Below are 922,746 nucleotides of genomic sequence, written 5' to 3' on the forward strand. Positions count from 1 at the left end.
TCGGGCCAGTCGTCCGGCAGCACCAGTCGGCGCTCGTCCGGCAGGCCGACGGCGCGCAGGCCGTACATGTCGCGGATCTCCCGCTCCCCCCAGACCGCCGCCGGTATGGTGGGGGTGATGGAGGGGTACTCCTGCTCGATGGCGTTGACCAGTACCTTGACGGTGATCCAGCTCTTGGTCTCGGCCTCCATGGAGAAGACGTGATAGACCGCGAAGTGGCCGTTCAGGCTGCGCTCGTCATTGGCAAAGGAGACCGACAGCCAGCCGCCGAGTTTGTGGAACAAGATGCTGGTGAGGGCCACCAGATCCGTGGGTTTGACGGTGAGGGTGGCCTGATCGGCGGTCTGCCACTGTTCGTCGGTGATGGCGTGGGGCAGTTGCTGTCGCAACTGCTGGATGTAGTCGCGGCCGATGCGATCTGAGATGGCGATGGTCATGCTGTTGTCTCGTTAAAAGCGGAAAAAGGGAGGAAGGCGGCCATGATTCAGACTCCGACCAGGTAGGCGAGCAGGGCCAGGAGGGCTATCCCTAAGCCATAGCGGGTCAGCCTGTGGGTGCGCACGAACTGGGTGCGGGCCATGGCGTTTTCGATGATGCCGGCGAGGGTGAAGACGATGACCAGCTTGCACAGCAGGATGAGCGCGGCCATCGCCAGGGCGGGCAGGCTGTCGCCGGCCGCCTTGCCAAAGGGGAGGAAGATCGCGAGGAAGAGCTGTACCACCACCAGTTGCTTGAGGCCGATGCCGAGCTTGAACAGGGCTAGCCCGGCTCCCGAGTATTCGGTCAGCGGCCCCTCTTGCAGCTCCTGTTCGGCCTCGGCGCAGTCAAAGGGCAGCTTGCCCATCTCCACGAAGACCGCGAAGGCGCAGGCGGCCCCCGCCAGCAGGGTGGCGATGGGCGCGGCCAGGGGCTGGGTCGCCACATAGGTGCTGATGTTGCCGAGATCCGAGCTGCCCACCATCATCACCATGACGAAGCAGGAGAGCACCAGTATGGGTTCGACCAGGATGCCGAGGGTCAGCTCGCGGCGGGCGCCCATCCCGGCAAACATGCTGCCGCTGTCGAGCCCGGAGAGGGAGAAGAAGAAGCGGAAGATGGCGAACAGATAGATATCGGTGATGAGATCCCCGGCGATGGGGAAGGGGGACTCCCGGGTCAGGGTCGGCAGTGCCATGGCCACCAGCAGCAGTGCCGCGATGAGCAGGGAGGGCGTCAGGTTGAAGATGATGCCAGCGGGCTCCGGGGTCACCTCCTGGCGACGCAGGAGCTTGGCGATATCCCGGTAATCCTGCAGCAGACCCGGCCCCTGGCGCGAGTGCATCCTGGCCCGCAGCACGCGGTTGAAACCGGTGGCGAGGGGGGCCAGGGCCAACATGGCGAGGGCCTGGGTGAGGGCGAGGGCCACCATGCCCCAGCTCGGCATTTCAAGAACAGCCATGATCAGACTCCTACAGCCATCAGGATAAAGAGCACCAGTACCAGGGCGTGCAGCACCAGGCTCGTGCGGGACGGGGCCTCGCTCACCCCGGTCAGGGCGCTGGCGAGATCCAGGCTCGGCTGCTTGCGATAGAGCGGTGCACAGAGGCGGCGCAAGGTGTGGGTGACGCCCCCCGAGGTGAGGCTCATGCGCTCCTCGTAGGCGTAGCCACAGGCCCAGGGAGTGCCGGCGTGACGGCGACCCGGCTTGGGTCCCTTGAACAGGGCCAGTATCAGCAGCGGGATGAGGAAGAGGCCGAACAGGGTGATGGCAATGACCGGCGGGGAGAGGATCGCCTGGCTGCTATCGAGCGGGATCAGGGTCGCGCCGGTTGCCACCGTGCTGGTCACTGAACTTGCCAGGTGAGCGGCGACGAGGGCCTGGCCGTAGCCGTTGACCAGGGGGGCAATCCAGGGGGCGCCGAGACCCAGCACCAGACAGACGGCGGCCAGCAGCAGGGTACCCGCTACCATGGCACCCGGCACTTCCCGGGCTTGGCTCGCTTTTTCGCTGCGCGGTGCGCCGCTAAAGCAGATGCCGTACACCTTGACGAAGCACATCACCGCCATGGCGCCAGTCACCGCCAGCATCACCACGGCGAGGGGGGCGACGATGGAGGTGCCGAGCCTGGTCATGGTGATCAGGGACTGATAGATGAACCACTCGCTCACGAAGCCATTCAGCGGCGGCAGCGCCGAGATGGCCATGGCGCCGATGAGAAACGCCAGCGCCGTCCAGGGCATCAGCTTGGCCAGCCCCCCCATCTTGTCCATGTCGCGGGTGTGCAGGCGGAACATCACCGAACCCGTACCCATGAACAGCAGGCTCTTGAAGATGGCGTGATTGAGCAGGTGATAGAGCGCCCCGAGCAGCCCCAGCACCACCAGGGTCGGTTGCTGGCCCGCAAGACCAATCATGCCGATGCCCATCCCCATCAGGATGATGCCGATGTTCTCCACCGTGTGGTAGGCGAGCAATCGCTTGAGATCGTGTTCGGCGAGCGCAAACAGCACCCCGAGCACCGCCGAGCAGGCGCCGAAGATCAGCACCATGTAGCCCCACCAGAGCTGGCTGGCACCGAGAAAATCGATGCCGACCCGCAGAATACCGAATAGACCGAGCTTCACCATGACCCCGGACATCAGCGCCGAGATGTGGGAGGGGGCAACCGGTTCGGCCACCGGCAGCCAGCCGTGCAGGGGCACGAAACCGGCGCGCAGGCCAAAGCCGCAGAAGCTGAGCAGGAACACCAAAGAGGCGAGGGGACCGGCCAGGTGATGCTCGCGCAGGACGCTGAACTCCAGGCTGCCGCTACGTTGGCAGAGCAGCCAGAAGGCGGCGAGCACCAGCACCATGCCGATGTGGTTCATCACGAGGTAGAGCCGGCTCTGCCTGGCGGCGGCCGGGTTGGTCTTGACCAGCCAGTAGCTGGTGAGCGTCACCAGCTCATAGCAGAGCAAAAAGCCGAGCGCGTTGTCGGCCAGCACCATGCCGGTCATGGCGAGCAGGAAGAGGTTCATCAGCACGCCGATGGTGACATCCCCCTTGCCCTCGTACTCCTTGATATAGGCAAAGGAGTAGAGGGAGACCGCGGTACCCACCAGGGTGACAGCCAGCAGCATCAGGGCGGCCAGCGTGTCCAGATAAAAAGAGCCGAGGTGTACCGAGCCCAGCAGCCAGAGCTGGCCGTCTATCGTCTCGCCGGCGGTGAGGGCTTGCACGGCGACCACCACACCGGCGAGCGACCCCAGCAGGGCGAAACCGCTATTGAGGCGATTGGCGAGCCCCCCCTGTTTTTGCAGCAGGAAGCCCGCCGCGGCGCCCAGCGCAAAGAGCATCAACATGCCCGTGATCCATGAAGGCAACATCAGCGTTCTCCCTGTCGGGTGTCGGCGGCCAGGGCCGCGGTGGCAAAGGAGGAGGCCAGCTCGGGGTGAGCCGCTACCGCTTGCAGGCGACGAGTCTGGGCCTGTTTGGCACTGACACTGTCGTTGACCAGGCTCAGGGCCTGGGAGGGGCAGGCCTCGATGCAGGCCGGGCCATCCTCGCGAAACGCACAGAGATCGCATTTGACCGCAATGGATCGCACGCCGGGCTCCCAGCTCAGCAAGTCTTCCCCAAAGCAGCTCAGCCCCGCCGAGGTGGCCGGGTTGCTGGAGCGGATGGAGCAGGGAATATAGGTGTCATAGCTGTTGGCCATGGCGAGCGGACGGCTGCCGCCGCTCTGGATGGCGCCGAACGGGCAGGCCACGGCGCAGAGGTTGCAACCGATGCAGAGGGATTCGTTGAGTTGCACCGCATCGCCGGTCTGGGCGATGGCCTCGACCGGACAGACCTTGATGCAGGGGGCATCGTCACAGTGACGACACTGAACCGGCATGGTGGCCTGCTCGTGTCGCATGACGGTTAATCGGGGGGCCTGTTGCAAACCCTTGGCCTTGTGGACGGTGGAACAGGCGGCCATACAGGTGCCACAACCGATACAAAGTTTGGGATCAGCGATAACGAAGCGGTTCATAGCCTACCTTGTCGTGTCGCGAACGGAGAAAGTAGGGGGTGGTTGGCAAAATGCGGGCCAGCTTGGGGTTGCAGCGTAAAATGAAAGTAAGGTTATGTTTTTTATGGTGATTTCATTGTCTATCACAGCAGGGTGAGAAGCATGGACCCGTGTCGAAGTGTGACGTTCGTCACTTGTGACGAGACGCTCGACAGGGGATAAAAACAGACAGCCGGGCTGCGCCGTGGTGATGGCGGCGCTCGGCAGCGCCGGTTGAATATGCCGTCAGAGACGACCATGATGAGTGCCCCAATCCAGCAAAACAGGAGTGTTGTATGGCCGTATCAGCCCGAAATCAGTTACAAGGAAAAGTCTCTGCGGTGAACTCAGGGGCGGTGAACGATGAAGTGGAAATCAGCCTTGCGGGGGGCGCCAGTCTGGTGGCTGTGGTGACGGCGAGCAGCCAGAAGGCGCTGGGGCTCAATGCTCAATGTCGGCAAAGAGGTGATCGCCTTGATAAAAGCCCCCTGGGTCATGCTGGCCTCGGAAGAGTGCGGGCTGCGCTTCTCCGCCCGCAACCAATATCCGGGCACCGTCAGCGCGGTGCAACCGGGGGCGGTCAACAGCACCGTGCAGGTGAAGACGGACGCCGGCTTTGAGCTGACCTCGGTCATCACCAACGACGCCAGCGAAGAGATGGCACTCGTTGCCGGCGCTCGGGTATTGGCGCTGGTGAAAGCCTCCGCCGTACTGCTCGCAGTCAAGCAGTAATCATCCTCATCTCAAGCAGGCTAGACCCCATATAGCCTGCTTTAAGCAAGCCTGCCTTCGGGCGAATGACACCTTAATCGTCACAGCGATACGAGACTGAGCCTTTGATGGATAAGCCGAGCCAAAAGCGACGTTCCAAAAAAATAGAGGCCTAGCCTGCCTAGACGTTGTTTCTGCTCAATCGCTGGGTCCATCAAGGCTGTTTTTTTTGTTCTGTTTTTCTTTACGACTCTGAGTCAGTGGATAGTAAAACTAAACGCTCTGGTCAGCGTCTTGTCCCTCCCAGTGCCTGCCCAGGCTGTTTTTATCCCTCTTGCCGCCATGCCATGAACTTGTCACCCCCAGGTCGGCGAGCGGTCAGCCCATCCGATGGAGAAGGGGGGCTCTGGGTGTCGAGCTCGTCACTTTTGTCGTGTCGATCACAGTCTTGTTTCCCGCTCGTCAGCATCATGGGGCTGGGCAAGGGGCCAGGCATGATGGTGTTAATCCTTTATTTTCAGTTGGTTGTGGATTTTATCGCGGGATTGGCCTGACTTGGTCTGATTAATGCCTAGTGGGATGACCGGCCGGGTCCTGGGGGATCCGGCCGGCGGTATCGAACCATTTAGGATCCCTCTTTTATGAACAGCTTCGTGATTGCCGATCCCGGTCTCTGCATTGGGTGTCGTACCTGTGAGGTGGCCTGCGCCGTGTCACACCAGTCTGGGTCCTGCAGTGGCACCCTGGAGCGGGAGAGCGGCCTGCACCTGGCCATCGAGGATGGGCACCTGGTCTCCAGGGACAGCTATTTTCAACCCCGCCTGAAAGTCATCGTCGGCAGCAAGGTGACCACCCCGGTGCTCTGCCGCCAGTGCGAGGACAAGCCCTGCGCCAAGGCCTGCCCGAACAACGCCATCGTCACCGAGGATGGTTATGTCAAGGTCTATCAGGCGCGCTGCATCGGCTGCAAATCCTGTGCGGTGGCCTGCCCGTACGGCGCCATGGCGGTGGTGGTGCAGGAGGTGGCCCCGGCCGCCGATGCGCTGTTCAAGCGGCCGCAGACCAAGGCCCGCGCTCTCAAGTGCGATCTCTGCAACCACCGGGAGGCGGGCCCGGCCTGCGTCGAGGTGTGCCCCACCCAGGCGCTGCGTCTGGTGACCCCGCAGAGTCTCGATAACCTGAATCGTCAGAAACAGCTGGCCAGTGCCGAGGCCATGCTGGCAGGGCTGGGACGCTGAGACGCGATGGCCGCCGTGGCAGTGGATTTATCTGGCAATCCAGTATTTTGCAATGCTTCCGCGCTGCCAATTGGCCATGTGCCCATTCGTTCGACCATCTTTCGTTAACAAACAAGAGTGTGAGTCATGAAAAAAGTCATTACCGTCTGCCCCTATTGCGGCACCGGTTGCAAGATCAACCTGCTGGTTGACAACGACAAGGTGGTGGGGGCCGAAGGCGCCCACGGCCGTACCAACGAGGGGCAGCTCTGCCTCAAGGGTTACTACGGTTGGGATTTTCTGAACGACACCAACCTGCTGACCCCGCGCCTGAAAAGCCCGATGATCCGCCGCGAGCGTGGTGGCAAGCTGGAGTCCGTCTCCTGGGACGAGGCCATCGAGTTTGCCAGCAGCCGCCTGTCGGCCATCAAGGCAAAATATGGCCCGGACGCCATCATGACCACCGGTTCGGCCCGCGGCCCTGGCAACGAAGCCAACTATGTGATGCAAAAATTTGCGCGTGCTGTCATCGGGACGAACAACGTCGACCACTGCGCGAGGGTGTGACACGCCCCCTCAGTCTCCGGTCTGGAGACAACGGTAGGCAATGGCGCCATGAGCAACGCCATTCCCGAAATTCAAGAGACCCAATGCCTGCTGGTGTTTGGTTACAATGCTGCTGACTCTCATCCCATCGTCGCGCGCCATATCCTGAAGGCAAAAGCCAACGGGGCGAAAGTGATCGTTTGCGATCCGCGCATGGTGGAAACCGCCCGCATCGCCGATCAATGGCTGCCGCTCAAAAACGGCTCCAACATGGCGTTGGTCAATGCCTTTGGCAACGTGCTGATCGCCGAGAACCTCTACGACAAGGAGTTCGTCGCCAACTACACCGAGGGCTTTGAGACCTACAAGGCGCTGGTGGCCAAGTACACCCCGGAATACGTGGAAGGGATCACCGGCCTCAAGGCCGCGGATATCCGCGCCGCCATCCGCACCTATTCGGCGTCCCCTGCCTCCATGATCCTGTGGGGCATGGGGGTGACTCAATACGGTCAGGCGGTGGACGTGGTCAAGGGCCTCGCGGGGCTGGCGCTGCTCACCGGCAACTTCGGCCGGCGCGGTACCGGCTGCGGCCCGGTGCGCGGTCAGAACAACGTGCAGGGCACTTGCGACATGGGGATGCTGCCCCACCAGTTCCCGGGCTATCAGTCCGTGGCCGATCCCGCCATCAGTGCCAAGTTCGCCAAGGCCTGGGGGGTGGAGTCCCTGTCCCAGAAACCGGGCTACCGTCTGACGGAGCTGGGTCACAAGGTGGAGGAGGGCAAGTGCAAGGCCTTCTACATCTTCGGGGAAGATCCGGCCCAGACGGAAGCCGATCTGGCCCAGTTCCGCCGTACCCTCGGGGGGATGGAGCTGGTCATCGTGCAGGACATCTTCATGACCCAGACCGCCGAGATGGCGGATGTCATCTTGCCCGCCACCAGTTGGGGCGAGCATGAAGGGGTCTACAGCTCGGCGGATCGCGGCTTCCAGCGCTTCTACAAGGCGGTGACTCCGCCCGACAACGTGAAGCCGGACTGGGCTATCTTCTCCCTGATGGCGACCGCCATGGGTTATCCCATGGAATATCGGGACACCCACCAGATCTGGGACGAGATGCGCTCGCTCTGCCCACTCTACGCCGGGGTCAGCTATGACAAGATGGCGGATCTCAAGAGCGTGCAGTGGCCTTGCCCGACCGAGGATCACCCGGGCACCAGCACCCTGTTCGAGGGCAATGTGTTCACCACCCCGAGCGGCAAGGGTCAGCTGATCGCCTCCGAGTGGCGGCCACCCCTGGAGCAGCCCGATGAAAACTTCCCGCTGGTGCTCTCCACCGTGCGGGAGGTGGGTCACTACTCCTGCCGCTCCATGACCGGCAACTGCTCGGCGCTGCAGACCCTGGCCGATGAGCCCGGCTATGTGCAGATCCACCCGAGCGATGCGCGAAAGCTCGGGGTGAAAGATCAGGCGCTGGTCTGGATCTCGTCCCGGCGCGGCAAGGTGATCACCCGGGCGAACTACAACGAGCGGGTCAACGCCGGTGTGGTCTACATGACCTACCAGTGGTGGATCGGGGCCTGCAACGAGCTCACCATCGAGCACGTGGACCCGGTCTCCTATACCCCGGAATACAAGTACTGCGCGGTTAAAATCGAGCGAATTGATAATCAGTCTGAGGCGGAGAATTATGTCCAGACCGAATACAGTGCGCTCAAGGCGAAATTGCGCAGCGCCGCCAAAGGGTAAGTCTCGTTAAATAAAAAGGATCCAGGCTCTGTTTACAGAGCCCGGATCCCTTCACCCTTTTTTCAGTGAACAAGGGGCAGTCATGAAAAATGAATTAAATGTATCGTTCGGTATATGCTATCTATCGGCATATTTCCTGGTGATGTCATTCGGGGTGGCCTGCTATTTATGGCAAGACGAAATGATATTCCTGCTGGGGTTTGGCTTTTTTGGCTGTTTCATCGCCGCACGCCTGGCCATGAGCATGGTGCTGGCGGCCCTCAGCGTGCAGGTGGCCTGGCTCATCGCCTTTCTCTCCACCACCCTGGTCAACAGCCTGCTAATGGGGTTCTCGGCGTTGATGCTCTATCTGACCCATCAGGCGGTATCGGCGGAGCTGGCCGACAACATCACCCTGATCCTGGCTGCCTTCCAGCTGTTGTCCGCCCTGTTCATTTTCGGTGGGCTCAAGTTCAATCGCTATCAGGTGCACCTCTCCTGAGGATGAGTTGATCGCCATCAAATAGGAACGAACCGGTTGAATATATTATCGGGCGATCAATCTAATGGCTGGCTAATAATGTGAAAGCGTGACGCCGTTGTCATGGTGCGGATGCTCCGTTATTATGCGTTCAACCAGCCCGATGCTATTTCAATGGATGTTTGTTTTTATAATTAAGTGTTAAATCATTAAGCCTTAATTATAACATCTGACGGATATGGCTAATACATCGCCCCTCGTCGTTGCTCACTGCAATGTGCCCGCTCTTTTCCCATACCCTGCGTATGCGAGGCCTACATGCTGAACATGAATGCCATTCCGCTGACCGAGATCTCCCCCATCTGGGATGACGGTTTCCTCTCCCTCTCCAAGACCCTGCTCTCCGCCGTCACCCTGGACGACTTCATCATCAAGCTCAGCCACATCGACAGTTGCTTTGGCGACGTGAACCGGGTCAACCTCATTCTGAACCTCGGTGGGGAGGAGGTGCTCTTCTGCTACATGGGGGAGGCGGGGCCGCAGCAGCTGCTCTGCCAGAAGGGGGATCTGCACTTTTCCCGGGAGCAGGCCATCGTCCTGTCGGCGGCAAGCTTCGTGAATCACTGCGCCGGGCTTGCCAGCACCCCCGTCTATGACGACCTGCAATCCTATTGCCAACTGCCCATCACCACGGCCCGCAGCCACCTGGGGGGCATCGAGTTCATCAGTGCCGAGGAAGACGCCTTCCCCATGGCGGCCCTGGCCAAGCTGACCCAGCTTGCCGCCATCGTCGCCATTGCATTGGAAAGCGTGCAGGACAAGGAACGCACCTTGGAGCAGGCCCACTCCCTGCGCCTTGAACGCGACAGTTGCAAGATCCTGGTGGACATCACCAATGCGGTGCTCCAGCTGGTGCGCATCGCCGAGCTGCCCCGCAGCCTGTTCACCATCTTGCAGCATCATTTTGCCATCGGCAGCCTGTGTCTGGCGGAGTACAACGCCACCTCCGACAGTTTCAAGAGCTATCTGGTGAATCAGCGCGAGAGCGATAAGCCTGGCATCATCAATCACTCCTGTTTCGAGAAACACTGCCTGCAGGGGGCGCTCGGTCACAGCGAGCCTTTCTTTGTGTATCGTGAGCAGGGCCACGGCTGCGATTCGGGTTGCCGCTTCAGCTCCCAGATCCTGCCCCCCGATGCGCACAGCTCCTGCATCCTGCCCCTGCGCTATCGGGGCAACCTGCTGGGGGTCTTGATCCTCTCCCACCCGGCGGCGGATTTTTTCGCCGATCTCGACATCTCCCTGCTGGAGCAGGTGGCGGCCCGCACGGCGATTGCCATGAACAACGTGCAGGCGCAGCAGGAGATCTCCAACACCAACGGTGCCCGGGAGAAGACCTTGCGGGTGGCCGATACCCCGGAGGGGGATTTTGCCAACATCATCTACCAGAGCGCCGTCATGGCGAATGTGCTGGAGAAGGTGAAACTGGTGGCCCAGAGCGACTGCTCCGTGCTCATTCTGGGGGAAACGGGCACCGGCAAGGAGCTGATCGCCCGGGCCATCCATCAGCAGAGCCTGCGCCATGAGCAGGAGATGGTGAAGGTGAACTGTGCCGCCATCCCCACCGGTCTTATCGAGAGCGATTTGTTCGGCCACGAGAAGGGGGCCTTCACCGGCGCCCTCAGTCAGCGCATCGGCCGCTTCGAGCGGGCCCACAAGGGCACCCTGTTCCTGGATGAAGTGGGGGACATGCCGCTCGACTTGCAGCCCAAGCTCTTGCGGGTCTTGCAGGAGCATGAACTGGAGCGGGTGGGCAACAGTACCCCCATTCCCATCGATGTGCGGCTGGTGGCGGCCACCAACTGCGATCTGCTCTCCATGGTCAAGACCAAGCGCTTTAGAAGCGATCTCTACTACCGACTCAACGTCTTCCCCATCGAGCTGCCCCCCCTGCGCGAGCGTCGCGAGGACATCCCGCTGCTGGTCAACTTCTTCATCAAGAAGATTGCCAAGCGGATGCGCCGCACCATCACGTCCATCCCGGCCGATGCCATGAAGATGCTGGTGTCGCTCCCCTGGTACGGCAATATCCGCGAGCTCGAGAACATCATCGAGCGGGCCGTGGTGATGACCCGTGGCCACGTGCTGAACCTCTCCCCGGACGAGCTGTTGCCCCTCAAGGGTTTTCACAAGATAGAGACCCTGGTCTATGACCAACCGGCCGGCGGGCTCTTCGATGCACCGGTGCGCACCGCACCTCCTTCGGAGGGGGAGGGCGAGGACGAGCGTGAACAGATCATCCGGACGCTGAAGGAGTGCAACGGCATCGTCGCCGGGGAGCGGGGCGCCGCCCAGCGCCTCGGCATGAAACGCACCACCCTGCTGTCGAAGATGAAACGGCTCGGTATCTCGGCGAAAGCCCCCCAGATCCTCGATTGAAGGCAGAGCGGATGTTGCCAGAGCAGAACAATGATATGCACCCCTTGAGCCGTCAGCGCGAGGTGGTGCACTACCACCGTGATGGCGTTACCACTGACAGCGCCATGCTGCTGCCTGCCGAGACCCCGGTGGCGCTGGTCTACAACGGCATCGCCCACAGCGTGATGATGTGCAGTGCCTCGGATCTGGAGGATTTCGCCATCGGCTTCTCCTTGACGGAGGGGATCATCGACGGCCTGCACGACATTCACGACATGGAGCAGGTCGATGGCTGCCAGGGCATCGAACTGCACATCACCCTGGCCAATCGCTGCGTTCACCGCCTGAAAGAGAAGAAACGTACCCTGGCGGGGCGTACCGGTTGCGGCATCTGTGGCAGCGAGAGCCTGGATCAGGTGGTGCGCACGCTCCCCCCGCTGCCAGACAGCCAGCGCCTCGCCGTCGATCAGATAGACAAGGTGCTGACGGCCCTGCGTCCCTTGCAGCAACTTGGGCAGAGCACGGGGGCCACCCATGCCGCCGTGCACCTGGACCTGGCCGGCAACATCCTCGCCATCCGTGAAGACGTGGGCCGCCACATCGCGCTGGACAAGCTGGTGGGATACCTGTGCCGCCATGGTCGCCGCGATGGGGCCATCCTGGTGACCAGCCGTGCCAGCTTCGAGATGGTACAAAAGTGTGCCAGCGCCGGGGTCGAGATCCTGCTCGCCATCTCGGCCGCCACCGAGCTCGCGGTGAGACAGGCCGAGCAGACCGGCCTCACCCTCGCAGGCTTCTGCCGTCCCGGGCGGGCCGAGATCTACTGTGGCCGCCAGCGGATCCTGCTGGAATAACGCCCCTTGATTGGCGCTCCCTTGTGGCGCGGGCATTGGCGCAGGGGGCGGGCTCGGGTATAGTCCTGCGCCAACAAGATTAGGTTCGGATGGCGGAGTGGCGCTGCATCAAGCAAGCCCCCAGGCTCCTCCCTTCGGCACGGCATCAAAGGATATCCTCATGAAATTCAGCCCCCTGCTCGATGAGATGATGAAGGCGCTGCAGGTGCTGCCGGGCGTTGGCCCCAAGTCGGCCCAGCGCATGGCGTTCACCCTGCTCGAGCGCGAGCGCAGCGGCGGCCTGCGTCTGGCCTCCCTGCTCAACCGCGCCCTGACCGAAATCGGTCACTGCAGCCACTGCCGTACCTTCACCGAGAACGAGCGCTGCGAGATCTGCACCAACCCCAAGCGCGAGGAGAGCGGTCTTTTGTGCGTGGTGGAGAGCCCGGCGGACGTGGCCGCCATCGAGCACACCGGCCAGTTCTCCGGTCGCTACTTCGTGCTGATGGGGCACCTGTCACCCCTTGACGGCATAGGCCCCGAGGAGCTGGGGCTGGAGATCCTGGAGCGCCGCCTGAAGGATGAATCCATTGAGGAGTTGATCCTCGCCACCAACCCGACCATCGAGGGGGATGCCACCGCCTGGTATATCGCCGACATGGCCCGCGCCGCCGGGGTGGCGGTGAGTCGCATCGCCCACGGGGTGCCGGTGGGAGGCGAGCTGGAGCTGGTGGATGGCACCACGCTGTCCCACTCCCTGATGGGGCGCCAGCGCCTCTAGCCGCGACGGTACAAGAAATGGGCAGCCGCGCCCGGCATGAGGGGCGAGTGGGCAAGTTTGCACACTCGCCCCTTGATATTTTCAAGGCCACCCCCATCTAGCTTGGGAATCTGTTCAACCCGACGTTTTTGAGGATTGGTCGATGACCCAAAGTGTTCACGCCGAAACCCACGGCTTTCAAACCGAAGTCAAACAACTGCTGAGCCTGATGGCTCACAGCCTCTACTCCAACAAAGAAGTATTCCTGCGCGAGCTGATCTCCAACGCCTCCGATGCGGCGGACAAGCTGCGCTTCAAGGCGCTTTCCGATGCCTCTTTGTTCGAAAACGACGGCCAGCTGCGCGTGCGCCTAGTGGTGGACAAAGAGAACAAAACCTTGACCATCTCGGACAACGGCATCGGCATGACCCGTGACCAGGTGATCGAACACCTGGGCACCATCGCCAAGTCCGGCACCGCCGAGTTCTTCAAGCACCTCTCCGGTGATCAGGGTAAAGACTCCCAGCTGATCGGTCAGTTCGGGGTGGGCTTCTACTCCGCCTTCATCGTCGCCGACAAGGTGACCGTCATCTCCCGCGCCGCTGGCACTGACGCCAGCCAGGGCGTGCAGTGGGAATCCGAAGGGGAAGGCTCCTTCACCGTGGCGGATGTGACCAAGGAAACGCGCGGTACCGACGTCATCCTGCACCTGCGTGCCGAGGAAGAGGAGTTCCTGGACGACTGGCGCCTGCGCTCCGTGGTCAGCAAATACTCCGACCACATCAGCGTGCCGGTTGAGATGTACAAGGAAGGGACGCCGGATCGGGAGGAAGACGGTGAAACCATCGTCGGCACCCCGGGCGAGTGGGAGCAGGTCAACCGCGCCACCGCACTCTGGACCCGTAATCCGAAAGACATCAAGGAAGAGGAGTACCAGGAGTTCTACAAGCACGTCGCCCACGACTTTGAGGATCCGCTGCTCTGGGGCCACAACCGGGTGGAAGGGGCACAGGAGTACACCAGCCTGCTCTACATCCCGGCCCGCGCGCCCTTTGATCTCTACAACCGCGAGCAGAAGCACGGTCTCAAGCTCTACGTGCAGCGTGTCTTCATCATGGATGACGCCGAGCAGTTCATGCCGACCTACCTGCGCTTCGTGAAAGGGGTGCTGGACTCCAACGATCTGCCGCTCAACGTCAGCCGTGAAATTTTGCAGGACAACAAGGTCACCGCCTCCCTGCGCAAGGCCTGCTCCAAGCGAGTCTTGACCATGCTCAACAAGCTCGCGAAAGAGGACGGCGAGAAGTACGCCAAGTTCTGGAGCGAGTTCGGCAACGTCTTGAAAGAAGGTCCGGCCGAGGATTACGCGAACCGCGAAGAGATCGCCAAACTCCTGCGCTTTGCCAGCACCGCCGGTGAAGGGGAAGCCCAGACCGTCTCCCTGGAAGAGTACGTCGGCCGCATGAAGGAAGGTCAGCAGAAGATCTACTACATCACTGCCGACAGCTTCGCCGCCGCCAAGAACAGCCCGCACCTCGAAATCTTCCGCAAGAAGGGCGTCGAAGTGCTGCTGATGTGGGAGCGGGTCGACGAGTGGCTGATGAGTCACCTCACCGAGTTCGACGGCAAGCAGCTGGTCTCCGTTACCCGTGGCGAGCTGGATCTGGGCGAGCTGGAAGACGAGGCTTCCAAGCAGGCACAGGAGGAGGCCGAGAAGGCCAATGCCGGTCTGGTGGAGCGGGTCAAGCAGAGCCTGGGAGAGAGCATCAAGGAGGTGCGCGTCACCCATCGCCTGACCGATTCCCCCTCTTGCATCGTCACCGACGACAACGGCATGAGCACCCAGATGATCAAGCTGATGCGCGCCGCCGGCCAGCCGGTGCCGGAGCAGAAGTACATCCTGGAGCTCAACCCGGAGCACGCGCTGGTGAAAAAGCTCGATACCATCGAGGACGAGAGTCTGTTCGGTGAGTGGGTGAGCCTGCTGCACGAACAGGCCCAGCTGGCCGAGCAGGGTGGCCTCAACGATCCGGCGAGCTTCGTCGCCCGCATCAACCGCCTGCTACTCCAGGCGTGATAGCCAAGAGCCCACTGCGCGCAGTGGGCTTTTTTATGATGGCTTGCTGGCGTCAGCGTGACTGGCCAGACCACTATTTAGCTGCATTTTCAATCATTTTCTGTGTGCAACCCTTGCGTCTTTCGTCGTAGTGCCTGCACAAACACATGGTGATAATGTGGCCACTCACACGGGGCAAGCTTGTGAAAATGGGCGAAACCGTGTAGTTTTTTGCCTTCTCAAGAATTGAATAACCAATCAATTAGGAGCGTGTATGCGCATTGTTCTGTTGGGAGCACCGGGTGCAGGTAAAGGCACTCAGGCTCAGTTCATCATGGAAAAACACGGTATTCCGCAGATCTCCACCGGCGACATGCTGCGTGCGGCGATCAAGGCGGGCACCGAGCTGGGCCTCAAGGCCAAGGCCGTGATGGACGCAGGTCAGCTCGTCTCCGACGACATCATCATCGGCCTGGTCAAAGAACGTATCGCGCAAGCGGATTGCGCCAACGGCTTCCTGCTGGACGGCTTCCCGCGCACCATCCCCCAGGCGCAAGCCATGAAGGATGCCGGTGTGGTGGTGGACTTCGTGCTGGAGTTCGACGTGCCGGACGAAGAGATCGTCAAGCGCATGAGCGGCCGCCGTGTTCACTCCGGCTCCGGCCGTACCTATCACGTGGTGTTCAACCCGCCGAAGGTTGAAGGCAAGGATGACGTGACCGGCGAGGATCTGGTGATCCGTGCCGACGACGAAGAGACCACAGTGCGCAAGCGTCTGGATGTGTACCATCAGCAGACTGCGCCGCTCATCGGTTTCTACGGTAAAGAAGCCGAAGCGGGCAACACCCGTTACGTCAAGATCGACGGCACCCAGCCGGTGGATCAGGTCAGCCAGCAACTGGCGGCGATCCTGGGCTGATTTTTCCTTCGATCCCCAACGAGTTCGAGACAAGGGTCCATGCAGGGCCCTTTCTTGCATCATAACAAGAACGACAAACACGACAGGAAGCTAACGTGACCACGAAAACCGGGATCTTGCTCGTCAATCTGGGAACCCCAACCGCGCCGACGGCCTCGGCCGTGCGGGCCTTCCTCAGCCAGTTTCTCAGCGATCCGCGGGTGGTCGAGATCCCCCGCTTGTTGTGGTCACCCCTGCTCAATTGCGTCATTCTGCCCCTGCGAGCTCCTCGGGTTGCCAAGCTCTACCAGCAGATCTGGACCGAAGAGGGCTCCCCCTTGATGGCCATCAGCCAGCGTCAGCGGGCGGCGCTCGAGCAGGAGCTCAAGCGGGAAGGGGTGGATGTGCCCGTGGTGCTCGCCATGACCTATGGCAGCCCCTCCCTTGCCGATGGCTGGCAGTCCCTCAAGGCCCAGGGAGTCAACAGGGTGATCCTGTTGCCGCTCTACCCCCAGTATGCCGCCAGCACCACGGCCGCCGTGTTTGACGGCTGGGCGCGAGTGATGCGAGGGGAGCGCCACCTGCCGGTGATGCGACTCATCCGTGATTATCACAACCATCCGGAGTACATTCAGGCACTCGCCATGAGTGTGCGCCGTCAGTGGGAGCAGCAGGGGCAGGGTGAGCATCTGTTGATGTCCTTCCATGGCATTCCCCAGCGCAGCGAAGACGAGGGTGACCCCTATGGTCATCAGTGTCGCCGCACCGCCAGCCTGCTGGCAGAGGCGCTCGGCCTTGCCCCCGAGCAGTGGAGCGCCAGCTTCCAGTCCCGCTTTGGCAAGCAGGAGTGGCTCAAGCCCTACACGGATGCCACCATCACAGATCTGGCCAAGGCGGGGGTCAAGCGACTCGATGTGATCTGCCCGGCGTTTTCCGCCGACTGTCTCGAGACCCTGGAGGAGATCCAGGTCGAGAACCGCCACCTCTTCACCGAGGCGGGGGGAGAACAGTTCCACTACATCCCGGCGCTCAACAGCGATCAGGCCCACATTCGCATGATGGTGTCGCTGATCTGCCGCGAGCTGGCATGAGTCTGGGGATTCATCTTCAACCACAAGGATTGTCTTTATGCTGCATATCACGCTGATCTACGCCGGTCTTCTGGGGCTCTTGTTCTTGCTGCTCTCCTTCTGGGTGGTCAAGCGCCGTGCCCAGTTCAAGGTGATGATAGGGGAGGGCGAAGCCCCGGAGATGCTGGCCGCCATCCGTGCCCACGGCAACTTCGCCGAGTACGTACCCCTCACCCTGCTGCTGATGGCCCTGTGCGAGCTGGCAGGGGTCGGTGCCCTCTGGCTGCATCTGGGGGGCATGTTGTTGCTGGTGGGGCGCGTGCTGCACGCCATCGGTATCCAGATCCCCAAGGCGCCGAACAAACCGCGTCTGTTTGGCACCCTGTTCTTCTGGCTCTCCCTCGGGCTTTTCTCGGTGCTCGCCCTGGTGCAGGGCTTGTCATTTGGTTGAGAACCCAACACGCTGATTTGTTAAAAACCACCCGTCATCGAGGTGGTTTTTTTATGCCGCCATAGTCAAACGTTTTCCTCTGCAGCCCTTGTCTATACTGACCCCATATTTTAAGCGGGCGACTTTTCGATGGGGCGGATTGTGTTAAAATCCCGCCCCTCTTTTCCCCAGAGCACAGAAGATTGCCATGAAATTTCCCGGTCAGCGCAAGTCCAAACACTACTTCCCGGTCGACAGACGGGATCCTCTGATCCCGCAAAACCCCCAACTCACCGAATTGGGCAAGGCCTATGTGGTGGGCATCGATCAGACCCTGGTGGACATCGAAGCTCACGTGGATGAAGACTTCCTGAACCGGTACGGCCTGAGCAAGGGCCACTCCATGCTCATCTCCGACGACGTGGCCGAACGGGTCTACGAAGAGCTCAAGACCAACAACATGGTGGTGAGCGAGTTTGCCGGTGGCACCATCGGCAACACCATGCACAACTACTCCGTGCTGGCGGATTCCCACTCCATACTGCTCGGGGTCATGAGCCAGGATATCCGCATCGGCAGCTACGCCTACCGCTATCTGTGCAACACCTCCTCGCGCGTCAACCTTGACTACCTGCAACCGGTGGACGGCCCGGTCGGCCGCTGCTTCACCTTCATCACCGAAGGGGGCGAGCGCAGCTTTGGCATCAACGCCGGCAAGATGGATCACCTGGATGTGGCGCACATCCCCGAGGCCATCATCAAGGAGGCCTCCGCCCTGGTGATCACCGCCTATCTGGTCCGTGGCGCCGATGGCACCCCCATGAAGGACGCGGCCATGACCGCCGTGCGTTATGCCCGCGAGGCCGGTGTGCCCGTGGTGTTGACCCTGGGGACTCGTTTCGTCATCGATGAGAACCCCCAGTGGTGGCGCGACTTCATCGCCGAAAACGTGACCGTGCTGGCGATGAATGAGGACGAGGCCGAGGCCCTGACCGGGATCAGCGATCCCCTCGGCGCTGCCGACAAGGCGCTGGACTGGGCCGACATGGTGCTCTGCACCGCCGGTCCCATCGGCCTCTACATGGCGAGCTACACCGACGAAGATTACAAGCGCGAGACCACCCACACCCTGCTGCCCGGGGTCATTCCCGAATTCAACATGTTTGAGTTCAGCCGCCCCATGAGCCGTGCCAAGTGCCGCAAGCCCGCACGGATCTACTCCCACATCTCCCCCTACATGGGCGGGCCCGAGAAGATCAAGAACACCAACGGTGCCGGTGACGGCGCGCTGTCTGCCGTGCTGCACGACATGGTGGCCAACGCCTACCACCGCATGAACGTGCCGAACTCCGCCAAGCACATGTCCGAATTCCTCACCTACTCCTCCCTGGCCCAGGTGTGCAAGTACGCGAATCGGGTGAGCTACGAAGTGCTGGCCCAGAGCAGCCCGCGTCTTTCCCGTGGCCTGCCCGAGAAGGAAGACAGTCTGGAAGAGGTGTACTGGGAGCGTTGATCCTGCGGGACTGTTTAGACTAAAAGACGAAGGCGCCTGCGGGCGCCTTCGTGCATTTTGGGGCTGGATCATGTTTTTGACAGCGGCATTGCGGTCGTCGTGGACAGTCAGCGCTGCCGCATCATACCTTGTTAACAATATGTAGCGGTATGAGGTGGGCTTATGTTGAGAGAATGGAGTATCGGTCGACGCCTGTCGCTGGTGACCCTGATGGTGCTGGTCCTGCTCGGACTCTTGCTCTTTTCCTGTCTGCAGATCTACCAGCAGGGATTGATGGGGGAGAAGAGCCGCCAGACCCGGGCCCAGGTCGAGACGGCCTACAGCTTGGTGGCGCAGTTCGAGGCGAGAGTGCAGCGTGGCGAGCTCGGCGAGGCGGATGCCAAGGTCCAGGCGCTGGCGCTGCTCAAGGGGCTGCGTTACGGCCAGGACGACTACTTCTGGATCAACGACAGCCACCCCACCATGGTGATGCACCCCATGAAGCCGGAGCTGGACGGCAAGGATCTCTCCGGCGTGGAGGACAAGCAGGGGCTCAAGCTGTTCGTGGCCTTCGCCGATCTCGCCAAGGCGCAAGGGGCGGGGGAACTCGCCTACTACTGGCCCAAACCCGGGGTGGAGGAGCCGGTGCGCAAGATCTCCTACATCAAGCGATTTGCGCCCTGGGACTGGATCATCGGCACAGGCATCTATGTGGACGACGTGGAGGCCCAGTACCAGGAGGTGCTGCGAACCCTGCTCGGCATCGGACTTGTGCTCGCCATCCTGTTGTTTGTAGTGGTGGGGCTCATCGTGCGCAGCATAGTGGTGCCGCTTTCCCAATCGGTATCAGCCCTTGGCAATATCGCGCGAGGGGAGGGAGACTTGCGATTCCGCCTACCGGAGCGTGGCCGGGATGAACTGAGTCAGCTGTCGGCCAATTTCAACCAGTTTGCTGGCCAGATGGCGCAACTGGTGGGACGCAGCCAGCAGATCGCCGCCCAGAACCGGGAGCAGGCCCATCAGCTGGAGCAGGTGGTCGATCGCACCGGCACCATCGTCACTGGACAGGAACAGGATACCTTGCGGGTGGCCAGCGCCATGGAACAGATGACGGTGAGCAGTCGTGAAGTGGGCCAACATGCGGCCGATGCGGCAGAGGCGGCGGATGCCGCCCTGGATCTTGCCCGCCATGGCCGCGAGGTTGTGGCCCAGACCATTGCCACCATCAGCCAGCTGGCCGATGAGATGGCCGATACGGTACAGGCGGTGAGCCAGCTGGAGCAGGAGACCCAGCAGATTGGCTCGGTGCTCGACGTCATCCGCGGGGTGGCCGAGCAGACCAACCTCTTGGCGCTCAATGCCGCCATCGAGGCGGCCCGGGCCGGAGAGCAGGGGCGCGGCTTCGCGGTGGTGGCCGATGAAGTGCGCACCCTGGCGACCCGCACCCACAGCTCCACCGACGAGATCCGGCAGATGATCCAGCGCCTGCAGGAGGGGGCGGGCAAGGCCGTGCACGGAATTACCCAGTTGCAGCAGCTCTCCCGCACCACGGCGGACAAGGCCGGGGATGCCGATGGGGCCATCAATGCCATCGATGGATCCGTGCACACCATCACCGCCATGAATAGTCAGATAGCCAGCGCGGCGGCGCAGCAGAGCCAGGCGGCGGAGGAGATAAACCAGCGGCTGGTGGCGATCACGACCCTGGCGGCGGACGCCCTGGCCCAGAACCGGTTGACGGAGCAGGCGGCGGGCAAATTGGCCCACTCCTGCGACGAATTGGGGGCCCTTGTCGCGCAATATCGCACCTGATGGGCTTTATCCCCTGCTTTTTGGGGATTTGACTTGAGTCCGGGGGGCTTTTGGGACACCATCAGCCCCATTATCGGCCACGCTGGTCGACTGCCTGCCATTGCCTGCAAGAGAGAGATCCCATGAGCAAATTAACTGACAATCTTGACGCCAATTTCCAGCTGTTTATCGAAGAAGTCCGTGAGTCGGGTCAGGTATGGGGTCTGCGCTACGGGGAAGACTGGGTAGTATGCCGCTCCGCCGAGTTCGAAGATGCGGACGTGATGCCGCTCTGGTCCGCCGAAGGGGATGCCCGTCTGCACTGTGTGGATGAGTGGGCAGACTACGAACCTGAGGTGATCGAACTGGAAGAGTTTCTCGACATCTGGATCAACGATCTGGATGACGACGATGTGCTGGTCGGTCCGAACTGGAACGCGGATCTGGAAGGTCAGGAACTCGAACCCATCGAGCTTGCCAAAGCGCTGGTGGAACTGGACGCCTGAACCGTACTGCATTGAGGCCCAGGCCTTCGATGGATTAAGGACCGGCAGCCGCGAGGCTGCCGGTTTTTTATGGGAATGGGGGTGGGATCGGCATGAAAGGGCGAATTGGCTTGGATCGGGGGACGGGATGGGCCATCATCAATCCTTTGCCAGTCAGGAGGTGCCATGTTTGTCTTTGACGTGACCACGGGGGCGGGAGCACATGCGGAGATCCGGGTGCAGGCGCTGGACTGGACCCAGAGCGGGCCTGTGACCTTTTGCTGCGACAGCGATGAGCTGGCGCTGGTACTGCTGGGGGGCTGCCGCTGCGATGCAGTGGGCTATTTCAATCTGCTGGCGGGCTGCAAGCCGCTCTATGTGGAACAGTGGCTCGCCTATCTGCAGGAGACGGGACAGATAGACAAGCAGAGCTGCCAGCTGGAGAGCCCGGCCCAGGAGGATTATCTGGCCAAGGCCGGACTGGATGACGAGGAACTCAACGTGCTGCTGGGGCAGGTCTACAAGGTGGCCGGTTTCAACCGCCTGCAGATCAACCGCTACCTCAAGAATCGCCATAATCCCACCATGCTGGCGACCCGTTACGATCAGAAGGAACTGGAGCGGTACCGCCAGCTCAACGACATCATACTGACCTTGTTGAAGTTGAAACGTCCCCAGTAAACAGTCCCTGATAACTGCTATCCGGCCTCAGCTCCTGGGGCCTGGCGATGAGCCCTCCCTGCAACCCATCCGCATACATGCCTTGCAGCAGCTCTTTCTGCGCCACCTCTTCTACCCCTTCCGCGATCACCAGGCAGTCCATGCGATGGCACATGTCGACGATCATCTGCACAAACTGCTGATTGGTGATGTCACGCTCCAGGGTTCCGAGCAGCAGGGGATCCAGCTTCACGTAATCCGGTCTGAGCTCATGAAGCAGGGTGAAGGAGTCCATCCCCTTGCCGAAGTTGCGAATGGCGGAGCGGCTGCCCTGGCGCCGCAGCAGCTCAAACAGTCGCTTGCCGCCGGCCAGGTTGTGTTTGAGCTGATCTTCGTCCAGAGCGAAGACCAGGTTGGCGCTGATGTTTCCATCTTTTTGCAACTGGTGATCGAACCAGATCAGGAAGGCGCTATTTTGCAACAGAGCGCTGGAGAGGTTGATCCCCCAGCGATGGGATTGTTGATCGAAGGTGCGATAGTGGCGGATGACGTGGGTGATCAGCATCTGCTCGAGACGCATCAGCATGTCCAGCCGCTGCGCCATGGCAAACAGGGTATCGGTGGGAAACTGTATGCCTTCCCGGCTGCTGAAACGGGCGAAGACCTGCTGGTAGGGCACCATGTCCCGGTTGAGTGCCTGGATCGGCTGGTAGTTAAGGATGATGCGATCCGGTTGCGACAGCAGTTCATCCAGCACGCTTCTCCAGTGTTGCTGGCCGTGGAGACTGGCGTGATCATGCTGCTGGATGGCCCAGCCGTTGACGGTTTCGGTCTGGGCCCGGGCCAGGGCGAGATCGGCGCGGGAGAGGATTGCCTCAATGTTCTGGCTGCGGGATAACAGGGTGATCCCCGCATAGGCCACGTTCTCCAGCTCCCGCTCCCTATGGTAGTGGTCGAAGGCCCGCTTGAACTCCTGACCCAGCAGATGGGGGGGAATGTTGGCGTCGGCGGGGAGCAGCACCGCAAAGTCGGAGCCCGAGATGCGATAGACACGCTGCCCCTGAAAGCGGTTGATCACCAGATGGATGAGGGTGGCGATGTCCTTGATGTAGGCATCCCCGGACTGGAAGCCATATTGGGCATTGAGCCGGCCCAGCTCGGTGGCGCGGATCAGCACCAGGATCGAGGTCTGGGACTCCTCTTGTTGCAACCATTCGGTCAGATCCCGGCGGAAGGCGTGACGGTTGCCAAGCTGAGTCATCTCATCCCGGGTGGCCAGGGAATAGAGTTCGGTGATCTGGCGGCGGGCCTCTTCCTCGGCGTTGTTGAAGCTGGCGAGCAGCTGTTGCAGGGCCAGCCTGGCATGGGGGCTATCCAGTCTGGTGGGGTCCCGCAGTTGCAGTGCCTGCAGCCAGCGCTGCTCCCATCGCTCCAGCTCTACCTTGTGCAGGCGATGGGTGAGATAGAGCAGCAGGAAGAAGCCAACCACAGTACACAGCATGACCAGCAGCAGGGTGAGCGGCGGGATGGGGGGCGCCAGCAAGACTCCTTGCAGCATCAGCAGCGGCAGGGTGGCCATGGCGCCGACCAGCAGCAGCGTCCTCCCAGACTTGTTTGACATCGGCGGGTCCTTGATGAAGTCGTCGTGGATCAATTCTAACCATGTGGTGAGCATAGTACTGATGGGCTTGTCAGCCCCCATGGAATGGGGGTTGCAATCCCATTAAATGTGATTGAAAACACTTTCATAACGGCTAAAAAAGGTGAATATGGGATGAAAACAGCAGCAACCAGGCCGAGGTATTTATGCAACTAGAACCCGTCAACACAGCCAAAGCACGGCAGTTATTGAATCAGAGTATGGCCTTGGTGCTCGCGGGGGGGCGAGGGAGTCGCCTGAAGCAGCTGACCGACAACCGCGCCAAGCCGGCGGTCCACTTTGGTGGCAAGTTCCGCATCATCGATTTCGTGCTCTCCAACTGCATCAACTCCGGTATTCGCCGGGTGGGTGTGGTCACCCAGTACAAGTCCCACAGCCTGTTGCGCCACCTGCAATCGGGCTGGTCCTTCCTGCGCTACCAGATGAACGAGTTCATCGATCTTCTGCCCGCCCAGCAACGGGTGGACGAGGTGCACTGGTATCGCGGTACCGCCGATGCCATCTATCAGAACGTCGACATCATCCGTGACTACGGCCCCAAGTACATCGTCGTGCTGGCGGGGGATCACATCTACAAGATGGACTATGCCGCCATGCTGCTCGATCATGTGCGCCTCGGCGCCAAGGTGACCGTGGCCTGCATCGAGGTACCGCGCTGTGAAGCCTCCGCCTTCGGGGTGATGGACATCGACGAGCAGCGCAAGATCCGCGCCTTCGTGGAGAAACCGGCCAACCCGCCCGCCATGCCGGGGCGCGATGACCTCTCCCTCGCCTCCATGGGGATTTACATCTTCGAGGCGGAGTATCTCTATCAGCTGCTGGAGGAGGACATCCACAACCAGGAGTCCAAGCATGACTTTGGCATGGACGTGATCCCGCGTATCGTGGGGGAGGGCAAGGCATTCGCCCACCCCTTCAGCATGTCCTGCGTGGGGGCCAAGGAGGGGGTGAAACCCTACTGGCGCGATGTGGGAACCCTGGATTCGTTCTGGGAGGCGAACATGGATCTCGCCTCCGTGGTGCCCGAGCTCGACATCTATGACGAGAACTGGCCCATCTGGACCAGTCAGAACATGGCCCCTCCCGCCAAGTTCGTGCAGGACAGAAACGGCCAGCACGGCATGACCATCAACTCCATGTTCGCCGGCGGCTCCATCGTCAGTGGCTCCTTCGTACTGAACTCGGTGCTCTTCACCAATGTGCGGGTGCACTCCTTCTGTACCCTGGATCAGGCCATCATCTTCCCCGGGGTCGAGATAGGCGCCGGTTGTCGTCTGCGTCGGGTGGTGGTGGACAAGGGCTGCAAGCTGCCGGATGGCCTGGTGGTGGGGGAGAACGCGGATGAGGATAATCGCCGCTTCTACCGCTCGGAGCAGGGCATCGTACTGGTGACCAAGGAGATGCTGGCCAAGCTGGGGTAATCGAGGCCCGATCAGCAAAACGAAGCAAAACAAAAGGGAGCCGCGAGGGCTCCCTTTTTCATGGGTCAGCGGCTGACCCGTTTGCTGATGCGTTATTCGCTCACGACGGCCTTGCCGGCCATCACCATGGCGGTGCCGTGCTTGCCACCGGCGGCGGTCACTTGCGGAACGCCATCTTCGTCGGTGTCATGGCTGGCGCCGTCGATGACGTTTTCACCGGAATCACCGATCCACTCGGCCATCTGCATGCCGCCGTTGACGGTGCCGCGGAACCAGCTCACATAACGTTGCGTGAGATGGGCCAGCTCCAGCTCGGGTGCCTTCTCGGCGCCTTCGTTGCGCAGGTTCAGCATGGCGGAGCGCAGGGCGCCGGAGATGGCGGCCTGGGTCCAGGGGGTGTATTCACCCTGCTTGTCCGCGAGCCAGGTGCCGGCCTTGACGTTGAAGAAGGCCTTGTCGGTAGCGATGAAGAGATCGCGCGCAGCAGTACGGTACTTGGCGTCCGAGGTAGCCAGGAAGGCTGCGGTCAGGCCACGGATGGCGGCGAACTGGGTCTCGATGGACTGACCCGCATCAGCCTTGCCACCAAGAGTAAGACCGTCGTGCAGCAGACCGTTCTTGCCCTTGAGCTGGGCGAGCAGGAAGTCGGCCTGCTGGCGGACGATCGCGAGAGCCTGCTGGCCCTGGGCGGTCTTGAGGTTCAACTCGCCGTTGTCACCGGCGGCGTAGCCGACCGGCAGCGCATCCTGGGCGCGCTGGAAGATCTGCAGGGCGACCAGGCTGTAGGCGGCGTCGAAGGTCGTGACGTGCTTGCCCTGTTTGCCGGCCTGCCAGCTGTCCACCAGGGTACCGGCCTTGGCATCGAAGTGCAGGGCATTGAGGTTCTTGAACACCATACCGGAGAGGTTCAGGGCCAGGGAGAAGGCATCGTCACCGGCGACCAGCTTGGCGGCGTCGCTACTCTTGTTGGCGGCCGGTGCTGCGGCGAAGGGGGCACCGTCAAACACGGCGTGGAAGGCTGGGTTCTGGTTGGTGTTGGCGCTGCGCTGATCGCTGAAGGCATAGAACTCGGACAGGGGCCAGAGCAGCATCCAGGCATCCCGCAGTTGAGCGGAACCATCCACCACATCCAGTTTGCCGATGGCACCCACCTCGTTCTTGGTGGTCTCGGTCACTTTCACCTGATGGGGGAAGTAGACCACGCCCTTGGCCGGATCGTACTGGGGGCTTATCTTGGCGCCGAGCTGCTTGCCGTCAAAGCCAAGCTGACTCTGCAGGATGCTCAGCTTGTCGATGGACTGCTCGGTCAGCATCATGCCGTTGAAGCCGTCGGCCGCGGAGACGCCGAGCTTGTGCTTGCCATCCTGATCCATGGTGGATGAGGCCGCTTCCACTTCTTCATCGCTCTCGGCCACGTGCATGCCGCCGAGGAAGTCCTGGGACCACATTACTTCCTTGAGCAGAATGCCGCCCACGGCCGCCGGGTTCAGCAGGTTGTCGGAGCCGCTCCAGCGCAGGGTGGCGTAGTCACGGAAATAGGCGGGAACCTGGGTCTTGACCGCTTTCTCGACGCCCTTGGCGGTCTTGATGGTGACCTGATCGCCGTTGACCGGGGTGGTGTTGACCGCCTGGGCAAATTCTGGGTTGGCGGAGGCGTAGGGCAGGGAGAGAGGATACATGCCTTGCGGCACTTCGTCGGCGGGGAAGCCGACGGCCTCGGCCATGGCCAGCACGCGCTTGCCAAGGTCTGCCAGGGTGCCGCCGCGGGCCAGGTTTTGCGGCCCGTTGACTAGGTGAGGACCCATGCCGGACTGATAGTTCAGGGCGTACATGGCCTCTTCGGAATACTCATAGGATTCGATGCCGGAGGCAAAGTCGAAGGGGGTGGGTTCGTCGGCGCGGTTGGCATCCAGCACGTCCAGATCCAGGCCCAGCGCCTCGGCAAGGGGCTCGCCGGAGAGCTCGAATTCGGTGTAAGCCAGCATGCTGGCGGCGGTGTGGAAGGTCTTGTCCTCGACCTTGACGGCGGCCTGTGCGGCGGTGCCGATCAATGCGCAGGCAATCGCCTGCACCAGTACGGTTTTTCTCATGTCCTTTTCACCCATATGTTTGATTTTATTATGACGATTCTCAAAATCTAAATGAGAATGGTGTGCATTATGGGCCAAAGGGAGGGGCTTGAGAAGAAAAAAGCCGCACCTTGGAGGAAGGGGAGAAGGCAGGTGCGGCGATGAGTATTACATCAATTTGAAGGGGATCACCAGGCGTCCCGGCTCCACCTTGAGGGCTTCGACTTTGTCCTTGATCCTGGCCTCGTTCTGGCGGTTGCCATCCAGCCGATAGACGGGGGTCTGGGAGAGGAACAGGGAGAGGGACTGGTTGAACGTGGGCAGCAGCGGGGTGAGGGCGGCGCCCACATCGGCCGGCTCTGTCTTGACCGAGATGAGTTCCAGGTCCCGCAGATAGATGGCGCCCTGATCCGCCACATAGTCCGGCCGGGCACTCAGAGAGAGTCGTACCTTCATCTGCTGGCTGCCAAGAGGGCTGGCGACTTGCAGATCCCCGGCGGCATCCAGTTCAACTCTGTCGCTGCGGGTACGGCCGATGCGGCTGGTGAGATCGTCCAGACTGATCCGGCTCGACATGATCCCCGGGATGCCGATCTCTTTCTGGAAGGCGACTCTCTCCTTGAGGTACTGGTTTATCTCGCTCTCGCTGACGCTGTACTGGGTCAGGGAGGAGCAGGCCGCGAGCAGCAGGGCAAAGGGGAGCAATAACAGATGCTTGAGCATGAAAGGTTTCCATCAACGGGACGACAACGGGTGATGGCGCCATCTTAGGGGCAAAGCGGGTCGATCGCCAGTCCGGCACCGGGATCCCGTTTCTGTCGCATCCCCCATATGGGGCTAGCAATCTGCAGTCATCCGAGTAACTCGCGTGAGGCCAATCACGCCAGGCCAGTGCTGGCTTGAACCCGCCAATATCCACAATCAGACTCCAGTTTTAGCACCGAAAAATCCCCTTGACCGGCTTCTTTCGGGACGAGTATTTTACCGCCGCTCAAAAGCAATTGATAACGATTATCATTTTGAATCATCTTTGAGGGTGTAGCGTGAATACTCTAGTAATGGAAGATGGTGCGCCAGCCGAGGCCGGATCCCCGCCCGATTTCTTGTTTACCTCGAGTCAGGGCTGCATTCGCGCCTTTGAGCTCGGCCAACCCATCAGTACCCCCGCCTGTGAATGGTCCCTGCTCGAGCGTCAGATAGTGCAAGCTCTGGGGGCGGCCGAGGCCGCCGGTCAGCACAACCCGCTGCTCATCGGTGCCTTCGCCTTCGATCCCGCCGAAGCCTCTTGTCTTTACGTTCCCGGCCGCTACGAGCGGGGGGAGCGACATACCCCGGCAGCCAGCCTGCCCGAGCACAATCAGGTGATCTCGGTGCAGAGCACGCCGGCTGCGGCCGAGTTCAAGGCCTCGGTGAATTCCGCCCTGGATGCCTTTGCCGAGGGGCACCTCGCCAAGGTCGTGCTGTCGCGCAAACTCTCCCTGCAACTGAGCAGACCGGCGGATCCCCAGCAAGTGCTGGCTCGTCTGATGACCCAGAACCCCAATGCCTTCCACTTCTCCCTGCCGCTTGGTCAGGAGCGCCGCCTGCTTGGTGCGAGCCCTGAATTGCTGCTGCGGGTGAGCGAGGGGGAGGTCTTCACCCATCCTCTGGCAGGCTCTGCCAAGCGTGGCAGCGAACCGGCACAGGATGAGGCGGTGGCCCGGGCGCTGCTGGCGTCGCGCAAGGATCAGCACGAGCACAAGCTGGTGATCGACGAGATCCGTCGGGTGCTGGCTCCTCACTGCCGTGAGCTGGCCATTCCGGCCGAGCCTTCCCTGATGAGCACGGATACCCTCTGGCATCTGGGTACCCCCATCGCGGGCCAGTTGCACGGGGAGCAGGCGTCTGTGCTCTCCCTGGCCTGCCAGCTCCATCCCACCCCGGCCCTGTGCGGTTATCCGACGGCGCTGGCCCGCCAGTTCATCCGCGAGCAGGAACCCTTCCGGCGCGCCCTGTTCAGCGGCATCGTCGGCTGGTGTGACAGCCAGGGCAACGGCGAGTGGGCCGTGGTGATCCGCTGCGGTGTGCTCGATGGCCATCATGTGGAGCTGTTTGCCGGTGCCGGCATAGTCGCAGGTTCGGATCCCGCCATGGAATGGGCCGAGACCGGTACCAAGCTCGGCACCATGCTCAAGGCCCTGGGGCTGGGCACCGAGGTGGCTCTATGACCAGGACTCACCGTTTTCTGCCCTATAGCCGCTGGCCAGCCGCGCTGGCCGAAGCTTACCGTGCCAAGGGGTATTGGCAGGGCGAGCCACTGACCGCCATATTGACGCGCCAGTGCGAGTTGGCACCGGCCGCCACGGCCGTCATCTGCGGTGAGCGCAGCTTCACCTATGGGGAGCTGGACGCTGGCTCGACCCGGTTGGCGACGTGCCTCGCCCGTCATGGCTTCCAGGTGGGCGACACCGCCCTGGTGCAGTTGCCGAACGTGGCCGAGTTCTATCTGGTGTTCTTCGCCCTGCTCAAAGTCGGCATAGCGCCGGTCAACGCACTCTTTAGCCACAATCGGCTGGAGCTTGCCGCCTATGCCGAGCAGATAAAGCCCCGCCTGTTCATCGGATCCTTGGCTCATCCTCTGTTCGAGACAGGGGCTCGCGAGAGCGAGCTGCTGACACAGATGGGCGCCGAACTGGTGCTGCTGGATGGGGACGAGGGTGAGTTGGGGCTGACCCATTGGTTGGCCGCGCAAGATGAGATGGCGCCGGTGACATTTGGCCCGAGCCCGGCGGACGAGGTGGCCTTCTTCCAGCTCTCCGGCGGTAGCACCGGCACCCCCAAGCTCATTCCCCGCACTCACGATGACTACTACTACAGCGTGCGCAGAAGCAACGAGATCTGCGAGCTCGGTCCCCATACCCGCTACCTCTGCGCCCTGCCAGCCCCCCACAACTTCCCCTTGAGTTCCCCCGGTGCACTGGGGGTGTTCGACGCAGGGGGCGCCGTGGTGCTGGCGCACGACCCCAGCCCCATCAGCTGCTTCCCGTTGATAGCACGCCACGAGATCAACCTCTGCTCCCTGGTGCCACCGGCTGTCAGCCTGTGGCTGCAGGCCGCCGAGGCCGACCCGTCCGTGCGGACTCAGCTCGCGAGCCTCTCATTGTTGCAGGTAGGCGGCGCCAAGCTCGGTGAAGCGGTGGCGAGAAAGATAGCGCCCCTGCTCGGCTGCCGCTTGCAGCAGGTGTTCGGCATGGCGGAAGGCTTGGTGAATTACACCCGGCTCGATGATCCGGACGAGAAGGTAGTCCACACCCAGGGTTGCCCCATGAGCCCGGACGACGAGGTGCGCGTGCTGGATGAAGAGGGCAATCCGGTTGCCCAGGGGCAGCCCGGTGCCCTGCACACCCGTGGTCCCTATACCTTCCGTGGCTACTACCAGAGCCCGGCTCACAACGCCCGGGTGTTCGATGCCGATGGCTTCTACTGCTCGGGCGATCTGGTGGTACAGGATGCCGATGGCTACCTCACCGTGGTGGGGCGTCAGAAGGATCAGATCAACCGGGGCGGCGAGAAGATAGCGGCGGAGGAAGTTGAAAATCAGCTGCTGCACCACCCGGCCATCACCCAGGTGGCCCTGGTCTCCATGCCGGACAGCACCATGGGGGAGAAGAGCTGCGCCTTCATCGTCGCCACCGAACCCGGCCTCAAGGCGCTGGCCTTGCGCAAGTTCTTGCGCTCGCGCGGGGTGGCGGAATTCAAGCTGCCGGATCGTTTCGAGATCCTCGACGCCCTGCCCATGACGGCGGTGGGCAAGATAGACAAGAAAGGATTGCGCGAACGCATCGCGCACTCTCTTGCAGGCGACAGCCTGCCGATGACAACAGTTTAAAACTAAAAGGAATCATGACGTTATGGCTATCCCAACCCTGAACAACTACGCCATGCCCAGCCAATGGAAGGACAACAAGGTCAGCTGGACCCTGGATCCCAAACGCGCTGCCCTGCTCATTCACGACATGCAGGAGTACTTCACCGCGTTTTATGGCGAGAATAGCCCGCTGATCGCCGCCCTGACCGAACGTCTGGTGGCGGTGCGCCGTCACTGCAAGGCCCTCGGCATCCCCGTCTACTACACCGCCCAGCCCAAGGATCAGGCCCCCGAAGACAGGGCCCTGCTCAACGACATGTGGGGCCCGGGTCTGAACAAGCGTCCCGAGCAACAACAGGTGGTTGCCCCCCTGCGCCCGGAGAGCGACGACGTGGTGCTGGTCAAGTGGCGCTACAGCGCCTTCCAGCGCTCCGAATTTGAACAACTGCTGAAAGATCAGGGCCGGGATCAGCTGATCATCGGCGGCATCTACGGTCACATCGGCTGCATGATGACCGCCTGTGACGCCTTCATGCGCGACATCCAGCCTTTCTTCCTGGCGGACGGGGTGGCGGACTTCTCTCTCGCCGATCACCAGATGGCGCTGGACTATGTGGCGACCCGCTGCGGCAAGGTGATCCCCTGTGAAGAGGTGCTGGCCATACCGGCGGCCAAGGCAGCGGTTGCCAAGGCAGGTCAAGCCGAAGGGCAGAATCCGTTGCTGAACTCTTTGTTAACCTATGAGGGGCTCAAGGCCCGGCTGCTGAGCCACATCGACGAGGAGGAGGACGAGTTCGATGCGGACGAGAACCTCATCGACTATGGCCTCGACTCGGTACGCATCATGGCCCTGCTCACCGAATGGCGCACCGCCGGGGTGGAGCTTGGTTTCGTGGATCTTGCCAAGAAGCCGACCCTGAACGGCTGGTGGCGTCTCATCGAACAAAAACTGGCCGAACAAAATACCCTGGAGGTGGCGCAATGAGCCGCTTCCCTCTGACCATTCCCCAGCAGGGGCTCTGGTCCGGTCATCTGCTGAACGACGACAAGGCGATGTTCAACACAGCCGAGTGCATCGCCTTCGATGGCAAGGTGGATGGCGCCGTACTGGCCGCGGCCCTCGCTCAGGCGGTGGGGGAGTGTGAAGCCCTGCAGGGTCACTTCGAGGAGAGTGGGGATGAGGTCTGCTTCGTCAGCCACACCCTGGCCCCCGTCTATGGCGAGATAAACCTGGCGCGTGGTGATGAGGCAGAAGCTCGCGCCTGGGCCTGGGCGGATCTGCGCCGCCCGTTCGAGCTGACCACGGAATCCCCCTGCCGCTTCGCCCTGCTGCGTGGGCTCGAGCGGGATTATCTCTACAGCTGCGTGCACCACATCGCCCTCGACGGCTTTGGCACCACCTTGCTGTTCCAGCGCATCGCCGAGCTCTATGGGGAGGGGCAGGAGGGCCCTGGCTTGGCAAATAGAGCTGGGCTGTCGCCGTCTCCGTTTGGCCTCTTGGACGAGGTGCTGGAAGAAGAGCTGGCCCGGGAAGAGAGTGGCAAGAACGCCACCGCCCGTGCCTTCTGGCAGGAGCAGCTGCAAGACTGGCCAGAGGTGAAATCCTTCAGCGAGTCCCGCGCCCCCATCGCCGCCGAGTTTATCCGCGAGAGCCGCCCGCTGCCGGCGGCGCTCTGGCAATCCCTGGTGGGCTTTGCCGATGACAACAAGCTGAGCTGGCCGGATCTGCTGTTGGCCGGCCTCTCGGCCCAGCTGGCGCTGGCGAGCGGTCAGCAGAAGACCCTGCTGGGCCTGATGATGATGAACCGCATCGGTTCGGCGTCGCTGACCGTCCCCTGCATGCAGATGAACATCACCCCCCTGGCCCTTGAACTCGGTGAGGAGATGGCTCTGCTGGAGGCTGCGGGCGCCGTGGCCAAGGCCAAACGCGGGGTGCGCAAGCATCAGCACTATCGCTACGAGCTGCTGCGCCGCGACCTTGGCCTGGTGGGGGGCGACAAGCGCCTGTTTGGCCCCCTGGTCAACATCATGCCGTTCGATCACGCCCGCCGCTTCGGCCCGCTCAATGCCCATATCCTCAACATCAGCGCCGGCCCGGTGGAAGATCTCACCATCGAGGTGCAGGTGGGGGCCGATGGTCTGCCGAGGCTGGATCTGGACGCCAACCCTGGCTGCTATCAGGCCGCGGATCTGGCGCGCATCGCCGACACCCTGTTCACCCTGCTGGGGCGCTGGCTCGCCGAGCCGACGCAAACCCTCGGCACCCTCAAGGCCGACTGGCTGGCAGAGCAAAGGGCCGAGGCTCTGATCACCGGGCCGGCCCAGGAAGTGATCAAGGTGCGTCCCGTGCTGGATGCCCTCTGCCACTTCGCGGCCCAGACCCCGGACAAGATAGCGCTGGAGCAGGGGGAGGCACGTTTTAGCTACGAGGCGCTGCTGACCCGCGCCGAACAGATGGCCGCGGCCCTGCAAAATGCCGGCGTGCAGCCAGGCGAGCGGGTCGGGGTCATGCTAGCTCGCACTCCCCAGGCCATCTTTGCCCAGCTGGCGGTACTGCTGGCGGGGGCCGTCTATGTGCCGCTCGACCCCGAGCAGCCCCTGGAGCGTCAGGGTCACATCCTGCGCATCGGCGAGGTCAAGACCCTCATCACCCAGGCGGAGTACCGCCACAAGCTGGCCAGCCTGTTCGAAGGCCGCACCCTGCTGGCCGGGGATCTGGTGAGCGGGGATCGCCTCTGCCAGCCGGCCGCGGGCCGCGCCGTCGCCTACCTGATGTTCACCTCGGGATCAACCGGCCTGCCCAAGGGGGTCGCGGTCAGCCACGACGCCCTGGATCACTTCGCCGCTGCCGCCCGCTGCCGTTATCACCTGGGGGAGGGGGCGCGCATGCTGCAATTTGCCCCCTTCAACTTCGACGCCAGCATCGAGGAGGTGTTCGCCACCCTGAGCGCCGGTGCCACCCTGGTGCTGCGCACCGACGCCCTGCTCGAATCTATGCCGGCCTTCGCGGCCGGGGTGGAGGAGATGGGGATCACCCACCTCGACCTCCCCACCGCGTTCTGGAACGAATGGGTGGTGTCGCTGGGCGCAGGCCAGGCCCACATTCCGGCCAACCTGGCCACCGTCATCATCGGCGGCGAGGCGGTCTACCCCGAACAGCTGGCCCAGTGGCAGCGTCAGGGGCGCTCCGATGTGCGCCTGTTCAACACCTATGGCCCCACCGAGACCACCGTCGTGGTCACCACGCAGGAGCTGCAGAGCGAGGATCCTGCCCAGGCCCAACTGCCCATCGGCTTGCCGCTGCCCGGCATGCAGGCGCTGATCCTGGGGGCGGGGGAGCAACCCGCCGGGGAAGGGGAGCTGGTGCTGCTCGGCCCGCAACTCGCCAACGGTTACGTTGGCGGCGTGCAGGGCACCTTCGGCACCCTGCGTGTGGGCACCGAGCTGCTGCCTGTCTATCGCACCGGCGATCGGGTGCGCTGGGTGGCCGGTCGGCTGGTCTATCTCGGCCGACGTGACAACGAGTTCAAGATAAGCGGCTATCGCATCCAGCCCGGCGAGGTAGAGGCCCAGTTGCTGGCCCTGCCCGGGGTGGATGAGGCCTGCGTGCAGGGCATCAGCCAGGGCAGCGTGCGCCGGCTGGTGGCCTTCGTGGCCGGTTCCGAGCGCGACAGCCGGGTCATCAAGGCGCAGCTCGCCAAGGTGCTGCCTGCCGCCATGATCCCCACCGACTATCGCCACTACGATCAGCTGCCCCGAACCGGCTCCAACAAGCTGGATCGCAAGGGCCTGCTGGTCCAGTACCAGGCGGGGGGTGAAGCCCTGACCCTCGGCAGCGAGACCGAGAACCGGGTCGGCGTCATCTGGCAGCAGATCCTGGGGCTCGCCACCATGGGACCGGCTGACAACTTCTTCGAGCTGGGGGGCCAGTCCCTGCAGACCATCCAGATAGTGAACCGGCTCGGCGCCGAGTTCGGGGTACAGGTCAAGGTCTCCGATGTGTTCGATCACCCGCGCCTCGACGACTTCTGTCGCTTCCTGGACGGCAAGCTGACCGAGGACGAGGAGAGCGTGGAGATGGTGTGGTGATGGACAAACAGAATATGACCTTCGATTTTCGTGGCAAACGGGTCTGGGTAACCGGGGCAGGGCGCGGCATCGGGCGCGAGGTGGCCGAGCAGTTCGTGGCCGCCGGCGCCAGCGTGGTGGGGCTGGATCTGGCCTTCCCCTATGAGGATTACCCCTTCGCCACCCGGGTGCTCGACATTCGTGACTCGGGGGCGGTCAATGCCTGCTGCGCTCAGCTGCTGGCGGACGGCGGGCTGGATGTGCTGGTCAATGGTGCCGGGGTGTTGCGCCTCGGGCCCACTGAAGCCTTGAGCGATGCCGATTGGGATGATTGCCTCGCGGTCAACGCCAGCGGCGTCTTCTACCTGCTGCGGGCCCTGGTGCCCCACTTCAAGGGGCAGCGGCGCGGTGCCATCGTCACCATAGGCTCCAACGCCGCCCATGTGCCGCGCATGCAGATGGCGGCCTATTGCGCCTCCAAGGCGGCGGTCACCAGCCTGACCCAGACGGTGGGACTGGAACTGGCCCCCTTCGGCGTGCGGGTCAACCTGGTGTCGCCGGGCTCGACGGACACCGAGATGCTGCGCGGCATGCTGCCGGATGAAGGGGCCATGGCCCGCACCATCGCGGGGCTGCCGGATCAGTTCAAGCTCGGCATACCACTTCGCAAGATTGCGACGGCGCAAGAGATAGCCCACAGCGTCCTCTTCCTGGCTTCCGATCTGGCCAGCCATATCACTCTGCAGGATCTGGTCGTCGACGGCGGCGCCACCCTGAGCGCCTGAGGACTCAAAGACAGATGAACAATATGATCACGCTGCTCAAGCAGCTGGAGCGCCAAGGGGTCAAGCTGGCCCTGAACGACAAGGGGCAGCTCATCTCCCAGTCGAGCAAGGAGGCGGTGACCCCCGCCATCGGCGCCCAAATCAAGGCCCACAAGGATGAGCTGGTGCGCGCTCTGGCCGCCCGCGCCGCCTTCGAGGCGCCCATCGCCGTTTCTGAGGAGGCGAAGAGCACCCTGCAGGGGCCGCTCTCCTCCTCCCAGAGCGGGCTCTGGTTTATCGAGCAATACGAAGAGGCCTCCCACCTCTACAACATGCCGGTCTACTTCCGGGTGCGTGGCGATCTCGACACCGCGGCGCTGGAATTTGCCTTCGATCACCTGTTTGCGCGCCACCCCAGCATGCGCACCCGCTTCGTCAAGGACGCGGCGGGCAGGGGAGCCCAGGAGATCCTGCCCCATGCCCCGTTCAAGCTGCAGATTGAAGATGTGAGCGGTGAGCCGTCTGCCGAGCGCGAGGCCTATGTGGCCCGCCGAGTGCGTGAGGAGATTGGCCGTCCCTTCTCGTTGACCAAAGGGGACTTGAGCCGGGTCAATCTGATCCGGTTGGGGACTCGTGAGCATGTGCTGCTGATCACCCAGCACCACATCATCTCCGACGGCTGGTCGGTCAAGAACATGTTCGCGGACTTGAAGCGCGCCTTTCTCGCCCACCAGAACCGGGAGCCCCTGCAGGTGGCCGAGTTGCCGCTCAACTATCTGGACTACGCCCACTGGTTCAACTCCCCGCACTTTCTCGACTATCACGCCGAGTTCAAGCCGTTCTGGGTGGACCGCCTGGGGGGCAGCCCCGAGGTGCACGGTCTGCCCCTCGACAAGCCCCGCCCAGCCCATCAGGGCAGCGGCGGCGAGCTGGTCTTCTCCACCATAGACAACAGTCTCTGGGACAGCTTCAAGCGCCTGTGCCAGCGTCACAGCACCTCGAACTTCATCGGCCTGCACGCCCTGTTCGCCCTCTTGATGGTGCGCCAGAGCGGGGAGAAGGAGGTGGTCATCGGCACCCCGCTTGCCTACCGCGAGCGCCACGAGATCGAGTCCCTGGTGGGCTTTTTCGTCAACACGCTCGTGTTGAGAACTCGGCTGGAGGGGCGACCGAGCTTCGTGGATTACCTGCAGCAGTGTCGGGAAGAGGATTTGGCTGCCTTTGACCATCAACTCTATCGGTTTGAGGCGCTGGCCGAAGCCATAGGCGCAGATCGCACTACCGCTATCAACCCCATCTTCCAGATCATGCTGGTGTATCAGGCCAAGGTGGATTTCAACGATCTCATCCCCGGCTGCGAGCTGGTGGAGGAGACTTCCCCGGTGCTGCCCGCCAAGACAGATATCTCGGTGAAGGTGACCGAGCTGACGGACTCGGTGCGGGTGGACTGGCTGTTCGCCACCGCCCTGTTCGAGCGCGCCACCATAGAGGCTTACGCCGATCGCCTGCTGCACCTGATGCGCGCCGTGGTGGCCGCCCCCGAGACCGACATCTGGCAGCTGCCGCTGGAAGCGGGCATGGACGACGCAGCCCTGGGGTTGGAGCTTGCGAGCCTGCCGGTCGACTACCCGAGCCGCGACACCCTGCTCTGCCATATCGAGCGCCGTGCGGCGGCCAGACCCGACGCCCTGGCGGTCAGCGATGATCAGCATGCGCTCAGCTATGGCGCGCTGGAGGCCGAGGCCAACCGGTTGGCGCACTGGCTGCTGGCCCAGGGGGTGACCCCTGGCGCTGCCATCGGTCTGCAGGCCAAGCGGGAGTCGGCCTTCGTCATTGGCCTGCTGGCCTGCTGGAAGGTGGGGGCAGCCTATGTGCCGCTGGACCCCGCCTATCCCGCCGATCGGCTGGCCCATATCTTGAGTGACGCCGCCATCGGCCTGGTGCTGGGGGGCGAGCCGGACGCGCACCTTGCCGCGGCGCTGGTAGGCACGGCGGCCGAGTATCACAACCTGCACGCCCTGGTGCTGGCTGAGATGCCGACCAGCGTCCCCGCCGTTTCCCGCGATGCCGCCATGCTGGCACAGATCATCTACACCTCGGGCAGCACAGGTCTGCCCAAGGGGGTCATGGTGGAGCAGGGCAGCCTGGTCAACCTGATGGCGGATCACGGGGCGCGCATCGCGCTTGATCACAGTGGCGCCATGTTCAACTCCATGTCTCTCTCGTTCGATGCGGGCAACATGACCACCTTGCTGCCCCTTTACTGCGGCGCCGCCCTGCACTTCGGCGAGCCGGGGGAGGGGGTGATCGCCGCCGCCATGGCCAAGGGCGCCAGCCACATGATCCTGCCGACGGCCCTGCTCGCGAACCTGTTGCCAGCGGCGGATCTCGGGTCGCTGCGGGCCATCGGCTTCGGCGGCGAGGCCTGCCCCAGCTCCCTGGTGGAGCGCTGGGGGAACCGGGTCGCGCTCTACAACATGTATGGTCCGACCGAGTGCACCGTGACCGCGCTCTGCGCGCGCCTGCATCCGGGCGAGCCCATCACCATAGGCCAGCCCATCGACAACCTGAAGGCGGTGATCCTGGATGAGGCGGGTAACCCCTGCCCGGTGGGGGTGCCCGGCGAGCTCTGCCTGACCGGCCTCGGCCTCGCCCGCGGCTACCTCAACCTGCCGGATCGCACCCAAGACGTCTTTATCGAGCGCACCCTGGTCAGCAGCACAGGGGCTCGGCGCCATCGCCTCTACCGCACCGGGGACCGGGCTCTCAAACGCCGTGACGGCAACATCCAGTATCTGGGCCGCATTGACGAGCAGATAAAGCTCAGGGGCTATCGCATCGAGCCCGGCGAGATAGAGACCCAGATTGCCGCCATTGAACCTGCCATCCGCCAGATCAAGGTGGTGGTGCAGGAGGCTCGCCTGTTAGCGTACGCCTGCCTGCAAGCCGGGGCGCCCGAGCCGGATGCCGAGGCCCTGCTGCAACGGGCCGGCGAGTGCCTGCCCGAATACATGGTGCCGGTGCGCCTGTGCTGGCTGCCCGAGATGCCGCTCACTCCCAACGGCAAGCTGGACTTGCGCCGCCTGCCTGCCATCAGTTGGCAGGAGAGCAAGGGCGAGCCGCAAGGAGAGCTGGAGCAGACCGTGCTCGCCATCTGGCAGACGGTACTCAAGCAGCCCCTCGGCGTGGAGGATGACTTCTTCCGCTTAGGCGGTGATTCCATCCTCAGCATCCAGCTCACCACCCGCCTGCGGGACGCCGGCCTGCATTGCAGCGTCAAGGACGTGTTCGAGGCCAAGACGGTGCGCCGCCTCTGCCGCCAGCTCGGCCAGCAGCAGGCGGTCAGCCACCAGACGGAGCAGGGCGTGCTGGAGGGCGAATTCCCCCTACACCCCATTCAGCACTGGTTCTTCGAGCAGGGCTTCGCCCAGTCCGGCCACTGGAATCAGGGGGTGATACTGCGCCTGCCCGCCGGTATCGACGACGCGGCGCTGATGGGCTGGATGAACATCCTGCGCGCCCACCACGACGCCCTGCGCCTCGCGGTCACCCCGGCCGGCCAGCGCTATCTGCCCGAACTTCCCCTGCCGCCCCTGCATCGACTGGATGCGGCCGGGCTGGGTGAGTCCGAGTTGCAGGCCAGATTGACCCAGTGGCAGGGGAGCTTTGTCCCCGAGCAGGGCCAGACCCTGGCCTGGGCGCGGCTCAGTCACCTTGAGAACCACCTCGAAAGCCACCTTGAAAATAAGGCGGATGCCGAGCCCGTTGAGGGGCTCTTTATTGCCTTCCACCATCTGGTCATCGATGCCGTCTCCTGGCGCATCCTGGCCGAGGATCTGGTGCGCCTCGCCGAGGGGCGTCCGCTGCCTGCCAAGGGCAGCAGTTATCGCCAGTGGGGAGAGGGGCTGGCCGCCTATGCGAGCCGTGAAGCGGCGCAGCTGGCGTTCTGGCAGGCGCAAGGGGAGGGCAGCGAGCAAGACTTGCTGGAGGCGCAGCGCGCCCCCGATGGCCGCGCCGCCGCGAGTCTGTTGCGCCTGGATGAGCAGATCACCGCCCGCCTTATCGATGAGGCCAACCAGGCCCACCTGACCCAGGTGCCGGATCTGCTGCTGGCGGCCCTGACTCGCACCCTGAGCGAGTTGGGTTACGGCACCAAACAGTGCGTGATGCTGGAAGGGCATGGCCGTGAAGTTATCGATCCGCAACTGGATGTGAGCCGCACCCTCGGCTGGTTCACCAGCACCTATCCGCTGGCGCTGGCCAATAACCCGTCCTGGAGCGATCTGGTCTGCGACACCAAGGAGCGGCTGCGGGCCGTGCCGGACAAGGGGGTGGGCTTCAACGCCTTGCGTCTGCACCATCCCGGAGGGGATGAACTGCCTCACTCCGCCATCGTCTTCAACTATCTGGGGGTCTCCCACAGAGGCACTCCGGCCCCCTGGCAGCCCCTGCCGGTGGCGCCGGGCCAACCCTCGGCGCCACAGAACCTGCCGCGCGAGCTCATCAGCCTGCACGGCGGCGTCTACGGCGGCTGCCTCACCCTGCGCCAGGTCGGTGCCCTCAACCAGGAAGCGAGCGACGCCCTGATGGCGGCGCTGGCGGCCAATATCGAGGCCCTGGTGAACGCCTGCTGCGCGCAAGCCAAACCGCGCCGCACCCCGAGCGACTTCCCGGGGCTGGCTCTGACCCAGGCCGCCCTGGATGGGGTGCTGGACGAGGCAGAGGCTGGCGGCGAGGTGGAGACCCTTTTGCCCATGACCTCCTTGCAGCAGAGCATGCTGCATCACAGGGCTCTGGTGCCAACTGATAGCGCCTACCACCTGCAAACCGAGATAAGCTATTGCCAGGTGCTGGATGTGGCCACGTATCGTGCTGCCTGGCAGGCCCAGCTCGCCCGTTGGCCCGTGCTCAGAGCCGCCCTCGTCCTGGCGGACGGGGTGGCGCTGCAGCGCATCATGGCCAGGGCCGATCTGCCCTTCCACTATGAGGACTTGTCCGGGCTTGGGGATGCCGAGGTACGGGTTCAGGCTTATCGTCAGCAGGACCTGACCAGACCCATACCACTGGATCAGGCTCCCCTGCTGCGCATCGCCTGCTTCAAACTGGCTCCCGATCACCACAAGGTGATCCTGAGCGCTCACCACGCCGTGCTCGATGGCTGGAGCGGCCCAGTGCTGCTGGGGTCGGTGCATCGCGGCTATCAGCAGTCGATGACGCAGGCCCGGAATCAGGACACGGCACCCGAGGTGAGCCCCGATACCGCCTGGCTCGCCTTCGGCCGCCATATCGCCAGCCAGTCCGCCAGCAGCGCCGCCTACTGGCAGGGACGCGAAGATCTGCTGGCGAGATCCAATGATCTGTCGGCCCTGTTCGGGGTGGCCCTCGAATCTGGCCTGAGTGGACGCCTCACCCAGCAGCGCCCCGCGCTGTGCGGCCAGCCCCTGGCCCCGGAGATCTCCGGACAGCTGGAGAGCCGGGCCCGCGAGCTGGGGGTCACAGCAGGCCTCTTGGCCCAGTACGCCTGGCATCGACTGCTGGCCCGTCACTGTGGCGACCCTGTGACCCTGGTGGGCAACGTGACCCCGGGCCGGGACTTCCCCATCGAGGGAATAACCCAAAGCGTCGGGCTCTATATCAACAGCCTGCCGCTGGCCCTGGATTGGCGCACCGATCTGACTCTGGCGCAGCATATCGCTCAGTTGCAGGGAGACTTGCTGGCCCTGAACCAGCACGGCACCCAGTCCCTGGCGGCCCTGACCCGGGGTGGCCCGCGCCTGTTCCAGAGCCTGTTCGTGTTCGAGAACTACCCCATGCCATCGCCGCCGGCGACCCTCGAGCCCCATCAGCTGGTGCCGCAGTTTGGCGCCGTGGTGGAGAAGGTAGAGCTGCCTCTGTCGCTTGTGGTCAACGCCCGCGGCGGCCAGCTCAACCTGCGCCTCGAATTCGACGGCGAGCAGATAGCGCAGGGACGTGCGCAAGCCGTGCTGGCCCTATGGGTCGCCGAGCTCGAGTGGCTGGCAGGCGTGAGCCTCGCCGAACCTGCCCGGCTGGCGGATGCCAGGGCGCTTGGCGCTGTGGCGGCTCCGGTGGCGAGCGAGGCCATGTCGACCCCATCCATGCCGATTGAGGCTGAGGCCTGTCGACTGCTGACCCTGTGGCAACACCATTGCGGTCAGGATGCGAGCTGGCAGCAGGCGTTGAGCGCCCTTGGCATCGACTCGGTGCAGCAGCTCGCCCTGTTGGCGGCTCTCAACGAGGCGTTCGGCGCCCGTCACGGGGCCCTGAGTCTGCAACGGCTCAAAGAGCAGGGGTCGCCGGCGCATCTGTTCAACCACTGGCTGGTGCGCCTGCCCGAGGAGGTACTATGACGACGGCAACAAGGCTCAACCCACGGCAAGGGGAGCTCTCCCCTATTGCCCAGCAGGGTGAGCAGGGGCTCGGCGTGCGGTTGGCTCGGGTGCTGGGGGGGACGCCGCTCGCCCCCGCCATCGCCATGAACGGTCAGTGGCAAAGTTATGGAGCGCTGGAGGCGCGAGTCGGCCAGATAGCCGCCAGCCTGCGCGGCTTAGGCGTAGGGGAGCGGGTCGGTCTCTACCTGGCGCGATCCCCGGATCTGGTGGCCAGCCTGCTCGCCTGTCTGCGCCTCGGGCTCACCTTCGTGCCCCTCGAGCCGGATTTTCCGGTGGAGCGGCTGCAGGGCATCGCCCGTCAGGCGCGGCTCTCGGCGGTGCTCTGTGATGAAGTCGAGGGCTGCCCCGCGTTTGGCTGCCCCCTGCGTCCACTTGGCGCGAGAAGGGGGGAAGGACGTGGCGAGACTCCGGGTAAGGAAGTTCTGAACGAGGAGGCCTGCATCTGGCCTCCGGTGGATGACGCCCTGGCCGCCTACATGATGTTCACCTCCGGCTCCACCGGCGAGCCCAAGGGGGTGGTCATCAGCCGGCGTGCCCTGCTCTGCTTCCTCGACGGGATCCGCGAGCGGCTCGGCCTATCGCCGAGTTGTCACTGGCTCTTTATCACCACCCCGGCCTTCGACATCTCCCTGCTGGAGATGCTGGGGCCGCTCTGGGGGGGCGGCCGCCTGACGGTGGCGGACAACGATCACAACAAGGATCCCCTGGGGATGATGGCCCTGCTGGCGGCGGACACCACCATCAACTGGCTGCAGGCGACCCCCGCCTGCTGGCGCATGCTGCTGAAAGCCGACTGGCAGGGGAGCGAGCACCTCACCGCCCTGTGCGGTGGCGAGGCGCTGGACGCGGGCCTGGCCGAGCAGCTCTGCACCCGTACCCGGCGGCTCTGGAACTGCTATGGCCCGACCGAGGCCACCGTCTGGTCTCTGGTGAGCGAGGTGCGCCTGCCACTGACCGACGGACGCATCACCATAGGTCACAGCCTGCCGGGCTATCGGCACTGGGTGCTGGACGGCGCGGGGCAACCGGTGGCCGATGGGGAGGAGGGGGAGCTCTGCATCGAGAGCCCGGCCCTGTGCGAGGGGTATTGGCGCAAGCCCGCCCTGACGGCAGCTGCCTTCCTGCGCCTTGACACCCATCGCCTCTATCGCACCGGCGATCGGGTGCGTGCCCTCGGGGGGGACAAGTACCGCTACCTGGGGCGGCGCGACGATCAGGTCAAGTTGCGGGGCTTTCGCATCGAACTCGGGGAGGTGGAGGCGGGCCTGCGTCGCCAGGCCGGGGTGCAGGAGGCGGCGGTGCGGCTCATCGGCGAGGGAGACGAGGCCATGCTGGTGGGCTATGTGGAGGCTAAAAGTGGGGTGACCCTCAACCGGCTTGCCCTGCGCAAGGGGCTGCAGGAGAGCCTGCCCTACTACATGGTGCCGGCCCGCATCATCTTGCTGGATGCCCTGCCCAAGACCGGCAGCGGGAAATTGGATAGAAAGGCGTTGCCACTGCCTGAATGAGTCGTGGCAATGGGTTGAGCTGCCAGCTTGTGGTTTTGCAGTGCTGATATGCTGCAAAAATAAACATGATTGGTGGTTTGCCCCTTTCTGGCTTATCCGATGTTTGACAGGCCGGATCCCGCCTCGGAGTCCTGGTCTCGTCAGCACGGCTCCACCCGCCAGCCAGACAAAAGCCCGCATGATGCGGGCTTTTTTATCCGTGTTGATCCGTGCGAGGCGGTATCAGCGGGTGATGGGGGCGGCGTCCGGCTTGCTCATCAACTGCTCCACGTCGCTTATCACCCGAAGAGCCGCCTGGGGGCCGCCGGTGGAGGTCCAGAGGGACCCGTCCACGGCGCCGAAGCGCTTGCCCTTGATGGCGCTGAGCTGCTGGAAGGCGGGGGTCTGCTCGGCCTGTTTCATGGCATCCACCGCATCGCCGCTGGCGCTCAGGGTGCCGATCACCAGCCAGTCACCGTCCAGCAGATTGAGGGATTCGAGGCTCAGGGCCGGGGAGTGGGGGCTCTTGTCACCGACCTGGTGCGGTGGGCGGGCCAGCCCCATCTCCTGCACCACGCTGCTGGCGAAGGTGCTGCCGTGCATGTAGCTCGGCCCCTTGGGGTTCCAGCGCACTATGCTCACCTGCTCACCCTGATGCTTGGCAAGCTTGCTGCGGGCCTCCTGCAGACGGGCGTCGTACTGGGCCAGGAAGGCCTTGCCTTCGGCTTCCTTGTTCAGCACCAGGGCGGTGCGCTGGAACACCTGCTTCCAGGGCTCACCCCAGTTGCCGGTGACGACGGTGGGGGCGATTTCGTTGAGCAGGGTCAGCAGCTCGGGTTTGGTCTGGGCGGTCAGGATGAGATCCGGCTCCAGATCGATGAGCTTCTCCAGATTGGGGTTGTCCAGATCCCCCACCACGCTTATCTCCTTGCCCGCCTTGTCCAGCAGATAGCGGGGCAGGGTGGCCTGACCGCGCCCATTGACGGTGCCGACCGGCTGCACACCCAGGGTCAGGGCGGCGTCCAGGTCGAGCTCACCCAGCACGACGACGCGCGCGGGAGCATCCGGGACGGTTTGGGACTGGCCGTTGGCATCGATGACCTGGCGAGTCCCGGCCTGGGCCTGGAAACCGACCAGGCTCGCCAGCATCAGGGCGGCGGCCAGGGGGGAGGAGATCTTCATGGTTACATCCTTATGGGTGAATGCGGCGGGCGCTCGGGTTGACGATGGGTCGGGGCGATGCGTCCGGTTTAATTGGCCCCAAATGGGCGGGAACATGCTACCACAGTCTTAAGTGAGAAACGTTGTCATTTGTATTTGTGGCGATCCATGGTGGAGCTTTGGTACCATCAGGCTCCCCACTGAGAGAGGTTTCCATGCCCGCTTCCCTCCCCGCCACGGCGCCTGCGACCGGTTTTATCCGCCACATCGATGTGCTGAGCGTGGCGGGGATGGCCTCCTTGCCCATCCATCGGATCAGCTTTGATCCCGCCGCCTTGACGCCGGCTAGCTTCGCGGACCACGAGATGCTGCTGCCCGCAGCCCTTGCGCGCGCCGTGGCCAAGCGGCAGGGGGAGTTTCTGGCGGGCCGCCTGGCGGCCCGTGAGGCCCTCGCACCCTTCGGACTGAGAGGGAGCGCGGTCAGCATCGGGCCGGACAGGGCACCCTGTTGGCCCGCGGGGATGGAGGGCAGCATCAGCCACAGTCAGCTGCTCGGGGAAGGGGTGGCCCTGTGCGCGGTGCGCCCGGTCGGTGCCGGGCTCGGACTGGATCTGGAGGCCTGGCTGTCAGAGGCGCAAGTCAGCCAGCTTTGGCCCGGCATCGTCGATGAGGGGGAGTGGGCGCGACTGGGCGCGGGGGCGGCGAGCGCGGGGTTGACCCTGGCAGAGGGGCTGACCCTGGTGTTCTCGGCCAAGGAGAGCCTGTTCAAGGGGCTCTACCTCAGAGTGGGCCGCTACTTTGACTTCCTTGATGCCAGCTGGTCGGCCATGGGGGCCCAAACCCTGCGTCTGGGTCTGAAGACGGCGCTGGCCCCGGACCTGCCCGCCGGCTGGGGCTGCACCCTGCACTGGCAGCGGCTGCCGGGGGGAGTGCTCACCCTGCTGGCGCTTTGATGGGACTAAACATCAGAAATGAGAGATAAAAAAACCGCCGTGATGGCGGTTTTTTTATCTCTGGCAGGGCTGGGCTTTATTCATTCACCTGTCTGGCACCTGGTTCTGCGCGCCGGTCCGGCACGGTTGCTGAGTGCCGACGCGGCACTATGACGGGGGCGCCATCGCCGGGGGCATGCAGTATGTCCACATCGGTGTGGTAGAGGCGATCGATGAGGGGCTTGGTGACCACCTCCCGCGCCGGTCCCATGGCCTGGATGCCGCCGTTGCCGAGGGCGATCAGCTCGTCGCAGTAGCGGGCGGCGGTGGCGAGATCGTGGATGACGATGAGTACCGTCTTGCCCTCTGCGGTGATCTGGTGGATGGCTTCCATCACCTCGGTCTGGTGGCCGATGTCCAGCGCGCTGGTGGGCTCGTCCAGCAAGATGATGTCCGCATCCTGGGCCAGCACCATGGCGAGCCAGACCCGCTGGGCCTGGCCGCCGGAGAGGGAGCTGGCGCTCTGATGCCAGATGGACTCCAGCTGCATCCGCTCGCAGGCCCAGCGCACCATGCGCGCATCCTCCTCGCTCCATTGATTGAACCAACCCTGATGGGGGTGGCGGCCGTATTGCACCAGCTGTTCTACCAGTATGCCGGCGGGTACCAGGGGGCGCTGGGGCAGATAGGCGAGCTCCCGGGCCAGGGCCTTCATGCCGTAGCTGCCAAGGGGCTTGCCCTTGAGCAGGATCTCCCCGCGCTGGGGCTGCTCCTGCCCTGCCAGCAGTTTCAGCAGGGTGGATTTACCGCCTCCGTTCGGGCCGACGATACCCACCAGCTTGCCCTTGGGAATGGTGAAGGAGACGTCCTGGAACACGGCTTTTTGCTGGTAGCCGAAGTGGAGGCCGTTCGTGGAGAGCGTCATCGAAGAGCCCCTTGTCGTTGATTGATCAGGATAAATGTCTGCATCAGTCGGCCTTCTGCCTGTCTTTGATGAGCACGAACAGCAGCAGGATGCCGCCGAGAATGCGGGTCATGATGCCGGTGGCCACCTCGTGGGGGCTGGCCAGCACCCGCACCAGGGTGTCGCTCGCGAGCAGCAGCAGGGCGCCGCACAGGGCGGCTATCCACAGCGGCACCACCCTGTCCCGGGAGAGCCAGGAGGCGAGGATGGGGGCTGCCATGGCGATGAACACCACGGGGCCACCGATGGCGGTGCCGAGCGCCGCCACCACGATGGCCTGGGCCAGCACCCCGAGCTGCACCCGGTTGACGTTCACCCCCAGGGTCTGAGCGGTAACGGGACCGAGGCGCAGTACCCCGAGGGCGCGGGAGAGGTACACAATCCAGGGGCAGATCAGCAGGATGATGATGGCCACCGGCAGCACGGTGCCATAACCCTGGCCGACGAAGTTGCCCATGTTCCACAGATAGAGGCTGGTGAGGTGCACCAGGGACTGGGTGGACATGACGAACTGGCCGATGGCGTTCATCAGCTCGGAGACCCCGATGCCGATCACCACGAACAGATAACCTTGCTCCCCCGGTTTGTTGCACAGGGCGTAGAGCACGGCGGCGGCGAACAGGGCGCCGAGGGGGGCGGCCCACCAGGGCCAGCTGCCGAGGGTCAGGTAGAGGGAGAAGATGATGATGGCGAGCGATGCCCCCTCGTTGACCCCTATCATGTCCGGGGTAGCGAGGCGGTTGCGAATGAGGGTCTGTACCAGGCAGCCGGAGAGGCCCATGGCGGCCCCCGCCACCAGCACGGCGACGATGCGCGGCAACCGGATCTTGAACACGGTCACCTCGCTCAGGCGGCTCCCTTCCCCCATCAGGGTCTGGACCACTCCCAGCATGCTGAGCTTGCCTGACCCTAAGGTCAGCGCCAGCAGGGATAACAAGATGAGGGCCAGCAAAAGCCCCGTGGTGATCAACCAGGCCCGGCGATCGAGCAGCAGGGTGCGGCTGCCAAGACGCAGACAGAAGGTGCCGGCGGGCAGTGCGGTCGTGGACATCGGCGACGAGTCAGACATCAGGGGCATCCTTATTTCACGGCCAGAAGGGAGCGAAAGCCCCCGCTGCGCACCACCATGATGAGCACGGGGGCACCGATCAGCGCCAGAATGACGCCGTTGGGCAGCTCGAACGGCTGCAGCAGCCAGCGCGCCAGCACATCGGCGGCGAGCAGGAACAGCACCCCGAACAGGGCGGAGAAGCGCACCTGGATGGCGAGGCGCACCGGTTCCACCAGGCGAGCGCAATAGGCGGCGAGGAAGCCGACGAAGCCGATGGGGCCGGCGATGGCGATGGCGCAGGCGGTGAACAGGGTGGCGGCGAGCAATACCCCGATGCGCACCCGGGTGGTGCGGATCCCGAGTGCCTGGGCCTGGTTGTCCCCCATCTGCATCAGGGTGAGCTGACGGCACAGGGCCAGGGTCAGCAGCAGGGCTGCGAAGGCAAAGGGCATCACCGTCAGCACGGCATCGAGGCTGGAGGCGGCCAGCGACCCCAAGTTCCAGAAGCGGAACTGTTCCAGCACCACCTTGTTGGAGAGCAGAAGGAAGTTGGAGAGGCCGCCGAAGGTGGCGGAGAGTGCAACCCCGACCAGAATGAGCTTGAGGGGGTTGGAGCGGCCCACCATGAGGCCGAGGCCGAGCACGACCAGGTTGCCCATGAGGGCGCCGAGGCCGGACCAGAGCAGGTAACCGTAGGCGGACTCGACCCCGAAGTACGTGAGCCCGATGACCAGGGCGAAGACGGCGCCGGCGTTGACCCCGAGCAGGCCGGGCTCGGCCAGGGGGTTGCGGGTAGCGCTTTGCAGCATGGAGGCGGCGAGCGCGAGGCAGACACCGACCACCAGGGCGGCCAGGGTGCGGGGCAGTCGCAAGGTATGCACTATCATGGCGAGTTTTTCATCGGCCACGAGGGCGGGGTCGCCCAGGAGGAAACCGGCGACCTCACGGCCACCATAGACACCGGCCCCGGTGGCCAGTGACAGACAAATCAGCAGAAAGAGGAGCAGTACGCCGAGCCAGAACAGCCGGGTTTGGTATCTGAGCACGCAAAAACTCCTTTCATGTCAGAGCAGTAGAAACGCAAAAAGGGAGCCCCGTTGCCGGAGCTCCCACAGGGGGGGATTACAGCTTGTAATCGATCCCGGCGTAGACGGTACGACCTTCCAGGATGAAGTCGGCGTCGGTGGCCACTTCATCACGCTGGGTGTTGGTGAGGTTGGTGATGCCGAGCTTGAAGTCCAGGGCCGGCGTGACCTTCCAGTTGGTGTTCACGTCCAGGGTCTGGTAGTGCTCGGATTTGAACGCCTGGGCGTTGCGGGCCGGCACCTTGATGATCTGGCTGCCCACGTACTGCCAGGCCAGGTTGGCGCTGACCACGTCGCTCGCCTGCCAATCCAGGCCGATGTTGCCGGTGTGATCCGGGGTCTTGGCCAGATCCTCGCCGGTGCTCTTGTCTTCGGAGTCCAGCAGGGTCCAGTTACCGGTCAGCTGTACGTTGTCCAGCACGTCAACCCAGCCGGTCAGCTCCAGACCCTTGACCCGCGCCTTCTTGACGTTGAGGTAGGTCATGACGCTCGGACGGTAGCCCGGGCCCCATTGATCGCTCTGGATCAGATCCTCGATGTCGTTGTGGAAGCCGGTGACGCCGGCGCCGAAGCGAGCGCTCTCGTAGGCGGTACCCAGCTCATAGCTGACGGCGGTTTCCGGTTTCAGATCCGGGTTGCCGATGACCTGGCAGGCGCCGCGGCAGGCGGTGGTGGAGAAGCCTTCGCTGGATTGCGCCAGGGTCGGGGCCTTGAACGCCTTGCCGGCGCCGCCCTTGATCACCCATTCGTCGGTCAGGGTGTAGAGGGCGTAGGCACGGGGGCTGAACTCGTTGCCATAGGTCTCGTGGTGATCCAGACGGCCGGAGAGGGTCAGGGCCAGATCACCGAAGCTGAACTCGTCCTGCAGGTAGACGGCGCTCTGGGAGGCATCCACGCTGCCGTTGGTGATGTTGCGGCTGTGCTCCAGCTCGGTCTTGCGGAACTCGGCACCCGAGGTGAGCAGGTGATCCCCGAGGTAGCCGCTGACCTGACCATCGACGGTGTTGTTGGTCTGGGTCACATCGGCGGCGCCACCGTTGAGCTGGGAGTCGTCCATCAGGTCGGTCTGCTCGAAGTAGTAGCGCAGACGGCTGTCGAAGTGCTCCCAACGGCCGTTGTGGGTCACGCCCAGGCTCAGGCGATCCAGGTTCTGCACGTTGTGAGGGGTGGCCGGTGCGGTCGGGGCACGCGGCACGTTGTTGAAGTAGCTGTCCATGTCGTTCTGGTTGTAGCCCAGATCGAAGTCGATGTCCTGGTTGTCGGACACCAGCCATTTCAGGCCGGTCAGCACGTTGACCACTTCCCGTTTTTCCAGGGCGTCGGCGTCCGGGTTGTTGCTCTGATCGCTCTTCCAGCGGTCGCGCTGGTAGCCTTCGACCACGATGTTGCCGAGCAGTTTGTTGTCGATGAGGGCACCGGACACATAGGCGCTGCCCTGGTTGGCGTCACCGCCATCCCCCTTGGTGGGCATGCTGTGGGTGTAGCTGACGGCGGCTTCGGTCTGCTCCTTGGCCTGGCGCAGGATCACGTTGACCACGCCCCCCAGGGCATCGGCACCGTACAGGGAGGAGACGGGGCCGCGGATCACTTCGATGCGCTCGATGGCCGCCATGGGGATCGAGCTCAGGTCGAAGTCGTTGCCATAGGCGCTGCCCAGGGTTTCGCGGGCGTTGACGCGCTTGCCGTTGATCAGCAGCAGGGTGTAGTCACCGCCCATGCCACGGATCTTGATCTCGTTGCGACCGGTGGGGTTGGTGGCAATGATGTTGACGCCGGGCACATGCTTGAGCGCATCGCCGATGTTGTTCACGTTCATCTTGTCGATGTCTGCGCGGGTCACCACGGAGACGCTCGCCGGGGCGGTGAACTCGGTGTGCTTGGTCTGGGTCGCGGTGACGACCACGGTCTCGTTGGCCTTGACCGTCTCGGCCTGGGCCAGACCCGGCAGGGCCATCAGCCCGAGGGAGAGCAGGATGGGGTTTAATTTAAATACGCCGTGCTGCAACTGCATTGTTAAAGCTCCATGAAAAACAGAGGTTATTTGGGTCGGACTCTTCTGGTCCGACTGCTCACTGACTTCCTTGTCTGGCGATGCCAGACGCGGGGTTATTGTTATTCTTTATCCGCTCCAGCCCCCTGATGAGGAACCAGACACCGGCGCAGGCCAACAGGCCGCAGGCAATATTGATCCAGGCCAGCTCGGCGAAGCCGTGCAGGGCGCCTTGCTCGTCCGATACCAGGTAACTGGCGGAGAGCAAGCTGCCAAGGCCGGCCGCCACATTGGTGACCGTGCCCTGGAATGACATGAAGGCGGCGCGCTGATGGGGGGCCGGAATGGCCGCCGTGATGGCCAGCGTGGTGCTGGCGCGAGCCGAACTGAGCGCCATGAAGAGGGTGAACAGCAGATAGATGGGCAAGCCCGCCGGCAGGGCGAAGCCGAGCAGGGTGACCAGGGCCAGCAGCAGGCTGGTGAGCAGGATGGCACCCTGGGCTCGTCCTTGATCGATCCAGCCACCGCACAGGCGCATGGTGGCCATGCTGGCGAGGCCGCCACAGAGATAAAGGGCGGCGATCTGCTGGCGTGGGAAGCCCAGATTGAACTGGAAATAGTTGGCGAAGTGCGGGATCAGCAGGAAGTGGCCGAACATCTGCAAACAGAGGATGACGAGGGCGCCCTGACAGAGGGATGAGCTGAGCAACTGTCGCAGTCCCTTGCCATGGGGAGCAGGGCTGACCGGCAGGGAGGGTAGCAGGCGGCTGCTCACCAGGGCCAGCAGCAGGCCGCAGGCACCGAACAGCAGGAAGGGGGTCTGCCAGCCGAGCCACTGGGCCAGAGTCAGGGCGGCGGGCACGACCAGGATGGCGGCCAGCGAAAACGCCATGCCCACGTAGGCGAGGCGGCGTCCACGCTCCGCCGGGGGGACCAGGTCCAGCACGGCGGCCATCAGGATGGCGGCGAGGGGGCCGGCCACGCAGCCCGACAGGATGAACAGCAGCAGCAACTGCTGGCTGTCTTGCACCAGGGCGCAGGCCATCAGCAACAGGAAGCGCAGGGTCAGCAACAGGATCAAGGCGGGTTTGCGATTGAAGCGATCGAGCCAGGGCGCGGCCAGGATCCCCATGAGCGCAGCCCCCAGGGTGGCGCCGCCGCTGAAGTAGCCGGTCTGCTCCGATTGCATGCCGAGGCTGGTGACCAGATCGGGCCCAAGTGGCATCACCATCATCATGCTGCCCATGGAGAGCATGTTGATCAACATGGCTAGATGGATGGTGGCAGGGGTACGGGAGACGACAGGATCTGGCTTCATCAGAGGCTGCTCGAAAAAATGAGTCCGAATTGTATCCGAGCGTTCTTGTTGTGACAACAAATGATAACCATTTTTATTTGTATTGATTGGTCCCTCAATGAGTCTCTTTTTTGCGCCGTACTCAGGGGTTCAAAAAGCATGCGAATGAAGCCCTTTTGGCCATGGCACGCGAACCTGGGTGGCCGCTTGCCACGGACTCGTTGCAATTGGCCGTCCATGGTCGATGATGCATTCATGAGGGCGAGAAAAGTGGGGGAGAGGGTGATGAGAGGTGGCTGCTGGATAATCTGTATGTGCTGGCTCTGGGCACTGCCCCTGCGGGCCGAGGTCAAGGTGGTGCCCGTGTTCGAGGCCGAGGCCATGGCGCAGACGCTCAGAGAGATCTACCCGGATCTCGGGGTGAGCGCCATGGGCAACCAATTGGTGCTAAGCGGCACGCCCGCCCAGTTGCAGGAGGCCGAGACCCTGCTGACCAAGCTCAACCTGCCGCCCCAGAGCCTACTCATCGAATGGCGGGTGGACGGCGCTTCGAGCAGTCAGCAGCTAGGGGTGGGGATCGGCAATGACAACGCCAGACGGCAATGGTTGCTGGAGGGAGGGGCAGAACAGTACCAGCGCACTCAGAGTGACAGCTGGCAGGTGCGCGGCCTCTCCGGGCGCCCCGTGTTGCTGCAGATGGGATCCTATCAACCAGTCACCTTCTATCGCTGGCGGGGAGGGCGGGTGGTGGGCATGGTGCCGCTGGTGAACGGCCTCTACGCCACCGCCACCCTGGTGGGGGAGCGGGTGCAGATCGCCCTTGGCAGCGAGCAGGCGAGGTTAGAGCGGGGTGACATCAAGACTGGGCAGAGCGCCACCGAGGTGAGCGGTGCCCCCGGCGAGTGGTTGACGGTGGGGGAGCTTGCCACCACACAGGGGAGCCAGGGGGCGGCAATCGCCAATCCGTCGGGGATGAGCACGGCCAGCGGCGGCGAGCGCCAGAGGCTGCAGATCCGGGTCAGCCGTCAATAGGCGGCCCGGCACATCCCCTCCCGACCGGCTTGATCACGCAGATTGAACGGTGTTGATCAACTCCCGGCGTGGGGCTGATCCACCGCATATTCGCGCAGCTGACGACTCCTGAGCAGGTACCAGAGTGCCCACAGGCTGCCGATGAGCACCAGGGCCGTCGGCCAGCTGAAGGACCACTTCTGCAGGTTGAGGCTGTGCAGTTGCAGCGCCAGGCCGCTCAGGGTGGAGCAGAGCAGCAGGCCGCGGCTGTGACGTCTGAGCCAGGCGCGGATGCTCTGCGTCTGCTGATGGGTACCGCCGTAGGCGAGCAGGGCCAGCATGGCGGGCAGATCGCTCAAGAGGCCGAGATAGAGGCTGAGCCGGTCCGGATAGAACAGGGTCAGGATGGCGCTGCCGCTCTCGCGGGTGACCCCGGCCATCAGAAACAGCCAGACCGAGCGGGTCAGCAGCAGGGCGATGGGCCAGAACCAGAGCGGGGGGCGCAGCTGGCCGTGATCGTCATATCGGTGTTCGGGGTAGAGGGTCATGGGGCCCGGTCTGCTCCGCATCGGGTGAGTGATACCTGGGGATATGGGGCAGGGGCCGGGCCTTTACAAGGCGGGAAGATGGCTGGAATTAATCGGGGAGCCTTGGCTCCCCGATCTGTTTCAAGCTGGCGGCCACCCGGCAGGTCAGAGCCAGCCCTTGCGCTTGAAGAAGAGGCCGGTTCCGAGTGACGACATCACCATCAGCACCAGCGAGAGCGGATAGCCATATTCCCAGGCGAGCTCCGGCATCCGGCCGAAGTTCATGCCGTAGATGCTGGCTATCAGGGTCGGTGGCAGGAAGATCACCGCGGCTACCGAGAAGATCTTGATCACCTTGTTCTGCTCCAGATTGGTCACCCCCATGGAGGCCTCCAGCTGGAAGTTGATCTTGTCGAACAGGAACTGGGTGTGGGGCAGCAGGGACTCCACGTCGTGCAGCATCTCGTCGATCCACTTGTTCTGCTCGCCGGTCATGCGCTGGCGCAGGCTGCGTTTGAGGAATCGCAGGGCGCGGCGGGTATCGTGCAGGGAGAGACGGATCTGGCCGTTGGCCTCTTCCTGGGCCATCAGCTCTTTGAGCATGGGATTGATCTGGTCCGGTTCAAAAATCTGGTCTGCGGTGTTTTCCAGTGTTTTATAACCATCTTCGATGAGATCGGAGAGATATTCCACTTTCAGATTCTGTACTTCCAGCAGAATATCCAGTGCATCTTCCACCTCCAGCCGGTCCTGGCGCATGTAATGGCGCAGCAGGCGTACCAGGCCGATGTCATCCTCGCGGATGCTGATCAGCAGGTTCTGGCGCAGGGTGAAGGAGACGTGGACACCCTTGGTGTCGCGCCCGATCCGCTGGGGAAACAGGGAGTGAATGTGCAGGCCGTCGGTGTCCCAGTAGAAGCGGGCGGATGCCTCGATATCATCCAGCTCTTCCTTGTCCGGCACTTCTTCCAGGAACAGGCCCGTCAACCATTCTCGCTCCGCCGTGTCCGGCTTGTAGGCATCCAGCCAGACGGTGTTGTCGGGAACGATGTCGTCCGGCCCGAGCGTGACGATGTCCAGCACCTTGTTGTTGAGGATGTAGGCGGTGATCATCTGTCCCCCTTAAGAAGTCATGGGTTATCAGGGATGGTTGCACAGGTTCATACGGCCTTGGATCGTTCGGAGCGCGATCCATGGGAAAGCATGACGGGGCCGATGGACAACCTGAATGCCGCGAACTATACAGGGGTGCGCCGCGCTTGTCAGGGCCTATTCATCAGGGGTTCAGCCTGTTTGCTCAAAAAAACGGCGAGGTCGGAGCAGCGGATCCCGCCCTGGCGCCATCGTTTTCCGGCCCCGTCGGCCGAGGGCAGAAGAGGATGACAACAAGGTGACGATGTCGCCTTTTATCATCCAATTGATCCCTCACGGATCCGCCCCATGCCCCTTTATGGTGAAGCCCGGACTGTGACGGGCTGAGTATCCTATGTGTCATTCCCCCGTTACATATTGGGGGAGTTGGGTCCCGAGCCGCCTTGCGGTGGTGTCCAGAGGATATGCTGGGACTGAGCATCCTTGATGTCGCAGCTCCTGTGCATCGTCAACTCCCATTACATATTGGGGTAATTGGGCCCCGAGCCACCTTGCGGCGGTGTCCAGAGGATATGCTGGGACTGAGTATCCTTGATGTCGCAGATCCTGTGCATCGTCAACTCCCATCACATATTGGGGTAGTTGGGCCCCGAGCCACCTTGCGGTGGTGTCCAGAGGATATTCTGGCTGGGATCTTTGATGTCGCAGGTCTTGCAGTGGATGCAGTTGGCTGCGTTGATCTGCAATCTGGGTTGATTCTGTGCCCCCTGGGGTTCGGCCTCAATGATCTCGAAGACCCCGGCGGGGCAGTAGCGCTGGGCGGGTTCGGCCCAGGTGGGCAGATTGACGCTCACCGGTATGCTCGCGTCCTGCAACTTGAGGTGGCAGGGCTGATCCTCGTCATGGCTGGTGTTGGCGAGATAGACGGAGGAGAGCTTGTCAAAACTGAGTCTGCCGTCCGGTTTGGGGTAGGGGATAGGTTGACAGCGGCTGGCCAGGCGCAGCTGGCGATAGTCCGGCTCCTTGTCCAATAGCGTCACGGGGGAGCCCTTGCCCCAGAGCCTCTGCTCCAGCCAGTTGAAGGCCCCGCCCAACCAGGGACCCCAGCGGTGCAGGGCGGCACCGAAATTGCGGGCGGTCTTCAGCTCGCCTGCCAGCCAGCTCTGCTGCACGGCATCGCCGAACTCGGCCAGATCCCGCCCTCCTTCATCCCCCCCACGCAGGCGCATGGCGACAATGTCAGCCGCCAGCATGCCGGACTTCATGGCGGTGTGGATGCCCTTGATGCGGGAAAAATCCAGGGTGCCGGCATCACAGCCGATGAGCAGGCCGCCGGGAAAGTGCATGCGGGGCAGGGAGTGCCAGCCCCCCTTGGTGATGGCGCGGGCACCGTAGCTGATACGTTCGCCTCCCGTCAGGGTTTGGGCAATGAGGGGATGGTGCTTGAGGCGCTGGAACTCGTCGAACGGGCTGAGCCAGGGATTCTGGTAGTTGAGATCGACGATGAGGCCCACCGCCACCTGATTGTCCGCCAGGTGATAGAGGTAGAAGCCCCCCTGGCTCTTGTTGCCCCCATCCTCGGTGAGGGGCCAGCCACTGCCGTGCAGCACCCGGCCGGGGTGGGACTGGTTGGCGGGAACCTGCCACAACTCCTTGAAGCCGATGGCGTAGTGCTGCGGCTGGGCGCCGTTTTCCAGGTTGAATTCCTTGATGAGTTGCTTGCCGAGATGACCGCGAGCCCCCTCCGCGAACAGGGTGTAGCGGCCATAAAGCGCCATGCCGGGCACGTGATCCGCCTTGGGATTGCCGTCTCTGTCCAGTCCGAGATCGCCGGTGATCACCCCTCTGACCTTGCCCTCTTCCAGGATGAGTTCGCTGGCGGTGAAGCCGGGGTAGATCTCGACCCCGATGGCTTCGGCCTGCTTGCCCAGCCAGCGGCAGAGGTTGCCGAGGCTGATGATGTGGCAGCCGTCGTTGTGCATGCGCGGCGGCACCGCCCAGTGGGGCAGTGACAGGGCGCGGCTTCCGTTTTGCAGGAGGTGCACCTGATCGTCGCTCACCGCCACCCCGAGGGGAGCCTCCTGCCAGCTGTCAGGCAGCAGCTCCCTGAGCGCGACGGGATCGAACAGGGCGCCGGAGAGCAGGTGGGCCCCCACTTCGGCCCCCTTCTCCAACAGGCAGACCGACAGCGCCGGGCTTTGCTGCTTGAGGGCGATGGCGGCGCTGAGGCCCGCCGGGCCGCCACCGACGATGACGACATCAAATTCCATTGCTTCGCGTTCCATCTTGCCTCTGTGCTCGACTTGGCCTAGGGTAGTAATGGTAGTTTACGTAAACGTAAACCATTTTGTAAGCACTAACGCGCAAGTGAGCGCAATGGACTCACTCAACCGGTACGAGGAAGACCGACATGAAGCTGCTGGTCGCTGTCAAACGGGTCGTTGACTTCAACGTCAAGATCCGGGTCAAGCAGGATGGCTCCGATGTGGAGCTCGCCAATGTGAAGATGGGCATCAACCCCTTCTGTGAAATCGCGGTGGAAGAGGGGGTGAGGCTGCGCGAAGCCGGGGTGGCGAGCGAGCTGATCGTGGTCACCTTCGGGCCCGAGGCCGCGGCCGAGCAACTGCGCCACGTCCTGGCTCTGGGGGCGGATCGGGCGCTTCACTATGTGACCGACGAGACCCTGAGCCCCCTCAAGGTGGCGCAGGCATTGCAAAAATTGTGCGAGCAGGAGCAACCGGATCTGGTGCTGCTTGGCAAGCAATCCATTGATTCTGACAACAATCAGGTGGGCCAGATGCTCGCCGCCCTCAACGATTGGTCCCTGGCCACCTTCGCCTCGGCCCTCAAGCTGGTTGAGGGAGAACTGCAGGTGACCCGGGAGATTGATGGCGGGCTCGAAACCCTCGGCATGGGTCTGCCCGCCGTGGTGACCGTGGATCTGCGGCTCAACGAACCGCGCTTTGCCTCGCTCCCCAACATCATGAAGGCCAAGCGCAAGCCTCTGGAGAGCCAGCCCCTGGCGGCTCTGGGTCTGGATACCCAAAGCGAGATCCATGTTCTCGGGGTGATGGCCCCCCCGGTGCGCAGTGCAGGAGTGCGGGTCGGCTCGGTGGACGAGCTGCTAAATAAACTCAAGAACGAAGCCAAGGTGCTGCCATGAGCGTACTCATCATTGCCGAACATCATCAGGGCCAGTTGGCCGACAGTGTCGCCCGCGTAGTGGCGGCGGCCGGGCCACTCGGTGGCGAGGTGCACCTGCTGCTGCTGGGTCAGGGACTGACCGAGGCGGGGGAGCAGGCCGCCCGCTTGGAGGGGGTGGACAGGGTGCTGCTGGCCGAACACCCCATGCTGGCAGAGGGGCTCAATGACGGGGTGGATGCCCTGCTGGCTCCGCTGGCACGGGATTATCAACACTGCCTGATGGCGGCGAGCAGCCAGGGCAAGGATCTGTTGCCGAGGGTGGCGGCCAGGCTCGGGGTGGAGATGATCTCCGAGGTAACGGCCATCGAGTCCGCCGATACCTTCCTGCGTCCCATCTATGCGGGCAACGCCGTCGCCCGGGTGACAAGCTCGGCGGCCATCAAGGTGCTCAGCATCCGGGCAAGCGCCTTTGACGGGGCAGGGCAGGGCGCCAGTGTGGCCACCATCTCGTCGGTGCCCGTGCCCGAGATCCGCTGCAGGACCCGCCTCATCGAGCGGCGGGCGGTACGATCCGCACGTCCCGAGCTCGGCGCGGCGCGGGTGGTGGTCTCAGGAGGCAGGGCACTGGGTTCGAAAGCGCAGTTCGCCCTTATCGAGGCGCTGGCGGACAAGCTGGGGGCGGCGGTCGGTGCCTCCCGGGCAGCGGTGGACGCGGGTTTTGTCGCCAATGATCTGCAGGTGGGTCAGACCGGCAAGATAGTGGCGCCCGAGCTCTATATTGCGGTCGGTATCTCGGGGGCCATCCAGCACCTGGCGGGGATGAAGGAGTCCAAGGTGATCGTCGCCATCAACAAGGATCCGGAGGCCCCCATCTTCCAGGTGGCGGATTACGGCCTGGTGGGGGATCTCTTCACCCTGTTGCCGGAGCTCACCGCCAAGCTGTGATGCGCTGACATGATGCTGTCAAAAGGAGCGTGACTGCGCGTTTATGCCAGCAGTCGGCCATTTATCTGCATGTTCTCTGCAAGCCCTGACCCGTTCAGGGCTTTTCTGCTGCCAAGGGGGGCATGCCTGCCCAAAAAGGGTGCGCCAGATCCCAAAAAGCCTTTGCCCCCACGGGGGCCTCTCGTGTAAAACCGTTCGAGTCGTCATTCACACTCAGTCATTCACGGAAAGCGTCATGAGCAAACCGATTTACAACTTCTGCGCCGGCCCCGCCATGTTGCCGGTCGAAGTCATGGAGCGCGCCCAGCGCGAATTTTGTAACTTCCAGGGGCTGGGAGCCTCGGTCATGGAGCTTTCCCATCGCGGCAAGCCCTATATGGCGGTCGCCGAAAAGGCCGAGGCCGATCTGCGCGACCTGCTGGCGGTGCCGGACAACTACAAGGTGCTGTTCATGCACGGCGGTGGCCGTGGCCAGTTCTCCGCCGTGCCCATGAACCTGCTGGGCGGCGCGAATAAAAAAGCCGACTATCTGCTGACCGGGGTCTGGGCCGCGAGTGCGGTGGACGAGGCCCGCAAGTTCGGCGACATCCAGACCGTCGAGGGGGTCGCCAAGAACGCAGAAGGGATCAGTCACCTGTTGCCGGCCCCAGCATTCCGTGCCGATGCGGCCTATGTGCACTACTGCCCGAACGAAACCATCGATGGCATCGAGATGTTCGACATCCCGGCCACAGGATCTGTGCCCCTGGTGGCGGATCTCTCCTCCACCATCCTCTCCCGTCCCCTCGATGTCAGTCGTTTCGGCGTCATCTATGCCGGCGCACAGAAGAACATAGGGCCATCCGGGCTCGCCATCGCCATCGTGCGCGACGATCTGCTGAGCCAGGCGCGCGCCGATGTCCCTTCCATCTTCGACTATCAGCTCACCGCCAAGAACGACTCCATGTTCAACACGCCGCCGACCTACGCCTGGTACCTGGCGGGTCTGGTGTTCGAGTGGCTCAAAGAGCAGGGCGGTCTGGCGGCCATGGAGGCGCGCAACAAGGAGAAGGCCGATTTCCTCTACGGCTATCTCGATGACTCCAGCTTCTATGGCAACAAGGTGGATGCGGCCTGCCGCTCCCGCATGAACGTGCCATTCCAGCTCAAGAACGAGGCACTGGACAAGCTGTTCCTGGCCGAGTCGGAGGCCGCCGGCCTGCTGGCGCTCAAGGGGCACCGCATCGTCGGTGGCATGCGTGCCAGCCTCTACAACGCCATGCCGCTGGAAGGGGTCAAGGCCCTGGTGAGCTTTATGGACGGTTTTGCCAAGCGCCACGGTTGAGGCGTTTTCCCCATCGTGAGGCGCCGGGGACTCCCCGGCGTCTGTTTTTGTAGAGGATCCTGACCTTTGTGCCCCCAGCCCCGTATTTGTGCCAAGCGCGGTATTGCCGCACAGGGGCGAGGCTGTTAACGTCCGGTCAGGTGATTTATTTGAGGTCGTACAGGAAGTCTATGAATTCGTTGCGTCTGGAACCCATCTCTCGCGTGGCCGGTGTCGTCAATCTGCCAGGCTCCAAAAGTGTCTCTAACCGTGCCCTGTTGCTGGCGGCCCTGGCCCGCGGCACCACCCGGTTGACCAACCTGCTCGACAGCGATGACATCCGTCACATGCTGGCGGCCCTGACCCAGCTCGGGGTCAAGTACAAGCTGTCTGCCGACAAGACCGAATGCACGGTGCACGGCCTTGGCCGCAGCTTCGCGGTGAAGGATCCGGTCAATCTGTTCCTCGGCAATGCCGGTACCGCCATGCGTCCCCTTTGCGCCGCGCTCTGTCTGGGTTCAGGTGAATACATGCTGGGCGGCGAGCCGCGCATGGAGGAGCGTCCCATCGGTCATCTGGTGGATGCTCTGCGCGAAGCGGGTGCCCATATTCAGTACCTGAAAAAAGACGGTTATCCGCCCCTGGTGGTGGATGCCAAGGGACTCTGGGGCGGCGACGTCCATATCGATGGCTCCGTCTCCAGCCAGTTCCTGACGGCGTTTTTGATGGCGGCCCCCATGGCGGCCGGCGACACCCGCATCCACATCAAGGGGGAGCTGGTCTCCAAGCCCTACATCGACATCACCCTGCACATCATGAAGCAGTTTGGCGTGGTCATCGAACACGACGACTACAAGCTGTTCTACATCAAGGGCAACCAGACCTATGTCAGCCCGGGTGATTTCCTGGTGGAAGGGGATGCTTCCAGCGCCTCTTACTTCCTCGCCGCCGGCGCCATCAAGGGCAAGGTGCGGGTGACCGGCATCGGCAAGCACAGCATCCAGGGGGATATTCACTTTGCCGACGTGCTGGAGAAGATGGGCGCCCGCATCACCTGGGGGGATGACTTCATCGAGGCCGAGCAGGCTCCCCTGCACGGCATCGACATGGACATGAACCAGATCCCGGACGCGGCCATGACCATCGCCACCACGGCGCTGTTTGCCGAGGGACCGACCTCCATTCGCAATATCTACAACTGGCGGGTGAAGGAGACGGATCGTCTGCACGCCATGGCCACCGAGCTGCGCAAGCTGGGTGTGGAAGTGGAGGAGGGGCATGACTTCATCACCGTCACTCCGCCGGCCAGCCTCAAGCATGCGGCCATCGACACCTACAACGATCACCGCATCGCCATGTGCTTCTCCCTGGTGGCCCTGTCCGATACCGCGGTGACCATCAATGATCCGGGTTGTACCTCCAAGACCTTCCCGGATTACTTCGACAAGCTGGCGGGGATCAGCCAGGCCGTCTGATCTCATGCTCGTTGTCATCCAAGAGGCCCGCCACCGTGCGGGCCTCTTGCTTTCCCGCATGCCAATAGCAGCATTGCAACAACTTGCAAGGTCAGCCGCAAAAATACTTTGTTGAGGTATGTAATTTTCTATTTACACCCTTTCGATAGAGGAATAGATTGGGATCACTCAATCGCAGTCATTTAGCAGGAAGTATGGTCATGCAGCATCAAACCGACGACGTTAGAATCAAAGAAATCAAAGAGTTATTGCCTCCGGTTGCGGTGCTCGAGAAATTTCCGGCGACCGAGAACGCCTCACAGACCGTGTTTGAATCCCGCCAGGCCATTCATCAGATCCTGGCCGGTGAAGATCAACGTCTGCTGGTGGTGATCGGCCCCTGCTCCATCCATGATCCGGTCGCCGCACTGGAATATGGCAAGCGCCTCAAGGTGTTGCGTGACGAGCTCAAGGGCGAGCTGGAAATCGTGATGCGGGTCTACTTCGAGAAGCCACGCACCACCGTGGGCTGGAAGGGGCTCATCAACGACCCTTACCTCGACAACAGCTGCCAGATCAACGACGGCCTGCGCATCGGCCGCAAGCTGCTGCTGGATCTCAATGACATGGGGCTGCCCACCGCCTCTGAGTTCCTCGACATGATCACCCCGCAGTACATGGCGGATCTGATGAGCTGGGGGGCCATCGGTGCCCGCACCACCGAATCCCAGGTGCACCGCGAGCTGGCCTCCGGCCTCTCCTGCCCGGTGGGCTTCAAGAACGGTACCGACGGCACCATCAAGGTGGCCATCGACGCCATCGGTGCCGCCAGCGCCCCGCACCACTTCCTGTCGGTGACCAAGTTCGGCCACTCCGCCATCGTCTCCACCGCAGGCAACCCGGATTGCCACATCATCCTGCGCGGCGGCCGTGAGCCGAACTACAGCGCCGCCCATGTGAGCGAGGTGGTGAAGGGGCTGGACAAGGCCGGTCTGCCGCAGAAGGTGATGATCGACTTCAGCCACGCCAACAGCAGCAAGCAGTTCAAGAACCAGATGCGGGTAGCCGAGGACGTGGCCGATCAGCTGCGCGGTGGCAGCCAGGCGGTGTTCGGGGTCATGGTGGAGAGCCATCTGGTGGAAGGACGCCAGGATCTGGTGGAGGGCTGCGAGCTCACCTTCGGCCAGAGCATCACAGATGCCTGCATCAGCTGGGATGACACCGAGCTGCTGCTGCGCAATCTGGCCGATGCGGTGGCTACCCGCAACGCAGGCTGAGGGAGATGCTGTCAGGCCGATAGCGCCCGGGCGAGCACACCACTGGCAACAAAAAGCGCGACCCTGGGTCGCGCTTTTTTCATGGGGCCGCTCATGGGGCCAGGGTGCTGGGCGTGCTTATTTGCTGCGCGCCATGTGATCCCGCAGGCGGATGTTGATCATCTCCACCACCAGCGAGAAGGCCATGGCGAAGTAGATGTAGCCCTTGGGAATGTGCAGATCCAGCCCTTCCGCCATCAGGGCGACCCCGACCAGGATCAGGAAGGAGAGGGCCAGCATCTTGATGGTGGGGTGGGTATCGACGAAGTCACCGATGGCCTTGGCGGCGAACATCATGACGCCGACCGCGATGATGATGGCCAGCACCATGACCGGCACGTGATCCGCCATGCCGACGGCTGTGATGACCGAGTCCAGGCTGAAGATGATGTCCAGGATGGCTATTTGTACCAGGGTGGACATGAAGCCGGCGGCCTTGCTCACAGAGCTCTGTTCGTCGGCGGCCCCTTCCAGGCTGTGGTGGATCTCGTGGGTACTCTTGGCGATGAGGAACAGGCCCCCGATCAGCAAGATGAGATCCCGGCCCGAGATGGCTTCGCCCAGCACGGAGAAGAGCGGTTCGGTGAGGCGCATCACCCAGGCGAGGGAGAGCAGCAGCAGGATGCGGGTCCCCATGGCGAGGCCGAGGCCCAGGATCCGGGCACGCTGGCGCTGGGCTTCCGGCAGGCGACCCACCAGGATGGAGATGAAGATGATGTTGTCGATACCCAGCACGATCTCGAGCAGGGTCAGGGTGGCGAGCGCGACCCAGGCTGAGGGGTCAGCAATCCATTCCAGCATGATTGAACCTTGGTTGAACAGTGGTTGACGATTGAAACAGCGCATTCTAGCAGGCGGACCTGACTTGTCCCAGCGCGCCGAACAGATAAAATGGCGGCGTCCAGAGGGAGAAAAACATGTTTCGTTTAGGGCTTATTATCAACCCGGTCGCGGGCATTGGCGGGGCCGTGGGGCTCAAGGGCAGTGACGGCGTGGTGGCCGAGGCGCTGGCGCGGGGCGCGGTACCAAAAGCTCAAGAACGGGCTCGTCAGGCCCTGCTGCCCCTGTGTGGCCTGAGCCAACCTTTCGAACTGTTGACGGTCGGGGGGGATATGGGGGGCGAGCTGGCCGCGTCGCTGCAACTGCCCCATACCATCGTGCATCAGCCTGCCTCCCCGAGCAGCGCCGCCGATACCCGCATCGCAGCCGCCCTGCTGCGCGATGCCGGGGTGGATCTGCTGCTGTTCGCCGGTGGCGACGGTACCGCCCGGGACATCTGCGCCGCGGTGGGGGAGTCCTGCCATGTGCTCGGCATCCCGGCGGGGTGCAAGATCCACTCCGGGGTCTACGGGGTTACCCCCGCCGCCAGCGGCCGGGTGGTCGCCAGGATGATCGCCGGTGAACTGCTGAGCCTCATCGACGCCGAGGTGGTGGACATCGACGAGGAGGCGTTCCGGGCCGGCAAGGTGCGGGCGCGCCACTATGGCCAGATGCAGGTGCCCGGGGATCTGCGCTACGTGCAGGCCACCAAGCAGGGCGGGCGGGAGTCCGAGGCGCTGGTGCTCGCCGATCTCGCCGCCGGCGTGGTGGAGGAGATGGAGCCCGACACCCTCTATCTGATGGGCTCCGGCAGCACGGTGGCTGCCTGCATGGGGGAGCTGGGTCTGGAAAATACCCTGCTCGGTGTGGATCTGGTGGAAAATGGCCGGCTTATCGGGCAGGATCTGTCCGCCACCGAGATCCTGACCCGGATCCGTGGCCGTCGCTGCCGCCTGATCATCACCCTGATCGGTGGCCAGGGACATCTGTTCGGGCGCGGAAATCAGCAACTGAGTCCAGAGGTGATCCGGACCGTCGGACGCGAGCACATCCAGGTGCTCGCTACCAAAGCCAAGCTGGCGGCACTCGATGGCCGTCCGCTGCTGGTGGATACCGATGACCCGGCACTGAACCGGTCGTTAAGTGGTTATCTGCGCATAACCACCGGATACAAGGATCAGGTCATCTACCCGGTGGCCAACCCGGAATAGGACATCAAGGATGCGGCTGGCCTGGCGCCAGAGAGCCGCGATCAACCGGATCGCGGTTCCACTCCCCGAATTATTTTGCCGGCAACCCCGGAAATGAGGCTGCGTTAAATGACGATTCACGATTTTGAACACAAGTTGTTGGGACTGATCGACGCCATGGTCGCCACGGCCAGCGAAGACGAGCTGTTTGCGGGTGGCTACCTGCGCGGTCATATCTCCCTCGCCGTCGCCCGGGCCGAGCTGGAGGGCAAGACCCTGGTGCGGGACGTGAAGAGCTATGTGTTGCGTAGCCTGAACGAAGCCATCCTGCAGGGAGAGCTCTCCGAGCAGGACGAGGAGCTGGTGCAGGATATGTGGAAACGGCTGCAACAACAGGTAGAAGCTTGATCCCATTCGCAGTTCAAACACAAGTTTGAGTTTTCTGCTTCCCTGATTGTTATCAAAAGGTTAATAATGAGTCTTGCCTTTTGTTTCAGGGAATAAACCATGGCTTCCTCCTCACGCATTGCCAACAAACTGCCGCTCGAGATGCTCTATCACTGGGAGCGGCAGACGCCTGATCGGGTCTACCTTCGTCAAACCATTCACCGCGAATACGTCGACTTCACCTGGGGTGAAGTGGCGGATCAGGCGCGGCGCATGGTCACGGCACTGCGTGAGCTGGGCCTCGTGCCCGGCGACAAGGTGGCCCTGCTCTCCAAGAACTGTGCACAGTGGTTCATCGCCGATCTGGCGATGCAGATGGGGCACTATGTCAGCGTCCCCATCTATCCGACCGCCAACGTCGATACCATCGAATACGTGCTGCGCCACAGCGAGGCCAAGGCGATCTTCGTCGGCAAGCTGGATGACTGGAAGAGCCAGGAGGCGGGGGTGCCGGCGGACTTGCTGCGCATCGCCTTCCCCTACGACACCATGCCGGCCCCCCATCAGTGGGACGCGCTGCTCAAGGCCCACGAGCCCATTGCTGACAGCCCGATGCAGGCGCCGGATGCCCTGCTGAGCCTGGTCTACACCTCCGGCAGCACCGGCAAGCCCAAGGGGGCCATGCTGAGCGTGGAGCGCTACGCCTGGTCCTGCGAGAAGCTGGTGGAGGCGGTGGCGCTGACCGATGCTGATCGCGGCTTCTCCTACCTGCCGCTCGCCCACATCACCGAGCGGGTCTACATCTACGGTGGAAGCCTGTTCAGCGGGGCCACCATCGCCTTCCCCGAGTCCCTCGACACCTTCATCGACGACGTCAAACGCTGCCGTCCCACCGTCTTCATCTCGGTGCCGCGGCTGTGGGCCATGTTCCGCATCAAGATCCACGAGAAGCTGCCCCAGAAGAAGCTCGAGCTGCTGCTCAAGATCCCTCTGATTTCAGGTCTTATCAAGGGCAAGCTGCAAAAGGGGTTGGGGCTGGATCAGGCGCGGGTGCTGGGCTGCGGTTCGGCGCCGGTGGCGCCGGCGCTGCTCGAGTGGTATCACAGCATCGGTCTCGAGATCACCGAGGCCTGGGGCATGACCGAGAACCACGCTTTCTCCACCCTCAATTTCCCCTTCCGGGCGGACAAGATAGGCACGGTCGGCAAGGCCGGGCCCGGGGTGACCATCAAGATCTCCGACGAGGGGGAGATCCTCTGCCGCTGCGAGGGCATGATGCTGGGTTACTACAAGGATCCCGAGCACAGCAAGGAGGCCATCGATGAGGAGGGCTGGCTGCACACCGGCGACATGGGCAAGCTGGACAAGGAGGGCTACCTCACCATCACCGGGCGCATGAAGGATGTGTTCAAGACCGCCAAGGGCAAGTACGTGGCCCCCGTGCCCATCGAGGGGATGCTGGGGCAGGAGCCCATCATCGAGCAGCTCTGCGTCATCGGTTATGGCATGCCGCAGCCGGTCGCCCTGGTGCAGCTCGCCGAGAGCGCCATGCGCGGGGAGCGTTCCATCGTCAATGCCCAGCTGGAGGCGGCCCGCAACCGGGTCAACGCCCAGCTGGAACCCCACGCCAAGATCCGCGGCATCCTGGTGGTGAAGAGCCCCTGGAACATCGAGAACGGGGTGCTGACCCCCACCATGAAGATCCGCCGCCACCTGCTGGAGCAGAAGTACGCCGACATCGGCGAACGCTGGGCCGGGGCCGAGACCATCGTCTGGGAGTCATGACTGGCCGCTCTGGCGGGCTTGCCACGCCCGGCAGGCATTTGGAAAATCACTGACAAGCCGCAGTGTATTTGAAAATTAAATGAAGAAGGGGAGCCATGGGCTCCCCTTCTTGCGTTCAACGGGCCTATCAGACCGCCCGGTACTCCAGCTCGACATGTCCCAGCGCCTTGAGGGTGGACTGGGCGGCATCCCGCTGGCTGATCGGGCTGTTGCCGTTCTCCAGCAGCACGGCGCGGCGCACCTGGCCGAGATCCTCACCATTCAGGACCGCATGGGCGCAGGCCATCTGCATCGGCGACAGGCTGGGGTTGAAGGCGGCGTTCTCCGCGTAGCGCCCGCAGAAGATGCGGCCGTCCGCAAATTGCAGTGCCACCGCGGCATAGCCCTGACTGTAGGGGGCATAGCTCTGGCGGGCGGCCGCGAGGGCGGCTTGCCACAGGGGATCGTCGGTCTCCAGCACCAGCTCGTCGTGGGCCTGCGGGCTCATCAGGGCGTCGGTGATGTCGAGATCCGCCGGGCCGAAGGAGTGGGGCAGGAAGGATTGCAGCTCGCTCAAGTCGTCTGGCAGGGAGACTTTCAGGGTCTTGGCGGTACTCAGCTCGTTCATGAACTGGCGGCAGTGACCACAGGGGGTGTAGTTGACGGTGATCTCACTGATCCCGGTCTCGCCGCCGAGCCAGGCATTGGAGATGGCGGACTGCTCCGCATGGACCGAGTGGAACAGTCCCGGGCCCGCGAACTCCATGTTGGCGCCGAAATACCAGCTGCCGCTCAGGCCGCAGGCGATGGCGCCCACGAAGAATTTGGAGATGGGGGCGACCGAACAGGCGGCGGCCAGCGGCAGCAGGGCCAGACGCAGGGCGCGATCCTCAAGACCGGTGGCGGCTTTCAGGGTGGCGACTTGCTCGGGGCTGAAGCGGGCGGCGAACTGGTCGTCCAGCATGGGGCGCAGCGCCGCTTGCAGCGGGGCGGGCAGGGTGTCGAATGGCTTGGCAAAACGGGGATGCATACTGTGTCCTCAAAGGCCAATTGGGGGGCCATTGTAGGGAGCAAGCGCACTGAAATGTGTGAGCGCGCTCACGCCTTGGTGGGCAAAGGACGATGGATGTTAAAGGAAACGTTTGTCTTTCGCAATCTGTGCGGCGGCTCCCACCCCGGGCGGGGCCATGGCTGCGTGACGAGTCAGGGAGCGGGCGATGGGAGGGGCAGGGGGCGCTCTCCTCCCATCGTGGGGTGTTTCAGGTGAGCCAGTGGTAGAGGGCAAACAGCAGGGGGGCAACAGCGGCGGTGAGCACCCCGCAGACCACCATGGCGAGCGACGAGAAGGCCCCCTGGGTCACTCCTTTTTCGGCGGAGGTGGCGGTGCCGATGGCGTGGGCGCAGGCCCCCATGGCGAGCCCCTGCGCCTCGGGGTCGGTGACCCGCATCAGCTTGAGCAGGGGGTAGCCGATGAGGGCCCCCAGGATCCCGACCACCACCACCACGGCGGCGGCGATGGCGGGAATGCCGCCAAGGGACTGGCTGACACTCATGGCGAGCGGCGTGGTGATGGACTTGGTGGCCAGGGAGGCCAGCAGCGCCGGATCCGCCCCCATGGCGTGGCCGATGCCTAAGGTGGTACAGACCGAGATCAGCACGGATGCCAGGGTGCAGACGAGTATGGGCTTGAGTCTGGCCTGGATCTGGCGCGCCTGCTGATAGAGGGGCAGCGCCAGCGCCACCACGGCGGGTTCGAGCAGGGCCGTGATGGGGAAGGTGCCGTGCTGGTACTCCGCCAGCGGCAGGTTGAAGAGGAGCAGGATGGCGATGATCACCAGGGTCGGGATCAGCACCGGGTTGATGATGGGCCAGGGCAGACGGCGATAGAGGGCCCGGGTGGCGAAATAGAGCGCCAGTGTCAGGGGAATGGCAAACCAGAACATCATTGCTTGTTCATCCTCTGGTAGAGATGGCCGACGGTGGCGAGGATCAGCACGATGCCGAGCACCACGCAGAGCATGATGAGGCCGAAGGATTGGCGCAGGGGCTCGAGCCAGGCCACGAGGCCAACCGCCACCGGCACGAACAAAACCCCCATGTGGCGCAGCAGCAGACCGGCCCCCTGTTCCACCCAGTGCAACTTGACGAGTTGCAGGGAGAGCAGCACGAACAGCAGCAGCATGCCGATGATGCTGCCGGGGAAGGCGAAGGGCAGCAGGGCCGCCAGGGCTTTGCCCGCCAGCAGGCAGGCGATGATGACCATGAAATCACGAAGGTAGAGCAGGGCGCGTTGAAGCAGCACGGGGGCCTCATCTTGGCAACTGTGAGCGAGGTCGCAGTTTAACAGAACGCGGGGGGAACAGGACAGGGCCAACTGACCCACAGGGGATACAATGGCGCCAGCGTCGTTTCCATTCACCAGACGTATCGTACCTGCCCATCAGAAGGAGATCCCATGTCGGCCCCCTCGCGCTTGTCCCGGCTGCGCCAGTTATCCGCCCAGCCTGACCCCCATACCCAGTTGCTGCAGACCCCCGCCTGGGATGGCCCCCTGTGCCGGGTGCGGCTGGACAACACGGGTGCGGCGCCGGCGGCAATCCAGACGTGGTTGTTGTTTGATGGCGATCTCGGCATTAGCCCTGATGCCGCCATCTACGGGGAGGGATTCCAGATGCTGGCCCAGACCATGGGCACCTGGCGTTCTCCCGAGCCGGTCGGACGCTGCCCGGACGCGAGCGTCTATCGCATCAGTGCGGATCAGGGTTATCACACCATCCACAACCTGCTGCTGGCGGAGCAAGCGGGGGGCTGGCTGCTGCTGGGGTTCACGAGTTGCCAGCGCTTTGGCGGCGAGTTTCGGCTCTATCCCGATGGCCGTTTGCAGATCCTGATGAACGGCGAGGGGCGGGCATTGGCCCCGGGCCAGCATTGGCAAAGCGAAGCCCTGCTCTGCCTGGAGGGGCCGGATCGGGAGGCGCTGCTGGCTGAGCTGGCCAGCCGGATTGGCGCCGAACACCCGGCCCTGGTCGCCGACGTGAAGGCCCGCCCCAGCGGCTGGTGCTCCTGGTATCACTACTACGCGCAGGTGAGCGCGGACGACATCCGCGAGAATCTGGCCGAGCGGGCCGCGCGCTTTCCAGGCCTGCGCTATGTGCAGATCGATGACGGTTATCAGGCGAGGATGGGGGACTGGCTTGAGCCGTCTGCCAAATTCGAGCAGGGGGTGGCGGCGCTCGCCAGCGAGATCCGCGCCGCCGGTTGTGAGCCGGCGCTCTGGGTCGCCCCCTTTATCGCCGAACCCGGCTCCCGGGTATTCCAGCAGCATCCCGAGTGGTTCGTGAAGGGGGAGGACGGTCTGCCGCTCCCCTCGGAGCGGGTCACCTACGGTGGCTGGCGCTGCACTCCCTGGTATGTGCTGGATGGCACCCATCCTGAGGTGCAGGCCCATCTCGAGCAGGTATTTCGCACCCTGCGCCAGCAGTGGGGGATCCACTACTTCAAGCTGGACGCGAACTTCTGGGGCACCATTCACGGCGGTCAGTTCCACGATGCTAGCGCGACCCGGGTCGAGGCCTATCGCCGTGGCATGGCGGCGGTGCTGCGCGGCGCCGGGGAGGGGGCCTTCCTGCTCGGCTGCAACGCCCCCATCTGGCCGAGTCTGGGGCTGGTGCACGGCATGCGGGTGAGCGACGACGTGGAGCGCCATGGCCCCCGTTTTCGCCAGATAGCGCGGGAGGCCTTCTGCCGCGCCTGGCAAAATGACCGGTTGTGGGCGCTGGATCCGGACTGCGTCTGCCTGCGGGATCTGCCAAGTCAACGTGCCTTTGAGGCGGACTACCAGTTCCACCTGGCCGCCCTGGTGGCGAGCGGCGGCATGGTGCTGGCGGGAGACAGGCTGCGGGATCTCGATGACGAGCAGGCGACCTGGCTGCACAAGCTGCTGGCCCTGTGCGAGGCGCGGGCCCCGGCGGCCCGGTTCGATGACATGGGGTTCAGCCGTGGCAGGGTGGCGCTGCCAGGTGGCGGCGAGCTGCTCTGCCTGTTCAACTGGGAAGACGCTGCGCGGGAGGTCTCTGTGCCAGCGGGAGGGCAGGACTTCTGGGATGAGCGCCCCGCGGGTCAGCGGATTGCGCTGCAAGCAGGGCAAGGCAGAGTGCTGCTGTACCGTTAAAGTCAGTTCAGGCAGATAAAAAGGCTCCCTCGGGAGCCTTTTTTGGTGTCTCTGGTTGCCTGGGGAGGCGCTAGAAGTGCCACTCCATGCCGATGGCATAGTTGGAGGAGCCGTAGCCCGGGATCTCGTTGCTGGAGACCAGGGCCTTCAGGGTCATGCGCTTGCTCAGGGGCATGCCGAGCCCCATGCCGATGGCCACCTCGTCGGTCTGATCCCCCATCATGTCGACCCGCAGGGTGCGATAGAGGGAGAGATCCTCGCTCATCTGGGCGTAGATCTGGGACGACTTGTTGTAGAGCTGACCGAACACCTCCATCTGGAAGCCGTTTTGCGGCGTGATGGCGATCGGGATGCCGGCGAAGCGGTAGAGATCCGAGTGGTTGAAGTAGCTGTTGGTGATCTGGGGGGTGAAATCGGTCTGCCGATAGAGGGTGCTGAAGTTGCTTTCGATGAGCCGGTAGGTCTGCTCGGGCAGGCGCAGCAGATAGTCCGGTACCTCGAAGCGCACGCTGGCCATGGCAGCCGAGGGCAGCAGGGCACAGGCCACAAGGGTGAAAACAGACAGTCCTGAACGCATCAAATCGGCAATCCCCAAGAGTCGATGGCACGGCGTCCTGCCGTTCGTAGATACAAATAATCAAATTATCAGGAGTCTGGGCTCCCCTTGCTCATTATGTCCCGAGCAAGGGCAGCGTACAGGGATTTAACTGTGAAATCACTCACATATCAGAGATCTTCGAGGTAGCGATAGAGGCTCTTGAGGATGGCGAAGTTCCGTTCGTTCCCCTGGTTCTGTTCCGCCAGGGCCTCCAGACGGGCGGCATAATCCGGCAACCGGCTGCTGAAGTAGTCGCTGCAGTGCAGGCGCCAGCGTTTCTGTTCGGCTTCGCTCAAGGTATGGGGCCAGTTGCGGGCACGATAGCGCAGCAGCATCTCGGGCAGGCGCGGATCGCTGAAGGCAAATTCCCGCTCTCCCAGCAGATCCGCCGGGGTGGCGCGCACCAGATCCATGCTGGCCTTGTCGCCGTGGCTGAAGAAGCCGGCGTAGAGCTGGGTGTCGGGATCCTTGTCGTTGCTGCCGGCGAACTCCTGGTTGAACACCTCCACCAGCTTCTCCCGTATTTCGGGGTGGGCTCGCAGCAGATCCAGGCTCTTGCGACACTGCTCCCGATTGACCCCGAGTTCGTCCGCCCGCTCGGCCGTGAGGGTGGCGGCCGGGGCCAGCACCGGGCACTTGTTGATGTGCACCAGCTTCACCGGAATGCCGGCCAGATCCCCCAGCTCATCCTTCTTGGTGTAGAGCCGCTCGCGGATCTCGTCGCTGCTGAGCTCGATGAGGGGGGTGGGGTCGCGGGTGAGATCCACCATGATCACCGCATTCTGATTGGTGGGATGCCAGGCGAGTGGCGACACCCAGCTCACGCACCCCTGCCAGGGGGAGAACATGCCGGAGACGTGCACCAGGGGCTTCATGGTCACCACGTCGATGAGGGCCTTGACCTTGTTCTTGTTGCGCAGATCGAAGAGATACCCGAACAGCTTGGGCTGGGCTTTTTTTACCAGCTTGGCCATCTCGATGGTGGCCAGCACGTCCGAGAGCGCATCGTGGGCATTGGCGTGGGCCACGCCGTTGGCCACGGTCAATTTTTCGAGGCGAAAGCTCGGCTTGCCCTCTTCATCGAACGCCCACGTGATCCCCTCCGGACGCAAGGCGTAGCAGGCCCGCAGCATGTCGAGGATGTCCCAGCGGGAGTTGCCGTTTTGCCAGGCGTAGGCGTAAGGGTCGTAGAAGTTGCGATAGAGGGTGTAGCGGGTCACCTCGTCATCGAAGCGGATGCTGTTGTAACCGAGCACGCAGGTGTTCGGCGTCGCGAACTGTTCGTGGATCTGGCGAATGAAGTCCGCCTCGCACAACCCGTCCTTCATCGCCTTTTGCGGCGTGATGCCGGTGATGAGGCAGGCCTCGGGATCCGGCAGGTAGTCAGCAGGGGGCTTGCAGTAGATGACCAGGGGCTCGCCGATGAGGTTGAAATCCGCGTCGGTGCGAATGCCCGCGAACTGGGACGGCCTGTCCTTCGCGGGGCTGATCCCGAAGGTCTCGTAGTCGTGGAAGTAGAAGGTCGGCCCTTGGCCTGATTGTGCTGCGTTGCTCATGTTGTCCGAAATGCGGGGGCGCCTGGCGCCAGGGTGGATGGTGACGGGCACCACGAATGCCAGCATGGTAAACCATAGCGTCGGCAGAGCGAAGTGCAGCCCTCCCGCCTGATGCTTTAATCGGCAGGCCATGCCATGGCTGCGGGTAACGTCAGTTCGTTCAGATCTGTTAGGGGATGCCCCGACAGCAGCCCATGATCGTCATATCGATAAAGGGGCACGAGCAGGCTCGATGGTGGGAAGCGTCAGTATTTGCTGCTTGTACATAAGGTTACAGAAGAAGCATGGCGGTCGGGCGGGGCTCTGGTGAATCATGTGTGCATGACGAGAGGGCCGGGTTGGCCCGGTGGCAGGTGACCGCCCTTGTCCGATGGATGGCCGGGCTTCTGTCAGGCGCAGCGGCGTCGTGTCTGTTCTCATTTGAGTTGGTTTTTTCACCCCACCGCGGGTTTGCCTGTAGGCTCAATGGGGTGTGTTCATTCTCAATATCATGACGGGAAGCGGGAATGCGGCGTTCATTGTTCGTCTGGATAGGCCCCCTGTGCAGCCTGCTGCTGCTCGGGGCGGCCTTGACCGTGTTGTATCACCTGACCGAGTCCTGGCACTGGCACGATATCCGGCTGGCCCTCTGGTCCCAACCCCTGCCACCGCTGGCCGGGGCCTTGCTGCTGACCCTGCTGAGCTATGGCTGCCTCTGCTGCTATGACCTGCTGGCGGTGCGCATGCTCGGCAAACCCGTACCCTGGCCGCAGGTCGGGATGACCTCCTTCATCGCCTATACCTTCTCCAACACCCTGGGCTTTGCGCTGCTGACCGGCTCCTCGGTGCGCTACCGTCTCTACTCCTCCCTGGGGCTCGGCACCTTCGAGGTGGCTCGCGTCATCCTGTTCTGCTCCATCACTTTCTTCCTCGGCCTGCTGGCCTGGGGCGGGCTCTCCCTCCTGCTGGGGCAGGCCCGGAGCCTGTTGCCGGGCTGGCCGGATTGGGCGGGCTGGGGGTTGCAACTGGCTGGCGCCCTGGCGCTGCTGGCGGTGCTGGGTTATCTGTTCTGGCCCGGCGCCCGGCTCAGCTGGCGCGGCCATCAGCTGACCCTGCCGAGCCTGAAGTACCGGCTGCTGCAACTGCTGGTCGCCCTGCTGGACTGGATGGCCGCCGCCGCCGTGCTCTATGTGTTGCTGCCGTCTGGGAGCGTACCCTATGGCGTGCTGCTCAGCGCCTTCGTGATCTCCAGCCTGCTCGGGGTGCTGGCTCATGTGCCGGGGGGGCTGGGGGTGTTTGAGGCGAGCATGAGCCTGCTGCTTGCGCACTATCTGCCGGCGGACAAACTGCTGGCCGCCCTGCTGCTCTATCGCTGCATCTACTATGTGCTGCCCTTCCTCTGCGCCCTGCTGTTGTTCGCGAGCCAGGAGGCCTTGCAACAGCGGGCCCGCTGGCAGCGGCTGCAGGGGCTCATGAGCGCCATGCGCGAGTTTCTGCCGGCCCTCATCAGTCTCGGCACCTTCGCCGCCGGCACACTGCTGCTCTGCTCCGGCATGGTGCCGACCATGCGGGGGCGCATCGAGGCCGTGTTGCAGATCTTTCCCCTGCACCTGCTGGAGATCTCCCATGTGCTCGGCAGCGTCAGCGGCGTGCTGCTGATCCTGCTGGCCCACAGCCTCTATCGGCGTCACGACGGGGCGTTTCGCATCACCCAGTGGCTGCTTGGCCTTGGCATGATGTTCTCCCTGTTCAAGGGGGCCGACTGGGAGTCTGCCCTGCTGCTCGGCGCCTTCCTGCTCGTCATCACCCCCTGTCGGTCGCTGTTCTATCGCAAGGGCTCCCTGCTGCACGCCCAGTTCACCCCCGGCTGGCTGATGTCGGTGGGGGCCGTGCTGCTGGGGGCCTTGTGGCTGCTCTTCTTCTCCTATCGCCAGGTGGAGTATGACCAGAGCCTCTGGCTCAATGTCTCGGCCCATGGGCCGGGTGCGGCTTCCCGTGCCTTGCGTGCCATGGGGAGCGTGATCGCCGTGCTGGCGGTGGTGGGGGTGGCCCAGTTGCTGGCGCCCCTGCGGGTCTCTGGCAACAAGCCGGGCAAAGAGGAGCTGGCCCGGGCACAGGCGCTGGTGCTGCGTCATGGCGGCGGTCACGGTTATCTGGCCCAGCTCGGTGACAAGTCACTGCTGTTTCACGCCAGTGGCGAGGCGTTTCTGATGTACGGGGTGGAGGGCAACAGCTGGATAGTGATGGGGGACCCCATCGGCCATGCCTCGCTGGTCGAGGAACTGCTGTGGCAGTTTAGGGAACTGTGCGACGAGCAGGACGCCAACCCGGTGTTCTATCAGGTGTCGGCCCGCTATCTGCCGCTCTACCTGGATCTCGGCCTCATCCCGTTCAAGCTCGGGGAGGAGGCGATCGTCGATCTCAAGGGGTTCGATCTCGCCGGCAGCCGGCTGCGCAACCTGCGCCAGAGCCACGCCAAGGGCAAGCGGGAGGGGCTGAGTTTCGAGGTGGTGGACGTAGCCCAGGTGGCCGCCCTGCTGCCTGCCCTCAAGGCCATCTCCGACACCTGGCTGCGCAGCAAGCAGGGCAAGGAGAAGGGGTTCTCGGTGGGGAGCTTCGAGCCTGACTATCTTGCCCTGAGCCCGGCGGCGCTGGTGTGGCACGAGGGCCACATCGTGGGGTTTGCCAACCTCTGGATCAGCGACAACAAGGAGAGCCTCTCCATCGATCTGATGCGCTACAGCGTGGACACGGGCACGGCCCCCATCATGGACTTCCTGTTCGTGGAGCTGCTGCTGTGGGGCAAGGGGGAGGGTTATGAGAGCTTCAACCTCGGCATGGCCCCCATGTCCGGCTTCAACGATCACCCCCTTGCCAGCTACTGGGCCCGGCTCGGCAATACCCTGTTTACCCGGGGCAGCCGTTTTTACAACTTCCAGGGGCTGCGCCGCTACAAGGAGAAGTTCTCCCCCCAGTGGGAGCCCCGCTATCTGCTCTGCACCAGCCGATTGACGCTGCCCCGCACCCTGACTCACCTGATCTCCCTGATAAGCCGCGGCCCGCTTGGGTTGATGAATAACATGCTGAAGAAATAGGAGTTGGCCATGAGAGCCCTGCTGTTATTGCTGTTGTGTTGTGTCTTTCCCTCTGTCGCCGCGCCCCAGGGCCCATCGGTGAAGGGGGATCTCGGGCTGGTGGAGCTGCCGGTGGCCAAAGCATCGCCCGCGCCCATGGTGGTGTTCATGAGCGGGGATGGCGGCTGGGCGGCGCTCGACAAGGGGCTCAGCGCCGAGTTTCAGCGCCACGGCATGCCGGTGGTGGGCTGGAGTTCGCTGACCTACTACTGGAAGAAGAAGACGCCGGAGCAGGCCAGCGCCGATCTGGCGCGGATCCTCGCCGACTACCAGTCCCGCTGGGGGCGCCAGCGCTGGTTGCTGGTGGGCTTCTCTTTCGGAGCTGAAATAGTCCCCTTCGTCATCAACCGGTTGCCACAGCACTATCGCGACAGCCTGGTGGGGGCGGTGATGCTCTCTCCCTCGACGGCCTCGGATTTCGAGATCCACGTCAGCGACATGGTGATACACAACAAGGCGGGCAATTATCCCACCCAACCTGAGGTGCAGCGGATCACGTCGCTGCCCCTGCTCTGTCTGCAGGGGGCAGAGGATGACTCGCCGGTGCGGCTCTGCCCAAGGCTCAAACAGCCAAACGTCACCATGGTGACGCTGCCAGGCTCCCACCACTTTGACGATGACTATGGGGTGCTGTACCGGAGCATCGCCGATCGGCTGCCCTGGACGGGGGAGGAACAGGATCACTGAGGATGTCGGGATCGTCTGGCCCGGGGGAATGGAGCGCCTTGGTTGGAAGTAGAATAAAACAACGCCAGTCAATTGACTGGCGTTGTTTTATTCTGTGGTAAGTCTTTTTATCGCGAGTCAATCTGCCTTACAGCAGGTCTTCCAGCTGATACTTTTTGAGCAGTCGATCGAAGGTGCCGTCGGTCTTGACGCTGTCGATGGCGGCATCGAACTGGCCCTTGAGCTTGGCGTCGTTCTTGCGCAGCGCCACCGCCACCCCTTCGCCCAGGATCTTGTCCTGGGTACCGTTGAACTGGGGACCCACGAAGGTGAACTGCTTGCCAATCTCCTTGTCGAGGAAACCGACTTTCAGCTGCACCATGTTGCCGAAGGTGTAGTCGGCACGGCCGGATTGCAGATCCAGCATGGGAGACTGGGCGTTGACGTAGCGCTTGATGCTGGCCATTTCCCCATAGCGGGCGGTGATGAAGTTGTCCTGGGGCGTCCCCTCCTGCACCGCTATCACCTTGCCCTTGAAGTGGGCGGGATCGTCGGCGAAGGTGTCGGCCTTGTCACTGCGCCCCACGAAGCGGTTCTGCATCATGTAGTAGACCTGACTGAAGTCCACCTTCTGGCGCCGCTCGTCGGTGATGTTCATGGAGGACATGATGGCGTCGTATTTGCGCACCTGCAGGCCCGGCAGCAGGGCATCCCAGGGCTGGTTGATCACCTCGCACTGGGTCTTCATGGCCGCGCACAGGGCGTAGGCGAGATCCACTTCGAAGCCGCCGAGCTTGCCGTTGCTGTCGACCATCTCGAACGGGGGATAGGTGGCGTCGGTGGCGATCACCAGGGGCTTGGCGGCAGCTTGTCCGGCGGTGGCCAGGGCCACCAGCATCATGGCTGTGTTGAGTTTCATGGTCATTCCCTTGAAGTTGTGGCGTCATGCCAGTCGTCGTCAATGTACCGGCCTCAGGGGCCGACGGGTATCTTGCGATGGTGGAGGGCGGGCAGCTGGCTGCGCACGGTGCGCTGGGCGGCCAGATCCAGGGTGGCGATGGCCATGCCCTGACCTGTCTCGACCCGGGCCAGCACACGGCCCCAGGGATCGATGATCATGCTGTGACCGTAGGTACGTCGTCCACCCGGATGATATCCCCCCTGGGCCGAGGCCAGCACGAATGCCAGATTCTCCACCGCCCGGGCCCGCAACAGCAACTCCCAATGGGCCTCCCCCGTGGTATGGGTGAAGGCGGCGGGCAGGGCGATGATGTCGGGGGCCGGTCCAAGCCGAAACAGCTCGGGGAAACGCAGATCGTAACAGATGCCGAAACGCAGCAGGCCCCAGGGCAGGGGATGGCTCACCACCTGCTGGCCCGGGCTCATGGTCGCTGCCTCGTCGTAGCGTTCGCTCTCGGTGCAAAAGCCGAACAGGTGCAACTTGTCATAGCGAGTGGCCAGTTGCCCTTGAGGGTCGATGAGCAGGCTGCTGTTGTACATCTTGCCGGGCTCTTCGCTGGCAAGGGGCAGGGTGCCCGCCAGGATCCAGATCCCGAGCTCCCGGGCCAGCCCCTGCACCCATGCCAGCAGGGGGCTATCCTCCACGGCTGCGGCCAGGGCGACCCGTGCCCGCTCATCGTCGGGCATCAGATAGAAATATTCGGGCAGCTGGGCAAACTCGGCCCCCTCGGCCGCCGCCTGACGCAGCAGCGCTTCGGCCTGAACCAGGTTGCGGGCGAGACTGTCCCCCGACACCATCTGCAATACGGCAACACGCACGCTATCCATGACGCCTCCTAGACCTTGCACAGGCGCTCGGCGCCCGCCAGCAGGGTATCGTCATCCTTGGAGAAGGAGAGGCGAATGACCCGCTGATCCGTGCCGTCGTGATAGAAGGCGGAGACCGGAATGGTGGCGACTCCGTGATCGCGGATGAGACGCTGCACGAACAGGCTGTCCGCCTCGTCCGTGATCCGCTCGTAGCTGGCCAGCATGAAAAAGCTGCCGGCGGAGGGCAAGAGAGTAAAGCGTGAATTGCCCAGGGCCGAGACCAGCAGATCGCGCTTGCGCTGATAGAAATCAGCCAGCCCCTGGTAGTGGGCGGGCTGCTGGAGCAAGTGTGCGAAACCGTACTGCATGGGGGTGTCGGCGGCGAACATGGCGAACTGGTGAACCTTGCGGATCTCCTCCATCAGGGGACGGGGGGCGACGCAGTAACCCACCCGCCAGCCGGTGACATGGAAGGTCTTGCCGAAGGAGAAGACGGCGACGGAGCGTTCCACCAGCTCCGGGTAGCGGATGACGCTCTGGTGCAGGGCCCCATCGAACACCACGTGCTCATACACCTCGTCGGAGAGGATGACGATGTCGGTGCCGCGCACCAGACGAGCCAGGCGCTCCTGATCCCCCGCCTGCCAGACGGTACCGGTGGGGTTGTGGGGGGTGTTGAGCACTATCATGCGGGTGCGCGGGGTGATGCGAGCGGCGACCTCGTCCCAGGGAATGGCAAAATTCGGCGCCTTGAGGGCGATCACCACAGGGGTGGCCCCTTGCAGCTGGATCATGGGGCGATAGCTGTCGAACGCGGGCTCGAACATGATGACTTCATCGCCGGGGTGAACCAGGGCGGTGATGGCACAGAACAGGGCCTCGCTGGCACTGGCGGTGATGGTGATCTCCTCGCCGGCATCGTAGGCATGGCCATAGCTGGCGTCTATCTTGGCCGCCAGCCGTTCGCGCAGCTCGGGCAGCCCCGTCATGGGGGCATACTGGTTTTCACCGGCCAGCATGGCCTCATGGGTGACCCGGATGAGGTCGGGATCGCAGGGGAAGCTTGGCGCCCCCTGGGAGAGGTTGATGCTGGGGTGACGGGCGGCCAGATCGCCGATGACGCTGAAGATGGTGGTGCCCACCTGGGGCAGTTTGCTGAGAATGCGGGGGGAAGACATCACGCCGTCACCTGATTGTGTGAAAGATGCCTCTTTTTAGCCTCGGGCAGGCTTGTCGGACAAAGGATTATTCGGCATGGTATGCATGAGTTTTTCTCAAGCATGGAGGCCTGAATGTCAACCTACCCCGCCCGTAGCCACTTGCCCCTCTATGGCTTGCAAGTCTTTGAGTGTGCCGCCCGCCATCTGAGCTTCACCCTGGCGGCCGATGAACTGTGCGTGAGTCAGGGGGCGGTGAGCAAACAGATAGCCCAGCTGGAGGAGCGCCTCGGCCATCCGCTCTTCTTGCGCGGGACGCGCTGCCTGAGCCTGACTCCCGCCGCCGAGTGCCTGTTGCCCTTCGTCAGGGAGGGGCTGGCGCGCATGGGCGAGGGACTCTGCGCCCTGCAGGCCCTGGCCCATGAGAAGGCCATCAGCATCAAGGTGCCCTCCTGTGCCAGCCGCTGGCTGCTGCGCCGCTTGCAGGCATTCGAGGGGGATGAGGTCGAGGTGCGGGGTAGCCACAGTCATGGCATCGATTTCTCCCGCGAATCCTTCGATCTCGCCATCGTCTATCAATCGAGCCAGGCCAGATATCCCCACAGCCAACCGCTGTTTCGGGAGCGTCTGACCCCCATCTGCGCCCCCGCGTTTGCGCAAAAACACGGCCTGTTTGAGCGCCGCATCGAGGATCTTCCCCTGCTGCCACTGCTCCATGCCAGTACGGACAGGCGGGATTGGCGCAACTGGTTTGCGACCTTCCTCGGCACGCCCTGGCAACCCCAGGGGGGGCAGTTGTTCGACACCCTGGACTTGGCGATGAATGCCGCCCTGCAGGGCTTTGGCCTCTCCCTCGGCGATCCCACCATAGTGGCCGAAGAGCTGGAAAGCGGCACCCTGGTGGCGCCGTTCGATCTGGTACTCGGCACGGATCACGAATATGCCTTGCTGGTGCGCCCCGATAACCAGCGCGCCGGGGTGACCCGGATCAGTCACTGGTTGCAGGACTGCCACCCGTCATCCTGAATATGACCTCCCCATTATTGGATGGGGATGCGTAGTATGCCTGCGAGCGGGGGAGGCGATATTCCCCCGCCTTCATGGAGGGAAATAACCCGCAGGCCACCTCAATTCAATGGCCCTTTCTTTTGTTTTTAAATGACTCGCTAAATCAATACCGGGTTCGCCGGAATTAAATCAGGTGTGCATGTTTTGGTGGGAGATTATGCCAGTTCCAAGGGTTAACGATATTTAACCAGTGTTTATTCCAGTCAGAAAAAGAAAACCCCAGGCATGTCTGCCTGGGGTTATGGGGTAAGAGGGGCAAGGTTCCCCTCTATCAAGCCCGGCGCACCTTGGCCATGGCGGCATCAGCGGCAGGAACCTCAGGGATGGCCTGTGGGGCGAAGCGTTTGTTGTACAGTGCCGTCAGGATCGGCACCAGAATCGCGGTCACGATGACACAAGTGGCAACCAGGGCGGTGGCCGAGGGAGCGATGGCGGCAAAATCCGGGTTCATCTGGGCGATGATCATCGGGTTGGCGACGGCGGCTCCGGCGGTGGAGGAGGCTGCGACCCCGGCGGTGCCATTGCCACCGGCCAGCCACTTGTCGGCGAAGATCAGCGGAATGCCGGTGATGACGATGACTGCCAGACCAAGCAGGATGCCGAGCAGGCCGGTGTCGATGATGACCGCAAAGTTGATGGTGTTACCCAGCGCGAACCCGAAGAAGGGGATCAGGGTGCCGGTTGCCTTGCTGAAGAACTCTTTCAGATCCGGATCCAGGTTGCCAAGGGCGAAGCCGATCAGGAAGGGCAGGATCGCACCGACGAAATGGTGGCCCTGGAAGGAGGCGAGCCCGGCCGCACCCAGGATGACCATGGTCATCAGGGGACCGGATTCGATGGACATGAGCACGAAGGCGCCAGACTCTTCCTTGGTGCCGTACTGGTTCATCAGGCTGGCGTAGAGGCCGCCATTGGTCATGTCCATGGCCGAGACGAGGGCGAGGGTCGAAAGCCCGGCCAGCATGCCGGCCTGAATGCCATGCTCGGGGATGAGTTTGGCAGCGACCAGGGCGACCACCCAGGCGACGGCTATCTTGGTGATCACCAATACCCCGGATTTACGCAGCACGGTGCCGGTGGCGCGCAGGTTGATGGAGGCACCGATGCAGAAGAACCAGACCGCCAGAATGGGCACAGTCCCCGTGATGATCCCCTTGGTGAAGCCACCATAGTATTCGGCGACACCAGGGGCGAAGGTGTTGAGCGTGGCCCCCAGCAGCAAAGGCACCAGCATGATCCCTCCCGGGATCTTGTCCAACGTTTGTTTGATCTTCATGGCTACTTCCTTGTCGAAAATGGAAATAATGGAATGGGTGGTGTTGGGGCTGGCTTATTGGTTGGCCAGCCAATCCTTGCAGACTTTGAAGACGACTTTCTTGATCCGGGTCGGCTCTTCCTGCTGACAAGTCGGCCGATGCACCTCCCCCGGATAGAAGATGGCGAAGTCGCCGGCGGCCAGCACGATGCGGGTGGTGAGCTGGTCATCATCCACGAATAGGAGATCCGGCTTGCACGCCTGATAGGGGTGCGGTTGGGTGATGGTGTTGCTGGTGGCGATGACCTCATGGCCCGACAGCAGCACCTGAATATCGATGAACTGATCATGGAATTCGCTCTTGAGCGTATTTTCGGGGGCCGTCATCGGGCTTGAAACAATATAAAAGACGGTGTTATTCAAGATGTCATACCTGCCGTCTTCCTTATTACTCAACTGCGCAAAGGAACACTCTTCTTTATTCAACAACGCCTTCAGCGGAGCTGGCAGCAGGGCGTTATCAAGGCAGTTCAAATTACCGATGATCATGAGTCGAATATCCTTTCTGACGGTATTTCCTGCAGTTGCAGGTAGGTAAACCCCCTCTGACGAGAGAGTGGCATGGCAACCAAGGTCGCTTCTGTTCAAGGGCACGCTACCGGTGTCCTCTCGATATTCAGGGGGCTGTCATGGCGGCCGGGGGAATGATGGCCCCACGATGCTGTATGACGGTGCTGGCCAGCCGATGAGCATGGCGAGCGGCGATGGCGACGGCATTGCCGGCCAGTCTGCTGGCGAGGTAGCCGGCACTGAACGAGTCGCCTGCTGCCGTGGTGTCTATCACCCGCTCCCGGGGGAGCGAGACGGCCAGCACTTCGCACTGATGATCTCCCTGGGCGATGAGACAGGGTTCGGCTCCCCGCTTGATGACGATTTCACCGACACCGAGGGCCTGGGTACGCGCCAGCGTCTGGGAGATCTGGCGATCGCCCCACAGGGCAACCTCATCATCCAGGGTCAGGAAGGCAAGGTCGGTCAGGGCCAGCAGAGCGCTATACGCTTGCTGTGCGGCCTCCCGGCTTTCCCACAGGCGCGGACGGTAATTGTTGTCAAAGGCGATCTTCACCCCTTGGGTCCGGCAGAGGGCGAGTTGTGCCAGCAGCGTGGCCCTATCCAGGGGTGAGAGGATGGCGAGGCTGATCCCGCTCAGGTAGATGTAGTCGACATCCTGCAACTGCTGGCAGACAGAGCGGGCGTCCGGCGTCTGCAGCCAATAGCGCGCCGCGGCATCATTGCGCCAGTAGTGAAAGGTGCGCTCGCCCTTATCGTCGGTCTCGATGAGATAAAGCCCTGGCAGCTTGTTGGCCATGCGTTGGACCAGGTCGGTGATGATCCCTTCGTGTTGCCACTGGCTCAGCATGGCATCGCTGATGGCATCCGTGCCGAGGGCACTGACATAGTGCACCGCCAGGTTGGCATTGGTACGGGCCAGATAGACGGCGGTGTTGAGCGTGTCCCCGCCAAAATGGCGCTGGATGCCCGTCTTGTTTTCGGACAACTCGATCATGCATTCACCGATGACGGCAACCTTGATAGACATGGGACTCTCCACCGTTCTGATATCGCCATTCTATAAAATGAAATTAATGCATCAAGTCTATTGAAATGCCATTTCATTAAATTGTGATTTAACGCAAAAATTATGGAGAGTGGCGCCCAAAGTCACCATCTAATACCTCTTTTGGGTAACGATGCGTTCACCGGATGACACAATTTTCACACCATAAACGGTGAAATGATCGACATCTCATGGCGGTTGGGTGGTCGTTCTGGTGGGGGTTGGCATGCTATGCCATCGGGAAATCGCAGAAATAGGAGGCTTGCGGTGAAAAGTGTGCCGTGGTTTCCCGTCATTGGCATCGATGGGTTTGATGGGATGGGGCATTGAGAGCAGCCAGGCGATGCAGGTCTGGCCTCGAGCAGGGATTGGCTAGCGAGGATGACTATAAAACCGCGGCGGCATGGCTTTTTATCTAGATATTGTGTGATTTTTTAGCGTAAAAATCTGCGTAATGGCGATTGGCGATATCTTATATGGGTTTATTGTCACGAGATGCGGATCAGCCGGGTCGTTAATAAAGATGAGAGTGAGCCGTTATCGACCGTATGAAGGCAGGTAAAACCGCTGGCCCGTGACCAGCGGTAGATGGGGGCTTCATTCAGCGTTGGCGCGCCTTGAAGCGGGGGTTGCTCTTGCAGATCACGAACAGCTTGCCGCGGCGACGCACAATCTGGCAGTCGGGGTGGCGTGACTTGGCGGATTTGAGGGAGGAGAGCACTTTCATGATTTTTCCTTGCTTCTGTTCAGGAACTGGCCGAAACGCTGGCCGAAGCGGGCCACTTGCCCTTCCTTGCCAACCTGTTTCTGTTTGCCGGTATAGAAGGGGTGGGAGGCGCTGGAGACATCCAGTGTCACATAGGGGTAGGTATTGCCATCCTCCCACAGCTTGGTGCGATCAGTTTTCAGGGTGGAACCGATCAGGAAGTGGGTATTGGTGGTCAGGTCATGGAACAGGACCTGACGATACTCGGGGTGAATATGGGGGCGCATGATTTTCCTTGTTATGTTATCTTATAACAAATTGATGTTGCGACAGATGAGAATCAATATCAACTCTTTTTTATCGATCCAGGCTCACCCGTGGACGCAGGCTGGGAGGGACAGTGAGGGGCAAGATCCGATCATCAGGGGTTCGCTCGGGGTTCAGTGCATCGATATGAGTGGCGCTTTCAGGAGGCTTTACTTTTTTAGATTGCTGTATAAAAATACAGTTAACCATCATGGAGAAGTACCCTATGCGTCTGGAAATCATCATCGACAAGAAACATCAGATCCCCACCTCGACCATGGAGGCACTGCGCCAGGAGCTGCTCAAGCAACTGGGCGAGAAATTTCCCGACTTGCATGTGCGGGTGGCCCCGGGCAGTACCATGGCGCTGACGGTCAGCCGGGCCAGCAAGGAAGACAAGGAGTTGGCTGAAGCCATGGTGCAGGAGGTGTGGGAGAATGCCGACAGCTGGATGCCGGAAGAGCAGCACGCCTGAGCCTCTTAGCACTCAGGCCGAGGCTGTATGACGGCCCGCTTGTGATGACAAAAAACGCAGCTCAGGCTGCGTTTTTTGTTGATGGTGCAGTGACAAACAAGCCAAAGGATGTGATTTGCTGACGAGCTGGCACAGGGCAGTCTAGAGCCCGGCCCAACGTTTCAGGCTATCTATCTGCACCCGCTGGTCGGCCTGGGCGATGTCACCGTTGGCCCGCAGGGTCTTGATGGCGGCAGGCAGGGCAGCCTGCACCTCGTCCACTGTCATGCCGGAGCGCAGGGCCGGGTGGTAGGCGAGCTTGAGCAGCACGTAATCGAGCCCGGTCGGGAAGCTGTCGATGCTGCGGTCGTTGAAGATGGAGGGGAAGACCTTGTCCGAGTCGTTGGGCAGTCCCATCACCTGGGTGAGCTCCTCCACCACGCAGTCCAAAAAACGCCCCTTGTCCCGGCTGTAATCCACCGGAATGATGATGGTGGCGCGGGCTATCTCGAAGCGGGGGTTGGTGGCGAAATTGGCCAGGCAGATCCCCTCCTTGAGGGCGATCTTGACCGAATCCCCCCGACCTATGGTACGGCTGGCCCAGCTCGCCATCTGCTGGTGGCGCGTCATGATGAGGGTGAGATTGGGATTGGTCTCCACCAGCTGGATGGGCTGGCCGGTGATCCTGGCCAGGTGCTGGCTCTGGACTCTGACCACCTCGGCCTGCAGCGGCTTGTCGCCAAATTCGTTGATGAGTTTGAGGCGGATGGGGGCCTGCCAGCGGGAGAAGCGGATCTGGGTCTCATGGCCATATTCGCGTTTCATGGCGACCTCCATGAAGCTCTGAATGAGATACGCATCGCTCTGCCAGCGGGCGGCCGCCTGCAGGGGTTGGCTTGGCATCCAGGCCAGCCAGGCGCTGACAAGCCAGGGCCACACCAGACGGCGGCCATATCGTCGGGAACGCTGTCGCCATGGGAACATGTTGCCTCCTTGCAACCTGATCAGCCCTTGCTCCGCTCGATGTCACGCCAGGTGAGCCAGAGCCTGAGATCAAACTCCAGTTGATGATAGTCCGGTTCCATGTGCTGGCAGAGCTGATAGAAGGCCTTGTTGTGATCCTTCTCTTTGAGGTGGGCCAGCTCGTGCACCACGATCATCTTCAGGAATGCGGGGTGGGCCTCCTTGAACAGGGCGGCGATGCGAATTTCGTTCTTGGCCTTGAGTTTGTTGCCCTGCACCCGGCTGACATAGGTGTGCAGACCCAGCGCGTCCTTGATCACGTTGATCTTGCCGTCGAAGATCACCTTGGAGAGTGGCGCCGAACTCTTGAGGTAGCGGTTCTTGAGATCCATGGTGTAGGCCAAGAGCGCCTTGTCACTCTGGATGAGGTGCGTGTCGGGGTAGCGCTTGGCCAGCACCTCGCCGAGCTTGTTTGCCGCAATCAGCTGCTGCACCTGGGCCTTGAGGGGCTCGGGATAGCCACCGAGATAGGTCAGTTCCGCCATGGTATCTCACTCGTCACATCAAAAATGAGCGCCATTGTAGTGAGGATGCGCCGCTTTGGATACCGCGGCAATGACAAGGGCCGCCCTGATTGCCCAGGGCGGCCCTTGTCATGATGGGGCGGCTCAGCGTCTGCGGTAGAGGCCGGGATCCACCTCTTCATAGCGCTCGGTCAGGTACTGATAGAAGGCGAGGCTGGAGGGGGAGCTCGGTTTTTTCAACTCATCGGCGATCCGCTCCGGCTTGGCGATGATGAACTTGGGGGTCTGGCGTTTGAGATCCGCCAATACCCGCTCGCGCACGTCATAGGGCGGATTGACGTTGGCAAAGAACAGGTAGGCGGAGGCGGGCTGGCGATCGGTCCAGAGGTAATATTGCGGCTGGATGCCATCGACCCAGATCTTGTCACTCGGCGTCGTCTCTGCCTTGATCCTGTCGACCCGTACCTGGGCCGGCGGATTGAACGGCTTGCCCTTGAGGTTGCCCTCCCAGGCGTTGTTGAGCAGCAGGGCCAGCATGGCCAGCGAGGCGAGCCAGGGAGTGGCACTGCGCACATCCCAGGCACGCCACAGGGGCACCAGGATCAGTACAGGCAGGGCCCACAGCAGGCTGTTGCCAAGCACTTCCCGCACCCTCTCCAGGGTCCACTCCTTGGTGCTCCAGCCATAGCCGAGCTGCTGGGCCAGCAGCCAGCTGGCGGTCAGCACCACCAGGGAGATGCAGAGCAAGCCCAGGGCGTCGGACTGCTGCTCGCTGCGATCCAGCAGGCAGGCGAGCGGCAACAGAGCGAACTGCAGAAAGAGCACGTCATAGTGATCGAACACATGGCCGGAGACCGAGTTGGCCACCAGGGTGAACAGCACCCCGAGCAGGGTGGCGGACAGGGCGGGCAGGTACCACTCCTGCCGGCGGGTCAGCATCAGCACGATGAAGGCGGGCAGCAACATGATGAGGCCGGTGCGCAGCAGGCCGACGCTGCCGACATCCGGCGAGAAGCCGCTGCTGCCGTAGCTGCCCTCGAAGAAGATCCCGAAGGCGTAGTACTGGAACTCGGCCAGGAGGCCATGGTGCTGGAAGTAGGCCAACAGCGGCCCGCCGACGAGGGCGAGCCCCAGCAGGCTGGAGACGAGCAGGGCGAAGGCGCAGCGCCATTGCTCCCGCAGGCCCCAGGTGCAGAACAGCACCAGATACCAGGCTCCCCAGAAGGCCCCGTTGTTGGTGCGCATCCAGGCGACGATGGCGAAGGTGATGGCCGTCACCAGGGCGGGTCCCCAGCTGAAGCGTTTGTCCAGCAACAGGGTGATGAAGGCCCACTGGGCGATGAGGGCCAGGTGGAACGTCCAGTCCTCGGTCATGTTGCCGTAGTAGTAGCGGGTGCTGTAGAGCGCCAGCAGCGCCAGCATGCTGCCAAGACGGGCCTGCAGGGAGAGCCCGAGCTGGGTGAAGGCCTGCCAGCTGGCGAGCAGTCCGAACCAGCAGAGCACCCATTCCAGCAGCCAGATCCCGAAGAAGCCACCCATCCCGTAGCCCAGGGCATCGAGGGCAAAAATCATGGGCCCCTTGATGTCGATCATGTCCCGATAGAGCACGCCCCCCTCGCTCCACATCTTGCCCATCACCGCGAACAGCGAGGCGTCAAAGCCCGGCGCCATGCCGTGGAACAGCGGATTGCGCAGGCAAAACAGCAGGGCTATCAGGGCCGTGAGCAGGATAACCAGTGGCTTGAGCCCCGGGTTGTGGCGCTGCGGAGTAAAACGGATGGCGTGATTCATGGGTGACCTGTTCCAGCAGGGAGACGAAAAGCGGGCCTATCTTGCCGAGGCTAGCAGCGCTATGCAATGGGATGAAGGAATGTGCTTGAAATAATTTATAAAAGTCCCGTTTTCAGTCCCTCGCGGGGAGATGAGAAGTGGGGCCAAGCCCTTGCCGAGGGACCTATTTTCTATGCATCTAGGCAGAATTTAATATCGACAATGTAAAGCTGTTGATACTAAATTCTGGTTATTGTTGTTTTTCATCTGCATTTAACTGGCGGGTTGCAGTGTTATGGATTTTTTGACTGCCATGGCAGCCGGGGTCGCCCCGAGTGACGAGGCCCTTTCCCCACAAGGAGAAAGGGCCTCGTTTTGTACGGGGTACCCAGGCTAGCCGCCGTGGTACTCCACCAGCTCCGGCAGGGGGGCCAGCACGGGGCGATGACGGGCCCAGCGGCTGAAGGCATCGGCGAGGGTGATGCCAAGTTCCTGATTGTGCTGGGTCAGGGTACGGGCCAGCGCGGTGTAGCCCTCCTTGCCGGAGGCGGTATAGGCGCTGGAGACACCGCGATAGACGGTGCTCGCGTCGACAGCTTGCCACTGGCCCGGGCTAGGCTCCCACTCCAGCCGGGTAATGCGACTGCCCTTGGGCCGATCCCCCTGATAGCAGAACCGCACGCCGGCGGTATAGGGGAAGCTGCCGTTGCCGTTGCCATTGCCGACGCCGCCGTTGTTGGTGGCATTGTCGATGGCACTCTCCAGCGCCTCCGCCAGCTCATGACCGTGGACCCGGTAGAGGGTCAGGGGAATGGCGAAGGGGAGCAGCCGTCCGGCAATGTCCGCCTCGCTGAGGGGCCCGGCCTCGAGGGAGCAGCGCACGCCCCCTGCGTTGTGCAGGGAGAAATCCACCTGACCCACCTGCTCGCGAGCGGCGCTCAGCATGGCGCTCGCCACGAGCGGCGCGACCTGGCTGCCGGCGGGGTAGCTGGCATCGGGCAGACGCTGGTGATGAAGGGGCGCATCCAGGCGGGTCACCACCCGCTGGGTCATGGTCTCGAGCTCGGGTCGATAGCGCTTGGCCAGATGTTGCTCTATCTCGGCGGCGGGCTCGCAGAAGCAGAGGCCCGCGGGCGCCTCAGAGGCGAACGGCCAGGGTTGCCAGGGCAGCCACTCCAGCTGGCCACGGCTGCGGCTAACCCGGCCTGCGTCATCGAAGGTCAGCTCGCACACCCCGAGGCAGAGCGCGCTGTGGGCGGCGTGCAGGATGGCGACCCCTTCGATCATCAGGGGGTAGTCGCCCTCGCTCACGAGCCCGAGGGGGGCGAGATCCCCCAGCAGGCTGTGGGTATGGCCCCCGATGATGAGGCTGAGTTCGGGGAAGCGCGCGGCCAGGCGCTTGTCCTGCTCAAGCCCGAGATGGCTCAGCAAGATGATGTGGTGGATGCCTTGCGCCCGGATCTCTTCGAGGGCCCGGGTGAGGGTCTCCTCGATGCCGTGAAAATGGGTGTGGGCGTCCGGGTTGGCGATGGTCGCCATCTGCGGCAAGGTGATGCCGAGCAGGGCGAAGGGGACGCCGCCGACGAGGCGTTGGTGCCAGGGACGGCTGGCGTCATACAGGTTGGGCAGGCCGCGCAGGCGCAGGGAGAGGCCGTCGGGCTCCTGGCTGCTGTCGAGGTTGGCCGTCAGCACCGGGAAGTCGAGTTGGCGCAGGAACTCCACCAGAGGGCCGTTGCCGAGATCGAATTCGTGATTGCCGATCACCATGGCGTCCGGGCGCAACCGGCCGAGCAGATCCGCGTTGGCGCGCCCCTTGAAGCGGTTGAAATAGAGGGAGCCCTGGAAGGTGTCGCCGCCATGGAGGAACAGGCACGCCTGACCTGCCGCCTCGGCCTGCGCACGCAGGCGGTCGAGCCGGGTCAGGATGCGGCCATAGCCGCCGCACTGGGTGCGCCATTCGGATTCGCCGACCGGGAGAAAGCGCATGGGCGCCCCATCGAAATGGGAGTGGCAGTCACTGAAATGGGCAAGTTGAACCGTAATACTCATCTCGGTCCTCCTTAGAGAAAAAAGAGCACCGAGTCTACTCCAGGGGAGGGGGGAGATACCAGCCCGGCGGGCGCCGGGCTGGTGACAGTAGGGCAGTGACTTAGGCGGGAACCAGGATCTGGGTGGCGAGGATCACCACCAGCAGGCCGACGGCCACCGGCAGCGAGGTACGCTTGACCACTTCGAAGGGGGAGAGATTGCCCATGCCCGCACAGGCGACCACCACGCCGGAGACCGGGGAGATGGTGCGACCGAGGTTGGAGGCCTGCAGCATGGGGATGACCAGATAGGCCGGGTTGACCCCGAGGCTGGTGGCCAGATGCGGGATCAGCTCCACGAAGGCGTAGAAGGGGGCATTGCCCGAGCCGGTGGTGAAGGCGGCCAGGGTGGTGATGACCACCAGTACCAGCATGATGACGATGCCGCCGGTGCCAAAACTCTGGGCAAGATCCAGCAGGTTTGCGATGAAGCCGAGCCCCATCAGGCCCTGGGCGAAGACCCCGGCGCCGACCAGCAGCATGACCACGCCGGCGAAGGCGTCTGCCATGCTGCGCCAGCAGATCTGCAGACCGTCCAGCAGCTCCTTGCCATCGCGCTTGCGCACCAGCTCCAGCAGGGCGGCCAGCACCAGGCAGATGACGATGATGGTGACGATGTCGAGCTTGGGACCGACTTTGCCGTCAAACAGCAGCACCCCGATGATGGGAGTGAAGGGCAGGATGGCGTAGAAGCTGGGGGCATCGGTGAGGAGATCGCTCGGGGCGACCGGAGCATTGTGCTCGCCGGACTTCTGGTCCAGATAACGCTGCCAGAAGAAGTGGGTCACCGCCATGGCGGCGATGGCCGCGAGGGAGATGGGCAGGGTCAGCTGGAAGGCGAACTCGATGAGCTCCATGTTGGCCGCCTGGGCCGCCATCACCACGTCCCCGGAGGTGGGGGCGAGGATGATGGCCGCCGGGGAGGCGCACACCGCCGCCGCCGCGCCGCGGGAGATCCCCATGTTGACCATGAGCGGGAACAGGGTCGCCATCAGCAGTACCCCGAGACCGGTGGCCGAGCTCACCGCGAGGGACATGGCGCAGGCCACCAGATAGGCGGCGACCAGCAGGATATAGGGGGACTTGATGATGCCAAGCGGCTTGCTGGCGAGTTTCACCAGAATGGTGTTGGCGCCGATGTGGCTCATGTAGCCGGCAAAACCGCACAGCACCATGATCAGCATGCCCAGGCCACCGCCACGGTCGACCAGCAGGAAGCGCACGTACTCGAACACGTCAGTGGCTACATGACCGGTGGAGGTGACGCTGGCGGGCAGCACGGCCTTGCCCATCAGGGCGGTGATGGCCAGCAGCAGCAGACCGCCGCTGAGCAGGACCCCGGTCGCCGAGTAGCCTTTGAATATGTAGCGACCCACGGCCAGGGTGACCAGGGTGCCAATGAGGAGTTCCATCATAAAGTAAGTTCCTGAGTACGAATAACGGTGGAGCTGCGTGCCCGCGTTGGCGCAGATCTGACCAAATTGGTTAGCCCCGGTAATAAAACGTGCTGATTATTAGCTCAAAAGTAGTATTTTTCTTTGATCTGTCTCCATATCTTTCACACTCAAGCCGTCCGGTCTGATCACCCTTTGTGCACTTGGTGCTGGCTCAGGGTGACAGGAGGTGACAGTTGTCCCGAACGCGGGTAATCTCCCATCTTGACTATTAATTCATTGATTCTTAATCGAAATTACGCCGGACTCACAAGGAGCAAGGCAGCGAACAGATGGGACTCTTCAGCAAAGCAGGGATGGCGGCCGTCCTGATGTACGCCGCCTCAATCGGGGCACAACCCTCCCATCATAGCGGTATTCGAGTGGCGCCGGATATAAAGGTCGACTTTCAGTTTTACCGGGTATCCGGTCCCGATGTCGCCAGCTTGATGCGCCAGATCGCCAGTCCCGCTCCCACCCAGGCGAACGGCCACATCGGCAAGGCGAGTTACCAGCTCTCCTGGCAGTTGCAGACGAAGCCAACGGCGGCGCGCTGCGAGCTGGAGCAGGCCAGCGTAACCGCCCGCGTCAAGGTGCTGGTGCCGAACTGGATGGACAAGGCGAAGGCGTCCGAGCGCGAACGGCAGAAGTGGGATCGGCTGATGGCGGCCATGTTTGACTACGAGAGCCGTCACAAGGACATCCTGCTGGAGAGCGTGAGCCAGCTTGGCATCCGGCTCGCCCAGTTGCCGGTGACCCGGGATTGCGACGCCCTGCAATATCAGGGGTGGCAGCAGGGGCAGGCGGTGCTGGCGACCACCCGCAGCCGTTTCGCCACCCTGGCGCAGCAGACCGACGGTGGCCGCAAGTTGGGGCTGGTCTGGCGCTGAGCGCTGACATGGGGCAAAACAGAACGGGCTACCCAGTGGGTAGCCCGTTTTCGTTGGTCATCGGCCGCCAGCCTCAGGCTTGCTTGTTCAGTCGAGGGACTTGCCCTTGAGCAGCTTGCGCACCCAGTAGCGGGCGGGGTGGAGCGCTTCCAGCAGATCGCGGGGCAGCGGCAGGGGATCGCCACAGATCTCGCTCGCCACCAGCTCACCGCACAGGGGGGCCGAGCAGAGGCCCCGGGAGCCGAGCGCCCCCAGCACATAGAGGCCCGGGTGGAGGGGCAGGGGAGCGGCATCCGCCGGATGCTGCTGGAGCCCGGCGTAGTGATCCGCCAGACCGGGCAGACGCACCACGGGCCCCGCCACCGGCAGGTGATCCCGACTGGCGCAGCGCACGCCGACCCTGGCCTGGTTGCCACTCACGTCCACTTCGTCCGGCCAGATCTGATCTGGCAGGCAGGCCTGCAACCGGCTGCGATTCTGGGCCTGCTCCTCGGCGCTGAACCCAAGCTCGGTCTGATTGCGGCCATAGCTGGCACCGATGCAGTGGGCGCCATCGTGAGCCGGGGTGAGATAACCGTCGTAGCAGAGCACAGTGTTGAGCTGACTTAAGCCTGCCGTGGTCGGCACATGGCTCACCTGACCGCGCACCGGGTAGAGGGGCAGCTCGGCGAAGGGGACGAGGGCGGGCAGACGATGACCGGCGGCGACCACCAGATTGGGGGCCTGCCAGTGGCGGCCGTCATGGCTCGTCACCTGCCAGCCATCGGCCAGTTCATCGACCTGAGTCACCTCGGCGCCATATTCCAGCTGCAGCAAGCCACTCTGCATGGCATCGCTTAGCGCCGCCCGGGTCAGGTCCGCCGGGCAGAGCCAGCCCCCCAGGGGATAGCTGACGCCACCCACGCCGCAGGGCAGGCCGACCAATGGCTCGACCTCGTTGGCCGAGAGGGGGCGCATCAGTTCGGGCGGGAAGGGCCCCTGACTCATCTTGGCGAGCTTGGCCGCCGACTTGTCGTCATAGCCGAGCTGGGTGACGCCGCACAATGCAAAGGCGATGGGGTGACGTTCGCTCAGGGACAGCAGCCGGTTTCGGGCATACCCGAAGGCGAGGGCATAGAAGCGCGACAGGGGGTCATGCTCGCCGTTGAGCAAGGGATAGAGCGCCCCCTGGCGGTTGCCGGAGGCGCCGGTGGCGGGCTCGGCATCGGCGCAGAGTAGGGTGACGGCGCGGCCCCGCTCCACCAAAGAGAGGGCGGTCATGGCGGAGGCGATACCGCCGCCGATGATGAGGGTCGCCCCTTCCCGGCCCGCCGGGCGGGCGTACCAGGGTGCTATGGTGCTGTCCGGGGTCTTCGCTTCCCGGATTCCGGTCAGCATCTCCCGCTTGCTGCCGTGACCTTTCACCTTCTTCATGGCAAAGCCCGCGGCGATGAGCCCCCGGCGCACGAAACCGGCACAGGTAAAGGTCGCGATGGTGGCAGTGGGGCGCGCGAGACGCGCGAGGCCGTCGAACAGATCCTGGGTCCACATCTCGGGGTTCTTGGCAGGCGAGAAACCGTCCAGATACCAGGCATCCACCAGCCCCTCGGCCGGGTGGGGGACCTGCGGCAGTGTCTCCTTGATGTCGCCGAGCCAGAGATCGAGGCGTATCCGGCCACCGGCAAACGACAGACGGTGACAGCCTTCGACCGGCAGCGGCCACTGGTCGATGAGGGCACGGCTCAACGGCGCGAGTTCGGGCCAGGCCGCGAGCGCCTTGCACAGATCGTCCCGGGTCAGAGGGTATTTTTCGAAGCTGATGAAGTGCAGACGCGGGCAGCGGGCGGGATCGCCGGCCTGTTCCAGAAACGCAGCCATTGTCGCCAGAAAGTTAAGACCAGTGCCGAAACCTGTTTCACCAATCACGAAACTGTCACTATCGTGGTGCGAAAATCGCTCTGGCAGCCGATTTTGCTGCAAAAAGACGTAGCGGGTTTCACTTAGACCGTTATCATTGGAAAAGTACACATCCCCGAACTCACTGGAGACTGGAGTTCCCGCTTCATTCCAGTCCAATCGGGCATGATGTAAGGATGTTTGACTCACGTTTTCCTCTGCTCGCGTCATAAAATCGCGGGCATTCTACGTGAAAGCAGACCAGTTTGGCAGCCGAAAGCGGGTAGACTCGGTGCCAGTTTTTCCAGACGAGATGAATTAATGAGAAGAGCAGTGATCACCGGTATCGGCGTCATCTCCAGTATCGGCAACAACAAGGAAGAAGTGCTGGCCTCCCTGCAAGCAGGCAAATCCGGCATCACCTATTCCGAGCAGTTTGAACAGTACAATCTGCGCAGCCGTGTCTGGGGTAACATCAAACTCGATCCGTCTGAACTGATCGACCGTAAAGTCATGCGCTTCATGGGTGACGCTGCGGCCTACGCCTATCTCTCCATGCAGCAGGCCATCGAAGATGCGGGTCTGGCAGAGGATCAGGTTTCCAACGAGCGTACCGGTATCGTCACCGGCTCCGGCGGCGCCTCCGGCAAGAATACCTCGGAGTCTGCAGACATCGCCCGCGAGAAGGGCGTCAAGCGGGTAGGTCCCTACATGGTGCCGCGCACCATGTCTTCCACCACCTCCGCCTGTCTGGCCACGCCGTTCAAGATCAAGGGTGTCAACTACACCATCAGCTCCGCCTGCGCGACCTCTGCCCACTGCATCGGCCACGCACTGGAACTGATCCAGCTCGGCAAGCAGGACATCGTCTTCGCCGGCGGCGGCGAGGAGCTGGACTGGTCCTCCACCATCCAGTTTGACGCCATGGGCGCTCTCTCCACCAAGTACAACGACAACCCGGAAAAAGCCTCCCGCACCTATGATGCGGACCGCGATGGCTTCGTCATCTCCGGTGGCGGCGGCATCCTGGTGGTCGAGGAGCTGGAACATGCCCTGGCCCGTGGTGCGCACATCTACGCCGAGATCACCGGTTACGGTGCCACTTCCGACGGCTACGACATGGTGGCCCCGAGCGGTGAAGGCGCGGTGCGTTGCATGAAGATGGCGATGCAGGGTGTGGGTCAGGTGGATTACATCAACACCCACGGCACCTCCACCCCGGTGGGCGATACCAAGGAGCTGGAAGCGATCCAGACCCTGTTTGGCAGCAATGCGCCCAAGCTCTCCGCCACCAAGGCCATGACCGGGCACGCCCTGGGCGCGGCCGGTGTGCACGAGGCCGTCTACTCCTTGCTGATGCTCAAGCACGGCTTCATCGCCCCCAGCATCAACATCGAGAACCTGGACGAGAAGGCCGTGGGCCTGCCCATCGTGCGCGAGTACGAAGCGGCTGATCTCAACACCGTCATGTCCAACAGCTTCGGCTTCGGCGGGACCAACGCCTCCCTGGTGTTCAGCAAGTTCAAGGCTTGATGAACTAGCCATCCTGGCGAGACAATCGAGATAGAAAAAGGCGCCGCAAGGCGCCTTTTTTATGGCCGGTCGTCAGTGTTCAAACCGCACTGCTGCCGGGAAAAGTACGCTGGCGTACACACCGGGTTTGCTTGCTGTCGTTCACGCCACGCTTGGCGCTGCCAGCGGCAGTCGCATATAGACGGCACCCTCACCATATTCCGCCAGACACTTGTCGGTGGCGGCGGGCAGGAACCCCTGCTTGCGCCAGAAGGCCGGCGCGTCTTGCACCGCCACCAGACCCGCATGTGCGAATCCCTCTTCACTGGCGAAGGCGAGGGCGGTGGCAAGCAGCCGCTGACCCACCCCGATGCCGCGCGCTTCGCCCGAGACGGCGAGATCGTGCAGATAGAACTCCTCATCCCCAGCCAGTCGTTGCATGGCGACCGAGAGGGGTGGGGGCCGTCTGGCGCGCCAGGGGTGACAGAGCAGGTAACCGAGCACCTTGCCCTGGCGCTCGGCAACCCAGCAGCATGCCGGCGCCAGCTCGGACTTGTTCTGCATCACGTCGAGAGGCTCGGGATCGAACTGGTGATAGCACTCGTGCTGGATCTTCATGATGGCGGGCCAGTCGGGAGCCCGGATGGCGCGGATGTTAATCATAACCTTTAACGCTGCAGTAGTGACTCAAACCATGAGGGAGGCCCAGACTAGCACAAGGTGCTGATTAATTGAACTGGTGTGGTCTATATGACGCCCATTCACTCAGCGAGCGGCTTCCTTGCTCACGACCTTGATCAGCTGGTAGCGCAGGGAAGAGGCATCGGCCGGCACATCGGTCAGCTTCTCCTTGGTGACTTCCAGCTGATAGTTGTAGCCAGGCTCGAAGGTGAAGCCCTCGATCTGCTGGTAGAAGAAGCTCCAGCTCTCGCCGGGCTGGCTGCGTACCTGCATGCACTTCATGGGGGCGACACCGACGCAGTCGGCCAGCTGGCTCTTGATGTAGAGGGTCTCGGTGGGCGGGGTGCTCTGGCAGGCACTGAGCAACAGGGCGGAACAGAGTATCAGGGGGGCTTTCATCAGGGTCTCTCCTTTTGGCGAAAGGGCGCGATTAAAGCGGTAAATGAAAAGGCGGTCAATGACCGCCTTTGTAACAATTTTTATCCGCGATGAATTCAGCGCTGATCCAGGGGGACGAATTCCCGCTGGGGCTGACCGGTGTAGAGCTGACGAGGACGGCCGATCTTCTGATCCGGATCCGAGTGCATTTCATTCCAGTGGGCAATCCAGCCGATGGTACGGGAGATGGCGAAGATCACGGTGAACATGGACATGGGGATGCCGATGGCCTTCATGATGATGCCGGAGTAGAAGTCCACGTTCGGGTAGAGCTTCTTCTCGATGAAGTAGGGGTCGGAGAGCGCGATGCGCTCCAGCTCCATGGCCACATCCAGCAGCGGATCCTTGATCTGCAGCTCCTGCAGCACTTCGTGGCAGGTCTGACGCATCACGGTGGCACGGGGATCGTGATTCTTGTAAACCCGGTGACCGAAGCCCATCAGACGGAAGGGGTCGTTCTTGTCCTTGGCCTTGGCAATGAACTCGGGGATGCGATCGACCGAACCGATCTCTTCGAGCATCTTGAGGCAGGCTTCGTTGGCACCGCCGTGGGCCGGACCCCACAGGGAGGCGATCCCGGCGGCGATACAGGCGAACGGGTTGGCACCGGAGGAGCCCGCCAGACGCACGGTGGAGGTGGAGGCGTTCTGCTCATGATCCGCATGCAGGGTGAAGATGCGATCCATGGCGCGTTCGACGATGGGGTTGACCTTGTACTCTTCGGTCGGCACGCCAAACATCATGTGCAGGAAGTTGCCCGCATAGGAGAGGGCGTTGCGCGGCTGCATGAACGGCTGGCCGATGGAGTACTTGTAGCACATGGCGGCCAGGGTCGGCATCTTGGAGAGCAGACGGAAGGCGCAGATCTCACGGTGCTCCTCGTTGTTGATGTCGAGGGCATCGTGATAGAAGGCGGACAGGGCGCTGACCACGGCACACATGACGGCCATGGGGTGAGCGTCACGACGGAAGCCGCGGAAGAAGAAGGCGATCTGTTCGTGCACCATGGTGTGGCGGGTGACCAGACGTTCGAAGTCCGTGTACTGGGCCTTGGTGGGGGCCTCACCGTAGAGCAGGATGTAGCAGACTTCGAGGTAGCTGGCCTGGGTGGCCAACTGGGCGATGGGATAACCACGGTGCAGCAAGACACCCTGATCCCCGTCGATGTAGGTGATGGACGATTTGCAAGATCCGGTGGCCATGAAGCCCGGGTCAAAGGTGAAGTACCCTTGAGCACCCAGTTTTCTGACATCGATGACATCGGGTCCGACAGTCCCGGACAGGATCGGCAGTTCTACCGGCTCTTTTCCGGGCAAGTGTAGGGTGGCTATTTTATCAGCCATAGCACGTCTCCTTTGCTCTTTATAATTTGGTTCCAGTCCTACTTTATTACGACTTTCATAACGCTGGCAAAGGTTGTTACCCGTACCACGGCGGCTGGAGCGCCTTATTTGAACCAGAGATCGATAGCTTTGTCAATTTTACTGGATGATCATTAATGAGTTGTTAAAGCTGTTGTGGGATCTGGTTTACGGTTTTGGGTTTTCTATGTAGCTAATTGATTGTCATTGGTTAAGGCCGCCGATATACTGCGCCACGTGGGTGATGGTCGTCGGTGTTTGAAACGCTTTCGCAAAGCCAGATGTGATATTGAAAATGTTATTTTTGGCTTTCCTGAGTTGTTTTGGTAACAAAAACCTAACAAATGCCACTCCTAGCCCTCAAAGCGTGTAAAAACAATAACTAACGTGCTCAATGGAGCTGAGTGGGCAAAGCCGTGAAAAACAAACAGAGACCTGTAAACCTCGACCTACAGACGATCAGCTTTCCTGTCACCGCCATCGCTTCCATCTTGCATCGTGTCTCAGGGGTCATCACCTTTGTGGCGCTTGCCATCTTGCTGTGGATGCTTGGTACTTCACTCGCCTCTCCCGAAGGATTTGAAACGGTCGTTGCCATCATGGACAACTTCCTGGTCAAGTTCGTGCTGTGGGGGATCCTGACTGCGCTGGCTTACCACATCGTGGGCGGTCTGCGTCACCTGGTCATGGACATGGGGCATTGGGAAGAGCTGGAATCCGCGAATCAGAGCGCCCGGGTGGGCTTCGTGATCACCGCGATTCTGGCCGTATTGGCGGGGGTACTGGTATGGTAACCAATTCTGCAACTTTCGGGCGCAGCGGTGTTCATGACTACATCCTGATCCGCGCCACCGCCCTCATCATGACGGCCTACGTCCTCTATCTGGTGGGTTTTGTCGCCCTCAATGACATCACCTACGAGGTGTGGACCGGCTTCTTCGCCAAAACCTTCACCAAGGTCTTCACCCTGCTGACGCTGGTTTGCGTCCTGATCCACGCCTGGATCGGTCTGTGGCAGGTGCTGACCGACTATATCAAACCGGTGGGACTGCGCGGTGCACTGCAATTTGCACTGGTGGTGGTGCTGTTTGTCTATCTGATGACTGGTTTCGTCGTGCTGTGGGGTGTGTAAGGTGACTATTCCAACTCGTGAATTTGATGCGGTCGTGATCGGTGCCGGTGGCGCCGGTATGCGCGCCGCGCTGCAGATTGCCCAATCCGGCAAGAGCTGCGCACTGCTTTCCAAGGTTTTCCCGACTCGTTCCCACACCGTTTCCGCCCAGGGCGGGATCACGGTCGCCCTGGGCAATGCCCATGACGACAACTGGCAGTGGCACATGTACGACACCGTCAAGGGCTCCGATTACATCGGTGACCAGGAAGCGATTGAATACATGTGCAAGACGGGCCCGGAAGCCGTCTATGAGCTGGAGAACATGGGTCTGCCCTTCTCCCGCTTCGACAACGGCGCCGTCTATCAGCGCCCGTTTGGTGGTCAGTCCAAGAATTTCGGTGGCGAGCAGGCGGCCCGTACCGCGGCTGCGGCCGACCGGACCGGCCATGCCCTGCTGCATACCCTGTATCAGCAGAACGTCAAGAACAAGACCACGGTCTTCTCCGAGTGGTATGCGCTGGATCTGGTGAAGAACCAGGACGGTCACGTCGTCGGCTGCACCGCCATCGACATGGAGAGCGGCGAGGTCGTCTACTTCAAGGCCAAGGCCACGGTGCTCGCCACCGGTGGCGCCGGTCGCATCTACCAGTCCACCACCAATGCCCACATCAACACCGGTGACGGTGTCGGCATGGCGCTGCGCGCCGGTGTAGGCGTGCAGGACATGGAGTTCTGGCAGTTCCACCCGACCGGCATCGCCGGGGCAGGGGTGCTGGTGACCGAGGGTTGCCGCGGTGAAGGCGGCTATCTGCTGAACAAGGACGGCGAGCGCTTTATGGAGCGTTATGCGCCGAACGCCAAGGATCTCGCCGGTCGCGACGTGGTGGCTCGCTCCATCATGATCGAGATCCGCGAAGGCCGTGGCTGCGACGGTCCCTGGGGCCCGCACATCAAACTCAAGCTGGATCACCTGGGTAAAGAGGTACTGGAATCCCGCCTGCCGGGGATCTGCGAGCTGTCTCGCACCTTCGCCCACGTGGATCCGGTCAAGGAACCCATTCCCATCATCCCGACCTGCCACTACATGATGGGCGGCGTGCCGACCAGCGTGAACGGCCAGTGCCTGACCCAGGACAAGGACGGCAACGACGTCCCCGTGGTCGGTCTGTTCGCGGTGGGGGAGATCGCCTGTGTCTCCGTACACGGCGCCAACCGTCTGGGTGGCAACTCCCTGCTGGATCTGGTGGTGTTCGGTCGTGCCGCCGGCATGCACCTGGTGGAGACCTTGGGCGAGATGGAACATGGCCGCGAGGCCACCGAGGCCGAGGTCGCCAAGGCTCTTGAGCGCTTCAACCGCTGGGAAGCCAACCGTGACGGGGAAGACCCGGCCCAGATCCGTAAAGATCTGCAGCGCTGCATGCAGAACAACTTCTCCGTATTCCGGGAAGGGGATGCCATGGCAGAGGGGCTGGCCGAGCTGAAACTCATCCGCGAGCGCCTCAAGAACGCCCGTCTGGACGACACCTCCAAGGAGTTCAACACCCAGCGCATCGAGTGCCTGGAGCTGGACAACCTGATGGAGACGGCCTATGCCACCGCGGTGGCGGCGAACTTCCGTACCGAGAGTCGCGGTGCCCACAGCCGCTTCGACTTCCCGGATCGCGACGATGAGAGCTGGCTGTGCCACAGCCTCTATCACCCGGACACCGAGTCCATGACCCGTCGCGCTGTCAACATGTCTCCGAAAACCCGTGAGGCATTCCCACCCAAGGTGCGGACTTACTGATTGCGGAGCCAAATACAATGAACGTCACATTCTCTGTTTACAGATACAACCCGGATGTTGATAACGTCCCGCACATGAAGGATTATCACCTTGATATTCCTGAAGGTTCCGACATGATGGTGCTCGACGCACTGATCCAGCTGAAAGAGCTGGACCCCACACTCGCCTTCCGCCGCTCCTGCCGCGAAGGGGTCTGTGGATCCGACGGCGTCAACATGAATGGCAAGAATGGTCTTGCCTGCATCACTCCGCTTTCCGATCTCTTGAAGAAGGGCAACAAGGTCGTCATTCGTCCCTTGCCCGGCCTGCCGGTGATCCGGGATCTCGTGATCGACATGACCCAGTTCTACACCCAGTGGGAGAAGGTCAAACCCTTCCTCATCAACGATGAAAAACTGCCGCCCGTGCGTGAGCACCTGCAATCCCCCGAAGAGCGCGCCAAGCTGGATGGTCTGTACGAGTGCATTCTGTGCGCCTGCTGCTCCACCTCTTGCCCCTCCTTCTGGTGGAACCCGGACAAGTTCATCGGCCCGGCCGGTCTGCTCGCCGCCTATCGCTGGCTGGCGGACAGCCGTGATACCGCGGCTGCCGAACGACTGGGTAACCTGGACGACGCGTTCAGCGTGTTCCGCTGCCACGGCATCATGAACTGCGTGAACGTCTGTCCCAAAGGCTTGAACCCGACCAAGGCCATCGGTCAGATCAAGTCGATGCTGCTCAATCGGGCCGTGTAGTACCAGGGCCGGGCGTCACCCGCCGGGCCCGACCTCTGGATAGCCATCCCGCCCCTCTTCAGGCGAGGTGCCAGGCGAGATGCAGGATGGCTGTTTGACCCCTACAAGCTGCGCTGCAGCGAACAAGATGTACAAGGGATAGAAATGCATAACGGCGTGATGAAGGCCTGGTTGGAGTCATCTCACCTGGCTGGTGCGAATGCAAGCTACATTGAGGATTTGTACGAATCCTTCCTGGAAAACCCCGACTCCGTCGCCGACGAGTGGCGCAGCCTGTTTGAGCAGCTGCCCCAGGTCAACGGTCATGCTGTCGACCAACCCCATTCCCAGGTTCGCGACTATTTCCGCCGCCTGGCCAAGGATCCCTCCCGTTACAGTGCCCCTGTCAGCGATCCCCAGGTGGACGCCAAGCAGGTGCGCGTGCTGCAGCTGATCAACGCCTTCCGTTTCCGTGGCCATCAAAACGCCAATCTGGATCCGCTCGGCCTCTGGGATCGTGAAACCGTTGCCGAACTGGACCCCGCCTTCCACGGTCTGCAGGGGGCCGACATGGAGGCCACCTTCAACGTGGGCTCTTACGCCATCGGGCGTGAGACCATGGTGCTGTCGGATCTCTACGCATCGCTCAAGAAGACCTACTGCAACAGCATCGGTGCCGACTACATGCACCTCACCTCCACCGAGGAGAAGCGCTGGCTGCAGGACAGGCTCGAATCCATCGAAGCCCACGGCAACTACAACCTGGAGGAGAAGACCCGTTTCCTCGAGAGTCTGACCGCAGCCGAAGGGCTGGAAAAATACCTGGGGGCCAAGTTCCCCGGTGCCAAGCGTTTCTCCCTGGAAGGGGGCGATGCCATGGTGCCCATGCTGAAAGAGTTGATCCGCCGCGCCGGTGAGCAGGGCTGCAAAGAGGCCGTCATCGGCATGGCCCACCGTGGTCGCCTGAACGTGCTGATCAACGTGCTCGGCAAGCGGGCGCAAGATTTGTTCGACGAGTTTGCCGGCAAGCATGGCGAGTCCTGGGGCACCGGTGACGTGAAGTACCACATGGGCTTCTCCTCCGACTTCGCCACCCCGGGTGGCAACGTCCACCTGGCGCTCGCCTTCAACCCGTCTCACCTCGAGATCGTCAACCCCGTGGTCATCGGCTCGGTCCGTGCCCGTATGGACCGTCGTGGTGACAAGGATGGCTCCAGCGTTTTGCCCATCACCATCCACGGTGATTCCGCCATGGCCGGGCAGGGGGTAGTCGCCGAGACCTTCAACATGTCCCTGACCCGTGCCTATGGCGTCGGCGGGACAGTGCGCATCGTCATCAACAACCAGGTCGGCTTCACCACCTCCTACATCCGTGACCTGCGCTCCACCGAATATTGCACCGACATCGCCAAGTCCGTGCAGGCGCCTGTGCTGCACGTCAACGGTGACGATCCGGAAGCCGTGGTGCTGGTGACCCAGATTGCGCTGGATTATCGCAACACCTTCAAGCGCGACGTGGTCATCGAACTGGTCTGCTACCGTCGTCACGGCCACAACGAGGCGGACGAGCCGAGCGCGACCCAGCCGCTGATGTACCAGAAGATCAAGCAGCATCCGACCCCGCGCAAGATCTACGCCGATCAGCTGATCGCCGAGGGCATCATCGCTCCCGAGCTCGCGACCACCCTGGTCAACGAGTACCGCGACACCCTGGACCGGGGTGAGCGGGTGAGCAAGGAGTGGCGCCCCATGGAGCTGCACTCCGTGGACTGGACCCCGTATCTCGGTCATGACTGGGCCATGCCCTACGACAGCACTGTGCCCATGGATCACCTGAAGTCCTTAGGGGAGCGCATCAGCCAGTACCCGGCGACTCACGTATTGCAACGCCAGGTCGAGAAGATCTACGAAGACCGTCGCCTGATGGCCGCCGGCGAGAAGCTGCTGGACTGGGGCTTTGCCGAGACCCTGGCCTACGCCACCCTGGTGGACAAGGGCTCGCGCATCCGCTTCACCGGTGAAGACTCCGGCCGTGGCACCTTCTTCCACCGCCACGCCGTGCTGCACAGCCAGACCGACGCCAGCACCTATACCCCGCTGTGCAACCTGCACGACGAGCAGGGGCCGTTCGAGGTGTACGACTCCGTGCTGACCGAGAACGCGGTCCTGGCCTTCGAATACGGCTATGCCAGCGCCGAGCCGGCGGGTCTCACCATCTGGGAAGCCCAGTTCGGTGACTTCGCCAACTGTGCCCAGGTGGTGGTGGATCAGTTCCTCTCCTCCGGTGAGCAGAAGTGGGGCCGGATGTGCGGCCTGACCATGCTGCTGCCTCACGGTTACGAAGGGCAGGGTCCGGAGCACTCCTCCGCCCGCCTCGAGCGTTATCTGCAGATGTGCGCCCAGCACAACATGCAGGTGTGCGTGCCGTCCACCCCGGCCCAGGTGTTCCACATGCTGCGCCGCCAGGTGGTGCGCCCCATGCGCCGTCCGCTCATCGTGATGACGCCCAAATCCCTGCTGCGCCACCCGCTGGCGGTGAGCAAGCTCGACGAGCTGGCGGAAGGCACCTTCCAGAACGCCATCGGCGAGATCGATGCGCTGGATCCTAAAGGGGTCAAACGCGTGGTGTTCTGCTCCGGCAAGGTCTACTACGACCTGCTCGATGCCCGTCGCAAGGCCGAGCAGCAGGACGTGGCCCTGGTGCGGATCGAGCAGCTCTACCCCTTCCCGGAGGAAGAGGTGCGCACCATCCTGGCCGATTACGCCCATGTCACCGACTTCGTCTGGTGTCAGGAAGAGCCGCAGAACCAGGGCGCCTGGTACAGCACCCGTCATCACTATGACAGCGTGCTGCCAAGTCAGGCCCGCCTGCGTTATGCCGGTCGCCCGGCCTCGGCCTCACCGGCCGTCGGCTACATGTCCGTCCACACCAAGCAGCAGAAAGCCTTGGTGGAAGACGCCCTCACGCTGGAATAAACGAGTCATGGATGAGAGGGGTGCCAAGCCCCTCTCTGAGCTGGAACAAGCCTGCTGGCCAAGAAGTAAACAAGGAACTGAATAGATGACTATCGAGATCAAGGTACCGGACCTGCCCGAATCAGTGGCAGATGCCACCATCGCGACCTGGCACAAGAAACCGGGTGATCTGGTTGCCCGTGACGAAGTGCTGGTCGACATCGAAACCGACAAGGTCGTGCTGGAAGTCCCGGCGCCGGAAGCCGGCGTTCTGGGCGACATCCTGCAGGCGGAAGGGGCGACCGTGCTCTCCCGTCAGCTGATCGCCATGCTCAAGGCCGCCCCCGTGGCCGGTGAAGAGACCAAGGAGAAGCCGGTGGAAGCCGCAGCGGACGACAGCACCGATGGCATGAGCCCGTCCGTGCGCCGTCTGGTGGCCGAGCACGCCATCGACGTCGCCAAGCTGACCGGTACCGGCAAGGGCGGTCGCGTCACCAAGGAAGACGTGGAAGCCTTCATCAAGAACCTGGGCAAGGCTCCTGCCGCTCCGGCTGCTGCCGCCCCCGTGGCTGCGGCACCGGTCGCTCCGCTGGCCGGTCGCACCGAGAAGCGCGTGCCCATGACCCGTCTGCGCAAGCGCATCGCCGAGCGTCTGCTGGAGGCCAAGAACACCACCGCCATGCTGACCACCTTCAACGAGATCAACATGGCGCCCATCATGAAGCTGCGCAAGCAGTACGGCGAGATCTTCGAGAAGAAGCACGGCATCAAGCTCGGCTTCATGTCCTTCTACGTTAAGGCCGTTGTTGAGTCCCTGAAGCGCTACCCGGAAGTGAACGCGGCGCTGGACGGGAATGACATCGTCTATCACAACTACTTCGACGTCAGCATCGCCGTCTCCACTCCCCGTGGTCTGGTGACCCCGGTGCTGCGCGATTGCGACAACATGAGCCTGGCGGACATCGAGAAGGCCATCAAGGATCTGGCTGGCAAGGGCCGTGACGGCAAGCTGACCGTGGATGAACTGACCGGCGGCAACTTCACCATCACCAACGGTGGTGTGTTCGGCTCCCTGATGTCTACTCCCATCATCAACCCGCCGCAGAGCGCCATCCTGGGGATGCACAAGATCCAGGACAGACCCATGGCGGTCGATGGCAAGGTCGAGATCCTGCCGATGATGTACCTGGCGCTCTCTTATGATCACCGCATCATCGACGGTCGCGAGTCCGTGGGCTTCCTGGTCTCCATCAAGGAGCTGCTGGAAGATCCGACCCGTCTGTTGCTGGACGTTTAAGGGCATGGGCCGGATGGCAAGCCTCTGGCTTTCCATCCGGCCATGCACAGGATGTCCGAGGGGCAGGGGAGGCGCCCTTGCTGGCAAGCGCCCCCGCCTTCGAGTACCCGAGCGAAATCAGAAAGATAACCGGGGCCCCAGAGGCCCTTTCACAGGGGATTGAGAAACACGAGCCCCGGACGGAAATACCTACAACACGGATAGAGCATCTATGAATCTGCATGAATATCAGGCAAAACAGCTGTTTGCCGAGTATGGCCTGCCGGTCTCCGAAGGTTATGCCTGTGCTACCCCGCAGGAAGCGGCCGAAGCGGCCGACAAGATTGGCGGCAATACCTGGGTCGTCAAGTGCCAGGTCCACGCCGGTGGCCGTGGCAAGGCGGGCGGCGTCAAGCTGGCCAAGAGCAAGGACGAGATCCGTGCCTTCGCCCAGAACTGGCTCGGCAAGAACCTGGTGACCTATCAGACTGACGCCAACGGTCAGCCGGTCACCAAGATCCTGGTGGAGTCCTGCACCGACATCGCCAAGGAACTGTACCTCGGCGCCGTGGTCGATCGTGGCAGCCGCCGCGTGGTCTTCATGGCCTCTACCGAAGGTGGCGTGGACATCGAGAAGATTGCCCACGAGACCCCGGAACTCATTCACAAGGCGGCCATCGATCCGCTGGTAGGCCCGCAGGCTTACCAGGCGCGCGAGCTGGCCTTCAAGCTGGGTCTGGTCGGTGATCAGATCAAGCAGTTCACCAAGATCTTCCTGGGTCTTGGCCAGATGTTCCTGGATTGCGACTTCGCATTGCTGGAAATCAACCCCCTGGTCATCACCGACAAGGGCAACCTGCATTGCCTGGACGGCAAGATCAACATCGATGCCAACGCCCTGTACCGTCAGCCCAAGCTGCGTCAGATGCACGATCCCTCCCAGGATGACCCTCGCGAAGCGCACGCCGCCCAGTGGGAGCTGAACTATGTGGCGCTCGATGGCAATATCGGCTGCATGGTCAACGGCGCCGGTCTGGCCATGGGCACCATGGACATCGTCAATCTGCACGGCGGCTCACCGGCCAACTTCCTGGACGTCGGCGGCGGCGCCACCAAGGAGCGCGTGACCGAGGCCTTCAAGATCATCCTGTCTGACAGCAAGGTCCAGGCTGTGCTGGTCAACATCTTCGGCGGCATCGTGCGCTGCGACATGATCGCGGAAGGCATCATCGGCGCCGTGAAAGAAGTCGGGGTGAAAGTGCCCGTGGTGGTGCGTCTGGAAGGCAACAACGCCGAACTGGGTGCCCGTAAACTGGCCGACAGCGGCCTCAACATCATCGCCGCAACGAGTCTGACCGACGCCGCGCAGCAAGTGGTCAAAGCCGCGGAGGCCAAATAATGAGCGTTCTGATCAACAAAGACACCAAGGTGATCTGCCAGGGCTTCACCGGCGGTCAGGGTACCTTCCACTCCGAACAGGCCATTGCCTACGGTACCCAGATGGTCGGCGGCGTGTCCCCGGGCAAGGGTGGCACCACCCACCTGGGCCTGCCGGTGTTCAACACCGTCCGTGACGCCGTGGAAGCCACCGGCGCCACCGCCTCCGTCATCTATGTTCCGGCCCCGTTCTGCAAGGACGCCATCCTGGAAGCCATCGATGCTGGCATCAAGCTCATCGTCACCATCACCGAAGGCATCCCGACCCTGGACATGCTGCAGGTCAAGGTGAAGCTGCAGGAAACCGGCGTGCGCATGATTGGCCCGAACTGCCCCGGCGTCATCACCCCGGGTGAGTGCAAGATCGGCATCATGCCAGGCCACATCCACAAGCCGGGCAAGGTGGGCATCGTCTCCCGTTCCGGCACCCTGACCTATGAAGCGGTCAAGCAGACCACGGACGAGGGCTTCGGCCAGTCCACCTGCGTCGGCATCGGTGGCGACCCCATCCCGGGCTCCAACTTCATCGACATCCTGGAGATGTTCCAGAAGGATCCTGCGACCGAAGCCATCGTGATGATCGGCGAGATCGGCGGCAGCGCCGAGGAAGACGCCGCGGCCTACATCAAGGCTCACGTCACCAAGCCGGTGGTCTCCTACATCGCGGGTGTTACCGCCCCGGCTGGCAAGCGCATGGGTCATGCGGGCGCCATCATCGCCGGTGGTAAAGGCACGGCGGCCGAGAAATTTGCCGCCCTGGAAGATGCCGGCGTGAAAACCGTGCGCTCCCTGGCCGATATCGGCAAGGCCCTGCGTGAAGTCACCGGCTGGTAAGTTAGCCTGTTATCTCTGATAGAAAAATGCCGCCCTAGGGCGGCATTTTTTATGGATGCGGTTTGATGAAGGATCGCCAAATAATGGATTTTTTCTATACAGTATCCGAGTTTTCCTTACTGGATAGATTGTAAGTTCTTAGCCTATGCACAAATAAAAATCTATGGCATATTTTTAGATGTAACAACAAGTTACAAGGATATGCTCCCATGCCATTAAGGGCTTGATGGCGAGTGAATCATGGATAGATGGCAAATTGCCGCGTAATAAATTGCGAGGCCCCTTCATGCGCACTAACTACGTCCTCATTGATTTTGAGAATGTTCAGCCCGAGCGTCTCGCTGTTTTGGCGAAAGATCACTTCAAAATCTTGGTGTTCGTCGGCTCGAATCAGTCCAAGCTCGCTTTCGAAACGGTCTCAGTGATCCAGCAGCTCGGAGATAAGGCTCAGTATATTAAGATTGCGGGGAGCGGTCCGAATGCTTTGGACTTTCATATTGCATATTACATTGGCCAATTAGCTGCCTCGGATCCTGCTGGCTTTTTCCATATAATCTCGAAGGACAAGGGCTTTGACCCGCTCATACAGCATCTCAAAGACAAGAAAATATTCGCAGCTCGCACCGAACATGTTGTAGATATTCCTCTCATTAAGAGCAATAACGCTCAGACTTCCTTGGAACGTATGACTCTTGTTCTGAAGAAACTTCAACAGATGAAGACATCTCGGCCCAGAGCGATAGCGACGTTGAATAGCACGATTGCATCATTATTTCAGAAACAGCTCACTAATGAAGACGTACAAAATATCGTTCGAGCACTGATCAGCGCGGGCCACATAACAGTTGATGGGAGTAAGGTTTCTTATGCGCTTGGCCAAGATGTGTAATCTATTGATTTTATGCATCTTTTATTGTTTTAAGTAGCTTTTGTTAAAACACCACGATCTTTGACCAACATTGGAACGCTGCTGCGTGCTTATCATACTGCGAGCAGTCCCCAACCTTGAAAAATCGGGCCGAAAAGCGTATAACCACGCGCTTGTCAGTGTGTTGAGTGAGCCAAATTTATGCAGCAGAGTGAACCCGTGCAGACCGCCCCCTTTTGGCAGGTAAAAAGCCTGCAGCAGATGACCATGACCGAGTGGGAATCCCTGTGCGACGGCTGCGGCAAGTGCTGCCTGAACAAGCTCATTGACGAGGACACCGAGGAGCTGGTGTTCACCAACGTGGCCTGCAACCTGCTCAATACCAAGACCTGCCAGTGCTCCGACTACGGCAACCGCTTTAAAAAAGAGCCGGACTGCCTGCAGATCACCGTCGACAAGATTGCCGAGTACGACTGGCTGCCGTCGAGCTGTGCCTATCGCCTGCTGGCCGAAGGCAATACCCTGCCTGCCTGGCATCCGCTGATCACCGGCAGCCGCAGCGCCATGCACCAGGCCGGCCAGTCGGTGCGTGGCAAGGTGGTCCACGAGGCGCAGGCCGGCGACTGGGCCGACCATATCATTACCTGGGCGAGCTAAGCCTTAAACCGCCGTTTATCGCCGCCGTTTATCGCAAACAACAGGGGCAGGGGAGTGAGACTCCGCTGCCCCTGTTGTTTTAGGCATATAAGTGATCAGTTTTATGAGATACAGGCAGTGTAACGTCTTGCTGTGAGATAAGCGCAGCGCCGGGCTCTGGGAGGTCGCCTCTAACGCCGCCAGCATCCGTTCAATCGCGTCCAGGACACAAGGGCAGCAGAGTTCACACTCAGCTGCCCTTGTTGCTTTCTGGCGTCTTCTCGCGATGTCGATGACATCCCCTCACCCTGACCCTCTCCCAAGGGGAGAGGGAAGAGATTCAGGTTCTGGTGCAAAGTCCATGGCGGCCGAGCACGGTTCTGCTCTGCTTGCCTGAGTGCCTGAGTGCCTGAGTGCCTGAGTGCCTGAGTGCCTGAGTGCCTGAGTGCCTGAGTGCCTGAGTGCCTGAGTGCCTGAGTGCCTGAGTGCCTGAGTGCCTGAGTGCCTGAGTGCCTGAGTGCCTGAGTGCCTGAGTGCTGGTGAGCGCATCAGTGCATAAAACGGTGGAGGGGAGGAGTGAGGGGCATAGAGAGGGACGTCAGGAAGCCAATGTCTGGTCGCGCCCGCGCGTCGAAGCAAATCGGTGGATCAGCGGATCTACGAGGGGGAAAGCGGCTTGCACACTGCCAAACAGCCATAAAAAAACCGGCGCCTGGGCGCCGGTTTTTGTTCACCGCAATGCTTGCTTACAAATAAGCGATTACAGAGAAGCGGTGAAGGTACGGGTGATGACGTCTTGCTGTTGCTCCTTGGTCAAGGAGTTGAAGCGAACGGCATAACCGGATACGCGGATGGTCAACTGCGGATATTTCTCCGGGTTTTCCATGGCGTCCAGCAGCATTTCACGGTTCATCACGTTGACGTTCAGGTGCTGACCGCCTTCCAGGTTGGATTCGTGGTGGAAGTAACCATCCATCAGGCCAGCCAGGTTGGCTTTCTGGGCTTCCATGTCTTTGCCCAGGGCGTTCGGTACGATGGAGAAGGTATAGGAGATACCATCTTTGGCGTAGGCGAACGGCAGCTTGGCGACGGAAGTCAGTGAAGCAACGGCACCCTTCTGGTCACGACCGTGCATCGGGTTGGCACCCGGGCCGAACGGCGCACCGGCGCGACGGCCATCCGGGGTGTTACCGGTCTTCTTGCCGTACACCACGTTGGAGGTGATGGTCAGCACGGACTGGGTCGCCACGGCGCCACGGTAGGTGTTGAGCTTCTGGATCTTCTTCATGAAGCGCTCGACCAAGTCGCAGGCGATGTCATCGACGCGGGCGTCGTTGTTACCGAACTGCGGGTACTCGCCTTCGATTTCGAAGTCGATGGAGACGCCGTCTGCATCACGTACCGGCTTGACCTTGGCGTACTTGATGGCAGACAGGGAGTCAGCTGCAACAGACAGACCGGCGATGCCGCAAGCCATGGTGCGATAGACGTCACGGTCGTGCAGCGCCATCAGGGAGGCTTCGTAGCTGTACTTGTCGTGCATGTAGTGGATGATGTTCAGGGCGGCGACGTACTGCTTGGCCAGCCAGTCCATGAAGTGATCCAGACGGTCCATCACGTCGTCGTAGTCGAGGAACTCGGACTTGACCATTTCGGTTTTCGGACCGACCTGGATCTTGAGCTTCTCGTCCATACCGCCGTTGATTGCATACAGCATGGTCTTGGCCAGGTTGGCACGGGCACCGAAGAACTGCATCTGTTTGCCGACGATCATCGGGGACACGCAGCAAGCGATGGCGTAGTCATCGTTGTTGAAGTCCGGACGCATCAGGTCGTCGTTCTCGTACTGAACGGAAGAGGTCTCGATGGATACCTTGGCGCAGTACTTCTTGAAACCGACCGGCAGCTTCTCGGACCACAGGATGGTCAGGTTCGGCTCAGGGGACGGGCCCATGGTGTACAGGGTGTTCAGCATACGGAAGCTGTTCTTGGTGACCAGGGTACGGCCATCAACGCCCATACCGGCCAGGGTCTCGGTGGCCCACATCGGGTCGCCGGAGAACAGTGAATCGTATTCCGGGGTACGCAGGAAGCGAACCATACGCAGCTTCATGACCATGTGGTCCATCAGCTCCTGGGCTTCTTGCTCGGTGATCAGGCCCTTCTTCAGGTCACGTTCGATGTAGACGTCCAGGAAGCTGGAGGTACGACCGAAGGACATGGCGGCACCGTTCTGGGACTTGACCGCAGCCAGGTAGGCGAAGTAGGTCCACTGTACGGCTTCTTTGGCAGTCTTGGCCGGCACGGAGATGTCGCAGCCATATTTGGCAGCCATCACCTTCATCTGGGCCAGGGCACGGTGCTGCTCGGAGATCTCTTCGCGCAGACGGATGGTGGCTTCCAGGTTGACACCGTTTTCCAGATCAGCCTGCAGGGACTTGAACTGGGCCAGTTTGTCGGCCATCAGGAAGTCGATACCGTACAGGGCGACACGACGGTAGTCACCGATGATACGGCCACGGCCGTAGGCATCCGGCAGACCGGTGATGACGCCGGACTTGCGGCAGTTCAGGATGTCCTTGGTGTAGACATCGAACACGCCCTGGTTGTGGGTCTTGCGGTATTCGGTGAAGATCTTCTCGACCATGGGGTCGAGCTGACGGCCGTAGACTTCGCAGGAAGTCTTGACCATCTTGATACCGCCGTTGGCGATGATGGCGCGCTTGAGCGGCTTGTCAGTCTGCAGACCGACGATCTGCTCCAGGCTCTGGTCGATATAGCCGGCATCGTGAGCGGTAATGGTGGAGGGCAGGTCAGTATCAAAATCGACCGGCGCGTGAGTGCGGTTCTCGATCTTGATGCCTTCCATGACCTTGTCCCACAGCTTGGTGGTAGCTTCGGTCGCGCCAGCCAGGAAGGACTCGTCACCTTCATAAGGGGTGTAGTTCTTCTGGATGAAATCACGGGTGTTGACAGAGGTCTGCCATTCACCGGCTGCGAAGCCTTCCCATGCGCTTTGGAACTGTTCGTTAAGTTCTGCCATTTTCATTACCTCTCAAGGTATTTATGTGTCTGTCGCCGTCCTTAATGATGGCGACGGAAGATAAACCAGTAAGTCAAACCAACCATTACGCCGCCGCCAATGATGTTGCCAATGGTCACCGGAATGAGGTTGTGTAGCACGAAGTTGGATACGGTCAGGTCGGCGAAGCTTGCCGGATCCTGGCCGATGGCCTGCCAGAATTCCGGACCGGCCACGCTGTGAATGGCGATGCCAACCGGGATCATAAACATATTTGCGATGCTGTGCTCGAAACCGGAGGCCACGAACATGGCGACGGGGAGCAGCATGACCATCACCTTGTCGGTGGCACTGCGGGCACCAAAGGCCATCCACACGGCGAGACACACCATGAGGTTGCAGAGAATACCGAGGGCGACGGCTTCGAAGAAGCTGTGGTGAAGCTTGTGTTGGGCCACGTTGAGAGCATTGAGGCCCCACTGGCCGTTGGCAGCGGTGTACTCGGCGGACATGATGATGAGGCCGACCATGATGAGACCACCGATGAGGTTGCCAAAGTAGACCAGACCCCAGTTCTTGAACAGCTGCGCCCAGCTGATGCGATTGGCCGCCTTGGCCACCAGAGTCAGAGTGGTGGAGGTGAACAGCTCGGCACCGAGCAGCACGCACAGGATGAGGCCGAGGGAGAAGCACAGACCGCCGACCAGCTTGGCCATGCCCCAGGACATGCCGCTGCTGCCGGTGGTGACCGTGATATAGAAGATGAACGCGATGGCGATGAAGGCGCCGGCCGTGATGGCCAGGGGGATGACCTTGTATGCAGGCTTGGTGGCCTTGGCATAGGTAATGTCTTCGGCCAATGCGGCGATGGCTTCGGGCTTGAGACAATCAAAGGGAGATTCTGCTTTCAATTCTCATGTACCTGCATATTTTGCCTGTGGAAATCATAACAAAGGGGCATTTCGTCAAATTTGACTCGGATCAAGAATTACAGATTGTGAATGTAATTTTACTACAGAAATTCTACCCCGTTGGCAGCTTGACTTTACACCAGATTTCATGTGAAACAGAAATGCATGCTACAGTAAGTTAATGATTTAATATGACATTATTTTGTTTTTGGCAAAAATATATCGTCAATCTATCTTTGCGGCAGCCCCGCACAGAAGTACTGAGGTTGACAACCCCCTTAGAGGTATTTTTTGTTTTTTATTTCATCCCTGAATAACAAACAGCCCAAAGCGTAGACCATAAAACAGAAGGGGCCATCAGGCCCCTTCGTCACATTACCACATCAGGCCCAAGAATGGGCTCGTTTGGCCTTCTGTAGCTTCTCATAGGCCGCCAGCAACTTCTGGTGCAGCGGGAATTGAGACAGGGACAGATCGGCGGCCTCCAGCCCATGGAAGCGTGCCTCGCCGCTGGCGTGGGCCCAGGCCTCGGCCAGCGCCGCTTCCCCGAACATGCGGGTGAACACCGGGCGGTACTGCTCAGGATCGCGATCCTCGTCCAGGAACAGCTCGACGCAGGCACGCAGGGCGCGGTAGTAGTTGGCGCGATCGCTTGGGAACACCGACTGGTTGAACTCCATGGTCCAGTCGATGAGATCCAGCGCGCTCTCCAGCTCGCCTGCGGCCAGTGCCAGCATGGCTTTGAGTTCACCGACGCGCAGGGTGTGCAGGGCGGTGCCCTTGGCGGCGGCGATGCCGAGCAGCTCGCGCACCCGGGTACGTTCGTCGTGACCCTCTTCATCAAGCTGATCGAACAGTGCCATGTACTGCTCGGCATCCCACTCCAGGGACGGCAGCGCCAGGATCACTTCCCGCAGGTGCGCGCCCATGGTGTTGTTGGCCAGCAGCAGATCCTCGACCGGGTAGATGTCGGACATGCCGGGCACCAGGATGCGACAGGCGTAGACGCCAAGGTGCTCGTAGTCGGCGATGTAGACCGGCTGCTCCAGCGCGTGGAAGATCCCGATCAGGTGATCGAACTCCTCCTGGGAGCTGCCGCGGAAATCCCAGTCGGCGAACTCGAAATCGCTCTCCTGCTTGAACAGATCCCAGCTGATGAGACCGGAGGAGTCGATGAAGTGGGTCTCCAGGTTGTGGTGATCCGCCACCTGCTCGTTGTCGAACGAGGGGGGCACGAACACGTCCAGATCTTTCAGGCCACGGCCCTGCAGCAGCTCGGTGACGGTACGCTCGAACGCTACTTCGAAGCGCGGGTGGGCGCCGAAGGAGGCAAAGCAGGTGCCGTTGCTCGGGTTGAGCAGCACCACACAGATGACGGGGTAACGACCGCCCAGGGAGGCATCGAAGCTGTAGATGGGGAAGCCTTCGGCCTCGAGCGCATCGATGGAGGCCTTGATCCCCGGGTAGCGGGCGATCACGTCGCTCGGAATTTCCGGCAGGCTGATGGCCTCGGCGATGATCTTGTTCTTCACGTGACGCTCGAACACCTCGGACAGCCCCTGGGTGCGGGCCTCGGTCTTGGTGTTGCCGGCGCTCATGCCGTTGGAGACATAGAGGTTGCCGATGATGTTCATCGGGATGTAGACGGTCTGGTGATCAGACTGGCGCTCGAACGGCAGGGCGACGATGCCGCGGCCCTCGTTGCCCGATTGCAGGTCCACCAGCATGTCGGCGGTCACTTCCCCGTCCGGGTTGTAGAACTTGCGGGTGAAGCTGTCGAGCAGCCCGGCGGGCAGCTGATCCCCCTCGATGGGGAACCACTTCTCGTTCGGGTAGTGAACGAAGTCGCCATTCGCGACCTGCTCGCCCAGATAGAAGTCGGCGAAGAAGTAGTTGGTGGAGAGACGCTCGAAGTATTCGCCAAGGGCGGAGGCGAGTGCCGCCTTCTTGCTGGCACCCTTGCCGTTGGTGAAGCACAGGGCGCACTCCTTGTCGCGGATATGCACGGACCAGACGTTGGGCACGGGGTTGAGCCAGGAGGCTTCTTCTATATCAAACCCCAGGGCTTGCAGCTTGGTCTGGAAGCGTTCGATGGAGTCTTCCAGCGCCGCGTCCTTGCCGGGAATAAAGGTGTGGTCGGTCATCACAATATCCTGATTTTATTGACTCATGTTAGGCCGCAGATAATAGCATGAGTCGGCGGGGACAATCCCACCCCAGAGGTTGTGAGGAGTGCCATCGGCGGCCGATCTGCCTCTTCTTCATTAGTTTCTCTAAACAACATTAAGAAAAAGTAGTTTTTTTTATGATTCGGCCTCCGCCATCATGGGGCCCTCTTGCTGCGGAAGACAAGATGCGGCGCGCACCGGCGCGGGCCGCTCTTCATGATTGTCTGTCCGGAGCCCATTTATCGGGAGTTGCTATGCCATTGATGACACCACAAATTGCACCCGGCGTGACCGACTTGGCACCGGGATTTCGGGCCCTGAGCATTCTGGTCGACGGGGCCCCCATCGTCGATGCCGAGGTCGGTGCCCGGGCGCTGGCGCGGGCCTGTCAGTCGGTCGACGCCGACGGGGCCCCCTGGGCGCAGGCCCACCTCGATGCCTGGGGCGAGGTCTTCAAACGCTTTGGCGCCAAGCCCCAGCGTTTCCCCTGTTCGGCACTGGCCCTGCGCAAGCGGGTGCAGCGGGACGGCAGCCTGCCCAGCATCGATCCCGTGGTGGATCTCTACAACGCCATCAGCATCGAATACGCCATTCCGGTCGGGGGGGAAGATCTCACCGCCTATGAGGGGGCACCGCGCCTCATCGTGGCCGATGGCAGCGAGCTGTTTGACACCATAAAGGAGGGGGAGCCCGCCTTTGAGTGTCCGGAACCTGGCGAAGTGGTGTGGCGTGACGACAAGGGGGTGACCTGCCGGCGCTGGAACTGGCGCCAGGGGATCAGAACCCGGCTCAGCGCCGAGTCCGGCCAGATGTGGTTCATCCTGGAAAGCCTGCCGCCAATGCCGCTCTCGGCCTTGCAGGAGGCCGGCGATCGGCTCATCGAAGGATTGCGGCAGATGATGCCGGAGGCCCGCATCGAACATGAGCTGATCGGCAGTCTGACGCAGGCATAAGGCTGGCAGAGCCATAAATAAGGAAAGGCAAGAAGAGGGCCACCCTGGGTGGCCCTTTTTATATGCGTGGATCGCGCATGACAGAGCAGGGATGGCGAGCGCCGACCCAGGGATCAATGCCGATTCATGGCAGTGAGAGATGCTATTCCCTATACATTTCGCAGAATAAGCTGAATGAAAAGTCGCAACGGGCAGTGAGATGTTGGTGCGATTCTGTGCCACCCGGCACGGCGTCCTGTGCCGAACACGGCGATGATGCAGGGGATCGGTCAGTCCGATCCCCATTTTATGGTTTAGCCAACAAACTTCAGCCCCAGGATGCCGCCGATGATCAGCAGCAGGCAGAGGATGCGCGCCAGGGTGGCGGGTTCGTTGAACAGCCAGATCCCCATCAGCACGGTGCCGACGGCGCCGATGCCGGTCCAGACCGCGTAGGCGGTGCCAAGGGGCAGCTGCTTGACCGCCATGGCGAGCAAGAACACGCTCACCCCCATGGCAGAGAGGGTCAGCAGGGTGGGGAGGGGGCGGCTGAAGCCGTCGGTGTATTTGAGGCCAATGGCCCAGGCGACCTCGAACAGGCCAGCCAGTAGCAGGAGTAACCACGCCATCAGGGAGTTTCCGAAGGGGCAGGGTCGTCCCTGCGAGCAGAGGAGCCTCGGGGTCGTCCCCGAGGGGCAGCCGGGCTGCCAGATCCCGTCCATCATGCCTCAAGGTGCGCTTGGCTGCCAGGGGTTGCCAGCGGCAATCGCACCAGGGGGGTATTGCGGCAATCGACACAGAATATTGCGCAATTCGACTTGCGCCCGCCGCGACAATCCGTAATGTGGACAGACGCATGCGTGCAACACCATTCTTGTGATCCATTTGTAAACGGACCCCGCGTCCGGCAAGGGATCCGGGCGTTTGATACACAGTTTCTATAGCAGCTATCCAGGGTAGGACATTATGAAAAAAGTAGGTTTGGTCGGTTGGCGGGGCATGGTGGGTTCGGTACTGATGAGCCGGATGCAGGAAGAGAAAGACTTTGCCCGTATCCAGCCCACCTTCTTCACCACCTCCCAGGCCGGTGAGGCCGCCCCCAATTTCGGCGTCGATGCCGGCACCCTGCAGGATGCCTTCGACATCGAGGCGCTGGCGGCGCAGGAGATCATCATCACCGCCCAGGGCGGCGATTACACCAAGGATGTCTATCCACGTCTGCTGGCCACCGGCTGGCAAGGCTACTGGATCGATGCCGCCTCCTCCCTGCGCATGGACAAGGATGCCGTCATCATCCTGGATCCGGTCAATGGCGATGTGATTGAGCAGGCCCTGGCCAAGGGCGTCAAGACCTTCGTCGGTGGCAACTGCACCGTCAGCCTGATGCTGCTGGCCCTGGGCGGCCTGTTCAAGGCAGACCTGGTGGAGTGGGTGAGCGTGGCGACCTATCAGGCTGCTTCCGGTGGCGGTGCCCGCCACATGCGCGAGTTGGTCACCCAGATGGGCCTGCTGCGGGACGAAGTGGCGGTGGAGCTGGCGGATCCCGCCTCTGCCATCCTCGACATCGAGCGCAAGATCACCGAGAAGACCCGCTCCGGCACCCTGCCGGTGGACAACTTCGGCGTGCCGCTGGCCGGCGGCCTCATCCCCTGGATTGACACCAAGCTCGACAACGGTCAGAGCCGTGAGGAGTGGAAGGGCCAGGCGGAGACCAACAAGATCCTGGGTATCGAAGATGCGGCCATTCCGGTGGACGGCCTCTGCGTGCGGATCGGCGCCCTGCGTTGCCACAGCCAGGCTTTCACCATCAAGCTGAAAAAAGACGTGCCGCTGGCCGAGATCGAGGCGCTGCTCGCCGCACACAACGACTGGGTGAAGGTCATTCCAAACGATCGCGATATCACCGCCCGTGAGTTGACTCCGGCCGCCGTCACCGGCACCCTCAGCATCCCGGTGGGACGTCTGCGCAAGCTCAACATGGGTCCGGAATACCTGGCCGCCTTCACCGTGGGTGATCAGCTGCTGTGGGGGGCCGCCGAGCCGCTGCGCCGGATGCTGAACATCCTGCTGGCGCGCTGAGGAACTATCGCTTACCCGTTCCGAGCAGTAAAAAAGGAAGGCCAGGCCTTCCTTTTTCTATGTATTTTTCCCAATAAAAAACGGCAGCCGCGTGGCCTGCCGTTTTTTAATTTATCCAGTTTGACTCTTACATGTTCTGTGCTTCGTTTGGCACGATGACAGAGGCGTGATTTCCTTTCGGCCCCTGCTGCAGTTCAAAGTTGACTGCTTGACCTGCTTTCAAGGTCTTGTAACCTTCCATTTGAATCGTGGAGTAGTGAGCGAAGATATCTTCACCACCGCCTTCCGGACAGATAAACCCAAATCCTTTTGCGTTGTTGAACCACTTGACTGTTCCGGTTGCCATACATCTACATCCTTTTATTGATTACCCTGAAGTCGTTGAGTAACCTGCGCCAGCCTTATATAACTAGAGCATCAGCCCATAGCAGACGGGCGCCGATTAGCAAGTAACCAATCTAGTCCAACTTTTGAGCGAGTCAAGAAGTTGTTAACAACCGATGTGATCTGGTTAACAAGTCTATTGACAATCCTGAGCGAGACGGTAGTAATCTAGAGGTACCAAAGCGCAATTATGAGCAAGCAGAAAGAACTCTTTGCTAATGAAGAGATTGCAGAAGCAGAGAAAACGAAGCTGCAACCGCCATCCATGTACAAGGTTGTGTTGAACAACGATGACTACACACCCATGGAGTTCGTGGTGGAGGTGCTGCAAAGGTTCTTTGGTATGGACTTGGACAAGGCAACTCAGGTCATGCTGAGTGTGCATTATAGTGGTAAGGGAGTCTGCGGCACCTTTACCGCCGAGATTGCCGAGACCAAGGTAGTCCAGGTCAACACCTACGCACGTAACAACGAACATCCACTGCTATGTACCATGGAAAAGGTTTGAATCTGATGACTTGATGGCGATAACGACACCGCATTGTGGCTGTACTGAGGGGAGGTGCCTATGTTGAACAAAGATCTAGAAAAGACGCTGAACGAGGCTTTCAAACTGGCCCGTGACGAGCGCCACGAATTCATGACAGTCGAGCACCTGTTGTTAGCCCTGCTGGATAACAGCTCAGCCCATGAGGCGCTGAGTTCATGTGGTGCGGACGTGGAGCAACTGCGCAAGGAAATTCGCGCATTCATCAACCAGACTACCCCGCTCATCCCCCGGGATGACGAAGACCGTGAAACCCAACCCACCTTAGGCTTCCAGCGCGTGCTGCAACGGGCCGTATTCCACGTCCAATCCTCCGGCAATACCGAGGTGAGCGGCGCCAATGTGCTGGTAGCCATCTTCAGCGAACAGGAGTCCCAGGCCGCTTATTTCCTGAAAAAGGCCGAGATAAGCCGACTGGATGTGGTGAACTTCCTCTCCCATGGGGTACGCAAGGACAGCAAGCCCGAGAGTGGCGGCAACAATACCGAGTCTGACGACGAGGTTTCCTCCGCCCAGATCGAGAGTTTTGCCACCAACCTCAACCAGCTGGTGCTGGAGGGGCGTATCGATCCCCTCATCGGGCGTGATCAGGAACTCAATCGTACTATCCAGGTACTCTGCCGCCGCCGCAAGAACAACCCCCTGCTTGTCGGGGAGGCCGGCGTGGGCAAGACAGCCATCGCCGAAGGGCTGGCCTATCGGATCGTCAAGGGTGACGTGCCCGAGGTGATCGCAGGTAGCACCATATATTCCCTGGACATGGGCTCCCTGCTGGCGGGAACCAAATATCGCGGTGACTTCGAGAAGCGCCTCAAGGTGCTGCTCAAGCAGATTGAACGTCAGGAAGGGGCCATTCTCTTCATCGACGAGATTCATACCATCATCGGGGCGGGGGCTGCCTCCGGTGGGCAACTGGATGCCGCCAACCTCATCAAACCGCTGCTCTCCAATGGTTTGCTGCGCTGCGTAGGCTCCACCACCTATCAGGAGTATTCCCAAATCTTCGAGAAAGACCGTGCCCTGGCACGCCGCTTCCAGAAGATCGATATCGTCGAGCCGAGCGTGGATGACACCACCCGCATCCTGATGGGGCTCAAGAGCCGTTATGAATCTCACCACGGGGTGCGCTACACCGTCAAGGCCATCCGGGCCGCGGTGGAACTTTCCGCCAAGTACATCAACGACCGTCACCTGCCGGACAAGGCCATCGACGTGATCGACGAGGCGGGGGCGGGCCAGCGACTGCTGCCAGCCAGCAAGCGTAAAAAAGTGATCAATGTGCCGGAAATTGAAGCCATTGTCGCCAAGATAGCTCGTATCCCGGAAAAGTCAGTATCTTCCTCCGACAAGGAAGTACTGAAGAACCTGGAGCGCAATCTCAAGATGGTGGTGTTCGGGCAAGACAAGGCCATTACCGTGCTGACCGATGCCATCCGTCTGTCACGCTCCGGTCTTGGCAACGAGCGCAGGCCGGTGGGCTGCTTCCTGTTTGCCGGCCCGACCGGGGTAGGCAAGACAGAGGTCACCCAGCAGCTTGGCAAGGCGCTCGGGGTCGAGGTACTGCGCTTTGACATGTCCGAATACATGGAGCGCCATACCGTTTCCCGCTTGATCGGGGCACCTCCCGGTTATGTGGGCTTCGAGCAGGGAGGGCTTTTGACCGATTCCGTGCTCAAGCACCCGCACTCCGTGGTGTTGCTGGACGAGATCGAGAAGGCGCATCCGGATGTGTTCAACCTGCTGCTGCAGGTGATGGACAACGGTACTCTGACGGATAACAACGGTCGCAAGGCGGATTTCCGTAACGTGATCCTGGTGATGACCACCAACGCCGGCGTGCAGGAGACCCAGCGCAAGTCAATCGGCTTCCAGCAGCAGGACATGAGCCACGACGCCATGGCAGTGATCAACAAGACGTTCAGTCCGGAATTTCGCAACCGGCTCGATCACACCATCTGGTTCAATCATCTGGACATGCAGGTGATCCACCAGGTCGTCGACAAGTTCATCGTCGAACTGCAGGTGCAACTGGATGCCAAGGGAGTGTCCCTCGAGGTGTCAGAAGGTGCGCGTCACTGGCTGGCCGAGAAGGGATACGACAGAGCCATGGGTGCCAGACCCATGGGGCGGGTCATTCAGGAACACCTCAAGAAGCCGTTGGCTAATGAGATCCTGTTTGGTTCCCTGGTCGATGGTGGGGTGGTGAAAGTGGAACTGGTGAATGACAGCCTCAGCTTTGATTTTCAGGTCAATGTTGAAGCTGTGTCCCACTAAATCTCGCTGACGACAGAAATAGCAAAAAACCCCAACCGAGAGGCTGGGGTTTTTTGCTGAATTCCTGGCTTAGCGAGAGCGGAAAACAATACGTCCCTTGGAGAGATCGTACGGAGTCAGAGCCACCGTTACTTTGTCCCCAGTCAGGATACGGATGTAGTTTTTGCGCATCTTGCCGGAAATATGAGCGATAACCACGTGACCATTTTCCAGTTCCACACGGAACATGGTATTGGGCAAGGTTTCGAGAATGGTACCCTGCATCTCAATACTGTCTTCTTTAGCCATTGAATCCTCTTGATAAGCCACAACAAAAAACCGCTGGATCATGCCGGATTTAAGGCTATGTGTAAAGTTTACTCGGGCTTGGCGTCGATCTTTTTCCATTCTCCCTGTACCAGCAGTTCGTGAGGCAGGTACTGGCGTTTGTAATTCATCTTGCGGCACGCCTCCACCAGATAACCCAGATACAGCCAACTGCGGCCGGTTCGCCGGGCCAGTTCCAACTGACTCAGAATGGCGAAGGTGCCCAGTGAGCGATCGGCGTAGTCCGGATCGAAGAAGGTATACATGGCGCTCAGAGAGTGGGGCAGCAGATCCGTGGTGGCGACCCCGATGAGGCGCCCCTCCTTGCGCATCTCCAGATAGAGCGGAGGCATCCAGTCACAATGCAGGAAGCCCTTGTATTGGGTTCGGCTCGGTGGATACATGCTGCCATCGCGGTGGCGCTCGCGGATGTAGCGCTCGTAGAGCTGATAGTACTCGGGCTTGTCGTCGTAACTCAGCACCAGTTCGATATCTCGGTTCTGCTGACGCACGCGCTTCTGGCCACGGCTCGGTACGAAGAGTTCGCTGTGAATGCGAAGGGATTGGCAGGCGCTGCAGGCCGGGCAGTGGGGACGATAGATGTCGTTGCCGCTGCGTCGGAATCCCGCCGTCAGCAGTCGCTCGTAACCGTTGGCATTGAGCAGGTCATGATCCATCAGCACCAGCAGCTGCTCCTGCTCGTGGCCGAGGTAGCTGCACGGGTGCCTGGGGGTCAATCCCACTTTGAGGATGACTTCTTCGGTCATAGGCTGATGCTCCTCGGTTGCCAGCAGCCTGCCTGCAGGGGTTGCTGGGTCAGCCGGTTCAAGGCACTCAAGAACTGCGACCTCGGCCATTGCTGAATCCCGAGGGTGGCGAGGAAGTCGTTCTGCATCTGGCAATCGATGAGGACACCGCCGTGGCGGGCAAAGTGGCGGCAGAGTGCGACCATGGCCAGCTTGGCGCCGTTGTCGATGCGGCTGAACATGGATTCGCCACAGAAGAGGCGCCCGAGGGAGAGCCCATAGAGCCCGGCTCGCAGTTCACCCTCCTGCCAGATCTCGACGGAGTGGGCGTGGCCCAGGCGATGGAGTTGTTGATAGGCGTCGATCATGGGGGTGCTTATCCAGGTTCCACTGGCGCTGCGACGGGGGGCGGCACAGGCCACTATCACCTCATTAAAGGCGCGATTGACGGAAATATCGAATGAGGTACGCCGGATGGCCTTGTGCAGGCTGCGACCAATGTGCAGTTGATCCGGCAGGACCACGCCCCTGGGATCCGGTGACCACCAGAGCAGCGGCTGGTGGGGTTCATTCCATGGGAAGATCCCCCTGTGATAAGCTGCCAGCAGACGGTCAGGGGAGAGATCCCCCCCGATGGCCAGCAGACCGTTGGGCTCTTCCAGCGCGTGGCGGGGGTCGGGAAACCAGCACAGCTCATCATCCAGTTGGGTGAGATAGCGAGACATAAGACAGAGGTTCACAGATGAAGGCCATTCTCCTGATAGTATCCAGCTTGCTCTGCTTTGTCACGGCAGCCGCCTGGGCTGCGCCTTATGAGCGCAACACGGCGCGCCCCGTGGATCAGGTGGTGTTTGGCCAGGTCGATACGGTGCGCAACATCACCCAGCGCCAGATAGTGGAGTCCGAGCACAGTGGCTGGAAGACCCTGGGCGGCGCCGTGCTGGGAGGTCTGCTTGGCAACCAGTTTGGCGGTGGTCACGGGCGGGAAATTGCGACCGCCGTCGGGGCGCTCGCGGGGGCGGCAGCGGTGCAGCACTACCAGTCTGACGACAGCGTGGTGGAAAACAAACTGGTGGAGCTGCTCATTCGCAACGAGCAGAACGGCCTCATCAACGTGATCCAGGATTACGATCCGGCCATGGTCTTTGCGAGCGGTGACAAGGTGCGCATTCTCTATTTCAGCGACGGGGTGCGGGTCGACAAGACCTATTGAGCGGCTGACTGTGGCCAAGCAGAGATAAAGAAGAAGGGAAATGAACCCGGCGCCGCAAGAGAGCGGGCCGGGCGGGACTACACGGAGTGCCTTGGCGAGACGCTCAGGCTTCCTGACACACTATCTTGTCGCGACCGGTGTTCTTTGCCAGATAGAGCTGGCGATCCGCCTCGGACAGTGCTTCATCCATGGAGAGCCGCCCGACGTTGATGACGCCAAAACTGGCGCGCACGAACAGCGGGGTCTCCCGGGAGAGGGGTTGCTGGCGCATCTGCTGGCGCAGACCTTCCAACCGCTTGAGCAGCACGGGTACGGTGCAATGAGGCACCATCAGGGCGAACTCCTCGCCACCGAAGCGGGCGATCATGGCATCGGGGAAGAACTGGGCGAGCAGCCGGGTCAGATGGCAGAGCAGCTGATCGCCGATGGCGTGACCCCAGTGATCGTTGACCTGCTTGAAATGATCCACATCGAGTACGCAGAGGGAGAGCTGCGTCTGCTGCTGTTGGTGCTCCTCGAACCACTTCTGGCCCTCGTTGAACCAGTAACGCCGGTTGTAGAGCCCGGTCAGATAGTCGCGGTTGGCCGACTCCTGAATGTTGTTGAACTGCTCGAGGGCCTCCAGATTGTGGCTGACCCGGCATTGCAGCTCCTCGGGCTCGAACGGCTGGTTGAGAAAGTCGTTGGCCCCCTGCTTGAGGTAACGGGCCGAGAGGCCGCGCTTGTCCGACACCGAGATACCGATGATGGCGAGCTGCTGCTTGCTGTAGCGCTCACGCAGCATGCGTACCAGGCTGATGCCGTCGATCTCCGGCATGTAGTAATCCACCAGTACCAGCCGGATGGCCGGGTGCTGCTCCAGCAGGGTCAGGGCATCGCGGGCGCAGTTGGCTTCGTGCACCTGCAGCAGTTGCTTGCGCAGCTGCGCCATGGTGCGGTGGCGCGAGGTAAGGGAGTCATCCACCACCAGCACCTCGATGGCCTGATTGAGGTAGAGGCGATGCACCAGGCTCACGGCGTATTGGAGCGAGTGACGGGAATCCTTCATCACATAATCCAGCACTCCGGCCTCCAGCCAGGCTTCCCGCTTCTCCTCGCTGATGTCGGCGGTGAGGATCACCACCGGCAAGCCCTGCTCCAGCAGTACCTTGACCGCTTCTCCACTCGGGGCATCCGGCAGAGTGAGATCCACTAGGGCCACCACATACTCTTCTCCTTGGCAGTGGCGGGCGCCCGCCAGGGTATCGAAGGCATCCACTTCCAGCCCGGTTTGCTGGGCGATGGCCTGGATCAGCATCCGGCGGATCGTCAGGCTGTCTTCGACTATCAATATTTTTCGCTTCATCCGGCTCCTTAAAAAGAAAAGGGCATGCCTCTTGGCATGCCCTTTATATCCTTGCGCTTATTGCGCGTCCAGATATCGCTCAGCATCCAGGGCCGCCATGCAGCCCGTGCCGGCGGAGGTGATGGCCTGACGGTAGACGTGATCGGCCACGTCACCGGCGGCGAAGACTCCCTCGATGCTGGTCTGGGTGGCAAATCCCTCGAGACCGCCACGTACCTTGAGGTAGCCATTCTCCATCGCCAGCTGGCCGGCGAAGATCTGGGTATTGGGCTGGTGGCCGATGGCGATGAAGACCCCCATCAGCGGCAGCTCGGTGGTGCTGTCATCGCGGGTGCTGCGCAGGCGTACACCGGTGACGCCCATTTCATCGCCCAGCACCTCGTCCAGGGTCTGGTGGGTGTGCAACACGATGTTGCCGCTCGCTACCTTGTCGTGCAGGCGCTTGATCAGGATCTTCTCGGCGCGGAACTCGTCGCGGCGATGGATGAGGTGCACCTTCTTGGCGATGTTGGCCAGATAGAGGGCCTCTTCCACGGCGGTGTTGCCGCCGCCGACCACGGCCACTTCCTGATTGCGATAGAAGAAACCATCACAGGTGGCGCAGGCGGAGACGCCGCGACCCTTGAACGCCTCTTCCGAGGGCAGACCCAGGTATTTGGCGGAGGCACCGGTAGCGATGATGAGCGCATCGCAGCTGTATTCACCGTTGTCGCCCTTGAGGCGGAACGGGCGCTGGGTCAGTTCGACCTCATTGATGTGGTCGAACAGGATGCGGGTATCGAATTTTTCGGCATGGGCCTGCATGCGCTCCATCAGGGCCGGGCCGGTCAGCCCTTCCGCGTCACCTGGCCAGTTTTCCACTTCCGTGGTGGTGGTCAGCTGACCACCTTGCTGCATGCCGGTGACCAGCAGGGGATTGAGGTTGGCGCGGGCGGCGTAGACGGCGGCGGTGTAGCCTGCCGGGCCGGACCCCAGGATCAGCAGTTTGCTGTGAGTGACTTGGCTCATGATGTGATTTCCGAGACGTGATGAGTTTGCGCGATTGTAGGTAATTCGTGATCCGGGGTCAAAGGGCGGTGCATCGATTGTGGCAATCGCCTTGAAAGGGGGGAGGGGGCAGGAAAAGAGCCATAAAAAAACCGCCCATCGCGGGCGGATTTTCACTCATCGACTCGGCGGGCGATCAGTTCAACAGGGTCAGGGGATCGGTGTAGGCCAGGTTATGCGCCTCGGCCACTTCCCGGCAGGTGATCTTGCCCGCCATCACGTTCAGGCCGTGCAGCAGGTGGGGATCGCCGAGCAGCGCCTTGCGATAACCCTGATCCGCCAGCCGGATGATGAAGGGCAGGGTGGCGTTGTTGAGGGCCACGGTGGAGGTGCGGGCCACGGCACCCGGCATGTTGGCCACACAATAGTGCACCACCTCATCCACGATAAAGGTGGGATCCTGGTGGGTGGTGGCGTGAGAGGTTTCCACGCAGCCACCCTGATCGATGGCCACATCGACGATGGCCGAACCCGGCTTCATGCGCGCAATATGGTCACGGCTGACAAGTTTTGGCGCAGTGGCACCGGGTACCAGTACACCGCCGATGACCAGATCCGCTGCCAGGATGTGGCGCTCCAGGGTCTCGCGATTGGAGTAAACCACCTTGGCTGCGCCCTGGAACTCGCTGTCGAGACGGCGCAGGGTGTCGATGTTGTTATCAAGGATGGTGACGTCTGCGCGCAGGCCGATGGCCATGCGGGCCGCGTTGGAGCCCACGACCCCGCCACCGATGATCACCACCTTGGCCGGTTCCACGCCGGGCACGCCACCGAGCAGCACACCGCTACCGCCACGGGATTTCTCCAGCGCCTGGGCGCCGGCTTGAATAGACATGCGTCCGGCCACCTCCGACATGGGGGCCAGCAGGGGCAGGCCGCCACGGGTATCGGTGACGGTTTCGTAGGCGATGCAGACCGCGCCGCTGTCGACCAGTTCCCGGGTCTGGGCCAGGTCTGGCGCCAGATGCAGGTAGGTGAACAGGGTCTGGCCCGGGCGCAACATGGCACGCTCGACCGCCTGGGGCTCCTTCACTTTGACGATCATCTCCGCCTTGGCGAAAACATCGGCAGCAGAGGCCAAAATTTCGGCGCCAGCAGCCAGATAATCTGCGTCAGTGAAGCCAATGCCACTTCCTGCCCCGCTTTGCACGAAAACAGTATGGTTTCGTGCTGTTAGTTCACGTACACTGGCTGGAACCATGCCTACGCGATATTCATGGTTTTTTATTTCCTTAGGTACACCGATAATCATGCTATCCCTCGTCTATCGATTGGTGGTTTATGTTGCCAATGTGTTAAGCAACATTTGCGCCTAGTATATTCAGGTATTGACAGGATTTGTGACCATTATTATAAAATGACTGGTGATTCTTACCAAAAAATAGCCAAAGGATGGAATTAAATGATGGAAGCTAAGAGTCGGCTGAAGGATTTGGACAGGATTGACCGCAACATTCTGAACGAACTGCAAAAGGACGGCAGGATTTCGAATGTTGAGTTGTCCAAGCGAGTTGGCCTGAGTCCTACACCGTGTCTTGAACGGGTTCGTCGCCTCGAGCGACAAGGTTATATCGAAGGATATGCCGCCATTCTGAACCCTCATTATCTTGACGCGTCCCTGCTGGTATTCGTGGAAATTACCCTCAATCGTGGTGCTCCCGACGTGTTTGAACAGTTCAACAAGGCTGTTCAGGTACTCGAAGAGATCCAGGAGTGCCACCTGGTCTCCGGCGATTTTGACTATCTGCTCAAGACCCGTGTTAGCGACATGTCGGCTTACCGCCGTCTGCTTGGGGAGACGCTGCTGCGCCTGCCCGGGGTCAACGACACCCGCACCTACGTGGTGATGGAAGAGGTCAAACAGAGTAGTCGTCTGGTGATCAGCACCCGCTAAGGTGGGTTGTGCTGTGACTTGCTTGTTCAACGACGAGTCACGATAGTCAGAAACGAGCGGCTGGTCCGCTCGTTTCTTCTTATCACCTGGTGATAACCATGGCCGCCCACAGGCACAGGCTGACAATCGGTGGGCTTTTCAGGGATACTAGGCCACCTATCCCCGCATTACTCGTTTTCAGAAAGGAGCCGGAGTTTGGCCGACAAAAAGCTGTTTACTCCTTTATCAGGTACCCAACGGATCTTCGAGGCCGTCTTGATCGCCATCACCCTGATGGCTGCCTATCTCTTACTCGCCTTGTTGTCCTATCACCCCGCCGATCCCGGCTGGTCCCAAACCTCCTGGCAGGGGGATGTGAAGAACCTGGCGGGCAGTGCCGGTGCCTGGCTTGCCGATATCACCATGTTCACCTTCGGTGCCTTCTCCTATCTGGTTCCCCCTCTGGTCGTCTTGCTCGGCTGGAGCCTCTTCTGGCGCCCGAGCAAACTGCTGGAAGTGGACTATCTCACCCTGTCGGTACGCATCATCGGCTTCGTATTGACGGTGCTTGGCATGTCGGCCATCGCCAGCATGAACTTCAACGATCTGCAAAACTTCTCCGCCGGCGGCCTGGTGGGGGACGTGATCGCCTCCGCCGTGGTGCCGCTGTTTGGTGGCGTTGGTGCCAACCTGATGTTGCTCTGCTTCGTGGCTACCGGCATCACCCTGTTTACCGGCTGGTCCTGGCTTACCATTGTCGAGCGCATCGGTGCGAGCTGCACCGGCAGCGTCAGCGCCATCTACCATTTCCCCACCACCCTGGGTCGCTGGCTGACCGATGGCTGGCGCCAGCCGCGCATGGAGGGGCCGGATCCCTTGCTGGAAGGGGGCCCGAGTGGCGTCAATCTCGATGACGAGGATGAGCCCCACAGCAGCTGGACCCGTCGCCCCAAGGCGGTCGGCAAGGTGCAAAAGACAAGATCTGACGAATACCTGCCGGAGCTGGACGAGGATACCTTCCAGTTCGATCCGCAATTTGACGACGATGATGACGCGCCAGCCCCCGCGGCCAAGGCCAAGCGTCCGGCCCGTGCCCAGCCGCAGCTGGCCAACGAAGAGGAAGATGATCTCGATCTGCCCTGGGCGGATGGAGATGACGAACCCGCGGCGCCTGTTGCCGCCGCCCCCGCGCCCAAGGCCAAGCGTCGCCCGCAGCCCAACATGGCACCCTTGCCGAGCCTGGAGCTGCTGGACCGTCCCCCTGCCAAGACCCAAATGATGAGCAAGGACGAGCTGGATCGCATGGGCCGCCTGGTGGAAGCCAAGCTCGCCGATTACAACGTGCAGGCCAAGGTGGTCGGCGTCTACCCGGGCCCCGTCATCACCCGCTTCGAGCTGGACCTGGCGCCGGGCATGAAGGCGAGCAAGATCACCAACCTGTCGCGAGACCTGGCCCGCTCTTTGTCTGCCAGCAGCGTGCGGGTAGTGGAAGTCATCCCGGGCAAGACCTTCGTCGGCATCGAGTTGCCCAACCGGGTGCGCCAGACCGTCTACCTGCGCGAGACCCTGGACTGCGAAGCCTTCACCGGCAGCCACAACCCGCTCACCATGGGTCTGGGTCAGGACATCGCCGGTGAACCCGTGGTGGTGAACCTCGCCAAGATGCCGCACCTGCTGGTGGCCGGTACCACGGGCTCGGGCAAGTCGGTGGGGGTGAACACCATGATCATCTCCATGCTCTACAAGTCCTCCCCGGAAGATCTGCGCTTCATCATGATCGACCCCAAGATGCTGGAGCTGTCGGTCTATGAGGGGATCCCTCATCTGCTGACCGAGGTGGTCACCGACATGAAGGATGCCGCCAACGCCCTGCGCTGGTGCGTCGGCGAGATGGAGCGTCGCTACAAGCTGATGTCGGCGGTCGGGGTGCGCAACCTCAAGGGCTACAACGACAAGGTGCTGGCGGCCGCCGCCGAAGGAGAACCCCTGCTGGATCCCCTGTGGCGTCCGGGCGACTCCATGGATCAGATGCCGCCCGAGCTGGTGAAGCTGCCCCACATCGTGGTGGTGGTGGACGAGTTCGCCGACATGATGATGATCGTCGGCAAGAAGGTGGAAGAGCTCATCGCCCGTATCGCCCAGAAGGCGCGGGCCGCCGGTATTCACCTCATCCTCGCGACCCAGCGTCCGTCGGTGGACGTGATCACCGGCCTCATCAAGGCCAACATCCCGACCCGGATCTCCTTCCAGGTGTCGAGCAAGATCGATTCGCGTACCATCCTGGATCAGGGCGGTGCGGAATCCCTGCTCGGCATGGGTGACATGCTCTACATGCCGGCCGGCACCTCCAACCCGACCCGGGTGCACGGCGCCTTCGTCGATGACCACGAGGTCCACAAGGTGGTGGCGGACTGGAAACTGCGCGGCGAGCCGGATTACATCGACGAGATCCTCTCCGGTGAATCGGACGGCGAGGGGAGCGGTGGCGACTACGGCGGTGGTGGCGACGAGGAGCTCGATCCCCTGTTCGACGAGGCGGTGGCCTTCGTGGTGGAATCCCGCCGCGGCTCCACCTCCAGCGTGCAGCGCAAGTTCAAGATTGGCTACAACCGGGCGGCCCGCCTCATCGAACAGATGGAGAATCAGGGCATCGTCAGCTCCCCCGGCGGCAACGGCCAACGGGACGTGCTGGCACCGCCCCCGGTACGCGACTGACTCTTCATATCATCCTGGCCATGTCTGCGGACATGGCCTTTATCTGGCCCTCTGACATGGGAATCGTGATGAAAAAAGCATTGTTGATGGGTTCTGTACTGCTGCTGGCCAGCAGCCAGGTCTGGGCGGATGCCGCCAGCGATCTCAAACAGAAGCTGGCGGGTGTCAGCCTCTTCTCCGCCAAGTTCTCCCAGGTGGTCTATGACAGCAAGGGCAAGGAGCTGCAGCGCGCCGGTGGCGACCTGCTGGTGCAACGCCCCAATCGTTTCAACTGGCACACCACCACCCCGGACGAGAGCCTGATCGTGGCCGACGGCAAGGATGTCTGGATCTACGATCCCTTCGTCGAGCAGGTCACCGCCCTCAAGTTGAAAGACGCCGTGCTCAACACCCCCTTCGTGCTGATCGCCGGCAACGACGACGCGCTCTGGAAGAACTATGAAGTGACCCAGCAGGGGGACGTCTACACCGTCACCAGCCGCAACAAGGACGAGCTGATAGCCTCCTTTCGCATCACCTTCGACAGACAGAACAACATCAACCGCTTCGATGTGAAAGAGGCCCAGGGGCAGTGGAGCGAATTCACCCTGAGCAGTTTCAATCGCAAGCCGGCGCTCAAGGGCAATGAGTTCGTGTTCAAGGCACCGAAGGGCGTGGCGCTGGACGACCAACGCTGATGAGCGGGAGCAGGCCGCCGCCCGGTGTTTCATCGGGCGCGGCCTGCTCCCCATTGGACGAGTAACCCTGATGAGCAATTTATCCCTGGATTTTTCGTCGGACTTTCGCCCGCTGGCGGCCCGCATGCGGCCGCAGAACCTGGATCAATACATCGGCCAGCAGCATATCCTGGGGCCCGACAAGCCCCTGCGAAAGGCCATACTGGCGGGCCACTGCCACTCCATGATCCTCTGGGGGCCCCCCGGCACCGGCAAGACCACCCTCGCAGAACTGATGGCGCACTACTGCCAGGCCGAGGTGGAGCGACTCTCGGCGGTCACCTCCGGCATCAAGGAGATCCGCGCGGCCATCGACAAGGCCAAGGAGAACAGCTGGCGCGGGGTGCGCACCATCCTGTTCGTGGACGAGGTGCACCGCTTCAACAAGAGCCAGCAGGATGTGTTCCTGCCCCACATCGAAGACGGCACCATCACCTTCATCGGTGCCACCACCGAAAACCCCTCGTTCGAACTCAACAACGCGCTGCTCTCCCGGGCCCGGGTCTATCTGCTGAAAAGGCTGGAAGAGGCGGACATCCTCGCCATGATCGATCAGGCGCTGACCGATCCCCGCGGCCTGAGTGATCCCGGCCTGCACTTCGCCCCCGGGGTGAAGGAGGCGTTGGCCAAAGCCGTGGACGGGGACGGGCGCAAGTCCCTCAACTACCTGGAGCTCCTGGCCGACATGGCCGAGGCGAACGGAGCGGGGGAGCGGGTTATCGACAGCAGCCTGCTTGCCGCCGTGGTGGGGGAGCACGTGGCCCGTTTCGACAAGGGGGGCGATCACTTCTACGACCTCATCTCGGCGGTGCACAAATCCATTCGCGGCTCGGCGCCGGATGCGGCCCTCTACTGGTATGCCCGCATGGTGAGTGCCGGTTGCGATCCCCTCTATATCGCTCGCCGACTGCTGGCCATCGCCTCGGAGGACGTGGGCAATGCCGATCCCCGTGCCATGCAGGTAGCCCTGTCAGCCTGGGATTGCTTCCATCGCATCGGCCCGGCGGAAGGGGAGCGGGCCATCGCCCAGGCCATCGTCTACCTCGCCTGCGCCCCCAAGAGCAACGCGGTCTATGTTGCCTGGAAGGCGGCGCTCAATGACGCCAGAAACCTGCCGGACTTCGAGGTGCCGCCCCACCTTCGCAACGCCCCCACCAAGCTGATGAGCGAACTCGGCTACGGCGCCGAGTACCGCTACGCCCACGACGAGCCCGGCGCCTATGCCGCCGGCGAGAGCTACTTCCCGCCGGAGCTCGCCGGCAAGCACTACTACCAGCCCACCGATCGGGGTCTGGAGAAGCAGATAGGGCAAAAGCTCGATTATCTGCGTGAACTGGACAGTCAAAGCCCGAAAAAACGGGATAAATAAGTCGTTTCAATGAGGCAGGGCAGTGCAATGCGCCGATGGGCGGTGCGAAGTGCCGCCCCTGTCGTAAAACTTGCGAAAAACGACCCCATAACGCCCTGTTCGGGCGGGGGGGCGGTCTGCTACACTGCCCCACTGACCCCGTTGTCTTGGCTCGGTGCCATCTTCTTGATTTTGAAGGCTGGAAAGATCCAACTTTCTTCTTAAAGACGACTGGGGTACGCCAATCGATATTAACTTCCTGATCTGTTTTCTCGCCAGGGCCATGCCCCGGGCTCAGATCTCATTAAAAAAGTAGGTAAACCATGCTGGATCCCAAATATCTGCGCAGCGATATCGCCGAAGCTGCCGCTCGTCTGGCGACACGTGGCTACGTCCTGGACGTAGCGGCTGTCAATGCTCTGGAAGAGAAACGCAAGGATCTGCAGTCCCGCACCCAGGAGCTGCAGGCCGAGCGCAACGCCCGCTCCAAGTCCATCGGTGAGGCAGCTCGTCGTGGTGAAGATGTGGCCCCGCTCAAGGCACAAGTCACCCTGATTAACGAAGAGCTTGAGACCAGCAAGGTTGAACTCGAGGCGCTGCTGCGCGACCTCAAGGCCATCTCCGACGCCATCCCGAACCTGCCGAGCGATACCACCCCGGTGGGCCGTGACGAGAACGACAACGTGGAAGTGCGCCGCTGGGGCACCCCGCGCGCCTTCGATTTCCCGGTGCGCGATCACATCGATCTCGGTGAAGCGGCCAAGGGCGTGGACTTCAAGAACGGGGTCAAGCTCTCCGGTGCCCGTTTCGTGGTGATGAAGGGTCAGATTGCCCGCCTGCACCGCGCCCTGGCGCAGTTCATGCTGGACTTGCACACCCAGCAGCACGGTTATACCGAGTGCTATGTTCCCTACCTGGTGAACCCGGACAGCCTGTACGGCACCGGCCAGCTGCCGAAGTTCTCCGAAGACTTGTTCAACACCGGCATCAACGGGGAAGGGGACGAAGAGGGCCACGTGCGCAAGTTCTCCCTGATCCCGACCTCCGAAGTGCCGCTGACCAACATGGCCCGCGACGAGATCTTCGACGAGCAGGACCTGCCCATCAAGATGACTGCCCACAGCCCCTGCTTCCGCTCCGAAGCGGGCTCCTACGGCCGTGATACCCGTGGCCTCATCCGCATGCACCAGTTCGACAAGGTCGAGATGGTCCAGCTGGTGCACCCGGAAAAATCCTGGGATGCCCTGGAAGAGATGGTGGGTCACGCCGAGAAGGTGCTACAACTGCTGGAGCTGCCGTATCGCGTGATGGCGCTGGCCACCGGCGACATGGGCTTCTGCGCCGCCAAGACTTACGATCTGGAAGTCTGGCTGCCGGCTCAGGATACCTACCGCGAGATCTCCTCCGTCTCCAACTGTACCGATTTCCAGGCCCGCCGCATGCAGGGCCGGGTACGCATCGACGGCAAGCCCCAGTTGCTGCACACCCTGAACGGCTCCGGCCTCGCGGTGGGTCGTACCCTGGTGGCGGTGATGGAGAACTATCAGCAGGCCGACGGCCGCATCGCCATTCCCAAGGCGTTGCAGTCCTACATGGGTGGTCTGACCCATATCGGCTAAGCCGAACGCCGTAATGACAACGCCATGGCAGTGCCATGGCGTTGTGCATTTGGGCGCGGCTCAATCGTTTTTAGCGCTGCAAAACAGGGCTCTATCGACGCTGTAGTGAAGCTTTAACACAATTTTATCAAGCATTGCGCAATCGTTTTTGTTAGACTGCGCCGCAATTTCGCAGGACACCCGTTTCTATGGTCTGGATTGATTACGCCATCATCGGCATCATCGGTTTTTCCGCCCTCATCAGCCTGGTGCGCGGCTTCGTCAAGGAGGCCATGTCCCTTGTCACCTGGTTCGTCGCCTTCTTCATCGCCAGCCATTTCTATTCCGATCTCGCCGTCTATTTCACCTCCTTCTCCGACGCCCTCGTGCGCAATGGCCTGGCCATCGCCGCCCTGTTCGTGGCGACCCTGATCCTCGGCAGCGTGGTGAACTATGTGGTGGGGCTCCTGGTGGACAAGACCGGCCTGTCCGGCACGGATCGGGTGCTCGGCATCTGTTTTGGCGCCATTCGCGGGGTACTGATCGTCAGTGCCCTGCTGTTTTTCATGGATACCTTCACCAGTCTCTCCCAGAGCGATTGGTGGGCGGCATCCAAGCTGGTTCCCGAGTTCAAACCGGTGATCCAGTGGTTTTTTGGGTTCATACAGAGCTCATCGAGTTTCATTCAACCGGTACAGTGACTTCGAGGTAGCAAAGACATGTGTGGTATTGTCGGTATAGTTGGCACCACCCCCGTCAATCAGGCCCTCTACGACGCCTTGACGGTGTTGCAGCACAGGGGACAGGACGCCGCCGGGATCGTGACCATAGACAGTGGAAACTTCCGGCAACGCAAGGCCAACGGCCTGGTGAAGGATGTGTTTGAAGTGCGCCACATGCAGCGTCTGAAAGGGAATATCGGCATAGGACATGTCCGTTATCCCACCGCAGGCAGCTCCAGTGCCGCAGAAGCCCAACCTTTTTATGTGAACTCTCCCTACGGCATGGTGCTGGCCCACAACGGCAACCTCACCAACGCCAAGGCGCTCAAGGAGCAGCAGTTCAAGGTGGCCCGCCGCCACATCAACACCACGTCCGATTCGGAAGTGCTGCTGAACGTGCTGGCCCACGAGCTGGACCTGTGCGACAAGATGGCGCTGGCGCCGGCGGACATCTTCTCTGCGGTGCGCAAGGTGCATCAGCAGATCCGCGGTGCCTACGCCGTGGTCTCCCTGGTGATTGGCCATGGCCTCATCGGCTTCCGTGATCCCAACGGCATCCGCCCGCTGATCCTGGGTCGTCGCACCGATGAGCAGGGACAGATTGAATACATGCTCGCCTCCGAGAGCGTGGCACTGGATGCCATCGGCTTCGAGACCGTGCGTGACGTCGCCCCGGGCGAGGCCATCTACATCACCGAGCAGGGCCAGCTCTTCTCCGAGCAGTGCGCCGACAACCCGCAGATGAGCTCCTGCATCTTCGAGTACGTCTACTTCGCCCGTCCCGATTCGTGCATCGACAAGGTCTCGGTCTACGCCGCCCGCCTCAACATGGGTCGCAAGCTCGGCAAGAAGATCGCCCGCGAGTGGGAAGATCTCGACATCGACGTGGTCATCCCCATCCCCGAGACCTCCTGCGACGTGGCGCTGGAGATCGCCCACACCCTGGACCTGCCTTACCGTCAGGGCTTCGTGAAGAACCGCTACATCGGCCGTACCTTCATCATGCCGGGCCAGACCCAGCGCAAGAAGTCGGTGCGCCGCAAGCTCAACGCCATCGGCTCCGAGTTCAAGGGCAAGAAGGTATTGCTGGTGGATGACTCCATCGTCCGTGGCACCACCTCCGAGCAGATCATCCAGATGGCGCGGGAAGCCGGTGCTGCCAAGGTCTACTTCGCCTCCGCCGCGCCGGAAATTCGTTTCCCCAATGTCTACGGCATCGACATGCCCACCGCCAACGAGCTGATCGCCCATGGCCGGGAAGTGGAAGAGGTGTGCAAGATCATCGGTGCCGACGGCCTCATCTTCCAGGATCTGGAAGATCTGGAAGAGGCGGTGCGGGAGATCAACCCCGAGCTGCGCCACTTCGAGACCTCGGTATTCAACGGCCACTACGTCACCTCCGACGTGGATCAGGGCTATCTGGATCACCTCAATGCCATGCGCAGCGACGACAACAAGGCCGTGCGCGAGTGGCAGGAAGGCACCAGCAACCTGGAAATTTTTAACGAAGGCAGTTAAACGTTTTCTCGCGGCTTGCGAGCCGACACGAAAATGGGGGCCGAGGCCCCCATTTTTTTATCCCTGTCATGGCTATCCGGTTACGTCAGATCCTCGCCGTTGCTGGCGATGACCTTCTTGTACCACCAGAACGACTTCTTGCGTCTGCGCTCAAGGGTGCCCTTGCCCGCATCGTCCCTGTCCACATGCACGAAGCCGTAGCGCTTGCTCATCTCGCCGGTGGAGGCGGCGACGAGATCGATGCAACCCCAGCTGGTGTAGCCCATGAGCGGGATGCCGTCACCGATGGCATCTCCCATGGCGCGGATGTGCTCGCGCAGATAGCTGATGCGATAGTCATCCTCAATCTCGCCCGCGTCATTCACCTTGTCCACGGCGCCCAGACCGTTCTCCACCAGAAACAGCGGCTTCTGGTAGCGGTCATAGAGGGTGTTCATGGTGATGCGAAGGCCGAGGGGATCGATGCCCCAGCCCCACTCGCTCACTGCTAGGTGGGGGTTTTTCAGGGACTTGACCACGTTGGCCGCGCTGGTGTTGCCGGCGTTCATGTCGGCGGAGGCGCAGCGGGAGGCGTAATAGCTGAAAGAGACGAAATCGACGGTGTTTTTCAGAATGTCGTCATCCTCCGGCGCCTTGACGATCTGGATACCCTTGTCCCGAAACAGGCTGGCGGCGTAGCTCGGGTAGGCGCCCCTGGCCTGCACGTCGATGAACAGCAGGTTCTCCCGTTCTTTTTGGAGCGCCATCCACACATCTTCCGGTTTGCAGGAGTAGGGGTAGAAGTTGCCCCCCGCCAGCATGCACCCCACCTGGTTGCGAGGGTTTACCTCGTGGGCAATCCGGGTCGCCAGAGCGCTCGCGACGAGCTCGTGATGGGCCGCCTGGTATTTCACCTGCTCCTTGTCTTCCCCTTCCTCAAACACCAGCCCGGCGCCGGAGAAGGGGCTGTGCAGCATGATGTTGATCTCGTTGAAGGTGAGCCAGTACTTCACCAGACCATCGAATTGCTCGAAACAGGTGCGGGCGTAGCGGGTGAAGAATTCCACCATCTGGCGGCTGCGCCAGGAGCCGTATTCCGTCACCAGGTGCATGGGCACGTCGAAGTGACACAGGGTGACCAGGGGGTCGATACCGTATTTCTTGCACTCCTCGAACACGGCGCGATAGAAGGCGATGCCCTCGGCATTGGGCTCGTGCTCATCTCCCCTGGGGTAGATCCGGCTCCAGGCGATGGAGGTGCGAAACACGGTGAAGCCCATCTCGGCCATCAGGGCGATGTCTTCCTTGTAGCGGTGATAGAAGTCGATGGCATCGTGACTCGGGTAATACTCGTCGCTTCGCAGGGAGAAACGCTTCTCCTGGCCGAGCTTGACCGCCATGCGGTTCGGGCCGTGGGGGATCATGTCCACCGTGGTCAGCCCCTTGCCGCCCTCGCGGTAGCCCCCCTCCGCCTGGTTGGCGGCCAGGGCACCGCCCCAGAGGAAGTCTTCGGGGAATCGGGTTATCGACATCTGTTACCTCTTGTCATGTCTGATATGAGTGGGTTAGGCGCTGGCGGTGGTTTGGCTCTGGCCAACCTTGGCCTGGGCCGTCGCAGCCGGCTGGGGCGCGTCGGCCTCCTTGGGGGCCTCGACCGGGATGTCTTCAAAGCCCATCACCAGGGTCAGGATGAAGGAGAGCACCACGGAGAGCGCCATGACGCCGAACACCCAGGCGATGCTCATGGGGTTGGCCGGATCGAAGAACTGCACGCTGGTGAAGAGGCCGGGAGCCGCCATGGAGTGGCTGGCAAGCCCCGCCATGCCGGCGACGGCGCCGCAGATGAAGCCGCTGATGAGGCTGGCGATGAGCGGCCGCTTCAGGCGCAGGGCCACCCCGTAGAGGGCGGGCTCGGAGATCCCCGCCATGATGGCGGAGGCGGCCGCCGCCATCGCGGTCTGGCGCAGCTCGGGGTTCTTGGTCTTCCAGGCCACGGCGAGGGAAGAGCCACCGAGGGAGAGGTTGGCGCCGATCTCGGACGGCATCACCATGCCTTCTTTGCCGGTCTCGGCGATGGTCTGGATGATGGTGGGGGTGAAGACGCGATGCATGCCGGTCATCACCAGCAGCGGCCACAGGGCCCCCATGATGGCCACCGACAGCCAGCCGAGGTAGTCGTGGACCGTGTAGACCAGGCCGGAGATGGCGGTGCCGATCCAGATGCCGATGGGGCCGATGAGCACGATGGCGAGCGGCGCGGCGATGAGCACGATCAGCATGGGTTTCAAGAAGTTCTTGGTCACCGCCGGGGTGATCCTGTCCACCCAGCGCTCGATGTAGGAGAGGCACCAGGTCATCACCAGGGCCGGGATCACCGTGTAGGTGTATTTCACCGCCGTGACCGGAATGAGGGCGAAGCTGACCTGCTCACCCTGGGCGGCCCTGGCCATCAGGTCGATGAAGCTCGGGTGTACCAGCACGCCGGCGATGGCGATGGCGAGCGACATGTTGGTCTTGAACTTGATGGCCGCCGAGGCCGCCACCATCAGCGGCAGGAAGAAGAAGGCGCCGTCACCGATGGCATTGAGGATGATGTAGCTGGGGGCCGTGGTCTCCACGACGCCGCTCATGCTGAGCACCATGGCCAGCAGCTTGACCATGGAGCCGCCGATAATGGCCGGGATGAGCGGCGACATGGTGCCGATGAGGGCATCGAGGATGCCAGCCCCGAGGCGACGGAGGCTGAAGCCGGGCTTGGCCTCGGCTGCGGGGGCGTGCTCACCGGCGGGCAGCAGGGCGAGCACCTCCTTATAGGCGTGGGAGACCATGTTGCCGATGATCACCTGGCACTGGTTGTCGCTTTGCACCACCCCGAGCACCCCGGAGATGGCTTTCAGGGCCGGGCCGTCGAGCTGGGTGGGGTCTTGCAGCACGAAGCGCAGGCGCGTCATGCAGTGGGTCACGGCACTGATGTTGCCGGTTCCGCCGAGTGCAGTGATGACCTGGCCGGCCAGGGCCGCATAGTTTTTTGACATCTAGCTGTATCCTTTTTACCAAATGGGTCCTGTTCATCCGGGCCCGTTGACGGCGGGATGAGAAGGCATGAAACTGAATGTGGAACCGGTTCCACATAGCATGCGCAGTTTCATATCGGGTTACAAGGTGGTCGCACCACCATTGTGCAGATCCGTGAAAGGGATCACTGAACGCACCCCGTCGTCGACAATCTTGCTGCGACAACCCGGGGCCCGTGCAGTACACTGCGGCCCGTCGGATAGGAGGGATGAAGAAGATGACCACTATGCTGGAGGTGGCGAGGCGGGCAGGGGTGTCGAAGGCGACGGTCTCCCGCGTGTTGTCGGGCAATGGCTATACCAGCCAGGAGACCCGGGATCGGGTGTTCAAAGCCATCGACGAGAGCGGCTATCGCCCCAATCTGGTGGCGCGGCAGCTGGCGACCAAAAGCACCCAGACCCTGGGGCTGGTGGTGACCAACACCCTCTATCACGGCGTCTACTTCGGCGAGCTGCTCTCCCACGCGGCGCGGATGACGGAGGCGCGCGGGCGCCAGCTGATCCTGGCCGATGGCAAGCACAGCGCCGAGGAAGAGCGTCAGGCCATTCAGTACCTGCTGGACTCGCGCTGTGATGGCGTCATCATCTACCCCCGTTTCCTCGGCGTCGAGGAGATGGACGAGATCATCGAGCAGCATCCCCAGCCCATCATGGTGCTCAACCGGCGATTGCCCCGTCACCACCACCACTGCGTCTACTCCGATCAGCGGGTGGCGGCGGCGACCGTGGTGGACAAGCTGGTGGAGATGGGGCACAGGGAGATCGCCTTCATCGCCGGCTCGTCCGATTCGCCGACCGGCATCGAGCGCCTCGCAGGTTACCGCGACGCCCTGGCTCGCCACGGCTTGCCCCAGCAAGATGCCCTGATCGCCCCCGGCAAGTGGACCCCCGCCTGCGGCGCCGCCGCCGCCGCGACCCTGCTGGCGCGAGGGGTGAGTTTCACGGCCCTGGTGGCCAGCAACGATGACATGGCCATCGGTGCCATCAAGCAGCTGCACGCCAGCGGAGTCTCGGTGCCCCAGCAGGTCTCCGTGGTGGGGTTCGATGACATCGCGCTGGCACCTTACGTCATTCCCTCGCTGGCCAGCGTCAAGATGCCGGTGACCGAGATGATCCAGGAGACCATTAGCCGGCTGATCACCATGGTGGAGGAGGGGGGCGTTCAGACACTGCCCTCCTTCAGCGGCACCCTGATCCGGCGCGACTCCCTCAAGCGCCTGCTGGCGTGATGGCGGTGGGCAGCGGGGGCGGGATCCGTTAGCATAGGCCCCCTTCCGCGGCGACCCGCCGCAGCCTGTATGTCAGTCAACGCCAACCAGAGAGTACAAGAGTTCAGATGGATGATCTGCTAGCCCCCGTTCGCCAGTTCCTGCATTGTGAGACCCCGGATGAGTGGGTGGAGATGGCGCGGGATCCCGCCCAGTTGTCGACCCTGCTCATCGATCACGCCAACTGCGAGAACAAGGCCGCCCTGACCGCCCACAGTCTGGTGCGCCGCTACTGCCTGCCCAAGGGCAAGCGCCATCTGCTGCCCAAGCTCGAGTTTTACCGGGAGCTGGACGCCATCCCCGAGAAGGCGGAGATCCTGGGCAAGCGCACCATGGGGGAGTCGGACAGAAGCGTGTTTGCCGAGCTTGAGCGCAACCCCTTGTTGTTTCCCATGGTCAGGCTCATTCAGGAGGAGCTGCACCACTTCGAGCAGGTGCTGGCGCTGATGCAGGCCCGCGACATCCCCTATGGCCCGGTCAGCGCCTCCCGCTACGCTCGCAGCCTGCTCACCCATGTGCGCACCTACGAGCCCGCGGCCGTGGTGGACAAGATGATCATCGGTGCCTACATCGAGGCGCGATCCTGCGAGCGCTTCGCCAAGCTGGCTCCCCATCTGGACGAAGAATTGGGGCGCTTCTATGTCTCCTTGCTGCGCTCGGAGGCGCGTCACTACCAGGATTATCTGGCCCTGGCCGAGCAGTTCGCCGAGGAGGATATCAGCGAGCGGGTGGCCTTCTTCGGGAAGATAGAAGCGGAGCTTATCAGCTCACCGGATCCGCAGTTCAGGTTCCATAGCGGACTGCCTGTCAGATCTGACAGTTGTTGATATAAGGGGGCACACCTAGTATCTGGGGTGTTCCTACTACGAGCGACGCAATCACTTTTTTGAGCGCAATACCCGGCCCACAAGCCGGGTTTTTTTATGGCTGAAAACGGCGAACAGGCCGGTTCTCTCTTGTCGCTGAGAGGGGGGAAAACGGCCCGAGCGGGCCGTTTGGGGGTTATCGGCGGTATTCGTTGTTGTAGTTCTGGATGAGACGGCGGGTCACCTCGTGCTGGGGATCGGCGAACACCTTGAGGGTCTTGCCACGCTCCACCACCCGGCCCTCGTGCATCACCAGCACCTCGTCGCTGATGTGGCTGACGATGCCCAGATCGTTGGCGACCAGCACATAGCTCAGCCCCGTGGTCTCCTGCATCTCCAGCAGCAGGTTGATGATCTGGGAGCGTACCGAGATATCCAGGGTCGACAACGCCTCATCTGCCACCACGATTTTGGGGTTGAGGATCAGGGCTCGCGCCAGCCCTACCCGTTGCTGCTGACCGGCGGAGAGCATCTGGGGGTAGAAGAGGGCGTGATCCGGCAGCATGCCCACCATGCGCAGGGTCTGGACGACCTTCTCCCGTCGCTCCTCCTCGCTCAGCGCCGTGTTGAGGCGAAGGGGGGTCTCCAGGATCTGGCCGACCCGGATCTTGCGGTTAAGGGAGGTGTTGGGGTCCTGGAAGATCATCCGCAGCAGCTTGCAGCGGGTCTGGTAGTCGCCGTGTACCAGGCGCTGGCCCTCGACGGCAATCACGCCGCCGCTCGGCTCTATCATGCCCGCCAGAATGCGCGCGAGGGTGCTCTTACCGGAGCCCGCCTCGCCGACGATGGCCAGGGTCTGACCCGTCTCCAGGCTGAAGGAGAGGGGTTTGATCGCCTCCACCGCCTGGCGCCGGAACAGGCCGGTACGGTTCTGATAGGTCTTGCACAGGCCCCTGACCTGCAACAGAGAGGGTTCGGTCACTGGCTTGGCTCCTGGGCAGCGGAACATGCTGAAAAAATAGCAGTTAGCATCATTTTTGTATCGATGGGGCTCGGGTGTACAGCGTCATGAGCGGCCTGTCGGGATGGGGTGCCCGGGAGCCGGGGCTGACGACGGGGAGCGATCATTTCTTCGGCTCTTCCATGTTGAGGGGGAAGTGGCAGCTGAACTGGTGTCCCTTCACCTTGCTCATCAGCGGGGTCCGCACGCACTGCTTCTGGGCATAGGGGCAGCGAGGGCCGAGCCGGCAGCCGATGGGCAGGTGCTGCAGGGGCGGGATCACCCCGGGCAGGGTTTCGAGCCGGGATTTGTGGCGCACCAGTTTGTCAAAGTCCGGGATGGATTTGAGCAGGGCGTCCGTATAAGGGTGATGGGGGCTGGTCATGATCTGCTCGCGGGTCCCCACCTCCACCATCTGACCGCAGTACATGATGTTGATGGTGTCGGTCAGGTTGGCGATGGCGGCGACGTCGTTGCTGATGATGAGGATGGTGGTATTGCCCAGCTTGTTCATCTTGTCCAGCAGCCGCAGGATCTGGGAGTGGGTGGTGGACTCCATGGCGCTGGTGGGCTCGTCCGCTACCAGCAGGCGTGGCTGATTGGCGATGGCCATGGCGATCATCACCTTCTGGCACATACCGTCCGAGAGCTCGTGGGGATAGGCCCGCATCACCTTGCGGTGATCCTTGACCCCGACCCGGTGCAAGAGGGCGATGGCCCGCTTCTTGCGCCACTGGAAGCGTTGCCAGAACTTGCCGACGAAGGAGTCGGTGGGGATGGCCTCTTCCAGCTGGGTGCCAATCTCCGTCGAGGGGTCGAGACAGCTGATGGGATCCTGGAAGATCATGGCGATCTCCCGGCCCATGATGCGGCGCCGCTCCTTGGGGGCCATGGTCAGCAGATCCATGTCGTTGAAGCGCATCCGGTCGGCGCGCACCGTCCAGTTGTCCTTCTGGATGCCGACGATCACCTTGGCCACCAGGCTCTTGCCGGAGCCGGATTCGCCGACGAGGCCGCGAATTTCTCCCTCGCTCAAGGTCAGGCTGACCTTGTCCACCGCCTTGACCTTGCCCTGGGGTGTGTCAATCTCGATGGTGAGGTTGCGGATATCAAGCAAGGGCATGGACGTTTCCCCCTTCGAGTGGTGCGCGGGCGCCAGCCCGTGACGGCATGTCCAGCGCGGAGCTCAGGTGCGCGCGGCTGCCTATCTTCAATGATACCCCCATCAGTCGTTCCCCTCCTTGAGCGCTTCGCGGATCCCTTCACCCACCACGTTGGTCACCAGCACGCTGAACAGGATAGCCATGCCGGGCAGGGTCACGGTCCAGGGAGCGAGATAGATGAGATCGCTCGAATCCGCCAGCATGGCACCCCACTCCGGCTGGGGGGATTGGGCGCCGAGGCCGAGGAAGCCCACCGCCGAGATGTCCAGGATGGCGGCGGAGAGGGTGCGGGTGGTCTGGGCCACCAGGGTCTCGACGATGTTCGGCAAGATGGCGAGACGCATGATGCGGGAGGGGGGCGAGCCGTCGAGGCGGCTGGCGATGATGTACTCCTTCTGCATCTCGGTGTGGACCGCGTTGTAGGTGGCCCGGATGAACGGCGGAATGAGCGCCAGGGTGATGGCGATCAGGGTGTTGAACAGGCCAGGCCCCAGGATGGCCACCACTATGATGGCCAGCAGCAATGAGGGGATGGAGAGCAGGGTATCGAGCAGATGGTGCAGCACACTCGATTTCACCCCCTTGCTCATGCCGCCGAGGATGCCGATGGCGGAGCCGATGATCAGGGCAATCAGCACCACCAGCAGGGCATTGCCGAAGGTGAGACGGGCCCCCACCACCAGGCGGGAGAGGATGTCACGGCCCAGATCGTCGGTGCCGAGGAAGTAGTCGATGTTGCCGGTGCTGGCCCAGGAGGGGGGCAGCAACAGGCGGGTGCTGTGCTGATCATCGATGCCATAGGGCACCACCAGGGGACCGATGAGGGTGATGAGCAGCAACAGGCCGAAACACCATAGTCCGGCCATGGCCAGGGGATTGCGGCGATAGGCGGCCCAGGTCTGCTCCAGGGGGGAGAGGATCCTGAGTTCCGGGTAGAGGCTCGATTTATCTTGCATGAGTCAGGCTCCCACCCAGGCCATCGGCGTGTTCAGTCATGTGTTGCATCGCGTGCTTTGCGCCAGGCCGGCAACCCCGAGAGCCGCAAGGGGCCGGTATCGCGGATGGTGTCTGGTTGCGGTGCATCCCGTGACCCTGTTCAGTGTTGCTTTGCATAGAGCTCTTTGCGCCTGGCCGGATACATGATGGTGGTCAGCAGTTCGGTGCTGACGCTGGTGAAGATGACGAAGCTCGCCACCACCAGGGAGGCTCCCCGGATGGCGGCATAATCCTGCAGGGCGATGCTGCTCACCAGCCAGCGACCGATGCCGGGCCAGTCGAACACGACCTCGGTGATCATGGCGGAGGTGAGTACGCTGCCGAGCTGCAACCCGAGCAGGGGCAACACCGGGGGCAGGGCATTCTTGAGGCCGTGGCGCCAGACGATCTGGCGACGGGAGAGGCCACGGCTCGCCGCGGCCTTGATGTAGTTCTGCTTCATCACGTCGATGAGGGAGCTGCGCACATGGCGGATCACCTCGGTGGTGGGCACCACCGCCAGCACCAGGGAGGGGAGCACCAAATGGCGAAGGGCATCGTGCAGGGCCGCCTCACGCCAGGGCTCCTGGCTCATCAGCACGTCGATGATCGCAATGCCGCTGATGTTGGGAACATCATAGAGCAGGCTGATCTGGCCCGAGCTCGGCAGCCAGCCGAGATCCAGGGAGAAGAACATCACCATCAGCAGCCCCAGCCAGAACACCGGCACGGCATAGCCGATGAGGCCGGCGGTCATGATGGAGAGATCCACGCTGCGCCCCTGGTAGAGGGCGGCCAGGGTGCCGAGCGGGATCCCCACCAGCAGGGAGATGGCGAAGGCCGCGAGGCAGAGGGTCAGGGTGGCCGGGAAGTAGTGACGGATCTCGTCCAGCACCGGCTGGCCGGAGACGCTGGAGACGCCGAGATCGCCGGCGAAGATCCGGCGCATGAAGTCCGGGTAGCCGTGCCAGAAGTCCAGTACCTGGGTGATGAGACGATATTCCAGCAGATAGGCCCCGATGCTCAGCACCAGCAGGGTGATGAGCAGCAAGGTGATGCGGCGCAGGATATAGAAGAACATGGTTAGGTCCGCCCTCGCTGACGGTGGGATGACGGAGCGTCATCGCTGGCATGAAGAAGTCGGAACATGCTCACTCCCGATGGGCCTGATTGAACGTGGTGCCCCCAAAGGGCATAAGGGCCAGCCCCTCGATATCGTTGCGGCTCACCTGCGTGCGCAGGGCATGGGCCAGGGGGATCACCGGCAACTGCTCGCCGAGCAGGGTCTGGGCATAGTAGTAATTGCGCAGCCGGAAGGCGAGCTGGGGCGTGGTCACCGCATCGTCGAGCAGCTGATCGAAGGCGGGGCTGCACCAGCGGCTGTAGTTGTTGCCCCGCTCGACGGCGGCGCAGCTGAGCAACTGGCGGAAGAAGTTGTCCGGATCCGCGTTGTCGGCGACCCAGCCGGAGAGCAGGCTGTCATATTGCCCCTTGGCGAGCCGGGTCTCGATGACCGGCCAGGCCTGCTGCACGATTTTCAGTTTCACCCCAATCTTGGCCAGATCGCTGCGCATCAGCTGGGCGGTCTTGAGGCCATCGGGGTTGTAGGGGCGCGCCCCCGGCTGGACCAGCACCTGCATCTCGAAACCGTGGGGGAAACCAGCCTCGGCGAGCAGTTGACGGGCGAGCTTGAGATCCTGCTTGCGCAGGTGCAAGGAGGGGTTGTAGCCCCAGGAGAGGGGCGGCAGCAGGCTGACCGCCGGTTGTCCGGTCTCGAAATAGACCGCCTGCAGCAGGTTCTGCACATTGATGGCGCTGGCGATGGCCTGACGCACCTTCACCTTGTTGAACGGCGCCTTGCGGGTGTTGAGGGCGAGGAAGGCGACGTTCATGCCCGACTGCACCGACAGATTGAGGTGAGAATCCTTGTCGATCACCGACAGCTGGCTGGCGGAGGGGGTGCTCATCACGTCGCATTCCCCGGTCAGCAACTTGGCGAGCCGCTTGGAGGATTTGGGGGTGATGTCGTAGATGAGCTGTTCAATCCTGGCCTCGCCGCCCCAGTAGCCGGGATGGCGCAGGTAGCGCACGAACTCGTTGTGGCGGTACTCCTTGAAGCTGAAGGGACCGGTGCCGATGGGGCGACTGTCGAGCAGCTCGGGGGTACCGGCCTTTTGCATCTGCTCGCCATACTCTGCCGAGAGCACGATGGCGTAGTCGCTGGCCAGGGTGGCGAGGAAGGAGGAGTCCGGCCGATTCAGCTCGAATACCACCTCATGGGGACCTTTCTTGTAGACCCGCTTGATGAGGGAGGAGAGGCCGAGGCTCGAGAAATAGGGGTAATCGCCACCTGAGATGTGGTGGTAGGGGTGATGCTCATCCAGCAGGCGATGATAGGTGAATACCACGTCGTCGGCGTTGAAGGGACGGGATGGATTGAACCAGGGAGTGCGATGGAAGGTCACCCCCTTGCGCAGGGTGAGGCGGTAAGTCAGGCCGTCGTCACTGATCTGCCAACGGGTGGCCAGCCCCCCTTCGATGCTCAGGGTATTGGCGTTGACCTCCAGCAGGCGATCGTAGAGGGGGCGGGCGCTGGCATCCAGGGTCACCGCCGAGTTGGCGAGCTGCGGGTTGAAGGTCTGGGGCGCCCCTTCGACGCAATAGATGAGCCCTGTCTTGGAGGCCTCGTCCTGTTTCTGACAACCGGTGACCAGCACCAGCAGCCCGAGCAGCATTGGTTTGAGCATTCTCATTATGGAACCATGTTTTTATTCGAAAGTGCCAGCTCCCGGGCTGGCGAGTGGTGAGGGTCCGTGCTGCTGCCGTGGCGGCGCAGCATCCCTCTCCTGGCCGCTATCTTGCCACATTCCGCCATCAACTGCGGGTGACATGGCCCCTGGCAGGTCCTGACTCAGGCGCCGTCGTGCTCTGGGTTGCCATTGCCATCATCCCCGTCGAGCAACTGATATTTTCGCAGCATGCCCCTGAACTGGTGGTAACTCAGCGCCAGCAACTGGGCCGCTTTGCGCTGATTATACTGGGATTGCTGCATCCCTTGCTTGAGTAAATTAATCTCGAACTCGGCCACCGTGCTCTTGAGATCCAGCGGCAACTGGAGGGCGGGGGAGCCGGCGGGGAGGGCCTCCCCTGCAGGAACGGAGGCCTGCACGCTCGCGGCGCGAGGGCGCCAGGGGGAGTCAAAGGGATTGAGCACCAGCTCCGCCAGCGGCAATTGCGGGTTGCCCTGGCGGTAGATGCTGCGCTCCACCACGTTTTTCAGCTCCCGCACGTTGCCGGGCCAGGGGTAGTCGAGCATCAGCTGGGTCGCCTTGCGGGAGAAACCCGCAAACAGCGGGTAGCCGAGTTCCCTGGTCATGCTGTGGGCGAAGTGCTCCGCCAGCATCAGGATATCCTCCCGTCGCTCCCGCAAAGGGGGGAGGGTTATCACGTCAAAGGCCAATCTATCCAGCAGATCGTGTCGAAACAGCCCCTTGTCTGCCAAGGCGGGCAGATCCTCGTTGGTGGCGCACACCAGGCGCACGTCCACCTTGAGGGGCTTGGCCCCGCCGACCCGCTCGAACTCCCCGTATTCGATGACCCGCAGCAGCTTTTCCTGCACCCGGGCGCTGGTGGTGGCCAGCTCGTCGAGAAAGAGGGTGCCCCCGTCCGCTCGTTCGAAACGGCCCTGGTGACGCTTGGCGGCGCCGGTGAAGGCGCCTGCCTCGTGGCCAAACAGCTCGGTCTCCAGCAAGCTTTCACTCAAGGTGGCGCAGTTGATGGTGACAAAGCTTTGATCCCAGCGGGCCGAGAGATAATGTAGGCGGTGGGCGATGAGCTCCTTGCCGGTGCCCCGCTCGCCGATGATGAGCACGGGTTTGCGCAGGGGGGCGAGTCGCGAGGCCTGCTCAATGATCTCGAGAAATGCGTTGGACTCACCCAACAGGCTCTCCGTGGTTGTGCTCATCTTGCTCCCTGCTCGTTGAAAAATCTGGTCAATCTTACCAAGAGTTGGTGATTTTTATCACCCCTTGAGACGGCGTCCTTGAATTTCATCCAATGCGCCCATATAAATCAATAAGTTAAAATTTGTTCCAGATTGGCACACAAGTTGCCATTGTCAATGGAGAAACAACCCAATGCCCATCACAGGAGTACAATCATGAGTATTTTTTCCCGTCTGGCCGACATCATCAATTCCAACCTGACGGCCCTGCTCGACAAGGCAGAAGATCCCCAGAAGATGGTGCGCCTGATCATCCAGGAGATGGAAGATGAACTGGTGAAGGAGCGCTCCAACCTGGCCCGCTTCCTCGCCAACCAGAAAGAGATTGGCCGCCAGGTCTGCCGCCATCAGGAGCGGGTGGACGAGTGGCAGGCCAAGGCCGAGCTGGCGCTGACCAAGGGTCGTGAAGATCTGGCCCGCGCCGCCCTCATCGAGAAGAAGAAGCAGGTGGAGCTCGCCGATGCGCTCCAGCGGGAGCAACAGGCGGTGGACAGCGGCATCGACAAGCTGGGGGATGAAATTCGCCAGCTGGAAGCCAAACTCGAAGACGCCCGTGCCCGCCAGAAGGCGATGGCCATTCGCAGCGAAGCGGCCAGCAGCCGCCTGAACGTGCAAAGCCAGGTGGCCCGTGGCGACAGCCAGGCCGTGGTCAGCAAGTTCGAGCGCATGGAGCGTCGCATCGACGAGATGGAAGCCCGCGCCGATCTGGGGCAATCCGACAAGGCGCTGGCCCAGCAATTCGCCGAGCTGGAAGTGGACGATCAGATCAGTCGTGAACTCGAGGCCATGCGTGAGAAGCTGGGTCAGAACCCGGCTCCCAAAGGAGAGTAATGGATGGAAGACATCATTGGCATTCTGGCGACGCCGCTCATCGTCTTCATGGTGATCGTCGCCCCCATCTGGCTGGTGCTGCACTATCGTGCCAAGGGCAGGATAGGGGCAGGCCTCGCCGACAACGAGCGTGAACAGCTGCAAGGGCTGCTGGTGCGCGCCGAGAAGATGCAGGAGCGGGTCGGTGCCCTGGAGTCCATCCTGGATGCCGAGGTCCCCGGCTGGAGGAACAAGGTATGAGCGCCGCCAACAGTCAACGCAACCTTTATCGGGATCCCCAGCAGGGCAAGATTGCCGGCGTCTGCGCCGGCCTTGCCGACTACTTCGGAGTGGAGACCTGGATAGTGCGGCTGCTGGCCATCAGCGGTCTCATCTTCGCCGGTTTCATCACCTTCACCGCCTATATTGCGGCCTGGTTCCTGCTCGACAAGAAACCGGTGACCCTCTATGGGGAGCAGGATGCCGATTTTGGCGAGCTGCGCATGAAGGCGCGCAGCTGGCAGGCGGGGGTGACCCCTCATCAGGCGTTGGGACGCATCGCCCAGGAGCTCGACAGCCTGGAGCCGAGATTGCAGCGCATGGAGAAGCTGGTCACCTCCAAGGAGTTCAACTTGCAACGGGAATTCAGCAAGCTGTGATGAGAGTGTGACAAGAGACAAGCGCGCCCTGGGCCAGCGAGGGTAGGGGCGCAGCAACACAGAGGATTGAGCACGCCTTGACACCTAAAAAATTGCTACGAAACAAGTTCGAACAGCAGTGGTCCGTGCTGCAGCACAAGGCCAATGAGGTAGTGAACCGGGTTCGGGATCGCCACATCCGGCTGGCGGTCACCGGCCTCTCCCGCAGTGGCAAGACCGCCTTCATCACGGCGCTGGTAAACCAGCTGGAGCATGCGGCCATCGACGGTCGGCTGCCCTTGTGGGATGCCCAGCGTCAGGGGCGGATCCTGGGGGCCCGTCGGGTGCCCCAGCAAAACGTCCACATCCCCACCTTCCCCTACGAGCGGGGGCTCGACGCTCTGTTTGGCGATCCCCCCGCCTGGCCCGAGCCCACCCGCGGGGTGGCCGAGGTACGCCTCGAAATTCGTTATCGCACCCGCCATCCCTTGCGTCGCCATCTGGGGGAGATCTCCACCCTCTATGTGGATCTGGTGGATTACCCCGGCGAGTGGCTGCTGGACTTGCCGCTGCTGGATCTCAGCTACGAGCAGTGGAGCGAGCAGGTTGAGCAGCAGCTGCGCCGCCCCGAGCTGCAGGCGCTCGCCAGTCGCTGGCTGGCGCCGGCCTGGCAGGCAGAGCAGCCGTTCGAGGAGAAACCGGCCTGCGAGTTGGCGGAGCGTTACACCGACTACCTGCACGCCTGCAAGCGGGAGCTCGGTCTGCACCTCATCCAGCCCGGGCGCTTCGTGCTGCCGGGGGAGTATGCCGGTGCACCGCTGCTGCAATTCGTGCCCTGGGTGTGGGGCAAGCCTGCCCATGAGCCCGCCGACGGCACCCTCTACGCCACCTTCAAGCAGCGCTTCGAGCAGTACAAGCAGCACCTGGTGCAGGGGTTCTACGAGCAGCATTTCGCCGGTTTTGATCGCCAGATCGTGCTGGTGGACTGCCTGCAACCCCTCAACGCCGGTGCCGCCAGCTTTGGTGACATGCAGCAAGCCATCGCCCGCATCATGGAGAGCTTCGCCTATGGCAAGAGCAACTGGTGGCGCAGGCTGTTCGCCCCGCGCATCGACAAGCTCCTCTTCGTGGCGAGCAAGGCCGATCACGTGACCCCGGAGCAGCACGGGCCTCTGGTCTCTCTGTTGCAACATCTGGTGAGCAGCGGTCGCGGCCAGGCCCGCTTCGAGGGCATCGAGACCGAATGCCTGGCGCTCGCCGCCATCAAGGCCACCGAGGTGGGCAAGGGGCAGGCCAATGGCCGGGAGTTCCCCGCCATCCGTGGCACCAGTCTGGACGGCGAGCCCTTGCTGCTGTTTCCCGGGGAGGTGCCCTCCCAGATCCCGCCGGCCCAGTGGTGGCAACATCAGGGCTTTGATTTCCAGGCATTTCGCCCGTTGCCCATGAGCGCCCATCAGGCGCTGCCCCATATCCGGCTCGATGCCGCGCTGGAATTCTTGCTCGGGGATCACCTCGAATAATCAGGTAGCCAGGCGGTGGCAACCCCGCGGCCTGGCGCCGAGGAACATAGCGATGAACGATCAGACAAAACCGCGCGCGCTGGATGAGGCGCCGCTGCAAGGGAAGATGGTGCTGGAGCCGGTGATCCCGGCACCAGCCCGGGAACCCGCCCCTGCACCGGCCCAGCGGCTGGAAGAGGCGAGCTTCGAGCGTCTCGACGATCTCGATGACTTCACCGAGGTGGAGGCCGCCCTCACCGTTAAGCCCCGTCGCCGTCACCGTCTGCTGGGTTGGGGACTGGGGGCCGTGGGGCTGCTCTCCCTTGGACAGTTTGGGGTCTTCCTCGTCGACCAGTTTGCCTCCTCGCCATTCTGGGGCGGTGCCTGGCTGCTGGCCTCCGGTCTGGTGCTGGTGGGCACGGCCTCCGTGGTGGGCCGTGAGTGGCTGCGACTGCGTACCCTCAAGCGGCGCCAGGACGTGCGCTCCCGCGCCGAAGACCTGCTGGCGCATCAGGGGGTGGGGCAGGGCCAGGCATTTTGCGAGGCTCTGGCCGAGAAGAGTGGTGACAAGGGGCGGGAGGGTTACCACAACTGGCTCTCCCAGCTCGACGAGAGTCACAGCGACCGGGAGGTGCTGACCCTTTACAGCCAGCTGGTACTGACCGAGCGGGACAAGCTGGCCCAGGCCCGGGTTGCCAAATGGTCGGGGGAGGCCGCCGTGCTGGTGGCCCTGAGTCCACTTGCCACCGTCGACATGATGCTGATGCTGTGGCGAAACCTGCGGATGATTGAAGATATTGCGGATGTTTATGCCATTGAACTCGGTTATTGGAGTCGAATTAAGCTGATCCGCCAGGTGTTTCGCAACATGCTCTATGCCGGCGCCACCGAACTCGTCACCGAGGTGGGGATGGATTTGCTCGGTGCCGAGCTTACCGCCAAGCTGTCGGCGCGGGCCGCCCAGGGGGTGGGGGCGGGGCTGCTCACCGCACGGCTCGGGCTGCGCACCATAGAGGCGTGCCGCCCGCTGCCCTGGTGCGGCGACGAGAAACCCAAGCTTGGCGAGTTGCGCAAGCGGCTCATCGGCCAATTGGCGGGCTATCTCAATCGCTGAGGTCCTGGCACTCCCGTTCCGGAGCCCGGATGATGGTTCGGGTCTGGCATGGGAGTCTCAAATCTGGATGTCACAAATTATTTACATTTGTGCGTGGCAGCCGACCCCGGGGTCGGCTGCTTTTTTAGGGGGCAAACCGTTACAGTGATCCCATAGACCTTTGCGAGAGAACCTGTGCACACAGGGCTTCTCCCGCAGAGCCAACGCAGCGGCGCCCAGGCAGGGCACGGGATGGAAGGGATCATGGCCAGCCTCTATACAGCACATCAACCGGACGAGCAGGGCGTCATCCACTACAGCGATGAGGAGCACGGCACCTGGCAGATCCTCATCGAGCGCCAGCTCGCGGCGCTGGGTGGCAAGGCCTGTGAGGAGTACGTGGCGGGGCTCGCGCGCCTCGACCTGCCCCGGGAGCGGATCCCCCAGCTCGCCGAGATCAACGCCGTGCTGCAACCCGCCACCGGTTGGACCGTGGTGGCCGTGCCGGCGCTCATATCCTTCGACCGCTTCTTCTCGCTCTTGGCCAACCGCCAGTTTCCGGTGGCCACCTTCATCCGCCGCCGGGACGAGCTCGATTATCTGCAGGAGCCCGACATCTTCCACGAGCTGTTCGGTCACTGCGCCATGCTCACCAATCCGGCCTTCGCCCACTTCACCCATGTCTACGGCCAGCTCGGCCAGCAGGCGAGCAAGGATGAGCGGGTCTTTCTCGCACGCCTTTACTGGTTCACGGTGGAGTTCGGCCTGGTGCAGGGGGACGCAGGTCAGGGGCAGGGGAGCGATGGCCTTCACATCTACGGCGGCGGCATCCTCTCCTCCATCGGCGAGACCGCCTATGCCCTGAGCGGCCAGCCGAGATTGCAGCCCTTCAATCTGATGGAGGTGCTGCGCACCCCCTATCGCATCGACATCATGCAACCCATCTACTTCGTGTTGCCGAGCCTGGATGCCCTCTACCGGCTGGCAGAGCAAGACATCATGGGGACGCTCGCCGAGGCGCGTCGCCTTGGCCTCAATGCCCCCTTGTTCGCCCCGGCCCCTGACAAGCAGGCGAGCTGAGGCCAGCGTCCACTTTCCGATTTATTAACCAAAGGAGTCCCCCATGTCCGAACTGGCAAGCCAACGATGCGAAGCGTGCCGCGCCGATGCCCCCAAGGTCAGCGACGAGGAGCTGGCGACGCTGATGCACGCCATCCCAGACTGGCAACCCCTGGTAGTCGCCGGTGAGCTGCAACTGCGCCGGGAGTTTGGCTTTCGCAACTTCAAGGAGGCGCTCACCTTCACCAACCGCCTGGGGGAGCTGGCGGAGGCAGAGTTCCACCATCCTGCCATCTTGACCGAATGGGGCAAGGTCACGGTGAGCTGGTGGACCCACAAGATTGGCGGATTACATCGCAACGACTTCATCATGGCGGCACGCACGGATGCGCTGCTGAAGTAAGCCATTTTCCCCGGTTTTTCCCCGCGGGCCTGCCTGATGATAATCGGGTGGGCCCGCATTTTTGTGGGTCAGCGCTCGCACTGGCGGGATCGAGTCTGTATTATCCGGTGAATCAGAATGTTAGCTAGGAAGTGTGTTCCGAATGCGTCTTGAAGTCAGCTGTGAAGACCGCCTGGGCCTGACCCGGGAACTCCTCGACCGCCTGGTGGAGCACAACATCGATCTGCGTGGCATCGAAATCGATACCTCAGGCATCATCTACCTCAACTTCCCCGAGCTGGAATTCAGCGACTTCCAGCACCTGATGCCGGGCATTCGCCGCATTCCTGGCGTCTATGACGTCAAAACCATTCCCTACATGCCCTCCGAGCGGGAGCATCACGAGATTGAGGCCCTGCTCAAGGCACTGCCGGATCTGGTGTTCTCCCTCGACGCCAAGGGCAAGATCACCCAGGCCAACCAGTCCGCCCTCACCACGCTGGCCCTGCCACCGGAGGAGGTGCGCGGCATGGCGCTGGGCTCCCTGGTCAAGGGCTTCTCCTTCAGCCGCTGGCTGGAGGCCCCAGAGATCCGCCCCCAGACCTGCAAGCTGAGCCTCGGTAGCGAGGAGTACCTCGGCGATCTCATGCCGCTGTTCGTGGCGGAGGAGAAGGGCAAACAGGCCCTGGCCGGCGCCGTGGTGGTGCTCAAATCCGCCCGCCGGGTCGGCATGCACTTCAGTGCGCTGCACGCGGTGGAAGTGGGGGGCTTCGAGCACCTGCAGGCCGAGAGCCAGAAGATGAAAGAGGTGCTGGCCCAGGCCGCCAAGCTCGCGATGCAGGACGCCCCCTTGCTGATCGTCGGAGAAACCGGCACCGGCAAGGAGCTGCTGGCCCGCGCTTGCCACGGTGCCAGCCTGCGCTCCAGCCACCCCTTCATGGCGCTCAACTGCGCCGCCATGCCGGACAACGTGGCCGAGAGCGAGCTGTTCGGTTACGCCCCCGGGGCCTTTGGCAACAACACCGAGGGCAAGCGCGGGGTGCTGGAGCTGGCGAGCGGCGGCACCCTGATGCTGGACGAGATCGGCGATATGTCTCCCCATCTGCAGACCAAGTTCTTGCGGGTGCTGCAAGACGGGGTCTTCCGCCGGGTCGGGGACGAGCAGGAGGTGCGGGTCAATGTGCGCTTCATCTGCACCACCCAGAAGCAGCTGCTGGATCTGGTGCACGAGGGCAAGTTCCGCGAAGATCTCTACTATCGCCTCAACGTGCTGAGTCTGGCGCTTCCCCCCTTGCGTGAGCGCAAGGCGGACATCATGGCCCTGGCCCAGCAGTTCGTTTCCCGCTTCGCGAGCGAGTTGCAGCGCCCGCGCCCGCGTTTCACCCGCAACATGGCCGAATACCTGACCGCTTATCGCTGGCCGGGCAACGTGCGCCAGCTGCGCAACTGCCTCTACCGGGCCATGACCCTGCTGGAAGGGGACGAGATCGGCCCCGAGCACGTGGATTTGCCCATGGCGGCCGACACCATGCCGCTCATCGACGAGTGGTTTGAGGGAGGGCTCGACGAGGCGGTCAAGCGCTTCGAGAGCCAGCTGCTGGCGCGGCTCTACCCGGCTTTCCCATCCACTCGCCAGCTGGCCAAGCGGCTCGGGGTCTCCCACACCGCCATCGCCAACAAGCTGCGTGAGTACGGGCTCGGCAAGAAATAGCGAGATGGGTGGATCAGGTTGGTGGGGCCCTGTTGATCACGGGGCCCTGTGGTGCTTGCGACAACCGCTGACACAACCGAGGTGGTTGCGGATCTGCGGTGCTCGCACGACTGGTAAGCTCGCATCACATATCCTCCCCCTTGCCATGGGTACTGACGAGCGCAGACAGTCATGATGCAATCACACTCCTTGATCCGGGCCCTGCTGCTGCTGATCACGCTGTCTGGCTCTCTGGTGCAGGCCGGTGAGCCCCTGACCAGTGCGGAACTGCGTGCCGAACAGGTTCGCCAGACCGTGCTCGATATCCTCAGCTACACCCGCTGGCCGAGCGAACCCACGACCCTGCGCTTGTGCATCACGGCGCCGACGGAATATGCGGAGGCCCTGCTCAGCATCGCGCACCAGGCCAATGGCCGTCCGGTGGAGGTACACCGCTACGAAACCGATGACGAGAGCCTGGGCCAGCGTTGCGACGTGATCTACGTCGGCGTGCTCTCCCCCCCATTGCGTCTGCCCCTGTTCCAGCGACTGGAGGGATACCCCATCCTCAGCATCAGCGAGCAGAGCAGCGAGTGCATCGCCGACGCTGTCTTCTGCCTGCAGGCGACGGGGGAGAGGGTACGCTTCAAGGTCAATCTGGATGCCCTTGCCCGCAGCGGGGTCAGGGTGCACCCGGCCGTGCTCAAATTGGCCCGTGCCGGGGAGGGGGCGCCATGAAAGATCACGCCTCGTTTGATTCAACCCGGGTCACCCTGCGTCAGAGCCTTGGGCGCACCCACATGATGACGTCGCTCACCGCCGTCTGCATGGCGGGCCTGTTCCTGACCATCACCGCCCTGCTGGCCTTGCGCCTCTATGCGGACCACAACCTGGAGCTGGTGGCGCGGGCCATCAGCTATACCACTGAGGCGGCGGTGGTGTTCCACGACGAGGAGGCGGCCAGAGATGCCCTTGAGGCTATTGCTTCCCACGAGGATGTGGCGAGTGCCAGCATTCATCTGGCCGATGGTCAGTTGCTGGCAAGCTGGACCCGGGCCATCTCCACCCCCTGGTCCAGCCTGGAGCAGCAACTGGCTCACCTGATCCTGCCAGGTCCGGTGGACTTGCCCATATTGCGGGATGGCCAGGAGATCGCCAGCATCCATCTGGTGGGACACGGGCAATACCTGCTCAGCTTCTTGCTGCAAACCCTGCTGGCGACCCTGGTCTGCCTGCTGCTCAGCATCCTGGGGGCCCTCTATGTGGCGCGCCGGATGCAGCACTCCATCACCGAACCGCTCAAGTCCCTGGCACTGGTGGCCTTCAATGTGCGCCGCCGCCGCGACACCAACCTGCGGGTACCGTCGACCAATATCGCCGAGCTGCACGAGCTGGGGGAGGATTTCAACTCCCTGCTGGATGAGCTGGAAGCCTGGCAGGCGCACCAGAAGCGGGAGAATGCCAGCCTGCTCCATCAGGCGACTCACGATCCCCTGACCGGGCTGCCCAACCGGGCCCTGTTCGAGGCGAGGCTGGCCCAGGCCATCACGGCCGGTGCGACCAGGGGGGAGCACTTTGCCTTGCTCTATCTCGACTGCGATCGCTTCAAACAGATCAATGACAACCTTGGCCACGCCGCCGGTGACGATGTGCTGATCACCCTGGCCAGACGGATACAGCATCAGCTGCGGCCACTGGATCTGGTATGCCGTCTGGGGGGGGACGAGTTTGCCATCCTGTTGTCGCCCCTGCATTTCCAGCACGAGGTGGATGAGGTGATGGTTCGGATCCAGCGGGCCATGGCGGCCCCCGTGGTACTGGGGGACGGCCAGCAGCTGGTGGCCGGCGTCAGCGTCGGATTTGCCATGTATCCCCAGCAGGGGGGCACGGCGGAGGCGCTGCTGCAACACGCGGATGGCGCCATGTATGAGTCGAAACGACAACGACGGGAGGCAGAAGAGAGCACAAGAGACGCAGAGTGACGCAAGTACAATAACAAGAGGACAAGAATGAACACTTCCAACTGGATAAGAGCGGGCCTGACCGGTTTGTTGCTCACCCTTCTGAGCGCATGCCAGAGTGCTCCCCAGGGCCTGACCCCGGCACAGCTGACCGTGCTCAAGGAGCAGGGCTTTCACCTGACCGACGAAGGCTGGACTCTGGATATCTCCAACAAGGTGCTGTTTGCCAACAACGTGGGGGCACTCAACCCCAACACGCGCCAGGTGGTGGCGCAGCTTGGCAAGGCACTGATGGATGTGGGGCTGGACAAGGCGCGGGTGGATGGCCACACCGACTCCAATGGTGAGGCGGCCTACAATCAGCAGCTCTCCCTGAAACGGGCCCAGTCCGTGGCGGATGTGCTGATCTCCGTGGGCATGCCCCCCGCCAACCTGGATATCCGTGGCCGCGGTGAAGAGGCGCCCATCGCCAGCAACAGCAACATGGCCGGACGCGCCGAGAATCGCCGGGTGGCCATCATCATCGGCAACGATTGAGAGCGAGCCTTGCCTGGCTGATTTCTCGCATCGCGAGGTCGCCATGTTGCGCAGGCAAAGCCAATCCGTGTGTGTCGCCACTCTCCCCGGGGGGTGGCTATCTCTCTCCTCTAATCCCTCTTCACTCAACCTCTTCTAGCCCGATCCTGTCTCAAGACGGGGATTCATGACCACACTCTGCCCCTGACTTGATCCAGCACAACGCGCCCATTGAGTGATAGTCGTTATCATTTGCATTATTTGCAGATGGTAACGGTCCCTGATGACAGTACAACTCACTCCCACCATGACCGGGGTCTCCAGCCCGGATCCCCTCAAGTTTGCCTTCACCGCCAAAACGTCGGCCCACGCCAGCCGGGGAGGCGTGCGTCCCTTGCCCCTGGATGACGCGGGCTGGCAGGCCTGGTGGCAGCAGCCGAGCCAGGCGGATGAGCGGGCGCTCTACATCCATATTCCGTTTTGCCGCAAGCGCTGCAGTTTCTGCAACTTCTTCGAAAATGGCGCCAATCCGGCGCGCATGAGCCGCTATATGGCCGCCCTGTGCGAAAGCTTGCAGCGGGCCGCCGATTCCCCCCTCGGTCAGAGCCTGCCATTTTCCGCCGTCTATGTGGGAGGCGGCACCCCCACCGACATGGAGGCGGTGGATCTGGCGAGCCTCGCCGCCGTGATCCGCCGTTTTCCCCTGACGCCGGATGCGGAGTTGACGCTGGAGGGGCGTCTCAACGGCTTCGATGACGAGAAGTGGCAGACGGCCCTCGAAGGGGGCTTCAACCGCTTCTCGTTCGGGGTGCAGAGCTTCGATACCGACGTGCGCCAGCAGGCGGCCCGTTTCGACGACAGGGAGACGCTACTGGCCCGGCTGGCCGAGCTGACCCGGGACGATGCCGCCGTCATCGTCGCGGATCTCATCTTCGGTCTGCCGGGACAGGACGATGCAATCTGGCGTCAGGACATCGCGGACGTGATGGCGAGCGGGGTGCACGGGGTGGATCTCTATCAGCTCATTGCCATGGCGGGCACCAATCTGGATCGGGCGGAGCAGAAGGGCAAGCTCGGCTGGTCGGCAGACGGCCAGCAGCGCGCGGCCATGTATGCCTATGGTGCCCACACGCTGGAGCAGGGGGGCTGGGAGCGGCTCTCCGGCAGCCATTGGCGCCGGGGCGATGCTGAGCAGAGCCGCTACAACCAGATGGCGAAGCGCGGGGCCGAGATCCTCCCCTTCGGCGCCGGTGCCGGAGGTAATGTGCACGGCCATGGTTTGATGTATGGCCGGGATCTGTCCCTCTGGCACGAGGCCCTGAGTGCGAATGCGCGTGCCCCCGGCATGGTGATGAGTGTCAATCCCAATGCCCGTATCGACGGCCTGCTGCGCGGGGCGCTCGACACCGGCTGGCTGGCGCTGGAACGGATCCCTGCGCCATTGCGTGCCCATCTGGCCCCCTTGTTCGAGGCCTGGCAGCAGCATGGACTGGCGACACTGTCGAGGGATCGCCTGGATCTGACCCTGGCCGGGCGCTTCTGGAACGTCAATCTGCAGGCCGGGCTGTTCGAGTTTTTGCAGCTCAATCCCCTGGGCGGGGAGCCTGTGTTGGCGGCGAGATCTGGCCATCCGGGCGCCGCAGTTCGTCATTCCCTGGTGTGAGTTTCACAGCATAAAAAATGGTCCACCATACGGTGGGCCATTTTTATTTTTCCGTAGCGCAATTTACTGGTCGTTAATGCTGTCCACTCGCACCTCGAGGCTCCCCTGTGCCAGGGTGGTGAGGAGTGTCTGACCCGGACTCACCTGACTGGCGCGACTGATCACCTCGCCGCTCTGGGTGCGGGTGATGGAGTAGCCGCGACCCAGGGTGGCCAGCGGGCTGACTCCGTCGAGGCGGGCGCTCAGCATGGCGAGGCGGTGCTCGGCCTGGCTCTGACGCTTGGCCATCAGCGCAAAGAGCCGCTCCTCGGCGAGCTGATGACGGCGCTTGCCGGCGGCCAGCCGTTTCTCGGGGCTGCTGGCCTGCAGGCGCAGCTCGAGGTTTGCCAGGCGCCGCTCCCCTCGATGCAGGCGTTGACCCAGCAACTGTTGCAAGCGGTTGGCAAGCTCGTCCAGGTGCTGGGACTGCTGTTCCAGCCGGCGTTTGGGATCCTGGTGATCCAGCCGTTTTTGCAGCAGGGCAAACTGGTGGCTGGCGACGGTCTGGCGCCGCGCCATGGCCTGGGCGATGCGCTGCTGCAAGTGGGTGAGGCGCTGGGCACGGGCGCTTCTGTCCGGTGCCACCAGTTCGGCGGCGGCGGAGGGGGTTGGGGCGCGCAAGTCGGCGGCAAAATCGCTGATGGTCACATCCACCTCGTGACCCACGGCGCTCACCACCGGGATGGCGGAACGACTGATGGCACGGGCCACCGCCTCCTCGTTGAAGCACCAGAGATCTTCCAGCGACCCGCCGCCGCGACCGACGATCAGCACGTCCACCTCGGCGCGGCGGTTGGCCAGCATGATGGCCGCCACTATCTGGCTGGTGGCGGCGCTGCCCTGCACCTGGGTCGGGTAGATGAAGACCGGCAGATCCGGGGCCCGGCGTCTGAGCACCGTCAGCATGTCGTGCAGGGCGGCGCCGGTGGCGGAGGTGACCAGGCCCACGGCGCGGGGTTCACGGGGCAGGGGACGCTTGCGCCCCTCATCGAACAGCCCCTCGGCGCCGAGCCGACGCTTGAGCTCCTCGAAGCGCAGGGCCAGCATGCCATCCCCGGCGGGCTGCATGGACTCGATGATGAGCTGGTAGTCGCCGCGGGGCTCGTAGAGGGAGACCCGTGCCTGCACCAGCACCTGCATGCCATCCTGCGGGCGGAACGGCACCCGCCGGTTGTTGCCCTTGAACATGGCGCAGCGCACCTGGGCGGACATGTCCTTCAAGGAGAAATACCAGTGGCCGGAGCTGGGCATCGCCAGGTTGGACAGCTCCCCCGTCAACCACACCAGCCCCAGATCCTGCTCCAGGATCATGCGCACGGCGCTGTTGAGGCGGGTGACGGTGAAGATCTGCTGCGCCCGGTTCTGGCTGTTGTCGTTGAGGTGATTCAAGGCTGGTCCTGCTGCTGGGTCCGCCGGGGCGGGGAGAAGACGATGGGGCCTATCTTACCCCAGTTCGCGACGTGAGCCGAGTCCGGGGAAGGCGCGGCGGCGCAATCTGATGGTCGAAACAGATACCGGGCCCCAGGGCCCGGTATTTCAAGGGATCCGCCAAGGGGATCAGCGCTCGGGATGTGGGCTGATGGGTTTGACGGCGCGAGCCGGGCTCACCACCAGCCAGACCGCGAGACAGACGATGGCGCCGCCGATGACGAAGCCACCGGTCAGGGTCTCATCGAGCACCAGATAACCCCACAGGATGCCAAACGGGGGAATGAGGAAGGTGACGGTGAGGGAGCGCAGGGGGCCGATGTCGGCGATGAGGCGAAAATAGAGCAGGTAGGCGAGGGCGGTACAGATGAAACCGACCGCCAGCACGCTGGCCCACACCTCGGGCAGGGCCCAGTTGACCACGGGCCCCGTGGCCTGGACATAGCCGAAGAAGGGCAGCAGGAACAGGCAGGCCCCGAGCTGGCTGCCAAAGGCCACTAGCTTGGCATCCAGCCCCCCGCGCTCGCTGATCCAGCGGCGGGTCAGGAAGCCGGCGCAGCCGTAACAGGCGGTGGCGAGGAGGCAGGCCAGCACCCCGGTGACGAGGTTGCCGGTCAGGCTCAGCTCCCCGGTGGTGGTGATGAGGGTGATCCCGACGAGGCCGAGCAGCACGCCGGCCCATTTGCGCAGGGTGAGCTGCTCGTTGAAGAAGGAGAAACCGATGAGGGCCCCCATCAGGGGCGTGGTGGCGTTGAGGATCGCGGAATACCCCGCCGGCAGCCAGAGCGCCGCGATGGCGTACATCAGGAAGGGGATGCCGGAATTGATGATGCCAAGCACCATGGACGACTTGAGTTTGCCGTGAAACTGCATGGGGGTACGCAGCAGCGCCAACATGGCGGCGAGGCCGATGAGGGCGAAGAAGACCCGCAAAAAGGTGGTATTGACCGAGCCAAAGGCGGGGGCCGCGATGCGCATGAACAGGAAGCTGGCGCCCCAGATGGCGGCCAGGGCCAGCAGTCTTCCATAATCCGATGTTCTCATGTTCTCATGTTCTCATGTTCTCATGTTCTCATGTTCTCTTCCTTGAAATGCCGGGCTTGCGTCCACTGACGGGCCTGCAGACTCCGCATCATGCAGCCTTGCCCGGCTGCTGACAACCGGTTGAGGGGGAGGCACACCAGCAAGGCACCACCTGGGTGATGCCTTGTCGCATGGGGTGTGTCGATTTAGCTCAATCCGTGCCTGGGTCTATCACTCGTTTTCCGGCTGACTCACGAAGGCTATCTTGTGCAGACCCTGCTGGGATGCCTGAGCCATCACCTTGGCGATGATGCCGTATTCGACCCCCTTGTCGATGCGCAGCTGGATCTCGGGGGCCTCGGGTTTGGCCGCGCTGGCCTGTTCCATCTTGCCGAGCAGCGCCGCTTCATCGACCTCCTGATCGTTCCAGTACAGCTTGCCAGCCCCGTCGATGGAGAGCACCACGTCCTCCTGTTTGGGTTGGTTGACCTGGCTGCTGGCCTCGGGCAACTCGAGTTTGACCGCATTGGTGAGCAGGGGGGCCGTGATCATGAAGACGATCAGCAGCACCAGCATGACGTCGATCATGGGGATCATGTTGATCTCGGAGAGCGGCTGCTCATCCGAATCGCCGGGCAGTTTGCCAAAGGCCATTACAGCTGCCCCTTCTTGATGTTCTCGCTCTTGGAATTCTCGATACCAGGCAGTTGGGTCACGTTGGAGGCGCTCTGCTCAAACCCGGTCACCAGCAGGGCAAACAGGTCGTAGGCAAACTCGTCCAGGGCGGCGAGCTTGAGGCGATTGCGGCGCACGAAGACGTTGTAGATGAGCACGGCGGGCAGGGCCACGGCGAGACCGAAGCCGGTCATGATGAGGGCCTCACCGACCGGGCCCGCCACCTTGTCCAGACTGCTCTGACCGGCGGCACCGATGGCCAGCAGGGCGTGGTAGATCCCCCAGACGGTGCCAAACAGCCCGATGAAGGGGGCCGCCGAGCCGACGGACGCGAGGAAGGCCAGCCCCTGCTCGAGGCGGATGCGCTCCATGGTGATGGCCTGGCGCAAGGCGCGCAGCAGGAAGTCATCGGGGGCGCCGAGTTTAAGGGAGACGGCACGCTCCTGCGCCCTGTCAATCTGAGCTACGGCTGCGAGGGCCGCGTGGGTAATTCTGCCATAGGCCTCGTCGGGGGGCGTGTGGGCGAGCTGGCATTCCACCTCCTGCACGCTCTCATGCTGCCAGAATCGGGTGATGAAACGTGCATTCAGCCGCTGTTCGCGCACCCCGAGCCAGAGCTTGAGCAGGGTGTAGTAGCAGGTGGCCAGCGACATCAACACCAGCAGGATCAGGGGGATGAGGCCCACCCCGGTGTTCTGGCTGAGCAGATGGGCGATGCCCATGGCGTTGGTTTGGACTTCCGGATTCATGGTTAACTTCCTAGCTTGAAAATGATGGTGACCCTGGCCCAGTCCGCGACGGCGGCATTGTTCTGCCTGGCTGGAATGAAGCGCCAGCGGTTGACGGTGCGTCTGGCGATCATGTCAAGGCGTCGATAACCGCTGCTGCGCTCCACCTCGACCGACTCCGCCGTGCCCTCCCTGGTGACGCGTACCTTCAGCACGACCTGACCCTCTTCCCCGCGCCTGCGGGACTCCTGGGGGTAGGGGGGCTCGGGGTTGTTCAACCTGGCATCCCGGGCGATGGGGGCGCTGCTGCCCCCGCCAGTGCCCGTCGGTTGGCTCTTGGCCGGTGTACTGCTGCTGTTGGCACTCTGGTTATTGGATGTGGCCGTGGTCGGTGCGGCAGGCGCAACGGGGGCCACCACGGGCTGGGCCTGGGTGACAGGTTTGACCACAGGAACGGGTCTGGGTTTGGGCGGCGCCTTGGGCACGGTTTTGGGCGCTGGCCGCTTGACGACCGGCTTGACCACCTTCTGCTGCACCGACGCCGGCTGCTTGACAACCGGGGGCGGTGTGGGAGCGGCGGCCGTCTTGGCCGGAGCATCATCTTTGTTCGACTCCCCCGCCCAGCGGGCAGATAGGGTGAGGGGTTCGGGCGGCTGAATGGGGGCGGAGTGACTGCCCTGCATCAATGCGAAAAGGGCGAGGTGCAGGAGCAGAGCCAGGGTCAGGCAGGCGAGCTGGGCAGGGCCAACGGTCATCTTGTCGCGGCCCAGGGTCGGTCTCATCGTGCAGGTGCTCATCGACCTGCGTCCTTCCGGCATGTCATCTTGGTACTCGAATGTCTATGAAATGGCCGTGAATACCGGCCCTTGGCGCCCAGCATGCGCTAGCCGACACCCTTCAAACAAGAAGGATTATCAATCGCGTTTTAATCATCCGGGCAGATCCACGGCGGTGTGGGTGCCATCGTGCCGACCTGCCGTGCATCTTCTCGATGAGGAGCAATCCCTCCCGCCAAGCTCTCATCCATAGCACGCGGAGCCCATCGCAACCTGCCTAGAAATGAAAGCGCTATCAATCACATACAGCAGATATCGGGGGCGATATTGGTCACAAATTGCACGTAACGGGTCATTGGGCGGCCAGTTTGAGCCCTAGACTGGCTGGGCCCATCTGAAGGCGGGACAGTAGCGGATGGGGGAACGCCGACACACAGGCGTCACACACAAAACAATGAAAATAAAGGACTATCAATGGCTAGATGGATAATCGCGGCCGGATTGTTGGGAACCCTCATGGTGCCGCCAGGAGCGGCGGCCGCGGAGTGGTTCTTCCGTGGTACCGCGAATGGATGGGCGGCGACCGCCATGGTCTCCACCGACGGCGTCAACTTCGATACCTGCCAATTCTTCCAGAGCGGAGACGCCAGCGGCGGCCCGCGCTTCAAGATAGACAGATACGGCAACTGGCAGCAGAGCTACCCGGCGGCCGACAAGCTGGTCAATGCCAATACCCACTATCAAATTCGCATCAACGCCGGTACCCAGGCCATCACCGCCACGGCGGTGGAGAGCTGTGAGCCGGGAGGCTTTGCCAAGATCTGGCCGCAGTTGCAGGTGCGCGGCACCTTCAACGGCTGGGCCAGCCAGCCCCTGACCCTGGTGGCGGATCACCTGTGGCAGGTGGATGCCTATATGGATGGTAAGGCGAGCCAGCGCCTCAAGTTCGATCTGGCGGGCGACTGGGTGAGCAACTACGGGGACAGCAACGCCGACGGAGTACTGGAGCCGGGCGGTGGCGACATCTTCTGGGGCGGCACCGGTAATGTCCGCTTCCAGGTCAACGATCAGACCCTGGCCTACAGCATCACTTCCCTTGGGGATGACAACCAGCCGCCGCTCGCGGTGATCACCCCGGGCGGCACGGTCAATGTGGCGCAGGGAGCGGCGCTCACCTTGAGCGGCAGCGACTCCACGGACGCGGACGGCCAGATAGCGGGTTACCTCTGGAGCAGCGGCGAGACCACGGAGAGCATCGTCGTCAACACCAGCCAGGTGGGCACCTTCACCTACGGCCTGACGGTGACCGACGATCAGGGGGCAACCGGGAGCAGCAGTGCCAGCGTGGTGGTGGCGGCGCCCCAGAGCGGTGACAAATGGTACTTCCGCGGCACCCCCAACAACTGGGGCCTGACCGCCATGACCAGCCAGGATGGGGTCAATTTCTGTACCGAGCAGGCCTTTGGCAACAGCGATCCCCGCTTCAAGGTGGATCACAAGGGGGACTGGACGGAAGCCTACCCGGCCCAGGACTACAAGGTGACCGCCAACACCAGCTACCGCATCTGCTTCGATGCCACGAGCAAGGTGCTGAATGTGGCGCCGCTGGTGGGTGCCGACACCCAGGCACCGACGGTGAGCGCGAGCCCGGCCCCCGGCAACTACACCCAGGCGCAGTCCATCACCCTCACCGTTAGCGATGACCAAGATGCCGCCCCCAAGCTCTATTTCACCCTGGATGGCAGCACGCCGAGCACCGGCTCCCCCCTCTACAGCGGTCAGGGGATCAGCGCCAGCGACAAGGGCAGCGGCGCCGATCTGGTGATCAAGACCCTGAGTGTTGATGCTGCCGGCAATCGCCGTGAGCAGAGTTTCAGCTACTACATCGGCGATCAGGCAGTGGCCAGCGGCGATTTTCGGGGGGAGAGCATCTACTTCCTGCTGACCGCCCGCTTCTATGACGGGGATGCCGGCAACAACTACTACAACCGGGACCGTTACAAGGCGGGGGATCCTCACTGGCGTGGCGACTTCAAGGGCCTCATCGAGAAGCTCGACTACATCAAGGATCTCGGCTTCACCGCCATCTGGGTGACACCGCCGGTGGAGAACCGCTCCGGCCTCGATTATCACGGCTACCATGCCTACGACTTCTATCGGGTCGACCCCCGGCTGGAGTCGCCGGGGGCGGGCTACCGTGAGTTTATCCAGGCGGCCCACGCCAAGGGGATCAAGGTGATACAGGATGTGGTGATCAACCACTCCAGCCAGTACGGCCTGCGGGGCAAGACCTGGATAGATCACTTGCCCATCAAATACTATGTGCCGGCTGGCTCCAAGCAGGGGCTGATCAACAACGGCCCCTATCAGGGCAACCTCGGGGATTACGCCAGCGCAAACCGCTGTGACGATGACAACCCGGCGGCGCCGGACTGGTACAAGGCCCGCTGTCAGTCTGACCCGGAAGGTCTGGTCCCCCTGGTGGATCCCAAGACCGGCAGCACGGTGCCAAGCGCCGGTTACAACCCCAACCGCTTCTTCGGCATCGACGCCCAGGGGCTGGATCCCGCCTGGTATCACCTGGATGGCTTCATGTCCGGCGGTGACTGGGAAAATCCGCTCTCTTTGCAGCGCAAGCACATGGCGGGGGATTGCATCGACTTGGCCACCGGCAACCAGAACGTCAAGGATTACATCAACGGCGCCATCCACCAGTACCTCGACATGGGGGTCGATGCCATCCGTATCGATACCCTCAAGCACATCGAGCGGGACGAGCTGCTGACCTATGTCCACGACTGGCAGGCCCACAAGCCCGGGCTCTTCGTATTCGGGGAGAACCTAGTGAAGGGCACCGGCTGGGGATCTGAGATCGCCAACGACAACGCCTCCGCGGTGATCCGCCCCTGGTGGTACACCCGCACCACCAGCGATCCGGCCAATCCGCGCGCCGGTGGGGACTCGGGCCTGTCGGTGCTGGACTTCTCCCTCTTCTCCACCTTCCGTGACAACGTCACCAAGGGGAGTTTTGGCGGAGTCGGCGGCATCTTCGGCATGGACTGGGTCTACGGGGATGCCACCAAGCTCATTACCTTCTTCCAGAACCACGACGTGGGGCCGGATAACGACTTCAAGTACCGCTACGGCGGGGAGGAGGGCAACGCGGCCATGACCTACAACCTGCTGTGGACGGCGCGGGGCATCCCGACCCTCTACTACGGGGAGGAGGTGATGTTCCAGGCCGGCAAGCCGCAAGACATCGACGGCGCCACCATGACGGTGGATCAGACCGGTCGCGCCTATTACGGCGACGTGCTGGACAACCCGGCGACCGCCTCCCATCCGCTCTACCAGCACATCAAGCGTCTGAACCAGATCCGCAAGGCGGTGCCCGCCCTGCAAAAGGCGCCCATGAGCCAGGTGAACGAGTGGGGCAGCGGCATGAGCTTCGTGCGCGATCTCAGCGCCGAGGGCAGCTACGCGGCGGTCGGCCTTGCCGCCAACTCGGCCCAGCAGATAAGCCTGAGCGGCATCAAGAACGGCAGCTACACGGACGCCGTGACCGGTACCACGGTCAGCGTCAGCAATGGCAGCCTGAGCTTTGCGGTGCCCGCCTATTCGGCGCGCGTCTGGGTGCTGAACGGCCCGGGCAAGGTCGGGGGGGATGGCAAGTATCTGAAATGATCGCCTGCGATGGCCCGGCCACCGGGCCATCGCGTGACTGACAAATCCCAAGTCGGCCCGAGGGCCGACTTTTTATCCCCCCATGATCTTCACCAACGATGATGCGCGGCAATGTTCACTGTTCACTGTTCACTGTTCACTGCTGACTGCTGACTGCTGACTGCTGACTGCTGACTGCTGGTAGTGGGTACGCCCGTTGTTTGGGCCGTCGGCGCTCCAGGTACGTTGCCAAGCCCTGTTCCCGATTTCCTCGGCGCAACTGCCTGGCCCTGATCCCGACGGCCTTCCTGATGGCCATCCATGCAGGGAAGAGGGCTATTGATGCGCAGCCAATACCCAGGCCATCTTGATCTTGCCCGTCCAACATTCGCACCAAGTTGGTGCTATTGCATCATTGTGGTGCGCCTCGTTCGATATTGGTCCTGCCGTTTTCGTGCAAGTTCGGGAGCCGGGATGAGGCACTGATCTATCCCCAGCCCTGTTGCCACCGGCCTCTTGCCCGTTTCGTCGCCGAGTCGTGGCGACGTTTCACGCATTGCCATCCCGGGACAGCGCAAACATGCTGACTCCGTGAAGCCTGGCGTTTTCATGCAGATGCAATCGACTGTTCATTGAATAAATAACAGATATTAAATTCAAAAATTCAATATTTAATGGTCGCTTGTGTTGGTTGGCGCCGTTTTTGCTGCGATGAATGGACGCGTCACACCCTGAGTAATCCGGATGCCGCTTCTCGCCGGGGGGTCATGGCGTCTGTCGCCGTGATGTGCTGACGGGACAGGGGCTCGGCAAGCCACTTTCGGGTCGAGCCACCCAGGTTTTCAGGATCAAGAAAAGGAGTCATATGGAAGGTGAAATGGCCATCTCATCCCCGGCAACCCAGGGGCTGGCCCACAGCCTCAAGGACGATGTCTACGGCATGGTGCTCGGCGTCATGTTCATCGCCGTGGGGCTCAATCTGCTCAAATGCTCCGGCATGATCACCGGCGGTATCGCGGGCATTGCGCTGCTGCTCTCCCACGTCAGTACCTTGCCCATCGGTGTGCTGTTCTTTCTGGCCAACCTGCCGTTTCTGGTGTTCAGCTACTTCACCATGGGCCGGGCTTTCATGCTCAAGACCCTGGTGGTCAATGTGGCGCTCTCGGCAGCCACCCAAGGGGTGCCTCTACTGCTGACGGTGAGCTATGTGCATCCCCTGTTCTCTGCCCTGGTCGGGGGCACCTTCCTCGGCATGGGGGTGTTGTCTCTCGCCCGCCACAACGCTTCGGTCGGGGGCGTCGGCGTGGTCACGCTCTGGCTGCAGCGGCGCGCCGGCATCAATGCAGGCAAAAGCCAGATGCTGCTGGATGTGCTGGTGTTCGTCCTCTCATTGCTCACCCTGCCGTTGACCCTGTTGCTCTGGTCTACCTTGAGCGCGCTCGCCATGAACGCCATGCTGATGAACTGGCACAAGCCTGGTCGCTATCAGGGCAGCTGAGGCTGCCCTCGGCTTCCCAGAGGGCAGGGGGGTTGTTAAAAAATACGCAGGCGAGGGGTTGGCGGTAGAAATTGCCCCAACGGCAAAAAAGATCATCTTGTTCCACAAAACGACATGGTTACGGCTGAATTTATTGGTTTTTTGCCCAGTTCAGGGCGTTAAAACGGGCTACGCCATAAAAAATTCAAAAAACTTCTTTACCATCGACCAATGCATGAGTAAAATTTGTCGGCAATATTTTACACCCCCACTTCCACAACGGTGAGATATTGCCATGCTCAGGATTGCCAAAGAAGCGCTGACCTTCGACGATGTATTGTTGGTACCAGCCCACTCCACTGTTCTTCCTAATACCGCCGACCTGCGCACCAAGCTCACGTCTGGTATCTCCCTGAATATCCCGATGATTTCCGCTGCCATGGACACAGTGACCGAAGCCCGTCTGGCTATCGCACTGGCCCAGGAAGGCGGTATCGGCTTCATTCACAAGAACATGTCCATCGAGCAACAGGCCTTCGAAGTGCGCAAGGTCAAGAAGTACGAGAGCGGCGTCGTCTCCGACCCCGTCACCGTGCGTCCCGACATGACCATCGCCCAGATCAAGGAGCTGAGCCTCAAGAATGGCTTCGCCGGCTACCCCGTCGTCACTGACGGCAACCAGCTGGTCGGCATCATCACCGGCCGTGATGTGCGCTTCGTGATCGATCTCTCCCAGACCGTCGAACAAATCATGACCCAGAAGGATCGTCTGGTTACCGTGCGTGAAGGTGCGCCTCGTGAAGAGGTGGTTGCCCTGATGCAAAAGCACCGTATCGAGAAGGTGCTGGTGGTCAACGCCGACTTCAAATTGAAGGGCATGATCACCGTCAAGGACTTCCAGAAAGCCGAGCGCAAACCCAACGCCTGTAAGGACGACAAGGGTCGTCTGCGGGTCGGTGCCGCCGTCGGTGCCGGTGCTGGCAACGAGGAGCGTGTCGCCGCCCTGGTCGAGGCCGGTGTGGACGTGCTGCTGATTGACTCCTCCCACGGTCACTCCCAGGGCGTGCTGGATCGCATCAAGGCGACCCGCGAAGCCTATCCTGACTTGCAGATCATCGGTGGCAACGTGGCCACCGGTGCTGGCGCCCTGGCGCTGGTGGAAGCGGGCGTCAACGCCGTCAAGGTCGGTATCGGCCCGGGCTCCATCTGTACTACCCGTATCGTGACCGGCGTCGGCGTGCCCCAGATCACCGCCATCTCTGACGCGGTCGATGCCCTGGAAGGCACCGGCATCCCGGTCATCGCCGATGGCGGCATCCGCTTCTCCGGCGACTTGGCCAAGGCCATCGCCGCTGGCGCCAGCTGCGTCATGGTCGGCTCCATGTTCGCCGGTACCGAAGAGGCGCCGGGTGAAATCGAGCTCTACCAGGGCCGCTCCTTCAAGTCCTACCGCGGCATGGGGTCCCTCGGCGCCATGTCCAAGGGCTCCAGCGATCGCTACTTCCAGACCGACAACGCCGCCGACAAGCTGGTGCCGGAAGGGATCGAAGGGCGCGTGCCCTACAAGGGCCGCCTGAAAGAAATCATCCACCAGCAGATGGGCGGCCTGCGCTCCTCCATGGGCTTGACCGGCAGCGCCACCATCGACGACATGCGCACCAAGGCCGAGTTCGTGCGCATCTCGGGCGCCGGGATGAAAGAGTCCCACGTCCACGACGTGACCATTACCAAAGAAGCCCCCAACTACCGGATGGGCTGATAAAACGGGGCTGCGGCCCCGTTTCTCCACCCCTTTTTTATCCCGTGCTTTTTGTGACAACATCAGCCTGATGCAGGAATAAAATGACTAAAGATATTCACCAGCACCGTATCCTTATCCTCGACTTCGGTTCCCAGTACACCCAGCTGATCGCCCGCCGCGTGCGCGAGATCGGCGTCTACTGCGAGCTCTGGGCCTGGGATGTGACCGAAGCGCAGATCCGTGAATTCAATCCGAGCGGCATCATCCTCTCCGGTGGCCCGGAATCCGTGACCGAGGCAGGCAGCCCCCGCGCCCCCGAGTACGTGTTCAACGCCGGCGTACCGGTGTTCGGCATCTGCTACGGCATGCAGACCATGGCCGATCAGCTCGGCGGCAAGGTGCAATCCTCCACCGAACGCGAATTTGGTTATGCCCAGGTCGAAGTGCTGGGTCAGAGCGCCCTGCTGCGCAACATCGAAGACGCCATCGCCCCGAACGGCCACGCCCTGCTGGACGTCTGGATGAGCCACGGCGACAAGGTCACCACCATCCCGGCCGGTTTCACCACCATAGCCCAGACCGCGACCTGCCCCCACGCCGCCATGGCCTGTGAAGAGAAGCGCTTCTACGGCGTGCAGTTCCACCCGGAAGTGACTCACACCCGTCAGGGCGCCCGTCTGCTGGAACACTTCGTGAAAGACATCTGCGGTTGCGAGTGCCTGTGGACTCCGGCCACCATCATCGACGACGCCGTCGCCCGCATCCGCGAACAGGTGGGTGAGGATGAGGTGATCCTGGGCCTCTCCGGCGGAGTGGATTCCTCCGTGGTCGCCATGCTGGTGCACCGCGCCATCGGTGATCGCCTGACCTGCGTGTTCGTGGACAACGGCCTGCTGCGCCTGAACGAAGGCCAGCAGGTGATGGACATGTTCGGTGATCACTTCGGTCTGAACATCGTCAAGGTCGACGCCGAGGAGCGCTTCCTGTCAGCTCTCGCGGGTATCGACGAGCCGGAAGCCAAGCGCAAGACCATCGGTCGCGTCTTCGTGGAAGTGTTCGACGACGAGTCCAAGAAGCTCAAGAACGCCAAGTGGCTGGCTCAGGGCACCATCTACCCGGATGTCATCGAATCTGCCGCCAGCGCCACCGGCAAGGCCCACGTCATCAAGTCTCACCACAACGTCGGCGGCCTGCCGGAAGAGATGAAGATGGGTCTGGTCGAGCCCCTGCGCGAGCTGTTCAAGGACGAGGTGCGCCGCGTCGGCCTGGAGCTGGGTCTGCCCTATGACATGCTCTACCGTCACCCGTTCCCGGGCCCGGGTCTGGGTGTGCGCGTGCTGGGCGAAGTGAAGAAAGAGTACTGCGATCTGCTGCGCAAGGCCGATGCCATCTTCATCGAAGAACTGCGCAAGGCCGACCTATACAACCAGGTCAGCCAGGCGTTCGCCGTCTTCCTGCCGGTGCGCTCCGTCGGCGTCATGGGTGATGGTCGCAAGTACGACTGGGTCATTGCCCTGCGCGCCGTCGAGACCATCGACTTCATGACCGCCCACTGGGCTCACCTGCCGTACGACTTCCTCGGTCACGTCTCGAATCGCATCATCAACGAGATCAACGGCATCTCCCGCGTGGTGTACGACGTCTCCGGCAAGCCGCCTGCAACCATCGAGTGGGAATAAGGGTTAACCCCGCTTCCTGCCGATAACGCAAAACTGCAAAAAAGACGCCCTTGCGGCGTCTTTTCTTTTTCCAATCGTTTGCGCCTCACTTTTCTGTTCGTTAGCCGTTTTCTCGCCTTCTTGTCTCTGTGATCTATGACAAGGGGGATCATGGATCACGCGCTAGGCTCTGTCATGCCAATTGAGACCTGCTCTGTAAGGCGTCGGTCGTGGCAGAAGGGGAGGGTGGCGACAGCAAAGCCTCCATGTACGCTGTCGGCACCGGACATACCACTCTCTGGTATGGCCCCGGTGGAGTCCTGGTACCACTTGAATCAACGGGGCGGAACCCGAACAGCCAAACGAGTAGGGACAAGAGATCACGGAGGGTTAGTTATGTCAGAACAAGCAGTGTTGTTGGGCGGATGGACTGCCTACCACAAGTTGAGCACCAAGGATCAGGCCGTATTCAATCAAGCGCTGGCAGGATTTGTCGGGGTGCAGTACACACCCTTTGAGGCCTCGACCCAGGTCGTCGCCGACACCAACTACCGCTTCAAATGCAAGAGCACGGTACCGTTGCCCAACCCCATCCACGGGGAAGCCGTAGTGCAGATCTTCCAATCTCTGGAAGGCACTGCCCAGATAACCTCCATCACCCCGATCTGATCCGTAGTGGGACAAGCCGGGGAAGGAGAAAAGCTACCGACCGGTTGATCCCAAACCTCATCAATAAGAAAGACGCTCTAGGGCGTCTTTTCTTTTTCCAATCGTTCGTGAGTAAAATTTGCTCTTTGGTGGGGGCCTGAGGTCGTTTCGTCAGCAGCGTAGTCGTGGGGTTATTATTCACTCGATAAATCCTTATCGGGCATTGCGAATGTGGTGACATATTGCTCGCCTGCCAGGGGAGGGCTGATGCGGTTGAGTCAAGAGGGGTGGGCAAGCGATACGCAAGCAGCAATCCTATGTGTCCTTAGGGCCCGGGTGAGCGACCGCTGCGGGCACAGGGTATCTCCAAGGCAGGTTTATTCCAGACAAGCCATCCCCTTGATGAATGCCTTGCGCCATTCAATGAGGCAGATGAACCTTCTCTCAAAATATTCCTCCATATGCATGGGATCACGGCCTGCGTGATTGAACCGTATCACCGTTACCTTTATTCAACCTTGGCCGGATTGAGCAATATCTTGTCCGGATTGTCCACTGACACTTGAATAGAGTGTTTTTATAATTTCACCATGAGATTGAAAGATGAATTCCTGATGATGCTCAGATAGGGAACCATTCATCTTTAAAACATTTTACTGTGGTGATGGTGTTAAAAATAAAAACACTGGTTGCAATGTGACTTTTAATATTTTCTGGATTAATGAAGGTACTGTATGAATCAGCATAAGAAAGTTATTCGGGGTGGTGTCTTTATCACTATGGATAAGGCCATGGGTGATATCCATAATGGTGCGTTGTTGATTGAGGGAAACCTCATTAAAGGCGTGAGTCGAAACCCCCATGAATTTGACAGTCACGAAGATGCGGAGTTTATTGATGCCGATGGTGCCATCGTCATGCCTGGGATGGTCGATGCTCATCGCCATAACTGGATGTCTCTTTTCCGTGGGGTGTCGACAGAAGAGTCCTTGCCGGCTTTTCTGATCAATACGTTTTACGCTTTCGGTGGTGTGCTTACCGCAGACAACATGTATGCCGCCGTGCTTGGCGGTAACGTGAGTGCTCTCAATGCGGGTACAACCACTGTGTATGAGATCAATGACTGTGTGAATACTCCTGATCATGCGGTGAATGCGATCCAGGCCATGAAGGATAGCGGTATTCGTGGCATCTATGCCTATGGCATGCAGGTATATGATTTCAAACCAGCCGGTTTTAAATCCATGAAAGATCGCCTGGATAATGCGAAAGATATTTCGAAAACCCAGTTCAATGGTCAAGATCGCCTGAAAATGGGGATGCTCATTTCTGACTTGGGTACCGTTGATTTCGAGTCGACAGTCAAACAGATCAATCTGATTGACGAGCTGGGAATAAAATGTGTTTCTCACACGGGGGCGGCGAAAACATCGGTACTACTGCGTGGCCTGCGAGAACTGGATGATCACGGTCTGTTGCGCCCGGGCCACCTGCATGCACACAGTAATGGATTAACCGGTGAAGACTGGAAACTGATTGCAAAGACAGGTGGGTATGTCGTCAGTACACCGTCCAGTGAATTGCAAATGGGGATGGGGTTCCTGCCCTATCGGCCTTGCGTCGAACATAATATTCCCTTTGGTCTGGGGACCGACCTGACGGGGGTAACGACTGACGATCTGTTCACCCAGCTGAATATTGCATTGCAAATTGAGCGAGCCCTGGCCAATGACAAGGTTCACCAGCGTGACACCATGCCATTCGTCATTACGCCAACCGTGCGTGAAGCACTCCATTGGGCCACTCTGGGCAGTGCTGAGGTAATGGGAATGGAGAATGAGATCGGCTCATTAACCATAGATAAAAAAGCCGACATTATTATCATTCGCCATCATGAAGGCTTCTCTCCGACAATGAATGTGGCTGGCAGTGTTGCGCAAATGACGAAGAGTAGCGATGTCGATACCGTTATCGCTGACGGCATGATCCGTAAACGCCATGGCCAGCTCGTCGGGTATGATTTGGAAAAAATTGAGAGCCTGTCACAGACCGCCTTTGAAGAGCTCTCCATCAAAGCGAAGTCATTTGTGACTTTGTCAGCGGATGAAATTGAACAGTTCTTCCGTCTGGCCGAGCGCAAGGCGTCTTACCACTTTGCACAGGCATATGGTGGTGATTTCTTCGATAAAGCAATGTAACAAACATCAAGTGAAATGAAGCAACCGCCATTAAGGATATTTAATGGCGGTTGTTTTATGTGAGCTTATCAAGCAACCGACAGTTCGGATTAAAAAATGACTTGTGACACATTTGAAAAGCCAGAGAAACAGGTTGAATCACCCTATCTAATGTTGATGGTATTGATGATAGGAACCTTTTCTGGTTTGTTTGGCGAAACAGCATTGAATATGGCGCTGCCCACGCTCATGGACGAGTTTTCGATTACTGCGGGTATTGCACAGTGGTTGGTGACTGGCTATCTATTGACCTTGGCCATCTTCATGCCTGTTTCGGCCATTTTAACTAAATGGTTCAATACGAGAAGCCTTATTCTAAACGCAATCCTAATCTCCTTCATTGGGTGCGTGATCGCCACTGTTGCGACCAGCATCATCACGCTAATGATTGGCCGTATTGTGCATGCGATAGGTACAGCCATCATTCTACCCGTACTCATCAATGCCGCCTTGGTTACCTTTCCTAAAATAAAGCATGCTGCCATCATGGGGTTCGTTGGCATCGCAATCACGCTTGCTCCCGCTATTGGGCCTACATTGTCTGGCGTCATAATTACATTCGTGAACTGGCGAGCCATCTTTATAATCAGTGCTTTGCTTTATATGATGATATTCATGATGACTCTGAGTGTCGTGGAGAACATCGGTGACATCAGCAAGCCTGAGGTAGATGTGATCTCTATTGCGCTATCAGCATTGGGGTTTGGTGGGGTCGTTTTCAGCCTGTCCATCATGGCAGAAACGCCCTTGCTGTCGCCAACGCTCTGGTTATCAATGATGCTGGGGATTACCAGTCTCATCCTGTTTGCATGGCGGCAAGGGCGCATTACATTGCCCATGATAAACTTTCGTGTTTTTAACCAACGTGAGTTCTCAATAGGGTTATTCATGATGATGTTAAGCATCATGAGTGTGCTGGCCACAGCGATAGTGTTGCCCATTTATTTTATGAATGTTTTAAAGCTGGAGGCAGCATTGGCAGGCATGTTCCTTCTTCCTGGAAATATTGCAAATGTCGTGTTGTCACCCATTGTTGGAAACTTGTATCACCGCTATGACACCAGAGTATTTACCGTCATGGGAGCTGTATTTATTCTATTGAGTGCCGCAATTTTCCTCGGTGTCGTCAATGAGTCCACATCAGCATGGAAGATCAGCATCGCATTTACCTGCCTCTGCTGCGGGGTGACCTGCATTATCATGCCTGCTCAAACGACGGCGCTGAGTGCCTTATCCAAAACACTCTATGCGGATGGTTCGTCGGTGTGGAACACGCTATATCAGGTATCGGGAGCCATTGGCTCTGCGGTTTCTGTGACCTTGATGTCTCAAGTTACCGATAAGTTGCTGGTGAGTGGCGGGGATATCAGTGAAACCGCGGCCCTGTCCCAGGGGGTTAATGCTGTCTTTTACTTCATATTGTTGATCGGGGCGTTATCGCTATATCTGGCATTCAAACTTAGAAAGCCGGATTGACCAAGCGGCAGGCAGAGGGGCGTTATCTGACCTTGAACGATATTTTCGGTTGTCATTGTTTGCCCCTCTTTTAACCGTGAGATTCAGCGCCAGGGTTCTGGTGTTTCAGATAATCAATGTCAGTCCGTGGCAAGCAGCTGGACGTTAAAGGAGTCGTGCATTCCAATCAGGTTGCTTGCAACATGATCCGCCAGTGGCGTAACAAACCAGAAGATCTCTGGCGCCAGTTCTTTATAATGCCCCTCTTTTCATGGCTGCCGGGCCAAGGCCCGGCGGTGCAGATGGCCTGCTCCATCACGACGGATAATCGGCCACCCCGAAAGAGACATTGCCATGCATACCCTGGAACAGCTGCGCGCAGGCTCCTTGAACGGTGCGCGTCACCTCAAGCTCTGTGAAAACCTGACGACCTTCCCCCTCGAGATTTTGAACCTCAAAGAGACACTGGAGGTGCTGGATCTCACCGGCAACCAGCTCTCTGCACTGCCGGACGCACTGGCCGAGTGCACCAAGCTTCGCATCCTCTTCTGCTCCGAGAATCATTTCACCGCACTGCCCGAGGTGCTGGGGCGTTGCCCCGCGCTCTCCATGGTGGGCTTCAAGGCCAACCGGATTGAAATGGTCTCCCCCAAGTCGCTGCCCGCGAAGCTGCGCTGGCTGATCCTGACCGACAACGCCATCGATCGCCTGCCGGACGAACTGGGTCAGTGCACCTCCCTGCAAAAACTGATGCTGGCGGGCAACCGCCTGACCGCGCTGCCCGCGAGCCTCGTCCACTGTCAGCGGCTCGAACTACTGCGTATCGCCGCAAACCGGATAGAGGCGTTCCCCACCTGGCTGCTCGCCTTGCCGCGCCTTGCCTGGCTCGCCTACGCGGGCAATCCCTTCGCCGGGGAGTGGGAGCCGAAGAGGGCAAACTCGGTTGCCGATATTCCCTGGCAGGAGCTCGAGCTGGGCGCCCTGCTGGGGCAGGGGGCGTCCGGCGCCATTCACCGTGCGACCTGGCGCCCCGCAGCGGGCCAGCCAGTGGCATTGGCCCTCAAGCTGTTCAAGGGGGCGGTGACCAGCGACGGCCTGCCGGCGGCCGAGATGAAGGCCGCCTTGGCGGCGGGTCAGCATGCGGCGCTCATCGGGGTGCTGGGGCGGGTGGATGATCACCCCTCCGGGATCCCGGCGCTCGGGATGACGCTGGTCAGCCCTCACATGCAGAACCTGGCGGGGCCGCCGAGCCTTGATTCCTGCACCCGGGACATCTACCCGGAGGGGCTCGCACTCTCGTTGTCGGCGGCGCTCGCCATGGTCAGGAACGTCGCCTCGGCCGCCGCCCATCTGCACCGGTTGGGGGTGATGCACGGGGATCTCTACGGTCACAACCTGCTCCATGATGGGGAGGGGGCCGTGCTGCTCGGGGATTTCGGCGCCGCCTCCTGCTATCCGCTGGCAGACGCCGTGCTGGCTGCCGCGCTGGAGCGGCTGGAGGTGCGCGCCTTCGGCTGCCTGCTCGAAGAGCTGCTGGCCCTGTGCCCGGCGAAAGCCGCCGAGTGCGAGTCGCTCCATCGACTGGCGAACGAATGCCAGCGCCCGGAGGTGGCGCTGCGACCGAGCTTTGCCGAGATTGGCTCCCGGCTTGACGATGCGCTGTGTTCGTTGCGCACCGAGAGGGCGCCGCTGATGGGATAAACGACTGCGGGATCTGAGTCCTGACGGTATTGTGTCGCAAGGTGGCAAATGGGTAGTCAAAGGAACCTGTTAAAGTGATTTGGATGCATATTTTATGTTGTTGACGATGGCCGTTATGAAATGGCCAAGACAGGGTCGACAGGGCTTGCACCGCCCCGGTGAAGTTGTGATATTGATGCATCATTGCAGATGGCGAGAGGATGAGGATGGAAGCGGCATTTTGGCATCAGAAGTGGGAAGAGAACCGGATAGGCTTCCATCAGGCGGACGTCAACCCCTGGCTGCCGGTCGGCTGGTCCGCCGGGCAAGAGGAAGAGACCGTGCTGGTGCCCCTGTGCGGCAAGTCTGGCGACATGCTCTGGTTGAGTGGTCAGGGTCATCCTGTCGATGGCTTCGAGCTATCCGAGCGCGCCATCGAGCAGTTTTTCAGTGAAAACCGGCTGACGGAGACGGTGACCGAGGTCGGCCCCTATCGCTGCCATCAACATGACAGCCTACGCATCCATCAGGGGGATTTCTTCGCGGCCCCCATGCTGGGTCGCCAGTACCGACTGGCCTATGACAGGGCGGCCCTGATCGCACTGCCAACCGCCATGCGCCGCCAGTATGCCGAGCTGATGAGCCGGCTGATGATGCCCCAGGGGCAGATCCTGCTGGTGACCCTGGAGTATCAGCCGGAGCAGCAGAAGCAGCCGCCGTTCTCGGTGGGGGAGATGGAGGTACGCCATTTGTTCGAGCGGGACTTCGCGGTGGAGGTGCTGGGCCGGGCCAGCGAGCAGGAGCACCCCAGGGTGATCTCGGGTCAGCTCTCCTATTTTGACGAGGTAGCCTACCGGCTGACGCGCCGGGGCTAGGGACCCCTTGGTGAGGAGCGTGAGACTCTTTTTACCTCCTTTGATGTAGATCAACGTGGTGGAGAGAGGCTCTGTCTAAGATGGCTCTGTTTCTCAATCACTGTCAGGTTTCGGTCGGCGCGCTCTGGTTTCATCGCCTGACCTGTCATCGGCTCAGTGTCTGATTTTCACGCTCATGTTCACTTTTGGCGGCCCAGGCCGCAATTGATAATGGTTTTTCCAGCCGACCCCCAGGGGTCGGCTTTTTATTATCTGCGGTTTGGTGAAAAGAGGCGGTTACGCCTCGAAGGTGGCGGCGGCGAGACGAAATGCTCTGGGATCGTCGAGGAACTGGCCGGTGATCCGATCGTCGTGCTCATGGCCCTGGCCATAACTGCAGAGGATCAGCCTGTCCGAGGTACGGGAGCGCAACTGGGTGATGAAGCGCACCAGATCGGCACGGCTGAGGTTCCCCACCTCCTCGCAGACCCGTTCCCGCTGATCGAAGCCGAGATCCTTGTTGCCAATACTGACCCAGAGCCGCTGGCCGCGGCTGCGCAGGTTGGCATCCCGCTCGCTGAGCTGGGCCTGCAGGCCCGCTTTGCTCTCCAGCCACTGCTGCTCGGTAAACTCCAGCATGGCGATGGGGAAGAGGTCGATGAACTCCTCCACCGCGTCCAGCAGGATCTGCGGCCCCGCCACCGGCGACTGGATATAGAAGATGAGGCCGGGGTGGCGATTGAGGGGCAGGTTGCCAGCCCCCACCACGTAACCGAGCTGCTGACGGGTGCGCAGTTCGTGGAAGAAGGTGGAGGACATGATGTGGTTGGCCAGGGTGAAGCAGGCGAGATCCCGCGCCCGCACGGTGCGGGACTGGTAGTAGACCAGCAGTGCCGAGTCTTCGTGCTCGCAACCTTGCTCGCGAATGAGGGTACCCCTGTCCTGGATGGAGATGAGGGGGCGGCGGGTCTCGGCGCTGGGCTGGCTGTTGTCGCCCAGGTGGCGCTCCAGCAGGGCAGCGAGATCCAGTGCCTCGCCCACGTCCCAGTCCCCGTGCACCAGGGTCTCCACGTGTACTTTGGCGAACAGCTGGGCGACGAACTCGGGCATCTCGCCAAGCTCGATGGTGCGCAGGTGGCGCAACAACTGCTCGAACGGCGGATTGTTGGGCTGCAGCAGGCTGGTGAGCTGGTTGAACAGCTGGGAGATGGGGCGGGTCTTGGACTGGTTCTCCCAGTTGCGGATGAGTTGCTCTTTTATCTCGGCAAAGCGGGCCGGATCCGGGTAACCCAGCGTGCGGTTGCTGAGGATCATGTCGAGCAGCAGGGGCTGTTTGTCGGCAAAGCCGCTCATGTTGATGGTAAAGCCCCCCTGGTGGGCATAGATCTGGTAGCCGAGCCCGGCGAGCTCCGCCGGGTAGGTGAGGGCATTGAGGTGATCCTGGAGCAGTTCCACCGCGAGGCGGGCCATGGCGATGTGGCGCGGGCTCTTCACCGCATGTTCGCTGTCGATGGAGATATAGAGGTTGCCCTTGGGAACCCCGAACAGGTGCTCGTGCAGATGCCAGAGTCGAAAACCCGGTCTGTCCACCAGGCAGGCGGGCATGTCGGCAGGCAAGGGGGGCGTGCGCGCATCCAGCCGGCTGCTGATGAAGGGGTTGGGGGCGGGCAGATGCAGATTGGAGTCCGGTTCGCTTTGCTGCCAGCGGACTTTCAGCGCCTCCGGAATGGGGGCGACGCTGTAGGGAGTCTGATACCAGCGGGCGAGGCGATCGGTACTCACCTCCGGCGCCTGCACCGTCATGCGCAGGTTGTGGGGGGTGAGCTTGGCGAGGAAGCGGCGCAGCAGCGCCTCGTCATATTCGCGCATCATGTAGTCGCCGTAGAGCAGATCGGCCGGGGCGTAACTGAAGAGGTTCAGCACCAGGCCGGAGGCGGTGTCCAGTGCCCGGCCTCGCTCCTGGAAGCGGAAAGCGGATTCCAGCACGCTGCACTTCTCGTCGTAACGCCAGGCCTCCAGGCCATCGCGCTCGATGAGTTTCAGGTAGCCGAACAGCGCCTCGATGATCTCGTTCACGTGCTCGAGACCGAGGGGCGTGAGGCCAAAGCTCACCCCGAAATCCTTGAAGTTGCTGCCGCTGACCCCGCCGCCGGCGGCAAGCTGATTGACCCAGCCCTTGCCCTTGAGCAGGGAGAGCAGGCTGCCATCCCCTTCGTAGCCGATAAGGTGGCTCAGGAAGGTGAGGGGCTTCTTGTCGTAGTAGGCATCCACGCTTGGCAAGGGGAAGGTCAGCGCCAGCTTGCGGGTTTCCTTGACCGGTTTTATCTGGATGCGGATGCCGAGATCCTCGAGGCGATAGAGGGGAACCGACAGGGTCGGCTCGCCGAGGTTGCGATCCTGAATGGGGCCGAAGTAGTGCTCACACCAGCCGAGCTGGGTCTCGATGGGGGCGGGGGAGATCATCACCAGCGCCATGCGATCCGCACTGTAGTGAGATTCGTAGAAAGCAACGAGGTCGGAACTCAGATCCCGGCCGGGCAGATCGGCCAGGGTATCGAGGTTGCCCACCGAAAATTTGGAGAAGGGGTGGGCCGGATTGACGGTCTCTTTATGTACCTGATAGCTGCGGCGCACATCGTCTTGCAACTTGAGGCGGTATTCGGAGTCCACCGCGTTGCGCTCCTTGTCGACCCATTCGGTGGCGAAGGTGGGGCAGATGAAGAACTGGGAGAAGCGATGGAGCCCTGCCTCGAAGAAGCCGTTGTCGATATCGAAGAAGAAGTTGGTGAACTCGGTCCCAGTCCAGGCGTTGTTGCTGCCCCCGTGACGACTCATGAACTGCTGATATTCACCGGGCTTGGGATAGGTCTGGGTGCCGAGAAACAGCATGTGCTCGAGGAAGTGGGCCATCCCCTGGCGGTCGGCGGGATCATCGAAATGGCCGGTGTTGACGGCCAGGGAGGCGGCGGACTTGTCGGTATCGGGATCGCAGACAAGCAGGACCCTGAGCCGGTTTGCCAGCTCCAGATAGTGATACCGCCTATGGTCGTTGGGACTGGCATGTGGGCTCATGAGGGCTGACTCGCGGTGAATTTATTTGAATTTAAACATGATTATCGACGCCGCTATCTCACGAGGCAAACCCTTTTCTGAGAGGTAGCGCAATTGTTTCCCCCGGCACGGCGGGGTAAGATCCCCCCGCTATTTAAACAGGCCCCCTGGGCGAGGTTGTAATGAAGATCTACATCATGCGTCATGGCCAGGCTGGCATGAATGCAAAAACGGATGAACAGCGTCCCCTGACCGAACAAGGCCGTGACGAGTCCATTCATATGGCTCGCTGGCTGGCTCCCCAATTGACGGGCCCCTTGAGTCTGGCCATTCATAGCAACTATCTGAGGGCCAGGCAGACCTGGCAGGCCATCGCTCCCGATCTGCCAAAGGCGCAGAGCGTCGAAGAGAGTGGCGATATCACCCCTTACGGGGATCCGGCCATGGTGGCGAGCTATCTCACCGCCCTGGCGAGCCGCCATGACAACATTCTGATGGTCAGCCATCTGCCGCTGGTGGGTTATCTGGTGCAGAGCCTCTGTCCGGCGGCGGGGGCGCCCATGTTTGCCACCTCCGGCATGGCCTGTATCGAGTGGCAAGATGACAAGGGGGTATTGCTCTGGCTGGAAGGGCCGCATACAATACGATAAAAGTTAATAATAAGTTACAGAATGGTTTTTTAGGGAAGAGGTGGGCGATTTTTCCGGTATTTTATATAAATTTAACGGAATTATTTCGCAGGAGCTGCTGTCATACGGATACAACTGCAAGAGGTTGCAAACGATGAGAGTGTTCAAGAAATACCTGCCGCTGATGGTGGCAAAACATGTCAAAACTTTCTTCAAGGGACGGATCTACATCCACGGCAGGGGGCGCTTCGATTTCCAGTCGGGCCTGTTATTGATGCCAATGGCGGCCGACATTCCCCATCGCCAGACGGTGCTCGAGGTCAACGAGTTGATCTCGAGGCTGCACATGGATGCGGCGTGACAGACACGCCCGGATAGGTTCCCCCTCATGCCCGCCCTCGTGCGGGCATGATTGTTTAAAGCTCCCCGAAAACGCCGTTTTGAAAATCGCTGTGGCAATCTTTGTTACCAGCTGTCGATGACTTTTTGCGCAGCCGATGATGGTGCTTGCTTATCCTGTTTGCCTCTCTATACTCCCGCAAAATACCCGCTGTCTTGTTCTGGATTTAGCGATGCCACTTGCCTTCTTGTTTCCCTTCTCCTGCATGGCCATCTGGGCCGGCAACAGCATTGTCAGCAAGCTGGCGGTGGGCGTGCTCTCACCGGCGGCCCTGGCCTGGTCGCGCTGGGTGGTGGCGGCCATCATCCTGACCCCCTTCCTGGCCCATCGCGCCTGGCGCGAGCGCGTGCGGCTGAAAGCCGGTTTCTACAAGCTTGCCATGCTGGCCCTGCTCGGCATGGTGTTGAACCAGAGCTTCGGTTATTACGCCGCCCAGACCCTGGGGGCCACTGAGATAGGCCTCATGATGGGGCTGACACCGCTGATGACGGTGATGCTCAGCATCTGGCTGCTGCACGAGCGCCCGACCTGGGGGGCCCTGCTCGGCGGCGTTATCTCCATCTTCGGGCTGACCATCCTGCTCGGGCAGGGGGATCCCGCTCGCATGTTCACCCAGGGCATTCACATCGGCTACATCTACATGCTGTTGTCGGCGGCTACCTATGCGCTCTACAGCGTGCTGCTCAAGCGCTGGGATCTGGGGCTGAGCAGCTGGACCCTGTTCTACGGCCAGGTGCTGTGCAGCCTCCTGTTCCTCACCCCCTTCTACCTGCTGGTGGACGGACAATGGCCGGATCATCGCGCCCTCTGGCTCATCCTCTATGCGGGGATCCCGACCTCGGCGCTCTCGCCCTGGCTTTGGATGCAAGGCATTGCCCTGCTCGGGGCGAGTCGCACCGCCATCTTCATGAACCTGCTGCCGGTGATGACGGCAGGTCTCGCCATCAGCTGGCTCGGGGAGCGGCTCACCAGCTACCACCTGATCGGCGGCGGCATGACGCTGGTGGGGGTCTTGCTGGCGCAGTTGCTGGTCAAACCGGTCATCTTGCGGCGCCGTACCCGGCTGGCCATGGCGGGTTGCTCCGACGACTGAAACCCCGGTAGAAAGAAAAAAAGACCGCCAACAGGCGGTCTTTTTGTTTTGTGGCCGGCTCACTGGGCCGTCAGATAGAGGTCTTTGGAGTAGACCAGATCCTGCGGGTTGTGATAGGGGTAGCCCTTGACGAAGGGCTTGAGCAGCCGGGATTTCACATAGAAATAGACCGGGGCTATGGGGGCTTCGGCATCGATCAGGGCTTCCGCCTGCTGGTAGAGGTGATTGCGCTCGGCCGCGTCCTGGGAGTCATGGGCCTTGGCCAGCAGGGCGTCATATTGCGGGTTGTGCCATTTGCCGCTGTTGGCGCTGCTGCTGGAGGTCATGATGTCGAGGAAGGTGGAGGCGTCGTTGTAGTCCCCGTTCCAGGAGTAGCGGCTCACCCCGAAGTCTCCCTCATTCAGGGTCGACACCATGGTCTTCCACTCCATGTTGTTGAGCTCGGCCTTGACCCCCAGGTTGTGCTTCCACATGGAGGCGATGGCCAGGGCAATCTTCTTGTGCCCCTCGTTGGTGTTGTAGAGGATGTCCACGTCCAGCGGCTTGCCCGGGCCATAGCCCGCTTCGTTCAGCAGGGTCTTGGCCTCCTTGATCCGCGCCTCCTTGCTCATCAGTTCGCTGGCCGGTTGCTTGAGTTCAAACCCGTCCACGCTTGGTGGCGTCAGGCTGAAGGCGGAAAGTTGCCCCTGTCCCAGGATCTTCTCGGTGATGGTATCCCGGTCGATGGCCAAGGAGAGCGCCTTGCGCACCTTGGGGTTGTCGAAGGGTTTACGCTGGGTGTTGAACACATAGTAATAGGTGGCAAGCAGGGGCACGTTGACCAGCTCTTGCGGACTCTGGCTCTTGATCTGCTTGTACTGCTCCAGCGGATAGCTGGTGTAGTGCACCTCGCTCGCCCGGTAGCGGTTGAAGGCGGCGGTATCGGAGACGATTTCCAGATAGATCACCTTGTTCAGCACGGTATGCTGATTGTCCCAGTAGTGGACGTTGCGCTCGGAGATGAGCCGCTCGTTCGGGGTCCACTCTTTGAGCACGAAGGCGCCGTTGGAGACGATGTTGCCCGGCTTGACCCACTCGTTGCCGTACTTCTCGATGGTCGCCTTCGGCGCCGGGAAGGTGGTGTAGTGGGAGAGGGTCTTCAAGAAGAAGGGGACCGGGTTTTTCAGGGTGATCTGCAGGGTGTGGTCATCCAGGGCCTTGATGCCGAGGGCATCGGGCTTGGCCTTGCCTTGCACCACCTCGCTGGCGTGGGTGACCCCGGTCAGTTCGATGAACCAGGCGTAGTTGGAGGCGTTCTTGGGATCCGCCGCCCGCTGCCAGCCATAGACATAGTCCGCCGCCGTGACCGGCTCGCCGTTTGACCACTTGGCGTCGGGTCTGAGCTTGAAGGTATAAATGGTGCCCGTGGGGTCGAGCTCATAGCTGATGGCCCCGGCGGGTTGCAGCTTGCCATCCCCGTCCAGGGTGTAGAGTCCCTCGAACAGATCGTTGACGATCTCGCTGCCCGCGCTCTCCTCCACCATCTGGGGATCGATGGAGGCGGGCTCGGTGCCGATGTTGCGCACGAAGGTCTGCTGGGCTGCGGGGAGGAGTTGGGTGCCGGCAGGCACCTGTGCCGCCAGGGCGGGGAGAGAGATCAGGGCGGCAACCGTGCCGGCAATGAGTGTCCTTTTCATTGAATATCCTTATGTTTTTTTGCTTCCAAAGCCAAGCCAGTGTGCGGGATTGAGCCCCAGATCTCAAGGAGGGATTGGAGGGTGTCATGGACCTGTTCCCGAATGGGGAGGGGCCTGAGAACGGCGGTAACGGAGGTTGGATTATTGTTACGAATTAAGGTGGTGAAAGAGGTCGGTTGACGCCCTGTTTTCCCCAGTATGACGCCATTTTCTGGCGTGAACTGGCGAGACAATCACCGCCTTAATTCGCTGCAAAAACAAAAAACAGACGTTACATTAGGTTACAAAACAACGCAGCCGAGGATCGGCACTTTTTTTGTCGATGCTTGCAAACGTTTTCAAGGCCAACGGAAACGATCCTAAAGGAAGAAGAATGCGAAACATGATCACCATGGGCGAGTTCATCGTCAAAAAGCAGGCGGACTACCCGACCGCAACCGGCGAGCTGACCTCCTTGCTCAGCTCCATCCGCCTGGCTGCCAAGGTGGTGAACCGGGAGATCAACAAGGCGGGGCTGGCGGACATCATCGGCTCCATGGGAGCCGAAAACGTGCAGGGGGAGGTGCAGCAGAAGCTGGACGTCTACGCCAACGAGCGCTTCAAGGCGGCGCTGGAAGCCCGCGGCGAGGTGTGTGGCATGGCCTCCGAAGAGGAAGAGGACTTCGTCTCCTTCGATTCCGAGCTCTCCCGCCACTCCAAGTACGTGGTGCTGATAGACCCCCTCGACGGCTCTTCCAACATCGATGTCAACGTCTCGGTCGGGACCATCTTCTCCATCTACCGCCGGGTGAGCACGCCGGGGGCCGGGGTGACCCTCGAAGATTTCCTGCAGCCGGGCAACCGTCAGGTCGCCGCCGGTTATGTGGTCTATGGCTCCTCCACCATGCTGGTCTACACCACGGGCTTCGGGGTCAACGGCTTCACCTATGACCCTTCCATCGGCTGCTTCTGCCTCTCCCACGAGAACATCCGCATCCCGGAGGAGGGCAAGATCTACTCCATCAACGAGGGCAACTACATCAAGTTCCCGGACGGGGTGAAGAAGTACCTGAAATATTGCCAGGAGCGGGACGAGGCGACCCACAGACCCTACACCTCCCGCTACATCGGCTCCCTGGTGTCGGATTTCCACCGCAATCTGCTCAAGGGCGGCATCTACATCTATCCGTCCGGTACCAACTCCCCGAACGGCAAGCTGCGCCTGCTCTACGAGTGCAACCCCATGGCGTTTCTGGTGGAGCAGGCCGGTGGCAAGGCCTCAGACGGCTTTGGCCGCATCATGGACATCCAGCCCACCGCTCTGCACCAGCGCACGCCCTACTTCGTCGGCTCCACCAAGATGGTGGACAGGGCCGAGGCCTTCATGCGGGAGTTTTCCGCCCACGAGGATCCGGCCAATCAGGGATGAATGGCTCGCAGGGCACTGGCAACCCAAGGGGGCCAGGCATGACGAGCAGGATAGACAGATAAAAAACGGGAGCCTCAGGGCTCCCGTTTTGTTGGAGTGGTGTCATGGATGGCCGCGCGATGAGTGGTCTGGCGTACTGACTGACTCAATGGCATTGTGCCAGCCAACACTGCTTGTCAAACCAGCCAGCGGGGCTCATCAGGGCAGGGCGTGCTTGGCCAAGTCCGCCAGCAGGGAATCCACCAGTTTCAGCCGCATGGCCCTCTCCTGGTTCGGCACCTGGAAGCGCAGGCGGGTCGGTCCATCCATTTTATAGATACGTGGCTGCTCGGAGAGCAGCTTGACCAGATAGGTCGGATTGACCTTGGTGTCCTGACTGAAGTCGAGATAACCACCGCGATCGCTCATCTCCACCCGGCGAATGCCCAGGGCCGTGGCCCGCTGGCGGAAGGCCGCTATCTCCATCAGCGTCTTGGTCGCCTCCGGCAGCAGGCCGAAGCGGTCGATGAGCTCCACTTTGAGCTCCCGCAGCTCCTGCTCGTCCCGGCTGCTGGCGATGCGCTTGTACATGGAGAGACGCATGTTGACGTCCGGAATGTAGTCGTCCGGCAAGAGAGCGGGCAGGCGTAGCTCCACCTCGGTGTGCTGGCTCATCAGCTGATCCAGGGAGGGCTCCTTGCCATGTTTGAGCGCCTCCACCGCCTGCTCCAGCAGCTCCATGTAGAGGGTGAAGCCGATGGATTCGATCTGGCCGCTCTGATCATCCCCGAGCAGTTCGCCCGCGCCGCGGATCTCCAGATCGTGGGTGGCGAGCGCAAAGCCCGCCCCGAGATCTTCGAGCGATGCGATGGCGTCGAGCCGCTTGGCGGCGTCCTTGGTCATCAGCTTGGGATGGGGGGTGAGCAGATAGGCGTAGGCTTGGTGGTGAGAGCGGCCGACCCGACCCCGCAACTGGTGCAGCTGGGCCAGGCCCAGATGATCCGCCCGGTCCATGATGATGGTGTTGGCGCTCGGCACGTCGATGCCGGTCTCGATGATGGTGGTGCACACCAGCAGGTTGAAGCGCTGATGGTAGAAATCCGACATCACTCGCTCGAGCTCCCGCTCGCGCATCTGGCCGTGGGCGATGCCGATGCGCGCCTCCGGCACCAGGGTGGCGAGATCCGCCGCACATTGCTCGATGCTCTCCACGTCGTTGTGGAGGTAATAAACCTGACCGCCCCGCTTCAATTCCCGCAGCACCGCCTCCCGGGTGACCGCCGGCTCCTGTTGGCGCACGAAGGTCTTGATGGCGAGGCGCTTGGCGGGCGGGGTGGCGATGATGGAGAGATCCCGCATGCCGGACATGGCCATGTTGAGGGTACGGGGGATCGGGGTCGCGGTCAGGGTGAGGATGTCCACGTCGGCCCGCAGCGCCTTGATCTTCTCCTTCTGGCGTACCCCGAATCTGTGCTCCTCATCGACGATGAGCAGGCCCAGATCCTTGAAGGTGAGATCGGACCCCAGCAGTTTGTGGGTGCCGATGATGATGTCCACCTTGCCTTCCGCCAGCTCCTTGAGCACGGCTGTCTGCTCCTTGGCGGAGCGGAAGCGGCTCAGCACCTCGACCCGCACCGGCCAGTTCGCGAAGCGATCCCGGAAGTTGTCGTAGTGCTGCTGGGCCAAGAGGGTGGTCGGCACCAGCACGGCCACCTGCTTGCCGCCGTGCACCGCCACGAAGGCCGCCCGCATCGCCACTTCGGTCTTGCCAAAGCCCACGTCGCCGCACACCAGGCGATCCATGCTCTTGGCCTGGCACATGTCGCCGAGCACCGCATTGATGGCGTTGAGCTGATCTTCGGTCTCCTCGAACGGGAAACCGGCGGCAAACTGGCGATAGGCCTCTTTGTCGTGCTTGAAGGCAAAGCCGTGGCGGGCCGCCCGCATGGCGTAGACGTCCAAGAGCTCCGCCGCCACGTCGCGGATTTTCTCCGCCGCCTTGCGCCGCGCCTTGGTCCAGGCCTCGCCGCCGAGCTTGTGGCTCGGCGGGTTGTCCGAGCCGGTGTAGCGGCTGATGAGGTGCAAGTTGGTGACCGGCACGAACAGCTTGTCGCCGCCTGCGTACTCCAGGGTCAGGAACTCGGTGGGCAGGCCGCCGGTGTCGATGGTCTCGAGGCCAAGGTAGCGGCCGACCCCGTGATCCAGGTGCACCACGGGCTGACCCTGGGTCAGTTCGCCGAGGTTGCGAATGACCGCATCGGAGCTTAAGTTCTTGCTCTTGTCCCGGGCGCGGCGGCTTCGGATCTTGCCGCCGAGCAGCTCGGTCTCGGTGATGAGGGCGAGCTCCTCCTGTCCCGGCTCGCGCAGCAGGAAGCCTCGCTCCAGCGGGCAGACCAGCAGGCCATGGCGCGCGGTGCTGGCCACGAAGGCTTCAAGGGAGGTGAACTCCCTGGGCTGTACACTGATGCGCGCCAGCAAGTCACCCAGCACCTCCCGTCGTCCCTCGGACTCCACGGAGAACAGGGTGCGGCCACCAAAGCCTTGCAGGAACTGGTTGAGTGCCAGCAGGGGCTGTTCCTTGCTGTGATCGAGCTGCAAGTCCGGCAGGGGAGCGGTGGCCAGGTTGTGCTGACCGGCGCTCCCGTCGGTGGCGTCGGCCTGCAGCCGCACGGCGCCATAGTCCCCGAGCGCCGCAAACAGCTGCTCCACCGGCAGATAGATCTGCTGGGGCGGCAGCAAAGGACGGGTGTTATCCCAGCGTCTGTCCTCATAGCGCTGACCGATGTCGTTCCAGAAGCGCTGGGCGGCAGGATAAATCTCTCCCACCGTGAGCAGCAGGGTGTTGCCTGGCAGATGGTCGAACAGGCTGGCGGTCTCGTTGAAGAAGAGCGGCAGATAGTATTCGATGCCGGCGGGCCAGCGCCCCTTGCTCACCTCCTGATAGATGGAGCCCTCGGCGCGGGAGATCTCGAACTGCTCCCGGTATTGGCCGCGAAACAGCTCGATGGCCCCCTCGTCGGTGGGAAACTCCCGGGCGGGCAGCAGGCTCACCGATTTGACCGGTTCGCTGGAGCGCTGGGTCTCTGGATCGAACGGGCGGATGGAGTCCACCTCGTCGTCGAAGAAGTCGATGCGATAGGGGCTGTTGCTGCCCATGGGGAAGAGATCCAGCAGGGAGCCGCGGGCGGCGAACTCGCCGTGCTCCAGCACCTGTTCCACCGCCACATACCCCGCCTCGGCCAGACGCCCGCGCAACTGCTGCAGGTTGAGGCGCTGGCCCGCCTTGACCAGCAGGCTGTACTTGTCCAGATAGACCCGGGGGGCACAGCGCAGCATCAGGGTGGAGATGGGGACGATCAGCACGCCGCTGCTCATCTGCGGCAGCTTGTAGAGGGTCTCGAGGCGCTGGGAGATGATGTCCTGATGGGGGGAGAAGGTGTCGTAGGGCAGGGTCTCCCAGTCCGGGAACAGCAGCACGGGGCAGCCCTTGTCAGCCAGCAGATACTGCAGTTCCTGTTCGAGGCGCAGGGCGCTCGGGGTATCGGCGGTGACCAGCAGAACGGGGCGATCCGCTTGCTGGGTGAGACGGGCGGCGACCAGCGCCAGGCTGCTGCCGACCAGCTGGCCAAGGGTGATCTTCTGGCCCGCTTTGGCGGGCAAGGCGGGGATTGTCATTGGCATCGTTCGATTCTTTTCACGTTGACGTTGGCGGTGAGACCGGAATTAGCGCTGGCGCTCCTGGGCCCGCAGCTTGAGCTGTTTGGATTGCACGTGCAGGCTGGCACGCACCAGCAGCTCCCGGTCATCCTCGCGGATCCGTACATAGTCGAGCAGCACCTGGGTGCCATGCTCGCCCGGTTCCAGCTGTTTGACCTCGGCGTAGCAGTAGACGGCGGAAGCCTCTTCCCGCAAGAAGATCTTGAGCCGCACGATTTGGTGGGGGCGGGGGGGCTCCCCGTGCCCCTGGCGCGGGTGCAGGTAGACGAGATTACCTGCGCCGAAGCGCAGGGTGTGGAAGCGGTGTTCCGGGTGATCCTGCACCGCCAGCACATAGCCCATGATCATGTCTATCTTGCGGGACTGCTGATTGACGATCTCGACCAGATCGTGCATCGACTCGTTCTGGCTGCGCAGCAGCCGGCTGCTCACCAGATCGATGGCGGTGATGGCGGAGGCGATGCGAAAGGGTTCTGGCAGTTCGGCGTCCAGCGCCTCCAGCGTCGGCAGATGGAAGTCGGCCGGCATGGGGATCACATTGACCGGCGTGGCATGGGTGACGCTGAAGAACTGTTCCTGCATGGAGGCTATCCCTTGTTGTCCTAGTCTGTTTGCCATTATTATCCGGTATCTTATTTTGTTGGCAACGTAGATATCCTTGAAGACTGGACTTTTTCAGCCATTGTCGCTGGCCATCGGCCTGCGTTATGCAGGCTCGCGACGCAGTAACCGCTTCGTCTCCTTCATCTCCCTGTTTTCCACTTTCGGCATCGCCATCGGGGTCGCCGCCCTGATGGTGGTCATCTCCGTGATGAACGGCTTCGAGGGGCAGCTCAAGGGACGCATCCTCGGGGTGATCCCCCACGTGGTGGTGACCAATCCCGCCGGCCGTATCGAGAGGGCGCCCGAGGGGCTGCCGGACCTGGCCAGGCTGCCTCACGTGGTGGCCCATGCCCCCATGCTCGACAGCGAAGGCATGTTGCAGAGCCCGGGTCAGCTGACCGGGGTGAGCGTACAGGGCATCGACCCTTCACTCTGGCCGAAAGATGACATCCTTCACGCCCAGATGCTGGCGGGGCAGCTCAGCAGCCTGCAACGGGGTGAATACCACATCGTGCTGGGGCAGGGGGTGGCCAACCGCCTGAAGGTATCGCTCGGGGATCAGGTGCGTCTTATCCTGACCGAAGGCACCCGCTTCACGCCGTTTGGCCGGGTACCGGCCCAGCGGCTGTTCACCGTCTCCGGCATCTTCGGGGTCGGGGCCGACGTGGACAGCCAGGTGGCGCTGATCGCGCTGGGTGATGCCCAGCGCATGCTGCGCCTGCCGGATGACACCGTCGGTGGCATCCGCCTCTGGCTGGACGATCCCTTCGCCGCCGACGAGGTGATCAAGACGGCGCTGTCTGACGGGCTGGAGTGGCAGGACTGGCGCCGGGAGCGGGGCGAGCTGTTCCAGGCAGTGGCCATGGAGAAGCGCATGATGGGGCTGATGCTGGTGCTGATCATCGCGGTCGCCACCTTCAACATCCTCTCGGCCCTGGTGATGGTCGTCACCGACAAGGAAGGGGAGGTGGCCATCCTGCGCACCATGGGCATGAGCGAGTCCGGTATCGTCAAGATCTTCATGGTGCTGGGGGCGTCGAGCGGCGTCATCGGCGCCCTGTTTGGCGGCCTGGCGGGACTGGGGCTCTCCCTTGGTCTCAACCCCCTGCTCAATGCGGTGGGGCTCAACCTCTATATGGCGGCGGGGGGCTCGGGCCTGCCGGTCATCGTCGAGCCGGCCCAGGTCATCACCATCTTGCTCGGCGCCGTGCTGCTGAGCTTCAGTGCCACCCTCTACCCGGCGGCCCGTGCGGCCCGGGTCAAACCGGCCGAGGCACTGCGTCATGAATAATTCTTCTGTTATTACTTCCCCAAGCGGAGCCCCTTTTATGAATGAGCCTGTAGTGCGTGGCGCCGAGTCCCGCGACAATCCGTCCCGCGAGCCGCTGCTGCGCTGTGAGGCCCTGAACCATGTCTACAAAGAGGGCAATCTCGAGACGCAAGTGCTCAAGGGGATAGACCTGTCCGTGGCCCCCGGCGAGATGCTGGCGGTGGTGGGGAGTTCGGGCTCCGGCAAGACCACCTTGCTGCATTTGATGGGGGCACTGGATAACCCCAGCACCGGCAGCGTGCGGTTCAACGGTCAGGACATTCACCACTGGGACAGTCGTACCCAGGCCAGGTTCCGCAATCAGGAGCTGGGTTTTGTCTACCAGTTCCACCATCTGCTTGCCGAGTTCACGGCGCTGGAAAACACCGCCATGCCGTTGCTCATCGCCGGTGAGTCGGTGGCAAGCGCTAGCGAGAAGGCGACCCGGATGCTGGGGCGGGTGGGGCTCTCCCATCGCCTCAATCACAGGCCCTCCGAACTCTCAGGGGGCGAGCGCCAGCGGGTGGCCATCGCCCGCGCCCTGGTCAACGAGCCCAGCCTGGTGCTGGCGGACGAGCCCACCGGCAACCTGGATCACGCCAGCGCCACCGCCGTCTACGAGCTCTTGTGCGAGCTGAACCGTGAACTCGGCACCGCCTTCGTGGTGGTGACCCACGATTTGAGCCTCGCCGCCAAGCTGCACCGGCGGGTGACCCTGGTAAGCGGCGTCATGGCGGAGGTCGCCTGATGTTCAAACCGCTGCCCCTGTTCCTGGGCCTGCGTTACAGCCGCTCCCGCCGTCGCAACGGCTTCATCGCCTTCATCTCCGCCTCCTCCCTCATCGGCATCGCCCTCGGGGTGATGGCGCTGATCTTGGGGCTCTCGGCCATGAACGGCTTCGAGCGGGAGCTAAAGAACCGGGTGCTCTCCGTGGTGCCTCACGGCGAGCTCATCGGCATGGAGGCGCCGCTGCCCAACTGGCCGAAGCTTCGTGACTACCTGCTGGCCCAGCCGGGGATCGAGGCCGCGGCCCCGGTGATCCGTTTGGACGGCCTGCTGGAGCACGGCTCTGCCTTGAAGGGCGTCCAGTTGCGCGCCGTGCTGCCGGAGCTCGAGGCGAACCTGTCGGATGCAGGCAAGTACATGACGGGCCGTGGCCTGCGTGAACTGGAGCCCGGCGAGAAGGAGGTGATCCTCGGCAAGACCATCGCCGACAAGCTGGGGGTCAAGATAGGGGATCAGGTTGCCCTGTTGCTGCCCCAGGGGGGCGATGCCAGCGGTATCAAGAACCCCAAGCGTGAGGCGCTCACCGTGGTGGGGCTGATGGAGATCGGCGGTCAGCTCGACGGCCTGCTCGGCTTCATGCACCTGGCGGATGCCCAGGCCATCATCGGCATGGGTAAGGACGTGGAGGGGTTCAGCCTCAAGGTCAATGACGTGCTCAAGGCGCAGTCCATCACGGTGGCGGCGGCGAGCAAGTTCCCGCACTACGTCTACATCAGCAGCTGGATGAGCCGTCAGGGCTACCTCTATCAGGACATCCAGATGGTGCGCACCGTGATGTACGTGGTGATGCTGATGGTGGTGGCGGTGGCCTGTTTCAACATCGTCTCCACCCTGGTGATGGCGGTGAACGAGAAGCGCAGCGAGATAGCGATCCTCAAGACCATGGGAGCGAGCCCGGGCCAGATCCGGCTCACCTTCGTCATCCAGGGCATGGTGAACGGGGTGGCGGGGGCGCTGCTCGGGGCGTTGCTCGGCGGCCTGCTGTCGAGCAAGCTGACCCAGATCCTGAGCTTCGTCGAGACCCTCATCGGTCATCGCTTCCTCAACCCGGACATCTACTTTATCGACTTCCTGCCCACCGAGCTGCACATGCAGGATCTGGTGATCGTGACCAGCGCCGCCATCCTGATGAGCCTGGTGGCGACCCTCTATCCCGCCTGGCGGGCGAGCGGCCTGGTGCCGTCCCGGGAGCTGGGGCATTGATGTTTCAAGATGACTGTGATGATGACAAGGGCCCTGCGGGGCCCTTTTGCTTGCTGGGGAACCCCGAAAAAGCTGCCACCAGGGGAGTGGGCGGGGTTAAATCATGCACAAGTTATGGTTAACAGCATCAATGGGCATTCAATTCATCAAGAGGTAGTGAAAAACTCGCCACGAACACGTCGATAAAGTAGCGCATGGCGGGGTTCATCCGTGCGTCCAGCATCTGCTCGAGGCGTTTCCTGGCCGGTTCAAACTCCCGGTTGCCGGCATTCATCTCCTCGAGGCACTTGGTGTAGGCGCAGAGGGTGTCCGCGTCTTTCACCAGCCGGGCGAGCGCGTCGTCCTGGGCACCCGAGTCCAGCAGGGGGCGAAAATCCTCGACCAGTTCCGGGGGCAGCATCCCCAGCAGGCGCTGCTCGGCGGCAAGCTCTATCTTCTTGTATTCACGGGCTATCTCGGGGTTGAAGTACTTGACCGGGGTCGGGAGATCGCCGGTCAGCACCTCGCTGCTGTCATGGTAGAGGGCCATGACAGCGGCACGGTTGGCATCGACGTTGCCCCCGAACAAGCGGTTGCCGATGACGCCGAGAGCATGGGCGACCATGGCGACCTGCAGGCTGTGCTCGGCGATGTTCTCCGGCTGGATGTTGCGCATCAGCGGCCAGCGGTAGATGAGCCGCATGCGGGCGAGGTTGGCGAAGAAATGGCTGGGAAGCATGGAGACCTCGAACAATGGCAATGAAAAAGGGCAGACCCTAGTCTGCCCTTTTTTCTGCGCCTTCGCCTAGTCTGCGACGGGCGAATTAACGGATATAGCGGCCGGACTCGGCCTCCTGATTGGTCACCACCATCTGGCCGATGGGGGCCAGGGCGATCAGGGCGAGTTTGAGGTGCTGGATGCCAAAGGGGATGCCGACGATGGTGACAAAGCAGGCTAGGGCCGAGGCGATGTGGCCGATGGCGAGCCAGACCCCGATCACCAGGAACCAGAGGATGTTGCCAATCATCCCCAGGGCCCCTGTGCCGATGTCGCTCTGGCCTGTCATGGACTTGCGACTCACCGCCTGCTTGCCAAACGGGAAGAAGGTGAAGGTGCCGATGACGAAGCAGGCGCGTCCCCAGGGGATCCCTATCAGGGAGACGAAACAGAGCAGCCCGGCCAGCCACCAGGCCAGCCCCATGAAGACGCCCCCCAGTACAAACCAGAGCAGGTTAAACAAGAAGCGAAAAAAGGTCATTTGGGTCACTCCAGACTCATAAGTTGGCTGTCACCATAGCGATCCCCATCAAGGGACGCAATGGTTGAGATGACAAGGCGGACAGTTTGGGTCGCAGCCCCCAGGCCTGGCCCGGTCTGGGGCCCATTCCCATGAAAAATAGGGGCTTTTGGAGCAAAAAGAGTGAGCCAGTGCAAATTATTGCGTCCTGGATGCTTGAACTCGCGGCCCGCTTTCCCCATATAGGGGTCAGACTTGCGCAAATTGTGCCGTCTGCGCCCCGGATGGGGGATGTGCGGCTCGACGCGACCACTGTGCGCCGCTATAATGTCGCGTCAAATTTTCTCATCACAAAGACAGTCGTTGTCTTTATAAACAGGAAGACTCCGGGTATGTGCCCAGGGGTAATAAAGGGTCAGCACGCAGTGCTGAGTTGAACGAGGTAAAAGAATGCAAGTTTCTGTAGAGACAACCCAGGGTCTGGAACGCCGTCTTACCATCACCGTACCGGCTGCGACCGTTGACGCTGCCGTGCGCAAAGAATTGAATGGCCTGGCCAAGACTCGTCGCATCGACGGCTTCCGTCCTGGCAAGGCACCGGCGACCATCATCAAGAAGATGTTTGGTGCCATGGCCCATGCCCGCGTTGCCGATGAAATGATGCAGAACAACTTCATCAAAGCCATCATCGAAAACAAACTGAGCCCGGCCGGTGCGCCGACCATGGATCCGAAAGAGATCAAGGAAGGCCAAGATTTCGAATTCACCGCCACTTTCGAAGTATACCCTGAGTTTGAAGTTGCCGGTCTGGAGAGCATCAAGGTCGAGAAGCCGGTTGCTTCCGTCAAGGATGCCGATCTGGCCAACATGATTGACACCCTGCGCAAGCAGCACGCCACCTGGTCCGAAGTGGACACCGCTGCCGCCAACGGCATGCGTGTGACCCTGGACTTCGTCGGCTCCATCGACGGTGAAGAGTTCGACGGCGGCAAGGCCGAAGGCTTCGCACTGGAACTGGGCGCTGGCCGCATGATCCCGGGCTTCGAAGACGCCATCATCGGCAAGAAAGCCGGCGACGAGTTCACCATCGAAGTGACCTTCCCGGCTGACTACCACGCCGAAAACCTGAAAGGCAAGGCGGCCAAGTTTGCCTCCAAGCTGACCAAGGTTGAAGAGCAGGTACTGCCTGAGCTGACCGAAGAGTTCGTCAAGCGCTTCGGCATCGAAAGCGGCAACGTGGAAGAGCTGAAAGCCGAAGTGCGCAAGAACATGGAGCGCGAACTGGCCCAAGCCCTGAAAAACAGCGTGAAAGAGCAAGTGCTGAACGGCCTGGTTGAAGCCAACCAGATCGATCTGCCCAAGGCTGCTGTTGCCCAGGAAATCGACACCCTGCGTCAGCAGGCGCTGCAGCGCTTCGGTGGCTTCCAGGGCGGCAACGCTCCCGAGCTGCCGGCCGAGCTGTTCCAGGCTCAAGCCGAGCGCCGCGTCCGCGTGGGTCTGCTGCTGGGTGATGTCATCCGCACCAACGAGATCAAGGCTGACGAAGCCCGTGTGACCAGCATCATCGAGTCCATGGCCACCGCTTACGAAGATCCGAAGGAAGTGATCGAGTACTACCAGAAGAACGAGCAGATGCTGAACGGCGTCCGCAATCTGGCGGTTGAAGATCAAGCCATCGACCTGATCCTGTCCAAGGCCCAAGTGACCGAGAAAGAAGTGGCCTTCGACGACGTGATCAACAAGTCCGGTGCCGCTGCCTAAGATCATTTGACTTAAGGTCAAAACTGTTAAGTATAATGGCTCGTGTGATCTCCACTCGGGCCATTTTATTTTAGGGACAATGCCTTATGTACAAAAACTATAACGATGTGACTGAATCCCCACGCAATGCGCTCATCCCTATGGTGGTAGAGCAAACGGCCAAGGGTGAGCGTTCCTACGACATCTATTCCCGTCTGCTCAAAGAGCGGGTGATCTTCCTGACCGGTCAGGTCGAGGATCACATGGCGAACCTGGTGGTGGCCCAACTGCTGTTCCTCGAATCCGAGAACCCGGATCAGGACATCAGCATCTACATCAACTCGCCGGGTGGCGCCGTCACTGCGGGGATGTCCATCTATGACACCATGCAGTTCATCAAACCGGACGTCAGCACCGTCTGCATGGGGCAGGCCTGCTCCATGGGCGCCTTCCTGCTGGCCGGCGGTGCCAAGGGCAAGCGCTTCTGCCTGCCAAACGCCCGGGTGATGATCCACCAGCCCCTTGGCGGCTTCCAGGGTCAGGCTTCTGACATCCAGATCCACGCCCAGGAAATTTTGAAGATCAAGAACACCCTGAACGATCGTCTGGCCTTCCATACCGGCCAGGACATGGCCACCATCGAGCGCGATACCGACCGTGACAACTTCATGTCGGCGGAGCAGGCCGTGGCCTACGGTCTGGTGGACGGCATCCTGAGCCAGCGCGGCTGAGTCACGGTCAGGTCCGTCAAGCCGACTTGAGCGCTCCTGGGTGACGATTTTCCCAAAGGGTGTGCTTGAGCAGGGTACCCCGTCCTGTTGTAAACTCAGCAGGACGATATCCATCCTCTATTGATAAAACGAGGTTGCTGAATGACAGAGAAACGCAAGGGTGAGGGCGACAAGCTGCTTTATTGCTCTTTCTGCGGCAAGAGCCAGCATGAAGTGCGCAAGCTGATCGCTGGCCCTTCCGTCTATGTATGTGACGAGTGTGTCGAGCTGTGCAACGACATCATCCGCGAGGAGATCCGCGAGATCTCCCCCAAGCGTGATGGCAGCGAGCTGCCGACCCCTCATGAGATCCGTGCTCACCTGGATGACTACGTGATCGGTCAGGAGTACGCCAAGAAGGTACTGGCCGTTGCAGTCTACAACCACTACAAGCGGCTGCGCAGCGGCAGCGAGTCCGGTGGGGTGGAGCTTGGCAAGTCCAACATTCTGCTGATCGGTCCCACCGGCAGCGGCAAGACCCTGCTGGCCGAGACCCTGGCCCGTCTGCTGGATGTACCCTTCACCATGGCCGATGCCACCACCCTGACCGAAGCCGGTTACGTGGGTGAGGACGTGGAGAACATCATCCAGAAGCTGCTGCAAAAGTGCGACTACGACGTGGAGAAGGCCCAGCGTGGCATCGTCTACATCGACGAGATCGACAAGATCTCCCGCAAGTCGGACAACCCCTCCATCACCCGTGACGTCTCCGGGGAAGGGGTGCAGCAGGCACTGCTCAAGCTGATCGAGGGCACCATCGCCTCGGTACCGCCGCAAGGGGGCCGCAAGCACCCGCAGCAGGAGTTTTTGCAGGTCGATACCTCCAAGATCCTGTTCATCTGTGGTGGCGCCTTCGCGGGCCTGGACAAGGTCATCGAGCAGCGCTCCGTCAAGGGGACCGGCATCGGCTTTGGCGCCGACGTCAAATCCAAGAATGCCAAGGCGACCCTGAGCGAGAACTTTGCCAAGGTGGAACCGGAAGATTTGATCAAATACGGTCTTATCCCCGAGTTCATCGGCCGTCTGCCCGTGGTGGCGACCCTCACCGAGCTGGACGAGGCTGCCCTCATCCAGATCCTGAAAGAGCCGAAAAACGCCCTGACCAAGCAGTATGCCGCCCTGTTTGCCCTGGAAGAGGTGGAACTGGAGTTCCGCGACGACGCCCTGAACGCCATCGCGCGCAAGGCTATGGAGCGCAAAACCGGTGCCCGGGGTCTGCGATCCATCGTCGAAGCCGTGCTGCTCGACACCATGTACGACCTGCCATCCCTGAAAGGGGTCAGCAAGGTGGTGATCGACGAGACGGTGATCAAGGGCGACTCCGCCCCCCTGATGATCTACGACAATTCCGAGACTCAGGCCGCTGCTTCAGAGTAACTGGCTGATTTTTAATCACATAAAGGGGCATTTTGCCCCTTTCTTGCTTTTTACGGCCAAGGCGATTGAATCTCATCTTTGCGCCCCCATATACTCTGCCAAGCGCTTTGCCAACGGTATAACAAGCCGAGAGGACATATATGAACCTAGAGCGTTCTGAACGCATCGAGATTCCCGTCCTGCCTCTTCGTGACGTGGTGGTTTACCCCCACATGGTCATTCCACTCTTTGTGGGGCGGGAAAAATCCATTCGCTGTCTGGAAGCGGCCATGGAGCAGGACAAGAAAGTCCTGCTGGTGGCCCAGAAGGATGCGTCGACAGACGAGCCTACGGTGGAGGAGATCTTCACCGTCGGGACAGTGGCTAACATTTTGCAGATGCTCAAGCTGCCGGATGGCACCGTCAAGGTGCTGGTGGAAGGGGGTCAGCGTGCCCGTCTTGAGCGGATGATCGATGACAAGGACTTCTTCGTCGGGGAGGCGCAGTACATCGCGTCTGCCGCCATCGACGAGAAGGACCAGGATGTGCTGGTGCGCTCCGCCATCGGCCAGTTTGAAGGTTACATCAAGCTCAACAAGAAGATCCCGCCCGAGGTGCTTACCTCGATCTCGGCGATCGATGATGCTGCCCGCCTGGCGGACACCATGGCGGCCCACATGCCGCTCAAGCTCGAAGACAAGCAGAAGGTGCTGGAAATCGCCTCCGTGTCCGAGCGCATCGAGTTTCTGATGGCCATGATGGAGTCGGAGATCGACCTGCTGCAGGTCGAGAAACGCATCCGCTCCCGGGTCAAGAAGCAGATGGAGAAGAGCCAGCGGGAGTATTACCTCAATGAGCAGATGAAGGCCATCCAGAAAGAGCTGGGTGAGCTGGAAGACAGTCCGGACGAATTCGAAGCCCTCAATCGCAAGATTGAAGAGGCGGGGATGCCGGAAGATGCCCGTGAGAAGGCCCAGGCCGAGCTCGCCAAGCTGAAGATGATGTCCCCCATGTCTGCCGAAGCCACGGTCGTGCGCAGCTACGTGGACTGGATGGTGCAGGTGCCCTGGAAAGCCCGCTCCAAGGTCAAAAAAGACCTCGGCAAGGCCCAGGAAGTGCTGGACGCGGATCATTATGGCCTGGACAAGGTCAAGGATCGCATCCTCGAGTATCTGGCGGTGCAGGCGCGGGTCAACAAGCTCAAGGGCCCCATCCTCTGCCTGGTTGGGCCTCCCGGTGTGGGCAAGACCTCGCTGGGTCAGTCCATCGCCAAGGCCACCGGCCGCAAATATGTGCGCATGGCGCTCGGCGGCGTGCGTGACGAGGCGGAGATCCGCGGTCATCGCCGTACCTACATCGGCTCCATGCCCGGCAAGCTCATCCAGAAGATGGCGAAAGTCGGCGTGAAGAACCCGCTGTTCCTGCTCGACGAGATCGACAAGATGAGCTCGGACATGCGCGGCGATCCCGCATCTGCCTTGCTGGAAGTGCTGGATCCCGAACAGAACAGCAGCTTCAACGATCACTATCTGGAAGTGGACTATGACCTGTCGGACGTGATGTTCGTGGCCACTTCCAACTCCATGAACATTCCGGGTCCGCTGCTGGACCGGATGGAAGTGATCCGTCTGTCCGGTTACACCGAGGACGAGAAGCTCAACATCGCCAAGCAGCATCTGGTGGCCAAGCAGATCCAGCGCAATGGCTTGAAGCCTGCGGAGATCACCATCGATGACTCGGCGCTGATCGGGGTTATCCGCTACTACACCCGCGAGGCGGGGGTGCGTAGTCTGGAGCGCGAGATCTCCAAGATCTGTCGCAAGGCGGTCAAGCGGATCCTGCTGGACAAGAGCATCAAGCATGTTCTGGTCAATCAGGAGAACCTCAAGGAGTTCCTCGGGGTACAGCGCTTCGACTACGGCAAGGCCACCGACCAGAACCAGATTGGTCAGGTGTGCGGTCTGGCTTGGACCGAGGTGGGGGGCGATCTGCTCACCATCGAGACCACCAACATGCCGGGCAAGGGCAAGCTGACCTACACCGGATCTCTCGGTGATGTGATGCAGGAGTCCATCCAGGCGGCCATGACAGTGGTGCGGGCCCGTGCCGAGAAGCTGCGCATCAACGGTGACTTCTACGAGAAGCGCGACATCCACGTGCACGTGCCGGAAGGGGCGACCCCGAAAGATGGCCCGAGTGCCGGTATCGCCATGTGTACCGCTCTGGTCTCCAGCCTGACTGGCAACCCGGTGCGTGCCGACGTAGCCATGACCGGCGAGATCACCCTGCGCGGCGAAGTGCTGCCCATCGGTGGTCTCAAGGAGAAGCTGCTGGCGGCTCACCGTGGTGGCATCAAGCGGGTGCTGATCCCGAAAGAGAATGAGCGGGATCTCGAAGAAATCCCGGCCAACGTCAAACAAGACCTTGAAATCTATCCGGTTCGCTGGATAGATGAGGTGCTGGCGCTGGCACTGCAAGACAATCCGCAGGGTTTCGAACGCGTTTCTGTCGTGTAAATGTTGATGCGCCGCAAATTTGGCGCATTCGAGGGGTGGTTAAGGCTTGCATGCGCCGGATAACGGAAGTAGCCTTGACCACCGATCGGGTACTCATGATGAGTCGCAATGCGTGATGTGGCGCGGGTTTGCGCCAGATTGTCACTTGCAACTGATCAGGAGGCTTGCTATAAAACCTCCACTGTTGTGGCCAGGGAAATCAGCGCCGCAGCGATGTTCGATAATAGGGGAAAATAAGAGTGAATAAATCTCAACTGATTGACAAGATTGCAGACGGTGCTGATATCTCCAAAGCCGCTGCTGGCCGTGCGCTGGATGCTTTCATCGATGCCGTTGGTGAAGCGCTGAAAGAGGGTGACCAGGTTGCGCTGGTTGGCTTCGGTACTTTCGCTGTTCGTGAGCGTGCTGCTCGTTCCGGCCGCAACCCGCAAACTGGTGCGACCATCGAAATCGCCGCCGGTAAAGTTCCTGCCTTCAAAGCCGGCAAGGCCCTGAAAGACGCGGTCAACTAAGTCGGACGCTGATACCACATCGGCACCGTCCTTGGTCACAGACCAGACAAGTGAGAGGGCTCTCCCTCATACTGATTGACCAAGGCGCATCGCAATCGGTGCGCCTTTTCATTATTTACGCCCATCGAGTTCGGGAGCATAAGTACAAACATGATGTTGGATAAACTACGCGAAGGGGCGCAGGGCAAGGTAGCCAAGGTTATCTTGGGCCTGATCATCCTCTCCTTTGCCTTGGCCGGTGTAGGTAGCTACCTCAATGGCCCGGCACGTACCGCCCCCGCTACCGTCAACGGCAATGACATCAGTGCTCCCGCACTGGAGAATGCCTATCGTAACGAGCGGGCCCGCATGGAATCCCAGATGGGGGAAGCCTTCAACCAGCTGGCCGCCAATCCCGATTACATGAAACAGTTCCGTCGCGGCGTTCTTGACCGTCTCATCGATCAGGCGCTGATCGACGGCAAGGCCCGTGAGCTGGGTCTGCGCGTCAGCGACGAGCAGATCAAGCAGGCCATCGTCGCGATGCCGGAATTTGCCGAGAACGGCAAGTTCAACAACGACCGCTATCTGCAACTCATCCGCCGCGCCGGCATGACTCCGGAGATGTTCCGTGACTCCCTGCGCCAGGACATGGTGCGTCAGCAGCTGATGGGCGCCGTGCTGGGTTCCGAGTTCGCCCTCAAGGGTGAAGCGGAGCAGCTAGACAAGCTCTACAACCAGACTCGCGATCTGCGTCTGGTGCGTCTGGCGGCCGCAGCCTACGTCGACGAGGTTCAGGTGACCGACGCCGAGGTGGAGCAGTTCTACAAGGCCAACAGCACCCGCTTCATGAATGACGAGAAGGTCAAGGTCGACTATCTGCTGCTGGATGCCGCCACCTTGAGCAAAGACATCAAGGTGACCGAGCAGGATGCGCAGGATTACTACGATCAGCACCAGGACCTGTTCCAGCGTGCGGAGCGTCGTCAGGTGGCCCACATCCTGATCCCGTTTGGCAAGGATGAGAAGGCGGCCGAGCAGCAAGCCGAAGCCCTGCTGGTCAAGGCGAAAGGCGGTGAAGATTTCGCTGCCCTGGCCAAGGCCAACTCGTCCGATACCTTCTCCGCCAAGAAGGGCGGCGAGCTGGACTGGTTCGAGAAAGGGGTGATGGATCCGGCCTTCGAGAAGGCGGCCTTTGCCCTGGCCAAGGCTGGCGATCTCTCCACCGTGGTGAAGAGCCCGTTCGGTTTCCACATCATCAAGCTGCTGGCGGTCGAACCGGCCAAGACCAAGCCGTTTGTCGATGTGATGAGCGAGACCATCACCCGTCTGCAGTCTGACAAGGCCAAGGAGCAGTTCTTTGCCGAGCAGCAGAAGATGGCTGACAGCAGCTTCGAGAACCCGGACTCCCTGGATCTGACTGCAGAAGCCATGGGCCTGAAGGTGGTCTCCTCCGATTACTTCAGCCAGGCCGATGCCCCGGCACCGCTGAACGATCCCAAGGTGATCTCCGCCGCCTTCTCCGAACAGCTGCGCGATGACAACACCAACTCCGACGTGATTGAACTCGGGGATGGCAAGGCACTGGTGCTGCACATCATGGGCCATCAGCCCAAGGCCGCCAAGCCGCTGGCCGAGGTCAAGGAGCAGGTGGTTGCGGCCATCAAGCATGACAAGGCGAGCGAAGTGGCCCGTGGCAAGGCGCAGGCCCTGCTGGACAAGCTGCATGCCGGTGACGATATCCAGGCCGATCTGACCGCCCTGGGTGCCAAGGTCGAGGCCCACAAGGGTGTCGTGCGCTTCACCCAGGATCTGGATCAGAACCTGCTGGCCCAGGCCTTCCGCATGCCCCATCCGAAGGATGGCAAGCCGAGCGTCGAACTGGTTGCTGAAGCCAATGGCGATCGCGTGGTAGTGGCGCTGGACAAGGTCAATGTGACCGAGAAGCCGTCCGAGATGGTCAACCTGCTGCAAGGCCAGCTTGGCCAGGGCAAAGCCCAGGCCGACTACAAGGCGCTCATCGACGGGCTGCGCAAGTCCGCCAAGATTGAGTACTTCACCGACGTGGAAGCGACCGTCGAGTAATCCGGCATCGCAACCCATCGAAAACGGCCCCACATCGGGGCCGTTTTTTTATCCATGAAATTTTGGTTTTGCAGCGATATTCATCGGTGAAATTCAGTCAGTGCAGATGAAGTGCGTTGATATGAATGGCTTTGGCAGCATCTTGGTGTACGGGGAATTGCTTCCCATGTCCTGGGAATGCTAACAACACATCCCACTGAGGCCGGTTCGGAGTAGGGGATGCCGGCGGTGAGGGACTCGGCGACCCGGAGCACATGCAGACAGGCCACGCTGATAGATAGGTAATACGGATAGGCAGGCGGTACTACGGATAGACAGGCACTGCGGGTAGGCAGGCATACACATAGGACAATAAAAAACCGGCGCCTGGGCGCCGGTTTGCATGACTGCTTGAGCAGGGGGAGGCTTACACCACGCCCTGAGTGCGCAGGTAATCCTCATAGGTACCGCCGAAGTCGCGGATGCCGTTCTCGGTCAGCTCCAGGATCCGGGTCGCCAGGGAGGAGACGAACTCGCGGTCGTGGGAGACGAAGATGAGGGTGCCCTGATACATCTCCAGCGCCAAGTTCAAGGATTCGATAGATTCCATGTCCAGGTGGTTGGTCGGCTCATCCATGATCAGGATGTTGGGGCGCTGCATCATCAGCTTGCCGAACAGCATGCGGCCCTGTTCACCACCGGAGAGCACCTTGACCGGCTTCTTGATGTCGTCCTGGGAGAACAGCAGGCGACCCAGCACGGAGCGCACCGCCTGTTCGTCTTCGTTGGCCTGCTTCCACTGGGCCATCCAGTCGAACACGTTGAGATCGGTGTCGAAGTCTTCCGCGTGATCCTGAGCGTAGTAGCCGATCTGGGCATTCTCGGACCACTTGATGGTGCCGGTATCCGGTGCCAGTGAGCCGACCAGGGTCTTGATCAGGGTGGATTTACCGATGCCGTTGGTACCCAGGATGGCGACCTTCTCGCCCACTTCCAGCATCATGTTGAGGCCCTTGAACAGGGGAGCCTCGCCATAACCCTTGGAGACGCCTTCCACTTCCAGGATGTTGCGATAGAGCTTCTTCTCCTGCTCGAAGCGGATGAAGGGGTTCTGACGGCTGGAGACCTTCACTTCTTCAATCTTGATCTTGTCGATCTGCTTGAGGCGAGACGTCGCCTGGCTGGACTTGGAGGCGTTGGCGCTGAAGCGGGAGACGAAGGACTGCAAGTCGGCAATCTGGGCCTTCTTCTTGGCGTTGTCGGCGATCAGACGCTCACGAGCCTGGGTGGCCGCGGTCATGTACTCGTCGTAGTTGCCCGGGTAGACCCGCAGCTCGCCGTAATCCAGATCCGCCATGTGGGTGCAGACGGAGTTCAGGAAGTGACGGTCGTGAGAGATGATGATCATGGTGCTCTCGCGATCGTTGAGCACCTGCTCCAGCCAGCGAATGGTGTTGATGTCCAGGTTGTTGGTCGGTTCGTCCAGCAGCAGGATATCGGGGTTGGAGAACAGCGCTTGTGCCAACAGCACCCGCAGCTTCCAGCCCGGCGCCACTTCGCTCATGGGGCCGTTGTGCTGTTCGATGGGGATGCCGGCGCCCAGCAGCAGCTCGCCAGCGCGGGATTCGGCGGTGTACCCGTCGTACTCGGCGACTAGGCCTTCGAGCTCGGCGGCCTTCATGTAGTCGTCGTCGGTCGCTTCCAGGTTCGCATAGATGGCGTCACGCTCGGCGATGGCGGCCCACAGCTCGATGTGGCCCATCATGACCACGTCCAGCACGCGCATCTCTTCGTAGGCGAACTGATCCTGGCGCAGCTTACCGATACGCTCATTGACGTCCAGGCTCACATTACCGCCAGTGGGCTCCAGATCGCCGCCGAGGATCTTCATGAAGGTGGACTTGCCACAGCCGTTTGCGCCGATGAGGCCGTAGCGGTTGCCGCCGCCAAACTTGACGCTGATGTTCTCAAACAGCGGCTTGGCGCCGAACTGCATGGTGATGTTGTTGCTTGAAAGCACTGGAATGTCCCGGTTGGTCTGTCAAATGGCGCGCATTATGGCACAGATCCCCCGAAAGTTTTAGCGAGAACTGTGATCTGGCGCTATTGCATGCAGGCCGCAGGAGTGAGGACGAAGGGATTGGCGTCCGGAGAGGAGGATCACAGAACAACAAGGAAGAGATGAGGGGTCAGAGAAGAGAAAAAGCCGGCACTGGGCCGGCTTGGAAACAAAGTGACGGGCTTAGTGGGAGCTGGCGCTGGCGGCACCGAGCCCGGTCTGGGAGCGCACGAACTGCGGGAAGAACTTCGCATGTTCGTCGCTGGCATTTTGGGACTTGTCGGTCACCGAGAAGAACCAGATCCCGATGAAGGCGATGGCCATGGAGAAGAGGGCCGGATACTCGTACGGATAGATGGGCTCGGCATGACCCAGCACCTTCACCCAGATGGTGGGGCCCAGGATCATCAGGGTAACCGCGCTCACCAGCCCCATCCAGCCACCGTAGACGGCACCGCGCGTCGTCAGGCGAGACCAGAACATGGAGAGGAAGAGCACCGGGAAGTTGCAGCTTGCCGCGATGGAGAAGGCCAGACCCACCATGAAGGCGATGTTCTGCTTCTCGAACAGGATGCCGAGACCGATGGCGACCACACCCAGTACCAGGGTCGTCATCTTGGAGACCCGCAGCTCGTCCACCTCGTTGGCCTTGCCCTTCTTCAGCACGCAGGCATAGAGGTCGTGGGAGACCGCAGACGCACCCGCCAGGGTGAGGCCGGCGACCACCGCAAGGATGGTGGCGAAGGCCACGGCGCTGATGAAGCCGAGGAACAGGCTGCCACCCACGGCATCGGCCAGGTGCACGGCCGCCATGTTGGTACCGCCCAGCAGGGCGCCGGTGGCGTCCTTGAAGGCTGGATTGGTGCTGACCAGCAGGATGGCACCAAAGCCGATGATGAAGGTCAGGATGTAGAAGTAGCCGATGAAACCGGTGGCGTAGAATACCGACTTGCGGGCTTCCTTGGCGTCACCCACGGTGAAGAAGCGCATCAGGATGTGGGGCAGGCCGGCGGTGCCGAACATCAATGCCAGTCCCAGCGAGATGGCGGAGATGGGGTCGGAGACCAGGCCGCCCGGGCTCATGATGGCGATGCCGTTGGCGTGTACCTTGACCGCTTCGCTGAACAGGGCGCCGATGTCGAAGTTGACGGACTTCATCACCATGATGGCCATGAAGGAGGCGCCGGAGAGCAGCATCACCGCCTTGATGATCTGTACCCAGGTGGTGGCCAGCATGCCGCCAAACAGCACGTAGAGCACCATCAGGATCCCGACCAGTACCACGGCGATGTGATATTGCAGGCCGAACAGGAGCTCGATGAGCTTGCCGGCACCGACCATCTGGGCGATGAGGTAGAGGGCCACCACCACCAGGGAACCGCTGGCGGAGAGGGTACGTACCTCGGTCTGCTTGAGGCGGTAGGAGGCGACGTCGGCGAAGGTGTACTTGCCGAGGTTGCGCAGCCGCTCAGCGATGAGGAATAGGATGATGGGCCAGCCCACCAGGAAGCCGATGGAGTAGATGAGGCCGTCATAGCCCGAGGTGTAGACCAGGGCGGAGATACCGAGGAAGGAGGCAGCGGACATGTAGTCACCGGCGATGGCCAGGCCATTCTGGAAGCCGGTGATGCGCCCGCCGGCGGCGTAGTAGTCGGAGGCCGAGCGGTTGCGCTTGGAGGCCCAGTAGGTGATGAACAGGGTGGCGGCCACGAAGGCAACGAACATGACGATGGCCGGCACGTTGAGGGGCTGGCGCTGCACCTCGCCCGTCAGCGCATCGGCCGCCAGCAGGGGGGTGGAGAGAAGGCCGCCGAGCAGCAGCAAGGCGGTCTGTTTCATGGAGATGCCGCTCATGATTGAACTCCCTTGAGGATCTGGTTGTTCAGCTCGTCAAACTCGCCGTTGGCGCGATAGACATAGATGCCGGTCAGCACGAAGGAGGAGAGGATGAGACCCACCCCCACCGGGATGCCACGGGTGATGGCAGACCCTTCACTCAGCGGCGTGCCGAGCCAGCCGGGGGCGAAGGCGATGAGCAGGATGAATGCCAGGTAGAGCCCCAGCATCAGGATGGAGAGGGTCCAGGCGAAGCGTTGGCGTTTGCTGACCAACTCCTGGAAGATAGGATCTTGCTGGATCCTCAGATAGCGTTGCTGTTCCATTGCAGTTCTCCGTGACGGTTGTGTCGACTGTGTGTGAACTTGTCCCTACCGAGCAGGAGGCCTGCTCATGTAACTGAAATGTGAATTAAATGTTATTTGTCGACAATTAGACTTTGGGATAAGTCAGGGGGCCGCCCCGGGTGAGGCGCAGGAAGATGAGGCCCGCGGCGGCGGCATCCGCCAGGGCGTCGTGGGCGGGCAGGGGCGGCAGGGCAAGATGCTCGCAGATGGCGGCCAGGTGCAGATCGATGACGGCATCGGGGTGGCGGCGGTAGATCTTGTCGTGATAAAGGCGGCTCACCTCTATGCCGCGCTGGGGCAGGTGCAGCCCCCAGCGCTGATGGCAGGCCAGGTTGAGGATGCGAAGGTCATAGGCAATGTGGTAGCCCACCAGTTCCCGTGGCCCGATAAAGGCCAACAGCTGGCACAGGGCCTCCTCGAGGGGCAGCCCCTCCTGCAGATCCTGATGGCGCAGGCCGTGGATGGCGACCGATTGCCCGTTGAGGCTGGCGGGGGCCTGTACCTTGAGGGAGAGCGCCTCGCCGGTGAGCAGCCGGTTGCCCTCGATGCGCACGGCGCCGATGGCGACGATCTCGGCGCGCTTAGGATCCAGGCTGGTGGTCTCGAAATCCAGCGCCACCCACTCATCCGCCGGGGGCGGGCCGAACAGGGGGGCGAACTCCCCCTGACGAAAGTGGCGGCCATGCCAGCGTCTGCGCCCGTGCTGCCAGAGACTCATGTTCCGCTCACTGCCTTAGACGAAAGTGGATGCCGAGCCACTGCTGGAACTTTTTCACCTGATGCAGGGCGTGGCGCAGCAGATCCCGTTCCCCGTGACCGAGCGTTTCCACTCTCACCCTGTTTTCTCCCTTGAGCTGACTGGCGAGCCGCAGGCGAATGAAGAGCCGAAACGCCTCCGCCAGGTTGGCGCCATAGTCCTGGCTGAGTCGTCCCTGGGCCACCAATGCCTCGATGCGTCCCAGGGTGGAAGTCTCCAGCACCCCGGCCTCCAGGGCCAGCACGCGCAAGCCATGAACCAGGGGGAAGAGGCCGCCGCGCTTGAGATCCAGCCCCTCCGGTGCCTGCTCAAGGCGCCCGAAGAGAGTCAGGGGGGTGTGAAAGGCGACCGCCGCCCTCGCCATCTCCGCCAGCAGATCGGGCCGCTCCGAGAGTGCGGTTCGCAGATGTCGGGCAAGGGGGGGCAGCAGGTTGCGATCCCCGGCGATGGCCTGGGCATCGGCCAGGGTCGCCAGCCAGAGCAGGTCGTCCTCGCTGGCCCTGTGGCAGGCTTGTTCGATGTTGTCCTGCCACTGGCTGGTCTCCCTGGTCCAGGCCGGATTGCTGACCATCACATGGCCGGGGCAGGGGGGATAGCCGAGGCGAGCCAGCAGGGCGCTGAAGGCGGCGAGATCGCGCGCCCTGTCCGGCCAGTGCAGCCCGGTTTGCAGGATCAGGGCATTGTCCTGATCGCTCTTCTGGATCTGCTCGCCACGCCCCTCCGAGCCCAGCATCAGCAGGCATACCTTGTCTTGTACCTCGGCCGGGATCACCAGGGTGAAGGCCTTGGCGATCAGCTGCTCGTTGATGGTGGCGACGAGGCGCATCAGAAAGAGGGTGTGGATCCCCTGGGCATGGAGGGTGCGGATGAGCTGTTGCTGCTCCCGGGCGACAGCCTCCAGGGAGGCGGGATCATCTGCCCGGGCGATGCGCAGGGTCAGCACGTGGGAGTGGGCGGAAAAAAGGCCGAGCACCTGGGTCAGGTGCAGGATGCCTGCCACCTCGTGCCCCTGCCAGACCACCAGTCGCTTGATGCGATGACGGGTCATCAGCAGCAGGGCATCGAACAGATAGCTGCCGAGGGTCAGGCCGATGAGCGGGGCCGGGGTCAGCAGCGAGAGTGGGGCCGAGAGTGGCAGGCCGCTCAGGGTCAGGGCATGGAGCAGGGTCTTGCGGGTGGCGAGGCTCAGGCTGCCATCGGCGGCCGGGTAGAGCAGGCAATCCGTGCCCTTGGCCGCCATGGCCTCGCTGGCGGCCAGCAGGGTGCTGTGCTTGCCGAGCTGCAGGGCGGGTTGCAGATGATGCGGGTCGATGCGGGTCAGGATGAATTCCGCCAGATTCTGCTGGCCAAGCTGGCTGCGCCGCTCCTGCTCGCGCTGGCGCTCGGTCAGGGTGGCGGTGAAGTAGTGGGCAAAGTCGGGATGCCGGGCGCAGAGGTGCTGAAACACGTCCGCGGGAATGAGCTGGCAGAGGCTGTCTTCCAGGGCGTCGAAGCGATGGCGGCAATGGCCATCGAACTGGGCCCGCACATCGAACATGTCCCCCTCTCCGTAGTCGCCGAAGCGCTGGTGAGGGCCGGACTCTTCCACCGCCCCCTTGGTGATGAGGTAGAGGCCGGGCGGGGCTTCCCCTGGGCTCAGCACCGTCTGACCGGCGCGAAAATAGCAGATGCTGAGATGCTGGCCGAGATGGTCGCGCGCCTCTGTATCCAGGCAGTCAAAGGGGGGACGGGCGAAATCGAACAAGAGGGACATGGCTTGTCTCGGCCTGGGGCAGGGAACCTGGTGCCAGTCTGGCAAAGAGGGGTGACGAAAGGCCAGCCGACTTTAGTCGCAGTGGGAGCCAAGCCTCTCTATCCCCGCTGGTAACACTCTGGTAACGTTGTGGTATGACCAGTGTCGATTCACAGGGAGAAGAGAGGACATGGACAAACCAAGGGTCAAGTGGACGATCCGGGACGGCATCGCCGAGGTGCTGTTGAGCCGGGGGGACAAACTCAATGCGCTGGACAGGGTCATGTTCGGGGCCATCGACGAGACACTCATTGAGCTGAGTCAGCACAAGGGGCTGCGGGCGGTGATCCTGCACGGGGAGGGGCGCGCCTTCTGCGCAGGGCTGGATGTGAAATCCATGCTGCGTCAGCCGGTGGCGGCCCTGGACATTCTCAAGCGCGAGGCGGACGAGGCGACCAATCTGGCCCAGCGGGTGGCCTACGGTTGGCACCAGTTGCCGGTACCGGTGATCGCCGTGACGCAGGGGGTCTGCTTCGGCGGTGGCCTGCAGATAGCGCTCGGCGCCGATTTTCGCTTCAGCACGCCGGATTGCCGCTTCTCGGTGATGGAGATCAAGTGGGGCATCATTCCCGACATGAGTGGCAGCGTCACCTTGCGCAATCTGATGGGGGTGGATACCGCCATGGAGCTTGCCATGAGCGGGCGTGAGCTGCTGGCCGCGGAGGCGAAGAGCCTCGGCCTAGTGAGCCGGGTCTGCGATGATCCCCTGGAGGAGGCGCGGGCGTTTGCGCACACCCTCATCACCAAGTCACCGGATGCCCTGGCGGGGATCAAGCAGCTCTATACCCAGGCCTGGGCCCGCAGCGATGAGGCGATGCTCAAAGAAGAGACCCGCTTGCAGCGGCAGATCCTGGGGCGACCCAATCAGTGGCGCGCCACCCTCAACAGCCTGTTTCGCTGGCGCCTGCCGTTCGGACCGAGGCGCAACGCGCTCTAGGGGATAAAAGCCGCCTCATGACGCAGTGTTTACCAAAGAAAAATGGCAGCCAGGGCTGCCATTTTTGATCTCATTCGGTGAGCGGGATCAGGACGGTGTGCGATCCGCCTCGAACGGATGACCGGCTTGCTCCTGCTCCAGGTTTTGCTCGGAGCGACGGCCCGTCCAGTAATCGGCGTTCTTGATGCCGAGCTTTTCCGGGTGGAACACGGGATCCAGCCCTTGGGCTTTTTGTGCCTCATAGTCGCGCAGGCAGACAAAGGCGGTCTTTTGCAGCAGCAAGATGGCACCGATGTTGAGCCAGGCCATCAGGCCGACCCCGATATCCCCCAGACCCCATGCCAGATCGGCGGTCTTGACCGTGCCGTACACCGTGGCCGCCATCAGGCCGATCTTCAGGATGAAGGTGAGCCAGGGGCGGTTGATCTTGCGGTTGATGAAGGCGATGTTGGTCTCGGCGATGTAGTAGTAGGCGACGATGGTGGTGAACGCGAAGAAGAAGAGCGCGATGGCCACGAAGTAGCTACCAAAGCCCGGCATCATGCTCTCCATGGCGGTCTGCACATAGCCAGGGCCCGCGGCCACACCGGCGATACCGGTATAGAGAGCAGCGCCATCCGGACCCTGAACGTTATAAAGCCCGGTAATCAGCAGCATAAAGCCGGTGGCGGAGCAGACAAACAGGGTGTCGATGTAGACGGAGAACGCCTGTACCAGACCCTGCTTGGCCGGGTGGCTCACGGCGGCGGCGGAGGAGGCGTGCGGGCCGGTGCCCTGACCTGCTTCGTTGGAGTAGACCCCGCGTTTGACCCCCCACATGATGGCCAGGCCCAGAATGGCACCGAAACCGGCATCCATCCCGAAGGCACTCTTCCAGATGAGCAGCAGTATGCCCGGCAGCTGACCGATGTTGAGGGCGATGATGACGCAGGCGACGATGATGTAGCCCAGCGCCATGAAGGGCACCACGGTACTGGCGAAGTGAGCGATGCGCTTCACGCCGCCGAAGATGATGAAGCCAAGCAGCATGGCCAGACCCGCGGCGGTGACGTTGGGATCGATATCAAAGGCAGTCTGCAGGCTGGCACCGATGGAGTTGGCCTGTACCCCTGGCAGCAGCACGCCGCAGGCGAAGATGGTGGCGATGGCGAAGGTCCAGGCGTACCACTTGATGCCGAGTCCTTTCTCGATGTAGAAAGCCGGGCCACCGCGGTATTCGCCGTTGATCTTCTCTTTGTAGACCTGACCCAGGGTGGACTCCACGAAGGCGGAGCTGGCGCCAAGGAAGGCAACCATCCACATCCAGAACAGGGCGCCCGGGCCGCCGAAGGTGATGGCGGTGGCGACCCCTGCAATGTTGCCGGTACCGACCCGACCCGCCAGGGTCATGGCCAGCGCCTGGAAGGAAGAGACACCGGCATCGGTACTCTTGCCATCAAACATCAACCGGATCATCTCCTTGATATGACGCAGTTGCAAAAAACGGCTGCGCAGGGAGAAGTAGAGGCCGACTCCCAGGCACAGATAGATGAGCGCTGGGCTCCAGATCACACCATTGATGGCATTGACGATCTCATTCATGTACAACAACTCCTTTGTTGCGCTGTCTTGACGAGGTCTGCGCCTCGTTCCCTAAATTGAATAGTGGGTGACCAAGGGGGTCACACCGATTGACACGGGACTTTCGACTGCAAAGTCCGCGGGTTTTAACATATCGACTTGTGCCAATGCTTCCTAGCGAAATATGTTGCCAAGCCGTTAATTTGTGAATTGACAGTAACAATTGGCAGTGAGTGGTGGACAAGATACGGCGCTTACCCATAGGGCGGAATTTCCCCCAGTGGCCCAGCCATCATGAGGGTGGCTTCCGACATGACCCTGAGTGCCCCTGATAAGGAGAGCAAGTTTGAGGCCAGAAGTGAGATCTCGCGTCATCAAGGATGGAAATGGTTGCATCGTTCGTCTTGCCGAGCAGGGGGATGGTGCCGCCCTCGCGTCCCTGTTCGTCCAGCTGGGTTACCCGGCCCTCGAAGCCGGGGTGAGCCAGGGGTTGATGCAGCCGGATCCGGCGCGGGAGGTGCTGGTGGCCTGCATGGCGGAGGCCGTGGTCGGGGTGCTGGTGTGGCATCACCTGCAACCGCTGCACGTTGCACCCGCCTGGGGCCTCATCTCGGCGCTGGTCGTCGATGATAGTGCAAGGAGCCTCGGGGTCGGGGCCAGGCTGCTGGCGACAGTGGAGGAGCGGGCCCGGGTGGCCGGTTGCATGCAACTGGAGCTCTCCAGCAGTCTCAAGCGGGAGGGGGCGCACCGCTTCTATCTGGGACAGGGTTATCTCGAGCGCCCCAAGCGATTCGTCAAGGTCATCTGAAGTGAAACGGGAGAGTCTGTGTTCTGGTCGAGGTTAAGAAGTGTATTCGGTGTACCAGCCCGGTCGGCGGACAATGCCCCCCAGGCGCTTGAATGGCAGCAGGCGCTGGCCGCCATCCCCATCTTGCAGGGATTCACTCCCGCCGAAGAGCAGCGGCTGACGGCGCTGGCCACCCAGTTTCTGGCCCGCAAGACCCTGACCCAGATCGGGGTCGAGCTCACGGCGCGCCAGCAGGCGGTGCTGGCCCTGCAGGCGGTGTTGCCCATCCTGCATCTGGGGATGGACTGGTATCGCGGTTTTCATGAGGTGATCATCATCCCCGAGCCTGTCACCCGTCGTCAGGAGGTGCAGGACGAGTTCGGGCTGGTGAGCGAGTGGGAAGAGGAGAACGCGGGCGAATCCTGGCCCCAGGGGCCGCTGGTGCTGGCCTGGAGCGAGTTGCAGCAGGACGGGGACTGGGATGGTTTCAACCTGGTGATCCACGAGCTGGCCCACAAGCTCGACATGCTGGGAGGCGATGCGGACGGGGCGCCCCCTTTGCCGAGCGGTATGGAGCAGCAACCCTGGACCCGTGCCCTGCAAAGCGCCTTCGATGAGATGAATGAGCAGCTGGCCCGGGACGAAGTGACCCAGATAGACCCTTATGCGGCCTCGCACCCCGCAGAATTTTTCGCGGTGTGCAGCGAGAGCTTCTTCACCGACCCCTTGCGGCTGCGGGCCGTCTATCCCGCCGTCTACGAGCAGTTCGAGCATTTCTATGGTCAGCAGCCGGCGGCGCGCTTCCCGGCCACCCGTTTGCTGGCGGGGGAGGAGTCCTTGCCCAGCTAGCGGACTGCTTTGACAGGCAAACAAAAAGGCACCCCGAGGGGTGCCTATTTCATCATGGGCGCGCGTCATCGCGAGCCATGCCTGCGGCTTAGGCGGCAGCCTTGAGCTGGACGGCAGCGGCTTTCTTGTGATCACCGATGGGCAGCACGGTGCGGCCGAACTGCTCGTTGATCACGGTGGCCATGGCCAGGTAGATGGCGCTGGCACCACAGATGATGCCTTCGAAACCGGCGATGGTGCCGATCAGGGTGCTGCCGGTGAAGTCACGGGCGGCCAGCAGGAAGAAGAGCACGGTCAGGGAGGCGAACACGAACTGCTTCACGCGGGGGAAGTTGACGGTGCCAACCAGCATGAACAGGGTGAACATGCCCCACATCAGCAGATACCAGCCCATGAAGGCGTGGGGAGTGGCTTCAGCCAGGCCCATGCCAGGCATCATCAACAGGAACACCAGGCTCCACCAGAAGGTGCCGTAGGAGATGAAGGCGGTGACACCGAAGGTGTTGCCACGCTTGTACTCCATGATGCCGGCGATGATCTGGGCGAGACCGCCATAGCACAGGCCCATGGCCAGGATCATGGCACTGATGGGGAAGAAGCCTGCGTTATGGATGTTCAGCAGAATGGTGGTCATACCGAAACCCATCAGACCCAGAGGGGCAGGGTTGGCCAATTTTTCGCTCACGTGTGTTCTCCAACGATAGAGGTGGGGGTTGATAAAAGACGCGCGATTTTAGGCAGCCGCCGACCCCCGGGCAAGGGGGATGAGCGAATAAATAGTAAAAAAACGACACGGGATATTACCCGGCTCATCATTCGTGTCTGGGAGGTAGAAAACAGGTAAATGAATCACGCCTGTCAGGTTGGTTTTTTGTGTAAATGACGGGGCAGTGAAAGTAAATGACGGGGCGGCAGGAGACAACGATGACACCTTGTTCATGCAGCCGGACGAGCCGCGCAGGAGACTAGCGGGCCGAGGTCGCGATGGCTCGTATGACGATGTGGTTGAAAAACGCCCTTATATGCCATCAGACAAGGCTATTTTATCCCGGCTTGAGGTCCACTTATCGACACCTGTCTGCATCGCGTTGAATCCTGTGGACGATTCCACTGCTCGTCTTCAAGTAGGCAGTGAAAACGGCTGTGAATCTAGGGCGAGCCTTGCCAGGGCGAGTGTCCGGGCGAAGGTCTCATCGTTCGGGACGAGCCAGGGGATCATCCTGGCATGACGGGGATGCCTCCGCGTGATGAGGCGAGTCGGGATGCCGATAACCAGAGACGCGCAGAGCTGGTCGGGGACGCGGCGCGGGAGAGAGCTAGAGTCGCAGGATCAAAGGCAGGGGCAAACAAAGGCCATCAAGAAGGTTGCAGTTAGCACGACAGTCACAGGCGAAAGAGACGCCAATGTACGGCGGCGGAGTCGTGTGATGGAGGACTGGAAGAACAGGGAGAGCAGGGAGAACAGGGAGAATGGGAAAGTGAGGAAGCTGGAAGGCAAGGCTGGCAAGATGCAGGAGAGGGAAGGGAGCCAGGGCAGCTCGAAAACGGGGCGGCCAGGGCCGCCCCTCGGGCTCAGTTGTCCAGAGTCAGCACCACCTTGGCCTCTTTGTCCGTCTCCTTGACCAGGCTGTCGAGGACGAACAGCCGCTCCGGCGCTATGCCCTGGTTTTCGACCAGGAATGCCTTGGTATTCTGGGCGCGGCGCATGGCCAGGCTGCGCAGGGACTTGGCGGTGATCAACTGCTGGTCTCGCAGCAGGATCACGGCCTGGCTGCGCAGGGCCGGGCTCTGCTCGGCGAGTCTCAGCCTGTCCGCCAGATCCCCGAGATCTTCGTTGAATTTCGCCTCATAGGCATCGGCCAGGGCGGATTGCATGGTGCTGTCTTGCTCCAGCAGGTTGAGATCCACCGGCGAGCCGGTGATCTTGGCCAGCACCCGTTCCAGTTTCTGGCGCTGCAAGATGGGCCTCTCCTCGTTGAAATTGACCTTGCCGCGGATGTTCATGCTGAGCTTGGGGCGCTCCTTGAGGGCCTGGGCCAGCTTGTCCAGCTTGGTCTGCTGGCTTGGGCTGAGATCCGGGCTGCCTGGCAGGAAGGGCAGCTCGTCGAGATCCTGGGTGCCGCCGGTCAGGGAGGCCAGCAGGGAGAAGGGAGAGCTGATGGCCTTGGTCAGGGTATTGCCGAGCACGTCCCAGAAGATGTTGCCCAGGCTGAAGTTCGGCTGATCCAGGTCTCCCTTCACCTTGAGATTCATCTTGATGACACCATTGGAGTCGCTCAGCAGGGCGATGGCAAGGCCCAGGGGCAGATCCCTGGCCTGCTCGCTCTTGACCTTCTCACCGAGTTGCAGCTTCTTGATGGTGATGTCGTTGTCCCCCTCCAGTCGGTTGCCCTGCAATTTGTAGTTGAGCTTCATGGAGAGCTGCCCCTTGTCGATGGCATAGCCCGCGTAGGTGCTGGAGTAGGGGGTGAAGGTGGTGAGCTCCAGGTTGTTGAAGGCCACGGCGACGTCGAGCACGGGATCATCGATGAGCAGGTTGGTTCCCCCCCTGATGGTGACGGGGGCGTAGCGATCCACCTTGCCATTGAAGGCGAGCTCGGAACGCTGACCCGGTACGTTGCTGATATGGCGGCTCTGGCCCGCGAGGGAGGCGATATCAACCACGAATTCCGGACTCAGGCTGCGATCGGCAAAGCGCAGGTTGCCCTGCTCGGTGCGCACCTGATCGATGTGGATATGGGGAGTGGGCGTGCTGGCCCCCTGTGGCTTGTCCGGCTGGGGCAACAGCAGTTGCTGCACGTTGGTGATCCCCGTTTCGCTGATCTCGATACGGGCGAAGGGTTGGCGCAGCAGGATGTCGGCTATCTTCAACTGCTGGCTCATGCCATCGTACTGCAGCCCGGTGAGCTCCAGGCGGGAGATCTGCAGTAGGCGCTGGTTGTCGGCCCTGTCCAGTACATAGAGCTTGTCGACATCGAGCCCCCCTTCCAGATCCAGCCGGCTCAGGACCCCGTTGGCATCGGTGGCCAGGGTCAGTCTGGTGCGGCTGCTAAGCAGGCCATCCTGCACCTTGATGCGCAGCAGATCCTGCAGATAGGGCTGGGCCCAGGCAAGGGGCAACGCCTGTTGTTTGATGGTTCCGCTCAAGGCAAAAGGCGCAGGCGTGAGATTGCCATCGAAACTGACGGGGCTCTGCTGGTTGAGGGTGGCGTTCAGGAGCAGGGGACTGGGCGCCTGGGCATGGCTGCCGAGTGCCCCGAGGCTGAGACTGAGCCCCGATAACTCGCGCAGCAACGGCTTGCCCGAGCTGGATTCGGTCAGCTTGAGATGACCCTCGCTGATACGGGACTGCTTGAGCTGCCAACGCCAGGGCTGGCTGGTCTGGGCCGGTTTGGTTTTCTTGGCGGGCTTTGCCGCAGCCTTGGTAGCGGGCTGAGCGACCAACAAGGCGGCGAGATCCAGTTGTTGCTTCTCATCAAGCACGGCGCTGAGGGTGGGGGCCTTGAGGGTAGCGCTGCCGATGGTGAGGGATTGCTTGGCCCCATCCACGCTGATCCCGGTCAGGGCCAGCTGGTTGAAGCGGGCAAACTCGCTGCCCTTGGCACGCTTGAGCTGCCAGTTGTTCAGCAGCAGTTTGCCGTTGGAGAGTTGCCACCCCAGTCCCTGCTTGCCCTGGGTCAGGCGATAGCTGAGTTCGGCACTGGCGTCCCCCCGGGCCAGCTCCGCCTTGAGATAAGGTGTCCAGAGGGGGGCGAAGGGGGCGAGAGCCAGTTTGCCGAGACTGACGCTTCCCTTGCCGGAGCCGGTCAGAATGTCGAGTTCACCCCGGGCCTTGAGAGGGCTCTTCTGGTTGAGGGTGGCGCTCAGCTGATAGGGGCTCTGATGCCCCTTGGCGGTGGATACACCGGGCAGTTGCAGCTCGAGCTTGTCGAGGGCAAGCTTCGGCACCCAGCCCGGGCTGCCAGGCTTGCGGCTGTCTTGATAGCGAACTTGCCCCTGCACCAGGGTCAGCTTGTCGATCTGTACCGGCAGCATCTCTTGCGTCGGCTCGGCAGGGGTGACAGGGTCGGCCGCCAGCAAGGGGGCGAGTGCCTCGGTCAGGTTGAATCTGGCCTCGGGCTGCTTGTCCGGGCCCTTGCCATCAGCGAGGCGTACCAGGTTGGCGACGGGCTTGCTGAGGCTGGCCTCGGCCAGCACCACTGCTCGCTGCTGCCAGCTCTCTTTGAGCTTGGGGACAATCAGGAGCTGCTCGAAGGCCAGTATGGGTTGTTGCTGGGCATCGAGCAGCGTCGTGGGGCCCAGGGTGAGGGAGGGGGTCTGCAGGCTGACCCGGATCTCCCCTAGAGTGAGCTGCAGTCCATAGTGCTTGGCCAGCCAGCCGGGAAGATGACGCTGGGCGAGACCGGGGGCTTGCCACAGCAGAATGACGCAGGCGATGAGCAGGGCGACGCAAAGGTAGAGGGCATAGCGCAACAGGCGAGTGGGCAGAGGCTTGGGCATGGCGGTCTCCATTTGATGCGCACATGGTAGCAATTAATCACCGCCCGAGCATGATCTCTCCTTGAAGCTGCGCCGGACTCTGACCGGCATTGGTGGTCATGTGTGCAATTGGCAGCCCTTGGCACCAGGGAGGTTCCGACATAGCAGGGCGGGCGTGGCGCGTTGCCGCCTCCGGTCTCGAACACTGGTGTCCGCCACCTTTTCGTTGATAGCTCGTCGGAGCAGCCTCATGAGCCGGACTGTCGCCCAGCGCCGGTCAATCCGCCCCGGTTGTCAGCGCGTTGAGGGAGTGGATGCAGCGCTGCTCGGCGACCTCCAGTTCAGCCATCACCATCTGGATATCTTCGAGCTGCTGGCGCAGGGAGTGGCGTCTTGCCTCGATGATCTGGATCATCGAGTGCAACTGGGTTCGGCTGGTCTTGTCGGTATCGTAGAGATCGAACAGCTCGCGGATCTCCGCCAGACTGAAACCGAGCCGCTTGCCCCGCAGGGTGAGCTTGAGGCGGATCTTGTCCTTGTGGCTGTAGATCCGGGTCTGCCCCTCCCGGGTCGGGGTGATCAGCCCCTCATCCTCGTAGTAGCGGATGGTGCGCGGGGTGACGTCAAACTCCTGGGCCAGCTCCGAGATGCTGTAGGTCACCTCCTTGCTGGCGAAACGGTTAGGGACCATGGCAGGCTCCTTGTGGGATCTCATCCTTTGTAGTCCGCTGGCGGGCGAGGGCCTTGGCATGCAGTGCCTGACCGACCCGGGAGCCGTTGGCCCGCCCCAGCTGTTCGCTCACCCACTGGCCGGTGGCGGCGAGGGTGTCCAGGTTCACCCCTGTGCTCATGCCAAGGCCGTGCAGCAGGTAGACCACCTCTTCCGAGGCGACGTTGCCGGAGGCACCGGGGGCATAGGGGCAGCCACCGAGCCCGGCCACCGAACAGTCGATGGTGCGGATCCCGCGCTCGAGCGCCGGCAGTAAATTGGCCAGCCCCTGGCCATAGGTGTCGTGAAAATGGACCGCGAGCCGCCCCGCCGGCACCTCGTGCAAGACGGCGTCCAGCATGGGCGCGACGGTGCCCGGGGTGCCGACCCCTATGGTGTCGCCAAGGGAGATCTCGTGACAACCCAGATCCAGCAGCCGCTCGGCGAGCGCCGCCACCCGTTTCGGCCGGGTCGGGCCCTCGTAGGGGCAGGCGATGACGGTGGAGAGATAGCCCCGCACCCGGATGCCGAGGCTGCGGGCCTCGGCCACCAGGGGGGCGAAGCGCACCAGGGACTCCTCCACGCCGATGCCGATATTGGCGCGGGTAAAGCCATCGGAGCAGGCGGTGAAGAGGCCTATCTCGTCCACTTGGGCACTGATGGCGGCTTTGAGCCCCTGCAAGTTGGGCACCAGGGCGCCGTAGCGTACCCGCTGATGCCCCGGTTCGGCGCGCCGGGGCAAGGCTGCCAGCAGGGCGCCGGAGTCCGCCATCTGGGGAACCCGTTTGGGGGAGACAAAGGCCCCCACCTCGATGCGCTGCAGGCCGCTCTCGGCGAGGCGCGCGATTAACTCGAGCCGCTGGGCCAGGGGCAGTATGTGTAGTTCGTTTTGCAGCCCGTCCCGCGGCCCCATCTCCACCAGGCTCACCCGATCCACGGGCCTTCCCTGTTCCTTGTTCATGCTCCATCCGCCTGTGTCTGTTCATCCTTGTCCGGGGAGAGCTGCACCAGGACGTTGCCCTGGCTCACCTGTTCCCCCTGCTGGCAGTGCAGGGCCGCAATCACGCCATCCTGTTCGGCCCTGAGGTTGTGCTCCATCTTCATGGCCTCCAGCACCAGCAAGGCTTGCCCCTTGCTGACTCGTTGTCCTGCCTCCACCAGCAAGGCCACGACGATGCCGTGCATGGGGGCGCGTATCTCCCCCGTGCTGACGCCATGCTGGTGATCAGGACGGGCTTGGTGCCGTGGATCATCTTCACAAAATGGCAGGCTTCGGCCCTGCAGGGGCAGCACGAAATGCTGCCCCTGTGTCTTGACGGGGTAGCGTTGCCAGGCATCTCCCGCTTTGATGCGCAGATAATCTGTCCCGGACTCGTAGGGTAGTCGGATCCCCTGCCATTCAATGGCGCCGGCGGTCTCGATGAGGGTCAATGTGCGGCTCTCATCGCCAATTCGCACCGCCGCCGTCCAGTGCCTGTGAGCGCCGAGGCGAAAGCCGTCGGTCTGCTGCCAGGGTCCCGGGGCCTGTCCCTTGCGCTGCCTGCTGGCAAGCCAGAGAGTGGCGAGCGGCCAGGCGAGGTCTGGCACGGGCAGCGGGTCGGTGGGGATGGGCCACTGGGTGTGATGACGCATCGCCAGCACATCCGGCTCCTGGCACAGGCGCAGCAGCAGGGCGCCGTTGTGCACCAGGGGGCCCAGCGTCAATGCCGCCAGCGCCTCGGCCAGTCTGGCAAAGGCCTCGGCGCGGCTCTGGCCGTGCACGATGAGCTTGGCAATCATGGGGTCGTAATAGGGGCTCACGGCATCTCCGGCGCCCACCCCGGTGTCGATGCGGATCCCGTCCGGCCAGTGCAGCCAGTCGATGGGACCGCTGGCGGGCAGGAAACCCGCTCCCACGTCCTCGGCGTAGAGCCGCGCCTCCACCGCGTGGCCGCGCAGCACCACCTCATCCTGCGTCAGCGGCAGGGGCTTGCCTTGGGCGACTGTGAGCTGCCAGGCCACCAGATCCTGACCCGTGATGCATTCGGTAACCGGGTGCTCCACCTGCAGTCGGGTGTTCATCTCCATGAAGAAGAACTCCCCACCACACAACAGAAATTCGATGGTGCCGGCGCCGCGGTAGTTGATGGCGCGGGCGGCGGCCACGGCTGCCTCCCCCATGGCCTGGCGCAGGGGGGGCGGGATGTCGGGGGCGGGGGCCTCTTCAATTACCTTCTGGTGGCGGCGCTGCAAGGAGCAGTCGCGGTCCCCGAGATAGATGGCGTTGCCGAGCTCATCGGCAAACACCTGCACCTCCACGTGGCGGGCGCGGGGCAGGTAGCGCTCCAGCAACACATGATCGTCGCCGAAGGCGGCCCTGGCTTCTCGTTTGACTGCGGCCAGGGCGTCGTCGAAATCGGCCAGCTGATCGACTCGGCGCATCCCCTTGCCGCCACCACCGCTGGCGGCCTTGATGAGCAGCGGGAAGCCGACGAGACTCGCCTGATCGCGCAAAAAGCCGGCTTCCTGATCCGCCCCGTGATAGCCGGGCAACACGGGCACCCCCGCGGCCTGCATCAGGGCCTTGGCGCCGGATTTGTCCCCCATGGCGAGGATGGCGGCGCCGCTCGGGCCGATGAAGCGAATGCCTGCCGCCTCACAGGCGCTGGCGAAATCGCTGTTCTCGGACAGGAAACCGTAGCCAGGGTGAATGGCATCGGCTTTGGCCTCAAGGGCGATGGCGAGCACCTTGGCGGCGTCGAGGTAGCTCGCCCGTGCAGGCGCCGGCCCCAGATGCCAGGCCTCGTCGGCGTCGCGCACATGCATGGCGCCAGCATCGACGTCGGAGTAGAGGGCGATGGTGTGGATGCCGAGGCGGCGAGCGGTCTTGATGATCCGCACCGCGATCTCGCCCCGGTTGGCGATCAGCAGGCGGTTGATGGGGGCCGTCATATCTGCGCCTCACGGACTGCGGTGGTGTGGGAGTGCGGTGCGGGATAAGCCGTCCATCGGCCAGATCCGTTGTAATGGGTGATCACCAGGTGCTTGATGGGTTTGATCATGCTTCGTCCTTGAAACGGGGGCGCCAGCTGGGGGGGCGTTTGTCGAAGAAGGCTTGCATCCCTTCCTGGGCTTCCAGACCGACCCGCACCCGGGCTATGGTCTCGACCGTGTGTTCTTCGTGGTGGCGGCCGCCGTGCGCGTCGAGTTCTGCCAGCAGCCGCTTGGTCTCTTTCATCGCCTGCGGGCCGTTGCGACACAGGCGCAGGGCCTGACGACGTCCCTCGGTCAGCAATTCGGCCGGGGTGGTCATCAGGTGAGCCACGTTGAGGTGGCAGGCGGTGATGGCATCGAAGGGTTCGGCGCTCAGCATGTAGCGGCGTGCCTGACGCATGCCCATGGCGCGCACCACGTAGGGACTGATCACCGCCGGGACCAGCCCGAGGCTCACCTCGGAGAGGCAGAAGCGGGCGTTGTCGGCGGCAATCGCGATATCGCAGGCACAGACGAGGCCAAGTGCTCCCCCATAGGCGGCCCCCTGCACCAGGGCCAGGGTGGGGAAGGGGAGCTCGTCCAGGGTTTGCATCAGCCGCGCCAGCAGCCGGGCATCCTCCCGGTTCTGCTCGAAATCCGCGTGGGCCAGGCTGCGCATCCAGTCGAGATCGGCCCCGGCGCAAAAATGCTTGCCCTCGGCCCGCAGGATCAGTGCATGGGGGCGGGACGGGTGGTGAACCAGCTCGTGGAGACAGTCGAGCAGCCCCTGCATCAAGGCGGCGTCAAAGGCGTTGTGACGAGTCGGGCGCGCCAGGATGAGTTCCGCCAGGGGGCCGTGCCACTCCAGCCGGTAACTGGCCGGAGGATCGTCAAAGAGAGGGTCAGTCATGGTGCGCTCCTTACATCCGGAAGATGCCGTACTGTTCGGGGCCAATCTCGGCTCCCTGACAGGCGGCCAGGGCCAGGGACAGCACGGTGCGACTCTGGGCGGGGTCGATGACGCCGTCATCCCACAGCCTCGCACTGGCGTAGTAGGGGTGCCCCTGCCGTTCATACTGTTCTATCACGGGGGAACGGATGGCCGCAGCCTCCTGTTCACTCAATGTCTTTCCCTCGCCCGCCAGCTTGTCACGGCGCACCTGCACCAGGACGCCGGCGGCCTGCTCGCCTCCCATCACCGAGGTGCGGCTGTTGGGCCAGCTGAACAGAAAGTCGGGCTCATAGGCGCGGCCACACATGCCGTAGTTGCCGGCACCGAAGCTGCCGCCGACGATCAGGGTGATCTTCGGCACCCGGCTGCAGGCCACGGCAGTGACCAGTTTGGCACCGTGCTTGGCGATCCCCTCTTTCTCCGCCGCACTGCCCACCATGAAACCGGTGATGTTCTGCAAAAAGAGGAGCGGGATCGCGCGCTTGTTGCACAGCTGGATGAAGTGGGCGCCCTTCTGGGCGCTGTCGCTGTGCAGCACCCCGTTGTTGGCGAGGATCCCCACCGCCATGCCCTGGATGCGGGCAAAGCCGGTGACCAGGGTGGTACCGAACAGCGCCTTGAACTCGTCAAACTCCGAACCATCCACCAGGCGGGCGATGAGCTCCCGGGCATCGTAGGGACGCTTGAGATTGGTGCCCACCAGGCCGTAGAGATCCTCGATGGGATAGCAGGGCTCTTCGAAGGCCGGTTGGGTGTCCTGATTGCCAGCCCCCGGGTCGCTCATCCCCAGGTTGCTGACCTCCAAGTTGCTAACCCCTAAGTTGCTAACCAAGGTGCGGGCGATAGCCAGCGCATGGGCATCGTCCTCGGCCAGGTGATCCGCGACCCCGGAGTGGGCACAGTGGACCTGGGCGCCGCCGAGGGCCTCGGCGCTGATGGTTTCCCCCGTGGCGGCTTTGACCAGAGGAGGGCCCGCCAGGAAGATGGTGGCCTGGTTCTTGACCATGATGGATTCGTCCGCCATGGCGGGTACATAGGCGCCGCCGGCGGTGCACAGACCCATGACCACAGCGAGCTGGGGGATGCCCTGGGCCGACATTCGGGCCTGGTTGTAGAAGATGCGGCCAAAATGCTCCCGGTCCGGGAAGACCTCGTCCTGCATGGGCAGGAAGGCGCCGCCGGAATCCACCAGATAGAGACAGGGCAGGTGCAGCCGCGCGGCGATGGCCTGGGCCCGCAGGTGTTTTTTCACCGTGAGGGGGTAGTAGGTGCCCCCCTTGACGGTGGCATCGTTGACCACCAAGAGGCAGAGCCGACCCGAGATACGGCCAAGCCCGGTGATGATGCCGGCGGCGGGCACGGCCTCGTCATAGACCTGCCAGGCGGCCAGCGCCGAGAGTTCGAGGAAGGGGGAACCGGGGTCGAGCAGCCGATCGATGCGCTCGCGGGGCAGCAGCTTGCCGCGCTCCCGATGGCGGGCCTGATTGGCGGCGCCGCCGCCAAGGGCAATCTCGTCCAGGCGGGCATGCAGATCCTGGACCAGGGCCGCCATGGCCGCGTGGTTTTCGGCAAATTCGGGACTGGTCCTGTCAAGACGAGAGAAGAGGCGGCTCATGCCTGCTCTCCCATCAGCTCACGGCCGATGAGCCAGCGACGGATTTCCGAGGTGCCGGCGCCTATCTCGTAGAGCTTGGCGTCTCGCAGCAGGCGGCCGGTGGGGTATTCGTTGATGTAGCCGTTGCCGCCGAGCAGCTGGATGGCATCCAGTGCCATCTGGGTGGCATTCTCGGCGGCGAGCAGGATGGCGGCGGCGCAATCCTTGCGACTGGTGTGACCCAAGTCGCAGGCCGTGGCCACCGAATAGACCAGGGCGCGGCTGCTGGCGAGGCGGGTATACATGTCGGCCAGCTTGCCCTGCACTAGCTGGAATTCGCCGATGGCCTGGCCGAACTGTTTGCGCTCGCGCACATAGGGCAGCACCACATCCATGCAGGCCTGCATGATGCCGAGGGGTCCCGCCGCCAGCACCACGCGCTCGTAATCGAGCCCGCTCATCAGCACCTTGACTCCGCCGTGCAATGGGCCGAGCAGATTCTCCTTGGGCACCTTGCAATCCTCGAACACCAGCTCGCAGGTGCTGGAGCCGCGCATGCCGAGCTTGTCGAGCTTCTGGGCCGTGGTGAATCCCGGCGTGCCCGCCTCGACGATAAAGGCCGATATCCCCTTGGGGCCGGCTGATGCGTCCGTCTTGGCGTAGATGACGAAGGTGTCCGCATCCGGCCCATTGGTGATCCACATCTTGTTGCCGTTCAGCAGAAAGTGATCACCCTTGTCTTCTGCGATGAGACGCATGGCGACCACGTCGGAGCCGGCACCGGGTTCGCTCATGGCCAGTGCCCCCACGTGCTTGCCGCTGACCAGATCAGGCAGGTAGCGCGCCTTCTGATCAGGGGTGCCGTGACGGTGGATCTGGTTGATGCAGAGATTGGAGTGGGCGCCGTAGGAGAGGCCGACCGAGGCGCTGGCGCGGCTCACCTGCTCCATCACCAGCACGTGGGCGAGATAGCCGAGGTCCACGCCGTCATAGGCTTCCGCCACCGTGATGCCATGCAAGCCCAGCGCCCCCATCTGGGGCCAGAGATCCCGGGGGAAGGCGTTGCTTCTGTCTATCTCCTCGGCGCGGGGGGCGATCAGTTTCTGGCAGAAGGCTTCGACCTGTTCGGTCAGGGCCTGGAGGGTCTCATCCATCAGGGCATGCATCCTTGCTCTCCTTATCAAGCGGTGATGGGCGGACCGTGGTTCCCCGGGGTCATCTCAGAGAAGGGGAATACTGGTCAGTCCATCAATGAATCAAGTTTACGTTAGCGTAAACGTAAATGAGTTGTTAGTCTAAGGTAAATTCGTTGACCGCCAACCGCAAGGGGATATCCAGGGAGACGGTCGAATCCAGGGAGTGAGGAAGATGATCAACAACTGCAATCGACAGGGAACCCATGGAACCGGGCTCCCTATCCAGATCGCCGTCAACGGGAGGAGGGCGTCATGAGCCAGCACAGCGGTCACCCGCAGACCCGGTACGGGGATCTGCCCCTTCATATCGGTGGGGAGGCTTATGCTTCCGCCAGCGAGCAATGGATAGAGGTCACCAATCCGGCAGATCAGAGCCTGCTCGCGCGGGTGCCCAAGGCCACCCCGGCCGAGCTGGAGTTGGCGGTGCGCAGCGCCCACGACGCCTATCTGTTGTGGCGAGAGGTGCCGGCCTCCGAGCGGGCGCGCGTCATGTTCAACTACCAACATCTTCTCAAAGTCCATCACGACGAGCTGGCGGAGCTGCTGGCACAGGAGACCGGCAAGAATCTGGCGGATGCCAAGGGGGATGTGTGGCGCGGCATCGAAGTGGTGGAGCAGGCCTGCGCCATCGCGAGCCAGACCCTGGGTGAGACCATGGGCAACGTGGCGTGCCGGGTCGACGGCCACTCCTGGGTGCAACCCCTCGGTGTGTGCGTCGGGATCACCCCGTTCAACTTCCCGGCCATGATCCCGCTGTGGATGTTCCCGCTGGCGGTGGCCTGCGGCAATGGCTTTGTGCTCAAGCCTTCGGAGCAGGATCCCCTCACCCCCATGCGGCTGGTGGAACTGTTCGCCGAGGCAGGGGCACCCAGGGGCATCCTCTCTGTGGTGCACGGCGGTGCCGAGCAGGTGGATGCACTGCTCGCCCACCCGGATGTGAAGGCGGTGAGCTTCGTGGGGTCGGCCCGGGTCGGCGCCCATGTCTATCGCACCGCCACCTCCCAGCTCAAGCGGGCACAATGCTTCGTCGGCGCCAAGAACCACATGGTGATCATGCCGGATGCCAACAAGGCGCAGGTGCTCGGCAACCTGGTGGGCGCCGGAGTGGGCGCCGCCGGCCAGCGTTGCATGGCCATCAGCGTAGCGGTGTTCGTCGGGAACGCGCGGGAGTGGATCCCGGAACTCGCCACTGAGTTTGCCAAGGTGAAACCGGGGATCTGGCACGATCCAGAGGCCGCCTATGGCCCCTTGATCAGCCCGGAGGCGAAAGTCAGGGTCGAGGGCTTGATCGAGGCGGGGATCGCCGAGGGGGCCGAGTGCCTGCTGGACGGGCGTTTTTGCGACGTGCCGGGTTACCCGGTGGGCAACTGGGTGGGGCCTACCCTGTTTCGCGGCGTGACCCCAGAGATGCGTATCTATCAAGAAGAGATCTTCGGCCCCGTGCTGGTGTGCCTCGAGGTGGCGAGCCTGGACGAGGCGCTCGCTCTCATCAACGAAAATCCCTATGGCAACGGCACCTCCATCTTCACCGGTTGCGGCGCCGCGGCCCGCAAGTTCCGCCACGAGGTGGCGGTGGGCCAGGTGGGGATCAACGTCCCCATCCCGGTGCCGCTGCCGTTCTTCTCCTTCACCGGCTGGCGCGGCTCCTTCTACGGGGATCTGCACGCCTACGGCAAGCAGGCGGTGCGTTTCTACACCGAGACCAAGACGGTGACCGAACGCTGGTTCGATGAAGACATCCCGAGCGGCCCCAACATGACCATCCACCTGCGTTGAGCGGTGTCACGACCAAGACAAGAAGGAAGCAAACAAGATGGATTTTACGCTGACCGCAGATCAACAGGCCTACATGGAGGCCGCCAGCGCCTTCGCCGAGGAGGCGCTCAAGCCCCATGCCGCCCGCTGGGACAGGGAGCATGAGTTCCCCGTCGCCACCATCAAGGAGGCGGCGGCGCTCGGTTTTTGCGGTCTCTATACCCCTGAGCAATACGGTGGACTGGCCCTGCCGAGGCTGGATGCCAGTCTCATCTTCGAGCGCCTCGCCATGGGGTGCACCTCCACCACGGCTTATTTGACCATCCACAACATGGTGAGCTGGATGCTGGGCTCCTGGCTGCCTGGCGAGGTGGCCGAGGAGTGGGTGCCGAGGCTCGCCAGCGGCGAGCTGCTGGGTTCTTACTGTCTCACCGAGCCGGGCGCTGGATCGGACGCGGCGGCCCTCAAGACCCGGGCCGTGCGAGATGGCGAGGATTACCTCATCGATGGCAGCAAGGTCTTCATCTCCGGGGCGGGCAGTACGAATGTGCTGGTGGTGATGGCCCGTACCGGCGGCGTGGGGGCCAGGGGGATCTCCGCTTTCATGGTGCCAGCCGACATGCCTGGGGTGAGTTATGGCAAGGCGGAGGAGAAGATGGGCTGGAACAGCCAGCCCACCCGGGAGGTGAATTTTGGCGGGGTACGCATTCCCGCTCGTTACCGACTGGGGGAGGAGGGGGAAGGCTTCAAGTTTGCCATGCAGGCCCTGGACGGGGGACGCATCAACATCGCCACCTGTTCGGTGGGGACTGCCCAGCAGGCGCTGAATGATGCCCTGGTCCATGTGCAGCAGCGCCAGCAGTTTGGCCGCCCCATCGGCGAGTTCCAGAGCGTGCAGTTTCGCCTTGCCGACATGGCCACTGAGCTGGCCGCCGCGCGGCTGCTGGTACGCCAGGCCGCCGACAAGCTGGACAGAGGCAGTCCTGACAAGAGTGCCTGGTGCGCCATGGCCAAGCGCCTGGCCACGGATGTGGGTCACAGGGTCTGCGACGAGGCACTGCAACTCTTTGGCGGCTATGGTTATATCCGCGAATATCCGCTGGAGCGTTACCTTCGCGATACCCGGGTGCATCGCATCCTGGAGGGGACCAACGAGGTCATGCGACTCATCATCGCTCGCCGCCTGCTGGCCGATCCCGGCCTGACGCTGGAGTGACGGGCACTGTGACTGACAAGGACAAGACAATGACAAGGATCAGGCTCGAGTATCACGGTCATGTGGCTTATATCACCTTCGATCATCCCCCTGCCAACACCTGGACCCTCGCCAGTTTGCAGGCCCTGCTGCAGATGATGGTGGAGCTGGACGGCCGTCCTGACGTGGTGGCCCTGGTGATCCGCGGGGCGGGGGAGAAGTTCTTCTGCGCAGGCGCCGATCTCAAGATGTTTGCCGACGGCAACCCGGATCACGCCCGCGAAGTGGCTGAGGCCTTTGGCCGCGCCTTCGAGGCCCTTGCCCGCTTCCACGGTGTCAGCATCGCCGCCATCAATGGCTATGCCATGGGAGGCGGACTGGAAGTGGCGCTGGCCTGTGACATCCGTATTGCGGAGGAACAGGCGAGGATGGGGCTGCCGGAGGCCTCGGTGGGGCTTTTGCCCTGCGCCGGCGGTACCCAGCGTCTCACCGAACTGGTGGGGCCGGGCTGGGCCAAGCGGCTCATCCTCTGCGGAGAGAAGGTCACGGCCGGCCGGGCGCGGGAGATAGGGCTGGTGGAGGAGGTGGTTCCCCAGGGGCAGGCCTGGGCGGCGGCGGCCCAGATGGCCCAGCAGGTGGAGCGCCAGAGCCCGAGCGCCCTGCGTGCCTGCAAGAACCTTATCAATCAGGGCCGCCTCGGCCCGCGGGATGCGGCCCTGCCACTCGAACGCAGCCTCTTCCTCGAACTGTTTGCGGATGTGAACCAGCGCGAGGGGGTGGCTGCCTTCCTGGAGAAACGTCCGGCCCGCTGGCACTATGGACCTTCAACCAAGCCAAATGGAGCCGTGCATGAGTGAGTTCCCCCCGCCGTTTTGCCACCCCGCGAATGCGTCATTGAATGGGGATGTCTGCCATGAATGAGCCGGTCGACATCACCCTGTATCCCACCCTGGACGGGTATCAGATCGGGGTATTGACCCTCAACAGCCCCTCTTCCCTCAATGCCCTGAGTCTGCCGATGATTGAGCGACTGCGGGTCGCACTCAACGAATGGGAGCAGGATCCCGCCGTGGTCTGCGTCCTGCTGCAGGGGGCGGGGGAGAAGGCATTCTGTGCAGGGGGTGATATTCGCTCCTTCTATTACCAGAAGCAGGCGGCCTGCGAGTCTGAATTGTTTGCCTATGCCCGGGACTTCTTCGAGCAGGAGTATCGGCTCGATCACCGGATCCACGGCTACAAGAAGCCCCTCATCTGCGTGGCGGATGGCATCTGCATGGGGGGCGGGATCGGCCTCTTTGCCGGCGCCGAGTATCGGGTGGTGACCGAGAAGAGCCTGTTTGCCATGCCGGAGGTGACCATAGGCCTCTACCCGGATGTGGGGGCCAGCTGGTTTCTGAGCCGTATGCCGGGGCGACTCGGCCTCTGGCTCGGTCTCACCGGTGCCCGCTTCAACGGGGCGGACGCTCTGGGCCTTGGACTCGCGGATCACGCCATGGGGGGCCAGGAGCGGGCCACCCTCCTGCCCCGTCTCGCCCGCATCGACTGGGGCAAGGTACCCAAGGATCAACTGGACACGCTGTTTTCCAACACCCAGGCCGCAGTGGTGTCAGATCTTCCCGCCCCCGTGCTGCTGCCTCACAAAGAGCGGATCGATGCCCTGCTGGCGGGGCGCTCTTTGGAAGGAGTGCTGGCCCGGCTCGGGAGTGCCCGATTCGAGATTGAGCAGGGGGAAGCAAGTCTGGCCTTGGCCAGGGAGACCTGCCAGCGCGGCAGCCCCATCAGTCGTGCCATCCTCTGGCGCCAATATTGGCAGGCCCGCCGCCAATCCCTCGCCGAGGTGTTCGCCGATGAACTGACCCTGTCGGTGAACTGTGTCCTCAGGGGGGATTTCGTGGAAGGGGTGAGGGCGCTGCTCATAGACAAAGACAAGTCCCCCCGCTGGCAGGCATCTCAGTCCGGTACCGAGTGGCTGGATGCCTACTATTGCTGGCCGGAGGGTATCCACCCCTTGCGAGGGACACTCGGCGTCGGGAGCGCTGAGCAATAGGAAAGCTGGCGCAGTAAAAAATGGAGGAGCAAACAATGACAAGGATTGGGTTTATCGGGCTCGGCAACATGGGGGGGCCCATGGCGGCCAACCTGGCCCGGGCAGGCCACGGGGTGCAGGTCTTTGATCTGATGCCCGAGAACATGGACAAGGCTATCGCCGCCGGTTGCATCGCTGCCGGTGACGCCCGGGAGGCAGTGAGTGGCTGCGAGGTGGTGATCAGCATGTTGCCGGCGGGAGAGCATGTGCGCGGACTCTGGCTCGGGGAGAGCGCAGGGGAAAAAGGTGGCCAGGATCTGCTGGCCGCCCTGCCGGTGGGGGCTCTGCTCATCGACAGCTCCACCATAGATGTGGCCTCGGCCCGTCAGGTGGGCAAGGCGGCGAAGGCGCGTGGAATTCGCTTCATCGACGCACCGGTGTCGGGGGGCGTGGCCGGGGCCACGGCGGGAACCCTCACCTTCATCATCGGCGGCGAGCCGGCGGATTTCGAGGCGGCCAAACCCATCCTGGCCCTGATGGGCCAGAACCTGTTCCATGCCGGCCCTCTGGGGGCGGGGCAGATCGCCAAGATGTGCAACAACATGCTGCTCGCCATCCACATGGCAGGTACCGCCGAGGCGCTGGCGCTCGGGGTGAAGGAGGGGCTGGATCCAGGCGTTCTCTCCACCATCATGGGCAAGAGCTCGGGCAACAACTGGAGTCTGGAGCGCTACAACCCCTGGCCCGGAGTGATGGAGAATGCGCCGGCCTCCCGTGGCTATCAGGGGGGCTTCATGACCCGGTTGATGGTGAAAGACCTGGGGTTGGCCATGGGGCTGGCCGAACACGCCCACAGCGCCGTGCCCATGGGGGCGCTCGCCCGCAACCTCTTCAACTTGCATGCACAGCAGGGCCAGGGAGGGCTGGATTTCTCCAGCATCCTGACCCTGTATCGGAGCAAAGAGGCGGGTAAAGAGTAAGGGACTGGCGCGCTCGCCTCCCATCGCGGTTTCAACCTGCATGCACAGCAGGGCCAGGGGGGGCTGGATTTCTCCAGTATTCTGACCCTGTATCGGGGTAAAGAGGCGGGTAAAGAGTAAGGGCCTGGGGCGATCGCCCGCAACCTGTTCAACCAGCAAGCGCAGCTGGATTAGGGAAGGTTGGGCTTATCCAGTCCCCTCAAACGCGACGTGAACCCGTTGCAGGAGCCAACCGTCGGGCTTAACCGTCCATTTCATCGTTTTCATCACACTGTGCCGTATCGAGCCCCAATTTTGAGGAGTATTCATGGATATCAACAACAGGGTCATCGCCATCACCGGTGCCGGGCGGGGTCTTGGCCGCGCCATCGCCCTCTGTCTCGCGGCCGAGGGCGCCGTGCTGGCGCTTGTCGACGTCAACCGCATGGATCTGGAGGTGACGGAGGCGGAAATACGCAGCCGGGACGGGCGCAGCACCCTCTTCGTCTGCAACGTGGCCAGTGAAGCCGAGGTGGAGGCGACCTTTGCCGCCATTGAGGAGCAGTGCGGCGCCCTGCACGGTCTCATCAACTGCGCCGGCATACTGCGGGACGGCATGCTGATCAAGGTCAAGGAGGGGGAGCTGGTGGAGAAGATGAGCCTGGCCCAGTGGCAGTCCGTCATCGACGTCAACCTCACCGGGACCTTCCTGTGCGGGCGCGAGGGGGCGGCCCTGATGGCCCGAAGCGGGCAGGGGGGGGTCATCGTCAATATCTCTTCCATCGCCCGGGCCGGCAATATTGGCCAGAGCAACTATGCCGCCAGCAAGGCGGGGGTGGCCTCCCTGGTGGTGACCTGGGCACGGGAGCTGGCGCGCCATAAGATCCGGGTGATGGGGATCGCCCCCGGAGTGTTCTCCACCGACATGACCGCGGCGATGAAACCCGAGGCCATGGCGCGCATGCAGCAGGCCATCCCGGCCGGCACTCTGGGACAGGCCGAGCAACTGGCCCAGACGGTGCAGTTCATCCTCGCCAACGACTATCTTTCCGGGCGGGTGATCGAGCTGGACGGAGGCCTTAGGATCTGACCTGACGGCACGAATGATGTGGATACTCCCCGCCAGTCGGGGCGTTTTTATGGGGGGCGTTCGGAGGCTTGAGCGCTCACTTATCGGCGTGAATAGCCATGGAGGTCTGCTTGTTAAAAGGGGGATGAAGTCATGGAAAAGCGTGAAATATCAATGGGTCTCTCTTAATTTGAACCAGCTCACAGGCACCCCGAGTGAGTGCTGTAGAATTGCGCGCGGTCAAGGCGGTGCATGATTGGCGCTACGAAGGATTGCGGTCGGAATAGTCATGCAATATAGTTGCCGCCTTTTTCACGGGGTACGGACTCTTTGCCCCTCCCATGTCGCGCGTCGCATGAATACGGATGCTCTGCCACCGCCTAATCAAACAGGATTGAGATGGACAAGAAACTGGGGCTAGGTGCCCTCATCTCGCTGGTGATCGGCTCCATGGTCGGCGCCGGGGTCTTCAGCCTGCCACAAAACATCGCCGCGCATGCCAGCGCCGGGGCCGTCGCCCTGGGATGGGCCATCACGGGGCTGGGCATGATCTGCCTCGCACTGGTTTATCAGAATCTCTCCATGCGCCGCCCGGATCTCGATGGCGGTATTTTCAGCTACGCCAAGGCGGGTTTTGGAGATTTTATCGGCTTCAACGCCGCCTGGGGTTACTGGTTGTGCCAGCTGCTGGCCAACGTCTCCTACGCCATCGTGGTATTCAGTGCCCTGAGCTACTTCTTCGACACGCCGGACAACGTCATCTTCGGTGACGGCAACACCCCGGTGGCCATCGTGCTCGCCTCCCTGCTCATCTGGTCGGTGCATGCTCTGGTGCTGCGCGGGATCCAGGTCGCGGCCCTGGTGAACATCGTCACCACCATCGCCAAGATGGTGCCCCTCATCGTGTTCTGCGTCGCCATCCTGCTCGCCTTCAACCTGCAGACCTTCACCCTGGACTTCTGGGGGCAGGGCAACGGTGAACTGGGTTCGGTGATGGATCAGGTCAAGTCCACCATGAAGGTGACCCTCTGGGTCTTCATCGGCATCGAAGGGGCCGTGGTGGTTTCCGCCCGTGCCCGTCATCGCAAGGACGTGGGACGCGCCACCGTGCTGGCCCTGCTCGGTGCTCTGGCGCTCTATGTCATGGTGACCCTGTTCTCCCTCGGGGTCATGAACCAGCCGCAACTGGCGGCCCTCAAGAACCCGTCCACCGCCATGATCCTGGAAGCCGTGGTCGGCCCCTGGGGCGCCTGGCTCATCAATATCGGCCTGGTGATCTCCGTGATGGGGGCTCTCTTGAGCTGGACTGTGCTGGCGGCGGAAGTGCCCTACATCGCAGGCAAGACCGGGGTCTTCCCCGAGTGGTTTGCCAAGGAGAACAAGAACGGCTCCCCCAAGGTATCCCTCTGGTGCTCCACCTGTCTGGTGCAAATCTTCCTCATCATCATCTACTTCCAGAACAGCACCTACCTGGCGCTGGTGAACATCGCCACCTCGGCGGCCTTGGTGCCCTATGTCTTCTCCGGCGCCTATGGCCTCAAACTGGCGCTGAAAGGGGAGACCTACGAGGGCCAGCCCCACCAGCGCAGGCGCGATCTGATACTGGCACTGGTGGCTACCATTTATGGCTGCTGGCTGGTCTATGCCGCCGGGGTGGAGTACCTGCTGCTGGTGGCGCTGCTCTACAGCCCCGGCATCTTCATCTACTGGAAGGCGCGCCAGCATCACGGTCTGCGCAGCCTGAACCGACTGGAGCAGGGGATGACGGCGGTCCTGCTCGGTTGCGCCGTGCTGGCGTTTTACAAGGTGATGGACGGTACCATTCCCTTGCATTAATCGGCACAATGAAGAGATGGCCTGGTGCCATCTCTTTTTTTATGTGCGCGGCGAGATAAAAACGCTGCAGCGCAGACCGATAAGGAATTTTTATGCTGTTCTTGGGGTATCTGGTGTTGGGGGCCTTCGCGGGCATGTTGGCCGGTCTGTTCGGCATCGGTGGCGGGCTCATCATCGTCCCCGTGCTGGTGTTGAGCTTCCATGCGCAGGGAGTCTCTCCCGACATCATCACCCATCTGGCGCTGGGCACCTCATTGCCCACCATGATTTTCACCGGGATCAGCTCTCTGCGGGCGCACCGGGAGGCGGGGGCGGTGGACTGGACCCTGATCCGCCGGCTGGGAGCGGGCATGCTGATCGGCGCCTGGCTCGGCGGCATGACTGCCAACCTGCTGAGCGCCAGCACCCTCAACATCATCATCGGCTGCTTTGCCTGGACCATGGCGCTGCAGATGGGGCTCAACCTCAAGCCCAAATCGGAACGCACCTTGCCTGGCCCGGTCGGCACCGGCATTGCGGGCACCATCATCGGCTGGCTGTCGGCGCTCTTTGGCATCGGGGGGGGCTCCATGACGGTGCCCTACCTGACCTGGAACAGCGTACCGATGCGCAATGCCGTGGCGGCGTCCGCCGCCTGCAGCATCCCCATCGCGCTGGCGGGGAGTCTCAGCTACCTCTACGCCGGTTGGGGTCATGCCGACTTGCCCGAGTGGAGTCTGGGCTTCATCTACCTGCCGGCTCTGCTCGGCATCATACTCACCAGTACCCAGTTTGCCCGGATCGGTGCCCGCCTGGCCCACCGCCTCCCGCCTAAGCGGCTCAAGCAGGCCTTCGCCTTGCTGATGCTGCTGATTGGGACAAAGTTCATGCTATTTAGCTGATTTATTGGCAAATTGCCGAAAAAGCAGGCGAACGGTTCAGCCTTGGGCAGAAAGCCGTTGCATTGGCAGGCCAGTTTGCCTATTCTCCTCGCCGGTGGTCCTATTGGTCCTCTCGCATTGATAACCCGTCGACCTGGTCAGGACCGGAAGGTAGCAGCCAAGGTGGGGGACTCGAGTGCCGGGATGTGGCTGGTAGGGCCACCACTTGTTTCTGCAATTCAATCAGTTACCTTCTTGAGCCGTCTGGTCATCCACTTTATGTGGACGACAGGAGCGCTCGCAATGAATCTCTGGCTCAGTCCCCACGGCATCTGGTATTACCGGAACGTCACCACACTCTCCTGTGGTCGTCGTAAAGAGATCAAACAATCCCTGCGTACCCGCGACAAGCTTTGTGCCCGCCACAAGGTCGCTCAGTTGCTTGCCTGTGTGCGATCAAGACCGACGTCTACCGTGCTGTCTGTTGGTGCCCCTGAGGGGCCTGCAAACCAAGAGAGCTCCAAACCGGTGGCTCGAGCGGCCAAACCGTTTGCTCCACGCCTGTCGGTATTGAGTGACGGCTATCAGAAAGGGCAGGCCCTTTCTTGAACCTCGACCGCGATCAGTAACCGAAAGAACGATACAGGCCCTTTTATCGCGTTCGTGGGGTGGGGGATAGACCGATTGTCGGCGATGACGAAGGGGAGGTGGTCAAGTTCAAGGAGGGGTTGCTGAACGTTGACAAGAATTCGGCCATCATCAACCACTGCCTGCAGGCGCTATCCTGCCGTTTAACTTGCCGCCAAGAGTCCGCTGCTAGTGACTCGCAACACATCGTTCCCCGTTTTGTCGTGCCCGTAGATGCAGATATAGCCCGACTCCTGCGACTATTCCCACCACTCCTAGCAGACCCCAGATCGCGAGAGGGGGACGGGTTCCGGCATCACCCAGCATGAAGCCGATTAGCAGATTCCCAAAGAGTGCCATGCAGCCTCCTGCGCTGGCGTAAAAGCCGTAGTAGCTGGCCAGCTGTTCTGGCGGCGCATAGCGGGGGAGCTGAGCCGCGAAGAGCGGGAAGCAGAGAATGGACCCAACAGAGAGCAAGGTGACTTGCAACAAGACCGCCGAGATAGGCCAAGGGCCCAGGAGTGGCAAGGCCAGATAGCTTGCCCCCATCAAGCCGACCCCCAATCCCATGGCCAACGGGACACCCAGTTTGCGCTCCACCAGGCGGGAGGCGGGTAATTGGAGCATGACGCCGATCACCGCGGACAGGGTGAAGACGGTACCGAGCAGATGAGTGGCATCGGGCAGGCTCTGAATATAGGCAGGGAGGGCCAGATAAAGTTGATGAAAAAGGATTTGATAGGCACCGGCCAACAGGGTGAATGAGATAAAGGGGCGCTGGCGTACGATGGCGCCCCACTGCCGAAGGACGGTGCCGCGAGGGGCAAGGGCGCCCACCGGACGTTTGGGCAGCACCCGGTATTGCAATACGCCGAGCAGGGCGAAGAGGGTTGCGGCCAGCAGCCCCGTCAACCCATAACTTTGCTGGGTCAGTGCCAGACCGAGCAGTGGGCCGAGCAGCATCCCCGCTTCGCTGGCCAGATTGTGTAGCGCAAAAGCGCGCTGCCGCTGTTCAGGCGTCGTGCACTCGCTGGCCAGATAAGCTTGAGCGCAGGGGGTGAACAGGGCTCCGGCAAAGCCGGTTAGGGCCGCCGCCAGCAGCAGTATGGGCAGGGAGTCGGCAAAACCGAGTAGCACGAAGCCAAGGGAGCGCAGCAAGCAACCCCAGACGATGGCGGGGTGATAGCCGATACGATCCCCAAGCGTCCCGCCCACTAAAAACAGCCCCTGCTGGCTGAAGACCCGCATCCCCATGACAAGGCCGCAGGCCCAGCCAGCCAGGCCGAGGCCTGCCCCCATGTGTTGGGCCAGGAATGGCATCATCATGTAGAAACCGAGGTTGAATGCCAGGCCGTTGGTGATGAGCAGCCGGGCAGCCGGACTCATGGTTTGCCAATCTTGCCAGTAGGATGCCCGACTCATGTCTATTTCACCTGGGTGAGCAGAGAGTCAATGCGGGCACTGTTGCTGTACATGCGCCCCTTGTTTGCCAGCATCTGTTTGCTGACTACTGCTTTATTGACGGGGTTGCCAACCTGGATGAGCCCGACCATGCCCATCATCAGATGGGGAGGGCACATGTAGAAATAGAGTCCCTCCTGAGTCAGGGTCAGCGTGAATGGCTTATCCAGTTCGCTTTGCCAGGCCTCGGCCTTCTCTGGTGTGGCGAGTGAACGGACATAATGCCCGCTTTGGGTCGGTTCAAAGCGTACCGTATCCCCCACCTGCGCGTGCACGAATGCCGGCTGGAACAGCATGGTCTCATCGCCTTCCTGATTGAGCATGCGCACCCGATGTTCGGCCCCATGGGCACTGTGGGAGAGGAGGAGGCACAGACTAGCCATCGTGGTCATGAACAGGCTTTTCATCAGCGTTGTTTCCGTAATGTTCGCAGGAAAGGGGTGCCGGTGTGATCGTGGATCACCTCAACCGGCACCTGGTACAGACGTTCAATCAAGGGGGCATCCAGTACCTCGGCCGGGGGGCCGAAGGCTTGCAAGTCACCGCCAGCCAGCACGATCAGTTGATCGGCAAACTGGGCGGCGAGATTGAGATCGTGCAGCACAACCAGGGTGATCCATTGTTGGGCGCGAGTCTGCTGGCAGAGGTGCTCCATCAATTGCATCTGGTGTTGCAGGTCAAGGGCGCTGACCGGCTCATCCAGCATCATGATGCGGGGATCCCGTAGCAGCACCTGGGCAAACAGCACCATCTGCCGTTGTCCACCACTCAACGAGTAGAGGGGGCGATCGGCCAGATGCGCGATGCCGAGTGCCTGCAGGGCGCGGCCAGCGGCCAGGATATCCTCATCGGCTAGCCGCATGGATAGGCTGTCGAGCCGTCCCAACACCACGACCTCGATGACGCTGAGATCCAGTTCCAGTTGAATGTTCTGAGGCATATAGCCAAATTGCTGGCGCCACTTGGCAATGGTCATCTGCGAGAGGCTCTGCCCGGCAAGGTGAATATCACCGCGGGTGGGGGTCAGCTCGCCAAACAGGGCGCGCAGTAGCGAGGTCTTGCCCGTGCCATTGGGGCCAATGATCACGTGAACATGGCCCGGCAGTAGCGTCAGATCAAGCTCTCGCAGCAGTGTCTGCTGGCCAATGGAGAGAGAGAGGCGGGATATCTCAAGCACGTTTACGCCCCTTACCGAGGATCAGCCAGATGAAGAAGGGCACACCGATGAGCGCCGTGACGATACCGATGGGAAACAGCGCACCGGGAATGATGGACTTGGAGAGTACCGAGGCGGCCGACAGCATGCAGGCTCCACACAGGGCGGAAAGTGGGATCAGGAAGCGTTGATCTTCACCGACCAGCATGCGGGCGATATGGGGGGCGACCAACCCGACAAAACCGATGACCCCCACGAAGCTGGTGGCGGTCGCGGTGAGCAGGGCAACCAGCACCAGGGTCTTGAGGCGCAGTCTGTCCACGTTGACGCCCAAGCTGCGGGCCCTGGCCTCCCCGAGACGCAGGCTGGTCAGCGCCCAGGCATCCCGGTAGATGAGCACGGTGCACAATAAGGTGACGGCGGCGGTAATGAGAAGGGCATCCCAGGTCGTGCGCATCAGGCTGCCAAATAACCAGAACAGGATCTGCTGGTTCAACTCCGGGGAGGAGAGAAACTGCAGCAGTGACAGTAAGGACTGGAACAGAAACAGCAGCGCGATGCCCGCGAGGATCAGGGTCTGACTGCTGACATGGCGCATCATGGCAAGGCCAAACAGCAGGCTGGCAGCAAGCATGCACAGGATGAAGGCACCCACCGGGATCGCGATGAGGGGGGATAGCCCAAGGCCACCGGTATAGAGCGCCAACGCGGCGCCAAGCCCGGCCGCCGCCGCCAGGCCCAGGGTATAGGGGCTAGCGAGCGGGTTATCGAGCAAGGTCTGCATCTGCACCCCGCCAAGGCCAAGGGAGGCGCCCACAACCAGCGCCATCAGGGCAATGGGCAGGCGCATGTCATAGACGATGGTGAGGGTCATGGGATCAGCCTGTGCGGGCGAGAGCAGGGCATCAATGACATCCTGCAGGGCGAGCAACGAAGGGCCGGTGGCAATATCGAGGATGAGCGTGAGACAGAGGGTCAGTGTCAGCAACAGCAGCCAGTGCCAACGACGGCGCTCCCGTTTACGTTGACGGACGAGAGTCTGCTGCAGCGCAGCCAAATCATTCATGATGGGGATCCTGAAAAGGCGCTCTCATAAAAGAGCGCCCATGAAAGGTTAGAGGCCGATGGTGAAGGTGCCTTCAGCCTTGACCGGCAGATAACGACGGTAGAAGTCGAGGTAGTTGGCGACCGGATCCAGATCGTTGAAGAGGGCCGGGTAGAGCGCCTTGGCCATGAACTGGACCATGGTGTAGTCCAGCACGGTCCGTGAGGCACCCTGATAGATCCCGTAGACGCGCTGCTGCTGTACCGCAGGCAAGTTGGCCCAGCCGCTGCGCTGAGTGAAGGCGAGCAGCCGCTCACGGGCCACATCCGGCTTGATTCCCTGGCCCAACAACATGGCTGTCGGGTTGTTGGTGGACTCGGTCCCCGTGAGGAAGACGACATCGGGCTTGGCCGCCAGCACCTTCTCCGGGTTCATCGGGCCATACCACTCAACGAAGGGGGCGGCGATGTTATCCCCCCCGGCCAGCTGACCCAATGGACCCCACATCCCCTTGCCATAGCTGAAACCATACTCGGCCGGTCCTTTGTTGCCGAATTCCACGTAGAAAGTGGGTTTGGGCAGCTTGGCCTTGGCGATCCGGTTTTGTATGTCATCGATGGCGTGCTGGTACTCGTCAGCCAGTTGGCGGGCGCGTGGTTCTTGGCCTGCAATCTTACCCAGCAACAGGGTGCTGGCATGGTGGTTGGCGGGCAGTTCCATGTTGTAGTCAACGACGACAACCGGCAGGCCTGCTTGCTCCAGGCGTTCAACATCAGGGCCGAGTCCCTTGTACTGCCAATCCGCGAGGACGACGACATCGGGTTTGAGCGCGAGCACCTTCTCAACCGAGAAGGTCTGCACCTCTACTTCACCGACGTCCGCAATCTGCTTCAGTGAGGGGCGCTGGGCGGTGAACAGGGACCAGTTGGCGGGACGCCACCCTTCCCAGGCTTCGCGGGAGATCCCGACGACCCGATCAAACGCCTGATCGCCACCAATCGCAAGGTAGTCTTCAAAGTAGAAGGCCAGTACCACTCGCTTGGCAGGTAAATCGACCTGGACTTCCCGTCCCAATACATCGGTCAGGGTTTCAACCTTCGCCTGGGCGGTGCCAAAGAGGCAGCTCAGGCTCACCAGCGCCAGGCTGGTATATCTGGATAACACATTCATGCTGCGTACAAACTCCGTGTGATTGTTGTTATGGCTGGCGAGCGTGGGCGTCGTCAGCGGGTCCTCTCATTGGCCTGTGGGTGCCTGGCCAATGTGAGGGAACGAGCCAGAGTAATCTCTGGCTCAGAACTCAACGTTATTTGGCCGGGTTGATGCCCAGCATGAAGGTACCCTGGGGCCGGATCGGCAGGTAGGTACGATAGAAGTTGAGGTAGGTGGCTTGTGGGTCGAGGTCTTCGAAGAGATCCGGATAGAGTGCCTTGGCCATGAATTCGATGAGAGCCGCATCCATGATGCTGCGAGTGGCCCCGTGATAGACACCATAGAGGCGACCTTGCTGCACGGCGGGCAGATTGCTCCAGCCTGGTCGATTGGCAAAGCCTTGTAGACGATCACGAGCTGTCTTGGCCGAGATGTCCTGGCCTATTTGCATCGCCTGTTGACTGGTCACGTTTTCGTAACCTGATATGAGAATGACCTCGGGCTTGCTGGCCAGCAACTGCTCGGGATGGAGCTGACCCCAGCGTTCAACAAAGGGTGCCGCGACGTTGTCACCCCCGGTGAGCACGGCCATCGCCCCCCACATGTCCTTGCCAAAGGTGTAGCTGTATTCGGCCGGACCCTTGTCACCCAGTTCGATGTAGATGCGAGGGGCATGGCGCTTCGCCTTGGCGAGGCGGGTGGTAATGGTTTCTATCCTGGCTTTGTACTCCTCCGCCATCTTGGCGGCGCGCTCATTCTGGCCGGTCAACTGTCCCAGCAACAGAGTGCTCGCCATGTGATGCGCCAGGGTCTGGGCGTTGTAGTCGATAACCACTACCGGGATGCCAGCTTGCTCCAGACGTGGCAGATCGGCCACCAACGCTTCATATTGCCACTTCGCCAGCACCACGACGTCAGGTTTGACGGCCAGGGTTTTCTCGATGGAAAAGGTTTGCTCTTGCACCGTGCCCAGATCCGGCACCTTGGCCAGCTGCGGCTGGCTCGCCAGGTAGAGTGCCCAGGTGGCGGGGCGTGATTTGACAAACCAGCCAAGGGACATGCCAACCAGACGATCGGCTCCACCCTCACCCGCCACCGCCAGGTAATCTTCGGGGTAGAAGCCGAGTACGATGCGCTTTGCGGGCAAGGTGAGCGACACTTTGCGGCCCATGACATCTTCTACTTCCACCGGGTTTGCAGCCTGTGCCATCCAGCTGACCAGGGTTAATTGGGCCAGCAACATCAGCTGGACTATGGGGCGACGAAACATCTTGTTATAGCCTTCTAGGGGTCTTTCTTGATTGGGATGAGAATCATTACCATTTGTATTTGAGAAGGCAACGGAATTTATAATGGTCGGGCCTCTTTCATCAGGCATCGCTTCGGGGGGGGGGGGGGTCATCTGTGATCGAGTCAGTGCCGGGCGTGATCCGCTCCCAATGAATAATTGAAAAACGCCAACGGGTAATGCCGTCAACGCCACGCCTGGCGTCAATTCGGTTTTGCGCAGCCGGCAAACGGGCAGGGCACCCTGTATTGCCGACCCGTTTGTCGATAGTAGGCCCTCAGTGGTGTGGTAGCAGGCGGCGAGGGGATAAAACGTCATCACAGGGGCGCCGGGTTTGCCCTGTGTACGCGTAGGGGCATGGGTCGATTCGCATCTTCTGGTTGTCACTCATACATCTTCTCTTCATCTGGGCAGGGATATGCTCTCCCTTTATAGTGCTGCCATCGAGGCGGCTGGCGAGGAATGGATGCGTTCATCATCGGTTGATGCAAGCAAGCCCCGGCGACGTCGGGGTTGGGGATATGGGTTACTGCTGACAGGGGTCATGATGGCGGGTGTGTTGTCGTATCTGTTCAAATCCGGGTTGCCTGCCTATACGGACTCGGCCCAGTACCGGGAGGGGCACTTTGGCAACGGGGTGCCCACGCCTTCACGGGGATTCTGGGAAGGGGTGGGGCTGTGGCGGGACTTTTTGTTCAACAAGCCGGCGAACACTGTGCCGGATCGGGCCATCCCGGTGGTCGCCATGACCCCCGCAGAGCTGATGGCTGCGCCCGACGACAGCGTCTGGCGACTGGGTCATTCCAGCCTGCTGTTCAAACTCGCCGGCAAATTCTGGCTGACGGATCCGGTGTTCGGCGAGCGCGCCTCGCCCGTCTCCTGGTTCGGTCCCAAACGCTGGCATGCGCCTCCCATCGCCTTGGCGGCGTTGCCCCCCATCGAAGGGGTGATCCTTTCCCATGATCACTACGATCATCTCGATCACGGCACCATGCTGGCGCTGAGCGACAAGGTGGGGAAGTTCATCACTCCCCTCGGGGTCGGGGCCCGGCTCATCGCCTGGGGAGTGCCCAAGGAGAAGGTGAAGGAGCTGGACTGGTGGCAGGAGATCCGCGTCGGGGACGTGGCACTGATCGCCACCCCGGCCCAGCACTTCTCCGGCCGGGGGCTGGGAGATGGCAACCAGACCCTGTGGGCGTCTTGGGTGATCAGAAGCGAGCGGGTCAATCTCTTCTTCAGCGGCGACAGCGGTTATTTCGACGGCTTCAAGACCATAGGTGAACGCTTCGGTCCCTTTGACGTGGCCTTCGTGGAGACGGGGGCCTACAGTCCGCGCTGGGAATACGTGCACATGTTGCCGGCGCAGACGGCGCAGGCGTTTGAAGATCTGCGGGGCAAGTGGCTTTACCCTGTCCACAACGGCACCTTCGATCTGGCGATGCACCGCTGGGACGATCCCCTTGAGCAGATCAGCCGTCTGGCCCGCGAGCGGCAGATCTCGCTGACGACCCCCATGATGGGGGAACCATTGTCACTCTTGTCCCCCCACCCGGGCGAGCATTGGTGGCGCCGCTAGCGAGCGATCAGCTGGGGTGGATGGACCTGTTGTGCTGCTGACAGCGCTGATCTTGGGGCTAGTCTGCCCTCCGAACAGGCGTGAGTCTGCGCAACCCGGCGGCGCTGGGATAGAAGAGGAGGAGTTCAGGGTGGGTGCCCGACAGAATGCGCAGCGGGTTGATGGCGGGGCCAGGGCAAGGAAGCCCCGAGCCCGGCGATACGGCTAGTTCACTATTGGTGAATTATAAAATCACTTTGCCGCCATTTCAGTAAACTACATGCCCATCGACAATCACTGCCTGAACCGTTCATTGCCGGGGTGCCCCGGTTGTCAGGAGTGTCCATGTCCCACCTCAAGTACCATCTGTTATTGCTCGTCAGCACCGTCATCATCGCCGGCTCCTTCATCTCGGCGCAGGTGCTGTCGACGACGGTCGATCCCGCTTCGCTCGCCTTGATGCGCTTCAGCCTGGCTGCGCTGCTGCTCGCTCCTTTTGTGGCCTTCAGCAGGGAGAGGCGGCGGGTGCTCGTCCAGGTGTTGCCCAAAGGACTCATCATCAGCTTCTTCTATGCCGCCTTCTTTCTCATCATGTTCAAGGCGTTGACAACCACGACCACCCTCAACACCGGCACCCTGTATACGCTGGTGCCTTTCCTGATCGCCCTGGCCAGCATCTTCCTGTTCCGGGACAAGATCCGGCCCAGCACCTTGCTGGTCTACCTCATCAGCACGGTGGTGTACTGGCAACCATACTGCTGCAGGTGCAGGCATCCAAAGAGCAGCGGGCCATCGGCGAGTAGTGCCAATCATCAGGGTCAGCGTGGCTGGAAGGACTTCACGATAAAATCGATGAACAGCCGCACCTTCTGGGACTGCTCCTTGTGGAAGGGGTAGACGGCAAACAGCGCATGACTGTCCGCCCGCCACGCCGGCATCAGCTCCACCAGGGCGCCGGATGCCAGCTCGGCTGCCACAAAATCCTCAGGCAGCAGTATGACGCCCAACCCCTCGATGGCCGCCTGCTTCAGGGCAATGCCGTTGTTGACGGAAAAACTGGCGGGTTTGAGTTCCACCATCAGGTGCTCATCCCCCCGGTTGAAGAGCCACTTGCGGGGGGAGGATGAGAGGCTGTAGACCAGACAGTTGTGCGCCGTCAGATCGTCGGGGTGCGTGACAGCGCCTGCGCTGGCGAGGTACTCCGGCGACGCGCACAAGACCCGTTGCACCTGACACACCTGTTTCGAGCGCATGGTGGAGTCGTCCAGAGCGCTGCCCCCCCCGGATCACCACGTCGATCCCCTGGTCAATCAGGTCCACATAGGTGTCACTCAGGATCACCTCGATGCTGATCGCCGGATAGTGACGCTGGAACGCGCAGATGATCGGGTTGATCCGGATCAGCCCATAGGACATGGGGACGCTGATCCTGAGCCTGCCTCTGGGGGTGAAGGAGGCGGCCATGATGGATTGATCGGCGGCCTCCAGATTGTCCAATACGCTGCAGATCTGGCCGTAGTACGCCATGCCGGATTCGGTCACGCTCATCCGCCTGGTGGTGCGGTTGATGAGCGCAATGCCGAGAAAGGCCTCGAGTTCGTTGATGTTCTTGCTGACTGCCGCCTGGGACAGCTGCAGATCATCCGCCGCCGCCTTGAAGGTGCCCATCTCCACCACGCGGCGAAAGACGTTCAGTGCCGTGATCTTGTTCATGTCACCCTCGATTCAATGCATGTTTAGTGAATTATGATGTCGTATTTTCAATCATTGTCCACTCAAGCGCGACCTCATGGTGATGCTCTTTCAGGAGTTGGGCCAAGGCGTTGCCCATTCGGCCCGAGCCGATAACAGCGATATTCATGCTTATTCCCTGGTGATGGTGACGCGACCCGCCACGCAGTCATGCGCGCTTGAGGCAGGGCCATGGTCGTGCGCTGGTTTAAAAGGCGGGCAGAAAAAAGGCGGTAAAGGCTGATGCCTTACCGCCAACGCGCATTGGGAATGCTTAATTCACCTTGTCCAGAGCGATGGGGTAGTCACCGCTGAAATCGAGCCAGGGGTTGGTGCCGAGCAGGTTGGCATGGGGCACATCAGCCTGGTAGCGCATGGTGAACTCTTTTGGACCATGGCCGTAGGCCACAATCAGCCCTTGCTTGGCATCCATGATCCCGGCATGCATGCCAAGACCGTGATAGCTGACCCGTACGGCTTTGTCATTGAGGCTCACTTTCTCAACCTGGAAGCGTGCAATGCTGCCGTCTTTCAAGGTGAAGTCCCAGCGGAACGGCCCGCCGTTGACGACGGTCATTACTTCATCGACATCGGTGCCGTCATCTGCGGAGTTGACATGCATGCGGCCGTATTTTTCCAGCACGGCTTTATGGACGTTTTTGTCCAGTGCCATCATGTCGTAGACCTTCGGATAGGGCCCAAAACCGGTTTCTTCCGTCAGCACACCGCCGCCTTGTACTGCGGGCGAACGGCCGGCGAGCTTCACCTGTTCAAGGAGTTGCGCCTGATCCAAGTTGAATTCCTCGATCAAGAAAGCATGTTCGGCGCTAGTCAGTGCGCGGGATTCTGCGGCTTTCAGAACCGGTTTTGCCGTTTCAGGTATGTCGATGGTGATGACGTTGACGCCGATGGGGTTCAACACCGCATTGACGGCTTCGACGCCTTTTACCTCGGCACGGCCATCACTGAATTTCAGTGAGACCACATCGTTGGCAAAGGCATTGACAGAGACTGCTGAGGCGATGGCCGCAGCCAAGAGAGCAACGTTGGTGAGTTTCATACCAGACTCCTCGTTAAGGTTCGATGAGCAGTCTAGGGAGTGAGTTAGTTCACTTAAATGGCGTTAATTGAATATCAAAATTCACTGGTGGTAATGAATACCAGCCAAGAAGGCTCGGTTTCGCTGCTAAGGTTTGCGCCAAGCCGTTGCCTCGCCGGGGGAGTGGGGCGTGTCGTTGGCACTGGCGCTCCCCTGACTGCCGACGGTGAGCATCAGGTTACATCGTGCATCCAGGTTTAGTGACGGGCTGCACCGATGGAAGCGCCTCCCGTCTGGATGCTGTCTGTCATCCTTCTTCTGGGTGACGACAGTTATTGACATACCTCATCCAGATTTTGATAAGAATAGGGCCCTATTGTCATATTTCAGCCATTAAGAATCAGCGCCATCTATTTCTCCGCCATTATTTTATCTGGACAGGTGTACCGTTTTTATTGAGGGGGTTACAAACAGGGTTGTTATTTTATTTTTGATTTTGTTGTGTCGTAAAAATGATTTTATTGCGGTGTGTATAGGCGCAATGGAATTATGTTTTGATAGCATCTGACGTCCATTTTGTTGCGTCAACAAAATGCGCGTTGTGCCTTGTCAGAGATCATGGTCAATACGGAGGGCCGGGAATGGATACCCGGGAGGGGGAACCGATTCTGGCGCCGGGTCGACATCGACGAGCGGGTTCAGCATGCGCTGTTAACCATATGATATGTCAGGTTTTTATCTGGCGGATCATGGCATGAAGAAAGTGTGGCAAGTGGCAGGTCACCGATGCGTTTATGTGATTTATCTTATAAAATCAATGCATTAGTTGTGGGGCTGTCACGGGGGTAAAATCATGGATGAAGCGGGCATCTTCTCGTTGCGCCCGGCTGGTCGTGTCGTGTTTGGTACCAGATGGACTTGTCCCATGAACGGCGAGGGCAAGTTTTCCCTTATTCAGGACGTAATCCTATCCGTCTTTTTTATTAATAGAGCAGGATGGGGTAGTGATATTTTTATATATTCCATTTGCACGCCTGACATATTCAGCCCCCATTAAGCAATCGGTGCAAGTTGTGAAAGTTTGACGGGGGTTTCCGATTATTATCTAGTTGCCAGTGACATTAAGTTACCACCATCACAATGGAGTCACTGCAATGCGGAATAATATTCCATCCAAACGCACCCTGGTTGCCAGTATGCTGGCCTTGGCGCTCGGCGCGACCGCGGTTTCGGCCCAGGCCGCGACCACGGCGGCGGAGCAACAGAAAGGCAAGCCCAACATAGTGGTCATCTTCGGCGATGATATCGGTTACGGGAACCTGAGTACCTACAACCAGGGCATGCTGGGCTACCAGACCCCGAACATCGACAAGATCGCCGCAGAAGGGGCCAAGTTCACCTCCTACTACGCCGAGCAAAGCTCCACCGCGGGTCGCTCCTCCTTCATCACCGGTCAGATGCCGTTTCGTACCGGCCTGAGCAAGGTGGGCATGCCGGGGGCCCCGCAGGGGATCCAGAAAGAGGATCCCACCCTCGCCACCGTGCTCAAGCAACTGGGTTATGCCACTGGCCAGTTCGGCAAGAACCACCTGGGGGATCGGGACGAGTTCCTGCCCACCGCTCACGGGTTCGATGAGTTCTTTGGCAACCTCTATCACCTGAACGCGGAAGAAGAGCCGGAGAACGTGGATTACCCGAAAGATCCCGCCTTCCGCAAGCAGTTCGGCCCGCGCGGCGTCATCAAGAGCAGCGCCGACGGCAAGATTGAAGACACCGGCCCGCTGACCAAGAAGCGGATGGAGACCGTCGATGAGGAGACCCTGGCGGCCAACAACGACTTCATGGAGCGTCAGGTCAAGGCCAAGAAACCCTTCTTCGCCTGGTTCAACACCACCCGCATGCACAACAAGACCCACATCAAGCCGGATCACCAGGGCAAGACGGGCCTCGGGGATTATGCAGACGGCATGGTCGAACATGACGCCATCGTCGGCGAAGTGATGAAGAAGATCAAAGATCTGGGGATCGAAGACAACACCATCGTCGTCTACACCACGGACAACGGCCCTATGACCGCCACCTGGCCGGATGGGGGCTTCACCCCGTTCCGCGGTGAGAAGAACACCGGTTGGGAAGGGGGCTTCCGGGTACCCGCCATGATCAAGTGGCCGGGTCACATCAAGCCGGGCACCCAGCTCAACGGTATCTTCGGCAGCAACGACTGGTTCCCGACCCTGGTGGCGGCGGCCGGTGAGCCGAACATCAAGGAAAAACTGCTCAAGGGCTACAAGACCCCGGCCATGACCTACAAGGTGCATCTGGATGGCTACAACCAGCTCGACTACCTGAAGGGCAAGGGAGAAGACAAGCGCAAGGAGTTCTTCTACTGGAGCGATGATGGCGACTTGCTGGCCATGCGTTACGGTCGCTGGAAGGCCCACTTCATGATCCAGGAGCACAGCGGGTTTGACGTGTGGCAATACCCCTTCACCAAGCTGCGGGTGCCCATGATCTTCGATCTGGAAGTGGATCCGCTGGAGAAAGGCTCGGACGGCATGGGTTACAAGACCTGGGCTTACGATCGTCTCTACCTGCTGGGCGGGGCGCAGAAGTATGCCACCGAGATGATCCAGAGCTTCAAGGAGTTCCCGCCACGCCAGAAACCGGGCAGCTTCACCGTCTCCGACGTGAGCGCCCTGATCGAGCAAGGTGCCAAGAACCACTGATTATCGATGTATTCGGATGGGGGAAACCCCATCCGTTTTGAGGAAAGAAGATGAAACACAGCACCACACTGCCTGTCAACGCACTCCCCTCAGCAGAGAAATACGCCGGCAAGGGGCCTGCCTGGGTGCGCCGCTTCCATGTGATGGCCAAGCCCACGGGATCTACCTGCAACATCGATTGCACCTACTGTTTCTATCTGCACAAGGAGGGGATGCTGCACCAGGATCGCCATAGCCACATGAGCGATGAGGTGCTGGAAAACTTTATCCGCCAGTACATCGACAGCCAGGACGGGGAGCAGGTGGTCTTCTCGTGGCAGGGGGGGGAGCCCACCCTGATGGGACTGGATTTCTTCCACAAGGTAGTCAGGCTGCAACAGCAGTACAAAAAGGCGGGTCAACGCATCGAAAACGACCTGCAAACCAATGGCATCCTCATCGATGACAAATGGGCTGCGTTCCTGAAGGAACATCAATTTTTAGTGGGGTTGTCCATCGACGGCCCGCGCGAACTGCACGACAGATACCGCTTGACCCGCAGCGGCAAGCCCACCTTCGACAAGGTGATGGAAGGGGTGGCCGCGCTCAAGAAATTCCAGGTGCCCTTCAATGCCCTGGTCACGGTCAATCGCACCAATGCTCGCTTTCCCCTCGAGGTCTATCGCTTTCTCACCCGCGAGCTCGGTGCTACCTATATCCAGTTCAACCCCTGTGTTGAACCGGTGGATTTCACCCAGACGGCGCCCCAGTTCTGGCACGATGACAGCATTCCTGTGACGGGGAGCCGCCGGGCCAAGCCGGGGGATCTGGACTCCATCGTGACGGACTGGTCGGTGGATCCCGATGACTGGGGGCGCTTCCTCATCGCGGTGTTCGAGGAGTGGGTGAACAACGATCTGGGCCGGGTGCAGGTCAACCTGTTCGAGACCGCGGTGGCCCAGACCCTGGGGATGCCCGCCCAGATCTGCGTCACCTCCGAGTTTTGCGGCAAGGGGTTGGCGGTGGAGAAAAACGGCGATGTTTTTTCCTGTGATCACTATGTTTACCCCGAGTACCAATTAGGTAATATGTCAATACAAAGGTTGTCGCACATGGCATTTTCCGAGCGCCAGCAGGCCTTCGGATTTGGCAAGAAAGAGACCTTGCCCGCCTGCTGCAAGGCCTGTCCCTATCTCAAGCTGTGCTGGGGGGAGTGCCCGAAGAACCGGATAGTGCGCGCGCCGGATGGTGAGCTCGGTCTCAACTATCTGTGCCCGGGCATCAAGGCCTTCTTTGACTATGCCCAGCCCATAGTGGTGGGAATTGCTACTATCTTGCAGAACCAGCCAGGAGAGCACGCATGAACAACAGGGAAAAACTGCAACGGCTTGAACAACGAATGAATGAACAGGTGCTCGGGCAGGAGGCCTTGGTCAGGATGCTGATCATCGCGCTGCTCTGTGATGGGCACGTCTTGCTGGAGGGGCTGCCCGGCCTTGCCAAGACCCGTGCGGTACGGGCCCTTGCCAGCCAGATCGAGGGGGATTACAGCCGGATACAGTTCACCCCGGATCTGCTGCCATCGGACATCACCGGCAGCGAGATATACCAGCAGAATGCCACCTCGCCAGAGGATCAGTTCCGGTTCCGCCAGGGGCCGGTATTTGGCAACATCATCCTCGCCGATGAGATAAACCGGGCCTCGGCGCGGGTCCAGTCCGCCTTGCTGGAGGCGATGGAAGAGCGTCATGTCACCGTTGCTGGCAAAAGCTGGCCACTCCCCAGCCTCTTCATGGTGCTGGCGACCCAGAACCCGGTGGATCAGGAGGGGACCTGGCCATTGCCGGAGGCCCAGCTGGACCGCTTCCTGATGAAGGTGCTGGTGGATTATCCCTCCAAAGAGCATGAGCAGCAGATGATGCAACTGGTCAGGGAGGAACAGCAGCACAAATACAGCCAGGAAAAGGACACAAGCAGCACGACTGACCACAGCGCCGCCCTGCTCTCCCAGGAGGATCTGCTGAGCTGCTGGCAGGAGATCTCCCGCGTTCATGTCGCCCCGGCCGTGGAGCAGTACATCCTCAACCTGGTGGGCATGACCCGCCATCCGCAAGGGGTGAGCGATGAGCTGGCCGGCTACATTGCCCTCGGGGTCAGCCCCCGTGGCACCCTGGCCCTGGAGCGCTGTGGCCGCGCCAGTGCCTGGCTGGCCGGCCGGGATAGCGTTCTACCCGAAGACATCAAGGGCATCGCCCACGCCGTGCTGCGCCATCGCCTGATGATGAGCTATCAGGCCAATGCCGATGGGGTCAGTGCCGACGACGCCATCCAGACTCTGCTCGATACCCTGGTCGCCTGATGGAGACGCGGCTGAGCATCGATAACGCCGGGCTGATGGCGCTGGCGGGGGAAGCCCGTCTGCTCAGAAATGATCCCGAGCGCATCTCCCTCGGCGCCATGGCGGGGGAGCGGGTGTCCCGCCAGCAGGGGCGAGGCCTCAACTTCGAAGGGTTGCGGCGCTATCAGGCGGGGGATGACGTGCGGCTCATCGACTGGCAAGCCACCGCCCGGCTGCGCACCCCCTGGATCCGGCTCTATAACGAGGAGCGGGAGCGCCCGGTCTTTCTGCTGACCGATCAACGCCTCGACATGTACTTCACCACGCGCGGCCATACCAAGTCGGTGACGGCGGCCATGATAGCCGGGCTCTATGCCTGGCGAAGCTGGCACGACAGCGACCGGCTGGGAGGGGTGACCTTCAACGATGAGGCGCTGGCCGTTCATCCCTGTCGCTCTGCCAAGCAGAACCTCGGACGAATACTGGAGGATCTGGGCCGCTTCAACCAGTCGTTGACGCAGGCCTATCCGGCAGAGCCTGCGGGTTCGCTGAGTCTGGCCGAAGTGTTGCAGCGTGTGCACGGCCTGATCCCCCCGGGGGCCTGGCTCGCCATCATCAGTGACTTTCACGACCTGGACGCCCGCAGCGAAGCCATCCTGGCCGGGTTGCGGCGACGCTGCGACATGCACGCCTTCGTCGTCTATGACGATCTCCACCTTCGCCTGCCCACGCAAGGGTCGGTGAGCGCCCGTTATCAGGGCAGCGAAGCGAGCTTCTCCTTCTCCTCCCAGATGAATCGCGAGATCCAGCAGGCCATCACCCAGCGGCTGGCCGCGCAGGAGCAGCGCCTCACCCGGTTGGGGGTCAGGGTTCACCACATCCTTACCCATCAGGATCCGGTCCGCCAGTTGCAGAAGGGAGGTTGAATGCTCGAGAAAGGCTTTACCGTACCGGCGTTGCTTGACCCCGCACTGCCGGCGGGCTTCTCCTGGTGGCCATCGGCCCCCGGCTGGACATGGTTGGCGACCCTGTTGCTGCTGCTCGCCGCCGGTATGGCGATCGCCCGCCTTGCCCACTGGCGGCGCAATCGCTGGCGCCGGGAGGCACAGTCGCAGCTGAACACGCTGCAGGACGCGGACGCCTGGCTCACCCTCATCAAGCAGATAAGCCTGGTTCATCGTCCCCGCAAGGAGGTGGCGCAGGCCGTGACCCCGGACGCCTTGTTGCAGGCGGTGCCCCTTGACGAAACCTCCCGTACGCTCTTGTGCGAGCGTTACTGTCGCCCCGACAACCGGCTGACTCCCGAGCAGAACGCCCGCTTGGCCGCACAACTCGCCACCTGGCTGGAGACCTTGCCCCATGTCTGACTGGCTGTCCCGTTTCGATTTCGCCTGGCCTTGGGCCTGGTTGCTCATCTTGCTCCCCCTCGTCAGCCGCTTCTTGCTGCCACCGGCGCGCCCCATGGCCGACTATGTGCGAGTGCCCTTCTTGCCTCATCTCGTCAACACGCTGGATCTGAAGGCAGAACAACAGAGGAGCGGGCCCTGGCAACGTCTGCTGTTCTGGGTGCTCTGGCTGCTCCTGGTATGCGCCCTGGCACGGCCGGAGCTGCTGACACCGCCCCAGCAGATCGTCAAACCGATGCGCGACATCGTGCTGTTGCTCGATGTCTCTGGCTCGATGGGGAAGAACGATCTGCCGGGGGGGGAGACCCGCCTCAAGGCCCTGCAGGATTCGGTGGCCAAATTTGTCACGGCGCGCAAGCAGGACCGAATTGGTCTGGTGATCTTCGCCAACGGAGCCTATCCCTTCGCCCCCCTCAGTGAAGACAAGGGGGCGCTGCAGGCCCGCATCGCCCAGCTGGCACCGGCCATGATCGGCGAACAGACGGCCATCGGCGATGCCATCGGGGTGGCGGTGAAACTGCTGGACAAGGCGCAGCACGGGAGCAGCAAGCTGGCCATTCTGCTGACCGATGGCAACGACACCGCATCCCAGCTCACCCCTGAGGTGGCCGCCAAGCTCGCCGCCGCCCATCAGGTTCAGATCCACACCATCGCCTTTGGCAATGAGCAGAGCGGGGATGACAAGGTGGATCTTGCCTTGCTCAAGACCATTGCCGAGATGACCGGCGGCAAGAGCTGGCAGGCCGCCCGCAGCGGCGCGGCCCTTGACAGCGTCTGGCAGGATATCGACGCCCTGACGCCGGTGCAGGTTCGCACCCTTGGCTGGTCCTGGCATCAGGCGCTGTTCCAGTGGCCCTTGTTGCTGGCCCTGCTGCTTCTGCTCCTCATCACGGGTGGGCGTTACCTCAGGGGGAGGGCGGCATGAGCGACTTTCACTTTATCCATCCCTGGCATCTGCTGGGACTCGTGTTCTGCATCGGCCTCTGGTTTGTGGTACGCCAGCCACGCAGCGCCTGGTATCAGTTGATGGACAAACGGGTGGCCGAGGCGCTGGTGGTCGGCAAGTCCCGCCCCCTGTTGCAGCTGCTGCCATGGCTGTGCGGGATCGGGGTGCTGGCGCTCTCCGGTCCCAGCTGGCAGCGGGAAGTCCCCGCGGCCCTCTCGCCCCAGGGCAGTGTCATGGTGGTGCTGCAACAGGATCTGACCATGTATGCCCAGGATGTGGCACCCAGCCGCCATCAGCGCATGCAGCACAAGCTGGCGGCGCTGGTCGAACGCTCGCCTGGCACCCGTTTTGGGCTGATTGCCTATGACAGTTCGGCGCACCTGGCGGTGCCGCTGACCCAGGATCCCGATTTCTTCTCCCTGTTTCTGAGTGCCCAGGAGCCTGCCCTCATGCCCGAGGGTGAGGGTTCGGCACTGGCGCAGGCGCTGACGCTGGCGACCCGCAACCTGCCGACCACCCCCGATGAGGCTCCGAGCGTGCTGGTGGTGGCCGATCACTTGACCGCGGAGGAGGCGAAGTCGCTGGCGGCCTTCCCCCTGCCGGTACAGGTCTGGGTGGTGGGCACCGAGCGCGGTGGCAATCTGCCGGCCAAATATGAGAGCAAGGGGCTCGATACCCGGCTCGATGTCGGCCGATTCAGTGCGCTGCGAGACGATGGCGTGCCGGTGACGTTGGCCAGCGTTGATGATGATGATCTGGCGGCGGTGGCGGATCATATTCAGCATGCCATCCAGGCCCAAAACGATGCCCGCGAAGAGCTCAAATGGAAGGATGGCGGCTATCTGCTGGTGATCCCCATGTTGGTGTTGCTGCTCTTCTGGCGCAGGCAGCTGCTCTGCCTCGCCATGCTGGCGCTCTCCCTTGGCACCTATTCCGAGCCCGGGCAGGCCGCCTTGCTGGACTGGTGGGTGACACCGGATCAGCAGGGTCAGTACGCCTTCTCGCATCAGGAGTACGAACAGGCGGCCAGCCACTTCGAGGATCCCCTGTGGCGGGGAATCGCGAGCTACCAGGGTGGGGATTACGTGGCGGCGGTCACGGCGTTTCGCCAGGCAAAGGCAACGCCGGAGTCTCTGGTGTGGCTTGGCAACAGCTATGCCCAGCAAAAATCCTGGCAGCAGGCGCTCGTCAGTTACGATCAGGCCCTGAGCCTTCGTCCCGGTTGGGATATGGCCCTGACCAACCGAGCCAGGATAGCCGACATCATCATGCAGCTGCGCAAGCAGGAGCGAGACCAGGAAGGCTCACAGGGGGAGGAGGCCAATTACGACCCCGATGAGATCAAGCATGATCTGAAAAAAGGGGAAGGGGCGGATCAGCAGGATATCCAGCCCGGCGGCAGCGCCGACCCTCAGGTCAATCAGTGGTATGACAATCTGCAGGTCTCTCCATCGATACTGCTGCACAACCTCTACCAAGCCGATACGCAGGAGGCTCAATGAGACGACTCTGGTGGTTGCTGTTGCTGATAAGCTTGCCCGGCCACAGCGAGGTGAACATCACCCGTGAACTGGTGGCCCCGGCCCAGGTGGCGCCGGGTCAGCCTCTGCGCCTCGCGGTGACCTTCTGGACCGACTCCTGGTTCAACCCGCCCCCCAGCTGGCCCACTCAGGAGGTCAAGAACGGGGCCCTGCTCACCACTCCGCTGCCCAATCAGCTGCTGACTCGTCAGGCCGACGGAAAGAGCTGGAGCGGCGTTCGTCTGGAGCGGTTGGTCTCTGCCTGGGACGCAGGGAAGCTGGTCTTCCCCACCCTGGAGATCACGCTGACATCACCGGGGCAGCCGCCCCACACGGTGCAACTGCCCGCCATCGAACATGACGTGGCCTGGCCCCCCGATGTCACCCAGCCGGATCGCTTCCTGCCCGCGAGCAAGGTCACCCTGACCGGTAAGGTGGTGACCTATCACGCCGGGGAGGGCGAGGATCTGCACGTGGGGGATGTGATCGAGCGTCAGGTGACGGTGCAGGCCGAAGGGGCGGTGCCGTCCCAGATCCCGCAACTGCTTTATGCCATCCCGGGTCAGGAGAGCCAGCGTCTGGCTCCGGTCAACCGTCTGCTGGACAGTGGCCGCGGTGACTTCATGGGGGGTCAGCGTGAGGAGCGGCTGCGCTATATGCCGACCACGGCAGGCACGGTGACGCTGCCCCCCCTGACCCTGAGATGGTGGAACAGCGAGCAGCAGCAATGGCAGCAGGAGAGCCTGCCCGGCGCCGAATACAAGGTCGGTGCCCCGCGCGCGGCCGGTGGGGAGGCCGTGCTGCGCGCCTCATCACTGGCCCATTGGAAACCCTATGCCATTGGCCTGGTGTTCATCCTCCTGCTGGCTGGGGCCGCCTATTTTGCCCGTCACTCGCTTTTGCGAGGCTGGTGCTTTGCCCGTGAGGCCCTGAAACGCTTCTGGACACCTGTCCCACTGCCGGGATTGCTCCCGGTGAACAAGGAGAAATAGATGAAACTCACCCCGTTAATTGTGGCCATGCTGGCCGGTGCCAGTTGGGGAGTCAGTGCGCAGGCGGCCGATCCGCTCTCGGCCTGGCAGGATACCGCTCCCAAACAGGCGATTGAGGCCTGGGTCGCCGGTGCCACCCAGGCTGGCAGCACCACCTTCATCCCAGTGAACAAGCGCAACGTGGTCTTTGACAACGATGGCACCCTCTGGGGCGAGGCGCCCCTGACGTTCCAGCTGCAATTTGCCGTCGACGAGATCAAGCGTCTGGCCCCCGAGCACCCGGAATGGAAGCAGGACCCCATCGTCAAGCTGGTTCTGGCCAACGATCTGGCCGGCCTTGCCAAGGCGGGCAAGGAGGGGCTGGTGAAGCTGATGACCCTGACCCACAGCGGCATGAGTGCGGATGAATATGCCAAGCGGGTACGCAACTGGCTCGATACCAGCAAGCATCCACGCTTTGGCTGCCACTATGATCAGCTGGGTTACCAGCCCATGGTGCAACTGCTCGCCTATCTGCGGGCCAATGGCTTCAAGACCTGGATCGTCTCCGGTGGTGGCATCGACTTCATGCGGGTGTTTGCCGAGCAGATGTACGGCATTCCCCCCGAGCAAGTGATCGGCTCCTTCGCTCTCGGGGAGTTCTCCCTCTCGAAGGATGGCGCCTCCATCATGAAGACCATGAAGGGTGCCTATCTGGATGATGGGGCGGCCAAGCCTGCGGCCATCCATCTGTTCATGGGGCAGCGTCCGGTGGGGGCCTTTGGCAACAGCGACGGTGACGTACCCATGTTGCAGTACACCTCGACCAACCCGGAGTTCAAGACCTTCGGCCTGCTAGTGCACCACACGGACGAGAAGCGGGAGTATGCCTATGACAGTCATCCCCCCAGCAGCGGCACCCTGGTAAAGGGGTTGACCGAGGCGCCCAAATACGGCTGGACCCTGGTCGACATGAAACGGGATTGGAAGACCGTCTTCGATCCCGCGCTTTGCCCGGCTAAATAAGCCGAGGCGATGAGCAAGAGGGCGGCTGTCGGGCCGCCTTCTTATTTTTTCTCTCCTCTTTTCTCCCCGGCCCCACCGCCTCTTCTCTGCCCTTATCCTCGTTTGGCCCATCAGTTCTCTGTTCGCTGCTGACAAGGGCGGCGCCAGTGTGCCCGCCTGATGACCCTAGTTCGCACCAGATCAGGGAAGGCGGGGCAGGTGAGGGCCTCGCTGGATGGCCGCTCAGGCCAGGGGGAGGGCGAGAAAGGCGCGCATGGCGGGGGTGACGCTGTGTTTGCGGGTGATGAAGGCGGTGGTGCTGGCCGCCGCGTCTGTCAGGGGTCGCCATGGCAGTTGGAACAACCGCTGGGCGGTGGCGGCGATGCTGGCACTGACCACGGCGCAACCGAGCCCGTGACTCACCCCATTGGCCAGATGGAACAGGGAGTCGGTCTCCAGCACCGCCCTGAAACTCAGTTGCTGGCGAGCGGCGGCCTCATCGAAGTAGCGGCGAAACTGCATGGTGCCGCTTGGCAGGATCAGGGGGATATCCTGCAAGTCGGCCAGTTGCAGGGGGGCGTTCTGAGGTCGCTCATCATGTCCGGGCAAAGGGCCCAGCACCGCCATGGGGTTGGGGTGAGGTTGCTGCACCGCCAGGGTGCGGCGCTGGTGGTCGGTGAGCAGTTCGTCAAAGCCCAGCCCCAGATCGATCTGGTGCAGCTCCAGCTGTTCCAGCAGGGCGCCGTGGGTCACCACCGACAGGCGTAAACCGACCCTGGGGTAGGCCTCGTGGAAGCGCTTGAGCAGGGGCATGATGTCGATGCCAGACTGGGGCACCATGCCGATGCGCAAGGTGCCGGAAAGCTCTCCGTCAAACAGGCTGAGCTCCTGGTGCATGGCATCCTGCTCTTGTAGCATGCGTTCGGCATGGCGCAGCACGACCTCGCCCGCCTGGGTGAGGCCCACGAATTGGCTGTTGCGCACCACCAGTTCGGTGCCGAGGGATTTCTCCAGCGCCGTGATGCTGGCCGACAGGGTGGGCTGGGTGATGAAACAGGCCTTGGCCGCCTTGGCGAAATGACGATGCTGGGCGAGTTCGTAGAAATAGCGCAACTGCTTGATATTCATTGGAAGGCTGGCTGGGGTGAACGACACGGGGTGACAAATTTAATCAATCAATGAGCCGTCGGCAATAGCCTTGTTCTATTGGGTTATAGATTTGTTTCATTGGTTTTGATGTGCAGGGTTATCTAAACTTGAGGGCCGAATACATTTTATAAGCGCTTCGCATGGACCTTCACAACTCGTGGTTGCCCAGGATGGATGAACTGGTGGAAGAGGCCGCCATCGCCATCAACATCAATGGCATCAGCCATGCCGTCATGATGGCGACCCCGGATGATCTCGACGACTTCGCCATCGGTTTTCTCTATGGGGAGGGGATCATCAGAGGCAATCATGATGTGCATGATATGCAACTTATCCCCTCGGAGCAGGGCATGGTGCTGGATGTCACCATCGCCAATCGCTGTCTCGCCGAGCTGAGCCGTCGCAAGCGCCGTCTCACCGGGGTGAGCGGTTGCGGCATCTGCGGGGTGGAGGCCATCGAACATGCGCTGCCTGCCTTGGCTCCCTTGTCCCCCAGCATGCCCCCTGCGGCCGATCGCCTGCTCGACCTGCGTGAGCGCATCATTCCCTGGCAGAACAAGGCTCGCCAGAGCGGGGCGCTGCATGCCGCGCTGGCGCTCGGGGGCGAGGGGGAGATCCTGGCCTGCCGGGAAGACATCGGCCGCCACAATGCGCTGGACAAGCTCATCGGCATGCAGCTGCGCCAACCCGCGCGCAGCGACACCCTGGTCATCACCAGCCGCTGCGGCAGCGAACTCATTCACAAGGCGGTGCAATATGGTGCCGCGCACCTCATCAGCCTTGCCTCACCCAGCCAGCTCGCCGTGCGACTGGCCTTGAAGTACCACCTGAACCTTATCCACGTGCCCAGATCCGACGCGCCTGTCTACTACACCGCCTGGGATCAGATCGGAGAACGCAATGTCCAGCCATATTGAGAAACCGGCGAAGGCCGGCGGTTTTTCCTCCCTGCAGTCCACCTTCAGACAGGTGCTGCGCAGCCAGAAGACCCGCCAGAACATCAAGAATCTGCTGCGGGTCAACCAGACCGATGGCTTCGACTGCCCGGGCTGCGCCTGGGGAGACAACAAGCAGGGGGCCTTCCAGTTCTGCGAGAACGGCGCCAAGGCGGTGGCCTGGGAGTCCACCGGCAAGACGGTGGGGGCGGACTTCTTCGCTGAACATTCGGTGCGCCGCCTCGCCACCCAGAGCGACTACTGGCTGGAGTATCAGGGGCGGCTGACCGACCCCCTGCGCTACAACCCGGCCAGCGATCACTACGAGCCGGTGAGCTGGGACGAGGCATTTAGGATCATCGCAGACAAACTCAAGGGCCTCTCGAGCCCGGACGAGGTGGAGTTCTACACCTCGGGCCGCGCCAGCAACGAGGCCTCCTATCTCTATCAGCTGTTTGGCCGCCTCTATGGCACCAACAACTTCCCCGATTGCTCCAACATGTGTCACGAGGCGAGCGGGGTGGGGCTCATTCAGTCCGTCGGGGTAGGCAAGGGCACAGTGGTGCTGGAGGACTTCGACGCCGCCAAGGCCATCTTCGTCTTTGGCCAGAACCCGGGCACCAACCACCCGCGCATGATGAACGCCCTGCGCCAGGCGGCGCGTCAGGGCTGCCAGATTGTCTCCTTCAACAACTTGAAAGAGGTGGCGTTAGAGCGTTTTGCCAGCCCCCAGAGCCCGGCGGAGCTGCTGACACCGGCCGCCACCCGCATCAGCCATCAATACCTCACCCCCAAGCTTGGCGGCGACATGGCGGCCATCCGCGGCATGGCCAAATACGTGCTGGAAGAGGAAGGCGGGCGCCTCGATCTCGCCTTTATCGAGCAGCACACGGCGAACTTTGATCACTATGTGGCCGAGGTGAAGGCCACCGATTGGTCACAGATCGAGGCCCAGTCAGGACTTGGTCGCGACGAGATCACCCAGGCGGCCATGATCTTCGCCAGAAGCGAGAGCGTGATCAGCTGCTGGGCCATGGGGATCACCCAGCACAAGCACTCGGTCGATACCATTCGCGAGATAGTCAACCTGCACCTGATGTGCGGCCAGCTCGGCAAGCCGGGGGCGGGTCTGTGCCCGGTGCGCGGCCACAGCAACGTGCAGGGCAACCGCACCATGGGGATCAACGAAAAACCCAACGCGGCCTTCATCGATCGGCTGGAGCGCCGCTTCCCGGTGGGGCTCAAGCGCACGCCGGGCCACAACGTCTATGAGGCGCTCAAGGCCCTGCACGCCGGCAAGAGCAAGATGCTGGTGTGTCTGGGTGGCAACCTGGCCGCCGCCGCGCCGGACACGGATTTCACCTACGAGGCGCTGCGCCGGAGTGAGCTCAACGTGCAGATCAGCACCAAGCTCAACCGCAGCCATCTGATGGTCACGCAAGACGCGCTGATCCTGCCCTGCCTCGGTCGCACCGAGCTGGATGTGCAGCGGGCCGGCATCCAGAAGATCACGGTGGAGGACACCTTCAGCATGGTGCACGCCTCCACCGGCATGAACGAGCCGGTCTCCCCCCTCTGCCTGTCCGAGATCGACATCGTCGCGCGCATGGCCGAGGCCACCCTGGGCAGCGAGCAGCTGGACTGGCTCGCCCTGCGGGATGATTACGCCGCGCTGCGGGATCTGATCGCCCAGACCATCGCCGGATTCGATGACTTCAACCGCCGCATCGAGGAACCCTGTGGCTTCCACCTGGACAACAGCGCCGCCCTATTGCGCTGGAATACTCCGAGCGGACGCGCCGAGTTTCGGGCTAGCCGGTTGCCGGACTCCATCCTGCCGGAGTGCACCCGTCACGCCGAGCAGATGGTGGGGGAGCCGGTCCTGCTGCTGCAGAGCCTGCGCTCCCACGATCAGTACAACACCACGATTTATGGCATGGACGATCGCTATCGCGGCATCAAGGGGCGACGCAACGTGGTGTTCATGAACGAGGAGGATGCCCGCATGCTGGGGCTCGCCGAGGAGCAGTCGGTGGACATGAGCGCCATCTGCAACGATGGCCGCGAGCGCAAGGTGAGCGGTTTTAGCGTGATCTTCTACGAGATCCCGCGGGGCAACATCGCCGCCTACTACCCGGAGACCAACCCCCTGGTCGCCATCGACAGCATCGGGGAGGGCTCCTTCACCCCCACCTCCAAGTCCATCCCCGTGCTGGTCACCCCGAGCGAGGCATCGCGCACCCGGCTGGCCGTCAACCAGTAAGCGACACCGGCAAAACAGTGCCCCCGACACATGGTCGGGGGCTTTTTTTATCTGCCTGTGGCGTGCTCCATATGGTTTTTATGCTATCGGGTGGCAATCTTGTTGTGTCTATCACCATAAAACGGTGAAGGGGCGATACATATCGCTGCCATTCATTGCCATTGTCCGTTCACTCGGCGATCACCACGCAGTTGCGGCCCCGGTGTTTGGCTTCATAGAGGGCCTGATCGGCCTGCTTGAGCACGGCATCCAGATCGTGGTTGCCGTGGCCGGGCCAATGGGCGACGCCAAGGGAGATGGTGATGCTCCCCGCCGTCGGCATCTCATGGCTGGCGACCTTCAGCCGCAGCCGCTCGGCGACGCCCTGGGCCTGGGCCAGGGTGACGCTTGGCAGCAGCAGCAGGAACTCCTCACCGCCACTGCGGCAGAGTGCCGCATCGGATCTGACCTCCTGCTGCATCAGGGCGGCCAGGGCAATGATCACCTCATCCCCGACATCGTGGCCGAAGCCGTCGTTGATCTTCTTGAAGTGATCGATATCGAGGGCGATGACGCACAGGGGCTTGGGATCCATCAGATATTCATCCAGCAGCCGCTGGATGGCCCGCCGGTTGAACAGGCCGGTCATGGGATCGGTGTGGCTGTCATTGTGCAGCTTGTCGATCTTGGTATTGAGCAAGCCGAGCCCCTTGAGAATGGCCTGTTTCAGCTGGGCCGCCTCGAAGTACCAGGCGCGGATGCCGGAGATATGGGAGAAGGCCCCTTGCTGATCCATCAGGCTGGCCCGATTGGCCAACTGGCGCAGGGGGCGGGAGATGAAGGTGGCCGAGAGCCAGATGATGAAGAGGATGAGGGCCGTGGTGGGCACCATCTGCATCAACACCCCTGACATCTGATCGTTCAGCCCCGCCAGGGTGGCGTTGCGGGGCCGCTGAGCCACCACGCCCCAGCCCGTGCTGGAGACGGGGGCAAAGCCGCTCAGCATATCGACGCCACGGGAATCGACCACCTCCTGAGTGCCGGTGCTGCCCCCGAGAACGCTATTCACGACCCGGTTGCCGGTGATCTTCTGGCCGATCCTGGCCGGATCCGGGTGGTAGATCAGGGTCTTCTCCCGATCCACCACGTAGAGGTAGGAGCCATCCTGGTAGTAGTGCTGACCCAGCAGGTTGGAGAGCACGCTGGTGGACTGCAGATAGATGGTGCCGGCGACATAGCCCAGGTAGACATTGTCGGCGGAAAACACCGGGTAGGAGAGGCTGATGAGATAGTTGCCGGTCAGGGAGACGAAGGGATCCGTGATCTGCGGCTGCTGGCTCTCGATGGCCTTCAGCGCCGTCGGGGATCTGAGCTTGGCGCCCTTCACCTGCAGCGTCTCGGGAGAGACCGCGACGATGACCCCCTCGGGATTGACGATCACCACGGAGTTGAAGGTACTGGTCTGCTGGCGCAGGCGCTCCACCTCGATATCCAGGGCCTCATCGTCGTTGGCTTGCAGCAGTGGTGCCAGCAGCTGGGCGCTGTAGGCCAGCTGCCCCTGTGCCGACTTGAGCATGTTGTCGGCCGAGGTCGCCAGCTTGGTCGCATAGACGCGGTTGGATTCCAGGGTATTGGCGATCAACAGCTGTCGCTGGGCCTGATAGATGGCGTAGAAACTATTGCCAAAGGTTGCGAGAACACCCAATACCGCCAGGGCCAGGATGAGACGATGCAGATCAAACTTCAGCAGCCAGTGAGGTTGCATGGGGAGAGGGAGTCCTTGTCAAACAGCGAGTCGCCGGGGTCCATGGCGCAAGTTTAAAGGGGTTGGCGGCGCAAAAGCTACTTCATATTGGGTGGAGGACGCCGCTTCCTGACAAGGATGGGGCCTGCAGCCCGCGTCCCGCGGGCAAAAGGCGCCGATGTGACGGACCCACGAGACAAAAAGGGGGTGAACTGATTCACCCCCGAGCGGCTCCTCAGCCCTTGAGGGAGGCCATGTCGATGACGAAGCGATACTTGACGTCGCTGTTGAGCATGCGCTCGTAGGCGTCATTGATCGCCTGGATGGCGATGGTCTCCACGTCCGAGGTGATGCCGTGCTGGCCGCAGAAATCCAGCATCTCCTGGGTCTCCTTGATGCCGCCGATGAGGGATCCCGCCACCGACTTGCGACCCATGACCAGGGGAACCGTGCTGAGCAGGGGGTTGAGATCCCCAAGATAGCCCACCAGCACCAGGGTGCCGTCGATGGCCAGGGTCGGCAGATAGGGGTTGAGATCGTGCACATAGGGAACGGTGTCGATGATGAGATCGAACGTCCCCCTGGCCGCGGCCATCTGGGCGTCATCGCTGGAGAGGACCACCCGGTGGGCTCCGAGCCGGTAGGCGTCCTCCTCCTTCCCGGGGGAGCGGGTAAACAGGGTCACCTCGGCCCCCAGCGCGTTGGCGAGCTTCAGGGCCATGTGGCCGAGCCCGCCGAGACCGACGACGGCGACCTGCTTGCCAGGCCCCGCCTGCCAGTGCCGCAGCGGGGACCAGGTGGTGATGCCGGCGCAGAGCAGGGGCGCGGCTCCTGCCAGGTCCAGCCCGTCCGGGATGTGCAGCACGAACTTGTCGCGGGTGACGATCTGCTGCGAATAGCCGCCGAAGGTGGGACGTTTGTCCTGCCTGTCGACGCCGTTGTAGGTGAGAGTGGGAAACTCGTCGCAAAACTGCTCCAGCCCTCGCTCGCAGGGGGCGCAGTGCTGGCAGGAGTCGACCATGCAGCCGACCCCCACTCTGTCCCCGGGCTTGAAGCGGGTCACGGCGCTGCCGACCTGGCTGACCCGGCCGATGATCTCGTGACCAGGGACCAGGGGATAGTGGCTGTTGCCCCAGTCGTTGCGGGCGTTGTGCAGATCCGAGTGGCAGACGCCGCAATACTGGGTCTCGATCACCACATCATCGGCACGGGGATCCCGGCGTTCGACATGGAAGGGGGCCAAAGGCGCCTGAGCCGACTGGGCGGCGTAACCGAGTACTCTCATCGTCATGGTGCTCTCGCTTGTTGCAGGGCCTGATGCCCGTTGGAAGAGGCGGTGGCCAGGGCGAGTTGCCCGTGCCGCCCGCGGTGCCCATGGAGTGTTGACCCGAAGGCAAGTTCCCTCAAGGGAGGAGTCAATATAATCCGGCAGACAAGGACAGTGCACGCGGTGATCGACCCGGGTTACTAGGCCGTCAGGGGCGCGAGATCCGGCTCTCGCAGGGCAGCCACCGTCTGCCAGAAGGCGTCGATGAGAGGATTGTCGCCACCAGGCGGGCGGATCAGGCCGATGATCCAGCTTGCCTCGGGCGCGGTGAGGGGCAGGGAGATGACGTCCGGGTGCTCGATGGTGGTGGAGGAGGGGACCAGGGTCCAGGCGATGCCCGCTGCCGCGGTGGCGATCCCGGCGGCGAAGTCGTTCACATACTGGATATCGCGAAAACGCAGCCCGCTCTGGGCCAGATAATGGACGAACTGATCGTGAAAGGAGGGGGCCTTGTCCCGGCGCAATACGGCCAGCGGCTTGTCCACCAGATCCGCGAGTGTCGTTATCCCGGTGTAACTCGCGGGCAGGATGGCGATGAAATGGGCGCGAACCACCGGCAGAAAGTGCCAGCCTTTGGGGGCGGGCAGACGGCAGAAGCCGAGATCGAGGCGCCCCTCCGCCAGCGCCAGCAACTGGTGGTGGGTGGAGAGATCGTTGAGCTCGATATTGACCTTGGGGCGCTCGGCGCGAAAACGCGCGATGGCGGCGGGCACCAGCAGCTTGGTGGCGACCCCGAAGCCGATGCGCAGGGTGCCGCCGTTGCCCGCCAGCACATCGCGGGCGGTGCGATCGAGCTGTTCACTCTGGGCGATGAGGGCGCAGGCATCCGGGTAGAGGGCGCGACCGAGCCCGGTCAGCCGGGTGCTGCTGGCGCTGCGCTCGAACAACTCGCCTCCCCACTGGGCCTCCAGCCGTTTGATCTGCTTGCTCAGGGCGGATTGGGTGATGTGCTGGCGGGCTGCCGCCTGGCCAAAGTGCAGCACTTCCCCCAGGGTGACGAAGGCCTTCAGATCCCTCAGTTCCATCGCGGCTCCATCATTCCTATACGGAATCTTGAGTGGTCAAAAATGTCATTGGACGGAATTCTAGATCTGTTCGATGCTGATGCCAATTCATTCGGGGTGCCCAGGCAGTGCGGCACTCACTCGTTCAAGCAGAAGGAGACAGACCAGATGCATCATGCCAAGTACAAAGGGTTCCCGGCCGATTTCCTCTGGGGCGCCGCCTCCGCCGCCTATCAGGTGGAAGGAGCCTGGGATGCCGATGGCAAGGGCCCCTCGGTGTGGGACAGCTTCACCAAGCTGCCGGGCAAGACGTTCCAGGGCAGCAACGGCGACGTGGCGGTGGATCACTACCATCGCGTCGAAGAAGACGTGGCGCTGATGGCCGAGATGGGGCTCAAGGCCTATCGCTTCTCGGTGAGCTGGCCGCGCATCTTCCCGACCGGCCGCGGTGCGGTGAACGAGGCGGGACTCGCCTTCTACGACAGGCTGATCGACAGCCTGCTGGCGCACGGCATCGAACCGGTGCTGACCCTCTATCACTGGGATCTGCCCCAGGCGCTGCAGGACGAATACGGCGGCTGGGAAGACAGACGCATCATCGATGACTTCGAGCACTACTGCGTCACCCTCTATCAGCGCTTCTCCGGCAAGGTAAAATATTGGGTTTCACTCAACGAGCAGAATTATAACCTGACCAATGCCTACCAGCTGGGGACTCATCCGCCCGCCGTGCAGGACAGGAAGCGTTTCTTCGCCGCCAACCACGTGGCATTCCTGGCCAACGCGCGGGTCATCAAGGCGTTCCGCCAGCACGTGCCGGGTGGCCTCATCGGCCCGAGCTTCGCCTATTCCCCTGCCTATCCCGCTTCCTGCGCCCCGAGCGACATGCTGGCGTTCGAAAACGCGGAAGAGTTCACCAACCTCTGGTGGCTGGACGCCTACTGCTTCGGCCGCTATCCCCAGGCGGCGCTCGCCTACCTGAGGGAGGCGGGCGAGGCTCCCGAGATCCTGCCGGGGGATCTGGAACTCTTGCGCGAGGGCACGCCGGATTACATCGGGGTGAACTACTACTACACCCTGACCTTCACCGACAATCCCATCGGTGGCCAGACCATGCAGCGCATCAACACCACGGGGCAGAAGGGCACCACTCCCTCCAGCGGCGTGCCGGGACTCTACAAGACCACCCCGAACCCGCACCTCGAGACCAGCAACTGGGACTGGGCCATCGATCCCACCGGGATGCGCATCGCCCTGCGTCGCCTCTCGTCCCGCTACGGCCTGCCGCTGATGATCACCGAGAACGGTCTGGGTGAATTCGACAAGCTGGCGGCGGGGGACAAGGTGCACGACGACTACCGCATCGCCTATCTGCAGAGCCACCTGAAGGCTTGCCAGGAGGCGCTGCAGGACGGGGTCGAACTGCTCGGCTACTGCGCCTGGTCCTTCACCGACATCCTGAGCTGGCTCAACGGCTACCAGAAGCGCTACGGCTTCGTCTACGTGGACAGGGACGAGCAGGGCGGGTCCCTGCGCCGCATCAAGAAGGACAGCTTCCACTGGTATCAGTCGGTGATTGCCAGCGGTGGCGAGTCGCTCTGAGCCCTTGCCAAACAGGATGTCACTTCCAGATGAAAAGGCCCCCGCGGGGGCCTTTTTCGTTTGCATCGGCAGAGGATGACTTCGCACCGCCTAGATAAACATGCCGCCGGACGCCTCGATGCGCTGGGCGTTGATCCAGCGGCTGTCCGTGGAGAGCAGGGCGGCGATGACATCGCCGATGTCGTCGGGCTGGCCGACCCGGCCGAGCGCCGTCTGGCTCGCCACGAAGTCGTTGAGAGCCGGATTGTCACGCACGGCGCCGCCGCCAAAGTCGGTCTCGATGGCGCCGGGAGCCAGCACATTGACCGCAATGCCCCGCGGGCCCAGCTCCTTGGCAAGGTAGTGGCTCAGCACTTCGACGCCCCCCTTCATGGCCGCGTAGGCGGCATAGCCCGGCAGGGCGAAGCGGGTCAGACCGGTGGAGACATTGAGGATGCGGCCACCATCCGCGAGGAGGGGCAGCAGGGTCTGGGTCAGGAAGAAGGGCCCCTTCAAGTGGATGTTGAGCAGGGTGTCGAACTGCTGCTCCGTGGTCTGCTCGAAGCTGGCATGGATGCCGATGCCGGCGTTGTTGACCAGGTAGTCGAAGCGATCGCGCTGCCAGGTTTGCGCCAGCAGCAGGCGCACCGCGTCCGCAAAGGCGGGGAAGCTGGCGCTCTCTGCCACATCCAGCGCGAGCGCCCGGGCCTTGACCCCCTGGGCCTCGGCCTTGGCGACCACCTCGGCCGCTTCCCCGGCCTGGCTGCGGTAGGTGATGATGAGATCGACGCCCCTGGCGGCGAGGGCCAGGGCGCCGTGTCTGCCAAGGCCGCGGCTGGCACCTGTGATGAGGGCGATGGGTCTGGTCATGGTATGGCTCCTGTCTGAACGATGAATGGCTCATGGCGAGCCGACCCCTTCACTCTATTGGTGCTTTCATGCTGGATAAAGATGACGATAATGAATGCACTGTTCCGATTTGGATAACAATGGCCATGGACCAACTGGATGGAATGAGGATGTTCGTGCGGGTCGCCGAACTCGAGAGCTTCAGCCGCTGCGCCGAGCAGCTGGGGATCCCCAAGGCGACCCTCTCCGCCGCCATCCGGCGACTGGAGGAGCACATGGGCACCCGGCTGCTGCAGCGCACTACCCGGCGGGTGCAGCTCACCACGGACGGCCAGCTCTGTTACGCCCGCTGCCGGGATCTGCTGGCGGACATGGAGGAGTTTGACGGCCTGTTCCGGCAGACGGGGCAGATCGCGGGCCAGTTGCGGGTGGACATGCCGAGCCGGATGGCCCGCCACCTGGTGATCCCGGCGCTGCCGGCCTTTCTGGCCGCCCACCCCGCTCTGCAACTGATGCTGAGCAGCACGGACAGGCGGGTGGATCTGGTGCGGGAAGGGTTCGACTGTGTCGTGCGGGTCGGCACGCTCGAGCCCTCCAGCCTGGTGGCACGGCCCCTGGGTCACTATCGCCAGATCAACTGTGCCAGCGCGGGCTACCTGGCCGCCCACGGGGTGCCGCAGAGTCTCGCCGATCTCGGTCAGCATCGGCTGATCCATTACGGTTCGGGCCAGGGGCGCGGCGAGCCCGGGTTTGAATACCTCGGGGAGGATGAACGCCCCGCCACACTGCCCATGAGAGCCAGTCTCTCGGTGAACGACAGCGAGTCCTATCTGGCGGCGGCCCAGGCGGGACTTGGCATCATACAGATACCGCGAGTCGGGGTGGAGCCGCTGCTGGCGAGCGGCGAGCTGGTGATCATCCTGCCCGCCTGGCAGGCGCCGCCCCTGCCCATCCACGCCCTCTATGCCCATCGCCGCCATCTTGCCCCCAGGGTGCAGACCTTCATCCACTGGCTGGGAGCGCTGTTGACGGATGCCCTTGGCGAAGCGTCAGGCCCGGCTGCGCCTTGAGCGGTACTGGCTCGGGGACAGGGCGAATGCCTCCTTGAAGAAGCGGGTGAAGCTGCTCTGGCTGGCGAAGCCGAGCCGCCCCCCCACCTCCTGCAGTTGCAGGCTGGGGTCTTGCAACAGGCGGCAGGCCTCCTCCCGGCGCACTTGCTCCAGCAGGGCCGAAAAGTGGCAGCCTTCTTCACGCAGGTGGCGGTGCAGGGTCCAGCGGGTCAACCGCAGGGCCTCGCAGATGCAGACGAGCAAGGTGCGCGGATCCGCCTCCTGCTGCCACAGCTGATGGCGGATGAGGCCGAGCACCCGCTCCTTGTAGTGGGGGCTGGGGCGCAGCCGCTGCATCTGGGTATCCAGCTCTTCCAGCAGCAGGGGTTGCAGGGGGGCGTTGTGGTTTCCATAGGCCTGATCCAGCAGCTGGACGGGGAAGCAGAGCCGATAACCATCCCCGAGCCGCAATCGTCCTCCCAGCCAGGCCGCCAGCTCACGCCACAACCTGGGTCGCACCGGTGTCGGCAGCATCAGCTGGCCGGCCCCCGGGTGGTAGAACTGGAGCAGGGCGTAGAGATGACACAGGTTGGCCAGGCTGCTCATGGCGACGACGTCAGGATGATCGGACTCCGAGTGGTAGCTGATCAGCGCGAGTTCATCCCCCTCCTGCAAGGTGATCCGGTCGCACTCGCCGATGAGGGGGCGAAAGGCGGTGAAAAAATGCAGCGCCTGACGCCAGCTGGCAGCGTTGCAGCAGAGGCTCGCCAGCGGCAGATAATCGGTGAAGAGCCCGGTGAGGGAGGGGGGCGCCCAGTTGCGCGCCAGATCCATGTGGGGGGCGACCTGGGCCAGTAGCCGGAAGTGGCGCGGCGCATCGATGCGGCCATGGGGGAGGATCAGCTCCTCCCTGGCGATGCCGGCACCCTGCAGCAGTTGATCCGGATCCCGTCCCTGCCGCTGCCAGTGGTTGAGGCAGTGCAGGGCGATCCGGTTTGAGACGGTTTTCACGGCGAAATCCTTGTCGACGAGGGCCCATCATCATCGGCCAGTCGCGAAAAATTGTTGTGAGCCAGCTTCCTCTTAATGTTTCAACTTTGTAACTAAAAGTAATCCTGCAACCCTTTTCACAATTTTGACATCTGCTCCCAACCGTCAACTTCCTGCACCCGAATGGCAAGTGAGGCGGGTCCGTTTTGCCTAGAGTGGCCGGACCTACACACACAAGGAAGAGAACAATAATGAAAACCCACCGTCTCGCGATGACCCCGCTCGCCCTGACCATCGGCGCCCTGCTGCTGGCCGGGTGCAATGACAACGACTCCACCCCCAAGCCCGTGCAGCCCACCCTGGGCCATCGCACCGCCAGCCTGATCGAACAGGATGGTTTGCAGTTCAAGGATCTGGATGGCAGCGGCAACCTGACCCCCTATGAAGACTGGCGCCTCGGCGCCGCCGAACGGGCAGAGGATCTGGTGGGTCGCCTCACCTTGGCTCAGAAGGCGGGGCTGATGATGCACGGCACCCTGGTGCTCGATGGGGAAGGGCGCATCAATCTCACCGCCATGGACAAGATGCTCAAGACCGATGGAGTCAACACCTTCATCACCCGGATGGCGGGCGATCCTGCGGCCATCGCCGAGGACAACAACCAGATCCAGGCGTTGCTGGAAGGGGTGGGGCTCGGCATTCCCATGACCGTCAGCACGGATCCCCGCAACCACTTCACCAACGATCCCAAGGCCACCAGCATCGCCGCCGGAGCCTTCTCCCAATGGCCGGAGACGCTGGGCTTCGCTGCCATCGGCGATGCCGAGCTGGTGCGCCGCTTCGCCGACATCGCCCGCCAGGAGTACAGGGCGGTGGGCATCCAGGAGGCCCTATCTCCCCAGGCGGATCTCGCCACCGAGCCGCGTTGGGGCCGTATCAATGGCACCTTTGGCGAGAACAACCGGGCCGCCAAGTCCCTGGTCAAGGCTTACATCGAAGGCTTCCAGCAGGGGGATGGCGGGATCGGCAAGGAGAGCGTGGTCACCGTGGTCAAGCATTTTGCCGGCGCCGGCCCCCAGAAGGATGGGCTGGATGCCCACAACCCCTGGGGCAAGGAGCAGGTCTACCCGGGCAACAACTTTGCCTATCACCTGGTGCCCTTCGAGGGGGCATTCGAGGCCAAGGTCGGGGCCGTCATGCCCTATTACGCCCTGCCACAGGGGCTGACCTATGAGGGCCAGGCCATCGAGGAGGTGGGCTTTGGCTTCAATCGCCAGATCCTCACCGATCTCTTACGCGGCCATTTCGGCTTTGAAGGAGTGGTGCTGAGCGACTGGGGCATCGTCAATGACTGCAACAGCCGCTGCGAGGAAGGGTTGAGCCAGGCGGAGCTGAGCGCTGGAGTCAGCCCCTGGACGGTACCCTTTGGCATGTCCTGGGGGGTGGAGAAGTTGACCCAGGCCCAGCGCTACGCCAAGGCGATCACCGCCGGGGTGGATCAATTCGGCGGGGTGGAGGATCCGGCGCCACTGTTGGAAGCGGTGCAAGCCGGGCTGGTGAGCGAGGCGCAGCTCTCCACCGCCGCCCGCCGCATCCTGGAGCAGAAATTCGAGCTGGGGCTGTTTGAGGATCCCTATGTGGATACCACGGCCGCCGTCGCCCTGGTGGGCAAGGCCGAGTTCCAGCAAGAGGCCCAGGCCGCCCAGGCCGCGGCCCATGTGCTGCTGAAGAATGAGGGTTCAATGCTGCCCATGCAGCCCGAGGGCAAACGGGTCTACCTCTACCAGGTCAATGCCGAGGTGGCCAAGGCCAATGGCTACACGGTGGTGACGGATCTGGCGCAGGCGGATCTGGCCATCGCCCGGGTCAACACCCCGGGTGAGCAAGATGCGCGCTTCCCGTTCGGCACCATCCACTTCGGTCAGCTTGGCTTTGCCAGTGCAGATCAGGTGGTGCAGGAGACGGCTCACGAGGGCAGCTATCACGGCAGCGATGAACTGGCGGAGATCCAGGCCATCCAGCAAGCCGGGGTGCCCCTGGTGCTGTCGGTCTATCTGGACAGACCCGCCATCCTGACCGAGGTGGCGCCGGCGGCCCAGGTGCTGCTGGCTAACTTCGGGGCACTGGATCAGGCGCTGTTCGATGTGATGAGCGGCAAGGCCAAGGCCCGCGGCAAGCTGCCCTTCGAGCTTCCCTCCAGCTGGCAGGCGGTGCTGGCTCAGGACTCTGACGTGGCGAGCGACTCCCAGGATCCCCTCTTTGCCTACGGCGCCGGTCTCGATTATTGATCATCGCCTTGGCACAACGACACGGGGCGCCTGCGGGCGCCTCGTTCATTGTGAATGATTGGCACCCCGAAGAAGGGGGAGATAGCGGCAAGAGGAGCGCCGCACTCCCGGTTGGGTGCGAGCGGCGACACCCTCTCATCACGCCTTATTGTCAGTGTTGTTTTTATGAGTCTGTTATTTGCTCACCAGGACGGCGTATTGATGATAAGCGTTTCAGAACCCACACGATTGTTATACTCTCACAAAAGCGTATAGGCAGTTATCTGAACGCCTGATGGCGTGACAAGGGCCCACCGCAGAGTGCAGGGCGTTGTGTGAGGTATATATGCATCATGATGAGCGAGTATTTGATCCCGATTTTCTGTCTCATGCCGATCCAGGCAAGAAAATAACCCTGCCCATTGCCTTTATTCAGGATTTGACAAAAGCCGTCTCCCTTCAGGATGTACTAAATGTGATGGCAAACTGGATATTTCATATTTTCTCTGCCGAACGCGCCAGTATTACCATCAAAGAAAATGAGATATCACTGCGGCTATATGCCGTGATGGGAAATAATGCCATCCCCATGGAGTCATTGGTTCCAATACAAGGCACTATGGTGGGAAGGGTATTTTCAACCGGCCTGTTGCGGATCTGCGATGACTTGGGCGGCTCCGATGATCTTGACTGTCAAATATTGTCCCAGCACGGGATGGGCAGCTGCATGGATGCCCCCATGATACAGGGCAAGGCCTGCATCGGTACCTTGAATGTCGCGCATCACCGGCCGTCATATTACAGCCTCGAACATGCCATCATATTGCAGTGTCTGGCGAACTGGTTGGCACTGAATATCCAGTTGCATCTCAAAGTGACCGAGATGGAGCTGCAGGCATCGACCGATTATTTGACGGAGACGGCGAATCGACGGGCTTTCATGAATGAAGGGGAGCGCAGATTGATCCTCTCCCGGCTGGCAGAGATACCGCTCGCCATCGGTATATTGGATCTGGATCACTTTAAAAACCTGAACGATAAATATGGGCATGATGCCGGCGACTATGTCTTGAAAGAGGTCGCGAGCGTCATCAAGACAATAATAAGAAAAGAGGATATTTTTGCCCGTATTGGCGGGGAAGAGTTTGCCATCATTATTTCAGGCAGCCAGCCGGATACCTGCCAGTTGATATTCAATGATATTCGCACCCTGATTGAAACGCACCCCATCACCTATGAGGGCAATATCATCAGGTTGACCGGCAGCATCGGTTTTTCACACCTGTCGGCGCAAGACACCGAGCTCAGCGCCATCCTGAAGCGAGCCGATGGCGCCTTGTATGCGGCCAAACGCAATGGCCGCAACCGGGTTGAATGCTACCCCGGATAGCTAACCCGGAGATGGCGGGCATGACGCGGGTTGCCCATGGCCACATCGTCGTGCCAGTCATGCAAGGGAGGCGCCTGTGGGCGCCTTTTCTATCGCGGCCATCGAAGATCCCGGTTTGGCGCGCGGACCGGGCTTGGGCATAATGGCGCCCCAAAGAGGAGATCCTATGAAATTTATCGGTGCTCACGTCAGTGCGGCCGGCGGGGTGGAGAATTGCATCGCCCGCGCAGAGGCTATCGGAGCCAACGCTTTCGCCCTGTTCACCAAGAATCAGCGCCAGTGGCAGGCGGCGCCGCTCTCGGACGCCAGCATCCGCGCCTTCAAGTCCGCCTGCGAGAAGGCAGGTTTTCGCCCCGAGCAGATCCTGCCCCACGACAGCTACCTCATCAACCTGGGCCACCCGGATCCCGACGGCCTCGCCAAATCCCGGGATGCCTTCCTCGATGAGATGAAGCGCTGCGAACAGCTCGGGCTCTGCTACCTCAACTTCCACCCCGGCAGCCACTTGAAGCAGATCCCGGAGGCCGCCAGCCTGAAACTGGTGAGCGAGTCCATCAACTGGGCGCTGGAGCGCAGCCAGGGGGTGAGCGCCGTCATTGAGAACACCGCCGGTCAGGGAACCAACCTGGGCTGGTCGTTCGAACACCTGGCCACCATCATCGAGGGGGTGGAGGACAAGAGCCGGGTCGGGGTCTGTTTCGACACCTGCCACGCCTTCGCCGCCGGTTACGATCTGCGCAGCGCCGAGAGCTGCGCCCAGGTCTTCGCCGATTTCGATCGCATCGTCGGCTTTGAATACCTCAAGGGGATGCATATCAACGGCGCCAAGTGTACCTTCGGTAGCCGGGTGGATCGCCACCACAGCCTGCAACAGGGCAACCTCGGTGAGGCGGTGTTCCACCACATCATGAACGACGACCGCTTTGACAACATCCCCCTCATCCTCGAGACCATCGACGAGTCCATCTGGGGAGATGAAATTAGTTGGCTGCGCAGCCTGGCCAAGGCGTAAGAGCGCCAGGTGGGGCAAGAGCGCCGAGCATTATCAGGAGATCAGATGCAAGCAGAGGGAAAGGCAGCGCCACTGCGCTGGGGAATTGCCGGCGCCGGTGCCATCGCCCGGCGTTTTTGCCGTGACGTCAACCAGCACGCCAGCCTGGGGCGGGTGGTGGCCATCGCCGCCCGGGATCAGGCGCGGGCCGACAGCTTTGCGACCGAGCAGGGCCTGTCGCATGCCTTTGGCAGCTATCAGGCCCTGGCCCTGAGCCCCGAGGTGGACGCCGTCTATGTGGCGGTGATCCACCCACAGCATGCCCCCCTCATCAGGGAGATGCTGCTGGCAGGCAAGCACGTGCTGGTAGAAAAACCTGCCGTCACCCGTCTTGATGATTGGGATGAACTGGTCGCGCTCGCCCGGCAGCACAAGGTGCTGCTGCTCGAAGCCATGAAGGTGATGTGCTTCCCCGCCATGCGCACCCTGCTTTCGCGCCTGCCCGCGCTGCCGGGCCCCCTCTCCCTGCGGGCGGCATTCGGCTCGGCCCCGCCCCGGGAGGGCAAGCTGTTCGATCCCGCCCTGGACGGGGGAGCCGCTTGGGATGTGGGGGTCTATCCCCTCTGGCTCTATGCCGCCTTCTGCCGGCAGTTGGGGCTGGCAGCGGGTGCTCCCGAGGTGCAGTTGCAGCGATCGCCCGGGGAGGTGGACCTGAGCGCCCGCTTTGTCTTCGACGGGGCGCTGCCCGCCGAGCTGGGGGCCTCCATCGTGGAGGATCTCGACAAGGCGGCCTCGCTCACGGGCGCTGGCTGGTCACTGGTGATCGAGGGCAAATGGTGGAATCCCCAAAGGGTGTGCCTGCAGGGGGAAGTGCCGCCCATCTCCTGGCCCCAGGATATCGTCCAGCCGGTGGAGGGGGGCGGCATGCAGCACGAGGCGGATCACTTCGCCCGCTGCGTGCAGGATGGCCTGCTGGACTCTCCCTGGCTGCCCCAGGCCCTGACCCGGCAGGTGCTGGGCTGGGTCGAGGCCGGGTTGGCACCCGCTCGTCCAGCAGAGACGTGATCACTCACGAGGATGTTGTCTTGATCAACAGAGGGTGCCGCGGCGCCCTCTGTCATTGGGTCATCACTCTCACGTCAGGCAGGCTCTTCGCTGCCCTTGTCATCGAGCGTCGTGCGACGCCTCAGGCCGGTGTATCGCCGTCCTCATTGCCCGAGTGAAGCCCGGGAAGTTGCTGGGTACGGCAAAAGGCGAGGAAGCGGCGCAGGGTGGCGGAGTGATATTTCTGTTTGTGCCAGACGAGGAAGAGCTGGCGCGGGAAGCGGCGGCTGGGGGTGAGGGCCACCAGGCGGCCACTCGCGAGCCTGTCCGCCACCGCCAATCGGGAGATGAAGGAGAGGCCCAGACCCTGTTCCACCGCCAGCATCACCGCCTCCAGGGTGTTGAGTTCAAGCCCCGCCTGCCAACGTGGCAATCTGGGTTGAAGCTGCTGCTCGAACTGCTCCCGGCTGCCGGATTGGGGTTCGCGCAGTACCCAGGTCTCGCCGGCGAGCTGACTGAGGGGCAGCTCGAGACGCCCGGCCAGGGGGTGATCGGGAGGGGCGATGATCAGCATCTCGTCCTCGAGCCAGGGTTCGCTTAACAGCTCGGGATGATGGTTCTCCCCTTCGATGAGGGCGAGATCCAGTTCGAAGTGGGCGAGGGCGTGACACAGCAGATGGGTATTGGCGATGTTGATCCGGGGCGGCTGCCCCAGCTCCTTGACGCTGTGCGCCAGCAGGGTGGGCAGCAGATAGTTGCCTATGGTCTGGCTGGCCCCCAGGCGCAGCTGGCTGCCGGGCTCGGCGTCGGGGCTGAACAACTGCTCTATCTCCTGCATCCGGGTCAGCAGCTCCTCGGCGGCGGGTTGCAGCAAGAGCCCCTCGCTGTTGAGCTGCAACCTGGGGTGAACCCTGTCAAACAGCGGGGTCGAGAGCTGGCGTTCGAGTTCCTGCAACGACTGGGAGACGGCGCCCTTGCTGAGGCAAAGCTCGTTCGCCGCCGACCCCAGATTGCCGTGGCGGGCGATAGTGGCAAACACCTTGAGTTGTTGCAGGGTGAGCTTCATGTTGTTTAGTTTTCCTTAACGCTTGATTCAATTCATTTAGATATCGTAAACGATACGTCCCCTTTATCCTATGGCCATCGTCATCAAGAAGAGGATGTCCACCATGATCGCACGTACCCGTCGTTCTCTGGCTGCCGCCCCGACCCCCATGGCCGGGCTGGCTCTCGGGATCGCCAGCCTCGGCTGGTGCTGGGAAAATGCCGGTCAATTCGATGGTCGCCTGCAACTGCTGGGGGCTGCCATCGCCGCCGTGCTGCTCCTTATCCTCACCGGCAAGTTCCTGCTGCATCCGCGTCTGCTGTGGCAGGATCTCGCCCACCCCGTGGTCGGCAGCGTGGTGCCCACCTATGCCATGGCCACCATGGTGGTCTCCAAGGCCATCGGCCAATTGGCTCCGGCCTTGGGGCAGGGGCTCTGGCTGTTCGCCGTGGTGCTGCACCTATTGTTCCTCGCCGCCTTTGTCTGGCACCGGGCCAAGGAGTTCGAGATCCATCACATGGTGCCGAGCTGGTTCGTGCCGCCGGTGGGGATCATCGTCGCCGACGTCGCCTATCCGGGCGGCCCTTTCGCCGCGCTGGCCAACGGCCTGCTCTGGTTCGGCCTGATTTGCTATGGCCTGATGCTGCCGCTGATGCTCTATCGCCTCATCTTCAGCCACGAGGTGCCGGACGCCGCCAAGCCGACCATCGCCATCCTGGCCGCGCCCGCCAGCCTGTCACTGGCCGGTTATCTGACCGTGACCGCCGAGCCCTCCCTGCTGCTGGTGGCCGTGCTGCTCGGGATCGCCGTGCTGATGACGGGGATCATCTATCTCTCCCTGTTCAAGCTGCTGCGTCTGCCGTTTTCTCCGGGCTTTGCCGCTTTCACCTTCCCCCTGGTGATCGGTGCCACCGCCCTGTACAAGGTCAGTCAGCTGCTGTCGCAGTGGCCTGAGGCGGCGCACTATGTGGAGCAGCTCCATCTGCTGGCCAATCTGGAGCTCGCCGTGGCAACCCTGGTGGTCACCTATGTGGCCCTGCGCTACCTGATGGCCTGTTTGCCACTGACACAGAGCCTGGCGCAGCGCACGCCCGCTCACCGTTAAGGCGCCACGCTTCTGCACTATGCCCAACACACCCCGCCTCGCGGGGTGTGTTGTTTTTCGTCGGGATGGTGGGATATGCATGAAGCTCATGGCCGGGCAATCCGGCGGCTTTATATTTGTCAATCCGTGAAATGGCTTAAATAGTCGTTGATTCAGCCAAGATTAAGGTGGTGTTCACTGGTATTACCTGTCACGATGACCGCCAATGCTGTTCTCTATCAATTGACCTATCCATGTCCTCCCAAGATCCCGTATTTGATTGCTCGTTTCAGTCCCGTTTGCTACGCCCCCGCTACTGGCCAAGCTGGCTCGCCCTCGGGGTGCTCGGCGTGTTCGCCTATGTGCCGCCCCGCTGGCGTGACAAGCTGGCCGATGCGCTGGCACCCCTGGTGCTCAGGTTCTCCAAGAAGCAGATCTATATTGCCCGCACCAACCTCGCCATCTGTTTCAAGGACAAGAGCGAGGCGGAGCGGGAAGCCCTGCTGATGACCTCCATCCGGGTCGGCCTCAAGAGCCTGCTGGGGTTTGGGGAGTTCACCTGGCGCAGCCCCGCACACCTGATGAAGCGCATCCAGGTCAGCGGCTGGGAACATATCGAAGCCGAGCAGGCGGCCGGGCGGCCGGTGATCCTGGTGGTTCCCCACAGCTGGCCCATCGATGCGGCGGGTTACTACTTCTCCCGCCAGGGGCTGAACATGTGCACCATGATGAAGAGCGCCCGCAATCCGGTGTTCGACTGGCACATCAACCGCGAGCGTGCCAAGAACGGCTGCCGTGTCTATGAGCGCAGTGCCGGCATCAAGCCGGTGATCAAGGCGGTCAAGTCCGGCCTGAGCTTCTTCTATCTGCCGGATCAGGATCATGGTCGCGAGGCGAGCATCTTCGCCCCCTTCTTCAACTACCCCAAGGCGACCCTGCCGGCCCTGCCGCGTCTGGTGAAGCTGACCGGTGCCAAGGCGGTGCCCGTGCTGGCCTGTTACGATGAGGCGGCCCACGGCTACCGACTGGAGATCGATGCCCCCTTTGCCGATTACCCGAGCAACGATCTGCTGGCCGATACCTGTGCCATGAACGATAGCGTGGAGCGCCAGCTGACCCGCCACCCGGGTCAGTACATGTGGTTCCTCAAGATCTTCGATACCCGTGAAGATCAGGAAGGGGAAGATGGCCTCTATGAGGAGGGGATCAAGCGCATTCGACGGGGCTTGGCGCCCACTCCCTGAACCTTGGCTGAATAGCCTGTTGAAGATGGCCCCATGTGGGCCATTTTTTGTTTCTAACTAGTCGGATCAGTGACTTGGAGAGGGACTCTGGCGGGCTCAGGGTAGAAAAAACTGTCAGGATCACTAAAATAACGGTCTGTTTTGACGATTCGATGGCGACCATGTCCGCACAAGATCCGGTGTTCGACACCTCATTTCATCCCCGTCTGCTGCATCCCAAATGGTGGGGCAGCTGGCTGGCCCTCGGTCTGCTCTCCGGGCTCGCCTGGACACCGGCAAGGTTGCGCGACAGGCTGGCCGACGGCATGGCGCCCCTGCTGCTGCGCTACTCCAGGAAACAGGCCTATATCGCCGAGACCAACATCAAGATCTGCTTCCCCGAGCTCGACGAGGCCGGGCGCGAGGCGCTGCTGCTCAAGTCCATTCGCACCGGTCTCAAGACCTTCATGGGCTTTGGCGAGATGACCTGGCGCAGCAAGGCGTACCTGAAAGGGCGCATGAAGGTGCGTGGCTGGGAACACATCGAAGCCGAACGTGCCGCCGGTCGCCCCATGATCTTCGTGGTGCCCCACACCTGGGCGGTGGACACCATAGGCCGCTTCATCACGGACGAGGGGGTTCCCCTGTGCACCATGATGAAGAGCCCCAAGGATGCGGTGTTCGACTGGTACATCAACCGCGAACGCAGCAAGGGAGGGCGCGTCTATGAGCGCAGCGTCGGCATCAAGCCGGCCATCAAGGCCCTGCGCTCGGGAGACAGCTTCTTCTACCTGCCGGATCAGGATCACGGCCGGGATGCCAGCCTCTTCGTGCCCTTCTTCAACCACCCCAAGGCGACACTGCCGGCCCTGCCCAAGCTGGTGAAACTGACCGGTGCCAGGGCCGTGTCGGTGCTGGCCTGCTATGACGAGGACGAGCACTGCTACCGGATGGAGATAGAGGCACCGTTCGACCCTTATCCTACCGAGGATCTGACGGCCGACGTCAATGCCATGAACCGCATGGTGGAGCGGCAACTCACCCGCTTCCCGGAGCAGTACATGTGGTTTCTCAAGATCTTCGAGACACAGGAGGATAACGAGGGCAAGGACGGCCTCTACGAAGAGGGGATCAGGCGCATCCGCCAGGGGCTGCCCCCCGATGCTTGACTCATCTTCACGGCCCCTCGCGGGCCGTTTTGCATGATGTGGCTCGGGATTTGCCTCACGTCTAATGGGGGACGCGCCGGGGCCAGGCCCCTGTGGTGTTCACGAAATGAGGTGCGACAAGGTCTGGATGTCAGGCTCTTGATGGGGGATGGCGAGCGGGGTCGGCTCGCGTTATCTTGCCAGAGGAGAATGAGATGCAAACAGAGTGCAAACAAGGTGCAAATAAGGTAAAAGGGCGGTCATGAAAATTCCAAATCGAATCCAACCTCTGGTTGATGACGGCCTGGTCGACGATGTCATCAGCCGGCTGATGAGCGGCAAAGAGGCCGACGTCTATGTGGTGCGCTGCGGCGACGAAATCCGCTGCGCCAAAGTCTATAAAGAGGCGGCCAAGCGCAGCTTCAAGCAGGCGGTGGTCTATCAGGAAGGGCGCAAGGTGCGGGGCAGTCGCGACGCCCGCGCCATGGAGAAGGGCTCAAAATACGGCCGCAAGCAGCACGAAGAGGTGTGGCAGAACACCGAGGTGGACGCCCTGTTCAAGCTGGCAGCCGCCAATGTGCGGGTGCCCAGGCCCTATGTCTGCCTGGATGGCGTCCTGCTGATGGAACTCATCACCGATGAGGATGGCAATGTGGCGCCGCGGCTCAACGATGTGGCCCTCTCCCCGGAGCAGGCCCTCATCGATCACGGCAAGGTGATCCGCTACGTGGTGCGCATGCTCTGTGCCGGCCTCATTCACGGGGATCTCTCCGAGTTCAACGTGCTGGTGGATGCAGAGGGACCCGTCATCATCGACCTGCCTCAGGTGGTGAATGCCGCCGCCAACAATCAGGCCAAAGCCATGCTGGAGCGCGACGTCAACAACATGCGCGCCTATTACGGCATGTATGCACCCGAACTGCTCAAGACCCGCTACGCCCGGGAGATGTGGGCGCTGTTCGAAGATGGCAAGCTCGGTCCGGAAACCGAGCTGACCGGCCTGTTCGAGGAGAGCACCGAAGCCATCGATCTCGACGCCGTGCTGCACGAGATCGAGAGCGCCCAGGAAGAGGCCATGGCGCGTCGTGCCCGCCTGCAGGCAGAGCAGGAAGAGGGGTTCTGATCCCGCTTGGGCCATGCGGCTAATCACGCAAAAAACAAAGAGCGCCGAGGGCGCTCTTTTCGTTGGTGTCTGCCATGGTGGCAGGCTCAGATCCCGGTCAGGGGCGGGGCGCTGAGACGGGGGCCAGCGTAGCCCACCACCTCCCCGAAGCGCGGGTGGCCGCTCTCCCAGTCGGCGGCGGCGGTGCGAATGGCCTCCCTGTCAAAGCTCACGAAGTTCCACCAGATCTGCAGCGCCTGGGCCAGAGGCTCGCCACCTATCACCAGCACCCTGGCCCCCGGGGCCAGGGTCAGCTCGACCCGGGGCGTCCCGGGGGGCAGATAGAGCAACTCTTCGTGGGCGAAGGATTGGCCCGAGGCGGCGACCTCACCCTGCAGGGGCAGCAGGCCGTGCTCAAACTGGGGATCCAGGGGGAGGGAGAGGGTTGACTCAGTCTGTCCGTCGTTGTGCAGATCCAGCCCGATCAGGGCAGAGAAGCGCAGGGTGGGGGCCAGATGTCCGCCATGCTCGCCGATAAGCAGGGTCAGGGCTATCCCGTCCTCCTGCCAGCGAGGCAGGTCCGGGTAGTGATCGAAACGGGGCTGGGCATCCTGATGGGCTTCGGGCAGTGCTATCCAGAGCTGGGCGGCGTGCAGGTCGGGGTGGCCCGCCACCGACTCCTCGGTGTGGGCGATGCCGCGTCCGGCGGTCATCAGATTGACCTGCCCTGGCCGTATGATCTGCTCACTGCCGAGGCTGTCACGGTGCAATATCTCGCCAGACAGCATCCAGGTGAAGGTTTGCAGGGCAATGTGCGGGTGGGGGCCGACATTCATCCCCCTGGCGCCCGGGGCGAACCGGGTCGGCCCTATGTGGTCGAGAAAACACCAGGGCCCGATGGTGCGCCTCTCCTTGACCGGGATGGCGCGGGCGACCGGGATGCCCCCCACGTCCGTGATGCGGGAGGGAATGCGTTGCCACTGTTGTGTCATGGGGTGCTCCTTGCACTGGGGTGACGTGAAACCTGAAGTGTGGGCGCGTTATCGGCGGCGGATCCCCGGAAAGCTGCGCATGGGAGGTGCCATCCGGTGAGGCATGGCGGGGCGGGCGAGGGGGGGCGCCAGGTTGCTCGGCAGATGGGGTCTGAGTTCATTCTCGGGGCGTGTTTGCGCGGGGGCCAGCAAGCCGCCTTCTGTCTGGGGCCGGGAGGTGGGGAGCAGGGCGCCGTGCTCGCCTCCTGCACTACGATCCAGTCCGGCGCGGGCGGCCCTCTCATCCAGCGGAGAGCGGGGGGCGCGCTCGGGGTTGCTGACGCTCGGGCGCAGCTTGCTGTGTTCGCGCAGCGCCTCTTTTTGCTCCGGGGACATGGCATGCCAGCGGGTGGCGAAATCGCCCCGCAGGGCTGCGAGATCGGCGCCCCCGTGGTTATCCTGCCAGTCGTGGAACTTGTCTTTGATCTCCTGCTGGCGATCCCCATCCAGCCCGCTCCACCACTTCTTGATGAGCTCGTCGAAATCCCCCTGATTGTCGCAGCACCAGGGGTAGTAGTGATCCCAGTAGTAGAAGTAGTCGTCATACCACCAGGGATAGGCGCCGTAGGCGCTGCCGTAATAGCCGGTGCCGACCCCCACGCCGACCGACGAGCTAGAAGAGCTGCAACCGGCGAGACCGGCGGCCAGCAGGGGGATGAGCAGGGAAATACGCATGGGGGCTCCGGCGATGGCTGATGATAACGTTAATATGCACCAATCCGCGGCCAGATGGCAGACTCGGGAGGAAAAGGGGAGCCTGCGCCCCTTGCACGGCATTTGCGGCAAGGTACTGTATGAACGTACAATAGGTCCATCCCAGACCCTGTTCCCTATGCCGTCATGAGTGTGACCCCAGCCCCCAGCCCCCTTCTTGCACCGGACCCGCCTCCCCAGGACGGTTTCATTCTGACCCGTCACGGGCGGGATGTGCGTGGGCGCAACGGGGCAGGCTCGCACACCGAGATCGTGATGTGGCTCTGGAGCGCCCAGGGGCCGGTACGGCTGGTGGTGCCGGGACAGGAGCCGGTGTTCTTCCTGCCCGAGCGCCACATGCAGGAGGCGGCCGAGCTGTTCAAGGGATCCGGCGTGAGCGGCCGGTTTCGCCGGCTGCCCATGCATACCTTCGATGGCCGGGCCGTGGTGGGCTGCTATTTCTCCACCCTGAGCGCCTTTCATCGGGCCATCGAACTGCTGCTCATCCGTGGCCTCGAGCATTTTGAATCGGATATCCGGCTGCCGGAGCGCTACCTGATGGAGCGTTTCATCACCGCCGGCGTGCGCTTCGATGGCCGGGTGCTGAAGAAGGGAGGCAAGCAGGGCTATTGGGAGGTCAACGAGGCACGCTGTGCGCCTCAGGGGGTGACCCCGGCGCTCTCCTGGGTGTCGCTGGACGTGGAGTGTGCCATGGACGGGGCGCTCTTCTCGGTGGGGCTCTATGGCGAGCAGGATGCGCGAGTCATCATGATCGGTGTGCCTGAGGCGGACTCCGATAGCTGGGAGACCCCCATCGAGTGGGTGGCGGATGAGAATGCCCTGCTCGGTGCGCTGGAGGCCTGGTTCACCCGTCACGATCCGGATCTGGTGATCGGCTGGAACGTGGTCAACTTCGACTTTCGCCTGCTGCTGCGCCGGGCCGAGCTCGGCGGGCGGCGACTGCGCCTCGGGCGGGGGCGTGAGCTCTGTTTCTGGCGCTCGTCGCGCAACGATCCCCAGAGCGGCAACGTCATCATCCCGGGTCGCATGGTGCTCGATGGCATCGACACCCTGAAAAGTGCGACCTGGCAGTTTGCGAGCTACAGCCTGGATTCGGTGGCGAGCGAGCTGCTGGGCCGTGGCAAGGATATCGAGGACGTGGCCAACCGGGGGGAGAAGATCACCGAGTTGTTCCACTCGGATAAAGAAGCGCTTGCCCGCTACAACCTGGAAGATTGCAAGCTGGTGTGGGAGATCTTCGATTTTTGCCACCTCATCCCCTTTGCCATCGAGCGGGCCTCCCTCACAGGCCTCGAACTCGACCGGGTAGGGGGCTCGGTGGCCGCCTTCACCAATCTCTATCTACCGCGCTTGCACCGGGGTGGCTACGTGGCCCCGAATCTGCCCGCCGACGGCGGCCTCGCGAGCCCCGGCGGTTATGTGATGGACTCCAAGCCCGGCCTCTACCGCCACGTGCTGGTGCTGGATTTCAAGAGCCTCTATCCCAGCATCATCCGCACCTTCTGCATCGATCCCATGGGGTTGATAGAGGGCCTGCAGCAACCCGCTACCGCCGTGCCCGGTTTTCGCGGCGCCCTCTTCTCCCGCACCCGCCATTTTTTGCCCGACCTCATCGCCACCCTGTGGGCGGCGCGGGACAGGGCCAAGGCGGCGAAGAACAAGGCGCTCTCCCAGGCCATCAAGATCATCATGAACTCCTTCTACGGGGTGCTGGGCTCCGGGGGGTGTCGCTTCTACGACCCGCGTCTTGCGTCCTCCATCACCTTGCGCGGTCACGGCATCATGCAGCAGACCCGGGAGTGGATAGAGGGCGAGGGCTTCGAGGTGATCTACGGGGATACCGACTCCACCTTCGTTCACCTGGGACGGGCGGTCAGTGCCGAGGAGGCGGACGAGATCGGTCGCAAGCTGGCCACCATGATCAACGCCAACTGGACGACGCTGATCAAGCGTGAGTTCGACCTGCCCTGTTACCTCGAGATCGAATACGAGACTCACTACCGCCGCTTCCTCATGCCCACCATCCGCGGGCTGGATAAGGGCAGCAAGAAGCGCTATGCCGGCCTGGTGGGCGAGGGCGGAGAGGAACAGCTGGTGTTCAAGGGGCTCGAATCCGTGCGCACCGACTGGACAATCCTGGCCAAGCAGTTCCAGACCCGGCTCTATGAACTGGTGTTTCACGATGCGGATCCCAGTGGCTATGTACGCACCATGGTGGACGAGACCCGGGCCGGCCTGTACGACGATCTACTGGTCTATCGCAAGCGGCTGCGGCAAAAGCTGGAGGAGTACCAGAAGAATGTGCCCCCCCACGTGCGCGCGGCACGCTTGGCGGACGAGGAGAACCTGCGCCGGGGTCGGCCCCAGCGCTACCAGCACAGGGGTACCATCGCCTACCTGGTGACCATGAACGGGCCCGAGCCGCTGGAATATCGGCGCAGTGCCATCGACTATGAGCACTACATCGACAAGCAGCTCAAACCCATCGCCGATGCCATCCTGCCCTTCATCGGCGAGTCGTTCGAGCGGATCTGCGGCCAGCAGCTGGATCTCTTCTAGCCCCAAGAGGCAGTAGGAGTAAAAGCTGCTGCTGTGCAAAGAAAAAGAATAAACAGGAAGATGTGGGGAGCGCAGTGGTGATAACGACGTCGGGGGAGGCAAGGTCATGCCGGTACAAACCCGTTTTCCTCTCCAGAGAATTGCCGAAAACTGAAATGCAAAAAGCCCGCTGTGAAGCGGGCTTTTTAAATCTGGTGCGTCCTAGTGGATTCGAACCACCGACCCCCACCATGTCAAGGTGGTGCTCTAACCAGCTGAGCTAAGGACGCAGGGTGCGCTGTGCGACTTTGATTGCAGGGAAGTGGTGGGTTTAATTGGATTCGAACCAACGACCCCTACCATGTCAAGGTAGTGCTCTAACCAACTGAGCTATAAACCCACATCGTTCCGTGCTGCTATCCCCGTGATGGAGCAGATGTACTCATTCACGGCAATATGGTGCGTCCTAGTGGATTCGAACCACCGACCCCCACCATGTCAAGGTGGTGCTCTAACCAGCTGAGCTAAGGACGCAAATTCTGTGTTGCATTGTGATGGTGCGTCCTAGTGGATTCGAACCACCGACCCCCACCATGTCAAGGTGGTGCTCTAACCAGCTGAGCTAAGGACGCAAATTCTGTGTTGCATTGTGATGGTGCGTCCTAGTGGATTCGAACCACCGACCCCCACCATGTCAAGGTGGTGCTCTAACCAGCTGAGCTAAGGACGCAGGGTGCGCTGTGCGACTTTGATTGCAGGGAAGTGGTGGGTTTAATTGGATTCGAACCAACGACCCCTACCATGTCAAGGTAGTGCTCTAACCAACTGAGCTATAAACCCACATCGTTCCGTGCTGCTATCCCCGTGATGGAGCAGATGTACTCATTCACGGCAATATGGTGCGTCCTAGTGGATTCGAACCACCGACCCCCACCATGTCAAGGTAGTGCTCTAACCAACTGAGCTATAAACCCACTTCAACAACGCCAGCATTGCTGGCGTGGTCGGCATACTACCCATGGCCCCCAAGGCTGTCAACAAGGGACATGCACAAAGGAGACTGTTTGCCCAGTTCTTGCGCAGCCTGTTGATTTTGCAGGCGAGCCGCCTGGAAAGCGCGGCTCGCGATGCCTCGATCACTGGGCCCGGGAGAGGGCGGTACAGGCCTCGGGGCTGGCGAAGCGGCCATAGATGATGCGCAGGCGAGCCCCCAGCATCAGGGCGGCGCCGGTCAGGCCGACGATGAAGCCGACCCAGAAGCCTTGCGGGCCCATGCGCGGCACCACCCAGTCGGTCAGCCCCAGGATCATGCCGGTGGGCAGCCCCATGCCCCAGTAGGCGACGATGGTGATGTAGAAGATGGCCTGGGTGTCCTTGTAACCGCGCAGGGCCGCGGCGGCCACCACCTGCACCGAGTCGGAGATCTGATAGATGGCGGCGAAGAACAGCAGGATCGCCGCCAGGGCGATCACCTGCTGATCATCGGTGTAGATCCCCGCGATATGTTCGCGCAGCAGTACCGTGATGGCGGCGGTGCCGGCGGCGACCGCCATCCCCAACATCAGGCCGGTGCGGGCGGCGACCCGGGCATGATCCGGCCGGCCTTCGCCGATGTTGTGGCCGACCCGGATGGTGACCCCCACCCCGATGGAGAGGGGCAGCATGAACACCAGGCTCGAGAAGTTCAGCGCTATCTGGTGGCTCGCCACCGTCTCTGCACCAAACGGCGCCAGCATCAGGGCAACCACGGTAAACAGGGTTACCTCGCAGAAGATGGCCATGGCGATGGGGAAGCCCAAGCGGAACAGACGCCAGAGCCGGCTGCCGTTGGGGCGGGCGAGCTGGGAGAACAGGTTGATCTTCTTGAAATGGGAGGAGAATTTCACATAGACGATCATCGCCAGCAGCATGGCCCAGAGCACGATGGCGGTGGCCACGCCGCAACCCACGCCACCGAGCTTGGGCATGCCGAAGTGGCCATGGATGAAGATGTAGTTCGCCGGAATATTGACCGCGAGCCCCACGAAGCCGATCACCATGGTGGGCATGGTGTGGGAGAGCCCCTCGCTGAAGTTGCGCAGCACCTGGAACAGCACGAAGGCGGGCAGGCCCCAGAGAATGGCATGCAGATAGCCGGCGGTCTTGGCGGCCATCACGGGATCCACGTCCATGAATTGCAGCGCCAGCGGGCTGAAATAGAGGGCCACCATGGCGATGGGGGTCACCATCAGCGCCAGCCAGAAGCCCTGGTGCACGGCGGGGCGGATCTCGTCTCGTTTACGAGCGCCGTTGAGCTGGGAGACGATGGGGGTGAGGGCCATGATGATGCCCTGAACCAGCAAGATGATCGGCAGCCAGAAACTGGAGGCCACCGACACCGCGGCGAGATCCACGGCGCTGACCTGTCCCGCCATCACGGTATCGACAAAGTTCATGGCGATCTGGGCCACCTGGGCGACCAGAATGGGGCTGGCAAGACGAACGAGCTGTTTCGCCTCGGACCAATAACGTTGCACTGACACCTCCGAGTGGATCAGATAATAGGGAAAGAACGGGTAATTGAGAGGAGCTTTTGCTTCCCCGGAGCCGGGGAGACAAAGAGCGGGGGTGTCATTCTAGCCTGAAAAACCGCCGACTGGAAAGCGCTGACGGGGGGGCCGGGATCAGGCGTCCTCGTGATCGCTGATCAGCAGGTTGGCGGCGGCGTAAGCGGCCTGCTCGCGCAGATCACTGGGCACCCGCTCGTCACCTGCCACGGCGTTGAGCGCGCGAATGGTGGCGGCGATGGCGTTCGGCACATAACCCTGCTCCCCCGAGCCAATCTGGTTATAGGCGATGCGAATGGCTTCACAGCATTGATATACCTGCATATTTACTTCCTTTGATAGCCGAGTCTGACTGCCGTCACTATAGCGATCGCCGCCCGCCTTGTCAGCCGCTGCGCTTGTCTTGCGAAATGGTGGGGGTTAACCTGCCAGCAATTTTTTGGACAAGCAGGAGACGAGACATGTTCACCGGCATAGTACAGGGCACCGCCGAACTGGTGGCCTTCACCGAGCAGCCCAATTTTCGCACCCACGTGATCCGCATGCCGAACCCGGCCTGGGGCGAGGGGCTGGCGCTCGGCGCCTCCGTCGCCCACAACGGCTGCTGCCTGACCGTGACCCGGATCGAAGGGGAGCTGGTCAGCTTCGATCTGATGCAGGAGACCCTGCGCCTCACCAACCTCGGCGCGCTGAAGGTGGGGGACAAGGTGAACGTGGAGCGGGCGGCCCGCTTTGGCGACGAGATAGGCGGCCACGCCATGTCCGGCCACATCATGGGCACGGCGGACGTCATCTCGGTCATCGATACCCCGAACAATCGTCAGGTGTGGTATCGCCTGGCCCCCGAGCTCATGAAATACGTACTGACCAAGGGGTACATCGGCATCGACGGCATCAGCCTGACTGTCGGCGAGGTGCGGGAGCATGAATTCTGCGTCAACCTCATTCCCGAGACCCTGGCCCGTACCAACCTGGGCTGGGTCAAGGCGGGCTGGCGCACCAACATCGAGATCGATCCCCAGACCCAGGCCATCGTCGACACTGTGGAGCGGGTGCTGGCGGCCCGCAGTTAATCCGACATCTCGTGATGGATGCCAAAAGGCCAGCAGATTGCTGGCCTTTTTTACATTTTATAGATCGTTTATATCGTCAACTCTAAGTCAGGCAGTTCACATCACTGCCTTGTGCAGGGTAACAACAACTCCCGGCGCCGTTAGAACAGCTGTTCGTCGTCCGCATCCACAAACAGCTGCAGGCAGTCGCGCACCTCGTCCCGGTGCAGCCGCAGGTGGATGGGGTTGCAGCAGGCCATGCAATCCTCGTAGAACTCCTGATCCCCCTGGCTGGCGTCCAGCTCGACCCGGGTGTGGTGGCCGCAGTGGGGGCAGACGATGCGCTTGCTGGTGTACTCGATCATGGTGACCTCCCGGGGCCGACTGGCCGCCTCTTTCCCCTGATTCTAGTCGGGGAGGGCAGAGGCATCCGCGAGCAAGCGCACGTTTAGGGAAAGGGGCCGCGGCGGTGGGTTTCGGGGGCAGACAGGCTTGCGCGGGGTCTCGCAATACTGATTGTCCGTTATTGCTGACGCGGGCCGAACACGTCAGCCCAGCTTATGGGCTGGCGGGAGGAAAATAGAAAGCCCCGCGCAGGCGGGGCTTTTAACCAGGGTCAGCGTTTCAGGCTATCCAGCGTTCCAGCATGTCACCATTCAGCTCGGCCAGGGAGCAGAGCTCGTGATCGGCGATGGCGAGGCGGGGATCGCCCACCAGGGCGGGGTGCATGGGAACGATCAGCGCCTTGCTATCCGGCTGACTCAGGCTACCCAACGTTCCAGCATGTCGCCATTCAGCTCGGCCAGGGAGTGGAGCTCGTGATCGGCGATGGCGAGACGGGGATCGCCCACCAGGGCGGGATCCGGCACGATGAGTGCTTTCATGGAGGCGGCCTTGGCAGCCAGCAGCCCGGTGAAGCTGTCCTCGATGGCCAGACAGTGCACCGGCAGCACGCCGAGCTTCTCGGCGGCGTGGATGTAGACATCCGGGTGGGGTTTGCCAAAGCGCTCTACCTCGGCGGAGTGCACCGCGAGGAAACGATCCTTGATGCCGAGCTTGCCGAGCACCGCCTCCACCATGGAGAAAGGAGAGGAGGTGGCGAGCCCGATCTTGAGGCCGCGGGCCTCCATCAATGCCAGCGCCTCCAGCACGCCCTCCTTGGGCTGGCCTTCACTCAGGATGAGGGCAATCACCTGATCCAGGATGCGTTGTACCACCTCTTCCTGGCTCGGGCCGCTCCAGGGGCGAATGCGATACCAGTGCGCCACCAGCTGATCGATGCGCACGCCGATGGTGGAGTTGCAATCTTCCTCGGTGTGGCAGTGGCCAAGCTCGGAGAATACGGCCATCTGGGCCCGTTGCCAAAAGGGTTCGGAATCGATCAGGACACCGTCCATATCGAAGATCACGGCAGTTAACATCATTGACTCCTGACAAGGTTGAAGGGGGATTATAAGCCGGACGGGCAAATGCAAAAGGGGCATTTGACTGCCCCTTACGACCGATCATGCCGGGGTGGCGTCTGCTTAAAGGATGACCTCGACGCTCGCGGCCACCGCCTTGGCCCGCGCGATGGCCTCCTCACAGTGCAGGCCACGGGCGAGCGCGACCCCGAGGCGGCGGCGACCGGCGATCTCCGGCTTGCCAAAGAGCCGCAGCTGGGCGCCCGGCACCAGGGCCAGAGCCTCGCCTATCCCCTGATAGCGGATATCCTGGCTGTAACCGTCCCGCAGTACCACGGCGGAGGCGCTCGGCCCGTACTGGTTGATGGCGCCGATGGGCAGCCCCAGGATGGCGCGCACGTGCAGGGCAAACTCGGAGAGATCCTGGGAGATGAGCGTCACCATGCCGGTGTCGTGGGGGCGGGGGGAGACCTCGCTGAACCAGACGTTTTCCCCCTGCACGAACAGCTCGACCCCGAACAGACCGTAGCCGCCGAGGGCCTCGACCACCTTGGCGGCGACCTCTTTGGCGCGGGCCAGGGCCAGCTCGCTCATGGCCTGGGGCTGCCAGGATTCGCGGTAGTCGCCATCCTCCTGGCGGTGGCCGATGGGATCGCAGAAGTGGATGCCATCCACCGCCCGCACCGTGAGCAGGGTGATCTCGTAGTCAAAGGGTACGAAGCCCTCGACGATCACCTTGCCACGACCGGCGCGGCCCCCCTCCTGGGCATAGGTCCAGGCGTCGTCCAGCTTGGCAAGATCACGCAGCAGGCTCTGGCCCTTGCCGGAGGAGCTCATCACCGGTTTGACCACGCAGGGCAGGCCGATGGCGGCCACGGCGGCGTCAAACTCTGCCTTGTTCTGGGCGAAACGATAGGTCGAGGTAGGCAGGCCCAGCTCCTCGGCGGCGAGGCGGCGGATCCCCTCCCGGTTCATGGTGAGCTGGGTGGCGCGGGCGTTCGGCACCACGTTCACCCCTTCCTGTTCGAGGGCTGCCAGGGTGTCGGTGGCGATGGCTTCAATCTCGGGGATGATGAGATCGGGTTTGACCTGATTGACCAGGGCGCGCAGGGCGGCGCCATCGAGCATGTCCAGCACATGGGCTTGGTGCGCCACCTGCATGGCGGGGGCGCCTGCGTAACGATCGGCGGCAATGACCTCGATGCCAAGACGTTGCAGTTCGATGGCGACTTCCTTGCCGAGTTCCCCCGAGCCCAGCAGCAGGGCGCGGGTGGCAGAGGGGCGGGTGGCGGTTCCAAACATTCGATCTCTCCTCAGGTCGATGGCCATAGTACGGCCACCAGTGTGGCCAATGGGCGGACAAAAAAAGAGGCACGCATGGCGTACCTCAGGAAACGGACTTGTGGGCGCGCTGCTCCAGATGAGTCAGCAGCGTGATGGCGCCAATGATGATGGCGGCGCCGAGCCACAATCGGCCAGGAGGGGCCCAGCCAAATACCAGCCAGCCGGCCAGCACGTTCATGGGCAGCTTGGCAAAATCGAAAGGTTGAACAAAAGAGGCCTCGGCCACGCTGTAGGCGCGGGCGATGGACATCTGGGCCAGCGCCGACAGCACCCCGGAGGCCGCCACCAGCAGCCACTGGGTCTGGGTCGGCCACTGCCACTCCGGCAGGGCCAGCATGGCGTTGAACGGGGTGCTGAAGATGAGCAGGTAGACGACGATGGTGTGGGACGACTCGCTCGCCGCCTGATAGCGCACCAGCAGGGAGTAACCGGCCCAGAACAGGGCGGCCGCCACCGGCAGCAAGGAGGCCCAGCTGAAATCATCGGTCCAGGGCGCGAGGATCAGCATGGCCCCCACAAAGCCCGCCAAGGTGGCGAGGATGCGGGCCCGGCTCACCTGCTCCTTGAGCAGCAGGGCAGACCCCAGGGTGGCGAACAGCGGCGAGGTCATCAACAAGGCAATCCCTTGCCAGATGGGCACAGGCACCGCCAGCGCCCAGAGCCAGAACTGGATGCCGATGACGGCAAGGGCCACCCGCAGCAGGTGCAGACGCAACTGATTGGTCATCAGGGATTGACGCAGGCCGTGGCGGATGAGCCAGGGCAGCAGGCAGACCAGGGCGATCAGGTACTGGTGGAAGGCGACCTGGGTGGAGGCGAGGCCGAGCTTGAAGCTGACATACTGGCTCAGGCTGTTGACGGCGGCGAAACAGAGACCTGCCACCATCATCCAGACTGCACCGGCAAAGGGGGAGTGCCTGCGAGGGAGTGCCATGGGATCCGGAATCATGCAAAAAAGTGCGGCGGATCATAACGGCAATCGTTTGTTCTGCCAAGGGCGGGGGGCTTGGCGCAAGCCTGGGTGGCGAGGAAGTATCCAGGCATCAAAAATTTTGAACAAGTTGAGCATCTATTTTCGCTTTCAGGGATGAAAGCCAATCTTTATAGTGGTCTCCATCGACAGTGTGACTGTCCAACTGATAACCAAATGGAGTCTTACCATGGCCAACATCCTCGTACTCAAGTCCAGCATCCTGGGTCAATACTCCCAGTCCAACGCCCTGATCGACGGCTTCCTGGCCGACCACCAGGATGACAACGTCACTGTGCGTGACCTGGCTGCCCTGAACCTGCCGATGCTGGATGGCGAGCTGGCCTTCGGTCTGCGCGGTGGCGAGAACCTGAGTGAGCGTCAACTGGCCGTGCTGGCACAATCCGACGAACTGGTTGCCGAGCTGAAAGCGAGCGATCTGGTAGTGATTGCTGCTCCCATGTACAACTTCAACATCCCGACCCAGCTGAAAAACTGGATTGATCTGGTGGCTCGTGCTGGCGTGACCTTCCGCTACACCGAAACCGGCCCGGTTGGCCTGGTGGAAAATACCCGCGCCCTGGTGGTCAGCCCCCGCGGTGGCCTGCACGTGGGCAATGCCACCGACCTGGTTACTCCTTACATGCGTACCGTGCTCGGCTTCATCGGCATCCATGATGTGGACTTCATCTACGCCGAAGGCATGGGCATGGGCCCGGAAGCGCAAGCCAAGGGTATCGAGCAGGCAAAAGAGCAGCTGGAAGCCCTGGCTATCTAAATCCGCTTTCTTACGCCAGACGAAACAACAACGCAGCCCTCGGGCTGCGTTGTGTTTTTAAGGATCCGGCCAGGCCGGATGGGGTCAGTCTCGCAGGAAGTGGCGACAACCGCTGCCGACCAGCAGGCAGACGACGACCAGGGATCCCAGCAGCAGGCTGCTGAGCCACTGCTCGGTGCTGTCGGGTAACTGGGGGAAGAAGAGGCTGATCGTGAAGAGGGCGCTGATGATGATCAGGCTGGTCTGTCGGGTCAGGTGCATGGCGTCGTCCTTGGCTAGTGGTACACGGATAAATTATCCGCTCTGTGTGACAGCCTGATGTATCCATACCTCAGGCAACAGGTCATCCCACCTTAGCAGCTTTTGCCGTCAGAGCCAGCCCGGCTGGGCACTCTGTGATCCGGATCCCTATCTGAACTGCTTTTGCGCCGCCTGATAGTGGAAATCACCGCTGGCGAGACGGGCTTCCAGGGCGGCCTTGTCCAGCTCCTGCGCGCGGCAGAGATCGTCGAGATCATCGTAGTGATCACGCAACTGCATGTTGATTGTGCTCAGCAGGATGTTGATGTCCATGGTGGCGAAGTTCTTGAGATTCATGGTTGCTTCTCCTGATCCAGCAGGTGCAGCTGCTCGATGGCGTCGCTCACGCTCTGCAGATGCAGACGGATGCTTTCGCGCGCCTCGGCGGGCAGATAATCGGTGAGGGTGTGTTGCCAGCTGCCGGCCTCGGTCTTGAGCTGCTGGAACAGCACCAACCCGGCATGGGTGAAGGAGACCAGGCTGATGCGCTTGTCCTGGGGGCTGCTCTCGGTGAACAGGATCCCTTTCTCCACCAGGCGGTGGATCTCGCGGGAGATCCGCACCTTGTCCATGCCGCTCGCCTCCACCAGCTCCTTCTGGCTGATGGGATAGTTGGGGCCGAGCACCATCATCAGGCGCCACTGGGGCACCGTCAGCTGATAGCGCTGCTGGTAAAACTGTTCAAAGGTATCGCGCACCATCTCAGCGGCGTGTACCAGCTGATAGGGAGGGTAGTGGGCGAGCAGCTCAATGATTTTTGACATAAGGCATCCTGCTGTAACGGCTGCATCGGGTGCAGTTTCTCTTGATACTTTGACCTTGATGATACGGAACACAAGGGCATTTGTCTGAGAATGCAAAAGAAAAATGTGCGGTGGCGCACGTGTCAGGCCGTGAAAAAAGTTTTAAAGGCGTCAATTGGCCTTTTGGGTCGCACGCTTTCTCAACCAGATCAAGGCATTGTGCCCAAGCCAGGCCTCTTTGCTCTGCAACGCATAGAGCGCCGCTTCGTCGCGGCTGCCCGCTTGCCATGCCTGGGGATCCTGTTTTGGTAGCTTGCGCTGACCCAGCAGACAGGCGGGGACATGGGGATTGATGGCCATGGCCGCCGCCAGATAGGGGGCCGCCGCCGCGTCACCCTCCCGGACAAAGATCATCAGCGCCTGGTTGTAGCGCAGCCAGCAGGAAGCTTCATCAAAGCGCATCAGTAGGGCTTGAAGGGCATCCCACTCTCCCGACCGGGCATAGAGGCTGGATAAGGGGTGACGGCTGCCCGGCTCATCGCTCACGCAGAGCGCGAGCAGGGCCAGATACTCGGCCCGTGCCCCATCGAGCTCTCCCAGCCGCAACAGGCAGTCCGCCCGTCCGGCCCTGGCTGCCAGCAAGGGGCGCGCCGCCTCGGCGCCCCAACCATGCCCGGCGGTGGCTTGCCAGAAGGCGTCATCGAATTGCGGCTCGGCATCGTGGATTATCTTGTCAAACCAGCCGAGGCGCGCCCCGGGATCGCGACAGGCGGCCGCCTGTTCAAACCATGCTTGCCATTGCCGGCTCTGCTCCGTCTCGGGCGCCTGCTGATCGTCAGAGACAGAGAGCTGCTGATCCAGGATGAGCAACTGGTTGAGGGCTGCCTTCATCTGCTGACGCTGGCGCTTGCAGAAATCGAGGAAGGAGAGCTCGCTGCCTGCGGCCTGGTGCAGCATCCGGGCCATGGGCTCGTCCCGGAACAGACAGAGCTCGGCAGCCAGGCTGTAACGCAGACGGGTGAGGGGGGCATTGAGATCGGTGGGGGCGGGCCAGCAGGCGAGGCCCAGGCTGAACCCATAGCTCCACTGACCGAGAGGGTGAGCCTTCGCGAAGACCTGCTCAGGGGTCTCGGTGGAGAGACGGCACTGGCTCGGCAAAGCGAGCTGACCCTCATCGGCCAGGGTTTCCAGCTCGGCGATGAGGTGGGAGAGGGCGGCGCCGCACTGTGCATCCGGCTCGCATGCGTCTTCAAACAATCCACTCAGGGGGACCTGCCAGTCCGGCAGTGCTGGCCCCGTCAGGCGGGCGCAGAGGAAGCCATGCAGGGCCGGGTAGCTCAGCGCCTGCTGGCTATGTTGCTGAATCAATTGATTGAGAAGGCGGGTGCGAGTGGCTGGGTTCATCGAAGCGTCCTGTGGCGTAAACGGCGGCGCAGTCTACCCAAAAATGGGGTTATATGCAGCCAATGGGCGGCTGAATGCTGTTATTATCGCCAGGCGGACGTGCCGCGGGCCGGAAAATAGTGGCCCTGAAAGAGCAAGGGGCTAGGTCCCGACACGGCTCTGGGGTAACATGCGCGCCTGCATCGGCAATCGGGCCGGGCCTGCCCATTCTGGGGATGATGGCAGGCAATGCGCCTCCATCAGGGCCGGAAAAGCCGGCTCATCCGGATATTGAAAGAAGAGATCACCATGTTACAGATTGGCAAAATGAACACCCTCACCGTCGTCGAACTCGAAGAGCGGGGCGCCTGGCTGGCGGCCGGCGAAGAGTATGGCGAGCTGCTGCTGCCCAAGCGTCAGTTGCCGGAAGGTGTGGTCGAGGGCGGCGAAGTGTCCGTCTTCCTCTATCTGGATGCTGACTGTGAACCGGTGATCACCACCGACAAACCCTATGCCATGGTGGGGGAGATCGTGGGTCTCAAGGTGGTCAATGCCAACAAGATCGGCGCCTTCCTCGATTGGGGCATGAAAAAGGATCTGTTCGTGCCAAGCCGCGAGCAGAACAAGCCCATGCAGGTGGGTCACGTCTATCTGGTACACCTGATGCTGGACAACGAGGGACGCATGGTGGGCACCAGCCGTCTCGAACGTTTCCTGCGCATCGACCGCATTCCCCTCAAGGCCGGTGACGAGGTGACGGCCCTGCCGGGCGAGCATACCCCCCTCGGCATCAAGGCCGTGGTCAACGGCCAATACTCCGGCATGCTGTTCAAGAACGAGGTATTCGGCCGGGTGATGACGGGTCGGCCGCTGACCGCCTGGGTCAAACAGGTGCGTGACGATGGCAAGCTGGACTTGACCCTGCAAAAGCCGGGAGTGACGGCGCGGATGGACGACGCCGGCGAGCGCATTCTGGTGCGGTTGCAGAAGCAGGGCGGCAGCCTGACGGTGGGGGACAAGAGCGATCCCGACCTCATCTACAAGATGTTCAGCATGAGCAAGGGCACCTTCAAGAAGGCCATCGGCGGCCTCTACAAGCAGGGCAAGATCGTCATCGAAGACAACTGCATCACCCTGGTCGATGCGCCCAAGGCCGATGCTGACGACGTGAGCGGCGAGTAAGTGCCGAGCCCCTGCATCGGTCACTGCAAGGCCAAGGATGGACTCTGCCTTGGCTGCGGTCGTACCATGACCGAAATTGGCCAGTGGTCCGCCATGGACAGTGAAGCCCAGCTCGCGCGCATGGCGGAGCTGGACGGCACACGTAGCACCCATGTCTGCCCGGGTTGTGGCGAACCGGCGTTTTGCGCCGTGTCGGCGGGAAGCACCATTACGGAGTGCTGGTGCAGCCAGTTGCCGGCCCTGCCCATGAGCGAGGCGAGTGCCTGCTGGTGCCGCCGTTGTCTGGCCAAGGCGGTTGCCGCCCGGCCCTGAGCAAACTTACTGGATTGCAGAGACAAGAAAGGCGCCATGGGCGCCTTTCTCATGCCTGCTGCTGGCGGTGCCAGCGAATATGCACATCGTGCTCGCTGCGATGGCGGGGCAGCAGGAAGGTGGCGTAGATCACCTCGAATTCGTCCTGATGATCCAGCAGCCCGACCCACACCTCGACCCAACGCTCCATGTCGACGGGCACGCCGAGTTCGGTCGACCAGTCTGCATTGGGCAGGGTTGCCTCGACGGCGCCTCGCTGTTCGAATTCGAGGGTAATGTCGACGATTTGTTCGGGGGCCAGCATGTCGGCGGCCTGCTCAAGAAACTGATCATAGGCCCACTCGACCAGTTGATCCGGGCTACGTTGTTCCATGCATTTACTCCAGGTACATCCAGGTGCGCCACTGTATCAATTATTGAAGTTGGGGGCCAGATCGGGGCGCAATGGCCCTGTCCATGGGATGATTCAGGAGATAAGGTTGATAGAGCTGTGCAGGTACAGAGGCAGGATGAGGGCAGCATGAAACGACGACAGTTCAGGCGCCAGATCAAACGGCGGCGAGAGACCTGGTGGTGGCATTACCTGCCCCTGCACAGGGAGACGATTGGCGGTCATCTCGGGCCGGCAGTACAAACTGCCGGCAAAGATTAATCGGCGCCGTGCACCCTGTTCAGCGTCACCTGACCGAGCTGCCCCATCTGGCGACGGATCCAGGCAGAACGCTGCTGTACATAGGGAGAGGGAGGACTGACCCGGTAGCGCCAGGGGTTGGGCAGGACCGCGGCGAGCAGGGAAGCCTCGTAGCGGGTGAGGCGGGCCGCCGGCTTGCCGAAGTAATGGCGCGACGCCGCCTCGGCGCCATAGATGCCGGGGCCGAACTCCACGATATTCAGATAGACCTCAAGGATGCGGGACTTGTCCCAACCCAGCTCCATCAACAGGGTGAACCAGGCCTCAATTCCCTTGCGCAGGAAGCTGCGATCGCTCCACATGAAGAGATTCTTCGCCGTCTGCTGGCTCAGGGTGCTGGCTCCGCGCACCCGCCGACCTTGCTGATTGTGCTTGAGGGCCGAGCTGATGGCATCCATGTCAAAGCCGTTGTGCTCGGGGAAGCGTTGATCCTCGGCAGCGATCACCGCCAGCTGTAGCTCTTTTGAGATCTGCTCGAGCGGCACCCAGTCATGCTTGACCTCGGCCACCTTGGCGGGAGGGAACAGCGCCCGCTCCAGGCGCCAGGTCCACATGGGGGGATCGATGAAGCGCAGCAACGCCACCGAGACGATGGTGCTGAGCACGGCCGCCAGCAGTAACTTGGCGAACCCGCCCAGCAGGCGGCGCATCAGCGGCCGCCGCACGGGGGCGGGCTCCCAGTCGTAGTGGCCAGGATCATCGGGATCCGGAATTACTGGGGTAGCCATTCGATGTGGCAGAACTTCTCGTCGACACGACGGGAGAGCAGCATGCGGGCAAACAGGTGCTCATACTCTTCTTCGGCGTTGCCAAGGCCGACCCAGATCTCGGCATATTCCTCGTCGCTCACGGCAAAACCCACGTCCGCTTCCCAATCATCGGCGGGATCGCTCTCGGCCAGCAGGCCGCGGCTGTTGAACTCCTGGTTGAACAGGGCGATCTCCTGCTCCGGCAGGTTGTCGGAGGCCAGCTCAATGAAGAGTGCGAGGGCGGTGTCGAGCAGTTCCTCGACGCTGTGCATTTCGTCATTCAAAGACATAAGCAAGTCGGTTCCAGATAGGGGGAAGAAGCCTGAGCGGTTTGACCGCACGGCGGCGGGCGATATTCTAGCTGGCCCCCGGGCCCTTGGCGAGATGCGCTGTTATCCGATGCGCATGTCGGGGTAATAAAAAACCGGATCCTGGCAACGGATCCGGTCTTCATTGGGGGAAGGGGTCACGCATGGGGCGTCAGCTCATCCCTTCTTGTCATCGGCGAAGGTGATGTTGAGCTCAAGGACTGACAGCTCATCACTCTTCTGATCCAGCTGGACGGTGATCTTGTCCGGATCGATCTGCACATATTTACGGATCACGTCGAGGATATCCTGCTTGAGCTGGGGCAGGTAATCCGGCCCCCCTCTGGATGAGCGCTCGTGAGCGACGATGATCTGCAACCGCTCTTTGGCCAGTTGTGCGGTGCTTTGTTTCTTGTTGGAACGAAAATAATCCAATAATGACATGCTTAACTCCCGAACAGTCGGCTAAAGAAGCCCTTCTTCTCTTCTTCCAGAAAACGAAAATCCTTGGTGTCGCCGAGTAGACGCGCCACGGCGTCTTCATAGGCTTGACCGGCGTCTGACTCCTTGTCCAGAATGACCGGCTCCCCCGAGTTGGAGGCGCGCAGCACTGCCTGGGACTCCGGGATCACCCCGAGCAGTTTGATGGCCAGGATCTCCTGCACATCCTGCACGCTCAGCATGTCGCCGCGGTTGACGCGGGTCGGGCAGTAGCGGGTGAGCAGCAGGTGCTCCTTGATGGGGTCTTCGCCACGCTCGGCGCGACGGGACTTGGAGGCCAGGATGCCGAGGATGCGATCGGAATCGCGCACGGACGAGACTTCCGGGTTGGTGGTGACGATGGCCTCATCGGCGAAGTAGAGCGCCATCAGAGCACCGGACTCGATCCCGGCGGGGGAGTCGCAGACGATGTAGTCGAACTGCATCTCCGCCAGTTGATCCAGGATTTTTTCCACCCCTTCACGGGTCAGGGCATCCTTGTCACGGGTCTGGGAGGCGGGCAGGATGAACAGGTTTTCGCAGCGTTTGTCCTTGATCAGCGCCTGATTGAGGTTGGCCTCACCGTTGATCACGTTGACGAAGTCGTACACCACGCGCCGTTCGCAGCCCATGATGAGATCCAGATTTCTCAGGCCAATGTCAAAATCGATGACCACCGTCTTGTGGCCACGCTGGGCCAGGCCGGTGCTCAGCGCCGCGCTGGTCGTGGTTTTGCCAACGCCGCCTTTGCCCGATGTAACGACTATGATTCGCGCCATTCTCGCTTCCTTGTAACTCTATTTGATACGGTCTATACGGAGTTGTTCGTTGTCCAGTCGGATATGGACTGGCTCTTGGATAAGGCCTGCCGGCAGCGCATCGCTCAGCTGGAACGTGCCAGCGACGGAAAGCAGCTCGGCCTGTAATTGCTGACAATAGATGCGGGCTCGGGCATTGCCCTTGGCCCCGGCGATGGCTCGGCCACGCAGGGCGCCATAAATATGAATGCTGTCATCGGCGATGACCTCGGCCCCCGGGCTCACCGAACCCAGCACCACCAGCGAGGTGCCGGCGGCGTAGATCTGCTGGCCCGAGCGTACCGGCCCCACATGCACCTTGCTCGCCTGCAGCGGCGCGGGTTCAGGTACTGGCGGGGCGGCGACGACGGGGTCGGCCGGTTTGGGCTGGGGGGCCGCTTCGGGGACCGGCTCGGCCTTGCGGCTCTTGCCGGAGACCATGACCGCCAGCCCTGCCGCCTTGGCCGCCGTCTTCATCGCCTCGTCTCTTGCCCCCGTGATCCCGACCAGCACGAAGTCTTCCGACTCGACCAGCTCCCTGAGCTGTTCGAAATCCGGAATGGCCGCGAGCCGTTCCACGTTGATGACGAGGGGGGCACAATTAAAAAACTGGGGGGCAAGGGCAACCTTGGCCGCCAACAATTGACGGATCCGCGTGGGATTGCCATCGCTGAGATGCAAAACAGAAATAGTGAAGGTAGTCCCTTTCAATTCGTTATCGCGCTCAACCATGAATCTTCCCCGAACCGAGACGGTAATCCGTTATTGTTATTCATTTTCCGATGTTATAGTTTGCCACCATCAGAGGCAATAAACCGATTGGATTATATCAATTTCCATGTTGTGTGCAGTCTATAAAAGTCGCAAAAAAGCCGAGACCTATCTTTTTATTGAAAGAAGAGAGGACTTTTCCCGGGTGCCCGAGGCACTGATGAGTACCTTTGGTCGCCCCGAACTGGTCCTGATGACCAAGCTGGACCCGGCCAAGCCCCTGGGGCTGGCCTCCACCGAACGGGTGATGGAGGCGCTCAAGGCGCAGGGGTTCTACCTGCAGGTGCCGCCACCTCCTGAGAATTTGCTGGAGCAGCACAAGGCGCAATTAAAGGTCTCATCCTGATGCGGGGTCGGCTGGCGCTGTTATTGCTAAGCGGTGTATTGAGTATGCCGCTGCAGGCCAGACCCGACTTCGATGCCTATGTCACCACCCTCAAACAGGACGCCGTGGCCGCCGGTATTTCTGCCGCCACGGTGCAGGCCGCCTTCGCCGATATCCGGCTTATCGAAGTGGCCATCAAGCACGACAAAAACCAGCCAGAATTCAAACTGACGCTGGATAGCTATATTCCCCGCGCCGTGCCCCAATGGAAAGTCAATCAGGCCAGAGCCTTATATCGCCAGCATTTGCCGTTGCTCACGAAAATAGGGCGGGAATATGGGGTGCAACCCCGTTTTATTGTCGCGCTTTGGGGCATCGAAACCAATTTCGGTAAATTGACCGGTCATTTTCCCCTGATATCTTCCCTGACCACCCTGGCCTGGGAGGGGCGCCGCGAAGCCTTCTTCAAGGCGCAACTGTTCGATGCCCTGCGGATCATCGAGCAGGGCCACGTGACCCCGGAGGCCTTCAAGGGCTCCTGGGCCGGCGCCATGGGGCAGGTGCAGTTCATGCCCTCTTCCTTCTTGCGCTATGCGGTGGATCAGGACGGAGATGGCAGTAAGGATCTGTGGGGAAATCTTGCGGATGTATTTGGTTCTGCTGCCAATTATCTGCACCAGAATGGCTGGCGCGAGGATGAGACTTGGGGGCGGCGGGTGCGGGTGCCGGACACCCTCGACCCGAGTCTGTTCGGGCTTGAGGTCCGCAAGCCGCTGTCGGCCTGGCAGGCCCTCGGGGTACGGCAACAGGATGGTGCTCCCTTGCCGAAGGCCGGGATGCAGGCCTCCCTCATCCGGCCCGATGACGTTCATGGCCGCAGCTATCTCGCCTATGACAATTACCGGGTATTGCGCCACTGGAATCGCTCCCCCTATTTCGTGGTGGCGGTGGGCACCCTGGCAGATCGCATCGTGAAATAGTGAACGCGGGCTCGACATCCATGGCTTGCATGACATGGGCAGAAGGCGGCGCCTTGCCATCATCCAATAACAGCGATGAATACCGTTCTGCCCATGGCGATATGCGCGCGCAGGGAAGAAGAGGGGATCGCCATATTCGGTGATAGCCGGCGATATGGACGGGAAATAGCAGGCAATAAAAAAGGCGGGTATTTCCCGCCTTTTTCTATGTGGTGCGTGTTTACGCAGCAGACTCAGTCGCAGGCAACCTGCATCACCTTGATGGCCAGGCCACCGCGGGAGGTTTCGCGGTACTTGGAGTCCATGTCCTTGCCGGTGATGTACATGGTCTCGATGACCTTGTCCAGCGACACCCGGGGCTTGGAGGTGCGACGCAGGGCCATGCGGGATGCGTTGACCGCTTTCATGGCGGCGATGGCATTGCGCTCGATGCAGGGGACCTGCACCTGACCCGCAACCGGATCACAGGTCAGACCCAGGTTGTGCTCCATGCCGATTTCGGCGGCTTCACAGACGTGCTCCGGGCTACCACCCATCAGTTCGGTCAGGCCGGCGGCGGCCATGGAGCAGGATACGCCCACTTCCCCCTGGCAACCGACTTCGGCGCCGGAGATGGAGGCGTTCATCTTGTAGAGCATGCCGACGGCAGCGGCGGCCAGGTAGAAGCGGGTGTACTCGTCGCGACCTACCGGCTGGATGAACTTGTCATAGTAGGCGAGCACGGCAGGGATGATGCCGGCGGCGCCGTTGGTCGGGGCGGTAACCACGCGGCCACCAGCGGCGTTCTCCTCACTCACCGCCAGGGCGAACATGTTGACCCAGTCGACGATGTTCATGGGATCGTTGGAGAGGTTCTCGTTGGTGGTGAGCTGACGGTAGAGCGGCGCGGCACGGCGCGGCACCCGCAGCGGACCGGACAGGACACCCTCGGTGCGGCAACCGCGTTCGATCCCCTCACGCATGGTGGTCCAGATTTTGCCGAGCTTCTTGTAGATCTCTTCCGGGGTGTTGAAGCACTTCTCGTTTTCCAGCATCAGGGCGGAGATGGACAGACCGGTCTGACCGCAGTGAGCCAGCAACTCGGCGGCGCTCTTGAAGGGGTAGCGCACGGCCATGGCGCCGCTGTCGGCCTTGCCAAAGCTCTCTTCGTCGACGATGAAGCCACCGCCGATGGAGTAGTAGGTCTTGCTGTAGGCGATGGCGTCTTCGATGAAGGCGGTCAGCTTCATGCCGTTTTCGTGCAGCGGCAGGGCCTCGTCATGGAACACCATGGCATCGCGGGGGAAGCTGACGGTATGGCAGTGCAGGCCGATGGGCAGACGACCGGTCTGCTCCACGCGGGAGATGAATTCGGGGATGCCGTCGATATCGACATTTTCCGGCAGGTTGCCAGCCAGACCCATGATGATGGCGGTGTCGGTATGGTGGCCTTTGCCGGTCCAGGAGAGAGAGCCGTAGACGTCGACCTGGATCCGGGTGATGTCACGGATCTTGCCGCCAGCACGCAGTTCATCCACGAACTGTTTGGCCGCCTTCATGGGGCCGACAGTGTGGGAAGAGGAGGGGCCAACACCGATTTTGAAGATATCAAAAACGCTGATCATGTAACAATTACCTCAGGGTAGAAGGGGGCGCCATGCCCGCTCGCAGAAATTGGGGTGATCCATGGGACGGGTCTGTCGTCACAAAAGGCCAATGAACCAGCTGGCGATAGTCTAACGGCTCATTGCCTAAAAAAAGTTGAAACAGATCTATTTTTGTTGAATTGACGGCGCGAGTATAAAATTAATTTTGATGGTTATCCAATTTGTTAAGCATCTTGCAAACGTTTTGCAAAAAAATACCCGGACGAGCCGGGTATCTTAGCGCCAAACGTAGCCCTGTTACCTTGTCTTAACATTCGGTGATGTTGACGGCGAGGCCGCCACGGGCGGTTTCCTTGTACTTGGTCTTCATGTCGTTGCCGGTTTCCCACATGGTCTTGATCACCTTGTCCAGCGACACCTTGTGCTCGCCGGTGCCGCGCAGGGCGAGGCGGGCGGCGTTGATCGCCTTGACCGCCCCCATGGCGTTGCGCTCGATGCAGGGCACCTGCACCAGGCCACCGATGGGATCGCAGGTCAATCCCAGGTTGTGTTCCATCCCGATCTCGGCCGCATTCTCGACGATGGCCGCACTGCCCCCCAGCAACTCGGCCAGGGCGCCGGCCGCCATGGAGCAGGCCACCCCGACCTCCCCCTGACAGCCCACCTCGGCCCCTGACAGGGAGGCGTTCTTCTTGTAGAGAATGCCGATGGCGGCGGCGGTGAGGAAGTAGTGCATCAAGAGCTCGTCATCCACTTTTCTCACGAAGCGATCGTAATAGTGCAGCACGGCGGGGATGATGCCGGCGGCGCCATTGGTCGGCGCCGTCACCACCCGGCCTCCGGCGGCGTTCTCCTCGTTGACGGCCAGGGCAAAGAGATCCACCCACTCCATCACCATCAGGGGATCCTTGTTGAAGTTGGTCTCCCCGTTGAGTTGACGATAGAGGATGGGGGCACGCCGCTTCACCTTGAGGCCGCCGGGCAGCACCCCCTCACTGCGACAGCCGCGCTCCACGCAGCCCTGCATCGCCTGCCAAATCTTGCGAAGACCGGCTTTGATGTCGCTTTCGCTGCGAAACACCTTCTCGTTGGCCAGCATCACCCCGGAGATGGAGAGACCGCTCTCCTGGCAGTGGGCCAGCAACTGGGCGCCGCTCTCGAAGGGGTAGGGAACCGGGTGCGCCGCATCGAAGCGGGCGGCCTCTTCTTTCGCGTTGGCGAAGTGGCTCTCCTCGATGATGAAGCCGCCGCCGATGGAGTAATAGGTCTGCTCAAACAGCAGGGTGTCCCCCTCGAAGGCACGCAGGGTCATGCCGTTGGAGTGGGCGGGCAGGGTCTTGCGCCGGTTGAAGAGAATGGCGCCGATTCGGGGGAACTGGCTGGGCTGCTCGCCGCCAAGGCGCAGGCTCTGGCTGTGCTCCACCTGGCTTAGAAAATCCGGAATGGCTTCGATGTCGACGGACTCGGGATCGAAGCCCGCGAGTCCCAGGATGATGGCCTTGCCGGTTCCGTGGCCCTTGCCGGTCTGACCCAAAGAGCCGTAGCACTCGGTGACGACCCGTTCGGTGCGGGAGAGGAGGCTGGCCTGCCGGAGTGCGTTGATGAAGGCACAGGCGGCGCGCATGGGCCCCACCGTGTGGGACGAGGAGGGGCCAATCCCGATGGAAAACAGGTCGAAGACACTGATCATGACGTACTCCGATTATGGATTTTGTCTAAACATTGTAAATTTTTTGTAGTCGATGGAAAGAGGGGAAATGATGGCTTGTGATGAGGATGCACAAATAGATGAACAAGGGGAGGGGAGAAGAGAAGAACCATGAGGGCCGGAGGGCTCCTCATGGCAGGCGTCTGGCGGGCCTGGTCGCGGCTTAGTCGAGGAACTCGCACAGATAGGCGGTGGGGGTTTTCACCTCCAGCTTGAAGGAGGAGTGGCCGGGCACGTCGAAGGACTGACCCTGCTGATAGGTGGTCCAGCCATCTTCATCGGCCAGCTGGATGGTGAGGGCGCCCTTGACCACCGTCATCCGCTCGGGGGCGGCGGTATTGAACAGGTAGTCACCTGTTGCCATCACACCGACCGTGGCTTTCTCGCTTTTTTGCTCGAAACCGATAGATTTAACATTTCCATCGAAATACTCGTTAACTTTCAGCATCTTTTCTTCCCTGTATGCATGATTGACATGCCAACGTAGCACACCTTTTCGTCCATTGTCATGATGAAACGGGGAAAAATCATGGTGAATCTTATGAGTCTGCACTTTATCAATAAGATATTAAATGCACGGCGTTCAGGAAACGGGATGTAAAACGGATGACAAATATGAGATAACACGCGGCCTCAGGGTAATGGCGAGCTTTTCACCGCCCTGGGCAGTCAATTGCACTGGGATAGTGTCAATAGTCGCTCAATAAAGGAACATTCTGTGTTAACAAAAGGATTAATCAAAAACATCGGCTTCCAGGTAGTGGTCGCCATGATACTGGGGGCCTTGGCCGGTGCGCTCATGGGTGAGCAAGCCACCGTCTTTGCGCCGCTCGGGACGCTTTTCATCCAGCTCATCAAGATGCTGGTGATCCCCCTGGTGGCGGTGGCCATCCTATCCGGGGCCGCCAACCTGGGTGCCAGCCCGGCAGCGGGCAAGATAGGGGCGAGCACGCTGGCCTTCTTCCTCGTTACCTCCGCCCTGGCCGTGCTGCTGGCGCTGGTGATGGGGCAGGTCTTCCAACCCGGGGTCGGGGTCGATTTCGGCTCAACGGCGGCCATGTTCTCCGGTGACTACGCCGACAAGGGCGCGCTGCCGGATGCGGTCTCCACCCTGCTCGGCATGATCCCCACCAATGTGTTCAGCTCCCTGAACGAGGCGAACATCCTGCAGATCCTGGTGTTCTGCATGTTCCTTGGCATCGCCCTGGCCAAGCAGCCCCGTGAACGCTCCAAGCCGCTTATCGATGGCCTCAACACCCTGGTGGATGCCTTCGTCTGGATGATCAACAAGGTGATGCTGATTGCTCCTCTGGGGGTCTTCGGTCTGATGGCTGACGCCATCGGCACCTATGGCTTCGATGTGCTGACTCTGGTGCTCAAGCTGTTCGTGGTCTATGTCGCCGCCATCCTGATCTTCGGCTTCGTGGTCTATCCGCTCCTGGTATCACTGCTCTCCAACACCCCGGTGCGCAAATACTTCTCGGCGATGAAGAAGCCGCAGATCGTCGCCTTCTCCACCGCCTCTTCCATGGCGACCCTGCCGGTCAACATGGAGACCTGCGAGAAAGAGCTGAAGGTGACCAACGCCACCGCCTCCTTCGTGCTGCCCCTTGGCGCCACCATCAACATGAGCGGCAACGCCATCTATTACGGTCTGGTGGCCATCTTCTTCGCCCAGGTCTACAACATCGACCTCTCCGCCGGTGCCTGGGCGGCCATCATCCTCACCTCGACCCTGGGTGCCATCGGTCAGGCCGGTGTGCCGGGTCCGAGCTTCCTGGTGGTGGCCGTGCTGCTGGCGGCGGGGATCCCCATCGAGGGCCTGCCGTTGCTGTTCGCCCTGGATCGCCTGTTCGACATGATCCGTACCGCGCTGAACATCAGCGGGGATGCGGCCTGCGCCGTCATCGTCGACCGTTACAGCCCGGATTACGATCCCAACCGCTGGAGCAAGGATGCCTGACCCGTGGCTTGATACCATCGTGAATGAAAAAGAGGGAAGCATGGGCTTCCCTCTTTTTTATGGGCGCCGTTCGCGATGGAAGGCGCGAGCGCTGAAGACTAGAGCTGGGCCAGGGCCTGCTGGCAGCGCTGCTCGGCGGCGTCCAGCTCCAGCAGCACCATCTTGATGTCTTCCAGCTGTTGTTGCAGGGTTTCCCGCTTGTCGGCCACCAACCCCAGCATGGTCTGCAACTGGGTGCGGCTGCTCTTGTCCGCATCGTAGAGATCGAACAGATCGCGAATGTCCGCGAGGCTGAAACCCAGACGCTTGCCGCGCAGGGTCAGTTTGAGGCGCACCCTGTCCTGGCGGCTGTAGATCCGGGTCTGGCCCTGGCGGGCGGGGTTCAGCAGCCCCTGATCCTCGTAGAAGCGGATACTGCGGGTGGTTACATCAAATTCACGGGCCAGCTCGCTGATACTGAAGGTCCGCACGTCATCCCTGGATTGAGTCATGGCATCGTCATCTGGTTGTCAAGGCTGGCTGGCACCTTACCCAAACGTCAACTTCCCCGCAAGTCTTGTTCCGATTCCCCCGGCAGCATATGTTATCTCCATGTAACAAAAGGAGAAGCAGACGCATGGACATAGTGATAGTGGCGGCCAAACGCACCCCCATGGGCGCCTTTCAGGGGGCATTGAGCGGCCAGAGCGCTCCCGAACTTGGCGCCTGCGCCATCGCGGCAGCCATGGCATCGGCCGGCCTGCAAGGGGAGCAGATCGACGAGGTCTACATGGGCAATGTGCTGAGTGCAGGGGTGGGGCAGGCCCCCGCCCGTCAGGCGGCCCTCAAGGCGGGTCTGCCGAACAGCGTGCCCTGCACCACCCTCAACAAGGTGTGCGGTTCGGGCATGAAGGCGGTGATGCTAGCGGCAGACAGCCTGCGCCTCGGCGATACCCGGGTGGTGGTCGCCGGCGGCATGGAGAGCATGAGCCGGGCCCCTTACTTGCTGGACAAGGCGCGCACAGGCTATCGCATGGGCCACCAAAGCGTGCTGGATCACATGTTCCTCGATGGCCTGCAGGATGCCTATGAGGGGCAGTTGATGGGGCATTATGCCCAGGCCAGTGCCGACAAGGCGGGGCTGGCCCGCGCCGACATGGATGCTTTCGCCATCAGCTCGCTCCAGCGGGCCCAGGCGGCCCAGCAGTGCGGCGCCTTCGAGGCTGAACTGACCCCAGTGCGGGCAGGGGAGCAGATGCTGCTGGCCGATGACGAGCAGCCAGGCAAGGCCAGGCCCGACAAGATCCCCGCTCTCAAGCCCGCGTTCAGCAAGACGGGGACCATCACGGCGGCCAACTCCAGCTCCATCTCGGATGGGGCCGCGGCGCTCATATTGATGCGCGCCGACACGGCGGCCGAGTGGGATCTGCCCGTATTGGCGCGGATTGTCGGCTACCAGAGCCACGCCGCCTTGCCGGCGGAGTTCACCAGTGCCCCCGTCGGCGCCATCCAGACATTGCTGACCCGGGTGGGTTGGTCGGTGGAGGAGGTGGATCTGTTCGAGGTGAACGAGGCCTTCGCCATGGTGAGCATGCTGGCCATGGCGGGTTGCCAGATCCCCCATCAGAAGCTGAACGTGAACGGCGGCGCTTGCGCCTTGGGTCACCCTCTCGGGGCCAGCGGTGCCCGCATCCTGGTGACCCTGATCCACGCCTTGCGGGCCTGTGACCTCAAGCGGGGAGTGGCGAGCCTGTGCATCGGGGGCGGCGAGGCGACCGCCATGGCCATCGAGCTCCCCTGATAAAAACGCCAAGGCGAGATAATTGGCTGCTTATGCGCATTGTTTTTGGTGTTGTCATCTGGCCTGATGGGATTTGGTGAGGCAACTGATTTCAAGATGGCATGCTGGCAGCGCGCTATATCGACGCCGCGTTGTCCCGTCAGCCCGCTGAACATGGCGCAATAAAAAACCCTCCAATGGAGGGTTTTTTTACAACGACCCGGTACAGCCGGTTGGGCTTAGAACAGGGTGGTGGAGAGATCGTACAGCTCCTGATTGAACGGGCGCTTGAGGTTCTCGATGCAGTCGATGATGTCGTGATGCACCATCTCGTTGCCCTGGATCCCGACGCAGCGACCACCCTGGCCGGCCAGCAGTTGCTCGACGGCGAAGGCGCCCATGCGGCTGGACATGATGCGATCGCGGGCAGTGGGGGAGCCACCGCGCTGGATGTGGCCCAGGATGGTGGCGCGGGTTTCGCGGCCAGTCATGGACTCGATGTCTTTGGCCAGGGCGTTCACATCGGTGACGTGTTCACAGATGGTGATGATGGCGTGGCGCTTGCCCTTGGCTTCCCCTTCCTTGATCTGTTGCAGCAGCTTCTCTTTGTCAAAAGCCACTTCCGGCACGATCACGTACTCGGCGCCACCGGCGACCGCGGCAGACATGGCCAGATCACCGCAGTGACGACCCATGATCTCGACCACGGAGATGCGGTGGTGGGAGCTGCAGGTGTCGCGCAGGCGGTCGATGGCATCCACCACCACGTTCAGGGCGGTGTCGAAACCGATGGTGAAGTCGGTGCCGGCGATGTCATTGTCGATGGTGCCCGGCAGGCCGATGCAGGGGAAACCCTCTTCGGTCAGCTTCTTGGCGCCCATGTAGGAGCCGTCACCGCCGATCACCACCAGGGCGTCGATACCGTGTTTTTTCAGGTTCTCGATGGCTTCCGCACGGACTTTCGGATCTTTGAACGCGGGGAAACGAGCGGAGCCCAGGAAGGTACCGCCACGGTTGACCACGTCGGAGACGCTGTGGCGCTCGAGTTTGACGATCCTGTCCTGGTGCAGGCCGAGGTAGCCATCATAGATGCCGTAGACTTCCAGGCCATGGTGCAGACTGGCGCGCACCACGGCGCGGATGGCTGCGTTCATACCCGGTGCGTCACCACCACTGGTCAAAACACCAATACGTTTGATTTGTTTGGTCATGAGTGCCTCTGGATCCAAGTTGACGAAAATCAGTATCTGAAAATGCAGTCAGCCATCTGCTTACTATATCGGCTTTCCTATGAAAATGAGGGACTCGGTTCCATAGGAAAGGGGATAACACGAAGAGGGGACGGGCCCCTCTTCGTGCGAGCCTTACTTGGCGGCGCCAGCGATGATCTGGGAGAAGTCGTCCACTTTCAGGGACGCACCACCCACCAGGCCACCGTCGATGTCCGGCTGACCGAACAGGTCGGCAGCGGTCGCGCCAGTGACGGAACCACCGTACAGGATCTGCACCTTGGCGGCGACGGCGGCGTCGAAGCCGGCCAGGTACTGACGGATGTGGGCGTGCACGGCCTGGGCGATTTCCGGGGTGGCGGTCTTGCCGGTACCGATGGCCCATACCGGCTCGTAGGCGACGACGGCGTTGGCGAAGGAGGCGATGCCACAACGGTCGATCACGGCTTTGAGCTGGGTTTCAACCACGGTGTTGGTGGTGCCGGCTTCAAACTGAGCCAGGGTCTCGCCGATGCACAGTACGGGGATCAGGCCACCTTTCTGGATGGCTTCGTACTTGGCGGCAACCACGTCGTCGGTCTCTGCATGCAGGGTACGACGCTCGCTGTGACCGACCAGGGAGTAGGTGCAACCGAAGGCCTTGAGCATGGAGGGGGCGTTCTCGCCGGTGAAGGCGCCAGACTCGTGAACGTCGGCGTTCTGGGCACCGTAGGCAATCTTGCTGCCAGCGGTCAGTTGCTCAACCAGACCCAAAAAGATAACCGGCGGGCAGACGGCGACTTGTACCGAAGGATGAGCGGCCGCAGCCGGGGTCAGTCCTTTGATCAGGGCTTCGACAGAAGCCTTGGTGCCGTTCAGTTTCCAGTTACCCATTACCAGGTGCTGTCTCATCTTCTATATCTCCTAGGCATTTGATTGCGCGACATTATATGAATTGAACCGAGCCCAAGATAGCTGACCCGGCGGCAAATGACGTAATTTTTTTTCGCTTTCCTGATCCAAATCAGGAATGGAATCGTCAAATGCTCATTCGTTGACCTGGCCCCGCAGACGGGCCCACCATACCCCAATCCACTCGTGAATGGCAGCCTCGGAATACATCAGATAACGCCCCTTCGGCAGGTAGGTGTACAGAGGTTGCGGCTGCTGACTCTGCTTGGCGGTGTAATCCGTGGGGGCTGGCACCGCATCGAGTCCCTGGGCGCGATAGAGCGCCATGGCTCTGGGCAGATGGGTGGCCGAGCTCACCAGCGCCACCCGCTTGCCCTTGAGGTGGCGGGCGATGCTGACCGCTTCATCATGGGTGTCTTTGTTGTTTTCAAACAACGTCATGCGTTCGCGCGGGATGCCGAGGCTCGCCGCCATGCGGGCGTTGACCTCGGCGTTCGACAGGGGATCCCCCGCCACGGCGCCTGAGAAGATGAGCTCCGCCTTGGGATAGGCCTCGGCGAGGCGTACCCCCTCCAGGGTGCGGGCCAGTGCGATGTTGTTCTGCCAGGCGCGCTCTGGGATGGCCGGATCGCTCACATGGCCGTTGCCGAGCACCACGATGGCCTCGATATCCGGATGCTGGGTGGCCTCGAAGGGGGGATAGGTCTGCTCCAGATTGCGGGCCAGCTCGTAGCTGACCGGGCGCATTCCCATCATGGCGATGAGCACGAGAGCGCAACTTGCCAGCAGCTTGCCGCTCTTCTGGAAGCGGGTGAACCAGAGCAGCAGCAAGGCCAGCAGCAGCAAGGAAAGGGAGAAGGGGAGTGGCATCAGCAACTGGCCAAGCCATTTCTTGAGTTCGAACAAACAAGGCTCCAGGGGTTCTCAATCACACATCGTCGTGTCGTTTTGCGGGTGGACGTGACCTCACACCGCAGCGGCGTTATTCGCCAAAGACGTGCCATGTCGGCGTTTCGCCAATCGAGCATCACTGTACCTTATCCACTTCTGTTTATCTTGCAACCCAAGGGGGTCGATGAAGGAGCATCCCCTGTTGTTGGACACAGGGTGGTGAGGGGATGATGAAAAAGCCCTGCCAGATCTGGCAGGGCTTTTGGTTTCGCATCAAGCGATGGCGTGTGATTGTTTTTGTGTGACGATGCGCCAGGCTGGTGGCGTCTAACGTGGGTTATTCAGGACTCTCATGCGATGTGAGGTAGCCGACATCATTGGTCATCGCCCTTATCGCCAGCTTGATTGACCGCCAAGGGCGTAACGGCCTGCCCCCATGAAGGCCACCGCCAGTGCCCCGACAAAGAAATAGACCAGGCTCTCGATACCCCAGGCTCCAACCGCCGTCAGTTGCCAGGTTTCACCGATCCCCACCATCAACCAGGCGACGACCATGGTGAAGGCAAGCCCGAGGGCGGAGAGGCGGGTGAGAATGCCGAGGATGATAAGCAGCGGTGCGACCACTTCCCCCAGCAAGACCCCGTAGGCGATAAAGCCGGGCAATCCCTTGGCGACCAGCATGGCATAGATGCCGTCCACGCCGTCGATCAGCTTGTGCAGACCGTGAAACAACATCAAGCCCCCGACCGCCAGTCGCAGCAGCAATTTGCCAAGATCTTCGTGATGCAGCAGGCGATTGACGTTGTTCAATAATGTCTCAACCATTTGAAAGTATTCCCTTTACGATCATTTTAATGCCAGCTTCCACTGGGTTTTCTGGTGTATGGACGATGCGATAAAAGGAAGCGCCTCCCCGATCACCATGGCCGCCACTCTACGCCGCAAGGGGAGAGATAAAATTGAGAGAAATCAAGGAAACGGATCTAAATGATAAGTATTCATATTGGATGCGAGGTTAAATGAGCCGTTGGGGCAATGCGGCGAGAGCAAGCTCTGTTATTGACATGGACGTTTTTAAACATCCCAACCCAGCAGATTACGCAACACAACAGCCCCACTCATCGGGTGAGGCTGTTGTCGCGTTAGGAGGGGAGATCACTCCCCATAGAGCCTGATCTCGAGCACATTGGCGATGGCGCTGCCATTCCAGTGGTACTCCAGATGCTGGGTCTGGTGAATTTTGGTGATGAGGCGGGGGCGGTAGAGCACGTAGCAGTCGTGGCCGCTGTGGCACACCGAGCGATAATGAATACCATCCTGGCCCAGGCTCTGCTGCTCCCGGGCAAACTCCTGAGAATGCCCATAATCGGTGGCGTGATAGAGGGGGGAGGCGAGGTAACTATCCCCGCGGATATCGACGAGGCGGGCGCAGAACTCGGTGTGGAGCACCCGCATCTGCAGCTTCTGGGCCGGCTCCCGGGTGTAGCCGAAGACGCGCTCCTGGTGATAGACGGTCTCCTTCACCGCGGTATCGAGGACAGGGGCGCAATAGTAGCCGCCAAAGTCCCCCGTGGTGAAGCGGGCCCCCTCGGGGCTCAGATGGGTGAAGGCGGCCATCACATAGCTGCCACCGGCCAATCCCACCAGCCAATCCTCTTTCGGCACTCGCGTCAGCTCGCCGGCCTCTTCCCGCAGGCGATCGTTGGTGAGGGCCTCCACGGCCCAGACCGCCTCCAGTTCGTCGGCATTGGCCACATCCTCATAGAGGCAGATGGGGGGATAGCGGCTCGGGATGATGCGAAAGGCGTGTTGATCGTCCAACTCGCTTAAGGGAGGGGAGACAGTCATCAGGCCTGACCCCCACGCCAGGCGTGCAGGCGGGTCGCAACCTCATAGAGATCGGCCACACGCCCCCCCTGCATGACGTCCATGGCGCTGCGCCCTGCGAAGAAGGGGTGGCTGTTGGGCTTGCGCACCCAGCCGTAGATGCTCTCATCGAGGCTGAACAGCAGTCGCAGGCTCTTGTGGATGTTGAGGATGTAGCTCATCCGCTCCTGCAGGTCGACCCCGAGGCGGATACCGCCGTTCGACTCCTTGTACTTGTTCAAGGTTGAGCGCGAGGAAATGCCAAGCAGGGTCAGCTGTTCATCTGTGTTGCACTGCCATTTATCCAGGATCCGAAACACCACCGGCAGCGCCTTGCTGGGATCGATGGCGTTCTCTTGCCGGGATATCTGTGCTGTTGCGACCATGATGCCTCCTGATATTCTGTGCTGGCGAGGGCGATGATATGGCCTGTCGCCTGATTATCAGTGTAGAAGAGTTGTACATATATGTACACTGTTAGGTATTGGTGAATACATGTGTTTGCGGCCGTTATGGCGATTCTCCTGGTTGGTCCATGGCTGAACAGAGAAACGGGCCAACAAAAAGCCCTGCCAATGTGGCAGGGCTTTTGTCTTCTGAATCGATGAGGATCAGAGCGCGGGCAGGAGGCCGAGGCTCACGCTTATCTGCACCCCGACGATCAGCACCCCCATGGCACCGGCGAGCCCGAGGGCCAGCACGCCACCCGGAGCGCGGTAGTGGTGCGCCTCGGCCCGTTTGCGGCTCTGCCATACCATGGCCACCGGCAGCAGCACCGCCAGCACCGCCAGCGCGATGGCGGCGTAGCCGAGCGCCATGATGAAGCCTTGCGGGAAGTAGAGGGCGAACAGCAGGGGCGGCACAAAGGTGATCATGCCTGTCTGTACGCGGCCGCTGGCGTTGTCCTTGCGGCGGGTCACCTTGGCCATGAAGTCAAACAGGCCGAGGGTCACCCCGAGGAAGGAGGTGGCGAGCGCGAGATCTGCAAAGATATGCATCGCCTGATTGAAGGCAGGCCAGCTGACCAGGTTGCCGACGTTGGCGAGCAGGCTGTCCAGGGCACCGCCGGTCTGGATCAGGCTCTCTTGGCCGAGCAGGCCCAGGATGGCCACCTGCCACAGCACATAGAGGATGAGGGGCAAGGCTGAGCCCCACACGAAGACCCGGCGCAGCTGCTTGGGGCAATCACCGAGGTAGAGCATCACGCTCGGGATGGAGCCGTGGAAGCCGAACGAGGTGAAGATGACCGGCAGGCCCGCCAGCAGCAGGCCCTGGCCGAGCGGCATGGAGAGCAGATGCTGGCCTTCGGCGCGGGGCAGCAGCAGGGCCAGCACCCCTACCATGATCACCAGTTTGACGGTGAACATCAGCCGGTTGAGGTAATCCACCTGCTTGGTGCCGACGCACACCATGCCGCCAAACAGCAGGGTGAAGGCCCAGGCGGCCTGCTCCTGGCTGACGTTCATGCCCGCATCGGCCAGGGCCTGTGCCAGCAGGCTGCTGCCACCACTGATGTAGGCAGAGGCGAGGGAGTAGAACAGCATCAGGATGCAGAAGGAGGCGACGCGCTTGCCCCAGGGGCCGAGCAGTTGATCCGCCAACTGGTGCAGGTACCACTTGCCGGTATTGAGGCTCGCCTCCACCTGCAGCATGGCGGTGAAGGCCATCAGGGCCCAGAGCCCGACCATCAGCAGCAGGGTGGCGGGGCCGCCGAGGGAAGAAGAGGCGAGCGGCAGGGCCAGCATGCCGGCACCTATGGTAGTGCCGGCGATGAGCAGGGTACAACCGAGAGTCTTGGTGTTCATGAGGTTCATCCGAAATGGGAAAAGAGTGCCAGGGGCAGTGGTGGCAAGGCGCCTCCGGGGGTGAGGCCGGAGGCTAGGGATATCGGAATGGACGCATCTGTACACTAGACCTGTCTATTGTAAAAGTTGGTTGCCACGTTAACGGATTAAAATAGTGGTTACAAGGGATAAGGGCTGTGGTTTGTACTGCCTGGCGGCAATGAGTGGAAATAAATGATGACAGTATGGCGTTGGGAGTGGTGAAAAATACGCCGGCGAGTCATCTCGTCGGCGCAGCGGTCAGCCTCTGGCCTGGCGCCGGTGTTGGGAGACCGGCGGGAGGGTTAGCGGCGGCGCTTGAGGGTGCGGCTCACGTAATGCAGGCCCGCTTGATAGTCGCCGTTGATGGCCTTGATGGCCAGATCCAGCGCCTGATTCGCCAGGGCGTCGTGTTGCTGGGGCAGGGAGTTGATGCCAAAGGGGAGGAAGTCCAGCAGCCTGTCGTCACCGAAGGTGGCCATGGCGAGCCGACTCATGTCGCTCTCCTGCTCCAGCAAATAATCGAGCACCCCCTCCATCAGGATGTAGGAGGTGGCGACCAGCGCCTCGGGCAACTGGCCGAGTTGAGTGTGCAGAGTCTTGATCAGTCGATAGCCCTCGACGCGGGAGAAGTGTTCCCCCTCACAGAGGTGGGACGAGATGCGGGATGAGGGAGTGGCGGCGTCGCCGTACTCTGTCAGCGCCTGATCGAATCCCGCTTTGCGCTCCTGACTGATCGTGAGAGTCGGCAGTGCGGTGATCAACGCCACGTGCCCGATGGCGGGCGTGAGCAGAGAGGCGGTGAGGGAGTGGCTCGCCTTCTGGTTTTCGCTCGCCACCGTGATGAAGTGATCCGCCGCCATGGCCCGGTCGATGGCCAGGATCTGCACCCCCTGGGCCTGCTGCTGCAAATAGAAGGGATCCGCCGGCGGCAGGCAGCTCGCCACCAGCAGCGCATCCACGTGGCGGCTCACCAGCATGCGGGCCAGCTCCTTCTCGGTATCCGGCTCATCTTCCGAGCAGACGATCAGCAGTTGATAACCCTGAGCCCGCGCCCCCTGTTCGAGCCGCTTGGCGAGCTTGGCGTAACTGGCGTTCTCCAGATCCGGCAGGATGAAGCCGAGGGTGCGGGTCTGGCCGCCGCGCAGGGAGGCGGCGCGGCTGTCCGGTTGGTAGTTGTGGGCATGGACCACCGCCATCACCTTGTCACGGGTGGCCTGACTGATGCGGTACTGATCGGCTTTGCCGTTGATCACATAGCTGGCGGTGGTGCGCGAGACACCGGCCAGGGCGGCGATTTCATCCAGTTTCATCATATTGGCTCTGTTTGAGTTGCAAGGCCCGCGAGGGTCCCGGTTGGGACGGCGAAAAGTGTGCGCGGGATCATATCATTGAAAAGCACTCTGCGTGGGCACTTGAACAATCAGCTGAAACGATTCAGTCTGAGTGTAGGTGAAACGATTCAGCTTGTCAGCAAGCAATCGATGACCGGGGTTAAAAACGGGTTCCGGATCACGACGGGACACATTCCGGTCTACTTTTGGCTGGCAGGTCAATGGAAATCAGGTGTTGAGCCGACCAGTCTACTGTGGACGGTCGGTCCTTTAGGAGAATCTCTATGTTGAAGTTGGCGCGACAGCAGATCCTGCTGGGGCAATCGGTAGCGACCAAAGCGGAAGCCATCGCCCTGTTGGCAGGCAAACTGACCGAGGCCGGTCTGGTGGAAGCCGGTTACGTGGATGGCATGCTGGCCCGGGAGGCGCAGCACGCCACCTATCTTGGCAGCGGCATCGCCATTCCTCACGGCACCACGGACACCCGTCACCTGGTCAAGAGTACCGGCGTCATGGTGGCCCAGTTCCCGCATGGGATCGAGTGGGACGAAGGTCAGATTGCCTATGTGGCCATCGGCATCGCCGCCAAGTCCGACGAGCATCTGGGGATTTTGCGCCAGCTCACCCATGTGCTGGGGGACGAACAAGCGGCGGCGCAGCTCAAAGACGCCAACGATGAAGAGACCATCATCCACATCCTGACCGGGGCAGCGGCTGCGAAAGAGGTGCAATTCCTGACTCTGGCAGACTTCCCGGCCGACGATCGGGATCAACTGCTGCTGGGGGCCGCCGCCCGCGCCAAGTCCGCCGGTTGGGGGGACGCCGCCATGGTGAGCGCCCTGCTGGCAAACGACCCCGCCTATCTGGGGGAGGGTGTCTGGCTGGCCCGCACGCAAGCGGCCCAGACTGGCTGGGTACTGGCCACCCCGAGCAGTGCAATAAGTGCAGGGGAGCTCCCCGTGAATGCCCTGCTGCTGCTCTGCGCCGCCGATAGCGGCCATCTGCCCCAGCTGGAGAATCTGGCCAAACTCGCCGCCGCCAGCCAGCTTGCCAGTTTCGCGGGCAGCGAAGGCCTGGGAATGCTGCAAGCCGGCCCCGCCACCGGGCTGTCCGACACCTTCACCATCATCAACCCCCACGGCCTGCACGCCCGCCCGGGCGCCATGCTGGTCAAGGTGGCGAAAGAGTATGAATCCGACATCCGGGTGGCGAACCTGGATGGCAGCGGCGAGGCGGTTTCCGCCAAGAGTCTGATGAAGGTCATTGGCCTGGGGGTGAAATGCGGTCATCGCCTCGCGTTCCGTGCCGAAGGGCCGGATGCCGAAGCCGCCCTCAAGGGGCTGGGCGCCGCCATCGCCGCCGGCCTGGGAGAGGGGGCGCACTGATGGAGATCGTCACCATTACCCTGAACCCGGCGCTGGATCTCACCACCCGCCTTGAGGCCCTGGTGCCCGGCGAGGTGAACCTGGTGAGCGAGGGCAACCTGCGCGCCGCCGGCAAGGGGATCAACGTCGCCATGGTCTTGAAAGATCTGGGGCGCGAGGTAGGGCTCAGCGGCTGGCTCGGCGACGCCAACCAGCAGAGCTTCGTGTCGCTCTTTGCCGAGCGGGATCTCGCGGATCACTTCGTGCGGGTTGCGGGCAGCACCCGCATCAACGTCAAGATCTCCGAGCAATCGGGACGGGTCACCGATCTCAATCTGCCCGGCCTTGACATCAGCGACGAGGCGGTACATCAGCTGGAGGCGGCCATCGACGAGCTGGCTCCGCACGCGGACTGGTTCGTGCTGGCGGGTAGCCTGCCCAAGGGCGTGGAGCCCGCCTACTGCGCCCGTCTCATCAATTTGCTCAAGGCCCGTGGCAAGAAGGTCATCTTCGATTGCAGCGGCGAGGCGCTCAAGGCGGGTCTGACCGCCGCGCCGACCCTGGTCAAACCCAATCTCGAGGAGCTTGCGCAGTGGGCCGGGCGTCCCGTTAAGACCCTGAAAGAGCAGGCCGAGTGTGCCCGCGCCTTGCAGGCGGACGGCATCGAGCACGTGGTGATCTCCAACGGCGCCGAGGGCCTTGTCTGGTTTGGCCCGGATGCCGTCTGGCAGGCCGTGCCGCCACGCATGCAGGTGGTCAGCACCGTCGGTGCCGGTGACTCCCTGGTGGCCGGGCTGGCCCATGGTCTCAGCCTCGGCTGGGCACCCGAGCAGACCCTGCGTCTGGCGACCGCCGTCTCGGCCCTGGCGGTGAGCCAGGTGGCGGTGGGCTTCAGTGATATCGCCGTCTTGACCCCTTTACTCGAGCAGGTGCGGCTGCAACGCCTCAGTCCCGCTCACTTTGATTCCATGGAACCTTCAGGAGATGCCCAATGAAAGCAATCTTGGTCACGGCTTGCCCCGCGGGCATCGCCACCAGCTTTCTCGTAGCCAAACGGATAGAACAGCAGGCCAAACAGGCGGGCTGGACACTGCAACTCGACACCCATTCGAGCGTGCAGCCCCGTCAGCAACCCTCGGCCGCCGACATTGCCGCCGCCGATCTGGTGCTGGTGGTGGCCAGCGCCCCGGTGGATCTCGCCGCCTATGACGGCAAGCGCCTCTATCAGGGCAGCATGGATCTCGCACTGCAGGATCCCGCCGCTGTGCTGAGCGCTGCCGAGGGGGAGGCCAAGGTCTATCGCCATCAGGCTGCCGCCGTCGTGGCCAAGCCTGCCAGCGCCACCAAGCGCATCGTGGCGGTCACCGCCTGCCCAACCGGGGTGGCTCACACCTTTATGTCGGCGGAAGCGCTGGAAACCATGGCCAAGCAGCTGGGTTATGAGATCCGCGTCGAGACCCAGGGCTCGGTCGGTGCCCAGAACGCCCTGACGGCGGACGAGATTGCCGCCGCGGATCTGGTATTCCTCGCCACCGACATCGAGGTGGACATGGCCCGCTTCGATGGCAAGAGCGTCTATCACACCAGCACGGGGGCGGCCCTCAAGAAGACTCGCGCCGAGCTGGACAAGGCCTGGACCGAGGCCTCCGTCTACCGTCACAGCGGCGCCGCCGTTGCCAAGAAGGAAGAGAAGGCCGGCCCCTACAAGCACCTGCTGACCGGGGTCTCCTTCATGCTGCCCATGGTGGTGGCCGGTGGTCTCATCATCGCCATCTCCTTCATCTTCGGGATTGAGGCGTTCAAGGAGCAGGGGACCCTCGCTGCGGCCCTTATGCAGATCGGCGGCGGCTCGGCCTTCGCCCTGATGATCCCGGTGCTGGCGGGCTACATCGCCTACTCCATCGCCGACCGCCCGGGGCTGGCCCCTGGCATGATCGCCGGTATGCTGGCAAGCTCGCTGGGCGCCGGTTTCCTTGGCGGCATCGTCGGCGGCTTCCTGGCCGGTTACAGTGCCAAGTTCCTGAGCGACAAGGTGCGCCTGCCGGTAACCCTGGAAGCGCTCAAACCCATCCTCATCATTCCGCTGTTTGCCAGCCTGTTCACCGGTCTGGTCATGATCTACGTGGTGGGCGGCCCGGTGGCCGGCATCATGAGCGCCATGACCGAGTTCCTCAACAACATGGGCTCCGCCAACGCCGTGCTGCTGGGAGTCATCATCGGCGCCATGATGTGCTTCGACATGGGTGGCCCGGTCAACAAGGCGGCCTATGCCTTCGGGGTCGGTCTGCTCGCCTCCAAGACCTATGCCCCCATGGCTGCCGTGATGGCTGCCGGCATGGTACCGGCGCTCGGGATGGGCATCGCCACCTTCCTCGCCAGCAAGAAGTTCATCAAGGCGGAGCAGGAAGCGGGCAAGGCCTCCTTCGTACTGGGTCTGTGCTTCATTTCCGAAGGCGCCATTCCGTTTGCCGCCAAGGATCCGATGCGGGTCATTCCGGCCTGCATGGTGGGCGGTGCCCTGACCGGCGCGCTCTCCATGCTGTTCGGCTGCGAACTGGTGGCGCCCCACGGCGGCCTCTTCGTGCTCTTCATCCCGAACGCCATCAGCCATGTGTTCATGTATATCCTGGCCATCGCGGCAGGCTCACTGGTGACCGGTGTCGCCTACGCCATGCTCAAGCGGGCCGAGCAACCGGCGGCCAAGCTGGCAACGGCCTGAGTGGTTGACGTTGTCAAGGGTGAAATGGATCCGTAGTTGAATTGTGCAAAAGGCGACCAGATGGCCGCCTTTTTTATTGCTTTCATGCCTCTGCGCAGAGAAACAGGATCGAAAAATTGAGGATGGGCAGTTAAAAATCCCACCCGGCAGGGGGCGATGGGGGCTGCTCGGCCGCCTCCCGTGCCTTGCGCCGCGCCGCCTCCACTCGCGCCTTGCGGCCCCGGCACAGGCGCATCACCTCCTGCTGCTCGGCCGGGGTCATGGTCAGCCAGTTGAAACGCTCCTCCCGACTGCGCAGGCAACCCTTGCAGTAACCCTTGTTGTTGACCTCACAGACCCCGATACAGGGGCTCTGGAGCGGGAAGATCTCGAGCTGTTCCATTCACCACCTCTCGCGCCGCGTTACCTTGTTATAACCCAGAGTGGCCCGTTGGCGAAGGGGAAGCCATGCAGGGCATAGCGTGCCAGATCGGCGGCGGGAGAGAGGGTGAGCCAAAGGAACACCAGGCATGAAGGCGCTGGCCGCAAGGCATGATGGCTGCCCGGGGAGGGCGCTCGGTGCCCGGCCCTCGGCTAAGCTTCGAGATGCGGTTCATCTATCTGGAGTCACAAACATGAAAGGGTTTCATCAAGGATCGGGTCTCGCACTGATATGGCTGGTGGCCAGCGGGTCATTGGGCGCCGCCGAGCTGGTCAATCGCAACATCACCGAGGCGGACGTCAAGGCCGCGCAGGATGGCTGGGGCAAGGCCCTGGTCCAGATCAGCGACGACTACCGGACGGGAGGCATCGACAAGGCCAGGGCGACCGCCAACGCCGTGCTCGACAGCGCCTATGGCTATGCCGACGGGCCCGTGCTGTTCAAGGCGACCCTGGCGAGCGGGGCGCAGACCTTTCGCCTGACCAAGGCGGGGGCGCTCGCCTATTTCGTCGGCCACGATCCGGCCTATCCGGCGGATACCGGCTTTGCCCTGAAGAACTGGCAGCGCTACCGCTACGACAATGCCGCCATCTACATCGATGGCAACATGGCGCTGACCATGGGGACGGTGCACCTCGTCGATCGGGACAACAAAGAGGTGGATGTGGACAAGACCTGGGGCTTTCGCAAGGGGGACGATGGCAAGGTGCGCATCATCCTGCATCACTCCTCGCTGCCTTACTCCCACTGATCCCGTGTATCCCGTGTAGTCCGGTGCTGGCCATGCTGCGACAGGGCAGTTGGCCAACCTGCCTCTCCTTTCTTTCTGATGTGCGGCGCGTCGGCGCCATCCTCCCGTCCTCTTTGGTCGTACCCTGGTGTCGCAGGGATCGACAAGTGCGATGAATTTTGCAATTTATGGGGTCAACAGGGCCCGAGTTTTTGTATGATAGCGCCGCCCATGGCGGGGCCGGGGGCGAGCCTTGAGCGGCGATGACGTCTCAGCCCGGGCCATTGATTGAATTCATCATTATTTTCATGAAGTTAGCGTTTTCTGGTTAGACGAGGAATTATGAACAAACGCGCGTACTGGTTGAGTGCCCTGGCGCTTGGGCTGGCAGGTTGTGCCAGCGATCCCGAGCCCGCCAAGGTGCCCCCGAAGAAGCCTGAAGCCAGATGCTTTTTGAACTGCGAGGTGCCAGTCAATCTGGGCAAGCAGTATCTGGATGGCACACTGCCGGATGATCTGGTGCGGGTGGAGTATGTCAACAGCCGCCAGTCGTCTGACTTCAGCCGATTCGGCCCCCAGAGCCGGCTGGTGCTGGAGCGCTCCGGCCGGATGGCGAGCCGCTATGGTGAGCTCTATCGTCAGCTCTCCAGCTGGGTGGCCAACGGCGGGGATCCCGCCCAGATCACCCGCTACGGCATCAGCCTGGCCCAGCTCGGCGGCGCCGATCGCATGGGCAACGTGCTCTTCACCGGTTACTACTCGCCGGTACTGGAGGTGCGCCACCGCCCGGATGCCAAATACAAATACCCCATCTACGCCATGCCCAACTGTGGCGGCCGTTGCCCGACCCGGGCCCAGATCCACCAGGGGGCGCTGTCCAACCGGGGGCTGGAGCTTGGCTACAGCAAGTCCCTCATCGACAACTTCCTGATGGACGTGCAGGGCTCTGGGTTCGTGCACTACGGCGATGATGACAGGCTGCAATACCTCGGTTACAGCGGCAAGAACGGCCACGGCTACGTGAGCATCGGCCGGGTGCTGATCGACAGGGGTGAGGTGCCCAAGGAGCAGATGTCCATGAAAGCCATCAAGGATTGGGCCAACCGTCAGCCGGAGGCGAACGTCATGGAGCTGGTGGAGCAAAACCCCTCCTACGTCTTCTTCGAACGCCGTCCGACCAATGACGTAGTGGGGGCCGCCGGCATTCCGTTGCTGCCCATGTCGGCGGTGGCGGCGGACAAGACCCTGCTGCCCATGGGCACACCCATACTGGCGGAGGTGCCGCTGCTCGACAAGGCGGGCAACTGGACCGGCAAGCATCAGTTGCGGCTCTTGATCGCCCTGGATGTGGGCGGTGCGGTCAAGAAGGGGCACCTGGATCTCTACCACGGCATGGGGGAGAAGGCCGGGGTGGCGGCGGGTCACTACAAGCACTTCGGCCGGGTCTGGAAGCTGGGTCTGCACCACGGCCCCACTGCCGCGCCCTGGATCTGATCTCTCCTGTTTGCGAGCGCTCCTGATTAAGGGAGGACGCAGATAAAAAAAGCCGCCGGATTATCCGGCGGCTTTTTTGTGGGCTGCAGGTGGTGACGAGCGTCATCCAGACCTGGATGTGAGTCTCAATCCTTCTTCACATCCAGCCGGATGGCCCCCACCGGCTTGCAGCAGCAGGGCAGGCACTCTCCCTGGGAGACAAAGGCCAGCGGCACACTGGGGTAGTGCACCCGGCCTTCGAGCAGCGGGGTACGGCAGGCGCCGCAATAGCCGCTGCGGCACTGGAACTCCACTTGATGGCCGTGGCGCTCCAGGGTCTCCAGCACGCTCTCGCCGGGGTGGGCGTGCAGCACGCCATCCCGGGTGTGCACCAAGGGCGTCAGGGCTTCCTGCTCGGCCTCATGGCGCAGTGCAGGGGACGGGGTGCCGATGGCATCACTCATCACGCATGCCAGCGCGTCGACACCCGCTGCCCGTCATGGCGCGACAAGCCCCAAGTCTCATCACAGCTCGAAATCACCGAGATCATCGGCGTGCACTTCGCTGTCGATCTGGCCGACCAGGTAGGAGCTGACTTCCACTTCCTGGGGGGCGACCTGCACGTTGTCGGACGACAGCCAGGTGTTGATCCAGGGAATGGGGTTTTGCTTGGCACCGGCAAAGGCCGGCTGCAGGCCCACCGCGTTCATGCGCAGGTTGGTGATGTACTCCACGTACTGGCAGAGGATGTCCTTGTTCAGGCCGATCATGGAGCCGTCCTGGAACAGGTACTCGGCCCACTCCTTCTCCTGGATGGCGGCTTCCTTGAAGATCTCGAAGCAGGCCTGCTCGCACTCGATAGCGATCTCGGCCATGTCCGGATCGTCGTTGCCGCTGCGCATCAGGTTCAGCATGTGCTGGGTGCCGGTCAGATGCAGGGCCTCGTCGCGGGCGATCATCTTGATGATCTTGGCGTTGCCTTCCATCAGCTCGCGCTCGGCGAAGGCAAAGGAGCAGGCGAAGCTCACGTAGAAGCGGATCGCCTCCAGGGCGTTGACGCTCATCAGGCACAGATAGAGCTTCTTCTTCAGGCCGCGCAGGGTGATGGTCAGCTCGCGATCACCGACCTTGTGGGTGCCTTCCCCGTGCAGGTGATAGAGGGCGGTGGCCTCGATCAGATCGTCATAGTAGTGACTGATGGAGCCAGCGCGTTTGAGGATCTGCTCGTTGGTGACGATGTCATCGAACACCTGGCCCGGGTTGTTGACGATGTTGCGGATGATGTGGGTGTAGGAGCGAGAGTGGATGGTCTCGGAGAAGGCCCAGGTCTCGATCCAGGTCTCCAGCTCCGGGATGGAGACCAGCGGCAGCAGCGCCACGTTCGGGCTGCGGCCCTGGATGGAATCCAGCAGGGTCTGGTACTTCAGGTTGGAGATAAAGATGTGCTGCTCGTGGGGAGGCAGGGCCTGATAGTCGATGCGATCGTGGGAGACGTCCACCTCTTCCGGGCGCCAGAAGAAGGAGAGCTGCTTCTCGATCAGCCGCTCGAAGATGTCGTGTTTCTGTTGATCGTAACGGGCCACGTTGACCGATTGGCCAAAGAACATCGGCTCCTTGAGTTGATCGTTTTGGGTCTGGCAGAAGGTTGAATAGGCCATGGTTGTCGAATGTCGCGAAATGGGGGAAACAGGAAGGCGGGAGCTTCATGCTCCCGCCCAGTTATCAGATCTTGCAGTGGCTTATATTTTACAAGCCCCGCCAGCACAACCGTCATCTTGCAGATCGGTCTGGGCATCGTCCGCACCATCACGGGTGTTGTGATAGTACAGGGTCTTGAGGCCGTATTTGTAGGCGGTCAGCAGATCCTTGAGCAGCTGCTTCATCGGTACCTTGTTGCCTTCGAAACGGGCAGGATCGTAGTTGGTATTGGCGGATATGGCCTGATCCACGAATTTTTGCATGATACCGACCAGCTGCAGGTAACCATCGACGCTCGGTTGCTTCCACAGCAGTTCGTATTGATCCTTCAGGCGGTGATATTCCGGCACCACCTGCTTGAGGATGCCATCCTTGGAGGCCTTGACGGAGACCAGACCACGGGGCGGCTCGATGCCGTTGGTGGCGTTGGAGATCTGGCTGGAGGTCTCGCTCGGCATCAGGGCGGTCAGGGTGGAGTTGCGCAGACCCACGGTCTTGATCTCGGTGCGCAGCGCTTCCCAGTCCAGGTGCAGGGGCTCGTTGCACAGGGCGTCCAGATCCTTTTTATAGGTATCGATGGGCAGGATCCCCTGGGCATAGGTGGTTTCGCCAAAGGCCGGGCAGGGGCCGAATTCGCGGGCCAGCTGCACCGAGGCCTTCAGCAGGTAGTACTGGATCGCCTCGAAGGTGCGGTGGGTCAGCGCGAGGCCGGAACCGTCGGAGTAGCGAGCACCATTTTTTGCCAGATAATAGGCATAGTTGATCACCCCAATCCCCAGTGTGCGGCGATTCATGCTGCCTTTTTGCGCGGCTTTCAGCGGATAATCCTGATAGTCGAGCAGGGCATCCAGGGCGCGGACGGCCAAGTCTGCCATCTCTTCCAGGTCTTCGAGCTTCTCGATGGCGCCGAGGTTGAAGGCGGACAGGGTACACAGGGCGATTTCGCCATCCTCGTCATCCACGTTGTTGAGCGGCTTGGTGGGCAGCGCAATTTCGAGGCAGAGGTTGGACTGGCGCACCGGGGCGACAGCCGGGTCAAACGGGCTGTGGGTGTTGCAGTGATCCACGTTCTGGATGTAGATGCGACCGGTGCCGGCACGCTCCTGCATCATCAGGGAGAACAGATCCACGGCCTTCAGGGTCTTCTTGCGAATGGCCGGATCCTGCTCGTACTTGACGTAGAGCTCCTCGAACTTGTCCTGATCCGCGAAGAAGGCGTCATACAGGCCAGGGGCGTCGGACGGGGAGAACAATGTGATGTCGCCGCCCTTGATGAGGCGCTGGTACATCAGCTTGTTGATCTGCACCCCGTAGTCCATGTGACGGACCCGGTTCTCTTCCACGCCGCGGTTGTTTTTCAGCACCAACAGGCTTTCCACTTCGGTGTGCCACAGGGGGTAGAACAGGGTGGCCGCACCGCCGCGCACGCCGCCCTGGGAGCAGCACTTCACGGCAGTCTGGAAGTACTTGTAGAAGGGGATGCAGCCGGTGTGGAAGGCTTCGCCGCCACGGATGGGGCTGCCAAGACCGCGGATGCGGCCGGCGTTGATGCCGATGCCGGCGCGCTGGGAGACGTAACGCACGATGGCGCTGGCGGTGGCATTGATGGAGTCCAGGCTGTCATCGCACTCGATCAGCACGCAGGAGCTGAACTGACGGGTCGGGGTCCGCACACCGCTCATGATGGGGGTGGGCAGGGAGATCTTGAAGGTCGAGACCGCATCGTAGAAGCGCTTGATGTAGTCAAGACGGGTATCTTTCGGGTACTTGGAGAACAGGCAGGCCGCCACCAGGATATAGAGGAACTGCGGGCTCTCGTAGATCTCGCCGGTGACGCGGTTCTGCACCAGGTACTTGCCTTCCAGCTGCTTGACCGCGGCGTAGGAGAAGTCCATGTCGCGCCAGTGATCCAGGTAGGCGTTGAGCTCTTCGAATTCGGCCTGGGTGTAGTCGGTCAGCAGGTGCTTGTCGTACTTGCCCATGTCCACCAGCTTGGCAACATGTTGGTAGAGGTGGGGCGGCTCGAACTGGCCGTAAGCCTTCTTGCGCAGGTGGAAGATGGCCAGACGGGCGGCCATGTACTGGTAGTCCGGGCTCTGTTCGGAAATCAGGTCGGCGGCAGCCTTGATGACGGTCTCGTGGATGTCGGCGGTACGGATACCGTCATAGAACTGGATGTGGGACTTGAGCTCCACCTGGGAGACCGACACGTTGTCGAGCTTCTCGGCAGCCCAGTCGAGCACGCGGTGAATCTTATCCAGATCGATGGGTTCTTTGTGTCCGTTACGCTTCGTCACAAACAAGTTCATTGGCTGATGACCCTTATTAGCTGATACCTGCCGGCATCGGTTGATTCCCGAAAAACCATCGCGCCACGCTCCCCACGGACCTGGCTTGGTAAAGAGTGGGGGCGTACTGCGCGATGAATCACAAGATATAGTGTTATTTTTAATGCGAACTACAAGATAGTGAGGTCGTCCCCGTATTGCAACGTGTGGATAACCTCATTGCTGTGGATAAATTGTGGGTGTTATGGGATCTGTTAGTGACTGCTCACAGTGAGTGGGTTTTCATGCGTCCGATCCGTCAAATGCAAGTCCGAAGATCGAAGATGAAAAATTAAAATAACTTTTTTTGCTTGCGAAAATGGGTCGGTTTTACTAGCAAATTCAGGCTGGTTATCCCTTGAACGGCAAGGGACAAAAGCTGTCCGATCCGGCCGAAATGGCTGACGGCCACGCAGGAAAAGGGGGAGCCCGACCAGGTTCCCCCTCGTGATTTTCAAAAGCTTTGCCGTGAAGTTTTGCGCGTTCATCGACGGATGCCTGGCCTCGATAAGGTGCCGGCCATATCCATCAATCGATGCGCCGGATTCAGCTCAGTTCGTAGCGCAGCCAGTGGTGCAGAGCCTGCACCGTGTCAAAATGCAGATCCGCGCCCCAGCCGGCGGGATCCTCGTCATCGTGCAGATAGCCCCAGCCCGCTACCGCGGTGCGCATGCCGGCATTGCGACCCGCTTCGATGTCGCGCACGTGATCCCCCACATAGAGGCAGTGCGCCGCATCCACCCCGAGCTGCTCGCAGGCGAAATACATGGGAGCGGGGTCGGGCTTGCGCACCGGCAGGGTGTCGGCACTGACGGTGACACCGCAGCCCGCCAGCGCCGGCAGGGCGGCCAGCAGCGGCTCGGTGAGAAAGCCCGGCTTGTTGGTGACGATGCCCCAGGGCAACTGCTGTTCTTCGAGCCATTCGATGAGATCCAGCATGCCGTCATAGGGGCGGGTGCCGACACAGAGGTGAGCGGCGTAGTAGTCGAGCAGGGCGGTGCGAAGGCGTGTCGCCCCGAGTTCTTCAAGCAGCTCGTCCCCAAGGCCGGCCCTGAGTAGCCCCAGCGCCCCGTGGGAAGTGGTCTGGCGGATGATGTCGTCGGACAGCGGTGCAAAGCCTTCGCTTGTCAGCACATGGTTGACGGCGGCGCCGAGATCCGGGGCCGTGTCGAGCAGGGTGCCGTCGAGATCAAACAGCACGCAGCGCAGGGACGCCTGGTTGGCGGCGCTCATCAGCCTTGCTCCGGACGGGTGAAGCTTACCATGTAGTTGACATCCACGTTGGCCCCCAGCCTGAAGTGGCCGCTGAGGGGGTTGTAGTGCACCCCGCTCATGTCCTCAACCACCAGGCCCGCCGCTTCACCCATGCGACACAGCTCCGCCGGGGTGATGAACTTCTTGTGGTCGTGGGTGCCTTTGGGCACCATTTTCATCAGGTACTCGGCGCCGAGGATCATCATCAGATAGGCCTTGGGGTTGCGGTTGATGGTGGAGACCACCACCTGGCCGCCCGGGCGCACCAGGGTGGCGATGGCCCGCATCACGGACGCCGGATCCGGCACGTGTTCGAGCATCTCCATGCAGGTGACCACATCATACTGGCCACCGGGCCCTTGCTCAGTCACTTCCGCGGCGTGCGCCTCGGCGGTGATCTGGCGATACTCGAGCTCCACCCCGGCTTCCAGGGCGTGCAGGCGGGCGACGCCGAGCGGCTCCTTGCCCATGTCGATGCCCGTCACCTTGGCGCCGCGCCGGGCCATGCTCTCGGCGAGGATGCCGCCACCGCAACCGATGTCGAGGGTGCGCTTGCCAAACAGGCCACCGCTCTTGTCGGTGATCCAGTCAAGGCGGATGGGGTTGATTTGATGCAGCGGCTTGAACTCGCCCTCCATATCCCACCAGCGGGAGGCAATGGCTTCAAATTTGGCGATTTCTGTCAGATCGACATTGGCATCAGCGTTCATTTTCATGGATCCTGTGGCAGGGGCGCGCAAGGGGGGAGAGGCGCGCAATCTATTGTCCTGGCGGGCATTATAACGGACGCACTTTGTCAAACCAGCCTGATTTGCGGCTTAAGGTCTTTCACGCGCTGTGTTACCATGTCGCGCTGTTTAAGCCAAAGAACAACTAATTAGGGATTAAGGCTTTCTATGAGCGATCTGGCCAGAGAGATCACGCCGGTCAACATCGAAGAAGAGCTCAAGAGTTCCTATCTGGATTACGCCATGAGCGTGATCGTAGGACGAGCTCTGCCGGATGTGCGTGATGGCTTGAAACCGGTTCACCGCCGCGTTCTGTATGCAATGAACGAGTTGGGGAACGACTGGAACAAGCCCTATAAAAAATCGGCCCGTGTGGTCGGTGACGTAATCGGTAAATATCACCCGCATGGCGACAGTGCCGTGTATGACACCATCGTCCGTATGGCGCAGGATTTCTCCATGCGTTACATGCTGGTCGACGGTCAGGGCAACTTCGGTTCGGTGGATGGCGATAACGCCGCCGCCATGCGTTATACCGAAGTGCGGATGGCGCGCATCTCCCACGAGCTGCTGGCCGATCTGGACAAAGAGACCGTGGACTGGGTGCCGAACTATGACGGCACCGAGATGATCCCGGCTGTCATGCCCACCAAGGTTCCCACCCTGTTGATCAACGGCTCCTCCGGTATCGCGGTGGGCATGGCGACCAACATTCCTCCCCACAACCTCACCGAGATAGTGAACGGCTGTCTGGCGCTCATCGAAAACGGTGATCTCACCATCGATGAGCTGATGACCTATGTCACCGGCCCGGACTTCCCCACTGGCGGTATCATCAACGGTCGCTCCGGCATCGTGCAGGCGTACCGTACCGGTCGTGGTTCCGTCTATGTGCGGGCCAAGGCCGAGGTGGAAGTGGACGACAAGAGCGGTCGCGAGACCATCATCGTCCACGAGATCCCCTATCAGGTGAACAAAGCGCGGCTCATCGAGAAGATCGCCGAGCTGGTCAAAGAGAAGAAGATCGAGGGCATCAGCGCCCTGCGTGATGAGTCTGATAAAGACGGCATGCGCATCGTTATCGAGATCAAGCGCGGCGAGTCCGGCGAGATTGTGCTGAACAATCTCTACAAGCACACCCAGATGCAGACCACGTTCGGCATCAACATGGTGGCGCTCGATAACAACCAGCCCAAGGTGATGAACCTTAAAGAGATCCTGGATGCCTTCCTGCTGCACCGCCGTGAGGTGGTGACTCGCAGGACCGTGTTCGAACTGCGCAAGGCGCGGGATCGGGCCCACATCCTGGAAGGTCTGGCGGTTGCGCTTGCCAACATCGACCCCATCATCGAGCTCATCCGTCACTCCGACACCCCGGCGGACGCCAAGGCCAAGCTGGTTGCCCGTGGCTGGGAGCTCGGCAACGTGGCCTCCATGCTGGAAAAAGCGGGTGACGACGCGGCCCGTCCCGAGTGGCTGGAGCCGGAGTTCGGCATTCGTGAGGGTCACTACTACCTGACCGAACAGCAAGCCCAGGCCATCCTGGACCTGCGTCTGCACAAGCTGACCGGCCTCGAGCACGAGAAGATCCTGGAAGAGTATCAGTCTCTGCTGGATCTGATTGCCGAGCTGCTGCACATCTTGGCAAGCCCGGAACGCTTGATGGAAGTGATCCGCGATGAACTGCTGGCGGTACGCGAGCAGTACGGCGACGAACGTCGCACCGAGATCAGCATGTCCAGTGCCGAGATCAACATCGAAGATCTGATCACCCCGGAAGACGTGGTGGTCACCCTGTCTCACCAGGGCTATGTGAAGTATCAGCCGCTCTCCGACTACGAGGCCCAGCGCCGCGGTGGTCGTGGCAAGTCGGCCACCCGGATCAAGGAAGAGGACTTCGTGGAGCGTCTGCTGGTGGCCAACACCCATGACACCATCTTGTGCTTCTCCACCCGTGGCAAGGTCTACTGGCTCAAGGTGTATCAGCTGCCGGAGGCGTCCCGTGGCGCCCGTGGCCGTCCGATCATCAACCTGCTGCCGCTGGAAGAGGGTGAACGCATCACCGCCATCCTGCCGGTGAAAGAGTACAGCGATGACAAGTACGTCTTCTTCGCCACCGCCGACGGTACCGTGAAGAAGACCAGCCTGTCCGCGTTCAGCCGTCCGCTCTCCTCCGGTATTCGTGCCATCAACCTCAAAGAGGGTGATGAACTGATCGGGGTGGACATCACCGACGGCAGCAACGAGATCATGCTGTTCTCCGATGCGGGCAAGGTGGTTCGCTTCGCAGAAGGCAGCGGCCGCGCCGATGCGGCTGATGCGGGTGACGACGTTGAGAACGACGACGATGTCGGCAACGACGATGACGGTAGCGACAACGGCGAAGGTGGCGAAACCAAGGGCACCTTCAAGGGCGTGCGTCCCATGGGTCGTACCGCCGCCGGTGTCCGCGGCATTCGTCTGCCGAGCGGCAACAAGGTGGTTTCCCTCATCGTCCCCCGTGGCGAGGGTGCCATCCTTACCGCCACCGAAAACGGCTACGGCAAGCGCACCGCGCTGGATGAATACCCGACCAAGAGTCGCGGTACCCAGGGCGTCATCTCCATCAAGGTGGATGAGCGCAACGGCAAGGTGATTGATGCGATCCAGGTCGAGGATACCGACCAGATCATGCTGATCACCAATGGCGGTACCCTGGTGCGGACTCGCGTCTCCGAGGTGAGCATCATCGGTCGCAACACCGGCGGTGTGCGTCTGATCCGTACCGGTGAAGACGAGACCGTGGTCGGCCTGCAGCGCGTTGCCGAGAGCGACGAGGAAGAGAACGACGTCGTCGCCATCGACGGTGAGCAGGCGCAAGGTGCGGACAGCGCACCAGACGCCGGTACTGCCGACGACGCCAGCGAAGAGGGTGTAGCCGGCGACGAGTAATCGCAGCCTGCACCGATAAAAAGAGCGACCTCAGGGTCGCTCTTTTTTTGTCTGTCGCCTGGCCGAAAGGATAGTTTGCCAATCATGATGTGAGTCCGCGCCTTGCGGTGAGAGACATCACCGAGAGACATGGCAATCTCGTGCACCAGATAGCAACAAAGCGCCCTCGGGCGCTTTGTTGCTTTTACCTTGAAAAGATCAGGGCCTAGCTCAGCCAGCCGAGTGCCAGCGCCAGTCGACCACAGAGCGCCGCCAGCAATATGCCGAGCAGGGTACGCAGCAGCCAGATCACCACCAGCTGTCCCACACTCACCGGGATCTTGGTCGCCAGAATGCAGGGGATGGAGGCGGAGAAGAAGAGCACGGAGCTGACCGATACCACGGCCGTCACATAGCGCACCAGCAAGTCAGCATCCTTGAGCAGGATGGCGGGCAGGAACATCTCGGCCAGCCCCGCGGAGAGTGCTCGCGCGGTTTCAAGCGGCTCACCCAGATCCAGCAGCCAGGTCATCGGCCACAGCAACCAACCGAGCAAATCGAACAAGGGCGTGTGTTGGGCCAGCAGCAATCCCAGCAGTCCCACCGACAAAATGGTGGGTACCACGGCGGCGGCCATGGTGACGCCATCTTTCAGATTGTCCCTGAGCTGGCGGGAGAGGGAGTCCGCCTGCCGGGATTGGGACAACCCGCAAGCGAGGGCCGCTTGCCAGCGGCTCTGTCCCGCCGGCAGTGGCTCGTCGGTTTCTCCCTCATCGCTCATGGTGCTGATGGGGGGAACACGGGCCAGGATGGCGGTGATGACAAAGGTGATGACCAGGGTGGACCAGAAGTAGAAGTTCCAGTGCCCCATCAGGTTGAGGGTCTTGGCCACGATGATCATGAAGGCGGCAGAGACGGTGGAGAAGCCGGTAGCGATGATGACGGCCTCCCGTACCGTGTATTTTCCTGAGAGGAAGACTCGGTTGGTGATGAGCAGACCGACCGAATAGCTGCCGACGAAGGAGGCCACCGCATCGATGGCGGAGTGGCCGGGGGTACGCCAGAGCGGACGCATCACGGGCTGCATCAGGACGCCGATGAGTTCAAGCAACCCGAATCCGAGCAGGAAGGTGAGGGCCATGGCACCGATGGGAACGATGAGGCCCACCGACATGGCGAGCTTGTCGAACAGGAAGGGCAATCTGTCCGGCGTCATCAGCCAGGCGGGACCAAGGTCGGTGACATACAGCACGGCCAGGACCAGCCCCAGCAGCTTGAACAGACTCAATACCCGATCGATGGGGCGGGCACGCCAGCGCCCGTCCAGCAGGGGGGTGATGGCGCCGTAAGCGATAAGCAGCAGGATGAGACCCACGGCGAGGGGACGTTTGGCGATCAGAAAGCCAGCCAGGTGGTCCACCAAAATGGTGCTGCGATCGGCGAGCTCGAAGGGAACGAAAAAGATGGCGATCCCGAGCAGGCTGGTAAGCAGCAGTTTGATCCCGGCCCCGGAGCGGGCAGGGGCAGTCAGGGTATTTTCAGGCTCCATGGTTCCTCCTTGTGATCCTCATGGGTCAACTCCTTTTGCATGGTTATTTGTATATACAATATCGACCATGGGTCAAAATGGAAGCAAAAAATTCACCAAAAAATAACAAATTAAAAGGGAGGAGTCGTATGGGTTTCATGCTGTCAGAGCCAGACGGGATCGCTTGAAGCCAGTGATGAGGCGGGGCTGCTGCCTAGGGGTAGAGAAGGGAGATAGGCTAGCGGTGGTGCCGACGTGGCGCGTTTGGAATAGAAGCTGTCTTTAATCGACCAGAAAAAGTTGAAACATTAGTTCGGATTTATAAACTTTTTTTACCATCTTCATATGTATCGTTTTCATGACTATTCATGGATCAGTTATAAAGGCTTTATTGATTTGATGGCTTCTCGAGTTTCCCATTGCAGAGTAAGATGCCTCTTCAATAAAAATAAGAATTAGGAGTTCGGGTGTGAAGGCATTAGTAAAAGAAAGGATATCGCCCTATATCAGCCAGTTATATGAGTGCGGTATTAATGATTCTGACATTAAGTTGGTGGTGGACCAATTTCGCGTTGATCTATCCGGCAGCTCGTCCCTGTTTTTATTGCGGGATGATGACAAGAGCGCCGGCATCAAGCTCTTTGCGAGCGGTTTGACCGAGGCCCAGCAGCAGTTTTATGTGCAACACCATCGCCAGGATGTGTGGTTCAATCATTATCTGGACAAGGGCTGCCAGGGGATCGTCAACGCCAATGCCATCTCCAGCTCACCGGGTCTGCTGGCGAGCTTTGGTGCCCAATATGCGGCGGGCGGCGTCTGCCGGGTGAAGGGGCGGGGCCTCAGCAGTCTGTGCAGTTATCGTGGCAGCACCCAGGATGATTTCAGCGCCCAGGATATCTCTTCCCTCGGCGAGATCTATTCCGGCCTGGCGGCCTGGAGTCAGCACTATTGGAACCTGCTCGCCCTGGAAACGCAGAATTATCAGCTACAACAACTGGTAAAAAACCATAATAAACCCAGTGCCATCATTGATGACAAGGGACATATTCATTATTCTAATGTGGCGTTCAATCGTATCTCCGATGAAAATGTGGAGCTGCGGGCAAGCAATGGCATTTTTTCGCTACAAAATAAGGATCAGCAACGCCAGTTCAAGGAGATATTGAACGGCTTCTCCTATTTGTTGCCGGGAGCCAGCGCTTATATGTCTATTCCCCGCCAGGCGGATTTGCGACCGCTGCTGGTGCAATGCACCCTGATGAGTGGCCTCAGCCGCTTCGAGCGCTATGTGGAAGTTGTGTTGCGCGACCCCGAGCACGCCTTCAACCCGGACATCGAAGCCCTGGCCAGCCTCTATCCTCTCACCATCGGCGAGAAAGAGCTGCTGGTGCTGATGAGCAAGGGGTACAGCAGCAATGACATCGCCGCGTTGCGCGGGGTCAAGGTAGAGACGGTACGATCCACCCTGAAGGGGGTCTTCAAGAAGACCGATTGCCACAGTCAGAACGAATTGCTGCTGTTGCTGCAGTCCATCTCCTGATCTTCGGCAGGCTATGCTTGGAGTGAGCCGGACATCCTGCCCGGCTTGCGCCTCCCGCCCGGGAGGCCTGTTGGGGGAAGCGTCATGGAATCACTCAAGGCGAAGGATTATATGCAGACCCGGCCCATCACGTTCAGCGCAGACATGATGGTACAGACCGCCGTCACCAAGTTTCTCAACAGCCATCAGCTCGGTGGCCCCGTAGTGGATCCCCTGGGCCACCTGATCGGCTGGGTGTCGGAGCAGGACTGCATCGCCGTCATGCTCAAGGAGGCCTATCACTGTGAGCAGGTGGCCCAGGTCAGGGATGTGATGCGCAAGGAGGTGCTGGCGGTCGACCCCGACACCAGCATTCTGGAGCTGGCGGAGATGATGATGGGTCAGAAGCCCAAGATCTATCCGGTGGTGGAAGGGGGGCGGTTGCTCGGCGTCATCAGTCGCCACAACGTGATGCAGGCCATTCATGCCCAGCTCGGCACCTGCTTCGTGCATCAGGCGAGGGTGTGACTTAAGCTGGCTCGCGACAGGAGCAGGTCGAATACCTGCTCTTTTTATTTCTGCCAACAGGCTTCATCCGCCAGGAGGTGCTTTAAGGCTTGCACCCTTTCCCCCCGCTCTTTAGGATCTGCCCCAGCTATCGCATTGGCCCCTTGCGGGCTTCTCATAAGGAATCAGTACCTTGTCTCTCTCTCTCGAGGCGCTGCGCCGCCGCTTGTCCGCCTGCATGAATCTCGACGCCCGTCGTCTCTCCAGCCGTCTGCACGGGGTCAAGAAGCTGCCAGAGGCCAAACAGGTTACCGTGCTGGCGACCATAGCCGCGGATCTGGACCTGGCCGAAGCGCGCTACCAGTCTCGTCTGGCGGGCGTCCCCAGGGTCACTTATCCGGACAACCTGCCGGTCAGCCAGAAGCAGGCGGAGATCGCCCGTGCCATCCAGGATCATCAGGTGGTGATCATCGCCGGCGAAACCGGCTCCGGCAAGACCACCCAGATCCCGAAGATCTGTCTGGCGCTGGGGCGCGGGGTGAAAGGTTATATCGGCCACACCCAGCCGCGGCGTCTGGCGGCCCGCACCGTGGCGGCCCGCATCGCCGAGGAGATGGAGTCCGAGCTCGGGCAGTACGTGGGCTACAAGGTGCGCTTCACGGATCAGGTGAGCGAGCAGACCCACATCAAGCTGATGACCGACGGCATCCTGCTGGCGGAGATCCAGCATGACCGTATGCTGACCCAGTACGACACCATCATCATCGATGAGGCCCACGAGCGCAGCCTCAACATCGACTTCATTCTGGGCTATCTCAAGCAACTGTTGCCGAAGCGGCCCGATCTCAAGGTGATAATCACCTCGGCCACCATCGATCCCCAGCGCTTCTCCCGCCACTTCAACCAGGCGCCCGTCATCGAGGTGTCCGGTCGTACCTACCCGGTGGAGGTGCGCTATCGGCCCCTGATGGAGGGGGAAGGGGATCGCGACGAGCTGCAGGGCATCTTCGATGCGGTGGAAGAGCTGGCCCGGGAAGGACTCGGTGACATCCTCATCTTCATGAACGGCGAGCGGGAGATCCGCGATACCGCCGATGCCTTGCGCAAGCTGAACCTGCGAGACACCGAGGTACTGCCGCTCTATGCGCGCCTCTCCAACGCCGAGCAGAACAAGGTGTTCCAGCAGCATGCCGGACGGCGCATCGTGCTCGCCACCAACGTGGCGGAGACCTCCCTCACCGTGCCCGGTATCCGTTACGTTATCGATCCCGGTACCGCTCGCATCAGTCGCTACTCCTGGCGCACCAAGGTGCAACGCCTGCCCATCGAACCCGTTTCCCAGGCGAGTGCGAACCAGCGTAAAGGGCGCTGCGGCCGGGTAGCCGACGGTATCTGTATTCGCCTCTACGCCGAGGAGGATTTCAACAATCGCCCGGCGTTTACCGATCCCGAGATCCTGCGCACCAACCTGGCCTCCGTCATCCTGCAGATGCTGGCGCTCGGCCTTGGCAACATGGAAGCCTTCCCCTTCGTCGAGCCGCCCGAATCTCGCCACATCAAGGACGGCCTGACCCTGCTCAAAGAGTTGGAAGCGGTCAGGGAGCTGCCTGCCCGCCAGCTGAATGGACGGGAGCTGGAAGAGAAACTGCAGCTCACCGAGACCGGTCGCCAGCTGTCGCGCATCCCCCTTGATCCGAGATTGGCGAAAATGGTGATCACGGCGGCGCAGACCGGGTGCCTGAGTGAGGTCATGGTGATCACCGCGGGGCTGAGCATTCAGGATCCCCGCGAGCGTCCCATGGAGAAGAAGCAGGCCGCGGACGAGCAGCACCGGCGTTTCGAGGACAAGGATTCCGACTTCCTCGCCTTCGTGAACCTCTGGAATTACCTCAAAGAGCAGCAGGATGTGCTGGGCAGCAATCCGTTCCGCCGCCTGTGTCAGAAGGAGTTCCTCTCCTATCTGCGGGTGCGCGAATGGCAGGATATCCACTTCCAGCTGCGCCAGACGGTCAAAGAGCTTGGCTTCAAGACCAATGCGGAGCCGGCGGATTTCAAGACGGTGCACTGCGCCCTGCTGACCGGGCTGCTCAGCCATATCGGCAACAAGGATCTGGAGAAGCCCGAGTTTCTCGGTGCCCGCAACGGCCGCTTCCACCTGTTCCCGGCATCGGGTCTGTTCAAGAAGCCGCCCAAGTGGGTGATGGCCGCCGAACTGGTGGAGACCTCGCGCCTCTACGCCCGCATCAACGGCAAGATTGAACCCGAGTGGGTGGAGCCCCTGGCGGGCCACCTCATCAAGCTGCATCACAGCGACCCCCACTGGTCGAAGAAAAATGGCGCCGTCATGGCCAAGGAGAAGGTGACCCTCTATGGCCTGACCCTGGTGGGCGAGCGCCTCATCAACTTCAGCCGCATCGATCCCGCCCAGTGCCGTGAGCTCTTCATCCGCCGCGCCCTGGTGGAGGGGGATTTCGAGACCCGTCACCGTTTCTTTGGCGAAAACAGAAAACTGCTGGCCGAGGTGGAGGCGCTGGAGCACAAGTCCCGGCGCCGGGACATCCTGGTGGATGACGAGGACTTGTTCCGCTTCTACGATGCGCGCCTGCCGGAGGAGATCATCTCGGCCCGCCACTTCGACAAGTGGTGGAAGGAGGCGCAAAAGCAGGATCCCGAACGGCTCAACTTCGAGAAAGAGATGTTGATGAAGGGAGATGCAGCTCACATCAGCGATCTCGACTACCCCAACCTCTGGCAGCAGGGACGCCTCAAGCTCAAGCTGACCTACCAGTTTGAACCGGGGGAGGCGGCCGATGGCGTCACCCTTCATATCCCATTGCCGCTACTCAATCAGGTGGAGGTGAAGGGTTTCGAGTGGCTGATCCCGGGGATGCGCCATGAGCTGCTGGTGGCGCTCATCAAGTCCATGCCCAAACCCATGCGCAAGAACTTCGTGCCGGCACCGAACTATGCCGACGCCCTGCTCGCCAGCATCAGCCCGGAGCAAGGGCCGCTGCTCGATGAGATGGAGCGCCAACTGCGCCGCATGACCGGCGTTACCGTGCCCCGTGAAGCCTGGGATTGGGCTGCGGTGCCCGATCACCTGAAACTCACCTTCCGGGTGGTGGACGAAAAACAGAAAAAGGTCGCGGAAGGCAAGGATCTGGAAGCGCTCAAGGAGTCCCTGCGCGGCCGAGTGCAGGAGACCCTCTCCCAGGTGGCGGATGATGACATCGAGCAATCCGGCTTGACGCTGTGGAGCTTTGGCGAATTGCCCAAGGAGTACAGCCAGAAACGGGCCGGGTTCGAGGTCAAGGCCTATCCGGCATTGGTTGACGAGAAGGACTCGGTCTCCATCCAGCTGGTGGAGAGCCTGGCGGCGCAACAGCAACTGATGTGGGCGGGCCAACGACGGCTGGTGCTGCTGGGGGTGCCATCCCCCATCAAGTACCTGCAGGAGAAGCTGCCGAACAAGGCCAAGCTCGGTCTTTATTTCAACCCCTTCGGCAAGGTGGCCGATCTCATCGATGACTGCATCGCCTGCGGCTGTGACAAGCTCATCGAGCAGCACGGCGGCCTGGCCTGGGACGAGGCGGGTTTCGAGTCGCTCAAGGAGTTTGTGCGCGCCGAACTCAACGATGCGGTGGTGGAGGTGGCCAAGCAGGTGGAGGCCGTGCTGACGCTGTCCCATGAGATCAAGAAGCGGCTCAAGGGCAAGATGCAGCTCGACATGGCCTTTGCCATGTCGGATATCCAGTTGCAGTTGGACAAGCTCATCCACAAGGGATTCGTCACCGAGACCGGCTGGCAGCGGTTGCCGGACCTGCTGCGCTACCTGCGCGCCATCGAGCGGCGCCTCGAGAAGCTGGCCATCGATCCGAACCGGGATCGGGTCTACATGCTGAAAGTGCAGAGCGTGGAGTCCGAATACAAGGCGCTGCTCGCCAAGATCCCGAAATCCCAGCTGGTGCCGGTCGAGGTGGCCAATATCCGCTGGATGATAGAGGAGCTGAGGGTCTCCTTCTTCGCCCAGCAACTGGGCACCCCCTATCCGGTTTCCGATAAACGGGTGCTCAATGCCATAGCCCAGTGCTAAGCTGCTATCTATCTGTTTTCCTGAATCATTGTGTGATGGATGGAGAAACAGGGGAAAGAGCGAGAGCGGTGCGCATTAAAAAAGAGGGGGAGGTGCAACTATGTGGGGGATCTGGTTGGGGGCTGCGCTGGTCAATATCAGCGGCTATCAGCCCATCGCGGAGCAGACCTGGGTGCAGCTCAATCCGGACTATTATCCGGCGCACCGTGCCGTGCCGCCCATCTTCGTGGCGTGGCGGGGCAATCAGTTCCCGCCTCTGGAGCAGAAGCAGAAAAACGGCCGCTGGCAGATCCTCTTCCCCGCCCGCTTGGTGCCCCCGTTTGACTTGTTCGAGGGGGAAGCCCAGCTTTCCAAGGCCTATTTAGCGCGCCTCAAGCGCATCGACGAGATGGCCTATGGGGTGGCCCCCCACCAGAGCGCACCGGTACAGGGGCTGACTGCCGCGGACATGGCGCCCGGGATGCAACCCTTCATCGCCGAGTTCTCCTTGCCTGTGCGGGGTGGGGTGCGGTTGACCGCAGGCGAGCCTCTGCTGGCCAAGCTGGGGTATGGCACCAGTCAAGGGAGCCTCACCCAGCTGGCCTCCCGCCCCATGAGCGTCCCGGAGCAAGCCGGGGAGACCACGCTGACGCTGTCGCCCCCCGCCGCCGGGGGCGAGCAGCCTTGCCATCAGGTGGCGGCAGGGGAGACCCTGTGGCGCATCGCGAGCATGCTGGTCTCCCAGGAGGGAGGGCGCGGGAACGATACCTACAGCTATCTGCTGGCGCTGGTGGAGGAGAATCGCACCAGCATGGGGACGGGGATCCGGGTCAAGACCGGTCAGCGCCTCTACTGTCCCAGGGCCGAGACCCTGGCCCAGTTCGATGCCATGAGCCCGGCCCAGCGTCAGCAGCAGTTCGCCCGCCTGGAGCAGGGGCGCTGAAGGAAGAGGAGCCTTGCCGCCCGTGGCGCTGCGCCGTATCGGCCGAGCCTTCGGGATAATGCGGTGAAGAGCGGCCCGCGGCTTGTATCCACCAAGACCCCATGCTAGTATTCGCGCTCGTTTTGCGAGGTGCTGACCGGTCGCAGTCAGCACCATACATTCATCTTAAAAGAGATAACTACTATGTCTTTCGTATTCCAAGCTGAAGTCCGTTCTGACCTGGGGAAAGGTGCGAGCCGCCGCCTGCGTCATGCTGACCAAGTTCCTGCCATCGTTTACGGTGCAGGCAAAGAAGCCGTGTCCATCACCCTGGACCACAAAAAGCTGATCCTGGCCCAAGAGAAGCCGGAGTTCTACTCCTCCGAGCTGACCCTGGTCATCAACGGCGAAGAAGTCAAAGTGAACGTGAAGGCTATCCAGCGTCACCCGGTTCGCTACAAGCTGGTTCACCTGGACTTCGTACGCATCTAATTGCGTCAGTCCCGTTGAATGAAAAGCCACTCCCCGGAGTGGCTTTTTGCATTCTGGCGTTAGCGCCAAGGCGTGAGTCTAAAAAGAAGGGCGACCCAAGGGTCGCCCTTCTTTTGTGGGGAGCAGCTCTACCAGGCCGGCTGGGTGAGGTAGGGGTTGCTGACCCGCTCGTGGCCGAAAGTGGAGCTGGGACCGTGGCCGGGGATGAAGACGATGTCATCCCCCAGCGGCAGCAAGGTCTCGGTGATCGAGCGAATGAGGGTGGCGTGATCGCCACGGGGGAAGTCGGTGCGACCGATGCCGCCGGCGAAGAGCACGTCACCAACCCAGGCGAGGCGCTCGGCCTGGCTCAGTAGGATCACGTGCCCCGGGGTGTGGCCCGGGCAGAAATAGACCGCCAGTTCGCAGTTGCCAAGCGCCACCTTGTCCCCCTGCTCGAGCCAGGCGTCCGGGGCAAAGGCCGGGGTGTGGGGGAAGCCGAACATCTGGCTCTGCCTGGGCAGCATGTCGAGCCAGAAGGCATCTTCCCGGTGGGGGCCCGTGATGCTCACCCCGGTGCGGGTGCGCAGCTCGGCGGCGGCGCCCACGTGATCCAGATGGCCGTGGGTCAGCAGGATCATCGAGAGCGTCAGCCCGTGCTTCTCGATGGCGGCCAGCAGCTTGTCTGCCTCGCCACCCGGGTCGATGAGCGCCGCCTGGCGAGTCTCGTCACACCAGATGAGTGAGCAGTTCTGGGCAAAGGGAGTGACTGGAATAATTTCAAATTTCAGCATGTCTGGCTATCCACGTTAGGTCCACAGGCGACTTGTTCTGCGAAATAGGCGAGGCACGCCGCTTTGTCGCCCCTGAAGCGGATCCGTTCCCGCTTGTTGTCGAGCTGATAGAGGTACATGGGGTCGTAGTAGCGGGTCAGCAGCAGCCGGATCCAGGCAAGATGCAGCTCGGTATTGCCGCTGCTCCCCTGCTCGGCGAGGGCGGCCTGCATCAGGGCATCCAGCTCCCGGTGATCCTTGTCCCCGAGGCGCCGCTTGAGGCGGGCCAGGGCATCGGTCAAATAGCTGGCAAACAGCGGCCAGCCTTCCTCGGTCCCGTACATCTCCTGATAGCGCTGCCAGAGATCCTGCACGTAATCGATGCGGATCTGCTCGGCCCGCTCGGCTTGCGGCACATCCACCACCACCAGCGGCGACTGGCACATGGCCTCATAGAGGTTCAGCGGCAGGGCGCAGCGACCGATGAGGCGACTCTCGTCCTCCACCACGAAGGCGGACTCCCCGAGGTGACGGCGCTTGAGCAGCTCGATGGCGAGTTTGTTCTCGAAGTTGATGTTGCTGGGCTGACCCCCAGGGAGCTGACCGAAGGAGGAGCCCCTGTGATGGGCGTGCCCCTCCAGATCCACCGCCTGGGCAACCTGCTCCAGCATGTGGGTCTTGCCGGAGCCCGTCATGCCGGTCAGCACCGTCCAGTGGCATTCGGCCGAGGCGCTCGCCTGGGTATCGATGAGGAAGCGGCGCAGATCCTTGTAGCCGCCAGCCACCCGGGGGCGAGTAACGCCAGCCTCATGTAGCCACAGCTGCACCGTCTGGGAGCGCAGACCGCCCCGGAAGCAATAGAGCAGGGCATCGGGCTGCTGGCGCAGGTGAGCCAGCCAGCCTTCCATGCGCTCTGCCCGCACATCGCTGCCCACCAGTTGGTGTCCGAGGGCGATGGCGGCGGCCTGACCCTGCTGCTTGAAGCAGGTACCGACCTGGGCACGCTCATTGTCCGTCATCAGCGGCAGGTTGACGGCCTGGGGGAAGGCCCCTTCGTTGAACTCGATGGGGGCGCGCAAGTCGATGAGCGGCACATCGTCCAGGAAGATGCGGGCCAGATCCGTCGCCTGGGGCAAGGCACTCATTGGATGACCTCGATAAAGCGTGCACCAACGAGGGGTTTCATCACCCCGACGGGGGAGAGGGAGAGACCGGCCTTGGCGGCGATGGCCAGCAGCTCGGCTTCGCTCTCTTTACCCACCGCCACCAGCAGGCCGCCGCTGGTCTGCGGGTCGCACAGGATGTTGCGGGTGCGATCGTCCATGGCATCGAGCTTGTGGCCGTAGGAGTCGTGGTTGCGCAGGGTACCGCCCGGTACGCAGCCCTCGCTGAGGTAGTGGTCCACCTCGGGCAACAGCGGCAGGGCGTTGAAGTCGAGGCGGGCGGAGAGTTGGGAGCCCTCGCACATCTCCAGCAGATGGCCGGCCAGACCAAAGCCGGTGACGTCCGTCATGGCGTGGACGCCCGGGAGCGCGGCGAAGCGCTGGCCAATCTTGTTGAGGGTACACATGGCTGCGGGGGCCAGCTGTTCGTGTTCGGGCTTGAGCTTGCCCTTCTTCTGGGCAGTGGTGAGGATGCCGATGCCAAGGGGCTTGGTCAGGTAGAGCACATCGCCCGCCTTGGCGGTGTCGTTCTGCTTGATGGCATCGAGCGGCACTATGCCGGTCACCGCCAGGCCGAAGATGGGCTCGGGGGCGTCGATGCTGTGACCACCGGCCAGGGAAATCCCCGCCTCGTGGCACACTTGGCGGCCGCCGTCGATCACCTGCTGGGCCACTTCCGGCGCGAGCGTATTGATGGGCCAGCCGAGGATGGCGATGGCGACGATGGGCTTGCCCCCCATGGCGTAGATGTCGCTGATGGCGTTGGTGGCAGCGATGCGACCGAAGGTGAAGGGATCATCGACGATGGGCATGAAGAAGTCGGTAGTGGAGACGATGCCCTGACCGTTGCCGATGTCCACCACGGCGGCGTCATCCTTGCTGCTGTTGCCGACGATGAGGGTCGGGTCGTCAAATCCCGGGATCTGGCTCTTGAGAATGGTGTCGAGCACCTTGGGGGAGATTTTGCAGCCGCAGCCAGCGCCGTGGCTGTATTGGGTGAGACGAATGGAAGACATACTGACCCCTCTTGGTTCAAGCTCGCGTGAAGCGGTGCGATATGGGTGCGGTCATCCCATTGCGGACAATCGCAGAAAACGGGTGGGTCCGGGTGGCGGGACGAGTGAGCCGGCGCGCCCTCTGAAGGGGCCCAGGCTGAGCCACCCAGGGCCACGGGACGGGGCATTATGCCACAAAGAGGATGAGGGATCCGATCCGCAATTGAAGGGGGGAGCGCTCATGGCCACCAAGGGGCGCCTCGACGAGTTCCCTGTCACTCTCTGCCGGCTCTGCTACAACTAGCTCACCCCCCGGATGCAAGGAGCCACCATGAGCAGCACGTTCTTCACCTCTTTTTTCTCCAGCCTGAACTGGTTTGGCTGGGCCCTGCTGTCGGCCTGTTTCGCCGCCCTGACCGCCATCTTCGCCAAGGTGGGGGTGGCGCAGATCAATGCGGATCTGGCGACCCTGATCCGCACCGCCATCATCTTCCTGCTGCTCTGCCTCTATGTGGCCGCCACCCGGCAGTGGAGCAATCCGCTGTCGATCTCCGGCCACAGCTGGCTGTTCCTCGGTCTCTCCGGACTCGCCACCGGGGCTTCCTGGCTCTGCTACTTCCGCGCCCTGCAGCTCGGCAACGCCGCCCAGGTGGCCCCCATCGACAAGTTCAGCCTGGTGCTGGTGGTGGTGTTCGCGGTTCTGTTTCTGGGAGAGCGTCCCTCCCTGCGGGAGTGGTTCGGCATCGGTCTCATCGCCAGCGGGGTCATGGTGCTCGCCTTCAAGCCGCAAGGTTAGTGGCGAAAAACTCATTTTTCGGAATAAATGACTGCCAGTTTTGAATTGTCTGGCGTAACTGATATGCAAAGACTGGGAATGCAACAGAATACAAGGAGTCGGTGAGATGAAACTCTATGCCCATCCCTTCTCGTCCTACAGCCAGAAGGTGTTGATCGCCCTCTACGAGAATGCTCTCTCGTTCGAGTACCACAACCTGGAATCCCCCACGGTGAAGGCCGAGCTTGCCCGCCTCTGGCCCCTCAAGCGCTTTCCCGTGCTGGTGGATGAGGGGCGTACCCTGCTCGAGAGCAGCACCATCATCGAGTACCTGCAACTGCGCCACCCCGGCCCTGGCACCCTGGTGCCTGCGGGGGAGGCGGGCATCGAGGTACACATGCTGGATCGCCTGTTCGACAACTATGTGATGACCCCCATGCAGAAGGTGGTGCTGGACAAGCTGCGCCCGGCGACCGAGTGCGACCGTTTCGGGGTGGCCGAGGCGCGGGCCATGCTGGACAAGATCTACCCCTGGCTGGACCAGCACCTCGCCGGACGAGCCTGGGCGGCGGGGGAGTACTTTACCCTGGCCGACTGCGCCGCCGCGCCTGCGCTCTTCTACGCCGACTGGGCCCACGAGATCCCGTCCACCTGCCCCCAGCTTCGGGCCTATCGTGCCCGCCTGCTGGCCCGCCCCAGCGTTGCCCGGGTGGTGGACGAGGCCAGACCCTATCGCCACTACTTCCCCCTGGGAGCCCCCCAGCGGGACTGAGGCGAAGATCGCCCATAAAAAAACAGGCCCGCAGCGATGGCGGGCCTGTTTGATCAAGGGGTTGGTGCTTTAGCTGATCAAATGTAGATCAGCGGGCGCGCACTACCAAGCCCTTGAGGTAGAAGCCTTCCGGGTAGGCGGTACCGATGGGGTGATCGGAGGCCTGGGACAAGAGCTCCAGGATCTGGGCGTCGCGGCCGGCGTCGAGCGCCGCATCCGCCACTATCTTCTGGAACAGGCTCTGCTCCATCAGGCCGGAGCAGGAGTAGGTCAAGAGCACGCCGCCCGGCGCCAGCAGCTGGAAGGCCAGCATGTTGATGTCTTTGTAGCCGCGGCAGGCCCCCAGCAGCTGGGCCTTGCTCTCGGCAAACTTCGGCGGATCCAGCACGATGACGTCGAACTTCTCGCCCTTCTCGCGGTATTCCCGCAGCAGCTTGAACACGTCGTGACGCACGAACTGGGTGTTGCCGGTATCGAGACCGTTCAGCTCGGCGTTCTGACGGGCGATGTCCAGGGCGTTCTGGGAGAGATCCACGTTGACCACTTCCCTGGCGCCCCCCTTGAGGGCATAGACGCCGAAACCACCGGTGTAGCAGAAGCAGTTGAGCACCCGCTTGCCTTCAGTGTATTTCGCTGCCGCGAGGCGGTTGTCCCGCTGATCCAGATAGAAACCCGTCTTGTGACCGTTACGAATGTCTACCAGGATCTTGACGCCGCCGTTCTCCTCGATGACCACGGGGTCGGTCGGGGTCTCGCCATAGATGACGCCGGTGCGCTCCTTCAGCCCTTCCTTCTTGCGCACTGCGACATCTGAACGCTCATAGATGCTGCACTCGGGGTAGAGGGTGCGCAGGGCCTGGGTGATGAGTTCGCGCTGGAACTCGGCGCCGGCCGAGAGGATCTGGCACACCAGGAAATCGGCGTAGCGATCGATGGTCAGGCCCGGCAGGCCGTCGGACTCGGCGGCGCAGAGGCGATAGCCGGTCAGACCCTGGCGCTTGATCAGCGGGTCACGAGACTCCTGGGCGTACTGGAGGCGGCGGATGAAGAAGTCCAGGTCGACGGTCTCGTCCTTGTCGAAGGTCCAGACCCGGGCGCGGATCTGGGAGCTGCCGGACCAGGCACCGCGGGCGAGCCACTTGCCATCGTTGGCGTAGATCTCGACGGTGTCGCCATCGATGGGGGTGCCTTGCACCTTGTCGATCCCCTTGGAGAAGATCCAGGGGTGACGGCGCAGCAGGGACTTTTCGCGGCCTTTGACGAGATAGATGGAAGCGCTCATGGGGGTTACCGATACCAGAATAAGAGGGGGCGTATTTTAGTGGCAAGCCGGGCTTTACGCCAGCCTTGTCGCAGGCTTTCAGGGGCGCGCCATGACGGGGGCAGTTGTTAAACCCTGGGGTAAATCTCAGCCTTATCTGTCACTTGCCAGCAACAAACTTCTGCAATTGTTAGCCAGCTCGCGGTGCCTCAAGGGAAAAACGGGCAGAGTATGTGCGTCGTATGACTCTTTGTACGGCATGTTCACAAGGTGCGGCGATCACCCGATCGCGATCCAACTGGCAACAATAATCAAGAAGGAAAACTGACGATGTCAGGAAGACACTCCCTGCTGGCCCTCTCGGTCGCCTTGGCGCTGTCCGGACAGGCCCAGGCCCAGCTGCTCATTACCGAATATCTGGAAGGATCCGGCAACAACAAGGCGCTGGAGCTGAGCAACCTCGGTACCAACGCGCTGGATCTCGGACAATACCGGCTCGCCCTCTATGCCAATGGTCGCACCCTGGCGGCCGGCCCCACCAACAGCCTCGCCCTGCAAGGCACCCTGGCCCCCGGCGCCAGCCTGGTGCTGGCACACCCCTCGGCGCTGCCCGCGACCCTGGCCAAGGCCAGCCTGACCAGCGGCAACCTGGTGTTCAACGGCGACGATGGGCTGGTGCTCTATCGGGGGGACGAGATAGTCGACAGCCTGGGGCAGGTCGGGGTGGATCCCGGCACGGCCTGGGTCTCCGGCGCCGTCTCGACCCTGGACATGACCCTGCGGCGCAAGGCCAGCGTCAATCAGGGGCGTAACGATGCGACGGCGTCCTTCGACCCGGCCGCCGAATACCTGGCCTTCCCCCGGGATGAAGCGGCCGGGCTCGGTTGCAGCGGCGAGGATAACTGTGATGGCAGCCTGCCACCGGCCTTCGTCTGCCCGGTCGATCAGCTCATCCCGGTGCCCGCCATTCAGGGCACTGGTGATCGCAGCCCTCTGGTGCCCACCGGCAAGTTTGAGTCCGAGACCGCCTATGCCACCCGCGGCGTGGTGACCCAGGTGGTGAAGGGGCTCTACAAGGGCTTCTTCATCCAGGACGTGCAGGGGGATGGCGATCCCGCGAGCTCGGATGGCCTCTTCGTGCAGAGCAATCAGGTCAGTGCCGATCTGGTACCGGGCGCCGAGGTGTGCGTGTCGGGCAAGGTGAAGGAGTATTACAACCAGACCCAGCTCAGCGCCGATGCCATGACGGTGACCGAGCCCATGGTGGGCCTGGTGCCGGCGGTGGATCTGGTGCCGGTGGCGGGTGAGAGCCTGGCAACCCTGCTGGAGCGTCACGAGGGGATGCGAGTGCGGCTGGTGCCGGCCTCCAGCCTGGTGGTGACCCGCAATTTCAGCTTCGATTACGACGGCAAGCGCAACAACCTGGTGCTGGCCTACGGGGCACCCCTCATCAAGTCGACCCAGAAGTTCCCGGCCATGAGCACGGAGGCGAGCCAGTGGAGCGATCGCAATCGGGTGAACCAGCTGGTGGTGGAGACCGACGCCAAGGCGCCGGACGGTGTGCTGCCCTGGTATCCCGCCTTCGATGCCGAGCAAGGGTATCTGCGCATCGGCGATCGTCTGAACAACCTGGAGGGGGCCATTGGCTACTCCTATGACTTCTACCGGTTGGTGGCGGACAACCAGATAAGTCAGGGCGACGTGGATCACCGTGGCTGGGACAGGGTTGAGACCCCTGAGCTCGCCACGGCGGGGGATCTGCGGGTGGCGAGCTTCAACGTGCTGAACTTCTTCACCACAGTCGTGGGAGGGGATGCCAATCCCACCAACAGCAACCGGGGCGCCCTGACGGTGGGGGAGTTCGAGTTGCAGCGCACCAAGATTGTCAGCGCCATCACCCGCCTCAACGCGGACGTGGTGGGGCTGATGGAGATAGAGAACAACGGTTACGGTGACAACTCCGCCATCGCGAACCTGGTGAATGCCCTCAATGCCGCCCTGCCGGATGAGCAGGATCACTACGCCTTCGTTCACTCTCCCGATGGTCAGCCCATGGGAACAGACGCCATCACGGTGGGGCTCATCTACCGGCCCGCTCGAGTCAGCCTGGAGGGCGCGGCCCAGCTCATTCCGCTGCCGGTGCAGGTGGCCGAGGCCATCGACAGTGCGGGCAAGCCGGTCAGCATCCAGCAGGGAATGCGCGACTCCCTGCTGCAGCGCTTCACCTCGCCCAAAGGGGATGCGCCCCTGACCCTGGTGGTCAATCACCTCAAATCCAAGGGTTCGGCCTGTTATGAGGATTACCCCGACTATGTGAGCGCCGATCCCCTGGATGGGCAAGGTCATTGCAACGCCCTGCGGGTCTCCGCCGCCAGGGTGCTGGGGGATAAGCTCAAGCAGGAGCCGGGGGATCTGCTGGTGATCGGCGATCTCAACGCCTACGGGCTGGAGGATCCGGTGCGGGTGCTGACGGATTATGATCCCGCCGCTCAACCCCGCCAGATCATGAGTGCCGCCTTCACCCAGCTGGCGGGCCAGCCTTATGAGGAGCAGGCAACGGCGGTGGGCAAGGGGGCGGGGCTGATCAACCTCAACACCCGGTTCCACGGCACCGACACCTACTCCTACAGCTATGAGGGGGAGCTCGGCAATCTGGATCACGCCCTGGCGAATCCGAGCCTCGCGCAGAAGGTGGTCGGCATCGAGGATTGGCACATCAACTCGGTGGAGAGCAACTTCTTCGAGTACGGCAACAAGTACTCGGGCCAGCTCGGCAAGTCCGAGGGGCCGTTCAGCGCCTCCGATCACGATCCCGTGCTGGTGGCCATCCAGTACCCCTTGCCCCCTGCCGGTGAACTCGGCCTGAGCCTGGGGGCTGCCCAGGTGGAGGAGGGCGGCACCCTGACCCTGGCGGTAGAGCGCAAGGGAGGCAGCCATGGCGCCGCCAGCGTGAGCTGGAGCGTGCAATATGGCAGCGCCGACAGTCAGGATGTGGCGCCGATCAGTGGTGTCTTGAACTGGTCTGATGGCGATGAGCAGGACAAAATATTGCAGATCCCGACCCTTTCCGATACGAAAAACGAGGGCGACGAGACCTTCACCCTGGTGCTACACGATGCGAGCGGAGCGGCCCTGGGGGCCCAGTCCCAGACCCTGGTGACCATCAAGGACAAACCGGCCCCCTCGACCATCTCGTTGCAAAGCGCGGTGATCAGGGTGAGCGAGGGGGAATGGCTGGCAGAGATCCCGCTGGTGCGCAGCGGCGATCTGAGCAAGCCGGCCCGCGCCCAGCTGGCGCTGGACAGTGGCACGGCCCGCTGGGGGCTGGACTTCCTGCCCTGGTTCGGTCAGTCCGTGAGCTGGGCTGCCGGTGAGGGAGGGGTCAAATCCATCAAGGTGCTGATCATCGACGACTGGTTCGTGGAGCCCACCGAGCAGTTCAGGGTCAGCCTGCAACGTCTGCAGGGGGCAGACGTCGGGCCCGTGCCGCAGAGCAGCGTCGAGATCCAGGACAATGACAAGTCCTGGTGGCCCTTCGGCCGCTGAGTCTGCGGGTCGCGATGAGTACAATACAAGGGACCTTCGGGTCCCTTTGTTGTGAGGGCGCGCGGCCTGCTGGTCGGGGACATGCAGACAGCGCCCACAAGCATCGGCGCCCATCAAAAAGGCCATCCGTGGGATGGCCTTTTGTTGTGTCACTCAAGTCAAAACCAGAAATATCAGATCCGCAGGCCCGTCATGGCCTGGGTCAGCTCGGTCGCGGTGGCCTTGATGCCGGCAGTCCCGGCGACCGAGGCACTGGCGGCCTCTTCGACCCGGTTCGCCTCCTGACGCACCTGATCGAGATTGCGGCTGATCTCCTCGGCCACCGAGCTCTGCTCCTCGCTGGAGGTGGCAATCTGGGTGCTCATCTCCAGCACGGCGTCGCTGTGATGGCTCAGCTTGTCGATGTCCAGACCCACCTCGGTGATGAGCTGCTGGCTGCTGGCGGCGCGCCCGACCGTCTTCTCCATGATGTCGTTCAGTGCACCGGTGCCGGCCTGCAGCTCCTCAATCATCTGCTGAATTTCCACCGTGGCCTGCTGGGTGCGGCTGGCGAGGGTACGCACCTCATCGGCCACCACGGCGAACCCGCGTCCCTGTTCGCCGGCCCGGGCCGCCTCGATGGCGGCGTTCAAGGCCAGCAGGTTGGTCTGCTGGGAGATGGCGTTGATGACGCTGACCACTTCGTTGATGCGGTTGGCGTTGTGGGTGAGTCGCTCGACGGCGCCGGAGGCGTTGCCAATCTCGTCCGCCAGGGTACCGATGGCGCTGATGGTGCGCGCCACCCGCTCGGCACCGTTGGCGGCTTCCTCGCTGGACTGGCGGGTCTGCAGCAGGGTGTCGTTGGCGTTGCGGGCCACTTCACGGATGGCGGCAGACATCTGCTCCATGGCGGCGGCCAGGGAGTCCATGTGCTGGCGTTGGGTACGGGCCAGGGTTTCACCGTCGCTGGCATGTTCGCGGAACTCGTCGGCGGCCATGGCCAGCGCCTCGGCGGACTCATCGACGAGTTGCACTATCTTGTGCTGACGGTCGGTGAACTTGTCGATGCTGCCCGCGAGGACGGAGAACTCGTCCCGCACCGGGAAGAAGTTGAGACGGAAGGTCAGATCCCCGTTTGCCACCGTCTGCAGTGCCTTGTTGGTGGAGTAGAGCGCCCCGGAGACGAAGGTCATCAGATAATGGGTGAGCAGGGCAAGCAGGGCGGCCAGCACGGCGATGATGGTGAGAGCCGTGCCTTGGCCCGTCCACATGGTCTCCCCGGCGGTATCAAGGGTGCCGGTGACAAAACCTGCCTGACCCGCGCGTGCACTGTAGCTGTAGCGATCGCCTTGCTGCTGCAGGCCATCGCTGCCAGCCTGGCTCAGGGTCAGCTCGGCGGGGAGGCTGAGGGTCGGTTGTTGGCTCACCAGGGCGGCCGTGGTCTCGACCCGCAGCTTGAGTTGATCCAGTCGCATGTGCATCTGCTGATCATGGCTATCGGCCAGCAGATACCAGGTGAGGGCGGCGATGAAGAGCAGGGGGCACCAGAAGGTGATGAGGAATTTTTCACTGATCGTGAGGTGAATGAGATAGCGGTCAACCCAACGAAATTTTACTTCTTTCATAATGATATGCTTCCTGCAGGGAAAAGAGAGTCGCCGTCATTATCGCCCTGGGGTGAACATTCTTGAGAAAAAGGTGCTGAAAATGGGAGAGCAATCGTTTGTCGTCCGGGTCTGGGGTCAGGTCCAGGGGGTGGGGTTTCGCTACTTCACCCGGGAGCGGGCGCTGCAGTTGGGGCTGCGGGGCCATGCCTACAACCTGGCGGACGGCTCGGTGGAGATCCTCATTGCGGGGCCGGAGCAGCAGGTACAGATGATGCTGGGCTGGCTGGAGCACGGCCCGCGGACCGCCACCGTCGAGAAAATGGAGTATGCGAAGGCATCGCCGCCCACGGGTCGCGGGTTTCATACCAACTGAGGGAGAGAAAGGAATGCAGCAGATGACATGGCACGACCAGGCACGGCAGCTTATCGACGCCTATTGCGCTGCCACCCTGGCTCTGCGCGCTCAGGCCGGGGTGGAGGAGGTGCACGGTTACCGCATAGCGGCGCGGCGCCTGCTGGCCTTGCTCGCCCTCTGGCGACCCCTCATCCATCAGCCAGGCCTTGAGCGGCGATTGCTGCGGGCGACCCGTCGGCTCTCCGCGCTGCGCGATGCCCAGGTCTATGCCGAACGCTTCGGCGGCAAGCCTGCAAAGAGCGTGACGCCGCGAGTCCTTTTGCTGACGGTGCGTCTCGACCGCTGGCTGACCCGTCTGGCGCAGGTGCCTGTGGAGTTCAATCCCCTGCCGCTCTATCAGATGCAGCTGGCCTTGACGCTGGCGGAGGGGGTAGACGGGCTTGATGGGATCTCGGGCGGTGCCAGGCGTCAGCTGCGTCACTGGCACAGGCTGCGCCTCATCCTCAAGCAGACCCGCTACGGGGTCGAGTTGCTGCTGGAACAGGGGGAAGGGGATCCGGCCTGGCTGGCCCGGCTGGTGGAGTGGCAGATCAGGCTGGGTCAGTTGCAGGATGCACGCCAGTGGCAGAGACAACTGGCGCGCAAGGGGCTCAGTGACAAGCGGCGACGCCAGAGGCGACAGCTGGAAGAGGCGATAGGGTGTCAGTTGCGGCAGCTCAACTGCCAGCAGGCGGAGCTGGTGGGGCTCAGGATGGCGATGCAGCGCACGGCCTGAGACTGAGTCCACGCAGATAACAAGCAGACATAAAAAAGAGAGGCCAGAGCCTCTCTTTTTGCATCCTGATACGGCGTGCTTACTTGACGCGCATGCCGGGCTGGGCGCCTTCCTGGGGCTCTAGGATCCAGAGATCCTTGCCACCCGGGCCTGCGGCCAGCACCATGCCTTCGGACATGCCGAAGCGCATCTTGCGCGGGGCCAGGTTGGCCACCATCACGGTCAGCTTGCCTTCCAGATCTTCCGGGTTGTAGGCGGACTTGATGCCGGCGAATACCTGACGGGTTTCACCACCAAGGTCGAGCTGCAGTTTTAGCAGCTTCTCCGCTTCCGGCACGGCTTCGGCCTTCTTGATGAGCGCAACACGCAGATCCAGCTTGGCGAAATCCTCATAGGCGATGGTGTCGCTGATGGGGTCATCCGCCAGGGGGCCGGCCGGCTTCTTGCTCTGCTCCTTGGCGAGATCTTCCTTGGACGCTTCCACCATGGCCTCGACCTTGGCAGGTTCGATACGGGCGAAGAGCGCCTTGAACGGAGTCAGCTGGTGGCCGGTGAGCGGGGTCGCGATACCGTCCCAGGAGAGGGTCTCACCCAGGAAGGCTTCGGCGCGTGCAGCCAGCTCGGGCATGACGGGCTTGAGGTAGGCCATCAGCACCCGGAACAGATTGATGCCGACGGAGCAGACCGCCTGCAGCTCGGCGTCCGCCCCTTCCTGCTTGGCGATGACCCAGGGGGCCTTGTCATCCACGTAGCGGTTGGCCTTGTCGGCGAGCGCCATGATCTCGCGAATGGCGCGGCTGAATTCACGGCTCTCGTAGGCCTCGGCGATGGTGGCACTGGCAGCGGCGAATTCGGCGTAGAGCGCGGGTTCGCTGCACACATCCGCCAGCTTGCCACCTGCGCGCTTGGCGATGAAACCAGCGTTGCGGGAGGCCAGGTTGACCAGCTTGTTGACCACGTCGGCGTTGACCCGCTGCACGAAGTCCTCGAGGTTCAAGTCCAGATCGTCGATGCGGCTGTTGAGCTTCGCCGCGTAGTAGTAACGCAGGCACTCGGGATCCAGGTGCTTCAAGTAGGTGCTCGCCTTGATGAAGGTGCCCTTGGATTTGGACATCTTGGCACCGTTGACGGTCACATAACCGTGCACGTTGACCTTGGTCGGCTTGCGGAAACCCGCTCCTTCCAGCATGGCCGGCCAGAACAGGCAGTGGAAGTAGGCGATGTCCTTGCCGATGAAGTGATAGAGCTCGGCGTCGGAGTCGGCCTGCCAGTAGCTGTCAAAATCGATGTCGCCGCGCTTGTTGCACAGGTTCTTGAACGACGCCATGTAGCCGATGGGGGCATCCAGCCAGACATAGAAGTATTTGCCCGGCGCACCCGGGATCTCGAAGCCGAAGTAGGGGGCGTCACGGGTGATGTCCCACTGCTGCAGACCGGATTCGAACCACTCTTGCATCTTGTTCGCCATCTCTTCCTGGATGGCGCCAGAACCGCGCACCCAGTCGGCGAGCCAGGCTTCGAACTGGGGCAGGTCGAAGAAGTAGTGTTCGGAGTCCTTCATCACCGGAGTCGCGCCGGAGACGGCGGATTTCGGATCGATGAGTTCGGTCGGGCTGTAGGTGGCGCCGCAGCTGTCGCAGTTGTCACCGTACTGCTCGGGGGACTTGCACTTGGGGCAGGTACCCTTGACGAAACGGTCCGGCAGGAACATGGACTTTTCCGGATCGAACAGTTGGGAGATGGTACGGATCTTGATCTTGCCGGACTCTTTCAGGCGACCATAGATCAGCTCCGACAGCTCGCGGTTCTCGTCGCTGTGGGTGGAGTGATAGTTGTCGAAGCTGATGTTGAAACCGGCGAAATCGCCCTGATGCTCCTCGGAGACCGCCGCGATCATCGCCTCCGGCGTGATCCCCATCTGCTGTGCCTTGAGCATGATGGGGGTACCGTGGGCATCATCGGCGCAGACGAAATGCACCTGATTGCCGCGCATTCGCTGATAACGGACCCAGATATCGGCCTGGATGTGTTCCAGCATGTGGCCAAGGTGGATGGAGCCGTTGGCATAGGGGAGGGCGCAGGTTACCAGCATTCTACGAGGATCAGTTGCCATAATACGTTCTTTATGTGCCTGTTGGGATGATACAGTGCCGAGCATGTTACCCGAATTGGGGGTAGCCTGCCTAGGGCTCTGGCCCGTCAGGCCCAGGCTTCGGCACTCGGCTACAAGCCTGCAACCCACTGATTTATGTGCGGTAACCTTTCACCTCAGTGTAATAAGCGATACACACGTGTTTTTAAAGGAAGGTTTCACTTCAGCATAACGACAAGATAATGGGGAGTTAATGGTGATGGATTCAGTAAAACAGATCCTGGCCGAATTTAAGCCAAGCGGCTGGGGCAAGGATCTGGTGGCGGCCGATTTCGTGCGCGCCATCGAACAGCAGGAGCAGACCCTGACCATCAAACTGGTGTTGCCCTTTGCCGGGCAATCCCTGTTCGATGAGCTCAAGGAGTGCTTCGGTGGACGCCTTCGCAGTGCCACGGGGGCCAGCCGCATCAACTGGCTGGGGGAGATAGAGGTCGCCAGCATGCCCCGTGCCCAGCAGCTTGCGGCAGTGCAGGGCATTCGCAATATCCTGGTGGTGGCCTCCGGCAAGGGCGGGGTGGGCAAGTCCACCACGGCGGTGAACCTCGCACTGGCGCTGCAAAAGGAGGGGGCCCGGGTCGCCATCCTGGATGCGGACATCTACGGCCCCTCCATTCCGACCATGATGGGCACCTTGAAGGAGCGTCCGAGCAGCCGTGATGGCAAGACCATGGAGCCGGTGATGGCCTGTGGCCTCAAGAGCAACAGCATCGGCTATCTGGTGGATGAGCAGGATGCCACCATCTGGCGCGGCCCCATGGCGAGCAAAGCGCTGGCGCAGATCCTCCACGAGACCCGCTGGGGCGAGGTGGACTATCTGGTGGTGGACATGCCGCCAGGTACCGGCGACATCCAGCTCACCCTGGCCCAGCAGGTGCCTACCACGGCGGCGGTGATTGTAACCACGCCCCAGGACGTGGCACTGGCGGATGCGCGCAAGGGCATCGCCATGTTCAACAAGGTGAACGTACCCGTGCTCGGCATCGTCGAGAACATGAGTTATCACGTTTGCAGCGCCTGTGGTCACCACGAGCCGCTGTTTGGCACCGGTGGCGGCAAGAAGATGGCAGAGCAGTATCAAGTGGCGCTGCTTGGCCAGTTGCCGCTGCACATCGATATCCGTCAGCACATGGATGAAGGTTGCCCGACCGTGTTCGGGGCGCCGGAAGGGGAGCTTGCAGAGGCTTATCTGAGACTGGCCAGACGGGTCGGGGCCGAACTCTATTTCAGTGGTAAACCGATTGCGACCCCGCTCTATACGGTGGCGCTGGACGAATAATCGGCTGTCGGCCGTTTGCTGCGGATTTGAGGGTGGGCATGGCTCACCCTTTTTTATATAATGGATCGGTTTAAACAATCCCCAGTGCTCTTCTTTCTTTAGGTATTTTCAATGTCTGATACTCAACATTCTTGTGTGATCATCGGTATTGCTGGTGCGTCCGCATCCGGCAAGAGTCTTATCGCTCAAACCATCTATGAAGAGCTGGTGGCCGAACTGGGCGCAGGTCAGATTGGTGTGATCACCGAGGATTGCTACTACCGTGATCAGACCCACATGACCATGGAAGAGCGGGTCAAGACCAACTATGACCACCCCAATGCCCTGGATCACGATCTGCTCGTGCAGCATCTGACCCAGCTGGTGGGCGGGGAGTCGGTGAACATTCCCCGTTACTCCTATTCCGAACACACGCGTATGGACGAGATCACCCCCTTCGCCCCTCGTCGGGTGATCATTTTGGAAGGGATATTGCTGCTGACCGACAGCCGGCTGCGGGATCTGATGGATGCCTCCATCTTCATGGATACACCCCTCGACATCTGCCTGTTGCGCCGTCTGGTGCGCGATGTGCAGGAGCGGGGCCGCACCATGGACTCCGTCCTCAAGCAATATCAGAAGACGGTGCGTCCCATGTTCATGCAGTTCATCGACCCGTCCAAGCAGTACGCCGATGTCATCGTGCCCCGTGGCGGCAAGAATCGCATCGCCATCGACATGCTCAAGGCGCGCATCCGCCACATGTTGATCGGTTAATCAGGAAAGAGCCGGGTGATGCCCGGCTTTTTTAAATGAATCATTTGTCAGGAGAGTCGCCGAATGCGTCTTTGTGATACCGATATCGAACGCCATCTGGATGAAGGCAAGATAGTGATTGAGCCGCGCCCCGGCATCGAGCGGATCAGTGGCGTCAGCGTCGATGTGCTGCTCGGCAACGAGTTTCGGGTGTTTCGCGATCATACCGCGCCTTATATCGACCTCGGCGGTACCAGTGCCGAGATGGCCGATGCCATCGAGCGGGTGATGAGCGAGGAGATCCACATCCCGGACGGCGAAGCCTTCTACCTGCACCCGGGTCAGCTGGCCCTAGCGGTGACCTACGAATCCGTTACCCTGCCGGCGGACATCGTCGGCTGGCTGGACGGTCGCTCCTCCCTGGCGCGACTCGGTTTGATGGTACACGTCACTGCCCACCGCATCGATCCGGGCTGGTCCGGCCGTATCGTGCTGGAGTTCTACAACGGCGGCAAACTGCCCTTGGCACTGCGCCCCAAGATGAAGATCGGGGCGCTGAACTTCGAAATGCTCTCAGGCGTTGCGGCTCGTCCGTACAACAAGCGTGAGAATGCCAAGTACAAGAGTCAGCAAGGGGCGGTCGCCAGCCGTATCAACCAGGACTGAACCCCTGTGATGAGTGAACGATGAAAGGGTGCTTCGGCACCCTTTTTGATTTGCTGCCGACAGATGCCGCATGCTCCGTGGCTGGATATGTGTGCCAAAGATCAAGGTTTTGTGACAAAAAGCGAGGAAATATGGCGCGTTTGTGCAAGATAGGGCCTTGATATGACTCATGATCTCGTGCTGCATCGTGCGTTTAATTAATCTATGACAAGGCGCATTCCGACTGGGCCTAAGACATTTTCTGACGGAATGCCCTTTTTTTTTCTTACTGAAATATTTCAATCACGGCTATGGCGCACCTAGCCTTCTGGCATAATCCGCCGCAACTCATAAACAGGTTCGTTTTTATGTTTGAAATGTTTAGTGGTTTGGGTTTTTGGTGGTCAATCGGTTTGGTATTGGCCGTTTTTTTTGTGCTGGCCTATGAGTTCATCAACGGCTTTCACGATACCGCCAACGCGGTAGCAACGGTCATCTATACCAAGGCGATGCCGGCCCATATGGCGGTAGTGGCCTCCGGTCTGTTCAACTTCGCCGGGGTCATGCTGGGTGGGCTCGGGGTTGCTTATGCCATCGTGCATCTGCTGCCCATCGATCTGCTGCTCGGGATGGATTCTACCCAGGGGTTGATCATGGTCTTCTCCCTGCTGTTTTCCGCCATCGTGTGGAACCTGGGTACCTGGTTCTTCGGGATCCCGGCCTCCAGCTCACACACCCTGATCGGCTCCATCCTGGGGGTAGGCGGCGCCTATGCCTGGATGACCCATCAGCCCCTGCAGGAAGGCATCAACGTCGGTAAAGCCATCGACATCATGCTCTCCCTCATCATTTCTCCGACCGTCGGTTTCGTTATCGCGGCCCTGCTGCTGTTTGCCATGAAACGCGTCTGGCTGAACAGCAAGATCCACAAGACCCCGGAAGAGCGTCTGCTGGTGGATGGCAAGAAACACCCGCCGTTCTGGGCCCGTGTCACCCTCATCTGCTCCGCCATGGGGGTGAGCTTCGTGCACGGCTCCAACGACGGTCAGAAGGGGATAGGTCTGGTTATGCTGGTGCTGATCTGCATGGCGCCCGCCTACTTTGCCTTGGACATGAACAGCCGCTCCTATGATCTGGACAGAACCCAGGATGCCAACCAGCGCATCATGGAGATCTACCAGCGCAATCAGGAGCAGGTCTCCACTCTGGTGGACTTCAACGTGCCTGCCCATTCCCAGGAAGAGCTGATGACCCACTGCGCCGCCGGTGAAGTGCTGCAGGCCATGGCGACCCTGGACAATCGTCTCGGCAAGGTCCGTACCTATGAAGAGATGAGCCTGACCGATCGCCGTGAAGTGCGTCGTCTGCTGCTCTGTATTGACGACACCGCCCGCAAGGTCTCCAAGCTGCCGCTGCCGGCCAAGGAGCTGACCGATCTGGCCAAATGGCGCAAGGATCTGACCGCGACCGCCGAATATGCACCGACCTGGGTCATCGTCTCCATCGCCCTGGCGCTGGGGTGTGGCACCATGGTGGGCTGGCGCCGTATCGTCTACACGGTAGGGGAGAAGATTGGCTCCTCCGGCATGACGTACAGCCAGGGCATCGCCGCCCAGATCACCGCCGCCGCTTCCATCGGAGTCGCCAGCCTGACCGGTATGCCGGTCTCCACCACCCATATCCTCTCCTCTGCGGTGGCGGGGACCATGGTGGCCAACAAATCCGGGCTGCAGAGCCAGACCATCAAGACCATCTTGCTGGCCTGGGTGCTGACCCTGCCGCTGACCATGCTGCTCTCCGGTGGCCTGTTCATCGTCAGCAACCATCTGTTTGGTGGCTGATAGTCACTGTCTCATCGATATCATCAAAGGGCCTGCGGGCCCTTTTTTATTGCCATTCTTCCATCCCATAGATGGATGCACCCTTGAGGCAGCAAGCCTCTGTAGTCAGCATTATATGCCATCAAACTAGTGTTGATGTTCACACCACGATCCACAGTCATCTTTCATTGTCGCGTCCCACAACCAAAGTTCATCAGGGGTCACCTCGAGTGATTGAGAGAGGGGGAGAGTACCTGGCTAGCCGCTACGCTCGTTTGATCCAGTTTCACTGGGTTTGATTACACTGGCGTGAGCCAATGAAGGGGTGAGGCGAGGGGCTGGATATTCTCACTGTAGAGCGCGTTGCCCCATGGAATATGGGGTCTGGCAGGGCGATGAGTACATCAGGAGGAATGGAAGGCATCGACAAACCTTTCTACGAAGGAAAGGTGAGCCAGGGATACGCCATGGGATGTTGGTCTGCCGTGATGGCCAGAGTGAGGGCACCGACAATGACTGCCGATATTGATGCTGGTTGCTAGGGGGAGTGCTTAATCCCGATAGTTGAACCTGGATAAAAATCAACCAGCGGTTGAATTGCCTACAAGTAGTTGGAATGGAGTGTTTATGTAGAGAAAGGCAGAGATAAGTCCTGAAAATATAACGGGTGGTTTCACTGCTGCGAGCGCTCAGTGTGATGTCGAGCGAGAGGCGCTGATTGAAGCAGGTGACGGCTCGGCGCGTGATGGAACAGATATGGCAGGATGGAGAGTGGCGGGTAAAAAAAAGGGCCACACAGTGTGTGGCCCTTTTCATCAGACTAGCAAGCTGGCTCAGGGGCGACCGGCCGGGCTGGTTGCCACGTTGCTGGCAGCGGTGCTGCCGGCGTGGCGACCGGAGGTGGTCACTTCACTGCGCTCGAGCGGTGCGTAGGCAACCAGTTCGCGGGCAGGCTGGGCAGGCACGGCGGCCGGTGTTGCCATCGGCGCAGAGGCCTTGCGAGCGCGGGCCAGGACACCGCCCTTGTTGACCGGCTTGGTCACAGGAGCTGTGACCGCTGGCGCGACGTCTGCAACCTCAGGGGCAACAACCGGTTCGGCATCGGCCGCTTCAACGACAGCGGGCTCGACGTCGATGGCAGCAACCTGAGGTTCAATCACGGGCGCAGCTTCGACGACGACAGCCGGTGCAGTCTCGACCACGGCAGCTACCACCTCGGCAGCATCAGCTTCAACGGCAGGGGCTGCTTCGGCCACAGTCACGTCAGTGGCGGGAGCTACGACCGGCTCGGCAGCGACAGGGGCGACCTCGGCCACAACGTCAGCAACCACTGGTTCAGCTACCTGCTCAACGATGGGTGCGGCGGCGGCTTCAGCGGCTTCTTCTGCCACCGCTTCGGCGACCACATGCTCGGTCAGCGCAGAGGAGGCCTGCAGGGCAGCAGCCACGGCTTCGGCGCTCGGGATGGTGATCACCGGCACGGCCGGTTCTTCCACCTTCACATGAGCGGCATCGGCCTGGGCGGCAGCGGTCAGCTGAACTTCGGCCTGAGGCTCATCATCGCGCTGGCCACGGGCCTCTTCGTTGATGCGCTTGCGACGCTGACCTTCGATACGCTGGCCACGCGGGGTACGGCGAGAACGGCGCTGACCATCGGTCTGCTCCTCTTGCTCACCGGCCATGGTCTGGGCTTCCACGACATCAGAGGCAGGCTCGTCAACGGGCAGGGCAGGGGTGTCGGCGGCGGCGACATCGACCCGAACCTGCTTGCGCAGTTGGCGACGTTCGCGGCGCTCGGCCACTTTCTGCTCTTTCTCCTGACGGGGTTCGGCTTGCACTGCGGCAGCGTTCACCTCAACGGCTTCGACGGCTTCCACCACCTCGGCACGGGGTTCACGAGGTGCGCGCGGCTCACGGGCAGGGCGCGGAGCGCGGGGCTCACGTTCCTGACGGGGCTCACGAGCCTCGCGTGGTTCGCGTTCCATACGCTGTTCGCTGCGGGCTTCCCCACGGCTTTCACGTTCCTGGCGCGGCTCACGCTCTTTGCGCGGACGACGGTTACGGTTCTCGCCGCCTTCGCGGTTGGCCGAACCTTCACGTTTCTCACCGCCTTCGTTGCGGTTGCCACGGTTGTCATCACGACGACCACGCTGACCACGGCTGCGGGTCTCGTCACGTTGATGACGATGACCCTCTTCCTTGCGCGCTTCACGAGCCACCGGCTTCTCGGCAGGGGCTTTCACCTCAGGGGCCGCGTCAGAACTGAACAAGCCAGAGATGGCCTTGAACAGCTTGCCGAACAGGCCCGGCTCGGCGGCGACAGCAGCGGCCTGGGGAGCAGGCGCGGCGGCAGCAGCCGGTGCGGCGGGTTGGGGTGCCTGCACGAAACCTTGCAGCAGGGGTTGCTCGCGCTCAATGACCTGAGCCTGCTTCGGTTGGTAAACCGGTTTGGCAATCTCGGTCTTGAGCTCGTAGCTGGCCACTTCCGGAATTTCGTTCTGACGGATGCGGGTCACTTCGTAGTGCGGCGTTTCCAGATGCTGGTTCGGAATGATGTACAGGCGTACCTCATTGCGTTGCTCCAGACTGGCGATGGAGGCGCGCTTCTCGTTGAGCAGATAGGCGGCGACATCGACCGGCACCTGAGCGTGAACCTGCTCGGTGTTGTCCTTCATGGCCTCTTCTTCGATGAGACGCAGGATGGATAAGGCCAGTGATTCGTTGTCACGGATGACCCCTTGGCCCTGGCAACGGGGGCAGATATGACTGCTGGACTCGTTGAGGGAGGGGCGCAGGCGCTGGCGGGACATCTCCAGCAGACCGAAACGGGAAATCCGGCCAAGCTGGATGCGGGCACGGTCCTGGTGCACGGCTTCACGCAGACGGTTTTCCACTTCGCGCTGATGGCGAACCGGGGTCATGTCGATGAAGTCGATGACGATGAGGCCACCCAGGTCGCGCAGACGCAATTGACGGGCAATCTCGTCGGCCGCTTCCAGGTTGGTCTGCAGCGCGGTCTCTTCGATATCGCCGCCCTTGGTGGCGCGGGAGGAGTTGATATCGATGGAGGTGAGCGCTTCGGTCGGGTCGATGACGATGCTGCCGCCGGAGGGCAGGCGCACTTCGCGCTGGAAGGCCGACTCGATCTGGCTCTCGATCTGGAAGTGGTTGAACAGGGCAACATCACCCTTGTACAGCTTCACGCGATTGAGGAAATCGGGACGAACCAGCTCGATGTGGGACTTGGCGCGCTCGAAGATGACAGGGTTGTCGATCAGGATCTCGCCGACGTCGCGACGCAGGTAGTCACGGATGGCCCGCACGATCACATTGCTTTCCTGATGGATAAGCACCGGAGCGGAGCGGTTCTGGGAGGCCTTGTGGATGGAATCCCAGTGGTTGAGCAGTACGTTCAGATCCCATTCCAGCTCTTCCGGGGACTTGCCCACACCGGCGGTACGCACGATGAGGCCCATGCCGTCCGGCACGGTCAGGCCGCTCAGGGCTTCCTTCAACTCGGTCCGCTCGTCACCCTCGATGCGACGGGAAATGCCGCCGGCACGGGGGTTGTTCGGCATCAGCACCAGGTAGCTGCCCGCCAGACTGATAAAGGTGGTGAGGGCTGCACCCTTGGTGCCACGCTCTTCCTTATCGATCTGGACGATCACTTCCTGGCCTTCGCGGACCACTTCTTTGATGTTGGGGCGACCCTGATAGGAATAACCGGAGGGGAAATAATTGCGGGCGATTTCCTTTAACGGCAGGAAACCGTGGCGCTCGGCGCCATAATCGACAAAAGCAGCTTCGAGACTGGGTTCTACGCGGGTGATTTTGCCCTTGTAGATGTTCGCTTTCTTCTGCTCGTGCCCCGGACTTTCAATATCCAAATCGTAGAGCTGTTGTCCGTCAACCAGCGCTACGCGCAACTCCTCTTCCTGAGTCGCGTTGATTAGCATTCTTTTCATTGAGTTCTCATTATTTTGTCATTTTGATCCCTCCACAGGGTCCTGCCGGCGCCGGCCTCGGGTCTTCAGCATGCTTGGGCAACCTCCCGGTTGGGGTATGCATGAGGCGCTAATTAAGGGCACTCGGGTTCTGCCTTCTCGAAGGCGCGAATTAAGGATACCGATGTGGAGACAATTAAAGCGGCTCTGTTTGCGTTCTCCATGCGTTGTACCTCGCACCCGGGAACCGTCATGTTCTTGTATACACGGTGTTTCGGGATTGGGTGGCATAAATTTTGGCCACTTAGTACAAGGCTTGAACACAATGACAAAACCTTGTTTATTATCCCATTTAAACCACTTTTATAGCAAGACGCCATTTTTTAACAAAGCATGGAGCCAAGGGCCATCGGCAGTGTTAAAATCCGCGCCATGACACAGATACATCAACAAGTGCAGCTGCTCACCATCGAAGCTGAGCATGAAGGGCAGCGCATCGACAATTTTCTCAAGACTCAGCTAAAGGGCGTCCCCAAGAGCCTGATCTATCGCATCCTTCGCAAGGGCGAAGTGCGCGTCAACAAGAAACGCATCAAACCCGAATACAAGCTCTGTGCCGGCGACGAAGTACGGGTACCGCCCGTGCGCGTTGCCGAGAAGAACGAACTGCCCTCGGCCAACCTTGGCAGCATCCAGCGTCTGGAGAGCCAGATCCTGTTTGAAGACGAGGCCATGATCGTGCTGAACAAGCCCTCCGGCATGGCGGTACACGGCGGCAGTGGTCTCTCCTTCGGAGTGATCGAGGGGCTGCGGGCCCTGCGCCCGGAAGCCCGTTTCCTCGAGCTGGTGCATCGCCTCGATCGCGATACCTCCGGCGTGTTGCTGGTTGCCAAGAAGCGCAGCGCCCTGCGCAGTCTGCATGAGCAGCTGCGGGTCAAGACCATGCGCAAGCAATATCTGGCGCTGGTACGCGGCCAATGGCAGCCTCACGTCAAGGTGGTCAATGCGCCTCTGCGCAAGAATGATCTGCAATCCGGCGAACGGGTTGTGCGGGTCAGCGCCGATGGCAAGCCGTCCGAGACTCGTTTTCGCATCGCCCGCCAGTTTGCCGAGGCGACCCTGGTGGAGTGCAGCCCGATCACCGGCCGGACTCACCAGATCCGGGTCCATACCCAGCATGCCGGCCACCCCATCGCCTGTGATGACAAATACGGTGAGGCGGCATTTGATGAGAGCATGCGCAATCAAGGGCTGAAGCGGCTCTTCCTGCACGCCTGGAAGCTGAGCTTTACTCACCCGGTGGATGACAGGGAGATGCAGGTGGAAGCGCCGCTTGCCCCTGAACTTGAAACCTTCCTCGGCAAGCTGGCCCGCTGATGCAGGATATCCACCTCGCCATCTTCGACTGGGACGGCACCCTGATGGATTCGGTGGGGCGGATCGTCGCCTGTGTGCAGGGGGCCGCCCGCGATTGTGGGGAAGCGGTGCCGTCGGCGCAGCAGACCCATCAGATCATCGGCCTCAGCCTGGCGGTGGGGATCCCCCGATTGTTCACCCTGAAGGAGGGGAGCGAGCGGGCCCAGGCCCTGATCGACCGCTATCGCCACCTTTATCTGCACGATGACACGCCGAGCCCCTTGTTTGCGGGGGCGAGCGAACTGCTTCATCACTGGCGGGAGTCGGGCATTCAACTGGCCGTGGCCACCGGCAAGTCCCGGCAAGTCCCGGCAGGGTCTGGACAGGGTATTGGACGAGACGGGATTACGTCCGCTCTTTGCCGCGACGCGCGGAGCAGATGAAGCCCACTCCAAGCCCGACCCCTTGATGTTGACCCAGATCCTGGATGAACTGGGCCTGGAACCAGAGCAGGCGGTGATGATCGGCGATTCCATCCACGACATGGGGATGGCCGCAGCCCTTGCCATGCCGCGCATCGGGGTGACCTGGGGTGTGCACGACAGGGCCAGGCTGGCGCAATACGAACCCGTTGCCATCGTCGATACCATGGCGGAGCTGCGCCAGCTGCTGGCATGAGCCAGCATCGAAAACATAAAACGGGAGCCATCAAGGCTCCCGTTTTTCTATGTCGATGTGTCTCTCGCCAGGGTCATGGCAGGGCCAGCCCATGGCGCTCGAGCAGCTCGATCAGGGCGATGAGGGGGAGGCCGATCAGTGCATTGGGATCGCGACCCTCCAAGGCCTTGAACAGCACGATACCCATGCCTTCACACTTGAAACTGCCAGCGCAATCGAGCGGCAGTTCCGCCTCTACGTAGCGGCGGATGGCCGCCTCACCCAGGGTTCTGAAGTGCACGGTGAAAGGTTCCACCCACTGTTCAGCCCGGCCGCTCGCCGCATCCAGTACGCACAGCCCCGTATAGAAGGTGACGCTTTTACCCTGGGCGGCCATCAGCTGTGCCACCGCGTTTTCTACCGTGCCCGGTTTGCCAAGAATGCGCCCATCGCAGACACACACCTGATCAGAACCGATGACCAGGCCGTGATCATGCTGCGCTGCGATGGCGCTCGCCTTGGCATGTGCCAGCCTTGCTACCAGTGCCTGGGCCGACTCCTGGGGCTGCGGAGTTTCATCCACGTCAGGGGCCGCACACTGAAATGGCAGGCCGAGTTTTTCCAGCAGGGCCTTGCGATAACGGGATGTGGAGGCAAGGATCAGAGTGGCAGCCATCATGTGGTGATATCCAGTGATAAATCAATTGGTTGATTCTATAAGGCCAGCAGGCAGGGTGTAAACTGGCTTGCCTGCAGCGACATGGATAAGCACATAGCTTCCGACACTGGATACATCGATGGTCAGCTCTCATGCCAGGGCGTGACTGTCATACTGCACTTGCATTGGTATGGATAATGGACGGACGGGGGGAGATGGCATGATCAAATACGGAGCACTGGTGGTGATCTTGCTCTCCTTTGCCAGCTGGGGGCAGGCATGGTTGCCGCAGCAGGGGGAGGGGAATGTGAGCCTCTGGACCCAGCCTCGCCCGCCAGGCCCCTACCTGGCCTTGCGTCTGGAGATGCGGGTCAAGGCCGCCCCTGAGGCCCTGTTGGCGGTGCTGCGGGACACCGCCCGGCATCGGGAGTGGCTGCCCAAGAGTCGCGAGGTACGGGTACTGGCGCGAGCCGGCGAGGATGATGAACTGGTCTACACCCGGCTGGAATCCCCCTGGCCGGTGCAGGACAGGGAGCTCATCACCCGCTCCCATGTGTCGAGACGGGCGGATTGTGGCCTGGTGCTCAAGGTCTGGGCCGAACCCGATGCCCTGCGCGAGCGGCCGGGGCTGGTGCGGATCCGGGCCAGCAGCGGTCGCTGGGAGGCCCTGCCCCAAGGGGATGGTGCCACCCTGGTGCGACTCGAAACCTACACCAATCCGGGCAACAACCTGCCGGGCTGGATAGTCAATCCCATTGCCATCAAGGCGGCCCTCGAGAGTTTTCAAGCCATTCGCCGGTTGATGGAGGCGGCGCCCCGCCGTCCGGTCTCCCTGTTCACCCAAAAGCCGACGTGCATGGCCAGGCCCTGATATAGCCGGGGAAATGAGCGTCCTGATCTAGTCCTCAACCACCAATACCGGGCAGGTGGCGGGACTCTCGGCCTGACTGCGCAGGAGGGATTCTCCACGATAGCGGCCGTCGAAATCTGCCGAGCGTCCCTCGGCATCGGGATTCTCTTCAAAATGCCCCGTCATTTCTACGTAAAGCGGGCGAGGGGAGGTGGAGCGCTGCGCATTGAGTTGGTGCCATTGCTGTTGCAAGGATTGCAGCAGCTTGTCCGGGCCAATCAGCAAGAAGGCGTTGTCCGAACCGCAGGGGAGGAAGACCGGCATATTGTCATCCAGGTAGACATGACCGCTGCTCTTCTCTTCGGCGAAGACAACCACAGGTTGCATCGCCGATAGGATAAAAATCAGCATAAACCACCGATAAATTACCACCTTCATCGATAACCTCCAGATAAACCCCGCCTCATCTCCCTGATTATCCTAAGACACAACGTCGAGCCTCAGCGGGTTGTTTTCAAGCAAAGCGTCAGATTTGGTCAAATCAGCAGAGCTGGCATAGCGTAGGGACTGGGGGGAGCTGTCCGCATTTCCCCTCCTGCATGCCCGTACCGTGCAGGATCCCGTGTGGGATCCGGCTGTTTATGGCATAATCAGTCACCGGTGAGCGCAAGTTCCTGTGAACAGGGGTCTGCGCAGTTAAAATCATCGGCGGTAAGGACTTTTTCCTTTGACTATCCCTTGTTGGACCTATAATATTCGCGCCCTATGCAAAAGGTGAAGTTGCCCGTTAAGGTTGATCCAGTCCGTAATGCCTTGAAGCTACTCGACTATGTCGGGATAGTGGAAAAGTCGCAGATGCCCAGATTGGAAGAATCAACCGAAGGCTTGCGAAGTGATGTTGATGTCACCCTGCAATTTGGTAAAGACATCCAGAAGTTGACCGTTATGAAAGGCACTGCCCATGCCAAGGTTGACCTGGTTTGCCAGCGTTGTGGAGAGACGTTCGAACACCTTTGTGAAGCTGATTTTATCTACACTCCGCTGTTCGAGAGAACAAACGAGGAAGAACTGCCGGAAGCTTATGAGCCCATTGAGTTGGACGAAAACGGCGAGATAGATCTTCATCAAATCCTGGAGGATGAACTCATCCTCTCGTTGCCTCAAGTGGCCATGCATCCTCTGGATGTCTGTCCGCGAGGGAACATGGAGATGACCTGGGGTGACATCGAACCTGCTGATGAGCGGCCGAATCCCTTTGCAGTTCTTGAAGAGCTCAAACGTAAGTGAATTTTAGGAGTTAGCCTACCATGGCCGTACAACAGAACCGTAAAACCCGCGCCAAGCGTGGCATGCGTCGTTCCCACGATGCCCTGACCACCGCTGCACTGACTGTTGATCAGACCAGTGGCGAAATTCATCGTCGTCACCACGTGACTGCCGATGGTTTCTACCGCGGTAAAAAGGTAATCGCTTAAGGATTGCCTTTGTCTACGCAAACTGTCGCGCTAGACATAATGGGGGGAGATGTTGGCCCCTCGGAAACAGTGCCTGCCGCCGTGCAGGCACTGTCTCTTCTGCCTCAGCTCAATCTCATTCTGGTCGGTGACAAACACCAGATCACCCCTCTCTTGCAGCAACATGGCTTGCTGGATCACCCTCGCGTTCGTTTCGTGCATGCCTCTCAAGTCGTCGGCATGGGCGAGAAACCCATCGTCGCATTGCGCACCCTGAAAGACTCCTCCATGCGGGTCGTGCTGGATCTGGTCAAGGCCGGCGAGGCGGATGCCTGCGTCAGTGCCGGCAATACCGGCGCCCTGATGGCCATGGCGAAATGCGTGCTCAAGTCCCTGCCCGGTGTCGACAGACCCGCGCTCATCAAGGCGCTGCCTACCTTGGGGGGCGGGCGTACCGTGATGCTGGATCTGGGGGCAAACGTGAGCTGCGATGCCTATACCTTGCTGCAATTTGCGGTGATGGGGTCCGTGGTCGCCGAGCAGGTGGCGGGGATCCCGTCTCCCCGGGTCGCGCTGCTCAACGTGGGGGAGGAGGAGATCAAGGGCAACGACCTGGTTCGTCACAGCGCCGAACTGCTGCGCCAGTGTACCGCCCTCAATTTTGTCGGTTTCATCGAGGGGGACAGGATCTTCAGCGGTGACTGCGATGTGATCGTCTGCGACGGTTTCGTGGGCAATGTGGCCCTCAAGACCGCCGAAGGGGTGGTGCGGATGATGGCCGAACTGGCCGGATATCCCCGTAAAAAACGCAGTTTTCTTGGTCGACTCGCCGGATTTATGTTCAAACGGCGTTTTTCTTACCTGAACCCCGACCAGTATAATGGCGCGAGTCTGTTAGGATTGCGCGGCATTGTGGTAAAAAGCCATGGGCGTGCCGAACGGCGCGCTCTGTGTCATGCGATCCTGCTGGCCGCACAAGAGGCCAGGCATCAGCTTCCATTGCAAATTGCAGATCGCCTTGAATCTGTCTTTTCCGACAGGGATTTATAAAACTCTATGCATAGCAAAATTCTGGGTACTGGCAGTTACCTGCCGAGTTCGGTGCGTACCAATGCCGATCTTGAACAGATGGTGGAAACCAGTGACGAATGGATCGTGGAGCGTACCGGGATCCGTGAGCGCCGCATCGCCGGGGCCGACGAAACCGTCGCCACCCTGTCTCATCAAGCCGCTTTGCGGGCACTGGACGTGGCCGGCCTGACCGCCGCCGATCTGGACATGATAGTGCTGGCCACCACCAGCGCAGAGAATGCCTTCCCGGCCGCCGCCTGCGAATTGCAGGGGCTGCTCGGGGTGCCGGGGATCCCGGCCTTCGACGTGGCCGCCGCCTGTGCCGGTTTCACTTACGCCCTCGCCGTGGCGGATCAATTCGTCAAATCCGGCGCTGCCCGCAACGTCCTGGTGGTCGGCGCGGACGTCCTGTCCCGCATGTGCGATCCCAAGGATCGCGGCACCATCATCATCTTCGGTGACGGGGCAGGGGCCGTGGTGCTCGGGGCGAGCGAGACCCCGGGGATCATCTCCACCCATCTTCACGCGGACGGCCGCTATGGGGATCTACTGAAGCTGCCGCAGCCTCACCGCGGCATGCCGGGGGCCGAGCTCGAAGCCTACATGTATATGAAGGGCAACGACGTGTTCAAGGTGGCGGTGACCCGCCTGAGCGAGATCGTGACCGAGACCCTGGCCGCCAACGGCATCGATCCCAGCGAACTGGACTGGCTGGTGCCTCACCAGGCCAACTTCCGCATCATCAGCGCCACCGCCAAGAAGCTTGGCATGGGGCTGGACAAGGTCGTGCTGACCCTCGACAAGCACGGCAATACCTCTGCCGCCTCCGTGCCCATCGCCTTCGATGAAGGGGTGCGTGATGGCCGGATCAAGCCGGGCCAGCTAGTGTTGCTGGAAGCCTTTGGTGGTGGTTTCGCCTGGGGTTCTGCGCTGGTGCGCTTCTGATATCAAGCCGCGTCCGGGGTGTGGGCCTCGGGCGCTCGCTGACCGATTTCGTCTTACCTTAAAGGAATCAATGATGACCCGATTTGCCATTGCCTTCCCGGGACAGGGCTCCCAGAGCGTCGGCATGCTGGCCGAACTGGCCGAGCAACATGCCGTGATTAAAGAGACCTTCGCCGAGGCGAGCCAGGTACTGGGTTACGATCTGCTGGCCCTGGTCATGAACGGCCCCGCCGAGGATCTGAACAAGACCTGGCGTACCCAGCCTGCGCTGCTGACCGCTTCCGTCGCCCTCTGGCGCCTGTGGCAGCAGCAGGGTGGGGCGACCCCCGCCGTGATGGCCGGGCACAGCCTGGGTGAGTATTCCGCCCTGGTGTGCAGCGGCGCCCTGGGCTTTGCCGATGCCGTCAAGCTGGTCGAGCTGCGTGGCCTCGCCATGCAGGAAGCCGTGCCGGAAGGTACCGGTGCCATGGCCGCCATCATCGGGCTGGACAACGACAGCATCGCCGCCAACTGCGAGAAGGCAGCCCAGGGCCAGGTGGTGTCGCCGGTCAACTTCAACTCCCCGGGCCAGGTGGTCATTGCCGGTCACAAGGAGGCGGTCGAGCGTGCCAACGTGCTGATGAAAGAATCCGGCGCCAAGCGTGCCTTGCCGTTGCCGGTCTCGGTGCCGTCTCACTGCGCCCTGATGAAGCCGGCCGCCGAAAAACTGGCCGCCGCGCTGGATGGGATCGAGATCAAGGTTCCTGTCATCGCAGTCATCAATAATGTGGACGTATCCTGTGAGCAGGATCCGGCCGCCATCAAACAAGCCTTGGTGCGCCAGCTGTTCAGTCCGGTCCGTTGGACCGAGACCGTTGAGCGGATGGCAAACGACGGGGTCACCCTCGAAGTCGAGATGGGACCGGGCAAAGTACTGACTGGGCTCGCCAAGCGCATCGACTCGCGCGTGGAAGGTATTCACGCCAACGATGCCGCCTCTTTCGAGCAGGCGCTGGCCCAAGCCAAGTAAACAGGAGCAGAAGATGAGTTTTACCGATAAGGTTGTCCTGGTCACCGGTGCCAGTCGTGGCATTGGTCGTGCGATTGCAGAAACGTTCGCGTCCCGTGGCGCCAAGGTTGTAGGCACGGCCACCAGCGAGAGCGGCGCCGCCGCCATCAGCGCCTATCTGGGTGAGCAGGGCTGCGGTATGGCACTGAACGTGACCAGCCAGGAATCCATTGAAGCCGTTTTTGCCGATATCAAGGCGCGTTTCGGTGACATCGATATTCTCATCAACAACGCCGGGATCACCCGTGACAACCTGTTGATGCGCATGAAAGACGATGAGTGGAACGAGATCATCGACACCAACCTGACCTCGCTCTACCGCCTGAGCAAGCCGGTGCTGCGTGCCATGATGAAGAAGCGCCAAGGCCGCATCATCAGCATCGGGTCCGTGGTTGGCACCATGGGCAACGCGGGTCAGGTGAACTACGCCGCCGCCAAGGCCGGTCTGGTGGGCTTCACCAAGTCCCTGGCCCGTGAAGTGGCTTCCCGTGGCATTACTGTGAATGCGGTTGCCCCCGGTTTCATCGAGACCGACATGACCCGTGCACTCAACGAAGAGCAGCGCGCCGGCATCATGAGCCAGGTGCCTGCCGCCCGTTTGGGCGATCCGAAAGAAATTGCCGCCGCTGTGGTATTCTTGGCGTCTGATGACGCTGCTTACATCACTGGCGAAACCCTGCATGTTAATGGCGGGATGTACATGGTGTAATCAATTTGTCGTGAGATCTGTTCAAATTTGCGATAGTACGCCGAAGTTTGGCACATTTCGTGGTTTGACCAGCGGCAAGCTACTTGCAAACTCCAGTCAATTGAATACACTACCCCAACCAGACGCAATAGCGTATTTTTAAAGGAAAATTCAGGTCATGAGCAACATCGAAGAACGCGTAAAGAAAATCATCATCGAACAACTGGGTGTTAAAGAGGAAGACGTTAAGAACGCTGCCTCCTTCGTCGACGACCTGGGCGCTGACTCTTTGGATACCGTTGAACTGGTAATGGCGCTGGAAGAAGAATTCGATACCGAAATTCCTGATGAAGAAGCCGAGAAGATCACCACTGTTCAAGCGGCTATCGACTACATCACCGCTAATCAGGAATAAGATCCTGTTCTGAAAGAAGCGGCCCAAGGGCCGCTTCTTTTATGTTTGTTCCCTCATAAAACACCTCTCGGAGACTACCTCAGTGTCAAAACGCAGAGTCGTGGTGACCGGCTTGGGGATGCTTTCCCCGGTGGGTAACACTGCCGAATCCAGCTGGCAAGCCCTGCTCAACGGGCAGAGCGGCATTTCCCTCATCGACCACTTTGATACCAGTGAATTCGCGACCCGCTTCGCCGGCCTGGTGAAAGAGTTCGATCCCGAACAATACGGCATCAACCGCAAAGAAGCCCGCAAGATGGATCTCTTCATCCAGTACGGCGTGGCGGCGGGTGTGCAGGCGCTGGACGATTCTGGCCTCGTCATCAACGAAGAGAATGCCGAGCGGGTAGGCGTTGCCATCGGCTCCGGCATCGGTGGCTTGGGTCTCATCGAACAGAACCACAGCAGCCTCATCAATGGCGGCCCGCGCAAGCTGAGCCCCTTCTTCGTGCCGTCCACCATCATCAATATGGTGTCCGGTCATCTCTCCATCATGAAAGGCCTGCAAGGCCCGAACATCGCCGTGACCACCGCCTGCACCACGGGCACCCATGCCATCGGCATGGCCGGGCGCATGATCGCCTACGGGGATGCGGATGTCATGGTGGCGGGCGGGACCGAGAAGGCTTCCACCCCCATGGGGATGGGCGGCTTTGCGGCGGCCAAGGCGCTCTCCACCCGCAACGACGAGCCCCAGAAGGCGAGCCGCCCCTGGGACAAGGATCGCGATGGCTTCGTGCTGGGTGACGGCGCCGGGGTGCTGGTGCTCGAAGAGTACGAACACGCCAAGGCGCGCGGCGCCAAGATCTACGCCGAACTGGTCGGCTTTGGCATGAGCGGTGACGCCTACCACATGACGGCGCCGCCCTCGGACGGTGACGGTGGCGCGCGCGCCATGAAGAATGCCATCAAGGATGCGGGCATCGCCCCCGAGCAGATCGGTTACATCAACGCCCACGGTACCTCCACCCCCCTCGGGGACGTGGCGGAACTGCGTGGCATGAAGAAGGTGTTTGGCGATCATGCCAATGCCCTGATGATCAGCTCCACCAAGTCGATGACCGGCCACCTGCTGGGCGCTGCCGGCGCCATCGAGGCGATCATCACTGTGTTGTCCCTGCGGGATCAGAAGGTGGCCCCCACCATCAACCTGGACAACCCGGACGAGGAGTGTGATCTGGATCTGGTGCCCCACGTGGCCAAGGCCGGTCAGTTTGAGTATGCCCTCTCCAATTCGTTTGGTTTCGGCGGCACCAATGGCTCCCTGATCTTCAAACGCGTATAATTCTCGCTGGGCAGATTGCTAGCGAAGTGTCGGGCCCGATACGCCAGTATCGGGCCTTTTTTATCAAAGGGACCTGTATGCTGATCAATGGAGTGTCAACAGAAGCCCTATCTGCCAGGGACCGCGGTCTGTCATACGCAGATGGCCATTTCACCACCATGCTGGTGCAGGGAGGGGAGGTCGTCTGGTGGCCGGATCACCTGGCTCGCCTGCAGCAGGCCAGCCATCGGCTCGGCTTTGCCGCCATCCCCTGGGATCAGCTTGCCGCCGAGGTGGCAAGCCTGGCGGCGGGTCAGACGCAGGCTGTCGTGAAAGTCGTGCTGACCCGTGGCAGTGGCGGACGGGGTTATGACGGGGTCAACTGCGACTCACCCACCCGTATTGTTTCGCTGGCTGATTATCCGGCCCACTACCCGGACTGGCAGCGGACCGGCATTGAAGCGCTGATCTGTCAGCAACGCCTCGGGGACGCCCCCATGCTGGCGGGGCTCAAGAGCCTCGGGCGGCTAGAGCAAGTTTTGCTCAAGCGCGAACTTGCCGCGCGCGGTGGAGTCGAAGGTATAGTGTTGAACAGCCGCGGATTTCTGCTAGAAGGTGTCAGCGCGAATCTGTTTTGGCGTCGTGGCAAGACGGTGTTTACCCCGGATCTCACCCATGGCGGTGTGGACGGCATCATGCGACGACGTGTGATGGGGATGCTTAAACAGATGGGCATTGAACTGCGTGTCGTGGAGGCTCCGCTGGAGTCACTGTGGCAGGCCGAAGAAGTATGGTTGACCAATACCCTGATGGGCATAGTGCCGCTCAATCGCATTGGCGATCAAGGCTATCCCAACCCGGTATTGATCCGCCGTTTACAGGAGCGTTTGGTCATTGAAGTTTAATCGACTTTATACTCTGCTCGCGGGAGCGGCCCTGACGGCCGCCGTCGCCGGGGGGTATGTGTATTACAAATGGCAAGAGGTGGAGACCCTCACCAACAAGGGGCCGACCCGCCTCTTCACCGTCGAGAAGGGCGCCCATGCGGCGCGCCTCATCACCGAGCTCGGGGAGGGGGAACCTGCCCCCTGGGCGGTGCGTCTGTGGTTGCGTGGCCATCCCGAATTGGTGGCCATCAAGTCCGGCACCTATGAGATCAAGGAAGGGGCTCCGCTCAAGGAGACCCTCTCCCTGTTCGCCTCTGGCAAGGAGTTCCACTTCAGCCTCACCTTCGTGGAAGGATCCCGCTTCGAGGATTGGCAGAAACAGCTCGCCAGCGCGCCTTATCTGGAGCGTTTGACGGTGGAGCAGGACGAGACGGAAATCGCTCAGGAGCTGGGCATAGAGAATGGCAAGCTGGAAGGGTGGTTCCTGCCAGAGACTTATGCTTACACCACCCACGCCAGCGATATTTCCATCTTACGTCGCGCCTATCAGGATATGCAGGCCTTCCTGCTGCAGAACTGGGACAAGCGTCAGGCCAATCTGCCCTACAAGAGCCCTTATGAGGCGCTGATCATGGCCTCCATCATCGAAAAAGAGACCGGTCAGCCGGACGAACGGGCGCAGATCGCCTCCGTCTTCGTCAATCGCCTGCGTCTTGGCATGAAGCTGCAGACTGACCCCACCGTCATCTACGGGGTCAAGGACAGGTACGATGGCAACATCCGCCGCAGCGATCTGACCGACATCAACCCCTATAACACCTATGTGATCGATGGCCTGCCGCCGACCCCCATCGCCATGCCGGGCAAGGCTTCCATCGAGGCGGCGCTCAATCCCCTGTCGACCGACTATCTCTATTTCGTCGCCAAAGGGGGCGGGGCCCACTACTTCTCCAAGACCCTCGATGAACACAATCGGGCGGTGCGCGAATACATATTGAAGAAACCCTAATGTCTAAATTTATCGTGATTGAAGGACTCGAAGGGGCAGGGAAGAGCTCCGCCGTACGTTATGTCACCGACTATCTGCAGACGCATGGAGTGGGGCGGATCGAGTGCACCCGTGAACCGGGCGGCACACCGCTCGCCGAGCGGATACGCGCCATCGTGAAAGAAGTGCACGACGAGCGCCTTACCATCGAAGCCGAACTGCTGCTGATGTACGCCTCCCGGGTGCAACTGGTGGAAACCCGGATCAAGCCCGCCCTGGCGGACGGCGTCTGGGTGGTGGGGGACAGACATGACCTCTCCTCCCAGGCGTATCAGGGGGGCGGACGCGGTATCGATGCCCAACTCATCAAGGCCATCAAGCAGGCGGTGCTCGGAGATTTCAAACCGGACCTGACCCTCTATCTGGATATCGATCCCGCCCTCGGATTGCAACGTGCTCGCCATCGCGGCGAGCTGGATCGCATCGAGCTGGAAAAAATCGGTTTCTTCGAGCGCACCCGCCTGCGTTACCTGGAACTGGCGGCGCAGGATGAGGCCATCAAGGTGATCGACGCAGGCCAGACACCGGCCGAGGTCAAGGCCGCCATCGAGGCCACCCTCGATGCTTATTTCACGCGCGAGGGCCTATGTATCCCTGGCTGATCCCGGAATGGCAAAGTCTGAGCCTGAATGCCCGGCGTGGTCGACTCGGCCATGCGTGGCTGCTGCTCGGGGATCCCGGTCTTGGCAAGGAGCAGCTGGCCGAGCGGCTGGCCAGGTTGCACCTGTGCCAGCAGCCAAGGGACGGGGAGCCCTGCGATCGGTGTCACTCCTGCCAGTTGCTGGACAAGGGACATCACCCGGATCTCGGCACCATCGGCACCGAGAGCAAGACCATCGGCGTCGAGGCCATTCGCGAGATCTGTGGCCGGTTGCAGAGCACCTCCCAGCTCGGTCGTGGCAAGGTGGTGATCATCTTTGACGCGGAGCGCATGACGGAGTCTGCCGCCAATGCCCTGCTGAAAACCCTGGAAGAGCCGGCCGGCGACAGCCTGCTGCTGCTCATCGCCTCCAAGGTTTCCCGTCTGCTGCCGACGATCCTGAGTCGTTGCCACAAGCATGTCTGCCAATTGCCGACGGAAGGGGAGACGCTAAACTGGCTCGCAGCGCAGGGGCACCAGGCCACCCAGGCCCAGGTGCGGATCTGCCAGGGGGCGCCGCTGCGGGTGCTGGACTATATCGAAGCCCAGCAAGATGAGGCTCGCCGGACTCTGCTGGAGAGTTTTGTCTCCCTGTCACAAGCCCCGACACGGGCGGCCAGCGTCTGTGGCCAACTGGCGGAAGAGAGTCAGGTTCGCCTGCACTGGCTGCAGCTGTTTCTGTGTGATGCCCTCAAGACCCAGGCAGGTTGCGGTCATCACCAGTTGGCCATGCCGGATCTCGCGGCCCTCAGCCAGCAGCTGGCCGAGCGTCACTCCAGTGAAAAATTGCTGGAGGCGGAGCAGCAACTCGTCGGCCTCAAGGCCGCCTGTCAGCCGGGGCAGCTCTCCAACCCCACCATTCATCTCATGAACTGGCTCAATCGCTGGTTATGATTTGCGTTCAAGCACACAAGGTTAGCTATGTTACTCGTTGATTCCCATTGTCACCTCGATCGCCTGAGCTACGGCAGCAAGCAGACCGACATGGCCGATGTGCTGGCCAAGGCGGCGGCGCAGGAGGTGGGTTACTTTCTCTGCGTGAGTGTGACCCAGGGCCAGTTCCCGACCATGTTGGCGGCGATCGCTCCCTATCCCCAGGTCTTTGCCTCCTGCGGTGTGCATCCGCTCAACCAGGATCCCGGGGTCGATGCGAGCCTGCTGCTGACTCAGGCGGCTGACTCTCGTGTGGTCGCTATCGGCGAGACGGGGTTGGACTATTTCTACTCGCCGGAAAACAAGGAAGTGCAGCAAGACTCCTTCCGTGAACACATCCGGGTAGCGCGGGCACTGAACAAGCCCCTCATCATTCATACCCGGGATGCTCAGGACGATACCTTGCGGATCATGCGTGAAGAGGGGGCGGATCAGGTGGGCGGTGTACTGCACTGCTTCACCGAGTCTCTCGAGATGGCCGAGGCGGCCATGGCGATGGGGTTTTACATCTCCATCTCCGGCATCGTCACCTTCAAGAATGCCGCCGCCTTGCAGGCGGTGGTCAAGGTGCTGCCCCTCGAGCAGCTGCTGGTCGAAACCGACTCGCCGTATCTTGCGCCTATTCCCCATCGGGGGAGGGAGAACGAGCCCGCCTTCGTGCGAGACGTCGCCCAGTTTATTGCCGACCTTCGCCAGATCCCGCTGACGCAGTTGGCCGAGGCCACCAGCCACAACTTCTTCGAGCTGTTCAAGCTGGCAAAAAAATAATCAACAAGGCCCCATCAACGGGGCCTTGTTATTTTCAATCGACAGGATAACCCACCTGATAAAAACGAAAACCGAATCACGTTATCTCTCACCATTCAACTGAACAGAAGCAACTCGGTTTCTGGAAACAGGTGAAATGGCAGTCGGGGGATGGGAGGTTCCCACTGATGCTGAAGGGGGTTAAAACTGACTTCCTATAAGTATCGATAATATTCATTATCGATACTTGATGGATCTGGAAGATCCTGTAAGATCCTCGGAAACTTCTCATCGAATCATCAGTTTAAGTGACCCATCCATCCTCACAGGTGTCTGATCATCACTCATTGCAGGCGGTATTCGATCCCGGGCTCAACAGTCGGGCTCGCCGCTTCCTGCGCAGCGCCAAATCGGACTCGACCCTCAATGCCTATGAGGCGGACACCCGCATCTTCGTCTACTGGTGCCAGTTGCAGCGGCTGGATCCACTGCAAAGCACCCATCACGACATCATGAACTTCCTGGCGGATCAGGCTGACGGTATTCTGGCCGACTGGGTTTGGCTCGATAAGGAGGCGGGGAAGGGAGAGCTTCGCAACGGCGAGCCGCGCAAACCGGCAACCCTGGTGAGGCGTCTTGCCGGCATTCGCTACGCCTTCAAGCAAAAAGGTGTTCACCCCATGCCGACCGAGCACGCAGAGATCAAGGAGATGATGCGCGGCATCGTGCGCCTCGGGGATAATCGCAAGCGCAAGACGGGAGCGCTGACTCTGCAGCCGCTGACCCAGGTACTGGATGAGATAGATACCCGCAGCCTCGCTGGCTTGCGGGATCACACCCTGTTGCTGCTGATGTTCAGCGGAGCCCTGCGCCGCTCGGAGGCGGCCCGCATCGAAGTGAGCGATCTCCAGTTCGTGGGGCAGGGGATCCGTCTTCGCCTCAAACCGAGCAAACATCAGTTGCACGAGACCGAGATAGCCCTTATCCCCGGTAAACACCACTGCCCGGTCAGGGCGCTGCAACGCTGGCTGAAACAGAGCCGGATCGATGAGGGGCCGCTGTTTCGGCGCATGAACCGTTGGGGGCAATTGATGCCGGATGCCCTGGGCCCACAGGGCATCAACCTGATGATCAAGCGGCGCACCGGCCAGGCCATCGACGATCTCCAGGTCAGCGGCCACAGTCTGCGGCGCGGTTTCATCACCTCGGCGGTCACCGCCGGCAAGCCCATGAACAAGATCATCGAAGTAACGAGGCACAAGGACATACGCACCTTGCAGGAGTACTTCGATGACGCGCACAAGTTCTCCGACCATGCCCTGGATGGCCTGTTATAAGCCTCTCGTCCTGTTCACCGCCAGTTATCTGTCCATAGGGTGATTTTCATCACCCTGTTTTCCAAAAGAAAATTCATCTCACCCCCGAGCCTACGCCTGCCGTTGAGGCCATATTCGATATCTCAGGGGTGGAGAAGATGACGGGAGGCAACCCGACCCTGGTGATCACATTGCTGGAGCAGATGAATGAGAGCACCCGAGGGGATCTGGCCACGCTGGAGCAACTGCTCAAGTCCCCGGATCTGGCGCGTTTTGACAGTCTGGCTCACCGCATTAAAGGAGCGGCCAAGATCATCAAGGCCCGCCCCCTGTTTGCCTGTTGTGAGGCCCTGGAGGCGTCGTGTCAGCGCCAGGACATGTCACGGGTTACCCAACAGGCGCTGCAACTGGCCACCGCCATGGAAGAGCTGATCACGGCCATTGGGCAACAAGTGCTGAACAAAACCCAGATTAACCACAAACAAACCATGAGTTAACATTTGGTCAACCGGACTCGGGGTGGTTAAGACTTTTCCTACAGATCCGTAGGGTGGGACCGACAGAGATTCTCGTGCTGAATTCTTAAAATGGCGGTGCGTTGTGAATACACATAGACGCTCGTTTCATTATCAGGAGCTAAACATGAAAAAAGTAATCTTCGCCGCCGTATCCGGTCTTGCCATGATGAGTGCCCAGAGCGCCTATGCTGCCGATGGCCAAATCACCATCACCGGTGAGGTTGTCGATGCTGCCTGTGACATCGCCGTCAATGGTGGTGTGAGTGATGCCACTGTCCAGTTGCCAACCATTTCCAAGACCGCCCTGGCCAATGCCGGTGACATCGCGGGCAGCACGCCAGTCATGATGTCCCTGAGCAACTGCCCGGCCTCCGGTGCCGTACGTGCCTTCTTTGAAGCCATGAACGTTGACCAGAGTACCGGCAACCTCCAGAACCTGGGTTCCGCCCAGAATGCCCAGGTTCAGTTTGCCAACCCTGCTGGGGCCGCTATCGACATGCGTGACCAAAGCCAAAACATGTTCACCTCCTTTGTTGACAATGCCGGTGTCGGCTCGGCCGACATTCAATACACCGTTCAATACGTGGCCACTGACGCAGCTGTTGCCGGTACCGTCGCTACCGTGGCGAGCTATAACCCCTTGGCAGCAGACCCTGTGCTGCTGCCATACTTTTTTAGATGGATATCTATCGATAAGCCGTCTCTGGCAGCAGTGTTCTCTGCTGTTGCCAGTGTTTTTTTGAGGAAATCACTATGAAAACCAGCTTGAAGAGACTGTCTGCCTGCCTGATAGCCGGCGCACTCTGCTTTCCCTTGCTGGCCCAGGCCGGTGTCAAGATCATGGGCACCCGCTTCATCTACCCGGAGCAGGAACGCGAGATCACGGTGCGCCTGACCAATAACTCGGCAAGGCCGACCCTGGTCCAATCCTGGCTCGACAAAGGGGATCCATCGGTAGAGCCGGGCGCAGAAAAGCTCCCCTTCATGGTGCTGCCCCCTCTGACCCGTATCGAAGCCAACAAGGGGCAGGTCCTGCGCATTACCAAGGTTGCCAATCCCGTGCAGGATCGTGAATCCGTCTACTGGCTCAATGTGCTGGAGATCCCGCCAAGGGCCGAAGGCACCCAGGATCGCAACGTCATGCAGCTTGCCTTCCGCTCGCGCCTCAAGCTGTTCTATCGGCCCGCTGGGTTGACTGGCTCCCCGATTGACGCTGCCAAGTCCCTGAGCTGGACACCAACCCCCACGGGGATCCGGGTGCGCAATGACTCGGCCTTTCACGTCAGCTTTGCCGATGTCACCGTGAAGGCGGCCGGCAGGCAATTCAAGATAGCGGCCGCCGGCATGGTGAACCCGCGTTCCAGCCGCGACTACCCCCTCAAGGGGTGGCAGGGCGCAACGGGCACCGTCAGCGCCAACTGGATCGACGACTTCGGGGCAACCCGAGACCAGAGCTACACCTTGAAACCCTGATCATCCACGCTCTATCGCCTGTTTCGATTTGCATGAACGAGGCTCACTTCAGACGCGAGTGACCGCCTCCGGCCCGCTCATGCTGTCCATTTCTCACTCTTCTGGATACGCGGTATGAACTTCTCCCGATGCACCAACACAGATAACCCGCAGATGCCTGCCGAGCGACCATGGCGACCCACGGCCATCGCCGAGGCGATCTGTGCGCTGCTCGGCATGGGCATGCTCTCGTCGGCGCTGGCGACGGAATCCCCAGAGGCGATCCCGGCGGTGTCGAGCAATGAAGCCGTCCAGTTTGACAACACATTCCTGCGGGGGCTGGGCCAGAACATCGACCTTTCTCAATTCTCCGAGGCCGGGGCCATCCTGCCCGGCACCTATACCCTGGACATCACCCTCAACGGCAAGGAGCGGCTGCGCCAATCCGTCGAAGTGACTCAAGGGGAGGGGCAAGCCTCATCCAAGTTCTGCTTTAAGGCCGCCGATGTCCATCGCTGGGGGGCCAAGCTCGAACAGCTGCCCAATCAGGAGGACGTCACGCAACTGCTGGCAACCGACTGCATCGAGGTCGGCAAGCTGATCCCGGGGGCGACCTTCACCATGGACACGGCCGAACTCACCGGGGTACTGAGCATCCCCCAGGCCTATGCGGGCCAGGTCAAACGCGGTTACGTGGATCCCGCCGAGTGGGATGAGGGGATCGACGCCGCCATCCTCGGCTATCACGCCAACGCCTTCCACAATGAGCGCGATGGCGCGGCCTCCAGCACGGATTACAGCGTCAATATCAACGCCGGCATCAATCATGGCGGCTGGCGACTGCGCCATAACGGCAGCTATCAGAGCGGTAACGACACCGGCAGCACCTATACGGCCCTCAATACCTATGCCCAGACCGATATTGATCCCCTCCAGTCCCAGCTGACCCTGGGTGAATATTTCACCTCGGGCAATGACTTTGACTGCATCCCCTTCACCGGAGTGCAGTTGGCCAGCGACGACAGCATGCTGCCGGAGAGCGAGCGGGGCTTCGCCCCCGTCATCCGGGGCACCGCCGACACCAACGCCAAGGTCACGGTGAGCCAGAACGGCAACCAGGTCTACGAGACCACGGTCGCACCTGGCGCCTTCGTCATCGACGATCTCTATGCCACCGGCTATGCGGGCGATCTCGAGGTGACCGTCACCGAGGCGGATGGGCGTGAGAAGCACTTCACCGTGCCTTTCTCCTCCGTGGTGCAGATGTTGCGCCCGGATGCTTCCCGCTTCAACCTGGCGGCGGGCCAGTACCGTGACGAGAGCCTCAGCGATGAACCCTGGTTCTTGCAGGGCACCTATCGGCGCGGGATCAGCAACAGCCTGACCCTCTATGGGGGGGCCTCGCTGAGGATTACGGTTCATTGCTGGGGGGAGCGGCCTTCGCGACCCCTATTGGTGCCGTGGCGCTGGACGCCACCTTCTCCCACGCCAGAGGGCTGCCCGGCGGACTAAACGGTCTGCCCCAGGATGGCGACATGACGGGTCAGAGTTACCGGGTGAGCTACAGCAAGCTGCTGGATCAGAGCCGCACCAACTTCTCCCTCGCCGCCTATCGCTTCTCCAGCGAAGAGTTTCTGAGTTTTGGCGACTTCGCCCGCCAGCGCGAAAACACGGACAGCACCTACATGCGCGAGCGCAATCGCTTCCAGCTCAGCGTCAGCCAGCCCATGGGGCAGTATGGGGATCTCAACTTCACCGGCCTTATCCGTAATTACTGGGGAGAGCAGTCGAGCGTCACTACCTATCAGCTCGGTTACAACAAGAGCTTCGGCTGGGGCAGCCTCGGCGTCTCCGCCAGCCGGGAACTGCAGGAGTACGGCAGCAACGACACCCTGATGCTGACCGCCAGCATCCCCATCGGCAGCGGCCGCCAGCGCCCTCTGCTCAGCACCACGGCCACCTTCAACGAGGACCACAGCAGTTCGGTTCGAACCAACCTCTCCGGTTCCCTCGGCGAATACAGCCAGCTCAACTACGGCCTCTATGGCAGCCGGGACCATGACAGCACGGGCAATGATTACACCTATGGCGGCAACCTCAACTACCGCACCTCGGCCGCCCAGCTCGGGGCCAGCTATAGCCACGGAGAGAGCTACAACCAATACTCGGCCACGGCGAGCGGCACCCTGGTGCTTCACTCGGGCGGTGTGGTCATGAGCCCGGAGCGGGGCGAGACCATGGCACTGATGGTGGCCGACGGCGCCCCCGGCGCCATGCTCAACAACGACCAGGGCAATCGTCTGGATGGCGATGGTCAGGCCCTCAAGGCAGAGCTCACCCCTTATCGCCAGAACACGCTCGGCATCAGCCCCCGTGGCTTGCCGATGGATGTCGAGCTGCAGGTCACCTCCCAACGCGCGGTGCCACGCCGTGGCGCCGTGGTACGACTCGATTACGCCACCCTCAATGGCAAGCCGCTGCTACTGCGCCTGGACGATATCCGCATTCCCTTCGGGGCGAGTGTGAAAGATGGGGACAACAACCAGGTGGCCCTGGTGGGGCAGGGGGGATCATCTTCCTGCGCGGCGAACACAAGGGGCTGAAAGTCGTCTGGGGTCCGCAGTCTGAGCATCAATGCCAGTTGCAATATCCCCCCGTGAGCGATGACAGCAGCGAGAATGTCTACCAGCAGCGCGATGCGACATGCACCTAGTGGCAGGTTTTAAATAATGAAATACCTAATATTTCAGTGTTTTGTTTTGTTTTGTGGAGTCTCGTATGGTTAACATATTATATATTGCTCTAGCTTGGTTGCTGCTGGCCCTCTCCAGCCTGCTGCCCGCACACCAGGCCTTTGCCGCCAGCACTCCCATTCCGGCAGGCTTGCCGCAAAAGCAGTGCAGCGGTGATCTCACCCGCAATGTCACTGCCGTGGTTGATACCGGCGACAATGGCCAGGATGTGGGTTCCGGCGTCATCTATAAAAACAACTTCAACACCGGCACCCAGTCCACCGTGGTCTGCAATTGTCCAGACCCCTACAACTTCAGTGGCGTGACCTATTCGGCCTACTACACCCTTCCCGATAACGGTCAAAACGGCAATATCTGGGCCATCCTCAACGAGAGCCTCCATTTACAATGCGCCGGGCGCGGGCAGCCTGCAGTTGCCGTTCGAGCGTTTCTCTTCCTATAGCCAGGAGTGCAACAGCGCCAACAACCAGTTTCAGGATTCGGAGGGAATGAGCGGCAGTTTCGACGTCAAGATCACCAAGGGCATACTGGGGGAGTCGAGATTCACCGGCATTCTGGGTCGCCTCTATCGCACCTATGGCAACATCCCCGACCGCGCCTTCCCCATCGCCGAGTATTATGTGGATCTCACCGTCAAATCCAGCGCCGAGTGCAGCTTCGAGGGGGGGGAGGTCTTTACCGTGGATCTCGGTTCCGTGGCAAGGCAGAGCCTGCAGGACGGGGCGCCGCCCGCTGGTTACAGCCCAAGGCCCCTCAATATCACCATCGAGTGCAGCAACTTGGTCACTGCCCCAACCCAACTTGAATACTTCTTCAATGGTGTGGGCGCGCCCAACGCCGAGGGTCCCTTTATCGCCACCAGCAACCCCGGCGTCGTGGTCGGCATGACAGATGATGCTGGTAACCCCATCGGGCTGGGGAGCAGCAACAGCGTGTTGCGCCCCTTCCAGAACGGCCAGTCCAGCATGGACCTGCGTTTCTACCCCGCCAAGACGCCGGGTTACAGCGCCCCCATCGAACCGGGGGCCTTTTCGGCCAACGCCATCGTCACCGTCACGCTCCCCTGATGCTGACCATTTGTTTGAAAAAATGCCGCAATAGCAATACAGGAAACGCCATATGAATGACCCGCACGCAATGGCGCATAAAGGGGCAATAACCAGGGTCTGCCTGACGGTGATGCTGGTTGTCGTCTCCCTCTGGTCCAAGGGGGCCATGGCCGAGTTGCCAGTGAATCAGTGCGAGGGTAATCCGCTGATCAATCACCAACTGGTGATTGATCAAACATTCGGGGATGGCACGGCCGCCACCGGAGATAAAATGACCCTGGAAGCAGGGTCCGGACAGTCAGGCACTGGCCTGTGCAATTGCCGTGACAGCAAAAGCTATTATTCGTGGTTCACAGGGCGATCCAACTTACCCGAGGCGGGGGGCGGTTACTATCAACTCAACGAATATCTCGACGCACAAATTTCTATCTATGTTTATAGCGCCGGATTTCAACTGGTGCCCTTTACCTCGGTACAAAATAGCGCGACCTCTCAATGTGCCGGTGCCAATACCGTGGTCTCTGGGGTCGCCACAGGGGGACGGGCAATGGTGACCTTCCGCTTGCGCAAAGGGATTGTGGGGTACGTGAAATATTCAGGTGAGCTCGCCTCCCTCTATTGGATGATAGGTTCAAATAAGCTCCCCGATTTTAACTATCCCTTCGCGGTGGTGAATGCGGATATTACGCTGGGGGCGCTCGCGCAATGCAATTTCAGACAAGGCGATACCTTTACCGTTGATCTGGGCGATGTCTACAAGGGCAATATGACGGACGGCAACATACCGAACAATTACACCCCCAGAAACATTGATCTGAGTGTGGATTGCACCAATCTGGACAGCTCGGCCCTTGAATATAATTTCCAGAGCGCCTCCGGCTCCACCGGTGATTTTATCAACACGGATCTTCCGGGAGTGGGCGTGGGGTTGCTCGATGGGAGTGGCAACCCCATTGGACTCGGCATCAATAATGCGGTGACGGTCCCGACGGTTGGTACAGTAGATAATTCCGCAAGCGACTTTAATGTCAAACTGTATCCGACCAAATTGGCAGGACAAGAGGTGCAGCCTGGCCACTTCTCGGCGCAAGCCATCGTGACGGTTTCAATACCCTAGTGCCAGGCTGAATGTTCAAACACAGACGCGGCCCCATGCATATTGGTAGCCATGGTCGCAAAGGGGATCCGAGATGGATTCCCTTTTTCGCTTTCAATTGCAGGGAACGGTTGTTGCTCAATTCTTCATCGGCCCAGGGTGGGTCATATCCACAATCAACCGGTCAGAACTGTATGAGTATTGCCATGATGAACCTTATGATTGCCGGGCCTCGCTGGTTATTGAAATCGGTGGGCATTCTTTCGCTGACCCTCTTCTTTGCCTGGCCCAATGTAGCATCAGCCAAATATCGCTGGCAGTGTGAAGGGGATCCCTTGATTGTGCATAAATTCGCGGTTGAATCCGACCTGGCTGCGGATAGCACGGGTAATGCCGCGGGCACCCTGATAGAGGAGGAGAGTCACTCCGGGCAATCCGGCAGAGGGAAATGTGATTGCTGGGAGGATGGCCAATATTACTCATTTTTCACGGCGACGACCGACTTGCCAGATGCAGGCAATGGCTGGCGGATGCTCAATGATTATATCGAGGTGAAAACCTTTATATTCATCTATGGTCCAGGTTTTCAGGAAGTGCCGTTTGATAGCGTCCAGAATGCCGGATTGTCGACCTGCTATAAGCGGGACTCCCTGGTCAGCGGGGTCGCCACCGGCAGTCAAATCAAGACGCAGTTTCGGCTGCGCAAGGGCATCATCGCCCAGGTCTTGTTTTCCGGACGGCTCGCCACCCTGTACTGGCGACTGGCCCCTGATCCTGGCTCCGTCGATTACGCCTATCCCTTCGCCTATGTCGATGCGAATATCCAGCTCAATGCCGATACCTCCTGCTCGTTCAGACAGGGGGATACCTTTACCGTGGAGCTGGGCAAGATTGGCAAATATGCGCTCAAGACAGGGGAGCCCCCCCTGAGCCCGCCACCGGCGCGGCTCGATCTCGGTGTGGACTGCGTCAATATGCAGAGCAACCAGGTCATTGACTATACCTTCCAGAGCGCCTCCGGCTCGGAAGGCAACCTGATCAAGACCACCCTGCCCGGCGTCGGGATCGGGTTGCTCGACGACAACCACAACCCCATTGGACTGGGGTTCGAAAACTCGGTTTCGGTGCCCTCGACCAACGCATCGACGCACTTCTTCGTCAACCTGTATCCAGCCCGGCTACCCGGTCAGGCCATCGAAGTGGGGCAGTTCAGTGCCCAGGCCATCGTCACCATGACACTGCCTTGATGCTCATGCATCGCGAGGGGCGACATCCGGTTAGCCAGCATTGGCAGGAGGATCGCATTGAAACATAACACCGCTAATAGGTTATTTTTCAGCATTAATAACCAAGAAATTCATTTTGTGACATATGTAATAGATGTTTTTTTTACGATTCACCATGCGGTCACGGTATGCTTTTTAACGTGGTCATCCGTGCATATTGACCCGCCCGGCGGGTACAGAGGAGAGAAACATGAAGAACGGGATAAGCCTGTACTGGAGCCTGTCGATGGCGCTCTGCCTGAGTGTGTCACTCTCTCTGCCGCTCCCGGCCCAGGCGGGCAATACCAATAACTGCAGCAGCGGCGATCTGCCCAACACGGCCATGATGAATAGCCAGTTGACGAATAATACGGCGCTCGGCAGCCTGATCCCGGGCTCGGATGCGCGCCTCACCGTCAATATCACCTGTACATCGGCCTGGCAAAACAACATGCAAGATTGTGCCGGCGGCGGCGGCTGGGCCCTCAGCCCGGTATCGGGTGTCATCCCGACCCTGGTCCCCGGCTATAGCGATGTCTATACCTATGCGGGCATGCCCCCCAGCGTCGGTTACCAGATCCTCAATGCCGCCGGCCAGGCCTTCGATGCCGGCGGCAGCGAGTTTCCCTTGCAAAACCTCGGCAGTGGACAAAACCTCATCAGCCTGCCGTTTTCAGCCGAATACGTGCAGACCGAGGAGAGCCTGACCCCGGGCACCGTCATGGTCCAGGGCATGGTGACCATCGATTACAACTGAGATGTTTATCGGCCATTAGGCGCCCCCGGTATCAACCGGGGGAGGGGCCAGCTAAGCGTAATCATCGTCAATCGCTGACCCTGTCTCTTAGAGTGCCGGGCCTGGCCATTGGACACTTGGGAACAGCGATTCAACCACCGCAGACAAGGCTAATACGCCGCGATCATCCAAGTGCCTGCCCATGATTTGCAATCCGATGGGGCGACCATCCCGAGTGAACCCGATAGGAACAGAGGCCGCCGGGAGCCCGGTAAAGTTTGCCAGTGCCGAAAATGGCACCCAAGCCGAAGGGGACAATGCTTTTCCGGCAATCAGTGAAGGGCCATAAGTATCAATGGGAAAGGCTGCCGATGCCGTCGTTGGGGTGATCAGAAAATCGAAATTCTGCATAAAACGGGCAGTCGCATTTACAATACGTTTTCTTTCGACCAAGGCATGGCTGAATTGATCACCCGACCATGTTCTTTCAAGAATACTGCCCAGCCATCCGTCAATGGCAACCCCTTTATCTTCCGACATTGATATCAAACCAGAGCGATCCGTCTCTAGCGCAACGATCGTATCCAATAACGTTTCATTGTTTCCTATGGCGGGGAATGCCTGCTCCATATTGCCAAGCACGGCTTTTAATCGCATGGCGACGCTATCAACGGCGGCAATGATTTCAGGATCTACCACGGCAAAACCCAGATCCGTTGAGTAGGCAAATCGACAATGTCGCAATGAATCGATGCTTTTTAACGCCCAGTCATCTGATTCAGCAGGAATGGAATGGCGATCATAAGGGGATGGGCCACTGAGGACAGAGAGTGCCAGCGCCGCATCAGCCGCACTGCGCGTCAGCGGGCCAATATGCTCCAGCGACTCCCATCCTGACTGGCCGGGATAGCGCTCATCCCTGCAACCGGGATAAAGAGGAACGCGCCCCCAGGAGGGTTTCATCCCAAACACACCCGACAGTGCGGCGGGTATCCGGATAGATCCACCCCCATCACTTCCCAAGGCAAGAGGAACCATTCTTGCCGCGACCGCCGCCGCAGATCCCGCGCTTGAGCCGCCTGGCGTGAGATCGGTATTCCAGGGGTTTCTTGTCGTAGGAAATAACTTGTTATGACCGACTGCCCCATAACCAAATTCCGAGGTATTCGTTTTACCCAATATGACGGCACCTGCTTCTTTCAGGCGCTGAACAACAATATCATCAGTGTCAGGAATAAAATCTTCGTACAATAATGAACCGAACGTGGTACGAACGCCTTTGGTACAAATTAAATCTTTGACCGCAACGGGGACACCGGCCAAGGGGCCGACTGGCTTGCCGGCTAATATCAAATCATCGATATGTTCGGCCTGTTGCCTTGCGCCATCGCCATCAACCAAACAAAATGCGTGTAATTCAATATCGTATTTCTGAATGCGTTGGAGTGCCAACTCCGTCACCTCTGCTGCCTTATATTCTTTGCGGGCGATCGACGCAGACAGGTCACTGAGGCTAAGTGCCAATGGCGATGTTGGTGTATTTTCAAACATATTTTTCCCATTCTCGCTGTCACATGTTGATAGGCAGTATCATTGATTTTTATGTGGGTAGGAACCTTGACAGGTATCAATGGCCACTGACTCCATCATTGTCTTGAAACCATCCTCTGCATTTGCCAGAGCTGGCGCAGGGGGCAAGAAGCAATATACGTCTGCGTCATTTAATGGGGGCTTTACCGACGCGCCAATCGTCATCGTCAGTGAAACCGGATGGCCATGTTTTGGCATCACCATTTTTCTGAAGCGGGGCATGAGGACTTAACCTTTACAGCCCAACTGCGTCAGGGCCTTTTTTATGTTAAATTGCATCTTGTTGATCCAATGGTATATTTAGCCGTCCCCCTGAACAGCCTTCACGCTCTCTCTCGGGGGGAGGGCAGCGGCAAGGAAGCACTTCTTTGCCGCCCGCAATATGCGAAGTGAGAGATAACAGTCACGAAACCTGAATGTTGCAAGGTTATATGAGCCAGAATATCACGCCAGAAAAAACGCTTTCAGAGCCGCAGGACAATGCCGAGCGCCAGCGCCAACATGTGAAGCGCAAGCAGGAGAGTCACAGCCGGTTGCAATGCTGGATCAGCAATCGTCACGCCGAGCGGTTGCAGGAGCTCGGCCAACATCTCGAAGACAGCCAGGCCTCTCTCATCGAGCAGGCCATCGATCTGCTCTACCAGCACGAACTGGTACCCAGCTATCGCGAAGCAGAGAGCCCCCTCCCGGATCCGGTGGAATAAGGATTTCTCAGGCGGCGATCTTCATTCGTGAGGGCATAAAAAAAGCCAGGTACGAATTCCTTGTACCTGGCATAGGGGAATTGGCTCCTTGCAGAGCCGTGCGCTAACGGGTGTGCAGATAGCCTTAAGCGTAGACAAGGCCCGAGGCATTTCAAGATCTGACTAAAAGTTCAACCAGAGTGTAGGTTTTTCAGACTCGTTCAGGTTTAGCATCAGTCTGTGACGCCATCGAACCAACCCCAGCCACCTGCATCACCACTCACCCATTGAACAGGTTGTTGTCGCGCACCAGCTCACGGGGGAGGGCATTCTTGACCCGACTGCCGACCCATTTCCCCATGCCCAGCGGCTGTCCCTGATAACGGACAATCACTTCACCGGATCCTGCTGCCTGCTCCGGCCAGACATCCCGCCCCATCATGTACTCCCGCGCATTGTTCGCATCCAGCTCTACCACCCCGTGAGTGGCCGCGCCACCATAGGCCAGTGCCCACTCGTGGGTCAGGCGATATCCCTTCTTGAAGGTTTCCGCCAGCTTGATGCCGATGCGATCGAAACGCAACTTGCCCTGCAGCTCCCCGAATACCTCGGGGAAGAGCCAGATCTCATCGTTTCGCCCATAGAGCACGCCTCGGGGCGCGACCCCGAAGTTGGCTTCGATCTCCCGCACCATGGGCTCACTCTCTTTCGCCGGCAGCGGCAGATAGGGGAACTTGCCGAGCTTGCCCGGTTTGAACAGGGTGTTGGGCACCGAATGGTGTTTGCGAAGACGGGCGACAAAGAAGCCTTCGCTGTCGAAGATCTGGGGCCAGACATGCAGATAACCCTCGGCCGTGCAGGCCTTGTCCGCACCGGGAAAGAGGTCCGCGAGCGAGTCAAAACTCAGGGCATCGCCGAATTTATCCAGCAAGGATTGGCAGATGGCCTGGTTCTCCTGGGTGCTCAAGGTGCAGGTGGAGTAGACCAGCACGCCGCCGGGTTTGAGGGCATGGAAGGCGCTTTCCAGCAGTCCGGCCTGCACCGCCGCTATCTCATCGATGCTCGCCAGGCTCCAGTTGCGCAGGGCATCGTCGTCCTTGCGCACCGTCCCTTCACCGGAGCAGGGGGCGTCCAGCAGAATGGCGTCGAAGGTCTCCGGCAACCACTGGCCAAAGACCTTGGCATCGAAATGGGTCATGCCGACATTGGTCACGCCGCAGCGCTGGATGTTGGCACTCAGCACCTTGAGGCGGCTGCTGGAGTATTCGTTGGCCACCAGCATGCCCTGATTGTTCATCAGTGCCGCAATCTGGGTGGTCTTGGATCCCGGCGCCGCCGCCGCATCCAGCAAGATGCCATCCCGTTTGACCTTGTCGCTGGCAAAGAGCGCCGTTACCGGCAGCATGGAACTCGCCTCCTGGATATAGAAGAGGCCGCTCAGGTGCTCGGCGGTGTTGCCAAGGGGCACGCTTTCGTCCTCTCGACTCAGCCAGAAGCCGGTCTCGCACCAGGGCACGGGATCCAGCAGCCAGCCAAGTTGCTGCATCTGCAAGACAAATTCAGGGACGCCGATCTTGAGGGTATTGACCCGGATGCTGCGGCGCAGCGGTCGTCGACAGCTCGCCACGAACTCATCCATGGAGAGGTGATCGGGCATGATGGCAGCGATATGACGCAGGAAGTGATCGGGGAGGTAGGTGTTGTCGTGCACGGTGCAATCTCGCGGACCCAAAACAAGGGGCGACATCTTATCACAGGGAGCGCTCCCTCTTCAGGCCACTTTCATGGCGAAGCGACCCTCCGATCAATAAAAAAACCGGCCAGAGGCCGGTTTTTCTTCAAGCTGGGGAGGATCAAGGCTGGATGCGGGGACTCCACTCCAGCCACTCTTTCTCCGCCTTGCTGTAAAGGGGATAGCTGTGGCCACCCTTGACGGTGGGCCCCATCTCCCGCTCCGGCGTGTTGAAGGCGATGCCACCGGCCAGCAGACTCTGCACGGTTTCCACTTCTATGGTGCCGCCGGTGAGGCCGATGTCCGCCTTAACGCCGGAGACATTCCAGAAGCGGCTGTTGGCCCGCACCAGATGGGCATACTCCTTGTCGACGCTCACATCGATCAGCACCTCGCTGCCATCGCGGGCCAGGGCGACCCGGGTCACGCTGCCCACCACCAGCTTGCGAAACAGCAAGGGGCTGCCGACGCTGATCCCGCTGACGGAAGGGCTCTTGAGGGTCAGGGCCAGGCCGGTGGGGCCGCTTTGACTCAAGGAAAAACGCTCCTTGCCGGCGCCCTGGCCAGGGCTTGCCTCGATGAAGGCGCCCTTGATCAGGGTGTCGAGATGAGAGACGCCCCCCAGCCCCAGCTTGGCCTGTACCAGGGTGAAGCGAGCACCGGATTGCAGGAAGCGATCGGCATACTGGTTGTCGAGCTCCGCCTTGAAGCTCACCTGGCCGAGGGAGGGAGCCAGCAGTACCTGCTCAATCTTGCCGATGTCCACCCCACGATAGCGGATGGGACTGCCGACCCCCAGACCCGGATTGCTCTCGGCCACCAGGGTCAGCGTTCGCACCTGGGTTTGCGCCTGCTCCTTGCTGTCAAACAGCTGGTGGCTGCTGCGGCCGGTGCCGAGGCGGTCAAACTCGATGGCCCCGCGCAGCAAGGTGGCGAGGTTGCCCATCTTGACCTGCACGCCGTCGAGCCGGATCTTGCCGTCGATGGCCGCCTTCTTCCAGAACTGGGGGAGCTGCCTGAGCAGGGGGGCATAAGTGGCATCGATCTCGAGGGCGATCTCGACCCCCTTGGCGTCGGCCTTGAGCCCCTTGACCCGGCCCGCCTCCAGTCCCAGATAGAGCACGGGGGAGCCGATGCCGATCCCGTCGGCCTGGTCGGCCCGCAGCAACCAGCGCTCCGGTTTGGCATTACGACTGCCGAGCAGCGCCAGCTCTTCGCTGGGGTAGAGTCGATCGATCCGCTCACCCGAGGGCGCCTGAACGAGCTTGATGCCGCCGCCGAGCCAGGCGCTGGCCGGGCTGGTATCAACCTTGATGCCCGCGAGGCTCGCATCGATCTGCAAGGGAGAGGCGCGGTAGAAACGAGCTCGATTCAGCAGAGCGCGATGGGCCTCTTCCACCCGCAGGGCGACCCTGGCATTGCCGCTGGCATCCAGACTGAGCGGCCCCACCTGACCTATCTGCAGCCCCTTGAACCAGAGCGGGGCCCCTTCACTCAGACCCGCCAGATCGTCAGCCTGCAGAGTCAGGAGGATGCCGCCCACTTGTCCCTGGCTCTCCAGGGTCATGGCATGCACTCGCTCACCGGCCACGTAGTCCAGGCGAATGGCGGGGCCGGCCAGCAGGCGATCCGCATGCTTGAGGCCGGAGGGGGAGAGGGAGAGCGCTTCCCACACCAGACGGCTCTTGCCGGTCATCCTGAAGGCCTGCTCCGGATTGATCAGAGCCGTCACCTCCCGACCCTGCTGGGTCAGGCGGATGGGGTCGATGCGGCCAATCTCGATGCCCTCAAACAGGATGGGCATCCCTCCCTTGATGGGCAGCGAACCCGCCTGGATTTGAATGCGCTCACCGCGCGCCGCCTCGGCCAGCCCCTTGTAGAGGGTGAAGTTCTGGCCCTTCGCGGCAGAGGCTGAGCCCTTGGGAGAGTCGAAGGCGATGCCGCCGCTCAGTATGGAGGTGAGACTGCCCGCTTCCACCTTGACCCCTTCCAGACTGAAGGAGCCCTTGATGCCGCTGATGTTCCAGAAGCGGGTGTCGGTCTTGATGAGGTGCTCGAAACGCGGTTCGATCACCAGATCCAGGATCACGTTCTGGTTCTCCTCACCGAGGCGGGTATTGATGACACTGCCCACCTCCAGCCCGCGGAAATAGATCTTGGCACCAATGCCCACTGACCCCAGGGAGTCAGCCGTCAGATGCAGGGTGCGTCCCTGGGCCTGATAGCCGGGGGGAGGGCCGTCAATGGCGTCGAACTCATCCTCTTGCGGGTTGTTCTCCCGCCCGGGTTGCAGGTTGATGTAGTTGCCGGAGACCAGGGTGTCGAGGCCCGAGATCTCGGTGAGCGACGCCTTGGGGCTCACCAGCCAGAAGTCGGAGCCCTTGCGGATCAGCGGACGGGCGCGGCTGTCCACCTTGGCCAGCACGGCGATCTTGCGGCCGTCGGCGGCGAGCTCCAGCTCTTGCACGACGCCGATGGCCACCCCTTGATAGCGCAGCTGGGTCTTGCCCGGCAAGATGCCGTTGCCCTGGGCAAAGTTGATGCGAATGAGCTGACCGCTGTTGCTCCACTGCTGGTAGAGGAAGCCCCCCGCCAGCAAGAGTGCGATGGCGGGCAATAACCAGACTGGGGATAACCAGCGATGTTTCTCAATGACGGGTTCAGCCCCGATCATACCGACTCCTTACATTGGCCGTGGTAAACAGCACATCCGATACAGACGAAAATAGACTAGCGAGATGCCTTGTCCCATAACAGGCGGGTATCCAGCATCCGCGCCGACATCATGGTGAGCACCACCACGCCGGCGAAGGCGGTGGCGCCGGGGCCGGCCCGCACGTTGAGCAACACGCCCCGATCCACCAGCGCCACCATGAGGGAGATGACGAAAAGATCCAGCATGGACCAGCGACCGATGAAATCGATGATGCGATACATGATGAGCTGGCGTTTGCGCCGCACCGGCTTGCTCCGTTGCAGTTGCCAGCAGATCCAGCCCAGCCCCAGGATCTTACCGATGGGTACTATGATGCTCGCGGTCAGCACTATGGTGGCGATCCCCGACATCTTGCTGCGATAGAGCGCCATGATACCGCTGAAAATGGTATCGGACTGCAGTAATCCCTTGTTGTAGAAGTGGGTGATGGGCAGCAGATTGGCGGGCAGCAGCATGAAGGTGGCGAGCGCCAGCAGCCCCCACGACCAGGCAAGGGATCTGGGGATACGCATCTGCAGATGACTGTGACAGCGCGGGCAGCTCGCACCGCTCTGATAGCGCACCAGCAGGCCGCAGGTGTGGCAGCGGCAGAGCCCGAGCTCACGGGCGCTGGTCTGACTCATGGGCCGGCTCCTGTGAGGGGGTGTGCAGGGCAATCTTCTCCCAATAGGGGGAGGGGTCGAACAGGATCAGCAGCGTCATGTTGAGCAGCATCAGGATCCCGAGGCTCAACAAGCCGCCCCCCAACCGCACATCGGCGATGTCGATGAGCTTGAACAGGGCGACCAGCAGGCTGACGATGTAGACCTCCAGCATGGCCCAGTGGCGAAACACCTCGACGAGTTTCAAGGTCGGCGCCAGTATGTGCCAGCGCTTGGCAAGGCCGGAGGCGAGGGTGAAGATCCCGAGCAGCAAGCCCGTCGGCGCCAGAGCGGCGCACCAGAGTACCAAGCCCGCCACCCAGAATTCGCGCTCTTCAAACAGCACCAGTATGCCCTTGAGCAGGTTGGCGTCCGAGTTGACGCCCGCGAGCCGCAGGTAGATGAGGGGCTCGAAGAAGGCCGACGGCAGCAACAGCAACCCCGTGATGGTGAGCGCCATCAACTGGGAGGATCGAAAGGCGTAGCGCCCATACAGGTGCTGATGACAACGGGGACAATGGGCATGACGGCGCAGCGGCAATAACTTGCGTTCGATCAGCAAGTCGCAGGCCGGGCAAACGGTCACGGAACGGGTCTCCGACATACGATTCAACCTGTTGAAGGAATTGACAAAATTTACCCTAAAACCAGCCAACTGTCTTGCCCGGGCAACGCCTTGCCCCAAGAAAAGTGTGTCGGCATGTTGCATACCGGGAGGATGACGCGTCTTGTCCGCCCGTCATCAGGATCCCGCCAGGGCCTAGATGATCGCCGTCAGTGCCTTGGAACGGATAGCTGTTTGCAAATACTGTATATCCGTACATATAATTATCTCACTATCATGAGGAGGACGCCATCATGGCCGTTGAGATCAAGTATGTAGTGGTGCGTGGGGGAGTGGAGAAGATGACCTTTACCAGCAAGAAAGAGGCGGATGCCTATGACAAGCTGCTGGATACCGCCGACGAACTGATGACAGTGTTGGCCACTGCGCCGGTGGAACTGACCCCGGAGCAGCAAGAGGGGCTGGCCTTCTACCTGGCCGAGCAGCGGGATCTGCTGCAAAGCGTCTTGCGAGGCGGCAAAGGGCAGGGGATCCCCGCCAGGGATGAGAAAAGCGAGGCTATCTCTGCCGACAAGCCCAAGGGTAAATCCCTCAAGAGCGTGGCCTGAGGGGGAGGCGGGTAGCAGAAGCCTTCACGGGGAGAGAACTGGGTGGTTTATTCAGATATCCAGTTTTTAAATTCATTTTTGTTGGTATTTACCCCGAGAATTTTCCAACTAACCTGCATATTCATTGAATAATAACGCTAGCGCGGTGATGGCGGTGCCACCAAGAGGCAGGCCCGCATTGATCCCGCCAAGCCGGGCAATGATGCCGATAGCCCCATTTATCGGCATCAGGCTCGGACCCTGTCACACCTTATTTCAACAACAAGAACGCCATGACTCATCCGTCTCTCCCCCCCGCCATGCCACTGTTCGATAACCTGCGCCATCTGGAGGCGGGCAACCCGCTGGTCAACCAGTATCTGGCCAATCTCAGCCTGGGGAATGTACCGGATGCGGGACTCGTCTATGAGCTCGCCGTCGACTGGCTGCTGGAGCAGCGCCACAGCGAAAACAATTACAAAACCTATCGCAGCGAGCTGACCACCTTTTTTCACTGGTGTTTCGCTGAGCTGGCCATCAGCCCCAAGGATCTTACCCGGCGCATCATGATGCGCTATCTCGACTACTGCCAGGCGCCGCCGGCGACGCTTATCGCTTATCGCAACGTCGCCCAGTTCGTGCAGGACAAGGAGTGGGGAGAACGGCTGCCCAATCCTCTATGGCGGCCATTTCTGGGCAAGCGGGAACTGGGGCGGGAGCTGCCATACCGCTTAAGCGAGCAGGCCATGAAAACCAAGCTCGCCATCCTCTCGAGTTTCTTTCAATTCCTCGTCCAGGAAGAGTACATGGATCGCAATCCCGCCCTGTTGCTGCAACGGGTCAATAGCCCCGTGCAGCCGCAGCAGGAGGAGCAGAGCCAATCCTTTTCCGAACTGCAGTGGACCTATGTCATGCAGGCGGCCGAACAATTGGCAGAAGAAAATCCCGCTCAGCACGAGCGAAGCAGATTTCTCATCTGTCTGATGTACGCCTGTTATCTGCGGATCTCCGAGGTCGCCGCCAGACCCGGCTTCAGTCCGGTGATGAGCCAGTTTCGACGCGACGCCAAGACGGGCGTCTGGGGCTATTTCATTCCGCGCAGCAAAGGCGGCAAGCGGCGCACCGTGGCGGTGTCACAGGCCTTGCTGGATGCGCTCAAGCGCTATCGCACCTTTTTAGGATTGTCTGCCTTGCCGGCGCCTGGCGAACAGACACCGCTCTTCATACGCCACAAGGCGGCGGCTCACGGTCGTGAACAAGGTGAGCTCAATGCCAACCTCGGGATCCGTCAGTTGCGAGAACTGGTGATGGCGGTACTCGAACAAGCGGCTCATCTGGCCGAACAGGATGGCTTTGCCCAGGATGCCGCCGAGATGCGCAGCTTGACGCCGCACTCCATCCGCCACACCGGCATTACGCATGACATCAACTTGAATGGCCGGCCGCTGTCCCACGTACAAGCAGACGCAGGCCACGACAGCATAGACACCACCTCCAAGTATTTGCATACCGGTCACAGCGAACGGCACGAAAGCGCCAACCTCAAACCGCTGGACCATCTGCACGAATGAGCACGCGACAAGACACCATCAAGGTAATTCACGAGCAGTACCGATGCCTCCCTCGATATAGCCCCCACCAAAACCGCGCATAATGTCCGGTTTTGTTAAATGCCCATCTGAAACCTGCCGATAAGCCAGCCCATGCAATTTTGCTGGTTTATCAGGTATTTACTTGGATGGAACGAGAGTTGACCAAAAACTTCATTTTTCGATGGTTCGAGTGCGGTTTATCTGAGGAAGAGACGGCAAATTTATGTTTCGTTTCTGTGAGGCAAGTCACGAATTGGGACAAGGGTAAAGAGATCCCGCCTGTCTGTAAGCGGCTTATGCGGATGGCATCAGGGCGGGAGCTGCCCACCATCTTCAAAGCCTGGGAGGGCTGGCGGATGAAGAATGACTGCCTTGTCGCCCCTAACGGTGTGACGTACGACAGGAGAAGGATTGAGGCCATGGCCATCATCCACGCCGAGCGTTCGGAGAAGCAGAAAGAGACGTTTTACTGGAGGAAAAAGTTGGGCGTTAATTAGACAGAGAAGGGGGCAAACCCCCTTCTAAATAAAAACTACACAGTTAGATTAGCGCCTACCTGTTGCCTTCATGAAATCGATGATCTCGCGCATCAAAGCTGTACGCTCATGGGCTACCTCACGCAAGCCACTGCGCTCTCCAATCTCTGCAACCTGCGCAATAAGTTGCCGCATGTTCTCTTCATTAAATTCATAACCGTGATCAGTGACGTATTGCCCGACGAACTGATAAAAGTAATCTTCATCTATAGCGTGTGAAGTGTGCCACGTCTCACGATCAAGCCACGCCTTCAATCGCTTCATGCTCTCATTAGTTAGAGCTACTGCCATCACATACCTCCTTTTGAACAGGGCCATAAGTAGACACAAAAACAAGTGGGATTCAATCATCACCCAAAAAGGAAGTCAATGGCTTGAGGATAGAGATGCCACGTTTGATCTAGATGAAGAATTCCCCCCGTATTACTACACGGGGGGGCATGTTAGCCCCACCTAGTGGACTAACTCATATAGCGTCCCCCCTAAATCCGTCTCAAACCTCTTAAACTGCTCTGACATGCCATCCAGGTTACCCAAGTATGGCGCCATGCTCATGGTCGGAATTTTTACGCCACAGACTTTGCTTGTATCTTCAAGAGTCTCTTTAGTGTCCAGCGCATATAAAATTTGATTAACGTCATTAAGTGTATCGCAACCGTCTTTTATATCTTGAGCCGTCCCCAATATAAGTAATCCAAGCCCAATATAAGGGGTCGCGCGAAAAGCTAACTCACCTACATCAGTTGAGACATTCCTTACTGTTCTAATTGCGATCTTTCGAGATATGTTGTTTATTACCTTGATTTTACTGGAGTAACTTCTCGCATTATATTTTAGCTTATTATTATCTTTGCGAAGAGATTTATTTTCCGCTTTTAATTTAATATTTATCCGGCTAGGGCCGTTAGCTAACAGGCCTTCAATCGGAACCTTCTCCAATAAATTTGAAAACCAAGAGTGATAAGCTGAATTAGTAATAAGAAATATATTGCTCGCCATCATAGAAAAAAATGAGGCATATATTAAAAGTTTCTTTATCATAAAAATACCGCTAAACATCTGATATGCCCATCGATAGTGACATGACTATCAGTTAACCTCAGTGATCAAGATCTCACCATCTGAATTTGACCTGTTTGGCTCTATATCCATTCAGAACCTGAGAACCTCAAAAACCGGTTTAGCAGGGAAGGGGGTATTACAGCGTTTGGCGCTCAATGTCGTGAATCACCCTTGGGAGGCAGACACTTGGGGGGCATAGGTCCTCGGTACGCAAGCGCCCTCCGGCAAGGCGCTTATCATGGTTCGCGCAGCTCACCATATGCTAATGGGCTGCGGCATCTTATAGGGGCTCAGGCCCCTGCAGTTCAGTGGTTATCCTTAAGACGAGCGGCGGCAGCACGAGCACGGCGCTTAGCACGACAGTATACCTGCCATCTCTCTTCCAGTTCGATGAGTTGCCCTCCAAAGACCCACAACAGGGGAGGCAATGAGAGCAGCACAACCAGCGCAACACAGGCCCAGCGCACCTCAGCGGAATACTCAGCATTCATCCCCAGAGCGACCAGGATGGAAATATCCAGGAAAACAACGATAACGCCCAGCACCGTATTCATTCTGAAACCTCTGTTTTTAACCTAAGAAACCCACTATCGCGGTAGCAATATCCGGCCACCTTGTTATGTCCGGTCATCATTGGGTGCCGCCTTATTATCCCGACCCGCGAAGAGGGCAGCGTTGACCCGTTTGCGCAGTGCATCCCCGTCAGGGTCGCAGTACACATCCACGGGTTGCCCCTGGTACTGGATCACCGCATGGCAGGCCGTCATCGGCTTCAAATCGACGAAGTATTGCGGCCACTCCTCGGCATAGATGGCTTGCTCGTCATCGCCCTTACGCAGGGCAAAGCAGTATTCGACGCTGTAGACGTCTCGGCTGCTCTTGGTGAGCACATGGCAGTTGATGATGAGGCGATAGCCTGCGAACGGGCCTACAGCAAGGACGCCATCAGCAGACGCAGCAGGAGCGCCGCTAGGACGTACATCAGCAGCGGGCGAAGCACCCACCGCATCAGGAGCCTCAGAAGCGGTAGGAGAGGACGCAGGGGCCTTAGCAGGAGCATCAACATATTCAGGCTTGATGAAACCAAAGTATAAACAGAGTCCCCACACCGCCAGAATAAAGAGAACTTTAGGATCTCGCAGTACCGAGCTGCCTGCGATTGTATCCGAGACTTTACCGGTTGTAGTCGAGTCATAAAGCTTGAAAACATATTTCGGCACCTTGTTGAATGGCTTGGCCTGCAGCACATCGGATATAGAGCTGCCGGAATTATCGGAGAGGTGAAGCACGGTCTTATAACGGCCACCAATCCCCAGTACTGCCATATTGGTGTGACGAATGGCCGTCTCGGCAGCGGCGCGGATTACCTGGTGAACCTTTTTGATGTTCGGCGTCGTTAATACAAAGTCCCAGTTATGGTGACGGTGCATATCAAAGGCCACCTCAATGGTTTCCGGTCGGCCTTCTTCCTTGGCTTTATCCGGCCCACCAGGAAAAGCGAGTGCATCCAAATCGCTCTGGCGCCAGGCAGGCGGAAATACCCGTTGCACTTCATCGACCAAGAAGAATGCCCCTTTGGGTGCCCAGTGATAGAACCGCGCCAGGCGGTCGCGGCCTTCCTGGGATTCCGTCTCGATATAGAGCACCTCAAAGCTATCCGGCACCTCTTTGCCAAGCACCTCACGGCAACGCTCCACCGAGAAGCCCCGCACGTTGGTAACGATAAAGCGGCCCGCCTTGATAGCCGGGATCACATCGGTATGAATAGCACCGGAGGACTTATAAGAACCAGGGGCGCCGTGGTGAATTTTAATGGACATGGATCACCACCCCATCATATTGAGCAAGAGACGGGTCACAAACGCCTGCGTTATCACTGACAAGCCTTTGTCCAAGTGCAGATAAAGCAATATGTCTCGCACATCGCTGGGCAGGTTATTAAAGGACTGCGAGATTAAGTCACTGAATTGCAGGTTAATCAGGATTTCCCTGGCAACGTCCCAGGAAAACATCAGCATAAACAGCTTGAACTCAACCCACTGGATCGCCAGCTTCACCACAATCCAGGCCGTTACCTGGACAGCAAGGTTATAAATGTCATTGAATAACCCGCCAAACAAATCGCCTAACCACTCCATGATTTATCTCCTGGCAACAATCATCAATGCGAGAAAGTAAAATACGAACATCATGATGGCCGCTAACGCTTCCCAATAACCGCCCACCGATGGACATACCGAATAGGATTTACCGAATAGCGAATACATCTCGAAGCATTTGGGCACCGAACCTGAACCGCTCAAATCGAATTTAAATATTTCGGCCACTTCATCCTTTACCGCCTTGTATTTATCTTTCAGCTCTTCTTTTTTATCATCGTACTGTTTATTTATATTACCCAGGTCAAACGCGCAATTATCACCTTCTTGGCACAAGCCGGATTCATATTCAGCGCCTGCCACCTGTAACGGATTACCCGCCGCACCTGGTATTTTTGAATAATCAATCCCCGCACCACCTTCACCGCCAGAACCTTGACCACTCCCCAACGACTCTTTAATTGCGGACAAGTCACCCGCCATCTGAGTTTGCAAATTCGTCTGCTGTTTATTGAAATGTTCCAGCATGGGAAACATAGGAGCTACACTATTAGAAATCCCCGTGAGCTGGCTATTAATAGCACTCAGGTTTCCAGGCGTACCACCCCACCAACCCATGGCCGTTTGCATCATGTTTTTAATCGCCGCCGTGTCACCCGACGAAGAACCACCGCCACCACCATTGCCCAGGGCATTAGTGATATTTTGAAGCTCACCACCCAAATAAGAAATATCCTGCCTCATATCAGAAAGCTGTTTGGTTCGCGCAATATCCTTGTTGTTCCAGAAACCAGGGTCAAATACTGATTTTTCACTGAGAGATTTTAAATGTGCATTCATTTCATAAAGTAAGGGGCCATAGCTCCCTGCGCCACTATTCATCCCTGACGTATTTTGGGCAATTTTAGCCAAATCTTTTACCATAAAAGACATTTCATATCGGGTAGCGACGTCCGCTTGCCCAACCAAGTTTTTTAAACGTTCGATATTCTTCGAAACAGAATCAAAGCCAGGGGCTAAATTAGCACTTTGCGAATTGCCCACCCACATTGCAGGCGCATGATACATAGGCGCATTAGGGCCAACGTCCCCATTATTACCGCCACCAGTCTCCCCACCGCCATCACCACCAGTGCCACCGAGTTTGCATTCAGCACCCGTTGTTTGCATGGGGCCTTTGGATCCATCGTTCGGAAACTCCACACAGATTGACGTACAGTTAACCTCGCAGCCGCCCAGGGTAGAGGACTCCCATTTCACGCAGTACGGCAACGCCGTGCTGATTGGCACGTTGGATAACTGGATACCCGCCGGACAGCTAGCCAGCGCCCCCAGCGGCACCAGGAGCAGCAAATAAAGGACTCTCACATGACCCCCAATAAAAAAGGCGACCGGAGCCGCCTTGTGTCATATCGAAAACGATGATCTGTAGCCTTCGACAAAGAACAAAAACCACAGCGTCCCGATGAGCAGGGACATGGCTTAGGCCTTGCGGATAAGTCCGAGGAGGATAACGCAGCCCACCACAGAGGCGACGACCATCATCACCTTGGGAGCCGTCATATCCACATCGGATTTAGCCGCATCCAGAGCCGCAGCAGCAGCGGCAGCCGCACCACCTTCCGCCGCATTTGCCCCCACCGCAGCCAGGGAGCAGGCAACACCGATACAGCCATTGCGGAAATAGTTTTGCATTTTCGTTTATCCTCTTTTTGCACCTACGATTATTCGGGCAATTGCGCCCACTTTTAAACCTAAAGCCCATATAACAATGCCAGAGCTAAAGGCTATTCCTACCTCCGTCATATCAAACTGAAACCAGTTGGATATATCGGTGAGTTTGGAATGCTCCTGAATGGTCAGGAGCACATATTGACAGTTATCCGGCTGAGCGAGTTTGGTATATCCCTCAGCGGTAATATCTAAACAGAGCATATTCTCGCGCTCTCGTCGTCGGTCGCTGCGCGCCCTCGCTCCTCCTCCTCACGCGCGGCGGATTAAAGGGGCTTCTTGGTTGCCTGGAACGCAACGACGACGTTGCGGGTCGGATTACTGGGGTCGGCTTCCAGGACGAGATCCACCGCCACCAATTTCGGGCAGTCGGACAGCTCTTTAATGGTGGCCGCATCATTGCGCAGCGCCAATTGGCGAACCTCATAGCCCCAGGAGGTGATATTGCATTCCGGCTTGTTAACGTTATTCGCCGGAGCCAGGTATTCCACCTGGGCGAAATCATAGGGCACCGGAGAGCCAGACTTACGGGATACACCATAACCATGGGTCACACGAGTGACCAGAACACCGGACAGAATAGACATGTTATTTCCTCGTTGAAGAACCTTTTTTAGGTCGATAGCAGCATATAGTCACCCGATATAATATCGGGCGGTAATGGCATTCTTAACCGCGCTGGAATATCCAACGGTTCCAGGTGCGCTGTTAATTGGTTAACGATCTTGTCAGGGGAAAGCCCCTCAATATTCGCTAACCAATTGACAAGGCGGCCCGCCATTCTCGACATATTGAATACCGCATTATCCCGTGAGGTTTTAAAGCGGTTCTTAAACGTGGTAATACGAATGGGCTCATTTTCCACCTGGGCGATTTGTTCTAACCAGGAAGCAAATTGCGGATACATGCCCGCGAAATAAGGGTCAGGGTTTATCAGCACATCCAGGGGAATGACGCGATCCTTGTTGTGCAACTCGCCTTCGGCCCGCACCCAGTTCGGGAAGTCCGCCGACTGCATCTGTTTGCCTTTCTCATAGATGCGGGCGCACTTGCCATTGATGCGGCTGCCCACGTAGAAGGAGCAGCCCTTGGAGGGCTTGAGGCCGTAGCGTTTGACGATGCCCTTGGCAACCTCGACAGGCACGAACTCGCCGGACTCGATAGCCATCCAGCAGGGTGCCTTGCCCCGTTGCGGATGGAACTTGCCCGCCTTGGCCGACTCGACCGCTTCCAGGTAAGAAATGGTCTCTCCCTGGTAATCGTCCAGGGCGAGATCCACCCGGGTGATGCGAATACCTGGAACGTGAGAGATAACATCGTGCAAAGCCTGGAGATCCAGGGCGGCACAACCCACGCCGGAAAAACTCACCATGCAACCATGGTTCGCCGCCCCCCAACCAATAAGGCCACAGGGCAGACCATCACACAGCAAGTCGGCAGAGTGGGCGTAACCGTGTAAGCCGGAGCGGCGATCCCGTTTGCTGAATCGCGGGGCAGGGATGGGCACCCCAATCCGTTGGTTCAACTCTTCCAGCCAGAGATCGATCTCGGCGCAGCAGAGGGCATCCAGGAACTGGACACCGTAGCTGTCGATCATGTCGTTGTAGGTCTGCCAGTATTTCGCATCGGGCACCACCTCAAACTCGGAGAAGTCGAGGAGGGCAGTACAAACACTTTTCAGCTCGTTGCGCATGTCGGCGCGGGACTTGTAACCGGAGTGCAGAGCACGCTCCATCATTTCCGTCATGGAGGGCGTACACACAGGGGAGGGGGCGGGCACCGCCAGCGGCTTGGGCGCGACCTTCTCGCACAGGCGCTCGCTCACCTTGTCGAAGTGGGCGAGGGGGTTGAAGCCGGCAGGGCGCTTCCAGAGGTAGCGCAGGCCATCGACCGGCAAGGCGGAGAAGGCGGCCTGGATAGCCTTGTTGCTGGTCTCAAAGCGCGGGATGGCCTTGAGCAGTGCGCCTTGCTTGGCCAAGTCGGTCATTCGGCGCAGCTCTTCGGGAGCCCAGGTAAACGACAGATAGTCGATCAGGGTTTTGTTGCCGATAACCCCATTTATCGGCATCACGGAGTTATGACCAGTCATCAAAGAACACTCCCTGGTCATAGAAGCCTTGCCAGGTCTCTTCGGTGACCTCGACCAGCTCAAAGGCGGTGTCGGGGTACGTCATGACCAGGTAGATCCGCAGCTCGTGCAGGTCGCGGAACATCTCGACTTGACCCGCCACAGACGCGGAAATGTCGCCCGTGGGCTCATCCTGCCAATAGACCTTGCGCTCCAGGAACGCAGGCAAATCGGTTTGTTGTGGGCTAAAGTGGGTCATGGTTCACGCAATCAAATGGTTGGTTGATTGCATTCAATCATTTGATCGGTTGAATTGATACAAGGCCTTTTTCGCCAAAATGAGTATGATGGGCCGATTGTCGAACTACTCAGGAGACAGAAACATGGACTCTAAAACACTGATTGAGGCCTACATGAGGGCCAAAAAGTACAGCCAGTTTCAGGAAGTCGCCGCCGACCTAGGATTTACCAGCTCTTACATTTCCGCAGTGAACAAAGGAAAGTCGCAACTCACTGATGAGACTGCAAAAAAACTGGCCGAGGAAATCGGGCTAGATGTCAGTGAAGTACTGATAAGCATGGCTGCAGTGAGAGCCACAGATCCTGAGTTGAAAAAGGCTTGGTACGACACTTTGGCAAAGTACACCAAGGGCACCAGTACGGCGCTAGCCCTTGGTATGGCTGTCCTCCTGGCGCCTAATCCCGGGCCTGACCCAACCGCGCATAATGTATATTATGTTAAATGAAGTGTTCGGGTATTCTGTTTCCACCCATTGAACTGTGTATAATGGGAACCATTGATCCTATCCCCGACCGGATGTCTTAAGTGGCTGAATTAGCATCAGAACAATTAAAACCCGCTTTCTCGATCGAGCAGTTTCCTGCCCTGAGTGAACTCGAACCTATCCCTTTCGCAGCCCTGCAACCCAGGGCCATTTCGGGCATCAAGAGACTGGCCAGTTTTGATGGTGACTGCCCGGTCATGCTGCTCAACGGATTTCCTGGCGCGGATTATGAACATGTCTGCCAGACGCTGATCGCCGCCTCCAACGGCAAGGATGGCGATCTGTTCGATCTTTGCTACACCGAGAACCTCAATAACCCGTTCAAGCCTATCTGGCTACGTCTGCAACCAGGCACCGGATTCGAGTTCTGCGAGATGGTTGGTGAGCTGCTCAAGCTGATGAGCCATCATCTGGATGCCGAACGATTGGTCACCCGCATCATCCGCAAGCAGGAAAACGACCCCAAGATCGTGGATTTTCTCTCCGATCTGGCGGCCCATGTCGCCCAAGGGCTCGAATTCCAGCATCCGGTGCTCATCAACCTGTTGATCCATCATGAAGAGCAACAGGCGCCGATCGTTTACGGTCGGGATCTGAACTGGGACACCCTGTTTGGTTCCATCAATTACCAGACAGAGCAAGGCTCTGTGTATGCCAACCAGCACCTGCTGGAGCCAGGCCTGATGCGTGAAGCCAATGGCGGCTATCTCATCTTGCAGCTTGATGAACTACTGGATCAGCCCCATCTCTGGTTCAAACTCAAGAACGCCATGTTCAAGGGAGAACTGGACTGGAACGCCTACCAGGAAGGCAAGACTCTGACCCCCTTCTTCACGCCAGAAGCGACCCCTATCCGGTTCAAACTGATCCTGGTGGGAGACCGACTGGAAGTGGCCGAGTTCCAGATGCTGGACAGAGACATGTCGGAGCGCATCTTCTTGCGAGCCGATCTGGTCTCCGAAGTGGAGATTGAAGAGGATCTACCGGCCTTCCTGCAATATTTGGCCTGGCTGCGGGAGCGTTGGGAGCTGCTGGACTTTACGCCGGCCGCCCTCCTCGCTCTGTGCCGTCATGCCAGCCGGTTGTGCGATCATCAGGAGTGGCTCGCCCTGTCAGAAGTGCAGCTCAGTGCCCTCATGCGCATGGCCGACAGCCTGGCGCGGGAGATGGAAGCCGACATCGTCACCGACGAGCACATCATGCTCGCGCTGGAGGAGCAGGATTACCGCCTCAACTATCTGGTGGAGCAATCCGATCAGGGGGTCATCGATGGCCAGATCCTGCTGCAGACCGATGGTGAGGAGGTCGGCCAGATCAACGGTCTCTCCGTCATCCAGGTGGCCGGTCATCCCTACGACTTCGGTGAGCCCGTGCGCCTCACCGCCACTGTTCACCTGGGGGATGGCGACGTGGCAGACATCGAGCGCAAGGCGGAGCTCGCCGGCCATATCCACGCCAAGGCGATGATGATCATCCACGGTTACCTCTCCAACAAGTTTGGCGCAGAGAATCCCTCCCCCCTCTCGGCCAACCTGGTGTTTGAGCAGTCCTACCACGAGATTGACGGTGACAGCGCCTCCCTGACCGGCCTGTGTGCCCTGCTCTCCGCCCTCGCCCGCCAGCCCATCTATCAGCACTTTGCCGTGACCGGCGCCGTCGACCAGTTTGGCAATGTGCAGGCCGTGGGGGGCGTCAACGAGAAGATCGAAGGCTTCTTCCGGGTGTGCAAGATCCACGGCCTCACCGGCAAGCAAGGGATACTGCTGCCCGGCACCAACGCCCAGCAGCTCAACCTGTCCGACGAGGTGATTGCCGCCGTCGAGGCTGGCCAGTTCCACATCCATCCGGTGGATCATGTGGAGGAAGCCATCGAGCTGCTCACCGGCTGCGTGGCGGGCGAGCCTGACATGCCGGATACCCTGTTTGGCCGGATCCAGGAAAGGCTGGATGAACTCAATGGCACTGCGCCCAAGAGCGGGCTGCTGCGCAGTCTGTTTGGCCGCCTGTTTGGCTTGTAATAAAGAGATCGGAGTTGTTTAGCGAACAACTGTACGCTAAATTGACCCGGCTTTGACCCATATGAAGGATAATCAGCGTGACCCTAGATAACGACACCAATCCCAGCCTTTCCCTGTGTGAACAAGGCAAAAACTCGTTTACCCGTGAAGAGCTGCTCGCATGCAGCCGTGGCGAATTATTTGGTGAAGGTAACAGCCAGCTCCCCGCCCCCAACATGCTGATGATGGACCGCATCGTCAAGATCAATGACAACGGCGGTGAGCATGGCAAGGGCGAGATCCTGGCCGAACTCGATATCACGCCGGATCTCTGGTTCTTCGACTGCCATTTCCCGGGTGATCCCGTCATGCCCGGTTGCCTGGGGCTCGATGCCATGTGGCAACTGGTCGGCTTCTTCCTCGGCTGGAAAGGCGGCCCTGGCAAAGGCCGTGCTCTGGGTGTGGGTGAAGTAAAATTCACCGGCCAGATCCTGCCGACGGCCAAGAAAGTCACCTACAAGATCACCTTCAAGCGCGTCATCAACCGCAAGCTGGTGATGGGGATCGCCGATGGCGTAGTCGAAGTGGACGGTCGTCCCATCTACAGCGCAACCGACCTGAAAGTGGGCCTGTTCAAGGACACCACCGCCTTCTGATGCGGGTTGAACATCGTGCAAAAAGGGGCCCTCAGGCCCCTTTTCCGTCTCTGCGCTCATCCATCTCTTGATGCGAACGGCAATGTAAAGGGGCCATCGTGGCCCCTTCCCTGTTTCAATGAGTGATGAAGTATCAATTACTTCATGAAGAGGCCTGAGCCTCGCCCTTCCATGGCATCGCGCCAACCACCAAGCCAATGGCCTCTGGCATCCAGGCATTGATACGGACAGGCTTCTTTTTGTTTGCCGACAACGCCAGCCTGATAACCACGAGCGCGAGCTCTTTCCAGACGGTCCCGTTTCTGTCTCTTCATCATCTACGACCCTCTTCGTGGAACAAAAAAAGCGACCAAGTTTTCACCGGTCGCTTTCATCTTTACCCCAGGGGGGGAGCAGGGTCAAACAAAAAATACCATGCTATTCAGCCCATGTGACACAAGATACTGAACTGCATTAACTTTTAATGACACCCTTTTTTAGCGCTGGTAACGGCGCAGCCAGGCGAAGGGCAATGCCAGCAGAGTCAGCCAGAACAGGCTGCCACCGCCACCACCGTCACCATCCTGACCGGTCTGGTTGTTGGCCGGAACATTGCTCACCACGTAGTTGGCGGGGGTGTTGCCCTGGTAATCTTTCACGGTCGGCGCCAGCTTCACCGCGACCACGGTCGCGTTGGTGCGTTTGTTGAGATCATCCTCGCTGTCGTAGCGATAGGCGGTGGCGGCGATGGTGCCGTCAGCACTGATGCCACTGGCATAGGCGATGTGATAGAACTTGCCGTTCTGGGCACACTGCTTGTTGCCCGCATCATCCTGACCGCAGATGAGGTCGTTCAGGTACCAACTGTTGTTCGGGGCCGCCGCGTTCAGCAGGAAGGCTTCCTGCATGCGGTTGGTGCCATTGACCACCGGCTGGGTCTGATGGCGGGAGTCGCGCCAGCCAACCACCATGTTGTGATCGTTGATGGCCGAAGCTTCAGAGCCGGAACCGGAGAGCGGATTGTCCTGCATGGGCACCACGGCCGAGGTGGTCGGGGTGTTCAGGTTGAAGAGGAACATCTCCACCGGGCGGTTCTGGCCCTTGTTGATGCGATAGCGCTGGTTGCCAATCACGTAGCCGTTGTCGTTGACCGCCACCGCCCAGCTGTGTTGCAGCTTCGCATCATCTTTGCCCGGTTGACCTTCCGGCAGCGGGATCACCTGAGTGGTGCCCACGGTACCGGCGGCCAGATCCAGGGTCCAGTAGCTGGCCAGGTTGCGGCCATCCAGATCACCGGAGCCATATTCGCCAGTGGAGCTATACCCAACCCCATAGACGGTGCCGTTGTATTTGGCCGCATCCAGGGCCGATGCCGTCTGCAAGACGGAGTCCCGGCCATTGGCATAGCTGGTCGGCTGGATCAGCTTGTCCAGATTGCCCGAGCCGTTGAACAACCAGAAGCTGGCCTGGGTATCGACCCCCGGGCAGTAACGGTAGTCACCGTACTGATCTTCATTGCCTTCGAAGCAGTAGCGATAGAAGTCGCCATTGACCACATGATTCAGACCCGTGGCGGCCGTCCCGGTCACCAGATACTGACCATCCAGATCCTTGATGGCGGTCGGAATGCTGATGCTATGAGCCAGGCTGTGCGTGCTGGCGGCATCCTTGAGCTCAACAGGGTTGCCATCATTGATGACCGCGTAGGCGGTGCGCACCTTGCCAGCCATCTTGTAGCCGACGCGATCGGAAGGGGTTTCCCCCAGCGCCGTCACCAAGCCATCGGTCTCATTGCTGACCACATAGCCGACGTTGCTGCGCTGATCCGTGTTGGCACGGAAATCGACGCGCCACTGGTAGGCGAAGTTGCCCGTGCTGTTGTCATCCCAGAAGGAGTCACAGACGGAGCTGGACAGCAGGCAGCCCTGCTCAAAGCGGAAGCGATCCACCAGGAAGTCGGCAAACTGGACGGTCGAGAAATACTCGGCCGTATTGTTCTTGGCATTGATCCCGATGAGCCCGCTGCCATCAGTGCTGATCCCGCTGGCATACCCTTTGTCAGAGACATCGACAATGGTGAAGAAAGAGCCTTGTGCCGCCTGCGCGCTGAGGCTAGCGCCGACCAGTACGGCCAGTATGGATAATTGCTTTTTCATCTACTTCCTTATTCCTGATGTTTCAACGCTTCCAACTCCTCCCAACGGGAGAAGGCATGTTCCAATGCGGACTCTGCCGCATTCAATGCATCCAGTTTGGACTGAGTCTGCTCCGCCGGCAGGGAGAAGAAACCGGGGTGGTTGATCTCCGTCTGCAGGGCATCGAGCTCAGCTTCCAGTTGTTCCAGTCGGGCCGGTAGATTATCCAGCTCCAACTGCAACTTGTAAGAGAGTTTTTTGGCTTTTGTGGCCACGGGGCTCGCCACCACGACAGGCTCTGGCGTCTTGCTCGGCGCCGGCTTGCTGATCGCTTGCGCGGCTTGCTGCGCCCGGGTCGCCATCATGTCGGCGTAGCCGCCCACATAATCGCTGATCCGCCCGTCCCCTTCAAACAGCCAGCAACCGGTCACCGTGTTGTCGATGAAACGGCGATCGTGACTGACCAGCAGCAGGGTGCCGGGGTAGTCCGTCAGCAACTCCTCCAGCAATTCCAGCGTTTCGACATCCAGATCGTTGGTTGGTTCATCCAAAATCAACAAGTTACTGGGTTTCAAGAACAGCTTGGCCAACAGTAGACGGTTTTTCTCGCCCCCTGACAAGGCCTTGACCGGCGTACGTGCCCGTTTGGGTTCAAACAGGAAGTCCTGCAGGTAGCCGAGGATATGGCGGGAGCGACCGCGGACCATCACCTCCTGCTTGCCCTCCCCCACGTTGTCCACCACGGTCTGCTCGGGATCGAGCTGCTCGCGGTACTGATCAAAATAGGCCACCTCGAGGTTGGTTCCCCCCTTCACCTTGCCACGGCTGGGGGCCAGTTGCCCCAGCAGCAGCTTGATGAGGGTGGACTTGCCGCAACCATTGGGGCCAACCAGGGCAATCTTGTCACCGCGCAGCACCTGCAAGTCCAGCCCCTGGAACAGGGTGCGATCGCCGAAGTCCAGCCCCAGCCCCTCGGTCTCGAACACCAGCTTGCCGGAGCGATTGACCTCATCGAGCTGCAACTTGGCCTTGCCCTGCAGCTCGCGGCGCTGGGAACGCTCCATGCGCATCGCCTCGAGGGCGCGTACCCGCCCCTCGTTGCGGGTACGGCGGGCCTTGATGCCCTGGCGTACCCACACCTCTTCCTGGGCCAGCTTTCTGTCGAACTCGGCGTTTTTCAGCTCCTCGACTCGCAGCCACTCCTCTTTGCCCTGCAGATACTCGTCATAGTTGCCGGGCCAGGAGGTGATCTCGCCACGATCCAGATCGATGATCCGGGTCGCCAGCTTGTGAATGAATTCCCGATCGTGGGAGATGAAGACGATGGCGCCGCGGAAATCTTTCAGGAAATCTTCCAGCCAGTTGATGGCCTCGATATCCAGGTGGTTGGTCGGCTCGTCCAGGAGCAGCAGATCCGGATCGCAGGCCAGGGCCCGGGCCAAGGCCACCTTGCGCAGCCAGCCGCCGGAGAGGCTGTCGAGGGTCACGTCGGGATCGAGGTTGAGCAGGGTCAGCACCTGATTGATACGGGTCTCCAACTGCCAGCCATTCTGGTAGTCGAGCTTCTCTTGCAACTCGCTCATGATGCGGATGTTGGCATCGCTCGGATCATGGGCCAGTTCGAGGGAGATGTGGTGATATTGCTTGAGCAGCTCGCCGACCCCGGCCAGCCCTTCGGCGGCATAGTCAAACACCGTCAGTTCGCTGGAAGCGGGAGGATCCTGCTCGAGGCGCGTTACTTTCAGATCCTGCTGCAGCACCAGACGGCCATCGTCCAGCGGCAATTCCCCCGCGATCACCTTCATCAGGGTGGACTTACCCGCCCCGTTGCGACCCACCAGACACAGACGCTCCCCCCGTTCGATGGAGAGCTCCGCCTTGTCCAGCAGCGGGAAGTCACTGAACGACAGACAAGCGTCGTGCAATGTTAATAAAGCCATGAAGTATCCTTGTTAACGGCCAAAGGGTGGAAGAAGGCGCTGCCTTGCCCCACCCTTTCGCTACATTATATTGTCTCGCCCGCAGCCCAGGCGCCGAGATCCGCCAGGGTAAACGGCCAGCCAAGCTCCCGGCCCGCCTGGTCGCGCAGCACCGGGATGCGTACCCGGTAGGCGGCGAGCCAGGCATCATCCGCCATGATGTCGCAGCGACGGGTCCGCTCAGCCAGCCCGGCCTGCTCCACCAGCGCCCAGGCCTGTTCGCACAGGTGGCAGCCGTCGGTGTGAAACAGGCTCAGCATCACGCGTCGCTCCCCTCGGGGGCGTGGGTGATGAGCCAGCAGTTGTGGATATGCTGGTTGCGCTCAAAGTCCTTGGGACGGGTCTTGCCGGTGATGTTCTGCGCCTTGAGACCGGCGGCCTCAAGGCCGGCCAGATCCATCTTGAAGTGACGCTTGTTGTTGGAGAACACCAGGGTGCCGTCCGCCGCCAGCAGGCGTTTCAAGTGCTGCATCAACACCAGGTGATCCCGCTGCACGTCGAAGCTCTCGTCCATCCGCTTGGAGTTGGAGAAGGTGGGCGGATCGATGAAGATGAGATCGTACTGGCCATCGGCCTCGGAGAGCCACTTCAGGCAATCCGCCTGCACGAACTTGTGCTGACGGCCCACCAGAGAGTTGAGGCGCATGTTGTCCTCGGCCCAGCTCAGATAGGTGCGCGACATATCCACCGTGGTGGTCTCGCTCGCACCGCCTAGGCCCGCGTGCACCGTGGCACTGCCGGTATAGGCGAACAGGTTGAGGAAGCGCTTGCCCTTGGCCATCTGTCCCAGCATGCGCCGGGTCTGACGGTGATCCAGGAACAGGCCGGTATCCAGGTAGTCGTAGAGGTTGACCCACAGGCGGGCGCCGTACTCCTGCACCTCCATCCGGTGCTGCTCTTCGCCGAGTTTCTGGTACTGCTGCTTGCCTTCCTGGCGCTCGCGCACTTTCAGGATCACCTTCTCGCCATCCATGCCGGTCACCTTGATGGCAGCCTGCACCATGTCGAGCAGACGCTGGCGGGTCTTCTGGGCGGGAATGTCCTTGGGCGCGGCATATTCCTGCACCACCAGATAATCCTTGTAGCGGTCGATGGCGGCGTTGTATTCCGGCAAGTCGGCGTCATAGAGGCGGTAGCAGTCGAGGTTCTCCTTGCTCGCCCACTTCTCCAGCGCTTTGAGATTCTTGCGAAGACGGTTCGCGAAGTCCTGGGCCACCTCTTTCTGGGAGGCGACGGAATCCAGGGCAATCTGGTAGTTGCGCAGCTGGCACTCCAGCGCCCCGTTGAACAGGCGATACTGCTTGTCGGCCCGCAGGCGCAGACAGCTCAGCAATTCAGGTGAGGCAGACAGAATGGAGACACGCCAGCCCTGGAAGCTGCAGCGCAGGGCATCCCCCAGCGCCTGGTGCACTTCCAGCAGCGCCGGGAACTCGCCGAGGCGCTCGCCGTAGGGCGGGTTGGAGATGAGCATGCCCACCGGCGCCGCCGGCTGATCCCCTTGCGCCATGGCATCGCTCGCCTCGATGGCGGCCTTGGGCAGCGGGTTCTGCAACTGGGTCACATCGGCCTGCTTGAAGGTGATGAGGTGAGCGACGCCGGCGGCCTTGGCGTTGTCGCGGGCCTTCATCAGCACCCGGGTATCCGCATCGCAACCAAACAGCTTCACTTCGCAGCGTTGCAGACCGCGCTTGGCGCGCACCTGGGCTTCCATCATCAGGCTCTGCCACAGCTCGCCATCATGCTGCAGCCAGCGATCGAAACCGAAACGCTCGCGGCGCAGGGCCGGCGCCATGTCGGCGGCGATGAAGGCCGCTTCAATCAGCAGGGTGCCGGAGCCGCACATGGGGTCCATCATGGGTTCCCCTGCCCAGCCGCTGCGGGCGATCATGGCCGCAGCCAGGTTCTCTTTGAGCGGCGCCTCACCGGTGCCCTGACGATAGAAGCGCTGGTGCAGGGCCGGACCGGACAAGTCCAGGGTGATGTTGGCCTTGCCTTTGCCCAGATGCGCCATGATGCGGATGTCCGGGGACTTCTTGTCCACGTCCGGGCGCACATGACCGCGCTTGGTGAAGCGATCGACGATGGCATCCTTGATCTTGAGCGCGCCGTACTGGGTGTTGCGAATGGCCGGGTTGGTACCGGTGAAATCCACGGCGATGGTGGCCGTGCCGGAGAAGTGCTCTTCCCAGGGGATGGTGTGGGCGCCGAGGTAGAGGTCCAGGTCGTCGTTCATCTGGAATTCGGACAGCACCAGCACGATGCGGGAGGCGAAACGGCTCCACAGGCAGGCCTTGTAGCCAATGGCCAGCTCGCCTTTGAAATGCACGCCGGCAACGGTCTCACGGACCTGCTCTGCGCCCAGGGTGGTCAGCTCGTCGGCCAACAGGTTTTCCAGCCCCTTGGGGCAGGTTGCAAAAAATTCTTTCATCACGCTCACGGGGATGCCATAAAAATAGTGCCGCATTATACCTTATCGGCCCGCACTCGGCATCCGAACCTTGGCCTCCACCGGCACATAAAGGGCGACGCGTCGGTGCCATCTGCCGGGAATAGCGCAATATTGACCTTCTCACCGGCATGGCAGCCTGCAAAGTGGCTTGCGCGCAATAACCCAGCATAACCGATCTGTTTTATGGCCGATGGGCAGTGAAAGGTATGGGTGCGGAAAACTCAAGGTGTCGATGAAGGGGTTGCCCCTCGCCACAGGAGGCGCTCGGCAAAATGCCCGGGCCGTATTTGCAAAGAGACGATGGAAATGCGGGAAATACCCGCGAGAGCGGATGACCTGTTGATTGAATGACGACTGATTGAACGCGCGGCTATTTATTGATCAGCTGACCTGGCGATATTGCGCCGCTTGGGTCGCTCTTGCCTGCATGCGATTATTCATCACCTTGATCACCCCGAAGCGGGGCAATATCTTACTGGTGGTTAAAATTAATTCATCGGTCAGATTCAGACAGACACTGGCCTGATCGCCCGCCTCGATCACCATGAATTCACCACGGCCATGAGGGGTCTGCATGCACACCAGGGTACCCACTTCCAAGGAACAGGGTGATTGCTGTTCATTAAAGAACCAGCTTTGTGGCATCAGCGGTTTATAAAAGCGGCTGACGGCGATGGCATTCAATACCAGCTGAACCTGATGGGGTGTGCTCCAATCGAGTTCAACGATCTTGTCCATCAACTGATAATAGAGAGCGGCATCGTCCACGCAAAAAGGTTGGGTGGTGAAGGAGCAAGGCACCAGTTGCCGCCCCTTATATTCGGTGGCGAATATCATGCGATCGGATAAATCCAGCATCAGACGATCATCCTGAGCGTCATAATGCCATTGCCAATTGTCATTGGGTTGGATGCACATGAGGTTACCCTTACTTAAGCCGTTACTCGACTTTATTCCATGTCGAGAAATTGAGCAACTTTATATAAGGGTAACCGGTTATTTTTTAAATATGGGTCACTATCTCTTTGACCAATGCCGGGCCTTTATAAATAAAGCCACTGTAAATTTGGACCAAGGTGGCACCCGCGGCCAATTTCTCCCGTGCCGCCATGGCACTGTCGATGCCACCGACGCCGATAATAGGCAGGGCGCCATCCAGCGCCTTGGCCAGCTGGCGGATCACTTCCGTGCTCTTGTGCTGCAGAGGACGACCGCTGAGCCCCCCCGCTTCGGCGGCGTGGGGCATGTCATAAATCATGTCGCGCTCGAGGGTGGTATTGGTGGCAATCACGCCATCGATCCGGTTTTTGATTAAGGACTCGGCCACCTGGTTTATTTCATCGACGCTGAGATCCGGCGCGATTTTAACGGCAAGGGGCACATACTTTTTATATTTGGCGGCGAGCTCCTGCTGACGTGCTTTCAATGCTGCCAGCAACTCATCAAGCGCCTCACCGTATTGCAATTGACGCAGGCCCGGGGTATTGGGCGAGGAAATATTGACCGCGATATAACCGGCGTGATCATAGACCTTGTCCATGCAGATCAGATAATCATCCTTGCCCTGCTCGATGGGGGTGTCCTTGTTCTTGCCGATATTGATGCCGATGACCCCCTGATATTTGGCCTCGCGAACCTTGGCCACCAGATGATCGACTCCCTTGTTGTTGAATCCCATCCGGTTGATGATCCCCTCGGCCGGAATAACCCGGAACAGCCTGGGTTTGTCATTCCCGCTCTGGGGCTTGGGAGTGACTGTACCCACTTCAATAAAGCCAAAACCCATGGCGCCAAATGCATCGATGCACTCCCCGTCTTTATCCAGGCCAGCAGCCAGGCCCACCGGATTGGCAAAATTAAGCCCCATGCAAGTGACGGGGCGTTTGGGCAGGGAGTGGCGGAAGAAACAATCGAACGGCGTACCGAGAAGGCGGGGCAAATATTTGATGGAGAGATCGTGAGCCTGCTCCGGGTTGAGTTTGAACAGAAAATGCCTGGCGATGGGGTACAGCATGTTTGCTCCTTAAAAAAAGCCCCGGCAACTGGCCGGGGCTTTTGGGGTGATGCCACTGTGTGCGATTAAAGCGTTCGGCAATTCAACTGGAGCAGGTTCAACTCTCGCAAGGCCACCGAGAACTTGGCGAACTCGTGGGTGCTGGAGGTCTTGAAGTCGGCCAACATGTGGGTCCAACGGGACAAGAGTTGTTCATGCTCCGAAATCCAGTTGGCCAGTATGGTAGCGCATTCCCCTTGCTCTTTGCACCCTTCCAGTACCACGGAAGTGAGACTGCGTTGCTGCCAGTCCAGATCCTCGCGGAAGGAGGCCCGCGCCATCGCCTGCCAGTGGTTGCCCACCGGCTGATGGTTGATCTGCTCGAGGAACCAGTGCAGATCCAGCTTGGCGCCGAGGCGATAGTAGACGTTGGCGGCGCGCAGGATGTCCGTCTTGTGCTCCGCGGCGATCTGGGCCAGATCCAGGCTGGAAAAGAGGCTGCTCATGTGCGCCACCTGACGGGCGATGTGCTCCGGCACCTGCTTGGCCACCAGGATGGCGACCGCCTGCTGGTGCTCGGCCACTTCGCTCTCGTCCATCACCTCGTAGAGATGCGTCCCCAAGGTCTCGAAGGCCGGGCGGAAGAAGGCGATGTTCTCGCCGATGCTCCAACTGCGGTTGCGGGCGCGCAGGAACCAGCGGGTAGCGCGGCGCACGATGCGGCGACTGTAGAACATCAGCTCGAGCTGGGTGTTGGCATCCACCTGGTTGTCACACCCTTCGATGTCACGCCACAGCCGATCCAGGCCAAACACCTCCCGGGCCATGGCGAAGCAGCAGGCCACTTCCGCCACCGAGGCGCCGGTCTCATCCTTCATCCGGCTGGCGAAGTTCAGTCCCATGTCGTTGACCAGCATGTTGGCCACCCGGGTCGCGATGATCTCGGAGCGCAGCGGATGCTGGGCCAGGGCCGCCCCGAACTGCTGCTGCAACTGGGCCGGGAAGCTGGTCACCAGCATGTTGGCGAGGAAGGGCTCGTCGGTCACCTCGGGGCAGTTGAGTTGCTCTTTCAGTACCATCTTGCCATAGGCCACCAGCACGGCGAGCTCGGGACGGGTCAGCCCCCGGCCCGCAGCCATCCGCTCGGAGAGCTCCTCGTCACTGGGCAGGAACTCGAGGGCGCGATCCAGCTTGCCTTCGCGCTCAAGCCCCTGGATGAAGCGTTGCTGCTCCTTGACCTGCTCGGCGCCGCGGAAGGCGGTGACCGAGATGGACTGGGACTGGCGATAGGCGTTGGTGATGACGATCTGGGCGACGTCGTCGGTCATCTCGTAGAGCATCTGGTTGCGCTGCTTGAGGGTCAGATCACCGGCGGCCACCAGCTGGTTCAGCAGGATCTTGATGTTCACCTCGTTGTCGGAGCAATCCACCCCGCCCACGTTGTCGGTGAAGTCGGTGTTGATGTGACCGCCCTGGCTCGCGTATTCCACCCGACCGAGCTGGGTGAAGCCGAGGTTGCCGCCCTCCCCCACGATGCGGGCACGCAGGTTGCGACCGTTGACCCGCAGCACGTCGTTGCTGCGATCCCCCACGTCCGCATCACTCTCTTTGGCACTCTTCACATAGGTGCCGATGCCGCCGTTCCAGAGCAGATCCACGTTGAGGCAGAGCAGCGCCTTGATGAGCTCGTTCGGCGCCATGCTGGACTTGTCCGTGCCAAGCAGAGTCTGGATTTCCGGGCTCAGCTTGATGGACTTGGCCGAGCGCAGGAAGATGCCGCCCCCCTTGGAGATGAGCTCCTTGTTGTAGTCTTCCCAGCTCGACCCTGGCAGCTCGAACAGGCGCTTGCGCTCGACGAAGCTCTTGGCCGCATTTGGGGTCGGGTCGATGAAGATGTGCATGTGGTTGAAGGCGCCCACCAGCTGGGTGTGCTCGGAGAGCAGCATGCCGTTGCCGAACACGTCGCCTGCCATGTCGCCGATGCCCACGCAGGTGAAGTCGGTGTTCTGGCAGTTGATGCCGATCTCACGGAAGTGGCGCTTGACCGACTCCCAGGCGCCGCGGGCGGTGATCCCCATCTTCTTGTGGTCATAGCCGACGGAGCCGCCGGAGGCGAAGGCATCGCCGAGCCAGTGGCCATACTCCTGGCTGATTTCGTTGGCGATGTCGGAGAAGGTGGCGGTGCCCTTGTCGGCCGCGACCACCAGGTAGTAGTCATCCTCGTCGTGGCGAACCACGTCACGGGGCGGGATCACCTCGCCGCCGATGATGTTGTCGGTGACATCCAAGAGGCCGCGGATAAACAGGCGATAGCAAGCCTTGCCCTCTTCCTGAATGACGGCACGGGCCGCACCCACCGGCATCTGCTTGCAGTAGAAGCCGCCCTTGGCACCAACCGGTACGATGACGGTGTTCTTGACCTGCTGCGCCTTCACCAGACCCAGCACCTCGGTGCGGAAGTCTTCCTTGCGATCGGACCAGCGCAGACCGCCCCGGGCCACCTTGCCCCAGCGCAGATGCACCCCTTCCACCCGCGGGGAGTAGACGAAGATCTCGAACTTGGGCAGCGGCAGCGGCATGTCGGTGATGCTGGCGGGGGCCAGCTTGAAGGAGATGTAGGGCTTGATCTTGCCCGCCTTGTCCTGCTGGTAGTAGTTGGTGCGCAGGGTGGCGTCGATCATCTCCATGTAGCGGCGGATGATGCGATCGTCATCCAGGTTCGCTACCTGATCCAGCTTGGCGGCGAGCTGCTCGCGCAGCTTATCCTGGGCCTTGGCATCCTGCTTGATCGACGGGTTCAGGCGCAGATCGAACAGGGTGAACAGCAGTTCGGCGATATCCGGATAGCGGGTCAGCGTCTCTTCGATGTAGGACTGGCTGAAGGAGACACCGGTCTGGCGCATGTACTTGGCATAGGCCCGCAGTACCGAGACCTGGCGACCGCACAGGCCGGCGCCCAGCACCAGACGGTTGAAGCCGTCATCTTCCAGGGTTTTGTTCCAGATGGCGGCGAAGGCCTGCTGGAAGCGCTCTTGGCTCTGGGCCAGATCGAACGGCTGATCGCCGCGCAGCAGCATGGAGAAGTCCAGGATCCAGAACACCTCCCCCGCCGGGGTACGTACCTGGTAGGGGGTTTCACCGATGACTCTCAGCCCCATGTTTTCCAGCATGGGCAGCACATCGGAGAGATGGATGGGCTCGGCGCGGTGGAACAGCTTGAGGCGAACCCGGCGATCGTTCTCCTCCTCCTGGGCACGGTAGAACTGCATACCAAGCGGGGCCTCTTCACTCAGGCCGTCGAGGGCCATGATGTCTGCCACCGCGGAGCCCGGCAGCACGTCCTCTTTGTAGGCGCGGGGGAAGGCAGCGCTGAAACGACGGCGCAGGGCGTTGCCACGGGCTTCCCCGTAGTGGGAGAGCAGCACGGAATCCAGTCGGTCATCCCAGCTGCGGGCGGCTTCAATCAGGTTGTTTTGTACTTCGTTCACATCCACATCCACGTTGTTATTGTTGACCCGTACTATGTAGTGGGTCCGGGCCAGCACGCCTTCGGAGAAGTAGACGTTGAACTCCACCTCGTCGCTGCTGCCGAAATATTTCTGCAGGATCTGCTGGGTCTTGACCCGCAGCGCCGTGTTGTAACGCTCCTTGGTGACATAGACCATGCAGGAGAAGAAGCGGCCATAGACATCCCGGCGTACGAACAGGCGCAGCATGTCGCGCTCCTGCATCTCCAGTACCCCGAGGCCGGTGGCCAGCAGCTCTTCCTCACGGGCCTGAATGAGCTCATCGCGCGGGTAGGTTTCCAGCACGTTCAGCAGCGCCTTGTAGGCGTGGGAGCCGGTCTCGTGGCCGGAGGCGGCCATGATGCGCTCGAGGCGATGGCTGATGAGGGGGATCTGGGTGGCGCTGGTGTTGTAGATGGAGGAAGCATACAGACCGATGAAGCGATCCTCCCCCACGACCTTGCCGTGCTCGTCAAAGCGCTTGATGCCGATGTAATCCACATAGGCCGGGCGGTGTACGCGAGCCTTGCTGTTGGATTTGGTGAGGATCAGCAAATCGGAGCTTAAGGCCGCGTGGCGGGCGCTGGCGGGCATGTTGCCAAGGCGCTGGCCTTCGTCCTTGATGGAGTTCTTCATCAGGCCGAGGCTCGACTCCGGCTGGGGCAGGATCTCGTGATCCCCCTCCACCGCGCGAACGTCGTAGCGGCGATAACCCATCAGGGTGAAGTTGTGGGCGGCCACCCACTTGAGGAAAGCGACGCAGGAGTCCACCTCTTCCTTGCTGACCGGGTTCTTGCGCTTTGGCAACTCGTCGATGATCTCGTTCAGGCGCGCCAGCATGGGCTGCCAGTCCCCCACCGCCAGCGCTACTTCGCCGGCTACGGACTTGAGCTCGGCGCAGAGCCCTTCCATCTCTTCTTCACTGGTGAGGTGATCGATCTCGATGAGGAAGGCGGTTTCGACCGACGTCTGCTCGGCGGTGTTGTCCAGGGTCAGGATGGCGCTGATCTTGCCCTCTTCTCCGCGAATGAGGTGCAGCGGCTGGTGCAGCATCATGTGGGCGGTGATGCCGCGACGCTTGAGGGCCATGCGGATGGAGTCCACCAGGAAGGGGGAATCTTGCAGGATGATTTCGACAATGGTGTGGGGAGACTGCCATCCGTGGCGAGTCAGCTCGGGGTTGTAGACCCGGATATAGGGGTCGGTACCGGTACGCTGGTTGAGCGCATTCCACAGACTCAGGGCCGCGCCGTAGAGATCGCTGTCATTGCGATCATGCAGATCGGTGCTGGCCATGTTGCCGTAGAACTTGGCAACAAAGCGCTCCACCAGAGAGGCACTCTTCTTGGGCAACTTCTGATGGATCAGGCTGAGAACGTTTTCGAGCAGAACTGAGGTAGGGGCGTCTTTCAATGCCATTGCTAGTTTCCTTATCGGACGACATCACAGACACGGCGACATCCACCCTGGATGCCAGCCGGTTCAGAGTTGCAGCGAAGTGTAATGTCTTGGATCAAGGAAGGCGAGCGATGGTGATAACGGGATGTTAAAAACAAGGGGCAGATCACGGCTTGGGTTGTGAAAAATTTTGCCAAGTCGTTCATTTTCAGAAAAACGCACTGGCTGTAAGCCTATTTACCGGATAGATAGTGACTTAAAGCAGATATTTACCCGGAAATATGTTCGTGTTTTGTTAATTTATGCGTTTGAGGGAATCCGGTAGCGATTTGTGCTGGTTTTACCGCCAATATTGACCATCCCGACTGCCTAGGTCCGGTTCCAAAGCCGGATCAGTTGACTCTCTCTAGCCGCACGAAGCGGTGATCATCCTCGGTGGAGAGTCGAAAACGACCGTGAACCCCGTTGGTGGCGACGAAGGGCCGGATCTTCTCAAGTCCCAGCTCCAGGGTCAGCCCCTGCTCGGTACGCACTACCAGCCTATTGGCATGTCCCTGGTACATCAGCATGATCTCATCCCGGCTGAGGGCGAGGTGAAAGATATAGTGCCGCATGGCATCCTCCTCTGGATTGTCGGGGCCCCAATGAAACGGGCAGGAGAGCCTGGCTCCCCTGCCCGTCACCGGCGCCGGCTTACTACGCCAGCGCCTTGCTCACCTTTTCGAACAGATCCCGCGCCAACCCGTCCAGCGCGGCCAGACGGCTCAACTCGGCACGGATCAGCGTCTGACGCCCTGCATCGAGTCGCTTGAACTGGATGAGCGGGGTGATGAGGCGAGACGCCACCTGAGGGTTCACCTCGTTGAGTTCAATCATCAGATCGGTCAGGAAGCGGTAGCCGCTGCCATCGACGGCGTGGAACTGCGCCTGGTTGTAGGCAAAGCTCCCCACCAGGGCTCGCAGCCGATTCGGGTTGCGGATGCTGAAGGTGGGATGCGCCATCGCCTGCTTCACCTCTTCCAGCACGTCGGCGGCGGGTTTCGCCCCCACCAGCCGCAGCCAGTTGTCCAGCACCAGACCGTCGTGGGCCCACTTGCCCTCGAAGTCGGCGAGCAGCGCAGCGCGGCATGGCAGCAGATGGGCGTTGGCCACCTGCAGCGCGGCCAGGGTGTCCGTCATATTGTCCGCTTGGGCATACTGTTCCCGTACCAGGGCATCGGCCTGCTCCTGGTTCAGGGCAGCCAGATAACCGAGTACCACGGCTTTGAGGGCGCGCTTGCCCACGTCTTCGTGCACCACCTTGTAACCGGTCAGACGCAGACCCTCGTAGGCCTTGACCAGTCGGACGCCGAAGGCCTCGGCCAGACGAGCCTGAATAAGGTCTCGCACCCGATGGATGGCGTCGATATCGGCGGTGTCGAACAGCTCGCCCAGGGTGACCTCTCCCGGCAGGGTCAGGATCTCGGCTTTCAGAGCCGGATCCAGCGCGGCCTCATCGAAGATGGCGACGAAGGCCGCCAGCAGGGAGTCGGAAACGGCGACCGCCTGGCCCTGCTGCACGCTGGCCACCCCAGCGATCACCGCCTTGTTCACCAGCATCTGGGCCGCGTCCCAGCGAGCGAACTCGTTGCGGGCATGGCGCATCAGGAAGGCGAGCGCCTCATCGCTGTAGTCATGGTGCAGCTTGACCGGGGCGGAGAAGTCCCGCAGCAGGGAGGGCACGGGCTGCACCGGCACCTGGTCGAACACAAAGGTCTGTGTCTCTTCCAGCACATTCAACACCTGGCCGATAGGTTCCCCCTGATACTGGAGCGGGATCACCGCTCCGTTCGCATCATACAGCTCGATATCCAGCGGGATATGCAGCGGCAGCTTCTGGGGTTGATCCTGGGTCGGCGGGGTGCGCTGGCGCACGTGCAGGCGATAGGTGCCGGTGGCGGCATCGTAGTCGTCGGTGACGGTGAGCTCGGGTGTACCGGACTGGCTGTACCAGCGGCGGAAGCGGCCGAGATCGACACCAGAGGCATCCTCCATCGCCTGTACGAAGTCGTCACAGGTGGCGGCCGAGCCGTCATGGCGCTCGAAGTAGAGTTTCATGCCTGCCTGGAAGCTTTCCTCCCCCAGCAGGGTGTGCAGCATGCGGATGACTTCGGAGCCCTTCTCGTAGACGGTCAGGGTGTAGAAGTTGTTCATCTCGATCACCACATCCGGGCGGATGGGGTGCGCCATGGGGCCAGCGTCTTCAGCAAACTGAGGGCCGCGTACGGTGCGCACGTTGTTGATGCGGTTGACCCCGCGCGAGCCCAGATCGGAGGAGAACTCCTGATCCCGGAACACCGTCAGCCCCTCTTTCAGGCTGAGCTGGAACCAGTCGCGGCAGGTGACCCGGTTGCCGGTCCAGTTGTGGAAATACTCGTGGCCGATCACCCGCTCGATACCGTGGTAATCAACGTCGGTGGCGGTGGCGGGGTTTGCCAGCACGAACTTGGAGTTGAAGATGTTCAGCCCCTTGTTCTCCATGGCCCCCATGTTGAAGAAGTCCACCGCGACGATCATGTAGATGTCGAGGTCATACTCGAGGCCGAAGCGCTGCTCGTCCCAGCGCATGGAGTTGATGAGGCTCTCCATGGCGAAACCGGCGCGGTCCAGGTTGCCCTTGTCCACGAAGATCTCCAGCGCCACCTTGCGGCCACTCATGGTCACATAGTGGTTGCGCTCCACGTCGAAATCACCGGCCACCAGGGCAAACAGATAGCTGGGCTTGGGGAAGGGATCCTGCCACTGCACGAAGTGACGACCGCCGTCCAGCTCGCCGCTCGCCACCTTGTTGCCGTTGGAGAGCAGATAGGGGAACTTGGCCTTGTCGGCGCTGATGCGGGTGCTGTAACGGGCCAGGATGTCCGGCCTGTCCATGTAATAGGTGATGCGGCGAAAGCCTTCCGCCTCACACTGGGTGCAGTAGGCGTCGCCGGACTTGTAGAGCCCCTCCAGCGCCGTGTTGGCGGCGGGATCCAGGTCGGTGACTATGGTCAGCACGCACTCGGTCGGCAGATTGAACAGGGTCAGACTGCTCTCCCCCTGCTCGTACTGGGTAAAGGGCACCCCGTCCAGAGTGACGCTGACGAGGGAGAGCCCTTCCCCATCCAGCACCAAGGGCTCCTTGTGCTCGCCATTGCGACGCAGGCGGGAGATGGCGGTGACCCGGGTCAGGGGCTCCTGCAGCTGAAAATCGAGGTCGATGCTGTCGCACCAGTAATGGGGGGCTTGGTAATCCTGGCGATACTTGGCCGTCATGGCCTGAGGTTGTTCAGTCATTATTGTTGCTTCCACGCTTTGTTATTGACGTGTCAGAGGCTGTCACAAGGCTCGAACAGGGTCAAATAGTTTGCATTCAGGCAAAAGAAAGGGCGACCCGAGTCGCCCTTGTCATAGTGTTGTCCCATCAGCTCTTCTTGCTGAGAGTGGCGAGATCAGCCGTGATATTGGCCGCCTCGACCTGATACTCGTCAGGTGCCTCGAAGTCGGTAGGCAGATCATCCAGGCTCTTCACCGTCGGCTTGCCAAGACGAACCAGCCGCTCATTGGCTCGCGCCAGCGCCTTCTCGTCCTGCTTGGCCTGTTCGGCCAACCGCTCGGCTTCATTCAGGGAGACGGATTTCTTGTCCTTGTCAGCCTGATACTCCTTGATGTCCTGCAACACGTAGGCGAACTCCGGATCCTTGTTGATCCGCGCCTCGTGATCCGCCTTCAGCCTGGCCAGCATGCCGCTAAAATCACCCAGCCTGGTGTAACCCGCGGAGGCAATCTTGTCCCAGGGCAGCGCGTTGAACTCCCGGCTCTCCCCGGTCTCGTCAGGCGAGACGGCGGTGGGGAAGCTGATGTCCGGTGCCACACCCTTGTTCTGGGTGCTGCCACCGTTGATCCGGTAGAACTTGGCGATGGTGTACTGCACGTGGCCGAGCGGCTGCTCATAGAAGTCGTACACCTTGGCGAGGCTGCGGTGTTGCTGCACCGTACCCTTGCCGAACGAGTTCTCACCCAGGATCAGGGCACGACCATAATCCTGCATGGCGGCGGCGAAGATCTCGGAGGCCGAGGCGCTGTATCTGTCGATCAGCACCGACATGGGGCCGCCGTAGTAGACGTTGCCATCGTCGTCCCCATTGACCGTGATCCGGCCCATGTGATCGCGAATTTGCACCACGGGACCGCTGCCGAAGAAGAGGCCGCTCAGGGCAGAGGCTTCCGTCAGGGCACCACCACCGTTGCCGCGCAGATCGACGATGAGACCATCTATCTTCTGCTTGTTGAGGCTGGAGAGCTCCTTGATGACGTCATCGTGCAGGTTGACATAGAAGCTCGGGATCTCGAGTACCCCTATCTTCTTGCCTTCCGCGGTGATCACCTTGGACTTGGCGGCCCTGTCTTCCAGACGCACCTTGTCACGGGTCAGCTCCACCAGCTCGGTCTTGGCGTTGGCGCCCTTGCCGCGCTGGATCTCCAGCTTCACCTTGCTGCCTTTCGGGCCCTTGATGAGCTCGACCACGTCATCGAGACGCCAGCCGATCACATCGACAATCTTGCCATCGTCCTGCCCTACCCCGGTGATCTTGTCATCGGGTTTGAGGTGATTGGACTTGGCGGCCGGGCCACCGGGCACCAAGGAACGGATGACGGTGAAGTCATCCTCCGCCTGCAGCACGGCACCAATGCCCTCCAGCGAGAGGTTCATCTCGGTGTTGAAGCGATCGGCGCTGCGCGGAGAGAGGTAGCTGGTGTGGGGTTCGATGGCGCGGGCGAAGGAGTTCATGAAGAGCTGGAACACGTCTTCGCTCTCGGTCTGGGACATCCGCTTGATGGCGTTGTTGTAACGCTTGCCAAGCAGCTCCTTGATCTCCGGCCACTCCTTGCCGCTGAGCTTGAGGCTCAGGGCATCGAACTTGACCCGCTGGCGCCACAACTCGTTGAGTTCGGCTTCATCCTTGGGCCAGGGCGCCCCTTCCCGATCGAAGACGTAGTTGTCTTTCTGGGTAAAATCGAAGGGAGTGTCGAGCAGTTTGAGGGCGTATTCGAACCGCTCATAACGCCGCTGCTGACTCAGGTTGAACATCTCGTAGGCGGGCGCCAGACGTCCTCTCTCGAGGTCGGTGTCAAACCCGTTACGGTACTTTTCAAAACGGCTGATATCAGAGGCCAAAAACAGGTTGCGGCTGTAATCCAGATTCTCCAGGTATTTGTCAAAGACAACCGCGGAGAAAGCATCATCCAGCTTGAACTGCTTGTAATGGGAGCGGGTAAACAGATTGGTAATTCGCTTGCTGGCCGTAGCATGTTGGCTCTCTTGAGCCAATACAGGCAAATCACTTTCCTTGAGCACCGGCTCGATGGCCTGTGCAAGCCCGGCAAGCGCCAGGCTACAGGCAACGAGGGAAAAACGAATTACGCCATGCTTCAACATTTGTCTCCTTAGAGAACCAGGTGCTCGAACTTGACCCGCAACATCATGCCAGTCTGCAATTGAACCTGTACGTCATCCTTGGTCACTTCCTTGATGGTGGCGGGTACGGGGGACTTGCCCAGTACGACGCGCACGCCCTGATCCACTTTCAGGGTAGCGGCATCCACTTTCACCAGCGGTGCGTCGACGGCAGGAGCAGCGGCCTTGGGGGCGGCTTTGGGCTTGTCGGCGCGGGGGGCATCAGACTTGCGAGGAGCCGGGCGACGGGGCTGTTTGGGCTTGTCGTCCTTCTCTTTGGTATTGGTGCGGCGGCTGGCAAAAACACGCTCTTTGCTCTCTTTGAGGGCCTGTTTGGCATGTTCGATATGCTCTTCGGTCAAGAGCTCACCCGGGTTGCCGTCCAGATCGACACGGGCCTGGCCAGCCTTGAGGCCATGCAGGTAACGCCAGCTGGAAGTATATTGACGCAGAGCAGAGCGCAACATGGTCTTGGAGACTCTCTCGTCATCAGCAAGACGCGCGGCCAGATCCTGGAAGATGCCAATCTTGAGTGGCTTGGCCTCTCCTTCAGCGATGAAGCAGGCCGGGAATTTCTCGACCAGGTAGGCAACGATCTCTTTACTGTTCTTCAGCTTTTCAGTGTTTTCCATGTATAACCTTGGCTTTCATATAGACGCACGGGCGAGCCCGAACACAACAAAGGCCCTATTATAGAGAGCTTGGGGCCTTTTGCGAACCATCTAGCAATGACTTAGAGCATGCTTTCCAAAATTTGCACCGTTTCTTCCAGACCAAGCTGGTCCTCGGCGTCGAAACGGTTAAAAATCGGACTATCGATATCCAGCACCCCGATGATCTCACCGTTGTGGCGAACGGGGATCACGATTTCCGAGTTGCTGGCACCGTCACAGGCGATGTGACCGACAAACTGGTGCACGTCGTCCACCAATTGGGTCTTGCCCTCGGATACCGCGGTGCCGCAGACACCTCGCCCCACCGGAATTCGCACGCAGGCGGGCTTGCCCTGGAAGGGGCCGAGCACCAGGGTCTCTCCCTGCAACAGGTAGAAGCCGACCCAGTTGATGTCAGCCAGTTCCTGATTGAGCAGGGCCGAGAGGTTGGCCAGGGTGGCGATGCGATCCGGTTCCCCTTCCAGCAGTGCCTGGGCTTGCTGGTTCAGGGTGCGATAAAATGCTTGTTTTTCAATCATGATTAAATGAACTTCACTCCTTGATAATGAATGCAAGGTACAGTCCCACCTGAAAAATTCAAATCAAATTTCATCTATCCCCCCTTATAAGCCTCAAACAAGCCACTGCTTCAGCGGGAGACGGAGAGCGCCAACTGCTGGCGTTGACCATTGCTCCACTCGACATTGAGCAGCCAGGTCATGGTTGCCGAGGTACAGGAACCCACCTGGGCCGTCCCCTGCCATCCCCCCTCGCCAGCCTCGAATTGCACGGGGATGCGGCCCATGAACATCTCCTTTCCCTCGAGCCAGGCCTGAGTCGGGCTAATGGCAGGATCCCCCCCCTGAAGACGTAGGCTAAAGTCATGTTCAGCCTTGATCGGCAGGTTGACGACACTGGCAGAGAGGGGCTTGTCTCCGATAATAAGCGCACAGGCACTGTGGGATAGATCACAAATCTGATCATTTCCCCCCTCAGAATCAGCCCCGTGTGGAGACCAAAACCAGGTCCGATAAGTCATCAGGGCGAGCAAAATGGCCAACACCAGCACCAAGTGCCCAAATTTGCGTGAAGTGAGTCTCTCTTTCATGAAAAAACAACCTTGTAAGGTACGTAAAAAATGCCATTTTCGTGATCTCGCGCAAGGTAAAAAACTGGCGGCGGTGAGACCCGTCAGAGCCAAATATATCACTGTTTGTACTGTTATTTTACCGGTCAGTTCAGTATCATTCCCAATGAATTTTCATTTATCCACATTTTGCTTTTCCTTTTATTAACAAAAGTTAACGAGCGGAAGTCGGCAAATCTGGAATGAAAATGGTCCTCATTTCCGGACAAAAAACAAACAACAGCATCGGAAGCGGAATACAACGATGAGCCACACTACGAACCATCCTGAGTACAACTACACCGTTGTACGTCAGTTCACCGTCATGACGATTGTCTGGGGAATTGTCGGTATGTCGGTGGGCGTACTGATTGCAGCCCAGCTGATCTGGCCTGCCCTCAACTTTGACACCCCCTGGCTGACCTACAGCCGCCTGCGACCCCTGCACACCAACGCGGTTATCTTCGCCTTTGGTTGCAGTGCCTTGATGGCCACCTCCTTCTATGTGGTACAGCGCACCTGCCAGACCCGGTTGTTTGGTGGCAAGCTTGCCTCCTTCGTGTTCTGGGGCTGGCAGGCGATCATCCTCTCGGCCGCCATCTCGCTGCCGCTGGGATACACCACCTCCAAGGAGTACGCCGAGCTGGAGTGGCCCATCGACATCGCCATCACCGTGGTCTGGGTCGCCTACGCCGTGGTCTTCTTCGGTACCCTGGCCAAGCGCACCACCTCCCACATCTATGTGGCGAACTGGTTCTTCGGCGCCTTCATCATCACGGTGGCCGTGCTGCACATCGTCAACAACATGGAAGTGCCCCTCTCCGGCATGAAGTCCTACTCCATGTACTCCGGTGCCATGGATGCCATGGTGCAGTGGTGGTATGGCCACAACGCGGTGGGCTTCCTGCTGACCGCCGGTTTCCTCGGCATGATGTACTACTTCGTGCCCAAGCAGGCGGGCCGTCCGGTCTACTCCTATCGCCTCTCCATCGTGCACTTCTGGGCGCTGATCTCCCTCTACATATGGGCCGGTCCGCACCACCTGCACTACACGGCGCTGCCCGACTGGGCACAGTCCCTCGGCATGGTGATGTCTCTCATCCTGTTCGTTCCCTCCTGGGGCGGCATGATCAACGGCATCATGACCCTGTCCGGTGCCTGGCACAAACTGCGCTATGACCCCATCCTGCGCTTCCTGATCGTCTCCCTGTCGTTCTACGGCATGTCCACCTTCGAAGGCCCCATGATGGCCATCAAGACGGTCAACGCCCTCTCCCACTACACCGACTGGACCATAGGTCACGTTCACTCCGGTGCTCTGGGCTGGGTCGCCATGGTATCCATCGGCGCCGTGTATCACCTGATCCCGAACCTGTTTGATCAGGGCCGCATGTACAGCATCAAGCTCATCAACGTCCACTTCTGGCTGGCGACCGTGGGCACCGTGCTCTACATCGTCTCCATGTGGATTTCCGGTGTGATGCAGGGTCTGATGTGGCGTGCGGTCAACGACGACGGCACCCTGACCTACAGCTTCGTGGAAGCCCTGCAGGCCTCTTACCCCTTCTACTTCGTGCGCTTCCTGGGTGGCTGCTTCTTCGTCACCGGCATGTTGCTGATGGCCTACAACGCCTATCGCACCATCACTGCGCCCAAGGGTTCCCTGGAACCCGTCGCACAGCCAGCCTGATTGAAGAGGTCACGCCATGAGCAACAATAACCGTCACGAAATATTTGAAAAAAGCGTTCCCATGCTGGTGGTCGGCATCATCTTTGCCATCAGCCTGGGGGGCCTGGTCGAAATCACCCCCCTGTTCTTCCAGAAGCAGACCACGGAGCCGGTGGAGGGCCTCAAGCCCTACACCGCCCTGCAGATGGAAGGGCGCGATATTTTCATCCGCGAAGGCTGCAACGTCTGCCACAGCCAGATGATCCGTCCGTTCCGCGCCGAGACCGAGCGCTACGGCCACTACTCGGTCGCCGGTGAAAGCGTCTGGGAGCACCCCTTCCTGTGGGGCTCCAAGCGTACCGGGCCGGATCTGGCCCGGGTCGGCGGCCGCTACTCCGATGACTGGCACCGTGCCCACCTCATCAACCCGCGGGACGTGGTGCCCGAGTCCAACATGCCCGGCTTCCCCTGGCTCGAGACCAACGTCCTGAGCGGCGAGCTGACCGGCAAGAAGCTGGCCCTGTTCCGGGATCACTTCGGCGTGCCCTATACCGACGCCGACATCGCAGGTGCCGGTGAGGCGGTGAAGGGCAAGACAGAGCTCGACGCCCTGGTCGCTTATCTGCAATCACTGGGTCATGCCCTGAAATAAGGAGGCGGAAATGGATTACGGTACATTTCGCGGCCTGTACACCCTGCTGCTGCTGATCATCATGATCGCCATCATCGTCTGGGCCTACAGCAAGCGCCGCAAGGCCTCCTTCGATGAGGCCGCCAACCTGGTTTTTGCCGATGATGAGCAACCCAGTGCTGATAACAAGAACGCAGGAGCGAAGCAATAATGAGCACTCTGTTTAGCATTTTTGTCACCGTGATAAGTCTGGGCACCATCATCGGCTGCTTCCTGCTGCTGCTCTGGTGCATGAAGGACAAGCTGGGAACCGAAGAAGGCAAGCCCATGGGGCACACCTTCGACGGCATCGAGGAGATCAACAACCCGCTGCCCAAGTGGTGGTCCTACATGTTCATCTTCTTCATCGTCACCGGCCTCATCTACTTGCTCGCCTTCCCGGGCCTGGGCAACTGGAAGGGTCTGCTGGGCTGGCAGAGCTCGAACCAGGACGTCCGCTCCCTGGCCGAGTCCAAGGCGGCGGCGGCCTCCGCCAAGGCCGAGGGGCGCGCGGTCGAGTACGATCGGGAGCTCGCCAAGGCCGATGAGGTCTATGGTGCCAAGTTCCGCGAGCTGGCCTACCAGGCTGACGGCAAGAGCTATCGCCCCATCGAGGAGATCGCCGCCGATCCGGAAGCCCGCAAGGTGGGTCAGCGCTTGTTCCTACAAAACTGCTCCCAGTGCCACGGCTCCGATGCCCGCGGTGGTCGCGGTTTCCCGAACCTGACCGACAGCGAATGGCAGTGGGGCGGGGCGCCTGAGCAGATCAAGACCACCATCATGGGCGGTCGTCAGGGGGTCATGGCCGCCTGGGGCGAGATCCTGGGTCAGGATGGGGTGAAGGAGGTGGCCTCCTATGTATTGAGCCTCTCCGGTCGCAAGGTGGATCTGGTGGAAGCCAAGAAGGGCGAGGCACGCTTTGCCATCTGTGCCGCCTGTCACGGCCCGGATGCCAAGGGCGGCATCGCCTTCGGCGCACCGGATCTCACCAACAACACCTGGCTCTACGGTGGCTCCCGTCAGGTGGTCGAGCAGACCATCACCCACGGGCGTCACGGGGTCATGCCGGCCTGGAAGGACATCCTCGGGGAAGACAAGGTGCAACTGCTGGCATCCTATGTCTACAGCCTGTCTCACAACGAGGGACAAAAAGCGCAGTAACATGTGATAAGCACGTGATTACGCAGCAAAAAGCCTCGACTCTTCGGGGCTTTTTGTTATCTTGTGTTGGCTAAAACCCCTCCATTCGTTAAGCGTACGTTTCACGGCAGTAGCAACTATGACTCAACCCTGGTATCGCCAATTCTGGCCCTGGTTCATCATCGCCCTCCCCTGCGCCGCCGTGGTCGGCAGCATCGCAACCGCCATCATCGCCAGCAAGGATGGGGTCAATCTGGTGGCCGAGGACTATTACAAGCAGGGCAAGGAGATCAATCAGGATCTCAGCAAGTTTGATCGCGCCGAGGCGTTGGGCATCCGCATCGCCCTCGAGGTCAAGGGCAGCGAGCTGACCCTGAAGCCGCTCTCCGGCGATGTGCCGCCCGGTCAGGCCCTGCATGTATCCCTCTTTCATCCCACTCTGGCAGGTCATGACAGCGAACATCTGGTGACCGCCGATGGCAAGGGCGTCTATCGCCTGATGCTGGACAAGCCCATCACCGGCAAATGGCACATCCGGGTCGATGCCTTCAACCACGAGTGGCGCCTGCAAGAGACGGTACATCTGCCGACCGGGGCGGCCGTCGAGCTCGATCCCAAGGGGCGTTGATGCCCCCTGATCGGCCGTCCTGGACGAGTCGGCCTGCTTCCCAGACACCCCGCCCGCTCCCAAGGAGGGATACACCATGACCGGCTGTTTTCACTGCGGTGAACCGGTTCCCACTGGCAGTGATTATGCCCTCGAGATCAAGGGTATAGTGCAACCCATGTGCTGCCCCGGCTGCCAGGCCGTGGCGCAGACCATCCTCGAATGCGGCCTTGCCAGCTATTACGAACACCGTACCGCTCCCGGCATCAAGGGGGAACTGGTACCGAGCGAACTGGCCGCCATGACCCACTACGATCTGGCTGAGGTGCAGCAGGATTTCGTGGTGGAAACTGGCTCAGGCAGTCAGAAACTTCGCGAAATCCAGCTCAGCGTAGAGGGTCTCACCTGCGCCGCCTGTGCCTGGTTGATTGAACGCCACCTGATGGGGCTCCCCGGCCTGCATTATGTGAACGTCAACACCACCACCCACCGCGCCCGCATCAAATGGGACCCCGACAAACTCTCCTTGAGCGACATCCTCAGGAGCTTTGCCAAGATTGGTTATCGCGCCTACCCCTTCCAGACCCATCAACAGGAAGCCCTCTACGCCCGCGAGGTGCGCAACTACATGTTTCGCATGGCGCTGGCGGGCCTCGGGTCCATGCAGGTGATGATGTGCGCGGTGGCGCTCTACATGGACTTCTTCATCAGCGTCGAGGAGGAGTTCATGATCTATTTCAAGTGGATAAGCCTCTTGCTCTCGACTCCCATCATGATCTACTCCGCCCAGCCATTCTACGTGGGGGCCTGGCGCGCCCTGAAGCAGGGCCACCTCTCCATGGATGTGTCAGTATCGCTGGCGCTGATCGGTGCCTTCGTCGCCTCCATCTGGGCCACCGTCTTCAACACCGGTGAGGTCTATTACGACTCCATCACCATGTTCGTCTTCTTCCTGCTGCTGGGGCGTTTGCTCGAGCTGCGCGCCAGGCGCAAGGCATCGGAGTCGAGTTCCAACCTGGCGCGGCTGGTCCCCATCATGGCGACCCGCATCGATGACGACGGGGAACACGACGTCGCCGCCAAGACCCTGCGCACAGGCGACAGGGTGCGGGTGCTGGCGGGCGCCACCCTGCCCGCCGACGGCATCATAGTGACGGGGAACGCCAGTCTGGATGAATCCATGCTGACCGGCGAGCAACTCCCCCTGCTCAAGCAAGCGGGAGAGCCCGTCTTCGCCGGCACCATCAACACCGATGCGCCGCTGGAGATCCGGGTCAGCCATCCCATCGAGGAGTCTCGCCTCGCCCAGATCATGCGCCTGCAGGATCATGCGCTGGACGACAAGCCTGCCATCGCCGAGCTGGCGGATGTGCTCTCCCGCCACTTTATCCTGGTGTTGCTGGTGATCGCCGCCGGGGTATGGACCTTCTGGCACTTCCACGCCCCCGAGCGCGCCTTCTGGATCACCCTGGCAGTGCTGGTGGCGACCTGCCCCTGCGCTCTGTCGCTGGCCACCCCCACGGCGCTCACCTCTGCCACCGCCCATCTTACCCGCAGCGGCATACTGTTGCGCCGTGGCCATGTGCTGGACATTTTGACCCGTGCCAACCGGGTAGTGATGGACAAGACGGGTACCCTGACCACGGGGGACATCCGCCTTGTCAGCACCCGGGCGCTGGCCGGGCTTGACGATGCCGAATGCCTCGCCATCGCCCGCACCCTGGAGGCCTATTCCGAACACCCCATCGCTCGTGCCTTCAAGCGCGCCGCCCCCGCCGACATTCTGCTGGCGGCGAGCGAGGTGACCCCTGTCATCGGCCACGGCATCCAGGGCGTGATTGCCGGCACCCAGTACAGGATTGGCAGTGCCAGCTGGCTGGGTTTGAGTGACGACCATGGCCAGGCGCCGCAGGAGAGCGGCCTTGTCATCTACCTAGCCGACGAGCACGGATTGCTGGCTCGCTTCACCCTGGCCGATACGCTGCGCACAGATGCCAAGGCACTCATCGCCGCCTTCCGGGATGCCGGCCTCAAAACCACCATACTGACGGGCGATGGCTCGGCCGCCGCCGACGAGGTGGCACGGGAGCTCGGGGTGGATGAACTCATCAAGGGGGCGACACCGGATGGCAAGCTCGCTTATCTCAAGGGGCGTGAAGCGGCCGGGGAGATCAGCATCATGGTGGGGGATGGCATCAACGATGCGCCCGTGCTGGCCGGGGCCCATGCTTCTTTTGCCATGGCGGGGGGCACGGATCTGGCCAAGAACAGTGCCGACGCCATCTTGCTGGCGGACGATCTCTCCCGCCTGCTGGCGGCCCGCACCCTGGCGCTGCGCACCCGCAAGATCATCAAGGAGAACTTCGCCTGGTCCATCGGCTACAACCTGCTGGTGCTGCCGCTGGCGGCGAGCGGCTGGCTTCCCCCCTACCTGGCGGCGGCGGGCATGTCGTTGAGCTCCCTCATAGTGGTCACCAACTCCATGCGGCTCAACCGCTGATCCCGCCCCTTGAGTGAACGGCCTGCCAGGGGGCGGGCCAGATTTTCTGACAGATGGCGGCTGGCGCCGGGCCCGAACGGGGTTAACATGGACCAGCCACCACGGGCACACTTGCCAAGGTAGAGACCATGAACATCATCTTTGTCCTCATCCCCATCGCCATCCTGTTCGTCATCATCGCCGGGGTCGTCTTCTTCTGGGCCATCCGCTCCGAGCAGTTCGAGGATCTCGACCGGCAGGGCTCCAACATCCTGTTCGATGAGGAGCAACCGCTCGCCAAGGCTGAAGACAAGGAGCCAGAGGACGAGAGCAAGGGGCACCATGACCAGCAGCCTTGATCTGATGGGGGCCCTGCTGGTGGGGCTGGCGGGATCCGGCCACTGCATCGCCATGTGCGGCGGGGTCTCGGCGGCGCTCTCCATGGCGATCCCCCCGAAGAGCCAGCACTTCTGGGGGCGGCTCGGCTACCTGCTCAATTACAACCTCGGCCGGATCCTGAGCTACGTCATCGCGGGGGCGCTGGTGGGGGGGCTGCTGGCCAGTGTTGGCGAACTCGGTGCCGGCAAACAGGCCATCGCCGGGCTGAGACTGGTGGCGGCGCTCTTGATGATAGCGCTCGGCCTCTATCTCGCGGGCTGGTGGCAGGGCATTCTGCTGCTTGAGCGCATGGGCGCGAAGCTTTGGCCACATATCAAGCCGCTGGCCAGCAGATTCCTCCCCTTCCACTCCCCCGTACAAGCCCTTCCCTTTGGCATGGTATGGGGCTGGCTGCCCTGTGGTCTGGTCTACTCCATGTTGACCTGGAGTGCGGCCGCGGGCTCCGCCACGGGGGGTGCTCTCATCATGCTCTTCTTCGGCCTCGGCACCCTGCCGACCCTGTTTGCGTTGGGGGGCCTGGCCGATCGCCTGCGCTACTGGCTGACCCTGCGCAGTCTGCGCCTCGGCGGCGCCCTGCTGCTCATCGCTTACGGCCTGCACACCCTCTGGATCGGGATCACATCCTTTTGAAACCCTATCCAAAACGGATGAGTTGGTGGTAAACTTGTTTGATATAAATCAATTATTCATTTGAGCCTATGATCCCGGACAAGAAACCTGGCAGACGTATTCAGAGCGGTGGCTGTGCAATTCATTGCCAGGATTGCAGCATCAGCCAGCTCTGCATCCCCTTCACCCTGAACGACAACGAACTCGATCAGCTCGACAGCATCATCGAGCGCAAGAAGCCGATCCAGAAGGGTGAAGAACTGTTCAAGGCTGGCGACGAGCTGAAATCGCTCTATGCCATCCGCTCCGGGACCATCAAGTCTTATACCATCACCGAGCAGGGGGACGAGCAGATCACCGCCTTCCACCTCGCCGGCGATCTGGTCGGTTTTGACGCCATCCACAAGCAGGCTCACCCCTCCTTCGCCCAGGCGCTGGAAACCGCCATGGTGTGCGAGATCCCGTTCGACGTGCTGGACGACCTCTCCGGCAAGATGCCGAAGCTCCGCCAGCAGATCATGCGGCTGATGAGCAACGAGATCATGGGGGATCAGGAGATGATCCTGCTGCTCTCCAAGAAAAATGCCGAAGAGCGTCTCGCCGCCTTCCTGCACAACCTGTCGGTCCGCTTCTCCGAACGTGGTTTCTCCGCCAAGGAGTTCCGCCTCTCCATGACCCGTGGCGACATCGGCAACTATCTCGGCCTCACCGTCGAGACCATCAGCCGTCTGCTCGGCCGCTTCCAGAAGTCCGGTCTCATCAGCGTCAAGGGCAAGTACATCACCGTACTGGACCACGTGGCTCTCGGCATCATGGCCGGTGCAACCCGTCCCGCCTGCGGCTGATCCCCCTCCTCAACTCGTTCTCGGCCGGGTCTGTTCGCCCCGAATTTTGATCCGGCCCACCTTATTGCCCCTCCCCTTGGACTAAGCTGTAAAGGCTAAAGAGCTGCCATCATTGGCGTTTTTTGCCAAGGAGGAGAACCATGGTCAAATACCGAAACATTCTGGTCGTGATCAACCCCGAAGAGGAGCGCCAGATCGCCCTCGAACGTGCGGTCAAGGTTGCCGAGCTGGACGAGGGTGCCCAGCTGACCCTGCTGCTGACCATCTACGACTTCTCATACGAGATGACCGCCATGCTGTCGGTGGATGAGCGCGAGGAGATGCGCCACGGTGTGCTCTCCCAGCGCCGGGAATGGCTGGAAGAGATACTGCAACCCTACCGCGCCAGAGGGCTGGAGTGCGAAGTCAAGGTGATGTGGCACAACCGTCCGTTTGAGTGCGTCATCCAGGAGGTGCTCTCCCAGCGCCACGATCTGGTGGTCAAGGCGACCCACAAGCACTCCTTCCTGCAGACCTTCATCTTCACCCCCACCGATTGGCACCTGCTGCGCAAATGCCCCTGCCCGGTGCTGCTGGTGAAAGAGGGCCATTGGCAGCGTGGTGGCAACATCATCGCCGCCATCAATTGCTCGAGCGACGATGTGGAGCAGAAGGTGCTGAACGAGCGCATCACCCGCGAGGGGGCCGCCATCGCCGATCTGCTCGGCTCCAACCTCTACTTGGTCAATACCTACCCGGGCACCCCGGTCAACGTGGCCATCGAGCTGCCCGAATTTGATCCCAACGCCTACAACGACGCCATCCGCAAACATCATGAGGATCTGCTGCGCGAGCATGCGGAACAGTTTGGTATCGGTCACATGTGGACCCGTGTCGCAGAAGGGTTGCCCGAGGAGGTTCTGCCCGACATGGCCGACAGCCTCAAGTCCACCCTGATGATCATGGGCTGCGTCGGTCGTACCGGCCTGTCCGCCGCCCTGCTCGGCAATACCGCCGAGCACGTGGTCGATCGGCTCAACTGCGACATCCTCATCCTCAAACCGGACGATTACAGCTGCCCGGTGGATGACAGACGTCATCCGGTATAAGCGTTTCTTGCCCTCCCCCGGGACATGGCTATAATAAGCCGCTTATTTTTGTCCCGGGTTTGAGGCCATGCTAGAAGAGCTTAACGCCAAAGAGAAATACAGTTTCAACAAGCTGCAGAAACGCCTGCGGCGCAATGTGGGCCAGGCCATCGCCGACTTCAACATGATTGAAGATGGCGACAAGATCATGGTGTGCCTGTCTGGCGGCAAGGACAGCTTCGCCATGCTCGACATCCTGATGAGCCTCAAGGCCAGCGCCCCCATCGATTTCGATCTCGTGGCCGTGAACCTGGATCAGAAGCAACCCGGCTTCCCCGAGCACGTGCTACCCGAGTATCTGGCGACCCTGGGCGTCGATTTCAGGATCGTCGAGGAAGACACCTATTCCATCGTGAAAGACAAGGTGCCGGAGGGCAAGACCACTTGCGCCCTCTGCTCCCGCCTGCGTCGCGGCATCCTCTACCGGACCGCCCAGGAGCTCGGCTGCACCAAGATTGCCCTCGGCCATCACAGGGACGACATCCTGGAGACCCTGTTCCTCAACATGTTCTACGGCGGCAAGCTGAAATCCATGCCCCCCAAACTGGTGAGCGACGATGGCAAGAACGTGGTGATCCGCCCGCTGGCCTACTGCAAGGAGAAGGATCTCGTGCGCTACGCCGAGGTCAAGGCCTTCCCCATCATTCCCTGCAACCTGTGCGGCTCCCAGGAGAACCTGCAGCGCAAGGCCATCAAGCAGATGATGCAGGATTGGGATCGCCGCTTCCCCGGCCGTATCGAGACCATGTTCACCGCCATTCAGGACGTGATCCCGAGCCACCTGCTCGATCACAAGCTGTTTGACTTCAAGAGCATCAATCGCGACTCCGGCATCATAGACGGCGGTGACAAGGCGTTCGATCCCCCCGAGCTGCCCACGGCGCCCCTGCTCAACATCGACGAGATGGATGTGCTGGATGTGATCGAGGTGCGCTAAGCCCTCATCCCACGAGCAACAAAAAAGGAGCGCCTTGCGCTCCTTTTTCATGTCTCATTTTCCCAAGGTTCAGCCCTGATGCAGCCAGGGGGTCAGCCGCAAGACCTCACCATCGAGCTGCAGCTTGCCACTGGCAAAGTCGGCTAGCTGGTCATTGCTGAGCAGCAGTTGCCCATCCTGCCACGGCAGCGCCAACCGGCGATCCCCTTCACTCAGATAGGCGGTGCCGCTTGGGCTGACCAGGCTGATGCGCACCCCTTCCATCTTCGGCAGGAAGTGCTTGCCGATCATGCCCGCCAGCTTGTCCAGCAAGGCCTGCATCTGCTGCTGGCGCACCAGGAGTTCCTTCACCCGCAACCCTTTTGGGGCGTCCGCCATCACCTGCACCGAGAGATCGCAGCGCTCGTGAGGTTCCCCCAGTTCGACCCAGACGCTGGCCTTGTCGAGGTTGAGATCGTCGTCATAGGGCAGACGCAGCTCGCCATCCACCGTCACCTCGGCGGGCACTTCACGCTCCGGCGTCGATACACGAGCCGATAGCAGGGTGCAGCGCTGGCTGTTTTGTGGATCGGTCAGATAAAAACCGAGGCGGGCATCGCCAAAATCCCCTCTGGCAGCCGTCTTCATCTGGCTGTAGAAGGTGGCGTATTGCAGCTCGAGTGGCTGCGAGGGCTGCGCCAGCCCGAGTGCCGGTATGAGCAGCAAAGTGACCGCGAGGCCGGCATCGATCTTTTTCATCTGCAATCCTTTTGCCATGCGCCCATCAGGCGTTGAAATGATCCGGCCCCTGCGGGGTGTTCTGCTCCCCCACCTCGGTCACCTCGACGGCGACCCCGCACAGATCCCGATAGAGGATCCCCTTGCAGTTGAAGTAGAGAGGGGCCACCCAGATGAGGCCAATTCCCATGGGGATAAGGGCCACGAAGAAGAGCGCCAGCATGACGCCATGCAGCAACACTATGCTGGGCCAACCACGGGCGAACAGCTTGAGGGAAACCAGGATGGCCTGGGCGGGCGACAAGCCGCGCTCCAGCACCAGGGGCACGGTAAACACCAGCCCCATGCCGACCAGGGCCGAGGGGATGAAAGCCAGCATCACCGGCAGGCCCACCAGTTCGAACAGGGGACCAAACAGGCTGGTGATGAGGCTGCCCAGCAGACTCAGGCTCCCCAGGCGCAGGAAGTGGCGGAAGAAATCGAACACCTGGTTCGGCCGGGCACGAACCCCGACGGATTGCTGCAAGCCCAGCATGTCGAGGGACGAGGTCATGGGGGACATGATGACGGTGATGAGCAGGCTCAGCACCAGCGCCATGTCCATGTCACCCTCAGCCCCCATATGGGAACTCAGCAGGGTCTGGCTCAGCAGGATCCAGATCGCCATGACACCCGCGATGGCCAGCGCCAGACCGAAGCCGGTGCGACGGGTCTGTTGCCAGCCCTCTTTCAGCACCCCTTGCAGGTCCAGACGATATCCCTGGCTGAGGGACTGTTCGAGGGTTCCACCGATCCGCATTTTATTACTCAATTGACTATCCAACATCGAAAGCGACTATCAAGGTGGCACATTATAGCGATTTGACCGGGCATGCGTAGCCGTTTTTCCTGTTATCTTCTGTTCAGAAAGCCATTGATTTCACGCCATATCGTTTAGTTTTTCCAAACAAGATCCCGGCTATCCTTTCTCTTCTCGCCCCTTCTGTCCCTACTCGCTTGGCCCTCGCACGACATGGGGGTAGGATGCCCAAGACGCCCAGGAGATCCCCGGGTGCCCTCTCCCTGCCACACCGTTAGCTTGAGGATCTTTGCATGTCAGAACTGACCCTGTATCTCACCCCCGGCACCTGTGCCATGGCCGTGCGCATCGCGCTGGTGGAGGCCAATGCCCCGCATCAGCTCAAGCTCGTCGACTTCGCCGCCGGCGAGCAGCGCTCCCCCGAATATCTGGCCATCAACCCCAAGGGACGGGTACCGGCCCTGGTCACCGAACGCGGCGTGCTGACCGAGACACCGGCTCTGCTGCTCTATGTGGCCCAGCGCTTCCCGGCCGCCGGGCTCGCCCCCCTTGACGATCCCTTCCTGCTGGCCCGCATGCAGGAGGTCAACAGCTTCCTCGCCTCCACCGTACACGTCGCCCACGCCCATGGCCGGCGCGCGGCCCGCTGGGCCGATGATGAGCAGGCCATCATTGCCATGCAGGCCAAGATGCCGCAAAACATGCGCGACGGCTTCGCCCAGATAGAAAACCACTACCTCACCGGCCCCTGGGTACTGGGGGAGCAGTTCAGCCTGGCCGACATCTATCTGTACGTGGTGGCGAGCTGGCTCAAGAGCGACGGCGTCGACATCGAAACCTTCCCCAGGGTGGCAGACCATACCCGGCGGATGCTGGCCCGCCCGACCGTGCAGCAGGCACTGCTCATTTGACCCTCAGGCCGGCAGCAAGCCGGCCTGTTTATTGCCCAATCCCCCTTCGCATTGAGATCGTTTTCACATTTTCATCACGGTTTTCTAGACCCGTTAACCATTAGGGCCTATCTTCCACCCCATAACGCAACCGGTTGCGTAACCGGTTGCCCAGCCAAATGCGCGAGGCGAAAGCCCAAGCCTGATGAGGTGCAGTATGAAACGAGGCAAATTGCTCAATGCCCCCCTGAGTGCCCTGGTGGCACAGATGGGCCACACCGACGAGATCACCGTCTGCGACGCCGGCCTGCCCATTCCGGCCGGTCCCGAGCGCATCGATCTGGCGCTGATGGCGGGCATTCCCAGCCTCGATACCGTACTGGGAGCCCTGCTCACCGATCTGGTGGTGGAGAAGGTGATCATGGCAAGCGAGATCAAGCTGACAAGCCCCGCCACCCATCAGGCCCTGCTCCTGCAGATTGAGCAGCATGCCAACGCCCAGGGCAAGCCCATCGCCATCGAATACTGCCTGCACGAGGCGTTCAAGACCCGCTCCCGCCAGAGCAAGGCCGTTGTGCGCAGCGGCGAGGTCACCCCGTACGCCAATCTCATTCTCTGCGCCGGCGTGGCGTTTTGAGCCCTCGAACAAGCCATCCAAAGGAAGCTGTCATGAACACAACCTCCTCGGCCCCCTCACCCGCCACCGGCCACGACAGCGTCGCCGACCAGGCCCTCAGCCCCATTCTGGAGCTCAGCGGCATCGTCAAGACCTTCCCCGGGGTGCGCGCCCTCGATGAGGCGGGCCTGCGGGTCTATCCGGGCCAGGTGATGGCCCTGCTCGGTGAAAACGGCGCCGGCAAGTCGACCCTGATGAAGGTGCTCACCGGCATCTATCAGGCCGATGCGGGCAGCATTCACTACCGTGGCCAACCGGTTCACTTCAAGGGACCGCGCGACTCCCAGGATCAGGGGATCAGCATCATCCACCAGGAGCTGAACCTGCTGCCGGAATTGTCGATTGCCGCCAACATCTTCCTCGGCCGTGAGCCGCGCACCCGCTTTGGCAACATCGATCACCAGCAACTGCGCGAACGTGCCAGTGGCCTGCTGGCACGCCTCGGGGTCAAGCACGGCCCGGACACTCGGCTCGGGGATCTCTCCATCGGCGAACAGCAGATGGTGGAGATCGCCAAGGCGCTGTCGTTCGATGCCAGCGTCATCATCATGGACGAGCCCACCGACGCTCTCACCGACACCGAGACCGAGCAGTTGTTTGCGGTCATTCGCGAGCTGCGCGAGCAGGGTTGCGGCATCGTCTACATCTCCCATCGCCTGAAAGAGATCTTCCAGATCTGCGATCAGGTCACCGTGTTGCGGGATGGCAAATGGATAGGTCAGGAGGCGGTGAGCGCCCTCGATGAAGACAAGATCATCGAGATGATGGTGGGCCGTCGACTGGAGGAGCAGTACCCGCGGCTCGAGCGCGAACTAGGCCCGGTCAGCCTGCAGGTGCGGGATCTGATGGGCCCCGGGGTGCGCGGAGTGAACTTCACCCTGAGCCAGGGAGAGATCCTGGGCTTCAGCGGCCTGATGGGATCCGGGCGCACCGAGCTGATGAAGCTCATCTACGGCGCCAACCTCATCAGCGCTGGCGAGATCACCGTGGATGGGCATCCCCTGCGCCCCCGCAGCCCCGCCGACGGCCTCAATGCCGGCATCGCCTACATCTCCGAGGATCGCAAGGGGGATGGTCTGGTACTGGAGCTCTCGGTACGGGAAAACATGAGCCTGTGCGCCCTCGACGAGTTCAACAAGGGTGGCAAGATTGACGGCAAGGCGGAACGTCAGGCGGTGGCCGATTACGTGCGCCTGTTCAATATCAAGACCCCGAGCAGCGAGCAGCTCATCAAGCTGCTCTCCGGCGGCAACCAGCAGAAGGTGGCCATCGCCAAGGGGCTGCTCACCCGTCCCAAGGTATTGATCCTGGACGAGCCCACCCGCGGCGTGGACGTGGGGGCCAAGAAAGAGATCTACCAGCTCATCAACCAGTTCAAGAAGGAGGGGATGAGCATCATCCTGGTCTCCTCAGAGATGCCGGAAGTACTCGGCATGAGCGACCGCATCCTGGTGATGCACGAAGGGCGCATCAGCGCAGAATTTAACACCCAGGACGCCAATCAGGAGAAACTGATGGCGGCCGCCGTGGGCAAACAGTGGCAAGCAGAGCAAGAGGCACAACGATGACAACCCAAACCCTTCCCCGCCGTGGTCTCATGAGCAAGGCGTGGTGGATCGAGAACAAATCCCTGGTCGCGCTGCTGGTACTGATCGGGGTGGTCTCCTTCCTTAGCCCGAACTTCTTTACCGCCGACAACCTGCTCAACATCCTGCGTCAGACCTCGGTCAACGCCATCATCGCCGTCGGCATGACCCTGGTCATCCTGACCGGTGGCATCGATCTCTCGGTGGGGTCCGTGCTGGCCCTGTGTGGCGCCCTGGCCGCGACCCTGGTCGCTATGGAGCTCCCCATCTGGCTGGTGGTCCCCCTCACCATCGGGGCCGGCGCCGTGCTCGGCAGCATCAGCGGCCTCATCATCGCCAAGGGCAAGGTGCAGGCCTTCATCGCCACCCTGGTGACCATGACGGCCCTGCGCGGGGTGACCATGGTCTACACCGAGGGGAGACCCATCTCCACCGGTTTCAGCGACGGGGCGGATCACTTCGCCTGGCTCGGGACCGGTTACCTGTTCGGCCTGCCCGCCCCCATCTGGCTGATGGCCATCGTCTTCCTGCTGGCCTGGTTCATGCTCAACCACACCCGCCTGGGTCGCTACATCTATGCCCTCGGTGGCAATGAATCCGCCACCCGCCTCTCCGGCATCAACGTGGACAGGGTCAAGCTCGCGGTCTATGGCCTCTGTGGCGCCCTCGCGGCCCTGGCCGGCCTCATCGTCACCTCCCGCCTGTCGTCGGCCCAGCCGACCGCCGGCATGGGGTATGAGCTGGACGCCATCGCCGCCGTGGTACTCGGCGGCACCAGCCTGATGGGCGGCAAGGGCCGGATCATGGGGACCCTCATCGGGGCGCTCATCATCGGCTTCCTCAACAACGCCCTGAACCTGCTCGACGTCTCCTCCTATTACCAGATGATTGCCAAGGCCAGCGTGATCCTGCTCGCCGTGATGATCGACAACAAAAGCACCCGATAAGAACGTTAACCACGCACACACAAGGAATGAAACGATGAAAAAGCTCAATACCCTGCTCGCCGCCGCCGTCATGTCCGTGCTGGGCACGGCCCACGCCGCCGACAATACCCTGGCCATGGTGGTCTCCACCCTCAACAACCCCTTCTTCGTCACCATGAAGGAAGGGGCGGAAGCCAAGGCCAAGGAGCTTGGCTACACCCTGGTGGTGCTGGACTCCCAGAATGATCCGGCCAAGGAGCTCTCCAACGTGGAAGATCTCACCGTGCGCAAGGTCGACGCCATCCTGATCAACCCCACCGACTCCGAAGCCGTGGGCAACGCCATCCGCCTTGCCAACAAGGCCAACATCCCGGTGCTGACCCTGGACCGCGGCGCCGCCCAGGGCGAGGTCAAGGCTCATATCGCCTCCGACAACGTGGCTGGCGGCAAGCTGGCCGGTGACTTCATCACCGAGAAGCTCGGTACCGGCGCCAAGGTGATCCAGCTCGAGGGGATCGCCGGCACCTCCGCCGCCCGTGACCGTGGTGAAGGCTTCGCCCTGGCGGTGGCCGCCAACAAGCTGCAGGTGCTGGCCTCCCAGCCTGCCGACTTTGACCGCACCAAGGGTCTGAACGTCATGGAAAACCTGATGGCCGCCCACCCGACCGTGCAGGCGGTGTTCGCCCAGAACGACGAGATGGCACTCGGCGCCATCCGCGCCGTGCAAGCGGCTGGCAAAGAGGTGATGATCGTCGGCTTCGACGGCACCGATGATGGCAAGGCCGCCGTCGCCAAGGGTAAACTGGCCGCCACCGTGGCCCAGCAACCGGCCCTCATCGGCGCCATCGGTGTGGAAACCGCCGACAAGGTGCTCAAGGGTCAGCCGGTGGAGCAATCCATCCCGGTTCCCCTGCAGATCGTCAGCAAGTAAGTGCAAGAAGGGGGGAGGCTCGCCTCCCCCCGAGCAAGACCCGTATCAAGGGTGCTTTGCATCGCCAGTGCCTCTTGGCTTGGGCCCCCTCAAGCCAAGATGTTCTAAACCAAGGGTGACTGATATGAATCGTCTCGTTGTGCTCGGCAGTGTCAATGCGGACCATGTGCTGCGCGTCCCCCACTTCCCTCGTCCCGGTGAGACCCTGACCGGCCACGGATACAAGATAGTGCCCGGCGGCAAGGGGGCCAATCAGGCGGTTGCCGCCGCCCGGTTAGGAGCAGACGTCTCCTTTATCGCCCGGGTCGGGGATGATGCCATCGGTCGCCAGATGCGCGATGGCTTCGCCAAAGACGGCATCGACGTGAGTGCGGTGGAACTCGACCAGACCCTCCCCACCGGCATCGCCATCATCTACGTGAGCGACGAAGGGGAAAACAGCATCGGCATCTCCGCCGAGGCCAACGGCGCCCTCTCCCCCGCCATGGTCAGGGAACACGAAACCCTCATCGCCGCGGCCCACACCTTGCTGCTGCAGCTGGAAGTGCCGCTCGAAAGCGTGCTGGAAGCCGCCCGGCTGGCCCGCGCCCACGGCACCCGGGTGGTGCTGAATCCGGCGCCCGCTCGCCCTCTCAGTGCCGAACTGCTGGCCCTGGTGGATCTCATCACCCCCAATCAGACCGAAGCCGAACTGCTGACCGGCATCAAGGTGAAGGACGAGGCGAGCGCCCGCGAGGCGGCTCTTCGCTTCCATCAGATGGGCATTGCGGACGTGATGATCACGTTAGGCTCCCAGGGCGTGTATTGCAGCAACGAGGCGCGCCAGATGCTGGTGCCGGGCTTCCGGGTCGAGGCAGTGGATACCACTGCCGCGGGGGATACGTTCAACGGTGCCCTGCTGGCAGCCGAACTTGCAGGAGATGATTTCACTGCCGCGGTACGCTTTGCCCACGGCGCGGCGGCCCTCTCGGTCACCCGGCTCGGGGCCCAGAGCTCCATCCCCGCCAAGGCTGAGGTCGAGCGCTTCCTGCAAGCCCAGACGGCCCTGGGTCGCTGATGGCCAATATCAAGGAAGTAGCCGCCCGGGCCGGGGTCTCCACCACCACGGTGTCCCACGTCATCAACGAGACCCGTTTCGTGGCCGAGGAGACCCGGGAGCGGGTCTTCACCGCCATGCAGGCCCTCAACTATGCCCCTAGCCTGGTGGCCCGCAGCCTCAAGGTGAAGGAAACCAACAGCATCGGCATGCTGGTCACCACCTCCAGCAACCCCTTCTTCGCCGAAGTGGTGCGCGGGGTGGAACGCTACTGCTTCGAGCAGGGCTACAACCTGATGCTGGGCAACACCGAAGGAGAGGCCCACACAGCTCTTTCCTACCTCAAGATGATGCTCAGAAAGCGGGTCGATGGCCTGCTCATCATGTGTAGCGAAGGCCAGCAGGAGGTGTTCAATCAGCTCGACTGGCTCAAGAACCTGCCGGTGGTGGTGATGGACTGGGGCATGGAGAGTCGTGAAGTGGATCTCATCGCCGACAACTCCCATCAGGGAGGCTATCTGGCCACCCGCCATCTGCTGGCCCTCGGCCACCGTGACATCGGCTGCATCACGGGACCGCACAACCGTGCCCCCGCCGATCAGCGTCTCGCCGGCTTCACCCAGGCAATGCAGGAGGCCGGGCTCACCATCAATCCAGCCTGGATCCAGGAGGGGGATTTTGATTGTGCCAGCGGTCACGACGCCATGGTGCGCCTGCTCAGCCAACCCAGTCGGCCGAGTGCCCTCTTCGTGTGCAACGACATGATGGCCATGGGGGTCATCAGCGCCGCCCATCAGGCGGGGCTCAGCATCCCGGCGGATCTCTCCCTGGTCGGCTATGACAACGTGGCTCTCGCCCAATACATGTCGCCGCCACTCACGACCATCAATCAACCCAAGGAGGAGCTGGGTCGCCTCGCCGTCACTCGCCTGCTGGCACGGATCAACGGTGAAACCATCGACAACCGGTTGATCACCGTGGACCCGGATCTGGTGATCAGGTCATCCTGCGCCCCCTTCTCCCAGCCATGAGCCCCTGCGAACGCAAGGCTTGAAAAAGGCGACCCTAGGTCGCCTTTGTCGTTTTCAATGCCCTGTTCACCTGCACGGCCTTTCGGCTGGCCGTCTAGCCCATCAGTTCATCCCATCTGGCGCCGGCCCTGGCGTTGGCCAGCCGCCGCAACCCGAGTCGCTGGGCCAGGGGTTGCAACAGGCTTTCGTGCTCCCCCATCATCGGCAGCCAATAACCCAGGGGCCAGCCCGCCTCCAGCAGATCCGGCGTGCGGCTACCGAGTTCCCGCACCGCCAGCACGCAACCACTCTGTTGCAGCTTGGCCAGCAGTTCAGGTTCCTCGTGCAGGGTAGGCAGCGCCAGGATCACGGCGCCGCCCGGCAAGGACGGCAAGCTGGCGAGCAGATGAGCCAGCTGTGCCTGCTGCTCCAGCGCCAGCAACAGTGGCAGGGGGCCGACGGCGTCCGTCAAAAGCCGTGATACTACGGGCCCCAGTATGCCCCGCTCCTGCATCCAGCTCATTTCACACGCCTGCTGCCCCGCACACCAGCGCAGGCGCATGGCCGCGATGCGCTGCCCCTGCTCGTCCTCGAGATCCTCAAACACGCTCTCAATGGGGGCAGGCCCCGTTCCCGCCAGCCAGTTGCGCAGTTGCTGCAACTGCTGTTGCTCTCGCCTGAGCGCCATCTGCATGGCGGGCTGGAACCAGACGAGGGAGAGATTGTCCCGCTTGGCCTGATTGAGGGCCAGGATGGCCTGCTCCTGCAGCAGGTTCGCCTCTCCCCCCTGAGCCAGCGCCACCCCGAAGCGGCAGGCAAGCTCGACGCTGCTCTCCCGGGTGACGAACTCGAACTGCAGGAGATCTTGCAAGTCTGCCAGCTGGGATGCCAACAGTGACTCCTCCCCATGCAGGATCACCGCAAACTCATCCCCCCCCAGCCGATAGGCCCGATTGGGATGGGCTTGCCGCAACTTGGCCGCCACTGTCTGCAGCAGGCGATCTCCAACCTGGTAGCCCAGCTGATCATTGACCTGCTTGAAGCGCTTGAGATCCAGCACCACCAAGGCCATGGCAGGACTCTTGATGAGGCTCTGTCGCAACTGCCCCTGCAGGGCGCGGCGATTGCCGAGGCGCGTCATGGGATCCAGCAGGGAGAGACGGCGGTTTTGCAAGTTGGCGCGAATGAGGGCAAACACCAGTATGCCTCCGGTCACCAACAGCAGCAGTTGCCAGATCTGCAACCAGAACAGGCTCTGGCGCAACTTGTTGACCGACTCTTCCCGCTCCTGGCCGGAGAGGATCTGCTCCCCAATCTGTTCCACTTGCTGGGTCAGCGCCGCAATCCGGCTCTCAATCTGATCCAGAGTGGCATCATTTTGCAGCGCCCCGGCCTGCATCTGGGGCTCCAGTTGCTTCACCTGGGCAAACAATTGCGCCAGCACCTCGCCAAGACCGTGGCGCGTCCGGGCATCGGCGGTTTCACTGCTGATGAGAAAGATATCCAGCCGGTTCCACAACAGATCGTAATTCAGACTCAGGGTCTCCATGTCGAGCCTGCTAGTCCGGTAGAGACGCAAGTCAAACAGGAAGCGCTGGGACTCCAGCATGACCTGGCTGATATTCCAGTGCGTATTGCGATAGAAGATATCGACCAGCTGTTCATGACGATTCTGGAGGAAGAGCCCCCAGACCGACGAAAACAGAAAGAGCGAGGAGATGGCGACAAGCAGCAGATTATGGCGCTGGCGACGACTCACTGGACGACCTCGAGACGGATCAGCTGCCATACCATGTAGCTGTGGATGGTGGGCAGATCCAGCGCGGGGTAGGCGGAAAACGGCATCAGCAACCAGAGCGGCCCCTTGTTGCGACGGGTCAGCGGTTTGTCATCCTCAAAGCGTGTGACGGTAAGAGGAATCCCGCTAAACAGGGAGAGATCCAGCCGTTGACGATAGCCATTGAGACCGATGACATCGATGATGCTCACCTGTTTGAGCCCTTGGGACGCCAGCAGGGAGGCCAGGGTCGGTCCCCGGTAGCTGTGTACCCCCGTGGTCCAGGGGGTGGCGGTCTTGAACTCCACCTCTGGCAATGCCGCCAGCGCCGCCTCATCCAGGGTGACGACCGTTTTGTCAGCGAGGACGAGTTGCAGCAGGGGTGAAGAAGCCCCGGCACCGAATGAAATCAGTACCAACAGGAGACCTGCCATCCATTGTTTCAAGATATCCATGAGAGGTTGCGCCAGCTGCACCTGATACTTTAATGGTCAGTGTGGCGACTTCATCGAACCAATGCAACTGTGCAATGACACAATAGTCAGGGACCGCGCATCTCCATCCAGTTATGTCCCTGGACGGCCTTGGGCTGCTGTATCCCGAGGGCTTGCAACAGCTCGTCCACAAAGGCTGGCACCAGAACAGAAGCCGGGCCATAGCGTTTCTCATCAAACTGGCTGCCCACCTCGCTCGGCTCCAGATTGAGTTCGATCGTATGGGCACCATTGAGCCCCGCCTCATGGACAAAGCCCGCCGCCGGATAGACGGCCCCCGAGGTGCCGATGGAAATGAAGAGATCGCACTGCGCCAGGGCGGCATAGATGCGATCCAGTCCCAATGGCATCTCTCCGAACCAGACCACATGGGGCCGCAAGGGTTGGGGAAACTGGCAGCAGGAGCAGAGTTCTTCCTGATGCAGGTCCCCCCGCCACTCCACCACCTGACCCGATGCGGGACAACGGGCCTTGAGCAGTTCACCGTGCATGTGAATGAGGTTCTTGCTGCCCGCTTCTGCGTGCAGGTTGTCGATATTCTGGGTCACCAGCGTCACCCGGCCTGGCAACAGGCGCTCCAGACGGGCCAGGGCATAGTGGGCGGGGTTGGGGTGAATGTCGGCACTTTGCAGATGTTGGCGGCGGGCATTGTAGAAACCCTGCACCAGAACGGGATCCCGGGCATAGCCTTCCGGGGTGGCGACATCCTCAACCCTGTGCTCTTCCCAGAGGCCGTCACTGGCCCGGAAGGTCTTGATGCCGGACTCGGCCGAGATGCCGGCACCGGTGAGGATCACGATATGTTTGGCAGACTGCACCATGTTGATTTCCTCTGACGATGACCAGCAAACCTTAACACAGGGGACGAGTCCGGCCCATTCGCCCTTGGTCTTAGGCCCGATGGAGATCCAGCTTGCCGAGAACGCTCAAATCCAGGCGCACGAAAACCATCTCCCGTCCCGTCACCAGGGTCAGCGGCAATCCCAACCCCTTCAGCAGGCTCAGCATGGGGCGATTCTGGCTCAGCACCTCGGCGGTCCACTCCCGGATCCCCTCCCCGTATGCCAGCAACGCCAGCGCCAGCAGGATGCGCCGACCCGCCCCTTGATGCTGGAAGTCATCCGCCACCACGCAGGAAAACTCTGCCCGATCCGGATGTCGTCGCCGCCGGATGGACTGCGCCAGCGCCAATGGCGCCCCATCGTTGTCCGTCAGCAGCAAGCCTATCTGGGTGTCCCTTGGGTAATCGATGAAGAAGGAGACCTGCTCGGCGCTTGGCTTCTGTCTGGGGCGCATGAAGCGCAGGTAAATCGTCTGCTCGCTGAGGCGCTCGTAAGCGGCCACCAGCGGGACGGGATCCGCCCCCGCCAACTCCCGCAACCAGCAATCACGCGCACCCACCACCATCATGACCGGCAGGTCGTTGCGCCGGGCAGGATGCAGCCATCCGGTAAACCCGGCCAATAGCCGCGCCTCGTCCACTGGCCAGCAGAGATAGCGAGTCACCAGTGACCCGCGACGCCGCGCTCCTGCCACAAGGCCGCGTCCTGCTGGTTGAAGGGATCATCGATATAGAGGCCGATACCGAGCTCTCTGGCGCGAGCGATGAAGCGATCCAGCAGGGAATCCGTCGCCATCGCCTCCAGTTCAGGCAACAGGTGGGGCCCCAGCAACAGGTAACGTAGAGGCAAGCGTTCCAGCTCCTCGAAGGGCAGATGTTGACCATTGTCCAGCAGCAGCGCCAGCTGCCCTCCCGCCATGCTCGCCTGCAATACCAATGCGAAGCGATCCGCTCGGCTCAACAGCTGATCCCGCTTGTGCACGATCAGGGTCAGTTCGTCGGCTCGCCGACCGTGCTGTTCCAGCCAGGTCTTGAGGGGATCCCAATGAGGTGGCACGCCACTCAGGGCCAGCCAGATGGGGGAATGGGTAGTGGCAGCATCCGCCATCAGGCTGATCTGGCCCAGCACCTCCTCCTGCCAGTTGCGGATGGTGCGCTTCAATCCGTGTCGTCTGAAAGACTGGGCCGGCCCCAGATAGAAAGCCTTGAGCTGACGCAGCAGATCGCCGTGATTCAACGGTTTGGCGAGGGCCGCCAGCACGTTGAATCCCGCATCGTGGAGCAGGCGGCGAGCACCATCGATCAGCGTCTGATCGTGGCTGGAGAGCAGGATGATGGGCAGATGCTTGTATTGGGCGTGGCCCATCAACAGGCCGATGGCATCCTCCTCCCCCAAGCTGAGATCGCAGACCAGCAATCCCACCTCGTGCTGTGCCAGTACCTGCAGACAGGCGTCCCCATCCTGCACCCACTGGCAGGGCATCCCGAGAGACTGGATCTCCTGGGCAATGCAGGCACCCTGAAACGGGTGATCCTCGAGCAGCAAGACCGAGAGCCTCGCCAGCCAGTCACGCCAGCGCAGCTCCCGGGCTTGCAGTTCGGCCAGCCAGGGACCCGTCACGCGATAGATCCCTTGCCCCTCGGCCATCAGCTGGGGCAGATAGGGTTGACCCTGGTGGGCCTCGGGCTCGAACAGGGCGATCGCGCTGGTGGTGAAGGCCCCCTCCCAGCGCCAGTTGATGTCAGGCTGAGTACGGTGCAGGCTGGCATAATCCGGGATGCCCAGAGTCTTGGCGGCCTGATATGACACGGCATCGAGGGCATGGATGCTGACGGGGTGAAATGCCGGATCCAGGTTCACATCGGACTCCAGCAGCGCTAATAACTCTTCCTCAGTGATGATCATCTCATGCTCTCTTGCTCAGTTGCCGACAGACATCATCCACGGCACGGGTAAGGGGCTCCACCAGGGGCTTATCGGGCGCCTTCTGCCAGGCATCGATCACCTGGACCAGGGGCATCGCCCCCACCATTTTGGCGGCCCCCTTCATCTTGTGTAAAGCCGTCTCGAGGGCTGCAATGTCCCCTTGTGTGACACAGCGCTCAATGTCGGCGAGATCCTGACGGGTAGAGGTCAGGTAGAGCGTCGCCAGCTCGGGGCTCAGCGGCATCAGATCCTGCTGGACCCAGGCGGGGGTGGGTTCCTCTCTCTCTTGCGAAGTGAAGCCCTCGCGGCCGGAGACAGAGCGCAGCAAAGTGGCGAGCTCCCTGAGCAGAACGGGTTTGTCCAGATGACCGTGGCAGCCACAGCTGGTCAGCAGCTGCGCGGCCTGCTCGCTCAGGTCCGCGGTGATCACATAGACCGGCAGATGCTGCCAGCGCTCGCTACCACGCAGTTGCTGGCACAGCTCGGCGCCATCCATCACCGGCATCTGCAAGTCGGTCAGCACCAGATCCACCGTCTCCTCCTGCAACAGATCCAGGGCCAGGCGACCATTGGCCGCGCTCAGTACCCGGGCGCCGAGCTGGCTGAGCTGCATGCTGATCAGCACCCGGTTCACCTCGTGATCTTCCACCAGCAGCACCCGCATTCCCGCTCCGGGCAGGGTGCCGGGCACCGCTTGGTGCTGGCTCAGCCTGGGTTGCAGCAAGGTCACCACGGTTCCCGGGATCCAGGGTTCTTCCTGCCAGAACCAGTGCTGCAGCCCTTGTTCATCCCGGACGGCACTCAGGGGCTCTCCCGCCGGACTCTCCCTCACCCCCAGCTCCTGCAGCCAGGTACGCATGTAGTCGCCATCCTCCCCCATCAGTTGCAGGTAGACAGTGTCGACGCTCGGCTTCCAGGGAGCCCGCTCCTGCAGGGCGTGCAAGGGGAAGCGGCAGCGGAAGCGACTGCCGCCGGCGGACAGAGGTTCCACATCAATGTCGCCACCCATCTGTTCCATCAGTTGGTGGCAGATGGCAAGACCAAGCCCGGTGCCCTGAGCCCTCAGCTGGCCGGGCTCCTCCCCCTGCTCGAAAGGAAGAAACAGCCGGGGCAAGAGCTCGGCGCTGATCCCGGGGCCTTCATCATCCACGCCGCAGCAGAGCATGTCCCCCTGACGTTGTGCCCAGATGACCACCTGCCCCTGCTCGCTGAACTTGATTGCGTTGGAGATAAGGTTGTGCAGCACCTGCTGCACCCTGTGGGGATCCAGCTCCAGCAATGCAGGCAAGGCGGGATCGAGATGGAGGCGAAGCTGCAGCCCCTTGGCACGAGCCTTGGACCAGTGCACGGCGGCCACATGCTCACACAGCTCTACCAGATCCGTCGGTTGGGGAGAAAGGCGCAACTGGCGCGTTTCGTTGCGACTGAAATCCAGCACGTCGTTGAGCAGCCCCAGCAGTTCGTTGCCCGCCTGCCTGATGTGGGTCAGTACCGAGGACTGCTCTGCCGAGAGTTCGGTCTGATCGAGCCACTCCAGCAGCCCCAGCATGGCGTTCATGGGAGTGCGGATCTCATGGCTCACGGCCGCGAGGAAGCGTCCCTTGGCGAGCACCGCCTGCTGGGCCTCCTCGTGGGAGATCTGCAGGGCCTTCTCCTGCTCGACCCGGGTAGTGACATCCTGAACCACCCCGTAGATGCGCCAACCCTCCCCCTGGCGGCGCCCCCGGCCGGAGAACTGCAACCAGCGACTCCCCTTGCTCGGGTGGCGATAGCGCAGCAGGTAGGTGAAAGGACGCCCCGCCAGCAACATGGTCAGCATGGGGGCGCGCATCTCTCGCCTGTCCTGGCGCGCCAGCCTGACGAGGGTTTCGTTGGGGTTGAGGCGGATCTGCTGGCTGGCCAGGCCGAGCAGTTCATGACTGCCTCGGCTGACAAATTCAACCCGCCCGATGGCTCCCTCCTTGAGGGTAAACTGCAGCACCACGCCGGGCACCGTATTGGTCAGTGCCCGCAGCCGCCGTTCGGCCTGACGCAGCAGACGGGTTCGTTCGCGCAGGGCGCTGATGTCGGAGAGTGCGATAAGGTCGCCCGCTGGCGTCTGGCTGCCCAGTTGCAACGGGATTTGGGCATAGGAGTAGACCTGATCCCGCAGGGCCAACTCCCCCTCTCCCCCCTGCAGCTGGGGTGATGGCAGCACCAGATCCGCCAGATAGCGGGCCTCCAGTTGCTTGGCTCGCTTGTTGCGCTTGATGATCTCGCCCCGATCATTGCGCAGGAACACGGGGACCGGTAATGTCTGGAAGAGCGACTCCCGGAACTTGCTCTCCAGCGCCAGCGCCTGCTCTGCCTGGTGACGCTCGCGGGCCGCCTGGGCGAGCTGCTGGCGTGAGCGCCAGATCAGCCAGATGACCGCACCGCTGATCAGCATGGCCAGCAGCAAGGAGGTGAGCCATAAACCATAGCTGACCCCCTCCTGCTGATTCAGGATCAGACGATGCCAGCGCTGTACCAGCTCATCCACCTGCCGATCGTTGATGGTCATCAGGCTCTGCTCCATCACACCGGAAAGCCTTGGCTGATCGTGCCGGATGGCAAAACTCAAACCCAGATTCTGGGGGAGCTCCCGGATGGCGAGATCCGCCAGCAGGTTGTTGCGCATGGGGTATTGCAGCTGATAGAGCTCCGCCAGCATGGCATCTGCCTTGCCATCCTGCACCGCCAGGATCCCCTGCTGCAAATCCTGCACCTGTACCCAGTGATGCGGGCCCAGTAGCGACAGCTGGCTGTCGTCATAGAGGGCTTTGGGAACCACTATGCTGCCCGAAACGCTATCCAGGGCCTGATACTCCGCCCGTTTACGGCTGACCAGGGCGTAGCGACTCATGGCAATGACCCGGGTGAAGTTAAACTCCTGCCCCAGCGCCGGCGACTCCGGCAAACCCGCCATCATCACCGCTTCGCCACTGCGAAGCTTGGCCAGCGCCTCCTCCTTGCTGGCCGTGGGAATGAGTTCAAAGTTGAGCCCGGTCTGCCGGCTCACCCGCCGCAGCACATCGTCACTCCAGCCGATCAGCTCCCCTTGCAGATTGATACCGCTGTAGGGCATCAGGCCAGGCGCCGCCACCATCTTGATGGTACGGGCCGAGCCAATGAGCCAGGCCTGCTCCTTGTCGGTAAAATGCAGGGGATTGATATCTTGCTCGCTCTGGGGCAGATAGCGTCCCAGATCCCGATAGAGGCTACCCGGCGGCAAGAAGCGGATCGCCGTATCCACCAGTTGCAGCAAGCCCGGGATGTCTCGCATCATCAGCCGATAGCTCACCACCAGTTCGTCACTGCGCAGGCGGCGCAATCTCAATCCCTCATCCGGGTACTCCCGCATCAGGTAACGCAGTTGCAGGTAGTCCCCGAGATAGGCGCTGCCCTTCTCTGCAAACAGCGCCAGATACCAGTTATCCGCATCGGTCAACTGCAACTGGGTGGAGTGGGGATAGAGACGTTTCAGCACCTCGCCCGCCTGCCAGACCGGCGAGACCAGAAAAGCCGCATGCTCGAGATCCCCCCGATAGAGGATGGCGGATTCCGCCTCCAGCATGGCCCGGCTCAGTACTGTGCCTGAGCGGGTCTCGACGGAAGGACCGATGTGAGGAATGAGGTCGCACTGGCCATCACGCAGGCCTTGCTCCACCGCCGGCCAGTTGGGCAACGTCTTGAAATGCAGGGGCACCGGCAGTTGCCGGGCCAGGCGGGTCATCTGATCGATAAGCAGCCCCCCCTGATCTTCGAGATAGGGAGGACGCTCCAGACTCGGGTAGCAGAAGGTCAGCTGACCGATGTCATCGGCATAAGCCTGGGCGGCGGGCGGCAGGGGAAGTACGGCGGCACGCAGCGGCAAAGCCAGCAACGCACCCAACAGCAGGTATATTTTTGTCATCGAAATGCAAAAGCCAGGCATCTGCCTGGCTTTTTATTACTCATTGGGTTCAACATTTTCTACTCTGGCCTTGAGCTTCTGGCCAGGCCGGAAGGTCACCACGCGACGGGCGCTGATAGGAATATCCTCGCCCGTCTTGGGGTTACGTCCGGGACGCTGATTCTTCTCACGAAGGTCAAAATTACCGAAGCCTGAAATCTTGACTTGTTCACCGCGCTCGAGCGCTTGTCTGATTTCCTCAAAGAAGGCTTCCACCATATCTTTGGCTTCACGCTTGCTCATCCCGAGCTGGGTGAACAGGTGCTCTGCAATGTCGGCTTTGGTAAGCGCCATAGATCAATCCCTCAAGGATGCATTCAACTCTTCACCGAGGGCCCGCACGACATTGTCCACGGTCTCGGCGATCTCTTTCTCCTCCAGGGTGCGTTGTGCGTCTTGCAACACCAGGCTGATAGCCAGACTCTTCTTGTTCTCGGCCATACCAGCACCCTGATATACGTCGAATAAGTTTATTCCAACTAACTGATTTCCGCCAACTTTTTTAATTACTGCCAGGACGTCACCGGCCAGAACCTGACTGTCAACCACCACGGCGATGTCGCGGCGGTTTGCCGGGAAGCGGGAAACCTCGGTCGCAACCGGCACCTTGGCCGGGATCAGCTTGTCCAGTTCCAGCTCGAACATGATGGCCCGGGACTTGAGGCCCAGCTTCTTGTCGAGGCTCGGATGGATGACACCGATATGACCGATGACGACACCATCACGCAAGATGGCGGCACTCTGGCCCGGATGCAGGGCGCTGTGCTCGGTACGCTCGAAGCTGAAACTGGCGCCTTCGGCGGTCAGATCCAGTACCGCTTCCAGATCCCCTTTCAAATCAAAGAAGTCGGCGCCGCGGCTCTTGATGTCCCAGTGCTCGTCGCTCTGGTTGCCGGTGATGATGCCGGCCAGCATGGGCTCCTGACGGATGCCGTTCTCGGCACTGGCGTCCTTGATGAAGCGCAGGCCCTGCTCGAACAGACGCACACGACCCTGTTGACGGTTCTGGTTGTAGACCACGGCCTGTACCAGACCCGGGAACAGGGAGACCCGCATGGCGGACATCTCGACCGAGATGGGGTTGGGCAGCACGATGGCGTCGCTCTGGGGGAACAGCGTCTGCTGGGCCTTGGGATCGACGAAGCTGTAGGTGATGGCTTCCTGGAAGCCGCGATCCACCAACAGGTCACGCACCCGCTTGAGGGTCACCTGCCCTTCCGCCTGTTCCACCATGGCGAGCGAGGCCGCCGGTTTCAGGTTCGGGATGTTGTTGTAGCCGTAGATGCGGGCCACTTCCTCGATGAGATCTTCCTCGATGGCGATGTCGAAGCGCCAGGAGGGAGCCAGGGCGGTCCAGCCATCGGCGTCGACACTCACCTGCATGCCGAGGCGAGTCAGGATCTCGAGCACCTGGGCATCGCCCACGCTGATGCCGATCACCTTGTCGAGCTTGGCGCGGCGCAGGCGGATCGGGGCAGCCTTGGGCAGATGGGCGTCGGATTTGACCTCGACCACCGGGCCCGCCTCGCCGCCGCAGATATCCAGCAGCAGACGGGTGGCACGGTCCATCACCTTGGCTTGCAGCTCGGGGTCCACCCCGCGCTCGAAGCGGTGGGAGGAGTCGGTGTGCAGGCCATAGGTACGGGCACGACCGGTGATGGAGAGCGGCGCGAAGAAGGCGCACTCCAGCAGGATGTCGGTGGTGGTGTCGGACACGCCGGTGCGATCGCCGCCGAAGATCCCCGCCATGCAGGCCGGGCCTTTGCTATCCGCGATCACGAGCGTGGTCTCTTTGAGCTTCACCTCGGTACCGTCGAGCAGGGTCATGGGCTCGTCGGCCTTGGCACGGCGCACCACCAGTTCCCCTTCCAGCTTGGCCAGGTCGAAGGCGTGCATCGGCTGACCATATTCCAGCAGCAGGAAGTTGGTGATGTCGACGATGGCGTCGATGGAGCGAATGCCACCCCGGCGCAGCTTTTCCTGCATCCAGAGCGGGCTCTGGGCCTTGAGGTTCAGCCCCTTGATGACACGGCCGAGGTAACGGGGGCAATCCGCCGGTGCCTCGACCCGGATCGGGAAGGTCGCATCTATGGTAGCCACGGCCGGCACCCAGCTCGGCTCGACCACGTCGACGCTGTTGAGCACACCGATCTCGCGGGCCAGACCCGCGATGCCGAGGCAATCGGCGCGGTTCGGGGTGAGATCCACGTCGATGGCGACATCGTTCAGGTTCAGGTATTCACGAATATCGGTGCCGATGGGGGCATCCCCTGGCAGCTCGATGATGCCATCCGCTTCCACGTCGATGCCGAGCTCGCTGAAGGAGCAGAGCATACCGTGGGATGGCTGGCCGCGCAGCTTGGCTTTCTTGATGGTGAAATCGCCCGGCAGGGTCGCGCCCACCTTGGCCACGCACACTTTGAGGCCTTGGCGGCAGTTCGGCGCGCCGCAGACGATGTCCAGCAGCTCGGCGTCGCCGACGTTGACCTTGGTCACCCGCAGCTTGTCGGCGTCCGGGTGCTGGGAGCACTCGACCACTTCACCGACCACCACGTTGTTGAACTGGCCGGCCACGGCCTCGATGGCATCGACTTCCAGACCGGCCATGGTGATCTGCTCGGCCAGTGCGTTGTCACTCAACTCGGTGCGGACCCACTCCATCACCCAGGATTTACTGAATTTCATGTTCTCTCGCCCTTACTTGAACTGCTTGAGGAAGCGCAGGTCGTTTTCGAAGAAGGCACGCAGGTCGTTGACCCCGTAGCGCAGCATGGTCAGACGTTCGACGCCCATGCCGAAGGCAAAGCCGGAGTATTTTTCCGGATCGATGCCCACCGAACGCAGCACGTTCGGGTGCACCATGCCGCAGCCCAGCACTTCCAGCCACTTGCCGTTCTTGCCCATCACGTCCACTTCGGCGCTTGGCTCGGTGAACGGGAAGTAGGAGGGGCGGAAGCGGATGGTGAGATCTTCTTCGAAGTAATTGCGCAAGAAGTCGTGCAATATGCCTTTGAGCTCGGTAAAGCTGGCATGTTCGTCTACCAGCAGCCCTTCGACCTGGTGGAACATAGGGGTGTGGGTCATGTCGTAATCGTTACGATAGACCCGGCCCGGGGCAATGATGCGGATCGGCGGCTGCTGATGCTCCATGGTGCGGATCTGCACGCCAGAGGTGTGGGTGCGCAGCATCAGGTCCGGATTGAAGTAGAAGGTATCGTGATCGGTGCGGGCCGGGTGATGAGCCGGGATGTTCAGGGCATCGAAGTTGTGGAAGCCATCTTCGATTTCGGGACCGCGCTCCACTTTGAAGCCCATCTCGCCAAACAGGCGTTCGATGCGCTCGATGGTACGGGTCACCGGGTGCAGACCGCCGTTTTCGATACGACGGCCCGGCAGGCTGATGTCGATGGTTTCGGCAGCCAGCTTCTGATTCAGCACGGCAACTTCCAGGGCTTCACGGCGCGCGTTCAGGGCATCCTGAACCTGCTGCTTGGCCTGGTTGATCACGGCCCCCGCGGCGGGACGCTCCTCGGCAGTGAGTGCCCCGAGGCCCTTCATCTGCTCGGTAAAAAAGCCTTTTTTACCCAGATATTTGACCCGGATCTCGTCGAGGGTCGCAATGTCGCTCACGCCCTCAATTTCGGCCTTGGCCTGGCCGACTACTTCTTCAAGCTGTTGCATGTCTTCCTCGTCACCACTCCCGGAACAGGAGCCTTTAGGCTAAATAAGGTCAAGAGGGCGATAATACAAAAAAATGGCCTCGGCTGACCATAGTTAAGGTGGGCTTTTCTCCCGAGAAATCATTTTGTTATGACCCAGAACAACACCATCCCCTCCCCCTGATCCGGCAAGGCTCGGTATCCCTTCTCCGGGCTGTCGCCGACATGACTCAAAATTTAAAGCCAAATCAATGTGATGGCGATCATGTTATCGGCACAAGGGCACCGTCGCCCGGCGCTGGCGCGACATAAAGGTACGCCGCCGCCCCTGTTCCCTTCACGCTCGGCCAAACCATGACCCCAGAGACAAAAAAGGCGTGGTCCTGATGACCACGCCTGGTGTGACGAGCGGACGCTCAAGCCTTATCAAGGCGTCACGATGTTGAACCAGAACTCGAAGTTGTCCAGATAACCCAGCACTTCCTTGAGCTTGTCGGCGTTGCCGCTGATCTTCACATCCCCTGCCGCGACGGCTTTTTCCAGGGTGGTTTGCTTCAATATCAGGTTGTTCAGGGTATCCCGTGACAGGGCGATCGTGGTATCGGCATTGCTGGCCTCGCTGTTGGCGGTGTGGTTCAGCACCCCGTTCTCCAGCTCCACCTTGTACTTGCCGCCGGTATCGCCGAAGTCGAAGTTCAGTACCGCCTTGGCTGCGCCGGACTTGGGCCCGTTCAGACGCACCGCCAGGTAGTCGAAGAACATGTCGAGCGACATGGCGCGCACCGTGTCCGGGCTCGCGGTGTTCGGGGTCGGCAGCGGCGTCACCCCGCTGCGCAGCTCCTTGGCACCGGTCAGGTAGAAGTTGCGCCACGGGCCGGACTCGGCCTGATAACCCATCTGCTCAAGGGCATCGGCTTCGAGCTCCTTGGCCGCCTTGTTGCTCGGATCGGCGAACACCACGTGTTTCACCACCTGAGCCACCCAGCGGTACTCACCCTTGTCGTAGGAGGCCTTGGCTTTCTTCAGCACCTCATCGGCACCGCCCATGAACTCCACGTACTTCTTGGCCGACTCGGTCGGGCTCAGCTCGTTCAGGGTTGCCGGGTTGCCGTCAAACCAGCCGAGATAGAGCACATAGGTCGCCTTCACGTTGTGACTGATGGAACCGTAGTAACCGCGGTTGGCCCAGGTATTGGCCAGGGTATCCGGCAGCTTGAACTGCTCGGCGATCTCGTCGCGGGTGTAGCCCATGTTGGCCAGACGCAGGGTCTCATCGTTGATGTAGCGATAGAGATCACGCTGGGATTTGAGCAGGGTGGTGACCTCCTTGTTGCCCCAGGTAGGCCAGTGGTGCTGGGCGAACATGACCTCGGCCTTGTCACCCCACATGGAGAGCGCCTGGTTCAGGTACTTGGACCAGGGCAGCGGCTCGCGGATCTTGGCGCCGCGCAGGGAGTAGGTGTTGTGCAGGGTGTGGGTCGCATCCTCGGCGGCGGAGATGGCCTTCTTCTCCTCGATGAACCAGAGCATCTCGGACGGCGCTTCCGAGCCCGGCGCCATCATGAACTCATAGGTCAGCCCGTCGATGACCTCTTTCTGGCCCGTCTTGGTGATGATGTTGGTGGGGGCGATCAGGGTCACGGTCCCCGCCGAGGTGGTGGTCCCAAGACCGGCCCCGACCTGGCCCTTCTCGTCCGCCGGCAGCAGGTTGCCATACATGTAGCTGGCACGGCGACTCATGACGTTGCCCGCCATGATGTTCTCGGCGACCGCCGCCTCCATGAAACCATCCGGTGCGTAGATCTTCACCTTGCCGGCCTTCACATCGGCCTCGTCGACCACGCCGCGCACGCCGCCGTAGTGATCCACGTGGCTGTGGGTATAGATCACGGCCTTGACCGGCTTCTTGCCCTGATGCTCGTAGTAGAGATCCAGGGCTATCTTGGCGGTTTCGGCAGAAACCAGGGGATCCACCAGGGTGAGCCCCTCCTTGCCCTCGATGATGGTCATGTTGGACAAGTCCAGGTTACGCACCTGATAAATCCCGTCGGTGACCTTGAACAGGCCGCTGATGTTGATCAACTGGGACTGGCGCCAGAGGCTGGGGTTGACGGTCGCGGGGGCCTTCTGCCCCTCCTTGATGAAACCGTACTTCTGCGGATCCCAGATGAGGTTGCCCGCCTCCCCCTTGATGGGCGCTGACGGCAGGGCGGCGATGAAGCCCTTGTTGGCATTCTCGAAATCGGTCTTGTCGGCAAATGGCAGCTCGGTCAACAGCTTGTCATTGGCGGCTCGCGTAGCCGCAGCGGCATCTCTGCGCAGATCTTCGGCGGCCAGACTCGGCAAGGACAAACTCGTGACCAGACCGGCCAGTACCAACTTGACGAAAAGGGGTTTCATTTTTCGTTGCGTGTATTTCATAGACACTCCTTGTTGCAAACGCTTGTTTTTCTCGCCCACACATTCTAGTCGACATACAGTTACTTAATATTGTTTTTCAATCAACTGTTTACAGAAACAATAACAGCGATTGACACATCAAGAATGTAAAGAATGGATGACAATGCCACTACAGAACGGAAAAACAACGGAAACAAACAGCGGAACAGAAAGGAGTGGGTAAATCGACTATTTAACTGCGCGACAGGCAGCATAAATGATGAGTCCAGGATGAAGGCAGGAAGCGCAGGCCGCCAAATTCACGAGTCGGCAGCCTGGTATCGACGCGACAAGCGATGACCACAGGTGACTCCCACGCAGGGAGGCGCCCAACAAAAAAGGAGGCCGAAGCCTCCTTTTATCTTTCATAACAGAACCGGATTAAACCAGCGCTGCTTTAGCCTTTTCAACCAGGGCGGTGAAAGCCAACTTGTCGTGAACGGCGATATCGGACAGGATCTTGCGATCGATCTCGATAGAAGCCTTCTTCAGACCGTTGATCAGACGGCTGTAGGACAGACCGTTCTGACGGGCAGCAGCGTTGATACGCGCGATCCACAGCTGACGGAACTGACGCTTCTTCTGACGACGGTCACGGTAGGCATACTGACCAGCTTTGGTTACCGCTTGTACCGCTACGCGGTAGACACGGGAACGGGCGCCGTAGTAACCCTTGGCGGCTTTCATTACTTTCTTGTGACGAGCGCGAGCGGTCACACCACGTTTAACTCTTGGCATTTTTCACATCCCCCTTATGCGTACGGCAGACAAGCGACAACACGTTTGTGGTCGGCAGCAGAAACCATGAACTTCGGCCCCAGCTTACGCTTACGCTTACTGCTCTTCTTGGTCAGGATGTGACGCAGGTGGTTGTGCTTGCACTTGAAGCGACCTGAGCCAGTCTTCTTGAAGCGCTTTGCGGCGCCCCGGTTGGTTTTCATCTTCGGCATTTCATACTCCGCATTGTGAGTGACAACAAAATCGCAAGGCGAACCGACTCATGAGGCGAGCCCCATGAGTCAATTTCTTGTGGGCCTTAAGATTTCTTCTTAGGTGCGAGAACCATCACAGCTTGACGGCCTTCGACTTTCGGGAACGATTCGACTACGGCCAACTCTTCCAGATCGGTTTTGACTCGCTCCAGTACCTTGATACCAAGATCCTGGTGGGCCATCTCACGACCACGGAAGCGCAGGGTGACCTTCGCCTTGTCCCCGTCTTCCAGAAAGCGAACCAGGTTGCGTAGTTTTACCTGATAGTCGCCTTCGTCAGTGCCAGGACGGAATTTGATCTCCTTGACCTGGACGACTTTCTGCTTTTTCTTCTGTTCTTTGGTGGTCTTGCTCTTTTCGTAGAGGAATTTGCCGTAATCCATGATCCGGCAAACGGGCGGCTCAGCGTTAGGACTGATCTCGACCAGATCCACTCCGGCCTCAAGGGCCAAGTTCAGTGCATCCTGGATGGAGGTGATGCCAATGGCTTCACCATCCAGACCGGTCAGACGAACTTCTTTCAGACGGATCTCTTCATTGATCCGGTGAGCGCGGGCTTGCGGTTGCTTGCCCAGTTTTTTTCCGCCTTTTATAGCTTATTCCTCCACTTTCTTTTGTCCGCGGGTCTGAACTTCCTGGGTCAACAGAGCAATCAGCTCTTCAACAGGATAAGTCCCCAGGTCAGCCCCTTTACGAGTCCGTACTGCAATCTTACCGGCTTCTACTTCTTTATCGCCGCAGACCAGCATGAAAGGTACTCGCTTCAAAGTATGCTCGCGGATTTTAAAGCCAATCTTCTCATTTCTCAAGTCCGCTTTTGCGCGAAGGCCCGCATCATTCAATGCCTTGGCTACTTTCACCGCATAATCGGCCTGAGCATCCGTGATATTCATCACCACCGCCTGGGTCGGCGCCAACCAGGTCGGGAACAGACCGGCGTACTCTTCGGTCAGGATCCCGATGAAGCGCTCGAGGGAGCCCAGAATGGCACGGTGGATCATCACGGGGACGTGGCGCTCGTTGTCTTCGCCCACATAAGTGGCGCCAAGACGGCCCGGCAAGGCAAAATCGAGCTGCACGGTACCACACTGCCACGCACGATCAAGACAATCGTGCAGGGTGAATTCGATCTTGGGACCGTAGAAGGCCCCCTCACCCGGCTGCAGATCGTATTTCAGACCGTTCAGCACCAGGGCTTCTGCCAGGGCGGCTTCGGCGCGATCCCAGGCTTCATCGGAGCCGATGCGCTGCTCGGGACGGGTGGAGAGCTTGACCACGATGTTCTCGAAGCCGAAGGTGCCATAGACGTCGTAGACCATGCGGATACAGGCCGAGACCTCTTCCATGATCTGATCTTCGGTACAGAAGATGTGAGCGTCATCCTGGGTGAAGCCGCGCACCCGCATCAGGCCGTGCAGAGAACCGGACGGCTCGTTGCGGTGGCAGGAGCCGAACTCGGCCATGCGCAGGGGCAGATCGCGGTAGGACTTCAGACCCTGGTTGAAGATCTGCACGTGACCCGGGCAGTTCATCGGCTTGATGGCGTACTCGCGGTTTTCGGACTGGGTAGTGAACATGGCCTGGGCGTATTTTTCCCAGTGACCGGAGCGCTCCCACAGCACGCGATCCATCATGAAGGGGCCTTTCACCTCCTGATAGTCGTACTCCTTGAGCTTGCCGCGAATGAAGGTCTCCAGCTCGCGGAAGATGGTCCAGCCGTCGTTGTGCCAGAACACCATGCCGGGGGCTTCTTCCTGCATGTGGTAGAGGTCAAGCTGCTTGCCAATCTTGCGGTGATCCCGCTTGGCGGCCTCTTCCAGACGCTGCAGGTAGGCCTTGAGCTGTTTCTTGTCGGCCCAGGCGGTACCGTAGATGCGCTGCAGCATCTTGTTGTTGGAGTCGCCGCGCCAGTAGGCACCGGACATCTTCTGCAACTTGAAGTGGTGGCAGTGACGCATGTTCGGCACGTGAGGGCCGCGGCACATGTCGATGTACTCTTCGTGATGATACAGACCAGGCTGGTCATCACGAGCGATGTTCTGATCCAGGATCTCGACCTTGTAGGTCTCGCCGCGGGCTTCGAACACGTCGCGCGCTTCCTGCCAGGAGACCTTCTTCTTGATGACGTCGTAATCCTTGGCGGCCAGCGCCAGCATGCGCTCTTCCAGGGCTGCCAGATCTTCGTCGGTCAGGGTGCGGTCAAGATCGATGTCGTAATAAAAACCGTTGTCGATGACGGGACCGATGGCCATCTTGGTCTGGGGCCAGAGCTGCTTGATGGCATGGCCGAGCAGGTGCGCACAGGAGTGGCGCAGGATGTCCAGACCCTCTTCGTCTTTGGCAGTGATGATGGCGAGGGAAGAATCGGTTTCGATCAACTCGCAGGCATCCACCAGTTCACCGTTCACCCGGCCGGCAATGCACGCCTTGGCGAGACCGGGACCGATGTCCGCGGCGACGTCCATGACGGAAACGGCCTGGGCAAATTGACGTTGACTGCCGTCAGGCAGAGTAATGATTGGCATCGTGAGTTTCCTTATACAGTGGTGACCCGTACCAAAGGTCACATGCAGATTGGGAGAGTCCTCGAATGAGTGGCAACTCACCACGGTGTTTCACCGTTCACAATACGGTTAGTACAAGGGTGATACGCACGGTCGTGGCCGTGCTAGGCCCGTCATTCACAGGAACAGTGGGGGATTGTATCAGACGTCACAACACGGACAAGGGTGATGATGCATGCTGGTCAAAAATTGGCAGCCATTGACAGGGGATGGTGCTACAAATGGGTAGCCAAAAATAATGTTCAATTGACCCTGACATCGCGCATAAGGACGATCTGCATGTCGAAATACTCCTCCTTCTGGATCTTGTTGGCGCTGTTGCTGACCCCCTTGCTGCTGGTCGCGGCCCTGAGCCCGCTCCTCATCACGCCCATCAGCCGCTATCTGCTCACCAACAAGGAGCAGGAGCTGCGGGCCTATCAAAACGAACGTACTCAAGTATTGAACGAGAGCGTGCGAACCCAGTTGGCAAGCTTCAAGTTTGACTGCGGACCCACCGACATGGCACTGCTGCGGGATCCGGCCTACTACAGTCGTCATATCCGCTTCGCTGGCATTCATACGGCAAATGGCAAGAGCTGCTCCACCATGGGACCCGGATTGGCCATTTTGGAGGACATCAAAGATCTACCCAACGGACAGAATTACAGTGTCACAGCCACCAGTGGGGCCTTTGGCACCGAGCAGGAGACCTTGATTTACTCCAAGCGTAACGGCAATTTGGCCTACTGGGCACTCGACAGCAGTTGGGCCCATGAGTTGATGCAAAGCCCCTGCCCCGACTGCTTCTACCTCGAATTTTCCCACATGGCTCCCGCGCGCGAGCACCTCTACTTCCCCCGTGGCAACGCCGCCATCAAGACGCAACCCGACAAATTGTCGGTCTCCTCATTCGACCAACGCAACAAGGTGGATCAAACCCTGTCGGCCGGCAATGAACTGCGCCACTATGTCGCCATGAAATTGCGCGACTACGGGTTGCCTAGCGCCATCCTCCTCGGCCTGTTGTTGACCCTCGCCTACTGGTTGCTGCGCAACTATCGCAATTCCCTGAGCGGCCTGCTCAAACTTGGGCTCCAGCGAAGAGAATTCATTCCCTTCTATCAACCGATCGTCGACTCTCGCACCCAAGAAGTGGTGGGCTATGAGGCACTCATTCGCTGGCAGCGAGGCAAGGGGTTCATCTCCCCCGCCATGTTCATCGATTATGCGGAGCAACAGGGATTGATCGTCCCCATTACCGAACAGCTCGTGCTCAAGGTGGTGGACGATCTGGCGCACCTGCCCCCGCCTCGCTGGGTCAGTGTCAACCTGGTCGCTGACCATCTTGAACAGCGCTATCTGCTGGATATGCTGGCCAAAGTGAAGTGGCCAAGCCCGGACAGGTTGACGTTCGAGCTCACCGAACGCCTTCCCATCACCAATATCAAGGTCGCAGCACGCGAGATAGCCAAGCTGGGACTGCGGGGATATCACTTCAAGATCGACGACTTTGGCACCGGTTACGGGGGATTCGCCTATCTGCAGCAGTTGGGGATCCGCAGCATCAAGATCGACAAGATGTTCGTCGACACCATAGGCACCCAGGATTTCAAGCGCACCGTGCTGGATGCCATCATCGCCTTCGGCCACGAATCCAAGATGGAGATGATTGCAGAAGGAGTGGAGAATCAGGCGCAGCTCGATTACCTCACCAAACACGGCGTCTATCTCATCCAGGGTTATGTCTATGCCAAACCCATGCCGCTGGAAGAGGCGCTGGCCTGGAACCCGCAGCAAGAGAGCGAGCCCGGCGAGATCAAACAGGCCTGAGCCTCTGCCATGAGGCGTTCGCGCCCATGGCAGACATGATTCACCCTAGCGAGATGAGAAAGCCATTGCGGCCCCGCGCTTTCACCTGATAGAGGGCCTTGTCCGCTCGCTCGCAGCTTGCCGCCGGAGGCTCATCGAGGCGGCATTCGGCAATCCCGATACTCAACGTAACATGCTCAGACACGGTCGATGATCGGTGGGGAATGGCCTGTTCTCGCATCCAGCGGCCAATCCTGGCTGCAACGATCTCAGCTTCAACGCAAGACGCCCCGTCGAGGTAGACGCAGAACTCTTCCCCCCCATAACGCGCCACCAGATCCATGTCATCCCGCGTACACTCCAACAGACCCTGACTGATGAGTTGCAAACAGGTGTCCCCCTCGGCATGACCATAGCTGTCGTTGTACTTTTTGAAGTGATCCACATCGATCATCATGAGACACCCTGGCCTCTCCCCCGCCCGCTTTCTGGATAACCGTTTCTCAAGCCGGGTGAAAAACATCCGCCGGTTGCTGATCGCCAGCAAGGGATCGAGATTGAGTCGCCCCACGACCTTCTTGGTCAGCAGAAAATGTTGATACTCGAGCCTCACAATGACGGTGAGGACGTAATACGCCAAGGCCACAACGCCGATGACGAACAGCATCAAGAATGCGAGGTTGATGACAAACAACCCGATATCCAGCTCAACCACAGGGCGCATATTGGCTACCAGCAGCGCGGCCAACATTGCGACGCTATAAAAAGGCAACGTGACCATGGCACAGATAAACGATAATGGCAGCACCACACTCAATACGGGCAGCAATGAATATCCCATCGGGGCGACAGACACCATGTTGTGATGCAGGTGCAGCACCCACATCCAGGCCAGGCCGACAACATAGACGAGTGATGTGAATAGTTTTTGGTGAGGTATGATGATGCAGGTCAAATGGCCTTCCCGGGACGTCACTCCACCCGGTCTGAATAAAAAGACCACATATGCAACCGAGGCCAACAAAAAAGAGAATATATCGACCTTGCTTTGCTCAAATGGTATCCATGCTGCGGGATTTAATATCAGCATGTCATTGGCATGTAAATAAGACAACCTTGCCCCTGCCAAGGCGAGAAAGAACAGATTGGCGATGATAAAAGAGAGCATGCAGAACTTGCTCAATTTAGCCAGCCGGGTACCCAAAAAGTCATTGTATTGCAGTTCAGCGTCTTCGGTAGTCAGGACCGATGATACAAATGTCTCATCACCCGTGGCGATGGCATCGATAATTTTCTCTCTCATCAGGCTAACTCCAGCAATTGTAGAAATGGCGTGATGATATGGCGGGTGAAAAATAAAACCCTTGCATGCAGTGACAGCCCAGTGCTTTGAGTGCATGGATCTGATCGATGTTTTCAACCCCCTCCGCGACTGTCTGCAGCCCCAGGCTTTGGGCTATCGAGATGGAGGTTTTCACCGCTGCATAGTGGCGAGGATCGTCCAGCATTCGACTGATAAAGGCGCGATCAATCTTCAACTCGGTCACCGGATTGCGGATCAGGTTGAATAGGGATGCATGCCCCTTCCCGAAGTCGTCGAGCGAGAGCGCTATGCCATGCAGGCGCAGGCGGGCAGCGCCTGCCAGCGTGCGGGAAGCATATTGATGGCGCTCATCCTCAGTGATCTCGATGCACAGGCAAGATGAAGGCAATCGGTACTTTGCCAACAACGAGACGACCCGTTCCGGATAATGTTCATCGGCGATCTGATCCGCCGAGACATTGACCGACACCCGGATCTCATGGTTGGCATCACACCATTTTTTCGCAAATTGCAGTGAGGCATCCAGGATGACCTCGCTCAGCCGATTCAACAAATCATGGCGACGTATTGCATCCATGAACTGCGCCGGAGCCAGCAGGCCGAGATCGGCATGTTCCCAGCGGGCAAGGGCCTCAGCCCCCATCAATCGTCCATTGTGAATGGTTATCTGGGGCTGAAAATAGGGTTGAATGTGCCCGCAGGATAACGCCTCGAGCAGTTGCACTCTCGTCGGTTCAAACGCCAACACCGGCTTGTCCACATTCATCCCTTGCATCATCAGCAGGCTCTGCAGCGTGCAAACCAGCACTCCATCATCCGCCATGTGGCCGGATAACAACCGGACATCCACCTGATTCAATCGCAGCATGTCGATTATCGACGGCAAAATGTCATGGTGAGTCTCTGACAATAAAATAACGCCAGTCCATTTCTTTACCTCAGAGAATGCATGAAGGAATTTCACGACATGGCTGTCCCTGGTGTTAAAGTCACACATGACGATATCAGGCCAGCCCATATCAGCCATGGACATATATGCCGCCAGGCAGTCATCGAAACAATTAATATCATCGGTGAATGTAGAACAATAATGTACGAGACTGTCTTGTTGCTGACTAATAATGAATGTTTTTTTGGGTTGCATCGCTACTCCAGAATGGTCTGACATCAGAACGTTCCATCTGGCAAAACAATGAACACTCCATGTTTCTTTATTAAATGCTCCGGCATAAGGATTAGGTTTATTTTATTGTTTTACATGATGGCACTTTCATATATTAACAATCCATAAAGGGAAGCTCTGTTCTTTGAAGAACATTGGCGATAATATCCCGGATGAATAACGCTGTCGGTTATCTAGATAGAACAAGGAAAGCGTGGATGAGTACGAAACAACGTGACTGGCGTGGGGAGTTGGCGACCGACATTCGATGGCCCTGCCCCTTGCCCCCTCAGCTTCGCGATGACTTCATCGATATGGCTGAGCCGCTGGACCTCAAGAGATTGAATGATGGATTACCCGGTATCGTGTATATCCGCTCCGGCTGTCTCACCGGCTATACCTTCAGTGAAAACATGGATGCCTCCCTTGGCATGCTCCATGGTCATGGCTGCTGGTTTGGTATCCAGTCAATCCATGCGATCTCCACCCCGGGTATCTACGAGGCCATCACCCCCACCGAACTGGTGCTATTCCCCAAGAAAAAGGTGGAGTCATGGCTGAACCGCCATCCCGAGGGATACCAGCTCCTATTCTTCATCGCCCAGCACATAGGGCGGATCCTGGTGCAGACTGGCAGCAATACACTGCTGTCGTTGAGCTCCAGGATCATTTATGTGCTGCTGGAACTGGCCAACAAGGCGGCCCCGCCCAATGACGTCGAAAGCCGCATCAAGATCACCCAGCAAACTCTCAGCCACATCGTGGGCATCAGCCGCCCCAGACTGAACGAAATTTTGCATGTCCTGTCAGAGCAGGGGGCCATCAGGACGGAAAGGGGCACCATCGTCATCCGGGATCCCGCCGGATTGAAAACGCGGCTGCACAGCTTCTCGTTTCAGTACCACGACCCACTAACGGCATGAATACTCCCTGCTCTTGCCGCATCCAGGTAAGAAGGTGATGTCGAGGAGTTTGACTCAGGAGGTGCCGAGCAAGGGTTGCCAGTTGAAGTCAAATTCGCTGCGCCCCTCCTCGGCCAGGGCCAGCTCCTGCAATACCTTGAGTGCCAGCTTGTTGCCTCTCTGGGAGGCCTGATAGAGCCACTGCTTGGCCTCTCCCATCTCCACCCGGCCATTGACCCCCATCAGGTGCAGAACCCCTACTTTCAGCATGGCGGGCACGTCCCCGTTGCGGGCAGCCCGCTCCATCCACTGAAACGCGAGGTGCAGATCCCGCGGCACCCCGACCCCGCGCAGGTAAAGCTCCCCAAGCCGGTATTGGCCAAAGGCATCCCCCGCCTCGGCGGACTGGCGATAGAGTGCAAGGGCGCGATCCAGATCCTGCTCGCTCCCCTGCCCCACCTCGAAGCTCCAGCCCATCAGGGCCTGGGCCCTGGGCTGGCCCTGCTCCGCCAGCGGCTGCCAGATCCGGGTCGCTTCCTCGAGATGGCCCACTCGCCAGGCACGGTTCGCCGCCGCCATCTCCTGCTCGGTGGAGAGCGGGATCAGGCGCCAGATGACCAGGCCGATGACACCGATAAAGAGCCAGCGTGAGGCAGTGGGTTTCATGATGATTTCCGTGATCCAGTTCGCATTTCGTCTATGTAAACGAAATGTAGCGACAGATCAAGCAGGAGATTTATTTGCGATGCAGTTTTAGATAGCGCCCGATCAGCGTGGCTTGCACTCTCGCCCCATTGCCGCCACAATAACTGTATATATAAACAGTATTGGTATGACGAGATGGCGGGACGCGGCAGCAGCCACAATGTCGATCACAGATTCAGCGGCCCTCGGGTAGACGCCGTCGACGATGGCTGGCAGACCCAGGAGTGGGAGCCGGCGTTTGGCACCCAGGCCATCCAGACCCAGGTGCAGGAGATCGAGGCCAAGAGCATCATCAGCCACAACCTCTCACCGGATGTGCCTTTCGGGCGCTCCATCAACCCCTATCAGGGCTGTGAGCACGGCTGCATCTACTGTTACGCGAGACCCAGCCACGCCTATCTGGAACTCTCGCCGGGCCTCGACTTTGAGACCAAGTTGTTTGCCAAGCTCAATGCCGCCGCCCTGCTGCGCCGGGAATTTGCCAAGCCGAGCTATCAGCCTCAGACCATAGTGCTCGGCGCCAACACCGATCCCTACCAACCCATCGAGCAACACTATCGCCTCACCCGCGCGCTACTGGAGGTGATGCTGGCCCACCGCCATCCGGTGGGGATCATTACCAAGAGCGCCATGATATTGCGGGATCTCGATCTGCTGGGGGAACTGGCGAAGGAGGGACTCTGCCAGGTGATGGTATCGGTCACCACCCTCAACGACACCCTGAGGAGACAGCTGGAGCCCAGGGCCAGTAGCGGTGCCGGGCGTCTGAAGGTGATCGAGAAGCTGGCCGGGGCCGGCGTACCGGTCGGGGTGCTGGCCGCCCCCATGATCCCCCGCCTCAACGAACCCGAGCTCGAACAGATCATCAAGTCCGCCGTGGCCGCGGGGGCTGGCTGCGCCGACTACATACTGCTGCGCCTGCCCCACGAGCTCACCACCCTGTTCAGTGACTGGCTGGATGAGTACTATCCCGGGCAGAAAGAGGCCATCCTGAATCAGTTGCGGGCAAGCCGGGGCGGCTCCCTCAACAGCCCCGCCTTCGGCACCCGCATGCGCGGTGAGGGGCAATTTGCAGACCTGCTGTCCCAGCGTTTCAAGCTTGTCAGCAGGCGCCTCGCCCTTGGAAAGCGCCACATTCCACTCAATACGGAGCGTTTTATCCGCCCCAACGAGCAGTTGCGGCTATTTTAACGTTGCCTTTACGCTGTGACGGCTAGCCCCGCGGCCTTGGCGGATAGGGACGTGTCGCCCTGCCCTCGGCAATCAGCTCCACCGGCAGGCGGGATGGCTCATGGGCCACCTCGGCGTCGTACTCATATTCGGTTGTCTGCCCCAGCGCAGACCCACCCCACATCCGGCTCCACCAGATCTCCCACATTACCCAGCTGGTCATAAGATGCTCCTTTGACGAGGCGTTGGCCCATGGTGACCGGCGGATTTTGGCCGCCTGTCGATAGGGGCAGCCTGCCCCGGCCAGATGACACCGGGATGACCGAACGGTGAAACATTGATGAGAGAACCACTGCGAGGCGGGGCGCCTGGCGCCCGGTCAGACAATGAAAAAGCCCTGCCAGATCTGGCAGGGCTTTGCATCAGCGCACGTTGACAACCTTATCGAGGGGAGAAAGCATCCCCACCCGGTTCTTACTGGTTGTGGCTGGCGCGACGAGGGCGACGGGCCTGAGCCGGTTTGGCGGCACCGTCAGCCGGGCGCTGGCCGCCCTGGGGCTTGGGCTTGCCACCGTTACCGGAGCGGGCACCGCCGCCGTTGCCACCATTGCCGGAACGGCCGGCACCCTGGCGCTGGCCTTGACCCTGCGGGCGCGGCGCACGGCGCTGCTCACTCGGATCGCGGGGCTCTTTGCGAAGAGGCGCACCGATGCCACGGGCGATGTTGTCCAGGGTCTCGCGGGACGCTTCAAAACCCGCCACCTGCTCGCAGGGGATGTTCTGCTTGGTCAGGCGCTCGATGGCCTTGATGAGTTTGCCCTCATCGGCCGCCACCAGAGAGATGGCGTGACCGGCGGCGCCAGCACGACCGGTACGGCCGATGCGGTGCACATAGTCTTCCGCCACGTTCGGCAGCTCGAAGTTGACCACTTGTGGCAACTTGTCGATGTCAAGACCACGAGCGGCGATGTCGGTCGCCACCAGCACCTTGACGCTGCCATCCTTGAAACCGGCAAGGGCGCGGGTACGGGCACCCTGGCTCTTGTTGCCATGGATGGCGGCGGCGCTGACGCCGTTCTTGTCCAAGGTCTCGGCTACCCGGTTGGCCATGTGTTTGGTGCGGGTGAACACCAGCACCTGCTGCCAGTTGTTGCTGGTGACCAGGTGGCTCAGCAGTGCAATCTTGTTGGCCTTGTCGCAGGGGTGTACCAGCTGCTCGATACGCTCGGCGGTGCTGTTGCGCGGGGTCACTTCGATCACCGCCGGGTTGTCCAAGAGGCCGGTAGCCAGCTCGCGGATCTCGTCGGCGAAGGTGGCGGAGAACAGCAGGTTCTGACGCTTCTTCGGCAGCAGGGCCAGGATGCGGCGGATGTCGCGGATAAAGCCCATGTCGAGCATGCGATCCGCTTCGTCCAGCACCAGGATCTCGACTTCGTCGAACTTCACGGCGTTCTGGTTGTAAAGATCCATCAGGCGACCCGGGCAGGCCACCAGTACGTCCAGACCACGGCGGGTCGCCATCATCTGCGGGTTGATGCTCACGCCGCCAAAGACGACATGGCTGCGAATTGGCAGGTGCTTGCCGTAGTTGCGCACGCTCTCGCCCACCTGGGCGGCCAGCTCGCGGGTCGGTGTCAGCACCAGGGCACGGATGCGGTTCGGGGAAACCTTGCGCTTGCTCTCGGTCAAACGCTGCAGCATGGGCAGGGTGAAGCCCGCTGTCTTGCCGGTCCCGGTCTGGGCGGCGGCCATCAGGTCACGACCGGCCAATACGGCGGGGATCGCTTGCTGCTGGATGGGAGAAGGAGTGTCATAGCCTTGCTCGGCAACGGCACGCAACAAGGGTTCGGCCAGACCGAGGGAAGTAAAACTCATAATTACCTGCTAGGGATAGTGGCGCCGGGAAGTTGTGGTGGGGCTCCTCTGCTGAGCCGATGCCATCTCACAGGGTCCGGGCCTATGAAGAAAACACGATTTCCCCGGGGAGCAGAGCAAAGGGGAAAGAATAGAGGCGCAGTTTAACGGAGTTGTCACAGTTACACGAGAAAAATGTGACCCCCCTCCCAGCACGACTGGAAAAAGCCCGTGGCCACGGGCAGAATGACGACGCAGTTACCCGTGTGAGCCAGGTCTGACACCTGCCTCGCTGACAAGGGTCTCGACATCCAACGGAACAGGAGGTTCTGGTTGACTGGCATCAATACAAGGCGCGCCATGCCACGGGCACTGGTGTCGACGCTGATCTGGCTAGGCCTGAGTTTGCCTCTTTCCGCCCAGGAGACGCTGTCGGTGGCCTGGAGCCACTGGCCCCCCTTCAGCCAGCGCGAGGCCGATGGACATCTCGATGGCGTGGACATTCGGCTGACCCGCCAGATCCTGCAGGAGGCGGGCCTCTCTCCCGAGTTTCGGGACATCCCCTGGGCGCGGGCCTTGCACCTGATCGAACGCCAGCAACTGGACATGGCTATGGGGGCGATGGATACCCCGGAGCGGCGCCAGTTTGCCCACTTTTCCGTCCCTTATCGGCATGCCAGCTTCGTGCTGCTGAGCCATCAGGGAACGCAGGAAGCCCCCGATCGCTGGCAGGGAATTGCCCGTTTCGCCGATCTCTGCCAGCAGACGAGACTGCGCCTTGGCAAGCTGCGTGGCACCCGCCCTACCCCGCTGACCGAGGCGTGCCCCTCACTCAAACTGGCGCGGGAATACAATTCGGATGACAAACTCCTCGAGCTGCTGCTGGCCCGGCGCCTCGATGGGGTCATCATGGAGTGGCAGCACGCCCAGCACCGGTTGACCCAGCTGGGGGTACAGGAGCAGATCCAGTGCCAGTTGCTGCTGCATCGGCAACCGGTCAGCCTGATCATCGCCAAGGGGGCCCTCAGCACGGCAGCCCTGGCCCGCATCGATATGGCCATCAACACGCAGCGCCATCTTGTCCCCACCCTGAGCGCCCCTCGTTGCCGCTTCGACAATACCCGTTTCCCCGACTCGGATGTCTGATCCTTTGCAAGATATGATGCAACAACAAGAAGGCGGCCCTGGGGCCGCCTTCTTTCTTTCACTGCAACGATCAGCCGGTACGCCGGCGGGACGCTCAACGCAGCTGGGGGGTCTGGGTCAGCACGCCCTGATTCTGGGCGCGGTGGCGCAACAGGTGATCCATCAACACCAGGGCCAGCATGGCCTCGGCGATGGGCACAGCGCGAATGCCGACGCAAGGATCGTGACGACCCTTGGTGATCATCTCGGTGGCCTCACCGCTGGTGGTGATGGTCTTGCCCGGTACCGTGATACTGGAAGTCGGCTTGAGCGCCATGCTCACCACTATCTCCTGACCAGAAGAGATGCCCCCCAAAATGCCGCCCGCGTGGTTGCTGGCAAAGCCGGTCGGGGTCATCTCGTCACGATGCGCCGAGCCCTTTTGCTCCACCACGGCGAAACCGTCTCCGATCTCCACCCCTTTCACTGCGTTGATCCCCATCATGGCGTGGGCGATATCCGCATCGAGCCTGTCAAACACCGGCTCGCCGAGGCCGACCGGCACATTGCGGGCAATGACCTGCACCTTGGCACCGATGCTGTTGCCCTCTTTCTTGAGCGCCCGCATGTACTCGTCGAGGGCCTCCAGCTTGCTCGCATCCGGGAAGAAGAAGGGGTTCTGCTCAATCTGGGATGCATCGAACGCCTCGGCCTTGATGGGGCCGAGCTGGGAGAGGAACCCCACGATCTCGATGCCGTGCATCTGCTTGAGGTACTTCTTGGCGATGGCCCCTGCCGCTACCCGCATGGCGGTTTCCCGCGCAGATGAGCGACCACCGCCACGATAGTCGCGCTGGCCGTACTTCTGGTGATAGGTGTAATCGGCGTGGCCCGGACGGAACAAGTCCTTGATGTCGGAGTAATCCTTGGAGCGCTGATCCTGGTTCTCGATCAAGAGGCCGATGGAGGTACCGGTAGTCTTGCCCTCGAACACCCCTGCCAGGATCTTCACCTCGTCATCCTCGCGGCGCTGGGTGGTATAGCGGGAGGTGCCAGGCTTGCGGCGGTCCAGATCGATTTGCAGATCCGCTTCGCTTATCTCCAGCCCCGGCGGGCAGCCGTCGACCACGGCGCCAAGGGCGAGACCATGGCTCTCGCCGAAGGTGGTGACCCGAAAGAGTTGGCCAAAACTGTTCCCTGCCATGCGTGCTCCTGCTTAGCTCTTGTAAATCGCGAAATGAGACTGGTATTGCTCGAGTTCTGCACGAGTCATCACGAAGACACCGTGACCGCCATTCTCGAACTCGACCCAGGTGAAGGGCACCTCGGGGAACTGCTCTTCCAGGTGGATCATGCTGTTGCCCACCTCGACCACCAGTACGCCGTCCTCTTTGAGGAAATCGGCAGCGTTGGCCAGCAGACGCTTGGTCAGCTTGAGGCCATCGGAGCCGGAGGCCAATGCCAGTTCCGGCTCGTGGCGGAACTCGTCCGGCAGATCCGACATGTCCTCGGAGTCCACGTAGGGCGGATTGGAGACGATGAGATCGTACTTGTCACCGACTGGCAGGTCGCGGAACAGGTCGGAGCGGATGGGGATCACCTGCTGCTCAAGGCCGTGATCGTTGATGTTGCGCTCGGCGACGTTCAGGGCATCGACGCTGATGTCGATGGCATCCACTTCCGCATGGGGGAATTCATGGGCCATGATGATGGCGATGCAGCCGGAGCCGGTGCAAAGATCCATGATCCGGGTCGGCTCCTCTTTGAGGAAGGGCGCGAAGCGGTTCGCCACCAGCTCGGCGATGGGAGAGCGCGGAATGAGCACCCGCTCGTCCACATAGAACTCCCAACCGGCGTACCAGGCCTTGTTGGTCAGGTAGGCGGCGGGCACGCGCTCTTGCACCCGGCGGATGATGAGCTCGGCAATGCGGTGGCGCTCGCTGGTGGTCAGGCGGGAGTGGCGCATGCCGGGATCCACGTCCGGCGGCAGATGTAACGCGGGCAGCACCAGTTGCACGGCCTCATCCCAGGCGTTGTCGGTTCCATGTCCGTAGAAGATCCCGGCGTCGTTGAAACGACTCATGGCCCAGCGCAACATGTCCTGGATGGTGTGCATCTCGGCAACCACCTCGTCGATAAATATCTTGTCCAAATCCACCTCCAAGTCGAGTAATATCCGGCCCGAGCATTCTTATATAGCGAGCAAGACGAGTACCTGATGAAAAAAACGCCCTCACCCACAGACGAGGAAAGCCTGCTGTTTCGCGATGCGGTCAAAGGTACCCGGAAAATAAAGCAAGATACCATAAGGGCCGACTTGCGCCCGGTCAAGCAGAAACGCGAACTGCGTGAGAGCCGCGAAAAGCTTGGGGTTGACCACTTTTTCAGCGATGAATACCAGCCCCATCTGGAGGAGGATGGCCCGACCCGTTTCGTGCGTGAAGATGTGTCGGCCTTCGAGCTGAAAAAGCTCAAGCGGGGCAGCTATCCGCCGGAAATTTACCTCGATCTGCACGGCATGAACCAGCACCAGGCGAAACAGGAGCTGGCCGCCCTGCTGACCCTGTGTCAAAAAGAGAACATCCACGTTGCCTCGGTGATGCACGGCATCGGCAAACACATCCTCAAGCAGCGTATTCCCAGCTGGCTGGCCCAGCACCCCAATGTGCGCGCCTTTCACCAGGCCCCCCGTGAGTGGGGGGGCGACAGCGCCATCCTGGTGCTGCTGGACGTGGAAGAGTAAGCATACCGAACGGCAAACAGAAAAAGCGCGCCTCAGGGCGCGCTTTCCATATACCGCTTGAAGTTGTTGAGGATGCTCTGCCAGCCGGCTCGTTGCATCCCTTCGCTATGCTCGGATTCGGCGTCGAACACCTCCTCCACCCGGGTTCCCCCCGCCCCCTCCCTGAACCGCACCTGGACCTCACGACCATCGTCCATGACGTAATCCAGCAGCCCGGGCGGATCCACGGCGGTGAAGGTCCCCTCGAAGTCGAAGCCGATGCTGCCATCCCGGGCCGCCATATGGTGGCAGAAACGCCCACCGACGCGCAGATCCACCCGGCTGCTGTCGGTGTGCCAATCCTCGGAGGCGGCGTTCCACGCCATGATGCTGGCGGGGGTGTTCCAGCACTGCCACACGGTGGCGAGGGGGCTCTTCACCCAGACGCTGACGCTTATCTTCATCCTGCTTCTCCTCTCATTGCCTCGCCTTAGAGGCTAGTGCCCCTCCAACCAGCTTGCCGCCGCTATGGCATTCACTCGCAGCTACCAGTGAAGGGACGCAGCCCTCGACGCTTATCTTCGAGTGGCAAGCAAAACGCGCTACCCCTGCGCCAGGAAGTAAGCCACCAGGGCGTTGGCATGGCCGTGGCCCATGTCATGCTCCTCTTTCAACCAGGCCACCAGTGCCATGTGTTTTCGCTCTTCCCGGCTTGCCAGAAGCCCCAGCCAATGCGCGATGGGCTGGCCATATTTCTGTTCGATGGAGGGAAAATAAGAGGCGGGTCCCTTCACCTTGGGCTGTTCATCCATGACTGTCTCCTTGGGCCACGGCTCCCGTGCTTGTGACACGGCATGAGCCGATGGGTTGCTTTAAGGCTTGGGGGCAAACTGCTCGAACACCTGCTGACCGGTCAGGGTCGGGGTGTCGTTCTCTAACGCATAAAAGTCCGGCTTCTCGTCGATGAAGATCTGGCTCGTCAGTTCGAACGCCTCCCCCTGGAACAGGCCAGCGGAGAGGATGTATTCATCCGTCGGCAGCAGGTGGTAGAAGAGATGGGTACCGCAGGTCGGGCAGAAGCCGCGCTCCGCCCATTCGGAGGAGCGGTAGGCCACCGGAGTGAGTCCCTTGAAGCTGACCTGGGTACCGCCATGCACCGCGAACATGGGCCCACCGGACCAGCGCCGACACATGGCGCAGTGACACAGGTTGATTTCCTTGTGATCGCCGCTCGAGACGACGATCCCGCCACACAGACAATGACCTTCCATAACGCCTCCTGAAGAAAAATAAGAGCGATGCCTCGGCCTGCTCCTCTCACTTGAGCGGGTTCCGCCCGTTCCGCTCCGTCAGACGACCTCCGGCAAGGGCTTCGTGAAGCGGACCTGCCCATCGTCCTGAATGCCGTCATCCCGCCAGCCGAGATGACGATAAAACCCATTCGTCCTGACGGCCCTGTCGGCGTCCGTCAGCAGCCATACCTCGCGGCAACCCTGTGCCGCCAGCCAGTGCTCGGCCGCCTGCATCAGCTGGCGTCCCAGCCCCTTGCCCTCATGACTCTGACGCACAAACAGGGCAAACAGAGTCGCCTCACCGGCATCCGCCATGGCAAAAGCCACCACCCTGCTCTCATCGCAGGCAACCCAGCCGCATCTGCTACCGCACAGCATGGCGGGCAGGCTCTGTGGGGTGATCCCAAGCTCTGCCAGCTCGGCGAGGGACAGATGGTTCTCGCGTACCTGGGTGCGCACCTCGAACATCCCGGCGACATCCGCCGGGGTGGCAATACGTATCGTCATCATATGGGTTCCGGCCCCTTGGCCTTGTCGATTGATAGTGAAGGCTCAGCCCGCCGTCATCTCCTGCAGGGCGATGCGATTGCCCTCGGGGTCCCGACACTCCGCCACCCGGATAGTCTCGCTCACCCGAGTGACAGGGTAGAGCACCAGAGCCCCCGCCGCGAGGGCGCGGCCCATGGCCAGTTCGATATCCGCCACCCTCAGATAGATGCGGGTGCCATCGAGGCTTGGCACATAGCTCTCCCCCATGGCCAGAGCTCCCGAGCAACCGGGGGCCACGTCGTCCAGAGGGAACAGGGCCATGTCGTTGCCATCGATATTGACCCGCTCGAGTTCGAGTCCAAACACCCGTTCGTAGAAACGGATGGCCCGCGCGAGATCCCGTACCGGGATCTCGAAATGGATGGCGATATTCATGACCGACTCCTCCTGTTGATGGCCGCCAGCTGATGCTGCCATGGCCGCTTTTTATCTGTCCAATGAGCAGTTGTGCCCCAAGACGCGATCTATGGTGCCAATCCGGGGGCCCCTTGCCACACTCTCAGGGCACTGGTTTTCAACGACACACAGGTCATCAGCAGCAAGATGGGTACCGCCTTGATGCCAAACGCCAGGCTCAACAGGTCATCGCTTTCCCGAAACGCAACCATAAGAAAGCCGCTCATCAGCAACCCATTAACAAGCGGCGGCGGCGCACCTCATACATCTCAAGCCGGGTATCACAGTGCTTGCAATTGAATTTAAGTTTGGGGCTGATCAGCGTCGCCTTGAATGGAAATAGTCGCTGCTGGCAAACCGGGCAGAGTCGCACCGAAGAGAAGATCATATTGGATTCGAAATGGAAAAGAGCCGCTATCAATAAAGCAGCCATGGTTTCAAATCAACTCCCCATATGATGGCGGTACCCGCACCAACGATATCTTGGCGCCTCCCTCATGAATAAAAGTGCCGGGAATAGACCCGGCATTTTTATTGTTGATCAGGCTTTGCACATGAGAACCTGATTATTGATCAGGCAGCTGGTGCCCAGGGGCCACCCTTGGTGGGATCGTCCCCTTGCGTCCACCACTTGGCCTGATAAATGACGCCTTGATGGCTCACCTTGTTGCCGGCCGTATATACCTTGCTGGCCACCCAGGCTGGAATATCGCCAACGGGCGGATTGGAAGGATCGACCGGGGCGGGATCCAGCTTGGCGACAATTCTGACCTTGGGCCAACTGGCATGAGAGCCATAGGCATTGGTCACACACTTCTCATAATCCCCCGGCACCAGTGCCGAATAAGCGGTCTGAAAGCCCACCAGCTCGCACTCGAAGGAATAACCACCGGGTCTGTCGGCGTAATATTTCCAGTTGCCATCCCAGTTGGTATAAAGCACATCGGTGGCACCGTTCAAATTCAGACTGCCGTAAGGGGTCTGCTGCCAGCAGGTATTTTTTTCATCCGCCAGCAGGGGGATCCCGTAATGGGCTGCCAGCCCTTCCCAATAACGAATGCGGTTGACCGGTTGCCCCTTGTCTTTATTCTGCTCGCCACACTCGATACCACCATTGATGACGTTGATGGTGGTGCCAAAGCCATAGCCAATTCCGGCGGCAATCTCGCGCTGGGAGGGAACCCAGGTACGATCAATCACATGCAGCATGGCGGGTTTGGGGGCCTGCGGGGTCAGGAAGAACCAGATGGCCGAGGCCAGGTTCAGCCAGGAGTCGGCAACCCGGCCGGGATCGTTGAGCAGTACGCTGGCATCCCCATCGAACATCGCCTCGGAGAAGGCGCCGTAGTTGAAGTGATAGGAGAGCTGCTTGGCCCCGCGGCCAAAATAGCCCTGGCCGTTGGCACAGGGCCATTTCTTGTTTTGCCAGTCATTCTGGCCACAACCCGTGGTGTAGCCAGTCTGCCCTTCCGACCATCCCATCTCCCGCACATGCACCAGCGCCTGCTGCCACTCTTCCAGGCCGAGGGGATTATCCGAACTGTTATTCTTGGCGATGTGACCACCGGTCTCCTGGGCGAAATGGGCAAAGGCGGTCACGATGGATTTCTTGCAGATGGCATCCGCATTGCGACCATCGGTATATTCACCACAGAAGGCGGGGAATTTACCGACGGCGCGCAAGAAGCGCTCATAGGTATATTCAGGCGCGGCCATCTGGGCGAGAAAGTCCCAATCCGATTCCGTAAATACCCGCTCGACCCGTTTCACGTTTTCCGGATTGCTGGCAAGGCGCGGCACTATGGCATCCACGATGACATTGGGGCGCGTGGCCAAGGCCTTTGACCAGACGCCATACATGGGATTGGCCGTCTTGGATTTTTCAACGGCCGTTATATCGGCGGCGGCAATCACATAGCCACCGCTATTTTGTGGATCGGGCTGAATATTCATGGCGGCCTGCGCCGAGGAGGCGCACAGCGCCGTCACCAGCCAGGCGCAGAACTTGGGTTGGAACATGATGGCAATCCTTGTCGTGAAATAATGGACAGGCCGAGCATAGGCGTTTGAATTACTAAATTCACGACGAGAATTAAGAATCTGATGATTCTGTGAGCTATTTCACTTTGTGATAACGCGCCCCCCGGATTATCGCCTGCGACGATATTCCAGCATCGATAAGAGGGATATAAACATTTAACGACGGTGCGCTGGCAAAAATAAGTTGCCCGGTCCTGTGAGTCAGGCCTCCTTTCCCCTTAATATCCGCTGATACGGCCAAGATTGATGCCAGTGGCCTGCTATGGCTTGTTCTGCCGGGCCGCAATAGGGCTGGCGATCAGGGGAGTACCGCCCGGATAAGAATGTTGCGCGGTGTCACCGGTTTGTCGCAAAACACCCCCACCTCCACCCGATAGCCCTGCTCTTGCAGGAAGAGGGCGCGATCGAGCATGAGCCAGATCTCCAGCGGGCGGCGAAACAGGTGGCGTACCAGCTCCATGCGGGCGACATCCCCGTAGCGCTGCTCTCCCTTTGCCAGGAAGGCGGCATAGTCGAGCCCGGCAGGCAGCACCAGTCCCTTGCGCGCGGCGACCCAGCCACAGAATGCCTCGAAACCGTCGGTGAGCAGACTCTTTTGCATATTGGGTACCGGCATATAGGCATCCACCCCGCGCACCGCCCGCTGCAGGCAATCAAACGCCAGGCGCCACACGACCTCTTGCTCGCGCAGACGGGCGATGCGGGCACCGCCGGTCACCGTCTCCTGCAGCGGCAACTTGAGATCGCTCTTGCCAAGGTGCAAACGGCTGGCCTTCGCCGCCTCGGACAGGGGCCGATAGTGGTCGCCGCGAATAAGGTGATAGCAGCAGGGGGAAAGCGTCACTCCCCTCGCCCCCCGTTCGGCGACCCGCTCCAGCAGATGGGTATGCAGCTCGCCACAGGCGTGTAGGGCCATGGCGTGGTGCTCCGTACCGATGAGGGCTCCCGACTCGGGAGCGAAGGCGTCGGCCTTCACAAACTGCATCCTGGCGCCGTCCCGGGCCGCCAGCGCGCGCCCCTCCTCGCACAGCTGCCCCTGCAACTCCAGGCTGGTCACCTCCGCCCCCCGATGCAGGGAGACCAGGCGCCCAAGGTGTCCCTTGCCGGCACACCACTCCAAGTAGGGCCCCTGATGGGCTGGCAGAGTACCGACGAAGGCCTCAATCTGGGCCTGCTTGCGTCCCGGCATATACATCGCCATCCCCTTGCCGCAGGTGATGGCGTCGGGGATGAAGGGAGCAAGCTCACTCAGGGCATGCAGCTCGGCCCCTTGCGGGATCCAGGGGGCGAGCAGGTCGCACAGCGCCCCCATGTCGGCGTCGAGCGCCATGACCTCATCCAGACCAAGTGCATTGAGGCAATCGGCCAGGGCGGGTGCCTCCTCGGCGAAGGCGAGGCTCAGGTGGTGATAGGGCTGGTATTGCCACCAGCGCCGGGTCTGCGTCAGCAAGCCGTCCAGTTGTTGAAAGCGATGAGCGAGCACGGCAAGCTTGTCCTGCAATAAAAAGGAGGCTCATTCTAGCGATCTGCCGCCAAAATGCATCCCTTGCCCACCTCGATACACGGCCACCGTCCAGCCTGCATCGGCCACTCCGGCAAAGACGCGACGCCGCTCACCAAGGTCCCTTGTCTGGTAGCCACGCAACCCCAATGACCCGGGTAGCCTGACAAACAACGTGGATTTGTGCTATATTCCGCCCCCTTGTAAGCACGGCACGCTCTGGCGGGCCGTTTTCCCCCTATAAACGGAATCGAAACATGACCATCAATGCCATCCTGCAAGCGCGCGCGGGCGCCAAGTGTGAACTCTGTGGAGCGGAGCAGACTCTGACTGCCTTCCCGGTGCCCCACTCCCCCGCCAGCGACGACGATCATAGCGTGGCGCTTTGTGCCACCTGTCATGGTCAGCTGGAGCAGCCGGACACCACAGTGGTCAACCACTGGCGTTGCCTCGGCGACAGCATGTGGAGCCAGGTCCCTGCGGTGCAAGTCATGGCCTGGCGCCAGCTCAAGGCCCTGGCTGCTCGTGGCGAGATCTGGGCGCAGGACATGCTGGACATGATGTACATGGAAGAAGAGACCAAGGCCTGGGCCGAAGCGGGCATGGCAACCGATGATGACGACAGCGTGCCCACCGTCGACTCCAACGGCGCAGTGCTGGTGGAAGGAGACTCGGTCACCCTGATCAAGGATCTGGAGGTCAAGGGCGGCGGTTTCACCGCCAAGCGCGGCACCCTGGTCAAGGGGATCCGCCTGACCAACAACCCCCTTCACATCGAAGGCAAGGTCAATGGCGTGCAGATCGTGCTGGTCGCCGCCTACCTCAAGAAGGCCTGATCCCTCCTCGGCATTGCCATCAAAGCGCCCACTGGGCGCTTTTTTATTGCCAAACCATTGATGCAAAATCTGTTTTCTTCACCTCCCTGGGCCAGGGTTTTCCCATCAAAAGCGTCATCACTTGACTCTTGATCCGGATTTTTTGCTTGCTTTGTGGACAAATAACACTAGGTTGTAGAGACGCTGGTGACAGGGGGAAACAGGCAGAATGAGTCCGTTTCTCCCCCGGCCGGACGCCAGAGCCACAACTCAGGACAAGGCGCATCGGGCCACAGCACCATTCACCCAACCATCAGTGCGATGTCGATGGAAAGACCCTCAAGGGCAACACGCCGCCCTTCAAACAAGGAGAAATACCATGGCCAAAGCGTCCAAAAAAGAGATCAAGAAGCAGATCAAATCCCGCGAAGCGAAGATCGCCAAGCAGGAGAGCAAGATCAAGAAGCTCAAAAAAGCCCTGAAATAGGACTTGGCAGCAATAAAAACCGCCTGATGGCGGTTTTTTTATATCTCTGGCTGCCAGATGTATCATGAACAGCAGGCTGTGCTAACCCGACATGGCGGCTGCACGCGGCCCGAAAAGGAACCGACAAGCCGCTGGACGGGGCGTCAAATTCGCTGGCATCATGCTGCTTTGGCATCAAGGAAGTGCTCATGGATCCGCACACATGGATGTTGTTCCTGCTGGCCTATCTGCTGGCGACGCTGACCCCGGGCCCCAACGTACTGCTGGTGGTGAAAAACGGCCTTCAGCACGGCTGGCGTGCCGCCATCATCAGCATTCTCGGCAATCTTTGCTGCCAGGCCATGCTCATTACCCTGGTCGCCATGGGGGTGGGTGCCCTGCTGCAAACCCTGCCCCCCCTCTTCATCGCCCTCAAGCTGGCAGGGGGTGGCTATCTGGTCTATCTCGGATACAAGGCGCTGCGGGCGGCCAGGGAAAACGCACCGGGTGCGCTCCCCTCAACCGGCCAGCAGCGCACCAGGACGACCCTCTCTTTCTTGCGGGAGGCCTTTTTAGTCTCGGCCAGCAACCCCAAGACCATCATCTTCCTCTGTGCCCTGCTGCCCCAGTTTCTCGATCACCAGAGCCCGCTGCCCCTGCAGTTCATCACCATGTATCTCACCATCTGTATCATCGTCAGCCTGGTGCACCTCTGCTATGTTGCCCTGGCAAGGCGCGCCGGTCGCTACTTCCATCCCGGGCGCAGCCGGCGTCTGTTTGGTCGCATCACTGGCGGGCTCTTTATCACCCTGGGCAGCGCCATCCTGCTGAGCGGTCGGCCCTGAACTCCCAGCCCCTCCCCCTTTGATGAACTATCTGCGCCATCGGTGCCGCTCGGGCGCCGCGGATCCCGGCACTGACGGCTAGAGTTGTGAATACGTGTCTGTATATGTGCCTGTCGTGGAGCGCCATATGTTTTCTTACACCCTCAGCTTTCGCGAAGAAGCCGACAAACTGACGGCCCCCGAGCACGAAATCGCCCTGCAAAGCCCCGCCCAAGCCGGGGATTTCATCATCCTCTCCGACGGCAGTCGCCATCAGGTGATGCTGGTCACCCACCGTGCCCACTACAGCAGCCTCTATCTCGACAAGGGAGTGAGGATACCCCAGAGCTGACAAGGCCCGCCGGCAACGGCGATGTCAGCCCGTGCCGGTCTGAGTTCGGACGGTGCCGCGGGCTGGCGCCCACACCATCACCCCCATGGCGATCAGAACCCCGGCTATTCCCCCACCCACCTGTTGCCAGGGAATGGCACTGCCCAGCCACCGATCGCAGAGCAGCACCAGCACCGGAATGAGGAAGGTGTAGGCCGATACCTGCTCCGGCCGCAGCGCCACGCTACCTTGCTGGAACAGGAAGAAACTCAGGGCCGTGGCGAAGAGCGCCAGATAACCCATGCCCAGCCAGAGCGGCAGGGTGACGGCCTGCCAGTCTGCGGCCAGCAAACGGGGGGCCGTCACCAGCGTGAGCAGGACACTGGCGCAGATCAGGGTCCAGCAGGTGAGGTGGACGAAGGATTCCCCCCGATAGCAGCACTTGACCACGATGGGGTTGAGGGCCATGGCCACGCAGCCGAGCAGATAGAGGCGGTTGCTGGCGGTCAGCTTCAGCGATGCCAGCTGGCCGAGATCGCCCCGAAAGATGATGAGGGCCGCAGCGACCATGCCTCCCATCAGGGCCAGCCCCGTCCACAGGCCGATGGGTTTTCTCATGATCACCATACCAGCCAGCGCGCTGATCAACGGCACTGTGGTATAGAGCGCACTGGCATCCAGGGCGCTGGTCTCCTGCAAGGCCACGAACATGGCGACGAAGTAACAAAGCGCCGGCAAGCAGATCAGGGTATAGCGCCCCAGATCCCGCCATGAGGGCAGTACCAGCTTGCGCTGACCCGTCAGCAACACCACGAAGCAGAGCGCCGCCGTCAGGGCGCTGCCGATGGGGAAAGAGAGGCTGATGAGCAGGGTGAACAGCAGCACCTTGCCGTGGGCCAGGGCGACAGGGAAACGATGATGGAACATGGAATGGATCTCTGATGAAGGCGCCCCGGGAGGCGCCATGGGATTGCCGGGACTCAATAGGTGGATGCGGACGCCACCCCCTCTTCCTCTTCATTCAACACCGCCAGCAACTGCGTGAGCAGGCTGGAGGCGCCGAAGCGAAAATGGGCCGCATCCGGCCAGCGCTCGCCAAGCAGCTCCTGCGCCATGCCCAGATAATCGGCGGCCTCTTGTGCACTGCGCACCCCGCCCGCAGCCTTGAAACCGACCCGCTGCCGGGCTCCCGAGTCGGCGATGGCCGCCAGCATGGTGCGAGCGGCTTCCGAGGTGGCATTAATCGGCACTTTGCCGGTGGAGGTCTTGATAAAATCGGCGCCCTCCTCGATAGCGAGCAGAGAGGCGGCGCGAATGAGTGCGGGCGTCTTCAACTCGCCGGACTCGATGATCGCCTTGAGCACCCTATCACCGCAGAGTGCTTTGCAGCGGCTTACCAGTGCTCGGGCAGGCGCCTCGTCCCCGGCCATCAGGGCGCGCCAGGGGATCACCAGATCAACTTCGTCGGCGCCGTCAGCGAGTGCTGCGCGAGTCTCGGCCAGCACGGCGTCCGGATCCTGATCCCCACCGGGGAAGTTCACCACGGTCGCAACCTTGATCGCAGGGGTGTGCTGGGTAGCGAGGGCCTGGCGTGCCAGGGCGACAAAACGGGGATAGACACAGACCGCAGCCGTATGGCCATGCGGGGTCGCCGCCTGTTGACAGAGCGCCAGGATACGGGCATCGGTGTCGTCGTCGTTGAGGCTGGTGAGATCCATCAGGCTGATGGCCAGGCGGGCGGCCTGTTTGATATCCAGAGATTGGCTGGGGACATAAGAAGCTCCGACATGGTTGGGATCAGGGTCATAAAAAGGGGCGCCGCAGCGCCCCGCACAGAGAAGTGAGCGTCAGAGCGCCAGGGAGAAGAAGATCCCGGCGATGGCAGCACTCATCAAATTGGAACAGGTGGCCGCCAGCACGGTGCGCAGGCCGTGGCGGGCGATGAAATCGGTCCGTGAGGGGCAGAGGGTACCGAGGCCACCGATCAGGATCCCCATGGAGGCCAGGTTCGCAAAACCGCACAACGCGAAGCTGATGATCACCTTGGATTTTTCCTCCAGCACCTGCAGACCGGCCGCGCTCACGGTGCTCGCGTCTTTCAGGTAGGGAGCGAGATCGCTGTAGGCGACGAATTCATTCACCACCAGCTTCTTGCCGATCATGGCACCGGCAACACCGATATCCGCGAGCGGCACCCCCAGCAGGAAGGCAAGCGGCGAGAAGATCCAGCCCAGGATGAGCTCAAGGGAGAGGGACATGCCCATCATGTCCCCTATCCCGCCGAGCAAAGTATTGACCAGGGTCACCAGCCCTATCATGGCGATCAACATGGCACCGATGGCGGCGGCCAGCTTGAGGCCACTGCTGGCCCCCTCCCCGGCGGCAGCCAGCACGTTTTCCGGTTTCTTGCCATCGAACTGGATGCTGTTGTCGAACACATAGTCCGGCTGGCTGGTTTCGGGGATGATCAGCTTGGCAAACAGTATGCCCCCTGGCGCTGCCATGAAGGAGGCCGCCAGCAGGTATTGCATGTCCACCCCCATCATGGCGTAGCCCGCGAGCACGGTGCCGGAGACCGACGCCATGCCGCCACACATGACGGCGAAGAACTCGGAGTCGCTCATCTTCGGCATGTAGGGCTTGACCACCAGGGGGGCCTCGCTCTGGCCGACGAAGACGTTGGCCACCGCCGACATGGACTCGGTCTGGGAGGTGCCGAGCAGCCTGGCCATGCCACCACCGATGACGCGGATCACCGCCTGCATGATGCCGAGGTAGTAGAGCACGGCGATCAGCGCCGAGAAGAAGACCACCAGCGGCAACACGTTGAGGGCGAACACGAAACCGATGCCGTCCACCGAGAAGTTGACCAGGTTGCCAAACAGGAAGTGGATACCCGCCTTGCCGCTCGCCAGCACGGCATCCACCCCGTGGGCCATCCCCTCCAGTGCCCGCCGTCCCAGCGGCACGTAGAGCACCAGCGCGCCAATGGCCACTTGCAAGGCCAGCGCCAGCCCGACGGTGCGCAGGCGAATGGCCCTGCGATTGGTCGAGGCGAGCACGGCGATGAGCACGAGGGCCGCCATGCCGAGAAATCCTGCTGCAAACATATGACCTCCTGGTCAACCGTTACTGGAAGTGGCGCTGCACGAAGGCGTTGATGAGGCGGATGAAGTCCGCTTCCGCCAACTTGGCACACTTGAGGGTCTGCTCGTGGGAGAGCTGCACGTCACCCAGCCCCTCGGCCATGTTGGTGATGGCGCAGACGGCCAGCACCGGCAGACCGCAATGGGCGGCGCTGATCACCTCGGGTACCACCGACATGCCTACCACGTCACCGCCGATGATCTGCATCATGCGGATCTCGGCGGCAGTCTCGAAGCAGGGGCCGCTGTAGGAGACGAAGACCCCCTGATTGACGGCGATCCCCTCTGCGTCGGCAATCGCCTGCGCCTCTTGCCGCAATGTCTTGTCATAGGCGTTGGCCAGGCTGAAGAAGCGCGGGCCGTAGGCCTCGTCGTTGGCCCCCGTCATGGGCGTACCCGGCATGGTGTTGATGTGATCGTTGAAGATGACCAGGGAGCCCACGCCGATCCGCTCGGGGCGCAATGAGCCTGCCGCATTGGTCACCAGCAGCAGCTCGCAGCCCAGGCGCTTGAAGGTGCGCACCGGGGTGGTCATCACCTTCATGGTTTCGTGCTCATAGTAGTGACCACGCCCCTTCATGCAGATGACGTCGACGCCGTGCAGCTTGCCGAGCACCAGCTCGCCGCTGTGACCGGCCACGGTACTGACCGGGAAACCGTCCAGCTCCTCGTAGGGGATGCTGACTCTCTCTTCCAGCGCATCGGCCAACACCCCTAGGCCCGATCCCAGGATCATGGCGGCCCGGGGGGCGAAGCCCGGTTTGCGGGACAAAATGGTGGCGACGGCGTTCAGAACGGGATCTTGTTGCATGGGATGAACCTCGTGAGTGATGACTGATGGGTTCACTCTAGGGAAGACACATAGCTAAAAAAATCATTAAAATCGGTTCTTTTATCCTGATTTTCGGCACAATAAATCCATCAGCATGGCGAGCCGGGAGGGAAAACAGGCAGAAATGATTCCAATTGACACCACCTTGTTGCCATGAAGAGAGCATGAGGGGTAAGCGGGCCCCACGAGCGGAGGTCAAAGTGTGAACCGGATCCCCTGCGCCCCCCGCAGGCAGAGGCCTGCCCGTGGCGGCGAATGCCCAATGTTTGACGGGGATCTCACCCCGCCTCATCAATCCATCGGAGGTTATTTTGTCCCTGGACAGTCACTGGCGCGAGCGCGTCACACTCAAGATGCTGCGCTACTTCCACGAAGTGGCGCGCTGTGGTCACTTCAGTCGGGCCGCCGAGCAACTGAACGTCTCCAAGTCACCGCTGAGCGCCCAGATCAAGGAGCTGGAAACCGTGCTCGGGCTGACCCTGTTCGAGCGCCACACCCGCCAGGTCAGCCTCACCCCCACGGGGCGACGGTTGATGGAGGAGTGCGCCCTGCTGTTCGATGTACTGGAAAGCGGCCTCAACAAGGTGGTGCAGGCGGGACGGATGGAGCACAACCAGATCCGCATCGGGCTGGTCAGCTCCATCTTCTGGGCCGGTTTTGGCGAGGTGATCAGGCAGTGCCATCGGTTGCATCCCGAGTACGAGATCACCTTTACCGAGCTGTCGCCGGAGAAACAGAAGCTGGCGCTGGCCAACAAGGAGATAGACCTGGGCCTTGCCCGCTTTGCCGACACCTTCAACATCCACCCCTTGCAGGCCGAGAGCGTCTATCCCGAGTCCATGATGCTGGCAGTATCGGATGAACACCCGCTGCGGGATCGCAAGCGGGTCTCCCTCACCGAGCTGACGGGCGAGCGCTTCGTACTGATGAGCCGGGCCAACTCGGCCTCCACCGATCTCATCATCAACGCCTGCCTGATGGAGGGCTTCTATCCCCAGCTCAATCAGGAGGTGGTTGAACCCAATACCCTGATGGCCGTGGTCGCCACCAGTCAGCAGGTAGCCCTGGCGCCTGCCAGCTATGCTCACCAAAAATGGCCACACGTGCGTTTCGTGCGCCTAGAGCAGCCGATCCCGGCCGATGTCTGCGTACTCTATGCCCCCGAGGAGGCCGGGAAGCCCATCGCGCCTGTGCTTCGCGACTTCATCGACACCATGAGCCAGCAGATGAACCCTGACCCTCGATGAACGAACAGGGTACCCGGGTACCGGTGGTCGGCTTGACCTTCCATCAGGGGGAAGAGCCAAGGTGACCTTGACCATGATTTCCCAGGAGATGAATGCGATGAACAGACGTGACTTTTTGATCCGAAGCGCCCTGCTCGGCCTCGCCGGTGCACTGCCCCTCTCCTATGCCCGTTTTCTCTCCGCCGCCGAAGCCCCCAGCCTGCCCATCCCGCCCCTGCTCTCCCCGGATGCCCAGGGCAATATCGCCCTGACCGCCAAGGCGGGAGTCACCGCCTGGCGCGGCAAGGAGGCGGTGACCTGGGGATACAACGGCGCCCTGCTCGGCCCGACCTGGAAACTGCGTACCGGGCAGGTCGTCCAGCTCCATACCCTGAACCAGCTGCCGGAAACCACCACAGTTCATCTGCACGGCCTGGAGATCCCGGGCGATGCCGACGGTGGCCCCCAGGCCATGATAGGACCGGGAGAGACCCTCACCAGCCGCTTCACCCTGACCCAACCCGCCGCCACCTGCTGGTACCACCCCCATGCCCACGGCAAGACCGGACGTCAAGTGGCCATGGGGCTCGCCGGCCTCATTCTCATCGACGACGAGGAGAGCGCCCGCTGGCCACTCCCCGCCCGCTGGGGCATCAACGATCTGCCCGTGGTCATTCAGGACAAGCGGCTCGACGGCAAGGGACAGATCGATTATCGGCTCGATGAGATGAGCGCCGCCGTGGGCTGGTTCGGGGACTTGCCCCTGGTCAATGGCGCCCTGGCCCCTCAGCATCAGGCGCCCCGCGGCTGGGTTCGGCTGCGGATCCTCAATGGCTGCAACGCTCGCTCCCTGCGCTTGGCCCTCGGTAACAACCAACCCTTTTATGTGATCGCCTCGGACGGCGGCTTCCTGCCCGAGCCCGTCAAACTCACCGAACTGGAGGTGCTGATGGGGGAGCGCTTCGAAGTGCTGGTAGAGCTCCAGGACAAGCGCGTCGAGTTGCTCGCCCTGCCCGTCAGCCAGATGGGCATGGCCTTGCCCCCCTTCGATCAGCCGCTGCCGCTGCTCACCCTGACTCCCGCCTCCCAGAGCATCACATCGAGCCTGCCGGATCAGCTGAGAAGCCTCCCGCCCCTGCCCACCGAGGATGGGAGCTGGACTCGTCGTCACTTCCAACTCTCCATGGATCCGGCGCTCGACAGGATCGGCATGCAGCGACTCATGGAACAATATGGACCGGCGGCCATGAGCGGCATCAGCATGGCCGATCACGGTGCCCCGGCCGACAAGCCCATGCCAGCCATGAAAGGCATGAAGGACATGAAAGGCATGGATCACGGCGCCATGGCGGGGATGTCCCAGGGGGGGGACGCAGGCATGACGCCGCTGGGAGAGCGCCTCTTCAGTGCAAATCGCATCAACGATCAGGCCTTCGAGATGGGCGTACCGGCCTTTGAGGCCAAGCGGGGCAAACTGGAACACTGGACCCTCTCCGGCAAGGGGGACATGATGCTGCACCCCTTCCATATCCATGGCGCCCGTTTTCGCATCCTGAAAGAGAACGGCCTCACGCCCCTGCCCCATCGCAGCGGCTGGAAGGACATGGTCAGAATCGAGGGGGGTGAGAGCGAGGTGCTCATTCAGTTCGATCACCCAGCCCCCAAAGAGCGTGCCTACATGGCCCACTGCCACCTGCTGGAGCACGAGGATACCGGCATGATGCTATCCTTCACGGTGAGCTAGGGAAATCGGGAAAAAACAGGCAGGGGCGAAGGCCCCTGCTGTCATGAAGGCGAGGCGCCCGATGACACGGGCTTACGGCTGCTTGGGGCAATCAAACCAGACACGGACTGGAACGCGGTCAGGGATGACCGACCAGGACGCCCCCTCGAAGAGAAAACGGGCCACGGCGCAGGTGGGCATCCGGGTGATCCCCCGGGAGAAGCGGTGAGCCAGCGCAGTGAACTCGGGATCATGCCCCACCAGCATCACGCACTTCTTGTCGTCTGCAAGCTCCCCTATCAGCGCCAGCAGGGTGCGAACCTCTCCCTCGTATATCCGCTCATCCAGGGCTATCTCCCCAGGATATTGAAGCGCATCGGCAAGCAGGCGCGCCGTCTCCCGTGCCCGACAAGCGGGGCTTGAGAGGATCAGATCCGGTATCACCCCCTCCTGCGCCAGGCGCCTGCCCATCATGGGGGCGTAGCGCTTGCCGCGCTCGGCCAGTGGCCGCTCTCTATCCGGCAGATCAGTATCTGCCCAGATGGACTTGCCGTGACGTACCAGCACCAGAGTCCTCTTCATGTCGCCTCCCATGAGCCCGGCTCAGCGCCTTCCCTCCCCAGCACGGCAGACGGGTGTTTCACCCATCCACCGCTCGGGTCTCTGTTCACATCGCCAATCCCCTTGGCAAGGATAGCGAAGCCAGGGCCTGCATCACTGGCACATCGCCTCTCAAAAGCGGTGTGTCCATCAGGCCAAGGGGCCCACCTCCTCCAGGAAGATGAGACGCAGGGGCTCGGCCAGCAGCACATCGGCCCGGCTGGCAAAGCCCTGGAAATAGTCGGTGGCACAATGCGCATCGAGCGCTGCCTGACTGACGAAGGCTTCCCGCATATAGAAGGTGCCCGGTTCATCCTTGAGCTCGAACAACACGTAATCGAGGTTGCCCGGCTCACGCCGGGTCGGCGCGACGAGCTTTTGCAACTCGCGCCGCAGCGCCTCTCCCATGCCCGCTTTGGCCTTGAGTACCGCTATCGACACCAGCTTGTCTGCTTTCATTATCACACTCCCCTATCAAGAGACACATGGACCAAGGATGCCCCTCGCCGCGACTTGCCAGCGGATCATGGACACATCCTTCAAGATGAGAGGCAGTGTAAGAACAAGTTATTGATGGATATAGACGGACAATATGGACAGACTGTTCATCCTATTGAACAGCAGACGAAGGAGCACAGCAGAGCGTCCGTGGCGCCACTAAGGGTTTATGGCTCCCGCAGCGCTTGTAGATTGGCCAGTGGCACCCAGCCAGAGGCCGTTCCCTCGGCGTTGTCACACCAGATCCAGCCGTTGATCATCCGATGGCCAATCAGCTGATCACCCGGCTGCACGTTCAGCTCCCGGGCCGTGTAGTCCTCCCGGGCACGGGCCTGGCCCTTGTCCAGCCACTCGATAAGCTGAGCCGGCACACAGCCCCCTTGTTGGCCCGCACACTGGCAGAAGAACCAATCCTGCCAATCCTGCCAATCCTCTGCCCCTTCATACCGCTCACCCACCATAAGCGGGGTGCCCTTGACGAAGGTGATGGGCTCCGGGTATTCGCTGCGATGGGCGCTGATCACCAGCCAGACGTTGTTTTCCATACTCCTATCGTTCCTTATTCCTATCGCTCCTTGCGGAGCCTCTTCGGATCCTGGCGGGCATCAAGTCGGGTATCGGCTCCCGACATCTCGGCTAGCAGGGCGACCCAAAGGCGAGATCCTGCTGATGGCGCCGCCAATCATGTGCTCACTCTGGTTGATACATGCTTGATGGTGCAGGCACATCTGGTGCGGCCTGATGGATTACAGCAGGAAGGTACCTTCAATGGTCATGCGGGCCTCGCCATATAGCTCCACGCGACCATCATCACGCACCAGGCAGCGGAGTGTCCCCTTGCGTGCCCCCCCTTGCTGGGCAATCAACTCCCGCTTGCCTGTGCGAGCGGCCCAGAACGGTGCGAGGAAGGTGTGTGCAGAGCCGGTCACCGGATCCTCGTTGACGCCGACCTGAGGCCCGAACCAGCGGGAGACAAAGTCGAAGCGATCATCGGCCGCCGTCACGATGACACCACGGGTATCAAACTGCACCAGGGTATTGAAATCCGGGGCCAGCCCTTCAATGACTTCTTTGTCATTCACCAGCACGATCAAGTCATCGGACCGCCATACCCCGACCACCTCGCCATCAATACCCAGAGCGGCCAGCAGACCGGCGGGGGTCTCTATCGGTGTCGCCACCTTGGCCGGGAAATCCATGCAGTATTCATGACCCGAGCGAGTCACCGTGAGCAGCCCGCTGCGGGTGTGAAACCGGATCTGCTCATCGGCATGGCCCAGCTTGTTGAACAGTACCCAGGCGGCGGCCAGGGTCGCGTGGCCACACAGATCCACTTCAACCCCGGGGGTAAACCAGCGCAGGTGATAACCATCATTCGTCGGAATGAAGAAAGCCGTCTCTGACAGATTGTTTTCAATGGCGATGGACTGGAGCACCTCATCCTCCAGCCAGGTCTCCAGGGGACACACCCCGGCCGGATTGCCACCAAAGGGCTGGGAGGTAAAGGCATCCACTTGATAGAAGGGGATCCTTGTCGAGCCACTATTTTTCATCAAATCTCTCCAGATAGTTGTAAATCGTATATCGCGTCACCCCCAGCGCCCTGGCGACATGATTGACACTGCCTTTTATTTTGAAAAAGCCCAGCCCATGAATCTCGGACACGACACGCCGTCTGAAATCAATCTTGCTCTCAGCCCCGGTCTGCCGGTATCGCTGCAACACGTCATCGAGCGTCTGGAGGGAAATCGTGCCCGATTTGCCATCCGTCTCCTCCTCCATGCTGGCGGGCTGGAACAGATAATCCAGGTCGCGTTTCAGCTGATTGACCGCCTCCATATCGACGTTGAGGCAGAAGGCAACCAAAGGTACGCCCCCCTCGCCGTAATAGATGGTCGATGCGCTATTCAAGCGCTTCCCGGTCGCCGTTCTCGACACATAACCGCTGAAGGTGCGGTATCGGGTATCGGATGCCCCATCGAGCAGCCCCAAGAATCCCATGTCATCATCCGGGCCGGACAGGAGGGCATCCCCTTCGCACCGGCCACTCACGTGCCCATTGACGATACCGATGACGGACTCTTCAGGCCGGGTCAGATCATGCAATACGGCTTCGGTATTGGCGGGAATGGTGGTTTTGAGGGTTTCGAGGGATGCCATCAACACGGTGAGCAGGCTCTCGCGATCCAGATTCATGCCGCCCCTCTCGTTGCCGCTATTGCCTGGACTTCGATCTCCACATCCAACCCAAATGCCAAGGTGCTGCTGGTCACCGAACGGGCCGGAAAGCCGCTCGTAAACCAGTTGCGATATTCGGTATTGAATTCGGCGAAGTGCTTCATGTCGCTCAACCACACCTGCACCCTGACCACAGAGTCGAGATCCACACCGGTGCGGGCCAGCGTCGCGGCGATAGATTGCATGATCCGCCTGGTTTGCTCCGTGACCGACCCCTGCAAAGGCTCACCCGTGGTACTCATGGATACCTGGCCCGATAAAAAAACAAAACCGTTCGCTTTCACCGCATCGGCAAACGGAAAAGGCTTGCTGGTGGCATAACGTTCGATAGTCATGGGACTCATACCCTTGGGTTGCACCTGATAGCCACAAGATAGCACTCCGCCCCGATATTTTTAAACAGGTTTTTATTTATCAACATTATGATGTTTAAAAAAGAAGGGGGCTGCCAGAAGCATCGACCGACCTGTCCACCGCCAAAGGGCAAAAATCGGGCAGATCAGGCTGCGGTGTCGGATAGGCGCCACAACAACACCCAGGCATTGGGTCAGCCGGCTATTCATGTCTCCATGTCGTGCTCATCGGTGAGCCGCGTCGATGACTTGCCAGGGAGATCCCTTATGGGGGAGCCCACCTATCGTTATTGCTGCATGATATGACGCTGTGGCAATAACAGACGATTAAATAAATGGAGTCATTGGCTTCGTTTAACACCAAGGTGATTAATTGTAATCAATTTTATTTATGACATCTCAAATGCCAATATCTATTCACACATTCAACAACAGTTGCACTCACCATACCCAACCAAAAATTAACACTTAAGGGGTATTTTTGTTTTTATCCATTAAAATCAAACAGATAAAACAATATAAAATGCCAAGTCTGACCTCTTTATTTTTACTATTTAGAAAAACTATGATGTTCATCACATTCCAGGAGGGACATTGTCATTAGCCGATTGGAAAACAGGATCTGAATTATCAGATGTCGTCCCCGAAAACAGAAAACGTTTTACCAATCCATAGGAGTAATTATATGAGAACCACCTTGATGGCATTAATCATCATCGGAGCCAATCTATTTCTGGCTGGCTGTGTCACCACCTCTGGCAGCCAACAATATCGTCAGGATAACGATATGATCACCCGAGATGGCATCGCACTCCCAGACTGCGAGACGCTGCCGGATGCCAGCCAGGCCGATAATGGCTCACGCTGCTGGTACCGTTAACAGGAGAGGGTCAACGCCATGAAAAAGTGGAACATGATACTGATGATCGCGATGACAGGAGTCTGTGTCCAACCGGCCTTTGCCATCAGTGAAGCCTATCGCGCGCAATTGGAACAATCCGGCTGTACCCAGGTCAGTGAGGCCAATGGCACCTGTGACATCAAACCCGCTCGGCATCGACACAGAGAGGATGTGGCGTCATACCGCGACCATCGCGATGCCACCCATGAGATCCTGCAAGATCTTGATTCACACATCGCGGGTGATTATCAGGGAGAAGCCGTGGACTATATGGAAGACAGTGGTTGGCATGCCATGAACGACGAACATACCCGCTGGCGAAAGTCCGGCGTCATTGTGGAGTTTGATATGTCGCCCTCGGGCAGAATAGCCGGCGTCACGATCAATTAGTCACTGTCATTCACTCATACCGATATACACAATTATTATTTTTTATTTAGCAACGAACGACAGGTTTAATATTTATTTTCTGACAATAAATAACAGCCATCCATTTGGCTGAGAATATCTCACTGCCTGTTATTTTTTTGCTTGCAACATAACAACAAAACGGACCACAGACTACGGCTATGGTCATCATTGGAAACAGTTCAACATTAATATATGGAAGGTGTTTGCTATGAAAATGGTATTCATCAGGCAATGCGTCGGCATATTGGCGATCACGGTCAGTCTGACCGGCTGTGCCATGGACAATATGACGACAACCCAGAAAGCCTTGCTGGTCGGCAGTGCCGCCGCTGCGGCAGGCGGGATCGCATACGGCATCCACAAAAAACATGAAGCCGACAAGGCGAAACATGAAAAGGATGAAGATAACCGCCACAAGGAAAATACCTATCATGCCCACCGACATCACAGTGACCAGCGCGAGCAATGTTACGACTACGAGGGGCATTGGCAGTGTTGATCTCCCCTCCCCCTGACTAGCACTGACGGAGACTCATCTCCCTGAAACCCGGTTTGGCTTTTTATTTCTCATTAACTGGATAGATACCATGAAACACAAACAGATGATCCTGAGCCTGTCACTCCTCCTCGGCACCACCCTTGGCACCATTGCCCCTGCCCACGCGATCAGCGACGCCTATCGGCAGAAGCTGGAGCGCAGCGGTTGTACCCAGATGACGGATGGCAATGGGTGCGACATCCACAAGACCCGCGCCCAAAACCACGCGGCGGCAGCGGTGCACCCATCGGCCCCTGCGACCCTCTCCACCAACAAGGTGGCCGAAATCCTTGACCGTGCGGTCAGCAACAAACCGCTGGATGCGGCGGTGACGATTCTGCTGGGCGCCGGATGGCAACAGGACGACGACAATGGCCTGGTCTTTTATAAGGAGAGCTACCAGGCAACCCTGGATGTGAACCAAAAAAATGATGTGGTGATGGGAACATCCGTCACGACCCACAGAGGATAACACTGTTGCAGCCCGCCCTCCGGCGGGCTGCATGCCAAGGGGATCCTCCCAGTAAAACTGCCCCCTTCCAAATCCGCAGGACAAACCGCCTGCGTGTCCTCTCATGCGAACTAGTTGACCACCTCGAGATTGACCCTGACCAGGCCGGATCTGAGGTTGCCGATGCTGCTGAAGGCGGCTTTCGAGAGATCGATCACTCTCCCTCTGGGGAAGTTGCCTCTGTCGTTGACCCGCACCACCACGCTCTTGCCGTTGGCCACGTTGGTCACCTTCACCAGGGAGCCGAACGGCAGTGTCATGTGGGCCGCGGTGTTGCCACCGTTATTGTACCGCTCGCCGCTCGCCGTCTTCCGGTTGTGATAGCGGTCCGCATAATAGGAGGCAAGCCCGGTCTGGGTATAACCGCGCCAGTCCCCCCCCTTGCCCGCCTCCGGCTGGCTGCTGCAGGCCGCCAGCAGCAGGCTGAAGGAGACCAGCAGCCCTTTTTGTACCCTGCCTCTCATGCGCTCTTCCATCGCCACTCTCATCACCACTTTTTGCACCAATCTGGCCCCTGCCAACAGAGGCCTACTCTCTCACATTTGCCATGGAAAACGGGAGGCCCTGGCCCCCCGTTTTGCGTATTGCTCCGTCAGCCCCTGTCAGGGGAACCCGGATCAGGCAATGAGCTTGTCATCGGCGAAACCAAAGCCGCGCAGCCCCACCACGTGCACGTGCTCGTGCTTGCCCTGCACCTTGCGGATGAGCTTGTAGGTGGTGCCCTTCTCGGGGCTGATGTTCTCCGGCGCCGCGATGAGCAGCTGCATGTCCTGTCGCTCGCACAGCTCGAACAGGGTGGCGATGGACTTGCCATCGAGGCGCGCCGCTTCGTCCAGGAACAGCAAACGACAGGGGGCGATGTCCTTGCCGCGCAGACGGCGGGACTCCTCCTCCCAGCTGATGAGCACCATCAGCAAGATGGCCTGACCGGTACCGATGGCCTCGCCGGTGGAGAGCGCTCCGCTCTCCGCCCGCAGCCAGCCGTCTGCCCCGCGCTGCACCTCGATCTCCAGCTCCAGGTAGTTGCGATAGTCCAGCAGGATGTCTCCCATCACCTGATAGCTGCGCTCCCCCTGTTCAATCTGCGGGTTGAGACGCTGGAACAACTTGGCCATGGCCTCGGAGAAGCTGAGCTCCTTGTCGGCGAACAGATCGTTGTGCATGGCGGTCTGATCCGCGAGCGCGGTCAGCAATCGGGTGTGAGCCTCGCGGATATTGACGTTGAGGCGCACCCCGCGCACCAGACCGAAGGCGATATTCTGCAGGCCCTGGTTCAGCACCCGGATACGGTTCTGCTCCCGGCGGATGATGTTGGTGATCTTGGCCGCCACCTCGTGGGAGGAAAGCGACAAGTGAGTCTCCCGCTGCTTGAGCTCATCGGCGAGGCGCGCCAGCTCGATCTCCATCTCCTCGATGGCCTCCACCGGATCGTCCGAGCGGATGATGTCGTTGCGAATGCGATCCTTCAAATAACGATACACCTGCACGTAGAAGGCGACCTTCTGCTCGGTGTTGCGGTTGCCCTCGGACAGACGCAGCGCATCGCGCAGGGCCTCGTCGTGCGCCACGGCGACGCGAAGGGCGCCGAGAGCCTTGTCCGACATGGATCTCAGCTCGTCGCTGTCAAGATACGCCAGCTCGCGCTTGTTCAGGCGCTTCTCGACGTCGGTGTCGCGGGCCAGACGCACCACTCGCGACCAGCTCGCCTTGTGGCCCACCAGGGATTTGCGGGCACCGAAGTAGTCTTTGCCTTCGAGCTTCAGACGGCCGCCGAGGGATTCGATCTCCCGCTTGGTCACCTGCAACTGGGCCTCGGCGCTGGTGCGACGGGAGCGGGTGCGAATGAGCAGCTCTTCGATCTCTTTCTTGTGGGCGCGGGACTTCTCTTCCATGTCTTCGGAAAGAGTCAGCCCCATGGCCCCCAGCTCCTGCTCGAACTCCGCCAGGGTCTGCCCCTTGGCCGACGCGCTGGAATCGAGCGCGGTGCGCAGTTGCAACGCCTCTGTGTGGCGCTGGGCGATCTGTTTGTGCTGCTCACCTTCGGTTCTGGCAGTCAATTCCGCTGCCTTGAGCTTCTCTTTCAGGCGTTCACTCATCTCGGACGCCTTGCCGAGCAAGTCTTGTGCGTCCTGATAGGCGAAATGCGGCAAGCGGGCCACCAGCTGATCCAGGGCATAGACACGGCGTTTCTGCTCCGCCAGCAACGCGTTCACCTCGTCATAGGCGGCCTGCAGGGCGGCGAGATCCTGCGGATCCTGGCGCAATACCTGCACCTTGCCCTCGAGCGTCTCCAGCGCCTTGCCGTGCTTGGCGATAAAGGCCTCCGCCTGTTTCAGACTCTCCACATCGGCGCGGGCGCCTTCGAGACGCGCCGCCAGATCCCCTTCCTCAAACAGATGGGCATAGGGCAGCATGGCCTGCACCAGCTGGATGTGGCGGGTCAGCTGGGCACCGGCGGCCTTGGCCTCGGCGAGCTGCTTGTCGCACTCGCCCATGGCGCCCTGCAACTTGCGCAGCTCGCTCTGCTTGGCGTCCACTTCGGCTTCCGGATCCGGACGGAATGCGATGTCCAGATGCTGGCCGATGAAGTCGCGGAAGTGGCCATAGAGGCGGTGATACTTCTGCTGCTCGAAGGCGGCCTTGGCGTAGCCTTCGATGAGGTTTTCACGCTCAAGATCGAGCTGCTCGATGCGCTTCTCGCGGGCGGCGCGGCCAAAGAGCGGCAATTCGGGGTAGCGGGAGAAACGCACCTGGCGTTTGCTGCTGCGCACCAGCACGGCGTCGCCGAGCTCGTCCGCCTCCACCAGATCCTCATCGAACGAATCCGGGTTGCCCTGAATGAGGTAGATATCTTCCGGGCAATCTTCCAGCTTCTTGAGCCGCTCGATGGCGCCTTCAAGGTCGAGCACCACCAGGGCGCTGCGAGCCGGGCCGTAGAGGGCGGAGTAGTAAGGGGCATCGTCGATGGAGATGTCGTCATAGACATCGGAGAGCAGCACGCCCCCCACCTGCTCGGCGATGCGGGCAAGACGCGGATCCGCCTCCCCGGCCCCCAGCTGGAGGTTGCGAATCTGCAGCTCCAGCGCCTGCTTCTGGGCCTGGATGCGGTTGCTCTCCTGCTCGAACTCCCGCTCCTTGTCGAGCACGGTCTGCATGCCGGCGGAGAGCGCCTCGGCGCTGGCCAGCGGCAAGCCGCTCTGCTCGCGCAGTTGCTCGAGTTTTTCAAAGGATTTCAGCCAGCGCGGCGCCAGTTTGGTTAGCTCGCCAATGTCACGGCCAAGCTGGGTACCCTGATGCTCCAGGCTGGCACGGCGCTGCGCTGTCTCGGCCTGCTGCTCGGCCAGCTCCTCCTGGCGAGTGCGCTGGGCTTCGAGGAAGAGTTCCAGCTCGTCGCTGCTGCCGATCTGCTGGCCTGACGCCTCGGTCAGTTCATCCCGCAGCTTGAACAGGGTTTTCTGGCTCTCGCTCTCTTTTTCCAGGCGGGCCAGGGTGGCGCGCAGCCCCTGCCCCTGATTGACGCGAGCCTTGTCTTCGATATGACGCTTGAGCAGGGCCTGGGCGGTGGGCCAGGCGGCCTCGCGAGCGGTCTCGGGGGCGATGCCAAGGAGCAGCGTCAGGGCCGCTTCGTGTTCGGCTACCGCGGCCTTCGCCAGGGCGAGCTGCTGCTCGGCTCCCAGCACCCGGCTGGTGAGGCTCTGCTCGGTGCTGCGCAGTTGATGCAGGGTCTCGCTCGCCTGCTCGGCGGTCAACCCCGGCAGCTCGCACTGCTCGCGGGCAGCATCGAGGGCCTGCACTGCCTGGCGGTACTGGATGGCGCGGGTCTGCTGGATGTCCAGCGCCTGCTGATAGTCGGCAAGCTGGGTCTTGAGGCTGTCTACCTCGGCGATCGCCAGTTCCCGACGCTCTTCCACTTCCAGCAACTGGATGTGGATCTCCTCCACCACAGCCTGCTGCTGCTCCAGCTTGTCATTGAGATCGCGCAGATCGGCGCGATAGAGCGCGATCTTCTTCTGCAGGGCCACTGCCGCCAGCACCCTGGCCAGATGTTCGGCGGCGGATTCCAGCTCGTCGGTCAAAAGCTTCTCGCGGCCGGTGAGCTGATCCACCTCGTCCGCCAGATAGATGGCACGCTGCTTCTCTTCGGCAAGCAGACGGCGCTTGCCCGCCAGCTCCGCCCGGGCCTTCAGGGCCAGCTCGGAGAGGCGACTCTTCTCGGCGCTGCCCCGCACATACTCAGCCGCCACGTAATGGGTGGTTTCGGTGATGAGGTTCTTGAACAGATCCCGCTGGCCTTGCGTCTCCTTGATGGCCTCCAGGGTACGGCGGTTCTCGTAGATGGCCGCCTCCATGTCCTGGAACGCCTTGCGCACCCCGGAGTTTTCCGGCAGCAGGTATTCGCGCAGGGAGCGGCTGATGGACGAAGAGATGCCGCCGTAGAGGGAGGCCTCGATCAGGCGGTAGAACTTGCCGCGATCTTTTTGATCGCGCAGCTTCTTGGGGGTGATGCCGAACTCGAACATGAAGTTGTGATAATCGGTCACCGTATTGAACTTGGCGAGCTTCATGGCGCCAAGCTCGGCGGCTGCCCCTTTCAGGTCGGTGAAGGCGCGCACCCGCCCCTTGCCGCTCTCGAGTTTTTCCAGCAGGAGATCCGTGGGGGACAGCTCCTGAGGCACATCCACCAGCGCGAAGGGGGTGATGTTGACCTTGTTGTCCCGGTTCGCCACCTGCTCCAGATGGACACCGACCCAGATCCGCTGCTCGCGGCTGTTCATCACCTCCAGCACCGAGTAGCAGTGGCCGCGCTGCAGCTTGCCGTAGAGCCCCTTGTCACGGGACGCACTGCTGGAGCCCGCCTCCGTGGTGTTGCGGAAATGGAGCAGGGACTGATCGGGGATCAGGGCCGCGATGAAGGCCGCCATGGTGGTGGACTTGCCCGCCCCGTTACCGCCGGACAGTGTGGTGACCAGCTGGTCGAGATCGAAGGTGCGGGCGAAGAAGCCGTTCCAGTTGACCATGGTCAGGGATTTGAATTTGCCTCTCACGCCGCACTCTCCATCACAGCCATCATCCCCGTCGGGGCCAAGAATTTAACGTTGCAGATCATCTTCCACCTCCAGCTCCAGCTGCTCTTCGTCCAGATCCGATTCGATGTCCTCGAACAGGGAATCGCTGCTCGGCATCTCGTCGTCGTGGAAGATGGCTTCCCCTTCCTGGATCATCCGCAGTTGCACGGCGCGGGGGTCCTCGTCGGAGCGCACGTCGGCAGCGAAGCGAAACACGGACTCGTTGACCCGGAACTTGTCGCCGTTGCCAAGGGCCGTGATCATCCCCAAACGCCGCAGCCGGCGCATGGAGGTGCGGATCTTCTCCAAGAGCTTCTTCTTGTCCAGATCCGTGCCACCGGAGCGGCTGTTGACCATGCGCAGCAGCTGCTTCTCGTCGGCGAGGCTCAGTACCTCTTCTTGCAGCTCGCTGGTGGCAAACACCCCTTCCGAGGCGAGCCGGTCCGGGCTCAGGTAGAGGTAGCAGAGTACCTTGCCCACCAGCATGTCGAGCTCGGACAGGACTGTGGTGCCGATGTCGGCGCTCGGGCGCGGACGCAGGTAGAAGAAGCCTTCCGGCGCCTTGATGAGCTCGACCTGGTAACGGCCGTAGAAAATCTCCAGCTCGCCGTGATACTCCACCAGCGCTGAGTGGGGTTCAAAATCGTCGGCACTGATGTGGCGGCCGGCGCGCAGGGCGGTGTCAATGCGCGGAAACAAGGGGTTGGCGATGGCCTCGGCGAGGCGCAGCGGCAGAGGAAACTCAGTATTGATCGATGACATAGGCCTGAACCTTGGATCCTGCTTGGTTGATGGGTTTCCATGCGGGTTGACGGTGCAGCTCGCGCTCACCGCTGGCATGGCCGAGACGCACCGCCTGATCGATCAGGAGGCGCGCCACATCGAAGTGGGCATGGGCCGGGTAGTCCAGCAGGTATTCGCGCAACACGTCGGCCAAATCCAGCTGGGACTCGCTCTCGGGATAGCGGGCGAGGTAGCGCTCGATGCGCTCCGCCAGCTCCTGGTTGATGTCCACCATCTCCAGATACTCCATTTCGAGGGGCACCTCACCGGTCACCTCCTCATCGTGGATGGCGATGGTTTCATCGCGCAGCTCCAGCAAACGGGGCTCTTCGGCCACCCTGAGCAGCCAGTTGTGCTGCTCGAAGTTGCGGATGGACTCGCGCAGCCGCTGGCTGAAGGCGCGGTTCTTGTCCATATCGATGGCGTTGCGGATGAACTTGTGGACGTGCCTATCGTAGCGGGACCAGAGCTCGATGCACTGCTGGCCCCAGGAGGTGATGACATCCAGACGCCCCTGCAGGGCATGGGTCAGCTCCTCGACGTGGAACAGATCGTCACGGCCCTGCGCCGCCTCCTGAATGTTGAGCAGCCCGGCCTGCAGGCGATGGCCGGCGGCGTCCAGGGTATCTTGCAGCTCGCGCAGGGTCTGGCCGGTTTCGTGTAGTAGCTTCTCGCAGCTGTGGATGGCATCGACCCAGTTCTGGGTCAGCAGGGCCGCAATCTCGCTCTTGACCTGGTTTTGCTGCTCATCCATGGCGCGCTGGGTAAGATCGATGCGCCCAAGCGTCTCTTCCAGAGAGAAACTGAGGCGGGGCAGCACTTCGGCGTCCCACTGTTCCCGGGTGTCCAGTTCCAGCGCCGCCTTGCGGGCGGTGTCGAGCTCGGCAGCCAGGTGCTCCAGCAGGATGGAGAGCTTGATGGAGTCGACCTGACGGCTCTCCAGGAAGAAATCGACGATGCCAACGCCAAGGCGCGACAGGCGATAGAGACTCTCCCCCGCCACCATGTCGGTGGTGAAGCGCGACAGCAGCTGCTGGCGAATGAGGTCGTTGATGGCGTTGTTGGCGCGACCGCTCAAGGTCTCGTCCATCTGGCCAAAGGCGCTGCTGACATAACCGAAGGCGTCGTGCAGCGCGGCCTCCGAGAGATCGGACTCCTCTTCGGAGAGGGTCTTGATCGCAATCAGAAAGGCCAGCCGATCGGTGGGCAGGTTCAAGGCCAGACCCTCCTGTCTGACCCATCCTACCGTCTCGGGCAGGGTACGGGATGTACTCATCATGACGTTATCATCTCGTTGTTATGGCTGGCGGGCCGACGCACACCTCATGTGCGCGTCACGTCCGCCGTGGTGGTACAGGCCGGGGTCACTGTGCCCCGGTGATAATATCCCGCAAAAAGAGTGCCGGTGACGCCGCATTCAGCCAGCCGGTTTCTGGGCCATCACATGGATGTAGCGCCCAAGGGAGACAAAGGGTTCCTGTCGACAATAGTGCTGCTCCATGGCCAACAGATCCTCGAACTTCTCGTGCTGATCCTGCTTGTGGCGCATGTAGTCGTGGATGACGCGCACCCCGGTCTTGCCGATGATCTTGAGCCCCCCTCGACCGATCCAGTCATACACCTGCTCGGGCAGCTGCGGATTGGTGGGAGTCAGCGCGGTCTGGCGCTTCTTGTTCAGCCCCTGGCGCACATAGTCAAAGTTGCCCACCACCAGGCTCTGGAACAGCAAGCCGTGGCGGTTATAGAAAAGCAGCGACAGTATGCCCCCTGCATTGACGAAAGGGAACAGACCGAGCAGGGTCTGGCGCGGCTCGGCGAGCCACTCCAGCACGGCATGGCAGAGCACGAGATCAAAGGTGCCGCTCACATGGGACTTGAGCTCCTGGATGGGGCAATGGATGAGACGAATTCTGTCTTCCAGCCCCTGCTCGGCGATCTGGGTCCGGGCCAGATCCAGCATCTCGGCCGAGAGATCGCACAGCTCCACCCGATGGCCCATGGCCGCCAGCTTCTGGGCGAAGTAGCCAAACCCGCCGCCCGCATCCAGGATGCGCAGGGGTCGGTTGCCAAGCCGGACCAGACAGGCCTCGATGTCGCTCCACACCACAGTGGTGCGGATGCGCCCCTTGGTGGAGTCATAAATGTTGCGGGCGAACTTGTCGGCCCGCCCGTCGAAACTCTGATCTTGCTTCAAGAGAGCACTCGTCTTCTGCCACCCTGCCATTGGCTCGCCAGCTGGGCGCACGCAAGGGGATGCCGGGAAAAAAGAGGGCTATTTTGTCACATCCCGGATCCGCAGAAAATGCCGATGTTTCCCAAACTTGCCCGGGTTCACCTATCGACTCGGCGTCCATGGCGGGGGCTGGGTGAAAAAGCGGCGTTTCATGGCACAGGGAGAGCGCTAACCAACCCGGTACCTGAGGTACCGGGTTGCGAAAGGGTGAGAGATGGTCGGGGATTACTGGGGGATCTGGGCGAATCGCCCGCTGTTGAAGTCATCGATGGCCTGCACGATCTCGGCCTCGGTGTTCATCACGAAGGGGCCATAGCCGACGATGGGCTCATCGATGGATTCACCGCTCAGCAGCAACAGTACGGCGTCCTCACTGGCCTCTATCTGCACCTGGTTGCCACTGGGCTCCAGCAGCACCAGCTGCGCCTCCCCCGCCTCCTCCAGGCCATTGAACCGCACCCGCCCCTTGAGCACGACCAGGGCGCTGTTCCAGCCCTCCACCAACGGCAACAGGGTACTGGCGCCGCCATTCAATCGCAGATCCCAGACATTCATGGGGGTAAAGGTACGTGCCGGCCCCGTCTGCCCGGCCAGCTCGCCGGCGATGATGCGCACTACCCCGGCCCCGCCTGCGAGGGAATGCTCCGGTATGCTGTCGCTGCCGATGGCCTGATAGCCGGGGGACGACATCTTCTCCCTGGCGGGCAGATTGACCCAGAGCTGCACCATGTCGAGGGTGCCCCCCTGCTGACTGAACTCCTCGGCGTGGAACTCGTCGTGCATGATGCCGGACGCCGCCGTCATCCACTGCACATCCCCGGGGCCGATGATCCCGCCCTGCCCGGTAGAGTCGCGGTGGGCCACCTCCCCCTGGTAGACGATGGTGACCGTCTCGAAGCCCCGGTGAGGATGTTCACCCACCCCCCGTGGCGACGGGGACGGGGCAAACTCCATGGGGCCCGCCCTGTCGAGCAACAGGAAGGGGCTCATGGCCTTGCCATGGCTCTGGTAGGAGAACAGGGAACGCACCGGGAAGCCGTCGCCAACCCAGTGGGGACGCGGTGCACTGTAGATACCGATGACGCTTTTCATGGTCCACTCCAATACGATGATGATGCTTGGGATCATTATGTGGATGGAACGACCACGGCGGTAGGCGTAAGATCAGGTCTCAGCGTCCTATATGGTGAACTATGAAGTCATGGCTCCCGATCTCAACGACCTCTATTACTACGTCCAGGTGGTGGACAACGGCGGCTTTGCCCAGGCAGGTCGGGCCCTTAGCATCCCCAAATCCAAACTCAGCCGCCGCATCGCCCTGCTGGAGGAGCGGCTGGGGGTACGCCTCATCCAGCGCTCCAGCCGCAGTTTTCAGGTCACCGAGCTGGGGCTGGCCTATCTGGCCCGCTGCCGGGCCATGCTGGTGGAGGCCGAGGCCGCCCAGTCTCTCATCGACTCGACCCGCACCGAACCTTGCGGCGTGGTGCGCCTCTCCTGCCCCATCGATCTGCTCCACACCAAGGTGAGCAAGCTACTGGTGACCTTCGCCCTGCAATACCCCAGGATCAGCGTGCAGCTTGTCGGGGTGAACCGGGCGGTGGATCTGGTGAGCGAGGGGCTGGATGTCGCCATCAGGGTGAGACCCCTCCCGCTGGAGGACAGCGAGCTGGCCATGCGGGTGCTGGGGTATGCAAACCAGTGCCTGCTCGCGAGCCCCGCCCTGCTGGCCCGCCATGGCGAGCCCGGGGGACCGGCGGATCTGCTGGGTTGGCCAAGCCTTGGTCATGGCAGCACCATGGAGGGGCATCGCTGGCAGCTGCTGGGCCCGGAGGGGGCCGAAGTACGACAGCATCACAGCCCCCGCTTCGTCACGACCGACATGCAGGGGTTGCGGCAGGCGGCCATCGAGGGGCTAGGCGTCGTCCAGCTTCCCGTCATGATGGTGCAGGAGGCGCTCGACAATGGCAGTTTGCGGCATCTGCTGCCCGGCTGGGCGCCGCGCCAGGAGGTGATCCACGCGGTCTTCCCCAGCCGGCGAGGCCTGCTGCCTTCGGTGCGGGCCCTGATCGATCACCTCGCCCTGGGATTTGCCCCCATGGCGAAGCCGTGAGCCGGGACGGCCCCATGACACGACGCCCTGCCCCGTGCCTACCGCTGGCAAGGCACCCACCGAGCATCGGCTCGCTAAAAAAACCGGAAACAAAAAGGCCGAAGCAGGGCTCCGGCCTTTTCAGAAGCGGGCACCCGGGTGCCCGTCTCATGCCTTAGAACGGCAGCTTCATGCCCGGGGGCAGTTGCATGCCACCGGTCAGCTCGCCCATCTTGGCCTTGTTCTGCTCTTCGACCCGGCGCACGGCGTCATTGACGGCGGCGGCGACCAGATCCTCGATCATCTCTTTGTCATCGTCCATCAGGCTGGGATCGATCTCGATGCGGCGCACGCTGTGGCTGCCGGCCATGGTGACCTTGACCATGCCAGCACCGGCTTCACCGACTACTTCCATCTGGGCAAGCTGCTCTTGCATCTTCTGCATGCGCTCTTGCATCTGTTGGGCCTGTTTCATCAGGTTACCCATTCCACCTTTACCAAACATAGGTCGTCTCTCGTCTTGAAATCCGGCATACGCGCCGGGCTGTGGGCTCGTTCTACCCCAGATGGGGGCAGCCAACGGGTTTTTCAACCGGGAGCAGCTCCCGGTCTCCATTCATCAGTCACTCTCAACGGCTCAAGGGCTCGATGCTCTCGGGATGAAGCACGGCGCCAAAGCGCTGCTGCAGAAATTGTACATGGGGATCCTCGGCCAAGTCCCGGCTCACCTGCTCACGGACCCCGAGGTAGAGGCGGTGCTCTATCTCAAGGGGGGTTTCCTGGGCGGGATCCGTGCCAAGGGTCACCTCCACCTGCACCGTCCCCCCCAGTTCGGGGCCGATGATCTCGGCCAGATCGGCGCGGGCCCGATCGCTCACCAGGTGGCGCTGCTCGGGCTTGAGGGTGAGCAGCACTCTGTCTCCCTGCTGGCTCATCACCGAGTTGATGGCGAGCTGACGCAGACGCCCGCCCACACCGGTGCGGGCAATCAGCTCGGCCCAAGGGTCACCGCAGTTGACCAGCAAGGAAGAGGGAACGAGCCTTGGCACTTCCCCCTCCTCTTCCGGCTGGCTCTCACCTTCCAGTTCATCCCAGTCGATGGTCTCCATCAGGGGAACCAGCGGCACGTCATCTTGCACGGGGGCAGGCATGGGTGACGCAGACGGGGCCGCGGCGGCAGGCGCCTGGGCCATCGCAGGCGCTACCCCGTCCAGATCCCAGGGCGGCAGATCGTCCGGCGCGGGTCGTGCCATGACGGGTGCCGGCACGGTAGCGCGAGGGGCCGCAGTGGCTTGCGGTGCGGGGGCGCTGAAGGTATCGCCAAAGCCCTGGCTCAGATACTCCTCATAATCACTGCCGCTCTCCTCGTAGGCATCGAGGGGGGGCAGATCGTCATAGTTGGTCGCTGGCTGAACCGGGGCACCAATCGCACGGGGGTCGGTTGCAGGCACCTGGGAGAGTGCCTGGGCTTGCACCGCAGCCGGCTGAGCCGCCGCAGCTTGGGCCACCGCAGCTTGGGCCGACACAGATTGTGCCGTCGCGAGCGGCTTGCTCGGCGCCGTTCTTTGCGCTGCCGCCGGGGTGGTGGCGTCGCCGCGCAGACGGCTTCGCAGCAAGTTGCGCTTGCCAAGCAGGCTCTGCATGCTGGACGCGGCGGATGGCGCGGCTTGCTCCGCGGGTATCGCCTCTGGCGTGGCGATGGCATCAGCCGGCTCAGGAGACATGGCACCGGGCTGGGCGGTCACGGGCAGATCCGCCTCGGCGACTAGTGACACGGCTTCCGGCTGCGCATAGCCCATCTGGTGAGCAGCTTGCAGCAGTTCCTCCTGCTCGGCAAAGAGCGGCGTCAGCGTGTCATCCCCATCGACATCGTGGCCAGTTCCCGCTTCAGCCGACGTGTCTGGCGTCCTCTCGGCATTCCCATGCGGACGGACGCCTGCTGTTGCCGACCCGGAGATGGCCGTTACCGGCTCGGGATCGACCGATGCGACGGGGGCTGGCTCAACCCCGCGAGGCTTTCCCAGGGTGGCGGGTGCCGCCCCCCCCGCAGCCTGCGCTGGCACCATGGAGAGGGGGACCGCGCTCAGGTTGGCAGGATGCAGCACCTCGCGACGCGGGGAGAAGGCCAGCATGCGCAGGCAGGTCATCTCCAGTGCGGTGCGTCCGTCCGGTGCCCAGGGCAGGTCTTTGCGCCCCCCCAGCACGATTTGATAGCAAAGCTGCACCTCTTCCGGGCTCATCGCCTGGGCAAGCTGTAGCAAGGCATCGGCATCCGCCCCCTGCTCCTGCACACTGGCGGGGAGCAGCTGCGCCATGGCGACCCGGTGCAGCAAAGCTTCCAGCTCGGCATGCAATTGATCGAAATCCGGTCCCAGGGTGGCAATCTCGGTGATCTTGGCCATGGTCGCCGGGGCGTCCTGACGCAAGACGGCTTCCAGCAGCTGGTGCAGATGATGGTGGTCGAGCGTCCCCAGCATGGTGAGCACGCTGTCCAGCCGCACGCTGCCATTACCGTGGGCCAGGGCCTGATCGGTGAGGCTCAGGGCATCGCGCATGCTGCCATCCGCCGCCTTGGCGAGCGCCAGCAGGGCGCGGGGTTCAAATGGCTGCCCCTCCTGATCCAATACCCACTCCAGCTGTTTGGCGATCTGGCTCTGATCCAGGCTCTTCAGGTGGAACTGAAGGCAACGGGAGAGGATGGTGATGGGCAACTTCTGCGGATCCGTGGTGGCCAGCAGGAACTTCACATAGGGAGGCGGCTCTTCCAGGGTTTTGAGCAAGGCGTTGAAACTGTGACGCGACAACATGTGTACCTCATCGATGAGGTAGACCTTGAAGCGCCCACGGGCGGGTCTGTACTGGACATTGTCCAACAGCTCCCGGGTGTCTTCCACCTTGGTGCGGGACGCCGCATCGATCTCCAGCAGATCGACGAAGTTGCCCTGATCGATCTCCCGGCAGGTGTCGCAGACGCCACACGGGTGGCTGCTGATCCCCTGCTCGCAGTTGAGACTCTTGGCCAGGATGCGGGCAATGGTGGTCTTGCCGACCCCGCGGGTGCCGCTCAGCAGATAGGCGTGATGCAGCCGTCCCTGATCCAGGGCATTGGTCAAGGCGGTCAGCACATGCTGCTGGCCAACCACTTGTTCAAACGTATGGGGGCGCCATTTACGCGCCAGAACCTGATAGCTCATAGATCTCGATGCTGGAAAACGAGGCATTGAGCCGGATGCTAACACAAATGCGGGGCTGGCTGTATGGGGGATGAGGCGCCCGGGAAGGGATCGCTTCATTTTCAAACCGATGCCGGGGCAGCATGGGCCAAAACGCAAACAGGCAGGCTGATGAGGCCTGCCTGTCGGTCACATCGGCGGCTTATTCCCCGGCGAGTTCGACCAGGGAGACCACCTTGACGCCAGCGGCAGTCAGGCGGGCATCGCCCCCCAGGGACGGCAGGGAGATGATGAAGGCCGCATCGGCCACTTCACCACCGGCGCGGCGGATGAGCTTGACGGTGGCATCGACGGTGCCGCCGGTGGCCAGCAGATCGTCAACGACCAGCACCTTGTCACCGGGGACGATGGCATCGGTGTGCAGTTGCAGGGTGTCGGTACCGTATTCGAGGGCATAGGACTCCTCGATGACGGCGCGGGGCAGTTTGCCTGGCTTGCGCACCGGCACGAAGCCCAGACCCATAGCAAAGGCGACGGGGGCACCGAAGATGAAGCCGCGAGCCTCGGTGCCGACGATCTTGGTGATCCCTTGATCACGATAATGATTGGCCAGCAGATCAATGGTGGCCTTGAAGGCCTCTGCGTTCTCGATCAGGCTGGTGATGTCGCGAAACAGGATGCCCGGCTTCGGGTAGTCGGGAATGGTCTTGATGCTCGCTTCGATAAACTTCAGGGTATCCGGATTCATTATTTGACCGCTTATTTTTTGAGCCCTGCTGTGGCGGTTTGTGTGAATGCCGCCTGGGGCAATAAAAAGGCCCGTCACGCAAAAATGACGGGCCGACTCCATAGCATTATTGCTGCAATAGCTTAGGGATTTCACTTCTCCATTGCAACTGGCGCCAGCACCGGCAGACGCATTAACCAGGTGAGCAGGATCACCATAATAGCAACCAGCAAGAGCCGTACCCAGGGCATGGGGACCACCCAGAGCGATACCCCGAAGGAGATCAGGATAAAGATGATGGCCCGGCGTCTGGCATGGCGACGAATGCCGCGATATTGCTGCCAATCGGCAATGGGGGGACCAAACCAGGGGTGCGCCAGCAACCAGGCGTGAAAACGGGGGGATGAGCGGGCAAACAGCGCCGCCGCCAGCAACATGAAGGGGGTGGTCGGCAGCAGGGGCAGAACGATCCCGACAATCCCCGTGGCAAAGGCCAACCAGCCAAGGGCCATCAAACACCAACGCTTCATTCAGACTCCGGTTCAATACATCTTTCCCTAGCCTAGCAGACTTGCCCGAGGCACCGACAGCGCCGCGAGCGGCCCGGCGTCTGTCTGCCCGTTATCTGAGCGCCTCCCGTTATTGCCCCATTTAACTTGCGAAACGACGCTGACAGCGCCCCCCAATACCTCTACAATCTGCCCTCTTTTTGACTCCTTCACCCTGGCGGAAGCTGTTATGCGCGTTATTTTGGCCCCCATGCAGGGGGTGCTGGACCACCTGATGCGGGAGGTGCTCACCTCCGTCAACGATTACGACCTCTGTGTCAGCGAATTCATCCGCGTCGTCGATCAGTTGCTGCCCGCCAAGGTATTCCATCGCCTCTGTCCCGAGCTGCGCCAGGACGGCAAGACCCGCGCCGGCACCCCGGTGCGGGTGCAGTTGCTGGGACAACACCCCGAGTGGCTGGCCGAAAACGCGGTGCGCGCCATCGAGCTCGGCTCCCCCGGGGTGGATCTCAACTTCGGCTGCCCCGCTCCCACGGTCAACAAGAGCAAGGGAGGGGCCGTGCTGCTCAAGGAGCCCGAGACCATCTATCGGATCGTCAAGGCGGTGCGTGAAGCGGTGCCCGCCCACCTGCCGATCAGCGCCAAGATCCGCCTCGGTTACGATGACAAGGCCCTCTATCTGGACAACGCCCAGGCGGTCTATCAGGCCGGGGCCTGCGAGCTGGCGGTCCATGCCCGCACCAAGCAGGAAGGCTACAAGGCGCCGGCCCACTGGGAGTACGTGGACGCCATCCGCCGCGCCCTGCCCATTCCGGTGACCGCCAACGGGGAGATCTGGGATCACGCCGATGCGCTCAGCTGCGCCCAGGTCTCCGGCTGCGAGTCCCTCATGGTGGGGCGCGGGGCCATCTCCCTGCCCAACCTCGCCAACGTGATGAAAACCGGGTGCGCCCACATGAGCTGGGCCGAGGTGCTGCAACTGATGGTGAGCTACACCGAGCAGGATCTGGCGAGCGAGAAGGCGGATTACTATCCCAGCCGGATCAAGCAGTGGTTCAGTTACCTAAAACGCGAATATCCTGAGGCTGACGACCTTTTCCGGGATATTCGTCTGCACAAGGAAACAGGACCTATTCGGGAAGCCTTGCTGCAAGCCGCAAAAACTGTGAGCTAACCGACCTTTACTTGACTCATGTCATCTCGACAATCCACACGTCTCCCTATACTGGCCGAGTTTTATAAACCGTATCTAAGGGGGCGAGTGTGTGTGACATGACACCAGCCCAGCTGGCCGAGTGGCGTGAGCGCTTGCAGGCAGACTGGGCGCAAGTGAGAGAAGAGCTGATTGCCGAACTGAAGGCCAACCGGCGCAGCGACTGGGCAGAGCAGATCGAGGGTTGTGAACGCGACCAGCTGGTGGATCTCATCACCCGCCTGCGGCTACCCAAGGTGGACCTGCTGATCGCCCGTCTCAAGCGCATCGATGCCGCCCTCTGCCAGATGGATCTCGACCTCTATGGTTTATGCTCCGACTGCGAGGAGCCACTGACCCTCGCCCAGCTGGCGCAAGATCCCAGCCTGCAACGCTGCCCGTCCTGCGAAACCCGCTACCGCAGAGGGTTCCACGCGCACGAACTATGAAGGGGGGACGCCCTGTGCCCCTCTCTGTTTGCCTACCCCTCCCCGCCTCTTCCCGATAACGCCATCGCCCCTCATGGGGTAGCACCTCTGTCTGCCGGTTTTTACCGTAGCAGCATCTTTCTCTACCCGGCAGACTCGCCACCATAGAAAAGGGAAGCCATCGGCTTCCCCTCTTGTCATCTCGACTGTGTCAGCGGCCCGGCATCACTGGGCCAGCAGGTGGCCCACCAGTTCATGGCGCCAACCCTGCAGCAGCATGGGCTTGTCGGCCCGGGCCCGCTCCTCGTCGCTCATGCGCCAGCTCCAGGTGAAGTACTGGTGAATGATCTTCTTGCTCGCCACCAGCTCGGGGGGAACATTGCTGGCCTTGGCCTTCTCTTCCACCATGCCCTTGATGCGCTTGAGTTCAGCCTTGTACTGGGGGTAATCCACCAGTCGGCGAATGGGCTCGGGCCAGCTCTCCGGCGCGCTCTGCTGGGCATTGGCGACGATATCCAGCATCCGCTTGCCGTGGATCTTGATCTCGATGGGGGCCAGCCCCAGCTCGTTGAGGTCGCGCAGCGAGGCGGGTTTGCGTTCCGCCACCTTGAACAGGTGCAGCTCCTTGACCACGAAGTTCAGGGCCAGATCCCGGCGCACCGCCTCCTGCTGGCGCCAGGCGGCCAGTTCCCGCAGGATGGCAAGCTCCCGGCGCCCCAGCTGCCAGGCGTTGACTATCTCGAGATAAGCCTGACGGGGATCGCTGCTCTGGGTCTTGCGGGCGCAGTGGTTCTGGCACTCCTGCTCGAACCATGCCTGCTTGCCGCTCTCTCGCAACTGGGCCATCACCTTGTCGTAGAGGGGCAGCAGATAGAAGACGTCGGCGGCCGCGTATTCGAGCTGACGGGCGGTCAATGGACGGGCCAGCCAGTCGGTGCGCGCCTGATCCTTTTCAAGCTCCACCCCGAGGAACTCCTTCACCAGGGCGCCGAAGCCCACGGAGACGCCATGGCCGAGGAAGGCCGCCGCCAGCTGGGTGTCGTGCATCAGGTTCGGCAGATGTCCCGCCTGATGCTGGATGAGTTCCAGATCCTCACCGGAGGCGTGCAGGATGGCGACCTGCCCTGCCTGGCCCAGACGCTGCCAGAGGCCGGACAAGTCCAGGGTCAGGGGATCCAGCAGGGCCAGTTGATGGCCGTCGTAGATCTGGAACAGACCGAGCTGGGGATAGTAGGTACGGGTGCGCACGAATTCGGTATCGATGGCCAGAGGAACGTCTGCCAGGGCGGCGAGATACTGTTCCAGTTCGGCTTGCTGTGAAATGAGTTGATATTGCATCTTTACCTGCACCTTGGTCGAAGATAAGGGTCGAAGTCCGGAGCCCCAAAAAGAAAAAACCGTGGGTTGACCCACGGTTTTGCACGATATCGTGTCTTGCCCGTTACTGCTTCGCAATTTCCTCGTCGCGCAACACGCGGCGCAGGATCTTGCCCACATTGGTCTTGGGAAGTTCGTCACGAAATTCTACCAGTTTCGGTACCTTATAGGCAGTCAGATGTTTGCGGCAGTGGGCAATAATCTCATCCTCCCGCAGGCTTGCGTCTTTCTTGACCACGAAGATCTTCACCAGTTCGCCGGATACCTTGTGGGGCACGCCCACCGCCGCCACTTCCAGCACCTTGGGATTGAGGGCCACCACGTCTTCAATCTCGTTCGGATAGACATTGAAACCGGAGACCAGGATCATGTCCTTCTTGCGATCCACGATCTTGAAGAAGCCCTGATCGTCGCACACCGCGATGTCACCGGTGCAGAGCCAGCCATCCTGCATCACCTCGGCGGTGGCCTCCGGGCGCTGCCAGTAACCGGTCATCACCTGGGGGCCGCGTACCTGCATCTCCCCCGGCTTGCCGAGCTCGTTGATCACCTGGCCATCATCGTCCACCAGACGAATGTCGGTGGAGCAGACCGGCAGACCGATGGAGCCGTTGTAGTCCACCAGATCGTAGGGGCAGACGCTCACCAGGGGTGAGCACTCGGTCAGGCCATAGCCTTCCAGCAGCGGGGTCTTGGTCAGCCCCTTCCACTGCTCGGCCACCGCCCGCTGCACCGCCATGCCGCCGCCGATGGTGAGCTTGAGGCGGGAGAAGTCCATGGTCCGAAACTCGTCGTTGTTGACCAGGGCGTTGAACAGGGTGTTGACCCCGGTGATGCAGGTGAAGGGGTATTTCTTGATCTCTTTGACAAAGCCCGGGATGTCGCGGGGGTTGCTGATGAGCAGGTTGTAGCCCCCGAGGCGCATGAACAGCAGGCAGTTCACGGTCAGGGCGAACACGTGGTAGAGCGGCAGCGCGGTCACCACGAACTCCTTGCCACGCTCCAGCACGGGGCCGTAGACGCCGAGGCACTGTTCGACGTTGGCAATCATGTTGCGGTGAGTCAGCATGGCCCCCTTGGAGAGGCCCGTGGTGCCACCGGTGTATTGCAGGAAGGCGATGTCCTGGTTGCCGATCTCCGGCTTGATGTACTGCAGGTAGCGCCCCTTGGCGAGGGCCTGGCGCATGGTGCTGGCGTGGGGCAGGTTGTATTTGGGGACCAGCTTCTTGACGTATTTCACCACGAAGTTGACCAGGGTCCCCTTGGCCAGTCCCAGGTTGTCCCCCATCCGGGTCAAGATCACGTGCTTGACCGGTGTGTTGTAGACCACCTTCTCCAGGGTATGGGCGAAGTTGGAGACGATGATGATGGCACGGGCGCCGGAGTCGTTGAGCTGATGTTCCAGCTCGCGCGGGGTGTAGAGCGGATTGACGTTCACCACCGTCATGCCGGCGCGCAGGATGCCGAACACGGCGATGGGATACTGGAGCAGGTTCGGCATCATCACCGCAACCCTGTCCCCTCTGGCCAGTTTCAGCTCGTTTTGCAGGTAGGCGGCAAAGGCGCGGGACTGCTCTTCCAGCCGGCGATAGGTGATGGTCTGCCCCATGTTGACGAAGGCGGGCTGATCGGCGAACTGGGTCACCGACTCTTCAAACATCTCGACCAGAGAGCCGTATTGGTCTGGATTGATCTCGGCGGGAACCCCGTTTGGATAACGCTTCAGCCAGACTTTTTCCACGAACTTCTCCTGCATAACTCGCACCTGTGCACTCACTGTGTTGCCTCCGTCCCTGTTCCACATCTTTTCAATCAGTTGTTTTAAGCTCAAGCTCTAACGTCGCCATAGTTACACAAGGCAACATCGATTAACAGCATATTAACAACGAGAAAGTGTGAGGGAGAAAGCAAACCTGAAAGGATTCAAAGCCGCCGATCCTACCGGATCTGGCAGAAACTTTCGATACAAACGGCGGTTTGCGCTGAATTATCCATATGAAAATGATGATTTCCTGCCACTACCGCCATTTCTATCTGTCTGAATGCCCCGGCCCGCTGTTGCCACTGTGTCTGCAAGGCAGCAAATCCCTGCTCGCCGCGGATGAAGAGCACGGGAGAGCGGATGGCGCGGATCAGCGCCCTGGCCTGCCCCTCGCTCATGCGCAGGGGTGAGAGATCCCGCAGGCGCGGATCGCAGCGCCAGTGCCAGCGCCCCTCCCGCACCACGAGCTGGCGCTCGCAGATGAGGCGTGCGGCATCCACGCCGATATCCGCCACCTTGCAGCGAGCCGCCACCGCCTCCTCGACGGAAGCAAAGCCGGCCGCAGCCCGCTCCCGGGTGCGACTGCGGTTGAGGATGGCCCGGCGCAGTTGATCCGGCACCTCGTCGTCCGGCTGGCTGAGTGGCCCGAGCCCTTCCAGCAGGATGAGCCGGCTCACCTGATCCGGGAAGACACCGGCATAGGCGCAGGCGATGAGCGCCCCCAGCGAGTGGCCCAGCAGCATGAACGGCGGCCAGCCAGCCGCCTGGACAATCTGATGAAGATCGTCCAGCCAGTCGACGAACACATAGGGGGTCGGCTTGTGATCCGAATGGCCGTGTCCCGGCAAGTCGATGCAGATCAGGTGAAACCCCTCGAGATGAGGGGCAAGGGGCAGGAAGGAGGCGGCGTTGTCGAGCCAGCCGTGCAGGGCGATCAGCAGGGGCTTGCCCTGCTGACCATTATCCAGCAGGGCAACCCGGCGGCCATTTGCCAGGGTGAGGCTGCGCGCTTGCAGCGGCGCCTGGCTCATCACCAGTAACGGTGGTAGGGCCGTCTCGGCCAGAAGGGATCATAGAAGGGGTCGTAGAAGTACGGATCCGCGTAGCGGATCTCCACCTCTTTGACCGGTGGCCACAGCTTGCTGGCGTTCACCTTGAGCACGGAGAAACGGTACTTGTGCTTGCCTATCTCGCTCTCCTCCGGTGACTCCAGGGTGCCGAGCACCGTCAGACTGCGGCCCTTGGCATAAAGGCCGGGATCCGCAAAGCCCTTCATGATGGCGAGGAAGCGCCCAGGGCTTTTCTCGGTCTGGGTGGGTACCCCGTTGCTTTTCAGCGGCAGGTAGACCACCTCGATGATGCTCTGATCCTGCTCGTTGTGTACCGCGGCGATCACCCCGCTCCAGCGGGCGGGCTTGCCGTTCATCCCCTCCAGGGCGGGCTGATAGGCCACCAGGGCACTCTCGGGTTCATAGGCCAGCTCCTTGGGCACGGAGCTGCAGGCACTGAGCAGCAGCCCCATCAGACCCAGCACTATCATGCGTTTCATCATTCGCTCTCCTTCATGCCGGGCCATGCCCGAATTGACTCTTCATGCCCGAGGTGGCAATCCCCCTTGCCGCAATAGATGTCGTGCCTCTGGGCGAGGCCCATTCATCACTCGCGACCGGGCAGCTTCTTCCAGGTGACCTTGTCACGCAGGTAGACAGGGGTCGCCTGCTCCACCGGCACCGCTTCACCCTCCAGCCAGGCCCGGCGTGCCAGCGGCAACATGTCGAGGGCCGCCGGGAAACGAACCTGCTGACTCGATACCTGTGTCTGCGCCAGGGTTCCCAGAGCCTCGCCATAGGTTTCAAAGCCGGTGCCGACCGCAAACCAGTTGCCCGCGAGCGCCCCGTTTGCCGTCAACTCACCCGCCAGCGCCAGGGGTTCGCTCACCACCTCGTCCCCCACCAGTACCATGCAATCTTCTTGCAGATCAAAGCGGCCGAAGTAAACCTCGTTCATCCGGGCATCGATGGCGCTGAGCACCTTGTCCGCCCCTTCCAGCCGATGCACGCCCTGGGCCATGGCCGCCAGGGTGGAGATACCGATAAGCGGCACACCGGCCCCAAAGGCCAGCCCCTGAGCCACGCTGATCCCGATCCGTACCCCGGTGAAAGAGCCGGGGCCACGACCGAAGGCAATGGCATCGAGCTGATCCAACGATAAACCGGCCTCCTCTAACACAGCCTGAACCATGGGCAGGATTTTGCGGGTGTGATCCCGCGGCGCCTCTTCCCAGCGGGAGAACACCTTGTCCCCCACCAGCAGGGCGGCGGAGCAGGCTTCGGTGGCGGTATCAACGGCCAGGATCTTCAACTCATCCATTCTTTTTATGCTCTTCACATCAGTCAGTTAAGTCATCGGCAGGTCTCACCTGCCCTGTTCATGTTCGGCGAGGCGCCAGGGCCCCTCGCAGCAATCCGGAGATCTGTCACCAACAGATCCTCCCTCGCCCCTCTTTTCTGCAACACGTTTTTGCAACACGTTTTTGCAACACGCCAGAGCGGCGAGCTCGCCCCGTTCAAGCGTCAGCTGCGCTGGAAGAACGCCCCTACCCCGTTGAGATCGCGGGTGCGCGGAATGGCGGGCAAGCTCTTGATGAAGGTGGCGCCATAGGGCTTGTTGACCATGCGTGGATCACAGATGACCAGCACGCCGTGATCACTGCGATCACGGATGAGCCGTCCCACCCCCTGTTTCAAGGCGATCACCGCCTTGGGCAGCTGGATATCGGCAAAGGGATCGCCCCCCTTCAGCTTGCAGTCGTCGACCCGCGCCTTGAGCAGGGGGTCGTCAGGGCTCGCAAACGGCAGCTTGTCGATGATAACACAGGACAAGGCGGCCCCTCGCACGTCTATCCCCTCCCAGAAACTGCTGGTGGCCACCAGCACGGCGCGGCCGTTCTCGACAAACGTCTTGAGCAGCCGCTGCTTGTTGTCTTCCCCCTGCAGCAAGACGGTGCGGCCTATCTCCCGGCGCAGCACCTCCGCCACCTGGCGCATCACCTGGTGGCTGGTACAGAGGAAGAAACAGCCTCCCGGAGTCTTGTTGATGAGCGGGATCATCAAGGTCGCGAGCTGCTCACCCCGCCCGAAGGCATTGGGCTCGGGCAGATAGCGGGGCACACAAAGACGTGCCTGCTCGCCATAGTCAAACGGGCTGTCGAGGATCAGCTCGGCGCTGCCGGCCAGCCCCAGCTCGGTCTTGAAGTGGTCGAAGCGCATATCCACCGTCAGGGTGGCGGAGGTAAAGACCCAGGTCACCTCGGGTCGCAGCACCTCGGCGCCGAAGCGCTCGGCCACCGATAGCGGGGTGAGGCTCAAGGTAAAGTGCAGGCGCGAGCACTCATACCAGTAGGAGAAACCGCTCTGGTTGACGGCGAGCACCTCGCCCAAGCGAGTGCGCAGCTCGCTGATGCGCTCGAAGCAGTGATCGAGCTGCTCGCCCCGCCCGAGGGCAAGTTTGAGCACCTCGTAACACAAACCCAATGCATCGTTGAGGCGGGCCAGCGCCTGGGCCCACAGTGGCAGACGCAGCATGTCGCGGGTATTGCCGCGGCCCCCGTCCACCCCGAAGGCCAGACGCAAGTCCTGGCTTGCGATGGCAAGCCGGTCCGCCGCCTTGCCAAGCTGGGCCATGTCATGGGCCTCGGCTCGATAGGCCAGCTGGATGTCTTGAGCCAGATCCTGGATGGTGCGACTGCCCACCGACTTGCCGAAGTAGTTGGTGGCGATCTCGGGCAACTGGTGCGCCTCGTCGAACACATAGACCTGCGCCTCTGGCACCAGCTCGCCGAATCCTGTGTCTTTTACCGCCATATCGGCGAAGAAGAGGTGATGGTTGATCACCACCACCTGGGCTTCCATGGCCCTGCGGCGGGCCACCACCAGGTGGCAGTCGTCATAATAGGGGCAGTCACGGCCGAGGCAGTTGTCGTTGGTGCTGGTGACCTGGGGGAGGATCTCGGCGTTCTCCTGCAGCTCCGGAATATCCCCCACATCGCCAGTCAGGGTGGCGGTGGACCAGGATTTCACCTTGACCAGATCGCTCAATACCTCAGGCTTTTGCAGGTGGGATTCGCTGAGCAGGCGGTTCATCCGCTCGATGCAGAGATAATTGCTGCGCCCCTTGAGCAGGGCCACCGGCGGGGTATAGGCGAGCGCCTCGGTGATGGTGGGCAGATCCCGGTAGAACAGCTGCTCCTGCAGGTTCTTGGAGCCGGTGCTGATCACCACCCGCTTGCCGGATTCCAGCGCCGGCACCAGGTAGGCGTAAGTCTTGCCGGTCCCCGTTCCCGCCTCCACCAGCAGACGGCCGCCACTGTCGATGGCGCTGGCCACCGCTTGTGCCATCTCCAGCTGGGGCGCACGGGCCTTGAAGCCATCGATATGACGGGCCAACGGGCCGTCAGGCTTGAACAGGGTCTGTATGGTCAAAGGGGAGTCCCGCGCAAAAGCGGCATTATGCCAAACCTGAAGGCAAAGCGGGATCGCTAAATCTGGCCCCGCCCTCCCATGCCACCAATCCGGGCCTGCGGTCGGCGTGACAGGGTCAGACGAAGATATCAATCTTGTGCTCTGGATCGGGCTTGTGATCGTCATCTTTGGATACCTTCTGATCACGACTTCCCTGGGAATGGGGAGCCTGCTCCGAGCCGCTGTCACCGCCCGTACCACCATCGGCGCTGGTCTTGCGCAGCTTGTGTTTCTGGCTTATCTCTGTCACCTCCCGCTTGATGTCATCGGGGCTCGGGGCCGCTGGTGCGCGCGGCAAGATGGGGAACAGCAGATCCTGGCTTGGCATGGGACGACTCCGATTGGGTTGATTGATTGGATATCGACCAATAAATCGCTTTCTTGATTTTAATTCATCAAGACACATTCTCGGGTTGCAATTTCCGTCAAGGTCGGTAATGTAAATCGGGCGTCATTTACGACATCTTTTTTGTAAAGGATTCAATACATGAAGTTCAGCCAACTGAAGACTCATCACCACCATCATCATCCCGAATAGTCTTTCAGGAGGTTGACTGCTGGAAGACACTTAACTGGTGACTTCCAAAAGGACCGCAAGATTCATAAACCCTCGGAAGCACACACTTCCGAGGGTTTTTTCGTTTTTGACTAGAAGGAAATCGAGCAATGGAAACACAACGTCTGCGCATCGCCATGCAAAAGTCCGGTCGCCTGAGCCAGGACTCCCAGGCCCTCTTCAAGAGCTGCGGCCTCAAGATCAACCTGCGGGAACAGCGCCTCATCGCCCATGTCGAGAACATGCCCATCGACATCCTGCGGGTGCGCGATGACGATATCCCCGGGTTGGTGATGGAAGGGGTGGTCGACCTTGGCATCATCGGCGAGAACGTGCTGGAAGAGGTGCAGCTCATCCGCGCCGCCCAGGGCCAGCCCTCGGCAGTCAAGGTGCTCAAACAGCTCGATTTCGGCGGCTGCCGCCTGTCGCTTGCCGTCCCCGATGACGTGGAATACCAGGGCCCGGCGAGCCTCGCCGGCAAGCGCATCGCCACCTCCTACCCCGGCCTGCTCAAACGCTTCTTCGACGAGCAGGGCCTTGGCTTCAAGAGCGTGATGCTGGGAGGCTCGGTGGAAGTCGCCCCCCGCGCAGGATTGGCGGATGCCATCTGCGATCTGGTCTCCACCGGCGCGACCCTGGAGGCCAACGGTCTGCGTGAAGTGGAAGTCATCTACCGTTCCAAGGCGGTGCTGGTGCAGGCCCCCAATCCCTTGAACGAGGCCAAGCAGAAGATCATCGACAAGCTGCTGCCCCGCATCCAGGGCATGCAGCAGGCGCGCGAAAGCAAGTACATCATGCTGCACGCCCCGAAAGAGAAACTCGATGCCATCACCTCCCTGCTACCCGGCGCCGAGCGCCCTACCATCATGCAGCTCGCCGGTGACACCAACCAGGTGGCCCTGCACGTCGTCTCCAGCGAAACCCTGTTCTGGGAAACCATGGAACAGCTCAAGGCCCTGGGTGCCAGCTCCATCCTGGTGCTGCCCATCGAGAAGATGATGGAATAAGGAGAGCGCCATGCAGACCCTGATCTGGAAGACCCTCTCCCCCACCCAGCAAGCCGACGTACTGACCCGGCCTGCCCTTGGCGACGAGGCGGATATCGGTGCCGTGGTGCAAGACATCATCGCCTCCGTCCGCAGCCGGGGAGATGCCGCCCTGCGTGAACTCAGCCAGCGTTTCGAACGTGCGCCCCGCGAGCAGTTGCGAGTGAGCGAGGCCGAGACGGATGCCGCCTGCGCGCGCCTCGGCGCTGACATCAAAGATGCCATCAATGCAGCCATCAACAACATTCGTACCTTCCACAGCGCCCAGAAGCAGCAGATTGTGCGGGTAGAGACCCAGCCCGGCGTCGTCTGTGAGCTGCGCACCCAGCCCATCGGCCGGGTCGGCCTCTATGTGCCGGGGGGCAGTGCGCCACTCCCCTCCACCGTGATGATGCTGGCCATCCCTGCTGCGATAGCCGGTTGCCGGGACGTGGTGCTCTGCACCCCGTCCCCCGCCAGCGACGAGATCCTGTTTGCCGCCCGCGCCTGCGGCGTCAAGCAAGTGTTTGCCATCGGCGGTGCCCAGGCCATCGCCGCCATGGCCTATGGCACCGAGTCCATCCCGAAAGTGGACAAGATCTTCGGCCCGGGCAACGCCTATGTGACCGAGGCCAAGGGCCAGGTCTCCCGGGACTGGCGTGGCGCCGCCATCGACATGCCGGCCGGCCCCTCCGAGGTGCTGGTCATCGCCGACGACAGCGCCAACCCCGCCTTCGTGGCGTCCGACCTGCTCTCCCAGGCCGAGCACGGCCCGGACAGCCAGGTGGTACTGGTCACCACCTCGCCCCGTCTGGCCGATGCCATCAGCGGCGAGATCAAGGCCCAGCTGGCCAGGCTCAGCCGCCGCGACATCGCGGCCAAGGCCCTCGGCGCCAGCCTGGTGATCCTGTGCGACGATCTGGACGAGGCCTGCACCATCTCCAACGCCTATGCCCCCGAGCACCTCATCGTGCAGACCGAGGCGCCGCGGGATCTTCTGGACAGGCTGGAAAATGCCGGCTCCATCTTCCTCGGGCAGTGGACGCCGGAATCCGTGGGAGATTACGCCAGCGGCACCAACCACACCCTGCCCACCTACGGCTATGCCCGCACCTGCTCGAGCCTGGGGCTCGCCGACTACCAGCGCCGCTACACGGTGCAGGAGCTGAGCGCGGAGGGGATCAAGGGGCTTGGCCCCATCGTTGAGCGCATCGCCGAGGCGGAAGGGCTCGATGCCCACAAGAATGCCGTTACCCTGAGGCTGAAGGCACTGCAGCAGGGGCAGTCATGAAGATGACAGCCCCAGCGGGCCTCGCTGCCCGCCCAGACAGCACCGTCACCCTGAAACTCACAGCACTGCAGAAGGATTTGTCATGAGCATCGCCAATCTGGCTCGCCGCGTGGTGCGGGCCCTCACCCCTTATCAGTCTGCCCGCCGCATCGGTGGCAAGGGCAACGTCTGGCTCAACGCCAACGAGGCGCCCCTGGCCTATCCCTTCACCATCGAGGGCAGCCGCCTCAACCGCTACCCCGAGTGTCAGCCCGCAGAGGTCGTCAACAGCTACGCCGCCTATGCGGGGGTCAATCCGGATCAGGTACTGGTGAGCCGAGGCGCCGACGAGGCCATCGAGCTGCTCATTCGCACCTTCTGCGAGGCCGGTGAAGATCAGATCCTCATCTGCCCGCCCACCTACGGCATGTACGCCATCAGCGCCGAGACCTGCGGGGTCGGCATCGTCGAGCAACCCCTGACCGCCAGTCGCCAGCCGGACTGGCCCGCCATCCAGGATCGCCTCTCTGACGTGAAACTGGTGTTCCTCTGCTCCCCCAACAACCCCACCGGGGATCTGGTGGGCCGCAAGGGGCTCGTCAAGCTGCTGGAGAAGGCTCAGGATCGCGCCATCATAGTGGTGGACGAGGCCTATATCGAATTCTGCCCCGAGGCTTCGGTGGTGGACCTGCTCGCCCGCTTCCCGAACCTGGTGGTGACCCGCACCCTCTCCAAGGCCTTTGCGCTCGCCGGGATCCGCTGCGGCTTCACCCTCGGCAATCCGGAGGTCATCGCCATGCTGGCCAAGGTGATCGCCCCCTACCCCATTCCCGACCCCATCGCCCAGATAGCGAGCCAGGCGCTTTCCTCCATCGGGCTGGAACTGATGCAGGAGCGGGTACTGGAGCTCAACAGGCAAAAAGCCCTCATCAAGGCCGAGCTCACCCGCCTCCCCTGCGTGCAGGAGATCTTCGAGGACAAGGGCAACTTCGTGCTGGTGCGTTTCAAGGATGGCGCCGCCGTCTTTGCCGCCATGAAGGCCGCTGGCATCATCTTGCGGGATTTTTCCAGCAAACCCGGGCTCGACAACAGCATTCGCATCACCATCGGCTATCAGGGAGAGATGGACGCCGTACTGGCCGTGCTGCGCACCCTGCCAAAGGACGCCAGCCTGACGGCCAGCAACCAGCCCGCCGCCAACGTATAAGGACGTAACAGATGAAGACCCCGTTTTTGTTTATCGACCGTGACGGCACCCTGATCGAAGAGCCGGTGACCGACAAGCAGGTGGACAGCCTCGCCAAGCTGCGCTTCGAGCCCATGGTGATCCCAGTGCTGCGTGAGCTCCAGGCCGCCGGTTACGTGCTGGTGATGGTGACCAACCAGGATGGGCTCGGCACGGCCAGCCTGCCCCTCGAGGACTTCCAGCCTCCCCACGATCTGATGATGCACCTGTTCGAATCCCAAGGTGTGCAGTGGGAGCAGGTGCTGATCTGTCCCCACTTCCCCACCGACGGTTGCAGCTGCCGCAAGCCTCACCTCGGCCTGGTGAAGGAGTACCTCGCCTCCGGTCGCATCGACTTTGCCAACTCCTTCGTGATTGGGGATCGCCAGACCGATCTCCAGCTCGCCGAGAACATGGGCATCCGCGGCATTCGCTATCACCCGCAAGATCACGGCTGGATCGCCATCCGTGATCAGCTGCTCTCCCGGGGACGCATCGCCGAGGTGGAGCGCTACACCAAGGAGACCCGCATCCAGGTGGCGGTGGATCTCGACAAGAGCGGTGGCAACCAGATCGTCACCGGCATCGGTTTCTTCGATCACATGCTGGATCAGATAGCGACCCACGCCGGTTTCAGGTTGAAGCTGAAAGTCAGCGGCGATCTGCACATCGACGATCACCACACGGTGGAAGACGTGGGGCTGGCCCTGGGTCAGGCCCTGCGCCAGGCGCTCGGTGACAAGCGCGGCATCGGCCGCTTCGGCTTCGTGCTCGCCATGGACGAGGTGCAGGCGGTGATCGACGGCCGTCCGCGCCAGAGCGACGCGGCGCCCTCCCTCACCGAACTGGACGTGGCCACGGCGCTGGATTTGAGCGGCCGCCCCTACTTCGTGTTCGACTGCCCGAGCGGCTTTGGCCGCGACAGCGTCGGCGAGATGGCCACCGAGATGGTGCCCCACTTCTTCCGATCGCTCTCGGACGCCATGGCCATCACCTTGCAGATGAAGGTCGGCAGCGGCAACACCCACCACCAGGTGGAAGCCCTGTTCAAGGGCTTCGGCCGCGCCCTGCGCCAGGCCATCCGGGTCGAGGGGAGCGAACTGCCCTCCAGCAAGGGAGTGTTGTGATGGCCAAGCAAAATCTTGTCTTGGGCGAACTGCCCATCTTTGTCGGCAACAAGGGAGTGTTGTGATGAGCGCACAGAACCTTGTCATTATCGACACCGGCTGTGCCAACCTGGCCTCGGTGCGGATGGCATTCGAGCGCCTCGGCGTGCAGCCGCAGGTCTCCCGCGAAGCCGCCGACATCGAGCAGGCCGACAAGCTGATCCTGCCCGGCGTCGGCACCGCCGTCGCCGCCATGAAGAACCTCAACGAACGGGGTCTGGTGCCGCTGATTCGCAATGCCAAGCAGCCGCTGCTCGGCTTTTGCCTCGGCATGCAGATGCTGGCCGAGGCCTCCGAGGAGACCATGACCGACGAGGATGACAACAGTAGTGCGCTTATCGAGGGCCTTGGCATAGTCCCCGGCAGGATCCGGCTGATGGAGGTGGGCAATCTGCGCCTGCCCCACATGGGCTGGAACCAGATAGCGCACGACGAGACGCACCCGCTGCTCAAGGGCATCCCGAGCGGCAGCTACTTCTACTTCGTCCACTCCTACGCCCTGGAGGTGACGGATGCCACGCTCGCTACCTGCGACTACGGCAGTCCCTTCACCGCCATCGTGGGGCGGGACAACTTCTTTGGCGCCCAATTCCATCCGGAGCGCTCCGGCCCGGCCGGTGCCCGCCTGCTGCAAAACTTTCTGGACTTATAAGGCAAGGAACCGCGAATGATTATTCCAGCCATTGATTTGATTAACGGTCAGGTAGTGCGCCTCTATCAGGGGGACTACGGCCAGAAGACGGCGTACAGCGACGCGCCCCAGGCACGCTTTGATGACTATGTGGCCCAGGGGGCGGCGCAGTTGCACCTGGTGGATCTGGACGGCGCCAAGGACGCCAAGGCGCGCCAACTTGCCCTCATCACCCGGTTGCTCGCCGCCACCGGCGCCCCGGTGCAGGTGGGCGGCGGGGTGCGCAGCGAACAGGACGTGGCAGACTTGCTGGCCGCCGGTGCCAACCGGGTGGTGATCGGCTCCACCGCGGTCAAGTCCCCGGAGCTGGTAGCGAGCTGGATGGAAAAATACGGTCCGGAGCGCATCGTGCTGGCGCTGGACGTGAACATAGACAGCGACGGCCAGCGCCAGATAGCGGTAGCGGGCTGGCAGGAGAACAGCGGCGTCACCATAGAGGCGCTCATCGAGCGCTTCCTCCCCGCGGGCCTCAGGCACGTGCTCTGCACCGACATCAGCCGTGACGGGACCCTGTCCGGCAGCAACGTCGAGCTCTATCGGGACTTGTGCGCCCGTTTCCCCACCGTGGCCTTCCAGGCCTCCGGCGGCATCGGCGCTCTTGCTGATATCGAGGCTCTCAAGGGCTCCGGCGTCAAGGGCATCATCCTCGGCCGCGCACTGCTTGAGGGCAAGTTCGATGTGGCGGGCGCCATCGCCTGCTGGGCAGATCAGCCGCAAGCGGCATCCGAGACGACAAGAGGGGACAACTGATGCTGGCAAGACGCATTATTCCCTGTCTCGACGTCAAAGATGGTGTCGTGGTCAAGGGCGTACAGTTTCGCAATCACGAGGTAATGGGGGGCATTGTCGAGTTGGCCCGCCGTTACGCCGAACAAGGGGCCGACGAGCTGGTGTTCTATGACATCACCGCCTCGAGCGATGCCCGCGTGGTGGACAAGAGCTGGGTGAGCCGGGTGGCGGAGGTCATCGACATCCCCTTCTGTGTCGCCGGCGGCATCAAGAGCGTGGAGGACGCCCGCCAGATCCTGGAGTTTGGCGCCGACAAGGTCTCCATCAACTCCCCGGCCCTGGCGGATCCGACCCTCATCACGGCGCTGGCGGAGCGCTTCGGCGTGCAATGCGTGGTGGTGGGCATCGACTCCTACTTCGACGCCGAAACCGGTGAGTATCAGGTCAAGCAGTTCACCGGCGACGAGAGTCGCACCCGTACCACCCCCTGGACCACCATGGAGTGGGTCAGGGAGGTGCAAAAGCGCGGCGCAGGCGAGATAGTGCTGAACGTGATGAACCAGGATGGCATGCGCCAGGGCTATGATCTCGAGCAGCTCAAACTGGTGCGGGCCCTGTGCAAGGTGCCGCTGATTGCCTCCGGCGGCGCTGGCACCATGGCACACTTTCGCGATGCCTTCACCCTGGCCGACGTGGACGGCGCCCTGGCGGCGTCCGTGTTCCACAAGGGTCTTATCCCCATTCCCGAATTGAAACGCTGGCTGAAAAACGAAGGAGTTGCCATCCGTGAATAATCAAGCCGTAAACAACGATATCCCGCTGATCGAACGCCTGGACTGGGCCAAGTGCGAGGGCATGATCCCCGCCATCGTCCAGCACGCCGCGAGCGGTCAGGTACTGATGCAGGGCTTCATGACCAAGGAAGCCCTGGCCAAGACCCAGGAAACCGGTCAGGTCACTTTTTTTAGTCGCAGCAAGCAACGGCTCTGGACCAAGGGAGAGAGTTCGGGTCACGTGCTCAGACTCGTCGCCATCAGCACCGACTGCGATCAGGACTCCCTGCTGATCGCCGCCGAGCCGGTCGGCCCCACCTGCCACCTGGGTACCCCCTCCTGCTTCGACGCCCACCCGGTGCCGCCGCTCGGTTTCCTCGCCGAACTCGAGCAGATCCTGGCGGCGCGCAAGGGCGCCGATCCCGCCACCAGCTACACCGCCAGCCTCTATGGCCGGGGCACCAAGCGCATCGCCCAGAAGGTGGGTGAAGAAGGGGTCGAGGTGGCGCTGGCTGCCATGGCCAAAGACAGGGAAGAGCTCATCAACGAGTCCGCGGATCTGCTCTACCACCTCACGGTCTTGCTGCAAAACGAGGGACTGGGGCTGAAAGACGTGGTACAGCGGCTCTATGAGCGGCACAACAAATAACATGCAATGACATAAACAACGGGCCCAATGGCCCGTTGCTTTACCAATGCTCTATGAAAAGTGGAACTGATAGCGATTCATTCCACCAAAACCACGTCAGATAGCAGTCCATCCCATTACGAATCAGCGCAGTTCCGCTTACAGCAGCAAGCCCTCGGCGCCACCCTTCCTCGGCATAATCCAACACAGCCAAGCCCCCGTTCAGGGAGTCGCCTCCGCGGGATGAGTCGCGATAATGGCCCACATTTCCTCATTTTTTTGCAGGACCCTATGAGCAAGTTTCAGGTGTTTGCCACCCCGGATGCCCCCGCCGCCTTTACCCTGCTCGACATGGGGGCGGACAACTTCCTTGTGGAGAAGGCCTTCTTGCTCGATCAGGGCTTTGAGGTCATAGGCGAACCCATATTGGCCCAGGATGCCGACACCGCGGCCCACGAGCATCAGCTCAACCTCGCCGACCCCAGCCGCCCCTATGGCGGGCCGGGCACCATAGGCCTCTTCAAGACCATATTGCTTCACGCTCCCAGGCTGTTTGGCAAGAAGGGAGCCACCAAGCGCTAGCTGAAACCGGCCTGCACAACAGTGTCTTTTGACGCCGCAGATGGGGGGTGCCCAGCAGGCCATGCGACCTCGATAATGGCGACATACCCCCAGCGCCAGAGGTCCTATGAGCAAATACCAGTTCTTTCGCCAGGAGCAGGATGCGGCCAGCGTCACCTTCCTGCTGATGTCCTCCCCTTCCTTCTTGTCCGAGAAGGAGCAGCTGCTCGAACAGGGCTTCGAGGTGGTGGGGGATTATATCGACGCGGCAAATGATGAAGAGGCCATCGCCAAGTTCAGAAGCGGCATGATTGAGCCCCTCACCGAGTACACCAAGACCACGGAGGAAGGGGGGCTCTATTACTTCCTCACCGGGATTGCCGAGTCCATCGGCAAACGGCTGAAGGGAACGAGTCACCCACGCTGAGGGTTGCCGCGCGTTTCCCTGCGTTAAACCCATAAAAAAACGGGCCAGCGCCCGTTTTTTATTGCCAGCATTGCCCATCACACCAGTTGCTGGCGCAGCATGAATTTTTGCACCTTGCCGGTGGAGGTCTTGGGGATCGCGGTGAAGATGATCCGCTTGGGCGCCTTGAAGTGAGCCATCTGCTCGCGGCAGAACGCAATGAGTTCGGCCTGAGTCAACTCCCTGCCCTCTTTGAGTTTGACGAAGGCGCAGGGCACCTCCCCCCACTTCTCGTCCGGCATGGCGATCACCGCCGCCTCCTCCACGTCCGGGTGGCGATAGAGCACATCCTCCACCTCCAGGCTGGAGATGTTCTCCCCACCCGAGATGATGATGTCCTTGGATCTGTCCTTGATCTCCACATAGCCGTCCGAGTGCCAGACCGCGAGATCCCCGCTTCGGAACCACCCCTGTGCCATCGCCTCCTCGCTGGCGGCCGCATTCTTGAGATAGCCCCGCATCACCACGTTGCCGCGCAGGAAGATCTCCCCCAGGGCCTTGCCATCCTGGGGCACGGGCTCGCCACTGACGGGGTTGGCCACGATCATCTCCCCCTGCAGGGGAGCCGTCACCCCCTGACGCGCCTTGAGGCGAGAGAGGGTCGTGGCATCCAGCCCTTCCCAACTACGCTGGGGCTCGCACACCACGCAGGGGCCATAGGTCTCGGTCAGCCCGTAAACGTGGGTGACGGCGATGCCCATGGCCTCCATGCCGGCAATCACGGTGGCCGGTGGCGCCGCCCCGGCGGTCATCGCCTTGATGGGATGGGTGAGCCCCACCTTGAGGGCCGGATCCGCGTTGTTGAGCATGTTCAGCACGATGGGCGCGCCGCAGAAGTGGCTCACCTTGTGCTCGTGCATGGCCTCGAAGATGGGCCCCGCCTGCACGTGGCGCAGGCAGACGCTCACCCCGGCAATGGCGGCCAGGGTCCAGGGGAAACACCAGCCGTTGCAGTGGAACATGGGCAGGGTCCACAGGTAGACGGGATGCTTGGGTAGCTCCCAGGAGAGCACGTTGTTGATGGCATTGAGGTGGGCGCCACGGTGGTGATAAACCACCCCCTTGGGGTTGCCGGTGGTGCCGGAGGTGTAGTTGAGGGAGATGGCCTGCCACTCGTCGCTTGGCAGCCAACCGGGTGCCTGCTCATCACCGCTGGCGAGCAGGGCCTCGTAGTCGAGATCCCCTGTCAGCTCCCCGTCCCGATAGAGGGGATCGTCGATGGCAATGACCAGTGGCTTGTGTTCAACCAGAGCCAGAGCCTGGCGGACCAGGGCGCCAAACTCTCTATCCACCAGCACCACCTTGCTCTGGGCATGCTGGAGGATGAAGGCGATGGACTCGGCATCGAGGCGGGTATTGATGGTATTGAGCACGGCGCCGCTCATGGGCACCCCGAAGTGGGCCTCGAACATGGCGGGCACATTGGGGGCGACGATGGATACCGTGTCCCCCTCGCCGATGCCACGCTGGCGCAAGGCCGAGGCGAGACGGCGACAGCGCCGTTCGGTCTCTCCCCAGCTCTGGCGCAATGCGCCATGGATCAGCGCCGGGTAGTCGGGATAGACCCGCGCCGCCCGCCCGAGGAAGCTTAAAGGGGTGAGCGCCTCGAAGTTGGCGCCATTTTTATCAAGACCTGTCTCATAGATGTTCTGGCTCGTCATCGGATCCTTCCTTGTCGGGTACAAAGCCGTGCCGGGAACGCGCCCTGGCCTCATGCCGGTGGCGACGTTGCGGTTCTTGGCAAAGGGTATCAAGGGGGCCGGGTCCCAGATATTAGCAAAACGTAGTAGGTTGCCTTCGGCGAAGGCCCTGCCCCGTTTTGTCGCCAAACACAGACGCCTTTTTGATGTGGTCATTTTTTGCGCAGTCAGCCCCTGTCGCAGACAGGGGCTCCTTTGCTTGAGCGGGAGAGACAAAATGACAAGAATGTCCACAAGCCCAAAGAGCGGGCAATCACAGTAGACAGGAGTAAAGAGATGAACAAATCCATGTTGGCAGGTGTCGGGATCGGGATTGCCGCTGCGTTGGCATTGTCGGCGGCAGCCAGCGGATCCCTCTTCTCATCCGAGCCCCAGTTTGCAGAGGTGCTGGCCAGCAAGCCGGTGACCGAAACCATCAAGACCCCGCGTCAGGAGTGCCGCAACGTCACCGTCACCCACCGCAAGCCGGTGCAGGATGAGCACAAGATCCTGGGGACCGTGGTCGGTGCAGCCCTGGGTGGCGTCGTCGGCCACCAGTTCGGTGGCGGCAGCGGCAAGAAGGTCGCCACCGCAGCGGGAGCCGTGGCCGGTGGCTACGCAGGCAACCAGGTGCAGGGCAACATGCAGGCCGGTGATACCTACACCACCACCGAGCAGCGCTGCAAGACAGTACAAGACAGCAGCACCCGCACCCTGGGTTACGACGTGACCTATCGTCTCGCCGGCCAGGAAGGGGTGGTGCGGATGGAACAAAAACCCGGCAACACCATTCCGGTCAAGGATGGCAAGCTGGTACTGAGCAACGTGCAGGGTTGATACTCCGTTAGGAGCGCCCGGCCATGAAAAAGGCCCACCGGATGGTGGGCCTTTTCCATTGCTGCCGATTAGTCACCGGGTCAATTCCCCAGATGCAGTGCCAGCCAGACCGCCAGCGGGATCACCAGCACCGAGAGGGCGTTGCCGCCGAGCACTATGCTGGCCACCTTCTCGGGCTGGCACTGGTACTGCTCGCACAGCATGTAGTTGAGCACCGCAGGGGGCAGCGCCACCGACAGGGTCAGCAGCGGGATCCACGCCGGATCCAGCGGCAACAGCCAGACCACGAACCAGAGCGACAGACCCCCGGCCAGCAGATAGAGCAGGTTGCATTTGAGCGCCAACCCCAGGTGTTCAAGCTCCCCTTCCAGCAACCGGATGCCGAGGGCAAACAGCATCAGCGGCACCGACAGCTGCCCCAGCAGGGAGGCACTGGTCACCACATAGGCCGGCAGCGAGATCTGCAGATTGGCCACCAGCAATCCCGCCAGCGCCGCCCACAGCATGGGGCTGCGCAGCCAGAGCCAGCGAGAGGCGTTGGCCGAGAGCAGGAAGATCCCCACCGAGAAGTGCAGCAGGTTGGAGAGCACGAACAGGATCACGATGGCGCCGAGCTGTTGCTCGCCAAACGCCAGCACCATCAGGGGGATGCCGAGATTGCCCGTGTTGCGGAACATGGCGGGCAGGATCAGCGCCGCCCGCTCCATCTCCCTGGGCCTTATCAGAGAGAGCAGCAGGCCCGGCAGCAGGATCACCAGGGTGCCGGCGGCGATGAGGGGCAGATGATCCCCGAGCGCCAGGGGGTATTTCACCAGCGCCGAGAACACCAGCGCCGGGGAGAAGAGTTCGATGTTGGCGCGATTGATGTAGCCGAGCTCGGCTCCCCCACGCAACCGGCCGTAGAGGGCCCCGAGGCCCACCACGGCAAACACCGGAATGACGATATCGAGCAGGGTCGCGAACATGGAACGGCCTAGATCTCCCGGGCGGGTTTGCCCATCAGCACAATGGGATCGAGGGTCACTTCCTGCTGGCCGTTGCTCACCCAGAGCTGACCGTCCGAGATGGTGCAGGTCAGCGCCATGGTGCGCTCGACCATGGCGGTGAGCGGCAGGGTCTGGCTGTCGGAGAGTTCAATGATGCTCAGGTTGTCATGCTGGCTGAGCTTGCCCTGATTCTGCTTCCACCAGACGCTGGTGCCACGGCCGCCGTAGAGGTAGAGCACCACCTGGCGGGAGCGATTGCAGGCTTTCTTGAGCCGTTTCTCATCGGGCTGGCCCAGCTCGATCCAGAGTTCAATCTCGTCGGAATAGTTCTTCAGCCAGAGTTCTGGCTCGTCGTCCGCCGACAACCCCTTGGTGAACTCCAGCCGCTCGGCGGCGTGCCAGGCGAAGGCCGCCAGGCGGATCATCATGCGCTCGTCGGTCTCGGAGGGGTGACGGGCCAGGGTGAGGGAGAAATCCTGATACTGATGGCGGTCCATGTCGGACAGACTGAGTTGCGCCTTGAATACGGTTGCCTTGAGAGCCATAGAAACCTTGAATACCTTGAAGTGGAATACGCGCCGAAAAACTGCGCGCCAGTGTACTCAATATTGACGCAGGGTTCGACCGCCAGGCCGAAGATTTGCCCGGGAGGGCGCAGATAAGTGCTTAAAAGATGAGAAAAACAAATGCCAGCCCGAAGGCTGGCATTTGGCGGTATGAACCGGACTGGATCATTTCTCGGCGGACTTGACCCCGAAGAGGTTGAGCAGCACGCAGCAGGTCACGGCGACGGCTACAAATCCGCTCAGGAAGATAAAAGGCATGGCCCCGTATCCCAATATGTTCCAGATGGTTTGTTCAAGCAGACTCATAATGTGTCCTTCATCCAGTGAAAATGGGTGTCCCTCTTGGTTGCGGGTATGTTCCCGCTCCGATGGGACTATTTGAACTCAAGCGGCCCCCAACGCCTATGCCACCAAAGTAATAAATAGGGGGCTGGTTTGCGCCAGATCAATAATTCCCCCCCCCTTTTCCATCCGCAATGGTCCCCCGCTGAACCATAGCCGACTCCGGCGGGATAGCACCAGATGAAAGAGGCGGCCCTGGGCCGCCTATTGCTCATCACGAATGCAGTGCCTTCACATCAATAGAAGCTCTGCCGCTCCGCCGCCATCGCCTTGAGGCGTGCGCAGGGGGCGAAGCGATCCCCGTGGCGCTTCTGATAGTGCTCGAGACGCTCCACCAGATGGGGGATGCCGAGGCTGTCCATGTAGCGGAAGGGGCCACCCAGGAACGGCGGGAAGCCGATGCCGAAGATGGCGCCGATGTCGCCGTCACGGGCCGAGGCCACCACGCCGGCATCCAGGGCCATGGCCGCTTCGTTGAGCATCATCAGCACGCAGCGCTCTGCCATTTCCTGGCGGGCCAGCTTGGGAGAGACCGACACCCCGAGCACGGCGTAGACGCTGTCATCCACCGTCTTTTTGCCCTCCTTGCCGGTGAGCTTGTTGCGCGGCGCGGCCTTGCCATAGAGGTAGAAGCCCTTGCCGTTCTTGCGCCCCTTGCGCTCGTTTTGCAGCAGCTTGTCAAACGCCGCCGGCGCCTGGAACTGCTCGCCGCCGAGCTCTTTTTCGAGGATGGGGGAGATCTTGGCCCCCACGTCGATGCCCACCTCATCCAACAGCTGGATGGGGCCGACCGGGAAGCCGAAGTCAAGCAGGGCGCCGTCCAGCACCTCCACCGGTTCCCCTTCCAGCACCAGCCGGGCCGCCTCGTTCATGTAGGGCGCGAGGATGCGGTTCACGTAGAAACCGGCCTCGTCCTTGACCACGATGGGCGTCTTGCCCTGTGCGCGGGCGAAGGCCAGGGTAGTAGCCACCGTCTCCGGGCTGGTACCGGCGTGGGGGATGATCTCGGCCAGCGGCATCTTGTCCACCGGGCTGAAGTAGTGCAGGCCCACCACACGCTCCGGATGGGCGGCGTTGGCCGCAATCTGGTGGATGGGCAGGGAAGACGTGTTCGAGGCAAACACGGTCTGCTCGCCGCATTCCCGCTCCACGTCCTGCACCATCTGATGCTTCAAGGCGAGATCTTCAAACACCGCCTCCACCACCATGTCGACCCGGTGGAAGCCCGAATAATCCAGGGTGCCGGACAGCATATTCATCTGCTTTTCCAGATCGCTACGCAAGATCTGACGACGTTTTAGCTTCTTGGACAGCAGATCGTAGCTGTAACGCATGGCATTGCCGATGCCTGCACTGGCGACGTCCTTGATCCGCACCGGCACCCCGGCCTTGGTGGCGGTAACAAACGCGATACCACCCCCCATCAGGCCTCCACCGAGCACGGCAGCCTGGCTGACCTTGCGCGGTGCAGCCCCCTGGTAGACCACCTCCTTCTTCATCTCGGTGGTGGCGAAGAAAAGGGAGCGCAAAGAGGCAGATTCAGGCGTCATCACCAGCTCGCCGAAGTGGCGAGCCTCGGCGGTGAGGCCGGCCTGCATCCCCTCCTCCACGCCGATGCGCACCACCTCGAGGATCCGCTCGGGCGCCGGGTAGTTGCCACGGGTCTTGCTCATCACCCCCTTGCGGGCTTGATCGAACAACACCTTGCGACCCAGGGCGTTGGTTTCCAGCAACTTGCCCTGCAGATCCCGTTTGAGGGCATGGCGCGGCTTGCCCTTCTTGGCCAGTTTGACGGCGGCCTCCAGCAGGATGGACGGGGGCACCACATCATCCACCAGACCGAGCTTCTTGGCCTGCTTGGCGCGCACCTGCTTGCCGGTCAGGATGAGATCCAGTGCCTTGGCCACCCCGATGAGGCGTGGCAGGCGCTGGGTACCGCCGGAGCCCGGCAGCAGGCCGAGCTGCACTTCCGGCAGGCCCAGCACCGTCTTGCCGTGATCCGTGATGACCCGGCCGTGGCAGGCCAGGGCCAGCTCCAGCCCGCCGCCGAGGCAGGGGCCGTGAATGGCGGCAATCACCGGGATGCCGAGGGCCTCGATCTCGGCGAACACCTGCTGCCCTTCCCGGGCCAGCTGCTGGGCGTCGCTCGCGCTGGTGCAGGCCGCCAGCATGCTGATGTCGGCTCCCGCGATGAAGGAGTCCTTCTTGCCGGAGACCACCACCAGGCCGATCAGATCCTTGTTCGCCTTCACCTCGGCCAACAAGTCCCGGATCTCGCCCGCAAATGAGGCCTTGAGGGTATTCATGCTCTCGCCGGGCACATCCATGGTCAGGATGCCGATGCCGTCCTTGCGAACGGCCAGCGCGAAGGTATTGGTACTCATCTTGTTCGTCTCCATTATTCCACCTCCAGCACCATGGCTGCCCCCAGTCCGCCCGCGGCGCAGGCGGTGTTGAGGGCAAGGCCCCCGCCCCGGCGGCGCAGTTCGTTGAGGGTCTGGGTGATCATGCGTGCCCCGGTCGCGGCGAAGGGATGGCCATAGGCCAGGGAGCCGCCGAGCACGTTGAACTTGTCCATGTCCACCTCGCCAATGGCACTGTCACGACCCAGCTTGTCCCGGGCGAACTCGGCGCTGGCAAACATCTTGAGGTTGGCCAGGGTCTGGGCGGCGAACGCCTCGTGCATGTCGATCAGGGTCAGATCGCCGAGGGTGATGCCGGCGCGGTCCAGTGCCAGCGGGGTGGCGTAGGAGGGGCCCATCAGCATGTCCTGCCACACATTGATGGCGGAGAAGGCGAAGCTGCGGATATAACCGAGCGGCTCCAGCCCCAGCTCCTTCGCCCGTCCCTCGCGCATCAGAAGCACGGCGGCGGCGCCATCGGTGAGCGGGGTGGCGTTGGCGGCGGTGACGGAGCCATGCAGCCGGTCGAATACGGGTTTGAGCTTGGCGTAGCTTGCCAGGTCAGAACTCTCGCGGATGTTGTTGTCCCGCTCAAGGGGCGACTTGTAGGGGGGCACGTGGGCGGTGAACACCTCGTCGCTCAATTTGCCCTCGGCCCACGCCTGCGCCGCCAGGGTATGGGAGCGGTGCGCCAGGGCGTCCTGGGCTTCGCGGCTGATACCGTGACTCTTGGCCATCTGCTCGGCGGTCTGGCCCATGGAGAGACCGGTGGAATACTCGGCCACCGCCGGCGGCACCGGCATCAGATCCTTGATACGCAGCCTGCGCAGGATATTGAAACGTTGCTGGAGGTTTCGGGCCTTGTTCAAGTCCACCAAGGCGCGCGCCAGGGTCTTGCTCACCCCGATGGGCAGCACGGAGGAGGAGTCGGCGCCGCCGGCGATGGCAATGTCGACGCTGCCGGCCACGATGGACTCGGCCACGTTGGCCACCGCCTGGAAACTGGTGGCGCAGGCGCGCGACACGCTATAGGCATCGGTACTGACGCTCATGCCGGTGCCGAGCACGATCTCGCGGGCGATGTTCGGCGCCTCCGGCATCTGCACTACCTGGCCGAATACCAGCTGATCGATGAGCATGGGATCGAGGTCGGTACGGGCGAGCAGCTCGCTCACCACCAGCTTGCCGAGATCCACCGCAGGCACCCCGTGAAAGGCGGTTGCCTGCTTGGCAAAGGGGGTGCGCAGACCCGCCACGACGGCAATCCGTTCGCCCTGGCGCGTCGTCAGTTTCAATGGCTGTTTCATCCTGGCTCCTTGGGTTGAAGGGTAGAGGTCTGACCTCATTGCGCCACATCTTAACAATCCAATCACAACTTTCATACGCCTGATTGAAACTAAATTGTCGCCATCTCGGCCCCCTCCCTCGCCCTCGTCGGGCATCTGGGGTATAAAAAGAGCAACTTCTATTAAAACAACGGCTTCATCTCATGACAGCGACCGGGTTCAGACAACTAAGCGACTATCTTGGCAGCCAGATCCTGGGTCAGGGCCCCCTCATCGAGGGGCTCCTGATCGCCCTGTTATGTGAAGGACATGTGTTGATCGAAGGCGCCCCTGGCCTTGCCAAGACCCGGGCCGTCAAGGCGCTGGCCGGCGCCGTGGAGGGACGCTTTGCCCGCATCCAGTTCACCCCGGATTTGTTGCCCGCCGATCTCACCGGCAGCGAGGTGTTTCACCCCCAGGATGCGAGCTTCGTGTTCCAGCCCGGCCCCCTGTTCAACCATCTGGTGCTGGCAGACGAGATCAACCGGGCGCCCGCCAAGGTGCAATCCGCCCTGCTGGAGGCCATGGCGGAGCACCAGATCACGGTTGGCAAGAAGAGCTGGCGCCTGCCGCCACTCTTCATGGTGGCGGCCACGCAAAATCCGATAGAACAGGAAGGCACCTACCCCCTGCCGGAAGCCCAGCTCGATCGCTTCTTGCTCAAACTCATGGTGGAGTACCCGAGCCCCGCCGTGGAGCTCGCCATCTTGCAGCTCAATGCCCGGGGCGAGCAGGTCGCCTCCCCGCCCCTGACCCTGAGTCAGGCCGATCTGCAACGCGCCCGCACCGAGGTGTTGAATGTTCAGATGCAGGGGCGCCTCGAGCACTACCTGGTGCAGCTGGTCTGCGCCACCCGCCCAGGCAGCGGGCTCTGCCCCGAGCTCGCCCCCCTCATCACGGTCGGCGCCAGCCCCAGGGCCAGCATTGGTCTCGCTCGGGCTGCCCGGGCGCGGGCCTGGCTCGCCGGGCGCGACTTCGTGCTGCCGGAGGATATCCAGCAGCTCGCCCCCGCCGTGCTGCGCCATCGCCTCATCCCGAGTTATCAGGCGCTGGCCGACAACCTCGACAACGAGGCGCTGATCGCACTCCTGCTGGACACCATACCGTGCCCCTGAGCCCCGCTCTCACACCGGATCATCGACAAGGGGGGCGCACATGTCCCTGATCGCCGATACCGATCCCCGCCAGCATCCGGATATCGCCCTGCCGCTGGATCGCTTGCTGGCCATCCGGCTCTGGGCAAGAACGGGCCCCCGGGCCCGCGTCCATCAGGCGAAGCAGGGCCGGATCGGGCGGATGCCGGGCTTGAGTTTTCGCGAACTGCGCGCCTATCAGGCGGGGGACGAGGTGCGCCACATCGATTGGCGGGTGACCGCCCGCCTCGGCCGCCCCTATACCCGTCTCTATGGGGAGGAGCAGGAGCAGGCTCACTGGCTGCTGCTGGATCTCTCCCCGGCCATGTACTTCGGCTCGGGGCCACAGCTCAAAGCCCGCCTGGGTTGCGAGCTCGCCGCCGCCCTGCTCTGGCAGGGGGAAAAACAGGCCAACACCCTGATCTGCCAGGGTGCGCAGAGCCAGATCACCGTCCAGCGCGGCTCGCTCCTGCCCCTGCTGCAAACCCTCTGCCACCAGTACGCGCTGGGGCTGGATCGCGCGCCCTGCCCCCAGTCCCTCGCCCAGACCCTCGCCAGACAAACCCTGCCCCAGGGGGCCAGACTCACCCTCATCGGGGATCACAAACCCTGCGATCCCGCCCTGCGCCAGCAGTTGCAGCGCCTTGGCCAGAGACATGACATTCACTACTGGCAGATCCGGGATCCCCTGGAGGCGACCCTGCCAGAGGCGGGACGGTTGGCGGTGCAGACAGGCAGACATAGCGGCTGGCTCGATGGAAACAGCGTATCTTTCAGGTTTAAATACCAAGAAGCAGCAGAAGGTATCGCAGAGTCAGGACAACAGCAGTTGTTACCTCTGGTGCAGCGCCTCTATCGTCTCGACAACGGCAAACCCCTGCAGCGCCAGTGGCAGGAGGGTAGATGCCGTCTGATCTGATTGCCCCCGAGGGTTCCCCCTCCAGCGCGCCCACGGAGCGACTCGCCGAGATCCAGGCCCAGCTGCGGGACATCCATCCCGGGGCCGCCCTGACCAGCCCTGCGGATCCCCGCCTGCCGGCGCTCGGCTGGTTGGTGATCATCCTGCTGGCCATCTGCCTGATCACGCTACTTGGCAAGACGAGCTGGCACCAGCGCCGCTGGGCTCGCCAGCTGACATGGCAGGGCCCGGACCTCGTCCCCCGCCTGCAAACCACCCTGCGAGCGGCAGCCCTGGCCCGCTGGCCCGAGGCACGGACCCTGCAGGGGGACGCCTGGCTCCGCTGGCTGGATGAGCGGGGAGGCAGCCACTTCCATGCCTTCGCCAGGGAGTGGCCACTGTGGCTCTATGGTCAGGGGGAGCCCGACGCAGAGCAGCGTGCCCAACTGCGCCGCGCTTACCTGCGCTGGGGTCGGCGCTGCGTCAGTGCGCCCCGGATCCCCTTCCTGGCGCGCGCCCCTCGCAGGCGGGCCCCATGATCCTCGCCTGGCCCTGGTTCGCCCTCGCCCTGGTGCTGCCCTTGCTGGTGCGCTTCGGGTTGCCGCCGCTGCTCCCCGGCCGGCGCGGCCTTTCCCACGACGGTTTTCCCCTGCTGCAACCCCAGGCGGGACAACCCCTCTGGCGCATGACCCTGTGCTGGTGCGCCCTGGTGCTGGCCCTGTGCCGCCCCCAGTGGCAGGAGGAGCCCCTCGTCCATTACCAGACCAGCCGGGATCTCATCCTGGCGGTGGATCTCTCGGACAGCATGCGCACCCAGGACATGCTCGACGACGGTGAACAGCGCGATAGGCTCAGTGCCGTGAAGACGCAGATCCAGGCCCTCATCCGCAGCCGGGAAGGGGATCGCATCGCCCTGGTGGTGTTTGCGGATCATGCTTATCTGCTCTCCCCCCTCACCCAGGATACCCAGGCTCTGCTGACCCTCTCCCGGGAGCTTGACTTTGATCTGGTGGGGCGTACCACCGCCCTCGGGGAGGCTATACAGCTGGCCCGCCAGCATGCCGAACCCGGTCGCTCCACCGCCCTCATGCTGGTGACCGATGGCCGCAACACCGCAGGCAATGCGGATCCCCTGACCGAGGCCAGGCACGCCAGCGCCGCGAACATTCGTCTCTACACCCTGGGGGTGGGGGCCGATCCCGGCACCTTCGCCGATGTCCAGTCCCCGGGGAGCCAGGATCCCAGCGCCGAGCTGGATGAGCCCCTGCTGAGGCAGTTGGCCGAACTCGGCCATGGCCGCTATTTCCGGGCCCGCTCCCAGAGCGATCTCGCGGACATCAATCAGGCCATCGACAGCCTGGAGCCCATCGCCCGCCCCCGCCTTCTCTATCGCCCGAGCCTGGAGCTCTATCCCTGGCCGCTGGCGCTGGCCCTGTTGATGCTGATGTGGCCCGCTCGCCTTCGCTGGCCCTCGCGACAATCACGGAGAGCCGCCCATGACTAGCCAGATGAAAGGAGTGTCGTGATGGAGCTGATCCTGCTGCGCCCGCTCTGGCTGCTGGCACTGCTGCCCTGGCTCTGGCAGGGTTGGCGGCGTAACCATCAGGCCGCGCTGCTCGCCCCCGCCATGGCGGCCTATCTGCTGCCGCGGCAAGGCCGCTCTCGCCCCTGGCTCTGGCTGGCCTGTCTGCCGTTGATCCTGGCCCTCGCCGGCCCCGCCCTGCGCCAACAAAGCCAACCGGTTACCCAGCCTGCCACCGACATCTGGCTGCTGGATCTCTCCGATTCCATGCTGGCCCAGGATCTGGCGCCGGATCGGGCGACCCGGGTGAGGTTGATGCTGCAAGAGATGCTGGCCCAGAGTGGACAGCACCCGGTCGCCCTCATTCTGTATGCCGCCGATGCCTACCTCGCCATGCCCCCGAGCCGTGACCATGACGCCATCGCTCTGTTGCTGCCGGACCTTCGCCCGTCCATCATGCCGCTGCAAGGCAGCGCCCCTGAGCGGGCCGTCGCCCTGGCGCTCGCCCAGATCCCCGCCGGCCAGCAGGCGCGGCTCCTGCTCATCACCGACGGGCTATCTCCCCGCCAAATGGATCACATCGCCGCCCAGTGGCCCTGTCAGGGCAGTCTCTTCTGCCATGACTCTGCCAGCCCCCGCCTCGATATCCTGCTGGCCAACGGGGGCCAGGCCACTCCCTTGCCTCCGGCCAGCGAACCCGGGCTGAACCTGCGTCTCGGGCGCGTCCTCCCTCCCCCCGATGTGGATGCCATGACCCGGCTTGCCAGCCAGCTCGGCGGCTCGCTGCAGTGGTTGCAGGCAGGCACCCCGCGCTTTACGCCCCTGCCCATGACCCAGACCCCGAGTGAGGGACAATCCCGGGATCTCGGCCCCTGGCTGCTGATCCCCCTGCTGCCGCTGGCGCTGCTGGCCCGCGTCGGTTCGGCCTGGCTGCTCTTGCTGGGCCTGGGGCTGGGTCTGACCAGCCCCCCCTCGCTGTACGCCAAACCAGCGCTCCCCGCCGCCTCCCCGCCGCTGTCGATGCAGGAGGGGGAAGCCTGGCAGGCTTATCAGCACGGGGATTATCTGACTGCCGCCCGTACCTTCGAGGACGCCATCTGGCAGGGCAATGCCTGGTACAGAGCGGGGGACTATGAGCGCGCGGCGAAGGCCTATGGCCGTGCCAGCAGTGCCACCGCCCACTACAACCGGGGCAATGCCCTGGTGCAGCTGGGCAACCTTAGCGGCGCCGAACAGGCCTACCTGGCCGCCCTGGCGCTGGATCCCCGCAATGAGGACGCGATCCATAATCTGGCCCTGCTGCGCCCCCAATCCTCCCAGGCGGCTTCCCGTTCCCAGGCCGGCACTCCCGAGCAAACTAGGGAGCAAGATGCCACTCCGGAGCGCCCCCGCCCCCCTGCGCCCCCCGTTATCTTGCTGGAGCAGCGGCTTCGAAAGGAGGCGCAGCGCCGTCCCCTGCTCAAGGTGGAGGAGCCCTGGTGACAACGCCAGCCTCCCGCCTCTCATGGCTCAGACCCGGCATCGGGCCCCTGTCCCCCTTCTTGCGACTCGCCACGTTGCTCGTTTTATTCGCCATGCCAGTGCAGGCCGCCCCTCCCCGGGCACAGTTGCTGCCAGGGCAGAGCGAGGGGAGCTGGCTGCTTGTCATCGAGGCCGATGGCGAGCGGGGCAGTGATGAGCTCAAGCTCACCCCGCTGCTGCGCCAGTTCGCCGTGGGCCGGGTCAGCATCAGCCGCGTCAGCACCCCGGTCACCCGCCTGACCCGCTGGCAGATCCCCCTGCACCGGGTCGCGAGTGACGCAAACCAGATCCCGCCTCTGACGGTGGGGGCCGAGCAAACCCCCGCATTGCCGCTCACCAGTCGCCCGCCGCCGGACTCACAGGCGAGGCCCGCCGCCTCCCCCATTGAGCTGATCACCAGCGTCCCGCACCAGGGGCCGCTCTACCCCGGCCAGCCCTTCATCTATGAGCTCAGCCTCTGGCTGCCCGCCAACCTGGAGGCCCCCAATCTCGGCGAACCGGTCGGTGAGGACTTCATCATTCGCCGCCTCGGCAACGATCAGTGGGAATCTCCTGCCAGCCCGGGCATGCCAGGCACACTGACCCGCAAGTGGCTGCTGCAGGCCAAGGAGGCGGGACTGCACCCTGTCGAGTCTCCCCGCTTCCAGGGACGCCTGCCCCAGTCATACGGTGGCAGCGAAGCCCTCTCCGCCAGGGCCGCCACCCGCCTCATCAAGGTAGACAAGGCGCCGGTGGAACCGGTGGCCAGCAGCCTGGTGCTGACCGAGCAGTTCACTCCGGCGTCGGGCGCCCGGACCGGCGAGCCGATGATCCGCACCCTGACTCTGGTCATGGAGGGCGGGGATGGCAGCCGCATGAGGCTGCCGCCTCAGGCCCCCTTGCCAGCAGGCCTCACGATGAGGCCAGATGGGGAGCAACAGCAGGAGCGCTTCCTTGCCAAGGGGGCCCTGCGCAGTGAGCATCAATGGCGCCAGGCTCTGATTGCCGAGGCGCCCGGCCGCTACGTGCTGCCCGCCGTGGAGCTGTCCTGGTTCAATACCCTGAGCGGACGCATCGACCATGCAAACCTGCCGCCCAGGACGCTGGTATTCGAAGGCTCGGTGGATGAGGAAGCAAGCCCCCCCCTCACGCCTGTTGGGGAGAGCCTGCTCTGGGTACTGGGGGCGCTGCTGCTGCGCGGCTTGTGCCAGCATGGGACGCGCTGGCTGGCATTCTGGCGCCTGCAAAGGGCGCTGGCCCGGCAAGAGCCGGACTCGGCCAGGTGGGCACTGCTCGGTTGGGGGGAACTGCGTTGGGGAAAAGCCTGCCTGCATCTGTCCAGCCTGCCCTGTCATCGGGATCCCGTCATCGCTCCCTTGCTCGATGCACTGGACAGGGCCTGTTTTGCCGACGTTTCCCGCACGCCGGTCCAGCTGCACTGGTCCGCGCTCGCCAAGGGATTGTGCACCAGAGAAACTTTTGCGATAGCCTATCTCCTCAGGAAACTGGCGTGTATTCATGAGTGAATGCACAGCAAGCCACCTCAGATAAAAGGAAGTCCAGCAATGGCGTTTGGTTTTTTCAGAAAAAAAAGTGCGGGGGCAGGAAAGGATCCCTCGACCACACCGGTCTATGGAGGTATGGCAGATAAACAAACCAAATATGAAGCTCTGGTCCATGCCCTGCACGCAGACATCTACCGCTATGCCTACTGGCTGTGCCGGGATCCGCAGGTCGCCGAAGACCTGGTGCAAGAGACCTTCCTGCGCGCCTGGAAGGCGATCGACACCCTGATCGACGACAAGGCCGCCAAGGCCTGGCTCATCACCATATTGCGGCGGGAAAACGCCAGGCGCTTTGAGCGCAAGCAGTTCGATCTGGTGGATCTCGACGATCACCCCCAGAGCGATCCGGGCAACCTGCACAACGAGCAGGAGATGGAAAACGAGTGGCTCAGGCGTCATATCGCCCGGCTGCCCGCCGAATATCAGGAGCCCCTGCTATTGCAGGTGCTGGGGGGGTTCAGCGGCGAGGAGATCGCCGAGCAGCTGGGCCTGAACAAGAACACCGTCATGACCCGGCTGTTTCGGGCTCGCAACCAGATAAAAGAGGCCATGGAGTCAGCAGCACAACAGAGAGGACACAACAATGGATGAGCTTGAGTTTCGCCGCCGGGCCACTGCCCATCCGACGGACACCGATCCTGTGTTCCTCACCGCGGCCCAGGGCTCCCCGGCCAATCGCAAACACCTGGATGAGATGAAGCAGCTGGATCGGCATCTGCATCGTGCCCTCGAGGTGGAGGTACCGCCCGGCCTGGCCGAGCGCATCCTGCTACGCCAAGCGATGGAAGCCGATGATGAAGTCGTGGTGCCCCTGCCGCCGCCCGTGGCACGCCCCCAGTGGCGCAGTCTCGCCATGGCGGCCTCTGTGGCGTTCCTGCTTGGCATGAGCACCCGCTGGCTGAGCTGGCCCACCCCGGCCCCGGCCGAACTCTCCCTCGCTCAGGTGGCCATGGCCCATGTCTATGGGGAAGAGCCCTTCATCAAGGGCGTGGACGAGAAGGTCAGCCTGCAGACCATCAACGCCAAGATGGAGAAATACGGCGCCACCCTGATGGACATGCAAGGGATGAAGGTGACCTATGTGAATCACTGCGCCTTTTACCAGGGGCCGGCGCTGCACATGGTGATCCAGGGCAAGATGGGACCTGTCACCTTGTTCCTGGTGCCCAAGCATGTGCCCCTCAGTCTCCAGCCTGACTTTGAGGATGGTCAGCTCAAAGGGGAGATCATGCCTCTCAAGGGCGCCAACATGGTGCTGATAGGCGACATGCAGGAGCCCCTGGCCCCGGTCGCCAAGCAACTGGAGTCCCGGCTGCACTGGTCGATTTAACAGAACTTAACCCAGACTGACGCCCCCCTGGGGATGTCAGTCCCACAGGCAGACAAGCCCTTTGTCTGCCTGTTCCTCTCCACATCACCGCAATTCCCCGCCCATTTCCCGCGTGAAGTCACAAAACCACGAATTTATTTGAGTGACACAAACGAAACTGCATTGGCCATTTATTACCCAATAATGGATAAATCTGACTAATAAAACGCCGAGTTAAAACAAATGATTAACACAATGGAAACTTTTATGTATTCTGCTGTCACTGGTCTGATTTCTTACCTCCTACCAGATCCATAGAATCACGCCAGAAGTGAATGGGAAGAAGCTTAAATAACAACAGATCTTGTCGTTTATAGCGGACAAAGAGCCGTGATATCGACATAAAATCTGCTTACAAGAGAGAACACTATGACTACTGCCTTTTTCAAGAAAAGCCTGATCGCCGCGGCCGTCACCCTGGCCAGCACCCAGACCTTTGCGGCTGCCTTCCAGCTGAACGAGCACTCGGCCTCCGGCCTGGGTCGCGCCTACGCCGGGGAAGCAGCCGTTGCGGATAACGCATCCGTACTGGCCCGCAACCCGGCTGCCATGACCACCTTCGACAAGATGGCAGTGTCCGTATCCGGCACCTATATCAAGCCTGATGTGGATGTAGAAGGTAAAATTGCCGGTGCCGTGCCGGCCAGCGAGAGCGATATCGCGCCGGATGCTTTCGTACCGGCGGCCTACTTCATCCAGCCCCTGAATGACCAGTGGGCCTGGGGGATTGGCCTGTTCTCCAACTACGGTCTCTCCACCGAATACTCCAAGACCTATGCCGCGGGTGCGCTTGCCGGTGATACCGAACTGTTGACCTTCAACATCAACCCCAACATCGCCTATCGCATCAACTCCAACTTCAGCATCGGTGCCGGTATCAACGCCGTTTATGCAGAAGCCGAGCTGAACCGCTACGCCGGTGCGCTGGCCGCTGCCATTCCTGGCGCCAAGGCTGACTCCCAACTGGCCCACCTCAAGGGTGATACCTGGGGCTTTGGCTGGAACGTCGGTACCCTGTACGAGATCAACGACAGCAACCGTCTGGCGCTGACCTACCGCTCCCAGGTAGACCTAAGCTTTGATGGCGACTTCCAGGGTGCCACCTCCGGCAACCGTGTGGTCGATGGCAACCTGAAGCTGGATCTGCCGGCCCAGGCTGAATTCGCCGGCTACCACCGTCTGAACCAGCAGTTCGCGGTGCACTACTCCGTCAACTGGACTGACTGGAGCGCCTTCCAAGAGCTCAAGGCGACCAGCAACAGCTGCGCTGGCGGCGTCTGCCTGCAAAAAGACGAGAAGTTCAAGGACGCCATGCGTTACGCCATCGGCGGCACCTGGTACGTCAACCCGGCTTGGGAAGCCCGTATCGGCTTTGCCTACGACAACAGCCCCATCGAGCCGGAATACCGCAGCCTGAGCATTCCTGACTCCGATCGCGTCTGGTACAGCGCCGGTGCCACCTACCACATCGATCAAGACATGAGCATCGATTTCGGCATGGCTTATCTGGATGGCAAGGAAGTGGACGTGAACGAAGGTATGCGTACTCACGCCGACACACTGCGCTGGCAGGGCACCTCCCACGGCAACGCCTTCCTGGCCTCTGCCCAGTTCAACATGAAATTCTGATTTCAGGATTTCTAGAAGAGCGCCTGCGGGCGCTCTTTTTTTGTACCACGATCGCGATTGAGCGTACAGCTGTAGCAAACAGCTGTACGCTTTTCGTTTTTTATCAAGCTGTTACCCCCCACTCCCTCAGCATTTAATCCCGTTTTGCCGCCACGCCCTCCATCCCCGTTGCCTTGCTGGTCATACCATATAAAATCCCGCCCCCAACCAAAAAACAGAATGAACACCAAGTTCACCCAAGGACTAGCAATGCACCCGAACATGAAGCTCTCTCTTCTCGCCCTGCTGATGGCATCAGCCCAGGCCCAGGCCGCCGGTTTCCAGCTGGCAGAGCAGTCTGCCACCGGGATGGGCCGCGCCTTTGCCGGTGAAGCCGCCATCGCCGACAACGCCAGCGTGCTGTCGCGCAATGCGGCTGCCATGACCCGCTTCGATCGCACCGCCTTCTCCGGCGGCGTCATCTACATCCATCCCGACGTCAACATCGAGGGCACCACCCGGGTGCCGACCGCCACGGGACCGATGAACCTGGACGCGGGAGCCCATGACATCGCTGGGGACGCCTGGGTACCCAATGCCTACCTCATCGTTCCCCTGAACGAGCAATGGCGACTAGGGCTGGCGGCCACCTCCTATTACGGCCTCGGCGTCCAGATGCCGGACAGCTACAACGCCGGCCATTTCGGCAATGTTTCCGACATCAAGACGGTGGATCTGGGGGCATCTCTGGCCTATCGCATCAACCCTATCTGGTCTGTCGGCGCGGGGCTCTCCGCCATTCATGGTGAAGGGGAAGTGGGCGGCACCTTCCCATCGAACAACAAGATTGCCAAGCACCTCAAGGGCGATGGCTGGGCCCTGGGCTGGAATCTGGGGACACTGCTCGAGCTCTCATCCTCGACCCGTGTCGGCCTCTCCTACCGTCACGACGTCAACCTGACCCTCTCCGGTGACGCCGTCGGCACCGATCTGCAAGGACACACCTTCACCGATACCGGCAGCCTGGACCTGCCCCTGCCCGCCACTGCCGAGCTGGCCCTGTTCCATCAGTTGACCCCTGCATTGGCGCTGCATTCAAGCATCAACTGGACCAACTGGAGCAAGTTCGTGACACTGGAGGCCGGGCTCGATCACTATGGCACCATGCACATCAAGGACGAGCACTGGCAAGACAGCTGGCGCTATGCCCTGGGCCTCACCTATCGACTGGATTCCAAGTGGCAGCTGCGCTCCGGCATCGCCTATGACCGCAGCCCGGTGACCGCCGATCGACGCACCATCTCCATTCCCGATTCTGACCGGATCTGGTACAGCGCGGGCGTCGGGTATCAGCTCGACAAAAACCTCTCTCTGGATCTCGGCCTGACCCTGCTCGATGGCAAGAAGGTCGATGTCAGCGAGACCATGCAGCTCAAACCCGGCGTGCCCCAGACGACCTCCACCTTCCAGGGCACCTCGGAAGGGGATGCCTGGCTGGCCGGTCTGCAACTCAACTATCTCTTCTGACAAGGAGTTTTTCGCCGATCACTCTACCAGTTGCTGTCCCTTGGCACGGCTTGGCGCTGGCATAGTGATCCGCTTGCCCATAGAATCTAGCCAGAGCCCATGCTGGAGAGAATTATGTATTCCTATGTTGCAAGGCAGCCCATTCTGGACCGTGACCTTAATACCCACGCCTATGAGCTGCTGTTTCGCGACAGCCTGGATAATGTGTTTCCCCATATTTCGTCCCAGCAGGCGACGGCCAGACTGGTCGTCGAGCAGTTTCTGCACCAGAACATCGATCAGTTGCTCGGCGGCCACCCCTGTTTTATCAACTTCCCCCACTCCTTGTTGCTGGATGGGCTGGCCGAGTGCCTGCCCCAAGGCAAGGTGGTGATCGAGATCCTTGAGGATGCCATTCCTGATGATGCCCTACTGGCCAAGGTGGTTCAGTTGCATCAACTTGGCTATCGGTTGGCGCTCGATGACTTCACCCTCTCACCGGCCTGGGAGCGCTTCCTGCCCTATGTCCACATCATCAAGTTCGACTTGCGCGCCACGCCACTGGCAACGATAGCGTCGTTCATAGAATCCCATCGCCACATGCCCCTCACCTATCTCGCCGAGAAGGTGGAAGATGAGGAAGAGTTCGAACGGATGAAGGCGCTGGGCGTCGCCCTGTTCCAGGGGTTCTTCTTCAGCCGGCCACAGCTGGTACAGCAGGCCACCCTGCCGCCGGACCAACTGGTGGTGGTGCAGCTGCTGCAAGAGGTCAATCAGACCCCTCCAGATCTGAACAACATTGAGCGGCTGCTCGATCAGGATGCCTCCCTCTCCCTCAAGCTGCTCCATTACGTCAACAATCTGAAGCCTCTGGCGCCGCCCATCACCTCCTTTCGCCAGGCGGCCAACCATCTCGGCCACGCCCAGCTAAAACGCTTCGTGACGCTGGTCGCCGCCACCAGCACGGGCCATGACAAGAGCGCCGAGCTCTATCAGATGTCCCTGATCCGGGCCCGTTTCTGTGAGTTGCTTGCCCACACCCATGCCCCGGCCCCGCAGGCACAGCAAGCCTTTCTCACCGGTCTGCTCTCCTTGCAGGACGTGCTCATGGGGCAACCGCTGGCCTCCCTGATAGACTCCATCCCCCTCACCGACGAGGTGCGCGCCGCCCTGCTGGCTCGCCAGGGGGATCTGGGGTTCTATCTCAGCTTCTGCGAAGATTACGAAAATGCGGATTGGCAGCGGATCATGGCCAGCACGGCCCGCCTTGGTTTGAGCGAGGAGAAGGTCAGCTACCTCTATCTGAGCGCCACCGCCTGGGTCAACCAGCAGCTGCTGGCCATGGCGGGAACTGACTAGCGCCTCTTCCTGCGAGTACGAGGCCCCTGACACGCAAACCCGGTTTGGCACGCTGTCCATATCAGCTGCCGCCGTACTATGGCGGCGATTTCCGGGCTGCAACGACGCCTGCCACTCCTCCCGGCGATGCGCCTGCGCACCTTGATGCCTTCACCCCTTGCTCTCCCTGTTGCCAGCCTGGACACCATGACGCTCTGCTCATCTGTCGGCAGTATCCACTGACAAGCTCGGAGATGATGCGGCAATGCCATGCCAAGGTGCCATTAAAGGCATGTACGCACGCCAGACCCGCCTCCTTCATGGTAAATCACCCGCCAAATTGAAAGATGCCTCTCCCTCAACCGGGGTAATTCCCTTCTCCTGACAGGCGTTATGACATTCTCTGACAGATAACTTGCTGATGGGTGGAAAAAGGTGGCCCAGACACCTCAACATCACCTGGATGACAGTTTCTGGCTCAGCCAGTGGCAATATTGCCGATGAAAACTTGATAAAAACCAAATGAGACCCATAAAAACCCTTGATGAAAATTACGGGAAAAACACACAATTAATTGTTTTTATTAGATAAATAAAATTAAACAGCCATATCACTCTCCAGCAAGAGGCCAGCGGTTCAAAAAAAAGCCATAAAAACACAAAAATGCCACTCTCAGCTTGCGCGACACAAAAAGACCGCAAAAACCACAACCTTCGTTGTTTTATCGCCCCAATATGGTATCTTGGTCCCACTACTCATCAACCAAGGGAGACAAATGATGACTGAGTTCGTTGTTACCGCCGTTTTTACCGTATTTTTCACTCTGGTTGCCGTCTCTCTGCCCTCTCTGGGTCAGCTCTGAGTCGGTCAATCAGCCAGCGCAGACCTGCTGTTGCGAACCAGCATCTCCGGGATGCTGGTTAGTTGAACAGAAGATTGCACTTTTGATGATCTGGAGTGAGATATGGATGGGAGTCGATGTTTATCGACAATCGCCGTCCATTTTTCAATCACAAGCATCCAGACCACCCACGAGGGGAGCCACAGGCTCCCCTCGTTGCATTCCGTCACCAGGATTTACTCCGCCCCTCCTGCCCTTCACAATGTCCACTGGACTCGACATGCAGGATGTACCATGACTCAGGATGCTCTGCGCCGCTGGCGCCGTGATCTTCATCGCTTGCCCGAAGCGGCCTGGTGTGAATTTCGAACCAGCTCTCTCATCGCCCGTCACCTCTCTGAACTCGGTTTTTCCGTCATGCTGGGCGACCAGCTGCTGGCCAGCAACCTCATCATGGGCCGGGAAATCGACGTCCCCGCCCAGAAGGCGCGAGCCCTTCGTCAGGGCGCCGATCCCGACTGGCTGGCCCGTATCGAGGAGATCACCGGGGTGATGGGACTCTGGGACAGCGGCCGACCCGGCCCCACCCTGGGTTTTCGATTCGACATCGATGCCGTGGAAGTGGAAGAGCAGCAGGATCCCGGTCATGGCCCGAGCCAGGGAGAGTGGCAATCGTGCAACCCGGGCTGGATGCACGCCTGTGCCCACGACGGCCACACCGCCATCGGTCTGGTGCTGGCCGAGCGGATAAAAAGCCTGGCTGAGACACTCAATGGCCGGATCAAGCTGTTCTTCCAGCCCGCCGAGGAGGGGTGTCGCGGTGGCAAGGCCCTGGCCGCCGGTGGTCAGCTCGATGACGTGGATGCCCTGCTGGCCCTGCACATCGGTATTCATGCCGAGAGTGGCGAACTGGTGGTCAATCCCACCGATTTCCTCTGCTCCACCAAGTTCGATGTGGAGCTGATGGGACGCGCCGCCCACGCGGGGCTTGAGCCCAACGCCGGCTGCAATGCGCTGGCGGCGGCCTGCATGGCCACCACGGCCATGCTCGGCATTCCCCGCCATCGCGATGGCATGACCCGCATCAACATCGGTCAGCTCCACGCCGGCAGCGGTCGCAACGTGATCCCGGGCCACGCCCTGTTGCAGGGAGAAACCCGCGGCGCGACACCTGCGCTCAATGACTACATGTTCAGCCAGGTGCAGCAGATCGTGGCGGGCGCCGCCGCCATGCAGGGAACCACCTACCTCATTCGCAAGCAGGGCGAAGCCATCGGCATCGAGAACAGCCCGGCCCTGCTCGAGGAGATAGTCCCGCTGGCCAACGCCTTGTCGTTCAAGACCATCCACAGCCGCCGTTTCGGGGCGAGTGAAGATGCAGGTTTTCTCATCGAACGGGTGCAACGCAATGGCGGGCAGGCGGCCTACCTCATCCTTGGGGCCAACCTGGCAGCCCCCCACCACCATCCGGCCTTTGACTTCGACGAATCCGTGCTGGCTCCAGGGGTGGCCCTGCTGGAGGCCTGGCTGCTGGGCCGTCTGGCTCGCTAGGGCCGCTCATTCATGCAAAAAGGCAGCCTTCGGGCTGCCTTTTTTATACCAGCGCCATCATGGCACCTTTTCTCATACACTCGCCGCCTCACTGCCCCAATACGATGGCACCGAGGTGAGCGAAGTGATGGATTTCATGGGTCGGCTCACAGGAGGCATCCTGACGCGCGGGATTGTACCAGCAGGTGGCGAGCCCCTGGGCCGCGGCACCGGCGATATCGGTCTTGGGGTTGTCCCCCACCATCAGTACCCGGGCAGGATCCGGTCGCCCCATCCGCTCGAGAGCGAGCTGGAAGATGGCGGGAGCCGGTTTGGTCACCTTCACCTCATCGGAGATGACCAATGTCTCGAACCTGTCGCCCCAGCCAAGCTTGTCGAGACGACCCCGCTGGGGCAGGCTGAAGCCATTGGTGATGATCCCCATCCGTACCCGTCCCTGCAGCGCCGCCAAGGTCTCCGTCACCCCGTCGAGGGGGGTGCTGAGGGCGATGATCTGCTGCAGGAAGGTATCGTTCATGGCCATGGGGGCCACATCCACCTGTTCGGCAAACAGGGCGAAACGGGTCTGCTGCAGGTGGGTCGCGTCTATCTCGCCACTGTTGTACTGCTGCCAGAGTCTGTGGTTCAGCCCTTGATATTCCGCCATCTTGGCGGGACTGGGCACCACTCCGTAGATCTGCAGGGTCCGCTCCAGGGCTTCGGTCACCGGGAAATCCAGCAGGGTTTCGTCCAGATCGAACAATACCCAGTCATAACTTGGTTGTTTCACGCTTGTCCTCAATGCTTGGCTCTTTGCTTGTATCCAAAGGGGGCGCGGCGTCCCCGCATCCCATGTTGATCAACGCAGCGGGCTCGCGAGCAGATCCAGAGTCAGCCGGACACCGAACCCCGTCACCTCGCTGCTGACCACGCCATTGCCCCCCTTGCTGCGAAAACCGCTCAAGTCCAGATGCAGCCAGGGCGTCTGTGCCCCCACAAAACGGCTGAGGAAGCGGGCGGCATCGATATGATCCGGCGAGCTGCCGGGGGCGCACTGCAACAGATCCGCCCATTCACTCTCGAGGTTGTCGTCATAATCCTCATCCAGCGGGAAGGGCCAGATCCGCTCGCCACTTTGCTGACCCAGGCTTATCAGTTCGCCAAGCCAGGCGGGGCGATTGGTAAAAGCACCGCTGTAATGGCTGCCAAGGGCCCGCTTGCAGGCACCGGTCAGGGTGGCATAGTCGATGAGCAAGTCCGGCTTGTCCCCAACCGCCATGGCCAGGGTATCCGCCAGCACCATGCGCCCCTCGGCATCGGTGTCCACCACCTCTATGGTGGTGCCATCGATGGCAGTGACGACTTCACCAGGCTTGTAAGCCAGCGGGCCTATATGGTTTTCACTGATGGCGAGCCAGCAATGCACCTCATAGGGCAGCCTGGCGCGGCTGATGGCAAGCAGGGTGCCGAGCGCTACCGCGCTGCCCCCCATGTCCAGGTGCATGCCATACATGCTGCCGCCGACTTTCAGGTTATAGCCGCCGGAATCATGGCAGATCCCCTTGCCCACCAGGGCGAGGCGGCGCTCGGCACTGGTCGGGCAGTAGCTGAGCTTCACGATGGCGGCCTGGCCATCTGCCGAGCCCCTGGCCACCGCCAGGAAGGCACCGGCGCCGAGGCGAGTCAGCTCCGCCTCATCATACTCCTGCCACTGCCAGCCTTCTGCCTTGGCGAGCTCCCGGGCCAGGGCGCGATAGTGTTTGGGGGTCAAGTCCGAGGCGGGCAGCACGGCGAGGTGGCGCGCCAGCGCGTTGCCCTCGGCCTCCGCCAGGATCCGGTTCAGATCCAGCTCACAGGTGGGTGACACGGACAGCCGTTGATAGCTCACCGGGGCATGGGTTTGCTGCTTGTGGGTCGGCAGTGCCACATTGGCTGCGAGCAGGGCGGCGATCACCAGCTCGGCCAGTTGTGCCCGATGTTCATCGTCAAAACCGGCAAGGTGCAGCGCCAGTTGCTCGGTGTTGAGACTTGCCAGAGGTGCCACCCAGTCGCGCACCTGCTTGTAGAGACGATGATCCCGCGGCGGGGCGGCATCGAGGAAGATCACCAGTTGCAAGCCGGCTTGATCAGTCAGGCGATAGGGTGCCTTCTGACCCAGGCTTATCTGGGCCGCCACCGCGGCAAAGGCAGGCTCGGCCAGCAAGCGCGCCCGCTCGGATTCGGCGATCAGCAGCAGCTTGATGGGGGACTGACTCGCCATCACCTCGGACAGGGTGGTCTCTTGCAGCTCTATCTTGGGAGGGAGATAACGAAAGGGTTGCAACATAAGGGGAAGCCTCATCCATGGACAGAAGTCAGGATGATACCGAACAAACGGCAGAAGCGACCAGTCTCTTGAAGATTAATGTTCAAGATCAGGGGGATAGTCAGGGGAAATGATAAGGGGGAAAGAGAAGATAGAAAGTTGGTTGCGGGGGCCGGATTTGAACCGACGACCTTCGGGTTATGAGCCCGACGAGCTACCGAGCTGCTCCACCCCGCGTCCGAATTGTTGTCCGTTGCCAGACGTTTTCACCATCACACTGCCGAGCAGTAGCAGTGGATGTCGTTGCAGCATCCCAGAGACTTGCGCCCCTGCCATGCCGGCAAAGAGTTGGTTGCGGGGGCCGGATTTGAACCGACGACCTTCGGGTTATGAGCCCGACGAGCTACCGAGCTGCTCCACCCCGCGTCCGAATTGTTGTCCGTTGCCAGACATTTTCACCATCACACTGCCGAGCAGTAGCAGTGGATGTCGTTGCAGCATCCCAGAGACTTGCGCCCCTGCCATGCCGGCAAAGAGTTGGTTGCGGGGGCCGGATTTGAACCGACGACCTTCGGGTTATGAGCCCGACGAGCTACCGAGCTGCTCCACCCCGCGTCCGAATTGTTGTCCGTTGCCAGACGTTTTCACCATCACACTGCCGAGCAGTAGCAGTGGATGTCGTTGCAGCATCCCAGAGACTTGCGCCCCTGCCATGCCGGCAAAGAGTTGGTTGCGGGGGCCGGATTTGAACCGACGACCTTCGGGTTATGAGCCCGACGAGCTACCGAGCTGCTCCACCCCGCGTCCGAATTGTTGTCTGTTGCCAGACACTTTCACCATCACACTGCCGAGCAGTAGCAGTCGATGTCGTTGCAGCATCCCAGAGACTTGCGCCCCTGCCATGCCGGCAAAGAGTTGGTTGCGGGGGCCGGATTTGAACCGACGACCTTCGGGTTATGAGCCCGACGAGCTACCGAGCTGCTCCACCCCGCGTCCGAATTGTTGTCCGTTGCCAGACACTTTCACCATCACACTGCCGAGCAGTAGCAGTGGATGTCATTGCAGCATCCCAGAGACTTGCACCCCTGCCATGCCGGTAAAGAGTTGGTTGCGGGGGCCGGATTTGAACCGACGACCTTCGGGTTATGAGCCCGACGAGCTACCGAGCTGCTCCACCCCGCGTCCGAGGTGGCCAATAATAGGCTCCATCCCAAATATTGCAAGCAAAAATCTTGAAAAAGTTGAGTGTGTGTACTAAGCCGCCGCTATTTGCTGCTTTGCCGGACAAACCGCTTTGTTTTTATGCAGTTAACGCCGCCACCTCTTCGTTCATCCCCTTTCACAACAAAAAACGGACCCGCAGGTCCGTCTCAACATTCCCTGTCCAGGCCATCAGTTCAGCTGATAGCGATAGGCGATCCCCAGTTGCTGATCATTCCCATAATTGTTGTCCGACGCATAGGCATAGGTGCTGATGGACTGACGCTTGGTGATCTTGTAGCCCATGCCGAGACCGGCAAAGTAGCCATGATAATCGTTCGACCCCATAGACCCCGTCCCGAAGGCAATGAAGGTCCACTTGGGCGAGAGCGGCTTGAGGGTGAAGACGCCAAGATATCCCCCCTTGCTGGTATTGGGCATCAAGACGAACTCCGAGCCGGTATCGATGTCCACCGAGCCACAGCCCTGGGTGCCGACTTCGCAGGCGATGTCCCCGTCGTTGTAGCTGACCCCCGCCATGGGGAAGATCTGCCAGCCCGCGGGGGCAAAGCCGAAGGCACTCAGGGGAATGAAGGTGCCGAGACTGTAGCTGGTCTGCTCCGCATCATGATCAAACTGCTTCTTGCGGAAGTTGAAGTTGAAGATGCCGATATCGGAGAGCCAGGAGCCCCCCAGCCGCCACTCGCTGCCATCCTTGTTGATGGAGGCGTTGAGCTTGCTGACCGGCCCCATCCCGATGGAACCCGACACCTTGAACTCATCGGTGTAACTGGCCCCCAGCTGGGTCACCACCTTGGTGGGATCGTCCGCCAGCTTGTCCGCTTCCTTGATATCCCGCGCCGACGCCTGGACACCCCCACTGACAGCCAGGAGCAACAATCCCCCCGTGATACGACTGACCCAGTCCGTATTCATCCCCATCTCACCCCTGCTTGTCTTGTTGTGAACCCACACCATAACCGATTTTCTCTTTCAAGGCAGAGACAACTGCTGCAATGCGCCACTTGCGGCGATTTCGGCGATCAGCAGACCGCAGAGCGTCACGGAGAGCACCACGGGGGCCGTCTCCTGCTGTCGATAGAGGGGGGTGAACCAGAGCAGCAAGGCGGCGATCAGCAGCGCGGCCTGGGTCAGCACCCAGGGTTGCAGGGCGCTCAGCACCTGAGTGGCAGGCTCCGCCATCATCATCAGGGCGACGAACCAGAGCAGGCTGGCGATGGCCGCCACCAGACCGGCCACCGGCAGCAGGACATTGAACGCCTGCAAGCGGTGACGGGCCCGCAGCAACATCAGGTGGGCAAACGCCGATCCCAGCAGCACCATCTGCAGCAAGCCGTTCACCCATCCCTGCAGTTGCAGCAAGCCTGTGCCATAGAGGGCCAGCGGCAGGGGCGGCAGCCACAGCAGGGTGGCGGGAATGGCGCGTTTACCCTCGAGGCGGGACTGGACCAGCGACAGGACAATTCCCAGCACCAGGGCTGCCCCCCCGCTCCAGATAAGCCAGCCGCTCATCCCGGCTTCGATGGCCAGCATCAGGGAGAGACCGGTAATGACCCAGACGGAGAAGAGCTGGGTGGTGATCCGCGAACGCTGTCCCGGACAGAGATCGCCGCGCCAGAGCACCAGCGCGAGGGCGATCAGGGCCCCCAGCGCCATCAGGCCGGTCAGGGGGAAGAGCCAGGAAGGGAGTTGGACGAACATAGGGTCTCCAGCAACAGACAAAAAGTAGGCGTGACGCGCGCCAACCATAGGTGCGCGGCTTCATATAGAAGGGGGCGAGTATACCCAAACTCGCCCCCTTCCCCAACGGCCGACGATCCGCACCGATCAGCCCTGGCCGCGAGCCAGCGCCACCACCCGTCCAAACATCTGCTTGATCACCGGGGGAATGCGATCACTGCCGAGGCGCTCTGCCTCCTCCACCACTGCCAGCGCCATGCCGGGCTTGCTGCGATGATGGATGGCCTTGGTGATGATGCGAGAAGGGCTCATGGTCGAGCGCCCCCCGACCCCGGCTTCACGCCGGAACACGGATTCAAAACCGTTCTGGTAGAGGTAGTGCTCGATGTCCGCCGCCGGCAACTGGGTCACCCGATCGCGCTCGCGCTCCCCCTTGAGCAGGGCACGGGCGGAGCTCGCGTACTTGACCCCCGCCTCGTCGCCGTCGGTGAGCAGGTGCCACTCGATGCCAAAGTCCCGGGCCACCTTGATAAGGGGCGCCTGGCCGCACTGGGCAAACTCGATGATCCGCACCCCCTCGGCCCGCAGGCTATAACCGCAGATCTGGGCCAGCTCGGAGAGCAGCCAGATCTCGGTCTCCCCTTCCACCAGCAACCAGCAGCGCGCGAACAGGGACATGGGCCTGTTGATGCGCACGTGAAACGCTATCTTGCGCAGATCGTCGCTGCTGTAGCGCTCGCCACCAAGCTGCTGGCAGAGGATATCCTGCTGGCGCCGTACCAGCCGGCGCACCTGATTGAGCGGCAGTGACGACAGCAAGTCCCCCGAGTTGGTGGTGAGCAGCTTCTGCCCCGGCAACTGCTCCAGCAGCCCCCAGGCCAGGGCCAGCATGGTGGGGTGCAGCCGGCTCTCCGGATCTTCCAGTATCATGATGGGTCTGGCCCCTTCCTCCAGCTCCCGGTTGCCACGGGCATTGAGCAGCATGGCCGCCATCCCCGCCATGGCCAGTTGCAGCGCCCGGTTGTCCGCACTGCGCAGCAGCACCTGCAGGTTGCCGGGGTTGCGCAGGGTCATGGGGCGATTGACGATCTCCCGCTGGCTGCGCGGCTTGTGCTTGATGGGGGCCAGGGCGCGGAAGTAGTGATCCATCAGCTGACGCACCGCCTCCAACGCCTCTTTCAACTCGGGTTCGCCGATGCGCTGGGGTTCGTCCGTCAGCTTGCCGGAGAGATCTCCCAGCCGCTGGGTACTGAGATCTCCCCAGGGCAGGGTCTCGATGCCATCCCGCGCGGTGCGGGCATCCCGCAGGCGGAACACCGGGTTCATGGTGATGAGCAGTTGCACCAGATCGTCGTTGTTCTCTACCTCCAGGCTCTTGCCGATGCCATCGAGAAAATCGTGAATCGTCAGCACGCTGCCGTCATCTTGCAACTCGGCGCTGGCCCGGTAGTGAACCCGGTGGAACTTGTCCTTGTGGGGGATCCAGGCCGCACCGAGGCGAGCCAAACGGAGGGAGTGCTGGCACATCTGGGGACGGTATTCACAAAAGGTGAGCACCAGTTGCAGGGTGCGGGAGGCGGCCAGCTCAGGATCTTCCGGCTGATGGAAGTCATCCGCGGTGAATTGATAGGGCTCGGCATCCCCCAGCAGGCACCAGAGGGCACGCAGCAGGCTGGACTTGCCCCAGGCGTTCTCGCCGATGAGCACCGTGGTGTGATCCAGCCCGAGCGAGAGCCGGTTTATGCCACGAAAACCTTTGACTTCAATACGTTCCAGAAACATTCAGCCACACCAGATCCATATACATGGAGCCATAGTGGCAAAGTTGCCTGCAAAAACCTACCGGGTTGCGACGATTTTCAGCGGGAACTGTGAGGCACGAGGGGTTCGGGGGCGGCAGGGGCACAGAGGCGGATCTTGGGGCCATTCCAGTGGCTGAACCAGAGGTGGCGGGTACGGGTCTGACGTTTGCGATGATTCAATGGGCACTCCGTTTGAGACAAGGGCAGCCAACCGCCGCCATGGCTTCGCAGTGTGCCCCTCAACCGTGACAGCCAGATGACAGCTGGCCACGCCACTGGCCCGGGCTCAGGCCGAAGGCCTCCTTGAAGCGGTTGCCAAGGTGTGCCTGGGAGGAGAAACCGCACAGGGCGGCGATCCCGGCCAGGGACTCGGGCCCCGCCAGCAACTGCTTGGCTCGCTGCAAACGCAGCCCCAGCAGATAGCGATGAGGCGGACAGCCAAGGCTCTGGCCAAACATGCGGGCGAAATGATATTCGCTCAGACCCGCCTCCCGGGCGAGATCGCTCAAGGTGACGGGATCCGCCAGGTGGGCCAGCAGGTACTCCTGCACCCGCCGGATGGTCACGGGTGCCAGCCCGCCACGCACCAGCGGCAGGGCCGGCGCCTCACTGGTGTGGTGGCGATAGGCATGGAGCATCAGCATCCAGGCGCCGTGGGAGAGCGCCATGCGATCCCCGTCCATCTGCCAGTCCAGCCCCATCAACTGCTGTTGCACCAGGGCCGCGGCCAGGGGATCCTCGATGAAGGTCTTGTCTTCCAGCAGCAGGTGCCGTCCCTCCTTGTCGCAAGCCTCCTCGGCGATGCGAGCAAGGTGGGCCGGACTGAAATAGAGGTGGAAGAAGCGAAACTCTTCGCGCACCAGCCACTCGGATCTGTGGTGATCCGGCATGATGCACACCTTGCCGGTTCCGCCGTGGCCGCCAGGGCCATCGAGGCGCTCGGTCTGCTCGCCCCCCTGCAGATAGACGCTGATGGTGTGATGACCGGGCTTGTGATAGCGGGTCTGATCGTAGCGGTTGCACCAACTGGCGAGGCCTAGCCCGGGTTCCAGCCAGCAGGCGTTCTCCAGCCGCGCCCCCGTGCTGACCAGGGCATCGAATACCCCCGCCTGTCTGATGGGCGGCATCATTGGCTGCATTGCCTGTTGCACCTCGGTTCTCCTCGTTGGCCGCGCTAGGTTGGCCCACTCTCCCGTGGGCCCATATTCGCCTTTGTCCTCATCTTATCGTGGGCCCTGCCCGGGCGCTGCCCCTGGCGGCAAAAAACCGCAAGATGCTGTAAGCCAGCGTTGCGCACCGGACCCATGCTGGGATCCTGTCATCTTGATCCGCGGAAAACCCCATGAACCTCTTGCTCTATATTTCCACCGTCCTCATCTGGGGCAGCACCTGGATTGCCATCGCCTGGCAGCTCGGCCCCATCCCCATCGAGGTGTCCGTGCTCTATCGCTTCGCCCTGGCGGCGCTGGCGCTGTTTGCCCTGCTCACGATCACCGGCCGGTTCCCATGTCTGCCCTGGCAGGGGCAGCGTTATGCCGCCCTGCTCGGCGCCCTGCTGTTCTCCACCAACTTCCTCTGCTTCTACCACGCCACCCTCTACATCCCGAGCGGCCTGTCGGCGGTGATCTTCGCCAGTGCCAGCATCTTCAACGGCCTCAACCTCTGGCTGTTCGAGGGCAAGCGCCCCGGCTTGCGCTGGCTGCAGGGCTCCGTATTGGGACTGCTCGGCACCCTGCTCCTGTTCTGGCCGGTGCTGGCGGATGCCCAGCTCGGTGCCAATGGCTGGAAGGGATTGCTGTTCGCCTGCGCCGGCACCCTCTGTTTCTCGCTCGGCAACCTGGTGTCGGCCCGGGGTCAGCGCCAGGGCTACCAGGTGCTGCAGATGGTGCCCTGGGGCATGGTCTACGGGGTGCTGCTCCTGCTCGGTTGGGTCGCCCTGCTCGGTCAGTCCCTGACCCTGCCCACCGAGCCCCGTTATGTCGCAGCCATGATCTACCTGGCCATCTTCGGCTCCGTCATCGCCTTTACCGCCTATCTCACCCTGGTGGGGCGCATCGGGGCCAGCAAGGCGGCCTATGCCACCGTGCTCTTCCCCCTGGTGGCGCTGAGCCTATCGACCTTGTACGAGGGGTTCGTCTGGCAGACGGTCTCCATCGTCGGGGTGGTGGTCAGCCTCATCGGCAACCTGGTGATCTTCGCCCCTCCCGTCAAGGCGTGGCGCTGGCCGCTATCGAGGGCTGCAAACGGTACTTGCCCCTGATCCCGCCAGCCCCTAAGGTAGCGACTTCCAACCAAGAGGCCGGGAGGCGACATGTTACTGGAAGGGCTGGAGACACTCTGCCTGCTGGCGAGCGAGGGGACCATGGCCAAGGTGGCCAGCCGCCTCTATATCAGCCAGTCGGCGGTGAGCAAGCGCATCAATCAGCTGGAGCTGCGCCTTGGCAAGAAATTGATCGAGCCGGACGGGCGCCAGATCCGGCTCACCCCCCAGGCCCGCGAGCTGCTGGCCCGGGTGGCACCGAGCCTGGCCGAGATGAAGGGGGTGCTGGCGGACAGCCAGATCCTCACCGATGGCAGCCCCCTGCCCGTCGCCTGCTCGGAGACGCTGCTGGCGGGCTATCTCGCCCGCTTCATGCACGACTATCTCGGACAGGATCCCCACCTCGCCCTTTCCACCCACCACACTCCGGTGATCCTGGCCCGGGTCCGCGGCGGCGACGCCCTGCTCGGCATCTGTGCAGGCAGACTGCCGCCCGGGCACGGCCTGTGCGCCGAACTCCTGCTGACGGAGCCCTTCTATCTGGTGGGTGGAGATCAACAGGAAGCGGAATTGGGTGATCAGGGGGAGATGCGCAAGATCCTGACCATGGATCTGGACAACCCCTCCAACCGCTATCTGCGCGAGCCACTGGCGGCGCAAGGGTTCGAGCCCGCCATGGAGCTCGACTCCTATCTGGCGTTGATTGAACTCGCCAAGGTGGGCATAGGCCCGGTGCTGCTACCCGCCGGCCTGCTGGCCCTGGTCGGAGAGCAAGGCGTACAGGCCCGCCCCCTGCCGGGGTTGGGGCGTCCCCTTCACCTGGTCTATCGCCCCAACAGCTTGAAGCGATCCCGCATCGCCCGCCTGGTGGCAGCCATCAAGGGGCACTTCGCCGGGCTCGATGAAGCGCCGCAGCCCGGCCGCAGATAATGCTCAGTGAAGCCAGGAAAACAGTTCGGGATACTGGCTCCACACCAACTTGGCAGACATCAGCAAGGAGACGGTGACCAGCAGCGGTTTAATCAGCTTCACCCCTTTTTTCAGCACCAGCCGGGAGCCGAGCCGGGCGCCGATGAACTGGCCGAGGGCCATGCAGAGCCCCACGCTCCACACCACCTTGCCCCCCAGGGTGAAGAACAGCAGGGAGGCGATGTTGGAGGTGAAATTCAGCAGCTTGGTGTGGGCCGTGGCCCGCGCCATGCCAAACCCCGCCAACGCCACGAAACCGATGGCAAAGAACGACCCCGTACCCGGCCCGAAGAAACCGTCGTAGAAACCGACCCCGCCCCCCACCAGCAACGCAAACAGCATGGGGCTGAGGCGGCGCTGGCTCTCGGCATCGCTCACCCGGGGGGAGAAGTAGAAATAGCAGGCAAAGGCCACCAGCAGGAAGGGCAGCAACCGCTCCAGGATGGCCGCGTCTATGGTCTGCACCGCCAGGGTGCCGAGCGCCGCGCCGATGAAGGTGCAGATCACCGCGGGCCAGATGATGGACCACTCCAGCAGGCCGCGGCGGGCATAGAACCAGGTGGCGGAGAAGGATCCGAAGCTGCTCTGCAACTTGTTGGTGCCGAGTACCAGGGCTGGCGGCATGCCGGTGGCCAGCAGGGCCGGCACCGTCAACAAGCCCCCGCCCCCGGCGATGGCATCGATAAAACCGGCGACAAGGGCCACCCCGAACAGGGCGAGCAGGGTATACAGTTCCAATTCCATCCATAGACCTCGTGTGATTGCGGCGCCCGGCGCTAGCCAGGAACCTGAATGAGTCAGCAGGCCGCTATCCTAGCGAGCCCCGGCTCATGAAGCCAACGAAACGATGGCAGCCAATTGATTCCTGATATTCATCAATAGTCCCGGCACAGAGACTGCGACTCCTCCTCGCCTGCGCCTTGCAAGGCCGTCTCCCCCTTGATGGCCTCGAGGGCCCGCAGCAGCGGCTGTTCATCCTCTCCCGGTGCCCGGCTCACCCGGCCCGCCATGTAGCGACTGCTGAAGAGATTGAACCAGTGCTGCAGCGCCTGCCCCACCCTGATCTCGCCAGCCACCTCCAGCACGCAGGCTGCCACCTCGGCGGTGCAGAGGTGCTCGTCGTGGTGGGCGACCCGCATGCCATAGGTGGAGAGCGCATCCGGCTTGATGGCGAGCACCGGGAAGCCGTCCAGATAGGGGCTCATGTTGAACATCTTGCGCGCCTCGGGCCAGGTGCCGTCCAGCAGGATGAAGAGCGGCTTCTTGCCGGGGAGCGGCACGACCTCGGTGGTGAGGCGGGCCGGCGCCTTCTCGCAGGCGGGAAACACCACATAGGGCTGCCAGGCGGGATCCGCCAGCAGGGCCAGCAGCTCGGGATGGGGTTGAGTGCGCTTCCAGAGAAAGGCCCAGGTGGTGCCTGGCAACACGTCGGCAATGAGGCGACCGGTGTTGGAGGGCTTCATGGGTTCGCTGTCATACATCAGCAGGCAGAAACCCGCTTCGGCTTTCAGTGCGGGGCGCCACTCGCAGGCACACCAGTCGTGGCGCAGCTGGCACGCCTCGCAGCGGGGTACGGCGCCGCCACGGGCGAGAAAGGGTCGGGTCGAGACGCTCTTGCGCCAGATGCGCAGGCGATTGACGGCGTGATCGGGGATGGGCTTCATGAGAGGAGGCGCTCGGGATGCGGGTTCACGGGTAAAGGGAGCGGATTGTAGCGAGCGCCATGATGGCTCGCAAGCAGTGGCTCACCGGAGCGCCGGCATGCCTGCCATCCCCTCCTATACTTGGTCGTCACCCATCCACCCGGCCCGGGCAACCGATGGGACAAGGAGCAAAGATGGCAGAACAAGACATGGCAAAGGAGCACGCCCTGGCGGAGGGGTCGACCTTCACCTGGCACGAGCTCTATGTGCCGGATCGCGATGCCGGGGTGGCGTTTTACACCCAGGTGCTCGGCTGGCAGGTGCAGCAGACGGCGCTGGAGGGGTTCGACTACCCCATGCTGGTGGCCAACGGCCGACCGGTGGCCGGGGTCATGTCCACCCGGGACAACCCCGACATGAACGGGGTGCCCCCGCATTGGGCAACCTATGTGGCGGTGGACGACGTGGATGCACGGCTCGCCAGGGTGGCCCAGCACGGCGGCACCGTGGTGGTGCCCCCCATGGACATCCCCGGCGTCGGGCGCATGGCGCTCATTGCTGACCCGCAGGGCGCCCATATCTGGCTGTTCACCTCGGCCCCCATGTAAACCGGGTTGCCACCCATATGACAGAGGGGCCCGTGGGCCCCTCTTGCTTGTACCAATCCGGCGTTATTTGCGCAGGATCTGCTCGAGGTAGTGCGCGAAGTTGTGGCCGTGATGGGCCAGCAGTTTCGGGAACATAGAGATGGAGGTCATCCCCGGGAAGGTGTTGATCTCGTTGAGCAGGATCTCCCCCTCTTCCGTCAGGAAGAAGTCGATGCGCGACAAGTGGGTCAGCTTGAGCTGACGGAACGCCTTGAGGGCGTACTCATGAATGGCATCGGCCTGAGCCTGGGTCAATCCCTCGGCCCGCAGGGCGGTCTCGGTGTGGCTGGCGCTGCTGTACTTCTCTTCATAGGTGTAGAACTTGTCGGTGGGCACGCAGATCTCCCCCGGATAGGTGGCCACCAGCTCGTCGCCGTACTGGTAGACCGCCACTTCCAGCTCGCGGGGCTTGACCGCTTTTTCGATCAGCACCTGCTCGGAATAACCGAAGGCGTCCTTGATCCCCTGCAGCAGCTCGGCCTCGTTGCTGGCGGCATAACAGCCGACCGACGAACCTTGCGACGCCGCCTTGATGAAGACCTTGCCCCACTTGGCCAGCCCGGCTTTTGCCTCGGCCAGGCTCTCTTCGCTCTGCTCGGTCAGGAACAGGTAGGGGGTGTTGGGGATGCCGAGGGCGGAGAACCACAGCTTGGTGCTGATCTTGTTGAAGCAGATCTTGCTCGCCTCGGCGTCACAGCCCAGATAGGGCAGACCCGCCAGCTCCAGGAAGGATTGCAGATCACCGGTCTCGCCGGGGTAGCCGTGGATGCAGGGCACCACGAAGTCCACCGGACGGGCCACGCTGTCAAAGGAGAGCAGCTTGTCGAGCCCCAGCTTGCACTCGCGGCCATCGGCACTGAGCCAGCGATCGGCGAACATCTCGACCCGGGTCACCTCGACCCCGGCCAGCAGACCGAGTTGTTGCTCGAGGAAATTGGCGCTGCGCAGAGAGACTTCGTGCTCGGCGCCACCGCCGCCGCACAGCAGCAAGACATGCATGTTCTTCATTAGATGTGATCCCTTGGGAGAAGCGGCTTCGTCATGAACGGTGATAATGCCATCGCGCGATCCCCGCACGAAAACCGGGCGAAGCCTGAAACGAACATAAGTGCGGGCAGTGTAGCAAGGGAGGCGAAGCCTTGTCAGCCGATGCGCCCCCTCTTTCCCCCCGGATGAGGCCAGAAAAGGGGGGATGGGGGCCGTCCCTGTGTCAAAAATGGTCTTGCCCCCTCAACGAGGGGGATCCACCCGCCCGGCCCCGTTGCCATTGACCCGAAACCAGCCGGCGATGCTGTAACGCTCCTGGCTCGCAGGCAGCACCTCGTGGGGAAACTCTTCTGACAGAAACAGCACCAGCCGCCCTCCTCTGGGGGAGACATCCATCAGAAACTGTTCGTCATCGTCATAGACCCGCAGTATCCCGCCCGCCTCCGGGGCCCAGCCATTGTTGAGGTAGAACACCGAGGTGAGGCGGCGATTGGATCGCCCGGCGAAGGCATCACGGTGGGTGGCGTAGAAATCCCCCTCCCGGTAGCGAGCGAAGTGGGCCTCGTAGTCGAACAGCCCCAGCATCAGGTTGCGGTTGGCGGCCAGACGCAGCCCCTCCATCCGGGCCAGGTAATCCGCCACCGGTCCCCCGAGATCGGGCTCGAGCCAGTGGATCTGATCCCGGCGAATGTCGGTATTGCCCTGATGCAGCCCCTCGCGCCCGATGCCCGCCGGCTGCCACTCGTGGGGCAGGCAGGCTTTGAGTGCATCCACCTCGTCGGCGGTTAAAAAGTCGTCCACGATCACCCATCCCCGGGTGTAAATGGCATCCATGACGGCCTGATAGTCCAAGATAGGGCTCGCAGCGAATGAAGAGAGTGCGCTTTGTAGCGACTTCGGCGCCTTGGCACAAACCGGTTTGCTTCTCTTGAGAAGTCCCGCCATCAATGCGTACGGGGAAAAGGCCACGGCGACCGCTTTTTCCCTTGCTGCTCGGCTCACTGGCCGTTAACGTGCTGATATCACTCGGCTCTTGTCCGCCGAGGTTTATCAACAAACGGTTATCACCGGATCATGTGAAAAGGATATGCCCATGCCTCTCGCCTCCTTCCCCCTGCAGCGACTCGATGGCAGCGACTTTCCCAGCGCAGACCTGCACGGCAAGGTCATCCTGGTGGTGAACGTGGCGAGCCGCTGCGGCTTTACTCCCCAGTACACCGCTCTTGAGGCCCTCCATCGCCAGTTCGGCCCAGAGGGCTTGCTGGTGCTGGGCTTCCCCTGTGATCAGTTCGGTCACCAGGAGCCGGGGGATGCCGAGGAGATAGCCCGCTTCTGCTCGGTGGATTACCCGGTGAGCTTCCCCATCCTCGCCAAGTGCGAGGTCAACGGGGATCAGGCTCACCCCTTCTATCGCTGGTTGAAGCAGCAAAAACCCGGGTTGCTCGGCATCGAAGCCATCAAGTGGAACTTCACCAAGTTCCTCATCGACCGCGAAGGCCGGGTGGTGGACCGCTTTGCCCCCCAGACCAAGCCCGAGGATCTCGCGGCCCCGATCCGCGCCCTGCTCTAAGGCCTCCCTCCTTCGTCATTCGAGATGCCTCCCAACGTGATGCGGAGGCATTTTTCATGGGTAGCCCACCGCCCTGCTCCCTGCGCCACAGGGTTACTGCGCCCTTGCCGCAGTTCTGCTATATTACGCGCCCATGATCTTTCCTTTCCATGTTGTGGCGGCCGCTGTGCGCCGCCCCCGTTGAGCCCAAGGCTCGGAGTCTTTCGCAAAGATGTCATTCAATGAACTGGGTCTGTCACCGCACATTCTGCGCGCCGTCAAGGAGTTGGGTTACGAACAGGCAACCCCCATCCAGCAGCAGGCCATCCCGGCCATTCTGGCGGGACAGGATGTGCTGGGCGGCGCCCAGACCGGCACCGGCAAGACGGCCGGCTTCACCCTGCCCATGCTGCACCGGCTGCTGGCCAACCACGGCCGCGGTGGCCGTCGCCAGGTCCGCGCCCTGGTGCTGACCCCGACCCGCGAGCTGGCGGCCCAGGTGGGCGAGAGCATCGTCAAGTACGCCCACCACCTGCCATTTCGTACCCTGGTCGCCTACGGCGGCGTCAGCATCAAGCCCAACCTCGATGCCATCAAGCTCGGGATCGATATCCTGGTGGCCACCCCTGGCCGCTTGCTGGACTTGCTGACCCAGGGCGCCCTGACCCTGAGCGCCCTGGAAGTGCTGGTGCTGGATGAAGCGGATCGCATGCTCGACATGGGATTCATCACCGACATCCGCCGCATCATGAAGGCGCTGCCGGAAGAGCGGCAGACCCTGCTGTTCTCCGCCACCTTCTCCGATGACATCAAGGCGCTGGCAGACGATCTGCTCAAGACCCCGACCCTCATCGAGGTGAGCCCGACCAACAGCACCGCCGAGCAGGTCAACCAGCGCATCATCAAGGTGGACAGAGAGCGCAAGCGCGAGCTGCTCTCCCACATGATCGGTCGCAACAACTGGCAGCGGGTGCTGGTGTTCGTGCGCACCAAGCAGATTGCCGACAGGCTCGCCGAGCAGATGGTGAAGGATGGCCTGGACACCGTCGCCATCCACGGCGACAAGACCCAGGGTGCCCGCAACCGGGCGCTGGCGGATTTTCGTGAAGGCAAGGTACGGGTGCTGGTCGCCACCGACATCGCCGCCCGTGGCCTCGACATCGACGATCTGCCCCACGTCATCAACTTCGAGCTGCCCCAGGTGGCCGAGGATTACATCCACCGCATCGGCCGTACCGGTCGGGCCGGGCGCGGCGGCGAGGCCATCTCCCTGGTGAGTCTGGATGAGCATGATCAGCTCAAGGCCATCGAGGCTCTCATCGGTCTTAGCATCCCGAGCGAGATCCAGGAGGGTTATGAGCCAAGCGGCAAGCCGACTCGCCAGACCCTGCCGGGCAACAAGCAGTTGCAGAGCCCGTCGCGGGAGCGGGGTCATGCCAACGCCAGGCACAACAGCGGCAAAAACAGCGCCGGCAAGGGGCAATCCGCCAAGCCTGCAGGCAAACGTCCCGCCAAGGGGAGCGGCAGCAAGCCCGCCGCCCCGGCGCGCAAGAAAGAGGTGCGTGGCGAGGATACCGGTTTCGCCCCCCTGCGCCGCCTGCCCAAGGCCCAGCGCGACGACTATCAGGACAACTCCAACGAGGAGTGAGGCCTGATCGCCGTCCATCAGACAATAAAAAACCGCCGAAAGGCGGTTTTTTATTGTCAAACTGACTCTGCTCGCTGCTGATTCAATCCGCCCCGGGCTCGTCGGCCAGGGCCAGATGCAGCAAGGGATAGGGCCTGCCCTCCCCATCCAGAGGCGAGCGGCCCTCCACCACGAAGCCCATCCGTCGGTAGAAGCCGAGTGCCTGTTCGTTCTGCTCATTCACATCCACCCGGCGCACCCCGAGTGCCGCGATGGCATGGCTCACCAACTGGCGGCCCACCCCTTGCCCCATCCCGGCGGGGGCGACGAACAGCATCTCGATATTGCCGTCAGCCACCCCGATAAAACCGACCAGATTGCCATCCAGCCTGGCACCGTAAAGGCGCACGGCATCAAAATAGTGTTCCAGGATCAACGATCTCAGGGCCACTATGTCCGCTTCTGGCAGGAAGTGGTGGCTGGCGCGCACCGAGGCTTCCCAGATGGTGATAAGGGTCGGGTGATCGCACGGGCGTGCGGCTTCAATCTCCATTGATACCTCGCATGTGTCGTGAACGGGGCCCAGGTCTGGCTGTTGCTGCCCCACTTAGCGCGGCGCCTTGATGACAAAGCCCCGCTCGATGCCCGCCTTGAAACCGAGCCCCTCGTAGAGACGGTGGGCGGCCTCGCGCCCCTCCCCCGAGAGCAGCATCACCTTGTAGCAATCCAGCTCCCAGGCGAGTGCCAGGGTGCGCTCTAGCAGCCGATGGCTGAGCCCCTGGCGGCGAAACGCCGCGCCTGTGATCACGTGCTCGATGATGCCAAAGGGCCGGCCGCCGTTGGTGAGGGTCGGGATGATCCCGAGCTGGCAGCTGGCGGCAAGCTCGCCATCCACCAGGGCCACCATGATGCGGGTATGGGGTTGGCCAAGCAGGGCCGCCAGCCCCTCGCGCGCCGCTTGCTCATCGAGCACGGGATCCCGGGGTCTGAGCTCCTGGTAGAGGGCCAGCAGCCCGGCCAGATCCTGTGCCTCGCATGCTCTGATCACCACATGAGTCATCTTGCTGATCTCCCTTGGCATCGATATCAAGCGGGCCTGGGGGCAAACATGATGATGGCCATGCCAACCAGGGCCACCCCGGCCCCCACCAGATCCCACAGGCTGGGTTTGATGCCATCCACCGCCCAGAGCCAGAAGATGGCCACGAAGATATAGACACCGCCATAGGCGGCATAGACGCGGCCCGCAGCGGTCGGGTGCAGAGAGAGCAGCCAGGCGAACAGGGCCAGGCTCAGGGCAGCCGGCAGCAGCAACCAGGCGCTTTTGCCCTGATTCAGCCAGAGATAGGGTAGATAGCAGCCCACAATCTCGGCGATGGCGGTTACCAGAAACAGGGCCAGGGTCTTGAATTCAATCATCAGCAGTGAGGTTCCTTGCAGGGATGCGCTTCTTTTGGCAAATCATACTGTTATATACAGACTCTGCAATTGGTCAGGCAGCTCGGCGAGCTTTGGAGGGAACATAGCAGCCGTGGGGAACATCAAGGCGGGGCAAGGCAGTTGAAAGGACTGGTTTGCGGTATCAGGGCTGAGGCCCGCCAGCTGGCGGGCCTCAGCGCAGGGGACTCTCTCAGCGGGTCTTCACCGCCTGCAGCAGCACTGAGACATCCGCACCGAAGGTCCGGCTGCGAATGGCCTCCCGGATATCCTGCTCGCTGTAGCGACTGCCCGGATAGACCAGCACGCAGGCGGTGTCCCCCGGCTGCAGGAAGTGGGTCTCGCCGAAGGGGGTATAACGGGTGGCGCCAATGCTGATGAGGGCGTGGCTCGGGCGCCCGGCCTGGGCCAGCAGCCCCTGGATGTGCTCCGCCGGCCCCTCATCTTGCTGATGATTGAACTTGTCGATGGCCCAGTCCAGCAGCTGGCCGTGGAAGTAGCTGTAACCGAGCGCCGCGCTGTCAACACCATAAGGATGCAACTCACCGCCCCGCTCCAGATAGCAGGCGATGCGGTAATCATCGAGCTCGCAACCCTTGGCAAAGTGGGAGAGCGGCAACAGGTTCGCGGCCAGCCCCTTGCTCTCGGGGCCCCAGTTTTTCTTCTCGCTGATTTTCTTGGCGTTGGGGCGGCGGATGGAGCAGTCGTTGTAGGCAGCAAACGCCCGGGGATGGATGGCTACCACCTGATCCCCGGCGTAGGCCAGCTCGCACCAGAGCACCACTTCCGGCTCTATCTGCACCTTCTCGTCGCCGCTCACCGCCGCCTCGGGCAGGAAGATGGCGTCACCGCTCAAGGGGAAGACCCCAAGCTGGCCCGGGTGGGAGGGCACATAGAAGGGGAACAGTGCCTTGGGGGCTGCCTTGTCCGTGACCTGCACGGCCACGAAGTCCGCCGCCTCCCCTGCCTGCTCCAGATGGCCAGCGAAATTGCCCGCCACCCCCAATCCGATGAAGTTGCTCTCGGTTATCTGCATCTGTGACTCCACTCGCGCCGGCCCCTGCCGCCGCTGTCGTTGTTCATGGTCGGTGACTACCGCCAAAGAGGGAGAATATTAAAGCACAGCCCTCTCTCCTCGCCCAGCCGGCGGCCATCAAGCTGTGCGCCAACGCCTGTTTTACCGGGTCGAGTGAGCATAAAACAGACAATTGGCATCAGGCTGTGATCCCGTCACTTGGGCAAGCCCCGTAGTTTTGCTAGTCTGCGCTATTCATTTGTCGGATGAGCGCCCGTTGCCTGCCATGACCACACATTTTGAAGGCCGTTTCGAGGTGGAATTCAAGTATCGCCTCGCCGATCGCACCGCCCTTCTCGCGGCCCTCGACCACCTCAGTCCCGAGGTGATGCTGGAGGATAACCAGGAGCGGGATTGCTACTTCGATACCCCGGCGCGTACCCTCGCCGCCGAGGGGAAGAGTCTGGTGATCCGTGCCATGGCGCCGTCCGGCATTCGGTTGTGGATCCTGAAAGGGCCGGGTGCGGATCGCTGCGAGGCGGTCAACATCAGCGACGATGGCAAGGCCATCAGCATGTTGCACAACCTGGGGTATGAGCAGGTGCTCTGCATCGAGAAGCGGCGCAGCATCTACTTCCTCGGCCCCTTCCACCTCACGCTGGATCATCTGACCGGGCTCGGCGACTTCGCCGAGCTGGCCATCATGACCGACGACGAGGCCGCCCTGCCGGGCTATCGCCAGCAGTTGCTGGCGCTGGCGGCCCGGCTCGGCCTTGACGATGCACAACGGGAAAGCCGCTCCTACCGCACTCTGTGCGAACAGCAGCGGGAGTCACTTTAAAAATGGAGTTTTACATGATAGACAAACTTTCCTGGCTCACATTTCAGGATAAACAACTGCTGTGTGCGCGCTCCCACGGCAAGCACATCTACTACATCCCCGGCGGCAAGCGGGAGCCGGGAGAGAGTGACGAGGCTGCCCTCATCCGGGAGATCGACGAGGAGCTCTCGGTGCATCTCAAGCCACAGACCCTCCGCTTTGCCTGTGAGTTCAGCGCCCAGGCCGATGGCAAGCCAGAGGGAGTGAACGTCAGACTGCGCTGCTACACCGGCGAAGCCGAGGGCACTCCCACCGCCTCGGCGGAGATCGCCGAGCTGCGCTGGCTGGACAGCCGTCATCTGGATGAGATCTCTCCCGTCTCCCGCCTGCTGTTTCAGTGGCTGGCAGAGCAAGGTCTGATCCGCTGAGCACGGCATAGCGACAAATATCCGCCGTACCGCGCATGGGCAGTGAAGAGCCTGCTCCAGATTATGTTCAGGGCGTGATGACCCTATTTATTGGCAATGAAGAAACGATGAGGAGTTTCAATGGAGATCCTTGAGGTCGATAGCACCAGAGGCATCAAACCGGCACTGATCACCCTGCTGCAAGACAGCGTGGCCAGCGGCGCCTCGGTGGGCTTCCTGCCTCCACTGCAAGAAGAGCAGGGACTGGAATATTGGCAAGGCATCGAGGCCGACTTGGCCGACGGGGTGCGCAAGCTCTGGGTGGCTTTCGATCAGCACCATCTGGTCGGCGCCCTGCAGCTTTCCCTCAGTACCAAGGCCAACGGTGGCCACCGGGCCGAAGTGGAAAAGCTCATGGTGCACAGCGAGGCGCGCGGCAAGGGGGTGGGCCGCGCCCTGATGCTCGCCATGGAGCAAGGGGCCCGCGACGCCCAGCGTACCCTGCTGGTGCTGGACTCCCGGGTGGGGGATGTCGCCTCCAACCTCTATCGCCAGCTCGGCTATGTGGAGGCGGGCCAGATCCCCAATTTCGCCAAGAGTGCAGACGGCACCCTGGCGGCGACCCAGTTCTTCTACAAGCAGCTCTGAGTCGAGGTGTCTTGAGCGCCCATCATAAACAAGGCCAGCCGCGAGGCTGGCCTTGTTTATTGGGGCATAAGTTGTTGAGATGAGGCTTCTTTACAAAGCAACCCGCTACCGGACAAGGAGTCCCCATGATATTGGAAGTCGCCCCACTGCAGGTCATTGCGGGCCAGAGCGCCGCCTTCGAGCAGGCGTTTGCCAAGGCCCAGCGCATCATCAGCACCATGCCGGGCTACGCCGGTCATCAGTTGCAACGCTCCCTCGCCGATCCCGATCGTTACCTGCTGCTGGTCAACTGGCAACGGCTCGAGGATCACACCCAGGGCTTTCGGGGCTCCCCCCACTATCAGCAGTGGAAGGCGCTGCTGCACCACTTCTACGACCCCTTCCCCACGGTCGAGCACTTTCAAGCCGTGATCCTGGGCGGCTCGGAGCAGGCGGTCTCACGCTGATCAGCCCATCACATGACGGGCTGATCACCCTCATCAGGCCAGTTGCTCAGCCCTGTGTGTTATCTGCGGCTCGGCAAACGCCGCCTGCGCATCGATGAGCTGCAGCTCATAGGCATCGACCTGCCAGGTGCGAAGCAGCACCGCATCCACCGCCGCATTGGTGCGCTCGAAGGACGCCACCGCATCGAAGCCCGCCAGCAGGTTCGCCAGCATCAGGGCGCTGATGAGATCCCCCACCCCCACCGGCTGGCGGGCAAACTCGTAGAGCGGACGCGCGATGAGGTAATCCCCCTCGGCGGTCGCGAGCAGCATCTCGAACCGGCCGACCTGACTGGCGGCCCGGCCCAGGTGCTTGACCAGTACCATCTTCACCCCTTTGGCCAGCAACTGGTGCGCCGCGGCACGGGTTTCCTCCAAATCCGCCAGCTGGGTGTCGCACAGGGTCTCCAGCTCCAGCAGATTCGGCGCCATGATGTCCGCCACCGGCAAGGCCTTCTCGGTCAGGAAACGGGTCACACCGGGGGCGACGATGCAGCCTTTCTCCGGGTGGCCCATGACGGGGTCGCAAAAATAGATGGCCGTCGGGTTGGCCAGCTTGACCGCCGCCACCACCGCCAGGATCTCGTCCCCCTGCTCGGCAGAGCCGAGATAACCGCTCAGCACGGCGTCACACTGTCCCAATACCTCGATATTTCCCAGCCCTTTGCACAGCGCGTTGATGTGGCCGGCGGGCATCGCCATCCCCTGCCAGCCAGCCGCGTACTGGGTATGGTTGGAGAACTGCACCGTGTTGATGGGCCAGACTTCCATGCCGAGACGACGCATGGGAAACACGGCGGCGCTGTTGCCTGCGCAACCAAAGACCACGTGGGACTGGATAGAGAGAATGCGTTTCATGGAAACCACCGCAGAAGAAGCATGAGGAAAGCAGGCAATATATCGGATGAAGAGACGGCGGTTCCAGCGATTCGCGGCACAAACCGGTAATTCCCCATCAAAAACCCGAGAAAGTGGCGGCGCCCGCTACCGACCTCGCCATCCCCTGCCCCCTGCCAAGCCTTTTGTCTCGGTTGCCTTTGATGTTGCGTCAGCCTGAAATCGGACTGCAAGATTTTAGTTTGATGGCATATGAGAGCGTTTTTGAACCAAGATAGGGCGATAGAACAGACAACTCTAACTAGGGTGAAAAACGGGTGGCGGATGGCGGATGGCGGATGGCGGGTAGAATGGCGCGCAGACAAACCGGGCAGAAGAGCAAACGACGGTGAATATCACGCCACCTGACCCAGAGACAGCCCATGAATCAGGTGGCTGCTTCTACCTTGGGATCACCCTTGGGCGAAGTGATAGACCCAGCCCTCATCCAGCGGGAAGTCCGCCGGGGCTGACAGCAAGGGGGGCAACACGGAGACGGCACCCTTGGCGGCATATTGCAGCGCCACCAGAGCGCAGAGGGCCGCATCGTAGGGATCCGTGCCTGGTACCAAGGTCGCCGGCAGATGAGCCGCTATCTCCCCTCTCGCCAGCGAGGCCCTGCCAGCGGTTTTAGCGAGGGCAGGATAAGTCTCCAGCACGGCGCGATCGGCCTCTGCCACCCGACTCGGCACCAATTGCAAGTCCGCCAACCGTGGCAACATGGAGATCGCCAGGGTGGCGTTGTTGCCGAGCCGGTCGAAGGTGGCCGACAGCGGCTTCTTCTTGTATTGCCGATGAAGCCAGCGATCACAGTCGCGATAGGCGAAAGGGTTGTCTATCTCCCGCTGGGGCACGGCGCACTCGGGTCCCCTCCCCGCCAGCAGTTCGGCAAGGGCGCGCGGGAAGGCCAGGGGCGCATCGATGCCAAGGGCCAGTTGCGGGCAGGCCAGCACCTGCATCAACCCCATCTCGTCTTGCAGCGCCGGGCGCAGCAGGGCATCCAGATCCGGAGCCACCCGGGAGCTCAGCCGAAACAGGGGGGAGATCCCCAGCCAATGCAGCTGCTGCGTCCTCGCCTGCCAGCCCACCACGGCCACCGCCTGGGCATTGCCCTGCCAGCCTCGCACATCCCAGCCGATGCCGATGGCATCCATATGAGCAGTCGTCATCTCAATCACATCTTTCTGTTCAGGATGCTGCACAGGGTAATGCCTGCCCCCGCCAAAGCAAGGGCGAGACCACGACCTAGAAGGATTTCTTGAAATTGATGAGGGGCAGAATGGGGAAGACACCGTTCTCGGCGTAGTTGGCCAGGCCGATCTGCAAGCCATCCAGGTGTTTGGTGGCATTGACAAAGCCAATCTGGAAGGTGGTGCGCTCGGCATAATTGACGAAGCCCACGTTGGCCAGGGCATTGCCCTTGGCGATGTTCACCGCCCCCCAGTTGAGGCCCTTCACGTTATTGGTCAGGTTGACGAAGCCCAGGTTGACCCCGATGTCCTGCCCCTCGTGCCAGTTGACGGCGTTGATGGCGACCCCGCCAAACTGGTGACGCACTCGCGCAGCCCCGAAGAAGATGCCGAGCTGCAGGCCGGTGAACTGATCCACATCGGAGAGCGCAAACACCGGCAGATCGATGCCTTTCACCTGACCGGTACGGCCATAGAGGAAGGAGGCGCGCGCCCCTTCCACCTGATGGGAAGCGGGCAGATTGACGCCGGGCAGGGAGATCTGGACCGGGGTACTGGCCTGAGCGGCGCTGCTCAAGGTCACAGCACCCAAAGCCAGAGTACCGCTGGTGAGCAGCAAGGCGAGAGACTTCATCGATAAATCCTGGGAGTGGAGGTGAAACCCCTACCCTAGCAAAGCCGCACCGCGGGCACGAGGCGGCCACCCCGCGGCTGCGTCACCTCCCGTCATCCCGTAACTGCATTTGTGACGGAATACGTGCCCTTGCTCAGTCACTTCCTTGACCGGTAGAGGGTCTGACATACCGATAGCACTGGTGAATGGCATGACGCCCTCCCCTGTCACCTCGCAGCCTGACAGCAGTTTTTCTGCCTCAATCCGGCTCTGGCTCTTTTCCTGTTGCCCCTAACTGCCTAAAATAGCCGCCCTGCCGTTTTCGGCACTCATCGTCAGCAAGAGGATTCATCATGGAAACGTTTCTGCTCGAGGGTCACCCCTTCGTCGCCCTGTGCGATCTCATCAAGCATCAGGGGTGGGCCGATTGCGGTGGCGCGGCCAAGGCGCTGGTCGCCGACGGTCTGGTCGAGGTGAATGGCCAGGTCGAGACCCGCAAGCGTTGCAAGATAGTGGCTGGCCAGGTGGTCAACTTCAACGGCATGAAGGTGGTGGTGAAAGAAGGGATCAGCCCCGAGATCGAGTGAGTACCACCGCCATCGGGTCTGATGGCAGGAGAGCCCAGCCATGGGTCGAGCCCTCTTCAGAATGTGAGTCTGTGACTCAGCTGGCCTTGATCGACAGGGTCAGCACGAAACGCGCCATCGCCTCATCGCCGTTCAATGACGGACAGGTGGCCACCACCTGGATGGGGCGGTTGATGCGTTGTCCGGTCGCGAGGGATTCGTCGATCATGACATCGATGGCCTCCCCGGCCTCGCAATCGAAGCGCACGTCCGCCCCCGGCCGCTTCAAAAACTCCCCCTGCACATCCTTGAAAGCGAAATGCACCTTCTTGCGCCGCTGCCGCCCCTTCTCCATCACCAGCAGACCACCGACCAGATCGGCACCGGTCGCCAGGGCGCCAAAATACATGCTGCCCAGGTGATTGCGGGTACGCCAACCCAGTGGAATGCGGATGCGCAGGGCTTTTGCGTCCATCCGCTCTATGACGGGGGCGCAAAAACCGATGACGGGAATGTAGCGCCAGGCGAAGAGACGCAGGGCGAGGTTGGCTTTGAGGCGTTGCAGGTCCATTGCAAACTGATCCGATGAGTGAGTGTGAATGAAATGTTGCCAGCATCCCCCCTCAGAGGCAAGCGCCGATTAGCCGTTCCCTGAACGCCCCAGGATCCCCCCGTTCTCCTTGAGCAGCAGCGCCACCTCCTCCAGCACATAGTCGATGAACAGGCGCGCCGCGTAAGAGAGTCCCTTGCGGCTCGGGTAGACCAGCCAGATGTTGTCCAGGGTCGTCTCATACTCGGGCAGCAGATCGATGATGGCGCCGCTCTCCACCTGGGCACGCATGGTGAGCTCGGGCAGCACGGCGATGCCGTCCCCCTCGGACACCGCATGGCGGATGTAGTAGGAGCTGTTGGAGATCATCCGGCTGTTGATCAGGATCTCCCCGTGATTGAAGGTAAGCTTATTGTCCAGCTGGCCATCCGGCAGGCGCGTCACCAGCACGTTGTGATGGTGCAGATCCGCAAGGGAGGCGGGCCTGCCGTGGCGCGCCACATACTCCCGACTGGCGTAGAGCTTGCGAGTGAAGGGCATGATGGTGCGGGCGACAAAGCTGTTATCGATCACATCGCCGATGTGGATGCTGGCGTCCAGCCCGTAGTTCAGGATGTCTCGGTAGCCGACGCTGCTCAGGTGCAGCTCAATGTTGATCTTCGGATATCGCGTCAGAAAGCACTTGATGATGTCGTGGATGAAGATGTCAGAGTCATTGAGCAGCCCAATCTTGATGTTGCCCACCGGCTGATGGCTCTGGGTACGGATCTGCTCGTGAGTCTGATCCAGCTGGCTGATGATGTGCTGCAGGTTGTTGTAGTACTCCAGCCCCACCGGGGTCATGGTCAACCGCCGGGTCGTGCGGGTGAGCAGCTTGGCATTGAGCTCGGTTTCCAGATCCTTGATCCGGCGGCTCACGTTGGAGCGCGGAATGTTCAGTGCATCGGCCGCACTGGTAAAGCCCCCCAGTTCCACCACCGACAAAAACAACTTGAGATCGTCGATCCTCACCCCTTACCTCCCCGTCTTCCCGCCTGGCCTCGCCACCATGGCAAGCCTGCGGCCTTCTTCAATTGTCTCACAAATCGAGACAGTGTTGGCAGTCAAAGGCTGATTATCGAACATATATCACAGGATAAAATAGTCCTTTAGTCTCTGAATCATTGGACTTTTACCTATGAAACACCGGTATTTCCCCCTTTCATCCCTCTCTGTCATCGTCCTCGGCACTCTGCTAAGCGGCTGCAACAGTGAAGCCACCCCGCCCCAGGCCGAGACGCCGCGCCCGGTCAACGCCATCACCCTGAGCGAGGGATCTGCCCAGCAGACCCTGCGCTTTAGCGGCGAAATTCGCTCCCACCAGCGGGCCAACCTCGCCTTCCGAGTGCCCGGCACCCTGGATGCCATCCTGGTGAAAGAGGGGGACAAGGTGAGCAAGGGAGCGGTGATCGCGAGGCTGGATCCCCACGATTTTCGGGTTCAGCGGGATGAAACCGCCGCCATGCTCAAGGAAGCCAAAGCCGCGAGCCGGCTGGCCGAGGTCGAGCTGATCCGCACCCGCCAGGCGGTGGGTGACAATGCCATGGCCAAGATCAACCTGGACAGGGCCACCAGCGCCAGCGCCCAGGCCAGGGCACGGGTGCAGACGCTGCAACAATCCCTCGCCAAGGCCGAAGATGCCCTGGGCTATAGCGAACTGCGCGCCCCCTTCGACGGCGTGATAGGCCAGCGCTTCATCGACGAGCATGAGCAGACGGCCCCCGGGGTACCCGTCTTCTCCCTGCATCAACCGAGCGTCCTCGAAGCCGTGGTCGACGTGCCGGAGCAGCAGATTGGTCAGTTGAAGAACGACATGGCGGCGAGCGTCACCTGGTATCGACAGGATGTGCCCGTCAGGGCCGTCAGCCGCGAGGTGGCGAGCCTGCCCGACCCCTTGAAGCGTACCCATGAGGTGACCTTCCGCCTGCTGGACCACTCCCCCGAGCTGGTCCCGGGCAAGTCGGTCAGCATAGCGCTACCCCTGCCGGGCAGTGACCAGATCCACTGCCTGCCGGTCAGCGCCGTCACTAGCCAGGGCAAGCAGAACCGGGTCATGACGGTGCGGGCTGGTCAGGCCATCGGCGTGCCGGTCGAGATCGTCAGCCAGCACCACGACGAGCTCTGCGTCAAAGGCGCGCTCACCGCAGGCGATCGGGTGGTCACCGCCGGCAGCGCCCTGCTGAAAGAACGCCAGTCCGTTACGCTCATCAAGCAGGTGGGTGCCCAATCATGACCCTCTCCACCTTTGCCTTGCGACAAAAGACCTTCGTGGTCTTCTTCTCCATCCTCTGCACCCTGGTCGGGATCTACTCCTATTTCGATCTCGGCAAGCTCGAAGATCCCACCTTCACGGTGAAGAGTGCCGTCATCGTCACCCTCTACCCCGGCGCCACTGCCCAGGAGGTGGAGCGTCTGGTCACCGATCCCATCGAGACCAAATTGCAGGAGATGGGGTCGCTGTGGAAGCTGAGATCCCTCTCCCGCCCCGGCAGCTCCATGATATTCGTCGATTTGCAGGAGAAATACAGTTCTGATGTGCTGCCACAGCAGTGGGATCTGCTGCGCCGCAAGGTGCAGGACGTCAAGCTCGCCCTCCCGCCCCAAGCGCAGATCAGCATAGTGCAGGATGAATTCTCGGAAGTGTACGGCATGTTGTTCGCCGTCTACGGGGACGACATTCCCATGCATCAGCTCAAGGATCAGGCCCGCGAACTGCAGCGCCGTCTCAAGGCGGTCAAAGGGGTCAAGAAGGTGCAGCTGCACGGCATCCGCGAGCAGGTGGTCAACATCGATGTGTCGAGCGAACGTCTCGCCCGCAGCCACATCTCCATGGCGGAGCTCATCGCCCAGCTCAACAGCCAGAACATGCCGGTCAGTGCCGGTGAGTACGACATGGGACGCGAAAACCTGCGGGTGGCCCAGACCGGCGCCTACCAGAACGTCGAGGATGTCCGCAATTTGATGCTCACCACCGGCCTCGTCGGTAACAAGCGCGGCACCCTGCGTCTGGGAGACGTCGCCGACGTCTACCTCGATTACCAGACTCCGGCCCAGACCGAGAGTCGTTTCAACGGCCAGCAGGCCATTACCCTCGCCGTGAGCCCCGAGACCGGCATCAACGTGGTCAGCATCGGTGATGAACTGACTGCCGTGCTTCAGCAGTTCGAGTCCGAGCAACCCCTCGGCACCGGAGTGGGCATCATCGCCTTCCAACCCGAAGAGGTGACCAAGTCCATCAACAACTTCGTGCTCAACCTGCTCGAGAGTATCGCCATCGTGGTTGCGGTGCTGATGATCTTCATGGGCTGGCAAAGCGCCGCCATCGTCGGTGCCAGCCTGCTGCTGAACATTCTGTTTACTCTGATCTACATGAACCTCACCGGGGTCGATCTGCAACGGGTTTCGCTCGGTGCCTTCATCCTGGCCCTCGGCATGCTGGTGGATAACGCCATCGTCATCGTCGACCTCTTCATCGCCAAGCTGGCCAGAGGGATCAACCGGGATGACGCCGTCATCGACTCCATCAAGGAGATGGCCGTCCCCCTGCTCGGCGCGACCGTGGTCGCCTGCCTCGGAGCCACGCCGGTACTGCTCTCCCAGACCGACTCGGCGGAGTTCTCCATCTCCATCGTCCAGGTGCTGGTCAGCTCCCTGCTGCTCTCCTGGGTCGTGGCCATGCTGATCACTCCCCTGATGTGCTGGGCCTTCATCAAGGCACCGAGCGAAGATGAGAGCGGCAAGCCGGAAGGCAAGGCGGCCCGTCTCTATCGCCGCGCCGTACACTGGACCGTGGACAACCCCAAGAAGGCCATGCTGACCGTCTTGCCGCTGCTGCTGCTGACCGGCCTCGCTGCGCCGCTGCTCAACGTGAACTTCATGCCGAGCTCGGATCGCAGCATCGTCTTCCTCGACTACTGGCTGCCCAACGGGGGTCGCATCGAGAGCACCTCGGCGGACATGAAGGAGATTGAGCAGTGGCTGCTGGCCCAGCCCGAGGTGAAGAGCATCTCCAGCTACGTGGGTGAGAGTGCGCCGCGCTTCTCTGTCACCGTCGAGCCCGAGCCCCTGGATCAGAGCTACGGCCAGATCCTGATCAACACCCACAGCTTTGACGACATCCCCGCCCTGGTGGCCAGGGGTGATGCCTGGCTCGCCACCCGCTTCCCCTATGCCGAGCCGCGCTTCCGTGATCTCAAGCTCGCCACCAAGGACAAGTTCAGCATCGAAGCCCGCTTCGAGGGGCCGGATCCCGCCGTGCTGCACAATCTCTCCGAGCAGGCCCAGGCCATCATTCGTGCCAACCCACACACCAAGTACGTGCGCGACGACTGGCGCCAGCAGAGCAAGGTGGTCACCCCCGTCATCAACCAGGCGGCGGCCCGCAAGGCCGGGGTCAGCAATACCGACATCGCCATGGCCGTTCACACCGCGACCGAAGGGCTGCAGATTGGCACCCTGCGCCAGCAGGATGACCTCATTCCCATCAAGCTGCGCAGCGCCAACAGCACCCTGGAAGCCATGGCGGACTTGCCGGTACGCTCCGCCCTCGGCCTGCACAGCGTGCCGCTCGGCCAGGTGCTCAACGACATCGAGATCGGTGGGGAAGAGAGCATGATCTGGCGCCGCAACCGGCTGCCGGCCATCACGGTCCAGGCCGGGGTGGACGGGGAGCTCACCGCCTCCGTGGTGCGCCAGCAACTGGCGCCCGAGCTGGAGGCCATGGTACTGCCGGCAGGCTACACGATGCATTGGGGCGGCGAGTACTACGACGAGAAGCGTGCCGTCGATGATCTCATGCTGCAGACCCCCAAGGCGGTGGTGATGATGTTCATCATCCTGATGGCCCTGTTCAACGCCTATCGTCAGCCGCTCATCATCTTCATCACCCTGCCACTGGCCTCCATCGGCATTATCTGGAGCCTGCTGCTGATGGACAAACCGTTCGGCTTCATGGCCATCGTCGGCATGATCTGCCTCACCGGCATGATCATCAAAAACGGTATCGTCCTGCTCGATCAGATTGAGCTGGAGCGGCGCAACGGCCGCCTGCTGATCGATGCGGTCAAGGAGGCGACCATCAATCGCACCATGGCCATCTCCATGGCGGCGCTGACCACGGTGCTCGGCATGGTGCCGCTGCTCACCGATCGCCTGTTCGATCAGATGGCGGCCACCATCATCGGTGGCCTGATGGCGGCGACCGTGCTCTCGCTGTTCGCCATGCCCGCCTTCTACATGCTCTTCTTCGCCCGTGAACACCGCGCCCAAGGCTGCGCGCCGCAGGCCACAGACAAGGATCACTCCCATGAATAAGTGCCGCCTCAGTGCCCTCATCGCCCTGCTGATGCTGGGGGGCTGCAGTCTGGCCCCCGATTACCAGACCCCGACCCACCCGGTCAGCCAGGTCTATCTGAACCAGGCCACCCCGGGCACTCAGGTCGGTGGGGAGAGCCCCCTCGCCTGGTGGCACCAGTTCAACGACCCCGAGCTCGATGCCCTGGTGCTGGCCGCCCAGCGCCAGAACATCACCCTCAAGATAGCGAGCCAGCGCATCCAGCAGGCCCAGGCCTATCAGGAGGCCATCGCCTCCTTCAAGGTGCCCACCTTGAGCCTGGGGGGCGGCTACACCGATTCGCGCCTCAGTGAAAACGGCGATCTGACGGGGCCGGCGGTGAGCCCGCTGCCCCTGCCGGGCGCCCTCGGTGGCGGCTCGGTGCAACTGATGGAGCGGGATCCCACCGCCGTCTTCATCGGCGCCAACGCGAGCTGGGAACTGGATTTGTTCGGTCGCATCGACAGCCTGAGTCAGGCCGCCGCCATCCGCACCGAGCAGGCGGGCATCATGCGCAAGGGCTTGATCACCGCCATGACCGCAGACGTGATCAACAACTACCTGCAGTATCGCGGCGCCGAAGCGCGCAGCCTGATCGCCACCGATACCGTGCGATCTCAGCAAGAGACCCTGGCCATGGTCGAATCCCTGCATCGCAACGGCTATGGCTCGGATCTCGACCTGGCCAACGCCCGCGCGGCCCTCGCCACCACTCAGGCCAGCCTGCCGCTCCTCGACACAGCCAAGAATGTGCACCTGAACCGAATGGCACTGCTGCTCGGAGAGCCCGTCGCCCGGACCCAGGCCCGCTTCACCCCTCGCCCGCTGCCCGCCATGGAGGCGCTGATCCCGACCGGCCTGCCGTCCAGCCTGCTGACCCGCAGACCCGACGTGGCGAGCGCCGAGCGGGCCATCGCCGCCAAGAACCAGGAGCTCGGGGCCGCCATCGCCGCCCGCTACCCCAAGGTGTTCCTGACCGGCAGCCCGGGACTGGTGGCCGGGGATGTCGATGACCTGTTCAAATCGGGCTCCACCGCCTGGGCGCTGGGGGCCGGTTTCTCCTGGGATCTGTTCGACGGCGGCCGGGGCGAGGCCAGGGTCAAGGCGCAGGAGGCGGGTCTCGAGGAGGCGGCGCTCACCTATCAGCACACGGTCAATGCCGCCTTCAACGAGGTGGAGACCGCCCTCATCGCCTACGGCAACAGTCAGCAGTATCGGGATCACCTGCACCTGGCGAGCCAGCAGGCCGAGCTGGCCCTCGGCAAGGCCAAGAGCCTCTACCGTGCAGGCCTGGTCGATCACCTGCAGGTACTGGACGCCGAGCGCCAGCAGAACAGCCTGAAAGATGCCGAAGTGGTGGCGCGCCTCGGCACCGCCACCAACGTGGTGCTGCTGCACAAGGCCCTGGGAGGAGACTGGCAGGCCCCCCAGCTGACTGAGGGATAACCCCTCTCTCACCCGTACCGACGGGCCCGTCCCTGGTATGGCCTGAGGTCACAAGGCGCCATCCACAACGGGAGCAGTCCACACCGAGCCCCGGCATTGCGCCGGGGCTCGCCTTTTGGGGCCGTTGAACATGCTGAAACGCCCTCAAGCAGGCCTTCAGGCCCCCTCTTCCCAGTGATAAATCAAATGTAAAAGCGATCACTATTGATTTGGCAAATGATCAAAGAGGTCATGCTGACCGAAACAGACGCCATTTCGCCCCCTGTCCCGCGGTTTTTTCCATGGGTCGGCACCGCTGTGTCAGGGAGATGACAGCCCTAGCCAAATGAAAACCAACGACTAATCCCCTCCCCACGCGCGCTAGCCCAGCCTCCCCGCCGCGCCACTGGAATAAGTCACAGTAACCAGATGCCCCATCCCTCACTAGGCTGTGCAGGCCCGTCACTGGCCATCGGCCACGGGCGACCTTTTCGCACAGCACCTTTTCGCACAACACAAGGAAGAGAGAGATGGGTAACAATCAACTGCTGTTCAACGGTGGCGAGAGCGCCGGCACCTTCCAGCTCGATTTCAACAACAACCGCGCCTATGAGCTGTTTGGCAGGGAGTACCTCAAGTGCTACGCCAACCTGGCGGTCAAGGGCAAGATGAGCAAACCACTGCCCTCGGGTCCCTTGAGCTACCACGTCGACTTCGCCATGGATTGCGGCTGCAATTCGGTGCTGATTGACTTCAACCTCGCCTACAAGAAGACCTTTGGCAGCAACCAGGAGGCACTGCCGCTGCTGCGCGTCAGTGACTATGAGGCCGAGCTGCTGCTCTGCCAGCTGGTACGCGAGGCCGCCGCCAATCGCCTCAACAGCCGGGATCAGTTCGACGAGGCCGAGTCCTTCTTCAACGATGCCAACCTGCCCCTCGCCAGGGCCGTGGCGAACGACCCCTATGCCGACAAAGACGGCCTGGTGGAGTTCATCGTGGCCAACGAGCTGCTGGATGATCCCGCCGTCATGGCCAAGCTCGCCGAGCAGAAGGCCTACCTCATCGCCATCACCTCGGTGGTCACCGCCTACATCAATCGCTACGCCGAGGCCTACGGGGATCAGTACAAGACGGATGCGGATCTCTGGGCCAGGGCGCTCTCCAAGATCCCGTTGATGGGGCCGAGCAAGATCGATCAGCAGAGCTACAGCCGTCACATCAAGGGGATCAGCATCGCCACCGACTTCATCAACTTCATCATGGACGTGGTGGTGAGCCAGGGCACCACGGCCCTGGCAAGCTTCAACAAATTCCTGCAAAAACAGGGGGATGCCATCCGCTTCGGGGTGGAGAACAACAAGGACTACTACAAGACCATCACGGTGGGCATCACGGTGGAGGTGTTCAAGGTCGGCAGCGAGCTGGTCTATGTGCCCAAGATCAAGCAGTACCGCGTCAACTTCGACCGTCAGAACAGCAAGTTCACCTCCGCCTGCGCCAGCAGCGAGTTCGTGGACATCCATTTCAACTACCTCTATGCGGCCAATGTGTTCGACTACGAGGCGCTGAAAGATCCCGAGATCAAGCGCGACTTCGACAGCTTCATCCAGAAGCAGCGCAAAGCGCAGATTGAAGAGGCCGACACCTTCTTCAACGACGACTTCCCGCCCCTGCAGCCCAAGTTGCTGGCCCGCAGCAAGGCCACGGTCTGACGGGTGAGCCAAACAAAAACAGCCGGCATCTGCCGGCTGTTTTTTTTATCTGAAGCTTTAGCGGTCCCCCCGCTCAGGCTCGCTTCTCCTCGAGCCAGGCCCCCTGACTCTGCATCTCGAACAGCTGGGCGTAGTGGCCCCCCTCGGCCATCAGCTCGCCGTGGGTGCCCCGCTCGTTCACCTGACCGCGGGACAGCAGCAGGATCTCCTCTGCATCGACGATGGTGGAAAGCCGGTGAGCGATGGCGATGGTGGTACGGCCACGGCGCGCCGCCGACAGCGCCTGGGAAAGCGCGAGCTCGGTCTGGGAGTCCACGCTGGCGGTGGCTTCGTCCAGGATGAGGATGCGCGGATCCCCCACCAGCGCCCGGGCAAACGAAAGCAGCTGACGCTGACCGGCGGAGAGGTTCTTGCCCCCCTCCTCCAGCATTGTTGCGAGCCCATCCGGCAGACTCTGCACAAAATCCTTCAACTGCACCTCGTCCAGCGCCCGCCAGAGCGTCTCCTCGTCGATGCCGTCACGGCCGAGGCGCAGGTTCTCCGCCAAGGTCCCGACGAAGATGAAGGGATCCTGCTGTACCAGCCCGATGCTGCGGCGCACTGCCGCGAGCGACAGCGCCTCGAGCGCATGATCGTCAAAGCGGATGGTGCCGCTGCCGATGGGGTAAAAGCCCATCAGCAGGCTGATGACGGTAGACTTGCCGCTGCCGGTATGGCCCACCAGCGCCAGCATCTGACCGGGACGGGTACAAAAGCTCACCTCCCGCAGCACGGGTTGCTGGCCGTCATAGGAGAAGCTCACCTGCTCGAAGCTCACCCGCCCCTCGAGCGACGCCTCTTCACCGTCCGTGCTCTCCCGGGACTCGTCCAGCAGGGCGAATACCCGCTCCCCCGCCACCATGGCCTGCTGCAACTGGTTGAGCTGGTTGGTCATCTCGATGAGAGGCTCGATCATCCGCCCGAGGTAACTGATGAAGGCGTAGAGTACCCCCACCTGGATGGCGCCGCCGCTGCTCAATCCCTCGTGGGCGAACAGGGCCAGCAGCCCTATCAACACCATCATGTAGAAGAGATCGATCAGGGGGCGCAGCAGGATGCCGTTGATTTTCAAACTCTTGAGGCGGGCATGCCAGTGCTGCTGATTCACCTCGGCAAAAGCCCTGGCGAAATGGCGCTCCTGCACCATGGCTTGGATCACCGGCATCCCCTGCAGGGATTCGTTGAGCCGACTGTTGATGTCGGAGAGCAGGCTGCGGGTGGCCCGCACCACGGGCACGCTCAATTTCTGGTAGAGCCACATCACGGCCCCCACCAGGGGCAGCAGGGTGGCACACACCAGCATCAGCCGCAGATCCAGCAGGGCCATGGAGATGAGGATGCCGCACAAGAGCACCACTTTTTGCACCAGGAGCCCGATCACCTGCACATAGAGGTTCATGATGGCCTCGGTGTCGTTGGTGATGCGAGAGATGAGGGAGCCCGAGCGGTGCTTGTCAAAGTAACGGGCCGGCAGGCGGATGGCGGTGGCAAACACCTGCTCGCGCAGGCGCTGCACCACCGCCTGGGCGATGCGGTTGAAGCGCAGGGATTGCAGGTAGAAGCCGGCCGCCGACAGGAATTGCAGGCCGAGGTAACCCGCCGCCAGCGCGGCGACCTCGGGCCACACCAGCTGGCGCGGGGCCAGGTAGTCGTCGATGAACAGCTTGATGAGCAGCGGCCCCGCCACTTCGGCACCGGTGGCGAGCAGCAGGCAGATGCCCGCCTGAATCAGCCAGCGGGGGTAGCGGGCACAATACGCCAGCAGTCGCTTGATGGTCGGGTTCACAGATTTTCCTCCACGTCCTGCTCCAGGCGCTGATAGCGCACCATGTCCGCGTACCAGCCGTTGTGGGCCATCAGGGCACCGTGATGGCCCCGCTCGCTGATCCGGCCCTGCTCCAGCACCAGGATCTCGTCCGCCTGCTCCACCGCCGTCATGCGGTGGCTGACCAGGATGAGGGTGCGTCGGTGGGCCTTCAGTGCTTGCAGGATCTGCTGCTCGGTGTGGGCGTCCACCGCCGAGAGGGCGTCGTCCAGCACCAGGATGGGGGCCGCCAGCAGCAGGGCGCGGGCGATGGCGAGCCGCTGTTTCTGGCCGCCGGATAGGGTTACCCCCTTCTCCCCCACCTCGGTCTCATAGCCCTGAGGGAAACGAGTGATGTCGTCGTGCACGCAGGCGATGCGCGCCACCCGCTCCACCTCCTCCCGACTGGCATCCGGCCGGCCGAGGGCGATGTTGGCGGCAATGGTGGTGGAGAACAAAAACGGCTCCTGGGGCACATAGGCGAACTGGTTGCGCAGCTCCCCAAGGGCCAGCCGGTCGATGCTCACGCCGCCCATGGTGATCCGGCCGCCGCTGGGGTTGGCCAGACGCATCAGCAGCTTGAGCAGGGAACTCTTGCCCGCCCCGGTGCGCCCGACGATGCCGAGCATGCCGCCAGCGGCGATGGAGACATCGATTCCCGCCAGCAGGGTACGGGACTCGAGACGGTAATCCACCCCTTGCATGACCAGCGGGAAAGGGTGCGCGAGCGGCTGGGGCTCGGCGGGATCTTCGATATCGCTACGCTCCGCCAGCAGGGTCTCGATGCGTGAATAGGCGGCGCTGCCGCGCTCTATGATGTTGAACAGCCAGGCGATGGCAAACATGGGCCAGATAAGCTGCCCCAGATACATGGTGAAACTGGTGAGCTCCCCCAGGGTCAGCTTGTCCTGCATGACCAGGGCACTGCCGCCGGCCACCGCCAGAAAATAGGAACAACCGATGCACAGGTAGATGACGGGGTCGAACTTGGCATCGATGCGGGCCACCGCCATGTTGCGCTCCCCCGCCTGGCGGGTCAGCTCGGCGAATCCCTTGTCTTCCAAGGACTCCACCGCATAGGACTTGAGCACCCGCACCCCGGAGAGGGCTTCCTGGGTCTTGTTGTTGAGGCGCGAGAAGGCCCCCTGCGCCGCCTTGAACTCCTTGTAGATCTGGGTCCCGAAACGGTTCATGAAAAACGCCATCACCGGCAGGGGCAAGAGGGAGAGCAGGGTCAGCTGCCAGGAGTACTGGCTGCACATGATGGAGAGCACCAGGATCCCGACGATGAAGGAGTCCACCAGAGTCAGCACCCCCTCCCCCGCCGTCATCTCGACGGCCTGGATGTCGTTGGTGGCGTGGGCCATCAGATCGCCGGTGCGGTGGCGCTGGTAGAAATCCGGGCTCATGCGGGTGAAGTGGGTGAAGAGCCGGTTGCGCAGCACATAGGCGAGCCGGTAGGAGGCACCAAACAGCATGACGCGCCAGACATAGCGCAGCAGGTAGATGACGACCCCCAGCCCCAAGAGCCCCGCCAGATATTGCATCAAGGTGGCGTTGTCGAGCCCCCCCTTGGTCACGCCATCCACCACCCAGCCCACCACCTTGGGCGGGATCACGGTCAGCAGGGCCACCATCATCAACAGGGTGATGGCGATGAGATAACGCCGCCACTGATCCTTGAAGAACCAGCCCAGCCGCAGAAATACGCTCACATCAGGATCCTTGCTCGCGGCGCCAGGGCCGCTTGGTCATAAGAGATGCTCAAGACAATCGCCCCCGAAGCGGGGGCGAGGTGAACGGGCCATCATAGCCTGAAGCAGCCAGCTTGAGAACGATGGCTATCCCCCGGATGTCACAGCCGCTCGTCCCGCCCGCCGAACAGGCCCATGGTTGGCTCCTGCTGATCCCCGCTCAGCAGGAAGTGGGAGACCTCCTCCCGGGTCTGGCTGAAGACAAGCTGCAACTGGGTCAGCTCCTCTTCACTCAGATCCCCCTGCAGCCGCAGCCGCCACTCCAGCTCACCGGCCAGCAGTTGCAGACGCGCGGCGGAGATGTTGGCGGAGACCCCCTTGAGGGTATGCAGCAGTCGGCTTGCCACCTCGGGCTGCTGGCGACGCAGGGCGGAGCGGATGTCCCAGAGATCGTCCTTGTGTTCGGAGAGGAAGAGCTTGAACAGGATCTGCAGTGCCTCCCTGTCCTGTTCCAGCCGGCGCAGGGCATCGTCGAGATCCAGCACCCCCATCAGCGCCGGTGGCTTGACCTCGGGGCTGGTCCGGCGCTGAGCGCTGGCCCCCTTCACCCACTGCAGCAGGTTGTTGTAGAGATCCAGCTTGCTGACCGGTTTGGTCACATAGCCGTTCATGCCGACCCCGAGACAACGCTCCCTGTCCCCCGGCATGGCGCTGGCGGTGAGGGCGATGATGGGCACGTCGTGCTTGTCCACCATCTTGCGGATCTGGCGGGTGGCATCCAGCCCGTCCAGCACCGGCATCTGCAGGTCCATCAAGATCACATCGAAAGGTTGCTCCGCCACCTGCTCCACCGCCTCGCGTCCGTTGCCCACCACGGTGACCACGGCCTCGATGCGGCGCAGATACTCCACGATGAGCTGCTGGTTGACCCGGTTGTCTTCGGCCAGCAGCACCCGGGTGCCCTGCAGCAGCTCCCGGAAATGCTGCTGATCCCCCTGGACCTCGGCCTGACGTACATTGCGATCGTGGGAGCTGCCGTTGAGCATCTCGTCCACCTTGGCCAGCAGGGCGTTTTCGGTCATGGGTTTGGCCAGGAAGTGGCTCAGCCCCATGCTCTCCATGCGCCCGTGCAGCCCTTCCCGGGCCCAGGCGCTGGTCATCAGCACCGGCAGACGCTGCCACTGGCTGTGCTGATGCATCTCGAGGGCGAGATCCAGACCATCCTCCTGACCCATGCGCCAGTCGAGGATGGCGAGGCGGATGTTCTGTCCCTCTTCCCGCAGCACCTGACGGGCGCGGGAGACGCTGTTGACCGTCATCACGCAGGCGCCGGCCCGGCCCAGGATGTCCTTGGCCAGCTCCAGTACCAACTCGTTGTCGTCCATCATCAGGATGAGGGGCTGGTGCTCGAAGAAGACCCGCCGCCCGGATACCCCGTATACCGCCTGGGACATGGGGATCTCGAACTCGAAGGTGGAACCCACCCCGGGCTTGCTCTGCACCGAAATCTCTCCCCCCATCAGCCCGACCAGCCGCTGGGAAATGTTGAGACCGAGCCCGGAGCCGCCATATTTGCGGGTGTTGCCCGCCTCCAGCTGGGTAAAGGGCTGGAACAGCTGGGTCTGCTTGTCCGGCGCGATGCCGATGCCGGTGTCCCGCACGCTGAAGCAGACCCGCATGGGGTGCTGGTTGACCAGGGTGATGGAGAGCTCCACCTCCCCCCGCTCGGTGAACTTGATGGCGTTGTTGACCAGATTGACCAGCACCTGGCCCAGGCGCAGGGGATCCCCGCGCAGGAAGTCCGGCACCGCCGGGGACTTGTTGATGATGACCTCAATCTGCTTGCGCTCCGCCAGATCCGCGAACATGGCCGCCAGGGAGTCGAGCTGCTCGCTCAAGTCAAAGTCGATCTCCTCCAGGGTCAGCTTGCCGGACTCCACCTTGGTGAGATCCAGGATGTCATTGATGAGCAACAGCAGGGTATCGGACGAGGATTTGATCTTGCTGAGGTAGTCCCGCTGCTGCTGGCTGAGATCCGTCTGCAGCGCCAGGGCGCTGAATCCGATGATGGCGTTCATGGGGGTGCGGATCTCATGGCTCATGTTGGCCAGAAAATCGCTCTTGGCCTGAGCCAGCAAGCCGGTGTGACGGGACAGCTCGCTCAGCTTCTGGTTGCGTCGCCACAGGGTCACCGCCACCAGGGAGAAGCAGAGCAGGGCCCCGCCCAGCACCATCAGATAGAAGCGGCTCTTGAGGGAGGAGGCAAGATCCAGCTTGTCCTGTTTCCAGACCGGCAAGGAGGCCAGCCCCCGCATCTCGATGATTTGGTTGCGCAGGCGGTGATACTCCATCACCTGCTGATTGAAATCCTGGCTGAGCTGATTGATGGCCGTCACCTTGCCATTGTCGGCATAGTCGTCGCCGATGCGCTGCTGCAGCTGTTGCAGGTGGCGCAGATCGTGGGTATCCCAACTGCGTCTGAGGTAGTGGCTGATCCTGGCCAGATCGGTGAGATCCCGGTGCAGCCGAGTCTCGCTCGGGAGCTGCGTCAGCACGGCATCGAGCTGACTCTGGAAACGTGGCTCCAGATACTCGATGGTCATCTCCATGGTGTAGAGCCTGGCGAGATCCAGCAGATAACCGTCGATGTCCTTTTGCAGCGCCTGGGACTTGGGATCGTCGGCGAGATCCGGGTCTTCGCGTATCTGGGTCACAAATTTGTCGAGCACGTTGGAAAGCAGGCTGAGCCGCTGCTGCACACTGCCATCGCTGGCCTTCTCGCGGCCCAGCAGATAGACGGTGTCGGTATTGATGCGGTTGAGGACCAGCTCGGCCGCCATGCTCAACTCGGAGGCACGCTGCTGCTGGCTGAGCAGTTGCCAGCAATAGGCCGAAAACCCCAGCAAAGATGCGATGATAAGGCTCAGGATAACACGATTGACGCGTGCAACACTCTTCATCCCGTCTCGATTCTCATGTCATGGTCAACTATCCGGTGACGAGGTGTCACGGCCGGACCGCCAACTGTGAAAAATAACTGGCTGCTATGTTACCGTTAGTCGGCGCGATCAATGCAACAAAGTTGTTGCAAGGCAATGAAATAAGGACGCAATTATGTCATCTATCACTACCTATTGTAGCCAGTGCTTTACCCGCAATCGTCTGCCCAGCGAGAAAGTGGACCTGACCGCGAAGTGCGGTCGCTGCCGGGAGCCCCTGTTTGGTCTCGCCCCGGTCACGGGACGCAGCGATCAGTTCGACACCCTGATCGCCTCCGACTTGCCGGTCGTAGTGGATTTCTGGGCCAGCTGGTGCGGTCCCTGCCTGCAGTTTGCCCCGGTGTTTCAGGAGATGGCGCGAGAGCTCGCACCGCGCATCCGTTTCGTCAAACTCGATACCGAGCAAGAGAGTGCCATTGCCGGTCGCTACGGCATTCGCAGCATTCCCACCCTGATGGTGTTCCAACGCGGGCAGATCCTGGCACAGCGCAGCGGCTCGCTGCCAAAGAGCCTGTTCAAGGAGTGGCTGCTCTCCTCCCTTCCTGAGGAGAAATGAAATCATTATGTTTAATTTTTGTTTCAGTGGTGTTTAAGTTCTTTTTAACTCTGTGAGACGCCACATGCTTTGCTCACTTACCCCTGTTTCAAACAGGGGATCAAATGTAACCTCGGCAACACAACAACAACCATAAATTAACCGAGAACACATCATGCATACCTCTGCCGTACCCTCTGCACCCCCGCGCTGGCTCGACGTCAAGGCCGGGATCGTCATCGCTGACGTCCTCTTGCTCTGTGCCATGCTCGCCTGGCTCCCCTTTGATCCCATGGTCAACAAGGGGCTCGCCATCCTCATCTTCATCGCCATCCTCTGGTTGACCGAGGCGGTGAACATCACCATCACCGCCATCTCGATCCCGGTGCTGGCCACCCTGCTCGGGGTGTTTGACATGAGCAAGTCACTCACCGACTTCGCCAACCCCGTGCTCTTCCTCTTCTTTGGCGGCTTCGCCCTGGCGGCGGCCCTCTCCAAACAGGGGCTGGATACCCAGATCGCCGCCAAGGTGATGCAACTGGCCAAGGGGCACCTCGGCTGGGCAGCCATCGTACTGTTCACCATCACGGCCGCCCTCTCCATGTGGATCAGCAACACCGCCACCGCCGCCATGATGCTGCCGCTCGCCCTTGGCATGCTCAAGGGGCTCGACGTCCACAAGGAGCGCCGTACCCTGGTCTTCGTCCTGCTGGGCGTCGCCTACAGCGCCAGCATCGGCGGCATCGGCACCCTGGTGGGCAGCCCCCCCAACGCCATCGCTGCAGCCCAGATGGGCCTTGGCTTCACCGACTGGCTGAAATTCGGCATTCCCGTGGTGCTCATCTTCATGCCGGTGGGCATCGGCCTGCTCTACCTGGTCACCCGTCCCGACCTCTCCCATCAGGTCAGCACCGAGAAAGTCACCATCGAGTGGACCGGTCAGCGCAAGACGACCCTGGCCATCTTCCTGACCACGGTGCTGCTGTGGATTGGCTCCCAGCCCATCGCCTCGGCGCTGGGGGGCATTCCCCAGTTCGATACCCTGATCGCCATGGGGGCCATCCTCGCCATCGCCGTCAGCCGGGTGGCCAACTGGGATGACATCAACCAGAACACCGACTGGGGCGTGCTGCTGCTGTTCGGGGGCGGCCTGACCCTGAGTTCCATCTTGAAGCAGACCGGTGCCAACGCCTTCCTGGCGGAGCACCTCTCCAGCAGCCTGTCCACCATGCCGATCTTCGTGATCCTGCTCTGCCTCGCGGCCTTCGTGGTGTTCCTGACCGAGCTGGTCTCCAACACCGCCACCGCCGCCCTGCTGGTGCCGCTGTTTGCCGGGGTGGCCGAAGCGCTGGGGGTCTCCCCCATCGTCGTCTCCGTGCTCATCGCGGTCGGTGCCTCCTGCGCCTTCATGCTGCCGGTGGCCACGCCGCCCAACGCCATCGTCTTCGCCAGCGGTCATATCCAGCAGCGCGAGATGATGCGGGCCGGCCTGGTGCTGAACCTGGTGTTCACCGTCATCCTGACCCTGCTGGCCTATTGCTTCGGCGATATCCTGCACTGAGAAGGCGTCTCTCCTTCCCCTCGACAAGGCCCCTGACGGGGCCTTTCTTGTATCCACCGATCCCGCTGCCTTCCCACCATGTCGCACATCATGTCATCCACCATGTGCGCCTCTGGCAGTGAACTCACCCTGTAAAATCCATTCTTCATGAAATAAAAAACCCCCGCAATGCGGGGGTTTGGGAGTCAATGCACTTAGCCGACGTTGCAGGCTTTCAGATTCCAGATCCGGTCCACGTAATCCTGGATGGAGCGGTCGGAGTTGAACTTGCCCATGGTGGCCGAGTTGATGATGGCCTTCTTCGCCCAGAGCGCCGGATCCCGATACCAAGTATCGATGAGCTTGTGGGCATCCGAGTAGGAGGCGAAGTCCGCCAGGGTCAGGTAAGGATCCCCCCCTTCCAGCAAGGAGCGCTTGATGGAGGAGAGCTCGCCCGGACGACCCGGCGTGAAGTAGTCGGTGTCGAACCAGTCCAGCACGGCCTTGAGCTCGGAGTTGGCATAGTAGAAGTCATAGGGGTTGTAGCCCCGGCTCTTCAACGCCTTCACCTCGTCCACGTTCAGCCCGAAGATGGCGCAGTTCTCGGCACCCGCTTCCTCGGCGATCTCGATGTTGGCCCCGTCCAGGGTGCCGATGGTGATGGCGCCGTTCAGTGCCATCTTCATGTTGCCGGTCCCCGAGGCTTCGTAGCCGGCGGTGGAGATCTGCTCGGACACGTCCGCTGCCGGGATCATCTTCTCGGCCAGGCTCACCCGGTAGTTCGGCATGAACACCACTTTCAGCTTGCCCTGGATACGGGCGTCGTTGTTGACCCGCTCAGCCAGCTTGTTGATGGCATAGATGATGTCCTTGGCCAGCTTGTAGCCAGGGGCCGCCTTGGAGCCGAAGATGAACACCCGCGGGTGCATGTCGTAGTCCGGGTTTGCCAGCAGACGGCGATAGAGCGCCATGATGTGGATGAGGTTCATCTGTTGGCGCTTGTACTCGTGCAGGCGTTTGATCTGCACGTCGAAGATCGCCTCCGCGCTCACCTCTATGCCGGTCTCGTCCTTGATCACCTTGACCAGCTTCTCCTTGTTGTGGCGCTTGATGGTCATGAACTGCTGCTGGAATGCCTTGTCGTCGGCAAACTGGGTAACGGTGCGCAGCTTGTCCAGTTGCAGCGGCCACTCCTTGCCCACCACCTCGTTGTAGAGGGCGGCGAGTTCCGGGTTGCAGGCCAGCAGCCAGCGGCGCGGGGTCACGCCGTTGGTGACGTTGCACATCTTCTCTGGCCACAGCGCGGCGAACTCGGGGAAGAGATCCTCCTTCACCAGCTTGGAGTGGATTTCGGCCACACCGTTGACCTTGGAAGAGCCGATGACACACAGGTTGCCCATACGTACCTTGCGCACCGTCCCCTCTTCGATGATGGAGAGCTTGGCCTTGATGGCATCGTCGCCCGGCCACTTGGGATCCACCAGCTTGTTCAGGAACTGGGCGTTGATCTCGTAGATGATCTCGAGGTGACGAGGCAGTACCTTCTCGAACAGGCTGACGCTCCACTTCTCCAGCGCTTCCGGCAGCAGGGTGTGGTTGGTGTAGGAGAAGACCCCGTAGCTGATGGCCCAGGCGGCCTCCCAGCTCAGCCCTTCCTCATCCACCAGTACGCGCATCAGCTCGGGAATGGCCACGGTCGGGTGGGTATCGTTGAGCTGGATGGCGATCTGGGCGGCGAAGTTGCTGAAGTCGCTGCCATGGGCGCGCTTGTAACGGCGCATGATGTCCTTGATGGAACAGGCGCAGAAGAAATATTGCTGGATCAGACGCAGCTCTTTGCCGGCATCCGTCTCATCGTTCGGGTAGAGCACCTTGGAGATGGTCTCAGCCTGGGCCTTCTCCGCCTGGGAGTCGACATAGCCACCGGCGTTGAACACGTCCCAGTCGAAGAATTCGGAGGCACGGGACTCCCACAGCCGCAGGATGTTGACGGTGTGACCGCCAAAGCCGACAACCGGGATGTCCCAGGGCACCCCTTTGATCTTGCGACCGGCGTGCCACACCTTCTTCAGGCCGCCGTTGTCGCCAAACACGGTCTCCACGTAGCCATAGAGCGGGATCTCCTGCACCGATTCGGGACGGCAGATCTCCCAGGGGTTGCCGTATTCGCGCCAGGAGTCCGGACGCTCGATCTGGCGGCCATCCTGAAATTCCTGACGGAACAAGCCGTGCTCGTAGTGAATGCCGTAACCCACGGCCGGGTAGTTCAGGGTGGCAAGGGAGTCGATGAAGCAAGCGGCCAGACGGCCAAGGCCGCCGTTGCCAAGGGCCATGTCAGGCTCTTGCTCGCACAGATCGGTCAGTTCCAGACCGAGCTCCCCCAAGGCCTCTTCGCAGGTCTTGTAAAGGGAGAGGTTGTGCAGGTTGTTGGAAGTCAGGCGCCCCATCAGGAATTCAGCAGAGAGATAGTGAATCGCACGAGTATCTTTCTTGAAGTGAGTCTGCTGAGTACGGGTCAGGCGCTCGTATACCTGTTCGTTGACGGCGGCGGCCGTCGCTTTCCACCACGCTTCCGGCGAGGCTTTCTGTTCGCTTGTCCCCAAGGTAGAACGCAGGTGACGCACGATGCTCGCTTTAAGCTGATCTTTATCCAGTTGGAGATCCTGGTCTGTCTTCTTCTTGGTAGCCATACACCATTTTCCTTCGTTACAAATAAAAATGTTATCCCATCTCGGGACCGGCACTGTTGTTATATCTGAATATGTTCCGGCATGAGCATACTAGCCAAAACCGCTGAATGAAACGTTAACGCGAGTCACACTTTAACGTATGGAAATGACAGTTCAAGCCTGAAAACCCTTTCCAAATCAAGATTGGATGAAATATTAATATTCAAATAAATCATGTGGTTATATAAAAACGAAACGAGCGTGTTCATGAATAGGTTTTCAATACTTGAAAGCGTTTGAAAATACATGAAAATAACGACATTCCTGAATGGATGTGAAAGCGATTTCAATCTTCACAGGATCATTTCCACAATAAAAGAAAGGTGCCCCAGTTGGAGCACCTTTTCTCGTCATATTACCCATGAGCCTTGAACTGGTTGCTCATGGGGTCGTAGTGATAGCCGATCTGCTGCAAACGCGCGGCCAGCTGATCTTCCGTCATGTCGTAGTAGGCCAACAGCTCCTCCAGACCATCGCACTCCAGCCGCAGCTTTTCGTTGATGATCCCGAGCAGAATATTGGCGTCCAGTCGTTGCAAGGTGCTGACATCCATCCCGCTCCCTCCTTGTCATACATACTGTATAACCATGACCCCCTGCCCCCGCTTTGTCCATAGCGCAAAAAACACCCAACTTAGGTTGAGTGTAAATTTCATTTAAATTCAATTAGATAACAAAACATCCTGTTAGTGGGCTCACATTTTTGACCGAAAACGACTTGTCACTGGCGCTCGTTACAACTACTGTATACGCATACAGCATGGTTATTCATACAGGAAAACATATGAGCCAGCCCCTGAGCCACCCTATCCCATCCTCCCCTGCCGGTCTGATGGCCCCCTGGCCCACTCGCCACCAGGCCAAGGTAGAGCAGGCCGCACAGCCCGAGACGCCGCTGCTGAGCGAGCTGGGACGGCTCAGTCAGGATAATGGCGGCTGGATCCTGCTCATCGCCCCCCCTGGCCTGCCAGTGGCCGAGCAGTGGCAGGCGCAGGGGATCGATCCCGCCCGGGTGTTGGTGGTGCACGGTGCCAAGATCAAGAACTGGCAGCGCATGCTGGAGCAGAGCCTCGGCAACGGCCACTGCGCCGCCGTGCTGACCTGGCTACCCGAACAGGTCGCCCTGGATCGCGCCAAGTTGAAGAGACTGGGGCAAGGTACCGGCGTGCTGACTCGGTTCTTCGAGTCACAACGCCTCCCCCATCACCCGAACCTTGGTTACGGTGGTCAGGATATCTATCTCAATCACTGAGACTGGCTGATGGGGAAACGAAGGCTAAGGAAGGCGTGGTGATGGATAGTGCATCCAACCTAGGCAGTCATGAACGGTAGCCATTGGCGGTTATCAGGGCTCTGGGTCTGGAGGCTGGGTCTGGAGGCTGGGTCTGGAGGCTGGGTCTGGAGGCTGGGTCTGGAATGGAAATGACGCTCTTTCACCCATGCAAAAGGCGACCCTGAGGTCGCCTTTTATCATTGCCGTGAGCCCAAAACCAAGCCTTGCATGTTCAGGCATCCCATGGCTGGCATGCCCGTCAACACGACTCAGGAGAGTTTGACGTCCAGCTCGGCAATCTTGGCCGACCAGTAGGCCGGGCCGGTTTCATGGATATTGTTGCCTTGGGAGTCGACGGCGACCGTCACCGGCATGTCTTCCACCTCGAACTCGTAGATGGCTTCCATGCCGAGATCGGCGAAGGCCACCACCCGCGCCTTCTTGATGGCTTTGGCCACCAGGTAGGCGGCGCCCCCCACGGCCATCAGATAGACAGCCTGGTGCTCCTTGATGCTCTGCACCGTCTTTGGACCGCGCTCGGACTTGCCTATCATGCCGATGAGACCGGTCTCCCCCAGCATCATGTCGGTGAACTTGTCCATCCGGGTGGAGGTCGTGGGACCCGCCGGGCCGACCACTTCGTCACGGACCGCATCCACCGGACCGACGTAATAGATGAAGCGATTGGTGAAATCGACCCCTTCCGGCAGGCCTTCACCATTTTTGAGCATGTCGGCGATGCGCTTGTGGGCCGCGTCGCGACCGGTCAGGATCTTGCCGGAGAGCAGCACGGTATCCCCGCTCTTCCAACTGGCCAGCTCGGCCTTGGTGATGCCGTCCACGTTGACCCGGCGCACGTTGCCGCCGGACTCGCGGGTGATCTGTGGCCAGTCTTCCAGTTTGGGCGGGGTCAGCTCCGCCGGGCCCGAGCCATCCAGCTCGAAGTGGACGTGGCGGGTGGCTGCGCAGTTGGGGATCATCACCACCGGCTTGGAGGCGGCGTGAGTCGGCGCGGATTTCACCTTCACATCCAGCACTGTGGTGAGGCCACCCAGACCCTGGGCACCGATCCCGAGCTTGTTGACCTTGTCATAGAGATCCACCCGCAGCTTCTCTTCCGTGGTTTGCGGGCCACGGGCGATCAGCTCCTGAATGTCGATGTGCTCCATCAGGGCTTCCTTGGCAAGCACCGCCGCCTTCTCGGCGGTACCGCCGATACCGATGCCGAGCATACCGGGGGGACACCAGCCAGCACCCATGGTCGGCACTGTCTTCAGTACCCATTCGACCACGTCGTCGGACGGGTTGAGCATCACCATCTTGGACTTGTTCTCGGAGCCACCGCCCTTGGCGGCGATGCTCACTTCCACCTTGTCACCCTGCACCATGTCGATGTGCACCACGGCCGGGGCGTTGTCCTTGGTGTTCTTGCGACTGCCGGCCGGATCGGCCAGCACGGAGGCGCGCAGCGGGTTGTCCGGATTGGTGTAGGCACGGCGGGTGCCTTCATCCACCATCTCCTGCACTGTCATGTCGCTGTCCCACTGCACCTTCATGCCAATCTTGACGAAACAGGTGACGATACCGGTGTCCTGGCACAGAGGACGGTGGCCTTCCGCGGACATGCGGGAGTTGATCAGGATCTGGGCCAGGGCATCCTTGGCGGCCGGGTTGATCTCGCGGTCATAGGCAGCCTTGGCGGCCTGGACGAAATCGAGGGGGTGGTAGAAGGAGATGTACTGCAGGGCGTCGGCAATAGAATCAATAAAGTCCTGTTTTTTAATGATGCTCATATCATCCTCACTGGTCCTTGTCTCAAGCAATGCGAGCAAGGGCTTCCATTTGAGCCGAGCCTTAGTGGCGGTGCATACACAGCGCGACAGGCAGGGCGTGTTTTTATGACGTGTTTTTCTGTAAATGCCGACGGTCATGATACGCTTGAGCACCCTTACCGGCTAGGGAGCTGGGTGCAAACTGTTGCCTGTGTAACAAAAAATGAAACCAAGACTGCATATCCACCATTTCGACCCCCAAACATCCCTTCACACCCTGTTTGGTCGCCTGCAGCGGCAACCCTGGACCATCTTGCTGGAATCCGCCGGTCCCCTTGGCGCCGACAATCGCTTCGACATCATCACCGCCGATCCCCTCACCACCCTGGAAACCCGGGGAGCCTGCACGCTCGTGCGCCAGGACGAGGGCACGGTGCGAAGCGATGAAGACCCCCTCGCCCTGCTCGCCAGCACGCAATTGGCCCTGCTGGGGGAACTGCAGCCCATTCAGAGCGATGCCATCGGCGCCGAGCTGCCTTTTATCGGTGGTGCCCTCGGGCTCTTTGGTTACGATCTGGGGCGGCGTTTCGAGCGCTTGCCAACCCAGGCGCAGGCCGACATCCAGGTGCCGGACATGGCAGTCGGGATCTACGACTGGGCACTGCTGCGAGAGGTCGCGACCGATCGCTGGCAACTGGTGCATTGGGGTGACGAGGCGGGGCTTGCCCGCCGATTGCACTGGCTGACGGCGCAGTACGCCTCCCCCATCCAGCCCTTTACCCTGCGAGGTCCCTGGCAGAGCAACATGAGCCGGGCCGAGTATGGCGAGAAGTTTGCCCGTATCCAGGCCTATCTGGCGGCGGGCGACTGCTATCAGATCAATCTCACCCAACGTTTCAGCGCCCCCTATCAGGGGGATGAGTGGTCCGCCTACCTCGCCCTCAGCGCCGCCAACAAGGCGCCATTTTCGGCCTTTATGCGCCTGCCTGAGAGTGCGATCCTGAGCCTCTCGCCCGAGCGTTTCCTGTTGCTCGATGGTCGCCACATCGAAACCAAGCCCATCAAGGGCACCCGTCCCCGCCACCCGGATCCGCTGGTCGATCAGGCCCGCGCCGACGAGCTGGCCCGTGCCGACAAGGACAGATCCGAGAATCTGATGATCGTGGATCTCTTGCGCAACGACATCGGTCGGGTGAGCCGGCCGGGTTCGGTCAGCGTGCCCCATCTGTTTGCGGTGGAGTCTTTCCCCGCCGTCCATCACCTGGTCTCCACCATTCACGGGGAGCTCGATGCCTGTTGGCAAGGGGTGGATCTGCTGCGGGCCTGCTTCCCCGGCGGCTCCATCACCGGCGCGCCCAAGATCCGCGCCATGGTGATCATCGAGGAGCTGGAGCCCCAGCGGCGCAACGCCTACTGCGGCAGTATCGGCTACCTGAGCCAGCATGGGCGCATGGACACCAGCATCTGCATCCGTACTCTGATCGCCGAAGCGGGGCAGATCCACTGCTGGGCGGGCGGTGGCATCATCGCCGACTCCGAGGTCGACAGCGAATATCAGGAGACCTACGACAAGGTGGCCCGCATTCTGCCGCTGCTGGATGCACACTAAGCCAGCCATTGGACAAATCAACGTCAAGGAGAGAAAGCACGAGATGAGCGACATCCATCGGAAGCGGGCAGTGTGCTCCGTCACTCTTCGCCCCTCACTGCGGGGTCACGGGTTATGGCTTTGAATCGCACCGAGCTGCTGACCCGTTTCCTGCTGCAGCGCCCTGCCCCGGCCCATCGCCTGATGCTGGCAGGGCTCAAGCCGGCCGCCGTGCTGCTTCCCCTGGTGGAGCGTCCCACCGGACTTCACCTGCTGTTGACCCGGCGCAGCACCCAACTGCGCCACCATCCTGGCCAGATAAGCTTCCCCGGCGGCCGCCAGGATCCGGAGGATGAAAACCTTATCCAGACGGCCCTGCGGGAGACTCACGAAGAGCTGGGGATCCCCGCCTCCCAGATCCGGGTCATCGGCAGCCTCACCCCCCTCAATACCATCTCCCTCTACGATGTCTTGCCGGTGCTCGCCCAGGTGGACGCCGACTATCGGCTCACCCTGAGCCCGGATGAAGTGGAGCAGGCCTTCGAGGTCCCCCTGAGCCACTTGCTCAACCCGGCGCACCACATCGCCCTGACCCTGCCCCGGGGTGGCAGGAGCCACACCATTTATTGGATCCCCTGGCAAGATTCTTTCATCTGGGGGGCCACGGCCAGCATGATCCGCCAGCTAGCCCAGCATCTGTCGAGATAACATTCCATTAACGAGCGACGCTGAGAAATTATCCATTTAACACTCAACTAACATTGAGGATGATAAAGAAATTTTGATTTTTTATTCTTTTGATCACATTTCCATAAGAAAGTAGGGGTTCCGGCTCAACAAAGGTGAATTTGATCAACATTTTTGATTAAAAAGAAAGTATTCTTGCGCCGACTCAACAAAACACACATTCGGGGTGAGACACATGTCTAATACTGTCACCGGCGCGCAAGACGCCGCGACCACACAAACGCAAGGAACGCAGCCGCTGCAAGCGCGCAGTTGGAACAAGCAGGACACCACCTGGGTGATCAGTCTGTTTGGGACCGCCGTCGGCGCGGGCATCCTGTTCCTGCCGATCAACGCTGGCATGGGCGGCTTCTGGCCACTGGTGGTCATGGCACTGCTGGTCGGTCCCATGACTTACCTGGCTCACCGCGGGCTGGCCCGCTTCGTGCTGTCTTCCAAGAATCCCGGCGCCGACATCACCCAGGTGGTAGAAGAGCACTTCGGGATCGGCGCAGGCAAATTGATCACCCTGCTCTACTTCTTCGCCATCTACCCCATCGTGCTGATCTACGGCGTGGGCATCACCAACACGGTCGAGAGCTTCATGGTGAACCAGTTGCAGATGACTGCACCGCCGCGCTGGATCCTCTCCATCGTGCTCATCATGGGCATGATGTCGGTCATGCTGGCCGGTGAAAAGCTGATGCTCAAGGTCACCGAGTTCCTGGTGTACCCGCTCATCGCCATCCTGGCGGGCATCTCCCTCTACCTCATCCCGGACTGGACCGGTGCGGCCCTCTCCCAGGTGCCGTCCGCCAAGGATTTCGCCACCACCTTGTGGCTGACCATTCCGGTGCTGGTGTTCTCCTTCAACCACAGCCCGGCCATCTCCAGCTTCGCCCTGGCCCAGCGCCGCGACTATGGTGACAACGCCGTTGCCAAGTCCGACGCCATCTTGAAGCGCACCGCCATGATCCTGCTGGGTTTCGTGATGTTCTTCGTCTTCTCCTGCGTGATGAGCCTGACACCGGCCCAACTGGCAGAAGCCAAGTCCCAGAACATCGCCGTGCTCTCCTACCTGGCCAACCAGCATGCGAGCCCGATCATCTCCTACTTCGGTCCTCTGGTTGCCTTCGTGGCCATCGTCTCCTCCTTCTTCGGTCACTACCTGGGTGCCCGTGAAGGCCTGAAGGGCATGATCGTCCAGAACATGCGCAAGTCCGGCAAGACCCCGAACACCAAGAAGGTCGAGCTGTTCATCATCGCCTTCTTCATCCTGACCCTGTGGGCAGTGGCCGTGATCAACCCCTCCATCCTCGGCATGATCGAATCCCTGGGTGGCCCCATCATCGCGACCATCCTGTTCCTGATGCCGATGTACGCCATCAAGCGCGTACCGGCCATGGCGAAATATCAGGGCCAGATCAGCAACGTCTTCGTGGCGACCATGGGCCTGATTGCCATCTCCGCCATCCTGTACCAGCTGTTCTGATAACCGCGGTCTATTGACCCATCCATGCCCGCCAACCCTGGCGGGCATTTTTTATGGGCGCTTTTTGTGGACGCTGTGTGGAGGGAAAGACTGGCAATCGAGGGCTGGGGCATGGCCCAAGGCCCCGCCCCCTTTCTTCGCTCATTGCCGCCACTGAGCGGGTTCGGTGCACCTTGGGCGCTACCTTCGTTCACTGGTTCACTGGTTCACTGGTTCACTGGTGCACGATGCAAGTCCCTTTCCACAGCGTCAGCGCGGCTGCCTGCCGATGACAGACCGTTACGCCACGCACTCGCCTCTCCTCCCTAGGGGTGGGTTCACCTCCTGATGCCGACAAGCGGCGTCTTGCAACGCAAACGCCCTCTGCCTCCTTCTTCTTTGGCGATCCTTCCCATCCCGTCCTGCGTCCTGCTCATCGGAGATAACAACCAGCCCATGCGCAGCCGCATGTGCCCGGTGCGAAGCGGCTGCGAAGCCTGGCAAGACAAGGTTTGGGATGATGATTGAGGGATTGAGTGAGTTTGCAGCAATGGCGAGGGTGAAGGGCCATTTCCCCGATGCCAGCTCAGACCGGCACGGCGCTATGACCCAGCCCCCTTGGGACTGGACGTTCGAGAGAACATTAGGATCTTGATCACAGGCATAAAAAACGCCCTCACAGGAGGGCGTTTTCGCAGGCTTGATGCCTTGTTATCAGGCTTTCGTTATCAAGCCTTTGGTTATCAGGCTTCGCGCGACAGGGGCGCGGCGTCCAGCAGGGTCTCATCTTCGGCCATGCAGGCAGCAGCGGTGAACAGCACGTCGGTGGAGCTGTTGAGGGCCGTCTCGGCGGAGTCTTGCAGCACGCCGATGATGAAGCCCACGGCCACGACTTGCATGGCGATGTCGTTGCTGATGCCAAACAGGCTGCACGCCAGCGGGATCAACAGCAGGGAGCCGCCAGCCACACCGGAGGCACCACAGGCACTGATGGTGGCGACCACGGAGAGCAGAATGGCGGTGGCCAGATCCACTTCCATCCCCAAGGTATGTACCGCTGCCATGGAGAGCACGGTAATGGTGATGGCAGCACCGGCCATGTTGATGGTGGCGCCCAGCGGGATGGAGACCGCATAGGTGTCTTCCGGCAGACGCAGCTTCTCGCACAGGGCCATGTTGACCGGGATGTTGGCGGCGGAGCTGCGGGTGAAGAAGGCGGTCACGCCACTCTCTTTCAAGCAGGTCAGCACCAGCGGATAGGGATTGCGCTTGATCTTCCAGAACACGATGAGCGGGTTGACCACGAAGGCGATGAACAGCATGCAACCGATCAGCACCACCAGCAGCTGGGCGTAACCGAGCAGGGCACCGAAGCCGGTCTCGGCCAAAGTGGAAGCGACCAGACCCAGGATGCCGAGGGGGGCGCAGCGGATCACCGCCTTGACGATGGTGGAGACCCCGTGAGACAAGTCGGTGATCAGCGCCTTGGTACTCTCATTGGCATGGCGCATGGCGATGCCAAGGCCGATGGCCCAGGCCAGAATGCCGATGTAGTTGGCATCCATCAGCGCCTTCACCGGGTTGGTCACCACGTTGAACAGCAGGGTCTGCAGCACCTCGGTGATGCCGCCAGGGGGCGTGATCTCGGCACTGTTCGCCACCAGATGCAGGTTGGAGGGGAACAGGAAGCTCGCCAGCACCGCGACCACGGCGGCGGCGAAGGTGCCAAACAGATAGAGTGCCAGCAGCGGGCGAATGCTGGTCTTCTGGCCCTGTTTGTGACCGATGATCGCCGCCATGACCAGTACGAATACCAGCAGCGGCGCGACCGCCTTCAGTGCACCGACGAACAGGCTGCCAAGCAGGCCCGCTGCCTTTGCCCATTCCGGCATGAACATGGCGAGGAAGATACCGAGTACCAGACCGACCAGGATCTGGCTAACCAGACTGGTGCTGTTGACCAGTCTTATGAGGGGGTGTTGTTGTGTCATCAAATAGTCCCTGTGCACGCTTGGGTGCTTGAATCATGAGTCCTGTTTGCAATCTCCCGCACGCCGTCACCCCGGTCTCTCACCGGCGTGGTCTGTCCTGGCAAGTCTTCTTCTGGACCTGTCCAGTACGCGCGGGACTGCGGCAACGAATATCCCATCTGTCATCGGTTTTTTCCACATAATCACTGAAAAATATCAGGGTTACCTCACAAAAAATCTACAACAAAGCGATAACACAATATCAACGTCGGTCAAAATAGCGCCACTCCAGTCCCTTGGTCGGCCCGCCGACCCTCAAGGGTGGTATGATGCCGCTCTTTGTTCGTGCTGGAGCCTTGCCATGATCCCCTCCCTGTTGACCCGTCACTTCGGTTTTGATCGGTTAAGACCCGGTCAGGAGGCGGTGATCAGCCGCCTGTTGGCGGGCAAGAGCGCGGCCGCCATCTTCCCGACCGGCGCGGGCAAATCCCTCTGCTATCAATTGCCCGCCCTCGCCCTGCCCCACCTGACCCTGGTGATCTCGCCGCTGATCGCCCTGATGCACGATCAACTCGCCTTTTTGAAGAGCAAGGGCATAGCCGCTGCCAGCCTGGATTCGAGCCTGACGGCGGAAGAGAGTCGACGAGTGATGCAGCAGACCAGCGATGGCCAGTTGAAGATCCTGATGATCTCGGTGGAGCGCCTCAAGAACGAACGCTTTCGCCGCTTTATCGCCGGGGTGCCGATCTCGATGCTGGTGGTAGATGAGGCGCACTGCATCTCGGAGTGGGGCCACAACTTTCGCCCGGACTATCTGAAGCTGCCGAGTCATCGCCGCGAGCTCGCCATCCCCCAGGTGTTGCTGCTCACCGCTACCGCCACTCCGGCGGTCATGGCGGACATGCAGGCCAAGTTCGGCATAGATAAGGAAGACCTGGTGGTGACCGGCTTTTATCGTTCCAACCTGGATCTGGCCGTCGTTCCCCTGCCTCCCGAGGCGCGCGATGAGTGGCTGATTGCCGAGATCCTGAAGGAGCCCGCGGCGCCCACCATCGTCTATGTCACCCTGCAGCACAGTGCGCAGCAGTGTGCCGAGCGCTTGCAGCGGGCAGGCATCAGGGCCTGCGCCTATCATGCCGGGCTCGATAGCGATGTGCGTAGCCGGATCCAGCATGACTTCATGGCGGGCAAACAGGATTGCATCGTCGCCACCATCGCCTTCGGCATGGGCATCGACAAGGCCGATATCCGCCGGGTCATTCATTACGATCTGCCCAAATCCATCGAGAACTACAGCCAGGAGATAGGCCGCGCCGGCCGTGATGGTCTGCCCTCCCGCTGCGTCGTGCTGGCCAATCGCGCCCAGTTGCCGGTGCTGGAGAACTTCGTCTATGGGGATACCCCGGACAGATCAGCCATACTGGCGCTGCTCAGGACTGTGCAACAAAGTGGCAGTGAGTGGGAGTTTGGTCTGCTGCGGCTCTCCAACGATACCAATATTCGCCAACTGCCCCTCAAGACCCTGCTGGTCTATCTGGAAATGGAGGGGGTCATTGCGCCGGCCTACAGCTATTTCGCCGAATATCGCTTCAAGTTCGTGCTGGACAAGGGGGAGATCCTGGCTCGTTTCAATCCCGAACGCCGCCAGTTTCTGGAGCAGCTTTTTGCCTGTGCCCCCCAGGCTCGCAGTTGGTGCACCATGGACTTCGAGGCGCTCTGGCAGGGGTATCAGGGCGAGCGGCACCGCGCGGCGGCGGCGCTGGATTATCTGCAGCAACAGGGCTGGATCGAGCTCGAGAGCAAACAGATGACGGAAGTGTATCGGGTATTGCGCCAGGATCTTGCCATCGAGCCCTTGGCCGCACGGCTGCACGACCTGTTCACGCAAAAAGAGCAGAGTGAATTGGCCAGGTTGCAGGCGCTGTTGGCCTTCTTTACCTCAACCCGATGCCTGAGCCACGAGTTGGCCAGCTATTTTGCCGACCAGCAGGCACCCACCCATTGCGGGCACTGCTCCGTCTGTCGGGGGGAGATTGCCAACCTGCCAGTGCTGCCAAGCCAGCCCCTGCCTAATGAGCATGGTCTGCGTGCCTGGTGCGATCCCTTTGTCGCCCTAGGCAAGAGCCAGGATCCCCGCGTGCTGACCCGCTTCCTGTGCGGCATCGCCACCCCGCTCTCCACCCGCGTCAAGGCAAAGAACTTGGCGGGTTTTGGCCAATTGGCAACCCATCCCTTCGCCGATGTGCTGACGGCGGTATCACGAGCCTACCCCGCTATTTTCTAAGGATGTTACCGGGCGCCAAAAAATAAGACCCTCGCGGATGCGAGGGTCAAGCCAACGGAAACGTGCTTAAACAGAGCTTAGTATCTGCACAATCACCCGCTCTCTTGCTAAAGCGATGACTGCTCGACACAGGGCCAATCTAGTGCAGCCAGAATGTAGCGTCAATGTAAAAATTAGAGCTTAAGCACCAAACAAACGACATTACGTTGACGTAAACGCAATACCATTTCACTGCCAATTCCCTCGTCTCCCTTGCGCCATCTGGCCTGCGGTTTCTCCACATCACAGGGTCTCGTTTTCTGTCCCTGCCATATAAATATTTATTTTTTATGTCTTTGACATTTACCTCACTGTCATGGCAGAAATAATTTAACAGTCAGTAACATACAAAGAACACTGGCTGCTCCTTCCCACATCAGGATCGGGAAGCTTCCTTGTAAACTTAAACCAATGATGTTGATGGATTACTGGGGGCTGTTGACTAGGCTTAAGAGGTAAACAGAACAAAAGTAGTGATCCACTCTTTTCAGGGTAAGCGACTAAATCGAGGGCTAATTTATGGGCATCTTCGAGCACTATCAACAGCGGTATGAGAAAGCCAGAGAGGAGGAGTACAGCATCCAGGAGTTCCTGGATATGTGCAAACAGGACAAATCCTGCTACGCCTCCGCCGCCGAGCGGCTGCTGGTTGCCATTGGCGAGCCGGAAATGATCGACACCTCGGTCAATCCGCGCCTCAGCCGCCTGTTTTCCAATCGCGTCGTCGCACGCTATCCCGCCTTCAAAGACTTCTACGGCATGGAAGAGGCCATCGAACAGATAGTCTCCTACCTCAAACACTCGGCCCAGGGGCTCGAGGAGAAGAAGCAAATTCTTTATCTGCTCGGCCCTGTCGGCGGCGGCAAGTCGTCCCTCGCCGAGAAGCTGAAATCTCTGATGCAGAAAGTGCCCATCTATCGCATCAAGGGCTCACCGGTCAACGATCACCCCTTCTGCCTGTTCGACATCGAGGAAGATGGCGAGATCCTGGAAAAAGAGTACGGCATCCCGCGCCGTTATCTGCGTCCCATCATGTCGCCCTGGGCGGCCAAACGGCTGCACGAGTTTGGCGGAGACATCACCAAGTTCAAGGTGGAGAAGGTCAACCCCTCCATCCTCGATCAGATTGCCATCGCCAAGACCGAGCCCGGCGATGACAACAACCAGGACATCTCCTCTCTGGTGGGCAAGGTCGATATCCGCATGCTGGAACATTACGCCCAGGATGATGCCGATGCCTACTCCTACTCGGGGGCGCTCTGCAAGGCAAACCAGGGGATGATGGAGTTCGTGGAGATGTTCAAGGCCCCCATCAAGGTGTTGCACCCCCTGCTGACCGCCACCCAGGAGGGCAACTACAACGGCACCGAAGGCCTCTCTGCCCTGCCCTTCGACGGCATATTGCTGGCTCACTCCAACGAGTCTGAATGGCAGCAATTCCGCAACAACAAGAACAACGAAGCCTTCCTCGACCGGGTCTACATCGTCAAGGTGCCTTATTGCCTGCGCGTCTCGGAAGAGGTGAAGATCTATGAGAAACTCTTGTTCAACAGCGAGCTGACCGATGCCAAGTGCGCCCCGGGCACTCTGGAGCTGCTGGGTCAATTCTCCGTGCTGTCCCGATTGAAAGAGCCGGAAAACTCCAGCCTCTACTCCAAGATGCGGGTCTATGACGGCGAGAGCCTCAAAGACACGGATCCCAAGGCCAAGAGCTATCAGGAATATCGCGACTACGCTGGCGTGGACGAGGGCATGAATGGTCTGTCAACCCGCTTCGCGTTCAAGATCCTCTCCCGGGTGTTCAACTTCGATCATGCGGAAGTGGCCGCCAACCCGGTGCACCTCTTCTATGTACTGGAGCAACAGATAGAGCGCGAGCAATTCCCGCAGGAGCTGCATGATCGCTATCTGGAGTTCATCAAGGGTTATCTGACCCCGCGCTATGTCGAGTTCATCGGTAAGGAGATCCAGACCGCCTACCTCGAGTCCTACTCGGAGTACGGGCAGAACATCTTCGATCGCTACGTCACCTATGCCGACTTCTGGATCCAGGATCAGGAGTACCGTGACCCGGAGACAGGCCAGCTGTTTGACAGGGCCTCCCTAAACAGCGAGTTGGAAAAGATCGAGAAACCGGCGGGGATCAGCAATCCGAAGGATTTTCGCAACGAAATCGTCAACTTCGTGCTGCGGGCCCGGGCCAACAACGCGGGTCGCAATCCCAACTGGACCAGCTACGAGAAGCTGCGCACCGTGATCGAGAAAAAGATGTTCTCCAACACTGAGGAGCTGCTGCCGGTTATCTCCTTCAACAGCAAGACGTCGGCCGAAGAACAGAAGAAGCACGACAACTTTGTAGAGCGGATGATGGAGAAGGGCTACACCCGCAAGCAGGTGCGGCTGCTCTCCGAATGGTATCTCAGGGTACGCAAGTCATCCTGACCCTGCCGTGGTTCAAGGGGGAGTTATGGCGCATTTTATCGACCGCAGGCTCAACGGCAAAAACAAAAGCGCTGTCAATCGGCAGCGCTTCATCCGCCGCTACAAGAAGCAGATCAAACAAGCGGTCTCGGATGCTGTCTCCAAGCGCAGCATTCAGGACGTGGACAAGGGCGAGAGCATCAGTATCCCGACCAAGGACATCGGTGAACCCCACTTCCATCAAGGTCAGGGCGGCAAACGGGAGATGGTCCATCCTGGCAACGATCAATTCATTTCTGGCGACAAGATTGACCGCCCCAAGGGAGGAGGTGGTGGTCAGGGGAGTGGTGAAGGCCAGGCTTCGGATCAAGGGGAAGGCGCGGATGATTTCGTGTTCCAGATCTCCAAGGATGAGTATCTGGACCTGCTGTTTGAAGATCTGGAGCTGCCCCGCTTGCAGAAAACCCAGCTCAACCAGCTGATGGAGATGAAAACCTATCGGGCTGGCTACACCTCCAACGGGGTGCCGGCGAATATCAACGTAGTCCGCTCACTGCAGAACTCCTTGGCCAGGCGCATGGCCTTGCAGGCGGGCAAGAAACGACAGCTGCGCGAACTGGAAGAGCGGCTTGCCCTGCTCGCCGGTGAACCCAACGATCACTTCGCCGAGATGGCGCAGCTCGAGAAGGAGATCCGGGAACTCAAGCGTCGTATCGAGGCCGTCCCCTTCATCGATACCTTCGATCTCAAGTTCAACAACTTCGTCAAGCGGCCCGTCCCCTCCAGCCAGGCGGTGATGTTCTGCCTGATGGACGTGTCGGGCTCCATGGATCAGGCCACCAAGGAGATGGCCAAACGCTTCTATATCCTGCTCTACCTGTTCCTGAGCCGCACTTACAAGAATGTGGAGGTGGTCTACATTCGCCACCATACCCAGGCCAAGGAGGTAGACGAACACGAGTTCTTCTACTCCCAGGAGACTGGCGGCACCATCGTCTCCAGCGCCCTCAAGATGATGAACGACATCATCAACGAGCGTTACCCCGCCAACCAGTGGAACATCTACGCAGCGCAGGCCTCCGATGGGGACAACTGGGCGGATGATTCCCCCCAGTGCCGGGAGATCCTGCTGCGCGACATCATGCCGCGGGTGCGTTACTACTCCTACATCGAGATTACCACCCGCGCCCACCAGACCCTATGGCACGAATACGAGTCGGTGGCCGAGCAATTCCCCCACTTCGCGATGGAACACATTCGCAAGGTAGAGGACATCTATCCGGTATTCCGGGAGCTGTTCAAGAAGCAGGCGGCTTGAGGGAGCACATATGGTAGAAACTGCGAGAAAAATAGCCCCCCTGGACGATGGTCCTGACTGGAACTTCGATCTGCTGGAGACCTATCACCAGGAGATAGCCCGGGTGGCCAAGTCCTATCGGCTGGATACCTACCCCAACCAGATCGAGGTGATCACCGCCGAACAGATGATGGATGCCTATTCCAGCGTGGGCATGCCCATCGGTTATCAGCACTGGTCCTTTGGCAAACGCTTCATCCATACCGAACGCAACTACAAACGCGGTCAGATGGGGCTGGCCTACGAGATCGTCATCAACTCGGATCCCTGCATCGCCTACCTGATGGAGGAGAACACCATGCCGATGCAGGCCCTGGTAATGGCCCACGCCTGCTATGGCCACAACTCTTTTTTCAAGAACAACTATTTGTTCAAAGCTTGGAGCGACGCCTCTTCCATCATCGACTACCTGTTGTTTGCCAAGAACTACATCACAGAGTGCGAGGAGAAACACGGCATCGATGCGGTCGAGCGGCTGCTCGACTCCTGCCACGCCCTGATGAACTTCGGGGTGGATCGCTACAAGCGGCCCCAGAAGATTTCACTCGCCGAAGAGAAGCGGCGCCAGAAGGCGCGGGAAGATTACCTGCAGACTCAGGTCAACGAGCTGTGGCGCACCCTGCCCAAGCAGCACAAGGCCTCCGGGGTCGAGGACAGGCGCTACCCCCCCGAGCCACAGGAGAACATTCTCTACTTCATCGAGAAGAATGCACCACTGCTGGAGCCATGGCAGCGTGAAATAGTGCGAATAGTGCGCAAAATTAGTCAATACTTCTACCCGCAGAAACAAACCCAGGTGATGAACGAGGGATGGGCCACCTTCTGGCACTACACCATCCTCAATCACCTCTACGACGAGGGGAAGATCAGCGATCGCTTCATGATGGAGGTGCTGCACAGCCACACCAACGTGGTCTATCAACCCCCCTACAACAGCCGTTACTACTCAGGCATCAACCCCTACGCCCTGGGGTTTGCCATGTTTACCGATCTGCGTCGGATCTGCGAACACCCGACCGAGGAGGACAGATACTGGTTCCCGGACTATGCAGGTACCAACTGGGTCGATACCTTGCATTTCGCCATGCAGAACTTCAAGGACGAGAGTTTCATCAGCCAGTTTCTGAGTCCCAAGGTAATGCGGGACATGAAGCTGTTTGCCATCGATGACGATGACCTCAAGAACTACCTCAAGGTCTCGGCCATTCATAACGAAGAGGGCTACCGATTGGTTCGCAACACACTGTCGGCGCAATACAACCTGAGCAACCTGGAACCCAACATTCAGGTCTACAACGTGGCGGTGAAGGGAGACAGATCCCTGACCCTGCGCTATGTGCCCCACAACCGGATACCCCTTGGGGAATCCCGTCATGAGGTACTCAAGCATTTGCATCAACTGTGGGGTTTCGATGTGGTGCTGGAGCAGGATAACGGGGAGCTGCCCGCGGACATCATAGGGCGCTGCCCGGATCGCAAGACAGTCGCCTGACTGCGGGATACAGCCATAAAAAAACGCGCCGAAAGGCGCGCTTTTTTATGTTGCGAGCATCAGTTGTCGCACAGGTTGCTCGGCATATCCTGGCGCAGGCGAGTCCACAACTTGCCGGACTCGATCCCGTACTGACGCACCGTCATGAATACGGCGTCATGGTTCTTGGTTTCGGCCAAGCCCAGCAGCACCTTGTAATAGGCATCTGCCGTCTCGCGGGCCTGCTTGTCGGAGAAGTAGTAACGTCCGACCCGGCTGTACAAACCTTTGAAACCGTTGAGGATCAAGGCGTAAATGGGGTTGCCGGAGGCAAAGGATAGCTGATGATGAAGCCGGTAGTCGAACTCGGCATAGGCCTCAGCCGTGTTCTCGACTTCAGCGGCGCCTCGCAGGATCTCGGCAGCCTGCTCCGGGTTGTTGCGGATGGCGCCACGAATGAAGATGGTGCAGATGTTGGTTCGGGCCGACAGCAACTGGGCAACCAGGTCCGGTACCTTGTCCTGATCGAGGCGAGCCAGGGTCTCCAGGATATTGAGGCCCGAGGTTTCCCAGAAATTGTTGACCTTGGTCGGTTTGCCATGCTGGATGGTGAGCCAACCATCACGGGCAAGACGCTGCAGCACTTCGCGCAAGGTGGTGCGAGTCACGCCAATCAACTCGGACAGTTCACGCTCCGCCGGCAGAATGGATCCAGGAGGAAAGCGATTGTTCCAGATGGACTCGATGATGTATTCCTCGGCAAACCCAGCGGGGCTTTGCGCTTTGATGACCATGTAGTGACTCTGTTGTAGTACGTAAAAAGGCTCACGAATAATAGCAAAGCCGACCATGCAGGCAAGCAGAAGGTCAGTCCTCTGCTCACATAAACCGGAAGTTTTTGTTAAAAATATGTATCTTGCTATTCAATTGAAATCCCTCTGATGATGGATCGAGACAACACTCCGGGATGAAAGCCCTCCTTGATGCAACCACGCCGACACCGGCCTTCCTGATGGGCTCGGAGATACAGCGAGCAATACGGCAGCTCTCATTGGCTCAAAAAACGAGACAGTGTTGAGAATAACTGGCGGATTATCGGTCGAGTCAGACGCGCTACAGTATCCACCGGCTTTACATCCCAGGAGGTCATCACCATGCGATACCCACTGCACTCCCCCGCACTGCTCGTCACGAAATTCACCAGGACCGTCAATGACAGCGCGACCAGGCACCAAGATACCCTAAGCATGCTTTCTCTCCGACGCCCTGTCCCCGACAGGCCGTCTGCCGGTCGTGCGCCAGCCCGCGCACGAGATCTGATTTAAGTGGCGTCCCTCCCCTGTCGATGAGGGATAAGTAGATAAAAGACACATAAAGATGCCAATTCCCTCACGTGATGACGGTAATTGGATGCAATGTGCAGCCATATGGCATCTTTGGGTGTATGAACAGCGCCAATCAACACCCCATGAGGGTGATTAATGCTCATCGCGTCTGGGCAAGCACTGCGACGTTATTTATAGTTAGCGCTCATTTGATTAAAATCATGTGCAATCAATTTGATAAAGGTGACTATCCAAATGTTCGGGCCATCTTGGCTCGACTGCACAGACGCAGATATCAACAACAGAACAGAGAACAACCATTATGCCAATCAGCCTAGGGCACGCTTTTGCAAGGAATTTTTTGGGCAATACCCCTAAATGGTACAAAATTGCCATCGTCTTGTTTTTGCTGATCAATCCGATCGTTTTCCACATTGATCCCTTCCTGGCTGGCTGGCTGCTGGTCGTCGAATTCATCTTCACTCTGGCCATGGCCCTCAAGTGCTATCCACTGCAACCCGGCGGCCTGCTGGCCATCGAGGCTGTGTTGATCGGCATGACCTCCGCCGACCAGATCAAGCATGAGCTGGTCGCCAATATCGAAGTGCTGCTGCTGCTGGTGTTCATGGTGGCAGGCATCTACTTCATGAAGCAGCTGCTGCTCTATGTCTTCACCAAGATGCTGGTGCGCATCCATTCCAAGACCCTGCTCTCCCTCGCCTTTTGCCTGGTCTCGGCCTTCCTGTCAGCCTTCCTCGATGCGTTGACCGTGATCGCCGTGGTGATCAGCGTCGCCACCGGCTTCTACGCCATCTATCACAAGGTGGCCTCGAAGGAAGAGGCAAGCAATCTGCACGATGACGATGAAGGCATCGATGAACTGACCCGCCAACATCTGAACGAGTTTCGTGCCTTCCTGCGCAGCCTGATGATGCATGCCGCCATCGGTACCGCCCTCGGGGGTGTCTGTACGCTGGTGGGGGAACCCCAGAACCTCATCATCGGCGAGCAGGCCGGTTGGCACTTCGGTGAATTTGCCATCCGCATGTCGCCGGTCACCATCCCCGTCTTCATTTGCGGCCTACTCACCTGCATTCTGGTGGAGAAATTCCGCTGGTTTGGCTATGGCACCAAGCTGCCCGAGCCGGTGCGCCGCATCATGGAAGAGTACGAGCAGGAAGAAGATGCGCAGCGTACCCCGCAAGAGAAGGCCAAGCTCATCGTCCAGGCGCTGATCGCCGTCTGGCTCATCACCGGGTTGGCATTGCACCTGGCGGCCGTGGGTCTCATCGGCCTGACAGTCATCGTGCTGGCCACCTCCTTCACCGGTATCACCGAAGAGCATGCCCTCGGCAAAGCTTTCCATGAGGCTCTGCCCTTCACCGCCCTGCTCACCGTCTTCTTCAGCGTGGTGGCGGTGATCATCGATCAGCAACTGTTCAAACCGGTGATCCAGTGGGTACTGGCCGCCAATCCCGAGGATCAGCTCGCCCTCTTCTATATCGCCAACGGCCTGCTCTCCATGGTGAGCGACAACGTCTTCGTCGGCACCGTTTACATCAACGAGGTGAAGACGGCCCTGCTCAATGGCGCCATCAGCCGTGAGCATTTCGATCTGCTGGCGGTGGCCATCAACACCGGCACCAACCTGCCTTCGGTCGCGACCCCCAATGGTCAGGCCGCCTTCCTGTTCATGCTGACCTCGGCGCTGGCGCCCCTGTTGCGCCTCTCCTATGGCCGCATGGTGTGGATGGCGCTGCCCTATACCCTGGTATTGGGATTGGTGGGTTTCTTCGCGGTGGAACAGCTGCTCGCCCCGGCCACCGAGTGGTTTTATCAGGCTGGCTGGTTGATGCAGGGAGGGGCGGCCCCCGCCCTGGTGCCTGCGGCACATTGATGATGAAAGGGCCCCTGGGGGCCCTTTTCTTTTGGATCCGGCTCTGCTCTAATTCAGCCACTGTTTTCTCTGTGAGATCAATCAGATGATCGAATTCCTTCGCCGTATTGCCAGCCATCGGCTGGTATGGGGGCTGCTGGCGGCCTCAGCCCTGTTCCTCGAGCTGTGCGCCCTCTTCTTCCAGCATGTGCTGGGTCTGCACCCCTGCGTCATGTGCATCTACGAGCGGATCGCCATCTTTGGCGTGCTCGCGGCCGGTCTGCTCGGCATGGTCTCCCCGCAGAAATGGTATCTGCGTTGGAGCGCCCTGCTGCTGTGGGGTTACAGCGCCTTCTGGGGTCTGAAACTGGCACTCAAACATGTGGACTATCAGCTGAATCCCTCCCCCTTCAACGTGTGCGAAGGCTTTGTCGACTTCCCGAGCTGGGCGCCACTGGATCAATGGATCCCCTGGCTCTTCTTCCCGGACGGGGACTGCAGCGAGATCACCTGGCAATTCCTGAGCTTCTCCATGCCCCAGTGGCTGATCGCCATCTTCGCCGCCTATCTGCTGGTGTTCGTGGTGGTCGCCGTCGGCAACCTGGTCAAGGGACGTTGCTGCAACTGATCCGGTGATCGACCCTCCATATAAAAGGGAGCCACCGGCTCCCTTTTTCACATCTATTGTCATCGTTCATCGCCTTCACCACCCTTCTTTCCAGCCGGTGCTCGTGGGAGTGACCGTCAGCAACCTGGTCAAGGGTCGTTGCTGCAACGGATCCGGTGATCGACCCCCATAAAAAGAGGGAGCCAGTGGCTCCCTCTTTTTATGGGATTGTACCTATCAGGAGGCGGGCTTGCCCGCACTGCGCCTGGCTTTCACCATACCGATGATCATGGGCAGCAAGGAGACTCCGATGATGCCGAAGATGAGCAGGGTGAAGTTGTGGCGCACCACAGGCAGGTTGCCGAAGAAGTGGCCGGCATAGACGAAGGAGAGCACCCACAACAGCCCCCCCACCAGATTGAAGGCCAGGAAGCGCGGATAGGTCATGGCTCCCATGCCCGCCACGAAGGGGGCGAAGGTGCGCACTATGGGCAAGAAGCGGGTGATGATGATGGTCTTGCCACCATGCTTGGCATAGAAGGCGTGGGTCTTCACCAGGTAGTCGCGGCGAAAGATCTTCGAATCCGGATTGCGAAACAGCTGCTCCCCGAAGAAGTGCCCTATGGTGTAATTCACCACGTTGCCAAGCACGGCGGCGGCGATCAGCACGGCGGCCAGGGTGTGTACATCCAGCGCACTGCCCACGGTGAGCGCCCCGGCGGCAAACAGCAGGGAATCCCCGGGCAGGAAGGGGGTCACCACCAGGCCGGTTTCACAGAAGATGATGAGGAACAGGATGGCGTATACCCAGACGCCATAGTTTTCAAACAGCTCTTTCAGATGCACGTCGACGTGCAGAATAAAGTCAATCGCAAACAGGATCAGATCCATTTTTTCTTACCCATGAAGTGAACGGCGTGGAGTCTACGCCAATGCCCTGCACGTCACAATCCACAGCTGGGGCAGGAGATCCTGATTGATAAACCTGATGGTCATCTCACACGCAGATGGATGCACAGTGTTTATTCCAGCGCGTCCAGCCCCTTTCTGACCTCAGCGGGCAGACAGGACTCCCAGCCCCAGATCAGCACCAGCAACAGGCTGAGGTCATCGAGCCAGCCCAGCAGCGGCACCACGTCGGGGATGAGATCCACCGGGCTGATGCCATAGAGCAGGATGAGGATCACCAGCCCCTTGGCCCACCAGGGGGTAGCAGGGTGGCGAAACCCGAAATAGAGGCGGCGCAGACGCCGCCAGATGAGCCAGCGTTTGCCGCTCAACTCTCGATCAACTCGCTGCGCAGCCGCTGGATCTGATCCCGCATGGCGGCGGCCTGCTCGAACTCCAGATCCCGGGCGTGCTGGAACATCTGCTCTTCCATCCGTTTGATCTCCTTGCTGATCTCGCTGGCGGAGCGGGCATGGTACTCCCCTTGCGGCTCGGCGGCCTTGCGAGCCCCCTTGGCCGATTTGCCCGCCGTGCGGCTGCCCCCCATGTCCATCACATCCCCCACCGACTTGTTGAGCCCCTTCGGCGTGATGCCGTGCTCGAGGTTGTGGGCATGCTGCAGGGCGCGGCGCCGCTCCGTCTCCTCGATGGCCACCTTCATGGAGTTGGTGATGGTATCCCCGTAGAGGATCACCTTGCCGTTGAGGTTGCGGGCCGCCCGGCCTATGGTCTGGATGAGAGAACGGGTGGAGCGCAGGAAGCCCTCTTTATCCGCATCCAGAATCGCGACCAGGGAGACCTCCGGCATGTCGAGCCCTTCGCGCAGCAGGTTGATGCCCACCAGCACATCGAACTTGCCGAGACGCAGATCCCGGATGATCTCCACCCGCTCCACGGTATCGATGTCCGAGTGCAGGTAGCGCACCCGCACGTCGTGATCCGCCAGATATTCGGTCAGATCCTCCGCCATCCGCTTGGTGAGCGTCGTGACCAGCACCCGCTCCTCCACCGCGACCCGCAAGCGGATTTCGGAGAGCAGATCGTCCACCTGGGTGGTGACCGGGCGCACCTCGATCTCGGGATCCAGCAACCCGGTCGGACGCACCACCTGCTGCACCACGTCGCCACCGGACTTCTCCAGCTCGTAGGGGCCGGGAGTCGCCGAGACAAACACCGTCTGGGGCATCAGGGCTTCAAATTCGTCGAACTTCAGCGGCCGGTTGTCCAGCGCCGAGGGGAGACGGAAGCCGTACTCCACCAGCGTCTCCTTGCGCGAGCGGTCACCCTTGAACATGGCGCCAATCTGGGGCACGGTCACGTGGGACTCGTCGATGATGAGCAGGCCGTCCCCCGGCAGGTAGTCGAACAGCGTGGGCGGCGGCTCGCCGGGGGCGCGTCCGGACAGATAGCGGCTGTAGTTCTCGATGCCGGAGCAGTAACCCAGCTCCTGCATCATCTCGATGTCGAACTGGGTACGCTGGGTGATGCGTTGCTCCTCCACCAGCTTGTTCAGGCTCATCAACTGCTCGCGACGCCCCTTGAGCTCCTCCTTGATGTGATCGATGGCCCCGAGGATGGTCTCCCGCGGCGTGGCATAGTGCGTCTTGGGATAAATGGTGTAGCGCACCACCGTCTGCTCGATGGCGCCGGTCAGGGGATCGAACTGGGAAAGCCGCTCCACTTCCTCGTCAAACAGCTCCACCCGCAGGGCCAGCTTGTCCGATTCGGCGGGATAGATGTCGATCACCTCTCCCCGCACCCGGAAGGTGCCACGCTGGAAGGCCACGTCGTTGCGGGTATATTGCAGCTCGGCGAGGCGGCGCAGGATGTCCCGCTGGTTGATCACATCCCCCACTTTGAGGTGCAGCATCATGCTGAGGTAGGCTTGGGGGTCTCCGAGGCCATAGATGGCCGAAACGGAGGCGACGATTACCACATCGCGCCGCTCCAGCAGCGCCTTGGTGGCCGACAGCCGCATCTGCTCGATGTGATCATTGATGGAGGCATCCTTCTCGATGAAGGTGTCCGTGGTCGGCACATAGGCTTCCGGCTGGTAGTAGTCGTAGTAGGAGACGAAATACTCCACAGAATTCTCTGGGAAGAACTCCTTCATCTCTCCATAGAGCTGGGCGGCCAGGGTCTTGTTCGGCGCCAGTATCATGGTGGGGCGATTGAGGGTGGCGATCACGTTGGCCATGGTAAAGGTCTTGCCCGAGCCGGTTACCCCGAGCAGCGTCTGGTGGGCGAGCCCCGACTCGATGCCATCGAGCAGGCGGGCGATCGCCGCGGGCTGATCCCCTGCGGGTTGAAACTGGCTGGCCAACTGAAATAACTTGCTCATCACGACTCCCGGCAAAAACAGCAAGAAAGAAGTGTACCCCGAGTTGGGATATCTGGGTATCCACTCCGCCAGAGCCACCGACTATTGACCTGGAAAAGCGAGCTCTGTATAGTGCGTCTCCTTGCCTGATGTTCCCCCGTAGTTCAGTCGGTAGAACGGCGGACTGTTAATCCGTATGTCACTGGTTCAAGTCCAGTCGGGGGAGCCAATCTCCTCACCATCTCGGTGCAAGTTATCCACTTTAGTGCTTTCCTCTGCCAATTTTAATGCACAAGCCGATCCTCTCGGCGATCCTCCCTTTTGATCCCCCTCTTATCGCCGACAGCGTTTTCTCCTGTCGAGTATAACTATATGATTTTTATAGTAATATTTTTCTGTAGGTATTTTTTGAACAGCCCTTGCACCCCAGCATTGGCGCGGCCTGCAGCCTGATTGCCAAGTTTCATGAACAGGGTTATCCACAGATTCTGTGGGTAAGTGAGTCAAAGCCAATCAGGGCCTAGGTTAGCTGCAATCGCCACCGGCTTGGCGAGCGCAAAGACCCGTATCCCCATTTTCTCCTGTTTTTCTCCTCCCCCCTAAATGGGTTTCTGAGGGCCCGGCACATCCCCAGATGCCCCATTTGTGTCGCCATGCCAGATGCCATGGGTCACCCCCGCCAACCAGATCGGTGACACATGGGGGATCCGGTTTTCTTCAACCAGTCAAAAATGCTGAAAAACGTCTGCCACTACCCGCTGAACAGCAGGTAATAAATTGTCCACAGGGGGCAAAAGCCTCGGCCCGCCGACAGCAGAAATCACTCATTGACAGCGAGATGGGCAGTGATAAATATCGCTGCGACCCCCTTGGCATCCGCACCTCACCCCTCCCGGGTCGATCAGCCCCCACTTAACTGCCTGCCAGACCACTTTGACGCTTCTCTCTTGCCATGGGATCCGGCACAATATCGGCCCCACTTTTTTCCTCGGTTCTTCCGGGCATGACCATAGATTTCGTGACACTGCTGCATCAAAGCGACTCCCTGCTGCTGTTCGTGGTACTGGCCTTCGGCCTGCTGCTGGGCAAGGTACGCATCGGTAATTTCCAGATAGGCAACACCATCGGGGTACTGTTCACCGCCCTGCTGTTCGGCCAGATGGGCTTCCAGTTCTCCACCTCCACCGAAAATGTCGGCTTCATGCTGTTCATCTTCTGCGTGGGGATAGAAGCCGGGCCCCACTTCTTCAGTGTCTTCCTGCGCGATGGCATCCACTACATCACCCTGACCCTGGTGATCCTGCTGAGCGCCCTGCTGCTCACCGTGGGACTCGCCAAGTTCTTCAACCTGGGCCCCGGCATGGCCGCCGGCATCCTGGCGGGCTCCCTCACTTCGACCCCGGCGCTGGTCGGCGCCCAGGACGCCCTGCGCAGCGGGTTGCTCAACCTGCCCCACCAGACCGACATGCAATCCGTGCTCGACAACATGGGGATCGGCTATGCCCTGACCTATCTGGTGGGTCTGGTGGGCCTGATGCTGGTGGTACGCTACCTGCCCTCCCTGGCAAGGCTGGATCTCAACACCGAGGCGCAGAAGATTGCCCGCGAGCGGGGACTCTCCGACAGCGAGAACCGCAAGACTTACCTGCCCATCATCCGCGCCTACCGCGTCGGCCCCGAGCTTGCGGCCTGGATTGGCGGCCGCACACTGCGCGAGACCGGCATCTATCCCCACACGGGCTGTTATGTGGAACGTATTCGCCGCAACGGCATCCTGGCGAGCCCGGATGGTGATGCGGTGATCCAGGAAGGGGACGAGATCGCACTGGTGGGCTACCCCGAGAGCCACGAGAAGCTGGACGTCAACTATCGCAACGGCAAGGAGGTGTTTGACCGCAACCTGCTGGACCTGCAGATCGTCACCGAAGAGATCGTCGTGAAGAATGACGCTGTGGTCGGCCGCCATCTGGTGGAGCTCAACCTCACCGAGAAGGGCTGCTTCCTCAACCGGGTGGTGCGCTCCCAGATAGAGATGCCCTTTGATCGCAACATCATGCTGCAAAAGGGTGACGTGCTGCAGATCAGCGGCGAGAAGCTGCGGGTCAAACTGCTGGCCAACAAGATTGGCTTCATCAGCATTCACAGTCAAACCACGGATCTGGTGGCCTTCGCGACCTTCTTCGTGTTGGGCCTGCTCATCGGCTCCGTCTCCCTGGTGTTCGGCCAGATAGAGTTCGGCCTTGGCAACGCGGTCGGCCTGTTGCTGGCGGGGATCCTGATGGGCTATCTCAGGGCCAACCACCCCACGGTGGGCTATGTGCCGCCAGGAGCATTGCGCCTTGCCAAGGATCTCGGTCTCGCCGTCTTCATGGTGAGCACCGGTCTCAAGGCCGGTGGCGGCATCCTGGATCACCTGAGCGAGGTGGGTATGGTTGTGCTCTTCTCCGGCATGCTGGTCACCACCCTGCCGGTGCTGGTGGGCTACCTGTTCGGGGTCTGGGTACTGAAGATGAACCCGGCCCTGCTGCTCGGGGCCATCACCGGGGCTCGTACCTGCGCTCCGGCCATGGACGTGGTCAACGAGGCCGCCAACAGCTCCATCCCGGCGCTCGGCTATGCGGGCACCTATGCGGTAGCCAACGTCTTGCTGACGCTGGCGGGCTCCTTCATCATCGGCTTCTGGTTCTAGCGATTTCGAGCCGACGTCATATCAAAAGGAGCCTCAGGGCTCCTTTTTTCGTCACGGCGCTGCTTACCGCCAATTTGAATAGTGGAAACCGTGCTATGACGCCCCTCCAATCAAACCCAATAAGCTAAATCCCCCACAGTGCGCCGCTTACACTCTATAAAACGAGTGAGGTGTACGTATGAAACGCTTATGGATTGTCATGATCTGGCTGTTCTGCTCCCTGAACCCCGTCTGGAGTGCCGAAGCAGACCAACAAGCCACCACGGATGAGGGATCGGATAAAAGCGCCCTGGAGTTTGACAGTGCCCAGCTCTCCAAACCCATGCGGGGCGATCTGGATGCCATGCTGGAGCGACGAGCCATCCGGGTACTGACCACCTACAACAAGACCGGCTACTTCATCTACAAGGGAGTACAGCGGGGCGCCACCTACGACGCCTTCATGCAGGTGGAAAAGCGCCTCAACGAACAGCTCCGCAAGAAAAAAGCCATCAAGCGCAATCTCAAGGTGCACTTCGTCTTCATCCCCGTCGCTCGTGAAGCCCTGATCCCCGCCCTGCTCGAAGGCAAGGGGGACATCGCCGCCGCCAACCTCACCATCACCGACAAGCGCAAGCAGCAAGGGGTGGAGTTCTCCTCTCCCCTGATTGAAAACGTGCGCGAGTTGCTCATCTCGGGCCCCCAGTCTCCCAAGGTGGAGAGCGTCGCCGATCTCGGGGGACAGAGTGTCTATGTCAGGCCCTCGTCCAGCTATTACGACAGCCTGCTGGCCTATAACGCCGCCCGCAAGGCGGCGGGGGAACCCCTCATCGACCTCAGGCCCGCCTCCGAAGTGCTGGAAGACGAGGATCTGGTGGAGATGGTCAACGCAGGCCTGCTGCCCTTCATCGTGATGGATGAGCACAAGGCCCGTTTCTGGAAGAAGATCTTCCCGGCCATCCAGATCCACGAAGAGCCGGTGTTCCGCAGCGGGGGCATCATCGCCTGGGGGGTACGCAAGGAGAACACCCAGCTGCTCGCCATGCTCAACGAACAGATCAAGGCCCTGCGAGGCAAAGCCACCGGCGAAGCCATACTGGCGCGCTATCTCAAGCAGAACAAGTTCGTCAAGAGCGCCGCCGCCGAGGCCGAGCGCAAGAAGTTCCTGCAGGTGGTCGAGCTGTTTCGTGAATACGGCGAGAAATACGACGTGGACTGGCTGCTGGTCGCAGCCCAGGGCTATCAGGAGTCGGCCCTCAACCAGAAGGCCCGCAGCCATGTGGGGGCCATCGGCATCATGCAGATCATGCCCGCCACCGGCAAGGGGTTGAAGGTGGGGGATATTCGCCAGCTGGAGCCCAACATCCACGGCGGCGTCAAATACATGCGCTGGATGATCGATCACTACTATGCGGATGAGCCCATGACGGCGCTGGACAAGGCGCTCTTCTCGTTCGCCTCCTACAACGCGGGGCCGGCCCGGGTGGCGCGGCTGCGCACCGAGGCCAAGAAGCGGGGACTGGATCCCAACATCTGGTTCCACAACGTGGAGTATGTGGCGGCGGAGAAGATAGGGCCCGAGACCGTCACCTATGTGGGCAACATCTACAAGTACTACATCGCCTACAAGCTGGTGATGGAGCAGATGGCCCTCAGGAAGCAGGCCACCGACGCCCTCCAGGCACCGGGCAAGGAGAAGTCGGCTGAACAACCTTCCGGTGCCAGCAAAACCTGATGCTCGCCGGCATCAGATCACCACGGCGGGGCCCACAGGGCCCCGCCTTCTTTTTCACTCCTCACATCCGCCGTGACCAGAATGAACAAAATGGGCAGAACAGCCTTAATAGCCATTACGGCCAGATTGTTTTCCAGACAGATACGATTAATTAACCTCCATGCAACAATCACAAGGAGAACACCATGTTGCAAGGAACCTTCAAGCGCACCCTGCTCTGCTGTCTGCTGGGCGCCAGCCTCGGCGTGCAGGCCAAGATCGACGAAATTCACTTCCTGATCCCGGGTGGCGCTGGCGGCGGCTGGGACAACACGGCACGGGGAACCGGCGAGGCGCTGACCAAATCCGGCCTCATCACCACCGCCTCCTTCCAGAACATCTCCGCCGGGGGGGGCGCCAAGGCCATCGCCCACCTGATCGAAACCTCGGCGCAATCCGACAAGACCCTGATGGTCAACTCCACCCCCATCATCGTCAAATCCCTCTCCAAGGAGCTGCCACAATCCTTCCGGGATCTCACGCCGGTCGCCGCCATCATCGCCGACTACCAGGCGCTGGCCGTACCGCTCGACTCCCCCTATCAGACCTGGCCCCAGCTGCTGGCGGCCTATGAAGCCAATCCCGCCAAGGTGAAGATCGCAGGCGGCTCCGCCCGGGGTAGCCTGGATCACCTGGTGGCCGCCATGACCTTCAAGAATGCGGGGGCCGATGCCAGCAAGCTGCGCTACGTGGCCTATGATGCGGGCGGCAGCGCCATGGCCGCGGTCCTGGCGGGAGAAACCCAGGTGCTCTCCACCGGCTTTGGCGAGGCGATGGAAGCGGTCAAGTCCGGCCAGATGCGGATCCTCGGCATGACGGCGTCCGAGCGCATGCCGGATGCCAAAGACATCCCCACCTTCAGCGAGCAGGGCAACCCGACCGTGTTTGCCAACTGGCGCGGTTACTTCGCCTCCCCCAGTGTGAGCGCCGAGAAATCCGCCGAATTCGCCACCCTGCTCAAGCAGATGTATGACAAACCGGAGTGGGAAGCCGTGCGGGCGCGCAACAACTGGACCAACAGCTATCAGTCCGGTCCCGAGTTTGTCGCCTTCCTCAACAGCCAGGAGCAAGAGATCGGCGGCCTGATGCGCGAACTCGGCTTCATCAAGTAACCCCAACCCCGTGGCGGGCCCGGCCCGCCCATTGGAGTCATCATTATGCACCTGACCAAGGAACGGTTCGGGGGGCTGCTGTTTTTGCTGCTCTCCCTCGCCTATGGCTATCACGCCACCCTGATCCCGGGCTACCCGGGGGACGAATATGAACCCTTTACCGCCAGCACCCTGCCCTATGCCCTGGCCGGCGTCGGCATCGTGCTCTCCCTGCTGCTGATGGCCTCCCCCGGCGGTGAGCGGCTGCAAAAAGAGTCCGGCAACTGGCGACTGGTGTTCGCCTTTCTGATCCTGATGATCATCTATGGCGTGGCCCTGACCTGGCTCGGTTTCTTGGTCGCCACCGTCTTGTTCCTCATCGCCGGGATCCGGCTGATGGGTGAACCCAGCCTCGCCTTCGCCTGCAAGGTGAGCCTGCCCTTCACTCTCATCTTCTGGGCCCTGTTGACCAAGGGGCTCAATGTCTACCTCGAGCCGGGTCGGCTGTTCACCCAGTTGCTGGGATAAGGAGAACCCATGTTAGACGGCATTCTGCAAGGGCTCGGCACCGCCGTGATGCCCATCAACCTCTTCATGGTGGTGGTCGGCTGCTTCGTCGGCACCTTCATCGGCATGTTGCCGGGGCTTGGCCCCGTCACCGCCATCGCCCTGATGATCCCCATCACCTACGGGCTGGATCCCGCCTCCGGCATCATTTTGATGGCCGGGGTCTATTACGGCTCCATGTTTGGCGGCTCCACCGCCTCCATCCTGATCAACACCCCGGGCTGCTCCGCCAGCATGATCACCGCCATCGACGGTTATCCCATGGCGTGCAAGGGCTATGCGGGCAAGGCACTGGCCATCTCCGCCTATGCCTCCTTCGTCGGCGGCACCCTCTCCGCCATCTTCCTGATGGTGGCGGCGCCCCTGCTCGCCAAGGTCTCCCTCTCGTTCCAGTCGGCGGATTACTTCGCCCTCATGGTGCTGGGTCTGTCCGCAGTGGCGGCCTTTGCCGGCAAGGGTCAGGTGCTCAAGGCGCTGATCATGGCGCTGTTTGGCATCATGATCTCCACCGTCGGCATCGATCGCAGCGTCGGGGTAGACAGATTCACCTTCGGCCTGCCGGACCTGCGCGATGGCTTCTCCTTCCTGCTGCTGGCCATGGCCACCTTCGCCCTGGCGGAGATCCTGATGACGGTGCTGCGCCCTGGCAAGGATTCCCGTGCCGAAGAGGCGGCGCAGATCCAGAAACTCGGCTCCCTCAAGCTCAGCAAGGAGGAGGTCAAAGAGATAGCGACCCCGGTCGCCCGCTCCTCGGTGCTCGGCTTCTTCATCGGCGTGCTGCCAGGGGCCGGTGCCACCATCGCCTCCTTCATGGCCTACGGGGCCGAGCGCAACTTCGCCCGCAAGGAGAAGAAGGATGAGTTTGGCAAGGGCAGCCTGACCGGCGTTGCCGCCCCGGAAGCGGCCAACAATGCCGCCTCCAGCGGTGCCTTCGTGCCCCTGCTGACCCTGGGGATCCCGGGGTCCGGCACCACGGCACTGATGCTGGGCGCCCTCATCGCCTATGGCATCCAGCCGGGCCCGCGTCTGTTCATGGAGCATCCGGACGTGTTCTGGTCGGTGATCATCTCCATGTACCTTGGCAACGTGGTACTGCTGATCCTCAACCTGCCGCTCATCCCCTATCTTGCCAAGATCCTGCAGGTGCCGCGCCCCGTGCTCATCCCCATGGTGCTGCTGTTCTCGCTGATCGGGGTCTATCTGGTCTCCTTCAACACCATGGACATCTATGTCATGTCACTGGTGGCCCTGGTCGCCATCGGCCTGCGCCTGCTGGACTTCCCCATGGCCCCCATGCTGCTCGGCTTCATCCTGGGCGGCATGCTGGAGGACAACCTGCGCCGGGCACTGGTCATCAATGACGGCTCCCTGAGCTTCCTGTGGGAGCGCCCCATTACCCTGGGCTTCACCCTGGTGACCCTGGTGATGTTGTTGCTGCCGGCCTGGCAGTGGTGGCAAGCCCGCAAGGCCAACAAGTCCCTCAAGGGGGAGCCGGCCACCAGCCACTGAATCGATGAGCCTCTGCCACCTCTGTACTCTACCCATAATGAGCAGAGCCCTTGATACCCCGACTGGGAGCAAACCCTACTAAAAAGAGCGCCAACAGGCGCTCTTTTCTTGTGTGATATTCACCCCATGTTCAGTGGCGGCGGTAGCGCCGCTCCGGCCGTCCGACGGTGCCGTATTCGAGATCCGGGCTCGCCAGCTGCTGACCCACCAGAAACTCCAGATAACGGCGCGCCGTGGTGCGGCTCACCCCCATCTTGGCGCCAACCTCCTCGGCGCTGGCCCCCTCGGCGGTCAGGGCGGTCAGCACCCGCTGCAGGGTGAGTCCGTCGATCCCCTTTGGCAGGCCGGCTGCCGCCACCTGTTGCAAGGGAGTACCGAGCAAGGCATCCACCGCCTGCTGATCGATGTCCGCCAACGCCGCCAGGGCGGCGATGCTCTGGCGGTACTTCTCCAGGGTGTCTCGCAGACGCTCGAACACCACGGGTTTGAGGATGAAATCCACCACTCCGAGGCGCATCGCCTCTTGCAGGGCACTCGCCTCCCGGGCGGCGGTGAGCAGGATGACGTCAAGGCTGGCGCCGGCCTGGCGCAGCTCCCGCAGCAAGGAGAAGCCCTCCCCGTCCGGCAGCCACACGTCCAGCAGCACCAGATCGGGCTTGAGGATGGCTATCTGCTCCCTGGCATCGAACAGGGTGAGCGCCACCCCCAGCACGTCAAATCCAGACAGCCGCTGCACGAAGCGGCGGTGGATCTCGGCGATGGCCGGATCGTCCTCGACGATCAGGATCTTGATCACTCACACCTCCTTGGGAATGTAACAGACGACGCAACTTCCCTGCGCCGTGGCTTCGATGGTGATCTGTCCCTGCAGGGCGTCCAGGGTCTTGCGCACCAGGGAGAGGCCGATGCCGTGGCCCGGCTCGGATTTGCTGCTCACCCCCCGCTCGAACAGCCTGTCCGCCAGGGCGGGATCCACCCCGCCGGCCCCATCCTCTACCTCGAGGATGAGATCCTGTCCCAGATCGCTCAAGGCCACCCGGATAGGCTGGTAGGGGGCGCCGTGGCGGCGGGTCGCCTCGAAGGCATTGTCGATGAGATTGCCAAGCAGGGTCACCAGCTGGGAGCCGCTCACCCTGGCGGGAATGTCCTGCAGGCAGGCGTCGGGATCGACGATGAGCACCAGCCCCAGCTCGTGGGCCCTGTGATACTTGCCAAGCAGCAGTCCCGCCACCTTGGGTTTGCCGATGGCCCCCATCAGGAAGCTGAGCAGGGTCTGCTCGGTGGCGGCCTCCCGCCCGATGAAGGCGAGCGCCTCCTGGGTGGCACCCAGCTCTATCATGCCGGCGATGGTACCGAGCTGGTTGTTGTGTTCATGGGTCTGCACCCGCAGCAGATCGCTGTAGGCCTGGACCTGGGAGAGCTGGGCACTGAGTTCGGCCAGCTCATCCTTGCGCCTGAAACTCGACACGGCGCCGATGAGGCGTCCCTCCTGCACCAGCGGCAACCGGTTGACGATGAGGGGCTGGCCGTTGAGGACAATTTCCTCGTCAAACTGGGGGCTCTGCTCTTGCAGGATGGAGAGCATGCGGCTGCCCGGCAGCAACTGGCCGATGGGTTGACCAATGGCGGCCCTGGCAACGGTTTCATCCAGGCGCAGCAATTTGATGCCGTTGGGGTTGATGGAGGTGAGCCTACCCTGCTCGTCGATGGTGAGGATCCCTTCGCGCACGGTGCGCAGGGTGCAGTCGAGCTCCGCATAGAGGCGCCCTATCTGCTCAGGTTCGAAGCCGAAGATGGCCCGCTTGTAGCGCCGGGCCAGCCAGCCGGCGGCGGCGCTGTTGAGGATCACGATGAGCAGGGTGCAGAGCAGGCCAAAGCGCAGGAAGCCCCGCAGGTCGGCGTCGATGTCCCGCACCAGATAGCCGACCGACACCACCCCGATCACCTTGCCCATCTCGTCGCGAATGGGCCCCTTGCCGCGCACCGCGCTGCCAAGGGATCCCTGCGCCCTCGAGATGTAGAACTCCCCTTGCAGGGCACGGGCAGGATCGTCCCCCACCATGGGCTTGCCGAGCCGATCCGCATTGGGATGGACCAGGCGCCGGGCATCGGCGTCACCGATGACGATGTAGCTGGCCCCGACCTCCCCCCGCATCCGCTCCACCAGCACGTTGAGACGGGCGGTATCGGCGCGCTTGACCCCGGCGATGACGCCGGGCTCGCGGGCCACCAGCCGTGCCACGTCGAGGGCCTGATCCCCCACGTCCTGATAGCGCTGTTCGGCGACATAGTAGTAGCTGGCCCCGCTCAGCAGCACCAGCTGCAACAGGCTGACCAGACAGAGCATGAACAGGATGCGTCCTTGCAACCCGAGTTTCATGCCTCCTTGTCTCCTCGCAGCAGCTCCAGCAGCAGGCTGCCGTCGCGCAGGGCCTTGTGGACCTGCACCGAGGTGGGTTTGGTGGGATCTTCGTAGAAGTGGGTGGACTCTATCTGCAGTCGCGTCAGGTATTCAGCGGGCAGCTGGCTCGCCAGGGACTGGTGCAGCATGGGGAACAGCAGCCGATCGGCGCGGGTGATCTCTCCCCCCAGCAGCAGCTTGCCCGGATTGAGCAGGCAGATGAGGTTCGACAACACCCGGGAGAGGCGACCCGCCGCCTGATGCAGGATGTCCTGACAGAGGCTGTTGCCCGCCAGCGCCAGCTCGCACAGCTCGCGAATGGTGACGCTCGTCGGCAGATCGTGCTCCTGCATGCGCTCGCGCAGGTCCCGGTACTGGGCCTCCAGCGCCTGATTCGTCACCAGGGTGCAGGCACAGCCAAAACCGCCGCAGTAACAGCGCTGGCCATAAGGTTCGAGCTGCAGGTGGCTGAGATCCCCGAGCAGGGCCGCCTCGCTCTCGATGAGCTGGCCGTTGACCACCATGCCGACCCCGATGTCGTTGTGCACGAACACCAGCACCGCATCGGCGCAATTCTTGGCGGCGCCCCATTCGCGCTCGGCCTGGATCCAGGTGCGCACGTCACCGCTCACCAGCACGGGCACCCCGAACGCCTCTTGCAAGGTGGGGCCCAGCGGCCAGTTGCGCAGATCGTAATAGGGGAAGTGTTTGACCATGCCGGAGTGGCGCTCCACCTGCCCCGGCAGGCAGAGCGCGATGCAGGCAAGGCGCAGCGCCTTCTTCGGCAGGAAGCCTTCGATGGCCCGCATCAGGCTGGCCAGCAGATCCGTGCGCTCCGCCTCGCTGAACTGGTGGCGGTGGCGCGCGAGGGAGTGACCGGAGAGATCGAACAGGGCCATGTCCACATAGCCACGGCCGAGGCGCATGGAGAGAAACTGGAAGCGACGCTCGTTGATGCGCAGCAAGGTCTGGCGGCGACCACGGCCCACCGAACTCTCGCCACAGGTGACGACGAGGCCGCCATCGAGCAGCTCGCGAGTGATCTTGGTGATGCTGGCCGGTGAGAGCCCTGTCAGACGGGACAGATCGGTCCGGGACAGCTCCTTGTGCTCCTCCAGGCTGGCATAGACCAGGCCGTAGTTGAGCTGACGGATCAAATCGATACTGCCTTTCACGATCTCATTCATGGGTTGGGGGCTGACGCAAAGAACGAATGTTGCGATTTTCACACATTCTGCGTCGATCCCCAAATTTGCCATCTGGACATGGCGTCCAGATGGCAAAAATGTGATCAGTAACGGAAGCGAGCCACCAATTGGCGCAATTTATCGCCCGTATCCGCCAGTGCACGGGTGGTGGTGCTGGATTCACCCGCCGCCTCGGTCAGCTCGCTGACGATCTGCTGGATGGCCACCAGGTTCTTGTTGATCTCCTCGGAGACCGCATGCTGCTCCTCCGCCGCCGTCGCTATCTGGATGTTCATGTCATTGATGGTGCCCACCGCCGCCACCATGCTGTCGAGGGAGCTGGCGATGTGGCCCGCCTCCTGGACCGTCTCCTGGCTGCGGGACTCGCTGGCCTGCATCACCTCCACCGCCTGCTTCACGCCCCCTTGCAGGCGTTGCAGCATCTCGTTGATCTCCTTGGTGCTCTGCTGGGTACGTCCGGCAAGGGAGCGCACCTCGTCCGCCACCACCGCGAAGCCGCGCCCCTGCTCACCGGCCCGGGCCGCCTCGATGGCGGCGTTGAGGGCCAGCAAATTGGTCTGCTCGGCGATGCCGCGAATGACCTCCACCACGGAGCCAATCTTGCCGGTCTCCTGGGCCAGTTGCTCGATGACGCCGGCGGCGATGTGCACCTCGTCCACCAACCGGTTGATGCTGCCGATGGCGCTGCCCACCACCTCGCGGGCGGCGTCGGATTCTCGCGCCGCATCACTGGTGGCGCTGGCTGCGTTGGAGGCGCTGGCTGCCACCTCCTGGGCGGTGGAGCTCATCTCGGTCACGGCGGTGACCACCTGATCCGTCTCCTTGCCGTGGCCGTGCATCTGCCGATCCGAGTGTTCGCTCAACCGATGGAGCTTCTCCACGGCGCCGAGCAGTTGATGGCTGGTCTCCCCCACCTGGCTCACCACGGATTGAATGCGCTCGACGAAGCGGTTGAAGGCACTGGCCAGCTGACCCACCTCATCCTTGCTCTGCACCTTGAGGCGCTGGGTGAGATCCCCGTCACCGTCGGCGATGTCATTGAGGGCCGACACCGCCTCCGCCAGCGGCCGGGTAACCCGATTGCCAATGGCCACCGTGGCCGCCAGGGTCACCCCCAGGATCACGAGGATCAGCAGCACTCCGGTTTTGAGGGAGTCATGCATGTTCTGCTCGCGCTCCGTGCGCAGGGTCGCCAGTTCGCTGTCGATGTCATCGATGTAGAAACCGGTCCCCACCACCCACTGGTACTTGTCGAGCAGCAGGTTGTAGGAGAGTTTGGGAGCATCCCGACCGAGGGAGGGCTTGTTGGTCCAGTACTCGGTGTACCCATCCCCCTCCCGGGCCGACTTGATGATCCCCTGGATGAGGGGCGTTCCCCGGGTATCCTTGTCCTCCCAGCGATTCTTGCCCTCCACCTCGGGGCGGGTGGGCAGCAGCAGGGTATTGCCCTGGAAGTCATAGATGAAGAAGTAGCCGTCGCTGCCATAACGCAGAGGGCGCAATATCTCTTTCACCCGCTCGCGCGCCGCCGGGCTGTCCGGTTCGGCATAGGCTTGCTCGATGGACGTCTTGGCCAGCATCAGGTAACTGCTGAGCAGCGCCTTGCGCTCAGACAGCGCCTTGTCCCTGGCCGCAACCAGTTCGGATTCCAGCGAGTTTTTGGAAATCAAATAGTTGCTGAGGTTGACCACCAGGGCCATCAGCAGCACGGGAAGCGCGCCCAACAACAGGATCTTCTGCTTCAGAGTCATCATGTACTTCCTTTAGCCATTTTTATGGGGTGTTCCGTTCCTACCGGTTCGACCTGCTGGCCGAGGGGGGGCCGCTTTCGCTACAATCCCGCCACCTGATTTATCGACCCGGTTAACCGACTCATGAGCCTTTGTCCCTGCGGTAGCGCACTTTCTCTCGCCCAATGTTGCGGCCCCCTTCACGACGGCCAGCCGGCCATCAGCGCCGAACAGCTGATGCGCTCACGCTACAGCGCCTTTGTCTTGGGGCTAGGCGACTATCTGGTGCACAGCTGGCACCCGGATTTCCTGGGTACCCTCACCGCCGAACAGCTCTCCCAGACCGATACCCGGTGGGATGGCCTGGAGATAATGGCGGCGCAAGGAAGTCAATACGATGACGAGGGCAGCGTGGAGTTCAAGGCCTGGTTTCTGGAGGGGAATGAGCGTCACTGTCTGCACGAGCGCTCCCGCTTCGTGCGCTATCAGGGGCGCTGGGTCTACACCGACGGGGAGCAGGATCCCGCCCCCCTGCGGGTCGGGCGCAACGATCCCTGCCCCTGTGGCAGCGGCAAGAAGTTCAAAAAGTGCTGCGGCTAGATGGATGTGCCACCACAATGACGCTCTTCAGTCAAAGTGATCTGTACCTGTCAACGAGACAGCATACATGATCACCGCCTGACCCCTTCCCGGGTCATCCACCCAGGGGCCGTCGGCCCCTTTGTCGTCTTTGCGTTGTGACAACAATCACAAAATGCTCATACCCTTGCCATTTATGAGCGTTTGCGAACATTAACTTGGCCCATATCAAACATTTCTGTCCTCAAAGGCGCCACACTGGCCCCATCTGGAAGAGATGAGACGGGCAAAAATGAAAAGAATAACCACAGAGGTCGTCATCATAGGTGGCGGTGCCACCGGCGCCGGCATCATGCGTGACTGCGCCCTGCGCGGCGTCGACTGTATCCTGCTGGAGCGCGATGACATCGCCGCCGGCACCACGGGTCGCAACCACGGCCTGCTCCACTCCGGCGCCCGCTATGCGGTGACGGATCAGGAGTCCGCCCGCGAGTGCATCGCGGAGAACCGCATCCTCAAGCGGATCGCCAGCCACTGCGTCGAAGACACCGGCGGCCTCTTCGTCACCCTGCCGGAAGATGACATCGGCTTTCAGGCCACCTTCATGGCGGCCTGCGCCCAGGCCGGCATCGAGACCGAGCAGCTGGATCCCCGCGACGCCCTGCGTCTCGAACCCAATGTGAACCCGGCGCTCATCGGTGCCATTCGCGTGCCGGACGGCACCGTCGACCCCTTCCGCCTCGCCGCCGCCAACGTTCTGGACGCCAAGGAGCACGGCGCCCGCATCTTCACCCACAGCAAGGTGCTGGGGCTGCTCCGCAGCCAGGACAGGGTGCACGGGGTCAGGGCCATCAACACCCGCACCGGCGAGGCGTTCGAGGTGGAGTGCCAGGAGGTGGTGAACGCCGCCGGCATCTGGGGCCAGCAGATCTGCGAGTACGGGGATCTCGGCATCCGCATGTTCCCCGCCAAGGGCTCCCTGCTCATCATGGATTACCGCATCAACCAACTGGTGCTCAACCGGGCCCGCAAGCCGGCGGATGCGGACATCCTGGTACCGGGCGACACCATCTCCCTCATCGGTACCACCTCGAGCCGCATCGACTACCACAAAATCGATCAGCTCACCGTCGAACCCGATGAGGTGGAAGTGCTGCTGCGCGAGGGCATCAAGCTCGCTCCCGTGATGGCGCGCACCCGCTTGCTGCGCGCCTACGCCGGGGTGCGCCCCCTGGTAGCGGTGGACGGGGACGAGTCGGGCCGCAACATCAGCCGCGGCATCGTCTTGCTGGATCACGCGAAGCGGGACGGCCTCAAGGGCTTCAACACCATCACCGGCGGCAAGCTGATGACCTATCGGCTGATGGCCGAATGGGCCACGGATCTCATCGCCAGCAAGCTTGGCAACAGCCAGCCCTGCCGCACCGCCGAACTGGCCCTGCCCGGTTCGCGGGATCCGGAGAAGGTCTCCGCCCCCGGCCTCTCGGTGCCTGCGGTCGGCTCAGCCCAGTACCGCCACGGCGAGCGGGTCATCGCGTTCTTCCGGGACAACCCCAAGGCCAACGCCCTCATCTGCGAGTGCGAGATGGTGACCGCGGGGGAGATCGAATACGCCCTGCGGGAGCTCGACGTGGACAATCTGGTGGATCTGCGCCGCCGCACGCGCCTCGGCATGGGCCCCTGCCAGGGGGAGCTGTGCGCCTATCGCGCCGCCGGTCTGATGCAGGAGTACGGCAAGGCCGACGGCCGCGAGGCCTGCGTCATGCTGCGCCAGTTCCTGGAGGAGCGTCACAAGGGTACCCGTCCGGTGCTCTGGGGAGATGCCCTGCGGGAAACCGAATTTACCTACTGGATCTATGAGGGCCTGTTCGGCCTCGGGGAGTGGACATCGCCACACCTCGTCACCCAGACGCCTGTCGAGACCCAAGGAGAGCCATCATGAAGTTCGATACCATCATCATCGGTGGCGGCATGGCGGGGCTGTCCGCCGCCCTGCGTCTGGCCGAAGCGGGCCAGAAGACCCTGCTGATGGCCTCGGGCCAGAGCGCCCTGCATTTTTCCTCCGGCTCCGTCGACTTGCTCGACGCCGACGGGGATCCCCGCGCCGCCCTCCCCGCCTTTATGGCCGAGCGACCCGAGCACCCCTACAACAAGGTGGGGCTCGTCAACATCATGGCGAGTCTGGACGCCCTGCAGCAGCACTGCGGGAGTGAGGGGCTGCCTCTCGTGCGCCAGGAGCAGAACCATCATCGCATCACCCCCATCGGTACCCTCAAGGCCACCTGGCTCTCCCCTGAGACCTGTGCCTGCGTCACCGAGACTCCCATCCCCCAGAGCCTGCTGCTGGCCACCCTGAGTGGATTTCGCGACTTCCACCCGGCGCTGGCGGCGGCCAATCTCGGCGTCCAGCCGCGCTTTGCCCACTGCCGCATCCTCACCGGCGAGCTTAACCTGCCCCAGCTGGCGGCATTTAGCCACAACCCCCACGAGTTTCGCTCTGCCGACATCGCCCGCCTGTTTGACAAGCAGCTGGGGGATCAACAGGCAGGGAGCGCCCAGCCGGATCTGTTGACCGCCCTCGCCCGGGAGATCAATCAGATGATCGCCCAGAGCGGCGAGCCGGATTGTCGCCACCTGGTGCTGCCCGCCTGCCTCTCCCTCGGGCTGGTCGGCCCGCGGCTGGCCGAGCTCGAGCGGCTCACCGACTGCACCATCCGGGAGGTGGCCACCATGCCTCCCTCCCTCATCGGCATGCGGATGCAGGAGACCCTCAGGCGCCGTTTCCAGCACCTTGGCGGCACCTTCCTCACCAGCGAACGAGTCCTCGGGGCCCGCTATGAGGGCGACAGGGTGGTCGGGGTCCATAGCCAGAACGGGGACGATCAGCTGTTCGAGGCGGACAACTTCGTGCTCGCCTCCGGCAGCTTCTTCAGCCGCGGGCTGGAGTCACGCCTTGGCGGCATTCGCGAGCCCATCTTCGATGCCGACGTGCTGAGCCTGCCGGAACGCGACGCCTGGGCCGGTCGCCGTCTGTTCGATCACCACCCCTTCCTGGGCTTCGGGGTCAAGACGGACGACAGACTACGGGTACTGCGCGGCGGCAAACCCTTCGCCAACCTCTATGGGGCGGGCAGCGTGCTGGCCCACTACGACCCGGTACGCGAGGGCTCGGGCTCGGGCGTCGCCGTCGCCACCGGCTGGCAGGCCGCCGGTCATATCCTGGCGGGGGTCTGAGATGAGCCACGCTTCGCTATTCACTCGGGGCCGCCCACTGACCCACTACGATGCCCAATTGCGCGAGGGCTCGGGTTCGGGCGTCGCCGTCGCCACCGGCTGGCAGGCCGCCGGTCATATTCTGGCGGGGGTCTGAGATGAGCCACGCTTCGCTATTCACTCGGGGCCGCCCACTGACCCACTACGATGCCCAATTGCGCGAGGGTTCGGGCTCGGGCGTCGCCGTCGCCACCGGCTGGCAAGCCGCCGCTCATATCCTGGCGGGGGTCTGAGATGACTCCCCTTTTCCATGTCACTGCGGGCAGTCAGCTGCCCTGCCCATCATCCCGTTGCCGCGCCATTCATGCTGCCAATCCGGCCAGGGAGGAGTAAATCATGCTACTGGATCACGCCAACCAAACCTTCGATCAGTGCATCAAATGCACCGTCTGCACCGCCTACTGTCCGGTGGCCAAGGCCAATCCCGCCTACCCGGGCCCGAAGCAGGCCGGCCCCGACGGCGAGCGGCTGCGCATCAAGAGTCCGGCGCTGTTTGACAGCGCCCTCAAGTACTGCACCAACTGCAAGCGCTGCGAGGTGGCCTGCCCGAGCGGTGTGCGCATCGGCGACATCATCGCCAAGGCCAAGCACCAGTACGGCGGACTCAAACCCGGGATCCGCGAGTTCGTGCTCTCCCACACGGATCTGATGGGGGGCATGTCCACCCTGATGGCTCCCGTGGTCAACTTCACCACCGGCCTCAAACCCGTCAAGCAGGTGCTGGACAAGGCCCTCGGCGTCTCCTCCCACCGGGACTTGCCCAAATACTCCCAGGGCACCTTCCGCGGCTGGTACAAGAAACAGAAAGAGGCTCAGGCCCGCTTTGAGCGCCAGATCGCCTACTTCCACGGCTGCTACGTCAACTACAACCACCCGCAGCTCGGCAAGGAGCTGGTGCAGGTGCTCAACGCCATGGAGATCGGGGTGCAGTTGCTGGAGCGGGAGAAGTGCTGCGGCGTGCCCCTGATTGCCAACGGCTTCATGGACAAGGCCAAACAGCAGGCGGCGTTCAACATCCGGCAGATGGAGAACAGCCTGCTCGGCAACGAGATGCCGCTGCTGGCCACCTCCTCCACCTGCGGCTTCACCCTGCGAGACGAATATCCTCACCTGCTAGAGCAGGACAACCGCAAGGTACGAGACAGGATCTCCCTGGTGACCCGCTTCATCTGGAATGAGTTCTATCGGGGCAACAAGCCGGCCATGAAGCCGCTCAACCTGCACATCGCCTACCACACCCCCTGCCACATGGAGAAGATGGGTGGCGTCATCTATACGCTGGAGCTGCTGCGGTCCATTCCCGGGGTCAGGGTGACGGTGCTCGAATCCCAGTGCTGTGGCATCGCCGGCACCTATGGCTTCAAGTCGGAGAACTACCAGACCAGCCAGACCATAGGCCAGGGGCTGTTTGATCAGATAAATCGCATCAACCCTGATCTCGTCATCACCGACTGCGAGACCTGCAAGTGGCAGATAGAGATGAGCACGCCCTATGCCTGCGAGCACCCCATCCATCTGCTGGCAAGGGCGCTGGCATAACCATCAAACACTGCCTCAGTCGCGTTTTTATGCGCAGATCATCTACCAAGTCAATCAATGGCAGCGTAATGCGATGAGGTAGAGGCAGCAAAACAAAGAGCCGGCAATTGCCGGCTCTTTTCGTTTATCGCCCGTCCATCAGGGGTGCTGGATGATCAGGCTGTGTTGATCCAGCATGGACTGCAGGATGTCGTGAGAGGAGGAGCCGCTCAGGTTCCAGCCACTCAGGTCCACATCCTTCAGGGTGATCTGCTGGGTCACCTGCCCATCACCCGCCGGGGAGACCGACAGGTTCACGTCGCTGAGGCCGCCGCTGCCCGTGGTGACGGAGGCTGACAGGTGATTGAGCAGGCCATCCACGCTGCTGTCCGTCACCCCCTTGAGCAGGTCGGCCAAGTCTATCTTGTCCCCCTGGCCCGGCTGGAAGTCGGTGATGGTATCAATGGCCGGTTGCCCCGCCGTTCCCGCATCGCCATTGCCCCACACGAAGTGGTCGCTGCCACCGCCACCGGTCAGGATGTCATTGCCCTGACCCCCGCGCAGCACGTCATCCCCCAGGCCACCCAGGATACGGTCATCACCGTTTGAGCCAAACAGCCAGTCCGCGCTGTCTGTCCCCGTCAGGGTGTTGCCACTCTGGCTGTGGATGTTGAGGGTCTCCAGCGGCGAGCTGAGGGTGGTGCCCCCTGCGCTCGATTCCGCGCTCAGGGTCAGGGCATGATCCCCCGCCGTCAGACCGCTCAGGTAGAGGGGGACCGACTGATCCATGGGCAGCAGCCAGTCACTGCCATCGGCATGGCCCACGCTCTGGCCGTGCTCGTCCACCACCTGGGCACCGCCCAGATTCTGGATCCGCACCGACAGCTCGCCCGGCGCCGGGTTGACCACGCTGGCGCTGAGGTTGAGCGGGATCCAGCCTCCCTGCAGGGCATGAATGTCATGGGCCCCGAGGCTGAGCTGGGGATCATCGGCCTCGGCCGTCACCGTGATGCCGACGTGGGAGGTATCCGTCAAGGCGCCGCCCGACCCGGTATTGCCCTGATCCGAGGTGGTGATGGTCAGGTTGTCCTGACCCCAGTAATCCTTGGCGGGCTCGTAGTGCAGCTGGCCATTGATCAGCGCATTGAGATCATCGAGGGATCCCACCAGGGTGATGGCACTGGTGCCCGCCCCCTGTACCGAGACGGCGCCCGCCGCCCCCAGCAGGGTCAGCACCCCGTGCTCGACCCGCAGGGTCATGGACATGGCACCGGTGCCGGCATCCACATCCTTGACGCTGATGCCGGAGAGTGACAGCGAGCCATCCTCCTTCACCTGCATGTTGGTTGGTACCTGGTTGACCGGGGCGTCGTTGACCGGCTGCACCTCGATGGGGAGCACGTCGGTGTCGGTCATGGCACCACCGTTGCCGGTGTTGCCCTTGTCGTTGGTGACCATGGTCAGCGCATCCTGGCCATTGAAGTCCTGGACGCCTTGATAGATCACGCCACCATTGAGCAGGGCATTGATCTCGTCAAGAGAGCCCGTCAGCACCAGGGAATCCGTGCCGCTGCCCGCCACCACCACGCCGCTGCCGGCGGCCAGCGTCAGGATGCCATGCTGCACGGAGAGGCGTACCTCGATATCACCGCTGCCCGCATCCACATCGCTCACCTGCAGACCGTGGATGGTGAAGGGGCTGTCTTCCTGCGCCACCAGGGGTGTCGTCGGCAGCACGTTGACAGGGGCATCGTTGACCGGTTGCACCTCGATGGGCAGCACGTCGGTGTCGCTCAGGGGGCCACCACTGCCGGTGTTGCCATTGTCGTTGGTGACCATGGTCAGATTGTCATTGCCGTGGAAGTCCGGATCCCCCTGATAGGTGACGCCCCCTGCGAGCAGGGCATTGAGATCCGCCAGGGTGCCGGTCAGCACCAGGGAACCGGAACCATTGCCGGTCACCGTCACCCCGCTGCCAGCCGGCAGGTTGAGGGTGCCGTGCTCGACGGAGAGGGTGATGCTCATGGTGCCGCTCTGCGCATCCACATCCTTCACCTGCAGGCCCTGAATGACGAAGGGCTGATCCTCCTGCGCCACCTGGGGATCCGTCGGCAACAGGTTGATGGGAGCATCGTTGACCGGGCTTACATCCACATGAATGGTGCCGTTGACCTCGGGGCCGAGGGCGCCGTTGTCCAAACTCTGGGCCGTCACCTTGAGATCCAGTGCGCCGTTGGCGTCGTTGGTCACCAGTTCGATGGCATCGAGCTTGGTGCCATCCGTGGTCACTTCCCAGCGACCGTTGCCAAGATCCACCACGGTGCCATTGACCCCGTTTGGCAGTCGGATCTCGGCGCCATCAGGCACCCCTTCGATGGTGACCCGCACCTGCTCCGGACCATTCTCGTGCACATTGCTGGCGCTGCCGCCAGTGGCCTGGGTATCCCGGGTCTCCAGTCCCAGGTTCAGGGTGATCACATCCCCCTCGGTGCCGCTCGCCTTGGCCTCGATGTCGGCGATGATCACATCCCCCACCGGGTTGACGGTGACGGTGAAGTTGCCACTGGTGTCGAGCGGTACGCTCAGACCCTTGTCCAGGGTATAGGCGGTCAGGGTGAGATCCACGCTGCCGCTGAAATCCGCCGGCGGGATCAGGGTCAGTTTGGAGAAGTCGGTCCCCACGGGGATCTGCCAGACGCCGTTGCCGTTGTTGACCGCCGGTGCCGACAGGGTGAAGCCATCCGGTACCCCGGAGATCTGTATCCCGACTATCTGTTCGGAGCCGTCGTTATCGATAAGTTCGGCACCAAAGCCCCCCAGGTTGACGCTGCCATCTTCATCACCCTGCACGTCGTGCACGATGATCTTGGCGGGATCGTTGACCGGTTTGACCTCGAAGCCCACCTGGCCACTCCAGCTGCCGGTATCCGTGCCCGTGGTGGCGGTGTCCAGAATATCCACGGTCACATCGAGCGGCACCTGACCGCTGAAGTGTTCCCTGGGCACAAACACCAGATCCTTGAGGCCATCAGCATCCACCACCAGGGACTGGAAGGGATTGCCACTGGCGTCGAGGAAGTGGCCGTACTTGGCATCGACGGTCACGGTCACCCGTTCCACCGTCTCCAAACCACCTTTTTGCACTGAGCTACTGATATCCGCCAGCTTGACCGAGAGATCGAGGTGGATGCGAGTATCTTCCAGGTTGTCCGGCTGGCCGTCACCGTTCATGTCCTTCACATTCAGATGCAGCTCAGGTACGCCATCGGTGCCGCCGTTGGTGTCTACCTCAGGGGTGATGGAGAGGGTGATGTCCTGATCCGCCGTCTTGGTGTCGCCGCTCACGGTATCGGTATTGACCAGGCGCACATGCAGGCTGAGATCGTTGCCGGCATAGTCTTCCGGCAGGGTCAGGGTCAGGTTGTCGAGATCGCTCAGGCCGTTTGGCAGCTTGATAAGGTACTCGCCGTTGACGAAGTCGTAGGTGAGCCCCTGCACGTTGACACCCGGCGGCAGGCCGGTGAGGACGATGCTGAGCTCGTCGTCACCGATATCCGCGGTGCCCAGGGTGATCATGTCCTTGAGCTGATGGCCAAAATCGACGCGGTGATCTTCCACCCCAATGATGGGCTGGCTGTTGTCCAGATCGACCGTGGCGGCCACCTGACCGGAGGTGGTCGCGGCATTGAAGTCAGCACTGGCAGTCAGATCTTTTTGTACCGATACACTGCGATCGCCGTCGTCACTCAAATCGACGACCATGGCACTCACCTTGAAGGTCACCGTGCCGGTGAAACCATCGGGGGAACGCAGGGCATAGTTGCCAAGGGCATCGTGGGGCACGGTCCAGTTGCCGTAACCATCGTTGATCCCGCCCACCACCACGAAGCCGGGTGGCAGATCGCTGATGACCAGGTAATCGATGGTTTCGACACTGCTGGGGTCCAGGTCTTCAAATTCGAAGACGCCGTTCAACGGAATATCGTGTCCGTCCGGGCTTTCCAACGCCCCACCCGTCTGAACAAGGTTGCCATCGGGCTCCACCACTGCCTGGATATCCACGTGCAGATTGCCATTGACCACCTTGGTGGCCGTGACGCTGGAGTCCACATCATGCTGGGTCACGGTCACGTGACTCTGGATATTGGTGTCCTTGTCACTGTCCTCTGGCGCCCGTACCAGCAGCTTGCCGCCATTGATCAGGCTGTCGAACTGGCTCTGGCTCAGATCCACGGCGCCGCCGCTCACGGTCAACTGGGTATTGACCCCTCCCACACTGATCCAGATCTCATAGCCGGGTTCGATACCGGAGAGGCTGAGGTGAGTCACCTGCTCGGCGCCATCGGTCAGCGTCGGATGCCAGTCGAGCACCACGAACTCGTCCTCGAAACCATGGCTGGTCTTGGCGTAGTCACCGGCATCAATGGCCGGTTCCACCTTGATGGTGAGGGGTACGTCGAAGCTCTTGTGATCCCCGTCATTCTCGGTCACCACCACGTGACCGATGAGGTGGATGTCGGCGGTGCTGTTGGGCGGTGGCTGGATCTGCAGGTTGCCCAGATCCGACACATTGACCTGATAGATGGGCTTGCCACTGGCATCCAGACCGGCAAAGGTCAGGGTCAGCTCCTGGCCGTTGCCATCGAACACCTTGGCCCCTTCCGGCAATCCTTCCAGCACCAGATTGAGGGTTTCGGAGTTGTCCAGCGGGGTGTCCACCTTTTCCCCCGACTCCAATCTGAAATCGAGGGGAGCGCGGCCATCTTCCGCGATGGTGATGGTGTAACCATTACCGGCCGCATCCGGCGTCCAGCCGGTGCTGTCCAGGTTGAAGTGCGGTTCATCCACCACCCCCACCAGATCTACGTGCAGATTCTGGGAGCCGGTCTCCTTCTCGTTGACCACGGTGTGGGTCTGACCATTGGCATCGGTCAGGGTGGCGGTGTCCTTCACCACCCCCTTGATGGTGAGATCGAAGTCCACGTTGCTGTTTTTCGGCGGCATCAGTTGCAATTCGCCGATGCGATCGTAGGGCACCTCGTAATAGCCGTTCGCATCCATGGTCACGGCCACGCCACCGAGCAGCAGGGTGGCACCGGCGGGCAGGCCGCTGATGCGCACAAACATCTGCTCTGAGCCATCCGTGGTGTCCCCCAGATGGGCCAGCACTATCTTGCTGCCCAGATCCAGCAGGGTGTCTTCCTTGCCCTGGATCTCGCGCACGGTGAGCTTGGCGTCATCCGCCAGCGGGTTGACGTTGACAACCAGCTCGATGGGGTCGCCGAGGGCCGTCTCCTGCCCGGTCACTACGGGGGTTTTCTCGGTGCTCACCGGCGTCACCGTCAGCTTGATGTCCCCGCTGTAGTCCTTGCCGGGCACCACGGTGATCTTGTTGATGTCACCACCGTTGACGGTATAGATGCCGTTGCCATCCGGGGTGAGCGTCTTGCCATCGAGGGTCAGAGTACCCTGGCCGGATTCCCACTTGATCTGGTAGCTCAGGGTTTCGGAGCCATCGGTATCGGTCACCGCCGCCTTGATATTGAGGGCGATGCCATTGCTGTCCTCGTCCGTGCTGTAGTGCTGGTGGGTATTGGTACTCTCCCAGACAGGCTTGTCGGCGATGCCCTGCACCGTGATATCCAGGTTGCCGGAGAGTACCGGCGGATTGGCCCCCTCGGTGACCCCGACCTGCACCTGGACAGGGAAGCGCAGGGGATTGCCACCATCGTTGTAGCTCGAATAGTCGTGATCGGGCACAAAGGTCACACCCTTGAGTTCGAACTTGTCGTTGGTACCGGCAACGGCTTGCATCGCCTCTGGCGGCACCTGATACCAGGTCTTGCCACCCTGACTGATGACGGTAAGAGCAACCCCGTTGTAGTAGAAGGTGCCGTGGGCGTTGGCGGGTGCCTGGATCAGCAATTGCTCAACATGCTCGCCACGGTCGTAGTCGCCGATATCGAGTTGCATGTTGATGGGGATGCCATGGGTCGGATCCCCCGCCCCCGCGTCTTCATGACCGGTGACGGCGTTAACGGTGAGTTTGCCCGCCTCATCCTTGATGGTCAGAGTCAGGGTGCCATCATCGGTGTCCCCGTCCCCATCCACCAGATGGAACTCTATCTGCTGTACCAGGGTGTTGTTGCTGTGATCGACACCTGGTTTTGCGGTGAAGGTGTAATTGCCCTCGGCATTGATCACCAGGGTGCCGATGACTTGCCCCGAGCCATCGGTGACCGCAATGCTGGTATTGCCGCTGGCGGCGATGGGATGCTCGGTGCCATTGATGGTGACCGACCTCACCACGGCGTCGTCCGCCCCTTCGTGGGCCGTGGTCAGCAGATCACCACTGACCCTGGCCCCTTCATTCAGGGTCTTGCTGGCATCCACCGCCACGGGGACATCGTCCTGCACACTGACGTGACCTATCACTTCGGCGCTGAGATCCCCGTCATGATCCAGGGCCTGCAATGGCAACTGGATATCGAGCAGATCCTTGCCCTGGGCGCTGTGGTCCAGGTTGCCCGTGAGCTCGAAGGTATAGCGACCCGAGACATCCAGCGTCAGCTTGAAGATGAGCTTGCCTGCGCTGTCCTTGCCGAGATAGACGCCCGGCTGGGCATCGGCGCTGATGGTGACCGGCTTGCCGCCCGAGGTGAGCTGGTTGAGCGCATTGAAGCGCGCCACATCCAGCTGCAGGGCTGCAACCCTGTCACTGCCGGCATGAATGACCACCTGGCCCTGGGCAATCTCTCCCGTGCCTGCTGGGCTTGTACCGCCATGTTGGCCACTGCCGCCATTGAGATCTGACTCCTTGACGGTGACAGTGCCGATGGACTCGATCACCGGATCGGCCGCATCGGTGATCACCGCCGTCGTGCTACCGGTCACCACCGAGCCGTCACTGTCGGTCACCTGTACCGGCAGGGTCAGATTGAGGTTGTCACTCGCCCCGTGGTCCAGGTTGGTGTGTACCGTGATGTCGTAGCCAAGATGCGCCTCGGTCTGGGCCTCGATGCGACCCGGCACGTTCGGCAGGGTCACCGTCAGCACCAGGGTGCCGCTTGCCGTCACCGCCTGGAAGCTGTGACCATTGCTGCCCGGCACTTCCTGCCAGGTCAGCGTCTCGCCGTTATGGGTGATGGGGTTGCCGCTGGCATCGACTACCTGGCCAGAGAGGGTCAACCGCACATCCACCACTGGGTCGGAGTCCGCCTTGATGGTCAGGGTGCCGCTGGCATGCTGATCGTCGCTGGTCTGGTTGCTCGCGGCGCCATCGAAGCGCCCCTCTGCCAGGGTCACCCCGGTGAGACTCAGAGTCGGTTTGTCCCCTTCCGCGATGGTGATATTGAGGGTGCCGCGGGTGCTGTCGTTGTTGCCAGCGCCCTTGTCGTGGTCCACCACGTTGATCTGGAACGGCAGCTCCTTGCTGGCCCCGTTACTCTGATCCACCCCCTGATACAGGGTCACCTTGTAATCGAAACCGTTGCTGGCGGCGTTGCTCAGGTTGCCGCTGATCTCGACCTGCAGCACCTCGACCCGCACGCCGTTGATTTCCACATAGCCTTTCAGGATCTGGTTGCCCGGGATCGTCGGATCCCCATCCACCAGCTCATAGATCACCGGCTTGCCGAGAGCGGTCAAGGCTGGCTGCTGGCTGATGTCGGCAAACGACACCTCCTGCACCCGATCCGAGCCCGCATCTACCACGAAGTGGCCGGTGCCAGTCAAGGTATTGCTGCCATCGAGCGCACGCTCATCCAGATTGACTCCGGTGCCCGCCACGAAGCCGGGCGCGTTGCCATCCTTCACGGTGAGCGGCAAGTCGGTGGAGACGCTGTCCCCGTCCTTGTCGCTCAGGGTCACGGTGAGCGGCAGGCTCAGTGACTCGCTGCCCTGGTGATCCAGCTCGGCGCTCAAGGTCACCTTGGCACTGACGCTCCAGTTGCCGTTGTTGTCCACCAGTTCCAGCTCGGCGCGCAGCACTTCGCGGCCATCGGCGCTGGTCCCCACCAGGTCGCCATTGGCATCCAGGCTGAAGGTGACCGGGCTGCCGTGGCTGCTGTACTTGCCGTCAAGGCTACTCTGGATGGCCGCGATATCGAACTTGAGGCTACTCTGATCCAGGGCATCGGAGCCGTGGCTCACGGTGAAGCTCATATGGCTCACCACATCTTTGCCCCCTTGATCACCCTCGGTCATGCTGGTGCCGGTCACGGCACTGATCACCGGATTGGCACCGTCGCCGATGGCGACGCTCAGGGTGGAGGAAACGGTGTCACCATCGCTGTCTGTGAGCGTGAAGCCCGCCTTGAGCAGGCTGTCGGCACTGCCCTGATCCAGCGGCTGGTTCAGGGTAAAGACGTAGTTGCCGTTTTGATCCAGGGTCAGGGTGAAGACATTCTGGCCGTTGACGCTGCCGCTGATGCTGTTGCCGCTGATGCTGATCACCACCGGCTGGCCACCGCTGGTGAGCCCCTGCAGGCCCGGCTGGTTGGCATCGAAGCTGATATTGACCAGGGGATCGGCGCCTGCGGTGATATTGAGGTGACCGGAAAGGCTCTGTGCCGCGCCCCAGTCGCTGTCTTCAGTGAGTGAAATGGAGACAGCATCCACGCTCGGCAGGGCGCCATCCGTGATGGTGATGTTGAGGGTGCCGAGGTTGCTGTGGTCACCGTCAAAGTCGGTACCCTGCACCTGCAGCCCCAGATTGACGCTGTTGCTGCTCACCGGCTGATCCAGCACGCCGTCCAGTTTCAGGTGGTATTTGCCGTCCAGATCCAGTGTGACAGTCAAAATCACCTTACCAGCGCTATCAGACAGGGTGATCACATTGCCATTGACCTGATAGGTAGTGGGTTTACCGCCGCTGGTCAGGCCATTGAGGCCAGGCTGGCTTGCCTCGAAATTGAGGGAGACCAGGCGATCGCTGCCCACATTGACCGGCAGTTGGCCATCCTGGGTCTGGCCGGATGCCCCTTCCTGCAGGCTGATGCCGCTGTCGATGCCCAGATCAGGGTTGTCGGAGTCAGTGATCACAACGTTGGTATTGCCGTTGATCACCGAGCCATCACTGTCGGTCACCTGTACCGGCAGGGTCAGGTTGAGGTTGTCACTCGCCCCGTGGTCCAGGTTGGTGTGTACCGTGATGTCGTAGCCAAGGTGCTCCTCGGTCTGGGCTTCGATGCGACCCGGTACATTCGGCAGGGTCACCGTCAGCACCAGGGTGCCGCTTGCCGTCACCGCCTGGAAGCTGTGGCCGTTGCTGCCCGGCACTTCCTGCCAGGTGAGCGTCTCGCCGTTGTGGGTGATGGGGTTGCCGCTGGCATCGACTACCTGGCCAGAGAGGGTCAGTCGTACATCCACCACGGGATCGGAGTCCGCTTTGATGGTCAGGGTGCCACTTGCGTGTTGATCGTCGCCGGTCTGGTTGCTCGCGGCGCCATCGAAGCGACCCTCAGACAGGGTCACCCCGGTGAGGCTCAGGGTCGGTTTGTCCCCTTCCGCGATGGTGATATTGAGGGTGCCACTGGTGCTGTCGTTGTTGCCAGCCCCCTTGTCGTGGTCCACCACGTTGATCTGGAACGGCAGCTCCTTGCTGGCCCCGTTACTCTGATCCACCCCTTGATACAGGGTCACCTTGTAATCGAAGCCATTGCTGGCGGCGTTGTTCAGGTTGCCGCTGATCTCCACCTGCAGCACCTCGACCCGCACGCCGTTGATTTCTACATAGCCTTTCAGGATCTGGTTGCCCGGGATCGTCGGATCCCCATCCACCAGCTCATAGATCACCGGCTTGCCGAGAGCGGTCAAGGCTGGCTGCTGGCTGACGTCGGCAAACGACACCTCCTGCACCCGATCAGACCCGGCGTTAATCTCGAAATGACCGGTGCCAGTCAAGGTATTGCTGCCATCGAGCGCGCGCTCATCCAGATTGACTCCGGTGCCTGCCACGAAGCCAGGCGCGTTGCCATCCTTCACGGTGAGCGGCAAGTCGGTGGAGACGCTGTCCCCGTCCTTGTCGCTCAGGGTCACGGTGAGCGGCAGATCCAGTGACTCGCTGCCCTGGTGATCCAGCTCGGCGCTCAAGGTCACCTTGGCACTGACGCTCCAGTTGCCATTGTTGTCCACCAGTTCCAGCTCGGCGCGCAGCACTTCGCGGCCATCGGCGCTGGTCCCCACCAGGTTGCCATTGGCATCCAGGCTGAAGGTGACCGGACTGCCGTGGCTGCTGTACTTGCCGTCAAGGCTACTCTGGATGGCTGCGATATCGAACTTGAGGCTGCTTTGATCCAGGGCATCGGAGCCGTGGCTCACGGTGAAGCTCATATGGCTCACCAGCCCCGCATCCCCCTGGTTGATCTCTTTCATCTCGGTGCCGGTCACGGCGCTGATCACCGGGTTGGCGCCGTCGCCGATGGCGACGCTCAGGGTGGAGGAAACGGTGTCACCATCGCTGTCTGTGAGCGTGAAGCCCGCCTTGAGCAGGCTGTCGGCACTGCCCTGATCCAGCGGCTGGTTGAGGGTAAAGACGTAGTTGCCGTTTTGATCCAGGGTCAGGGTAAAGACATTCTGGCCGTTGATGCTGCCGCTGATGCTGTTGCCGCTGATGCTGATCACCACCGGCTGGCCACCGCTGGTGAGCCCCTGCAGGCCCGGCTGGTTGGCATCGAAGCTGATATTGACCAGGGGATCGGCGCCTGCGGTGATATTGAGGTGACCGGAGAGGCTCTGGGCCGTGCCCCAGTCGCTGTCTTCCACCAGATGCAGGGAGACGGCATCCACGCTCGGCAGGGCGCCATCCGTGATGGTGATGTTGAGGGTACCCAGGTTGCTGTGGTCACCGTCAAAGTCGGTGCCCTGCACCTGCAGCCCCAGATTGACGCTGTTGCTGTTCACCGGCTGATCCAGCACGCCATCCAGTTGCAGGTGGTATTTGCCGTCCAGACCCAGCGTAACAGTCAAAATTACCTTGCCAGCGCTATCGGACAGGGTGATCACATTGCCATTAACCTGATAGGTAGTGGGTTTGCCGCCGCTGGTGAGGCCATTTAGGCCCGGCTGGCTTGCCTCGAAATTGAGGGAGACCAGGCGATCGCTGCCCACACTGACTGGCAGCTGGCCGTCCAGGCTCTGGTTGGTGCCCCCTTCCTGCAAGCTGATGCCGGCGTCAGTGCCGAGGCTGGGATCTGTCCCGTCATGGATGGTTACCTGCAGATCGGCGCGGGTCTCATCCCCATCTATCTCCTTGGCCGACACGCTGAGACCGAGGGAAAGCGTATCGCTGCCCTGGTGATCCAGCGGCCCCACCAGGGAGATGGTGACCAGGCCGTCGATGTCGCTACCCGACTGGGTAGCCGTCAGCTCGGCCTTGATCACCTCCACCCGATTGCCGTTGCCATCGAGGTAATAACCGGTGAGCAGGCGATCGCCGCTGAACTCGAAGCTCAGCACATGGCCGTCACTGCTCATGCCGCTGCCATTGAGACGAACGAGGGTATTGGCCTGATCCGCGAAGACGGCACTGCTCGCCACCAAGGGATCGGCCTGGTGACCAATCACGAAGTGGCTCTGTCCCACCACGGGCGCCTGATCGGTGAAACCATCCTCGGTCAGGGAGACAGAGGGAAGCGTGAAGGCTGGTGGCGTGCTGTCCACCAGATTGACATTGAGATTGGCATGCACCAGATCCCCGTCGCTGTCGCGATATTCCAGCGAGAACGGCAGGCTTACATTGTCCTGGCCGTGATCCAGACTCTGGTTCCAGACGATGCGATAACTGCCGTCATTGGCGAGGGTCAGGGTGAAGACGGTGTTGCCACCCGCCGTGGCCGTCAGGGTCTGGCCGACCACCTGATAACTGAGGGGAGAACCATGACTGCTGAGGCCAAGCTGCTGGAGGGCCCCCTGATCGGCTGCGAAACTCACCTGCAGATTGCCATCCAGCCCCGCCCCCGTGTGCAGGGAACCGGTCGCGGTGATGGGGCCCTTGGCCAGGTCTCCCTCGGAGAGGGTCAACACATCGCTCTGACCGATGAGAGGAGCCCCGTCTATCACCCGGTTGCCCGCGAGATCGGTCACCTCGGCCCTGACTTCATAGGGGCCGGTGATGCCCGTCAGATCCAGGCCGTTCAACTGCCAGCGGCCGTCACTGCCCACCAGGGCGCTGCCGCTGTAGAGAATCTGGCCATTCTGGCCGATGAGGGTGATGGTGACGCTCTGGCCCGCTTCCACCTCGGTGGTGGTACCGCTCAGGGTGACGTTGTTATGGCCCAGGATAAGGTTGGTATCGAGATCATCGATATCGATACTGGCCCGGGTATCGACGGTGACGGTCAGGTTGTCACTGGCACGGTTGCCGGCGATGTCCACCGAGTCGACACGAAAGTCATAGGCACCATCTGGCAGGGTATTGGGGATCTGGTATTGCCAGTTGCCATTGCCATCGACGACCAGCACCGCCACCACGTTGCCACCCAGACTCAGGGTAACGGTGGCGCCGGGTTCCCCCTTGCCTTGCAGGAGCGGCGTGGTGTCATGGGTCAAGTCGTCCACCTGGCTGGCGCCGGTGTCGCTTTCATCGGCCAGATCGAGTGTGATGGTGGTGATGGTATCGAGCAGGGTATGGCCCAGATCGCTGGCACGATTGCCGGCGGCATCCTGGGTATCGGCCTGTATGGTCAGGGGGCCGTCGGTCAGCTTGCCGGTCACATCGCCAAAATTGGCCTCCCAGACGAACCCGGGCAGCACCACTGTGGTGGTGGTGAGACGATTGCCATCCTGATCGATCAGGGTCACGGTCACCGTCTGGCCAACTTCCACATCCTGTACGGTGCCACGGATGATGACCCCGGCCGCCTCGTCCGCGTTGATGATGTTGTCGTCGGTTTGGGGTTCGGTGATGGTGATATAGGCCTGCAGATCCTGATCCTCCACGTAGGGCTCTTCATTGCCCTGGGGCTGGATCTGGTAATCGGTGTCAAAACCAGCCTCGGCCAGGGTGAATTCATTGTTGAGATCCACCACCACGAAGCCACCGGCACTGGAGCCCACGACCCCCCCGGCTGTCCCTGCCGCCGCATTGCCGGCGGCAGTCTCTTCGAACACGGCGGTCGGGTCGGCCCCTTCGCGAATGGCCTGCTGCAGGCTGGCCAGTTCAGGATCGACGGCCTGGGGATCCGGCTGTGCCTTGGCCAACTCGGCCTGATCGAGGTTCTCTCCGTCGGCGGGATCTCCCAGTTCGAAGCGGCCATTGCCTTCGGTCAACAGGCTTTCGCCGGGCTGGAGCTGCATGCCCACGGTGGCAGGACGAAGGGTGCCGTCGGCATCCATCACAAAGACCTTGCCCTCCAGATGATTGATGAGGGTCGGTTTTTCAATTCGCAGCTCAGCCATAACTTCATCTCCAACTCATGAGCACGGACTCTAAAGAATACAAATCCGTGGTGAATAGACGCCTATTTTACCCCTGTCCAGTCTGGAGAACCCTTCGGCATTTTCGAAAATATAGAAAGGAAATAGCGTTATTAGTCCTATTAAATGCAATGAAATCGTTACCACTCCGTTTAATCTACAAAAAAAGGACTCGAAGGGTAACGATTATAGCGTAGCGTAACCCTATTGACTCTATTGTTGCGACAAATAGCGTCCGAGAGACAGCCCATTAAATAATCGACACTTTATTTAAGCATCTAAAGTACGTCCGTTTTTTTCAAAATCAGCAATTGCATATCAATGCATTTCTCATTCAGTTAAAACAGGCTTATCTTGGCCTATCATCCCCTCGGTTGAGGAACGTTCTTCCTGAAAACTTTCCTTCAGTCACTGCCGACAGGCCCTGCCACCCATCGTCCGTAACCCATCGATAAAGATAGGAATCCAATCTGGATCCCATTTCTGTGCTTTCTCTTCCCTGTCAATTGATCTAGCGCAAGAGGGCACGTGATAAATCATCATCCATTTTACCCATTTGGTATTATTTCCGGGCTGAAAATGCATAAAAACCATTGTTTATACATCAATAACAATTAAACGGCCTGCCATGCCCATTTGGGTAGTGATGTCCACGCAACAAGATGGATCGGTCAGGCCCGGCAAGGACGTTTTATCTGGGAGTGATGACCGTGGGTTCAAATAACAACATGTTGAGGCAGGGCCTGGCGGCCTTGCTACTGACCGCTCTGCTCGGCGCCAGCGGCTCGGCACTGGCCGAAGAGACCGCCGCCAAGGGCAAGATAGAGGCGCGCAACGAGCTGTTCGCCAAGGATCATGGGGATCAGTTCAGCAGCTGGCAGGCCACCAGTGAGAGCAAGGAACGTACCGACGCCCTGGCCGAAGACCCCAACATGGTGGTGCTCTGGGCCGGTTACCCCTTCTCCAAGGATTACAACAAACCCCGTGGTCACGCCTATGCCCTGACCGACGTGCGGGAAACCCTGCGCACCGGCGCCCCCAAGAGCGCCGAAGACGGCCCCCTGCCCATGGCGTGCTGGAGCTGCAAGGGCCCGGATGTAGCCCGGGTTATCGATGAGAAGGGCGAAGATGGCTACTTCAAGGGGATGTGGGCCAAGGGCGGGCCGGAGATCGTCAACACCATTGGCTGCGCCGATTGCCATGACACCGCCTCCAAAGAGTTCAAGGAGGGCAAACCCGCCCTGCACCTCTCCCGTCCCTATGCGGACCGCGCCATGACCGCCATCGGCAAGCCGTTCAAGGAACAGGGTCGCTTCGATCAGCAGTCCCAGGTGTGCGGTCAATGTCACGTGGAGTACTACTTCAGCGGGCCCACCAAGGCGGTGAAATTCCCCTGGGACAAGGGCACCTCGGTCGAGCAGATGGAGGAGTATTATGACGAAATAGGCTTCGCCGACTGGACCCATGCCCTCTCCAAGACCCCCATGCTCAAGGCCCAGCACCCGGAATACGAGACCTGGCGCGCCGGTATTCACGGCCAGAACAATGTCGCCTGCGTCGACTGCCACATGCCCAAGGTGCAAAACGAACAGGGCAAGGTCTACACGGATCACAAGGTCGGCAACCCGTTCGATCGCTTCGAGCAGACCTGCCGCAACTGCCACACCCAGAGCAAGGAGATGCTGCAGGACATCGTTCACCAGCGTAAGGAAGCCGTGGTCGAGACCAAGCTGAAGGTCGAGAAGCAGCTGGTACACGCCCACTTCGAAGCCAAGGCGGCCTGGGATGCCGGCGCCACCGAAGCCGAAATGAAAGACATCCAGCAAGACATCCGTCACGCCCAGTGGCGCTGGGACTTCGCCATCGCCTCTCACGGGGTGCAGGCACACGCGCCGGAAGTGGCTCTGAAGATGCTCGGCAGCGCCCTGGACAAGGCCGCCGATGCACGCACCAAGCTCGCTCGCCTCCTGGCCGCCAAGGGGATCAGCCACGAAATCGCCATTCCTGACGTCTCCACCAAGGAGAAGGCCCAGGCCGCCCTTGGCATGGACATGAAACAGATGAATGCAGACAAGGCCCAGTTCCTCAAGACCACTGTACCCGCCTGGGATGCCGAGGCCAAAGCGGCCGGACGGCTCGCACAATGACGCGGACTGCGGGCCCGGATAACGGGCCCGCAGCTGGATGGAGGCTTCCTATGGGTGATTTAACGATGGATTTCTTACGACTGATGCTGATGGCAGCCATGCTGCTCACCAGCCTGCAGGGTCAGGCCGCCGAGGCCGCCGCCCCTGTACCCGCCACCCACGAGGTGGAGTTCCTGCGCAGCGCCGACAAGGCCTGTACCGACTGCCACAAGGAGCAGACCGACGGTATGCACGGCAAGCATGCCAAGGCCACCAACCCCAACAACCTGGCCCCGGTCACCTGCACCAACTGCCACGGCCTCCCCTCTCCCCAGCACCGGGAAGGGGTCAAGGATGTGATGCGCTTCAAAGACAGCTTCAGCCAGCCGCTTGGCAAGGATGATTACCCCATCGCCGAGCAGAACAGCGTCTGCATGAGCTGTCATGAGCCCAAGCCCCTGCGCGAAGCGCTCTGGGCCCACGACGTACACATGACCAAACTCAGCTGCACCAGTTGCCACCAGCTGCACCCGGCCAAGGAGCCCATGGTCGGTATCCCGGCGCAATCCCGGGTCAAGCTGTGCGTCGACTGTCACAGCAAGCAGCACGAAGCCAAGGCGGCCAACTCCGGGGCCAGCGTGAGCAAGGAGGCGCCATGAGCTGCTCTCGCCGTCAATTCATGGCGGGGATGAGCGCGGGCACCCTCATCATGATGACGGGTTCCCGCTCCCTTGCCAGCACCCTCGCCCACAGCCAGACCATCGATGGCGTGCGCTACGGCATGCTGCACGACGAAACCGCCTGCATCGGCTGCACCGCCTGCATGGATGCCTGCCGGGAGGTGAACCAGGTGCCGGAGGGGGTATTCCGCCTCGAAATCCTCCGCACCGGCCCCATCGGTGAATTTCCCGATGCGGACTACCACTTCTTTCGCAAGTCCTGTCAGCACTGCGACAACGCACCCTGTGTTCACGTCTGCCCGACCGGCGCCTCCCATCTTCGCGTGGAAGACGGCATCGTCGATGTGAACCCGGATCTCTGCGTCGGCTGCATGTATTGTCTGGCCGCCTGCCCCTACCAGGTCCGCTTCATCAACCCGGTCACCCGGGTGGCGGACAAGTGCGACTTCTGCCGCAAGACCAACCTGGCAGCAGGCAAGGAGCCGGCCTGCGTGGAATCCTGCCCCACCAAGGCGCTGGTGTTCGGCAATCTGGACGATCCGGACAGCCCCATCGCCAAACGGCTGGTGAAGGAGACCACCTACCGCTACAAGCAGGCGCTCGGCACCTCGCCCAAGATGTATCGCGTGCCCAAAGGGGAGATAACGTCATGACCATGCTAACGGCATTTCACATCCCCTTCCTGAGTTGGGGACGTGGCCCATCACCATCGGTGCCGGCAATGACAGCGGGAGGGGATCACCATGTGGCATGATGCATTTCACTTCCCTTCACTCGTGTGGGATTGGCCCATCGCCATCTACCTCTTTTTGCTCGGCATCTCGGCGGGGGCCACCACCCTCTCGGTGCTGCTGCGCAGGAAGGGGGCCGGCAGCGAGAGCGGCATCATCAAGGCGACCGCCATCCTGGCCCCCGCGAGCGTCATCCTGGGCTTGCTGATCCTCATCTTCCACCTGGCCCGCCCCTGGACCTTCTGGAAGCTGATGTTCCACTACCAGTTCGACTCCGTCATGTCCATGGGGGTCATGCTGTTCCAGCTCTACATGGCGGTGCTGTTTGCCTGGCTGGCGGTGGTGTTTCGGGCCAATATCGAGACCCTGCGCGGGCGTTTCCTCAAGGAGAAGTTCGCCTTCGTGGACAGTCTTGTCGCCCTGCTGGCACGATGCGAGCGTCTGCTCGCCCCGCTGCTCCTGCTGCTGGCCGTGCTGCTTGGGGCCTACACCGGCTTCCTGCTCTCGGCGCTGAAGACCTACCCGCTCCTGAACAACCCCGTACTGCCGGTGTTGTTCCTGGTCTCCGGCATCAGCTCAGGGATCGCCGCCACCATCTTGCTGGCAGTGACGCTCTTCAAGGAGTCTCACCACAGCCAGGGGGTGAGCTTCGTGCACCGCTTCGAGCGACCCGTGCTCGCGGTGGAGATCCTGCTGCTAGTCTGCTTCTTCACCGGCCTCTATTTCGGAGGGGGTCAGAAGGAGGTGGCCATGTGGGCTGCCATTGGCAGCGGCTTCTGGGCCCAGGTGTTCTGGGTGGGCGTGGTGGGCATCGGCATGCTGTTGCCCCAGCTGCTCTCCCTGCTGACCCCGGCGCCACTGCGGGAACGCAACGGCCATCTGGTACTGGTGTGCAGCCTGACCCTGGTGGGCATATTGCTGCTGCGCTATTTCGTGCTCTACGCGGGCCAGATGACGGTGGTCTGAACCCGCCTTGCCAAACGCCAGCCGCCCTGCGGCTGGCGTTTGTTTGTGTGACTGAGCGAAATTCTGGTGATACCGCAGCGCCCGTCGGGTGCGAGTGCTGCGGCATCACATGAACGATTGATTAGAACTGGAGGTTGTGTGCTGGCGGAGCTCGGCTATCTCTCACTGCTGCTGGCAACGGCATTCTCTCTGCTGCAAGGCACATTACCCTGGCTCGGGCTCAGGCTCGCCTCCCCCACCCTGCTCGGCAGCGCCAGGCCGTTGGCGCTGCTCAATGCCGCCCTGCTGGCCGCCGCGCTGGTGCTGCTCGGGATCTGTTTTGCTGAGGACGACTTCACCCTGATCTATGTGGCGCAGCACGCCAACAGCGCCCTGCCGCTGGGTTTCAAACTCGCGGCAACCTGGGGCGGTCACGAGGGTTCCATGCTCTTCTTCGTGTTTGCGCTGGCACTCTGGGGGGCCCTGGTGGCCCTTGTCTCAAAGCGGGTAGATCCCCTCATCCTGGCCCGGGTACTGGCCATCATGGGGCTCATCGTCGGCCTGCTGGGCCTCTACACCCTGCTCTTCTCCAGCCCCTTCGATCGCAGCTTCCCGGGCCCCCTGGAGGGGCGCGATCTCAATCCCATGCTGCAGGACATCGGCCTCATCATCCATCCGCCTTTGCTCTACCTCGGCTACGTGGGCTTTGCGGTCAACTTCGCCTTCGCCATGGCGGCGCTCCATTCGGGCAGACTCGATGGTGCCGTGGCCCACTGGAGTCGCCCCTGGGCGCTGGGCTCCTGGGTCTTTCTCACCGCCGGCATCGCGCTCGGTTCCTGGTGGGCCTATTACGAGCTCGGCTGGGGAGGCTGGTGGTTCTGGGATCCGGTGGAAAACGCCTCCCTGCTGCCCTGGTTGCTCGGTACCGCTCTGCTGCACGCCCTGATCGTCTGCGAGCAGCGCGGAGCCTACGGTCACGCCGTCTTGCTGCTCTCCATCTTCACCTTCTCCTTGAGCCTGCTCGGCACCTTCGTGGTGCGCTCCGGGGTGCTCACCTCGGTGCATGCCTTCGCGGTGGATCCGGATCGTGGCCTCACCCTGTTGCTGCTGCTTGGCCTGTTGCTCACCACCGCCCTGACCCTGTTTGCCCTGCGGGCGGACACCCGCGCCCCCTATGCCCGCTTCGGACTGAGATCCAAAGAGGGGCTGCTCGGCGCCGCCATCCTGCTGCTCGTCGTGGCCTGTGCCAGCGTGCTGCTCGGCACCTTCTATCCCATGGTGTTCCAGTCCCTGCACCTGGGGTCGCTCTCAGTGGGGGCTCCCTACTTCAACACCATCTTCGTCCCTCTGGCCTTGGCACTGATGATGCTGATGACCCAGATCCCGCGCCTGCGCTGGCAACGACTGGTAAAGACCTCCCGACTCAACACCCTGTTGCCTCCCTTGTTCGGTCTGCTGGGGGGCGGTCTGCTCAGCCTTTGCTACCGCGAGCAGGGACCGCTCGGCTGGGGCGGGATCCTCGCCAACATGATCGCACTGTGGCTGCTGGCGAGCCTGCTGCTCAGCTTCCCGTTCAGGACAGGACTCACCCACCCCGCTCGCCTCGGCAGCCTGCTGGCCCATCTCGGAGTGGCAGTGTGCGCCCTCGGCATCGCCCAGGTGAGCCACTTCAGCCAGGAAGGGGGGGCCGTACTCAGTCCGGAGCACCCCTATCGCCTCGGCGCCTACGAGTTTCGTTACGAGGGGAGCGAGCCCCTGCTCGGCCCCAACTACACCGCCGAGCGCATCACCCTGAGCGTGCACAAGGGAGAAAAGGAAGTGGCCCGACTGATGCCGGAGCGGCGCCACTACAGCGTGCGCACCATGAACATGAACGAGCCCGGCATCCAGTGGGGATTATTCGGGGATCTCTATGTGGTGCTCGGCGAGAAGATGGGGCCGGATGCCTACGCCATGCGGCTGCATTACAAGCCGCTGGTGCGCTGGATCTGGTTCGGGGGTCTGCTGATGATGGCGGGCGGGGCCCTGCGCCTGCTGGGGCGCCGCGCCATGCTTCCCCATCCTGCGGCGAGCACCAACCAGGTTGCGCCCCACACACCGGCACCGCTGCACTCATCCCGGGAGCCCTCATGAACCGCCTGCGCCTCTTCATTCCACTGCTGCTGAGTCTCGTCCTCGGCACCCTGCTCTGGCTCGGCCTGGGGCAGGATCCCTATCGCCAGGACGATGCCACCCTGGGGCGAAGCCTGCCTGCCTGGCAGAGCGAGAACCTGCTGGATGGCGCGGCCATAGATACCGCCAGTCTCAAGGGGGAGCCCTTCCTGCTCAACGTCTGGGCCAGCTGGTGCCCGGCCTGCCGCGCCGAACACGGCGTGCTCAAGGAGCTGGCCGGCACAGTCCCCCTCTATGGCCTCAACTACCGGGACAAGGGGGATGCGGCCCGCGCCTGGCTCTCGCAAGCGGGCAACCCCTACCGCGCCGTCCTCGCCGATCCTGATGGCAAGCTGGCGCTGGAGCTCGGGGTCTATGGCACCCCGGAGACCTATCTCTTCGCCGCCGACGGCACCCTGCTCAGCCGCCATACCGGCGAACTCACCCGGGAGATCTGGCAGCGCCAGTTCCTGCCCCTGCTGAGTCAGGCGCGCACGACCCCTCTGGCCCGTCAGGAGGGCAGACCATGAGAACCCTGGCGCTGCTGTCCCTGCTGCTCCCGTTGATCCTTTCCCTGAGCCCGGCGGCCCGCGCCAGCGGAGTCGATACCTATCAGTTCAGTCACCCCGAACGTCAGGTCCGCGCCCAGGAGCTGGCCCGCGCCCTGCGCTGCCCCCAATGCCAGAACCAGAACCTGGTGGAATCCAACTCTCCCATCGCCCTGGATCTGCGCCTCGAGGTCTACCGCTGGGTGGATGAGGGGCAGAGCGATGAGCAGGTGATCACCCGCATGACAGAGCGCTTCGGCGACTTCGTGCGCTACGATCCCCCCTTCAAGGTCAGTACCACCCTGCTCTGGGGCGGCCCCCTGCTGATCTTGCTGCTGGCCACGCATCGGCTGCGCCGCAGCTTCAAACACGCCAGCGCTTCCCGCTCCCCCTTGCAGGAAACCGAGACGCCATCCACCATCCCGGACTCCAGAGCTGCGCTGAATCGGCAGATCATGGCCGAGCAACAGGCAGGGATCCCGGCCCATTCCCCTCTCTATCAGGAACTGACCCAAGCCTGCCTGGCCAATGCCACCCCCCTTGCCGAGCGGCGCCTGCAGGCCAGGATAGCGAGCGCGGATCACCGCCGCCCCCTGCGCTGGCTCTGGTTGCTGCTGCCGCTCCTTATCGCCATCACCGGTTTTTATGCCAGCACGGGGCGCTATCAGGCCTGGCAGGCCCATCAATCCCGCCCCGATCCCCTGGCGGGGTTGAGCCCCCGTGACCTGCAGGACAAGGAGCTCAGCGCCCTGCACCAACGCCTTCAGGTCAACCCGGCGGATCGCGATGGCTGGGCCGAACTCGGCCAGCTCTATCTCTATCGGGACGATTACGACAACGCCTGGCTTGCCTATCTGCGTCTGGCACTGCTGGAAGGGGGTGCCAGCGCTGCTACCCAGGCCGCCCAGGCCACCGTTCTCTATTACCAGGCAGGTCAAGTGCTTACCCCTGAGGCACAGCGCCTGCTGGAGAGCGCGCTCAAGCAGGACGCGGGGGAAGTGAGCGCCCTGATGTTGCTCGCCTCGGATCACTTCCTGCACGGTCGCTACGGCGAGGCCATCACCCTCTGGCAACGGCTGCTGGACGAGGAGCGCCCCCGCATCAACCGGGCCGCACTGATCCAGGCCATCCAGACCGCCCGCATCATGGGAGGGTGATGGGCTGAGATCTGTACGAAGCCATGGTATGACGTTCAGAGTGAAAACAGTGGCAAGGACGGGCAATTGCAGGCATAAAGTGCGCCACATGGGGTTCGTGCTGACAATATCGTTGGCCACGGCTCCCATATTTGGGGCGGGCATGACCAGTAGCCCCCCCCTGAGGTGATTGCAAGGTCGTTCACCTCATAAAATACAAATTTTGGAACTTTTGGCATTGTTAAGCGTCAGTTCCCGTCATATAACTTAGCCAAATAACCTCGTTGTCGTACGGTAGAGCCTCATCATGAACATGCGCCCTTTTCTCAATCTGCTGCTCGGTGCCTTCCTTCTTCCCGTCAGCATGCACAGTGTCCAAGCCGCTCCCAAAAGCACGTTTCTCGAACCCCGCAGCAATCTCGTTCTCAGCTCAGATGCCTTCGTGGTCGCCAATCCGCGCACCGGCGAGATCCTGTCCGAGCGCAACGCCAACCGGGTGATGCCGATTGCCTCCATCACCAAGCTGATGACGGCGCTGGTGGTGCTGGACGGCAACCAGCGCCTCAACGAGACCCTCACCGTCACCATGGATGACGTGGACAGACTCAAGGGCACGGGCTCGCGCCTCGCGGTGGGTTCGCGCCTGAGCCGGGCCGACATGCTGCACATCGCATTGATGTCGTCGGAGAACCGCGCCGCCTCCGCCCTCGGTCGCCACTACCCCGGCGGTCGCCGCGCCTTTATCGAGGCGATGAACGCCAAGGCCCGCATGCTCGGCATGTGGAGTACCCATTTTTCTGACAGCACGGGGCTCAACCCCCGCAACGTCTCCAGCGCCCACGATCTCGCCAAGCTGGTGGCGGCGGCCTCCACCTACCCCCTCATCCGCCAGTACACTTCCACCGATCAGCGCCTGATCCGCAACGGCAAGCGCCAGATGCACTATCGCAACTCCAACAGTCTGGTGCGCGAAGGCAGCTGGCCCATCCTGGTGTCCAAGACCGGTTATATCCGCGAGGCGGGTCGCTGCCTGGTGATGGAGACCAAGGTCAGCCAGGAGCCGGTGATCATGGTACTGCTCCATGCCGATACCCCTGGGGCCCGGGTGGCGGACGCCAAGCGCATCAGGAGCTGGCTGGAGAGCTCGGGGCGCATGAGCCTCACCGCCCAGTCCACTCCGCCGGCCAAGCTCTTCTCGGCCCAATAAGCCCTACCTCCCCACAACCGCAGGCCACGCCTGCGGTTGTTGTTTTCAGCGCCCTCCCCCCGCTCAGTGTTGGCATTACGGATCCCGCCTTTTTTTTTGCAGTCAAAAACGTCACCATATTGTCACCTCGCATCATCAAACACTGGTTTTATATGTTAATGCGGTGATAAATCACATTTTCATGGCAACGGATTTGCCGATCCCGCTGCCGGTGATAACGTGATGCCCATTGCCCGGCCTCAGGGCCTGGAAGACATAAATCCCGCACAGGCGGTCATGACAAGGATGATGTGATGAAGATAGTGGTAATGGGTGGGGGGGTCATCGGGGTGACCAGTGCCTGGTATCTGGCCAAGGCAGGCCATCAGGTCACCCTGCTGGAGCGACGAGGCGATGTGGCGCTCGAAACCAGTCATGCCAACGCGGGGCAGATCTCCCCGGGCTATGCCTCCCCCTGGGCCGCCCCCGGCATCCCCCTCAAGGCGGCAAAATGGATGCTGCAAAAACACGCCCCCTTCACGGTGCGTCCCACCTCGGATCCCTTCCAGCTGCGCTGGATGCTGCAGATGTTTGCCAACTGCACCCCGGCGGCCTATGCCACCAACAAGGGGCGCATGGTACGCCTTGCCGAATACAGCCGCGACTGCATGAAAGCACTGCGGGATGAACTGGCCCTCGACTACGAGGGGCGCCAGCTCGGCACCCTGCAGCTGTTTCGCAGCCAGGCCCAGCTCGACGCCAGCAAGCGCGACATCGAGGTACTGGCTGAATATGGCGTCCCCTACGAGGCGCTCGACGCCGCCGGCTGCGAGGGGGCCGAACCCGCCCTCGCTCGGGTGCGTGGCAAGATAGTGGGCGGGCTGCGCCTGCCTGGGGATGAGACCGGTGACTGCTACCGCTTCACCAATGGCCTGGCGGCCGAAGCTCGCCGCCTGGGGGTGGAATTTGTCTTCGATTGCGCCATCGATGAGCTTGAACTGAGCGGGGGACGCGCCGTCGCCGTGCGCGCCGGTGAGCGGCGCTGGCAGGCGGATGCCATCGTCTGTGCCCTCGGCAGCTATGGCACCGGCTTCCTGCGCCCCCTCGGCATCGCCCTGCCCGTCTATCCGGTCAAGGGCTACTCCCTCACCCTGCCGATGGTCAATCCTGACGCCGCCCCCCGCAGCACAGTGCTGGACGAAACCTACAAGGTCGCCATCACTCGCTTCGATGAGCGGATCCGGGTCGGCGGCATGGCCGAGCTCAGCGGCTTCAACCTCGCCCTCAACCCCAAACGCCACGACACCCTGGCCATGGTGGTGCGGGATCTCTTCCCCGAGGGCGGCGACGTCGGCCGTGCCGAGTTCTGGACCGGGCTGCGTCCCATGACGCCGGACGGCACCCCGCTGGTAGGGCCGAGCCCCATTCCCGGGCTCTGGCTCAACACCGGCCATGGCACCCTGGGCTGGACCATGGCGGCAGGCTCCGGCCAGCTGCTGGCGGATCTCATCTCGGGCGGTGCCCCCGCCATCAGCGACGAGGGACTGACCCTGGCACGCTATGGCTAGGGACCGAGCCTCGCCTCACGACAGAGAGGGAGTGCCAGGCACTCCCTCTCTGTTTTTGATCAAGCCTTTGTCCTTCATCACAGGTCTCGGCGCTGGATGATCGAACTCGCACGGGATCAGCCTGATGCCAGACCGGGGAGGAAGCGCCAGACAAGGGACGGATCCGGCTCCGCGATGGCAGCACCGATCAGTTGCTCACACCAGCGCCTGTGCAGTTGCCACATCAGCACACCCGGCTCCCCCTGCCCCTTGGTGCACTGCTTGGCCACGTCCGTCGTCCGATAGAAGTAGCGCACCAGGGTGATAAGTTCGGGCTCTGGCCAGCGGCAACCGAAGTGGCGCAGCCGCTCCGACCAGAAGGCTATCTGGCCCCGCTCGTGCTCCTGCTCCACCCCGTGCAGGGCGGGGATGAGATCCATCGCCTGCCAGAGCGCCCCGTAGCCGACGAAACGCTCGTCCAGGGCCACCAGGGCCTCGTCCAGCATCTGCAGGGTCTGGGGCCAGCTCAGGGCCTGCTCGCGGATCGCCTCCTGCGCCTCGCACACCGCGCCCAACCAGTCCATGGCGAGGCGGCAGATGATCGCCTCCTTGTTGGGATAAAGGTGATAGAGCGACTTGATGCCTACCCCGGCCCGCTCGGCGATGGCATTGGTGTTGAGCGCCGCGAACCCCTGCTCTTGCAGCAGCGCCAGGGTGGCCTGCTCGATGCGGCTCGCCGCCTCCAGGCTGCGCTGCTGCCTCGGCTGGCGCCGCATGCAGAGCTCGCTCGGCAATAGATGTTCCATCAGACTTCTCCGCTGTCAGGCCGACTCGCCCTCACTGCTCGCCATAACTACATGATGTGACGAGGTAAACACAAGCCAAAAAAAATGCAGTAATCACTGGTATTTATCAGAATAGCTGCAATAAACAAGGGTGCTCATATATGCAGTAAATACTGCAATTAACCCAAGGAGAGCACGCTATGGATAGCAAACAACGAAGGCTGGGCCCCCTGCCTCGCCTGATGGGTGCCCTGCTGCTGGGCACCCTGCTCGGTGGCTGCCAGCAGGAGAACAGCAGCACATCCCAGGCCCCGAGCACCCTCTACCTCAACGGCAAGATCCACACCCAGGACGGGCAAGGCAGCCAGGCCGAGGCCATGGTGGTGCAGGACGGCAAGTTCGTCTACGTGGGATCCCATGACGGTGCCAAGGCCTATCAGAACAAGGACACCCAGGTGGTGGATCTGCGGGGTCGCATGGTGCTGCCGGGCCTGCACGACAACCACATCCATCTGCTCGGCACGGTCGCACTCGACATGTGCGATCTCGACGGCCAGAGCATCGATCTGGACGAGCTTGCCGCCAGAGTCAGGGAGTGCCTGCCCCGCTACGCCCCCAAGCCAGGGGAGTGGCTGGTGGTCAACCAGTGGTCCCCCTATGATGGCAACACCCCGACCGCCACCCATGCCACCCTGCTGGCGGCGCTCGATGCGGCGGCGCCGGACAACCCGGTAGTGCTGGCCGGGGTCGACGGTCACGCCAGCGCCTACAACTCCCGGGCGCTGGCCCTGGCGGCAGACCAGGACGGCAACACGGTCGGCTTCAACGGCGCCAGTCTGGCGCCGGGGGGCGTGTTCGAGGCCTTCATCCCCTATGTGGATCTCGCCAGCGGCGTCATCCGCGACGGGGCGCGCAGCGCCATCCCCGTGCCCGACACCGACGTGCTGAGCGCGAGCGACGATCAGGCCGCCACCCAGTACGACAAGATCCTGCCCGCCATCTCGGAGCTGATGGCGTCGCGCGGCATCACCGGCATTCAGGACGCCTGCGCCACCGATTTCATTCGCCAGCGGCTGCGCAACATGCAGGGGCAGGATCTGCTGCACATGCGGGTCACCGCCGCCACCTGCTTCCATGCCGAGGATTATGCCGGCACCCTGGATCTGGGGGCTCGACTCGCCAAGGCTCGCGAAGTCAGGGAGTCTTTCGCAGACAATCCCCTCATCAAGGCCGATGCGGTCAAGATCTTCCTCGACGGCGTGATCGAGGGGGATCCCTTCACCGATCCTGTCTTCCTGCCCAACGCCGGCATGCTGGAGAATTACCACAGGCCCCACCTCGCCATGGACACCGGCAGCGGCGAGGTGACCATCACAGCCGACAGCGAGGATGCGGGCAGCAACGGCATCGTCAACTACAGCGATGGGGATCTGAAGCGCTACGTGGGCGCCCTGGACAAGGAGGGATTCAGCATCCACATGCACAGCATCGGCGATCGCAGCACCCGGATGGGACTGGATGCGCTGAGCGCGGCCCGTGCCAGCAACGGGGATCACGGCATTCCCCACACCCTGGCCCACCTGCAGGTGGTTCACCCGGACGATCAGAAACGCCTCGGGGAGCTCGGCCTCTACCTCACCTTCACCTACGCCTGGACCACACCCCAGCTCGCCTACGACATGCTGGTGACCCCCTTCATCCAGCCCACCAGGGCGGGCCAGCCGTTGAGCGAGGCCCTCTACGATCCCCTCGGCTACCTGCACGAGGCCCTCTACCCGGTGGAGAGCTCGCGCAAGGCGGGCGCCGTGCTGGTGGCGGGCAGCGATGCGCCGGTGGACAGCCGGGATCCCCGCCCGTTCGAGAACATGGCCGCCGGCATCATCAAGGCCGCCGGCAGTGGTGACGAATACCGCGCCAGCCAGCGCATCTCCCTCACCGAGATGCTGGCCGCCTACACCATCAACGGCGCCAGGGCAGTGCGTCAGGGGGAGATCACCGGCTCCATCGAGGCGGGTAAATCGGCGGACTTCATCGTGCTGGACAGGGATCTCTACGCCCTGGTCAATGCCGACACCCCGGAGCAGATCGCCGACACCCGGGTCCAGCGCACCGTGTTTCAGGGGGAGACCGTCTACACAACCCCAGACATGACCCCTTGAGTCGACGTTAGCCACAAAAAGGCCCCGGGAGGGGCCTGTTTTTATCTGTCGACGAGCGGGGGAGCCTCCTCGTTCGTCAAGCTCGGCTGCAACGCCAGATTGAACAGGGCGGCCACCATGTCGGACTGGGTGAGGATCCCCACCAGTCGCTCCCCATCCAGCACCGGCATATGGTGCAGACCTCCGTCGGAGAAAGCCTCCACCAGGTCATAGAGCGGCTGATGGCGCCATGCCGTGCGCACTTCCCGGGTCATCAGCGCCGCCACCGTCCGGGTCTCCAGCGCCTGCAGGCCGCGAGGTTGCCGGTTTTCTCTGTCGATCATGAGGTCATGCAGGGTCAGGATCCCCACCAGCTGCTCCCCGTCCACCACGGGCAGCGCCTTGATCCTGTGCTGGGACAACAGCTGCCAGGCCGCCATGGCCGGTTCATCCGGCGTCGTCACCACCAGATCTTTCGACATCACATCCTGACAGCGCACCGTGCCGACCCGCTCGCGCAGGGCATGCAACTGCGCCTCCTGCAGCAGATCCTGCAGATCCTGGCGGCTGATATCGAGCAGTTCGCCGTGCTTGCCCAGTGCGAAGTCGATGTCGGTGGCACTGGCAAGGCGGGCGCTCGGCTCGGGGTCGGCAGTCTGGTGGCGATTGGGCGCGGTCTTGGCGCCATTGGGATAACGACGACCCAGCAGGCGGTTGTAGACGAGGCCGAGGGTGAGCAGCAGTGCGGAGTTGACCAGCACCGGCAGCAAGACATAACCCAATCCCAGCTGGCGGATCCCCTCCCCGCCGATGACGGCGGTCAGGGCCACGGCCCCGCCGGGGGGATGCAGGCTGCGGGTCAGGAACATGGCACCGATGGCCAGCATCACCGCCAGCGCCGAGGCGAGGGCCGGATCCGGCACCAGGGCGGCGCTAACCACCCCCATCAACGCCGAAACCCCGTTGCCCACCAGGATGGACCAGGGCTGGGCCAGAGGGCTCGCCGGCGCCGCGAACAGCAACACGGCGGAGGCCCCCATGGGGGCTATCAGCCAATATGCCTCTATTCCCAGCGCCCACTGACAGATCAGGCCCGTGCCGCACAATCCGATAAAGGCACCGAGGGCCCCCACCATGCTCTCTTTGAGGCCGGTATTGGTCGATACCGGCAAAAAATCCCTGAACTGCATCCTGCTCCCGCTGGCCATAAGGTTTATTTCAAATGCGCAATATTAACGACTTCCCTGCGTCCATTGCCAGCACGGCGCCCTCCGACGTCGCAACATGGTGTTCACTTGCGGCACGCATCCCCTTAATCCCTCCTTAATCATCCCCTGCCACTCTGGGCTCCTCGCCACTCACGGAGTCACTCTTATGAGCACCCTCAGAGATGCCCTGCGCCGCTTCGATGGTCAGCGTCGTTGCTGGACACAAGGGCTTGAACGCGCCTTCCTCGCCTGGCTTGCCCGCCGGGGCAAGCTGCCTGACGCCGAGCCCGGAGTGCGCCGCATCCTGGTCATTCGCAGCACCAACCGGATCGGCAACAATCTGTTCCTGCTGCCCTTCCTGCAGGCCTTGCGCAGTGCCCACCCCGACGCCGACATCGAGCTGGTGTGCAGCGGCGGCCCCCTGCTCCCCTTCCTGTCCATCTGCGGCTCGCACAACTGCACAGGGTCAGGTTGCAGGGCCGGTACCTGCTGACGGCCTTGCCCATACTCTGGCGCCTGCGCCGCCAACACTACGACCGGGTCTATGTGCCGTTTGCCTCCAGCACGGATCACCTGATTGCCGCCTGGGTGCGGGGGGCCGAGAAGCTGGGATTCGATGATGCCAAGGGGGATCTGCTGTTTGAACACCCCCAGCGCCCCGACAGTGAATGCCACTACGCCCACCAGCCACTGCAACTGCTCGGCCAGAGCGCCTCCCTGACGGACCCCATCCCGCTCGGGGCCAGGCTGGGCCCGTCTCCCGAGCTCACGACACTGGTCAACAGCTATCCAGATCGCCATCTGGTGGGCTTTTTCACCGGCGCCCGCAAGGGCAAGGGACTCTCCCAGCCGCAATGGCAGCGGCTGCTCTGGGACCTGCGCCAGCACCACCCGACAGCCCTGCTGATCCAGCTCACCGACCCGGCCGACCCCATGCCCCCACTCGGTGATTGCCAGGTAACCCTGCCAAACCTCGTCGAGCTGGTGCGCTTCACTCAGGATCTGCGGCTCTTCATCAGCGCCGATACGGACCCACTCCATCTGGCGGCCGCCAGCGGCGTGCCCTGCCTTGGTCTCTTCACCCAGACCGACCCCGCACGCTATGGCTGCCTCGGCCCCCGCCACCGCAATCAGGTGATCGGGGATCGCAATGCCATCCCCCTCGATCTGGCCTGGCTCGGCGCCGCCCTGACCCGGGCACCCGTGCCGCGCACCTGGGCCCGGGCGATTCGCCCGGCCCACCAACCCCAGCCCTTGCGACTCCTGACGGATGTCAACGGCAGATAAAAAAGAGGGAAGGCTTGCGCCTTCCCTCTGTCATTGTTCCCGTGTTCTCTTGTTGTTATGGACGTCAGGCCAGCTCGGCGCGCAGCGCCCTGGTGGCATCCACCATCACCTTGAGGGCCGCCTCCGTCTCTTCCCAGCCACGGGTCTTGAGGCCGCAGTCCGGGTTGACCCAGAGCCGCTCGGCCGGGATCTGCCTGGCGGCCTTGCGGATCAGATCCTCAATCCAGCCCTGGCTCGGCACGTTGGGCGAATGGATGTCGTAGACACCCGGGCCGATTTCGTTGGGGTAGTTGAAGCGCTCGAACGCTTCGAGGAGCTGCATCTGGCTGCGGCTGGTCTCGATGGTGATGACGTCCGCATCCAGCGCCGCCACCGCCTCGATGATGAGGTTGAAGTCGCTGTAGCACATGTGGGTGTGGATCTGGGTACTGTCCACCACCGGGCTCGCACTCAGGCGGAAGGCGCGCACCGCCCAGTCCAGATAGGCCTGATGATCCTGCTTGCGAAGGGGCAACCCCTCGCGGATGGCAGGCTCGTCGATCTGGATGATCTTGATGCCGGCGGCTTCCAGATCCGCCACCTCGTCGCGAATGGCCAGACCGATCTGCAGGGCGGACTGCTCCCGGCTCACATCTTCGCGCGGGAAGGACCAGCAGAGAATGGTCACCGGACCGGTCAGCATGCCCTTGACCGGTTTGTCGGTCAGGCTCTGGGCGAACTTGGTCCAGCCGAGCGTCATGGGGAGCGGGCGGTCGATATCCCGGGTGATCACCGGCGGCTTGACGCAGCGGGAGCCGTAGCTCTGCACCCAGCCGAAGCGGGTGATGGCAAAGCCGTCAAGCAGCTCCCCGAAATACTCCACCATGTCGTTGCGCTCGGCCTCGCCGTGCACCAGTACGTCCAGCCCGATGGCCTCCTGACGTTCGATCGCATCCTTGATCTGGGCCTGGATCCCCGCCTCATAGGCATGGTCAGCGATGCGGCCGGCACGCCAATCCTGGCGCAGTACCCGGATCTCCGAGGTCTGCGGGAAGGAACCAATGGTGGTGGTGGGCAAGAGCGGCAGCTTGAGATCCGCACGCTGCACCTCGGCCCGCACCGGGTAGGTATTCTGGCGATCGAAGTCGCTGTTGGTGAGGCTGGCGAGCCGTGACTGCACCGCCTTCTTGTGAACCCGGCTGTCGGACTCCCGAGCGACGATGGGCTGGCTGTAGGCGACGATCTTGTCCAGATCGCCCCCATCGAGCACTTCGACCAGCAGCCCCAGCTCGTAGCACTTTTGCAGGGCGAAGGCGAACCAGCTGCGAGTCTGGGCGTCCAGCTCATGTTCCAGCGTCAAGTCCACCGGGCTGTGCAGCAGGGAGCAGGAAGAGCCCACCCAGAGCCGCTCGCCGAGCCGGGTTTTCAGGGCTTGCAGGGTAGGAACCAGCTTGCCCAGGTTGGCACGCCAGACGTTGCGACCATTGATCACCCCGGCGGAGAGCACCCACTGGGCCGGCAGATGCGGGACCAGGGTCTCCAGCTGCTCGGGGGCGGCCACCAGATCCAGGTGCAGACCGTCCACCTTCAGGCTGGTGATGATGTCGCGCTGATGGGCCACAGAGCCGAAATAGGTGGTGAGCAGCAGCTTGCAGGGGCCCGCCAGGCGCTCATAGGCCTTGAGGTAGGCCAGACGCCACTCGTCCGGCAGATCCAGGGTCAGGGCAGGCTCGTCTATCTGCACCCATTCCACCCCCTGAGACGAGAGCTTCGCCAGGATCTCCTGATAGACGACCAGCAGGCGATCCAGCAGATCGAGGCGGGAGAAGCCGTTCTCTTTCTCCTTGCCGAGCCAGAGGTAAGAGACGGGACCGAGCAGTACCGCCTTGACCGGCAGCCCCAGGGCCCTGGCTTCTTCTACCTCGTCAAACAGCTGGCTCCAGCCCAGTTTGAAGCGTTGATCCTGGCTGAACTCGGGGACCAGGTAGTGGTAGTTGGTGTTGAACCACTTGGTCATCTCGGCGGCGGCGGCGCTGGGGCCGGTCGGTGCGCGGCCACGGGCCACCCGGAACAGGGTATCGAGATCCGTATCCCCATGGCGATGGCGAGCCGGCACGGCGTCCACCAGCAGGCTGGTACCGAGCACCTGATCGTACCAGGCGAAATCCCCCACCGGCAGCAGATTGACCCCGGCGGTGCGCTGGGCCTGCCAGTGACGCTCACGCAGGCTCTTGCCCACGGCGATGAGTTCTGCCTGGCTGGTCTCACCGCGCCAGTAGGATTCGAGGGCAAATTTCAGCTCGCGCTTGGCGCCGATACGGGGGAAACCGAGAGTGTGTGCGCAGGTCATAGGTCCAATTCCTTGTGCTCGTTCATCTGATGGGAAACTGGATGATTTAGCCATCCAGATGTTTACACATCTAGAATGTCGAGATAAGGTGGCCTTGGCTATTGAATCCTCTTCAACTGGCTCTCAAGAAATCTTCAACTGACCCGACCGCCGAGGTCGCGTCAGATGAGGTGGCACGACGCCACTGCAACCCACACAACAAGGAGCCCTGCCATGGGTGTGCCCAACCCCACCAGCAATCTGAACATCGACATCAGGCACCTGAAGACCATCAGTGCGCTGGCCGAGCAGGGCTCCCTGGCCGGGGCAGCCCTGAGTCTGAGCCTCACCCAGTCCGCCCTCTCCCACCAGTTGAAGGAGTTGGAGACCCGCCTCAACCTGGAGCTTTACTTGCGCAAGAGCCGCCCGCTGGTACTGACGACGGCAGGCCAGCAACTGCTGGCCCTGGCCCGCCAGGTGTTGCCTGCCATCGCCCAGACCGAGAAGCAGTTGCAGGCCCTGCACAGTGGCGACGCGGGCCGGTTGCACCTGGCGCTGGATTGCCACAGCTGCATCCAGTGGTTGCTGCCACTGTTGCCGGATTTTCGCCGCCAGTGGCCCGGTGTCGAACTGGAAGTCGAATCCGTGCCCGGCTTCGATACCATAGGCGCCCTGCTCGGCGGCCAGCTCGATCTGCTGCTCATCTCGGATGTGCACACCCGTGGGGATCTCCACTTCGAGCCGCTATTTTCCTTCGAACTCCAGCTGGTGATGGCGCCGGATAGCAGGTTATGCCAGCTCGATAGAATCACACCGGACGATCTGCTGTCAGAAGTGCTGCTGGTCTATCCGGTGGAGCGATCCCGCATGGATGTGTTCACCCGCTTTCTGCAACCTGCCGGGGTCGAACCCGCTCGCTGCAAGACGGTGGACAACACCTCCGTCATGTTGCAGATGGCCGCCGCCGGGCTCGGGGTGGCCGCCCTGCCCCGCTGGGCCAGCGAGGAGTTCGTGCGCCAGGGGTTGCTCGAGGCACGCCCCCTCGGCAGCGGCATACGTCGCCATATGTATGGTGCCGTGCGCGCCGCCGACAAGGATCAGGCCTGCCTGCAGAGCCTGTTCGAGCGCATCCGCGCCAAGATGGGGGCGGCCCAGCAGGGCCTGTAGCGCCGCCAGCAGCATCGCCCATATAAAAAAGCCGCCCGGTCAGGGCGGCTCTCACGCATCGTCATCTACCCCGAGACCATCAGGCCTTATCGCAACTCGCGGCTCCCTGCCTGCGCGGACAGTTGCCGCACAGCTCGCCGTCCCGCCGTTTGTAGTGCAGGCAGCAGCGCTGGCGCACATAGGCAGGCGCTCCCTCCACCACGGGCGATGCCTGCAACGAGCGCCAGCCCGCCAGGTGATCGCTTGGCAAGCCACAGGCGGCGAGCCAGAGGGGGGCCTCCCTCGCCACTTCCTCATGCGCGACCTCACCGAAGAAGTCCGGCACCCGCACCAGGGCCGCCAGCAGATCGTCCGCCAGCAGCGGCCGGATGAAGCCGGGGCGCAGGCGCTGCACGCCCGCCATCAACTCGAACAGCTGCTGCCAGTGGGTGCGCAGGCGCTGACCTGCCGCCGCGATCAGCACCTCTCGCTCCCCGGTGATCATGGGCCCCACCGGCAAGCTGAAACCGGACACCACCCCCGCCTGATACCCCTGCCCCAGCCTGTCCAGCGCCGGCACAGTACCCGTCCGATAGACGGCCACCATGGCCAGATAGATGGACTGCCAGCAGAGCATGCCCCAGCTGCGGGTCAGCCAGTAGGCAGGGCCTGCCTCCGGGTGCGCCTGGCGCCAATGGTCGTGCAGCGCCAGGGCCAGCTCGGACGCGCTCTGGCGAGTGCCACTCGCCACCAGCAGTGGCGCCTCCCCGGCCACCGGCTCCCCCTTGAGGGAGGCGATGAGCGAGGCGGCGGCAGTACACAGGGCATGATGGTCCGCCAGATGGCGAGCTCGCGTACGGGCCGCCAGGCTGCCAAGGCGCCCCGTGTCCATGGGCACGGCATCCAGCCCAAAAACCGGCGCGGCGCCGGGTTCGCGGGCAGGCGACCCCGGGTGGGATAAGCCCGGCCGCTGGCCGGGACGCAGGGTTAGAATGCGTATTTGAGTCTCGCCTCCACGTTACGCTCGGCCCCGAACCAGCAGTTGTTCTGGTCGTAGCAGGAGTAGTAGGTCTTGTTGAACAGGTTGCTGGCGCTCAAGGATGCCTGGACCCCTTTCAGACTCTGGCTGAGTTCGGCCAGATCGTAGGAGGCGGACATGTCCATCAGCAGGTAATCCGGCACCGTATCGGTATTGGCGGCGTCGAGCTCGGCCTCTCCCACATAGCGCAGGCCGGCGCCGACGCGCATGCCCTGCAAGCTGCCGCCCGCCTGGTAGTTGCTCCAGAGGGACGCCATCTGCTTGGGCACCCAGACCGGGGTCTTGCCCTGCAGATCGGTGGTGTCGCGGGTGATCTCCATGTCCTGACGGGTATAGCTCAGCGCCAGATCCAGGTTGCTGGTGATGTCCACCCGCCCTTCCAGCTCTATCCCCTTGGAGACGATTTCGCCGGTCTGCAGCTTGGGCCCGTAGATGTTGTCCGGATCCGTCACCAGGGCGTTCTCCTTGGTGATGTGGAAGGCGGCAACGGTGAAGGTCTTGCTCATGTCATCCGACAGATATTTGAGCCCCCCCTCCCACTGCTGACCGGTGGAGGGATCGAACGCCTTGCCGTTCTTGTCCGCCCCCGGCACCGGTTCGAAGCTCTCGGCATAGCTCACGTAAGGGGAGAAGCCGTAGTCCAGCTCATAGAGGGTGCCGAGACGGAAGGAGAGATTGTCCTGATCGATCGTCGCCAGAGACTGGCTGGCCGACCCCTGATAGAGGGTGTGGCTGTCGGTGTCCATCCGGTAGCTGTCGTAGCGGGCGCCACCGATGGCCACCAGCCTGTTCAGGCGCACCTGATCCTGCAGATAAACACCCGTCTGGGACTGGCGGATGGTCTTGTTGTCCTGGTAGGGGAAGCGCAGGGCATCGGGCACTATCTGGTTGTGATCCGGGTTGAAGATGTCGATGCTGGGGGCCGAATAGTCCAGGGTGTCTTCATAACGCACCCGTGCATCCAGATATTGATAATCGACCCCGAGCAGCAGGTTGTGCTGGGCCGCCCCCGTCATCACCTTGCCCGCCAGCTGGTTGTCGATGACAAAGCCGCGGGAATCCTCGTCCGTCAAATAGGCGTTGCGGGCAACGGTGCGGTTGTCTGCCGCCAGGGCGGCGTTGTAGGTGTTGCGCTGATAGGCCGAGGCATCCATATAGCGGGCATTTTGCAGCACCTGCCAGCTGTCGTTGAAGGCGTGGCTCAGCTTGTAACCGACCAGGGTTACGTCCCGGTTGTACTCGTTCCAGTTCTCGTCGCCGAGGAAGGTATCGCTGCCAAGCTGCCCCAGGGGGTTGGATTTGACCGAGCCGCTGGCCGGCACCGTGGTATAGATGCCGGCTTCCGGATCCTTCTGGTAGTAGAGGTTCAGGTTCAGCAGGGTGCGCTCGCCTAGCTGCCAGTCCAGGGAGGGGGCGAAGACGTAGCGCTCCTCTTCGGAGGTCACCGCCTGGCCGTCCTTCTGACGGGCCAGCCCCACCACCCGATAGGCAAATTGCTCATTGATGGCGCCAGTGCTGTCAAAGCTCATCTCTTTCAGGGCACCGGTGCCGGTGGCCACGCTCACGCTGTGTTTGGCTTCCCGCTGGGGGCGCTTGGCGATGAGGTTGACCATGCCGCCGGGCGGCATGCTGCCGTAGAGCACGGAAGTCGGCCCCTTGAACACCTCCAGCTGCTCGATGGCGACCGGGTCAATCTGGGGTTGCAGGTTCCACTCGTTGTATTGCAGCAACAGGCCGTCATAGAAGTTCTGGTAGTTGTCAAAGCCGCGGATGTTGAACAGATCCAACCGGTTGACGGCGCCGCCACGCAGCTCGGTGTTGACCCCGGGCACGTAGCGCAGGGCCTCGCTCACCGAGCTGACGCCGCGCTGATCCAGGGTCTCGCTATCCACCACCGAGATAGCCTGCGGCGTCTCGATGGGGTCGAGCTGGGTCTTGGTCGCGGTGTTGCGATAGGTCTGGCCGAGCACGGTCAGGGTCTCGTTGACCGCACTCTCCCGGGCATCCTGGGGAGTGGCGGCCAGCACTGAGCCTGCCAGCAGGGCGGAAATGGTCGCGGCGACCACGGTCAATGGGGGGTGAACAAGTTGCATCTGATCCTCGACTGCCAACTGCATGTGAATAGTAACAAATCTCATTTGCATTTTATTGTTCTATTTTGCCCCTGAATTAACAATTTGGGGCATGTTGGTGGGAAAATCGTGAGAAAGGCGTCTATTCGGTGCCATTTGACCGCGTGTTGCGGGTAGATGAGCGAGCGGCCAACGACCGCCACGGGGCGAAATCATTTATATGGCAAAACCACACAAAACCAGTGTGAATAATTACCATTTATGGATTGCTTAGAGAGAAATATTGCCTAGTTGAAGGTTTGCGACATCAAAAATAGAGTTATGACTCTTTTTTCATCAACTCGCTTGATCCGGGTCAAGCGCTACTAATAGAGAGAACGATAGACTTCCCTCCCCCAAGAACAGCCCTATTTGAGACAATATAAGGCCTCCAGACAGCGCCCATGAACAACATCATCAACAAAGATCTGCACTGCAACACCCAGCTCAATGTCTCCTTTGGCGTGATCATGCTGACCCTCACCATCGGCATGGCGACCGTCAGTTACATCATTCAGCGCGCGGCCGAGCAGCAGTATCACGGGATGGCGGCCATGTTCGTCCACAACATGGCGACCCAGTTCATCGAGCAGCAGTTCAAGCCGCTGGAATACACCCTCAACGAGACCAGCAACTTCATCGATGAACCGAGGCTGGCGGCCTTCCTCAATGAAGAGCAATCCCCATTGCGCACCGTGCTGATACAAACGTTGTCCATCAATCCCAACATCTCGAGCATCGTGGCCTCCGACCTGCAGGGGCACTTCAATACCGTTCCCTTCCTGGCGGTCGCAGCCGATTTCGATGCCACCACGCGCCCCTGGTTCCGATCCTCCACCTCCCGCAGCCTGTTCATCAATTACAGCGATCACTACACCAATGCGCAGACGGGACAGCAGACCGTCTCCTTCTCCCAGCTCATCGTCAGCCAGGATGGCTATCCCCTCGGCACCCTGGCCATGGATCTGAACCTCGAGCATCTGAGCTACCCGCTGCGCCAGTTGAAGAGCCCGCTCAGGGGAGAGTTCTACGTGGTGGACAGGGCCGGTGACATCCTGCTCCATTCGGATGTGAGCAACCTGTTTCGCCACAGCATCGATCCCATCCTCATCGGCAAGATGACCAATGGGGAAGATCATCTCCATGACAGGCAAAGCCGGACCCACTTTTACTACTACTCCTTCTCCAACCCGGACTGGTTTGTGATCTATGCCGTCAGCGATGACGATTTCAACGACGCCAGCCGGGCCGATGCCGATCTGCTGCTGATCGCCATTCCGGTCTGCCTGCTGATCTGTCTGCTCTGCTGGGGCTCCCTGCGCAACTCCATCAACAAGATGCTGATCCAGATCGTCGCCATGATGCGGGTCGGGCGCCTCGAACTGGACAAACCCGACCATCTGCTGCGCCAAGAGATCCAGCATGGTCACGAGCAGATGCAGGAGGCCATGACCGCCTCCACCACGGATGGCCTCACCGGCCTGTTCAACCGCCGCAGCTTCGATCAGGATCTGGCGGCCTGGGTCGGCAGCGGCCAGCCCTTCTTCCTCGGCATGATTGACCTGGACAACTTCAAGGCCATCAACGACCAGCGAGGCCACCCCATGGGAGATATCGTGCTCCAGACCGTGGCACAGGTGGGGATGCAGCAGGCAGGCAACCGGGCCAACCTCTACCGCTATGGGGGCGAGGAGCTCGCCATCATAGTGCCGGGCAATGACAAAGAGGCCGCCAACGCCCTGCTGGAGCGCTGGCGCCAGCAGATCGAGATACGCCAGTGGCGTGAGACCGATATGGTGGTGACCTTCTCCGCCGGCCTCGGCCAGTGGCGACAGGAGTCCTCCTCACAACTGATCGAGAAGGTTGATCAGGCCCTTTATGACGCCAAACACAGTGGCAAGAATCGGATACATTATGCCGACTGAGACTCTGGCGCAGCGGCTGCGCCTCGCCTGCCTGCTCAGCCTGGGTCTGCTTGTCGCGCTGACCATGCTCAACCTGATGCAGGCCGCCACCGGCCTTCGCAAGGATAACGAGCGCAGCCTGCGCCATGTCGAGGCCATGATCGACGCGGCCATCGATGACAGCCAGCAGCTGATCGAGGAGGCACGTCCTCTGGTCGGCAAGGCCTGCAAGGAGAACGTCCTGGCGCTGCGGGATCTCATCATCGCCTCCCCCTACGTCAGGGCACTCTATGTGCTGGAGGGCAGCCGCCTGATCTGCACCACCCTGCATCGGCCCCTGCAGGAGCAGAACCTGCCTCATTATCTTTTTGGCAATCAGGCGCTGATCCTCGCCAGCCACAGCCCCATCACCAACCAGACCGCCATCCTCTATCGCAAACAGATCGGTGGCCGCACCCTGCTGGCCGAGCTGGACGGCTTTCATATCTTCGGGGCCCTGCAAGCCGTGAAGGGAGAGGACAACCTCTTCTTCATTCTGGGAGAGCGCGCTCTCGACGGTCATGGTCGTCCCCAGAGCGCCGCCCCCTTGCTGGAAGAGCAGGGCAAACTGCTCTCCACCTCCCTCGATGGGCATCCCTATCGGCTGGTAGCCCTCAACGGCTACTCGCAGATCCTGGCCTTCGCCTGGGATTACAACCGCGACACCCTGCTCGCCACTCCGGTGCTGGCCCTGCTGCTGGGGCTGCTCACCTTCTACCTGAGCGGTCGCGGCGGTTCACCGCGCCGCGAGCTGGCCAGGGCCCTGGCGGCGCGCGAGTTCATCCCCTATCTGCAACCCGTGATGGACCGCGATGGCAAGCTGTGCGGCTGCGAAGTGCTGATGCGCTGGCACCACCCCGAGCAGGGAATGATAGCCCCCAACCACTTCATCCCCCTGGCGGAAGAGTGCGGCTACATAGTGCCCATGACCCGCCAGATGATGGCGCAGGCCCTTGAGCATTTGCTCACGATGGCAGACCGCCTGCCCCCCGGTTTTCACGTGGCGGTCAATGTGTGCGCCCAGCATTTCAGGAGTCAGGAGATAGTGAGCGAATGCCACGCCTTCCTGGACGCCCTGGCGGGTCACGACATCCGGCTGGTGCTCGAACTCACCGAGCGGGAGATGCTGGAGTGCGATGCCCAGACCCTGGCCATCTTCGACGCCCTCGACGACATGGGGGTGCTGGTGGCCATCGACGATTTTGGCACCGGCCACTCCAGCCTCTCCTACTTGCAGACATTTCACGTGGACATCATCAAGATCGACCGCAGCTTCATCAAGGGGATCCAGGAAGAGGGTCCCTCTCGGCTCATCGTCGAGAACATCCTGGATCTGGCCCATCGGATGGAGGTGGCACTGGTGGCCGAGGGGGTGGAGACCCGGGATCAGGTCGAGATGGTGCGCCACTACGGCATCGACTACCAGCAGGGCTTCTTCTTCGCCAAGCCCCTGCCCCCCAGTGACTTCAGCCAGCGCTTTCTCCCCTGTCACCAGGGGCCGCAAGCCTAGTCCTCGCAGGGGGCGATGGGGAGCCAGTACTCCATGCGGGCATCGTGCTGCTGGCCGTCGAAGCCCGGGCCGTAGGACTCCAGTTCATAGCCATCCAGCCCCCGATACCCCGAGCCCGGCAGCCAGTGCAGGATGAACCAGTTGAGGGTGCCGGCCAGCTCGTCGATGGGGCCCACGTGAGTGAGCACGGCATACGCCTGGGGCGGGACCCGCAGCCGTGCCAGACCGGGTGGCAACGTAGCCTCCTCCTCCACGGCGACCCCGGCCCAATAGGGCAGCGCCGCCTCGTTGGCAAGGGAGACATCCACCACCCCCAGCAACTCGCAGTCCCCTGTCGGCATGCCCCACGCCCGAAAAGCGCCCCAGATGGCGGGCACCCGCTGCTGAAAGTCGGGCGCCTCGGCAAAGAGTCCGCGGATCTCCCCCCTCACCCCCTGCAGCAGGAAGCCCGGCCGGCTCTCCACCCGTACCTGCATCAGCCTGGGTGCCCGTGCCTGCGGCGTCTGGGCCCGGACCAGCGGCATGAAGAGTCCCAGCCTCAGCCCTCGCTTGCGATAAGCGACGGGGGAGCAGCCAAACTGCTGCTTGAAGGCGCGGCTGAAGCTCACCTCCGAGCCAAAACCATGGCAGAGCGCCAGATCCAGCACCCGCTGCCGCGTCGAGAGCAACGCCTCGGCGGCCTGGCTCAACCTCAGCTCTCGCACATATTGCGCCACCGTGAAGCCGGTTTCATGCAGGAACACCCGCTGCAACTGCCAGCGGGACCAGCAGCTCTGCAGGGCCAGCTGCTCCAGGGAGAGGGGCTCCGCCAGATGGTGGTGGATATAGTCGAGTACCCGCTCGATGCGGGTGAACTGGGCGCGGGTGGCGGGGCTCGGCGCAAGGGCCGTGGGCAGATCGGACGGGGTCATCATGGTGTGCGTTGCAAACAGAAGGCGGCCATGCCGGGGTGGGGACATTAAACATGGCCGCCCAGCCAGGGGCAAGCACTCCCTGCCCGGATCCAGCCTCGCCGACCCGGGGCCGATGGCCGGACGCGACGGTCGGAACACTCCACGGCAGTGCAAACATTCACATTGAATAAAAATGAAAGATCAATAATTCACAAAAACAATAAAAGACAGATAAAACGACCGCAAAACCATCATCAAGCAACGCTTATCGCTGATAAAGATTTCCCACGCCGTCGGCGAAATAGCGGCGCAGGGCCTCGATCACCCGCCGCACCTTCTCCGGGATCTCCCGCTGGGGAGTGATGGCGTGGATCTCCATGGGGGCCACCCGATAATCCGGCAGCAAGGCGAGCAACTGACCCGCCGCGAGATCCTCGGCGATCTCCCCCTCCGGCTGCAGGGAGATCCCCTGCCCCGCCAACGTGAACTGGCGCAGGGGCAACACGTTGTTGCACTGCACCCTGGGCTTGGGTTTGACCCTGTAAGCCTGCCCCTTCTCATCGAAGAAGGCCAGGGCGCCCCCCAGCAGATCCGAGGCCAGCCACTCATGATCCAGCAGATCCACCGGACTGCGGGGAGTCCCCTTGCGCGCCAGATAGGCCGGGGCGGCGCACAAGATCATCCGGGTCTGTCCCAGCCTGCGCGCCACCAGGGTGGAATCGGGCGGAGTGCCGACCCGCAGCGCCACATCGATGCGCTCGGCAATGAGATCCCGCTTGCCATCGTCGGCGATTAACTGGATGCACAGACCGGGATGGGCCTGCAGCAGCGGCGAGAGCGCCCGCGCGAGGGGTTGCCCGGCCATGCCCACAGGGGCGGTGATCCGCACCTCGCCGAGCAGGCTGTCACGCACCTCGGCAAGGCGCAACTCGGTCTGGTTGAGGGTCTGCTGCAGGGACTGGCACCCCTGCCACACCACCTCTCCCGCCTCCGTCAGATTGAGTCTGCGGGTGGAGCGATGGAGCAGGGTCAGGCCGAGCAGGGCTTCCAGCTGGCTGATGTGCTGACTGACGGCGGAGGGGGTCATGCCGAGGACCTTGGCGGCCCCCGTCATGGTGCCCGCCTCCACCACGGCAGCGAAGATGGCGTAGCGCCTGAGTTGATCCATTATTAAATCCAGCTTACAAGTGATTGCAGTTTATAGTGGATTATTAAATCACATTCGGGGGCGTAGGATGAGCTCATTCCAACAGTGAAGGAGAATCCCCATGAAAATTGCCCTGATCGGTGCCAGTGGTTTTGTCGGTGCAGCCATCCTCGATGAGGCCGTGCGCCGTGGTCACCAGGTGACCGCCATCGTGCGCAACGTGAGCAAGATAGCCCCCCACCCCCTGGTGCGCGCCGTCGCGGTGGATGCCCAGGATCCCGTGGCTCTGGCCGCCGCCCTCGAGGGGCAGGATCGGGTGATCAGCGCCTACAACCCGGGCTGGGACGTGCCGGACATCCATGAGCAGTATCTCAAGGGGGCCAGCGCCATCGTCACGGCCGCCAAGGCGGCCAAGCGCTGGCTGCTGGTAGTCGGCGGCGCCGGCAGCCTGGAGATCGCTCCCGGCGTGCAACTGGTGGATACCCCGGACTTCCCGGCTGCCTGGAAGCAGGGGGCCCTGGCCGCTCGCGACGGCCTCACGGCGCTGCGTGAAGAAAGCACCCTCGACTGGCGTTTCGTCTCCCCCCCCGTGTTCCTCGAACCCGGCGAGAAGCGCGGCGGCTACCGGCTCGGTGGTGATCAGGTGCTGTTTAGCGGCGACAAGCCCGCCGGGATCACCGTCGGCGATCTGGCCGACGGGGTATTGAACGAGGCGGAGCAACCCGCCCACCTGCGCCAGCGCTTCACCCTGGGCTACTGATCTTCCCATCCCCTTGACGCTCCGTCAGAGGGCAGCTAAAAACACCATGAAAACGAGGGAGGCTTATGCCTCCCTCGTATTTTTTATCCTAAAGCAGCAGATTTCGCTGCCTGCCTCGCCCCTGTCGGCCAAAGCGTCCGGTACCAGCCTCACCGATGAGCAAAGCCGTGCCACGCCTGGCCTCGAAGCCGTTAAAGCCATCCACTCCGAATATAAAACGAATTCCATTTCGAATTTTGTATATAACTAAGAATAATTCGTTGTTTTGCCGTTATAACTCCGAACCTTAGTATCCCCTCAAGCCCCTGGCTACCCGCCTCATCCTGGCCACCAGGCCAGCGGCGGCAGTCACCTCGTCATTGGAACGCGGGAGCGCCCGTATGCGAGCATCTGAGGAGAGACACATGGAACACACGTCATTGCCCATCATCGATCTCGCCGCCCTGAGCGGTGCCCCCGACAGCCGTCGCCAGATGTTGGCAAGGCTCGGCCAGGCGGCGCGAGAGGTGGGCTTCTTCTATCTGATTGGCCACGATCTGAGCCCGGAGCAGCAGCGGGAGATGCTGGCGCTGGCGGCCCGCTTCTTCGCCCTGCCTGAGCAGGAAAAACGGGCGGTGCAGATGGTGCACTCCCCCCATTTTCGCGGTTACAACCAGGTGGGCGCCGAGCTCACCCGCGCCCGGCCGGATCTGCGGGAGCAGTTCGACATCATGGGGGAAGAGGCGGCGCTCCCGGCGGCAGAGATCCATCAGCCCTGGCAGCGGCTCATCGGTCCCAACCAGTGGCCGGCGGCCCTGCCCGAGATGCAGGAGGCGCTGCTGGCCTGGCAGGCGCGACTCACCGGCATCACGCTCACCCTGCTCGATGCCTTCGCCGAGGCACTGGCCCAGCCACCGGGCGTCTTCGATGAGAGCATTCGCGGCACCCCCTATCAGCACATGAAGCTCATCCACTACCCGGGACAGGTCGCGGGTGGCAGTGGGCAAGGGGTCGGCGCCCACAAGGATCCGGGCTACCTGACCCTGGTGATACAGGACGATCACTCCGGCCTCGAAGTGGAGACGGCCAGCGGCTGGATCTCCGCCCCGCCCCTGCCGGGCGCTCTGGTGGTCAACATCGGCGAGCTGCTGGAGCTCGCCTCCAACGGCTACTTGAAAGCAACCTTGCACCGGGTGAAGAGCCCGCCCCCCGGCGTCTCGCGCCTCTCTCTCGCCTTCTTCATGGCGGCGAGGCTGGACGCCAGGGTGCCGCTGCTGACCCTCTCACCCGAGCAGGCGGCCGAGGCGCAGGGGCCCGAGAGCGATCCCGCCAATCCGCTCTTCTATGAGGTGGGCGAAAACGTGCTCAAGGGACGACTGCGCTCCCACCCGGACGTGGCGGCCCGCCACTATGGCGTCACCCAAGCGGCCCGACGGGACACAGCCAGCGCCCTGCCCGAGCCCGTATGAACAGACAGGGGATGGCCCAATGCCATCCCGTTTTCGGGAAGGAACGCCCTTCCCCAGCCACAATAAACAGATCAAGCAGATGGCCAGCCAGCCTGGCAATGACGGAGAAAAACAATGAAATTCAAGACCATGAGCGTGCACAGCGGCCAGCGTATCGATCCCCAGACCGGCGCCCTCACCACCCCGCTCTACCAGAGCAGCACCTTCAGCTACGTCAATGCCCAGGCGGGCAAGGAGCGCTTCGCCGGCCAGGCGCCGGGCTTTATCTACAGCCGCTTTGGCAACCCCACCACGGCAGAGCTGGAGCTGAAACTCGCGGCGCTGGAGGGGGCAGACGAAGCCTTGGTGGTGGCGAGCGGCATGGCGGCAGTGAGCGCCATCATGTATGCCCTGGCAGACAGCGGCGATGAAGTGGCCTATATCGGCCCCCTCTATGGCGGCACCGATGCCTTCTTGAAGCAGACCTTCAGCCGCGCCGGCATCCGGGTTACCGCCTACGACAGCGATCAGGATCTGCTGGCCAACATCAGCCCCGCCACCAAGGTGGTGCTGTTCGAGACGCTGACCAACCCCACCCTCAAGGTGGTGGATCCCCGCATCGTGGTGGAGGCGGCCCGCAAGGTGGGAGCCATCACGGTGTGTGACAACACCTTCCTCACCCCCTATCTGCTGCGTCCGCTGGAGCTTGGCATCGACATCGTGATGCACAGCGGCACCAAGTACCTGGGCGGTCACGGCGACATCATCGCCGGGGTGGTGGCGGGCTCTCACGCCCTGATGAAGTCCATCCGCACCGTTGCCCTCAAACACATCGGCTCCCCCATCGGGCCGCAGGAGGCCTATCTGCTGCAGCGCGGGGTCAAGACCTTGCCCCTGCGCATGGACGCCCATCTGCACAACGCCCAGAAAGTGGCCGACTTCCTCGCCGCTCACCCGGCGGTGAAGAGGGTGATCTACCCGGGGCTTGCCAGTCACCCGGGCCACGATGCCCTCGGCGCCTTCGCCAGCGGCTTTGGCGGCATGGTGAGTATCGAGCTGGAGGGGGGCTTTGCGCGCTGCGCCACCCTGCTCGACAACCTGCAACTGTTCGTGCAGGCGGTGAGCCTCGGGGATCTCGAGAGCCTGGCCTGCCACCCGGCCAGCACCACCCATGCCGCCATGGACGAGGAGAGCCGCCTCGCCGCCGGGGTGAACGATGATCTCATCCGCTTCAGCATCGGGGTGGAGGATGCGGACGACCTCATCGCCGATCTGGCGGCGGCCCTGGCGCTGATCTGAGGCCGCGCTGACGCGGCCCCAGCCCGCCTCATCGCAGGGCAGCCTCGCCGGGACACGCAAAAGCAAAGAGGGAAGGTATCGCCTTCCCTCTTTTCATGCTGTATGCAAACGCTGTTGCGATGGAAAACACCATCAAACCCGTGCCGACAGCCGACTATATCGCCCTGGCGGCGCCGAGTAGCAGCCTCTGCTCGTCGGCGCTCTCCTCGCCGCCCCTCTCAGGCGTCGTGGTACTCCTGGCAGGCGATCAGGGTGTTCTCCATCAGGCTGGCCACCGTCATGGGGCCGACGCCCCCCGGCACCGGCGTGATGAAGGCCGCGTGGCTGCGGGCCGTCTCGAACTCCACGTCCCCCACCAGGGAGCCGTCCGCCAGACGGTTGATGCCCACATCGATCACCAGGGCGCCGGGTTTGACCCACTCACCCGGGATGAAGTTCGGCTTGCCCACCGCCACCACCAGCAGGTCGGCGCGGCGCACCTGGGTCTCCAGATCCTGGGTGAAGCGGTGACAGGTGGTGGTGGTACAACCCGCCAGCAGCAGCTCCAGCATCATGGGACGACCGACGATGTTGGAGGCGCCGACCACCACCGCATGCAGGCCGTGGGTCTTGATCCCGGTGGTTTCAATCAGGGTCATGATCCCCTTGGGGGTGCAGGGGCGCAGCGCCGGAATGCGCTGGGCCAGGCGTCCGATGTTGTAGGGATGGAAGCCATCCACGTCCTTGTCGGGGCGGATCCGCTCCAGCACCTGGGTCGCGTCGCAATGAGCCGGCAGGGGCAACTGCACCAGGATGCCGTCCACCTCGGGATCGGCATTGAGCCGGTCGATCAGGGCCAGCAGCTCTTCCTGGCTCGCACTGGCATCCAAGTCGTAGGAGCGGGAGACGAAACCCACCTCTTCACAGGCGCGACGCTTGCTGCCGACATAGACCTGGGACGCCGGATCCATTCCCACCAGAACCACCGCCAGCCCGGGAGCACGCTTTCCCTGGGCCAGGCGCTGCTGGACTTGTTTGGCGACCTGGCTGCGAATCGTTTGCGCAACCTGTTTTCCATCAATGATTTTGGCAGACATCGGTTCTCACTCATCCTGTGTTCAACTGTGCGCATTGTCGCATTTTTTTGGCGCGGGTGTTAGCGGCTCTCGCAGGGCGGGCAATAAGTAGGCACTTGAATTTACTGGCGGAAAAAGTCGTTGACGCTGTGTTTGCCGCTTGGGTATGATGCCCGCCCGTTGCCCAGTGGTGCCGTGCTCGGTATGCTGGAAAGACGGTGCAAGCAGTAACATCTCGGTGATTAGCGCAGCCCGGTAGCGCATCTGGTTTGGGACCAGAGGGTCAAAGGTTCGAATCCTTTATCACCGACCAGGTTCATCGTGGAGGTCCACACTCCGCGATACAAAGCGCCCTTAGCTCAGTCGGATAGAGCAACGGCCTTCTAAGCCGTGGGTCGCAGGTTCGAATCCTGCAGGGCGCGCCATTAATTCGATGACTCTTTGCAGCATCGGAATTAAGGGCAGATTTCAGTGGTGGCTGTAGCTCAGTTGGTAGAGTCCCGGATTGTGATTCCGGTTGTCGTGGGTTCGAGCCCCATCAGCCACCCCATTATTTCCCGATGCGCCTTGTGCCGTCGGTTGACGCCACAAGATGGCGTACAGCAAACCGGCCCAGTGCCGGTTTTTTGTTGCCTTTTTTCTTCCCCTCCCCCTTTCAGCAGCCATCACTCCCGCTTTTCACGCCGACCCATTTGACCAGCATCCTGCTGGATGCGGGTCGGGATCACAAAAATGACCGCAGGCCAGATCCCCCACTAAATTTCTCTTCCTACAATGACTTGGCGCAACTTCTGGCATCGGACGCCGTGATACTGATTAAAAAGTAAATAAAGTTCGCCCTGCGCCCCATACTGACTGCGGTCGGTGCCACGGCCCGACCCGCACCGGATGTCGCAGGGGATGCTATCGTCATTGGATTGTTAAATTAGATGAGCACAATCCATTCTTTCACGCCCCGGGTGGCGCATCATTAGACAAACGAATGAAATAAAAATCGTTATTGAGAGCAGACCCACAGCAATACGACGAGCAATGTCAAACAGGCTGACCGAGCAACATGGAACTGTCTTCCATGCTCACCGGATACGCGTTGTCAGCCATAGCAAGGAGAGATCGAGATGAGTGAAGAAAGCAAGTGCCCCTTCAACCACACCGCCGGCGTCGGCAGAACCAACCGTGACTGGTGGCCGAATCAGCTGAGGCTGGATCTGTTGCACCAGCACTCCCCCAGCTCAGATCCCATGGACAAGGACTTCGACTACGCCAAGGCATTTGCGAGTCTTGACTACAAGGCGCTCAAGCGCGATCTGGTCCAGCTGATGACCGACTCCCAGGAGTGGTGGCCGGCAGACTTCGGCCACTACGGGCCCCAGTTCATCCGCATGGCCTGGCACGCCGCCGGTACCTATCGCACCACGGACGGTCGTGGCGGTGGTGGCCGCGGTCAGCAACGCTTCGCCCCCCTCAACAGCTGGCCGGACAACGTCAACATCGACAAGTCCCGCCGCCTGCTCTGGCCCATCAAGCAAAAATACGGCAACAAGATCTCCTGGGCCGATCTGCTGATCCTCGCCGGCAACGTCGCGCTGGAATCCATGGGGTTCCGCACCTTCGGGTTCGGCGCCGGGCGACCGGATGTCTGGGAGCCGGATCAGGACGTCAACTGGGGTGACGAGATCGCCTGGCTCGGGGTCGACCCGGATCGGGTCAAGGGGGATCGCGAGCTGACGGCCCCCTTCGGCGCCACCCACATGGGCCTGATCTACGTCAACCCGGAGGGACCGAACGCCAGCGGCGACTACCTGGAAGCCGCCAAGGACATCCGCTCCACCTTCGGTCGCATGGCCATGAATGACGAAGAGACCGTCGCCCTCATCGCCGGCGGTCACACCTTCGGCAAGACCCACGGCGCCGCGCCGGAATCCCACAAGGGTCCGGAACCGGAAGCCGCACCGCTCGAGGCCCAGGGCCTCGGCTGGATCAGCGACTACGGCAGCGGTCACGGCAAGGATACCGTCTCGAGCGGCCTCGAAGTGACCTGGACCAAGACCCCTGCCCTTTGGAGCAACAACTTCTTCGAGAACCTGTTCAAGTACGAGTGGGAACTGACCAAGTCCCCGGCTGGCGCCAAGCAGTGGATAGCCAAAGATGCCCCGGAGATCATTCCGGACGCCCATATCCCCGGCAAGTTCCACAAGCCGACCATGCTGACCACCGACCTGACCCTGAGGTTTGACCCGGAGTTTGGCAAGATCTCCCGCCACTTCTACGAGGATCCGCAAGCCTTCGCCGATGCCTTCGCCCGCGCCTGGTTCAAGCTGACCCACCGCGACATGGGCCCGGTAGCCCGTTACCTGGGGCCGGAAGTGCCGAAAGAGACGCTGATCTGGCAAGATCCCATCCCGGCGGTCGATCATCCCCTGATCGGAGACAAGGACGTGGCCGCCCTCAAGGAGAAGATCCAGGCCTCCTCCCTCTCGGTCTCCGAGCTGGTTTCCACCGCCTGGGCGGCCGCCTCCAGCTTCCGTGGCTCCGACAAGCGCGGTGGTGCCAACGGTGCCCGCATCCGTCTCGCCCCGCAGAAGGATTGGGCCGTCAACCAGCCCGCTCAGCTGGCCAAGGTGCTAAAAGCGCTGGAAGCCATCCAGGCCGAGTTCAACAAGGGTGACAAGAAGGTCTCCCTCGCGGATCTCATCGTGCTGGCGGGCAACTTCGGCGTCGAGCAGGCCGCGAAGAAGGCGGGGGTCGCCGTGACCGTGCCCTTCGCACCGGGCCGGATGGATGCCTCCCAGGCCCAGACCGACGTCGATTCCTTCGCGGTGCTCGAACCCCTTGCCGATGGCTTCCGCAACTACGGCGGTCAGTGCGCCGCCTTCGCGGAGACCATGCTGATCGACAGGGCGCAACTGCTCACCCTGAGCGCCCCCGAGATGACGGTGCTGGTCGGTGGCATGCGGGTGCTCGGCACCAATGTCGGTGGACAGCACGGGGTGCTGACCGCCAACCCCGGCACCCTCTCCAACGACTTCTTCGTCAACCTGCTCGACATGGGCACGGAGTGGAAGCCGGCGGCGGACAAGGGAACCTACACCGGCCAGGATCGCAAGAGCGGCAAGACCCGGTGGACGGGCACCCGGGTCGATCTGGTGTTTGGCTCCAACTCCCAGTTGCGGGCCATTGCCGAGGTGTACGCCAGCGCGGATGCCAAGGAGAAGTTCATCAACGACTTCGTGGCCGCCTGGACCAAGGTGATGAACCTGGATCGCTTCGACCTCGCCTAAGTCATCCATGACAACAGCCCCGCCCCGCTCACCGGGAGCGGGGCTTTTTTATACCGCCTCTTTGGTGGCCCCGCCCTCTCCTCACGCTGCAACCTCGCTCTCTGCTCGCCTTTCGCGGCAGTGCACATCCCCAGCGCCTGGCTGCGCAATTTCCATCAGTCTTTCATGCTGCAAACCAATAAAAAACCACCATCATCTCGCCAGGAGAGGATGGTGGCCGGTGAAAACAGGCGGTTTTATTCAATCAAGCAGCATGGACGACTGCCTGGTCACAGGATCTCGCCGTTGCTGGCGATGACCCGGCGATACCAGTCGAAGCTGCGTTTTTTGCTACGGGCAAAGCTGCCGCTGCCGTCATCGTTCTTATCCACGTGGATAAAGCCGTAGCGCTTGCTGTACTCCCCCGTGGTGAAGGAGACGCAGTCCAGGCATCCCCAGGGGGTGTAACCCATGACGTCCACCCCGTCCTCGATGATGGCGAGCTTCATCTGCTCGATATGGGCGCGCAAGTAAGCGATGCGATAGTCGTCGTTGATCTCCCCGCTCGCCTCCTTCTGATCCCGCGCGCCGAAACCGTTCTCGACGATGAAGAGCGGCTTCTCGTAGCGGCCATAGAGCAGGTTCAGGGTGTAGCGCAGCCCCACGGGGTCGATTTGCCAGCCCCACTCGGACGCCTGCACATGGGGATTCGGGACGCTGCCCGCAAACCCGGACAGGGCCGTGCCCGTGCCGGCGCCATCGGCCTTCACCGCATTGCTCATGTAGTAGCTGAGCCCGATGTAGTCGGCGCAGCCCGCCCGCAGTGTCTCCTCGTCGCCCGGCTCCATGACGATGTGATAACCCTTGCGCTGCCACTCCTTGCGGATATAGGCGGGATAATGACCGCGCACGTGCACGTCCCCGAACAGGAAGCGCTCGCGCATGGCGATTTCCGCATACATCACATCGTCCGGGTGGCAGGAGTAGGGATAGAGCGGCACCATGGCCAGCATGCAGCCAATCTGCAACTCGGGGTTGATGGCATGGCCCAGGCTGACCACTTTCGCGCTCGCCACGAACTGGTGGTGCAGCACCTGATACATGCACTCCTCCGGGTTCGGCTCCTGGTTGTAGATGACCCCGGAGCAGCAGTAGCCGAACAGGGGCACCTGCCAGTTGCGCTGGTTGTTGATCTCGTTGAAGGTCATCCAGTATTTGACCTTGTGCTGGTAGCGGCGAATGACCACCTCACTGAAGCGCACGAAGAAATCCACCAGCTTGCGACTTTTCCAGCCCCCGTACTCGGTCACCAGGTGATTGGGCATCTCGAAGTGGGAGAGCGTGATGACGGGCTCGATGCCATGGCGCAGCAGCTCGTCGAACAGGTCGTCGTAGAAGCGCAGCCCCGCCTCGTTCGGCTCGGCCTCGTCCCCCAGCGGGAAGATCCGTGACCAGGCGATGGAGGTACGAAAACACTTGAACCCCATCTCGGCAAAGAGCGCGATGTCGTCCTTGTAGTGGTGATAGAAATCCACCGCCTCGTGATTGGCGTAGCGATAGCCCTCCTCGACTCGGTCGGTGATGATCCGCTCCACGCCGTGGGCACCGCTGGTGAGCACATCGACGATGCTCATCCCCTTGCCTCCCAGATCCCAGCCCCCTTCCACCTGGTGGGCGGCAACCGCGCCCCCCCACAGAAAATCGTTCGGCAATGTGTTGTTCATGACGGCTCGCTCCTTAAACGGCTTCGGATTTCAACGGCTGTGGCTGGCTTATCTCGGCATCGGTCTGGAAACCCGCCAGCCAGGAGAAGATGACGCCGAGGGTAAAGGCGACGCCGATGGAGAGCAGGAAGCCCAGGAACTGGGCCATGTGACCCTCCTTGAAGAACACCGGCAGCACGGCGATGCCGGGGATGCAGTAGCTCCAGGAGACCGCATTGAAGGCTCCCGCCACGGTGCCGCCGATGGCGCCGGCCAGGCAGCCGCAGACAAGCGGGCGCTTGAAGCGCAGGGCGACCCCGTAGATGGCGGGCTCCGTGATGCCAAACAGGGCGGTCACCCCGGCCGAGAGGGTCATGCTCTTGAGCTCTGCATCCCGGGTCTTGAAATAGACCCCGAACACGGCGCCGGCGATGCCAAATACCGCGGAGGCCTGCAACCCGGTGAAGGTGTCATAGCCCAGGGTGGCATAGTTGCCGACCGTCACCGGGGTGATCCCCCAATGCACGCCCAGGGTCACCAGGGGTGTCCAGACCGCCCCCACCACGAAACCGGCGATGGCGGGGCTCAGGTGATAGAGGGTGTTGTAGATGCCACCGATGGCGCCGCCGATGAGGTTGCCGATGGGACCGAAGGCCAGCAGGGTCAGGGGCACCATGATGGCGAGACAGAACATGGGGGTGAAGAGGTTGCGCACCACCACCGGCAAAATCCGCTCGAAGAAGCGCTGCACATAGGACATGGCCCACACCATCAGGATGATGGGGATCACCGACGCGGTGTAACTCAGGTACTGCACCGGCAGGCCGAGGAAACTGAGGGGCGCGCTGTTGAGGGGCACCCCCACCAGGTTGACGATGGCCTCGTTGATGGCCGGGTTATCCATCGCCGACTGCATCAGCGCCTGCACCGCCGGATCCGCGGAGTTCGCGAGGATGATTTTGTTCGCGGTCAGCATGTTCATGTAGTCGGGGGAGACCAGGGCACAGGCCGCAATCACCGCAGTGAAGGGGTTCACGTTGAACTTCCTGGCGGCGGTGAAGGCGACCATCACCGGCAGGAAGGTGAACCCAGTCCAGGAGACGAAATTCAAGATGCGGAAGGTGCCGCTGGCGGGATCCATCCAGTCGATGGCGGCGAAGAAGGAGATGAGCCCCTGCAACACGCCGCAGGCGGCCAGGGGATAGAGGAAGGGGGCGAAGATGCTGGAGATGATGTCCATCAGCTGGTTCACCATGCCCACCTTGGGGGCCTCGACCACGGCATTCTCATCGATATTCACCAGCTTTTGTACCTCCCGGTAGGCGTCGCCGACATGATTGCCGATCACCACCTGCAACTGGCCACTGGATTCGATGACGGTGATGACACCTTTGACCCGCTTGAGCACCTCCTTGTCCACCAGCCCCGTCTCTTTCAAGACGAACCGCAACCGGGTGGCGCAATGCGTCACGCTCACGACATTGCCGTCACCACCAATCAACTCGACGATCTGTTTCGCCGAATCCGCATAGTTAATTGCCATCGTTACCCTTCCCTGCCATTTATTAATTAATATCGAGACTATTTGAACGCTGTGAATGGATGGTAGGGAAAGCACTCAACCTTGTCACCATATAACAAAATGCCAACAATGTTATTTGTTACATTGAAGACACAGCCTGTGACATCTTGGCATTGATGGTATTTGCCAGCTGGCGACCAATGGACTCGATAATATAAATAACCGGCACCTGGGTAGTAATATCATATTCATTATCGACGACCACTCTCGCTGCATGATAGGAAATATTGAAATCTGCCATCTGGGCCAGGGTAGATTTATTATCGCTGGTAATACTGATGACCTTGCAATGGTGCAGCAGGAATTGTTCCGCCAGCTTGATGATCTCCGCCGTTTCCCCCGACACCGACAGCACTATCACCACCGCCTGCTTGTACATGTCGGTGTTGACCGGGTAGTAGGGATCGTCGATGTGGTTGCTGAACTTGCCGATATTCGAGAAGAAGCGAGCCCCGTAGCGGCCCAGCGTGCCGGAGGTGCCGGCCCCCACGAAGATGACCCGCTCGGCCCCGGCGATCTGTCCGGCGGCGCTCAGGATCAGGGCATCGAATTCGTCGTTGTTGATGCTCTTGAAAAAAGAGAGAAACTCATTGGCGCCGTGCGGAATGGATATCTGACCACGTTTTTCACCATTCATCTTGAGGTAGGCTTTGAATTCCGCATAGCCGCTGTAATTCAATTTTTTGCAAAAGCGTAATACCGTGGCCGTCGATACATCACAGGCCTCGGCCAATTCCCTGACCGTCATATAAATAACGGTCTGATGATGTTTCATCACATAGTTATAAACTTTGAATTCGAATGTATTTAACGTGGAGACCAATTGGTTATTGAACATCTTCCATCACCCGAAGCGCTTGCTTTCGTCAGTAGAGACAATGTCACGCAGTGTAACAAAAGCAGAAAAGCGAACGAGTGGAGTCCAAACTAAAAGCGGGAAACGTGATGATTGTCACGCTCATCTCCTGATACCTGTCACGGTATCGACCCGGCCAATCAGCGGGTTGGGAATATCAAGCGCCACATGAAACTTGATTTGTTCCGGCCCTGACCGGACTGGGGCACAGGATGACGATGACGAGGGCCGTATCATCTATCCTCCTTCCCGGTCCGACGTGTCTCCGGCTCCTCCTCCCAGCGATAGAGGGCCAGCAGGGAGGCCATGTAGCGCTCCGTTTCGCCGATGAGGCGAGCACGGAGACGCGACCATCCGTTTGACAAGCCGGGCTCGACCGGATGACGGCCTGCCCCATCATGACCTGCCGATGACACCCTGCCTGGCCGCCCCTCGCTGGATAGCCCCTTACTGGATAGCCCCGGGCTGGATCTATCCCTGTTTGATAACCCCATGTCACTCTCCCTGCGTCAGTCTCTTGGTGTTGCGTCGCAACCCGCCGTGATGACGGTGCAGCCGACTGCCTTGAACGCCGCCATCAGGATGGGATCCTGCTGGGTGCAGATGAGGTAGTCCGTCTGCGCCGAGCTCAGGAAGGGGTAGGACGCCAGGGATTCAATCTTGTCGTCATTGCACAGCACCGCTAGGGAGCCAGAACGCTCCGCCACCCGGCGCTTGAACTCGCTGTCCTGATAATGGATGGCGCTGAACCCCAGATCCGATGACCAAGCGCAGACCCCGAGGAAACAGAGATCGAAGCGAAACTTCTGGATGGACTCGGCCGCCGTGATGTCCACCGCGCCGCCCACCATGGGATCCAGCTCGCCACCCACCAGAATGGTCTTGACGTTGCGCCGCTCCAGCAGTCGCACCGCGATGGCCGGGCTATTGGTCACCACCGTCAGATCCAGGTGCTCCGGCATGATGGAGGCCAACAACAGGTGAGTGCTACTCGCATCGAGGAAGATCAGCTGCTTCTCCTTGATGATGCCGAGGGCTGCCAGCGCCAGCCCCTGTTTCTCGGCCACCTTGCTGTTGCTGCGCTCGGTCAGGGTGCCCGTCTGGGGTGACAAGGAGATGGCCCCCCCGTGGATCCGCTTGCACTGGCCGGCATCGGCCAGTTGCCGCAGATCCCGCCTGATGGTCGCCTCCGTGGTGCCGAGCTGATCCGCCAGGCTCGCCGCCATCACCTTGTGGTGAGCGGCCAGCAGATCCAGGATCAGCAACTGCCGCTCCTCCGGTGAATATTTGTCCATGATGATCCTCTGTGGTGATAGCCCTTTCGCCTGCCGTGCCTCATCGGCCCGATTGCAGCGCGAGCAACCGCAATATGGTGTGCATGACGGCGTCGTCATCGTTCGAACGGGTGATGAAGTTGGCGGCCGCCTTGGTCTCGTCGCAACCGTTTCTCATGGCGAAGCTGAGATCGGCGCACGCCATCAGCTCGACATCGTTGAGTCCATCCCCGAACACCAGGGTCTCGTGGCGGCCGGCACCGACCATCTGCTGCAACCTGGCCACAGTAGTGCCCTTGTGCACACCGGCGTTGGCGATGTCGATCCAGTTCTTCTCGGACACGACGATATAGGCATCGTCATTGAAGGCATCGAGCTCGCCTCTCAGCTCAGGGCAGCGACCCTGCTCGTCATAGACGGTGATCTTCACGAAATCGGCGCCGATCTCGTTAAAATCACCGACGGTTTTGACCTTGCTGTAGGAGCGGCGCACCAACTCTTTCAAATGGGGCGCAATATCCTCTCTGATGAAGGCAAACTCGGCTGTGCAGGCGATGGTGATGTGCGAGCCCGGCACCCGCGCGAGCTGCGCTACGATGGCCAACCCCAAGCGGTTTGGTAGCAGCGACTGATAGACATAGCGGCCCCGATGCTTGATGCGGGTGGCGCTGTCTCCCAGGATCCAGAAGTTCGCGCTCTCCTCCCCCAGCAGCTCCTCGACCCTGTCCACCTGCTTGCCGGTGCAGGGGGCGAAATGCACCCCTTGCTGCGCCATGGCGGTCACGACGTCGCGAAACAGAGTCCGGTTGTAATCGCCCTGACTGTTGAGAAAGGTCCCGTCCATATCCGTAATGATGAGTTTTATCATGCCCTTGCCTCGACGCTCCTCTCTGTGACGTCCTCATCATATCGCCAAAATGAACACACACAAACAAAAACAAGATCATTTGTGTTCATTTTTGTTTGAGCATGTCATAGGATGATGCCAACCCGGCAGATGAGCTGCCGCCGGCACCCCCATGTTCAGGAAACCATCATGCCATCTCCCCTCTCCCTCACACGGCCTCACCGCGACAGGCTGGCAACGAGAGTCACCTTCTTCTGCTCGGGCTTCGCCACGGCGGCCTGGGCCTCCATCATCCCCTTCGTCAAGCAGCATGTGCAGCTCAGTGACGGCGCCATGGGCATGATGCTGCTCTGCCTCGGCGGGGGGGCCCTGCTTGGCATGCCCATCGCGGGGATCTGTACCAGCCGATTTGGCTGCAAACGGACGCTTGTCGGCTCCGTCCTGGCCATGGCCCTGCTGTTGCCCGCCCTGACGCTGGCAGGCTCCCCCACCCTGCTGGCCCTGGCCCTGCTGTGTTACGGCATGAGCATAGGCACCACGGGCTGCGCCATGAACATCCATGCCCTCGCCGTCGAGAAGGATGCCCGCAAGCCGCTCATGTCCGGCTTTCACGGCTTCTACAGCCTGGGCGGCATGAGCGGCGCCTTCGTCCTCACCCTGTTGCTCAGCCTCGGCCTGCCCCCGCTGGGCGCAACCCTGGCTACATCGCTCCTCATCCTGGCCTTGCTGGCCCTGAGCGCCCCGGGCTACAGAACCGAGCCCCAATCCCACAGCGGCCCGTTGTTTGCCCTGCCACGGGGCCCCGTCATCCTCATCGGGATCATCTGTTTCGTCTTCTTCCTGGCCGAAGGGACAGTGCTGGATTGGAGCGGCATCTTCCTCCATGAATATCGCGCCGTACCGGCCAGCGCGGCCGGGCTCGGGATCCTCTTCTTCTCCATCGCCATGACCGGCGGCCGCCTGCTGGGTGACAGCGTCGTTGCTCGCTTGGGGGCCAGACGGGTCGTTACTGGTGGCGCCCTCATCGCCATCACGGGCTTCCTGCTCAGCCTCGCGCTGCTCAGCTGGCAGGCAGCGCTGCTGGGCTATGCCCTCATCGGCCTGGGCTGCTCCAACATAGTGCCCGTGATGTTTTCGGCGGCCGGCCAGCAGCGGATCATGCCGGGGGCCCTCGCCATCACCGCCGTCTCCACCCTCGGCTATGTCGGTGTGCTCTCGGGCCCCGCCCTGGTCGGCTTTGGCGCCGAAGCCCTCGATCTGCCCGCAGCCCTCTATGGGGTTGCCCTGCTGGTGCTGTTCGCCCTGCTACTCAGCAGACGGGTGCCCCTGACGCCAGCCCCTGCATCTATGTCATCAATCTGTCTGGAGAAATCATGAAGAACCCTATTTTCGGCGAAACGGTATTGAGCAAGCAGGATATCGAGCTGGGTGTTCAAGTCGTCGCCAAACGGCTCAACGAACGCTTCAAGGAGGCGGTGGTGGTAACCGTAGTGCCGGGGGGCATGCTGTTCACCGCGGATCTGGTCAGGGGGCTCAACTTCGATGTCGCCATGGATTACATCTCCTGCCCCCACACCCCGGGGGAGCGGCACAACGACTCCCCCATCGTCTTTCACGACAACATCGGCATCTGCGGCAAGGATGTCATCCTGGTGGACGATGCCATCGAATCAGGCGGCACCATGAAGCGGCTGGTGGCGCACCTGCAAGCGTTCACGCCACGTTCGCTGTCCATCGCGACTCTGTTCGTCAAACCGGGGCGCGTAGCCATCCCCGTCGAACAGTTTTATGCCTATGAAATGGAAAGCGACGAGCTGCTGGTGGGCTACGGCCTGCCCTGGGAGCACAAGTACAGAAATATCCCCTCTATCGCTAAGTTGAAGAGATAACGGGGCGACCAATCTGCCCCTCGCGACGCCCAAGTCTGGATTATCACCAGAAAACAAAAAGCCGACCCAGAGGTCGGCTTTTCAATTGGCTGTGCCGGAACTGACTCGTGCTCGCTCTGCGGGCAGCCTGCGGCTGTCCAGAAGGGCTATCTACCCTTCTGTCGAACCAGGGCCCAAACCGAGCCGACTATCATCGGATAAAACAAAAGGGTCTATCTTGTGACAGGCCCTTTTGTTTTATTTGGCGGTGAGGGAGGGATGATCCGCCACAGCGTGACTCACCCCTTCGGGGCGGCCTGCGGCCGTTCATTGCGGCAAGCCGCTCTGCTCGAACCCGGCGAGGGTTCTCACCCTCCCTCGAAAGCATCAGAGATGCATGTCGACTGGATAGCAAAAAGCCGACCCTGAGGTCGGCTTTTCAATTTGGCGGTGAGGGAGGGATTCGAACCCTCGATACGTTGCCGTATACACACTTTCCAGGCGTGCTCCTTCAGCCACTCGGACACCTCACCAAATTTTGGTCTGTGGTTTAACGTGTTCAGCCAACACGAGGTCACTGCGCTAACGCGCTGGAACGGGGCGTAATTTAGGGGAAAGGGCTGCCTGCGTCAACGGCTTTTTGGCTTGGGCGAACTGTTCGCACATTTAACACACAATCCCGCCCCTCAACTCAGTGCACGGATTCCGGCGACACCTGGATTTCCGGCAGGTTGAGGAAGCCCAGTCGCTCACACTCGGAAACCACCTCGTGGGTTGCCGCCGTGGTGCTCTCGACGAACAGCAGGAACTGCTCCACGGAGAGGCCCGCCTTGGTGAAGACGGTGTGGCCGACGATGAGACGCGGCAGATTGTCGTCGATGATGTCGAGGAATACCTTGAGAGACGGGTACTGCATGTTGAGGCGACCCAGCTCGGCCATCAGCGGCAGCAGGGATGAGGGCCGCACTTCTAGCTCGGACGAGAACAACAGCCCCTCCTCTTCGACGAAGATCCGGCTCTCTTGAATGCCCTCCACGGATTGCAGGGACACCAGGTGGATGCCGTGGCACTGGTCGCACACGTAGTGCTCGATCCGGGCCTGCTGCAACCAACGCATTATCATTTCGGAGCTGGGGATATTCATCATTTTCACGACACTAGAGGGATCAAGGGGCGCAGTCTAAACCAATTTGCCGGCAACCAAAAGCGCGCCGGCGGGATAGTCCCCTCTCTCGCTTCTTTTTGGCAGGCGCTATGCATATACTCAGCCATTCTCGCCCCACACCCGCCCCATGAGGGGGCCCGATGACCATCCAAGAAAAGTATCGCCTGCACCTCAAATCCCTCTCCGATGAGCTGCTCGCCCTGCAAAAACCCATCCGCATCCTGGATGCCATCAAGTGGCCCCGCCACCTGCAGACCGAGTTTCTGGCCAAGGGTGGCCGCGAGCTGCCCGCCATCGACGCCGCCTTCTATCAGGGACTGCCACTGGACTTCGATCCCCGCAACAAATACCTGGAGCTCAAGGAGCTGCGGGACAGGATCCGGCGACGCCTCGGCCCTCAGGACGATCTGGGGCGCATTCTGCAAGAGACGGTGGATCAGTACATGGTGGTCATCGAGATGCTGCGCCAGCGCGGCCAGCCGGAGTTCCAGCGCTACAGCCAGATCCTCTACGGCTCGGCGAGCGATCACCTGCGCGGGGACCGCAAGACGCTCAAGGAGCTGGGTGCCCGTCTGTGCGACATCTTCTCCCTGCCCGGCGCCCGCCACCTGGTGCGCCCCTACCCCAAGGAGTTCGAGGGGGAAGCGGCGGTGGCCAGGTTGCAGGGCAAGCTGTCGAGTTATTTCGAGGATGGCGCCATCCAGGTCAAGCTCAGCGATGGCATCGTCTCCGACGCTGCCGCCGGCGGGGATTACATCAAGCTGAGTTCCCACGCCCGCTTCTCCGAACTGGATCTGCAGGTGCTGGAGGTACACGAGGGCTGGGTACACGTGGGCACCACCCTGAACGGCCGCCAGCAATCCTACGCCACCTGGCTCGGGGCGGGGTCGCCCCGTATCACCGCCTGCCAGGAGGGGCTGGCGGTGCTCATCGAGACGCTGACCTTCAGCTCCTTCCCGGACAGGGCCAAGCGCATCTCGGATCGGGTGATGGCCATCGACATGGCGGAGCGCGGCGCCGACTTCATCGAGGTGTTCCGGCATTTTGTCGAGAAGGGGGCCAGCGAACACGATGCCTACAAGATCACCCAGCGGGTGTTTCGCGGCGGCATGGTCGAGGGTGGCGCCTGCTTCACCAAGGATCTCTCTTACGTGAAGGGCTATGTGGAGACGGTCAACTTCATCCGCAGCGCCGTGCTGGAGGGGGTGCCGGAGATCCTGCCCATGCTGTTCGTCGGCAAGGTGACTCTGGACGACATCCCTGTGCTCTACCAGCACTACCTGGAGGGGCTCATCGACGCGCCGCGCTACCTCCCCCCCATGTTCCGGGATCTCACCGGTCTCTACGTTTGGTTCGGCTTCGCCTCCGGCATGTCCCTCGTCGACATCGGCCGGGTCCAGCAGCATTTTCGCCAGCTGTTCCACCGCCTGCCGGTGGCCGACCCCATCATTGCGCCGGTGGATATCGAGATAGACTGAGCCGCGCACGGCCACAGCCAAGAAAAAGGGCGCCCTGTCGGCGCCCTTTGCGATCCTGCTTTCGGTTACTTGAAGGCCCGGCCATCCAGATAGTGCTTGCGGCAAAGGGACACATAGCGATCGTTGCCGCCTATCTCCACCTGCTCGCCATCGCGCATCACCTGCCCCGCCTCGTTCACGCGAGAGTTCATGTGGGCCTTGTTGCCACACCAGCAGATGCTCTTGAGCTCCTCGAACTTGTCGGCGAGACAGAGCAGATGATAGGAACCCGGGAACAGCTCACCCCGAAAATCGGTCTTGAGGCCGTAGGCGATGACCGGGATCTTGAGCTCATCGACGATACGGGCCAACTGATAGACCTGCTCCCGGGTCAGGAACTGGGCTTCGTCGACGATGAACACATCGATCTTCTTCTCGCCGTGGCGTGTCTGGACCATCTCGAACAGATCACAGCTGTCACTGAACACTTCCACCTTCAGCTCTAAGCCTACTCTGGCACTGATCACCCCGGTTCCGAAGCGATCGTCGATGACCGGCGTCATGGCCAGCGGAACCATGCCGCGCTCCAGGTAGTTGAAGTGCGCCTGAATAAGCTGGGTCGACTTGCCCGAGTTCATGGTGGCGAATTTGTAGTGCAGTGAAGCCATGGTACTGTTCCGAAACTGAATTTATGGGGCGCATGCTAACCAATGCCCCCGCCAAAACCAAGGGGCCCGTGGGCCCCTTGTTTCATTTATGCGACTGCCAGCGCTCTCGCCTGCCGCGCCTTGCGCAGGTGATAGCCGGAGAAGATGACAAACCAGAGGGCGCTGACGGTGAAGCCTGCCAGCACGGAGTGCATCAGCCCCATCACCAGGTAGCCCATGGCCGCGCCGAAGGCGATGGCCAGGGCATAGGGCAGCTGGGTCATCACGTGATCGATGTGATGGCACCCGGCGCCGGTGGCCGACAGTATGCTGGTGCTGGAGATGGGTGAGCTGTGATCCCCGAACACCGAGCCCGCCAGCACGGCGGCCAGCATGGGCAGCATCAGGGCCACATCGCTCGCGGCCGCCATGTCACCGGCCAGCGGCAGCATGATGCCGAAGGTGCCCCAGCTGGTGCCGGTGGCAAACGCCATGGCGCAGGAGAGCACGAACACCACGGCGGGCAGCACTTCCACCGGCAGGTTGCCGTTGGCCATGGAAGCCAGGTACTTGCCGGTCTCCACGTCGCGCACCACGGCACCGATGGTCCAGGCGAACAGCAGGATGTTGATGGCGGGCAGCATGGCCATCACGCCTTGCGGCGCTGCCTTCATCCAGTTCTTGGCACCGAGCTTGAGGCGCATGGCCAGGCCGATGGAGACCACCAGGCTGCACAGGGCGCCATAGACCAGGGAGGAGCCAACATTGGTGTTTTCGAACGAGCCGAGCACGCTGAAGGGCTCACCCTTGCTGGCCAGCACGGCGGCGCCGGAGTCAATCATGAAGTAGACGGTGGCCAGGGTCAGGGTCAGGATCGGCAGCACCATGTCGATCATGCCGCCGTTGCTCTCCTCGGGGCACTCCATGTCTAGACCGATGGGTCGGCCCTTGGACTCATCCCACAGCTTGCCCTCCAAAGCCCACTGCTCGTGCTGGCGCATGGAGCCGATGTCGAGCTGAAAGGCGATCACCACCAGCACCATGATCAGGGTGAATACGGCGTAGAGGTTCATGGGGATCATCTCGACGAAAGCGGAGATGGGGCTTTGATCCGTCAGGCCATGGGCCGCCATGATGCCCCCCACCAGGGCGATGATGTAGGCCCCCCAGGAGGAGATGGGCATCAGCACGCAGACCGGCGCTGCGGTGGAGTCCAGCAGATAGGCCAGCTTGGCGCGGGAGATCTGGAAACGGTCGGTGACCGGACGGCAGATGGCCCCCACCGACAGACTGTGGAAGAAATCATCGATGAAGAAGGCAAACACCATCATGCCGGTCAGCGCCTTGGCCCCCTTGCGGGTCTTGGCGCGTTTCGCGGCCCACTCGGCGAAGGCGCGAGTGGCACCGGAGACGCTCATCAGACTGATGAGGCCACCCAGCAGCAGCATGAACAGGATCATGTTGACGTTGTCGCGATTGAGCGCGCCATCGACCCAGAAGATCTTGAGCACGGTGTTCAGCATGTAATGCAGGGAAGCGAGGGGGTCAAACTGATTGAGCAGCAGGCTGCCCGCGATGATACCCACCCCCAGCGACACCAGGACGCGGCGGGTGATGATAGCCAATGCGACGGCCAGCAAGGGGGGAACGATAGACCAACCGGAGTCGGCGTAGTGAACGATGTCCATGATCTCTTTGCACCTAAAGACAGCAGGTGGAGATCTACCGAGAGGATAAAGAAACAAAACCCATGGGGAGGTAATACTCCTCAGCCCCTTCAGGTAGCGCTCCATAGTGGATGACTATGGCAGTCCTGCACCTGTTCGATGCAGAACCAGCAACCCGGTATGATGGCCTGGTCACTTCGGCGCCGACTCCTTTCCTCGAGCATCGCAGGCATCACCCTCCGCTCGGTTACTCATAGGCAGCGCGCCTCTACTTAAAGGTATTCGGGGCACATTTTATCGAGGCACGGTGTGATAGCAAGTTTTTTGATTAAAATTCAATGCGAGTATGGCGATGAATCGCGAAGCGGTAGTCAAATGGTTCACAAAAATCGATACAGCCGACATTTTCATCTATCAGGAACTCATTTGAAGATTAATGACTGCCCATCGAGGCAATATATCGCCCCACCATCTCGCCTGGCTTAATTTATATTTTCCCATAATTAATTCCGCGCGCTTGACTTGATGGCAAGCCCCCCTATAAATTAACGAAAATAGCTTTTTATCCCCCCTGTATATTTCTGCTCGCGTGGTAGCCAATATGAACGAATTTCTGAAAGTGCTGTTGAATATCCGTAGTCTGCGGGCGACCTGCCGTGAACTGACCCTGGAACAATTGGAAGAAGGTCTGGAAAAACTCACCGCCATCGTTACCGAACGCCAGCAGGATGAATCTGCCGACCGTCAGGCGCGGGAAGAACATCAACGTAAAATTGCCGAATATGCCGAAATGCTGAAAGCGGCCGGTATTGACCCCGCCGAATTGGTGGGCACAGTGGCCGTCGATTCCCCCAAAGCCGGTAAAAGCAAGCGTGCCCCCCGCCCCGCCAAATATCGTTATCTCGATGACAACGGCGTGGAAAAAACCTGGACCGGTCAGGGTCGCATGCCCTCCACCATTGCCAAGGCCGTGGCCGAAGGTAAATCCGTGGAAGCATTCGCCATCTGAAAACAGCGCGACCCTTGCAATAAAAAACCTCGCCATGGCGAGGTTTTTTATTGTCCCGAATTCGGCCTAGCCTAACCGCGATCTGCGGCCTTGACCCAAAGCACCTCGGGCGTGCCGGTACAGACGAGCAGATACCGCGCCACCGTGAAGAACCAGTCGCTCAGCCGATTCAGATAGGGCAAGACCGCCGGATTGACCTGCTCGGTGCGACTCAGGCCCAGCAGCAACCGCTCGCAGCGGCGGGTCAGGGTACGCACCACGTGGGCCTGGGCCGCCGCCCGGGAGCCGCTTGGCAAAATGAAATTATGCAGCGCAGGCAACTTGGCGCTATAGGCATCTATTTGCTGTTCGAGGCGCAATGTCCACTGCTCGCTGACCTGCCACAGCTCGCTATTTTGCGCCTCGCTGGAAAAGGCCAGCTCCCCTCCCAAGTCAAATAATTCCTGCTGCAGCAATATCAGCTCGGCCAGCAGGGTTTTCTCCTGCTCGGGTATTTCAGCCATCAACAGACCTATCTGGGAATTTAACTCATCGATGGCGCCATAGGTCTCGACGCGCGGATCATCCTTAGCCAAACGGGAGCCATCGGCCAAGCGAGTGAGTCCCTTGTCCCCCTGCCGGGTATATATTCTCATGGCGACATCCTGCTAATAATGGGAATAATCATGGGCTCCAGTCCATTGAGTTTTATCTCGTACGCCAGTGCCAATGACTGGCCCAGGGATCCTGCCGGAAAACCGGTGCGGGCCATCCACACCAGATAGGGCTCCGGAATATCGATGATACGCCAACCCCGATATTTTCCGTAAGGCATCTTGTTTGCCAGGGTGAGCAATACCCGCTCGTCCGTGAGATTATCCATCTTAATCGATATTCAGATATTTGTGAGTCTGGATGGACAATCGCCAATTGCGGGCGATACAGGTCGCCATGGCGAGCTCGGTGGCCCTCGGCTTCTGGCTGATGGGCTGCAAGGCAATCACCACATCGGGGCGCAGGCTGGCGGTCGCCAGCAGGGCATCGAGCTCTTCGATGTGTCGCTCGGTCGCCACCGGGTGCTTGATCTCGTTCGCCCGCTCGAGCGCCGACACCAATACAGGCAGGCCCCCCTTCATCCCGATCTTCGGGGAAACGGTGACCCAGGTCTGTGCATGGGTCAGGATCTCGCTGGTACCGCTGGTTTCGATCTGTACCTGGTAACCCGCATCCAGCAGGGCGCCCGAGAGTTCATGGAGATCGTAGAGGCAGGGCTCGCCGCCGGTGATCACCACATGGCGCGCCTGGTAGCCCAGGGTCTCGAAGCTCTCGAGGATCGCCTCCGTGCTCATCTTGCTCCAGCCATCGGACTCGTTGGATCGGTCCAGCACCTCGCCTGGGCCCACTTCACGGGCCGGATCCACCACCCAGGTGTGACGGGTATCGCACCAGGGGCAACCCACGGGGCAGCCCTGCAGGCGCACGAAGATGGCGGGCAGGCCGGTGAAGACCCCCTCCCCCTGGATGGTCTGGAATATCTCGTTGATTGGGTAGTGCATGCTGGTCACGGCTTGTTGCAAAAGGCGCGGATTATACCCCAAACAGTGGCAAGACTCACAACCCGGTTTTTGCGTGCAGACGCGCCATGACCCCGACCCTGTCCGCCAGATAGTGGTTCAGACCGCGGCTGCGCAGCTCGCAGGCTGGGCAAGCACCGCAGCCATCTCCCTGGATGCCGTTGTAGCAGGTGAGGGTCTGCTGGCGCACGGTGTCGAGGTGACCATAGTGATCCGCCAGGGCCCAGGTTTCGGCCTTGTCGAGCCACATCAGGGGCGTCTCGAAGACGAGGGTGCGATCCAGCCCGAGAGAAACCGCCTGGTTGAGCGCCTTGACGAACTCGTCGCGGCAATCCGGATAGCCGGAGAAATCGGTCTCGCATACCCCCGTGATGACGATCCCCGCCCCCACCTGATAGGCATAGATGGCGGCCAGGGTCAGGAACAGGATGTTGCGCCCCGGCACGAAGGTGTTGGGCAAGCCGTTGTCCTGCAGCTCGCCACTGACCGGAATATCATCGCGGGTCAGGGCCGAGACCGCCAGCTCCCCCAGCATGGTCACGTCCATTACCTTGTGGGCGGCGATGCCAAGAGTGCCGGCCAGCCGGCGGGCCGTCTCTATCTCCTCCCGGTGGCGCTGGCCATAATCGAAGGTGATGGCGTGCACTTCGTCATACTTGGCCAGGGCCTGTACCAGACAAGTGGTACTGTCCTGACCGCCACTGAATACCACGACGGCTTTATTCACGTGTCTCACTCCTCTTTGTCTTAAATACACGGCTCAGGTTCGGCGACCTTGGGCAAAATCCTGCCATTGCCGGTTCAACTGGGTAAAAAGCGTCATCAGCGGGGCGAAGCGATCGCGCTCCCCCTCCCACTGACACAGTAGATGGTAACCCGCCTCCAGGGTCGACAGCGCCCCGGCAAACGGCTTCTTGCGAATGGCGTATTGCCCCTCGATGGCGCCCAAGGTGATCCTCGGCAGTGCAAGCAGGGCCGGATTGCTGTGCAGCATGCGGTACGCCTTGCGCCAGGTGCCATCGAGCAGAATGAAGTGTACGGTCAGCCCCTCATCGAGACCGCCCCATTGCGCCTTCGCCTCTGCCAGGGTCAGGGCCGTCTCGTCCGGCCAGAGCACGGCGCAGCGCACCTTGGGATCGGCCAGGAGCGCCGCAAGCCAATCGGCATCGGCGAAGCTCTCCCCCACGTGGAGGTGAACCCGGCTGAGCGACGCGGCCAGCAGGGCGGCCGTGCCCTTGGGATGACCGACCTCGGCGGGGTGCTGCAGAATATGGATGGGCGCAAGATGGGCAACCCGTTCAACATAATCACACAGGCAAGCTTTGAGGGCTCGGGTACAGCGTGTACAGTATCGGCTCTCTTTGTCGCTGGGCTGTTTCATGTCGTCAGAAAAATCGGGTCTGTCATGGGTTATCACGCTGTCGCTCATCACTGCCTTGCTCTTCTTCACCGTACCCAACCACCTGCTCTCCTTCGATCGTGCCCTGATAGCCCAAGGGGAAGGGTGGCGCATCATAACAGGCAATCTGGCCCACACCAACGGATGGCATCTGCTGCTCAACCTGAGCGGCCTGGCGGTGCTCTACAGCCTGTTTCGTGACTACCTGGCGGGTTGGCGCCTGCCCTTGCTGATGCTGCTGCTGTGTACGGCTGTCGGCCTCGGCATCTGGTGGTGGTGCCCCCAGACCCAGTGGTACATGGGATTGTCCGGCGCCCTTCACGGCCTCTTCGTCTGGGGCGCCCTGCAGGATATTCGCTATCGCCGCCACTCCGGCTGGTTGATGCTGCTCGGCATCGTCATCAAGCTCGGGCTGGATTTCTACAGCGCAGGTGAGAGTCCGGTCTCCGCCTTCATCGGTGCCAGGGTCCATATCGAATCTCACCTCATCGGTTCGGTCGCCGGCCTGCTGCTCGGACTGATCCCCTGGGGGCTCGGCGCCAGAGCGGTTCACTCCTAGGCACTGCCACGGCACGGGACAGCTGAAATGCAACAGGCCGGACTCATGATCCGGCCTGTTGCATTGAGGGATGACTCGCCCGGTGCTTAGCTGTTCAGCTCGGCATTGATGGCACCCAGTACGGCGGCGGGATCCGCAGCCTGGGTGATGGGGCGGCCAATCACCAGATAGTCGGCCCCCGCCGCCATCGCCGCCCTGGGTGTCATCACCCGGCGCTGATCCCCCGCCGCCGAGCCTGCCGGACGGATGCCCGGGGTCACCAGTTTGAAATCGGCGCCGAGCAAGGCTTTGAGTTCACTCGCTTCCTCGGCGGAGCAGACCACCCCATCGAGCCCGGCCGCCTTGGTCAGCGTTGCCAACCGGATCACCTGCTCGGCGGGCGTGGCATCCACCCCGAGCGGGGCCATGTCAGACTGCTCCATGCTGGTCAACACGGTGACCCCGATGAGCAGGGGAGCCTTCTCGCCATAGGGCAGCAGCGCCTCTTTCGCAGCCCGCATCATGCGCTCGCCGCCGCTAGCATGGACGTTGACCATCCAGACCCCCAGCTCGGCACTGGCCGCCACCGCCTTGGCGACGGTATTGGGAATATCGTGAAACTTCAGATCCAGGAAGACATCGAATCCCTTGCCGACCAGTTGACGCACGAACTGGGGACCAAACAGGGTAAACATCTCCTTGCCCACCTTGAGGCGGCATTGGGCTGGCGAAATCTGCTCGATGAAGGCGAAGGCATCGGCTTCGCGCTGATAATCGAGCGCAACCAGTACTTTGGGATCTTGCATGTCACTTCCTATGGCGTGTTGTTGTGTTGCAACCGGCATGGGCATCTCGCCAGCCGGCACTCTGGTGTCCGGGTCTGACTATCGAAGGCGGCTACTCCCCATCCAGCCCCCGGATGGGTTTGATGGAGCCCCATTGGCGGCAGGAAGGGCATTGCCAGAACAGCGAATGGGTGGCGAAGCCGCACTGACGACACTTGTGGGTCGATTTGATCTTGATCTGCTCGCCCACCAGCTGCTGCAGCAGCTCCAGACTCTCCTTGGCGGGCCCCTCTTCGGCGCTCGCCAGCTGGAAACCGACCAGCTGATAGAAACCCTTCATGGACGGATGGCGGCGCAGTTGACGCAGCACCAGGGCCCGGGCCTGACTCAGACCATCGCGGGCCTCCACCAGATTGGCCAGGGCCAGGGTCACGCTGACACCAGCATGATCTTCCACCGCTTTTTCAAGCAGCGGAATAAGCTCCTGGCTACGGCCCATCTGCTGGTAGCATTGAAGGAGTTTTGGCATGGCCTCGGAGGCAAAATCCATGTCCTGCTCGAACACCCGCAACAGCTCCTTGCTGGCGTCCTCGTATTTTTCCTCCTCCATGGCGAGCTCGGCAAGACGCAAGCTCGCCCGCGCACAAGCCCCATTGACCCCGAGTGCCCGCTTGAGCTTGGCGCGGCCCGCGGCCTTGTCGCCGTCACGCAAGAGGCTCTCGGCCTGCTCGCAATAGAAATGGGAGATGGGGTCGGCCAGCTTCTTGTTGCCCTGAAACTTCTGCAGCCGCACCGCGACCTCGATGGCCTTGTCCCAGTCACGCAACTGTTGATGGATGATGAGCAACTGGGCCAGCGCCGTCTCCTCGAAGTCGCTGTCTTCACACAGTTCGTTCCAGATGGCTTCGGCCCTGTCCAGCAGACCGGCGGCAAGGAAATCCCGGGCCAATTCCTGCAGGGCGAGCTGGCGCTGTTCCCGTGTCAGCTCGCGGGCAACCAGGTTCTGGTGGATCTTGATGGCGCGGTCCACCTCGCCGCGCTGGCGAAACAGGTTGCCAAGGGAGAGGTGGGTTTCGATGGTCTCGCTGTCGACTTCCAGCAGCTGGATGAAGAGATCCACCGCCTTGTCCGACTCGTCGGAGAGCAGATAGTTGAGGCCCGCCACGTACTGGCGGGAAAACTGGTTACTCTGTTGCTGGGTGTCCTGGCGAACACTCCTGCGTCCCATGTACCAGCCATAGCCGGCGGCAATCGGCAACAGCAGGAAAAGCAGTTCAAGCATGGAGGGACGTTATTCCTTGGCGGTCGACCGGGCTACTTCCAATTCGCGGGATTGACGACGCATGGTGCGATTGAGGGTGCGATTTTGCAACTTGAGGCGCAGGAACAGCAGGCCGAACACCAGCCATCCCAGCAGGAAACCGCCGGCGAAGAAGAAGCCGAGCAACATGGAGAGCGAGAACTCCCCTTGAGCTATCAGATAGTTGAACTGCACCAGCTGACCGTTTTGAGAACCGATGGCGAGGGTCAGGACAAACACCAGCACCAATGGAATGAGGGCCAAGATACGCTTCATGGGAGCTCCCTGTCTGTAGCTAATGAGAGACTGATTATCCTTAAAATCATCGGCAGACTCTAGAGCGAATGGGAAAAGAGTGCGAGAAACCCGACAATTCGTGCTGTTCATGTCGCAAAAATAAAAAAGGCATACCCAGGTATGCCGTTTTCTGCATTATTCGTTGATGTTGACGCGTTCGCGCAACTCTTTGCCTGGTTTGAAGTGCGGGACATATTTCCCGGTCAGTTCAACCTTGTCCCCGGTCTTGGGGTTACGACCCACACGGGGTGCACGATAGTGCAGTGAAAAACTTCCAAATCCACGGATTTCAATCCGGTCGCCGTTTTGCAAGGTCGACGCCATCTGTTCAAGGATCTCCTTGATGGCGGCTTCGACATCTTTGGCCGGCATATGCATGCGGCTGGCAGCCAGTTGTTCGATGAGATCTGATTTGGTCATAAGGTTAAATCTCCTTCTCCGATCACATGCAATATTCATTACGCCAAGATAAAAAAGGGCGGCGCAATGCCGCCCTTCTCTTGCATCAAGGATTACTCACCCTTGGCGGCTTTGAACGCTTCCATCATAGCATTGCTGAACACAACTTCTTCTTGTTGGTTCAGGCTATCGATAGCAACACGCTCGTCAGCCTCGTCCTTAGCGCGGACAGACAGGCTTACGGTGCGGTTCTTACGATCAACGCCCATGAATTTAGCTTCTACTTCGTCACCGACAGACAGAACCAGAGTCGCGTCTTCTACACGGTCACGAGCAGCATCGGAGGCACGCAGGTAGCCTTCCACGCCGTCAGCCAGTTCGATCACGGCACCCTTGGCATCAACCTCGGTAACCTTGCCCTTCACGATAGCACCTTTCTTGTTGTCAGACAGGTACTTGTTGAACGGGTCTTCTTCGATCTGCTTGACGCCCAGGGAGATGCGCTCACGCTCCGGGTCCACTTGCAGAACAACGGCTTCGATCTCGTCGCCCTTCTTGAATTCACGCACGGCTTCTTCGCCCTGGTTGTTCCAGGAGATGTCAGACAGGTGAACCAGGCCGTCGATGCCGCCATCCAGACCGATGAAGATACCGAAGTCAGTGATGGACTTGATCTTGCCGGAAACACGGTCGCCCTTGGCGTGAGTTTCGGCAAACAGCTGCCACGGGTTGGATTTGCACTGCTTCAGACCCAGGGAGATACGACGACGTTCTTCGTCGATGTCCAGAACCATCACGTCAACCACGTCGCCAACGTTAACAACCTTGGACGGGTGGATGTTCTTGTTGGTCCAATCCATCTCGGATACGTGTACCAGGCCTTCAACGCCTTCTTCGATTTCAACGAAGCAGCCGTAGTCGGTCAGGTTGGTCACGCGGCCAGACAGACGGGTGGTCTCCGGGTAACGCTTGGCGATAGCAACCCAGGGATCTTCGCCCAGCTGCTTCAGACCCAGGGATACACGGGTACGCTCGCGGTCGAACTTCAGAACCTTGACTGCGATCTCGTCGCCAACGTTGACGATTTCGGAAGGATGCTTAACGCGCTTCCACGCCATGTCGGTGATGTGCAGCAGGCCGTCAACACCGCCCAGATCTACGAATGCACCGTAGTCGGTCAGGTTCTTGACGATACCCTTAACTTCTTGACCTTCTTGCAGGTTGGCCAGCAGGCTTTCGCGCTCGGAGGTGTTCTCGGTTTCGATCACGGCACGACGGGAAACCACAACGTTGTTGCGCTTCTGGTCCAGCTTGATGACCTTGAACTCGAGTTCTTTGTTTTCCAGGTGAGCGGTGTCACGGATCGGACGCACGTCAACCAGAGAACCCGGCAGGAAGGCACGGATGCCGTTCAGCTCAACGGTGAAACCACCCTTGACCTTGCCGTTGATGATACCGATAACGGTAGCTTGCTCTTCGTAAGCCTTCTCAAGCTGCAGCCAGGCTTCGTGGCGCTTGGCTTTTTCGCGGGACAGCTTGGTTTCGCCGAAACCATCTTCGATAGAGTCCAGAGCCACGTCAACGGTGTCGCCTACATTGATTTCCAGCTCGCCCAGGGCGTTCTTGAACTCTTCAGCAGGAATGGCAGACTCGGATTTCAGACCGGCGTCAACCAGTACAAAACCGTTCTCGATAGCAACGACGGTACCCTTGACGATGGAACCTTGACGGGTTTCAACGGCGTTCAGGGACTCTTCAAAGAGTTGAGCAAAAGATTCGATCATTGTTTATGTCACAAATGAAACATCCACTCGCAATCCGGCACAAGCGGGGTTGTTTTAAATTATCTGCGCCATCCATGGTGCAGACGACTGACATCAGCGTGTGCTGATATCACCAAGTTGTTGCTCTGCATAGGTCAGCACCGTTGCCAGCACCTCCTCTATGGTCATAGACGTTGAGTCTACCACAAGAGCATCTTCCGCGGGTTTCAGGGGGGCGGCGGCGCGATTTCTATCGCGATCGTCACGTTCCCGAATCTCGGTTAAAAGACGCTCAAAGTTAACATCAAAGCCCTTATCTTGCAACTGCTTATAGCGGCGCTGGGCCCGCTCCTCGGCACTGGCGTCGAGGAAAATCTTCACCTCGGCCTCGGGGAAAACGACGGTGCCCATGTCGCGGCCATCGGCAATGAGGCCAGGCCCCTGGCGGAAGGCGCGCTGACGGCGCAGCAGGGCTTCACGCACCCGGGGGAAGACGGCCACCTTGCTGGCGGCATCGCTCACTTCCTGGGAGCGGATGGTGCGGGAGACATCCTCCCCTTCCAGCACGACCTTGACCTGTTCACCCTCGACCTGGAACTGCACGTCCAGATTGGCGGCAAGGGGCACCAGGGCGGCTTCGGCGTCGAGTTCCACGTCGTGATGCAGGGCGGCCAGCGCCAATACCCGGTAGATGGCACCGGAGTCGAGCAGGTGCCAGCCCAGCTTCTCCGCCAGCAACTGACACAGGGTGCCTTTACCGGCACCACTTGGGCCATCGATTGTCATCACGGGGGCCATCTGAGGCATAATTTTTCTCCTGCGCATGCGGCATGTCGATGATTTGCACGCATCCCTGGCGGGATGGGGTAATGGGCGCCGATTATACCCGAATGCGGGGTCGCTGGCAGTTGTCGGCATGCAGATATGCACAAAACTCGTCGCGATTGCGCCAATTATGAACAATCCAGCATGCCACTGTGCTGTGCAAGGTTTTGTTCTTATGGTTGTTCTGGGTGAGGCGCGCTAAACTGGCCGCCTTTTTTCAGCAGCTGTAGTCAGGAGCAACCCTATGAGCAGCATTACTCTCGTGGCCAAATCCAAGTTGCCGACCCCCTGGGGCACCTTCACGCTGGTTGGCTTTCAGGAAACCGGCACCGGCAAGGATCACGCCGCCCTGGTGATGGGGGATATCGCAGACGGTGAACCCGTGCTCGGGCGCATCCATTCCGAGTGCCTGACCGGGGATGCCCTGTTCAGCCTGCGCTGTGATTGTGGTTTCCAGCTGCAGGCCGCCCTGCAGAACATCGCCAAAGCCGGTCGCGGCGTCCTCTTGTATGTCCGCCAGGAAGGTCGCGGCATCGGCCTGCTCAACAAGATCCGGGCCTATCATCTGCAGGATCAGGGCGCCGACACCGTCGAGGCCAACGTGGCGCTGGGTTTTGCCGCCGACATGCGCGACTACACCATCTGCGCCGATATGCTGAAGGCCCTGGAGGTCAAGAGCCTGCGTCTGATGACCAACAACCCGCGTAAACTCAAGGCCATGGAGAGCTTCGGCATTCCGGTGGCGGAGCGGGTTCCCCTGCAGGAGGGGCGCAATCCCCACAACGAATTCTACCTCTCCACCAAGGCGAACAAGCTGGATCACCTGTTCAAGAAATAGTGTTTCTGCTCTGCCGACCCTTGTAAAACGCCTCCCACAGGAGGCGTTTTTATTTGTGAAAATCACATTTTACAAAACGCCACGCTGCCTACCTTGCCTGTGACAGCAGAAAATCTCTCAGTGCCCGGTTGGCCATGGAGAGGGGATCCCCCCGTCGCCAGGCCACGCAGAGATCGAGGAAAATGGGCGGCTCGAAGGGGACGCCGGTCAGGGCCGTTTCATCGTCCAGCGCCATGCGCAGGAAGGTGGTCACCGCAAACCCCTGGCGCACCACCGCCTTGAGCAAGGGGATGAGGTTGCTCTCGAACGCGATATTGGGTTCGAGCCCCAGCCCCTGGGCCAGTGCCTCCATGTGCTCGCGGTGATAGAAGCCGCGCCTGAACATGGCGAGCTCCTGCGCGAAGAATTGTGGCAAGGACACGCCTCTCGCCTGGCGCAGGGGATGCTCCTCCCCCACCGCCATCAGCATCTCTTCACGCAGCAGCTGGGCCCCCTCGAGCCCGGGGGGCAGATCGCTGGTGATGAGGATGGCCAAGTCCAGGCTGCCATCCACCATGCGGCTGAGCAGCTCACGGGTCCCCGCCTCCTCCACCCGGATCTTGAGGCCGGGATAGCGGTGCTTGAACGCCATCAGGATAGGGGGAAAATAGTAGGAGCCCATCATGTAGGGGATGCCGATGCGCACCTCCCCCCGCTCCAGCCCCTTGAGCTCCGCCATCTCCGCCTCGGCCTGGTGCATCTGCAGCAGCAGACGCTCGGCATGGCGGCAGAGCACCTCCCCCTCCGGGGTGAGGCGCACGTTGCGATCCTGACGGTCGAACAGGCGCAGCTCGAGCTGGCTCTCCAGCTTGGCGATGGCCATGCTGACCGCGGGCTGCGCCACGTGCAGGGCGCTGGCGGCCCGGGTGAAGGAGCCGGCGTCCCGTACCGCCAGCAGATAACCGAGCTGTTTCAGTTCCATATCAATTTCATTTATCAGATTGATAACATAAATATATTATATTTATATCAAGCGGCGCACTAGTCTGCGGGATATATCGCAGATAACTCTGCAAAAAATGCAGTCAGGACAACCGCATATGATCGAAATCGGCAGCCGTGAGTGGATACGCGCCACCCTGGCCCTGAGCCTGGGCTCCTTCCTGGTGTTCCTCAATCTTTATCAGACCCACCCTCTGCTTCCCCTGCTGTCACAGGTCTTCTCCGTCAGCTCCCTCTCCGCCGGCTGGACCCTGGCGGGCTGTACCGCCGGGCTCGCAGCCTCGCTGCTGCTGTGCGCCCGGCTCGCGGATCGCTTCGGTCGCCGCCGCATCATGTTGTGGACACTGACCGGCGCCATCCTGCTCTCCTTGCTCATTCCGCTGGTGACCGACTTCGACATGCTGGTGATCCTGCGCATCCTGCAGGGCGTCTTGCTGGCCGGGCTGCCCGCCACCGCCATCGCCTACATGGGGGAAGAGTTCAGCAAGCGAGCCCTGCTCTCCGCGGTCGGCGTCTATATTGCCGCCAACTCCCTCGGCGGCATCGCCGGTCGGGTGGTCGGTGGCCTCCTGGCAGGCTGGTTCGGGGATTGGCAGCACACGTTTTTTGGCATCGGCCTCATCAGCCTCGCCTTGCTACCACTGGTCGTCTGGCTGCTGCCCGCCCAGACCCGCTTCGTGGCCGTGGTCGCCGCCCCCGGCCAATTGCGCCAAGCCATCGCCAGCCACCTCGGCAATCCGCTGCTGGTGGGGGCCTATCTCATCGGCGGGCTCAATTTCATGGTCTTTCTCAACCAATACAGCTACCTCACCTTCCTGATGGCCGAGCCCCCCTTCTCCTTACCGACCCAGTGGCTCGGGATGCTGTTTCTGACCTACCTTACCGGCACAATCGCCTCTTCCATCAGCGGTCGCTGCGCCAGTCGCTGGGGGGCACAGCACCTGTTGCTCGCCGGCATTCTGCTGATGGCCATCGGCAGCCTGATGCTACTGCTTGGCACCCTGACGGCCATCCTCGGCGGGCTGCTTGTCTCGAGTTTTGGCTTCTTCCTCGCCCACGCCTGTGCCAGCGCCTGGGTCGGCCAGCACGTGGAGCACAACCGGGCGCTGGCATCGTCGCTCTATCTGGTGGGGTACTATCTGGGGGCCAGTCTGGGGGGCCTGTATCTGCACCCCTTCTGGGAGCGGGGGGGATTATCGGGATTGGTGCTCGGCATCGAACTAGTGCTCTGCGTCACCGCCGTGCTCAGCCTCTGGCTGGGTCATCTCAAGGGGCGCAGCCCGCGCCCCCTCTCCTCTCTGGCATCCTGAACCGCCGCAGGCACGCGGCGGAGTGTCAGAGCTTCCCGTAATAGTCCATGGGTACCGGCACCACGGCGCCGGTCAGCAGCTCCTCGTCGATCACCTCGCTCAAGGGGCGCAGGTGGAATTTCACCTGACCCGAAGGCAGCATCAGCCCCACATCCGGATTGCGCTCATCCTCGATATTGGCGGTCTTGAACGGCAGAGCGGGGTGTGCGGCCACCAGCTCATGCAGGGAAGAGACCACCAGTTCGATGTGCTCGAGCCCCGCCTGATGCGTGCGGCCCGGCTTGGGGGCGGCCAGCTCGATGCAGGGCACGCTCACCCCTTGCCAGCAGACGGGCTGGTGCAGCCGGTAGGTGGCGATGGGCCGCCCCCCTATCATGCCCTCCACCAGCAAGACACCCTGCTGGGCAAGCTCGCGTTTGAGACTCAGGTATTCGGGCAGGGTGGCGGCGCGGTAGCAGAGATGATCCACTCTGGGTGACGCCAGCTCCCCCATCAGGGCGTGCAATTCGGTCAGCAGTTGGCCAACAAAAGGGGCCATCGGCCCCAGGGTGGTATTCAGTGGATGGGGCATATCACCATTTCTTCTTCGGTTGGAACAGGACATCCAGCTCATCGGCCTCTTTGTCCTTGATGTTTTGCAGCTCTTTCTCGCTGTGCTGCTGCAGGTGTTCCTCCAGCTGGAGCAAGCCCTGACGCATGTCTTCTTCCCGGGCGAACAGGTAGGCATCCTTGTCGGAGATGTTGGCAAGGGCGCTCAGCCCCTTGGTGTAGAGCTGGCGGCAGGTGCCGTATTGCCCCTGGATCTGGGCATCCATGGCCCGTTTCACCAGGTTGGCGATATTCACCTTGAGCTGCAGCAGCTCGAGGCGACGATCCTCCTGGGCGTACCCTTGCGGATCTATCTTGCCCTTGTTGTGCTCCACCCGCAGCACGGCGCGCATCTTCTTGGCCAGCTGCAGCATCTGGATCGCCTGGCGATCGGACTCCGGCGTCTTGAAGTGTGCCTCGTCCTGGCTGTTGTAGTGCTCCTGCACATTCTTGATCTGGATCTGCACATCCTGCACCCGCTGCTTGATCTGGCCGGTGGGCGAGACCTGGGCGATGGCGCGATAGGCATCCAGGATCCTGTGCTGCAACAGCAGCACCATGTTCTTGGAGAAGGGCACCAGGTTGACGTTCAGCAGCATCTCTTCGGTTTCGTCCGCCACCGCTTTGTGGCGAGCAATGGCCTGGCGCTTGTCGGCCTCGGCCTTCTGTTTGTATTGCTGCACCACGTTATAGGCGATGACCAGAAACAGGAGCGCGCCGATAGACAGCAATATCAAGGTTAAAATCATAGGGTGTCCAAACTCCTGTCCCAATCCAATTGCCTGATCCTACAACAGCTTACCCCTCACAGGGTAGCGCCCATTGCCAGCCAGGTTCACAACAATGGCAAGCGGCCCCGTGAGGGGTGGCGCGCAGCCTCAGTCCCTCACTCATATCGCCCGCCTCGCCCATTACTTGAGACAAAAGCCTCGTGATTGCAGGAAGCCCAGCATGAAGGGGCGCGCCTCCTTGCCGAGAATGGCCTTGATCTGGCCACTCCAGGTCTGCTGTTTGTTGTTGCTGCTGCGAGCCTGGTAGTAGGCCTGGATCTGATCGTCGTATTGGGCCAGCAGTTCGCGATCGAGCGCTGCTGGGTAGCGGTTCTCGTGCACCACTAGGGCGCGGGGCAGACGCGGTTTCTGCTCAGGCTGCTGGGCGGGGTGACCCAGGCAGAGGCCAAACAGGGGGATCACCTGATGAGGCAGCGAGAGCGCCTCGCTCACCGCCGCCGGATTGTTGCGAATGCCGCCGATGTAGACGCCGCCGAGCCCCAGTGACTGGGCCGCCAAGAGGGCGTTCTGGGCCATCAGGGCGCCATCGATGGCGCCGATCAGCAACTGTTCAACAAAACCGGTCTGGGCCTGTGGCACTATCTGGCTGTGACGCTGGTAGTCGGCACAAAACAGCAGAAACTCCGCCGCCTCCGCCACATAGGCCTGATGACCGGCGAGTTCCGCCAGGGTGGCGCGCAGCCCCTTGTCGGTCACCCGGATGATGCTGTTGGCCTGCAGGAAGCTGGAACTGGCGGCCGACTGGGCGGCGCTCAGGATCTGATCGAGCTGGGCGGCATCGATGGGATCGGCGGTGAATTGGCGAATGGAGCGATGGGAAAGGATGAGATCGATGGTCGGGTTCATGGTGCCTCCAGATGAAGGCCTCACTTTACCCAAAAAAAACGAGGGGCCCAAGGCCCCCCGTCACCCTCAAGGGGCAGGATACACATACGGGGCCTGCAACCCCAGCGGGAAGCCCATCCCCCAGTAGAGCAGCAGGAAGATGCTCCAGCTCACCAGGAAGGCCAGGGAGTATGGCAGCATCATGGAGACCAGGGTGCCGATGCCGGTGCTCTTCACATATTGCTGGCAATAGACCACCACCAGCGGGAAGAAGACCATCAGCGGGGTGATGATGTTGGAGGCGGAATCCCCTACCCGATAGGCCGCCTGGGTCAGTTCGGGGGAGATCCCCACCGCCATCAGCATGGGCACCAGGATGGGGCTGATCAGCGCCCACTTGGCCGACGCCGACCCCACCACCAGGTTGACGGTGGCGGTGAGCAGGATGATGCCGACTATGGTCACTTCCCCCGGCAGAGCCAGGGCGTGCAGCACCTCGGCGCCGGAGAGCGCCAGCAGGGTGCCGAGGTTGGAATCCCCGAACGCCTTGATGAAGAGGGCGCAGAAGAAGGCCATCACCATGTAGGAGCCCATCTTGTTCATGGTGGCGGACATGGCGTCGATCACGTCCTTGCCGCTCTTGAAGCTGCCCGCCACGAAGCCGTAGACGATCCCCGGCAGGATGAACAGCAGGAAGATGAGCGGCACGATGGATTTCATCACCGGCGCCGCGAAGGTGGTGAGCGAACCATCCGCCGCCCGCATGGGGGAATCGCTCGGCGACAGGGCCAGCCCGAGCAGCACGATGGCCGCCAGCATGGCAAAACCTGCCCAGTTGAAAGCCCGGCTCTCCTGGGCGCTGTAGCGGCCCATCTCGTCGGCGCTTTCCAGCTCCTCGTTGAGGGGAATGTGCTTGAGGCGCGGCTCGACGATGCGCTCGGTGACGAACCAGCCCACACAGATGATCAGCAGGGAGGAGGCGCCGGTGAAGAAAATGTTGCACAGGGTGTTGACCATGTACTCCGGGTCGAGCAGCTGGGCAGACGACTGGGTGAACCCCTGCAACAGGGCATCACCACCGGAAGGCAGGAAGTTGGCGGCAAAGCCGCCGGAGACCCCGGCAAAGGCGGCGGCGATCCCCGCCAGCGGGTGACGGCCGGCGGCGTGGAAGATGATGCCCCCGATGGGAATGACCAGCACGTAACCCGCATCCGCCGCCGTGTGGCTGACGATGGCCACCAGGATCAGCATGGGAGTCAGAAAACGCGCTGGCGTGACCTTGAGCAGCTTCTTGAGACCGGTGTTGATGAAACCGGACTGCTCGGCGACGCCCACCCCCAGCATGGCCACCAGCACGATGCCAAGCGGCGCAAAACTGGTGAACGTGGTCACCATGCTGGCGAGAAATTCGGCAAGGCCGGCGCCGGTCAGCAGGTTGTTGACCACCACGGCCTCGCCGGTGCGGGGATTGACCAGATCAAACGAGAATTGGGAGAGGATCCAGGAACCGACCCAGACGATCAGCAGTGCATAGAGAAACAGCATGGCGGGGTCTGGCAGCTTGTTGCCCGCCTTCTCCACCCCGTTCAGAAAGCGATTCAACCAGCCGCTGGGTGGGCTGGCGGGGCCCTTGTTGACTGCAGCTTGACTCATTATGGTGATACTCCATGACCAGGAAATGAGGCTGCATACTAGCGATAACGTCCAATAAAACCCATGATACGAGTCATATATTCGATTAATTTTGTTTAATTTGGCATGTCACGCTATAAAAACGCGACATGCCGCACATTCCACTGTCGAGATTTTAGCCGTTTACCAGCGGATAGGCGCCGCTCTTGCACTGGATGACGAAACCCGCCTCCTCGACCTCGGCCGCGGTCATGGGAGTGCTGAACAGGAATCCCTGGAAGATGTGGCAACCCTGGGCGCGCAGGGCCGCCAGCTCGTGCTCGTCCTCCACCCCTTCGGCCAGGATCCCGAGCCCCAGGCTGGTGGCCATGGCGACCGTGGCCCGGATCACCGGCAGGTTGAGCCCCACCACGAAGGAGCGATCCAGCTTGATGGTGTCGATGGGCAGCCGGTTGAGGTAGGCGAGCGACGAGTAACCGGTGCCAAAGTCGTCGATGGCTATCTTGATCCCCTGCCCGCTCAAGGCGTCGAGGATGTCGATGCACCCCTTCATATCCAGCATCAGCACGGTTTCGGTCAGCTCCAGAGTCAGCAGACCGGGATCGACCTCGAATGCCGCGAGCTGCTGGGCCACCAGCCCTGGCAGATTCGCCGACAGCTGGAAGCCGGAGAGATTGACCGACACCGGCACCCGTACCTGCCATTGCCGCTGCCACTCCCCCATCTGGGCCAAGGCCGTGGAGAGCACCCAGCTCCCTATCTCGCGAATGAGCCCCATCTCCTCCGCCAGCGGGATGAACTCCCCCGGGGAGACGTGCCCCAGCACGGGGTTGTACCAGCGCAGCAGGGCCTCGAAGCCGATGAGCCGGCCCTGGGCCACATCCACCTGGGGCTGATAGCGCAGGCTCAGCTCCTGGCGGCCCACCGCCTTGGCCAGAAACTGCTTCAAGGTCAGCTTGCGATGCAGGCTCTGCTGCATGCTGGGGGTGAAACGCTGCCAGCGCAGGCGTCCCATCTGCTTGGCCTGATACATGGCCATGTCGGCACGGGTGATGAGGTTGTCGCCGTCATCGGCGTCGTCCGGGTAGATGGCGATGCCGATGCTGCCCCCAATGGTGACCTCGGGGAGCCCGCTCAGCTGCAGCGGCTTGCTCATCTGGGAGAGCATGAGATCCGCCACCTCCTGGGCCCGCTCGCTCGCCTGATTGAGGGGCACCAGGGCGGTGAACTCGTCCCCGCCGAGGCGCGCCAGCTCCACGTCCCGCGGGCAGATCTGCTTGAGCCGCCCGGCCACCCGCTCCAGCAGGCGATCCCCCGCCTTGTGGCCGTAGTTGTCATTGACCAGTTTGAAGTTGTCCAAGTCCATGAATACCAGGGCGAAGCGCCCCCCGATGCCGCAATAGGCCTCGAGGGATTTCATCAGGCCATAGCGGTTGAGCAGGCCGGTGAGGGAGTCGTGCCAGGCCAGGTGGCGATGTTCCAGCTCCTCGAGCTTGCGGTCCGTGATGTCCCGCATGGTGAGCAGTATCCTCGCCCCCTGCTGGATGTGGCGAAACTGGTACTGGAACCAGCGCATCCCCTTCAGGGTCCGGCACTCCCCCTCGGCCACCACCTCGTCGAGGCGGGAGAGCCGGCGCAGAAAGGCCTCGTCCACCCCGGAGAACACCTGCATCAGTTGGCGAACCTGGAGGCCGAAGCAGAGTTCGAAGTGGTGGTTGCCACTTTCGAATCGCCCCTGGTTGTCAAACAGACAGGCCAGGGTGTCGCCGGTGGCGAGGGAGGACTCCTGATAGAGGGTGTCGGCGTCGATCACCGCCTCCGTCATCATCATCAGGCGCCCGGCGATCTCGACCCCGGAGAGGCGCAGATAGACCTGTTTCTTGACCCCGCGCGGAGAGATGGTCCACCACTCGCTGTAGCTGCGCCCTTGCTGGAAGTCGCCAAGATAACGCTGCAACAGCAGATCGATGGCGGCGGCCATGTCGGCCGAGAAGTCGCGGGATTGCAGTTCGATGAGGGAACTCGCCTCCCATACCCCCAGCGCCGAGCCATTGGCCCAGTAGATATGATGACGCTGGATGTCATAGACCCAGACAGGGGTATGGAGTGCATCCATGGCAGTGAGTAGGCGTTCGTCTAGCGTATTCATCTTTGGTGGTGATTCATGCTGAGAGCTCATAGCAACACCAGTCACGGCCATCCCTGAACGACGCCAACGTGCTGGTACAAAATCAGATCCGGCTCATAATCTGGAAACATGCATGGGCAAGATAAGGCCGGTTTTATATGAAAACGCTACATGTGAACCCTATGGTCAGAAGAAACGGACTCACATTGATATTGTTGGGTGTAGTCATAACCATAGCCATGATTTTTATACTTTTTTTGTTTCGCGAACAACTATTAATCCCGGCCATCTCGGTGCTCCTCGCAGGACTGATGACAGTATTCGTCGGAGCCCTCAAGCTCAATGAGCCTCATTTTAGTCTCTCCCTGTGTCAGGATTGTTTGCAATATCACCACAAGCACGGGGGCTGGATCCTGAAATGGAGAAATATTCAACGAATTGACCAGCCGCGTATCCATTTGGGCTGGGATTTGGTGCCCCTCCCCTATATCGGTCTGAAGATTAAGGATTACGACGATTTTTTGACGTTGATCACACCCCGGCTGGCGGTCCGCCTGCTGACCGAGCAACGCGCCGTGCTGTTGCAGGCGATGCAGAGCGAGCAGCCAGGCTGCCTTGGCGGCGGTTGTGGCAGTGGCCTGCTGGGGGGAGAGTTGCTGGAAGAGAGCCGCTTTCGTTCCCCCTCCGGTCAGCGTTACGAGGGGGTGATCGCCATGCTCGGCAACCGTATGACGAGACTGCGGGACCTGCTGGGGTATGATCTGCTGGTCCCGGACAACAGCTTGGATCGGGCGCCCGCGGATTTTGTCCGCCTGTTGAATGAATATCGCCGGGAATCGAATCTAATCCAGATCAATTAAATGCCGGATTGCGCTTGCCAAGCCAGATGACTCTTCATAAGGTCTCTGGCTTGTTACAAACACCCCCTAAGCCGCTTATGAAGTACATCGAAGAGTTCTATCTGTTCGTCAAGGTGGTGCAAGAGGGCGGTTTCTCCCACGCCGCAGCCGCGCTGGGCATGCCGACCGGCACCATCAGTCGACGAATTTCTCAGCTGGAGGAGCAGCTTGGCTGCAGCCTGCTGCACAGATCCACCCGCAAGCTGCGCCTCACCGACGAAGGCCTGCGCTATTACGAGCGCCTCTGCACTCCCCTGGCCGAGATTGAACAGGCGACGGGGGAGATCCAGGGTCAGGATCGCGACATCAGCGGCCTCATTCGCCTCGCGGCCCCCATCGCCCTCTCCAACACCATCCTGGTCGACATGCTGGCGGACTTCGGCCTGCGCTATCCCGGGGTGCAATTTGACATCAGCCAGACCAATGATCACTCCCCCCTGTGCGATCAAGACAGGGATCTGGTGTTCTTCAATGGCGAGCTGCCCCAGTCCCTGCCCAATGCCCTCTGCCTCGGCCACATCGAGTACGGCTTGTTCGCCTCTCCCCTCTATCTGGAGAAGATGGGCAACCCGGCGCACCCGGCGCAGCTGGAAGAGCACGACCTCATCCACTGCTGGCCACACCGTCACTGGCAGCTGATCGATCGGGACGAGCAGATGGTGCAGGTCAAACGCCCCCCGCGCCTGAGTGTCAACCAGACCCAGGCTGCCGTGCGAGCGGCCCGGCGTCACCTCGGCATCGTCAACGCCCCCCTGCACTATGTTCATCCCTTCCTGCAGGATGAACAGCTGGTGGCCGTGCTGCCAAACTGGCGATCGGATCGGCGCCCCTTCTACATGCTGCAGTGCCAGCCCCAGTTCACCCCGCTGCGGGTCAAGATGTTCGCCGAGTTCGTTGAAAAGTACTCGGTACGCTATCGCAGCCATCAACGGGACGATCAATTCTTGCCGGCCATGCCCCTGCCCATTGCATCTGACCTCTGATACTGCGACCTTTACCCGATGCACCTCGCACGGACTGGCCAACACCATGAATGTATTGATATGTGATGACTCGGGTTTTGCCCGCAAGCAACTGATGCGCGCCCTGCCCACCCCCTGGTCAGTGACCCTGCACCAGGCCGCCAACGGCCTGGAAGGGGTGGAGCAGATCCTGATGGGCCATGGGGATCTGGTCTTTCTGGATCTCACCATGCCGGAGATGGACGGTTACGGCGTGCTGGAAACCCTCAAGCAAGAGGGGCTGCGCAACAAGGTGATCGTGGTCTCCGGCGATATCCAGCCGGAAGCCTATCAGCGCGTCATGGCGCTCGGCGCCCTGGATTTCATCAAGAAACCCGCCTCCCCCGAGATGCTGCAAGCACTCCTGCAACGCCACGGCCTGTGGCAGCCGGGTGCAGCTCCCACGGTGGCGGTCACGCCATCCGCCCCCCCTGCCAGCGCCCCGGCCATCTCGTTCACCCCGGAGCTCAGGGATGTCTATCAGGAGCTGGCCAACGTTGCCATGGGCCAGGCCGCCAACCTGCTGGCCCAGCTGCTCGACGCCTTCGTGGTGCTGCCCATCCCGAACGTCAACGTGCTGGAGGTCTCCGAACTGCACATGGCCCTCTCGGCCGCCGCCGAGTCGGATACCCTCTCCGCCGTCTGCCAGGGTTTCATCGGTGCCGGCATTGCCGGGGAGGCCCTGCTCCTGTTCCACGATGCCAGCTTCCAGGATCTGGCCCGCCTGATGAACCATCAGGGGGCACTCGATCACAATGCCGAACTGGAACTGCTGATGGATACCGCCAACGTGCTGATCGGCGCCTTCCTGCGCGGTTACGCCAATCAGCTAGACACCCCCTTCAGCCAGGGGCACCCGGTGGTGCTGGGTCAACACAGGTCCATCCAGGACCTGATCCAGACCAACCAGAGCCGCTGGCGCCGCACCCTGGCCATCGAGATCAACTACCGGATCCAGGGTTATGCCGTGCAGTGCGATCTGCTACTGTTGTTTACTGAAGATTCCATCGCCACCATGAATCACAAGATCATGCACATGCTCTAGGGTCATCACGACCATTGGCAGCATAAATGACCAGACAAGAGAGCAAGGAGTGACCATGGAGATTCGCGAATTTCATTGGCTGATGAACATAGTCCAGAACCTGGATGTGGGGCTGGTCGTACTCAGCCGGGACTACAAGGTACAGGTATGGAACGGCTTCATGGAGAGCCACAGCGGCCGCCTGGCCGCGCAGGTGCGTGATCAAAGCCTGTTCGAGCTCTTTCCCGACGTGGACAGGGCCTGGTTCGAGCGCAAGGCGAACATGGTGTTCAAACTCAACAACCGCGCCTTCAGTACCTGGGAGCAGCGTCCCTACCTGCTGCGCTTCTCCAACTATCGCCCCATCACTGGCACGGCCCCCCACATGTACCAGAACCTGACCCTGGTGCCACTGGCCGATTTCGGTGGCCAGGTGACCCACCTGGCCGTCATGATCTACGACGCCACCGACGAGGCAACCCTGATCATGGGCCAGCGTCAGGGCTGAGCCCCCGGCAACAAAAGCAGAGGGCGCCCGCAGGCGCCCTCTCTCGTTTCTCACTCATCGACGTGCATCAGGCGTTCACAAACTCGGTGAAGGCGTCGATCACCTCGTCGATGTCGTCATCGGTGATCTGCAAGTGGGTTACCAGTCGCATCTCGCCGTAGCCGGAGAAGAGGATGCCGCGCTCCTTCATGAAGGCGAGCAGTTCCGCGCTCTCCCCTTTCACCAGCCGCAGGAACACCATATTGGTCTGCACCTCGGCAAGATCCAGTTCGATGCCGGGCAGGACCGCCAACCCTTGTGCCAGCCGCTTGGCACGGCGGTGATCGTCCGCAAGGCGTGCAACGTGCTGATCCAGGGCGAACAAGCCGGCCTGGGCCAGACTCCCGGCCTGGCGCATGCCGCCCCCCAGCATCTTGCGCAGTCGCCGGGCCCTGGCGATGAAATCGCCCGCTCCCACCAGCAGGGAGCCCACCGGCGCCCCCAGCCCCTTGGAGAGGCAGACGGAGACACTGTCGAAGGGGGCGGCAATGGCCGCAACCGGTTCACCGCTCGCCACCACCGCATTGAACAAGCGAGCACCATCCAGATGCAGTGACAGGCCATGGCGGTCGGCGACATCGCGCACCTGATGCAGATAAGAGAGTGGCAGCACCTTGCCGTTGTGCGTGTTCTCGAGGCAGATGAGGCGGGTCTGGACGAAATGGGCATCATCGGGGGCGAGGCCCCCCAGCACATCGGACAGCAACAGGGTGCCGTCGGCCTGAGTAGGCACAGGTTGCAACGCCACCGAGCCCAGCACGGCAGACCCTTGCGCCTCATAGCGATAGATGTGGGAAGCCGAGCCCAGGATGGCGCCTTCGCCGCGCTGGCAATGACTCATCATCGCCAGCAGGTTGGACATGGTGCCGGAGGGCACGAACAGGGCGGCCTCCTTGCCCAGTAGTTCGGCCCCCTTGCGCTCCAGCGCGTTGATGCTGGGATCTTCCCCATAGACATCATCCCCCACCTCGGCGTGCAGCATGCTCTGGCGCATGGCCTCCGTGGGCTGGGTCACGGTATCACTTCGTAAATCGATATAGCGCATGTCATCCTCCTGATGCAGGTGAATGACATTAACCAGACGGGGAGAGCCTGGCAAGCGGCGGGGGAGCGGAATGTGAATCCGGTGACTCACCAGGGAAGGGGGCGGCCCGCCAGATCCAGAAACTGGCCGGAGTGGGCCGGCGTCAGGGTCTCGATGAGGTTGAGCAGCCGCGACGCCACCTGCGCGGGGGCTTGCAACGAGGCAGTATCCAGCTCGTGGTGAAACGGCTGCTGCAGGGGGGTGTCCATCGGCCCGGGGTGCACCGTGATGACCCCAGCACCGGGGAAGCGCTGCGCCCACTCCCGCGCCAGCAGGCAAGAGCCCATGCTGAGGGCGGCCTTGCTCATCCGGTAGCTGTAGCGACCAGGGACGCCTTGCGATGCAGCATCTCCTATGCTGCCCGCCAGATCCGAGACCGAGCAGAGCCAGAGGCGAGCATCCGGCGCCATCAGCCGGCTCAGGCAAGCCCCCAGTGCAAGATGGGGCCAGGCATTGACCTGCAGGCTCTCGCAGAGCCACGCGGGATCCACCTCTTCCACCCGCCGCTCCGGCAGGTGGTTGAGATCGTGCAGCAGACCGATGGTGTTGATCACCACGTTCGGCAACCGGGCCTGCTCATAAAGGGTGAACAGGGCATCGAAGCCGAGAGAGTCCACCTCCTGCAGCGGGAAATAGCAGGCGGGATCCAGCCCCCTCGGCAGTTGTCGCCCCGCCAGCAGCCACTCTTCGCCGCGCCTGGCCAGCTCATGTGCCAGCGCCGTGCCCAGTCCGCCACTGCCCAGGATCAGATAGCCCATCTCCATGTCCTTGGATTTGCCCTTTGTGTAGAGGGTATCAGAAGAATCACGGGCCCGAAGCTCCCGCGCGCTCCCGCATCCTCATCGACGCTCTGCCGCTTCGCGCGTCTTCTCTTCCGGCTCAGGCCTCGTTCAGGTGACGACCAAACTCCCTGGCCCGGGCCAAGTCCAGAAAACCGTCAGCCTGCTTGTGGCTGCGCAGGAACTGGTAGTAGGCGAGCAGGGTGACGAGCTGCTCCTCATCGGGCAGGGGCTCGGCAGGTAAACACTCCTGTAGCAAATGGCCCGCCGCTGCCAGCGCTTCTCTATCCACCACTTCGGCCTGGCGGTAGAGATAACCGCAACCAGTGGCGAGCCACTCCAGGGAGCAGTTGGCCCCCATGGCAATCTGGTTCGCCTTGCCAAGGCCGGGTTCGGCCCCCTTCAGATACTTGCGGATCAACGCTTCGCTCAGGCCCACCTTGCGGGCGAAGGCGCTCACGCTCCCCGTCCCGATCAGGCTCTGCAGCCGCTCGGCAAACCCTTCCATCTCTCCTCCCCAGAACCAAAGTTCGAATTTGCGCGGGACGCATTATTGCCATGTCCACCGGAAGAGACCAAGATGCAGGCAGTATTTATTTCCCGTATTCGCCCATTTCCCGTTATGTCCCAAGGAGTCACCATGTCCGTATCCCGTCTTGCCCTGCACCCGCAAGGCCCGACCTTCTCCCGTCTCATCATGGGCTACTGGCGCCTGATGGAGTGGCAGCTCTCCCCCGACGCCCTGCTGGATCTGATGAAGTACCACCTGGATCTGGGAGTGACCACCATCGATCACGCCGACATCTACGGCGGCTACCAGTGCGAGGAGGCCTTCGGTCGTGCCCTGCGCCTCGAGCCGTCCCTGCGCAACCGGATGGAGATCGTCAGCAAGTGCGGCATCGCCCTGACCGCCAAGCCGGAACATGCCCTCAACCACTACAACACCGGCAAGGCCCACATCATCGCGAGCGCCGAGGCCTCCTTGCAAAAACTCGGCACCGATCATCTTGATCTGCTGCTGATCCACCGCCCGGATCCCCTGCTGAATGCGGACGAGGTCGCCGATGCCTTCGTCACCCTGAAGCAGGCGGGCAAGATCAAACACGCCGGGGTCTCCAACTTCACCGCCCGCCAGTTCGAGCTGCTGCAATCGCGCCTCCCCTTCCCGCTGGTCACCAACCAGCTGGAGATCTCGCCGCTCCATCAGGAAGGGACGCTGAACGGCACCCTGGATCAGTGCCAGCAGCAGCGCATCAAACCCATGGCCTGGTCCTGCCTCGGCGGCGGCCGCTTGTTCAGCGATCCGGCTTTTGGCCCCCTGCGCGCCGAACTCGAGCAAATTCGCCAGGAAGTGGGTGCCCAGACCCTGGAGCAAGTAGTTTACGCCTGGGTGATGATGTTGCCGAGCCAGCCGCTGCCCCTCATCGGCTCCGGCAAGCGGGAGCGGATCGCGGCGGCCGTAGCGGCCGAGTCCATCGTGCTCAGCCGCCAGCAGTGGTTCCGGATCCGCAAGGCCGCCCTCGGTTACGACGTGCCCTGATCCCGCCTTTTCAGACAAACAAAAACGGCATGGAGAGATCCATGCCGTTTTTCGTTATCGAGACGATTCAACGGTGGCGCTGGGGGCGACCACGAGGAGCATCTGTCTTCGGCTTGGCCTGATTGACGGTGATGGTGCGCCCGCCGACCTCGGTGCCGTGCAACCCGACGATGGCCTTCTCGGCATCCCCGTTGACCGGCATTTCAATGAAGCCAAATCCCTTGGACTGACCGGTATCCCGGTCGATGATGATATCGACCTTGTCTACCTGTCCAAATTGGCTGAACACGCTTGTCAGTTCGTCGGCCGTCATCCGGTACGACAGATTTCCTACGTAAATCTTCATGCCATCCACTCTCGATTCTAGGTGCCTTATCTATGCATCCACCGGCAGAGAAGTAAGGCACAACCCCCTTGCCGGACCAGCCATGGCATCATGCCGTGGCACTCCTCATCCCACAGCCCAAGTCATTGATCTCTTGGGCTATCGGCACGAGAAAGATCAATTCGAATCAGAGGCAGTATCTGAGCTTTATGGCACATTGTCGAGAAAATAGTCAGATCAGGCTGGTTGCAGGCTGGCCAGGATCTCCCCGAGGGCGCGTCGACCATGCCAGGCCCGTTTAAAGCCGAAACGGTAGACTCCGGGTTCCACCTCGTGGGTCCCTTCCCTGGTCAGCCTCAGCAGCACCGTGGTCGCGGCCAGGGTCTCCGCACCGAGCGCCAGATCCAGGCTGAAGTCGAGCCACTGACCGTCATGACCCACCTTGCGATCCCGCGTCATGCCCACCAGCGCCGATCTGGGCAAGGCCAGCGCCTTGTCATCTCCGCCGTTGAGCAGATAGAGGTGTTCATCGTCCCAGGCGAGCTCTGCCAGTCGCCAGCGTTGCCAGTTGCGCGGCAGCACCATCATCAGCAGCACGATGCCGCCAAACACCACGCCAACCCAGGGCAGCAACCCCATCTCGGGATAACCCAGCCAGATGGCGGCCACGACGGTGCCAAGGCTCGCCAACAGCAGACAGACCATGATCCCGTAGAAACGCCGCGCCGGTGGCATCAACCAGCACAGCCCCGGCCGTGACGCCAGTTCACTGACTCTCATCTAGAGCTCCTCTTTTTTTCATGATTGCCGCGCATTGTGCGTGAGCCTGCCCGTGCGTTGCAACCTGCAGGGCAACGCGGATGACGAGCGCTCGCCTCTGTTGATATGATTGGGGTTATCTGAGCCCACACTCAAGCCCGCACAGCGGGCGCCACGACAGGAGATCCCATGCTCGCTACCGCTATCCTGCTCGCCACCAGCACCTTCTTGACCCCGCCCCTCTCCCTCCAGAGCGAGGCGATTGGCGGCTACGCCGCCGGCTGTCTGAAGGGGTCGATGGCCCTGCCTCTCGAGGGGCCAGGCTATCAGGTGATCCGCAGCAAGCGGCTGCGCTACTACGGCCACCCGGATCTCATCCATTACCTGCAGGGGCTGGCGAACCGGACCAAGATGGTCGGCATGCCGGATCTCTACATCGCCGATCTCGCCATGGCCAGGGGGGGCCCCTTCACTTCGGGCCATCGCAGCCACCAGACCGGTCTGGATGCCGACATCTGGTTTCGGATGGCCGACAGGCCCATCGCCAAATGGGAGCTGGATGCTCCCAAGGAGTGGGCCCTTATCGATGAACCCAGCTACCGGGTGCTGCCCGGGCGTTTCGGGCCCCAGCAGCTCACCCTGCTGCGCCTCGCGGCCGACCGACCCGAGGTGACCCGCATCTTCATCAACCCCGCCCTCAAGGCCGAGGTGTGCAAGCGGGCGGGAGACGAGCCTTGGGTCTATAAGCTGCGCCCCTGGGTCGGTCACTTCAGCCACTTCCACGTCCGCTTGCGCTGCCCGGCTGGCAGCCCGGACTGCCAGCCTCAGGCCCCCATTCCCCCAGGCAATGGCTGCGGCGCCGAGCTGGCTTCCTGGCTCAAAGACAAGCCCCAGCTCCCCAAGGTATCGACAAGCTATCGCGCCCCTACCCTACCCAGTCGTTGTGAGGGCTGACCACAAGCTGGTATGGTGTCAGCGCCGAATTAAATACATCCAATGGAGACAACAATATGGCCACTTCTCTCTGGCGCAAGACCACCCAGAGCCTGTTGATGTTGACCCTGCTGCTGGGGTTGACCGGATGCGGCATGAACAACATTCCGACCCTGGATGAACAGGTCAAGGCAAGCTGGGGGCAGGTGGAGAACCAATACCAGCGCCGTGCCGATCTCATTCCCAACCTGGTGGCGACCGTCAAGGGCTATGCCAGCCACGAGCAGGAGACCCTCAAGGCGGTGACCGATGCCCGTGCCCGGGTCGGCAGCCTGCAGGTGAGTGACCCCTCCCAGCTGAAAACCTTCGAAGCCGCCCAGGATCAACTCTCCAGCGCCCTCTCCCGGCTGATGGTGGTGGTGGAGCGCTACCCGGATCTCAAGGCGGATCAGCAGTTCCTCACCCTGCAAGCCCAGCTCGAAGGGACCGAGAATCGCATCGCCGTGGCCCGTCGCGACTACATAGAGGCGGTGCGCCAGTTCAATACCGAGATCCGCACCTTCCCCGGGGTCATCTGGTCGAAACTGCTCTACTCGGATCTCACCGCCAAGCCGAGCTTTAGCGCCAAGCCCGGTGCCGATGAGGCCCCCAAGGTCAGCTTCCAATGAGCCGAACACCCAGCGGGCCCCGGCCTGCGCCCCTTGCCTCTTTAGCACCTCGGATGCAACGACTCATGCAGGGAGTGCTGTGGGTCTTGCTGCTCTGGACGACGGCCCTGCACGCCGCCCCCGACTTCCCTCCCTTGACTGGCCGGGTGGTGGACGAGGCAAACCTGATGTCCCGCAAGCAGGCCCACCAGCTCACCCAGCAGCTGGCGGCGTTCGAGCAGCGCAGCGGCGTCCAGCTGGTGGTGGTCTCCATCGACAGCCTGGGCGGCGACACCATCGAAGAGTACGGCTATCAACTCGGGCGTCACTGGGGCATAGGTCAGAAGGGGCAGGACAACGGCGTCCTGCTGCTGATCGCCCAGGACGAGCGCAAGGTGCGCATCGAGGTCGGTTATGGCCTGGAAGGTGCCCTGCCCGATGCCATCGCCGCCAACATCATCCAGACCCGGATCCTGCCCGCCTTCAAGCGGGGTGACATGGTGGCCGGCATCGTCGCTGGCAGCCAGGGCATCATGCAGGCGCTGGCCGGGGAGTATCAGCCTCGCGACACCGCCAAGCAGGAGAAAGGCGGCGGCCCCTGGCTGTTCATCCTGGTGGTGATCGCCATGATCATCCTGCACAACCTGCGCGGCGGCGGGGGCGGAGGTTCAGGTGGTCGTCGCCGTGCCGCCTATCTGGCCGGTGGCTTCGGAGCCGGGCGTTCAGGTGGCGGGTTTGGCGGAGGCGGCGGATTTAGCGGTGGGGGTGGCAGTTTCGGTGGCGGCGGTGCTTCCGGTGGCTGGTAATCGAGGAATAAGAGACAACACGATGATTTCGAAACAGTTCTATCACACCCTGCAGGCCAAGGTGCGACAAGCCGAACAGGCAACGGATGCGGAGCTGGTGACCGTGCTGGCCCCGGCCAGCGATGGCTATCGCTACATTCCGACCCTCTGGGCCGCGTTGCTGGCCATGCTCACCCCACTGCTGGTATTCCAGCTCGGCTTCTGGCTCGGCTGGTACGAGATCCTGCTGGTGCAGTGGTCGGTCTGGCTCTTGCTGAGCCTGCTGTTCCACTGGACCCCCATCAAGATGCGGCTCATTCCCAAGAAGGTGCGCCAGCACAGAGCCTCCCTGATGGCACGCCTGCAATTTGTCGAGCAGGGTCTGCACCGCACCAGGGACCGGTTGGGTGTGCTGATTTTTGTCTCAGTGGCAGAACATTATGTGGAGATCCTGGTGGATGATGGCATTGCCCAGCACATTGACAACGCCCAGTGGCAGGAGATCATCGACGACTTCGTGGTGCGGGTGCGCAACAAGGAGGTCGAGCAGGGCTTCCTCGAATGTGTGGAACGCACCAGCGACATCCTGACCGACGCCTTCCCGGCCACCCGGGATCAGAACGAGCTGCCCGACAGCCTGATCATCCTGGACAAGCCCTGATCGGGCTTAAAAAAACGGCATTCTGCTCAAGGGATAGGCGTTCGATAAAGATCATGAAAAATAAGGGGAAAAGTGATTGACCCAGCTCAGCCTTTCCCCTACATTACGCCCCGTTCCAGCGCAACGGCGCAACGAACGACGTGGTGATTGGACACGTTAAACCGCAGTCGAAAATTTGGTGATGTGCCCAAGTGGCTGCCAGCCGATGAAATCGGCATGAAAGCACGCAACGCGTGCTTAGCAAGCCACAAGCAGATGACTAAAACAATTTGGTGAGGTGTCCGAGTGGCTGAAGGAGCACGCCTGGAAAGTGTGTATACGGCAACGTATCGAGGGTTCGAATCCCTCCCTCACCGCCACATTGAGAACCCCTGCTTTCGAGCGGGGGTTTTTCTTTATAGGTCAAAAACTTCCTGATTTCATAGCGATTTTGTGATCAACCCATCCACCCCGGCACTTCCGAGGTGGTACATAAAGGTGATACAAAATGAGGTCTATGAGCAACCTTTTCCAAGACCGTCATGGCACGTGGTATGCCCGTGTCGTTGTCCCCGTGACCCTCCGCCCTGTTATCAACAAGACGGAGCTTCGTCGATCTCTGAAGACCAAGAACCGCCAAGCTGCCAATCGGGCCGCCCTGTCTGTTCTGGACGAACTCCATCAACTGCTGGACGCCGCCAAGTTAGACCAAGTAGTGCAGCCCCTCGACCTCTCCAACGCCGCTGACTGTTGGTACAACGCGATGATTGGGCGGTTAGGTGATCCTGACGTGCAAGGTCGCTTCATTCAAATGGAGCAGGATGGGGGGGCCCTGTATGCCACCGATCAAGCTGATGTCTTGAGGACGTTGCTGGAAGAGATCGCACCCAAGCGGATAACGTCTAGAGGGCTTGCCCGTTTCCTGCTCTGGATGCGGCCTTACGTCGATGAGGCGTTCCAACTCACAGGGCTCCGCCTGTATGTCGGTTCGGCTAACTACGTTGCCTTTGCTCAGCGGCTGGCGGATAAATTTCTGAAACTCTCGGATGATGTTCCGCAAAATGCCCGCACCAACGCCATGCAGCGTCGTATCGGCCAACCTGAGATCCCCCTTGTACCGACGGGAGCCACCACCGCCCCGCTTATGGGGACGCGTGGACTTCGCCTGTCGGCCCTGTTTGAACGCTACAAGACCACCGTCCGGCGGCGAGAGCCGAAGAAGGCCGAAGGACGCATCCAGGAATATCAGGTAGCCGTTGAGCGGTTTATCGAGCTGCTGGGTGATAAGGGCATCGAGGAGATCCGCAAACAGGACATTTCCGAGTTCCGTAACCTGATGGAGCAACTGCCCGCCCGTCCCAAACGGGATGTATCGGCCATGCCGCTACGCCAACAGATTGCCCACGCCGAGGAGCACAGCCTGCCCCGTCTGTCTGCCGCCACTGTCAAGAAGCTGGGACGCGCCTTGTCAGCCGTGTTGGGGCTTGCGGTGGATGATGGTCTGCTGGAATACAACCCGGCCCACGGGGTCACCTATACGGTTGATGTAGTCAATCCGTTGAACAAGCCAGAACGTACCTTCACGGATCCTGAGCTGGCGACCATCTTCGGCTCATCCTTGTTCGCTGCCCGTGCTGACCACCCCCGATTCGGAGAAGCCCGCTACTGGGTGCCGCTGATCCTCTACTACACCGGGGCTCGGGTCGGCGAGATATGCCAGCTGTATGTAGCGGATTTGATGCAGCAGGATGGCATCTGGTTCTTCCGGATTGCGGAGTTGCGGGAAGATCAGAGCGTCAAGAGCCGTAGCAGCAACCGGGATATTCCGGTGCATTCCCATCTGTTGACGCTTGGCTTGCTGGACTACGTTAGCTCCTTGCCTGCCGATGGGCGGTTGTTTCCACGGTTGCAACAGTCAGGGCCCAGAAAAAAATACTCGGTACGGCTTGGGGTATGGTGGCAGCGGTACTTGCGTTTGAGGCTCAACGTTGGGCGAGATGGTATTCAACCGAACCACAGCTTCCGCCACACGGCCATCACCCATTTGCGTGATGCTGAGGTGCGTGAAGACACCCAGAACGCGATCGGGGGTCATAGCCAGAGCACCGGGCAAGCCGCCATCGGGCGTGAATATGGGGTCTATACACTGAGCATAAAGCGGGAAGCAATCGAAAAAATCCCGCTTGCCCCCATCCCTGCTGCTGAGGGGCAACATCGGGCAGAGAGGTCGTAGGAGGCTGCATTGAACGTGACAGACATTTTTATAGGGCCTCCTGCACATGGGCTCATCAACCCACGGGGAACGCTCTCGCAGATACCCGGCTTCAATGGGCGGTACAGTCAGTATGTCAGGCGGGCGATAGACAACATCCGACGGGTGGAGGGGCTAGAACTACCGGAGATGCCCGAGCCGGATAATGGATTGGGGACATGGACCCCCCTGCAAGCCTTGGCGGTACTGACCTATGGCCCCAGCTCTCACCTGAACGTGGAGCTGATAGCGGAAATCGAACGGCTGTCTGGGCAAGCATTGCCACGAGAGGAACGGCAGAGCCGCCATGAGGCCGCGTTTTACGTGAAGCACTTGGCCCCTCTGCTTGCTGCTTTTGAAGCACAGCAGCCGGGTTTGCAAACAGAGGTAACGCCGCAGTTCGCTTGCGGCCCATACCGGGTCGATTTTCGCGTAGGTATGCGGTGGTTCGACCGGGATGGGCATTATTTCGACAGGCCGATCCGGCAGGAAGCGTACTTGCTGGAGTTTGACGAAGCCTATCATCTGGAGCCAGCGAACCGCCAAGCAGACCACCAGCGTGATGCCTACATCGAGCAGCAGACGGGCCTCAGACCGCTCAGGATTCGCCATGAGGAGCAAGAGCTGTGGGCTACCATTTGCCGGACTCAGGGACGCATCTTAAGCGTGGAGGAGTACCTGCAAGGGCTGCTGGGGGCGATGGCAGAGCCGGGCGATAGCCGACATTTCGACATCACACGGGAGTCTGCCCAGAGTGCTTATACCTGCGATCCTGCCGGGTATCTGCGATATCCAGCTCAGCCGGGACGAGACCTAAAAGCGATTGCAGAGCGGCTTGGCTGGCGGTTGAGTCAGAGGCATAGCGGTAATCTGGCCTATCACCGTCTAACCCCGCCGCGAGTGACGGCCAATCGACACATTTTGGGGTGATGTGTCTGGTCGATTTGAGTCTCATCGACACATCCAACAACGTGTTCATGGGCTTTTCAGCGACATGTGTCTGGTGTGTCGCCTGTTCCAGCCAGATATATATACCCGTTTTGTTACTTAGAGACTTATCTATTTACTGCACCGAGGGGGGAGCTTACCAGCCATCCGAAGGAGCAAGATCAAGAAGATGGCAACGATCCCTCCCCGTTGGTTGCCCTGAAAAAACTATCCCAAACCCCACCAGCACAAGGAAAACGAGCAGGCAACATTCAGACTCCACGCCGGTATAAGCGAGATGGAGATCTACACCATAGGAGAACCCCATGGAATACATCACATCTGGCCCCTTGTCGGGAGCCATCCAGCAAGGAGAAGGCGTATGAATGAGCAGCAAGGAAACCCGTTACTGAAAGCGTTGGAGGCGGCACTGCTGGCAGCCTTGGGCGTCCTCATCAAGGAGGCCGTCAACTCGATGCAGACACCGCCGACCCCGCCGAAGGAGCCGGACGCTCAATAGACCATGCCCGTGTGACAGACCGGAAGCCCTCCAGCAACCTCTGCCACACGGGTTGGTTTTCCACTTTTGACACGTTTTTCTTGCAGGGTCTTGAGCCTATTGGGAGGCCATCATGGCAATCATCGGGTATGCCCGGGTCTCGACCACGGGGCAATCGCTGGAGCAGCAACTGACCGCTCTGGCGGAGTGCGAAAGAGTCTTTAATGAGAAGGCCAGCGGTAGCAAAACGGATAGGCCGCAGCTACAGGCAATGCTCGAGTTTGCCCGCTCTGGGGACGTGCTAAAAGTGACCAAATTGGATCGTCTGGCCCGGAACACTCGCCATCTGCTGGAGATCACAGACCAGCTGCACGCCAAAGGGGTAACATTGCAGATCCAAAATTTGGGTATCGACACGGCCACCCCGACAGGTAAGCTGATGCTGACCATGATCGGAGCCATCGCCACGTTCGAGCGGGAAATAATGCTGGAGCGTCAGGCGGAAGGGATTGCTTTGGCGAAAGCCAAGGGGGTCTATAAGGGTCGCAAACCAACAGCGATGGAGAAGCGGGATGAGGTGCTGTACATGCTCTCGCAGGGCATCACAAAGGCATCAATAGCGAAACGGCTAGGTATAAGCGTGTCGAGTGTTCATCGCATAGTTTCTAGAGTCGAAGGAATGATATGAAAAGTGTAACAATTAATAATAAGCAGCGTTATGCACTCATCCTTTCTGCCATATCGATGGTGATTGCTGTGTTACTACCTCCTTGGACTTATAAGCATGATGGGTATGAGATGCATGCCGGCTTCTCCTTCTTAATGATGCCTCCGGAATCTTGGTGTGTGGTTAATTTAGGACTCTTGATGATAGAGTTGTTCGTTATTGCTCTTGTTGGAAGTATTCTTTTCGTCTGTACTAAAGGGCAAGCAACAGCCCAAGATTGAATGAGTGAGATGTGGTACAGAACACTAGTACAATGGTTAAGACTGTTATTCTAGTAATTGCATTGAAATCAGATGGTTACTGGTTGGTGGTAAGTATCGAGGGTTCGAATCCCTCCCTCACCGCCAAATTGAAAAGCCGACCTCAAGGTCGGCTTTTTGCTTTCCAGCGCCATTGATATCCAACCCCTGCTCTCGTGTGCCCAGGCTTTTGGCCTCCCCCATGCAGCACATCCCCCCTCCCCTTGCTTGGCATGAGACATCGCGCTCATTAGCCCTTCTTGTACCCTCATGATCCCGTCATCGCGGCCGAAAAAGGAGTCATGGCGCACACAGCTCGACCTCTCGGATATTGCTCACCGATTGGATATCATTTTGAAAAACTGATACTTAAGTGGCTACACTAGCCACATTCAACGCATAGGGACATGGACACATGAGTCTGATCGGTTTGCTGTTAGCCTTGGCAGCCATTTTGGGTGGCAACCTGATCGAAGGGGGCCATCCCAGCGCCCTCCTCGATCTGCCCGCCTTCCTCATCGTGATCGGAGGAACCGTGGGCGCCGCCCTGACCCAGTTCCCCTTCTCCGTGGTCGGCAAGACATTCAAACGCTTCAAGTGGCTGATCACCCCGCTGCGTATCGACATGCTGGAACAGGCCCAGCTGCTGGAGACCCTGGCGGGCAACGCGCGGCGCAGCGGCATGCTGGCGCTGGAAGGCATGATCGACGACATCAAGGATCCCTTCCTGCAAAAAGGGGTGCAGATGATGGTCGATGGCTACGAGAAGACCAAGATCCACGAGGTGCTTGAGAACGAAATCGAGTTCGAGCAGGAAGATCTCGAACAGACCGCCAAATTCTATGAGGCCATGGGGGGTTACTGTCCCACCATGGGTATCGTCGGCGCCGTGTTCGGCCTGATCCACGCCATGGGCCTGCTGGATCAGCCGGACAAGCTGGGGGGCGCCATCGCGGTGGCCTTCGTCGCCACCATCTACGGGGTGGGCGCCGCCAACCTCATCTTCCTGCCATTTGGCAACCGCTACAAAGGGTTCGCCCACCAGATCCGCCACTACAAGGAGATGACCCTGACCGGCATTCTCTGCATCGTCGACGGTGAATCCCAGCAGCGGCTGCAAGTCACGCTTGAACCCTACCTCGGAGGTCACGGTGGCCAAAAAGAAAAAGGCTGAGGCGCCGGAGAACCATGAACGCTGGCTGGTCTCCTATGCCGACTTCATGACTCTGCTGTTCGCCCTGTTCGTGGTGCTCTACTCCTTCGCCATGGCCAAGCAGTCGGAGACCCGGGTGCTGATCCAGGGCTTTATCGAATCCCTTGGCAAGATTGGTCTCATCTCCATGCCTGCCGGCTCCCCGGTCATGCAGGGGGGCACCGGCATCCTCGAGCCCGAGTCCAAAACCACCCCCGGCACCTCCCAGAAGGAACAGGTGCTGGACACCCAGACCCCGGCCGCCGCCTCGGATCCCTTCAACGAGACCATCGGTGCCTCGGAGAAACCCAGCGCCACCGAAGCCTGGCCCCACAAGACCAAGGAGCAGGACTGGGCCGTCGTCACCAAGCAGAAGCTGGATCAGCAACTCAAGAGCCAGATCGAATCAAAAGAGATCGAGGTGGAGCAGCTCGGCAGCCAGCTGGTGATCCGCATCGGTGAGCAGACCCTGTTCCCGGCGGATTCCGCCTTCCTGCAGCCCCAATTCATTCCCCTCGTCAACAAGGTCTCGGACGTGCTGGCGGACATTCCCGGCAAGGTGGTCGTCACCGGTCATACCGACAACTCCCAGGCACCGGTGGAGCTCTATCGCAACAACTGGGAACTGTCGGTATTGCGAGCTGCCACCATAGTGCACACCCTGCTCACCAACCCCAAGCTGGACTCCCGGCGGGTGGTGGCGCAAGGGGCCGCCGACACGCAACCACGCTACGCCAACGACACGCCCGCCCATCGCCAGGCGAACCGGCGCGTGGAGATAGTGCTCTCCCAGGGCAATGCGGCCGAGCAGTCCCTCCCCCTGCTCAAACCCTGATCACCTCCCCCTCTATCTGCTGATCAAAAGACCCCGCCAGGCGGGGTCTTTCACTTTTCCGATTAGTTTATTTTTCGAGCGCTGCTGCCACTTTTTTCGCCGCGCAAAAGCGATTGAAAATGATTCTCAAATGAGAAAATTGACCTCGCTAGCAAAACGTGATTTTCCCCCTGCTGATTAATAATTAATCCACTGAAATGACATGTAAATCAGTATGAAAGTGGCATACTAGGTAACATCCTTGTTAAGTCACATGATTAATTCGGTTAGGGAAAACCTATATGTTTGCTGATATTGCTGTCCAGCATTGGGCCTTTGCTGTCTATGTCATTGGGGCCATCTGTATCTGCCTGACCATGATTGGTCTTGCAGCCCTGTTGGGAGGCCGAGCCTACGGCCGCGCCAAAAACAAACCCTTCGAATCCGGTGTCGACTCCGTCGGCAATGCCCGTCTGCGCTTCTCCGCCAAGTTCTATCTGGTCGCCATGTTCTTCGTCATCTTCGACGTGGAAGCTCTCTATCTGTTCGCCTGGTCCGTCTCCGTGCGGGAGACCGGCTGGGTCGGTTTCATCGAAGCCACCATCTTTATCACCCTGCTGCTGGTCGGTCTCATCTACCTGTGGCGTATCGGGGCCCTCGACTGGGCGCCGAAAAAACCGGTCATGACTGACAAGAAGCCAGACTGAATTACCGATTATCCCTTTGAGGTTGCACCATGAAGTACACCCTGACCCGGATTGACCCGGATGCGCCCGTTGAGCGCTACCCCCAGGAACAGCGCCAGACCGTCGAGGATCCCCTGGCCCAGGAGGCCTCTCGCGGCATCATGATCGGGCGCCTCGAAGAGGTGCTGCAAGACACCGTCAACTGGGGTCGCAAGAACTCCCTCTGGCCCTACAACTTCGGCATCTCCTGCTGCTACGTGGAGATGTGTACCGCCTTCACCTCCCCCCACGATGTGGCCCGATTCGGCGCCGAGGTCATCCGCGCCTCCCCTCGTCAGGCGGACTTCATGGTGATCGCCGGCACTCCCTTCATCAAGATGGCGCCGGTCATCCAGCGTCTGTATGAGCAGCTGCTCGAACCCAAGTGGGTCATCTCCATGGGGGCCTGCGCCAACTCGGGCGGCATGTACGACATCTACTCCGTGGTACAGGGCGTGGACAAGTTTCTGCCGGTTGACGTCTATATTCCCGGATGTCCGCCTCGTCCAGAGGCCTTTTTGCAGGCATTGATGCTGCTGCAGGACTCCATCGGCAAAGAACGTCGCCCCCTCTCCTGGGTGGTGGGCGATCAGGGGATCTACCGTCCCCAGATGCAGGCCGAGAAGGAGCGCAAGCGCGGCGAACGGATCAACGTCACCAACCTGCGCACGCCGGATGAGATCTGATCATGAAACTGACTCGCGAATTCCCCAATAACTACACCATGGCCCAGTGGCAGCCTTCCGATCACGCCGATGCCCAGGTGGTGGGCGAGCTGTTCGCCCACTTCGGTGCCGAGCGTTTCACCGTCCAGACTACGCGCACCGGCGTGCCGGTGATCTGGCTCTCTCGGGAGCTGCTGCTGGATGTGATGGGCTTCCTGCGCGCACTCCCCTCTCCCTTCGTGATGCTGTTTGACTTGAGCGCCACCGACGAGCGGATGCGCAGCCAGCGCCACGGTTTGCCAGAGAGTGACTTCACCGTCTTCTATCACCTCATCTCCATCGATCGCAACGCCGACGTGATGCTGAAGGTGCCCCTCAAGGAGGGCGATCTCACCCTGCCCACCATCAGCCGCCACTTCCCGAATGCCAACTGGTATGAGCGGGAAGTCTGGGATCTGATGGGGATCACCTTCGATGGTCACCCCCACCTCACCCGCATCATGATGCCCAAGAGCTGGCAGGGTCACCCCCTGCGCAAGGACTACCCGGCCCGGGCCACCGAGTTCGATCCCTTCATGCTCGATGCCGCCAAGCAGGACATGGAGCAGGACAACCTGCTGTTCAAACCCGAAGAGTGGGGCATGGCCCGGGGCAACGAGAACGAAGATTACATGTTCTTGAACCTGGGGCCGAACCACCCCTCCGCCCACGGCGCCTTCCGCCTGGTGCTACAACTCGACGGGGAAGAGATCCGCGACTGCGTGCCCGATATCGGCTACCACCACCGCGGCGCCGAGAAGATGGGGGAGCGCCAGTCCTGGCACAGTTACATTCCCTACACCGACCGGGTCGAGTACCTGGGCGGCGTGATGAACAACCTGCCCTATGTGCTGGCGGTCGAGAAGCTGGCCGGCATCAAGGTGCCGCAGCGGGTCGACATGATCCGGGTGATGATGGCGGAGCTGTTCCGCATCCAGAGCCACCTCTTGTTCATCGGCACCTACATTCAGGACGTGGGGGCCATGACCCCGGTCTTCTTCACCTTCACCGACCGCCAGCGGATCTACACCATCATCGAGGCCATCACGGGGGCGCGCATGCACCCTGCCTGGTTCCGCATCGGCGGCGTGGCGCACGATCTGCCTCAGGGCTGGGCTCGCCTCATCCAGGACAACCTGCTGAGCTGGCTGCCCAAGCGGCTGATGGAGTATGAAAAGGCCGCCATGCGCAACAGCATCTTGCGCGGTCGCACCATCGGCGTCGCCGCCTACAACACGGCACAGGCGCTGGCCTGGGGCACCACGGGGGGCGGCCTTCGCGCCACCGGTCTCAACTTTGACGTGCGCAAGTGGCGCCCCTATTCGGGCTACGATCAGTTCGAGTTCGAGGTGCCGGTGGGTGCCAACGGGGATGCCTATGACAGAGCCCTGGTGCGCATCGAGGAGATGCGCCAGAGCATGCGCATCATAGAGCAGTGCATGAAGAACATGCCGGAAGGGCCGTTCAAGGCGGATCATCCCCTCACCACGCCGCCCCCCAAAGAGCGCACCCTGCAGGACATCGAGACCCTGATCACCCACTTCCTGCAAGTCTCTTGGGGCCCGGTGATGCCGGCCGCCGAGTCCTTCCAGATGATAGAGGCGACCAAGGGGATCAACAGTTATTACCTGACCAGCGACGGCTCCACCATGAGCTACCGGACCCGGATCCGCACCCCGAGCTTCGCCCACCTGCAGCAAATCCCCTCGGTGATCCGCGGCCAGATGGTGTCGGATCTCATCGTCTACCTGGGCAGCATCGATTTCGTTATGTCGGATGTAGATCGTTAAGTCCCCGCCGTGCCCCCTGGGGCGCAACGGGACAATAAGAATAAGCGACAAAAGGTTTAAGTCATGAGCCAACAATGTCAGTGCCAACACAACTCATCCCCAGCGGGGCAAGGCCAATGCCAGAGCAAGGGATCTCTCCCGAGCCAGCAGGGCGATTTCGTCCTGAGTCAGGCCGAGCGCGACGCTATCGAACATGAGAAACACCACTACGAGGATCCTCGTGCCGCCAGCATCGAAGCCCTCAAGATAGTGCAGCAGGCCCGTGGCTGGGTACCGGACGGGGCCATCTATGCCATCGCCACCGAACTCGGCATCCCCGCCAGCGACGTGGAGGGGGTCGCCACTTTCTATAGCCAGATCTTCCGCCAGCCAGTGGGTCGTCACATCATTCGCGTCTGCGACAGCATGGTGTGCTACATCAATGGCCACGAGCAGTTGTTGGCGGGTCTGAAAGAGGTGATGAACCTAGCCCCGGGCCAGACCTCGGCGGACGGCCGCTTCACCCTGCTGCCAGTCTGCTGCCTCGGCAACTGCGACAAGGGGCCGGCGCTGATGATAGACGACGACACCTACGGCGGTCTCGATGCCATCGGCCTGCTGAAAACCCTGGAGGCCTACCCATGAAGTCATTCGCCTCCCTGGGCACCGCCAACCGCATCGCCCGTGCCCCCGAGACCCATCCCCTCACCTGGCGTCTGCGCGACGACGGCCAGCCGGTCTGGCTGGAGGAGTACCAGTCCAAGCAGGGTTATGAGGCCGCCCGCAAGGCGTTGGGCCAGATGAGCCCGGACGAAATCGTCAACACCGTCAAGGATGCCGGCCTCAAGGGCCGCGGCGGCGCTGGTTTCTCCACCGGCGTGAAGTGGGGTCTGATGCCCAAAGACGAGAGCATGAACATCCGTTACCTGCTCTGCAACGCCGACGAGATGGAGCCGAACACCTGGAAGGATCGGCTGCTGATGGAACAGCTCCCCCACCTGCTGATCGAGGGGATGCTCATCTCGGCCCGGGCCCTCAAGGCCTACCGGGGCTACATCTTTCTGCGCGGCGAATACGTGGATGCGGCCATTCACCTGCGCCGTGCGGTGGAAGAGGCCAAGGCTGCGGGGCTGCTCGGCAAGAACATCCTGGGCTCGGGGTTTGACTTCGAGCTGTTCGTGCACACCGGCGCCGGTCGCTACATCTGCGGCGAGGAGACGGCCCTCATCAACTCCCTAGAGGGGCGCCGCGCCAACCCGCGTGCCAAGCCCCCCTTCCCCGCCGTCTCCGGCGTTTGGGGCAAGCCGACCTGCGTCAACAACGTCGAGACCTTGTGCAACGTGCCCGCCATCATCGGCAATGGCGTGGCCTGGTATCAGGGGCTGGCGCTGCCGGGCTCCGACGATCACGGCACCAAGCTGATGGGCTTCTCCGGCAAGGTCAACAACCCTGGCCTGTGGGAGCTGCCCTTTGGCATCACCGCTCGCGAGCTGTTTGAGCACTACGCCGGCGGCATGAAGCCCGGCTATCGCCTGAAGGCCTGGCAACCCGGTGGCGCCGGTACCGGCTTTTTGCTGCCCGAGCACCTGGATGCCCAGATGTATGCCGGCGGCATCGGCAAGGTCGGCACCCGCATGGGCACGGGCCTCGCCATGGCGGTGGATGACAGCATCAACATGGTCGCCCTGCTGCGCAACATGGAGGAGTTCTTCGCCCGCGAATCCTGCGGCTGGTGCACCCCCTGCCGCGACGGCCTGCCCTGGAGCGTCAAGCTGCTGCGGGCGCTGGAGCGGGGCGAGGGTCAGCCCGGCGATCTCGAGACCCTGGCCCAGCTGTGCAACTTCCTCGGCCCCGGCAAGACCTTCTGCGCCCATGCGCCGGGGGCCGTCGAGCCCCTTGGCAGCGCGATGAAGTATTTCCGCTCCGAATTTGAGGCCGGCGTCAAAGGCCATGGGGAGAATCGCAAGCTGCTCAAGGGGATCCAACCCAATCTGCTGAGCGAGCGCTGGTAACACGCGTGACTCGGCGACGCGCATTGCGCTGCACGTTTTATCTAATTGAAGTCAGGGAAGCTGTATGGCCACCATTCATGTAGACGGTAAAGAGTACGAGGTAGACGGGGCAGACAACCTGCTGCAAGCCTGTCTGTCTTTAGGGTTGGACGTCCCCTATTTTTGCTGGCACCCGGCGCTCGGCAGCGTCGGTGCCTGCCGCCAGTGTGCGGTCAAGCAGTATCAGAATGCCGACGACAAGCGCGGCCGCCTGGTCATGTCCTGCATGACCCCCTCCACCGATGGCAGTTACATCTCCATCGAGGACGAGGAGGCAAAGGAGTTTCGCAAGTGCGTGGTGGAGTGGCAGATGACCAACCACCCCCACGACTGCCCGGTGTGTGAAGAGGGGGGCGCCTGCCACCTGCAGGACATGACGGTGATGACCGGCCACAACAGCCGTCGCTACCGTTTCACCAAGCGTACCCACCAGAACCAGGATCTCGGCCCCTTCATCAGCCACGAGATGAACCGCTGCATCGCCTGCTATCGCTGCGTCCGTTACTACAAGGACTACGCGGGAGGCGAGGATCTCGGGGTCTACGGCGCCCACGACAACGTCTACTTCGGCCGGGTCGAGGATGGCACCCTGGAGAGCGAATTCTCCGGCAACCTGGTGGAGGTCTGCCCCACCGGCGTCTTCACCGACAAGACCCATTCCGAGCGCTACAACCGCAAGTGGGACATGCAGTTCGCCCCCAGCATCTGCCAGGGATGCTCGGTCGGCTGCAACATCAGCCCGGGTGAGCGCTATGGCGAGCTGCGCCGCATCGAGAACCGCTACCACGGCGCCCTGAACCACTACTTCCTGTGCGATCGTGGCCGCTTTGGCTACGGACACGTCAATCTGGCCGAGCGCCCCCGCCAGCCATTGCTGCGAGACGGTGGTGACAGGCTCGCCATCACAGTGGATGGCGCCCTCAACCGCGCCGCCGACGCCCTGCGTACCAGCGCTGGCGTCATCGGCATCGGCTCGCCCCGCGCGTCGCTGGAGAGCAACTTCGCCCTGCGCGAACTGGTGGGCGCCGCCAACTTCTACAGTGGCGTCGAGCAAAGCGAATGGGAGTGCCTGCAAAAGATGCTGCAGATCCTGCAGCAAAGCGGCGTGCGTACCCCGAGCCTGCGTGACATGGAAGAGGCCGACGCCGTGCTGGTGCTCGGCGAAGATGTCACCCAGACTGCCGCCCGTATCGCCCTGGCCCTGCGCCAGGCGGTCAAGGGCAAGGCCCGCGACATCGCCCGCAAGATGAAGGTGGACTTGTGGCAGGTCGCCGCCGTGCAGACCTTAGGGCAGAACGAGCGCTACCCGCTGCTCATCACCAGCCTGGACAGCACCCGCCTCGACGACGTGGCAAGCGGCACCCTGCGCGCGCCCCACGCCGATCAGGCACGCCTCGGTTTCGCCATCGCCCATCTGCTGGATGGCTCGGCCCCGACTCCCTCGGGTCTCGGCGCCGAACAGCAAGCCCTGGCCGCCCAGTGGGCCGAGCTGCTTGGCAACGCCAAGAAGCCACTTATCATTGCAGGCTCAAGTGCCCGCAGCCAGGCCCTGCTCGAAGCGGCCAGCAACATCGCACGCGCCCTCAAGGGCCGCGGTCAGGCGGTGGAGATAGCCCTGGTGGCGCAAGAGACCAACAGTCTGGGGCTGGCCATGCTGGCCCAGGATGCTGCCCCGCTGGAGGCGGCCCTTGCGCGCATCGAAGGGGAGGCCTCCCTCTCCCTCATCGCGCTGGAAAACGATCTCTACCGCCGTGCTCCCCGCAGCCGGGTGGACGGAGCCCTTGCGCGCCTGCAACACCTGCTGGTGGTGGATCATCAGGACACCGCTACCGCGAGCAAGGCCGATCTGGTCTTACCAGCCGCCAGCTTCGCCGAGGCGGACGGCACCCTCATCAACATGGAAGGCCGCGCCCAGCGCTTCTTCCAGGTCTATGCCCCCGCCTTCTACGACGCCGACATCCAGGTCCGTGAGGGCTGGCGCTGGCTGGCCGCCCTGCAAGGGGTGCTGGACAGAAAGCCCCTGCGCTGGAACACCTTCGACGAGGTGAGCAGCGCCTGCGCCGCCAGTGCCCCGCTGCTCAATACCATGGGTGAAGCTGCCCCCAACGCCGGTCTGCGCATCCGCGGCATGAAGCTCGCCCGCGAGCCGCACCGCTACAGCGGTCGCACCTCCATGCTGGCGAATCAGAACGTGAGCGAGCCTCGGGTCGCCCAAGATCCCGATTCGCCGTTCAACTTCTCCATGGAAGGCTACGCCGGTGCCCGCCAACCCCTGCAACAGGTACCGTTTGCCTGGGCGCCGGGCTGGAACTCGCCCTCTGCCTGGAACAAGTTCCAGGACGAGGTGGGTGGCAACCTGCGCGCCGGGGATCCCGGTCGCCGTCTGCTGGAGCCTGGTGAAGGCGGCCTCGGCTGGTTCAATAGCATCCCCTCCTCCTTCAGTGCCCAGGCGGCCCTGCAGGTGGTGAGTTACGATCAGCTGTTCGGCGCCGAGGAGCTATCCGCCAAGAGCCCGGTCATCCAGGCGCGGATGAGCGAGCCCACCCTGGTCCTGAACCCGGCGGACGCCGACCGTCTGGCGCTCCAGGCCGGTAGCGAGATCGCCCTCTCCTGGGGTGGCAATCACTGGCGACTGCGTCTGCAACTGAGCGACAACCTGGCTCAGGGGCTGCTCGGCCTGCCGCTCGGGGTGAACGGCCTGCCGACCGCCCTGCACCACGCCCTCATCGATAATCTGCAGGAGGTCATCGCATGAGCGACGCCCTGATGGATCTGCTGATCGAGATAGGCAAGGCCCTGATCGTGCTGGTAGGCATAGTGGGGGCTGGCGCCTTCATGAGCTTCATCGAGCGCCGCCTGCTGGCGCTGTGGCAGGACAGATACGGTCCCAATCGGGTGGGCCCCTTCGGCCTGCTGCAGCTGGCGGCCGACATGGTCAAGATGTTCTTCAAGGAGGACTGGATCCCGCCGTTCGCGGATCGCCGGATCTTCGTGCTGGCCCCCATCATCGCGTTTACCGCCTTCATCCTGGCGTTTGCGGTGGTGCCCATCACGCCCACCTGGGGCGTGGCGGATCTCAACGTGGGCCTGCTCTACATCCTGGCCATCGCGGGGCTGGCGGTCTATGCCGTGCTGTTCGCCGGCTGGTCGAGCAACAACAAGTACTCCTTGCTCGGCAGCCTGCGCGCCTCGGCCCAGACCCTCTCCTACGAGGTGTTCCTCGGTCTGTCGCTGATGGGCATCGTCATCCAGACCGGCAGCTTCAACCTGCGTGACATCGTCGAGGCCCAGGCCGGCATGTGGAACGTGATCCCCCAGATCCTGGGCTTTGTCACCTTCCTGTTTGCCGGGGTCGCCGTCACCCATCGCCACCCGTTCGATCAGCCGGAGGCCGAGCAGGAGCTCGCCGACGGTTATCACATCGAGTACGCGGGCATGAAATGGGGTCTGTTCTTCGTCGGAGAGTACATCGGCATCGTGCTGGTCTCCTCCCTCATCGTGACCCTGTTCTTCGGTGGCTGGCACGGCCCCTGGCTGCCCCCCTTCGTCTGGTTCGCCCTGAAGACCGCCTGTTTCATGGTGTTTTTCATCCTGCTGCGGGCCTCTTTGCCCCGCCCACGCTTCGACCAGGTGATGTCATTCGGCTGGAAGGTCTGCCTGCCGCTGACCCTGCTCAATATGCTGGTGACTGGCGCCGTGGTGCTGATGAATGCGTAACCAGAGCGATATGGATATGACGACTGTTGGGCCGTCTGTGACCCCGAACCGGGCAGACGCCAGTGCTGATAAATGTGCAGTGAGGCACCTATGAAGATTACGAGCATTATCAAGGGTGTGGGTACCCAGTTACGCAGTCTGGGCATGGTGTTCTCCCATGCCTGGCGCCCCCGCGAGACCCTGAACTACCCGGAGCAGGCCGTCTATGCGGCCCCCCGTTTTCGCGGCCGCATCGTCCTGACCCGGGATCCCGACGGCGACGAGCGCTGCGTGGCGTGCAACCTGTGCGCCGTGGCCTGCCCGGTCGGCTGCATCTCCCTGCAAAAGTCCGAACGGGACGACGGCCGCTGGTATCCGGAGTTCTTTCGTATCAACTTCTCCCGCTGCATCTTCTGCGGTCTGTGCGAAGAAGCTTGCCCCACCACCGCCATCCAGCTCACGCCGGATTTCGAGATGGGGGAATATCGCCGCCAGGACCTGGTGTACGAGAAGGAAGATCTGCTGATCAGCGGCCCCGGCAAGTACCCGGACTACAACTTCTACCGCATGAGCGGGATGGCCATCGACGGCAAGCCCAAAGGGGATGCCGAGAATGAAGCCAAACCCATCGATGTCAAGAGCCTGCTGCCCTGAGGAGTCATTCATGGAACTGGCATTCTATGCCGCGGCCCTGGTCGCCATTTACAGCACGTTGCGGGTGATCAGCACCAGCAATCCCATGCACGCGCTGCTCAACCTCATCATCTCTCTCATCGCCGTGGCCATGATTTTCTTCTGCCTGGGGGCCTCTTTCGCGGGCGCCCTGCAGGTGATCGTCTACGCCGGCGCCATCATGGTGCTGTTCGTGTTCGTGGTGATGATGCTGAACCTGGGCACAGCCCAGGATCAGGAGAAACGCTGGCTCACCCCCACCACCTGGGGTGGCCCCGCCCTGCTCTCACTCATCCTGCTCGGCTTTCTGGCCCACGGCATCCTCGGGGTGACCGGCGGCGAGCTGGGCCATACCGATGTCAGCGCCAAGGAGGTCGGCATCGCCCTGTTCGGCCCCTATGTACTGGCGGTGGAGCTCGCCTCCATCCTGCTGCTGGCGGGCCTGGTCACCGCCTATCACCTGGGCCGTGAGGACAAGCGCGGGGAGGTGCTCTCCGTCCCCAAAACCGCCCCGCAACCGAACCAAGAAGGAGGTCAGCAATGAGTGGTATCCCTATGGAACATGGACTGTTGCTGGCGGCCATCTTGTTTGCCATCGGCCTGTGCGGTCTGCTGATTCGTCGTAACTTGCTGTTTATCCTCATGAGTATCGAAATCATGATGAATGCGTCCGCGCTGGCGTTCGTGGTGGCAGGTAGCCGCTGGGCCCAGGCCGATGGCCAGATCATGTACATACTGGTGATTTCTCTGGCGGCAGCGGAGGCCAGCATCGGCCTCGCCCTGTTACTGCTGCTCTATCGTCGTTACCACACCCTGAACGTGGACACTGTGAGCGAGATGCGCGGATGAGCCTCCTATTCCTGACTTTCCTGTTCCCGCTGCTGGGATGGCTGCTGCTGGCCTTCTCCATCGGCCGTTTCGGTGAGCGTACCTCTGCCCTCATCGGTGTCGGCAGTATCGGTCTGTCGGCCCTGACTACCCTCTGGGTCGGCATCGATTTCCTGAGCACCATGCCAGCTGGCGGCGTCTACACCCAGACCCTGTGGCAATGGATGTCGGTGGGCGAATTCCAGCCCACCTTCCGCCTGGCACTGGATGGGCTGTCGCTCACCATGCTGGGGGTGGTGACCGGGGTGGGTTTCTTCATCCACCTGTTCGCCTCCTGGTACATGCGCGGGGAAGAGGGCTATTCGCGCTTCTTCACCTACACCAACCTGTTCATCGCCAGCATGCTGTTCCTGGTGCTGGCTGACGATCTGCTGTTCGTCTATCTCGGCTGGGAAGGGGTGGGGCTGTGCAGTTACCTGCTGATCGGCTTCTACTACCGCAACCCCGCCAATGGCGCGGCCGCCCTCAAGGCGTTCGTGGTGACCCGGGTCGGCGACGTCTTCCTCGCCATCGGTCTGTTCGTGCTCTATCGGGAGCTCGGCACCCTCAACATCCACGAATTGCTGGTGCGTGCCCCGGCCATGTTTGCCGAAGGCTCCCCTGCCCTGTCGTTCGCCTGTCTGATGCTGCTCGGCGGCGCGGTCGGCAAGTCCGCCCAGTTGCCGCTGCAGACCTGGCTGGCTGACGCCATGGCGGGCCCGACCCCGGTCTCGGCGCTGATCCACGCGGCCACCATGGTGACGGCAGGGGTCTACCTCATCGCCCGTACCCACGGCCTCTTCCTGCTGGCGCCGGAGATCCTGCATCTGGTGGCCCTGGTCGGTGCCATTACCCTGGTGCTGGCGGGCTTTGCCGCCCTGGTGCAGACCGATATCAAGCGCATTTTGGCCTACTCCACCATGAGCCAGATTGGCTACATGTTCCTGGCCCTGGGGGTAGGTGCCTGGGAAGGTGCCATCTTCCACCTGATGACCCACGCCTTCTTCAAGGCGCTGCTGTTCCTCTCCGCCGGCGCCGTCATCGTGGCGACCCATCACGAGCAGAACATCTTCAAGATGGGGGGCCTGCGCAAGAGCCTGCCGCTGGTCTATGCCTGCTTCCTGGTCGGGGGATCGGCGCTCGCCGCCCTGCCACTGGTGACTGCCGGCTTCTACAGCAAGGACGCCATCCTCTGGCAGGTGCAGGCCAGTGGCCAGAGCGTCCTGCTGTGGGCGGGACTGGCGGGGGCCTTCCTGACCTCCCTCTACACCTTCCGCCTCATCTTCATCGCCTTCCACGGCAAGGCGCAAACCGAGGCCCACGCCGGTCACGGCCTGGCCCACCAGCTCCCCTTGCTGGTGCTGCTGGTGCTCTCCACCGCCATCGGTGCCTGGATAACGCCCCCCCTGGCCGGTGTGCTGCCGGCAGGGCCCGGGGATCATGTCGAAGAGGGCCGCCACACTCTGGAAATAGCCTCCGGCATCATCGCCGTGGCAGGTATCGCGCTCGCCGCCTTCCTGTTCCTCGGCGAGCGTCGCTTGGCCAAGCGCATCGCACAGAGCGCCCCCGGCCGTGTGCTCAGCACCCTCTGGTTCAACGCCTGGGGCTTTGACTGGCTCTATGACCTGCTCTGGGTCAAGCCCTACCTGCTGGCAACCCGACTGCTCGGCAAAGATCCCCTGGATCGTGCGATGAACCTGCCCGCGGTGCTGGCCCAGACAGGCCACCAGCTGCTGGCCTGGACCGTCTCCGGCAAGTTGCGCTGGTATGCGGCCTCCATGGGGATGGGCGCGGCCCTGATCCTGGCCCTGCTGCTGCTCGGCTGAGGGTGAGCAACATGAGACAACACCCTGCGGCAGGCCCGGTGCCTGCCCCATTAGAACTAGAAACTAGACGAGAGCTGATATCGTGACCTTACTCTGGATCTTGTTAATTCCTTTTATCGGCGGCTTGCTCTGCTGGCAGATGGAGCGCCTCGGCGGACAGTTCGTCCGTTGGGTCGCCCTGCTCTCCATGGGCGCCTGCCTGCTGCTCTCCGGTGCCATCTGGCTTGGCAGTGACTTCTCCCTGGCCAACCCCGGCCTGCCGGTCTGGGCGGCGGAGTGGCAGTTGCCCTGGATCCCTCGCTTTGGCATCTCGTTGCACCTGGCGGTGGACGGCCTGTCGCTTCTGATGGTGATGCTCACCAGCTTCATCGGCGTGCTGGCCATCCTCTGTTCCTGGAAGGAGATCGTGCAGCGCATCGGCTTCTTCCACCTGAACCTGCTGTGGATTTTGGGTGGCGTGCTCGGGGTCTTCATGGCGGTGGATCTATTCCTCTTCTTCTTCTTCTGGGAGATGATGCTGGTCCCCATGTACTTCCTGATCGCGCTCTGGGGACACTCGGTCACCGACGGCAAGTCGCGCATCAACGCGGCCACCAAGTTCTTCATCTACACCCAGGCGAGCGGCCTCATCATGCTGGTCGCCATCCTGGGGTTGGTGCTGACCCACCACAGCGCCACCGGCATCTTCACCTTCAACTATCAGGATCTGCTGAGCACCCCCATGAGCATGAGCGTGCAGTGGCTGCTGATGCTGGGCTTCTTCATCGCCTTCGCGGTCAAGATGCCATTGGTGCCCCTGCACGGCTGGCTGCCGGATGCCCATAGCCAGGCGCCGACCGCAGGTTCCGTGGACCTGGCGGGCATTCTGCTCAAGACCGCCGCCTACGGCCTGCTGCGCTTCACCCTGCCGCTCTTCCCCGACGCCTCCGCCGCCTTCGCCCCCTATGCCATGGGCCTTGGTCTGTTTGGCATCGTCTACGGTGCCCTGCTGGCGTTTGCCCAGACCGACATCAAGCGTCTGGTGGCCTACACCAGCATCTCCCACATGGGTTTCGTGATGATCGCCATCTACTCGGGCAGCGAACTGGCCCTGCAGGGTGCGGTGGTGCAGATGATCGCCCACGGCCTCTCCGCCGCCGGTCTGTTCATCCTGTGCGGTCAGCTCTATGAGCGCCTGCACACCCGGGACCTGCGCCAGATGGGCGGTCTGTGGGGACGCCTTCGCTACCTGCCCGGCGTGATGCTGTTCTTCTCGGTGGCGTCTCTGGGCATGCCGGGGACCGGCAACTTCATCGGCGAGTTCCTGATCCTCATCGGCAGCTTCCAGGTGGCCCCCATCATGACCATCATCGCCACCTTCGGTCTGGTGCTGGCTTCGGTCTACTCCCTCATCATGCTGCAGCGCGCCTGCTTCGGCGCTCCCAAGGACGAGAAGGTCCTGAAGGGACTGGACAAGCGGGAGCTCGCCATGATGCTGACCATCGCGAGCCTTCTGGTGCTGCTCGGTCTCTATCCCCAACCTGTGCTGGATACCGCCAGCAGCAGCCTGTTGAGCGTGCTGCACTGGTATGCGCTGCCGGCCACAGGAGCACTGTGATGATGCCTTCTCTTTCGTCCTCTTCGTTCACGTCAGGAGCCTTGTCATGACGCTTATCGCAACTCAATTGCCGTCACTGGCGCTGGCCACAGGAGCACAGTCATGACGTTCACTGCCGCGCAACTGCTGGCCCTGCTGCCGCTGCTGCTGACCACCGGGGCCATGGTGGCCCTGATGCTGGCCATCGCCTGGAAACGCTGCGATGACACCGCCTTCGTGGTGACCATCACCGGTCTGAACCTGGCCCTCTTCTCCCTGCCCATCGTCATGGCGCAGGGTGATCAGGGGGTCACCCCCCTCTTGCAGGTGGACAGCTACGCCGTCTTCTACATGGGGCTGGTGCTCATCGGCGCCCTCGCCACCTGTACCTTCGGCCGCTCCTGGCTCAAGGGTTACCCGGACAACCGGGAAGAGTTCTACCTGCTGCTGCTGATCGCCACCGCCGGCGGTCTGGTGCTGGCAGGCTCCCGCCATCTCGCATCCCTCTTCATCGGGATCGAGATGCTGACCCTGCCCATGTTCGGTCTGGTGGGTTATGCCTACCGCGAGCGCCATTCGCTGGAGGCCAGCATCAAGTACATGGTGCTCTCCGCCACCGCCACCGCCTTCCTGCTGTTTGGCATGGCGCTGCTCTACGCCCAGGCGGGGAGCCTCAGCTTCAGCGATCTCGGTCTGACCCTGGCCCAGAGCCCGGCACACCATCCGCTATTGATGGGGGGCTTCGGCCTGATGCTGGTCGGATTTGCCTTCAAGCTCTCCCTGGCCCCCTTCCACCTCTGGACTCCGGACGTCTACGAAGGGGCGCCGGCACCGGTGGCGACCTTCCTCGCGACCGTCAGCAAGATCGCCGTGTTCTGCGTGCTGCTGCGCTTCTATCTGGCGGTACCGGCCACCTCGGACCCCATGATCCACTGGTTGCTGGCGGCCATGGCAGTCATTTCTATCGTCATCGGCAACCTCTTGGCGCTGATCCAGACCAACATCAAGCGGATGATGGGCTACTCCTCCATCTCCCACTTCGGCTATCTGCTGGCGGTGGTGGTGGCGAGCCGCCTCGGCCAGATCCCGGTGGAAGCGGCGGGGGTCTATCTGCTGATGTATCTCTTCACCAGCCTGGGGGCCTTCGGCGTCATCAGCATGATGTCCAGCCCCTACCGCGGCAAGGATGCTGACTCCCTGCACAGCTATCGCGGCCTGTTCTGGAAGCGCCCTTATCTCACTGCCGTGATGACGGTGATGATGCTGTCGCTCGCGGGCATCCCCATGACGCTCGGCTTCATCGGCAAGTTCTACCTCATTGGCGTCACCGTCGAGGCGCAGCTGTGGTGGCTCAGTGGCGCCATCGTGCTCGGCAGCGCCCTGGGGCTCTACTACTACCTGCGCGTCATGGTCACCCTCTACCTGCGCGAACCCGGCATGCAGCTGCGCGATGCCACCGCCGACTGGGCCTTCTCCTCCGGAGGCCTGGTAGTGCTGCTCTCCGCCATCCTGGTGGTGCTGCTCGGGATCTACCCCCAGCCGGTCATCAGCCTGGTGCAGGGCTTCCAGAACGTGGTCCTGCGCTGACAGACATCAACCAAACAAAAACCGGCCTCCATGGCCGGTTTTTTATGCCCCGATGTTGGGGCACGAGCCGTGACTCAATCCAGATAATCCCGAGTCTCACGCCCCCTTTTCGTCATCGCGCTCCCCTTCCCAACCCGTCTCCCCCATAGCAAGCCAAGCTGATAGCGCGCGGTGGTAGAAAAGATGAAGGGCGCCATTCCCGCTTTCTCCCCATAAAAAAACCGGCCAGAAGGCCGGTTTTTCATTGCTGCCGAGATAAGCCAGAGCTTAACCCAGACGCACGCGGGCGTTGCGGAACATCCGCATCCAGGCGCCATCCTCGCCCCAGTTGTCCGGGTGCCAGGAGTTTGCCACGGTGCGGAACACCCGCTCCGGGTGCGGCATCATGATGGTGGCGCGGCCATCCACCGTGGTGACGGCGCAGATGCCGTCCGGCGAGCCGTTCGGGTTGGCCGGGTACTGCTCGGTCACCTGACCGCGGTTGTCGACGAAGCGCAGACCCACCAGGGCGCTCTGTTGCAGCGCGCTCAGGTGGGCGGCATCACGCACCTCCACCCGCCCTTCCCCATGGGAGACGGCGATGGGCATGACGGAGCCCTGCATGCCGGCGAAGAAGGCAGACGGAGAGTCCTGCACTTCCACCAGGCTGAAGCGCGCCTCGAAGCGCTCGGAGCGGTTTCGCACGAAACGTGGCCACAGCTCTGCCCCCGGGATGAGGTCACGCAGGTTGGACATCATCTGGCAACCGTTGCACACCCCAAGAGACAGCGTATCGCCGCGTTCGAAGAAGCGCTGGAACTGCTCCCGGGCAGCGTCGTTGAACAGGATGGACTTGGCCCAGCCCTCGCCCGCCCCCAGCACGTCACCGTAGGAGAAGCCGCCACAGGCCACCAGGCTCTGGAAATCGTCCAGCTTGATGCGCCCGGCGAGGATGTCGCTCATATGCACGTCCACCGCAGTAAAACCGGCGCGGTCGAAGGCAGCAGCCATCTCCACGTGGGAGTTGACCCCCTGCTCGCGCAGCACCGCCAGACGTGGAGAGATCCCGCGGGCGATATAGGGTGCGGCCACATCTTCGGACGGGTGGTAGGTCAGCCTGGCCTGCAGACCCGGATCGGTGGCGTCCTGACGGGCGGCGTGCTCGCTGTCCGCGCATTCCGGGTTGTCCCGCAGGCGCTGCATCTGCCAGCTGGTCTCGCCCCAGAGGGTGCGAAGGGCGGTGCGGCTGGCGCGATAGACTTCCTGACCTGCGCGCTGGAACAGGATGAGGTCATCTTCCCGCACGGTGCCGAGCACGTGGGAGCAGGCGGCCAGGCCGTGGCCCGCCAGCAGGGTCAGCACGGCCTCCTTGTCTTCACGGCGGATCTGGATGACGGCACCCAGCTCCTCGTTGAACAGGGCCGGCAACAGATCGCCACCGATGCGGTCGAGCTGGATATCGAGGCCGCAGTGACCGGCGAAGGCCATCTCGGTCAGGGTGACGAAGAGGCCACCATCGGATCGGTCGTGATAGGCGATGAGTTTTCTGTCCGCCACCAGCGCCTGGATGGCGTTGAAGAAGCCCTTGAGCTGCACCGGGTTGTCGAGATCCGGCGCGCTGTCGCCCAGTTGACGATAGACCTGGGCCAGGGCCGAGGCGCCGAGGCGCTGCTTGCCATTGCCAAGGTCAATCAGGATGAGGTCTGTCTCACCGAGATCGGTGCGCAGTTGCGGGGTGACGGTGTTGCGCACGTCTTCCACCCGGGCGAAGGCGCTGATGAGCAGGGAGAGCGGCGAGGTGACACTATGATCCACCCCATCCTGCTGCCAGCGGGTCTTCATGGACATGGAATCCTTGCCCACCGGGATGGTGATACCGAGGGCTGGGCAGAGCTCCTCTCCCACCGCCTTGACCGCCTCGTAGAGACCGGCATCTTCGCCAGGGTGACCGGCGGCGGCCATCCAGTTGGCGGAGAGTTTGACCCGCTTGAGCGACCCGATGTGGGCAGGGGCCAGGTTGGTCAGGGCCTCTGCCACCGCCATGCGGGCGGAGGCGGCGTGGGAGAGCAGCGCCACCGGGGTGCGCTCCCCCATGGACATGGCTTCGCCGTGATAGCCGTCATAGGTGGCGGCGGTGACGGCGCAATCTGCCACCGGGATCTGCCAGGGGCCGACCATCTGGTCGCGATTCACCAGACCGGTCACCGAGCGATCGCCGATGGTGATGAGGAAGGACTTCTCCGCCACCGTCGGCAGACGCAGCACCCGCTCGGCGGCCTCGTTCAAGGTCACGCCGTCCAGTTGCAGCGCCTTGCCCTGGGCGGGCAGGCTGGCGACGTCGCGGTGCATCTTGGGGGCCTTGCCGAGCAGCACGTCCAGCGGCAAGTCGATGGGCTGGTTGTCAAAGTGCGCATCAGAGAGGGTGAGATGCTTCTCTTCGGTAGCGCTGCCGATCACCGCATAGGGGGCACGCTCGCGCTCGCACAGGGCCTTGAACAGGGGCAGCTTGTCCTGAGCCACCGCCAGCACGTAGCGCTCCTGGGATTCGTTGCACCAGATCTCGAGCGGGCTCATGCCCGGCTCGTCGCTCGCGATGGCACGCAGGTCGAACTTGCCGCCGCGCTCGCCATCATTGACCAGTTCGGGCATGGCGTTGGAGAGGCCGCCGGCACCCACATCGTGGATGAAGACGATGGGGTTGTCATCGCCAAGCTGCCAGCAGCGGTCGATCACCTCCTGACAACGGCGCTCCATCTCGGGGTTGTCCCGCTGCACGGAGGCAAAATCCAGATCCTCGGCGGACTGGCCGGAGGCCATGGACGATGCCGCGCCGCCACCCAGGCCGATGTTCATGGCCGGGCCACCCAGCACGATGAGGGCGGAGCCGACTGGGATCTCACCCTTCTGCACGTGTTCGGTGCGGATGTTGCCGATCCCGCCCGCCAGCATGATGGGCTTGTGATAGCCGCGCACTTCGACGCCGTTGTGGCTCGGTACCTGCTCTTCGAAGGTACGGAAGTAACCCAGGATGGCCGGACGACCGAACTCATTGTTGAAGGCGGCGCCGCCAAGGGGGCCTTCCTGCATGATGTCAAAAGCGCTGACGATGCGGCTCGGCTTGCCGAAATCCTGCTCCCAGGGCTGCTCGAAACCGGGGATGCGCAAGTTGGAGACGGAGAAGCCCACCAGACCTGCCTTGGGCTTGGCGCCACGGCCGGTCGCCCCCTCGTCGCGAATTTCACCACCAGAGCCGGTCGCGGCCCCCGGGAAGGGAGAAATGGCGGTCGGGTGGTTGTGGGTCTCCACCTTCATCAGGATGTCGACCCGCTCCTGGTGGTACTGGTACTCACCGCTGGTGGGGCTCGGGAAGAAGCGGCCACCGTCGCTGCCTTCCATCACGGCAGCGTTGTCTTTGTAGGCAGACAGGACATGGTCCGGCGTCTGCTCGAAGGTGTTCTTGATCATCTTGAACAGCGACTTGGGCTGTTGCTCGCCGTCGATGGTCCAGTCGGCGTTGAAGATCTTGTGACGGCAGTGCTCGGAGTTTGCCTGGGCAAACATGTAGAGCTCGATGTCGTTGGGGTTGCGACCAAGCCGGGTGAAGTTCTCGACCAGATAGTCGATCTCGTCCTCGGCCAGCGCCAGGCCAAGGGCGATGTTGGCAGAGGCCAGAGCGGCGCGGCCGCCACCCAGTACATCCACCTGGGTGAAGGGGCGCGGCTCGTGGTGAGCAAACAGGGCGGCCGCCTCGGTCAGCTCGCCAAACACCACTTCCATCATGCGATCGTGCAGCAGGGCGGCGACCTCATCACGCTGGGCCGCCGTCAGTTCACCCTTGGGTTGCAGATAATAGGCAATGCCGCGCTCCAGCCGCTTGACCTGGGTCAGGCCACAGTTGTGGGCGATGTCGGTTGCTTTGGAAGACCAGGGGGAGATAGTGCCGGGACGGGGGGTAACGAGGAATAGCTGACCGCTTGGGGTGTGTTCTGGGATGGTCGGGCCGTAGCGCAGGAGCTGGCCCAAGGTCGCTCGCTCGGGGGGCGACAGGGGGCTCGACAGCTCGGCGAAGTGCACATATTCGGCATAGACGCTCTCTATCTCTACTCCTCTCTGCACGCAGCTTTGCAGCAGCTTGTGGACACGAAACTCAGACAGTGCTGGGGCACCACGCAAGATTTCCATATACCTTTCTCACCAAGTTTTAGAGTGTGGGGGGATTTGAGACGCGCGTATTATAGGGATCAGGCCCACCACGGACAAACGTTTTTCTCATCGCGAGCGATGTGACTCCCTCCACACTCTCTGGTATAAAGGAGCCTCTTTTTTGACAAATGCCGATTTTTTCAACAAGGGTACTCACCTACTTGCGCTGCATTTTTCGACTGTTCATCGGGATGTTGTTGGCCCTGGCCCTGGCCGGTTGTGACTTCTACTCCCCCTCCAGCCAGCTGGAGCAGATCCGCCAACGGGGCGAGATCCGGGTTGGCACCCTCTATGGCCCCACCTCCTATTACCAGCGAGACGACATCGCCCAGGGCTTTGACTATGAGCTCGCGCAGCACTATGCCGACTGGCTGGGGGTCAAACTGACCATCATCCCGGCCTACAGCACCGCCGAGCTCGTCGAGATGCTGGAGAAGGGAAAACTCGATCTCGCCGCCGCCGCCATCGTGGTGACGCCGGAGCGGCGCAAGCTGTTTCGCTTCGGCCCGGGCTTCTACCAGGTCGCCCCCAAACTGGTCTATCGCAATGGCTCCCCGAGACCCAAGGATCTCGGGGATCTCAAGGGCCACATCGTGGTGCCCGCCGGCTCCACCGGCGAGGATCTGATGAAGGAGATCGCCAAGCAGCACCCCGACCTCGACTGGAGCATCAACCGGGATGCGGACGTGGAAGAGCTGCTCAAGCAGGTGGCGGATGGCGAAGTGGACTACACAGTGGTGCAGGACACCGTGCTGGCCCGTACCCAGCGTTACTACCCCGAGCTCACCGAAGGGATGACACTGGCCAAGAAGCAGGCCGTGGCTTGGGCCATGACCAAGCTGCCGGACGACAGCCTCTACGCCAGCGTCATCGACTTCTTCGGCCAGCGTTTCATGGATGGCTCCATCGCCAAGCTGGACGAGAAGTATTTCGGCCACGTGCAGAATTTCGATTTCGTCGACACCCGCACCTTCCTGCAACGGGCCAAGAGCCTGCTGCCCAAGTACCAGCCGCTGTTCCAGGCCCACGCCAAGGATATCGTCGACTGGCGGTTGCTGGCGGCCATCAGCTATCAGGAATCCCACTGGGACCCTCAGGCGCGCTCCTATACCGGGGTGCGCGGCATGATGATGCTGACCGGCCCCACCGCCAAGGCCATGGGGGTCAGCGATCGCCTGCACCCGGAGCAGAGCATCAAGGGGGGCGCCCGCTATCTGCAGGAGATGATGGAGAAGGTGCCGGACTCGGTGCCGGAGGATGAGAAGGTCTGGTTTGCCCTCACCGCCTACAACATCGGCTACGGCCACATGATGGATGCCCGCCGACTGACCAAACAGCAGGGCAAGAACCCTGATGCCTGGAGCGACGTGAAAGAGATATTGCCCCTGCTGCAGCAGGCCCGCTGGCATCGCAAGGTGCGCTACGGCTACGCCCGCGGCGGCGAGGCCCGCAACTACGTCAACAACGTGCGCCAGTATTACCAGAGCCTGCTCTGGCTCGACAACGAGCAGCAGAAGGCACAGCGGCGCGAAGCCCAGGGAGAGGATGATGGCAGCGAACCGGCGACCCCGGTGGCCAGCACGGAGCGCCCCACCATCATCGCCGAGGTGGTCAAGCAGATCATCACCCCCTGACAGAAGAGTCTGGTGTGTTTTCCGGCGTGATTCTCTGTTAACATCCTCACTGTAAAAGGCTTGTTAAAACACCCGTTATCCCAGTTTATTCATCTGCTTGTGATATCCATGGGGACGAGTGACAAGCCATGCCAGAGACACTGGACGAGCAGACAGGAGAAACCAGATGCGAGCCCGAAAAAGATTGCTGGTCAAGAAGACCAAGAGCGCCTGGAGCCCCAGACGAAAACTCAGACTCAATGACATGAAGCGCAAGATATGGCGCAGGAACCGCTCCTTCACCCTGCTGATTGCGGAGCACACAGAATAAACCCGGCCAAGGCCGGGTTTTTTAATGGCGGTTCATGACGCGAGCGGCGTCAACGCGAACTGCACCGCCCGCTTGGAAACCAGCGTATTGCAGTGGTTGCAGAAGTAATCCACGGCGCCGCACGCCTTGAGGCGCTCCAGCTCCTGCTGGCAGGTGGGGCACAGGGCCTGCACCCGATAGGCGGTCTGACACTGGGGACACTGGGTCTGGTCACTGCGGCTGTCCAGCCCGCAGCCGCAGGCCGGACACATCAAGGGGTTCATGCTGGACTCCTCGTCATGATCAGGGGTCTGAACAGATCAACTGCCCTCCCCCGGCATTTAAAAAAGAAACGGCTACCAGAGGCAGCCGTTGTAGCGTTATTTCTTGGACTTGGTGCGCGCCTTCAGCAGGCGATCCCGTTGCCGTTCCTGACTCAGGGTCAGGTTGTTCTTCTTGCCCTCGAACGGGTTCACCGACTCCTGGAACTCGACCCGGATCGGGGTACCCATGATCTTCAGGGACTTGCGGAAGTAGTTGATGAGATACCGCTTGTAGGAGTCCGGCAGATCGTTCAACTGGTTGCCGTGAATGACGATGCGCGGCGGATTGTAGCCACCGGCGTGGGCATACTTCAGCTTGACCCGGCGACCGTTCACCATGGGCGGCTGGTGATCTTCCTGGGCCATCTGCATGATGCGGGTCAGCATGGCGGTGCTGGTACGGCGGGTGGCGGACTGATACGCCTCCTGGATGGATTCGAACAGGTGGCCGACACCGCTGCCGTGCAGGGCAGAGATGAAGTGCACCCGGGCGAAGTCGATGAAACCGAGGCGGCGGTCCAGCTCGTTCTTCACATCTTCCTTCACCTTCTGATCCAGGCCGTCCCACTTGTTCACCACCAGTACCACGGAGCGGCCGGAGTTGAGCACGAAGCCCAGGATGCTCAAGTCCTGATCCGTGATGGTCTCGCGGGCGTCGATCACCAGCAGGCAGACGTTGGCATCTTCGATGGCCTTGAGGGTCTTGATGACGGAGAACTTCTCCACCGTCTCGTGCACCTTGCCACGGCGACGGACACCGGCGGTGTCGATGACCACGTACTTCTGCTCGTCGCGCTCCATGGGGATATAGACGGAGTCGCGGGTGGTGCCCGGCATGTCATAGACAATGACCCGATCTTCCCCCAGCAGGCGGTTGGTCAGGGTCGACTTGCCCACGTTGGGGCGACCGACGATGGCGAACTTGATGGGCAAGTCGGCGAACGGGGTCTCCTTGGTGTCTTCCTTGGTATCCAGCTCACCGGCAGCCACCATGCGCAGCAGGGCCTCTTCGTCGAAGTCCTCGTCCAGCTCATCCTGCGCCTCGACAGAGGGGCCGGCGGCTTTGAGCAGCTCTTCCAGATGGGGCGCAAGCGCCAGCTCCAGCAGGCTCAGTACGCCACGACCGTGGGCGGCCGCCATCTGGTACACCTCGCCCAGCGCCAGGCCGTAGAACTCGGAGACGGCGGAATCGCCATCGATGCCGTCGGTCTTGTTGGCGACCAGGAACACCTTCTTGTGGGTCTTGCGCAGGTGCTCGGCGATGGCCTGATCCGCGGCGGTCAAACCGGCACGGGCATCCACCATGAACAGCACCACATCGGCTTCTTCGATGGCCAGCAGGGACTGCTCGGCCATCTTCAGCTCGATCCCCTCCTCGGTGCCATCGATACCGCCGGTATCGACCACGATAAATTCCAGCTCGCCCAGCTTCGCCTGGCCGTATTTGCGGTCCCGGGTCAGGCCGGGGAAGTCGGCAACCAGGGCGTCCCGGGTACGGGTCAGGCGGTTAAACAGGGTGGATTTCCCCACGTTGGGGCGGCCCACCAGGGCAACTACAGGAGTCATAAAAGCCTCATTCTCAAGACGACAAAGGCTCCGGGTCCGAAGACCAGGAGCCGGATATTCACATTGACGGGTGCTCAGGGACGCTGCAAAGCGTACAACTTGCCACCACGGCTCTGCACATACAGGGTGTCACCGTCCACCAGGGGGGCGGCATAGAGACCACTGCTGTCGAGCTGCTGCATGGCCTTGATGGACCCATCGGTACGATCCAGCCAATACAGGTAACCTTCCACATCGCCGACCACCACATAGTCACCCAGGATGACGGGGGCGGTCACGGTGCGGTTTTCGAGCTGGGTGTTGGACCACAGCTCCAGACCGTTGCGACGGTCCACCGCGAACAGGTGGCTGCGGCTGTCGGTCAGCACGATGGCATTGCCGGTCACCGCCAGATCGCGATAGCCGGAATACTTGCGCTTCCACACCTCGTCGCCACTCATCAGCTTGCGGGCCATCAACTGGCCATTGTAGGCGATGGCATAGAGCTCATCACCGGCGATGAGGGGGGTGGCATCCACGTCCACCATGCGATCCAGCTCGGTCGCACCGCGGGGATCCGCCACCTTGGACTGACGCACCGGCTGGCCGTTGCTCAGCAGGGCGATGCCCACCTTGCCATCGGCGCGGCCGTAGAGCACGGCACCGTTGGTGATGACAGGGGCACCGGCGCTGCGCAGGGTCAGCGGCGGTTGTTCTTCGGACAGGGTCCACTGCTGCTTGCCCTCATCGGTATCGAGGGCAATCAGGCGGCCTGAGGTCGTCAACACCACCACGCGGCCATCTTCCACCGCCGGACTCGCCACCACTTCACCGGGCACATTGGTCTGCCACAGCACTTCCCCGTCCGTCTCGTTCAGGGCGTAGACCACCCCGTTCTCGGAGCCGAGGAACAGCTTGCCGTAGCGGGACACCAGGCCACCGGAGAGGCGGGCGCTGCGCTTGTCGGCGTTGATGGGCAGATCCGCCAGATCCACGCTCCACAGCACCTTGCCCGTGTTGCGATCGAAGGCGGTCACATCACCGTCGCGGGCGGCGGCATAGATGTGATCTTCTTCCACCACCGGCTTGAGCTGGGAGTAGAAGTCGCCGATGCCATCCCCGACGGAGGAGGACCACTGGGTATCGGCGGTGAAGGCCGATTCCACCACCGGCAGCGGCGCCATCGGGGTCAGATCTTCTTCCGAGCTGAACAGGGAGCACCCCTGCAGGGCCAGGGAGACAGCCGCCCCCAGCGCCAGTCGTTTGTACAGATTACGCATCCGGAGCCTCACCCGTGGTCACCGCTGGCAATGCCAGATCGTCCATCTTCAGCTTGAGCTCGCTGCTCGCCTGCAGGCCACCGGCATCCGCCGCCGCCTGATAGGCATCGCGGGCCTCTTCCGGCTTGCCCTGCTTGAGCAGCACATCGCCGCGGGCTTCGGCCACCTGGGCCTTGAAAGCCTCGTTGTCGATCTTGGCGAGCTGGGCCAGGGCTTCGTCGGCCTTGCCTTGCTCGTTGAGCACCCGGGCCAGCCGCAGGGCGGCGATGGGACGGATGGCGTCGTCACCGTTGGTGGCGACCTCAGTCAGCTGCTGGGCAGCGAGATCCAGCTGGTTGGCCTTGACCGCGGCAGCGGCCAGCTCCAGGGCAGCGAGATCGGCGTAAGAGTCACCCTTGTGGGCGCTGATGAAGCTCTTCGCCTGCTCGATAGCGGCGGCATCACCCTTGGCGAGCTGGGCCGTCATGGTGTTGTAAGCCGAGGAGGCGGCCTCCTGGTTGGCCAGCTGATGCTCGTTGTAATAGCGCCAGCCAAACAGCCCCACCAGACCGATGACGGTCCCGGCGAGTACCGAGGTCCCGTTCTCTTTCCACCAGCTCTTGATGACCTCAACCTGTTGTTCTTCGGTGGTATAAACTTCCACAGCTTACTCTCCTTTAGCTGCCAGCAGGGCGATGGCGGCATCGACCTTGAGGGTCTGTTGCTCGGCCTGGCCACGCAGATACTTGATGGTGATCTCCCCGTTTTGCACCTCGGTCTCACCGAGGATCAGGGCAATGGCCGCGCCGCTCTTGTCGGCACGCTTGAGTTGTTTCTTGAAGTTGCCACCACCGCAGTGGCTCATCAGACGCAAGGAAGGCAAGGCGTCACGCAGCCGCTCTGCGAGCTGGAAGCCAGCCTGCTCGGCCTGCTCACCCACCATGGCGAGATAGACATCCACCGCCGGGCGAATGTCGCCGTTGAGCTCCAGGGTTTCGAGCATCAATACCAGACGCTCCATCCCCATGGCAAAGCCCACCGCCGGGGTCGGTTGACCGCCGAGCTGCTCCACCAGGCCATCGTAACGGCCACCGGCGCAGACGGTGCCCTGGGCACCCAGACTGTTGGTGACCCACTCGAACACGGTCAGGTTGTAGTAGTCAAGGCCACGCACCAGACGCTCGTTCACCTCGAACTGGATACCGGCAGCGGTGAGCAGACGCTTGAGGCCCTCGAAGTGTGCCAGGCTCTCCTCCCCCAGGTGATCGAACAGGCGCGGCGCCCCCACCAGAATGGCTTGGACTTTTTCGTCCTTGGAGTCAAGCACCCGCAGCGGATTGCTGTACATGCGGCGCTGGCTCTCTTCGTCCAGCTGATCCTTGTACTGCTCCAGGTAGGCGACCAGGGCATCGCGGTAAGCGGCGCGCTCGCTGCTCTGACCCAGGGTATTGAGCTGCAGGGTCACGTGATCCTGGATGCCGAACAGGCGCCACAGGCGGTGCGTCAGCATGATGAGCTCGGCGTCGATATCCGGCCCGTTGATGCCAAACAGCTCGACCCCGAACTGATGGAACTGGCGATAACGGCCCTTCTGGGGACGCTCATGACGGAACATGGGACCCATGTACCACATCCGGCGTTCCTGGTTATACAGCAGGCCGTGCTCGATGCCGGCCCGCACACAGCTGGCGGTGCCTTCGGGGCGCAGGCTCAGGCTGTCGCCGTTGCGATCCTCGAAGGTGTACATCTCTTTTTCGACCACATCGGTCACTTCACCGATGGCGCGTTTGAACAGATGAGTCTGTTCGACGATGGGCATGCGCACTTCGCTGTAGCCATAGCTGGCCACGACCTGGCGCAGGATCTGTTCCACTTTCTGCCATACCGGGCTCTGCTCCGGCAGGCAATCATTCATACCGCGAATTGCTTGGATCTGTTTTGCCACGTTGCTACTCGAGAAAAAGACGTGAATTTGGGCCGCATTATAGGGATTTTCGACCCCGAGGTAAAATCAGGGTGCCCGGATGCGGGGTGTAAAATCAACTACCTAAAGCCGGGGCCACCTCAGGTGGCCCCACTTTGCAACACGTTGGTGAGTCAACCCTTGTCCAGCGGGATCTGGTTGGCCGGATCCAGCATGGCCGCCCGGGCGCGAATGCGGCGCTCCAGCACGGGGATGAGATCCTGGTTGCTGAGCCGGTCGACCCGCTGGCCTCCCTCGTAGAAGGCACTCTTGTTGGCCGCCCCGGCCAGGCCGAGATCGGAGACCAGCGCCTCGCCAGGACCGTTGACCACGCAGCCGATGATGGAGACATCCATGGGGGTGATGATGTCTTCCAGCCGCTCTTCCAGGGCGTTGACCGTGCCTATCACGTCGAACTCTTGACGGGAGCAGGAGGGGCAGGCGATGAAGTTGATGCCGCGGGCGCGAATGCGCAGGGATTTCAAGATATCAAAGCCCACCTTCACCTCCTCCACCGGATCGGCGGCCAGGGAGATGCGCAGGGTGTCACCGATGCCTTCACTCAGCAGCATGCCAAGGCCGATGGCGGACTTGACCGCGCCGGCGCGAAAACCACCCGCCTCAGTGATGCCAAGGTGCAGGGGCTGATCGATCTGCTTGGCCAGCAGACGATAGGCACCGACCGCCAGGAAGACATCGGAAGCCTTGACGCTGACCTTGAAGTTGTCGAAGTTGAGGCGATCCAGGTAGTCCACGTGGCGCATGGCCGACTCGAGTAAGGCCTCCGGAGTCGGCTCGCCGTATTTCTCCTGGATGTCCCGCTCCAGCGAGCCACCGTTGACCCCGATGCGGATCGGGATGTTGTAGTGGCGGGCACAGTCGACCACGGCGCGCACCCGCTCCTCGTTGCCGATGTTGCCCGGATTGATGCGCAGGCAGTCGGCACCGTACTCCGCCACTTTCAGGGCGATACGGTAGTCGAAGTGGATATCGGCGACGATGGGGATATTGGTCTGCTGCTTGATGAGCTTGAAGGCTTCCGCCGCCTCCATGGTCGGCACCGAGACCCGGACGATATCCGCCCCCACCCGCTCGATCCGCTGGATCTGCTCGACGGTGGCGGCCACGTCCGTGGTCTTGGTGTTGGTCATGGTCTGCACCGTGATGGGAGCATCGCCCCCAACCGGCACCTTGCCGACCATGATCTGCTTGGATTTGCGGCGAATAATCGGGGATTCGTGAGCGGACATGACGGACTGATTACTCCTGCGGCAGTGAGAAGCGAGCAGTCCGGCCGTTGTTGTAACGGCTCATGTCGAAGGACTTGCCCTTGTATTCGAGATTGACTGCCATGGGCGCGCCAATGATGAATTTGAGTGGCTCGGGTCCTTCCAGCACCAGTTCGTCGTTCGCCTTCTTCAGACCGCTGAACAGGGTCTTGCCGTTAGCATCCTTGACATCCAGCCAGCAGTCGGCGGTGAAGCTCAACTTGAGTTGGGGCACACCGGCCGACTCGGTCGCGGCCTCGTCTGCGGGGGCCGTGGTCGCGGCAGCGGCTGATGCCGCCTCAGTGTCTTGTGCGGCACTCGCACTCGGTGCATTGCCCGCATCGGCCAGCACAGGATCCGTGGTGACAGCGCCGCTCACGGCAACATCGGTTGCCTCGGTGCTTACCGCATCAGAGGCGGCGGGCAGCTCAGGGGCAGCCACATCCACGGTGGGAGGCGTGAGGCTGTCATTGGGGGCCTGTTCTGTTGCACTTATTTCGGTGGCGGCCAGGGCTTCTTCACCGGCGGAGCGACGGGCCGTGCTCTGCCACCACCAGGCGATGGATAGCCCGATCAAGACCAGGATCACCAGCCAGGTCACGACCTTGAGCCGACTGTCGTTGGCTTGCTGGCGGGAGCGGCGGGAGAAGCTCTGCATGTCGATGTTGTCCGGCGGCGTCAGACCCAGCCGTTCGTAGGCCGAGAGAATGGTCTCTTCCGGGATCCCCACCAGCTTGGCATAGGCGCGCAGGTAGCCGCGAATGAAGGTGTGGGAGGTGTGCTTGTCGTAGGTATCCGCCTCGATGGCGGCGATCAGGGTCAGACGAAGGTGAATGCGGGACGCAACCTGCTCTCGCGTCCAGCCGAGCTGTTCACGGGCGTTGCGCAGCAGCTGGCCTGGGCCCACTGCCTGGGAGTCGTCTTGAGAATCGTGTGGCTGTTCAGTAGTCATTGGCTAAGTAACGCTTGGCTTGTTGCGAAGTGGGATATTGCCTTACCAGCTCAGTCCCGAATTGGTGAAGTAATGCCGGTTTGTCCATGGCCTGGGCCAGCCGCAGCCGGAGCCAGAGGCTCTCCTCGTTCTCTTCTGCCACATCGGCATAGCGCACGAGGTAAGACTGCACATCAGGCAGCTTGCCATCTTTCATGGAAAGCTCGGCCATGTCCAGCAATAACCTTGGATTGCGGGGATTATACCCCAAGGCCAGACGATAGTACTCGCCGGCCTTATCATTTCTATGATTTTGCAGTGAACAGAGCGCCGCATTCTCGTAGGTATCGGCGATCTTGACGTAATCCGGTTGGCTGACCGCCTGCAGGAATGCCTTGTCCGCCTCATCGAAGCGGCCACGGTTGCACAGGAAGGCACCGTAGTTGTTCATCGCGTCAGCATTGGACGGATCCATGGAGAGCGCCTTCTTGTAGCTCTCTTCGGCCGCCTTGAAATCTTCCACCTGCTGGTAGAAGTAGGCGAAGCCGATATAGACCTGAGGATTGCCGGGATCGTACTGGAGGGCGCGGTCGAGATTGAACTTTGCCTGTTCGGCATTGCCCTGGCGAAGATATTGGATACCCAGATCGAGGCGGGTCTGGGCAGCCGCCTTGAGATCGGGGCCCACCTCGCGCTGGGTCGAATTCTGGCCAGCGTAAGTGGTTTCGGTAACACAGCCGGGCAGCGCGCTGAGCGCTGCCACTATGATCAATGTACGGATATCCATTCCCTGACTATACAATGGCTTAGCGGTTAAACCATTTTGACGGAAATCCCATCCTGTTGCATCCGATTTTTCATGGTGCGCTTGGTGCGGTCAATCACCTCCCCCACCAGCTGGCCACAGGCCGCATCGATGTCATCCCCGCGGGTCTTGCGCACGATGACGGTCAGGTCATATTCCATCAGCACCTTGGAGAAACGGTCGATGCGACTGTTGCTCGGCTTGCCGAACGGATTGCCCGGGAAGGGGTTGAACGGGATCAGGTTGATCTTGCAGGGGGTGTCTTTGAGTACCTTGGCCAGCTCATGGGCATGCTGCATGTCGTCATTGATATGATCGAGCAGCACATACTCCACGGTCACCCGACCGCCGTTGGCGTTGGACTTGGCCAGATAACGGCGTACCCCGGCGAGGAAGTCCTCGATGTTGTACTTGTCGTTGATCGGCATGATCTCGGAGCGCAGCTTGTCGTTCGGTGCGTGCAGGGAGATCGCCAGCGCCACGTCAATCTGGTCGCCCAGCATGTCCAGGGCCGGTACCACGCCGGAGGTGGAGAGGGTCACGCGACGCTTGGAGATGCTGAAACCGAAGTCATCCATCATCAGCTTCATGGCCGGTACCACGTTGGCGAGGTTGAGCAGCGGCTCACCCATGCCCATCATCACCACGTTGGTGATGGGGCGTTTGCCGCCCACGATCTTGGCGGCGCGCCAGACCTGGCCGATGATCTCGGAGACTTTCAGGTTTCGGTTGAAGCCTTGCTGAGCGGTGGAGCAGAAGGTACAAGCCAGGGCACAGCCCACCTGGGAAGAGACGCACAGGGTGGCGCGTTCCGCCTCGGGGATATAGACGGTTTCCACCTCCTGATCCCCCACCTGCATGGCCCACTTGATGGTGCCATCGGTGGAGCGTTGCTCGCGGCTCACCTCGGGGGCGCGGATCTCGGCGATGGTCTTGAGACGCTCGCGCAGCGCCTTGTTGACGTTGCTCATCTGATCGAAATCATCACAACCAAAGTGATAGATCCACTTCATTATCTGATCTGCCCGGAACGGCTTCTCGCCCAGTTCGACGAAGAAGGCACGCATGGCATCCCGATCGAGATCCAGCAGGTTGGTTTTTGTTGCGCTCATCAAGGGCCTCAGCTCACACACTTCATAAATTATTGGCTGACCGATGTCAGGGGGCGGCATTGTACAAATAATGGGTCTGGCTTTCCACCTGGAGAATAAGTGGATATGGCGCAAATGACCAAAAAACAAAAGGGAGCCGAGGCTCCCTTGATGATATTGGGTGACAATCAGCCGCGGGGGCAGATTTCCCCTTCGGAGAAGAAGTAGGCGATTTCGCGGGCGGCAGAGGCCGGGGCGTCGGAGCCGTGGACGGCGTTGCGATCGATGCTCTCGGCGTAGCAGGAACGCAGAGTACCGGCCAGGGCCTCTTTCGGATTGGTGGCGCCCATGATCTCGCGATGACGACGAATGGCGTCTTCCCCTTCCAGCACCTGTACCATGACGGGGCCGGAAGTCATGAAGGCCACCAGGCCGTCATAGAAAGGCTTGCCCTGGTGCTCGGCGTAGAAACCGGCGGCTTGTTCGCTGGTCAGGTGCAGCATCTTGGCGGCGACGATTTTCAGACCGGCGCTCTCGAAGCGGCTGTAGATGGCGCCGATCAGGTTCTTGCTGACCGCATCCGGCTTGACGATAGAGAAGGTACGTTCGATAGCCATTGAGTTCTTTCCTTAACTACAGAGTTTTATTGTAGGAATCCATGTTCGGCGGCGATTATACGTAAACAAAAACCGAAACAACACACAAAAAAGCAACTTTTTATTAAACAAATGCCTCTTTGAAACAACATGGTGACTCATCTTGTCCCAGGGCAGCAGGAAAAAATGTGCGCTTGCGCACGATAGCTTGCTTAACCAGTTAAAAGTGACGCTAACGCTCATTTATCCGGCGCCATGGAAAAGGGCACCGTCCGGTGCCCTTGCGATACGTCATGCTACTTAGCGAGTCTCCGCCAGCAGGGTGTGCGCTATGGTGCGCATTCCCAGGGTGTTTGCTCCGGGTGCCCAGAGGCTGTCGCCGTTGTCGCTGAAACAGGCGGCAAGGTCGACGTGCAGCCACCCCTGCCCCTCGCCCGGCACGAAGCGGGAGAGGAAACCCGCCGCGTTGGAGGCCCCGCCCGGGCCGCCCCCCGGCACCGGTCGGCTGTTGGCGGTATCGGCGTAGTGGGACGGGCACTGCTGGCGATGCCAGGGTTCGAGCGGCAGCGGCCAGGCCGGCTCCTGCTCTGCATCCGAATAGGCCATGGCCCGGCTCACCAGCCCCTTGTCCAGCCCGAACAGGGCATTGTAGCGCCCCCCCAGCGCCATCACGGCCGCTCCGGTCAGGGTGGCGGCGTCGATGATGAGGGGAGCACCGGATTCTCCGGCGAGCTGCAGGCCATCCGCCAGTACCAGACGCCCCTCGGCATCGGTGTTGACGATTTCCACCGTGGTGCCGTTCTTGTAGGTAAGGATGTCACCCAGCTTGTAGGCATGGCCGGAGACCAGGTTCTCGGCGCAGCAGAGAATGAGCTTCACCCGCTTGTCCAGCCCCCGCAGGATGGATAGCGCCAGGGCGCCGGTGACGATGGCGGCCCCCCCCATGTCATGCTTCATGGTCAGCATGCCCTGGGAGGTTTTCATGGAGTAACCGCCGGAGTCGAAGGTGATGCCCTTGCCCACCAGGGCCGCGGCCACCGGCGCCTTGGGATCCCGGCTCGGGTTGTAGTCAAGCTCCAGCAGCACGGGCTCGCGATCGCTGCCGCGGCCGACCTGGTAGATGCCGACCCAGCCCGCCTGCTGCAACGCCTCTCCCTTGAGGATGCGGTGGCTGACGCGATCCGGTGCCAGTTCGGTGATGAAGGCTGCCGCCTCCACCGCCAGATCCAGCGGTCCCAGCTGCTCCGGGGTGGCGTTGGTCACCTCCCGCACCCAGCGCCCGCACAGCCAGCGCGCCTCCAGCTCCTCCCTGTCCTCTTCGGACGAGGTGGCCCATTGCAGTTCCACCTCGGCCTTGGGGGTCTGCAGACCCTGGGCGAAAGCCCACTGCTGCTCACGCTCCCAGTGACCGCACAGGGCGACCTTCTGGATCCCCTGGCTGCACAGACGACGAGCCGCCTGCTGGATATCCAGCAAGGGGCTGGCGGTCACCAGATGGATCACGGCACCATCGGCACGGTGGGACAAAAGGGCGCCCTCTCCCCACTCGGGGGCGGCAAATTCACGGCTCAGCCAGATGTTCATTCCGCCTTCTCCTTCAACCTGGGGACAATCAGGGATGCGCAGGCCCGGCCTGCCAGCAGGGAATACCCTTCAGGGCTCCACCCGCAGTACAAACTCATGTTCATTCAGCCACCTCCTGCAACCAGCGGGCGATGGTGCGCAGGCCATGGCCCTTGGCGCCGGTGGCCCAGAGATCGTTGCCGGATTTTTGGTAGGAGGCAGCCAGGTCCAAGTGCACCCAGCCCTGCCCTTCGCCGCGCACGAAGCGCGACAGGAAGGCCGCCGCGGTGGTCGCACCGGCAGTGCCTTCGGCAGACGCGACGTTGCCCAGATCGGCGAAGGCCGAGGTGAGCTGGCCCGCATGCCAGGATTCCAGCGGCAAGGCCCAGGCCTTCTCGTTTTCTGCCCGGGCGGCGGCCAGGGCACGCACCTGCTCCGCCTCATCCAGGGCAAACACGGCGTTGTAGTCGCGGCCCAGCGCCGTCTTGGCGGCGCCGGTCAGGGTAGCGGCGTCCAGAATATAGGCGGCGCCGTTCTCGCTCGCGGCCAGCAGACCGTCCGCCAGCACCAGGCGACCTTCCGCATCCGTGTTCTGGATCTCCACCGAGATGCCGTTGCGATAGGTCAGAATGTCGCCGAGCTTGAAGGCGTGGCCGGAGACCAGGTTCTCGGCGCAGCAGAGGATGAGCTTCACCCGCTTGTTCAAGCCACGGCTGATGGCCAGCGCCAGGGCGCCGGTCACCATGGCGGCCCCCCCCATGTCGGACTTCATCGGCAGCATGTTGTCGGAGGACTTCATGGAGTAGCCACCGGAGTCGAAGGTGATCCCCTTGCCCACCAGGGCCGCCGTCACCGGGGCGTTGGCATCCCCGGTCGGGTTGTAGTCAAGCTCCAGCAGCACGGGCTCCCGCTCGCTGCCCCGACCCACGGACCAGATCCCGATATGACCGGCCTCGCGCAGCGCCTCACCGGCAGTGATGCGGGCGGTGACACTGTCCCCCGCCAGACCGCGGATGAGCAGCAGGGCGGACTCCGCCAGGCTCATGGGGTAGATGGCCTCGGGGCAGCCGTTGGTCACCTCGCGCACCCAGCGGGTCGCCTTGACGAGGGCCGCCAGCTCAGCGGCCTCGGCATCATCCTGCTCACCAAACGCCAGCACCCGCTCTCCCTTGGCGGCATAGAAGCCCTGGGAGAAGGCGTACCGCCGCTCCAGATCCCAGCCCCCGGCGGCCAGCTCGACCCGCTTGATGCCGCTCGATTCGAGGCGGCGGGCGGCGCGCTGGATGAGGCGCAGCACCTCCTTCTCCTGGGTGGTTGCTCCCAGGTGGATCAGGGCCTCATCGCCGCTGAAACTGAGTGATGCCCCCTCGCCCCAGTGGGCGGCGGCGGCGTCGGTGGACAACAGGACTTTCATCTTCTCTGCCATTTAGCTTGCTTCCTTTTCTCGGCACTATTTATTCGATCGAAGTCGTTCAACCTGGGGAATGCGGGCATACAAAAAAGGCCGTCCCCCGAGAGGGTCGGCCTTCACCATATCATCATTGCACCGCCCGATGCTGCACGTGCAATTCACTCATGTGTAATTAACGGCGCATCAATGGCGCTCGGAGGCGAGGTTGAGGGTGTACTTGGGCAGCTCCACCACCAGATCCTCATCCGCCAGACGGGCCTGGCAACTCAGGCGGGACTCGGGCTCCAGTCCCCATGCCTTGTCCAGCATGTCGTCTTCCAGCTCATCGCTCGGTTCGAGGGAGTCAAAGCCTTCACGCACGATGCAGTGACAGGTGGTGCAGGCACAGGACTTCTCGCAGGCGTGTTCGACCTCGATGCCGTTGCGCAGGGCGATGTCGAGGATGGTCTCACCGACTTGTCCTTCGAGGGCGGCGCCCTCCGGGCAGAGTTCGGGGTGAGGCAGAATGATCACTTTTGGCATATTACACCTTGTTGACGTTTTGGCCGGTCAGCACCTTGCGAATGGAGGCATCCATGCGACGGGCCGCAAACTCGCCACTGGCAGCATCCGCCGCCTCGATGGCATCTTTGATTTGATTGGTTGTGCCGCTGGCACGCATGGCCAGCAGATGAGCAATGGCGGCATCGATCTCGGCGCGCTCGGCGGCATTGAGCAGAGCCTCGCCATCGGCAGCCAGGGCGGCATTGAGGCTCTCCACCACCCGATCCGCTTCCACCTGCTGCTCCGCCAGCATGCGGGCATCCATGTCTTGCTGGGCATTGGCGATGGAGGCGCTCAGCATGCTGAGAATATCCTCCTCCCCCAGGCCGTAAGAGGGTTTTATCTGGATTTCGGCCTGCACACCGGATGATTTCTCCATGGCGCTGACCGACAGCAGTCCATCCGCATCCACCTGGAAGGTGACCCGGATGTGGGCGGCGCCCGCCGCCATGGGCGGAATGCCGGTCAGAGTGAAGCGGGCGAGGGAGCGGCAATCTGCCACCAGTTCGCGCTCACCCTGCACCACGTGAATGGCCATCGCGGTCTGACCGTCCTTGAAGGTGGTGAACTCCTGGGCACGGGCCACCGGAATGGTGGTGTTGCGCGGGATCACCTTCTCGGCGAGGCCCCCCATGGTCTCGAGCCCCAGGGAGAGCGGGATCACATCCAGCAGCAGCATCTCGGCATCCGGCTTGTTGCCCACCAGAATGTCCGCCTGGATGGCGGCGCCGATGGCTACCACCTTGTCCGGATCGATGCTGGTGAGCGGGGTGCGGCCGAAGAAGGTCCCCACCTGTTCGCGCACCAGAGGCACCCGGGTGGAGCCCCCGACCATCACCACTTCCAGCACTTCCACCTGCTCGAGCCCGGCATCGCGCAAAGCGCGGCGGCAGGCCTGCAGGGTGCGCTTGACCAGCGGCAGGATCAGGGCATCAAACTGGGCGCGGGTCATCTCCCCCTGCCAGCCGGCAAAGGTGCAGGACACGCTGTCTGCATCGGTCAGGCCGTGCTTGAGGTTGGCGGCCACATCCAGCAGTTCGCGCTGGGTGCGGGCGTCGAGCTGACCACTCAGGCCGGCCTGTTCCTTGATCCAGTCCGCCAGCAGGTGATCGAAGTCATCACCGCCAAGCGCCGAGTCGCCGCCGGTGGCCATCACCTCGAACACGCCGCGATGCAGGCGCAGGATGGAGATGTCGAAAGTGCCGCCACCGAGGTCATAGACCGCGATCACCCCTTCCTGACCGGAGTCGAGGCCGTAGGCGATGGCCGCGGCGGTGGGTTCGTTGAGCAGGCGCAGCACGTGCAGGCCCGCCAGCCGGGCCGCATCCTTGGTACCCTGACGCTGGGCGTCATCGAAATAGGCGGGCACCGTGATGACCACGCCGTCGAGCTCGCCACCGAGGGCGGCGGCGCCGCGTGCGGCCAGGGCCTTGAGGATTTCGGCTGACACCTGGACCGGGTTGACCAGCCCCTGACGGGTCTGCAACTGGGGCATGCCGTTGTCGCTGGCCACAAATTCATAGGGCTGCTGGCGGGTATCAATGTCCGCCAGTGCCTTGCCCATCATCCGCTTGACCGAGACGATGGTGTTGTGGGGATCTTGCGCCGCTTCGCGCTTGGCGTCGAAGCCGACCCGGATGGCCGCCTCCTGGTAGTGCACCACCGAGGGCAGCAAGGCGCGCCCCTGCTCGTCGCAGAGGGTATCTGCCTGACCGCTGCGCACGGCGGCGACCAGGGAGTTGGTGGTGCCGAGATCGATGCCGACGGCACGTTTATGCTGATGAGGGGCGGCGCTCTGGCCGGGCTCGGCGATTTGCAGTAATGCCATGGGTAATCACAATTCCAGCGTTAGGGGATCAAGACTCGAACAACGAGTCTTCGAACCGTTCCAGCTCCTCGAGGAGCTTGTCGACAAATTTGAGTTTGCGCACGCAGTCGGCGGCGTCCAGATCCTCGCCCGTGGCCAGGCTCTGGGTCAGCTGCTGCATCAGGGCGCGGTGATCATGCCCTATCTCGCGGCGAAAATCTTCGATGGCGCCCTCAGGATCCGCCTCGCCCTTGAGATCCGCCAGACGCTCGCGCCACTCCAGCTGCTGCATCAGGAAACCGGTATCTTGCAGGGTCTGCTGCTCGCCACGAATGTCGGTGCCCCGCAGGGAGAGCAGATATTCGGCCCGGCGCAGGGGGGACTTGAGGGTGGTAAAGGCGTCGTTGATCTGGGCGGCACGCTGCACGGCGGCCAGCTGCTCCCGCTCGGGGGCGGTGGCGAAACGATCGGGGTGGAACTGGGTCTGCAACTGGCGGTAGGTGTCGGCCAGTTGGCGGGTATCGAGCTCGAAGCCCTGTGCCAGCCCGAACAGCTCGAAATGATTCATTCTGTGTCCTTAGACTCGAAGGCTTGCGCCTTGCTCACCATCAACCTTGAACGGCAGAGCCGGCAGCAGGCTGCCGGCTCCATCATTTAGACGCTGAAACTCTCGCCACAACCACACTCGCCCTTGGCGTTGGGGTTGTTGAACTGGAAGCCCTCGTTGAGGCCCTCCTTGACGAAGTCCAGCTCGGTGCCATCCAGATGGATCAGGCTCTTGGCATCGACGATGATCTTGACACCCTTCTGCTCGAAGACCTGATCTTCGGCGGCCAGCTCATCCACGAACTCGAGCACATAGGCAAGACCCGAACAGCCGGTCGTCTTGACGCCGAGGCGCAGGCCGATGCCCTTGCCCCGGTTGGTCATGAAAGAGGAAACCCGTGCCGCTGCGGCATCTGTCATGGTTATGGCCATACTGCTCTCCGAACCTTAAAGACCTTTCTTCTGCTTGTAATCGGCGATGGCGGCCTTGATGGCATCCTCCGCCAGGATGGAGCAGTGGATCTTCACCGGCGGCAGGGCCAGCTCTTCGGCGATGTCGGTGTTCTTGATGCCAGCCGCTTCGTCCAGGGTCTTGCCCTTGACCCACTCGGTCACCAGGGAGCTGGAGGCGATGGCGGAGCCGCAGCCGTAGGTCTTGAACTTGGCGTCTTCGATGATGCCGTCGTCGCTGATCTTCAGTTGCAGTTTCATCACGTCGCCACAGGCCGGGGCGCCGACCATGCCGGTCGCGATGCTGGGATCATTCTTGTCAAAACCACCCACGTTGCGGGGATTCTCGTAGTGGTCGATTACTTTTTCACTGTAAGCCATATCTAACTCCTGCTAATTCTGTTGTTCACTCAACCCTTGCCGCTGGCAAGGGATCAGTGATGAGCCCATTCGACCGTGTTCAGATCGACACCGTCCTTGAACATCTCCCACAGGGGGGACATCTCGCGCAGACGGCCGATGGAGTCACAGATGAGCTTGACTGCGTAGTCGATCTCTTCTTCCGTGGTGAAGCGACCGATGCTGAAGCGGATGGAGCTGTGTGCCAGCTCGTCGTTCAGACCAAGGGCGCGCAGCACGTAGGAAGGCTCCAGGCTGGCGGAGGTACAGGCAGAACCGGAAGAGACCGCCAGATCCTTGAGTGCCATGATGAGGGATTCCCCTTCCACATAGGCGAAGCTGATGTTCAGGTTGCCCGGGACGCGCTGGTCCAGATCCCCGTTGATATAGACTTCTTCGATATTCTTGATGCCGTCCCACAGACGCTGGCGCAGGGCCATGATGTGCTGGCTCTCGCTCACCATCTCTTCCTTGGCGATGCGGAAGGCCTCGCCCATGCCGACGATCTGATGAGTCGGCAGGGTGCCGGAGCGCATACCGCGCTCGTGGCCGCCACCGTGCATCTGGGCTTCCAGGCGCACACGGGGCTTGCGACGCACGAACAGGGCACCGATCCCTTTCGGGCCGTATACCTTGTGAGCGGACATGGAGAGCAGGTCAACCTTGAGCGCTTCCACGTCGACCGGGATCTTGCCCACACTCTGGACCGCGTCCACGTGCAGCAGGATCTTGCGGGAGCGGCACAGCTCGCCGATGGCGGCGATGTCTTGCACCACACCGATCTCGTTGTTCACATGCATGATGCTCACCAGTATGGTGTCATCGCGCAGGGCGCCTTCGATCTGTTCGATGGTGAACAGGCCGTTCGGCATCGGCTCGAGGTAGGTCACCTCGTAGCCTTCACGCTCCAGCTGACGGCAGGTATCGAGTACCGCTTTGTGCTCGGTCTTGGAGGTGATGATGTGCTTGCCCTTGCCAGCATAGAAATGGGCGACGCCCTTGATGGCCAGGTTGTTGGATTCGGTTGCGCCAGAGGTAAAGACGATCTCGCGCGGATCTGCACCGATCAGTTCTGCCACTTGATTACGGGCCAGATCGACAGCCTCTTCGGCCTGCCAGCCGAAACGGTGGGAGCGGGAGGCGGGGTTGCCGAACAGGCCGTCCATGGTGAGGCACTGCATCATTTTTTCTGCGACACGCGGGTCCACCGGACAGGTTGCCGAATAATCAAGGTATATAGGCAGTTTCATGTTTTTCTCCGTTACGACGGGGTCACACAGCGACCCGTCGTGGAAAGCACGTTTGTTTATAGTTGGACTTTTAAGCTCACATCACCGCGTTCGGCCCGTTCAACTAGGGACAACACGGTCTTCATTTGTTCATCTTGCTTGCCGGCGATGCGACGCACATCGGCCTGGCCAACCAGCTCCGCCAGGGTGATGTCACCGAGGAAACTGGAGATACGCTCGCTGAGGTCACGCCACAGGGAGTGGGTCAGACACTGGGTACCACCATGGCAGCCCCCCTTGCCCAGACACTTGGTCGCATCGACCGACTCATCCACCGCGGTGATCACCTGACCGACCGAGATGTCGCCGGGTGCCAGACCGAGGCGATAACCACCGCCCGGGCCGCGCACGCTGCTCACCAGACCATGCTTGCGCAGGCGGGCAAACAGCTGTTCCAGATAGGACAACGAGATGCCCTGGCGCTCTGAAATATCGGCAAGGGGTACGGGCCCCTGCTCTGCATGCAACGCCACGTCGAGCATGGCGGTCACTGCGTAACGTCCTTTTGAGGTCAGTCTCATATGCCTTACCGTCTTGCGAACAAATCAATATGGGCACATGGTCACATACCCGACTAAATCAGTCAAGTATATGCTTGAGTAAATTAGTCGGGATTACCCTTGCGGTCGGGATTTGTTCACCGAGGTCAGGATGCCGCGCAGTATATTCAGCTCCACCGTCTCCGGTCTGGCCCGGTTGAACAGACGGCGCAGCTTGCTCATCACGTGACCGGGGTGGTCGTCACTGATGAAACCGGTCTGCTGCAGGGTCTGCTGCAGGTGCTGATAGAACCCTTCCAGCTGCTCGGCCGTGGGGTAGTCGAGCTCGGACTCCGCCACCGCGGAGTCCTGCGTCTGCAACCAGTGCATGCGCACCTCGTAGCAGAGAGTCTGCACCGCCATGGCCAGATTGAGGGAGCTGTATTGGGGATTGGCCGGGATGGCGACGTGATAGTGGCACTTTTGCAGCTCGTCGTTGGTGAGACCGGTGCGTTCACGGCCAAACACCAGGGCGACCGGGTGGGTCGCAGCCTCCAGCACAGCTTTATCCCCCGCTTCACGGGAGTCCAGCATGGGCCAGCTCAGGGTGCGGGAGCGCGCGCTGGTGCCGATGACCAAGCCGCAACCGGCGATGGCCTCTTCCAGAGTCGGGACGATGCGGGCATTGGCCAGGATGTCGCTGGCACCGGCCGCCAGGGCAACGGCGTTGTCGTCCGGCATCTCCTGGGGATCCACCAGTACCAGCTGGGTCAATCCCATGGTCTTCATGGCCCGCGCCGCGGAGCCCATGTTGCCGGTGTGAGAGGTGTTTACCAAGACGATACGAATCTGATCCAACATGCCCAGTCAATCTTCAGTCAAAAATGGCGCGCAATTGTAACATAACCAATCGCTATTTTGGCACCGCTTCTGAGCCCGGATTTCAGAACAAAAATGGCCACACGTATAACCAGAGGGCATGAGAGGAGGAGCGTTGTTGGTGAACCTTGGCAGGCAGGGATGGATCACTCGGCGCCCTCCTCTTCTCCCCTTCCCTGCGCGCCGAGTCGCGACCCGCGCGCTATCTGCGGGTCCGCGCCGGGCTGTCGCGCCTGCCCGGCATCACTCCCACTTCGGCTGCCTTGTCTCAGGGACGGTTGCGGCTTCCGGGCCCGGCGTCAGCGCCGGCACCACACGCAGGGAGTGGCGCCGCATCTGTGACGCAATTCAGGTCGCCGGCGCGGCCACAGGCTCCTGCACGGAGCGGGCGCGTTCGATCAGGGTCGCCATGTCGATCAACGGATACTTCATCAGAGCGGGCAAACCGTCGAGATCCAGGCTGTCCATCAGGTTCTTCACCTCGAGGCCGAGCTCGGTATTGCCCTCTATCTTCAGCTTGCGCTGGAAGAAGAGCGAATCCGGATCCTCCCGCCGGCCGGCGATCAGGATAAGATCCTGGCTGCAGCCACTGAAGCAGACGTCCGCTCGCTCGCAGTCGCGGGCCACCACCAGTTTTCCCTCCCGCTCGCTGATAAACCAGCAGAGTTCGAGATCGGTCACCTCGACTTTGAGCCACTTGCCCGCCAAGAACGCGAAGTCGCCATCCGCAATGGCTTCCTTGAACACCTGGGCCAGCAGGCTCTCCATCAGGTGTTGCTGGGCGCTGAAGGGCACCAGTTTGAGGGGGCGACGCAAGAGACAGGGGGCCTGTTCGACCAGGCGACGTTGCAGTTGTTGAAACACGATGTACTCCCAGTTTTTTGCGCATTCAAACACAGGGAGATGAGCAGGATCCTGTTGAAAATCAAACTTGTGCCCACTTACCTCTAGAAGGGTAAAGCCACCTAAAGCTGCCTCAGGTCAAAAAGTGGGAGCGCGCCCGTGCATACAATCGGGCCACTTTTGCATTTTTGCCCTCTCGGAGCGTACCGATGGAATTACTCTGCCCGGCAGGCAGCCTGCCGGCACTGAAGACCGCCGTGGATAACGGCGCCGATGCCGTCTATATCGGCTTCAAGGACGACACCAACGCCCGCCACTTCGCCGGCCTCAACTTCACCGACAGCAAGCTGGAAAAGGCGGTGGACTACGTGCACCAGCATGGTCGCAAGCTGCACATCGCCATCAATACTTTCGCCCACCCGGGCTCGGATGCGAGGTGGAAACAGGCGGTGGACAGGGGCGCGGCCCTCGGTGCCGACGCCCTCATCATCGCCGATCTCGCCGTGCTCGATTACGCCAGCCGCCGCTATCCCGACATGGAGCTGCACGTCTCGGTGCAGGCGAGCGCCACCAATGCCGCCGCCATCCGCTTCTATCAGGATCATTTCAACGTCGGCCGGGTGGTGCTGCCCCGGGTGCTCTCCATGCACCAGGTCAAGCAGCTCGCCCGCGAGACGGACGTCGGCCTCGAGGTGTTCGCCTTCGGCAGCCTCTGCATCATGGCGGAGGGGCGCTGTTATCTTTCGTCCTACATGACAGGCGAGAGCCCCAATACCGTGGGGGCCTGCTCACCGGCCAAATATGTGCGCTGGGAAGAGACCCCCGGCGGCCTCGAATCCCGCCTCAACGAGGTGCTGATCGATCGCTACGGCCCGGGGGAGAACGCCGGCTACCCGACCCTGTGCAAGGGCCGCTTCAAGGTGGATGGTCAGACCTATCACGCCCTGGAAGAGCCCACCAGCCTCAACACCCTGGGCCTCTTGCCCGAGCTGTGCCAGACCGGGATCCAGTCGGTCAAGATTGAAGGGCGCCAGCGCAGCCCCGCCTACGTGGAGCAGGTAACCCGGGTCTGGCGCGCCGCCATTGACAGCTATCTCGCCAACCCCGAGGGCTACAGCGTCCGGAGCGAATGGGATGCCCAGCTCGCCCGGGTCTCCGAAGGCAGCCAGACAACCCTGGGTGCCTACCATCGCCAATGGCAATGACAGGAGACCCCATGCCCCGTTCCCCCCATCAAGGCTGGCCTATTTTTCACTGCTTTCATGGCATCAAGGAGCACAACTAATGCAATTCTCTCTCGGCCCCCTGCTCTTCTACTGGCCCAAGGCCGACACCCAGTCATTCTACGAGGCCGCCGCCCGGAGTCAGGCCGACATCATCTATCTGGGGGAGACGGTGTGCAGCAAGCGCCGCGAACTCAAGGCGGATGAGTGGATTGCCCTGGCCCGCGAGGTAGCCAGCTCGGGCAAGCAGGCGGTGCTCTCCACCCTGGCGCTCATCTCGGCCCCGTCCGAACTCAAGGAGGTCAAGCGGCTGGTAGACAACGGCGACCTGCTGGTTGAGGCCAACGATCTGGGCACCGTCCAGCTCGCCAGAGAGGCCGGCCTGCCGTTTGTCTGCGGCCCGGCCATCAACGCCTACAACGCCGATGTGCTGCGCATGTTGCTCAGAAGCGGAATGCAGCGCTGGGTGATGCCGGTGGAGCTCTCCCGGGACTGGCTGGTGCAGCTGGTGCAGGATCTGGGGGCCGATCGCCAGCGCTTCGAGGTGGAAGTCTTTGCCTACGGCCACCTGCCGCTCGCCTACTCGGCCCGCTGCTTCACCGCCCGCTCACTCGACAAGCCCAAGGATAACTGCGAGCTCGCCTGCATCCACTATCCCAACGGCCGTCTCGCCCACAGCCGCGAGGGGCAGAAGGTGTTCAACCTCAACGGCATCCAGACCCAGTCCGGCTACTGCTACAACCTCGGCAACGATCTCAAGGGAATGGCAGACCTGGTGGACGTGGTGCGCCTCTCCCCCGAGGGGATGGGCACCCTGGATATGCTGGCCCGTTTCAAGGCCAACCAGCAGGGTCAGGCACCGCTTTCCCTGCAGCAGGAGCACGACTGCAACGGCTACTGGCGCCAGATCCCCGGCATGAGTCTGGTGGGATAACCGTCAACGCGCAGACAGCAAAAAGGCCTCGTGATGAGGCCTTTTTTACGGCTTGCCTCCGGGGTCAGGAGGCTTGCTTGCTCTTCTGTGCGCTCGGGGCGCCGGGCGGCACGGGTTTGCGGGCCATCAACTCCAGCTCCAGCAGGGCATAGCGATGCTCGATGAAGTCGTAGACGTTGTTGGCAAGGGCCAGCTTGAAGTAACTGATGGCTTCCTTGCGGTTGCCCTTGGCCAGCTCAAACTTGCCGAGGTAGAAGTAGGTCTCGCACAGGCGCTCGGCGAGCTCCCGGTTGTCCTTCACCCCTTTCACCACGTTGCCCATCAGCTGGGTCGCATTGATCTCGCCGATATAGAGGCGAACCAGATCCCAGTTCCAGGCATCGTCATCGTACTTATTGAGGCGCTCGCGCATCCGGCTCATGGCCGCCGAGGCATCCAGCTTCTGCTCGGCCAGATAGAGCCAGATCACCCGGTAGGGGTCTTCCGGCTGCGCCTCGTAGAAGCGCTTCATGTCGGCCGCCGCGAGTTCGGGACGATTGCCGTAATAGAGCGCAATGCCACGGTTGAGATAGGCGTAATCATAATCCGGGGCCAGCTCCAGCGCCGAATCGAAGGCCTCGTAGGCCTCGTCATAGTTCTGCTGCTGCACCAGATAGACACCGATGAAGTTGTACGCCTCGGCAAAATCGGGTTTCTCCCGCAGGGCGCGGTTGAAATCCAGTCTGGCCAGGGAACGCAACCCCACTCTGTCAAACACCACGGCACGCTCATAGAACAGCTCGGCACGCTGTTCCGTCGTCAACTCCATTTCACTGAGCATCTGCCCGAGTCGCGCCAGCGCCAACTCGCTCTGGTAGGAGACCTGCAAGGGGGTCGCCAATACCAGCGAAGCGGGTTGCGGCTTGGGAACTTGAGGAGCTGCAACCTGACTGCTACTGCTGCAACCCCACATGGGGAGCAACAACAGGATACCCGTGAGGTATCCAATCCCTATCCTGACGTTCAATGAACACTCCGACGCTTACGCTTGACCCGCATATGGTAAAGGTCAGCCGAGACTTTGTCATGTGGCTGAGCCCCTCTCCCTCAAATAAATCAGGATTCGACAGGGTATCCGGCGTCACTCCAACCGCGAAAGCCTCCATCGACACTGACCACTCGGGTGTAGCCCATCTTCTGCAGGTTCTCTGCCACCAAAATGGAGCGAAATCCCCCCCCACAATAGAGGTAGAGCTCGGTGGCGGGGTCGGGATAGCGCGTCTCGATATCCCGCTCTATCACCCCGCGGCCGAGGTAGGTCGCCCCCGGCAGATGGCCTCTCGCCCACTCGCTTTCTTCGCGCACGTCGACCAGATGAAAATCACGGTCCTCATCCTGCCAGCGCTTGATCTGATGTACGTCAGTTTCTTTCACTTGCGGGCGTATGGCCTCGACCAGTGCCAGAAAACGGGGGTTATGTTGCATGGCTTGCTCCTTGCACTCGTTGTAGCCCGAGCGGATTGCTCACTGTCGTCGAGTATCATGACTCAGTCGAGCCATAAGAGAAAGGGCGCCTTGCGGCGCCCTTGTCGTTTACGGCAGGATCTCTTGCTGATCCGCGCCCTCTTTTTCCACCTGGGTCGGCAGCATGTGCTCCCGCTTGATCCCGAGGAACATGGCAGAGGCGCTCGCCACATAGATGGAGGAGTAGGTCCCGAAGGCCACCCCGATCACCATGGCGATGGCAAAGCCGTGGATGAGCGGACCGCCCTTGAGCAGCAGCGCCACCACCACCACGAAGGTAAGACCAGAGGTGATGATGGTCCGGCTCAGGGTCTCGGTCATGGAGAGATCCATGATTTCTGCGGTATCACCCCGACGCACCTTGCGGAAGTTCTCCCGTACCCGGTCGAACACCACGATGGTGTCGTTGAGCGAGTAACCCACCAGCGTCATCAACGCCGCCAGCACGGTCAGGTCGAACTCGTACTGGAAGTAGGCAAAGATGCCGAGGGTGATGATGACGTCGTGAGCCAGGGAGAGGATCCCCCCCGTCGCCAGGCGCCACTCGAAGCGCACCGCCACGTAGATCAGGATACAGAGGATGGAGGCCAGCATGGCCAGCGCCCCGTCTGTCGCCAGCTCGTCACCCACTGAGGGGCCGACGAATTCCACGCGCTTGAGCACGGCACTCTCGTCGATGAGCTTGGCGGCCGCCAGCACTTCATTGCCCTGCTGCTCGACCTTGACCCCCTCTTGCGGGGCCATGCGCACCAACACGTCACGGCTGGAGCCGAAGAATTGCAGGGTCGCCCCTTCAATCTTCTGCTGATCCAGCGCCTCGTGCATCTTGTCCAGGCTCACCGATTGCTGGAACCCCACTTCGATGGTGGTACCACCAGTGAAGTCCAGGCCCCAGTTCAGGCCGCGATCGAACAGGATGTAGAGGGCGAACACCGTCACCAGAGCAGAGAGCACCATACCCGTCTTGGCGAAACGCATGAAGGGGATGGGCTTTTCAAAATGTAGAATTTGAAACATGTCTCTTCCTTAGATCGGCAGCTTGTCGATGCGCCGTCCACCCCAGGCCAGGTTGATAATGGCGCGGGATACCGTGATGGCGGTGAACATGGAGGCGGTCAGACCAATCCCCAGCGTCAGGGCGAAGCCCTTGATGGCGCCGGTACCGATACCGAACAGGATCACGCAGGTGATGAGCGAGGTAACGTTGGAGTCGGCGATGGTGGAGAAGGCGCGATCAAAGCCCATGTGAATGGCTTGCTGCACCCCGCGACCATTGCGGATCTCTTCACGAATACGCTCGTAGATCAGCACGTTCGCATCCACCGCCATGCCCAGCGTCAAGACGATACCGGCGATGCCCGGCAGGGTCATGGTGGCCCCCGGGATCATCGACATGATACCGACGATGAGCACCAGGTTCATGGTCAGCGCCAGGTTGGCCACCCAGCCGAAGGCGCGGTAGTAGATCCCCATGAACAGCACGATCACCAGCATGGCCCAGCCGATGGCTTCCATACCGCTGTCGATGTTCTGCTGACCCAGGCTCGGGCCTATGGTGCGCTCTTCCACGATCTGGATCGGGGCGATCAGGGCACCGGCACGCAGCAGCAGCGCCAGGTTGTGGGCTTCGTTGGCGTTATCGATGCCGGTGATGCGGAACTGGCTACCCAGACGAGACTGGATAGTCGCGACGTTGATCACCTCTTCCTGCTTGCGGAACTTGCGCTTGCCATCCGGACCCGGTTGGCCCACCGGCTTGTACTCGATGAAGACGGTCGCCATGCCCTTACCAACGTTGTCCTTGGTAAAGTTGGCCATCTTGTTGCCGCCCTGGCTGTCGAGCTTGATGTTGACCTGGGGACGGCTGTATTCATCGAAACCGGACTGGGCACCCACGATGTGGTCACCGGTCAGGATCACGCGCTTTTGCAGCACCACGGGACGACCGTTGCGATCGTTGTACACCTTGGAGCTCGGCGGTACCCGGCCACTGGCGGCGGCCTGGATATCGGCGGTCTCATCGACCATGTGGAATTCCAGGGTCGCGGTCGCGCCCAGGATCTCCTTGGCACGGGCGGTGTCCTGGATCCCAGGCAGTTCCACCACGATGCGCTCGGCACCCTGCTGCTGGACCAGCGGCTCGGCCACCCCCAGCTCGTTCACCCGGTTGCGGATGATGGTGATGTTCTGCTCGAGGGCGTACTTCTTCACTTCCTTGATCTTGGCTTCACTCAAGGAGGCCAGCAGGATGAAGTCATCCCCCTTCTGCTCCGTGGTAAAGGTCAGATCCGGATTCTGGCGACGCAGGAAGGAGACCGCCTTGGACTGATCTTCCTCATCGCGAAACACCACCTGCACCTGATCACCGACCCGGCGCACGCCGGAGTAACGGATCTTCTGGGTACGCAGTTCGGTCCGGAAATCCTGCACCATCTGCTCTTGCTGCTTGGTCAGCGCCTCGGCCATGTCCACTTCCATCAGGAAGTGCACACCACCGCGCAGGTCAAGACCGAGCTTGAGGGGCGCCGCACCGATGGCTTCGAGCCAGGCGGGGGTGGACGGGGCCAGGTTGAGGGCCGTGATGAAGTTGTCACCCAGTTTATTGGCGACGACATCACGTGCTTTCAGCTGATCTTCGGTGTTATTGAAACGAACCAGGATGAAGCCGTGCTCGAAGGCAGCATGTTTGACCGGGATCTTGGCCGCGTCAAGCGTCTCCTTCACCTGATCGAGCGTCTCGAGTTTGACTTCGGCACCACGGCTGGCAGATACCTGCAAGGCCGGGTCTTCGCCGTAAAGATTGGGGGCTGCATATAGAAAACCGATGGCGATCACCACGACCACCATCAGGTATTTCCACAGCGGATAGCGATTTAACACGCTGTGCTCCTCGGGAGATTAGAGGGACTGGATAGAACCCTTGGGCAGAACGGCAGAGACGAAGTCACGCTTGATGGTGACCTGGGTCTGATCGTTCAGGGCCAGCACAATGTATTCGCTGTCGGCGGATACCTTGGCGATTTTACCGACCAGGCCACCGGAGGTGAGCACTTCGTCACCCTTGGCCAGGGAGCTCATCAGATCACGGTGAGTCTTGGCACGCTTGGCCTGGGGACGGTAGATCATGAAATAGAAGATAAGGCCGAAGACGGCCAGCATGATGATCATTTCCATGCCACCACCCTGTGCACCCGGAGCCGCGCCTTCTGCATATGCCTTGGAGATAATGCTCATTTAACAACCTCTTGTTTGATGTAGATTTGATGAATAGCTGATAACTCGTTGTTATTTAGCGTTGTTTTCAGCTAATGGAGGCACAGGCTTCCCTTGCCGACGGTAGAACTCAGTTACAAAGTCGTCTAATTTACCCTGCTCGATCGCGTCCCGCAAACCCTGCATCACCCGCTGGTAATAACGCAGGTTATGGATGGTATTCAGACGGGCGCCGAGGATCTCGTTGCACTTGTCCAGATGGTACAGATAGCTGCGGGTGTAGTTCTTGCAGGTATAGCAATCGCATTCCGCATCCAGGGTGCTGGTGTCCTCGCGATACTTGGCATTGCGGATCTTGACCACCCCGTCCGTGGTAAACAGATGGCCGTTGCGAGCATTTCGGGTCGGCATCACGCAGTCGAACATGTCGATGCCGCGGCGCACCCCTTCCACCAGGTCCTCCGGCTTGCCTACCCCCATCAGGTAGCGTGGCTTGTCCGCCGGGATCTTCGGGCAGACGTGATCGAGGATGCGATGCATGTCTTCCTTGGGTTCACCCACCGCCAGACCGCCGACGGCATAGCCGTCAAAGCCAATCTCCAGCAAGCCGTCCAGGGAGACATCCCGCAGCGGCTCATAGACCGAGCCCTGGATGATGCCGAACAGGGCGTTCTTGTTGCCCAGGGCATCGAACTTGTCCCGGGAACGTTTGGCCCAGCGCAGGGACATCTCCATGGACTTGCGCGCCTCTTCGTACGTGGCCGGATAGGGCGTGCACTCGTCGAAGATCATGACGATGTCGGAGCCCAGATCGTACTGGATCTCCATGGATTTCTCGGGGTCGAGGAAGATCTTCTCGCCGTTGATGGGATGACGGAAATGTACCCCTTCTTCGGTGATCTTGCGGATGTGACCCAGGCTGAACACCTGGAAGCCACCGGAGTCGGTCAGGATGGGCCCCTGCCAGTTCATGAAATCGTGCAGATCCCCGTGGGCCCGCATCACTGCCTGCCCCGGCCGCAGCCAGAGGTGGAAGGTGTTGCCAAGCAGGATCTGGGCGCCGGTCTCACGGACCTCTTCCGGGGTCATCCCCTTGACGGTGCCGTAGGTACCGACCGGCATGAAGGCCGGGGTCTGGACGGTGCCACGCTCGAATACCAGCTGACCGCGGCGAGCGCGGCCATCGGTGGTTTTCAGTTCAAATTTCATTGCTACCTCGATGCAGTCAGAGAAACAGTCCGACAGTTGAGGGCCCAGCGAGGGCCCGTATATAAGAAGCTGCGCGCGATCTTACTCAGTGATCTTGAACAGGTTCTGAAGGGCGAGGCATCAAGCCTCGTCCCGGCGACGGGTGACGAACATGGCGTCCCCGTAGCTGAAGAAGCGATATTGCCCGGCCACCGCCGCCTGATAGGCCGCCATCACGTGCTCATACCCGGCGAAGGCGCTGACCAGCATGATCAGGGTCGACTCCGGCAGATGGAAGTTGGTGATCATGGCATCGACGACCTGGAACTGATAGCCCGGGAAGATGAAGATGTCGGTGTCGCTGAAAAATGGCGCCAGCGGCTTGCCCTGGGCCAGCGTCACCTTGGCGGCGCTCTCCAGGGATCGCACCGAGGTGGTGCCGACGGCGACGACGCGGCCGCCGCGGGCGCGGGTTGCCGCGATCGCGTCCACCACGGCTTGTGGCACCTCGGCATACTCCGAGTGCATGTGGTGATCTTCAATCTTGTCCACCCGCACCGGTTGGAAGGTGCCTGCCCCTACGTGCAGGGTGACAAAGGCGAGCTCCACTCCCTTGGCCTTGATCCGCTCGAGCAAGGGCTCGTCAAAATGCAGGCCGGCAGTGGGAGCAGCTACGGCGCCCGGTTTCTCGTTGTAAACGGTCTGATAGCGTTCTTTATCGGCATCCTCGTCGGGGCGGTCGATATAGGGGGGCAACGGCATGTGACCGATGGCCTCCAGGATCTCCAGCACCGGGCGCGGGTCCAGGAAGTGGATCTCGAACAGGGCGTCGTGACGGGCACGCATCTCCGCTTCGACACCACCATCCAGAATGAGGCGAGTGCCCGGCTTGGGGGACTTGGAGGAGCGAACGTGAGCCAGCACGCTGTGCTCGTCCAGAATGCGCTCCACCAGCACCTCCAGCTTGCCGCCGCTGGCCTTCTGGCCAAACATGCGGGCCGGAATGACGCGAGTGTTGTTGAACACCAGCAGATCGCCGGGATTGAGCTGGTCCAGCACATCCACAAATTGACCGTGGCGCAGGGCGCCGCTTTGACCATCGAGCTGCAACAGACGGCTGGCGGTGCGCTGCGTCATGGGATAGCGGGCAATCAGCTCGTCTGGCAGATCAAAATGAAAATCGGATACTTGCATCTTTCACCTCGGGGGGAATCGGCGGCTAGTCTAGTTATCCCCTTACGGCAAGGCAACCCAAAAGACCAAAAACCCAAGGCAGACAAGGGATAGCGGGCGCTTTTGTGAGCATTGGGATCTGCTGGCCTGTCATCACGCGCGCAGCGGCGTCGGCGTGCACGCCGAACCGGGTTAGAGACAAGGCATCTGGCCACGAAGTCTCGGCATCACACACCATGGACTGAGCCGCATCTGCCGCTCTTGGGAGTTAATGGTTGTTTAACGATCTGTATTGACCCTGATCAGGTTTTGACTGCGGCGGCTGGGCTAGGGTGGGATCAGAGACACAAGGAGGCCACCATGATGACACTGTCTGAAATCATGACCGAACACCCCTTCACATTGGGTCCACAGAACAGCGTCAAGCAGGCGATGGACCTGATGCAGCAGGAGCGGATCCGCCACATTCCCATCGTCGACGAATATCATCATCTGCTGGGACTGGTCACCCTCTCCGACATCCTCGCCACCCGTGAGTCCAAACTGCTGCTGATCAATCCGGAACGGGAAGCGGAGTTCACCGACAGCGTGCAGCTCGACGACATCATGACTCGCCAGGTGGCGACCGTGGATCCCCGCGCCGGCATCAAGGAGGCGGCACTTTATCTGCAACGCCACAAATATGGCTGCCTGCCGGTCATCAAGGGGCAGAGACTTGTGGGCATCGTCACCGAGTCTGATTTCATTGCGGTGGCCATCAATCTGCTGGAGTTGCTTGAAGAGCAGGAGCCTCAAGCGGATTTTTGATCACAAAATCTCGTAATAAAATTACATTAAAGGCGTTTTCAGTCTAAAAATCGGCCATAAAACTGAAAGACTTTCATTTTGAATGGAAAATTACATCACAAGCTTGCTTTGTGATCACCATCACACTATCATGTCTCTCATGCAATGTTTGCCGAGGGGAAGATGAGGATTGTGCACCCGTACTCTTCCCTTCATATGTCTGCAAGTTTGCACACCCCGTAGTAAGTCTTTGCTGTAAAGCATTTTATATATCGCCATTCCTTGTTTGATGACCCGGCCTCCTCATGCGATGACGCCGGGATTTTTTTGTCTCTCTTTCGCCCTCCCCGACGAACCTTCATCTTTCCCTGCTTTCATCCCATGGGTAAAACAAGATCCCATCCGGGACTTGAAAATGTGACCCGCAGGACAGAAATTGAACTTCGACAATGAGTTATCTGTGAAGTCCTGAGATATTCATGTTGAGTACAGTTGTGATGGGTTATCTAATAAATAGATTTATGTGATTCAAAATTGTGGCTTTGACCGATTAGCGAAAAGCCCTATGATGCCTCCATCGAAAGTTAAACGCCTCGACTGGCCTGGCCAGACAGGCATATGTACATCACCAAGGAGCAAATACATGTCTACCTATATCAACACTGAAATCAAGCCGTTCAACGCTACCGCTTACCACGAAGGCAAATTCGTTCAGGTGTCTGACGCTGATCTGAAAGGCAAGTGGTCCGTGGTGTTCTTCTACCCGGCTGACTTCACCTTCGTTTGCCCGACCGAGCTGGGCGACCTGGCAGACAACTACGCAGCATTCAAGAAGCTGGGCGTCGAGATCTACGCCGTCTCCACCGACACCCACTTCACTCACAAGGCCTGGCACGACACTTCTGACACCATCAAGAAGATCCAGTACCCGATGATCGGCGACCCCACCGGTGCCATCACCCGCAACTTCGGCGTGATGATCGAAGAAGCTGGTCTGGCTGACCGTGGTACCTTCGTTATCGACCCGAACGGCATCATCCAGATCGTCGAGATCAACGCCGGCGGCATCGGTCGTGACGCCCTGGAACTGCTGCGCAAAGTCAAAGCTGCCCAGTACGTTGCCGCTCACCCGGGTGAAGTTTGCCCGGCCAAGTGGAAAGAAGGCGAAGCCACTCTGGCCCCGTCCCTGGATCTGGTAGGCAAAATCTAAGCCTCCCCGCTCTAAAGACCGGCCCGTTCAAGGGCCGGTCTGTTTTCCGGCCCACTTCAAACGTGCCGGTCTGCTTTCTGGCCCAGTATTCTCCGTATTCTGTGCCCTCTCATAGTGCCGACCGCATTCAGCAAGAAGGAATTCGACCATGTTAGATACCAACCTCAAACAACAACTCAACGGTTACTTGCAGTACATCGTCAATCCCATCGAGATCAGCGTGTCTGGCAACGACAGCGACAAATCCGCCGAACTCCTGGCTTTGGCCACCGAGATCAGCGAGATGTCCCCCAAAATTTCCATGACTGATGGCACAGCCGCCCGCAAGCCTTCCATGAGCATCGCGCCCCAGGGTCAAGCCCCCCGCGTGCATTTTGCCGGCATCCCCATGGGTCATGAATTCACCTCCCTGGTACTCGCCCTGCTGCAAAGCGGCGGCCACCCCTCCAAGGCCGACCCGGCCGTGCTGGAGCAGGTCAAGAACCTGAAGGGCGAGTTCCACTTCGAGACCTATATCTCTCTGTCCTGCCACAACTGTCCGGACGTGGTACAGGCCCTGAACCTGATGGCGACCCTGAACCCCGGCATCACCCACACCATGATCGACGGCGCCCTGTTCCAGGATGAAGTTGCCGAGCGCCAGATCATGGCCGTGCCGAACGTCTATCTGAACGGTCAGCCGTTCAGCCAGGGTCGAATCTCCTTGGAAGAAGTGGTCGCCAAGCTCGACACCGGCGCCGCCGCGCGCAAGGCCGAAGAGCTCAATGAAAAAGCCCCCTACGACGTCCTGGTGGTCGGCGGTGGCCCGGCTGGCGCAGCCGCCGCTATCTATGCCGCCCGTAAAGGCATTCGTACCGCTATCGTTGCCGAGCGCTTCGGTGGTCAGGTGATGGACACCGTCGGCATCGAGAACTTCATCTCCGTGCCCTACACCGAAGGCCCCAAGCTGGCCGCCAGCCTGGAGCAGCACGTCAAGCAGTACGGCGTGGAAGTGATCACCGAGCAGCGCGCCGCCGCCATCAGCAAGGATGGCTACGTGAACGTGGATCTCGCCTCCGGCGCGACCTTGAAGAGCCGCGCCGTGATCCTGGCCACCGGTGCCCGCTGGCGCGACCTGAACGTGCCGGGTGAAGTGGAATACCGCACCAAGGGCGTGGCCTACTGCCCCCATTGCGACGGCCCCTTCTTCAAGGGCAAGCGGGTTGCGGTGATCGGTGGCGGTAACTCCGGCATCGAGGCGGCCATCGACTTGGCTGGCATCGTCGAGCACGTCACCGTGGTGGAGTTCGCCGATACCCTGCGTGCCGACGAGGTGCTGCAGAAGAAGGCCCGCTCCATGGGCAACATCGACATCATCATGAGCGCCCGTACCACCGAAGTGATCGGTGACGGCAGCAAGGTGGTCGGCATGGATTACGAAGACCGTACCACGGGTGAGATCAAGCACCTGGCGGTGGCTGGCATCTTCGTACAGATCGGTCTGGTGCCGAACACCGAGTTCCTGAAAGGGAGCGACGTAGCCCTGACCCGCTTTGGCGAGATAGAGATCGACACCAAGGGCGCCACCTCCCTGCCCGGCGTCTACGCCGCAGGGGACGCCACTACCGTGCCGTTCAAGCAGATCATCATCTCCATGGGTGCCGGTGCCACCGCAGCCCTGGGTGCGTTTGATTACCTCATTCGCAATGCAGCGCCAGAAGCGGCGGCTACCAAGGCCGATGCCGTAACCGCCTGATAGGCTCAGCGTCCGACAAAAAGCCGACTCCCTGGAGTCGGCTTTTTTCATGTCTCACGCTTGTTGTACCTCGGTGCGCTTGGCACCCTAACTGCGAGTTGGGGGCTCTTCATCCACGCCCTCATCCGGGGTGGCAAAGCTTGCGGGCACCGCCTCCCCCGCCAGATCCGTTCTCGGCTCCAGCTCCGGAGTCATGGGGGTGTTGGGGGGCACTGGAATGAACACTTGATGCTCGGCCAGAGGAATGGGCGCCCGCTGCCGCTTGCGCCAGCCGAGATAAGAGGCCAACAGGGCGCCACACAGGGCGAAATAGACAAAGAGCCCCTCTGGCCCAACGTGCATCATGACGAAGGGCGCAAGCAGGGGCCCTATCATGGCCCCCAGGCTGTAGGCGAGCAGCAACCCCTGGTTGGCTCCGAGCACCTGATCCGGGCGCAGTTCATCGCAGGCGTGGCTGAGGCTCAAGGGATAGATGGAGAAGGCCATGCCGCCGAGCAGGAACACCAGCCCCCCGGCCACGGGTTCACGCCAGCTCTGCGGTAACATCACCATCAACAGCGCCAGCACCACCAGCGCCACGCAGAGCAGTAAGATCACCAGCCGCCTGTCATAGCGATCCGAGATGCGACCGATGGGGTATTGCAGGCACATGCCCCCCAGGATCACCAGGGCCATCATGTCCGCCACCCGCGCCAGCGATGCACCGCTGTCGGTGAAATAGAGGGGCAGCAGACCGTAGATGGCGCCAAGCAGCAGCCCAGAGGTGAAACTGCTGCCCATGCCCGCCGGGGTAAGCCGCACCAGCTCCAGCACGCCGACCCGCTGGGGGGCCACCATGGCGGGGGTTGCCACCCGGGAGAGCGCGAGCGGCACCACCGACAGGGTGGCGGCCATGGCACACAGGGCAAAGGGCGTCAGCACCAGGGGATCCACCCACTTGAGCAGCAACTGGCCGAGCGCCAGGGAGCCGTAGAGCAGGATCATGTAGAGGGACATCAACCGCCCCCGATTGGCCGGGGTGCTGGAGACCAGCATCCAGGACTCCAGCACCACGAACAGGCCGCCGGTGGCAAAACCCCCGAGCAGGCGCAGCCCCGCCCAGGTGACGGGTTCCACCACCATGCCGTGCAGCAGGAACAGGAAACAGAGCAGGGAAGCATAGGCCGCATAGGCCCGGATATGCCCCACCCGGATGATGAGGCGGGCATTGACGAAGGCCCCGAGCACCAGGCCCCCAAAGTAGGCGGCAGAGACCAGACCGATGGCCTGGGCCGACACCTGCTCGGCCGAGAGTCGCACAGTCAGCAGGGTGTTGAACATGCCGTGACCCAGAATGAAGATCACCAGACTGGTCAGGGGGGACAACAATCTCGTGAGTGCCATAGCCGCTCCTTTCTCAGGGTTGAAGGGTCATGGTAGCCCCGCTCTCTTGCCCCCTTCAACCGGCTTGCCCCGTTTTTGAGAGGCTATCCTTAACGGGATCCCAACATGGAGGTCGTCAAGATGAGAGTCGTGTTGTTGTTGGCAGGCCTGCTCTTCGCTGGCAGTGCCCTCGCCTTTCACTGTCCGATGGACATGAAGAAGATCGATGATGCCCTGGCCACCGACCCCGTGCTCAGTGCCGAGCAACTGGCCGAGGTGAAGCAGCTCAGGGCCGAAGGTGAAGCCCTGCACAAGGCGGGCAAGCATCAGGAATCCGTCGATACCCTGGCCAAGGCCATCACCCTGCTCGGCCTGGACAAGGGGTAACGCCCAGCGGGCTCAAGCACCGCTTAAAAACAGACAGGCCCTCACCGATGAGGGCCTGTTTGTATCGGCGCCAGGCTCGCTGGCCGACCCGCGGCTCGCCCCTTTCGGGGCGTCCACCACGCGGCGTCTGCATCCCTAGACCCGGCCGCTGTAGACCAGGGTCTGGTAGTTGAAGGCAATTTGCCCATCCTGCGCCCAGCGCTCGAACTCCCGCTGGATCAGGGCAGCCAGCTGTTCATAGGCCGGGGTCCCGATGGCGGGAGCATAGGACGAGGAGTTGAGCCGCCCCATGACCCCTGCCAGATCGAACAACTGCCGGTTGGGGAAGCGTTCGAGGCGATATGCTCCCTCGAAGAAGGCTGCGAAGTCGGCGTCATCGAGATTGCGGTGATTGACCTCTTCGTAGTCCCCGGAATAGGCCCGCAGCCCCGCCTCATACGCCTTGAGAAAATCGGTGTCGGTCTGCCTGTCGTTCCAGATGAGCGCCACCGAGCCACCGGGTTTGAGCACGCGCCGGCACTCCTGCTTGAAGGCGGCCCGATCAAACCAGTGAAACGCCTGGGCCACGGTGACGAGATCCAGCGTCCCCGTGGCAATGCCGGTCGCCTCGGCGCTGCCCCCCAGCCAATGGACATTGCCCGCCCCCGCCAGCAGCCGCTCGGCCGCGCCCCGCATGTCGGGATTGGGTTCCACCGCCCACAGCGTCTTCACTCTGGGGGCGAGCAAGGCGGTCAATATGCCGGTTCCGGCCCCGATGTCGGCCACGCTGGCATTCGGCCCCATGGCGAGATCGGTCGCCAGATAATCCAGCATGGCCGCCGGATAGCCGGGCCGATACTTCACATAGGCCTCGACTCGGGCCGAAAAACGCTGGGTACTGTCCATGCCAGACTCCTCTCCTGATTGTCACCCGACCCTGTCGCAATGCGCCCGGGCCATCTATACCCACCATACCAATAGACGGGCGCCGGGTCAGGTTCCGATGACACCTTGGCCCCGTCTGATGGCGAAAAACTGCGTGTCCAGCGAGGGAACCTCGGCCAGCCAGGATGGCAGGGAGACATGCAACCGACCTGATGTGGCTCACCCAGGTCGCGGCCCAGGGCGATGACATCGGCGCCGCGGTGTCCCCACAAAGGCCAAAGGCAGTCAAAAACGCCACCAAGGCACAGACTAACGAAGGAATCTCATCATGAAAGACGCAATAAGCAGAATTTGTCTCTGGTACGATAACAATGCCGAAGAGGCCGCCCGGTTTTATGCCAGCCTCTTCCCCCACTCCGCTGTCGGGGCGCTGTTTTATGCCCCGAGCGACTTCCCCTCGGGCAAGCGGGGGGATCTGCTGACGGTCGAATTCACCGTGCTGGGGATCCCCTGCCTCGGGCTCAACGGCGGGCCTTGCTTCAAGCACAGCGAAGCCTTCTCGTTTCAGGTAACCACCCTGACCCAGGCCGAGACGGACAGCTACTGGCACGCCATCATCGACCACGGCGGCCAGGCGAGCGAATGTGGCTGGTGCAAGGACAAGTGGGGCCTCTCCTGGCAGATCACCCCCCTTGCCCTGACCCAGGCCCTGGCCGACCCCGATCCGGCCGTCGCCCGGCGCGTGTTCGAGGCCATGATGCAGATGGGCAAGATAGACATCGCCGCCATCGAAGCGGCGAGGCGAGGCTGAACCCCTGCCCCAATCTCCCCGCCATCCCTGAATGAGCAGGGCCTGCTCGCCCCTGATTGATCCTGTTCGAACTCGATGCAGCATCTTGCCGATGTCCGGGTAACATATTCACCGGCAGGGCACTGAAGAGACCCAGGCAAGCGGGGGCCACGCTGCTCAGGATCCACGAGGTGTACCTTCATCTGGAGGCTGCGGATCCGCAACCTGTGATCTCCCACCAGCCCCGCACGGAGATGGCGCAATCCGTCACATCATGTGACTATGGGGCATCTCACATGGCGATTTGCAAGGCAGCACAATGTTTTCGATCCGGAACCTTCTGATACTCGGCTTCGTATTTCTCACCAACGGCATCACCTTCATGGTGGTGGGTCTGACCACCCAGCTGGACATCTTCTGGACGCTGGGTCCCTCTTTCATGACCCTTGGCGTTGTCTTTTTGGCCATTTCAAGAACCAGCAGACGCGCTCGCAATCCCGCCTCCCCTCTCCCGGAGGAATGACACGCCCCTCTGCACAGGCCGGATGCTCGGCATCTGTGCCGAGTGCGTCATCGATGCAAATAAAAAGGCCCTGCTGATGCAGGGCCTTGTCGTCATGTGCTGACCGTGATCGGACGAGGGATCAGTCCAGATAATCCTCGGTCGGGATGCAGGAGCAGAACAGGTTGCGATCCCCGTACACATCGTCGATGCGGTTGACGGCGGGCCACAGCTTGCTGGCGCGCACGGCGTCGGACGGGAATACCGCCTCGGCGCGGGTGTAGCCGCGAGCCCACTGCTCGTCCATCACGTCGTCCTGGGTGTGGGGCGCATGCACCAGCGGGTTGTCGGTCAGGCTCCAGTGGCCGTCCTGCACCTTGGCAATCTCGGCGCGGATACGGGTCATGGCTTCGACGAAGCGATCCAGCTCGCGCTTGGATTCGGATTCGGTCGGCTCGACCATCAGGGTGCCCGCCACCGGGAAGCTCATGGTCGGTGCGTGGAAGCCGTAGTCCATCAGGCGCTTGGCCACGTCCATCTCGCTGATGCCGGAGGCTTCCTTGAGCGGACGAATGTCCAGGATGCACTCGTGGGCGACACGATTGTTGCGACCGGTGTAGAGCACGGGGAAGGATTCCCCCAGCTTCTTGGCCAGGTAGTTGGCGTTGAGAATGGCCACCTGGGTAGATTTTTTCAGACCCTCGTCACCCAGCATGGCGATATACATCCAGCTGATGGGCAGGATGCTGGCCGAGCCGAACGGCGCCGCCGACACGGCACCGTTGTCACGGCTCTCCTTGTCGGTCTTGACCACGGCGTGGCCGGCCACGAAGGGTGCCAGATGCTGCTTCACGCCGATGGGGCCCATGCCGGGGCCGCCACCGCCATGGGGAATGGCGAAGGTCTTGTGCAGGTTGAGGTGCGATACGTCCGCACCGATAAAGCCCGGAGCGGTGAGGCCCACCTGGGCGTTCATGTTGGCACCATCCAGATACACCTGACCACCGTACTGGTGCACGATGTCGCACACCTCCTTGATGGTCTCCTCGTACACCCCGTGGGTGGAGGGGTAGGTCACCATCAGGCAGGAGAGCTGATCCCCCACCTCGGCGGCCTTGGCGCGCAGGTCGTCCAAGTCCACGTTACCAGCCTTGTCGCAGGCGGTGACGATGACCTTGAGGCCCGCCATCTGGGCAGACGCCGGGTTGGTGCCGTGGGCGGAGGCCGGGATCAGGCACACATCGCGATGCCCCTCGCCGCGAGACTCGTGGTACTTCTTGATGGCGAGCAAGCCCGCGTACTCGCCCTGGGCGCCGGAGTTCGGCTGCATGCAGACGGCGTCGTAGCCGGTCACCTTCACCAGCCAGTCTTCCAGATCCGCCAGCAGCAGCTGATAGCCCTGGGTCTGGGCCAGCGGGGCGAACGGGTGCAGCTTGCCAAATTCGGGCCAGGTCACCGGGATCATCTCGGCGGTGGCGTTGAGCTTCATGGTGCAGGAGCCGAGCGAGATCATGGCGTAGTTCAGGGCCAGGTCTTTCGCCTCGAGACGGTGGATGTAGCGCAACATCTCGGTCTCGGAGTGGTACTTGTTGAACACCTCGTGGGTCAGCACGGCATCGGTGCGCAGCAGATCCTGCGGGATGGCGTGGTGCGCCTGCGCCTTGGCATCCAGGGCGGCGACGTCCAGACCATGACCCTGGCCGAGGAAGAGATCAAACAGCTCGGCCACGTCCTCGCGGGTGGTGGTCTCGGACAAGGAGATGCCTACGGCGCCGTCCAGATCCGCGCGCAGGTTGATGCCAAGCCCTTCGGCCTTGGCGATCAGTCCTGCCTTGTCAGCAGTCAGCACGGTCAGGGTATCGAACCAGCTGTCGTGCTTGAGGGCCACGCCCTTGGCTTGGAGGCCCAGCGCCAGGATGGAAGTCAGGCGATGAACGCGGGAGGCGATGGCTTTCAGCCCCACAGGGCCGTGGTAGACGGCGTAGAAGCTCGCCATGTTGGCCAGCAGCACCTGGGCGGTACAGATGTTGGAGTTCGCCTTCTCGCGGCGAATGTGCTGCTCACGGGTCTGCATCGCCATGCGCAGGGCAGCCTTGCCGCGGGCATCCTTGGAGACGCCGATGATGCGGCCCGGCATGGAGCGCTTGTAGGCATCGCGGGTAGCGAAGAAGGCGGCATGCGGGCCACCGTAACCCATGGGCACGCCAAAGCGCTGGGCAGAGCCGAATACCACGTCCGCCCCCAGTTCGCCGGGGGATTTGAGCAGCAGCAAGGAGAGCATGTCGGCGCCGACACAGGCCAGACCCTTCTGGGCCTGGACGGCGGCGATCAGCGCGCGCAGATCGGTGACGCTGCCGGTGGTGGTCGGGTACTGGAACATGGCACCGAACACCTCTTCGCTCACCGCCTCAGCAGCGGGACCGACCTGGACATCGAAGCCAAAGTGCACCGCCCGCTCCTTGACCACGTCGATCACCTGGGGGTGCACATCGTCGGCCACGAAGAAGAGGTTGGACTTGGATTTGGCCATGCGCTTGGCAAGGGCCATGGCCTCGGCGGCGGCGGTGGCCTCATCCAGCAGGGAGGCGCTGGCGAGATCCATCCCCGTGAGATCAAGGGTGAGCTGCTGGAAGTTCAGCAGCGCCTCGAGACGGCCCTGGGCCAGCTCCGGCTGATAGGGGGTGTAGGCGGTGTACCAGCCCGGGTTTTCCAGCACGTTGCGCAAGATGACATGGGGCACATGGGTGTCGTGATAACCCATGCCGATGTAGCTCTTGGCAATCTTGTTCTTCGCGGCATAGCCCCTGAGCTTGGCCAGGGCCTCCACCTCGGTCATGGGAGCACCGATGCCGAGCGGGCCCGGACGGCGAATGGCGGCGGGGACGGTCTGATCGATGAGATCGTCCAGGCTCTCGGCGCCCACCACGGCCAGCAAGGCGCGCAGCTCATCCTCACCCGGGCCGATGTGGCGGCGGATGAAGTCGGTTTTTTGTTCGAGTTCAAACAGTGACTGGGTCATTTCCCTGATTTCCTGATCAATAGGTCCTGCTAAAGAAGCCCTGATAGATATTCTCGAGCCGGCGGCGCCGACTCCACTCATGTTCGGTGCACCGCCCAGCGGGCAGGCACGGGATGCGCAAGGGGCATCGACGGGGGTCGCGATTCTGGCGGCCTGCCCGTCTCATCCGGCTGGGACTCGCGGGCTGGCGCGGGCGACTTCACCCGGCCACCAGAGCAGCAGCTGCAACTGGCGGCCAAACAAAAAGGCCCTGCAAATCCTTGCAGGGCCCGGCATGCTTACTCTTCGTCCACCACGTTCTGGTAGCCGTCGGCGTCCAGCAGGTTGGCGAGCTCACTGGCATCGCTCAGCTTGATGCGGAACAGCCAGCCAGCGTCGTAGGGATCGGAGTTGACCAGCTCTGGGCTGCCTTCCAGCTCTTCGTTGACGGCCAGGATCTCGCCGCTCACCGGGCTGTAGATGTCGGAGGCGGCTTTCACCGACTCGGCCACGGCGCACTCTTCACCGGCGCTGACCTGCTTGCCCACTTCCGGCAGATCCACGAACACCATGTCCCCCAGCAGATCCTGGGCGTGCTCGGTAATACCGACCACGGCCTCACCGTTGGCTTCGACACGGATCCACTCGTGGGAGGTGGCATATTTCAGTTCGCTCGGGATATGGCTCATTTCTGCTTCCTTTATGATGTGCTTGGATCGCTTCAACAAAAGTAACGGGCGAAGGGGTAACGCCTTCGCCGCAATCAAGAATTACACCAGCGGCTGGCCGTTGCGCACGAACGCTGGCTTGGTGACTTTCACGGTGACCAGCTTCTTGCGGATCTCGACCTGGGCCTCGGCACCGATGTCGCGGGGGACACGGGCCAGGGCGATGCTGTAACCCAGGGTCGGGGAGAAGGAGCCAGAGGTGATCACCCCTTCCCGGGTCTCGCCGCTCGCGCTGGTGAAGGTGACCGGCATGCCGGCACGCAGCACGCCCTTCTCTTCCATCACCAGACCAACCAGCTTGGGGCTAGTGCCGGCGGCTTTCTGGGCCTCCAGGGCGGCGCGGCCGATGAACTGGCGCTCCGCCGGCTCCCAGGCCAGGGTCCAGGCCATGTTGGCGGCCAGCGGAGAGATGGATTCGTCCATGTCCTGACCGTAGAGGTTCATGCCGGCTTCCAGGCGCAGGGTGTCCCGGGCACCGAGGCCACAGGGAGCCACGCCGTTATCCAGCAGTGCCTGCCACAGATCGCACGCCTGCTCTTGCGGCACCACGATCTCGTAGCCCTCTTCGCCGGTGTAGCCGGTGGTGGCGATGAAGAGATCCCCGGCCTGCACGCCGAAGAAGGGCTTCATGCCTTCCACTGCGGCGTTTTGCTCAGGGGTGAATACCTTGGCCGCCTTGGCTTTGGCCTGCGGGCCCTGCACCGCGATCATCGCGAGTTCGGGACGTTCGGTGACGTTCACCCCGAAATCGGCGGCATGATGGCGGATCCAGGCCAGATCCTTCTCGCGGGTGGCGGAGTTCACCACCAGGCGGTAGAAGGTATCGGTCAGGTAATAGGTGATGAGGTCATCGATGACGCCGCCATCCGGATTGAGCATGCCGCTGTAGAGGGCCTTGCCGGAGACGGTGAGCTTGGCCACGTCGTTGGCCAGCAGGTGTTGCAGGAAGGCTTTGACCCGTTCGCCGGTGAGGTCGACGATGGTCATGTGGGAGACATCGAACATGCCCGCATCGGTGCGCACCGCGTGGTGCTCTTCCAGCTGGGAGCCGTAGTTGATGGGCATTTCCCAACCGTGGAAATCCACCATCTTGGCGCCCGCTTCCAGGTGCTTGGGATGCAGTACTGTAGTCTGGATCATCGCATTCTTTCCTTAGCAAAGAGCCCTAAAGCGTTGGCGACAACACCTGGCCTCTTCCTCGCTCCGGTACAGGAGAGAGACTGGCTCGCCAGGTCTGCGCTCGTTCTCGCCCTTGCAGGGCAAGAGTGATTCCGTGAACGGTGCGGATTATATGACAAGAGCAGAATGCCTCCGCTCAAAAAAAACTAATCCACACTCTTTAAACTGACACCAGACACTAAGGTAAAAACAGTGATAAAAACAGTATCAACCGGCTTTTTGCGAGATTAAATGTTGGTTTTTACCGTTTCGTCACAATTTACAGAAAAACGTTTCCGTCTACGCCAACATTAAAGGCTGGTGCTCCATGGGGGCATTCAGCCTCGTCAGATTAGTTTTATTGCGATAAAGCCTGGGTAATATTAGATTTTTTCACCCTTGGCCAGGGCCGGCAACTCTCCGTCCAGCCCCATGGCGGCCCGGATCATCCCCTGTTTGAGGGGGGTCAGGGTATCCACCATCCGCAGTCCGGCGCCCCGTACCAGCTTCTTCAGGGGGTGACCACCGCCAAACAGCCGCTTGAGCCCCTCCATCGCCGCCAGCATGCGGGCGGCCTCGCTCTTGCGCCAGCGCTCGTAACCGCGCAGGTTGGCGAGCAGGCCGATGTCGGCGCCGGCGCGCTGGCTCTTGAGCAGTTGCTCCGCCAGGGTCGCCGCATCCAGCAGTCCGAGGTTGACCCCCTGCCCTGCCAGCGGGTGTATGGTGTGGGCCGCATCCCCCACCAGCACCAGCCGCTCGCGGGCAAAGTCGCGAGCATAACGCGCCGTGAGCGGGATGGCGCCACGGGCCCCTTCCACCTTGCACAGCCCAAGCCGGCCGTCGAAGGCCGCCGTGAGCTGGCGATTGAACGATGCTTCGTCGCAGGCACAGAGGGCCTCGGCCCGGGCAGCGGGAATGGACCAGACGATGGAGCAGAGATCCGGCTGCCACAGGGGCAGGAAGGCGAGCGGACCATCCGGGGTGAAGATCTGACGGGCCACCCCCTCGTGGGGTTCAATGGTGCGCACCGTCGCCACCAGGGCGTGGTGGCCGTAATCCCAGCTGGTGAGGGGAATGTCCGCCTGACGGCGCACCCAGGAGTGGGCGCCATCGGCCGCCACCACCAGCTTGGCCGAGAGGGCGCGGCCATCTTCCAGCAGCAGCACCGCCCCCGCCTCCCCCACTTGCAGGCTCTTGGCCCGCGCCGGGCTCAGCAGCTGGATATTGCCGGCGCCACCGTTGCCATCAAGAATGGCATCGAGCAGCGCAAGCTGGATGACCCGGTTTTCGACGATGTGACCGAGGGCGGACTGGCGCAGGCTGGCGGCATCGAAATCGATGTGGCCGAAGCTGTCCTGCTCCCACACCGCCATCTTGTCGTAGGCCTGCAGGCGCCGACCCTCGATGCCATCCCAGGCCCCCACGGCCTGCAGGATCCGCTGACTGGCGAGGCTCAGGGCACTCACCCTGTTGTCCGGCGCCTCCCCGAGCGTAGTCTCGGGCAGTTGCCCCTCGACGATGGCCACACTCAGGGCGCTGTTCTTGAGGGCGGCGGCGAGTCCGAGGCCCACCATGCCGCCCCCCACGATCACCACATCCACCGTCTGCATTTGCATCTTCTTGTTCCTTCTGACCGGTCGCCGTGGCCACCGGCATCATCAATCAATTAGCGGGGAGCCTGCCCGTTGGCAGCATTCCCCTCATCTCGTCGTCTGGCTGACGAACCCCAGAGTCTGGTTCGCCAGCGGCGCCTTGAGGCAACCCAGGCGCCCCATCAGGGAGAGCGCCAGATTGCGGCCCGCCACCAGGGGGCCATGGCCGTTGGAGAAGAGCTGGGCCAGGGACGAGGTCAGCCAGATGGTATGGGCCTGATCATCCCGGCGCTGGCGCCAATAGCCGTTCAAGACCTCAAAGCTGCCGATGTCCTCCCCGGCGGCCAGCGCCCTGGCCAGCGCCTGGGTGAGCAGGTCGAGGTCGCGCATGCCGAGGTTGAAACCCTGGCCAGCGATGGGGTGCAGCAGATGGGCGGCATTGCCCACCAGCACGGTACGCTGGGCCAGGGGATAGTCGGTGGCCGCCAGGGCCAACGGGTAGACATGGCGAACCCCGGTTTGCAGGAAGCGCCCGAGCCGCCAGCCAAACGCCTGCTGCAACTGGGCGAGAAAAGCCTGCTCATCCAGCGCCATCAGGGCGTCTGCCTGATCCCGCTGCACGCTCCACACCAGGGAGGAGAGTCCCTCCTGCATGGGCAGCAAGGCCAGCGGCCCCCCCTCGGTGAAACGCTCGAACGCGCGACCGGCCGGATCCTCGGCCGTCTTGACGGTGGCGATGATGGCGCTCTGGCCGTAGTCGTGGCGGGTCACCGGCAGCTTGAAGTGCTGGCGCACGGTGGAGTTGCCCCCGTCGGCCGCCACCAGCAGCCGGGTCTGGTAGTGCTCGCCGCTGGCAAGGCGCAGTCTGACCCCCTCCTCCAGCGGCTCGATGTCCGCCAACTGGGCCGGGCAACAGACCCGGATGTGCGGGCACTGTGCCATCCCCTGTTGCAGAGTGATCCCGGCCGCCGACAGTTCGATCACCTGGCCGAGCGCCGGCAAGCCGTACTCCGCCGCGGTGAGATGAGTCTGGCCGGCGTGGCCCTTGTCGGAGACATGGATATGGGTGATGGGAGCGCAGTGAGGGGCGAAGCGCGGCCAGATCCCGTGCCGGGCGAGGGCCTCGCAGGTACCGGCCGACAGGGCGATGGCCCTGGCATCGAAGCCGGGATGCGCATTGAGTTCGGGGGCGCTCGCCTCCAACAGCAGGACTCGCAGGGGCTCGCCATCCGCGCCGCGCAGGGCCGCGAGGGAGAGTGCCAGCACGGCGCCGCTCATACCGCCGCCGACGATAGCCACATCGACGTTAACCAGAGAGGATTGAGACATGAGATGAGGGAAAAAGCTGAAAACGTGGAGCAATGCTACCACAAAGCCAGGTGGCAGGATGCGACGGCGCGGGCAAAAAGCGCAGCAGCGACCGGCGTTTAAGCAGGCGTCTTGCCGGAGCTTGCGCATCGCCATAGGCAATGGCGCAAAAAAACGGAGCGCCACAGGGGCGCTCCGTTCAACGATTGGCGAGGGGTCAGTGCAGGGTCGGCGGCGTGCTCGGGGTCTGCGGGCGCTTGCCAAACTCCTCGAACGCCATCATGACGCCGAGGCGCACGTGCTCGTAGAGCACCAGGAAGGAGGCTTCGTTCTCCTCGTCCTCCTGATCGAACTCGGCGCTCACCTGGGTGATGCTGGCGATGTCCTGGATCATCTCCTGCAGCTCTTCCGAAGCCCGGGAGAGCTCCTGCTGCACCACACCGAAACCGGCGAGGAAGGCCTGGGACCAGTCCACCAGCGAATCGATGCGCTCGTCCAGCGGTGCCTCATCGCTTGGCAGCAGCAGCTCGACACCCTTCTGGGCCATCAGGCTCTCGATGACGCCCTGATAGAGATCGGTCATCACCTGGCGCACCGGGGCCGGCAGACCGAAACCGTCGTTGACCAAATCGTTGAAGGGCGGCAGCCAGCTCTTGTCGTCCAGCACCACGCCACCGCAGATCAGACCACAGATGACGCCATGGGCCTCGACAGCCGTCGCCATCAGCTCGTGCTGCTCCATCAGGTCGGCCACGGCCGCGTATTTCAGGGGGGTTGCTTTGCTCATCTAAGATCCGCTCAAAGTTCAGGCAAATATGCGAAATTTATGGTCAGGATCCTAGCATTCTCCCCCTTCCAGAGCCAGCAAGGCCTTGAAACTTCTGCATCTGCGCTATATAGTCCCGCCCAGTTGTCCACGTGGATAAAGGCGGAGAAAAGCCCCGCCGTATTGAGGAAGGCATGAGCATAGAGGCCGTAGAAATCGTCATTCTGGGACGTCCCTACAAAGTATCCTGTCCCCTGGGACAACAGGACGCCCTGCGCCAGGCCGCCGACCAGTTGTCGGACAAGCTCATCGACTTGCGTCAGCGTTCCAAGGTCTCCAGCAACGAACAGCTGGCGGTGATGGCGGCGCTCAACTTCTGTCATGAGCTTTGCCTTGAAAAAGAGAAAAACCACCAATACTCTGAGACCATGGACAAGCGGATCAAGATGCTGCAACGCACCATAGAAGCAGCCCTGATCGAGCACGGACAATATGGCGAGTCCAATGAAGAGGGCCTGCAGCCCTAATCGCCACCCGTTTTAAAATTCCCTGGAGTGTTTGTCAGCCGGTTCAAGTCCCCGAGCCGATATTCATACCAAACAGGGGATCTGCCTTCTGGCTATTGCGCATGCTCGGCTCGACCGAGAAGCCTGCGGTCAGACTCGATCCCCGCCTTGAACTCACGGTTCAAGGGCCCAAACCGGCAACGGCATTCCGGGGTGCCAACTCAAAAAGCCCGTCAGTATCTGACGGGCTTTTTCTTTGCCTGATTTCTGCCTGCATGGCAATTTCCACCACTACCACACCAAAAACCAGCCACCCATGACTGCCATATTGCATCAAGGCAGCGTTTATCTCTGCACCACCCTGCCCCCATTCCCGCCGTTTCACGGGGTCGGCGCATAAAAAAGCCCGCCGGTTGAGGGGCGGGCTTGGGTATTCAAGCGGCTGTCACACGGCCATCTGCTCGTGGGGTGAGCCGTGATGGCGCAACCAGAGGAAGCTCAAGGCCACGATCAGCACCATCACCGTCATGATGGCCCCCAGGGTCAGCTGACCCTGCATGGGGAAGCTGGCCGCCAGCAGGGTGACGATGCCCGCCCCCAGGTTCTGCATGCCGCCGAGGATGGCACCGGCCGTCCCCGCCTGACCCGGGAAGGGCTCGATGGCGCAGGAGGTCGCGGTCGGATAGAGAATGCCGCTGCCGATGAAGTAGACGGCCGCACCGCCCACCAGGGAGGCTGCACTCACCAGACCGAACAGACCCGGCAACAGGATGATGAGCGACCCCAGTCCCAGGAAGGCGATGCCAAGGCGCATCAGCTTGCCCTGACTCAGGCGATAGCTCAGGCGAGCCGAGAGCCAGGCGCCGAACAGGTAGCCGGGCAGCGGCAGCACAAACAGGACGCTGACGGTGCGGGCGCTCAGTTTGAGCACATCGCCGAGCAGCACTCCGGCCGCCGCCTCGAACACCGCCAGCCCCGCGAAGGTCGCCATCAGACAGAGCAGGTTGCCCTGGAAGCGCGGATTGCCGAGCACGTGGCGATAGGCGGCACTGACCCGCAGCGGCTGCTGGCGGGCAGCCTCGGGCAGGGTCTCGGCGAACCAGAGCAGCAACGCCAATGTGGTCAGGGCGCCGAAGCCGAACAGGAACCAGTAACCGGCGCGCCAGTTGAACAGTTCGGTCAGCCAGCCCCCCAGCACCGGCGCCAGCAGCGGGGAGAAGATCACCCCCATGCTCACCAGGCTGTTGGCCCGGTTGAGCTCGGCGCCGCTGTAGCGATCCCGCATCACGGTACGGCTCATGGCGCCGCCCGCCCCCGTGCCCAGCCCCTGGATGAAGCTGCCGGCCAGCAGGGCCGCGAAGTGCGGGATCAGCTGGATGGTCAGGGTACCCACCAGGAACACCATCATGCCGATGATCAACACCGGGCGGCGACCGATGCGATCGGAGAGCGGCCCGTAGACGAACTGGGAGAGGCCGTAGGGGATGAGGTAGCAAGCCATCACCGCCTGCAGCTGGCCGGAGGCCACGTGGAAGTCCCCCGCCATCATGGGAATGGAGGGGACATACAGGGTCTGGGTCATCTGACCCACGGCGACCATCAATATGGTCAGGAAAAACAGGGGATAGAAGCTGTGCCGATTCATAGCTGTTGTCCGCAAATCATCAAAATGCTGCCACGCCCCTGGCAGAGGGCTGCAAGGGGATCCAAACAAGGTCACTGAGGGTAAACACACAAGGCGGAGGACCCGCACCTGCCAGGAGCAGGACGCTCTGCTGGCAGCGGCAATATTAGTGATTCATGTCACAAAAAACGAACGAATCTTTATAATCTTCTTTCCATAGTTTTTCTAATGTGACGGGGCGCATGGCCCCGTCGATGCTGAAAATCAGCAGGTTATCTGTGCCTCTCCCGGGTCGCCGCTCATCCACAGGCCGCCAGGGCGGGCCGGGCGGATGCGACTGGCTGGGCCCCCTGGCCGAGGCGCAAGCAACGCTCACCCATCTTGATGGCCAGATCCTCGTCGTGGGTCACCAGCAAGAGGGCGCAGCCTATCTCGCCGAGGGCCCCGTCGAGGCAGGCCATGGTCTGCTGTTGGCTGAGGGGATCCAGCCTCGAGGTCGGTTCGTCGGCAAACAGCAGCACGGGGCGCAACAACAGGGCCCGGATGAGGGAGAGCCGCTGCAGCTCGCCGCCGGAAACCTGATTCGGCAACCGCGCGAGCAGCCGGGGGCTGAGCCCGAGCTGTTCCAGATAGGCGTCCAGCATGGCGCCGGAGAGACGGTGGCGCCGCAGCAGATCCTCGAACAGGGTGCCAAGGCTCACCCGGCTGGCGAAGGCCTGCACCGGATCCTGATAGAGCTTCTGCCAGCGATGGGCCTCAATCCCCTCCCGGCGCCGTACCCGCCCGGCCCGCGGCCGTTGCAACCCGAGCAGCAGATTGCCGAGGGTGCTCTTGCCGACGCCACTCGGCGCCATGATGGCCAGTCGCTCCCCCTCGGCTATCTGCACATCGAGCCCCTCGAACAGGGTGTGCTCCCCGTACCCCATGCCGAGCCCCTCCCCCTTGAGCAGCCACTCCCCCTTGGCCGGGAAGCGGGGCACGGGCCAGGCCGCTGGCTCCGCCGCCAGCAGCTGGCGGGTATAGGGGTGGAGGGGGTGGTGCAATACCCGCTCGGCAGGCCCCTGCTCCACCACTTCCCCGCCCCGGATCACCAGCACCCAGCCCCCCAGAGCCCTGGCCAGGGCGAGATCATGGGTGATGGTCAGCAGGTGGCGGGATTCGGCGAGGTAGCCCAGCAGCCGTTGCTGCAAGTGAGCACGGGCCTGGCTGTCGAGCCCCTTGCTGGGTTCATCGGCGATGAGCAGGCGCGCCTGCCCCAGGGTGGCGGCGGCAAAGGCCGCTCGCTGGGCCATGCCGCCGGAGATCTGGTGCGGGAAGTGGCGCTCGCGCCCATCGAGCCCCAGCCCTAACAAGGCGGCCCTGGCCCGCACTCTGGCCTCCTGCCGCGCACCGAGCCACCCCTCCTCCACCTGGCGCAGCAGCCCCATGGTGGGATCCAGCGCCAGCACCGGCTCCTGGGGCAGCATGGCGAGCTCCCGTCCCCAGAGGGCGCGCAGCCGCTCCGGCGCCCCCAGGCTGTAGTGCCGACCCGCCAGCGACAGCTGCCCCTGGGCGCCGAGCGGTTCGGGCAGGGTGCCCATCAGGGCATGGGCCAGCAGGGACTTGCCGGAGCCGCTCTCCCCGATCAGGGTCAAGGCCTGCCCCGGCGAGAGCTGCAAGTCCAGCTCCTGCAACAGTACCCGGTGACCATCGTCGACCTTGAGACCTTCGATATGAATGACGCTCATGACTGTACTCCTGCATTCACTGGCTGCATTGACCCCAACGGGGATGGCTCACTCTCCTGGCGCTTCGCGCCCTGCGTGAGCAACACCAGAGCCAGCAACATCAGTCCCATCACGGCGATGGGGGCCAGCAGCAGGCGGGGCGCCTCCTGATAATGGGGCAGTGCCTCTGTCATCATCAGCCCGAGTTCGGGCGTGGGAGGTTGAATGCCCACCCCGACGAAGCCCAGGGTTGAGAGGGTCAGGATGGCCCCGGCGAGGCCGAAGGCCATCATGGTGAGCAGTTGGGGAGCCAGTTCGGGCCAGAGGTGGCGACGAATCACATAGCCGTTGCCAAAGCCGAGCAGACGGGAAGCCTCCACCTGGGGAGAGACCAGCAGGGTGCGGCTACGGGCCCGCACCACCCGGTAGTACTCCACCCACTGGGCCATGGCCAGACCGAAATAGAGGATGGCAAAACCGCCCTGGGCCATGGCGGAGAAGAGCAGCACCAGCAGCAGGCTGGGCAGGGCCAGCACGCCGTCGGCCAGACTGCGCAGCAGGCCGTCCAGCCAGCCACCGCGCCAGGCGCTGAGCCAACCGAGCAGGCAGCCGAGCAAGGCGGCGGTGAGTACGCACAGCAACCCCAGGGTGAGGGAGAGGCGGGTGGCCGAAGCCAGCCGCGCCATCAGGCTGCGCCCCATCTGATCCTGCCCCAATGGCTCTTGCCAGGAGGGGCCGGCCAGGAAGCGGGAGAGATCCTGCGCCGCCGGATCGGCCCAGACGAGGGGCGACAGCAGGGCAAACAGCACCATCAGCAACAGCAGGAGCAGGCCTGCCTTGAATGAAGAGGACATGATCAGGACTCCTTGGAACCGCGGGGATCGATGAGCAGGCAAAGCAGGTCGGTGATGGTATTGAGCAGCACGAAGAGCGCCGCCAGCACCAACACAGTGCCCTGCACCATGGGCACATCGCGCCAGAAGACGGCGTGCACCAGGGCGTGGCCGATGCCGGGCCAGGCAAACAGGCTCTCCACGACCACGACCCCTTCGATGAGCAGCACCAACTGCACGCTGGTGTAGGCGATGACGCTGACCCCGCTGTTGCGCAGGCCATGACGCCAGAAGACCCGCCAGGGAGAGAGCCCCTTGGTCCGGGCGAAGCGATAGTAAGGGGACGTCACCACCCCCAGCACGCTCTCGCGCACCACCCGGGCCAGCACGCCGGAGAGGCCGAGCCCCAGGGTCAGGGCGGGCAGCCAGATGTTGTGCCCCTCCCCGTGACCGGCGGCACTGAGCCAGCCGAGCTTGGCGGAGATCGTCACCATCAGCACCAGACCGAGCAGGAAGGGAGGCAGTGCCCGCATCAGCACGCTCCAGCCCAGAGTCAGGCGATCGCAGATCCCGCCCGGGCGCAGGGCGCTCAGGCTGCCCAGCGGCAGGGCCAGCAGGAGAGCCAGGGCCACGGCCGTCAGCGCCAGGGAGAGGGTCGCCCCCAGGTGATGGGTTATCTCCCCCGCCACCGGCGCGCCCGTCACCAGTGAGTTGCCCAGATCCCCCTGCAGCAAGGCCCAGAGCCAGTCGCCGAAGCGACCGAGGGCCGATCCCGCCAGCCCCAGCTCGGCGCGCACCGCAGCGGCAGCTTCGGCGGTGACATAGTCATAGCCATAGCGACCGGCGGCGATACGAAAGGCGATATCCCCGGGCAGGGACTGCACCATCAGAAAGCAGAGACCCGCCACCAGCAGGGCCACCATCATGGCCTGCAGCAAGCGCTGGCTCAGGATCCCCATCACGGCACTCATCGAGATGCTGCTCATTTCTCGCTCCAGGAGAGCTGGGTCAGGTAGTAGCTGCGCTCCTGGGGATCCAGTTCAAAGCCGTTGAGAGCCCGGCTTACCGCCGCACTCTGGCGATACCAGGCAAGCGGCAGCAGCGGCAGCTCCTGTTGCAAGGTGGTGGCGATGTCCCGGCGCAGCAGGGCGGCTTCGTCAGCGGCCAGCTTGCCCCGTCCAAGCTCGGCAAGCTGGCTGGTCAGCGTGGGGGATTGCCAGTTCATCACCCCCCAGTCGGCACCGCCAGGGGCCAAGTCCCCCAGCAGGGTCACCAGGGGATCCGGCACCAGGGCGTAATTGCGGGCATAGAGACCTAGCTGGAGGGAGCCATCCTGATGACCCGCCGGGATCTCGCTCGAGTTCCCCACCGCCACCTTGAGATCGATCCCCACCGCCTTCCACTGGGCCTGCAGTGCGGTGGCCAGCAGCGGCAGCTCCGGCCTGTCCGGGAAGGTGCGCAGGGTCAGGGCAAAACGCTCGCCCCCCTTTTGCAGCACGCCCTCACTCCCCTTGTGCCAGCCCGCCGCCGCGAAGGCCGCCTCGGCCGCCTTGACGTCATAGGCCAACGGGCTCAGCCCTGGCTGATGCCAGTCACGCAAACTCGGGGGGAAGAGCTGGGTCGCCGCCATCTCGGGATCGCGCAGCAGCGCCGTTGCCATGCCGACCCGATCGGTGGCCAGACTGAGGGCGCGGCGCACGGCGGGATCGCTCAGACGCGAGTCGGAGCCGTTCAACTTGAGCTGAATGGTGCGCGGCAGAGTGACCGAGGCGATCTCCACCCGGGGTGCCTGCTGCAGACGGCGGATGCTCACCGGATCCAGCCCCCATGCGATATCGGCCTGACCACTCTCGGCCATCAGGGTGCGGCTCTCGGGACGCCCGACCGTGAGATAACTTACCTTCTCGATGGCAGGCTTGGGTCCATCCCAGCCATCGAAACGGGTGGTTTCGACCCGCTGGGGCTGCTGCAACCGGGTTACCTGATAAGGCCCCGAGCCGATGACCCGGGTCACCTGCCCCTTGTCGTCATACGCAGCCCTGGCCAGGATCTGGGTGCTGGGGTGGGCCAGCACGGCGGCCAGGGGAGCAAATGGTTCGTGCAGGATGACCATGAGGGCCCCCTCCCTGGCTTCGATGGCCGCGATGGGCGCGCTTTGCAATACCCCGGGTTTTCGCCAGGCCTGTTGCAGAGCCCAGGCAGCTTGCGCGGCGCTCACCTCGGAACCATCGTGAAAATGGGCGTGAGGGCGCAGGGTAAAGCGCCACTGCAGACCATCTTCCGACGCAGACCAGGCGCTCGCCAGACCGGGCAGCAAGGCCCCCTTGCCATCGACCTCGACCAACGTCTCTGCCACCTGCATGCGGGTAAAGAAGACCCCGTTGCTGGCGGGATCTATGCTGTGGATCTCCCAGGGTCCCACCATGGAAAGCGGTTTGCCATGGGCGCTATTGACCCCTGCCATCAGCGCCAGGGCGCACCATACTGCATGCCTGTATCTGTTTGTCATCCTGTCCATCCAAACGAAAATCATTACCAGTTGAAAAAAACGATTCGTTATAACATAACAATAAAACATGACAGAAATGTTTTTCAACATCGATGGATATGGCCAACCAACGCGGGGCAGATGAGCGGGACTCACCCTCTGGCATGGGCGCACTCGAGAAGGAACAAGAATGGATGTGGCAACGAAAAACCTGGCTTGCCTGCATTGCGGCTCACTCTTATCGTCGCTGGCGTTGCTGGGCGCCGTCCCTGGCATAGCGGAGCAGCGGGAATGCAACACCGGAAAAGTCTTCGTTTCACACATTTTCTGGGCCCTGTGTGAGCCAGCCAGGCCGCGCCGGATGAATACAGGGCGAGATACGACAATCCCGGGTGTTCATGATTGGAGGCTAACGTCCAGAGGGCGCTTGCACGACATTCAGAAGCCGCTAAACGAGGGCCCTCAAGACACCGACGGCCAGACTTCCCCATCTGGCATGACACAAGAGACGCCCCTTTTCACCGGCCCATGCCAACAATGTCTCACTCAGAATATGAAGATGTGTCGTGATGCCCCCTTCCCCGAACCGGGATTCTTGGCTAATCCCCTAAAGTGCATGCAAGTTCAGCCCAATAGATCGTCATTAAATCAAAGACATAAATTGTTGTTATTTTTTTGTTACCAAAAACTTGCGGACTCACCTTCCCTCATCTAGAAATGTAATCGATTACATTTCACACAGGAAATCCCAATGAGCCGAGCCCCCGCCCCCGTCAATCCCGTCTCCATGGCAGCCGTGGCGGCGCGGGCCGGGGTGTCGGTCGCCACTGTCTCCCGGGTGCTCAACCAGCAGGAAGGGGTGACCGCCAAGACCCGGGCCAAGGTAAACCGCGCGATCGACGAGCTCGGCTATCGGGTCAATCAGCTCGCCACCAGCCTGCGCACCGCCAAGAGCGGGCTGCTGCTCATCATGGTGCCGGATCTCGGCAACCCCTTTTACATCGAGATTGTGCGGGGCATCGACAGGGTCGCCCGTCAGCACGGCTACTTCGTGCTGCTGTGCGACACCGGCGCAGATCCGGGTCGGGAACGCTCGGCCTTCGAGCTGCTGCGCACCCACAGGGCCGATGGCGCCATCTGTCTGGATCCCGACTCCATCCAGCAGGGGTTGAGCCAGGAGATCAATGCCCTGCCCTGGGTGGCCTGCTGCGAGTTTGATCCCGCCATGCCCGTCCCCTATGTGGGCATCGACAACCAGGGCGCGGCGGCCGAGGCGGTTCGCTATCTGCTTGGCCGCGGCCATAGCCGCATCGCACTCATCGGCGCCGACCCCGCCTACCTCTATGCCCGCCAACGGGAAGCCGGTGTTCACCAGGCCCTGGCGGAAGCGGGGCTGGTCCTGGCAGAAGAGTGGAACATCCGGGTCAGTAGCTTCAGCTTTCAGGCGGGGGCCGAGGTGGCGCAGCGGCTGCTCGACAGCCCGGCGCGCCCGACAGCCGTTTTCGCGGTCGCCGATGCCCTGGCCATCGGTTTGATGCAACGGTTGCAGGAGGCGGGTCTGCGTATCCCGGAGGACATCGCCATCATGGGATTCGATGACATCGCCCTGGCCGGGCACCTATCCCCTCCCCTCACCACCATGGCGCAGCCCATGGACGAACTGGGGGCCGAGGCGGTCCGGCTGTTGCTGCAGCGCTTGAATACCCCTGGCAGCCCACCCCCGGGACGCCTGCTCCCGCACAGCCTCGTCATCAGAGGCAGCGCCTGATGCCCTTTCACCAGCAGCCCCATGGGGCGATTGCCATAGGAAAAAACTGATGAGCCTCAGTGTCGAATTTCGCGGTGTCTACAAAGAGTTCGGCTCTATCCGGGTGCTGCACGGCGTCGACTTCAGCCTGACGGCGGGACGCGTCTATGGCCTGCTCGGGGAAAATGGCGCGGGCAAATCCACCCTGATGAAGATGCTCGCCGGTTACGAGTCCATCAGCGCAGGCGAGATCCGCATCGATGACAAGCAGTGTCACTGGGCCTCATCTCGTGAGGCAGAGCAGGCAGGCATAGTGCTGATCCATCAAGAATTCAACCTGGCCGAACACCTGACCCTGACCCAGAACCTCTTCCTCGGCCATGAGCTGAAGCGAGGCTGGTTGCTGGACGAAGCCACCATGGCCAGCCAGACCCGCCACTACTTGGAACAGGTTGGCTTGCAGCGGGATCCTTCTACCAAGGTACGGCAGCTTATCGTGGCGGAGAAACAACTCGTGGAGATTGCCAAGGCCCTGTCCCGGCAAGCGCGACTGCTCATCATGGATGAACCGACCGCCACCCTGACCCCGGCGGAAACGACGCGGCTCTTTGCCCTCATCGCCCGGCTCAAGGCCCAGGGCACCACCATCATCTACATCTCCCACAAGCTGGACGAGGTGCAGCGGGTCACCGACGAGGTGGTGGTCATGCGCGACGGCCGTTTCGTCAGCCGCGAAGAGACTGCCTCCCTCAGTCGCCAACAGATGGCGAACCTGATGGTGGGACGCGAGATGTCCGACATGTTCCCCCCAAGGCTCCCTCCCCCGCAAGGCAACGACACCGCCCTCGCGGTGAAAGGACTCTGCGTCCCCGGCTGGGTCGAGGATCTGAGCTTCGAGGTGCAAAGCGGCGAGATCTACGGCTTCGCCGGGCTGGTGGGGGCCGGGCGCACCGAGGCCTTCGAGGCCATCCTCGGCCTGCGCGAGCGCCGGGCCGGCAGCCTTTGGCTGGCGGGCAGGGAGGTGCACATCGACAGCCCGCGTGCCGCCGCGACGCAGGGCCTCACCTATCTGCCGGAGGATCGCAAGGGCAAGGGGCTGCACATCGACCTCGGGCTGACCGAGAACCTCACCCTGATGACCCTGGCGCGTTATGCCCACCCCTGGATGGACAAGGGGGCGGAGCGGGCGGCTCTCGGGCGCGCCATCGAGGAGTTCGGCATCCGGGCTGGGGCTCCTTCCATCCGGGCCCGGATGATGTCGGGGGGCAATCAGCAAAAACTGGCCCTGGCCAAATTTTTGCACCCAGACCCTCGGGTGATCGTGCTCGACGAGCCCACCCGGGGAGTCGATGTCGGCGCCAAGCGGGACATTTACTTTCTGATCCAGCGGCTCGCCGCCGAGGGACGCGCCGTCATCGTCATCTCGAGCGAGCTGATTGAACTGATCGGCCTGTGCCACCGGGTGACCGTGCTGCGGGCTGGCCGCCTGCAGGCGGTACTGCCTGCCCATCATCTGACCGAAGAGGAGTTGATCGCCCATGCAACCGGCACCTACTGATACCCGCAAGGCGCGGCTCTCCACCCTGCTCTCGGGCACGGGTCCGCTGCTGGGGCTGATCCTGCTCTGCCTGCTCGGGACCCTGCTCAACCCCGACTTCGCCACCCTGGACAACCTGCTCAACGTGCTGACCCGCACCGCCTTCATCGGCATCATCGCCGTGGGCATGACCTTCGTGATCATGTCCGGCGGCATCGATCTCTCGGTCGGCGCCATGGCGGCCCTCATCGCCGGGGCCATGATCCTCATCATGAACCAGCTCGGCACCGGGGTACTGGCGGATGCCCCTCTGCTGGTGGTGAGTCTCGGTATCGCGCTGGCCATGATACTCGGCCTGCTGTTCGGGGCCTCTCACGGCCTGCTCATTACCAGCGGCAAGATTGAGCCCTTCATCGTCACCCTCGGCACCCTCGGCATCTTCCGGGCAGTGCTGACCTACCTGGCCGATGGGGGCGCCCTGACCCTGGATGATACCCTCGGCAACGTCTACAGCCCCGTCTATTACGGCAGCCTGCTGGGGCTTCCCATTCCGGTCTGGGTCCTGCTGCTGGTCGCGCTGGCCGGGGGCTTGCTGCTCAACCGCACCGCCTTTGGCCGCCACGTACAGGCGATCGGCTCCAACGAGCAGGTGGCGCGCTACGCCGCCATCCGGGTTGATCGGGTCAAGCTGCTCACCTATGCACTGCTCGGGGTCTGCGTCGGCATCGCCACCCTGCTCTATGTGCCGCGTCTGGGCTCCGCCACCCCCACCACCGGGCTCTTGTGGGAGCTGGAAGCCATCGCCGCCGTGGTGGTGGGGGGGACCTCCCTCAAGGGAGGTGAAGGGCGCATCTTCGGCACCCTGATAGGAGCCATTCTCTTGTCGGTCATCAGCAACATCCTCAATCTGACCAGCATCATCAGCGTTTATCTCAATGCCGCGGTACAAGGGGTGGTGATCATCATGGTCGCCTTCATGCAGCGCAGGCGTTGAGCAAATAGAAGAAAGCGAGAACGAGTAACAGGCACGGCGGGGCTTATCTCGCCAGACACGGAACGGGCAGATGCCCAACAGTCAAGAGGCGATCAAGATGAACAAGATGCTACACACTCTGGGGGCTTGCGCCCTCTTGCTCGGTGCCAGCAGCGTTTCGGCAGCCGAGAAGATGACGCTGGGAGTCTCCATCCCGACCGCGACCCACAGCTTCACGGCGGGGATCGTCTGGTGGGCCAACAAGGCCAAGGAGGATCTGGAGAAGGCACATCCCGACCTCAAGGTGATCGTCAAGACCGCCGCCACGGCGCCGGATCAGGCCAACCAGCTGCAGGATCTGCTGACGGTCAACAAGATAGATACCCTGGTCATCTTCCCCTTCGAGTCGGCCTCCCTGACCAAGCCGGTGGCCCAGGTCAAACAGAAGGGGGTCTATGTCACCGTGGTGGATCGGGGCCTCACCGACACCAGTGCCCAGGATGCCTACGTGGCCGGTGACAACACCGCCTTTGGCAAGCTGCCGGCGGAGTTCATGGCCAAGACATTGAATGGCAAGGGGAACATCGTCGCCCTTCGCGGCATTCCCACCACTCTGGACAACGAACGCTTCGACGCTTTCACCAGCGTGATGAAGCAGCACGGCGACATCAAGCTCCTCGACGCCAAATATGGCAACTGGAACCGGGACGACGCCTTCAAGGTGATGCAGGACTTCCTGACCCGCTTCAAGCACATCGATGCGGTCTGGGCTGCCGATGACGACATGGCGGTGGGGGTACTCAAGGCCATCGATCAGGCCAAGCGCACCGACATCAAGCTGGTATTTGGCGGCGCCGGTGCCAAGGGAGCGATCAAGACCCTGATGGATGGCAGCGATCCCCGCATCCAGGCCAACGTCTCCTACTCCCCCAAGTTCATGTATGACGCCATCATGCTCACCGCCGAGGCTCGTCTCAAGGGTGAGCCGCTGCCGACCAATACCATCATTCCCTCGGTGCTGATCACCCCGCAGACGGCCAAGGAGTTCTACTTCCCCGACTCCCCGTTTTAAGCAACCGCTGGCGACCGGCCCCGCCGGTCGCCAAGTGGAGGTCAGTTCATCCCTTACACCACGCTTTGATGCAGGAGTGTCCATGAAGACCATCAAGGGACCGGCTCTCTTCCTCGCCCAGTTCATGGGGGACAAGCCGCCATTCGATACCCTCACCGGCCTGGCGGACTGGGCCGCCAGCCTCGGCTTTCGCGGCCTGCAACTGCCGACGGACTCGCGCCTGTTCGATCTGGCTCAGGCGGCAGCCAGCCAGGATTATTGCGACGACATCAGCGGTCTGCTGGCCGAGCGGGGGCTGGTCATCACCGAGCTCTCAACCCATCTACAGGGCCAGCTGCTGGCGGTCCACCCCGCCTATGACAGCCTGTTCGACGGCTTCGCCCCCCCGGCGGTGCGCGGCAATCCCGCCGCCCGCACCCGATGGGCCGCCGATCAGCTCAAGGCCGCCGCCATCGCCTCCAGGCGGCTCGGCCTCAGTGCCCACGTCACCTTCTCCGGTGCCCTCGCCTGGCCCTACCTCTATCCCTGGCCCCAGCGCCCCGCCGGGCTCGTCGAGGAGGCCTTCGCCGAGCTCGCCCGCCGCTGGCTGCCGCTGCTTCACGCCTTCGACGAAGCCGGAGTGGATCTCTGTTATGAGCTGCACCCGGGGGAGGATCTGTTCGACGGTGCGACTTTTGAGCGCTTCCTCGAAGCCACCGGCGAGCATCCACGGGTCAACGTGCTCTACGATCCCAGCCACATGCTGCTGCAGCAGCTCGATTACCTCGCCTTCCTCGACCTCTATCACGAGCGGGTGCGCGCCTTCCACGTGAAGGATGCCGAATTCAGACCCTCGGGGCGCCAGGGCGTCTACGGGGGCTACGCCCCCTGGCTGGGACGGGCGGGACGTTTTCGCTCCCTGGGAGATGGCCAGATAGACTTCGGCGCCATCTTCAGCAAGCTCGCCCAGTACGACTACCCCGGCTGGGCGGTGCTGGAGTGGGAATGCGCCCTCAAGCATCCGGAAGACGGTGCCGCCGAGGGGGCCGACTTCATCCGCCGCCATATCATCCGGGTCGCCGAACACGCCTTCGATGATTTCGCCGGCAGTGGCCTGGCACCAGAAGCGCTGCAAAACCTGCTCGGACTCACAGCCCCCACCGGCAAGGGAGGAGAAACCTCATGACGAGACGACTGCGCCTGGGCATGGTGGGGGGCGGCCAGGGGGCCTTCATCGGCGCCGTCCATCGTCTGGCCGCCCGCATGGACGATCAGTATGAGCTGCTCGCCGCCGCCCTCTCCGCCGACCCCGCCAACGCCCGGGCGAGTGCCCTCGCTCTCGGGCTGGATCCGGCCCGCGCTTACGAGGATTTCGCCCGCATGGCCCGGGCGGAGGCGGCCAGAGCCGACGGCATCGAGGTGGTGGCCATCACCACCCCGAACCACCTGCACGCCCCGGTGGCGCGCGCCTTCCTGCAAGCCGGGATCCACGTCATCTGTGACAAGCCGCTGGCGCTGACCCTGGCCGAGGGGGAAGATCTCGCCCGCCTCGCCCGCCAGCAGCGGCGGCTGTTCGCCCTCACCCACACCTATTCGGGCTACCCCATGGTGCGCCACGCCCGCGAGCTGGTCGCCGCCGGGGCCTTGGGGGAGCTGCGCTATCTGCAGGTGGAGTACCTGCAGGACTGGCTCGCCAACCCCATCCCCCCCGGCCAGAACAAGCAGGCGGACTGGCGCGGGGATCCCGCCCGCGCCGGGCGGGCGGGTTGCCTCGGCGACATCGGCACCCACGCCTACCAGCTGGCGGCCTTTATCAGCGGGCAGTGGCCGAGCGAGCTCGCCGCCCAGTTGCACAGTTTCGTGCCGGATCGCCTGGTGGACGACCATCTGCAGATCTGGCTGCGCTATCCGGATGGGATACGCGGCTCGCTCAACGCGAGCCAGGTCGCCAGCGGCGAGGAGAACCGGCTGCAGATCCGCCTCTATGGCAGCAAGGCCAGCCTGGTCTTTCGCCAGGAGGCGCCGAACGAACTCTGGCTGACCCCGACCGGCGGCACCAGCCAGCGGCTGACCCGGGGCCGGGTGGCGAGCCCGGCGGCCCAGCACGCCAGCCGGGTGCCCGCCGGTCATCCCGAAGGCTATCTGGAGGCCTTCGCCCAGCTCTACACGGACGCAGCCCTGCAGATCCGCGCCCTTGAGAGCGCGCTCCCGCCGCCCCCCGAGAGTCTGGCGCTCACCACGGTCGAGGATGGGGTGGCGGGGATGCGCTTCATCGAAGCCAGCCTGGCCAGCCATGCCGCCGATGGGCGCTGGCAGCCGCTCTCTTGACATAGCGCCTGACCAAACAAAACAGATCGGGCGGCCCCTCACAAGGCGCCGCCCGGTCTGTTTCAGTGTTGCCTTTTCTCCGTCAACCGGAGAAAGCCCTCACCCTCGTCTAGCGGGTCATCATCGACTGCACCCGCTTGGCAGCCTCTTCCGGGGTCTCCTCCTTGCGTGGCGGTATGTTGATGCCCTTCTGGCAGGCGGGTTTTGCGGCCATGCGATCCATCCAGACCTGCAGGTGAGTCAGCCCCTCGATGGAGATACCGCTCCACTCGTGGATCCGCACCCAGGGCCAGGTGGCGATGTCGGCGATGCTGTACTCATCCGCCAGGTATTCGTGATGGGCCAGATGGCCGTCCAGCACCTCGAACAGACGGCGCCCCTCTTTCTGGTAGCGTTCGATGGCGGCGGGGATCTTCTCCGGGAAGTAGCGATAGAAGACATTGGCCTGCCCCATCATGGGACCGACCCCTCCCATCTGGAACATCAGCCACTGCAGGGCCTGGGAGCGGCGCTTGGGATCCTGGGGCAGCAGCTTGCCCGCCTTTTCGGCCAGATAGATGAGGATGGCGCCGGATTCGAACACGGCGAAGTCATCGTTGTCCCGATCGACGATGGCCGGGATGCGGCCATTGGGGTTGATGGCCAGGAAATCGGGCTGCTTCTGATCCAGTGCCGACAGATCCAGCGGGATCACTCGGTACGGCAATCCCAGTTCTTCCAGCGCTATGGTGACCTTGAAGCCATTGGGAGTGGCGGCGGTATAGAGATCGATCATCTTGGACTCCTTTTCATGGAAACGGGCTCTTGGTGGGAATAGGGCCGTCAGGCCTGGGCACTGGGGCGGGCACTGACCCGCTCATGCCAGGCCTGCAAATGAACCTGGCCGGGGGCGATACGCAGCTCCACCACCTTGCCAAAGTCGATGGTGCACAAGGCCAGGATATCGGCGATGGTGAAGCGTTCGCCAGCGACATAGGGCACCTCTGCCAGCCTGGCATCGAGCTTGTCGAACCAGAGCATGGCGTTCTTCTTGCATTCCTCCCCCCACTCGGGGAAGGGGGTTTCCCTGTCTTTGTAAAAACCCGTGATATGGCGAAAGGCCATGCCGGTCGGCAGCCAGAGGTTGAACTCGATGAAACGGCTCCACATCTCTATGGTGGCCCGCTCCAGGGGTGTGCTGCCAAACAGGTTGGGTTCGGGATAAAGCTCTTCAAAATAGCGGCAGATGGCGAGGGTTTCACTGAGACAGGTGCCATCGTCGAGTTCCAGCACGGGAATACGTCCGGCCGGGTTTTTGGCCAGAAAGTCAGGGCCCAGGTTCTCCCCGGCCCCCAGATCGACCTGCTGATAGGTCATCTCGATACCTTTCTCCGCCAGGAACATCCTGACGCGACGGGCATTGGGGGCACGCCTTAGCTCATAAACCTTCATATCACTCTCCGTGGACAAGACTTCCTGTGCCGTGATCCCGGCAATATACGGATCACGACGGCGCAATACCGGTCAGTTATGACAAATATTGCGCCGTTTGAACAGTCCACCAGGAGGGGGAGATCAGTTGCACAGCCCCTGGGGCTGGCGCTGACGGAGCAGGGTGAGGCGGGCAAGCAGCGGGAAGTAGGATTCGAGCTTGCTCTGCAGGACGCGACTACAGGCGGGATCCGCGAGATCGGCTTCATCCAGCACGATGCCGTTGGAGACAAAGTAGAGGTGCGGATCCCGCACATCCGGTCCGGTCAGGGGGGTCCCCTCACTGCGCTTGTGCACCAGCAGCGGCAAGACTGGCAGTCCGAGACCGGTATTGCTGTCCCCCGGCCAGCTGAATGCGGGCCAGGCCGCGTCCCCCTCCTCCAGCAGCAGGATGGCCACTTCCTGGGCCCCCGGCTGCCACTGACCAGGTTGTGCCACACGTACTTCATTGAAGTAATGATCAAATCCATTAGAGGCGCGCAATGCGGCCAGCACTCCCTGTGCTGTTGCGGCTAACGGTTTTTGACTGACTAATGACAGATTCATGGTTCATTTCCCTATGCTCACCACAGCCTGTGTTCGGCTGTCGCGATAAGACTAGCTCATGACGGGCCTTTATTGGAACCGCCAGATCTGGCAGTTATTAATCTGATGATTGCCGTCGGCAATGGTTGCCATTCCAGAATATCTTGGTAAGATATCGCGTCCTTTTATCCCCCGTTCTTTAACATCCAGTGGTGAACCTATGCATCCGATGCTGAATATCGCCGTGCGCGCTGCGCGCAACGCCGGTCAAGTTGTAGTAAAAGCCTTCTCCCAGCCCGAAAACATCGAGGCCATGCAAAAAGGCAGCAATGACTTCGTGACCAACGTTGACCGCGACGCCGAAGCGGCCATCATTCATACCATCAAGAAATCTTACCCGGAACACAGCATCGTGTCTGAAGAATCTGGTGAGATTGCCGGTACCAATCCGGATTACCAATGGATCATCGACCCACTGGATGGCACGACCAACCTGGTCAAAGGCATTCCGCACTTTGCCGTTTCCATCGCCCTGCGCGTGAAAGGCAAGACCGAACAAGCCGTGGTCTACGACCCCATTCGCGACGAACTCTTCACCGCCACCCGCGGTAACGGCGCCCAGCTGAACGGCTACCGCATCCGTGTGGGCAAGGCCCGCGAGATGGCTGGCACCGTGCTGGCGACCGGCTTCCCGTTCAAGCAGAAGCACCACATCGAGCCCTACCTGAAGATGTTCCAGAGCATGTTCATCGAGTGTGCCGACATCCGTCGTGCCGGCTCCCCGGCCCTGGATCTGGCCTATGTGGCTGCCGGTCGCATCGACGGCTTCTGGGAAATCGGTCTGAAGCCGTGGGAAACCGCAGCCGGTGAGCTACTGGCCAAGGAAGCGGGCGCCATCGTCACCGACTTCGTGGGTGGTCACAACTACGAAAACTCCGGCAACCTGGTCGTCGCCAACCCGCGCGTCCTCAAAGAGATGCTCGGCAAGATCCGCGAGCACCTGCCGGAATCTCTGGCCAAATAAGCCCGCATTATTGTGAAAAATGCCAGTCGGTTCCGCCGACTGGCATTTTTTATGTCTCAGCGGCAGGAAGTAGGAACAAATTGACGCTTGTCGAATGGCGAGATCCGCGTCTTGGGCCCCGAATGGCAGCATGAATCAACGTTCTGCCGAATAGAACAGCACAACCCACATCCATGACGTAAAAAGGCAGTGAAAACCACTGCCTAATCAGATGGTGCCATTGCGTCCCATGTTGATCACCACCCGCCGGTTCTTGGCCCGGCCCCCTTCCGTCTCATTGGAAGCCACGTGTTGCTTCTCGCCATGGCCTTCCACCGAGATCTTGCCCGCCTCAATCCCCAGATCCACGAACACCTGCTTGATGGCATCGGCCCGTTTCTCGGAGAGCTTCTGGTTCGGCCAGCGGCCGCCATAGCTGTCGCTGTAGGCGTCGATCACCACCACATCGATGCTCTTGTCCGCCTTCACATACTCGCTGATCATCGCCAGTCGACGCCTGGATGCAGGCGATAGCTGATCGCTGTTCTTGTCATAAGAGAGCACGCTGAAGGCGATGTCGTTGAAGTTGTAGGGCAAGAGGCCGGTCAGGCAATCCATGAAGGCCTGATACTTGACCCGGAAATTGACCGAGGAGAGAGAGACCCGCACCGGCCTGTCCTGGCGATACCAGTCCCGATACTGGAAGGTTGGCATGCGGCCTCCTTCGAGCTCATCGAGCATGGTCCAGGCGGTCTGACCGGCCACCAGACCGTCAAACTGCTGATAAAACTGCAGTTGGCTTATCTGCCTGCCCGCCACGCCGGGGCGCCAGCTGGGTGGCATGATCCCTAGGGAGACCGTCTGGGTGCGGGCCTGGGGGCGCTGCCCCTTCAGCTCGAAATCCAGATTGATCTTGCGACCGGCGCGGCTCACGAAAGCCCCCGTGCCCCAACGGGGGATGGGATGCTCGAGGCGGCACTCCACCTGGGAGTCGGAGGTCAAGCGCCAGACGGATTGATCCAGGCCGGCACCAAATTCGGTGACCCCCGCCTGCAACTGCATACTCACGGATATGCTGACCAACCCTAACACCCAAGCATTCAACGGCTTGTCCTCCATACGATCTCGGATTAACTATCGGCAGGGGTCAGGCAAGCTTTAGCAACTAAACGCGGCGAACAAAGGGAGTGCTCAATAAGCGACCGCGCTCATCGGGCTGCCCCGGGAGAAACGCCTTGCTCGGGAGGGACAAGGGCCGGCTTTTTTGCCATAATGCGCCCTTACATTCACGCCGACCGAGATACCATGACCGACGCCGTTCACACCCTCAAGGGCCGCTTTCGTGGCTTTTACCCCGTCGTCATCGATGTTGAAACCGCCGGGTTCAATGCCCGTACCGATGCCCTGCTGGAGATAGCCGCTCATACCCTCAAGATGGATGAGCAAGGCTGGCTGGTGCCCGATCAGATCTTCCATTTCCACGTCGAACCCTTCGAGGGCGCCAATCTGGAAAAGGCCGCGCTGGAGTTCACCGGCATCGATCCCTTCAATCCACTGCGGGGTGCCGTCAGCGAGAAAGAGGCGTTGACCGAGATCTTCAAGGGAGTGCGCAAGGGCATGAAGGAGCAGGATTGCGGCCGTGCCATCATCGTGGCCCACAACGCCACTTTCGATCACGGCTTCGTGACCGCCGCCGCCGAGCGGGCCGGCCTCAAGCGCAATCCATTCCACCCCTTCGCCACCTTTGACACCGCCGCCCTCTCGGGCCTGGCCCTGGGTCAGACGGTGCTGGCCAAGGCATGCCAGAGCGCCAAGATCCCCTTTGACAACAAAGAGGCGCACTCCGCCCTCTATGACACCGAGCGCACCACGGATCTCTTCTGCTACATCGTCAATCGCTGGAAGAGCCTGGGGGGCTGGCCCCCCGCCGAGGTGGATGACACGGCGGACGACGCCGAGTAATGAATGGATATGCATCCAGACAATCAGGCTGCCCAGTGGCAGCCTGATTGTTTTCAGTCCCGTACCGGCCCGGCTGGTTGGGCCAGCAGCCCGCGAGGCAGGGCTCTTGTGCCAAGGTGGAGACAAATCCCGGTTTCGATCAACTTTGTGTCACAAGATGCTGCCGACAAGCGGTTTTAGCTGATTTTTTTCTCGACATTTGTCACATTTTTCGCAAACTAACGGCCTTTCAGAAGACAGACAGCAACACATACCATAAGGAAAGCAAATGAATCCTGTTGTTATCGCGGTAGCGCTGATGCTGGTGCTCAGCCTGCTGCGGATCAATGTGGTGGTCTCCCTCGCCATCGGTGCCATCGTCGGCGGCCTCATCGGCGGCCTCTCACTCGAGCAGACCCTCAGCACCTTCACCGGTGGCCTGGGTGGCGGCGCCGAGATCGCCCTCTCCTACGCCATGCTGGGCGCCTTTGCGGTCGCCATCTCCCGCTCCGGCATCACGGATCTGCTGGCCCGCAAGGTGATCAGCCAACTCGGCAAGGATGCCAGCTCCTCCCGCATCCTCTGGGTCAAGAGCCTGCTGCTCGCCTCTGTGCTGGGGGTATCCATCTCCTCCCAGAACCTGATCCCGGTGCACATCGCCTTCATCCCCATCCTGATCCCGCCGCTGCTGCACGTCATGGCCCAGATGCAGATTGACCGTCGCCAGGTGGCCTGCGTCATCACCTTCGGCCTGACCGCGACCTACATGCTGCTGCCAGTGGGTTTTGGTGGCATCTTCCTGAACAACATCCTGGCCAAGAACCTGATCGACAACGGGGTTCCGGTGGAGCACAGCCAGCTGCCCATGGCCATGGCGATCCCGGTGTTTGGCATGTTCATCGGCCTGCTCATCGCGGTCTTCTTCACCTACCGCAAGCCGCGCCAGTATGATCTGGAGAAGATCCTCTCCGCCGAGCCGGAAACCGTGCAACTCAACCTCAACCACATCTGGGTCGCCCTGCTGGCCATCGCCGTGGCGCTGGGGTTGCAGCTGATGACCAACAGCATCGTGTTGGGCGCGCTGGCAGGCTTCGTCATCTTCACCTGTGGCGGCGTCATCAAGTTCCGCGAGAGCCAGGATGCCTTCACTCAGGGGGTGCGCATGATGTCCCTCATCGGCTTCATCATGATCTCCGCCGCCGGCTTCGCCGCCGTGATGAAGGAGACCCACGGGGTGGATAGCCTGGTGCAGGCGGTCTCCGGCATGATGGCCGGCCACAAGGGGATGGCGGCCTTCCTGATGCTGCTGGTGGGGCTGCTCATCACCATGGGGATTGGTTCCTCCTTCTCCACCGTGCCCATCATCGCCACCATCTATGTGCCCCTGTGCATCCATCTGGGTTTCTCCCCCATGGCGACCATCGCCCTGGTGGGGGCTGCCGGTGCCCTGGGGGATGCAGGCTCCCCCGCCTCGGACTCGACGCTCGGCCCCACTTCCGGCCTCAACGCCGACGGTCAGCACGATCATATTTGGGACAGCGTGGTGCCCACCTTCATCCACTACAACATCCCGCTCATCATCTTCGGCTGGATTGCCGCCATGGTGCTCTAAGCACGCAATTGGCAACACAGATGAATGCAATGCAAGAGGCGACCCCAGGGTCGCCTCTCTCATGTTCGGCCATGCTCAGGCAGGTTCGGATACCCGCTGGCGACCCCGGCCCGTCAGCCCGCCGATGAGGGCCAGCAAGGCCAGCAGCAGTCCGACCATCCCCACCCCGGACCATTCTCCCTTCTGCCAGGCCAGCATGGCGAGGCTGGAACCCAGCGTCCCCCCAAGGAACATGGCCCCCATGAAGAGGGTATTGACCCGCCCCCTCGCCACCTCCCTCAATCCATAGATGAGCTGCTGATGGGCGATGAGCGCGCTCTGCACCCCCAGATCCAGCAAGATGACGCCCACCGCCAATCCGATCAGGCTGTGCCAGGTTTCGAACACTATCCAGGCCAGTACCACCATCAGGGCCCCGCTCAACACCACGGGCCTGGCCCCCTGCCGATCCGCCAGCCGCCCAGCCAAGGGGGCCGCGAGGACACCGACCACCCCTATCACCCCGAACAGGCCGGCCCACTGTGCTCCGAGCCGATAGGAGGAGTGCGCCAGATAGAGCGCCAGCACGGTCCAGAAGGCGCTGAAGGAGCCAAACAACAGCCCCTGTGTCAGCGCGGCACGGCGCAGAGCCGGCTCCTCCCGCCAGAGGGTGACGAGAGAGCGCAGCAAGGCCCCATAGGTGAGGGTGACGCGCGGCAACTGGAGGGGGATGGTGCGTGCCATCAGCAGGGCCCCCAGCAGCGCCAGCGGAATACCGAGCCAGAACATGGTGCGCCAGCCCGCATAGGCCGTGACAACGCCCGCCAGGGTGCGGCTGAGCAGGATGCCACCGAGCAGACCGCTCATCACAGTGCCCACCACGGCGCCGCGCCGTGCGGGATCCGCCAGCGTCGCCGCGACGGGCACAATCTGCTGGGCCGCCGTTGCCCCGATGCCGAGCAGTACCGAGGCCAGCATCAACATGGTGGTCCCCTGGGCCAGGGCCGCCAGCAAAGAGGCAAGGGCGATGAGGACGAACTGCCCGACGATGAGCCAGCGCCGAACCAGCACATCGCCAAGGGGCACCAGCAGCAAGAGGCCGAGGGCATAGCCGAGTTGGGTCAGTACGGCGATGAGAGGAATGGCTGAATGGCCGGGGAAATCCCGTGCCATCACCGCCAGCATGGGCTGGTTGTAATAGATGTTGGCGACCGCCAGACCGCAGCAGAGCGCCATGGCGAAGATGAATGTGGGGGTCAGCGCCCTGGCAGGCTGGGCCGCCGTTGGGGAGACGCTCGGTGATGTCATGATGCCATCCTCATTGATGCAAGGCGCCGGCAACAGGCCGGGCTGGATGAAGAGACTACCCCCGGAGCCGGGACGGCAGTAGCCGTCCCCACGCCATAACGGTTATTCCGCCGGGGAATGGGTCCGCGCCGCTTGCAACCCGGGCAGGCCGCTCACGAAGGCCAGCCAGGCACTCGCCTTGGCACTGGGCCCTCGCCCCGCAGGCAACAGGGCCCAGAGATCCAGCCTCGGCAACTGCCACTCCGGCAAGAGTCTCACCACCTCCCCGCTGGCCAGTTCGGGGGCAAACATCCACTCGGAGCTGATGCCAAGCCCAATCCCGGCCAGCACCGCGGCGCGCATTCCCTCGGCGGCGGAGACCATGATCCGGCCACGGGCCGCTATGTCGACCCGCTCATCCCCCCGGCTGAATGACCAGGAGTGCCCAAGACCGGGCCTCGGACTGTAGATCACCAGCGCCTGCCCCTGCAGATCACCGGGAGATTGCGGCCGACCCGCCGCGGCGAGACAGGCGGGTGTTCCCACCACCACCCGGGCACAGTGCGCGAGGTGGCGGGCCACCAGGGCGGAGTCGGGTTGGGGGCCGAGCCGCAGGGCCACATCAATGCCCGCCGCGATGAGATCCAGGTTGTCATCATCCAGCAGGATCTCGAGTTCCAGTTCGGGATGCGCCGCCATAAAAGCGGGCAGATGAGGAATGAGGTGCAACCGGGCGAAGGTAACGGGGGCAGAGATGCGCAGGCGTCCAGTGAGGGCGGTGCGGCACTGCCCTACCTGGGCTTCCGCCTCCTCCACCTCAACCAGGATGCGTTTCGCATTCAGGTAGTAAGCCTCCCCCGCCTCGGTCGGAGTCAGGCCGCGGGTCGAGCGCAGCAGCAGCGCGCCTCCAAGGCGCGCCTCCAGCTGGGCGATCTGCTTGGACACGGCCGGCTGGCCAAGCCCCAGACGCCTGGCGACCGCCGAAAAGGAGCCCGTCTCCACCGCCAGCACGAACACCTCCATCGCCCCCAGTCTGTCCATCTGTTCCCCTTCATCACTCCATTGCACAATGTCGGCACACGTTAGCACCGTGCCACCCGCACAAGCCAGCTCGCAATGTCCTGCCGCCAAGCGTCCACAGCGAAGCTGTGGTATTTCGCCTGATCGACGGCCATAAAAAAGACCGCTCGATGAGCGGTCTTTTATCAGTGCGATCCGGGTTTAGCTGTCGCGGCGCTTGCCGCCGAACTTGCGACCCTTGTCGAAGCCGCCTTCACGGCGATCCTTGTTGAAGGGACGGTCACCCTGGGGGCGGCGATCCTTGTTGAAGGTGCGCTCCTTGTTGAAGGGACGGTCGCCACGGGGCGGGCGGCTGCTGGTGTTGCCACCGGCCGGCACCTCGGTGTAGCGCGCGATCTGCAGCGGACGCTGGCAGACACGGGCCTTCTTGATCACTTCCAGCACCTCGGCGCTCATGCCCTTGGGCAGATCGACGGTGGAGAAGTCATCGGCGATGTCGATGTTGCCGATGAAACGGCTCTCAATGTTCGCTTCGTTGGCGATGGCACCCACGATCTGACCCGGCTTGACGCCGTGATGGGCACCCACGTCGACGCGATAGCGCTCCATCTCCACGTCCGGGTTGTCCTTGAGCGGACGCGGCTCCAGGGACGGCATGCGACGGGCCGGACGATCGCCACGGTCACCGAAATCACGGGGGCCACGGTCGTTGAAATCACGACGCTCGAAGTTGCCGCGATCATTGTTGTTGCTGAACAGGGGATCCGGGATGGAGTCATCCAGCAGCAGCGGTTGGTCACCTTGCACCAGCTTGGCCAGTGCGGCAGCCAGTTCCAGCGGATCGGCGGAGTCTTCCTGGATCAGCTCATTCACCAGGTTGTGGTAGATCTCGAGCTCCTCACCCATCATGGTCTCGCGGATGCGCTCCTTGAACTTGGCCAGACGGTGCTGGTTGATGTCCTCGGTGCTCGGCATCTTCATCGGTTCGATGGCCTGACGAGTGGCGTGCTCGATGGCACGCAGCATGCGGCGCTCGCGCGGCGCCACGAACAGGATGGCCTCACCCTTGCGACCGGCACGACCGGTACGGCCGATACGGTGAACGTAGGATTCGGTATCGTACGGAATGTCGTAGTTCACCACGTGGGTGATGCGCTCGACGTCCAGACCACGGGCGACCACGTCGGTGGCGATCAGGATGTCCAGCTGGCCTTGACGCAGCTTGTCAACGGTACGCTCACGCAGCTTCTGCGGGATGTCGCCGTGCAGGGCTTCACAGGCATGGCCACGGGCGGCCAGCTTGCCGGCCAGCTCTTCGGCGGCGTTCTTGGTGCGCACGAAGACCAGCAGTGCCTCGTAGGGCTCCACTTCCAGCAGACGGGTCATGGCGTCCAGCTTGTGCAGACCGGTCACCTGCCAGTAACGCTGACGGATGGTGGTGGCAGTGGCTGTCTTGGAGGCGATCTTGATCTCTTTGGGCTGCTTCAGGTGCTTCTGGGCCACGCGGCGGATCTGCTCCGGCATGGTGGCGGAGAAGAGAGCAACCTGACGGCCGGCCGGGCACTGATCCATGATCCAGTCCACGTCGTCGATGAAGCCCATGCGCAGCATTTCGTCCGCTTCATCCAGCACCAGGGCTTTCAGACCGGAGAGATCCAGGTTCTTGCGACGGATCAGATCCATCACGCGGCCCGGGGTACCGACGACAACCTGGGCACCACGGCGCAGGGCGCGGGTCTGGGTTTCGTAGGAGGCGCCGCCGTAGATGGGCAGCACGTGGAAATCGGGCATGTGGTGAGCGTAGCGTTGGCACGCTTCAGCCACCTGCAGAGCCAGTTCGCGAGTCGGCGCCAGCACCAGGATCTGGGTGTTACGGTTACCAGCTTCCAGACGAGACAAAAGAGGCAAGGCAAAAGCAGCGGTCTTCCCTGTACCGGTTTGTGCCTGCCCCAGCAGATCGTGTCCCGCCATCAGGTGGGGGATTGCTGCGGCCTGGATGGGAGACGGGCGCTCATAGCCCACGTCCTGCAGCGCTTTCAATACAGGCGCGGCCAGTCCAAGCTCACTAAAAAGGGGCAGTTGTTCGGTATCAGACATAGATTCTTCCAGATTAAGGCAGGCGGCTAACACCGCGGAATAGCAAAAGGCGGCGATTATAGCGCCACTTTGTTCTGCTGTCTTGAAAAATGTGATAAGCCTCTCAAGACGTTGGCAATTATAGAGGGATCTCGCGACTATGGCTTGCTTATTTTTCGCTCATGGTGCGTTATTGCCGATCACTTCTCGCCGGATCCCTTGTCCTGCTTGTGCCTGAGCACCGCCATGGTGAGTCGGCTGGTGCACAATAAACGACCACGCTCGTCGCGGATCTCTATCTGCCACACCTGGGTGCTGGCCCCCAGATGCAGGGGGAAACAGCGCCCGGTCACCACCCCTTCCCGCTTGGCCCGCAGATGATTGGCATTGACCTCCAATCCGACGCAGTAGTACTCCGCCCCCACCGCCATGTTGGCCGCAAGCGATCCCAGCGTCTCCGCCAGCACCACGGAGGCGCCCCCGTGCAGCATGCCGAGCGGCTGATGAGTGCGGTGATCCACCGGCATGGTGGCCTCCAGCCAGTCGGGACCGAAGGCGGTGTAGTGGATATCGAGGTGGGCCATCAGGGTATTGCGGGAGCTGGCGTTGAGCCCCTCGAGGCTCATGGGCTTGCGCCAGATGGGGGCGTTCTCTTGACTCATGACAAGCAGACTCCTTATGAATTAACGAACATGATCAATGGCTTGCCACTGACGATATCAAAACTGCCGCGTAAAGCGCAAAAGCGGGACAACAAAATGCCCCGCTATCGGGGCATCTTGAGACAGGCAGGACTGAGCAGGATGCTGCCCGGGTTCACCAAGGGTAGGTGACCCCCGGCCACGCGTCCCAGGGGATCTCCCGTCCCGGCAGACACGGCGCTCGCCACTGCCAGACCTTCCCCAGCCAGTCGCGCAGCTCGGCCTCGAGTTCGGCATCGGTCAGCGGCGTCCCGGCCACCTTCCAGAAGAAGAGCTCCACCTCCACCTCCGGCAGCACCGAGGGATAAAGATAAACGCCCCCCCAAAACTCGGGTTCCCGCTCCGGGCTCCAGAGACCATAGGCGAAGGAGCGCTTGGCCAGAAACTCCGAACGCTGCCACTCCAGATCCGCCTCGTGCTGGCTCAGGCTGAAGCTGGCCGACGGCCAGAGATCGTCCGGGCGAAACAACTGATGCAGCTGTTCGCACTCGCGCAGGATGGCGACGAACTCCACCACAGCCTGAGTCGGGCTCACCGGCAACAACAGCAGGTTCGGGCGCCGATACGCCTGCGGTACCCGAAACCGCTTGGGGAGGCGCAGCATCAGAGCAGTTCCAGCAAGGCCTGCACCGGATGCTTGAGCTTCTCCCCTTCCATCCGTTTGACCTGGCTGCGGCAGGAATAACCGGTGGCGAGACAACGCTCCTTCGGCAGGCGCGCCAGCGGCTCAGCCCAGCTGAGGCCATAAATGCCTCTGGAGTTCTCCACCTGCTTGGCATCGTGACCATAGGTCCCCGCCATGCCGCAGCAACCGACCGAGACCGGTTGCAACCTGGCGCCGAAGCGGCTGAACAGGGTGCCCCAGTCGCCGTGAGTCGAGGGCTTCGCGGTCTTCTCGGTGCAGTGGGCAAACAGATACCAGGGCTGCGCGGCCTCCTCTTTGACCTCGGCCGCGGGCAGGCTCTCTACCGGCAAGGAGAGCAGCCACTCCTGGGGCAGCATCACCTGGAAGTCTCCACGGGCGGAGCCGAGTGCCTTCACATATTCGTCCCGGTAACAGAGCACCAGGGAGGGATCCACCCCCACCATGGGGATGCCGAGTCCCGCCACCTTGTTGAGGAACTGGGCACTGCTGGCCGCGGTGCGGGCGAAGGCACGCAGGAAGCCCTTCACGTGCTGGGGCTTGCCGTTGGGTTTGAACGGCAGCAAATAGGGCTGAAGTCCAAGTTTGCTCGCGAGTTTCACCAGATCTCGCACCACGGGCGCGTCGTAATAACTGGTGAAGGGGTCTTGTACGATAAGAACCACTTTTTGACGCTGTTCGGGGCTCATGGCCTCGAGTCCCGCCAGATCGAAATAGCGGGCACGGTGATCGCGAAGGGACTCGGCCAGGGTAGGCACCGAGAGCAGGGGCACGTCCACCATGCCGATGCTCTTCTCGGTCGCCTTCTGGGCCCACTCCTTCTCCAGGAAGAAGTTGACCAGCTTGGGGGCCTTGGCGAGCAGGGGCGCATAGCTTTCGACGGTGCCGACGAAGTAATCCTTGGGGCCGCGCAGGTAGCGGCTGTGATAGAGCTGCATGAAGCGGGCGCGGAAGGTGGGCACATCCACCTTGATGGGACACTGGCTGGTGCAGGCCTTGCAAGCCAGACACCCCTCCATCGCCTCCATCACCTCGTGGGAGAAGTCATACTGGCCGCGGGCGCGGGCCACGGTGTTGCGCACCTTGTCGACGATGGATTTGATGCGCAGACCGCCGCTTTGCAGCTCAATCTCTTCGCTCAAGGGATCGAATCCCTGCTCTGCCAGCTGGCGCAGCCATTCGCGCATCAAGCCTGCCCGCCCCTTCGGCGAGTGGCGACGGTCGCGGCTTATCTTGACCGAGGGGCACATGGGGGAGTCGGTCTCGAAGGTGAAGCAGAGGCCGTTGCCGTTGCAATCGAGCGCCCGGGTGTAGCTCTCACGCACGGCGATGGGGATCTGGCGGTCGAACTTGCCGCGCTTGGGCCCGTCCACCGACACCAGCTCGGCACCGCTGCCATAGGGCACGCAGATCTTGCCCGGGTTGATGCGGTTCTGGGGATCGAAGGCCCCCTTCACTCGCTGCAGTTCCTCCCACAGCTCGCCGAAGAAGGCGGGACTGTATTCGGATCTGAACCCCTTGCCGTGCTCCCCCCACATCAGGCCGCCATATTTGGCGGTGAGCGCCACCACCTGATCCGAGATGCGCCGCAGCAGTACCTCCTGCTCGGGGTCGCACAAATCCAGCGCCGGGCGCACGTGCAGGACACCGGCATCCACGTGGCCGAACATGCCGTAGTCGAGGCCGTGATCGTCCAGCAGGGCACGAAACTCCATGATGAAGTCGGCCAAGGATTCCGGTGGCACGGCGGTGTCTTCGGTGAAGGCCACCGGCTTCTTGCGCCCCTCGGCGTTGCCGAGCAGCCCCACCGACTTCTTGCGCATGGCGTAGATGGTCTCGATGCTCGGCAGGTGGCTGCATACCTGATAGCCGATGACCCCCGCCTCCCCGCTCGCCAGCAACCCGTCGATGCGGCGGCACAGCTCCGCCACCTTGGCCTGGTGCTCGGCTTCATCGGTGTCCGCAAACTCGACGATATTGAGCCCCTGCAGATCCTTGCCCGGCACCTCCTGGATGAACTCCTTGACCGAGTGCCAGATGATGTCGGCCCGGGCCAGCCCCAGCACCCGGGAGTCCACCGTCTCCACCGACAAGGCGTGGGCCTCCACCATGAAGGGGGCATTGCGAAGCGCGGACGGGAAGCTGTCGTACTTGACGTTGACCAGGGTGCGGTAGCGCGGAATGGGGGTGATGTTGAGGCGGGCCTCGGTGATGAAGCCCAGCGACCCTTCCGAGCCGCACAGCACCCGGCTCACATCCAGGGTGTCGGTGTCGGGCCTGTAGAGATGCTTGAGATCGTAACCGGTGAGGAAGCGGTTGAGCTTGGGGAAGGTCGCCTCGATGTCGGCGCGCCGCTCGCGGCCGATGCGATAGAGGGTGCGGTAGATCTCCCCTTCCCGGTTCTTAAGCGCCAGCTTGTCCGCGAGGCGCTCGCCATTGACCGGCTCCGTGCTCATGAGGTCGCCGTTCTCCAGCACCGCCTTGAGACCCAGCACGTGATCCGAGGTCTTGCCATAGACCAGCGACCCCTGACCGGACGCATCGGTATTGACCATGCCGCCCAGAGTGGCGCGGTTGGAGGTGGAGAGATCCGGCGAGAAGAAGTAGCCGTGAGGCTTGAGATAGGCGTTGAGCTGATCCTTCACCACCCCGGCCTGGGCACGCACCCAGCCCGCTTCCAGATTAATTTCCATGATCTGGTTCATATGGCGAGAGAGATCGACGATAATGCCGCCGCCCAGAGACTGGCCATTGGTGCCGGTGCCGCCGCCGCGAGGGAAAAAACTCAAGCAGGCGTAGGTGCTCTCCTGGGCCAACCTGAGCATCACCGCAATATCATCCGCACTGCGCGGATAGAGGACCGCCTCTGGAATAACCTGATAGACGCTGTTATCCGTCGCCATCGCCAACCGGCTTGCATAAGACTTTTCGATATCACCACGAAATGCGCTGCGTCCCAATACATCGAGGAACTTCAGAGTTGTGGATGACAAACTGTCCTGGTAATCGAGTCTCGGGATCATGAATCCTTGTTCCCTTCCTTTGCTTGATGCCGGAGTGCCGGCGACAACGACCGCCTGGCTCGCCTCTCTCGGGCTGCCTTGGCCGGTCCGCTCACATGTGAGCGGGCAGTATATCAGCTAGAAAACCGCTTGCGCGCTCAATCTTCACCATTTGAAAGGAGGACATTTATGGCTCATTACAGCCATGTTATCAGTACGCTGATCCGCACCGAAAAACAGGCGCTGACCCTGTCGCTGTTCGGCTGCATCGGCTTCGCCCTGTTCGGGATCGGCTACGGCCTGTTCGTCGGTTCCAACGCCATCATGCTCGATGGCATCTTCACCCTGTTCAGCATGGGCATGACGGGCCTTGGACTCATCACCGCCTACCTGGTCACCCGCCCCTCCGATGCCCGCTTCCAATATGGCTACGCCCATTTCGAGCCCATCACCAACGTCATCAACGGCACCATCATACTGCTGCTCTGTCTTGGCGCCCTGCACAGCGGCATCAGCTCCCTGATGAGCGGCGGGCGGGAGATAGACCTCGGTCACGCCCTCATCTATGCCGCCGTCTGCACCTTCTTCTGCGCCATTATCTACAAGGTCGAGTCTGCGGTGGCCGAACGGATCAATTCCGAACTGGTGCGGGTCGACTCCAAGGAGTGGCTGGTCGATACCCTGCTCAGCGTCACCCTGCTCATCGGTTTTCTGGTGGCCATCGGCCTCGATACCATCGGCTATGGCCAGTACAACCGCTACATAGACCCCGTGCTGGTCACCCTGCTGGCCCTGTGCGCCACCCTGATCCCCATCAAGGTACTCGGCCGCAACCTGCGGGAAGTGCTGAAAATCGCCCCCAAGGGGGATGTCTCACGGCTGGTGGCCAGCGAGATAGAGGCCCTGCGCCAGCGCCACGGGGTCGAGTGCTACAGCCACTTGGCGAAAAGCGGCCGCCGTTTCGATCTCGAACTCAACATCCTGGTAGCCCCAGGCCAGGAGTGGCCCATCGAGCGCCAGGATGCCCTGCGCCAGGAGCTCTGGTCCCGCCTCGGCGACACCCTGGGGGACGCCTGGCTGTCGGTCTGCTTCACCCGCGAGAAACGCTGGCTGTAACAGCCCGCCGACACCGGCAGACAAACAGGGAGGCGGTCGCCGCCTCCCTTGCCCCTCTCCCCGGCCATTTGCTGTCATCACATCTTCATAACGCCGCTATTGCCAAATCAATGACAACCGTTATCATCAGGGCTCACTTTTAACCGAGGTTTTATTGCCCATCATGGACAACCCCCGAAGTCGCCCTTCGTATATACCCATCACGTCTTGTCTTTACCTGCTCAATCCGCGCCTCTGAACGACCACTGTGCCTAGCCTTGTCACGGTCCTTTGCCGTGTCTGATACCCACGCCGTTCGTTTTTATTAGAGGTCAACATGGAATTCTTGCTGGATCCCGCCCTGCTGGTGGGTCTGTTTACCCTGATCATCCTGGAGATAGTCCTCGGGATCGACAACCTGGTCTTCATCGCCATCCTGGTGAAGAAGCTTCCTCCCGCCCAACGGGACAAGGCCCGCATCATCGGCCTCTCCCTGGCGCTGCTGATGCGCCTTGGGCTGCTCAGCATCATGTCCTGGCTGGTCACCCTCACCACCCCCTTGCTGCACCTTGGTGACTTCGCCTTCTCCGGTCGGGATCTCATCCTGATGGGGGGTGGCCTGTTCCTGCTGTTCAAGGCCACCACCGAACTGCACGAGCGCCTCGAGGCGAAACCCGAGGTCCAGGGCCAGGTCGGCGTCTACGCGGGCTTTGGCGTGGTGATCGCCCAGATCCTGGTGCTGGATGCCGTCTTCTCCCTGGACTCCATCATCACCGCCGTCGGCATGGTGGATCACCTGGGGGTCATGATGGCGGCGGTGACCATCGCCATGGTGGTGATGGTGCTCGCCTCCAAGCCGCTGACCCGCTTCGTCAACGCCCACCCGACCGTGGTGGTGCTCTGTCTGAGCTTCCTGCTGATGATAGGTTTCAGCCTGGTGGCGGAAGGGTTTGGCTTCCACATTCCCAAGGGTTACCTCTACGCCGCCATCGGCTTCTCGGTGCTCATCGAGTTCTTCAACCAGTTGGCCCAGCGCAGCGCCCGTCGCCACGCATCCCGGCTTCCCCTGCGTGAACGCACCACGGCCGCCATCTTCCAGATGATGGGAGGCAGCAAGCGCAGTGCGGCTCAGGAACTGGACGAAGACGAGGAGCAGGAACAGCCCCTGCCCCCCGGCTTTGGCGAGGAGGAGCGCAACATGGTGAGCGGCGTGCTGTCTCTCGCCGAGCGATCCATCCGCACCATCATGACGCCGCGATCCGAGATGGCCTGGATCGACGTCAATGACAGCCCGGACGAGATCCGCGCCCTGCTGCAACGGGAGCCTCACAGCCTGTTCCCGGTCTGTGACGGCGGGCTGGACGACCTCATCGGGGTGGTCAAGGCACGTGACCTGCTGTTCGCCCTGAACGAGGGGCAGTCCCTGCACGCACTCGCCAAGCAGAACGACCCCGTCATCGTGCCCCAGACCATCAACGTGATCCGATTGCTGGCGGAGCTGCGCCAGGCCAGGGGCAGCCTCATCCTGGTGACGGACGAGTTCGGCGTCATCCAGGGGCTGGTGACCACCCACGATCTGCTGGAGGCCATCGTCGGCGAGCTGCCGGATGAGGGCGAGACCCCGGACGTGGTCCGCGATGGGGAAGGCTGGCTTATCAACGGCAGCACCAACATCCATCAGGTGGAGCAGGCGCTGGATTGTGACGGACTGGTGAGCGAGAGCGATGAGTACGTGACCCTGGCGGGCATGCTGCTCTCCCACTTCGGCAGCCTGCCGGAGCAGGGCCAGCAGTTGCAGCTGGGCGGGCATCACTTCGAGGTGCTGGCGGTGAACGAGCGACGCATCGAGCGAGTGAGGATCAGGGCGCTGCAGCCCTGACGCCAGCCCACGCCATGGGCGTGAATGGATGCCAATGAATCAAACCAGAGGGCCAGTCGGCCCTCTTTTTTTGGCCTCCCATCGCCATTGCTGCACAAGTTGCAATTCTCTTCTGTGATTACCCCTCTTTTTCTCAATACAGGCGGGGAATAGAGTCAGCACCATCACCCGATGAGGAATTCAAAATGAGCCACGACAACCTGTTCTGCCCCCTGCGCCTCGGCCAACTGCACCTGAACAACCGTATCGTCATGCCCCCCATGACCCGCTCCCGCGCCAGCCAGCCCGGGGATGTGGCCAACGCCATGATGGCCACCTACTACGGCCAGCGGGCCGACGCCGGTCTCATCGTGAGCGAAGGCACCCAGATCGATCCCCTCGGCAAAGGCTATGCCTGGACCCCGGGCATCCATAGCGCCGAGCAGGTCGCCGGCTGGAAGCTGGTAACGGACGCCGTCCATGCCAAGGGGGGCACCATCTTCGCCCAGCTCTGGCACGTGGGCCGGGTCACTCATCCGGACAACATCGGCGGCGCCCAGCCCATCTCGGCGTCAGCCATCAAGGCCGACGGGGTCAAGGTCTTCGTGGACAACGGCAGCGACGCCCCGGGGTTTGTGGAAACCACCCTGCCCCGCGCCATGACCCAGGCCGACATCGACATCGTGGTGGGCCAGTTCCGCCGCGCCGCCCGCAACGCCATGGAGGCGGGGTTTGACGGCATCGAGCTGCACGCCGCCAACGGCTATCTCATCAACCAGTTCCTGGACTCCGAGTCCAATGCCCGTACCGACAACTACGGCGGCTCCCTCGAGAACCGGCTGCGCTTCTTGAAAGAGGTGGTCGAGGCGGTGAGCGCCGAGATCGGGGCGGATCGGGTCGGCGTGCGCCTGGCCCCCCTCACCACCCTGAATGGCACCGTGGATGCCAATCCGGAGCAGACCTATCTGGCCGCCGCCCGCCTGCTGGGGACGCTCGATGTCACCTATCTGCACATCGCCGAAGCGGACTGGGACGATGCCCCCCTGATGCCGGAGAACTTCAAGCAGGGGCTGCGGGACGCCTTCCCCAACACCCTCATCTATGCGGGCAAATACGATGGCGCGCGGGCGCGGGCCGCCCTCGAGGCGGGCTGGGCAGACATGATTGGCTTTGGCCGCCCCTTCGTGGCCAACCCCGATCTGCCGAACCGGCTGCGCCACGGCTACCCCTGGGCGCCCCATGATCCGGCCACCCTGTTTGGCGGCGCCGAGCACGGCCTCACCGACTACCCCGTCTATCAGGGGGAAAGCACCCCGCAACCCGCCTGATTGATAGCGGCTCTCCCTTCTGTTTATTGGCCCCCGCCCTGCGGGGGCTGTTTATTTTGTTAACCCCCTCTTGTATCAGCCCCTCTCTGTATCGACCCCTCTTCCCCGCGCCCAAAAACCGGGAGTCAATCATCACTTGTCTGATGAAGATCAAAACCTTGTCATGACAAGAGGCAGATAGTGCACCCATCTCACCCTTCAGGGAGTCATGGTTGTGAGCACCACACAGACCCGGCTGGTCGCCTCGGTAGCGGGACGACTTCGCATCAGACAGGGCAGCGCGGATCCTGCCCAATTGACCCGCTGGCAGACAGAAGTGGCCAGCTGGCCCGGGGTGCAGAGCGCCCGCCTCAACCGGGCGGCCCTCAGCCTCATCGTGCAATACGCCACGGCGCACTGCTCCCAGTCCGAGATGGAGTCCCGCATCCGGGCCCTCTGCCTTGAGGACGAGGCTGAGCCGGTGTCGACGCTGGCCCCGACTGTCGCATCACCACGGCGACACACTTCACTGCGTCCCCATAAGGCGGCCTGGCGCAGGCGCGCCAACCGGGGGGCCAAGATAACCGCCATGGTGGCCCTGCCGCTCTCCATTGCCCTGGTCTACGCCGGCCACAAGCGCCTGCACGCCGCCACCGGCTGGCTGTTCGTCGCGGCCCTGTCGGTGCATCTGGCCATCCATCGTCGCAACGTTTTCCATTAAGCAGAGCAAAGGTACGGCATGACACGCCTTGAACAGCTGCGGGCCCTGACCCGCCACCTGACCATCGCCCACCACATCCCCGGCCGGGTTCGTTTCAAACTCAAGCTGGGGGCCCTCGGCAGTGCCGAAATGAGCCAACTTGGCCAGATGGGACAGCTCAAGCAGATGATTGAGACCATGCCCGGCATTCGCGATCTGCGCGTCAACCCCGCCGCCCTCTCCTGCGTGGTGGAGTACGACCCGGCCCAGATAACCCCTCCCCTGTGGGAGTCCCTCGTCGAGGGGAAAGAGTGTGAACAGGTCCACCAGGCCCTGGATCGCATCGAGCACCATGTCCAGACCTTTTCCCATGGTTGATCCCGCCCAGCCGCGGCGATCCCATTCACAAGGAGCCATATCATGATCCCGTTGATCGTCGGCGCCATCGCCGGTGCCCTGGCCGTGCGCACATTGCAGCGTACCCGCCCCTCCGTCTCCCTTCACAAGGCCAAAGACTCCCTGCGCCAGGTGTCCATCGCCGGACTCACCAGCCTGGAGCACTCCTCCGCCAGATTGCGCCAGCAGTTGAGCGAGCCACAGGCCCCCGCACCGGACGCCGAGGGGGTGGCCGAGCAAGAAGCGCCCGAGGAGCCCAAGGCATGACCACCGACAATCGCGAGCTCGCCAATCACTTCGCCCGGGGCGCCGTGGCAGGGGGGCTGCTCAGCGCACTGCAAAGCGGCGCCAAACCGGGTAAACGCTCCCGGCGCAAGGTGCTGCGCCATGCCCTGCAGGGGGGGATTGCCACCGCCACCGGCCTCGGGGTCGCCAACGCCCTCGAGCAAGGTAACCTCTCGCGAGCCGGCCTGCTGCTCGCGGGCGGCATCCTCGGCATCGCCAGCGCAGAGCGGCTGCTGACCCCCCGCGACTGACACATACACAGACACTCCCCTCCATTGAACAAGCCAAAGGAATCATCTCATGGGTAAGAAGAGCAAGAAGGCCTACAAGAAGCTGTTGAAGGCACAGATGGCACAGGGCAACGGCGCTCAGGCTGGCATAGGGCAAGCCCAGGGCTGGCTCGGCAAGTTGCAGGGCAACAGCACCCAGCAACTGCTGCTGGGGGCCGCCATCGGGGCGGCGGCGGCCTATGTGCTCAGCAACGACGAGATGCGCGAGAAGATAGTGCGCTCCGCCGTGCGCCTCTACAGCGACATCAGCGGCGGCGTGGCCGAACTCAAGGAACAGATGGCGGACATGCAGGCCGAGCTGCAGGCTCAGGGCGGCGAGCAGGATGAGTAGCGAGAGCGCTCTCTCCTCCCTGCGCCTGGTTCACCAGTGCCGGGGACGGGCGCGCTGGCGCTATGGCTGCCACGGACGGCCGCCGCTGGATCAGCCGGGGCTTCGCTACGCCATCGCCGATCTGCCCGGGGTGCAGGCGGTCAGGTTCAACCCCAAGGCCAGCTCGCTTATCGTCACCTTTGACGCGCAGGTGACCGAAATACAATCCCTGGCGGAGCAGATCCTCTCCCTCGCCCCGCCCCCGGGCCGGTTAACCCCGCCGGCATCGCCCCCTGATGCCGTCAGCCGCACCCGGCTCGCCACCAATCTGGCGGCCCTGCTCGGGGTCAACCTGCTGCCGGTGCCGCTGCGATTGCCCCTCTCCCTGCTGATGGCGATGCCGGTGCTTCGCCACGGCGCCGGGGAGCTCTTCTCCCGCGGTCTCACCTCCCACGTGCTGGAGGGCATGGCGGTCTCCATCTCCCTTGGCAGCGGCGATTATCTCGCGGCCAACACCACCTCCTTCATGCTGGAGCTGGGGGAATATCTGGAAGAGTCCATCTCCCGGCGATCCGATGACATGCTGCGGGAATTGCTCAAGCCCGCCAGCGACGAGATCTGGGTCGAGCGGGACGGGGTGGAGATCCTGGTGCCGGCGGGCGAGGTGCAGGTGGGCGAGACGGTGATCGTCGCCACCGGCATGGTCATCCAGATAGACGGTACCGTGCTCGGCGGGGAGGCCTATGTCAACGAGGCCTCCATGACCGGCGAGAGCCGCTCCGTGGCCAAGGCACGGGGCGATGCCGTGATGTCCGGCACCGTGCTGGAGGATGGGCGACTGCGCATCTACGCCGAGCACGTGGGTCAGCGCACCGCCGCCGCCCGCATCGCCGACTATGTGCAGCAGTCCCTCACCGCCAAGAGCGAGGTGCAACTGCAGGCCTCCCGGCTGGCCGACAGGCTGGTGCCGAGGGTGCTCGGGCTCGCGGGCTCGGCCTACCTGCTCAGCGGAGACTGGCGCCGCGCCGCCGCCGTGCTGCAGGCGGACTACTCCTGCGCCCTCAAGCTCGCCACCCCGGTGGCCTTCAAGTCGGCCATGTATGCCGCGGGCAAGGGGGGCATCCTCATCAAGGGGGCCACGGCCCTCGAGCGCCTGGCCGAGGCCGATACCTTCATCTTCGACAAGACCGGCACCCTGACCAACGGCGATCTGGTGGTGACCGATTCCATCACCTTCGATTCCGCCTACACGGCGGACGATCTCATCTGGCTCGCCGCCTCGGTGGAGGAGCACTACTTCCACCCCCTGGCCATCGCCGTGGTGGAGGCGTCCCGCAACATCGAGGGGCGCCACTTCGATCACACCGAGGTGGAGTTCATCGTCGCCCACGGGGTGGCGAGCGAGATCGACGGCAAACGCATCGTGGTGGGCTCGCGCCACTTCGTGGAAGAAGATGAGGGGATCGATGTCAGCCCCTGGCAAGAGACCCTGCACGGCCTCTACCACGAGGGCAAGACCCTGCTCTACATCGGCTACGGCGGCAGTCTCATCGGGGTGCTGGCCCTGCGCGACACGGTACGCGAGCAGAGCGCCGCCACCCTCGCCCGGTTGCGCCAGTCCGGGGTGAAGCGGATCCTGATGCTGACCGGGGATCACCACGACAGGGCCCAGGATCTCGCCGATCGGCTCGGCATCGACGAGGTGTTTGCCCAGCTGCTGCCTGAGGAGAAGGCCAGCATCATAGAGCAGCTCACCGCAGAGGGGGCCCGCATCGCCTTCGTCGGGGATGGCATCAACGATGCCCCGGCGCTGGCGGGCGCCCACGTCGGGATCGCCATGCAGAAGGGGGCCGACATCGCCCGCATCTCCGCCGACATTGCCCTGCTGCAGGACGACATCGGTCGGGTGGCCGAGGCCCGCGAGCTGGCCTGCGCCGCCATGGGGCTCATTCACGACAACTACCGCATCGCCATCGGCGCCAACACCGCCATCCTGGGGGCGGCGGCGGTCGGACTGTTGAGCCCCATCGTCGCCTCGGTGCTGCACAACGGCACCACCATCGGCATCCTGCTCAATGCCCTGCGAGGGCGGCACTGAGCCACGTGCTTGCCCGCTCACACGGGGCCCGCCGCGATGGGCCCCGTGCTTTTTCCTCCCGCCCTCCCCGCGCATCCCTCTCGCACTCTGGCCTGCGCCCGGCCCCCTCACCGTCCATCAGAAGCCGGGCAAGCATCCCTAAGCCATTCAATGTCGACCCAAGGTAGTGTTATTGACTACAAAATAGAGAGCATACGATTCATTTGGTATGTATTTCTGCATTTAACAGCATGATAGTTCACCCGCCAGGCCCCAAGACGCGGGGTCAACTGCCGGTATGCCGCCTTTTATTCCTTGAGGACGCCCATCTGGCGCGCCGGGGGAGACTTGTCATCAAAGCGCCTTATAATGGCGCCAGAAAAACCATAACTGATTGAAGACATGAGAGGTGGAGAACCACCTCCCCTACAAGGAGTCCCTATGAAGAAAAACGTCATCTGCGATATCGACGGCGTCATCCTGCACAACAACGATCTCATTCCGGGGGCTGATCGCTTCGTTCATCGCCTGCTGGAGCAGGGCAGCAAGCTGTTGTTCCTCACCAACTATCCGGCCCAGACCCAGAAAGATCTGCAAAACCGCTTCCGCTCCGCCGGCATCGAGGTGCCCGAGGAGTGCTTCTACACCTCCGCCATGGGCACCGCCGATTTTCTCAAGCGCCAGGATGGCAAGAAGGCCTATGTGATCGGTGAAGGGGCCCTGACCCACGAGCTTTACAAGGCCGGTTTCACCATCACCGACATCGACCCCGACTTCGTGGTGGTGGGGGAGACCCGCAACTACAACTGGAGCATGATGCAGCTCGGCGCCAAGTTCGTGGATCAGGGGGCCCGCTTCATCGCCACCAACCCGGACACCCACGGCCCCATGATGTACCCGGCCTGCGGTGCCCTCTGCGCCCCCATCGAACGAATGACCGGCAAGAAGCCCTTCTACGTGGGCAAGCCGAGTGCCTGGATCATCCGCGCGGCGCTCAACCGGATGGAGGCCCACTCCGACGACACCATCATCATCGGCGACAACCTGCGCACCGATATCCTGGCGGGCTTCCAGGCAGGACTGGAAACCGTGCTGGTGCTATCCGGGGTGAGCAAGGTGGCGGACATCGACCGCATGCCGTTTCGACCAAACCACATCTTCGACTCCGTGGTCGACATCGACATCGTCTGATCTCCCCGGCTTGCGCCTCCCCCGCCCCTTGGCAAGGGGCGCCTCTTCGTTTAACTTAATCGCAACACCGTTAAACAAAATAAACGGGAGCAGGACGCTCCCTCTCATTGCAAGGAGGCCTCATGAAGAACCTCAGCGACTGGATCCTGCTGGACAGGCACCCCGTCTCCCCCACTCCGCTGATGCCCGCTCCCGATCGCATCCAGTCCGGCCATCCGAGCCAGACCCTGTGGAATCACTATTCCGACCCGAGCCAGCAGTTTCACGTGGGCTTCTGGGCCTGCGAGCCCGGGTGCTGGGCCGTGCACTACACCGAGCACGAGTATTGCCAGTTGCTCGAGGGCGAGGCGCTGATCCACGACGATAAAGGGGGCACATTGCACCTCAGACCCGGTGATCAGTTCGTCATCCCGGCAGGCTTTGTCGGGCAGTGGGAAACCCTGGTCGCCTGCCGCAAGCTCTACGTGATCTTCGAGCCCGCGACGGCTTGACGTCCCCGTCAACCGACTCCTCTTTTCAGCCCCTTCCCCTGCCGCCCGCTTGACGCTGGCGGCATGATTTTATGCGGTTTTCCCGCTTGCAAAAGGGTTTTACGCTAGGCATTGTGATTGGCGAGGAATGTAAATGGAATTTCGAGCCCAAACGTGGGGGGCTCTATAAAAATCAATGAGGATTACCGCCAATGTGTTCTATTTTCGGCATTCTGGACATCAAGTCCGACGCAGTCGCCCTGCGCAAGTCGGCCCTGGAAATGTCCAAGCGACTGCGTCACCGCGGGCCTGACTGGTCCGGCGTCTACAGCTCTGACAAGGCCATTCTGGTGCACGAGCGCCTGGCCATCGTCGATCCGGGCAATGGCGCCCAGCCGCTCTACAACCCCGAGCGTACCCATGTGCTGGCCGTCAACGGCGAGATCTACAACCACAAGGAACTGGAGAAGACCCTCAAGGTCGATTTCCAGTTCCAGACCAAGTCCGACTGTGAAGTGCTGCTGGCGCTTTACAAGGAGAAAGGCCCGGCGTTTCTCGACGATCTGAACGGCATCTTCGCCTTCATCCTCTACGACGCCGAACAGGATGCCTACCTCATCGGTCGCGATCACATGGGGATCATCCCCCTCTACACCGGCCGCGACGAGCACGGCAACTTCTACGTGGCGTCCGAGATGAAGGCCCTGGTACCGGTGTGCAAGAGCGTCGAGACCTTCCCGCCGGGACACTACCTGTGGAGCAAGGATGGCGAACTTAAAACTTGGTACAAACGCGACTGGATGGAATACGGCGCGGTCGAGCAGAACGTCAGCGACAAGGCTGAACTGAAAGCGGCGCTGGAAGCGGCGGTCAAGCGTCAGCTGATGTGCGACGTGCCCTACGGCGTGCTGCTCTCCGGCGGTCTGGATTCGTCCGTCATCTCCGCCATCACCAAGCTCTATGCGGCCCGCCGCATCGAGGACGATGGCAAGAGCGAGGCCTGGTGGCCCCAGTTGCACTCCTTCGCCGTGGGGCTGGAAGGCTCACCGGATCTCGCCGCCGCCCGCAAGGTGGCCGATCACCTCGGCACCATTCACCACCAGATCCACTTCACCGTGCAAGAGGGGCTGGATGCCCTGCGGGACGTCATCTATCACCTCGAGACCTATGACGTCACCACCATCCGCGCCTCCACCCCCATGTACCTGATGGCCCGCTATATCAAGGCGATGGGCATCAAGATGGTGCTCTCGGGCGAGGGCTCGGACGAGTTGTTCGGCGGTTATCTCTACTTCCACAAGGCGCCGAACGCCCGCGAGTTCCACGAAGAGAACGTGCGCAAACTCGCCTCCCTGCACCTGTATGACTGCCTGCGGGCCAACAAGTCCATGGCCGCCTGGGGCGTGGAAGGTCGCGTGCCCTTCCTCGACAAGGAGTTCATGGACGTGGCCATGCGCCTGCAGCCTGCCGACAAGATGTGCGGCAAGGGCAAGATCGAGAAGCACATCCTGCGGGAAGCCTTCGAGGAGCTGCTGCCCCACGAGGTGGCCTGGCGCCAGAAGGAGCAGTTCTCCGACGGCGTGGGCTACTCCTGGATTGACAGCCTGAAAGCCATGGTCGAAGAGGAAGTGACGGATCAGATGTTCGAGGCGGCGGCGTTCCGCTTCCCGGTCAACACCCCGCTCACCAAGGAAGCCTACTTCTACCGCGCCATCTTCGACGAGCACTTCCCGCTGGAAGCGGCCGCCCGTACCGTGCCCTACGGCAAGTCGGTCGCCTGCTCCACCCCGACCGCATTGGAGTGGGATGCCAAGTTCAAGGAGATGGCAGACCCGTCCGGCCGCGCCGTGATGGACGTCCACCAGCAGAGCTACTGATCCCTCGCGCGGAACCCGACTGCCCGATCATAAAGCCCCTCCCGCGAGGGGCTTTTTCATGTTCGTCCCGGTTTGGCTTAACAATGCCGTTTTTCGTCTATCTCATGCCGTTATCACCCTTGGCGACCGGATCCGTTCATGTCACATTGATGCAGCTTGGAAGCAAACAACACAAGGAAGAGACAATGAAACGACTGTTACTGCCCCTGATGCTAGGTTCCGCCCTGCTCAATGGCGTGGCCCAGGCGGCCGAACATCTCTGGGCCAAGGGGCTGCCCGATTACAGCCAGGGCTATGACGAGCAGCGGGATCCTGCGAACGATCTCGCCGCCGCCAGCGCCAGGGCCAATGCAGAGGGCAAGAAGGTGTTGCTGCTGGTGGGCGGCGAGTGGTGCAGCTGGTGCCAGGAGATGAACCACTTCCTGGACAGGGAGCCGGCCCTTGCCAACCAGTTCAACCAGACCTTCGTGGTGGTCAAGGTGAACGTCAGCAAGGCGAACAAGAACGAAGCCTTCTTGAAGTCCTATCCCGAGTATCTGGGGGTGCCCCACTTCTATGTGCTGAATGCAGACGGCAAGCTGCTGGAGTCCTTCAACACCGGGCTGCTGGAGAAGGGCAAGAGTTACGATGAAGGGAAGTTCGGCAAGTTTATCGCCTTCTTCCAGCCCTCGTCGGCAAGCAGTTAAGCAGCCACCCATGGTCCCGCCCCTTGCAACGGGCGGGGCCTGCACCATCGCCCCCTCGAGGCTCGGCGGCGATCTGTACGCTACCCGCCGGCCACCCCTTTTCGCACTGGACGCACGAGGACGACACTATGTTACGGATCCTGGGCAAGGCCTCCTCCATCAATGTGCGCAAGGTGCTCTGGACCTGCGCCGAGCTGGGCCTTCCGTTTGAACTGGAGGAGTGGGGAGCGGGGTTCAAACCGACCAATACCCCCGAGTTCCTCGCACTCAACCCCAACGCCATGGTACCGGTCATCCAGGATGGGGACTTCACCCTGTGGGAGTCGAACACCATCATCCGCTACCTGGTATCCCGCTATGGCGATGGGACTCTCTACCCCACGGATGCGCGCGAGAGGGCCATCGTCGATCAGTGGATCGACTGGCAAGCATCGGATCTGAACAGTGCCTGGCGTTACCCCTTCATGTCCCTGGTCCGGCACTCCCCTTTGCATCAGGACAGCGCTGCGCTCAAGGCAGGTTGCGCGGATTGGACCCGCTACATGCAGCTGCTGGACAGGCATCTCCAGTCGACCGGTGCCTATGTGGTGGGGAGTCACTTCTCGCTGGCCGACATTCCCATCGGGCTGTCGGTCAATCGCTGGCAGGAGACGCCCCTTGACCGTCCCCTGCTGCCCGCCGTCGAGGCGTACTACCGACGATTGGGCACACGCCCCGGCTTTCAGCTGTATGGCTGCAACGGGATACCATAGGGCATCAGCAGCAGAAGTGGCGGAATGAAGGGTGGCAAGCCGGGCCGGCTTGCCACTCTGCGTTCAGACCTGGGCGTCAGGCTGACTGGCGGGGGCCGCCTGGATGAAGGCCTGCAGCTGTTCGCAGTTGGCGACGATGCGCTCTATGGTGGGGTAGTCGCTCAGGGTCATGTTGAAGCGGCGGGCATTGTAGACCTGGGGCACCAGCATGCAGTCCGCCAGGGTCACCTCGTTGCCGACGCTGTAGACCCCGGCCGTGGTCATCAGCAGTTGCTCGAGGGCGGTGAAGGTCTCGTCAATCCAATGGCAGTACCACTGGTCACGGTGCGCCTTGCCCTGCCCCAGCTCCTGCTCCAGGTAGTTGAGTACCCTCAGGTTGTTCAGGGGATGGATGTCGCAGGCGATCATGTTGACGATCTGGCGCACCCTGGCCCTGTCCTCGGCGGCGGAGGGCATCAGCGGGTAGGCAGGATAGGTCTCGTCGAGGTACTCCATGATGGCGACAGACTGGCCTATCTGCACCTCACCATCGACCAGAAAGGGCACCAATCCCTGGGGATTGACGCGGCGATAAGCCTTCTCTTTCTGTTCCCCCTTGCCCAGATGGACCGGGTGCTGCTCATAACTGAGGCCTTTCAGTTGCAGCACCAGACGCACGCGAAAGCTGGCCGATGAACGCCAATATCCAAACAACTGCAGCATATTCTGTCCCTGTGATGGCAGGTGCCTGGCACCTGCCTTGTCGCCTGCCGACCCGGTGATCGGCCAAGGCTCCTAGCTCGTCTGGCTGGCATCCCCTTGCGTGACACGCTGTGAAATGGTGCCAAACAGACTCATCCCGTTGCGATCCTGCATCGCGATGGACACTGTATCACCAAAGCGCAGGAAGGGTGTAGTGGCCTGACCTGACTCGATAATTTCCAGCATCCGCAGCTCGGCGAGGCAGGAGGAACCGGCGCTTCTGTCGTAGTTGGAGACGGTGCCGGAGCCGATGATGCAGCCGGCCCCGAGCGGCCTCGTCTTGGCGGCGTGGGCAATCAGCTCGAAGAAGTTGAAGGTCATGTCCACCCCCGCATTCGGGGCACCGAACAGGGCACCGTTCAGATGGGTCAACAGCGGCAGGTGCACCTTGCCATCGCGCCAATCCTGGCCGAGCTCGTCCGGGGTGATGGCTACCGGCGAGAAAGTGCTGGAGGGCTTGGACTGGAAGAAGCCAAACCCCTTGGCAAGCTCCCCCGGGATGAGGTTGCGAAGGCTCACGTCGTTGACCAGCAGCAGCAGCTTGACGTGGGTCGCGGCCGCCTCCTGGCTTACCCCCATGGGCACATCGTCGGTGATGATGGCCACCTCGGATTCAAAGTCGATGCCCCACTCCTCGGCCCCCATGACGATGGGGCCGCGCGGAGCCAGGAAGCTGTCGGAGCCCCCCTGGTACATCAGGGGATCGTGCCAGAAGCTCTCCGGCATCTCGGCGCCGCGCGCCTTGCGTACCAGCTCCACGTGGTTGACATAGGCACTGCCATCCGCCCACTGGTAGGCACGGGGCAGCGGAGAGAGACAGGCCGCCTCATCGAAGGGAAAGGCATCGGCCAGGGCCCCATCGTTGAGCGCCTGATAGATGGCGGCAAGGCGGGGGGCGGTCTGCGGCCATTCATCCAGCGCCCCCTGTAGGGTCGGCGCTATGCCCGATACCAGAACGGCGCGGGAGAGATCCCGGCTCACCACCACCAGGGCGCCGTCACGCTTGCCGTTATTCAATGTTGCCAGTTTCATGAGAGATCCTTATTTGCCACTCGGGGCGAGTTCTGGGCGCAGCCAGCTGTTGACGTAACGGGGGTTCTCTACCCCCTCACACAGGCTGCCCACGTTCAGGGCATCGCGGGTATCCAGCATCACGGCCACCTCGTCGGTAAATTTCTTGGCATAGGCCTGGCCTGCCGCGAACGCCTTGGGATGGGGGCCATGGGTGAAACCGGCCGGATGGAAGGTGACCATGCCCCGCTCTATGTTGTCCCGGCTGAAGAAGTCACCGGCGTGGTAGAAGAGCACCTCATCGAAGTCATCGTTGCTGTGGTAGAAAGGCACCCGCAGGGCACCGGGATCGCTCTCGATGGGGCGCGGCACGAAGGTGCAGACCACGAAACGGCTCGCCACGAAGGTGGAATGGGCCGAGGGAGGCAGGTGGTAGCGATGGCTCATCAGCGGGCGAATATCCCGCCAGTTGAGGCGCACCACGCACAAGTCCCCGTGCCAGCCCTGGGCATCCAGCGGATTGAACGGCCAGGTGACGACCGAGACCTGATTGTGACGCTTGATCTGCAGGGACCAGGGATTCTCATCCTGCTGGGCGAGGAAGGCCTCGTCGATGGCGGGCACTTCCAGGGCCGCCGGATCGAAGATGGCATGATTACCCACCAGCCCCTTGTCTGGCAGCTGATAACTGTCGTCCGTGGCCTCTATCATCAGAATAAACAGCGGATCAGTCGGCTCTATGCGCCACATTGTGCCACGGGGGATCACCACATAGTCCCCGTCCCGCACGCTCAGGTGGCCGTAATCACAATAGAACTCCCCGCTCCCCTCGTGGATGAACAGCAGCTCGTCGCCATCGGCATTGCGCACCAGAAACGGCATGGATTCCGACAGGCGCCACACCCGGTAGCGGCAGTGGGCGTTGTGCAAAATGTCCGGCATCACCCAGGGGGAGAGGGAGCTTATCTCCTCGGTCAGGCCATTCAAGTCGAAAGCCCGTGGCCGCAGCGGCCCCTCCCAACCCACCCAGTCGGTGGGGGCATGCTTGTGGTGCATGTGGGTGGCCGGGCCGAAGAAGCCGGCGCGTCCGAGCTCGCGCTCGTAGATGGCCTGCTCCGGCAAATCGGCGTGGGCCTGGCGGGAGTGGGTCCCCTCCCGGTGGGGAAAGCTTATCCAGTTACGCATGGCAACCTCCTGCCCGGATGTGAACAAGGTGGCAATTACGCATCGTGCAACTCTCCGTCCTTCTCGCCGTGGAGCACCCCCCGGCGGATCTGATCCAGCTCGATGGATTCGAACAGTGCCTGGAAGTTCCCCTCACCGAACCCCTCGTTACCCTTTCGCTGGATGATCTCGAAAAACACGGGGCCGATGACGGTGTCGGTGAAGATCTGCAGCAGTATGCCGTCCTTGGTCGGTGAACCATCGATGAGGATGCGCAGCTCACTCAAGGCCGCCAGATCCTCCTGATGGCCGGCGACCCGGCTGTTCACCCCTTCGTAATAAGTATCCGGCGTAGGCATGAAGCCGGTTCCCCGCCCTCTGAGCGTGCGGATGGTGTGGTAGATGTCGCTGGAGGCCATGGCAATGTGCTGGATCCCCTCCCCCTTGTACTGGCGCAGGTACTCCTCGATCTGGGACTTGTCATCGGCGGATTCATTGATGGGAATGCGGATCTTGCCGCAAGGGGCCGTCATGGCGCGGGAATGCAGGCCGGTCAGCTTGCCCTCGATATCGAAGTAGCGAATTTCGCGGAAGTTGCCGATCCGCTCGTAGAAGTTCGACCAGACGTCCATGTTGCCGCGTTGCACGTTGTGGGTCAGGTGATCGATCTCATAGAGGCCGGCGTCCACCTCCGCCATGCGGGCCTGCCAATCGGGGTAAAACACAAAGTCTACGTCGTAGATGGAGCCCCGCTCGCCGTAGCGGTCCACAAACGACAGGGTACTCTCGCCGATGCCGTAGATGGCGGGGATATTGAGCTCCATGGGGCCTATCTTGCCCACAAACGGCTTGGCCCCCTTGGCGATGGCATACTGCTGGGCGCGGCCCGCATCACTCACCCGAAACGCCATGCCGCAGACGCTCGGCCCGTGCAGGCTGGCAAACTGCTCCGCCTGGGAGTGGGGTTCGGCGTTGACCACGAAGTTGATATCCCCCTGGCGATAGAGCCAGCACTGCTTGTGCTTGTGCTGCGCCACCTCGGCAAAGCCCAACGAGACGAACAGTGCCTTGAGGGCGGCGATGCCCTTGGCATCCGGCGCCGTGTATTCCACGAATTCGAAACCGTCGGTGCCGAGGGGATTGATGGTCTGGGTAGGGGAGGAAGAGGTGGTCATGCTGCGCTCCTTGCGACGGCCCCATGGCCGTGTGCCGATGATGAATGAAACCCGATTGAGGAGGCTGGCATCAGGACACCAGATCCCTCAATCGCGAATTGTTAATACCTTGTTTCATTAGAGGCAGGAGCCGGGCAGAAGAGAAGAGGCGGTTTGCAGATAGTTTTCCGGGCAGAGGTCGGGAAAGATGTAAACAAGTTGTGACATTGAAAGCGCGACCTTGTGGATCCCCTCTCAGGGACCCGCAGGGCTGTCAGCTTTGCCTTACAGGGACCAGGATTTGGGCTCTATTTGAGGAACGCTTGCCCGTGCAGCGTGCAATCGTGCCGGGGTTGGATTGATAAGCCAGGCCCGCTCCCCCAGCGCCAGCAGCGGCAGATCGTGCAGGCTGTCGCTCAAGGTGAGAGAGGGTTTGAGCGCCCGGATCTCGGGCAGGATCTTGTGCTGGCCGTGACAGTAAAAGCAGGGCACCAGACCACCCCGGCGATAACGCATGCGAGAACCCAGTATGCGGTGAAGTAAATGGCCGGAGAGCTGGCAATGGAGCTGTGCCCGCACCAGGGCCTGAGGGCTTGCCGAGATCACCCAGCAGCGATCCCCCTGTGCCATCAGCAGGGTCTTCGCCTCTTTGTAGAGGCCGGGCCGGGTACGGCAATAGTCACGCACCAGAGCGCGCCAGCCAAGGGGCGAGAGCCCGAGGGTGATGGCCCACCAGATGAGGGCGATCCCCATGCGCCGCGGGTTTGACAACACTCGACCGGGCAACAGGTAGATGAGACCGCCAAGACCGATGACCGGCAGCAGCAACAGGGGCCAGCGGCGGCGATAGAGGATGTAGCGCAGCAGACCCGCGTGGCTGTCATCGGGTGCCAGGGTGTCGTCAAAATCTGCCAGGATCCACCCCGTTTGCGGCCACTCAGCCTCCACCTCGGACGAGTGGCTCATGGCACCAGTCCAGCGAGGGTGTCGTGCAGCTCTGGCAGCATAAACCACTGCCCTTCATCCGGTTGGCAGACGAAATCATATGCCTCTTCCCCCAGAGAGAAGGAAAGACGCCAGGCGTGCAGATAACCGCGATCCGCGGCGGTACCGCCGTAGCGCTCGTCCCCGAGGATGGGGGCGCCGATGCTCTTCAGGGCGACCCGGATCTGGTGGGTCTTGCCGGTCTGGGGCTTGATGCGATAGAGCCGCAGCCCCTCCCGCACCGATGCCGAGTCGAACCAGCTGATGGCGGGATTGTCCTGACTGCGGGCCAGCATCCAGCTGCCCCCACGTCCTTTTTGCATGTCCCCCTTGACCCAACCCTGTTTCTTCTTCGGTTTTCTGTCCGACAGCGCCAGATATTGCTTGCTCACCCGCCGCTCGGCGAAGGCCATGCTCAGTGCCCGATTCGCTTCCGGGGTCCGGGCCAGCAACAAGAGCCCCGAGGTCATCTTGTCGAGCCGATGCACCGGATAGAGCTCCAACCCGGTGTCGGCACGCACCCGGCTGACCAGCCCCTGATGGGTCAGCCCCGCCTCCCCGGCTTCATCATGCATGCCAAGGCCCGGCCCTTTATTCACGACAATAAAATCTTTCTGCTGCGAGAGTATGCGGTACATTCAGAACCCTTTAGAATCAATCCATCAATAAGAAAAAAACGGCCCACAGGCCACACCCCATAGACCTTCAGCACAAGAATCGCACGGATGACGAGACACTTGCTTTGGCTGCTACTGCTCCTGGCTGGCCACGCAGCTCCTTTACGGGCCAGCGATCAGACAGACAAACCTCCCGATCGGGTGGTGCTGCAACTGCGCTGGCTCCACCAACCCCAGTTTGTGGGTTATCACATGGCCAAGGCCAAGGGCTACTACGCCGACGCCGGCCTGGATGTAGAGATAAGACCCGGCGGCAAGGGCATCAGCCCGATGGAGGAGGTGTTGACCGGGCGTGCCGACTTCGGGGTGGGCAACACCGAAGTCCTCACCGGTTACGCCAAGGGAGAGCCCCTGCTGGCCCTCGCCTGCGTCTACCAGCACTCCCCTTCCGTGTTTCTGGCCCGCCGTGACAGCGGCATTCTCACCGTTGCCGACATGCGGGGCAAACGGATCATGATGTTTCCCGGTCATCAGGATGCCGAGCTGATGGCCACCCTTTACTACCAGGGGCTGCACGAGCGCGAACTCATCCCCGTTCCCACCTCGGTGAACATCGACGACCTCATCACCGGCAAGATAGATATCTTCAACGCCTATATCAGCAACGAGCCCTTCTATCTGGAGGAGCGCGGCATCCCGGTCTCTGTCATCAATCCGCGCAACTACGGCATCGACTTTTACAGCGATATCCTCTTCACCACCCAGGCCCAGGAGCGGGCCAATCCGGATCGGGTGGAACGCTTCAGAGCTGCCAGCCTCAAGGGGTGGCGCTATGCCCTCTCCCACCCGCAGGAGGCCATCGCCCTGCTGCGCCATGAATACGGCGTTCACCGCAGCCAGGCCCACATGGAATTCGAGCTGCAGATGAGCAAGGAGATGATACAGCCGCTCTATGTGGAGATCGGGTATATGAACCCGGATCGCTTCACCCACATCATGAATCAGCTCGCGGAGATAGGCCTCATCAAGCAGCCTCTGCCCCTGAATGGCTTCCTCTATCAGGTTCCTTCCCAGCAGTGGGCTTTCTGGCGCCCCTGGTTCTTGCTGAGCCTGGGGGTCGGCGTCGTCATCATGCTGCTGGCCATCTACCTCTTCGTCAGCAACAAGCGTCTCAACCGGGAGGTGGCCCTGCGCAAGCAGCGAGAGCAGGAGATACTGCAGCTCGCCCGGCGTGATCCCCTGACCGGCCTGCCCAATCGCCTCTGCCTGATGGAGCAGCTGGAGCGGCAGATCCGCCACCCAGCCCCGGGCTGCCTGCTGTTTTGCGATCTCGACAACTTCAAACAGGTCAATGACAGCTATGGCCACAGCTACGGGGATGCTCTGCTCTGCCAGCTGACGGAGCGGATCTCCCGCCACCTGATGCACACCCCCTTCTTCGCCAGGCTGGCGGGCGATGAGTTCGTCCTCCTGCTGCCGGACCATGACCCGACCCAGGCCGAAGCGGTGGCCGAGGGAATACGGCGGGTGATCCTCACTCCCTTCGAGGTCTATGGTCAATCCCTCTCGGTCGGGATCAGTGTCGGCGTCAGCGCCTACGAGTGTGACTGGAGCGCGGAGCAGTGGCTGATCAACGCCGATCAGGCCATGTATGACGACAAGGGGACGATGCGGCGACTGGGCGTCCTGGGTTGAGCGCCCTGATCCCGTCAATGCAGCGAGGCCACCCCGGGGTGGCCTCGCTCTCTATTGGCAATCACAGATTTAACCGAAGGTTTGCCCCAGCGATTTGAGCTGGCGCGCCTTGGTGAGCAGGATATCGCTCGAGGCGTCCATGTCCTGCATCTTGTTGCTGTTGGTGTGGGAATGCTGGGAGATGAGGTTGACGTTCTGGCTGATGTCTTCGACCACCGCCTGCTGCTGCTCCGCCGCCGCCGAGATCTGGGTCGACAGATCCACCACCTGCTCAATCTCCGCCAGCACCTGATGCAGGCTCTGGGAACCCTGACGGGTCAGGGTCACGCAGGACTGGGTCTGCGCCAGGTTCTGCTGCATCATCCCCTTCCAGCCGTTGAGGGTGCGCTGGATCTGGCCGATGCTGCCCTGGATCTGCTCGGTCGCCTTGTGGGTACGGGTAGAGAGGGTACGCACCTCATCGGCCACCACTGCAAAGCCCCGCCCCTGCTCGCCCGCTCGCGCCGCCTCGATGGCGGCGTTCAGGGCCAGCAGATTGGTCTGATCCGCGATGCCCTGAATTTCGCTCATCAGCACGCCGATGCGATCCGACTCCTCCGCCAGCGCCACCGCTGCCGTGAAGGCATGCTCGGCCTGGGTGGCCAGTTCGGTGACCCGCTGCTGGGTATCCTCCAGCTGCTTGTCCGTGTGCTGGCAATGCACCTTGGCCTGGGCAATCTGGTTGTCCGTCTCCTGAATGTTGCGGGCTATCTCGTGAGCGGTGGCCGCCATTTCGGTGATGGCGGTGGCCACCTGCTGGGTCTGGATGTCCTGTTCGGCGATGTCGGCACTCGCCTCGCTGGAGGCCGTCTTGAGGTGTGTCGCCAGATCCTGCAACGACAGGGTGGCATCGTCCACCCGGCCGAGCACGGTCCGGATCCTCGCCTGCAACAGCTTGATGTGAAAATCGGCGATGGCGCTGGGATCCTTGCCCGAGTAGATGAGCCGGGTCAGGCTGTCATACTCCTCGGTCAACTGCTTGAGGTAACGGGGAGTGGTGAACATCTCGTGGCGATAGAGAAGCCCGAACCACAGCAGTGGCAACAGCATGAACAGCGGCCCATAGCTCCCCATCAGGTAAGCCCCGGCCACCAGCATTAGCAGCAGGCCGACGATGGCCACGCCGTGACGGGTCGCCCCCAGGGAGAGGCCCGCCTTGCGCCCCCCTCCTTCCACCGCCTTCAGCCCTGCGTAAGTGCGCGCCGCAATGCGCTTGAGCTCAGGGTCGGCCCGGTTGCGCACCGACTGATAGCCGTTGATCCGTCCCTGCTCGAAGATGGGGGTGACATAGGCATCCACCCAGTAGTAACGGCCATCCTTGCAGCGGTTCTTCACCATGCCCCGCCAGGGCTTGCCCTGCTTCAACTTCCCCCAGAGATCGGCGAAGGCTGCCTTGGGCATATCCGGATGCCGCACCATGTTGTGGTGCTGGCCGACCATCTCTCCCCGACTGTATCCCGCCACCCGGCAGAAATGATCATTGGCATAGGTGATCACCCCCTGCAGATCCGTGGTGGAAACCAGTTGTTCATTGGCGGGAAAATCCACTTCTTCGTCGACAAGATGAATCTGTTGCTTAGCCATGGGCACGCCTCTTATGTAATGACTCAATGAGCGTAGTCAAGCCCCTTTGAGTCAGACAATGGGGCACCTCAAACATTGGCGAGGCCTGAGGTGCTCTGTGGCAATTTTATGATGTGGTACTCATTTTGAGCTCAAATCATGACAGTGCAACTGCTCGCGGATGAGTTTTTTGTTCACCTTGCCGACGCTGGTCTTGGGGATCTCATGGACGATGCAGACCTGCTGCGGGATGGCCCACTTGTTGATCCGCCCTCGTTCAACAAACCCTTGCAGGTGAACTTTGATGACTTCAGGCTCCAGGAAGCGACCCTCCTTGCCCACCACCAATGCCAGGGGACGCTCTCCCCACTGCTCATCCGGCACTCCCACCACGGCCACCGCATGCACGTCGGGGTGGGCGCTGATGAGATTCTCCAGCGCCAGCGAGCTTATCCACTCCCCCCCTGTCTTGATCACATCCTTGATGCGGTCCTTGATCTCCACCGTCCCGCCCGGGGTGATGGAGGCCATGTCTCCGGTGTGCAGCCAGCCCCCTTCCCACAGCTCAGTTCCCTTGGCCGGTTCATTCAAATAGCCCTGGGTCAACCAGGGGGCACGCACCACTATCTCGCCCATGGTCACCCCGTCGTGTACCACCTCCTGACCCTGCTCATCGACGATACGCAGATCCACCAGGGGGATGGGGGTGCCGGTGCGGGTCCGCAATCCGATCTGTTCCTCCATGGGCAGGGCCAGCTCTTCCTGCGTCAGATGCACCACACAGAGCAACGGACAGGTCTCCGACATGCCGTAACCAGCCTGGATCCGGATCCCCTGCCGATGGGCCTGGGTGGCGAGCCCGAGGGGCAGAGCGCTGCCCCCCAGCAACATTTTCCACCCCTGCAGCGAGGTGTGTTTCGCCTCCTCGCAGTCGAGGATCATCTGCAAGATGGTGGGCACGCAGTGGGAGAAGGTCACCCCTTCGTCCCGGTAGAGACGTACCAGCTTGTTCGGCTCATAGCGACCCGGGTAGACCTGCTTCACCCCCAGCATGGTGGCCGCATAGGGGAAGCCCCAGGCGTGCACGTGAAACATGGGGGTAATGGGCATGTAGACATCGTCCGAGCAGAGGAGAGACTGGCCCGCATGGGCCGCCAGGGTCAGCTCGTTCAGGGTATGCAGTACCAGTTGGCGATGACTGAAGTAGACCCCCTTGGGATCCCCCGTGGTGCCCGTGGTATAGAAGAGGGTCGCCACCGAGTGCTCATCGAAATCCGGAAAATCAAACCGGCTGTCCGCTTCGGCCAGCAGGGCCTCGTACTCCCCGAGCAGCGGCAGACTGCTTTGAACCTGTTCCCCATCGGTCAGCCGGATGTAACCCCGTACCGTGGGCAGTGAATGCTGGATATCGGCCAGCATGGGCAGGAAGTCGTCGTGCACCAGCACCAGATGATCTTCGGCATGGCCCATGGTGTAGGCGATCTGCGCGGGCGAGAGGCGCACGTTGACCGTGTGCAGCACGGCGCCAATCATGGGCACCGCGAAGAAGCACTCGAGAGAGCGGTGGCTGTCCCAGTCCAGCAGGGCGACCGTGTCGCCGGGCCCCACGCCCGCCGCCGTCAGCAGGTTGGCAAGGCGATGGATCCGCTGATTCAGCGTGCGATAGTCATAACGCAGACGGTCTGCGTAGACGATCTCCTGCTCGGGGTAATAACGCACGCCCGACAACAGCAGGCTCTTGATCAGCAGCGGATAGGCATGGGCTCCCTGCGCGGGCGGGATGATCCGGGTCTTCACCATCTTCACTCCTTGTAGATGCATGTTCACGTCCGGGCGGACGGGGAAACGCGGTTCCCTTGTCGATATGGCTGATCAGGCGTCAAGGCGCGCCAGCAACGTCCGGGCCAGGGACCAGGGGCCGAAACCGCTGGCCGGATTGATATGTCCAACGGCCCCGGCATCCACAAGCTCGCTCCCCCACTCCCCGGCCAGGGCACGAACAGCCGCCACACTCGCCAGCGGATCATTCTGGCTCATGACCATCAGACTCGGGAACGGCAACCGAGTCCGTGGCAGTGGCTGCCAGCCACCGGCCTCCATGGCTTCGGGGCTGGGGTATTGAGCGGGCCAGCTGGCATCCAGATCCGGTGGCGTCACCAGCAGGGCACTTGCGATGGCATGGCCTTTATCAGCATATTTCGCTGCCCAGTGTGCCACCATCAGCACACCTGCGCTGTGAGCCACCAGGATCACGGAACCCTCTATGGCGGCCAGCGCCTGCGCTATGGCCTCAACCCTGGCCTGGCAGCTGAGTCGGTCCTCTGTCAGGGGCGGCACTGTGGCCACCTTGTCCAGGCTGGCGGCGAGCCGCGTTTGCCAGTGATCCTCCACGTGATCCCGCAGGCCCGGCACGATCAGCACGGTCGCCTTGGGTTGCCATTGCTTCATCTCTGTCCCTTATACCGGTGCCCGGCGATGGCCGGGCAGTCATGAGAGCCACACTAAATCTCCCGGTTGCAAGCTGCTTTACCTTGGATGCCATGGACTTGTCTTTTTACGACAGGGACAGGTTGGCAGCAGAAATGACAGATATCAGGGGGGACAGCTGAAACCTACGACTATTGATGACTAACAATACAGTTAATAGGGCTTCCCACCATGTAAATGAAATGATAAAAAACAGTTAACAACCAGCAGATGAGCCGTCGCCATGGGAACTGCATCATGACCCTTCTAGCCAGAGCCGCTACCCTCACCAATTATCTCGACGTCGCCCGCCAATTGGGCCTCAACACCCCCAACCTGTTGTCACAAGCCGGCCTCAGCGCCTCCATACTGGATGTCCCCAATCAACGCATCCCGGTCGCGACTGTGGTCAATCTGCTTGAGCTGTCGGCACGCACCGGCGGTTGTCAGAGCCTGGGACTGCGCATGGCGGAGCATCGCCAACTGTCGGACTTTGGCGAGGTGAGCCTCTTGCTCAGCTACCAGCCCAACCTGCGCGAAGCCTTGCAGGTGATGGTGCAATACATCCACCTGTTCAATAACGCCCTGGCCATCTTCATCGAGGAGGCGGGCAAGACGGTCATCATTCGCGAAGAGATCATCACGGATGCCCCCATGCCCTCGCGCCAGGCCACCGAGCTCGCGGTCGGCGTCATGTTCCGCTTCTGCGCCTCCCAGGTCGGGGTTGGGGCGAACTGGCACCCCATCAGCGTCAACTTCACTCACGCGGCGCCGGCGGATCTCTCCATCCACAAACGCCTGTTCGGCTGCAAGCTGGAGTTTGGCAGCGAGTTCAACGGCATCGTCTGCCAGTCTACGGATCTGGATATCCCCAACCCCCTGGCGAACCAGGCCATGGCCCGCCACGCGCGCCAGTACCTCGATACCCTCATGGTGGAAACCCAGCAATCCCTGCTGACCGACGTGCGCAAGGCCATCTACCTGCTGCTGCCCATGGGGCGTGCCACCATAGAGCAAATCGCCCGCACCCTCGGCATGAACGTGCGCACCCTGCAACGCCATCTGGAAGAGAGCGGCGCTACCTTCAGCGAGCTCATCAACGACGTGCGCCGCGATCTGGTGATGCGCTACCTGCAAAACTCGGGATATTCCCTTGGCCACATCGCCGACATGCTGGGGTACTCCATGCCAAGCTCCTTCACTCGCTGGTTCAATGCCCAGTTCGGCATGCCGCCCGCCACCTGGCGCTCGCGCAACAAGATAGTGCCCAAGCTGGCCCAGAGCGCCCATACCAGCCTGGCTTACGGCTAAACACCCTTCCCCTTTGCCAGACGCACAGAGGGAGGCATCAAGCCTCCCTCTGTGCCCTTCGCTTTTCAAGGCTCGCTACCCGTCATCGACCCCACACGAAGGGGAGACGATGAGGGCAGTATCGCGAACCCGCGTGCATTCCCTTTTCCACCCGGCCTGATTTCCATCCGGCCTGGCCCCTTGGGCTGCACCTGAAAAAAGAGGGAGGCTTGACGCCTCCCTCTTGATACTCGGTACTCAGTTTGCCGCCCATCAGCGGGCATCGGCCGACAGCGGCTCCGCCGCCATCTTCCCCTGGGGCGCGCTGGCGTCGGCGCTCCCACGGGACGCCGAAGCTTGTTCTCCGACCTCTGCCAGGGCAGGATCGGTGCCACGCAGCAGGAAGTAGGAGAGCGCCGGCACCCCGATCAGGGCCCCCAGCATGTTCCACAGGAACATGAAGGTGAGCAGGATCCCCATATCCGCCTGGAACTTGATCGGCGACCAGGCCCAGCCCACCACGCCGGCGGCGAGCGTGATCCCCACCAGCCCCACCACCCGGCCAGTGAAGGCCACGGCGTTGCGATAGGACTCTACCAGGGAGAGGCCCTGGCGCTGATAGTGCAACTGCACGCTCAGCAGGTAGAGCGCATAGTCCACGCCGATGCCGACCCCGAGGGCGATCACCGGCAGGGTCGCCACCTTGACGCCGATGCCCATGAATACCATCAGCGCCTCGCACAGTACCGAGGTGAGCATCAGGGGCACCAGGGCCACCACGGTCGCCCGCCAGCTGCGGAAGGTGATGAGGCAGAAGACGGTCACCGCCAGGTAGACGTAGAGCAGCATGGTGCGGCTCGCGGCGTGCACCACCTCATTGGTGGCGGCCTCGATGCCGGCGCTGCCTGCGGCGAGCAGGAACTGGCGATCCGCCGTGCTGTTCTCCCGGGCGAATCGGTCGGCGATGGCCACCACGCCGCTCAGGGTCTCGGCCTTGTGATCTTTCAGGTAAGCGATCACCGGCATCAGGGAGCAGTCGGTGTTGAACAGCTCGGGGCTGTTGACCGAGGCCTGCTGGGCGGCGTAGTTCAGCACGTTCTGGTTGCGCTGTATGCTGGCAAGCTTGGGGTTGCCCTCATAAGTGCCGGCGGTGATCTGGCGCACCGCGTTGACCAGCGAGGTGGTGGCCTGCACCCCCGGGTGCTGCTGCAGCTCCCAGCCCAGGCGATCCGACAGGATCAGGGTCTGGTAGTTCAGGCAACCCTCCGGCGCTGTCTTGACCATGACCGCGAACAGGTCGCTCGAGAGCGCGTAGTGGCTGGTGATGTAGCCGTTGTCCTTGTTGTAGCGCGAATCGGCGCGCAGCTCGGGGGCCCCGCTGTCCAGATCGCCGACTTTCAACTGCAAACTCACCAGATAGCCGCCGATCCCCATGGCCAGCCCCAGCACCACCACCACGGTGGCCCACTTGCGCTCGGTGCAGCAGTCCAGCAGATCCCAGAGCCTGCCGAAGCCCTTGTGGGCGGCGGCGTTGTTCTCCATTCGCAGGGCCCGCTCGGCGGCCTTGCGCCCCACCCCCACATAGGAGAGGGCCACCGGCATCAGCAAGAGGGAGGTGAAGATGAGCACGGCCACGCCGATGCTGGCGGTGATGGCGAGATCCTGGATGACGGGGATGTCAATGAGCATCAGCACCGCGAAACCCACCGCATCGGCGAGCAGCGCCGTGACCCCGGCCAGGAACAGGCGACGGAAGGTGTAACGGGCGGCAACCTGACGGTGGGTGCCGCGGGCAATGTCCTGCATGATGCCATTCATCTTCTGGGCCGCATGGGAGACCCCGATGGCGAAGATGAGGAAGGGCACCAGCACGGAATAGGGATCGATGGCGTAGCCGAGCCAGGCGACGAGGCCGAGCTGCCACACCACGGCGATCAGCGAACAACCTACCACCAGCAGGGTGCTGCGCACGCAGCGGGTGTAGAGGAAGATGATGACCAGCGACGTCGCCACCGCCAGGGCAAAGAACAGGATCACCTGGATGAGGCCATCGATGAGATCCCCCACCAGCTTGGCAAAACCGATGACCCGGATCTTGTACTTGCCCGTTCCCTCCTCCCCCGCCTGGTGAGGCTTGCCATCGAACTCAATCTGGTCGCGCAACTGCTCGATGCGCTGGGAGAAGTCGTGATAGTTGAGGGGTTGGCCCGTGGCCGATGCCTTGTCCAAGAGCGGCACTATCAGCATGCTGGACTTGAAATCGCTCGCCACCAGGCTGCCGACGATGCCGGCCCGGTTGATGTTCTGGCGCAGCTGTTCGATATCGGCAGATGTGCCCTGATAGGCATCCGGCATCACGGGGCCACCCTGGAAGCCCTCCTCGGTCACCTCGGTCCAGCGCACCGCCGGGCTCCAGAGGGACTTCATCCAGGCCCGGTCGACCCCTTCGGTGAGGAACAGTTCGTCGTTGACCCGCTTGAGCACGCCGAGGTAGTCGGGGTCGAAGATGTCTCCCTGGGTATTCTCCACCACCACCCGCACCGCGTTGCCGAGGCCGCGCAGGGACTGGCGATTTTCCAGGAAGTTTTTGATGTAGGGCTGACTCTGGGGGATCATCTTCTCGAAGCTGGGTCTAAGCTCCAGCCTCGTGGTCGCCATATAGCCCAGCACCAGGGTCGCCAGCGTCATCAGCAGCATGAACAGGGGTCTGTGGTTGAACACCAGCCGCTCCAGCAGGTTGCCGGAGCGCCGATCGAAATCCGCCAGTTCGCGGATCACCGGCATCGCATCTTGCTTCACATGGCTCATATCTGGGTACTCTCTCGTTATTGTTATCCGGCCCCCCTTAGGCAGCCGTCCATCATTTGATAGCCAGGGTACGCACGCCGCGGCTGCCCACCAGCGCCAGGGTGCCGTCTTGCGTCAGGGCCGCCCCCGCCACAGGGGAAGGCTCGCTCTGGGGAACCAGCTGCAGCGGCTGATTGCCGTCGACCCGAAGCAGATGGCCCGCCTGGGTGAACAGGCGCACCTGACCGCTACCGTCTTGCACCGCCGCGCTGATGCTGATGGGCAAGGGGCTCGCGAGCTGGGTCCAGCTCGCCCCCTCATCCGTGCTGCGATAGACGTGGCCGCGCAGGCCATAGACGATCACCTGGTTGTCCTGGCCGATGAGACCAAAGAAGCTGCCCGCGTAGGGGGATGACAGGGCCAGGAAGCGCTGCTGCCCCTCATCCCATTTGCGCAGCAAACCCTGCTCGCCGGCGAGATAGAGGCCGCTGCCCGCCCGGGCGATGGCATTGAGGTGCAACCCCTGCGGGTTGTCGGTGCGATCCTGCATCGGCGTCCAATGCTGGCCGCCATCGTCGGTACGCAGGATCAGGTTGAACACCCCGACAACGTAGCCCACCCGCTCGTCCTGGAACCAGACGCCGAGCAAGGGCTTGTCCGCCCCCTCCTCCACCAGCCGTTGCCCTTCCTCCACCAGCTGGGGCCAGAGCTCGCTCCGGGGTTCTGCCTTGGCCAGCACCGAGTAATGATTAAGCACCAGCTCGCCTATCTGGCGACCATCCAGCTGTTTCTGCCAGCTGGCGCCGCCATCCTGGCTGCCCAGCACCACCCCATCGCCCCCCACGGCCCAGCCGTGCAGCGGGCTGGGGAAGACGACGGCGGTGAGATCCACACTCACCGGCACGCGAGCCTGCTGCCAGCGTTGCCCCTCGTTGTCGGAGTAGAGGATGTGACCGCGTTGCCCCACCGCCACCAGCCGGTTGCCCGCCCTGGCCAGACTCAGCAGTGGGCTGTGCTCGGCCAGGGGGCTGGCTTTCGCCGGCAAGTCCAGTACGTCCACATAGTCGGCCGCCTGCCCCGTCATCGCTCCGGCGCTCTGCATCAGCAGGGCGCAGCACATCAGTGGCGCCAACGTCTTGAATGAACCCATACCACGTCCTTGTCTTGAGCTGCGTCCGGGTACATGAGCCCAGGCGCCGACATCGGCGAGCCCGGTTCGCCAATGACGAACCGGGCTCCCGTGACTGCTTAGCGGATCCCGGCACCAGCCAGGGACTCCGGCGACCACTTCGCCTTGGAGAGCGAAGCGCCGTAATGGATGCCGCCGTATGGCCCTACCACGCCGTTGATGTTGTAGGTGCCCGCCACCAGGTCATAGATCATGAAAGGGGTGGCATCCGGGGTCTGCTTGTCGTAGCTCTGGCTCAGGAACGCGAAGGAGCCGCGATAGAGCTGACCACGGGCGTCGTACTGATCCGAGGCCAGGGCCACCCAGCTGTCTTCATCCAGGTAGAAGCGGCGCTTGGCGTAGATGTGTCGCTCGCCGGCCTTGAGGGTTCCCTCCACCACCCAGACCCTGTGTTTCTCCCAGCGCACCTGATCCGGCGAGAGGAAGTTCGGGGTGGTCAGGGCCTTGGCGTCGGGCTGATAGGTGAGCTTGTAGGTGTTGTAGGGAACGATCATCTCCTGCTTGCCTACCAGCTTCCAATCGAAGCGGTCCAGGGCCCCGTTGAAGACGAAGACGTCGTCATAGGTGCCGGCCCCCGAGGTGCCCGGGTTCGGGGTATCGTAAGCCAGATTCGGCGCCAGCTTGACCCGGCGCTGCCCCGGCAAGTATTGCCAGGCCTTGCGCGGCTGCTCAAGGGGGTTGGCGGCATCGCGCAGCATGATGGCCTCACCGGCGCGGCGCGCCGGCCCCGTGTAGTAGAGCTTCATCTGGTAGTAGGTATCCTTGGCCGAGATGGGCTTGCTCATGTCCTCGTAGATGGCGTAGTTGATGAACGCCTGCCCCGTGGTGGAAAGGGCCGCCACCCCGGCGGAGTCCACGTTCCAGGAGTCATATTTGGTGGCGATGTTCACCCCCTGGTAGCGCAGCAGGAAGTTCCACATGGCCTCTGCCCCCGTCTTGGGGATGGGGAAGGGGATACCCGGCAGCACCTTGTCCACCGCCATTCCCCCTTCCAGGGTCTTGGCATTCAGGGCGTTTTGCCTGGTGTTGTCCAGCACAGCCTGGGGCAGCGCCACGCTGCGGTGGGTCGGGTAGACATCGACGCGAAAATCCGGGAAGCGCTTGATCAGCTCCGCCGTGGTGGCGGTCAACAGCTCCTTGTACTGCCCCTCGTTCTTGCCGTTGATCACCAGCAGAGGTTTGTCGCCGGCGTAAGGATCCGGGCGCATGCTGTCACCGGCCTTGAACCCGGCAGGGGGCGTGGTCAGGCCGCCGCTGTAGGCGGGGATGCTGCCATCGGCATTGGCCGCCGCCTCGGCGCCTATCTGGGTCAGATTGCTGCCAAGTTGCTGGGCTTCGCTGGTCGAGACGGCAGCCAGGGCCTGGCCCGCGAGGGCCAGAGTCAAAGAGGCGGCCAACAGGGTCTTGTTCAGGTTCATATCTCGTTCTCCGATGCACTCGCGTGACTCAATAAGTGGTCTTGAGGGTCAGGTAGACGGCGCCCCTGTCTTCCGTGGTGGCACCGCCTCCCGAGAAGGAGGCATAACCGCCGGCGTAACAGGTGTTGCGCTGGGTGGCATCCAGGGCGTTGGGGGTGGAACCGTCGGTGGCGCCGTCGTTGCACTCGGCAGATTTACCGAAGGAGTCCACGTACTTCAGGTCGACGAAGTACTGGTTGTAAATGGTGGCGCCGAGGCCAACCGCGTAGTTGCCGGTGTCTTCCGCCCCGCCCCCCTGCACGGGGGAGATCCCGCTCAGGCCGAGGTTGACGGAGAGCGGCATGCTCATGTCGACACCGGGGAAAACCTGATACCAGATCGGGGTGAAGTTGAGGGCCAGGCCCCAGTTGTCCCGGGTCGACTTGTCGAGTCCCTGATAACTCTCTTCCCCCTTGTAGAGCGCCTTGTTGTGCTCATCGAGGTGCAGGAGGTTGCTGTAGTAGAGCTCCGAAAGCAGCACGGCGGAGTCGAACAATGGGGTGTCGGCGATGGTCATCAGGCCGTTGATGGTCCAGTGCAGGGTGTCACCGGTGGCGCTGTAACCATCGCTGCCATCCACCAGGGTCCCCGTGTTGGCATGGCGCGGTGGCAAGGCACCGAAACCGCTGGCCAGGCTGTCCGCACCGGTGGCGCTCAGCAGGGCCGGGATGCTGGAGAGCGGCATGTTATGGCGATAGTTCAAATCGCTGCCCACGCTCACCCCAGCCACATCTTTGGACAGGCTAAGGCCAACAATGTCGATGTTTTCACCGTAAGCGAAGCTGTAGCTCGCCGTATCCACTGAGTTGCGCAGGGTCGGTATGCCTCTGAGCCCCTGTCCGCCGGTGTTCAGACCCCTGGCATCCAGCACCGCCTGGGGCAGGATGTCGGCGGTGCGGCGATAGTAGGCCCCCAGGGTGGCGTCCAGCGCCTCAGGGGACCACTTGGTCATGATGCCCCAGTCGCCGTGCTTGCCGGGCTCTATGTCCTCGCCGCGGCGGATGTTGCTCAGGGTGCCGTTCGGACCTGCCAGGCCGGGACCGCCGGTGTGGCCCAGCAGGAAGGACTGGGCGCCGAAGCCCACCAGATCGGAGCCGCCGTAATAGGTGCCGGCTTCCGGCAAGCGGGCGGCGTTCCAGTCCAGGAAATACTGGGCGGCGAAGGTCCACTCGGGATTGAGCGTGAAGGAGGCGGAGATCTGGTTGCGGGGCACAAACAGCTCTTTCGCCTCCGTGCCGGGGGATGCCGCCAGCTTGGCGAGATCCAGGCCGGACTGGCCGTAGCTGACCGAGTGCACAGGGCTGAGCAGTGTCTCCCCCCAGAAGATGTTGTGCTGGCCTATCTTGACCCCGAGCAGGGACTCGTCGCCTAGCTCCATGTTGTGGAACACGAAGGCATCGAGGATCTCGCCGGAGGGACCGTGGTAGTAGCGGTCGGCATAGTCGCTCAGGTGCGCACTGCCGAACATGGCGGGCGCCGCGGGTCTGCCCGCCCAGCCAGCGATGCCGGAACGCTCGTCGTTGCCATTGATGAAGGGGTTCTCATCGGCGCCCACGCCGCTGTAGGCGTAGTCATACCAGCTGGCCGCGCTGATGCGAAAACCGGTATTGCCCTTGTTCACCACATCGAGCTCGGTCAGCAGATCGAAGCGGGTGGTGACGGTATCGCCGGCGTCCTTGAAGTTGTAATCCCCGTCGTTGTTGTTCGGGGTGGCGAGCATGCGGGAATCCGCACTCTCGGTGCGCATGCCGTAGTTGAATTTGCCGGTGTTGTCGAAGCGCACGGACCACTCTTCGCTGCCCGTGTCGATTTCCACCGCCTGAACGCCTGGCATGAGAACGGCCGCGATGGCCGTCGCCAGCAGGCTGACGCGAAATGCGCCAGCGCCATGACTCGTGTGCTTGTAATCCATTACAGTCTCTCCGAGTGTCATCTTTTGTTATTTGTTGTTGGTCTTGCTCTGTTTAATCGCCGTTTCCGTTGGCTTGATGGTGTTGCTCGGCTGCTTGCCTGGCGGTTGTGCCAGTGTCGGCGCTTCCCTTGGGGATGAGGGGGCGCTCTGTTTGCCTCCTCCCCTTGCGGGTGATTCCCCCGGGTGCGCTCTGTGTTGTTGCTACCGACTCTACGGCCAGCCCGGCCCCCCTGCTTGCCATTGAACGTCAGTCACTTTTCATTTGATGACAGGCGTTGGCGGCGCCGAAAAACGGGGATGAAAGGGGTGCCGGATGGCCTCCATCGAGGGATAAACAGGTTCGGCAAGGGACGATGACGAGGGTGTGGCGCGGATTGTCAGCGCCTCTGGGGCCAAGACCCGACAAGGAGCAAAACCCGGCAAGATGGCTGGGCGGAATAAATAAAAGCGGCGAAGCAGGCCCAGGCGCCTTCACTTCGCCGTGAAAATGGCCGACGAGTCAGCCTACACGCGATTTAGCGGCAGATGCGACAGCCGGTAGCGGCCTGCAACTGCTCGAAGTCGATGCCGGGGGCCAGCTCCGCCAGTTTGAGGCCATTTGGGGTCACATCCAGCACGGCGAAATCGCTGATGATGCGGCTCACCACCCCGACTCCGGTCAGGGGCAGGTTGCACCACTCCAAGATCTTGTGCTCCCCGTTCCTGGCGCAGTGCTCCATCAGCACCACCACCCGCTTGACCCCGGCCACCAGATCCATGGCCCCCCCCATCCCCTTGACCAGCTTGCCCGGGATCATCCAGTTGGCGAGATCCCCGCGCTCGGACACCTGCATGGCGCCGAGCAGCGCCAGGTTGATGTGACCGCCGCGGATCATGGCGAAACTCTCGGCGCTGTCGAAGAAACTGCTGCCGGGCAAGGTGGTGATGGTCTGCTTGCCGGCGTTGATGAGATCCGGATCCAGCTCCTCTTCGCTCGGGAAGGGGCCGATGCCGAGCAGGCCGTTCTCGCTTTGCAGCCACACCTCCATACCGTCGGGAATATAGTTGGCCACCAGGGTTGGCAAGCCTATGCCGAGGTTCACGTAGAAGCCGTCCTGCAACTCCTCTGCGGCGCGCTGCGCCATCTCTTCACGGGTCCAGGCCATGTTATCTGCTCCTCAGCGCACGATGTTGAAAACAGGAAGTCACTGGCAACGCCTGTGTGATGCACAGCGCCATCTTTTCACGGATCAAAACCATCTTATTTCTGCTCCATGACGGTGCGCACTTCGATGCGTTTCTTGGGATTGGGGTTGAGCACCAGCCGCTGCACATAAATGCCGGGCAGGTGGATCTCGTCCGGGGCCAGCTCGCCCACCTCGACTATCTCCTCCACCTCGGCGACGCAGACCCGGCCCGCCTTGGCGCAAAGCGGATTGAAGTTGCGGGCCGTCTTGTTGAACATCAGGTTGCCCGCCTTGTCGGCCCTGGCGCCCTTGATGATGGCGAGATCCGCGGTGAGCGAGCGCTCCATCACATACCAGTCCCCATCGAACTGACGGGTCTCCTTGCCCTCGGCAATCTGGGTCCCGTAACCGGTGCGGGTGAAGAAGGCCGGGATGCCGGCGCCGCCCGCTCTGAGCTTCTCGGCGAGCGTCCCCTGGGGGGTGAACTCCAGCTCCAGCTCCCCGGCGAGATACTGGCGCTCGAACTCCTTGTTGCCCCCCACGTAGGAGGAGATCATCTTCTTGATCTGGCGGCTGTGGAGCAGCGGCCCCAAGCCGAACTCATCCACCCCGCAGTTGTTGCTGATGATGGTGAAGCCGCGCTTGCCGCTCTCCTTAAGCGCCGCGATGAGCTGCTCCGGGATGCCGCACAGGCCAAAGCCCCCCGATGCGATGGTGATGTCGTCCTGCACCAGATCGCCGAGGGCGGCCCGGGCGCTGGGATATAACTTGTTCATAGATTCCTCTCTGGCTAATCCGTTGGCCATTCAGCGTCGATGCGTCCCCAGGGGCGTCATCGCGCACTCGTCACCGTCCTAAGGCTTGATCCCCCAGTGCATCAACAGCAGCACCAGGGCGGCGAGAAACACCGTCTCCCCCACCATCAGCAGGATGGGTTTGATGCCCACCGCCGCCAGCTCCCTGAGCTGGGTCTTCATGCCGATGGCGGCGATGGCGATCACCAGGCACCAGCGCGACAGATCATTGACCCCGCTCTGGACCATGGCGGGTACCCAGCCCGTGCTGTTGATGCAGGCCAGCACCAGGAAACCCACCGCAAACAGGGGCAACAGGGGTGGCCGCTTGCCGGAGGCGGGATCCGCCCCCTGCATCCGGGTGATCATGGCCGCCACCAGGATCACTGGCAGCAGCATGGCGACCCGCATCAGCTTGACCACGGTGGCCACATCTCCGGTCTCGGTGGACATGCTGTAGCCCGCCCCCACCACCTGGGCCACGTCGTGGATGGTGGCACCGAGGAAGACCCCCGACTCCACCGGGGACAGCTCGAAGAAGCGGGCGATCATGGGATAGGTGATCATCGCCAGCGTCGAGAGCACAGAGACCCCGATCACCGTGAACAGGGTGGCCCGCTCTTTTTGCGGGTGATGGGGCAGGGAGGCGGCCAGAGCCAGGGCAGCGGAGGCGCCGCAGATCGCCGTGGCGCCGCCGGTCAGCATGCCGAACAGGCGCTGGAAGCCCATCAGCCTGGCGGCGACGACGGAGAGACTGATGGTGACCACCACTAGCGTCACTACCAGGATCACCGGCATCCAGCCGAGTTCGGCTATCTGTCCCAGGGTGATGCGCATGCCGAGCAGGGCGACGCCGATGCGCAAGACGCTGCGCGCCGTGAACTCGATGCCTGCCTTGCAGCTCCCCTCGCCGCTGAGGAAGTTCAGCGCCATGCCAAGCAACAGGGCAAACAGCAGCACGGGGGCACCGTAGTGCTCGGCCAGGAAGGTGGCGGCCGCGGCCACCACCAGGCTGATGGTCATGCCGGGGGCCAGCTCGCGCACCCGGGCGAAGCGATCCGGCAGGGCTAGGGCGTGCATGAGAGGCTCTCCTCGGGTGTCAGGACGATGAAGAGGCGATCCCCTTCCCGCTCCACCGGGTAGCGGCCGACCCTGAGCTGGGTCGAACCCTGCAGGAAACCGGTGCGCAGGTTGAAGCGCAGGCCATGGGCGCGGCACTGTATGGTCTCCCCCTCCAGCTTGCCGCCGCACAGGGAGGCGCCCTGATGAGGGCAGCTGTCATCGATGGCATGAAACTCGCCGTCGATGTTGAACAGCACCAGGCTCTTGCCCTCCCCTTCGATGAGAACGCGCTGACCGGAAGCAGGCACCCGGCCGACCGGCACTTCGAGACGCGCTTTTTCCTGTGCCCGGCACTCCTCGGCCGCCACCGCCAGGCGCAGGCTGGCGAGCAGTTTCTCCACCGGCTGGGCACCGGAGAGGGTCATTCCCCCTCCCATCACGAAGCTGGGAACCCCTTGGCTGGCGGGCCCCTCGGCTATCCCTGAGAAGGGGCTGCCATCCCCGTGCAAGCAGCTGACCAGGGCCTCCAGCGCAAATCCGGCCTGCTCGGCCAAATCCAGCAGCAGATTCCCATCCCCCAGGTCCCTTCCTTGCAGGAAGTGACTGGCGAACAGCGATTCTAGCAGTGTTTCCTGCTGCTGCGGGGTGCCCAACTGGCAGGCCCGTTGCCACAGGCGATGGACATCGGCGGTGTTTGGCATGCGCGGGATCTTGTCAAAGTCCAGACCCACCCCCACGGTCGCCGCGGCCTGCTGCACCTGGGCCTGGCGCAGCCGCACCGCGGGCTCGCTACCGAGGCGTCGCAGATAAAACCCGTGGAAATCCTCCCCCTGCAGTGGCAGATAGGGCAGCAGTTGCACCCCATGCCAGCGCAGCTCAACCCGCAACTCGGGTCGCTCGACCCGCAGCCGGGCCAGAGCCTCATCCAGCTGGCGCTTGCCGATCAGGCACCAGGGACAGATGAAATCGAAATAGACATCGACTCTCAGGGTTTGCAGGGAACGGCTCATGCCCTGACCTCCGTGTGGCCTTCGTTGAGGACGGGATCGGGGACGATGGACGGGGAGGACTCCCCTTCCAGCCTTGCCACGTCCTTGTGGTAGTGGCGCCTGGCGTAGAGAAAGACCATGGCCGCCGCGATGCTGATGATGGGCACCAGCCGGAAGGCGTTGTCCAGACCGATGTGATCGGACACCTTGCCGGTGATGAAGGGGCCAGGCGCCAGGCCGAGCAGGTTGTTGGCGAGCGTCAGGGTGGCAAAGGCGGTACCGTGCACGCTGGCGTGGGTGAGGTTCGCCACCATGGCGCCGGCGGGGCCCGAAGTGCCGGTGGCGATGAACATGCCAAGGCAGATCAGCACCAGCTGGGGCAGGCCGAACGGCAGGGCGAACGCCAGGGACAAGAGGGCGCAGCTGCCGATGCAGTAACCGATGGCGAGGCTGATTTTGCGATCCGGCCGGGCCTTGCACAGCCGATCGCTCAGCATGCCGCACAGGATCATGCCGGCGCCGCTGCACAGCACTATGATGGCGGCCGCCGCCCCTGCCTTGTCGGTCTCCATGCCGTAATAGCGGTTGAGGTAGCTCGGCATCCAGACGATGACGGTGCCGCCGACAAACAGCTGCAAGCCGCTGCCCACATAGGCCGAGATCACCGAGCGGCTGGAATAGAGGCTGCGCAAGGGATTGCGTCCCCCGGCCGCCCCCTTGGCGCCACGGCAAGGAGTCGAGATGCGCGACTCTTTCACCACCAGGGGGTAGAGGGCCGCCAGCAGCAGACCGAACAGGGCCATGCCGGCGAAGGCCCAGCGCCAGCCGAGCCAGTGGGCCAGCAAGCCTCCGCTGGCCATGCCGAGCACAGAGCCAAACAAGCCGCCGGAGATGAAGGCGCCGGAGAGGGTGGCGCGCATCTCCCGCGGGAAGACGGAGACCACCACGGCGATGCCGACGCTGCCGTAGGCGGCCTCCCCCACCCCCACCAGGAAGCGGGCGATGAACATCTGCTCGTAGTTCTGGGCCAGGGCGCAGCCCAGGGTCGCCAGACTCCAGAGCGCGGCCATCAGGGCCAGGCTCTTCACCCGGCCGAAACGGTCTGCCAGCAAGGAGAGCGGAAAGGTGAGCAACCCGACCATGAGCGCCACGATGCCGCTCAGCAGGCCGAGCTGGGTGTCCGAGAGCACCCACTCCCCCTTGAGCATGGGGAAGACGGCGTTGAGCACCTGGCGCGACATGTAGTCGGAAATGAGCAGGCCGAAGGTCAGTGCAAACACTATCCAGGCGTAGCGACGGGGCACGGCAACCTCACCGGCCGGAGCGCCCTCATCGATATGATACGTAGCCATACAATCCCTCGCGCTACAACAGATTGGGTTGGAACCCGGTCTAGGTACCGACGGCCGGAGCCGCTGGAAACCCACTACTGACACATCACTCAAGTTGCCGGGTGCTGCATAGTGCAAGGGCTGCGGCCCTTTGGCAAACAGAGTTGACGGGGCGCGGCGCTTATTTTTCACACCGCGACCCAACTGGCTCAGGAGCGCTGGGGCACCCCTTTCTGGCCCTGGGAGCGGTTCGGCGCCATGCCGTTGGCAAGCAAGGTTTCCTCGACGCTGTCGTACTGCACCCCGATGCGATAGATGGCGCGCGCCTCCTTGCCGTTGGCCACCTCGCGGCCGAGCTCGTGGGCCACCCGCACGCACTGGCGGATCTGCTCCACCGAGCTCATGCGCTGGCCGTGCTGGCCGATGATGGTGTCCTCGATGCCGCAACGTGGGTGCAGCCCCATGGACATGGCCATCATGTTGAACGGCAGCACGTTTTTGAGCAGGGACTCGGCGGTCAGGGTGCAGCCATCCGGCGCGCGGTGGACGAAGTTGAAGAAGTTGAACGGGTTGGGGCCATCGAAGCCGCCGCCGATGCCGATCCAGGTCAGGTTCAGCGGCCCCATGTAGACGCCCTTGCGCACCAGCCGCTCCAGGGTCTCCATGGCGTGCATGCCGGTCAGCTGGAAGTGGGGCTGGATGCCGTTGGCCATCAGGCGCTTCAAGTGCTCCGCCACCCAGGCCGGGCCGGCCGGGACCGTCATCTCGCTGTAAGCAGCCTGATAGGCCGGATGGGCCAGGGAGGTACCTGCCAGGTATTCCGGGTAGAGCAGCTCCATGATGTTCATCTGGGTGGTGTTGATGGCGACCGTGACCTGATCCGGTTTCGGGGTCAGTTCAGCCAGCATGTGGCGGGTGTCGTCGGAGAGCCACTTGGCCGCCTCCCCCTCCCCTTCCGGCGCAAAAGAGATGGAGCCGCCGACCTGGATGATCATGTCCGGCACCGCCTTGCGCACCCCGGCGATCAGCTCGTTGAACTTGGACAGTCGCTTGGAGCCGGTGCCATCGAGCTCACGCACGTGCAGGTGCAGCACGGTCGCGCCCGCCTCGTAGCACTCCACCGCCTTCTGGATCTGCTCCTCCATGGTCACGGGGATGTCTTCCGGGAAGTCTTCAGGCGCCCACTCGGGGCCATAGGGCGCGACCGTGATGACTACCTTTTCCATGTTTTCCGGGTGCAGGGAATCGTCAAAAAATTGCATCTGTTTCTCTCCTTGAGGTGAAGCTCTGCCCGGGCGTTCCACTCATCCTGGGCAGCGTAATGGTTTGGCATTTTTCCACGTACCTAGAAGGGCTTGTCGCCCATGATCCCGGCCCGCTCCATCTTGCGATGACAGGGGGCATAATCCATGGCGGCATAGTGTTGGGTGCTGCGGTTGTCCCAGATGGCTATGCTTCCCGGCTGCCAGCGCCAGCGCACCTGGAACTCGGGGATATAGGCCTGGCTAATGAGGTAGCGCAGCAGATCGCTGCCCCCCATGCTGTAGTCTTGGCCGACCCGCACATGGGCCGGGGTGTGATAGTTGGTGAAGTGAGTGGCGAAGGCATTGACGAACAGGATCTTCTCGTCCGTCTCCGGGTGGGTGCGCACCACGGGGTGTTCGGCATCCGGAAACTGGGCCTTCAGGGCGAGGCGCTTCTCGATGGGCATGGCGGCGCCAAAACTCGCCTCTATGCTGTGACGGGCACGCAGCCCCGCAATCTTCTGTTTGATCTCCTCGGGCAGTGCATCGTAGGCCGCCGCCATGTTGGCCCAGAGGGTGTCCCCCCCTACTGGCGGACACTCCACGCAGCGCAGTACGCAGCCCATGGGGGGTTGCTCGCGCCAGGTGGCGTCCGTGTGCCAGGCGTTCTCGTAGCGATCGTTTGGCACCTCCGGCGACTTGTAGATGCGCACCAGACCGGGGTGGTCCGGATCGCTGCCCGCCACCGGGTGATCCTCCAGCTCGCCAAAGCGGCGGGCGAAGGCCACGTGATCGGCCCGGCTGAGCTCCTGATTGCGCAGGAACAGCACCTTGTGCCTGAGCAGCTGGGCGCGGATCTGTGCAAACAGATCCCCGTCGTGGACGGCATCCGCCAGCGTGACGCCAGACAGCTCGGCGCCAATATGGCAGGTCAGTTGTTCTACACGCATGTCTCTCTCCCTAGATGACAAGTCAGGCGACCGGACAAGCTCCCCACTCATGGTGCGGGAAACTCGCGCCCTAGATAACGAAGATGGAGGAGCCTGTGGTCTTGCGAGACTCCAGATCCCGGTGCGCCTGCGCCGCGTCCTGCAGCGCGTACTTCTGGTTGATCTCTATCTTGATCCGGCCGCTGGCCACGTGATCGAACAGCTCCCCCGCCAGGGCCTCCTTCTCGGCGGGATCGGCGAGGTAGTCGGCGAGCGCCGGCCGGGTCAGGTAGAGGGAACCCTTCATGGCCAACAACTGGGGGTTGAAGCCGTCGATGGGGCCGGAGGCGGTGCCGACGCAGACCATGAGGCCGCGGCGTTTCAGCGAATCAAGCGACCCCATGAAGGTGCTCTTGCCGACGCTGTCGAACACCACATCGACCCCCGCCCCTTCGGTCAGGGTGCGCACCCGCTGGGCCACGTCCTCACGGCTGTAGTCGATGATGTAGTCGCAGCCATGTGCCCGGGCCAGTTCCCCCTTGGCCTCGCTCGACACGGTACCGATCACCGTCAGCCCCAGCAGCTTGGCCCACTGGGCGACGATGAGACCCACACCACCGGCCGCTGCGTGCAGCAGGATGCGGTCACCGGGTTTGAAGTCGTGAATGCGGCGCATCAGGTAGGCGGACGTCAGGCCGCGCATGGTCATGGCGGCGGCGGTCTCGCAGGAGATGCTGTCCGGCAGTTTGATAAGCGGCGCGGCCGGGATCAGCCGTTCGGTCGAGTAAGCACCCAGGGTATTGATAAAACCGGTATAGGTGACGCGATCGCCGACGGCGACGTTGGTGACGCCCTCGCCCACCGCGTCGACCACACCGGCCGCCTCGACTCCCAGGCCATTGGGCAGCGGGATCGGGTAGGTGCCGTTACGAAAATAGGTGTCGGCATAGTTGAGACCGACTGCGGCGTGGCGCAGGCGCACCTGGCCAGGCCCGGGTTCACCGACACCAATCTCTTCATAACGCAGGACCTCGGGGCCCCCGGTTTCATAAAAGCGTATGGCGTTGGCCATGGCTGCTCTCCAATCCATTCGTGAGTGAAAATCTTCGTCCGGATTGAATCTAGGGGGTTACGTAAACGTCCGCTTTGCATCGGGCGACAGCCACTTTTCATCTCATGACAGTCCTTTCGAATCCGTTGAAGCCCGGTAGTGAAGAGGACAGAATCCCCTTGAACCCCCATGGCGACGGTGCCATGACCAGGTCTTGCCTGGAAGCAAAGAGCCTATCTGTTTGACTCAAAAGACGTTATCGCAATGCCGCCGAAGGCGGCGCCCCAGGGGCTCAACCTTCGACCTAAGGCGCATTGACGTTAACGTAAACGTGGTGTCAGATAGTACTATCCGCAGCAGACAAGAAGCCCATGAAAGGAGTCACAATGTCCAAGCTATCCCCCTCGGCCGGTACCCGTTTTCGCACTGCCCTGGCCAATGAGAAACCCCTGCAGATCGTCGGTACCATCAACGCCTACATGGCGCTGATGGCCGAGCGCAGCGGTTTCAAGGCCCTCTATCTGTCCGGTGCCGGGGTGGCCAACGCCTCCTTCGGCCTGCCGGATCTGGGCATGACCTCCATGAATGACGTGCTGATTGATGCAGAACGCATCACGGCCGCCACCCAGGTTCCCCTGCTGGTGGACATAGACACGGGCTGGGGCGGCGCCTTCAACATCGCCCGCACCGTCCGAGCCTTCGAGCGCGGTAGCGTGGCCGCCGTCCACATGGAAGATCAGGTTGCCCAGAAGCGCTGCGGTCACAGACCGAACAAGGCGGTGGTCTCCATCGCCGAGATGGTGGACAGGATCAAGGCCGCGGTAGACGCCCGCCAGGACGAGAGCTTCGTCATCATGGCCCGCACCGATGCCCTCGCGGTGGAAGGGCTGGGCTCGGCGCTGGAGCGCGCCGCCGCCTACGTGGAGGCGGGCGCCGACATGATCTTCGCCGAGGCGGTCACCGAGCTGGGTCAGTACAATCGCTTCAAGCAGGCCGCCGGGGTCCCCATCCTCGCCAACATGACCGAATTTGGCAAAACCGAGCTGTTTGACAAGGAGGCACTGGCTGACCACGGCGTTGACATGGTGCTCTACCCCCTGAGCGCCGCTCGCGCCGCCAATCAGGCCGCCCTCAATGTCTATCAGCAGCTGCGCCGCGATGGCCACCAGCGCGCCGTGGTCGACACCATGCAGACCCGGGAGTCCCTCTACGACTTCCTCGGTTATCACCACTACGAGCAGACCCTGGACAGACTGTTCACCAAGGAATAAGCCGCGACCAGCCGCCTCATGCTGGCGGCTGGCGCTTCAACGGACTGAATGAGGAAACATGTGATGAGCGCCATTCCCGAAACGACCACCGGCTTCAAGCCCAAGAAATCCGTCGCCCTCTCCGGCACCGCCGCCGGCAACACGGCCCTGTGTACCGTGGGCCTCTCCGGCAACGATCTGCACTATCGCGGCTACGATATCCTGGACGTGGCCACCAGCTGCGAGTTCGAGGAGATTGCCCACCTGCTGGTGCACGGGCATCTTCCCAATGTGGCTGAGCTCGCCGCCTACAAGGCCAAGCTCAAGGCCCTGCGCGGTCTGCCCACCGGGGTCAAGACCGCCCTGGAGCAACTGCCCCCGAGCGCCCATCCCATGGATGTGATGCGCACCGCCGTCTCCGTGCTCGGCTGCCTCTCCCCGGAGAAGGACGATCACAACCACCCGGGCGCCCGCGACATCGCCGACAAGCTGATGGCCTGCTTAGGATCCGTGCTGCTCTACTGGTATCACTTCAGCCACAACGGCAAACGCATCTTCGTCGAAACCGATGACGACTCCATCGGCGGCCACTTCCTGCACCTGCTGCATGGCGAGAAGCCCCGAGCCTCCTGGGTACGCGCCATGCACACCTCCCTCATCCTCTACGCCGAGCATGAGTTCAACGCCTCCACCTTCACCGGCCGGGTCATCGCCGGCACCGGCTCCGACATGTACTCCTGCATCACGGGGGCCATCGGCGCCCTGCGTGGGCCCAAGCACGGCGGCGCCAACGAGGTGGCGTTCGAGATCCAGAAGCGTTACGAGAACCCGGATGACGCCGAGGCCGACATTCGCGCCCGGGTCGAGAGAAAAGAAGTGGTCATCGGCTTCGGCCACCCCGTCTACACCGTCTCCGACCCGCGCAACCACGTGATCAAGCAGGTGGCGAGCGATCTCAGCCAGGAGCAGCACAACACCAAGATGTTCGACATCGCCGCGCGCCTCGAAGAGGTAATGTGGGACGCCAAGAAGATGTTCCCGAACCTCGACTGGTTCAGCGCCGTCAGCTATCACATGATGGGGGTGCCCACCGCCATGTTCACCCCGCTGTTCGTCATCGCCCGCACCTCCGGCTGGTCCGCCCACGTCATCGAGCAGCGCATCGACGGCAAGATCATCCGCCCGAGCGCCAACTACGTCGGCCCGGAAGATCTGCGCTTCGTGCCGCTCAAGGAGCGCCCATGAGCCACGTCAACAACCAATACCGTAAACCCCTGCCCGGCACGGCGCTTGACTACTTCGACGCCCGCGCGGCGGTCGAGGCCATCGCGCCCGGCGCCTGGGACAGGCTCTCCTATACGGCCCGCGTGCACGCCGAGAACCTGGTACGCAAATGCGATCCGGCCATCCTCACCGAGTGCCTGACCCAGATCGCCCTGAACAAGCGTGATCGCGACTTCCCCTGGTTCCCGGCCCGGGTGGTCTGCCACGACATCCTGGGCCAGACAGCCCTGGTAGATCTCGCCGGACTGCGTGACGCCATCGCCGATCAGGGGGGTGATCCTGCCAAGGTCAACCCTGTGGTGCCGGTGCAGCTCATCGTCGATCACTCGCTCGCCGTCGAGTGTGGCGGCTTCGACCCGCAGGCGTTCGAGAAGAACCGCGCCATCGAGGATCGCCGCAATGAGGATCGCTTCCACTTCATCAACTGGACCAAGCAGGCGTTCAAGAACATCGAGGTGATCCCGCCCGGCAACGGCATCATGCACCAGATCAACCTGGAGAAGATGTCGCCGGTCATTCACGCCGATCGCGGTCTCGCCTACCCGGACACCTGCGTCGGCACCGACAGCCACACTCCCCACGTTGACGCCCTCGGCGTCATCGCCGTCGGGGTGGGCGGGTTGGAAGCCGAGAACGTCATGCTGGGGCGCGCCTCCTGGATGCGGCTGCCGGAGATCATTGGCGTAGAGCTGACCGGCAAGCCGCAACCCGGCATCACGGCCACCGATGTGGTGCTCTCCTTGACCGAATTCCTGCGCCAGCAGAAGGTGGTCGGCGCCTATCTGGAGTTCCGTGGCGAGGGCGCCGCCGCCCTGACCCTCGGCGATCGGGCCACCATCTCCAACATGGCGCCGGAATACGGCGCCACCGCGGCCATGTTCTTCATCGACCAGCAAACCCTCGACTACCTGCGCCTGACCGGTCGCGACGACGAGCAGGTCAGGCTGGTGGAGACCTACGCCAGGGAGGCGGGCCTCTGGGCCGATGCCCTCGCAAGCGCCCAGTACGAGCGCGTGCTGCACTTCGATTTGTCGAGCGTGGTGCGCACCCTGGCCGGACCCTCCAACCCCCATCGACGCCTGCCGGTCTCCGCCCTGGCGGAGCGTGGCATCGCGGTGGATCTGGACAAGGCCCGCACCCAGGAGGCCGACGGCCTGCTGCCGGATGGCGCCGTCATCATCGCCGCCATCACCAGTTGCACCAACACCAGCAACCCGCGCAACGTGATTGCCGCAGGCCTGCTGGCCCGCAACGCCAACCGGCTCGGTCTGGTGCGCAAACCCTGGGTCAAATCCTCCCTGGCGCCCGGCTCCAAGACAGTCGCCCTGTATCTGAAAGAAGCGGGGCTGGACGAGGAGCTGGAGCGACTCGGCTTCGGCGTGGTGGCCTTTGCTTGCACCACCTGCAACGGCATGTCCGGCGCGCTCGATCCCGCCATCCAGCAGGAGATCGTCGAGCGGGATCTCTATGCCACCGCCGTGCTGTCCGGTAACCGCAACTTCGATGGCCGCATCCACCCCTATGCCAAGCAGGCGTTCCTCGCCTCCCCTCCCCTGGTGGTGGCCTACGCCATCGCCGGTACCATCCGCTTCGATATCGAGAAGGATGTGCTGGGAGTGGTGAACGGCGAGGAAATCCGCCTCAAAGACATCTGGCCGTCGGATGAAGAGATCGACGCCGTGGTTCGCACGGCGGTCAAACCGTCCCAGTTCCGCCAGGTCTATATCCCCATGTTCACCATCGAGGAAGACCAGGGTCCCAAGGTGGCGCCGCTCTATGACTGGCGTCCCCAGAGCACCTATATCCGTCGCCCGCCTTACTGGGAAGGGGCATTGGCGGGTGAGCGCACCCTGCGCGGCATGCGGCCGCTGGCGGTGCTGCCGGACAACATCACCACCGACCACCTCTCGCCCTCCAACGCCATACTGCGCAGCAGCGCGGCGGGGGAATACCTGCACAAGATGGGCCTGCCGGAGGAGGACTTCAACTCCTACGCCACCCACCGCGGCGATCACCTGACCGCCCAGCGCGCCACCTTCGCCAACCCCCAGCTCGTCAACGAGATGGCGGTGGTCAACGGCGCTGTGAAGAAGGGCTCCCTGGCTCGCGTCGAGCCGGAAGGCCGGGTGATGCGGATGTGGGAAGCGATAGAGACCTACATGGAGCGCAAGCAGCCGCTGATCATCGTCGCCGGCGCCGACTACGGGCAAGGCTCGTCCCGGGACTGGGCGGCCAAGGGGGTCCGGCTGGCGGGGGTGGAGGTGATAGCGGCGGAAGGTTTCGAGCGCATTCACCGCACCAACCTCATCGGCATGGGGGTACTGCCCCTGGAGTTCAAACCGGGCACCACCCGTTTGACCCTTGGGCTGGACGGCACCGAGACCTATGACGTGGTGGGGATGCGCAAACCGCGCGCCGATCTCACCCTGGTGATCCGCCGTCGCAGTGGCGAGGTAGTCGAGGTGCCCATGACCTGTCGCCTCGACACCGCCGAGGAGGTCTCGGTCTACGAGGCGGGCGGTGTGCTGCAACGCTTCGCCCAGGACTTCCTGGAGTCGACGGCCCACAAGGCCGCCAGCTAATATCGGGCCAGACCTGCCTCCCTTTGGGAGAGGTTGGGTGAGGGAACATGCGTCTCCCTCACCCGACTCCCCCTTCGGGCACCTTCTCCCCAGCAGAGAAGCTTCTATCACCCTTTTTTGGACGATTTCTATGGCCCACCAACCACAAGTCAAAATCCCGGCCACCTATCTGCGCGGCGGCACCAGCAAGGGGGTCTTCTTCCGCCTGCAGGACTTGCCCGAGCCCTGCCAGGTGCCGGGACCGGCCCGGGATGCGCTCTTCCTGCGCGTCATCGGCAGCCCCGACCCCTACAGCGCCCATATCGACGGCATGGGAGGAGCGACCTCATCCACCTCCAAGTGCGTGATCCTCTCCAAGAGCAGCCAGCCCGATCACGACGTGGATTATCTCTACGGCCAGATCGCCATCGACAAGGCGTTCGTGGACTGGAGCGGCAACTGCGGCAACCTCTCCACCGGCGCCGGTGCCTTCGCCATTCATGCAGGCCTGGTGGACCCGGCCCGCATTCCGGACAACGGCACCTGCGTGGTGCGAGTCTGGCAGGCCAATATCGGCAAGACCATCATCGCCCATGTACCGGTGACGAATGGCCAGGTGCAGGAGACTGGCGACTTCGAACTGGACGGGGTCACCTTCCCGTCCGCCGAAATCGTGCTGGAGTTTATCGACCCCTCGGATGATGGCGAGGAGGGCGGCGCCCTCTTCCCCACCGGCAATCTGATAGACAAGCTGGAAGTACCAGGCATAGGCACCCTGCAGGCGACCATGATTACTGCCGGCATCCCCACCGTCTTCGTCAACGCCGAGGAAATTGGCTACACAGGTGCAGAGCTGCGGGAAGCGATCAACACGGATCCGGAGGTCCTCGCCCGCTTCGAGGCGATCCGCATCGCCGGCGCCCTGCGCATGGGGCTCATCAAGACTCCTGAAGAAGCAGCGACCCGCCAACACACGCCGAAGATCGCCTTCGTCGCGCCGGCGAAGGACTACCGCACCGCCAGCGGCAAGGAGGTTAAAGGTGGCGACATCGATCTGCTGGTGCGGGCCCTCTCCATGGGCAAGCTGCACCACGCCATGATGGGCACCTGCGCGGTGGCCATCGGTACGGCGGCGGCCATCCCGGGCACCCTGGTCAACCTGGCCGCAGGGGGCGGCGAGCGGGAAGCGGTGCGCTTCGGCCACCCCTCCGGCACCCTGCGGGTGGGGGCACAGGCGCGTCAGGTGAACGGGGAGTGGACCGTCACCAAGGCGGTGATGTCCCGCTCAGCCCGCATCCTGATGGAGGGCTGGGTACGGGTACCGGGAGACGCCTTCTAGCTCGGCCATCCTCCTTTGACCCATAAAAAAGAGCCAAGGCAGCTGCCTTGGCTCTTTTTTTCAGCATTTTTCGCTACCACAAACCCATTCTCATTGTGGTCTGGGCACACACTCCACCTGGCGCGGAATATTCCGCTTGGCATCGCCGCCGATCAGCTGCTTCACCTGACTGGCCGGACACTGGCCATCGTCCACATAGACCTTCTTCCCGTACGCGAGGCCACCGGGCGGGGGATCCTGCGGCAGATACTCGACGGGCTCGGGCACCAGGGTCGCACATCCCGCCATCAAGGCGGCCGCACACCCCATCGCCAGCAACCCTCCACGCTTCCATGTCACCGCCATAGGCACTCCCACTCATGGTTCCGATGCGGGCAGAGCCATCCCCTGCCCCACATTGACCCAGCCAGTGTAGCCAGCGCCGCCGCCCCCTCGAAAGTGCCTCCAGGCGCCGCTGTGACGAGATCAGACACAAAAAAGCCCAAACGACATGATCGCTTGGGCCATAGAAGATGGCGGAGGAGGTGGGATTTGAACCCACGGATGGTCGCCCATCGCCGGTTTTCAAGACCGGTGCATTCAGCCGCTCTGCCACCCCTCCGAACGGAGGGCATACTACGTCAGGCGCTTGTTCATATGCAATACATATTTACTCTGGGATAGTGGGGAGAACGAGGCTGGGGGGCCACTTGAAATCAGGGCTCGTCATCCACACATTCAGTGCATACAATGCGTTAACGAAGCGGAATTCTCCGCCTCAACCCGGAAATCAAGAGGACATCAAGATGGATACCCGTTCTATCTACACCGGCACCCAGGGTGCCGTGCGCGATACCAACAAGGTGCTGCGCAATACCTATATGCTGCTATCCCTCACTCTTGGCTTCTCTGCCGTGGTGGCCGGGATTGCCACCGTGATGAACATGCCGCCCCTGCACTGGGCCATCTTCCTCGTCGGTGTCTACGGTCTGATGTTCCTGACCCAGAAGAACCGCGACAACGGCATGGGGCTGGTGTTCACCTTCGCCCTGACCGGTCTGATGGGCTATAGCCTGGGCCCCATCATCAACATGTACATGAACAACGGCGGCGGCGAGATCGTGATGACCGCCCTGGGTGGCACTGCGCTCACCTTCTTCGGTCTGTCCGCCTATGCCCTGACCACCAAGCGGGATCTCTCCTTCATCGGCGGCATGCTGTTCGTCGGTTTCTGGGTGCTGCTGGTGGCGATGATCGCCAACATCTTCCTGCAGATGAGTGCCCTGAGCCTGGCCCTGTCCGCCATGTTCATGCTGTTCTCCTCCGGCGCCATCCTGCTGACGACCCAGCAGATCGTGCGCGGCGGCGAGACCAACTACATCTCCGCGACCGTGACCCTGTACGTGTCCATCTACAACATCTTCCTGAGCCTGCTGAGCCTGCTTGGCGGCAACCGCAACTAATCAGGTCTCCTGATACAGAAAACCCCGCTTCGGCGGGGTTTTTATTGTCTGCCTCCCCTGTTAAGGTCAAGGCAAAGAGACCGAGCCGCATGAAGAACCCGGCCCTGATTTGGATCAGGGCTCTTTTGTGGCCGAGCGGCTATTCTCTCGCTTTCGATTCGCTCAAGGGTTGCACCTGTCCCATGTCCATGGATTTTGCCAGTCTGGCGCACCACTCATTGCTTGCTCACCCTGTCGATAACACGGCGCTCAAGGACGACCTTCCCCATGCCCATTGATCTCGCCGGCCTGTTGCGCCGCCTGCTGTCTGACAGCCATATCTACTTCGCCCTCAAGGTGCTGCTGGCCATCCTGGGGCTGCTCGCCTTCGCCCTGATACAGGGAGACATCCAGCTCACCGTGCTGCTCTCCCTCGGGGTGGTGGCCGGAGCCATCGCCGAGACCGACGACAGCCTCTGGGGCCGGGTGAAAAACCTCGCCATGACGCTGGTCTGCTTCCTGTTCGCCTCCCTGTGCGTGCAATATCTCTTCCCCACCCCCTGGCTGTTTGCCATCGGGCTGGCCGGCTCGACCTTCATCTTCGTGATGGTGGGGGCGCTCGGCCAGCGCTATGCCACCATCAGCTTCGGCTCGCTGCTGATTGCCATCTACACCATGCTGGGGGCCGCCAAGGCGCCGGATCTCTTCTATCAACCCCTGGCGCTCGGTGCCGGCGCCCTCTGGTACGGGCTGGTGTCGCTGCTCTGGCTCTGGCTGCTGCCCTACAAGACCCTGCACGAGCAGCTTGCCCAGAGCTACTTCGCCCTCGCCCGCTATCTGCTGGAGAAATCCCGCTTCTTCCCGGCGGATGAACACGGCGCCCAGGCCATTCGCCACAACCTGGCCCAGCTCAACATCAACCTGGTCAATGCCCTGAACCTGACCAAGACGGCCCTCAATGCGCGGCTGAACGCCCGCTCCGGCCACCGTCATCAGGTCGCCCCCGAGCTCGCCAGCCTGCTGCGCCTCTATCTGCTGGCGCTGGAAATTCAGGAGCGCGCCACCTCCAGCCACTACCCCTACAGCCGACTCGAGGCCGAGCTCAAGCAAGGCATAGTGCTGGACGGCTTCCAGGAGGTGTTTCTGCAACTCTCAGAGGCATGCCAGCAGCTCGGCTACGCCATCCTGGTGCACAAGCCCTATGTCCACCACAAACGCATCCACTGGACCCTCGAGGCCCTCGGCGATCAGCTGGAGTTCACTCATCTCAAGCAGCACTACCCCAAGACCTTGCTGACGCCGATGAAGTTTTTGCGCCGCAACCTCGCCAGCATCAACCAACTGCTGACCAATGCCGAGGATCTGCAAAACCCGGCCCTGCCCCCCGCGGATCTGCCCGTCCTCGCCAACCCGGCGCCCCTGCCGCTGCTGGCCATGCTCAGGCAGCATCTGACTCCGAATTCCATGGTGTTTCGTCACGCCCTGCGCCTGTCGCTGGGCCTGGTGGTGGGCTATGGCATCCTGCAGGCCTTCCAGCTCGACAAGGGCTACTGGATCCTGCTGACCGTCTTGTTTGTCTGCCAGCCGAGTTACAGCGCCACCCGCCGCCGACTGGTGCAGCGCATGCTCGGCACCTTCGCCGGCATCCTCATCGGGGTGCCCGTGCTCTGGCTCTTCCCCGAACTGCACCTGCAACTCGGCATCATGGGGCTGGCCGCCTTCCTGTTCTTCACCCAGGTGCGCAGCAACTACAGCGCCGCCGTCTGCTTCATCACCCTCTATGTGCTGATGGCGTTCAATCTGCTGGACGGCATCGGCTTCGCCATCCTGGGGCCGCGTCTGCTCGACACCCTGCTCGGTTGCCTGCTCTCCTACGCCCTGGTGGCCTGGCTCTGGCCGGACTGGCAATACAAGCGGCTGCCGAGTCTCATCGCCAACTCCCTGTCCGCCAATGCCCGCTACCTGTCGGCGGTGCTCGCCAGCCTGCACCGTCAGCGGGACGAATCCCTCGACTACCGGGTTGCCCGCAAATGCGCCCACCTCGCCGACAGCGAGCTGGCCATGGCCTGGCAGAGCATGCTGGTGGAGCCGAGCAAGCGCCGCCGCTTCCTCGATCTCTGCTTCACCCTCACCTGGCGCAACCATGCCCTGCTCTCCTACATCTCGGCCCTCGGTGCCCATCGCGACAAGCTGGAGGCCCTCGACGGACTCGACGAGATCGGCCGCCACATCAGCCACACCCTGGAGCAGGCCGCCGGCCATCTGGGCGGCGAGATCCCGTCGAGGCTCGAGGGGCAGTGCCCGGAACTCTCCCCGGACAGCAGCGAGGAGCAGCTGATGCTGACCCAGCAGCTCAGCCTCATCAGCGAGCTGGCGGACGAGCTGCTGGACTTGGCCAACCAGAGCCGGTTGCTCACACAGGGGCAAGGCGCTACCATGCCCGCCCAATCCTGATCACCCCTTTGCGAGGAGCCCCTTATGTCTGAGCCTCATCCGCTGGAATTCAACGGCCAAACCATCGAGACCGATGCCAAGGGCTATCTGCGCCATAGCGAACAATGGAGCGAGGCGCTGGCCCTGGTGCTGGCCGAACGGGAAGGCATCGTGCTGGAGGAGCCTCACTGGGAGGTGGTGCGTTTCGTGCGGGCGTTTTATCTGGAGTTCAACACCTCCCCCGCCATCCGCGCCCTGGTCAAGGCGATGGAGAAGCAGTACGGTCCCGAGAAGGGCAACAGCCGCTATCTCTACAAGCTGTTCCCGGAGGGGCCCGCCAAGCAGGCAACCAAGATAGCCGGCCTGCCCAAACCGGTGAAATGCATCTAATAAAAAACCGCGCCAAGGCGCGGTTTTTTATTGCAGACGAAGGGGTCAGCCTCAGGGGTTGTAGGCCACCACAGAGCCACCGAGCCCTGTCATCTGGCTTATCTTGCTCTGCATACCCTGCAGCTTCGCCTTGGAGACATCCGGCCCGATGAAGACCCGGGTGATCTGGCCCTGTACCGGCGTTCTCGGCGAGGTCTGGGCCGAGTAGCCGGCGGCCCGCAGCTTGCTCACCAGGGCATTGACACTGTCTGCGTTCTTGAAGGCGCCGAGCTGCAGGATCCAGCTGCCCTGGGCCGGGGCGGCGGCCGGTGCCGGCGTGGCGGTCGTCATCTTGCTCGCGATGAGATCGTCCATGGTCTTGATCTGGCCAACCTGCGGCTTGCTCGGCTCGGGCTTTTTCACCTCCACCGGCTTGGGAGGAACCGGTTTGGGCTTGGGTTGCTCCACCGGTTTCTGGGCCACTACCACGGGTTTGGGCTGGGCGACCGGCTGGGTTACCGGCGCCGTGGCCGGTTGCTGTACCGGCTGGGCAGCAGGCTGCTGGCCGTTGTCGGCCAGCGTCACGGTATTGCCGATCTCCTCCACCTGCCACTGCTGGGCTGCAGCGGCCTGCTGCTGGCTCGCCGCATGTTCCGCCGGCAGGGTGCTGGCAGCCGAGACCTGCAACTCGGGCTTGGCGGGCTCCAGCTCGGGGCGCAGGGGGATATTGGCAAAGGCCTCGTCCTTTTGCTCCAGCTTGTTGCCATCCATCAGATCCGGCAGAAAGATGACCACCAGGGCGACCAGGATGACGGTCCCCACCAATCTGTTTTGAAACTTAGAAGCCAAGTTAATTCCCACCCATGTTACTTAGAATGCACTGCTATTTCTGCAGATCTCAGTGATAACTGACCACCTAGTGGCATCGAGACCAGATGAACTGCTACCCATGCGATCTTCTTAGGCATCTGATGCCAAAAGTCTAGGCTCGCGACCAGCCCATCAGGCCTTCGTCGCCAGCACCTCGGCGACAGTGTAAAACGAGCCGAACACAATGACCATATCATCAGGACTCGATGCGGCCAGCGCGGCCCCATAAGCCTCGGTCACTGACGCAAATTGTGCGGCCGGTCCCTGCTCATGCAGGGCGGCCGCCAACTGGGCCGAGGAGGCGGCGCGGGGGCCATGGAGGCTCGCGAGATACCACTCGTCGATGAGCCCCGTCAGCTCGGCCAGGGAACCCGCCATGTCTTTGTCCTTGAGCATGCCGACCACGGAGCGTCGTTTCCCCGAGCAGGGGATCTGGCGCAGCTGGCTGGCAAGATAGGCCGCCGAATGGGGATTGTGGGCCACATCGACGATGACCAGGGGATCCTGTTGCAGGCGCTGCATGCGCCCCGCGAGGCGCGCATCCGCCAGCCCCTGGCGAATGGCAGCCTCCGGCAACGGCAAGCCGAGGGATTCGAGCGCCGCCAGCACCGTCACCGCGTTCATCAACGGCAGGGCGGGCTTGGGCAAACCCTGCCAGTGGTACAGGCCATGGTAATCCCAGTGATCGCCCTGCTCATCTCCATGAAACTCCACCCCGACCTGGCGCAGACAGGCCCCCAGACGGTGCGCTTCGCTGGCGATGGTGGCGGGCGGGTTGGGCTCGCCACTGATGGCGGGTTTTCCCTTGCGATAGACGCCGGCCTTCTCCACCGCCACCGCCTCCCGGGTATCCCCGAGCCAGTCGCAGTGATCCAGCGCGATGGAGGTGATCATGGCCACATCGGATTCCACCACATTGGTGGCATCGAGGCGACCGCCCAGCCCCACTTCCAGCAGGAGCACGTCCGGCGCGGCACGGCGGAACAGCCAGAGCCCGGCCAGGGTCGCAAACTCGAAGAAGGTGAGCGCTATCTCGGCGCGGGCGGCCTCCACGGCGGCAAACGCGGCGCAGTGTTCCTCGTCAGGCAGCTCGGCGCCATCGAGTCGCACCCGCTCGGTGAAACGCAGCAGGTGCGGCGAGGAGTAGACGCCGACCTTGTGACCGGCCGCCATCAGTATGCTGGCAGCCATGGCGCAGGAGGAGCCCTTGCCGTTGGTGCCCGCCACCGTCACGACCTTGAACGGCAGTTCAGTGAGCCCCATGCGGCGCGCGACGGCACCGACCCTATCCAGCCCCATGTCGATATTGACCGGGTGGATCTGCTCCAAATAAGAAAGCCAGTCGCTGAGCGACCGGCTTTGGGAAGATTGCATCTGTGAACTCATCTTACGGCTCGATTCACTCTTCGATGACGTGAGTGTTCATCAGCTTGGCCAGCAGGCCCGCCAGGCGGTCACGCATCTCGCGCCGGTCGATGATGAGATCGATGGCGCCCTTCTCCAGCAGGAACTCGGAGCGCTGGAAGCCTTCCGGCAGCTTCTCGCGCACGGTCTGCTCGATGACGCGCGGGCCGGCGAAGCCGATCAACGCCTTGGGCTCGCCCACGTTGATGTCACCCAGCATGGCAAGACTGGCGGAGACGCCACCCATGGTGGGGTCGGTCAGCACGGAGATGAAGGGCAGACCGGCCTTGGTGAGTCGGTCCAGCGCCGCACTGGTCTTGGCCATCTGCATCAGGGAGAACAGCGCCTCCTGCATGCGCGCCCCGCCGGAGGTGGAGAAGCAGACCAGGCCACGGCCTTCCTTGATGCTCTCCTCGACGGCGCGCACGAAGCGGGCACCGACCACGGAGGACATGGAGCCACCGATGAAGGAGAACTCGAACGAACAGGCAACGACCGGTACCCCCTTGAGGGTTCCTTTCATCACCACCAGCGCATCTTTTTCTCCCGTCTCTTTCTGGGCGGCAGACAAACGATCCTTGTAGCGCTTGGAATCCTTGAATTTCAAGATGTCCTGCGGCTCCAGCTCGGCAGCAACCTCGCTGCGGCCTTCTACGTCGAGGAAGCTCTCGAGACGGGCGCGGGCACTGATCCGCATATGATGATCGCACTTGGGGCACACTTCGAGATTGCGCTCCAGTTCTGCCCGGTAGAGTACCTGTTCGCAAGACGTGCACTTGGTCCACACCCCTTCCGGGATGTTGTGACGACGCGGTGTAGTGATCTTGCTCTTGGGAAGGATCTTCTCAAGCCAGCTCATGGAATTCCTTAATGCTTTTGTGCCTGACAAAACACATCGGGCCTTGGTTGTTCAATGACTTAAGGGCTCGATGGCAATAAATAACGGGTCATTAAACCACAAATTTTCGGGCCCAGTTACTAAAAACTGGTCGTACCCGGTGCCGAGTCCGGCAGCCAGAGCGGACCGAGCGGCAACTGCGGCAGGCCGAACTCGGCCGGGTAATCCACGTCCACCAGATAGAGACCTCCCGCCTTGGCGGTGGGGCCGGCCAGGTTGCGATCCTTCTGGGCCAGCACCTCGGCAATCCACTCCACCGGTTTCTGCCCCTGCCCCACCAGCAACAGGGAGCCGGTGATGTTGCGCACCATGTGGTGCAGGAAGGCGTTGGCCTTGATGTCGAGCACGATATAGGGGCCGGAGCGGCTGACGCACAGGTGGGTCACGTTGCGCCAGGGGGTGTTGGACTGGCAGGCGATGGCCCGGAAGGTGCTGAAGTCGTGCTCCCCGAGCAGGCTCTGGCCCGCCTGGTGCATCAGCGCCGCATCGATGGTCTCGTGATAGTGGCTGACGCCGCTACCCAGGATCGCCGGGCGGTAGTTGTGGTTGTAGATGATGTAGCGATAGCGGCGGGCGGTGGCGCTGAAGCGGGCATGGAAGTTTTCATCCACCTCCTTGACCCAGCGCACCCCGATATCCGGCGGCAGATTGGAATTCAGGCCCAGCGTCCAGGCGGACTCGGCACGATTGGACTCGGTATCGAAGTGGATCACCTGACCGGTGCCGTGGACCCCGGCGTCGGTCCGCCCGGCGCACTGGATGGAGACCGGATGGTTGGCGATGCGGCTGATGGCTTTTTCAAGCTCTTCCTGGACGCTGATCACTTCTCGCTGACGCTGCCAGCCGAAATACCGGCTGCCGTCATATTCAATACCTAGGGCAATTCGCATGGATGAAACTTGTCTTGTGGGGAAAGGATGAAAGAAACGGGGCGGATTATACCCGCTCGGGGCAAAAGTCCCAAACCCGTGGCCTCGACCGGGCGGGTGCCCACGGCCGGGCGCTCTCCCCTTGGCGGCACAAGCCTTGGCAGACGAGCAGGCCGCTCCTGAAACGAAAAGGCAGCCCGCAGGCTGCCTTGCAATCGATGGTCAGGCTTATCCCAGCCGTTTAAGCAGCTTTTCAGCCTCGTTGCGCTGGTGCTCGCTGCCCTGGGCCGCCGCCTCTTGCAGCAGCTCGCGGGCGCTCTCCTTGTCGTCGATCTCGAGGTAGGCGCGGGCCAGATCCAGCTTGGCCCCCACACCGCCATCGTCCGCATCCACGTCAAAACCGGTGGACTCCGGCAATACCTCGGGGAAACCATCCAGCCCCACATCCAGGGAGAAGCCCTGATACGGCTCCTGCTCGGCGTTGCTGGCATTGGCCTCCGCCAATAACTTGTCTATCTCCACAAAGTCGTTCGCCTGAGCCTGTTCGCGGGGCTTAACCTCATGTGGCTGCTCCGCGTGGGGCTCCACCTCGGTGAAGGCATCCTCGAAATCGGCGAGGGCCAATTCGTTGGGATCCCAGGCGTCCTGCGGCATTGGCTTCGCGGCCGGCTTCGGCTCGGGCTCGAGACCGAGCTCCGCCAGCATGTCGTCCACGTCGCTCTTGCCATAGGCTGCGGCATCCTTGGGTGCCGCCTTGTCATCGACAGGCTCGTCGAAGGCCGACTCGAAATCGCTCAGGTCGAAATTGGCCAGATCGTCTTCCCGGCTGCGCTGGGCCCCGTCAGACACAGTGGCCGCATCGGCGTCGAGGTCCGCATCCAGATCGGCAAAGAGCGCCGCTTGCAGCTCCTCTTCGCTCATGACCTCATCGGCCGCCCGCTTGGGAGCATCGAACTCCCGGGAGAGATCGAGATCCGGCTCGGACTCTATGTCGAAGTCACCCTCGTGGGCCAGATCCAGTTCGGGTACCAGATCCGGGTCACGATTCGCCGTGGTGACCGCAGGTTCAACGTCGAAAGCGGAGAGGGCCAGCTCACCGCCATCGCTGAAGATGACATCATTCTTGCCCTGGCCTTCATCCAGCGCCCGCTCGGCCTCCGGACCGTTCAGATCCGGCATGGGGCGCATGGGTTCGTCATCGGCGATGCCCACCGTCATCAGCTGATCGAACTCGCTGTTCTCGTCCCCCATCACCATGGCGGTGGATTCAGAGAGGCTCTTCTCTTGTTCTTCCAGCTCCCGCCGGGCACGGGCCCGCAGCCAGAGCGTCACCAGCGCCAGCACCAGCAGCACGGGCAGCAAGATGATCATGGCGAGGTTGAGCGGCGAGGAGAGCAGCTCCATCACCCAGTTCTGCTTGGGCTCGGGGGCCACCACGGGAGGCACTGGCTGGGCCTTGAGCTCGGCCACCTCTTTTTGCAGCGCCGTCTGATCCTGCAACTGGGCCTTGAGGGTCTCCACCTCTTCGGTCAGGGATTGCAGGCGCAGCTTGAGCCTGTGGTTCATCTCGGTGACCTGGCCGAGCTGGGCGTTGGCATCTTCCAGTGCCAGCGCCATCTCGGTGGACGGTTTGCCGACCGGCGCCGCCACATCGGCAGGCAGCGGGGCTGGCGCCGTGCCGACGGCCGCACTCACCGGCGTCGTGACAGGCTCGGCGGCCTTGGCAATCGCCTTCACCTCGCTCGCCGGTTGCGGCGACGTCACCTTGGGGGCCGCCGGAAGGGGAGCCGCCTTGGCGACCGGTGCCTTGGCGGGCACGGCCGCGGCTTTGGGATGAACCTTGGCGGTTTCGGCCTGCTTGCTGGCCAGATATTTGGGGCTCAGCCCCTTCCAGCTGGCGTTGTCGCTGTTGAAGCGGCGACGGGCCTCGGCGTCCGTGATGCGGCCTGCTTCGGCTGCCGTCGGCAGCAGGATGCGGGACCCCACCAGGATGTGATTGATGTTGCCATCGGCAAAACTGCGGGGATTCTTGTCGTAGATCGCCACCATGGTCTGGTAGACGGTCACCCGGTTGGAGGGGCGATGCTTGCTCGCGAGGCTCCAGAGGGTATCGGTGGAACGAACCGGACCATAACTGCCGGCCTGGGTGCTCGGCACCTGACGTACGATGGGTTGCACCTTGGGCAAGGTGACGGGGGCGACCGGCTGAGCCTGGGGCAGTGGCTGCACGGCGGGGGGCGGCGAGCCATCCGGCCCCTTGAGCTCCACGAAGAAAGGCTCGCGTCCTCCGTCGTCGGCCTGAACCGTACCCAGAAGACCCAATGCCAGTAGCGTTGCCAGCGTTATGCGGGAATGTCCCATGTTCGTTCCTTCGTATGACGGCCCTATCACATTGAAAAATCTGGATAGTTACCCCAAAACAATCGGCTCAATATAAATCAGGCGTGAGTCTCAAGCCAGTGATCCGACACATTTAGCCTTCAACTCGTGCCAGCGCACCGAGATCCGGCGAGAAAAAAGCTTAATTCACTGATCTCACGTGACATTGTCACACAGCCTGTCGACACCATCAGTCACACCCCAGCCCCCTGATGCCGACCGGCGCACAGGGCGGGGCTCCCTCCCCACCCGGCACCATCAACGGACTCAGAGGTAGTCGCGCACCAGCAGTTCGGCAATCTGCACGCTGTTGGTCGCCGCGCCCTTACGAACGTTATCGGCCACGATCCACATATTGATACCGCTGGGATGAGAAATATCCTGGCGCACCCGCCCCACCAGCACCTCATCCTTGCCGGTAGCGTCGCGCACCGGGGTCGGATAGTCGGCGTCGTCATCGAACAGGGTCACGCCTGGCGCATTGCGCAGCAGATCCTTGACCTGCTCGGCATCGAGCGGCTGGTGCAGTTCGACGTGCACCGCTTCGGCGTGGCCGTAGAAGACCGGCACCCGCACGCAGGTGGGGTTCACGGCGATGCTGGCATCTCCCAGGATCTTCTGGGTCTCCCACACCATCTTCATCTCTTCCCGGGTGTAGCCGTTGTCAGTGAAGGCGTCGATCTGCGGAATGAGGTTGAAGGCGATCTGCTGCGGGTAGAGGCTCGGCTCCACCGGGCGACCGTTGAGCAGATGGGCGGTCTGGCCCGCCAGTTCGCTCACCCCCTCCTTGCCGGAGCCGGAGACGGACTGATAGGTCGCCACGTTGATGCGGGCGATCCCCACCTCGTCCTGCAGGGGCTTCAGCGCCACCAGCATCTGGATGGTGGAGCAGTTCGGGTTGGCGATGATGTTGCGATTGCGAAAATCGGCCAGGGCGTCCGGGTTCACCTCGGGGATCACCAGGGGGATGTCCTCGTCGTAACGGAAGCAGGAGGTGTTGTCAATGACGATGCAGCCATGTTCGGCGGCAATCGGCGCCCACTTGGCGGAGACCTCGGCACCGGCGGAGAAGAGGGCTATCTGTACCTGACTCCAGTCAAACTCCTCCACATCCAGGATCTCGACGTTCTTGCCACCAAAGCGCACCGTGTCGCCAGCGCTGCGGCTGGAGGCCAGCGGGTAGAGGGTCGCCACCGGGAAGGCACGCTCTTCCAGGATCTCGATCATGGCTTCACCCACGGCGCCGCTCGCGCCCAATACCGCTACGTTGAATTGCTGACTCATGTTCTCTCCTCTAAATGGTCCGGTGACGCACTGGCATCACCCTGTGGCAGACGGCGCTGCCCGATAACGAGTTTGGCATGGCGCCAAGCCCAGCGAGGGCGGGCCCCGCAAAGAGGCCCGCCCACATGTATTCATGACGCCCGCGCTAGTCGGGCTGGATGGTGAACCCCAGCCGGGCCAGGGCGTCCCCGGCGAAGGGGCCCGTGAGGCGCAGGGAGGAAAACTCCCGCCGCTCCGGGTATTGCTTGCGCTGCTCATCGAAGCTGCCGGCCTGATGGAGGCGATTGCGAAAACGGGCATCGTCCCGGCGCACGTCATAGATGAGGTGAACGAGTTGCTTGAGCAAGGCCTGATCCGTCGCCACCCCGGGGGTCAGTTCACGCACCTCGGGAACTGGCAGCAGGGCTTGCAGATCCTGGCGCGGTACGCGCCCCAGTTGCTGGCAGAGCGCCTGATAGAGCATCCAGGTACCGCGGGCCTTGCCCTCCAGGCTGTAACCGGCGATGTGCGGGGTGGCCAGCTCGGTATAAGGCACCAGGGCCCTCAATGGCTCGGGTTCCCCTTCCCACACGTCCATCACCAGTCGCAGCGGCGCATTCCCCTGCTGGCGGGCGAGCAGGGCCTGATTGTCCCACACCTCGCCTCGGGCGGCGTTGATGAGGAATTTGCCCGCAGGCAGGGTGGCGATCTCCCGCTCCCCCAGCAGGTGGAAGGTGGCATCCGGGCCGCCGTGGGTGATGGGCACGTGGAAGCTAACGATGTCGGCGCCAAGGGCCGTCTGGTAGTCGACGAAATCGGTCGCCTCGCCCGCACTGGTGGCGCGAGCACGGGGCGGATCGCAGCGCAGCACTCGCATGCCGAGGGCCTCGGCCTTGCCCGCCACGCATTCGCCGGTGTTGCCGGCGCCGATGACGGCGAGGCTCATCTCGCTCAACGTCAGCTCATGGCGTTCAGCCAGCACCAGCAGAGCGGAGATCACATAGTCTCCCACCGAGTACTTGTTGCAACCGGGGGCGCTGAAGAAGGGAATGCCCCGCGCCGCCAGCAGGGCGCTGTCCACGTGATCCCGACCGATGGTGGCGGTGCCGACGAAGCCGAGTCTGGGGCAGTTGGCGAGCAAGCTGGCATCCACCCGGGTCACGGAACGCACCAGCAGCACGTCCGCATCCAGCAGATCCGCCGCCGAGATCTGTCGTCCGGGCAGGGGGATCACCTCGCCAAACTCCGCAAACAGCTCCCGGGCATGGGGCATATTTTCATCAACAACGATTTTCATCAGTTTCTCTTATGAACTCGATGGCCCACTACCGGCCACGGGGGCGCCATTCTAGCGCAAAGCGCCCCGAGTTTCAGAGGCTTAAATTCAAGCCCGTTCACCACCATAGCCCCGGCACCAGGGCTCCCCCCTCCCCCTTGTCCGGGACCAGCCAATTGTAACCACATGTTGTTGGCCGGCCTTGGCACCTTGACCTCGAGGGCCTGACTGGCACAATGACGCCTCTTTTTTGGCGGCCGCCGCGCCGCCCACCAGATGAGCCCGATGATGCCGACCTCTTCCTCTTCGTTGCCGCGCCGCCAGGTATTGAGATTCAGCGCCGCCCTGATCCTGCCGCTGGCCCTGCTGGCCTGCCTGCCCTGGCATCCCTTCCTGAGCGATGCCCTGCAGTCCGCCTGGCTCTGGTGGCCCTATGCCCTCTCCCGCATGGTGGACATCCCCGGCATCGCCATCAGCACCCTGGGACTGGTGCTGCTGACCCGACACAAGCTGACGCTCAGCCTGCCCGCCCTGCTGGCCCTGTGCGCCACCCTGTTCGCCGTGCTGGCCGGGGACTGGCTCATCAAGAGCCTCATCAAGCAGCTCACCGAGGAGCCGCGCCCCTATCTGCTCTGGCTGGCGGGGCAGAACCTCATCCCCGATATCCGCCAGTTCTACGAGGGCAGCAGTGCCCTTCGCACCGAGCAGGTCCACGCCGCCAGCCAGCTGCTGGCGCTGCCCGCCTGGCTCGGCAATCACTGGCAGGGCGGGGTGAACTACGCCTTCCCCTCCGGTCACAGCATCGCCGCCATCAGCCTCGCCCAGTTCTTCGGCCTGATCTGGCTGGCGCGCGCCCCCAGCGGTGCCTGGTTGCTACCCCTCTGGGCACTGGCCATCGCCCTGTCACGCACCCTGATCGGCATGCACTGGCCGCTGGATGTGCTGGCGAGCGCCCTGCTCGGCAGTGTCACCGCCCTGCTAGGGGCCCGCTGGTGGCTGCATCGCTACTGACAAGCGCAGTGAGCGCCGCGCGCCAATGACAACGGGCACCCCAGGGTGCCCGTTTTGATCTCCGCCGTGCGGGTTATCAGCCCTTGCTCTGCCAGCCTTCCGGGTACTTGTAGCCCTTGAAGCGCTGCTCCGCATAGGTCTTGAACGCCGCGGAGTTGTAAGCGTCGATCACGTCCTTGGCAAACGGCTTGCCCGCATCGGCGCTCTTCACCACCACCCAGTTGATGAAGTCGTAGCTGCGCTCGAGGAAGAGTCCGGAGCTGAACGGGATGCCGCTGGAGGCGGCGAAGTTGCCGTTGATGACGGAGAAGTCCACATCTTCCCGGGAGCGAGGCAGCTGCGCCGCTTCCAGCAGCACCAGCTTGATCTCGTGGGGATTTTTCACCACGTCGAACTCGCTCGCCTTCAAGGGATTGATCCCCTCTTTCAGGGTCAGCCAGCCGAGATCCTGCAACATCAGCAGGGCCCGCGCCTGGTTGGTGGGGTCGTTCGGGATGGCGACCGTGCTGCCCTCGCCCACCTCGGCGAGCTTGCCCTTCTTGCCGGAATAGAGCCCCATGGGGCCGGTCGGCACCTGGGTGATGGGGCTCAGCGACAGGCCCCTGTCCTTGGCGAAGCTCTCCAGATAGGGCTTGTGCTGGAAGCAGTTCACATCGAGGGAACCGTCTGCCAGGGCGATGTTGGGGGTCACGTAGTCGGTAAACTCCACCAGTTTCACCTTGTAGCCCTTGGCTTCGAGCTGCGGCTTGATGGAATCGGTCACCATGTCGGCAAAGTCCCCGACCGTGGTACCGATGACGATCTCCTTCTTCGCCTCATCGATGGCAAAGGCGGACAACGGCAGAGTGCTGGCGAGCAGCGCAAGGGCGGAAAGGGTGAAGAAGGAACGACGCTGCATAGGGACTCCCTGTCAAAATAATCATCGAAACGGTGGTGGGTGACGGTTTTTGCCACGTGGGCAGACACACCACAACCATCTAGCCATCCAAATGGCTAATTAAGGCCACCATAGCAGAGCTTTTCCCCTTCGCCAAGCAACAAAACCGGATGAGCTTGCCCGAATGATGGAGAAGCCTGTCACCCTTCCCCTGAGGCATGAGCCAGGAAAATCTTTGATAAGAGACACAGTTATGCATTTTACTCTCCCCCATCAGCGTCGAAAGTGTCTTATGGTAGCGATGGGGCACCCAGTGCCTGGTGGATCTCCCCTTATCGTCGCCTAGGCGGCAACCGATCCTCCAACCCCACAAGGAGCAGCAGTGTTCGATCATGTCGAGATCAAGGTGGTGCACTTCGATGACTGCCGACGCTTCTACCAAACCGTGCTGGTCCCCCTGTCCATAGAACTCAAATGGGCAGATGAGATGGCCGCCGGTTTTGGCCGGGTTAACCATGACAAGGTGAGCTTTCTCATCGAGCAGGGTGAGCAGAGCACGCCCTGCCACCTCGCCTTCGCCGCCAACGGCCAGGCTCCCGTGGATGCGTTCCACCGGGACGGGGTGGCGGCAGGCTTTCGCTGCAACGGGCAACCTGGGCTGAGGCCCCACTATGCCCCCGGCTACTACGCCGCCTTCCTGCACGATCCGGACGGCAACAATATCGAGGCGCTCGCCTATCTGGATGACAAACAACAGGGTCCGGCAGTGGCCTAGAACTGTGAGATTTGAACCAACGAAAAGCCCCGCACTCATGAAGTGCGGGGCCTGGAAGCTACACATCGGCTTGTCTTGCGCGGTTATTTGACCGCCTTGCTGGCGTTTTCCATCGCCTGCTTCTCGGCGGCGCCGAGGATGGCAGCCTGGCTATTCTGCTCTGCCAGGTAACAGGTGTCTTTACTGATCCTCTGGGCCCGACAATCGGCCATGCGCTGGGCGGGGTTGGCACAGCCGGTCATCAGAGCGATCACCGACAACAGCATTATTTTCTGCATGACCGCACCATCTCAAATAATAAATTTAACAAGTCAAAAATTACGAAATTTAAAAAAGTAAAACAGCTTTAATGCCATATATAAAACAACATTAATAATGTGATTGGTAATCTCACGCGACGACCCTGGGCGGCGGCACAATCAGCTGACAAAAATCCGTTCCGGACATGGGGCGGTGGAAGAAGAATCCCTGACACAGAGAAATACCCGCGGCTTCCACTTGTTTTAATTCCGCCTCTGTTTCCACCCCTTCAATCAACAAGGCTCTGCGATTGAGCTCGCAGAGCTTGACCACCTGGCGCAAAAACTTGAACCCTTCGGGACGTACCAGTCCCAGCACCAGTGAGCGATCGAGTTTGATCTTGTCGAGGGGATATCGGGTCAGGTAATTGAGGGTCGAGTAGCCGGAGCCGAAATCATCCAGCGCCAACCTGATGCCGCGTTTTGACAGCTCATGCAGAACCCGGGTCACCTTCTCATGATCCGTCACCTTTTGGGATTCGGTGATCTCGAACTCCAGCTTGCACCCCTTGGGCAAGGGACGGTTCAGGATACGGTCAATCACCGGGAACAACCGCTTGTCGACCAGCGTTTGCGGAGAGACATTGACCGAAATGGTCAGGGACTTCGCCTCGCTCAGCGAGTCGTGAATGTAATTGACCGTGCTCTGCATCACCCAGAAGTCGACCTCGCTCATCAGGCCCAGGCGCTCATAGTGTTTGAGGAAGGTCGGCGGCTGTATGTTTCCGCCATTGGTGCGAAAACGCAGCAAGGCTTCTGCCCCCTTGATCTTGCCGCTGTGAACGCACACCTGGGGCAGGAAGAAGAGGACGAAGGTACCGCTTGCATTGAGCCTATCGATACTGCTGTTTGCATCTCGCCAGGCCTGCTCCTCCTCGAGGTTCTTGTAATTGGGCATCATGTCCCTGGAGACGGGGCAGAAGTTTTCAAGCGGTGCAATGATGCTGTTGTTATCCACCGAACCGAGCGTGGAGACCTTGTGCTGACCAGCCGTCAGGAAGGGGGTGTAGATGACCCCTCCGAGTGCGACCATCATCAGTTGAAACAGCACGGCGGCATAGGAGTGACCACTCGCAATCCAGCTGTTCAGCACCACCGGCACAGACCAGCCAACGGTCGACGACAGATGGGGGATCCAGCCCAGACTGGTGGCGAGATAGGCCAGGCTGTATGTCATCACGGGAGTCAGGATGAAGGGTATGAGCATCAGCGGGTTGAGCACGATGGGCAGACCGAAGATCAGGGGCTCATTGATATTGAGCATGGCCAGCGGCAGGCTGACTGGCAGCAGCGTACGGCTGCGGTGATCCCCCTTGAGCATCACGGCAATCGCCAGGCTCAAGGTGTTGCCGGTACCGCCCACGTTGCACCAGACATCGAAAAACTGGAGGCTGAGGATATTCAACTCGGCCTTGCCCGCTGCCCAGGCCGCGAGATTGGCATGGGTCATGATGCTCAGCGAGTGCTCGGCACCGATAAACACGATGCTGCCGTGCAGGCCGAAAAACCAGGGCAGGGTGTAGTTCAACAGGTGGACGAGCCCATGGCCATAAGTCGGTGAGAGGCTGAGATCCATGTCAGCCAGTTGAAGCGCATAGAACCAGGCAAAGAAGCTTCGCCCCGCAACCCCTGCCAGCCCGCCCACCATCAGGACGATAGTGAAATAGATGGAGATCGAGATGAGGAAGCGATAGCTGCTTTCGACCCAGCTCGTTCTGCTGTTGAGCTCGCGACTGATCAGCTCATACAAACGGCAGCTCGCCAGGGCTGACAACACTGTGACGGGGATGGTGAAATGCCTGAGAGGGTCATCGGTGTTGTTTATCAGACAGCTCATGATCAATAGCGTACCGACGCCGATTGTGAGCGAATGAGTAAATGAGAACCGATTCTTCGCCGCCCAATGCAGACAGATAAAGGCATTGATCAACGCGGGAATAACAACAACCAGCCCCTTTTGAATATTATCCAGCGCAGCATTCGGATAAATGAGAAGCGCTGCCACCGTGAGACCACGAATGATTTGCAATGGCACTACCGCTATGGCGGCGGCAATAATGGCATTCAGGTAACGATTTGCAAAAAGCCTCTCTCTCCAGGCTGCCAGCAGATCCAGTAATGAAAATGTTGTCTTCATAAGAGGCTTTCTATTTATGTGGCTGATACGCCCGACTTTCTCGTCTGGGCGGGTTATTTAAATATTGATGTCGGTCAAGTAATTCATGTTCCACATGGTGGGGCACAACACTGTTCTACATACGCTGGCACGCAGTAGACAGGACGCCATCAAGCCATGTCTGGCTTACCTGACTTGAAATCTGGACACTGTTGTCATAAACACAGGCCATGAACGCCCACGCCTATAATAATGAGTAATTATTATTTAAATTTAATTCACCCGTTTGATTTCAGGTGAGTTTTTAAAAGTGTGAAGAAATTATTATTAAAACCCAAACTGATTACATCATTGCAATATTTTTGATAATGGGCAATCGCAGCAGTCATTGATAGCATGCCCATCAGAAACAGGCACAGATAAATAATTAAAAAAGGAGTGATGATAAATAAACCCATGGCATCCTAGCATCCAGTTCCGCCCACGTCTTCGCCAGTTTTGTATCAAACTGTATGCTTCTAAAGGTTCATATGGCAATGTTTCGCAATGTTCATTCCGGGAGGATAAATGATGAAAGAACGTGATGGGTATGGCCTGCTGGTTGTCGATATTCAGGGCAAACTGGCGCGGCTGGTGAATGAGAGCGATCGGCTCATCGCCAACACGTCCCGACTGGTGAAAGGGGCAAAGGCGCTGGGACTGCCGGTAGTCTGGCTGGAACAGAACCCGGACAAGCTTGGCGCCACCGTGCCCGAGCTGCAACCCCTGCAAACCGGCAGCCCCGTGCTCCCCAAGTTCAGCTTCGGTGCCCTCGGGGAACCCCAGGTGGCGGCGGTGCTGGCCGAGAGCGGCGTTCGCCACTGGCTAGTGTGCGGCATCGAGGCCCATATCTGTGTCTATCAGAGCGTGCTGGGGCTGCTCGGTAATGGCGCCCGGGTATCCTTGGTGACCGATGCGGTCTCATCCCGCGATCCCGCCAATCGGGCGCTCGCCATCGGCCAGCTGGCGGCCCGCGGCGCAGCCCTCACCTCGGTGGAGATGTGCCTCTACGAGCTGCTGGGGGATTGCCGCGATCCGGCGTTTCGCGAGATCCTGGCCCTCGTCAGATAGCCTCCCCCAGTCGCTCCTGCAGGTAGTCATAGCCCCCTTCGCCATCGGGCACGAAGCTCAGCCGGTGAGTGAGGCCGGGAGGCGCATCCTCGGCGTGATGGGAGACGAACAGCAGCTGAGTCCCCTCGCCGAGCAGGCGTCCCACCATGGCCCTGACCAGGTGGCGATTGAGGGGATCCAATCCCTGCAGCGGTTCGTCCAGGATGAGCAGGGGCGGATGCTTGACCAGGGCGCGGGCGATGAGCACCAGCCGCTGCTGGCCAAAGGAGAGACTGTGAAATGGCTGCGCCCCCTGCTGCGCCAGCCCAAGCAGCGTCAACCACTGATCGGCCAGTGCCAGCTGGCGATCCCCGGGCCGGGCATAGAGGCCGATGGAGTCGTAAAAACCCGACAATATCACCGTCTGCACTGAGCCGCTGACGCGATAATCCAGGTGCAGAGCCGGGCTCACCATCCCGATGTGGCGCTTGATCTCCCAGATGCTCTCGCCGCTGCCCCGCCGCCTGCCAAACAGCTGAAGATCATTGCTGTAGCCCTGGGGATGATCCCCGGTGATGAGGGAGAGCAGGGTCGATTTGCCGGCGCCATTGGGCCCGACCAGTTGCCAGTGCTGCCCCACCTCTATGGTCCAGTCGAGCCCATCGATCACCACCTGCTCCCCATAGGCGATCCGCAGCTGGCGCATCCGTACCCGGGGGCCGGGGGGGAGTGGTTCCGGGGTCGTGGGCGGCGGGGGCAGATCGGGGTGGATCACCTCGGCTCGCGCCAGCTGGGCCACTTCCGGGCTCGCCAGCACCGCCTCCCGCGTGCCCGACAACAGCAGATTGCGATCCCCGAGCAGGCCAAGGTGGCTCGCAAACGGGGGGATTTCATCGAAGCGGTTGACGATCACCACCAGTCGTTGCCCCTGTGAGACCAGCTCTGCCAGCAACCTCATCAGCTCCTGGCGCGACCCCTGATCCAGCCCGTCGAACGGCTCGTCCAGTACCAGCAGCTCGGGCCCGGACAAGAGGGCGCGAGCCAGCAACAACTTGCGCCCCTCGCCGCTCGAGAGGTATCGGTAGGGTCTCTCCCAGAGCGCGGCTATGCCAAAGCGTGCCAGCAGAGCCCGCGCCGCGTGCTCGTCCTCCCCCTCCTCCATCATCAGGCTGGCGACGCTGTAGCCTGCCTCCTCATCCTCCCCCAGCATGTCGGTGTTGCGCCGCTGGAAGTCTCGCTCACCCAGTTGTTGCTGCGACTCGAACGACAGCCGCACTGCCGCCAGCGTGCCGGATGCCTGGCCGGCGCGCACGCCGAGCTCTCCGCACAAGGCAGAGGCCAGCGCCGTCTTGCCGCTGCCATTGCTGCCCACGAAGGCCCAGCACTCGCCGGGGGAGAGGGTCAGGTCGGGAATGAAGAGGGTTTGTTCATTGCGAAGGGCCAGCCTGGCCGAGTGCCACTGCAATAGGGTCATGAGTCCATCCTGTTGATCCGTCTGCCGTTACCTTAACAGGGATCGCAGCCGCTCACAGCCGTGGAACACACCTCGACGACATCTCTCTACCGAGTATTAAAAACAGAGGAATTTATAAACAAAATAATCATTAGCGTCTAATGCGAATAGCTCGCAATAAAACATGATCTCCATCCCATTTATACCCCCATATGGGGCCAAATGAGATTTATATGAAGCCATTCACAACTCTGCATTGAGAGTCTTTTGAATCGGTCATTCTCATGTATAGATGCCAGCGCACCTCGGACGGTGCGCCCTTAAGATGGAGTTTATCAATGAGAAAAACAACGTTAGCATTGGCAATCACAGGGCTGCTCTCGGCCCTGCCGATAGCCTCGGTACAAGCCAGCGAGCACTGCCTGCCCCTTGGCGGCAACGAAGCCGGACTCGACACCGGTCGCAGCAGCGCAGAGCGCTGCCTGCCCGGCATCAACCCCTTGCAGGATCAGCAATGGCACCTGCTCAACAGCGGTCAGGATTCCTTCAGCGCCCGGGGGGGCGTGGCGGGCAATGACCTCAACCTCTGGTGGGCCCACCGCACCGCCGTGCTGGGCCAGGGGATCAACGTGGCTGTGGTGGACGATGGCCTGGCCATCGCCCACCCGGATCTGGCGGACAACATTCGTCCCGGCTCCAAGAACGTGGTGACCGGCGGCAATGATCCCACTCCCACCACGGCGAACACCGCCCACGGCACCTCGGTAGCAGGCATCATCGCCGCGGTGGACAACGCCATCGGCAGCCGGGGCGTGGCACCGGCGGCCCAACTGCAGGGCTTCAACCTGCTCGATCCCGCCAGCCGGCAGTTGCAGCGAGACTGGCTCTATGCCCTGGGTGACAGTCAGGCCAGCCGTGACAACCGGGTCTTCAACCAGAGCTACGGCATGAGCCTCGTCACCCCCCGTGGCAGCGATGACCTCAATCGTCGTCAGCTCGACACCCTGATGGAGCAGATGACCCAGAAAGCCGAAGGCGCTGCCTACATCAAGGCAGCGGGTAACGGCTTCAACCGGATTGCCTCCGGCGACTATGTGTTCAATCGCAGCGGCAACAACCCCGCCCTGCCGTTTGAAAACAGCAACCTGGATCCCTCCAACAGCAACTTCTGGAACCTGGTCGTGAGCGCCAGCAACGCCGATGGCGTGCGATCCTCCTACTCCAGCGTCGGCAGCAACGTCTTCCTGAGCGCCCCCGGTGGGGAATACGGCACCGACGCCCCCGCCATGGTGACCACGGATCTGCCTGGCTGTGACATGGGCTACAACCGGATGGATCGCCAGACCACCAACCGTTTGCACAATAACCCGGCGCTGGATGCCGGCTGCGACTACAACGGCACCATGAACGGTACCTCCTCGGCCACTCCCAACACGGCGGGCGCCATGGCGTTGCTGATGTCCGCTTACCCGGATCTGTCGGTGCGCGATCTGCGGGATCTGCTGGCCAGAAATGCCACCCGCATCGAAGCCGCCCAGGCGCCGGTGCGCGTCAACTACACCACCGCCAACGGCCAGCTACGCCAGGTCACCGGACTGGAAGGCTGGGAGCGCAACGCCGCCGGTCTCTGGTTCAGCCCGACCTATGGCTTCGGCCTCATCGATGTGAACAAGGCACTGGTCAGTGCCGCCACCCATGACCCTCTGCCGGCGCTGATCCAGTCACCCTGGCAGAAAGTGACGGTGCGTGGCGCCGCAGGCGCCATCCCGGATGTGGGCAGCGCGCCGACCACCTCGAACATCCAGCTGGCTCAAGTCCTCACCGTGGAGGCAGTACAGGTGAAGGTCAGCCTGGATCACCAACGTCTGCCCGACCTGCTGATCGAACTCGTCTCCCCGTCCGGGACCCGCAGCGTGCTGCTGAACCCCTACAACAGCCTGGTTGGCCAGTCTCTCGAACGTCAGCAAACCGGCACGATACGCACCGCCGGGATGCGCGACATGCGCCTGCTCTCCCACAAATTCTACGGGGAGACTGCGGCAGGGGAATGGCGACTGGAAGTCACCGACGTGGCCAATGGCACGCGCCAGGTCTCGCTGTTCAATCCTGACACCAGGGTGCGCAGCACCCTGACCGAACGCAACAACAGCCAACCGGGCCAGCTCATCGACTGGTCTTTGCGGGTGCTCGGCCACGAGCCGACCCGTACCTAACAGCACAGGAGTCATAGCATGAAACAGATCCTCTTTGGCCTCACCCTGGCAGGCTTGCTGACCGCCCTGCCAGTTCTGGCGGACGAGTCCGTCACCATAGATGGCAAGCAATACCGCGCCATCGAAGTCAATGGTCAGACCTACTTCACCCCGGACAACGGCAGCAAGAAACGGGTTGCCCGCAGTCTGGATGGCAAGGCATCCCAACCGGGGCTACGTAGTGGCGACATCCTCTTGCACGGGGTGGCCAGCCCCGAGCTGGTGGTGAGCGGCACCCTGCTGGTGGCGGCTGACGATACGCAAGCCAAATCCCTGGCGAGCCGCCATGGCCTGCACTTCAAACAGAGCAGTGGCGGCATCGCCCTGCTGACAGCCAAGCCGGGCGCCGATCTCAACGCCATCGCCAGCCAGCTCAAGCAGGAGGGTGTCGAGGTGCAGATCGAACTGGGTGGCCCCGAGCAGCAGCCTAAATAAGCGCGTTCTCGCACCGGAATACGCCAAAACAACAAGGGGGCCCATGGCCCCCTTGTTTTTCCTTTCTCCTCTTCTTTTCACTCCATGCCATCCCCCTATCAACCAGTCCTGCAAACAGAGAGACAAGGAACGCAAGCCTTGAACCCCTGCTCCGGGGTATTGGGGCAGCCACTCACCGTTCAGAGCGCAATAAAAAAGGCGCCCATTGGGCGCCTTGTCATTCTCGAAGCGTCGTGAGCGCGCTTAGCCGGCCTTGTGTTGCTCGGCCAGATAGAGCCAGGTGTCGACGACCGTATCCGGGTTGAGGGATACAGAGTCGATGCCCTGTTCGACCAGCCAGGCGGCGAAGTCCGGGTGATCGGACGGGCCCTGGCCGCAGATCCCCACATACTTGCCGGCCTTGCGGGCAGCCTGGATGGCCATGGACAACAGTGCCTTGACCGCCTCGTTGCGCTCATCGAACAGGTGGGCGATGAGGCCGGAATCCCGGTCCAGACCCAGGGTCAACTGGGTCATGTCGTTTGAGCCGATGGAGAAGCCGTCGAAGTGCTCGAGGAACTTGTCCGCCAACAGCGCATTGGAGGGCAGTTCACACATCATGATGACCTTGAGGCCCCGCTCGCCACGGCGCAGACCGTTCTCCGCCAGGATCTCCACCACCTGCTCCGCTTCACCGACGGTGCGCACGAAGGGGATCATCACCTCGACGTTGGTCAGGCCCATCACATCCCGTACCCGCTTCATCGCCTCGCACTCCAGGGCGAAGCAGGGGCGGAAGCTGTCGGCGATGTAGCGGGAGGCGCCACGGAAACCGATCATCGGGTTCTCCTCGTGAGGCTCGTAACCTCGCCCCCCCACCAGGTTGGCGTACTCGTTGGACTTGAAGTCCGACATCCGCACTATGACCCGCTCCGGCCAGAAGGCGGCCGCCAGGGTGGCGATGCCTTCGGTCAGCTTGGCGACGTAGAACTCCCGGGGGCTGTCGTAGCCCGCGATCATCTTGCTGATGGTGGCCTTGAGCTCAGGAGTCTGCTTGTCAAACTCCAGCAGCGCCTTGGGGTGGACCCCTATCATGCGGTTGATGATGAACTCGAGGCGAGCCAGACCCACACCGGCGTTGGGCAACTGCGCGAAGTCAAAGGCGCGGTCCGGGTTGCCGACGTTCATCATCACCTTGATGGGCAGGCGCGGCATGTTGCCCACCTCGGTCACCGCCACGTCGAAGTCGAGCTCGCCGTCATAGATGAAGCCGGTGTCCCCTTCGGCGCAAGAGACGGTGATGAGGCGACCATCCTCAATGTGGTCGGTGGCGTTGCCGCAACCCACCACGGCCGGGATCCCCAGTTCACGGGCGATGATGGCGGCGTGACAGGTGCGGCCACCACGGTTGGTGACGATGGCGGAGGCCCGCTTCATGATGGGTTCCCAGTCCGGATCCGTCATGTCGGTGACCAGCACATCACCGGGCTGTACTTCATCCATCTGGCTGATGGAGGAGATGACCCGCGCCGGGCCCGAGCCAATCTTGTGGCCGATGGCGCGCCCTTCGATCAGCACCTTGCCGGATTGTTTGAGGGCAAAACGCTCAAGCGTGTTCGCCTCCTGGCGGCTGCGCACCGTCTCTGGACGGGCCTGGACGATGTAGAGCTGACCGTCCTGACCGTCTTTGGCCCACTCGATGTCCATCGGGCGGCCATAGTGTCGCTCGATGATGAGGGCCTGCTTGGCCAGCACCATCACCTCTTCATCGGTGATGCAGAAGCGGTTGCGCTCGGCATCCAGGGTGTCGACGATCTTCACCTGGCGGCCGTGACCGGCATCATCCGAGTAGGTCATCTTGATGAGCTTGGAACCGAGCGTCTTGCGCACCACCGCAGGGCGGCCGGCTTTCAGGGTCGGTTTGTGGACGTAGAATTCATCCGGGTTGACGGCCCCCTGCACCACCATTTCGCCCAGTCCCTGGGCACCGGTGATGAAGACCACGTCATTGAAGCCGGATTCGGTATCCAGGGTGAACATGACGCCGGAGGCGGCGAGATCCGAGCGCACCATGCGCTGTACCCCGGCCGAGAGCGCCACCCCCTTGTGATCGTACCCCTGATGCACCCGGTAGGAGATGGCGCGATCGTTGAACAGGGAGGCAAACACATGCTTGATGGCAACCATGACGGCGTCGATGCCGCGCACGTTGAGGAAGGTCTCCTGCTGGCCGGCGAAGGAGGCATCCGGCATGTCCTCGGCGGTGGCGGAAGAGCGCACCGCAAAGGAAGCCTCGAGCCCGGCACTCAGCTTGGTGTAGGCATCGCGCACGGCCTGCTCCAGCGCGGGCTGGAACGGCGCTTCCACGACCCAGTCACGGATCTGCTGACCGGCCTTGTTGAGGGCGGCGATGTCATCCACATCTAGGCTGTCGAGCAAGTCGTGGATCTTGCCGTTGAGACCGCTTAACTCCAGAAACTCGTTAAACGCAAAGGCAGTGGTCGCAAACCCGCCGGGCACGGATACGCCGGCGCCGGCGAGGTTGCTGATCATCTCGCCAAGGGACGCATTCTTGCCGCCAACGCGCTCTACATCCTGCATTCCGAGCTGTTCGTACCAGAGTACGTACTGTTGCATTTGCATGTCTCCAGGTTGGTGGGCCAGGGTGCCAAGCACCTGCTGTGCCAAATCATGTGTTTTTGTATGTGTGTGTTGCCAACGACCATGAAAACGTTTTCTACTTATTGTCAAAAAAATCCCCACGCAAGATTTGGGGATGGTCGTTTAACACAGACATTCTACAATGGCGACACAAAAAGGTAACGACTCAGGTTTGCAAGCGAGTTCACAACTTGGCAACGGCAGACCGGTTGACAAAACGGGTATGGTTTCGAGAGATACTTAAATCATCCTCCCCTGCCCTCGCACTTCACAGGAGTTCCCAGTGCACACCGTATTCTATGTATCCGACGGCACCGCCATCACCGCCGAAGTGTTCGGTCATGCCGTGCTGAGCCAGTTTCCCCTGGCGTTCGAGCAGGTCACCATTCCCTTCGTGGAAACCCAGGAGAAGGCCCGCCAGGTGCGGATGCGCATCGACGAGCAGTTTCGCCAGACCGGGGTGCGTCCCATCCTGTTTCACACCATCGTCGATCAGCAGGTGCGCGACGAAGTACTCAAGGCCCAGGCCAGCAGCCACGACTTTCTCAACACCTTCGTGAGTCCGCTGGAGCAGGAGCTCGGGATCAAGGCCGAGCCCAGGCTGCACCGCACCCATGGCATGGAAAACCGCAAGCTCTATGACGATCGCATCGAGGCGGTGAACTTCGCCCTCACCAACGACGATGGCATCACCACCCGGGAGTATGACGAGGCAGACATCATCCTCATCGGGGTATCGCGCTGCGGCAAGACGCCGACCAGCCTCTATCTGGCGCTGCAGTTTGGCATCCGCGCCGCCAACTACCCCTTCATCGAACAGGACATGGGCTCGCTCGATCTGCCCACCCCCCTCAAGGCCAATCGCCACAAGCTGTTCGGCCTCACCATAGCGCCCCAGCGGCTGCACGAGATCCGCAACCAGCGCCGGGCCAACAGCCGCTATTCATCCCTTGAGCA

Annotated in this window: 790 protein-coding genes, 20 tRNA genes, 3 other RNA genes, 5 pseudogenes, 1 riboswitch and 1 other annotated feature (2 of these 820 cut by a window edge); of the genes and pseudogenes, 402 read left to right on the plus strand and 416 right to left on the minus strand. The window is 61.7% G+C overall.

The window, feature by feature from the left end; translation table 11 throughout:
* The 4 genes in view from VZC39_RS08370 to VZC39_RS08385 are tightly spaced (at most 47 nt apart) and all read right to left on the minus strand, a layout consistent with a single transcriptional unit that may run on beyond the window.
* Window positions 1–437: the beginning of an NADH-quinone oxidoreductase subunit C gene (locus VZC39_RS08370; RefSeq protein WP_434667470.1), read on the minus strand. Its footprint begins 1,282 nt before the window's first position; only the first 437 of its 1,719 coding nucleotides appear in the window; its start codon is at window positions 435–437; the stop codon falls past the left edge of the window.
* Between the two features lie 47 nt (window positions 438–484).
* Window positions 485–1,438, minus strand: a complete 954-nt coding sequence (locus tag VZC39_RS08375) for a respiratory chain complex I subunit 1 family protein (protein WP_434667473.1) — start codon at window positions 1,436–1,438, stop codon at window positions 485–487.
* A 2-nt stretch (window positions 1,439–1,440) separates the two neighbouring features.
* Complete coding sequence (gene hyfB / locus VZC39_RS08380; RefSeq protein ID WP_434667476.1) at window positions 1,441–3,321, minus strand: hydrogenase 4 subunit B; 1,881 nt, start codon at window positions 3,319–3,321, stop codon at window positions 1,441–1,443.
* 23 nt (window positions 3,322–3,344) lie between these two features.
* Window positions 3,345–3,995: a 4Fe-4S dicluster domain-containing protein gene (locus tag VZC39_RS08385; protein WP_434667479.1), complete on the minus strand. Its 651-nt coding sequence runs from the start codon at window positions 3,993–3,995 to the stop codon at window positions 3,345–3,347.
* A 314-nt stretch (window positions 3,996–4,309) separates the two neighbouring features.
* On the opposite strand from VZC39_RS08385, the pseudogene VZC39_RS08390 reads away from it, so the two are divergent.
* The 16 genes and pseudogenes from VZC39_RS08390 to VZC39_RS08465 form a co-directional block, all read left to right on the plus strand.
* Window positions 4,310–4,396, plus strand: a pseudogene (locus VZC39_RS08390) (hypothetical protein); the annotation flags it as partial.
* Between the two features lie 61 nt (window positions 4,397–4,457).
* Complete coding sequence (locus VZC39_RS08395; protein ID WP_434667482.1) at window positions 4,458–4,745, plus strand: TOBE domain-containing protein; 288 nt, start codon at window positions 4,458–4,460, stop codon at window positions 4,743–4,745.
* 620 nt (window positions 4,746–5,365) lie between these two features.
* The gene (locus VZC39_RS08400) at window positions 5,366–5,962 is read left to right on the plus strand and encodes a 4Fe-4S dicluster domain-containing protein (RefSeq protein WP_434667485.1); all 597 of its coding nucleotides are present in this window, start codon (window positions 5,366–5,368) and stop codon (window positions 5,960–5,962) included.
* Between the two features lie 126 nt (window positions 5,963–6,088).
* Entirely contained in the window at window positions 6,089–8,233 is a 2,145-nt protein-coding gene (gene fdhF / locus VZC39_RS08405) for a formate dehydrogenase subunit alpha (protein ID WP_434667488.1), read from the plus strand.
* A 181-nt stretch (window positions 8,234–8,414) separates the two neighbouring features.
* The gene (locus tag VZC39_RS08410; RefSeq protein WP_434667491.1) at window positions 8,415–8,714 is read left to right on the plus strand and encodes a hypothetical protein; all 300 of its coding nucleotides are present in this window, start codon (window positions 8,415–8,417) and stop codon (window positions 8,712–8,714) included.
* Between the two features lie 297 nt (window positions 8,715–9,011).
* The gene (locus tag VZC39_RS08415) at window positions 9,012–11,132 is read left to right on the plus strand and encodes a sigma 54-interacting transcriptional regulator (RefSeq protein WP_434667494.1); all 2,121 of its coding nucleotides are present in this window, start codon (window positions 9,012–9,014) and stop codon (window positions 11,130–11,132) included.
* 35 nt (window positions 11,133–11,167) lie between these two features.
* On the plus strand, window positions 11,168–11,965 hold the full coding sequence (gene fdhD, locus VZC39_RS08420) for a formate dehydrogenase accessory sulfurtransferase FdhD (protein ID WP_349921946.1): 798 nt from the start codon (window positions 11,168–11,170) through the stop codon (window positions 11,963–11,965).
* 160 nt (window positions 11,966–12,125) lie between these two features.
* Window positions 12,126–12,725, plus strand: a complete 600-nt coding sequence (gene recR, locus VZC39_RS08425) for a recombination mediator RecR (protein ID WP_349921947.1) — start codon at window positions 12,126–12,128, stop codon at window positions 12,723–12,725.
* 142 nt (window positions 12,726–12,867) lie between these two features.
* Window positions 12,868–14,781, plus strand: a complete 1,914-nt coding sequence (gene htpG, locus VZC39_RS08430; RefSeq protein ID WP_349921948.1) for a molecular chaperone HtpG — start codon at window positions 12,868–12,870, stop codon at window positions 14,779–14,781.
* 253 nt (window positions 14,782–15,034) lie between these two features.
* Window positions 15,035–15,679, plus strand: a complete 645-nt coding sequence (adk, locus tag VZC39_RS08435) for an adenylate kinase (protein WP_434667499.1) — start codon at window positions 15,035–15,037, stop codon at window positions 15,677–15,679.
* 95 nt (window positions 15,680–15,774) lie between these two features.
* Complete coding sequence (gene hemH / locus VZC39_RS08440) at window positions 15,775–16,749, plus strand: ferrochelatase (protein WP_434667502.1); 975 nt, start codon at window positions 15,775–15,777, stop codon at window positions 16,747–16,749.
* Between the two features lie 37 nt (window positions 16,750–16,786).
* Window positions 16,787–17,179 (plus strand): MAPEG family protein, encoded by a 393-nt coding sequence (locus VZC39_RS08445; RefSeq protein WP_434667505.1) that lies wholly within the window; start codon window positions 16,787–16,789, stop codon window positions 17,177–17,179.
* Window positions 17,180–17,366: 187 nt separating this feature from the next.
* Window positions 17,367–18,671 (plus strand): inosine/guanosine kinase, encoded by a 1,305-nt coding sequence (locus tag VZC39_RS08450; protein WP_349921953.1) that lies wholly within the window; start codon window positions 17,367–17,369, stop codon window positions 18,669–18,671.
* 162 nt (window positions 18,672–18,833) lie between these two features.
* A complete protein-coding gene (locus tag VZC39_RS08455; RefSeq protein ID WP_434667508.1) occupies window positions 18,834–20,462 on the plus strand; it encodes a methyl-accepting chemotaxis protein in 1,629 nt (542 codons plus the stop codon).
* 122 nt (window positions 20,463–20,584) lie between these two features.
* A complete protein-coding gene (locus VZC39_RS08460) occupies window positions 20,585–20,947 on the plus strand; it encodes a DUF2750 domain-containing protein (protein WP_100861710.1) in 363 nt (120 codons plus the stop codon).
* A 165-nt stretch (window positions 20,948–21,112) separates the two neighbouring features.
* Window positions 21,113–21,607 (plus strand): hypothetical protein, encoded by a 495-nt coding sequence (locus VZC39_RS08465; protein WP_349921955.1) that lies wholly within the window; start codon window positions 21,113–21,115, stop codon window positions 21,605–21,607.
* Here VZC39_RS08465 and VZC39_RS08470 read toward each other — a convergent pair.
* On the minus strand, window positions 21,570–23,207 hold the full coding sequence (locus VZC39_RS08470) for an EAL domain-containing protein (RefSeq protein ID WP_349921957.1): 1,638 nt from the start codon (window positions 23,205–23,207) through the stop codon (window positions 21,570–21,572). The genes VZC39_RS08465 and VZC39_RS08470 overlap by 38 nt on opposite strands.
* A 185-nt stretch (window positions 23,208–23,392) precedes the next feature.
* Between VZC39_RS08470 and glgC the strand changes: the two genes are divergently transcribed.
* Window positions 23,393–24,667, plus strand: coding sequence for a glucose-1-phosphate adenylyltransferase (glgC, locus tag VZC39_RS08475; RefSeq protein ID WP_349921958.1), 1,275 nt, complete (start codon window positions 23,393–23,395; stop codon window positions 24,665–24,667).
* A gap of 92 nt (window positions 24,668–24,759) precedes the next feature.
* On the opposite strand, the gene VZC39_RS08480 is transcribed toward glgC, so the two are convergent.
* Entirely contained in the window at window positions 24,760–26,757 is a 1,998-nt protein-coding gene (locus VZC39_RS08480; protein ID WP_349921959.1) for a hypothetical protein, read from the minus strand.
* Between the two features lie 147 nt (window positions 26,758–26,904).
* Window positions 26,905–27,459, minus strand: a complete 555-nt coding sequence (locus VZC39_RS08485; protein ID WP_349921960.1) for a lipoprotein — start codon at window positions 27,457–27,459, stop codon at window positions 26,905–26,907.
* A gap of 335 nt (window positions 27,460–27,794) precedes the next feature.
* Here VZC39_RS08485 and VZC39_RS08490 point away from each other — a divergent pair, with 335 nt between their 5' ends.
* Genes VZC39_RS08490 through VZC39_RS08520 form a run of 7 tightly spaced genes read left to right on the plus strand, consistent with a single transcriptional unit; the run spans window position 27,795 to window position 43,333 of the window.
* Window positions 27,795–28,943 (plus strand): isochorismate synthase, encoded by a 1,149-nt coding sequence (locus VZC39_RS08490; RefSeq protein WP_434668427.1) that lies wholly within the window; start codon window positions 27,795–27,797, stop codon window positions 28,941–28,943.
* A complete protein-coding gene (locus VZC39_RS08495) occupies window positions 28,940–30,604 on the plus strand; it encodes a (2,3-dihydroxybenzoyl)adenylate synthase (RefSeq protein ID WP_434667514.1) in 1,665 nt (554 codons plus the stop codon). The genes VZC39_RS08490 and VZC39_RS08495 overlap by 4 nt, the downstream gene beginning before the upstream one ends.
* Before the next feature lie 22 nt (window positions 30,605–30,626).
* The gene (locus tag VZC39_RS08500; RefSeq protein ID WP_434667517.1) at window positions 30,627–31,568 is read left to right on the plus strand and encodes an isochorismatase family protein; all 942 of its coding nucleotides are present in this window, start codon (window positions 30,627–30,629) and stop codon (window positions 31,566–31,568) included.
* Complete coding sequence (gene amoF / locus VZC39_RS08505; protein WP_434667520.1) at window positions 31,565–34,672, plus strand: amonabactin biosynthesis non-ribosomal peptide synthetase AmoF; 3,108 nt, start codon at window positions 31,565–31,567, stop codon at window positions 34,670–34,672. Before VZC39_RS08500 ends, amoF begins: the two co-directional genes overlap by 4 nt.
* A 14-nt stretch (window positions 34,673–34,686) precedes the next feature.
* The gene (gene dhbA / locus VZC39_RS08510; RefSeq protein ID WP_434668430.1) at window positions 34,687–35,436 is read left to right on the plus strand and encodes a 2,3-dihydro-2,3-dihydroxybenzoate dehydrogenase; all 750 of its coding nucleotides are present in this window, start codon (window positions 34,687–34,689) and stop codon (window positions 35,434–35,436) included.
* Window positions 35,437–35,450: 14 nt separating this feature from the next.
* Window positions 35,451–41,783: an amino acid adenylation domain-containing protein gene (locus tag VZC39_RS08515; RefSeq protein ID WP_434667523.1), complete on the plus strand. Its 6,333-nt coding sequence runs from the start codon at window positions 35,451–35,453 to the stop codon at window positions 41,781–41,783.
* Window positions 41,780–43,333 carry an amino acid adenylation domain-containing protein gene (locus VZC39_RS08520; RefSeq protein WP_434667526.1) on the plus strand — a complete coding sequence of 518 codons (1,554 nt, stop codon included), beginning with the start codon at window positions 41,780–41,782 and terminating at the stop codon, window positions 43,331–43,333. The genes VZC39_RS08515 and VZC39_RS08520 overlap by 4 nt, the downstream gene beginning before the upstream one ends.
* A gap of 222 nt (window positions 43,334–43,555) precedes the next feature.
* Here the strand turns inward: VZC39_RS08520 and VZC39_RS08525 are convergent, their stop codons facing one another.
* Window positions 43,556–44,494, minus strand: a complete 939-nt coding sequence (locus VZC39_RS08525) for an iron-siderophore ABC transporter substrate-binding protein (protein ID WP_349921966.1) — start codon at window positions 44,492–44,494, stop codon at window positions 43,556–43,558.
* A gap of 194 nt (window positions 44,495–44,688) precedes the next feature.
* On the opposite strand from VZC39_RS08525, the gene VZC39_RS08530 reads away from it, so the two are divergent.
* Window positions 44,689–45,426 (plus strand): 4'-phosphopantetheinyl transferase family protein, encoded by a 738-nt coding sequence (locus VZC39_RS08530; protein WP_434667529.1) that lies wholly within the window; start codon window positions 44,689–44,691, stop codon window positions 45,424–45,426.
* A gap of 76 nt (window positions 45,427–45,502) precedes the next feature.
* Here the strand turns inward: VZC39_RS08530 and VZC39_RS08535 are convergent, their stop codons facing one another.
* The 5 genes from VZC39_RS08535 to VZC39_RS08555 all read right to left on the minus strand — a co-directional run bounded on the left by VZC39_RS08535 (window position 45,503) and on the right by VZC39_RS08555 (window position 51,813).
* On the minus strand, window positions 45,503–46,330 hold the full coding sequence (locus VZC39_RS08535; RefSeq protein WP_434667532.1) for an amonabactin ABC transporter ATP-binding protein: 828 nt from the start codon (window positions 46,328–46,330) through the stop codon (window positions 45,503–45,505).
* 43 nt (window positions 46,331–46,373) lie between these two features.
* Window positions 46,374–47,438: an amonabactin ABC transporter permease subunit 1 gene (locus VZC39_RS08540; protein WP_434667535.1), complete on the minus strand. Its 1,065-nt coding sequence runs from the start codon at window positions 47,436–47,438 to the stop codon at window positions 46,374–46,376.
* An 11-nt stretch (window positions 47,439–47,449) separates the two neighbouring features.
* Window positions 47,450–48,466, minus strand: a complete 1,017-nt coding sequence (locus tag VZC39_RS08545; protein ID WP_349921970.1) for an amonabactin ABC transporter permease subunit 2 — start codon at window positions 48,464–48,466, stop codon at window positions 47,450–47,452.
* Window positions 48,467–48,542: 76 nt separating this feature from the next.
* On the minus strand, window positions 48,543–50,516 hold the full coding sequence (locus tag VZC39_RS08550; RefSeq protein ID WP_349921971.1) for a siderophore amonabactin TonB-dependent receptor: 1,974 nt from the start codon (window positions 50,514–50,516) through the stop codon (window positions 48,543–48,545).
* Window positions 50,517–50,574: 58 nt separating this feature from the next.
* The gene (locus VZC39_RS08555; RefSeq protein WP_434667540.1) at window positions 50,575–51,813 is read right to left on the minus strand and encodes an MFS transporter; all 1,239 of its coding nucleotides are present in this window, start codon (window positions 51,811–51,813) and stop codon (window positions 50,575–50,577) included.
* Between the two features lie 291 nt (window positions 51,814–52,104).
* Between VZC39_RS08555 and VZC39_RS08560 the strand changes: the two genes are divergently transcribed.
* Window positions 52,105–52,824, plus strand: coding sequence for a hypothetical protein (locus tag VZC39_RS08560; RefSeq protein ID WP_434667543.1), 720 nt, complete (start codon window positions 52,105–52,107; stop codon window positions 52,822–52,824).
* A 56-nt stretch (window positions 52,825–52,880) separates the two neighbouring features.
* Here the strand turns inward: VZC39_RS08560 and VZC39_RS08565 are convergent, their stop codons facing one another.
* From VZC39_RS08565 to VZC39_RS08585, 5 genes and pseudogenes are all read right to left on the minus strand, one after another.
* On the minus strand, window positions 52,881–53,351 hold the full coding sequence (locus tag VZC39_RS08565) for a DUF2919 domain-containing protein (protein WP_349922438.1): 471 nt from the start codon (window positions 53,349–53,351) through the stop codon (window positions 52,881–52,883).
* A gap of 144 nt (window positions 53,352–53,495) precedes the next feature.
* Window positions 53,496–54,443, minus strand: a complete 948-nt coding sequence (gene corA / locus VZC39_RS08570; RefSeq protein ID WP_349921974.1) for a magnesium/cobalt transporter CorA — start codon at window positions 54,441–54,443, stop codon at window positions 53,496–53,498.
* A gap of 389 nt (window positions 54,444–54,832) precedes the next feature.
* Window positions 54,833–54,922: pseudogene (locus VZC39_RS08575) on the minus strand (4Fe-4S dicluster domain-containing protein); the annotation flags it as partial.
* A gap of 18 nt (window positions 54,923–54,940) precedes the next feature.
* Window positions 54,941–55,036 carry a 4Fe-4S dicluster domain-containing protein gene (locus VZC39_RS08580; protein ID WP_434667546.1) on the minus strand — a complete coding sequence of 32 codons (96 nt, stop codon included), beginning with the start codon at window positions 55,034–55,036 and terminating at the stop codon, window positions 54,941–54,943.
* 12 nt (window positions 55,037–55,048) lie between these two features.
* The gene (locus VZC39_RS08585) at window positions 55,049–56,707 is read right to left on the minus strand and encodes an electron transfer flavoprotein-ubiquinone oxidoreductase (protein WP_434667549.1); all 1,659 of its coding nucleotides are present in this window, start codon (window positions 56,705–56,707) and stop codon (window positions 55,049–55,051) included.
* A 125-nt stretch (window positions 56,708–56,832) separates the two neighbouring features.
* Between VZC39_RS08585 and VZC39_RS08590 the strand changes: the two genes are divergently transcribed.
* The 5 genes from VZC39_RS08590 (at window position 56,833) to aroG (ending at window position 62,545) form a co-directional block, all read left to right on the plus strand.
* Window positions 56,833–57,585 (plus strand): electron transfer flavoprotein subunit beta/FixA family protein, encoded by a 753-nt coding sequence (locus VZC39_RS08590; RefSeq protein ID WP_434667552.1) that lies wholly within the window; start codon window positions 56,833–56,835, stop codon window positions 57,583–57,585.
* Complete coding sequence (locus tag VZC39_RS08595; protein ID WP_434667555.1) at window positions 57,582–58,511, plus strand: electron transfer flavoprotein subunit alpha/FixB family protein; 930 nt, start codon at window positions 57,582–57,584, stop codon at window positions 58,509–58,511. The genes VZC39_RS08590 and VZC39_RS08595 overlap by 4 nt, the downstream gene beginning before the upstream one ends.
* Window positions 58,512–58,746: 235 nt before the next feature.
* The gene (serC, locus tag VZC39_RS08600) at window positions 58,747–59,835 is read left to right on the plus strand and encodes a 3-phosphoserine/phosphohydroxythreonine transaminase (protein WP_434667558.1); all 1,089 of its coding nucleotides are present in this window, start codon (window positions 58,747–58,749) and stop codon (window positions 59,833–59,835) included.
* Window positions 59,836–60,005: 170 nt separating this feature from the next.
* Window positions 60,006–61,289 carry a 3-phosphoshikimate 1-carboxyvinyltransferase gene (gene aroA, locus VZC39_RS08605; RefSeq protein WP_434667561.1) on the plus strand — a complete coding sequence of 428 codons (1,284 nt, stop codon included), beginning with the start codon at window positions 60,006–60,008 and terminating at the stop codon, window positions 61,287–61,289.
* Window positions 61,290–61,489: 200 nt separating this feature from the next.
* Window positions 61,490–62,545, plus strand: coding sequence for a 3-deoxy-7-phosphoheptulonate synthase AroG (aroG, locus tag VZC39_RS08610; protein WP_434667564.1), 1,056 nt, complete (start codon window positions 61,490–61,492; stop codon window positions 62,543–62,545).
* A 117-nt stretch (window positions 62,546–62,662) separates the two neighbouring features.
* On the opposite strand, the gene VZC39_RS08615 is transcribed toward aroG, so the two are convergent.
* On the minus strand, window positions 62,663–63,385 hold the full coding sequence (locus VZC39_RS08615) for a TerC family protein (protein ID WP_434667567.1): 723 nt from the start codon (window positions 63,383–63,385) through the stop codon (window positions 62,663–62,665).
* 116 nt (window positions 63,386–63,501) lie between these two features.
* On the opposite strand from VZC39_RS08615, the gene VZC39_RS08620 reads away from it, so the two are divergent.
* From VZC39_RS08620 to VZC39_RS08630, 3 genes are all read left to right on the plus strand, one after another.
* Window positions 63,502–64,614, plus strand: a complete 1,113-nt coding sequence (locus tag VZC39_RS08620; RefSeq protein ID WP_434667570.1) for an ATP-NAD kinase family protein — start codon at window positions 63,502–63,504, stop codon at window positions 64,612–64,614.
* Between the two features lie 108 nt (window positions 64,615–64,722).
* Complete coding sequence (locus tag VZC39_RS08625) at window positions 64,723–65,001, plus strand: YfcL family protein (protein WP_349921984.1); 279 nt, start codon at window positions 64,723–64,725, stop codon at window positions 64,999–65,001.
* A gap of 99 nt (window positions 65,002–65,100) precedes the next feature.
* The gene (locus VZC39_RS08630; RefSeq protein WP_434667573.1) at window positions 65,101–66,765 is read left to right on the plus strand and encodes an AMP-binding protein; all 1,665 of its coding nucleotides are present in this window, start codon (window positions 65,101–65,103) and stop codon (window positions 66,763–66,765) included.
* Window positions 66,766–66,892: 127 nt separating this feature from the next.
* Here the strand turns inward: VZC39_RS08630 and cdd are convergent, their stop codons facing one another.
* The 3 genes from cdd to VZC39_RS08645 form a co-directional block, all read right to left on the minus strand.
* A complete protein-coding gene (gene cdd / locus VZC39_RS08635) occupies window positions 66,893–67,774 on the minus strand; it encodes a cytidine deaminase (protein ID WP_434667576.1) in 882 nt (293 codons plus the stop codon).
* Between the two features lie 229 nt (window positions 67,775–68,003).
* Window positions 68,004–68,690, minus strand: coding sequence for an LrgB family protein (locus VZC39_RS08640; RefSeq protein WP_434667579.1), 687 nt, complete (start codon window positions 68,688–68,690; stop codon window positions 68,004–68,006).
* Entirely contained in the window at window positions 68,687–69,046 is a 360-nt protein-coding gene (locus tag VZC39_RS08645) for a CidA/LrgA family protein (protein ID WP_349921988.1), read from the minus strand. Before VZC39_RS08645 ends, VZC39_RS08640 begins: the two co-directional genes overlap by 4 nt.
* 153 nt (window positions 69,047–69,199) lie before the next feature.
* Between VZC39_RS08645 and VZC39_RS08650 the strand changes: the two genes are divergently transcribed.
* Entirely contained in the window at window positions 69,200–70,915 is a 1,716-nt protein-coding gene (locus tag VZC39_RS08650; RefSeq protein ID WP_434667582.1) for a glycoside hydrolase family 36 protein, read from the plus strand.
* A gap of 70 nt (window positions 70,916–70,985) precedes the next feature.
* Here the strand turns inward: VZC39_RS08650 and VZC39_RS08655 are convergent, their stop codons facing one another.
* Window positions 70,986–71,492, minus strand: a complete 507-nt coding sequence (locus VZC39_RS08655; protein ID WP_349921990.1) for a hypothetical protein — start codon at window positions 71,490–71,492, stop codon at window positions 70,986–70,988.
* A gap of 149 nt (window positions 71,493–71,641) precedes the next feature.
* Window positions 71,642–73,069 (minus strand): exodeoxyribonuclease I, encoded by a 1,428-nt coding sequence (gene sbcB / locus VZC39_RS08660; RefSeq protein ID WP_349922439.1) that lies wholly within the window; start codon window positions 73,067–73,069, stop codon window positions 71,642–71,644.
* Between the two features lie 506 nt (window positions 73,070–73,575).
* On the opposite strand from sbcB, the gene mprF reads away from it, so the two are divergent.
* Both mprF and VZC39_RS08670 read left to right on the plus strand, forming a co-directional pair.
* On the plus strand, window positions 73,576–76,143 hold the full coding sequence (mprF, locus tag VZC39_RS08665) for a bifunctional lysylphosphatidylglycerol flippase/synthetase MprF (RefSeq protein ID WP_434667585.1): 2,568 nt from the start codon (window positions 73,576–73,578) through the stop codon (window positions 76,141–76,143).
* 9 nt (window positions 76,144–76,152) lie between these two features.
* Window positions 76,153–76,869: an AcvB/VirJ family lysyl-phosphatidylglycerol hydrolase gene (locus VZC39_RS08670; protein WP_434667588.1), complete on the plus strand. Its 717-nt coding sequence runs from the start codon at window positions 76,153–76,155 to the stop codon at window positions 76,867–76,869.
* Window positions 76,870–76,996: 127 nt separating this feature from the next.
* On the opposite strand, the gene VZC39_RS08675 is transcribed toward VZC39_RS08670, so the two are convergent.
* The 3 genes from VZC39_RS08675 to VZC39_RS08685 are packed head-to-tail and all read right to left on the minus strand — an operon-like array spanning window position 76,997 to window position 79,796.
* A complete protein-coding gene (locus tag VZC39_RS08675) occupies window positions 76,997–77,767 on the minus strand; it encodes a transporter substrate-binding domain-containing protein (protein ID WP_434667591.1) in 771 nt (256 codons plus the stop codon).
* A 53-nt stretch (window positions 77,768–77,820) separates the two neighbouring features.
* Window positions 77,821–78,636 (minus strand): carbon-nitrogen hydrolase family protein, encoded by an 816-nt coding sequence (locus VZC39_RS08680; RefSeq protein WP_434667594.1) that lies wholly within the window; start codon window positions 78,634–78,636, stop codon window positions 77,821–77,823.
* An 8-nt stretch (window positions 78,637–78,644) separates the two neighbouring features.
* A complete protein-coding gene (locus tag VZC39_RS08685) occupies window positions 78,645–79,796 on the minus strand; it encodes a methionine aminotransferase (protein ID WP_434667597.1) in 1,152 nt (383 codons plus the stop codon).
* A gap of 114 nt (window positions 79,797–79,910) precedes the next feature.
* Here VZC39_RS08685 and VZC39_RS08690 point away from each other — a divergent pair, with 114 nt between their 5' ends.
* Window positions 79,911–80,801: a LysR family transcriptional regulator gene (locus VZC39_RS08690; protein WP_434667600.1), complete on the plus strand. Its 891-nt coding sequence runs from the start codon at window positions 79,911–79,913 to the stop codon at window positions 80,799–80,801.
* A gap of 313 nt (window positions 80,802–81,114) precedes the next feature.
* Here VZC39_RS08690 and kdgT read toward each other — a convergent pair whose 3' ends face one another.
* The 5 genes from kdgT to VZC39_RS08715 form a co-directional block, all read right to left on the minus strand.
* On the minus strand, window positions 81,115–82,119 hold the full coding sequence (gene kdgT / locus VZC39_RS08695; RefSeq protein ID WP_349921996.1) for a 2-keto-3-deoxygluconate transporter: 1,005 nt from the start codon (window positions 82,117–82,119) through the stop codon (window positions 81,115–81,117).
* A 54-nt stretch (window positions 82,120–82,173) separates the two neighbouring features.
* Window positions 82,174–82,647 (minus strand): YhcH/YjgK/YiaL family protein, encoded by a 474-nt coding sequence (locus VZC39_RS08700; RefSeq protein WP_349921997.1) that lies wholly within the window; start codon window positions 82,645–82,647, stop codon window positions 82,174–82,176.
* A gap of 127 nt (window positions 82,648–82,774) precedes the next feature.
* Window positions 82,775–83,698 (minus strand): sugar kinase, encoded by a 924-nt coding sequence (locus tag VZC39_RS08705; protein WP_434667604.1) that lies wholly within the window; start codon window positions 83,696–83,698, stop codon window positions 82,775–82,777.
* A 619-nt stretch (window positions 83,699–84,317) separates the two neighbouring features.
* Window positions 84,318–84,443, minus strand: coding sequence for a type B 50S ribosomal protein L36 (ykgO, locus tag VZC39_RS08710; protein WP_005300174.1), 126 nt, complete (start codon window positions 84,441–84,443; stop codon window positions 84,318–84,320).
* Window positions 84,440–84,709: a type B 50S ribosomal protein L31 gene (locus VZC39_RS08715; protein WP_434667610.1), complete on the minus strand. Its 270-nt coding sequence runs from the start codon at window positions 84,707–84,709 to the stop codon at window positions 84,440–84,442. The genes ykgO and VZC39_RS08715 overlap by 4 nt, the downstream gene beginning before the upstream one ends.
* Before the next feature lie 245 nt (window positions 84,710–84,954).
* Between VZC39_RS08715 and VZC39_RS08720 the strand changes: the two genes are divergently transcribed.
* Window positions 84,955–85,203, plus strand: coding sequence for a DinI family protein (locus tag VZC39_RS08720; RefSeq protein WP_349922000.1), 249 nt, complete (start codon window positions 84,955–84,957; stop codon window positions 85,201–85,203).
* A 141-nt stretch (window positions 85,204–85,344) separates the two neighbouring features.
* Here VZC39_RS08720 and VZC39_RS08725 read toward each other — a convergent pair whose 3' ends face one another.
* From VZC39_RS08725 to dcuC, 5 genes are all read right to left on the minus strand, one after another.
* The gene (locus VZC39_RS08725; protein ID WP_349922440.1) at window positions 85,345–86,085 is read right to left on the minus strand and encodes a DUF2927 domain-containing protein; all 741 of its coding nucleotides are present in this window, start codon (window positions 86,083–86,085) and stop codon (window positions 85,345–85,347) included.
* Between the two features lie 101 nt (window positions 86,086–86,186).
* Window positions 86,187–86,690, minus strand: a complete 504-nt coding sequence (locus VZC39_RS08730; RefSeq protein ID WP_349922001.1) for a M48 family metallopeptidase — start codon at window positions 86,688–86,690, stop codon at window positions 86,187–86,189.
* A gap of 123 nt (window positions 86,691–86,813) precedes the next feature.
* Window positions 86,814–88,460, minus strand: coding sequence for a hypothetical protein (locus tag VZC39_RS08735; protein ID WP_434667615.1), 1,647 nt, complete (start codon window positions 88,458–88,460; stop codon window positions 86,814–86,816).
* A 372-nt stretch (window positions 88,461–88,832) separates the two neighbouring features.
* Window positions 88,833–90,488 (minus strand): bifunctional metallophosphatase/5'-nucleotidase, encoded by a 1,656-nt coding sequence (locus VZC39_RS08740; RefSeq protein ID WP_434667617.1) that lies wholly within the window; start codon window positions 90,486–90,488, stop codon window positions 88,833–88,835.
* A 100-nt stretch (window positions 90,489–90,588) separates the two neighbouring features.
* Entirely contained in the window at window positions 90,589–91,941 is a 1,353-nt protein-coding gene (gene dcuC, locus VZC39_RS08745; RefSeq protein WP_434667620.1) for an anaerobic C4-dicarboxylate transporter DcuC, read from the minus strand.
* Window positions 91,942–92,252: 311 nt separating this feature from the next.
* Between dcuC and VZC39_RS08750 the strand changes: the two genes are divergently transcribed.
* Entirely contained in the window at window positions 92,253–92,849 is a 597-nt protein-coding gene (locus VZC39_RS08750; protein ID WP_434667623.1) for a DUF922 domain-containing protein, read from the plus strand.
* Window positions 92,850–92,936: 87 nt separating this feature from the next.
* Here the strand turns inward: VZC39_RS08750 and mnmC are convergent, their stop codons facing one another.
* The gene (mnmC, locus tag VZC39_RS08755) at window positions 92,937–94,955 is read right to left on the minus strand and encodes a bifunctional tRNA (5-methylaminomethyl-2-thiouridine)(34)-methyltransferase MnmD/FAD-dependent 5-carboxymethylaminomethyl-2-thiouridine(34) oxidoreductase MnmC (RefSeq protein ID WP_434667626.1); all 2,019 of its coding nucleotides are present in this window, start codon (window positions 94,953–94,955) and stop codon (window positions 92,937–92,939) included.
* Window positions 94,956–95,045: 90 nt separating this feature from the next.
* Between mnmC and fabB the strand changes: the two genes are divergently transcribed.
* The gene (gene fabB, locus VZC39_RS08760; protein WP_349922007.1) at window positions 95,046–96,257 is read left to right on the plus strand and encodes a beta-ketoacyl-ACP synthase I; all 1,212 of its coding nucleotides are present in this window, start codon (window positions 95,046–95,048) and stop codon (window positions 96,255–96,257) included.
* A 141-nt stretch (window positions 96,258–96,398) separates the two neighbouring features.
* Here the strand turns inward: fabB and VZC39_RS08765 are convergent, their stop codons facing one another.
* The 3 genes from VZC39_RS08765 to VZC39_RS08775 all read right to left on the minus strand — a co-directional run bounded on the left by VZC39_RS08765 (window position 96,399) and on the right by VZC39_RS08775 (window position 98,698).
* A complete protein-coding gene (locus tag VZC39_RS08765) occupies window positions 96,399–96,899 on the minus strand; it encodes a GNAT family N-acetyltransferase (RefSeq protein ID WP_349922008.1) in 501 nt (166 codons plus the stop codon).
* Window positions 96,900–97,001: 102 nt separating this feature from the next.
* Window positions 97,002–97,316, minus strand: a complete 315-nt coding sequence (locus VZC39_RS08770; protein WP_349922009.1) for a DUF4377 domain-containing protein — start codon at window positions 97,314–97,316, stop codon at window positions 97,002–97,004.
* 95 nt (window positions 97,317–97,411) lie between these two features.
* Window positions 97,412–98,698, minus strand: a complete 1,287-nt coding sequence (locus VZC39_RS08775) for a citrate synthase (RefSeq protein ID WP_349922010.1) — start codon at window positions 98,696–98,698, stop codon at window positions 97,412–97,414.
* A gap of 422 nt (window positions 98,699–99,120) precedes the next feature.
* Here VZC39_RS08775 and sdhC point away from each other — a divergent pair, with 422 nt between their 5' ends.
* The 10 genes from sdhC to VZC39_RS08825 all read left to right on the plus strand — a co-directional run bounded on the left by sdhC (window position 99,121) and on the right by VZC39_RS08825 (window position 110,356).
* Window positions 99,121–99,510, plus strand: coding sequence for a succinate dehydrogenase cytochrome b556 subunit (gene sdhC, locus VZC39_RS08780; RefSeq protein ID WP_349922011.1), 390 nt, complete (start codon window positions 99,121–99,123; stop codon window positions 99,508–99,510).
* Complete coding sequence (sdhD, locus tag VZC39_RS08785; protein WP_349922012.1) at window positions 99,504–99,848, plus strand: succinate dehydrogenase, hydrophobic membrane anchor protein; 345 nt, start codon at window positions 99,504–99,506, stop codon at window positions 99,846–99,848. Before sdhC ends, sdhD begins: the two co-directional genes overlap by 7 nt.
* A 1-nt stretch (window position 99,849) precedes the next feature.
* On the plus strand, window positions 99,850–101,616 hold the full coding sequence (gene sdhA, locus VZC39_RS08790; RefSeq protein ID WP_349922013.1) for a succinate dehydrogenase flavoprotein subunit: 1,767 nt from the start codon (window positions 99,850–99,852) through the stop codon (window positions 101,614–101,616).
* A gap of 17 nt (window positions 101,617–101,633) precedes the next feature.
* Window positions 101,634–102,350, plus strand: a complete 717-nt coding sequence (locus VZC39_RS08795; RefSeq protein ID WP_349922014.1) for a succinate dehydrogenase iron-sulfur subunit — start codon at window positions 101,634–101,636, stop codon at window positions 102,348–102,350.
* A gap of 144 nt (window positions 102,351–102,494) precedes the next feature.
* Window positions 102,495–105,305: a 2-oxoglutarate dehydrogenase E1 component gene (gene sucA / locus VZC39_RS08800; RefSeq protein WP_349922015.1), complete on the plus strand. Its 2,811-nt coding sequence runs from the start codon at window positions 102,495–102,497 to the stop codon at window positions 105,303–105,305.
* 85 nt (window positions 105,306–105,390) lie between these two features.
* Window positions 105,391–106,581, plus strand: a complete 1,191-nt coding sequence (odhB, locus tag VZC39_RS08805; RefSeq protein WP_434667636.1) for a 2-oxoglutarate dehydrogenase complex dihydrolipoyllysine-residue succinyltransferase — start codon at window positions 105,391–105,393, stop codon at window positions 106,579–106,581.
* A gap of 211 nt (window positions 106,582–106,792) precedes the next feature.
* Complete coding sequence (gene sucC / locus VZC39_RS08810) at window positions 106,793–107,959, plus strand: ADP-forming succinate--CoA ligase subunit beta (RefSeq protein ID WP_100861649.1); 1,167 nt, start codon at window positions 106,793–106,795, stop codon at window positions 107,957–107,959.
* Window positions 107,959–108,831 (plus strand): succinate--CoA ligase subunit alpha, encoded by an 873-nt coding sequence (gene sucD, locus VZC39_RS08815; RefSeq protein WP_434667639.1) that lies wholly within the window; start codon window positions 107,959–107,961, stop codon window positions 108,829–108,831. Before sucC ends, sucD begins: the two co-directional genes overlap by 1 nt.
* A 286-nt stretch (window positions 108,832–109,117) precedes the next feature.
* On the plus strand, window positions 109,118–109,720 hold the full coding sequence (locus tag VZC39_RS08820; protein ID WP_349922018.1) for a PIN domain-containing protein: 603 nt from the start codon (window positions 109,118–109,120) through the stop codon (window positions 109,718–109,720).
* A 180-nt stretch (window positions 109,721–109,900) separates the two neighbouring features.
* Entirely contained in the window at window positions 109,901–110,356 is a 456-nt protein-coding gene (locus VZC39_RS08825; protein ID WP_349922019.1) for a YcgN family cysteine cluster protein, read from the plus strand.
* A gap of 739 nt (window positions 110,357–111,095) precedes the next feature.
* Here the strand turns inward: VZC39_RS08825 and pflB are convergent.
* From pflB to ycaO, 3 genes are all read right to left on the minus strand, one after another.
* Window positions 111,096–113,378 carry a formate C-acetyltransferase gene (gene pflB / locus VZC39_RS08830; RefSeq protein ID WP_349922020.1) on the minus strand — a complete coding sequence of 761 codons (2,283 nt, stop codon included), beginning with the start codon at window positions 113,376–113,378 and terminating at the stop codon, window positions 111,096–111,098.
* Between the two features lie 41 nt (window positions 113,379–113,419).
* Window positions 113,420–114,268, minus strand: a complete 849-nt coding sequence (gene focA / locus VZC39_RS08835; protein WP_349922021.1) for a formate transporter FocA — start codon at window positions 114,266–114,268, stop codon at window positions 113,420–113,422.
* 383 nt (window positions 114,269–114,651) lie between these two features.
* Complete coding sequence (gene ycaO, locus VZC39_RS08840) at window positions 114,652–116,412, minus strand: 30S ribosomal protein S12 methylthiotransferase accessory factor YcaO (RefSeq protein WP_434667644.1); 1,761 nt, start codon at window positions 116,410–116,412, stop codon at window positions 114,652–114,654.
* 278 nt (window positions 116,413–116,690) lie between these two features.
* Here ycaO and VZC39_RS08845 point away from each other — a divergent pair, with 278 nt between their 5' ends.
* Window positions 116,691–117,389: a B3/B4 domain-containing protein gene (locus VZC39_RS08845; protein ID WP_349922023.1), complete on the plus strand. Its 699-nt coding sequence runs from the start codon at window positions 116,691–116,693 to the stop codon at window positions 117,387–117,389.
* A 293-nt stretch (window positions 117,390–117,682) separates the two neighbouring features.
* Here the strand turns inward: VZC39_RS08845 and sugE are convergent, their stop codons facing one another.
* On the minus strand, window positions 117,683–117,997 hold the full coding sequence (gene sugE / locus VZC39_RS08850) for a quaternary ammonium compound efflux SMR transporter SugE (protein WP_349922024.1): 315 nt from the start codon (window positions 117,995–117,997) through the stop codon (window positions 117,683–117,685).
* A 337-nt stretch (window positions 117,998–118,334) separates the two neighbouring features.
* Here sugE and asd point away from each other — a divergent pair, with 337 nt between their 5' ends.
* Complete coding sequence (asd, locus tag VZC39_RS08855) at window positions 118,335–119,447, plus strand: aspartate-semialdehyde dehydrogenase (RefSeq protein WP_349922025.1); 1,113 nt, start codon at window positions 118,335–118,337, stop codon at window positions 119,445–119,447.
* A 127-nt stretch (window positions 119,448–119,574) separates the two neighbouring features.
* Here asd and cspD read toward each other — a convergent pair whose 3' ends face one another.
* Window positions 119,575–119,793: a cold shock-like protein CspD gene (gene cspD / locus VZC39_RS08860; protein ID WP_005300025.1), complete on the minus strand. Its 219-nt coding sequence runs from the start codon at window positions 119,791–119,793 to the stop codon at window positions 119,575–119,577.
* A gap of 228 nt (window positions 119,794–120,021) precedes the next feature.
* Here cspD and clpS point away from each other — a divergent pair, with 228 nt between their 5' ends.
* Window positions 120,022–120,339, plus strand: coding sequence for an ATP-dependent Clp protease adapter ClpS (clpS, locus tag VZC39_RS08865; protein WP_349922026.1), 318 nt, complete (start codon window positions 120,022–120,024; stop codon window positions 120,337–120,339).
* A gap of 60 nt (window positions 120,340–120,399) precedes the next feature.
* Window positions 120,400–122,652, plus strand: a complete 2,253-nt coding sequence (gene clpA / locus VZC39_RS08870) for an ATP-dependent Clp protease ATP-binding subunit ClpA (RefSeq protein ID WP_434667655.1) — start codon at window positions 120,400–120,402, stop codon at window positions 122,650–122,652.
* 69 nt (window positions 122,653–122,721) lie between these two features.
* Here the strand turns inward: clpA and infA are convergent, their stop codons facing one another.
* The 3 genes from infA to aat form a co-directional block, all read right to left on the minus strand.
* On the minus strand, window positions 122,722–122,940 hold the full coding sequence (infA, locus tag VZC39_RS08875) for a translation initiation factor IF-1 (RefSeq protein WP_005300033.1): 219 nt from the start codon (window positions 122,938–122,940) through the stop codon (window positions 122,722–122,724).
* Between the two features lie 68 nt (window positions 122,941–123,008).
* Window positions 123,009–123,725: an arginyltransferase gene (locus VZC39_RS08880; RefSeq protein ID WP_349922028.1), complete on the minus strand. Its 717-nt coding sequence runs from the start codon at window positions 123,723–123,725 to the stop codon at window positions 123,009–123,011.
* A complete protein-coding gene (gene aat / locus VZC39_RS08885) occupies window positions 123,722–124,429 on the minus strand; it encodes a leucyl/phenylalanyl-tRNA--protein transferase (RefSeq protein WP_434667658.1) in 708 nt (235 codons plus the stop codon). The genes VZC39_RS08880 and aat overlap by 4 nt, the downstream gene beginning before the upstream one ends.
* Before the next feature lie 17 nt (window positions 124,430–124,446).
* On the opposite strand from aat, the gene VZC39_RS08890 reads away from it, so the two are divergent.
* Window positions 124,447–124,917 carry a glycine zipper 2TM domain-containing protein gene (locus tag VZC39_RS08890; RefSeq protein WP_349922030.1) on the plus strand — a complete coding sequence of 157 codons (471 nt, stop codon included), beginning with the start codon at window positions 124,447–124,449 and terminating at the stop codon, window positions 124,915–124,917.
* A 103-nt stretch (window positions 124,918–125,020) separates the two neighbouring features.
* Here the strand turns inward: VZC39_RS08890 and VZC39_RS08895 are convergent, their stop codons facing one another.
* The 3 genes from VZC39_RS08895 to ald all read right to left on the minus strand — a co-directional run bounded on the left by VZC39_RS08895 (window position 125,021) and on the right by ald (window position 128,561).
* Window positions 125,021–126,262: a diguanylate cyclase gene (locus tag VZC39_RS08895; protein ID WP_349922031.1), complete on the minus strand. Its 1,242-nt coding sequence runs from the start codon at window positions 126,260–126,262 to the stop codon at window positions 125,021–125,023.
* A 57-nt stretch (window positions 126,263–126,319) separates the two neighbouring features.
* Complete coding sequence (trxB, locus tag VZC39_RS08900) at window positions 126,320–127,270, minus strand: thioredoxin-disulfide reductase (RefSeq protein ID WP_349922032.1); 951 nt, start codon at window positions 127,268–127,270, stop codon at window positions 126,320–126,322.
* Between the two features lie 175 nt (window positions 127,271–127,445).
* Window positions 127,446–128,561, minus strand: a complete 1,116-nt coding sequence (gene ald / locus VZC39_RS08905; protein ID WP_349922033.1) for an alanine dehydrogenase — start codon at window positions 128,559–128,561, stop codon at window positions 127,446–127,448.
* Window positions 128,562–128,711: 150 nt separating this feature from the next.
* On the opposite strand from ald, the gene lrp reads away from it, so the two are divergent.
* From lrp to purF, 7 genes are all read left to right on the plus strand, one after another.
* Complete coding sequence (lrp, locus tag VZC39_RS08910) at window positions 128,712–129,203, plus strand: leucine-responsive transcriptional regulator Lrp (protein ID WP_005300047.1); 492 nt, start codon at window positions 128,712–128,714, stop codon at window positions 129,201–129,203.
* A gap of 195 nt (window positions 129,204–129,398) precedes the next feature.
* Window positions 129,399–131,897, plus strand: coding sequence for a DNA translocase FtsK 4TM domain-containing protein (locus VZC39_RS08915; RefSeq protein ID WP_434667669.1), 2,499 nt, complete (start codon window positions 129,399–129,401; stop codon window positions 131,895–131,897).
* A gap of 68 nt (window positions 131,898–131,965) precedes the next feature.
* Complete coding sequence (gene lolA / locus VZC39_RS08920) at window positions 131,966–132,574, plus strand: outer membrane lipoprotein chaperone LolA (RefSeq protein WP_434667672.1); 609 nt, start codon at window positions 131,966–131,968, stop codon at window positions 132,572–132,574.
* A 70-nt stretch (window positions 132,575–132,644) separates the two neighbouring features.
* A complete protein-coding gene (locus VZC39_RS08925; RefSeq protein WP_349922036.1) occupies window positions 132,645–133,982 on the plus strand; it encodes a replication-associated recombination protein A in 1,338 nt (445 codons plus the stop codon).
* A gap of 302 nt (window positions 133,983–134,284) precedes the next feature.
* Complete coding sequence (gene serS, locus VZC39_RS08930) at window positions 134,285–135,580, plus strand: serine--tRNA ligase (RefSeq protein ID WP_349922037.1); 1,296 nt, start codon at window positions 134,285–134,287, stop codon at window positions 135,578–135,580.
* 188 nt (window positions 135,581–135,768) lie between these two features.
* Window positions 135,769–136,260 (plus strand): CvpA family protein, encoded by a 492-nt coding sequence (locus VZC39_RS08935; RefSeq protein WP_349922038.1) that lies wholly within the window; start codon window positions 135,769–135,771, stop codon window positions 136,258–136,260.
* Between the two features lie 18 nt (window positions 136,261–136,278).
* The gene (purF, locus tag VZC39_RS08940; protein ID WP_349922039.1) at window positions 136,279–137,799 is read left to right on the plus strand and encodes an amidophosphoribosyltransferase; all 1,521 of its coding nucleotides are present in this window, start codon (window positions 136,279–136,281) and stop codon (window positions 137,797–137,799) included.
* Between the two features lie 80 nt (window positions 137,800–137,879).
* Here purF and VZC39_RS08945 read toward each other — a convergent pair whose 3' ends face one another.
* A complete protein-coding gene (locus VZC39_RS08945) occupies window positions 137,880–139,310 on the minus strand; it encodes a 6-phospho-beta-glucosidase (RefSeq protein ID WP_434667677.1) in 1,431 nt (476 codons plus the stop codon).
* 33 nt (window positions 139,311–139,343) lie between these two features.
* On the minus strand, window positions 139,344–140,813 hold the full coding sequence (gene ascF / locus VZC39_RS08950) for a PTS cellobiose/arbutin/salicin transporter subunit IIBC (RefSeq protein WP_434667680.1): 1,470 nt from the start codon (window positions 140,811–140,813) through the stop codon (window positions 139,344–139,346).
* A 257-nt stretch (window positions 140,814–141,070) separates the two neighbouring features.
* On the opposite strand from ascF, the gene VZC39_RS08955 reads away from it, so the two are divergent.
* Window positions 141,071–142,081, plus strand: coding sequence for a LacI family DNA-binding transcriptional regulator (locus VZC39_RS08955; protein ID WP_434667683.1), 1,011 nt, complete (start codon window positions 141,071–141,073; stop codon window positions 142,079–142,081).
* Window positions 142,082–142,188: 107 nt separating this feature from the next.
* A complete protein-coding gene (gene miaE, locus VZC39_RS08960) occupies window positions 142,189–142,947 on the plus strand; it encodes a tRNA isopentenyl-2-thiomethyl-A-37 hydroxylase MiaE (RefSeq protein WP_434667686.1) in 759 nt (252 codons plus the stop codon).
* A gap of 175 nt (window positions 142,948–143,122) precedes the next feature.
* Here the strand turns inward: miaE and VZC39_RS08965 are convergent, their stop codons facing one another.
* The 6 genes from VZC39_RS08965 to pspF form a co-directional block, all read right to left on the minus strand.
* Window positions 143,123–143,908, minus strand: coding sequence for a peptide ABC transporter ATP-binding protein (locus VZC39_RS08965; RefSeq protein WP_434667689.1), 786 nt, complete (start codon window positions 143,906–143,908; stop codon window positions 143,123–143,125).
* Between the two features lie 142 nt (window positions 143,909–144,050).
* Window positions 144,051–145,049: a peptide ABC transporter ATP-binding protein gene (locus VZC39_RS08970; RefSeq protein WP_434667692.1), complete on the minus strand. Its 999-nt coding sequence runs from the start codon at window positions 145,047–145,049 to the stop codon at window positions 144,051–144,053.
* A 102-nt stretch (window positions 145,050–145,151) separates the two neighbouring features.
* A complete protein-coding gene (locus VZC39_RS08975; protein ID WP_434667695.1) occupies window positions 145,152–146,045 on the minus strand; it encodes an ABC transporter permease subunit in 894 nt (297 codons plus the stop codon).
* Between the two features lie 140 nt (window positions 146,046–146,185).
* Complete coding sequence (locus tag VZC39_RS08980) at window positions 146,186–147,145, minus strand: ABC transporter permease (protein ID WP_434667698.1); 960 nt, start codon at window positions 147,143–147,145, stop codon at window positions 146,186–146,188.
* A 70-nt stretch (window positions 147,146–147,215) separates the two neighbouring features.
* Window positions 147,216–148,811 (minus strand): ABC transporter substrate-binding protein SapA, encoded by a 1,596-nt coding sequence (gene sapA / locus VZC39_RS08985; RefSeq protein WP_434667701.1) that lies wholly within the window; start codon window positions 148,809–148,811, stop codon window positions 147,216–147,218.
* 164 nt (window positions 148,812–148,975) lie between these two features.
* A complete protein-coding gene (pspF, locus tag VZC39_RS08990) occupies window positions 148,976–150,028 on the minus strand; it encodes a phage shock protein operon transcriptional activator (RefSeq protein ID WP_434667704.1) in 1,053 nt (350 codons plus the stop codon).
* 195 nt (window positions 150,029–150,223) lie between these two features.
* On the opposite strand from pspF, the gene pspA reads away from it, so the two are divergent.
* The 12 genes from pspA to hutW all read left to right on the plus strand — a co-directional run bounded on the left by pspA (window position 150,224) and on the right by hutW (window position 161,378).
* On the plus strand, window positions 150,224–150,898 hold the full coding sequence (gene pspA, locus VZC39_RS08995) for a phage shock protein PspA (protein ID WP_349922050.1): 675 nt from the start codon (window positions 150,224–150,226) through the stop codon (window positions 150,896–150,898).
* Window positions 150,899–150,901: 3 nt separating this feature from the next.
* A complete protein-coding gene (gene pspB, locus VZC39_RS09000) occupies window positions 150,902–151,138 on the plus strand; it encodes an envelope stress response membrane protein PspB (protein WP_349922051.1) in 237 nt (78 codons plus the stop codon).
* Window positions 151,135–151,536 (plus strand): envelope stress response membrane protein PspC, encoded by a 402-nt coding sequence (gene pspC / locus VZC39_RS09005; protein WP_349922052.1) that lies wholly within the window; start codon window positions 151,135–151,137, stop codon window positions 151,534–151,536. The genes pspB and pspC overlap by 4 nt, the downstream gene beginning before the upstream one ends.
* Window positions 151,537–151,628: 92 nt before the next feature.
* Window positions 151,629–153,035, plus strand: coding sequence for a YcjX family protein (locus VZC39_RS09010; RefSeq protein WP_434668436.1), 1,407 nt, complete (start codon window positions 151,629–151,631; stop codon window positions 153,033–153,035).
* A gap of 52 nt (window positions 153,036–153,087) precedes the next feature.
* Entirely contained in the window at window positions 153,088–154,128 is a 1,041-nt protein-coding gene (locus tag VZC39_RS09015; protein ID WP_434667709.1) for a YcjF family protein, read from the plus strand.
* 243 nt (window positions 154,129–154,371) lie between these two features.
* Window positions 154,372–155,187 (plus strand): phenylalanine 4-monooxygenase, encoded by an 816-nt coding sequence (gene phhA, locus VZC39_RS09020; protein ID WP_434667712.1) that lies wholly within the window; start codon window positions 154,372–154,374, stop codon window positions 155,185–155,187.
* Window positions 155,188–155,230: 43 nt separating this feature from the next.
* The gene (locus tag VZC39_RS09025; RefSeq protein ID WP_434667715.1) at window positions 155,231–155,569 is read left to right on the plus strand and encodes a 4a-hydroxytetrahydrobiopterin dehydratase; all 339 of its coding nucleotides are present in this window, start codon (window positions 155,231–155,233) and stop codon (window positions 155,567–155,569) included.
* A 142-nt stretch (window positions 155,570–155,711) separates the two neighbouring features.
* Window positions 155,712–157,259: a transcriptional regulator TyrR gene (gene tyrR, locus VZC39_RS09030; RefSeq protein WP_434667718.1), complete on the plus strand. Its 1,548-nt coding sequence runs from the start codon at window positions 155,712–155,714 to the stop codon at window positions 157,257–157,259.
* 171 nt (window positions 157,260–157,430) lie between these two features.
* Window positions 157,431–157,976 (plus strand): YfiR family protein, encoded by a 546-nt coding sequence (locus VZC39_RS09035; RefSeq protein ID WP_434667721.1) that lies wholly within the window; start codon window positions 157,431–157,433, stop codon window positions 157,974–157,976.
* Entirely contained in the window at window positions 157,973–159,220 is a 1,248-nt protein-coding gene (locus VZC39_RS09040; RefSeq protein ID WP_434667725.1) for a diguanylate cyclase domain-containing protein, read from the plus strand. Before VZC39_RS09035 ends, VZC39_RS09040 begins: the two co-directional genes overlap by 4 nt.
* Before the next feature lie 27 nt (window positions 159,221–159,247).
* Window positions 159,248–159,736 carry an OmpA family protein gene (locus tag VZC39_RS09045; protein WP_434667728.1) on the plus strand — a complete coding sequence of 163 codons (489 nt, stop codon included), beginning with the start codon at window positions 159,248–159,250 and terminating at the stop codon, window positions 159,734–159,736.
* Window positions 159,737–159,998: 262 nt separating this feature from the next.
* On the plus strand, window positions 159,999–161,378 hold the full coding sequence (gene hutW, locus VZC39_RS09050) for a heme anaerobic degradation radical SAM methyltransferase ChuW/HutW (protein WP_434667731.1): 1,380 nt from the start codon (window positions 159,999–160,001) through the stop codon (window positions 161,376–161,378).
* A 63-nt stretch (window positions 161,379–161,441) separates the two neighbouring features.
* Here the strand turns inward: hutW and xseA are convergent, their stop codons facing one another.
* The 5 genes from xseA to VZC39_RS09075 form a co-directional block, all read right to left on the minus strand.
* Complete coding sequence (gene xseA, locus VZC39_RS09055; protein WP_434667734.1) at window positions 161,442–162,806, minus strand: exodeoxyribonuclease VII large subunit; 1,365 nt, start codon at window positions 162,804–162,806, stop codon at window positions 161,442–161,444.
* 168 nt (window positions 162,807–162,974) lie between these two features.
* Window positions 162,975–163,889 carry a DMT family transporter gene (locus tag VZC39_RS09060; protein WP_434667737.1) on the minus strand — a complete coding sequence of 305 codons (915 nt, stop codon included), beginning with the start codon at window positions 163,887–163,889 and terminating at the stop codon, window positions 162,975–162,977.
* 210 nt (window positions 163,890–164,099) lie between these two features.
* On the minus strand, window positions 164,100–164,522 hold the full coding sequence (locus VZC39_RS09065) for an ExbD/TolR family protein (RefSeq protein WP_434667740.1): 423 nt from the start codon (window positions 164,520–164,522) through the stop codon (window positions 164,100–164,102).
* Window positions 164,522–165,292 carry a MotA/TolQ/ExbB proton channel family protein gene (locus VZC39_RS09070; protein WP_434667743.1) on the minus strand — a complete coding sequence of 257 codons (771 nt, stop codon included), beginning with the start codon at window positions 165,290–165,292 and terminating at the stop codon, window positions 164,522–164,524. The genes VZC39_RS09065 and VZC39_RS09070 overlap by 1 nt, the downstream gene beginning before the upstream one ends.
* A 2-nt stretch (window positions 165,293–165,294) precedes the next feature.
* The gene (locus VZC39_RS09075) at window positions 165,295–166,068 is read right to left on the minus strand and encodes an energy transducer TonB (RefSeq protein WP_434667746.1); all 774 of its coding nucleotides are present in this window, start codon (window positions 166,066–166,068) and stop codon (window positions 165,295–165,297) included.
* Between the two features lie 453 nt (window positions 166,069–166,521).
* On the opposite strand from VZC39_RS09075, the gene VZC39_RS09080 reads away from it, so the two are divergent.
* The 9 genes from VZC39_RS09080 (at window position 166,522) to VZC39_RS09120 (ending at window position 181,481) form a co-directional block, all read left to right on the plus strand.
* A complete protein-coding gene (locus tag VZC39_RS09080; RefSeq protein WP_434667749.1) occupies window positions 166,522–169,731 on the plus strand; it encodes an alpha-amylase family glycosyl hydrolase in 3,210 nt (1,069 codons plus the stop codon).
* Window positions 169,732–170,575: 844 nt separating this feature from the next.
* A complete protein-coding gene (locus VZC39_RS09085) occupies window positions 170,576–171,208 on the plus strand; it encodes a YitT family protein (RefSeq protein ID WP_349922068.1) in 633 nt (210 codons plus the stop codon).
* A gap of 274 nt (window positions 171,209–171,482) precedes the next feature.
* Window positions 171,483–172,946: an IMP dehydrogenase gene (gene guaB / locus VZC39_RS09090; protein ID WP_349922069.1), complete on the plus strand. Its 1,464-nt coding sequence runs from the start codon at window positions 171,483–171,485 to the stop codon at window positions 172,944–172,946.
* 83 nt (window positions 172,947–173,029) lie between these two features.
* Entirely contained in the window at window positions 173,030–174,607 is a 1,578-nt protein-coding gene (gene guaA, locus VZC39_RS09095; RefSeq protein ID WP_434667754.1) for a glutamine-hydrolyzing GMP synthase, read from the plus strand.
* Between the two features lie 375 nt (window positions 174,608–174,982).
* Window positions 174,983–175,255, plus strand: coding sequence for a hypothetical protein (locus tag VZC39_RS09100; RefSeq protein ID WP_434667757.1), 273 nt, complete (start codon window positions 174,983–174,985; stop codon window positions 175,253–175,255).
* A gap of 713 nt (window positions 175,256–175,968) precedes the next feature.
* Window positions 175,969–177,432: an amidohydrolase family protein gene (locus VZC39_RS09105; RefSeq protein ID WP_434667760.1), complete on the plus strand. Its 1,464-nt coding sequence runs from the start codon at window positions 175,969–175,971 to the stop codon at window positions 177,430–177,432.
* Window positions 177,433–177,528: 96 nt separating this feature from the next.
* Window positions 177,529–178,947: an MFS transporter gene (locus VZC39_RS09110; RefSeq protein ID WP_434667763.1), complete on the plus strand. Its 1,419-nt coding sequence runs from the start codon at window positions 177,529–177,531 to the stop codon at window positions 178,945–178,947.
* Between the two features lie 333 nt (window positions 178,948–179,280).
* Window positions 179,281–180,627, plus strand: a complete 1,347-nt coding sequence (locus VZC39_RS09115) for a protein kinase (protein ID WP_434667766.1) — start codon at window positions 179,281–179,283, stop codon at window positions 180,625–180,627.
* 206 nt (window positions 180,628–180,833) lie between these two features.
* Window positions 180,834–181,481 carry a thiopurine S-methyltransferase gene (locus VZC39_RS09120; RefSeq protein ID WP_434667769.1) on the plus strand — a complete coding sequence of 216 codons (648 nt, stop codon included), beginning with the start codon at window positions 180,834–180,836 and terminating at the stop codon, window positions 181,479–181,481.
* 276 nt (window positions 181,482–181,757) lie between these two features.
* On the opposite strand, the gene VZC39_RS09125 is transcribed toward VZC39_RS09120, so the two are convergent.
* Complete coding sequence (locus VZC39_RS09125; RefSeq protein ID WP_434667772.1) at window positions 181,758–184,532, minus strand: insulinase family protein; 2,775 nt, start codon at window positions 184,530–184,532, stop codon at window positions 181,758–181,760.
* 161 nt (window positions 184,533–184,693) lie between these two features.
* On the opposite strand from VZC39_RS09125, the gene sixA reads away from it, so the two are divergent.
* The 3 genes from sixA to VZC39_RS09140 all read left to right on the plus strand — a co-directional run bounded on the left by sixA (window position 184,694) and on the right by VZC39_RS09140 (window position 186,633).
* Entirely contained in the window at window positions 184,694–185,161 is a 468-nt protein-coding gene (gene sixA / locus VZC39_RS09130; protein ID WP_434667775.1) for a phosphohistidine phosphatase SixA, read from the plus strand.
* Between the two features lie 133 nt (window positions 185,162–185,294).
* Window positions 185,295–185,501, plus strand: a complete 207-nt coding sequence (locus tag VZC39_RS09135) for a DUF1107 domain-containing protein (protein ID WP_349922445.1) — start codon at window positions 185,295–185,297, stop codon at window positions 185,499–185,501.
* A 211-nt stretch (window positions 185,502–185,712) separates the two neighbouring features.
* Complete coding sequence (locus VZC39_RS09140) at window positions 185,713–186,633, plus strand: DMT family transporter (protein ID WP_434667778.1); 921 nt, start codon at window positions 185,713–185,715, stop codon at window positions 186,631–186,633.
* Window positions 186,634–186,692: 59 nt separating this feature from the next.
* On the opposite strand, the gene VZC39_RS09145 is transcribed toward VZC39_RS09140, so the two are convergent.
* Window positions 186,693–188,309 carry a peptide ABC transporter substrate-binding protein gene (locus VZC39_RS09145; protein WP_434667781.1) on the minus strand — a complete coding sequence of 539 codons (1,617 nt, stop codon included), beginning with the start codon at window positions 188,307–188,309 and terminating at the stop codon, window positions 186,693–186,695.
* 373 nt (window positions 188,310–188,682) lie between these two features.
* On the opposite strand from VZC39_RS09145, the gene fbp reads away from it, so the two are divergent.
* On the plus strand, window positions 188,683–189,717 hold the full coding sequence (fbp, locus tag VZC39_RS09150) for a class 1 fructose-bisphosphatase (protein WP_100858471.1): 1,035 nt from the start codon (window positions 188,683–188,685) through the stop codon (window positions 189,715–189,717).
* A gap of 198 nt (window positions 189,718–189,915) precedes the next feature.
* Here the strand turns inward: fbp and mfd are convergent, their stop codons facing one another.
* Together mfd and VZC39_RS09160 are read right to left on the minus strand one after the other, a co-directional pair.
* Window positions 189,916–193,371 (minus strand): transcription-repair coupling factor, encoded by a 3,456-nt coding sequence (gene mfd, locus VZC39_RS09155; protein ID WP_434668439.1) that lies wholly within the window; start codon window positions 193,369–193,371, stop codon window positions 189,916–189,918.
* 48 nt (window positions 193,372–193,419) lie between these two features.
* Window positions 193,420–193,995, minus strand: a complete 576-nt coding sequence (locus tag VZC39_RS09160) for a PilZ domain-containing protein (protein ID WP_349922081.1) — start codon at window positions 193,993–193,995, stop codon at window positions 193,420–193,422.
* Window positions 193,996–194,071: 76 nt separating this feature from the next.
* On the opposite strand from VZC39_RS09160, the gene VZC39_RS09165 reads away from it, so the two are divergent.
* The 3 genes from VZC39_RS09165 to lolE are packed head-to-tail and all read left to right on the plus strand — an operon-like array spanning window position 194,072 to window position 197,314.
* The gene (locus VZC39_RS09165; protein WP_434667785.1) at window positions 194,072–195,307 is read left to right on the plus strand and encodes a lipoprotein-releasing ABC transporter permease subunit; all 1,236 of its coding nucleotides are present in this window, start codon (window positions 194,072–194,074) and stop codon (window positions 195,305–195,307) included.
* A 37-nt stretch (window positions 195,308–195,344) separates the two neighbouring features.
* Window positions 195,345–196,073, plus strand: coding sequence for a lipoprotein-releasing ABC transporter ATP-binding protein LolD (gene lolD / locus VZC39_RS09170; RefSeq protein WP_434667788.1), 729 nt, complete (start codon window positions 195,345–195,347; stop codon window positions 196,071–196,073).
* On the plus strand, window positions 196,073–197,314 hold the full coding sequence (gene lolE / locus VZC39_RS09175; RefSeq protein ID WP_349922084.1) for a lipoprotein-releasing ABC transporter permease subunit LolE: 1,242 nt from the start codon (window positions 196,073–196,075) through the stop codon (window positions 197,312–197,314). The genes lolD and lolE overlap by 1 nt, the downstream gene beginning before the upstream one ends.
* Before the next feature lie 127 nt (window positions 197,315–197,441).
* Here the strand turns inward: lolE and yfbR are convergent, their stop codons facing one another.
* Both yfbR and VZC39_RS09185 read right to left on the minus strand, forming a co-directional pair.
* Window positions 197,442–198,032 carry a 5'-deoxynucleotidase gene (gene yfbR, locus VZC39_RS09180; RefSeq protein ID WP_349922085.1) on the minus strand — a complete coding sequence of 197 codons (591 nt, stop codon included), beginning with the start codon at window positions 198,030–198,032 and terminating at the stop codon, window positions 197,442–197,444.
* An 85-nt stretch (window positions 198,033–198,117) separates the two neighbouring features.
* Window positions 198,118–198,552, minus strand: a complete 435-nt coding sequence (locus VZC39_RS09185; RefSeq protein WP_349922086.1) for a YccF domain-containing protein — start codon at window positions 198,550–198,552, stop codon at window positions 198,118–198,120.
* Window positions 198,553–198,981: 429 nt separating this feature from the next.
* Here VZC39_RS09185 and tig point away from each other — a divergent pair, with 429 nt between their 5' ends.
* The 6 genes from tig to ppiD all read left to right on the plus strand — a co-directional run bounded on the left by tig (window position 198,982) and on the right by ppiD (window position 207,489).
* On the plus strand, window positions 198,982–200,292 hold the full coding sequence (gene tig, locus VZC39_RS09190) for a trigger factor (protein ID WP_349922087.1): 1,311 nt from the start codon (window positions 198,982–198,984) through the stop codon (window positions 200,290–200,292).
* A gap of 86 nt (window positions 200,293–200,378) precedes the next feature.
* On the plus strand, window positions 200,379–201,002 hold the full coding sequence (gene clpP, locus VZC39_RS09195; protein ID WP_005324106.1) for an ATP-dependent Clp endopeptidase proteolytic subunit ClpP: 624 nt from the start codon (window positions 200,379–200,381) through the stop codon (window positions 201,000–201,002).
* A 141-nt stretch (window positions 201,003–201,143) separates the two neighbouring features.
* Window positions 201,144–202,418, plus strand: a complete 1,275-nt coding sequence (gene clpX, locus VZC39_RS09200; protein ID WP_349922088.1) for an ATP-dependent protease ATP-binding subunit ClpX — start codon at window positions 201,144–201,146, stop codon at window positions 202,416–202,418.
* 140 nt (window positions 202,419–202,558) lie between these two features.
* On the plus strand, window positions 202,559–204,913 hold the full coding sequence (lon, locus tag VZC39_RS09205; RefSeq protein WP_349922089.1) for an endopeptidase La: 2,355 nt from the start codon (window positions 202,559–202,561) through the stop codon (window positions 204,911–204,913).
* Window positions 204,914–205,152: 239 nt separating this feature from the next.
* The gene (hupB, locus tag VZC39_RS09210) at window positions 205,153–205,425 is read left to right on the plus strand and encodes a nucleoid-associated protein HU-beta (protein ID WP_005315375.1); all 273 of its coding nucleotides are present in this window, start codon (window positions 205,153–205,155) and stop codon (window positions 205,423–205,425) included.
* Window positions 205,426–205,575: 150 nt separating this feature from the next.
* Window positions 205,576–207,489 carry a peptidylprolyl isomerase gene (gene ppiD / locus VZC39_RS09215; RefSeq protein WP_434667804.1) on the plus strand — a complete coding sequence of 638 codons (1,914 nt, stop codon included), beginning with the start codon at window positions 205,576–205,578 and terminating at the stop codon, window positions 207,487–207,489.
* A 406-nt stretch (window positions 207,490–207,895) separates the two neighbouring features.
* Here the strand turns inward: ppiD and VZC39_RS09220 are convergent, their stop codons facing one another.
* The 5 genes from VZC39_RS09220 to VZC39_RS09240 all read right to left on the minus strand — a co-directional run bounded on the left by VZC39_RS09220 (window position 207,896) and on the right by VZC39_RS09240 (window position 214,220).
* Window positions 207,896–209,488, minus strand: a complete 1,593-nt coding sequence (locus VZC39_RS09220) for an ABC-F family ATPase (protein WP_349922091.1) — start codon at window positions 209,486–209,488, stop codon at window positions 207,896–207,898.
* A gap of 222 nt (window positions 209,489–209,710) precedes the next feature.
* A complete protein-coding gene (locus tag VZC39_RS09225) occupies window positions 209,711–211,366 on the minus strand; it encodes a cation acetate symporter (RefSeq protein WP_349922448.1) in 1,656 nt (551 codons plus the stop codon).
* Window positions 211,367–211,377: 11 nt separating this feature from the next.
* The gene (locus tag VZC39_RS09230; RefSeq protein ID WP_434667808.1) at window positions 211,378–211,689 is read right to left on the minus strand and encodes a DUF485 domain-containing protein; all 312 of its coding nucleotides are present in this window, start codon (window positions 211,687–211,689) and stop codon (window positions 211,378–211,380) included.
* Between the two features lie 106 nt (window positions 211,690–211,795).
* A complete protein-coding gene (locus VZC39_RS09235; RefSeq protein ID WP_434667811.1) occupies window positions 211,796–212,428 on the minus strand; it encodes a 3'-5' exonuclease in 633 nt (210 codons plus the stop codon).
* A gap of 7 nt (window positions 212,429–212,435) precedes the next feature.
* Complete coding sequence (locus VZC39_RS09240) at window positions 212,436–214,220, minus strand: putative nucleotidyltransferase substrate binding domain-containing protein (protein ID WP_434667814.1); 1,785 nt, start codon at window positions 214,218–214,220, stop codon at window positions 212,436–212,438.
* Window positions 214,221–214,389: 169 nt separating this feature from the next.
* Between VZC39_RS09240 and VZC39_RS09245 the strand changes: the two genes are divergently transcribed.
* Window positions 214,390–215,196 carry a crotonase/enoyl-CoA hydratase family protein gene (locus tag VZC39_RS09245; RefSeq protein ID WP_434667817.1) on the plus strand — a complete coding sequence of 269 codons (807 nt, stop codon included), beginning with the start codon at window positions 214,390–214,392 and terminating at the stop codon, window positions 215,194–215,196.
* 87 nt (window positions 215,197–215,283) lie between these two features.
* Here VZC39_RS09245 and VZC39_RS09250 read toward each other — a convergent pair whose 3' ends face one another.
* Window positions 215,284–216,777, minus strand: coding sequence for an alanine/glycine:cation symporter family protein (locus tag VZC39_RS09250; protein ID WP_349922096.1), 1,494 nt, complete (start codon window positions 216,775–216,777; stop codon window positions 215,284–215,286).
* Window positions 216,778–217,150: 373 nt separating this feature from the next.
* On the opposite strand from VZC39_RS09250, the gene VZC39_RS09255 reads away from it, so the two are divergent.
* Complete coding sequence (locus VZC39_RS09255; protein WP_434668441.1) at window positions 217,151–217,564, plus strand: GNAT family N-acetyltransferase; 414 nt, start codon at window positions 217,151–217,153, stop codon at window positions 217,562–217,564.
* A gap of 18 nt (window positions 217,565–217,582) precedes the next feature.
* Window positions 217,583–218,392, plus strand: a complete 810-nt coding sequence (locus tag VZC39_RS09260; protein WP_434667821.1) for a zinc-dependent peptidase — start codon at window positions 217,583–217,585, stop codon at window positions 218,390–218,392.
* 88 nt (window positions 218,393–218,480) lie between these two features.
* Here VZC39_RS09260 and VZC39_RS09265 read toward each other — a convergent pair whose 3' ends face one another.
* The 8 genes from VZC39_RS09265 to VZC39_RS09300 all read right to left on the minus strand — a co-directional run bounded on the left by VZC39_RS09265 (window position 218,481) and on the right by VZC39_RS09300 (window position 230,244).
* On the minus strand, window positions 218,481–219,077 hold the full coding sequence (locus tag VZC39_RS09265) for an acetate uptake transporter (RefSeq protein WP_349922098.1): 597 nt from the start codon (window positions 219,075–219,077) through the stop codon (window positions 218,481–218,483).
* A gap of 887 nt (window positions 219,078–219,964) precedes the next feature.
* The gene (locus VZC39_RS09270) at window positions 219,965–222,904 is read right to left on the minus strand and encodes a DUF748 domain-containing protein (protein ID WP_434667824.1); all 2,940 of its coding nucleotides are present in this window, start codon (window positions 222,902–222,904) and stop codon (window positions 219,965–219,967) included.
* 244 nt (window positions 222,905–223,148) lie between these two features.
* Window positions 223,149–223,562, minus strand: a complete 414-nt coding sequence (locus tag VZC39_RS09275) for a MerR family transcriptional regulator (RefSeq protein WP_434667827.1) — start codon at window positions 223,560–223,562, stop codon at window positions 223,149–223,151.
* Complete coding sequence (locus VZC39_RS09280) at window positions 223,552–224,541, minus strand: hydroxymethylglutaryl-CoA lyase (RefSeq protein ID WP_434667830.1); 990 nt, start codon at window positions 224,539–224,541, stop codon at window positions 223,552–223,554. Before VZC39_RS09280 ends, VZC39_RS09275 begins: the two co-directional genes overlap by 11 nt.
* Window positions 224,538–226,511 (minus strand): acetyl/propionyl/methylcrotonyl-CoA carboxylase subunit alpha, encoded by a 1,974-nt coding sequence (locus tag VZC39_RS09285; protein WP_434667833.1) that lies wholly within the window; start codon window positions 226,509–226,511, stop codon window positions 224,538–224,540. Before VZC39_RS09285 ends, VZC39_RS09280 begins: the two co-directional genes overlap by 4 nt.
* A 106-nt stretch (window positions 226,512–226,617) precedes the next feature.
* Window positions 226,618–227,442, minus strand: coding sequence for an enoyl-CoA hydratase-related protein (locus tag VZC39_RS09290; RefSeq protein WP_434667836.1), 825 nt, complete (start codon window positions 227,440–227,442; stop codon window positions 226,618–226,620).
* Window positions 227,443–227,452: 10 nt separating this feature from the next.
* Window positions 227,453–229,099, minus strand: coding sequence for a carboxyl transferase domain-containing protein (locus VZC39_RS09295; RefSeq protein ID WP_434667839.1), 1,647 nt, complete (start codon window positions 229,097–229,099; stop codon window positions 227,453–227,455).
* Window positions 229,096–230,244 (minus strand): isovaleryl-CoA dehydrogenase, encoded by a 1,149-nt coding sequence (locus VZC39_RS09300; protein ID WP_434667842.1) that lies wholly within the window; start codon window positions 230,242–230,244, stop codon window positions 229,096–229,098. Before VZC39_RS09300 ends, VZC39_RS09295 begins: the two co-directional genes overlap by 4 nt.
* A 282-nt stretch (window positions 230,245–230,526) precedes the next feature.
* Here VZC39_RS09300 and VZC39_RS09305 point away from each other — a divergent pair, with 282 nt between their 5' ends.
* The 10 genes from VZC39_RS09305 to VZC39_RS09350 all read left to right on the plus strand — a co-directional run bounded on the left by VZC39_RS09305 (window position 230,527) and on the right by VZC39_RS09350 (window position 240,583).
* Entirely contained in the window at window positions 230,527–232,050 is a 1,524-nt protein-coding gene (locus VZC39_RS09305) for a CoA-acylating methylmalonate-semialdehyde dehydrogenase (RefSeq protein ID WP_434667845.1), read from the plus strand.
* 37 nt (window positions 232,051–232,087) lie between these two features.
* Complete coding sequence (locus tag VZC39_RS09310; RefSeq protein WP_434667848.1) at window positions 232,088–233,245, plus strand: acyl-CoA dehydrogenase family protein; 1,158 nt, start codon at window positions 232,088–232,090, stop codon at window positions 233,243–233,245.
* A 29-nt stretch (window positions 233,246–233,274) separates the two neighbouring features.
* Window positions 233,275–234,081, plus strand: a complete 807-nt coding sequence (locus VZC39_RS09315; protein WP_434667851.1) for an enoyl-CoA hydratase — start codon at window positions 233,275–233,277, stop codon at window positions 234,079–234,081.
* Window positions 234,082–234,137: 56 nt separating this feature from the next.
* Complete coding sequence (locus tag VZC39_RS09320; protein WP_434667854.1) at window positions 234,138–235,271, plus strand: enoyl-CoA hydratase/isomerase family protein; 1,134 nt, start codon at window positions 234,138–234,140, stop codon at window positions 235,269–235,271.
* Between the two features lie 35 nt (window positions 235,272–235,306).
* Window positions 235,307–236,230 (plus strand): 3-hydroxyisobutyrate dehydrogenase, encoded by a 924-nt coding sequence (mmsB, locus tag VZC39_RS09325; protein ID WP_434667857.1) that lies wholly within the window; start codon window positions 235,307–235,309, stop codon window positions 236,228–236,230.
* 307 nt (window positions 236,231–236,537) lie between these two features.
* Window positions 236,538–237,299, plus strand: a complete 762-nt coding sequence (locus VZC39_RS09330) for an SDR family oxidoreductase (protein WP_434667860.1) — start codon at window positions 236,538–236,540, stop codon at window positions 237,297–237,299.
* A 378-nt stretch (window positions 237,300–237,677) separates the two neighbouring features.
* Complete coding sequence (arcD, locus tag VZC39_RS09335) at window positions 237,678–239,114, plus strand: arginine-ornithine antiporter (protein WP_434667863.1); 1,437 nt, start codon at window positions 237,678–237,680, stop codon at window positions 239,112–239,114.
* Between the two features lie 92 nt (window positions 239,115–239,206).
* Complete coding sequence (locus tag VZC39_RS09340) at window positions 239,207–239,995, plus strand: sulfite exporter TauE/SafE family protein (protein WP_349922113.1); 789 nt, start codon at window positions 239,207–239,209, stop codon at window positions 239,993–239,995.
* 101 nt (window positions 239,996–240,096) lie between these two features.
* Window positions 240,097–240,193, plus strand: an RNA gene (gene ffs, locus VZC39_RS09345) — signal recognition particle sRNA small type.
* An 84-nt stretch (window positions 240,194–240,277) separates the two neighbouring features.
* Complete coding sequence (locus VZC39_RS09350; RefSeq protein WP_434667867.1) at window positions 240,278–240,583, plus strand: hypothetical protein; 306 nt, start codon at window positions 240,278–240,280, stop codon at window positions 240,581–240,583.
* Window positions 240,584–240,790: 207 nt separating this feature from the next.
* Here the strand turns inward: VZC39_RS09350 and VZC39_RS09355 are convergent, their stop codons facing one another.
* The 6 genes from VZC39_RS09355 to VZC39_RS09380 form a co-directional block, all read right to left on the minus strand.
* Window positions 240,791–242,023 carry an MFS transporter gene (locus VZC39_RS09355; protein ID WP_434667870.1) on the minus strand — a complete coding sequence of 411 codons (1,233 nt, stop codon included), beginning with the start codon at window positions 242,021–242,023 and terminating at the stop codon, window positions 240,791–240,793.
* Between the two features lie 2 nt (window positions 242,024–242,025).
* Entirely contained in the window at window positions 242,026–242,469 is a 444-nt protein-coding gene (locus tag VZC39_RS09360) for a plastocyanin/azurin family copper-binding protein (RefSeq protein WP_434667873.1), read from the minus strand.
* Window positions 242,469–243,239, minus strand: coding sequence for an ABC transporter ATP-binding protein (locus VZC39_RS09365; RefSeq protein ID WP_434667876.1), 771 nt, complete (start codon window positions 243,237–243,239; stop codon window positions 242,469–242,471). The genes VZC39_RS09360 and VZC39_RS09365 overlap by 1 nt, the downstream gene beginning before the upstream one ends.
* Window positions 243,232–244,284, minus strand: a complete 1,053-nt coding sequence (locus tag VZC39_RS09370) for a FecCD family ABC transporter permease (protein ID WP_434667879.1) — start codon at window positions 244,282–244,284, stop codon at window positions 243,232–243,234. Before VZC39_RS09370 ends, VZC39_RS09365 begins: the two co-directional genes overlap by 8 nt.
* A 48-nt stretch (window positions 244,285–244,332) precedes the next feature.
* A complete protein-coding gene (locus VZC39_RS09375; protein ID WP_434667882.1) occupies window positions 244,333–245,433 on the minus strand; it encodes an ABC transporter substrate-binding protein in 1,101 nt (366 codons plus the stop codon).
* A 136-nt stretch (window positions 245,434–245,569) separates the two neighbouring features.
* Window positions 245,570–246,685, minus strand: coding sequence for an ABC transporter substrate-binding protein (locus VZC39_RS09380; RefSeq protein WP_434667885.1), 1,116 nt, complete (start codon window positions 246,683–246,685; stop codon window positions 245,570–245,572).
* Between the two features lie 574 nt (window positions 246,686–247,259).
* Here VZC39_RS09380 and VZC39_RS09385 point away from each other — a divergent pair.
* Both VZC39_RS09385 and VZC39_RS09390 read left to right on the plus strand, forming a co-directional pair.
* Complete coding sequence (locus tag VZC39_RS09385; protein ID WP_434667888.1) at window positions 247,260–248,279, plus strand: MBL fold metallo-hydrolase; 1,020 nt, start codon at window positions 247,260–247,262, stop codon at window positions 248,277–248,279.
* A gap of 324 nt (window positions 248,280–248,603) precedes the next feature.
* The gene (locus tag VZC39_RS09390) at window positions 248,604–249,155 is read left to right on the plus strand and encodes an EamA family transporter (protein ID WP_434667891.1); all 552 of its coding nucleotides are present in this window, start codon (window positions 248,604–248,606) and stop codon (window positions 249,153–249,155) included.
* On the opposite strand, the pseudogene VZC39_RS09395 reads toward VZC39_RS09390, so the two are convergent.
* From VZC39_RS09395 to VZC39_RS09405, 3 genes and pseudogenes are all read right to left on the minus strand, one after another.
* Window positions 249,077–249,971: pseudogene (locus VZC39_RS09395) on the minus strand (LysR family transcriptional regulator). The gene VZC39_RS09390 and the pseudogene VZC39_RS09395 sit on opposite strands and share 79 nt — an antisense overlap.
* A 31-nt stretch (window positions 249,972–250,002) precedes the next feature.
* Window positions 250,003–250,119, minus strand: a complete 117-nt coding sequence (locus VZC39_RS09400; RefSeq protein WP_349922123.1) for an NAD(P)-binding domain-containing protein — start codon at window positions 250,117–250,119, stop codon at window positions 250,003–250,005.
* A 144-nt stretch (window positions 250,120–250,263) separates the two neighbouring features.
* Window positions 250,264–251,049: a hypothetical protein gene (locus VZC39_RS09405; protein WP_434667894.1), complete on the minus strand. Its 786-nt coding sequence runs from the start codon at window positions 251,047–251,049 to the stop codon at window positions 250,264–250,266.
* A 1,133-nt stretch (window positions 251,050–252,182) separates the two neighbouring features.
* On the opposite strand from VZC39_RS09405, the gene VZC39_RS09410 reads away from it, so the two are divergent.
* The 9 genes from VZC39_RS09410 to VZC39_RS09450 are packed head-to-tail and all read left to right on the plus strand — an operon-like array spanning window position 252,183 to window position 261,940.
* Window positions 252,183–253,754: an arylsulfatase gene (locus VZC39_RS09410; RefSeq protein WP_434667897.1), complete on the plus strand. Its 1,572-nt coding sequence runs from the start codon at window positions 252,183–252,185 to the stop codon at window positions 253,752–253,754.
* A gap of 50 nt (window positions 253,755–253,804) precedes the next feature.
* Complete coding sequence (locus VZC39_RS09415) at window positions 253,805–255,097, plus strand: anaerobic sulfatase maturase (RefSeq protein WP_434667900.1); 1,293 nt, start codon at window positions 253,805–253,807, stop codon at window positions 255,095–255,097.
* Complete coding sequence (locus VZC39_RS09420; protein ID WP_434667903.1) at window positions 255,094–256,092, plus strand: AAA family ATPase; 999 nt, start codon at window positions 255,094–255,096, stop codon at window positions 256,090–256,092. The genes VZC39_RS09415 and VZC39_RS09420 overlap by 4 nt, the downstream gene beginning before the upstream one ends.
* Window positions 256,092–256,997 (plus strand): DUF58 domain-containing protein, encoded by a 906-nt coding sequence (locus VZC39_RS09425; RefSeq protein WP_434667906.1) that lies wholly within the window; start codon window positions 256,092–256,094, stop codon window positions 256,995–256,997. The genes VZC39_RS09420 and VZC39_RS09425 overlap by 1 nt, the downstream gene beginning before the upstream one ends.
* Complete coding sequence (locus VZC39_RS09430) at window positions 256,998–257,438, plus strand: DUF4381 domain-containing protein (RefSeq protein WP_434667909.1); 441 nt, start codon at window positions 256,998–257,000, stop codon at window positions 257,436–257,438.
* Window positions 257,431–258,402, plus strand: a complete 972-nt coding sequence (locus VZC39_RS09435) for a VWA domain-containing protein (protein ID WP_434667912.1) — start codon at window positions 257,431–257,433, stop codon at window positions 258,400–258,402. Before VZC39_RS09430 ends, VZC39_RS09435 begins: the two co-directional genes overlap by 8 nt.
* Window positions 258,399–259,925, plus strand: a complete 1,527-nt coding sequence (locus tag VZC39_RS09440; protein ID WP_434667915.1) for a VWA domain-containing protein — start codon at window positions 258,399–258,401, stop codon at window positions 259,923–259,925. Before VZC39_RS09435 ends, VZC39_RS09440 begins: the two co-directional genes overlap by 4 nt.
* Window positions 259,922–260,935: an oxygen tolerance domain protein gene (locus VZC39_RS09445; RefSeq protein WP_434667918.1), complete on the plus strand. Its 1,014-nt coding sequence runs from the start codon at window positions 259,922–259,924 to the stop codon at window positions 260,933–260,935. Before VZC39_RS09440 ends, VZC39_RS09445 begins: the two co-directional genes overlap by 4 nt.
* Window positions 260,936–261,940: an HAD family hydrolase gene (locus VZC39_RS09450; RefSeq protein ID WP_434667921.1), complete on the plus strand. Its 1,005-nt coding sequence runs from the start codon at window positions 260,936–260,938 to the stop codon at window positions 261,938–261,940.
* A gap of 222 nt (window positions 261,941–262,162) precedes the next feature.
* Here VZC39_RS09450 and VZC39_RS09455 read toward each other — a convergent pair whose 3' ends face one another.
* Window positions 262,163–263,047, minus strand: a complete 885-nt coding sequence (locus VZC39_RS09455) for a LysR family transcriptional regulator (RefSeq protein ID WP_434667924.1) — start codon at window positions 263,045–263,047, stop codon at window positions 262,163–262,165.
* A 161-nt stretch (window positions 263,048–263,208) separates the two neighbouring features.
* Between VZC39_RS09455 and fdhD (VZC39_RS09460) the strand changes: the two genes are divergently transcribed.
* On the plus strand, window positions 263,209–263,985 hold the full coding sequence (gene fdhD, locus VZC39_RS09460; protein ID WP_434667927.1) for a formate dehydrogenase accessory sulfurtransferase FdhD: 777 nt from the start codon (window positions 263,209–263,211) through the stop codon (window positions 263,983–263,985).
* On the plus strand, window positions 263,969–266,266 hold the full coding sequence (locus tag VZC39_RS09465) for an FdhF/YdeP family oxidoreductase (protein ID WP_434667930.1): 2,298 nt from the start codon (window positions 263,969–263,971) through the stop codon (window positions 266,264–266,266). Before fdhD (VZC39_RS09460) ends, VZC39_RS09465 begins: the two co-directional genes overlap by 17 nt.
* A gap of 169 nt (window positions 266,267–266,435) precedes the next feature.
* Here VZC39_RS09465 and VZC39_RS09470 read toward each other — a convergent pair whose 3' ends face one another.
* The 3 genes from VZC39_RS09470 to VZC39_RS09480 form a co-directional block, all read right to left on the minus strand.
* On the minus strand, window positions 266,436–268,010 hold the full coding sequence (locus VZC39_RS09470; protein WP_434667933.1) for a sensor domain-containing diguanylate cyclase: 1,575 nt from the start codon (window positions 268,008–268,010) through the stop codon (window positions 266,436–266,438).
* A 214-nt stretch (window positions 268,011–268,224) separates the two neighbouring features.
* Window positions 268,225–269,280 (minus strand): NAD(P)-dependent alcohol dehydrogenase, encoded by a 1,056-nt coding sequence (locus tag VZC39_RS09475; protein ID WP_434667936.1) that lies wholly within the window; start codon window positions 269,278–269,280, stop codon window positions 268,225–268,227.
* Window positions 269,281–269,456: 176 nt separating this feature from the next.
* Window positions 269,457–270,341 (minus strand): LysR family transcriptional regulator, encoded by an 885-nt coding sequence (locus tag VZC39_RS09480; protein ID WP_434667939.1) that lies wholly within the window; start codon window positions 270,339–270,341, stop codon window positions 269,457–269,459.
* Window positions 270,342–270,488: 147 nt separating this feature from the next.
* Between VZC39_RS09480 and VZC39_RS09485 the strand changes: the two genes are divergently transcribed.
* Window positions 270,489–271,922 carry a glycoside hydrolase family 1 protein gene (locus VZC39_RS09485; RefSeq protein ID WP_434667942.1) on the plus strand — a complete coding sequence of 478 codons (1,434 nt, stop codon included), beginning with the start codon at window positions 270,489–270,491 and terminating at the stop codon, window positions 271,920–271,922.
* A gap of 90 nt (window positions 271,923–272,012) precedes the next feature.
* Here VZC39_RS09485 and VZC39_RS09490 read toward each other — a convergent pair whose 3' ends face one another.
* The gene (locus tag VZC39_RS09490; RefSeq protein WP_434667945.1) at window positions 272,013–272,771 is read right to left on the minus strand and encodes an SDR family NAD(P)-dependent oxidoreductase; all 759 of its coding nucleotides are present in this window, start codon (window positions 272,769–272,771) and stop codon (window positions 272,013–272,015) included.
* Between the two features lie 125 nt (window positions 272,772–272,896).
* Between VZC39_RS09490 and VZC39_RS09495 the strand changes: the two genes are divergently transcribed.
* On the plus strand, window positions 272,897–273,820 hold the full coding sequence (locus VZC39_RS09495) for a LysR family transcriptional regulator (RefSeq protein WP_434667948.1): 924 nt from the start codon (window positions 272,897–272,899) through the stop codon (window positions 273,818–273,820).
* On the opposite strand, the gene VZC39_RS09500 is transcribed toward VZC39_RS09495, so the two are convergent.
* A complete protein-coding gene (locus tag VZC39_RS09500) occupies window positions 273,800–274,810 on the minus strand; it encodes a helix-turn-helix domain-containing protein (protein WP_434667951.1) in 1,011 nt (336 codons plus the stop codon). The two genes, VZC39_RS09495 and VZC39_RS09500, sit on opposite strands and share 21 nt — an antisense overlap.
* Before the next feature lie 230 nt (window positions 274,811–275,040).
* On the opposite strand from VZC39_RS09500, the gene VZC39_RS09505 reads away from it, so the two are divergent.
* From VZC39_RS09505 to VZC39_RS09520, 4 genes are all read left to right on the plus strand, one after another.
* Window positions 275,041–277,077, plus strand: coding sequence for a glycoside hydrolase family 3 protein (locus VZC39_RS09505; RefSeq protein WP_434667954.1), 2,037 nt, complete (start codon window positions 275,041–275,043; stop codon window positions 277,075–277,077).
* Window positions 277,078–277,402: 325 nt separating this feature from the next.
* Window positions 277,403–278,446, plus strand: coding sequence for a diguanylate cyclase (locus VZC39_RS09510; protein ID WP_434667957.1), 1,044 nt, complete (start codon window positions 277,403–277,405; stop codon window positions 278,444–278,446).
* Between the two features lie 166 nt (window positions 278,447–278,612).
* Window positions 278,613–279,458, plus strand: a complete 846-nt coding sequence (nfo, locus tag VZC39_RS09515; RefSeq protein WP_434667960.1) for a deoxyribonuclease IV — start codon at window positions 278,613–278,615, stop codon at window positions 279,456–279,458.
* Between the two features lie 45 nt (window positions 279,459–279,503).
* On the plus strand, window positions 279,504–280,502 hold the full coding sequence (locus VZC39_RS09520) for a Gfo/Idh/MocA family protein (protein WP_434667963.1): 999 nt from the start codon (window positions 279,504–279,506) through the stop codon (window positions 280,500–280,502).
* Between the two features lie 121 nt (window positions 280,503–280,623).
* Here VZC39_RS09520 and VZC39_RS09525 read toward each other — a convergent pair whose 3' ends face one another.
* On the minus strand, window positions 280,624–281,547 hold the full coding sequence (locus VZC39_RS09525) for a LysR substrate-binding domain-containing protein (protein ID WP_434667966.1): 924 nt from the start codon (window positions 281,545–281,547) through the stop codon (window positions 280,624–280,626).
* Window positions 281,548–281,650: 103 nt separating this feature from the next.
* Between VZC39_RS09525 and VZC39_RS09530 the strand changes: the two genes are divergently transcribed.
* The 4 genes from VZC39_RS09530 (at window position 281,651) to VZC39_RS09545 (ending at window position 286,104) form a co-directional block, all read left to right on the plus strand.
* Window positions 281,651–282,631 carry a TDT family transporter gene (locus VZC39_RS09530; RefSeq protein WP_434667969.1) on the plus strand — a complete coding sequence of 327 codons (981 nt, stop codon included), beginning with the start codon at window positions 281,651–281,653 and terminating at the stop codon, window positions 282,629–282,631.
* A gap of 233 nt (window positions 282,632–282,864) precedes the next feature.
* A complete protein-coding gene (locus VZC39_RS09535; protein ID WP_434667972.1) occupies window positions 282,865–283,854 on the plus strand; it encodes a lipid A biosynthesis (KDO)2-(lauroyl)-lipid IVA acyltransferase in 990 nt (329 codons plus the stop codon).
* A 152-nt stretch (window positions 283,855–284,006) separates the two neighbouring features.
* A complete protein-coding gene (locus tag VZC39_RS09540; protein WP_434667975.1) occupies window positions 284,007–285,002 on the plus strand; it encodes a lauroyl-Kdo(2)-lipid IV(A) myristoyltransferase in 996 nt (331 codons plus the stop codon).
* A 241-nt stretch (window positions 285,003–285,243) separates the two neighbouring features.
* Window positions 285,244–286,104, plus strand: coding sequence for a PA4780 family RIO1-like protein kinase (locus VZC39_RS09545; RefSeq protein ID WP_434667978.1), 861 nt, complete (start codon window positions 285,244–285,246; stop codon window positions 286,102–286,104).
* Window positions 286,105–286,190: 86 nt separating this feature from the next.
* Here the strand turns inward: VZC39_RS09545 and VZC39_RS09550 are convergent, their stop codons facing one another.
* Window positions 286,191–287,075: a pirin family protein gene (locus tag VZC39_RS09550; protein ID WP_434667981.1), complete on the minus strand. Its 885-nt coding sequence runs from the start codon at window positions 287,073–287,075 to the stop codon at window positions 286,191–286,193.
* Between the two features lie 48 nt (window positions 287,076–287,123).
* A complete protein-coding gene (locus VZC39_RS09555) occupies window positions 287,124–287,789 on the minus strand; it encodes a hypothetical protein (RefSeq protein ID WP_434667983.1) in 666 nt (221 codons plus the stop codon).
* 165 nt (window positions 287,790–287,954) lie between these two features.
* Between VZC39_RS09555 and VZC39_RS09560 the strand changes: the two genes are divergently transcribed.
* Window positions 287,955–290,387: a DNA polymerase II gene (locus VZC39_RS09560; RefSeq protein ID WP_434667986.1), complete on the plus strand. Its 2,433-nt coding sequence runs from the start codon at window positions 287,955–287,957 to the stop codon at window positions 290,385–290,387.
* A 192-nt stretch (window positions 290,388–290,579) separates the two neighbouring features.
* Here VZC39_RS09560 and VZC39_RS09565 read toward each other — a convergent pair.
* From VZC39_RS09565 to VZC39_RS09605, 9 genes are all read right to left on the minus strand, one after another.
* Window positions 290,580–290,656, minus strand: a tRNA-Val gene (locus tag VZC39_RS09565).
* Window positions 290,657–290,689: 33 nt separating this feature from the next.
* Window positions 290,690–290,766 (minus strand) — tRNA-Val (locus VZC39_RS09570).
* Window positions 290,767–290,823: 57 nt separating this feature from the next.
* A tRNA-Val gene (locus tag VZC39_RS09575) sits at window positions 290,824–290,900 on the minus strand.
* Window positions 290,901–290,921: 21 nt separating this feature from the next.
* A tRNA-Val gene (locus tag VZC39_RS09580) sits at window positions 290,922–290,998 on the minus strand.
* 21 nt (window positions 290,999–291,019) lie between these two features.
* A tRNA-Val gene (locus tag VZC39_RS09585) sits at window positions 291,020–291,096 on the minus strand.
* 33 nt (window positions 291,097–291,129) lie between these two features.
* Window positions 291,130–291,206, minus strand: a tRNA-Val gene (locus tag VZC39_RS09590).
* 57 nt (window positions 291,207–291,263) lie between these two features.
* Window positions 291,264–291,340: transfer RNA gene (locus tag VZC39_RS09595), tRNA-Val, on the minus strand.
* A gap of 162 nt (window positions 291,341–291,502) precedes the next feature.
* Window positions 291,503–292,882, minus strand: coding sequence for an MATE family efflux transporter (locus VZC39_RS09600; protein WP_434667989.1), 1,380 nt, complete (start codon window positions 292,880–292,882; stop codon window positions 291,503–291,505).
* A 147-nt stretch (window positions 292,883–293,029) separates the two neighbouring features.
* Window positions 293,030–293,236: a YaeP family protein gene (locus VZC39_RS09605; RefSeq protein WP_349922157.1), complete on the minus strand. Its 207-nt coding sequence runs from the start codon at window positions 293,234–293,236 to the stop codon at window positions 293,030–293,032.
* A 137-nt stretch (window positions 293,237–293,373) separates the two neighbouring features.
* Here VZC39_RS09605 and VZC39_RS09610 point away from each other — a divergent pair, with 137 nt between their 5' ends.
* Window positions 293,374–293,985, plus strand: a complete 612-nt coding sequence (locus VZC39_RS09610; RefSeq protein WP_434667993.1) for a riboflavin synthase subunit alpha — start codon at window positions 293,374–293,376, stop codon at window positions 293,983–293,985.
* Between the two features lie 140 nt (window positions 293,986–294,125).
* Here the strand turns inward: VZC39_RS09610 and VZC39_RS09615 are convergent, their stop codons facing one another.
* The 5 genes from VZC39_RS09615 to VZC39_RS09635 all read right to left on the minus strand — a co-directional run bounded on the left by VZC39_RS09615 (window position 294,126) and on the right by VZC39_RS09635 (window position 297,645).
* Window positions 294,126–294,329 (minus strand): CPXCG motif-containing cysteine-rich protein, encoded by a 204-nt coding sequence (locus tag VZC39_RS09615; RefSeq protein WP_042023780.1) that lies wholly within the window; start codon window positions 294,327–294,329, stop codon window positions 294,126–294,128.
* A 259-nt stretch (window positions 294,330–294,588) separates the two neighbouring features.
* The gene (locus VZC39_RS09620) at window positions 294,589–294,738 is read right to left on the minus strand and encodes a hypothetical protein (protein WP_434667997.1); all 150 of its coding nucleotides are present in this window, start codon (window positions 294,736–294,738) and stop codon (window positions 294,589–294,591) included.
* Window positions 294,726–295,385 (minus strand): hexitol phosphatase HxpB, encoded by a 660-nt coding sequence (hxpB, locus tag VZC39_RS09625; RefSeq protein WP_434668443.1) that lies wholly within the window; start codon window positions 295,383–295,385, stop codon window positions 294,726–294,728. The genes VZC39_RS09620 and hxpB overlap by 13 nt, the downstream gene beginning before the upstream one ends.
* A 105-nt stretch (window positions 295,386–295,490) precedes the next feature.
* Window positions 295,491–296,669, minus strand: a complete 1,179-nt coding sequence (gene purT / locus VZC39_RS09630; protein ID WP_434668000.1) for a formate-dependent phosphoribosylglycinamide formyltransferase — start codon at window positions 296,667–296,669, stop codon at window positions 295,491–295,493.
* An 85-nt stretch (window positions 296,670–296,754) separates the two neighbouring features.
* Window positions 296,755–297,645 (minus strand): DMT family transporter, encoded by an 891-nt coding sequence (locus VZC39_RS09635; protein ID WP_349922161.1) that lies wholly within the window; start codon window positions 297,643–297,645, stop codon window positions 296,755–296,757.
* Window positions 297,646–297,871: 226 nt separating this feature from the next.
* On the opposite strand from VZC39_RS09635, the gene VZC39_RS09640 reads away from it, so the two are divergent.
* Window positions 297,872–298,459 (plus strand): FMN-dependent NADH-azoreductase, encoded by a 588-nt coding sequence (locus tag VZC39_RS09640; RefSeq protein ID WP_434668003.1) that lies wholly within the window; start codon window positions 297,872–297,874, stop codon window positions 298,457–298,459.
* Between the two features lie 84 nt (window positions 298,460–298,543).
* Here VZC39_RS09640 and VZC39_RS09645 read toward each other — a convergent pair whose 3' ends face one another.
* The 4 genes from VZC39_RS09645 to VZC39_RS09660 form a co-directional block, all read right to left on the minus strand.
* Window positions 298,544–298,720, minus strand: a complete 177-nt coding sequence (locus VZC39_RS09645) for a hypothetical protein (RefSeq protein ID WP_349922163.1) — start codon at window positions 298,718–298,720, stop codon at window positions 298,544–298,546.
* A 147-nt stretch (window positions 298,721–298,867) separates the two neighbouring features.
* On the minus strand, window positions 298,868–299,056 hold the full coding sequence (locus VZC39_RS09650; protein WP_434668006.1) for a DUF4250 domain-containing protein: 189 nt from the start codon (window positions 299,054–299,056) through the stop codon (window positions 298,868–298,870).
* Window positions 299,053–299,523, minus strand: a complete 471-nt coding sequence (locus VZC39_RS09655) for a MarR family winged helix-turn-helix transcriptional regulator (RefSeq protein WP_349922165.1) — start codon at window positions 299,521–299,523, stop codon at window positions 299,053–299,055. Before VZC39_RS09655 ends, VZC39_RS09650 begins: the two co-directional genes overlap by 4 nt.
* A 150-nt stretch (window positions 299,524–299,673) precedes the next feature.
* The gene (locus VZC39_RS09660) at window positions 299,674–300,906 is read right to left on the minus strand and encodes a UPF0149 family protein (RefSeq protein WP_434668009.1); all 1,233 of its coding nucleotides are present in this window, start codon (window positions 300,904–300,906) and stop codon (window positions 299,674–299,676) included.
* A gap of 270 nt (window positions 300,907–301,176) precedes the next feature.
* On the opposite strand from VZC39_RS09660, the gene VZC39_RS09665 reads away from it, so the two are divergent.
* Together VZC39_RS09665 and VZC39_RS09670 are read left to right on the plus strand one after the other, a co-directional pair.
* Window positions 301,177–302,067 carry a CvfB family protein gene (locus tag VZC39_RS09665; RefSeq protein ID WP_434668445.1) on the plus strand — a complete coding sequence of 297 codons (891 nt, stop codon included), beginning with the start codon at window positions 301,177–301,179 and terminating at the stop codon, window positions 302,065–302,067.
* A complete protein-coding gene (locus VZC39_RS09670; protein ID WP_434668012.1) occupies window positions 302,068–302,379 on the plus strand; it encodes a DUF1289 domain-containing protein in 312 nt (103 codons plus the stop codon).
* 49 nt (window positions 302,380–302,428) lie between these two features.
* Here VZC39_RS09670 and VZC39_RS09675 read toward each other — a convergent pair whose 3' ends face one another.
* The 6 genes from VZC39_RS09675 to minC form a co-directional block, all read right to left on the minus strand.
* Window positions 302,429–302,752: an HI1450 family dsDNA-mimic protein gene (locus VZC39_RS09675; RefSeq protein ID WP_349922168.1), complete on the minus strand. Its 324-nt coding sequence runs from the start codon at window positions 302,750–302,752 to the stop codon at window positions 302,429–302,431.
* A 275-nt stretch (window positions 302,753–303,027) separates the two neighbouring features.
* Entirely contained in the window at window positions 303,028–303,798 is a 771-nt protein-coding gene (mtgA, locus tag VZC39_RS09680) for a monofunctional biosynthetic peptidoglycan transglycosylase (protein WP_434668015.1), read from the minus strand.
* The gene (locus VZC39_RS09685; RefSeq protein ID WP_434668018.1) at window positions 303,783–304,109 is read right to left on the minus strand and encodes an HI1450 family dsDNA-mimic protein; all 327 of its coding nucleotides are present in this window, start codon (window positions 304,107–304,109) and stop codon (window positions 303,783–303,785) included. Before VZC39_RS09685 ends, mtgA begins: the two co-directional genes overlap by 16 nt.
* A gap of 195 nt (window positions 304,110–304,304) precedes the next feature.
* The gene (gene minE, locus VZC39_RS09690; protein ID WP_349922171.1) at window positions 304,305–304,571 is read right to left on the minus strand and encodes a cell division topological specificity factor MinE; all 267 of its coding nucleotides are present in this window, start codon (window positions 304,569–304,571) and stop codon (window positions 304,305–304,307) included.
* Between the two features lie 2 nt (window positions 304,572–304,573).
* The gene (minD, locus tag VZC39_RS09695; RefSeq protein WP_010674647.1) at window positions 304,574–305,386 is read right to left on the minus strand and encodes a septum site-determining protein MinD; all 813 of its coding nucleotides are present in this window, start codon (window positions 305,384–305,386) and stop codon (window positions 304,574–304,576) included.
* Window positions 305,387–305,404: 18 nt separating this feature from the next.
* A complete protein-coding gene (gene minC, locus VZC39_RS09700; RefSeq protein WP_349922172.1) occupies window positions 305,405–306,136 on the minus strand; it encodes a septum site-determining protein MinC in 732 nt (243 codons plus the stop codon).
* A gap of 106 nt (window positions 306,137–306,242) precedes the next feature.
* Between minC and VZC39_RS09705 the strand changes: the two genes are divergently transcribed.
* Both VZC39_RS09705 and VZC39_RS09710 read left to right on the plus strand, forming a co-directional pair.
* Complete coding sequence (locus tag VZC39_RS09705) at window positions 306,243–306,521, plus strand: YcgL domain-containing protein (RefSeq protein WP_349922173.1); 279 nt, start codon at window positions 306,243–306,245, stop codon at window positions 306,519–306,521.
* Entirely contained in the window at window positions 306,521–307,480 is a 960-nt protein-coding gene (locus tag VZC39_RS09710; protein ID WP_434668024.1) for a lytic murein transglycosylase, read from the plus strand. The genes VZC39_RS09705 and VZC39_RS09710 overlap by 1 nt, the downstream gene beginning before the upstream one ends.
* Before the next feature lie 233 nt (window positions 307,481–307,713).
* Here VZC39_RS09710 and VZC39_RS09715 read toward each other — a convergent pair whose 3' ends face one another.
* The 3 genes from VZC39_RS09715 to VZC39_RS09725 all read right to left on the minus strand — a co-directional run bounded on the left by VZC39_RS09715 (window position 307,714) and on the right by VZC39_RS09725 (window position 311,222).
* Window positions 307,714–309,084 (minus strand): L-serine ammonia-lyase, encoded by a 1,371-nt coding sequence (locus tag VZC39_RS09715; RefSeq protein ID WP_349922175.1) that lies wholly within the window; start codon window positions 309,082–309,084, stop codon window positions 307,714–307,716.
* 289 nt (window positions 309,085–309,373) lie between these two features.
* Window positions 309,374–310,756 carry an L-serine ammonia-lyase gene (locus VZC39_RS09720; RefSeq protein WP_434668028.1) on the minus strand — a complete coding sequence of 461 codons (1,383 nt, stop codon included), beginning with the start codon at window positions 310,754–310,756 and terminating at the stop codon, window positions 309,374–309,376.
* Window positions 310,757–310,937: 181 nt separating this feature from the next.
* Window positions 310,938–311,222 (minus strand): pyrimidine/purine nucleoside phosphorylase, encoded by a 285-nt coding sequence (locus tag VZC39_RS09725; RefSeq protein WP_434668031.1) that lies wholly within the window; start codon window positions 311,220–311,222, stop codon window positions 310,938–310,940.
* 270 nt (window positions 311,223–311,492) lie between these two features.
* Here VZC39_RS09725 and VZC39_RS09730 point away from each other — a divergent pair, with 270 nt between their 5' ends.
* A complete protein-coding gene (locus VZC39_RS09730; RefSeq protein WP_434668034.1) occupies window positions 311,493–312,737 on the plus strand; it encodes a dicarboxylate/amino acid:cation symporter in 1,245 nt (414 codons plus the stop codon).
* Window positions 312,738–312,835: 98 nt separating this feature from the next.
* Here VZC39_RS09730 and VZC39_RS09735 read toward each other — a convergent pair whose 3' ends face one another.
* Window positions 312,836–313,228, minus strand: a complete 393-nt coding sequence (locus VZC39_RS09735) for a MerR family transcriptional regulator (RefSeq protein ID WP_349922179.1) — start codon at window positions 313,226–313,228, stop codon at window positions 312,836–312,838.
* 125 nt (window positions 313,229–313,353) lie between these two features.
* On the opposite strand from VZC39_RS09735, the gene VZC39_RS09740 reads away from it, so the two are divergent.
* Entirely contained in the window at window positions 313,354–314,517 is a 1,164-nt protein-coding gene (locus VZC39_RS09740) for a thiolase family protein (RefSeq protein ID WP_434668037.1), read from the plus strand.
* A gap of 218 nt (window positions 314,518–314,735) precedes the next feature.
* Here the strand turns inward: VZC39_RS09740 and pfkA are convergent, their stop codons facing one another.
* The 8 genes from pfkA to cra all read right to left on the minus strand — a co-directional run bounded on the left by pfkA (window position 314,736) and on the right by cra (window position 322,512).
* Window positions 314,736–315,707 carry a 6-phosphofructokinase gene (pfkA, locus tag VZC39_RS09745; protein ID WP_349922181.1) on the minus strand — a complete coding sequence of 324 codons (972 nt, stop codon included), beginning with the start codon at window positions 315,705–315,707 and terminating at the stop codon, window positions 314,736–314,738.
* 153 nt (window positions 315,708–315,860) lie between these two features.
* Window positions 315,861–316,616 carry a triose-phosphate isomerase gene (gene tpiA, locus VZC39_RS09750; protein WP_349922182.1) on the minus strand — a complete coding sequence of 252 codons (756 nt, stop codon included), beginning with the start codon at window positions 316,614–316,616 and terminating at the stop codon, window positions 315,861–315,863.
* Window positions 316,617–316,751: 135 nt separating this feature from the next.
* Window positions 316,752–317,522, minus strand: a complete 771-nt coding sequence (elyC, locus tag VZC39_RS09755) for an envelope biogenesis factor ElyC (protein ID WP_434668042.1) — start codon at window positions 317,520–317,522, stop codon at window positions 316,752–316,754.
* 375 nt (window positions 317,523–317,897) lie between these two features.
* On the minus strand, window positions 317,898–318,332 hold the full coding sequence (locus VZC39_RS09760) for a DoxX family protein (RefSeq protein ID WP_349922184.1): 435 nt from the start codon (window positions 318,330–318,332) through the stop codon (window positions 317,898–317,900).
* Between the two features lie 330 nt (window positions 318,333–318,662).
* Window positions 318,663–319,355 carry an RES family NAD+ phosphorylase gene (locus tag VZC39_RS09765; protein WP_434668045.1) on the minus strand — a complete coding sequence of 231 codons (693 nt, stop codon included), beginning with the start codon at window positions 319,353–319,355 and terminating at the stop codon, window positions 318,663–318,665.
* On the minus strand, window positions 319,355–319,759 hold the full coding sequence (locus tag VZC39_RS09770) for an MbcA/ParS/Xre antitoxin family protein (protein ID WP_434668048.1): 405 nt from the start codon (window positions 319,757–319,759) through the stop codon (window positions 319,355–319,357). The genes VZC39_RS09765 and VZC39_RS09770 overlap by 1 nt, the downstream gene beginning before the upstream one ends.
* Before the next feature lie 225 nt (window positions 319,760–319,984).
* Window positions 319,985–321,178 carry an aromatic amino acid transport family protein gene (locus VZC39_RS09775; RefSeq protein ID WP_434668051.1) on the minus strand — a complete coding sequence of 398 codons (1,194 nt, stop codon included), beginning with the start codon at window positions 321,176–321,178 and terminating at the stop codon, window positions 319,985–319,987.
* A 323-nt stretch (window positions 321,179–321,501) separates the two neighbouring features.
* Window positions 321,502–322,512, minus strand: a complete 1,011-nt coding sequence (cra, locus tag VZC39_RS09780) for a catabolite repressor/activator (protein WP_434668054.1) — start codon at window positions 322,510–322,512, stop codon at window positions 321,502–321,504.
* 302 nt (window positions 322,513–322,814) lie between these two features.
* On the opposite strand from cra, the gene fruB reads away from it, so the two are divergent.
* Genes fruB through fruA form a run of 3 tightly spaced genes read left to right on the plus strand, consistent with a single transcriptional unit; the run spans window position 322,815 to window position 326,613 of the window.
* The gene (fruB, locus tag VZC39_RS09785; RefSeq protein ID WP_434668057.1) at window positions 322,815–323,915 is read left to right on the plus strand and encodes a fused PTS fructose transporter subunit IIA/HPr protein; all 1,101 of its coding nucleotides are present in this window, start codon (window positions 322,815–322,817) and stop codon (window positions 323,913–323,915) included.
* Complete coding sequence (gene pfkB / locus VZC39_RS09790; RefSeq protein WP_434668060.1) at window positions 323,915–324,889, plus strand: 1-phosphofructokinase; 975 nt, start codon at window positions 323,915–323,917, stop codon at window positions 324,887–324,889. The genes fruB and pfkB overlap by 1 nt, the downstream gene beginning before the upstream one ends.
* A complete protein-coding gene (gene fruA / locus VZC39_RS09795) occupies window positions 324,886–326,613 on the plus strand; it encodes a PTS fructose transporter subunit IIBC (RefSeq protein WP_434668063.1) in 1,728 nt (575 codons plus the stop codon). Before pfkB ends, fruA begins: the two co-directional genes overlap by 4 nt.
* Before the next feature lie 130 nt (window positions 326,614–326,743).
* Here fruA and VZC39_RS09800 read toward each other — a convergent pair whose 3' ends face one another.
* Window positions 326,744–326,995 (minus strand): DUF1289 domain-containing protein, encoded by a 252-nt coding sequence (locus VZC39_RS09800; RefSeq protein WP_349922192.1) that lies wholly within the window; start codon window positions 326,993–326,995, stop codon window positions 326,744–326,746.
* A 232-nt stretch (window positions 326,996–327,227) separates the two neighbouring features.
* On the opposite strand from VZC39_RS09800, the gene VZC39_RS09805 reads away from it, so the two are divergent.
* Window positions 327,228–327,785: a hypothetical protein gene (locus VZC39_RS09805; RefSeq protein WP_434668067.1), complete on the plus strand. Its 558-nt coding sequence runs from the start codon at window positions 327,228–327,230 to the stop codon at window positions 327,783–327,785.
* A gap of 321 nt (window positions 327,786–328,106) precedes the next feature.
* Window positions 328,107–329,258 (plus strand): murein transglycosylase A, encoded by a 1,152-nt coding sequence (mltA, locus tag VZC39_RS09810; RefSeq protein ID WP_349922194.1) that lies wholly within the window; start codon window positions 328,107–328,109, stop codon window positions 329,256–329,258.
* Window positions 329,259–329,383: 125 nt separating this feature from the next.
* On the opposite strand, the gene yfaE is transcribed toward mltA, so the two are convergent.
* The 5 genes from yfaE to ubiG form a co-directional block, all read right to left on the minus strand.
* On the minus strand, window positions 329,384–329,701 hold the full coding sequence (yfaE, locus tag VZC39_RS09815) for a class I ribonucleotide reductase maintenance protein YfaE (protein ID WP_434668070.1): 318 nt from the start codon (window positions 329,699–329,701) through the stop codon (window positions 329,384–329,386).
* 60 nt (window positions 329,702–329,761) lie between these two features.
* Window positions 329,762–330,895, minus strand: coding sequence for a class Ia ribonucleoside-diphosphate reductase subunit beta (nrdB, locus tag VZC39_RS09820; protein ID WP_434668073.1), 1,134 nt, complete (start codon window positions 330,893–330,895; stop codon window positions 329,762–329,764).
* A gap of 81 nt (window positions 330,896–330,976) precedes the next feature.
* Window positions 330,977–333,244, minus strand: coding sequence for a class 1a ribonucleoside-diphosphate reductase subunit alpha (gene nrdA / locus VZC39_RS09825; protein WP_349922197.1), 2,268 nt, complete (start codon window positions 333,242–333,244; stop codon window positions 330,977–330,979).
* 564 nt (window positions 333,245–333,808) lie between these two features.
* Complete coding sequence (locus VZC39_RS09830) at window positions 333,809–334,495, minus strand: HAD family hydrolase (RefSeq protein WP_434668077.1); 687 nt, start codon at window positions 334,493–334,495, stop codon at window positions 333,809–333,811.
* Window positions 334,495–335,226: a bifunctional 2-polyprenyl-6-hydroxyphenol methylase/3-demethylubiquinol 3-O-methyltransferase UbiG gene (gene ubiG / locus VZC39_RS09835; protein WP_434668080.1), complete on the minus strand. Its 732-nt coding sequence runs from the start codon at window positions 335,224–335,226 to the stop codon at window positions 334,495–334,497. The genes VZC39_RS09830 and ubiG overlap by 1 nt, the downstream gene beginning before the upstream one ends.
* Window positions 335,227–335,412: 186 nt before the next feature.
* On the opposite strand from ubiG, the gene gyrA reads away from it, so the two are divergent.
* Window positions 335,413–338,175 carry a DNA topoisomerase (ATP-hydrolyzing) subunit A gene (gyrA, locus tag VZC39_RS09840; RefSeq protein ID WP_434668083.1) on the plus strand — a complete coding sequence of 921 codons (2,763 nt, stop codon included), beginning with the start codon at window positions 335,413–335,415 and terminating at the stop codon, window positions 338,173–338,175.
* Window positions 338,176–338,380: 205 nt separating this feature from the next.
* Here the strand turns inward: gyrA and VZC39_RS09845 are convergent, their stop codons facing one another.
* Window positions 338,381–339,703, minus strand: coding sequence for a YjiH family protein (locus tag VZC39_RS09845; RefSeq protein ID WP_434668086.1), 1,323 nt, complete (start codon window positions 339,701–339,703; stop codon window positions 338,381–338,383).
* A 448-nt stretch (window positions 339,704–340,151) separates the two neighbouring features.
* On the opposite strand from VZC39_RS09845, the gene VZC39_RS09850 reads away from it, so the two are divergent.
* From VZC39_RS09850 to rplY, 5 genes are all read left to right on the plus strand, one after another.
* Window positions 340,152–341,222, plus strand: coding sequence for a helix-turn-helix transcriptional regulator (locus tag VZC39_RS09850; RefSeq protein WP_349922202.1), 1,071 nt, complete (start codon window positions 340,152–340,154; stop codon window positions 341,220–341,222).
* Window positions 341,223–341,306: 84 nt separating this feature from the next.
* Window positions 341,307–341,729: a CBS domain-containing protein gene (locus VZC39_RS09855; protein ID WP_434668089.1), complete on the plus strand. Its 423-nt coding sequence runs from the start codon at window positions 341,307–341,309 to the stop codon at window positions 341,727–341,729.
* Window positions 341,730–341,901: 172 nt separating this feature from the next.
* A complete protein-coding gene (hrpA, locus tag VZC39_RS09860) occupies window positions 341,902–345,801 on the plus strand; it encodes an ATP-dependent RNA helicase HrpA (RefSeq protein WP_434668092.1) in 3,900 nt (1,299 codons plus the stop codon).
* Between the two features lie 100 nt (window positions 345,802–345,901).
* Window positions 345,902–346,723, plus strand: a complete 822-nt coding sequence (locus tag VZC39_RS09865; protein ID WP_434668095.1) for a hypothetical protein — start codon at window positions 345,902–345,904, stop codon at window positions 346,721–346,723.
* Window positions 346,724–346,906: 183 nt separating this feature from the next.
* A complete protein-coding gene (gene rplY, locus VZC39_RS09870; protein ID WP_303804487.1) occupies window positions 346,907–347,194 on the plus strand; it encodes a 50S ribosomal protein L25 in 288 nt (95 codons plus the stop codon).
* A 128-nt stretch (window positions 347,195–347,322) separates the two neighbouring features.
* Here the strand turns inward: rplY and VZC39_RS09875 are convergent, their stop codons facing one another.
* The 3 genes from VZC39_RS09875 to selD are packed head-to-tail and all read right to left on the minus strand — an operon-like array spanning window position 347,323 to window position 350,125.
* On the minus strand, window positions 347,323–347,967 hold the full coding sequence (locus VZC39_RS09875; protein WP_349922206.1) for an MBL fold metallo-hydrolase: 645 nt from the start codon (window positions 347,965–347,967) through the stop codon (window positions 347,323–347,325).
* Window positions 347,961–349,091 (minus strand): tRNA 2-selenouridine(34) synthase MnmH, encoded by a 1,131-nt coding sequence (gene mnmH / locus VZC39_RS09880; RefSeq protein WP_434668100.1) that lies wholly within the window; start codon window positions 349,089–349,091, stop codon window positions 347,961–347,963. Before mnmH ends, VZC39_RS09875 begins: the two co-directional genes overlap by 7 nt.
* The gene (gene selD, locus VZC39_RS09885; protein WP_434668103.1) at window positions 349,088–350,125 is read right to left on the minus strand and encodes a selenide, water dikinase SelD; all 1,038 of its coding nucleotides are present in this window, start codon (window positions 350,123–350,125) and stop codon (window positions 349,088–349,090) included. The genes mnmH and selD overlap by 4 nt, the downstream gene beginning before the upstream one ends.
* Window positions 350,126–350,435: 310 nt before the next feature.
* On the opposite strand from selD, the gene VZC39_RS09890 reads away from it, so the two are divergent.
* The gene (locus VZC39_RS09890; RefSeq protein WP_349922209.1) at window positions 350,436–350,900 is read left to right on the plus strand and encodes an EamA family transporter; all 465 of its coding nucleotides are present in this window, start codon (window positions 350,436–350,438) and stop codon (window positions 350,898–350,900) included.
* 106 nt (window positions 350,901–351,006) lie between these two features.
* Window positions 351,007–351,651 (plus strand): glutathione S-transferase family protein, encoded by a 645-nt coding sequence (locus VZC39_RS09895; RefSeq protein WP_434668107.1) that lies wholly within the window; start codon window positions 351,007–351,009, stop codon window positions 351,649–351,651.
* 88 nt (window positions 351,652–351,739) lie between these two features.
* On the opposite strand, the gene VZC39_RS09900 is transcribed toward VZC39_RS09895, so the two are convergent.
* Window positions 351,740–352,933, minus strand: a complete 1,194-nt coding sequence (locus VZC39_RS09900) for a class I SAM-dependent methyltransferase (protein WP_434668109.1) — start codon at window positions 352,931–352,933, stop codon at window positions 351,740–351,742.
* A 309-nt stretch (window positions 352,934–353,242) separates the two neighbouring features.
* On the opposite strand from VZC39_RS09900, the gene VZC39_RS09905 reads away from it, so the two are divergent.
* Window positions 353,243–356,458 carry an ExeM/NucH family extracellular endonuclease gene (locus VZC39_RS09905; protein ID WP_434668111.1) on the plus strand — a complete coding sequence of 1,072 codons (3,216 nt, stop codon included), beginning with the start codon at window positions 353,243–353,245 and terminating at the stop codon, window positions 356,456–356,458.
* 173 nt (window positions 356,459–356,631) lie between these two features.
* Here the strand turns inward: VZC39_RS09905 and VZC39_RS09910 are convergent, their stop codons facing one another.
* The gene (locus VZC39_RS09910; RefSeq protein WP_434668114.1) at window positions 356,632–358,062 is read right to left on the minus strand and encodes a methyl-accepting chemotaxis protein; all 1,431 of its coding nucleotides are present in this window, start codon (window positions 358,060–358,062) and stop codon (window positions 356,632–356,634) included.
* Between the two features lie 82 nt (window positions 358,063–358,144).
* Between VZC39_RS09910 and VZC39_RS09915 the strand changes: the two genes are divergently transcribed.
* Both VZC39_RS09915 and VZC39_RS09920 read left to right on the plus strand, forming a co-directional pair.
* Window positions 358,145–358,417, plus strand: coding sequence for an acylphosphatase (locus VZC39_RS09915; RefSeq protein WP_434668117.1), 273 nt, complete (start codon window positions 358,145–358,147; stop codon window positions 358,415–358,417).
* Between the two features lie 22 nt (window positions 358,418–358,439).
* Entirely contained in the window at window positions 358,440–359,174 is a 735-nt protein-coding gene (locus VZC39_RS09920; protein ID WP_434668120.1) for a CHAD domain-containing protein, read from the plus strand.
* A gap of 79 nt (window positions 359,175–359,253) precedes the next feature.
* Here the strand turns inward: VZC39_RS09920 and metG are convergent, their stop codons facing one another.
* Window positions 359,254–361,287: a methionine--tRNA ligase gene (gene metG, locus VZC39_RS09925; protein ID WP_349922216.1), complete on the minus strand. Its 2,034-nt coding sequence runs from the start codon at window positions 361,285–361,287 to the stop codon at window positions 359,254–359,256.
* Between the two features lie 232 nt (window positions 361,288–361,519).
* Between metG and apbC the strand changes: the two genes are divergently transcribed.
* The 4 genes from apbC to VZC39_RS09945 all read left to right on the plus strand — a co-directional run bounded on the left by apbC (window position 361,520) and on the right by VZC39_RS09945 (window position 365,823).
* Window positions 361,520–362,602, plus strand: a complete 1,083-nt coding sequence (apbC, locus tag VZC39_RS09930) for an iron-sulfur cluster carrier protein ApbC (protein WP_434668123.1) — start codon at window positions 361,520–361,522, stop codon at window positions 362,600–362,602.
* Between the two features lie 111 nt (window positions 362,603–362,713).
* Window positions 362,714–363,358, plus strand: a complete 645-nt coding sequence (udk, locus tag VZC39_RS09935; protein ID WP_349922218.1) for a uridine kinase — start codon at window positions 362,714–362,716, stop codon at window positions 363,356–363,358.
* Between the two features lie 63 nt (window positions 363,359–363,421).
* On the plus strand, window positions 363,422–364,003 hold the full coding sequence (dcd, locus tag VZC39_RS09940) for a dCTP deaminase (protein WP_349922219.1): 582 nt from the start codon (window positions 363,422–363,424) through the stop codon (window positions 364,001–364,003).
* Between the two features lie 347 nt (window positions 364,004–364,350).
* On the plus strand, window positions 364,351–365,823 hold the full coding sequence (locus tag VZC39_RS09945) for an inorganic phosphate transporter (protein WP_349922220.1): 1,473 nt from the start codon (window positions 364,351–364,353) through the stop codon (window positions 365,821–365,823).
* A gap of 812 nt (window positions 365,824–366,635) precedes the next feature.
* On the opposite strand, the gene rne is transcribed toward VZC39_RS09945, so the two are convergent.
* Complete coding sequence (rne, locus tag VZC39_RS09950; RefSeq protein ID WP_349922221.1) at window positions 366,636–369,767, minus strand: ribonuclease E; 3,132 nt, start codon at window positions 369,765–369,767, stop codon at window positions 366,636–366,638.
* A gap of 411 nt (window positions 369,768–370,178) precedes the next feature.
* On the opposite strand from rne, the gene rluC reads away from it, so the two are divergent.
* Both rluC and VZC39_RS09960 read left to right on the plus strand, forming a co-directional pair.
* Window positions 370,179–371,123, plus strand: coding sequence for a 23S rRNA pseudouridine(955/2504/2580) synthase RluC (rluC, locus tag VZC39_RS09955; RefSeq protein WP_349922222.1), 945 nt, complete (start codon window positions 370,179–370,181; stop codon window positions 371,121–371,123).
* Window positions 371,123–371,780, plus strand: a pseudogene (locus VZC39_RS09960) (HAD family hydrolase). The gene rluC and the pseudogene VZC39_RS09960 overlap by 1 nt, the downstream one beginning before the upstream one ends.
* A 73-nt stretch (window positions 371,781–371,853) precedes the next feature.
* On the opposite strand, the gene VZC39_RS09965 reads toward VZC39_RS09960, so the two are convergent.
* The gene (locus tag VZC39_RS09965; protein WP_434668447.1) at window positions 371,854–372,435 is read right to left on the minus strand and encodes a Maf family protein; all 582 of its coding nucleotides are present in this window, start codon (window positions 372,433–372,435) and stop codon (window positions 371,854–371,856) included.
* Between the two features lie 202 nt (window positions 372,436–372,637).
* On the opposite strand from VZC39_RS09965, the gene VZC39_RS09970 reads away from it, so the two are divergent.
* The gene (locus tag VZC39_RS09970) at window positions 372,638–373,288 is read left to right on the plus strand and encodes an START domain-containing protein (protein WP_349922223.1); all 651 of its coding nucleotides are present in this window, start codon (window positions 372,638–372,640) and stop codon (window positions 373,286–373,288) included.
* Window positions 373,289–373,315: 27 nt separating this feature from the next.
* On the opposite strand, the gene VZC39_RS09975 is transcribed toward VZC39_RS09970, so the two are convergent.
* Complete coding sequence (locus VZC39_RS09975; RefSeq protein WP_434668130.1) at window positions 373,316–373,705, minus strand: hypothetical protein; 390 nt, start codon at window positions 373,703–373,705, stop codon at window positions 373,316–373,318.
* Between the two features lie 327 nt (window positions 373,706–374,032).
* Here VZC39_RS09975 and yceD point away from each other — a divergent pair, with 327 nt between their 5' ends.
* The 23 genes and pseudogenes from yceD (at window position 374,033) to VZC39_RS10090 (ending at window position 394,652) form a co-directional block, all read left to right on the plus strand.
* Window positions 374,033–374,554, plus strand: a complete 522-nt coding sequence (yceD, locus tag VZC39_RS09980) for a 23S rRNA accumulation protein YceD (protein WP_349922225.1) — start codon at window positions 374,033–374,035, stop codon at window positions 374,552–374,554.
* A gap of 20 nt (window positions 374,555–374,574) precedes the next feature.
* A complete protein-coding gene (gene rpmF / locus VZC39_RS09985) occupies window positions 374,575–374,742 on the plus strand; it encodes a 50S ribosomal protein L32 (RefSeq protein WP_005300935.1) in 168 nt (55 codons plus the stop codon).
* Window positions 374,743–374,751: 9 nt separating this feature from the next.
* Entirely contained in the window at window positions 374,752–375,771 is a 1,020-nt protein-coding gene (plsX, locus tag VZC39_RS09990; protein WP_434668137.1) for a phosphate acyltransferase PlsX, read from the plus strand.
* A gap of 6 nt (window positions 375,772–375,777) precedes the next feature.
* On the plus strand, window positions 375,778–376,737 hold the full coding sequence (locus tag VZC39_RS09995; protein ID WP_434668140.1) for a beta-ketoacyl-ACP synthase III: 960 nt from the start codon (window positions 375,778–375,780) through the stop codon (window positions 376,735–376,737).
* Between the two features lie 73 nt (window positions 376,738–376,810).
* Window positions 376,811–377,746: an ACP S-malonyltransferase gene (fabD, locus tag VZC39_RS10000; protein ID WP_434668449.1), complete on the plus strand. Its 936-nt coding sequence runs from the start codon at window positions 376,811–376,813 to the stop codon at window positions 377,744–377,746.
* Window positions 377,747–377,759: 13 nt separating this feature from the next.
* Window positions 377,760–378,494 carry a 3-oxoacyl-ACP reductase FabG gene (gene fabG / locus VZC39_RS10005; RefSeq protein ID WP_434668143.1) on the plus strand — a complete coding sequence of 245 codons (735 nt, stop codon included), beginning with the start codon at window positions 377,760–377,762 and terminating at the stop codon, window positions 378,492–378,494.
* Window positions 378,495–378,651: 157 nt separating this feature from the next.
* Window positions 378,652–378,888: an acyl carrier protein gene (gene acpP, locus VZC39_RS10010; protein ID WP_005300909.1), complete on the plus strand. Its 237-nt coding sequence runs from the start codon at window positions 378,652–378,654 to the stop codon at window positions 378,886–378,888.
* 82 nt (window positions 378,889–378,970) lie between these two features.
* Complete coding sequence (gene fabF / locus VZC39_RS10015; protein ID WP_434668148.1) at window positions 378,971–380,212, plus strand: beta-ketoacyl-ACP synthase II; 1,242 nt, start codon at window positions 378,971–378,973, stop codon at window positions 380,210–380,212.
* Between the two features lie 77 nt (window positions 380,213–380,289).
* On the plus strand, window positions 380,290–381,096 hold the full coding sequence (gene pabC / locus VZC39_RS10020) for an aminodeoxychorismate lyase (RefSeq protein WP_434668151.1): 807 nt from the start codon (window positions 380,290–380,292) through the stop codon (window positions 381,094–381,096).
* The gene (mltG, locus tag VZC39_RS10025; protein WP_434668154.1) at window positions 381,086–382,087 is read left to right on the plus strand and encodes an endolytic transglycosylase MltG; all 1,002 of its coding nucleotides are present in this window, start codon (window positions 381,086–381,088) and stop codon (window positions 382,085–382,087) included. Before pabC ends, mltG begins: the two co-directional genes overlap by 11 nt.
* The gene (tmk, locus tag VZC39_RS10030) at window positions 382,087–382,728 is read left to right on the plus strand and encodes a dTMP kinase (RefSeq protein ID WP_349922232.1); all 642 of its coding nucleotides are present in this window, start codon (window positions 382,087–382,089) and stop codon (window positions 382,726–382,728) included. The genes mltG and tmk overlap by 1 nt, the downstream gene beginning before the upstream one ends.
* Window positions 382,713–383,660 (plus strand): DNA polymerase III subunit delta', encoded by a 948-nt coding sequence (gene holB / locus VZC39_RS10035; protein ID WP_349922233.1) that lies wholly within the window; start codon window positions 382,713–382,715, stop codon window positions 383,658–383,660. Before tmk ends, holB begins: the two co-directional genes overlap by 16 nt.
* Window positions 383,661–383,687: 27 nt before the next feature.
* Window positions 383,688–384,467 (plus strand): TatD family hydrolase, encoded by a 780-nt coding sequence (locus VZC39_RS10040; RefSeq protein ID WP_434668157.1) that lies wholly within the window; start codon window positions 383,688–383,690, stop codon window positions 384,465–384,467.
* Window positions 384,468–384,841: 374 nt separating this feature from the next.
* The gene (locus VZC39_RS10045; RefSeq protein WP_434668451.1) at window positions 384,842–385,783 is read left to right on the plus strand and encodes a site-specific integrase; all 942 of its coding nucleotides are present in this window, start codon (window positions 384,842–384,844) and stop codon (window positions 385,781–385,783) included.
* A gap of 137 nt (window positions 385,784–385,920) precedes the next feature.
* Window positions 385,921–386,259: an Hpt domain-containing protein gene (locus VZC39_RS10050; protein ID WP_434668160.1), complete on the plus strand. Its 339-nt coding sequence runs from the start codon at window positions 385,921–385,923 to the stop codon at window positions 386,257–386,259.
* A 145-nt stretch (window positions 386,260–386,404) separates the two neighbouring features.
* Window positions 386,405–387,037, plus strand: coding sequence for a fimbrial protein (locus tag VZC39_RS10055; protein ID WP_434668163.1), 633 nt, complete (start codon window positions 386,405–386,407; stop codon window positions 387,035–387,037).
* Entirely contained in the window at window positions 387,034–387,753 is a 720-nt protein-coding gene (locus tag VZC39_RS10060; RefSeq protein ID WP_349922237.1) for a fimbrial biogenesis chaperone, read from the plus strand. Before VZC39_RS10055 ends, VZC39_RS10060 begins: the two co-directional genes overlap by 4 nt.
* A gap of 222 nt (window positions 387,754–387,975) precedes the next feature.
* Window positions 387,976–390,335 (plus strand): annotated as a pseudogene (locus VZC39_RS10065) (fimbria/pilus outer membrane usher protein).
* Between the two features lie 175 nt (window positions 390,336–390,510).
* Window positions 390,511–390,927, plus strand: a complete 417-nt coding sequence (locus VZC39_RS10070) for a hypothetical protein (RefSeq protein ID WP_349922238.1) — start codon at window positions 390,511–390,513, stop codon at window positions 390,925–390,927.
* A 46-nt stretch (window positions 390,928–390,973) separates the two neighbouring features.
* Entirely contained in the window at window positions 390,974–391,552 is a 579-nt protein-coding gene (locus tag VZC39_RS10075) for a fimbrial protein (protein ID WP_434668167.1), read from the plus strand.
* Window positions 391,553–391,604: 52 nt separating this feature from the next.
* Window positions 391,605–392,651 carry a fimbrial protein gene (locus tag VZC39_RS10080; RefSeq protein WP_349922240.1) on the plus strand — a complete coding sequence of 349 codons (1,047 nt, stop codon included), beginning with the start codon at window positions 391,605–391,607 and terminating at the stop codon, window positions 392,649–392,651.
* Between the two features lie 173 nt (window positions 392,652–392,824).
* The gene (locus VZC39_RS10085) at window positions 392,825–393,877 is read left to right on the plus strand and encodes a fimbrial protein (protein ID WP_434668170.1); all 1,053 of its coding nucleotides are present in this window, start codon (window positions 392,825–392,827) and stop codon (window positions 393,875–393,877) included.
* A gap of 229 nt (window positions 393,878–394,106) precedes the next feature.
* A complete protein-coding gene (locus tag VZC39_RS10090) occupies window positions 394,107–394,652 on the plus strand; it encodes a hypothetical protein (protein ID WP_349922242.1) in 546 nt (181 codons plus the stop codon).
* An 87-nt stretch (window positions 394,653–394,739) separates the two neighbouring features.
* Here the strand turns inward: VZC39_RS10090 and VZC39_RS10095 are convergent, their stop codons facing one another.
* On the minus strand, window positions 394,740–396,182 hold the full coding sequence (locus VZC39_RS10095; protein WP_349922243.1) for an amidase: 1,443 nt from the start codon (window positions 396,180–396,182) through the stop codon (window positions 394,740–394,742).
* A gap of 470 nt (window positions 396,183–396,652) precedes the next feature.
* On the opposite strand from VZC39_RS10095, the gene VZC39_RS10100 reads away from it, so the two are divergent.
* Window positions 396,653–396,925 (plus strand): RepB family protein, encoded by a 273-nt coding sequence (locus VZC39_RS10100; protein WP_434668453.1) that lies wholly within the window; start codon window positions 396,653–396,655, stop codon window positions 396,923–396,925.
* A gap of 259 nt (window positions 396,926–397,184) precedes the next feature.
* Here VZC39_RS10100 and rsmF read toward each other — a convergent pair whose 3' ends face one another.
* The 4 genes from rsmF to VZC39_RS10120 form a co-directional block, all read right to left on the minus strand.
* Window positions 397,185–398,615 carry a 16S rRNA (cytosine(1407)-C(5))-methyltransferase RsmF gene (rsmF, locus tag VZC39_RS10105; RefSeq protein WP_434668174.1) on the minus strand — a complete coding sequence of 477 codons (1,431 nt, stop codon included), beginning with the start codon at window positions 398,613–398,615 and terminating at the stop codon, window positions 397,185–397,187.
* A 142-nt stretch (window positions 398,616–398,757) separates the two neighbouring features.
* The gene (locus tag VZC39_RS10110; RefSeq protein WP_434668177.1) at window positions 398,758–401,310 is read right to left on the minus strand and encodes an MlaD family protein; all 2,553 of its coding nucleotides are present in this window, start codon (window positions 401,308–401,310) and stop codon (window positions 398,758–398,760) included.
* Window positions 401,311–401,366: 56 nt separating this feature from the next.
* Window positions 401,367–401,975: a paraquat-inducible protein A gene (locus VZC39_RS10115; RefSeq protein ID WP_349922247.1), complete on the minus strand. Its 609-nt coding sequence runs from the start codon at window positions 401,973–401,975 to the stop codon at window positions 401,367–401,369.
* Window positions 401,953–402,597, minus strand: coding sequence for a paraquat-inducible protein A (locus VZC39_RS10120; protein WP_349922248.1), 645 nt, complete (start codon window positions 402,595–402,597; stop codon window positions 401,953–401,955). The genes VZC39_RS10115 and VZC39_RS10120 overlap by 23 nt, the downstream gene beginning before the upstream one ends.
* Before the next feature lie 254 nt (window positions 402,598–402,851).
* Here VZC39_RS10120 and VZC39_RS10125 point away from each other — a divergent pair, with 254 nt between their 5' ends.
* The 3 genes from VZC39_RS10125 to VZC39_RS10135 all read left to right on the plus strand — a co-directional run bounded on the left by VZC39_RS10125 (window position 402,852) and on the right by VZC39_RS10135 (window position 405,234).
* On the plus strand, window positions 402,852–403,166 hold the full coding sequence (locus tag VZC39_RS10125) for a YebG family protein (RefSeq protein WP_349922249.1): 315 nt from the start codon (window positions 402,852–402,854) through the stop codon (window positions 403,164–403,166).
* A gap of 272 nt (window positions 403,167–403,438) precedes the next feature.
* A complete protein-coding gene (locus tag VZC39_RS10130; RefSeq protein ID WP_434668182.1) occupies window positions 403,439–404,716 on the plus strand; it encodes a tyrosine-type recombinase/integrase in 1,278 nt (425 codons plus the stop codon).
* Window positions 404,717–404,883: 167 nt separating this feature from the next.
* Window positions 404,884–405,234 carry a DUF3653 domain-containing protein gene (locus VZC39_RS10135; protein ID WP_434668185.1) on the plus strand — a complete coding sequence of 117 codons (351 nt, stop codon included), beginning with the start codon at window positions 404,884–404,886 and terminating at the stop codon, window positions 405,232–405,234.
* Window positions 405,235–405,282: 48 nt separating this feature from the next.
* On the opposite strand, the gene VZC39_RS10140 is transcribed toward VZC39_RS10135, so the two are convergent.
* The 10 genes from VZC39_RS10140 to VZC39_RS10185 form a co-directional block, all read right to left on the minus strand.
* Window positions 405,283–405,564, minus strand: coding sequence for a hypothetical protein (locus VZC39_RS10140; protein ID WP_434668188.1), 282 nt, complete (start codon window positions 405,562–405,564; stop codon window positions 405,283–405,285).
* Between the two features lie 162 nt (window positions 405,565–405,726).
* On the minus strand, window positions 405,727–406,332 hold the full coding sequence (locus tag VZC39_RS10145) for a hypothetical protein (protein ID WP_434668191.1): 606 nt from the start codon (window positions 406,330–406,332) through the stop codon (window positions 405,727–405,729).
* Window positions 406,333–406,640: 308 nt separating this feature from the next.
* Entirely contained in the window at window positions 406,641–406,889 is a 249-nt protein-coding gene (locus tag VZC39_RS10150) for a hypothetical protein (protein WP_434668194.1), read from the minus strand.
* 63 nt (window positions 406,890–406,952) lie between these two features.
* Window positions 406,953–408,155, minus strand: coding sequence for a zonular occludens toxin family protein (locus VZC39_RS10155; RefSeq protein ID WP_434668197.1), 1,203 nt, complete (start codon window positions 408,153–408,155; stop codon window positions 406,953–406,955).
* Between the two features lie 3 nt (window positions 408,156–408,158).
* Window positions 408,159–408,473, minus strand: coding sequence for a DUF2523 family protein (locus VZC39_RS10160; protein WP_434668200.1), 315 nt, complete (start codon window positions 408,471–408,473; stop codon window positions 408,159–408,161).
* Window positions 408,474–408,476: 3 nt separating this feature from the next.
* Window positions 408,477–409,604: a hypothetical protein gene (locus tag VZC39_RS10165; protein ID WP_434668203.1), complete on the minus strand. Its 1,128-nt coding sequence runs from the start codon at window positions 409,602–409,604 to the stop codon at window positions 408,477–408,479.
* 312 nt (window positions 409,605–409,916) lie between these two features.
* On the minus strand, window positions 409,917–410,129 hold the full coding sequence (locus VZC39_RS10170) for a hypothetical protein (protein WP_050717041.1): 213 nt from the start codon (window positions 410,127–410,129) through the stop codon (window positions 409,917–409,919).
* A gap of 302 nt (window positions 410,130–410,431) precedes the next feature.
* Complete coding sequence (locus tag VZC39_RS10175) at window positions 410,432–410,752, minus strand: hypothetical protein (protein WP_042653776.1); 321 nt, start codon at window positions 410,750–410,752, stop codon at window positions 410,432–410,434.
* A 26-nt stretch (window positions 410,753–410,778) separates the two neighbouring features.
* On the minus strand, window positions 410,779–412,254 hold the full coding sequence (locus tag VZC39_RS10180) for a replication initiation factor domain-containing protein (RefSeq protein ID WP_434668207.1): 1,476 nt from the start codon (window positions 412,252–412,254) through the stop codon (window positions 410,779–410,781).
* Window positions 412,241–412,492 (minus strand): hypothetical protein, encoded by a 252-nt coding sequence (locus VZC39_RS10185; protein WP_434668210.1) that lies wholly within the window; start codon window positions 412,490–412,492, stop codon window positions 412,241–412,243. Before VZC39_RS10185 ends, VZC39_RS10180 begins: the two co-directional genes overlap by 14 nt.
* A gap of 124 nt (window positions 412,493–412,616) precedes the next feature.
* Between VZC39_RS10185 and VZC39_RS10190 the strand changes: the two genes are divergently transcribed.
* The 3 genes from VZC39_RS10190 (at window position 412,617) to fabA (ending at window position 415,671) form a co-directional block, all read left to right on the plus strand.
* Window positions 412,617–412,979 (plus strand): helix-turn-helix domain-containing protein, encoded by a 363-nt coding sequence (locus VZC39_RS10190; RefSeq protein ID WP_434668213.1) that lies wholly within the window; start codon window positions 412,617–412,619, stop codon window positions 412,977–412,979.
* An 80-nt stretch (window positions 412,980–413,059) separates the two neighbouring features.
* Complete coding sequence (locus VZC39_RS10195) at window positions 413,060–415,036, plus strand: Lon protease family protein (RefSeq protein WP_434668216.1); 1,977 nt, start codon at window positions 413,060–413,062, stop codon at window positions 415,034–415,036.
* Window positions 415,037–415,113: 77 nt separating this feature from the next.
* Window positions 415,114–415,671, plus strand: coding sequence for a 3-hydroxyacyl-[acyl-carrier-protein] dehydratase FabA (gene fabA / locus VZC39_RS10200; protein WP_349922273.1), 558 nt, complete (start codon window positions 415,114–415,116; stop codon window positions 415,669–415,671).
* A 137-nt stretch (window positions 415,672–415,808) separates the two neighbouring features.
* Here the strand turns inward: fabA and rmf are convergent, their stop codons facing one another.
* The 14 genes from rmf to VZC39_RS10270 form a co-directional block, all read right to left on the minus strand.
* A complete protein-coding gene (gene rmf, locus VZC39_RS10205; protein WP_005315693.1) occupies window positions 415,809–415,988 on the minus strand; it encodes a ribosome modulation factor in 180 nt (59 codons plus the stop codon).
* A gap of 159 nt (window positions 415,989–416,147) precedes the next feature.
* On the minus strand, window positions 416,148–417,806 hold the full coding sequence (locus VZC39_RS10210) for a DUF3466 family protein (protein WP_434668221.1): 1,659 nt from the start codon (window positions 417,804–417,806) through the stop codon (window positions 416,148–416,150).
* An 8-nt stretch (window positions 417,807–417,814) separates the two neighbouring features.
* Window positions 417,815–419,725, minus strand: coding sequence for an ATP-binding cassette ATPase Uup (gene uup, locus VZC39_RS10215; RefSeq protein WP_434668224.1), 1,911 nt, complete (start codon window positions 419,723–419,725; stop codon window positions 417,815–417,817).
* Window positions 419,726–419,790: 65 nt separating this feature from the next.
* A complete protein-coding gene (locus tag VZC39_RS10220; RefSeq protein WP_434668227.1) occupies window positions 419,791–420,024 on the minus strand; it encodes a glutaredoxin family protein in 234 nt (77 codons plus the stop codon).
* A complete protein-coding gene (rlmKL, locus tag VZC39_RS10225; RefSeq protein ID WP_434668230.1) occupies window positions 420,024–422,228 on the minus strand; it encodes a bifunctional 23S rRNA (guanine(2069)-N(7))-methyltransferase RlmK/23S rRNA (guanine(2445)-N(2))-methyltransferase RlmL in 2,205 nt (734 codons plus the stop codon). Before rlmKL ends, VZC39_RS10220 begins: the two co-directional genes overlap by 1 nt.
* 366 nt (window positions 422,229–422,594) lie before the next feature.
* Window positions 422,595–423,131, minus strand: coding sequence for a cell division protein ZapC (locus VZC39_RS10230; protein WP_434668233.1), 537 nt, complete (start codon window positions 423,129–423,131; stop codon window positions 422,595–422,597).
* 85 nt (window positions 423,132–423,216) lie between these two features.
* Window positions 423,217–424,227: a quinone-dependent dihydroorotate dehydrogenase gene (pyrD, locus tag VZC39_RS10235; RefSeq protein WP_434668236.1), complete on the minus strand. Its 1,011-nt coding sequence runs from the start codon at window positions 424,225–424,227 to the stop codon at window positions 423,217–423,219.
* A 65-nt stretch (window positions 424,228–424,292) separates the two neighbouring features.
* Window positions 424,293–429,131, minus strand: coding sequence for an NAD-glutamate dehydrogenase (locus VZC39_RS10240; RefSeq protein WP_434668239.1), 4,839 nt, complete (start codon window positions 429,129–429,131; stop codon window positions 424,293–424,295).
* Between the two features lie 371 nt (window positions 429,132–429,502).
* Window positions 429,503–429,724: a DUF2835 family protein gene (locus tag VZC39_RS10245; protein WP_434668242.1), complete on the minus strand. Its 222-nt coding sequence runs from the start codon at window positions 429,722–429,724 to the stop codon at window positions 429,503–429,505.
* Between the two features lie 82 nt (window positions 429,725–429,806).
* Window positions 429,807–432,425 (minus strand): aminopeptidase N, encoded by a 2,619-nt coding sequence (gene pepN / locus VZC39_RS10250; protein ID WP_434668245.1) that lies wholly within the window; start codon window positions 432,423–432,425, stop codon window positions 429,807–429,809.
* Window positions 432,426–432,552: 127 nt separating this feature from the next.
* Complete coding sequence (gene prc / locus VZC39_RS10255; RefSeq protein ID WP_434668248.1) at window positions 432,553–434,568, minus strand: carboxy terminal-processing peptidase; 2,016 nt, start codon at window positions 434,566–434,568, stop codon at window positions 432,553–432,555.
* A gap of 8 nt (window positions 434,569–434,576) precedes the next feature.
* Complete coding sequence (gene proQ, locus VZC39_RS10260) at window positions 434,577–435,218, minus strand: RNA chaperone ProQ (protein WP_349922284.1); 642 nt, start codon at window positions 435,216–435,218, stop codon at window positions 434,577–434,579.
* A 101-nt stretch (window positions 435,219–435,319) separates the two neighbouring features.
* Window positions 435,320–435,778, minus strand: a complete 459-nt coding sequence (locus VZC39_RS10265) for a GAF domain-containing protein (protein ID WP_349922285.1) — start codon at window positions 435,776–435,778, stop codon at window positions 435,320–435,322.
* A gap of 110 nt (window positions 435,779–435,888) precedes the next feature.
* Window positions 435,889–436,347, minus strand: coding sequence for a hypothetical protein (locus VZC39_RS10270; protein WP_434668252.1), 459 nt, complete (start codon window positions 436,345–436,347; stop codon window positions 435,889–435,891).
* Between the two features lie 283 nt (window positions 436,348–436,630).
* Between VZC39_RS10270 and ccoN the strand changes: the two genes are divergently transcribed.
* The 11 genes from ccoN to ttcA all read left to right on the plus strand — a co-directional run bounded on the left by ccoN (window position 436,631) and on the right by ttcA (window position 446,847).
* The gene (gene ccoN / locus VZC39_RS10275) at window positions 436,631–438,055 is read left to right on the plus strand and encodes a cytochrome-c oxidase, cbb3-type subunit I (RefSeq protein ID WP_349922287.1); all 1,425 of its coding nucleotides are present in this window, start codon (window positions 436,631–436,633) and stop codon (window positions 438,053–438,055) included.
* Window positions 438,056–438,071: 16 nt separating this feature from the next.
* Entirely contained in the window at window positions 438,072–438,686 is a 615-nt protein-coding gene (ccoO, locus tag VZC39_RS10280; RefSeq protein ID WP_349922288.1) for a cytochrome-c oxidase, cbb3-type subunit II, read from the plus strand.
* 10 nt (window positions 438,687–438,696) lie between these two features.
* Window positions 438,697–438,876, plus strand: a complete 180-nt coding sequence (locus tag VZC39_RS10285) for a cbb3-type cytochrome oxidase subunit 3 (RefSeq protein ID WP_349922289.1) — start codon at window positions 438,697–438,699, stop codon at window positions 438,874–438,876.
* Entirely contained in the window at window positions 438,876–439,865 is a 990-nt protein-coding gene (ccoP, locus tag VZC39_RS10290) for a cytochrome-c oxidase, cbb3-type subunit III (protein ID WP_349922290.1), read from the plus strand. Before VZC39_RS10285 ends, ccoP begins: the two co-directional genes overlap by 1 nt.
* Window positions 439,866–439,983: 118 nt before the next feature.
* Window positions 439,984–440,472 carry a FixH family protein gene (locus VZC39_RS10295; protein WP_349922291.1) on the plus strand — a complete coding sequence of 163 codons (489 nt, stop codon included), beginning with the start codon at window positions 439,984–439,986 and terminating at the stop codon, window positions 440,470–440,472.
* Window positions 440,473–440,548: 76 nt separating this feature from the next.
* Complete coding sequence (locus VZC39_RS10300) at window positions 440,549–442,951, plus strand: heavy metal translocating P-type ATPase (RefSeq protein ID WP_434668259.1); 2,403 nt, start codon at window positions 440,549–440,551, stop codon at window positions 442,949–442,951.
* A gap of 128 nt (window positions 442,952–443,079) precedes the next feature.
* Window positions 443,080–443,289 carry a cbb3-type cytochrome oxidase assembly protein CcoS gene (gene ccoS / locus VZC39_RS10305; RefSeq protein WP_349922293.1) on the plus strand — a complete coding sequence of 70 codons (210 nt, stop codon included), beginning with the start codon at window positions 443,080–443,082 and terminating at the stop codon, window positions 443,287–443,289.
* On the plus strand, window positions 443,273–443,959 hold the full coding sequence (locus VZC39_RS10310) for a sulfite exporter TauE/SafE family protein (protein WP_434668263.1): 687 nt from the start codon (window positions 443,273–443,275) through the stop codon (window positions 443,957–443,959). Before ccoS ends, VZC39_RS10310 begins: the two co-directional genes overlap by 17 nt.
* A gap of 68 nt (window positions 443,960–444,027) precedes the next feature.
* On the plus strand, window positions 444,028–444,783 hold the full coding sequence (locus VZC39_RS10315) for an FNR family transcription factor (RefSeq protein WP_349922295.1): 756 nt from the start codon (window positions 444,028–444,030) through the stop codon (window positions 444,781–444,783).
* 140 nt (window positions 444,784–444,923) lie between these two features.
* A complete protein-coding gene (gene uspE / locus VZC39_RS10320) occupies window positions 444,924–445,871 on the plus strand; it encodes a universal stress protein UspE (RefSeq protein ID WP_434668266.1) in 948 nt (315 codons plus the stop codon).
* A gap of 67 nt (window positions 445,872–445,938) precedes the next feature.
* Window positions 445,939–446,847, plus strand: a complete 909-nt coding sequence (ttcA, locus tag VZC39_RS10325; protein WP_434668269.1) for a tRNA 2-thiocytidine(32) synthetase TtcA — start codon at window positions 445,939–445,941, stop codon at window positions 446,845–446,847.
* 69 nt (window positions 446,848–446,916) lie between these two features.
* On the opposite strand, the gene VZC39_RS10330 is transcribed toward ttcA, so the two are convergent.
* Together VZC39_RS10330 and VZC39_RS10335 are read right to left on the minus strand one after the other, a co-directional pair.
* Window positions 446,917–447,585: a DUF2987 domain-containing protein gene (locus VZC39_RS10330; protein ID WP_349922298.1), complete on the minus strand. Its 669-nt coding sequence runs from the start codon at window positions 447,583–447,585 to the stop codon at window positions 446,917–446,919.
* Window positions 447,586–447,610: 25 nt separating this feature from the next.
* On the minus strand, window positions 447,611–448,363 hold the full coding sequence (locus VZC39_RS10335; RefSeq protein WP_349922300.1) for a hypothetical protein: 753 nt from the start codon (window positions 448,361–448,363) through the stop codon (window positions 447,611–447,613).
* Between the two features lie 293 nt (window positions 448,364–448,656).
* On the opposite strand from VZC39_RS10335, the gene VZC39_RS10340 reads away from it, so the two are divergent.
* The 7 genes from VZC39_RS10340 to VZC39_RS10370 all read left to right on the plus strand — a co-directional run bounded on the left by VZC39_RS10340 (window position 448,657) and on the right by VZC39_RS10370 (window position 455,439).
* Window positions 448,657–449,274, plus strand: coding sequence for a glutathione S-transferase family protein (locus VZC39_RS10340; protein ID WP_349922302.1), 618 nt, complete (start codon window positions 448,657–448,659; stop codon window positions 449,272–449,274).
* A 196-nt stretch (window positions 449,275–449,470) separates the two neighbouring features.
* Entirely contained in the window at window positions 449,471–449,890 is a 420-nt protein-coding gene (gene rbsD, locus VZC39_RS10345; RefSeq protein WP_434668273.1) for a D-ribose pyranase, read from the plus strand.
* A 32-nt stretch (window positions 449,891–449,922) separates the two neighbouring features.
* On the plus strand, window positions 449,923–451,497 hold the full coding sequence (rbsA, locus tag VZC39_RS10350) for a ribose ABC transporter ATP-binding protein RbsA (protein WP_434668276.1): 1,575 nt from the start codon (window positions 449,923–449,925) through the stop codon (window positions 451,495–451,497).
* Window positions 451,494–452,462 carry a ribose ABC transporter permease gene (gene rbsC / locus VZC39_RS10355; protein ID WP_349922308.1) on the plus strand — a complete coding sequence of 323 codons (969 nt, stop codon included), beginning with the start codon at window positions 451,494–451,496 and terminating at the stop codon, window positions 452,460–452,462. The genes rbsA and rbsC overlap by 4 nt, the downstream gene beginning before the upstream one ends.
* Window positions 452,463–452,496: 34 nt before the next feature.
* Window positions 452,497–453,372, plus strand: a complete 876-nt coding sequence (gene rbsB / locus VZC39_RS10360; protein ID WP_349922310.1) for a ribose ABC transporter substrate-binding protein RbsB — start codon at window positions 452,497–452,499, stop codon at window positions 453,370–453,372.
* Between the two features lie 124 nt (window positions 453,373–453,496).
* A complete protein-coding gene (rbsK, locus tag VZC39_RS10365) occupies window positions 453,497–454,429 on the plus strand; it encodes a ribokinase (protein WP_434668280.1) in 933 nt (310 codons plus the stop codon).
* Window positions 454,429–455,439, plus strand: coding sequence for a substrate-binding domain-containing protein (locus VZC39_RS10370; RefSeq protein ID WP_434668283.1), 1,011 nt, complete (start codon window positions 454,429–454,431; stop codon window positions 455,437–455,439). Before rbsK ends, VZC39_RS10370 begins: the two co-directional genes overlap by 1 nt.
* A 94-nt stretch (window positions 455,440–455,533) precedes the next feature.
* On the opposite strand, the gene VZC39_RS10375 is transcribed toward VZC39_RS10370, so the two are convergent.
* The 14 genes from VZC39_RS10375 to thrS form a co-directional block, all read right to left on the minus strand.
* Window positions 455,534–457,177: a diguanylate cyclase domain-containing protein gene (locus VZC39_RS10375; protein WP_434668286.1), complete on the minus strand. Its 1,644-nt coding sequence runs from the start codon at window positions 457,175–457,177 to the stop codon at window positions 455,534–455,536.
* Complete coding sequence (locus VZC39_RS10380; protein WP_434662267.1) at window positions 457,174–457,650, minus strand: hypothetical protein; 477 nt, start codon at window positions 457,648–457,650, stop codon at window positions 457,174–457,176. The genes VZC39_RS10375 and VZC39_RS10380 overlap by 4 nt, the downstream gene beginning before the upstream one ends.
* A gap of 86 nt (window positions 457,651–457,736) precedes the next feature.
* On the minus strand, window positions 457,737–458,510 hold the full coding sequence (gene cobB / locus VZC39_RS10385; protein ID WP_349922320.1) for a Sir2 family NAD+-dependent deacetylase: 774 nt from the start codon (window positions 458,508–458,510) through the stop codon (window positions 457,737–457,739).
* Window positions 458,511–458,580: 70 nt separating this feature from the next.
* Window positions 458,581–459,195: a GNAT family N-acetyltransferase gene (locus tag VZC39_RS10390; RefSeq protein ID WP_434662271.1), complete on the minus strand. Its 615-nt coding sequence runs from the start codon at window positions 459,193–459,195 to the stop codon at window positions 458,581–458,583.
* The gene (locus VZC39_RS10395) at window positions 459,192–460,436 is read right to left on the minus strand and encodes a response regulator (RefSeq protein ID WP_434662273.1); all 1,245 of its coding nucleotides are present in this window, start codon (window positions 460,434–460,436) and stop codon (window positions 459,192–459,194) included. Before VZC39_RS10395 ends, VZC39_RS10390 begins: the two co-directional genes overlap by 4 nt.
* A gap of 1 nt (window position 460,437) precedes the next feature.
* Window positions 460,438–464,391, minus strand: a complete 3,954-nt coding sequence (locus VZC39_RS10400) for an ATP-binding protein (RefSeq protein ID WP_434662275.1) — start codon at window positions 464,389–464,391, stop codon at window positions 460,438–460,440.
* 36 nt (window positions 464,392–464,427) lie between these two features.
* The gene (ihfA, locus tag VZC39_RS10405; protein WP_005300715.1) at window positions 464,428–464,724 is read right to left on the minus strand and encodes an integration host factor subunit alpha; all 297 of its coding nucleotides are present in this window, start codon (window positions 464,722–464,724) and stop codon (window positions 464,428–464,430) included.
* A gap of 3 nt (window positions 464,725–464,727) precedes the next feature.
* Entirely contained in the window at window positions 464,728–467,115 is a 2,388-nt protein-coding gene (pheT, locus tag VZC39_RS10410; RefSeq protein WP_434662290.1) for a phenylalanine--tRNA ligase subunit beta, read from the minus strand.
* Between the two features lie 12 nt (window positions 467,116–467,127).
* Window positions 467,128–468,111 carry a phenylalanine--tRNA ligase subunit alpha gene (gene pheS / locus VZC39_RS10415; protein ID WP_349917570.1) on the minus strand — a complete coding sequence of 328 codons (984 nt, stop codon included), beginning with the start codon at window positions 468,109–468,111 and terminating at the stop codon, window positions 467,128–467,130.
* Window positions 468,112–468,515: 404 nt separating this feature from the next.
* Window positions 468,516–470,510 (minus strand): alkyl/aryl-sulfatase, encoded by a 1,995-nt coding sequence (locus tag VZC39_RS10420; protein ID WP_434662294.1) that lies wholly within the window; start codon window positions 470,508–470,510, stop codon window positions 468,516–468,518.
* Window positions 470,511–470,909: 399 nt separating this feature from the next.
* Window positions 470,910–471,266 (minus strand): 50S ribosomal protein L20, encoded by a 357-nt coding sequence (rplT, locus tag VZC39_RS10425; RefSeq protein ID WP_005300683.1) that lies wholly within the window; start codon window positions 471,264–471,266, stop codon window positions 470,910–470,912.
* Window positions 471,267–471,280: 14 nt separating this feature from the next.
* Entirely contained in the window at window positions 471,281–471,478 is a 198-nt protein-coding gene (gene rpmI, locus VZC39_RS10430) for a 50S ribosomal protein L35 (RefSeq protein ID WP_005315535.1), read from the minus strand.
* Window positions 471,479–471,564: 86 nt separating this feature from the next.
* Window positions 471,565–472,113, minus strand: coding sequence for a translation initiation factor IF-3 (gene infC / locus VZC39_RS10435; RefSeq protein ID WP_434476195.1), 549 nt, complete (start codon window positions 472,111–472,113; stop codon window positions 471,565–471,567).
* A 3-nt stretch (window positions 472,114–472,116) separates the two neighbouring features.
* On the minus strand, window positions 472,117–474,045 hold the full coding sequence (gene thrS, locus VZC39_RS10440) for a threonine--tRNA ligase (RefSeq protein ID WP_434662296.1): 1,929 nt from the start codon (window positions 474,043–474,045) through the stop codon (window positions 472,117–472,119).
* Window positions 474,046–474,363: 318 nt separating this feature from the next.
* Here thrS and VZC39_RS10445 point away from each other — a divergent pair, with 318 nt between their 5' ends.
* Entirely contained in the window at window positions 474,364–475,896 is a 1,533-nt protein-coding gene (locus tag VZC39_RS10445; protein WP_434662299.1) for an EAL domain-containing protein, read from the plus strand.
* A 40-nt stretch (window positions 475,897–475,936) separates the two neighbouring features.
* On the opposite strand, the gene VZC39_RS10450 is transcribed toward VZC39_RS10445, so the two are convergent.
* The gene (locus VZC39_RS10450) at window positions 475,937–477,178 is read right to left on the minus strand and encodes a GGDEF domain-containing protein (RefSeq protein WP_349917574.1); all 1,242 of its coding nucleotides are present in this window, start codon (window positions 477,176–477,178) and stop codon (window positions 475,937–475,939) included.
* A 4-nt stretch (window positions 477,179–477,182) separates the two neighbouring features.
* Complete coding sequence (locus tag VZC39_RS10455; protein ID WP_349917575.1) at window positions 477,183–478,343, minus strand: EAL domain-containing protein; 1,161 nt, start codon at window positions 478,341–478,343, stop codon at window positions 477,183–477,185.
* Between the two features lie 236 nt (window positions 478,344–478,579).
* On the opposite strand from VZC39_RS10455, the gene VZC39_RS10460 reads away from it, so the two are divergent.
* Window positions 478,580–479,284 carry a Crp/Fnr family transcriptional regulator gene (locus VZC39_RS10460; protein WP_349917576.1) on the plus strand — a complete coding sequence of 235 codons (705 nt, stop codon included), beginning with the start codon at window positions 478,580–478,582 and terminating at the stop codon, window positions 479,282–479,284.
* A 54-nt stretch (window positions 479,285–479,338) separates the two neighbouring features.
* Here the strand turns inward: VZC39_RS10460 and VZC39_RS10465 are convergent, their stop codons facing one another.
* On the minus strand, window positions 479,339–479,929 hold the full coding sequence (locus tag VZC39_RS10465; protein ID WP_349917577.1) for a tetratricopeptide repeat protein: 591 nt from the start codon (window positions 479,927–479,929) through the stop codon (window positions 479,339–479,341).
* 174 nt (window positions 479,930–480,103) lie between these two features.
* Between VZC39_RS10465 and VZC39_RS10470 the strand changes: the two genes are divergently transcribed.
* Window positions 480,104–481,159, plus strand: a complete 1,056-nt coding sequence (locus VZC39_RS10470; protein ID WP_349917578.1) for a PA0069 family radical SAM protein — start codon at window positions 480,104–480,106, stop codon at window positions 481,157–481,159.
* Window positions 481,160–481,181: 22 nt separating this feature from the next.
* Here VZC39_RS10470 and VZC39_RS10475 read toward each other — a convergent pair whose 3' ends face one another.
* On the minus strand, window positions 481,182–481,361 hold the full coding sequence (locus VZC39_RS10475; protein WP_349917579.1) for a hypothetical protein: 180 nt from the start codon (window positions 481,359–481,361) through the stop codon (window positions 481,182–481,184).
* A 251-nt stretch (window positions 481,362–481,612) separates the two neighbouring features.
* Entirely contained in the window at window positions 481,613–483,013 is a 1,401-nt protein-coding gene (locus VZC39_RS10480) for a DEAD/DEAH box helicase (protein ID WP_349917580.1), read from the minus strand.
* Window positions 483,014–483,352: 339 nt separating this feature from the next.
* On the opposite strand from VZC39_RS10480, the gene VZC39_RS10485 reads away from it, so the two are divergent.
* On the plus strand, window positions 483,353–484,138 hold the full coding sequence (locus VZC39_RS10485; RefSeq protein ID WP_349922461.1) for a substrate-binding periplasmic protein: 786 nt from the start codon (window positions 483,353–483,355) through the stop codon (window positions 484,136–484,138).
* Window positions 484,139–484,232: 94 nt separating this feature from the next.
* Here the strand turns inward: VZC39_RS10485 and aroC are convergent, their stop codons facing one another.
* Window positions 484,233–485,321 carry a chorismate synthase gene (gene aroC / locus VZC39_RS10490; protein ID WP_434662304.1) on the minus strand — a complete coding sequence of 363 codons (1,089 nt, stop codon included), beginning with the start codon at window positions 485,319–485,321 and terminating at the stop codon, window positions 484,233–484,235.
* 12 nt (window positions 485,322–485,333) lie between these two features.
* The gene (gene prmB, locus VZC39_RS10495; protein ID WP_434662306.1) at window positions 485,334–486,269 is read right to left on the minus strand and encodes a 50S ribosomal protein L3 N(5)-glutamine methyltransferase; all 936 of its coding nucleotides are present in this window, start codon (window positions 486,267–486,269) and stop codon (window positions 485,334–485,336) included.
* A 66-nt stretch (window positions 486,270–486,335) separates the two neighbouring features.
* Between prmB and smrB the strand changes: the two genes are divergently transcribed.
* On the plus strand, window positions 486,336–486,860 hold the full coding sequence (gene smrB / locus VZC39_RS10500; protein WP_349917585.1) for an endonuclease SmrB: 525 nt from the start codon (window positions 486,336–486,338) through the stop codon (window positions 486,858–486,860).
* A gap of 32 nt (window positions 486,861–486,892) precedes the next feature.
* On the opposite strand, the gene VZC39_RS10505 is transcribed toward smrB, so the two are convergent.
* From VZC39_RS10505 to VZC39_RS10535, 7 genes are all read right to left on the minus strand, one after another.
* Window positions 486,893–487,303, minus strand: coding sequence for an SRPBCC domain-containing protein (locus VZC39_RS10505; protein ID WP_434662309.1), 411 nt, complete (start codon window positions 487,301–487,303; stop codon window positions 486,893–486,895).
* A gap of 138 nt (window positions 487,304–487,441) precedes the next feature.
* On the minus strand, window positions 487,442–487,651 hold the full coding sequence (locus VZC39_RS10510; protein ID WP_434662311.1) for a DUF4287 domain-containing protein: 210 nt from the start codon (window positions 487,649–487,651) through the stop codon (window positions 487,442–487,444).
* A gap of 60 nt (window positions 487,652–487,711) precedes the next feature.
* Entirely contained in the window at window positions 487,712–488,110 is a 399-nt protein-coding gene (locus tag VZC39_RS10515) for a GFA family protein (RefSeq protein WP_434662312.1), read from the minus strand.
* 78 nt (window positions 488,111–488,188) lie between these two features.
* Entirely contained in the window at window positions 488,189–488,641 is a 453-nt protein-coding gene (locus VZC39_RS10520; RefSeq protein ID WP_434662314.1) for a GNAT family N-acetyltransferase, read from the minus strand.
* A 42-nt stretch (window positions 488,642–488,683) separates the two neighbouring features.
* Window positions 488,684–489,055: a VOC family protein gene (locus VZC39_RS10525; RefSeq protein ID WP_434662316.1), complete on the minus strand. Its 372-nt coding sequence runs from the start codon at window positions 489,053–489,055 to the stop codon at window positions 488,684–488,686.
* 594 nt (window positions 489,056–489,649) lie between these two features.
* Window positions 489,650–491,095 carry a chitinase gene (locus tag VZC39_RS10530; protein ID WP_434662319.1) on the minus strand — a complete coding sequence of 482 codons (1,446 nt, stop codon included), beginning with the start codon at window positions 491,093–491,095 and terminating at the stop codon, window positions 489,650–489,652.
* Window positions 491,096–491,414: 319 nt separating this feature from the next.
* The gene (locus VZC39_RS10535) at window positions 491,415–492,617 is read right to left on the minus strand and encodes a methyltransferase (protein WP_434662321.1); all 1,203 of its coding nucleotides are present in this window, start codon (window positions 492,615–492,617) and stop codon (window positions 491,415–491,417) included.
* A gap of 257 nt (window positions 492,618–492,874) precedes the next feature.
* On the opposite strand from VZC39_RS10535, the gene VZC39_RS10540 reads away from it, so the two are divergent.
* The 3 genes from VZC39_RS10540 to VZC39_RS10550 all read left to right on the plus strand — a co-directional run bounded on the left by VZC39_RS10540 (window position 492,875) and on the right by VZC39_RS10550 (window position 495,074).
* Window positions 492,875–493,453, plus strand: a complete 579-nt coding sequence (locus VZC39_RS10540) for a PhnA domain-containing protein (protein WP_434662323.1) — start codon at window positions 492,875–492,877, stop codon at window positions 493,451–493,453.
* 654 nt (window positions 493,454–494,107) lie between these two features.
* Complete coding sequence (locus tag VZC39_RS10545; protein ID WP_434662325.1) at window positions 494,108–494,743, plus strand: LysE family translocator; 636 nt, start codon at window positions 494,108–494,110, stop codon at window positions 494,741–494,743.
* Window positions 494,744–494,870: 127 nt separating this feature from the next.
* Window positions 494,871–495,074 carry a hypothetical protein gene (locus VZC39_RS10550; protein WP_349917601.1) on the plus strand — a complete coding sequence of 68 codons (204 nt, stop codon included), beginning with the start codon at window positions 494,871–494,873 and terminating at the stop codon, window positions 495,072–495,074.
* 24 nt (window positions 495,075–495,098) lie between these two features.
* Here the strand turns inward: VZC39_RS10550 and VZC39_RS10555 are convergent, their stop codons facing one another.
* The 4 genes from VZC39_RS10555 to xapA form a co-directional block, all read right to left on the minus strand.
* On the minus strand, window positions 495,099–495,980 hold the full coding sequence (locus VZC39_RS10555; protein ID WP_434662327.1) for a DMT family transporter: 882 nt from the start codon (window positions 495,978–495,980) through the stop codon (window positions 495,099–495,101).
* A gap of 53 nt (window positions 495,981–496,033) precedes the next feature.
* Entirely contained in the window at window positions 496,034–496,771 is a 738-nt protein-coding gene (deoC, locus tag VZC39_RS10560) for a deoxyribose-phosphate aldolase (protein ID WP_434662330.1), read from the minus strand.
* A gap of 129 nt (window positions 496,772–496,900) precedes the next feature.
* A complete protein-coding gene (locus VZC39_RS10565) occupies window positions 496,901–498,163 on the minus strand; it encodes a NupC/NupG family nucleoside CNT transporter (protein WP_349917605.1) in 1,263 nt (420 codons plus the stop codon).
* Between the two features lie 19 nt (window positions 498,164–498,182).
* A complete protein-coding gene (gene xapA / locus VZC39_RS10570) occupies window positions 498,183–499,010 on the minus strand; it encodes a xanthosine phosphorylase (RefSeq protein WP_434662333.1) in 828 nt (275 codons plus the stop codon).
* A gap of 332 nt (window positions 499,011–499,342) precedes the next feature.
* On the opposite strand from xapA, the gene VZC39_RS10575 reads away from it, so the two are divergent.
* Together VZC39_RS10575 and cueO are read left to right on the plus strand one after the other, a co-directional pair.
* Window positions 499,343–500,278 carry a LysR family transcriptional regulator gene (locus VZC39_RS10575; RefSeq protein ID WP_349917608.1) on the plus strand — a complete coding sequence of 312 codons (936 nt, stop codon included), beginning with the start codon at window positions 499,343–499,345 and terminating at the stop codon, window positions 500,276–500,278.
* Window positions 500,279–500,375: 97 nt separating this feature from the next.
* A complete protein-coding gene (cueO, locus tag VZC39_RS10580; RefSeq protein WP_434662337.1) occupies window positions 500,376–502,001 on the plus strand; it encodes a multicopper oxidase CueO in 1,626 nt (541 codons plus the stop codon).
* Window positions 502,002–502,073: 72 nt separating this feature from the next.
* Here the strand turns inward: cueO and VZC39_RS10585 are convergent, their stop codons facing one another.
* From VZC39_RS10585 to VZC39_RS10610, 6 genes are all read right to left on the minus strand, one after another.
* Complete coding sequence (locus VZC39_RS10585) at window positions 502,074–502,562, minus strand: SixA phosphatase family protein (protein WP_434662339.1); 489 nt, start codon at window positions 502,560–502,562, stop codon at window positions 502,074–502,076.
* A gap of 168 nt (window positions 502,563–502,730) precedes the next feature.
* On the minus strand, window positions 502,731–503,039 hold the full coding sequence (locus tag VZC39_RS10590) for a putative quinol monooxygenase (protein WP_434662342.1): 309 nt from the start codon (window positions 503,037–503,039) through the stop codon (window positions 502,731–502,733).
* Between the two features lie 206 nt (window positions 503,040–503,245).
* On the minus strand, window positions 503,246–503,623 hold the full coding sequence (locus VZC39_RS10595) for an SH3 domain-containing protein (RefSeq protein ID WP_434662344.1): 378 nt from the start codon (window positions 503,621–503,623) through the stop codon (window positions 503,246–503,248).
* A gap of 201 nt (window positions 503,624–503,824) precedes the next feature.
* On the minus strand, window positions 503,825–504,631 hold the full coding sequence (locus VZC39_RS10600) for a PhzF family phenazine biosynthesis protein (RefSeq protein ID WP_349917620.1): 807 nt from the start codon (window positions 504,629–504,631) through the stop codon (window positions 503,825–503,827).
* Window positions 504,621–505,274 (minus strand): helix-turn-helix transcriptional regulator, encoded by a 654-nt coding sequence (locus VZC39_RS10605; protein ID WP_349917622.1) that lies wholly within the window; start codon window positions 505,272–505,274, stop codon window positions 504,621–504,623. The genes VZC39_RS10600 and VZC39_RS10605 overlap by 11 nt, the downstream gene beginning before the upstream one ends.
* Window positions 505,271–505,651, minus strand: coding sequence for a RidA family protein (locus VZC39_RS10610; RefSeq protein ID WP_434662345.1), 381 nt, complete (start codon window positions 505,649–505,651; stop codon window positions 505,271–505,273). The genes VZC39_RS10605 and VZC39_RS10610 overlap by 4 nt, the downstream gene beginning before the upstream one ends.
* Before the next feature lie 703 nt (window positions 505,652–506,354).
* Between VZC39_RS10610 and VZC39_RS10615 the strand changes: the two genes are divergently transcribed.
* The 4 genes from VZC39_RS10615 (at window position 506,355) to VZC39_RS10630 (ending at window position 507,991) form a co-directional block, all read left to right on the plus strand.
* The gene (locus VZC39_RS10615; protein WP_349917628.1) at window positions 506,355–506,549 is read left to right on the plus strand and encodes a hypothetical protein; all 195 of its coding nucleotides are present in this window, start codon (window positions 506,355–506,357) and stop codon (window positions 506,547–506,549) included.
* Window positions 506,550–506,567: 18 nt separating this feature from the next.
* Complete coding sequence (locus VZC39_RS10620; RefSeq protein ID WP_434662347.1) at window positions 506,568–506,960, plus strand: hypothetical protein; 393 nt, start codon at window positions 506,568–506,570, stop codon at window positions 506,958–506,960.
* A 229-nt stretch (window positions 506,961–507,189) separates the two neighbouring features.
* Window positions 507,190–507,480, plus strand: coding sequence for a hypothetical protein (locus tag VZC39_RS10625; RefSeq protein WP_434662350.1), 291 nt, complete (start codon window positions 507,190–507,192; stop codon window positions 507,478–507,480).
* Between the two features lie 88 nt (window positions 507,481–507,568).
* The gene (locus VZC39_RS10630; protein ID WP_434662352.1) at window positions 507,569–507,991 is read left to right on the plus strand and encodes a hypothetical protein; all 423 of its coding nucleotides are present in this window, start codon (window positions 507,569–507,571) and stop codon (window positions 507,989–507,991) included.
* 110 nt (window positions 507,992–508,101) lie between these two features.
* On the opposite strand, the gene VZC39_RS10635 is transcribed toward VZC39_RS10630, so the two are convergent.
* The 6 genes from VZC39_RS10635 to VZC39_RS10660 all read right to left on the minus strand — a co-directional run bounded on the left by VZC39_RS10635 (window position 508,102) and on the right by VZC39_RS10660 (window position 517,204).
* Window positions 508,102–508,494, minus strand: coding sequence for a septal ring lytic transglycosylase RlpA family protein (locus VZC39_RS10635; protein ID WP_434662355.1), 393 nt, complete (start codon window positions 508,492–508,494; stop codon window positions 508,102–508,104).
* Between the two features lie 153 nt (window positions 508,495–508,647).
* Window positions 508,648–513,075, minus strand: a complete 4,428-nt coding sequence (mukB, locus tag VZC39_RS10640) for a chromosome partition protein MukB (protein ID WP_434662357.1) — start codon at window positions 513,073–513,075, stop codon at window positions 508,648–508,650.
* A 45-nt stretch (window positions 513,076–513,120) separates the two neighbouring features.
* Window positions 513,121–513,858 (minus strand): chromosome partition protein MukE, encoded by a 738-nt coding sequence (gene mukE / locus VZC39_RS10645; RefSeq protein WP_349917639.1) that lies wholly within the window; start codon window positions 513,856–513,858, stop codon window positions 513,121–513,123.
* Entirely contained in the window at window positions 513,839–515,158 is a 1,320-nt protein-coding gene (gene mukF / locus VZC39_RS10650) for a chromosome partition protein MukF (RefSeq protein WP_349917640.1), read from the minus strand. The genes mukE and mukF overlap by 20 nt, the downstream gene beginning before the upstream one ends.
* 138 nt (window positions 515,159–515,296) lie before the next feature.
* Window positions 515,297–516,073, minus strand: a complete 777-nt coding sequence (cmoM, locus tag VZC39_RS10655; RefSeq protein ID WP_434662360.1) for a tRNA uridine 5-oxyacetic acid(34) methyltransferase CmoM — start codon at window positions 516,071–516,073, stop codon at window positions 515,297–515,299.
* Window positions 516,074–516,337: 264 nt separating this feature from the next.
* Window positions 516,338–517,204 (minus strand): pirin family protein, encoded by an 867-nt coding sequence (locus VZC39_RS10660; RefSeq protein WP_434662362.1) that lies wholly within the window; start codon window positions 517,202–517,204, stop codon window positions 516,338–516,340.
* 91 nt (window positions 517,205–517,295) lie between these two features.
* On the opposite strand from VZC39_RS10660, the gene VZC39_RS10665 reads away from it, so the two are divergent.
* Window positions 517,296–518,222 (plus strand): LysR family transcriptional regulator, encoded by a 927-nt coding sequence (locus VZC39_RS10665; protein WP_434662363.1) that lies wholly within the window; start codon window positions 517,296–517,298, stop codon window positions 518,220–518,222.
* A gap of 154 nt (window positions 518,223–518,376) precedes the next feature.
* Here VZC39_RS10665 and VZC39_RS10670 read toward each other — a convergent pair whose 3' ends face one another.
* The 4 genes from VZC39_RS10670 to VZC39_RS10685 form a co-directional block, all read right to left on the minus strand.
* Window positions 518,377–518,706, minus strand: coding sequence for a YbaB/EbfC family nucleoid-associated protein (locus tag VZC39_RS10670; RefSeq protein WP_349917646.1), 330 nt, complete (start codon window positions 518,704–518,706; stop codon window positions 518,377–518,379).
* Window positions 518,707–518,830: 124 nt separating this feature from the next.
* Complete coding sequence (gene dnaX / locus VZC39_RS10675) at window positions 518,831–521,395, minus strand: DNA polymerase III subunit gamma/tau (RefSeq protein WP_434662365.1); 2,565 nt, start codon at window positions 521,393–521,395, stop codon at window positions 518,831–518,833.
* Between the two features lie 181 nt (window positions 521,396–521,576).
* Entirely contained in the window at window positions 521,577–522,122 is a 546-nt protein-coding gene (gene apt / locus VZC39_RS10680) for an adenine phosphoribosyltransferase (RefSeq protein ID WP_434662368.1), read from the minus strand.
* Window positions 522,123–522,253: 131 nt separating this feature from the next.
* Entirely contained in the window at window positions 522,254–522,631 is a 378-nt protein-coding gene (locus VZC39_RS10685) for a YbaN family protein (protein WP_349917650.1), read from the minus strand.
* 208 nt (window positions 522,632–522,839) lie between these two features.
* Between VZC39_RS10685 and dusC the strand changes: the two genes are divergently transcribed.
* The gene (dusC, locus tag VZC39_RS10690; RefSeq protein ID WP_434662371.1) at window positions 522,840–523,784 is read left to right on the plus strand and encodes a tRNA dihydrouridine(16) synthase DusC; all 945 of its coding nucleotides are present in this window, start codon (window positions 522,840–522,842) and stop codon (window positions 523,782–523,784) included.
* A gap of 98 nt (window positions 523,785–523,882) precedes the next feature.
* The gene (locus VZC39_RS10695; protein WP_434662373.1) at window positions 523,883–524,251 is read left to right on the plus strand and encodes a TraR/DksA family transcriptional regulator; all 369 of its coding nucleotides are present in this window, start codon (window positions 523,883–523,885) and stop codon (window positions 524,249–524,251) included.
* A 204-nt stretch (window positions 524,252–524,455) separates the two neighbouring features.
* Here VZC39_RS10695 and rnd read toward each other — a convergent pair whose 3' ends face one another.
* The 7 genes from rnd to VZC39_RS10730 form a co-directional block, all read right to left on the minus strand.
* On the minus strand, window positions 524,456–525,568 hold the full coding sequence (gene rnd / locus VZC39_RS10700; protein WP_434662376.1) for a ribonuclease D: 1,113 nt from the start codon (window positions 525,566–525,568) through the stop codon (window positions 524,456–524,458).
* Between the two features lie 103 nt (window positions 525,569–525,671).
* Entirely contained in the window at window positions 525,672–527,348 is a 1,677-nt protein-coding gene (gene fadD, locus VZC39_RS10705) for a long-chain-fatty-acid--CoA ligase FadD (RefSeq protein WP_434668456.1), read from the minus strand.
* 197 nt (window positions 527,349–527,545) lie between these two features.
* Complete coding sequence (locus tag VZC39_RS10710) at window positions 527,546–528,400, minus strand: alpha/beta fold hydrolase (protein WP_434662378.1); 855 nt, start codon at window positions 528,398–528,400, stop codon at window positions 527,546–527,548.
* The gene (locus tag VZC39_RS10715) at window positions 528,400–528,921 is read right to left on the minus strand and encodes a Slp family lipoprotein (protein ID WP_349917660.1); all 522 of its coding nucleotides are present in this window, start codon (window positions 528,919–528,921) and stop codon (window positions 528,400–528,402) included. Before VZC39_RS10715 ends, VZC39_RS10710 begins: the two co-directional genes overlap by 1 nt.
* Window positions 528,922–529,025: 104 nt before the next feature.
* Entirely contained in the window at window positions 529,026–529,739 is a 714-nt protein-coding gene (gene tsaB, locus VZC39_RS10720) for a tRNA (adenosine(37)-N6)-threonylcarbamoyltransferase complex dimerization subunit type 1 TsaB (protein WP_349917662.1), read from the minus strand.
* Window positions 529,740–529,942: 203 nt separating this feature from the next.
* Window positions 529,943–531,850, minus strand: a complete 1,908-nt coding sequence (locus VZC39_RS10725) for an ATP-dependent DNA helicase (RefSeq protein ID WP_349917665.1) — start codon at window positions 531,848–531,850, stop codon at window positions 529,943–529,945.
* Window positions 531,851–531,965: 115 nt separating this feature from the next.
* Window positions 531,966–532,217 carry a hypothetical protein gene (locus tag VZC39_RS10730; protein ID WP_349917666.1) on the minus strand — a complete coding sequence of 84 codons (252 nt, stop codon included), beginning with the start codon at window positions 532,215–532,217 and terminating at the stop codon, window positions 531,966–531,968.
* 185 nt (window positions 532,218–532,402) lie between these two features.
* Window positions 532,403–532,531 (plus strand) — a sequence feature (His leader region).
* Between the two features lie 24 nt (window positions 532,532–532,555).
* Between VZC39_RS10730 and hisG the strand changes: the two genes are divergently transcribed.
* The 10 genes from hisG to VZC39_RS10780 all read left to right on the plus strand — a co-directional run bounded on the left by hisG (window position 532,556) and on the right by VZC39_RS10780 (window position 540,940).
* Window positions 532,556–533,452 (plus strand): ATP phosphoribosyltransferase, encoded by an 897-nt coding sequence (hisG, locus tag VZC39_RS10735; RefSeq protein WP_349917667.1) that lies wholly within the window; start codon window positions 532,556–532,558, stop codon window positions 533,450–533,452.
* Window positions 533,453–533,462: 10 nt separating this feature from the next.
* Window positions 533,463–534,761 (plus strand): histidinol dehydrogenase, encoded by a 1,299-nt coding sequence (hisD, locus tag VZC39_RS10740; RefSeq protein ID WP_349917669.1) that lies wholly within the window; start codon window positions 533,463–533,465, stop codon window positions 534,759–534,761.
* 82 nt (window positions 534,762–534,843) lie between these two features.
* The gene (gene hisC / locus VZC39_RS10745) at window positions 534,844–535,947 is read left to right on the plus strand and encodes a histidinol-phosphate transaminase (RefSeq protein ID WP_434662383.1); all 1,104 of its coding nucleotides are present in this window, start codon (window positions 534,844–534,846) and stop codon (window positions 535,945–535,947) included.
* Window positions 535,948–535,958: 11 nt separating this feature from the next.
* Window positions 535,959–537,092: a bifunctional histidinol-phosphatase/imidazoleglycerol-phosphate dehydratase HisB gene (gene hisB, locus VZC39_RS10750; protein WP_349917672.1), complete on the plus strand. Its 1,134-nt coding sequence runs from the start codon at window positions 535,959–535,961 to the stop codon at window positions 537,090–537,092.
* Window positions 537,093–537,156: 64 nt separating this feature from the next.
* A complete protein-coding gene (hisH, locus tag VZC39_RS10755) occupies window positions 537,157–537,783 on the plus strand; it encodes an imidazole glycerol phosphate synthase subunit HisH (protein WP_434662384.1) in 627 nt (208 codons plus the stop codon).
* Between the two features lie 15 nt (window positions 537,784–537,798).
* Entirely contained in the window at window positions 537,799–538,572 is a 774-nt protein-coding gene (hisA, locus tag VZC39_RS10760) for a 1-(5-phosphoribosyl)-5-[(5-phosphoribosylamino)methylideneamino]imidazole-4-carboxamide isomerase (RefSeq protein WP_349917677.1), read from the plus strand.
* Window positions 538,572–539,345: an imidazole glycerol phosphate synthase subunit HisF gene (gene hisF, locus VZC39_RS10765; protein WP_349917679.1), complete on the plus strand. Its 774-nt coding sequence runs from the start codon at window positions 538,572–538,574 to the stop codon at window positions 539,343–539,345. The genes hisA and hisF overlap by 1 nt, the downstream gene beginning before the upstream one ends.
* Window positions 539,338–539,973: a bifunctional phosphoribosyl-AMP cyclohydrolase/phosphoribosyl-ATP diphosphatase HisIE gene (hisIE, locus tag VZC39_RS10770; RefSeq protein ID WP_349917681.1), complete on the plus strand. Its 636-nt coding sequence runs from the start codon at window positions 539,338–539,340 to the stop codon at window positions 539,971–539,973. Before hisF ends, hisIE begins: the two co-directional genes overlap by 8 nt.
* Before the next feature lie 270 nt (window positions 539,974–540,243).
* The gene (locus VZC39_RS10775) at window positions 540,244–540,534 is read left to right on the plus strand and encodes a hypothetical protein (RefSeq protein ID WP_349917682.1); all 291 of its coding nucleotides are present in this window, start codon (window positions 540,244–540,246) and stop codon (window positions 540,532–540,534) included.
* Window positions 540,535–540,640: 106 nt separating this feature from the next.
* Window positions 540,641–540,940, plus strand: a complete 300-nt coding sequence (locus tag VZC39_RS10780) for a hypothetical protein (protein WP_434662387.1) — start codon at window positions 540,641–540,643, stop codon at window positions 540,938–540,940.
* 77 nt (window positions 540,941–541,017) lie between these two features.
* On the opposite strand, the gene VZC39_RS10785 is transcribed toward VZC39_RS10780, so the two are convergent.
* Window positions 541,018–542,640, minus strand: coding sequence for an acyl-CoA synthetase (locus VZC39_RS10785; RefSeq protein WP_434662390.1), 1,623 nt, complete (start codon window positions 542,638–542,640; stop codon window positions 541,018–541,020).
* Between the two features lie 315 nt (window positions 542,641–542,955).
* Between VZC39_RS10785 and VZC39_RS10790 the strand changes: the two genes are divergently transcribed.
* Entirely contained in the window at window positions 542,956–543,495 is a 540-nt protein-coding gene (locus VZC39_RS10790) for a glycine zipper 2TM domain-containing protein (protein ID WP_349917689.1), read from the plus strand.
* A gap of 80 nt (window positions 543,496–543,575) precedes the next feature.
* On the opposite strand, the gene VZC39_RS10795 is transcribed toward VZC39_RS10790, so the two are convergent.
* The 5 genes from VZC39_RS10795 to fadI all read right to left on the minus strand — a co-directional run bounded on the left by VZC39_RS10795 (window position 543,576) and on the right by fadI (window position 549,098).
* A complete protein-coding gene (locus VZC39_RS10795) occupies window positions 543,576–544,460 on the minus strand; it encodes an AEC family transporter (protein ID WP_434662392.1) in 885 nt (294 codons plus the stop codon).
* A gap of 8 nt (window positions 544,461–544,468) precedes the next feature.
* A complete protein-coding gene (locus VZC39_RS10800) occupies window positions 544,469–545,026 on the minus strand; it encodes a YaeQ family protein (RefSeq protein ID WP_349917774.1) in 558 nt (185 codons plus the stop codon).
* 186 nt (window positions 545,027–545,212) lie between these two features.
* Entirely contained in the window at window positions 545,213–545,353 is a 141-nt protein-coding gene (locus tag VZC39_RS10805; protein WP_083443334.1) for a TIGR02808 family protein, read from the minus strand.
* A 272-nt stretch (window positions 545,354–545,625) separates the two neighbouring features.
* Complete coding sequence (gene fadJ / locus VZC39_RS10810; protein WP_434662396.1) at window positions 545,626–547,773, minus strand: fatty acid oxidation complex subunit alpha FadJ; 2,148 nt, start codon at window positions 547,771–547,773, stop codon at window positions 545,626–545,628.
* A gap of 14 nt (window positions 547,774–547,787) precedes the next feature.
* Window positions 547,788–549,098, minus strand: coding sequence for an acetyl-CoA C-acyltransferase FadI (gene fadI, locus VZC39_RS10815; protein WP_349917777.1), 1,311 nt, complete (start codon window positions 549,096–549,098; stop codon window positions 547,788–547,790).
* A 182-nt stretch (window positions 549,099–549,280) separates the two neighbouring features.
* Here fadI and VZC39_RS10820 point away from each other — a divergent pair, with 182 nt between their 5' ends.
* From VZC39_RS10820 to VZC39_RS10875, 12 genes are all read left to right on the plus strand, one after another.
* Complete coding sequence (locus VZC39_RS10820) at window positions 549,281–550,231, plus strand: AAA family ATPase (RefSeq protein WP_349917780.1); 951 nt, start codon at window positions 549,281–549,283, stop codon at window positions 550,229–550,231.
* A gap of 40 nt (window positions 550,232–550,271) precedes the next feature.
* Window positions 550,272–551,168 carry a DUF58 domain-containing protein gene (locus VZC39_RS10825; protein WP_434662400.1) on the plus strand — a complete coding sequence of 299 codons (897 nt, stop codon included), beginning with the start codon at window positions 550,272–550,274 and terminating at the stop codon, window positions 551,166–551,168.
* Window positions 551,153–551,686 carry a DUF4381 domain-containing protein gene (locus VZC39_RS10830; RefSeq protein ID WP_349917783.1) on the plus strand — a complete coding sequence of 178 codons (534 nt, stop codon included), beginning with the start codon at window positions 551,153–551,155 and terminating at the stop codon, window positions 551,684–551,686. Before VZC39_RS10825 ends, VZC39_RS10830 begins: the two co-directional genes overlap by 16 nt.
* Window positions 551,683–552,651, plus strand: coding sequence for a VWA domain-containing protein (locus VZC39_RS10835; protein WP_434662403.1), 969 nt, complete (start codon window positions 551,683–551,685; stop codon window positions 552,649–552,651). Before VZC39_RS10830 ends, VZC39_RS10835 begins: the two co-directional genes overlap by 4 nt.
* Before the next feature lie 21 nt (window positions 552,652–552,672).
* Window positions 552,673–554,151, plus strand: a complete 1,479-nt coding sequence (locus tag VZC39_RS10840) for a vWA domain-containing protein (protein ID WP_434662406.1) — start codon at window positions 552,673–552,675, stop codon at window positions 554,149–554,151.
* A 92-nt stretch (window positions 554,152–554,243) separates the two neighbouring features.
* Window positions 554,244–555,695 (plus strand): hypothetical protein, encoded by a 1,452-nt coding sequence (locus VZC39_RS10845; RefSeq protein ID WP_434668458.1) that lies wholly within the window; start codon window positions 554,244–554,246, stop codon window positions 555,693–555,695.
* 39 nt (window positions 555,696–555,734) lie between these two features.
* Entirely contained in the window at window positions 555,735–556,325 is a 591-nt protein-coding gene (locus tag VZC39_RS10850) for a sigma-70 family RNA polymerase sigma factor (RefSeq protein ID WP_349917788.1), read from the plus strand.
* Window positions 556,318–557,064, plus strand: a complete 747-nt coding sequence (locus VZC39_RS10855; protein WP_349917791.1) for a DUF3379 domain-containing protein — start codon at window positions 556,318–556,320, stop codon at window positions 557,062–557,064. Before VZC39_RS10850 ends, VZC39_RS10855 begins: the two co-directional genes overlap by 8 nt.
* Before the next feature lie 408 nt (window positions 557,065–557,472).
* Window positions 557,473–558,732 carry an outer membrane protein transport protein gene (locus tag VZC39_RS10860; protein WP_349917793.1) on the plus strand — a complete coding sequence of 420 codons (1,260 nt, stop codon included), beginning with the start codon at window positions 557,473–557,475 and terminating at the stop codon, window positions 558,730–558,732.
* Window positions 558,733–558,981: 249 nt separating this feature from the next.
* Window positions 558,982–560,238, plus strand: a complete 1,257-nt coding sequence (locus VZC39_RS10865) for an outer membrane protein transport protein (protein ID WP_434662411.1) — start codon at window positions 558,982–558,984, stop codon at window positions 560,236–560,238.
* A 114-nt stretch (window positions 560,239–560,352) separates the two neighbouring features.
* A complete protein-coding gene (locus tag VZC39_RS10870) occupies window positions 560,353–561,576 on the plus strand; it encodes an EAL and HDOD domain-containing protein (RefSeq protein WP_434662414.1) in 1,224 nt (407 codons plus the stop codon).
* Window positions 561,577–562,690: 1,114 nt separating this feature from the next.
* A complete protein-coding gene (locus VZC39_RS10875; RefSeq protein WP_434662417.1) occupies window positions 562,691–563,947 on the plus strand; it encodes an amidohydrolase in 1,257 nt (418 codons plus the stop codon).
* An 88-nt stretch (window positions 563,948–564,035) separates the two neighbouring features.
* On the opposite strand, the gene yjjG is transcribed toward VZC39_RS10875, so the two are convergent.
* The 13 genes from yjjG to VZC39_RS10940 form a co-directional block, all read right to left on the minus strand.
* Window positions 564,036–564,716, minus strand: a complete 681-nt coding sequence (gene yjjG, locus VZC39_RS10880) for a pyrimidine 5'-nucleotidase (protein WP_434662420.1) — start codon at window positions 564,714–564,716, stop codon at window positions 564,036–564,038.
* 69 nt (window positions 564,717–564,785) lie between these two features.
* A complete protein-coding gene (locus tag VZC39_RS10885; RefSeq protein WP_434662422.1) occupies window positions 564,786–566,252 on the minus strand; it encodes a M17 family metallopeptidase in 1,467 nt (488 codons plus the stop codon).
* 139 nt (window positions 566,253–566,391) lie between these two features.
* Window positions 566,392–566,468: transfer RNA gene (locus tag VZC39_RS10890), tRNA-Met, on the minus strand.
* 112 nt (window positions 566,469–566,580) lie between these two features.
* A tRNA-Met gene (locus VZC39_RS10895) sits at window positions 566,581–566,657 on the minus strand.
* Window positions 566,658–566,769: 112 nt separating this feature from the next.
* Window positions 566,770–566,846: transfer RNA gene (locus tag VZC39_RS10900), tRNA-Met, on the minus strand.
* Between the two features lie 112 nt (window positions 566,847–566,958).
* Window positions 566,959–567,035, minus strand: a tRNA-Met gene (locus VZC39_RS10905).
* 112 nt (window positions 567,036–567,147) lie between these two features.
* Window positions 567,148–567,224, minus strand: a tRNA-Met gene (locus tag VZC39_RS10910).
* Between the two features lie 112 nt (window positions 567,225–567,336).
* A tRNA-Met gene (locus tag VZC39_RS10915) sits at window positions 567,337–567,413 on the minus strand.
* 210 nt (window positions 567,414–567,623) lie between these two features.
* Complete coding sequence (locus VZC39_RS10920; RefSeq protein WP_349917807.1) at window positions 567,624–568,367, minus strand: hypothetical protein; 744 nt, start codon at window positions 568,365–568,367, stop codon at window positions 567,624–567,626.
* A gap of 57 nt (window positions 568,368–568,424) precedes the next feature.
* Entirely contained in the window at window positions 568,425–569,153 is a 729-nt protein-coding gene (locus VZC39_RS10925; protein WP_434662424.1) for a hypothetical protein, read from the minus strand.
* 126 nt (window positions 569,154–569,279) lie between these two features.
* Window positions 569,280–570,914, minus strand: a complete 1,635-nt coding sequence (locus tag VZC39_RS10930; RefSeq protein WP_434662427.1) for an ATP-dependent endonuclease — start codon at window positions 570,912–570,914, stop codon at window positions 569,280–569,282.
* Between the two features lie 77 nt (window positions 570,915–570,991).
* Window positions 570,992–571,114 (minus strand): hypothetical protein, encoded by a 123-nt coding sequence (locus tag VZC39_RS10935; RefSeq protein WP_349917814.1) that lies wholly within the window; start codon window positions 571,112–571,114, stop codon window positions 570,992–570,994.
* Between the two features lie 59 nt (window positions 571,115–571,173).
* On the minus strand, window positions 571,174–572,061 hold the full coding sequence (locus tag VZC39_RS10940) for a helix-turn-helix domain-containing protein (RefSeq protein ID WP_434668460.1): 888 nt from the start codon (window positions 572,059–572,061) through the stop codon (window positions 571,174–571,176).
* Between the two features lie 215 nt (window positions 572,062–572,276).
* Between VZC39_RS10940 and VZC39_RS10945 the strand changes: the two genes are divergently transcribed.
* Window positions 572,277–573,194 carry a DMT family transporter gene (locus VZC39_RS10945; RefSeq protein ID WP_434662430.1) on the plus strand — a complete coding sequence of 306 codons (918 nt, stop codon included), beginning with the start codon at window positions 572,277–572,279 and terminating at the stop codon, window positions 573,192–573,194.
* Between the two features lie 51 nt (window positions 573,195–573,245).
* Window positions 573,246–574,124 carry a LysR family transcriptional regulator gene (locus VZC39_RS10950; RefSeq protein ID WP_434662433.1) on the plus strand — a complete coding sequence of 293 codons (879 nt, stop codon included), beginning with the start codon at window positions 573,246–573,248 and terminating at the stop codon, window positions 574,122–574,124.
* A 3-nt stretch (window positions 574,125–574,127) separates the two neighbouring features.
* Here the strand turns inward: VZC39_RS10950 and VZC39_RS10955 are convergent, their stop codons facing one another.
* Together VZC39_RS10955 and VZC39_RS10960 are read right to left on the minus strand one after the other, a co-directional pair.
* Window positions 574,128–574,907 (minus strand): TSUP family transporter, encoded by a 780-nt coding sequence (locus VZC39_RS10955; RefSeq protein WP_349917821.1) that lies wholly within the window; start codon window positions 574,905–574,907, stop codon window positions 574,128–574,130.
* 131 nt (window positions 574,908–575,038) lie between these two features.
* Window positions 575,039–575,827 (minus strand): tRNA-uridine aminocarboxypropyltransferase, encoded by a 789-nt coding sequence (locus tag VZC39_RS10960; RefSeq protein ID WP_434662437.1) that lies wholly within the window; start codon window positions 575,825–575,827, stop codon window positions 575,039–575,041.
* A gap of 173 nt (window positions 575,828–576,000) precedes the next feature.
* On the opposite strand from VZC39_RS10960, the gene VZC39_RS10965 reads away from it, so the two are divergent.
* Window positions 576,001–576,414: a VOC family protein gene (locus VZC39_RS10965; RefSeq protein ID WP_434662440.1), complete on the plus strand. Its 414-nt coding sequence runs from the start codon at window positions 576,001–576,003 to the stop codon at window positions 576,412–576,414.
* A 63-nt stretch (window positions 576,415–576,477) separates the two neighbouring features.
* Here VZC39_RS10965 and VZC39_RS10970 read toward each other — a convergent pair whose 3' ends face one another.
* Window positions 576,478–577,461, minus strand: coding sequence for a D-alanine--D-alanine ligase (locus VZC39_RS10970; protein ID WP_349917827.1), 984 nt, complete (start codon window positions 577,459–577,461; stop codon window positions 576,478–576,480).
* Window positions 577,462–577,683: 222 nt separating this feature from the next.
* Complete coding sequence (locus VZC39_RS10975; RefSeq protein ID WP_349917829.1) at window positions 577,684–578,292, minus strand: 2OG-Fe(II) oxygenase; 609 nt, start codon at window positions 578,290–578,292, stop codon at window positions 577,684–577,686.
* 241 nt (window positions 578,293–578,533) lie between these two features.
* On the opposite strand from VZC39_RS10975, the gene VZC39_RS10980 reads away from it, so the two are divergent.
* Window positions 578,534–579,010 (plus strand): glutathione peroxidase, encoded by a 477-nt coding sequence (locus VZC39_RS10980; protein ID WP_349917832.1) that lies wholly within the window; start codon window positions 578,534–578,536, stop codon window positions 579,008–579,010.
* A gap of 211 nt (window positions 579,011–579,221) precedes the next feature.
* Complete coding sequence (locus VZC39_RS10985) at window positions 579,222–580,637, plus strand: DEAD/DEAH box helicase (RefSeq protein WP_434662445.1); 1,416 nt, start codon at window positions 579,222–579,224, stop codon at window positions 580,635–580,637.
* Window positions 580,638–580,719: 82 nt separating this feature from the next.
* Here the strand turns inward: VZC39_RS10985 and VZC39_RS10990 are convergent, their stop codons facing one another.
* From VZC39_RS10990 to VZC39_RS11005, 4 genes are all read right to left on the minus strand, one after another.
* Window positions 580,720–581,169, minus strand: coding sequence for a GNAT family N-acetyltransferase (locus VZC39_RS10990; RefSeq protein ID WP_434662448.1), 450 nt, complete (start codon window positions 581,167–581,169; stop codon window positions 580,720–580,722).
* A gap of 54 nt (window positions 581,170–581,223) precedes the next feature.
* On the minus strand, window positions 581,224–581,676 hold the full coding sequence (locus VZC39_RS10995) for a GNAT family N-acetyltransferase (protein WP_434662451.1): 453 nt from the start codon (window positions 581,674–581,676) through the stop codon (window positions 581,224–581,226).
* A 26-nt stretch (window positions 581,677–581,702) separates the two neighbouring features.
* On the minus strand, window positions 581,703–582,035 hold the full coding sequence (locus VZC39_RS11000) for a YnfA family protein (protein ID WP_434662453.1): 333 nt from the start codon (window positions 582,033–582,035) through the stop codon (window positions 581,703–581,705).
* Between the two features lie 211 nt (window positions 582,036–582,246).
* Window positions 582,247–583,089, minus strand: a complete 843-nt coding sequence (locus tag VZC39_RS11005) for a DUF5718 family protein (RefSeq protein WP_434662456.1) — start codon at window positions 583,087–583,089, stop codon at window positions 582,247–582,249.
* Between the two features lie 265 nt (window positions 583,090–583,354).
* On the opposite strand from VZC39_RS11005, the gene cyaB reads away from it, so the two are divergent.
* The 4 genes from cyaB (at window position 583,355) to VZC39_RS11025 (ending at window position 585,389) form a co-directional block, all read left to right on the plus strand.
* Window positions 583,355–583,909, plus strand: coding sequence for a class IV adenylate cyclase (gene cyaB / locus VZC39_RS11010; RefSeq protein ID WP_434662459.1), 555 nt, complete (start codon window positions 583,355–583,357; stop codon window positions 583,907–583,909).
* A gap of 14 nt (window positions 583,910–583,923) precedes the next feature.
* Window positions 583,924–584,316, plus strand: coding sequence for an NUDIX hydrolase (locus tag VZC39_RS11015; RefSeq protein ID WP_434662461.1), 393 nt, complete (start codon window positions 583,924–583,926; stop codon window positions 584,314–584,316).
* A 120-nt stretch (window positions 584,317–584,436) separates the two neighbouring features.
* Window positions 584,437–584,943, plus strand: coding sequence for a GNAT family N-acetyltransferase (locus tag VZC39_RS11020; RefSeq protein WP_332554609.1), 507 nt, complete (start codon window positions 584,437–584,439; stop codon window positions 584,941–584,943).
* Between the two features lie 125 nt (window positions 584,944–585,068).
* Window positions 585,069–585,389 carry an antibiotic biosynthesis monooxygenase family protein gene (locus VZC39_RS11025; RefSeq protein WP_434662464.1) on the plus strand — a complete coding sequence of 107 codons (321 nt, stop codon included), beginning with the start codon at window positions 585,069–585,071 and terminating at the stop codon, window positions 585,387–585,389.
* Between the two features lie 33 nt (window positions 585,390–585,422).
* Here the strand turns inward: VZC39_RS11025 and pdxY are convergent, their stop codons facing one another.
* The 3 genes from pdxY to VZC39_RS11040 form a co-directional block, all read right to left on the minus strand.
* Window positions 585,423–586,286 (minus strand): pyridoxal kinase PdxY, encoded by an 864-nt coding sequence (pdxY, locus tag VZC39_RS11030; protein ID WP_434662466.1) that lies wholly within the window; start codon window positions 586,284–586,286, stop codon window positions 585,423–585,425.
* A gap of 431 nt (window positions 586,287–586,717) precedes the next feature.
* Window positions 586,718–587,473, minus strand: coding sequence for a DUF429 domain-containing protein (locus VZC39_RS11035; RefSeq protein WP_349917857.1), 756 nt, complete (start codon window positions 587,471–587,473; stop codon window positions 586,718–586,720).
* 76 nt (window positions 587,474–587,549) lie between these two features.
* Complete coding sequence (locus VZC39_RS11040) at window positions 587,550–588,128, minus strand: VC2662 family protein (RefSeq protein WP_349917859.1); 579 nt, start codon at window positions 588,126–588,128, stop codon at window positions 587,550–587,552.
* A 332-nt stretch (window positions 588,129–588,460) separates the two neighbouring features.
* Here VZC39_RS11040 and ybcJ point away from each other — a divergent pair, with 332 nt between their 5' ends.
* On the plus strand, window positions 588,461–588,694 hold the full coding sequence (gene ybcJ, locus VZC39_RS11045) for a ribosome-associated protein YbcJ (protein WP_100860961.1): 234 nt from the start codon (window positions 588,461–588,463) through the stop codon (window positions 588,692–588,694).
* A gap of 76 nt (window positions 588,695–588,770) precedes the next feature.
* On the opposite strand, the gene VZC39_RS11050 is transcribed toward ybcJ, so the two are convergent.
* Together VZC39_RS11050 and VZC39_RS11055 are read right to left on the minus strand one after the other, a co-directional pair.
* The gene (locus VZC39_RS11050; RefSeq protein WP_434662471.1) at window positions 588,771–589,244 is read right to left on the minus strand and encodes a DUF4442 domain-containing protein; all 474 of its coding nucleotides are present in this window, start codon (window positions 589,242–589,244) and stop codon (window positions 588,771–588,773) included.
* 69 nt (window positions 589,245–589,313) lie between these two features.
* Entirely contained in the window at window positions 589,314–590,234 is a 921-nt protein-coding gene (locus VZC39_RS11055) for a LysR substrate-binding domain-containing protein (protein ID WP_434662474.1), read from the minus strand.
* A 166-nt stretch (window positions 590,235–590,400) separates the two neighbouring features.
* On the opposite strand from VZC39_RS11055, the gene VZC39_RS11060 reads away from it, so the two are divergent.
* From VZC39_RS11060 to VZC39_RS11075, 4 genes are all read left to right on the plus strand, one after another.
* Window positions 590,401–591,495 carry an efflux RND transporter periplasmic adaptor subunit gene (locus VZC39_RS11060; protein ID WP_434662476.1) on the plus strand — a complete coding sequence of 365 codons (1,095 nt, stop codon included), beginning with the start codon at window positions 590,401–590,403 and terminating at the stop codon, window positions 591,493–591,495.
* Window positions 591,492–594,575, plus strand: a complete 3,084-nt coding sequence (locus VZC39_RS11065; protein WP_434662478.1) for an efflux RND transporter permease subunit — start codon at window positions 591,492–591,494, stop codon at window positions 594,573–594,575. Before VZC39_RS11060 ends, VZC39_RS11065 begins: the two co-directional genes overlap by 4 nt.
* A complete protein-coding gene (locus VZC39_RS11070) occupies window positions 594,568–596,040 on the plus strand; it encodes an efflux transporter outer membrane subunit (protein WP_434662481.1) in 1,473 nt (490 codons plus the stop codon). The genes VZC39_RS11065 and VZC39_RS11070 overlap by 8 nt, the downstream gene beginning before the upstream one ends.
* A 509-nt stretch (window positions 596,041–596,549) precedes the next feature.
* Window positions 596,550–597,731 carry a hypothetical protein gene (locus tag VZC39_RS11075; RefSeq protein WP_349917877.1) on the plus strand — a complete coding sequence of 394 codons (1,182 nt, stop codon included), beginning with the start codon at window positions 596,550–596,552 and terminating at the stop codon, window positions 597,729–597,731.
* A gap of 73 nt (window positions 597,732–597,804) precedes the next feature.
* Here the strand turns inward: VZC39_RS11075 and VZC39_RS11080 are convergent, their stop codons facing one another.
* From VZC39_RS11080 to VZC39_RS11090, 3 genes are all read right to left on the minus strand, one after another.
* The gene (locus tag VZC39_RS11080) at window positions 597,805–599,556 is read right to left on the minus strand and encodes an ABC transporter transmembrane domain-containing protein (RefSeq protein WP_434662483.1); all 1,752 of its coding nucleotides are present in this window, start codon (window positions 599,554–599,556) and stop codon (window positions 597,805–597,807) included.
* On the minus strand, window positions 599,553–601,289 hold the full coding sequence (locus tag VZC39_RS11085; RefSeq protein WP_434662486.1) for an ABC transporter transmembrane domain-containing protein: 1,737 nt from the start codon (window positions 601,287–601,289) through the stop codon (window positions 599,553–599,555). Before VZC39_RS11085 ends, VZC39_RS11080 begins: the two co-directional genes overlap by 4 nt.
* 140 nt (window positions 601,290–601,429) lie before the next feature.
* Window positions 601,430–604,228, minus strand: coding sequence for a response regulator (locus VZC39_RS11090; RefSeq protein ID WP_434662488.1), 2,799 nt, complete (start codon window positions 604,226–604,228; stop codon window positions 601,430–601,432).
* Window positions 604,229–604,382: 154 nt separating this feature from the next.
* Between VZC39_RS11090 and trxC the strand changes: the two genes are divergently transcribed.
* Together trxC and VZC39_RS11100 are read left to right on the plus strand one after the other, a co-directional pair.
* Window positions 604,383–604,823 carry a thioredoxin TrxC gene (trxC, locus tag VZC39_RS11095; protein ID WP_434662491.1) on the plus strand — a complete coding sequence of 147 codons (441 nt, stop codon included), beginning with the start codon at window positions 604,383–604,385 and terminating at the stop codon, window positions 604,821–604,823.
* 154 nt (window positions 604,824–604,977) lie between these two features.
* Window positions 604,978–606,363: an SLC13 family permease gene (locus tag VZC39_RS11100; protein WP_349917887.1), complete on the plus strand. Its 1,386-nt coding sequence runs from the start codon at window positions 604,978–604,980 to the stop codon at window positions 606,361–606,363.
* Between the two features lie 194 nt (window positions 606,364–606,557).
* Here VZC39_RS11100 and VZC39_RS11105 read toward each other — a convergent pair whose 3' ends face one another.
* Both VZC39_RS11105 and VZC39_RS11110 read right to left on the minus strand, forming a co-directional pair.
* Window positions 606,558–609,032 carry a glycogen/starch/alpha-glucan phosphorylase gene (locus VZC39_RS11105; protein WP_434662494.1) on the minus strand — a complete coding sequence of 825 codons (2,475 nt, stop codon included), beginning with the start codon at window positions 609,030–609,032 and terminating at the stop codon, window positions 606,558–606,560.
* A 394-nt stretch (window positions 609,033–609,426) separates the two neighbouring features.
* A complete protein-coding gene (locus VZC39_RS11110) occupies window positions 609,427–609,624 on the minus strand; it encodes a DUF4250 domain-containing protein (RefSeq protein WP_349917892.1) in 198 nt (65 codons plus the stop codon).
* Window positions 609,625–609,854: 230 nt separating this feature from the next.
* Here VZC39_RS11110 and VZC39_RS11115 point away from each other — a divergent pair, with 230 nt between their 5' ends.
* Window positions 609,855–610,322, plus strand: a complete 468-nt coding sequence (locus VZC39_RS11115) for a cell division inhibitor (RefSeq protein WP_349917894.1) — start codon at window positions 609,855–609,857, stop codon at window positions 610,320–610,322.
* Between the two features lie 290 nt (window positions 610,323–610,612).
* Here VZC39_RS11115 and VZC39_RS11120 read toward each other — a convergent pair whose 3' ends face one another.
* A complete protein-coding gene (locus VZC39_RS11120) occupies window positions 610,613–612,136 on the minus strand; it encodes a fumarate hydratase (RefSeq protein WP_349917896.1) in 1,524 nt (507 codons plus the stop codon).
* Between the two features lie 202 nt (window positions 612,137–612,338).
* Here VZC39_RS11120 and pabB point away from each other — a divergent pair, with 202 nt between their 5' ends.
* The 3 genes from pabB to VZC39_RS11135 all read left to right on the plus strand — a co-directional run bounded on the left by pabB (window position 612,339) and on the right by VZC39_RS11135 (window position 615,921).
* Window positions 612,339–613,724: an aminodeoxychorismate synthase component I gene (pabB, locus tag VZC39_RS11125; RefSeq protein WP_434662499.1), complete on the plus strand. Its 1,386-nt coding sequence runs from the start codon at window positions 612,339–612,341 to the stop codon at window positions 613,722–613,724.
* 120 nt (window positions 613,725–613,844) lie between these two features.
* Entirely contained in the window at window positions 613,845–614,411 is a 567-nt protein-coding gene (locus tag VZC39_RS11130; protein WP_349922470.1) for a CoA pyrophosphatase, read from the plus strand.
* Between the two features lie 214 nt (window positions 614,412–614,625).
* Entirely contained in the window at window positions 614,626–615,921 is a 1,296-nt protein-coding gene (locus VZC39_RS11135) for an HAAAP family serine/threonine permease (protein WP_434662502.1), read from the plus strand.
* Window positions 615,922–616,643: 722 nt separating this feature from the next.
* Here VZC39_RS11135 and sstT read toward each other — a convergent pair.
* The gene (gene sstT, locus VZC39_RS11140) at window positions 616,644–617,891 is read right to left on the minus strand and encodes a serine/threonine transporter SstT (RefSeq protein WP_349917904.1); all 1,248 of its coding nucleotides are present in this window, start codon (window positions 617,889–617,891) and stop codon (window positions 616,644–616,646) included.
* A 340-nt stretch (window positions 617,892–618,231) separates the two neighbouring features.
* On the opposite strand from sstT, the gene VZC39_RS11145 reads away from it, so the two are divergent.
* From VZC39_RS11145 to VZC39_RS11160, 4 genes are all read left to right on the plus strand, one after another.
* On the plus strand, window positions 618,232–620,154 hold the full coding sequence (locus VZC39_RS11145) for a RecQ family ATP-dependent DNA helicase (RefSeq protein WP_434662505.1): 1,923 nt from the start codon (window positions 618,232–618,234) through the stop codon (window positions 620,152–620,154).
* A 558-nt stretch (window positions 620,155–620,712) separates the two neighbouring features.
* On the plus strand, window positions 620,713–622,635 hold the full coding sequence (locus VZC39_RS11150) for a PrkA family serine protein kinase (RefSeq protein ID WP_100860939.1): 1,923 nt from the start codon (window positions 620,713–620,715) through the stop codon (window positions 622,633–622,635).
* A gap of 25 nt (window positions 622,636–622,660) precedes the next feature.
* Window positions 622,661–623,932: a YeaH/YhbH family protein gene (locus VZC39_RS11155; RefSeq protein ID WP_434662510.1), complete on the plus strand. Its 1,272-nt coding sequence runs from the start codon at window positions 622,661–622,663 to the stop codon at window positions 623,930–623,932.
* 10 nt (window positions 623,933–623,942) lie between these two features.
* On the plus strand, window positions 623,943–625,463 hold the full coding sequence (locus VZC39_RS11160) for a SpoVR family protein (protein ID WP_434662513.1): 1,521 nt from the start codon (window positions 623,943–623,945) through the stop codon (window positions 625,461–625,463).
* Window positions 625,464–625,522: 59 nt separating this feature from the next.
* Here the strand turns inward: VZC39_RS11160 and fadR are convergent, their stop codons facing one another.
* Window positions 625,523–626,236: a fatty acid metabolism transcriptional regulator FadR gene (gene fadR, locus VZC39_RS11165; RefSeq protein WP_349917916.1), complete on the minus strand. Its 714-nt coding sequence runs from the start codon at window positions 626,234–626,236 to the stop codon at window positions 625,523–625,525.
* Between the two features lie 853 nt (window positions 626,237–627,089).
* Here fadR and nhaB point away from each other — a divergent pair.
* Together nhaB and dsbB are read left to right on the plus strand one after the other, a co-directional pair.
* Window positions 627,090–628,664: a Na(+)/H(+) antiporter NhaB gene (gene nhaB, locus VZC39_RS11170; RefSeq protein ID WP_434662516.1), complete on the plus strand. Its 1,575-nt coding sequence runs from the start codon at window positions 627,090–627,092 to the stop codon at window positions 628,662–628,664.
* A gap of 85 nt (window positions 628,665–628,749) precedes the next feature.
* Window positions 628,750–629,271, plus strand: coding sequence for a disulfide bond formation protein DsbB (gene dsbB / locus VZC39_RS11175; RefSeq protein ID WP_434662519.1), 522 nt, complete (start codon window positions 628,750–628,752; stop codon window positions 629,269–629,271).
* A 216-nt stretch (window positions 629,272–629,487) separates the two neighbouring features.
* Here the strand turns inward: dsbB and VZC39_RS11180 are convergent, their stop codons facing one another.
* The 3 genes from VZC39_RS11180 to uvrB form a co-directional block, all read right to left on the minus strand.
* Entirely contained in the window at window positions 629,488–630,141 is a 654-nt protein-coding gene (locus VZC39_RS11180; RefSeq protein WP_349917923.1) for a DedA family protein, read from the minus strand.
* 131 nt (window positions 630,142–630,272) lie between these two features.
* A complete protein-coding gene (locus VZC39_RS11185) occupies window positions 630,273–630,530 on the minus strand; it encodes a YkvA family protein (RefSeq protein WP_349917924.1) in 258 nt (85 codons plus the stop codon).
* Complete coding sequence (gene uvrB, locus VZC39_RS11190) at window positions 630,527–632,539, minus strand: excinuclease ABC subunit UvrB (protein ID WP_349917925.1); 2,013 nt, start codon at window positions 632,537–632,539, stop codon at window positions 630,527–630,529. The genes VZC39_RS11185 and uvrB overlap by 4 nt, the downstream gene beginning before the upstream one ends.
* A gap of 132 nt (window positions 632,540–632,671) precedes the next feature.
* On the opposite strand from uvrB, the gene VZC39_RS11195 reads away from it, so the two are divergent.
* From VZC39_RS11195 to VZC39_RS11220, 6 genes are all read left to right on the plus strand, one after another.
* Window positions 632,672–632,747, plus strand: a tRNA-Asn gene (locus VZC39_RS11195).
* 774 nt (window positions 632,748–633,521) lie between these two features.
* Window positions 633,522–635,207, plus strand: coding sequence for an aspartate:alanine antiporter (locus tag VZC39_RS11200; RefSeq protein ID WP_434662524.1), 1,686 nt, complete (start codon window positions 633,522–633,524; stop codon window positions 635,205–635,207).
* 178 nt (window positions 635,208–635,385) lie between these two features.
* On the plus strand, window positions 635,386–636,921 hold the full coding sequence (locus VZC39_RS11205; RefSeq protein ID WP_349917928.1) for a lytic transglycosylase F: 1,536 nt from the start codon (window positions 635,386–635,388) through the stop codon (window positions 636,919–636,921).
* Window positions 636,922–637,106: 185 nt separating this feature from the next.
* Complete coding sequence (locus VZC39_RS11210; protein ID WP_349917929.1) at window positions 637,107–638,072, plus strand: tripartite tricarboxylate transporter substrate binding protein; 966 nt, start codon at window positions 637,107–637,109, stop codon at window positions 638,070–638,072.
* A gap of 45 nt (window positions 638,073–638,117) precedes the next feature.
* A complete protein-coding gene (locus VZC39_RS11215; protein WP_349917930.1) occupies window positions 638,118–638,579 on the plus strand; it encodes a tripartite tricarboxylate transporter TctB family protein in 462 nt (153 codons plus the stop codon).
* Between the two features lie 9 nt (window positions 638,580–638,588).
* Window positions 638,589–640,127, plus strand: a complete 1,539-nt coding sequence (locus VZC39_RS11220; protein WP_434662528.1) for a tripartite tricarboxylate transporter permease — start codon at window positions 638,589–638,591, stop codon at window positions 640,125–640,127.
* 130 nt (window positions 640,128–640,257) lie between these two features.
* Here the strand turns inward: VZC39_RS11220 and VZC39_RS11225 are convergent, their stop codons facing one another.
* The 4 genes from VZC39_RS11225 to VZC39_RS11240 all read right to left on the minus strand — a co-directional run bounded on the left by VZC39_RS11225 (window position 640,258) and on the right by VZC39_RS11240 (window position 645,487).
* Window positions 640,258–640,923: a response regulator gene (locus VZC39_RS11225; protein WP_434662531.1), complete on the minus strand. Its 666-nt coding sequence runs from the start codon at window positions 640,921–640,923 to the stop codon at window positions 640,258–640,260.
* Complete coding sequence (locus VZC39_RS11230; protein WP_349917935.1) at window positions 640,924–642,507, minus strand: sensor histidine kinase; 1,584 nt, start codon at window positions 642,505–642,507, stop codon at window positions 640,924–640,926.
* The gene (locus VZC39_RS11235; protein WP_434662534.1) at window positions 642,504–643,715 is read right to left on the minus strand and encodes an ROK family protein; all 1,212 of its coding nucleotides are present in this window, start codon (window positions 643,713–643,715) and stop codon (window positions 642,504–642,506) included. The genes VZC39_RS11230 and VZC39_RS11235 overlap by 4 nt, the downstream gene beginning before the upstream one ends.
* A gap of 104 nt (window positions 643,716–643,819) precedes the next feature.
* Entirely contained in the window at window positions 643,820–645,487 is a 1,668-nt protein-coding gene (locus VZC39_RS11240) for a methyl-accepting chemotaxis protein (RefSeq protein ID WP_434668462.1), read from the minus strand.
* Between the two features lie 123 nt (window positions 645,488–645,610).
* On the opposite strand from VZC39_RS11240, the gene VZC39_RS11245 reads away from it, so the two are divergent.
* The 6 genes from VZC39_RS11245 (at window position 645,611) to glpC (ending at window position 650,857) form a co-directional block, all read left to right on the plus strand.
* Window positions 645,611–646,066, plus strand: a complete 456-nt coding sequence (locus VZC39_RS11245; RefSeq protein ID WP_434662537.1) for a YchJ family protein — start codon at window positions 645,611–645,613, stop codon at window positions 646,064–646,066.
* A gap of 271 nt (window positions 646,067–646,337) precedes the next feature.
* Complete coding sequence (gene glpA / locus VZC39_RS11250; RefSeq protein ID WP_434662540.1) at window positions 646,338–647,987, plus strand: anaerobic glycerol-3-phosphate dehydrogenase subunit A; 1,650 nt, start codon at window positions 646,338–646,340, stop codon at window positions 647,985–647,987.
* The gene (gene glpB / locus VZC39_RS11255; RefSeq protein WP_434662543.1) at window positions 647,984–649,279 is read left to right on the plus strand and encodes a glycerol-3-phosphate dehydrogenase subunit GlpB; all 1,296 of its coding nucleotides are present in this window, start codon (window positions 647,984–647,986) and stop codon (window positions 649,277–649,279) included. Before glpA ends, glpB begins: the two co-directional genes overlap by 4 nt.
* Window position 649,280: 1 nt before the next feature.
* On the plus strand, window positions 649,281–649,415 hold the full coding sequence (locus tag VZC39_RS11260; protein ID WP_349917944.1) for a hypothetical protein: 135 nt from the start codon (window positions 649,281–649,283) through the stop codon (window positions 649,413–649,415).
* A gap of 1 nt (window position 649,416) precedes the next feature.
* Complete coding sequence (locus tag VZC39_RS11265; protein ID WP_434662545.1) at window positions 649,417–649,551, plus strand: hypothetical protein; 135 nt, start codon at window positions 649,417–649,419, stop codon at window positions 649,549–649,551.
* 103 nt (window positions 649,552–649,654) lie between these two features.
* Entirely contained in the window at window positions 649,655–650,857 is a 1,203-nt protein-coding gene (gene glpC / locus VZC39_RS11270) for an anaerobic glycerol-3-phosphate dehydrogenase subunit GlpC (RefSeq protein ID WP_434662548.1), read from the plus strand.
* A 138-nt stretch (window positions 650,858–650,995) separates the two neighbouring features.
* On the opposite strand, the gene VZC39_RS11275 is transcribed toward glpC, so the two are convergent.
* Window positions 650,996–664,234 (minus strand): retention module-containing protein, encoded by a 13,239-nt coding sequence (locus tag VZC39_RS11275; RefSeq protein WP_434662551.1) that lies wholly within the window; start codon window positions 664,232–664,234, stop codon window positions 650,996–650,998.
* 722 nt (window positions 664,235–664,956) lie between these two features.
* Here VZC39_RS11275 and nrfA point away from each other — a divergent pair.
* The 9 genes from nrfA (at window position 664,957) to VZC39_RS11320 (ending at window position 675,323) form a co-directional block, all read left to right on the plus strand.
* Entirely contained in the window at window positions 664,957–666,399 is a 1,443-nt protein-coding gene (gene nrfA, locus VZC39_RS11280; protein ID WP_434662554.1) for an ammonia-forming nitrite reductase cytochrome c552 subunit, read from the plus strand.
* Window positions 666,400–666,449: 50 nt separating this feature from the next.
* Window positions 666,450–667,037 (plus strand): cytochrome c nitrite reductase pentaheme subunit, encoded by a 588-nt coding sequence (gene nrfB, locus VZC39_RS11285; RefSeq protein WP_434662556.1) that lies wholly within the window; start codon window positions 666,450–666,452, stop codon window positions 667,035–667,037.
* Window positions 667,034–667,711: a 4Fe-4S dicluster domain-containing protein gene (locus tag VZC39_RS11290; RefSeq protein ID WP_434662559.1), complete on the plus strand. Its 678-nt coding sequence runs from the start codon at window positions 667,034–667,036 to the stop codon at window positions 667,709–667,711. Before nrfB ends, VZC39_RS11290 begins: the two co-directional genes overlap by 4 nt.
* 90 nt (window positions 667,712–667,801) lie before the next feature.
* Window positions 667,802–668,755 (plus strand): cytochrome c nitrite reductase subunit NrfD, encoded by a 954-nt coding sequence (gene nrfD, locus VZC39_RS11295; protein ID WP_434662561.1) that lies wholly within the window; start codon window positions 667,802–667,804, stop codon window positions 668,753–668,755.
* 138 nt (window positions 668,756–668,893) lie between these two features.
* A complete protein-coding gene (nrfE, locus tag VZC39_RS11300; RefSeq protein ID WP_434662564.1) occupies window positions 668,894–670,867 on the plus strand; it encodes a heme lyase NrfEFG subunit NrfE in 1,974 nt (657 codons plus the stop codon).
* The gene (locus VZC39_RS11305) at window positions 670,864–671,415 is read left to right on the plus strand and encodes a DsbE family thiol:disulfide interchange protein (protein ID WP_434662567.1); all 552 of its coding nucleotides are present in this window, start codon (window positions 670,864–670,866) and stop codon (window positions 671,413–671,415) included. Before nrfE ends, VZC39_RS11305 begins: the two co-directional genes overlap by 4 nt.
* The gene (gene nrfF, locus VZC39_RS11310; RefSeq protein WP_434662570.1) at window positions 671,412–672,590 is read left to right on the plus strand and encodes a heme lyase NrfEFG subunit NrfF; all 1,179 of its coding nucleotides are present in this window, start codon (window positions 671,412–671,414) and stop codon (window positions 672,588–672,590) included. The genes VZC39_RS11305 and nrfF overlap by 4 nt, the downstream gene beginning before the upstream one ends.
* Before the next feature lie 286 nt (window positions 672,591–672,876).
* Window positions 672,877–673,776: a D-alanyl-D-alanine endopeptidase gene (pbpG, locus tag VZC39_RS11315; RefSeq protein WP_434662573.1), complete on the plus strand. Its 900-nt coding sequence runs from the start codon at window positions 672,877–672,879 to the stop codon at window positions 673,774–673,776.
* Window positions 673,777–674,069: 293 nt separating this feature from the next.
* Window positions 674,070–675,323 carry a D-amino acid dehydrogenase gene (locus tag VZC39_RS11320; RefSeq protein ID WP_434662576.1) on the plus strand — a complete coding sequence of 418 codons (1,254 nt, stop codon included), beginning with the start codon at window positions 674,070–674,072 and terminating at the stop codon, window positions 675,321–675,323.
* Between the two features lie 116 nt (window positions 675,324–675,439).
* On the opposite strand, the gene VZC39_RS11325 is transcribed toward VZC39_RS11320, so the two are convergent.
* Window positions 675,440–676,078, minus strand: coding sequence for a TetR/AcrR family transcriptional regulator (locus VZC39_RS11325; protein WP_434668464.1), 639 nt, complete (start codon window positions 676,076–676,078; stop codon window positions 675,440–675,442).
* Between the two features lie 209 nt (window positions 676,079–676,287).
* Here VZC39_RS11325 and VZC39_RS11330 point away from each other — a divergent pair, with 209 nt between their 5' ends.
* Entirely contained in the window at window positions 676,288–678,246 is a 1,959-nt protein-coding gene (locus VZC39_RS11330) for an amidohydrolase (protein WP_434662578.1), read from the plus strand.
* A 41-nt stretch (window positions 678,247–678,287) separates the two neighbouring features.
* On the opposite strand, the gene VZC39_RS11335 is transcribed toward VZC39_RS11330, so the two are convergent.
* Complete coding sequence (locus VZC39_RS11335) at window positions 678,288–679,415, minus strand: HPP family protein (RefSeq protein WP_434662581.1); 1,128 nt, start codon at window positions 679,413–679,415, stop codon at window positions 678,288–678,290.
* Window positions 679,416–679,599: 184 nt separating this feature from the next.
* On the opposite strand from VZC39_RS11335, the gene VZC39_RS11340 reads away from it, so the two are divergent.
* Window positions 679,600–679,926, plus strand: a complete 327-nt coding sequence (locus VZC39_RS11340) for a hypothetical protein (protein ID WP_434662583.1) — start codon at window positions 679,600–679,602, stop codon at window positions 679,924–679,926.
* 5 nt (window positions 679,927–679,931) lie between these two features.
* Window positions 679,932–680,720: a glycosyltransferase family 9 protein gene (locus VZC39_RS11345; protein WP_434662586.1), complete on the plus strand. Its 789-nt coding sequence runs from the start codon at window positions 679,932–679,934 to the stop codon at window positions 680,718–680,720.
* 64 nt (window positions 680,721–680,784) lie between these two features.
* On the opposite strand, the gene metE is transcribed toward VZC39_RS11345, so the two are convergent.
* Entirely contained in the window at window positions 680,785–683,049 is a 2,265-nt protein-coding gene (metE, locus tag VZC39_RS11350; protein ID WP_434662589.1) for a 5-methyltetrahydropteroyltriglutamate--homocysteine S-methyltransferase, read from the minus strand.
* 213 nt (window positions 683,050–683,262) lie between these two features.
* Here metE and VZC39_RS11355 point away from each other — a divergent pair, with 213 nt between their 5' ends.
* On the plus strand, window positions 683,263–684,195 hold the full coding sequence (locus VZC39_RS11355) for a LysR substrate-binding domain-containing protein (RefSeq protein ID WP_434662591.1): 933 nt from the start codon (window positions 683,263–683,265) through the stop codon (window positions 684,193–684,195).
* Between the two features lie 79 nt (window positions 684,196–684,274).
* Here VZC39_RS11355 and VZC39_RS11360 read toward each other — a convergent pair whose 3' ends face one another.
* Both VZC39_RS11360 and VZC39_RS11365 read right to left on the minus strand, forming a co-directional pair.
* Window positions 684,275–685,066, minus strand: a complete 792-nt coding sequence (locus VZC39_RS11360; protein WP_434662593.1) for a siderophore ferric iron reductase — start codon at window positions 685,064–685,066, stop codon at window positions 684,275–684,277.
* A gap of 95 nt (window positions 685,067–685,161) precedes the next feature.
* The gene (locus VZC39_RS11365) at window positions 685,162–687,306 is read right to left on the minus strand and encodes a TonB-dependent siderophore receptor (RefSeq protein ID WP_434662596.1); all 2,145 of its coding nucleotides are present in this window, start codon (window positions 687,304–687,306) and stop codon (window positions 685,162–685,164) included.
* Between the two features lie 422 nt (window positions 687,307–687,728).
* Between VZC39_RS11365 and VZC39_RS11370 the strand changes: the two genes are divergently transcribed.
* Both VZC39_RS11370 and VZC39_RS11375 read left to right on the plus strand, forming a co-directional pair.
* Window positions 687,729–689,249, plus strand: a complete 1,521-nt coding sequence (locus VZC39_RS11370; protein WP_434662598.1) for a sensor domain-containing diguanylate cyclase — start codon at window positions 687,729–687,731, stop codon at window positions 689,247–689,249.
* Window positions 689,239–690,777 (plus strand): EAL domain-containing protein, encoded by a 1,539-nt coding sequence (locus VZC39_RS11375; protein ID WP_434662600.1) that lies wholly within the window; start codon window positions 689,239–689,241, stop codon window positions 690,775–690,777. The genes VZC39_RS11370 and VZC39_RS11375 overlap by 11 nt, the downstream gene beginning before the upstream one ends.
* On the opposite strand, the gene VZC39_RS11380 is transcribed toward VZC39_RS11375, so the two are convergent.
* Together VZC39_RS11380 and VZC39_RS11385 are read right to left on the minus strand one after the other, a co-directional pair.
* Entirely contained in the window at window positions 690,774–691,691 is a 918-nt protein-coding gene (locus VZC39_RS11380; protein ID WP_434662602.1) for a helix-turn-helix domain-containing protein, read from the minus strand. The genes VZC39_RS11375 and VZC39_RS11380 overlap by 4 nt on opposite strands.
* Before the next feature lie 244 nt (window positions 691,692–691,935).
* Entirely contained in the window at window positions 691,936–692,838 is a 903-nt protein-coding gene (locus VZC39_RS11385; RefSeq protein ID WP_434662605.1) for a LysR family transcriptional regulator, read from the minus strand.
* A gap of 100 nt (window positions 692,839–692,938) precedes the next feature.
* Here VZC39_RS11385 and VZC39_RS11390 point away from each other — a divergent pair, with 100 nt between their 5' ends.
* The 3 genes from VZC39_RS11390 (at window position 692,939) to VZC39_RS11400 (ending at window position 696,303) form a co-directional block, all read left to right on the plus strand.
* Complete coding sequence (locus VZC39_RS11390; RefSeq protein WP_434662607.1) at window positions 692,939–693,577, plus strand: NAD(P)-dependent oxidoreductase; 639 nt, start codon at window positions 692,939–692,941, stop codon at window positions 693,575–693,577.
* Between the two features lie 404 nt (window positions 693,578–693,981).
* Complete coding sequence (locus tag VZC39_RS11395) at window positions 693,982–695,025, plus strand: isopenicillin N synthase family dioxygenase (protein ID WP_434662609.1); 1,044 nt, start codon at window positions 693,982–693,984, stop codon at window positions 695,023–695,025.
* A gap of 114 nt (window positions 695,026–695,139) precedes the next feature.
* Window positions 695,140–696,303 carry a trans-sulfuration enzyme family protein gene (locus VZC39_RS11400; RefSeq protein ID WP_434662611.1) on the plus strand — a complete coding sequence of 388 codons (1,164 nt, stop codon included), beginning with the start codon at window positions 695,140–695,142 and terminating at the stop codon, window positions 696,301–696,303.
* Between the two features lie 218 nt (window positions 696,304–696,521).
* On the opposite strand, the gene folD is transcribed toward VZC39_RS11400, so the two are convergent.
* Entirely contained in the window at window positions 696,522–697,379 is an 858-nt protein-coding gene (gene folD / locus VZC39_RS11405) for a bifunctional methylenetetrahydrofolate dehydrogenase/methenyltetrahydrofolate cyclohydrolase FolD (protein WP_434662613.1), read from the minus strand.
* Between the two features lie 215 nt (window positions 697,380–697,594).
* Between folD and VZC39_RS11410 the strand changes: the two genes are divergently transcribed.
* The 4 genes from VZC39_RS11410 (at window position 697,595) to katG (ending at window position 700,639) form a co-directional block, all read left to right on the plus strand.
* A tRNA-Pro gene (locus tag VZC39_RS11410) sits at window positions 697,595–697,671 on the plus strand.
* A gap of 35 nt (window positions 697,672–697,706) precedes the next feature.
* A tRNA-Arg gene (locus VZC39_RS11415) sits at window positions 697,707–697,783 on the plus strand.
* Window positions 697,784–697,832: 49 nt separating this feature from the next.
* Window positions 697,833–697,908, plus strand: a tRNA-His gene (locus tag VZC39_RS11420).
* 568 nt (window positions 697,909–698,476) lie between these two features.
* Window positions 698,477–700,639 carry a catalase/peroxidase HPI gene (gene katG / locus VZC39_RS11425; RefSeq protein WP_434662615.1) on the plus strand — a complete coding sequence of 721 codons (2,163 nt, stop codon included), beginning with the start codon at window positions 698,477–698,479 and terminating at the stop codon, window positions 700,637–700,639.
* Between the two features lie 269 nt (window positions 700,640–700,908).
* Here the strand turns inward: katG and VZC39_RS11430 are convergent, their stop codons facing one another.
* The 5 genes from VZC39_RS11430 to VZC39_RS11450 form a co-directional block, all read right to left on the minus strand.
* A complete protein-coding gene (locus VZC39_RS11430) occupies window positions 700,909–702,342 on the minus strand; it encodes a 6-phospho-beta-glucosidase (protein ID WP_434662617.1) in 1,434 nt (477 codons plus the stop codon).
* A 13-nt stretch (window positions 702,343–702,355) separates the two neighbouring features.
* Window positions 702,356–703,864 carry a PTS transporter subunit EIIC gene (locus tag VZC39_RS11435; RefSeq protein WP_434662618.1) on the minus strand — a complete coding sequence of 503 codons (1,509 nt, stop codon included), beginning with the start codon at window positions 703,862–703,864 and terminating at the stop codon, window positions 702,356–702,358.
* A 118-nt stretch (window positions 703,865–703,982) separates the two neighbouring features.
* On the minus strand, window positions 703,983–704,741 hold the full coding sequence (locus VZC39_RS11440) for a MurR/RpiR family transcriptional regulator (RefSeq protein ID WP_349917988.1): 759 nt from the start codon (window positions 704,739–704,741) through the stop codon (window positions 703,983–703,985).
* 527 nt (window positions 704,742–705,268) lie between these two features.
* Window positions 705,269–706,054, minus strand: a complete 786-nt coding sequence (locus VZC39_RS11445; protein ID WP_434662620.1) for a DeoR/GlpR family DNA-binding transcription regulator — start codon at window positions 706,052–706,054, stop codon at window positions 705,269–705,271.
* A gap of 40 nt (window positions 706,055–706,094) precedes the next feature.
* Window positions 706,095–706,901 carry an HAD family hydrolase gene (locus VZC39_RS11450; protein WP_434662622.1) on the minus strand — a complete coding sequence of 269 codons (807 nt, stop codon included), beginning with the start codon at window positions 706,899–706,901 and terminating at the stop codon, window positions 706,095–706,097.
* A 168-nt stretch (window positions 706,902–707,069) separates the two neighbouring features.
* Between VZC39_RS11450 and VZC39_RS11455 the strand changes: the two genes are divergently transcribed.
* Together VZC39_RS11455 and VZC39_RS11460 are read left to right on the plus strand one after the other, a co-directional pair.
* Entirely contained in the window at window positions 707,070–708,257 is a 1,188-nt protein-coding gene (locus VZC39_RS11455; RefSeq protein WP_434662625.1) for an MFS transporter, read from the plus strand.
* Window positions 708,254–708,769 carry a phosphoribosyltransferase gene (locus VZC39_RS11460; protein WP_434662628.1) on the plus strand — a complete coding sequence of 172 codons (516 nt, stop codon included), beginning with the start codon at window positions 708,254–708,256 and terminating at the stop codon, window positions 708,767–708,769. Before VZC39_RS11455 ends, VZC39_RS11460 begins: the two co-directional genes overlap by 4 nt.
* Before the next feature lie 242 nt (window positions 708,770–709,011).
* Here VZC39_RS11460 and VZC39_RS11465 read toward each other — a convergent pair.
* From VZC39_RS11465 to VZC39_RS11475, 3 genes are all read right to left on the minus strand, one after another.
* Window positions 709,012–709,140, minus strand: a non-coding RNA gene (locus VZC39_RS11465) — RtT sRNA.
* Between the two features lie 53 nt (window positions 709,141–709,193).
* Window positions 709,194–709,281: transfer RNA gene (locus tag VZC39_RS11470), tRNA-Ser, on the minus strand.
* 158 nt (window positions 709,282–709,439) lie between these two features.
* Window positions 709,440–709,895: a YbjN domain-containing protein gene (locus VZC39_RS11475; protein ID WP_349917995.1), complete on the minus strand. Its 456-nt coding sequence runs from the start codon at window positions 709,893–709,895 to the stop codon at window positions 709,440–709,442.
* A gap of 158 nt (window positions 709,896–710,053) precedes the next feature.
* On the opposite strand from VZC39_RS11475, the gene VZC39_RS11480 reads away from it, so the two are divergent.
* Entirely contained in the window at window positions 710,054–711,391 is a 1,338-nt protein-coding gene (locus VZC39_RS11480) for a flavohemoglobin expression-modulating QEGLA motif protein (RefSeq protein ID WP_349917997.1), read from the plus strand.
* A 65-nt stretch (window positions 711,392–711,456) separates the two neighbouring features.
* Here the strand turns inward: VZC39_RS11480 and VZC39_RS11485 are convergent, their stop codons facing one another.
* Complete coding sequence (locus VZC39_RS11485; RefSeq protein WP_349917999.1) at window positions 711,457–712,038, minus strand: thymidine kinase; 582 nt, start codon at window positions 712,036–712,038, stop codon at window positions 711,457–711,459.
* Between the two features lie 86 nt (window positions 712,039–712,124).
* Window positions 712,125–713,705: a Na+/H+ antiporter NhaC family protein gene (locus tag VZC39_RS11490; protein WP_349918000.1), complete on the minus strand. Its 1,581-nt coding sequence runs from the start codon at window positions 713,703–713,705 to the stop codon at window positions 712,125–712,127.
* Between the two features lie 86 nt (window positions 713,706–713,791).
* Window positions 713,792–713,963, minus strand: a riboswitch (Lysine riboswitch).
* A gap of 322 nt (window positions 713,964–714,285) precedes the next feature.
* On the opposite strand from VZC39_RS11490, the gene VZC39_RS11495 reads away from it, so the two are divergent.
* Entirely contained in the window at window positions 714,286–714,693 is a 408-nt protein-coding gene (locus VZC39_RS11495) for an H-NS family histone-like protein (protein ID WP_349918001.1), read from the plus strand.
* A 71-nt stretch (window positions 714,694–714,764) separates the two neighbouring features.
* Here VZC39_RS11495 and VZC39_RS11500 read toward each other — a convergent pair whose 3' ends face one another.
* The 5 genes from VZC39_RS11500 to VZC39_RS11520 are packed head-to-tail and all read right to left on the minus strand — an operon-like array spanning window position 714,765 to window position 717,627.
* Window positions 714,765–715,328, minus strand: a complete 564-nt coding sequence (locus tag VZC39_RS11500) for a cob(I)yrinic acid a,c-diamide adenosyltransferase (RefSeq protein WP_349918003.1) — start codon at window positions 715,326–715,328, stop codon at window positions 714,765–714,767.
* A complete protein-coding gene (locus tag VZC39_RS11505) occupies window positions 715,325–715,555 on the minus strand; it encodes a DUF3820 family protein (protein ID WP_349918004.1) in 231 nt (76 codons plus the stop codon). The genes VZC39_RS11500 and VZC39_RS11505 overlap by 4 nt, the downstream gene beginning before the upstream one ends.
* A gap of 1 nt (window position 715,556) precedes the next feature.
* Entirely contained in the window at window positions 715,557–716,228 is a 672-nt protein-coding gene (gene queE / locus VZC39_RS11510; RefSeq protein WP_434662632.1) for a 7-carboxy-7-deazaguanine synthase QueE, read from the minus strand.
* A 55-nt stretch (window positions 716,229–716,283) separates the two neighbouring features.
* The gene (gene queC, locus VZC39_RS11515; protein ID WP_434662633.1) at window positions 716,284–716,973 is read right to left on the minus strand and encodes a 7-cyano-7-deazaguanine synthase QueC; all 690 of its coding nucleotides are present in this window, start codon (window positions 716,971–716,973) and stop codon (window positions 716,284–716,286) included.
* A 33-nt stretch (window positions 716,974–717,006) separates the two neighbouring features.
* On the minus strand, window positions 717,007–717,627 hold the full coding sequence (locus tag VZC39_RS11520; protein WP_434662635.1) for a tRNA-uridine aminocarboxypropyltransferase: 621 nt from the start codon (window positions 717,625–717,627) through the stop codon (window positions 717,007–717,009).
* Here VZC39_RS11520 and rrtA point away from each other — a divergent pair.
* Window positions 717,626–718,204, plus strand: coding sequence for a rhombosortase (gene rrtA / locus VZC39_RS11525; protein ID WP_434662637.1), 579 nt, complete (start codon window positions 717,626–717,628; stop codon window positions 718,202–718,204). The genes VZC39_RS11520 and rrtA overlap by 2 nt on opposite strands.
* 86 nt (window positions 718,205–718,290) lie before the next feature.
* Here the strand turns inward: rrtA and pyrF are convergent, their stop codons facing one another.
* From pyrF to cmk, 6 genes are all read right to left on the minus strand, one after another.
* A complete protein-coding gene (pyrF, locus tag VZC39_RS11530) occupies window positions 718,291–718,989 on the minus strand; it encodes an orotidine-5'-phosphate decarboxylase (protein ID WP_434662638.1) in 699 nt (232 codons plus the stop codon).
* A gap of 91 nt (window positions 718,990–719,080) precedes the next feature.
* Window positions 719,081–720,250 carry a lipopolysaccharide assembly protein LapB gene (lapB, locus tag VZC39_RS11535; protein ID WP_434662640.1) on the minus strand — a complete coding sequence of 390 codons (1,170 nt, stop codon included), beginning with the start codon at window positions 720,248–720,250 and terminating at the stop codon, window positions 719,081–719,083.
* Between the two features lie 9 nt (window positions 720,251–720,259).
* Window positions 720,260–720,544, minus strand: a complete 285-nt coding sequence (locus VZC39_RS11540; protein WP_349918014.1) for a LapA family protein — start codon at window positions 720,542–720,544, stop codon at window positions 720,260–720,262.
* A gap of 156 nt (window positions 720,545–720,700) precedes the next feature.
* Complete coding sequence (gene ihfB, locus VZC39_RS11545) at window positions 720,701–720,985, minus strand: integration host factor subunit beta (protein WP_349918016.1); 285 nt, start codon at window positions 720,983–720,985, stop codon at window positions 720,701–720,703.
* A 92-nt stretch (window positions 720,986–721,077) separates the two neighbouring features.
* Window positions 721,078–722,748, minus strand: coding sequence for a 30S ribosomal protein S1 (gene rpsA, locus VZC39_RS11550; RefSeq protein ID WP_005327816.1), 1,671 nt, complete (start codon window positions 722,746–722,748; stop codon window positions 721,078–721,080).
* Window positions 722,749–722,841: 93 nt separating this feature from the next.
* Entirely contained in the window at window positions 722,842–723,534 is a 693-nt protein-coding gene (cmk, locus tag VZC39_RS11555) for a (d)CMP kinase (protein ID WP_349918018.1), read from the minus strand.
* 262 nt (window positions 723,535–723,796) lie between these two features.
* Between cmk and ribA the strand changes: the two genes are divergently transcribed.
* Window positions 723,797–724,390, plus strand: coding sequence for a GTP cyclohydrolase II (ribA, locus tag VZC39_RS11560; RefSeq protein WP_349918020.1), 594 nt, complete (start codon window positions 723,797–723,799; stop codon window positions 724,388–724,390).
* Between the two features lie 88 nt (window positions 724,391–724,478).
* On the opposite strand, the gene VZC39_RS11565 is transcribed toward ribA, so the two are convergent.
* Complete coding sequence (locus VZC39_RS11565) at window positions 724,479–725,351, minus strand: LysR family transcriptional regulator (protein WP_434662644.1); 873 nt, start codon at window positions 725,349–725,351, stop codon at window positions 724,479–724,481.
* Between the two features lie 118 nt (window positions 725,352–725,469).
* On the opposite strand from VZC39_RS11565, the gene VZC39_RS11570 reads away from it, so the two are divergent.
* The gene (locus tag VZC39_RS11570; RefSeq protein WP_434662646.1) at window positions 725,470–726,681 is read left to right on the plus strand and encodes an MFS transporter; all 1,212 of its coding nucleotides are present in this window, start codon (window positions 725,470–725,472) and stop codon (window positions 726,679–726,681) included.
* Between the two features lie 25 nt (window positions 726,682–726,706).
* Here the strand turns inward: VZC39_RS11570 and VZC39_RS11575 are convergent, their stop codons facing one another.
* The 5 genes from VZC39_RS11575 to VZC39_RS11595 all read right to left on the minus strand — a co-directional run bounded on the left by VZC39_RS11575 (window position 726,707) and on the right by VZC39_RS11595 (window position 732,633).
* A complete protein-coding gene (locus VZC39_RS11575) occupies window positions 726,707–727,252 on the minus strand; it encodes a VOC family protein (protein ID WP_434662648.1) in 546 nt (181 codons plus the stop codon).
* A 1-nt stretch (window position 727,253) separates the two neighbouring features.
* Window positions 727,254–728,018 (minus strand): DNA repair protein, encoded by a 765-nt coding sequence (locus tag VZC39_RS11580; RefSeq protein ID WP_434662649.1) that lies wholly within the window; start codon window positions 728,016–728,018, stop codon window positions 727,254–727,256.
* A gap of 162 nt (window positions 728,019–728,180) precedes the next feature.
* Window positions 728,181–728,906 carry an oxygen-insensitive NADPH nitroreductase gene (nfsA, locus tag VZC39_RS11585; RefSeq protein ID WP_434662651.1) on the minus strand — a complete coding sequence of 242 codons (726 nt, stop codon included), beginning with the start codon at window positions 728,904–728,906 and terminating at the stop codon, window positions 728,181–728,183.
* A 66-nt stretch (window positions 728,907–728,972) separates the two neighbouring features.
* Window positions 728,973–730,538, minus strand: coding sequence for an AbgT family transporter (locus tag VZC39_RS11590; RefSeq protein WP_434662653.1), 1,566 nt, complete (start codon window positions 730,536–730,538; stop codon window positions 728,973–728,975).
* A gap of 154 nt (window positions 730,539–730,692) precedes the next feature.
* The gene (locus tag VZC39_RS11595) at window positions 730,693–732,633 is read right to left on the minus strand and encodes a putative bifunctional diguanylate cyclase/phosphodiesterase (RefSeq protein ID WP_434668466.1); all 1,941 of its coding nucleotides are present in this window, start codon (window positions 732,631–732,633) and stop codon (window positions 730,693–730,695) included.
* Window positions 732,634–732,803: 170 nt separating this feature from the next.
* Here VZC39_RS11595 and VZC39_RS11600 point away from each other — a divergent pair, with 170 nt between their 5' ends.
* From VZC39_RS11600 to VZC39_RS11615, 4 genes are all read left to right on the plus strand, one after another.
* On the plus strand, window positions 732,804–733,505 hold the full coding sequence (locus VZC39_RS11600) for a DUF2982 domain-containing protein (RefSeq protein ID WP_434662655.1): 702 nt from the start codon (window positions 732,804–732,806) through the stop codon (window positions 733,503–733,505).
* A gap of 77 nt (window positions 733,506–733,582) precedes the next feature.
* The gene (locus VZC39_RS11605; RefSeq protein WP_434662658.1) at window positions 733,583–734,527 is read left to right on the plus strand and encodes a LysR family transcriptional regulator; all 945 of its coding nucleotides are present in this window, start codon (window positions 733,583–733,585) and stop codon (window positions 734,525–734,527) included.
* A gap of 46 nt (window positions 734,528–734,573) precedes the next feature.
* Window positions 734,574–735,590 (plus strand): response regulator, encoded by a 1,017-nt coding sequence (locus VZC39_RS11610; protein ID WP_434662660.1) that lies wholly within the window; start codon window positions 734,574–734,576, stop codon window positions 735,588–735,590.
* A 55-nt stretch (window positions 735,591–735,645) separates the two neighbouring features.
* The gene (locus tag VZC39_RS11615) at window positions 735,646–736,077 is read left to right on the plus strand and encodes a PAS domain-containing protein (RefSeq protein WP_349918036.1); all 432 of its coding nucleotides are present in this window, start codon (window positions 735,646–735,648) and stop codon (window positions 736,075–736,077) included.
* Between the two features lie 67 nt (window positions 736,078–736,144).
* Here the strand turns inward: VZC39_RS11615 and ltaE are convergent, their stop codons facing one another.
* The 3 genes from ltaE to VZC39_RS11630 form a co-directional block, all read right to left on the minus strand.
* Window positions 736,145–737,161 (minus strand): low-specificity L-threonine aldolase, encoded by a 1,017-nt coding sequence (ltaE, locus tag VZC39_RS11620; RefSeq protein ID WP_349918038.1) that lies wholly within the window; start codon window positions 737,159–737,161, stop codon window positions 736,145–736,147.
* A gap of 86 nt (window positions 737,162–737,247) precedes the next feature.
* Window positions 737,248–737,958 (minus strand): short-chain dehydrogenase, encoded by a 711-nt coding sequence (locus VZC39_RS11625; RefSeq protein WP_434662663.1) that lies wholly within the window; start codon window positions 737,956–737,958, stop codon window positions 737,248–737,250.
* 121 nt (window positions 737,959–738,079) lie between these two features.
* On the minus strand, window positions 738,080–738,487 hold the full coding sequence (locus tag VZC39_RS11630; RefSeq protein ID WP_434662665.1) for an XRE family transcriptional regulator: 408 nt from the start codon (window positions 738,485–738,487) through the stop codon (window positions 738,080–738,082).
* A gap of 132 nt (window positions 738,488–738,619) precedes the next feature.
* Between VZC39_RS11630 and VZC39_RS11635 the strand changes: the two genes are divergently transcribed.
* On the plus strand, window positions 738,620–739,519 hold the full coding sequence (locus VZC39_RS11635) for an aldo/keto reductase (protein WP_434662667.1): 900 nt from the start codon (window positions 738,620–738,622) through the stop codon (window positions 739,517–739,519).
* A gap of 67 nt (window positions 739,520–739,586) precedes the next feature.
* Here VZC39_RS11635 and VZC39_RS11640 read toward each other — a convergent pair whose 3' ends face one another.
* A complete protein-coding gene (locus VZC39_RS11640; protein ID WP_434668468.1) occupies window positions 739,587–739,832 on the minus strand; it encodes an RNA recognition motif domain-containing protein in 246 nt (81 codons plus the stop codon).
* Window positions 739,833–740,081: 249 nt separating this feature from the next.
* On the minus strand, window positions 740,082–740,624 hold the full coding sequence (locus VZC39_RS11645; protein WP_434662670.1) for a hypothetical protein: 543 nt from the start codon (window positions 740,622–740,624) through the stop codon (window positions 740,082–740,084).
* Window positions 740,625–740,792: 168 nt separating this feature from the next.
* On the opposite strand from VZC39_RS11645, the gene mepA reads away from it, so the two are divergent.
* The 25 genes from mepA to nuoN all read left to right on the plus strand — a co-directional run bounded on the left by mepA (window position 740,793) and on the right by nuoN (window position 765,730).
* Window positions 740,793–741,557, plus strand: coding sequence for a penicillin-insensitive murein endopeptidase (mepA, locus tag VZC39_RS11650; protein ID WP_349918043.1), 765 nt, complete (start codon window positions 740,793–740,795; stop codon window positions 741,555–741,557).
* Between the two features lie 56 nt (window positions 741,558–741,613).
* Window positions 741,614–742,204 carry a LemA family protein gene (locus VZC39_RS11655; RefSeq protein WP_349918045.1) on the plus strand — a complete coding sequence of 197 codons (591 nt, stop codon included), beginning with the start codon at window positions 741,614–741,616 and terminating at the stop codon, window positions 742,202–742,204.
* Window positions 742,205–742,257: 53 nt separating this feature from the next.
* A complete protein-coding gene (locus tag VZC39_RS11660) occupies window positions 742,258–742,989 on the plus strand; it encodes a TPM domain-containing protein (RefSeq protein ID WP_349918046.1) in 732 nt (243 codons plus the stop codon).
* Between the two features lie 22 nt (window positions 742,990–743,011).
* On the plus strand, window positions 743,012–743,629 hold the full coding sequence (locus VZC39_RS11665) for a TPM domain-containing protein (RefSeq protein ID WP_349918048.1): 618 nt from the start codon (window positions 743,012–743,014) through the stop codon (window positions 743,627–743,629).
* Window positions 743,630–743,900: 271 nt separating this feature from the next.
* A tRNA-Ser gene (locus VZC39_RS11670) sits at window positions 743,901–743,988 on the plus strand.
* A gap of 137 nt (window positions 743,989–744,125) precedes the next feature.
* Entirely contained in the window at window positions 744,126–745,841 is a 1,716-nt protein-coding gene (locus tag VZC39_RS11675) for a DUF6538 domain-containing protein (RefSeq protein WP_434662674.1), read from the plus strand.
* 168 nt (window positions 745,842–746,009) lie between these two features.
* The gene (locus tag VZC39_RS11680; RefSeq protein ID WP_434662677.1) at window positions 746,010–746,789 is read left to right on the plus strand and encodes a hypothetical protein; all 780 of its coding nucleotides are present in this window, start codon (window positions 746,010–746,012) and stop codon (window positions 746,787–746,789) included.
* Window positions 746,790–747,168: 379 nt separating this feature from the next.
* On the plus strand, window positions 747,169–747,306 hold the full coding sequence (locus tag VZC39_RS11685) for a hypothetical protein (RefSeq protein ID WP_219263743.1): 138 nt from the start codon (window positions 747,169–747,171) through the stop codon (window positions 747,304–747,306).
* Between the two features lie 112 nt (window positions 747,307–747,418).
* Window positions 747,419–747,973: a recombinase family protein gene (locus VZC39_RS11690; protein WP_434662679.1), complete on the plus strand. Its 555-nt coding sequence runs from the start codon at window positions 747,419–747,421 to the stop codon at window positions 747,971–747,973.
* Window positions 747,970–748,233 carry a hypothetical protein gene (locus VZC39_RS11695; protein WP_434662681.1) on the plus strand — a complete coding sequence of 88 codons (264 nt, stop codon included), beginning with the start codon at window positions 747,970–747,972 and terminating at the stop codon, window positions 748,231–748,233. Before VZC39_RS11690 ends, VZC39_RS11695 begins: the two co-directional genes overlap by 4 nt.
* 433 nt (window positions 748,234–748,666) lie before the next feature.
* Complete coding sequence (locus VZC39_RS11700) at window positions 748,667–749,425, plus strand: flagellar motor protein (RefSeq protein WP_349918049.1); 759 nt, start codon at window positions 748,667–748,669, stop codon at window positions 749,423–749,425.
* Window positions 749,403–750,278, plus strand: a complete 876-nt coding sequence (locus VZC39_RS11705) for a flagellar motor protein MotB (RefSeq protein ID WP_434662684.1) — start codon at window positions 749,403–749,405, stop codon at window positions 750,276–750,278. Before VZC39_RS11700 ends, VZC39_RS11705 begins: the two co-directional genes overlap by 23 nt.
* 281 nt (window positions 750,279–750,559) lie before the next feature.
* Complete coding sequence (locus VZC39_RS11710; RefSeq protein WP_349918052.1) at window positions 750,560–750,964, plus strand: NADH-quinone oxidoreductase subunit A; 405 nt, start codon at window positions 750,560–750,562, stop codon at window positions 750,962–750,964.
* 29 nt (window positions 750,965–750,993) lie between these two features.
* Window positions 750,994–751,668 carry a NuoB/complex I 20 kDa subunit family protein gene (locus tag VZC39_RS11715; protein WP_042640748.1) on the plus strand — a complete coding sequence of 225 codons (675 nt, stop codon included), beginning with the start codon at window positions 750,994–750,996 and terminating at the stop codon, window positions 751,666–751,668.
* A gap of 2 nt (window positions 751,669–751,670) precedes the next feature.
* On the plus strand, window positions 751,671–753,476 hold the full coding sequence (nuoC, locus tag VZC39_RS11720) for an NADH-quinone oxidoreductase subunit C/D (protein WP_434662688.1): 1,806 nt from the start codon (window positions 751,671–751,673) through the stop codon (window positions 753,474–753,476).
* A gap of 63 nt (window positions 753,477–753,539) precedes the next feature.
* Window positions 753,540–754,100, plus strand: a complete 561-nt coding sequence (nuoE, locus tag VZC39_RS11725; RefSeq protein WP_349918054.1) for an NADH-quinone oxidoreductase subunit NuoE — start codon at window positions 753,540–753,542, stop codon at window positions 754,098–754,100.
* Window positions 754,097–755,467 carry an NADH-quinone oxidoreductase subunit NuoF gene (gene nuoF / locus VZC39_RS11730; RefSeq protein WP_434662690.1) on the plus strand — a complete coding sequence of 457 codons (1,371 nt, stop codon included), beginning with the start codon at window positions 754,097–754,099 and terminating at the stop codon, window positions 755,465–755,467. The genes nuoE and nuoF overlap by 4 nt, the downstream gene beginning before the upstream one ends.
* Before the next feature lie 64 nt (window positions 755,468–755,531).
* Window positions 755,532–758,261, plus strand: a complete 2,730-nt coding sequence (gene nuoG, locus VZC39_RS11735; protein WP_434662694.1) for an NADH-quinone oxidoreductase subunit NuoG — start codon at window positions 755,532–755,534, stop codon at window positions 758,259–758,261.
* On the plus strand, window positions 758,258–759,223 hold the full coding sequence (nuoH, locus tag VZC39_RS11740) for an NADH-quinone oxidoreductase subunit NuoH (RefSeq protein WP_349918059.1): 966 nt from the start codon (window positions 758,258–758,260) through the stop codon (window positions 759,221–759,223). The genes nuoG and nuoH overlap by 4 nt, the downstream gene beginning before the upstream one ends.
* A 90-nt stretch (window positions 759,224–759,313) precedes the next feature.
* The gene (gene nuoI, locus VZC39_RS11745) at window positions 759,314–759,856 is read left to right on the plus strand and encodes an NADH-quinone oxidoreductase subunit NuoI (protein ID WP_349918060.1); all 543 of its coding nucleotides are present in this window, start codon (window positions 759,314–759,316) and stop codon (window positions 759,854–759,856) included.
* Between the two features lie 10 nt (window positions 759,857–759,866).
* Window positions 759,867–760,418 carry an NADH-quinone oxidoreductase subunit J gene (nuoJ, locus tag VZC39_RS11750; protein WP_349918062.1) on the plus strand — a complete coding sequence of 184 codons (552 nt, stop codon included), beginning with the start codon at window positions 759,867–759,869 and terminating at the stop codon, window positions 760,416–760,418.
* Window positions 760,415–760,723 (plus strand): NADH-quinone oxidoreductase subunit NuoK, encoded by a 309-nt coding sequence (nuoK, locus tag VZC39_RS11755; RefSeq protein WP_010675036.1) that lies wholly within the window; start codon window positions 760,415–760,417, stop codon window positions 760,721–760,723. Before nuoJ ends, nuoK begins: the two co-directional genes overlap by 4 nt.
* Window positions 760,720–762,567: an NADH-quinone oxidoreductase subunit L gene (nuoL, locus tag VZC39_RS11760; RefSeq protein WP_349918063.1), complete on the plus strand. Its 1,848-nt coding sequence runs from the start codon at window positions 760,720–760,722 to the stop codon at window positions 762,565–762,567. The genes nuoK and nuoL overlap by 4 nt, the downstream gene beginning before the upstream one ends.
* Window positions 762,568–762,649: 82 nt before the next feature.
* Complete coding sequence (gene nuoM / locus VZC39_RS11765) at window positions 762,650–764,164, plus strand: NADH-quinone oxidoreductase subunit M (protein ID WP_349918064.1); 1,515 nt, start codon at window positions 762,650–762,652, stop codon at window positions 764,162–764,164.
* A gap of 102 nt (window positions 764,165–764,266) precedes the next feature.
* A complete protein-coding gene (nuoN, locus tag VZC39_RS11770; protein ID WP_349918066.1) occupies window positions 764,267–765,730 on the plus strand; it encodes an NADH-quinone oxidoreductase subunit NuoN in 1,464 nt (487 codons plus the stop codon).
* A 267-nt stretch (window positions 765,731–765,997) separates the two neighbouring features.
* Here the strand turns inward: nuoN and purL are convergent, their stop codons facing one another.
* Complete coding sequence (gene purL / locus VZC39_RS11775; RefSeq protein ID WP_349918067.1) at window positions 765,998–769,891, minus strand: phosphoribosylformylglycinamidine synthase; 3,894 nt, start codon at window positions 769,889–769,891, stop codon at window positions 765,998–766,000.
* Window positions 769,892–770,040: 149 nt separating this feature from the next.
* Here purL and mltF point away from each other — a divergent pair, with 149 nt between their 5' ends.
* Window positions 770,041–771,546 (plus strand): membrane-bound lytic murein transglycosylase MltF, encoded by a 1,506-nt coding sequence (mltF, locus tag VZC39_RS11780; protein WP_349918068.1) that lies wholly within the window; start codon window positions 770,041–770,043, stop codon window positions 771,544–771,546.
* Between the two features lie 166 nt (window positions 771,547–771,712).
* Complete coding sequence (locus VZC39_RS11785; RefSeq protein WP_349918069.1) at window positions 771,713–771,856, plus strand: hypothetical protein; 144 nt, start codon at window positions 771,713–771,715, stop codon at window positions 771,854–771,856.
* 32 nt (window positions 771,857–771,888) lie between these two features.
* Here the strand turns inward: VZC39_RS11785 and VZC39_RS11790 are convergent, their stop codons facing one another.
* The 21 genes from VZC39_RS11790 to ubiT all read right to left on the minus strand — a co-directional run bounded on the left by VZC39_RS11790 (window position 771,889) and on the right by ubiT (window position 791,846).
* Complete coding sequence (locus VZC39_RS11790; protein WP_349918070.1) at window positions 771,889–772,119, minus strand: zinc ribbon domain-containing protein; 231 nt, start codon at window positions 772,117–772,119, stop codon at window positions 771,889–771,891.
* A 96-nt stretch (window positions 772,120–772,215) separates the two neighbouring features.
* Window positions 772,216–773,724 (minus strand): ribosome biogenesis GTPase Der, encoded by a 1,509-nt coding sequence (gene der, locus VZC39_RS11795; RefSeq protein ID WP_434662701.1) that lies wholly within the window; start codon window positions 773,722–773,724, stop codon window positions 772,216–772,218.
* A gap of 74 nt (window positions 773,725–773,798) precedes the next feature.
* Window positions 773,799–774,983 carry an outer membrane protein assembly factor BamB gene (bamB, locus tag VZC39_RS11800; RefSeq protein ID WP_349918073.1) on the minus strand — a complete coding sequence of 395 codons (1,185 nt, stop codon included), beginning with the start codon at window positions 774,981–774,983 and terminating at the stop codon, window positions 773,799–773,801.
* The gene (locus VZC39_RS11805) at window positions 774,976–775,626 is read right to left on the minus strand and encodes a YfgM family protein (RefSeq protein ID WP_349918074.1); all 651 of its coding nucleotides are present in this window, start codon (window positions 775,624–775,626) and stop codon (window positions 774,976–774,978) included. Before VZC39_RS11805 ends, bamB begins: the two co-directional genes overlap by 8 nt.
* Window positions 775,627–775,629: 3 nt before the next feature.
* Entirely contained in the window at window positions 775,630–776,907 is a 1,278-nt protein-coding gene (hisS, locus tag VZC39_RS11810; RefSeq protein ID WP_434662704.1) for a histidine--tRNA ligase, read from the minus strand.
* Window positions 776,908–777,059: 152 nt separating this feature from the next.
* A complete protein-coding gene (gene ispG / locus VZC39_RS11815; protein ID WP_349918077.1) occupies window positions 777,060–778,175 on the minus strand; it encodes a flavodoxin-dependent (E)-4-hydroxy-3-methylbut-2-enyl-diphosphate synthase in 1,116 nt (371 codons plus the stop codon).
* Between the two features lie 10 nt (window positions 778,176–778,185).
* Entirely contained in the window at window positions 778,186–779,145 is a 960-nt protein-coding gene (rodZ, locus tag VZC39_RS11820) for a cytoskeleton protein RodZ (protein ID WP_349918078.1), read from the minus strand.
* Complete coding sequence (gene tapF / locus VZC39_RS11825) at window positions 779,135–779,926, minus strand: PilW family type IVa pilus biogenesis/stability lipoprotein TapF (protein ID WP_349918079.1); 792 nt, start codon at window positions 779,924–779,926, stop codon at window positions 779,135–779,137. Before tapF ends, rodZ begins: the two co-directional genes overlap by 11 nt.
* 11 nt (window positions 779,927–779,937) lie before the next feature.
* Window positions 779,938–781,041, minus strand: a complete 1,104-nt coding sequence (locus VZC39_RS11830; protein WP_349918081.1) for a bifunctional tRNA (adenosine(37)-C2)-methyltransferase TrmG/ribosomal RNA large subunit methyltransferase RlmN — start codon at window positions 781,039–781,041, stop codon at window positions 779,938–779,940.
* A gap of 167 nt (window positions 781,042–781,208) precedes the next feature.
* Window positions 781,209–781,637 carry a nucleoside-diphosphate kinase gene (gene ndk / locus VZC39_RS11835; protein WP_349918083.1) on the minus strand — a complete coding sequence of 143 codons (429 nt, stop codon included), beginning with the start codon at window positions 781,635–781,637 and terminating at the stop codon, window positions 781,209–781,211.
* 279 nt (window positions 781,638–781,916) lie between these two features.
* Entirely contained in the window at window positions 781,917–783,200 is a 1,284-nt protein-coding gene (gene pepB, locus VZC39_RS11840) for an aminopeptidase PepB (protein ID WP_349918085.1), read from the minus strand.
* A 100-nt stretch (window positions 783,201–783,300) separates the two neighbouring features.
* Complete coding sequence (gene pepB, locus VZC39_RS11845; RefSeq protein WP_349918087.1) at window positions 783,301–784,605, minus strand: aminopeptidase PepB; 1,305 nt, start codon at window positions 784,603–784,605, stop codon at window positions 783,301–783,303.
* A gap of 168 nt (window positions 784,606–784,773) precedes the next feature.
* Window positions 784,774–785,112 (minus strand): ISC system 2Fe-2S type ferredoxin, encoded by a 339-nt coding sequence (gene fdx, locus VZC39_RS11850; protein WP_349918088.1) that lies wholly within the window; start codon window positions 785,110–785,112, stop codon window positions 784,774–784,776.
* Between the two features lies 1 nt (window position 785,113).
* Window positions 785,114–786,961 (minus strand): Fe-S protein assembly chaperone HscA, encoded by a 1,848-nt coding sequence (gene hscA, locus VZC39_RS11855; RefSeq protein WP_434662710.1) that lies wholly within the window; start codon window positions 786,959–786,961, stop codon window positions 785,114–785,116.
* Between the two features lie 28 nt (window positions 786,962–786,989).
* A complete protein-coding gene (hscB, locus tag VZC39_RS11860) occupies window positions 786,990–787,508 on the minus strand; it encodes a co-chaperone HscB (RefSeq protein WP_349918091.1) in 519 nt (172 codons plus the stop codon).
* An 86-nt stretch (window positions 787,509–787,594) separates the two neighbouring features.
* Window positions 787,595–787,918, minus strand: a complete 324-nt coding sequence (iscA, locus tag VZC39_RS11865) for an iron-sulfur cluster assembly protein IscA (RefSeq protein WP_042076614.1) — start codon at window positions 787,916–787,918, stop codon at window positions 787,595–787,597.
* 15 nt (window positions 787,919–787,933) lie between these two features.
* Window positions 787,934–788,317: a Fe-S cluster assembly scaffold IscU gene (gene iscU, locus VZC39_RS11870; protein WP_005299770.1), complete on the minus strand. Its 384-nt coding sequence runs from the start codon at window positions 788,315–788,317 to the stop codon at window positions 787,934–787,936.
* Between the two features lie 53 nt (window positions 788,318–788,370).
* On the minus strand, window positions 788,371–789,585 hold the full coding sequence (locus VZC39_RS11875) for an IscS subfamily cysteine desulfurase (RefSeq protein ID WP_434662714.1): 1,215 nt from the start codon (window positions 789,583–789,585) through the stop codon (window positions 788,371–788,373).
* Window positions 789,586–789,641: 56 nt separating this feature from the next.
* Window positions 789,642–790,145: a Fe-S cluster assembly transcriptional regulator IscR gene (iscR, locus tag VZC39_RS11880; protein WP_349918093.1), complete on the minus strand. Its 504-nt coding sequence runs from the start codon at window positions 790,143–790,145 to the stop codon at window positions 789,642–789,644.
* A 93-nt stretch (window positions 790,146–790,238) separates the two neighbouring features.
* Window positions 790,239–790,964, minus strand: a complete 726-nt coding sequence (trmJ, locus tag VZC39_RS11885) for a tRNA (cytosine(32)/uridine(32)-2'-O)-methyltransferase TrmJ (RefSeq protein ID WP_434662717.1) — start codon at window positions 790,962–790,964, stop codon at window positions 790,239–790,241.
* Between the two features lie 366 nt (window positions 790,965–791,330).
* Complete coding sequence (gene ubiT / locus VZC39_RS11890) at window positions 791,331–791,846, minus strand: ubiquinone anaerobic biosynthesis accessory factor UbiT (protein ID WP_434662719.1); 516 nt, start codon at window positions 791,844–791,846, stop codon at window positions 791,331–791,333.
* A 188-nt stretch (window positions 791,847–792,034) separates the two neighbouring features.
* On the opposite strand from ubiT, the gene ubiU reads away from it, so the two are divergent.
* The gene (gene ubiU / locus VZC39_RS11895) at window positions 792,035–793,030 is read left to right on the plus strand and encodes a ubiquinone anaerobic biosynthesis protein UbiU (protein WP_434662722.1); all 996 of its coding nucleotides are present in this window, start codon (window positions 792,035–792,037) and stop codon (window positions 793,028–793,030) included.
* Window positions 793,031–793,109: 79 nt separating this feature from the next.
* Entirely contained in the window at window positions 793,110–793,982 is an 873-nt protein-coding gene (locus VZC39_RS11900) for a U32 family peptidase (protein ID WP_434662725.1), read from the plus strand.
* A 64-nt stretch (window positions 793,983–794,046) separates the two neighbouring features.
* Here VZC39_RS11900 and nlpI read toward each other — a convergent pair whose 3' ends face one another.
* The 7 genes from nlpI to queA all read right to left on the minus strand — a co-directional run bounded on the left by nlpI (window position 794,047) and on the right by queA (window position 801,080).
* The gene (gene nlpI, locus VZC39_RS11905; RefSeq protein ID WP_434662727.1) at window positions 794,047–794,988 is read right to left on the minus strand and encodes a lipoprotein NlpI; all 942 of its coding nucleotides are present in this window, start codon (window positions 794,986–794,988) and stop codon (window positions 794,047–794,049) included.
* An 89-nt stretch (window positions 794,989–795,077) separates the two neighbouring features.
* A complete protein-coding gene (locus VZC39_RS11910; protein ID WP_434662730.1) occupies window positions 795,078–795,446 on the minus strand; it encodes a rhodanese-like domain-containing protein in 369 nt (122 codons plus the stop codon).
* A 108-nt stretch (window positions 795,447–795,554) separates the two neighbouring features.
* The gene (gene secF, locus VZC39_RS11915; protein WP_434662732.1) at window positions 795,555–796,502 is read right to left on the minus strand and encodes a protein translocase subunit SecF; all 948 of its coding nucleotides are present in this window, start codon (window positions 796,500–796,502) and stop codon (window positions 795,555–795,557) included.
* 9 nt (window positions 796,503–796,511) lie between these two features.
* Complete coding sequence (gene secD, locus VZC39_RS11920) at window positions 796,512–798,365, minus strand: protein translocase subunit SecD (protein ID WP_434662734.1); 1,854 nt, start codon at window positions 798,363–798,365, stop codon at window positions 796,512–796,514.
* A gap of 18 nt (window positions 798,366–798,383) precedes the next feature.
* Entirely contained in the window at window positions 798,384–798,719 is a 336-nt protein-coding gene (gene yajC, locus VZC39_RS11925; RefSeq protein WP_100858982.1) for a preprotein translocase subunit YajC, read from the minus strand.
* Between the two features lie 51 nt (window positions 798,720–798,770).
* Window positions 798,771–799,907: a tRNA guanosine(34) transglycosylase Tgt gene (tgt, locus tag VZC39_RS11930; RefSeq protein ID WP_349918108.1), complete on the minus strand. Its 1,137-nt coding sequence runs from the start codon at window positions 799,905–799,907 to the stop codon at window positions 798,771–798,773.
* Between the two features lie 120 nt (window positions 799,908–800,027).
* A complete protein-coding gene (gene queA / locus VZC39_RS11935; RefSeq protein ID WP_434662738.1) occupies window positions 800,028–801,080 on the minus strand; it encodes a tRNA preQ1(34) S-adenosylmethionine ribosyltransferase-isomerase QueA in 1,053 nt (350 codons plus the stop codon).
* Window positions 801,081–801,419: 339 nt separating this feature from the next.
* Between queA and VZC39_RS11940 the strand changes: the two genes are divergently transcribed.
* The 3 genes from VZC39_RS11940 (at window position 801,420) to ahpF (ending at window position 804,790) form a co-directional block, all read left to right on the plus strand.
* A complete protein-coding gene (locus VZC39_RS11940) occupies window positions 801,420–801,866 on the plus strand; it encodes a CBS domain-containing protein (RefSeq protein WP_434662740.1) in 447 nt (148 codons plus the stop codon).
* Between the two features lie 622 nt (window positions 801,867–802,488).
* A complete protein-coding gene (gene ahpC / locus VZC39_RS11945; RefSeq protein WP_349918113.1) occupies window positions 802,489–803,055 on the plus strand; it encodes an alkyl hydroperoxide reductase subunit C in 567 nt (188 codons plus the stop codon).
* 148 nt (window positions 803,056–803,203) lie between these two features.
* Window positions 803,204–804,790, plus strand: a complete 1,587-nt coding sequence (gene ahpF / locus VZC39_RS11950; RefSeq protein WP_349918114.1) for an alkyl hydroperoxide reductase subunit F — start codon at window positions 803,204–803,206, stop codon at window positions 804,788–804,790.
* A gap of 87 nt (window positions 804,791–804,877) precedes the next feature.
* Here ahpF and VZC39_RS11955 read toward each other — a convergent pair whose 3' ends face one another.
* Window positions 804,878–806,173, minus strand: a complete 1,296-nt coding sequence (locus VZC39_RS11955; RefSeq protein WP_349918116.1) for an MFS transporter — start codon at window positions 806,171–806,173, stop codon at window positions 804,878–804,880.
* 120 nt (window positions 806,174–806,293) lie between these two features.
* Between VZC39_RS11955 and VZC39_RS11960 the strand changes: the two genes are divergently transcribed.
* Entirely contained in the window at window positions 806,294–806,539 is a 246-nt protein-coding gene (locus tag VZC39_RS11960; protein WP_349918118.1) for a hypothetical protein, read from the plus strand.
* 135 nt (window positions 806,540–806,674) lie between these two features.
* Here the strand turns inward: VZC39_RS11960 and VZC39_RS11965 are convergent, their stop codons facing one another.
* Entirely contained in the window at window positions 806,675–807,424 is a 750-nt protein-coding gene (locus VZC39_RS11965) for a class I SAM-dependent methyltransferase (RefSeq protein ID WP_434662744.1), read from the minus strand.
* A 307-nt stretch (window positions 807,425–807,731) separates the two neighbouring features.
* Between VZC39_RS11965 and VZC39_RS11970 the strand changes: the two genes are divergently transcribed.
* Together VZC39_RS11970 and VZC39_RS11975 are read left to right on the plus strand one after the other, a co-directional pair.
* Window positions 807,732–808,214: a VOC family protein gene (locus tag VZC39_RS11970; protein ID WP_434662746.1), complete on the plus strand. Its 483-nt coding sequence runs from the start codon at window positions 807,732–807,734 to the stop codon at window positions 808,212–808,214.
* A gap of 298 nt (window positions 808,215–808,512) precedes the next feature.
* Window positions 808,513–808,716 (plus strand): hypothetical protein, encoded by a 204-nt coding sequence (locus tag VZC39_RS11975; protein ID WP_434662748.1) that lies wholly within the window; start codon window positions 808,513–808,515, stop codon window positions 808,714–808,716.
* A 121-nt stretch (window positions 808,717–808,837) separates the two neighbouring features.
* Here VZC39_RS11975 and gcvP read toward each other — a convergent pair whose 3' ends face one another.
* From gcvP to VZC39_RS12005, 6 genes are all read right to left on the minus strand, one after another.
* Complete coding sequence (gcvP, locus tag VZC39_RS11980; protein WP_434662750.1) at window positions 808,838–811,714, minus strand: aminomethyl-transferring glycine dehydrogenase; 2,877 nt, start codon at window positions 811,712–811,714, stop codon at window positions 808,838–808,840.
* A gap of 278 nt (window positions 811,715–811,992) precedes the next feature.
* Window positions 811,993–812,382, minus strand: coding sequence for a glycine cleavage system protein GcvH (gcvH, locus tag VZC39_RS11985; RefSeq protein WP_349918127.1), 390 nt, complete (start codon window positions 812,380–812,382; stop codon window positions 811,993–811,995).
* An 81-nt stretch (window positions 812,383–812,463) separates the two neighbouring features.
* Window positions 812,464–813,561 carry a glycine cleavage system aminomethyltransferase GcvT gene (gene gcvT / locus VZC39_RS11990; RefSeq protein WP_434662753.1) on the minus strand — a complete coding sequence of 366 codons (1,098 nt, stop codon included), beginning with the start codon at window positions 813,559–813,561 and terminating at the stop codon, window positions 812,464–812,466.
* A 401-nt stretch (window positions 813,562–813,962) separates the two neighbouring features.
* Window positions 813,963–815,195 carry an FAD-dependent 2-octaprenylphenol hydroxylase gene (locus tag VZC39_RS11995; protein WP_349918131.1) on the minus strand — a complete coding sequence of 411 codons (1,233 nt, stop codon included), beginning with the start codon at window positions 815,193–815,195 and terminating at the stop codon, window positions 813,963–813,965.
* An 84-nt stretch (window positions 815,196–815,279) separates the two neighbouring features.
* Window positions 815,280–816,500 carry a 2-octaprenyl-6-methoxyphenyl hydroxylase gene (ubiH, locus tag VZC39_RS12000; RefSeq protein WP_434662755.1) on the minus strand — a complete coding sequence of 407 codons (1,221 nt, stop codon included), beginning with the start codon at window positions 816,498–816,500 and terminating at the stop codon, window positions 815,280–815,282.
* Window positions 816,501–816,696: 196 nt separating this feature from the next.
* Complete coding sequence (locus tag VZC39_RS12005) at window positions 816,697–817,266, minus strand: UPF0149 family protein (RefSeq protein WP_434662757.1); 570 nt, start codon at window positions 817,264–817,266, stop codon at window positions 816,697–816,699.
* A gap of 173 nt (window positions 817,267–817,439) precedes the next feature.
* Between VZC39_RS12005 and zapA the strand changes: the two genes are divergently transcribed.
* Together zapA and ssrS are read left to right on the plus strand one after the other, a co-directional pair.
* Window positions 817,440–817,772, plus strand: a complete 333-nt coding sequence (gene zapA / locus VZC39_RS12010; RefSeq protein ID WP_349918136.1) for a cell division protein ZapA — start codon at window positions 817,440–817,442, stop codon at window positions 817,770–817,772.
* Between the two features lie 16 nt (window positions 817,773–817,788).
* A non-coding RNA gene (ssrS, locus tag VZC39_RS12015) (6S RNA) lies at window positions 817,789–817,970 on the plus strand.
* 226 nt (window positions 817,971–818,196) lie between these two features.
* On the opposite strand, the gene emrD is transcribed toward ssrS, so the two are convergent.
* From emrD to VZC39_RS12040, 5 genes are all read right to left on the minus strand, one after another.
* Entirely contained in the window at window positions 818,197–819,396 is a 1,200-nt protein-coding gene (emrD, locus tag VZC39_RS12020) for a multidrug efflux MFS transporter EmrD (protein WP_349918137.1), read from the minus strand.
* A gap of 278 nt (window positions 819,397–819,674) precedes the next feature.
* Window positions 819,675–821,102, minus strand: coding sequence for an ABC transporter ATP-binding protein (locus VZC39_RS12025; protein ID WP_434662760.1), 1,428 nt, complete (start codon window positions 821,100–821,102; stop codon window positions 819,675–819,677).
* The gene (locus VZC39_RS12030) at window positions 821,099–821,935 is read right to left on the minus strand and encodes an ABC transporter permease (protein ID WP_434662762.1); all 837 of its coding nucleotides are present in this window, start codon (window positions 821,933–821,935) and stop codon (window positions 821,099–821,101) included. The genes VZC39_RS12025 and VZC39_RS12030 overlap by 4 nt, the downstream gene beginning before the upstream one ends.
* Before the next feature lie 2 nt (window positions 821,936–821,937).
* Window positions 821,938–822,900, minus strand: coding sequence for an ABC transporter permease (locus tag VZC39_RS12035; RefSeq protein ID WP_434662765.1), 963 nt, complete (start codon window positions 822,898–822,900; stop codon window positions 821,938–821,940).
* Entirely contained in the window at window positions 822,897–824,423 is a 1,527-nt protein-coding gene (locus VZC39_RS12040) for an ABC transporter substrate-binding protein (protein ID WP_434662767.1), read from the minus strand. The genes VZC39_RS12035 and VZC39_RS12040 overlap by 4 nt, the downstream gene beginning before the upstream one ends.
* A gap of 730 nt (window positions 824,424–825,153) precedes the next feature.
* On the opposite strand from VZC39_RS12040, the gene VZC39_RS12045 reads away from it, so the two are divergent.
* From VZC39_RS12045 to VZC39_RS12070, 6 genes are all read left to right on the plus strand, one after another.
* Window positions 825,154–826,170 carry a LacI family DNA-binding transcriptional regulator gene (locus VZC39_RS12045; RefSeq protein ID WP_434662769.1) on the plus strand — a complete coding sequence of 339 codons (1,017 nt, stop codon included), beginning with the start codon at window positions 825,154–825,156 and terminating at the stop codon, window positions 826,168–826,170.
* Window positions 826,171–826,219: 49 nt separating this feature from the next.
* Window positions 826,220–827,707: a sugar ABC transporter ATP-binding protein gene (locus tag VZC39_RS12050; protein WP_434662772.1), complete on the plus strand. Its 1,488-nt coding sequence runs from the start codon at window positions 826,220–826,222 to the stop codon at window positions 827,705–827,707.
* On the plus strand, window positions 827,688–828,680 hold the full coding sequence (locus VZC39_RS12055; protein WP_434662775.1) for an ABC transporter permease: 993 nt from the start codon (window positions 827,688–827,690) through the stop codon (window positions 828,678–828,680). Before VZC39_RS12050 ends, VZC39_RS12055 begins: the two co-directional genes overlap by 20 nt.
* 70 nt (window positions 828,681–828,750) lie before the next feature.
* Window positions 828,751–829,731 (plus strand): substrate-binding domain-containing protein, encoded by a 981-nt coding sequence (locus VZC39_RS12060; protein WP_434662778.1) that lies wholly within the window; start codon window positions 828,751–828,753, stop codon window positions 829,729–829,731.
* An 82-nt stretch (window positions 829,732–829,813) separates the two neighbouring features.
* The gene (locus VZC39_RS12065) at window positions 829,814–830,896 is read left to right on the plus strand and encodes a sugar phosphate isomerase/epimerase family protein (protein WP_434662781.1); all 1,083 of its coding nucleotides are present in this window, start codon (window positions 829,814–829,816) and stop codon (window positions 830,894–830,896) included.
* Window positions 830,893–832,038, plus strand: coding sequence for a Gfo/Idh/MocA family protein (locus VZC39_RS12070; RefSeq protein ID WP_434662784.1), 1,146 nt, complete (start codon window positions 830,893–830,895; stop codon window positions 832,036–832,038). Before VZC39_RS12065 ends, VZC39_RS12070 begins: the two co-directional genes overlap by 4 nt.
* A 109-nt stretch (window positions 832,039–832,147) precedes the next feature.
* Here the strand turns inward: VZC39_RS12070 and VZC39_RS12075 are convergent, their stop codons facing one another.
* The 3 genes from VZC39_RS12075 to VZC39_RS12085 form a co-directional block, all read right to left on the minus strand.
* Window positions 832,148–832,813, minus strand: coding sequence for a glutathione S-transferase family protein (locus tag VZC39_RS12075; protein ID WP_434662787.1), 666 nt, complete (start codon window positions 832,811–832,813; stop codon window positions 832,148–832,150).
* A 47-nt stretch (window positions 832,814–832,860) separates the two neighbouring features.
* Complete coding sequence (locus VZC39_RS12080) at window positions 832,861–833,469, minus strand: glutathione S-transferase family protein (protein WP_434662789.1); 609 nt, start codon at window positions 833,467–833,469, stop codon at window positions 832,861–832,863.
* A gap of 123 nt (window positions 833,470–833,592) precedes the next feature.
* Window positions 833,593–834,054, minus strand: a complete 462-nt coding sequence (locus VZC39_RS12085) for a hypothetical protein (RefSeq protein WP_434662792.1) — start codon at window positions 834,052–834,054, stop codon at window positions 833,593–833,595.
* Window positions 834,055–834,253: 199 nt separating this feature from the next.
* On the opposite strand from VZC39_RS12085, the gene suhB reads away from it, so the two are divergent.
* On the plus strand, window positions 834,254–835,057 hold the full coding sequence (suhB, locus tag VZC39_RS12090; protein ID WP_349918224.1) for an inositol-1-monophosphatase: 804 nt from the start codon (window positions 834,254–834,256) through the stop codon (window positions 835,055–835,057).
* Between the two features lie 207 nt (window positions 835,058–835,264).
* On the opposite strand, the gene VZC39_RS12095 is transcribed toward suhB, so the two are convergent.
* A complete protein-coding gene (locus VZC39_RS12095) occupies window positions 835,265–836,140 on the minus strand; it encodes a flagellar protein MotY (RefSeq protein WP_349918225.1) in 876 nt (291 codons plus the stop codon).
* Window positions 836,141–836,341: 201 nt separating this feature from the next.
* Here VZC39_RS12095 and rnt point away from each other — a divergent pair, with 201 nt between their 5' ends.
* On the plus strand, window positions 836,342–836,998 hold the full coding sequence (rnt, locus tag VZC39_RS12100) for a ribonuclease T (RefSeq protein ID WP_349918226.1): 657 nt from the start codon (window positions 836,342–836,344) through the stop codon (window positions 836,996–836,998).
* Between the two features lie 268 nt (window positions 836,999–837,266).
* Window positions 837,267–838,589 carry a Na+/H+ antiporter family protein gene (locus VZC39_RS12105; RefSeq protein WP_349918227.1) on the plus strand — a complete coding sequence of 441 codons (1,323 nt, stop codon included), beginning with the start codon at window positions 837,267–837,269 and terminating at the stop codon, window positions 838,587–838,589.
* Window positions 838,590–838,664: 75 nt separating this feature from the next.
* Here the strand turns inward: VZC39_RS12105 and VZC39_RS12110 are convergent, their stop codons facing one another.
* From VZC39_RS12110 to ydiJ, 6 genes are all read right to left on the minus strand, one after another.
* The gene (locus VZC39_RS12110) at window positions 838,665–839,876 is read right to left on the minus strand and encodes an MFS transporter (protein ID WP_349918228.1); all 1,212 of its coding nucleotides are present in this window, start codon (window positions 839,874–839,876) and stop codon (window positions 838,665–838,667) included.
* Window positions 839,877–839,978: 102 nt separating this feature from the next.
* Entirely contained in the window at window positions 839,979–840,896 is a 918-nt protein-coding gene (locus VZC39_RS12115) for a LysR family transcriptional regulator (protein WP_434662798.1), read from the minus strand.
* A 180-nt stretch (window positions 840,897–841,076) separates the two neighbouring features.
* A complete protein-coding gene (locus tag VZC39_RS12120; protein WP_349918230.1) occupies window positions 841,077–842,972 on the minus strand; it encodes a DEAD/DEAH box helicase in 1,896 nt (631 codons plus the stop codon).
* 179 nt (window positions 842,973–843,151) lie between these two features.
* Entirely contained in the window at window positions 843,152–843,613 is a 462-nt protein-coding gene (locus VZC39_RS12125; RefSeq protein WP_434662801.1) for a hotdog fold thioesterase, read from the minus strand.
* Between the two features lie 154 nt (window positions 843,614–843,767).
* Complete coding sequence (locus tag VZC39_RS12130) at window positions 843,768–844,256, minus strand: hypothetical protein (protein WP_434662803.1); 489 nt, start codon at window positions 844,254–844,256, stop codon at window positions 843,768–843,770.
* Window positions 844,256–847,318 (minus strand): D-2-hydroxyglutarate dehydrogenase YdiJ, encoded by a 3,063-nt coding sequence (gene ydiJ / locus VZC39_RS12135; RefSeq protein ID WP_434662804.1) that lies wholly within the window; start codon window positions 847,316–847,318, stop codon window positions 844,256–844,258. The genes VZC39_RS12130 and ydiJ overlap by 1 nt, the downstream gene beginning before the upstream one ends.
* 168 nt (window positions 847,319–847,486) lie before the next feature.
* On the opposite strand from ydiJ, the gene VZC39_RS12140 reads away from it, so the two are divergent.
* From VZC39_RS12140 to VZC39_RS12205, 14 genes are all read left to right on the plus strand, one after another.
* Entirely contained in the window at window positions 847,487–848,413 is a 927-nt protein-coding gene (locus VZC39_RS12140) for a cation diffusion facilitator family transporter (protein ID WP_434662806.1), read from the plus strand.
* 316 nt (window positions 848,414–848,729) lie between these two features.
* On the plus strand, window positions 848,730–850,271 hold the full coding sequence (locus tag VZC39_RS12145) for a TerC family protein (RefSeq protein WP_434662809.1): 1,542 nt from the start codon (window positions 848,730–848,732) through the stop codon (window positions 850,269–850,271).
* A 185-nt stretch (window positions 850,272–850,456) separates the two neighbouring features.
* Window positions 850,457–851,578 carry an alkene reductase gene (locus VZC39_RS12150; RefSeq protein WP_434662811.1) on the plus strand — a complete coding sequence of 374 codons (1,122 nt, stop codon included), beginning with the start codon at window positions 850,457–850,459 and terminating at the stop codon, window positions 851,576–851,578.
* A 214-nt stretch (window positions 851,579–851,792) separates the two neighbouring features.
* A complete protein-coding gene (locus tag VZC39_RS12155; RefSeq protein ID WP_434662814.1) occupies window positions 851,793–852,278 on the plus strand; it encodes a hypothetical protein in 486 nt (161 codons plus the stop codon).
* Window positions 852,279–852,296: 18 nt separating this feature from the next.
* On the plus strand, window positions 852,297–852,635 hold the full coding sequence (locus tag VZC39_RS12160) for a hypothetical protein (RefSeq protein ID WP_349918241.1): 339 nt from the start codon (window positions 852,297–852,299) through the stop codon (window positions 852,633–852,635).
* A gap of 42 nt (window positions 852,636–852,677) precedes the next feature.
* A complete protein-coding gene (locus tag VZC39_RS12165; protein WP_434662816.1) occupies window positions 852,678–852,920 on the plus strand; it encodes a hypothetical protein in 243 nt (80 codons plus the stop codon).
* Window positions 852,917–853,189 carry a hypothetical protein gene (locus VZC39_RS12170; protein WP_349918243.1) on the plus strand — a complete coding sequence of 91 codons (273 nt, stop codon included), beginning with the start codon at window positions 852,917–852,919 and terminating at the stop codon, window positions 853,187–853,189. The genes VZC39_RS12165 and VZC39_RS12170 overlap by 4 nt, the downstream gene beginning before the upstream one ends.
* Before the next feature lie 49 nt (window positions 853,190–853,238).
* Window positions 853,239–853,559, plus strand: coding sequence for a hypothetical protein (locus tag VZC39_RS12175; RefSeq protein ID WP_349918244.1), 321 nt, complete (start codon window positions 853,239–853,241; stop codon window positions 853,557–853,559).
* Window positions 853,552–855,636, plus strand: coding sequence for a heavy metal translocating P-type ATPase (locus tag VZC39_RS12180; RefSeq protein WP_434662819.1), 2,085 nt, complete (start codon window positions 853,552–853,554; stop codon window positions 855,634–855,636). Before VZC39_RS12175 ends, VZC39_RS12180 begins: the two co-directional genes overlap by 8 nt.
* Window positions 855,637–856,056: 420 nt before the next feature.
* A complete protein-coding gene (locus VZC39_RS12185; protein WP_349918247.1) occupies window positions 856,057–856,806 on the plus strand; it encodes an HAD-IIA family hydrolase in 750 nt (249 codons plus the stop codon).
* A 122-nt stretch (window positions 856,807–856,928) separates the two neighbouring features.
* Entirely contained in the window at window positions 856,929–857,297 is a 369-nt protein-coding gene (locus VZC39_RS12190; protein ID WP_349918248.1) for a cupin domain-containing protein, read from the plus strand.
* A 191-nt stretch (window positions 857,298–857,488) separates the two neighbouring features.
* On the plus strand, window positions 857,489–859,153 hold the full coding sequence (gene asnB / locus VZC39_RS12195) for an asparagine synthase B (RefSeq protein WP_434662824.1): 1,665 nt from the start codon (window positions 857,489–857,491) through the stop codon (window positions 859,151–859,153).
* A gap of 185 nt (window positions 859,154–859,338) precedes the next feature.
* Window positions 859,339–859,839: a thioredoxin family protein gene (locus tag VZC39_RS12200; RefSeq protein WP_434662827.1), complete on the plus strand. Its 501-nt coding sequence runs from the start codon at window positions 859,339–859,341 to the stop codon at window positions 859,837–859,839.
* A 128-nt stretch (window positions 859,840–859,967) separates the two neighbouring features.
* Window positions 859,968–860,591, plus strand: a complete 624-nt coding sequence (locus VZC39_RS12205) for a glutathione S-transferase family protein (protein WP_434662830.1) — start codon at window positions 859,968–859,970, stop codon at window positions 860,589–860,591.
* Between the two features lie 63 nt (window positions 860,592–860,654).
* Here the strand turns inward: VZC39_RS12205 and maiA are convergent, their stop codons facing one another.
* The 6 genes from maiA to VZC39_RS12235 all read right to left on the minus strand — a co-directional run bounded on the left by maiA (window position 860,655) and on the right by VZC39_RS12235 (window position 866,283).
* On the minus strand, window positions 860,655–861,293 hold the full coding sequence (maiA, locus tag VZC39_RS12210; protein ID WP_434662832.1) for a maleylacetoacetate isomerase: 639 nt from the start codon (window positions 861,291–861,293) through the stop codon (window positions 860,655–860,657).
* 72 nt (window positions 861,294–861,365) lie between these two features.
* The gene (locus tag VZC39_RS12215) at window positions 861,366–862,364 is read right to left on the minus strand and encodes a fumarylacetoacetate hydrolase family protein (protein ID WP_434662835.1); all 999 of its coding nucleotides are present in this window, start codon (window positions 862,362–862,364) and stop codon (window positions 861,366–861,368) included.
* A 9-nt stretch (window positions 862,365–862,373) separates the two neighbouring features.
* Complete coding sequence (locus tag VZC39_RS12220) at window positions 862,374–863,528, minus strand: homogentisate 1,2-dioxygenase (protein ID WP_434662838.1); 1,155 nt, start codon at window positions 863,526–863,528, stop codon at window positions 862,374–862,376.
* Between the two features lie 35 nt (window positions 863,529–863,563).
* Window positions 863,564–864,682 carry a 4-hydroxyphenylpyruvate dioxygenase gene (hppD, locus tag VZC39_RS12225; protein WP_349918259.1) on the minus strand — a complete coding sequence of 373 codons (1,119 nt, stop codon included), beginning with the start codon at window positions 864,680–864,682 and terminating at the stop codon, window positions 863,564–863,566.
* A 264-nt stretch (window positions 864,683–864,946) separates the two neighbouring features.
* Entirely contained in the window at window positions 864,947–865,627 is a 681-nt protein-coding gene (locus VZC39_RS12230; protein ID WP_434662841.1) for a haloacid dehalogenase-like hydrolase, read from the minus strand.
* Window positions 865,624–866,283, minus strand: coding sequence for a TIGR01621 family pseudouridine synthase (locus VZC39_RS12235; RefSeq protein ID WP_434662843.1), 660 nt, complete (start codon window positions 866,281–866,283; stop codon window positions 865,624–865,626). The genes VZC39_RS12230 and VZC39_RS12235 overlap by 4 nt, the downstream gene beginning before the upstream one ends.
* Window positions 866,284–866,370: 87 nt before the next feature.
* Here VZC39_RS12235 and VZC39_RS12240 point away from each other — a divergent pair, with 87 nt between their 5' ends.
* On the plus strand, window positions 866,371–867,957 hold the full coding sequence (locus tag VZC39_RS12240; protein ID WP_434662844.1) for an ABC transporter substrate-binding protein: 1,587 nt from the start codon (window positions 866,371–866,373) through the stop codon (window positions 867,955–867,957).
* A gap of 69 nt (window positions 867,958–868,026) precedes the next feature.
* On the opposite strand, the gene VZC39_RS12245 is transcribed toward VZC39_RS12240, so the two are convergent.
* The 3 genes from VZC39_RS12245 to VZC39_RS12255 all read right to left on the minus strand — a co-directional run bounded on the left by VZC39_RS12245 (window position 868,027) and on the right by VZC39_RS12255 (window position 872,007).
* The gene (locus tag VZC39_RS12245; RefSeq protein WP_434662847.1) at window positions 868,027–869,580 is read right to left on the minus strand and encodes a methyl-accepting chemotaxis protein; all 1,554 of its coding nucleotides are present in this window, start codon (window positions 869,578–869,580) and stop codon (window positions 868,027–868,029) included.
* 120 nt (window positions 869,581–869,700) lie between these two features.
* Window positions 869,701–871,380, minus strand: a complete 1,680-nt coding sequence (locus tag VZC39_RS12250) for a fatty acid--CoA ligase (protein WP_434662850.1) — start codon at window positions 871,378–871,380, stop codon at window positions 869,701–869,703.
* 51 nt (window positions 871,381–871,431) lie between these two features.
* Window positions 871,432–872,007, minus strand: coding sequence for an RBBP9/YdeN family alpha/beta hydrolase (locus VZC39_RS12255; RefSeq protein ID WP_434662851.1), 576 nt, complete (start codon window positions 872,005–872,007; stop codon window positions 871,432–871,434).
* 276 nt (window positions 872,008–872,283) lie between these two features.
* Between VZC39_RS12255 and VZC39_RS12260 the strand changes: the two genes are divergently transcribed.
* Window positions 872,284–873,336, plus strand: coding sequence for an AraC family transcriptional regulator (locus tag VZC39_RS12260; RefSeq protein ID WP_349918266.1), 1,053 nt, complete (start codon window positions 872,284–872,286; stop codon window positions 873,334–873,336).
* A 252-nt stretch (window positions 873,337–873,588) separates the two neighbouring features.
* Here VZC39_RS12260 and VZC39_RS12265 read toward each other — a convergent pair whose 3' ends face one another.
* The 12 genes from VZC39_RS12265 to VZC39_RS12320 all read right to left on the minus strand — a co-directional run bounded on the left by VZC39_RS12265 (window position 873,589) and on the right by VZC39_RS12320 (window position 889,247).
* Window positions 873,589–876,123: an efflux RND transporter permease subunit gene (locus VZC39_RS12265; RefSeq protein WP_434662852.1), complete on the minus strand. Its 2,535-nt coding sequence runs from the start codon at window positions 876,121–876,123 to the stop codon at window positions 873,589–873,591.
* 52 nt (window positions 876,124–876,175) lie between these two features.
* Window positions 876,176–877,252, minus strand: a complete 1,077-nt coding sequence (locus tag VZC39_RS12270; RefSeq protein WP_434662854.1) for a WD40/YVTN/BNR-like repeat-containing protein — start codon at window positions 877,250–877,252, stop codon at window positions 876,176–876,178.
* 98 nt (window positions 877,253–877,350) lie between these two features.
* Window positions 877,351–878,709 carry a DUF1329 domain-containing protein gene (locus tag VZC39_RS12275; protein WP_349918270.1) on the minus strand — a complete coding sequence of 453 codons (1,359 nt, stop codon included), beginning with the start codon at window positions 878,707–878,709 and terminating at the stop codon, window positions 877,351–877,353.
* 28 nt (window positions 878,710–878,737) lie between these two features.
* On the minus strand, window positions 878,738–880,660 hold the full coding sequence (locus tag VZC39_RS12280) for a DUF1302 domain-containing protein (RefSeq protein WP_434662856.1): 1,923 nt from the start codon (window positions 880,658–880,660) through the stop codon (window positions 878,738–878,740).
* A 515-nt stretch (window positions 880,661–881,175) separates the two neighbouring features.
* Window positions 881,176–881,805 carry a CoA transferase subunit B gene (locus VZC39_RS12285; protein WP_349918272.1) on the minus strand — a complete coding sequence of 210 codons (630 nt, stop codon included), beginning with the start codon at window positions 881,803–881,805 and terminating at the stop codon, window positions 881,176–881,178.
* A 95-nt stretch (window positions 881,806–881,900) separates the two neighbouring features.
* Window positions 881,901–882,602 carry a CoA transferase subunit A gene (locus tag VZC39_RS12290; RefSeq protein WP_349918274.1) on the minus strand — a complete coding sequence of 234 codons (702 nt, stop codon included), beginning with the start codon at window positions 882,600–882,602 and terminating at the stop codon, window positions 881,901–881,903.
* Between the two features lie 78 nt (window positions 882,603–882,680).
* Window positions 882,681–883,700: a YeiH family protein gene (locus VZC39_RS12295; RefSeq protein ID WP_349918275.1), complete on the minus strand. Its 1,020-nt coding sequence runs from the start codon at window positions 883,698–883,700 to the stop codon at window positions 882,681–882,683.
* The gene (locus tag VZC39_RS12300) at window positions 883,688–884,692 is read right to left on the minus strand and encodes a DsbA family protein (RefSeq protein WP_434662859.1); all 1,005 of its coding nucleotides are present in this window, start codon (window positions 884,690–884,692) and stop codon (window positions 883,688–883,690) included. The genes VZC39_RS12295 and VZC39_RS12300 overlap by 13 nt, the downstream gene beginning before the upstream one ends.
* Window positions 884,689–886,023, minus strand: a complete 1,335-nt coding sequence (locus tag VZC39_RS12305; RefSeq protein ID WP_349918278.1) for an MFS transporter — start codon at window positions 886,021–886,023, stop codon at window positions 884,689–884,691. The genes VZC39_RS12300 and VZC39_RS12305 overlap by 4 nt, the downstream gene beginning before the upstream one ends.
* A 188-nt stretch (window positions 886,024–886,211) precedes the next feature.
* Window positions 886,212–887,264 (minus strand): 3-keto-5-aminohexanoate cleavage protein, encoded by a 1,053-nt coding sequence (locus tag VZC39_RS12310; protein WP_349918279.1) that lies wholly within the window; start codon window positions 887,262–887,264, stop codon window positions 886,212–886,214.
* 83 nt (window positions 887,265–887,347) lie between these two features.
* Window positions 887,348–888,196, minus strand: a complete 849-nt coding sequence (locus VZC39_RS12315) for a TauD/TfdA dioxygenase family protein (protein ID WP_349918280.1) — start codon at window positions 888,194–888,196, stop codon at window positions 887,348–887,350.
* Window positions 888,197–888,266: 70 nt separating this feature from the next.
* The gene (locus VZC39_RS12320; protein ID WP_349918281.1) at window positions 888,267–889,247 is read right to left on the minus strand and encodes a quinone oxidoreductase family protein; all 981 of its coding nucleotides are present in this window, start codon (window positions 889,245–889,247) and stop codon (window positions 888,267–888,269) included.
* A 365-nt stretch (window positions 889,248–889,612) separates the two neighbouring features.
* Here VZC39_RS12320 and prpB point away from each other — a divergent pair, with 365 nt between their 5' ends.
* From prpB to prpF, 4 genes are all read left to right on the plus strand, one after another.
* Window positions 889,613–890,497 (plus strand): methylisocitrate lyase, encoded by an 885-nt coding sequence (gene prpB, locus VZC39_RS12325; protein WP_349918283.1) that lies wholly within the window; start codon window positions 889,613–889,615, stop codon window positions 890,495–890,497.
* 63 nt (window positions 890,498–890,560) lie between these two features.
* Entirely contained in the window at window positions 890,561–891,721 is a 1,161-nt protein-coding gene (gene prpC, locus VZC39_RS12330) for a bifunctional 2-methylcitrate synthase/citrate synthase (protein WP_349918285.1), read from the plus strand.
* Complete coding sequence (gene acnD, locus VZC39_RS12335; protein WP_434662863.1) at window positions 891,718–894,342, plus strand: Fe/S-dependent 2-methylisocitrate dehydratase AcnD; 2,625 nt, start codon at window positions 891,718–891,720, stop codon at window positions 894,340–894,342. The genes prpC and acnD overlap by 4 nt, the downstream gene beginning before the upstream one ends.
* 130 nt (window positions 894,343–894,472) lie before the next feature.
* Complete coding sequence (gene prpF, locus VZC39_RS12340) at window positions 894,473–895,660, plus strand: 2-methylaconitate cis-trans isomerase PrpF (RefSeq protein WP_434662866.1); 1,188 nt, start codon at window positions 894,473–894,475, stop codon at window positions 895,658–895,660.
* A gap of 90 nt (window positions 895,661–895,750) precedes the next feature.
* On the opposite strand, the gene VZC39_RS12345 is transcribed toward prpF, so the two are convergent.
* Both VZC39_RS12345 and VZC39_RS12350 read right to left on the minus strand, forming a co-directional pair.
* Window positions 895,751–895,999 (minus strand): DUF6719 family protein, encoded by a 249-nt coding sequence (locus VZC39_RS12345; RefSeq protein ID WP_434662868.1) that lies wholly within the window; start codon window positions 895,997–895,999, stop codon window positions 895,751–895,753.
* Between the two features lie 174 nt (window positions 896,000–896,173).
* Window positions 896,174–896,261 (minus strand) — tRNA-Ser (locus VZC39_RS12350).
* 184 nt (window positions 896,262–896,445) lie between these two features.
* Between VZC39_RS12350 and VZC39_RS12355 the strand changes: the two genes are divergently transcribed.
* The 3 genes from VZC39_RS12355 to VZC39_RS12365 all read left to right on the plus strand — a co-directional run bounded on the left by VZC39_RS12355 (window position 896,446) and on the right by VZC39_RS12365 (window position 899,904).
* Window positions 896,446–897,102, plus strand: coding sequence for a Bax inhibitor-1/YccA family protein (locus tag VZC39_RS12355; RefSeq protein ID WP_349918291.1), 657 nt, complete (start codon window positions 896,446–896,448; stop codon window positions 897,100–897,102).
* Window positions 897,103–897,369: 267 nt separating this feature from the next.
* Window positions 897,370–899,535, plus strand: a complete 2,166-nt coding sequence (yccS, locus tag VZC39_RS12360) for a YccS family putative transporter (RefSeq protein ID WP_434662871.1) — start codon at window positions 897,370–897,372, stop codon at window positions 899,533–899,535.
* Between the two features lie 24 nt (window positions 899,536–899,559).
* A complete protein-coding gene (locus VZC39_RS12365) occupies window positions 899,560–899,904 on the plus strand; it encodes a TusE/DsrC/DsvC family sulfur relay protein (RefSeq protein ID WP_349918295.1) in 345 nt (114 codons plus the stop codon).
* A gap of 51 nt (window positions 899,905–899,955) precedes the next feature.
* On the opposite strand, the gene dedD is transcribed toward VZC39_RS12365, so the two are convergent.
* The 7 genes from dedD to VZC39_RS12400 form a co-directional block, all read right to left on the minus strand.
* A complete protein-coding gene (gene dedD, locus VZC39_RS12370) occupies window positions 899,956–900,732 on the minus strand; it encodes a cell division protein DedD (RefSeq protein WP_349918296.1) in 777 nt (258 codons plus the stop codon).
* A 153-nt stretch (window positions 900,733–900,885) separates the two neighbouring features.
* Window positions 900,886–902,139, minus strand: a complete 1,254-nt coding sequence (folC, locus tag VZC39_RS12375; RefSeq protein WP_434662873.1) for a bifunctional tetrahydrofolate synthase/dihydrofolate synthase — start codon at window positions 902,137–902,139, stop codon at window positions 900,886–900,888.
* 13 nt (window positions 902,140–902,152) lie between these two features.
* Window positions 902,153–903,016, minus strand: coding sequence for an acetyl-CoA carboxylase, carboxyltransferase subunit beta (gene accD, locus VZC39_RS12380; protein ID WP_349918298.1), 864 nt, complete (start codon window positions 903,014–903,016; stop codon window positions 902,153–902,155).
* 119 nt (window positions 903,017–903,135) lie between these two features.
* Complete coding sequence (truA, locus tag VZC39_RS12385) at window positions 903,136–903,945, minus strand: tRNA pseudouridine(38-40) synthase TruA (RefSeq protein ID WP_349918300.1); 810 nt, start codon at window positions 903,943–903,945, stop codon at window positions 903,136–903,138.
* A gap of 207 nt (window positions 903,946–904,152) precedes the next feature.
* Complete coding sequence (locus VZC39_RS12390; RefSeq protein ID WP_434662876.1) at window positions 904,153–906,285, minus strand: FimV/HubP family polar landmark protein; 2,133 nt, start codon at window positions 906,283–906,285, stop codon at window positions 904,153–904,155.
* Window positions 906,286–906,570: 285 nt separating this feature from the next.
* On the minus strand, window positions 906,571–907,587 hold the full coding sequence (locus VZC39_RS12395; RefSeq protein ID WP_349918304.1) for an aspartate-semialdehyde dehydrogenase: 1,017 nt from the start codon (window positions 907,585–907,587) through the stop codon (window positions 906,571–906,573).
* Between the two features lie 145 nt (window positions 907,588–907,732).
* Window positions 907,733–908,863: a 4-phosphoerythronate dehydrogenase gene (locus VZC39_RS12400; RefSeq protein WP_434662877.1), complete on the minus strand. Its 1,131-nt coding sequence runs from the start codon at window positions 908,861–908,863 to the stop codon at window positions 907,733–907,735.
* 267 nt (window positions 908,864–909,130) lie between these two features.
* Here VZC39_RS12400 and VZC39_RS12405 point away from each other — a divergent pair, with 267 nt between their 5' ends.
* Entirely contained in the window at window positions 909,131–909,853 is a 723-nt protein-coding gene (locus tag VZC39_RS12405) for a phosphatase PAP2 family protein (RefSeq protein WP_349918307.1), read from the plus strand.
* Window positions 909,854–909,929: 76 nt separating this feature from the next.
* Here VZC39_RS12405 and VZC39_RS12410 read toward each other — a convergent pair whose 3' ends face one another.
* The gene (locus tag VZC39_RS12410; protein ID WP_349918309.1) at window positions 909,930–910,751 is read right to left on the minus strand and encodes a MetQ/NlpA family ABC transporter substrate-binding protein; all 822 of its coding nucleotides are present in this window, start codon (window positions 910,749–910,751) and stop codon (window positions 909,930–909,932) included.
* Between the two features lie 361 nt (window positions 910,752–911,112).
* Between VZC39_RS12410 and VZC39_RS12415 the strand changes: the two genes are divergently transcribed.
* Window positions 911,113–911,505 (plus strand): VOC family protein, encoded by a 393-nt coding sequence (locus VZC39_RS12415; RefSeq protein ID WP_349918310.1) that lies wholly within the window; start codon window positions 911,113–911,115, stop codon window positions 911,503–911,505.
* Window positions 911,506–911,588: 83 nt separating this feature from the next.
* On the opposite strand, the gene VZC39_RS12420 is transcribed toward VZC39_RS12415, so the two are convergent.
* Both VZC39_RS12420 and VZC39_RS12425 read right to left on the minus strand, forming a co-directional pair.
* On the minus strand, window positions 911,589–911,783 hold the full coding sequence (locus tag VZC39_RS12420; RefSeq protein ID WP_349918311.1) for a hypothetical protein: 195 nt from the start codon (window positions 911,781–911,783) through the stop codon (window positions 911,589–911,591).
* A 112-nt stretch (window positions 911,784–911,895) separates the two neighbouring features.
* Window positions 911,896–913,941 (minus strand): EAL domain-containing protein, encoded by a 2,046-nt coding sequence (locus VZC39_RS12425; RefSeq protein ID WP_434662879.1) that lies wholly within the window; start codon window positions 913,939–913,941, stop codon window positions 911,896–911,898.
* 549 nt (window positions 913,942–914,490) lie between these two features.
* Here VZC39_RS12425 and VZC39_RS12430 point away from each other — a divergent pair.
* Complete coding sequence (locus tag VZC39_RS12430) at window positions 914,491–915,030, plus strand: hydrolase (protein WP_349922482.1); 540 nt, start codon at window positions 914,491–914,493, stop codon at window positions 915,028–915,030.
* On the opposite strand, the gene modF is transcribed toward VZC39_RS12430, so the two are convergent.
* Window positions 915,023–916,483: a molybdate ABC transporter ATP-binding protein ModF gene (gene modF, locus VZC39_RS12435; RefSeq protein WP_434662881.1), complete on the minus strand. Its 1,461-nt coding sequence runs from the start codon at window positions 916,481–916,483 to the stop codon at window positions 915,023–915,025. The two genes, VZC39_RS12430 and modF, sit on opposite strands and share 8 nt — an antisense overlap.
* A gap of 317 nt (window positions 916,484–916,800) precedes the next feature.
* On the opposite strand from modF, the gene asp reads away from it, so the two are divergent.
* Both asp and VZC39_RS12445 read left to right on the plus strand, forming a co-directional pair.
* Window positions 916,801–918,675 carry a serine protease Asp gene (asp, locus tag VZC39_RS12440; RefSeq protein WP_434662883.1) on the plus strand — a complete coding sequence of 625 codons (1,875 nt, stop codon included), beginning with the start codon at window positions 916,801–916,803 and terminating at the stop codon, window positions 918,673–918,675.
* A gap of 18 nt (window positions 918,676–918,693) precedes the next feature.
* Complete coding sequence (locus VZC39_RS12445; protein WP_349918318.1) at window positions 918,694–919,149, plus strand: serine protease chaperone; 456 nt, start codon at window positions 918,694–918,696, stop codon at window positions 919,147–919,149.
* A gap of 243 nt (window positions 919,150–919,392) precedes the next feature.
* Here the strand turns inward: VZC39_RS12445 and ppsA are convergent, their stop codons facing one another.
* Window positions 919,393–921,765, minus strand: coding sequence for a phosphoenolpyruvate synthase (gene ppsA, locus VZC39_RS12450; RefSeq protein WP_434662885.1), 2,373 nt, complete (start codon window positions 921,763–921,765; stop codon window positions 919,393–919,395).
* A gap of 307 nt (window positions 921,766–922,072) precedes the next feature.
* Between ppsA and ppsR the strand changes: the two genes are divergently transcribed.
* Window positions 922,073–922,746: the 5' portion of a posphoenolpyruvate synthetase regulatory kinase/phosphorylase PpsR gene (gene ppsR, locus VZC39_RS12455; protein ID WP_349918321.1), read on the plus strand. It continues 139 nt past the right edge of the window; only the first 674 of its 813 coding nucleotides appear in the window; the start codon lies at window positions 922,073–922,075; its stop codon lies off the right edge, out of view.

Source organism: Aeromonas sp. NJAU223 (assembly GCF_051125555.1).
GTDB lineage: Bacteria > Pseudomonadota > Gammaproteobacteria > Enterobacterales > Aeromonadaceae > Aeromonas > Aeromonas veronii_G.

Coding starts and splice junctions, on each gene's coding strand:
- ndk (WP_349918083.1), bottom strand. CDS start 781,637: ATGGCTATCGAACGTACCTTCTCTATCGTCAAGCCGGATGCGGTCAGC.
- VZC39_RS08490 (WP_434668427.1), top strand. CDS start 27,795: ATGGAAGATGGTGCGCCAGCCGAGGCCGGATCCCCGCCCGATTTCTTG.
- VZC39_RS10850 (WP_349917788.1), top strand. CDS start 555,735: ATGGCGTTTGGTTTTTTCAGAAAAAAAAGTGCGGGGGCAGGAAAGGAT.
- VZC39_RS12130 (WP_434662803.1), bottom strand. CDS start 844,256: ATGCTGCGCCTCCCCAAGCGGTTTCGGGTACCGCAGGCGTATCGGCGC.
- VZC39_RS12185 (WP_349918247.1), top strand. CDS start 856,057: ATGAAGAAAAACGTCATCTGCGATATCGACGGCGTCATCCTGCACAAC.
- VZC39_RS08470 (WP_349921957.1), bottom strand. CDS start 23,207: ATGTCAAACAAGTCTGGGAGGACGCTGCTGCTGGTCGGCGCCATGGCC.
- sixA (WP_434667775.1), top strand. CDS start 184,694: ATGAAGATCTACATCATGCGTCATGGCCAGGCTGGCATGAATGCAAAA.
- VZC39_RS09760 (WP_349922184.1), bottom strand. CDS start 318,332: ATGGTTGAGACATTATTGAACAACGTCAATCGCCTGCTGCATCACGAA.
- dnaX (WP_434662365.1), bottom strand. CDS start 521,395: ATGAGCTATCAGGTTCTGGCGCGTAAATGGCGCCCCCATACGTTTGAA.
- VZC39_RS12410 (WP_349918309.1), bottom strand. CDS start 910,751: ATGCAGCGTCGTTCCTTCTTCACCCTTTCCGCCCTTGCGCTGCTCGCC.
- thrS (WP_434662296.1), bottom strand. CDS start 474,045: ATGCCAATCATTACTCTGCCTGACGGCAGTCAACGTCAATTTGCCCAG.
- pdxY (WP_434662466.1), bottom strand. CDS start 586,286: ATGAAACGCATTCTCTCTATCCAGTCCCACGTGGTCTTTGGTTGCGCA.
- VZC39_RS09480 (WP_434667939.1), bottom strand. CDS start 270,341: ATGGAACTGAGGGATCTGAAGGCCTTCGTCACCCTGGGGGAAGTGCTG.
- VZC39_RS12085 (WP_434662792.1), bottom strand. CDS start 834,054: ATGAATCTGTCATTAGTCAGTCAAAAACCGTTAGCCGCAACAGCACAG.
- VZC39_RS12280 (WP_434662856.1), bottom strand. CDS start 880,660: ATGGATTACAAGCACACGAGTCATGGCGCTGGCGCATTTCGCGTCAGC.
- VZC39_RS12400 (WP_434662877.1), bottom strand. CDS start 908,863: ATGAAAATCGTTGTTGATGAAAATATGCCCCATGCCCGGGAGCTGTTT.
- VZC39_RS10475 (WP_349917579.1), bottom strand. CDS start 481,361: ATGACCAGCTGGGTAATGTGGGAGATCTGGTGGAGCCGGATGTGGGGT.
- VZC39_RS10665 (WP_434662363.1), top strand. CDS start 517,296: ATGGTGAACTATGAAGTCATGGCTCCCGATCTCAACGACCTCTATTAC.
- pepB (WP_349918087.1), bottom strand. CDS start 784,605: ATGGCAGAGAAGATGAAAGTCCTGTTGTCCACCGACGCCGCCGCCGCC.
- fdx (WP_349918088.1), bottom strand. CDS start 785,112: ATGCCAAAAGTGATCATTCTGCCTCACCCCGAACTCTGCCCGGAGGGC.
- pflB (WP_349922020.1), bottom strand. CDS start 113,378: ATGGCAGAACTTAACGAACAGTTCCAAAGCGCATGGGAAGGCTTCGCA.
- mltF (WP_349918068.1), top strand. CDS start 770,041: ATGCCGATTTTTTCAACAAGGGTACTCACCTACTTGCGCTGCATTTTT.
- VZC39_RS11155 (WP_434662510.1), top strand. CDS start 622,661: ATGGCGCATTTTATCGACCGCAGGCTCAACGGCAAAAACAAAAGCGCT.
- aroA (WP_434667561.1), top strand. CDS start 60,006: ATGAATTCGTTGCGTCTGGAACCCATCTCTCGCGTGGCCGGTGTCGTC.
- VZC39_RS11645 (WP_434662670.1), bottom strand. CDS start 740,624: ATGAGAGTCAGTGAACTGGCGTCACGGCCGGGGCTGTGCTGGTTGATG.
- VZC39_RS11275 (WP_434662551.1), bottom strand. CDS start 664,234: ATGGCTGAGCTGCGAATTGAAAAACCGACCCTCATCAATCATCTGGAG.
- VZC39_RS08890 (WP_349922030.1), top strand. CDS start 124,447: ATGAAGGCCATTCTCCTGATAGTATCCAGCTTGCTCTGCTTTGTCACG.
- VZC39_RS10315 (WP_349922295.1), top strand. CDS start 444,028: ATGATCCCGGACAAGAAACCTGGCAGACGTATTCAGAGCGGTGGCTGT.
- asnB (WP_434662824.1), top strand. CDS start 857,489: ATGTGTTCTATTTTCGGCATTCTGGACATCAAGTCCGACGCAGTCGCC.
- VZC39_RS08525 (WP_349921966.1), bottom strand. CDS start 44,494: ATGAAGATCTCCTCCCCCCTGGCCGCCGCCCTGATGCTGGCGAGCCTG.
- VZC39_RS11020 (WP_332554609.1), top strand. CDS start 584,437: ATGGAGATCCTTGAGGTCGATAGCACCAGAGGCATCAAACCGGCACTG.
- VZC39_RS10395 (WP_434662273.1), bottom strand. CDS start 460,436: ATGATCATCACTGAGGAAGAGTTATTAGCGCTGCTGGAGTCCGATGTG.
- clpA (WP_434667655.1), top strand. CDS start 120,400: ATGTTGAACAAAGATCTAGAAAAGACGCTGAACGAGGCTTTCAAACTG.
- VZC39_RS09485 (WP_434667942.1), top strand. CDS start 270,489: ATGCATCATGCCAAGTACAAAGGGTTCCCGGCCGATTTCCTCTGGGGC.
- VZC39_RS11635 (WP_434662667.1), top strand. CDS start 738,620: ATGTCCGTATCCCGTCTTGCCCTGCACCCGCAAGGCCCGACCTTCTCC.
- VZC39_RS09080 (WP_434667749.1), top strand. CDS start 166,522: ATGGCTAGATGGATAATCGCGGCCGGATTGTTGGGAACCCTCATGGTG.
- VZC39_RS08590 (WP_434667552.1), top strand. CDS start 56,833: ATGAAGCTGCTGGTCGCTGTCAAACGGGTCGTTGACTTCAACGTCAAG.
- pheS (WP_349917570.1), bottom strand. CDS start 468,111: ATGCAACAGCTTGAAGAAGTAGTCGGCCAGGCCAAGGCCGAAATTGAG.
- VZC39_RS12105 (WP_349918227.1), top strand. CDS start 837,267: ATGAATCCTGTTGTTATCGCGGTAGCGCTGATGCTGGTGCTCAGCCTG.
- VZC39_RS09355 (WP_434667870.1), bottom strand. CDS start 242,023: ATGAGTCGGGCATCCTACTGGCAAGATTGGCAAACCATGAGTCCGGCT.
- nuoN (WP_349918066.1), top strand. CDS start 764,267: ATGACGTTCACTGCCGCGCAACTGCTGGCCCTGCTGCCGCTGCTGCTG.
- VZC39_RS08640 (WP_434667579.1), bottom strand. CDS start 68,690: ATGATGTTCTGGTTTGCCATTCCCCTGACACTGGCGCTCTATTTCGCC.
- VZC39_RS09535 (WP_434667972.1), top strand. CDS start 282,865: ATGTCCTCCCAAGATCCCGTATTTGATTGCTCGTTTCAGTCCCGTTTG.
- ahpF (WP_349918114.1), top strand. CDS start 803,204: ATGTTAGATACCAACCTCAAACAACAACTCAACGGTTACTTGCAGTAC.
- VZC39_RS10950 (WP_434662433.1), top strand. CDS start 573,246: ATGTTACTGGAAGGGCTGGAGACACTCTGCCTGCTGGCGAGCGAGGGG.
- VZC39_RS09900 (WP_434668109.1), bottom strand. CDS start 352,933: ATGAGCGCTTCCATCTATCTCGTCAAAGGCCGCGAAAAGTCCCTGCTG.
- VZC39_RS10855 (WP_349917791.1), top strand. CDS start 556,318: ATGGATGAGCTTGAGTTTCGCCGCCGGGCCACTGCCCATCCGACGGAC.
- VZC39_RS09470 (WP_434667933.1), bottom strand. CDS start 268,010: ATGCAACCTCACTGGCTGCTGAAGTTTGATCTGCATCGTCTCATCCTG.
- VZC39_RS08485 (WP_349921960.1), bottom strand. CDS start 27,459: ATGCTCAAGCATCTGTTATTGCTCCCCTTTGCCCTGCTGCTCGCGGCC.
- VZC39_RS08955 (WP_434667683.1), top strand. CDS start 141,071: ATGACCACTATGCTGGAGGTGGCGAGGCGGGCAGGGGTGTCGAAGGCG.
- VZC39_RS11495 (WP_349918001.1), top strand. CDS start 714,286: ATGAACGAATTTCTGAAAGTGCTGTTGAATATCCGTAGTCTGCGGGCG.
- cspD (WP_005300025.1), bottom strand. CDS start 119,793: ATGGCAACCGGAACAGTCAAGTGGTTCAACAACGCAAAAGGATTTGGG.
- VZC39_RS10115 (WP_349922247.1), bottom strand. CDS start 401,975: ATGAGTCAGACCAGCGCCCGTGAGCTCGGGCTCTGCCGCTGCCACACC.
- tyrR (WP_434667718.1), top strand. CDS start 155,712: ATGCGTCTTGAAGTCAGCTGTGAAGACCGCCTGGGCCTGACCCGGGAA.
- mprF (WP_434667585.1), top strand. CDS start 73,576: ATGCGGCGTTCATTGTTCGTCTGGATAGGCCCCCTGTGCAGCCTGCTG.
- VZC39_RS11475 (WP_349917995.1), bottom strand. CDS start 709,895: ATGATGAATATCCCCAGCTCCGAAATGATAATGCGTTGGTTGCAGCAG.
- ltaE (WP_349918038.1), bottom strand. CDS start 737,161: ATGCGCTATATCGATTTACGAAGTGATACCGTGACCCAGCCCACGGAG.
- folD (WP_434662613.1), bottom strand. CDS start 697,379: ATGTCTGCCAAAATCATTGATGGAAAACAGGTTGCGCAAACGATTCGC.
- nuoL (WP_349918063.1), top strand. CDS start 760,720: ATGAGCCTCCTATTCCTGACTTTCCTGTTCCCGCTGCTGGGATGGCTG.
- VZC39_RS11115 (WP_349917894.1), top strand. CDS start 609,855: ATGAGCCAGCCCCTGAGCCACCCTATCCCATCCTCCCCTGCCGGTCTG.
- VZC39_RS09360 (WP_434667873.1), bottom strand. CDS start 242,469: ATGAAAAGCCTGTTCATGACCACGATGGCTAGTCTGTGCCTCCTCCTC.
- ttcA (WP_434668269.1), top strand. CDS start 445,939: ATGCTAGAAGAGCTTAACGCCAAAGAGAAATACAGTTTCAACAAGCTG.
- apt (WP_434662368.1), bottom strand. CDS start 522,122: ATGAATCCGGATACCCTGAAGTTTATCGAAGCGAGCATCAAGACCATT.
- fruA (WP_434668063.1), top strand. CDS start 324,886: ATGAAAGCAATCTTGGTCACGGCTTGCCCCGCGGGCATCGCCACCAGC.
- VZC39_RS11540 (WP_349918014.1), bottom strand. CDS start 720,544: ATGAAGCGTATCTTGGCCCTCATTCCATTGGTGCTGGTGTTTGTCCTG.
- iscU (WP_005299770.1), bottom strand. CDS start 788,317: ATGGCTTACAGTGAAAAAGTAATCGACCACTACGAGAATCCCCGCAAC.
- xapA (WP_434662333.1), bottom strand. CDS start 499,010: ATGCAACAAGATCCCGTTCTGAACGCCGTCGCCACCATTTTGTCCCGC.
- lrp (WP_005300047.1), top strand. CDS start 128,712: ATGATGGAAGCTAAGAGTCGGCTGAAGGATTTGGACAGGATTGACCGC.
- sdhD (WP_349922012.1), top strand. CDS start 99,504: ATGGTAACCAATTCTGCAACTTTCGGGCGCAGCGGTGTTCATGACTAC.
- VZC39_RS08730 (WP_349922001.1), bottom strand. CDS start 86,690: ATGGCGGAACTGACCTATCTCGGTGGCTATCCCGAGCCCCTCAAGGCC.
- VZC39_RS11710 (WP_349918052.1), top strand. CDS start 750,560: ATGTTTGCTGATATTGCTGTCCAGCATTGGGCCTTTGCTGTCTATGTC.
- VZC39_RS10220 (WP_434668227.1), bottom strand. CDS start 420,024: ATGCTGAGCCTGTTTCACACCGACGGCTGCCACCTGTGCGAACAGGCC.
- pabC (WP_434668151.1), top strand. CDS start 380,290: ATGCTGATCAATGGAGTGTCAACAGAAGCCCTATCTGCCAGGGACCGC.
- VZC39_RS09965 (WP_434668447.1), bottom strand. CDS start 372,435: ATGGCTGCCACTCTGATCCTTGCCTCCACATCCCGTTATCGCAAGGCC.
- rbsD (WP_434668273.1), top strand. CDS start 449,471: ATGAAACGAGGCAAATTGCTCAATGCCCCCCTGAGTGCCCTGGTGGCA.
- VZC39_RS09430 (WP_434667909.1), top strand. CDS start 256,998: ATGCTCGAGAAAGGCTTTACCGTACCGGCGTTGCTTGACCCCGCACTG.
- VZC39_RS08680 (WP_434667594.1), bottom strand. CDS start 78,636: ATGGATAGCGTGCGTGTTGCCGTATTGCAGATGGTGTCGGGGGACAGT.
- VZC39_RS08700 (WP_349921997.1), bottom strand. CDS start 82,647: ATGATCATCGGTAATTTGAACTGCCTTGATAACGCCCTGCTGCCAGCT.
- VZC39_RS09040 (WP_434667725.1), top strand. CDS start 157,973: ATGAAAGATCACGCCTCGTTTGATTCAACCCGGGTCACCCTGCGTCAG.
- apbC (WP_434668123.1), top strand. CDS start 361,520: ATGGTGATGGATTCAGTAAAACAGATCCTGGCCGAATTTAAGCCAAGC.
- VZC39_RS11365 (WP_434662596.1), bottom strand. CDS start 687,306: ATGCAACTTGTTCACCCCCCATTGACCGTGGTCGCCGCGACCATTTCC.
- VZC39_RS12290 (WP_349918274.1), bottom strand. CDS start 882,602: ATGAACAAGTTATATCCCAGCGCCCGGGCCGCCCTCGGCGATCTGGTG.
- VZC39_RS12235 (WP_434662843.1), bottom strand. CDS start 866,283: ATGTACCGCATACTCTCGCAGCAGAAAGATTTTATTGTCGTGAATAAA.
- dcuC (WP_434667620.1), bottom strand. CDS start 91,941: ATGATGGAACTCCTCATTGGCACCCTGGTCACCCTGGCCGTGGGTCGC.
- VZC39_RS08845 (WP_349922023.1), top strand. CDS start 116,691: ATGCCATTGATGACACCACAAATTGCACCCGGCGTGACCGACTTGGCA.
- VZC39_RS11715 (WP_042640748.1), top strand. CDS start 750,994: ATGAAGTACACCCTGACCCGGATTGACCCGGATGCGCCCGTTGAGCGC.
- VZC39_RS08820 (WP_349922018.1), top strand. CDS start 109,118: ATGCGCACTAACTACGTCCTCATTGATTTTGAGAATGTTCAGCCCGAG.
- VZC39_RS10150 (WP_434668194.1), bottom strand. CDS start 406,889: ATGAATACGGTGCTGGGCGTTATCGTTGTTTTCCTGGATATTTCCATC.
- VZC39_RS11330 (WP_434662578.1), top strand. CDS start 676,288: ATGGATAGCAAACAACGAAGGCTGGGCCCCCTGCCTCGCCTGATGGGT.
- VZC39_RS08770 (WP_349922009.1), bottom strand. CDS start 97,316: ATGAAAGCCCCCCTGATACTCTGTTCCGCCCTGTTGCTCAGTGCCTGC.
- VZC39_RS09735 (WP_349922179.1), bottom strand. CDS start 313,228: ATGACTCAATCCAGGGATGACGTGCGGACCTTCAGTATCAGCGAGCTG.
- VZC39_RS09855 (WP_434668089.1), top strand. CDS start 341,307: ATGGAATCACTCAAGGCGAAGGATTATATGCAGACCCGGCCCATCACG.
- minD (WP_010674647.1), bottom strand. CDS start 305,386: ATGGCGCGAATCATAGTCGTTACATCGGGCAAAGGCGGCGTTGGCAAA.
- gcvP (WP_434662750.1), bottom strand. CDS start 811,714: ATGACCCAGTCACTGTTTGAACTCGAACAAAAAACCGACTTCATCCGC.
- dcd (WP_349922219.1), top strand. CDS start 363,422: ATGCGTCTTTGTGATACCGATATCGAACGCCATCTGGATGAAGGCAAG.
- VZC39_RS09450 (WP_434667921.1), top strand. CDS start 260,936: ATGAAACTCACCCCGTTAATTGTGGCCATGCTGGCCGGTGCCAGTTGG.
- VZC39_RS11060 (WP_434662476.1), top strand. CDS start 590,401: ATGAAACACCGGTATTTCCCCCTTTCATCCCTCTCTGTCATCGTCCTC.
- VZC39_RS09970 (WP_349922223.1), top strand. CDS start 372,638: ATGATCAAATACGGAGCACTGGTGGTGATCTTGCTCTCCTTTGCCAGC.
- VZC39_RS10965 (WP_434662440.1), top strand. CDS start 576,001: ATGGCAGAACAAGACATGGCAAAGGAGCACGCCCTGGCGGAGGGGTCG.
- lolD (WP_434667788.1), top strand. CDS start 195,345: ATGAATGAGCCTGTAGTGCGTGGCGCCGAGTCCCGCGACAATCCGTCC.
- trxB (WP_349922032.1), bottom strand. CDS start 127,270: ATGAGCCAAGTCACTCACAGCAAACTGCTGATCCTGGGGTCCGGCCCG.
- gcvT (WP_434662753.1), bottom strand. CDS start 813,561: ATGATCCAGACTACAGTACTGCATCCCAAGCACCTGGAAGCGGGCGCC.
- VZC39_RS11015 (WP_434662461.1), top strand. CDS start 583,924: ATGATAGACAAACTTTCCTGGCTCACATTTCAGGATAAACAACTGCTG.
- rbsC (WP_349922308.1), top strand. CDS start 451,494: ATGACAACCCAAACCCTTCCCCGCCGTGGTCTCATGAGCAAGGCGTGG.
- hisD (WP_349917669.1), top strand. CDS start 533,463: ATGCAGACCCTGATCTGGAAGACCCTCTCCCCCACCCAGCAAGCCGAC.
- VZC39_RS11680 (WP_434662677.1), top strand. CDS start 746,010: ATGCCCGAGCCGGATAATGGATTGGGGACATGGACCCCCCTGCAAGCC.
- VZC39_RS10660 (WP_434662362.1), bottom strand. CDS start 517,204: ATGAAAAGCGTCATCGGTATCTACAGTGCACCGCGTCCCCACTGGGTT.
- VZC39_RS11235 (WP_434662534.1), bottom strand. CDS start 643,715: ATGAATGAGATCGTGAAAGGCAGTATCGATTTGATCCGTCAGCTCAAC.
- VZC39_RS09235 (WP_434667811.1), bottom strand. CDS start 212,428: ATGAGTCTCTGGCAGCACGGGCGCAGACGCTGGCATGGCCGCCACTTT.
- VZC39_RS08685 (WP_434667597.1), bottom strand. CDS start 79,796: ATGTCTTCCCCCCGCATTCTCAGCAAACTGCCCCAGGTGGGCACCACC.
- VZC39_RS11625 (WP_434662663.1), bottom strand. CDS start 737,958: ATGGGCTATCTGATCCTGGGCAGTGGCGGACTGGGCACGGCGCTGGCA.
- pspC (WP_349922052.1), top strand. CDS start 151,135: ATGAGCGCCGCCAACAGTCAACGCAACCTTTATCGGGATCCCCAGCAG.
- VZC39_RS08650 (WP_434667582.1), top strand. CDS start 69,200: ATGTCGGCCCCCTCGCGCTTGTCCCGGCTGCGCCAGTTATCCGCCCAG.
- VZC39_RS11355 (WP_434662591.1), top strand. CDS start 683,263: ATGGGTGTGCCCAACCCCACCAGCAATCTGAACATCGACATCAGGCAC.
- nuoH (WP_349918059.1), top strand. CDS start 758,258: ATGAGCGACGCCCTGATGGATCTGCTGATCGAGATAGGCAAGGCCCTG.
- VZC39_RS09340 (WP_349922113.1), top strand. CDS start 239,207: ATGCTGTTCTTGGGGTATCTGGTGTTGGGGGCCTTCGCGGGCATGTTG.
- VZC39_RS10585 (WP_434662339.1), bottom strand. CDS start 502,562: ATGAAGAGGACTCTGGTGCTGGTACGTCACGGCAAGTCCATCTGGGCA.
- VZC39_RS08740 (WP_434667617.1), bottom strand. CDS start 90,488: ATGAGTATTACGGTTCAACTTGCCCATTTCAGTGACTGCCACTCCCAT.
- VZC39_RS08935 (WP_349922038.1), top strand. CDS start 135,769: ATGGTCTGGATTGATTACGCCATCATCGGCATCATCGGTTTTTCCGCC.
- VZC39_RS11460 (WP_434662628.1), top strand. CDS start 708,254: ATGAAGAACCCTATTTTCGGCGAAACGGTATTGAGCAAGCAGGATATC.
- VZC39_RS08975 (WP_434667695.1), bottom strand. CDS start 146,045: ATGCAAGATAAATCGAGCCTCTACCCGGAACTCAGGATCCTCTCCCCC.
- VZC39_RS09135 (WP_349922445.1), top strand. CDS start 185,295: ATGAGAGTGTTCAAGAAATACCTGCCGCTGATGGTGGCAAAACATGTC.
- VZC39_RS09240 (WP_434667814.1), bottom strand. CDS start 214,220: ATGTCCCTCTTGTTCGATTTCGCCCGTCCCCCCTTTGACTGCCTGGAT.
- mtgA (WP_434668015.1), bottom strand. CDS start 303,798: ATGGCTACCCCAGTAATTCCGGATCCCGATGATCCTGGCCACTACGAC.
- VZC39_RS11360 (WP_434662593.1), bottom strand. CDS start 685,066: ATGGACACGGGGCGCCTTGGCAGCCTGGCGGCCCGTACGCGAGCTCGC.
- pabB (WP_434662499.1), top strand. CDS start 612,339: ATGAAACCAAGACTGCATATCCACCATTTCGACCCCCAAACATCCCTT.
- pbpG (WP_434662573.1), top strand. CDS start 672,877: ATGAACATGCGCCCTTTTCTCAATCTGCTGCTCGGTGCCTTCCTTCTT.
- emrD (WP_349918137.1), bottom strand. CDS start 819,396: ATGAATCGGCACAGCTTCTATCCCCTGTTTTTCCTGACCATATTGATG.
- VZC39_RS11660 (WP_349918046.1), top strand. CDS start 742,258: ATGCAACGACTCATGCAGGGAGTGCTGTGGGTCTTGCTGCTCTGGACG.
- nrfD (WP_434662561.1), top strand. CDS start 667,802: ATGTGGCATGATGCATTTCACTTCCCTTCACTCGTGTGGGATTGGCCC.
- acpP (WP_005300909.1), top strand. CDS start 378,652: ATGAGCAACATCGAAGAACGCGTAAAGAAAATCATCATCGAACAACTG.
- VZC39_RS12200 (WP_434662827.1), top strand. CDS start 859,339: ATGAAACGACTGTTACTGCCCCTGATGCTAGGTTCCGCCCTGCTCAAT.
- VZC39_RS11395 (WP_434662609.1), top strand. CDS start 693,982: ATGGAACACACGTCATTGCCCATCATCGATCTCGCCGCCCTGAGCGGT.
- VZC39_RS10330 (WP_349922298.1), bottom strand. CDS start 447,585: ATGAAAAAGATCGATGCCGGCCTCGCGGTCACTTTGCTGCTCATACCG.
- VZC39_RS11900 (WP_434662725.1), top strand. CDS start 793,110: ATGCAATTCTCTCTCGGCCCCCTGCTCTTCTACTGGCCCAAGGCCGAC.
- VZC39_RS09310 (WP_434667848.1), top strand. CDS start 232,088: ATGGATTTTACGCTGACCGCAGATCAACAGGCCTACATGGAGGCCGCC.
- VZC39_RS10145 (WP_434668191.1), bottom strand. CDS start 406,332: ATGTTTAGCGGTATTTTTATGATAAAGAAACTTTTAATATATGCCTCA.
- cyaB (WP_434662459.1), top strand. CDS start 583,355: ATGACCACACATTTTGAAGGCCGTTTCGAGGTGGAATTCAAGTATCGC.
- cdd (WP_434667576.1), bottom strand. CDS start 67,774: ATGCATCCCCGTTTTGCCAAGCCATTCGACACCCTGCCCGCCCCGCTG.
- VZC39_RS11150 (WP_100860939.1), top strand. CDS start 620,713: ATGGGCATCTTCGAGCACTATCAACAGCGGTATGAGAAAGCCAGAGAG.
- VZC39_RS11480 (WP_349917997.1), top strand. CDS start 710,054: ATGACCATCCAAGAAAAGTATCGCCTGCACCTCAAATCCCTCTCCGAT.
- yajC (WP_100858982.1), bottom strand. CDS start 798,719: ATGAGCATTATCTCCAAGGCATATGCAGAAGGCGCGGCTCCGGGTGCA.
- VZC39_RS08750 (WP_434667623.1), top strand. CDS start 92,253: ATGGGACTCTTCAGCAAAGCAGGGATGGCGGCCGTCCTGATGTACGCC.
- VZC39_RS12270 (WP_434662854.1), bottom strand. CDS start 877,252: ATGGGTTCATTCAAGACGTTGGCGCCACTGATGTGCTGCGCCCTGCTG.
- VZC39_RS11955 (WP_349918116.1), bottom strand. CDS start 806,173: ATGGCACTCACGAGATTGTTGTCCCCCCTGACCAGTCTGGTGATCTTC.
- pspA (WP_349922050.1), top strand. CDS start 150,224: ATGAGTATTTTTTCCCGTCTGGCCGACATCATCAATTCCAACCTGACG.
- VZC39_RS12285 (WP_349918272.1), bottom strand. CDS start 881,805: ATGGCCTGGACCCGTGAAGAGATGGCGCAGCGCGCCGCAGAGGAGTTG.
- VZC39_RS10605 (WP_349917622.1), bottom strand. CDS start 505,274: ATGAATCTGGATCGCGAGAGCCTGCTCACCGTGTTGATGGCATCCCTC.
- glgC (WP_349921958.1), top strand. CDS start 23,393: ATGCAACTAGAACCCGTCAACACAGCCAAAGCACGGCAGTTATTGAAT.
- VZC39_RS08690 (WP_434667600.1), top strand. CDS start 79,911: ATGTCAACCTACCCCGCCCGTAGCCACTTGCCCCTCTATGGCTTGCAA.
- VZC39_RS09550 (WP_434667981.1), bottom strand. CDS start 287,075: ATGACACAACAGTGGCAACGCATTCCCTCCCGCATCACGGACGTGGGG.
- yfbR (WP_349922085.1), bottom strand. CDS start 198,032: ATGCTTCCCAGCCATTTCTTCGCCAACCTCGCCCGCATGCGGCTCATC.
- VZC39_RS10170 (WP_050717041.1), bottom strand. CDS start 410,129: ATGCAAAACTATTTCCGCAATGGCTGTATCGGTGTTGCCTGCTCCCTG.
- VZC39_RS09245 (WP_434667817.1), top strand. CDS start 214,390: ATGGACAAACCAAGGGTCAAGTGGACGATCCGGGACGGCATCGCCGAG.
- VZC39_RS10400 (WP_434662275.1), bottom strand. CDS start 464,391: ATGACAAAAATATACCTGCTGTTGGGTGCGTTGCTGGCTTTGCCGCTG.
- VZC39_RS09910 (WP_434668114.1), bottom strand. CDS start 358,062: ATGAAAGAAGTAAAATTTCGTTGGGTTGACCGCTATCTCATTCACCTC.
- VZC39_RS10520 (WP_434662314.1), bottom strand. CDS start 488,641: ATGATGACGATACGTATTGCCACCCCGGCGGATGTCGCCGGGATGTTC.
- rne (WP_349922221.1), bottom strand. CDS start 369,767: ATGAAAAGAATGCTAATCAACGCGACTCAGGAAGAGGAGTTGCGCGTA.
- VZC39_RS10795 (WP_434662392.1), bottom strand. CDS start 544,460: ATGTTCGCGACCCTGCTCGATATCGTCATTCCGGTGTTTGCCGTGGTG.
- VZC39_RS09805 (WP_434668067.1), top strand. CDS start 327,228: ATGAAAGGGTTTCATCAAGGATCGGGTCTCGCACTGATATGGCTGGTG.
- VZC39_RS12115 (WP_434662798.1), bottom strand. CDS start 840,896: ATGGACAGACTGGGGGCGATGGAGGTGTTCGTGCTGGCGGTGGAGACG.
- VZC39_RS10600 (WP_349917620.1), bottom strand. CDS start 504,631: ATGAAAAATAGTGGCTCGACAAGGATCCCCTTCTATCAAGTGGATGCC.
- glpB (WP_434662543.1), top strand. CDS start 647,984: ATGAAGTTCGATACCATCATCATCGGTGGCGGCATGGCGGGGCTGTCC.
- ribA (WP_349918020.1), top strand. CDS start 723,797: ATGAGCAGCATTACTCTCGTGGCCAAATCCAAGTTGCCGACCCCCTGG.
- VZC39_RS11385 (WP_434662605.1), bottom strand. CDS start 692,838: ATGGATCAACTCAGGCGCTACGCCATCTTCGCTGCCGTGGTGGAGGCG.
- VZC39_RS10710 (WP_434662378.1), bottom strand. CDS start 528,400: ATGAGCCAGGCGCCGCTGCAAGCGCGCAGCCTCACCCTGGCAAATGGC.
- VZC39_RS09830 (WP_434668077.1), bottom strand. CDS start 334,495: ATGAGCGCCGCCAACCAGGCGTCCCTGCGCTGCGTGCTGTTTGATCTC.
- VZC39_RS11440 (WP_349917988.1), bottom strand. CDS start 704,741: ATGTTCAATAACCAATTGGTCTCCACGTTAAATACATTCGAATTCAAA.
- VZC39_RS09145 (WP_434667781.1), bottom strand. CDS start 188,309: ATGAAAAGGACACTCATTGCCGGCACGGTTGCCGCCCTGATCTCTCTC.
- tpiA (WP_349922182.1), bottom strand. CDS start 316,616: ATGAGACAGCACCTGGTAATGGGTAACTGGAAACTGAACGGCACCAAG.
- nfsA (WP_434662651.1), bottom strand. CDS start 728,906: ATGAACCCGACCATCGATCTCATCCTTTCCCATCGCTCCATTCGCCAA.
- VZC39_RS09560 (WP_434667986.1), top strand. CDS start 287,955: ATGAGTGTGACCCCAGCCCCCAGCCCCCTTCTTGCACCGGACCCGCCT.
- VZC39_RS10135 (WP_434668185.1), top strand. CDS start 404,884: ATGGAACGAGAGTTGACCAAAAACTTCATTTTTCGATGGTTCGAGTGC.
- glpC (WP_434662548.1), top strand. CDS start 649,655: ATGCTACTGGATCACGCCAACCAAACCTTCGATCAGTGCATCAAATGC.
- asp (WP_434662883.1), top strand. CDS start 916,801: ATGAGAAAAACAACGTTAGCATTGGCAATCACAGGGCTGCTCTCGGCC.
- VZC39_RS11655 (WP_349918045.1), top strand. CDS start 741,614: ATGGCCACTTCTCTCTGGCGCAAGACCACCCAGAGCCTGTTGATGTTG.
- VZC39_RS11960 (WP_349918118.1), top strand. CDS start 806,294: ATGAGAGTCGTGTTGTTGTTGGCAGGCCTGCTCTTCGCTGGCAGTGCC.
- VZC39_RS09275 (WP_434667827.1), bottom strand. CDS start 223,562: ATGGTCCCTAACCGTTTCGCCAGCAAGGAGGTGACCTACAGCATCTCG.
- VZC39_RS12315 (WP_349918280.1), bottom strand. CDS start 888,196: ATGCGTGTAGAACAACTGACCTGCCATATTGGCGCCGAGCTGTCTGGC.
- VZC39_RS09640 (WP_434668003.1), top strand. CDS start 297,872: ATGGCCAACATCCTCGTACTCAAGTCCAGCATCCTGGGTCAATACTCC.
- VZC39_RS10925 (WP_434662424.1), bottom strand. CDS start 569,153: ATGTTCGTCCAACTCCCTTCCTGGCTCTTCCCCCTGACCGGCCTGATG.
- VZC39_RS11390 (WP_434662607.1), top strand. CDS start 692,939: ATGAAAATTGCCCTGATCGGTGCCAGTGGTTTTGTCGGTGCAGCCATC.
- cmk (WP_349918018.1), bottom strand. CDS start 723,534: ATGCCTCAGATGGCCCCCGTGATGACAATCGATGGCCCAAGTGGTGCC.
- VZC39_RS12175 (WP_349918244.1), top strand. CDS start 853,239: ATGGGTAAGAAGAGCAAGAAGGCCTACAAGAAGCTGTTGAAGGCACAG.
- VZC39_RS12275 (WP_349918270.1), bottom strand. CDS start 878,709: ATGAACCTGAACAAGACCCTGTTGGCCGCCTCTTTGACTCTGGCCCTC.
- VZC39_RS08945 (WP_434667677.1), bottom strand. CDS start 139,310: ATGTCGATAACCCGATTCCCCGAAGACTTCCTCTGGGGCGGTGCCCTG.
- VZC39_RS09330 (WP_434667860.1), top strand. CDS start 236,538: ATGGATATCAACAACAGGGTCATCGCCATCACCGGTGCCGGGCGGGGT.
- VZC39_RS09280 (WP_434667830.1), bottom strand. CDS start 224,541: ATGAACAAGGAACAGGGAAGGCCCGTGGATCGGGTGAGCCTGGTGGAG.
- VZC39_RS12120 (WP_349918230.1), bottom strand. CDS start 842,972: ATGTCTGATACCGAACAACTGCCCCTTTTTAGTGAGCTTGGACTGGCC.
- guaB (WP_349922069.1), top strand. CDS start 171,483: ATGCTCAGGATTGCCAAAGAAGCGCTGACCTTCGACGATGTATTGTTG.
- VZC39_RS08400 (WP_434667485.1), top strand. CDS start 5,366: ATGAACAGCTTCGTGATTGCCGATCCCGGTCTCTGCATTGGGTGTCGT.
- VZC39_RS10590 (WP_434662342.1), bottom strand. CDS start 503,039: ATGAAAGCAGACAAGCTGGTGTCGATAGCGGTACTCAAGGCCAAAGCG.
- VZC39_RS10180 (WP_434668207.1), bottom strand. CDS start 412,254: ATGACTGGTCATAACTCCGTGATGCCGATAAATGGGGTTATCGGCAAC.
- VZC39_RS09025 (WP_434667715.1), top strand. CDS start 155,231: ATGTCCGAACTGGCAAGCCAACGATGCGAAGCGTGCCGCGCCGATGCC.
- VZC39_RS11065 (WP_434662478.1), top strand. CDS start 591,492: ATGACCCTCTCCACCTTTGCCTTGCGACAAAAGACCTTCGTGGTCTTC.
- VZC39_RS12425 (WP_434662879.1), bottom strand. CDS start 913,941: ATGAAGACAACATTTTCATTACTGGATCTGCTGGCAGCCTGGAGAGAG.
- mltA (WP_349922194.1), top strand. CDS start 328,107: ATGAACAAACGCGCGTACTGGTTGAGTGCCCTGGCGCTTGGGCTGGCA.
- VZC39_RS10545 (WP_434662325.1), top strand. CDS start 494,108: ATGGATCCGCACACATGGATGTTGTTCCTGCTGGCCTATCTGCTGGCG.
- VZC39_RS09605 (WP_349922157.1), bottom strand. CDS start 293,236: ATGCAGGTATATCAATGCTGTGAAGCCATTCGCATCGCCTATAACCAG.
- VZC39_RS12305 (WP_349918278.1), bottom strand. CDS start 886,023: ATGGCTACGTATCATATCGATGAGGGCGCTCCGGCCGGTGAGGTTGCC.
- VZC39_RS10085 (WP_434668170.1), top strand. CDS start 392,825: ATGAGTATTGCCATGATGAACCTTATGATTGCCGGGCCTCGCTGGTTA.
- sucA (WP_349922015.1), top strand. CDS start 102,495: ATGCATAACGGCGTGATGAAGGCCTGGTTGGAGTCATCTCACCTGGCT.
- VZC39_RS09530 (WP_434667969.1), top strand. CDS start 281,651: ATGATCGCACGTACCCGTCGTTCTCTGGCTGCCGCCCCGACCCCCATG.
- VZC39_RS10165 (WP_434668203.1), bottom strand. CDS start 409,604: ATGCAAACAACGGGTGCTGAATGCAAACTCGGTGGCACTGGTGGTGAT.
- VZC39_RS09300 (WP_434667842.1), bottom strand. CDS start 230,244: ATGCATGCCCTGATGGATGAGACCCTCCAGGCCCTGACCGAACAGGTC.
- nuoK (WP_010675036.1), top strand. CDS start 760,415: ATGAGTGGTATCCCTATGGAACATGGACTGTTGCTGGCGGCCATCTTG.
- VZC39_RS08595 (WP_434667555.1), top strand. CDS start 57,582: ATGAGCGTACTCATCATTGCCGAACATCATCAGGGCCAGTTGGCCGAC.
- VZC39_RS09125 (WP_434667772.1), bottom strand. CDS start 184,532: ATGAGCCCACATGCCAGTCCCAACGACCATAGGCGGTATCACTATCTG.
- VZC39_RS10450 (WP_349917574.1), bottom strand. CDS start 477,178: ATGAGAGAGAAAATTATCGATGCCATCGCCACGGGTGATGAGACATTT.
- fdhD (WP_349921946.1), top strand. CDS start 11,168: ATGCACCCCTTGAGCCGTCAGCGCGAGGTGGTGCACTACCACCGTGAT.
- VZC39_RS09465 (WP_434667930.1), top strand. CDS start 263,969: ATGTCCAGCCATATTGAGAAACCGGCGAAGGCCGGCGGTTTTTCCTCC.
- prpB (WP_349918283.1), top strand. CDS start 889,613: ATGTCCAAGCTATCCCCCTCGGCCGGTACCCGTTTTCGCACTGCCCTG.
- VZC39_RS11605 (WP_434662658.1), top strand. CDS start 733,583: ATGAAGTACATCGAAGAGTTCTATCTGTTCGTCAAGGTGGTGCAAGAG.
- VZC39_RS11695 (WP_434662681.1), top strand. CDS start 747,970: ATGAAAAGTGTAACAATTAATAATAAGCAGCGTTATGCACTCATCCTT.
- VZC39_RS11430 (WP_434662617.1), bottom strand. CDS start 702,342: ATGAACAACACATTGCCGAACGATTTTCTGTGGGGGGGCGCGGTTGCC.
- nuoG (WP_434662694.1), top strand. CDS start 755,532: ATGGCCACCATTCATGTAGACGGTAAAGAGTACGAGGTAGACGGGGCA.
- hppD (WP_349918259.1), bottom strand. CDS start 864,682: ATGACCACCTCTTCCTCCCCTACCCAGACCATCAATCCCCTCGGCACC.
- VZC39_RS09375 (WP_434667882.1), bottom strand. CDS start 245,433: ATGAATGTGTTATCCAGATATACCAGCCTGGCGCTGGTGAGCCTGAGC.
- VZC39_RS11230 (WP_349917935.1), bottom strand. CDS start 642,507: ATGAAACTCGGGTTGCAAGGACGCATCCTGTTCATGCTCTGTCTGGTC.
- corA (WP_349921974.1), bottom strand. CDS start 54,443: ATGATCACCGCCTACATCCTCAACAACAAGGTGCTGGACATCGTCACG.
- VZC39_RS10335 (WP_349922300.1), bottom strand. CDS start 448,363: ATGCGGATCGGTGGAACCCTCGAACAGTCCCTCAGCCAGGGATATCGT.
- VZC39_RS09285 (WP_434667833.1), bottom strand. CDS start 226,511: ATGACGGCCCCCATCAACCGCCTGCTGATCGCCAACCGGGGCGAGATC.
- mfd (WP_434668439.1), bottom strand. CDS start 193,371: ATGACAATCCCCGCCTTGCCCGCCAAAGCGGGCCAGAAGATCACCCTT.
- VZC39_RS10480 (WP_349917580.1), bottom strand. CDS start 483,013: ATGAGTTTTACTTCCCTCGGTCTGGCCGAACCCTTGTTGCGTGCCGTT.
- ald (WP_349922033.1), bottom strand. CDS start 128,561: ATGATTATCGGTGTACCTAAGGAAATAAAAAACCATGAATATCGCGTA.
- VZC39_RS10075 (WP_434668167.1), top strand. CDS start 390,974: ATGAGCGGCAGTTTCGACGTCAAGATCACCAAGGGCATACTGGGGGAG.
- VZC39_RS12025 (WP_434662760.1), bottom strand. CDS start 821,102: ATGAGCGTCATTCATATCGAAGGTCTCAAGGTCGACGATGGTCACCGG.
- hisG (WP_349917667.1), top strand. CDS start 532,556: ATGGAAACACAACGTCTGCGCATCGCCATGCAAAAGTCCGGTCGCCTG.
- gyrA (WP_434668083.1), top strand. CDS start 335,413: ATGAGCGATCTGGCCAGAGAGATCACGCCGGTCAACATCGAAGAAGAG.
- VZC39_RS11965 (WP_434662744.1), bottom strand. CDS start 807,424: ATGGACAGTACCCAGCGTTTTTCGGCCCGAGTCGAGGCCTATGTGAAG.
- VZC39_RS11490 (WP_349918000.1), bottom strand. CDS start 713,705: ATGGACATCGTTCACTACGCCGACTCCGGTTGGTCTATCGTTCCCCCC.
- VZC39_RS11160 (WP_434662513.1), top strand. CDS start 623,943: ATGGTAGAAACTGCGAGAAAAATAGCCCCCCTGGACGATGGTCCTGAC.
- VZC39_RS08625 (WP_349921984.1), top strand. CDS start 64,723: ATGACGATTCACGATTTTGAACACAAGTTGTTGGGACTGATCGACGCC.
- uspE (WP_434668266.1), top strand. CDS start 444,924: ATGGTCAAATACCGAAACATTCTGGTCGTGATCAACCCCGAAGAGGAG.
- VZC39_RS12075 (WP_434662787.1), bottom strand. CDS start 832,813: ATGATCGATCTCTATACCGCCGCCACTCCCAATGGCTTCAAGGTCACC.
- VZC39_RS12430 (WP_349922482.1), top strand. CDS start 914,491: ATGAAAGAACGTGATGGGTATGGCCTGCTGGTTGTCGATATTCAGGGC.
- VZC39_RS09615 (WP_042023780.1), bottom strand. CDS start 294,329: ATGATCGAGTACACCAGCAAGCGCATCGTCTGCCCCCACTGCGGCCAC.
- VZC39_RS09065 (WP_434667740.1), bottom strand. CDS start 164,522: ATGGCCTTTGGCAAACTGCCCGGCGATTCGGATGAGCAGCCGCTCTCC.
- VZC39_RS09290 (WP_434667836.1), bottom strand. CDS start 227,442: ATGACTGACCCTCTCTTTGACGATCCTCCGGCCAGTTACCGGCTGGAG.
- VZC39_RS08410 (WP_434667491.1), top strand. CDS start 8,415: ATGATATTCCTGCTGGGGTTTGGCTTTTTTGGCTGTTTCATCGCCGCA.
- VZC39_RS11205 (WP_349917928.1), top strand. CDS start 635,386: ATGAAACGCTTATGGATTGTCATGATCTGGCTGTTCTGCTCCCTGAAC.
- pepN (WP_434668245.1), bottom strand. CDS start 432,425: ATGACTGAACAACCTCAGGCCATGACGGCCAAGTATCGCCAGGATTAC.
- VZC39_RS09455 (WP_434667924.1), bottom strand. CDS start 263,047: ATGAATATCAAGCAGTTGCGCTATTTCTACGAACTCGCCCAGCATCGT.
- VZC39_RS09060 (WP_434667737.1), bottom strand. CDS start 163,889: ATGAGAACATCGGATTATGGAAGACTGCTGGCCCTGGCCGCCATCTGG.
- VZC39_RS09015 (WP_434667709.1), top strand. CDS start 153,088: ATGAACGATCAGACAAAACCGCGCGCGCTGGATGAGGCGCCGCTGCAA.
- VZC39_RS08715 (WP_434667610.1), bottom strand. CDS start 84,709: ATGCGCCCCCATATTCACCCCGAGTATCGTCAGGTCCTGTTCCATGAC.
- VZC39_RS09995 (WP_434668140.1), top strand. CDS start 375,778: ATGCATAGCAAAATTCTGGGTACTGGCAGTTACCTGCCGAGTTCGGTG.
- VZC39_RS10120 (WP_349922248.1), bottom strand. CDS start 402,597: ATGTCGGAGACCCGTTCCGTGACCGTTTGCCCGGCCTGCGACTTGCTG.
- VZC39_RS11340 (WP_434662583.1), top strand. CDS start 679,600: ATGAGCACCCTCAGAGATGCCCTGCGCCGCTTCGATGGTCAGCGTCGT.
- VZC39_RS10635 (WP_434662355.1), bottom strand. CDS start 508,494: ATGAGAGGCAGGGTACAAAAAGGGCTGCTGGTCTCCTTCAGCCTGCTG.
- VZC39_RS08735 (WP_434667615.1), bottom strand. CDS start 88,460: ATGAATCACGCCATCCGTTTTACTCCGCAGCGCCACAACCCGGGGCTC.
- selD (WP_434668103.1), bottom strand. CDS start 350,125: ATGTCTTCCATTCGTCTCACCCAATACAGCCACGGCGCTGGCTGCGGC.
- VZC39_RS12405 (WP_349918307.1), top strand. CDS start 909,131: ATGCCGACCTCTTCCTCTTCGTTGCCGCGCCGCCAGGTATTGAGATTC.
- VZC39_RS10265 (WP_349922285.1), bottom strand. CDS start 435,778: ATGATTGAAAAACAAGCATTTTATCGCACCCTGAACCAGCAAGCCCAG.
- iscR (WP_349918093.1), bottom strand. CDS start 790,145: ATGAGACTGACCTCAAAAGGACGTTACGCAGTGACCGCCATGCTCGAC.
- VZC39_RS09160 (WP_349922081.1), bottom strand. CDS start 193,995: ATGCAGGAACAGTTCTTCAGCGTCACCCATGCCACGCCGGTCAATGTG.
- VZC39_RS09845 (WP_434668086.1), bottom strand. CDS start 339,703: ATGGAGCCTGAAAATACCCTGACTGCCCCTGCCCGCTCCGGGGCCGGG.
- VZC39_RS08725 (WP_349922440.1), bottom strand. CDS start 86,085: ATGCCAAGCCAACCCCTGCAGGCGGCCGCCCGCTGGCAGAGCGATGCG.
- VZC39_RS08385 (WP_434667479.1), bottom strand. CDS start 3,995: ATGAACCGCTTCGTTATCGCTGATCCCAAACTTTGTATCGGTTGTGGC.
- lapB (WP_434662640.1), bottom strand. CDS start 720,250: ATGCTTGAACTGCTTTTCCTGCTGTTGCCGATTGCCGCCGGCTATGGC.
- VZC39_RS10620 (WP_434662347.1), top strand. CDS start 506,568: ATGAAAAAGTGGAACATGATACTGATGATCGCGATGACAGGAGTCTGT.
- VZC39_RS12445 (WP_349918318.1), top strand. CDS start 918,694: ATGAAACAGATCCTCTTTGGCCTCACCCTGGCAGGCTTGCTGACCGCC.
- VZC39_RS12300 (WP_434662859.1), bottom strand. CDS start 884,692: ATGAGCCGTTCCCTGCAAACCCTGAGAGTCGATGTCTATTTCGATTTC.
- VZC39_RS09975 (WP_434668130.1), bottom strand. CDS start 373,705: ATGAAGGTGGTAATTTATCGGTGGTTTATGCTGATTTTTATCCTATCG.
- VZC39_RS09770 (WP_434668048.1), bottom strand. CDS start 319,759: ATGGTCGCAACAGCACAGATATCCCGGCAAGAGAACGCCATCGATCCC.
- trmJ (WP_434662717.1), bottom strand. CDS start 790,964: ATGTTGGATCAGATTCGTATCGTCTTGGTAAACACCTCTCACACCGGC.
- dusC (WP_434662371.1), top strand. CDS start 522,840: ATGCGCGTTATTTTGGCCCCCATGCAGGGGGTGCTGGACCACCTGATG.
- VZC39_RS10840 (WP_434662406.1), top strand. CDS start 552,673: ATGGAGCTGATCCTGCTGCGCCCGCTCTGGCTGCTGGCACTGCTGCCC.
- VZC39_RS11595 (WP_434668466.1), bottom strand. CDS start 732,633: ATGGATGCACTCCATACCCCTGTCTGGGTCTATGACATCCAGCGTCAT.
- VZC39_RS10940 (WP_434668460.1), bottom strand. CDS start 572,061: ATGCCGCCCATCAGACAGGCGGGGGTATTCGATGCCCTGGTCAGCACG.
- VZC39_RS11565 (WP_434662644.1), bottom strand. CDS start 725,351: ATGGAACTGAAACAGCTCGGTTATCTGCTGGCGGTACGGGACGCCGGC.
- VZC39_RS11290 (WP_434662559.1), top strand. CDS start 667,034: ATGAGCTGCTCTCGCCGTCAATTCATGGCGGGGATGAGCGCGGGCACC.
- VZC39_RS11240 (WP_434668462.1), bottom strand. CDS start 645,487: ATGACTCTGAAGCAGAAGATCCTGTTGTTGGGCGCGCTTCCCGTGCTG.
- VZC39_RS12170 (WP_349918243.1), top strand. CDS start 852,917: ATGACCACCGACAATCGCGAGCTCGCCAATCACTTCGCCCGGGGCGCC.
- ycaO (WP_434667644.1), bottom strand. CDS start 116,412: ATGACCGACCACACCTTTATTCCCGGCAAGGACGCGGCGCTGGAAGAC.
- aat (WP_434667658.1), bottom strand. CDS start 124,429: ATGTCTCGCTATCTCACCCAACTGGATGATGAGCTGTGCTGGTTTCCC.
- ccoS (WP_349922293.1), top strand. CDS start 443,080: ATGAACATCATCTTTGTCCTCATCCCCATCGCCATCCTGTTCGTCATC.
- mmsB (WP_434667857.1), top strand. CDS start 235,307: ATGACAAGGATTGGGTTTATCGGGCTCGGCAACATGGGGGGGCCCATG.
- VZC39_RS11100 (WP_349917887.1), top strand. CDS start 604,978: ATGCATACCTCTGCCGTACCCTCTGCACCCCCGCGCTGGCTCGACGTC.
- VZC39_RS10140 (WP_434668188.1), bottom strand. CDS start 405,564: ATGGCAGTAGCTCTAACTAATGAGAGCATGAAGCGATTGAAGGCGTGG.
- lolE (WP_349922084.1), top strand. CDS start 196,073: ATGTTCAAACCGCTGCCCCTGTTCCTGGGCCTGCGTTACAGCCGCTCC.
- VZC39_RS09085 (WP_349922068.1), top strand. CDS start 170,576: ATGGAAGGTGAAATGGCCATCTCATCCCCGGCAACCCAGGGGCTGGCC.
- VZC39_RS09105 (WP_434667760.1), top strand. CDS start 175,969: ATGAATCAGCATAAGAAAGTTATTCGGGGTGGTGTCTTTATCACTATG.
- VZC39_RS11975 (WP_434662748.1), top strand. CDS start 808,513: ATGTTTTCGATCCGGAACCTTCTGATACTCGGCTTCGTATTTCTCACC.
- VZC39_RS12045 (WP_434662769.1), top strand. CDS start 825,154: ATGAGCCGAGCCCCCGCCCCCGTCAATCCCGTCTCCATGGCAGCCGTG.
- sbcB (WP_349922439.1), bottom strand. CDS start 73,069: ATGAGCAACGCAGCACAATCAGGCCAAGGGCCGACCTTCTACTTCCAC.
- nuoE (WP_349918054.1), top strand. CDS start 753,540: ATGAGCCAACAATGTCAGTGCCAACACAACTCATCCCCAGCGGGGCAA.
- VZC39_RS08655 (WP_349921990.1), bottom strand. CDS start 71,492: ATGCGTTCAGGACTGTCTGTTTTCACCCTTGTGGCCTGTGCCCTGCTG.
- metG (WP_349922216.1), bottom strand. CDS start 361,287: ATGGCAACTGATCCTCGTAGAATGCTGGTAACCTGCGCCCTCCCCTAT.
- purL (WP_349918067.1), bottom strand. CDS start 769,891: ATGGAAATCTTGCGTGGTGCCCCAGCACTGTCTGAGTTTCGTGTCCAC.
- rnd (WP_434662376.1), bottom strand. CDS start 525,568: ATGCAATATCAACTCATTTCACAGCAAGCCGAACTGGAACAGTATCTC.
- VZC39_RS08925 (WP_349922036.1), top strand. CDS start 132,645: ATGAGCAATTTATCCCTGGATTTTTCGTCGGACTTTCGCCCGCTGGCG.
- hisH (WP_434662384.1), top strand. CDS start 537,157: ATGAGCGCACAGAACCTTGTCATTATCGACACCGGCTGTGCCAACCTG.
- VZC39_RS09660 (WP_434668009.1), bottom strand. CDS start 300,906: ATGAACCCAGCCACTCGCACCCGCCTTCTCAATCAATTGATTCAGCAA.
- queE (WP_434662632.1), bottom strand. CDS start 716,228: ATGCACTACCCAATCAACGAGATATTCCAGACCATCCAGGGGGAGGGG.
- nrfF (WP_434662570.1), top strand. CDS start 671,412: ATGAGAACCCTGGCGCTGCTGTCCCTGCTGCTCCCGTTGATCCTTTCC.
- infA (WP_005300033.1), bottom strand. CDS start 122,940: ATGGCTAAAGAAGACAGTATTGAGATGCAGGGTACCATTCTCGAAACC.
- fadI (WP_349917777.1), bottom strand. CDS start 549,098: ATGAAACAGCCATTGAAACTGACGACGCGCCAGGGCGAACGGATTGCC.
- VZC39_RS09525 (WP_434667966.1), bottom strand. CDS start 281,547: ATGAAGCTCACCCTGCAACAACTCAAGGTGTTTGCCACTATCGCCCGC.
- VZC39_RS11180 (WP_349917923.1), bottom strand. CDS start 630,141: ATGGATCTGATCCTGTTTGCGATTGACTTTATTCTGCACGTCGACGTG.
- mepA (WP_349918043.1), top strand. CDS start 740,793: ATGCTCGCTACCGCTATCCTGCTCGCCACCAGCACCTTCTTGACCCCG.
- VZC39_RS08775 (WP_349922010.1), bottom strand. CDS start 98,698: ATGGCTGATAAAATAGCCACCCTACACTTGCCCGGAAAAGAGCCGGTA.
- VZC39_RS10100 (WP_434668453.1), top strand. CDS start 396,653: ATGAGCCAGAATATCACGCCAGAAAAAACGCTTTCAGAGCCGCAGGAC.
- VZC39_RS11105 (WP_434662494.1), bottom strand. CDS start 609,032: ATGGCTACCAAGAAGAAGACAGACCAGGATCTCCAACTGGATAAAGAT.
- VZC39_RS08465 (WP_349921955.1), top strand. CDS start 21,113: ATGTTTGTCTTTGACGTGACCACGGGGGCGGGAGCACATGCGGAGATC.
- VZC39_RS11970 (WP_434662746.1), top strand. CDS start 807,732: ATGAAAGACGCAATAAGCAGAATTTGTCTCTGGTACGATAACAATGCC.
- VZC39_RS11500 (WP_349918003.1), bottom strand. CDS start 715,328: ATGAGAATATATACCCGGCAGGGGGACAAGGGACTCACTCGCTTGGCC.
- VZC39_RS09425 (WP_434667906.1), top strand. CDS start 256,092: ATGGAGACGCGGCTGAGCATCGATAACGCCGGGCTGATGGCGCTGGCG.
- VZC39_RS10230 (WP_434668233.1), bottom strand. CDS start 423,131: ATGTGCATCCAACCCAATGACAATTGGCAATGGCATTATGACGCTCAG.
- VZC39_RS12165 (WP_434662816.1), top strand. CDS start 852,678: ATGATCCCGTTGATCGTCGGCGCCATCGCCGGTGCCCTGGCCGTGCGC.
- VZC39_RS12255 (WP_434662851.1), bottom strand. CDS start 872,007: ATGAAGCAATGGCAACCCAAGGCGACCGTGCTGATCGTGCCGGGCCTG.
- VZC39_RS11380 (WP_434662602.1), bottom strand. CDS start 691,691: ATGATGACCCCGTCCGATCTGCCCACGGCCCTTGCGCCGAGCCCCGCC.
- accD (WP_349918298.1), bottom strand. CDS start 903,016: ATGAGCTGGCTTGAGAAGATCCTTCCCAAGAGCAAGATCACTACACCG.
- VZC39_RS10530 (WP_434662319.1), bottom strand. CDS start 491,095: ATGTTCCAACCCAAGTTCTGCGCCTGGCTGGTGACGGCGCTGTGCGCC.
- VZC39_RS09390 (WP_434667891.1), top strand. CDS start 248,604: ATGTCCCACCTCAAGTACCATCTGTTATTGCTCGTCAGCACCGTCATC.
- VZC39_RS10625 (WP_434662350.1), top strand. CDS start 507,190: ATGAAAATGGTATTCATCAGGCAATGCGTCGGCATATTGGCGATCACG.
- VZC39_RS11790 (WP_349918070.1), bottom strand. CDS start 772,119: ATGAACCCCTTGATGTGTCCGGCCTGCGGCTGCGGGCTGGACAGCCGC.
- VZC39_RS11435 (WP_434662618.1), bottom strand. CDS start 703,864: ATGGCAATTAACTATGCGGATTCGGCGAAACAGATCGTCGAGTTGATT.
- VZC39_RS10800 (WP_349917774.1), bottom strand. CDS start 545,026: ATGGCTCTCAAGGCAACCGTATTCAAGGCGCAACTCAGTCTGTCCGAC.
- VZC39_RS11785 (WP_349918069.1), top strand. CDS start 771,713: ATGCGAGCCCGAAAAAGATTGCTGGTCAAGAAGACCAAGAGCGCCTGG.
- truA (WP_349918300.1), bottom strand. CDS start 903,945: ATGCGAATTGCCCTAGGTATTGAATATGACGGCAGCCGGTATTTCGGC.
- VZC39_RS10485 (WP_349922461.1), top strand. CDS start 483,353: ATGCCACGGGCACTGGTGTCGACGCTGATCTGGCTAGGCCTGAGTTTG.
- VZC39_RS11690 (WP_434662679.1), top strand. CDS start 747,419: ATGGCAATCATCGGGTATGCCCGGGTCTCGACCACGGGGCAATCGCTG.
- VZC39_RS11215 (WP_349917930.1), top strand. CDS start 638,118: ATGCACCTGACCAAGGAACGGTTCGGGGGGCTGCTGTTTTTGCTGCTC.
- VZC39_RS11265 (WP_434662545.1), top strand. CDS start 649,417: ATGAGCCACGCTTCGCTATTCACTCGGGGCCGCCCACTGACCCACTAC.
- VZC39_RS09295 (WP_434667839.1), bottom strand. CDS start 229,099: ATGAGCCGCCTCTTCTCTCGTCTTGACAGGACCAGTCCCGAATTTGCC.
- VZC39_RS09710 (WP_434668024.1), top strand. CDS start 306,521: ATGCGGGGTCGGCTGGCGCTGTTATTGCTAAGCGGTGTATTGAGTATG.
- VZC39_RS09420 (WP_434667903.1), top strand. CDS start 255,094: ATGAACAACAGGGAAAAACTGCAACGGCTTGAACAACGAATGAATGAA.
- VZC39_RS12035 (WP_434662765.1), bottom strand. CDS start 822,900: ATGAGCAGCATCTCGATGAGTGCCGTGATGGGGATCCTGAGCCAGCGC.
- VZC39_RS08720 (WP_349922000.1), top strand. CDS start 84,955: ATGCGTCTGGAAATCATCATCGACAAGAAACATCAGATCCCCACCTCG.
- uup (WP_434668224.1), bottom strand. CDS start 419,725: ATGGCTTTATTAACATTGCACGACGCTTGTCTGTCGTTCAGTGACTTC.
- VZC39_RS10550 (WP_349917601.1), top strand. CDS start 494,871: ATGTTTTCTTACACCCTCAGCTTTCGCGAAGAAGCCGACAAACTGACG.
- hyfB (WP_434667476.1), bottom strand. CDS start 3,321: ATGTTGATGCTCTTTGCGCTGGGCGCCGCGGCGGGCTTCCTGCTGCAA.
- VZC39_RS12220 (WP_434662838.1), bottom strand. CDS start 863,528: ATGCGTAACTGGATAAGCTTTCCCCACCGGGAGGGGACCCACTCCCGC.
- VZC39_RS08560 (WP_434667543.1), top strand. CDS start 52,105: ATGTGCTGGCTCTGGGCACTGCCCCTGCGGGCCGAGGTCAAGGTGGTG.
- mnmH (WP_434668100.1), bottom strand. CDS start 349,091: ATGAGTGCCTTGCCCCAGGCGACGGATCTGGCCCGCATCTTCCTGGAC.
- VZC39_RS09415 (WP_434667900.1), top strand. CDS start 253,805: ATGAAACACAGCACCACACTGCCTGTCAACGCACTCCCCTCAGCAGAG.
- VZC39_RS08530 (WP_434667529.1), top strand. CDS start 44,689: ATGCCCGCTTCCCTCCCCGCCACGGCGCCTGCGACCGGTTTTATCCGC.
- VZC39_RS09110 (WP_434667763.1), top strand. CDS start 177,529: ATGACTTGTGACACATTTGAAAAGCCAGAGAAACAGGTTGAATCACCC.
- VZC39_RS08825 (WP_349922019.1), top strand. CDS start 109,901: ATGCAGCAGAGTGAACCCGTGCAGACCGCCCCCTTTTGGCAGGTAAAA.
- cra (WP_434668054.1), bottom strand. CDS start 322,512: ATGATGAAACTGGATGAAATCGCCGCCCTGGCCGGTGTCTCGCGCACC.
- cueO (WP_434662337.1), top strand. CDS start 500,376: ATGAACAGACGTGACTTTTTGATCCGAAGCGCCCTGCTCGGCCTCGCC.
- VZC39_RS12055 (WP_434662775.1), top strand. CDS start 827,688: ATGCAACCGGCACCTACTGATACCCGCAAGGCGCGGCTCTCCACCCTG.
- rbsB (WP_349922310.1), top strand. CDS start 452,497: ATGAAAAAGCTCAATACCCTGCTCGCCGCCGCCGTCATGTCCGTGCTG.
- VZC39_RS11120 (WP_349917896.1), bottom strand. CDS start 612,136: ATGAGCATCATTAAAAAACAGGACTTTATTGATTCTATTGCCGACGCC.
- VZC39_RS08540 (WP_434667535.1), bottom strand. CDS start 47,438: ATGTCTGACTCGTCGCCGATGTCCACGACCGCACTGCCCGCCGGCACC.
- bamB (WP_349918073.1), bottom strand. CDS start 774,983: ATGCGTAATCTGTACAAACGACTGGCGCTGGGGGCGGCTGTCTCCCTG.
- htpG (WP_349921948.1), top strand. CDS start 12,868: ATGACCCAAAGTGTTCACGCCGAAACCCACGGCTTTCAAACCGAAGTC.
- VZC39_RS09075 (WP_434667746.1), bottom strand. CDS start 166,068: ATGAGCACCTGCACGATGAGACCGACCCTGGGCCGCGACAAGATGACC.
- nuoC (WP_434662688.1), top strand. CDS start 751,671: ATGAAACTGACTCGCGAATTCCCCAATAACTACACCATGGCCCAGTGG.
- VZC39_RS09380 (WP_434667885.1), bottom strand. CDS start 246,685: ATGTTTCGTCGCCCCATAGTCCAGCTGATGTTGCTGGCCCAATTAACC.
- VZC39_RS11070 (WP_434662481.1), top strand. CDS start 594,568: ATGAATAAGTGCCGCCTCAGTGCCCTCATCGCCCTGCTGATGCTGGGG.
- VZC39_RS11335 (WP_434662581.1), bottom strand. CDS start 679,415: ATGCAGTTCAGGGATTTTTTGCCGGTATCGACCAATACCGGCCTCAAA.
- queA (WP_434662738.1), bottom strand. CDS start 801,080: ATGCAAGTATCCGATTTTCATTTTGATCTGCCAGACGAGCTGATTGCC.
- maiA (WP_434662832.1), bottom strand. CDS start 861,293: ATGCTGCAGTTGTTTGGATATTGGCGTTCATCGGCCAGCTTTCGCGTG.
- zapA (WP_349918136.1), top strand. CDS start 817,440: ATGAGCATAGAGGCCGTAGAAATCGTCATTCTGGGACGTCCCTACAAA.
- VZC39_RS12005 (WP_434662757.1), bottom strand. CDS start 817,266: ATGAGCAAAGCAACCCCCCTGAAATACGCGGCCGTGGCCGACCTGATG.
- rpmI (WP_005315535.1), bottom strand. CDS start 471,478: ATGCCGAAGATGAAAACCAACCGGGGCGCCGCAAAGCGCTTCAAGAAG.
- adk (WP_434667499.1), top strand. CDS start 15,035: ATGCGCATTGTTCTGTTGGGAGCACCGGGTGCAGGTAAAGGCACTCAG.
- acnD (WP_434662863.1), top strand. CDS start 891,718: ATGAGCCACGTCAACAACCAATACCGTAAACCCCTGCCCGGCACGGCG.
- VZC39_RS08980 (WP_434667698.1), bottom strand. CDS start 147,145: ATGTTCTTCTATATCCTGCGCCGCATCACCTTGCTGCTCATCACCCTG.
- VZC39_RS11090 (WP_434662488.1), bottom strand. CDS start 604,228: ATGAAGAGTGTTGCACGCGTCAATCGTGTTATCCTGAGCCTTATCATC.
- VZC39_RS09800 (WP_349922192.1), bottom strand. CDS start 326,995: ATGGAACAGCTCGAGATCTTCCCGCTCCAGAGCCCCTGTATCGGGGTC.
- VZC39_RS08580 (WP_434667546.1), bottom strand. CDS start 55,036: ATGCACAGGATCTGCGACATCAAGGATACTCAGTCCCAGCATATCCTC.
- dhbA (WP_434668430.1), top strand. CDS start 34,687: ATGACCTTCGATTTTCGTGGCAAACGGGTCTGGGTAACCGGGGCAGGG.
- VZC39_RS10060 (WP_349922237.1), top strand. CDS start 387,034: ATGAAAACCAGCTTGAAGAGACTGTCTGCCTGCCTGATAGCCGGCGCA.
- rmf (WP_005315693.1), bottom strand. CDS start 415,988: ATGATGAAGAGACAGAAACGGGACCGTCTGGAAAGAGCTCGCGCTCGT.
- VZC39_RS11210 (WP_349917929.1), top strand. CDS start 637,107: ATGTTGCAAGGAACCTTCAAGCGCACCCTGCTCTGCTGTCTGCTGGGC.
- clpS (WP_349922026.1), top strand. CDS start 120,022: ATGAGCAAGCAGAAAGAACTCTTTGCTAATGAAGAGATTGCAGAAGCA.
- gcvH (WP_349918127.1), bottom strand. CDS start 812,382: ATGAGCCATATCCCGAGCGAACTGAAATATGCCACCTCCCACGAGTGG.
- VZC39_RS10630 (WP_434662352.1), top strand. CDS start 507,569: ATGAAACACAAACAGATGATCCTGAGCCTGTCACTCCTCCTCGGCACC.
- secF (WP_434662732.1), bottom strand. CDS start 796,502: ATGTTTCAAATTCTACATTTTGAAAAGCCCATCCCCTTCATGCGTTTC.
- VZC39_RS08795 (WP_349922014.1), top strand. CDS start 101,634: ATGAACGTCACATTCTCTGTTTACAGATACAACCCGGATGTTGATAAC.
- nrdB (WP_434668073.1), bottom strand. CDS start 330,895: ATGGCCTATTCAACCTTCTGCCAGACCCAAAACGATCAACTCAAGGAG.
- arcD (WP_434667863.1), top strand. CDS start 237,678: ATGGACAAGAAACTGGGGCTAGGTGCCCTCATCTCGCTGGTGATCGGC.
- clpP (WP_005324106.1), top strand. CDS start 200,379: ATGTACAAAAACTATAACGATGTGACTGAATCCCCACGCAATGCGCTC.
- ppsA (WP_434662885.1), bottom strand. CDS start 921,765: ATGCAACAGTACGTACTCTGGTACGAACAGCTCGGAATGCAGGATGTA.
- VZC39_RS10820 (WP_349917780.1), top strand. CDS start 549,281: ATGACAGCGACCGGGTTCAGACAACTAAGCGACTATCTTGGCAGCCAG.
- VZC39_RS11035 (WP_349917857.1), bottom strand. CDS start 587,473: ATGACGACTGCTCATATGGATGCCATCGGCATCGGCTGGGATGTGCGA.
- VZC39_RS10125 (WP_349922249.1), top strand. CDS start 402,852: ATGGCCGTTGAGATCAAGTATGTAGTGGTGCGTGGGGGAGTGGAGAAG.
- VZC39_RS11615 (WP_349918036.1), top strand. CDS start 735,646: ATGGAGATTCGCGAATTTCATTGGCTGATGAACATAGTCCAGAACCTG.
- fabB (WP_349922007.1), top strand. CDS start 95,046: ATGAGAAGAGCAGTGATCACCGGTATCGGCGTCATCTCCAGTATCGGC.
- mukE (WP_349917639.1), bottom strand. CDS start 513,858: ATGTCATCGATCAATACTGAGTTTCCTCTGCCGCTGCGCCTCGCCGAG.
- VZC39_RS09370 (WP_434667879.1), bottom strand. CDS start 244,284: ATGAATGATTTGGCTGCGCTGCAGCAGACTCTCGTCCGTCAACGTAAA.
- VZC39_RS11040 (WP_349917859.1), bottom strand. CDS start 588,128: ATGAAGTCTCTCGCCTTGCTGCTCACCAGCGGTACTCTGGCTTTGGGT.
- VZC39_RS09520 (WP_434667963.1), top strand. CDS start 279,504: ATGCAAGCAGAGGGAAAGGCAGCGCCACTGCGCTGGGGAATTGCCGGC.
- VZC39_RS10775 (WP_349917682.1), top strand. CDS start 540,244: ATGAGCAAGTTTCAGGTGTTTGCCACCCCGGATGCCCCCGCCGCCTTT.
- VZC39_RS09635 (WP_349922161.1), bottom strand. CDS start 297,645: ATGGCACTCCCTCGCAGGCACTCCCCCTTTGCCGGTGCAGTCTGGATG.
- fabG (WP_434668143.1), top strand. CDS start 377,760: ATGAGTTTTACCGATAAGGTTGTCCTGGTCACCGGTGCCAGTCGTGGC.
- VZC39_RS09545 (WP_434667978.1), top strand. CDS start 285,244: ATGAAAATTCCAAATCGAATCCAACCTCTGGTTGATGACGGCCTGGTC.
- serS (WP_349922037.1), top strand. CDS start 134,285: ATGCTGGATCCCAAATATCTGCGCAGCGATATCGCCGAAGCTGCCGCT.
- VZC39_RS10300 (WP_434668259.1), top strand. CDS start 440,549: ATGACCGGCTGTTTTCACTGCGGTGAACCGGTTCCCACTGGCAGTGAT.
- VZC39_RS08705 (WP_434667604.1), bottom strand. CDS start 83,698: ATGTCTATCAAGGTTGCCGTCATCGGTGAATGCATGATCGAGTTGTCC.
- VZC39_RS12310 (WP_349918279.1), bottom strand. CDS start 887,264: ATGCAATTTTTTGACGATTCCCTGCACCCGGAAAACATGGAAAAGGTA.
- nrfA (WP_434662554.1), top strand. CDS start 664,957: ATGACCGTGGGTTCAAATAACAACATGTTGAGGCAGGGCCTGGCGGCC.
- VZC39_RS10245 (WP_434668242.1), bottom strand. CDS start 429,724: ATGCGGCACTATATCTTTCACCTCGCCCTCAGCCGGGATGAGATCATG.
- VZC39_RS10730 (WP_349917666.1), bottom strand. CDS start 532,217: ATGCCAAGCCAGGATCTGCTGTTCCCCATCTTGCCGCGCGCACCAGCG.
- rplY (WP_303804487.1), top strand. CDS start 346,907: ATGTCTTTCGTATTCCAAGCTGAAGTCCGTTCTGACCTGGGGAAAGGT.
- VZC39_RS11630 (WP_434662665.1), bottom strand. CDS start 738,487: ATGGAAGGGTTTGCCGAGCGGCTGCAGAGCCTGATCGGGACGGGGAGC.
- VZC39_RS08375 (WP_434667473.1), bottom strand. CDS start 1,438: ATGGCTGTTCTTGAAATGCCGAGCTGGGGCATGGTGGCCCTCGCCCTC.
- VZC39_RS09655 (WP_349922165.1), bottom strand. CDS start 299,523: ATGTCAAAAATCATTGAGCTGCTCGCCCACTACCCTCCCTATCAGCTG.
- VZC39_RS08415 (WP_434667494.1), top strand. CDS start 9,012: ATGCTGAACATGAATGCCATTCCGCTGACCGAGATCTCCCCCATCTGG.
- VZC39_RS12260 (WP_349918266.1), top strand. CDS start 872,284: ATGACCCTTCTAGCCAGAGCCGCTACCCTCACCAATTATCTCGACGTC.
- rnt (WP_349918226.1), top strand. CDS start 836,342: ATGACCGACGCCGTTCACACCCTCAAGGGCCGCTTTCGTGGCTTTTAC.
- ihfB (WP_349918016.1), bottom strand. CDS start 720,985: ATGACCAAATCAGATCTCATCGAACAACTGGCTGCCAGCCGCATGCAT.
- fbp (WP_100858471.1), top strand. CDS start 188,683: ATGCGAAACATGATCACCATGGGCGAGTTCATCGTCAAAAAGCAGGCG.
- VZC39_RS08615 (WP_434667567.1), bottom strand. CDS start 63,385: ATGCTGGAATGGATTGCTGACCCCTCAGCCTGGGTCGCGCTCGCCACC.
- kdgT (WP_349921996.1), bottom strand. CDS start 82,119: ATGAAGATCAAACAAACGTTGGACAAGATCCCGGGAGGGATCATGCTG.
- VZC39_RS09945 (WP_349922220.1), top strand. CDS start 364,351: ATGTTTGAAATGTTTAGTGGTTTGGGTTTTTGGTGGTCAATCGGTTTG.
- rplT (WP_005300683.1), bottom strand. CDS start 471,266: ATGCCAAGAGTTAAACGTGGTGTGACCGCTCGCGCTCGTCACAAGAAA.
- proQ (WP_349922284.1), bottom strand. CDS start 435,218: ATGGAAAACACTGAAAAGCTGAAGAACAGTAAAGAGATCGTTGCCTAC.
- nhaB (WP_434662516.1), top strand. CDS start 627,090: ATGCCAATCAGCCTAGGGCACGCTTTTGCAAGGAATTTTTTGGGCAAT.
- VZC39_RS12060 (WP_434662778.1), top strand. CDS start 828,751: ATGCCCAACAGTCAAGAGGCGATCAAGATGAACAAGATGCTACACACT.
- pyrD (WP_434668236.1), bottom strand. CDS start 424,227: ATGCTGTACCCCATCGCCAGGCATTTTCTGTTCAAACTCAACCCGGAG.
- VZC39_RS11685 (WP_219263743.1), top strand. CDS start 747,169: ATGAATGAGCAGCAAGGAAACCCGTTACTGAAAGCGTTGGAGGCGGCA.
- VZC39_RS08765 (WP_349922008.1), bottom strand. CDS start 96,899: ATGATTAACATCCGCGCCATCCGGGCTCCCGACTGGCCCGCCATCATG.
- VZC39_RS10445 (WP_434662299.1), top strand. CDS start 474,364: ATGTCGAAATACTCCTCCTTCTGGATCTTGTTGGCGCTGTTGCTGACC.
- VZC39_RS10785 (WP_434662390.1), bottom strand. CDS start 542,640: ATGACGAGCCAGAACATCTATGAGACAGGTCTTGATAAAAATGGCGCC.
- VZC39_RS12110 (WP_349918228.1), bottom strand. CDS start 839,876: ATGACATCACCGAGCGTCTCCCCAACGGCGGCCCAGCCTGCCAGGGCG.
- VZC39_RS09645 (WP_349922163.1), bottom strand. CDS start 298,720: ATGCACCTGACCCGACAGACCAGCCTGATCATCATCAGCGCCCTCTTC.
- VZC39_RS09185 (WP_349922086.1), bottom strand. CDS start 198,552: ATGACCTTTTTTCGCTTCTTGTTTAACCTGCTCTGGTTTGTACTGGGG.
- VZC39_RS11110 (WP_349917892.1), bottom strand. CDS start 609,624: ATGGATGTCAGCACCTTGCAACGACTGGACGCCAATATTCTGCTCGGG.
- VZC39_RS12215 (WP_434662835.1), bottom strand. CDS start 862,364: ATGAAACTGGCAACATTGAATAACGGCAAGCGTGACGGCGCCCTGGTG.
- VZC39_RS09555 (WP_434667983.1), bottom strand. CDS start 287,789: ATGCGTATTTCCCTGCTCATCCCCCTGCTGGCCGCCGGTCTCGCCGGT.
- glpA (WP_434662540.1), top strand. CDS start 646,338: ATGAAAAGAATAACCACAGAGGTCGTCATCATAGGTGGCGGTGCCACC.
- ispG (WP_349918077.1), bottom strand. CDS start 778,175: ATGTCCGCTCACGAATCCCCGATTATTCGCCGCAAATCCAAGCAGATC.
- VZC39_RS09725 (WP_434668031.1), bottom strand. CDS start 311,222: ATGCTGAAAGTTAACGAGTATTTCGATGGAAATGTTAAATCTATCGGT.
- VZC39_RS09270 (WP_434667824.1), bottom strand. CDS start 222,904: ATGGAGACCGCCATGCCCAAGCCTCTGCCCACTCGCCTGTTGCGCTAT.
- VZC39_RS09115 (WP_434667766.1), top strand. CDS start 179,281: ATGCATACCCTGGAACAGCTGCGCGCAGGCTCCTTGAACGGTGCGCGT.
- VZC39_RS11245 (WP_434662537.1), top strand. CDS start 645,611: ATGAGCCTTTGTCCCTGCGGTAGCGCACTTTCTCTCGCCCAATGTTGC.
- VZC39_RS11000 (WP_434662453.1), bottom strand. CDS start 582,035: ATGATTGAATTCAAGACCCTGGCCCTGTTTCTGGTAACCGCCATCGCC.
- VZC39_RS12395 (WP_349918304.1), bottom strand. CDS start 907,587: ATGAGTCAGCAATTCAACGTAGCGGTATTGGGCGCGAGCGGCGCCGTG.
- VZC39_RS11600 (WP_434662655.1), top strand. CDS start 732,804: ATGAAAACGCTACATGTGAACCCTATGGTCAGAAGAAACGGACTCACA.
- VZC39_RS10995 (WP_434662451.1), bottom strand. CDS start 581,676: ATGACTCATGTGGTGATCAGAGCATGCGAGGCACAGGATCTGGCCGGG.
- VZC39_RS11325 (WP_434668464.1), bottom strand. CDS start 676,078: ATGCGGCGCCAGCCGAGGCAGCAGCGCAGCCTGGAGGCGGCGAGCCGC.
- VZC39_RS10885 (WP_434662422.1), bottom strand. CDS start 566,252: ATGTTGCAACCCTTTCGTTATCTCCCTCCCAAGATAGAGCTGCAAGAG.
- VZC39_RS09915 (WP_434668117.1), top strand. CDS start 358,145: ATGGGAGAGCAATCGTTTGTCGTCCGGGTCTGGGGTCAGGTCCAGGGG.
- VZC39_RS12240 (WP_434662844.1), top strand. CDS start 866,371: ATGACGAGACACTTGCTTTGGCTGCTACTGCTCCTGGCTGGCCACGCA.
- VZC39_RS09905 (WP_434668111.1), top strand. CDS start 353,243: ATGTCAGGAAGACACTCCCTGCTGGCCCTCTCGGTCGCCTTGGCGCTG.
- VZC39_RS09225 (WP_349922448.1), bottom strand. CDS start 211,366: ATGAAACAGACCGCCTTGCTGCTGCTCGGCGGCCTTCTCTCCACCCCC.
- VZC39_RS10080 (WP_349922240.1), top strand. CDS start 391,605: ATGAATGACCCGCACGCAATGGCGCATAAAGGGGCAATAACCAGGGTC.
- VZC39_RS10985 (WP_434662445.1), top strand. CDS start 579,222: ATGTCATTCAATGAACTGGGTCTGTCACCGCACATTCTGCGCGCCGTC.
- VZC39_RS11370 (WP_434662598.1), top strand. CDS start 687,729: ATGAACAACATCATCAACAAAGATCTGCACTGCAACACCCAGCTCAAT.
- VZC39_RS10790 (WP_349917689.1), top strand. CDS start 542,956: ATGAACAAATCCATGTTGGCAGGTGTCGGGATCGGGATTGCCGCTGCG.
- der (WP_434662701.1), bottom strand. CDS start 773,724: ATGACTCCTGTAGTTGCCCTGGTGGGCCGCCCCAACGTGGGGAAATCC.
- VZC39_RS09505 (WP_434667954.1), top strand. CDS start 275,041: ATGAAAACCCACCGTCTCGCGATGACCCCGCTCGCCCTGACCATCGGC.
- hisF (WP_349917679.1), top strand. CDS start 538,572: ATGCTGGCAAGACGCATTATTCCCTGTCTCGACGTCAAAGATGGTGTC.
- VZC39_RS12030 (WP_434662762.1), bottom strand. CDS start 821,935: ATGTCCTCTTCATTCAAGGCAGGCCTGCTCCTGCTGTTGCTGATGGTG.
- VZC39_RS11220 (WP_434662528.1), top strand. CDS start 638,589: ATGTTAGACGGCATTCTGCAAGGGCTCGGCACCGCCGTGATGCCCATC.
- VZC39_RS10455 (WP_349917575.1), bottom strand. CDS start 478,343: ATGCAACCCAAAAAAACATTCATTATTAGTCAGCAACAAGACAGTCTC.
- VZC39_RS08535 (WP_434667532.1), bottom strand. CDS start 46,330: ATGACGCTCTCCACGAACGGCCTCCACTTCGGCTACCAGCAAAAAGCC.
- sapA (WP_434667701.1), bottom strand. CDS start 148,811: ATGCTCAAACCAATGCTGCTCGGGCTGCTGGTGCTGGTCACCGGTTGT.
- VZC39_RS10130 (WP_434668182.1), top strand. CDS start 403,439: ATGACTCATCCGTCTCTCCCCCCCGCCATGCCACTGTTCGATAACCTG.
- hisB (WP_349917672.1), top strand. CDS start 535,959: ATGAAGACCCCGTTTTTGTTTATCGACCGTGACGGCACCCTGATCGAA.
- VZC39_RS09920 (WP_434668120.1), top strand. CDS start 358,440: ATGACATGGCACGACCAGGCACGGCAGCTTATCGACGCCTATTGCGCT.
- fabD (WP_434668449.1), top strand. CDS start 376,811: ATGACCCGATTTGCCATTGCCTTCCCGGGACAGGGCTCCCAGAGCGTC.
- VZC39_RS10515 (WP_434662312.1), bottom strand. CDS start 488,110: ATGGAAGGTCATTGTCTGTGTGGCGGGATCGTCGTCTCGAGCGGCGAT.
- rluC (WP_349922222.1), top strand. CDS start 370,179: ATGACACAGATACATCAACAAGTGCAGCTGCTCACCATCGAAGCTGAG.
- VZC39_RS10685 (WP_349917650.1), bottom strand. CDS start 522,631: ATGAAGCGTTGGTGTTTGATGGCCCTTGGCTGGTTGGCCTTTGCCACG.
- prpC (WP_349918285.1), top strand. CDS start 890,561: ATGAGCGCCATTCCCGAAACGACCACCGGCTTCAAGCCCAAGAAATCC.
- VZC39_RS11450 (WP_434662622.1), bottom strand. CDS start 706,901: ATGATAAAACTCATCATTACGGATATGGACGGGACCTTTCTCAACAGT.
- VZC39_RS12390 (WP_434662876.1), bottom strand. CDS start 906,285: ATGGGACATTCCCGCATAACGCTGGCAACGCTACTGGCATTGGGTCTT.
- VZC39_RS12150 (WP_434662811.1), top strand. CDS start 850,457: ATGAGCCACGACAACCTGTTCTGCCCCCTGCGCCTCGGCCAACTGCAC.
- VZC39_RS08460 (WP_100861710.1), top strand. CDS start 20,585: ATGAGCAAATTAACTGACAATCTTGACGCCAATTTCCAGCTGTTTATC.
- VZC39_RS10615 (WP_349917628.1), top strand. CDS start 506,355: ATGAGAACCACCTTGATGGCATTAATCATCATCGGAGCCAATCTATTT.
- VZC39_RS09045 (WP_434667728.1), top strand. CDS start 159,248: ATGAACACTTCCAACTGGATAAGAGCGGGCCTGACCGGTTTGTTGCTC.
- pyrF (WP_434662638.1), bottom strand. CDS start 718,989: ATGCAAGATCCCAAAGTACTGGTTGCGCTCGATTATCAGCGCGAAGCC.
- udk (WP_349922218.1), top strand. CDS start 362,714: ATGTCTGATACTCAACATTCTTGTGTGATCATCGGTATTGCTGGTGCG.
- VZC39_RS11375 (WP_434662600.1), top strand. CDS start 689,239: ATGCCGACTGAGACTCTGGCGCAGCGGCTGCGCCTCGCCTGCCTGCTC.
- VZC39_RS09890 (WP_349922209.1), top strand. CDS start 350,436: ATGAGCAGCACGTTCTTCACCTCTTTTTTCTCCAGCCTGAACTGGTTT.
- VZC39_RS09400 (WP_349922123.1), bottom strand. CDS start 250,119: ATGAATATCGCTGTTATCGGCTCGGGCCGAATGGGCAACGCCTTGGCC.
- VZC39_RS10110 (WP_434668177.1), bottom strand. CDS start 401,310: ATGATCGGGGCTGAACCCGTCATTGAGAAACATCGCTGGTTATCCCCA.
- VZC39_RS11610 (WP_434662660.1), top strand. CDS start 734,574: ATGAATGTATTGATATGTGATGACTCGGGTTTTGCCCGCAAGCAACTG.
- tmk (WP_349922232.1), top strand. CDS start 382,087: ATGTCTAAATTTATCGTGATTGAAGGACTCGAAGGGGCAGGGAAGAGC.
- VZC39_RS10460 (WP_349917576.1), top strand. CDS start 478,580: ATGAGTACGAAACAACGTGACTGGCGTGGGGAGTTGGCGACCGACATT.
- VZC39_RS11145 (WP_434662505.1), top strand. CDS start 618,232: ATGATCCCCTCCCTGTTGACCCGTCACTTCGGTTTTGATCGGTTAAGA.
- VZC39_RS10870 (WP_434662414.1), top strand. CDS start 560,353: ATGTATTCCTATGTTGCAAGGCAGCCCATTCTGGACCGTGACCTTAAT.
- ihfA (WP_005300715.1), bottom strand. CDS start 464,724: ATGGCGCTTACCAAAGCCGACATTGCAGAGCACCTGTTCACCCAGCTC.
- VZC39_RS11520 (WP_434662635.1), bottom strand. CDS start 717,627: ATGAAACAGCCCAGCGACAAAGAGAGCCGATACTGTACACGCTGTACC.
- VZC39_RS08480 (WP_349921959.1), bottom strand. CDS start 26,757: ATGAGAAAAACCGTACTGGTGCAGGCGATTGCCTGCGCATTGATCGGC.
- pepB (WP_349918085.1), bottom strand. CDS start 783,200: ATGAACATCTGGCTGAGCCGTGAATTTGCCGCCCCCGAGTGGGGAGAG.
- VZC39_RS11445 (WP_434662620.1), bottom strand. CDS start 706,054: ATGGACAAATATTCACCGGAGGAGCGGCAGTTGCTGATCCTGGATCTG.
- VZC39_RS12355 (WP_349918291.1), top strand. CDS start 896,446: ATGGATACCCGTTCTATCTACACCGGCACCCAGGGTGCCGTGCGCGAT.
- ascF (WP_434667680.1), bottom strand. CDS start 140,813: ATGTCAAAAAACTATGCGGCCCTGGCCGGCCAGGTCATCACTGCACTC.
- VZC39_RS10860 (WP_349917793.1), top strand. CDS start 557,473: ATGACTACTGCCTTTTTCAAGAAAAGCCTGATCGCCGCGGCCGTCACC.
- VZC39_RS10470 (WP_349917578.1), top strand. CDS start 480,104: ATGGCGGGACGCGGCAGCAGCCACAATGTCGATCACAGATTCAGCGGC.
- VZC39_RS10270 (WP_434668252.1), bottom strand. CDS start 436,347: ATGAAAGAGAGACTCACTTCACGCAAATTTGGGCACTTGGTGCTGGTG.
- VZC39_RS11135 (WP_434662502.1), top strand. CDS start 614,626: ATGTCTAATACTGTCACCGGCGCGCAAGACGCCGCGACCACACAAACG.
- VZC39_RS10050 (WP_434668160.1), top strand. CDS start 385,921: ATGACGGGAGGCAACCCGACCCTGGTGATCACATTGCTGGAGCAGATG.
- dsbB (WP_434662519.1), top strand. CDS start 628,750: ATGATCGAATTCCTTCGCCGTATTGCCAGCCATCGGCTGGTATGGGGG.
- VZC39_RS09675 (WP_349922168.1), bottom strand. CDS start 302,752: ATGGAACAACGTAGCCCGGATCAACTGGTCGAGTGGGCCTATGATCAG.
- VZC39_RS08515 (WP_434667523.1), top strand. CDS start 35,451: ATGAACAATATGATCACGCTGCTCAAGCAGCTGGAGCGCCAAGGGGTC.
- rbsA (WP_434668276.1), top strand. CDS start 449,923: ATGAACACAACCTCCTCGGCCCCCTCACCCGCCACCGGCCACGACAGC.
- hscB (WP_349918091.1), bottom strand. CDS start 787,508: ATGAATCATTTCGAGCTGTTCGGGCTGGCACAGGGCTTCGAGCTCGAT.
- VZC39_RS12205 (WP_434662830.1), top strand. CDS start 859,968: ATGTTACGGATCCTGGGCAAGGCCTCCTCCATCAATGTGCGCAAGGTG.
- VZC39_RS11200 (WP_434662524.1), top strand. CDS start 633,522: ATGACCATAGATTTCGTGACACTGCTGCATCAAAGCGACTCCCTGCTG.
- VZC39_RS10780 (WP_434662387.1), top strand. CDS start 540,641: ATGAGCAAATACCAGTTCTTTCGCCAGGAGCAGGATGCGGCCAGCGTC.
- VZC39_RS09490 (WP_434667945.1), bottom strand. CDS start 272,771: ATGACCAGACCCATCGCCCTCATCACAGGTGCCAGCCGCGGCCTTGGC.
- VZC39_RS12080 (WP_434662789.1), bottom strand. CDS start 833,469: ATGAAGGTTTATGAGCTAAGGCGTGCCCCCAATGCCCGTCGCGTCAGG.
- VZC39_RS10805 (WP_083443334.1), bottom strand. CDS start 545,353: ATGAGTCTGCTTGAACAAACCATCTGGAACATATTGGGATACGGGGCC.
- VZC39_RS10695 (WP_434662373.1), top strand. CDS start 523,883: ATGACACCAGCCCAGCTGGCCGAGTGGCGTGAGCGCTTGCAGGCAGAC.
- VZC39_RS09685 (WP_434668018.1), bottom strand. CDS start 304,109: ATGTCTTTGAATGACGAAATGCACAGCGTCGAGGAACTGCTCGACACC.
- VZC39_RS12050 (WP_434662772.1), top strand. CDS start 826,220: ATGAGCCTCAGTGTCGAATTTCGCGGTGTCTACAAAGAGTTCGGCTCT.
- VZC39_RS09705 (WP_349922173.1), top strand. CDS start 306,243: ATGTTGTGTGCAGTCTATAAAAGTCGCAAAAAAGCCGAGACCTATCTT.
- VZC39_RS09540 (WP_434667975.1), top strand. CDS start 284,007: ATGGCGACCATGTCCGCACAAGATCCGGTGTTCGACACCTCATTTCAT.
- ppiD (WP_434667804.1), top strand. CDS start 205,576: ATGATGTTGGATAAACTACGCGAAGGGGCGCAGGGCAAGGTAGCCAAG.
- VZC39_RS11700 (WP_349918049.1), top strand. CDS start 748,667: ATGAGTCTGATCGGTTTGCTGTTAGCCTTGGCAGCCATTTTGGGTGGC.
- ydiJ (WP_434662804.1), bottom strand. CDS start 847,318: ATGATCCCGAGACTCGATTACCAGGACAGTTTGTCATCCACAACTCTG.
- VZC39_RS10825 (WP_434662400.1), top strand. CDS start 550,272: ATGTCCCTGATCGCCGATACCGATCCCCGCCAGCATCCGGATATCGCC.
- cobB (WP_349922320.1), bottom strand. CDS start 458,510: ATGGTGCAGTCTGCCAAACATATCGTGATCCTCACCGGTGCCGGCATC.
- VZC39_RS09320 (WP_434667854.1), top strand. CDS start 234,138: ATGAATGAGCCGGTCGACATCACCCTGTATCCCACCCTGGACGGGTAT.
- VZC39_RS10565 (WP_349917605.1), bottom strand. CDS start 498,163: ATGTTTGCAGCAGGATTTCTCGGCATGGCGGCCCTCGTGCTCATCGCC.
- tsaB (WP_349917662.1), bottom strand. CDS start 529,739: ATGGATGAGTTGAAGATCCTGGCCGTTGATACCGCCACCGAAGCCTGC.
- VZC39_RS08445 (WP_434667505.1), top strand. CDS start 16,787: ATGCTGCATATCACGCTGATCTACGCCGGTCTTCTGGGGCTCTTGTTC.
- VZC39_RS11075 (WP_349917877.1), top strand. CDS start 596,550: ATGGGTAACAATCAACTGCTGTTCAACGGTGGCGAGAGCGCCGGCACC.
- VZC39_RS10040 (WP_434668157.1), top strand. CDS start 383,688: ATGTTACTCGTTGATTCCCATTGTCACCTCGATCGCCTGAGCTACGGC.
- holB (WP_349922233.1), top strand. CDS start 382,713: ATGTATCCCTGGCTGATCCCGGAATGGCAAAGTCTGAGCCTGAATGCC.
- hisA (WP_349917677.1), top strand. CDS start 537,799: ATGATTATTCCAGCCATTGATTTGATTAACGGTCAGGTAGTGCGCCTC.
- VZC39_RS11640 (WP_434668468.1), bottom strand. CDS start 739,832: ATGACGGCCGACGAACTGACAAGCGTGTTCAGCCAATTTGGACAGGTA.
- katG (WP_434662615.1), top strand. CDS start 698,477: ATGAGTGAAGAAAGCAAGTGCCCCTTCAACCACACCGCCGGCGTCGGC.
- VZC39_RS08670 (WP_434667588.1), top strand. CDS start 76,153: ATGAGAGCCCTGCTGTTATTGCTGTTGTGTTGTGTCTTTCCCTCTGTC.
- VZC39_RS08970 (WP_434667692.1), bottom strand. CDS start 145,049: ATGCCCTTGCTTGATATCCGCAACCTCACCATCGAGATTGACACACCC.
- VZC39_RS10980 (WP_349917832.1), top strand. CDS start 578,534: ATGCCTCTCGCCTCCTTCCCCCTGCAGCGACTCGATGGCAGCGACTTT.
- VZC39_RS09230 (WP_434667808.1), bottom strand. CDS start 211,689: ATGGAACAGCAACGCTATCTGAGGATCCAGCAAGATCCTATCTTCCAG.
- VZC39_RS10370 (WP_434668283.1), top strand. CDS start 454,429: ATGGCCAATATCAAGGAAGTAGCCGCCCGGGCCGGGGTCTCCACCACC.
- pheT (WP_434662290.1), bottom strand. CDS start 467,115: ATGAAATTCAGTAAATCCTGGGTGATGGAGTGGGTCCGCACCGAGTTG.
- VZC39_RS10190 (WP_434668213.1), top strand. CDS start 412,617: ATGGACTCTAAAACACTGATTGAGGCCTACATGAGGGCCAAAAAGTAC.
- yccS (WP_434662871.1), top strand. CDS start 897,370: ATGCCCATTGATCTCGCCGGCCTGTTGCGCCGCCTGCTGTCTGACAGC.
- VZC39_RS11940 (WP_434662740.1), top strand. CDS start 801,420: ATGATGACACTGTCTGAAATCATGACCGAACACCCCTTCACATTGGGT.
- VZC39_RS10555 (WP_434662327.1), bottom strand. CDS start 495,980: ATGTTCCATCATCGTTTCCCTGTCGCCCTGGCCCACGGCAAGGTGCTG.
- VZC39_RS09070 (WP_434667743.1), bottom strand. CDS start 165,292: ATGAATCCGGAAGTCCAAACCAACGCCATGGGCATCGCCCATCTGCTC.
- VZC39_RS10340 (WP_349922302.1), top strand. CDS start 448,657: ATGTCAGAACTGACCCTGTATCTCACCCCCGGCACCTGTGCCATGGCC.
- smrB (WP_349917585.1), top strand. CDS start 486,336: ATGAAAAAAACGCCCTCACCCACAGACGAGGAAAGCCTGCTGTTTCGC.
- VZC39_RS11505 (WP_349918004.1), bottom strand. CDS start 715,555: ATGGATAATCTCACGGACGAGCGGGTATTGCTCACCCTGGCAAACAAG.
- VZC39_RS10830 (WP_349917783.1), top strand. CDS start 551,153: ATGCCGTCTGATCTGATTGCCCCCGAGGGTTCCCCCTCCAGCGCGCCC.
- VZC39_RS10210 (WP_434668221.1), bottom strand. CDS start 417,806: ATGAAAAAGCAATTATCCATACTGGCCGTACTGGTCGGCGCTAGCCTC.
- fadR (WP_349917916.1), bottom strand. CDS start 626,236: ATGGTCATCAAAGCGCAAAGCCCCGCTGGGTTTGCCGAGGAATACATC.
- VZC39_RS11320 (WP_434662576.1), top strand. CDS start 674,070: ATGAAGATAGTGGTAATGGGTGGGGGGGTCATCGGGGTGACCAGTGCC.
- VZC39_RS08555 (WP_434667540.1), bottom strand. CDS start 51,813: ATGAAGCCAGATCCTGTCGTCTCCCGTACCCCTGCCACCATCCATCTA.
- hxpB (WP_434668443.1), bottom strand. CDS start 295,385: ATGTTAACTGCCGTGATCTTCGATATGGACGGTGTCCTGATCGATTCC.
- hscA (WP_434662710.1), bottom strand. CDS start 786,961: ATGGCATTACTGCAAATCGCCGAGCCCGGCCAGAGCGCCGCCCCTCAT.
- VZC39_RS09875 (WP_349922206.1), bottom strand. CDS start 347,967: ATGCTGAAATTTGAAATTATTCCAGTCACTCCCTTTGCCCAGAACTGC.
- VZC39_RS09895 (WP_434668107.1), top strand. CDS start 351,007: ATGAAACTCTATGCCCATCCCTTCTCGTCCTACAGCCAGAAGGTGTTG.
- VZC39_RS11400 (WP_434662611.1), top strand. CDS start 695,140: ATGAAATTCAAGACCATGAGCGTGCACAGCGGCCAGCGTATCGATCCC.
- VZC39_RS10865 (WP_434662411.1), top strand. CDS start 558,982: ATGCACCCGAACATGAAGCTCTCTCTTCTCGCCCTGCTGATGGCATCA.
- VZC39_RS08620 (WP_434667570.1), top strand. CDS start 63,502: ATGTTTCGTTTAGGGCTTATTATCAACCCGGTCGCGGGCATTGGCGGG.
- VZC39_RS10160 (WP_434668200.1), bottom strand. CDS start 408,473: ATGGAGTGGTTAGGCGATTTGTTTGGCGGGTTATTCAATGACATTTAT.
- sugE (WP_349922024.1), bottom strand. CDS start 117,997: ATGGCGTGGTTACTCCTGCTACTGGCTGGCCTGTTCGAGGTCGCCTGG.
- VZC39_RS08455 (WP_434667508.1), top strand. CDS start 18,834: ATGTTGAGAGAATGGAGTATCGGTCGACGCCTGTCGCTGGTGACCCTG.
- VZC39_RS12040 (WP_434662767.1), bottom strand. CDS start 824,423: ATGACAAACAGATACAGGCATGCAGTATGGTGCGCCCTGGCGCTGATG.
- aroG (WP_434667564.1), top strand. CDS start 61,490: ATGCAGCATCAAACCGACGACGTTAGAATCAAAGAAATCAAAGAGTTA.
- serC (WP_434667558.1), top strand. CDS start 58,747: ATGAGCAAACCGATTTACAACTTCTGCGCCGGCCCCGCCATGTTGCCG.
- ccoO (WP_349922288.1), top strand. CDS start 438,072: ATGAGCAACAATAACCGTCACGAAATATTTGAAAAAAGCGTTCCCATG.
- ccoN (WP_349922287.1), top strand. CDS start 436,631: ATGAGCCACACTACGAACCATCCTGAGTACAACTACACCGTTGTACGT.
- nuoF (WP_434662690.1), top strand. CDS start 754,097: ATGAAGTCATTCGCCTCCCTGGGCACCGCCAACCGCATCGCCCGTGCC.
- VZC39_RS10540 (WP_434662323.1), top strand. CDS start 492,875: ATGACCATCAATGCCATCCTGCAAGCGCGCGCGGGCGCCAAGTGTGAA.
- fdhD (WP_434667927.1), top strand. CDS start 263,209: ATGGACCTTCACAACTCGTGGTTGCCCAGGATGGATGAACTGGTGGAA.
- VZC39_RS10055 (WP_434668163.1), top strand. CDS start 386,405: ATGAAAAAAGTAATCTTCGCCGCCGTATCCGGTCTTGCCATGATGAGT.
- VZC39_RS12320 (WP_349918281.1), bottom strand. CDS start 889,247: ATGGCCAACGCCATACGCTTTTATGAAACCGGGGGCCCCGAGGTCCTG.
- metE (WP_434662589.1), bottom strand. CDS start 683,049: ATGACCTGCGCACACACTCTCGGTTTCCCCCGTATCGGCGCCAAGCGC.
- VZC39_RS09720 (WP_434668028.1), bottom strand. CDS start 310,756: ATGATCAGTGTCTTCGACCTGTTTTCCATCGGGATTGGCCCCTCCTCG.
- VZC39_RS08895 (WP_349922031.1), bottom strand. CDS start 126,262: ATGAAGCGAAAAATATTGATAGTCGAAGACAGCCTGACGATCCGCCGG.
- yfaE (WP_434668070.1), bottom strand. CDS start 329,701: ATGAGTGATGCCATCGGCACCCCGTCCCCTGCACTGCGCCATGAGGCC.
- minE (WP_349922171.1), bottom strand. CDS start 304,571: ATGTCATTATTGGATTATTTTCGTTCCAACAAGAAACAAAGCACCGCA.
- VZC39_RS10175 (WP_042653776.1), bottom strand. CDS start 410,752: ATGTCTATTCTGTCCGGTGTTCTGGTCACTCGTGTGACCCATGGTTAT.
- VZC39_RS10380 (WP_434662267.1), bottom strand. CDS start 457,650: ATGGATATCTTGAAACAATGGATGGCAGGTCTCCTGTTGGTACTGATT.
- VZC39_RS09350 (WP_434667867.1), top strand. CDS start 240,278: ATGAATCTCTGGCTCAGTCCCCACGGCATCTGGTATTACCGGAACGTC.
- VZC39_RS10595 (WP_434662344.1), bottom strand. CDS start 503,623: ATGGAAAACAACGTCTGGCTGGTGATCAGCGCCCATCGCAGCGAATAC.
- VZC39_RS12265 (WP_434662852.1), bottom strand. CDS start 876,123: ATGAGCCATGTGAAGCAAGATGCGATGCCGGTGATCCGCGAACTGGCG.
- VZC39_RS08585 (WP_434667549.1), bottom strand. CDS start 56,707: ATGGAACGCGAAGCAATGGAATTTGATGTCGTCATCGTCGGTGGCGGC.
- VZC39_RS10095 (WP_349922243.1), bottom strand. CDS start 396,182: ATGTTTGAAAATACACCAACATCGCCATTGGCACTTAGCCTCAGTGAC.
- VZC39_RS09315 (WP_434667851.1), top strand. CDS start 233,275: ATGACAAGGATCAGGCTCGAGTATCACGGTCATGTGGCTTATATCACC.
- VZC39_RS12230 (WP_434662841.1), bottom strand. CDS start 865,627: ATGAGCCACTCGTCCGAGGTGGAGGCTGAGTGGCCGCAAACGGGGTGG.
- tgt (WP_349918108.1), bottom strand. CDS start 799,907: ATGAAATTTGAACTGAAAACCACCGATGGCCGCGCTCGCCGCGGTCAG.
- VZC39_RS10310 (WP_434668263.1), top strand. CDS start 443,273: ATGACCAGCAGCCTTGATCTGATGGGGGCCCTGCTGGTGGGGCTGGCG.
- VZC39_RS11580 (WP_434662649.1), bottom strand. CDS start 728,018: ATGATTTTAACCTTGATATTGCTGTCTATCGGCGCGCTCCTGTTTCTG.
- VZC39_RS10505 (WP_434662309.1), bottom strand. CDS start 487,303: ATGAAGATAAGCGTCAGCGTCTGGGTGAAGAGCCCCCTCGCCACCGTG.
- VZC39_RS09445 (WP_434667918.1), top strand. CDS start 259,922: ATGAGACGACTCTGGTGGTTGCTGTTGCTGATAAGCTTGCCCGGCCAC.
- VZC39_RS10285 (WP_349922289.1), top strand. CDS start 438,697: ATGGATTACGGTACATTTCGCGGCCTGTACACCCTGCTGCTGCTGATC.
- VZC39_RS09140 (WP_434667778.1), top strand. CDS start 185,713: ATGCCACTTGCCTTCTTGTTTCCCTTCTCCTGCATGGCCATCTGGGCC.
- prpF (WP_434662866.1), top strand. CDS start 894,473: ATGGCCCACCAACCACAAGTCAAAATCCCGGCCACCTATCTGCGCGGC.
- VZC39_RS09715 (WP_349922175.1), bottom strand. CDS start 309,084: ATGATCAGCGTTTTTGATATCTTCAAAATCGGTGTTGGCCCCTCCTCT.
- VZC39_RS09120 (WP_434667769.1), top strand. CDS start 180,834: ATGGAAGCGGCATTTTGGCATCAGAAGTGGGAAGAGAACCGGATAGGC.
- VZC39_RS10525 (WP_434662316.1), bottom strand. CDS start 489,055: ATGAATATCGCCATCCATTTCGAGATCCCGGTACGGGATCTCGCGCGG.
- VZC39_RS09440 (WP_434667915.1), top strand. CDS start 258,399: ATGAGCGACTTTCACTTTATCCATCCCTGGCATCTGCTGGGACTCGTG.
- VZC39_RS08565 (WP_349922438.1), bottom strand. CDS start 53,351: ATGACCCTCTACCCCGAACACCGATATGACGATCACGGCCAGCTGCGC.
- VZC39_RS09775 (WP_434668051.1), bottom strand. CDS start 321,178: ATGAACACCAAGACTCTCGGTTGTACCCTGCTCATCGCCGGCACTACC.
- ccoP (WP_349922290.1), top strand. CDS start 438,876: ATGAGCACTCTGTTTAGCATTTTTGTCACCGTGATAAGTCTGGGCACC.
- VZC39_RS12295 (WP_349918275.1), bottom strand. CDS start 883,700: ATGCACGCCCTAGCCCTGCCGGATCGCTTCGCCCGGGTGCGCGAGCTG.
- VZC39_RS08450 (WP_349921953.1), top strand. CDS start 17,367: ATGAAATTTCCCGGTCAGCGCAAGTCCAAACACTACTTCCCGGTCGAC.
- VZC39_RS09435 (WP_434667912.1), top strand. CDS start 257,431: ATGTCTGACTGGCTGTCCCGTTTCGATTTCGCCTGGCCTTGGGCCTGG.
- trxC (WP_434662491.1), top strand. CDS start 604,383: ATGTCATCTATCACTACCTATTGTAGCCAGTGCTTTACCCGCAATCGT.
- VZC39_RS11995 (WP_349918131.1), bottom strand. CDS start 815,195: ATGCAAATGCAGACGGTGGATGTGGTGATCGTGGGGGGCGGCATGGTG.
- VZC39_RS08395 (WP_434667482.1), top strand. CDS start 4,458: ATGCTCAATGTCGGCAAAGAGGTGATCGCCTTGATAAAAGCCCCCTGG.
- VZC39_RS12160 (WP_349918241.1), top strand. CDS start 852,297: ATGACACGCCTTGAACAGCTGCGGGCCCTGACCCGCCACCTGACCATC.
- uvrB (WP_349917925.1), bottom strand. CDS start 632,539: ATGAGCAAGTTATTTCAGTTGGCCAGCCAGTTTCAACCCGCAGGGGAT.
- VZC39_RS10875 (WP_434662417.1), top strand. CDS start 562,691: ATGACTCAGGATGCTCTGCGCCGCTGGCGCCGTGATCTTCATCGCTTG.
- VZC39_RS10845 (WP_434668458.1), top strand. CDS start 554,244: ATGCCAGTGCAGGCCGCCCCTCCCCGGGCACAGTTGCTGCCAGGGCAG.
- VZC39_RS09035 (WP_434667721.1), top strand. CDS start 157,431: ATGATGCAATCACACTCCTTGATCCGGGCCCTGCTGCTGCTGATCACG.
- hisC (WP_434662383.1), top strand. CDS start 534,844: ATGAGCATCGCCAATCTGGCTCGCCGCGTGGTGCGGGCCCTCACCCCT.
- VZC39_RS11575 (WP_434662648.1), bottom strand. CDS start 727,252: ATGCCCCATCCACTGAATACCACCCTGGGGCCGATGGCCCCTTTTGTT.
- VZC39_RS11910 (WP_434662730.1), bottom strand. CDS start 795,446: ATGCAACATAACCCCCGTTTTCTGGCACTGGTCGAGGCCATACGCCCG.
- sucC (WP_100861649.1), top strand. CDS start 106,793: ATGAATCTGCATGAATATCAGGCAAAACAGCTGTTTGCCGAGTATGGC.
- ubiU (WP_434662722.1), top strand. CDS start 792,035: ATGGAATTACTCTGCCCGGCAGGCAGCCTGCCGGCACTGAAGACCGCC.
- tig (WP_349922087.1), top strand. CDS start 198,982: ATGCAAGTTTCTGTAGAGACAACCCAGGGTCTGGAACGCCGTCTTACC.
- fruB (WP_434668057.1), top strand. CDS start 322,815: ATGTTGAAGTTGGCGCGACAGCAGATCCTGCTGGGGCAATCGGTAGCG.
- recR (WP_349921947.1), top strand. CDS start 12,126: ATGAAATTCAGCCCCCTGCTCGATGAGATGATGAAGGCGCTGCAGGTG.
- pspB (WP_349922051.1), top strand. CDS start 150,902: ATGGAAGACATCATTGGCATTCTGGCGACGCCGCTCATCGTCTTCATG.
- VZC39_RS08550 (WP_349921971.1), bottom strand. CDS start 50,516: ATGCAGTTGCAGCACGGCGTATTTAAATTAAACCCCATCCTGCTCTCC.
- amoF (WP_434667520.1), top strand. CDS start 31,565: ATGAGCCGCTTCCCTCTGACCATTCCCCAGCAGGGGCTCTGGTCCGGT.
- VZC39_RS12190 (WP_349918248.1), top strand. CDS start 856,929: ATGAAGAACCTCAGCGACTGGATCCTGCTGGACAGGCACCCCGTCTCC.
- nrdA (WP_349922197.1), bottom strand. CDS start 333,244: ATGAACTTGTTTGTGACGAAGCGTAACGGACACAAAGAACCCATCGAT.
- mukF (WP_349917640.1), bottom strand. CDS start 515,158: ATGATGAGTACATCCCGTACCCTGCCCGAGACGGTAGGATGGGTCAGA.
- VZC39_RS10090 (WP_349922242.1), top strand. CDS start 394,107: ATGAAGAACGGGATAAGCCTGTACTGGAGCCTGTCGATGGCGCTCTGC.
- VZC39_RS10920 (WP_349917807.1), bottom strand. CDS start 568,367: ATGAATACGGACTGGGTCAGTCGTATCACGGGGGGATTGTTGCTCCTG.
- VZC39_RS10945 (WP_434662430.1), top strand. CDS start 572,277: ATGAACCTCTTGCTCTATATTTCCACCGTCCTCATCTGGGGCAGCACC.
- VZC39_RS09650 (WP_434668006.1), bottom strand. CDS start 299,056: ATGAATCTCAAGAACTTCGCCACCATGGACATCAACATCCTGCTGAGC.
- VZC39_RS11485 (WP_349917999.1), bottom strand. CDS start 712,038: ATGGCTTCACTGCACTACAAATTCGCCACCATGAACTCGGGCAAGTCG.
- nuoJ (WP_349918062.1), top strand. CDS start 759,867: ATGGAACTGGCATTCTATGCCGCGGCCCTGGTCGCCATTTACAGCACG.
- ykgO (WP_005300174.1), bottom strand. CDS start 84,443: ATGAAAGTGCTCTCCTCCCTCAAATCCGCCAAGTCACGCCACCCCGAC.
- VZC39_RS12065 (WP_434662781.1), top strand. CDS start 829,814: ATGAAGACCATCAAGGGACCGGCTCTCTTCCTCGCCCAGTTCATGGGG.
- purF (WP_349922039.1), top strand. CDS start 136,279: ATGTGTGGTATTGTCGGTATAGTTGGCACCACCCCCGTCAATCAGGCC.
- VZC39_RS10955 (WP_349917821.1), bottom strand. CDS start 574,907: ATGGAATTGGAACTGTATACCCTGCTCGCCCTGTTCGGGGTGGCCCTT.
- folC (WP_434662873.1), bottom strand. CDS start 902,139: ATGAGTTCACAGATGCAATCTTCCCAAAGCCGGTCGCTCAGCGACTGG.
- VZC39_RS08520 (WP_434667526.1), top strand. CDS start 41,780: ATGACGACGGCAACAAGGCTCAACCCACGGCAAGGGGAGCTCTCCCCT.
- VZC39_RS10295 (WP_349922291.1), top strand. CDS start 439,984: ATGACTCAACCCTGGTATCGCCAATTCTGGCCCTGGTTCATCATCGCC.
- VZC39_RS08675 (WP_434667591.1), bottom strand. CDS start 77,767: ATGAAACTCAACACAGCCATGATGCTGGTGGCCCTGGCCACCGCCGGA.
- VZC39_RS10155 (WP_434668197.1), bottom strand. CDS start 408,155: ATGTCCATTAAAATTCACCACGGCGCCCCTGGTTCTTATAAGTCCTCC.
- VZC39_RS09510 (WP_434667957.1), top strand. CDS start 277,403: ATGCATCATGATGAGCGAGTATTTGATCCCGATTTTCTGTCTCATGCC.
- VZC39_RS09865 (WP_434668095.1), top strand. CDS start 345,902: ATGTGGGGGATCTGGTTGGGGGCTGCGCTGGTCAATATCAGCGGCTAT.
- VZC39_RS10930 (WP_434662427.1), bottom strand. CDS start 570,914: ATGTTTCTGGAACGTATTGAAGTCAAAGGTTTTCGTGGCATAAACCGG.
- VZC39_RS12180 (WP_434662819.1), top strand. CDS start 853,552: ATGAGTAGCGAGAGCGCTCTCTCCTCCCTGCGCCTGGTTCACCAGTGC.
- VZC39_RS12070 (WP_434662784.1), top strand. CDS start 830,893: ATGACGAGACGACTGCGCCTGGGCATGGTGGGGGGCGGCCAGGGGGCC.
- VZC39_RS09475 (WP_434667936.1), bottom strand. CDS start 269,280: ATGACGATGAGAGTACTCGGTTACGCCGCCCAGTCGGCTCAGGCGCCT.
- aroC (WP_434662304.1), bottom strand. CDS start 485,321: ATGGCAGGGAACAGTTTTGGCCAACTCTTTCGGGTCACCACCTTCGGC.
- yceD (WP_349922225.1), top strand. CDS start 374,033: ATGCAAAAGGTGAAGTTGCCCGTTAAGGTTGATCCAGTCCGTAATGCC.
- VZC39_RS11455 (WP_434662625.1), top strand. CDS start 707,070: ATGCCATCTCCCCTCTCCCTCACACGGCCTCACCGCGACAGGCTGGCA.
- suhB (WP_349918224.1), top strand. CDS start 834,254: ATGCATCCGATGCTGAATATCGCCGTGCGCGCTGCGCGCAACGCCGGT.
- VZC39_RS11260 (WP_349917944.1), top strand. CDS start 649,281: ATGAGCCACGCTTCGCTATTCACTCGGGGCCGCCCACTGACCCACTAC.
- VZC39_RS11830 (WP_349918081.1), bottom strand. CDS start 781,041: ATGAGCGCAACAAAAACCAACCTGCTGGATCTCGATCGGGATGCCATG.
- pfkA (WP_349922181.1), bottom strand. CDS start 315,707: ATGACCAAACAAATCAAACGTATTGGTGTTTTGACCAGTGGTGGTGAC.
- VZC39_RS11665 (WP_349918048.1), top strand. CDS start 743,012: ATGATTTCGAAACAGTTCTATCACACCCTGCAGGCCAAGGTGCGACAA.
- VZC39_RS09740 (WP_434668037.1), top strand. CDS start 313,354: ATGGACATAGTGATAGTGGCGGCCAAACGCACCCCCATGGGCGCCTTT.
- nfo (WP_434667960.1), top strand. CDS start 278,613: ATGAAATTTATCGGTGCTCACGTCAGTGCGGCCGGCGGGGTGGAGAAT.
- VZC39_RS10670 (WP_349917646.1), bottom strand. CDS start 518,706: ATGTTTGGTAAAGGTGGAATGGGTAACCTGATGAAACAGGCCCAACAG.
- VZC39_RS11570 (WP_434662646.1), top strand. CDS start 725,470: ATGATCGAAATCGGCAGCCGTGAGTGGATACGCGCCACCCTGGCCCTG.
- VZC39_RS09495 (WP_434667948.1), top strand. CDS start 272,897: ATGGACCAACTGGATGGAATGAGGATGTTCGTGCGGGTCGCCGAACTC.
- VZC39_RS10465 (WP_349917577.1), bottom strand. CDS start 479,929: ATGAAACCCACTGCCTCACGCTGGCTCTTTATCGGTGTCATCGGCCTG.
- VZC39_RS12145 (WP_434662809.1), top strand. CDS start 848,730: ATGGAATTCTTGCTGGATCCCGCCCTGCTGGTGGGTCTGTTTACCCTG.
- mnmC (WP_434667626.1), bottom strand. CDS start 94,955: ATGACGCGAGCAGAGGAAAACGTGAGTCAAACATCCTTACATCATGCC.
- rlmKL (WP_434668230.1), bottom strand. CDS start 422,228: ATGCGGCACTATTTTTATGGCATCCCCGTGAGCGTGATGAAAGAATTT.
- VZC39_RS10240 (WP_434668239.1), bottom strand. CDS start 429,131: ATGGCATTGAAAGACGCCCCTACCTCAGTTCTGCTCGAAAACGTTCTC.
- VZC39_RS11025 (WP_434662464.1), top strand. CDS start 585,069: ATGATATTGGAAGTCGCCCCACTGCAGGTCATTGCGGGCCAGAGCGCC.
- VZC39_RS10070 (WP_349922238.1), top strand. CDS start 390,511: ATGGTTAACATATTATATATTGCTCTAGCTTGGTTGCTGCTGGCCCTC.
- VZC39_RS09305 (WP_434667845.1), top strand. CDS start 230,527: ATGAGCCAGCACAGCGGTCACCCGCAGACCCGGTACGGGGATCTGCCC.
- VZC39_RS10970 (WP_349917827.1), bottom strand. CDS start 577,461: ATGAAGAACATGCATGTCTTGCTGCTGTGCGGCGGCGGTGGCGCCGAG.
- rodZ (WP_349918078.1), bottom strand. CDS start 779,145: ATGACTACTGAACAGCCACACGATTCTCAAGACGACTCCCAGGCAGTG.
- rpmF (WP_005300935.1), top strand. CDS start 374,575: ATGGCCGTACAACAGAACCGTAAAACCCGCGCCAAGCGTGGCATGCGT.
- VZC39_RS09765 (WP_434668045.1), bottom strand. CDS start 319,355: ATGACTGTCTCCCCTCCCTTAAGCGAGTTGGACGATCAACACGCCTTT.
- VZC39_RS12140 (WP_434662806.1), top strand. CDS start 847,487: ATGGCTCATTACAGCCATGTTATCAGTACGCTGATCCGCACCGAAAAA.
- VZC39_RS10610 (WP_434662345.1), bottom strand. CDS start 505,651: ATGACTATCGAACGTTATGCCACCAGCAAGCCTTTTCCGTTTGCCGAT.
- modF (WP_434662881.1), bottom strand. CDS start 916,483: ATGACCCTATTGCAGTGGCACTCGGCCAGGCTGGCCCTTCGCAATGAA.
- VZC39_RS08880 (WP_349922028.1), bottom strand. CDS start 123,725: ATGACCGAAGAAGTCATCCTCAAAGTGGGATTGACCCCCAGGCACCCG.
- ubiG (WP_434668080.1), bottom strand. CDS start 335,226: ATGAACGCTGATGCCAATGTCGATCTGACAGAAATCGCCAAATTTGAA.
- deoC (WP_434662330.1), bottom strand. CDS start 496,771: ATGGATCTCACCAGCCTCAACGACGACGACACCGATGCCCGTATCCTG.
- VZC39_RS09610 (WP_434667993.1), top strand. CDS start 293,374: ATGTTCACCGGCATAGTACAGGGCACCGCCGAACTGGTGGCCTTCACC.
- prc (WP_434668248.1), bottom strand. CDS start 434,568: ATGTTGAAGCATGGCGTAATTCGTTTTTCCCTCGTTGCCTGTAGCCTG.
- miaE (WP_434667686.1), top strand. CDS start 142,189: ATGGATGATCTGCTAGCCCCCGTTCGCCAGTTCCTGCATTGTGAGACC.
- VZC39_RS09410 (WP_434667897.1), top strand. CDS start 252,183: ATGCGGAATAATATTCCATCCAAACGCACCCTGGTTGCCAGTATGCTG.
- VZC39_RS10835 (WP_434662403.1), top strand. CDS start 551,683: ATGATCCTCGCCTGGCCCTGGTTCGCCCTCGCCCTGGTGCTGCCCTTG.
- VZC39_RS08630 (WP_434667573.1), top strand. CDS start 65,101: ATGGCTTCCTCCTCACGCATTGCCAACAAACTGCCGCTCGAGATGCTC.
- VZC39_RS11005 (WP_434662456.1), bottom strand. CDS start 583,089: ATGCAGATAACCGAGAGCAACTTCATCGGATTGGGGGTGGCGGGCAAT.
- VZC39_RS10990 (WP_434662448.1), bottom strand. CDS start 581,169: ATGGAGATTGAAGCCGCACGCCCGTGCGATCACCCGACCCTTATCACC.
- nuoI (WP_349918060.1), top strand. CDS start 759,314: ATGAAGATTACGAGCATTATCAAGGGTGTGGGTACCCAGTTACGCAGT.
- minC (WP_349922172.1), bottom strand. CDS start 306,136: ATGGTTGAGCGCGATAACGAATTGAAAGGGACTACCTTCACTATTTCT.
- VZC39_RS10185 (WP_434668210.1), bottom strand. CDS start 412,492: ATGACCCACTTTAGCCCACAACAAACCGATTTGCCTGCGTTCCTGGAG.
- VZC39_RS12365 (WP_349918295.1), top strand. CDS start 899,560: ATGTCTGAGCCTCATCCGCTGGAATTCAACGGCCAAACCATCGAGACC.
- VZC39_RS12125 (WP_434662801.1), bottom strand. CDS start 843,613: ATGAGTCAAGAGAACGCCCCCATCTGGCGCAAGCCCATGAGCCTCGAG.
- pfkB (WP_434668060.1), top strand. CDS start 323,915: ATGGAGATCGTCACCATTACCCTGAACCCGGCGCTGGATCTCACCACC.
- VZC39_RS10960 (WP_434662437.1), bottom strand. CDS start 575,827: ATGAAGCCCATCCCCGATCACGCCGTCAATCGCCTGCGCATCTGGCGC.
- ybcJ (WP_100860961.1), top strand. CDS start 588,461: ATGGAAACGTTTCTGCTCGAGGGTCACCCCTTCGTCGCCCTGTGCGAT.
- VZC39_RS08500 (WP_434667517.1), top strand. CDS start 30,627: ATGGCTATCCCAACCCTGAACAACTACGCCATGCCCAGCCAATGGAAG.
- rpsA (WP_005327816.1), bottom strand. CDS start 722,748: ATGATCGAATCTTTTGCTCAACTCTTTGAAGAGTCCCTGAACGCCGTT.
- odhB (WP_434667636.1), top strand. CDS start 105,391: ATGACTATCGAGATCAAGGTACCGGACCTGCCCGAATCAGTGGCAGAT.
- lolA (WP_434667672.1), top strand. CDS start 131,966: ATGAAAAAAGCATTGTTGATGGGTTCTGTACTGCTGCTGGCCAGCAGC.
- VZC39_RS12250 (WP_434662850.1), bottom strand. CDS start 871,380: ATGCATCTACAAGGAGTGAAGATGGTGAAGACCCGGATCATCCCGCCC.
- clpX (WP_349922088.1), top strand. CDS start 201,144: ATGACAGAGAAACGCAAGGGTGAGGGCGACAAGCTGCTTTATTGCTCT.
- rbsK (WP_434668280.1), top strand. CDS start 453,497: ATGAATCGTCTCGTTGTGCTCGGCAGTGTCAATGCGGACCATGTGCTG.
- ahpC (WP_349918113.1), top strand. CDS start 802,489: ATGTCTACCTATATCAACACTGAAATCAAGCCGTTCAACGCTACCGCT.
- VZC39_RS09250 (WP_349922096.1), bottom strand. CDS start 216,777: ATGAATGAGATCGTCAATGCCATCAATGGTGTGATCTGGAGCCCAGCG.
- phhA (WP_434667712.1), top strand. CDS start 154,372: ATGGCCAGCCTCTATACAGCACATCAACCGGACGAGCAGGGCGTCATC.
- VZC39_RS11675 (WP_434662674.1), top strand. CDS start 744,126: ATGAGCAACCTTTTCCAAGACCGTCATGGCACGTGGTATGCCCGTGTC.
- asd (WP_349922025.1), top strand. CDS start 118,335: ATGAAAAAAGTAGGTTTGGTCGGTTGGCGGGGCATGGTGGGTTCGGTA.
- sucD (WP_434667639.1), top strand. CDS start 107,959: ATGAGCGTTCTGATCAACAAAGACACCAAGGTGATCTGCCAGGGCTTC.
- nrfB (WP_434662556.1), top strand. CDS start 666,450: ATGGGTGATTTAACGATGGATTTCTTACGACTGATGCTGATGGCAGCC.
- lon (WP_349922089.1), top strand. CDS start 202,559: ATGAACCTAGAGCGTTCTGAACGCATCGAGATTCCCGTCCTGCCTCTT.
- VZC39_RS09100 (WP_434667757.1), top strand. CDS start 174,983: ATGTCAGAACAAGCAGTGTTGTTGGGCGGATGGACTGCCTACCACAAG.
- VZC39_RS11590 (WP_434662653.1), bottom strand. CDS start 730,538: ATGAGTCAAGCTGCAGTCAACAAGGGCCCCGCCAGCCCACCCAGCGGC.
- VZC39_RS10510 (WP_434662311.1), bottom strand. CDS start 487,651: ATGGATGAACAGCCCAAGGTGAAGGGACCCGCCTCTTATTTTCCCTCC.
- VZC39_RS11875 (WP_434662714.1), bottom strand. CDS start 789,585: ATGAAACTGCCTATATACCTTGATTATTCGGCAACCTGTCCGGTGGAC.
- VZC39_RS08495 (WP_434667514.1), top strand. CDS start 28,940: ATGACCAGGACTCACCGTTTTCTGCCCTATAGCCGCTGGCCAGCCGCG.
- sstT (WP_349917904.1), bottom strand. CDS start 617,891: ATGACACAACAACACCCCCTCATAAGACTGGTCAACAGCACCAGTCTG.
- pspF (WP_434667704.1), bottom strand. CDS start 150,028: ATGAGCACAACCACGGAGAGCCTGTTGGGTGAGTCCAACGCATTTCTC.
- purT (WP_434668000.1), bottom strand. CDS start 296,669: ATGTTTGGAACCGCCACCCGCCCCTCTGCCACCCGCGCCCTGCTGCTG.
- VZC39_RS12245 (WP_434662847.1), bottom strand. CDS start 869,580: ATGGCTAAGCAACAGATTCATCTTGTCGACGAAGAAGTGGATTTTCCC.
- VZC39_RS11050 (WP_434662471.1), bottom strand. CDS start 589,244: ATGGACCTGCAACGCCTCAAAGCCAACCTCGCCCTGCGTCTCTTCGCC.
- hutW (WP_434667731.1), top strand. CDS start 159,999: ATGACAGTACAACTCACTCCCACCATGACCGGGGTCTCCAGCCCGGAT.
- fadJ (WP_434662396.1), bottom strand. CDS start 547,773: ATGAGTACCAATACCTTCGCGCTGGCCGTTCGCAAGGACGGCATCGGC.
- ubiH (WP_434662755.1), bottom strand. CDS start 816,500: ATGTCTCAATCCTCTCTGGTTAACGTCGATGTGGCTATCGTCGGCGGC.
- VZC39_RS12420 (WP_349918311.1), bottom strand. CDS start 911,783: ATGCAGAAAATAATGCTGTTGTCGGTGATCGCTCTGATGACCGGCTGT.
- VZC39_RS09405 (WP_434667894.1), bottom strand. CDS start 251,049: ATGAAACTCACCAACGTTGCTCTCTTGGCTGCGGCCATCGCCTCAGCA.
- VZC39_RS10420 (WP_434662294.1), bottom strand. CDS start 470,510: ATGAAATACACGCAACGAAAAATGAAACCCCTTTTCGTCAAGTTGGTA.
- VZC39_RS11305 (WP_434662567.1), top strand. CDS start 670,864: ATGAACCGCCTGCGCCTCTTCATTCCACTGCTGCTGAGTCTCGTCCTC.
- VZC39_RS10715 (WP_349917660.1), bottom strand. CDS start 528,921: ATGATGAAACGCATGATAGTGCTGGGTCTGATGGGGCTGCTGCTCAGT.
- iscA (WP_042076614.1), bottom strand. CDS start 787,918: ATGGCCATAACCATGACAGATGCCGCAGCGGCACGGGTTTCCTCTTTC.
- guaA (WP_434667754.1), top strand. CDS start 173,030: ATGACTAAAGATATTCACCAGCACCGTATCCTTATCCTCGACTTCGGT.
- rrtA (WP_434662637.1), top strand. CDS start 717,626: ATGTCGTCAGAAAAATCGGGTCTGTCATGGGTTATCACGCTGTCGCTC.